The sequence below is a fragment of the Bradyrhizobium sp. CB82 genome (assembly GCF_029714405.1).
In the GTDB taxonomy this organism is placed as follows: domain Bacteria; phylum Pseudomonadota; class Alphaproteobacteria; order Rhizobiales; family Xanthobacteraceae; genus Bradyrhizobium.
The window spans coordinates 7631035-8553780 of the sequence record NZ_CP121650.1 but is presented as its reverse complement, the minus strand read 5'-3'; the positions used below and the strand labels follow the sequence as shown (position 1 = coordinate 8553780).

616 protein-coding genes, 141 pseudogenes, 4 riboswitches and 1 other annotated feature (1 of these 762 only partly in view) are annotated in these 922746 nt (G+C 59.0%); of the genes and pseudogenes, 445 read left to right on the top strand and 312 right to left on the bottom strand.

All coding sequences use genetic code 11. The features are described from left to right. From QA640_RS40590 to QA640_RS40565, 6 genes are all read left to right on the top strand, one after another. A protein-coding gene (locus QA640_RS40590; RefSeq protein ID WP_283038204.1) for an extracellular solute-binding protein crosses the window boundary here: on the top strand, positions 1-1283 show its 3' portion. 613 nt of this gene lie to the left of the window's left edge; only the last 1283 of its 1896 coding nucleotides appear in the window; its start codon lies beyond the left edge, outside the window; the stop codon is at positions 1281-1283. A 14-nt stretch (positions 1284-1297) separates the two neighbouring features. Then, positions 1298-3193, top strand: coding sequence for an extracellular solute-binding protein (locus QA640_RS40585; RefSeq protein WP_283038203.1), 1896 nt, complete (start codon positions 1298-1300; stop codon positions 3191-3193). A 3-nt stretch (positions 3194-3196) separates the two neighbouring features. Then, positions 3197-4306 (top strand): microcin C ABC transporter permease YejB, encoded by a 1110-nt coding sequence (locus QA640_RS40580; RefSeq protein WP_283038202.1) that lies wholly within the window; start codon positions 3197-3199, stop codon positions 4304-4306. Continuing rightward, complete coding sequence (locus QA640_RS40575; protein WP_283038201.1) at positions 4306-5484, top strand: ABC transporter permease; 1179 nt, start codon at positions 4306-4308, stop codon at positions 5482-5484. Before QA640_RS40580 ends, QA640_RS40575 begins: the two co-directional genes overlap by 1 nt. Before the next feature lie 3 nt (positions 5485-5487). Continuing rightward, on the top strand, positions 5488-7125 hold the full coding sequence (locus QA640_RS40570) for an ABC transporter ATP-binding protein (protein ID WP_283038200.1): 1638 nt from the start codon (positions 5488-5490) through the stop codon (positions 7123-7125). Positions 7126-7376: 251 nt separating this feature from the next. After that, positions 7377-8186 (top strand): hypothetical protein, encoded by an 810-nt coding sequence (locus tag QA640_RS40565; protein WP_283038199.1) that lies wholly within the window; start codon positions 7377-7379, stop codon positions 8184-8186. Positions 8187-8287: 101 nt separating this feature from the next. On the opposite strand, the gene QA640_RS40560 is transcribed toward QA640_RS40565, so the two are convergent. Continuing rightward, entirely contained in the window at positions 8288-9130 is an 843-nt protein-coding gene (locus QA640_RS40560; RefSeq protein WP_283038198.1) for a C40 family peptidase, read from the bottom strand. Beyond that, positions 9123-10499, bottom strand: coding sequence for a leucyl aminopeptidase family protein (locus QA640_RS40555; protein ID WP_283038197.1), 1377 nt, complete (start codon positions 10497-10499; stop codon positions 9123-9125). Before QA640_RS40555 ends, QA640_RS40560 begins: the two co-directional genes overlap by 8 nt. A gap of 200 nt (positions 10500-10699) precedes the next feature. Here QA640_RS40555 and QA640_RS40550 point away from each other — a divergent pair, with 200 nt between their 5' ends. Together QA640_RS40550 and QA640_RS40545 are read left to right on the top strand one after the other, a co-directional pair. Continuing rightward, positions 10700-10903: a hypothetical protein gene (locus QA640_RS40550; RefSeq protein ID WP_283038196.1), complete on the top strand. Its 204-nt coding sequence runs from the start codon at positions 10700-10702 to the stop codon at positions 10901-10903. 195 nt (positions 10904-11098) lie between these two features. After that, positions 11099-11917 (top strand): tetratricopeptide repeat protein, encoded by an 819-nt coding sequence (locus tag QA640_RS40545; RefSeq protein ID WP_283038195.1) that lies wholly within the window; start codon positions 11099-11101, stop codon positions 11915-11917. Positions 11918-12286: 369 nt separating this feature from the next. On the opposite strand, the gene QA640_RS40540 is transcribed toward QA640_RS40545, so the two are convergent. From QA640_RS40540 to QA640_RS40495, 10 genes are all read right to left on the bottom strand, one after another. Next, complete coding sequence (locus QA640_RS40540) at positions 12287-13261, bottom strand: type II secretion system F family protein (protein WP_283038194.1); 975 nt, start codon at positions 13259-13261, stop codon at positions 12287-12289. A gap of 10 nt (positions 13262-13271) precedes the next feature. Further along, entirely contained in the window at positions 13272-14249 is a 978-nt protein-coding gene (locus QA640_RS40535; protein WP_283038193.1) for a type II secretion system F family protein, read from the bottom strand. Positions 14250-14262: 13 nt separating this feature from the next. Then, positions 14263-15732: a CpaF family protein gene (locus tag QA640_RS40530; RefSeq protein WP_283038192.1), complete on the bottom strand. Its 1470-nt coding sequence runs from the start codon at positions 15730-15732 to the stop codon at positions 14263-14265. A 20-nt stretch (positions 15733-15752) separates the two neighbouring features. Further along, on the bottom strand, positions 15753-17021 hold the full coding sequence (locus tag QA640_RS40525) for an AAA family ATPase (RefSeq protein WP_283038191.1): 1269 nt from the start codon (positions 17019-17021) through the stop codon (positions 15753-15755). Then, on the bottom strand, positions 17018-17755 hold the full coding sequence (locus QA640_RS40520; RefSeq protein ID WP_283038190.1) for a CpaD family pilus assembly protein: 738 nt from the start codon (positions 17753-17755) through the stop codon (positions 17018-17020). The genes QA640_RS40525 and QA640_RS40520 overlap by 4 nt, the downstream gene beginning before the upstream one ends. 22 nt (positions 17756-17777) lie before the next feature. Next, positions 17778-19226, bottom strand: a complete 1449-nt coding sequence (locus QA640_RS40515; protein ID WP_283038189.1) for a type II and III secretion system protein family protein — start codon at positions 19224-19226, stop codon at positions 17778-17780. Between the two features lie 44 nt (positions 19227-19270). After that, positions 19271-20071 carry a Flp pilus assembly protein CpaB gene (gene cpaB, locus QA640_RS40510; protein ID WP_283038188.1) on the bottom strand — a complete coding sequence of 267 codons (801 nt, stop codon included), beginning with the start codon at positions 20069-20071 and terminating at the stop codon, positions 19271-19273. 127 nt (positions 20072-20198) lie between these two features. Continuing rightward, positions 20199-20723, bottom strand: coding sequence for a prepilin peptidase (locus QA640_RS40505; RefSeq protein WP_283038187.1), 525 nt, complete (start codon positions 20721-20723; stop codon positions 20199-20201). 111 nt (positions 20724-20834) lie between these two features. Then, entirely contained in the window at positions 20835-20969 is a 135-nt protein-coding gene (locus QA640_RS40500) for a hypothetical protein (RefSeq protein ID WP_283043139.1), read from the bottom strand. A gap of 78 nt (positions 20970-21047) precedes the next feature. Beyond that, positions 21048-21212, bottom strand: a complete 165-nt coding sequence (locus tag QA640_RS40495; RefSeq protein ID WP_283038186.1) for a Flp family type IVb pilin — start codon at positions 21210-21212, stop codon at positions 21048-21050. A gap of 288 nt (positions 21213-21500) precedes the next feature. On the opposite strand from QA640_RS40495, the gene QA640_RS40490 reads away from it, so the two are divergent. The 3 genes and pseudogenes from QA640_RS40490 to QA640_RS40480 all read left to right on the top strand — a co-directional run. Beyond that, on the top strand, positions 21501-22328 hold the full coding sequence (locus QA640_RS40490; protein ID WP_283038185.1) for a sterol desaturase family protein: 828 nt from the start codon (positions 21501-21503) through the stop codon (positions 22326-22328). Positions 22329-22583: 255 nt separating this feature from the next. After that, entirely contained in the window at positions 22584-23081 is a 498-nt protein-coding gene (locus QA640_RS40485) for a pilus assembly protein N-terminal domain-containing protein (RefSeq protein WP_283038184.1), read from the top strand. A 46-nt stretch (positions 23082-23127) separates the two neighbouring features. Then, positions 23128-23247 (top strand): annotated as a pseudogene (locus QA640_RS40480) (pilus assembly protein); the annotation flags it as partial. 88 nt (positions 23248-23335) lie between these two features. Here QA640_RS40480 and QA640_RS40475 read toward each other — a convergent pair. The 3 genes from QA640_RS40475 to QA640_RS40465 form a co-directional block, all read right to left on the bottom strand. After that, positions 23336-23548 carry a cold-shock protein gene (locus QA640_RS40475; RefSeq protein WP_283038183.1) on the bottom strand — a complete coding sequence of 71 codons (213 nt, stop codon included), beginning with the start codon at positions 23546-23548 and terminating at the stop codon, positions 23336-23338. A gap of 272 nt (positions 23549-23820) precedes the next feature. Next, positions 23821-24111: a translation initiation factor IF-1 gene (gene infA / locus QA640_RS40470; RefSeq protein WP_283038182.1), complete on the bottom strand. Its 291-nt coding sequence runs from the start codon at positions 24109-24111 to the stop codon at positions 23821-23823. Between the two features lie 24 nt (positions 24112-24135). Next, on the bottom strand, positions 24136-25614 hold the full coding sequence (locus QA640_RS40465) for a DEAD/DEAH box helicase (protein ID WP_283038181.1): 1479 nt from the start codon (positions 25612-25614) through the stop codon (positions 24136-24138). Positions 25615-26124: 510 nt separating this feature from the next. Here QA640_RS40465 and urtA point away from each other — a divergent pair. From urtA to QA640_RS40385, 16 genes and pseudogenes are all read left to right on the top strand, one after another. Then, positions 26125-27447: an urea ABC transporter substrate-binding protein gene (gene urtA, locus QA640_RS40460; RefSeq protein ID WP_283038180.1), complete on the top strand. Its 1323-nt coding sequence runs from the start codon at positions 26125-26127 to the stop codon at positions 27445-27447. An 82-nt stretch (positions 27448-27529) separates the two neighbouring features. Next, positions 27530-29137 carry an urea ABC transporter permease subunit UrtB gene (gene urtB / locus QA640_RS40455; RefSeq protein WP_283038179.1) on the top strand — a complete coding sequence of 536 codons (1608 nt, stop codon included), beginning with the start codon at positions 27530-27532 and terminating at the stop codon, positions 29135-29137. Further along, the gene (urtC, locus tag QA640_RS40450) at positions 29134-30303 is read left to right on the top strand and encodes an urea ABC transporter permease subunit UrtC (protein ID WP_283038178.1); all 1170 of its coding nucleotides are present in this window, start codon (positions 29134-29136) and stop codon (positions 30301-30303) included. Before urtB ends, urtC begins: the two co-directional genes overlap by 4 nt. Before the next feature lie 6 nt (positions 30304-30309). Next, positions 30310-31071: an urea ABC transporter ATP-binding protein UrtD gene (urtD, locus tag QA640_RS40445; protein WP_283038177.1), complete on the top strand. Its 762-nt coding sequence runs from the start codon at positions 30310-30312 to the stop codon at positions 31069-31071. Between the two features lie 160 nt (positions 31072-31231). Beyond that, entirely contained in the window at positions 31232-31927 is a 696-nt protein-coding gene (urtE, locus tag QA640_RS40440) for an urea ABC transporter ATP-binding subunit UrtE (RefSeq protein WP_283038176.1), read from the top strand. Positions 31928-31965: 38 nt separating this feature from the next. Continuing rightward, positions 31966-32796: an urease accessory protein UreD gene (locus tag QA640_RS40435; RefSeq protein WP_283038175.1), complete on the top strand. Its 831-nt coding sequence runs from the start codon at positions 31966-31968 to the stop codon at positions 32794-32796. Between the two features lie 22 nt (positions 32797-32818). Next, positions 32819-33121, top strand: coding sequence for an urease subunit gamma (locus QA640_RS40430; protein ID WP_283038174.1), 303 nt, complete (start codon positions 32819-32821; stop codon positions 33119-33121). A 9-nt stretch (positions 33122-33130) separates the two neighbouring features. Further along, positions 33131-33436, top strand: a complete 306-nt coding sequence (locus QA640_RS40425; protein ID WP_283038173.1) for an urease subunit beta — start codon at positions 33131-33133, stop codon at positions 33434-33436. 98 nt (positions 33437-33534) lie between these two features. Beyond that, positions 33535-33822: pseudogene (locus QA640_RS40420) on the top strand (endonuclease domain-containing protein); the annotation flags it as partial. A 180-nt stretch (positions 33823-34002) separates the two neighbouring features. Continuing rightward, positions 34003-34542: an HD domain-containing protein gene (locus QA640_RS40415; RefSeq protein WP_283043040.1), complete on the top strand. Its 540-nt coding sequence runs from the start codon at positions 34003-34005 to the stop codon at positions 34540-34542. A gap of 34 nt (positions 34543-34576) precedes the next feature. Further along, positions 34577-36292 (top strand): urease subunit alpha, encoded by a 1716-nt coding sequence (gene ureC, locus QA640_RS40410; RefSeq protein ID WP_283038172.1) that lies wholly within the window; start codon positions 34577-34579, stop codon positions 36290-36292. A gap of 129 nt (positions 36293-36421) precedes the next feature. Continuing rightward, on the top strand, positions 36422-36721 hold the full coding sequence (locus tag QA640_RS40405) for a putative quinol monooxygenase (protein WP_283038171.1): 300 nt from the start codon (positions 36422-36424) through the stop codon (positions 36719-36721). A gap of 13 nt (positions 36722-36734) precedes the next feature. Further along, positions 36735-37361 (top strand): urease accessory protein UreE, encoded by a 627-nt coding sequence (locus QA640_RS40400; protein ID WP_283038170.1) that lies wholly within the window; start codon positions 36735-36737, stop codon positions 37359-37361. Then, positions 37342-38070, top strand: a complete 729-nt coding sequence (locus tag QA640_RS40395) for an urease accessory protein UreF (protein WP_283043039.1) — start codon at positions 37342-37344, stop codon at positions 38068-38070. Before QA640_RS40400 ends, QA640_RS40395 begins: the two co-directional genes overlap by 20 nt. Positions 38071-38102: 32 nt before the next feature. Continuing rightward, positions 38103-38726 carry an urease accessory protein UreG gene (gene ureG, locus QA640_RS40390; RefSeq protein WP_283038169.1) on the top strand — a complete coding sequence of 208 codons (624 nt, stop codon included), beginning with the start codon at positions 38103-38105 and terminating at the stop codon, positions 38724-38726. Positions 38727-39029: 303 nt separating this feature from the next. Continuing rightward, positions 39030-40688, top strand: a complete 1659-nt coding sequence (locus tag QA640_RS40385; RefSeq protein ID WP_283038168.1) for an HWE histidine kinase domain-containing protein — start codon at positions 39030-39032, stop codon at positions 40686-40688. A gap of 155 nt (positions 40689-40843) precedes the next feature. Here QA640_RS40385 and QA640_RS40380 read toward each other — a convergent pair whose 3' ends face one another. Together QA640_RS40380 and QA640_RS40375 are read right to left on the bottom strand one after the other, a co-directional pair. Beyond that, entirely contained in the window at positions 40844-41392 is a 549-nt protein-coding gene (locus tag QA640_RS40380; RefSeq protein WP_283038167.1) for a sigma-70 family RNA polymerase sigma factor, read from the bottom strand. Beyond that, complete coding sequence (locus QA640_RS40375; protein ID WP_254102994.1) at positions 41392-41622, bottom strand: NepR family anti-sigma factor; 231 nt, start codon at positions 41620-41622, stop codon at positions 41392-41394. Before QA640_RS40375 ends, QA640_RS40380 begins: the two co-directional genes overlap by 1 nt. Before the next feature lie 209 nt (positions 41623-41831). Here QA640_RS40375 and QA640_RS40370 point away from each other — a divergent pair, with 209 nt between their 5' ends. Then, positions 41832-42638 (top strand): response regulator, encoded by an 807-nt coding sequence (locus QA640_RS40370; RefSeq protein ID WP_283038166.1) that lies wholly within the window; start codon positions 41832-41834, stop codon positions 42636-42638. A gap of 420 nt (positions 42639-43058) precedes the next feature. Next, positions 43059-43670: a nuclear transport factor 2 family protein gene (locus tag QA640_RS40365; protein WP_283043038.1), complete on the top strand. Its 612-nt coding sequence runs from the start codon at positions 43059-43061 to the stop codon at positions 43668-43670. Between the two features lie 369 nt (positions 43671-44039). Here the strand turns inward: QA640_RS40365 and QA640_RS40360 are convergent, their stop codons facing one another. Next, a complete protein-coding gene (locus QA640_RS40360; protein WP_283038165.1) occupies positions 44040-44201 on the bottom strand; it encodes a hypothetical protein in 162 nt (53 codons plus the stop codon). A gap of 537 nt (positions 44202-44738) precedes the next feature. On the opposite strand from QA640_RS40360, the gene QA640_RS40355 reads away from it, so the two are divergent. Both QA640_RS40355 and QA640_RS40350 read left to right on the top strand, forming a co-directional pair. Further along, positions 44739-45989, top strand: coding sequence for a site-specific integrase (locus tag QA640_RS40355; protein WP_283038164.1), 1251 nt, complete (start codon positions 44739-44741; stop codon positions 45987-45989). Positions 45990-46773: 784 nt separating this feature from the next. Beyond that, positions 46774-47436 (top strand): hypothetical protein, encoded by a 663-nt coding sequence (locus tag QA640_RS40350; RefSeq protein WP_283038163.1) that lies wholly within the window; start codon positions 46774-46776, stop codon positions 47434-47436. Here QA640_RS40350 and QA640_RS40345 read toward each other — a convergent pair. Further along, on the bottom strand, positions 47334-47978 hold the full coding sequence (locus tag QA640_RS40345) for an ImmA/IrrE family metallo-endopeptidase (protein ID WP_283038162.1): 645 nt from the start codon (positions 47976-47978) through the stop codon (positions 47334-47336). The genes QA640_RS40350 and QA640_RS40345 overlap by 103 nt on opposite strands. A gap of 555 nt (positions 47979-48533) precedes the next feature. Here QA640_RS40345 and QA640_RS40340 point away from each other — a divergent pair. Next, positions 48534-48668: a hypothetical protein gene (locus QA640_RS40340; protein ID WP_283038161.1), complete on the top strand. Its 135-nt coding sequence runs from the start codon at positions 48534-48536 to the stop codon at positions 48666-48668. Between the two features lie 141 nt (positions 48669-48809). Here the strand turns inward: QA640_RS40340 and QA640_RS40335 are convergent, their stop codons facing one another. Then, the gene (locus tag QA640_RS40335) at positions 48810-48974 is read right to left on the bottom strand and encodes a hypothetical protein (protein ID WP_283038160.1); all 165 of its coding nucleotides are present in this window, start codon (positions 48972-48974) and stop codon (positions 48810-48812) included. Between the two features lie 64 nt (positions 48975-49038). Between QA640_RS40335 and QA640_RS40330 the strand changes: the two genes are divergently transcribed. From QA640_RS40330 to QA640_RS40315, 4 genes are all read left to right on the top strand, one after another. Next, positions 49039-49329 (top strand): hypothetical protein, encoded by a 291-nt coding sequence (locus QA640_RS40330; RefSeq protein WP_283038159.1) that lies wholly within the window; start codon positions 49039-49041, stop codon positions 49327-49329. A 635-nt stretch (positions 49330-49964) separates the two neighbouring features. Next, positions 49965-50429 carry an Abi family protein gene (locus QA640_RS40325; RefSeq protein WP_283038158.1) on the top strand — a complete coding sequence of 155 codons (465 nt, stop codon included), beginning with the start codon at positions 49965-49967 and terminating at the stop codon, positions 50427-50429. Positions 50430-50659: 230 nt separating this feature from the next. Further along, positions 50660-52258 carry an adenylosuccinate synthetase gene (locus QA640_RS40320; RefSeq protein ID WP_283038157.1) on the top strand — a complete coding sequence of 533 codons (1599 nt, stop codon included), beginning with the start codon at positions 50660-50662 and terminating at the stop codon, positions 52256-52258. Further along, positions 52255-52950 (top strand): hypothetical protein, encoded by a 696-nt coding sequence (locus QA640_RS40315; RefSeq protein ID WP_283038156.1) that lies wholly within the window; start codon positions 52255-52257, stop codon positions 52948-52950. Before QA640_RS40320 ends, QA640_RS40315 begins: the two co-directional genes overlap by 4 nt. An 8-nt stretch (positions 52951-52958) precedes the next feature. Here the strand turns inward: QA640_RS40315 and QA640_RS40310 are convergent, their stop codons facing one another. From QA640_RS40310 to QA640_RS40295, 4 genes are all read right to left on the bottom strand, one after another. Further along, complete coding sequence (locus tag QA640_RS40310) at positions 52959-54302, bottom strand: hypothetical protein (protein ID WP_283038155.1); 1344 nt, start codon at positions 54300-54302, stop codon at positions 52959-52961. 37 nt (positions 54303-54339) lie between these two features. Then, positions 54340-55008: a hypothetical protein gene (locus tag QA640_RS40305; RefSeq protein WP_283038154.1), complete on the bottom strand. Its 669-nt coding sequence runs from the start codon at positions 55006-55008 to the stop codon at positions 54340-54342. Positions 55009-55515: 507 nt separating this feature from the next. After that, positions 55516-55842, bottom strand: a complete 327-nt coding sequence (locus QA640_RS40300) for a hypothetical protein (RefSeq protein ID WP_283043037.1) — start codon at positions 55840-55842, stop codon at positions 55516-55518. Position 55843: 1 nt separating this feature from the next. After that, positions 55844-56164 carry a lyase family protein gene (locus tag QA640_RS40295; protein WP_283038153.1) on the bottom strand — a complete coding sequence of 107 codons (321 nt, stop codon included), beginning with the start codon at positions 56162-56164 and terminating at the stop codon, positions 55844-55846. Positions 56165-56192: 28 nt separating this feature from the next. Here QA640_RS40295 and QA640_RS40290 point away from each other — a divergent pair. Further along, a pseudogene (locus QA640_RS40290) lies at positions 56193-56382 on the top strand (DNA-directed RNA polymerase subunit alpha C-terminal domain-containing protein); the annotation flags it as partial. Between the two features lie 45 nt (positions 56383-56427). Here the strand turns inward: QA640_RS40290 and QA640_RS40285 are convergent. From QA640_RS40285 to QA640_RS40270, 4 genes are all read right to left on the bottom strand, one after another. Next, positions 56428-56655, bottom strand: coding sequence for a hypothetical protein (locus QA640_RS40285; RefSeq protein WP_283043138.1), 228 nt, complete (start codon positions 56653-56655; stop codon positions 56428-56430). 292 nt (positions 56656-56947) lie between these two features. Next, positions 56948-58105: a hypothetical protein gene (locus QA640_RS40280; protein WP_283038152.1), complete on the bottom strand. Its 1158-nt coding sequence runs from the start codon at positions 58103-58105 to the stop codon at positions 56948-56950. Beyond that, positions 58102-58323 carry a hypothetical protein gene (locus QA640_RS40275; RefSeq protein WP_283038151.1) on the bottom strand — a complete coding sequence of 74 codons (222 nt, stop codon included), beginning with the start codon at positions 58321-58323 and terminating at the stop codon, positions 58102-58104. Before QA640_RS40275 ends, QA640_RS40280 begins: the two co-directional genes overlap by 4 nt. Beyond that, on the bottom strand, positions 58320-59102 hold the full coding sequence (locus QA640_RS40270; protein WP_283038150.1) for an SAM-dependent methyltransferase: 783 nt from the start codon (positions 59100-59102) through the stop codon (positions 58320-58322). Before QA640_RS40270 ends, QA640_RS40275 begins: the two co-directional genes overlap by 4 nt. Before the next feature lie 100 nt (positions 59103-59202). On the opposite strand from QA640_RS40270, the pseudogene QA640_RS40265 reads away from it, so the two are divergent. Together QA640_RS40265 and QA640_RS40260 are read left to right on the top strand one after the other, a co-directional pair. After that, positions 59203-60020 (top strand): annotated as a pseudogene (locus QA640_RS40265) (IS256 family transposase); the annotation flags it as partial. Positions 60021-60211: 191 nt separating this feature from the next. Next, a pseudogene (locus QA640_RS40260) lies at positions 60212-60367 on the top strand (transposase); the annotation flags it as partial. 1170 nt (positions 60368-61537) lie between these two features. On the opposite strand, the gene QA640_RS40255 reads toward QA640_RS40260, so the two are convergent. Further along, positions 61538-62224, bottom strand: a complete 687-nt coding sequence (locus QA640_RS40255) for a hypothetical protein (protein ID WP_283038149.1) — start codon at positions 62222-62224, stop codon at positions 61538-61540. 607 nt (positions 62225-62831) lie between these two features. Here QA640_RS40255 and QA640_RS40250 point away from each other — a divergent pair. Next, positions 62832-63065: pseudogene (locus QA640_RS40250) on the top strand (transposase); the annotation flags it as partial. Between the two features lie 791 nt (positions 63066-63856). Next, on the top strand, positions 63857-64114 hold the full coding sequence (locus QA640_RS40245; RefSeq protein WP_283038148.1) for a hypothetical protein: 258 nt from the start codon (positions 63857-63859) through the stop codon (positions 64112-64114). 421 nt (positions 64115-64535) lie between these two features. Here QA640_RS40245 and QA640_RS40240 read toward each other — a convergent pair whose 3' ends face one another. Next, positions 64536-64856, bottom strand: a complete 321-nt coding sequence (locus QA640_RS40240; RefSeq protein WP_283038147.1) for a hypothetical protein — start codon at positions 64854-64856, stop codon at positions 64536-64538. 444 nt (positions 64857-65300) lie between these two features. Between QA640_RS40240 and QA640_RS40235 the strand changes: the two genes are divergently transcribed. From QA640_RS40235 to QA640_RS40220, 3 genes are all read left to right on the top strand, one after another. After that, positions 65301-65594, top strand: coding sequence for a hypothetical protein (locus tag QA640_RS40235; RefSeq protein WP_283038146.1), 294 nt, complete (start codon positions 65301-65303; stop codon positions 65592-65594). A gap of 4 nt (positions 65595-65598) precedes the next feature. After that, complete coding sequence (locus QA640_RS40230; protein WP_283038145.1) at positions 65599-66141, top strand: tyrosine-type recombinase/integrase; 543 nt, start codon at positions 65599-65601, stop codon at positions 66139-66141. Positions 66142-66298: 157 nt separating this feature from the next. Further along, positions 66299-66568 (top strand): hypothetical protein, encoded by a 270-nt coding sequence (locus QA640_RS40220; RefSeq protein WP_283043137.1) that lies wholly within the window; start codon positions 66299-66301, stop codon positions 66566-66568. Positions 66569-66624: 56 nt separating this feature from the next. Here QA640_RS40220 and QA640_RS40215 read toward each other — a convergent pair whose 3' ends face one another. The 3 genes from QA640_RS40215 to QA640_RS40205 form a co-directional block, all read right to left on the bottom strand. Then, the gene (locus QA640_RS40215; RefSeq protein WP_283038144.1) at positions 66625-66939 is read right to left on the bottom strand and encodes a hypothetical protein; all 315 of its coding nucleotides are present in this window, start codon (positions 66937-66939) and stop codon (positions 66625-66627) included. 178 nt (positions 66940-67117) lie between these two features. After that, positions 67118-67945: a metallophosphoesterase gene (locus tag QA640_RS40210; protein ID WP_283038143.1), complete on the bottom strand. Its 828-nt coding sequence runs from the start codon at positions 67943-67945 to the stop codon at positions 67118-67120. A gap of 4 nt (positions 67946-67949) precedes the next feature. Continuing rightward, on the bottom strand, positions 67950-68492 hold the full coding sequence (locus QA640_RS40205; protein ID WP_283038142.1) for a hypothetical protein: 543 nt from the start codon (positions 68490-68492) through the stop codon (positions 67950-67952). A gap of 183 nt (positions 68493-68675) precedes the next feature. On the opposite strand from QA640_RS40205, the gene QA640_RS40200 reads away from it, so the two are divergent. The 5 genes from QA640_RS40200 to QA640_RS40180 all read left to right on the top strand — a co-directional run bounded on the left by QA640_RS40200 (position 68676) and on the right by QA640_RS40180 (position 75696). Beyond that, complete coding sequence (locus QA640_RS40200; protein ID WP_283038141.1) at positions 68676-68876, top strand: hypothetical protein; 201 nt, start codon at positions 68676-68678, stop codon at positions 68874-68876. A gap of 68 nt (positions 68877-68944) precedes the next feature. After that, positions 68945-70360, top strand: a complete 1416-nt coding sequence (locus QA640_RS40195) for a Wadjet anti-phage system protein JetA family protein (protein ID WP_283038140.1) — start codon at positions 68945-68947, stop codon at positions 70358-70360. Continuing rightward, positions 70350-70991: a DUF4194 domain-containing protein gene (locus tag QA640_RS40190; RefSeq protein ID WP_283038139.1), complete on the top strand. Its 642-nt coding sequence runs from the start codon at positions 70350-70352 to the stop codon at positions 70989-70991. The genes QA640_RS40195 and QA640_RS40190 overlap by 11 nt, the downstream gene beginning before the upstream one ends. Further along, a complete protein-coding gene (locus tag QA640_RS40185; RefSeq protein WP_283038138.1) occupies positions 70988-74488 on the top strand; it encodes an SbcC/MukB-like Walker B domain-containing protein in 3501 nt (1166 codons plus the stop codon). The genes QA640_RS40190 and QA640_RS40185 overlap by 4 nt, the downstream gene beginning before the upstream one ends. Then, positions 74485-75696, top strand: a complete 1212-nt coding sequence (locus QA640_RS40180; protein WP_283038137.1) for a Wadjet anti-phage system protein JetD domain-containing protein — start codon at positions 74485-74487, stop codon at positions 75694-75696. The genes QA640_RS40185 and QA640_RS40180 overlap by 4 nt, the downstream gene beginning before the upstream one ends. Positions 75697-75947: 251 nt before the next feature. Here QA640_RS40180 and QA640_RS40175 read toward each other — a convergent pair whose 3' ends face one another. Beyond that, entirely contained in the window at positions 75948-77114 is a 1167-nt protein-coding gene (locus QA640_RS40175) for an acyl-CoA dehydrogenase family protein (RefSeq protein ID WP_283043036.1), read from the bottom strand. A gap of 869 nt (positions 77115-77983) precedes the next feature. On the opposite strand from QA640_RS40175, the gene sfnG reads away from it, so the two are divergent. The 7 genes from sfnG to QA640_RS40140 all read left to right on the top strand — a co-directional run bounded on the left by sfnG (position 77984) and on the right by QA640_RS40140 (position 85429). Continuing rightward, complete coding sequence (sfnG, locus tag QA640_RS40170; RefSeq protein WP_283038136.1) at positions 77984-79090, top strand: dimethylsulfone monooxygenase SfnG; 1107 nt, start codon at positions 77984-77986, stop codon at positions 79088-79090. Positions 79091-79098: 8 nt separating this feature from the next. Continuing rightward, positions 79099-80016 carry an ABC transporter ATP-binding protein gene (locus tag QA640_RS40165; RefSeq protein WP_283038135.1) on the top strand — a complete coding sequence of 306 codons (918 nt, stop codon included), beginning with the start codon at positions 79099-79101 and terminating at the stop codon, positions 80014-80016. After that, entirely contained in the window at positions 80016-80906 is an 891-nt protein-coding gene (locus tag QA640_RS40160; protein ID WP_283038134.1) for a branched-chain amino acid ABC transporter permease, read from the top strand. Before QA640_RS40165 ends, QA640_RS40160 begins: the two co-directional genes overlap by 1 nt. 3 nt (positions 80907-80909) lie before the next feature. Then, the gene (locus QA640_RS40155) at positions 80910-81971 is read left to right on the top strand and encodes a branched-chain amino acid ABC transporter permease (protein WP_283038133.1); all 1062 of its coding nucleotides are present in this window, start codon (positions 80910-80912) and stop codon (positions 81969-81971) included. A gap of 27 nt (positions 81972-81998) precedes the next feature. Next, the gene (locus QA640_RS40150) at positions 81999-83327 is read left to right on the top strand and encodes an ABC transporter substrate-binding protein (protein ID WP_283038132.1); all 1329 of its coding nucleotides are present in this window, start codon (positions 81999-82001) and stop codon (positions 83325-83327) included. Positions 83328-83392: 65 nt separating this feature from the next. Further along, positions 83393-84199, top strand: a complete 807-nt coding sequence (locus QA640_RS40145) for an ABC transporter ATP-binding protein (RefSeq protein ID WP_283038131.1) — start codon at positions 83393-83395, stop codon at positions 84197-84199. Between the two features lie 33 nt (positions 84200-84232). Next, on the top strand, positions 84233-85429 hold the full coding sequence (locus tag QA640_RS40140) for an acyl-CoA dehydrogenase family protein (RefSeq protein WP_283038130.1): 1197 nt from the start codon (positions 84233-84235) through the stop codon (positions 85427-85429). Positions 85430-85950: 521 nt separating this feature from the next. Here the strand turns inward: QA640_RS40140 and QA640_RS40135 are convergent. Then, positions 85951-86853 (bottom strand): LysR substrate-binding domain-containing protein, encoded by a 903-nt coding sequence (locus tag QA640_RS40135; protein WP_283038129.1) that lies wholly within the window; start codon positions 86851-86853, stop codon positions 85951-85953. Between the two features lie 138 nt (positions 86854-86991). Here QA640_RS40135 and QA640_RS40130 point away from each other — a divergent pair, with 138 nt between their 5' ends. The 5 genes and pseudogenes from QA640_RS40130 to QA640_RS40110 all read left to right on the top strand — a co-directional run bounded on the left by QA640_RS40130 (position 86992) and on the right by QA640_RS40110 (position 94382). Next, positions 86992-87960 carry a hydroxymethylglutaryl-CoA lyase gene (locus QA640_RS40130; RefSeq protein WP_283038128.1) on the top strand — a complete coding sequence of 323 codons (969 nt, stop codon included), beginning with the start codon at positions 86992-86994 and terminating at the stop codon, positions 87958-87960. Then, positions 87950-89152, top strand: a complete 1203-nt coding sequence (locus QA640_RS40125) for a CaiB/BaiF CoA-transferase family protein (RefSeq protein ID WP_283038127.1) — start codon at positions 87950-87952, stop codon at positions 89150-89152. Before QA640_RS40130 ends, QA640_RS40125 begins: the two co-directional genes overlap by 11 nt. A 144-nt stretch (positions 89153-89296) precedes the next feature. After that, a pseudogene (locus QA640_RS40120) lies at positions 89297-90661 on the top strand (MFS transporter). A 368-nt stretch (positions 90662-91029) separates the two neighbouring features. Further along, complete coding sequence (locus tag QA640_RS40115) at positions 91030-92850, top strand: NEL-type E3 ubiquitin ligase domain-containing protein (RefSeq protein ID WP_283038126.1); 1821 nt, start codon at positions 91030-91032, stop codon at positions 92848-92850. 737 nt (positions 92851-93587) lie between these two features. Then, on the top strand, positions 93588-94382 hold the full coding sequence (locus tag QA640_RS40110; protein WP_283038125.1) for a YopT-type cysteine protease domain-containing protein: 795 nt from the start codon (positions 93588-93590) through the stop codon (positions 94380-94382). An 895-nt stretch (positions 94383-95277) separates the two neighbouring features. On the opposite strand, the gene QA640_RS40105 is transcribed toward QA640_RS40110, so the two are convergent. Both QA640_RS40105 and QA640_RS40100 read right to left on the bottom strand, forming a co-directional pair. Then, positions 95278-96510: an MFS transporter gene (locus QA640_RS40105; protein ID WP_283038124.1), complete on the bottom strand. Its 1233-nt coding sequence runs from the start codon at positions 96508-96510 to the stop codon at positions 95278-95280. A 2008-nt stretch (positions 96511-98518) separates the two neighbouring features. Beyond that, on the bottom strand, positions 98519-99793 hold the full coding sequence (locus tag QA640_RS40100; protein ID WP_283037679.1) for an IS256 family transposase: 1275 nt from the start codon (positions 99791-99793) through the stop codon (positions 98519-98521). 517 nt (positions 99794-100310) lie between these two features. On the opposite strand from QA640_RS40100, the gene QA640_RS40095 reads away from it, so the two are divergent. Both QA640_RS40095 and QA640_RS40090 read left to right on the top strand, forming a co-directional pair. Further along, complete coding sequence (locus tag QA640_RS40095; RefSeq protein WP_283038123.1) at positions 100311-104126, top strand: family 16 glycosylhydrolase; 3816 nt, start codon at positions 100311-100313, stop codon at positions 104124-104126. A gap of 585 nt (positions 104127-104711) precedes the next feature. Further along, positions 104712-105651: pseudogene (locus QA640_RS40090) on the top strand (class I SAM-dependent methyltransferase). Between the two features lie 176 nt (positions 105652-105827). Here QA640_RS40090 and QA640_RS40085 read toward each other — a convergent pair. Further along, entirely contained in the window at positions 105828-107936 is a 2109-nt protein-coding gene (locus QA640_RS40085) for an AAA family ATPase (RefSeq protein WP_283038122.1), read from the bottom strand. Positions 107937-108821: 885 nt separating this feature from the next. On the opposite strand from QA640_RS40085, the gene QA640_RS40080 reads away from it, so the two are divergent. Beyond that, positions 108822-109034, top strand: a complete 213-nt coding sequence (locus QA640_RS40080) for a hypothetical protein (protein ID WP_283038121.1) — start codon at positions 108822-108824, stop codon at positions 109032-109034. A gap of 2713 nt (positions 109035-111747) precedes the next feature. Here QA640_RS40080 and QA640_RS40075 read toward each other — a convergent pair. After that, the gene (locus tag QA640_RS40075) at positions 111748-112173 is read right to left on the bottom strand and encodes a hypothetical protein (RefSeq protein WP_283038120.1); all 426 of its coding nucleotides are present in this window, start codon (positions 112171-112173) and stop codon (positions 111748-111750) included. Positions 112174-112766: 593 nt separating this feature from the next. On the opposite strand from QA640_RS40075, the gene QA640_RS40070 reads away from it, so the two are divergent. Then, positions 112767-113558, top strand: coding sequence for a hypothetical protein (locus tag QA640_RS40070; RefSeq protein WP_283038119.1), 792 nt, complete (start codon positions 112767-112769; stop codon positions 113556-113558). 1936 nt (positions 113559-115494) lie between these two features. Here QA640_RS40070 and QA640_RS40065 read toward each other — a convergent pair. Both QA640_RS40065 and QA640_RS40060 read right to left on the bottom strand, forming a co-directional pair. Further along, complete coding sequence (locus QA640_RS40065) at positions 115495-115881, bottom strand: response regulator (RefSeq protein ID WP_283038118.1); 387 nt, start codon at positions 115879-115881, stop codon at positions 115495-115497. 66 nt (positions 115882-115947) lie between these two features. Further along, positions 115948-116619 (bottom strand): response regulator transcription factor, encoded by a 672-nt coding sequence (locus tag QA640_RS40060; RefSeq protein WP_283038117.1) that lies wholly within the window; start codon positions 116617-116619, stop codon positions 115948-115950. Between the two features lie 2119 nt (positions 116620-118738). Here QA640_RS40060 and QA640_RS40055 point away from each other — a divergent pair. From QA640_RS40055 to QA640_RS40045, 3 genes are all read left to right on the top strand, one after another. Then, a complete protein-coding gene (locus tag QA640_RS40055) occupies positions 118739-120151 on the top strand; it encodes an MATE family efflux transporter (protein ID WP_283038116.1) in 1413 nt (470 codons plus the stop codon). A gap of 635 nt (positions 120152-120786) precedes the next feature. Then, entirely contained in the window at positions 120787-121743 is a 957-nt protein-coding gene (locus QA640_RS40050) for a zincin-like metallopeptidase domain-containing protein (protein ID WP_283038115.1), read from the top strand. A gap of 296 nt (positions 121744-122039) precedes the next feature. After that, positions 122040-122312 (top strand): hypothetical protein, encoded by a 273-nt coding sequence (locus QA640_RS40045; RefSeq protein ID WP_283038114.1) that lies wholly within the window; start codon positions 122040-122042, stop codon positions 122310-122312. Here the strand turns inward: QA640_RS40045 and QA640_RS40040 are convergent. Next, positions 122309-123676, bottom strand: coding sequence for a hypothetical protein (locus tag QA640_RS40040; RefSeq protein ID WP_283038113.1), 1368 nt, complete (start codon positions 123674-123676; stop codon positions 122309-122311). The two genes, QA640_RS40045 and QA640_RS40040, sit on opposite strands and share 4 nt — an antisense overlap. A gap of 403 nt (positions 123677-124079) precedes the next feature. Between QA640_RS40040 and QA640_RS40035 the strand changes: the two genes are divergently transcribed. Then, positions 124080-124502 carry a hypothetical protein gene (locus tag QA640_RS40035; protein WP_283038112.1) on the top strand — a complete coding sequence of 141 codons (423 nt, stop codon included), beginning with the start codon at positions 124080-124082 and terminating at the stop codon, positions 124500-124502. A 19-nt stretch (positions 124503-124521) separates the two neighbouring features. Continuing rightward, complete coding sequence (locus QA640_RS40030; protein ID WP_283038111.1) at positions 124522-126384, top strand: NEL-type E3 ubiquitin ligase domain-containing protein; 1863 nt, start codon at positions 124522-124524, stop codon at positions 126382-126384. A 646-nt stretch (positions 126385-127030) separates the two neighbouring features. Here the strand turns inward: QA640_RS40030 and QA640_RS40025 are convergent. Both QA640_RS40025 and QA640_RS40020 read right to left on the bottom strand, forming a co-directional pair. Further along, entirely contained in the window at positions 127031-128419 is a 1389-nt protein-coding gene (locus tag QA640_RS40025; RefSeq protein ID WP_283038110.1) for a methyl-accepting chemotaxis protein, read from the bottom strand. A 1186-nt stretch (positions 128420-129605) separates the two neighbouring features. Continuing rightward, positions 129606-130109 (bottom strand): annotated as a pseudogene (locus QA640_RS40020) (ATP-binding protein); the annotation flags it as partial. Positions 130110-130415: 306 nt separating this feature from the next. Here QA640_RS40020 and QA640_RS40015 point away from each other — a divergent pair. Together QA640_RS40015 and QA640_RS40010 are read left to right on the top strand one after the other, a co-directional pair. Then, a complete protein-coding gene (locus QA640_RS40015) occupies positions 130416-130604 on the top strand; it encodes a hypothetical protein (protein WP_057740873.1) in 189 nt (62 codons plus the stop codon). Next, positions 130585-132654: a recombinase family protein gene (locus tag QA640_RS40010; RefSeq protein ID WP_283038109.1), complete on the top strand. Its 2070-nt coding sequence runs from the start codon at positions 130585-130587 to the stop codon at positions 132652-132654. Before QA640_RS40015 ends, QA640_RS40010 begins: the two co-directional genes overlap by 20 nt. Before the next feature lie 34 nt (positions 132655-132688). Here QA640_RS40010 and QA640_RS40005 read toward each other — a convergent pair. Further along, positions 132689-133036 (bottom strand): annotated as a pseudogene (locus QA640_RS40005) (ATP-binding protein); the annotation flags it as partial. Further along, positions 133033-134535: an IS21 family transposase gene (gene istA / locus QA640_RS40000; RefSeq protein ID WP_283043035.1), complete on the bottom strand. Its 1503-nt coding sequence runs from the start codon at positions 134533-134535 to the stop codon at positions 133033-133035. The pseudogene QA640_RS40005 and the gene istA (QA640_RS40000), both read right to left, overlap by 4 nt. Before the next feature lie 1125 nt (positions 134536-135660). On the opposite strand from istA (QA640_RS40000), the gene QA640_RS39995 reads away from it, so the two are divergent. Together QA640_RS39995 and QA640_RS39990 are read left to right on the top strand one after the other, a co-directional pair. Further along, on the top strand, positions 135661-140985 hold the full coding sequence (locus QA640_RS39995; protein WP_283038108.1) for a hypothetical protein: 5325 nt from the start codon (positions 135661-135663) through the stop codon (positions 140983-140985). A 921-nt stretch (positions 140986-141906) separates the two neighbouring features. After that, on the top strand, positions 141907-142209 hold the full coding sequence (locus tag QA640_RS39990; protein WP_283038107.1) for an HU family DNA-binding protein: 303 nt from the start codon (positions 141907-141909) through the stop codon (positions 142207-142209). Positions 142210-142909: 700 nt separating this feature from the next. Here QA640_RS39990 and QA640_RS39985 read toward each other — a convergent pair. The 3 genes and pseudogenes from QA640_RS39985 to QA640_RS39975 all read right to left on the bottom strand — a co-directional run bounded on the left by QA640_RS39985 (position 142910) and on the right by QA640_RS39975 (position 145823). Next, positions 142910-143176: a hypothetical protein gene (locus tag QA640_RS39985; RefSeq protein ID WP_283038106.1), complete on the bottom strand. Its 267-nt coding sequence runs from the start codon at positions 143174-143176 to the stop codon at positions 142910-142912. A 1111-nt stretch (positions 143177-144287) separates the two neighbouring features. Further along, a complete protein-coding gene (locus QA640_RS39980; RefSeq protein ID WP_283043034.1) occupies positions 144288-144677 on the bottom strand; it encodes a response regulator in 390 nt (129 codons plus the stop codon). A 389-nt stretch (positions 144678-145066) separates the two neighbouring features. After that, positions 145067-145823: pseudogene (locus tag QA640_RS39975) on the bottom strand (helix-turn-helix domain-containing protein). Between the two features lie 606 nt (positions 145824-146429). Between QA640_RS39975 and folE the strand changes: the two are divergent. From folE to QA640_RS39950, 5 genes are all read left to right on the top strand, one after another. Next, a complete protein-coding gene (gene folE, locus QA640_RS39970; RefSeq protein WP_283038105.1) occupies positions 146430-147146 on the top strand; it encodes a GTP cyclohydrolase I in 717 nt (238 codons plus the stop codon). Next, positions 147143-147619, top strand: coding sequence for a 6-carboxytetrahydropterin synthase (locus tag QA640_RS39965; protein ID WP_128932238.1), 477 nt, complete (start codon positions 147143-147145; stop codon positions 147617-147619). Before folE ends, QA640_RS39965 begins: the two co-directional genes overlap by 4 nt. Further along, on the top strand, positions 147594-148250 hold the full coding sequence (gene queE / locus QA640_RS39960) for a 7-carboxy-7-deazaguanine synthase QueE (RefSeq protein ID WP_283038104.1): 657 nt from the start codon (positions 147594-147596) through the stop codon (positions 148248-148250). The genes QA640_RS39965 and queE overlap by 26 nt, the downstream gene beginning before the upstream one ends. 176 nt (positions 148251-148426) lie before the next feature. Further along, complete coding sequence (queC, locus tag QA640_RS39955; RefSeq protein ID WP_283043033.1) at positions 148427-149131, top strand: 7-cyano-7-deazaguanine synthase QueC; 705 nt, start codon at positions 148427-148429, stop codon at positions 149129-149131. 708 nt (positions 149132-149839) lie between these two features. Then, positions 149840-150652: a ferredoxin--NADP reductase gene (locus QA640_RS39950; RefSeq protein WP_283038103.1), complete on the top strand. Its 813-nt coding sequence runs from the start codon at positions 149840-149842 to the stop codon at positions 150650-150652. A gap of 411 nt (positions 150653-151063) precedes the next feature. On the opposite strand, the gene QA640_RS39945 is transcribed toward QA640_RS39950, so the two are convergent. From QA640_RS39945 to QA640_RS39920, 6 genes are all read right to left on the bottom strand, one after another. After that, entirely contained in the window at positions 151064-151270 is a 207-nt protein-coding gene (locus QA640_RS39945; RefSeq protein WP_283043032.1) for a cold-shock protein, read from the bottom strand. Positions 151271-151828: 558 nt separating this feature from the next. Beyond that, complete coding sequence (locus QA640_RS39940) at positions 151829-152392, bottom strand: 4'-phosphopantetheinyl transferase superfamily protein (protein WP_283043031.1); 564 nt, start codon at positions 152390-152392, stop codon at positions 151829-151831. Positions 152393-152626: 234 nt separating this feature from the next. After that, on the bottom strand, positions 152627-153982 hold the full coding sequence (locus tag QA640_RS39935) for an MATE family efflux transporter (RefSeq protein WP_283038102.1): 1356 nt from the start codon (positions 153980-153982) through the stop codon (positions 152627-152629). A gap of 51 nt (positions 153983-154033) precedes the next feature. Then, positions 154034-160489: a non-ribosomal peptide synthetase gene (locus QA640_RS39930; protein ID WP_283038101.1), complete on the bottom strand. Its 6456-nt coding sequence runs from the start codon at positions 160487-160489 to the stop codon at positions 154034-154036. Positions 160490-161484: 995 nt separating this feature from the next. Continuing rightward, the gene (locus QA640_RS39925) at positions 161485-162072 is read right to left on the bottom strand and encodes a GNAT family N-acetyltransferase (RefSeq protein WP_283038100.1); all 588 of its coding nucleotides are present in this window, start codon (positions 162070-162072) and stop codon (positions 161485-161487) included. Positions 162073-163000: 928 nt separating this feature from the next. Further along, complete coding sequence (locus QA640_RS39920; protein WP_349253681.1) at positions 163001-163330, bottom strand: hypothetical protein; 330 nt, start codon at positions 163328-163330, stop codon at positions 163001-163003. 1214 nt (positions 163331-164544) lie between these two features. Here QA640_RS39920 and QA640_RS39915 point away from each other — a divergent pair. Continuing rightward, positions 164545-164964, top strand: coding sequence for a hypothetical protein (locus QA640_RS39915; RefSeq protein WP_283038098.1), 420 nt, complete (start codon positions 164545-164547; stop codon positions 164962-164964). A 129-nt stretch (positions 164965-165093) separates the two neighbouring features. Here QA640_RS39915 and QA640_RS39910 read toward each other — a convergent pair whose 3' ends face one another. Then, positions 165094-167754 carry a PAS domain S-box protein gene (locus QA640_RS39910; RefSeq protein ID WP_283038097.1) on the bottom strand — a complete coding sequence of 887 codons (2661 nt, stop codon included), beginning with the start codon at positions 167752-167754 and terminating at the stop codon, positions 165094-165096. A 363-nt stretch (positions 167755-168117) separates the two neighbouring features. On the opposite strand from QA640_RS39910, the gene QA640_RS39905 reads away from it, so the two are divergent. After that, a complete protein-coding gene (locus QA640_RS39905) occupies positions 168118-168360 on the top strand; it encodes a hypothetical protein (protein ID WP_283038096.1) in 243 nt (80 codons plus the stop codon). 59 nt (positions 168361-168419) lie between these two features. On the opposite strand, the pseudogene QA640_RS39900 reads toward QA640_RS39905, so the two are convergent. After that, positions 168420-168518, bottom strand: a pseudogene (locus tag QA640_RS39900) (XRE family transcriptional regulator); the annotation flags it as partial. An 885-nt stretch (positions 168519-169403) separates the two neighbouring features. Here QA640_RS39900 and QA640_RS39895 point away from each other — a divergent pair. The 6 genes and pseudogenes from QA640_RS39895 to QA640_RS39870 all read left to right on the top strand — a co-directional run. Then, a pseudogene (locus QA640_RS39895) lies at positions 169404-169733 on the top strand (strawberry notch-like NTP hydrolase domain-containing protein); the annotation flags it as partial. A gap of 203 nt (positions 169734-169936) precedes the next feature. Continuing rightward, a complete protein-coding gene (locus tag QA640_RS39890; protein WP_283038095.1) occupies positions 169937-170959 on the top strand; it encodes a toprim domain-containing protein in 1023 nt (340 codons plus the stop codon). 298 nt (positions 170960-171257) lie between these two features. Then, positions 171258-172766 carry a PLP-dependent aminotransferase family protein gene (locus QA640_RS39885; protein ID WP_349253680.1) on the top strand — a complete coding sequence of 503 codons (1509 nt, stop codon included), beginning with the start codon at positions 171258-171260 and terminating at the stop codon, positions 172764-172766. A gap of 43 nt (positions 172767-172809) precedes the next feature. After that, entirely contained in the window at positions 172810-173436 is a 627-nt protein-coding gene (locus tag QA640_RS39880) for an FMN-binding negative transcriptional regulator (protein ID WP_283038094.1), read from the top strand. Between the two features lie 47 nt (positions 173437-173483). Then, positions 173484-174109, top strand: a pseudogene (locus QA640_RS39875) (LysE family translocator). 371 nt (positions 174110-174480) lie between these two features. After that, positions 174481-175419: a DUF2493 domain-containing protein gene (locus QA640_RS39870; protein ID WP_283038093.1), complete on the top strand. Its 939-nt coding sequence runs from the start codon at positions 174481-174483 to the stop codon at positions 175417-175419. Positions 175420-177754: 2335 nt separating this feature from the next. On the opposite strand, the gene QA640_RS39865 is transcribed toward QA640_RS39870, so the two are convergent. After that, positions 177755-178192, bottom strand: a complete 438-nt coding sequence (locus QA640_RS39865; RefSeq protein WP_283038092.1) for a VirK family protein — start codon at positions 178190-178192, stop codon at positions 177755-177757. 1168 nt (positions 178193-179360) lie between these two features. Between QA640_RS39865 and QA640_RS39860 the strand changes: the two are divergent. Both QA640_RS39860 and QA640_RS39855 read left to right on the top strand, forming a co-directional pair. Beyond that, positions 179361-179924: pseudogene (locus QA640_RS39860) on the top strand (IS630 family transposase); the annotation flags it as partial. A 472-nt stretch (positions 179925-180396) separates the two neighbouring features. Further along, entirely contained in the window at positions 180397-182589 is a 2193-nt protein-coding gene (locus QA640_RS39855; protein WP_283038091.1) for a hypothetical protein, read from the top strand. Between the two features lie 49 nt (positions 182590-182638). On the opposite strand, the gene QA640_RS39850 is transcribed toward QA640_RS39855, so the two are convergent. After that, positions 182639-183199: a hypothetical protein gene (locus QA640_RS39850; RefSeq protein WP_283043136.1), complete on the bottom strand. Its 561-nt coding sequence runs from the start codon at positions 183197-183199 to the stop codon at positions 182639-182641. Between QA640_RS39850 and QA640_RS39845 the strand changes: the two genes are divergently transcribed. The 4 genes from QA640_RS39845 (at position 183180) to QA640_RS39830 (ending at position 187017) form a co-directional block, all read left to right on the top strand. Continuing rightward, positions 183180-183746, top strand: coding sequence for a hypothetical protein (locus QA640_RS39845; protein WP_283038090.1), 567 nt, complete (start codon positions 183180-183182; stop codon positions 183744-183746). The two genes, QA640_RS39850 and QA640_RS39845, sit on opposite strands and share 20 nt — an antisense overlap. A gap of 804 nt (positions 183747-184550) precedes the next feature. Beyond that, positions 184551-185702 carry an IS110 family transposase gene (locus tag QA640_RS39840; RefSeq protein WP_283038089.1) on the top strand — a complete coding sequence of 384 codons (1152 nt, stop codon included), beginning with the start codon at positions 184551-184553 and terminating at the stop codon, positions 185700-185702. A 551-nt stretch (positions 185703-186253) separates the two neighbouring features. Then, on the top strand, positions 186254-186553 hold the full coding sequence (locus QA640_RS39835) for a DUF736 domain-containing protein (RefSeq protein ID WP_283038088.1): 300 nt from the start codon (positions 186254-186256) through the stop codon (positions 186551-186553). A gap of 143 nt (positions 186554-186696) precedes the next feature. After that, positions 186697-187017 (top strand): DUF736 domain-containing protein, encoded by a 321-nt coding sequence (locus tag QA640_RS39830; protein ID WP_283038087.1) that lies wholly within the window; start codon positions 186697-186699, stop codon positions 187015-187017. Between the two features lie 161 nt (positions 187018-187178). On the opposite strand, the gene QA640_RS39825 is transcribed toward QA640_RS39830, so the two are convergent. After that, positions 187179-188144: a LysR family transcriptional regulator gene (locus QA640_RS39825; protein ID WP_283038086.1), complete on the bottom strand. Its 966-nt coding sequence runs from the start codon at positions 188142-188144 to the stop codon at positions 187179-187181. Between the two features lie 170 nt (positions 188145-188314). Here QA640_RS39825 and QA640_RS39820 point away from each other — a divergent pair, with 170 nt between their 5' ends. The 4 genes from QA640_RS39820 (at position 188315) to QA640_RS48485 (ending at position 191422) form a co-directional block, all read left to right on the top strand. After that, complete coding sequence (locus QA640_RS39820) at positions 188315-189388, top strand: aromatic ring-hydroxylating dioxygenase subunit alpha (RefSeq protein WP_283038085.1); 1074 nt, start codon at positions 188315-188317, stop codon at positions 189386-189388. Positions 189389-189398: 10 nt separating this feature from the next. Continuing rightward, entirely contained in the window at positions 189399-190400 is a 1002-nt protein-coding gene (locus tag QA640_RS39815; protein WP_283038084.1) for a PDR/VanB family oxidoreductase, read from the top strand. Positions 190401-190850: 450 nt separating this feature from the next. Then, positions 190851-190985 (top strand): hypothetical protein, encoded by a 135-nt coding sequence (locus QA640_RS48490; RefSeq protein WP_349253679.1) that lies wholly within the window; start codon positions 190851-190853, stop codon positions 190983-190985. A gap of 194 nt (positions 190986-191179) precedes the next feature. Then, positions 191180-191422, top strand: coding sequence for a Fic family protein (locus QA640_RS48485; RefSeq protein WP_349253678.1), 243 nt, complete (start codon positions 191180-191182; stop codon positions 191420-191422). Positions 191423-191462: 40 nt separating this feature from the next. Here the strand turns inward: QA640_RS48485 and QA640_RS39805 are convergent, their stop codons facing one another. Beyond that, positions 191463-191744 (bottom strand): helix-turn-helix domain-containing protein, encoded by a 282-nt coding sequence (locus QA640_RS39805; protein WP_283038083.1) that lies wholly within the window; start codon positions 191742-191744, stop codon positions 191463-191465. 38 nt (positions 191745-191782) lie between these two features. Between QA640_RS39805 and QA640_RS39800 the strand changes: the two genes are divergently transcribed. Further along, positions 191783-192913 (top strand): IS630 family transposase, encoded by a 1131-nt coding sequence (locus QA640_RS39800; protein ID WP_283038082.1) that lies wholly within the window; start codon positions 191783-191785, stop codon positions 192911-192913. Between the two features lie 773 nt (positions 192914-193686). Continuing rightward, entirely contained in the window at positions 193687-194007 is a 321-nt protein-coding gene (locus QA640_RS39795; protein WP_283038081.1) for a DUF736 domain-containing protein, read from the top strand. 359 nt (positions 194008-194366) lie between these two features. Here QA640_RS39795 and QA640_RS39790 read toward each other — a convergent pair whose 3' ends face one another. From QA640_RS39790 to QA640_RS39780, 3 genes are all read right to left on the bottom strand, one after another. Next, positions 194367-194489 carry a twin-arginine translocation signal domain-containing protein gene (locus QA640_RS39790; RefSeq protein ID WP_283038080.1) on the bottom strand — a complete coding sequence of 41 codons (123 nt, stop codon included), beginning with the start codon at positions 194487-194489 and terminating at the stop codon, positions 194367-194369. A gap of 49 nt (positions 194490-194538) precedes the next feature. Further along, a complete protein-coding gene (locus QA640_RS39785; RefSeq protein ID WP_283038079.1) occupies positions 194539-195639 on the bottom strand; it encodes an NAD(P)-dependent alcohol dehydrogenase in 1101 nt (366 codons plus the stop codon). 81 nt (positions 195640-195720) lie between these two features. Beyond that, positions 195721-197196, bottom strand: a complete 1476-nt coding sequence (locus tag QA640_RS39780) for a benzaldehyde dehydrogenase (protein WP_283038078.1) — start codon at positions 197194-197196, stop codon at positions 195721-195723. 415 nt (positions 197197-197611) lie between these two features. Here QA640_RS39780 and QA640_RS39775 point away from each other — a divergent pair, with 415 nt between their 5' ends. Then, positions 197612-199384, top strand: coding sequence for a sigma-54-dependent Fis family transcriptional regulator (locus QA640_RS39775; protein ID WP_283038077.1), 1773 nt, complete (start codon positions 197612-197614; stop codon positions 199382-199384). 55 nt (positions 199385-199439) lie between these two features. Here the strand turns inward: QA640_RS39775 and QA640_RS39770 are convergent. Continuing rightward, a pseudogene (locus tag QA640_RS39770) lies at positions 199440-199684 on the bottom strand (TrbI/VirB10 family protein); the annotation flags it as partial. A 76-nt stretch (positions 199685-199760) separates the two neighbouring features. Continuing rightward, positions 199761-200042 carry a helix-turn-helix transcriptional regulator gene (locus QA640_RS39765; RefSeq protein ID WP_283038076.1) on the bottom strand — a complete coding sequence of 94 codons (282 nt, stop codon included), beginning with the start codon at positions 200040-200042 and terminating at the stop codon, positions 199761-199763. Positions 200043-200145: 103 nt separating this feature from the next. Between QA640_RS39765 and QA640_RS39760 the strand changes: the two genes are divergently transcribed. From QA640_RS39760 to QA640_RS39750, 3 genes are all read left to right on the top strand, one after another. Then, complete coding sequence (locus tag QA640_RS39760) at positions 200146-200424, top strand: DUF2285 domain-containing protein (protein WP_283038075.1); 279 nt, start codon at positions 200146-200148, stop codon at positions 200422-200424. Between the two features lie 218 nt (positions 200425-200642). After that, on the top strand, positions 200643-200774 hold the full coding sequence (locus QA640_RS39755) for a DUF6499 domain-containing protein (protein ID WP_283043029.1): 132 nt from the start codon (positions 200643-200645) through the stop codon (positions 200772-200774). Positions 200775-200823: 49 nt separating this feature from the next. Next, complete coding sequence (locus QA640_RS39750; RefSeq protein WP_283038074.1) at positions 200824-201342, top strand: DUF2285 domain-containing protein; 519 nt, start codon at positions 200824-200826, stop codon at positions 201340-201342. 513 nt (positions 201343-201855) lie between these two features. Here the strand turns inward: QA640_RS39750 and QA640_RS39745 are convergent. Continuing rightward, complete coding sequence (locus QA640_RS39745; protein ID WP_283038073.1) at positions 201856-203046, bottom strand: sulfotransferase; 1191 nt, start codon at positions 203044-203046, stop codon at positions 201856-201858. A gap of 1222 nt (positions 203047-204268) precedes the next feature. Between QA640_RS39745 and QA640_RS39740 the strand changes: the two genes are divergently transcribed. Together QA640_RS39740 and QA640_RS39735 are read left to right on the top strand one after the other, a co-directional pair. Next, entirely contained in the window at positions 204269-204547 is a 279-nt protein-coding gene (locus QA640_RS39740; protein ID WP_283038072.1) for a helix-turn-helix domain-containing protein, read from the top strand. A gap of 3 nt (positions 204548-204550) precedes the next feature. Then, a complete protein-coding gene (locus QA640_RS39735) occupies positions 204551-205453 on the top strand; it encodes a replication initiator protein A (protein ID WP_283038071.1) in 903 nt (300 codons plus the stop codon). A gap of 263 nt (positions 205454-205716) precedes the next feature. On the opposite strand, the gene QA640_RS39730 is transcribed toward QA640_RS39735, so the two are convergent. Continuing rightward, entirely contained in the window at positions 205717-206034 is a 318-nt protein-coding gene (locus QA640_RS39730; protein ID WP_283038070.1) for a hypothetical protein, read from the bottom strand. Beyond that, positions 205995-206297, bottom strand: a complete 303-nt coding sequence (locus QA640_RS39725; RefSeq protein ID WP_283038069.1) for a TnsA endonuclease N-terminal domain-containing protein — start codon at positions 206295-206297, stop codon at positions 205995-205997. The genes QA640_RS39730 and QA640_RS39725 overlap by 40 nt, the downstream gene beginning before the upstream one ends. 290 nt (positions 206298-206587) lie before the next feature. Between QA640_RS39725 and QA640_RS39720 the strand changes: the two genes are divergently transcribed. The 8 genes and pseudogenes from QA640_RS39720 to QA640_RS39685 all read left to right on the top strand — a co-directional run bounded on the left by QA640_RS39720 (position 206588) and on the right by QA640_RS39685 (position 223649). Further along, positions 206588-207052, top strand: coding sequence for a DUF2840 domain-containing protein (locus tag QA640_RS39720; RefSeq protein ID WP_283038068.1), 465 nt, complete (start codon positions 206588-206590; stop codon positions 207050-207052). Further along, on the top strand, positions 207052-207558 hold the full coding sequence (locus QA640_RS39715; protein WP_283038067.1) for a S26 family signal peptidase: 507 nt from the start codon (positions 207052-207054) through the stop codon (positions 207556-207558). The genes QA640_RS39720 and QA640_RS39715 overlap by 1 nt, the downstream gene beginning before the upstream one ends. A gap of 188 nt (positions 207559-207746) precedes the next feature. Continuing rightward, positions 207747-208469, top strand: coding sequence for a lytic transglycosylase domain-containing protein (locus QA640_RS39710; protein ID WP_283038066.1), 723 nt, complete (start codon positions 207747-207749; stop codon positions 208467-208469). Positions 208470-208703: 234 nt separating this feature from the next. After that, positions 208704-210455 (top strand): DUF3363 domain-containing protein, encoded by a 1752-nt coding sequence (locus tag QA640_RS39705; RefSeq protein ID WP_283038065.1) that lies wholly within the window; start codon positions 208704-208706, stop codon positions 210453-210455. 255 nt (positions 210456-210710) lie between these two features. Next, positions 210711-212712: pseudogene (locus QA640_RS39700) on the top strand (conjugal transfer protein TraG). Positions 212713-212721: 9 nt separating this feature from the next. Continuing rightward, complete coding sequence (locus QA640_RS39695) at positions 212722-213159, top strand: CopG family transcriptional regulator (RefSeq protein WP_283038064.1); 438 nt, start codon at positions 212722-212724, stop codon at positions 213157-213159. A gap of 235 nt (positions 213160-213394) precedes the next feature. After that, complete coding sequence (locus QA640_RS39690) at positions 213395-213907, top strand: hypothetical protein (RefSeq protein ID WP_283038063.1); 513 nt, start codon at positions 213395-213397, stop codon at positions 213905-213907. Positions 213908-215531: 1624 nt separating this feature from the next. After that, the gene (locus QA640_RS39685; protein WP_283038062.1) at positions 215532-223649 is read left to right on the top strand and encodes a shikimate kinase; all 8118 of its coding nucleotides are present in this window, start codon (positions 215532-215534) and stop codon (positions 223647-223649) included. Between the two features lie 164 nt (positions 223650-223813). On the opposite strand, the gene QA640_RS39680 is transcribed toward QA640_RS39685, so the two are convergent. After that, on the bottom strand, positions 223814-225316 hold the full coding sequence (locus QA640_RS39680; protein WP_283038061.1) for a condensation domain-containing protein: 1503 nt from the start codon (positions 225314-225316) through the stop codon (positions 223814-223816). 988 nt (positions 225317-226304) lie between these two features. On the opposite strand from QA640_RS39680, the gene QA640_RS39675 reads away from it, so the two are divergent. Continuing rightward, complete coding sequence (locus tag QA640_RS39675) at positions 226305-228032, top strand: trehalose-6-phosphate synthase (protein WP_283038060.1); 1728 nt, start codon at positions 226305-226307, stop codon at positions 228030-228032. Between the two features lie 422 nt (positions 228033-228454). Here QA640_RS39675 and QA640_RS39670 read toward each other — a convergent pair whose 3' ends face one another. Both QA640_RS39670 and QA640_RS39665 read right to left on the bottom strand, forming a co-directional pair. Then, on the bottom strand, positions 228455-229201 hold the full coding sequence (locus QA640_RS39670) for a carbonic anhydrase family protein (RefSeq protein ID WP_283038059.1): 747 nt from the start codon (positions 229199-229201) through the stop codon (positions 228455-228457). 157 nt (positions 229202-229358) lie between these two features. Then, positions 229359-230225, bottom strand: a complete 867-nt coding sequence (locus QA640_RS39665; RefSeq protein ID WP_283038058.1) for a radical SAM/SPASM domain-containing protein — start codon at positions 230223-230225, stop codon at positions 229359-229361. A 1406-nt stretch (positions 230226-231631) separates the two neighbouring features. On the opposite strand from QA640_RS39665, the gene QA640_RS39660 reads away from it, so the two are divergent. Next, positions 231632-232171 (top strand): YopT-type cysteine protease domain-containing protein, encoded by a 540-nt coding sequence (locus tag QA640_RS39660; protein WP_283038057.1) that lies wholly within the window; start codon positions 231632-231634, stop codon positions 232169-232171. Between the two features lie 1496 nt (positions 232172-233667). Here the strand turns inward: QA640_RS39660 and xopAD (QA640_RS39655) are convergent. Next, entirely contained in the window at positions 233668-239388 is a 5721-nt protein-coding gene (xopAD, locus tag QA640_RS39655; protein ID WP_283038056.1) for a XopAD/skwp family type III secretion system effector, read from the bottom strand. 1831 nt (positions 239389-241219) lie between these two features. Beyond that, positions 241220-243091: an HrpF/NolX family T3SS translocon protein gene (locus QA640_RS39650; RefSeq protein WP_283038055.1), complete on the bottom strand. Its 1872-nt coding sequence runs from the start codon at positions 243089-243091 to the stop codon at positions 241220-241222. Positions 243092-243726: 635 nt separating this feature from the next. Here QA640_RS39650 and QA640_RS39645 point away from each other — a divergent pair. From QA640_RS39645 to QA640_RS48480, 10 genes are all read left to right on the top strand, one after another. Continuing rightward, positions 243727-243912, top strand: a complete 186-nt coding sequence (locus QA640_RS39645; RefSeq protein ID WP_283038054.1) for a hypothetical protein — start codon at positions 243727-243729, stop codon at positions 243910-243912. 70 nt (positions 243913-243982) lie between these two features. After that, positions 243983-244297 (top strand): hypothetical protein, encoded by a 315-nt coding sequence (locus QA640_RS39640; RefSeq protein WP_283038053.1) that lies wholly within the window; start codon positions 243983-243985, stop codon positions 244295-244297. A gap of 122 nt (positions 244298-244419) precedes the next feature. Then, positions 244420-245310: a hypothetical protein gene (locus tag QA640_RS39635; protein WP_283038052.1), complete on the top strand. Its 891-nt coding sequence runs from the start codon at positions 244420-244422 to the stop codon at positions 245308-245310. Positions 245311-245347: 37 nt separating this feature from the next. Then, complete coding sequence (locus QA640_RS39630; RefSeq protein ID WP_283038051.1) at positions 245348-245881, top strand: hypothetical protein; 534 nt, start codon at positions 245348-245350, stop codon at positions 245879-245881. A gap of 2 nt (positions 245882-245883) precedes the next feature. Further along, positions 245884-246327 (top strand): hypothetical protein, encoded by a 444-nt coding sequence (locus QA640_RS39625; protein ID WP_057743429.1) that lies wholly within the window; start codon positions 245884-245886, stop codon positions 246325-246327. Beyond that, the gene (gene sctV, locus QA640_RS39620) at positions 246308-248416 is read left to right on the top strand and encodes a type III secretion system export apparatus subunit SctV (RefSeq protein WP_283038050.1); all 2109 of its coding nucleotides are present in this window, start codon (positions 246308-246310) and stop codon (positions 248414-248416) included. The genes QA640_RS39625 and sctV overlap by 20 nt, the downstream gene beginning before the upstream one ends. Positions 248417-250774: 2358 nt before the next feature. Next, positions 250775-251230 (top strand): hypothetical protein, encoded by a 456-nt coding sequence (locus tag QA640_RS39615; RefSeq protein WP_283038049.1) that lies wholly within the window; start codon positions 250775-250777, stop codon positions 251228-251230. 603 nt (positions 251231-251833) lie between these two features. Then, positions 251834-252565 carry an amidase gene (locus QA640_RS39610; protein WP_283038048.1) on the top strand — a complete coding sequence of 244 codons (732 nt, stop codon included), beginning with the start codon at positions 251834-251836 and terminating at the stop codon, positions 252563-252565. 8 nt (positions 252566-252573) lie between these two features. Further along, entirely contained in the window at positions 252574-253029 is a 456-nt protein-coding gene (locus QA640_RS39605; protein WP_283038047.1) for an amidase family protein, read from the top strand. Beyond that, entirely contained in the window at positions 253019-253609 is a 591-nt protein-coding gene (locus QA640_RS48480; protein ID WP_349253677.1) for an alkaline phosphatase family protein, read from the top strand. The genes QA640_RS39605 and QA640_RS48480 overlap by 11 nt, the downstream gene beginning before the upstream one ends. A 49-nt stretch (positions 253610-253658) precedes the next feature. Here the strand turns inward: QA640_RS48480 and QA640_RS48475 are convergent, their stop codons facing one another. Next, entirely contained in the window at positions 253659-254195 is a 537-nt protein-coding gene (locus tag QA640_RS48475) for a hypothetical protein (protein ID WP_349253676.1), read from the bottom strand. A 103-nt stretch (positions 254196-254298) separates the two neighbouring features. Between QA640_RS48475 and QA640_RS48470 the strand changes: the two are divergent. Together QA640_RS48470 and QA640_RS48465 are read left to right on the top strand one after the other, a co-directional pair. Next, positions 254299-254769 (top strand): annotated as a pseudogene (locus QA640_RS48470) (alkaline phosphatase family protein); the annotation flags it as partial. Positions 254770-254848: 79 nt separating this feature from the next. After that, positions 254849-255589, top strand: a complete 741-nt coding sequence (locus QA640_RS48465) for an alkaline phosphatase family protein (RefSeq protein ID WP_349253675.1) — start codon at positions 254849-254851, stop codon at positions 255587-255589. 324 nt (positions 255590-255913) lie between these two features. Here QA640_RS48465 and QA640_RS39590 read toward each other — a convergent pair whose 3' ends face one another. Further along, positions 255914-256780 (bottom strand): phosphonopyruvate hydrolase, encoded by an 867-nt coding sequence (locus QA640_RS39590; protein ID WP_283038046.1) that lies wholly within the window; start codon positions 256778-256780, stop codon positions 255914-255916. A 26-nt stretch (positions 256781-256806) separates the two neighbouring features. Next, positions 256807-257976: a PLP-dependent aminotransferase family protein gene (locus QA640_RS39585; protein WP_283038045.1), complete on the bottom strand. Its 1170-nt coding sequence runs from the start codon at positions 257974-257976 to the stop codon at positions 256807-256809. A 159-nt stretch (positions 257977-258135) separates the two neighbouring features. Between QA640_RS39585 and phnF the strand changes: the two genes are divergently transcribed. From phnF to QA640_RS39560, 5 genes are all read left to right on the top strand, one after another. Then, complete coding sequence (gene phnF / locus QA640_RS39580; RefSeq protein WP_283038044.1) at positions 258136-258894, top strand: phosphonate metabolism transcriptional regulator PhnF; 759 nt, start codon at positions 258136-258138, stop codon at positions 258892-258894. 363 nt (positions 258895-259257) lie between these two features. Further along, a complete protein-coding gene (locus tag QA640_RS39575) occupies positions 259258-260424 on the top strand; it encodes an ABC transporter ATP-binding protein (protein ID WP_283038043.1) in 1167 nt (388 codons plus the stop codon). Next, complete coding sequence (locus tag QA640_RS39570; RefSeq protein ID WP_283038042.1) at positions 260421-261344, top strand: sugar ABC transporter permease; 924 nt, start codon at positions 260421-260423, stop codon at positions 261342-261344. Before QA640_RS39575 ends, QA640_RS39570 begins: the two co-directional genes overlap by 4 nt. Further along, positions 261341-262174 (top strand): carbohydrate ABC transporter permease, encoded by an 834-nt coding sequence (locus QA640_RS39565; RefSeq protein WP_283038041.1) that lies wholly within the window; start codon positions 261341-261343, stop codon positions 262172-262174. Before QA640_RS39570 ends, QA640_RS39565 begins: the two co-directional genes overlap by 4 nt. 5 nt (positions 262175-262179) lie before the next feature. Next, a complete protein-coding gene (locus QA640_RS39560) occupies positions 262180-263445 on the top strand; it encodes an extracellular solute-binding protein (protein WP_283038040.1) in 1266 nt (421 codons plus the stop codon). Positions 263446-263613: 168 nt separating this feature from the next. On the opposite strand, the gene QA640_RS39555 is transcribed toward QA640_RS39560, so the two are convergent. The 3 genes from QA640_RS39555 to QA640_RS39545 form a co-directional block, all read right to left on the bottom strand. Next, positions 263614-264798, bottom strand: a complete 1185-nt coding sequence (locus tag QA640_RS39555) for an SGNH/GDSL hydrolase family protein (protein ID WP_283038039.1) — start codon at positions 264796-264798, stop codon at positions 263614-263616. Positions 264799-265096: 298 nt separating this feature from the next. Then, positions 265097-266932, bottom strand: coding sequence for a carbamoyltransferase (locus QA640_RS39550; RefSeq protein ID WP_283038038.1), 1836 nt, complete (start codon positions 266930-266932; stop codon positions 265097-265099). A gap of 3 nt (positions 266933-266935) precedes the next feature. Further along, positions 266936-267088, bottom strand: a complete 153-nt coding sequence (locus tag QA640_RS39545) for a DUF5989 family protein (protein ID WP_283038037.1) — start codon at positions 267086-267088, stop codon at positions 266936-266938. Between the two features lie 920 nt (positions 267089-268008). Between QA640_RS39545 and QA640_RS39540 the strand changes: the two genes are divergently transcribed. From QA640_RS39540 to QA640_RS39525, 4 genes are all read left to right on the top strand, one after another. Then, positions 268009-268287, top strand: coding sequence for a hypothetical protein (locus QA640_RS39540; RefSeq protein WP_283038036.1), 279 nt, complete (start codon positions 268009-268011; stop codon positions 268285-268287). 837 nt (positions 268288-269124) lie between these two features. Further along, a complete protein-coding gene (locus QA640_RS39535) occupies positions 269125-269235 on the top strand; it encodes an ATP-binding cassette domain-containing protein (protein WP_283038035.1) in 111 nt (36 codons plus the stop codon). A 250-nt stretch (positions 269236-269485) separates the two neighbouring features. Further along, on the top strand, positions 269486-270895 hold the full coding sequence (locus tag QA640_RS39530; protein WP_283038034.1) for a hypothetical protein: 1410 nt from the start codon (positions 269486-269488) through the stop codon (positions 270893-270895). A 642-nt stretch (positions 270896-271537) separates the two neighbouring features. Then, positions 271538-272164, top strand: coding sequence for a polysaccharide deacetylase family protein (locus QA640_RS39525; protein WP_283038033.1), 627 nt, complete (start codon positions 271538-271540; stop codon positions 272162-272164). A 154-nt stretch (positions 272165-272318) separates the two neighbouring features. On the opposite strand, the gene QA640_RS39520 is transcribed toward QA640_RS39525, so the two are convergent. The 4 genes from QA640_RS39520 to QA640_RS39505 form a co-directional block, all read right to left on the bottom strand. Continuing rightward, a complete protein-coding gene (locus QA640_RS39520) occupies positions 272319-273716 on the bottom strand; it encodes an MBOAT family O-acyltransferase (protein ID WP_283038032.1) in 1398 nt (465 codons plus the stop codon). Between the two features lie 18 nt (positions 273717-273734). Continuing rightward, on the bottom strand, positions 273735-274694 hold the full coding sequence (locus QA640_RS39515; protein WP_283038031.1) for a GDSL-type esterase/lipase family protein: 960 nt from the start codon (positions 274692-274694) through the stop codon (positions 273735-273737). Between the two features lie 1773 nt (positions 274695-276467). Further along, positions 276468-276791, bottom strand: a complete 324-nt coding sequence (locus tag QA640_RS39510) for a transposase family protein (protein WP_283038030.1) — start codon at positions 276789-276791, stop codon at positions 276468-276470. Between the two features lie 55 nt (positions 276792-276846). Continuing rightward, positions 276847-277011: a hypothetical protein gene (locus QA640_RS39505; RefSeq protein WP_283038029.1), complete on the bottom strand. Its 165-nt coding sequence runs from the start codon at positions 277009-277011 to the stop codon at positions 276847-276849. Between the two features lie 539 nt (positions 277012-277550). Here QA640_RS39505 and QA640_RS39500 point away from each other — a divergent pair. From QA640_RS39500 to QA640_RS39410, 19 genes are all read left to right on the top strand, one after another. Next, positions 277551-277850, top strand: a complete 300-nt coding sequence (locus QA640_RS39500; protein ID WP_283038028.1) for a hypothetical protein — start codon at positions 277551-277553, stop codon at positions 277848-277850. A 1227-nt stretch (positions 277851-279077) separates the two neighbouring features. Further along, on the top strand, positions 279078-281216 hold the full coding sequence (locus tag QA640_RS39495) for a TonB-dependent receptor (RefSeq protein WP_283038027.1): 2139 nt from the start codon (positions 279078-279080) through the stop codon (positions 281214-281216). A gap of 605 nt (positions 281217-281821) precedes the next feature. After that, positions 281822-282505 (top strand): MotA/TolQ/ExbB proton channel family protein, encoded by a 684-nt coding sequence (locus QA640_RS39490; protein WP_283038026.1) that lies wholly within the window; start codon positions 281822-281824, stop codon positions 282503-282505. A 3-nt stretch (positions 282506-282508) separates the two neighbouring features. Then, entirely contained in the window at positions 282509-282904 is a 396-nt protein-coding gene (locus QA640_RS39485) for a biopolymer transporter ExbD (protein WP_283038025.1), read from the top strand. Between the two features lie 514 nt (positions 282905-283418). Beyond that, positions 283419-283679 (top strand): energy transducer TonB, encoded by a 261-nt coding sequence (locus tag QA640_RS39480; protein ID WP_283038024.1) that lies wholly within the window; start codon positions 283419-283421, stop codon positions 283677-283679. 32 nt (positions 283680-283711) lie between these two features. Next, positions 283712-284716 (top strand): succinylglutamate desuccinylase/aspartoacylase family protein, encoded by a 1005-nt coding sequence (locus QA640_RS39475; protein WP_283038023.1) that lies wholly within the window; start codon positions 283712-283714, stop codon positions 284714-284716. Between the two features lie 57 nt (positions 284717-284773). Beyond that, entirely contained in the window at positions 284774-285853 is a 1080-nt protein-coding gene (locus QA640_RS39470; protein WP_283038022.1) for a hypothetical protein, read from the top strand. 777 nt (positions 285854-286630) lie between these two features. Beyond that, on the top strand, positions 286631-288154 hold the full coding sequence (locus QA640_RS39465) for a DUF1592 domain-containing protein (RefSeq protein ID WP_283038021.1): 1524 nt from the start codon (positions 286631-286633) through the stop codon (positions 288152-288154). Positions 288155-288167: 13 nt separating this feature from the next. Beyond that, positions 288168-289502 (top strand): DUF1552 domain-containing protein, encoded by a 1335-nt coding sequence (locus tag QA640_RS39460; RefSeq protein WP_283038020.1) that lies wholly within the window; start codon positions 288168-288170, stop codon positions 289500-289502. A 58-nt stretch (positions 289503-289560) separates the two neighbouring features. Then, positions 289561-290067: a cytochrome c gene (locus QA640_RS39455; protein ID WP_283038019.1), complete on the top strand. Its 507-nt coding sequence runs from the start codon at positions 289561-289563 to the stop codon at positions 290065-290067. 20 nt (positions 290068-290087) lie between these two features. Further along, the gene (locus QA640_RS39450; RefSeq protein WP_283038018.1) at positions 290088-290786 is read left to right on the top strand and encodes a cytochrome b/b6 domain-containing protein; all 699 of its coding nucleotides are present in this window, start codon (positions 290088-290090) and stop codon (positions 290784-290786) included. 19 nt (positions 290787-290805) lie between these two features. Beyond that, positions 290806-291429, top strand: coding sequence for a hypothetical protein (locus QA640_RS39445; RefSeq protein WP_283038017.1), 624 nt, complete (start codon positions 290806-290808; stop codon positions 291427-291429). Between the two features lie 16 nt (positions 291430-291445). Beyond that, a complete protein-coding gene (locus QA640_RS39440; RefSeq protein ID WP_283038016.1) occupies positions 291446-291835 on the top strand; it encodes a plastocyanin/azurin family copper-binding protein in 390 nt (129 codons plus the stop codon). Between the two features lie 24 nt (positions 291836-291859). Next, positions 291860-293323: a hypothetical protein gene (locus QA640_RS39435; RefSeq protein ID WP_283038015.1), complete on the top strand. Its 1464-nt coding sequence runs from the start codon at positions 291860-291862 to the stop codon at positions 293321-293323. A 53-nt stretch (positions 293324-293376) separates the two neighbouring features. Next, on the top strand, positions 293377-294645 hold the full coding sequence (locus QA640_RS39430) for an alpha/beta fold hydrolase (protein ID WP_283038014.1): 1269 nt from the start codon (positions 293377-293379) through the stop codon (positions 294643-294645). Between the two features lie 54 nt (positions 294646-294699). Beyond that, a complete protein-coding gene (locus QA640_RS39425; RefSeq protein WP_283038013.1) occupies positions 294700-295623 on the top strand; it encodes a hypothetical protein in 924 nt (307 codons plus the stop codon). A gap of 10 nt (positions 295624-295633) precedes the next feature. Next, the gene (locus QA640_RS39420; protein ID WP_283038012.1) at positions 295634-296032 is read left to right on the top strand and encodes a hypothetical protein; all 399 of its coding nucleotides are present in this window, start codon (positions 295634-295636) and stop codon (positions 296030-296032) included. Positions 296033-296166: 134 nt separating this feature from the next. Beyond that, complete coding sequence (locus QA640_RS39415) at positions 296167-296319, top strand: plastocyanin/azurin family copper-binding protein (protein WP_283038011.1); 153 nt, start codon at positions 296167-296169, stop codon at positions 296317-296319. A 23-nt stretch (positions 296320-296342) separates the two neighbouring features. Further along, positions 296343-297836, top strand: a complete 1494-nt coding sequence (locus QA640_RS39410) for a hypothetical protein (protein ID WP_283038010.1) — start codon at positions 296343-296345, stop codon at positions 297834-297836. Between the two features lie 418 nt (positions 297837-298254). Here QA640_RS39410 and QA640_RS39405 read toward each other — a convergent pair. After that, positions 298255-298461, bottom strand: a pseudogene (locus tag QA640_RS39405) (ATP-binding protein); the annotation flags it as partial. A 16-nt stretch (positions 298462-298477) separates the two neighbouring features. Between QA640_RS39405 and QA640_RS39400 the strand changes: the two are divergent. After that, positions 298478-298837, top strand: coding sequence for a recombinase family protein (locus tag QA640_RS39400; RefSeq protein WP_349253764.1), 360 nt, complete (start codon positions 298478-298480; stop codon positions 298835-298837). Positions 298838-298844: 7 nt separating this feature from the next. Continuing rightward, entirely contained in the window at positions 298845-299021 is a 177-nt protein-coding gene (locus QA640_RS39395) for a hypothetical protein (RefSeq protein ID WP_283038009.1), read from the top strand. Positions 299022-299029: 8 nt separating this feature from the next. On the opposite strand, the gene QA640_RS39390 is transcribed toward QA640_RS39395, so the two are convergent. The 3 genes and pseudogenes from QA640_RS39390 to QA640_RS39380 form a co-directional block, all read right to left on the bottom strand. Further along, the gene (locus QA640_RS39390; RefSeq protein WP_283043027.1) at positions 299030-299263 is read right to left on the bottom strand and encodes a helix-turn-helix domain-containing protein; all 234 of its coding nucleotides are present in this window, start codon (positions 299261-299263) and stop codon (positions 299030-299032) included. 173 nt (positions 299264-299436) lie between these two features. Then, positions 299437-301305: a hypothetical protein gene (locus tag QA640_RS39385; protein ID WP_283038008.1), complete on the bottom strand. Its 1869-nt coding sequence runs from the start codon at positions 301303-301305 to the stop codon at positions 299437-299439. 390 nt (positions 301306-301695) lie between these two features. Next, a pseudogene (locus QA640_RS39380) lies at positions 301696-301854 on the bottom strand (IS701 family transposase); the annotation flags it as partial. A gap of 284 nt (positions 301855-302138) precedes the next feature. Between QA640_RS39380 and QA640_RS39375 the strand changes: the two are divergent. The 3 genes and pseudogenes from QA640_RS39375 to QA640_RS39365 form a co-directional block, all read left to right on the top strand. Further along, positions 302139-302598, top strand: a pseudogene (locus tag QA640_RS39375) (ATP phosphoribosyltransferase); the annotation flags it as partial. Positions 302599-302640: 42 nt separating this feature from the next. Then, positions 302641-303697, top strand: a pseudogene (locus QA640_RS39370) (glycosyltransferase family 2 protein). Further along, positions 303684-304631 carry a class I SAM-dependent methyltransferase gene (locus tag QA640_RS39365; protein ID WP_283038007.1) on the top strand — a complete coding sequence of 316 codons (948 nt, stop codon included), beginning with the start codon at positions 303684-303686 and terminating at the stop codon, positions 304629-304631. Before QA640_RS39370 ends, QA640_RS39365 begins: the two are co-directional and overlap by 14 nt. Here the strand turns inward: QA640_RS39365 and QA640_RS39360 are convergent. Continuing rightward, on the bottom strand, positions 304512-305702 hold the full coding sequence (locus QA640_RS39360; protein ID WP_283038006.1) for a glycosyltransferase family 2 protein: 1191 nt from the start codon (positions 305700-305702) through the stop codon (positions 304512-304514). The two genes, QA640_RS39365 and QA640_RS39360, sit on opposite strands and share 120 nt — an antisense overlap. Positions 305703-306894: 1192 nt before the next feature. On the opposite strand from QA640_RS39360, the gene QA640_RS39355 reads away from it, so the two are divergent. Continuing rightward, positions 306895-307839, top strand: a complete 945-nt coding sequence (locus QA640_RS39355) for a GDP-mannose 4,6-dehydratase (protein ID WP_283038005.1) — start codon at positions 306895-306897, stop codon at positions 307837-307839. A gap of 30 nt (positions 307840-307869) precedes the next feature. Then, the gene (locus QA640_RS39350; protein ID WP_283038004.1) at positions 307870-309024 is read left to right on the top strand and encodes a DegT/DnrJ/EryC1/StrS family aminotransferase; all 1155 of its coding nucleotides are present in this window, start codon (positions 307870-307872) and stop codon (positions 309022-309024) included. A gap of 471 nt (positions 309025-309495) precedes the next feature. Here QA640_RS39350 and QA640_RS39345 read toward each other — a convergent pair whose 3' ends face one another. Next, positions 309496-310263: a class I SAM-dependent methyltransferase gene (locus QA640_RS39345; protein WP_283038003.1), complete on the bottom strand. Its 768-nt coding sequence runs from the start codon at positions 310261-310263 to the stop codon at positions 309496-309498. A gap of 109 nt (positions 310264-310372) precedes the next feature. Here QA640_RS39345 and QA640_RS39340 point away from each other — a divergent pair, with 109 nt between their 5' ends. Next, positions 310373-310597 carry a hypothetical protein gene (locus QA640_RS39340; protein WP_283038002.1) on the top strand — a complete coding sequence of 75 codons (225 nt, stop codon included), beginning with the start codon at positions 310373-310375 and terminating at the stop codon, positions 310595-310597. 1329 nt (positions 310598-311926) lie between these two features. On the opposite strand, the gene QA640_RS39335 is transcribed toward QA640_RS39340, so the two are convergent. From QA640_RS39335 to QA640_RS39300, 8 genes are all read right to left on the bottom strand, one after another. Beyond that, positions 311927-313297, bottom strand: a complete 1371-nt coding sequence (locus QA640_RS39335; RefSeq protein WP_283038001.1) for an LLM class flavin-dependent oxidoreductase — start codon at positions 313295-313297, stop codon at positions 311927-311929. Between the two features lie 64 nt (positions 313298-313361). Next, positions 313362-314132, bottom strand: a complete 771-nt coding sequence (locus QA640_RS39330) for a class I SAM-dependent methyltransferase (RefSeq protein WP_283038000.1) — start codon at positions 314130-314132, stop codon at positions 313362-313364. Between the two features lie 518 nt (positions 314133-314650). Then, positions 314651-315787 (bottom strand): PLP-dependent aminotransferase family protein, encoded by a 1137-nt coding sequence (locus QA640_RS39325; RefSeq protein ID WP_283037999.1) that lies wholly within the window; start codon positions 315785-315787, stop codon positions 314651-314653. Positions 315788-315822: 35 nt separating this feature from the next. After that, on the bottom strand, positions 315823-316422 hold the full coding sequence (locus QA640_RS39320) for a CDP-alcohol phosphatidyltransferase family protein (protein WP_283037998.1): 600 nt from the start codon (positions 316420-316422) through the stop codon (positions 315823-315825). Between the two features lie 12 nt (positions 316423-316434). After that, on the bottom strand, positions 316435-317259 hold the full coding sequence (locus QA640_RS39315; protein ID WP_283037997.1) for a phosphocholine cytidylyltransferase family protein: 825 nt from the start codon (positions 317257-317259) through the stop codon (positions 316435-316437). Positions 317260-317596: 337 nt separating this feature from the next. Next, positions 317597-318787: an aminotransferase class I/II-fold pyridoxal phosphate-dependent enzyme gene (locus tag QA640_RS39310; protein WP_283037996.1), complete on the bottom strand. Its 1191-nt coding sequence runs from the start codon at positions 318785-318787 to the stop codon at positions 317597-317599. A gap of 1329 nt (positions 318788-320116) precedes the next feature. Continuing rightward, entirely contained in the window at positions 320117-320299 is a 183-nt protein-coding gene (locus QA640_RS39305; RefSeq protein WP_283037995.1) for a hypothetical protein, read from the bottom strand. Between the two features lie 17 nt (positions 320300-320316). Next, the gene (locus QA640_RS39300) at positions 320317-320622 is read right to left on the bottom strand and encodes a glycerophosphodiester phosphodiesterase family protein (RefSeq protein WP_283037994.1); all 306 of its coding nucleotides are present in this window, start codon (positions 320620-320622) and stop codon (positions 320317-320319) included. A gap of 936 nt (positions 320623-321558) precedes the next feature. On the opposite strand from QA640_RS39300, the gene QA640_RS39295 reads away from it, so the two are divergent. Then, positions 321559-321834, top strand: coding sequence for a hypothetical protein (locus QA640_RS39295; protein WP_283037993.1), 276 nt, complete (start codon positions 321559-321561; stop codon positions 321832-321834). 83 nt (positions 321835-321917) lie between these two features. On the opposite strand, the gene aepX is transcribed toward QA640_RS39295, so the two are convergent. From aepX to QA640_RS39270, 5 genes are all read right to left on the bottom strand, one after another. After that, positions 321918-322775 (bottom strand): phosphoenolpyruvate mutase, encoded by an 858-nt coding sequence (gene aepX, locus QA640_RS39290; RefSeq protein WP_283043026.1) that lies wholly within the window; start codon positions 322773-322775, stop codon positions 321918-321920. 729 nt (positions 322776-323504) lie between these two features. Beyond that, a complete protein-coding gene (locus QA640_RS39285) occupies positions 323505-323696 on the bottom strand; it encodes a hypothetical protein (RefSeq protein ID WP_057743441.1) in 192 nt (63 codons plus the stop codon). 434 nt (positions 323697-324130) lie between these two features. Continuing rightward, on the bottom strand, positions 324131-325780 hold the full coding sequence (gene groL / locus QA640_RS39280) for a chaperonin GroEL (protein WP_283037992.1): 1650 nt from the start codon (positions 325778-325780) through the stop codon (positions 324131-324133). Between the two features lie 90 nt (positions 325781-325870). Further along, positions 325871-326185 carry a co-chaperone GroES gene (gene groES, locus QA640_RS39275; protein WP_283037991.1) on the bottom strand — a complete coding sequence of 105 codons (315 nt, stop codon included), beginning with the start codon at positions 326183-326185 and terminating at the stop codon, positions 325871-325873. A gap of 1882 nt (positions 326186-328067) precedes the next feature. Further along, positions 328068-328316 carry a hypothetical protein gene (locus QA640_RS39270; protein ID WP_283037990.1) on the bottom strand — a complete coding sequence of 83 codons (249 nt, stop codon included), beginning with the start codon at positions 328314-328316 and terminating at the stop codon, positions 328068-328070. A gap of 1226 nt (positions 328317-329542) precedes the next feature. On the opposite strand from QA640_RS39270, the gene xopAD (QA640_RS39265) reads away from it, so the two are divergent. Next, a complete protein-coding gene (xopAD, locus tag QA640_RS39265) occupies positions 329543-335806 on the top strand; it encodes a XopAD/skwp family type III secretion system effector (protein ID WP_283037989.1) in 6264 nt (2087 codons plus the stop codon). A gap of 475 nt (positions 335807-336281) precedes the next feature. Here the strand turns inward: xopAD (QA640_RS39265) and QA640_RS39260 are convergent, their stop codons facing one another. From QA640_RS39260 to QA640_RS39245, 4 genes and pseudogenes are all read right to left on the bottom strand, one after another. Further along, positions 336282-336704 carry an omptin family outer membrane protease gene (locus QA640_RS39260; protein WP_283037988.1) on the bottom strand — a complete coding sequence of 141 codons (423 nt, stop codon included), beginning with the start codon at positions 336702-336704 and terminating at the stop codon, positions 336282-336284. Next, positions 336691-336927 (bottom strand): hypothetical protein, encoded by a 237-nt coding sequence (locus QA640_RS39255; protein WP_283037987.1) that lies wholly within the window; start codon positions 336925-336927, stop codon positions 336691-336693. The genes QA640_RS39260 and QA640_RS39255 overlap by 14 nt, the downstream gene beginning before the upstream one ends. Before the next feature lie 37 nt (positions 336928-336964). Next, positions 336965-337555, bottom strand: coding sequence for a hypothetical protein (locus tag QA640_RS39250; protein WP_283043025.1), 591 nt, complete (start codon positions 337553-337555; stop codon positions 336965-336967). A 1299-nt stretch (positions 337556-338854) separates the two neighbouring features. After that, positions 338855-339370 (bottom strand): annotated as a pseudogene (locus QA640_RS39245) (TlpA disulfide reductase family protein); the annotation flags it as partial. Positions 339371-340089: 719 nt separating this feature from the next. Here QA640_RS39245 and QA640_RS39240 point away from each other — a divergent pair. From QA640_RS39240 to QA640_RS39195, 10 genes and pseudogenes are all read left to right on the top strand, one after another. After that, on the top strand, positions 340090-340335 hold the full coding sequence (locus tag QA640_RS39240; protein ID WP_283037986.1) for a hypothetical protein: 246 nt from the start codon (positions 340090-340092) through the stop codon (positions 340333-340335). A gap of 289 nt (positions 340336-340624) precedes the next feature. Beyond that, positions 340625-340882, top strand: a complete 258-nt coding sequence (locus QA640_RS39235; protein WP_283037985.1) for a hypothetical protein — start codon at positions 340625-340627, stop codon at positions 340880-340882. 674 nt (positions 340883-341556) lie between these two features. After that, positions 341557-341871 carry a co-chaperone GroES gene (locus tag QA640_RS39230; RefSeq protein WP_283037984.1) on the top strand — a complete coding sequence of 105 codons (315 nt, stop codon included), beginning with the start codon at positions 341557-341559 and terminating at the stop codon, positions 341869-341871. An 83-nt stretch (positions 341872-341954) separates the two neighbouring features. Beyond that, positions 341955-343595, top strand: coding sequence for a chaperonin GroEL (gene groL / locus QA640_RS39225; RefSeq protein WP_283037983.1), 1641 nt, complete (start codon positions 341955-341957; stop codon positions 343593-343595). Positions 343596-344325: 730 nt separating this feature from the next. Then, entirely contained in the window at positions 344326-344604 is a 279-nt protein-coding gene (locus QA640_RS39220) for a hypothetical protein (RefSeq protein ID WP_283043135.1), read from the top strand. A gap of 1008 nt (positions 344605-345612) precedes the next feature. Then, positions 345613-346248 carry a DnaJ domain-containing protein gene (locus tag QA640_RS39215; protein WP_283037982.1) on the top strand — a complete coding sequence of 212 codons (636 nt, stop codon included), beginning with the start codon at positions 345613-345615 and terminating at the stop codon, positions 346246-346248. Positions 346249-346862: 614 nt separating this feature from the next. Beyond that, positions 346863-347363, top strand: a pseudogene (locus tag QA640_RS39210) (autoinducer binding domain-containing protein); the annotation flags it as partial. A gap of 217 nt (positions 347364-347580) precedes the next feature. Beyond that, on the top strand, positions 347581-347661 hold the full coding sequence (locus QA640_RS39205; protein WP_283043024.1) for a hypothetical protein: 81 nt from the start codon (positions 347581-347583) through the stop codon (positions 347659-347661). A gap of 1114 nt (positions 347662-348775) precedes the next feature. Then, positions 348776-350251, top strand: a complete 1476-nt coding sequence (gene rpoN, locus QA640_RS39200; protein WP_283037981.1) for an RNA polymerase factor sigma-54 — start codon at positions 348776-348778, stop codon at positions 350249-350251. Between the two features lie 2313 nt (positions 350252-352564). Beyond that, entirely contained in the window at positions 352565-353116 is a 552-nt protein-coding gene (locus QA640_RS39195) for a TlpA disulfide reductase family protein (RefSeq protein WP_349253674.1), read from the top strand. 271 nt (positions 353117-353387) lie between these two features. Here QA640_RS39195 and QA640_RS39190 read toward each other — a convergent pair whose 3' ends face one another. The 3 genes from QA640_RS39190 to QA640_RS39180 all read right to left on the bottom strand — a co-directional run bounded on the left by QA640_RS39190 (position 353388) and on the right by QA640_RS39180 (position 360449). Further along, a complete protein-coding gene (locus QA640_RS39190) occupies positions 353388-354794 on the bottom strand; it encodes an NEL-type E3 ubiquitin ligase domain-containing protein (RefSeq protein ID WP_349253673.1) in 1407 nt (468 codons plus the stop codon). Positions 354795-356177: 1383 nt separating this feature from the next. Then, positions 356178-358208: a hypothetical protein gene (locus QA640_RS39185; RefSeq protein ID WP_283037979.1), complete on the bottom strand. Its 2031-nt coding sequence runs from the start codon at positions 358206-358208 to the stop codon at positions 356178-356180. A gap of 1623 nt (positions 358209-359831) precedes the next feature. Then, positions 359832-360449 (bottom strand): DnaJ domain-containing protein, encoded by a 618-nt coding sequence (locus QA640_RS39180; protein WP_283037978.1) that lies wholly within the window; start codon positions 360447-360449, stop codon positions 359832-359834. 1593 nt (positions 360450-362042) lie between these two features. Here QA640_RS39180 and QA640_RS39175 point away from each other — a divergent pair. Both QA640_RS39175 and QA640_RS39170 read left to right on the top strand, forming a co-directional pair. Next, positions 362043-362348 (top strand): hypothetical protein, encoded by a 306-nt coding sequence (locus tag QA640_RS39175; protein WP_283037977.1) that lies wholly within the window; start codon positions 362043-362045, stop codon positions 362346-362348. Between the two features lie 1353 nt (positions 362349-363701). Further along, positions 363702-370616, top strand: coding sequence for a shikimate kinase (locus QA640_RS39170; protein ID WP_283037976.1), 6915 nt, complete (start codon positions 363702-363704; stop codon positions 370614-370616). Between the two features lie 1450 nt (positions 370617-372066). On the opposite strand, the gene QA640_RS39165 is transcribed toward QA640_RS39170, so the two are convergent. Then, the gene (locus QA640_RS39165; protein WP_283037975.1) at positions 372067-373860 is read right to left on the bottom strand and encodes an NEL-type E3 ubiquitin ligase domain-containing protein; all 1794 of its coding nucleotides are present in this window, start codon (positions 373858-373860) and stop codon (positions 372067-372069) included. 1568 nt (positions 373861-375428) lie between these two features. Here QA640_RS39165 and QA640_RS39160 point away from each other — a divergent pair. From QA640_RS39160 to QA640_RS39150, 3 genes are all read left to right on the top strand, one after another. After that, positions 375429-376238: an Effector protein NopP gene (locus QA640_RS39160; RefSeq protein WP_283037974.1), complete on the top strand. Its 810-nt coding sequence runs from the start codon at positions 375429-375431 to the stop codon at positions 376236-376238. 627 nt (positions 376239-376865) lie between these two features. Beyond that, positions 376866-377246 (top strand): hypothetical protein, encoded by a 381-nt coding sequence (locus QA640_RS39155; protein WP_283037973.1) that lies wholly within the window; start codon positions 376866-376868, stop codon positions 377244-377246. 33 nt (positions 377247-377279) lie between these two features. Beyond that, positions 377280-377486, top strand: a complete 207-nt coding sequence (locus tag QA640_RS39150) for a cold shock domain-containing protein (protein WP_283037972.1) — start codon at positions 377280-377282, stop codon at positions 377484-377486. Positions 377487-377825: 339 nt separating this feature from the next. On the opposite strand, the gene QA640_RS39145 is transcribed toward QA640_RS39150, so the two are convergent. Together QA640_RS39145 and QA640_RS39140 are read right to left on the bottom strand one after the other, a co-directional pair. Continuing rightward, positions 377826-378059 carry a hypothetical protein gene (locus tag QA640_RS39145; RefSeq protein WP_283037971.1) on the bottom strand — a complete coding sequence of 78 codons (234 nt, stop codon included), beginning with the start codon at positions 378057-378059 and terminating at the stop codon, positions 377826-377828. Between the two features lie 851 nt (positions 378060-378910). Further along, positions 378911-379153: a TenA/THI-4 family protein gene (locus tag QA640_RS39140; RefSeq protein ID WP_283037970.1), complete on the bottom strand. Its 243-nt coding sequence runs from the start codon at positions 379151-379153 to the stop codon at positions 378911-378913. Between the two features lie 522 nt (positions 379154-379675). Here QA640_RS39140 and QA640_RS39135 point away from each other — a divergent pair. Further along, a complete protein-coding gene (locus QA640_RS39135; protein WP_283037969.1) occupies positions 379676-381058 on the top strand; it encodes an IS110 family transposase in 1383 nt (460 codons plus the stop codon). Between the two features lie 261 nt (positions 381059-381319). Then, positions 381320-381568, top strand: a pseudogene (locus QA640_RS39130) (ATP-binding protein); the annotation flags it as partial. A gap of 229 nt (positions 381569-381797) precedes the next feature. Here QA640_RS39130 and QA640_RS39125 read toward each other — a convergent pair. After that, positions 381798-382052, bottom strand: coding sequence for a hypothetical protein (locus QA640_RS39125; protein WP_283037968.1), 255 nt, complete (start codon positions 382050-382052; stop codon positions 381798-381800). A gap of 124 nt (positions 382053-382176) precedes the next feature. On the opposite strand from QA640_RS39125, the pseudogene QA640_RS39120 reads away from it, so the two are divergent. Then, a pseudogene (locus QA640_RS39120) lies at positions 382177-382377 on the top strand (helix-turn-helix domain-containing protein); the annotation flags it as partial. Here QA640_RS39120 and QA640_RS39115 read toward each other — a convergent pair. Both QA640_RS39115 and hemN read right to left on the bottom strand, forming a co-directional pair. Then, complete coding sequence (locus QA640_RS39115) at positions 382378-382575, bottom strand: DUF1858 domain-containing protein (protein ID WP_283037967.1); 198 nt, start codon at positions 382573-382575, stop codon at positions 382378-382380. It abuts the pseudogene before it with no gap. Positions 382576-382793: 218 nt separating this feature from the next. After that, positions 382794-384146, bottom strand: coding sequence for an oxygen-independent coproporphyrinogen III oxidase (gene hemN, locus QA640_RS39110; protein ID WP_283037966.1), 1353 nt, complete (start codon positions 384144-384146; stop codon positions 382794-382796). Positions 384147-384396: 250 nt separating this feature from the next. On the opposite strand from hemN, the pseudogene QA640_RS39105 reads away from it, so the two are divergent. The 4 genes and pseudogenes from QA640_RS39105 to QA640_RS39085 all read left to right on the top strand — a co-directional run. Then, positions 384397-384543, top strand: a pseudogene (locus tag QA640_RS39105) (nitrite reductase, copper-containing); the annotation flags it as partial. A gap of 673 nt (positions 384544-385216) precedes the next feature. Beyond that, positions 385217-386976, top strand: a pseudogene (locus QA640_RS39095) (oleate hydratase). A 223-nt stretch (positions 386977-387199) separates the two neighbouring features. Beyond that, positions 387200-387457, top strand: coding sequence for a hypothetical protein (locus QA640_RS39090; RefSeq protein WP_283037963.1), 258 nt, complete (start codon positions 387200-387202; stop codon positions 387455-387457). Positions 387458-387536: 79 nt separating this feature from the next. After that, on the top strand, positions 387537-388994 hold the full coding sequence (locus QA640_RS39085) for an IS4 family transposase (RefSeq protein WP_283037962.1): 1458 nt from the start codon (positions 387537-387539) through the stop codon (positions 388992-388994). 16 nt (positions 388995-389010) lie between these two features. Here QA640_RS39085 and QA640_RS39080 read toward each other — a convergent pair whose 3' ends face one another. The 6 genes and pseudogenes from QA640_RS39080 to QA640_RS39055 form a co-directional block, all read right to left on the bottom strand. Next, positions 389011-390573 (bottom strand): peptidase S10, encoded by a 1563-nt coding sequence (locus QA640_RS39080; RefSeq protein WP_283037961.1) that lies wholly within the window; start codon positions 390571-390573, stop codon positions 389011-389013. A 103-nt stretch (positions 390574-390676) separates the two neighbouring features. Next, positions 390677-390823, bottom strand: a complete 147-nt coding sequence (locus QA640_RS39075; RefSeq protein WP_283037960.1) for a hypothetical protein — start codon at positions 390821-390823, stop codon at positions 390677-390679. Between the two features lie 1010 nt (positions 390824-391833). After that, the gene (locus tag QA640_RS39070) at positions 391834-392331 is read right to left on the bottom strand and encodes a hypothetical protein (protein WP_283037959.1); all 498 of its coding nucleotides are present in this window, start codon (positions 392329-392331) and stop codon (positions 391834-391836) included. A gap of 492 nt (positions 392332-392823) precedes the next feature. Next, positions 392824-393339: a hypothetical protein gene (locus tag QA640_RS39065; RefSeq protein WP_283037958.1), complete on the bottom strand. Its 516-nt coding sequence runs from the start codon at positions 393337-393339 to the stop codon at positions 392824-392826. Positions 393340-393955: 616 nt separating this feature from the next. Further along, positions 393956-394222, bottom strand: a pseudogene (locus QA640_RS39060) (integrase core domain-containing protein); the annotation flags it as partial. Positions 394223-394441: 219 nt separating this feature from the next. Next, the gene (locus QA640_RS39055) at positions 394442-396028 is read right to left on the bottom strand and encodes an asparagine synthase-related protein (protein WP_283037957.1); all 1587 of its coding nucleotides are present in this window, start codon (positions 396026-396028) and stop codon (positions 394442-394444) included. Between the two features lie 1373 nt (positions 396029-397401). Between QA640_RS39055 and QA640_RS39050 the strand changes: the two genes are divergently transcribed. The 4 genes and pseudogenes from QA640_RS39050 to QA640_RS39035 all read left to right on the top strand — a co-directional run bounded on the left by QA640_RS39050 (position 397402) and on the right by QA640_RS39035 (position 404048). Further along, complete coding sequence (locus tag QA640_RS39050; protein ID WP_283037956.1) at positions 397402-399492, top strand: prolyl oligopeptidase family serine peptidase; 2091 nt, start codon at positions 397402-397404, stop codon at positions 399490-399492. Between the two features lie 558 nt (positions 399493-400050). Continuing rightward, positions 400051-402780 carry a DUF5695 domain-containing protein gene (locus QA640_RS39045; RefSeq protein WP_283037955.1) on the top strand — a complete coding sequence of 910 codons (2730 nt, stop codon included), beginning with the start codon at positions 400051-400053 and terminating at the stop codon, positions 402778-402780. Positions 402781-402789: 9 nt separating this feature from the next. Continuing rightward, positions 402790-402906: pseudogene (locus QA640_RS39040) on the top strand (transposase); the annotation flags it as partial. 641 nt (positions 402907-403547) lie between these two features. Then, positions 403548-404048: a hypothetical protein gene (locus QA640_RS39035; RefSeq protein WP_283037954.1), complete on the top strand. Its 501-nt coding sequence runs from the start codon at positions 403548-403550 to the stop codon at positions 404046-404048. A gap of 275 nt (positions 404049-404323) precedes the next feature. On the opposite strand, the gene QA640_RS39030 is transcribed toward QA640_RS39035, so the two are convergent. The 3 genes from QA640_RS39030 to QA640_RS39020 form a co-directional block, all read right to left on the bottom strand. Next, positions 404324-404611 carry a hypothetical protein gene (locus QA640_RS39030; RefSeq protein ID WP_283037953.1) on the bottom strand — a complete coding sequence of 96 codons (288 nt, stop codon included), beginning with the start codon at positions 404609-404611 and terminating at the stop codon, positions 404324-404326. 208 nt (positions 404612-404819) lie between these two features. Beyond that, complete coding sequence (locus QA640_RS39025; RefSeq protein WP_283037952.1) at positions 404820-405005, bottom strand: hypothetical protein; 186 nt, start codon at positions 405003-405005, stop codon at positions 404820-404822. A 1199-nt stretch (positions 405006-406204) separates the two neighbouring features. Then, on the bottom strand, positions 406205-408646 hold the full coding sequence (locus QA640_RS39020; RefSeq protein ID WP_283037951.1) for a S9 family peptidase: 2442 nt from the start codon (positions 408644-408646) through the stop codon (positions 406205-406207). 650 nt (positions 408647-409296) lie between these two features. Between QA640_RS39020 and QA640_RS39015 the strand changes: the two genes are divergently transcribed. Together QA640_RS39015 and QA640_RS39010 are read left to right on the top strand one after the other, a co-directional pair. Continuing rightward, on the top strand, positions 409297-411201 hold the full coding sequence (locus tag QA640_RS39015) for a glycoside hydrolase family 127 protein (protein ID WP_283037950.1): 1905 nt from the start codon (positions 409297-409299) through the stop codon (positions 411199-411201). A gap of 390 nt (positions 411202-411591) precedes the next feature. Further along, a complete protein-coding gene (locus tag QA640_RS39010; RefSeq protein WP_283037949.1) occupies positions 411592-412098 on the top strand; it encodes a GNAT family N-acetyltransferase in 507 nt (168 codons plus the stop codon). A 1424-nt stretch (positions 412099-413522) separates the two neighbouring features. Here the strand turns inward: QA640_RS39010 and QA640_RS39005 are convergent. Continuing rightward, a complete protein-coding gene (locus tag QA640_RS39005; RefSeq protein WP_283037948.1) occupies positions 413523-413711 on the bottom strand; it encodes a hypothetical protein in 189 nt (62 codons plus the stop codon). A gap of 738 nt (positions 413712-414449) precedes the next feature. Here QA640_RS39005 and QA640_RS39000 point away from each other — a divergent pair. After that, a complete protein-coding gene (locus QA640_RS39000; RefSeq protein WP_283037947.1) occupies positions 414450-414728 on the top strand; it encodes a hypothetical protein in 279 nt (92 codons plus the stop codon). 199 nt (positions 414729-414927) lie between these two features. Here the strand turns inward: QA640_RS39000 and QA640_RS38995 are convergent, their stop codons facing one another. Both QA640_RS38995 and QA640_RS38990 read right to left on the bottom strand, forming a co-directional pair. Beyond that, on the bottom strand, positions 414928-415218 hold the full coding sequence (locus tag QA640_RS38995) for a hypothetical protein (protein WP_283037946.1): 291 nt from the start codon (positions 415216-415218) through the stop codon (positions 414928-414930). 308 nt (positions 415219-415526) lie between these two features. Continuing rightward, the gene (locus tag QA640_RS38990) at positions 415527-416114 is read right to left on the bottom strand and encodes a hypothetical protein (protein ID WP_283037945.1); all 588 of its coding nucleotides are present in this window, start codon (positions 416112-416114) and stop codon (positions 415527-415529) included. 674 nt (positions 416115-416788) lie between these two features. On the opposite strand from QA640_RS38990, the gene QA640_RS38985 reads away from it, so the two are divergent. Both QA640_RS38985 and QA640_RS38980 read left to right on the top strand, forming a co-directional pair. Continuing rightward, positions 416789-417556, top strand: a complete 768-nt coding sequence (locus QA640_RS38985; protein WP_283037944.1) for an outer membrane beta-barrel protein — start codon at positions 416789-416791, stop codon at positions 417554-417556. Positions 417557-417890: 334 nt separating this feature from the next. Next, a pseudogene (locus QA640_RS38980) lies at positions 417891-418132 on the top strand (IS630 family transposase); the annotation flags it as partial. Positions 418133-418505: 373 nt separating this feature from the next. On the opposite strand, the gene QA640_RS38975 reads toward QA640_RS38980, so the two are convergent. The 5 genes and pseudogenes from QA640_RS38975 to QA640_RS38955 form a co-directional block, all read right to left on the bottom strand. Then, complete coding sequence (locus QA640_RS38975) at positions 418506-418709, bottom strand: hypothetical protein (RefSeq protein WP_283037943.1); 204 nt, start codon at positions 418707-418709, stop codon at positions 418506-418508. Positions 418710-419052: 343 nt separating this feature from the next. Further along, positions 419053-419661: pseudogene (locus QA640_RS38970) on the bottom strand (DUF262 domain-containing protein); the annotation flags it as partial. A 353-nt stretch (positions 419662-420014) separates the two neighbouring features. After that, positions 420015-420539: a hypothetical protein gene (locus tag QA640_RS38965; protein WP_283037942.1), complete on the bottom strand. Its 525-nt coding sequence runs from the start codon at positions 420537-420539 to the stop codon at positions 420015-420017. Positions 420540-420565: 26 nt separating this feature from the next. Beyond that, the gene (locus QA640_RS38960; protein ID WP_283037941.1) at positions 420566-421483 is read right to left on the bottom strand and encodes a caspase family protein; all 918 of its coding nucleotides are present in this window, start codon (positions 421481-421483) and stop codon (positions 420566-420568) included. After that, on the bottom strand, positions 421480-422094 hold the full coding sequence (locus QA640_RS38955) for a DUF1353 domain-containing protein (protein WP_283037940.1): 615 nt from the start codon (positions 422092-422094) through the stop codon (positions 421480-421482). Before QA640_RS38955 ends, QA640_RS38960 begins: the two co-directional genes overlap by 4 nt. Between QA640_RS38955 and QA640_RS38950 the strand changes: the two genes are divergently transcribed. Continuing rightward, positions 422093-422395, top strand: coding sequence for a hypothetical protein (locus QA640_RS38950; RefSeq protein ID WP_283037939.1), 303 nt, complete (start codon positions 422093-422095; stop codon positions 422393-422395). The genes QA640_RS38955 and QA640_RS38950 overlap by 2 nt on opposite strands. A gap of 510 nt (positions 422396-422905) precedes the next feature. Then, on the top strand, positions 422906-424936 hold the full coding sequence (locus QA640_RS38945; protein WP_283037938.1) for an AAA family ATPase: 2031 nt from the start codon (positions 422906-422908) through the stop codon (positions 424934-424936). A 613-nt stretch (positions 424937-425549) separates the two neighbouring features. Here the strand turns inward: QA640_RS38945 and QA640_RS38940 are convergent. Next, positions 425550-426244 (bottom strand): annotated as a pseudogene (locus QA640_RS38940) (nodulation protein NolW). Between the two features lie 189 nt (positions 426245-426433). Here QA640_RS38940 and QA640_RS38935 point away from each other — a divergent pair. The 11 genes from QA640_RS38935 to QA640_RS38885 all read left to right on the top strand — a co-directional run bounded on the left by QA640_RS38935 (position 426434) and on the right by QA640_RS38885 (position 434849). Further along, positions 426434-426949, top strand: a complete 516-nt coding sequence (locus QA640_RS38935; RefSeq protein ID WP_283037937.1) for a nodulation protein NolB — start codon at positions 426434-426436, stop codon at positions 426947-426949. A 9-nt stretch (positions 426950-426958) separates the two neighbouring features. Next, positions 426959-427819: a type III secretion inner membrane ring lipoprotein SctJ gene (sctJ, locus tag QA640_RS38930; RefSeq protein ID WP_283037936.1), complete on the top strand. Its 861-nt coding sequence runs from the start codon at positions 426959-426961 to the stop codon at positions 427817-427819. Positions 427820-427991: 172 nt separating this feature from the next. After that, a complete protein-coding gene (locus QA640_RS38925; RefSeq protein WP_283037935.1) occupies positions 427992-428441 on the top strand; it encodes a nodulation protein NolU in 450 nt (149 codons plus the stop codon). Between the two features lie 5 nt (positions 428442-428446). Then, the gene (gene sctL, locus QA640_RS38920; protein ID WP_283037934.1) at positions 428447-429070 is read left to right on the top strand and encodes a type III secretion system stator protein SctL; all 624 of its coding nucleotides are present in this window, start codon (positions 428447-428449) and stop codon (positions 429068-429070) included. Further along, the gene (gene sctN / locus QA640_RS38915) at positions 429067-430425 is read left to right on the top strand and encodes a type III secretion system ATPase SctN (protein ID WP_283037933.1); all 1359 of its coding nucleotides are present in this window, start codon (positions 429067-429069) and stop codon (positions 430423-430425) included. The genes sctL and sctN overlap by 4 nt, the downstream gene beginning before the upstream one ends. 65 nt (positions 430426-430490) lie before the next feature. Then, the gene (locus QA640_RS38910; RefSeq protein ID WP_349253672.1) at positions 430491-430934 is read left to right on the top strand and encodes a hypothetical protein; all 444 of its coding nucleotides are present in this window, start codon (positions 430491-430493) and stop codon (positions 430932-430934) included. Next, positions 430934-432046 (top strand): type III secretion system cytoplasmic ring protein SctQ, encoded by a 1113-nt coding sequence (sctQ, locus tag QA640_RS38905; RefSeq protein ID WP_283037931.1) that lies wholly within the window; start codon positions 430934-430936, stop codon positions 432044-432046. The genes QA640_RS38910 and sctQ overlap by 1 nt, the downstream gene beginning before the upstream one ends. Then, positions 432039-432704, top strand: a complete 666-nt coding sequence (gene sctR / locus QA640_RS38900; protein WP_057741033.1) for a type III secretion system export apparatus subunit SctR — start codon at positions 432039-432041, stop codon at positions 432702-432704. The genes sctQ and sctR overlap by 8 nt, the downstream gene beginning before the upstream one ends. A 2-nt stretch (positions 432705-432706) precedes the next feature. Next, positions 432707-432982 carry an EscS/YscS/HrcS family type III secretion system export apparatus protein gene (locus QA640_RS38895; RefSeq protein WP_057741036.1) on the top strand — a complete coding sequence of 92 codons (276 nt, stop codon included), beginning with the start codon at positions 432707-432709 and terminating at the stop codon, positions 432980-432982. A gap of 11 nt (positions 432983-432993) precedes the next feature. Further along, complete coding sequence (sctT, locus tag QA640_RS38890; protein ID WP_283037930.1) at positions 432994-433815, top strand: type III secretion system export apparatus subunit SctT; 822 nt, start codon at positions 432994-432996, stop codon at positions 433813-433815. Beyond that, entirely contained in the window at positions 433812-434849 is a 1038-nt protein-coding gene (locus QA640_RS38885; RefSeq protein ID WP_283037929.1) for an EscU/YscU/HrcU family type III secretion system export apparatus switch protein, read from the top strand. The genes sctT and QA640_RS38885 overlap by 4 nt, the downstream gene beginning before the upstream one ends. Positions 434850-434891: 42 nt before the next feature. Here the strand turns inward: QA640_RS38885 and QA640_RS38880 are convergent, their stop codons facing one another. The 3 genes from QA640_RS38880 to QA640_RS38870 form a co-directional block, all read right to left on the bottom strand. After that, complete coding sequence (locus tag QA640_RS38880; protein ID WP_283037928.1) at positions 434892-435557, bottom strand: CpaD family pilus assembly lipoprotein; 666 nt, start codon at positions 435555-435557, stop codon at positions 434892-434894. A 10-nt stretch (positions 435558-435567) separates the two neighbouring features. After that, positions 435568-436989 carry a type II and III secretion system protein family protein gene (locus QA640_RS38875; protein WP_283043023.1) on the bottom strand — a complete coding sequence of 474 codons (1422 nt, stop codon included), beginning with the start codon at positions 436987-436989 and terminating at the stop codon, positions 435568-435570. A gap of 73 nt (positions 436990-437062) precedes the next feature. Next, positions 437063-437752, bottom strand: coding sequence for a response regulator transcription factor (locus QA640_RS38870; RefSeq protein WP_283037927.1), 690 nt, complete (start codon positions 437750-437752; stop codon positions 437063-437065). Between the two features lie 267 nt (positions 437753-438019). Here QA640_RS38870 and QA640_RS38865 point away from each other — a divergent pair, with 267 nt between their 5' ends. Then, positions 438020-438253 (top strand): hypothetical protein, encoded by a 234-nt coding sequence (locus tag QA640_RS38865; RefSeq protein ID WP_283037926.1) that lies wholly within the window; start codon positions 438020-438022, stop codon positions 438251-438253. A 1452-nt stretch (positions 438254-439705) separates the two neighbouring features. On the opposite strand, the gene QA640_RS38860 is transcribed toward QA640_RS38865, so the two are convergent. The 3 genes from QA640_RS38860 to QA640_RS38850 all read right to left on the bottom strand — a co-directional run bounded on the left by QA640_RS38860 (position 439706) and on the right by QA640_RS38850 (position 441287). Next, positions 439706-440128: a hypothetical protein gene (locus QA640_RS38860; RefSeq protein ID WP_283037925.1), complete on the bottom strand. Its 423-nt coding sequence runs from the start codon at positions 440126-440128 to the stop codon at positions 439706-439708. 15 nt (positions 440129-440143) lie between these two features. Next, a complete protein-coding gene (locus QA640_RS38855) occupies positions 440144-440365 on the bottom strand; it encodes a hypothetical protein (RefSeq protein WP_283037924.1) in 222 nt (73 codons plus the stop codon). Positions 440366-440732: 367 nt separating this feature from the next. Then, a complete protein-coding gene (locus tag QA640_RS38850; protein ID WP_283037923.1) occupies positions 440733-441287 on the bottom strand; it encodes a peroxiredoxin in 555 nt (184 codons plus the stop codon). A 1028-nt stretch (positions 441288-442315) separates the two neighbouring features. On the opposite strand from QA640_RS38850, the gene QA640_RS38845 reads away from it, so the two are divergent. Genes QA640_RS38845 through QA640_RS38835 form a run of 3 tightly spaced genes read left to right on the top strand, consistent with a single transcriptional unit; the run spans position 442316 to position 445583 of the window. Beyond that, positions 442316-443797: a coproporphyrinogen-III oxidase family protein gene (locus QA640_RS38845; RefSeq protein WP_283037922.1), complete on the top strand. Its 1482-nt coding sequence runs from the start codon at positions 442316-442318 to the stop codon at positions 443795-443797. A gap of 9 nt (positions 443798-443806) precedes the next feature. Then, on the top strand, positions 443807-444997 hold the full coding sequence (locus tag QA640_RS38840; RefSeq protein ID WP_283037921.1) for a hypothetical protein: 1191 nt from the start codon (positions 443807-443809) through the stop codon (positions 444995-444997). Between the two features lie 31 nt (positions 444998-445028). Beyond that, positions 445029-445583, top strand: coding sequence for a GNAT family N-acetyltransferase (locus QA640_RS38835; RefSeq protein WP_283037920.1), 555 nt, complete (start codon positions 445029-445031; stop codon positions 445581-445583). A gap of 680 nt (positions 445584-446263) precedes the next feature. On the opposite strand, the gene QA640_RS38830 is transcribed toward QA640_RS38835, so the two are convergent. From QA640_RS38830 to cysD, 3 genes are all read right to left on the bottom strand, one after another. Beyond that, positions 446264-448429 carry an anthranilate synthase component I gene (locus tag QA640_RS38830; protein ID WP_283037919.1) on the bottom strand — a complete coding sequence of 722 codons (2166 nt, stop codon included), beginning with the start codon at positions 448427-448429 and terminating at the stop codon, positions 446264-446266. Positions 448430-450561: 2132 nt separating this feature from the next. Further along, a complete protein-coding gene (gene cysN / locus QA640_RS38825) occupies positions 450562-452445 on the bottom strand; it encodes a sulfate adenylyltransferase subunit CysN (protein WP_283043022.1) in 1884 nt (627 codons plus the stop codon). 5 nt (positions 452446-452450) lie between these two features. Continuing rightward, positions 452451-453371, bottom strand: a complete 921-nt coding sequence (cysD, locus tag QA640_RS38820) for a sulfate adenylyltransferase subunit CysD (RefSeq protein ID WP_283037918.1) — start codon at positions 453369-453371, stop codon at positions 452451-452453. Between the two features lie 1241 nt (positions 453372-454612). Here cysD and QA640_RS38815 point away from each other — a divergent pair. The 4 genes from QA640_RS38815 (at position 454613) to proC (ending at position 461358) form a co-directional block, all read left to right on the top strand. Beyond that, positions 454613-456415: an ABC transporter ATP-binding protein gene (locus tag QA640_RS38815; RefSeq protein WP_283037917.1), complete on the top strand. Its 1803-nt coding sequence runs from the start codon at positions 454613-454615 to the stop codon at positions 456413-456415. A 1695-nt stretch (positions 456416-458110) separates the two neighbouring features. Beyond that, a complete protein-coding gene (locus tag QA640_RS38810; protein WP_283037916.1) occupies positions 458111-458881 on the top strand; it encodes an enoyl-CoA hydratase/isomerase family protein in 771 nt (256 codons plus the stop codon). A gap of 6 nt (positions 458882-458887) precedes the next feature. Further along, entirely contained in the window at positions 458888-460435 is a 1548-nt protein-coding gene (locus QA640_RS38805) for an AMP-binding protein (RefSeq protein ID WP_283037915.1), read from the top strand. A gap of 89 nt (positions 460436-460524) precedes the next feature. Next, positions 460525-461358, top strand: a complete 834-nt coding sequence (gene proC, locus QA640_RS38800) for a pyrroline-5-carboxylate reductase (RefSeq protein ID WP_283037914.1) — start codon at positions 460525-460527, stop codon at positions 461356-461358. A gap of 569 nt (positions 461359-461927) precedes the next feature. On the opposite strand, the pseudogene QA640_RS38795 reads toward proC, so the two are convergent. Next, a pseudogene (locus QA640_RS38795) lies at positions 461928-462508 on the bottom strand (recombinase family protein). 340 nt (positions 462509-462848) lie between these two features. Here QA640_RS38795 and QA640_RS38790 point away from each other — a divergent pair. Genes QA640_RS38790 through QA640_RS38775 form a run of 4 tightly spaced genes read left to right on the top strand, consistent with a single transcriptional unit; the run spans position 462849 to position 469399 of the window. Beyond that, a complete protein-coding gene (locus QA640_RS38790; RefSeq protein WP_283037913.1) occupies positions 462849-465260 on the top strand; it encodes a DEAD/DEAH box helicase family protein in 2412 nt (803 codons plus the stop codon). Beyond that, positions 465257-466489, top strand: a complete 1233-nt coding sequence (locus tag QA640_RS38785; RefSeq protein WP_283037912.1) for a restriction endonuclease subunit S — start codon at positions 465257-465259, stop codon at positions 466487-466489. Before QA640_RS38790 ends, QA640_RS38785 begins: the two co-directional genes overlap by 4 nt. A 52-nt stretch (positions 466490-466541) precedes the next feature. Then, positions 466542-468455 carry an N-6 DNA methylase gene (locus QA640_RS38780; RefSeq protein WP_283037911.1) on the top strand — a complete coding sequence of 638 codons (1914 nt, stop codon included), beginning with the start codon at positions 466542-466544 and terminating at the stop codon, positions 468453-468455. Between the two features lie 56 nt (positions 468456-468511). Then, positions 468512-469399, top strand: coding sequence for a hypothetical protein (locus QA640_RS38775; RefSeq protein WP_283037910.1), 888 nt, complete (start codon positions 468512-468514; stop codon positions 469397-469399). A gap of 92 nt (positions 469400-469491) precedes the next feature. Here QA640_RS38775 and QA640_RS38770 read toward each other — a convergent pair whose 3' ends face one another. Continuing rightward, positions 469492-469857, bottom strand: coding sequence for a hypothetical protein (locus QA640_RS38770; protein ID WP_283037909.1), 366 nt, complete (start codon positions 469855-469857; stop codon positions 469492-469494). A gap of 102 nt (positions 469858-469959) precedes the next feature. On the opposite strand from QA640_RS38770, the pseudogene QA640_RS38765 reads away from it, so the two are divergent. Next, positions 469960-470455: pseudogene (locus QA640_RS38765) on the top strand (IS5/IS1182 family transposase); the annotation flags it as partial. 41 nt (positions 470456-470496) lie between these two features. Here the strand turns inward: QA640_RS38765 and QA640_RS38760 are convergent. Then, the gene (locus QA640_RS38760; protein WP_283037908.1) at positions 470497-471411 is read right to left on the bottom strand and encodes an IclR family transcriptional regulator C-terminal domain-containing protein; all 915 of its coding nucleotides are present in this window, start codon (positions 471409-471411) and stop codon (positions 470497-470499) included. A 507-nt stretch (positions 471412-471918) separates the two neighbouring features. On the opposite strand from QA640_RS38760, the gene QA640_RS38755 reads away from it, so the two are divergent. The 9 genes from QA640_RS38755 (at position 471919) to QA640_RS38715 (ending at position 481682) form a co-directional block, all read left to right on the top strand. Further along, a complete protein-coding gene (locus tag QA640_RS38755; RefSeq protein WP_283037907.1) occupies positions 471919-472860 on the top strand; it encodes an ABC transporter permease in 942 nt (313 codons plus the stop codon). 9 nt (positions 472861-472869) lie between these two features. Continuing rightward, complete coding sequence (locus tag QA640_RS38750; protein WP_283037906.1) at positions 472870-473685, top strand: ABC transporter permease; 816 nt, start codon at positions 472870-472872, stop codon at positions 473683-473685. An 87-nt stretch (positions 473686-473772) separates the two neighbouring features. Beyond that, positions 473773-474864: an ABC transporter ATP-binding protein gene (locus QA640_RS38745; RefSeq protein WP_283037905.1), complete on the top strand. Its 1092-nt coding sequence runs from the start codon at positions 473773-473775 to the stop codon at positions 474862-474864. Positions 474865-474944: 80 nt separating this feature from the next. Then, positions 474945-475997 (top strand): ABC transporter substrate-binding protein, encoded by a 1053-nt coding sequence (locus QA640_RS38740; RefSeq protein WP_283037904.1) that lies wholly within the window; start codon positions 474945-474947, stop codon positions 475995-475997. A gap of 107 nt (positions 475998-476104) precedes the next feature. Next, entirely contained in the window at positions 476105-477445 is a 1341-nt protein-coding gene (locus QA640_RS38735) for an MmgE/PrpD family protein (RefSeq protein ID WP_283037903.1), read from the top strand. Between the two features lie 25 nt (positions 477446-477470). Then, positions 477471-478292, top strand: coding sequence for a glucose 1-dehydrogenase (locus QA640_RS38730; protein ID WP_283037902.1), 822 nt, complete (start codon positions 477471-477473; stop codon positions 478290-478292). A 62-nt stretch (positions 478293-478354) separates the two neighbouring features. Beyond that, on the top strand, positions 478355-479152 hold the full coding sequence (locus QA640_RS38725; protein ID WP_283037901.1) for an SDR family oxidoreductase: 798 nt from the start codon (positions 478355-478357) through the stop codon (positions 479150-479152). A 93-nt stretch (positions 479153-479245) separates the two neighbouring features. Continuing rightward, a complete protein-coding gene (locus tag QA640_RS38720) occupies positions 479246-480676 on the top strand; it encodes an amidase (protein WP_283037900.1) in 1431 nt (476 codons plus the stop codon). Between the two features lie 514 nt (positions 480677-481190). Continuing rightward, positions 481191-481682, top strand: a complete 492-nt coding sequence (locus QA640_RS38715; protein WP_283043021.1) for an Lrp/AsnC family transcriptional regulator — start codon at positions 481191-481193, stop codon at positions 481680-481682. Between the two features lie 255 nt (positions 481683-481937). On the opposite strand, the gene asnB (QA640_RS38710) is transcribed toward QA640_RS38715, so the two are convergent. The 4 genes from asnB (QA640_RS38710) to QA640_RS38695 form a co-directional block, all read right to left on the bottom strand. After that, positions 481938-483779: an asparagine synthase (glutamine-hydrolyzing) gene (gene asnB / locus QA640_RS38710; protein ID WP_283037899.1), complete on the bottom strand. Its 1842-nt coding sequence runs from the start codon at positions 483777-483779 to the stop codon at positions 481938-481940. Between the two features lie 282 nt (positions 483780-484061). Beyond that, positions 484062-484532 (bottom strand): hypothetical protein, encoded by a 471-nt coding sequence (locus QA640_RS38705; RefSeq protein WP_283037898.1) that lies wholly within the window; start codon positions 484530-484532, stop codon positions 484062-484064. A 1606-nt stretch (positions 484533-486138) separates the two neighbouring features. Beyond that, a complete protein-coding gene (locus QA640_RS38700) occupies positions 486139-486972 on the bottom strand; it encodes a transketolase (RefSeq protein WP_283037897.1) in 834 nt (277 codons plus the stop codon). Between the two features lie 581 nt (positions 486973-487553). Further along, on the bottom strand, positions 487554-488360 hold the full coding sequence (locus QA640_RS38695) for an aldo/keto reductase (protein ID WP_283037896.1): 807 nt from the start codon (positions 488358-488360) through the stop codon (positions 487554-487556). A gap of 571 nt (positions 488361-488931) precedes the next feature. Here QA640_RS38695 and QA640_RS38690 point away from each other — a divergent pair. Further along, complete coding sequence (locus QA640_RS38690; RefSeq protein WP_283037895.1) at positions 488932-489768, top strand: IclR family transcriptional regulator; 837 nt, start codon at positions 488932-488934, stop codon at positions 489766-489768. A gap of 351 nt (positions 489769-490119) precedes the next feature. Here QA640_RS38690 and QA640_RS38685 read toward each other — a convergent pair whose 3' ends face one another. Then, entirely contained in the window at positions 490120-490452 is a 333-nt protein-coding gene (locus tag QA640_RS38685; RefSeq protein ID WP_283037894.1) for a hypothetical protein, read from the bottom strand. Between the two features lie 559 nt (positions 490453-491011). Between QA640_RS38685 and QA640_RS38680 the strand changes: the two genes are divergently transcribed. Further along, a complete protein-coding gene (locus QA640_RS38680) occupies positions 491012-491992 on the top strand; it encodes a reverse transcriptase/maturase family protein (protein WP_283037893.1) in 981 nt (326 codons plus the stop codon). A gap of 532 nt (positions 491993-492524) precedes the next feature. On the opposite strand, the gene QA640_RS38675 is transcribed toward QA640_RS38680, so the two are convergent. The 3 genes from QA640_RS38675 to QA640_RS38665 all read right to left on the bottom strand — a co-directional run bounded on the left by QA640_RS38675 (position 492525) and on the right by QA640_RS38665 (position 496048). Next, positions 492525-493751 (bottom strand): D-amino acid dehydrogenase, encoded by a 1227-nt coding sequence (locus tag QA640_RS38675; protein WP_283037892.1) that lies wholly within the window; start codon positions 493749-493751, stop codon positions 492525-492527. Between the two features lie 670 nt (positions 493752-494421). Next, complete coding sequence (locus QA640_RS38670) at positions 494422-494823, bottom strand: hypothetical protein (RefSeq protein ID WP_283037891.1); 402 nt, start codon at positions 494821-494823, stop codon at positions 494422-494424. A 103-nt stretch (positions 494824-494926) separates the two neighbouring features. Next, positions 494927-496048: a KamA family radical SAM protein gene (locus QA640_RS38665; protein ID WP_283037890.1), complete on the bottom strand. Its 1122-nt coding sequence runs from the start codon at positions 496046-496048 to the stop codon at positions 494927-494929. Positions 496049-496706: 658 nt separating this feature from the next. Between QA640_RS38665 and QA640_RS38660 the strand changes: the two genes are divergently transcribed. Beyond that, the gene (locus QA640_RS38660; protein ID WP_283037889.1) at positions 496707-497027 is read left to right on the top strand and encodes a hypothetical protein; all 321 of its coding nucleotides are present in this window, start codon (positions 496707-496709) and stop codon (positions 497025-497027) included. Between the two features lie 131 nt (positions 497028-497158). Here the strand turns inward: QA640_RS38660 and QA640_RS38655 are convergent, their stop codons facing one another. The 3 genes from QA640_RS38655 to QA640_RS38645 all read right to left on the bottom strand — a co-directional run bounded on the left by QA640_RS38655 (position 497159) and on the right by QA640_RS38645 (position 501954). Continuing rightward, entirely contained in the window at positions 497159-498592 is a 1434-nt protein-coding gene (locus QA640_RS38655; protein ID WP_283037888.1) for a hypothetical protein, read from the bottom strand. A gap of 442 nt (positions 498593-499034) precedes the next feature. Next, positions 499035-499742 (bottom strand): hypothetical protein, encoded by a 708-nt coding sequence (locus tag QA640_RS38650; RefSeq protein ID WP_283037887.1) that lies wholly within the window; start codon positions 499740-499742, stop codon positions 499035-499037. 43 nt (positions 499743-499785) lie between these two features. Next, complete coding sequence (locus QA640_RS38645) at positions 499786-501954, bottom strand: 2OG-Fe(II) oxygenase (RefSeq protein ID WP_283037886.1); 2169 nt, start codon at positions 501952-501954, stop codon at positions 499786-499788. Positions 501955-502416: 462 nt separating this feature from the next. Between QA640_RS38645 and QA640_RS48460 the strand changes: the two genes are divergently transcribed. After that, complete coding sequence (locus QA640_RS48460; protein WP_349253671.1) at positions 502417-502572, top strand: type II toxin-antitoxin system RelE/ParE family toxin; 156 nt, start codon at positions 502417-502419, stop codon at positions 502570-502572. A gap of 46 nt (positions 502573-502618) precedes the next feature. Then, the gene (locus QA640_RS48455) at positions 502619-503020 is read left to right on the top strand and encodes a HigA family addiction module antitoxin (RefSeq protein ID WP_349253763.1); all 402 of its coding nucleotides are present in this window, start codon (positions 502619-502621) and stop codon (positions 503018-503020) included. A 203-nt stretch (positions 503021-503223) separates the two neighbouring features. Here QA640_RS48455 and QA640_RS38630 read toward each other — a convergent pair whose 3' ends face one another. Then, positions 503224-503472, bottom strand: a complete 249-nt coding sequence (locus QA640_RS38630) for a type II toxin-antitoxin system Phd/YefM family antitoxin (RefSeq protein WP_283037885.1) — start codon at positions 503470-503472, stop codon at positions 503224-503226. 1097 nt (positions 503473-504569) lie between these two features. On the opposite strand from QA640_RS38630, the gene QA640_RS38625 reads away from it, so the two are divergent. The 3 genes from QA640_RS38625 (at position 504570) to QA640_RS38615 (ending at position 511580) form a co-directional block, all read left to right on the top strand. Next, positions 504570-507770: a hypothetical protein gene (locus QA640_RS38625; RefSeq protein WP_283037884.1), complete on the top strand. Its 3201-nt coding sequence runs from the start codon at positions 504570-504572 to the stop codon at positions 507768-507770. Between the two features lie 110 nt (positions 507771-507880). Then, positions 507881-509251: a hypothetical protein gene (locus QA640_RS38620; protein ID WP_283037883.1), complete on the top strand. Its 1371-nt coding sequence runs from the start codon at positions 507881-507883 to the stop codon at positions 509249-509251. A 73-nt stretch (positions 509252-509324) separates the two neighbouring features. After that, positions 509325-511580, top strand: a complete 2256-nt coding sequence (locus tag QA640_RS38615) for a di-heme-cytochrome C peroxidase (RefSeq protein ID WP_283037882.1) — start codon at positions 509325-509327, stop codon at positions 511578-511580. 718 nt (positions 511581-512298) lie between these two features. Here QA640_RS38615 and QA640_RS38610 read toward each other — a convergent pair. Beyond that, positions 512299-512691: pseudogene (locus tag QA640_RS38610) on the bottom strand (type II toxin-antitoxin system HicB family antitoxin). A gap of 46 nt (positions 512692-512737) precedes the next feature. Beyond that, positions 512738-512920: pseudogene (locus tag QA640_RS38605) on the bottom strand (type II toxin-antitoxin system HicA family toxin). 443 nt (positions 512921-513363) lie between these two features. Here QA640_RS38605 and QA640_RS38600 point away from each other — a divergent pair. From QA640_RS38600 to QA640_RS38570, 7 genes are all read left to right on the top strand, one after another. Further along, positions 513364-513531, top strand: coding sequence for a hypothetical protein (locus QA640_RS38600; RefSeq protein WP_283037881.1), 168 nt, complete (start codon positions 513364-513366; stop codon positions 513529-513531). 419 nt (positions 513532-513950) lie between these two features. Further along, positions 513951-516335 (top strand): TerB N-terminal domain-containing protein, encoded by a 2385-nt coding sequence (locus QA640_RS38595; RefSeq protein ID WP_283043020.1) that lies wholly within the window; start codon positions 513951-513953, stop codon positions 516333-516335. Then, on the top strand, positions 516332-517645 hold the full coding sequence (locus QA640_RS38590; protein WP_283037880.1) for an ATP-binding protein: 1314 nt from the start codon (positions 516332-516334) through the stop codon (positions 517643-517645). Before QA640_RS38595 ends, QA640_RS38590 begins: the two co-directional genes overlap by 4 nt. Further along, the gene (locus tag QA640_RS38585; protein WP_349253670.1) at positions 517608-519848 is read left to right on the top strand and encodes a DEAD/DEAH box helicase; all 2241 of its coding nucleotides are present in this window, start codon (positions 517608-517610) and stop codon (positions 519846-519848) included. Before QA640_RS38590 ends, QA640_RS38585 begins: the two co-directional genes overlap by 38 nt. Before the next feature lie 29 nt (positions 519849-519877). Continuing rightward, the gene (locus QA640_RS38580) at positions 519878-523273 is read left to right on the top strand and encodes a TM0106 family RecB-like putative nuclease (RefSeq protein WP_283037879.1); all 3396 of its coding nucleotides are present in this window, start codon (positions 519878-519880) and stop codon (positions 523271-523273) included. A gap of 431 nt (positions 523274-523704) precedes the next feature. Beyond that, positions 523705-523890: a hypothetical protein gene (locus tag QA640_RS38575; protein ID WP_283037878.1), complete on the top strand. Its 186-nt coding sequence runs from the start codon at positions 523705-523707 to the stop codon at positions 523888-523890. Positions 523891-524101: 211 nt separating this feature from the next. Further along, on the top strand, positions 524102-524233 hold the full coding sequence (locus QA640_RS38570) for a hypothetical protein (RefSeq protein WP_283037877.1): 132 nt from the start codon (positions 524102-524104) through the stop codon (positions 524231-524233). A gap of 472 nt (positions 524234-524705) precedes the next feature. Here QA640_RS38570 and istB (QA640_RS38565) read toward each other — a convergent pair whose 3' ends face one another. From istB (QA640_RS38565) to QA640_RS38545, 5 genes are all read right to left on the bottom strand, one after another. Continuing rightward, positions 524706-525515, bottom strand: coding sequence for an IS21-like element helper ATPase IstB (gene istB, locus QA640_RS38565; protein WP_283037758.1), 810 nt, complete (start codon positions 525513-525515; stop codon positions 524706-524708). 14 nt (positions 525516-525529) lie between these two features. Continuing rightward, positions 525530-527044, bottom strand: coding sequence for an IS21 family transposase (gene istA / locus QA640_RS38560; RefSeq protein ID WP_283037759.1), 1515 nt, complete (start codon positions 527042-527044; stop codon positions 525530-525532). A 70-nt stretch (positions 527045-527114) separates the two neighbouring features. Further along, complete coding sequence (locus QA640_RS38555) at positions 527115-527510, bottom strand: hypothetical protein (protein WP_283037876.1); 396 nt, start codon at positions 527508-527510, stop codon at positions 527115-527117. 1437 nt (positions 527511-528947) lie between these two features. Next, on the bottom strand, positions 528948-529694 hold the full coding sequence (locus QA640_RS38550; protein WP_283037875.1) for a DUF4145 domain-containing protein: 747 nt from the start codon (positions 529692-529694) through the stop codon (positions 528948-528950). Between the two features lie 6 nt (positions 529695-529700). Then, a complete protein-coding gene (locus QA640_RS38545) occupies positions 529701-530342 on the bottom strand; it encodes a hypothetical protein (RefSeq protein WP_283037874.1) in 642 nt (213 codons plus the stop codon). Positions 530343-531318: 976 nt separating this feature from the next. Between QA640_RS38545 and QA640_RS38540 the strand changes: the two genes are divergently transcribed. The 13 genes from QA640_RS38540 to QA640_RS38480 all read left to right on the top strand — a co-directional run bounded on the left by QA640_RS38540 (position 531319) and on the right by QA640_RS38480 (position 543118). After that, a complete protein-coding gene (locus QA640_RS38540) occupies positions 531319-531972 on the top strand; it encodes a hypothetical protein (protein ID WP_283037873.1) in 654 nt (217 codons plus the stop codon). A gap of 106 nt (positions 531973-532078) precedes the next feature. Further along, positions 532079-533380 (top strand): MFS transporter, encoded by a 1302-nt coding sequence (locus QA640_RS38535; protein WP_283043018.1) that lies wholly within the window; start codon positions 532079-532081, stop codon positions 533378-533380. A gap of 201 nt (positions 533381-533581) precedes the next feature. Then, positions 533582-534550: a P-type conjugative transfer ATPase TrbB gene (trbB, locus tag QA640_RS38530; RefSeq protein WP_283037872.1), complete on the top strand. Its 969-nt coding sequence runs from the start codon at positions 533582-533584 to the stop codon at positions 534548-534550. Beyond that, positions 534547-534873: a TrbC/VirB2 family protein gene (locus QA640_RS38525; RefSeq protein WP_283037871.1), complete on the top strand. Its 327-nt coding sequence runs from the start codon at positions 534547-534549 to the stop codon at positions 534871-534873. The genes trbB and QA640_RS38525 overlap by 4 nt, the downstream gene beginning before the upstream one ends. Next, positions 534873-535133 (top strand): VirB3 family type IV secretion system protein, encoded by a 261-nt coding sequence (locus tag QA640_RS38520; RefSeq protein ID WP_283037870.1) that lies wholly within the window; start codon positions 534873-534875, stop codon positions 535131-535133. The genes QA640_RS38525 and QA640_RS38520 overlap by 1 nt, the downstream gene beginning before the upstream one ends. Before the next feature lie 8 nt (positions 535134-535141). Then, on the top strand, positions 535142-537580 hold the full coding sequence (gene trbE, locus QA640_RS38515) for a conjugal transfer protein TrbE (RefSeq protein WP_283037869.1): 2439 nt from the start codon (positions 535142-535144) through the stop codon (positions 537578-537580). Beyond that, positions 537580-538314, top strand: a complete 735-nt coding sequence (gene trbJ / locus QA640_RS38510) for a P-type conjugative transfer protein TrbJ (RefSeq protein WP_283037868.1) — start codon at positions 537580-537582, stop codon at positions 538312-538314. The genes trbE and trbJ overlap by 1 nt, the downstream gene beginning before the upstream one ends. A gap of 41 nt (positions 538315-538355) precedes the next feature. Then, positions 538356-538691 carry a putative entry exclusion protein TrbK-alt gene (gene trbK-alt / locus QA640_RS38505; protein WP_283037867.1) on the top strand — a complete coding sequence of 112 codons (336 nt, stop codon included), beginning with the start codon at positions 538356-538358 and terminating at the stop codon, positions 538689-538691. Between the two features lie 3 nt (positions 538692-538694). Beyond that, positions 538695-539933: a P-type conjugative transfer protein TrbL gene (trbL, locus tag QA640_RS38500; protein WP_283037866.1), complete on the top strand. Its 1239-nt coding sequence runs from the start codon at positions 538695-538697 to the stop codon at positions 539931-539933. Between the two features lie 81 nt (positions 539934-540014). Further along, positions 540015-540698, top strand: coding sequence for a conjugal transfer protein TrbF (gene trbF / locus QA640_RS38495; RefSeq protein ID WP_283037865.1), 684 nt, complete (start codon positions 540015-540017; stop codon positions 540696-540698). Continuing rightward, the gene (gene trbG, locus QA640_RS38490) at positions 540698-541678 is read left to right on the top strand and encodes a P-type conjugative transfer protein TrbG (protein ID WP_283037864.1); all 981 of its coding nucleotides are present in this window, start codon (positions 540698-540700) and stop codon (positions 541676-541678) included. The genes trbF and trbG overlap by 1 nt, the downstream gene beginning before the upstream one ends. Next, positions 541675-542877 carry a TrbI/VirB10 family protein gene (locus tag QA640_RS38485; protein ID WP_283037863.1) on the top strand — a complete coding sequence of 401 codons (1203 nt, stop codon included), beginning with the start codon at positions 541675-541677 and terminating at the stop codon, positions 542875-542877. Before trbG ends, QA640_RS38485 begins: the two co-directional genes overlap by 4 nt. Before the next feature lies 1 nt (position 542878). Beyond that, on the top strand, positions 542879-543118 hold the full coding sequence (locus QA640_RS38480) for a DUF2274 domain-containing protein (RefSeq protein ID WP_283037862.1): 240 nt from the start codon (positions 542879-542881) through the stop codon (positions 543116-543118). Here the strand turns inward: QA640_RS38480 and QA640_RS38475 are convergent. The 5 genes and pseudogenes from QA640_RS38475 to tnpB (QA640_RS38455) form a co-directional block, all read right to left on the bottom strand. After that, positions 543094-543996, bottom strand: coding sequence for a LysR family transcriptional regulator (locus tag QA640_RS38475; protein WP_283037861.1), 903 nt, complete (start codon positions 543994-543996; stop codon positions 543094-543096). The two genes, QA640_RS38480 and QA640_RS38475, sit on opposite strands and share 25 nt — an antisense overlap. Before the next feature lie 416 nt (positions 543997-544412). Continuing rightward, positions 544413-545045, bottom strand: a complete 633-nt coding sequence (locus QA640_RS38470; protein ID WP_283037860.1) for an acyl-homoserine-lactone synthase — start codon at positions 545043-545045, stop codon at positions 544413-544415. 78 nt (positions 545046-545123) lie between these two features. Further along, entirely contained in the window at positions 545124-545852 is a 729-nt protein-coding gene (locus QA640_RS38465; RefSeq protein WP_283037859.1) for a LuxR family transcriptional regulator, read from the bottom strand. Positions 545853-547119: 1267 nt separating this feature from the next. After that, positions 547120-548472: pseudogene (locus QA640_RS38460) on the bottom strand (IS66 family transposase); the annotation flags it as partial. Beyond that, entirely contained in the window at positions 548421-548810 is a 390-nt protein-coding gene (gene tnpB, locus QA640_RS38455) for an IS66 family insertion sequence element accessory protein TnpB (protein WP_349253669.1), read from the bottom strand. The pseudogene QA640_RS38460 and the gene tnpB (QA640_RS38455), both read right to left, overlap by 52 nt. 579 nt (positions 548811-549389) lie before the next feature. On the opposite strand from tnpB (QA640_RS38455), the pseudogene QA640_RS38450 reads away from it, so the two are divergent. Together QA640_RS38450 and QA640_RS38445 are read left to right on the top strand one after the other, a co-directional pair. Beyond that, positions 549390-549523, top strand: a pseudogene (locus tag QA640_RS38450) (IS5/IS1182 family transposase); the annotation flags it as partial. A 258-nt stretch (positions 549524-549781) separates the two neighbouring features. Further along, positions 549782-550870 carry a saccharopine dehydrogenase family protein gene (locus QA640_RS38445; RefSeq protein WP_283043017.1) on the top strand — a complete coding sequence of 363 codons (1089 nt, stop codon included), beginning with the start codon at positions 549782-549784 and terminating at the stop codon, positions 550868-550870. A gap of 288 nt (positions 550871-551158) precedes the next feature. On the opposite strand, the gene QA640_RS38440 is transcribed toward QA640_RS38445, so the two are convergent. Both QA640_RS38440 and QA640_RS38435 read right to left on the bottom strand, forming a co-directional pair. Continuing rightward, a complete protein-coding gene (locus QA640_RS38440; RefSeq protein ID WP_283037858.1) occupies positions 551159-551809 on the bottom strand; it encodes an IS110 family transposase in 651 nt (216 codons plus the stop codon). Between the two features lie 434 nt (positions 551810-552243). Next, positions 552244-552747: a hypothetical protein gene (locus QA640_RS38435; RefSeq protein ID WP_283037857.1), complete on the bottom strand. Its 504-nt coding sequence runs from the start codon at positions 552745-552747 to the stop codon at positions 552244-552246. 16 nt (positions 552748-552763) lie between these two features. Here QA640_RS38435 and QA640_RS38430 point away from each other — a divergent pair, with 16 nt between their 5' ends. Next, entirely contained in the window at positions 552764-552928 is a 165-nt protein-coding gene (locus QA640_RS38430; protein WP_283037856.1) for a hypothetical protein, read from the top strand. A 234-nt stretch (positions 552929-553162) separates the two neighbouring features. Then, a pseudogene (locus QA640_RS38425) lies at positions 553163-553429 on the top strand (IS21 family transposase); the annotation flags it as partial. A 257-nt stretch (positions 553430-553686) separates the two neighbouring features. Here QA640_RS38425 and QA640_RS38420 read toward each other — a convergent pair. Then, on the bottom strand, positions 553687-554502 hold the full coding sequence (locus tag QA640_RS38420) for an enoyl-CoA hydratase/isomerase family protein (RefSeq protein ID WP_283037855.1): 816 nt from the start codon (positions 554500-554502) through the stop codon (positions 553687-553689). Between the two features lie 359 nt (positions 554503-554861). Then, a pseudogene (locus QA640_RS38415) lies at positions 554862-556181 on the bottom strand (IS701 family transposase). 468 nt (positions 556182-556649) lie between these two features. Between QA640_RS38415 and QA640_RS38410 the strand changes: the two are divergent. Then, positions 556650-557615 (top strand): annotated as a pseudogene (locus tag QA640_RS38410) (transposase); the annotation flags it as partial. 458 nt (positions 557616-558073) lie between these two features. Here QA640_RS38410 and QA640_RS38405 read toward each other — a convergent pair. Both QA640_RS38405 and QA640_RS38400 read right to left on the bottom strand, forming a co-directional pair. After that, positions 558074-558808 (bottom strand): hypothetical protein, encoded by a 735-nt coding sequence (locus QA640_RS38405; protein ID WP_283037854.1) that lies wholly within the window; start codon positions 558806-558808, stop codon positions 558074-558076. A gap of 161 nt (positions 558809-558969) precedes the next feature. Further along, the gene (locus QA640_RS38400; RefSeq protein WP_283037853.1) at positions 558970-560043 is read right to left on the bottom strand and encodes an IS630 family transposase; all 1074 of its coding nucleotides are present in this window, start codon (positions 560041-560043) and stop codon (positions 558970-558972) included. Between the two features lie 38 nt (positions 560044-560081). Between QA640_RS38400 and QA640_RS38395 the strand changes: the two genes are divergently transcribed. Further along, a complete protein-coding gene (locus QA640_RS38395; protein ID WP_283037727.1) occupies positions 560082-560363 on the top strand; it encodes a helix-turn-helix domain-containing protein in 282 nt (93 codons plus the stop codon). A gap of 118 nt (positions 560364-560481) precedes the next feature. Beyond that, positions 560482-560841, top strand: a complete 360-nt coding sequence (locus QA640_RS38390) for a DUF6788 family protein (protein ID WP_283043134.1) — start codon at positions 560482-560484, stop codon at positions 560839-560841. Here QA640_RS38390 and QA640_RS38385 read toward each other — a convergent pair. Then, positions 560775-561161: a transposase gene (locus QA640_RS38385; protein WP_283037852.1), complete on the bottom strand. Its 387-nt coding sequence runs from the start codon at positions 561159-561161 to the stop codon at positions 560775-560777. The two genes, QA640_RS38390 and QA640_RS38385, sit on opposite strands and share 67 nt — an antisense overlap. 83 nt (positions 561162-561244) lie before the next feature. Here QA640_RS38385 and QA640_RS38380 point away from each other — a divergent pair, with 83 nt between their 5' ends. The 3 genes and pseudogenes from QA640_RS38380 to QA640_RS38370 form a co-directional block, all read left to right on the top strand. Beyond that, the gene (locus QA640_RS38380; RefSeq protein ID WP_283037851.1) at positions 561245-562111 is read left to right on the top strand and encodes a hypothetical protein; all 867 of its coding nucleotides are present in this window, start codon (positions 561245-561247) and stop codon (positions 562109-562111) included. A gap of 9 nt (positions 562112-562120) precedes the next feature. Further along, entirely contained in the window at positions 562121-562252 is a 132-nt protein-coding gene (locus tag QA640_RS38375) for a hypothetical protein (RefSeq protein ID WP_283037850.1), read from the top strand. A gap of 308 nt (positions 562253-562560) precedes the next feature. Then, positions 562561-562974, top strand: a pseudogene (locus QA640_RS38370) (transposase); the annotation flags it as partial. 3 nt (positions 562975-562977) lie between these two features. Here QA640_RS38370 and QA640_RS38365 read toward each other — a convergent pair. Together QA640_RS38365 and tnpB (QA640_RS38360) are read right to left on the bottom strand one after the other, a co-directional pair. Next, positions 562978-564558: pseudogene (locus QA640_RS38365) on the bottom strand (IS66 family transposase). A 68-nt stretch (positions 564559-564626) separates the two neighbouring features. Then, positions 564627-564980, bottom strand: a complete 354-nt coding sequence (gene tnpB / locus QA640_RS38360; protein WP_283037775.1) for an IS66 family insertion sequence element accessory protein TnpB — start codon at positions 564978-564980, stop codon at positions 564627-564629. A gap of 504 nt (positions 564981-565484) precedes the next feature. Between tnpB (QA640_RS38360) and QA640_RS38355 the strand changes: the two genes are divergently transcribed. From QA640_RS38355 to QA640_RS38340, 4 genes are all read left to right on the top strand, one after another. After that, positions 565485-565679: a hypothetical protein gene (locus tag QA640_RS38355; RefSeq protein WP_283037849.1), complete on the top strand. Its 195-nt coding sequence runs from the start codon at positions 565485-565487 to the stop codon at positions 565677-565679. 726 nt (positions 565680-566405) lie between these two features. Next, entirely contained in the window at positions 566406-567518 is a 1113-nt protein-coding gene (gene ald, locus QA640_RS38350; protein WP_283037848.1) for an alanine dehydrogenase, read from the top strand. A gap of 114 nt (positions 567519-567632) precedes the next feature. Next, positions 567633-568826 carry an acyl-CoA dehydrogenase gene (locus QA640_RS38345; RefSeq protein WP_283037847.1) on the top strand — a complete coding sequence of 398 codons (1194 nt, stop codon included), beginning with the start codon at positions 567633-567635 and terminating at the stop codon, positions 568824-568826. Positions 568827-569942: 1116 nt separating this feature from the next. Beyond that, positions 569943-571226, top strand: coding sequence for an aminotransferase class III-fold pyridoxal phosphate-dependent enzyme (locus QA640_RS38340; protein WP_283037846.1), 1284 nt, complete (start codon positions 569943-569945; stop codon positions 571224-571226). A gap of 1434 nt (positions 571227-572660) precedes the next feature. Here QA640_RS38340 and QA640_RS38335 read toward each other — a convergent pair. Beyond that, positions 572661-573140, bottom strand: a pseudogene (locus tag QA640_RS38335) (IS5/IS1182 family transposase); the annotation flags it as partial. A 141-nt stretch (positions 573141-573281) separates the two neighbouring features. Here QA640_RS38335 and QA640_RS38330 point away from each other — a divergent pair. Further along, positions 573282-574318 (top strand): annotated as a pseudogene (locus QA640_RS38330) (IS481 family transposase). A gap of 363 nt (positions 574319-574681) precedes the next feature. On the opposite strand, the gene QA640_RS38325 reads toward QA640_RS38330, so the two are convergent. The 3 genes and pseudogenes from QA640_RS38325 to QA640_RS38315 all read right to left on the bottom strand — a co-directional run. Continuing rightward, entirely contained in the window at positions 574682-575725 is a 1044-nt protein-coding gene (locus tag QA640_RS38325; RefSeq protein ID WP_283037845.1) for an IS110 family transposase, read from the bottom strand. Between the two features lie 68 nt (positions 575726-575793). Further along, positions 575794-576240, bottom strand: a pseudogene (locus QA640_RS38320) (IS5/IS1182 family transposase); the annotation flags it as partial. 66 nt (positions 576241-576306) lie between these two features. Further along, a pseudogene (locus tag QA640_RS38315) lies at positions 576307-576531 on the bottom strand (ATP-binding protein); the annotation flags it as partial. Positions 576532-577042: 511 nt separating this feature from the next. Between QA640_RS38315 and QA640_RS38310 the strand changes: the two are divergent. Beyond that, on the top strand, positions 577043-579514 hold the full coding sequence (locus QA640_RS38310) for a recombinase family protein (protein ID WP_283037844.1): 2472 nt from the start codon (positions 577043-577045) through the stop codon (positions 579512-579514). 202 nt (positions 579515-579716) lie between these two features. Here the strand turns inward: QA640_RS38310 and istB (QA640_RS38305) are convergent. The 8 genes and pseudogenes from istB (QA640_RS38305) to QA640_RS38270 all read right to left on the bottom strand — a co-directional run. Continuing rightward, positions 579717-580383, bottom strand: a pseudogene (gene istB, locus QA640_RS38305) (IS21-like element helper ATPase IstB); the annotation flags it as partial. After that, positions 580383-581642: an IS21 family transposase gene (istA, locus tag QA640_RS38300; protein ID WP_283037842.1), complete on the bottom strand. Its 1260-nt coding sequence runs from the start codon at positions 581640-581642 to the stop codon at positions 580383-580385. The pseudogene istB (QA640_RS38305) and the gene istA (QA640_RS38300), both read right to left, overlap by 1 nt. 145 nt (positions 581643-581787) lie before the next feature. Next, positions 581788-582185, bottom strand: a pseudogene (locus QA640_RS38295) (transposase); the annotation flags it as partial. Positions 582186-582835: 650 nt separating this feature from the next. Beyond that, on the bottom strand, positions 582836-584071 hold the full coding sequence (locus QA640_RS38290) for a D-amino acid dehydrogenase (protein WP_283043016.1): 1236 nt from the start codon (positions 584069-584071) through the stop codon (positions 582836-582838). 57 nt (positions 584072-584128) lie between these two features. Next, a riboswitch (glycine riboswitch) is annotated at positions 584129-584218 on the bottom strand. 2 nt (positions 584219-584220) lie between these two features. Continuing rightward, a riboswitch (glycine riboswitch) is annotated at positions 584221-584319 on the bottom strand. A 2045-nt stretch (positions 584320-586364) separates the two neighbouring features. After that, positions 586365-586859: pseudogene (locus QA640_RS38285) on the bottom strand (DDE-type integrase/transposase/recombinase); the annotation flags it as partial. A gap of 55 nt (positions 586860-586914) precedes the next feature. Further along, a pseudogene (ltrA, locus tag QA640_RS38280) lies at positions 586915-588430 on the bottom strand (group II intron reverse transcriptase/maturase). Between the two features lie 650 nt (positions 588431-589080). Next, positions 589081-589803 (bottom strand): annotated as a pseudogene (locus QA640_RS38275) (IS3 family transposase); the annotation flags it as partial. Then, positions 589424-589540 (bottom strand) — a sequence feature (AL1L pseudoknot). It overlaps the preceding pseudogene by 117 nt. 438 nt (positions 589804-590241) lie before the next feature. Continuing rightward, a complete protein-coding gene (locus QA640_RS38270; protein ID WP_283037841.1) occupies positions 590242-590367 on the bottom strand; it encodes a hypothetical protein in 126 nt (41 codons plus the stop codon). 529 nt (positions 590368-590896) lie between these two features. Here QA640_RS38270 and QA640_RS38265 point away from each other — a divergent pair. The 3 genes and pseudogenes from QA640_RS38265 to QA640_RS38255 form a co-directional block, all read left to right on the top strand. Continuing rightward, positions 590897-592066 carry a M20 aminoacylase family protein gene (locus QA640_RS38265; protein WP_283037840.1) on the top strand — a complete coding sequence of 390 codons (1170 nt, stop codon included), beginning with the start codon at positions 590897-590899 and terminating at the stop codon, positions 592064-592066. Between the two features lie 1168 nt (positions 592067-593234). Continuing rightward, positions 593235-593902 (top strand): annotated as a pseudogene (locus QA640_RS38260) (amino acid ABC transporter permease); the annotation flags it as partial. Positions 593903-593991: 89 nt separating this feature from the next. Further along, positions 593992-594207 (top strand): annotated as a pseudogene (locus QA640_RS38255) (ATP-binding cassette domain-containing protein); the annotation flags it as partial. Positions 594208-595411: 1204 nt separating this feature from the next. Here the strand turns inward: QA640_RS38255 and QA640_RS38250 are convergent. Continuing rightward, positions 595412-595651, bottom strand: coding sequence for a helix-turn-helix domain-containing protein (locus QA640_RS38250; RefSeq protein ID WP_349253668.1), 240 nt, complete (start codon positions 595649-595651; stop codon positions 595412-595414). Between QA640_RS38250 and QA640_RS38245 the strand changes: the two are divergent. After that, positions 595604-596404: pseudogene (locus QA640_RS38245) on the top strand (IS630 family transposase); the annotation flags it as partial. The gene QA640_RS38250 and the pseudogene QA640_RS38245 sit on opposite strands and share 48 nt — an antisense overlap. A 176-nt stretch (positions 596405-596580) precedes the next feature. Here QA640_RS38245 and QA640_RS38240 read toward each other — a convergent pair. Then, positions 596581-597978 (bottom strand): IS1380 family transposase, encoded by a 1398-nt coding sequence (locus tag QA640_RS38240; protein ID WP_283037839.1) that lies wholly within the window; start codon positions 597976-597978, stop codon positions 596581-596583. Positions 597979-598065: 87 nt separating this feature from the next. Between QA640_RS38240 and QA640_RS38235 the strand changes: the two are divergent. Further along, a pseudogene (locus QA640_RS38235) lies at positions 598066-598364 on the top strand (hypothetical protein). A gap of 299 nt (positions 598365-598663) precedes the next feature. On the opposite strand, the gene QA640_RS38230 reads toward QA640_RS38235, so the two are convergent. Then, the gene (locus tag QA640_RS38230) at positions 598664-599776 is read right to left on the bottom strand and encodes an IS110 family transposase (protein WP_283037838.1); all 1113 of its coding nucleotides are present in this window, start codon (positions 599774-599776) and stop codon (positions 598664-598666) included. 217 nt (positions 599777-599993) lie between these two features. Here QA640_RS38230 and QA640_RS38225 point away from each other — a divergent pair. Continuing rightward, positions 599994-601087, top strand: a pseudogene (locus QA640_RS38225) (IS3 family transposase); the annotation flags it as partial. 220 nt (positions 601088-601307) lie between these two features. Here QA640_RS38225 and QA640_RS38220 read toward each other — a convergent pair. Next, positions 601308-601888, bottom strand: a pseudogene (locus tag QA640_RS38220) (FAD-dependent oxidoreductase); the annotation flags it as partial. A gap of 45 nt (positions 601889-601933) precedes the next feature. Beyond that, positions 601934-602024, bottom strand: a riboswitch (glycine riboswitch). A gap of 2 nt (positions 602025-602026) precedes the next feature. Next, positions 602027-602127, bottom strand: a riboswitch (glycine riboswitch). A gap of 594 nt (positions 602128-602721) precedes the next feature. On the opposite strand from QA640_RS38220, the gene QA640_RS38215 reads away from it, so the two are divergent. From QA640_RS38215 to QA640_RS48450, 3 genes are all read left to right on the top strand, one after another. Further along, positions 602722-603942, top strand: coding sequence for a Xaa-Pro peptidase family protein (locus QA640_RS38215; protein ID WP_283037837.1), 1221 nt, complete (start codon positions 602722-602724; stop codon positions 603940-603942). Between the two features lie 304 nt (positions 603943-604246). Beyond that, positions 604247-604807: an amidohydrolase gene (locus tag QA640_RS38210; protein WP_283037836.1), complete on the top strand. Its 561-nt coding sequence runs from the start codon at positions 604247-604249 to the stop codon at positions 604805-604807. A gap of 249 nt (positions 604808-605056) precedes the next feature. Continuing rightward, positions 605057-605233: a hypothetical protein gene (locus tag QA640_RS48450; protein ID WP_349253667.1), complete on the top strand. Its 177-nt coding sequence runs from the start codon at positions 605057-605059 to the stop codon at positions 605231-605233. Positions 605234-606224: 991 nt separating this feature from the next. On the opposite strand, the pseudogene QA640_RS38205 reads toward QA640_RS48450, so the two are convergent. Further along, positions 606225-607489: pseudogene (locus tag QA640_RS38205) on the bottom strand (IS256 family transposase). Between the two features lie 249 nt (positions 607490-607738). On the opposite strand from QA640_RS38205, the pseudogene QA640_RS38200 reads away from it, so the two are divergent. Further along, a pseudogene (locus QA640_RS38200) lies at positions 607739-608599 on the top strand (FAD-dependent oxidoreductase). 91 nt (positions 608600-608690) lie between these two features. Here the strand turns inward: QA640_RS38200 and QA640_RS38195 are convergent. Next, a complete protein-coding gene (locus QA640_RS38195) occupies positions 608691-608849 on the bottom strand; it encodes a DUF465 domain-containing protein (RefSeq protein ID WP_283043015.1) in 159 nt (52 codons plus the stop codon). A 406-nt stretch (positions 608850-609255) separates the two neighbouring features. Here QA640_RS38195 and QA640_RS38190 point away from each other — a divergent pair, with 406 nt between their 5' ends. From QA640_RS38190 to QA640_RS38165, 6 genes and pseudogenes are all read left to right on the top strand, one after another. Further along, positions 609256-610455: an IS256 family transposase gene (locus tag QA640_RS38190; protein ID WP_283037835.1), complete on the top strand. Its 1200-nt coding sequence runs from the start codon at positions 609256-609258 to the stop codon at positions 610453-610455. A 232-nt stretch (positions 610456-610687) separates the two neighbouring features. Next, positions 610688-610819, top strand: a pseudogene (locus tag QA640_RS38185) (P-type conjugative transfer protein TrbL); the annotation flags it as partial. Between the two features lie 182 nt (positions 610820-611001). Next, positions 611002-611153: pseudogene (locus QA640_RS38180) on the top strand (transposase); the annotation flags it as partial. Positions 611154-611856: 703 nt separating this feature from the next. After that, entirely contained in the window at positions 611857-612780 is a 924-nt protein-coding gene (locus QA640_RS38175; RefSeq protein WP_283037834.1) for an FAD-dependent oxidoreductase, read from the top strand. Positions 612781-613300: 520 nt separating this feature from the next. Further along, positions 613301-614212: an ABC transporter substrate-binding protein gene (locus tag QA640_RS38170; protein ID WP_283037833.1), complete on the top strand. Its 912-nt coding sequence runs from the start codon at positions 613301-613303 to the stop codon at positions 614210-614212. 114 nt (positions 614213-614326) lie between these two features. Next, positions 614327-614782, top strand: coding sequence for a hypothetical protein (locus tag QA640_RS38165; RefSeq protein WP_283037832.1), 456 nt, complete (start codon positions 614327-614329; stop codon positions 614780-614782). A 228-nt stretch (positions 614783-615010) separates the two neighbouring features. Here QA640_RS38165 and QA640_RS38160 read toward each other — a convergent pair. Further along, positions 615011-616094: pseudogene (locus QA640_RS38160) on the bottom strand (IS3 family transposase); the annotation flags it as partial. Positions 616095-616180: 86 nt separating this feature from the next. Here QA640_RS38160 and QA640_RS38155 point away from each other — a divergent pair. The 3 genes from QA640_RS38155 (at position 616181) to QA640_RS38145 (ending at position 618367) form a co-directional block, all read left to right on the top strand. Beyond that, positions 616181-616552 carry an ABC transporter permease subunit gene (locus QA640_RS38155; protein ID WP_283037831.1) on the top strand — a complete coding sequence of 124 codons (372 nt, stop codon included), beginning with the start codon at positions 616181-616183 and terminating at the stop codon, positions 616550-616552. Between the two features lie 8 nt (positions 616553-616560). After that, positions 616561-617376 carry an ABC transporter permease gene (locus QA640_RS38150; RefSeq protein ID WP_283037830.1) on the top strand — a complete coding sequence of 272 codons (816 nt, stop codon included), beginning with the start codon at positions 616561-616563 and terminating at the stop codon, positions 617374-617376. A 151-nt stretch (positions 617377-617527) separates the two neighbouring features. After that, positions 617528-618367: an ABC transporter ATP-binding protein gene (locus QA640_RS38145; protein WP_283037829.1), complete on the top strand. Its 840-nt coding sequence runs from the start codon at positions 617528-617530 to the stop codon at positions 618365-618367. 25 nt (positions 618368-618392) lie between these two features. Here the strand turns inward: QA640_RS38145 and QA640_RS38140 are convergent, their stop codons facing one another. Beyond that, a complete protein-coding gene (locus QA640_RS38140) occupies positions 618393-619940 on the bottom strand; it encodes an IS1182 family transposase (RefSeq protein ID WP_283037828.1) in 1548 nt (515 codons plus the stop codon). A gap of 103 nt (positions 619941-620043) precedes the next feature. Between QA640_RS38140 and QA640_RS38135 the strand changes: the two genes are divergently transcribed. Both QA640_RS38135 and QA640_RS38130 read left to right on the top strand, forming a co-directional pair. Further along, positions 620044-620292, top strand: coding sequence for a TOBE domain-containing protein (locus QA640_RS38135; RefSeq protein ID WP_283037827.1), 249 nt, complete (start codon positions 620044-620046; stop codon positions 620290-620292). 402 nt (positions 620293-620694) lie between these two features. After that, entirely contained in the window at positions 620695-622368 is a 1674-nt protein-coding gene (locus QA640_RS38130) for a thiamine pyrophosphate-binding protein (protein ID WP_283037826.1), read from the top strand. A gap of 284 nt (positions 622369-622652) precedes the next feature. Here QA640_RS38130 and QA640_RS38125 read toward each other — a convergent pair. Beyond that, positions 622653-623886, bottom strand: a pseudogene (locus QA640_RS38125) (IS5 family transposase); the annotation flags it as partial. An 11-nt stretch (positions 623887-623897) separates the two neighbouring features. Between QA640_RS38125 and QA640_RS38120 the strand changes: the two are divergent. Continuing rightward, complete coding sequence (locus tag QA640_RS38120) at positions 623898-624152, top strand: hypothetical protein (RefSeq protein ID WP_283037825.1); 255 nt, start codon at positions 623898-623900, stop codon at positions 624150-624152. 107 nt (positions 624153-624259) lie between these two features. On the opposite strand, the gene QA640_RS38115 is transcribed toward QA640_RS38120, so the two are convergent. Beyond that, on the bottom strand, positions 624260-625513 hold the full coding sequence (locus QA640_RS38115) for an IS701 family transposase (RefSeq protein WP_283037824.1): 1254 nt from the start codon (positions 625511-625513) through the stop codon (positions 624260-624262). A gap of 637 nt (positions 625514-626150) precedes the next feature. Between QA640_RS38115 and QA640_RS38110 the strand changes: the two genes are divergently transcribed. Together QA640_RS38110 and QA640_RS38105 are read left to right on the top strand one after the other, a co-directional pair. Beyond that, positions 626151-627491, top strand: a complete 1341-nt coding sequence (locus tag QA640_RS38110; RefSeq protein ID WP_283037823.1) for an NtaA/DmoA family FMN-dependent monooxygenase — start codon at positions 626151-626153, stop codon at positions 627489-627491. Positions 627492-627677: 186 nt separating this feature from the next. Next, positions 627678-628676 (top strand): flavin reductase, encoded by a 999-nt coding sequence (locus QA640_RS38105; protein ID WP_283037822.1) that lies wholly within the window; start codon positions 627678-627680, stop codon positions 628674-628676. A gap of 271 nt (positions 628677-628947) precedes the next feature. On the opposite strand, the pseudogene QA640_RS38100 reads toward QA640_RS38105, so the two are convergent. Further along, positions 628948-629162, bottom strand: a pseudogene (locus tag QA640_RS38100) (transposase); the annotation flags it as partial. Positions 629163-629424: 262 nt separating this feature from the next. Here QA640_RS38100 and QA640_RS38095 point away from each other — a divergent pair. Beyond that, positions 629425-630606: pseudogene (locus QA640_RS38095) on the top strand (IS110 family transposase); the annotation flags it as partial. A 352-nt stretch (positions 630607-630958) separates the two neighbouring features. Here QA640_RS38095 and QA640_RS38090 read toward each other — a convergent pair. Then, positions 630959-631942 (bottom strand): annotated as a pseudogene (locus QA640_RS38090) (IS256 family transposase); the annotation flags it as partial. Between the two features lie 425 nt (positions 631943-632367). On the opposite strand from QA640_RS38090, the gene QA640_RS38085 reads away from it, so the two are divergent. Then, positions 632368-633216, top strand: a complete 849-nt coding sequence (locus tag QA640_RS38085; RefSeq protein ID WP_283037821.1) for a CmcJ/NvfI family oxidoreductase — start codon at positions 632368-632370, stop codon at positions 633214-633216. A gap of 310 nt (positions 633217-633526) precedes the next feature. Here QA640_RS38085 and QA640_RS38080 read toward each other — a convergent pair whose 3' ends face one another. After that, the gene (locus tag QA640_RS38080) at positions 633527-634831 is read right to left on the bottom strand and encodes an IS701 family transposase (RefSeq protein ID WP_283037820.1); all 1305 of its coding nucleotides are present in this window, start codon (positions 634829-634831) and stop codon (positions 633527-633529) included. Between the two features lie 464 nt (positions 634832-635295). On the opposite strand from QA640_RS38080, the gene ltrA (QA640_RS38075) reads away from it, so the two are divergent. Beyond that, on the top strand, positions 635296-636771 hold the full coding sequence (ltrA, locus tag QA640_RS38075; RefSeq protein ID WP_283037819.1) for a group II intron reverse transcriptase/maturase: 1476 nt from the start codon (positions 635296-635298) through the stop codon (positions 636769-636771). Between the two features lie 214 nt (positions 636772-636985). Here the strand turns inward: ltrA (QA640_RS38075) and QA640_RS38070 are convergent. Next, positions 636986-638209, bottom strand: a pseudogene (locus QA640_RS38070) (IS701 family transposase). A gap of 135 nt (positions 638210-638344) precedes the next feature. Between QA640_RS38070 and QA640_RS38065 the strand changes: the two are divergent. The 14 genes and pseudogenes from QA640_RS38065 (at position 638345) to QA640_RS38000 (ending at position 655765) form a co-directional block, all read left to right on the top strand. After that, positions 638345-639091, top strand: a pseudogene (locus QA640_RS38065) (IS5 family transposase). A 118-nt stretch (positions 639092-639209) separates the two neighbouring features. After that, entirely contained in the window at positions 639210-640322 is a 1113-nt protein-coding gene (locus QA640_RS38060; protein WP_283037818.1) for an IS110 family transposase, read from the top strand. A gap of 357 nt (positions 640323-640679) precedes the next feature. Continuing rightward, positions 640680-641012 (top strand): annotated as a pseudogene (locus QA640_RS38055) (transposase); the annotation flags it as partial. 76 nt (positions 641013-641088) lie between these two features. Then, positions 641089-642182: pseudogene (locus tag QA640_RS38050) on the top strand (IS3 family transposase); the annotation flags it as partial. 382 nt (positions 642183-642564) lie between these two features. Continuing rightward, a pseudogene (locus QA640_RS38045) lies at positions 642565-643431 on the top strand (IS5 family transposase); the annotation flags it as partial. A gap of 68 nt (positions 643432-643499) precedes the next feature. Continuing rightward, the gene (locus tag QA640_RS38040) at positions 643500-644543 is read left to right on the top strand and encodes an IS110 family transposase (RefSeq protein ID WP_283037817.1); all 1044 of its coding nucleotides are present in this window, start codon (positions 643500-643502) and stop codon (positions 644541-644543) included. Positions 644544-644831: 288 nt separating this feature from the next. Continuing rightward, a pseudogene (locus tag QA640_RS38035) lies at positions 644832-645309 on the top strand (IS5/IS1182 family transposase); the annotation flags it as partial. Positions 645310-646260: 951 nt separating this feature from the next. Next, positions 646261-647490: a CaiB/BaiF CoA-transferase family protein gene (locus QA640_RS38030; protein WP_283037816.1), complete on the top strand. Its 1230-nt coding sequence runs from the start codon at positions 646261-646263 to the stop codon at positions 647488-647490. Positions 647491-649046: 1556 nt separating this feature from the next. Then, the gene (locus tag QA640_RS38025; protein WP_283037815.1) at positions 649047-650111 is read left to right on the top strand and encodes an ABC transporter substrate-binding protein; all 1065 of its coding nucleotides are present in this window, start codon (positions 649047-649049) and stop codon (positions 650109-650111) included. Between the two features lie 119 nt (positions 650112-650230). Further along, positions 650231-651013 (top strand): ABC transporter permease, encoded by a 783-nt coding sequence (locus QA640_RS38020; RefSeq protein ID WP_283037814.1) that lies wholly within the window; start codon positions 650231-650233, stop codon positions 651011-651013. 8 nt (positions 651014-651021) lie between these two features. Continuing rightward, positions 651022-651858: an ABC transporter permease gene (locus tag QA640_RS38015; RefSeq protein WP_283037813.1), complete on the top strand. Its 837-nt coding sequence runs from the start codon at positions 651022-651024 to the stop codon at positions 651856-651858. A gap of 19 nt (positions 651859-651877) precedes the next feature. After that, positions 651878-653050 carry an ABC transporter ATP-binding protein gene (locus QA640_RS38010; RefSeq protein ID WP_283037812.1) on the top strand — a complete coding sequence of 391 codons (1173 nt, stop codon included), beginning with the start codon at positions 651878-651880 and terminating at the stop codon, positions 653048-653050. A gap of 128 nt (positions 653051-653178) precedes the next feature. Then, a complete protein-coding gene (locus QA640_RS38005; RefSeq protein WP_283037811.1) occupies positions 653179-654111 on the top strand; it encodes a D-aminoacyl-tRNA deacylase in 933 nt (310 codons plus the stop codon). A gap of 610 nt (positions 654112-654721) precedes the next feature. Then, entirely contained in the window at positions 654722-655765 is a 1044-nt protein-coding gene (locus tag QA640_RS38000; protein WP_283037810.1) for a GntG family PLP-dependent aldolase, read from the top strand. A gap of 91 nt (positions 655766-655856) precedes the next feature. Here QA640_RS38000 and QA640_RS37995 read toward each other — a convergent pair. The 5 genes and pseudogenes from QA640_RS37995 to QA640_RS37975 all read right to left on the bottom strand — a co-directional run. Continuing rightward, positions 655857-656371, bottom strand: a pseudogene (locus tag QA640_RS37995) (transposase); the annotation flags it as partial. Positions 656372-656592: 221 nt separating this feature from the next. Beyond that, positions 656593-657195, bottom strand: a complete 603-nt coding sequence (locus QA640_RS37990; protein WP_283037809.1) for a plasmid pRiA4b ORF-3 family protein — start codon at positions 657193-657195, stop codon at positions 656593-656595. Next, positions 657192-658757: an IS66 family transposase gene (locus QA640_RS37985; RefSeq protein WP_283037808.1), complete on the bottom strand. Its 1566-nt coding sequence runs from the start codon at positions 658755-658757 to the stop codon at positions 657192-657194. Before QA640_RS37985 ends, QA640_RS37990 begins: the two co-directional genes overlap by 4 nt. A 51-nt stretch (positions 658758-658808) precedes the next feature. After that, complete coding sequence (gene tnpB, locus QA640_RS37980) at positions 658809-659162, bottom strand: IS66 family insertion sequence element accessory protein TnpB (protein WP_283037807.1); 354 nt, start codon at positions 659160-659162, stop codon at positions 658809-658811. Continuing rightward, positions 659156-659569, bottom strand: coding sequence for a transposase (locus QA640_RS37975; protein WP_283037806.1), 414 nt, complete (start codon positions 659567-659569; stop codon positions 659156-659158). Before QA640_RS37975 ends, tnpB (QA640_RS37980) begins: the two co-directional genes overlap by 7 nt. Positions 659570-659669: 100 nt before the next feature. On the opposite strand from QA640_RS37975, the gene QA640_RS37970 reads away from it, so the two are divergent. Continuing rightward, on the top strand, positions 659670-660071 hold the full coding sequence (locus tag QA640_RS37970) for a transposase (RefSeq protein WP_349253666.1): 402 nt from the start codon (positions 659670-659672) through the stop codon (positions 660069-660071). Positions 660072-660142: 71 nt separating this feature from the next. After that, a complete protein-coding gene (locus QA640_RS37965) occupies positions 660143-660298 on the top strand; it encodes a hypothetical protein (protein ID WP_283037805.1) in 156 nt (51 codons plus the stop codon). 18 nt (positions 660299-660316) lie between these two features. Here the strand turns inward: QA640_RS37965 and QA640_RS37960 are convergent, their stop codons facing one another. Further along, positions 660317-660466: a hypothetical protein gene (locus QA640_RS37960; protein WP_283037804.1), complete on the bottom strand. Its 150-nt coding sequence runs from the start codon at positions 660464-660466 to the stop codon at positions 660317-660319. 53 nt (positions 660467-660519) lie between these two features. Here QA640_RS37960 and QA640_RS37955 point away from each other — a divergent pair, with 53 nt between their 5' ends. Then, on the top strand, positions 660520-661167 hold the full coding sequence (locus QA640_RS37955; protein WP_283037803.1) for a hypothetical protein: 648 nt from the start codon (positions 660520-660522) through the stop codon (positions 661165-661167). A gap of 45 nt (positions 661168-661212) precedes the next feature. Here the strand turns inward: QA640_RS37955 and QA640_RS37950 are convergent, their stop codons facing one another. Beyond that, positions 661213-661347, bottom strand: a complete 135-nt coding sequence (locus tag QA640_RS37950) for a hypothetical protein (protein ID WP_283037802.1) — start codon at positions 661345-661347, stop codon at positions 661213-661215. 389 nt (positions 661348-661736) lie between these two features. On the opposite strand from QA640_RS37950, the pseudogene QA640_RS37945 reads away from it, so the two are divergent. The 5 genes and pseudogenes from QA640_RS37945 to QA640_RS37925 form a co-directional block, all read left to right on the top strand. Continuing rightward, positions 661737-663163: pseudogene (locus QA640_RS37945) on the top strand (IS66 family transposase); the annotation flags it as partial. Positions 663164-663273: 110 nt separating this feature from the next. Next, positions 663274-664152 (top strand): annotated as a pseudogene (locus QA640_RS37940) (IS3 family transposase); the annotation flags it as partial. A 444-nt stretch (positions 664153-664596) separates the two neighbouring features. Then, the gene (locus tag QA640_RS37935) at positions 664597-665073 is read left to right on the top strand and encodes an Lrp/AsnC family transcriptional regulator (RefSeq protein ID WP_283037801.1); all 477 of its coding nucleotides are present in this window, start codon (positions 664597-664599) and stop codon (positions 665071-665073) included. 625 nt (positions 665074-665698) lie between these two features. After that, the gene (locus QA640_RS37930) at positions 665699-667396 is read left to right on the top strand and encodes an MFS transporter (protein WP_283037800.1); all 1698 of its coding nucleotides are present in this window, start codon (positions 665699-665701) and stop codon (positions 667394-667396) included. Between the two features lie 455 nt (positions 667397-667851). Beyond that, a pseudogene (locus QA640_RS37925) lies at positions 667852-668096 on the top strand (IS630 family transposase); the annotation flags it as partial. A 157-nt stretch (positions 668097-668253) separates the two neighbouring features. On the opposite strand, the pseudogene QA640_RS37920 reads toward QA640_RS37925, so the two are convergent. Next, positions 668254-669518: pseudogene (locus QA640_RS37920) on the bottom strand (IS256 family transposase). 718 nt (positions 669519-670236) lie between these two features. Between QA640_RS37920 and QA640_RS37915 the strand changes: the two are divergent. The 5 genes and pseudogenes from QA640_RS37915 to QA640_RS48440 all read left to right on the top strand — a co-directional run bounded on the left by QA640_RS37915 (position 670237) and on the right by QA640_RS48440 (position 675153). Next, positions 670237-671187, top strand: a complete 951-nt coding sequence (locus QA640_RS37915; protein ID WP_283037799.1) for an aminotransferase class IV — start codon at positions 670237-670239, stop codon at positions 671185-671187. 8 nt (positions 671188-671195) lie between these two features. Continuing rightward, positions 671196-672407, top strand: coding sequence for a glycine C-acetyltransferase (locus QA640_RS37910; protein WP_283037798.1), 1212 nt, complete (start codon positions 671196-671198; stop codon positions 672405-672407). Positions 672408-672655: 248 nt separating this feature from the next. Further along, a pseudogene (locus QA640_RS37905) lies at positions 672656-674028 on the top strand (transposase). A gap of 98 nt (positions 674029-674126) precedes the next feature. After that, on the top strand, positions 674127-674549 hold the full coding sequence (locus QA640_RS48445) for a transposase (RefSeq protein WP_349253665.1): 423 nt from the start codon (positions 674127-674129) through the stop codon (positions 674547-674549). After that, positions 674503-675153, top strand: coding sequence for an IS110 family transposase (locus tag QA640_RS48440; protein WP_283037858.1), 651 nt, complete (start codon positions 674503-674505; stop codon positions 675151-675153). The genes QA640_RS48445 and QA640_RS48440 overlap by 47 nt, the downstream gene beginning before the upstream one ends. Positions 675154-675295: 142 nt before the next feature. On the opposite strand, the gene QA640_RS37895 is transcribed toward QA640_RS48440, so the two are convergent. The 3 genes from QA640_RS37895 to QA640_RS37885 all read right to left on the bottom strand — a co-directional run bounded on the left by QA640_RS37895 (position 675296) and on the right by QA640_RS37885 (position 679538). Further along, on the bottom strand, positions 675296-676864 hold the full coding sequence (locus QA640_RS37895; RefSeq protein ID WP_283037797.1) for an L-serine ammonia-lyase: 1569 nt from the start codon (positions 676862-676864) through the stop codon (positions 675296-675298). Between the two features lie 566 nt (positions 676865-677430). After that, positions 677431-677907 (bottom strand): Lrp/AsnC family transcriptional regulator, encoded by a 477-nt coding sequence (locus QA640_RS37890; RefSeq protein WP_283037796.1) that lies wholly within the window; start codon positions 677905-677907, stop codon positions 677431-677433. Positions 677908-679139: 1232 nt separating this feature from the next. Continuing rightward, complete coding sequence (locus QA640_RS37885; protein ID WP_283037795.1) at positions 679140-679538, bottom strand: LysR substrate-binding domain-containing protein; 399 nt, start codon at positions 679536-679538, stop codon at positions 679140-679142. 277 nt (positions 679539-679815) lie between these two features. Between QA640_RS37885 and QA640_RS37880 the strand changes: the two genes are divergently transcribed. From QA640_RS37880 to QA640_RS37860, 5 genes are all read left to right on the top strand, one after another. After that, positions 679816-680913, top strand: coding sequence for an ABC transporter substrate-binding protein (locus QA640_RS37880; protein WP_283037794.1), 1098 nt, complete (start codon positions 679816-679818; stop codon positions 680911-680913). Positions 680914-681155: 242 nt separating this feature from the next. After that, positions 681156-681962, top strand: coding sequence for an ABC transporter permease (locus QA640_RS37875; RefSeq protein WP_283043013.1), 807 nt, complete (start codon positions 681156-681158; stop codon positions 681960-681962). Between the two features lie 20 nt (positions 681963-681982). After that, on the top strand, positions 681983-682795 hold the full coding sequence (locus tag QA640_RS37870) for an ABC transporter permease (protein WP_283037793.1): 813 nt from the start codon (positions 681983-681985) through the stop codon (positions 682793-682795). A 29-nt stretch (positions 682796-682824) separates the two neighbouring features. Continuing rightward, positions 682825-683916: an ABC transporter ATP-binding protein gene (locus tag QA640_RS37865; RefSeq protein WP_283037792.1), complete on the top strand. Its 1092-nt coding sequence runs from the start codon at positions 682825-682827 to the stop codon at positions 683914-683916. Between the two features lie 642 nt (positions 683917-684558). Beyond that, positions 684559-684795, top strand: a complete 237-nt coding sequence (locus tag QA640_RS37860; protein WP_283037791.1) for a serine hydrolase — start codon at positions 684559-684561, stop codon at positions 684793-684795. 15 nt (positions 684796-684810) lie between these two features. On the opposite strand, the pseudogene QA640_RS37855 reads toward QA640_RS37860, so the two are convergent. Next, positions 684811-685310: pseudogene (locus QA640_RS37855) on the bottom strand (recombinase family protein); the annotation flags it as partial. 530 nt (positions 685311-685840) lie between these two features. On the opposite strand from QA640_RS37855, the gene QA640_RS37850 reads away from it, so the two are divergent. Both QA640_RS37850 and QA640_RS37845 read left to right on the top strand, forming a co-directional pair. Beyond that, complete coding sequence (locus tag QA640_RS37850) at positions 685841-686134, top strand: hypothetical protein (protein WP_283037790.1); 294 nt, start codon at positions 685841-685843, stop codon at positions 686132-686134. Positions 686135-686165: 31 nt separating this feature from the next. Beyond that, positions 686166-686580: pseudogene (locus QA640_RS37845) on the top strand (transposase); the annotation flags it as partial. Positions 686581-686899: 319 nt separating this feature from the next. Here the strand turns inward: QA640_RS37845 and QA640_RS37840 are convergent. The 5 genes from QA640_RS37840 to QA640_RS37820 form a co-directional block, all read right to left on the bottom strand. After that, the gene (locus QA640_RS37840) at positions 686900-687103 is read right to left on the bottom strand and encodes a hypothetical protein (RefSeq protein ID WP_283037789.1); all 204 of its coding nucleotides are present in this window, start codon (positions 687101-687103) and stop codon (positions 686900-686902) included. Between the two features lie 366 nt (positions 687104-687469). Next, a complete protein-coding gene (gene istB / locus QA640_RS37835; protein WP_283037788.1) occupies positions 687470-688201 on the bottom strand; it encodes an IS21-like element helper ATPase IstB in 732 nt (243 codons plus the stop codon). An 18-nt stretch (positions 688202-688219) separates the two neighbouring features. Then, on the bottom strand, positions 688220-689761 hold the full coding sequence (gene istA / locus QA640_RS37830; RefSeq protein WP_283037787.1) for an IS21 family transposase: 1542 nt from the start codon (positions 689759-689761) through the stop codon (positions 688220-688222). 82 nt (positions 689762-689843) lie between these two features. Continuing rightward, complete coding sequence (locus QA640_RS37825) at positions 689844-689996, bottom strand: transposase (RefSeq protein WP_283037786.1); 153 nt, start codon at positions 689994-689996, stop codon at positions 689844-689846. Beyond that, positions 689996-690628 (bottom strand): transposase, encoded by a 633-nt coding sequence (locus QA640_RS37820; protein WP_283037785.1) that lies wholly within the window; start codon positions 690626-690628, stop codon positions 689996-689998. Before QA640_RS37820 ends, QA640_RS37825 begins: the two co-directional genes overlap by 1 nt. Before the next feature lie 241 nt (positions 690629-690869). Between QA640_RS37820 and QA640_RS37815 the strand changes: the two are divergent. The 3 genes and pseudogenes from QA640_RS37815 to QA640_RS37805 form a co-directional block, all read left to right on the top strand. Continuing rightward, positions 690870-691112, top strand: a pseudogene (locus tag QA640_RS37815) (IS256 family transposase); the annotation flags it as partial. A gap of 607 nt (positions 691113-691719) precedes the next feature. Then, positions 691720-692574, top strand: coding sequence for a transposase DNA-binding-containing protein (locus QA640_RS37810; protein WP_283037784.1), 855 nt, complete (start codon positions 691720-691722; stop codon positions 692572-692574). After that, positions 692495-693085, top strand: coding sequence for a hypothetical protein (locus tag QA640_RS37805; protein ID WP_283037783.1), 591 nt, complete (start codon positions 692495-692497; stop codon positions 693083-693085). Before QA640_RS37810 ends, QA640_RS37805 begins: the two co-directional genes overlap by 80 nt. Positions 693086-693512: 427 nt before the next feature. Here the strand turns inward: QA640_RS37805 and QA640_RS37800 are convergent, their stop codons facing one another. The 7 genes and pseudogenes from QA640_RS37800 to QA640_RS48435 form a co-directional block, all read right to left on the bottom strand. After that, positions 693513-693746 (bottom strand): DUF2130 domain-containing protein, encoded by a 234-nt coding sequence (locus QA640_RS37800; protein WP_283043012.1) that lies wholly within the window; start codon positions 693744-693746, stop codon positions 693513-693515. Positions 693747-693782: 36 nt separating this feature from the next. Next, a pseudogene (locus QA640_RS37795) lies at positions 693783-694125 on the bottom strand (transposase); the annotation flags it as partial. A 192-nt stretch (positions 694126-694317) separates the two neighbouring features. After that, complete coding sequence (locus tag QA640_RS37790) at positions 694318-695730, bottom strand: amidase (protein WP_283037782.1); 1413 nt, start codon at positions 695728-695730, stop codon at positions 694318-694320. After that, entirely contained in the window at positions 695727-695930 is a 204-nt protein-coding gene (locus tag QA640_RS37785; protein WP_283037781.1) for a hypothetical protein, read from the bottom strand. Before QA640_RS37785 ends, QA640_RS37790 begins: the two co-directional genes overlap by 4 nt. A 1441-nt stretch (positions 695931-697371) precedes the next feature. Continuing rightward, positions 697372-698541, bottom strand: a complete 1170-nt coding sequence (locus QA640_RS37780; protein ID WP_283037780.1) for an IS110 family transposase — start codon at positions 698539-698541, stop codon at positions 697372-697374. Positions 698542-698746: 205 nt separating this feature from the next. Beyond that, positions 698747-700151 (bottom strand): annotated as a pseudogene (locus QA640_RS37775) (ISNCY family transposase). A gap of 1 nt (position 700152) precedes the next feature. Continuing rightward, positions 700153-700500 carry a DUF6788 family protein gene (locus QA640_RS48435; protein ID WP_349253664.1) on the bottom strand — a complete coding sequence of 116 codons (348 nt, stop codon included), beginning with the start codon at positions 700498-700500 and terminating at the stop codon, positions 700153-700155. Positions 700501-700904: 404 nt separating this feature from the next. Between QA640_RS48435 and QA640_RS37765 the strand changes: the two genes are divergently transcribed. The 3 genes and pseudogenes from QA640_RS37765 (at position 700905) to QA640_RS37755 (ending at position 702769) form a co-directional block, all read left to right on the top strand. Next, positions 700905-701426 carry a hypothetical protein gene (locus tag QA640_RS37765; protein ID WP_283043011.1) on the top strand — a complete coding sequence of 174 codons (522 nt, stop codon included), beginning with the start codon at positions 700905-700907 and terminating at the stop codon, positions 701424-701426. Further along, positions 701390-701667 (top strand): annotated as a pseudogene (locus QA640_RS37760) (ATP-binding protein); the annotation flags it as partial. The gene QA640_RS37765 and the pseudogene QA640_RS37760, both read left to right, overlap by 37 nt. 81 nt (positions 701668-701748) lie before the next feature. Further along, positions 701749-702769: pseudogene (locus tag QA640_RS37755) on the top strand (IS110 family transposase). A gap of 332 nt (positions 702770-703101) precedes the next feature. Here the strand turns inward: QA640_RS37755 and QA640_RS37750 are convergent. The 4 genes and pseudogenes from QA640_RS37750 to QA640_RS37735 all read right to left on the bottom strand — a co-directional run bounded on the left by QA640_RS37750 (position 703102) and on the right by QA640_RS37735 (position 707305). Next, positions 703102-703377, bottom strand: coding sequence for a hypothetical protein (locus tag QA640_RS37750; RefSeq protein WP_283037779.1), 276 nt, complete (start codon positions 703375-703377; stop codon positions 703102-703104). Positions 703378-703506: 129 nt separating this feature from the next. Further along, on the bottom strand, positions 703507-703848 hold the full coding sequence (gene tnpB, locus QA640_RS37745; RefSeq protein ID WP_283037778.1) for an IS66 family insertion sequence element accessory protein TnpB: 342 nt from the start codon (positions 703846-703848) through the stop codon (positions 703507-703509). Positions 703849-704682: 834 nt separating this feature from the next. After that, positions 704683-706113 (bottom strand): annotated as a pseudogene (locus QA640_RS37740) (IS701 family transposase). Positions 706114-707128: 1015 nt separating this feature from the next. Continuing rightward, a complete protein-coding gene (locus QA640_RS37735; protein WP_283037777.1) occupies positions 707129-707305 on the bottom strand; it encodes a hypothetical protein in 177 nt (58 codons plus the stop codon). Positions 707306-707450: 145 nt separating this feature from the next. Here QA640_RS37735 and QA640_RS37730 point away from each other — a divergent pair, with 145 nt between their 5' ends. From QA640_RS37730 to QA640_RS37630, 20 genes and pseudogenes are all read left to right on the top strand, one after another. Further along, positions 707451-707951: a hypothetical protein gene (locus QA640_RS37730; protein ID WP_283037776.1), complete on the top strand. Its 501-nt coding sequence runs from the start codon at positions 707451-707453 to the stop codon at positions 707949-707951. Continuing rightward, the gene (gene tnpB / locus QA640_RS37725; protein WP_283037775.1) at positions 707948-708301 is read left to right on the top strand and encodes an IS66 family insertion sequence element accessory protein TnpB; all 354 of its coding nucleotides are present in this window, start codon (positions 707948-707950) and stop codon (positions 708299-708301) included. Before QA640_RS37730 ends, tnpB (QA640_RS37725) begins: the two co-directional genes overlap by 4 nt. Before the next feature lie 68 nt (positions 708302-708369). Then, positions 708370-709950 (top strand): annotated as a pseudogene (locus QA640_RS37720) (IS66 family transposase). Between the two features lie 251 nt (positions 709951-710201). Further along, the gene (locus tag QA640_RS37715; protein WP_283037774.1) at positions 710202-711701 is read left to right on the top strand and encodes a porin; all 1500 of its coding nucleotides are present in this window, start codon (positions 710202-710204) and stop codon (positions 711699-711701) included. 793 nt (positions 711702-712494) lie between these two features. Beyond that, positions 712495-712932, top strand: a pseudogene (locus QA640_RS37710) (transposase); the annotation flags it as partial. A 528-nt stretch (positions 712933-713460) separates the two neighbouring features. Continuing rightward, a pseudogene (locus tag QA640_RS37705) lies at positions 713461-714063 on the top strand (reverse transcriptase domain-containing protein); the annotation flags it as partial. A 190-nt stretch (positions 714064-714253) separates the two neighbouring features. After that, on the top strand, positions 714254-714493 hold the full coding sequence (locus QA640_RS37700) for a ribbon-helix-helix protein, CopG family (RefSeq protein ID WP_283037773.1): 240 nt from the start codon (positions 714254-714256) through the stop codon (positions 714491-714493). Positions 714494-714633: 140 nt separating this feature from the next. Next, positions 714634-715386: a recombinase family protein gene (locus QA640_RS37695; RefSeq protein WP_283037772.1), complete on the top strand. Its 753-nt coding sequence runs from the start codon at positions 714634-714636 to the stop codon at positions 715384-715386. Next, the gene (locus QA640_RS37690) at positions 715314-716333 is read left to right on the top strand and encodes a recombinase zinc beta ribbon domain-containing protein (protein WP_283037771.1); all 1020 of its coding nucleotides are present in this window, start codon (positions 715314-715316) and stop codon (positions 716331-716333) included. The genes QA640_RS37695 and QA640_RS37690 overlap by 73 nt, the downstream gene beginning before the upstream one ends. A 609-nt stretch (positions 716334-716942) precedes the next feature. Further along, positions 716943-718193 (top strand): group II intron reverse transcriptase/maturase, encoded by a 1251-nt coding sequence (gene ltrA / locus QA640_RS37685; protein ID WP_283037770.1) that lies wholly within the window; start codon positions 716943-716945, stop codon positions 718191-718193. 82 nt (positions 718194-718275) lie between these two features. Next, positions 718276-718809 carry a group II intron maturase-specific domain-containing protein gene (locus QA640_RS37680; RefSeq protein ID WP_283037769.1) on the top strand — a complete coding sequence of 178 codons (534 nt, stop codon included), beginning with the start codon at positions 718276-718278 and terminating at the stop codon, positions 718807-718809. Positions 718810-720952: 2143 nt separating this feature from the next. After that, positions 720953-721801: a reverse transcriptase domain-containing protein gene (locus QA640_RS37670; protein ID WP_283037768.1), complete on the top strand. Its 849-nt coding sequence runs from the start codon at positions 720953-720955 to the stop codon at positions 721799-721801. Positions 721802-722056: 255 nt separating this feature from the next. After that, positions 722057-723286 (top strand): annotated as a pseudogene (locus tag QA640_RS37665) (reverse transcriptase domain-containing protein); the annotation flags it as partial. A 297-nt stretch (positions 723287-723583) separates the two neighbouring features. Next, a pseudogene (locus QA640_RS37660) lies at positions 723584-723952 on the top strand (IS630 family transposase); the annotation flags it as partial. A 299-nt stretch (positions 723953-724251) separates the two neighbouring features. Then, positions 724252-724437: a hypothetical protein gene (locus tag QA640_RS37655; protein WP_349253762.1), complete on the top strand. Its 186-nt coding sequence runs from the start codon at positions 724252-724254 to the stop codon at positions 724435-724437. 1 nt (position 724438) lies between these two features. Further along, positions 724439-725507 (top strand): annotated as a pseudogene (locus QA640_RS37650) (transposase); the annotation flags it as partial. Between the two features lie 378 nt (positions 725508-725885). Beyond that, positions 725886-726329 carry an ATP-binding cassette domain-containing protein gene (locus tag QA640_RS37645; RefSeq protein ID WP_283037766.1) on the top strand — a complete coding sequence of 148 codons (444 nt, stop codon included), beginning with the start codon at positions 725886-725888 and terminating at the stop codon, positions 726327-726329. Further along, positions 726326-727780 (top strand): amidase, encoded by a 1455-nt coding sequence (locus tag QA640_RS37640; protein ID WP_283037765.1) that lies wholly within the window; start codon positions 726326-726328, stop codon positions 727778-727780. Before QA640_RS37645 ends, QA640_RS37640 begins: the two co-directional genes overlap by 4 nt. A gap of 775 nt (positions 727781-728555) precedes the next feature. Further along, complete coding sequence (locus QA640_RS37635) at positions 728556-728813, top strand: hypothetical protein (protein WP_283037764.1); 258 nt, start codon at positions 728556-728558, stop codon at positions 728811-728813. A 1071-nt stretch (positions 728814-729884) separates the two neighbouring features. Further along, positions 729885-730168: pseudogene (locus QA640_RS37630) on the top strand (HU family DNA-binding protein); the annotation flags it as partial. 228 nt (positions 730169-730396) lie between these two features. Here the strand turns inward: QA640_RS37630 and QA640_RS37625 are convergent. After that, a pseudogene (locus tag QA640_RS37625) lies at positions 730397-731095 on the bottom strand (NtaA/DmoA family FMN-dependent monooxygenase); the annotation flags it as partial. Between the two features lie 73 nt (positions 731096-731168). Further along, positions 731169-731480, bottom strand: a pseudogene (locus QA640_RS37620) (sigma-54-dependent Fis family transcriptional regulator); the annotation flags it as partial. 1644 nt (positions 731481-733124) lie between these two features. Between QA640_RS37620 and QA640_RS37615 the strand changes: the two are divergent. The 5 genes and pseudogenes from QA640_RS37615 to QA640_RS37595 form a co-directional block, all read left to right on the top strand. Then, positions 733125-733956 (top strand): annotated as a pseudogene (locus QA640_RS37615) (IS5 family transposase); the annotation flags it as partial. Positions 733957-734030: 74 nt separating this feature from the next. After that, positions 734031-735074, top strand: a complete 1044-nt coding sequence (locus tag QA640_RS37610) for an IS110 family transposase (protein ID WP_283037763.1) — start codon at positions 734031-734033, stop codon at positions 735072-735074. A gap of 288 nt (positions 735075-735362) precedes the next feature. Continuing rightward, positions 735363-735631, top strand: a pseudogene (locus QA640_RS37605) (IS5/IS1182 family transposase); the annotation flags it as partial. 498 nt (positions 735632-736129) lie between these two features. Continuing rightward, entirely contained in the window at positions 736130-737482 is a 1353-nt protein-coding gene (locus QA640_RS37600) for an LLM class flavin-dependent oxidoreductase (RefSeq protein ID WP_283037762.1), read from the top strand. 301 nt (positions 737483-737783) lie between these two features. Next, positions 737784-738644: a MaoC/PaaZ C-terminal domain-containing protein gene (locus QA640_RS37595; protein ID WP_283037761.1), complete on the top strand. Its 861-nt coding sequence runs from the start codon at positions 737784-737786 to the stop codon at positions 738642-738644. A gap of 809 nt (positions 738645-739453) precedes the next feature. Here QA640_RS37595 and QA640_RS37590 read toward each other — a convergent pair. Further along, complete coding sequence (locus QA640_RS37590; RefSeq protein WP_283037760.1) at positions 739454-739666, bottom strand: hypothetical protein; 213 nt, start codon at positions 739664-739666, stop codon at positions 739454-739456. 471 nt (positions 739667-740137) lie between these two features. Here QA640_RS37590 and istA (QA640_RS37585) point away from each other — a divergent pair, with 471 nt between their 5' ends. Both istA (QA640_RS37585) and istB (QA640_RS37580) read left to right on the top strand, forming a co-directional pair. Next, the gene (gene istA, locus QA640_RS37585; RefSeq protein WP_283037759.1) at positions 740138-741652 is read left to right on the top strand and encodes an IS21 family transposase; all 1515 of its coding nucleotides are present in this window, start codon (positions 740138-740140) and stop codon (positions 741650-741652) included. Positions 741653-741666: 14 nt separating this feature from the next. Continuing rightward, entirely contained in the window at positions 741667-742476 is an 810-nt protein-coding gene (istB, locus tag QA640_RS37580) for an IS21-like element helper ATPase IstB (protein ID WP_283037758.1), read from the top strand. Between the two features lie 273 nt (positions 742477-742749). Here the strand turns inward: istB (QA640_RS37580) and QA640_RS37575 are convergent, their stop codons facing one another. The 4 genes from QA640_RS37575 to QA640_RS37560 all read right to left on the bottom strand — a co-directional run bounded on the left by QA640_RS37575 (position 742750) and on the right by QA640_RS37560 (position 745612). Next, positions 742750-743823 (bottom strand): aminotransferase class I/II-fold pyridoxal phosphate-dependent enzyme, encoded by a 1074-nt coding sequence (locus QA640_RS37575; RefSeq protein ID WP_349253663.1) that lies wholly within the window; start codon positions 743821-743823, stop codon positions 742750-742752. 904 nt (positions 743824-744727) lie between these two features. Next, positions 744728-745021: a group II intron maturase-specific domain-containing protein gene (locus QA640_RS37570; protein WP_283043009.1), complete on the bottom strand. Its 294-nt coding sequence runs from the start codon at positions 745019-745021 to the stop codon at positions 744728-744730. A gap of 109 nt (positions 745022-745130) precedes the next feature. Further along, positions 745131-745271, bottom strand: coding sequence for a hypothetical protein (locus tag QA640_RS37565; protein WP_283037756.1), 141 nt, complete (start codon positions 745269-745271; stop codon positions 745131-745133). Positions 745272-745330: 59 nt separating this feature from the next. Then, a complete protein-coding gene (locus QA640_RS37560) occupies positions 745331-745612 on the bottom strand; it encodes a helix-turn-helix domain-containing protein (RefSeq protein WP_283037727.1) in 282 nt (93 codons plus the stop codon). 38 nt (positions 745613-745650) lie between these two features. On the opposite strand from QA640_RS37560, the gene QA640_RS37555 reads away from it, so the two are divergent. The 3 genes and pseudogenes from QA640_RS37555 (at position 745651) to QA640_RS37545 (ending at position 750976) form a co-directional block, all read left to right on the top strand. After that, on the top strand, positions 745651-746781 hold the full coding sequence (locus QA640_RS37555) for an IS630 family transposase (RefSeq protein WP_283037726.1): 1131 nt from the start codon (positions 745651-745653) through the stop codon (positions 746779-746781). Positions 746782-747687: 906 nt separating this feature from the next. Beyond that, positions 747688-747798, top strand: a pseudogene (locus QA640_RS37550) (IS5/IS1182 family transposase); the annotation flags it as partial. Positions 747799-748534: 736 nt separating this feature from the next. Beyond that, complete coding sequence (locus QA640_RS37545; RefSeq protein ID WP_283037755.1) at positions 748535-750976, top strand: CoA transferase; 2442 nt, start codon at positions 748535-748537, stop codon at positions 750974-750976. Between the two features lie 157 nt (positions 750977-751133). Here the strand turns inward: QA640_RS37545 and QA640_RS37540 are convergent. Continuing rightward, positions 751134-752350 (bottom strand): annotated as a pseudogene (locus QA640_RS37540) (IS3 family transposase). Positions 752351-752462: 112 nt separating this feature from the next. Between QA640_RS37540 and QA640_RS37535 the strand changes: the two are divergent. Beyond that, positions 752463-752850, top strand: a pseudogene (locus QA640_RS37535) (IS630 family transposase); the annotation flags it as partial. 78 nt (positions 752851-752928) lie between these two features. Continuing rightward, positions 752929-753312: pseudogene (locus QA640_RS37530) on the top strand (transposase); the annotation flags it as partial. On the opposite strand, the gene QA640_RS37525 reads toward QA640_RS37530, so the two are convergent. Next, complete coding sequence (locus QA640_RS37525) at positions 753242-753634, bottom strand: transposase (protein ID WP_283043008.1); 393 nt, start codon at positions 753632-753634, stop codon at positions 753242-753244. The pseudogene QA640_RS37530 and the gene QA640_RS37525 overlap by 71 nt on opposite strands. Positions 753635-754510: 876 nt before the next feature. Here QA640_RS37525 and QA640_RS37520 point away from each other — a divergent pair. From QA640_RS37520 to QA640_RS37500, 5 genes and pseudogenes are all read left to right on the top strand, one after another. Next, positions 754511-755401 (top strand): 3-keto-5-aminohexanoate cleavage protein, encoded by an 891-nt coding sequence (locus tag QA640_RS37520; protein WP_283037754.1) that lies wholly within the window; start codon positions 754511-754513, stop codon positions 755399-755401. Positions 755402-755414: 13 nt separating this feature from the next. After that, the gene (locus QA640_RS37515) at positions 755415-756383 is read left to right on the top strand and encodes a hypothetical protein (RefSeq protein WP_283037753.1); all 969 of its coding nucleotides are present in this window, start codon (positions 755415-755417) and stop codon (positions 756381-756383) included. Positions 756384-756474: 91 nt separating this feature from the next. Then, positions 756475-757260, top strand: coding sequence for an SDR family oxidoreductase (locus QA640_RS37510; protein ID WP_283043007.1), 786 nt, complete (start codon positions 756475-756477; stop codon positions 757258-757260). Positions 757261-757603: 343 nt separating this feature from the next. Continuing rightward, entirely contained in the window at positions 757604-758671 is a 1068-nt protein-coding gene (locus QA640_RS37505) for a GntG family PLP-dependent aldolase (RefSeq protein WP_283037752.1), read from the top strand. 396 nt (positions 758672-759067) lie between these two features. Further along, positions 759068-759537: pseudogene (locus tag QA640_RS37500) on the top strand (adenosylhomocysteinase); the annotation flags it as partial. 311 nt (positions 759538-759848) lie between these two features. Here the strand turns inward: QA640_RS37500 and QA640_RS37495 are convergent. Further along, positions 759849-759992, bottom strand: a pseudogene (locus tag QA640_RS37495) (IS1380 family transposase); the annotation flags it as partial. Positions 759993-760881: 889 nt separating this feature from the next. Between QA640_RS37495 and QA640_RS37490 the strand changes: the two are divergent. Then, a complete protein-coding gene (locus QA640_RS37490; protein WP_283037751.1) occupies positions 760882-761976 on the top strand; it encodes a lysine 2,3-aminomutase in 1095 nt (364 codons plus the stop codon). Positions 761977-762213: 237 nt separating this feature from the next. On the opposite strand, the pseudogene QA640_RS37485 reads toward QA640_RS37490, so the two are convergent. Beyond that, a pseudogene (locus QA640_RS37485) lies at positions 762214-762353 on the bottom strand (transposase); the annotation flags it as partial. A gap of 51 nt (positions 762354-762404) precedes the next feature. Here QA640_RS37485 and QA640_RS37480 point away from each other — a divergent pair. Continuing rightward, positions 762405-763319 (top strand): annotated as a pseudogene (locus tag QA640_RS37480) (IS3 family transposase); the annotation flags it as partial. A 240-nt stretch (positions 763320-763559) separates the two neighbouring features. Here QA640_RS37480 and QA640_RS37475 read toward each other — a convergent pair. After that, positions 763560-764582 carry an IS110 family transposase gene (locus QA640_RS37475; protein WP_283037750.1) on the bottom strand — a complete coding sequence of 341 codons (1023 nt, stop codon included), beginning with the start codon at positions 764580-764582 and terminating at the stop codon, positions 763560-763562. Positions 764583-764660: 78 nt separating this feature from the next. On the opposite strand from QA640_RS37475, the pseudogene QA640_RS37470 reads away from it, so the two are divergent. Continuing rightward, positions 764661-764978, top strand: a pseudogene (locus tag QA640_RS37470) (integrase core domain-containing protein); the annotation flags it as partial. Positions 764979-766126: 1148 nt separating this feature from the next. Here QA640_RS37470 and QA640_RS37465 read toward each other — a convergent pair. The 3 genes from QA640_RS37465 to QA640_RS37455 all read right to left on the bottom strand — a co-directional run bounded on the left by QA640_RS37465 (position 766127) and on the right by QA640_RS37455 (position 768645). Further along, the gene (locus tag QA640_RS37465) at positions 766127-767014 is read right to left on the bottom strand and encodes a MurR/RpiR family transcriptional regulator (protein ID WP_283037749.1); all 888 of its coding nucleotides are present in this window, start codon (positions 767012-767014) and stop codon (positions 766127-766129) included. Next, complete coding sequence (locus QA640_RS37460; RefSeq protein ID WP_283037748.1) at positions 766986-767381, bottom strand: hypothetical protein; 396 nt, start codon at positions 767379-767381, stop codon at positions 766986-766988. Before QA640_RS37460 ends, QA640_RS37465 begins: the two co-directional genes overlap by 29 nt. Positions 767382-767637: 256 nt before the next feature. Then, positions 767638-768645 (bottom strand): ATP-grasp domain-containing protein, encoded by a 1008-nt coding sequence (locus QA640_RS37455; protein ID WP_283037747.1) that lies wholly within the window; start codon positions 768643-768645, stop codon positions 767638-767640. A gap of 929 nt (positions 768646-769574) precedes the next feature. On the opposite strand from QA640_RS37455, the pseudogene QA640_RS37450 reads away from it, so the two are divergent. Both QA640_RS37450 and QA640_RS37445 read left to right on the top strand, forming a co-directional pair. After that, positions 769575-771007, top strand: a pseudogene (locus QA640_RS37450) (ISNCY family transposase); the annotation flags it as partial. A gap of 766 nt (positions 771008-771773) precedes the next feature. Continuing rightward, positions 771774-772853 (top strand): annotated as a pseudogene (locus QA640_RS37445) (IS110 family transposase); the annotation flags it as partial. Between the two features lie 340 nt (positions 772854-773193). Here the strand turns inward: QA640_RS37445 and QA640_RS48430 are convergent. The 3 genes and pseudogenes from QA640_RS48430 to QA640_RS37435 form a co-directional block, all read right to left on the bottom strand. After that, complete coding sequence (locus QA640_RS48430) at positions 773194-773844, bottom strand: IS110 family transposase (protein WP_349253662.1); 651 nt, start codon at positions 773842-773844, stop codon at positions 773194-773196. After that, positions 773798-774220, bottom strand: a complete 423-nt coding sequence (locus QA640_RS48425; protein WP_349253661.1) for a transposase — start codon at positions 774218-774220, stop codon at positions 773798-773800. The genes QA640_RS48430 and QA640_RS48425 overlap by 47 nt, the downstream gene beginning before the upstream one ends. A gap of 98 nt (positions 774221-774318) precedes the next feature. Next, positions 774319-775065, bottom strand: a pseudogene (locus tag QA640_RS37435) (transposase). A gap of 197 nt (positions 775066-775262) precedes the next feature. Here QA640_RS37435 and QA640_RS37430 point away from each other — a divergent pair. The 7 genes and pseudogenes from QA640_RS37430 to QA640_RS37400 all read left to right on the top strand — a co-directional run. Then, positions 775263-775610: pseudogene (locus QA640_RS37430) on the top strand (transposase); the annotation flags it as partial. Between the two features lie 215 nt (positions 775611-775825). Next, the gene (locus QA640_RS37425) at positions 775826-776212 is read left to right on the top strand and encodes a hypothetical protein (RefSeq protein WP_283037746.1); all 387 of its coding nucleotides are present in this window, start codon (positions 775826-775828) and stop codon (positions 776210-776212) included. Positions 776213-776523: 311 nt separating this feature from the next. After that, a pseudogene (locus tag QA640_RS37420) lies at positions 776524-777144 on the top strand (reverse transcriptase domain-containing protein); the annotation flags it as partial. A gap of 704 nt (positions 777145-777848) precedes the next feature. Continuing rightward, the gene (locus QA640_RS37415; RefSeq protein ID WP_283043006.1) at positions 777849-778805 is read left to right on the top strand and encodes a reverse transcriptase domain-containing protein; all 957 of its coding nucleotides are present in this window, start codon (positions 777849-777851) and stop codon (positions 778803-778805) included. A 1247-nt stretch (positions 778806-780052) separates the two neighbouring features. Continuing rightward, positions 780053-781225: a group II intron reverse transcriptase/maturase gene (gene ltrA, locus QA640_RS37410; protein WP_283037745.1), complete on the top strand. Its 1173-nt coding sequence runs from the start codon at positions 780053-780055 to the stop codon at positions 781223-781225. Between the two features lie 688 nt (positions 781226-781913). After that, positions 781914-782453: pseudogene (locus tag QA640_RS37405) on the top strand (reverse transcriptase domain-containing protein); the annotation flags it as partial. A 552-nt stretch (positions 782454-783005) separates the two neighbouring features. Next, positions 783006-783464, top strand: a pseudogene (locus QA640_RS37400) (IS630 family transposase); the annotation flags it as partial. 605 nt (positions 783465-784069) lie between these two features. On the opposite strand, the gene asnB (QA640_RS37395) reads toward QA640_RS37400, so the two are convergent. From asnB (QA640_RS37395) to QA640_RS37380, 4 genes and pseudogenes are all read right to left on the bottom strand, one after another. Beyond that, positions 784070-785896, bottom strand: a complete 1827-nt coding sequence (asnB, locus tag QA640_RS37395) for an asparagine synthase (glutamine-hydrolyzing) (protein WP_283037744.1) — start codon at positions 785894-785896, stop codon at positions 784070-784072. A gap of 859 nt (positions 785897-786755) precedes the next feature. Then, positions 786756-787223, bottom strand: a pseudogene (locus QA640_RS37390) (DDE-type integrase/transposase/recombinase); the annotation flags it as partial. A gap of 64 nt (positions 787224-787287) precedes the next feature. Continuing rightward, a complete protein-coding gene (gene ltrA / locus QA640_RS37385; RefSeq protein ID WP_283037743.1) occupies positions 787288-788817 on the bottom strand; it encodes a group II intron reverse transcriptase/maturase in 1530 nt (509 codons plus the stop codon). A 660-nt stretch (positions 788818-789477) separates the two neighbouring features. Continuing rightward, positions 789478-789894 (bottom strand): annotated as a pseudogene (locus QA640_RS37380) (IS3 family transposase); the annotation flags it as partial. A 230-nt stretch (positions 789895-790124) separates the two neighbouring features. Between QA640_RS37380 and QA640_RS37375 the strand changes: the two are divergent. Then, positions 790125-791510 (top strand): IS110 family transposase, encoded by a 1386-nt coding sequence (locus QA640_RS37375; RefSeq protein ID WP_283037742.1) that lies wholly within the window; start codon positions 790125-790127, stop codon positions 791508-791510. Positions 791511-791512: 2 nt separating this feature from the next. On the opposite strand, the pseudogene QA640_RS37370 reads toward QA640_RS37375, so the two are convergent. Further along, positions 791513-791773: pseudogene (locus tag QA640_RS37370) on the bottom strand (transposase); the annotation flags it as partial. Positions 791774-791857: 84 nt separating this feature from the next. Continuing rightward, a pseudogene (locus QA640_RS37365) lies at positions 791858-792216 on the bottom strand (IS5/IS1182 family transposase); the annotation flags it as partial. A gap of 479 nt (positions 792217-792695) precedes the next feature. On the opposite strand from QA640_RS37365, the pseudogene QA640_RS37360 reads away from it, so the two are divergent. After that, positions 792696-792956: pseudogene (locus QA640_RS37360) on the top strand (helix-turn-helix domain-containing protein); the annotation flags it as partial. Positions 792957-792959: 3 nt separating this feature from the next. On the opposite strand, the gene QA640_RS37355 reads toward QA640_RS37360, so the two are convergent. Both QA640_RS37355 and QA640_RS37350 read right to left on the bottom strand, forming a co-directional pair. Continuing rightward, on the bottom strand, positions 792960-793331 hold the full coding sequence (locus QA640_RS37355; protein ID WP_283043005.1) for a hypothetical protein: 372 nt from the start codon (positions 793329-793331) through the stop codon (positions 792960-792962). A gap of 70 nt (positions 793332-793401) precedes the next feature. Then, entirely contained in the window at positions 793402-794298 is an 897-nt protein-coding gene (locus tag QA640_RS37350) for an IS110 family transposase (protein ID WP_283037741.1), read from the bottom strand. A 257-nt stretch (positions 794299-794555) separates the two neighbouring features. Here QA640_RS37350 and QA640_RS37345 point away from each other — a divergent pair. The 4 genes and pseudogenes from QA640_RS37345 to QA640_RS37320 form a co-directional block, all read left to right on the top strand. Then, positions 794556-794950: pseudogene (locus tag QA640_RS37345) on the top strand (IS3 family transposase); the annotation flags it as partial. Between the two features lie 660 nt (positions 794951-795610). Further along, a pseudogene (locus QA640_RS48420) lies at positions 795611-796710 on the top strand (reverse transcriptase domain-containing protein); the annotation flags it as partial. A 977-nt stretch (positions 796711-797687) separates the two neighbouring features. Continuing rightward, positions 797688-798836 carry a group II intron reverse transcriptase/maturase gene (gene ltrA, locus QA640_RS37325; RefSeq protein WP_283037737.1) on the top strand — a complete coding sequence of 383 codons (1149 nt, stop codon included), beginning with the start codon at positions 797688-797690 and terminating at the stop codon, positions 798834-798836. Positions 798837-799277: 441 nt separating this feature from the next. After that, the gene (locus tag QA640_RS37320) at positions 799278-800351 is read left to right on the top strand and encodes an IS630 family transposase (protein WP_283043004.1); all 1074 of its coding nucleotides are present in this window, start codon (positions 799278-799280) and stop codon (positions 800349-800351) included. A 133-nt stretch (positions 800352-800484) separates the two neighbouring features. Here the strand turns inward: QA640_RS37320 and QA640_RS37315 are convergent, their stop codons facing one another. From QA640_RS37315 to QA640_RS37300, 4 genes are all read right to left on the bottom strand, one after another. Then, positions 800485-802041 (bottom strand): lyase family protein, encoded by a 1557-nt coding sequence (locus QA640_RS37315; protein ID WP_283037736.1) that lies wholly within the window; start codon positions 802039-802041, stop codon positions 800485-800487. A gap of 93 nt (positions 802042-802134) precedes the next feature. Beyond that, the gene (locus tag QA640_RS37310; RefSeq protein WP_283037735.1) at positions 802135-803193 is read right to left on the bottom strand and encodes an ATP-grasp domain-containing protein; all 1059 of its coding nucleotides are present in this window, start codon (positions 803191-803193) and stop codon (positions 802135-802137) included. An 11-nt stretch (positions 803194-803204) separates the two neighbouring features. After that, complete coding sequence (locus QA640_RS37305) at positions 803205-804242, bottom strand: pyridoxal-phosphate dependent enzyme (RefSeq protein ID WP_283037734.1); 1038 nt, start codon at positions 804240-804242, stop codon at positions 803205-803207. An 11-nt stretch (positions 804243-804253) separates the two neighbouring features. Continuing rightward, the gene (locus tag QA640_RS37300; RefSeq protein ID WP_283037733.1) at positions 804254-805285 is read right to left on the bottom strand and encodes a hypothetical protein; all 1032 of its coding nucleotides are present in this window, start codon (positions 805283-805285) and stop codon (positions 804254-804256) included. 983 nt (positions 805286-806268) lie between these two features. Between QA640_RS37300 and QA640_RS37295 the strand changes: the two genes are divergently transcribed. From QA640_RS37295 to QA640_RS37285, 3 genes and pseudogenes are all read left to right on the top strand, one after another. Beyond that, positions 806269-807492, top strand: coding sequence for a Xaa-Pro peptidase family protein (locus QA640_RS37295; protein ID WP_283037732.1), 1224 nt, complete (start codon positions 806269-806271; stop codon positions 807490-807492). Between the two features lie 134 nt (positions 807493-807626). Then, positions 807627-808880, top strand: coding sequence for an IS701 family transposase (locus tag QA640_RS37290; protein WP_283037731.1), 1254 nt, complete (start codon positions 807627-807629; stop codon positions 808878-808880). Positions 808881-809050: 170 nt separating this feature from the next. Beyond that, positions 809051-809461, top strand: a pseudogene (locus QA640_RS37285) (transposase); the annotation flags it as partial. 346 nt (positions 809462-809807) lie between these two features. Here QA640_RS37285 and QA640_RS37280 read toward each other — a convergent pair. The 5 genes and pseudogenes from QA640_RS37280 to QA640_RS37260 form a co-directional block, all read right to left on the bottom strand. Then, a pseudogene (locus tag QA640_RS37280) lies at positions 809808-810353 on the bottom strand (DDE-type integrase/transposase/recombinase); the annotation flags it as partial. A 58-nt stretch (positions 810354-810411) separates the two neighbouring features. Then, positions 810412-811941 (bottom strand): group II intron reverse transcriptase/maturase, encoded by a 1530-nt coding sequence (gene ltrA / locus QA640_RS37275; protein WP_283037730.1) that lies wholly within the window; start codon positions 811939-811941, stop codon positions 810412-810414. A gap of 565 nt (positions 811942-812506) precedes the next feature. Then, the gene (locus QA640_RS37270; RefSeq protein ID WP_283037729.1) at positions 812507-812998 is read right to left on the bottom strand and encodes an IS3 family transposase; all 492 of its coding nucleotides are present in this window, start codon (positions 812996-812998) and stop codon (positions 812507-812509) included. Beyond that, positions 812995-813285 carry a transposase gene (locus tag QA640_RS37265; RefSeq protein ID WP_165421601.1) on the bottom strand — a complete coding sequence of 97 codons (291 nt, stop codon included), beginning with the start codon at positions 813283-813285 and terminating at the stop codon, positions 812995-812997. The genes QA640_RS37270 and QA640_RS37265 overlap by 4 nt, the downstream gene beginning before the upstream one ends. A 134-nt stretch (positions 813286-813419) precedes the next feature. Beyond that, positions 813420-814534, bottom strand: a pseudogene (locus tag QA640_RS37260) (IS110 family transposase). Between the two features lie 92 nt (positions 814535-814626). Here QA640_RS37260 and QA640_RS37255 point away from each other — a divergent pair. Further along, a pseudogene (locus QA640_RS37255) lies at positions 814627-815445 on the top strand (IS701 family transposase); the annotation flags it as partial. 262 nt (positions 815446-815707) lie between these two features. Here QA640_RS37255 and ltrA (QA640_RS37250) read toward each other — a convergent pair. The 3 genes and pseudogenes from ltrA (QA640_RS37250) to QA640_RS37240 all read right to left on the bottom strand — a co-directional run bounded on the left by ltrA (QA640_RS37250) (position 815708) and on the right by QA640_RS37240 (position 819728). Continuing rightward, entirely contained in the window at positions 815708-817018 is a 1311-nt protein-coding gene (gene ltrA / locus QA640_RS37250) for a group II intron reverse transcriptase/maturase (RefSeq protein WP_283037728.1), read from the bottom strand. Between the two features lie 654 nt (positions 817019-817672). Next, positions 817673-818809: pseudogene (gene ltrA, locus QA640_RS37245) on the bottom strand (group II intron reverse transcriptase/maturase). 637 nt (positions 818810-819446) lie between these two features. Beyond that, positions 819447-819728: a helix-turn-helix domain-containing protein gene (locus QA640_RS37240; RefSeq protein ID WP_283037727.1), complete on the bottom strand. Its 282-nt coding sequence runs from the start codon at positions 819726-819728 to the stop codon at positions 819447-819449. A gap of 38 nt (positions 819729-819766) precedes the next feature. Here QA640_RS37240 and QA640_RS37235 point away from each other — a divergent pair, with 38 nt between their 5' ends. From QA640_RS37235 to QA640_RS48415, 3 genes and pseudogenes are all read left to right on the top strand, one after another. Continuing rightward, positions 819767-820897, top strand: a complete 1131-nt coding sequence (locus QA640_RS37235; RefSeq protein ID WP_283037726.1) for an IS630 family transposase — start codon at positions 819767-819769, stop codon at positions 820895-820897. Between the two features lie 36 nt (positions 820898-820933). After that, positions 820934-821417, top strand: a pseudogene (locus QA640_RS37230) (transposase); the annotation flags it as partial. Next, positions 821406-821885 (top strand): transposase, encoded by a 480-nt coding sequence (locus QA640_RS48415; protein ID WP_349253761.1) that lies wholly within the window; start codon positions 821406-821408, stop codon positions 821883-821885. The pseudogene QA640_RS37230 and the gene QA640_RS48415, both read left to right, overlap by 12 nt. 526 nt (positions 821886-822411) lie before the next feature. Here QA640_RS48415 and QA640_RS37225 read toward each other — a convergent pair. From QA640_RS37225 to QA640_RS37205, 5 genes and pseudogenes are all read right to left on the bottom strand, one after another. Further along, positions 822412-823758: an IS5 family transposase gene (locus tag QA640_RS37225; RefSeq protein WP_283037725.1), complete on the bottom strand. Its 1347-nt coding sequence runs from the start codon at positions 823756-823758 to the stop codon at positions 822412-822414. 672 nt (positions 823759-824430) lie between these two features. Beyond that, positions 824431-825780, bottom strand: a complete 1350-nt coding sequence (locus tag QA640_RS37220) for an aminotransferase class III-fold pyridoxal phosphate-dependent enzyme (RefSeq protein WP_283037724.1) — start codon at positions 825778-825780, stop codon at positions 824431-824433. Positions 825781-826096: 316 nt separating this feature from the next. Beyond that, positions 826097-826571, bottom strand: a pseudogene (locus QA640_RS37215) (DDE-type integrase/transposase/recombinase); the annotation flags it as partial. A gap of 55 nt (positions 826572-826626) precedes the next feature. After that, the gene (locus QA640_RS37210; protein WP_283043003.1) at positions 826627-827289 is read right to left on the bottom strand and encodes a group II intron maturase-specific domain-containing protein; all 663 of its coding nucleotides are present in this window, start codon (positions 827287-827289) and stop codon (positions 826627-826629) included. A gap of 10 nt (positions 827290-827299) precedes the next feature. Continuing rightward, complete coding sequence (locus QA640_RS37205; protein ID WP_283037723.1) at positions 827300-827737, bottom strand: reverse transcriptase/maturase family protein; 438 nt, start codon at positions 827735-827737, stop codon at positions 827300-827302. Between the two features lie 220 nt (positions 827738-827957). Here QA640_RS37205 and QA640_RS37200 point away from each other — a divergent pair, with 220 nt between their 5' ends. Next, positions 827958-828179, top strand: coding sequence for a hypothetical protein (locus QA640_RS37200; RefSeq protein WP_283037722.1), 222 nt, complete (start codon positions 827958-827960; stop codon positions 828177-828179). Positions 828180-829041: 862 nt separating this feature from the next. On the opposite strand, the gene QA640_RS37195 is transcribed toward QA640_RS37200, so the two are convergent. From QA640_RS37195 to QA640_RS37175, 5 genes are all read right to left on the bottom strand, one after another. Beyond that, positions 829042-829887, bottom strand: coding sequence for a class II aldolase/adducin family protein (locus QA640_RS37195; RefSeq protein ID WP_283037721.1), 846 nt, complete (start codon positions 829885-829887; stop codon positions 829042-829044). A gap of 241 nt (positions 829888-830128) precedes the next feature. Then, positions 830129-830251 (bottom strand): hypothetical protein, encoded by a 123-nt coding sequence (locus QA640_RS37190; RefSeq protein ID WP_283037720.1) that lies wholly within the window; start codon positions 830249-830251, stop codon positions 830129-830131. Between the two features lie 110 nt (positions 830252-830361). Beyond that, a complete protein-coding gene (locus QA640_RS37185; RefSeq protein WP_283037719.1) occupies positions 830362-831765 on the bottom strand; it encodes an LLM class flavin-dependent oxidoreductase in 1404 nt (467 codons plus the stop codon). Positions 831766-832621: 856 nt separating this feature from the next. Next, positions 832622-832861: a hypothetical protein gene (locus QA640_RS37180; protein WP_283037718.1), complete on the bottom strand. Its 240-nt coding sequence runs from the start codon at positions 832859-832861 to the stop codon at positions 832622-832624. Between the two features lie 442 nt (positions 832862-833303). Continuing rightward, a complete protein-coding gene (locus QA640_RS37175; RefSeq protein WP_283037717.1) occupies positions 833304-834029 on the bottom strand; it encodes a hypothetical protein in 726 nt (241 codons plus the stop codon). Positions 834030-834414: 385 nt separating this feature from the next. Between QA640_RS37175 and QA640_RS37170 the strand changes: the two are divergent. The 4 genes and pseudogenes from QA640_RS37170 to QA640_RS37155 form a co-directional block, all read left to right on the top strand. Then, positions 834415-834688, top strand: a pseudogene (locus tag QA640_RS37170) (IS110 family transposase); the annotation flags it as partial. A 937-nt stretch (positions 834689-835625) separates the two neighbouring features. Then, positions 835626-835814: a hypothetical protein gene (locus tag QA640_RS37165; protein WP_283043133.1), complete on the top strand. Its 189-nt coding sequence runs from the start codon at positions 835626-835628 to the stop codon at positions 835812-835814. Next, entirely contained in the window at positions 835804-837543 is a 1740-nt protein-coding gene (locus QA640_RS37160) for a recombinase family protein (protein WP_283037716.1), read from the top strand. Before QA640_RS37165 ends, QA640_RS37160 begins: the two co-directional genes overlap by 11 nt. Next, a complete protein-coding gene (locus QA640_RS37155; protein WP_283037715.1) occupies positions 837479-837874 on the top strand; it encodes a hypothetical protein in 396 nt (131 codons plus the stop codon). Before QA640_RS37160 ends, QA640_RS37155 begins: the two co-directional genes overlap by 65 nt. Here QA640_RS37155 and QA640_RS48410 read toward each other — a convergent pair. Beyond that, a pseudogene (locus QA640_RS48410) lies at positions 837844-837993 on the bottom strand (integrase core domain-containing protein); the annotation flags it as partial. The gene QA640_RS37155 and the pseudogene QA640_RS48410 overlap by 31 nt on opposite strands. A gap of 78 nt (positions 837994-838071) precedes the next feature. Here QA640_RS48410 and QA640_RS37145 point away from each other — a divergent pair. Next, positions 838072-839092, top strand: a pseudogene (locus QA640_RS37145) (IS110 family transposase). Between the two features lie 240 nt (positions 839093-839332). Here QA640_RS37145 and QA640_RS37140 read toward each other — a convergent pair. From QA640_RS37140 to QA640_RS37125, 4 genes and pseudogenes are all read right to left on the bottom strand, one after another. Further along, positions 839333-839865 (bottom strand): annotated as a pseudogene (locus QA640_RS37140) (DDE-type integrase/transposase/recombinase); the annotation flags it as partial. A 4-nt stretch (positions 839866-839869) separates the two neighbouring features. After that, a pseudogene (locus QA640_RS37135) lies at positions 839870-840196 on the bottom strand (transposase); the annotation flags it as partial. 82 nt (positions 840197-840278) lie between these two features. Beyond that, positions 840279-840653: pseudogene (locus QA640_RS37130) on the bottom strand (transposase); the annotation flags it as partial. Between the two features lie 687 nt (positions 840654-841340). After that, on the bottom strand, positions 841341-841526 hold the full coding sequence (locus tag QA640_RS37125; protein WP_283037714.1) for a phage integrase N-terminal SAM-like domain-containing protein: 186 nt from the start codon (positions 841524-841526) through the stop codon (positions 841341-841343). A 551-nt stretch (positions 841527-842077) separates the two neighbouring features. Between QA640_RS37125 and QA640_RS37120 the strand changes: the two are divergent. From QA640_RS37120 to QA640_RS37105, 4 genes and pseudogenes are all read left to right on the top strand, one after another. Further along, positions 842078-842489 (top strand): annotated as a pseudogene (locus QA640_RS37120) (tyrosine-type recombinase/integrase); the annotation flags it as partial. Positions 842490-842500: 11 nt separating this feature from the next. Continuing rightward, positions 842501-842981: pseudogene (locus tag QA640_RS37115) on the top strand (transposase zinc-binding domain-containing protein); the annotation flags it as partial. 1110 nt (positions 842982-844091) lie between these two features. Further along, positions 844092-845350: pseudogene (gene ltrA, locus QA640_RS37110) on the top strand (group II intron reverse transcriptase/maturase). A gap of 605 nt (positions 845351-845955) precedes the next feature. Further along, positions 845956-847008, top strand: coding sequence for a reverse transcriptase domain-containing protein (locus QA640_RS37105; protein WP_283037713.1), 1053 nt, complete (start codon positions 845956-845958; stop codon positions 847006-847008). 605 nt (positions 847009-847613) lie between these two features. Here the strand turns inward: QA640_RS37105 and QA640_RS37100 are convergent. After that, complete coding sequence (locus tag QA640_RS37100) at positions 847614-848435, bottom strand: isocitrate lyase/phosphoenolpyruvate mutase family protein (RefSeq protein ID WP_283043002.1); 822 nt, start codon at positions 848433-848435, stop codon at positions 847614-847616. A 716-nt stretch (positions 848436-849151) separates the two neighbouring features. Here QA640_RS37100 and QA640_RS37095 point away from each other — a divergent pair. Both QA640_RS37095 and QA640_RS37090 read left to right on the top strand, forming a co-directional pair. Beyond that, a complete protein-coding gene (locus tag QA640_RS37095; protein ID WP_283037712.1) occupies positions 849152-849481 on the top strand; it encodes a hypothetical protein in 330 nt (109 codons plus the stop codon). Between the two features lie 406 nt (positions 849482-849887). Continuing rightward, positions 849888-850652 carry a LuxR family transcriptional regulator gene (locus QA640_RS37090; protein ID WP_283037711.1) on the top strand — a complete coding sequence of 255 codons (765 nt, stop codon included), beginning with the start codon at positions 849888-849890 and terminating at the stop codon, positions 850650-850652. Between the two features lie 1127 nt (positions 850653-851779). On the opposite strand, the gene QA640_RS37085 is transcribed toward QA640_RS37090, so the two are convergent. Beyond that, on the bottom strand, positions 851780-852520 hold the full coding sequence (locus QA640_RS37085) for an outer membrane beta-barrel protein (protein WP_283037710.1): 741 nt from the start codon (positions 852518-852520) through the stop codon (positions 851780-851782). A gap of 655 nt (positions 852521-853175) precedes the next feature. Beyond that, positions 853176-853952, bottom strand: a complete 777-nt coding sequence (mddA, locus tag QA640_RS37080; protein WP_283037709.1) for a methanethiol S-methyltransferase — start codon at positions 853950-853952, stop codon at positions 853176-853178. A 1329-nt stretch (positions 853953-855281) separates the two neighbouring features. On the opposite strand from mddA, the pseudogene QA640_RS37075 reads away from it, so the two are divergent. Next, positions 855282-857348, top strand: a pseudogene (locus QA640_RS37075) (prolyl oligopeptidase family serine peptidase). Positions 857349-858897: 1549 nt separating this feature from the next. On the opposite strand, the gene QA640_RS37070 reads toward QA640_RS37075, so the two are convergent. From QA640_RS37070 to QA640_RS37010, 13 genes are all read right to left on the bottom strand, one after another. Then, positions 858898-859197, bottom strand: a complete 300-nt coding sequence (locus QA640_RS37070) for a hypothetical protein (RefSeq protein WP_283037708.1) — start codon at positions 859195-859197, stop codon at positions 858898-858900. A 316-nt stretch (positions 859198-859513) separates the two neighbouring features. Further along, on the bottom strand, positions 859514-860917 hold the full coding sequence (locus tag QA640_RS37065) for a pitrilysin family protein (protein ID WP_283037707.1): 1404 nt from the start codon (positions 860915-860917) through the stop codon (positions 859514-859516). After that, positions 860914-862230, bottom strand: a complete 1317-nt coding sequence (locus QA640_RS37060; RefSeq protein WP_283037706.1) for a pitrilysin family protein — start codon at positions 862228-862230, stop codon at positions 860914-860916. The genes QA640_RS37065 and QA640_RS37060 overlap by 4 nt, the downstream gene beginning before the upstream one ends. Positions 862231-863296: 1066 nt before the next feature. Continuing rightward, a complete protein-coding gene (locus QA640_RS37055) occupies positions 863297-864478 on the bottom strand; it encodes a PLP-dependent aminotransferase family protein (protein ID WP_283037705.1) in 1182 nt (393 codons plus the stop codon). 10 nt (positions 864479-864488) lie between these two features. Beyond that, a complete protein-coding gene (locus QA640_RS37050; RefSeq protein ID WP_283037704.1) occupies positions 864489-866072 on the bottom strand; it encodes a class I tRNA ligase family protein in 1584 nt (527 codons plus the stop codon). Position 866073: 1 nt separating this feature from the next. After that, positions 866074-866403 (bottom strand): cupin domain-containing protein, encoded by a 330-nt coding sequence (locus QA640_RS37045; protein WP_283037703.1) that lies wholly within the window; start codon positions 866401-866403, stop codon positions 866074-866076. 8 nt (positions 866404-866411) lie between these two features. Next, positions 866412-867203, bottom strand: a complete 792-nt coding sequence (locus QA640_RS37040; protein ID WP_283037702.1) for a phytanoyl-CoA dioxygenase family protein — start codon at positions 867201-867203, stop codon at positions 866412-866414. Positions 867204-867224: 21 nt separating this feature from the next. Then, positions 867225-868472, bottom strand: coding sequence for an MFS transporter (locus QA640_RS37035; protein WP_283037701.1), 1248 nt, complete (start codon positions 868470-868472; stop codon positions 867225-867227). Continuing rightward, positions 868469-869791: a SidA/IucD/PvdA family monooxygenase gene (locus tag QA640_RS37030; RefSeq protein ID WP_283037700.1), complete on the bottom strand. Its 1323-nt coding sequence runs from the start codon at positions 869789-869791 to the stop codon at positions 868469-868471. Before QA640_RS37030 ends, QA640_RS37035 begins: the two co-directional genes overlap by 4 nt. Positions 869792-870166: 375 nt before the next feature. After that, positions 870167-870751 (bottom strand): aminodeoxychorismate/anthranilate synthase component II, encoded by a 585-nt coding sequence (locus tag QA640_RS37025; RefSeq protein WP_283037699.1) that lies wholly within the window; start codon positions 870749-870751, stop codon positions 870167-870169. Beyond that, positions 870748-872157 carry an aminodeoxychorismate synthase component I gene (gene pabB, locus QA640_RS37020; protein ID WP_283037698.1) on the bottom strand — a complete coding sequence of 470 codons (1410 nt, stop codon included), beginning with the start codon at positions 872155-872157 and terminating at the stop codon, positions 870748-870750. Before pabB ends, QA640_RS37025 begins: the two co-directional genes overlap by 4 nt. An 87-nt stretch (positions 872158-872244) precedes the next feature. Then, entirely contained in the window at positions 872245-872580 is a 336-nt protein-coding gene (locus tag QA640_RS37015) for a Dabb family protein (RefSeq protein WP_283037697.1), read from the bottom strand. Between the two features lie 157 nt (positions 872581-872737). Then, complete coding sequence (locus QA640_RS37010; RefSeq protein ID WP_283037696.1) at positions 872738-873367, bottom strand: GntR family transcriptional regulator; 630 nt, start codon at positions 873365-873367, stop codon at positions 872738-872740. Between the two features lie 83 nt (positions 873368-873450). Between QA640_RS37010 and bioB the strand changes: the two genes are divergently transcribed. The 9 genes from bioB to QA640_RS36965 all read left to right on the top strand — a co-directional run bounded on the left by bioB (position 873451) and on the right by QA640_RS36965 (position 880707). Beyond that, on the top strand, positions 873451-874548 hold the full coding sequence (bioB, locus tag QA640_RS37005) for a biotin synthase BioB (RefSeq protein WP_283037695.1): 1098 nt from the start codon (positions 873451-873453) through the stop codon (positions 874546-874548). Then, a complete protein-coding gene (gene panD, locus QA640_RS37000; RefSeq protein ID WP_283037694.1) occupies positions 874530-874883 on the top strand; it encodes an aspartate 1-decarboxylase in 354 nt (117 codons plus the stop codon). The genes bioB and panD overlap by 19 nt, the downstream gene beginning before the upstream one ends. 81 nt (positions 874884-874964) lie before the next feature. Next, entirely contained in the window at positions 874965-876119 is a 1155-nt protein-coding gene (locus tag QA640_RS36995) for an 8-amino-7-oxononanoate synthase (protein ID WP_283037693.1), read from the top strand. Next, positions 876116-876760, top strand: coding sequence for a dethiobiotin synthase (bioD, locus tag QA640_RS36990; RefSeq protein WP_283037692.1), 645 nt, complete (start codon positions 876116-876118; stop codon positions 876758-876760). Before QA640_RS36995 ends, bioD begins: the two co-directional genes overlap by 4 nt. Continuing rightward, a complete protein-coding gene (locus QA640_RS36985; RefSeq protein ID WP_283037691.1) occupies positions 876747-878054 on the top strand; it encodes an adenosylmethionine--8-amino-7-oxononanoate transaminase in 1308 nt (435 codons plus the stop codon). Before bioD ends, QA640_RS36985 begins: the two co-directional genes overlap by 14 nt. A 319-nt stretch (positions 878055-878373) precedes the next feature. Beyond that, the gene (locus QA640_RS36980; protein ID WP_283037690.1) at positions 878374-878607 is read left to right on the top strand and encodes a hypothetical protein; all 234 of its coding nucleotides are present in this window, start codon (positions 878374-878376) and stop codon (positions 878605-878607) included. 34 nt (positions 878608-878641) lie between these two features. Then, positions 878642-878863, top strand: a complete 222-nt coding sequence (locus tag QA640_RS36975) for a hypothetical protein (RefSeq protein ID WP_283037689.1) — start codon at positions 878642-878644, stop codon at positions 878861-878863. 56 nt (positions 878864-878919) lie between these two features. Continuing rightward, complete coding sequence (locus QA640_RS36970) at positions 878920-879795, top strand: nucleotide-binding protein (RefSeq protein ID WP_283037688.1); 876 nt, start codon at positions 878920-878922, stop codon at positions 879793-879795. A gap of 546 nt (positions 879796-880341) precedes the next feature. Beyond that, positions 880342-880707, top strand: coding sequence for a TIGR02391 family protein (locus tag QA640_RS36965; RefSeq protein WP_283037687.1), 366 nt, complete (start codon positions 880342-880344; stop codon positions 880705-880707). A gap of 298 nt (positions 880708-881005) precedes the next feature. Here QA640_RS36965 and QA640_RS36960 read toward each other — a convergent pair whose 3' ends face one another. The 4 genes from QA640_RS36960 to QA640_RS36945 form a co-directional block, all read right to left on the bottom strand. After that, entirely contained in the window at positions 881006-881506 is a 501-nt protein-coding gene (locus tag QA640_RS36960) for a hypothetical protein (protein ID WP_283037686.1), read from the bottom strand. 259 nt (positions 881507-881765) lie between these two features. Next, entirely contained in the window at positions 881766-882437 is a 672-nt protein-coding gene (locus QA640_RS36955; protein ID WP_283037685.1) for a hypothetical protein, read from the bottom strand. Beyond that, on the bottom strand, positions 882434-882958 hold the full coding sequence (locus tag QA640_RS36950; RefSeq protein WP_283037684.1) for a DUF3990 domain-containing protein: 525 nt from the start codon (positions 882956-882958) through the stop codon (positions 882434-882436). Before QA640_RS36950 ends, QA640_RS36955 begins: the two co-directional genes overlap by 4 nt. An 80-nt stretch (positions 882959-883038) precedes the next feature. Then, entirely contained in the window at positions 883039-883293 is a 255-nt protein-coding gene (locus QA640_RS36945; RefSeq protein WP_283037683.1) for a hypothetical protein, read from the bottom strand. Between the two features lie 727 nt (positions 883294-884020). On the opposite strand from QA640_RS36945, the gene QA640_RS36940 reads away from it, so the two are divergent. The 4 genes from QA640_RS36940 to QA640_RS36925 all read left to right on the top strand — a co-directional run bounded on the left by QA640_RS36940 (position 884021) and on the right by QA640_RS36925 (position 891260). Beyond that, positions 884021-886090 carry a methyl-accepting chemotaxis protein gene (locus QA640_RS36940; RefSeq protein WP_283037682.1) on the top strand — a complete coding sequence of 690 codons (2070 nt, stop codon included), beginning with the start codon at positions 884021-884023 and terminating at the stop codon, positions 886088-886090. Between the two features lie 66 nt (positions 886091-886156). Beyond that, positions 886157-886462: a hypothetical protein gene (locus QA640_RS36935; protein ID WP_283037681.1), complete on the top strand. Its 306-nt coding sequence runs from the start codon at positions 886157-886159 to the stop codon at positions 886460-886462. A 590-nt stretch (positions 886463-887052) separates the two neighbouring features. Beyond that, positions 887053-888738 carry a hypothetical protein gene (locus QA640_RS36930; protein ID WP_283037680.1) on the top strand — a complete coding sequence of 562 codons (1686 nt, stop codon included), beginning with the start codon at positions 887053-887055 and terminating at the stop codon, positions 888736-888738. A 1247-nt stretch (positions 888739-889985) separates the two neighbouring features. Then, entirely contained in the window at positions 889986-891260 is a 1275-nt protein-coding gene (locus tag QA640_RS36925) for an IS256 family transposase (RefSeq protein ID WP_283037679.1), read from the top strand. 203 nt (positions 891261-891463) lie between these two features. Here the strand turns inward: QA640_RS36925 and QA640_RS36920 are convergent, their stop codons facing one another. Further along, positions 891464-892114 (bottom strand): GNAT family N-acetyltransferase, encoded by a 651-nt coding sequence (locus QA640_RS36920; RefSeq protein WP_283037678.1) that lies wholly within the window; start codon positions 892112-892114, stop codon positions 891464-891466. Positions 892115-893469: 1355 nt separating this feature from the next. Between QA640_RS36920 and panB the strand changes: the two genes are divergently transcribed. The 4 genes from panB to QA640_RS36900 all read left to right on the top strand — a co-directional run bounded on the left by panB (position 893470) and on the right by QA640_RS36900 (position 898554). Further along, a complete protein-coding gene (gene panB, locus QA640_RS36915; RefSeq protein WP_283037677.1) occupies positions 893470-894342 on the top strand; it encodes a 3-methyl-2-oxobutanoate hydroxymethyltransferase in 873 nt (290 codons plus the stop codon). Between the two features lie 14 nt (positions 894343-894356). Beyond that, on the top strand, positions 894357-895223 hold the full coding sequence (gene panC, locus QA640_RS36910) for a pantoate--beta-alanine ligase (protein ID WP_283037676.1): 867 nt from the start codon (positions 894357-894359) through the stop codon (positions 895221-895223). A 1729-nt stretch (positions 895224-896952) separates the two neighbouring features. Continuing rightward, positions 896953-897888 (top strand): S1/P1 nuclease, encoded by a 936-nt coding sequence (locus QA640_RS36905; protein WP_283037675.1) that lies wholly within the window; start codon positions 896953-896955, stop codon positions 897886-897888. A 462-nt stretch (positions 897889-898350) separates the two neighbouring features. After that, on the top strand, positions 898351-898554 hold the full coding sequence (locus QA640_RS36900) for a hypothetical protein (protein WP_283037674.1): 204 nt from the start codon (positions 898351-898353) through the stop codon (positions 898552-898554). Between the two features lie 467 nt (positions 898555-899021). Here the strand turns inward: QA640_RS36900 and QA640_RS36895 are convergent, their stop codons facing one another. Both QA640_RS36895 and QA640_RS36890 read right to left on the bottom strand, forming a co-directional pair. Continuing rightward, positions 899022-899183, bottom strand: a complete 162-nt coding sequence (locus QA640_RS36895) for a hypothetical protein (RefSeq protein WP_283037673.1) — start codon at positions 899181-899183, stop codon at positions 899022-899024. A 170-nt stretch (positions 899184-899353) separates the two neighbouring features. Beyond that, entirely contained in the window at positions 899354-900391 is a 1038-nt protein-coding gene (locus QA640_RS36890) for a cytochrome-c peroxidase (RefSeq protein WP_283037672.1), read from the bottom strand. Between the two features lie 926 nt (positions 900392-901317). Between QA640_RS36890 and QA640_RS36885 the strand changes: the two genes are divergently transcribed. Continuing rightward, entirely contained in the window at positions 901318-901986 is a 669-nt protein-coding gene (locus QA640_RS36885) for a lytic polysaccharide monooxygenase (RefSeq protein ID WP_283037671.1), read from the top strand. A gap of 365 nt (positions 901987-902351) precedes the next feature. Here the strand turns inward: QA640_RS36885 and QA640_RS36880 are convergent. Then, positions 902352-903261: pseudogene (locus QA640_RS36880) on the bottom strand (LysR family transcriptional regulator). A 1346-nt stretch (positions 903262-904607) separates the two neighbouring features. After that, positions 904608-905851, bottom strand: a pseudogene (locus QA640_RS36875) (cytochrome P450). Positions 905852-906298: 447 nt separating this feature from the next. Here QA640_RS36875 and QA640_RS36870 point away from each other — a divergent pair. From QA640_RS36870 to QA640_RS36860, 3 genes are all read left to right on the top strand, one after another. Beyond that, complete coding sequence (locus QA640_RS36870) at positions 906299-907489, top strand: acyl-CoA dehydrogenase family protein (protein WP_349253760.1); 1191 nt, start codon at positions 906299-906301, stop codon at positions 907487-907489. A gap of 1856 nt (positions 907490-909345) precedes the next feature. Next, positions 909346-909681, top strand: coding sequence for a helix-turn-helix transcriptional regulator (locus QA640_RS36865; RefSeq protein WP_283037669.1), 336 nt, complete (start codon positions 909346-909348; stop codon positions 909679-909681). Positions 909682-909687: 6 nt separating this feature from the next. Next, on the top strand, positions 909688-911049 hold the full coding sequence (locus QA640_RS36860) for a type II toxin-antitoxin system HipA family toxin (protein WP_283037668.1): 1362 nt from the start codon (positions 909688-909690) through the stop codon (positions 911047-911049). A gap of 1396 nt (positions 911050-912445) precedes the next feature. Here QA640_RS36860 and QA640_RS36855 read toward each other — a convergent pair. Further along, complete coding sequence (locus QA640_RS36855) at positions 912446-912877, bottom strand: hypothetical protein (RefSeq protein WP_349253660.1); 432 nt, start codon at positions 912875-912877, stop codon at positions 912446-912448. A gap of 426 nt (positions 912878-913303) precedes the next feature. Between QA640_RS36855 and QA640_RS36850 the strand changes: the two genes are divergently transcribed. The 7 genes from QA640_RS36850 (at position 913304) to QA640_RS36820 (ending at position 922622) form a co-directional block, all read left to right on the top strand. Then, positions 913304-915724: a DEAD/DEAH box helicase gene (locus QA640_RS36850; protein WP_283037667.1), complete on the top strand. Its 2421-nt coding sequence runs from the start codon at positions 913304-913306 to the stop codon at positions 915722-915724. Next, complete coding sequence (locus tag QA640_RS36845) at positions 915721-916632, top strand: SWIM zinc finger family protein (protein ID WP_283037666.1); 912 nt, start codon at positions 915721-915723, stop codon at positions 916630-916632. Before QA640_RS36850 ends, QA640_RS36845 begins: the two co-directional genes overlap by 4 nt. Before the next feature lie 766 nt (positions 916633-917398). Then, positions 917399-917602: a cold-shock protein gene (locus tag QA640_RS36840; protein WP_283037665.1), complete on the top strand. Its 204-nt coding sequence runs from the start codon at positions 917399-917401 to the stop codon at positions 917600-917602. Positions 917603-918263: 661 nt separating this feature from the next. Continuing rightward, on the top strand, positions 918264-919316 hold the full coding sequence (locus tag QA640_RS36835; protein ID WP_283037664.1) for a hypothetical protein: 1053 nt from the start codon (positions 918264-918266) through the stop codon (positions 919314-919316). Positions 919317-919546: 230 nt separating this feature from the next. Continuing rightward, positions 919547-920134 carry a hypothetical protein gene (locus tag QA640_RS36830; protein WP_283037663.1) on the top strand — a complete coding sequence of 196 codons (588 nt, stop codon included), beginning with the start codon at positions 919547-919549 and terminating at the stop codon, positions 920132-920134. Between the two features lie 158 nt (positions 920135-920292). Beyond that, complete coding sequence (locus QA640_RS36825) at positions 920293-921249, top strand: hypothetical protein (protein WP_283037662.1); 957 nt, start codon at positions 920293-920295, stop codon at positions 921247-921249. 521 nt (positions 921250-921770) lie between these two features. Beyond that, positions 921771-922622: a YopJ family acetyltransferase gene (locus QA640_RS36820; RefSeq protein ID WP_283037661.1), complete on the top strand. Its 852-nt coding sequence runs from the start codon at positions 921771-921773 to the stop codon at positions 922620-922622. The last annotated feature ends 124 nt before the right edge of the window (positions 922623-922746 follow it).

Sequence of the window (922746 nt, the reverse complement as noted above, 5' to 3'; positions counted from 1 at the left end):
TCGGCGAGCTGACGGTGCTGCCGAAACATTGGTGGGAAGGCACCGACGCGCAGGGGCGCAAGCGCGACGTCAGCACCACCACGCTGGAGATTCCGCTGGGGTCCGGACCGTACCGGATCAAGGAATTCGTGGCGGGACGCTCAGTCAAGCTCGAGCGGGTGAAGGACCATTGGGGCGCCAATGTCCCGAGCCAGGTCGGCCAGAACAATTTCGACGAGCTGCGTTTCGAGTTTTTCCGCGACAACCTCGTTGCGCTCGAAGCGTTCAAGGCCGACCAGGCCGACTGGATCGCAGAAAACTCCGCCAAGCAATGGGCGACGGCTTACGACTTCCCGGCGGTCGCGGACAAACGGGTGATCAAGGAAGAATTTCCGATCAACGATTCCGGTCGCATGCAGGCGTTCGTGGTCAACAACAGGCGCGACCAGTTCAGGGACCCGCGGGTGAGGCGGGCCTTCAACTACGCCTTCGACTTCGAGGAGATGAACAAGCAGCTCTTCTTCGGCCAGTACAAACGGATCAACAGCTACTTCGAGGGCACGGAGCTCGCCGCAACCGGCCTGCCACAGGGCGAGGAATTGCAGATCCTCGAGACGATGAAGGACAAGGTGCCCCCGGAAGTCTTCACCACGCCCTACCAGAATCCTGTCGGCGGCAATCCGGAGGCGGTGCGCGCCAACTTGCGCGAAGCGGCAAAGCTCCTGAAAGAGGCGGGCTTCGAGGTGCGCGACCACAAGTTGGTCGACGCCGCAGGTAAGGTTCTGACGGTCGAGATCCTGGTGCAGGATCCCTCATCGGAGCGCATCGCGCTGTTCTACAAGCCCTCGCTGGAGCGGATCGGTGTCAATGCATCCGTCCGCACCGTCGACGATGCACAATACCAGAACCGGCTGCGCAGCTTCGATTTCGACATGATCATCGATCAGTGGGGGGAGTCGCTCTCGCCGGGCAACGAGCAGCGTGAGTTTTGGGGCTCGCAGACGGCCGACATACCAGGGGCGCGCAACACGATCGGCATCAAGAATCCGGCCGTGGATGCATTGATCGAGAAAGTGATCTTCGCCAAGGACCGCGCCGGTCTCGTCGCCGCGACGCGCGCGCTCGATCGCGTCCTGCTGTGGAATTTCTACGTCGTGCCCCAGTTTACCTATCCATTCTCGCGCTACGCAAGGTGGGACCGCTTCAGCCATGCCGAGCCGCTGCCGAAATACGGCAGGTCGGGCCTGCCGACGCTTTGGTGGTATGACGCCGAGAAGGCCGCCCGAATCGGAAAACGCTCTTGAGGAAGCTTTCGCGCATGGCGCAGCTTTCACGCCGGCACGTACTGGCCATAGGCGCTGGCGGCGCCCTCAGCGCATCGCTGAGCCCGTCTCTGAGGTTATCTTGGCTGCGCGGCGCTGAGGCATCGGAAATGCCGACCGAGATGCACGGCATCTCGGCGTTCGGCGATCTCAAATATCCTGCCGACTTCCACAATTTCGACTACGTCAATGCCGATGCGCCGAAGGGCGGGACGTTCTCGCTGATCCCGTCGGTCCGCGCCTACAACCAGTCCTATTTCACGTTCAGCTCGCTCAACGCTTACGTCCTCAAGGGCGAAGGCGCGCAAGGCATGGACATGACCTTCGCGCCGTTGATGGCGCGGGCCAACGACGAGCCCGACGCAATGTACGGGCTTGCGGCCAAGTCGGTGCGGATATCTCCGGACAAGCTGATTTACACCTTTGCGATGCGGCCGGAGGCTCGTTTTCACGACGGCTCCAGGCTTACCGCGCATGATGTCGCCTTCTCGCTCAACACTCTGAAAGAGAAGGGGCATCCTCTGATCGTGGTGCAGCTGCGCGATTTTGTGAAGGCCGAGGCACTGGACGATGCGACCGTGGTCGTCACTTTCGCACCGGGACGGGCACGCGACGTGCCGCTCTATGTCGCAAGCCTCCCGATCTTCTCGAAGACCTATTACGCAACGCGCCCGTTCGACGAATCGACGCTCGAGGCGCCCTTGGGTTCGGGCCCGTACAAGGTCGGAAGGTTCGAGGTCAACCGCTACATCGAATATGAGCGCGTCAAGGATTGGTGGGGCGCCGATCTGCCGGTCTGCCGGGGCAGCTACAATTTCGACACCGTACGCTACGAATACTATCGCGACCGCGACGTCGCCTTCGAAGGCTTCACCGGCAAGACTTATCTGTTTCGCGAGGAGCTCACGGCGCGCATCTGGGCGACCCGTTATGACTTCCCCGCGATCAAGGACGGCCGTGTCAAGCGCGAACAATTGCCCGACGAAACGCCCTCGGGCGCGCAGGGCTGGTTCATCAATCTGCGTCGCGACAAGTTCCGGGATTCCCGCGTGCGGGAAGCCCTGATCTACGCCTTCGACTTCGAATGGACCAACAAGACCATCATGTACGGCGCCTATGCGCGCACCCAATCGCCATTCCAGAATTCGGACATGATGGTTTCCGGCCCGCCGTCGCCCGAGGAGCTCGCCCTACTCGAGCCGTTCCGTGGCCAGGTGCCCGACGAGGTGTTTGGCCAGCCCTTCGTTCCGCCGGTATCAGACGGATCGGGGCAGGACCGTACCCTGCTGCGAAAAGCGGCCGAACTGCTCAATGAGGCCGGGTATGTCATCAAGGACCGCAAGCGTGTGCTGCCCAATGGCGAACCGTTCACGATCGAATTCCTGAACGACGAGCAGTCGATCCAGCCGCACCACGGCCCCTACCTCAAGAATCTTGCAACGCTCGGTATCGACGCCACATTCCGTCTGGTCGATGCCGTCCAGTACCGCGCGCGTGTTGAAGATTTCGACTTCGACATGACCATCGAACGCTTCTCGATGTCGGCGACCCCTGGCGATGCCATGCGGCCGTTCTTCTCCTCGCAGGCAGCCAAGACCAAGGGTTCATACAATCTCGCGGGCATCTCCAATCCGGTCATCGACGCGCTCATCGAGAAGATCATCGCAGCCCAGACCAGGGCGGAACTGACCATCGCTTGCCGGGCGTTCGATCGCGTCTTTCGCGCCGGGCGCTACTGGGTGCCGCAATGGTACGCCAACTTCCATCGCGTGGCCTATTGGGATCAGTACAGCCACCCCGACAAGCCACCGAAATATGCGCAAGGCGTCGGCGCGCCTGAAAACTGGTGGTTCGACGCCGCCAAGGCCGCCAAGCTGGATCAGGCGAAGTAGATCATGAGCGCCTATATCGCACGCCGCATTCTGCTGATGATCCCGACGCTGCTCGGGATCCTGTTCATTTCCTTCGTCGTGGTGCAATTCGCGCCGGGCGGCCCGGTCGAGCGCGTGATCGCGCAGCTCTCCGGCGCCGACACCGGCGGCACCTCGCGCATCTCGGGTGGCGGCGACTTTGCGCAGCGTGCGCCGGGACAGGTTGGCGCCGGCGCCGACGCCGTCAACTCGAAATACCGCGGCGCGCAGGGCCTCGATCCCGAGTTCATCAAGAAGCTGGAGCAGCAGTTCGGCTTCGACAAGCCGGCGCCCGAGCGCTTCCTGATGATGGTCTGGAATTTCGCGCGGTTCGATTTCGGCACCAGCTATTTCCGCACCGTCAGCGTCATCCAGCTCATCAAGGAGAAGCTGCCGGTCTCGATCTCGCTCGGCATCTGGCTGACGCTGATGACGTACCTGATCTCGATTCCGCTGGGCATTCGCAAGGCGGTCAAGGACGGCGCGCGGTTCGACACCTGGACGTCGGCGGTCATCGTGCTCGGCTATGCAATTCCCGGCTTCCTGTTCGCGATCCTGCTGATCATCCTGTTCGCCGGCGGCTCGTTCTTCAACTGGTTTCCGCTGCGCGGGCTGACGTCGGACGGCTGGTCGCAATTCCCCTGGTACTGGAAGATCCTCGACTATTTCTGGCACCTGACCTTGCCGTTGATCTCGATGGCGCTCGGCGCCTTTGCCACCATGACGTTTCTGACCAAGAACTCGTTCCTGGACGAGATCCGCAAGCAATACGTCATGACCGCGCGCGCCAAGGGCTGTAGCGAGCGTCAGGTGCTCTACGGCCACATCTTCCGCAACGCCATGCTGATCGTGATCGCGGGTTTCCCCGGCGCTTTCATCAGCGCCTTCTTCTCAGGCTCGCTGCTCATCGAGACCATTTTTTCGCTCGACGGCCTCGGGCTGCTTGGTTTCGAGAGCGTGCTCAATCGGGATTATCCCGTCGTGTTCGGCACGCTCTACATCTTTTCGTTGATGGGTCTCGTGGTCAATCTGATCTCCGATCTGACCTATATGTGGATCGATCCCCGGATCGATTTCGAGGCGCGGGAGGTCTGATGACGGTCACCGCACCCACCCCGATCGAGACCACGACCAGATCGCCGCTCGGCGAGGTCGTGCCGATCACGCGCAAGGGCTTCGAACCTTCGCCGCTCAATCGCCGACGCTGGCAGAACTTCAAGGCCAACAGGCGCGGCTACTGGTCGTTCTGGATTTTTATGGTCCTGTTCGTGGTCTCGCTGTTCGCGGAACTGATCGCCAACGACCGGCCGTTCATGATCAAGTTCGACGGTCGTCTCTACTGGCCCGCCTTCGTCACCTATTCGGAGACCACCTTTGGCGGCGATTTCGAGACTGCCGCCGACTATCGCGATCCCTATTTGCAGAAGCTGATTAAGGACAAGGGCGGCTTCATCGTCTGGCCGCTCATCCGCTACTCCTACGACACCCACAATCTCGACCTGCCGACACCCGCGCCGTCGCCGCCGACCTGGATGCTGACGGAGGCGCAATGCAAGCCGGTGGTGGAGAGGAAGGGCCTGAAAAGCTGTCGTGATCTCGAATACAATTGGCTCGGCACCGACGACCAGGGCCGCGACGTGGTCGCGCGGCTGATCTATGGCTTCCGCATCTCGGTGCTGTTCGGCCTGACGCTGACCATCGTCTCGTCCGTCATCGGCATCATCGCCGGCGGCGTGCAGGGCTATTTCGGCGGCTGGATCGATCTGTTGTTCCAGCGCTTCATCGAAATCTGGAACGCCATACCCTATCTCTATCTGCTGCTCATCATATCGGCGGTGCTTCCTCCGGGCTTCTTCATTCTGCTCGGCATCATGGTGCTGTTTCACTGGGTGGCGCTGGTCGGTCTCGTGCGCGCGGAATTCTTGCGCGGGCGCAATTTCGAATACATCCAGGCTGCGCGGGCGCTCGGGGTCTCCAATGCCGTGATCATGTTCCGCCACCTGTTGCCGAACGCCATGGTAGCGACGATGACGTTCCTGCCGTTCATCGTCTCATCGTCGGTGATGACGCTGACGGCCCTCGACTTCCTGGGCTTCGGCCTGCCCCCTGGCTCGCCCTCGCTCGGCGAGATGTTGGCGCAGGCCAAGGCCAACGTGCAGGCGCCGTGGCTCGGCTTCTCCGGCTTCTTCGCCGTCGCGATCATGCTGTCGCTCTTGATCTTCACTGGCGAAGCGGTGCGTGACGCCTTCGATCCGCGCAAGACGTTCAGGTAAGCGATGGACGCGATCAACCAGCCTCTGCTCAGCGTGCGCGAGCTTTCGGTAGCCTTCCACCAGGGCGTCGGCACGACGCTCGCCGTCGACAAGGTCTCGTTCCAGATCAAGCGCGGCGAATGCGTGGCGCTGGTCGGCGAATCCGGCTCCGGCAAATCGGTCAGCGCGCTCTCGGTCATGAAGCTCCTGCCTTATCCGAACGCTTCGCATCCCTCGGGAAGCATCCGCTTCAAGGGGCGTGAGATCCTGAACCTCTCGGAACAGGAGATGCGCGGGATTCGCGGCAGCGACATCTCCATCATCTTCCAGGAGCCGATGACCTCGCTCAATCCGCTGCACACGATCGAGGCGCAGATCGGTGAGATCATCCAGCTTCACAATCCGACCAGCAATACGCTCGCGCGCAAGCGGACGCTGGAGCTGCTCGCCCAGGTCGGCATCCCCGATCCCGAGACGCGGCTCGCGAGCTATCCGCATCAACTCTCCGGCGGCCAGCGCCAGCGCGTGATGATCGCGATGGCGCTCGCCAACGAGCCCGACCTGTTGATTGCGGACGAGCCGACCACGGCGCTCGACGTCACGGTGCAGGCCCAGATCCTGGCGCTGCTTGCCGAGATTCGCTCCCGCCTCGGCATGAGCCTGCTGTTCATCACCCATGACCTCGGCATCGTGCGCCGCATCGCCGACACCGTCTGCGTGATGAACGGCGGCAAGATCGTCGAGCAGGGGCCGGTCGAGCAGGTCTTCAACAGCCCCAAGCACCCCTATACGCGCGACTTGCTTGCGGCCGAGCCGAAGCCGGATCCGGCGCCGCCGCAGCCGAATGCGCCGGTCGTGATGTCGGCGGATGCGCTCAAAGTCTGGTTTCCGATCAAGCGCGGCTTCCTGCGCAAGACCGTCGGCCACATCAAGGCGGTCGACGGCGTCAGCGTCGCCGTGCGCAAGGGCGAGACGCTCGGCGTCGTCGGCGAGTCCGGCTCCGGCAAGACGACGCTCGGGCTCGCGCTGTTGCGACTGATCTCGTCGAACGGCCGCATCGTCTTCCTGGGAAAAGACATCCAGGGCCTGCGCTTCAAGGAGATGCGCCCGTTCCGGCGCGACATGCAGATCGTGTTCCAGGATCCGTTCGGCTCGCTCAGCCCGCGCATGTCGGTCGCCGACATCGTCGGCGAGGGCCTCTCGGTGCATCAGCCCAACCTGTCGCGCGAGGACCGCGAGGCGCGCGTCACGAAGGCACTCGAGGATGTCGGCCTCAATCCGGAGACGCGCTTCCGCTATCCGCACGAATTTTCCGGCGGCCAACGCCAGCGCATCAGCATTGCGCGTGCGATCGTGCTTGAGCCGGATTTTGTCGTGCTGGACGAGCCGACCAGCGCGCTCGACATGCTGTTCCAGGCGCAGATGGTCGATCTCCTGCGCGAATTGCAGCGCAAGCGCGATCTCACCTACATGTTCATCTCGCATGATTTGCGCGTGGTCGCCTCGCTCGCGAGCCACCTCATCGTGATGCGCGGCGGCAAGGTCGTCGAGGAGGGACAGGCGGCGGAGCTCTTCAAGAACCCCAAGACGGATTATACGCGGGCGCTGTTCGCGGCTGCATTCCGGCTGGAGATGGCGGGGAATGGCTCGGTGGCGACTTAGCCCCGTCCCGTGCGTCCGATGGGACAGGGTTCCTTCCGTAGTTCTCCGGCCATGAACATAGTTCCGCCTTCTCGGCTGCGTTAAAAACGCTACTGAGCTGGGTGGAAAAGACGGTTGACGTGCAGCTGCATGCTCATTCCTGAGAAGCGTCGCAGGCTCAAGAGCCATCTTCGTTCCGGCGAAGCTCGTCGTAACGGGGATGCGTGGATCGCTCTCAGGCGGATGCCAATGCATTTGATACGGGGCACCAAATGAATTCCACAATCGACGACAACCTCGCGGAAGGACAGATCGCGAGCCTTGAGGAGCAGCTTTCGAACTTGGCGCACGAAGTGGGAGTCAGTCCTTCGGCCCCACCGATCAGCATCCAGTCGACCATCATGAAGATGTCTCGGGTCCCCCTGGCAGAGATTCATCGTTTGGCAGATTGGCGCTACGTGGCTTTGGTCGGTTCTCTCTTGGCGGCATCCATTGGGGTCGTGGGCTCGTGGTGGTCATCCTCCGTTGATACCGCGACAACGGTTCCCCCCGACACGGCACCACTGACACATGCCGCGCCGGACGTCGCCGCGCCGACTGTGGTGGCCCTGCATTCCGAGTTGGCGCAGCAGCTCGAACCGATCGTGCGCGACATCGCTGCCTTGAGCCGAACGGTCGAACGGCTCAAGGCGGAGCAAGAAAAACTGGCCAGCGACAATGAAAATCTCGCCAGTCAGCTCAAGGCGAGCCGGGATGAAACCGCACGCAATAACGGTATCATCGACCAGGTCAAGGCGGACCAGATCGCGATGGCGCACGAAAGCCAGATGCTTACCGAGCGGCTCAACGCGAGCCAGGACCAACTCGCCCAGGTCGTCGCCAACGCTTCAGAGCCAAAGGCGATGCCCGAAGCGCCACCAAAGGTAAGTCCCGAAGAACCAAAGGTGATGCCCGGAATACCACTACCGCGTCCCCGGCAGCCGGCCCATGTCGCCCAGACGCAAAAGCCGCTGCCAACCGCCGAGCGGTCGCAAGCCAGGAAACCGCAACCCCTATTGGCATGGCCATGGTCGGTGCACTAGTCCCAGCACCCGGTCGGCCTCGGCTGTTACACTGTCGCCAGAGCTGTTGCAGTCGTTGGTCGGCGGAGCGCCAGTACCTTGAGAATTCGTGAGTAGACGCCCTACAGCCGCTTGATCGCAGCGACCTCGCTACCGGCCTGCCTGATGCGCGCGATCGCCGGCTCGATCGCCTCGATCACCGTCGCCATGTGATGCGCATTGGCATGGACCATGGTGCTGCCATCGCGCACGATCGCGACATGGCCCTTCCAGAAGATCAGATCGCCGCGCTGTAACGTCTTGAGCTCCTGTGCTTCGAGCGCTCGCCCAAGCCCCGCCAGTTGCATGTCGCTGTCGCGCGGGCAACCGATGCCAGCGACGGTCAACGAGACCTGCACGAGACCCGAGCAATCGATGCCAAGGCTGCTCTTGCCGCCCCAGAGATAAGGCGTGCCGACGAAGCGCTCCGCGACCCCTACGAAATCCGGCTCGCGATGATCGAGAGCGACGAGATGGGTCTTCGGCAGATAGTGTCCCTCGCGGGTGACCGCGAAAGGCCCGTCGTCGCGCGTCACGGCAACCTTGGATCCCATGACGAGCGCGTCGCATGGCGGCAGCTTGATCGACGGGCCCGGAAAGGCAAGGGTCCGGACCGCGCCGACCTTGTGCGTCGGCGCCGCAACGGGCCTGGCGAGCGCCGCATCAGGCAGCCAGCCGACATAGCCGTCGCTTACGAGCTGGCCCCAGGCCCAGCCTTCGCCGTTGCGATCGTAGATCGTAACACGTTCGCCGCGCAGCGCCTCGGTCATCAGCGTTGCGTTCGGCGACGGCTGTTCACGCAACGGCGCGAGCGCCTCGATCACCTCGAACTCCTCGCCGGTGACGAAGCGGTCGGCCTGCACCTTGCCTTCGAGGTATTTCGCGGCGATATCGCCCCGCGCCGGTGTCAGCCGCTCGTCATGCATAGCGTTCGCTCAGGAGTGTGTAGAGTGCGCGTGCGGCCTGGCATTCGCCACCCTCCGGTCGCGCGGGTTTTGCCGATGGGGTCCAGGCGTAGATATCGACATGCAGCCAGCTCTTCGCCTGCTCGACGAAACGCTGCAGGAACAGCGCGCAGGTGATCGAGCCGGCAAAGGTGCCTGATGGCGCGTTGGTGATATTGGCCGTCTTGGAGTCCAGCCAGGAATCATAAGCCGGCCACAGCGGCATGCGCCACAATGGATCGTTCTCCTTCACCGCGCAGCGCGCGACGTCGGCGGCAAGCGTCTCATCATTGGTGTAAAAAGGCGGTAAATCCGGCCCCAGCGCGACGCGCGCCGCGCCGGTCAGCGTGCCCAGATCAATCAAGAGATCGGGCCTCTCCTCGTCCGCCAGCGCCAGCGCGTCGGCCAGCACCAGCCGGCCCTCGGCATCGGTGTTGCCGATCTCGACCGTGATCCCCTTGCGCGAGGGGAAGATGTCGAGCGGACGGAAGGCATTGCCGGCGACCGCATTCTCGACGGCGGGGACCAGCACGCGCAGACGCACCTTGAGCTTGGCGCCCATCACCATGCGCGCGAGCGCCAGCACGTTGGCCGCACCGCCCATGTCCTTCTTCATGATCAGCATGCCGCTCGACGGCTTCAGGTCGAGCCCGCCGGTGTCGAAGCAGACACCCTTGCCGACCAGCGTGACCTTGGGATGCGCAGGGTTGCCCCAGGTGATGTCGATCAGCCGCGGCGCGCGGGCCGAAGCCATGCCGACGGCATGGATCAGCGGAAAGTTCTGCGCCTTCAATTCGTCGCCGACGATACAGACGAAGCTCGCGCCGAACTCGGCGGCGAGCGCCTGCGCGGTCGCAGCGAGCTCCTCCGGCCCCATGTCGTTGGCAGGCGTGTTGACGAGATCGCGCGCCAGACACGCGGCATCCGCGATCCGCGTAACCTCAGCAACGTCGACCCCGTCGGGCGGCACCAGCCTGACCTCGGGCGCGTCCGCCTTGCGGTAACGGGCAAAGCGATAACTGCCGAGCGCGAAGGCGAGGGCGGCGAGGCGCGCATCATGCGGTGCATTGGCGAAGCGATAGGTGCCCGGCGGCAGCAGCCCGGGCAGGCTGCCCGCCCGGAACAGGTCGCGTGATCGTGCGGCCTCGTCCTCGAGGCCGAACAGCACCCCTGCGACCGCGCCGTCCGGTGCCGGCAAGGCAAGATATGCGCCCGCCTTTCCGGCAAAGCCGTTGGCAGTTGCGAACTGGCGTTGCGGCGGCGACAGCGTCTCGGCGACCTGGTCCCAGCTCGATTTGGTCACGAATGTGATGGGAATGGCGGCAGACGACGTCTCGAATACGGAGGGCATTGGCGGGTCCGGCCCCAAGATGGTTCAGATGATGGCAAGAGACTTCGCAGAGTTTCGCCGCACCTGCAATCGGCTTCGCCGCCGACCGGCGCGCTCGCGAGCCGCTACTCGCCTCAGCCTCACCATGCTAGGTTCCGGCCAAACCCGTCCGCGGCATCAGTGCCGCGGGTCCAAGACAAGCCGTGCCGGGAGGGAATGCAATGGAATCTCTGTGGAGCGTGGTCGCGTTTTTCGGCCAGGCCATCGAGGCGGTCTTCGCCTATGTCGAGCATCATCACTGGATCTTTGCATTCCTCGCCGGCGGCTACGTTTTCTATCTCCACGATCGCGCGGTCCACGCGCGCTTCGACGCGCTCGACAAACGCATCGACGAGGTCCGGAAGCGGCTCGCCATGGAATATTGAGCCGCGCCTCGCCGACACAATCGGCGATCTGATCGCGCGGTTCGCGCGGAGAATTGGCACGAAAGGCTTGGGCTGACTTCGACCGGGCGCGGACGGCTCCGCCGTTGAGGGCGGCCCCCGTTAACCTGGCATTAGGGTTAACAGTCTATTGCTGGCGCGTTCGGCTCGATCAATCGGCTCGAGAGTCAAAGCGTCATGCGTCAGCAGTCTTGTGTTGCCCGGGTTCTTGCATCCAGCTCGCTGCTCGCGGTACTGGCGGCCGGCCTTGGCGGCTGCACGGCCATGTCGAAGCTCTCCGATGTCACCGGCTCGATCGGACCCCGGTCAGAAGCCGCGCCCGCGGATCCTGCCCGCGCCGCCGAGGTCTATGGCGAGCGATACCGCGCCAATCCCAAGGATCCCGACGCCGCGCTCGCCTATGGCCAGGCGCTGCGCGCCAACGGCCAGCGGGCGCAGGCCGCCGCCGTGCTGGAGCAGGCGACCATCGCCCATCCCGGCAACAAGCCGCTTCTGGCGCTCTATGGCCGCGCGCTCGCCGACAATGGCAATTTCCAGCAGGCCTTCGATGTGCTGTCGAAGGCGCACTCGCCCGATAATCCGGATTGGCGGCTGCTCTCCGTGCAGGGCACCTGCCTCGACCAGATGGGCCGGCACGAGGAGGCGCGCCGCTACTATGTCAGCGCGCTGAGGATCGCGCCCGGCGATCCCGGCGTCCTGTCGAATCTCGGCCTCTCCTACATGCTCACCAAGGAGCTGCCGCGGGCCGAAGAGACGCTCCGGCAGGCCTATGCCTCGCCACGCGCCAGCGCGCGGGTGCGGCAGAATCTTGCGCTGGTGATCGGCTTGCAGGGGCGCTTCGCGGAGGCCGAGACCATCGTCAAGGCTGACCTGCCGCCGGACGAAGCCGCGGCCAACGTCGCCTACCTGAAGGAAATGCTGAACCGCAACGACGCGCCGCGCAGCCCGGCCAAGCGCATGCCGGTGCCGGTCGCTTCCCTCAGCCAATCCGAATAGGGCTAAAGCAGGACGAGTTTTTGTTGGATCGGTGCGAGCCGAGCCGCGGTTCTCCCCAGAGCATGATCCGGAAAAGTGCGAAGCGGTTTTCCCTCGCGCAAACACGGAACGCGTTTGCGCGGAGATTGTGCGCAAACAACAACCCAAAGCGCGATGACGATTCATCTTTAGTCTTACTGTGTCATAAGGAGCTTGCGAAGCAAGCGTCTCGAAGGATGTGGGCCACAGGCGGGGCCTCATGGTTCGAGACGCGCTTCGCGCTCCTCACCATGAGGGTTAGTGACACAGTAAGGTTAGGGAGAGATGAACCTTGGCAACCGTTCGCGCTTGATCTCATCGCGCTCAAAGCGTGTTCGGCGGTGCGAGCCGTCAGTGCAGCTCGGAGACCTTGATGCCGGTCGGTCCGAGAATGACGACGAACAGCACCGGCAGGAAGAACAGGATCATCGGCACCGTCAGCTTCGGCGGCAGCGCGGCGGCCTTCTTTTCGGCCTCGTTCATGCGCATGTCGCGGTTTTCCTGCGCCATCACGCGCAAGGAATGTCCGAGCGGGGTGCCGTAGCGCTCCGCCTGCTGGAGTGCGAGACAGACCGATTTGACGCCTTCGAGGCCGGTACGGCGCGAGAGGTTCTCATAGGCCACCTTGCGGTCCTGCAAATAGGACAGCTCGGCCGTAGTCAGCGTGAATTCCTCCGACAGCGCGATCGACTGGCCGACGATCTCGGTCGCGACCTTCCGAAATGCCATCTCGACCGACATGCCGGACTCGATGCAGATCAGCAGCAGGTCGAGCGCGTCGGGGAAGGCGCGCTTGATCGAGAGCTGGCGCTTGGAGATTGCGTTCTTCAGGAACAGCATCGGCGCCTGGAGGCCGAGATATGCGGCGCCGACGCAAATGCCGATCTTGATCGGCAGCGATTGCTCCATATGCGCGACCACGAACACGTAGAGCATGGCGCCGACGAACAGCACCAGCGGCGTCACCATGCGGGCGAACAGGAAGGTGACGTAGGGTGCCTGGCCGCGATAGCCTGCCATCACGAGCTTCTCGCGCGCAGCTTCCTGTGCCAGCCATTTGGTGAGGTTGAAGTCCTCGACCACCTTGGAGACGAGCTGCTTCGGCGTCTGGCGCAGCGAGACCTTCTCGGTCTTGGTGAGCCGGTCTCGTTCGCGCTGCCGGATGCGCTCGCGCTCGCTTGCCACCGCCTTCATGCGCTTGGCAAGGCCCTCGCCGGCGAACAGCGGCATCACCAGCGTGTAGACGGTGGCGCTGGCGGCTATGGCCGCCAGCAACATAGTCATGAAGTGAACGTCGTGCAGTTTCGTGACGAGGAGATCGACCATACGCGCACCGTCAGAAGTCGAAGTTGATCATTTTCTTCATCACCAGGATGCCCATCGACATCCAGACGACGCAGCCGACCAGCATGAGCTGACCGGTCGGGTGGGTCCACAGCAGCGAGATGTATTGCGGGGTCGTGAGATAGACCAGGAACATCACGATCGGCGGCAGCGAGCCGATGATGCCGGCCGAGGCCTTGGCCTCCATCGACATCGCCTGGATCTTTTCCTTCATCTTCTTGCGGTCGCGCAGCACCTTGGAGAGGTTACCGAGTGCCTCGGAGAGGTTGCCGCCGGACTTCTGCTGGATCGACACGACGATGCCGAAGAAATTCGCCTCCGGCAGCGGCATGCGCTCATAGAGACGCGAGCAGGCCTCACCCAGCGGCATGCCGATCGCCTGGGTCTCGATGATCGCCAGGAATTCGCTGCGCAGCGGCTCCGGCGAATCGGCGGCGACGACCTTGATCGATTCGAACAGCGGCAGGCCGGCCTTGATGCCGCGGACGATGACGTCGACCGCGTCCGGGAGGGCTGCCAGGAACTTGTTCTCGCGGCGCTTCTTCAGGAAGCTCAGCATCCAGCGCGGCAGGCCGAAGCCGCCGGCGAAGGCGAGGCCCGCGGCCCCCAGCAGTCCGCCGCCGGCGAACATGGCGAGGAAGAAGAACGTGCCGCCGAGCGCGGCGGAAATGATCCAGAATTTCTGCGGCGTCCAGTCGAGTCCGGCCTGCGACAGCCGCATATGGAGCGGAACGCTCTTTTCCTTGAGACGACGCTGCTCGAGATCCTTGAGCGTGCTCTCGACCTGCTCGCGGCGCGAGCGCTGGTTTTTCTCGGCCTGTCGTGTCGCGGCCGGCTCGGCGCGCGCGACGGAGGCGCGGCGGCTCTCCGCTTTTCGCTCGCCGGACAACACCGGATAGAGGAAGACCCAGGCGACGCCGCCGACGGCGGCGGTGGCGAGAAAGGCGAGGGCGAGGACCTGCATCTTCATGGTGCGTTACCGCTCACGTCTTTGCCGCCACTTCCGCCGCATCGAGTGCAGCGGCAAGGCGCTTCTCCTCGCCGTAGTAGCGGGCGCGCTCCCAGAAGCGGGGGCGGCCGATGCCGGTCGAACGATGCCGTCCGATGATCTTGCCGTTGGCGTCCTCACCCACGAGGTCATAGAGGAAGATGTCCTGGGTGATGATGGTGTCGCCTTCCATGCCCATCACCTCGGTGATGTGGGTGATGCGGCGCGAACCGTCGCGCAGGCGGGCGGCCTGGATGATGACGTCGATGGAGGCGCAGATCATTTCGCGGATGGTCCGCGAGGGCAGGGAGAAGCCGCCCATCGTGATCATGGATTCGCAGCGCGACAGCGCCTCGCGCGGATTGTTGGCGTGCAGCGTGCCCATCGAGCCGTCATGGCCGGTGTTCATGGCCTGCAACAGGTCGAAGGCTTCGGGTCCGCGGACCTCGCCGACGATGATGCGTTCGGGGCGCATACGCAGGCAGTTGCGCACCAATTCGCGCATCGTGACCTGGCCTTCACCCTCGATGTTGGGCGGGCGGGTTTCCAGCCGCACCACGTGAGGCTGCTGCAGCTGCAATTCCGCCGCATCCTCGCAGGTGATGACGCGCTCGTCGTGCTCGATGTAGTTGGTCATGCAGTTGAGCAGCGTCGTCTTGCCCGAACCGGTGCCGCCTGAGATCAGCACGTTGCAGCGGCAGCGGCCGATGATCTGCAGGATCTCTGCGCCTTCAGGGGTGATCGCGCCGAACTTGACGAGCTGATCCAGCGTCAGCTTGTCCTTCTTGAACTTGCGGATGGTGAGCGCGGGGCCGTCGATCGACAGCGGCGGCACGATGGCGTTGACGCGGGAGCCGTCGGCAAGACGGGCGTCGCAGATCGGCGAGGATTCGTCGACGCGCCGGCCGACCTGGCTGACGATGCGCTGGCAGATGTTGAGCAGCTGCTGGTTGTCGCGGAAGCGGATGCCGGTACGCTGGATTTTGCCGCCGACTTCGATGAATACGGTGTTGGCACCGTTGACCATGATGTCGGCGATGTCATCGCGCGACAGCAGCGGCTCGAGCGGGCCATAACCGAGCACGTCGTTGCAGATGTCGTCGAGCAGTTCCTCCTGCTCGGCGATCGACATCACGATGTTCTTGATCGCGATGATCTCGTTGACGATATCGCGGATCTCCTCGCGCGCGGACTCCGAATCGAGCTTGGCGAGCTGGGCGAGGTCGATCGCCTCGATCAGGGCGCCGAAGATCGTCGCCTTGACCTCGTAGTAATTGTCCGAGCGACGGCTCTCCATCGGTGGCGGCGGCGGGGCCTTGATCGGTGCCAGCGGGGGCGAGGTGACGGCCGGGGGCGGCGGGGCGCGCGAAACACCCGGCGCCGAGGCCTGGGCAGGCTCTGGCGACACGGCGCCGGGCTTGAGGGCCCGAAGGTCGGTGTCTGTTCCGCTACGCTTACCGAACACTTAACAACTCCATGCGGCGGCTATTTTCCGCGCAACTTCTCAATCAGGGGTGAAAGGAACGATGACTTTTGCTTCTTGGTCTCGCTGCGGCCGGTCAGGCGCTGGGCGATCTGGAGGAACATGTCGATCGTCTTATGGTTGGCCGAGATTTCCGCGATCATCTGGCCGTTATTGGCTGCGGAGCCGAAAGTCTGGGGCTCGAACGGGATCGAGGCGATCGGCTGGCTCTCGATCGCCTTGGCGAACTCGGTGGCGGCGATTTCGGGCCGTTTGGGGACGCCGACCTGGTTCAGGCAGTACAGCGGCGGCCGGTCGTTCGGCCGGGCCGCTTTCAAGAGGTCGAACAGGTTCTTGGTGTTGCGCAGGTTCGCAAGGTCGGGTGCGGCCACGATCAGGATGTCGTCCGCCCCGATCAGGGCGCGCTTGGTCCAACCCGTCCACTGGTGCGGGACGTCGAGCACGATGCAGGGCATGGTCGAGCGCAGCGTGTCGAACACGGCGTCAAATGCGTCGGTGCCAAAATCATAGACCCGGTCGAGCGTGGCGGGCGCGGCCAACAGGCTCAGATGGTCGGTGCACTTGGACAGCAGACGGTCGACGAAGGCGGTATCGACACGGTCCGGCGAGAACACCGCGTCGGCGATGCCCTGCGGCGGATCCTGATTGTAGTCGAGCCCGGCGGTGCCGAAGGCGAGGTCGAGATCGGCGACCACCGCGTCCATCGCGAGGTCGCGCGCGATCGCCCAGGCGACGTTGTGGCTGATGGTGGAAGCACCGACGCCGCCCTTGGCGCCGACGATTGCGATGATGCGGCCGACCGCCTTGGCTTCCGGCGCAGAGAACAGATTGCAGATAGATCGCACGACGTCGATCGGGCCAACCGGTGCCAGCACGTAGTCGCTGACGCCGCGGCGTACGAGCTCGCGATAAAGCATGACATCGTTGATGCGGCCGATCACGACGACGCGAGTGCCCGCATCGCAGACGGTCGCGAGCTGGTCGAGCCCGCCGAGCAGGTCGGTCCGCCCGTCGCTCTCCAGGACGATCACGTTTGGCGTGGGTGCTGAGCGATAGGCTTCGGCCGCGGCCGCGATGCCGCCCATCTGGATCTTCAGATGGGCTTTGCCGAGGCGGCGGTCCTCGCCGGCCGACTGCACGGCGGCAGCGGTCTCCACAGTCTCGCAGAACGCCTGGACCGAGACGCGCGGGGCAGGTGCAATATGCTCCTCTGCCGACGGTGGCGCGCCCTGCGACTGCTCTTCTTGAGTCTGGCGAGCGTAGCTGATCATTTGCCGGTGTCGCTGAGTTTGGCCTTGTCGGCCTCGGAATAGGTGGTCGCCGTCGTCTGGCCCTTGCGATATTTCTCGAAGGCGGCGTTACGGCGCATCGTGTAGGCCGGCGTTTCAGGCCGCGGCTGCTCAAGATCCGACGGATTGTCGATCATTGCAGCCATATTCCGCTGATAGCTGCAGCCGAAATTGTAGTAGGATCTGTTCTCGAACCATCGCGGGTTCTTGTAGGAGGGACCGAGATCTTCCGGCCACAGCCCGCAGGGGCCCGCGACCGCGCCGATCCTGGAATAAGTCAGCCGGATCGGCGGCAGGAAGCGCTGATCTTCGGGGTGGTAGCGCCGCACGATGACGCCGCGCGGCGGCAGGCCGGCCGCAGCCAGCAGCGCCTGGATTTCCCGCAGCGATTCTGCGGCCGGGCGTGCATTGGGCGTGTCGGTCGGTACGTCGATATGGATCGCGCCGGTGCCCTCATGCATCCAGGACGACGCCAGACCCATGACATCGGCGCGCTGGGCTGCGGTCAGTCCGCCGCGCGCGTGACCGACGAAGACGACGATGGATCGGTTCTGCTCCTCGATCGCGATCGGGTGGCGCTGCTTGTAATCCTCGGGAATGGAGGCGGTGACGGCCTCATCGGTATGAGTGCAGGCGCCGAGCGCGATCGCAATGCCGACGAGCGCGCCGCTGACGCGAAGGGCGCTATTGCGATTCTGGGGTGATCTGGTGGTCATTCTCAAAGTCCCCCGTTCGGCCTCAGTCCGTGATGAAGCCGTAGGTGCCACGGTAATTCCGCGCGGGATCGACCCGGCCCGGCACGCCATAGATGCGGTTGATGTTGCCGAGCAGCTCGGCCTGCGGATCGGAAGGCGCGGCAAAGCCGTCATCCGGACGTGACAGGTCCTTTTGCGCGACGGCGCGCACGATATAAGGCGTCACCAGAACCATCAGCTCGGTCTGGTTATTGACGTAGTCGCGGCTGCGGAACAGCGTGCCGAGCACCGGAAGCTGCATGAGTCCGGGCAAGCCGCTGATCGCCTGCTTGGTCTGCTCCTGGATCAGGCCCGCCATCGCCATCGCGCCGCCGGAGGGAATTTCCAGCGTGGTCTCCGCCCGACGGGTCTTGATCGAGGGCACCGTCAGCGAGTTCACCGTGGTCGAGGTGACCGCCTGCGACAGGGTAATCGAATTGTCGTTGGACAGCTCCGAGACTTCGGTCATGACGCGCAGGCTGATCTTGCCCTCGGTCAGCACCACTGGGGTGAAGTTGAGCGAGATGCCGAACTTCTTGAAGCTGATCTGGGTGGTACAGACGTGCGTAGTCGGATCGCAGGCATAACCCGCTGGCACCGGGAATTCGCCGCCGGCGATGAAGGTCGCCGACTCGCCCGAGATCGCGGTCAGGTTCGGCTCGGCGAGCGTGCGGATCACGCCCGCGGTTTCCATCGCGCGCAGCGTCGCCTGCACGGAGGGGGTCGAGCCGAACTGCGTGTTCAGGCTGTTGCCGGACACCAGATTGCGGCCCAAGGCCGTGAACGGGTTGGAGTTGGTGAAGTTCACCACGGCGGTGCCGTAAGCGAGATTGGCGGAGAGGTCGATGCCGAGCTGCTTGATGATATTGCGCGCGACTTCGGCAACCGTCACCTTCAGCATGACCTGGTCGCGGCCGCGGACCACGACGGAGTTCACCACCTTGTCGGCCCCGCCGGCAAGGCGGACGGCGAGGTCGTTGGCCTGCTGCGCCTCGATGGGGTTTGCCGCCGTGCCGGTCAGGATGACGCCGTCGCCGAGGCCGTCGATCTGGATGTCGGAGTTGGGCGAGACCTGCTTCAGCGCGGCGCGGATGCCGTTGAGGTCGCGCTTGACCGCGATGTCATAGGCCGCGATCTGCTGGCCGGCGGAATCGAAGAACACGATGTTGGTCTGGCCGACGGCGGCGCCGATGATATAGGCGCGCTGCGCCGAGCGGACCACCGCGTTGGCGATCTTGGGATCGGCGACCAGCACGTCCTTGATGTCGCGCGGCAGATCGATCACGATCGACTTGCCGACGCCGAGCGACAGGAAGCGCGCGCTCATCTGGCCGTCGGCCGCGATCGGCGCCGCGTTGCGATAGTCGGCGGCGATGACCGGGGTGAGCGCCGGATTGAGCGTCAGTGCGAGCGCGGCTGAAAACGACAGAGCGCGGACCATGCTGGTCCGCATCGCCGCCCCTTTGCCCCTGCAATTCATATCGAAAGCCCCCATCGTCACTTCTGTGCGGTCATCTGGCTCGGAATGCCGAAGCGAATGACCGAGACGCTCTCGCCGCGCCTGCGCGCCGGCTCGTCCTCGTTCTCGTTCTTGGCGTTGACGTCCGCGATGCTGCGCAGCGCCAGCGACAGCGTGCCGGTCTGGCGCGCACGTGCCAGCGTTTCGGTCTGCTCCGGCTTCAATTCAAGCGTCACGGTCTTGCCGACGACGCTGTTCTGGCCGTCCTTCTCCTTCGGCGCCTGGTCGATCGCCAGCACGCGGATATTGGACAGGAGGATTTCGGAATTGACGATGTCGCCGCCCGTGGCGCTCGCGCTCGCAGTCTTGTCGCGCCGGGTGAGCAGCACGTCGACGCGGTCGTTAGGCAGGATGAAGCCGCCGGCGCCGGTCTCCGGCGAGATTTCGGTGGAGACGGCACGCATGCCGCTCGGCAGGATTGCGGCCATGAAGCCGGACCCTTCGGCCTTCACCAGCTTCTGCTCGCGGATCGGCTCGCCCTGGATGAAGGGCGCGCGGGCGATCGAACCCACGATCTGGGTGGTAGCGTCGGGACGTTCGTTGCGGCGGATGAAAACGGCGCTGGCGGTCGCGGCCGGCCAGGTCTGCCATTGCATGTCTTCGGGCTTGACGACCTGACCGAGGCCGATGTCGGACTTGGCGACCAGGACGTCGACGGTCGGAAGCTGTGCGACCGGCGCCGGGGCCGGCGCCGGGCTGTCGGACCCGCTCGCCAGGTACGCGGCGACGCCGCCGGCACCGATAGCGACCGTCAGGACGACAATGCGTGCGGTGTTCATTACGCTTCACTTTCCACAAGACGCCGCGACGCTGCCGCCGCCGTGATGGCAGTTGACCAGCTAAACGTCAAAGCATGGTTAATGAGGCGTATCTAAATCGCCTTAACGCCGGGTTTATCGGGTGAGTTCAGCGCAGCGCGAGGTGAGCGAGATCGATCGCTTTCACCCATTCCGTCTCCGGATAGACCATCAGCGCGCCGATCGCGAGCGCGATGCCGTAGGGGATGTCGCCCTCCTTGGCGTGCAGCCGCGCGAGCCAGGCCTGTGCGGCAAGTCCGTAAGGCAACGGCCATTGCCGGAATTGGAGTAGCAGCAAGGTCAGCGCGCCGCCGAACAGCGAGGCGTAGAGCAGGAAGTTCATCAGGTGGGTAAAGCCGAACCAAAGCGCGACGGAGGCTGCGACTTTCGCGTCGCCGCCGCCGATCCAGCCCATGGCAAAGCAGGCGAATGCGACGACGAGCATCAGGGCGCCGGCGCCGACATGGGTCAGCATGTCGTAAGGCGCCATGCCGGCCACGAAGGCAAGAACGAAGAAGCCGGCGACCAGCGCCAGCGACACCCGGTTCGAGATGGTCATCGTGAGCAGATCGCTCGCGGCGGCGAAGGCCATCAGGGCCGGGAAGAGCAGAAGGCGCGCGAGGTCGAGGATCATGATCTGCTTCTTAAGGGAGCGCTGGCCGGCGCGGATCGGAGCTCGCGAGATTTTAGCCGCCAGTGTTAAACAAACCTGAAACGGGATGCGGCACAGCGCTTGCGGCGGAGATCACAAGATGCTGGCGATCCGGGCCGCGAGCGCGACCAGTGCGAGCAACAGCGCAAGGCAGACCCAATAGGTCGGCGCCTCGCTGTGCGCGGAAGCTGCCGTCTCGAACACGGCATCGGTTCTGCTCTTACGCAACGCCACTGGAACTCGAGGTTTTCCGGAAAGACAAAGCCCCGGACCTATCCGGGGCTTCTGCTGCAACTGGTCGGACGCTCACTTCAGCGAGCTGCTGATCGAGCCGAACTTGGAATTCAGGGAGGTGCCGAGGTTGTTGACGACGGTGATGATCGCGAGCGCGATGCCGGCGGCGATCAGGCCATACTCGATGGCGGTGGCGCCGGATTCATCATTCACGAAACGCACAATCAGGTTCTTCATGAGCAAGAACTCCATGTAGGTGTGGGGTGGCCTCGTTCGGCGCAATTCTCAAGCATTGTGAGGATGAGAGCCCAGCCATTGCGGTACGGTTAATCTGATCACGGAAACTCGATCGTGGCGTGATGCTTTTCAGCAGAGTCAATTTCCTCTTAAGGCGCGCGCTCAAAATTCGACGCATCCGCGGCTGCCCGCGGGAACAGAGATCGTCAATGTGCAGGCGCGGCTTCACGCTCCCTTAAATTTCGAAGCGTAGGCATAAAGCCGATACAGATGAGAAGTGAGACGCTGATGTCGAGCCTGCCCGTGGACGTCGCCTTGATGCTCGGCGAGACCATCGCAAAGGTCGTTCCCGTTACCGCGGCGCTCGCAGTGGTCTTCACCGTGCTCGAGCATTTCTGGGCCTGCAACCCCGGCGTGCCGTGGTGGCGCAAGCGCGAGATCGTCACCGACATCTGCTACTGGTTCTTCGTGCCGGTGTTCGCCCGCACGATGCGAATCGGGCTCTTGATCGTCGCTGCCGGTGTCGTCTTCAACATCCACGATCCCGACGAGCTGATCGCCTTCTACGACAACGGTCACGGTCCGCTGTCAGAGCTGCCGCTATGGGCGCAGGCGGCGCTGTTCCTCATCCTGTCGGATTTCATGCTGTACTGGCTGCACCGGCTGTTTCACGGCGGCGGCTTCTGGAAGTACCACGCGATCCACCATTCCTCGGAAGAGCTGGGCTGGATCTCGGCGGCACGCTTCCATCCGGTAAATCTGGTGCTCGGCACGATCGGCGTCGACGTCGTGCTGCTCACCATCGGCATCTCGCCGAACGTGATGATCTGGCTCGGACCGTTCACCACCTTCCATTCGGCCTTCGTGCACGCCAATCTCAACTGGACGCTCGGACCGTTCAAATATGTGCTGGCGACCCCGGTGTTTCACCGCTGGCACCACACTTCGCTCGAGCAGGGCGGCAACACCAATTTTGCCGGCACCTTCCCGCTCTGGGACATCCTGTTCGGGACCTTCCGGATGCCGGCGAACGAGCTGCCGCAGGACTATGGCAAGGACGAAGCGGAGATGCCGAGCGAGATCGGCGGTCAGCTCGCCTATCCGTTCCGCCACTAAAGGCACGATCCGGACCCGAAGCGCCGCGCTAGCGCAAAATGTGCAGCCGGTTTTCCCTCGCGACAAGCGCTGAGTGTTTGCGCAGGGATCGTGCGCCGGCAAAAGCGTGCCATCACGACGGTTTTTGCCCGATCGCATCAGGCTTTAACCCTCGCGTTTGCGGAACGTTCATGAATTGAGGTCAGTTTAGCCGGGTCGGGCGCCGGCTCCGCCTTGTATCGCCTTAGTCGGCCAGGTTACGTCCCGGGGTAGAGTATGCGTAAAGAGTTGCTGCGCCGTCACGCGCGTGTTTGTGTCCTGGTTGCGGCCGCCGTCCTGGCATTGCCGGCAGCCGGTCTTGCCGAGCCGACCAGCGACGCCATCGCCGTCAATGTCGACCAGGCCAAGCTCGTGAAGCTGCCTGGAAAGGTCGCGACCATCGTGGTCGGCAATCCCCTGATCGCAGACGTCACGCTCCAGCCGGGCGGCATGATCGTGGTGACCGGCAAGGGCTACGGTGCTACCAACTTCATCGCGCTGGACCGCGGCGGGGAGATCCTCGTCGACCGGCAGATCCAGGTCGAAGGACCGAGCGACCGGCTCGTCACCGTCTATCGCGGGATCGAGCGCGAGTCCTACAGCTGCATGCCGATCTGCCAGCGCCGCGTGACGCTCGGCGACAGTGACACCTATTTCAACAACACGATCGGCCAGGCCGGTACGCTGAGCAATTCGGCGAGCGGCAACGCCAGCTCGGCGGCCAAGACGAACTAAGACGGCCGGCCTCTCCACCGGCGGCCGTTATCTCCCGTTGCGTCTGCAGCGTTTGGTCATCATGAGGGCGCGCACGCTGTCCGATCTCACCTCGCAATCGACGTCGATCGGCGATGCCGACATGACCAACTTCTTCGCTGCGTCTTACGGCATTTTGCCGCCATACCCCATCTGATTTTTGGACATGAAAAAAGGCCGTGCGGAACGCGCGGCCTTTCATTTGCTCAGTTCGTTTGGAGCGCGCCGGCTTTAGTTTAGCCGGCGGAGCGGAGGTTGTCGGCAGCCGACTTGCCGGACCGACGATCGGCCACGATCTCGTAGGAGATCTTCTGGCCTTCGCGCAGCGTGCCAAGGCCGGCACGTTCCACGGCGCTGATGTGCACGAACACGTCCTTGCCGCCGTCGTCGGGCTGAATGAAGCCATAGCCCTTGGTCGCGTTAAACCACTTCACGGTTCCCATGCTCACGTGGGTCGTCCCTTCTCAGATAACACAATGTCAAAGCCCACTCTCTCGCGGGCTGGTTCGATCGAATTTTTGGAAGGGTCGTCAGCGTGTCTGAACCGGCTGTACCGGTGGATGCTAATGTCGTCCGGCCGAAAATCGATTAATTCATTTTATTGGAAAGGGGGTCTCAAAACAATCCTGACGTGCACGATTTTTTGATCGGCCGCCCGGGAGGGCGGCAGATCGCATCAGGCCAGAACTTTATTTCCGTACCGCGGCGCGGCCGCGGGGCCTTAACGACGGCGGAACTGTCCGCCGCGCTGAGCCGCGCCCCGCGGCGGGCCGCCGGCCGGACCAGGACGTTCGTCCTTGTGGCGGAAAATCAGCCGTCCTTTTTCCAGGTCGTAGGGCGACATCTCCACCGTCACGCGGTCTCCCGCCAGCGTCTTGATGCGGTTCTTCTTCATCTTGCCGGCGGTGTAGGCGACGATCTCGTGCCCGGCGTCGAGCTGCACGCGGTAGCGCGCGTCGGGGAGGATTTCAGTGACCAGTCCTTCGAACTGGATCAGCTCTTCCTTAGCCATGAATTTCTCCAGGTCGTGGGACGGCTAGTGCGAATAGGGTTTGTGGTTGGGCCGACCATTCGGACGACTCTCGCGGCGTAAAAACGCAACGCCTTGTATCCCATCAGACTGGCCGGCGCCATGCGCGGGACGCTGTTCCGGTCGATCGTTTGGTGACGAATTCATCTTACCACCGGAACGGCGGCGGCGAGACCCCTTTGAGGCCTTATGGCCGTCGCCGGGCCTGCCATCCAGATGCCGCCCGTCGCCATGCCGGCCATCGCCATGCCGCGCGCCCTGCGGGCGTGGACCCGGGCGGCCCGGACGATGCTGCTTTGCAGGAGCGGACGGCGCATGCGCTGCCTCGCGGCCGGCGTCGGTACGGTGATCCTCGCGCGGGAGCGCGACGCGGATCAGGCGCTCGATGTCGCGGAGATAGCTGAGCTCCTCGCCACCTGCGACCAGCGAGATCGCGGTGCCATCGGCGCCGGCCCGCGCGGTGCGGCCGATGCGGTGGACATAAGTCTCCGGTACGTTCGGCAGGTCGAAATTGATGACGTGGCTGATGCCGTCGACATCGATGCCGCGGGCGGCGATGTCGGTCGCCACCAGCGTGCGGATCTCGCCCGAGCGGAACTGGGCCAGCGTCCGCTCGCGATGGTTCTGCGACTTGTTGCCGTGAATGGCGTTGGAGGCGATGCCGGCCTTGGCCAGCGTCTTCACCACCTTGTCGGCCCCGTGCTTGGTGCGGGTGAAAACCAGCGCGCGGTCGATCGGCTCGTCCTTCAGGAGCTTGGTCAGGAACGCGGGCTTGGCGGAAAAATCCACCTGGATGATGCGCTGGCGGATGCGCTCCGCCGTCGAGGACACCGGTGTGACGGCGACGCGGGCCGGGTCGCGCAGCATCGAGTCGGCTAGCTCGGCGATGTCCTTCGGCATGGTGGCTGAAAAGAACAGCGTCTGACGCTTGATCGGCAGCTTGGCGACGATTTTGCGGATGTCGTTGATGAAGCCCATGTCGAGCATGCGGTCGGCCTCATCCAGCACGAGGAACTCGACGCTGGAGAGCTTCAGCCCGTTGCTCTGCACGAGGTCGAGCAGGCGGCCGGGGGTGGCCACCAGCACTTCGACACCCTGCATCAGCGCGCGGACCTGGCGGCCCATCGGCACACCGCCGATGGCGAGCGCCGAGGACAGGCGGATGTGGCGGCCATAGGCGTTGAAACTGTCGAGGATCTGGCCGGACAGCTCGCGGGTGGGCGACAGCACGAGCACGCGGCAGGTCTTGGGCTGCGGCTTGATGCGGTTGTCCAGCAGGCGATGCAGGATCGGCAGCGCGAAGGACGCGGTCTTGCCGGTGCCGGTTTGGGCGATGCCGACGACGTCGCGTCCGGTCAATGCCAGGGGGATGGTCTGCGCCTGAATAGGGGTTGGCGTGACGTAGTTTTCGTCTTTGAGGGCACGCGAAATGGGATCGGCCAGGCCGAAGTCCTGAAAGGAAGTCAAAAGAGGGGTTCTTTCCATGTCAAAAGCGGGCGCCCACGCTGTTTCCGCATGGCGCGCGCAAGGGGCGTCGAGAAGACACCTGCGTGTTTGGGGTGTCGGATTGCTTGATGAGAGGGGCAAGCCAGAGGCCCAAACGGGCTTAAGAACACGCGGCTCGCTACGACCCGTTGATCATTCGGATGATTCGCAGGGGTCTCGGAACGTCATATGGAACATCCCGGAGGCGCTTTCAAGGCGGCGCGGCCGCAGCCTGGCGTTGCGGTGTGCGAATAGTTCTGCCGGAAATTTAGACAATGCCCGATTTTTGATCAGAAAATGGGCTGTATGCCGCATAAGCATACATTTTTTCTGCTCAAGATTTGGGCGGGTCAAGTGTGGCAAATTCTTGGTTCCGCAAAAATTCTCACGATAGATCATCGGCTTAGTCGGCGCCAGGCCCATGGCATGGTTCTTGCGATTCCGTTAACCGCTGGCGGCCGTGGGGCCGTTCGCAGCGTTTTCACGTCTGCGTCAGGGAGATGATATCTCATGCTTACTAAATCCACTCACGATATAGCGGCGTCATTTAGCCGCCGCGGCCTGCTCGCCGCGACCGCCGGACTGATGCTGGGGCTGGCTTCCTTTACCGGCGCAAAGGCCGCAGACGACACCATCAAGGTCGGTGTGCTGCATTCTCTCTCAGGCACCATGGCCATCAGCGAGACTACGCTGAAAGACACCATCCTCTTCCTGATCGACGAGCAGAACAAGAAGGGCGGCGTGCTCGGCAAGAAGCTCGAGGCCGTCGTCGTCGATCCCGCTTCGAACTGGCCGCTGTTCGCCGAGAAGGCGCGCGAGCTGATCACCAAGGACAAGGTCGCCGTCGTGTTCGGCTGCTGGACCTCCGTGTCGCGCAAGTCGGTGCTCCCGGTCTTCAAGGAGCTGAACAACATCCTGTTCTACCCCGTGCAGTACGAGGGTGAGGAGAGCGAGCGCAATGTGTTCTACACGGGTGCTGCGCCGAACCAGCAGGCGATCCCCGCCGTCGACTACCTGATGAAGGAAGAGAAGGTGAAGCGCTGGGTGCTCGCGGGCACCGACTACGTCTATCCGCGCACCACCAACAAGATCCTGGAAGCCTACCTGAAGTCGAAGGGTGTCGCCCAGGAAGACATCATGATCAACTACACGCCGTTTGGTCACTCCGACTGGCAGACGATCGTCGCCGATATCAAGAAGTTCGGCTCGGCCGGCAAGAAAACCGCGGTGGTCTCGACCATCAACGGCGACGCCAACGTTCCCTTCTACAAGGAACTCGGCAACCAGGGCATCAAGGCCAAGGATATCCCGGTGGTCGCCTTCTCGGTGGGTGAGGAAGAGCTCGCCGGCATCGACACCAAGCCGCTGGTCGGTCATCTTGCCGCCTGGAATTACTTCGAGTCGATCAAGACTCCGGCGAACGAGAAGTTCATCAAGGAGTGGCAGGCCTACACCAAGAACCCGAAGCGCACCACCAACGACCCGATGGAAGCGCACGTGATCGGCTTCAACATGTGGGTGAAGGCGGTCGAGAAGGTGAAGTCGACCGATCCGGACAAGGTGATCGATGCGCTTCCCGGCATCGAGGCGCCGAACCTGACCGGTGGCACCTCCAAGATGCTGCCGAACCACCACATCACCAAGCCGGTGTTCATCGGCGAGATCAAGGGCAACGGACAGTTCGACGTGGTCTGGAAGACGCCGAGCCTCGTTCCGGGCGACGCCTGGTCGAAGGAACTCGACGGCTCCAAGGACCTGATCGGCGACTGGGTCGTGAAGAAGTGCGGCAATTACAACGTCAAGACCAACAAGTGCCTCGGTTCGGGCTCCTGATCCCGGTCTGAGTGATAAGACGACACGGAGAGGGCAGCGCTCCCGCCGCCCTCTCCACCCATTTCTGCCGGGGTAATTCACAGTGCTCGCAAAATTGCCAGCCCGTCTCTGCACGCTTGCGCTTTCGTTATTCCTGATCGCGTTCGCGCTGCCGGCCTTGGCCGGCCCGTTCGAGGATGCGGTCGCCAAATTCGCCAACGACGATTTTTCCGACACCGAAGAAGCGATCGGCGTTGTTGCGAGCAGCGGCAATCCGCTCGCTTTTCCGATCATCAGCGCCTTGCAGGACGACCGTCTGATGGCCGATCCGGACAGCAAGAAAGTCTACATCACCGGCACCGACGGCAAGTCGATCGATGCCACAACCGGCCAGCCGGTCGCGAGCGTTCCGGACAGCGCCAGCGCGGTCCGCCTCAACAACCGCCTGCGTCGCAGCGTCGATGCAGCGCTCGGCAGCCTGACTCTGATGTCGCCGGATCTCGCAACGCGCATGCAGGCTGCGCAATCCGTCTTCAAGTCGCATGAGGAAAGCGCCCTCGACGCCGTCGACAACGCGCTCGCCAAGGAGACCAGCAAGTCGGTCAGGACGGCGCTCAGTGAAGCCCGGGCGGCGATCCTGCTGTTCAAATCCGACGCCACGGAGGTCGAGAAACTTGAAGCCGTCGCCACCATCAAGGCTAGAGGTGACCAGGAAGCGCTGGCGCTGCTGACCGGCATGGGCGACCAGCCGGCTTCGGTGACCAAGGCCGCGGCAAGCGCGATCGGCTCGATCCAGAGCTCACTCGCGGTCTGGTCCAGCGTGCAGAACGCCTGGTACGGCCTGTCGCTCGGTTCGGTGCTGCTGCTCGCCGCGATCGGCCTCGCCATCACCTTCGGCGTGATGGGCGTCATCAACATGGCCCATGGCGAGATGGTGATGCTGGGCGCCTACACCACCTTCGTGGTGCAGGAGGTGATCCGCACCCGCTATCCCGCTTTGTTCGACTATTCGCTGTTGATCGCCGTGCCGCTCGCCTTCCTGGTGTCAGGCGCGATCGGCGTCTTGATCGAGCGCAGCATCATCCGCTTCCTCTACGGCCGTCCGCTGGAGACACTGCTCGCGACCTGGGGCCTGTCCTTGGTGCTCCAGCAGGCGGTGCGCACCGCATTCGGTCCCACCAACCGCGAGGTCGGCAACCCCTCCTGGATGAGCGGCGCCTTCGAACTCGGCCAGATCACCATCACCTATAACCGGCTCTGGATCCTCTGCTTCACGCTCGCGGTGTTTGCGATCCTGCTCGCGATGCTGCGCTACACCGCGCTCGGTCTCGAGATGCGCGCGGTGACGCAGAACCGCCGCATGGCGGCCTCGATGGGCATCGCCACCTCGCGCGTCGACGCGCTGACCTTCGGCCTCGGCTCCGGCATCGCCGGCATTGCCGGCGTCGCGCTGTCGCAGATCGACAACGTCAGCCCCAATCTCGGCCAGAGCTACATCATCGACAGCTTCATGGTCGTGGTATTCGGCGGGGTCGGCAATCTCTGGGGCACGCTGGTCGGCGCCTTCACGCTCGGCATCGCCAACAAGTTCCTGGAGCCGGTCGCCGGCGCCGTGCTCGGCAAGATCGCGATCCTGGTCCTGATCATCCTTTTCATTCAAAAGCGCCCGCGCGGCCTGTTCGCGCTCAAGGGCCGTGCGGTGGAAGCATGACCCCTCACATGCTCACGCGATCGCTGGACCGCGGCGCGACGATGTTTCTTGCCATCGTCGCCGCCTGCGGCATCCTGATTCCGCTCTCCAACCTGCTGTTGCCGGCCGGCTCGTTCTTCCAGGTGCCGACCTATCTGGTCGCGCTCTGGGGCAAGTATGTCTGCTACGCCATCCTGGCGCTGTCGATCGACCTGATCTGGGGCTATTGCGGCATCCTCTCGCTCGGCCACGGCGCGTTCTTCGCGCTCGGCGGCTACGCCATGGGCATGTACCTGATGCGGCAGATCGGCACCCGCGGCGTCTACGGCAATCCGATCCTGCCCGACTTCATGGTGTTCCTGAACTGGCAGAAGCTACCCTGGTACTGGTACGGCTTCGATATGTTCTGGTTCGCAGCGCTGATGGTGCTGTTCGTTCCCGGCCTGCTCGCCTTCTGCTTCGGCTGGCTGGCCTTCCGCTCGCGCGTCACCGGCGTGTACCTGTCGATCATCACACAGGCGATGACTTATGCGCTCCTGCTCGGCTTCTTCCGCAACGATTTCGGTTTCGGCGGCAACAACGGCCTGACCGACTTCAAGGATATCCTCGGCTTCAACGTGCAGGCGGAGGGCACGCGCGCCACGCTGTTCGCGCTGAGCTGCCTGGCGCTGATCGTCGGTTTCCTGATCTGCCGGGCCATCGTCACCTCAAAGCTCGGCAAGGTGCTGATCGCGATCCGTGACGCGGAATCCCGCACGCGCTTTCTCGGCTACCGCGTCGAGTTCTACAAGCTGTTCGTGTTCACGGTGTCGGCCTGCATGGCCGGTGTCGCCGGCGCTCTCTACGTGCCGCAGGTCGGCATCATCAACCCATCCGAATTCGCGCCGGGCAACTCGATCGAGGCGGTAATCTGGGTCGCGGTCGGCGGCCGCGGCACCCTTGTCGGCGCGGCGCTCGGCGCCGTCGTCGTCAACTATGCCAAGACGTTCTTCACCTCCGGCGTGCTCGCGCCGTACTGGCTGTTCATGCTGGGTGCGTTGTTCATCCTCGTGACGCTGCTGTTGCCGAAGGGCATCGTCGGCACATTCAACTCCTGGTGGGAGCCCTGGAAGGCGAGGAACGGCGGGGCAAACGCGGCAAGCGCCGCGGCTGAAGATGGCGTCAGCGAACCTGACATGGCGGAGTAGGCGGAAATGAACGTCATGGATACCCGCGCGACTTCTGCGATGCTCTATCTCGACGGCGTGCACGTTTCGTTCGACGGCTTCCACGCCATCAATAACCTGTCGCTGACGCTTGAGCCCGGCGAAATGCGCGCCATCATCGGCCCGAACGGCGCCGGCAAGACCACGATGATGGACATCATCACCGGCAAGACCAAGCCGGATGAAGGCTCCGTGCTGTTCGACGGCGTCACCGATCTGACGCGTCTCGACGAGACCCGTATCGCCGAGCTCGGCATCGGCCGCAAATTCCAGAAGCCGACCGTGTTCGAGAGCCAGACGGTCGAGGACAATCTTCTGCTCGCGCTCAATGTCGATCACTCGGTTCGTGGCACGTTGTTCTGGCGCGGCAGCAAGGCCGAATCCGAGCGAATCGACAAGGTGCTGGAGACCATCCGCCTCACCGATGCGCGGGGGCGCCTCGCCGGCAGCCTAAGCCATGGCCAGAAGCAGTGGCTCGAGATCGGCATGCTGCTCGCGCAGGACCCAAAACTCCTGCTGGTCGATGAGCCCGTTGCGGGCATGACCGACGTCGAGACGCACCTGACCGCGGAACTGCTCAAGGAGATCAACAAGAACCACACCGTGATGGTGGTCGAGCACGACATGACCTTCGTCCGCGAATTGGGCGTGAAGGTCACCTGCCTGCACGAGGGCTCGGTGCTTGCCGAAGGCACCATCGACCAGGTCTCGTCCAACGAGCGGGTCATCGAAGTGTATCTCGGAAGATAGGTGTGAAGGCGAACAGTCAGTTTCGTGTCCCGGGCACAGCGCAGCATGAGCGCAGCGAAATGATGCGCTGTAGAACCGGGACCCATAGTGGGTCCCGCATCTGCGGTGCACCACTTCGTGCTGCACCGCGCGCGGGACACGAGAGGCGGAGTCCGAAGACATGCTGAAGGTCGACAACATCAACCTGTTCTACGGCGCAGCCCAGGCGTTGCGCGGCGTCTCCATCTCGGCCGCGCCTGGCAAGGTCACATGCGTGCTCGGGCGCAACGGCGTCGGCAAGACCTCGCTGCTCCGCGCCATGGTCGGGCAATATCCGATCTCCTCCGGCGCGATCGTGTTCGATGGTAGCGACATCACCATGCTGAAGCCCTACGAGCGGGCGCGCAAGGGCATCGGCTTCGTGCCGCAGGGCCGCGAGATATTTCCGCTGCTGACGGTCGAGGAAAACCTCAAGACCGGTTTCGGGCCGCTCAAGCGTGATGATCGCCACATCCCCGACGACGTGTTCTCGTTGTTTCCCGTGCTGCAATCCATGCTCGGCCGGCGCGGCGGCGACCTCTCCGGCGGCCAACAGCAGCAGCTCGCGATCGGCCGCGCGCTGGTGATGCGGCCGAAATTGCTGTTGCTCGACGAGCCGACCGAGGGCATCCAGCCCTCGATCATCAAGGACATCGGCCGCGCGATCTCTTATTTGCGCAACCTCGGCAACATCGCCATCGTGCTGGTCGAACAATATCTCGACTTTGCCTGCGAACTCGGCGACAGTTTTGCCGTGATGGACCGCGGCGCGGTGAAATACACCTGCGACCGCTCGAACCTCGACGCGAGCGAAATCAGCCGCCAGATGGCGCTGTAGGCTTTTCGTTCTGCAGCGGCTGGCGGCTGGGGAGGCGGATGCGCAGCGAACTATCGACCACGTCCAGTGTTTTCGAGGCCAACCGCGCCCGCGGTGCGGTGCGCTTCGACGTCCATGCGCGCGAGGGCGTTACGCGGCGCGGAGCGTTGCATGAGTCCGGCTCCTTGCGCGTGCGCTTTCCCTCGCCGGAAGGCGAGGGCCTCTCGGGCGTGTTCGTCAACACGGCCGGCGGGATTGCCGGCGGAGACCGCTTTGATATCGATATTTCGGCGGGCCAAGGCTCGCGCCTGACGCTGACCACGGCGGCGGCCGAAAAGGTCTATCGTGCGCCCGGCGCGGCGGCAGAGCTCAATATTGCCCTGAAGGTCGCCGCAGGCGCGCATCTCGGCTGGCTGCCGCAGGAGACGATCCTGTTCGATCGCGCGCGCGTCCATCGCCGCTTCGATATCGCGCTCGATGAAGCGGCATCGCTCCTGCTCTGCGAGATCGTGGTGTTCGGCCGCACAGCGATGGGCGAACGGATGGAGCAGGGCGAGTTCGTCGACCGCTGGCGGCTCTCCCGTGGCGGCCGGCTGGTGTTCGCCGAGACGGTGAGGCTCGACGGCGATATCGGCGCCAAGCTGGCGCGCCCCGCCGTCACCAAGGACGGCGCCGCGATCGGTACCGCGTTGATCGTTCCGGGCGATGAGGCCCTGGTCGAGCGTATCCGGGAAGCTTCGGAATCTTTCGCCGGCGAGGTCGGGATATCCGCCTGGAATGGCTTTGCAATGGCGCGGTTCTGTGCCCAAGATGCGGCGCGCCTGCGCGCCGACATGATGGCGGTGCTGGCGCGCACGGGTGCCGCGCTGCCGCGGCTGTGGCTGAATTGATGAACTCACGACGAGATTTCGCATGAACCTGTCTCCCCGCGAAAAGGACAAGCTTCTGATTTCGATGGCGGCCATCGTGGCACGGCGCAGGCTCGATCGCGGCGTCAAGCTGAACCATCCGGAGGCCGTTGCGATCATCTCCGATTTCATTCTGGAAGGCGCGCGTGACGGCCGCACCGTCGCCGAACTGATGCAGGCCGGCGCGCAAGTATTGACCCGCGATCAGGTGATGCCGGGCATCTCCGAGATGATTCACGATATCCAGGTCGAGGCGACGTTCCCGGACGGCACCAAGCTCGTCACCGTCCACGAGCCGATCAGGTAGGAGCAGAGCATGATTCCCGGTGAACTCTTCATCCAGGACGGCGAAATCGAGCTCAATGCCGGCCGCAAGACGGTGACGCTGACCGTCGCCAACACCGGCGACCGTCCGATCCAGGTCGGCTCGCACTATCATTTCTTCGAAACCAACCCGGCCCTGGAATTCGATCGCAAGAAGGCCCGCGGCATGCGCCTCGACATCGCCGCCGGCACCGCCGTCCGCTTCGAGCCCGGCCAGACCCGCGACGTCCAGCTCGTCGCCCTCGCCGGCAAGAAGACCATCTACGGCTTCCGCGGCGATGTGATGGGGAAGCTGTGAGCTTGAGCTAACGCGAGACGCGAACCGTGATCCACAGTGAGGTGAGCACGATTGTCTCGCTCCCTCCCCCCTTGCGGGGGAGGGCAGGGGAGGGGGGTATGCCACACGACGAGGTCTCTCCGTCTCAAAGAAGTCGCGCCAGGCAGTTGCGGCGCTCGATGACTCGCGCCGAGACATTGCTCTGGCGTCACCTCAAAGCCCATCGCCTTGCCCGTCTGGGCTTCCGCCGCCAAGCGCCCATGGGCGACCACATCGCGGATTTCGTTACGCATTCATGCAAGCTCGTCGTCGAGGTCGATGGCGAAAGCCATGATTTCGAAGAACGTCTCCGGAACGACGAGCAGCGGGACCACTGGTTCATGTCCCGCGGCTATCGTGTGCTTCGGTTCACCAATGACGACGTGATGAAGAACTTGGAGGGCGTGGCTCTGAGCATCCTTCAGGCAGCGGAGCCCGTGGCACCCCCCTCCCTGACCGTCCCCCGCAAGGGGGGAGGGAACGGAGAGAGCGTGGCGAGGAACGAAGCCGATGTCGGCACGGTTGAGACAAAAGCAGAGCCACTTGCCATGCTCCCACCTGTCCGCCTCATCTCTGAAGCTGCCGACCTGGCCGCGCGCCGGCATTGCGGGATGGCGCGCAAGGGGCGGGGGAATGAGCCTTACATCAATCATCTCGCCGAGGTCGCGAACCTGCTGGCGACAGCGACTGATGGCGCGGATGCCGAGCTGGTCGCCGCCGGCTGGTTGCACGACACCATCGAAGACACCGGCACCACGCGCGAGGAGCTGGCGGAGAAATTTTCCGACCGCGTTGCCTTGCTTGTCGTCGAATGCACAGACGATATGAGCCTGCCGAAGGCAGAGCGGCGGCGCCGTCAGGTGATCGAGGCGCCGAAGAAATCCGCGGGCGTAAAACTGATCAAGATCGCCGACAAGATCAGCAATATCGGCGCTCGCATTCATGCCGACCCGTCCGCCGAGGAGCGCGCCGACCTGATCGAATACACCGATTGGGCCGAGCAGGTGGTCGCTGGCTGCCGCGGCGGCAATCCCTACCTCGATGCGAAGTTCGACGACGCGGTGCAACGAGCGAGGGCCTCGCTGTGACCGGCCAAACATTCAAACGCAAACGGGGCTTGTGATGTCCATCAAGATGAAGCGTTCCGTCTATGCCGACATGTTCGGCCCGACCACCGGCGACAAGTTGCGGCTGGCCGATACCGATCTCATCATCGAGGTGGAGAAGGATTTCACCACCTATGGCGAGGAGGTGAAGTTCGGCGGCGGCAAGGTGATCCGCGACGGCATGGGGCAGTCGCAGGTCACCAACAAGCAGGGCGCGGCCGACACGGTCATCACCAACGCCCTGATCGTCGACCACTGGGGCATCGTCAAGGCCGACGTCGCGATCAAGGACGGCATGATCGCGGGCATCGGCAAGGCCGGCAATCCCGACATCCAGCCTGGCGTCACCATCGTCATCGGCCCCGGCACCGACGTGATCGCTGGCGAAGGCAAGGTCCTCACCGCCGGCGGCTTCGACAGCCACATCCATTTCATCTGCCCGCAGCAGATCGAGCACGCGCTGATGTCCGGCGTCACCTCGATGCTGGGCGGCGGCACCGGCCCGTCGCACGGCACTTTTGCGACCACTTGTACGCCGGGCCCCTGGCACATCGCTCGGATGATCCAGTCATTCGATGCCTTCCCGGTCAATCTCGGCATTTCCGGCAAGGGCAACGTCTCGCGGCCCGCCGCGCTGGTTGAGATGATCAAGGCCGGCGCCTGTGCGCTGAAGCTGCATGAGGATTGGGGCACGACGCCGGCAGCGATCGACAACTGCCTGTCGGTAGCCGACGCTCATGACATCCAGGTGATGATCCACACCGATACGCTGAACGAATCCGGCTTCGTCGAGGAGACCATCAAGGCTTTCAAGGGCCGCACCATCCACGCCTTCCACACCGAAGGCGCCGGCGGCGGTCACGCGCCCGACATCATCAAGGTCGCGGGCCTGAAGAACGTGCTGCCGTCCTCGACCAACCCGACGCGCCCCTTCACGCGCAACACCATCGACGAGCATCTGGACATGCTGATGGTGTGTCATCATCTCGATCCCTCGATCGCGGAAGATCTCGCGTTCGCCGAGAGCCGCATCCGCAAGGAAACCATCGCGGCCGAAGACATCCTGCACGATCTCGGCGCGCTCTCGATGATGTCCTCGGACTCGCAGGCCATGGGCCGGCTCGGCGAGGTCATCATCCGCACCTGGCAGACCGCCGACAAGATGAAGAAGCAGCGCGGGTCCCTGCCGCAGGACAAGGGCAAGGACAACGACAACTTTCGCGTCAAGCGCTACATCGCGAAATACACGATCAATCCCGCTATCGCGCATGGCGTGTCAAAGCTGATCGGCTCGGTCGAGAAAGGCAAGCTCGCCGATCTCGTACTGTGGTCGCCGGCGTTCTTCGGCGTCAAGCCGGACTGCATCGTCAAGGGCGGCACCATCGTCGCCGCCCCCATGGGCGATCCCAACGCCTCGATCCCGACGCCGCAGCCCGTGCACTATCAGCCGATGTTCGGCGCTTTCGGCAAGGCGCGCACGGCGTCATCCGTCGTCTTCACCTCGAAGGCCGCGGTCACCGGCGGCCTCGCGCGAAAGCTCGGCATCGACAAGAAGCTCTATGCCGTTCAGAACACCCGCGGCAGGATCTCCAAGAAGAGCATGATCCACAACGACGCCACGCCCGATATCGAGGTCGATCCGGAGACCTATGAGGTGCGCGCCGACGGCGAGCTTCTGACCTGCGCGCCGGCCGAGGTGCTGCCGATGGCACAGCGGTATTTCATGTACTGAAATTAGCGGCGAACGCCCGCCCTCGGAGCCTATCGCGAGGGCGGATTTTCCGGTTTTGCGTCTTGTCGCGCTTGGTCTAATGTCGCGCCCGGTATCTTGAAGCCAGAAGAAAAGCCGGGAGGATTTTTCGTGATCTACGTCGTTGCCACCTTGACCATCAAGCCCGAAACGCGCGCCGAATTCATCGCAGCCGCCACCGCCTGCATCAAGGAGACGCGGAAGGAGCCCGGTAATATCGCCTATGATCTGCACGAGAGCGTCACCGATCACACCAAGATGGTGTTCGTCGAGCAGTGGGAGAACATGGAGGCGCTGGGACCACACCGTGCCACCGAGCACGTGAAGACGTTTGGCCGCGTCGCGGTGAAGTGCTTCACGGCGCCGCCGAAGATCGAGTTCATCACGCCCGCGAAGGTCGAGACGCGGTAACGGGGAAAATCGCATGATCCGGGCGACACAGGTCAGAGGACAGCACCGCTTCACGGAAGCGCCGGCGGATACGGTGGTGCTCGATTTCGACGACCGGCATCGCCGCCGCATGGCGATGACCGGCACACGCGGCCTTCAATTCCTGCTCGACCTGGAAAGCGCCGTCGCGCTGCGCGGTGGCGATGCGCTGCTGCTGGAGGATGGCCGGCTCGTCGAAGTGGTCGCGGCTCCCGAGCCGCTGCTCGAGATCCGCGGCCGCGATCCGCTCCATCTCGTTCGCGTTGCCTGGCATCTCGGCAACCGACACCTGCCGACGCAGATCATGGCCAAGGGCCTGCGTATCCGCCGGGATCACGTCATCGAAGCGATGGTAAAGGGACTCGGTGCGCGGGTGATCGAGATCGAGGCTCCCTTCGATCCCGAAGGCGGCGCCTATGCCGATGCCGGCCACGCGCATGCTGATGACCATGGGCATGATGACCAGGCGCATGACCATGTGCATCACGAGCATGGGGACCATGACCACCACCATGATGATGCCGCGCATGAGCATGGACACGATCACCATCACCACCACGACGAGCATTGCGACCATCCCGACCATCACCGCGGCCACGGCCATGTTCATGACCACAAATGAGCCGACTGGCGCCGGCCGCCTGACTGAACGCGAGGCCGCGGCGCTTTACCGGCTGATGACGTGGTTGTCACCGGCGTTTCCCGTCGGCGGCTTCTCCTACTCCAGCGGCATTGAGTGGGCGGTGGAGGCGGGCGACATCACCGACACGGCGACGCTTGCGAACTGGCTCGACGCGATGCTCGGCGATGGCGCCGGCTTCTGCGATGCCGCCTTCTTGGTGCAGGCGTTTCGCGCGGCGGAGGCGGGCGATGAAGCCCACCTGCGCGACACCGCGGAGCTTGCGGCCGCCTTCGTGCCCTCGCGCGAGCGGCAGCTCGAGACCACGGCGCAGGGCCGCGCCTTCATCGACATCGCACGCGCGGCCTGGAATGCGGATGGGCTGGACGCGATGGTCACGGCCTGCGCGGGGCCGCTGGTCTATCCCGTCGCGGTAGGCGTGGTCGCTAGCGCCCACGGCGTCCGGCTCGAGCCGACCCTGCATGCCTTTTTGCACGCGCTGGTCTCGAACTGGATTTCGGCGGCGAGCCGGCTGATTCCGCTCGGCCAGACCGACAGCCAGCGCGTGCTCGCTTCGCTGGAGCCCGTTGTGGCCGCGACCGCCGCACGCGCATTGGATGTGACGCTGGACGGTCTCGGCAGCGCCACGTTTCGCGCCGATCTCGCGAGCCTACGGCACGAGACACAATATACGCGGCTGTTCAGGTCGTGATGGCCAGGTTGGATTAGGAAAGAGCGAACTCTATGTCGAAGTCTCATGGCCCCCTGCGAGTCGGTGTCGGCGGTCCCGTCGGGTCGGGCAAGACCGCGTTGATGGATTTGCTCTGCAAGTCCATGCGCGAGCGCTATGACATCGCGGCGATCACCAACGACATCTACACCAAGTGGGATGCAGAATACCTCGTGCGCTCGGGCTCGCTGACGCCGGACCGTATCGCCGGCGTCGAGACCGGCGGCTGCCCGCATACCGCGATCCGCGAGGATGCCTCGATGAACCTGGCGGCGGTTGCGGATATGCGCGCAAAATTTCCCGGTCTCGATCTGGTGCTGATCGAGTCCGGCGGCGATAACCTCGCCGCCACTTTTTCCCCGGAGCTTGCCGACATCACCATCTATGTCATCGACGTGGCCGCGGGCGATAAGATACCGTCCAAGGGCGGCCCGGGCATCACGCGCTCGGACCTCCTGGTCATCAACAAGATCGACCTCGCGCCGCATGTCGGCGCCTCGCTGGAGAAGATGCAGACCGACGCCAAGCGGATGCGCGGCGAGCGGCCCTTCGTCATGACCAACCTGAAGAAGAGCGAGGGGCTCGACCGTATCATCGGCTTCATCGAGGCCAAAGGCGGGTTGAAAGGGGCGGGTTGAAAAGCAGGCTGAAGGGAGCCTTGCCCGCGGCGACAGGAAACGGCCTGACACGACCCGTTAATATCTGCGGCAAAATGCGTCTCCGCGGAACCAATGTTCGCCACGGTGATTAACCAACTTCGGTGCCGGAGCGCTGACGCCTGGCTGGCGCATTAAGCTTTCCGGTCAACCCAAGTTGCGTCCCGATGGCTCCTCCTTCATTATCGCCTTCCTGGGGTCTCACTCTCTTTCGGCAATTGGCCGTTCGAGCGGCGTTCAGATGCTCCGTGTTATTCGCCAGCCTCTCACCTTCTGAGTAAACGAGTGGTTCGGCTCGGATTCATCATCGGTTTTATCGCGCTGCTCGGGATACTGCTCTCCGGGCTCGCGGCCTATCGCGTCCACGATCAGGAGCTGACGATCGATCGTATCGCGCTGGCCCGCGCGATCGACGTTCATGCAAGCCTGGTGCAGGACCGCCTGACCGAGCGCGAGCTTCTGGCGCGCGTCGCCTCCGGCCTATTCCGCACGCCTGCCGTGATCAAGCCGAACATGCTGGAGCCGCTTCGCTCGGCCATTTATGCCTTCAAGACCGACTTCGTGGTCGCCTCCTGGATCGCCCGGCTCAAACCGGCGGAGCTGAGCGCGGCGCAGGCGGCGCTCAGCTCCGCCGGCTTCCCCAATTCGAGCATCCGCGACTATGACGACACGCCGCTCGACACCACGAAGATCACCCAGCCGATCAACGTGCTGATGGATCTCGAGCCGCGCAGCGAGGAGACCAAGGCGCTGCCCGGCCGCAGCTTCGATCAGGACACCGTGCGCGGCGCGATGCTGGCGCGCGCCATGGCCGAAAAGAAGTCGGTCGCCTCGGACCCGGTGCCGCTACTCCGTCCGAACGGACCCATCGGTATCATCGTGGCCGCGCCCGTCATCCCCGAAGGCGCGGCGGAGCCTGCCGGGTTCATCACGTTTTCCTACGAGCTCGCCTCGCTGATGTTGACCAACGACGACATGTCGCTGTTCTCGGTGGCATTGCGCGACCCGCGCGCGACCGGCAGCGAGCTGATCGCCAACGATCAGGGCGTCGTCAGCGCACGGACTGTCTCGCAGGATGGTCCGCAGCCGTCCTCGACGCGCACGGTCGGCTTCGGCGGCCGCGACTGGCAGCTCAGCTACTTCGCCAAGACCAACTCGGCGCGGCGCGCCGAGCAGACCGCCGTCATCGTCGCGGCGATTGGCTTTGCGATCACGGCGATGGTGTGCGGTCTGTTCGGCTATGTCGCCTACAACAATTTGAGGCTCAGCCGCGAAATCCAGGTGCGGATCGGTTTCGAGCGCCGGTTGACGGCCGTCATCGACGAGCTGAATCATCGCGTGAAGAACATTCTGGCGGTCATCCAGTCGATCGTGACGCGCACGCTACGCCACGGCTCCGACATCGACGTTGCGCGTGAACTGCTGATCGGGCGCATCCATGCGATGTCCAACGTGGTTTCGCTGCTCAGCGAAAGCCAGTGGCAGGGCGTGAAGCTGAAGGGCCTGTTCGAGGCGCGCGCCATTCCGCATGCTGATCGCATCGCCATCAGCGGGCCCGACATCGCGGTCAGCGCGCGCGCCGCGCAGAGCCTGTCGCTGCTGTTCTTCGAACTCGCCTCGCATTCCGACGAGGGCCTGTCGCTGGTCGGCAAGCATCCGCACATCACCGCGAACTGGACGGTGACGGGCGAGGAGCCCGATACGGTCTTCCATTTCCGCTGGGAGGAGTTCAACACCAGCGAGGCGACGCGTCGCGCCGATTCCGATTTCGGCCTGATCCTGCTCGACCGTGTCGCGCCCGAAGCGCTCGGCGGCGCCGCCAAGCGCTACTTCACTGACGTCTCCTACGTCTACGAGCTGACCGCTCCGATGGAGACCGTCGTCGACATGACCGAGCGCGACCGCACGGAAAAATTCTCGGCGCCGGTCAGGCCCGTGCGCTGAAGCTGCCTCGCACTCCTCTTCCTCCTCCCGCGACGGACGAGGTGCTAACTGCAAATGCCGGTCACGGGCGCGCAGAGAGACCCCTCACCCACGCCCGCTTCGCAAGATACCCTCTCCCACAAGGGGAGAGGGCAAATTCGCGTGCGCTGAATCGGTCAGCCGCCGCTGCCGCCGATCACGGCGCGCACGGTCTCGTCGGGGCCGAAATCTTCGGCGCCCTCGACATACAGCAGGGCTGCGAGCTTCGAGCGCGCGCGGTTGACGCGGCTCTTGATCGTGCCGACCGCGCAGCCGCAGATCGAGGCCGCGTCCTCATAGGAGAAGCCGGACGCACCGACGAGGATCAGCGCCTCGCGCTGGTCCTGCGGCAGCTTGTCGAGGGCTGCACGAAACTCCTCGAACTCGAGATGCGCATTCTGCGACGGCTGCGTCTTCAGCGTCTTGGCATAGTTGCCTTCAGCATCCTCCACTTCCCGCCGCCGCTTGCGATAGTCGGAGCGGAACAGGTTGCGCAGGATGGTGAACAGCCAGGCCGGCAGATTCGAGCCGGGCTGGAACGAGTCGATGTTGGCGAGTGCGCGCAACAACGTCTCCTGGACCAGATCGTCGGCTCTGTCGGCATTGCCGCTGAGTGAGATGGCGAACGCGCGCAGGCTCGGGACTGCCGCCAGGATATCGTCGCGCAGGGATTCCGTGAGAGGCATTAGTCCCTCCCATTGTTGTCGTTGGATCCCCCATTGGTTTGATCTTGGGGTGTCCCTCCCGGCGCATCAAGCTTCTTGATCAGCTCGGCGAACCGCTCGGGAACCCCCTGCCGCACGACGTCGTCGTACATGGCACGCAATTGATGGCCGATCCGGGATTGGATTTCCGGTGTCAGCCCTCCCTTGCCGGGGGTCGTGTTTCTGCTGGCTTGAGATTTGAGATCTTTCATGACCTGTTCCACGTTTCCCCGAGTTAAGTCACTGTCAAATCGAGAAATTTTCTCAACCGGGAGCTGTTCCCTGGGAATGGGCTAATGCGAACTTGGGCGAAAAGTTCCAGAGTGTACGGAACTTTTCTTTTGCTTGGGCGTAATCTCGTTCTGCAGGGGAACCCGGGCCGCCCCTGGCGATGACTGGCCCGAAGACGAATGGAGTGGGGATGTCCCGTTCACAACTTGTTGCTGAACACTTGCCGTTGTTGCGCCGGTACGCCCGTGCCTTGACCGGCAGCCAGCCGTCCGGCGACGCCTATGTCGCAGCCATGTTGGAAGCCATGCTCGGGGATCCGTCGGTGCTCGACGAGAGCCATGGACCGCGCGCCGGCCTGTTTCGGCTGTTCACCCAAATCTGGAATTCGGTCTCGCTCAACGACGATTCCGAGGTGACGACGCTGCCGATGCCGCCCGAGCGACGGCTGTCCAACATCACCCCGCTGCCGCGTCAGGCCTTCCTGCTGCTCTCGCTCGAGGGATTTTCGGAGGAGGAAGTCGCCTTCATCCTCGGGACCGATGTCAGCGAGACGCGCCGGCTTGCGGACGCCGCAGGCCGCGAGATGGCGGCTGAGATCGCAACCGATGTGCTCATCATCGAGGACGAGACCTTCATCGCCATGGACCTCGAGAGCCTCGTGAAGAATCTCGGGCACAACGTGGTCGGCGTCGCCCGCACCCACGCCGATGCGGTGGCGCTCGCCAAGAACAAGCGGCCCGGCCTGATCCTCGCCGATATCCAGCTTGCCGACGGCTCCTCGGGCCTCGATGCGGTCAACGAGCTCCTGCGCAGCTTCGAGGTGCCGGTGGTGTTCATCACCGCTTACCCCGAGCGCTTCCTCACCGGCGAGCGGCCGGAGCCTGCGTTCCTGATCTCGAAGCCGTTCCAGCCCGCGATGGTCTCGGCGGTGGCGAGCCAGGCGCTGTTCTTCCAGCGCAACTCGCGCAACCGCGCACCGAGAGCGCCGGCGGCGTAACGAGGGCGCTTGAGCGAGTCGCTACATGCATCGCTTGAATGAAGAGGCGGCGCGCTGAAGGGCGCGTCGTTTCTCTTTGCGACCTTGCGACTCAGCAGCCGCGGCAAATGCCTTGAATCTTCGAATTCACTTTGGACTGTTCCTGCACCCACTCAGCCGGCCATTCTCCGCCAGCCCAAGGCAGCATCGGTCTCTTCATGAACGTAATGGGGACTGCGAATCGGGGAAGGTCGCCTTCACCTCCGGAGGCGGCACCGGCGGTCCGGTTGATTGCAAGGATTGTTGCACGTATCGCGCTTGCCGCCTGTGGGCAATTCGAAAGGCTGCGAAGCATCGTGCGCTTGACGACAACCACATTGCCCCGTTGATACGTCGGGCCGATACCCATCGCAGCCTCAAACCGCCGGGAGATCTCGCATGTTGGACCCGCAATTCCTTGATCGTCTCGCCATCCGCGATCTCGTCGAGAATTGGGTGGTCTGGCGCGATGCCGGGGACTGGGAGCGTTTTGCCACTGTCTGGCACGCGGAGGGCTGGATGTCGGCGACCTGGTTTCAGGGGCCGGCTGCGGACTTCATCCGGGTGAGCCGCGATGGCTTTGCCAAGGGCGTGCGTATCCTGCACTTCCTCGGCGGCACCAGCATCGATCTCGAAGGCAACCGCGCCATCGCGCAGACCAAGATGACGATCTCGCAGCGGGCGCCGGTCCATGATGTCGTCTGCGACGTCGTCTGCACCGGGCGCTTCTACGACTTCCTGGAGAAGCGGCAGGGCCAATGGGGCATCGTCCGCCGCCAGCCGATCTATGAGAAGGACCGCCTCGATCCGGTCGATCCCGCCGCGGTCCTCGCGCTCGATGCGGAGCGATTGGCGGCGCTTCCCGAAGGCTACCGCCACCTCGGCTACATGCAGGAGTTGATCGGCTACAAGGTCAAGCGCGACATGCCCGGCCTGACCGGCGCCGAGGTCGAGAAGCTTTATACGGAAGGGCGGGAGTGGTTGGCAGGTGTCGCGCGGCCCGGGGCAACTTGACCGGCGATTGGCGTGCTTCGCGTGTGTGGCAACTTGCCGCGCATCATTGGTTGTGTCTGCCTCGATTTGAATGATTTGCTTTAAACAGTCTTAACGTTTCGGCGTGTATTCAGGCAGCTACGCAACTACAGGAGGTGCGTGGCAAAGGTTTTGGCGGATAGGCACCCCGATGGCCGGCGTTTCCACCGGCGTCAACCCGAAGACACCTTGAGAGCCGACCCCTCCTTAGAGCCTTATAACCTTGGCAAGAACAGCAGGGCGGCCTTTTTTGGCTTCCCAGCGCTAGCCGGATGATCGCACAGGTGCGAAGTCGGGCTCGGCCGCCCTGCTCCACGGCCACCTCGTTCGGAAAACGACCACCAATGAGCGTCAGCTGCACTGGCTGATCGTCATTCTGGTGGAGAACGCCATCGGCGCGATGCGCAACACGGAGTTGCCGCAGCTCGTCGTTTCGGCCGCGCGCAAGGGCGCAGGATCCTGCACGAGGTGTTCGATAGCGGCCTCGGCATCGACAAGGATCACGTCAGCCACATCTCCCCGCAGTCTTCGCCACCGAGCCAGCTACGGCAGGCCACGCATATTGTGCGTGCGCGCAGTTGACGACGAGAGCGAGTTACGTTGCGATTCATCTCAGCCCTGATCCTTTTGATCGCTTTGTGTGCATCGGCTGGCGCCGCTGCGATCTCTCCTCGCACCGCCAACATGCCGTTTTTCGCGCCAAGCAAAGCGTGGTCGTAGATACCGTTCCGGGATTTGCTTGACGCGACGCCCGGGCGGCCGAACCCGGCACCACTCGATCGCCTGCCCGGTCCGTACGACAATCGCTATCCGAGCTGGGGGAATGTAACCCGATTGGAAAAGGGGGCCCGCAGACAAAAAGTAAGGCGCGACTGGCATCACCCCGTCCGTGGTGAAATTCCATGCTCGTCCTCAACCGTTCGCTGCAGGCTTCTAACCCATTGTAAGCTCTGCTATAATGGCCTCACTTGAAATTCGCCGCCGTTCACGGACGTTCGCCGCCATCCGCTGCAATCCGTGTTCAATGGTGGGGCGGTTGGTGGGGCGGTTATGGCAAAAAGACAGTTGCACAAGCTGTCCGCTCGGGAAGCTGAGACTATCGTTGAGCCCGGTCGCCACAGCGACGGGGGCGGGCTTTACCTCGCGATTGAGGCTGGAGCACATGCGCGGCGCCAATGGACTTTCCTGTACCGCGTGCGCGGCACGGGCAAGCGCCGCGAGATCGGGCTAGGTGCCGCTAAGGGCAAAGGCAGGGACGGCATCTCGCTGGCGGATGCCCGCCTCAAGGCCGCAGACGCACGCAAGAAACTGGCCGAAGGCAAGGACCCAGTGGCGCAGCGGCGCGCCGAGTCAATTGCGACTATCAGGTTCGGAGAATTCGCGGATGCCTTCCTCGTATCGATCAAGGCGGGCTTCAAAGGCAAAAACACGCTGGCCGACTGGGAACGGGACCTGAAGGTCCGGTGCAAGCCAATCCGGGATATCGAACTCGCCAATATCACGGTGAACGAGGTGTTGCGGATCTTGTCGCCCATATGGATTACGATCAACCGCACGGCGCGCGAAACGCGAAGCCGGATTGAGCGCGTGCTTGACGCTGCGGAGGCCAAAGGTCTTCGGTCGGGTAAGAACCCCGCCATGTGGAAGACTCTGAAGCCGCTCTTACCGAAGTCGAAGCGCTCGAAGCGCCATCACAAGGCCGCGCCCTACAAGGACGTCCCCGGCATTGTTCAGGCCCTGCAGGCCAACCACGAAGCGGCGGACACCGCTGTCAATCTTGCGGCTGAATACATCATCTTGACGGCGGTCCGGACCGGAGAAGCCCGCCTGATGCGCGTGTGCGAGGTGGACTTCGCAGAGAGGCTTTGGACCATCCCTGCGGAACGGTTGAAAACCGAAGACCATCCAGAAGGCAAAAATTTCCAAGTGCCGCTCTGCGACCGCGCGGTTGCGATTTTAAAGGCGGTCATCCCGAAGGAGGCTGTGCGCGAGGCCTATGTATTCGCCGGGCATTGGTCAAAAGACCATGCGAAGCCGCTCGGTATGAATGCCGTGCTCCATGCCCTCAAAGGCGTCTATCCGGCGATGACAACGCACGGGTGCCGGTCCAGCTTTCGCGATTGGGCAGGTGACGAGACCCGCTTTGAGCGTGAAATTGCGGAGATGGCATTAGCCCACAAGGTGGGAGATGAAACGGAGCAAGCTTATCGGCGGGGCAATGCGTTGAAGAAGCGACGGCAGCTGATGGACGCTTGGGGCCGATACGTTGCGGGCCGACTTCCTCGTCGGGAGTCGGCATAGCTCGCCGACATGGATTTCCTCCTTGGATCAAACGTCTTCTCTCCGGCCGCTGGGACCGATACCGCCCAGACGGCTTCTCCATGGGCACCCACCTCTTGAATTGCTAGAAGTGTTCTGCGAATGCACATCACGATCAAATTTCACCACGAGCGAAGGTCGCTCCGAGAATTCGTTTGTCTGGAATCGCCACCGGATCGCGACCGCACCGATGTGCCTATCATCGGTGCGAATCCCACTCTCCCCGCCAGTGCCCCTGAAGTCCTGTAAACCCTTATAAAACAAGGACTTCGTGATGAGCTACTAACCACACGCGCAGCGCGCAACAGCTTGCGGACCTCGACACGCTGCTCGGCCTGATGCAGGCGGCCTCCAAGCTGAGCCAAGACCTCGATACGCTCGCCAACCAAGTTGGTGGTTCGCTGGAGACGATTGCGGAGCGGTTTGTAGTGCCGTTCTTCGAGGTCCAAGAGAGGCGGCTTCCAGCAACAGCTGGCCTTCACCCACCAAGCCGATCTCGCCGGTTCGCAATCGCAGCCTCCGCACCCGCATTTTCTTGAATGCTCATGCTCTCGACAATCGCAGCGATCGATGAGCGTTCAGCGGCAACGAATATTTCCATTGTAGACCGTCCAACCATCGAGGTATTTGCATGACTACCGACCCGACTTCGCTCGAGCATGAACTTGCGATCTTCCGTACGGAGGAGGAAGCAGCGCAGCAGTTCTTCTTTGGCTATCTCTCGCTGCAATTCGTCCCGGGTAAGAACCCCGACGTCCTAGCGAGGATGAACGAGACCGCTACGTTCTGGATCACTACGCGCTACGCGCTGCTGATGTCGGCATTCGTCGTGCTAGGCCGCATCTTCGACCAGGACCCGAAGTCCCTGCACAACATCGACAAGCTGCTCGGCGTGGTGACGCAGGACATCGCCTCATTGAGTGCAGCAGCCCTGGAGCAACGCAGGATCGCTCAAGGCATGACGCCGAAGGACGCAGCCGCATACGCCTGTGGCAAGTACGATCTGACGATGGATGATGTGCGCGGCATGCGAAAGGCCGTAGGCCAGTGGCGCAAAGTATATGAAGCGCGGTATCGCGAGATCCGGCACAAGATCTTCGCGCATAAGAGCATCGATCGGGCGGGCGCCGATGCTCTGATGGTGAATACTCGCGTCGACGAGGTGAGGGAATTGCTCGGTTTTCTCGACGCGCTCTATCAGTCGCTATCTCAGTTGCATATGAACGGCATCAAACCCAACGTCACTCCCGTCAAATTCGAGTTGCCGCCGACACCTGGCAGCGGAAAACCAGGTGAGCGGATCTTCCGCGAGAGCGGCGATGTCCTCTACGGAATGATTGATCCGAGGCTAAGGTCGATTTCCGATCCACAGCTTAGCGCCGAACAAGCTTTCCCTCCGCGGTCGAGCAATTTAAGTCCTACGGACTGATTGACCACGCGATACCCGGAGACCGAACGAAAGACGATCTGACGTCCAATTGTGCTGCGCCGAAAACAACGAGCGCGGCAATCCCTAGGCGGATTTGAGAATGCGCCTCGGCCGATCAACTTCGAAAACCGGCGATAGTCCGAATGCTCGAACCGCCAGCGGCCCGCGGCAATGGCTGGATGAACTCCGGCTTTCTCGGCCGCATCGATGATCTCCTCCGTGCTGCTGTCCTCAACGATTTGCTTCCAAATAGTGGGAGGGATAAGGGCATTGCGCGCGAACGCGTCCGCCTCGGCTTCGATGGTTTCGGAGCTGGCCACGTCGAGATCGTCGAGTTTCAGCTGCCGATCAGGGCTCAGGTGACGAACGACGTGTGCGAATTCGTGGAATAACGTGAACCAGAAATTGTCCAACCGGTCGTGCCGCAAGATCAGAGCAATCACCGGAATGCCGTCGCTGCGGCACATCGCGGCGCCGTCGAGAATCGCGGCGAGAAGTCGATCGTTCTCGATCTCGTCTTCAAGACCATGGGACCCGATCACAACGCTCTCATGCGCGATCTCGCATCGCCGACCTTCAAGGTCGGCGCGCGCCGGGGTCGCTGGGCCTGCTCGGCACTCATGCGCGGCAACGGCCATATCGGCTACGACGACGCGCGGCGAAGGCTCGATCAGGCCGCGCTTGTTCTGACCGCCGATGCCGTGACTGGCGTGCCGTGGATCCAGGCGGCTGCTTACCGCGGCGGAATGCGGTGTGCGAATGTTCACCGGCGGCGTCTATCTCGGCTCCGACACGACCGTGGTCGGGCAATTCGGCAGATGGCCCGTCCGTTGGCATCTCGAATTCGCGGGGTGCCTTTCTACCGCTGCGCCCGCGCAGGCCATCGCCTTACACGTCGGTACCGAGCGCCGGCGCTTGCAGGGCGGGGCGCTATGCAGGGCCGATGGCTGGGCAGGCCTCGTCGGCATCGAGGCGTTGGCCGATCCGCCTCGGGGCGGCAACGAAATTGGCGGCGTGATGGCGGCCGCCATGGCATCGGCGAGGTCTTCCGCAGTGTCGTGCTCGGCGACAAGCTCGCCTGTCGCAGGACTTCGAGATTGTCGGCGTTGTCGCCGGGCTGCGAAGACGCTGCCGGCATCGATCTCGCCTACTTGCCCGCGGCGTACTGGATTTTGGGGCTCGGCAATTTCGGTCAGGCCGCGGTGTGGACGATTGGACTTCTCCGGGCATGATCTCCCTGTTTCTTCAGGACGCGGACAAGTCCGAGGTCGGCAATCTCGCCATCCAGTTGTTGACCGGGCCAGACTGGATCGGCCGTAAGAAGGCCCGCAACGCGGCGACGTGGGCGGAGGCGAGTGGCTTCGGCACCACGGTCATCGAAAGCAGGTTCGTCGATGGCACCAAGCTCTCGGCGGACGAGCCCCGGGCTGGCGCTCGTCGGCATCGACGATCTCGCGGCTCGGCGCGCCGCGGCTGGTTCGAACTTCGATCTCGTCGTCGATGCCGGCCTCGGTGCCGCCCTCGGAGATCTTCGACATTCGGCTCCACGGCTTCCCCGGAGGGCGCTTGCCCGAGCAGGCGTGGCCCCAGCAAGATGGTCACTTGGAAGTTCCGCTGGTCCCGGCGCTCCGAGAGCTCGTCGACGCCGGTCGCATCGATCGCTGCGGGGCGTTGATGATCGCCGGCCGCAGTCTCGGCGTGCCGTCGACGGCTGTCGTCGCGGCGGCGATCCAGGCGGCACAAGCCGGCCGGTCCGTCAGCGACGACACCTTCGTCGATCTCGCCGCCATGGCGTTGAGGAGCTGTCGGCGCGCTGCCGGCCGCCGGCATATGCTGGCCAGACCCGGGATCCTTCCGTTCGTACAGTCTAGACCGGAAGCGGCCATCCGTTGAAGCGCGAGGTAGTCTGGCACCGCAGCGAAGCCGCGGAAAATCCAAGTGGATTGAGGGGTTTAGGCGGGTTGCAGCGTGTCGCCACAATATGTTAACCTCGAGTTGTGGGACGGCTTGACTACATTCGATGGAATCAGTAAGTAAAACGCATCAACACCCCCCACGCCTCTCAACGATGCGCACCAGGGGGGTTTTCTTTTGTCCAGACAGTCGCGAACGTTTACGAAGCCGGCGCTGTCGGTGCCCGACCAATTGGCCCTATTGGAAGGCCGTGGTCTGACGATTCCGGACCGAGCAGCGGCCCAGATGTCGCTCAGACATATAGGCTATTACCGACTGTCCGCGTATATGCGGCCGTTCCAATCGACGGACGGAACACACAGGTTCGACGCTGGAACCACGTTCGATCAGATCGCGACTCTCTACTCCTTTGACCGCAAGCTTCGCGTTATCTTCCTCGACGCAATCGATCGCATCGAGGTCGCGATCCGCTCGGCCCTCACCGAGTCCCTTGGGATCAAGCATGACTCTCACTGGTTTCTGGATCCGAAGCATTTTGCTGCTTCGACGAACCATGCAGAGCTTCTGCAGAAGCTGAAGGACGAGATCGGACATTCCGATCCCGGAAGAGGGCCGTGCACATCGCTCACTACTATGAGAGCTACGACGTGCCCGACATGCCGCCGTCGTGGATGATCGTCGAAGCGATATCTTTCGGTAGCCTCGCGAACTTGGTCAGAAACCTCAACTTGGCGAATTCGAAGTCGGTCGCGTGGCTGATCGGACTTCAAGAGCCTGCACTGAAGTCATGGTGCCTTTCGCTCTCCTACTTGCGAAACCTCTGCGCGCATCACAGCCGCATCTGGAATCGCGTGTACACGCTGAAGCCCACGACGATCAGGCAGTACGATGACGACTTGAATCCGAACGACCGGACGTACGCCCAGGCAGTAAGCCTCAAGATCATGCTCAACAAATGCTCGGGACCATCGAACTGGGCTCAGAGGTTGAAGGACCTGATCGACGAGTTTCCCGACACTCCCATCGATAAGATGGGGTTTCCTCGAGATTGGAAGACGCGCGCGATCTGGAAAAGCTGATCTGATCGGGCGCGCATGGGGCCGAGGGCGGCGAAGTCCGTTTGGCCGTCCAAATCGGTTCTGCATGCTGCGGTCCACCAGCTCGGGGGTACCGCGGCGCACCGCTGCCGCGGGCGGCTTCGGCCGCGAGGATCCCTTGATACTTCGTCGGAAAGATCGGTTCGGTGTAGACAAGGGCAGCACGCAACACTTACCTTGCGCGAGGAGGCATTTCAATCAGAGGTTTATGCGTGCGTTACATTATTGCGATTTCGGGACCGGTTGCGGTCGGAAAGTCGGCCTTGGCCGACGAGCTGCTTCGTAGATTCAGTTCCCACCGGATTTCCACGCGAACGTTGTTGTTGGACGAGGGGTGTCCGAACGAACGCGATGCGCTGCTCGAGGCAAGCAAGCGGTTGGACGTGGACACCGACGGAAGATGGGTCCGCGACGGCATCGCTCGATATGTCGCCGAGCACGAAGGGAAGGACGTGATCCTGATTGATGCGGTCAGGACCGCCCCGCAGGTCGCGCACCTCCGCGAGACATACGGCGATCGGCTCGTCCACGTGCATGTCAGGGCACCGTTCGAGGTGGTCAAGAAGCGCTACGAAGACCGCGGTTCTGTCGCCGACACCGGCATGACGTACGACCAGGTCAGAGCTGATCCGACCGAAGCCGGCGTTTGGTCGCTGGATGCCACGGCCGACAGGGTGGTCGAAAATCGCGACCGCGAGCCTGCATCTCTGCTTGCTCTGGCCGTGGCGGGACTCGCGCTCTTCCCGGGTGCCGCCGTTCCGCTCGTCGACGCGATCGTGAGCGGCCAGTACGGTAGCGAAGGCAAGGGGCACATCTGCGCTCATATCGCTATGGAATACGGCATCCTGGTGCGGGTCGGCGGCCCCAATGCCGGCCACCAGGTCGCGGATCCCAGGTACAACTACAGACAGTTGCCGTCCGGCACCCGGTCCAATCCGGATGCGAAGATACTGATCGCGGCCGGTTCGACGATTTCGCCCACGCGCATTCTCCGCGAGATCGCCGAATGCGACGCGGCGCGTCGCATCGTCATCGACGAGCAGGCCATGGTGATAGAGGAGGCCGACGTCGCGTTCGAAAGCCGCGAGGGTGGTCTGGGAACGATCGGATCAACGAAACAGGGCGCCGGATCTGCGTTGGCGCGTAAGATATTGAATCGAAGTAAGGAGCCGATGTTGGGCGGCCCGGTTCGGTTGGCGAAACATCATCCCGACCTGTTGCCGTTCGTCGGCTCGGTCGGCCGGGAACTCGAGAAGGCGTATTCCTCGGGAACGCGCGTGATGCTCGAAGGCACCCAAGGCACCGGGCTCAGCATCCATCACGGACACTATCCGCACGTCACAGCGCGCGAGACCACTACGGCCGGCTGTCTGGCGGACGCCGGCATAGCTCCGTCGCGCGTGCGTCGCGTCGTCATGGTCATGAGACGATATCCGATCCGGGTCGGCGGCGAGTCGGGTCCGATGGGAATCGAGATCGATTTCGAAACCGTTTCCAGGCGGTCCGGCGTGCCTTTGGACGATATCCTGAAAACCGAAGTCGGATCCGTCTCGGGAAATCAGCGACGGATCGCCGAGTTCGACTGGGAGCAGCTTCGTCGTTCGTCGGTCCTCAACGGAGCGACCGACGTTGCATTGTCGTTCTCGGACTACATCAGCGTCGACAACCGCAAGGCCCAGTCCTTCGATCAGCTCACGGCCGAAACACACCGATTCATCGCTTCCGTCGAGGCGGTTGCGAACGCACCCGTGTCGCTGATATCGACGCGGTTCGCCAAGTTTGGCGTCATCGATCGAAGGGATTGGCGGTGACGGAAGAAGATCTGCTGAAGAACTATCCGCGTCTCTACCACATGGCGGAAGACGCCAGTTGGAAGTCGGTCGCCCGCCACGGTCTGTTGTCGACGACAGCGCTGCTCGACCTCTATGAACTCCAGGGCGAGGAACGGCGTAAGCTGGAATCCGAACGCCGACCGGAATCGGTCAAGATATCGCGGGACGGGTTGCCGGCGGCCGTGGTCCGCGACCAGAAGCCGATGACCCGCTCCGCGCTGGAGAAGTGCCTGACGGACGGCACGACGCCCGAAGAGTGGTTCGAAACGTTGAACGCGCGGGTGTTCTTCTGGCTCTCCAAGGATCGCCTTCAAGGGCTCCTCGGTGCACGGGCCTATCGCGACAAACCGCAGACCGTCATCACGCTGGATACGGAGAGCCTGGTCGCCGCGCATCGCGACGTCATCACGCTCAGTCCTATCAACAGCGGCGCCACGATCTACAATCCGGTCCCGAGGGGCCGCAGCACGTTCATGCCCATCGCCGACTTTCCCTTCGATGAGCGCCGCAAGAAGTTGAAGAAGCCGATCAAGGACGCGGTAGTCGAGTTGACCGTGATGGGCGGCGTGCCTGACATCGAAGCTCACGCTCTGGCGGCGCATCGCGTCTTCAAAGGCGAGAAGAAAGCGCTGTGGCGGCGCAAAGGCAGCGATCCGGCCGAGGGACCGTAGACGGCGACCTACGCCGCCGAGCTCTCGGTCAGACGAGCAGGGCGCCGATGCTTGCGCAGCAGATCGGCCACATGTGACGTCAAGCCGACCTCGCCGCAGATGCGGACGCCGACACCCGACGGCAGGCGATGCAGCAGACTGCGCAGTTCTTCCAGTCCGTTCGACACGTCGAACGTCTCCCAGCGGTCGGCTTCGCCCGGAACGAGCGTAGACGCTGCGCTGTCCGTGGCGCCCTTGTGAAGTTGGACGATCCAGACGCGCTTGCCGTCGTGGACCCACTCGAACCGCACCGGCCCGAGCCGCTCCTTCGTCCGGCGATAAATCGCCTCGACATCGCCCACGATGTTTCGGGGCAGGCGTTCCGGCACCTTCTGGCCGAGCATGAAGCGATCGCCTTCCCCCGCGGCACCTTCGACCACGACCTCACCACGCGCATCCGTGATGGCCGCGCCGGCGAAGGAAGCAGGAACTGCGGCCTGAGAGAGAATCGCCGAGATGGCTTCGCCGCTCGGGTCTTCCGCGTTGAGCAGGCGGAACGGATCGAGCCAGCCCTTGACGGTGGTGAATCTGCCGGGCTCCTGTTCGCGCGGGCATGTGCGCGTCCACACTTCCTTCGACGAGGTCGCTTCGCCGAACGTGAACGGCGCGATGCGCCGCGAAATGCAGGTCGTGCGGGGGGCAGGCAGGCCCATGACGTGGGCGATCAACAGACCGAATGTCTTGTCGCCGATCAATCGGCTGAAGCGGTTCGGCCATCTGACGGCCGCCATGGCGGGCGCGCTGTCCGATCCTTCGTATTCCCACATTAAGGTGTGCGTTCGCCGCCAGCCACGTGGCTTGGGATGAATGCTGAACTCGAGCCGCCCGCGACCGGCGTCGACCGTTTCCACCGGGATGCCGTACACCGTCTCGATCAGGGCGAGAGCCCAGTCCAGCGGGAGGGACGCCGTGCCGCCCTTTTCGACGCAGCGCGGCGTGTCGTCCGGGGCGAACTCGGCCACGCCGCCCTGGATTACGCCGGACACGCCGCCATCGGAGACGTCGACCGTCTCGTTCGCGATGACGAACAGACCCTCGGCCGACATGCGTCGGACCAGCGCCTCGACCTGCGTGAGATCGGAGAGCCCGTAATGGAAGTCGCGGCTTCTCGGACTGTCCGGCGTGAAGCTGCGAAGATTTATCGTCCCTTCGGGACTTTGCGCGATCAGGCTGCGGAGCGCGTCCGCCAACGTCGGGAACTTGTGGTTCGCGTCGAACCCGGCGACGCGGCAGAATTCCTGACGCGGTCGGTTCGCATCGGGGGAGAAGCTCACGAATTGCGCGACATTCCCGACCCGGGCGAGCTCGTCCAACGAAACGTCCTTACGCAATGACATCGACCCGGCCCTGTTACGCATCCTGCTTCGGCATAAAGGCGCAAACGGCCGCGCGCTCCAGCCGTTCCGAAGAAATATCACCGCCTTTCACCGGTACCTGGGATTGTCCCTTGACAATCCTCTCTCGCCGCAGGGTCTCGAACCGATCGAGCCACATCCGCTTCGCGGTTTCCGGTTGAAGGTGCCGGACCAAGATCGGGGCCGGCTGTATGGTCAACCCGGCGAGCCAGCCGTCCGTCCCCGGCGGCATAATCTGCCTTTGCTCGGCCGCGAGCACCCGCAGGTCGGCTTCCTTGATCTGAGGAGGAAGAGGGGGCGCGATGCCGAACCGCTTCAGGACGGCATCCTGGACCGCGGCTTCGATCCGCTTGAAGTCGGGAAGCATCTGCTTGAGCGGGCGCGTGATGTCGCCGATAAAGGCCTCGGCCGCATCGTGCAGGAGCGCTTCGAATTCGAATCCTTCGGCGACGTCGCTCACCAGCAGGCTGTGTTCGGCCACCGAGTAGAACCGGCTGCATTGGCCGGAATACCGGCAGATGTGCGCGAGTCCGTGGGCGATGTCTTCGGCCGTGAAGCCGCTGGTGTGCGGCGAGGCGAAATCGAACCATGCACCGCTATGGAGCATGATCGACGGTCCCACTTCGACCTTGACTGCGACCATCGCGCTTTTCTTCCAGGACATCGGACCCTATCAATATAATTCGGCGCGCAACGCAGCGCCATCGTCCGCAGCCTACAGCAATGCTTGTTGCATATAAAACAAAAATGTCGCAAATGGAGACGTTCTCCCCTCCTCTCGAAATGCGGTCTATGCCCCGAGGAAAGGTCGATCACTCCGCCGTCGAGCGGCTCCAGGAGTTTGCCGGCGAGCATCCTCAATGGAGCAGGAGGGAAGTCGCGCGCCGGCTGGACCTAAACCACTCGTTGGTCACCAGGGCTTTGGCCGGACACCCCGTGACTGATGCGAGCGCGAAGCTGATCGGGCAGGGTTTGGATCGTCTGGGGAGCGGCGACAGGCCGCCGATCGACGTTGCATTTGCAACAGAATTGTTGCATTTGCTTCAGCAGGCGCTGTCCTCCCTAGATCGTTCGCGGAAGACGAAAGGCCGAGGCCGCAGATCCTGAGGCTACGAAGCCGTGGAAGGCGATCGGTAAGCCGGGGCTCGATCGGGCTGCGCGAGGGCCCGGGCTAGGTCCGTCCGAGTTCGTCGACGCTGGCGGACGCCAATCCGGTGTAGGTCGCGGGCGTGAGGGCCAGGAGGCGAGCTTTCGCGTCGTCCCCGATGTCGAGACCGCGTACGAACTCCGCCAACTCGGCCGTGCCTACGCGACGACCGCGGGTCAGGTTCCTCAGCAGGGCGTATGGGTCGGCGATGCGCGAGCGACCGGCGACGATCTCGGCGCGGACGACCGTCTGAATCGCCTCCGCGAGCACCTCCCAATTCGCCTCGAGGTCGGCAGCGAGCACGTCCTCCGCGACGAAGATCTCGCCGAGCCCGCGCTGCAGGTTGTACAGGTCAAGCAGCGAGTGTCCGAACGTGACGCCGATATTGCGCTGCGTCGAGGAGTCGGAGGCGCGAGGTGACCAGCGTCTGCGCGAGCGTGCCGAACAGCGCGCCCGAAATCTCGAAGTTCGCCTCTGCGTTCTCGAAGCGGATGGGGTTGATCTTGTGCGGCATCGTCGACGATCCTGTCGCGCCGACGACGGCAATGAAGTAGCCCACGGAGATGTAGGTCCATACGTCGGTAGCGAGGTTGTGCAGGACGCCGCAGTAGATCCTGGCCCAGGTCGGGCTGCATCTCGGCTTGGCCGTCCCGGACTGGCCGTCACCAGACATCGCGGCTTTGTCGAAGCAAGCCGTCAAGCTGCTGGAGGGCGTGGACGAACTTGAATTGTCCGTGCGGTCGGCGAACTGCCTGACAAATGACGGGATCAACTACGTCGGAGAACTGGTGCAGAAGTCGGAAGCCGAGATGCTGCGCACGCCCAAATTTCTGGCGGAAGTCGCTGAACGAGATCAAGGAGCTTCTCGCAGCATTCGGCCTACATCTCGGCAGGACTTGGACCGCAGGCCCAGAGTGCTCGCGGCCCCATCGTCTCCTACGGAGCATACCGAAGAATCGCAGTAAACAGCGCGACCAGCGGACCTACGACTGCAACGAACAGACGAAACCCCGACTCAAGCAACGAGTCGAGCGTGGATTGCTTCTGTTCGTAACTCTTGGTCAGCTGAGCGATCGGAAATGCGCTTTGGTAGGCATCGTTGAATCGTCCATAGATCACTTCACCGGCAACCCACACGGTGCCGAAGCGGCTGATCAAGTTCATGAACCTTCGCTTCTGTAGCAAATTCTGCCGCACCGGTTCCGCGAACCTGTAAGCGACCACCGAGATTGACAGCCAGAAGAAGATAGAAGCGCACTCCTCCAAAAGCTTCCCCGCCCAAAATATAAGTGTTCGCGGCCAAGGTATCGGGGCAGGCGCGGAACCCGGGGTGAGCGCAGAACTCGGTGCGGCAATGGAAATTACGACCGTTGCAACGAGGAGAGCCGCCAACGCAATCGCGGCAACCGCAAGCGGAGTACGCCAATTCCCCGGGCGAAGCTCCGTCCGAACGTTCTCAAGATCGTTTCCGAGTGTCAGATTCACGTGCTGCAGAGAAAACAAGCTGCATGACTGGGACTTCAGCCAAAAGCATCAGCTGGAAGAGGTCGCCGAGGATCGACGATTTTACCGTCTTTCCGGGCTCGGGCTTCGAGAACGGCATCTCCGCGTGGATTTCAACCGTGCTCGCACGCGAGACCAGGATCACTCCATAGTCGTATTGCAGCAGGTTGGCCTCGAATGCCCGTTCGACCTCAAAATCGGCAACGGTCTGATCGAAAAGCCAGTACCGGTTGTTGATCGACACGATCTCCCGCCCTCTTTTGCCCTCTCGGAGGTCGCTTGCATTGTTCGTGTTCGCTACGGAAGAAACGTACAGGAAAGGGTAGGAGAAAGACGGGTCTTGTCTATCGGTTTTTCGAGCTGGTCCCCTGAGGTCGAGGACGAGGTCTGGATATGCTGTTTCAAATTTGGCCCAAAATGCGGCCGCTCGATTCGAGACTTGCCTATAGGTCTGATTCCATCGTCGCACATAGCGATTGGCGGCGAGGGGCTCGGGCGGGTCAGTGAATAGGCCCGGATATACTTCCTTGAACTTGTCCCGGTAAAATCGCGCAAGTTCCGAGACCTGCTCAAAGGGCTCCGACTCGTCGGCCACCTTCAGACAGCCGTAACCCGCCGCGGGGTCGGTCAGCTTGAAGAGGTCTACCGCTTGCAGCGCGTCGTGGGCCTGAACGGACCCAATTTTCAGCCAGAAGGCGATCGTGCCAACACCCGTCCCTGGGAAGAGCGAAAAGATTGCCTGGAAGCGGAGATTCCGAATCGTGAATTGCGGATACTTTTCAGGGTTTTTATAGAGATCGAATTTTTCGATCGTCACCTCGATGCTAAACTGAGCAACCTTGCGCCAGGCTGGCTGAGCCTTGTAGATGTTGTCTCTCGCAGCGACGAAATCCCCGACCCAGTCGGGCATTTCTGCTTCGGCGGTCTCTGCCCCGGCCTTCTCTCGTTCGGCCGTCTCTTTTTTCGGCTTTACGCGCTTGAAGGGCGGCTTACTCTCATAGCCCTCGAACTCATGAATGTTGGGGTCGTAGAAGAACGGCAGAAGCGCCGCCGCGAAGACCTCGCGGTACGGCAACGGTGAGTCCTGTTCGGGCTCACCCGTCTGCGTCAAGCCTGTGCTGCCTTCCGTGACGCCATACGCCTGGTGTCAGCGGTCGCCAGGAAGCCGGCGATCTCGCGCACAGGCAACTGCACGACAGCCGACTGCTCGGCTGATGACAGCTGCGTGAATTCCGGCATTGACCTGATTTCACTGGCGCAATCGTCGGGCGCCGTCAGCAGCAATTCTTTCGCTCTGGCGAGCACGCGCTCAAGTGGGCCGGTGGTCATGGTAAACGTTCCGTTTCAAAAGCCGTGTCGCGGCCGCTATTGGCGGGATCGATCGGCGGAATGTACATTGTTGTCGCGTAATTTACCCCATCCGCCGCCAGGCTCCAAGCACAAAGCGGAACGGTCAGGAATAGCGGCTCCGCGCCGCTCTCATCGAGGTCGCAAAAGGTGATGCGATGGTCAGCGGGATACTGTCCCAGCAGCCGGTCCATCAGCGGCGCCAACAGTGCAGGCGCCAACGCTCGCTCGCCGTTCGCGGTGGGCATTCGAAAGCTGCCAATTTGCGCGACGAGGGTCGGCCGCGACGGATCGATTGAGGCCGTTCCTTCGACCAACGGGTCCGCCGAGATGACTTGGAATCCGGCCGGCCCGACCACAAGTGGCAATCGCGCGATGACGGAATCGACGAAGGAAACACCGGGTACGACGCGCGTGCGCAGGCCGCTTGCCGCTGCGCCGGCCAACATCAAACGAACGGGCTCGTCGAGATACATCGGATGCCCGTAGGTCAAATACGCGATCGGCCGCTCCCTGGCCGCCTTTTCCAAAACATGGGCAGCGACATCGGCGTAGATCTTCGATCGCTCTTTCCCTGTTTCGTAGAGATGCTCGATGTTGACAAAGTCCAACCGGTTGCTTTCAAGAAACGACCGGAGATTAGGGCTTGGCAGCGTTGTGTATGAAACCACCTGACTCAAGATCGAGAGCGCTTCTATCGTGACGTCTCGCGCCGGCAAGATGCCGCATCCGATGAGGTAAAGATCGGCGGCTTCGATCAACGGATGGCCAGGCGGAGGTGGACAGCTTTGTATCACAGGCCCATTTTATCCCAGTTCCTTCACCATCCGCTACTCCCGCCCGGGAAAATTGGGAAGCGGGGAGCGTCTGGCCCAGCGCAACGGCTACCGCGACCGGGTCTGGGAGACCCGCGCCGGCACCGTCGAACTGCGCATTCCCAAGCTGCGCAAGGGCTCCTACTTCCCGGGCTTTCTGGAGCCGCGCCGCATGGCCGAGAAGGCGCTCACCGCCGTGGTCCAGGAGGCCTATGTGCAAGGCGTCTCGACCCGTTCGGTGGACGATCTGGTGCAGGCGATGGGGATGAGCGGCATCTCCAAGAGCCAGGTGAGCCGGCTGTGCGGCGAGATCGACGACAAAGTGAAGGCGTTCCTCGGCCGCCCGATCGAGGGCGACTGGCCGCATCTGTGGATCGACGCCACTTACGTAAAGGTGCGCCAGAATGGCCGCATCGTCTCGAGGTTGCGGTGATTGTCGCGGTCGGCGTCAACAGTGACGGCCGGCGCGAAGTTCTCGGCACGGATATTGGTCCCTCCGAAGCCGAGACGTTCTGGACGGCATTCCTGCGCAAGCTCGCCCGCCGCGGCCTGCGTGGCGTCAAGCTGGTCGTCTCCGACGCCCACGAGGGCATCAAGGCCGCCGTTAGCAAGGTGCTCAACGCCACCTGGCAGCGCTGCCGCGTCCACTTCATGCGCAACGCGCTGACGCATGCTGGCAAGAGCGGGCGGCGCGTCGTCTCCGCCTTCATCGCCACCGCCTTCGCCCAGGACGATGCCGAGGCAGCAAAGGCCCAGTGGCGCCGTGTTGCAGATCAGCTTCGTCCCAAGCTGCCCAAGTTCGCAGCCTTTCTGGACGAAGCCGAGACTGATGTGCTCGCCTACATGACGTTCCCGGCTCAGCACTACGGATTCGCTCGCGGCGCAACCGGGCGAGTCGCAGAGGCGGCCAGCTACTAACTCGAGCTCTCGGCTCATCGTGTGCATCGGCCTGCCCGCACTTCGTGCTCCCGGTGCCTCTGTCCCGATGGTCGTACCATACGCCACGAGGTAGAACACCGCGGCGGAACATTGGCACCGAGCATCTCATACCGGTTACCAACCCGATCGAGCGTCTCAATGGCGAGATCAAGCGGCGAACGGAGGTGGTCGGCATCTTCCCCAATGAGGACGCCATCGTGCGCCTGATCGGCGCGATCTTGCTCGAACAGAACGATGAATGGGCCGTCCAGCGTGCCCGCTACATGACTCTGCGACAGCCCGAGGCGATCCAGAGCGTTCCTGAATTGAGTTGCGGTCATCGGACCTCGGTCGTGGCCAAAGTGTACTTTTCAATACTGGCCAGCAGAATCTTAGTGCTGGCCTGCGTGGCGGCCAGCGATGCTGAGGGACGGTATTCGACTATGCGAAGGACTTGCGGCGCATCTTCCGTAACTGTCGCGCGGACATCAGCAGGAAGAGACGAGAGCACTCTTCGGCCTGATCTACTAGGTCGGCCGCCTCGATCTCGATAATCGGGTTGCCATCTTTCCCGATGGTGGTGTAGATCTGGCGGAGATTCTGGAAACCATCGCGCCGTTGAGCGATGATCCCACCGTCAGCCTTCCGGCTATCGCCAGCTGACCAGCCCGGCTCTCGCCGGCGAACGCGGTGCCCCACCGCCAGTTACACCATGCTCTGGGACACGATCCAGGGCCGGCGAGCCCGACGGCCGCAAATAGCGGGGCTGGACTGCAAAGCAACCGCTTCGCAGGCCCCCCGGCCGCATCTTGCGAATGTTGGTCTCCTGCCCTATTTAGCGGGCCGGCTCTGGTATCAACCAGCGTCAGGAGAAAGGAGGTGCAGCATGTGGCTTCTGATTAAGAAGTTCATAGACTCCTCCCGAAAAAGCCTGTTTACCGTTCTGGTCGGCAGAGAGAACCGTATCGCATAAGCAACCCGTGTGAGACAGGCTGCCTCCCCGCAGGAGTGAGCGTGCAGACGCAGGGGATAAAGGCGCGATAGAAAGTCCTGATCTGCATAAGGGCAAAGAAAAACCCCGGCACTCGTGTCGGGGTTTTTCATTTGCGGCCTTACGAAAGCGTGGTGCCAGTACTCGGCCATTCGCCGGGCATCTGAGCACGAGATACCGCGACACTCAAGCGGCCTCACGGTTATTGTATATGTGCCTCCTCAACGACGGCGAGCAAAGCAAAAGTGCTGTCGAGGACGGCACTGCGTCCGCGTTGCGGCAGCCCTCGTGCATCTCGGCACACGACCCTGCGAATGTCGACGGCGCCATACCGGGTTGTGAACGGTGCAATAGCGGCGTCGCGATCGGCGATATCCGCGACGCGCATCGGGAGTACGTGGCTTTTCCATATTTTGACCTCCGTTTAGAACCGGCCAGAGCAGCGACCGGCGTTATCGGGGTCATAGACGGTCTATCGGTCGGTCTGCCCCGCTCGGCGACCATTTTTTTGCGCGCGTCTAATTGCGTCGGAGATGGCCGTCCGTCCTAGTCGGTATTTCCTGCCGATCTTGCGCTTTAGAGCCGTATCACTGAGTTTCCCGCCCCTCTCGGCTTCAAACTGGCGGGCGATTTTCAAATCGCGGTCGCGCGTGCTTTGAGCTTTCTTGAGGCCTCCGCGCCTGGCGCCTTCGACAGATTGATTGCGAGCAACGATGGATGGTTCGTTATCGACCACCGTCCAGGCGTGATAGTTCGCCGCAAGCGCGGTGAGTTCGTACATCGCTTCATAGGCTAGAAGCTTCACACGCTCGCAATCGATTTCGCCAACCAGCCTTTCTAGGGCTCGTTTCGCACTGAGTGTATTGTCCAGCATCTCCGATGCGAGCAAGACGCGATCGAGTTGGTCCGAATTCCTCATCGTGGGGTTCTGTCGCCAGTTTTCCTCGGCCCCTTCTGCACGTGCGATCTCTTCAAAAGTGGCGAGATTTCTGCGGCACAATTCGAGCCAGTTCGGGCCGAATGTGATGACCTGCTCACCCTGGCTTCCGGCGGTCGTAATGAACGACATAAGCGGGTTTTGTGCAGCATCTTGGAAACCCTTCCACCCTTCCCCGGTCAGGAGGTTGAAGGTCGGACCTTGCTCTGTTCGGCTTGTCATCAGGCCCCTCGGGCTCGACCGCGTCTTAGACATTATGCTGCCTCCTCATCAGCTCGGCGTCATCAGAGCGTGAATTCAGCTTCCAGACGTTGGAGGACGAGTATAGTGGCGCCGCTCGCAAAAATCGAATCTTCCTTGGCCTCTATGGTTTTGGTCGTCGCAAGAGAGGGATCGAGTGGAACGTCGCGCCACTCACGTCAGCAATGGCGAGAACGCTGTTTTTGTTTATCTTCCTCAGCGCCCCAACCTCGCGGACTAATTGAGGGTGCTCTGGTCCCTCGCCAGAACAGCGCATAGACCAGACGACCGGGGCGTCGCTTCGCTCTGTTGCTGCACTGAGCGGATATCACAGTTGTAGCCCGGCTCATGATATATGCGCGGCGTGATGACTATGCCTGTGATCTCGACAATCCCCCCCGATGTCATCGCTCGACCAATCGCCTAGGTGGCTTTCGGCGATTAGGCGACCTGCACGGCCCCCACGGCGGTAAGTGTAAAGATCAGCGGGAGCGGACGTCTCATTGATTCGGACCTGTTGTCGCTTAAACTCTGCGGGCTTGCAGCCATATTCCTCGTGCGGGCGCATTTGCAGCTCAGATATTCCGACGTGCACTTCTCGCGGCCCGGCAAGCCGACCGACAACGCGTTCATTGAGGCCTTCAACGGCCGCTTCCGGGCCGAATGCCTCAACGCCCACTGGTTCCTGTCCCTTGCGGACGCCCAGCAAAAAGTGGAGACTTGGCGCAGATACTACAATGAAGAATAACTCCATGGGTCGATCGGCAATCGACCGCCGATTTTGCTGCACACCCACGTCGGCGCAACCAGCCCGCCAACGTGACAGAGGCGCAAAACTCTAGGTCTGAGTGGTCCAAACTTCGGTCTCGCCGCAGGCCAATTAGGCTACAGACGAGCTGCTCTCGCGCATGGCTCAATAGTCAAACGATAGACGACAAGAGCTCCGTCCCCGTTGAAAGTCTCCAAAACTTCTTCGCCGGCCGGACAGAGATATTCGCCTTTGGTGCTAGGCAGGGAGTCAAGTTCGAGCCGCTGAAAGCCAGCACCACAGTCACTGCATGTTACGGCGCTGTTCTTCATGCAATGCTCCCAGAAGTTCGAGCTCTAATATATTGCATAATTGAAACCGTTGAGATCTTTGAGTGTGTTTTGGTGCCTTCATCACGTAGTGGCGGTCGCGGTGCGTCGAAACAATGCGCTTTGTTACGAAAAAAGATGAAAAGCTGCGTGCTGACCTAGCTAGTTAGTGTGCAGGGCGAGGGTTGAAGTTCGTTCACGAGCCTTCGCAATGTTGCCTCTTCCCGAACGCTGCTGCACTCCAGCGAGCGCATTACGCGCAAGGAGTGGGGAAGGAGCCGGCCTTGCGAATACTCCGACGGATTAGATGAAGTCGCTGGCTCGCGAGAAGATATTCTGGCTCCCGTCACTTCGACCAGAATCCGCTTCGCTTGATCGACCATACGAAGTTGTCGCTGAGAATGTAGGCAAAGAGCAGCGCCGAAGCGCGCTGCGCTTCTAGCGATCATCCGATCAAAAGTTGGCGTCCCGCTAACATTGGTAACCCAGTTTAGTGCCGCGTTGTGGTATCCGGCGGTGCATTAGAGAGAGGAACCGATGGTTGGGAACGATATCCGCTTCAGCGCCGGCGCTCTTGTCATTTCCGGGGGGCTGTTCGCGATCTACCGGGCCCTTCGCCCGTTCTCCGACGAGAGGTCATTGCTGGGGGGCGCGGCGTTCGGATCAGCGGCATGGTTGGCTTCGCACATGCTTGCCATTGCTGCGTTTAGCTTGTTGCCGCTGGGTTTGCTCGGGCTGCAACGCTCTCTTCGCGGCACTTCGGCTGAACGCCTGCTCTTGTCGCCATCGTCCTGAGCCTGATCGGCGCGGGGTTTACGCTGCCGTTCTATGGCGGCGAAACCTATGGTCTTCACGCGCTGGGCCAGGAAGCGCGGCGGCTACACAATGACGCTCTGCTGGGCCTAGTAGAGGTCATCCGCTCCGGCCCCGGTCTTGTCATGTTTCTTGCCGGTTTGCTGCTCCTCGCCGCCTCTGCTATTGCGACTGGAACGGCGCTTTGGCGCTCCTGTCGCTACCCGAAGCCGTGCGGCATTCCCTTCGCCGTCGGAATGTCCTTGGTACATTCCGCAATTTTTCGGCTCGCAGCACCTCCGCGTTGCACATGGACTGCTGGTCGCAGTCGGCTGCGTATGGATGACCGCCTGTCTTTTGCGGCGAGGGAAGGTGGACCAAGATCAGGAATCTGTCGGAAGTGGCGCGGCAATGATCTGACCGTCTACAGGGAGGAAAACGATACGCCTTCGCCGGAGCTGAGCGTCTTCCCATTGATGCCCATTGATACCTTGCGCGAAAGAGCACAGGCACAAACTGAATTCACATCGATGATGATTTTCGCGAAGCTAACAATCTCCTCATCACATTCATGAAGTCCTATATTAGAACAAGCATCGTTCGGTTGACGTTTTTCCGATCGCTCGGTCGATTGTCGACTGCTGAGCCTTTGCGTGGGGCCAAGAATGACACTATTCGAGACGGTGAGCCCCTCGAAAAACGGGGCGCTTTCGCGAACATCGCTGCTCGTCGCTGTTTGTCTCATTTGATCCCGCCATCCGATTTGTTGGCATCTTGTATATCTTCGTACCGGAAGAACAAACGTTCGTGGCGACTTATCGGAATAAGAAGGTAATATTACGCGGATGGCACGCAAACTCTGGCGGATGGCTTATCGCTTTCACCGCAGGCGCAAGTCGGACTCAGTTGGGCCTTACGGCGACGACCGCGCCATCTCGCTCGCTAGGGGGCGCTCACAGCGGGACGGCGCAAAGGCTTTACTAGCACAAGAATCGCGGGCCGTTCTCTCGATCGATAAGCAATTCGCACGGCATCGTTATGCGGCGGAACGTCCCTTCGGAATGGCTTACTGAGAAGAGGACCGAGAAGATCAAGCGCGGCAGAGTTGTCGCCATGCGCAGTCCCCAAACCATTGCAGGGCCGGTTATCTTAAGAGTCATTTCGGCAAGCTCTACCGGCAGGATATCACGTGCTCGCCTTTTTTCGGACGATGCAGAGTGAAGGCAGGTTAGAAACACGTGACCGAGTCCACAGTATCGGTGAACAAGTCTGCGACTACGCCGACCTCGACGGCGATGGCTACAATCCGTTCCGTGCCTGCAAGAAGCAACTCGCTCCCAACGTCTCGACACCACGGCCCGGCGTCACTGACCCGCAGGATGTGGTTCGTCTTTTCAGGCTAATCATGCCGCCAGATTTGGCGACGTGGTCGGTGATGCCCTTCGGTTCGATGCATTTACTATTCCTCGCCCGGCATGATTAACGAGATGGAATGGACCGAAATCGATTGGGATGCCAACCGCTGGACCATCCGGGCGGCGAAGATGAAAGCCGGATGGGACCATGTGATCCCGCTGTGGCGCCAAGCTCTCGCAATCCTGCGGCGCGTGCAACAGATCAATGGTCATCGGCGCTACGTGTTCGCTTGCGCCAAAGACGCGCCGTCGTCTAACGCGACCCTCTGTCATCGGTTGCGCGCTCTCGGCATCGACACTAAGACCGAACATTGCGCCCATGGCTTCCGCACGACGTTCTCAACCCTTTGCCATCATGAGGAATTCAACGAAGCGAAGGCATGGGACAGTGATGTCATCGAATTACAGCTGGCGCATCTCGATAGTTGCTCGGTAAGGGCGATTTACAGGCGGCACGGGCCGCTGGCATTGATCGGCTCGCGCGCCAGGCTGATGCAGCATTGGGCTGACCGGGTCGATGGCTTTGCAGATCCAAAAAAGATCGAGTCGTTCGCACAACCCGACGGTACAGGAGGCGCGGTTCGCGGGCGGTGGCTTGTTCGTCTAACGGTATGAATCCTCGGGCAGGCACTCCGGAGGGGTGTCGCCGGATCTAGGACATCACGACTTTCTCTGATGGCATCATCCGGAGAGAGGCCCGGCGGCGGATAAGGCGGGAAATGGCGAGGGCACGCTCGCGGGCAAGGGGGGCGCCGCGATCCCGCATCCAGCCATGTTCGTCGCATTGGCGGATGGCTTCGGCTTTCTGCAGGACCGCAGCATCCAGCCGGTCCGTGAAATCCGGATGCAGTTCGTTCATCCTGCGCTTGTAGGGCAGGAGCTGATCATCGGGTTTCCAGCGGTCGTCGAAGTAGTGTCATGCAAGAATGTGGACAACGTCGCGTTGCAAGGCACCGAGAGCAAGCTGGTCATCGATGCGGACGCCCTGATACTGGGTGCGATCGATCAAATCCGAATGTCGTACCGGAAAAGCGCTTTTTGAACGCCGCTTCAAGTCCGGCAGCCCCGCGCGCCCCGGCGCGAGTTCGATTGTGACGATCAGCGCGATCGCGTCTTCCGCGGGCGGCGACTCGGCCGGCGGGCGTCGAAAATCGCCAGGATCGCATCGCCGGTCACCTGGACCACCGTGCCGCCCGGCTGATCGGGGAGCGTCGGCTGACTCGCTTTCTCCGACAAGATGGCGTCGAGCGCGGCTTGGACGGCGGTCGCGACCAACTGCCGCTGCGCTTCCGGCAGCTGCCGGACGTTTTCGGCCTCCGGATCATCCAGGTAGCAGTTGCCCTCGATCTTGTCTGTTGTTCGGGCATCCCTGAATGGGCCGAGCTCTCTATCGCAGACGTGGTTGATCAGCACGGTGCTAGGCGGCAGACAGTGGTGGTCGAGGAGTCGCTTCGGTTCCACTCGGGAGGCGATAGGCGGATTGGATCGACGCTTGGATTTCTTCATGTAGGGGACCTCAATAGTCACGGGCCTGGCCGCGGCTGGCCTCGATGTGTTTCTGGTTGTCCGTATCGTCCATGGCCGCCTCTCTTTAGATTTCGATGACGAGGTTCTGGTTGAAGTTCTCGTTGTCCCAGGTGCGCGGCTGGCCAGGCCACGGGCCGTAGCCCTTCGCGTTCGAGACCACCCGCGTCTCCCCGACCAATAAGTCGAGGGATTCGTGGGTGTGGCCGTAGATCCAGAGGTTCGGCGGTCGCAGCGCGCCCCGTCCGTCGTCGGGTGCCAGCGACATCAGCGCGGTGAGGTCGGAGCGGTACGCCGCGCTCAGGATCTCGTCCGAGGTCAGCGGGTCTGACGGGGCCAGATCGCCCGGATGCGGCGCGTGATGCGTCACCACCACCAGCTTCTCGTCGCTGCCGCGCGGCTTGCGGAGCTCGGTTTCCAGGAACGCGCGCGAATGCTGATGCTTGGCGAGGGCGTGGATCGGCCGGAAGCGCTCGACATACCGGGAGGTCCGGATCTTCCGAAAGTCGTTCATCTTGCGGGCGGCGACGGCCATCGCGCGCCGCGGATCGCCGAGCAAGGCGAAATCGGTCCACAGCGTGCAGCACACGAAGGTCACGCCGTCGATCCGGACAGCCTCGTTCTCTAGCGCGTGCACATTGGTTCCGGCGGCCGCGGCCTTGGCCTTCTCGTGCGTGCGATCGACGTCGCCCCCGTAGGCTTCATGGTTGCCCATGACGTAGATGACGGGCCGGTCTGGCACGCGCTCCAACAACCACCGAACGCCGCGTTCGGCCCTCGTGACCAGGTCGCCTGCTACGACAAAGACGTCGAAATGTGGACGCGCCTCTCCGGACGGCAGGTCCCATCCGTGCGTCAGTTCGACGTGTACGTCGGACATGGTCCAAATGCGCACGGCGCTACTCCTCGATCCCGACGGAGGCAGGGTCGACCGACAGGAAGAAGTCAGTCTCCCGGTCGTACCGGCGGCAGGTGACGTGGCTCTTGCCGTCTACGAAGTGCCGTACGATGTGCATATTGTCGAAGCCGACGCGGGGCCCGACCGCCGGGCGTCCCTCCGCCTGCGCCGCGCAGCGGGCCGTCAGCCAGGCGCCGCCGTGGAGGCGGCCTTCATCGCCGCAGATCTTGCGGTCACGGCGCTGCGCATCTCGGCCAGCACGATGGCTTCCTTGATCTGAACATCTGTCGCCGGCGAAAACCTCGCCGGTCCAGTAGAGCTGAAGTCTCCCGTACTTTTCCTTGATCTGGCTGAACTTGAAAGGGCCGCCGTCGGCCTGGACCGCGATCCGGATCCGAACGAACAGCCTGTCGAGCACGGCGTGCCAGCCCGCGTCGCATTCGACGAAGCCCTGGGCCGCCCCTAGGTAGTCGGCCGGTTGCTGGAAGAGGGCGGGGTAGGTCTCGATCAGCTCGACCCTAAAGCTCCGAACCGCGCTCGACATACCAACCTCAACCGAACAAAACGAGAACATTCAGATCAGGAAGCCAAGCTGAAGTCAAGCGCTTTAGCCTCGCCTTCTTATATAAAAAGGTGTGGCTTCTTATATAAGAAGGCGTCCCCGAAGGTTTGGTGAGTGGCCGGTGGCGCTTATGGTTCGGAGCGCACCTCGCGCAACGGATGTTGGATGGTCGGCAAAAAGAAGGCGCCGAAACGAGGCAAAAGGACCCCGATTGGGCATCGGGTTACGTTCATCGCGATGATGGACAAGGACGTCATCGCGGACATCAAGCAAGTCGCCATCGACGAACATCGGGCTGCCTGGGACGTGATGGAGCAGGCGGCCCGAGAGTTCCTGAAGCGGAAGAAATCAAGGAGAACACCCTGAAACTCCTCCGTTTATTCTTGCGGTTGCGCGTCCATAACGGTTCAATCGGCCGGCTGAAGGACCGATAGATGAAGCTGTTTGGCTATCTTCCGGAGACCCTTTTCAGGCCCTTATCGGGGCCGAAGAAGCACGTCTATGCCCGGCTTCTAATGCGCCTCTACGAGAGAATCTACTCCGCTCGCATCCTTGAGACGCCGCTCAGGGAAGAGGTCGTGAAGCAGATCGAGATCGGGCTCTCCGAGTTCGGGATCGGATCGATGCGCGATCTTTCCGAAGGCGATCCCGAGGAGGACCAGACCACAAGCCAGGCCCACTACCTCGCCTACTACCGATTGCGTGATACCGGCTGGCTCACGGAAGAGACCGAGAAATGGCGCACCTACGTCGACATGAACCCGGACGCGTTCATGGTCCTAGGTGCGATCACGGACTTCGGCAACAGCCGTGTGCGTGTCGCCGGCGCGGTTGTCGACGTCAAAAATAACCTGGAGGCCGCGTACCGGGAGCCGGAAACGATGGCCCAGGGACTCGCCAACGCGCACGACACTGCTTTGCGGTTCGCCCGCAGCATGCGCCGCATCCTCGCCGGCATGCATGAGATTGAGGACGGCATTCTGGGCAATCCGAACGCGGCGGCCATCCTTCGCACGTTCTTCCAGGACTTCGTCGACGGGTTGCTGATCGCCGACTACAAGCAGCTCAAGACGTCCAACAATCCGTACCGTCATCGCCGCACGATCGCTTCTTTGGCGGGCGACATGCTCGCGGACGCCGAGTGCCTCGGCAAGATCGCACGCGCCTACATCGAGCAGGCTGTCATGGCCGCGGGCGCCACGATTGCCACGGCCGAGGAACGCGTCATCGCGGAGCTCGAGAAGATCAAGAGCGTGTTCGAGGACGTCGGACCGTTCATGGACAAGATCGAGGACTTTCGGGATCGGCTCGAACGCCGCATCCGAACCACCGTGCACTATATGGACGTCATGGGAGAGGGCTCAGCCGAGCGGATCGTCCGGTTGATCGAGCAGCTCTCGAAGATCGGCGGCGACCAGGTCGAGATCCGTCTGAGATCGCCGGATGTCGGTCTGCCAGTCACATCGCTTGCGCTGTACACGCCGGCGCCGCCGAAGGCGCCGCCCGAGCGGACGCGCTTCAAAGTGCCGAAGCAGGATCCCTATCTGCGCGCCTACGTCCAGGCCACGACCGAGTTCGATCGGATGGTGCGCGTGTCCGATCAGAAGCTGCTCGAGTTCGCTCGCAGGCAGATGCAAGGCCGCGATGCCGTGTCATCCGCAGAGATCGAGATCGAGAGCATTCCAGATCTCTTCGCGTACCGCGCCTTGCCAAACCTGGCTGCGGTCGGTCGCTCCGTGCGGTTGGGCGAATTCACGATCAAGCTCGAGGAGGGGCGCACAGCCAACGACTGGATTGACGTGACCGCCTTCCGAATCGAGAGAGTGAGGACCTCGGCCGATGCTGCGTGATCTTTCCAAACTGATCGACGACGAGGACTCCGAGGGCGGCGACGGCGACCGGCTGCAGAAGGAGCTGCGCCAGGCCGCGCAGTCGCTCTGGCGCACCCAGTTCATCTACGAAAACGACTGGGGCATGAAGACGTCGTACGAGCTACTCCGTCGCTACATGAGCTACTTCGAGAACCTGTTCGATGCGCTCGGTTACCGCGTCGTGGGCAGGCCAAACGACGGCTATGTCGGCCTGGTGGCGAACGAGCTACCTCCCCGTCAGAGCATGAAGCTCGATGAGAGCCTGCTCCTGCTGGTGTTGCGGCTCCACTACGAGGAGGCGTTCACGCGGTTCGAGGCCAAGGAATTTGGTGAGGTGGAGGTCGAGAGCGAGCAGATCCTGCAGATCTACGAGGACCGGACCCATCGCGAACGGCCCAACTTCGGGCGGGTCAAGGAAATCCTGGCGGGCTTTAAGCAGCGTGGACTCGTGAGGATCGAGGATCGAGACGACAGGAACTTCACCCTGTTCCTACGTCCCGCTTTGCCGATCGTCGTCTCCAAGGACACGCTCGGCTCGCTCGAAGAGTTCGTCTCGCGCTCGACCGCGGCGACGGCAAGGACCGAAGCCGCGAGCGAGGTGCAGGCGTGATCGAACTGCGTCGCATCATCCTCGTCGACTGGTACCTGTTCCGGGCGCAGCAGGTCGATATGCGCGGCATGACCGCGATCATAGGCCCGAACGGGGCGGGAAAATCGGCGATCATCGACGCTGTACAGACCGTGCTCTCCGGCGCAAGCATGGCCAGCATCCGCTTCAATCCGAGCGCCCAGAGCAACGTTAGGAGCAAGCGGACGCTGCGCGACTACTGCCTCGGCGTGGTCTCGCTCGACGAGAAAGGCGAGCGGTCCGAGCCGACGCGGCAGCATTCCTACACCTACATCATCCTGGTCTTCGAGAATCTGGAAGACGGCGCGGAGGTAAGCCTGGGCGTGGCTTTTTCGGCATCGGCATCGAGAAGCGACGAGTCCTGCGAGGCACGCTTCATCGCCAAGGGAGCGCTGACCAAAGACGACATCCTCGCTGTCGTCGGCGACGACGAGGTCGAAACGTTGCAGTGGCATGCCGTGCGCAACGCTCTGCGCGCTCGCAAAATCGAAGTGGACGACGCGTTCTCGAGCGCAACCGACTTCGTGGCTGAATCGCTCAGGGCCTTGTCGCCGGCGGGGTTTCCGCTCGATCCCAGGCGCTTCCAAAAGGCTTTCCGGAATGCCCTGCTGCTGAAGCCGGTCGACAATCCTACGGAATTCGTCCGGAACTACGTTCTGGACGTTCAGCCCATCCAGGTCGATAGGCTTCGGCGTGGTATCGAGCATTGGCGTTCTCTGACGCGCCGCATTGAGGAATTGAAGGCCCAAAGCGCGAGCCTTGCCGGGATCTTGCGGATTGTCGGCCGTGCAGTCGAAAACGAGCGGGTTATCGCAATCACTAGCTGGCAGATCGCCCGTCTGGAATGGGAGAAGTTTCGGCGGGAGACCAGACGGCAGGAAGAGGCTCTCGCGAAGCTCCGGAGCACGGCAGGTAAGGCCGAAGTCGAGGCGACCGCGGCCGCGGCTAGGCACGCCAGGCTCGACGCCGAGCACAAGACTATCGAGCTATCGATCAGGACCAGCGACGCCGAGCAGCTTGCCCAGATGTACGAGTCGGACAAGACCGCAACTCTGAGCCAGCGTGCCAACGCCATGGTGCCGATCAAGGACATCGATGGTCTCGTCGCGTCGATTAAGAAGGCCGTCGAACTCAATCTGCTGGTCCGTCGCGACGACCTGCTGCACGCGCTGCTGAGCGCGGTCGTCGTCGCGCGGGGCAGGGCGCCGCTTTCCGAGTGGGACAAGACGCTTCCGGAGGGATGGAGGGACAGCGCCTCTCATCTCGACGCCGCTCTTGTCGCCGTCGACCAGGAGCGACTTTCTGCGGTCCGCAAGGCGTTCTCGGATGTCCATTTCAATGCCCGCGTCGCGACCAAGGATCTCCAGGATCGTATCGATCAGATCGACAGCAATCTCAGGCGAATGGAGCAGGGGCTGAGCCCCATCGAGCGTGGGACCCGGGATTTGATCGATCAGCTTCGTTCGCATGGCATCGAAGCCGAACCCTTGTGCGACTTGGTGGAAATCCGCGACGATAGGTGGCGGATGGCGGCCGAAGCCGTCCTGGGTCGCTCCCGTGAGGCGCTGATCGTCGAGCCCGGTCGTGCCGTCCGCGCCCTGGAGATCTACCGGGAGGGCGGGGAATATTCATTCCAACGCGCCGAGGTCATCAACACGACCAAGACCGACAGCACGCGAGCGGCCGAAAAGGGTTCGCTGGCGCTGATCATCAGCACGGAAAACCGGCATGTGCGCGCCTTCCTGAACTATCGGCTCGGCCGGCTGATGATGGTGGAGACCATGGACAGGATGGTCGCCGCCGAGAACGCCATCACGCCCGACCGCATGATGCAGGGCGGTCGGACGGTCCGGCGGCTTCCTAAGCCGGAGTACCTAAAGCTCGGACGCGCCACGCAGACCCAGATGCGTCAGCAACTTCAGGCCGAGCGGCAAGAGCTCACGCTGCAGCTCGCCGAACGGGCTCGCGAAGTTGGACGGCTGGAAGAAGAGGCGCGGCTGTTCGAGGACATGTTCGCCCGCTTCCAGAAGTTGATCGAAGCTGGTCTGACCTGCGTCGGCAGCGGCGAGGTCCTTTCTGCTTTCGATCGCAAGCTCGCCGAGATCGGAAAGAACATCGAGGACGCCAAGCGGAACCGCGATCCCAAGCTCGTCGCCGATCTGGAGCGCCTCGCCGGCGAAGTCGAGACGGCCGGCCGTAGGAAGTCGGAGACGCAGAAGGCCTTTGATAATGCGAAAAGCGCTCGAGACAAGGCCGACGGAGCGCACGAGGACTACCTGAAAAACAACCGCGAAGCCTTGTCGGCGGCGCGGCGCGACCGCGCGCGCCAGATGCGGGATACCTTTCCACAATCACCGGCCATGCGTGAGTACCAGGGGCAGGTCCCGGCGATCGCCACCGAATCCATACAGAATCTCATCGCCGGCTTTGTCGCGGATCGGGATCGCCGCTCGACGGATCGCCGCTCGAGTCTCATGCGCGAAATGACTGGTGCGATGAACAAGCACGGTCAGGAATTCCATGTTGTGCCGCCCTTCACCGCGGAAGAAGCGACGCCGTCGGCCGTCGAGCAGTGGGCCGCGGCGGAAAAGGAGCGCCTCGACGCGCACGAACTGGTCCAGTATGAGGAGCAGTGCCGGAACGCCGCGACCGAGATGACCTCGGCATTCCGGGATGATCTCCTCCATCGCCTCGACGACGCCTTCACCGGCATCAAGGCCACCCTGAAAGAGCTCAACCGCCACTTGGAGGATCGTCAGTTCCACGGTCGGGACTACTACTCATTCAAGGCGCTGGAAGCCCCGACCCATGTCGACATGATCGAGCTCGTCGAGGAGTCCCGCAAGCTGGAATTCAATCTGCCGCTTTTCGAAGATCGCAGCGAGGACGCCAATTCGCCCATGATGCGGGCCGTGCGCCAGATCGAGGAGATCCTGGCGAATCCCGAGGCTCGGACCGAGGAAATCGAGGATCCGCGCAAGTATTTCAACTTCGAACTCTACATCCAGGATGCCGAAGGCAAAATCCGATCGTCGCTGACGAGCCGCGCGGGCACGGGATCCGGTGGTGAAGGCCAGTTGCCGTTCTACATCGCCATTGGTGCCTCGTTGGCCGCCACGTACCAGAACCGGCGCACCGGCGAGAGCGGACTGTCACTTGCCATCTTCGACGAGGCCTTCAACCGCCTGGATACCAAGGCCATCGGCCAGTGTTCGGAATTCATGCGTGATCTCGGCCTCCAGGTCATGCTGGCTACCCCCGACGAAAAGCGCCATGTGTTCATGGAAGTGGTCGACACTGTCGTGAACGTGAACAGGCTGGGCAACCAGGTGATGATCGACACCGAATTCCTGACGGAGAAGGCCCGCGACGCCATCGTTGCCATCGATCCATACCGCAAGGGCTTCGACGTGTTCAAATCCGAGCTGATCGCTGCCGAGAAGGCTGAAGCTGTCCCGCGGGACCAGGCTGCGGAATGAGCGACGTTCGTACGACGGATCCGGGCGTCGAATTCCTCGAGCGGCTGCTGGAGCGGAGCGAGCGCAACCCTGATCGCTCACGACCGGCAACCGCAGCCCCGGAGTACGACAGGCTCTCGACCGCGCAGCTGGTGAGCCGTTTTCACGATCTGATGGCCGCAGCGGAGAGGTTCGGCGCCGTTGAGGTGCAGCGGGGCAAGAGGGAGCGGGGCCACCTGATCGAGCGGGTCCGCGTTCGCGATCCTGAGCTGCTCGCCAGGCATCTCGGACGTCCGACTGCGCCGGCGACCGCTCAACGCGTCAGACAGGACTTGCTTCCGGTCGCAGCGGCCGGAGAACCGTGGGTCGTAACCCTATTGGACGAGATGACCGCTAAGTGGTCTCGCGGCGAGACCGCCTATCGCCTAACAGCCGCTCAGGCCGATGCCGCCACGGAGTTCTTCACGCTGCTAGCGTCCATCTCGCGAGAGGAGGCTCGCGGACTGGACGCGCGCACCTTCTCTCTCAAGGCAACGGACGATACGAAGACCTTCGATCGCCACGCATCGAGGCTTGCCGCCGTCATCGCCGTTCGGATCGGCCAGCCTGGCGCGGCGGCCGACGTGGTCTGGACGCACATCGGGCTGGAGCGTTTCAGTCATCCTGTTCATATGAGGGGGCCTATTGCCGTGGAGGGGGGGATCGGTCGTCTGATCGATGGCCGTGCCAAGCCGTTCGCCTCAGTCCATCCGGAGATGCTCTCGCAGCTGTCGATTTTGGAGCGGCCGACCGCCATCCTGACAATCGAGAACTACGCGAGCTTCAATCGGCAGGTTCGCGAGATCGAGGACGGCAGCCTGGTCGTGTACACCGGCGGCTTCCCGACGGCGGGGGTCATCGAGCTTCTAGCTAAGGTTCTGAGGCTCCTGCCGGCCGAGCTGCCGTTCCTTCACTGGGGTGATGTGGACGCCGGCGGCCTGCGGATCTTCAGGAATCTTGAGCAAAATCTGCCCCGCGGGCCTCGTCCTCACTTGATGACCAGGGAGCTGGCCGAGCGAGCGGGCCAGCCGGCAGATGCGGATCCGAGTCTCGTCTCGATCGCAAAATCCGACAGTGCAATCCGTGAGCTTGCGGAGTGGTTGGCGTTCGGATCTGACGTGCGTCACCTGGAGCAGGAGGCGCTGGAGCCGGCGCCGCCCTCAATTAACTGGCTTTCACCATCGTGGTGATCCATCGTCATCCGTGCCCGTTCGCCCAGTCCAGGGCCATATCACACGCTAAACCGGCCGCGGTAGCAGCTCGCGAAACCGGAAAAGGAATGAAGTAGGAATCGCCGCAGGCGAAGTTAGCGCTTGTGGCTCCAAGTTCGCCTTGAAGTCGGTAGAGCAAATTCCGTTCAAGTTGAACGGTGTGCTGCGGCAAGGAAGTCGTTGGCGCTTTCGTTTGCCGTGAATGCTCGGCAGTCGGCGATCGCTTCTTGTTAAGAATAGAATCCCGGAACCGGGTAGCGGCCGGTCAGGATGAAGCAGCCCAGATCTTTCAGCTTGTAGTCAACCGGATCGTGTAACGAATGGGTTCGCAGATTGCGCCAATAGCGGTCAAAGCCATGGCGCGCGTGGGTAGCTCGCGCGCCTGTAACGTCGAACAGTCGTGTTGCGATATCGAGCCCCGCCTTCATCGCGGCAACTTTAAAGGTGGCGATTGCCACCGCCGCCTCTCCTCTACCTTCGGCGGCAAGTTTGTCGCCCTCATCCCAGGCAGCCTGCAACTGCGAAAGTGCACGCTCTGAGAGGGCCTCGGCGCCGGCAAGCGCGACATGAAACTCGCCATAGTGTTGTTGAATATAAGCATCTTCCAACGCTGTCTCGACACCCGATCCCGGCCAGGGCCGCGAATGCTCTCGCGTGAAAGTAATCGCCTGCTCAAGCGCTCCCTGCGCAATGCCCAGATAGATCATGCCCAGCACGGTCTGGGCGAGGCAGGCGCGGAGCGACGCACGTGTACCGAAGGGACCAGGCGGCCCAAGCACTTCGTGCTGCGCCACTGCAACACGCTCAAAGGTCACGGTGCCGCTGTCGGTCTGACGCTGGCCCATATTGTTCCAGTCGTCCAGTACAGTGATGCCTTCACGCACCGTTGGCAAGGCAGCGATGTGGAATCCGCCTCGGGCATCTTGTGTTGAAACCAGCAGGCGATCCGAGTCTCGAGCGCCCGAACAAAAGCTCTTAATGCCGTTGAGGCAGAATCCTGCACCGTCTGCCGTGAGGTGTGTACGCGGGTCCCGTGGATTGAGCGCGTTGCCCCAAAACCAGCCTTGTTCGACCGTGCCACGCAGCAGCGACGCCTGCTGTTCACGACTAGCATAGAGCAGGATCGAGCCGATTTGGAGATGTTGGAAGGCGAAGAGATGGGCGAGCGAGGGATCGACCTGCGCCAACTCCCGCACCGCGCCGAAGATATCGATCCAGGATGCGCCGATACCGCCATACTCACAAGGCACGGACAACAGAAGCAGGCCGGAGCGGCGCAGAAGATCGCGCTCCGCCTTGGCTGTACCTCCGCTGCGGTCGCGAGCGATCGCAGTTTCCGCCAACTGACCACGCACGTTCGACAGAACTGAGCGCCACCCAGCCCCACGAGATTTCACGCTCAAGATTTTTTCCACGGAAGATCTACCCCTACGCACAACGCGTCATGATGCAGTCCACAGTGACCCGTTGCGGCCGCCTGAGGCAGCAACACAAAGAGCAACTCGGCCACGCGAGGCCGTGTTTCGAGAACGCTGTGTTAGACCGAAAGCACCAAGGCGTCGATACCCAACCCTTCCTTCATCTGCTTGTTGGTGAAAGCGCAGATTAATTGCAATGTGCGATCAGCAAGTGATGCTTAATCGAGCTGCTCGCGCATCGGCTTTCTTTCACGATGCCACGCAGCCTGTGCTCGGTGACATGAATTGATGTGATGCAAGACGAGTTACGCTGTTCATGTTCTGCGCAGCGATGGATCGAGAGAATATCTTTGCCAGAGCCGGACGCAGCAAAGGGCTTCATCAGGGCGGTCAATGAAGTCGTTGTCAGCGGCGACAAGCGAGCTGTCCCTCACGAGATCTGCATCGTGCAGTAACAAACGATCCGTTTGCCGCAAATCTAAGGAAGCGATTTTTACGAGTGCGACGAAAAAGAGTTGATCTTAGACTCGTGCGCTCGTTGTTTATCTGAGACTATTGATTGTCGATCAATGGTGCTCGAGAGGGGGAGCTCGATGATTTGCAATGATCTCGTCGATGACGCCGCAGGCTCCGATACATTTGGAGCCGTGTGTCGCATGGCGCGTGCGCCGATCTGTTGACGATGTCAATCTCGTATCGACTTAAACAGCACCGCAGCTCGCCAAGACGCCTCCAAATCATAGGCTAGTTCCGAAATAGGCGTGCGATCGCGTATCGAGCGACGTGAATGCGGTGTGCTGCCTGATTTCGTCCACATCGTCGCAACCCAATTCACGAGAGGTGACCGTATGACCACGAACAGCGATCCGATCAAATTTGCTTACTGGGTCCCCAATGTATCCGGCGGGCTTGTTATTTCTTCTATCGAGCAGCGCACCAGTTGGGATATCGATTACAATCGGAAGCTTGCCCAGATCGCAGAGAAGGCCGGCTTCGACTACGCCTTGAGCCAGATCCGCTTCACTGCGGGCTACGGTGCCGACAAGCAGCACGAATCTGTCAGCTTCTCGCATGCACTTCTTGCTGCGACCGAGAAACTCAACGTCATCGCCGCGATCCTTCCCGGGCCGTGGAATCCAGCGCTGGCCGCGAAGCAGATCGCAACGATCAGCCAGCTGACCAACGCCCGCGTTGCGGTCAATATCGTCTCGGGCTGGTTCCGCGGTGAATTCCAAGCCATTGGCGAGCCGTGGCTCGATCATGACGAGCGCTATCGCCGCTCCGAAGAGTTCATCAATGCACTGCGTGGGATTTGGAGCCAGGAGAGCTACACGCTAGGTGGTGATTTTTACCGGTTCCGTGATTATTCGCTCAAGCCGAAGCCGCTCGATCCTCTGCCGGAGATTTTCCAGGGCGGCTCCTCGCGCGCGGCTCGCGACATGGCGGCGCGGGTGTCAGATTGGTACTTCACGAATGGCAACACGCCGGGCGGGCTGAAGGCGCAGGTCGACGACATCAGGACCAAGGAAAAGGCTTTTGGCAAGAGCTGGCGAACCAAGATCGGCATCAACGCATTCGGCATCGTCAGGCAGACCGAAAAGGAAGCCAAGGATGTCCTCCAGGAGATCCTCGACAAGGCAATCCCGGAAGCGGTGGGCGGCTTCCATCACGAGGTCCAGAATGCCGGAAATGCCAGCCCCGAGCGCGAGGGCAATTGGGCCAAATCCACCTTCCAGGATCTGGTTCAATACAACGACGGTTTCCGCTCGAACCTGATCGGGACGCCGCGGCAGGTCGCCGAGCGCATCATCGAGCTCAAGCGGGCCGGTGCCGACCTCATCCTGCTCGGCTTTCTGCACTTCCAGGAAGAAGTCGAATATTTCGGCGAGCACGTGATCCCACTGGTTCGCGAACTCGAGGCCCAGAACGCGCCACACGTTCAGGCGGCGGAGTAGGGCGACGTATGAGCCTCATTGCGACAGCGCCCGGTAACTCCCTGATCGTGGCGCGTGCGCGCGAGCGCACCACCGGGCACTCGAATGTAGCGGGGGGAACGCCTCGTGCCGCGGGCGCTGCGCGCGTCGATGCTGGTGCGCCGGTATTGACGCTGCAGGGTATCTCGCTCAGTTTTGGCGGCGTGACTGCGCTTGACGGCATCGATCTTGCCGTTGCGAACGGCGAGATCCGGGCCATCATTGGTCCGAACGGGGCCGGGAAGAGCTCGCTGCTCAATGTGGTGAGTGGGCTCTACCGTCCTGATCGGGGCGTGGTGCAGCTCGGCAGCGAACGGTTCAGGCATGTGCCGACCGCGCGGCTCGCCGCGGTCGGCGTAGCGCGCACATTTCAGAACCTTGCGCTGTTCAAGGGCCTGTCGGTGCTCGATAACGTCATGATGGGCCTCGTGCACTGCCGACGGGCCGGCTTCGTGCGGCAGATCCTGTCGACGCCGCAGGCACATCACGAGGAAGCCAAGGCTCGCGCCGCCGCCGAGGAAGCGATTACGTTTCTTCACCTCGACGCGGTCAAACATCAGCTCGCAGGCGGGCTCCCTTATGGAATCCTGAAGCGGGTGGAGCTCGCACGAGCGCTGGTCGCCCGCCCGCAGCTGTTGCTGCTGGACGAGCCGCTCGCCGGCGTGACTCTCGGAGAGAAACGGGATTTGGCAGCACACGTCCGCAATGCGCGCGACGCATATGGCACCACTATTGTGCTGATCGAGCACGACATCGGCGTCGTCATGGGTCTCTCCGATCGAATCGCGGTTCTCGATTACGGCCGCAAGATCGCCGACGGCTCGCCGGATGAGGTGCGGTCCGACCAGGCAGTGATCGACGCTTATCTCGGTGTAGCTCATGAGGGCGAGACGGAGCTCGTGATCTGATGTTCGACTATCAGTTCTTCATTGAGGTCCTCGTCGGCGGGCTGTTATCCGGCGTCATGTACTCGCTGGTCGCGATTGGCTTCGTGCTGATCTACAAGACGTCCGGCGTCTTGAACTTCGCCCAGGGAGCGATGCTGCTGTTCGCGGCTCTCACCTTCGTGAGCCTGGTCGAGCGCGGCGTGCCGTTCTGGCTCGGCGCGGGGGTCACGCTCGTGATCATGGTGGCTCTCGGCGTGGCCGTCGAGCGCGTCGTGCTGCGGCCGCTGGTCAATCAGTCGCCGATGACGCTGTTCATGGCGACGCTGGGCCTCTCTTATGTCATCGAGGGCGCCGCGCAGCTGTTGTGGGGCACCCAGGTCCACGGTCTCGATCTCGGCATCAAAGATATCCCGTTCGAGGTGGGCGGCGTCCTGATCAGCCAGTTCGACCTGTTCGCTGCGGCGATTGCCGGGACGCTGGTCACCGCCTTTGCGGTGTTCTTTCGCTACACGCGAACCGGGCTGGCGTTCCGCGCGGTCGCCGATGATCAGTTCGCCGCACTAGCGGTGGGGTTGCGGCTGTCCCGCGTCTGGGCGGCGGTGTGGACCGCAGCGGGGATCGTCGCACTGGTCGCTGGTCTATTGTGGGGCGCGCGTCTCGGTGTGCAGTTTTCGCTTTCGCTCGTCGTGCTCAAGGCGCTGCCCGTGCTGGTGCTCGGTGGCTTCGATTCGGTGGCGGGCGCCATCGTCGGGGGCCTCCTGATCGGCGCCATCGAGAAGCTGGCCGAGGTCTATGTCGGCCCGCTGCTTGGCGGCGGCATCGAGGCGTGGGCCGCCTATGTGGTGGCGCTCGCTTTCCTGCTGTTGCGTCCGTCAGGGCTGTTTGGACAGAAGCTGGTGGAAAGGGTCTGACCGATGACCACGCCCATTCGTTCCGCTGCTGTGCGCTGGTTCACGCCGAATCGCTTCGGCCTCGCGGTCTTGCTGATCACCGCCTACGCCGTCATTCCGTTCGCGGGCTCCGACTACCTGTTAGATGCGGTGCTGACGCCGTTTCTCGGGCTCTCGCTCGCGGCTCTGGGCCTCAACTTGCTCACCGGCTATGCGGGGCAGGTCTCGCTCGGGTCGGCCGCGTATCTCGCGGTGGGCGCTTATGCCGCCTATAATTTCAATCTGAGGCTGCATGGCCTGCCATTTCTCGCCAGTCTCGGGGCCGCAGGGCTTGTCGCTGCTGCGGTGGGGATCGTATTCGGTCTCCCAAGCTTGCGACTGCGCGGCTTCTACCTGGCGGTGTCGACGTTGGCCGCGCAGTTCTTTGTGCAGTGGGCGCTCACCAAGTTCGGCTGGTTCTCGAACAATAATCCATCCGGTGTGATCGACGCGCCGCCGCTGGCGGTAGCCGGCCTGAGCTTCTCCGGCGCAGTCGGGCGCTACGTCTTCTCGCTGACCGTCGTCGTTGTTGCGACGCTGCTCGCGACCCGGCTGCTGCGCTCGCAAGTCGGGCGGAATTTCATTGCTCTACGCGACCACGAGATCGCGGCCAAGATGATTGGCGTACCGCTGCTGCGCACCAAGCTACTCGCCTTCGGGGTTTCGTCGTTCCTGATCGGCGTCGCCGGGGTGCTATGGGCCTTTGCCTATTTGCGCACCGTGGAGCCCGCCGGCTTCAATCTGGATCGCTCGTTCCAGATCCTCTTCATCATCATAATCGGCGGCCTGGCCTCGATCCGCGGCGCGTTTCTCGGCGCGGGGTTCATCGTCGTATTCCCGCTGCTGCTCTCGCGGTTTGGCGCCGCACTGCTCGGCAATGTCTTCGATTCCGGCGTGCTGGAGATGAGCCAGCGCATCGTCATCGGCGCATTGATCATCGGCCTACTGATCGCCGAGCCGCGCGGCCTGATCGCGCTGGTCGATCGTGTAGCGGACAAGATCTGGCGCCGACTTTTCCCTCCGCAGCCCGATCCCATCCATTCTTGAATTGTCCCCTGAATGAAAGGAAAAGTTATGCTTCTGTCCAAATCTCTCCGTACTGCTGCGCTTGCCGCGGCGCTCGCCATCGGCGCTGCGCTGCCGGTCTACGCCGATGAGCAGTTTTTTCCGCTGCAGAGCTACCGGGTCGGCCCCTACGCGGCCGGCGGCACCGGCTTTTTCGGCGGCTTCATTGACTATCTTAATCTGGTCAATATCCGCGATGGCGGCGTCAACGGCGTCAAGCTGACCTGGGAGGAGGGCGAGACGCAGTATGAGGTCGAGCGCGGCGTTGAGGTCTATGAGCGGCTGAAGAACCATCCGGGTGTTGCGGCCTGGAATCCGCTTTCGGTCGGGATCGCCTATGCGATGATCGATCGGATCACCAAGGACAAGGTGCCCTTGATCACCATCAACCACGGTCGTACCGATTCCACCGACGGTCGCGTGTTCCCTTATGTGTTTCCGCTTCTGCTCAATCCCTACAGCGAAACGTCGGGTATCGTGAACTACATCGCCACGCGCGAGGGCGGCACCGATAAGCTCAAAGGCAAGAAGATCGTCGTGCTCTATCACGGCTCGCCCTATGGCAAGGAGACTATCCCGATCTATCAGCTTCTCGCCGACAAATACGGCTTCTCCCTGGAGCAGATCGAAGTGCCGCATCCCGGCAACGAGCAGCAGTCACAGTGGCTATCGATCCGTCGCGCCAAAGCCGACTACGTGGTCTTGCGCGGCTGGGGCGTGATGAACCCGGTGGCATTGAAGACAGCGCAGAAAGTCGGCTTCCCGGTCGATCACATCATCGGCAATGTCTGGTCGAATTCGGAGGAGGATGTCATTCCCGCGGGCGATGCTGCCAAGGGCTATGTCGCAATCACGACGCAGGCCTCGGGCGCCGAATATCCAGTGCTGCAGGAGATCATCAAGACCGTCTACGGCGCCGGCAAGGGCAATCTCGACGACAAGAAGCGGATCGGCAGCGTCTATCACAACCTCGGTATCGTCAACGGCATCCTCAATGTCGAGGCGATCCGGATCGCCCAGCAGAAATTCGGCAAGCGCACGCTGACCGGTGATGAGGTGCGGTGGGGCTTCGAGCATCTGCAGCTCGATCCGGCGCGAGTCGAGGCGCTGGGCGCCAAAGGGTTATTCCATTCCATCAACGTGACCTGGGACAATCACGAAGGCGATGGCCGCGTGACCTTCCAGCAGTGGGATGGCGCGAAATGGAAGGTGGTGTCGGATTGGATCGCGCCCGACTGGACTTCACTGCGGCCGATCATCGAGAAGTCCGCGGGGGCTTACGCGGCTGAACACAACATCAAGATCCGTACCTCTGACGACACGGCAGTCAGCGAGTAAAAGGGACCCGAGACGACCAGGAGCCGGTGCGCCGGTTCCTGGTCCAGAAAATCTGGATCACCACCATGAGCGATCATCTTCTCATTCTCGAAGGCTTGGCCGCGACCTACAACCATGCCATTCGCGCGCTGTCCGATATCTCGCTCACGGTGCGCCGCGGCGAGATCGTGGCCCTGCTCGGTGCCAACGGTGCGGGCAAGTCGACCACGCTCAAGGCGATTTCCAATCTGCTGCATGCCGAGCGCGGCCAGCTCATGCACGGGCGCGTCGTGTTCGACGGGCGCGATACGGCCGCGCTCACGTCGGCCGATCTGGTGCGCCTCGGCCTCGTCCCGGTGCTGGAGGGCCGCCACTGCTTTCGTGCGCTCAACGTCGAGGAAAACCTGGTGGCCGGCGGCATTGGAGGGGGCTTGTCGCGTGGCGAGATCGCCGCAGGACTTGAACGCATCTACACATTATTTCCGCGCCTGAAGGAGCGCCGGCGTTCTACCTCGGGCCTCACCTCGGGCGGCGAACAGCAGATGACGGTGATCGGCCGCGCCTTGATGTCGCGCCCACGGCTCCTGGTGCTGGACGAACCGTCGATGGGCCTTGCGCCGCTTGTGGTCGAGACGATCTTCAGCACCCTGAAGCGGCTCAACCGCGAAGAAGGATTGTCGATCCTGATCGCCGAGCAGAACTCGACAGTGGCGCTGCGTTACGCCGACCGGGCTGCCGTGCTCGAAGGCGGTTCGACAGCGTTGTCGGGCGATGCTGCTGATCTGCGGGGGCGCGCCGAGATCAAGGCGCTCTATCTCGGGAGTCCTGAGGAGAGCGCGGCACATCTTGCCGCGTTGCACGGCCCGTCACCGGTCGATCACGCGGCCGCTTGAACAGTTGCACTGGAAGACACTGAGGAGATTATCATGAGCAAGAACAGCCTCGCGCGCGCCGCAGAGGGCGACATCTATTCGCGGCTCGACGAAGCGATAGAGACGACGGTCAAGCTCCATGCCGAGCGCAATGACCTCGAAGGCCGGTTTCCGAGAGAAAATCTTCAGGCGCTGGCGGCGGCCGGATGGACAGGAGTCCTCAACGAACTCCGTTTCGGCGGGCTCGGATTGAGCCATGGCGACTTCGCGGAGGCTGCCTACCGGATCGGTCTGCATGATGCGTCGACAGGCCTCATTTACGTCATGCATGTCGGCGCAGCGCAGACCATCAACCTGTTTGGCAATGATGACCAGAAGGAGCGTTGGCTCAAGGCGAAAGGCGGCACTTTGCTCGGCACCTATTCGACTAGCGAGCGGGCATCGGGCGGACATTGGTGGTACAACTTCTCCGAAGCTTCGCGTGACGGCGAAAACTATATCGTCAACGCAGAGAAATCCTTCACGACGAGCTCGGGTCAGGCCGACTTTTACGTGATGCAGACGCGCTCTCCGGGCGCCAAGGATCAGACCGACATCTCTTTCTTCATCGTCGACGGCAAGGCGCCAGGAATCGAAGCCGGCCCCTGGGAGGCGCTCGGCGTACGGGCAAATCACTCTGGACCGATCCGCTATAGGGACGTCAAGGTTCCAAGCCGCGACCGGCTCGGCGCTGAGGGGCAGGGCAAGGAGATTATCTATGACGGTGTCTCTCCGGTTTATCTGATCGGTCTCGGGGCTGTGTGGGAGGGGGTCGCACGTGGCGCTCTCAATGCGGCGGTCGCCCATACCTCGAGCTTCGTTCACAAGGACAAGAACAAGAACTTGTCGGACTATCAGGCGATCCGTCAGGAGCTCGGCGCAGCGAAGGTGCTGGTCGAAACCTTGCGCCCATGGCGCAACGAGCTCGCCGCCAAGCTGGATGAGCTGTGGTACGCTGGAAAGCCGCAGAGCGAGATCCTGATTCCATTGACGGAGTTCAAGGTCCACGCCGCCGAGGTAGCCAACAAGGTGGCGGCCGCGGCGTTGACCGTAACTGGTGGTTACGGTTATCGGCGTGGGCCGATCGAACGGTCGTTTCGCGATGCCCGAGCCGGTATCGCCATGGGGCCCTCCAACGTGATCGCGCGGGACTGGATCGGCAAGTCCCTGGTCGGCCTGCCACTCGAGCTATTCTATGAGGGAGGCGAATAGTGCAAGTCGTGCTCGAGGTGTCATCTTCTGCCTTTCGGGTCAGATAGACTTTGACCACGACGATGTCAGCGAGCCCCGCAGTTTCTGGTCGCCAGCATCCGGCCGATCTTGTCGAGGGTTAGTCGCTCTGCTTGGCGAAGTCGCCCCGAAAGCGGACTTGGGGCGCATATTGCGCGGTGCTATCCTCGTCTTCAGCGCCGACACCCCGCACAGAAATTGTCCGGTTTCGTCCCGCGATCGTGACAATGTCGTTAAAGTGCCCCTGATGCGAGGCGACCAGGTTGAAGGCGAGCTTGGAGAATTGAAGGTCATCAGCCCGCAAGTGCTGATGACAACAAGAGCAAAGAGCCAAGTGTCGCAAGAACAAGGGGCTGGATGCCTGTCTCAACTGCCGCTTCCGTTGCCTGTTGTGATCACGCGGGCTCAAACTACGTCGCGTCCCGGGCTTGTGTGCCAGCAAAACGCCAAGCCTTCAGTCGAGCAAGCCTAACCTCCAGATATGGTCTATCTGATAGATGGGGTCAGTCCGCTGTGACCGTACTGGACCCGAGCGTCACAAATCGCATCAGGTGATCGGACGCGCGGTCCTGATTGTAGGCGAGGTAGAGATCGCTCTTGGCTTCAGCCGAGGTCAGCGGCCGCCGCACGACATCGTTCACGACGATCTTGCCGTAGCATTTCGGCAGCACGGCAACCCCCAAGCCCGCGGCCACGAGGCCCAGAATGGCACCGCCGTCCTCGGCTTCCTGAACCACCTTGGGCGTGAATCCCGCGCTTCCGCAGAGATGCACAACGTGGCCATTCAATCCGCGTCGGCTGGGATTTGCGAAGAAGATGAACGGCAACGGCTTAAGCGCCTGCACAGCGATGGCGCCGCGCTCGCGCAGTAGCGGATGCCCCTTCGGTGCAAACAACTCCAGCGGATCGGACCAGAGCCGACGAATGGTTACGTTCTTGGGGAGCGGATATGTCGGGGAGGGTCGGAGGAATCCCAGATCCAGCCGGCGGCCGGTCAGCATCTCGGCCTGTTCACTGGTGGAAGCATGAAGCAGCTCGAGGTGTATCTCCGGATAGGTTTGCGAAAAGCGTCGCAGGATCTTCGAGAACGACGCGTGGATCGGAGCTGACCCTGTATAGCCGATGCGAAGCAGGCCCACTTCTCCGCGCGCAGCCCGCTGCGCCGTGCCCATCGCTTGATCGAGCTTCGCAAGCGCCTCGCGCGCCTGTTCAAGCAGGATCTGTCCGGCCTGGCTCAACTCGACGCCGCGGCGTTGACGCAGAAAGAGCGGCGCGCCCACCTCATGCTCAAGGGCCTTGATCTGGAGGCTGAGCGGAGGCTGGCTGAGGTTGAGACGGCGTGCAGCTCTGCTGAAATTCAGCTCCTCGGCGACTGCGATGAAATAGCGAAGCTGTCGGATGTCCATCCTGGTATTTAAGAATCATATGGGTAACGCCGTCAAATCAGTATTGGACGAAATGGGAACACCGCGGCAATCCTGTGCTCAGCGCAGAAATCGAGACGCAGTCGCGGCCGCGGTCGAGACTGCGCCGAGCGAGGATAGATGGCAGACCTGCCAAACGAAGTGGAGATCCAGGAGGAGGGCCCGCGCGAAGGCTTTCAGATCGAACCGGGACCGATTGCCTCCGCGAACAAGATTCGCCTCATCGAGGCTTTGGCGCAAACCGGACTTCGCCACATCCAGGTTTGCTCCTTCGTCAATCCTCGCCTCGTGCCCGGATGGGCTGATGCCGATGACGTTGCCGCGGGCTTTCGGCCGGCGCCCGGTGTTCACTATGTCGGGCTCTGGTTCAACGACAAGGGACTCGACCGGGCCCTCGCACATTCGGACAAGCTGACGCTTTCCGGCTCGATTGCGCTGTCCGCGTCCGATGCGTTCACCCGCAAGAACCTGCATCGCAGCCACGCGGAAAACCTGGAAGCGATGCGCAAGCAGACCCTCCGTCATCTGTCGAAAAACGTTCCGGTTCGGCGGATCGGAGTTATGGCGGCGTTCGGCTGCAATTTCCAGGGCGATATCACATCGGCCCAGGTCATCTCTGCCCTTCGCGACGGCTTTCGCATTGCAGATGAATGCGGTGTCGCGATCGGCGACATTTCCCTGTCGGACACGATGGGCTGGGCGACGCCGCTACGCGTCGAAAAGCTGCTCGGGGAGGTGCGAAGCAGGTGGCCGCATCAGCAGATCACGCTGCATCTGCACGATACCCGCGGGTTAGCGATCGCCAACGCGATGGCGGGCCTGCGCATGGGAGTGACGAAATTCGACTCGACTGTCGGTGGATTGGGCGGTTGTCCCTTCGCCGCGCACAAGGGCGCGGCCGGCAACATCTGCACCGAAGAGCTCGTGCTGCTTTGCGAGGAGATGGGGATCAGTACGGGCGTCGACCTCGATCTGCTGATTGAAGTCGGACGGATGGCGGAAGAGATCGTCGGCCACCAGCTGCCGAGCGAGCTCCTCCACGCCGGAAGCCTCAATTTATTTCGGAGGAAGGCGCCAGGTGTCCACTAAACCGCTTATGGGACTGAAGGTCCTCGAGTTCAGCCACACGATCATGGGGCCGTGCGCCGGCTTGATACTGGCCGATCTCGGAGCCGATGTGGTTAAGGTCGAGCCCGCGCCCGACGGCGACCACACGCGCCGTTTGCCTGGATTTGGCGCAGGTTTCTTTGCCGGCTTCAACCGCAACAAGCGCAGTATCGCGATCAACCTGAAGCATCCCGAGGGACGCGTGGCGGTCCATCGGCTGGTAAAGGACGCCGATATCGTCATCGAGAACTACGCGCCCGGCACGATGGAGCGGCTGGGATGCGGCTATGCTGACCTGGAAGCGATCAATCCACGTCTGATCTATCTGGCGCTCAAAGGTTTCCTCGCGGGTCCCTACGAGCACCGGCCGGCTCTCGATGAGGTCGTGCAGTTTCAGGCGGGGCTCGCCTATATGACCGGCCCTGCGGGGCGGCCGTTACGCGCGGGGGCTTCCGTCAACGATATTGCAGGGGCAATCTTCGGCGTCACGGCCGCACTCGCAGCGCTTCGCGAGCGCGACGCGACCGGTCGAGGCCAGCGGATCAGCAGCGCATTGTTCGAGAGCGCGGCGTTCTTCATGGTCACACACATGGCGGGCGCGGTCGCGAGTGGACACCCGCCAAAACCCATGCCGGAGCGCCGACATGCCTGGGCGATCTACGACGTCTTCAACACGATCGACGATCAGATTTTCATCGGCGTCACCAGCGACAAGCAATGGAACCGGTTCACCGAGGAATTCGGACTCACCGCCCTCGGCGATAATCCGGATCTCGCCACCAATGTCATGCGGGCGAGCCATCGCAGCTGGCTCATACCCGCCGTGCAGGAAGCCCTTGCCCCATTTTCGAAGGCGGTGATTGCCGAACGTTGCGAACGCGCGTCCGTCTCATGGGCGCCAGTCGGCAAGCCGACGGACCTGTTCAACGATCCGCATCTGGCCAGTCATGGCGGGCTGATAGATGTTGCGATCCCCACCATCGAAGGCACAACACAGATAACGCGGCTTCCCGCCATGCCCATCGAATTCGGCGCGGAACGCGAGCGACCAGGACTGGCCCGCCAGCCGCCAAGTCTAGGGGAGCATACAAACGAAATTTTGACCGATGCCGGCTTCGACCGGCGCGAGATCGAGAGGCTAGCACGAGAACAGGTCATTGCCCTGACGCCGTAGGTCGTGCGTGCTGAACAAGAAAAACCAAATCGAGGCAAAGGCCAGGATCAACGCGTGCATAGGCCGGCGACACGAACGACCGTAGCACCCGCGGATGGCAGCGGAGTGAGGGCGCTGGACACCGATAACCCATCGGCTGCGGCCATGATCAATGCGCGCCTTGACCGTCTTCCGATGAGCCGGCCAATCTGGAAGCTCGTCTTGATGGTCGCCCTCGGCGCCTGGTTCGAGATCTACGATGTCTTCTTCACTGCCTACATCGGACCAGGGCTCGTCAGAAGCGGTATTTTCACGACCTCGACTGCGAATTTCTTCGACTTCGCCGGACTGGGAGCTTTCGTGGCCGCCATGTTTGCCGGCCTGTTCGTCGGAACGCTCCTGTTTGGCCAATTGGCCGATCGCTTCGGGCGCCGGGTCGTCTTCACGGGCGCGCTGCTCTGGTATACGGCAGCCGCCGCCTTGCTGGCCTGTCAACACAGCGCAGAGTGGATCATCATCTTTCGATTTCTCACGGGAATCGGCGCCGGTGCCGAGATCGTGACGATCGACTCCTACACGACCGAGCTCGTGCCGGCGAATTCGCGCGGAAGATCGTTTGCCTTCCTACAGGCGATACAATTCTCCGCCGTTCCGATCCTCGCGCTGGTTGCTTGGTGGTTCGTGCCGACGGCTCCCGCTGGCTTTGACGGATGGCGCTGGGTCATCTGGATCGGATGTCTGGGCGCGGTGGCCGTCTGGTTCATCCGCCTCGGCTTGCCGGAAAGTCCGCGCTGGCTGGCGCAGAGAGGCCGTGTTGCCGAGGCGGACGCAATCGTTTCCCGGCTTGAACACGAGATCGTAGCGCGCACCGGTATGTCTTTGCCCGAACCGGAGCCTCATCCTCCCGTGGCCTAGGAGCAGAAAGTGAGCTTTGCTGAGCTGTGGCAATCCCGATATCGAGGCCGTACCATCATGATGATGGTGTTCAACTTTTTTCAGTCGATTGGATACTACGGCTTTGCCAGTTGGATTCCGACCCTCCTGATCGCCAAGGGCATCAACGTCACGCACAGTCTGCTCTATTCCTTCGTGATCGCGATCGCGAATCCTATTGGACCGCTGCTCTCGATGTCATTCGCCGAGCGAATCGAGCGCAAGTGGATCGTGGTGGGATCCGCCTCATCGATGGCGGTCATTGGAATAATATTCTCCAAGCAAGAAGACACAGCTCTCATCGTCACCCTGGGCGTTGCCATGGCCTTGGCAAGCAATTGTCTCACATTCTCCTATCGCGCCTATCAGGCAGAACTGTTCCCCACGCGCATGCGCAGCCGCGCGATTGGTGTGGTCTATTCGATCAGCCGCATCAGCGCGATGTTTTCGGGTTTCCTGATCGCGTTTTGCCTCCGCGATTACGGTGTGACCGGTGTGTTCGCCCTGATCGCGGGGGCCATGACGATCGTCGTTGTGACGATCGGTGTGTTCGGCCCGCGCACCAACGGACTAAAACTCGAGGCAGTTTCAGGGTAGCTGACGCACAGTGACAAGACGTCGAGAACGAAGCCATTGTGGTCGACGTCGGAAGGGAGAACACAAAGATGTTCTCCCAAGAAATAACCGTCAGCTTACCGACAGCTAAGCTCCTTAGCGTCAGAATGTGCCTATCGAGACTGACCGGCCCCGCTTGATCTCTCCGCGATCTGGCAGCGGAGAATGGGATGGTCCCTGTGACAATATCAGGCGATTCGGCGGCCCAGATTCCCTACGGACGTGCAAAGTCAGGCTGCAACTGCCCGGCGGGTGAATTGGCGGCGTGTTCGGCGGACGGTCGCCGTCCGCGACGGCAGCTGTCGGATGCGAAAAGCAAATTCCCTTTGGCAACCTAAGAGGCGGCATTAATGGACACAGGGCGGGCCCAGCGGGGCACTGGCATTACTCCCGAAGCTTCCGAGCGAGCCCATCGCCAAGGTTGCCTATGCGGTCTCGCCCGCGCCACAACGGAGTGGGTCGGGGCCTTGACCAGAGCGCGGGCCTCCAGCCCTGCCGGCAATCCAACCGACCCTCAGGCCCCCGCCACCAGAGAGATGTCACTGGACGGGCTCTTGGAAGGCTGGGCTGCCGAAGAGGGGCAGGGCGAACACGAGGACCGGCAAGAAGCGGTAAGACGAACGAAAGCTTTGTGCGAGGAGATGCTCAATGTCAATCTGCCGCCGTCGCTGGATCTTACATCGCTGTCCCTGACCACCCTGTCTGCCGCGCTCCCGGCCGGACTTCGACGCCTGACCATCTATAACAACCAGCTGACCAGCCTACCCGATACCCTTCCGGCAACACTTCAGAGTCTCGACGTCAGTGGCAACCAGCTGAGCGCCCTGCCTGACCTCCCGGCCGGACTGCGGCACCTGAACGTCGACGACAATCAGCTGGACAGTCTGCCCGATATACTTCCGGCGACGCTTCAGCAGCTCAACGCCTGCGGCAACCGGCTGACCAGTTTGCCCGAGACCCTCCCGGCTGGAATCCGGCAGCTCGACGCCGGCCGCAACCGGTTGACGACGCTGCCCGAAGCCCTCCCAAGCGAGCTCAATTGGCTCAACATCAGCGGTAACGAGCTGACCAGTTTGCCTAACACACTCCCGGCTGGACTCGTGACGCTCTACGCCGATCACAACGAGCTGACCAGCCTGCCTGAGACCCTGCTAACGCAGCTGGGCTCAGAGTGCACCATTGATCTGGATGAGAACCCGCTGCCCGAGCGGGTGCGGACCAACCTTGCGGCAGCCATGAATGTCGAGGGCTATGCCGGCCCGCAGGTCTTCTTTTCGATGGGCGGCGGTGCGGCGGAAAGTCAGACGCGGCCCCTCGCCGAGGCAGTCGCGGCCTGGCTCAAGGACGAGCCGGCGGTGGTGATCGCATGGCAGGGCTTCGCCGATGAACCGGGTGCCCAGGAATATTCACGCTTTCTCGACAGGTTGCGGCTGCCGGACACCGTGAACCATGGTGATGCCGCGTTCCGGCAGGCGGTGGCAGACGGTCTACGGCATGCAACGACGAAGCCGCGATTGCGCGAGCAATACTTTCAGCTGGCCATCGGAGCGAACGAGACTTGCGAAGATCGCATCATTTTGACCTGGAACAGCATGCAGACCGCACGTCTGAACGCTGATGTCGAGGACGGGGCCTATGACGAGCGGCTCGACGAGCTCCTCCAACAGGGCCGCGTCATGTTCCGCTTGGACGCGTTGGAGGGGATTGCGCGCGAGAAGGTCCGTTCGCTCCGCTTCGTCGATGAGATTGAGGTTTATCTCGCCTATCAGGTCAAGCTGCGCGAGCCGCTGCAACTGCGGCACATCGCCCCCAACATGCGCTTTTACGCCGTCGCCCACGTCACGGAGCACGACATTGCCGCGGCCGAGATATTGGTGCGAAACCAAGAAGCGACGGGGTTCACTGACTATCTGGCAACCCGCTGGCAGCCCTGGGAGACGGTGGTGAATCGCATCGCACCCGAAGCCCATGCAGCGACGCAGAGGCGGCTCGCCGATGCGATGGACGGTGAGTTTCAAGGCCGCTTGGCGCAACGGCTCGCCGAACATCAACTGACCGGCGACGCCGATGCCGAGCGGGAAATCGGAGCCCAGATCCTCAAAGAAATCACTCGCGAGATCAAGGGCACGCTAACGCACCAGGTGCTCGCAGACCGGGGCCTCGTCCTGTGAAGCCCGCCCTTCATTTACAGAGGCGGCTCTCAATCCCAGTTGCACTGGCACAGTCATGACGTCGGATCGGCCATTCGCGCGCATGTAGCGTTGATCTGCCAAATGTCCGGATCTTCGCGCCTCGCCGAGCCGCGCTAGTAGGGCCAGCCGTTGTGCCAGCAAGGCTTACAGGCTATCGCGGCGGCCGAAGAAGATGTCTCCGCGGAATTGGATTGGTCTGAATTTGATGAGGCTGACGAAATCCTCCGGAAAACGGATGGCTCTCGATCGGCATACGCTGATCTGTTCAAAGCCACTCACGAGGGCGGGCACCCTCGCTCCAACCTGTTACGTCGCGAACCTGAAGGCATGACGGCTGTCTGAGGATCATGAGTGGCATCACGTAAACCTAGCGGCGCATCGAAATATTGAGTGAGGCGCAAACGGCCGGTGGGCTCGCCCGAACGATGTCCAGTCCTTGTCGTGCGATCAAGTTCGACCACTACACAGATCACCGTTTGTGACGCAGTAGCACTACCTGCGGCGCCATAGAATGCTCCATTGCCGTTTCTGGGAAAGAAACGGTGCAGTGATACAGCTGTGACGCAAATCCAATGATGCGGTTGCCAGTCAGGTCGCCTAGGCTCCCCTATAGCTCCAAGCTCGTAAGAGCTACCGCCGTCAGCTCGCCGTCAGCCTTGCTGCCTATCATTCGCTGTGATGGGACGGTGCAACCTTCATGCGAGGCGAGAATCGAGATGCACAATCGAATCGGCCAATCATCAACTCTTCCGCGCCAAAATGACGAATTGAACAATTCGCTCAACAGCGACGGCTTCGATAAACAACTTACCGATCTTGCACGGTACAGGAATCTACCGCCTGGGGATCTGCCCGAAGGAATGGGGTGCTGCGCCAGTAATCTTGCCAACAGTACATCGTCCCCTGCAAGGATGAGCACCTCTGTGTTTCAATACAGGACTGCTGAATTGCGCGATGCGAATGTCCAAAACATTTGCGTTGGGCTCGTGGCTGGATGGCTTCCCAATCTCGCGCAAAGCCCAAGATCACGAATGACTGCGCTGTCACGCGGATCGAACGGGCACCGCTCAGCGGCCAGCTCTCAACAACGGTATGAAGATAACTTTGGATCGTTGCGAGAGGACGGCGTAGAAGGCGCTGAAGCCAATTTTAGCGCACGGGCAACCTTGCTGAGGCAAGCGGGCTTTTTTCCAGCCAACGACGGTATTACGTACGCGTTCGGCGATACCGAGCAATTCTTGGAATTGAAGGACAAGATCGTGTCCGATGGGAGGACGTATTTGCTCAGCTTGGCTTTCGAGCGCGATGGGCGACAGGAACATCACTTAGTTGCGACGTCAGCATCGGATGAGATAGTGACGCTCTTCGACCCAAACTACGGAGAATTTACCATTGAACCGGCGGATGTGGGTGAGTTCTTCAGAAGCCTCGCAAATCGGTACAGAAGTCCCCCCAACAGAATGGAATTGCTCAGTATCACCACACAAAGGGTACGGCTGACTAGGGACTAGCCGATGTGAAATGCACTTCGATCCGCAAGGCAGGCTTCCTGACATTCGGCAAGAGTTGATGCCCCGGCGTCTGAGATAGCCGGGGCTATTTTGCGGGTTGCGGTCCGAGATGTGGTGCGTATCCGGAACAACGCAATCGACGACATTGTGAAGCCGGCTGGTTACGTCGTCAGGCTAATTGGCTGAGCGATTGACTTTGTGGCGTTCAGGATAGTCCGCTTTGGTGCGAGAAGCTGATTTTTTACGACGAACGAAGCGACGGAAAAAATTACAAAGTGGGCGATCGGCCTCCGCCACTGCGGGATGTGTCGGCGCCCATTCTGGCTGCGCCGGAACGGTGATCGCAGCCAGGGGCACCCACGCTCGTTCGAGCGTCACTGGATCGCGCGGCTGGGCGACTGTCTCGGTGCGAATGTCCAGCCACTCGAACGAGCGACTGTGGACGGCGACAAGCTGAGCGGGCCTGAGCGCAGCGAAATCATCTCGATGGAAAATCCTTATCACTCGACGGACTCGACTTGGATGTTGTCGAAGGGGTTCAAGATCATGTTGCCGACTTCATCAATTACAGGGAGTAGGGGGTTGACGGTCGCAAAGCCGGCGATTCAAAGGTCCGCCCCACAGAAACGCTGAAGGACGGGAACTTCTGCCGAGCTATGTGAGAGTGCTTTTTTTGGTCCACAAGGTTTAGTGCTGCGCGCCTGCGTCACCCAGCGGAACGAACCTCGGCGTGGTCCGCGCCAAAGTGCGTCGCAGCTCGCAGCAAGACATGCTGCCGTCAACGGCGGCGACCATCCGCTATCGCGAAGATGGCGTTGCCATGCCTGCCGGCCTCCCTCGCCAGCTGGAAGTTTGCAGCCGGCCCGATTTGGGAATTCCAAATGCTTCCGGTTGGCTAGTGCGTGCGCCCGATCACCAGTTCCTCCTCAGGCGCTACGGTGGCAGATTGGCGGAGCAATGCTGCAGCGAGCAAGGCTGAAAGAGCATAGCCGAGCCCCGGCACTATCAGCGTGACCCCATAGCCCAATCTCGCGGCTATAAACCCACTCGGCGCGAAGCCCGCCAGTGCGAAAGCCGACATTACCGAAGTCAGGAACGTGACATCGGTCCCCGCTTTGCCTGGCCGGGCGAGTCCGAGAAACCAATTCGTGAATGTGACATGCTGGACTGCGAGTGCCGCGAATACGAATCCAACACTTCCTACAGCGCTCACGCGAACGTCGACATAGCGATCGATAATCGAAAGCGCTCCAAATCCGATGGCCAGGACTGCGCAGCCCCAGATCAAACCTCGCTGCGGCGCCATTCGGGCCAGGATCGCGCTGGTCAGCGGTGCGACGATAGTATACGTCACTACGTTCGAGAGCGCTCCGATCCATCCGATATCTGCCGCGGCAAAGCCGAGATCAACGAGCCGCAGCTGCACCGTTGCGAACGCCACAGCGACCCCGATAACGCCGGGCGCGATCAATGCGGCCGTCGTCCACAGGCCGCTGTTACGTAAGATCGCGAAGATAGATAGGCGCTGCGGCGAACGCCATCGGTCTTTGCAAAGGAGCGGTTCAGGAATCGCAAACACCCATCCAGCGAAAACGGCTAACAGCACTGCTAAACTCAGCAAAGCCGGGCGCCAACCGACAATCTCGATCAATTGGAGGCAAACCGCGCCACCGATCACGTGGCCGATGACCCTGCCCCAGCCCAGCAGCGCAGCGCCGAGCGGACGTTCGCCGGAATCGAGGGCTTCCGCTATGTAGCCCAACGTTGCGATCCGCTGTGTGGCTGCGACAGTCGCAAGCGCCAGAGAAACTAGAAAGATCGCCACAAAATCGGTTCTCGGATTCAAAAATGCCATCGCTGCAAGCACGGTGGTCGTGGCGACTTGGGTCAACAGGATCCATGAACGCCTCAGTCCGAGACGATTGAGGCTCCATCGATCCACGACCGGGGCCCAAAGAAAGTTAACGGTGAAGGCAAAGAATACCGTGCTGTACAAGCCGACCGATTCGAGGCTGGCGCCGTTGCCTCGAAGGATCACGGGAATGGCCGAATAGATGAACGCGATCGCCAGATACTGCTGACTCGCCAATGCAACCATGCCGATATGTGGCATGTAACGATTTCCCATGAGCCTTTTCCTTCGAAACAGCAGTTTGGCGTGTGCTCCCAAGAGCACGGTTTGAACAGGCAGCGGATCGTTCCAGCGCAGGCAGCGCCTCGCACTGCCGGGTGTGCAACTCTCAAGAGGGTCAAGAAAGCGCTGAGGCCAGCGGCAGCTCGCTCGTTTCATCGTTCGTTCGAAGTCGCCGCCTTGAAAGTTGCAAAGTCTTCCGTTGGCGGCCGATTTGCCTCGTGCCTTAAAGGATTCGCGCCCGTTCCCGAGTTTCTCGCGCGATATCATTGCAGAGCACTCAGATTGAGGAGAGGGCAAGCGTTGTCCCCTCAGCTGCGTTCAGGCCTGAGCTTTGGAGCTTGCGGAACTAGCTTTTCGTGCAGTCGTAACGGGCCGCAACATCGTTGTTCGTCGCCGGCGCCGCGTCGGGCTGGATCGGATTCCGGTGTTGCTGCGTTCGCATCAGGCCGTGCTCAACGACGACGAACACCTGCGGTTGACCCCATCTTGTCGACCAAAATTACTTGCTACGAAGACGCGGTGGTCGACGTCGTTGCCACGTCGGCAAATACGTCCCGTAGTAATCATCGCCGACCTACGCGGCCCCTATATCTTCCGATCAGCTCCACAGAGGTGGCGGCAACTTCAATGCTGGCCCAAAGCCCACCGAATTGGCTGCGCAGCTTGCGAAGGGCGCAATCATTGCGGCTCCGCAAGAACGAACTCCAGATCTCATTATACACTCCGCTGCGTTTTCCCGTTTTTCAGCCAGCGCCGTGAAGTGGCGTCGGGCGACGGCGGTGCGGATGAAGCAAGCGGCGTGCCGCTTGAAAATTGGCTTCTTCAAGTGCTCCGTATCGGGTGAGCGCCTCGAATGGAGAAATTTGTCTCAAACCCAACAATCGCGTGGTTCGCGTTCGACGATACGGACTGCGTCGAACCACACGCAATTCGGTGTCATCACCGAAGTACAGCGGGAGGGGACCAGGGACAGCAGGTCCACTCCTTACACATCACCGCAGATGCCAGAGGTACAGAAGCAAACGACGGGCCGAACGCAGAAGATTTGCGTCTGCGCGCACCATGCGTCGCATTGTCGACATTTGGTTCGGCGCGGATAGTCGGGAGGAAAGAGTCGATTGCCGCCACGGACGAATATGCCAATGGCATCACCGCAATCCGCAGCAATATAGCTTTCTGGTGTCGAACACAAAACGGGTCGAGTTAGCCACGCCGCTTGATCATGTTATCTATGCAAAATCCCGCATAGCTCATCGCCATTGCCGAACTGAAACCCCTTTGTCGTCGTGTGAAGTTGCCAGAACGGACTCTAGTTTCCCCTTCCAAGAGTAAAAAAGTTTCTCTGCCTAAGCGCAAACATGGAATCTCCACATCATGGCCGCCGTCGGCTCTCGATGGACAGGGTTCCGGCTAACGAAACTACTTGCGTGTGCAGTGCGGTCGCGTATTATTGCAGTGCGGTAGCGCCTTGCTATCGTGCCCTCCTTGGGCGTTTCCTCCCTAGACTTGGGCCGCTTGTGAATCAAGCGGCCCCTTTTTCTTGCTCATTAATCCTAGGACTTGGCTCGCATAGGCTAGCATTAGATTTGCGTTTGATGCGGAACGACATAGATCGCGACCAAGGACTTGAACGCCAGGCTGCGTAAGCTTGGCATCTTCGGCTAGCACCTCGTGTGCCCTGTGCTGGGGTGCATTACGTGTTTGGGCATGCAGCTACCAAGTCCCGTAAGCGTTCATTCTGGTTCTGATTCATGGGCTCAGCGGCAAGCCTTTTTTGATTTGGACGGCAAGTTCCTCGGCTATCGCGGCGTCAGCACGGACGTGACCGCAACGATCCGCGCAGATCAGTCGGAGCAAGAGCTGCGGAAGGCTCAGACCGAGCTCGCGCATGTCAGGCGTGTGACAATGCCGATGGTTGACGACCTCTATCGCCCGCGAGATTAACCAGGGGATGTCCCGATCGCTGTTGAACTACGTCGGGCCGACGTTGCCGGAATGAATGTTACGCGGCCCTCGTGACGTGGGCAACGGGGTTGATCGTCATGCGATTGTGGCGAGCTTGAAGGGCCGCACGCAAAACCGACAATTGCTTATGCGCCTTCAATCGTCGGAAGCCCTTGTTGGCCTCGATCATGCCGGCCGCGACCCATCGCAAGGCCATGCCGGCATCCCGCCAGCGTTTGACGTTGCGCGTGACGCGGCGAATGGTGCCCATCATGTTCTCGGCGATGTTGGTACAAGCGAGCGATCGACGAAGCTCCTTCGGCAGCTTCAACCGGACGACAGTCAGGATTTCGTCGAGGCCTTCGAGGATGCTGGCCGCTACGCCGGGCCATTGCTGGTCGAGTCGACGCGCGAGATTGCGGATCAATTTTTCAGCCTTGTCGGCGTCATCGAGCTCCCAGGCCTGGCGCAGCACCCGACGGGTGGCCGCATGATGCTCTTTCGGCAGGCGTTCCATGATGTTGCGCGCCTTGTGGATCTGGCAGCGCTGGATCGCAGCGGCCGAACCGAAGGTGCGGCGGATCGCCTTCGACAACGCCTTCGCGCCGTCGGCGATGAACAGTCTTGGCACCGTCGGGTCGAGCCCGCGCGAGACCAGGTTGTCCAGCAGGGCCTGAACCGTTGCGGCGTTCTCGGTCGCCCCTTCCACCAGCGCCAGCGGATGCTTGTTGCCTTCGCCGTCAACCCCGATCGCGGCCACCAGCACGAGATCGTCGCCGAGATGCAGCCCGTCGATTTGGACCACCAGAAGGTCGAGCGCGGACAGATCGGCAGCCATGAAGTCGGCCAGCCGCGCCGCCGACAGCGCTACGAACCTCCGCGAGGCCGCCGACTTCGAAACCCCCGATCCGGGCGGTGCCGGCACGTCACCCTCGGGCAGCCGGACAGCGCGGCCGAACCGGCGCGTCGACACATTGATCAGCATCAGGTTCATCGCCCAGCGACCGAGCCAGTCCTCCTCCGCCGCCGTTTCCCAGCTCGGGATCGTGACCTCGCGGCCGTCCACGCCCCGGACCCGCGGGCGCTCGACCTCGATCTTGCCGCCGTGGAAGCCGATCCGTCCCCGCGTTCGGCCCCAACGGTGCGCCCGCCGCGCCGCGTCGCGACCGTGGCGCGGCCCGCAGGCCGCCGTGACATCCGCCTCCATCATCGTGCCGAGCGCCTCGATCCCTGCCGCAAGGCAGAACCGATCGAAGCTCGCCCGCACTTCTGCAAACGCTTCGTCCACAGCCCCGGTCGCCGGCCAACCAGCCGGTGTGATATCTCTCGTCATGGCGTTGCTCTCCTTTGTGGAATCAGCACCCCGAGCCTACCGGCTCAAGGTGGGCAACGCCGACCTCTTCAGAAATTCAACAGAACCCGGGACATCCCGGATTAACCAACCACTCGCCGCGATTGTTAGCAACGCGGACGCATGCCTTGGTTAAGTGACCTGAGCAACTCTTGACTGGATATGATGCAATCCAGGCAAGCGAAATAATCCGCCGCTTTGTCTACCTGCGAAGAAAGGTAATATCGAGATGGAGCCTCTCGATATCAACGATGTCGATGGCAGTCAGCTTGTCGTCAGCTGGCCCGCCTAATCTCCCAGCGCCAGAAGGGACGGTTGCCCATCACTACGACTCGGGCCGGGAACGCAATAGCGCCGATGCAACAGACTCGCAGTAAGGCTGGGCGTCCGCCTGCAGCGAGCCCGGATGGCCCAGCAGCATGATGGGCTCTGCCTAACTTTCCCGCCGACACCGATTCGCTACACACGCGCACGCTGATCACCGCGGATGTGACAGTTTATGCCGGTTACACTAGAGCACGCGATCATCATGACCTATACGTTAACAATCAACGGCACTTCGGGCGCCGATATCCTGTTTGGCGGCACCGGCAACGATCTCCTAACCGGCGGCGCTGGCAGCGACCTCTTCGTTGTTTCGAAGAGGTATGGCTCCGACACCATCAGCGACTTTCAGGGCAGCACCGGCGGCGACGTGCTGCGCGTGCAGAACTACGGTTTTGCAACGTTTGCAACTTTCATGTCCGCCGCGAAGCAGACGGGCGCGGATGTAGTCGTCACGCTCTCGTCGAGCGAGACGCTCACTTTGCAGAACGTTGCGCTGTCGTCTCTCACGGCGGCAAACGTCGTCGTCGATAATCCGCTTCCTGTCAGCGCATCGCCGAACACGGCGTGGACCACGATCGGAGCCGGGGGGACGCTCACCGGTGGCGCGACCAACGACTCGCTGCAGGCGATGGGCGACGGCGTTACGCTGATCGGCGGCGCGGGCGACGATTCGTACTTCATGTACAATCACGAAACGAAGGTGGTCGAACTCGCCGGTCAGGGCATCGATACCATCTACGATGGCATGATCGACGGCTACAGTCTCGTCAATGCGCAGAATGTCGAGAATCTGACGCTGGGGGGAAACTACAACGCGCCTGCGACCGGCAACGATCTTGACAACATCATCGTCGGCAACGCCGGCAACAACATGATCGACGGCGGCAAGGGCAATGACGTCCTCACCGGCGGAGCCGGCAGTGACACATTTGTCATCCGGACCGGAAATGGCAACGACATCATCACCGATTTTCAAACCGGCGCTGGCGGAGACATTCTCCAGATCAATGGAACGACCTTCAAGACGCTCGCAGACGTCACGGCCGCCATGCAGCAGGTTGGCACGGATGTCGTTCTGTCGCTCGGCAACGGCGAGAAAATAACGCTCGAAAATACCCAGGTTCAGAATTTCACGACCGCCAACATCAATATCGTCACAGCACCAACGGGACTGATTCAGACCTTTGGCGGCGATTTCAATTCGCTGTCCGCCGGCCAGGACCCGCATCTGACCTGGAAAACAAACTACGCCTGGAGCGGAACAGCAAGTTATACGCTTTCCGGTGAGCAGGAGGTCTACGTCGACCCGAGCTTCACTGGCCTGCCTGGTAGCCAGGCGTCGAGCCCGCTGGGCCTCAATCCGTTCTTCATACAGAACGGCCATCTCGTTATCACGGCAGCACCCATTCCATCGACCTATGCTGCCTATGTCGGTAATCATCAGTTCTCATCGGGCGTGATCACGACCGAGAACAGCTTCGTTCAGACCTACGGCTACTTCGAGATGAAGGCCAGCTTGCCCGACACCAAGGGCGCCTGGCCAGCCTTCTGGATGTTACCGATCAATACGCACGGTCAGGCGACGGAACTTGACGCGCTGGAAGCGCTGGGTCGGGATCCTGACCAGGCCCATTGGGGCTTTGTTTCATCGAGCACACCAAATCAGGGCTATTGGGCGAATACCGCCAACCTCACCGCCGGCGATCACACCTTTGGCGTGGAGTGGACGCCTTACACGTTGACCTATTTTGTCGATGGCGTGGAGGTCGGACAAGTTGCAACCCCATCTGACATGAACACCGCGATGTACATGATCGCCAATCTGGCGATGGGCGGAAGCTGGGCCGGCAATGCGGATCCCAGCGCAACGGCGCAGATGAGCATCGACTACATCAAGGCCTATCAGTTGCCGGAGTATACGCTCGCGAACTACACGCTTCTGACCAGCGGAGCTCCGACAACGACCATCGCGGGCACCGCGAATGCGGATACTTTGACCGGAACGTCGGGCAACGACCTGCTCGGTGGCGCAGGCGGTGCCGATACCATGACCGGCGGTCTTGGCGACGATACCTATATTGTCACAGACTCGAATGCCAAGGTCATCGAAGGCTACGGCGGCGGCGTCGATACGGTCTTGTCCTCCGTCTCGTACACGCTCTCTGACTATATCGAGAACCTGACGCTGACCGGGTCAGCCGCGATCAACGGCACCGGCAATTCCGAGGCCAATATCATCATCGGCAACGCTGCGGCCAACATCATCACCGGCGGACTTGGCAATGACATCCTGACCGGCGGCGGAGGCGCCGACACCTTCGTTATCAACTCGGGCGACGGCTCGGACATCATCACCGGCTTCGCGCCGGGCTCAGCCGCGGGACATGATATCGTTCAACTGAACGGCTTTGCGTTCACGTCCTATAGCGACATCAAGGCAGCGATGACACAGGTCGGAAGCGACGTGTATCTCGCGCTGACGAGCCAGGACACGCTGGTTTTTCGCAACACGACAATTTCGGCCTTTGCCAGCGACGACTTCCAGCTGCCGTCGACATTGCCGGTGGGCGGCGCCATTACCTCCTGGATCAGCGGCTCGACGAGCAGCCATATCGTCTACGGCACTGCCGCGAACGACCAGATCACAGCGGTGAACGCCGATGACACGCTGATGGGGTGGACGGGTGACGATACTTACGTCATCGGCAATCCAAACCAGAAGATCATCGAAAATCCCGGCGGCGGCATCGACAGTGTTCAAGCCTGGTCATCCTACACGCTGTCAGCCAATGTCGAAAACATGACCCTGATGAAGGGAGGACTGACTGGCGTCGGCAACGAACTGGCCAACCGGATGGTTGGCTCCAGCGGGGATGACATCCTCAACGGTGCTGGTGGCGACGATTGGCTGTCCGGCGGTGCCGGCAACGACACGTTCATCCATGGCCTCGGAAGCGGCCACGACACGATCGCCGATTTCCACGTGCTCACGAGTGCTGCCGCAGAGCACGACAAGCTGGTGCTGAAGGGCTACGACGCCAGCGCTTATCTGACAAATGTCGGGGACGAGTGGACCGTTCACTATGCAGGCGGAACCGACAGTTTCCGTATAGCCGGGGTGACACAGCTGTCATCGTCCGACTGCGCGTTCGTCTCCGCCACCGGCGCATCCATGACCATGGTCGGCCTGCCAGCACCGTCAATTTCCCTTAGCGGTTCGACCTCGCCGGCCGCCGCCGGACTTACGAACGCAAACCAGCTGACCCTGACCGGAACGGCCCAGGCGGGAGTGACGATCAAGGTTTTCGATCAGACAACGCAGATCGGGGTAGCGACGGCCGATGGTAACGGCGTCTGGAGCTTTTCGACCTCGGTCCTTGCCGACGGAAGCCACTCGTTGATAGCGATTGCGGCAGACGGCGCCGGCGATGTCAGTGGCGTTTCAACTTCCGCTGCGATCACCATCGACGCAACTGCACCTAACGCGCCCGACGGTGATCCGTCCGGTTCGGACATCCTCGATCTCAAGGACATCTCGTTCGGATCACGCACGAAGGTCGCCTATTCTGGCGGCACTTCGGGTAAGCTGCCTACCGTCTCGGACGCGCAGAACCCCACCTCGCAGACTAAGCCGGTTGAAGACTACACCCATTCGACGTTCAATCTGTCGAGCAACGGAAGCGAAAGGACTCTGGTCATCGACCCGCCGGTCGACCAGTTCAATTTTTCGCCTGCGAAGGCCTCACCGCCGACTCCAACGCCAATCCACGCTGCAGTCGCTGGTGATGCCTTCATCTTCGCCGGGACTGCCACTGCTGGCTCGGCTCACCCCCTGATCTCGTCCGATCACGCACAGGACAAGGTCTTATGGACCGAAAATCATATCGGAGGGACCCTCGATCACGCCCTTGCGCATGGGATGTCTTATATCGAGGTTACATCTCATATCGACCCCACAGATTTTCATGGTTACCTCCTGCATGCTTAGAGCGCCCCTCGCAGCTCTCGCCTTGGAGCGGCGAGCAGCGTCGACAGCTGTCCCTTTTAATTTCGTGCCCCGCGGGAAACATGTTGGTGTGCTTTTGGAGTTGGTGAGCGTCATTTCGAACGAGGAAGAGTTGTTTGCGACAAGTTTATCTCGTCCTCCGTTAAGAGTCAGGAACAGCGGTGGTCGCGCAGATAAGCAAGAGCCGTTCGAGGAAAAAGTCTGAGGCTCTTAAAGCAGCGCGTGGAGACCACCATTTGGCCACCGCCGGGCCGAACTTGTAGTTGGACCGTACGGTTACAAGATTCGAAACTTGCGTTCGTTTGATGAAAAGACAGGCGTTGCCGATGGCTTCTCGACGAAGCGCGCTCTCGCATATCTCGGCAAGATCGCGCGGCTCGGAGGATACTAGGTCAGAGCCAACTATCCGGCTCCAGGAAATACCGCGATCTGGCGCAGACTGTCGCGGCTGACCGACATCGAACTTGAGCTGGGGTTTATACGTCGGCCAGTCTCTGCGATAAGGCGTCGAGTAACCGAAGGCGACAACCTTCGCGTGGTTTGCAGGACGAAATAGGAGACATTGGGTTGCGAACAGATTTTTCGCGCATCAATCAATTTAAAGCTGTCTTCGATGACATCTATGCTTTGGATGATCCGAGGGCATACTTCTCTGTCCTGGGAGACTTGGACTATATGATCCCGGACGTGGCGGAGCCAGTTGTGCGCCAAATTCTGGCCGCGAAAGCTTCGGCAACTGGAATTAAGCCGGTCGTGCTTGACGTCGGCTGTTCATACGGCATCAACGCAGCGGTGCATCGGTTTCCGCTGACCTTCGGGGGCTTGCGTCATCGCTACGCCCGGCGCGAGATGAGGGCGATTAGTTCTGAGACACTAATGCGTCTCGATCGCAATTTTTATGCAGCCTGGCCTGATGTCGGTTTGGCGCGATTTATCGGCCTTGATGTATCGGCGCCGGCGATCAGCTATGCAACAAGAGTTGGCCTCCTTGAGCAGGGCATTGTCGCTGATCTTGAAACGGAGGCGCTATCGACGGACAGCGCGCGTACTATTCGCTCCGCTGATGTTATCATGTCGACGGGGTGCATCGGCTATGTGACCGAGAAGACGTTCACCAAAATTCTCGATGCGACAGAGACGCGTCCTTGGATCATCTCCTTCGTGTTACGAATGTTCCCATTTGATTCTTTGGCCGCGAGATTTGCGGAAAAAGGGCTTGTGACAGAACGTCTTACCGGCGCGACGTTTATCCAGCGTCGCTTTCGCGATGCTGACGAGTTCGAAAGTTGTTTGGCCAGGCTTGGCAGCTCTTCGCGTCGATCCTACCGGTCTTGAAACCGAAGGACTGTTTCACGCCGATCTGATCTTGTCCCGCCCTGAGGCGGATGCGCGCGCCGCGCCTCTGGAAGACATTGTCACCGTAGCTAGCGGCAGAGGGCGGCCGATCGGGCCGCGTTATGTTCATATTGACGCCAACGAAGGTTTGCAGATCGCGCTGGAGCCTTGATAGGTTCTTTTTACCGATCCTTCAATGTTCTCAAGGGCCGTTCGGACAAATTGCTTGCAATCGCCGCACTGAACACAAACGGCTATTCGGGCCTGTCCGAGCGGCAGAAGGTGCATTGCTACGAGTGCCGAAGGGGACTTCGATAATCTGGCGACGGGCCGGTGGAGCGGCTCCGGCTAAGACGGCCTTACAAGAGGTTGGGGCGCGAGAACTTGATCCAAAATCTTTTTCATCCCGGGCGGCTGGTACCCCTTATCCCTCATGCGAGCGATGATCACGTTCCGAAACGCCTCGTATTTTACGCCTCCACCGTGGCGTCCAACGAAGAGTTTTAGGATGTCACGCCCCCTGAAGGATTTCCTCCACTCCCCATTTTGCAGATCGGCTTGGAAACGCTGCTGATGGGTCTGCGTCATTCGTTCGAGAGCAACAGGCGAGAGACTGTTTTGGATCAACTCGTCGATCCTACTTCTTGAGCCCTGAACTGCGTTTGACAGAGCTTGCCCAGGATTTGCTGATCTAGGATCAATCCTAGTGCTTATCGCCGCGATGATCTCACGGTTAGCGGCATCGCAAGCGTCATGCACCACCAAGGACACCAGTGTTTCCCGTGCGCAGTTGACGAGTTCGTCCTCGATTGCCTTCTCGGAGGGGATGTCCTTTCCACCTAAAATATCATTCAGAGCACTCTTGATGAATTCTGGAACGAGCAAATAATTTTCAATGTGATACACGTCCCAAGCGAACCGGGTGGTACCAGCAACATTTCCCTTTTCGGAGTCCTTATCTGTAATTGAATAGACACGCATAGGCGGAAGTCGATCCGCTTGCACCAGCGTTTCTAATAGGGAGTGAAGTCCTCTCACTCGTGTTTTGTTGGTTCCCGAAACAGCATTCACTTTCGCAAGCAAGTCAGGGAACAACTCTGAAGTCATCCTCACATCAAAATCCGAGTCCTCGCCTTCGAATATCATTACCTTCGCCCCCGGATTATAGGCAGCCAAATCTCCCACCATGTCGATGACCGCGCGCTCAAGATCCTGATCGGCTTCGATGCGATGTGCCTGATCTTGTCCAACCGGTGTATGAGCACTGAGGGTCATGTGAAATACGGACACGCCCAGCCGCCCAACACTTTCCCTTAAAATCGCATCCGAATGCGTGATCAGCCAAACCTGATTTCCCAACTCCTTAGCCAAGTGCCTATGATAAAAGTCCGGAAGATTTCGTGTCAGCCTCGGATTCAGATGCAGTTCAGGCTCATCGAGCAGGACCACCGAACGTTTAGGCGCGGAACTCCGCAGGCGCAGATAGCCGTACAAGATTTCTTTTTCGCCAGAACTTAATTCATCGAGATCATGTGTCTCTCGGCCGCCAACTTTAACAGGGAAATATAAGCTACCGTCCGGACGTGGTTGCGGCCCAAGAAATTCCTTTTCAGGAAAGAACGTTGCAAAAAGCTCTTTGAGAGTATCAGTGAGCGAACTTTGTCCATCCAGTTTAGTTCCAGCCTTTTCAGCCAAAGCCTCACGCACGTAAAGGGCGGCCATCTCACTTTTTACGTTGGAGTACTTTGCGTTATAATTATAGAGGACACTTTGCTTTCTCTGCTCCTCCACGGCGTTTAGGTTGACATTGATCTGGTTGATTTGCTCCCGATTGAACATGCGGTGAGCGCCATGATAATCAATCACGCCAACGTGTTCCGGATCGAAGTTGGTGAACATCAGTTCCAGGGTTTTCGATGGAGCAAATTCGGGAGGCTGCCCGGGCTCAATGGTGAGAAGTGCTGATATGGTCGGCTGATCGATTTCAGCATTGAACAGATCCTGATCGCGCTTGGCCGCTTCTTCCACCTCCGAATGGCGGCTCCTGAACTGGGCTGTAAACGGCGCTGCGTCCAGACTGCGCCAACCCTGAAGCTCTGGCATAAGCGTTTTCCAGACCTGCATCGTGATCAGGTCTTTCGCTTGTTCCTTCAGATGACGGCGTTCCTCTTCGTGAAGCTCTACTTCGATCTGTAGAAATAGGCGCTTTGTGGAGTCATTGAAGATTGAGGCAAACGCTCGTGGGTCGTTAAAATTGATCTGGAACTCGCCGAACCATTGGTGAAATTCATTCGGCTGGTAACCGCCATAAACAGACTTGAGGAGACGAATCGCATCCAATATGCACGATTTGCCCGACCCATTCTGCCCGGCTAATACAACCATCTCTCCCAGATCGCTCATAACAGCCGAGCGCACACCACGAAAGTTTTCGACCCGAACGCTTTTGAGCTTCACCTCGATCTTCCCCCGCTTGAAGTGAGAGCGCACGGCCCCACCGATGGGGACCCTGCATACATCCGTTCGAATATTCAAAGAAGCCGCTGATCTCCCTCTAAGGCTGTAAGAATACTCGTTGTCCACCAGAAACATACTTGCATCGGTCTGCGCCGGGTGACAGCAGCAAGCGCTCGGCCACGCCCGCCCCTTCGTCTTTCTACCGGCCCGAGGGCGTCGCAATGGCCTCCACAGGTAGATCAGCGGAAGGCCGCCATGCATTCGGAATTTTAACCAACCCCCCTCGAAAATTTCTGAGCCTAGTCCACCCAGGGCACTCGGGGGCAACCGCATTGTCTCCTAGGCGCGGGACCCGCCGCCCAAATGACGGTGTTATTGTAGCCCCTTGCCGACAGGCATTCAGCGCGCCTATTGCGTCGGAAGGAAGAACTCAAATTGATCATCAAAAATGCGCGCTCGTCACGGTTCGCTCATGGCTTCTAGCCCCGGCTTCGCAAGCGGCTACGCCTGGTCTTCGCCCTTCGGGCAACGATCCCCTACTAAGCCGTGCTGTTGCTGACATGAGGGAATCCTTCAAAAAAAATGCTCAGACGCGCTTTTGGAGCGCCGCGAGCGAAGCCATCGCAGTAATCGATACCAGATATAGCCTATGTATGGACCAAGGCGCGCGAACGGGATCAGGTACGCCGTTCTCTTGACGAAAAGCGACTTGGACTAAGAAGGTCAATTCAAAAGCTGGGCGAACTCTATTCGGTTTTTGGCGGCAAACTCCACCACAACAATCAGCTAATGCGGTGTGCACTCTAACGGCGCCAGAGTAATGCGCTGCGAAATCTCTGCTGCTGCTCGAAATGAAGAGGACATGGCTCTTCAGGAGTTACGACGATGCTCGATGAAGACTTGGCTCAAATTCGCGCTCACCGCAACAACATGCATCGGTGTCGACGGCTGCTAGGGACAAGATTGTCCGACGCAGAACGCCAGCTCATCGAAAGACGCCTTGCAGAGGAGCGGGCCGCGCTCAACACTCTTTTTGCCAAGACCTTCCCGCTCACATTTACACTTCCGAAAGAGCCGGCCGACTGCCGCAAAGCATAAGATGGCCAAGGTTGGTATCGCGCGCAGATTCTGAACAAACTTTGGAACGGGCTTTCGAGCAAAGTCAGACCGATTTGGTCAATCGCAATTGGTCAAGAAGACAGAGCGGGTCGGTAGGCATTTGGAGCGGCCGGACCCGTTCGCCCCATGCTGCTTGCTTCCAATCCACCGTGAAATTGGTGATAAGCGACGGAGCGATATTGCCTTGAATGGCGTCGGACTCACGCCGCTAAATGCTTGCCGCATCAGTAGTCCGGTACTTAAAAGGGATGAAGCGTCACCCAACGGCGTTCCTCGCGATAAGCATTCGTTCGAGTCATGAAATCGCGAATTGCAGGATATCTGGCTGTCAGCTGACTTGGCGAGGGTACGAGAGTCTCGGTCCCGTAATCAAGTTGCATTAGTTCGAGATAAAGCTGCCGATAGCGCTCAATCGTTATTGCCGTGCGGTTGGGATTGAAGAAGCTTGCCGGCTCTGGTCCGATGGGCACAAAACCCAAGAGAAGGGATGTTCTCACCTTCTGCGCGTCGTCTGAAGCAGGCCTCGTATATGCGGCGGCCGGGTCCGGATCACAGACAAAACTTGTGCCTAAGACGCGTTGGAGTAGAGATATTCTCATTGCTGAACGTTGCATGCGCTCTTTTCGAAAAGAACCATCAACTAGCATACAACGCGGATTTTCTGCCTCGCTCAGAATTCTGCGGGCGCCCATCTTCCGCGTGAATTCGGCGAATAGTTGCTTCATCCTCCGGATAGACAATCTTCCTCGGTCGGTTGCGCGGATAGCAATGTATGGAACGTATATCGATTGTGGCATCATCGGGTTTAGTCGAATCAGACCAGCCCCCATTGGACGTTGCCCGCGAAGGAGCAGGAAATACCGCGCTATTCGAGGTCTATGAAACAGCTCGTCCAGTTTGTCGTCATCCTCTAAGTCCGCCCGGTCAGTGAATGCCTCTTTGAGAATCGATCTTGCACAGCGATACTGAGCTGCTGCCTCGACTACCATTAGGATGTCAGATCCTCCGCCGTAGCCGTCGGCTGACGTATTTCGTCTGTCGCACGTGTGATTTGTAGATCCTGCTCGGGCTTCTTCAGTACACATGGTAGTCCCACTGAAAATCAAAATCGCGCAAGAATGCGCTCCTCGGTCGTCCTCCTCTCGCGCATTGAAACACTTGCTCCGTTGTAGCCCCTTCCGTTGTCTCCACGAGACTCGAGGTTTGCTTGGGACTTCACGGCGGCAACCATGAACATGACATTGGAGGCGCGACCTATTGCTCATGATTGAGCGCGCAACCCCTCCGCGATGAACCCAAAAGCCTGGATCCGCCCTACATCACCGGGGGTAGGAAGGGGGCGGTGATGCTGTCTATGACAAAGCAAGCATTGTGCCGAACCGAGATCGCCACGACTATATGCGACGGCTAGATATATGTTCGAGACGCCGGACCTTGCGTTGTGCCAGTTTGCCCCGACTTGTCTTCAAAATGACATACGAGGTGAACCAATGTGGGCTTCAGCCAAATAATTGGATGAGCTGGCCGCGCTTGGCGTGTGTTGCCATAGCGCCTCGGAAGTTCGCGAGAGACGTTTATCATTGATGCAAGATTAACGAGGATGTTCAGCAAGTTTGTGGTCGTAATAGTCGAACCGATGCAGCTGTTTGCCGCCCGTGCGTCAAAAGCCGGAATACAGCGCAACTGAGTTTTGTAGCGCCTGCTCTGGGCGAAATCCAAATCTTCCGGACCTCCATCTGCACATTCTCGTGAGCTTTGCTGGTCGTGAACGACACATATCAAACGGCGGTGCCGACGTAGAATATTTCTAATCCAATGAGCGTAGTGGCGTGGACACATTGATCGCTTCTGCCCTCGCCGTACCGCAACAAGCCATTATTCCACTAGCGCGCTCAGCTCGTCTTGTTTGTTCTGCGGTATTACGCCTAGCTGGTCTGCGTAAAGCGCGTGCCCTCACGGATCGTCGAACAGGTGGGTAAGATCGCAGGTAATCTTTCACCAGGAAGTGGGCTGTGGCGTCGTGGAGTATGCCCCAGCGTGGTTCGGTGTTAGCTGAAAGCGGGGTCCATCGATGCAAATGCTCGGCAGCAAACCGCTAAACTACAAGTGCCGTAATCGTATCCATTCGCGCTGTTTCCGCGCACCTAAACACTTGCTTTCCTGCAACGGAGGTTTCATGCGTTGTAGACGCTCAGCACGTCATGGCGGAAGCCATGCGCAAATGCGACGGCGACCGCATAAGCCCGCGCATGGAGTTTCATTGTGTGACACACCAGCATAGATCGTGAGCGGGCGGACCCGGCGCGATTAGCGCCATTGCCACCTCGGGTCCGCCCGACATCACCGCGAGAGGAGCGGTGATGTGGCCAGCACCAAGCAAGCAGCGTGCCGATGGAAATACGCGCTTCCTAGATGCCACGGTCATCGATGTGTCAGAAGCCGAACTTAGTATCGGTGCCCGTTTGTCGCATTGTGTTAAAGCAAACAAACAAAGCGGCGCGGCGATTGTGACCGCTCCGAGCGCTCTCCAGTGTTAAGAGGAAGACAAATCACACGGTAGAACGGTCAGGCGGGCAGCTTGGGCCTCTACGCTGTCTCAACGAGATCGCTTCCGATCCTCATAGGTTTAGATCATCGACGCTCTTGCGCAGGCAATTCGCGCTTCCTTGCCTTGCAACAAGTTTTAGTGACTTCACGATGTGTCAGATAGCGTTGTGATCAACAGCCGGCCCTGAGCGAACAGCGCCAAAACCTGTCCGTCGTTCCAAGCAAATAAGTGAAACTTGATATCACCGACAATCTCACGTGACGCGAGAGTGCCAGCGCAGCCGAATATCGAAACAACATCTGCGTAGCGTGAGCCAAACCGTACGGCGCCGAGCTCAAGGTCCGTCACGTGACAATGTCCGGCCGGGAATGACCGAGCGTTAACTGACTTGTAATTCCTATCCAGATCGTCAGGCGCGGCCGGATCGGCGAGAATCCCACTGGACGGAGCGCTGGCATGTGCTGGTCGCGGCTCCATCGAGATTGGACTCGCCTGCATGCACAGCCATCCCCATGCCATCATCGTTGTGATCCGCAGGATCATCTGCCGGTTGATGGAACAGCCGCTCATTGCAGACGCTTGAGATAGCTTCATCGAATACTACTTAGTTGTAGGCCGCGTCAGAGGCGCCAGCCATTCCTGACGAACCAAGTGATAACAACGTACTTTCATCTTGCGTCATTTTGACCAAGACGCAGAACGTGCGATCCTAGCGCGGCTGCGGCCCGCCAGGCGTCGGTTCAATCAGGCCAGTCCGGCCGACTGAAAAAATGGGGCGGACTCCATGCCGCTTAAACGGACGCTGGGCCCGCCGCTACATCACGGCGACGGCTTCGTGATGGTATTCTGTTGAAGCAAGCGTTATGCCAAACGAAAAAATGGACGGCCTTACATGATGCCGCAAGGCTTCGTCAAAGCTGTCCGTATCGAGCCGGCGAAATTGTAATCTACACCGCAGAAGCAGCTGTCACGCGAGCTGCGCACTCCGTCAAACCAAAAAAGGCCTTCGCGCGCGGAACCTAAAGCACGGAGCTGTTTATTCGTGGCTGCCGATCGAGTGATCTCTGTCATCATCATGTAATGCACTTATTCGAAAGAGGTTGAATCGATCGTGGCGTCAGGTTGTAAGCAACATGCGAGAACGCTGGCCATGAGACCTCTGAATGACAAATCCGTTTCTTGCGCCTGCGGAATCCATTGCAGGCAACATTGTAGAATTCGCGTTAGGAGTTGACGGAGCCAAGTCGGCGCTCTGGGCTGCCGCGTTCGTTTTTGCGTCTATATTGGCCGCGATGCCGTCCGCCGCGCAAGCTGGGTCCGCTGACAACAGTCTGAATTGGTCGTCCAGCACGAAATCAAACGGCGCCTCCGAAGTCGCCGTCAAAAAGTCGATCTCTCCGTTCTGGGACACTCGGATCGGAGCCGACATGACTGTTGCGCGGGAGCCCACCACAACATGGGATTTGCTGGCTGAGAAGGCTGCTAATGGCGGCAACGCGCCGCAATCCTCCGGCATCGCCTGGGCTGCAGCCACTGCTCCCGGCGCAGGCTCCGTCTGGGATAAAACCGTAGTGAACGCGCGCTTTGATACTGGGGAGCAAAGTAGCAAGATCGGTACCTCACTCATCAAGTCGGTGCCCCTGCGGAGCCAAGATTCGCTGGCATTGCAGATCGATTGCGATGTGGTTCAGAAGGGGCAGGTGCCGCTCGTAGGGCTGTTCGGGCAGGTGACGCGCAACTACGAGACCCATAACTCGGCCAAAGTCACAATCACCGGGATCGGCACGAGCTTTGTCGTTAGCCAGACTATGTCGACTACCGACGACAAATGGCTGCGAAGCTTTGGCGCCGAGCAAACGCTGTCCAACGGTATCACCCTCTCCAGCGCCGTCGGGGAGACCGCACAAGGCAGCACCAACTTGAGCGTGACAGCCGGATTTAAGAAAAGCTGGTGAATGCCGATCAGCAGCCGCTCAGAAAGCGCGACATCTTCATGTTGATACGTTGATACCCTCGAGAAGGACGCTTTCTTCAGATCGTACGCAGAACGTTCAGCAGGAGACGGACGCCTCCGCAGCATTTGCCGGTTAGTTGGCCAAGCCAAGGCATCAGGGGTTGTGTCGAGAACCGAAGCGAGATTGCGGGTTTGGCCACAACCATGCTGTTCCAATTCGGACGAAGCGCCCTAAAACAGAGGGGCACTTGTCCGGCTCGAGCCTTTCTAAACGAAGGGACGATCAAATGGATCGCGAGCAAGTCCTGTTCATCGGAATGGCTATTATGGTCGGCTCATCCATGTGCGCAGCGCTCGCGCTGTGGCTTCTCGGCTGGTGAAACAGCAACGCCGCCCGCTTGAGGTTCGCTGTCGCTGGTGGCCTTGCCCCGGATTCGGAAGGAGTGCAAGATCACGATAATGAGCGGGTCAGCGCGTCCCGTGCCACGGTAGGCCTCGGAGCAGAGACACCCGCGCGGCGAATTGACGCAAAACAAAGCCAGTACATAGTGCACAACTCGACGGCGCTTTCATCCCCTTTCTTTCCCGGAGATGCTGACCATCATATACGCATAAGCTTCGCGTCGTGCGCTACCAACCGGATCCGCCTCCGGGACGCAGCCCCAGTTTCACGCCACTCCTGACGACAGGTCGCGAAGAGTAGAGTGGGGCGGCACCGACGACAGGATCGGAGAAAACGCCGATTCCGCCCCCCACATCACCTGGGAGCATTGGTGATGCGACTTTGAAGGTAGCAAATAATCCGACGCTGCATCTACTGCAACTATCTCAGACCAGGATGCTCGCGAATGTGGGTTGAACCTCACGCAGCGTCAGATTGTACGCTGTGAGCCCTTGTGTTCTGCTCGGTGTAAAGAGAAAGAAAGGGCCGCGGCAGCGTCATGGTAACGAGCGTAAGTGACGGAGAACGTGATGGCAGACCAGGCGAAGGATGCGGTCCGGAGCTTAACATCGATGAGCGTCAATCTGAGTTCGATTGCTGACCTGGTCAACTTGATCAACTCATGGTTCTCACAAATTCGGTGGTGTGTCAGCTGCTGACCTCCTTCTGCGCTCCTGGCGTTCTCTTTAGATAGAATTTGTCCAGTTGGTCGATCAAAACGACTGCGCCGGATCGGTCCGTCGATCGGAAGACCGTCTCTTGCAAAAGGCGGTTGCGTTTCATACCAGCATCCTCGTTTTCAGCCAGAGTTCTTGAACCCGTACTCTTGGACCCCTGCTCTTGGGTCGGGGCAAATTTCACGCCGAAGGGAATTCGGTATTGATCTTTGTCTGTAGGGAAGGGGCCCGGCTGCGTCAGTCCCTCGATCTTTATTCGAGCTGAGAGCGGCGCACGGTATGAGAGTCAAAGCACGCCTGCCATTGCACCTTCCCGAACTCTTGCGAAGCGCGATCAGTGCTTAGAGCTCGCGATTGGCGCTGGCATAGCCCTTGCCCCGTCTCACAGTAGGCCAATCGAGCCAGGTTGAAGGAGCTAACATGAGCAGCACGACGAGATCTCGGGCCGACGGAGAGAATGCGCCGATGCCAAGCCAAATTCGTGACTCTTCGAAGCGCGGCGGTTCTGGGTCCATGCCGCAAGACACGAAAGCGGTGGCCGAAACAGCGAAGGTCTCTGGCAAATCGGGCGCACTACTGCCGGCAAGCAGGGCGGAAAGCTCAGTACCGCTGACCTCGCCTAGCCCCCTGACGGCAGGGCGAGGAAGGCGCCTCTGCGCTGGATGTATGGTTTGAGTGGGAATTGACCGTCTTTGCGCGGAGCAGGAGCAATGAGCGAGGCCGATCAGATGTTGGACAGATCGTTTTCTTGGCTTGCGTTCAAAGGATTGGCGGGAAACTCGCAACATCCCTTGTTTGGGAAGGAACGCCTAAGATCTTCACGCGCTAGTTCCACCTGACCCAGATAGCGCAATCGTCAAACACTTGATCAACGCGGCCGTGGCAAAAGGTTTGGCAAGAAAGCAAATTCCTCCAGCCTTGATCGCTCGCGAGCGCACGGCATCATCTGGAAAGGCCGTGATGAAGATGAAAGGCATACGATGACCGAGGCTGCGCATATGCGTGAGCAGGTCAATTCCGCTCATGGCCGACATTTGGACGTCAGTAATCACGCAGGATGTTTCACCCAATTGGGGCGCGCGGAGGAACTCCTCGGCGGAGGCAAAAGTATGGACCAAGTATCCATACGCTGCCAGAAGGTTGTTCGTTGCGGTACGAACGGATGGATCATCGTCGATGAGGGAAATGACAGAGGGCATTGACAAACTGCTCGCCGCGGTTGCGGCCGTACGTTGGAAAGTGGAGGCGGGATGCAGGATTGGAAAGTATACTTAGGTTTGTAAGTTCCCTTTTGGGCGGGAAATTCCGAGAGCTTCACTCATTCTAATGAGATCGGCCAGCGACTTCGCGCCCATTTTGCGCATGACCTGCCCGCGGTAGATTTTGACGGTAATTTCTGCCAGTCCAAGCTCGCCCGCCACCTGCTTGTTCAGCAGCCCGGAAGTGACCAGGGCGAGAACATCGCGCTCGCGTGGGGTCAGATTTTCGAACCGGGATCGCAGGTCAACGACTGTTTTGTCGAGGTCGCGCCGCTTGCGGTCTCGTTCGATCGCGGCCCGGACCGCGTCGAGGAGGTCCTGCTCGCGTACCGGCTTGGTCAGGAAGTCGACCGCACCGCTCTTCATGGCCTGGACGGTCATGGGAATATCGCCATGACCTGTGATAAAGATAATAGGCGTGTCGATCTTGGCCTCGGCGAGATCGGACTGCAGATCGAGGCCGCTCGATCCTGGTAGGCGGATGTCGAGCACGAGGCAGCTCGGCACCTCGGGCGGCTTCGCCTGCAAAATCTCCGCCGCTGAGCCAAAAGCCTTGACCTTGAGCCCCACCGATTCAAACAGATTTGTGAGAGCCTTGCGCATCGAAGCGTCGTCGTCGACGATCAAGACGATCGGCTCATCGGCATCTGTGCGCGGCTGCGACGCTTGCGACAGCTCGCTCATGATGCATCCTCCTGTTGCACGCGCAGGTTCATGTGAAATGTCACGCCGCATCCCCTTTTAAATGCGAAAACACTGAAAGGCCGCCAAGAGGGCTTGTGCGGCCGAATCCTACAATTTCCCTTATCTGGGTCAGTATTGATCGCAAAACTGCCCATTTTGCGAATATATGGGCGATTCGTTCGCAGCAAAAGGACTAGGGACCCCGGCCCGGGCCCGTATTGTGGGCGATCGAAGGCCTGACTGCCTCTGCCGTAAGCGTGCCGAAGCCCTCGTTGCGTCGGCGGTTTGGAGGGGCGCGCCAATTCCGTTCCCCGGGTGGAACCCTAAGGTTCCCGGTGGCGCCTACACACGGATTTTTGCAGGAAATGCCGGTTGCTGATGCAACTGCTAGCCCGGTCCAAGCGACTCAGGTTAAGCAACCGTCGTCGATGAGACCAACATGCTAAAGGAATGAAATGGTTGCTCCAAAACTTCCCGCTTCCGGTTATGCTCTCGAAGTAGATGGCCGATTCAAAGCCGAATTTGCGACCAAAGACGGGGCTTTGGCAGGAGCGCGGGAGCTGAAGCAGCGTTTTCCAATGCTTCAGGTCAGAATTTATGATGCTCGGACAATGGCCAGAGAGGAAGTCCACCTTTCGGGCGCTTAACGTCTTCGCGTTTTCCTGCGCGCGCGACTCGCGCCGCACCGCCCTCGAACCGAGCCGCGTTAGCGCCTCTGCCATCCGGCTTCAACAACCCACGCGCCAAGATGTGCTCCTCGCCGAAGGGGTTCTGATCCAGAGCCCCATTGCGTTCCGCGAACCGGGTTCGGACATTCCCTTCCAGGGGCATCTTTGCGCTTTAAGGATTGCCGTCGACGCGGGGGCATGCAATGCGGTGCTACTTTGTGAGCTGCCGCGCGTCTTCTCGGGCCGCACTATACATTCTCCCGGCTGCGTGGCAGCGCCACGCGTCAAGCCAGGCCAGTAACGTCGCAGATCAAATTCTCCGCTTTTTGCTGGGTGCCCGCACCGAGCCGCGGAAGGGTATGCACCCGCGATCTTACGTGAAGTCTCCTTCGTGGCTTCAAGAGCACAATGAGACCGGTGGTGGGATTTTCGGCGAAGGGGAGAAAGGTGGGCGTAAGTTAAGGCTCCAGCTGGTCAGCGCCGAGAACCGAACGACATAGTTGTCGATCTCCTATTCTCAGTCGGCGATATTGTCTTGGCAGCGCGCGAAATAGAACATGGACCGGACCATGTGGGGTCGCGTGAGCGCAGGGTGTGATGCGGGTTTCCCTCTGGAAAAACGCGGCGTTTTGCAGCGGAGATCAACTCGAGCATGACTTAAAGGGCGACGATGATCCATCCCAATCTTATCACGCTTGAGTACTGAGCCAGTCCAAGATCCACGCATGAGGACTAACGCATCAACCATCGAGCATCGTGCAGCGCCCTTTGAAGACCTAAGAATCTGAGCGATCGATCCCGAAGGGAAGCAAGCGTTCGCGGTCACGCATGAACGTTTTGCCCCAACCACTTTCGAGATCGAGACAAGCGTCGCTGATGCTGTTGTCAGATTTGCGACCTGCTGTCATGGCCACGACACGACAAATCCGGCAGATCGGCTTCTAATTCAAGGCGCTCGCATTGGCATGAGCTTTGAATAGCTTGACCTATTCAGAACAGCCGCTCGAGGATCACGTTGTGTGATACCAGCTACCAGTATGCGTGGGTCGCAACTTTGGGATCCTCAAGGTCACGCAGCCCGGCTGTGGGTCCGTGTGCGATTTTGACAATGCGATGGAAAACGCCGCAATCCAGTTCGCACCATGCGGCACCAATGATCGGCGATCGCTGCGTAATGACCAGCAACTGCATCTTCTTTCAACAGAGATGGAGCGCTAGTAGAGGTGGCTGAGCTGCTCTCGTCACAGCGAGAGCAGCGGATAGAAACCAAGCTTGCAAATCCATCGCGCTGATGCGGGTCGTCTCGAACTGACCTGAGCAAGATCTGACGTGGCATCGTTTCGCTAGGTCCGAGGCCGAGACAAGCGGATATTCTTCTTCACAAAGCAGCGATGATGGGCCCGAGGAAACAAACCGGACAGCGGTGTCGTATGAACCAACGAGCGGAAAAAATGGTCCTGGCCATCCAGTTCAAACGGACGACACCTAGCGCTTATCTTCAGGTCGCCATCGAGCTTGCCGAACTTGCGAAGCTCGCATGGCCGATGGTGCTGACGCAGCTTGGGCAAGTCGTAATGATGGCCACCGATCTTGCCTTGATCGGGCGCATCGGCCCGGAGGCGCTTGCTGCGGCGGCGTTAGCCATCACGATCTACCTCATAGGGTTCACCCTCGGCATTGGTTTGCTGACCCCGATCGCGCCGCTGGCAGCGCAGGCGCTTGGGGCGAAAAACCGTGCCGCTGTGCGACGTACGCTGCGCATGGGACTCTGGGCGGCATTGCTGCTATCGATCCCCATCATGGCCTTCGGGCTACACGGAGAGCAAATACTGCTTGCTTTGGGCCAAGCGCCCGAGATGGCGCGCCTCGCGCAGCAATACCTGTTCGGACTAGTTTGGGGCGCGGTGCCGGCACTGTGGTTTCACGGTTTTCGCAACTTCATGGCTGCGGTCCACCGGCCGCAGCCAGTCTTGTGGATTGCGATTGGGGCCATCCCTCTCAACGCGCTCGTGGCTTATGTGCTGATCTATGGGAAGCTGGGTCTGCCGTCGCTTGGGCTTTTCGGAGCCGGCCTTGCGAGCAGCTTCGTGAACTTGACGATGTTCTTGGCCGTATTGTGGTTCGCTACAATGCGCCTCCCCTTCCGTGACTATCACGTGCTCGCGCGTCTGTGGCAATTCGATTGGCCGTTCATGCGGCGATTGATTGCGATGGGGATTCCGATCTCACTCATTGTTTTGCTGGAATACGGACTTTTTTCGGCCGCGGGGCTGCTCGCGGGCCTGGTCAGCATCAGAGCGCTTACTGCCCATCAGATCGCCCTTCAGGTCGACTTGGTCCTATTCGTGGTTCCACTAGGCATCAGCACGGCGGCGGCCGTGCGCGTCGGTCACGCCGTCGGTCGCAGCGACGGTCCAGGCGTCAAAAGAGCAGGGCTGATTGCTATACTCCTTGGCACTATCGCTGCTGCGATACTGACTATCGCGGTTGTCGTCGTGCGTTTTGAAATTGCCCGCCTGTTTCTGGACGGGACGACTGATGGTGTCGGCGCGACGACAGATTTGGCCGCAAACCTCCTTTTAATCGGCGCGAGCTTCTTTATCACTGATGCCGCGCAGCACATTGCGGCCGGCGGTTTGCGTGGACTTAAGGACACCCGCGTCCCGCTTCTGTTCGCCTGCATAGCTAATTGGCCGATCGGTTTCACCCTTAGCTACGTGCTTGGCTTGAAGATCGGGCTTGGTGCAATTGGTATCTGGATCGGCTTGTCAATTGGCACGGGCATCTACGCGGGTCTTCTCGTCGTGCGTTTCCTGCTGCTCGCGAGCAAGTTTGCTCCCCAGAGGTGTCCCGCAAGCTCTTAAGTCAAACTTATTGGTCTACCGGAACTCCACCAACCCGTTTTGGCTGATGCCTTTGGGCGAGCCCTCCAGTCAAAAGATGATTTTGCTGTCGGACAATCTTGTCCATTTGGGCTGGCGTCGTTCACACGGAATAGTCGTTATTTGAGCTGAGATCGACATACCGCAGTGGCACATCGAGACACCAAACCCTTCCCTCCGCCGAGATCAGTTTGCGCAGTCGGGCATCAGGTTCTCCAACCGAGAGTTGTCGCCTGGCGGCTCGCGGGGCTTTGATCCCTGGCGATCAATACTTGCCCGAATTGCTTTGTTCCGGATCTAGTCACTCCAGCGGGTGCCCTGTTAGTCCGTTTTGGACCGAAGCAGATCCGGCGTCGCCGAAGGCGAGGCGCTATGTTGACTCCTGCCGCGACCTTCTTTGGTACGCCCGCCGCGAACTCCAGCGCCATCGTTTGCAGGATGCCGAAATTATTCTCGAGCTGGCTTGTCAGCTTCGCTCTGTGGGGCTGCCGTCGCAGCCCGACCATATCTGCGTTTTGCTCGGCAGAGCTTCCTAGAGCGAGAGGGGGGATCCCTTTGCCGTGACGGGTTTATAGCCGCGAGAGAGTCTCGCCGGCGCCCGTTCTCGGAGAGACGCGATGTGTAAACGACATCCTCGCAACGCGCCGGGCCAGAACCGGGCAGGCCTTTATGCCGAAATTACCGATAACATCATTGCCGAGCTCGAAGCCGGCCGTGTGCCATGGGTGCAGCCGTGGGGGACGGCGGCGGCAGAGGCGCCGCTCGCGATGCCAAACAACGCCGCGACCAAACGGCGTTACAGCGGCATCAACATCCTGATACTTTGGGGCGCGGTCATCGAGCGCGGCTTCGCCGGTCAGAGCTGGCTCACCTTCCGCCAGGCGCTATCGCTCGGCGGCCATGTGCGCAAGGGCGAGCGTGGTACGACAGTGGTCTATGCTGACCGCTTCGTGCCAAATGATGAAAAGCAGCGCGCTACAGAGACTGGCGAGGAAGCACTGGCGATTCCGTTCCTGAAGCGCTTTACAGTGTTCAATGCCGATCAGTGCGATGGCTTGCCTGCGGAAATCGCGACCACTGCGCCTCCTCCGCCGCAAGGACTGATCGAGCCAGCTGTCGAAGCCTTGATCAAGGCGACCGGCATTGACTTCCGCATTAGCGGTGATCGCGCTTTCTATGCACCGGCAGAAGACTATGTGCAGGTACCGCCGCCGCAAGCCTACTTCGAGCCGATCAATTGGCATCGCACCGCCCTCCACGAGCTTGGCCACGCAAGCGGTCATTCTTCACGGCTCAACCGCGATCTTAGCGGCTCTTTTGGCACCAAGAAGTACGCCTTTGAGGAATTGATAGCGGAGCTGTCAGCCGCATTCTCCTGTGCCTCGCTTGGCATCGTTCCGACAGTGCGGCACGCCGATTACATTGCCTCGTGGTTAGAGGTTCTGCGAGAGGACAATCGGGCGATTGTCCGCGCTGCAAGCCAGGCCAGTAAGGCAGCGGACTACATCCTGGGCTTTTTGCCTGGTGCGGTTGTCGGCGCGACAGCGGAGAACGTGGAAAGTGAGGCCGCGTGAATAATCGTTTCAGGCTTCTCAAGGAGTTTAAGAAGAGCTGGGCGGATTATCTGCGACGGCTGGCAGCCGAGAAAGAGGTTCTCGGCCGGCAGTTGTGAAATCAAATATTTGCAATATGACCCTGTCACCCTCGTGTGAAAGGCCCTTCAGGCTGGTGTGTTGAGCCGGCCAAAGGCCGCCTGCCAAGGCGGCTGCGTTCGAGCAACTCGAAGAGGGCATTGCCCAACGTGCCCTGCTTCGTTGCCGTTTGAGCCGCTTCTGGCCAAGGAAGCTCGCTTCTATGGCGATCAATCAGGATGAGAGCGGCGCGTCAATCAAGCAAGATGAGACGAGGCGGTCTCGCGGGCGCCGGCATCACCGCGTCGATGAGCCGCAAGGCCGTTTGCTACGACAAGGCCTCGATGGAGAGCCTCTTCCGTACACTGACCGAGCTCGTTCGTCGTCGCAACCATAAGACCCGCGCCGATGCCCAGCGCATTAACTTTCATCGAGGGCTTCTACAACCCGAACCCGGCTCCATTGCGCAAGCGATATATCGCCCGATCGAGATGGAGCTAAAAGCCGCTTAAACCCCTCCACTTTTTCGGGGAAGATCAGACGGCCCTAGATCTAGAGCCGAGTCCCCTGGATCGACGGAGACTGGCGAAGGTATGGATTGATCATCAAGCAATCGCCAAAGCTCCCCTGGAGAAAATTGCTCTAGATCGAAATTAAACTCGTCTGGATCGGCGGAGAGCGACGGGCCAGGGTGTCCGTGCAGCTCGTCATGCAAGTCCTTTTCCAGTCGCTGAAGCTCCCCTGAGGCGACGGAGACTGGCGACGGTATGGATTGATCATCAAGCAATCGCCGAAGCTCCTCTGGAGAGAATTGCTCTCGATCGAAACTAAACCCTTCTGGACCGGCGGAGAACGACGGGGCAGGGGGTTGGTGCAAATCGTCCTGCAAGTCCTTTTCTAGTCGCTCAAGCTCCTCTGAGGGGACGGAGACTGGCGACGGTATGGATTGATCATCAAGCAATCGCCGGAGCTCCCCTGGAGAGAATTGCTCTAGATCGAAACTAAACTCTTCTGGATCGGCGGAGAACGACAGGGCAGGGTGTCGGTGCAACTCGTCCTGCAAGTCCTTTTCCAGTCGCTGAAGCTCCTCTGAAGGGACGGAGACTGGCGATGGGATGGGTTGATGATCCAGATGATCCAGCACTTCCCGAAGCTCCCACTGATGAAACTGCTCTTGATTGATCGCGACGTGCCCTTGGACGAAAGCCGACGGGGCGGCTTGATCCTCATGCCTGTCCCGAAGCTCCTCTGGCCGGCTGCTAGCTTCGTGCGACGCCCTGTGCTGTGCAGCGGCGTCGCCGATGAGCATCGGTTCCATCACTGCCGCGCTTTCGGGATGGTTGGGAGCCACGTTCGGGGGGCGGACGCGACCGCTCCGTTGGCGTACGATGACTTCGCCCGTCGACCGAAAGGTGCGGAGATGGTCTAATGCTACAAGGAGATTTCGGGAATTCCCCTTTCCGACGAACTCGTATACGTCATCGCTATTGCTCAGCGACTTACTGTCCAGCCGAGCAACAATGCTCGGTCTGCGTTTTGCGAAGAGCCAACGGCTAAAGCTAAGAAGAGCGCCTGCATTTTGCTTCGCCCCACCAGCGACCATACCGCCCTTGATGAGAGCCTCCTCAAGCCTCAAGATTTCGGAAGCATCCTCGGAATAAACCGGCCGCTTGTCCAACTGATGCCCCCGCACCACAATCCCAGCCGGCTGCACCGCGGGGGCTGCTAGCATTGCTCCACCACCACCTGAATTGGCGATCTCGCTCAGCTGCTGCTCAATGGCAACGCCTTGCGGATTGTTTAGGACCCTCGGCCTCTTCGCTGCTCTCAACTCAGCTGTGTTATGCCCATCGTTGATGAGGACCTCGCTTGGCAAGAGGTTGCTCCTGGCAAGTGCACTCATCGGCTCGGCCGTAGACACATTGGTAGAGGGGCTACCGCGTGGCCCACCGTCAGGTATCGCGTTATCGGCTTCGCGCACCTGGTTTAATTGCTGCTCGAAGTGCTCTTGCCCGGACCGGTCGGGTTGATGCTCTTGCGAGACCTGTACCCGGGGCCCAGCAGTTACATTGAATGCGTCAAAATTGTGCGGGTCCACATTAGCCTCAGTCATGAAATCAATTGAACTAGTCCTACTATGAACAATCTTTCGAGAAGCTGACGAGGCCGTCGCCCGCGGCTCTCAATCGTCGCGCGGCTTCTCGTGTTCAGGACCCGTCTTCGGCGCGGCTGCACCACCCGCACCCTGCCGCCAGACGGGTCCGAAAAGCGCGACGCCGATGGGGACGGTCCTCCGGTCGGCCTACGCCATCCCTTCGGTCCGTCCCCATCGGCGCAGTCTCATCCTGATTGTCGGTCTCACTTTGATCGCCGCCGCCCAGCTCGGCGTTGCGGCCGCCGCCTGGCGCCTGCGGCTCGTCAGATCGGCCTTCGGCCTGACGCTCTCTTTGTGGCTGGAGCGCCCGTACCCCAACAGGGTTATGCAGACCCGGCTGTTCGACAATGAACAAGGCTCGTCAGCTTGTCGACAGGTATGCCTTTTAGGAGGAGAACATATCGAACTGAGGTCCGGCTTGGTCGGCTCGGATCAATCAACCCATTCGAAAGCCCGGATTTGTGTGGACCTGCTTGCGTCCTGCTGCAAGTGCTCGGCCGGTGAAGGGGCTTCAAGATTCACCGCTCCGGCGTATTCCCTGATTTAGCTATCGAAGAATGGAATCGATGAATGCAGAGCGGGCCCAGCTTGGCGCTGGCACTTCTTCCGAAACTTCCGATTCTGAAAATTACGAACCAGGGTCCCCGGCTGCGGCGCAGTGGGGTGAAGCCTTGACGGATGCGCGGGCGGGCGCGACGAATCCGGCCTCATCGCAGGATCAGGTCCTGGCGAGCTGGGCTGCCGAAGAGGGGCGGCACGCGGATGAGGATCGGCAACAGGCGGTCAGTCGGACGATGGCTTGGCAGCAGGAAGGTGATCTCAACGAGACGCTGGATCTGTCGTCCCTGTCCCTGACCGCATTGCCCGCTTCCCTGCCGGCCGGGCTGCGTCGCCTGAACGTAGACGATAATCAGCTGACGAGCGTGACCCATAACCTTCCGGCCGGTCTCCAGCGGCTCTACGCTAGCAACAATCGGCTGACCAGTCTGCCCGAGCTTCCAGCCGCGCTACGGCGGCTCTACGCGATCAGCAACGGACTGACCAGCATGCCTGCAAATTTACCACGTGGGCTCCGGCGCTTGAATGTCACCAACAACCAGCTGACGAGTCTGCCAGTCCTTCCGGCAAACCTTCGAGAGCTGGACGCCAGCGGCAATCGGCTAACCAGCCTGCCCGACCTTCCAGCCGAGCTCGAGCGTCTGAACGTCGACTACAATCAACTGGCCAATCTGCCCGAGCTCCCGGCCGGGCTCGAATGGCTCAGTGCCAACAACAACCAGCTGAGCAGTCTGCCCGCGTCGGTGCCGCCAGACCTCCTATGGCTCGGCGCCAGCAATAACCAGATTACCAGCGTGCCCGCGACCTTGATGACTCAGCTAGGCCGCGACTCCAGCGTTGATCTCGAGAATAATCCGCTGCCCGGGGTGGTGCAGACCAACCTGGCGACAGCCATGCATTCGGGGGACTATGCTGGCCCGCAGATCTTTTTCTCGATGGCCGAAGGAGTGCTGGAGGTTGAGCCGCGGCCCCTACATGAGGTCGTCGCGGATTGGCTTGAGGGGCAGCCGGACGCGGTGGTTGCCTGGCAGGGCTTCGCCCAAGAGCCGGGTGCCCAGGATTATGCTCGTTTTCTCGACAGGCTACGGGGCACTGTGAACTCTAGAAACGACGCCTTCCGACAAGCAGTGGTCGACGATCTGCAGCGAGTGGCGGTCAGGCCGCAATTGCGCGAGCAGTTTTTCCAGCTGGCTTTTGCAGCGAGCGAGAGTTGCGAGGACCGCATTACTTTGACCTGGAACGGCATGCGGACTGCGCGCCTGAACGCTGACGTTCAGGACGGCGCCTACGACGGACGCCTTGACGAACTGCTCCAACACGGCCGTGTCATGTTCCGCTTGGAGGCGCTGAACGAGATCGCGCGCGAGACGGTCAATTCGCTCCGCCGCGCCGACCCGGAGGCCGACATCGACGAGATAGAAGTCTATCTTGCATACCAGACCCAGCTGCGAGAGCCGCTGGAACTGCGGCACATCGCTCCGGATATGCGCTTCTTGAACGTCTCCCACGTCACCGAGGACGACGTTGCCAGGGCCGAGATGTCGGTCCGCAGGCAGGAGGCGACGGGCTTCGCGGACTATCTGGCTACGCGCTGGCAACCTTGGGAGAGCGCGGTGAGGCGCATCGCACCCCAAGAGGAAGCAGCGATGCAGGAGCGGCTCGTCGATGCGATGGACGATGAGTTTCGAACTCGCTTGCAGCAACGGCTCGCCGACTATCAGCTGAGCGGCGACAACCCAGCATCCTCATCCACGCCCTGGCTGCACGATGCCGAGCGGCAGCTCGGAGCCGAGATCCGCAATGAGATTGCCCGCGAGATCAAAACCGAGGTAATGCACCGGGTGCTCAGGGATCGCGGCCTTAGTTTATAAAGCCCCGATTGCAAGGTCGCAATTTTTGCCTTTCCCTCAAACTCTCACGATTCGATCCGCCCTTAAACGTGAGATGCGCCTTCTTCGAGAAGATCGAGGAAGTCGCTTTCATTGCGACGATGTGCGAAGGGGCGGAAAAAGCCGCGGCAGAGGCGGGCACCCTTGCCGCCAGCGGCAGCGCCTCGGTATCACTCGGGCGGCGGCCAGACGTACACGCGGCAGCGAAGGTAGAGACCCATCTGACGCCATCACGATCACGAACTTGGTCTTGTGTTGTCAGACGCCGGCGGACAGCCCATCAGCCGTTGTGCGTTGGTGACCCGGTCGGCTTCCCCGCTTACGAATATCGACCTTCGAATACGCACCTGATATCTTTGACGATGAATGGGCTGGAGCATCGGCTTTATCCACTCTCCAAAATTTCGTTAGCCCGTCGCGCTGCGGATGATCTTGTCGGCATTGACAACGAGCGAAATCTTCTCAGCCCATTGCCAATGGACGCCGATTTTCTTCGCCGGCCTGAAAGCTAACCAGATGCGCGCGCCACAACCCTTTTGGATTGCGGCCGATTCGCGGGATCAGAACATTGCCGCCTAACAGCAAACTGCTTTCCGATCGTGGCGGCGTCATGCGTCCCGCCACGGCACTACGCCCGTATTTTGATCAAGAAGTCGTTGACCTGTCCCTCCAACGAACCAAGATTCGTGCTCAGCTCTTGGACGTTATCAACGACCTGGCCCGCCGATGAGCCAGAGGCGCGCGATGCATCATTCAGTCGGTCAATATCTCGGGATGCCTCGCCCATATCCGAACTAATGAGTGTGATGCTCTTCGAGATGTCATTTGTGACAATTGATTGCGCTTCTATCGCAGCCGATATGCTGCTCGATATTTCGCGCATCTTGTCTATGATCCCAGCGATGTCAGCCATCGCCGCAGTCGTCAATCCCGTCCTTTCCCGAATTGCAAGAATCTGAGCATCAACCTCGCTCGTCGCCTTTGCGGCCTGGGCCGCAAGATTCTTTACTTCGCTTGCCACCACTGCAAAACCTCTGCCCGCTTCCCCAGCTCGCGCGGCCTCAATCGTCGCGTTGAGCGCCAGCAAATTGGTCTGTGATGCTATTCCCTCGATGAGTTGGACGACGCTGCTGATCTTCGTAACCGACGCAACGAGCTCGTTGAGTGTTGCTTCAGCGTGCGCCGTCTTATCCCGTGCAGATTGCGAAATGTTCGCCGCTGTCGAGACCTGCCTCCTGATCTCAGAGATTGAAGCGGAGAATTCTTGGGCAGCTGAGGCAACGGCGCTCGAGTTTTCCTCCGTCTTTTTCACGATCCCGGTCATGCCCTCAGTGCGAAGGCAAACATCGTCTGTGGATGACCTAATTGTCAACGAGACTGTTTGCATGTTCCTTATGGAGCTCGCCACAACATCGACAACCCGCGACACATCGTTTTCGAAATTGTTCGCAAGGCACAACCGCTCCTCGCGCATCCGGACCAGATCAGTTATGTCCTGCCAACCACTCACGACTATCGGGCGGCCTTCGAAGTTCGAAACGACAAGACTTGTTCTGACCGGAATGGAAGTCTGATCTTTGCGGCGAAGCCACCACTCGATTGCGACATGGCCTGCTTCCATTACCGCTTTATTGGTCTCTTCGAACATCTGCGCAACGCTCTTGCCGTTCGGCTGCGGATCAAGCGAAAGCGAGGCAAGTGCCAGCCCTCTCATTTCATGTCTGTTAGCAAAGCCAAGTATGTAAGCTGCTGCATCGTTGCTCAGGACGCAGCTGTCGGCGTCGAAAACCACGATACCGTCTTTAAGCGACTCAAACGCATTGACGGCCATCCGGTCGTCCAGAGTTGCTTCTGCAGCCTTCGTTCGCGTCGATGTCGCGAACGAAAGAACCAGCATCAATCCACCAACGAGCAGCCCGCTCCAGAAGTGAATTGACAACACGTCTGTATTGGCAGCCACGGTTGCAGCCGGAACAGACAACACCAGCGCGAGATTAGATATTCGATTGTGCCACATCGGCGCCCCAACTGCGAATGACCCTAATGCAAGTGGCTATATCGATTCTCGATTAAAACTCTCTTTCAGAGAGAAACCGGCCTGTCGGGGCGGCATGCTGACAAAGTCGAGGACACGAAAACGCTTGGAATGCGATCAAATCGACGTTCAGCCAAGAATAAGTACTTCGTTTTCCGCAGTCTGCGCGTCGATACAAGACCTATCTGTTGCTCGGGCGGCTCGACAAGCGGACATCAATGATACCCAGGAATCATCGTTCGAACCGCGCGCACATACGAGAGTATGCTGACCTATACGTAGGTATGGTCGGAGCTAAGCGATTCATACATTCCCTGAAAAGCGTCGAACCGTGACACAAAACGGAGTGCGGCTGTCCGACCCAGCGTGTCCGCCCCCACAAAGTTTCTTTATGTCGACGGCGGCGCACAACTAGCCCGTTCGCAGAATTGAGTGCATTGGGCACTGCGTGCCGTTCTCCTCGCTTTCTTTTGGGGCGACGCAAAATCAGTCCGCACCCGATCGTCGGCTTGCCGGAGCTCGCAAGAATGAGTTCAAGCGTAATGCGCGGTATGTGCCACAAGCAAATGCGGCCGACTTACGTATGCCCGAAAGAAAGGCCGCCAAATGGCGGCCCAAGAAAGTCAGACTTCGCGCTAGGTCAAACGATCACGTCCAAAAAACAGCCCCGGGTAAAACAGATAACGATGCAAACCAGATGTCCGGTGCGGAAAAGCTAGGACATTTCGACGACGGACAGCAATATCATTTGTTCTGTTCCTACCGAGAATGGCGGGGGCTGCGGCCTCGGCCCGGCTGTGTCGAGCAGCTTCATGTGGAGCTGTAGGGCAAAAGGCCGCGTGGCATTGGCTTGATGGAAGCTTGGCGAATGCGCCGCTCGCTGCGCGAGCTCGTCCGCGATATCGGCAGTGGCAATCGTACAACCAGCCCAGGCCGGCTTGTACGGCCGAGGTCAGTGTACCGCCGTTGCTGCCGTAGCGCTTTCGAATCGCGATAATGTCAGAGCGAGTGCTTGTGAACCCGATTGCGAGGAGATCGTTAGGAGCGGTATAGCGCGACAATCAGGATGAGAGCGGCGCGTCAATCAAGATGAGACGAGGCGGCCGAGTCAGGAGATAATTGACGCTGGCTGTCGGCTTGGCAAGCGTTGATTGACGCTGCGCAACGATCAAGCGGCGCTGCCAGCGTCAATCACAGCCTTGTCGAGCTCGTTGGGGGTGGTGTGAACGGGCGGCCGGCCTGGGCCGCGCTTGCGATCGAGGGCAACTTTTCGGCGGTAGCTCTCGACGTTCATCTCGAGGATCGTGGCGTGGTGGACCAAACGATCGATGGCTGCCAGCGTCATTGCCTGATCCGGGAAGATACGTCCCCATTCGCCAAATGGCTGATTGGCGGTGATCAGCAGTGAGCGTCGTTCGTAACGGGCCGCGATCAGCTCGAACAGCACACTGGTCTCTGCCTGATCCTTGCTCACATATGTGATGTCGTCGAGGATCAGGAGGTCATAGCGATCGAGTTTGGCGATCGCGGACTCCAGCGCCAACTCGCGCCGCGCGACCTGCAGCCGTTGCACCAGATCAGTGGTGCGCGCGAAGAGAACGCGCCAACCGTTCTCGACGAGAGCCAGGCCGATCGCTGCGCCGAGATGGGTCTTGCCGCCGCCCGGCGGACCAGCGTCATAATGCCGGGTGTCTGGGATCTGAGGTGGAGATCCTTTACCCGTTCCATCCGCAATGCGGAGCGTCAGTCGTCGTTGTCGCCTGCAAGCGGCTTGGTGGTGAGACGCATTTTGTTATCAGACAACCTGACGCCACGCTAACGCTGCTGCCGGCATGGATGGCGGCTCCCGCCGCCGCTTCCTTCCATCTCAAAGCTGATCCGCGGCTTCCGGTGGATCGTCTACTGGAGGCGCGTCTTCTTGTTGACGCGCTCTTAGCCTCCTCTTCCAGGGAATCGTCCCATTCGCGAGGAGGCGGTCATGGCGGACGCATCACGTCGTCAGGGGGATCTGTTCGAGAGCCCTCCGACATACAGCAGCATTCCAATCGAAGCCCATCAGCAAATGCTGGAGCTCTTAAAGGAGCTTCTGACCGAAGCGCTCACCGACAGCGCAGTCGAGGCACACGACGTGAACCGGGAGGACAGCGGTGAGCAAGATCACGCCTGAGCACCTTGCTCGCCAGGCCGTCGTCTACATTCGTCAGTCGACGGCCGACCAGGTTATCAACAACCGCGAGAGCCAGCGCCGCCAGTACGGCTTGGCCGACCGTGCGCGGCAGCTGGGCTGGAGCGAGGTGGTCGTAATCGACGACGATCTCGGTCGCTCTGGTGGCGGCACCGCGCGTCCCGGGTTCGAGAAGCTGCTCGCCGCCATTTGCGAAGGGCGAGTTGGCGCTGTGGTCTCGATTGAGGCCTCTCGGCTGGCCCGCAACGGCAGGGATTGGCATACGCTCCTGGAGTTCTGCGGGCTCGTTGGAACACTGATCGTCGATGAGGATGGCGTCTACGATCCGCGCCACCCCAACGACCGCCTTCTGCTCGGCATGAAGGGCACGATGAGCGAGATGGAGCTGTCTATCTTTCGGCAACGCTCGCTTGAAGCCTTGAAGCAGAAGGCACGCAGGGGTGAGCTCTTCCTCAACGTCGCTATCGGCTATCTCAAGGTTTCCCACGATCGGATCGAGAAGGACCCTGATCGGCGCATTCAGGAGGCGCTCGCACTCGTGTTCACTAAGTTTGCCGAGATGCAGACACTGCGCCAGGTCCACCTCTGGTTACGGCAGGAGCGAATCACTTTGCCCGCGGTCGGCCGTGGCCCCGAGGGCCGCCACGTCGAATGGAAGTTACCAGTGTACAATACGATCTACCACATCCTGACCAACCCCGCCTATGCTGGCGCCTATGCCTTCGGGCGCTCGGGCAGTCGGGTGACGATCGAGGCCGGCCGCAAGAGGATCGTGCGGGGCTTCCGGCGCGAGCGCAACGACTGGGAGGTTTTGATCAAGGACCACCATGAGGGCTACATTACGTGGGCGGAGTTCGAGAGGAATCAGCGCCTGATCACCGACAACGCCAACGGAAAAAGCTTCATGAGTCGTGGCTCGGTCCGCCGCGGCGAAGGCCTTCTCGCGGGGCTTCTTCGTTGCGGCCACTGCGGCCGCAAACTTCACGTTGCCTACAGCGGCACGCACAGTACTGTCGGGCGCTATCATTGCCGCGGTAGCCAGATCAACCATGGTGGAGATCCGTGCATCTCATTCGGCGGTCTGCGCGCGGATCGCGCGATCAGCGCGGAGGTCATCGCGCGGCTGCAGCCGCTGGGTGTACAGGCGGCGCTGGCGGCCATGGAAGCGCGCGGGCGCGAACACGCCGACAAGCTGCGTCAGCTCGAGTTGACTCTGGAGCAGGCACGCTACGAGGCAACTCGCGCTCGTCGGCGATACGAGGCTGTCGATCCGGACAATCGCCTTGTTGCCGGCGAGCTGGAGCGGCGCTGGAACGAACGCCTGGTCGCTGTCCGCGAGCTTGAGGGCGAGCGCGAGACGTTGTTGGCTACGCCGGAGATGACGTTGAGCGACATCGATCGCGATCGGTTACTTGCGCTTGGTGCCGATCTCGAGAGAGCTTGGGAAAGTCCGGGTGCAACAGCTGCGACGCGCAAGAGGATCATCCGATGCTTGATCCATGAGATCGTTGTGCGCATCCGCGACGAGGTGCTGGACTTGATTGTCCACTGGCATGGCGGCGATCACACGGCATTGCAGGTGAGGAAGAACCGCACCGGCGAGCACCGCTGGAGCACCGCGGCAGATGTGGTCGATCTCGTTCGTGTCCTCGCGCGTCAGATGCCCGACAGCACCATCGCCGCGGTTCTCAACCGCGCCAGTAAGTCGACGGGGCGGGGCAACAGTTGGACCCGTGTCCGCGTTCGCAGCCTGCGCAACCAACACGCCATCGCGGCCTACCGAGAGGGCGAGCGCGCCGAGCGTGGAGAGGTCACTTTGGACGAAGCTGCAACTGCGTTGAAAGTCAGTCCTTCGACGGTTCGCCGTCTGATCGAAGAACAGAGCTTGCCTGCGCAGCAGCTATGCAAAGGCGCACCGTGGATGATCAAAGCGGTTGATCTGGAACATCCCAATGTCAAGCGCGCCGCGCATGCGCGGCGGTTCCGGCGGCCATCGTCTGGCGATCCGGGTCAAAAAGAACTTCAACTCTAAGGGGGTAGCGAGATGGGCAGTATGAATCTGACTCGGGCGGGCCGAACAAGAGCAGATTGGCACCGGCCTTCAACCAGGCGTCGCCGGCGGCGAGCGCCATCGCCTGTGCCTTCGACAGCATCGGCACGCTCTCGAAGTCGAACGTGGCGAGCGTCTTGCCGGCAGGCAAACGCGCTTCCACCATGTGTCGTTCGATCCGACGGCGCGTGCGGTCCGCGGCCTCGTGCTCGGCAAGGGCTGCGAGGAAGCGGGCGGCCGGCCATCCTTCCTTGTCCGACTGTGCGGCGAGCTTCGGCCAGATCGCCTTGACGCCGGGCAGGCGCAGCTCATTGAGCAGCAGCTCGACGCGGGCGGCATCGATGGAGGTAGCGATGCTGGTCATGCTGCTTCTCCCAGGTTCGAGCGGCCCGACACGATGCCGACGGAGGCCAGCTCATCGTAGACATCGAGCGACGCCAGCTTGACGGCGACACTCGGGATCGAGGCCGCCTCGGGTCGGAAGCGGTCGCGCAGCGCGGCAAGATCGGGTAATCGTCCGGCCTCCAGATCCATCGCGATCGCCTCGGCGAGTTCTGCTTCGCAAGCTCGCTCGTGGGCCAGCGCCAGAAGTTCGACCGTTACCTTGCAGGCGCGCCGGTCATCACCATGCTCCCGCAAGGTCTCGAACAGGCGCCTATAGGCCGTGCGCGGGAAGAGCTGGTCGCGATAAACGAGATTGAGGAGCGCCATCGGCTTGCGCCGCAGGGCATGGATGACGTGCCGGTAATCCACGACATGACCGCCCTGGCTCTCCGACACGGGTCGCCCCCGCCGCAGCGTCACGACCGGCGTGACGCCAAGGAAGCATTCGAGCCGGTCGTCGAAGATGCGTACACGCAGGCGATGGCCGATCAATCTTGAAGGCACGGTGTAGAACACCCGCCGCAGGATGAAGCCGCCTGACGACGTCACCGGGATCACCTTCTCCTCGAAGTCGGTCGTGCGGCCTTTTGGCAGCGGCGCCAATGCCTCCTTCTCGAGCGCGATCGGCTTGGCGAGGTTGGCGTTGCGCCGGCCGACAATCTCGTCGACAAACGCCCGGTACGCATCGAGACTGGCGAAGTCGCGCGTCCCCCGCAGCAACAGCGCATCTTCCAGTGCCCGCTTGAGATGGCCATGCGCGCTCTCGATCGAGCCGTTCTCATGTGCGATGCCCGCATTGTTGCGCGTTGGCGCCATACCATAGTGGCCCATCAGCCCGGCGTAGCGCTGCGTCAGATCCTCCCGTGCGTCGGCGGCCAGATTGCGGAATGCTGCCGACAGGCTGTCGCTGCGATGCTCCCGCGGCACGCCGCCAAGCGCCCACAGCGCGTTTTGCAAGCCCTCCGCCAGGGCGACGAAGCTTTCGCCGCCGAGCACGACATGGGCATGCTCGAAGCCGGAGAACGCCAGCCGGAAGTGATAAAGCCGGTGATCGAGCGCTTCATCTGCGATGGTAATGCCGAGCGCGCTTGTGTCGGTAAAATCCGACAGACCCAGACGGCCGGGCTCGTGCTCCTGGCGGAAGATCACGTCCTGTTCGGGACCGTTGAGCGCTCGCCAGGCATTGATGCGCCGCTCCAGCGTGCGACGAATGTTCGCCTTGAGGTCGGGATGCCGTCGGCGCAGCTCGTCCAGCACGCCGATCACGCGGATGCCGGGCGCAGCCTTCAAGATCGGAACGATCTCGGCGTCCCAATAGGACGCAAGTGGATCGGACCGGCGCCGGCCCCTCGGCGCCTTCTTCTGCGATGGCGGACGACAATCGCCCTCAATTCGATACGCGCTTGCCTTCGAGAATCCCGCCTTGGCCGCGGCGGTCTCGGGGGACAGTGTCTGTCGGTAGGTCATGTACAGCCTCATCTGGTGGTCGGTGATGTGCAGGCCAGGCAAGGCATCGATTCCCTCTTGTCGAGACGAATCAATAGCTTGCACTAGCCCCGCCCAGCCGCCAGACGGGTCCAAAAAACGCGCGACGCCGATGGGGACGGTCCTCCGGTCGGGCTACGCCCTCCCTTCGGTCCGTCCCCATCGGCGCAGTCTCATCCTGATTGTCGCTGGAGTCTCACCCTGATCGCCGCCGCGCAGAGCGGTGTCGTGTGGCTCTCCACTCGGGCCGATCCGCGTCCAGAATTGCGTGCTATCCGCCAGGACCATCTGACCCCGACCCTGCCCGTCTGTAAGCCTGAAGCAACTGCTCGATCGGGGCTCGGTCGGCGGATCAGGACCGTCTCGTCATGCTCGCTCTGTGAGGGGACTGCGCCGCAAGCGAGCCGAGTACGAAGGTATCGGTGGGACCGGACCACGGGGACCAAGCGTCAGAGTTCGGCTTTTCGTGCTCGCGCGTTGCGCTTCAGACAAGGTGTCGGGAATTGAACCAGACGAGATCATCGTTGGCAAACCAAACGGCTAGAGATTTCCACATGCCGTCGCTCTTCGCGTCCCAATTCGTCTAAGGACCGGAACGGCGCTTGCTTAACGACAGGGGGAGCCACGTCTTCAAGTGCCGGCGGTCAAATATATTCGCCTGTAATGGGTCCGGGACATCGGTTCTTCAACAAGAGGGGCTGATAACATGTCCGGTGCTGCCGCTGCGTTTCTGTGCTCTTCAAGCAATTCACGAGCGACGGTCTATGATCGGCTCAAGCAAATGGTTCCGAAGCTCGGCGACCGCACCTACGGCACAGGCCGGGCGCGACCTGACCGCTCGCCACCCATGTCCGGCGCACGCACGTTATCCTGCGCAGAACTCGGAGGAGCGTCGTCGTCAGGTTCTCGACAGCTATCGATCATAGCAGTCTCCAGGACGAAATCATTGCTGCGATCGCAATGCAAGAACGCTGGAGCTCGTGGTCGGGATACTAGGACGCGGCATGTTGGGGTGTTCACGCTAATTTTTGCTCGGCTCCGATGCAGTCGGCTCATTCCGTGGCAAATCACAACCGACCCCAGGCTTCAAATTGGCCTATAATCCGAAAGTGAGAACGAGTGGAGTTCCCATCAACCAACTGGGTGCGCCAACAATCGGGCAGTGCGGACCCGCAAGAGAACTCCCCGGCTCCGTCCGCAGATGCGGCGGCCTTTGAGCAGCAGCTGAGCGAGATCGGCAATTCAGGCAGCCGGGTGATGATGCCGTCGCCCATTCATCAACTGGGCGCATCGCCATCGGAGGCTCAGCCCATCATGCAAGGGAGCGGGCCAGAAGACGCGCCAGCATCGCAGAGTGGTGGCGGTGGAGCGATGGAGGCCGCCTCGGCGCTGCAGCGGACTCAGTCAACTGGGGTTTTGGCGGGTGGTAGCAAGCGCCCTGTTTATCCCCAGGATGCCTTTATTATTTTGAGACTTGAGCCAGCTCTCATAAAAGGGGGGGCTGCGAAACGCACCGCAGGGAACAATGTAAGTAACCTTCTTACTTTGGACCGTTGGCTCTTTGAAAATAAGAAGGAGGCTATTGCTTCCCGGCTTGATGATGAGTCACTGGCTGCTGATGTCGCCGAGTTCATAGGAAAGGGTGGTACCAAAAAGGTTCGCAAGGCGCTAGACCATCTCCGCACCGCCGAGTTATCGGGCGGAATCGTGCCGATCACTGGCCTTGCCGAGTTGACTCCTTATCCCGAGGACGCGGCTCTCATCAAGGAGTACAAAAACGAAGAACGGACATCTACCGCCCGGAACTATTCAACTGCTCTTAGCGGGTTCAGTGACTACCTGCGTGAAAAGAAAAAACGCGGCATTACGGGTCGGCTTTCCGATAAATCGCTGGACGAAGATATCCGCGCCTACAAGAAAGGGCCCGTTCGTGACCCGCAGATCGGGTCCGCACTGGCGCGTCTCCGAAAGTCTCGAGCGGGCGCCCAAGCGATAGAACTCGAGCGTCAGGTGCTCCCAGCTCCTTTGAAAGACGCGATCCTGATGGAGTCGCCATGCGTTCGGGACGCCGCTGCGCAGCACAGCGCATCGGAGCTCGCCATCCAGTGGCCAGAGGTGCTTCGTGCGGAAGGGCATGATGGGGATCTGGCTTCGGGCACGATGGACGAAGCCAGCCCCTCGTCGTCTCCCGAGAGAACCGCGCAGGACGGAGCATCGCCAGAGCAGACGCCGCTCATCATACAAGGGAGTGCGCCAGAAGACATGCCAGCGTCTCATCGTGGAGACGGTGGAGCGATGTTGGGCGCCTCGGTGCTGCAGCCGCGCGAGTCAACTGGGGTTTACGTCGATGGCAGCATGCGCCCTCTTTATTCCGATGACGCATCCCTTATCGTAGGGCTTGAGGAAACCATCGTTGGGTCCAATGGAGAGCATCTTCTCAACTTGGCTCGTTGGCTCTTTGCAAACAGCAGGCCCGGCATTGCTGCTCGGTTGCACGACGATTCACTTAGCCAGGATGTCGAAGAGTTCGAAAGGAGCTATGGTTCATCGTCCGTCGTTACGGCCTTAGCTCTTCTTAGGGCTCCTCGGTCGACGGAAGTAGTGTCGCCGCGCGTGAAACGCGCTGTTCTGAATCCTTATCCCGATGATGCAGCGCTCATCAACCAATACAAAGCAGCGCCCGCGCAAGGGATCACTCAAGATACCGCCAAGAGCTACGCAACTCTTCTTGCCGACTTGAGTAACTATCTGCGGAATAAAATCAAGGCGGGCATTGCTGCTCGGCTTGCCAACCGGTCGCTGCATGAACTAGATAAGGATGTCGAGGCCTATAAGGACTCCGGTGGTAAACGGAAGATCCGTACCGCACTCTCTCATTTCCTAAAATCGCCGGCGGTCGCCCGAGCGATGGGGCTTGAGCGCCAGCTTCCCTCCCGACCTGAACGTGCGGTCGTGACGGAGCCGAGATTCGTTGGAGATGATGCTACGCAGCATAGCGCATCGCTGGGAGCTGTCAGCGGCGCGGAGGTCCTCCCTACGGAGGGGCACGATGGGAATTTGACTTGGGAGATGATGGACGAAGCGTCGTCGACGCTTGAGCCAACCGCGCGGCCCACTGCGTCACCACCGGCGACCCAGCCCATCATGCAGGCGAGCGCGCATGAATACACCCGCGCGTCGCAGGAACGCCGTGGGACGATGCCTGGGGCTTCCGCGCCGCAGCCGGGCCAGTCGCCTTGGGCTTTTGCAGGTCTGATCGGAGATCCTCTTTATTCCCGGGACGCGTCCCTTATCGAAGAACTAAGACCAGCGCTCATCAAACGCGGCTTCAAACCCCGCAGCATCAGGGACAATGTCAATGCTCTTCTCAGATTGGGGCGTTGGCTCCTTAAAAACAACAAGCCGGAAATTGCTGCTCGGCTTGACCACGAGTCGCTGGATGAAGATACCAGGGCATTCGACAAGACTCGGAACCGGTCCATCCTTACGGCATTAGGTCATCTCCGGGCATCCAAGTTGGAAAGCGGAAGCAAGCCGATCGCAAGCCGCGCTGACTGGAATCCCTATGATGATGATGCGGCCCTCATTAAAGAATACAAAGCAACCGTCACCACGAACCGCAAAACTGCGAACAAATACGCAACTGCTCTTAGCAGCTTCAGTGAGTACCTTCGCAAGGGCAACAAACCGGGATTTGCTGCTCGGCTTTTCAATAAGTCGTTGGATGAAGATGTCACGAGCTATAGGAACGAGCCCGGCAGTAATCGGAAGATCCGTGCTGCACTGTCTCACTTACGAGAATCGGCGGCAGGCGCCCGAGGAATCGAACTCGAGGAGCCGGCTGATCAACCTGGCGACGCGGCTGACGATGACGAGTCCTTGGGTCCTTTCAATGGGCCCCGCGACCACAATCACTTTCTGGACGAGCTGATGGGTTGGAGCGATCTCTCTCCAAGCGAGGAAGTCCTCATCAACAATGAGCAAGACACCCCGGAGGTGAGACCAGCGGAGAGACTGGGTGCTTTGAAGAATTCGCAAGGCCTTCCCAGTGAGCACCAGCTCAGCGAGAGCGACAACTTAGACGGTCGTGTGCCGCAGGCCTCCGCACACGACGTGGATGCAGCATTGCCTGAGGTGCGACCCACGATGCATGCAAGCGCGCACGAATACTCCACCCCGTCGCATGCTGCAGGCGAGCGGATCAAATTCCCCACCGGGTCGAAGGGACGTTCTCGTCGCGGATCCCTTGCTGGCTTGGGGCCTAGCACGCGCCCCATTCATCCTGAGGATGCGTCTTTCATCTCAGGGCTTAAGGAAGCAATGGTTCTGGCAAATTACCGGGAGACTACCGCAGATGCCAATGTACGTGCTCTTCGCAGGCTGAGCCATTGGCTCTTGCTCAGCGAGAAGCCGGCCATCAACGTTCGGCTTGAGGACAAATCGCTGGATCAGGATGCCGAAAAGTCCGGTGATCGCTTCATCGGTATAGCACTAGCTCATCTTCGGGAGTTCAAGTCGCCCCGCGGAATTGCTCCAATCGCACGGCGAGTTAAGGGGGCGGGGGAGTCCGCAGCGCAGCCCATCGCCTCGCAGGGGCCTTTCAGTTGGCCCGAGGAGCTCCCCCCGGGGGAGGATGATCAGGATGTTCCCGAGGGAGCCTTAAGCTGGCCAGAGGAGCTCGCTTGGGAGAGTAATCATCAGATGTCTCTCGAGCCATCGGCGCACGAGCGTCGCGCGCCCGATCCCAGCGGGGCTTTTCACGCCTTGAACTGGGACCGTGAGCACCAGCAGGCGTCAGATGAGCTGCTGCATGGACTTGAGATCAACAATCTCCCACCAGGTGAGGAGGTGCTCATCAATTATGAGCAGAGAACGGTAGAGTTCACAGCAGCGAAGAGGCAGAGGACATTAAGTCCGCAACGTCTCGACACGATCTGGCAGTCGGCCGGGGCAGTTATGCCCAACGCAGGAGCGGTTGACGATTCTCTCTATCCCGGCGACGCGGATCTCATCAAGAAGTACAAAATGAAAGCTGCGACTGAGGGTACTTCAGGTACGGCTAACATCTATGCGTCCATGCTCAGCGAGTTCAGTCGCTACCTTCGCCGAAACAACAAGCACGGCATTGATGCCCAACTTAACGACCCGTCGCTCAATGAACTGGATCAAGATGCCACGCTATATAAAGGGGCCGGAGGTTACAGAGCTATCAGCGCAGCGCTGGCTCATCTCCGGAACGGAGCGAGCAAACGCATTCCCGCTCCTTTTTACGTTGCGGACGCGTCTCTTATTGCAGGACTCGAGCCCGTGCTCATCGACGCGGGGTATGAGGCGAACACGGCCAAGACCCAATATGTTCGTCCTCTTCGCAGATTCAGCCAGTGGCTATTTGCAAACAACAAGTCGGGACTCGCTGCTCGGCTCAACGAAGAGTCGATAGACAACGATGCAGCGGAATTCGAAAAAGGTCGGAAGAAGCGGGTCCTTCCTGCCGCTCTAGATCGTCTCCGGAACTCCCAGTCCGAGGGCGGAATAGCATGGATCACAGTCCGCTCGAGAGACGTTGAGAGCGTCGCTCCGGAGCACAATTGGCCAGAGGAGCTTCCCCCGGAAGGTGACGATCAGGATCTGCTTGGGGAGATAGAGGAAGAAAGCCGGCCGTACGAGAGGACCACCTTTGAGCAGACACAGGAGGTAGAACAAGTTCGACGGTCGGTATCCAGGTCCAGCTCAACCTGGTCGCCACAGATGCCGTTTGACCTTGATTGGAGTCTTTGGCCGGCTTGGGAAACCACGCCATCATTGCCTATCGCGGCTCAATCGCTGTCCATACCGCACGAGCTGCGTGACGATGCTCACTATGCGTTTCCGCGCACGCCGCCCTCCGGTGCTCCGGCCGGAACTTGGGATCCGACAGCCTCGATTCCCGGCTCCAGCGGGCGGGTGCTCGAGGACTTGGAATGGTTGGGCGATGAGCATATCGGGGCGGATTACGCACTCCTGTTGCAGGAGTTGCAGAGGGACAATCCAGATCTGGCGGCCCGGACTCGATTAGTGGAGCCCGCGACAGCCCATCTGCTGCGAAGGACCCCGAACGAGGACGTCGTCCTGGAAAACCTGCAGGGGATCGTCAACGACCAGGATGGCAACGATACCGCCCGCTTCTTGTTTATGCCAGTAAATGACGATGAGGAGAATGGCGGCCGCCATTGGTCCTTGCTGCTCCTTGATCGCGGCGCGCCGGAAGGGCCGGTTGCCTATCACTACGACTCCGCCGGAGGACGCAATCACACCTATGCAGCAAAGCTCGCAGAAGTCATGCTCGCCTGGAGCAATCCCGAATGGCTCAGCAGCAGAACAGTTGCGATTGCGGCGTCTACGTGGTGGATGGCACGCGAGAGCTGGTTAGCCAATTGTCGCAAGGGCAACGGCCAGAGCTGCTAAACCTCGACAATCTCGTCGCGGATCGGCGGGCACTCCAATACCGTCTCAGAGCTGACCGCGGCACGGCCAATGGGTGCTCCCAATTCGCAATGTAAGGACGAAAACTTGGACCCTTTCACCCCGCGATGAGGAAGTTACAAGAACGCGGCGAGACCATGTTGCATGGTTTAGGAGTTGGCCTTGACAGCAACTCTCTCCTCGGTGCCGGCGACACACCGCCAGGTGTTTCGGAGGCACTGCTTTGCAGACAGAAGGCTGGCTAGTGTGAGCGTGCGGGTCACTTGATCACTGTAGCGGCCGAAGCTGCTCGAGCCCATATGACCTGCTACTGAGCTTTCATCAGCGGCAGTTAGAGTCTCGGGGTTCGTGCAGCGAGACCGAAGTTTGGACCACCCAGATCTAGAGTTTTGCGCCTCTATCACGTTGTCGAGCTGGCTGCGCCGACGTGGTTGCGCGGCAAAATCGGCGGTCGACGATCATTCCCTGTCGTGGGACCTGGCTCCGTTCGTTATGGCGGTGTAGGGCTTGCTTGAGCCGCCGCCAAGCCGGCGAGCGCAACCGCCAACGATAAGACCTATCGGGTCGCCGTATGCGCGCCGATGACTCAATGGTCACGCGGTGCACGAACTGTCGACCGCCAGATTGATGCGGCTCGCAAGGCCGCTCGCCCCAGTGTCGATCAGTTGACGCAGAAAAAGCTGCCGGTGGAATCCGCCCTGATGTTAAGAAGCGATCACGATGGCGGAAACTCACTCGAACTCATCCTTGTGTTTTGCCTTCCGATAGGTTTTAAGCCTGTAAGTTCATTGAACTCGACGTCAACGGAAACCGATCTTTGCGGGTTTGCCCTGCTCAAACAAAGGTAACCGAGTCGGCATAGCTCACCATTTGAAGCTTCTGCGCCTCTCAAAGGAATGCATCATGGCTAAGATGACCAAGAATCAGCTTATTTACGCGATTGCTGAAGGAGCGAACATTTCCAAGGCTGACGTAAAGGCCGTCATCGAGCAGATGGCGGCTGTAGGCTATAATGAGCTGAATAAGTCAGGTGAGTTCGTCATTCCGGGGTTCGTCAAAATGTCGGTCGTGAACAAGCCCGCTACTGAAGCCCGCACCGGAATTAATCCCTTTACGAAGGAGCCGATGGAATTCGCGGCGAAGCCGGCCAGCAAATCAGTTAGGGCATCACCTCTCAAGGCTGCCAAAGACGCAGTAGCGGTATGACCAGGCCGGCGGTCTCTGGATTGTTGCAATTGGTGCATGGCCAACATGCCTGGTGCGATCGTAGCAAATCGTAGCCCACGCGCTTCAGGTCTCTCACGCTCCTGATCCGGTGCTTCCGAAGTATCTACGGGGAAGGCAACGCATTGTTCGCGCGGGTGGAAGAACCTGAGGCAATGCAGCGCACTGCCTCCGCTTGCAAAGAGGCCTTCGAACAGGTTAACCACGGGTCCTTTCGCGCTTTGCGATTATGGAAAACTGTCTCATTAAAAAGGTACCCAGAAGTCAACGGGCGATCGCCTCGGCATCGTGTCAAGAACGAGGGGAAATCCAACCGGATGTAACTTTGGTATGACTGCGATTGTGTCGGACGCACGTCTTGATGTGTGCCCGTCAGTCGTGGAATACCGCTCACGCCTTACCACGACTGTGCGGCGACGGAAGCGGAATAGGTCGCGCTATGGTGCTTGAAGGGCGTGATGGGTTACCTGCCCAAACTTCATACTGATCGGCAAGCTTCAAGAGACGTTGCTTCGTAAACGGATCAGCTCGCTCAGCAATCTCGCGGACTAGGGACGCTCGCGCCCGATAGAAATCCTCGTTCATAAGACACCAAGAGCATGTGGCCCCCTCTGCAGTCTACGCGTAGGTAGGGGCGCGCCTTTTTGCCTCCTCGCGAATTGCTCCGCATATCGAGCAAGCATTATTGCAGCGTACGCGGGGCAGCCTCCATCGTTCTTGCCAGCAGCCGGTCTTCAAGCTGCCGGATTTTGTCCAACAGCTCATGGGCCTCGACGGCATCGCGGGCGTGATGATTGATGACGCCGCCCGTGAGAAACGCAATGGCCAATGTTGCGTCTGAAACATCCTCGTCGATAAGCGTGGTTGCCAGCTTCTCAGCCAGCAGCTTTGCGCGGGCCAGCGGATCGCCTATGACCTGTGGCGGCACGGGCCGTACCGGTTCTGCCATTCGGAGCTATCCTTGCGTCAGCTTAACTTGTAGCATCTACATTCCCGAGCATTCAATCTTTCGAAATCACAAATACCGAGGCTGAATGCAATTTATCCCAACGTTAGCGTTATCAAATGGGGATCATTCCTCCACCTGCGAAGTCAGCTTTCGGGTGGCGAGCAGGAGTCAGCGGATGGTCAGAGCCGACGGCCGATTGAACATCACGTAGCGGAATCTGCTTTCCCCGTTAAGGTGGGTTATGAGCAAGAGCACCGTCGATATTGTCCCTGACATTCCCGAACGATTCTGGCAGTGCACTATGACACCGCCCACGATCCGAATTCGCCGACTCTACAGGGCATCGAGAGCGGGGCAAACTGCCAGAACTTCGCCTACGAACTGCTGCGGCACTTCGGGCGACACGTTCCCAACCTGCGATCAAGCAATCTTTGGGAGGATACGCTAGATACGGTTCCTGTTGTCGATTATCAGCCGCTAGACCTCCTGCTATTTAACAGGACTAGCGTCGGGGGTGCCCATGTCGCCGTCTGCGTTGGCAATGATCGGGCGATCCATCTATGCAGCAGTGTTGGCGTAGCCGCCGTATGGCCCCTTGTGCAGTTTGCTCAACGTCCAGAGTACCGGGTTCTCGTTGCAAAGCGTGCGATACACCCCACGTCCGATCGCTAAACTTGCGTAGAGCTGACGAGTCTCACTACCTGCACGCCGCAACGGTCAACGCCGAATGGAAGTGTTCGAAAGCCAGCCTGCGCGGCTGCATAGGGACGAAAGAAAGTCGAGGCCCCGCTTGGTTTCCAACTGAGACTTGTAGCGCGAAGGTTGAACCGGCAAAGCCAGAAGCGCAAGCTCAACCGCTATCTCAACTGCGTATTTGGACAAGACGCTGGCCTCAGCCGCATCTACGGTTGAGGCCAGATAGCTATCTTTTCGCGATGATCGAGAGCATACACCGGGGACGAGTTCTTCTATTCCGTCCTCTTGACGATCTTATCATTGCGCACTGCCTTACCCATTTCAGGTGAGCTTCGTCGGTCCGCAATGCGAAACCCGCATGACGTGGCATCGGGCGATCAGCGTAGAGTTAAAGTTGAGCGGATGGCTCGTTGTCTCAGGCATCGGCGTCGTCGCGGTGTTGCTCCAGTGCGGCATCGAGGTGCTTGAACAACGTATGGCCGGCGAAGGGTTTTGGCAGGAACCCAACTGCTCCCCGATTCAGCGCAGAGGCGCGAATGCGGTCACTACCGAAGGCAGTCATGAAAATGAATGGTGCGTCGTATCGCTGGGCCCGCATCTCTCTCAGTAAGTCCAAGCCGCTCATCACCGCCATCTGCACATCCGTAATCACACAGGATGTTTCGCTCAACTGGGGCGAGCGCAGGAACTTTTCAGCCGACGCAAATGTATGGACGATGTAGTCGCGCGATTTTAAAAGGTTCTCTATCGCAAAACGGACCGACGTGTCGTCATCGACGACGGAAATCATAGGCGTAGACAATATGCGCCCTCCTGACGCTGAAAAGAGCTTGCCGAAGCATTAGCATCCTGGACGACAAGTAGGCTGGATGACGAATTTCTAAAATCATACTTAGGTTTGCCGCAGCGATTAGTATGACTTTTCATTTGCTCAGTCATCTGATCAGGTCGGCCGACGAGCATGCGCGCGAAGTGTTTGGCTCCCGCGCGTATTATGCGAAGGCCGAAAATCGCCTCGCCGCGGCTTGCCGATAGCTATCTGAGCGCTACAGACGAACCGAGCAGCTTGGGAGCCGCCCACCTCGGGGCGTGCGAGAACATTGCCCGCTCTCTGAGCAGAGTGAGCTTTTGCGCCGATCGCATCTGGTACCTGCGTGATCTGCTCTCGCCAAAATCGGTTCTGCCCCCGCATGCCTATTCATTGATCGTGGCTAATTTTGCAGGTCGAGAAAGCGCAAGGGATTGTCGATCCAGGATCACGATCTCGCGTTGAGAATTGCCCATGAAATCAAGGATGCCCGCCTTGTGCAGTTGCGACACCGCACGCGATACAGTCTCGAGCGTCAGGCCAAGGTAATCGGCGATATCGCGGCGGGACATCGGTAGCGAAATTACGCCGGCGGCGGATAGCCGCCCATCCATCTCAAGCAAGATCGCGGCAACCCTCTCAAGTGAGGTTTTGCGTCCCAGCAACAGCATATTGTTTTTGGCGTGCTGCAGGTTGTCGGTTGTCAGACCGAGCAGGTTACGCCAGACAACGACATCACTGTCGGCAGCCACTTCAAGGCTTGCCCGTCTCCATCACGCGAACAGTGGTTTTGACCACCGCTTCTGCGGTAAATCGATGTGTCTCACCGTTCTCGAGCCCAAAGATGTCGACGTCCAAATGAAATGCGCCGATCTGGCGGCGACCGTCAGAGAGCAATTTATAGCTCCGCACCGCTCCGCGTTTGACCTGATAGATATACTCGGCGGCTTCCTTCTCGCCGTAGATTTCCCATCCCTTTCTGTAAGTGAATTCACCTAGGCCGATCATTGGGGTGGAATCGCTCGACAGGCCAAAATCTCTGAGCGAATCTGAGCGAGGCGTCTGGTTCACCGGAGCCCGAACCCGGGAGACCACGTCGCTTGGCCTGTCAGGCGATGAGCGCGTTGCTTGCCGCGGCTTCATGCTGCCATGAGTTTCGCGAGCCACGTCAACGCTTCGCGTTCCTTGGTGGCGATCCACGTGCGCAATTTGACCTCGTCAAAATGTCCAAGCCTTGAATAGCTTTCCCTGGCCAGGAATTTCGCCCCGAGCTGCCGCTGCCTGTATAGTTCTCTTGTTCTCGCCTGTTATTCGGGCGACATCTTCTACCTTGATGGCATTTGGGCGTCCCGTTCATCGGTTCTTCGCGCCAATCACGGGGTCGATTAACTGTCTGATGGCTTCGGGGCGGGTAAGATTTTGCTGTTTTTGCTGGCGCTTCAATCGTGTCCGCTTGTCGGCGTGTATGTCTGAATCCCGACACGAAGGCGTAAATGATCGGCAGGCGCGGCACAGTGCATTGATTTTCTCTTCCTCAAGCAAGTCTCGCACAGATACTTTTGCGGCATGCTGATTGCAGGGAGACTATAAAGGACCGTTTCGGCAATCGTGGTCTCTCGGTCAACGACGCAGGAAAGATGAAAGTTCTCGATCCTATGCAAATTGATACCAAACACTGCCCCGGTAAGGCACTTCCCCTGCTTTGTCCATCGCGGGTCCCTCCATCGTTCTTCACGACGATCGCAGACCATGTCGTTCACGCAAACTAAAAGCGAAGCTCCCGGCACAGGAATTCTGATGAGCTCAACGCAAGCAATTCGTGAACGCCTGCGCGACGCGGGCGCGTCGTTTGCGGCAAACGACAATATCGCAGAATACCTGCTGCCTGGTGATATTGAGGTGATCCAAGCCGAGGTCGAGCAGCACGTGCAGGCTGTGCTTGAAGCCCTGGTTATCGACACCAGCCGCGACCACAACACCAAAGCGACCGCGAAGCGCATTGCCAGGATGTACGTGCGCGAGGTTTTTGCCGGGCGCTTTGAGCCCGCGCCAGAGATTACGGACTTCCCGAACGCGAGCGGCCTGAACGAACTCTACACGTTGGGTCCCATTGCCGTGCGCTCGACGTGCTCGCATCACCTCGTACCCATGATTGGCCGCATGTGGGTCGGCGTGGTGCCCGGCGAAAAAGTGATCGGTATCAGCAAATTTGTGCGCCTTGCCAACTGGATCATGTCGCGCCCGCACATCCAGGAGGAGGCCGCTGTTATGCTGGCGGACGAACTGGAACGCCGTATCCTGCCGAAGGGATTGGCCGTCATCGTTAGGGCGCAGCACCAATGCATGATCTGGCGTGGTGTTCGCGAGGCTGACACCATCATGATAACCAGCATCATGCGCGGTGCTTTCCGCGACGACAGGACATTGCGCAGCGAATTTATGGCACTGATCAAGGATCAACCGTGACGTACCTATCGACGAAGACATACGGTCATGAAATCGGACTATCCGCTACGTTTCGCCAGTGGCGCGCGCTGTCACACTGTCGTCTGCTGCACGGTTACTCGTTATCATTTCGCTTCGAGTTCGAGGCCGACACCCTAGACGACAAGAATTGGGTCGTCGATTTTGGCGGCCTCAAAGAGCTGAAAGCGATCCTCGAAGACACGTTTGACCATAAGACCGTCGTAGCTGCGGACGATCCGGAGCTTGAATGGTTCCACGAAGCGGCGCGACGCGGCGTGGCGGATATCGTTGTGCTACCTGCTGTCGGCTGCGAAAAGTTTGCCGAGCACGTCTACGGCATCGCGAGCAAGTGGCTGCTGACGGAGCGACTTGCTCCGCGTTGCCGGCTTGCATCTGTCGAAGTCAAAGAGCACGGTGCGAACAGCGCGATCTATCGGGGAACGAGCCGTGCTGCCGGTCAACGAGATCTTTGAAACTATTCAAGGCGAAGCCTGCAAGAGCGGCACGCCGACCGTGTTCCTGCGGCTACAGGCCTGCCCAGTTGGTTGCCCTTGGTGCGACAGCAAGCATACATGGGTCGCAGATCCAGCACACCAAGTATCGATAGCCGAGATCACGGCCAAGGTCGAGGACGCCAACACCTGGGCTATGATGTCGCCGGAGGAAATGCTGCTCGCCGTAGAGGGGTTTCGGGCTCGGCATGTCGTGATCACGGGTGGCGAGCCCGCAGCGTACGACCTTCAGCCATTGACGACGCTACTTATCAAGTCTGGCTACTCGGTGCAGGTGGAGACATCGGGCACCCATGCCATTCAGGTGCACCCCTGCACGTGGGTAACCATCAGCCCGAAAATTGGCATGCCCGGCGGGCTTGTTGTTTTGGATGAAGCGCTGCGGCGTGGCAACGAGATCAAACATTGCGTGGGCAAGCCTGCTGATATCGAGAAGCTCCTGGCCCTCAACATCCCGCGCGAGTTCATGCCGATGATATGGCTGCAGCCCTTGAGCCAAAGCCGGAAGGCGACGAAGCTTTGCATTCAGGAGGCGACCGCGCGCGACTGGCGTGTCAGCATTCAGACACATAAGTTTCTCGGCGTGCGGTAAGAACCCGTGCGCGTTCAAGCGTTCTGCGGCTTCACCTTTGAGACGATCATGAATCGCGTCCTCTAAGTCTGAATTCAATGAAGGGAAAGCGGCATTCATCGCAGGCTTCTTGCCGTTGTTCGCCATTGCCAAGCGCGCCTGATCTGAACTCTTCACATTCTAAGCGAATCCTCCCAATGACCGATTTCACATCCGGAGCCGCGCTGGTTTTGTTTTCTGGCGGACAGGATTCCGCTACCTGCCTCGCTTGGGCGCTGTCGCGCTTTGCCCGGGTTGAGACCGTCGGCTTTGCCTATGGCCAACGCCATGCGATCGAGCTGACCTGCTGCGATCAGTTGCTGAACGGACTGAAGAAGCTGCGCGTAGACTGGGCGAGCAAGCTCGGCGACAAGCATACGCTTGAGATCCCCACACTGGCTGCGATATCAAAGACCGCACTGACCCGCGAGATGGCGATCGAGATAGGCGCGGACGGGATGCCCAACACGTTCGTGCCAGGCCGCAATCTGATCTTTTTGACCTTTGCCGCGGCGCTCGCCTACCCGCGCCGGATTTCTCATATCGTTGGCGGCATGTGCGAGAAAGATCATTCCTGCGCCCCCGATTGCCGGGACGTGACCATCCGCGCGCTGAACAGTGCGCTCAACCATGGCATGTTGAGGGACTTTCATCTACACACGCCGCTGATGTGGCTGGACAAGGCGGCGATTTGGCGGCTTGCCTCCGAGCTCGGCGGAGCGGAACTGGTCGACCTGATCCGCGAGCACTCACACACCTGTTATCTCGGCGAACGCGGTGCCCGGCACGACTGGGGGTTTGGCTGCGGTGAATGTCCCGCCTGTGCGGTGCGTGCAAAGGGCTGGCGGGAGTTTTCCTGTTAGACCTGGTCCAGGCGGTCTATTGACATAGTCGGAACGGCATCTCCCGCAGCACAATGGTGGACCGCGCAAAAACCCTGTTCCAGCACTTCGTGATTTGTCAGGGACTGCTGTCGGATGCCATGGCCGTTATCTGGAAAGAGAGAAGTTGGCGCGCGTCATGCCATGAGGAAACCTGGCTGGTATTCGTTTCCTTGGCTCGCTGAAGGATGATGCGGTCTGGCCGGACCGAGTATGCCGCGTCGTGACAACGCTCGCCGGCCATCGCTAGTCGGGACCGGTCAGGAGTAGGTCAATCCGCTCTGGCGCTGAAATTCGTCGAAAAACGCAGCTAAACACAGAATTTAAGCGAGAACACCCTGCTCATTGCACCAATCACATTGGATCATAGCGCATAATCAGCGTCTGTTTTCACGCCGGGGCCTTCCGACAGCCAGATCCTCGTTGAGTGCGCGTACCAACAGCATTGCAACGGAGCCGCAAGTTCAAATTGAGATTGCAGGTTGTTTGTACGAAGCGCACCAATCTGAGGCCGAGAAAGCCCATTCAGGTGAGAAACGATAAATTGTTCGTTCACTATGGGCTGCATTTGCGCCATTGGCTCTCACATCCAGTTCTTCCTTCAGGACCACTTAATCGCCCCAGAGTGAGCCGGCAAACTGCGCAAGCGCCGGTACGCGTCAATGCTCTAATCTTCGCCGGAGCAGTGAGATGAGCACTTTTAACCGGGAGAGCGTGCTGAGCGTTCATCACTGGACCGACAATCTCTTTAGCTTCACCACTACGCGGGATCCGTCGTTTCGCTTCCGTAGCGGCGAATTCACCGAGATCGGACTCAAGGTTGATGAGAAGCCGCTGCTACGTGCCTGCAGCCTGGCCAGCGGCCAGTACGAGGACCGGCTGGAATTCTTCGCGGTCAAGGTGCCGGACGGTCCCTTAACCTCGCGTCTGCAGCATCTGAAGGCGGGGGACGAGATCCTCGTCAGCTGCGAGACAACCGGAACATTGGTCATCGACAATCTCGAGCACGGGCGCAACCTCTATCTGATCGGCACAGGCACAGGACTTGCGCCGTTCCTGAGCGTGATTAAGGACCCTGAGACCTATTTGCGGTTCGAGAATGTCGTGCTGCTGCATGGCTGCCGATGCGTCGCCGAGTTCGCCTATGGCGAGATGATCACCGACAAACTGCCGAGCGACGAATTGCTCGGCGACTTCGTGCGCTACCAGCTGATCTATTACCCAACCGTGACGCGCGATCCCTTCCACAACCGTGGCCGGATCACCGATCTGATTGCGTCAGGCAAGCTGTGTACAGAGATCGAGCTGCCGGAGCTCGATCCGCAGCATGACCGTGTCATGATTTGCGGCAGCCCTGCGCTGGTGCGCGATGCCCGCGAACTGCTGATCGCGAAGGGCTTTGTTGAAGGCAATGACGGTGAGCCCGCGCAATTCGTGGTCGAAAAGGCGTTTGCCGAACGCAAATGGTCTGAGCCTCGGAGAAGGGTTCTGCATGAATCATGACAGCAAGTAGTGCCATGAACCATCGGAAATGACGCTCGTACAGCGCAACCTGGAGCGCTGCAGGCAAGAATCACCGAGACGAAGAGAAATTATCATGAACTGCCGAGGGTGATAATCGAGGTGCTTGTTTCGATGCTTGCCCGCTTGCAGGGTCCAAGAAGACCAGCTGGCTGCGCCGCTTTCTGAATTCGCCTTGGGCAATGTCCGCAACAACGTAAGAGCACCAAAGGTCGAAAATCAGAGCACCCCGATGTCACAGCGAGAATTGTGACCCGGCGAAAAACAAGCGTTGCGCGTTGCACGAGAAGTGCGGTGTTTCTCGGCAGCGTGGCTCCCTGTCTGCACAGGGGAGCAGCCCCGCCCCTTTTCTCCCGGGGCGGGGCTCTTCATTTCTAGTCGTTACCGACGAGCCTATCCAACTCGGAGATTTTCGGCGGAGGGTTTCCCGGAGCGGCCGGTCTTGGGCTCATAGCTAATTCGGGCGCCCTCCGCGAGGGCATTGTAACCGGCTTTCTCGACGGCACTAATGTGCACGAAGATGTCCGGGCCTCCATCGTCTGGTTTGATAAAGCCGTATCCTTTGGTCGGGTTAAACCACTTCACAGTACCTATTGCCAATGCAGTATCTCCGAATTGCAGCCAGTTCATCTAGCCGATGGGGGAGGCAGACATCAAGTCAGGACTGCGAAAGGCGCCTCTCATCCAGATTGTTCTCGACGCGGAGTCGAGCAGTTAGGCCGTGCTCCTATATGATGTTGGCTTCGCTTACAAAGTGACCGAGACCATGCGGCGGCGCTATATTTCGCGAAGGACTACGAGCGGACCTTCGCGGTTCATGAGCGACGGCCGCAGCGGTTGTCAAGAAACTAGAAGATCGGCAAGTAGACGACTTTGGCTTACCCTGGGCGTTATGGAGCGAACAATTGCTGCTCGGACTTGCGTCACCGCCCCCACTCGCACGCATCCAGCGTTGCACCTCGCGGGTGAGACGATCCAACAAGTCTCGTTCTTTCGCTCTCTCCAATTATTGTCAAGTCGCATATTCATCGCCATGAGTGCGAGTCCACCCAAAAGCCGATCATCAAGGACCGGCCGCGCTCCCGCCCCCAACGGCTCTCTTCAGAGCCAATATGAGGTGTTGTTCGCCGCGCCAGGTTCCAGAACCATTGTCACGTTTCAGGGCGTTGTCTTATCCTCGACTTGAACCAAGACGGCAGTGAAAATCAGCCCGTCCGCGAACATAAAGCGACCGCGAAGCTCACGCGTACCGCCGCAAGTATGTGGTAGGGGACGAGAAAGGCGAGCCCGGAATGCATGATCATTTGCACTAAAGGTCACCATAGCGTCCTGGAACCCCAGCCACGCCCCGGTGAGCGGAAACCACGCCTTGAAGATGCTCTCCTTGGCGCTGAAGAGCAGCCGATCCCAATGGATGTCCCCGGGGGCGCCGGTGAGCCACGATTGCTCTTCGTCGACTGCGATGTATGCCAACAGACCCGGTGGCAGCGCCTCGTCGATCTCTGCGTCAATTCCAATTGAATGATAGCTCGCGCGGAAGGCGACAGCTGCTGCGCAGAATCCCGGACAATGCGTTATGCTCCCAACCACAGCTGGCGGCCAAAGGGGTTCACGATGTGGGCCGCTGGGGATCGGGCAAGGAGGAACGCCTAACTCGGACAACGCTGCTCTTGCACAGGCACGTCCGACCGCAAACTCATGCCTTCTTCTGTCGACGGCCATGGCCACGGCTGCTTCCTCCGAGGGCAGGAGTTCAGCTCCGCCGCTCCAAGTACCGGCACAGGTTCGCAAAACAACGTTCGACGGCAGCAGCTGACGGCTCGATCGCAAGCACAGCCGCTCAAGACCGCTATAGCTCCATGACTCTTGCACGTTACGCTCTTCACTTTCTTGGATCGCAACACCTGCCGACCATGTGGGCTCAATGCTCTGGCCGCGATGATGTCCGTTGTCAGGTCAACTCGTCATCGCTCTTGAAGTCGGGTGCCGTCGTAGCTCGGCGAACTGGTTGAACATGACAAACAGCGCGATCATTCCGGCGCCCAGCTCAGCGAATGCTTGACTGGCCAACAGCCCGTTGAAACCCCAGATGACCGGGAATAACAGTACGGCCGGTATGAAGAGATAGCTCTGCCTCGCCAAGGACACAACCGCGCTGAGGCGTGCCCTCCCGAACGACTGAAGCATGGTCGTCACGAAGCTCTGAATACCAAAAAGCCAAAAAAAGAGATGAAAGACGATGCAGCTTGAGACGGCGATTTCCGTGACCTTCTCACTATCGCTGAACAACCTGACCAAAGGTCGGGCCAAAATCACAACGGCCGCAGAATATGCAACGGAAAGAGCAAAAGCCACGGAGAGCATGAACTTCGCAGCCTTCAATACCCGAGCAAAGTCGCGTGCGCCCCAACCGAACCCCAGGACAGCTTGAGAACCTATGCAGAAGCCGGTGATAGGCAGTGCGCCGATCACCAGCAATCGCACAGCTATTCCCACTGCCGCGATGGAATCGTCGCCGAACGGGGCAGCAGCTCCGTACAAGAGCATAGAGGCAATGGCGGATAAAATACTGGTCATGGTCGCTGGCGCTCCTATGAGCGCGAGCTGTCTGATGCGAGCCGCTCGCAACGAGATGTGAGAGATCCTGACGAGGACCATCCCGCGGAGCTTTGTAAAATACGCGATATAGAGGCTAATAGCAGCGATCTGAGATACCAGCGTTGCCAAAGCTGCGCCTCGCACGCCGAGGTCCAGCAGGAATATGAGGACAGGATCAAGCGCGGCGTTCAGTATGAAGGCGGTCATCATCGTCCACATGCTGAATCGTGTGTTGCCTTCGGCTCGGACGATGAAGCCGTTGACGATGTTCAGAAGCATCAGGGTATACCCGAACAAAATCGTCGCCGCATAGTCGAGCGCCAGGGGCATGATGGTTGGCGTGGCTCCCAGCGTTACGAAGATCCCTCGCAGATTTAAAAGCAGAGCGGCGGTAAACATGATGCCGATCGGAGCGGTGAACGCCAGTGCAGTACTGGCGCCACGACTCGCCTCAAGGTACTCACCAGCGCCAAGATGACGAGATATGAACGAGGCTGTTCCAACGCCAATCCCTTGTCCGACTGCCGTGAGCAGGACCACGATCGGAAAGGTCATGCTGACGGCTGCGATCGCCTGCGTGCCAAGTGCGCCAACAAAGATCGCGTTGACGACCTGGTGTAACGCGTTGATCGATAAGCCAACAATAGATGGAATGGCGAGCCGCAGGATAAGGCTCGAGAGATTGGGGTCCGATAGATCGATGTTCTTTGGCATCGCGATCGCCCTCAACGGCAACTTCCGTTTGCGGCTCATTCATGGATGATTTTAGAATTCGCTGATCGTCTGTAACAGCTCCTGTCGCAACACCGTGCAAAGATTGCGGGTCGCCTCATAACCCACTTGGGTTGGATTATATCTCGTTTCGATCTGTAGCTGGCCGGCTTCATAGCCGACACTGAACCAGAAGAGGTAGTTCACGCCTGCTTCATCCATGTCTTTGCCGATCCAGAGTGGAGAAGGGTCCTTGGCTAGGAAGTGCCGTGGAAAATGGCGCTGCAAACCCACTCGATAATTCAATCCAATTCGGGGTAAGGGCAGGCGATCGATCCGGCTCCGCACGGCAGGATCTCGGTTCAGGAATTTCATGGCGCGAAAGCCTATTGCGCTGCGCGGCAGGGCACTGCGCTGGCGGTAAATTGAACGAGCACGATCGGGCCGGGGCTCCGTGCCCGTGAGAACCAAGGGAAGCGGAACGATCTCGCTGATAACGCCGATAATCTGAGATGGATCGAGATCATCAAACAGCCGACCTCGGGTGGAGGTGAGGCTATCAATCCAGAGCGAATAGCTGCCGAAAACGCGTCCAATGGCGCCAGATAGGGCGGCAAGGAACACATCAAAGTCCTGACACTGCGCCGATCTGGCCGCAATATTGAGGAGACGCGCTGTCGCTTCCTTGTCAATCTCCAGATAGTACTTGGCCTGATCTTCCCAAAGGGACCGGCAAGCTGCTTCATTCAAGCGACCCTCAAGGCCCGCATAGTGAAGCTCTCTTGCGGTCACTTCCGAAAAGCTCGCAGCCCCCGATGAAGTATCGCTGATATGTAAATCGAACTGATGGTAGTCAATCCCCTCCCAGTATGAGAGTTCAGCTGGCGCTTCGCTGTTCGCGTAGTGCTCAAGGCGCTTCAACCATGGGAAGAGCATTTGTATGTTCTCGGGACCAGTCACGGCGTGGCCCGAGGCAAGGGCGCTATACGCCGCATCCATTGCTTCCAGGAACAGTCGATAGCCTATCCCGTCCGCTACAAAATGATGCAAAAGGAAGAGCAGATGGTAATCGCCGCTTTCCGAGGTGCGGAACGCCGTGACGTTAACAAGAGGCGTCTGGCCGTCAAACCGAAACATATGTTGACGCCTGGCTGAGATGCTCTCGATTGCCTTACGCTGCTCTAGACCGGTCATTCCGACAAGATCGATCTGCTCCACGAGGCGCTCAGCCACGGAAGGTCCAATTGTCAGCCGTAGACCATCGTCGGTTCGGGCAATGCGGAGTCTGAGGCCTTCGTGCCTATCCATGACATGGGCAAGGGCACGCTCGAGAATTTGAATATTCAGTAGTCCCCGGGGCAAGAAGAAGAGATCGCCGATGTTGAAATGCTCACCGAAGCCGGCGAGACGGTTCCAAGACGAGATGGCAGGGGTGACTGGCAATGAGCTGCCCCCCGTAGGGAAGGTATCGGGTGTAACCGCCGCGCCGTTTGCCGCTAATTCCCTGATGGTCGGTGTTCGATAAAGTTGGTCGACAGTGAGGGCCAGCCCGGCTTTGCGCGCCAGCGTGACGCAGCGCACGCTCAGAAGAGAGTTTCCGCCGATATCAAAGAAGTTTTGATCGATTCCGACCCGCTTGGCGCCCAATAGATCCTGCCAGATCGCAGCAAGAATATGCTCCTCCCTCGTGCGGGGCTCAGCAGATGGGCCGGGCCCGACCTCGCGGTAAGGAACGGACGACAGGCGAGCACGATCTATCTTTCCGTTCGCTGTAACGGGGATACTGTCAACCAAACGGAAGGCGGCGGGAATCATATAGGAGGGCAATGTTTGGCGCAGGTAGGTAACAATATCTCCAGAGCTCAGACTGTCGCGAGCCGGAACCACGCTAGCGGTCAAGCGACGATGATCCTCCATGCCGTCCGCGACGACCGCGGCCTTCGCGATTGCCGGATGAGACTCAAGGGCCGCTTCGACCTCCTCTAGCTCGATGCGAAAGCCCCGCACCTTGACCTGGTTGTCCGATCGGCCGCAAATCTCGAGAAGGCCGCCAGTTGAGATGCGTGCGATATCGCCACTTCGATAAAGAATGCTGTATTGTCCGTCATCATACGGATTGGGCACAAAACAGCGGCAGGTCCGATCTTGATCCCGCCAGTACCCAGCACTCACGCAGCGCCCCGCGATGCAGAGTTCGCCGGCGGCTCCAACAGGGACTCTCTTCAACTGGGCATCGAGCACGTAGAGTTTGACGTTATCGATTGCGCGCCCCACGGGGACGAGCGACGAGCCGTTGTCGGCATCCGATGTTTCGTAGATTGCGGCATTCGACGCACATTCTGTAGCACCATAGAAGTTCCACAACGGCACGTCCGGGAAATGCGTACGCCAGCGAACGGGGAGCGAGGCAGGCATCGGTTCGGCGCTGCTTGTGACCAACCGCAAGGCAGTCGGTCGCGGGTGTCGTTCCTGGGAAGCAATGAGGCCGGAAAGGAGTGGGGGCGAGGCAAATAAGTGTGTCACGCGATGTCTTACCAACATGCACAATAATAGATCTGGATCCAGCAACTGCTCTTGGGTCAGGATCAGCGCGGGCACACCTCTTAGAAGCCCCCCAAAGTACTCCCAAGCGGACGCAACAAGTGATGCGGACTTCTGGATAACCATCACGTCGGTACTGTTGAAGCGAAAGCTTCGCCACATCCAGTTCAGTCGATTGAGAATTGCCGATTCCGGTATCAGAACCCCCTTGGCGTTCCCGGTCGAGGACGACGTGTATATAAGGCTCGCAATTCCCTGATCGGATGATTTGTCGCTGCGCTCAAAATCGTACGCGGGCGCGTCGCACTCTTCTAGGTTCAATAGACAAATCGACGGCATGTCAAAACCAAGGTCAGCGGCATTTGCGTGGACCAACAGCTTTGCCTGAGTATCTCGCAGGATATGTTCGATCCGATGACGCGGATAATCCGGCGATATTGGGACAACAATGGACTGCAAGGCTCGCGCCGCAAGAAAAGCAGCGGCCACGTCAGGCGACCGATCAACCAGGATAGCGACCATATCGCCAGCCCCGACGTCGGAAGCCTGCAGCAACGACCTGATAGCTGTTACGCGCTGGCGCAAATGGCCGAATGTGATCTCTCCGAAATCACCAAAATATGCCACCCGGCTGCAACTAGAGACGCTGATCTGATCGAACGCTTCGACAAGCGGACATTCAACCTCATATGGCTGCGCCGAGCCTTCCAGCGAGTCCAGCATAGTGACGTCTGACGCGCTAAGGCAGCTCAGGTCTTTAATGGGCGCAAGCGGCTTCTCCACGCAGGCTGCAATCAGACAGCGCAGATTGTCGACCATCCGGACAATCAGATCGCTGGAAAACATGTCCTCGGCATACGCCAACTGGAGGGCAATTTCGTCGTTCTGATCTTGCGCGTACAATGTCAGATCGAATTTTACATAGCCGGTGTCAAATTCGCGGAATGTCAGATCCAACTCATGTTGGCCAAGTGGCTCCGCGGCCTCGGAATACATGTTGAACATGACCTGGAAGATCGGTGAGCGTCCGGCCTCGCGATGTAGCCGGATATCCCTTACCATCCAGCCGAATGGATATGCTGAATTTGCGATGGCATCGCTGACCAAGTCCTGGATGCGTAAGGCATGAACCGCAAACGACTGGTCGACATCGATCGCGGTGCGGATTGGCAGCATATTGAGGAAGAAGCCAACAATTTCAGTGCTGCCAGGTTGATCTCGTACGACGTGCGGTGTGCCAACGATAATGTCGTTCTGACCGCTATACATCTTCAGTAGCAGCTTGAAGCATGCGAGGAGTGTTGTCGACGTGGTGCACCTATGTCGGCGCGCAAATTCCCGTACCTGATTGGAGAGGTCGCTGCCAAGCAGTACCGCATGCGAGGCGCCGCGGTAGGAATTTGTCTGCGGCCGAGCTTTGCCCGTTCCAAGCGAAAGCACTGGCGGATAATCACCAATCTGGCGACGCCAATAGCTACGTTGGTTGGACAGCGTCTCCGGCGTAACGTGTTGCTTCTCCCAGAGAGCGTAGGTCGAGAGTGATGCGCGGTTCTCTGGCAAAAACGCAGCCGCATCTACGTACCGTTGTCGAAGGTCCCTGATGAGAACAGAGATCGACCAGGCGTCGATGATAATTTCGTGAGCGGTGATCAGTATGAGATGGTTGTCAGAGCCAAAACGGATCATGCGCGCGCGAAACAGACGGCCTTGGCTGAGATCAAAGTTTCCGTTCAGCTCTGTGCGCCGCAACTCTGCGATCAGCTCCTCACCTTGCTGCGCCGTGAGATGAGACGCGTCAATCAATTCAAGACGTGCGCATTGCGGAGCATCAAAAAGCTGAACCGGACCGTCCTCGTCGACAAAGCGGGCCGAAAGTGCCTGATGGGAATGAACGACATCGGTCCAGGCGCGATTGAACGCGGCCAGATCGATGGTTCCCCTTATTCGCAGGCCGCCTTGAATGACGTAGTTCCTGGCAGACGGATCGAGCTGCGAGAGAAACCATAGGTGCTCCTGAACTCGCGTCAGAGGCGAGCGCGTAAGCTTTCCGTAGGTCGGGGCTGTGCACGGTTTGGAGTCGATTCGGCCCGAGATCGAAGCCGCGAGAGATCGGATCGTTCCATTCAGCACCATCCTGAAATCCGTTCTCACTCCGAGTTGGGTCTGTAACTGGCCCAATATGAGCATTGCCCGGAGCGAATCTCCGCCGAGGCTTATGAATTGATCGTTCACGCCAATGTTCTCAATACGCAGAACGGCGGACCAAATTCGACGCAGCTGGGCTTCGAGTCCTGTTTGCGGTTCCTCGAATGGCGTCGGCAATGGAGGGCGAACACTGGTCGGGTCCGGCAATGCTCCAAAATCGACCTTTCCGTTTTTGGTCAGCGGAATACGGTCGACGTGGATGATCCTCTCTGGCAGCATGTAGGTGGGAAGCGCTTCGGCAAGAAAGTTCCGAAGCTCGCCTTCCGCCAGTTCAGCGGGAGCTGATACATACGCGATGAGTCGTCTCGATCCGGTGTCCCCCGCGACCCCGGTTATGTCCCTCGCCATTAGCTTTACGCCTGCGCAGGCGGAGGCGACCGCGACGGCGCCACGTACCGAATGATGAGCGGAGAGACGGGCCTCGATTTCTCCGAGCTCAATTCTGTGCCCGCGGATTTTGACCTGACGGTCCCTTCGACCGAGACATTCCAAAAGGCCATCGGAACGAATGCGCCCGAGATCACCTGTCCTGTATAGACGCCGGAATGACGGGTCGTTTGAGAACAGATTTGGCACAAAGGCTTCATTGGTGCGGACATCGTCATTGACGTAACCAGCAGCGACGCCAACACCGCTAACACAGATTTCGCCGACCTCTCCCGTGTTGCACAGCCGCGATCCGTCGACGACATAAACCTCAAGGTTAGAAATCGGCTTGCCGATCGGCACATAAAGGTCAGCCGGCGCAGGCGGCACCGAAACCAGATGATGTGTAACGCCGTCCGCGCACTCGGTCGGTCCGTAGTGGTTGAGAATGGGAACCCGGGGATACAAGGCAAGCCACGCGCGCGCCAGTCCGGGTGTTAGAGGCTCTCCGACCGTAGAGATAATCCGCAAACCGTCCAGAGCTCGCTCAGGCGCCGCAAGCGACTGCAGATATTCAATAAATATTGCAAGCATCGACGGAACGAATTGAACAACCGTCACGCCGTACCCTTGAATTGCTTTGAGAAGGGATGCTGGCGATTTCAATGTCGCATCATCAAGGATCGCGATGCAGCCTCCGACGCAAAGCCCTGCCAGAAGCTGCCACAACGAGATGTCAAAACAATGCGATGCCGTCTGCGCGATGCAATCCGTCCGAGTGAGGGCTAGGGCATTAGTTTTCTCCGCCAGATGATTGTTTAGGGCTGCGCGCTCGATCATTGCGCCCTTAGGCTGGCCCGTCGAACCAGACGTAAACAGAATGTAGGCGAGTCCATCCTCGTTCGATGACGGCACGACAGACGAAATCTGGCCATGTCGTAACGCGGCCTCTATGGATATGAATTGCGCGGCGACTTTGCTATTCGCCTGTAACAGGTTGAGCGAATCCAGCTGGTGTGGGCCAATAATCAAAGCGCAGCGGCTCTGCTCGATCATGAATGATGTACGCGAAGCCGGTAACGATGGATCGAGCGGCAGGTACGTTGATGCCGCCTTCAAAATTGCGACGACCGCCGTCGCCCAGTCGAGGTCTCGCTCACCCAAATAGCCGACGACCGCGCCCTGAGCGCCATGCTCTTGTAACGTCCTTGCGAGGGCATCCGATCTTGATCGCAGCTCCTTGTAGGTGAGTTCGCCCGCGCCGACCCTCAGCGCAACCCTCTCTGGATCCGATCCTGCAATGCGGTCGATCGCCATGATCGCGTCGATCGGCAGACATTCCACAAACTGATTCTTGCTGGATCGATCGTCGGTAGCCGTACGTGTCACGCCATCCATCGCTTTGTGCGGCCCTTAAATCAGAAAATTGTTGGGAGCCCATCGATGCAACGGCCCGCCGGCAGTGATCGACGCTCGGTGAACTGAACCCTACCAGCTCTCAGCATCAGACGTGCCAACTGTGCCAAAGGACGGATGCGTATGCTTTGCGTCGACCGGGGCAGGGCCTCGTGTGTTCATTGTCTGGCCCCGAACAAAACCGTCTTCCATCGAACGCGGTCATGTTAGGTCATTGCCAATCATTCTTGACTGGATAGGGCGACGGTATGAACACCTCGTCGTTTGCGCCCAAAAGCGAATATGGCCGAGCCAGATGGTGCCAGCCACCCTCCGCGCTATGACCACTCGACCATACCGCTTCGATCTCGTCTCTTGAAAAATATATCCTCGACGCTAACGCGCTGTGTTCACACCGATAAAGTTGTCGCTCACCTTCGCCGCCATTTTGAGCTGTCACTGGTTCCACGCTCCCTTCGAGCTCAAAAACGGCTGACCCCCAACCGATCGGACGTGCCGATCTGCCCGGAGGCGATGCGCGCTGGTGGCATCTGGATGGAGGCCACGTTCACTTATGCCGATCTCGCCGAGCGCTGACATCAGCAGCTTGCGAACGGCCCCGCCTCGACCTTGTCCTTGCAATCGCGCCACCGCAGCCGGACGAACGTGCGGTTTCATAGCGCTCCCTCCCGATTGCGCGCGGCGAGTAGGACGGTCCGGACCGGACGCCATGAGCCAATAAAGCCGAATCCTTCCAGTTCGCCGGACGGGACGTGGTGATAATGATTTGAATAGAGCAAGCAGCGTGCTGATTGAGGACTGCAGCCACTCGCGCTGTAGCGCCTTAGAGGCCGCAACCGCACGGAACGTCACGTCGTTGGGGGAGTTGCCTCAAAGCTGGCATCGACCTTTATTGCTGGCGCAACTCTGGCTAGACCGGCCGTGTCCGCAGGGAAGCTTCGGCATCTGGAGCATGCGAAGGGTCTTCCGAATTTCGCTCAATAAGCCGTTCGCAACATCGGCGTGAGTGGTGGCGAAGAACCGTGCTGTATCTCTCCAATAACCTTGAAGCCGTGACGTTGGTAGAAGGGAATGTTGTCCGGATTCGAACTTTCGAGGTAGGCAGCGATGCCCTGCTCATCACATCGTTGAAGAGCGTATTTCATCAGCAATGTGCCAAGCCCTTGTCCGACCCAGTTTGGATCAACGGCAATGAGCGGCAGATACCAATGTGGCTCGGGGGGGTGATGTTCGGCCATTCCCTGCCGTAGGTGTGCCATATCTTCGGTGATCTCCGGGCGCAGGGACAGCGCCATGATTGCGTCCAGCGCATCCTCATCTTGCTGCACGTCGGGAGGCAGCCACAGGGCCGCGGCGCGACTCTCGCCCGTGACGTACGCGGTGCCATGCTCGAATGCTCCTCCGCCACAGGCGTTGATGAATTGAGGCATGCTCCTAAGATATTGCCCTGGGTCAGGCCAACTCCAACGCATCAACGGATCGGCGGCAAAGCCGAGCACAATTGTCCAGACGGTGCTCGCCCGAATGCTTGCGTTCGCAGAGGTGACGTCCGACTCCACTGTCATGATGTCGTTTTCGGGGAGTTGCAAGGGTAGAGCACAGTACCGATACCTCTGAACGAGAGCAGACTGGATGCACCACGGAGGTTTTTTCGGACGCTTTTGGTTCGCGTTCCGGGCTTGCCTCCTGCCTCAGAAGGCCGCCTTCGACGGCCGCTTCGGACGAAGGCTCCGCGGTGGTCATCTGGATCCTGCCCTTCCTAAAGGAAGCGTCGACTTTCTTGGCGTCGACAACGTTCGGCAGCCCGCTCGAAAGAAACGACAAGAATGCTTTGAGATTGCAAGTGCGAAGAAGTCACGGCACGCGATCGATGCGAACATCGTGCGATGGCGGCGCTTGAACCGGGCTCCCGGCACAGCCGAGCACGTTAGCAAGCGTCGCGCGTCGAAGTCGAGATTAGGCAACATCGTTTATGAGGTATCACCTCGTCTCCCATTGAGCTATTCTGAGTAAGGCTTCTTATTCAAAACACGTGCCAACTGCGAAACCGCTTAGACTATTGCCCTCAGTCTCTTCGCCGTCAGCGCCCTTGAGAGAAATTGAGAGACTTTTTCGAAGGGATGATTTCCAGTTCATCGTAGCCATAAGGGGCGAAGCTGAAGCCGCGGGTTGTCCCGATCAGTGTTGAACGAAGCAGGTTTCATCATATTAGCCAACGGATGCCGGGCGTGATTCCGTCTTCACGCTGACTCGCGGAGGTAGGGCATGTCAGGTAAATCACCAGTCGTGGCGAGTGAACAGCAGCTGGCGGCACTGCGGACCTTGCAGCCTCGCACGGTCACGGGGAGGCCGATTGCGCGAGAGCCGTATTGCTGACGTTGTCGGGTTGACCAGCACGCATTGCGCAAACCGCTTCGGTGTGAGCGCGCGAACGACGGCTCACCATTCAACTGTGGCCGAAAGAGAGCACTGCTTCCGGACAGGCAGTTTTCATCACTCTGGCGGCTGCGGATTGTTGACGGGATTGGTGTCGTACTTGATTATCCGCGCAATCAGTCCGCAGCTGACCAGCGGCTGCAGGGCTCTCTCCAATGCATCGGCAGTTGCCTTGGCATAGACTTCGCGGTCGTCCACGTAGACTGCGAAGTTCTTCAAGTACTTCTCTCGCTTCGCCGGATTCTCGATCGTCGCCTTTGTCCATTCGTAGAGCGGATACCGCTCGACGCCGTATTTTTCGCCGGCGGCCACATACTCGGCAAAGGCATCGAACAGACATTTTGGCGCGGCACGATGGGATACGAGGATATCGAACAATGGCCCCAACTTCGGCTCTTGGCGTCTTAGTCGTATCGCTTCCGCCGCAGCCGAATCGCTTACATCAAATCTAAGCTGGTATTCCCAGTGAGGCGTCACGGCTTTCCTCTCGCACCCGAGTGTCCTCTCTAGCTACTCCAGGCTCTTCCGAAGCAGGTCGTTCGGCAAGTTTAGGGTGTCAACTAGCATCGCCCCGGAGCAGGCCGGGATTTCACAACAACGAACAAATTCTGCTCTGCAAGTATTCGGCTGTGGACCAGTTCCGCCTCCGGTGGGGTGTGCGTCGGCGAAGACGACGGCAATCTCAGCGACGTTTCCCGCCCCGACCGTAAGCTTGAGCTTGCCACGCGCATATGAGGGAACTGCAATCGGACAAGGCGTCTCAAACGTAACGGCATACAATGCGGTCAATCGAATCCCTAAAGCGGATCGTTGCATCAACGTTTAAGCTCCCGTAGAGCGGACCTCGATAGGCCTGCTTCCGCCTCGATTCGGCAACTCCCCAGAACGTCCCGCATTGCTGGCCCGCTACAGGCTGGCCTACCGCTGCATAGTTCGTGAGAACTCATCTCCCTTGGCGATCACAATCAACCCTTCCACATTTCACTCTCGAAGGTCGTGCTGCCGACCAACAAAACGCAGGCGTATGTGAAGACATCGCACTCAGCGATCTTAAGTCCATGGCCGCTTATGGCCAGCCATGTCCTCTTCGCCAGTCGGTCAGCGATGCAAGCTGCGATTAGGCGAGGCCGTGTCACTAAATATACTAGTGAAAGCAACCTTGCGCTCCTCCGGGAAATGGTAGGGAGCGTGCGCTCTACTTTCGGATATCTTCCGCTGCCTACACTCAGGAGCAAGAGCGGGGGCGAACCAAGAGTCGGGCGACCAGCGCCGGGAGAAACTCATAGATACGTTACAAGCAGATCACGGACGCGATGATCCGTGGAACATCCAGCTGAGTGGTTTGGACATAAGCGAGTCTAAACGCTTTCAAGACGATAGCATATGGCCTTACTTCGAGCGGCTGCGAAGGGAAGATCACGTGCACTACTGTCAAGACAGTCCGTACGGCCCATATTGGTCGATAACCAAATACCGCGACATCATAGCGGTCGATACAAATCATAAAGTGTTCTCGTCAGAGCAAGGCGTCACCACTGTCGATGTGCCAGCGGAACATCTTCCTCCGGGCCTTAAGTCGCGGTAGAGCGATTTTTCACGGCTTGCCGTGCAATGAGACCTTCAACTGGGTTGACGACGCAGATGCCGAGCCTCGGCTCGACTTGATTTCGATGATGGCGCATTCACCCGCGACCCGAAATATGGACTCACGAGAGTTCCTTGGCAATCTTATCCTCCTGATTGTGGGCGGAAACGACACCAAGCGCAATTCGATTAGCGGTGGCCTCTTGTTCACGAACCAGAACCCGTCCGAGCTACGAAAGCTACGAGACAATCCTATGCTGCTGTCGAGCGCTGTGTCCGAGATTATGCGTTGGCAGACGTCCATCGCACGCAGGCGCGGCGACGCCTCGCAGGTGATCTTCCCGGGTTTAATCGGCGGCGCGCTGACACGCATTTCTATCGACGCACGCACGTTTCGCCTGCGACGATTTGCGGACACGAGGCGCATGCCGACGTGAACGCAGCCCGCAACATTCTCACGGCCGGAATGCGGCCCGCGGTGGATGTCCCCGTTCGCCGCAAATCTCGTAGAGCCGCTCAAATTAAGGCTCCTCGGAAAATCCCCTCCGTTCAGGGAGGGGAAGACGTTAAGAGACGACTGGCAGCACAAATTGAAAGGTCGCGCCCGGCTCTTGCTTGCGGACGATGGACAGGCGCCCTCCGTGAGCTTGCACGATCGAACGACAGATCGATAGACCCATTCCAAGGCCGCTCGATTTGGTAGTAAAAAACGGGTCTAAGATGCGATCAATGTCTTCGTCAGCGATTCCGGCGCCGCAATCGGTCACGGAGAGCTGCACACGCCCCTTATCGTCCATGGATGACTGGATCGTCAATTCGCGCTTCCGGTCGCCAATCGTATGCATGGCCTCGATGCCGTTCATCACCAGATTGATGATCACCTGTTGCAGCTGAACCCTGTCACCGAGGACGGTGGGAAGCGTTGGCGCAAACTTAGTTCGCAAGGTCACTTGGTGATTAACCAGCTCACGTGTCACCAGCCCGATGACCTCCTTAGCGACGTCATTGATATCGAGCGGTACCATCTCGATCTCACCTTTCTTCGCAAGTGCGCGGACCCTGCGGACCACCTCGCTTGCCCGGATCGCGTCTTCGATGATCCAGTCCACCGATCTGCGCGCAGCGGGAAGGTCGGGAGTTTCGCGACCCATCCAGCCGAGGCATGCGTCGGCGTTGCTGATGATGGCGGCGAGCGGCTGGTTTACTTCGTGGGCGATGGAGGCCGTTAGTTCCCCCAGCGTCGTCACGCGTGTCACGTGCGCAAGGTCCGCCTGTGCCTTCCGCAGCTCTTGTTCGGCCTGATCTGCGCGAATTCTCGCGGTGATGTCAGTGCTGACGCCACGGTAGCCGAGAAAGTTGCCGGCTAGATCAAAAAAGGGTTTACCGCTGGTCCGGACGTAGAACGCAGACCCGGTCTTGTTGACGGCGCGATAGATCAGATCGCGAAATGGTAGATGTGCCTCTAGCGTCGCCCGATGCTGCCGCCACTTCTCGGGTTCTTCATCAACATCGCACGCAATTTCCCAGCGAGGCAGGCCGATGACCCCTGAGGCCAAGATGCCTACTGCGCTGGCGTGCTCCGATAAGTGGGTGACCAAGTGGTCTGGTCCGGTCTCCCAGAGCCAGTCGGAAGCGGTTTCGGCGTAGTCCCGAAAGCGCTGCTCGCTCTCGCGCAGCGCAGCAAGGGTGTTTTCCAGACGTTCCCTGGCCGCGTGTTGCTCGGTGACGTCCATATGCGTTCCGATGAGTTCGACGGTGACGCCATCGCTTCCCAACACAGCGTGCGCAACTGAGTGTATGTGCCTTATCGCGCCATCGGGAAGACGGATTCGGAAATCATATTCGAAGTTGCCTGCCTTCTGTTCAATAGCCTGACGTTGCACTTCCTGCGTCAGCGCTAAGTCATCTGGATGGATACGCGACCTGATGGTCTCAAGCGATACAGGCTCGTCTGGATCCAAGCCAAACAGTCGATTCACTTCGGCAGAGCGATACGCAAAACAACGACGGTGGCAATCCCAGGACCAAGTGCCCATGTGACTGAGCTGCTGCGCGTCGGCCAGATAGGCTTCACTACGGCGCAGCTGCTGTTCCGTTTGCTTTGCTGCCGTGATGTCCGTCGCCGCCCCGACAAACTCGATGTCGCCAGACGCGGTTCTCGTGGCCCGTGCCAGCGCGTGAATGTGCTTTACCGACCCGTCGGGCATCAGCAGTCGGTATTCATGATCGAAATCCTGGCCTTGAGACGCTCGATCCAGAATCGCTTGGACGGAAGCCCTATCTTCTGGGTGGGTGCGGTCAAGGACGTGTTGCGGTGTCGGTATCGTCTTCTCGGGATCGTAATCGAAAATCCGAAAGTTCTCCTTGGACCAAAAGACCTCGCCCGTGGCGGTGTTCCAGCCAAAACTGCCAGTATGGCTCAATTCCTGCGCCTGCTCCAAATGCGCTTCGCTCCGTTGCAGGGCAAATTCCGTCCGCTTTCGCTCAGTAATATCTTCGCAGGCAATGAGGACGATGGGCTTGTCGTCGGCCCAGAGCATTGCTTTGGCGTTTTCGCGCACCCACAGCACCGAGCCGTCCTTCCTGACCTTCTGGATGTCCCAGGTGTGCGACTGACCGATGTTTGTGAGACACTCCTCGATGCATTTGCGAACGACTTCACGATCTTCTTCCTGAAAGACCTTCAGCACGGATAGGCCGACCAGTTCCGCAGGCGCGTAGCCGAGTTGAGAGGCGCCGAAAGTATTGACGTTGAGGACCGTTCCGGCTTCATCGACCATGAAGTACATGACCGGATTATGCTCAAAGATCGCGCGCCACCGTTTTTCGCGGTCATGCAGTTCGGCCGTGCTGTGCCGTAGCTTGGCTGCGACCTCACGCGCAGCGTCCCTTTCGTGGCGGGCCTTTCCGATCAGGTGCGTTCCGATAATTGAAGCGGTTAGGAAGGCGACAACCACCAAAAGGTTCTTTGGGTCATCGATCCGGAGACTGAACGTGGACGGTATAAACAGGTAGACTGACGCAGCGACGGAGACAATGGAAAGCACCGACGTTGCGATGAAGCTGCCCATCAGCGAAAACAGCATTATCACCACCAGATAGGCGAACGCCGTCGCTGCGAAAGGGCTATGAATATACAAGGATATTAGCGTCACCGCCGCTAGCGCAATGCTACCAAAAACGAGCTGCGTCGCTGAACGTCCCAAAATGGTGAGCTGGTTAAACATGCTTATAGCAGTCCGGCCCTTCTGGCGGAGAGGTTAAATACTTCAATTTAATTCGGCGCCGACAGGCGCCCCGAGTGATTTTGAGATCGCTACTGATCAGACAGCCGAAGAAGGCGCACTACAAACCTTCGTATAGTTACAAACCTTCGTATAGTTCTAACTATATTAAATCGAACGGTCACGTAGGGCAATTATGCCTTGGTGTCACGCGGCGATGATAAAGGGCCCGTGCCGTCGCCGGATTCCCTCTGAGCCCAGCAGGAGGGTCGAATCCAATCGCGGTTGATCCGTCGGATAGAGCTTGGGCGATGCCAGTTGCACCCATAACGAGAAAGTCCGCTGTGTCGCACGCTGGATACGAGAATGGAGTCGGTGGGGCTTTCTTATCTTCAACGCGACGTAGCGGCCCGGCACGAACTTGCCCGGCCGTGCGGTCAATCGCAACCTTCCCGCGGTCGCTCCGCCCCGCGGATGGTGCTCGCGCTTGACGCTGAGAAGGAGGAGCTGCGCGTGCAGATGCATGCGTTCAAGGACTTGGACTTGGAGAAGCGCTGGGAGCGGCTTGTGGTGCTCGTCGTCAAGAAGCTGGCGCTGCTTTTCCACTGAAACCAGCTTGAAGTGTCCCGAAGCACCTTGGACAGGTCAGGCTGCTTCAAGTTGACAAGCTTGGCGCCTTCCGTCTGGGTGATCTCCCGCTCCGCCCTCAACCGTCTTAGCTGAACAACTACAGCAGCCTTGAGTTGGTGCTCCTCGGCGTTCGGCAGGCCGAGATCGGCGAATATGTTGCCTAGCCCCAGCTATGGGCGGGCAGCTTTTTCTTACTCTTCGACAGTCTCCCTTTGTCGTCCCGTGGATAGCCTCGGCGTGCCGTAGGCGCTGCCGAATCAAGTCAATGTGTCGTTGCGGCGTGGTAATGCCGCTGGTGGATATTTCTTCTGGAACGAGGCCGAGTTGCAGGCGCTCGAGCTGCGCAGGGACCCGATCCTTTCAACTTGAAGGAGGCGACAAATCGGCGGTCGAAACGTTGGATGAAGAACAGCGGCGAAGGCGACTTTGCCGGAAGTCGTAGTCCACCGCATGAAGCGACGGCGAGGGACGGGTTCTCCCGTCCCTCGCACTTCTTCTTGGCTTTTGCCGATTCGGCTCCACGCCTGTGGTCCAGGCGAGGGCGTTTGTGCGGCTCCCTGTGATGAAGAGGAAGAGGGGCGACGGGCAGGTTTGAGCCCGTCGGATCACGAGAGAGCGCCGGCGGCTCGATGCGCAACCGCTCTCCTCAGGTTTTCCATATGTTCAAGCCATCAGATACTACTGCCGCGGCTGCCGCAACGTTCTCGCCAGCGGCAACATCTTTTCTTCGTGTCACGCGCCGTCTACTCCCAAGCCGTGAGCGCCGCCTGTGCATCGAAGTGATCTTGGGTCGCGCCATGGAAGTTGGGTTTGATCTCATCGACGCGACCGGCTCCTGGGATTGGAACAACGCCTGTGACGCCTGCGAGGCGGCAACCGTCCTGTCCGTTCGCTCGGTTATCCGTGCCAAGCCAGGATCGCCCATTTCCATGCTGCCGATGCTTTCGAAAATCACGGGGTTTCTCACGGCCCGAGCACGGCGCCGGGAAGATAGTGGGGCCCTTGAGCCGTTGTTGATGCAGCGCCAGATCGGCGGCATCTTGATCCACGATTGGACGATGAGACGGCTGCGCGGCGTCTGGATTAACAAGTCGGACAAATTGACGGAGGATGCACGGCCTGAGTGGTCCGTGCTCGATGTGGAGCGGCTGCTTATCACGCGTCTCCGACGGTTTTGCCCGAGCTCGCCGATCCGGATCCGGCTTGCTTATGGCGTCCTTTTTACGACCTACGCCACGCTACGCGCCGATCGACGAGGCAAGAAGCTGTCGCGCGTCAGGCTCATTATGGAATGGTCAGGCTCTGACTTCGACGGAGTGATTGCTTTCGACGGCTACGCAATACGGAATGCCTCTGCCAATGTGCCGGCAATGACAGCTGACGCCCGTAACACACCAGGGCGCTCGATGTTCGTGCGACTGATAGCCTCGCCCAAGGGGCCAGCCGGCAAACGGGTTGCGCCGCGAGTTATGTCGCGCATCTGGGCTTGGGTGCTGTCTCACGGACGCTTGGCAGCTTCTACGCAACACAATGTCAGCGCTCGGGAGGTCAGGTGATGCCCCGTGGCGCTTCCGAACTGGCGCGCCGTCTCGCCCGTGATGCCGAGGCGGTCTGCCGCCATTACCTGTCCAACGGGCGGCGCCAGGGGCGCTACTGGATGGTGGGCGACGTTCGCAATACGCCTGGCCGGTCGATGTACGTCCGGCTCAGCGGACCAGACTCCGGTCCCGGCGCCGCCGGACATTGGACCGATGCTGCCTCGGCCGAACATGGCGATCTCCTCGATGTGATCCGCGAGAGCTGCGGTTTCACAGATTTTCGCGATGTCGCCGAGGAGGCACGACGCTTTCTGAGGCTGCCGCGCACCGAACCGCGCCGCAGCCCAAAGACCATCATTCGCACACCCGTCCCCGCCGGATCGCCGGAAGCAGCGCAGCGGCTCTTCGCCGTGTCGCAGCCGATCCGCAGGACGCTCGTCGAGACCTACCTGTGCAATCGCGGCATCAAAGCTGTTCACGATGTGGGCGCGCTGCGGTTTCATCCGCGCTGCCACTATCGCCCGGACGACAGTTCGCCGACTGAGACCTGGCCGGCGATGATCGCGGCCGTCACCGATCTTGCCGATCGCGTTACCGGCGCGCATCGCACCTGGCTTGCGCCGGACGGCTTCGGCAAGGCACCGGTCGACACGCCGCGACGGGCCATGGGCGGTCTCCGCGGCCACGCCGTCCGCTTTGGCGCGGCCGACGACGTCCTCGCTGCCGGCGAAGGCATCGAGACGATGCTGTCGCTGCGCTATGCGCTGCCTGCCATGCCGATGGTCGCTGCGCTCTCGGCCAACCACCTTGCTGCCCTTCTGCTCCCGCCGACGCTACGCCGGCTCTACATCGCCCGCGACAACGATGCGGCCGGCGACGCGGCTGCGATGACTCTGACCGAGCGCGCCCACGCGGACGGTATCGAGGCGATCATCTGGTCACCAAGGCGTGGCGATTTCAACGAGGATCTACGCGCCCTCGGCCTCGATTCACTTCGGGCAGCCTTGCGGGGCCAGCTCGCACCCCAGGATGTCGCGTGATTAATGCTTCGCTGAGGCCGGGGCGGTTTGACGATCGGCCTGCGGCGGCAGATTACGTCGTGTTGTCCGTTATGTGCGGACTGCAGTCGATATTGGACGCTGGAGCGGATAGGCGGCCTTGTCCGCCTCTGTCCGACTTGCGGTGCAGTAAGCCGGCAGCTATCTGAGATACAGCCACCGTGGCGCTAGCGCATTTCGGAAGGTAGCTTTTGACCCTGAGTAGAACTCGTTGAATTGAAGAGTGCTCGCCAACTTCAAAGTTTGGCGGTTGGGAGAACAAAATATAGAGGCTGAAGAATTGGCTTCAGAGCGCCATGGGCGGATCGGTTCACGCCAGATCTACGAAACACTTCGAGATCAGATTCTCGAAAGCGTCTACAGCACCGACGGCCTTTTGCCCTCGTCCCGCGCACTTGCCGACGAGCTGGGCGTCTCGCGCTCCACCGTGACGGTCGCTTATGAACAACTCGCCGCGGAGGGCTTCATCGAGATACGCCATGGCGCCCGGCCGCGTGTCGCCCCCGCCATCGTCGATCGGGGACGTGAGCGAGTCTCGTCCCGGGCAGCGACGCGCAATGCTCGGCTGTCGAAGTTCGGCGAGCGGTTGCGACAGGACCTCCCTCGTTGGATCGAACCGCCGCGCGACCTCGTCGCGAATTTCCGGTATGGCGATCTTTCGCCGTCGGACTTCCCGGTGCTCGCATGGAAAAAAGCCATGGTCGCGGTAATGACCCGCAAGCCGGACCGCCTGGCCTACGACGATCCCTGCGGCGCGCTGCGGCTCCGAACGGCGCTCCAGGGATATCTTTGGCGGTCGCGAAGCGTGCGATGCGACGTCGATCAGATTGTCGTCGTGAACGGATCTCAGCAGGGGCTCGACATCTGCGCGCGGCTCCTGCTCGACGCCGCCGACTGCTTTATCATGGAGGATCCCGGCTACCTGATGGCACGGCACACCTTCGCGGCAACGGGCGCCACCGTGGCCCCGATCCCGGTCGATCGAGATGGCCTGGAGACGGAGCGGCTCGATACGGTTAAGGCAAGGCTCGCGTACGTCACGCCCTCGCATCAATATCCGCTGGGCGGCGTCCTGCCGATCGGGCGCCGGCACCAGCTGCTCGCCTGGGCCAGAAAGTGCGACGCCTACGTGATCGATGACGACTACGACGGTGAATACCGGTACGATACAAAACCGGTCCCTCCGCTTCACGCCCTCGAAGGCAGCGATAATGTCGTCTATCTCGGGACCGTATCCAAGACGCTCTCGCCGACGTTGAGAATCGGCTACCTCGTCGTTCCTCCGGGCTTGCGATTCATGTTCCGGGCAGCAAAACAGATCATGGACAGGCACACACCGTTGGCCGGACAGGGTGCCCTCGCTTCAATGCTTGAGAGCGGCGCCTATGACAGCCACGTCAAGCGTGTCCGCCGACGCAACGCTGAGCGCCAGCGGGCCCTACTCGACGCCTTGCGCCACAGGTTTGCAGACCGCATCCGGATCGACGGCGCCGACGCCGGTCTTCACGTCGTGGTGTGGTTCGACGATCTGCCGCAGGAAGCCGAAGAGGCACTGATCCGATCGGCGCGGTCGAAGGGCGTGGGCGTCTATCCCGTCTCTGTCCTCTACGATCACCGCCGGGCAGGCCGCCGACCGCGGCCGGAAACCGTTGGTCTAGTTATGGGTTTTTCGGCTTTGGAGACGAAGCAGATCGAACGCGGCTGCAAGCTCCTGGCCCAAGCCATCGACGAAATCAGTGGTCGGCGAACTGGACTGGCAAAAAATGAGAAAACTGGCAGTTCAACGTGAGCCAGATTCGCCTTATCTCCGGACGCAAGAACGGAGAGACGGTATGTACATTCCCCCAGCCTTCAAGGACGACAACATCGACAGCATCCGCGCGACCATCCGGGGTGCCCGGTTGGCGAACCTGGTGACGGCCACTGCCGAAGGTCCTGTGGCGACGCCCCTGCCGCTCTTTCTCGACGAAAGCGAGGGCGAGCTTGGTGTGCTGTACGGACACCTGGCGAAGGCCAACCCGCAGTGGCGCGTGCCTCGCGTCGGCGACGCGCTAGTGATCTTCATGGGTCCCGAGGCCTACGTGACGCCGTCCTGGTATGCGACCAAGCAGGAGACCGGAAAAGTCGTGCCGACCTGGAACTACGTCGCTGTGCATGCCTACGGTCCAGTCGAGTTTTTCCAGGAACCCGAGCGCCTGCTCGACATAGTGACGCGGCTGACGAACAAGCACGAAGGGTCGCGCGCCAAACCGTGGGCCGTCTCCGATGCCCCCGCCGACTTCATTACCGCCCAGTTACGCGGAATCATCGGCGTGCGCATCCCGGTCTCGCGGTTCGAGGGCAAGCGCAAACTGAGTCAGAACCGTCCGGAGGCCGACCGCGTGGGCGTAGCAGCCGGCCTATTGGCGAGCGAGAACCAGGATCGGGAAGTGGCCCCCTTGATACCCGTTCCGGCTTAAGCGAGACGGAGGGAGCGCCGGATGCGGCCGGAAAAGCGGGAAATCGGATGTTCGATCTGCAAACCCTCCTACTGTTCCTCGCGGCTGCCATGATCGTGGCGATCACGCCCGGGCCGGGCATCTTCTACATCGTTGCCCGAACGCTCGTTGGCGGGAGAACCGAAGGGCTGGCGTCAAGCGTCGGTTTAGGTCTCGGTGGCCTTGTGCACGTTCTCGCCGGGCGATCGGCATTTCCGCCCTGATCATGGCGAGTGCCGAAGCCTTCGCTTTGCTGAAAATCGTGGGTGCCTTCTATCTCATCTGGCTCGGTCTCAAGATGTGGCGCCAGGCGCGCATCGCCGAGCCTGCGGAGATTCGCACCACCGGAGCACGCCGCGCACTGCGAGAGGGTATCGTCGTGGAGGCGCTCAACCCTAAGACGGCCGCCTTCTTTCTCGCCTTCATTCCCCAGTTTGTCGACACGACCGGAAGCGTGGCCGTCCAGTTCGTTGGACTCGGGACGATCTCTGTCGCTCTCAATACCAGCATCGATCTCATCGTGACCCATTGGGCGTCCAAGGCGAGAGCCGGTCTCGCCGAACGGCCGGCATTCATCGCGAAAACGCGAAAGGCATCCGGCGCCGTCATGTGCGGATTGGGAGCTGCACTGCTCGCCGCGCGTCGGCCGATCTGACCGTCTCAATTCGCTGCTTAGCCTTTTCCTGCGCTCAATGCTGCCCGGTCGCGATCGAGGCCGGTTGAACACAGCCGGCAGCTTAATGACCGGCCCTGTGAGGTCGACCCTTGCGGATAGAGCCGCCCCTTGGCCTTCTAGAGGCGATCGGACGGCAGGCGGCACGGCCCTGCAATGGCAAAGGTCACGGCTATTTTCCGCCGGCGCGTTCCGCGCCTTTGCATCGCGAAACAAAATAGCCGCACCTCTGCCATCCTCCGCTTCGCTTCGGCCCTGCGCTTCGCTTTGGGTTCTGGTCCGTGCCGCTCGCCGTCGGATGATCGCCACGAAGGCCGCGGTGGGCGCGGCCGATCCGAAAAAGGACCTCACCCATGGCGACCGAAAACGACGATCCGCAATTCGAACCGCACCACGCTTCATCCCCGACCGATCACACTCTTGCCGAACTTCAATTGTTTGGCTTTCGTCCTTTGCAAGATGAACCCGATCCTCGGCCCCTTCCCGAAACCAATGCAATCACCGGCGCCATCGCCGACATCTTCGATGCGCTAGTCTCGACCCTGAACGATACGTGCCTGGAGCCTGACCTTGAGGACTTGCTCTGGTCTGCCGTCAATCTCTTCCATCGCGCTGCCGAACGCATCGAACGAGAACTTGACACCAATGAGCAAGCGCAGCAGAGGAGCCAACGCGAGCAGAACGGATCGGAAGTGGCATCCGTCGAGCTCGAACGGCTTACCGCCGAAGGCATTACGCTGATCGAACGTCGCAACGCCATGGAGTTCTTTCGCGACCAGGCTGCCGAAAGTTTCGAAGTTCACACTGGCTCGCCGTGGCGGGCGCGCTCTGGTTCAGTCGTCAATCATCGCACTCTCACCGCCGCGATGATCGACAGCCGAGACTTTCTCGCTGCCAGGCGCAGGGCCGAAACCGAAGTGATGCTCCCTCGTGGGCCCAAGATCGCGCTCACCGGAGGGCTGGATTTCAACAACGTCAAGCTCATCTGGGATCGGCTCGACAAGGTCCACGCAAAACACCCTGAGATGGTTCTGTTGCACGGCGGCTCGCCGAAAGGGGCCGAGTTGATCGGTTCAAAATGGGCCAGCAATCGCAATGTTCCGCAGATCGCCTTCAAGCCGGACTGGACGAAACATGCAAAGGCCGCACCATTCAAGCGCAACGATGCGATGCTGGAGGTCATGCCGATCGGAGTCATGCACTTCCCGGGCACAGGCATCCAGGACAACCTCGTCGATAAGGCCAAGAAGCTCGGCATCCCGGTCTGGAAGTTTAGCGAAGACGGCGCGTGAGCGCCGTCTTAATTGACGCTGAAATCGACGTCTCAGCACCATAAAGAAGATAGATGTCCAAGCATTTTCATTGCTGCATCCGGGTGCTGAGCGGTCCGGGCCCGCTGCATCCCGCATTCGCTGACGCGCTTGTGTCAAATTTGAATGTCCGCCTCGACTAAACTATTGGGGTCTAGTGAACGTTTCTCTGGCGTTTGTTCTTGCGGACGGCGCAAATCGTGCGGCGTCTGATCTAGCGGTCAATGATCCGCCGAGCTCATGCTGAAACGCGTAGTTTCTACGGCTCCGAATGGGGAACGGATAACAACATCGGCGCCGGTAGATTGAAGACCGATTTTCCCGCGTAACCGAATCAATTCCCAAAAGTGTATCTGCCGTTTTATTGGCCGACCGCTTTATCGGCCGCCGTGAACGCGAAGAGGTGCGGCTGTCTTAGCGAGCCAACTAAACGAAGCCTTAGCGCCCTCAGATGGAGCTCTCACGCCTCCGAGTCACAAGGCCACGCGCTCCGACGGTGATCGACAACCGAGATTGAGTCTTACGGAATGGTGCGTCGAGCACCTGCTCGATCGACGTGATTGAACAAGCTTGGAGTTGAATGGGCTCTTGGAAACTCGCTCTTGTCCCTCCAAGTCGTTCGATCAAAGGATTCTCTTAAGTGGTGAGCTGGCTGATGCGTCGGCGAGCGGGGTAGGCTCAGCTTATATAGCCTGCTGCGCCCGCCGCGCTTCTCGGAGCCGAATGCGTTCTTTCGGAAGAAACATGACCTTGGAATGCGATTGCTTCCGGCCGGCCTGTTCCAATCCTTCTCCTTCTTTATTAGGTTTTGCCCTGCAATCAGATTGTTCTTGCGAACGCGCTGCCTCGCTCGCCCAAATGTCGGCCCCCACAAGAAGGCGCTGCACACGCGCGCGGCGCCAAGGCGATGGAGACTGCCGTGCGCTTTACCTGCATTCGTGCAGTCAGTGCTGTTGCGATCAAACCAGCCGAGAACGTACTGGCTGGCCCTGACCACTCAATTCTTTTCGCCACTTGGAGCGGGTGAGGGAGGGCTTCGGCAAGCCGTGCTCGCAGAGGGACTTCCCTCACCCATATCGTGCGCCCGGCTAGAACTTCTTGGTCGATATCGTCGTCCTAGAGAACACCTAAGATGACGCCCTTGCGTGATCAGGCATTAGGACCCTCTTGCGAAAACGGGGCACTGCAACCGCTATTTTCGCGAGCAATCTGTAAACTAGGTCCTTAGCGTCGGCACGCCTCCGGGTAACGTGAGCAGATACCAGCGGGATCCGGGCTGGGATCTACACACTCCGGGTCACCGGTGCAGAGAACGGGTGGTTCGGCTGCGAATGTATTGATGTCGAAATATTGTGCAGCGTGCCTAGCGACGTAGACGACACTGGACACCGCCGCAGCGAACGCGAGCGCGCCCGCCGATATGAGCAATAATTTTTTCATTCCGAACGTCACTTCCTTAGGTTGACCTCAGCCCCTTTCAACCTAACAGTGTCAACGTGAAATGCAAATCTAACACAACGTAAGGTTTAGAAATTTACAGTACCGCGAACGATGGCGGCTAATCGCGTAGCCCGATTTCGCCGAGTAGCGGCAGGTGACTGCCGACGCGGCAAGTTGAATTGCGCGACACCATCATTTGCAATGGCCATTTCCTCTGATGTCGCACTGATGAGGAACATAGATCACTCTTCATGTCTTCCGGCGATATCGATCTGTCACGGCTGAGCTGACAGAGGCTGTCGGCATGCGTTGGTGTCTGTCAGGAACAGCAGGGATAACGATTGTCATCTGCCCGATGTTAAGTCTGCCCCAGCTCAGAACAAGGCGAGATCGTTGGCTCACCCACTTGCGGCGCGCCCCCGGTGCAAACTGTTCGATCAACCCGCCTCTTCGTGCCGCGATCTATGGGCCTATAAGCAGGTTTTTGGCCTTGCCAACAATGTAAGACACTCCAACTGGGCGGCGCCTCGTTCACCCAGCCTCAAATGCGCCTGTCGCGCTGGCGAAGACGGTGCAAGCGCGACCAGGCTGGCGAATCGAAAAGCCGTGGTTGGGTGCCATTAGCCCTGGCCCGAAAGCGGTGGTCTGATGCCCGCTCTCGAGGGCCACGCAATTGGCGTTTGACGCTCGAGACTTGTAGCTGGCAAAAAAAGCGCTTTTCCATCAAACATGAAGTAGCAGCCGAGCGCCAATTGGTCTTACTCAAGATCCGTGCGGGGCCGTCAACAATGAGGTCCCAACCGCGATCTTTTCGGGCAGTCGTTTGCTCCCTGAACCCGGCGGCCGGGAGCTCGGCCACTCGCGGTGCTACTTCCAATTACCAGACGAACTTCGCTCCGTCCGGCAGCTCGCACACGAATTCACCTTGATTCACGACTTCCGCCGATCCAGCGGCCAGCTTGGAGGCCCTCACCGTGAGCTTGCCTTCACGACTGAGGCTGTGGCGGATGTATTCCGTAACCGGGTGTCCTGAGCTGTCCAAGGTTTGATGCGCATTGGCGAAGCTGATGCCGTTCTGGGCGCTCACCCTGAAGGCGTTGATAGTCAGTCCGCCCTGCACGGCTGGCCCGGTCTTGTTCCCATCGGCGCTGGCACAGCGATTGAGATCTAGTATGACCTTCACATCCTTGCCGGCCTGCAGGGCATTGAGCACCTCCGTATATTTCGGCGAGGTCTCATCGGCCCTGACGGTCGTGCTCACGCCTGCAGCCAAAAGCAAGGATAAGATCGACAGGCGTCTGCCACTGAACTGCATATGCTCTTCTCCACCAAAAGATTCGCAGACGAAACAGCAATCTGCCAGATGTCGTATTCGGAACACCTTGGCGGATTTCAGACGTCAGACGAAGGTCGCATTCGCGACAACAACATGTGTTGCAACAGCATGCAAGTTCCAGCGAGGGCAAAGCTAACCTCACAACCTCGTACGTCAGCTTTGCAAAGTGAGATGTCGATTTGTGATATTTCCTGCACTGTTTATTCCGCCAGGAAATCTTGCGACGAGGCGCGCGGGGGCCTCACGAGCGGATTGGTTGCTGTCGCTCACTGTCTATGCCGCGCAATCTAAATCGAGGCTCATGCCCGTCCTGCATTAAAGAAGCGGCCCCTGCATCTGCGCTGGTCTTCGCTGTGGGGAGCTTGTTGATGAGTAGCTACGTAATGATACGGAGGTCGGCCGTCGCACTATCTTGATCTTCGAATTGCATCCTCTCCACATGACGCCATACAGACCAATCTATGATCCACAGTTCTGGCGAGATCGAGCGAAAGCAACGCGGACCAAGGCGGATGCGCTCGTACCCGGCAGACCCAGAGACAGGCTCCTGAAAGTGGCCGAGGAATACGAGAAGTTAGCCCGACATGCAGAAGAGTGCCGAGCGCTCAGAAACGATGAAGATTAAGCTTTGTGTCACGATTTCTGATCGTTCTTCGCCTTCCCGATTGAACTCTCGAGCGTTCCCAATCCATTGGGATGTCGGCGCCTTTTCGGCTCGCGGACGCCGGAACACATTGTAATCCGCCGATCTGCGCACTCCAATTCCGCAACGTACGTGTCCACCCGCGGAGTGCACACACTTTCGTCGATAATTGATTTCAGAGTTGGGCCCACGATCAGGAGAGGCAATCAAATTTGATTCCGATCGAAGAAACTGTCGTCGACAATATGCTCGCATCATTGACAATCAGCGCGCTGCAGAATCGGGCCGCTCCCAGCCACGAACAGGTGATGCATCACTTGGACATTGCGTGCGAGAGAGCGGGTCTCATCCGGACGCATGCATCTACGATCCGGATATTGGAGCGTATCTCACGTGAGATCAGTCGGGCGGAGTCGGTGTTGGACTTCATCGGCCGAGGTGAGGTGCAACCACACTGAGTTGGCGAATGAGGTTCCTCATACTTTTGTGACGCAAGGAAGCGGGACCGATCCTGACTTCGTCGCCAAGATTCGCGATGTCGTCGGCCTCTACGTGGCCCCGCCCGAGCGAGCCATCGTGCTGTGTGTCGACGAAAAGCCGCAGATCCAGGCGCTGGATCGGAGCCAACCCTCGTTCCCATGCGGCCTGGTCAGGTGGAACGCCGCAGGCACGACTACAAGCGCCATGGCACGACATTGCTATTTGCCGCTCTTGACATCGCAACCGGCCGGGTCATCGGCAAGTGTTACGGGCACCATCGCGCCACAGAATTCCGCAAGTTTCTTGATGAGATCGAAGTCGCCGTGCCGGACGATCTGGACGTTCATCTCGTCATGGACAATTACACAACCCATAAGACGCCGCTGATCCGTGCTGGCCAAGAGACCGCGCTGGCACGTCCATCTGACGCCAACCAGCTCATCCTGGCTCAATCAGGTCGAACGTTTCGTTGCCGTCATCACCGAGCGCAAAATCAGGCGCGGCATCTACCGCAGCGTGGCGGAGCTATGTACTGAGATCACGTCCTTCATCGAACAGCACAACGCCGACCCCAGCCCATTCCGATAGACCAAATCAGCCGACGACATTCTCAGCTCCATCGAACGCTTCTGCGCACAATGTGTCAGCCAAGGCCCAAAACGCCATGAACTTCTGGTGTAGGACACTAGATTATGCGCGATGCCCCGGATGCGGATTTTCGCCCGAAACGTCCGCGCGCCCATTGATGCGCCGATCGCGGGCAATTTACGGAGGAAAATGAACCCCCAATGCAAGGCGATCGAGTGGCGGGGTGCTGCCCCCAGCGCGCTCGCGAAAATTTCGCGCTTCAGACTGCGGTCATGTACTGCAGGTGATGATCCCGCAGCTGAGGCGGTCATCCCGGCATCGCTGTCTTCCCAGTACAGCAGCTGCGATGAAAGTGGACCCCAGGCAACATGGGCTTGTGCATCGGGAAAAACGCTCTTGGTCAGCTACTCGTCAGCGAAGCGGTCTAGCCAGGAAGGCTGCGCATTCTCGACTCTTCTATCGGAGATAAAATATGACGGGCATCGGCCGACCTGGCAAATCGCACGTTGGAGCTGCAGGAGCCGACAGCACTGGCGTATCGAGCAGTTCGAGCCTGGAGTTCGGCCTCGTCCCTGGGGAACGCAGTCAATCTTTCGACGCCGTCGTGGAGCGGATGCGCTCCGGGCCTCAAGATAGAACCGCGCCGCTCGTGAACCGGCAACCAACTTCGGATGTGGCGGCGCCAACACAAGATGAGATTAAGGCAGCCAAGCGAACGTTGGGCAGTCTGCTTGAGGACCTTAATACTTGCCGTAGGGCAGCCACGCGCGGCCGGACCTTGTCCGAGAGGCAAGAGCTGATCGATCAAGTCGTCAAGGCGGGCTCAGCAGTTCTAGACTACTACGCTGCTCTGCGCCGAGGTTTGGCTCGGCGCATTCTGCCCGACGATCGGGCTCGCCAGCTCCGCGATGAGACGCTGGCCGCGGCCGACGAATGTAACGCCGTGGCCGGTACTATTTTTGAAGGCCTGGACAAGAGCAGACAGAAAGCAGCAGACCTGGTCGGCAGGATCATGCGCACCGCTTCGCCTGACCAGCGGAACCGCGCGATTTCAGGCCTTGAGCCCTACTATGTGCAGTGCATGGAGTGGTGGGGAAAAAGAGCATTGCGCTCGGAACGGATGCAGTCTGTCTGCGCGGCTACTGCCGACCTACCAAGCTGCACGCCCGAGATGCGGAAGTCGGAAGAGGCCGCGCTCCGACTGCATACCGGCTATGCACTCAATATGAAGTACAAGTATTTGGAGTCGCAGATAACTCTCGCCCAGCTCTCGCTAGCGAGCAGGTTGGGACCAGCTGTGCGGGACGCCCTTATCGATGGAAACGGGCGCGTGCGTCTGCTCAGGACCTTCATGGAGGATGTTGTTCCGGCGTTCGACTCGACGGCCGACGCTGTAATGATGGGCAAGGGAGCGGCGCTTGACGCTGAGCACCGCGACGTTCTCGAAGGTGTCATGGAGCGGCTTTCGGAATTTGCGTCAGGAGTGAGCGGCATGATCTCCAGCCTGACTGACGCCGGAGCGACAGCCGATCTTCCCTTAAAATTGCTGGACCAGATCGTGGAAGGCGCTTGGCTTACAGCGGACGAAGTCACGCGGCTGCTGGCAGTTCAGCCAAAGACACCAGCCACGATTGAACCGCCGTCTTGGGCTGCGCTGCCGGAACATACTGCCGGGGTGGGCGAAGGCACTGCAGCGCGCAGGAAGGGCAAAGGCAGGCGCGCAACGGCCGCAGGCGAGGGGAGTTCGACAGCTGGGAGCGCTGAGCCGCAACTCGCCGGCTCCGACGCTGGCACGGGCCCAACACGCAAGGTTATCGTCCTCTCGGATCTGGGTACAAAGAAACTCACGAGCGCGGAGGAGGCGCGCGCGAGGGCGTCATCGTCGGCGAGCGGAAACCTGACGATGTGGCAGGCTCCGCCCTCCAGAGAAGCGCTGACGGGGCTGTTCAAGCGATTGGACGAACTTTTGCAGTTCGATCTGCCCGCTCAGCAAAGCGCCGTCTCGCAAGCGCGTCAGATGAAACCCGAGGACGCCGACCACGTCCTAAATATCGTCGTCGAGCGCCTCCAAAGACAGGCCGCCGAGATCGAGGCCTGTGTAGCCGCGCTGGAGGAGCCTCGTCGAAGTGGCTTGCTCACGCCCGCGCAAGTACCCGAAGTGCACGACAAGATAGTCCGGCTCAAGGCGATGTATTCCGAGGTGCAGGGACAGGCCAACTCATTGAAGAGGCAAAGAGCCGCGATCATGATCGATTGCATGAAGAGTTACGGCTTTCCCTCGCAGAAATACCTTGAACGGTTGCGGGCGGCCGGGGAGTTGGAGCCTCCGGATCCACCGCGCGCGTTGAGCGGCGATCCGGGGACGCTGTTCGAGACTAAGCTGCGGCCCAAGGCTCTGCGCAACGGTGCGGCGGCAAATCCGATGTGGGTGCACATCCATACCAAGCGGCCGGTACATGGGTGGCAGTTGGCGACGGCGGCTGACGCCGACTTTGCCGCTTGCCATGTGAAATCCAATGAACAGCGCGGCTACAATCGGCACTGGCAGAGCGCGCGAGCCGCGATGGGGCACGAAAACGTCGTGATCCACCGCGGCAAGCTCACGCCTGCATTCTGTAGGTCCTTGTTGAACGACGCAGTTGGCGGCCTGTCCGACGTCGGATAATTTGAGACTGATTAGGCTTTTCGCGAAGAGAGGCTCTGGCTCATCTAAGTTAGAGTTTAAGCAGCCTGCAGTTGATGCTGCAAGCGGCGTTTTGCGATGGTGCCGCGCTTGATGCGTTTTCGTTTCGCGAGGATCGCCTCAGCCCTGCCGAAGTACCGATGATGCAGGTGGCCAAGCAGCCAGCGCTCGACCATGAGGACGGCCTGCTCGACCTTGGCCTTGCGCGGCCGCGCCGGCAGATGGCGGTGCCGTAATGCGCCGCCATCTCCGCATAGGTATGATTGATCTGCGGGTCGTAGAGGCTCGCCTTGATGACCGCGACCTTGGTGTTGTCGGGCACCAGCAGCGCTGGCACGCCGTCGATCGCCGCGAAGGCGCCAACATGGGCGCTGATCCAGTCGGCGAGCCTCTGCGTCCACGTTGCCCGCGCGTAGGTGAAGCTCGATGCGCCGAGCACGGCGACGAAGATCTGCGCCGTTCTGCGCTCACCGGTGAGGCGGTCGACCACCACCGGCGCGCCATCGCCGGCATAGTCGACGAACAGCCTTTCGCCGGCTGGCAGGGAATCGGATTTCCCATTTAAGGCAGAGTTGCGTCTCGATTTCATCATTTTTTGGTTCTATACACCAAAGTGTGCCGTGGTGGTGGTGGAAGGCGCAGTCGCAACGCTTTTAAGCGGGACCACCACCGTGCTTGCCCTTGGACTTGCCCTTAATCTCGTTGGGCTCGGTCTGCTGTTCTGGCTGACCGTTACTCTGGCAGTATACGCCCTCCCGTTTTTTGTTGCCGTCAGCGCCGCTGCAATGGCATTGGATCACGGCAGCGGGATCATTGCTGCGCTCACCGTCGCCATCGTCAGTGCTGCGTTGACGCTTGCCGTTGCTCAATTCGCCCATTCCATGACACGGCTGATCACTGTGCGCGGCGTGATTGGGGCGGTTTTTGCTTTTCCGGCAGGAATTGCTGGTTTCCATTTGATGCTCGCGTTATCGCGGATCAGCGTGTCGTCGCCGTTCTGGTGCGAGGCCTTCGCGTATGTCGGCGCGACAATCATCGCGGGGAAGGCTTGGATGCAGGTCACTTTCGTTATCGGGCCAGGTGGAGAGCCAGCCATGACAAATTCTGCCTCAACCGGCTCTGACCGACGCAGCGCTTGAGGAATAGCCTCTGGCGATTGCTTTCCTTCGGCGTGGTCACCGGCCTTAGATTGGGCTGAGCAATTCGTGGAAGTTCTCCGCGCAAAGCACGTCCGTGACGGCTGGAGAGTGGGTGAGCGCGGAGCGGCGTGGTTCCTGGACGTCTTCCGACGAAACGTCCGCAGACCCGCATTCGTGGGGATGATTCGCGGCGAGCTCGTCACTCGGAGTGCGCAGATGCGTTGGCGGAGCTGGCGCGAGTTGTCGAACCCGATCCCATATTCGCCGCTCTCGCGGAGTACGAGAAGGTCGACGAAGCCTTGGCAGGCACAGCCGATGCGCTGAGACGGCCGAACGGCAATTGGACCAAGCAGGCGATCTTGATCCGCGCCTGCTCAGCGTCGGCAATCCTCATTATGACAAGGAGGGGCCGCCTTCGATCTTACATTGGGAGATCGACGAGTACACTCCGGTCGCCTTTTTGCGTTGCAAGTCGAGCTCTGCCACGTCTTCCGCTTAAGTCTGCGTTCAGCGCTCGGACGCACCTCGCCTCGTTGGCTTGATCTGGCCGAAGACCGGCTGCGCCTCGATCGTCTGTGCCGCAACGCCGCCGGTTGAGACTTTCTTCCCCTGGGCTAACGCCCATTCCTCGCGAGACAAGAAAGTCTCCCCGTCGGCGTCCTCCGCTTAACGCTCCGGCCCGCGAGAAAAAGCGGGTGCGTCGCCGATCGTCTTCGGCCCTCAGATCGCCATCGAGATCCTATGATCAATGGCGGCGACGTGTTTTGATGTGGATGTTGTGGCCGTCGAACAAGGAAGAGCAACATGACTCACAATGAACATCCGAGCCAGGCAACGCACAAAGAGATCAACGCGATCTTTGTTTCAGTGGAGTTGAGTCGGAAAACTTGGCTGATCACGTCTTTGTCACCAGGAGCTGGCGAGAAACTGTCCCGCCACACGGTCACGGGCGGTGACGTTGCCGGACTCCTCGAGCGACTCGTCGGCCTGAGACAGAAGGCTCTTAGACGTACGGGCCGGTCTTACCCGGTCATTGTCATTCAGGAAGCAGGGCTAGACGGCTTCTGGATGCACCGTGTTCTAGAGACGGAAGGCTACGAAAGCCATGTCGTTGATGCGGCCTCGATCGCCACGTCGCGGCGTATGCGCCGCGTGAAGACCGATCGGTTGGATGGAGAGACCCTCATCCGATCCTTGCTGGCTTTCAAGCGCGGCGAACCTCGCGTCTGCTCCATGCTACGGGTACCGTCACCAGTTGAGGAAGATCGCCGCCGCATCGTGCGGGAGCGCAAGGTGCTGATGGAGGAGCGCATCCGGCACAGCAACCGGATCAAGGGACTTCTCTTTTCGCAAGGGATCATTGGCTACGATCCACTGCGGCGCGATCGCCGAGAGCTGCTCGAGAAATTGCAGACGGGTGATGGACACACGCTTCCTGATCACATGAAGCGCCAGATACTGCGTGAACTCGATCGGCTGGAAGTGCTGCTGGACCAACTCAAGGCCGTCGAAGCCGAACGGAACGCCTTGCTTGAGGAAGAACGGCAATCAGCCCGCGAGGTTGGTTTGCTATCAAAGGTCGTCGGCGTCGGACCTGAGTTTGCCGCAGTGCTCTGGGGCGAAGGACTGTTCCGGCACTTCGACAATCGAAGACAGGTGGCGGCCTATGCCGGCCTCGCGCCGACGCCCTGGCAAAGCGGATCGATCGACCGAGAACAGGGGATCGGAAAATCCGGAAATCGACGTTTGCGCTCAACACTGTTGGAAATGGCCTGGCTCTGGCTACGCCATCAGCCGGGTTCGACGCTCAGTCGCTGGTTCAACCGGCGTGTCGCCCAAAATGGTGGCCGCTTCAAGAAGGTGATGATCACGGCGCTGGCGCGCAAGCTGATCGTAGCTCTGTGGAAATACGTCAGCGCGGGCGTTGTGATAGAGGGAGCGGTCGTCCGTCCATGACGACATCACCAGATCGCAATTCGGCCAGGGCCTAATCAGCCTGCCGGAACCAGGTGGACGACCGCACCGCGGCTTGGCTGAAGCGCCGTCATCGAGAATGGTCTCGTCCTCCTGAACCCTTGCCGCCGAAGGCGGGATTATGGTGCGGCCGCACGTGCGGCGACCGGATGTGAGGTTGATACGTGCATAAGCGCGGATCAGGAAATGGGTTCAGACCTTGGTTCAAGAGCGGAAACAGCCAGTACGGGTAGCGAAGAACGCGCTGAAGAGGCGCCGATCGCGAGCGTCGTTCTCTGCTGATGATGCCGGCGAAGCCCCGATACGGCCTCTCATTTCGGCGGGTCTAGCGTCGGCCCGGTCTTGGCCTGCAACGGCTTCGCCGACCTTCTTCCCCTGCGGCTGTGCCGCATTCCTCGCGCAGCAAGAAGCTCGGCTACCGCCGTCCTCCGCTGACGCTGCGGTCCTTCGGATGCAGACGTCCGGTCCGTCGCTTCTTGCCCGCCATCGAGGCCGCATCGGGCGGCTTCGGACAACTCTCAGGAGATACGACCATGGCTCAGATCGGCACCTTCACCCGCAGCGAAGACGGCTCCTTCGTCGGCACGATCCGCACTCTCAACATCAACATCAAGGCGACCATTAAGCCCGCCGCTAAGGAGAACGAACGCGCTCCCGACTTCCGCGTCACCGCCAATGGCGTCGAACTCGGCGCCGCCTGGAGCAAGGCGGCGAAGGACTCGGGTGCCGAGTACCTCTCGCTCAAACTCGACGATCCGTCCTTCACCGCGCCGGTCTACGCCTCCCTCGTCCAGGGCGACAACGGCGAGCACAAGCTCATCTGGTCGCGATGACCGACCAAGGGCGCTCCGCTTCCCGGCGGGGCGCCCAGATTTCTTCCTCGCCACTTCGCAGCGTGCATAGCGCCTTGACGAGTGGCTCCTCATGTGAGGCCGCGGTGGTCGCGGGGCTCGAAACAACCTCAAGGAGAAGTGACATGGCTAGCATCGGTTCTTTCAAAAAGGTCGGAAACGATTTCCAGGGTGAGATCGTCACGCTGAGTCTGCAGGCCAGGGGCGTGCGCATCGTCCCCGAGGCCAACCGCTCAAACGAGAACGCTCCCAGCCACCGCGTCTATGTGGGCCGGGCGGAAATCGGGGCAGCCTGGTCCAAGCGGTCCGAGGAAGGTCGCGACTACCTCTCGCTCAAGCTCGATGACCCTTCGTTCAACGCGCCCATCTACGCCAACCTGTTCGACGATGAAGCCGGCGAAGGCTACACCCTCCTCTGGTCACGGCCGCGCAAGTCCGGCGAGTAACCCTCGCTCCGCCAGCGCCCCGCCCGATCTCATCGGGCGGGACGCTTTTTCTGAGCCGACAGGCGAAAAGTGGAACGAGGAGACTTGTGCTGCAGTAAAAGTGAGGAAATCGGTACGAATCCGGGAGAAGGAGACAGTCGCATGCCGATAGGCCCGGAGAGTCAAACTCCGGCATTGATGCTGCCGCGACTGCGCCCGGCGGCCGCTGCGAGAGCCGCCTTGTAGGGCAAAGTGCCGGCAATTCGGGCCATGAGTTGCCTCAGCCACCGGTGGGCGGCGGAATGATGCGTCCGGGACGTCCAGGTCATGCCGACTTGAAACGGTTCGGGGAACGGACACGACGTTGCTACGACGGATTTGGCGATGTTCGAGGCGATGCGGCTTGGCACCGTCGAGACCAGATCCGTGCCGGGAAGAATGTGGGCGAGATCAGAGATGCTCGGTACCGTGACCACTTGGTTGAGCGACAGGCCGCGTTCATCGAGCCCTCTAAGATAGCCTGAGCGCCAGGTACCTCCATAGCTGACGACGGCGTGGTTCGCCTTGATATAGTCGTCGACGCGCAACTTCCTGCTCGCCAGCAGATGATTGCGGTGCATAACGCACACATAGTGGTCATCCAGCAGATGGCGATGATAGAAGCTGTCCTCCTGCACCTCGTAGGGGCCAATGAGAAGATCGGCTTCGCCGCGTTTGAGAAACGTAATGCCTTTGGCGCGCGCTGTCTTGACCTCCAGCAGCAGGCGCGGCGCTTGGCGCCTGATCTCGGCGATGGTGCGCGGCAGAATGATCGAGCGTTCGTAATAATTGCAGGCGATCGTGACCCGCCCTGACGCGCTTGCGGGATTGAAATCCGCTGGCTGCATCAGCCCCTCGAAGCCCTCAAGCAGGCGGCTTGCACACTCAACAATCTCGATGCAGCGAGGCGTTGGCGCGATGCCGCCGTGCTGGCGCACGAACAGCTTGTCGTGGAACGCTGCGCGCAGACGGTCCATGGTATAGCTGATTGTCGATTGGTTCGTACCGAGTGCTTCGGCGGCCTTCGAAAACGAGCCGAGTTCCGACACCAGCCGCAAGGTACGGATCGCGGCAAGATCAATCGCGAGCGGATCCCGATCCTTTGCCATCTTCTTACGATCCTCCGTGCGGAAACCAAACCACCATATCGAAAGAGTAGATAAGGGATATCAACTCTGTCCGATTGTCTCATAACCATTGCCAACGCAATCTGCTCGAAAATGGGAGTTAAGACGGCAAGCCCGCGACCATCGACCAAAACATGGAGATAGCTGCGCCCATGAACGCACCCAAACCCTTTCCGCTCAATGCCTGGTATGCGACGGCCTGGTCCCACGAGATCGCCCGCGAGCTATCCGCCCGCACCATTTGCGGCAAGAACGTCGTGCTCTACCGCCGTCTTGATGGCGCCGTCGCGGCGCTTGAGGATGCCTGTTGGCACCGACTGCTGCCCTTATCGCTCGGGCACCTTAAGGGCGACGACGTCAGGTGTGGCTATCACGGGCTGGTCTTCAATTCGGCCGGCCGCTGCTCTTACATGCCCGCGCAGAAAACGATCAATCCGTCTGCCTGCGTGCGCGCCTATCCGGTGGCGGAGCGGCATCGTCTGGTCTGGCTATGGCCCGGCGATCCGGCGCTGGCCGACCCTGCCAAAATTCCGGATTTTCACTGGAACGACGGTAAGCAATGGGTCGGCGAGGGCGGCACCTTCTATCAGCTTAAATGCGACTATCGCCTGGTGATCGATAACCTGATGGACCTTACGCACGAGACCTATGTGCACGCCGGCAGCATTGGCGACGAGGCGATCACGGCTGCGCCCTTCGAGGTGACCCACACGGGCAATACGGCGACGATGACGCGTTGGATGATCGATATCGAGCCACCCCCGTTCTGGGGCCGCCAGCTCGCACGGCCTGGCCGGGTCGATCGCTGGCAGATCGTGACGTTCCAGGCGCCATCGGTGGTCGTCGGTGACGTAGGCGTGGCATTGACACATACAGGCGCGCCGCAAGGCGACCGCTCGCAAGGCGTCAGCGGCGCATTCTTGGCAGCGATCTCCCCGGAAACTGAGACGACCTGCCACTATTTCTGGAATTTTGTCCGAAATTATCGGAAGGAAGACGCACAGCTGACGAGCGAACTCCAGCGCGCCCATGTCAATGGTGGGGCAGGCGTCTACGATCAGGATCACCGAGTGTTGGAGGCGCAGCAGGCCGCCATCGCCAACAACCCGCGTTCGCCTTTTTACGATCTCAACATCGACGCGGGCGCGCTCTGGGCACGGCGGTTGATCGACCGAATGCTGGCCGATGAGCAGGCCCCCGTAAGCGCGAACGTTGCGGCCGAGTGAGTGAAAAGTCATGGCCAAGCCGATGGAGCGGATTAGCGCACGCCTTCGCGCCACTCGCGATCTCACTCCTGACGTCCGTCTCTTCGAGATCGAGCCGGACCGTCCATTGGTTAACGTAACGCCTGGCAGTCACATCGACGTTCTTGTGCCGACTGATGGGCGGCCGCAGCTTCGCAGCTATTCATTGCTGGGACCTTGTACCGACGGACTGTATCGCATCGCCGTCAAGCGGCTCGCATCGAGCCGGGGCGGATCTGCGGGCATGTGGCGCCTCAAGGTGGGCGAACGACTCATGATTTTCGAGCCGAGAAACAGTTTCGAACTAAGCTACGGTCGGCCCGACTACCTGCTGCTGGCCGGCGGCATCGGCATCACGCCGATCTACACGATGGCGCTGGCACTGAATCAAGCTAACGCGAATTTTCGCTTGCTCTATGCCGCACGTAGCCGTCGCGACCTCGCGCTTGCCGACGAGCTGACCACTTACGTCGGCGAGCGGCTTCAGCTTTTCGTCGGGGAGGAGGGACAGCGGATCGACATCGGCAGCGAGATCGCCCAACTTGACACGCGTGGTGAGCTCTACGTGTGTGGCCCGTTCGGCATGTTGGAGACGGCCAAACAGCTTTGGAGCCAGGCGGGCAGGCCCACGGCGCACCTCCGCTACGAGACGTTTGGCAATACCGGTGGCTTCGCAGACGCCCCATTCAAGATCAGGATTCCCCGATTAAGCCTGGAAATCGACGTCCCTGCTCATCGCTCCATGCTGGAGGCGCTTGAAGATGCCGGTGTCGACATGATCTTCGGCTGTCGACGCGGAGAATGCGGTCTTTGCGTGCTGCCGATCCTGGAGGCGTCGGCTGAGGTCGATCATCGTGATGTGTTCTTCAGCGGTGAAGAGCGAGCGATGAACAGCAAAGTCTGCACCTGCGTGTCGCGCGCGGCGAGCGGTTGTGTAACGATTGATACCCCTGATCGAACGCCAGACCAGCGTCATTCCTCCAAGGTCTCGTAGGCCGGGTTCGGGGCCACACGGGCGAGTAAGCCTCGCTCGCCAGCGCCCCGCCCGATCTACTCGGACGGGACGCACCCTTGGGAGTCAACAACAAGGCACACGCGACGGCGGTCTGCCTCATTCCAATCGGCGCCCGGCCAGACGACCAAATACTTACGCACTCGTTGAAACGCGCTATTCTAGCAAGGCCATCGACGGCAGATTTTGCACCCTCAACGGTCGCAGAGTGCAAAATACCTCTGTTCGTGGTAGGATGTGCTCATACGTCCGCTGCCAATAAGCTGCCAACCCGGTCATCTGCCGGGAGCGTTTCGCGAAGATCAGCGCCGTGGGAGGCATCAAGCCTTGCGCCATGACGAAGCGGGTTGCCTAGTTTGACCGCGATGGGCTGTCGGTAGCTGAGCGGCGCCGGCAAATCATCAAGGCCTACAAGAAGAGCTCGCCCCTTCGATGTACGACGCCGTTGAAGTCCCGTACTGCTATCCGGGCACGACGGTCCTCAAGAACAAACTGAACCTCAGGAAGCAAACCGAGCTGGACGCCTTCGAGGCCGAAATCACGACTCAGCGGGTCAAGGAGCCGTAGCCTTCCGGCAGGTTAGGCTACGCGCACTGCAAGCCCATCGACAAGCACCTCTTCCAAGATGTCCTTGTCTGAGCGGGAATAATCCGCAAAGTCCGGATATCGAAGGGAGGCAGCATGTTCTGCCGTTTGGAGAGCATCGACCGCGAGCTGTCGAAGCTGTTCGGCTCCCTGGCCACGCAAAAGCATAAGGCACCATGGCCAAAGACTTTGCGGCAAAGGCCGCACACTTCCTGGCTGAGCTGAATGCGATCCATCCCTTTCGCGAGGGGAACGGTCGCACAAAGCTCACCTTCCTGACGCTGCTCGCCGATACTACCGGTCACCCTCTCGACATCGAGCGTCTTGATCCGGAAGCGGTGATGGGCGCCATGATCGAAAGCTTCGGTAGCGATGAAAAGCCGCTTGCCGAGCTTATCTTCGGGCTCGTCAGTAAGTAGTGCCCCCAGCGCCTATGCCGAGACTGCGGCTAGTAGTTCATCACAGTGATTTTGACGTTTTGATGCCGAGCCATTCGAGGATGGGCAAGTTTTCGGGTGGCAAAAGAATCTCGATGCTCCGGGGAACACCGGGCTGACGGCGAATGAAGCCGTTTCGTTCGAGGGTGACGATCATCTGGTGGACCGACGGCGGGCTGACGCGGAAATGGCGCTGCATGTCGGTTTCGGCGGGTGGGCGTCCGAACATGTGCGCGTAGGTGTAGATAAAGGCCAGGTAGTGCCCCTGCTTCTCCGTGAAGCGCGTGCCTGATTTTTGACTCATCGCTGGATTCGTCCCGGCCTCCGACAAGGAGGCGAAGCATGAATGTACGTTATCGGGTCGAATTGAGCCAAATCGAGCGGGACGAACTGACGGCGATGCTCGGCGGCGGCAAGCATGCCGCCCGCAAGCTCAAGCGGGCGCAGATTTTGCTGGCGGCCGATGCCGGTAGTTGCGACGCGGAGATTGTCCGAACCGTCCGGGTCAGCCTGTCCAGCGTCGGCCGGACCAAGCGCCGCTTCGTGGAAGGCAATCTGGAGCGGGCCTTGAGCGAGGAGCCGCGTCCGGGCGCAGAGCGCAAGCTGACCGGCAAGGAGGAGGCCCTGCTGGTGGCGACGGCATGCGCCAAGCCGCCCGCCGGCCGCAAACGTTGGACGCTGACGCTGCTGGCCGACACGATCGTCAAGCTCACCGATCATGACAGCCTGTCGGGCGAGACCGTGCGTCGCCGGCTGGCCGAGAACGACCTCAAGCCATGGCGCAGGGACATGTGGTGCATCCCCCATGTCGATGGCGAATACGTCGCCCGCATGGAGGACGTGCTCGACCTCTACGCCGAGGCGCCGGATCCCGTCCGGCCGCTCGTCTGCTTCGACGAGACCCCCGTCCAGCTCATCGGCGAGGTCCGTCAGCCGATTCCAGCCGAGCCGGGACAGCGCGAGCGCTACGATTACGAGTACCGCCGCAACGGCACCGTCAATCTCTTCGTTACCTTCGACCCGCATCGTGGCTGGCGCAACGTCAAGGTTACAGACCGCCGCGCCGCCGTAGACTACGCGCACTGCATGCGTGAACTCGTCGACATCCATTATCCCGACGCCGCCTGCATCCGTGTCGTTCAGGACAATCTGTCGATTCATACCGCCGGCGCGCTGTATCAAGCATTTGCGCCTGCCGAGGCCCGTCGCATCCTGCGCCGCCTCGAATTCCACTACAGCCCGAAACACGCAAGTTGGCTCAACATGGTCGAGTGCGAGATCAGCGTGCTGCAGCGTCAATGTCTCGGCCGTCGCATCGACGACCCCAAAAGGCTCCGAAACGAGATCGCCGCATGGCAACGGCCGCGAAATAAAACCCGACAACGCATCAAGTGGATGTTCACAACCGACAAAGCCCGCGCCAAACTCCGCCGCGCCTATCCAACGACCTCCAAAGAGTCAAAACCACTGTGATAAACCACTAGGCGATGCCCAGCCACTGCACGCTCAAGGGCGGCCTGCCGCTCGTCTTGGCCCTTGATGCATGCCGGACACGATGCGAGTGGCCCGTGGAGGAGCTCATTCGGATAACGGATAAGTACCAGCCCGATTACATTGAGCGGACACTCGGCTCGCCGCAATCGCCAAATGCGCAGTGGCGAGCAAAGTCCGCCTTAACCGGTCCGCATGGAGTGAAGGAATAGTGCTTGGCCGCTATGTCTGGGATTGCTTTCTTTTCGGGCGGCCCCGATCATTGAAAAGCTTCTGAACAGGGCGGCGGTCTTCGTTCCGCTAGACCACGGCTGGGCCGGCCTTATTCGGCGCTATCAGGGGTCAAAGGGGAGACGGTCGGGGTTTTTTCTCAGCGACAATGTCGCCGTTTCCCGCACCCTCTTTCTTTCTCTACCTCGAAACCGGTCGCCTTCTTGTATTGCAAGTCGAGCTCTGCCAGGTCTTTCGCTTAAGTCTGTGTTCAGCGCTCGGACGCACCTCGCCTCGTTGGCTTGATCTGGCCGAAGACCGGCTGCGCCTCGATCGTCTGAGCCGCAACGCCGCCGGTTGAGACTTTCTTCCCCTGGGCTAACGCCCATTCCTCGCGAGACAAGAAAGTCTCCCCGTCGGCGTCCTCCGCTTAACGCTCCGGCCCGCGAGAAAAAGCGGGTGCGTCGCCGATCGTCTTCGGCCCTCAGATCGCCATCGAGGCCGCGGTGGTCGCGGGGCTCGAAACAACCTCAAGGAGAAGTGACATGGCTAGCATCGGTACGTTCAAAAAGGTCGGAAACGATTTCCAGGGTGAGATCGTCACGCTGAGTCTGCAGGCCAGGGGCGTCCGCATCGTCCCCGAGGCCAACCGCTCAAACGAGAACGCTCCCAGCCACCGCGTCTATGTGGGCCGGGCGGAAATCGGGGCAGCCTGGTCCAAGCGGTCCGAGGAAGGTCGCGACTACCTCTCGCTCAAGCTCGATGACCCTTCGTTCAACGCGCCCATCTACGCGAACCTGTTCGACGATGAAGCCGGCGAAGGCTATACGCTCCTCTGGTCACGGCCGCGCAAGACCGGCGAGTAACCCTCGCTCCGCCAGCGCCCCGCCCGATCTCATCGGGCGGGGCGTTCTTTCGCGCCGGCAGAAAGGCGTCGTCAAGACGGACGGATCAATCACAATGGACTGGATCCTCTTAATTTCGCTTTGCTGTTTTGGGAGACGCTTTGCAAGATTCCTTTCGGGTGTCCTTGCGACCTCGAACAGGGTGACCACAGTGTGAATTGCTGATCGAAAAATGACCCCCATCGGCGTCTTCGGGACCCCATCAAGTCATTAATTGCACTGAATCTGATTAGTCGGCCCCCACGCAGATTACGGTCGAGACCCCACGCCGAAACACGCGATCCGGCTGCGGCGATGGCCGATCCGACCGTACGGCGCGCCTATCTCGGCGTGATCCGAATGACATCGTCAGCGGCTGCGAATGCACTCCGGTTGAGGCCGCTGAGGCTCAGGCCCACTGCACCGGCGGCCGTGCTCTTCAGGAATTGACGTCGTGTGGTCATGGTTTCCTCCTCATATTGTTTGCTTTATTGATGTTCGTTCGCATCTGTCTCAGGTCATTCGCACGATCGGTTTGATGACCTCGCCGGTTTCCGAGGCGTGGATGGCCTTGTTGATCTCGTCGAGCGAGTAGAACTTCACGAGCTTATCGAAGGGGAAGCGCCCCTGCCGGTAGAGATCGATCAGCATCGGAATGAAAATGTCCGGATTGGACTCGCCTTCGACGATGCCGATCAGGCGACGGCCGCCGCTCATGAAGTGGGTTTCGTTCAGGACGATTTCGGCATCGGGTCCCGAAGCCCCCAGGATGCCGCAGGCGCCGCGCGGGCCGAGGCTTTCCACCGCGCTGCGGATTACGGCGGGAAGGCCGGTCGTGTCGAGCACGAAATTCAGCCCGCTGCCGGTGATCCGCATGATTTCTTCGACCGGATTGACCTTGGTCGGATCGATCGTGTGCGTCGCGCCAAGCGCGTTGGCGACGCTCAGCCGCGAAGGCTTGGTGTCGACCGCGATGATCGTGGTCGCGCCGATGACGACCGCGGCCATCAGGGCCGACAGGCCGACCGAGCCCGCGCCGAACACGGCAAAGGATTTTGCGGGCAAAACGCGCAAGGCGTTCAGGACCGCGCCGGCGCCCGTCTGCACGCCGCAGGCCAGCGGTCCCAACAGCTCGAGCGGCGCATCGCTCGGCACCTTCACGACATTGGCTTCATGGCAGAGCGCGTGGGTTGCGAAGGAGGACTGGCCGAAGAAGTTGCCGTTGATGCGCTCACCGTCCTTGGAAAGGCCGCTGCTGCCGTCGACGCGCGTCGCGAAGAAATTGCGCGGGAAGAATTCGTGGCAATAGGTGGTTGCGTGATCGCGGCAGCTCGGACAGGCGCCGCAGGAATTGAACGTCATCACCACGTGATCGCCCGGCTTCACCTTGGTGATGGCCGCGCCGACAGCTTCCACGAGGCCAGCGCCTTCATGGCCGAGCACGACGGGCAGCGGCGTCGGCAGCATGCCGTCGCGCACGACGAGATCGGTATGGCAGACGCCGGTCGCGGCCACCTTGACCAGGATTTCGTTAGCGCGTGGATTTTCAAGGTCGACGCTTTCGAGGCTGAGCGGCGCGCCCCTTTCGCGGGCGATGGCGGCACGGATTTTCATTTGTGGGATCTCCGGACAGGGAATGAGGGGATTGGGAGCGTGGGCATCCGGCGCAGTGCGCGCCGGACGCCATGCGGAAGATCAGAACGGGTAGGGCGTTGCCTGCGGCTTCTCGGAGGTCCAGACCCACTGTGTAAACTCCTCCCAGATGGCGGGGCCGCTGACGCGGCTGCCATTGCCGGAGCGGCCGCGGCCGCCGAAGGGCGCGAACGGACCGCCGTTCACCGTCTGGTCGTTGATGTGGAGCTGGCCCACGTTCAAGCGCTCGCCGACCGCACGGGCCCGCGCGATCGAGCCAGAGATGACGCCGGCGGCAAGCCCGTAGTCGGAGCGATTGGCGAGCGCGACCGCTTCATCGTCGGTCTCGAAGCTGACGAGGCAGGCGACCGGGCCGAAGATCTCCTCCTCGAAGGCAAGCATTCCGGGCTTCACGTCGGCCAGCACCGTCGCCTGATAATAGCGGCCGTCATGCACGCCGCCGGCGAGCAGCCGCGCGCCCTTGGCCACCGCATCGTCGACAATGGACTGGATCTTCGCGACCTGTGCGTCGCTGATGATCGGTCCGAGCGCAACACGCTCGGACGAGGGATCGCCGGCCGGCAGATGCCGCGCCTTCTCTGCGATGCGACTTGCCAGCCCTTCGGCGATGTTCTTCTGCACCAGCACGAGACCGGTCGACATGCAGATCTGCCCCTGGTGTAGGAATGCCCCCCAGGCAGCGTTGGACGCCGCGATATCGAGATCGGAATCGTTGAGCACAATCAACGAATTCTTGCCGCCGAGCTCGAGCTGAACTTTTTTCAGGTTGCGGCCGGCGACCTCGCCGACCTTGCTGCCTCCTGCGGCCGAGCCGGTGAACGAGATCATCGCGATGTTGGGATCGGCGCACATGGCTTCGCCCGCGTCCGCGCCGCCGGGCACGACCTGCAGCACGCCGCGCGGCAGGCCGGCTTCCTCGAAGATGCGCGCGATGATGATGCCGCCGGACACAGCCGTGCGCGGATCGGGCTTGTGGACGACCGCATTGCCGACCGCGAGCGCAGCCGCGATGGCTCGGATCGAGAGCACCAGCGGGAAATTGAATGGCGAGATCACACCGACGACACCGTGCGGTACGCGTTTGGCTGTGTTCGAGCGGCCTGGCTCCATCGACGGCAGCAGGATTCCGTTCGGCTCGAGCGCAACGGCGGCGGCATGACGCACGAAGCCGGCTCCGTGCTCGATCTCGATTGCCGCCTTCGGCCGGATCGACCCGCTCTCGCGTATGATCCAGCCGATCAGCTCCTCGGCATTGCGCTCGAGGAGGTCGGCCGCCTTGTTGAGGATTGCAGCGCGCTCTTGAGGCAGCCTGGCTGCCCAGGCCGGCTGTGCGAGCCGCGCCTCTGATGCGGCCTTCGCGACGTCAGAGGCATTGCCGATGCCGACCGAGCCGAGCACAGCGCGTGTCGCGGGATCGCTGACATCGGCCACGCCGCCGCCGGTCGCCGACCATTCGCCAAGAAATGCCTTGCCCTGCCATCGCTCGATGGCGATGAAATTGTGAGCCTGCGTGTTCATCAAAGATCCTCCAGTGTCCCCCGCCAGCGCGGGCTGTTGTTGCAGATCCGCACGGCGCGATGCCTGCGGCATGGGGGAGGGAAACAGTCGCAAGAGCGCACGCCGGCGATGTGTAAGATCGTCGTGACCCGGACGCAGATGAGCTCCATCCGTCGTGCTCGGGACTGCGGGCCAGCCCTCTTGTTTTCGTTTTCCTCCCTTAATCCGGGGGAATAGCAAGGCCGGTGCCACGCGGGTTCTGATCACCGGCAAAGGCTCTGGATGTGATAAATTATCAAATCATTTCAAATAGATGAGGTTGCTGCCGAACCGGCGAGGGCGCATGGGGGCCCGCGCCCTCGCTCAAATCTCTCTTTATGAAATCGTGAAATCCCTCTAAGCTTGATTTCATGATTTAGTGAAATCGAAGGCCGGCATGCCCGACAAGGAGTCCCTGATTTCGCTCGCCGAGGCGTCGCGCCGTTCGGCGCAAATCCTCAGTCGCGGCGCGAGCAGCGAGCTTCATACCGGCGCTCCGCCGACCTTCGACGACCTCGCGGAGTCCCTGCATTTCGCGCTCGGCGATGGTCGCATCTGGCTCAACGACCAGCGCATGGTGTTAATGCAATCGCAGGTGCTGGGACGTCTGCGCGCCGAGATCATCGACGCCTTCGGCATGGAGACTGCCAAGGCGATCTTCATGCGCGTCGGCTACATGCAGGGCGCCCGCGACGCCGCGCTGATCCAGAAGCGCTTTCCGCATGAAGACCTGACGCACGCGCTGGCCGCCGGACCGCGGGTGCACACGCTGGAAGGCTTCGTCAAGGTCACGACGCGGCACTTCGAGTTCGACCGCGACAAGGGCACCTATTTCGGCGAGTTCTACTGGGACGATTCATCGGAAGCTGCCGAGCATGTTGCGAGCTACGGGCTTGCCACCGAGCCGGTGTGCTGGCTCCAAGTCGGTTATCCCTCCGGTTACACCACAAAGCTGTTCGGCAGGCCCGTTATCTTTCGCGAGGTCGAATGCGCCGGCATGGGCGCGCCGCGCTGCGTGATCATCGGTCAGCACGCCGACGCCTGGAGCGACGCGCCGGAGCGGCAATATTTTGGTCTGGAGTGGAAGAGTCGCCCGCTTCACTCCGCGACGAAGGTCCCCCTTGCCGAACAAGCGGCGCTTGCGGAAGTCGATGCCAAGAGCGATGTCGCTGTTGGCGTGTCCGCGGCCTTCGTTCGCACGCGGCGCCAGCTCGAGCGGGTCGCCGCCACCGATGCGACCGTGCTATTCGTCGGCGAGTCCGGCGTTGGCAAGGAGCTGTTCTCCAGTCAGTTGCACGCAATGAGCCGGCGCAGTGCCGGTCCCTTCGTCGCCATCAACTGCGCCGCGATCCCCGAGCAGCTCGTCGAATCCGAATTGTTCGGCGTCGAGAAAGGAGCGTTCACCGGCGCCATCGCTTCACGCGCGGGCTATTTCGAGCGTGCCTCGGGCGGCACGCTGTTCCTGGACGAGATCGCTTCGCTGACTTATTCGGCGCAGGGCAAAGTGTTGCGCGCGCTGCAGGAACGCAAGATCGAGCGCGTCGGCGGCATCAAGACCATCTCTCTCGATGTGCGAGTGGTCGCGGCGTCCAATGTCGATCTCAGGGCAGAAGTCGCGGCCGGCCGCTTCCGGCAGGATCTCTATTTCCGCCTCTGCGTGTTTCCGATCGCAATCCCGCCGCTGCGCGACCGGCGCGACGACATTCCGCTCCTGATGGCGCATTTCCTCAGCGTCTACTGCGCGCGGCATAGCCGGCGTCTCAACGGCTTCAGCCGGCGCGCAACCGATGCGCTGCTCAAGTACAATTATCCCGGCAACATCCGCGAATTGCAGAACCTGATCGAGCGCGGCGTGGTCTATGCCGACGATCGGGGTGTGATCGACCTCGGCCATCTCTTCAGCGGCTCCGAGCTGCTGCCACCGTTCTCGATCAAGCTCACGAGCGAGGGACGGCTCGGACGGATGCCGCTCCACGCAGACGGCGCCCAGCCTGAGGCGCCTGCTGCGCCATCAGCCGATCCTGGCGCGTCCTTTGCGGATGTTGAACGTGCCACCTATGAGGCGGCTCTGGCGCGGGCCGGCGGCAACGTCTCGGCTGCCGCACGCGCGCTCAGGATTAGCCGAGCGCAACTCGACTATCGGCTTCGGCGGCTCGGTCTGAACCGATAGGTTCGCGGCGAGGGAAGTAATCTGGAAGAACGCCGGCTTGATGAGCGACATTGGTCGTCTGTTCGGCGACGCGGCCGAACGACTCACCAAAACTGTTGCGCGCGGCATTCGTCGGCGTTTGCTGATACCCGTAAGGTGAACTTGCGGGCATCGATATATTGATGCCAGCGTCGATCGCGGCAATCAGGATCGCCGAGCCAACACCTGGACACAATGATTGTCGACTTCATCATGAAAGCCGCCATAGCCTTCGGCATCGGTGCCGGCAATGCCTCCGATCTGCAAGGTCGAGCCATTCGGGATGCGACACTCCCGCAGCCATTCAAAGTTTCGGCCAAATTGCTATGTTTTCCGCGCGAATTTATGCGAGCAGTGCCTACTTCTTTTTGTGACGTGAACGTGTCGGCTTGCGGCCTTTGCGCAATGTCTTTTGAGATGTCGCTCCTTTGGGTGGTTGAACAAAGAACTCAGATAAATGAACACCTAACGTTTGAGCGATCCGATCGAGAAGATCAATTGTGGGGTTCTCCTTTTGCCGCTCAACGCCGCTCATGTATGAGCGGTCAATCCCCGAATCGTAAGCCAATTGCTCCTGCGGAATACCGAGACCCACACGGATCCTTCGCACATTCCAGGCTACAAGCGCACGAGCTTTCATGCGCTGAAGCAGCCATTTGGTGGACCATCAAACCACTGGCTATAGCCAACCTATTGCAGTAAGTTCGTCAGATAAAGTCAACGCACTCGCCGTATGAGCTCACATGAAAAAATTGGCGTTAGATCCAGAGATCGCAGACGTCGTGCCGAATGAGTCGGTGCTGACGACCTACGACGAGCAGCATCTGGTGACGTATTGGCGTCTCCTCGATGCTGAGACGGATGGCGCCGACTGGAAAGAAGTCGTGCGGGTCGTGTTGCATCTTGATCCTGAATGCGAGCCCGTACGCGCTCGCAATGCATACGACAGCCATTTGGCTCGCGCAAAATGGATGGCTGTCCACGGCTACGGCCACTTGCTTCGCATTGGCGATCCCAAATAGTAAAAATCTATCGCCGGGGTTGCGCCGGAGAGAATAATTTCTCTCGTTGATGGCGTGATCGATTACGTGCATCACGTGTGATGCACAATTCGGGGCTTCCGCAGCAACCCAGGGCTTTATAGACACTGCGCCGCAATTTTGCTTTGGCGGGAGATCACACAGTGTCTAAATTCGATTGGCGCTCACCTCAGTCGTATCAGAGCGTCACCGCCGGCGAGATGTCGGATTTCGCTTGGGAAAGCCTCCGTCGCAATCCTGAATATCAAGCTGACTACCGAGACACGCTCTCGAAACACGGGCAAGTGACTCCTGAGTTTCGGAGGAGATGGGGCCTCTGCTTTCGCCCATGATCCGCACAGGTCTTTTCAGGAGCAGACCGTCTTCTGGGCGCCGGAGGCTATGCCTTCAGTGCTACCGATCGTTGAAAGCGCGTCCGGTTCGGACGGCTTTGCCGCTGAGCTTGAGCTTGCCGATCTTGCATCGGACAGCATCAGACAGGCAGATGATGGTTGGCATGCTGTATTGCGCATTGACGGAACCCAGCATCACCTGTGGCTGAAGCAGGCGCCGCGGTTCGGTGCCGCTTATGCCATCGAACTGCCCTTGGAGGACGCGGACTTCGAGATTCGCGCGCACGCCTCATGTCGATTGTGGCGTGCAATCAAGGGGCGTCCGCCAGGACCTCCGCTTCGCCAAATATCGGCACAACAGCGTGAGCGATTGGCCTTGAGCCTGCGCGCCCTTGATGGGCACATGGACGGCGCCTCCTATCGTGCCATCGCCGAGGTACTGTTTGGCCAACGACGCAACTCTGAGCGAGCCTGGAAAACCCACGAGCTACGAAGCCGAATTATCCGCCTGGTTCAGGCCGGTTTGGCACTGATGCGCGACGGCTACCGCGCATTGCTCCGTCCTTGATCTCGCAAGGAACAGAAAAGGGTGTTGAAGATCGCTCGCCCGCCTTTGAAAGTAATCCATCGCGCCGTCGCGACCGGACTATGACATAAGTCTTGGGGGAGCCCTGCAGAGACGTCGACTGCCTATCGCCACACCGGGTTCCTCTAGCTCGAGCATGCGAACGTCTACTCTGACGCCGGTGGCCAGTTTGGCGTTGTGTAAGGCAGCCAAGGCCAAGACTTCCGATGCTCGATGGCGCTGCCGCCTTTCCCCGACTTTCGCGAGTTCAAGTATGGAAGGACGGCTTGTGCATGGCGCGGGCGCCCGGAGAACACCAAATTTCGACGAGAGCAAGTTAGCAATTGTTCTAATCTTTGCTGGATATCTCGGCCATTTATGCGTCAAATGCCGCAATTTGTCGTTCTCCGCTTTCATGTTGTTTGCGCGTGAGGGCTGAAGCAGCGCCTCGAGTTGCTTCTGACATCAAAAGGTCTCCCCAAACGCGCTAACTTGCCTCTCGACTGCATCACGCCGTCACGGATGGCCTCCTGGCAGAGCGGCCCTCGAAGCGGTGAGCGCTTCAGTCAACTCCGCGGCAATTGAATTTGCGACCCGCAAATTCTCCTCCCTCTTGGATTCGGCCAGACGTTGCGCTTGCAGAAGTATCGAGGGGCCGAAAGCCAAAGGGAAGTTCTCTCCAGCTTGCCCGCCAATACTGTTTAGCTCGGCGCCGCTAGCTGCAGTGTCAAATAATCCTCTCTTGCTCTTGAGGAAATCCCAGCAGCTTCGAAACAACTGGCGATAGCTTTCGGTGACTTCCCGGCCCTTATTTACAACGCCAGCTTGTTCTGCGAACCGAAGATCCTGCTCATAGCCGAGCTCGATCAAAAGCTGGACACCAACCAGATCCGTCACCACCTGCATCTCCTCGATGCTCAATTCGGTTTGCCAAGCCTGGACTGAGCGATCGTCGATGGCTTTTTTCTCTAGAATCTTTCGATCTCCGAAAGTGCTGGACCTGAGATAGTCCGTTTGCTCCAACGGTGCCGATGACATCTCGGCCGGAGCGTAACCAAGGCCGGCCAGCACGCGCCGGAGTTCCTCGCTAGGATGCGCCACAAGAACTTCATAGTGCACCACTTGCGTCCGAGACCGACTGCCGTACGCCGCGAGCGCAGGCAGACCCAGGACGAGGTCGGCAAGAGAAGACGCGATCGCGGGCGTAGGCCGATCCAGCACGATATCGGCGAGACAGGCTGCGACCGCGGACGGGGAACTTGCCGACAGAAGCGGGACGCCCCACGTCGATTTCAGTGAGGCGGCAATGGCATAGGGATTGCGCATCAGAACAATTCGCGGCGCCTCCGGATAGAGGGAATCCAAAAAATCGAGCACCATCCAATAGCGCGGAGTCTTGTCTATCAGCGTGCGTTTGCCGGCGGCTGCCAAATACTGACCATAAGCTGCATCGGAAAAAGCACGAGTGACGCTCGTTCGATCTATTCGCTCTAAGAATTGCGAGGTTGCGGCCTGAACTAGCGACGCCCCGGCCGGATGACAGTGGTCGACCCGACCAAACGCCTCAAGTGCCAACATCAGCCAGGGCTCAGGCGGAGCCGCAATTGCCGGGTGCCGCTGAAGCAAATGCGCCAGCAGTGTCGTCCCCGAGCGGGGAAGACCCAGAAGGAAGCATACTGCAGGCGAATGGTTTATGTCCTGGCTCATTATTCCACATTTCTATCTTGGACAGACAAGCGGCCGTTCTGAACCCTTCATCCGATCGAACGACGCAGCACCAGCAATGCACTCGAGATGCGTTTCAACTGTGTCCATCTATCCAGGAGGGTGAGTTTCATCCGGCGACAAAGTCAGAATGAAATAGATGGGATCAAGCTTTGATTCTTCTGCTCCGTGAGCCCTGAATTCGGTGCAGCCCAAGGGCGCACGCCCCATAAGGCGATACGTGAGATCGTTCAGTGTTGCAAAGGGCAGATTTGCATGGCGTGTGGCATCCGTTTGTGCCCCGTTGTGAAGATAGCCTGTGCATGTTCCGAAACTCAGCTGCCACGAACTCCATCCATTTGCCAGGACCGCACTACTGGAGCGGCAATCGGCAGCGATCACGTCCTCGCGGAGCCCAAGCAGCCAACCGGTCGCCAAGCTGCAAGCAGCTGAGCATTATCGAGACGGAGAGGTGAGGCAAACCTATACTTGTGTTTATTGGAAATAGCCGCGACCAAGAGGAATGAGCCGGATGGCACGATCAGGGGCACGTTGTCCTGCGAAGAAGGCAATTACAATGGGCTTGCGCCTCGGCTGACCCTCGCTGAAGATCAAAGATGACAGCCCGTCCCGATAAACCTTAAGTACTCCAAGCCGAGATTGTTTATCCCTCATTCCTAGAATCAGGGAAAATCAATAGTTTTGATGTGCCCGCATTCATCGAGTGGATAGATGTCAACTCGGCTCGACGTCGTCTGTCTCTGAACCAGCACGGCAATTCCGTGCCACTATTTGGTCAAACTGCCGCTCGTTGCAGATTTCGAGATCGGCGCAGGCGCCTCTTACCGTCTGTGGCGCGCATTCATGGCCGTCGACCAAAAGCTATCTTTCATTTCCCTACGTCGCGAAGGATTGACGTTGGTGGCGCGCCTTCGATGGTCAGATCGACGAGTTGCGCGTCACTCCAACTGTGAATCGGGCCGGGAAAATTGCAGCGCCCTCGAAACCCACGAAAGGCGTAGGACTATCGCTTTGCGCTATCTTTCCGGCTGATGTGTGGGGCCGACCAATGGTGCTCTGCTGTCATATCGGAAGGAATCGAGCAGGGGTGCCGAAAAAGACACCTGTAACTTCGGCATCCCCCTAAGTGCTTCTACTCCGCCATGATGCTCGTCGGCGCGCAATCAAACTCGCTCGCCCTCCAGACGAGCACGGAGCTTCTCGAATGTCCGATCCCACCGCCGGCCTGCCACCGCGATATTTGCGTACCCCCGAAGCGGCGCGATTTCTCGGCCTGTCCGGCCGAACTCTGGAAAAGCATCGCACCTATGGCACGGGGCCGATCTATCGCAAGCTCGGCGGTCGCGTTGTTTATGCGGTCGAAGACCTAAAAGCGTGGGTCGATCGCGGGGCCAAGAAATCGACCAGCGATCCAGGCATAGGTACGGTACTGCCCGCAAAGCGCCAAACACCAATTCCGTATGCGGGCAAGGAGCGGCGCTGACCCATGTCGGACAGCAAATCCTCCGCCCATGGGCGACGTCATTCGGAGCGCGGTCAACTCGATCTGTTTCGCTCATTGCGTCGCGATCTGGCCCCGCGCGACGCGCAAGACTTGATGGCCTATCCGTTCTTCTCGCTGGCAAAATCGAAACGCGTTGTGCCGATCGACTTCCGCGCTGGGACAATCACGATTCGTGTGGAAGCTGTGCCGGAACATGGAATGGCGACGATTTGGGATGCGGACGTCTTGATCTGGGCCGCTTCACAGATCGTTGAGGCTCGCGATGCCGGCCTGAAAACGTCCAGGTTGATGGCGGCCACCCCCTACGAGATCCTGACCTTTGCGGGCCGCGGCACCAGCGTGCGCGATTATGAGCGCCTCAAGGCTGCACTCGACCGCTTACAATCAACAACGGTCCTGACCTCGATTCGCCAGCCGCCCGAGCGCCGGCGGCATCGCTTCTCCTGGATTAATGAATGGCGCGAGACGGCCGACTTGCACGGCCGCGCCTGCGGAATCGAGCTGATCTTGCCGGATTGGTTCTACACGGCAGTTCTGGATGAAGCGTTGGTGTTGACGATCGACCGCGCGTATTTCGATCTGACGGGCGGATTTGAGCGCTGGCTCTATCGCCTCGTGCGCAAACATGGCGGCCGTCAAGCGGGCGGTTGGAGCTTTGATTTCGTCCACCTTCATGCCAAGTCGGGCAGCCTATCCCCGCTCAAACACTTTGCCTACGACCTGCGCCAGATCGTCCATCGTCAGACTCTGCCCGGATATCGGCTTGTCATCACGCGTGACAATGACGGTGTGGAGCGATTGAGCTTCGCGCCACTTCAGGCCCGTCCCAATGCTGAACGGCTGCAAAGGCGCGGGCGCATCTCTCAGTCGGGGGAAAACCTGTGAATTGCATCGTGCTATCAGGGACCAGAACTTTCGTGCCATCGGGGACCGGACCTTCGTGCTATTGGGGACGGAAATTACAGCTAACCTTCTGCTGTGCAGTCGCTTTTTGCGCCCGTAACTCTGCTAACCAGGAATCCTTCGGATTCTTGCTAACAATTCAGAGCTATGTGCCTGCAACTAGCGAAATTGTCGGTCTTCCGCAAACCGAAGACTGGGGGCAGTAGATGAATAATCTGCCTCTTAAAGCGGAGACACGTTTCCCCTTAATCGTAGACCGGCACAACGGCGAGTCTCCGTTTGGGCTTCGGCCGACTGCGTGGCCAGGGGCCGTACTGGCGCAGCAGCCGATCGGCGATGTGGGTCGTGATTTCGATGCAGAAGCGTCGAGCAGCTTCGTTGACGACGCGGTACGCCCGCCATCGCGGGCCATCGCGCGGCGCGGCCGCGATACAATTGATCAGCTCCTTCGTCTGAAGTTCTGTCAGATATTCCAATCGCGGGCGCTCGAGCGCCGCGTCGAGTTCGGCTTCCGCGCCGCGCCTCAGCTTGCTGCCTCGAAGGCGGGTCGCAACCGTGACCACTGCGCACGCAGGTCGGCGCGGTACTTGATCTCGACGAGCTCGCTTCCGGGGCTGCTCACCACACGAAAGTCCGGCGTGTACCGGCGTGACCGTCCCTCGCTCTCGAACTCGATGGGCTGCGAAGTGATCGCGGCGCTCGGATCGAGGAAGCGCGTCAGCAACACAAAGTCCCGCTCGAGCGCGCTCTCGTGCTCGACCGTCTCTCCGTCGAGAGGCCGAAAGCGGGTCACGTGCGACCGGCGACTGAGTCGGATGCGTCGCAACCGACACTCCGATTCACTTTGCAACCTGAGTTTACACCCGCGGCTGCCAGGCAGTCGAAGAATTAAGGCAACAGTAGATGCTTAAAGGGAAATCTATCGATGCACAAGAGCCCGAAACGACTCGGCTGCTCCGCTCGCCGAGACTCCACTTTGCGGCAAAACGACACAAGGCTTTCCGAGCGGCGCCTTACGTGGCGTTTCGCCGCTGCCATCCTCGTTGTCGGCCTATTCCGAAGGATAACCGCAGCTACGCGCGGCCTAAAGACGCCTCCAAACAAGGGAGCCGTCGGATGAGCGATCTCACCACAGTTGAACTCTTGTGGCTTAAAGGGCGGATCGAGAATCGCATTCGCTTCGGTCGGCCCGTATCGGAGAAGATCATTGACCGACACCGGCGCGTCCTTTCATTTGCGACCGGAAGCATTTTCGCTTTCGTGCGGTGGACATCCAATGATTTTGGAACCGTTCTGTCCCGCATCGACATTTTACGCGCCGCCTCGTCACGGCAGCGGTACTCAACTATCCCCTGGGTCATTCCCGGCGGAGAGAGCCTGCTGCGATTGTCAGGATGGGCAAAAGTCGAGCGCGCGCTGCAATTGATTGATGCTGTGGAGGCACTTGGGATCAATCCCGCCGATGCTGCGCCGGATTACTGGCATCATGTTCATAACCGTCTTTCTGTCAGCGAAACCCCGCGAACCTACACTCAGGCGCGCCATCAGGCCTGGCTGCGCCGTCGAAAGCGAGAGCTCTGATGAGACAGCTGACAATTGTTTTAGCAATCTGCGGATCGGCAGCTCTCGTGATCTGGTCTGGCGAAGAGGTGACGCCGTCGTACATCTGGAACGCGTCAGAGAGCGTTCCGATCGGTCTTTATCGTCTACAGCCAGCCGGGCGATTGGCTCTCACTGAGCTTGTGGCAGTTCGGCCGCCCGAGCCGCTTGCCAGCTTCCTGGACTTGAATGGATATCTGCCAACTGGTGTGCCCATGCTCAAGCGCGTCCTGGCGTTGCCGGGACAAACCGTTTGCAGAAATGGCCTCACCATCTCCGTCGATAGCATCCCAATGGGACAGGCGCGGGAGCGCGATGCACGTGGCCGGCCGCTGCCGTCATGGCTCGGATGCCGCCTCCTAGCGTCAGATGAAGTCTTTCTCATGAACTGGCAGTCGGCCGATTCGTTCGATGGGCGTTACTTCGGGCCAATTCCAGTATCCGCGGTCATCGGACAAGCCCTGCCGGTGTGGACAGAGGGAGACTGATCTTGCTCCGCCCCCTCCATGGATATGTAGTTTCGCTGGTCGATCGATCACAACGGTCCTGCTCCGTTCCGGCCAGATCTCTGAAAACAATCGTGCGCCGTGCCTGTCGCCGATGGCTTCGCGCTCAGCGGTCGGACCTGCTACCCACAGTGTGCTCGAGCGCAAGCACCGGCGCGTTTATTCATGCAATGGCGATCTGGCTGGCGGCAACTGTGCTGGTTCTTCAATTGCCGTCGAACGCTTTGGCGGAGACGGAAATAGCCGCGTCCGGTGTGCACTCGCTGAGCTCTCCGCAGACCGATTTATACACTGCCTTCTTGACTGAAGCTTCCAGACGTTTTGCGCTCCCGGAGCACTGGATTCGGGCCGTGCTGCAAGTCGAGAGCAGCGGCAATGTGTGCGCCGTTTCCCCCCGGGGGGCGTTGGGCCTCATGCAGATCATGCCACAGACCTGGCTCGAGTTAAGTGCACGCTACGATCTCGGTGCCAATCCCTTTGACCCCCGCGACAACATTCTCGCAGGCACGGCCTACCTACGCGAGATGCTCGAGCGGTTTGGACCTGGTGGATTTCTCGCAGCGTACAACGTTGGTCCAAAGCGCTACGAGGAATATCTCGCATCGGGGCGACCGCTCCCTCAGGAAACAAAAACTTACGTTGCCAGGCTCGTACGCTTGATCGGCATCAAACAGCACGAGCAGGCTACTTTGGCTATCCGACAAACCGTTCGGTGGCGGCAGGCAGCATTATTCTTCGACCGCTCCGACGGCTCGTGGGTTAATGCAAGATCGACATCCGCTCTGGATTTCATGAATAGCCCAAAAGGCTTTCCAAATATGGACGGGCTCGCGCTCGTACGTGGCGTGAGCCAGCTGTTTGTGCAGCGATCAACCGAAGCGGAACTCCGATGATCACAATCGCATTTCGTCGCGCGTTATCGCGAGTTGGAGAGTGCTGGGGAAGGTGCAGGGACTAACCGACCGCGGATGGCAAGGGAAAAGGCCGGCCGTCGGTCCGGCCGTTGTGGTTGGTTGGATTGGACAATTTAGCAGTTGCGCAACTGCTCCTGCCAGCCGTTCTAGAAATTACTCCAACGAAATCAACCGTCACTGCGCCATCTCAACGATACGGAGTCTTTTTGCGCCATGACAATGCGCGACGATGACCTGCGCGTCCGGCCCGGGCGCATTGACCACGGCAACCGCGGTGCGAGGCGGCCGCAAACCTTCGTCGGACAGGTCATGCGTGCCGCTAAGAGGGCCGGACACGTTGGCAACAACTTTCAATCGGGCTCGGACCGCGGCCGCTCGAATTTTGGCCGCGGCCGGCGTGCGGCAATCTCGATCCGCTTGCGCTCGAACGCCCGGCGCGTGGTCACGAAAGCGCGCGTCGTTCGCCATCGGGGAACGCGATTCCGCTCGGCGCCACTGGCCAAGCATGTCGCCTATCTTAAGCGCGAGGGCGTTACACGGGATGGCCGGGATGCCTCGATGTTTGACGCGAGCTCTGATGCAGCCGATGAGCGGGGCTTCGCCGAGCGCTGTGAGGGCGACCGTCACCATTTCCGGTTCATTATCTCGCCTGAGGATGGCGCGGCGCTAGGTGATCTAAAGGCTTTTACGCGCGAGCTTCTGCGCGATGTCGAAAAAGATCTCGCGACCAAGCTCGATTGGATCGCGGTCGATCACTGGAATACGGACAACCCGCATGTCCATCTCCTGATACGTGGCCGTGCCGATGACGGACAAGACCTCGTGATCAGCCGCGAGTACATCAGCCGCGGCTTTCGCGATCGCGCCGCCGACCGCGTTACCCTTGAGCTTGGGCCCCGCAGCGAACAGGAGGTTCGCACCGGCCTTGAACGGGAGGTCGAGGCTGAGCGCTGGACCAGCCTTGACCGAGCGCTGCGCGACATCTGCGATGACTGCGCCGGCGTGGCGGACCTCAGGCCCGGTCGCCAGGGTGAAGATCCAGAGCTACGCCGGCTGCTGCTCGGCAGGGCTGCCAAGCTCGAACGCCTCGGCCTCGCCGAACCTACAGGGTCCGCCTGCTGGAATTTGAAACCAGGGCTCGAGCAGACCCTTCGCCAGCTCGGCACGCGCGGCGACATCATCAAAACCATGCATCGGGCGATGAGTGCCGAGGGCCGGGAGGCGGACATCGCCACTTTCGCCCTGCACGCAGCCGAACCCACAGATCCGGTCCTTGGCCGTCTGGTCCAACGTGGTCTGGACGATGAGTTGAAGGGTACCGCTTATGCGATCGTCGCAGGCGTCGATGGCCGAGCCCATCATCTACGGTTCGACGATCTTGAATTGACCGGCGATGCGCCAGCCGGCGCTATCGTCGAGCTGCGCGGCTACACCGATGGAAACGGACAACGTCGCATATCGCTCGCCGTTCGCTCGGACCTGTCTATTGAGGAGCAGGTGACCGCGAAGGGCGCTACCTGGCTCGACCGCCAACTCCTCGCCAAAAATGCGCCGCTCAGCGGTGGCGGGTTCGGCGCCGAGGTCCGGTCCGCAATGGATGCGCGCCTTGACCACCTCGTTGGCCAAGGCCTTGTTCACCGCAACGGACAGCGCATCGTGTTTGCACGCGACTTGCTCGCGACTTTGCAGCAGCGCGAGCTGCACGCAGCGTCCGCCAAGCTTTCTGCCGTCACAGGACTTGCCTATCGGCCCTCAACTGAGGGCGATAATGTGACCGGAATCTACCGTCAGCGCGTGACGCTTGCCTCGGGGCGTTTCGCCATGATCGACGATGGATTCGGCTTTGAGTTGGTGCCTTGGCGGCCAGCTTTGGAACAGCATCTCGGAAAGGAGCTATCCGGCGTTATGACACGTGGCGGCAGAGTCGAATGGAAGCTCGGCCGCAAGCAAGAGTTGGGGCTATAGGGTGACGTGGCGTGCCCCATCGGATCAACCGGCAAGTATTGCTCGGGCACAGCTTGGAGAAACAGCAGCCGAGGCCGGCTGCCATCTCCGGCAGTTCTGCCCACAATAGCGAGGAGAAAGTGCATCGAAGAGGTCGGCAGATCGCCGCCGAGCTCCGGGTCCAAGATCATTCTGCTCCGCAAACGCCGCCATTTCTACGCTCGCGCAAATCTAACGTTGTGGATCAAGGCTGGCAGGGTTTGATGAACGCTTATCATGTCTACGACGAAGGTCCTTTGGGGCCAAATCATTCTTGTCCTTGCCATCGTGCTCATGACGACCTGGGCGGCGACCCAGTGGGTCGCTTGGAAACTAGGATTCCAGCCGCAACTCGGGCCGCCTTGGTTTGAGCTCGGATATGGCAAGCCCGTGTACCTGCCGCCCGCGTTTTTCTGGTGGTGGTATGCCTACGACGCCTACGCCCCAATGATATTCATTGAGGGGGCTTGCATCGCAGCGTCGGGTGGCTTCATTTCGATCATAGTTGCATTTGCCATGTCGATCTGGAGAGCCCAGGAGGCGAAGACGGCCGCAACCTACGGCTCTGCGCGTTGGGCGCTTCCTTTCGAACTTCGATCAGCGCAGCTTACCGGACCGGATGGCGTCATCCTCGGGCGGTTTGACCGCAACTATCTTCGACACAACGGGCCCGAGCACGTACTCTGCTTTGCGCCGACGCGATCAGGCAAGGGCGTCGGCCTTGTCGTTCCTACCCTTCTGACCTGGGCGGGTAGCTGCATCGTCCACGACATCAAGGGCGAGAACTGGACTTTGACGTCTGGCTTTCGTTCTTCGCATGGAAGGGTGCTGCTATTCGATCCGACCAACCGAAACTCGGCGGCTTACAATCCATTGCTCGAGGTCCGTCGGGGAGAAATGGGAGGTCCGGGATGTCCAGAACATCGCGGATGTCCTGGTGGACCCCGAAGGAGCACTAGAACGACGCAGTCACTGGGAAAAGACAAGCCACTCGCTTCTGGTCGGCGGCATCCTGCATGTGCTTTACGCCGAGCCGGACAAGACATTGGCGGGCGTCGCCAACTTCCTTTCCGATCCCAAGCGGCCCATCGAGGCGACGCTGCGCGCGATGATGACGACGCCGCACCTCGGCGATTTCGGTCCGCATCCCGTCATCGCGTCCGCAGCGCGCGAGCTCCTGAATAAGAGCGAAAACGAGCGCTCCGGAGTACTGTCGATCGCGATGTCCTTCCTCGGGCTGTACCGCGATCCGGTGGTGGCGCGGGTCACGCGGTGCAGCGATTGGCGTATTCGCGACCTCGTGGAGGCGAGGCGACCGACGACGCTCTATCTCGTAGTGCCGCCCTCAGATATCAGCCGAACCAAGCCGCTGGTGCGGTTGATCCTCAACCAGATCGGACGCCGCCTCACAGAAGATCTCCACGCCGAGGCACGCCGGCATCGCGTTCTGTTGATGCTCGACGAGTTCCCCGCTTTGGGCCGGCTCGACTTTTTCGAATCGGCGCTGGCGTTCATGGCGGGTTATGGCCTCAAAAGCTTCTTGATCGCCCAATCCCTAAACCAGGTCGAAAAGGCCTACGGCCCGAACAATTCCATTCTCGATAACTGTCATGTCCGCGTCGCGTTTGCGACGAATGACGAGCGAACTGCAAGACGGGTCTCGGAAGCTCTCGGAATGGCGACCGAACTGCGCGCGATGAAAAATTATGCTGGGCACAGGTTGAGCCCCTGGCTGGGGCACCTGATGGTGTCCAGACAGGAAACGGCACGGCCCCTGCTGACACCCGGTGAGGTCATGCAGTTGCCATCGGACGATGAATTAATATTGGTCTCGGGCTGCCCGCCGATCCGAGCCAAGAAGGCACGCTACTACGAAGATCAACGACTGCGTGAACGAGTACTCCCTCCAGCTCGGCCCGGTGAAGATGCCATCCAATCGTCGCCCGACGACTGGAGCAGGCTGCCTTTGCCTAGTGCCTTAGGAACCAAACAGGAGCGGTCTACAGAGAAGCAGCACAGTACTTCTAGTAGCGATCCGGCCAATGGTGGCATTCGGCGTGAACCCGAGCTCGGCGAGCATGAGGAGGTGGAGTTCGACCGCAGCCCGGAAAGGGCAGAGTTCGAGTTTGCCGATGAGGAAGCTGACGATGGGGTTCAGCGCGCCGGCGTTCTTCGCAAACAGGCGTCAAGTCTTGCGCGTCAGGCTGCAATGGATCCGGCCGACGGTCTAGATCTCTGAGCTGAGGACATGCGGACCAAGCATACCTTTCGCCTGCCGCCGGATCTCGCGATTCAGCTCGCCGACTATGCCAGCCGCAAGCGGGTGGCTCAGGCGCTGATTGTGGAGACGGCGCTATCCACGTTCTTGTCGCCCGATAGTTCGGAGCGAATGGAGGCGGCGCTCAGCCGGCGATTGGACCGGCTGACCCGCCAGCTCGAGCGGCTTGAACGCCACGTCACAATTTCGAACGAAGCGTTAGCCCTGTTCGTCCGGTTTTGGCTGACAGCGACTCCGCCTTTACCAGACACGGCGCAACCAGCAGCCCAGGCGAAAGGACGCGAGCGCTATGATTCATTTGTCGAAGCATTGGGCCGACGCCTGGCAAAGGGACAAAGCCTGGCGAAGGAAGTTAGCTCGGATGTAGAGCCACGTCGTGAAGGGCCGGAGAAGTCCGATCCCGTGTAAGCTTGCGGGCCTTTTTCTAGTCGCCATAAGAATTGTGTAGGAGGATTGAAGGCGCTCGCCCGAGCACCATCAATCCTTCGTTTCAACTCAAACCTCGCGCGCGTCTATCGGTCGTTCTGCGCCGACAACCGTGGTCAGCATGAGACCGCACAACAACAGATCGAAGGAGCTTGAATCGGACCTTGCGTCAAGTTGTAGATTTCTTGTGAAGACATATCCGCGAAAGCATCGGCAAATGAAGCAACCGTTTCTCATTATTGTCCTGTGTTCTGCTTTCGGGTTGCTCGGGCCGACTGGGGGGACGCTCGCGGACTCAATCCGACGCTACGACTGCACCATAGACGGAACCGATCGAGAGCCGGTAGGTGATCGAAACGGGCACATCATTATCAGCCTTCAATATACCTGCCGCATTGCGGATGGGCTGCTGAAGGACGCAGGAATCACATCGATATCGGTCAGCGAATGGGACAGTGAGAAAGGGACGTACCTGGCTTCTCTCGACGTTCACCGCGCGCTCGAAGGATATGCGGTCGGTCAGCTCTTGGAGGGGGACGGCTCCTTGGTCATGGAGGACAACAGGGCCGCCGGTATCGCAGCTACCGGTAAGACGGTGTTCAAATTCGCATCCGGCTCGTTGGCGGCTCTCTCCGGAAAAACCCTCAAATTCACGACCAAACCCGCCGTCGGCTCTCGTCGATTCGAGATGGAGTTCTCAGATTGGCCTGAAGCTGCTCAACCAAAGTGACTGGGGCCGCGGCTCCCGTCACCTCATTTGCGTGGCCGGTTGACTCGGTCAAGCCGCATAGTCAATCTGAAATCGTGGCTCGAACATCTGTATTTGTTGCTGTAGTCGGCTGCGGGAATCTGGGCAAGTTTTGATGACCCCGCGAAAGGGCTGTCGCATCCTAGAAAAAGACCGAAGACGTCAAACTGGACGGCATCGCCAAGCGCCGCTTCTTGGGATTCTTGAGTGTGTTTCTCGAAAGCGCTTTTGGCTCAGTGACTGATGCGCTCTATCGATCTGTCGTTCGTAAGGGCATGCAATTGAAGACTCTGCGTGCTCGCCAGTTGCGGATCCGACGATCCATTCAATCAGCTCTGCCATATAAGACGAGGACAAGCGGCCGATCCGGCGCGTGCTATCGCGTTCGTGAGGGCAGCCTGCACAGTTTCCGCTACATTGGAGATGGATTATGAGGCCCATTGACGAGCGCGGCAAATCGCCCATTTCAGAATTTGGTGCCAACGAAGGTCGAGGCGCTGAGGGGTCTAGCACTGGGCGGGCTTCTGGTCCGGGTGAAGAGGGCCGATCGTTCAATTCTGTTGTGGAGCGGATGCGTTCTGAGCCTCAGGATTCCGATGCTGCATATTCTCGCGTCCCGCCGCGCGCCAGTGCAGGCCGGTTTGCCGGTCCCGCCGGCCCACATCGACTCCTCGGGGCTGCGCTGCAAGGCGCAATCGGGGGAAACCGTCGTCGTTTGCGCTCCTTGCCGGAATCCGGCGTGTCGCGATCTGAGGTGGAAGCGCGGCGCGACGATCCAGAGGCTGAAAGCTCACGAGGACGCTCGCTCCTGTCGCACCCAGCGAGCGGACCAGAAGGGGGGCACGTCCATGATGTGACCACCCAGACGGTCCAAGGCCGAGGCCCGCAGCGATCTTATAGACCTGACAGTGGGGGAACAAGTCGAGACGCAGGCCCCTTGCGTGGCGAGGAGTTCTGGCGTGCCGATCGAGAGGCTGGAAGCTCGCACGCGGGCAGACGCCCGGCGGATACGCAATCCGTGTCCGAGGGCAGCGGCAGACCAGGACGGTCGCGCATCGCCAATGCGCCGACTCATCCAATCCAGCGTGAAGGTTCCGAGCGATACGATCGTACTAATGATGGCGCAGCAAATCGGGAGGCACGCCTGTTGCGTTCTGATGGCGGTCGCTGGCGTGCCTCCCGAAATGCTGAGAGCTCGCAAAGAGGCGAGCTCTCGCCGAATACGCCATCCGTGTCCGAGCGGGGTGACAGGCCAGGAAGCTGGCGCAGCGGCGGTATTCCTGCGCAGCCAACCCAGGCTGAGGGCTCGGAGCGAGTCCATCGAACTCATGGTGGCGCGCCAAGGCTCGGAGTTGACCCCTCGCGTTCAGATTGCGGGCGGCGGCGCGCCGATCGAGCGGCCGAACGCTCGCAAACAGAGCTGGCCTCGTATAGCCAATCCGTCTCTGGCTTGAGTGGCGGACCTGGAAGGGCGAACATCGACCATGCAACCATGCAGAACGTCCAAGGTGCAATACCGGGAAGGCATTCGAGACGATCGGATGAACTTAACGCTGCGCTAAGAGAAATCGCTAGCGCTCGCGACATCGGGATATTCTCACGTGCAGTGGTGCGTTACAGCAATCAGCTGCGGAGGCAGGATCTTTCAGAGTTTCTGCAAAACGCGGCTGACCGTTTCGACGCTCGATTTGTTGCGCAGTTGGAAGAAAATATCCGCTCGTCGTGGGGGTACGCCACCACATGCAACGCGGTGAGCCGGGAAGCCGGAGGTGAGGCCGGCATACAAGCTAGCCGCGCCTTAGCGGTTCGCGTGTCGCGTCTTGACAAGACGCTTATGAAGCAAATGAATCCCAGCGCCCTTTCTCTCTTCGCATCATCGTTCGGTCGGCATCCCTCGGCGGCGGAATGCCACGCAGCAATCGTCACCATCGCCGAATTTTGTTGCGATGAAAGTTTTGCGTTTCAGGAACTGCAAAACCAAAGCCTGGCATTGTTGGTCAACGGCTTCAGTAAATGGCCAGCCGAGGAGAGCTGTGGCCGAGCCACAGAAGCGATCGCCCGAGAGGTTTGTGACTCCCGCTTGTCTGAATACATTCCGCAGAACCTGGCGAATCTGGTGAACGGCTTTAGCAAGTGGCCTGAACAGGCACACTGCTCCCAAGCCGCGGGCTTGCTTGCTGGCGAAATCCTCCGCCGCGCCGCTCGCAGGGATGGGCTATTCGATTTTAATCAGCAGGGACTAGCCAACCTGGTGAACGGGTTCGGCAAGTGGCCGGAAGACCGCTGCGGCGAGGCTATTGGTGCGATCGCCAAGGAGATCGTCGCACGCCCCGACCAACTTCCTGATTTCACTTCACAGGGACTGGCCAATTTAGTGAATGGTTTCAGCAAGTGGCCGGAACGGGAGGACGCCCGCCGAGCCACAGCCGCGATCGGCGAGGAGGTATTCCGCCGCGCCCAAAACAACGAGCTTCGAGGTTTTGTCCCGCAGGACCTGGCGAACCTGGTGAACGGCTTCAGCAAGTGGTCAAACGAGGCGGGCTGCCGCAAGGGTACTGTCGAAATTGCAGTCCAAATCTGCCGCCGCGCCGCGCGCGACGCTGGGCTCTCTGATTTTATTCCGCAGCACTTGGCGAACCTGGTGAACGGCTTCAGCAAGTGGCCGGAAGAGGCAAATTCTGGTCGGGCCGCAGGCTTCATCGGCGCCGTACTCTGTCGCCGCGCCGCCCGCGCCGACGGGCTGTCTGATTTTACTCCGCAGCACTTGGCGAACCTGGTGAACGGGTTCACCAAATGGCCGGACGACACTGGTTGCAACGAAGCTACCCTAGCAATTGCCGACGAGGTTGTTCACGCCGAGGCAAGCCGGCTCTCGAGTCTTACTCCACAGCTCCTTGCCAACCTGGTAAGCGGTTTCAGTAGCAGGCCCGCGGAAATCAGTCGCCGAGCCACCGTCAAAATGGCGGATGCGATCCTGTCCCGCGCGGACCGTGACGGCCAGTTTCCTGCCTTTGGTCCGCTAGGCATGGCAAGCCTGGTGAATGGCTTCAGCAAATGGCCGGAACAATGTCGCGACGTTACAGTCGCGATCGCCAACGAGATCCTCGCGCGCAAAGAAGATCTTTCTGCTTTTGATCCGCAGGGACTTTCGAATCTGGTGAGCGGTTTCAGCAAGTGGCCGAAAGAGACGATTTGTCACGAGATCACCGTCGCGATCGCCAACGAGATCGCCGCACGCAACGAAGGGCTCTCTGATTTTGATTCGCAGGGACTGGCGAGCCTGGCCGACGGGTTCATCAAGTGGCCGGACGAGAGTGAGTCTGGTTCGGCAAGAATTGCGATCGCCAAGGAGGTCATTGCACGCGCCGACCTACTCCCTGATTTTGCTCCGTCGGAAGTGGCGAACCTGTTCCATGCGTTCAGCAGCTGGCATGAGATGGAGGACTGCTTCAAAGCAGCAGGCTTGATCGCGACCGAATTCTGCCGCCGCGCCGCCCGCGATGACAAACTGCCTGGTTTTCCTCCACAGCACTTGGCACTCCTGGCTAATGCTTTCGGCAAGTGGCCAAAGGGAGAGCTGAACTCCCGCCAAGCCGCAGTCGCAATCGCCGATGCCGTCCTTGGCCGTGCGGACGAACTTTCGGTGTTTACTCAACGGGACCTGGCGGCGGCGGTGAACGGTTTCAGCAAATGGCCGGAAGAGGATGCCTGTCTGCAAGCTGCAGATTTGATCGCTGCTGACCTGCGCCGCCGCGCCAACAGCGATGGTGGGCTTCCTGACTTTACTCCGCAGCAATTAACGAGCCTGGTAAACGGCTTCAGCAAGTGGCCGGAAGAGGAGGACGCAGGCCAAGCTATAGTTGCCGCCGTAAGTGAACTCGTCCGCCGCGGCGCCGAAGGGCTCTTCCATTTCAATGACCAGCAGTTGGCAATCCTGATGAATGGCTTGAGCAAATGGCCAACAGCAGAAGCCTGTCTGCAAGCTGCAGGCTTGATCGCCACCGAACTCTGCAGCCGGGCCACGCGACTGCCGGATTTTACCGAGCAGGGTCTGGCGGTCCTGGTGAACGGATTCAGCAAGTGGCCGGAAGAAGAGCCCTCTCGCCTGGGCACAATCGCGATCGCGCGTGAGATCCATCGTCGGGCTGACGGCCTGTCTGTTTTCTCCAGCCAGGGATTGGCAAACCTGGTCAACGGTTTTAGCAAGTGGCCGGGGGAGGGCGACACGCAACAGGCTGCCCTCGCGATCGCCGGTGAGGTCTATCGCCGCACCGACCAACTCTCCGTTTTTACGGGACAAGAGCTGGCGAACCTGGTGAGCGGTTTCAGCAAGTGGCCGCAAGAGGATTTCGCTCTGCAGGGCACGATCGCGATCGCCAGCGAAGTCCTTCGGCGCACACCGTCTGAATTTACTCAACAGGAGCTGGCTAATCTGGTGAACGGCTTCAGCAAGTGGCCGGAAGAGGAGACGACTCTCCAGGGCACAATTGCGATCGCCAGTGAAGTTCTTTGGCGCCAACCGTCTGGTTTTACTCAGCAGGAACTGGTCAACCTGGTGAATGGCTTCAGCAAGTGGCCGCAAGAGGAGTCCTCTCGCCAGGGCACAATCGCTATCGCCGGCGAGGTCCATCGCCGCGCTGATAGTCTCTCTGCTTTGACTAGCCAGGGACTGGCAAACCTGACGAACGGCTTCGCCAAGTGGCGGGACGAGAACACCCGCCGGGCCACAGTCGCGATTGCCGGTGAGGTCTGCCGCCGCAGCGACCAACTCTCAGCTTTTGCTCGGCAGGAGCTGGCAAATCTAGTGAACGGTTTCAGCAAGTGGACGGAAGATGCGAACACGGGCCAAGCCACAGTCGCGATCGCCCGCGAGGTCCGTCGCGGTAACGATCAACTCTCTCGGTTTACTGAGCAGCAGCTGGCGAATCTGGCGAACGGCTTCAGCAAGTGGCCGGAAGAGGAGGACGCACACCAGGCCACGGTGGCGATTGCAAGTGAGTTTCTTGACGGCGACCGGCTCTCTCGGGCGGATAATCAAGCTCTATCGACGCTGGTGAACGGCTTTAGCAAGTGGTCGGAAGATACGGACATTTGCCAAACCGCAGCCGTGATTGCGCGTGAGGTCTGCCGCCGCCCGCTCCCCGATCTCACGCCGCTGCAATTGGCATACCTGGTGAATGGCTTCAGCAAGTGGCCAGAAGAAGCGGCGTGCCGCCGGGCGGTAGTGGACATTGCGCGTGGACTGGGCCGCGGAGGCCAACGATTCGGTGCCTTCACGACGCCTCAGTTCAGCATGATCGCCAATGCCCTCGGGCGAAGTATCACGAAAGGGGATGATGCAGGGGAGATCATTGAGACCGCTCTGCTGAAGGATCGCTTACATCAGCTGGCCCATCACCTGCACTATGACATTGATCGGATGGCGCACAGCGATGTGCCGGCCATTGCCAGCATTTTCAAGGCCCTGGCGAAGGCCCGGCTGATCGAGGATCTTGGTTTACTCGCACCGACCGGGTTAGATCGGCTCAACCAATTGCTTCGTGCCCCTGAATTTGCCGCTGAGAATAACCTCGAAACCATGGGCAATCTTTGTGCCGCTCTGGTGCCGCTAGCGCGCAGCCCGCACCTGCGCTGGCACCGGAGACAGGCTCTCTACTTGCTGAACGACCTCCAACCGGTTGTGGAGCAAAAGATCAAGGCACATTTCAACGCAAGTAAGGCCGAGCAAATCCGTGGGCCGCTGGCCAGTCGCGGTCCCGCCCTCTCGATCTATCAGGTGCTCAAATCTCGCGCGGTCTTGGCGAACATGTTCAAGCGCCCGGACGTCGAGGGCAAGAAGTCCGATTTGCGGACGAGGCAGCACGAGCTGAAGGACGAGACCAAAAAGATCCTCGAGAGGACGCGCGACCTCATCCAAGGCGATCTTTCCAATATGAGCTGGAACCTGATCGCGCAGATCGAGGCGGATAGTCCGGTCGATGCGCTGGACACATTCGTCGAGCAGAATGCGGCAACGATCCAGGCCAAATATCAGGCGGCCGTATTTGATGTCCACGAGGTCTTGCGAGCCATGGACCACGAGCCAAGGCCCCCACAGGGCGAAGCGGGTCTGATGCGGTTGCCAGTGGTGGACATGCAAGGGCGGCTACTGCCCACGGAGCCCGAGACACGATATTCGATTTTTCACAGGCTGACCTCGGGAGCGATAGAGGTGGTGGCGGTGCAGCTGCCAGCAAAGCCGAGCGCGTTCATGCTGGCGCGTACGTTCACGTATAAGGGTGTGCCATATCGCATGGACCTGTTCGGCGGCAGCAAGTTGAAGGCGCCAAAACGGACCGTGTTGGAAATCGCGACCCATGCTCCAGGCGCACCGGCCGCAGCGTCTTCGGGGGGAAAGCTGCTCGCCATTCCCTATGCTGAAACCGCTCCGGGCACGTCGTTCGAGAAGCTGTTGCGCGCCTGGGCGCCGTTCAAAGAGGCCTATTGGTATACTCAGCGCAGGGGGTTTGCGGCGCCACCCGCCCTGAAGGATCTAGGCCCTCATGACTACGCGCTGGAGGGCGCCTTCCGGCTATTGCTGGCGCCGGACCGCCCGACCCACGAGGCTCACCCCTTCAAACTGACTGGACCGGAAGGCCCGATTGCTTTGCGACCGCACGACGGCTGTGGCTTCATCAAGGCCTCGCTCGCCGAGCTTATGCCAGCTATTCGTCGGGCTGGCCCCAAGGAAGGCCCCGATCGGATGCCGGCCTTTGGTGAGGCAAGGAGATCGTCCGTGCCTGCCTCGGCGCTGCAACATTATCCGCGCAACGAGCGGGTGGCGGACGAGGCCCGCGAGAAGACCAAGACTTGGCTTGAGAGCAGAGGAGAGGGAGGCCTGATAGGCGAGCAGCTGTTTCGCATGGTGACGGCAGGCCACATCGATGGTCCCGGTGCGGTTGCCGTTCCGTCCAGTGATAATGACCTCCATGTGCCGAAGCGCAAGAGCGAGACGTTGACGGAAACGGGAGGCGTGCTGATCGGGCGATCTCCATATGACAAGCCCAACATGCGCCCGCTCGCCGCCGAACGGGTCAAGTCGGCAGCTGATGGGGATCCGACTGCGGCATTCCTCGATCGATGCGTGGCCATGCAATACAGTTTCAGTGTCGCCCAGAAATCGGGGGAAGAGCTGGCGGCCGACGATCCCAGTTTCTTTGCCAAAGGCATCTTGATCGTGGTGCCGGATGAGATGTGGCCGGCCGATTACGCCGACCGTGGGCTCGTGATGTCGGCCGAGGACGTCAAGTGCCATTCGAGCTGGACCGAGCGCAAGGACCGCGCCAGGGTAGACACGCCGGTCGACTGCGTCGGCATCCTGCAGGCGACTGAGGTGTTTGCTCCGGGGTCGTTGGTTGCCGTCCCGACTGACGAGCAGAAAAATCTCGACGGCGACTTCGACGGGGATACCGTCGTTATCATCGGCGACCGGCCGCAGCTTTATGAGCATGTTCGCCAGTTCGACGAAAAGGAGCAAGCTCGCGGAGTTCGTTCGCTCAAGCCGCCAAAATCGTATACCCCGGCGATCGAGGGCAACAATTACCAATTCGGTCGTGCCAAGCAGATCCTCGCGGCGACGCGGGATGCTTTGGAAATTTACAGCGGCCTGCAGCGCAGCTTTCTGGCGCAGTCCCATCAAGCACGACGCTGGTTTGCCGAGCGTGCCGTGTTTGGAACTTACGAGGGCGTTCACCACGAGCTACGGCGCGACATCCGTCAGCTACTGAACCAGGAACAGGTGAGTGGTCAGGATATAGAGGACAAGCTCGACCGAGCGAGGCGCGAGATCAAGGTCGCAGACCATCCTGTGGCCCACGAGTTTGCCGAGTTGCTCGTCACCGACCTCCAAGCGTGGGCAGAAAGCGCGGATGAGCAGGTGCTGCCCGAAACAGCCGAAAGCGTGAGCGACACCAAACTGACGGTAAGCCTAGCGCTGACGGAGCTTTTCCCAAACCTAGCGGAGGCTTATCCGGCAGCCATTCACCCACGCGACCGCATCCAGGCGCTGCTCGACCACTATCCTGCGCGCATCGATCCGCGTCCGGATGGGTACATTGCGGATGACCTCGTGCAAAGCGCAAGCAACCTCCTGAGCCTCGGTATCAAGGTTGGAACGGACGCCTTTAAATCCGACACGAGCGTTGAGCTTTTTATGAAGAAAAGCCAAGGACTCCAGCGGTTGCTGCAACAGACGCCGGGCGTGAAGCCTGTGCCCTATGTCAAGAGCATGGCCGCAACCCTCAACCACGGCAGGTTCAACGTCGACACGACCTTGGAGGATCTGAAGGACAATCCCACATTGGCGGCTTCAATCATGGAAGCCTCGATTAAGCTTGCTGCGGAGAAAGGGATTCTACCCGGCCCCTTTGGCCAACAGCCAGCCGAGGAATCTGCCGTCACTTCAACGCTGACCCGCGAGCAGGCTTCAGAGCGCGCCCAAATTGAGGCTGCTCGCGCCGCGGCCGAAGAGAAGGAGATCACTGCAGCGGCGCTGCAGGTTGCCGAAAACCTCCGGCAAAGAGACATCGATGTGAAAATGCCCCATCTCGAGAATCGGTTGAGATCGGAGAACTCGCTCAGAGACCAACTCATGGAGATGAATGATGCTTCCGAAGGCGACTCACAGCTAATCAGCAATGCCGTTCGCCATGTCTTCGAAGTGCCGGATAAAAACTTTGCGCGTGCCTTCCGACAAGCCATACTGGCGTTTGAGGAGCAAGGCTACGCCGAAATCAGCACAACCAACTGGTTCAGGATGAGCGCTCCGACGTTTGTCGGCATGAAGACCGTGCTCGCCACGCCGGATGGCTACCGCTTCGAAACGGAATTCCATACGCCGGGCAGCTACCAGGCCAAAATTGCCAATCACGACACGTATAAGGAACTGCAGCGACGGCGCAGAAGCGATGCACCGGATCCCAGCAAAATGGAGCAGCTCGCGCAGCGTGCTCGAGAGGTCTGCAAAGAAGTTGCGATACCCGAAGGTGTCGGAAACATTTCACACTGGTCAATCGAAGGGATGCGCGCCGGTGGCGTCGGCGCGGCCTTCGGCTTACGATCTGCCGAACAGTCAAGGACGCTCAAACCTAATGCAAAGGAGGTTGTCGTGGCTCTTGACGGGCGGCCGATCGTGCTCGTCGGCATGCCCGGTTCCGGAAAATCCACCATTGGCCCCTATCTTGCGAGACGACTGGGCCTGCCCTTCATCGATTCCGACAAAAAAATCGAGGCGGCGGCTCGCATGTCGATAACGGACCTTTTTGAGACCAAAGGAGAGCAGCATTTCAGGGACCTCGAGGCGAGGTCGATCGCGCGGTTTCTCGAGAGGGGGCCGGTGGTGCTGGCAACCGGTGGCGGCGCGTTCATGCGTGAGGAGACGCGGCGCCACGTCGCTGAGAAGGCGGTCTCGATCTGGCTCAATACCGACATAGGCGAGATCAGGAAACGCCTTAGTCGTGACACCACCCGGCCGCTGTTACAGACCGCGAACCGGGAGGACAAGATCGCGCAGCTGGTCCGCGAGCGCGCGCCATTCTATCAGCTTGCCGATCTCACGATTGTCCCCGGCCAAAAACGTGACAACAAGAACGCGGATCAATGTGTGGCCGCATTGCATGCCCACCTTTGCGACGGAGGGGAAAACGCGGACCGGCCACCGGCCACTGTCATGGGAGCTGCACCGTGACACTCGCCGCTCACAACGCCTTCATGACTCGAGCCGAGCAATCGGGCTGGACGGTCCCTTCGCCTCGAGCGCGCACACCGCTCGATTCTCCACGATGCAGCTACGGTTGGGTTCGCTACAACACGCGTTTCGATCGGCAAAACGCGAGCACGCCGCTAGCGATATCAGTCGTCCACCATGACTGGCCGCGGCAATGCGCCGCTGATCCCGTTGGCCAGCGTGGCGACTTCGGCGAAATAGCGGTCCACCGCGCTGCGGGCGCTCGCCGTGCCGGGGTGACGGAAATTCAGGTAGATTCCCTCGTGCGATCGGCTGACCCACAAATATACCTCCTGCGGGTCGCTGCAGCGGCTTATCAGAAATCTCGTTCGCCAGCGCGCCCAGCAATCCGACCCGGGCACCACCCGATCGTCCATATAGGAGACCACAAAGCGATCGCGCAGTGTGCTGCCTAGCACTTCCATTGCTTTGGAAAATGGCACCTGCGCGGTTCTTCTGGCCCGCTTCAGTTCGAGCCTGACGGAGCGTAGCAGATCTGGGAACGCGTCGGTCACTTTGAAGCTGACCGGGCTCATCCCGACATACCAGCCAACCGAGTGCTTCCACTGCGACGCATTTCGCGTGTGAAAGGGAACGACGGAGTAAAATTTCTTTTGGTTGCCCAACGCTCTCCCTGCCAGAGCCAAGCATGCAAATATGCCTGCCGCTGTGTGTCCGCCCTGGACGCGGCACGCCCGATCGAACCTCAGCGCGCTGTCCGCGTCAAAGAGCCAGATCCGTCTGGTTTGCTGCACGGCGTCGCCCAGTGCACCTAGTGGCACCGGAAAACCCGGCAGTTGACCGCCAGTGGCCGCAATCAGCTCGCGCCAGTGTTCGATTGCCGAATGCCGGTCGGTCAGATCGCTCACACGGGCGCGCTCGGAGGCAGCATAATCCAGATAGCTGTGTGCCGGCGCCACTCGGGGGGCCACTCCTCGAATCGCTGCGCAGTAGAGTTCCCAGATCTCGTAGGGTACCGAGGCCATTGAGTACGCGTCCGTGACTGAGTGGTCGGAGGCGACGATGAGAGTGGTGCATCCGGGCCGGCTGATTGTGACGAAGACATACGGCGGCCAGTTCAGCGGCTTTGTGTTGGCGTCGAACACTTCTTCTAGCATCCAGGCTAGTTCGCCTGGATCGGCGTAGTCACCGAGTTCGACTAGGTCGAGTGTTTCCGCGCCCGGGCCAACCGTCGCGAGATGGATTACCGAGCCATCCTTGGCGAAGCGGCAGCGTAGTGCCTCGTGCCGGTCGACCCAGCCAAGGATCGCCTTGCTCAGAGCGGTCGTATTGACCTCGCCCGACCATTCAATCGCGACGCCCAGCCAAGCGGGCTGGCTATTGTCGAAACGGCAAAGGTGATCCTCCTGAACATGGGACGGCCGACGCGGATCAGGGCGCCAGCTGTCAATGCCGGGCACGCTGATGCGCCACAAGGTCAGCCGGCCCGGCCACAGCTCGAGGTCCCCGAGCACATTGATCTCCATACGCGCGACCTGCCAGCCAGTCCGTGGTCTCAGAGATGCAAGCTGTGGGTGCGGCGCAGAGGCGATCGCGAATTCGCAGCACGGAGGTCGCGCCCACTGCGCTGCTGGCCAGTCGCGCAGGCCGCAGGCCAGGTCCAGCATCGAGCACATCGCCAAGCAGCGCGCCTAGTGGCGCACGCCCCCACGCCAAGAGTCGGATGCTCGCATTGACGCGGCCCAGCACCCGTGGCGGCCCAGCGGCCGGCCAACTGCGGAAGCGGACCGAGTTGATTGCCAGCGAGGCAGGGAACGGCAGCCGGCCCAGGCATCCGCACGCATCGGCGGTCAATCGGCCCTGCAGGCGGCAAAATCACTTGGCGGCTCGAGTGAATCTGCGCCGGCGAGCCGCGCCACCCCATCCGACGTTGGAACTCCTCGTAGTAGGGGCGTAGGCCCGCGTAATCGATGGGCCAGGCCGGGTCGATGGGGTCAGGGGCTACATGCGCTCGCGCGTTGAAGTCAACGGTGCGATATCGGAAGGCGATCCCAACGTACAATGTCATTCCACCGCTGAGCGCCGACACAGTCTACGGCCGTCCGAATGGCGTGAATTTGCCGAGCGATCCCGTGGGCAACGATCGTGACACTGGCACCGCTCCCGACCACATACGTCAACGGCGTCGGACGTCATTGTCCCACCTGTGGCAAGGAACGTCGGCCATGCCCCATGGCGACGCGCTCTAAAACGGCCAGGTCAAGACGGCTAATGAGAACTGTCAGTGCCAGTGTTGAACGTACGCCCAGCGAGACCGTCGGGAGCTACTTTGAAATTCGTACATTATGACGCACCGTAAGATTCAAGTCCTCTAAGCGGGCTGTCGCATGAATACGTTACAAGATCCACTGAAGCAGCGAGACATGAAGGATAAGACCGGTATCCTCAAAGCATCTGGCGATATGTGTGGTGGTGCAGTAGCCCAGCGTGCGACTTGTCGAGGAGTAGGGCGGTTCTCCTCCCGAAAGCTCAGGCTACCACTTTAGAGAGGCCGACTCTGGTTTTTTCGTCAGCTTTTCGAAAGGTCGAGCGTCTAACTTGAAAAGCAAGGAAGTCCCGAACTCGTCGCTCTGATTGCTCAATCGGAGGTGTAGAATGGATCCGTTTAATGTCGTGAAGGCTGTCTGTACAAGTTCTCGTGGCACATCGCGCGCAAGGCCGGAGCAGCTGAAGATGAGCCAAGTCGCTTTTGAGCATCACCTGAGCCAAGCAGCACAGGAGCGGTCAAGTAAAGCCGATGCAGAACTTTTCCGTCATGCTGCCTTTGCTCAGCACGAGGCGGGTATCGGCATGGTGTCTCATCAGCCAGATGAGAAACTTGTTTTCGTTTCGAACCGTGTTTCAACCATCGATCCCAACAAACCCAAAACGGGTGGTCTTGCCGCGGTCCTTGAGCCCGTCGTTGAACGCTCTGGCGCCGTTTGGATGGGGTCCTCGGGGACGCTAAGCGAGGGCCGTGAGCAGCTAAATGTTCCTGAGCCGCACGGCCGGGGTGAAGTTGTAAAGGTAGATCTACCGGCCGCTCACTATGATAACTTCTATTATGGATTTGCAAATTCCACTCTGTGGCCGGCATTTCACTCGTTGACCGAGCGGATGTCTCCAGCTTCGGAGGAGCATTACAAAAGCTATTGCGAGATCAACCGCGCCATGGCGCGCGCGCTGTCACGGCTTAAGAACCGAGGCGCGATTTGGGTGCATGATTATCATTTTCTTCCTCTCGGCAATGAGCTGCGCGAGCGCTCGATTCAGCAACCGATCGGCTTTTTCCTGCATACGCCATGGCCGAAGCCTGATGTTATGGAGCAGGTACCTCATCATCGCGAACTAATGGAGGCGATGTTGGCGTACGATCTAGTCGGCTTTCAGACCCGTTGGGATCTGGATAATTTCCTCTCCTGCCTGCGAACGCATCTAGGGCTGGAGAGCAAGAGCGATTTTGTGATCTCGGATCGCGGCCTTACGCGGTGCCAAACCTTTCCGATCGGTATCGATCCCAAGCAGTTCGAAGAATATGCCGTGGAATCGCTCGCGACGCATCGAAATGAGATCTCGTCGATGCAGAACAAACTCGATGGCACGAAGCTAGCCATCGGTGTGGATCGCCTCGACTATACCAAGGGTATCGACAATCGGATCAAAGCTCTCGATCAGGTTTTGGCAGACAAGCCGCACAGCACCTCGCTGTTGCAGATTGGGACGTCTTCGCGCGCCGACATTCCAGCATACGGTGAATATCAGCGCGATATCGACAGCCTTGTCAGCGACGTCAATCGTAGGCATAGAACGGACGACGGATGGAAGCCAATTCTTTATGAGAAGGGACACTTCCCGCAGATGGAACTCGCCGGCCTCTACCGCACTGCGGATGTTGGTCTGGTGACGCCGTTGCGTGACGGCATGAACCTGGTGGCGAAAGAATATGTTGCTGCGCAAGATTCGAACGACCCAGGCGTGCTGGTTTTATCGAAGTTCGCGGGGGCGGCAGAAGAACTCAACGAAAATGAGGCGCTGCACGTGGATCCGGCCTCGCCTCGTGACATCGCGACCGCGATTTCAACTGCAACAGACATGCCGCAAGAGGAGCGCATCGAACGCTGGCGAGCGATGATGAACAAACTTGAGGCGTATACGATCCACGACTGGTCGAAGGACTTCCTTCGCGAGCTCGGCCACAGTCGGGTGGCCATGCCGGCGGATCAGTTCCGATATCTCGGTTTCGGTTGGATCAACGAGGCGCAAATGCCCACCTATGCGACCCAGGAGGAGTTGAACGTCGCGGTCAAGCAGGTACAGGATCCGCGCTGGATCTTCCCTTCGTAGTGCGTGCAGACCAGACGGGAGGCGGCCCCGGATGATCAACGAGGGGCCCTTTCAGTAAGCCGTGTACCCGTAAACCCGGCGGTGCGATGCGACTAACGCCTCCGCTTTACCCTATAGCGACCAAGTCCGTGCGGCAGCAAGCCTGTCGATCGGCCGGAGTAGGTGGTCGGCGGGGATGTGCCTAACGGGCGAGAATTCATAGAACAACGCAGCCTGTTCGACTTGCCGATGCCCCATCATGACCTTCAGCCCTGCTAATTAGACCGCGGCGTCGCAACCGCCGTCCTTTTTCAACAGAATAGGCCAAATAGCCGAAGTCAGCCTCCATTCCTTGTCACGTCAAACATGCCGTGATCTCGGAGCGAGCATTGCGCGCGACATAGGCCAGCGCAAGCGCAGGTCTCTCTGAAGAGCCAAATCCTTCAACCTGACCCGGAACTTAAAATGAAGCGCCGGTCCCGCTTCTGGACGGGACGGGCATTCATGGGGAAGAGCTTGCCGAAGCCGGCGATATCGGTCTCATCCACCTCAATTGGATTGGCCAGGACGATCCAATCGACTGTCTCACTACACGGCGGCGTCGTCAGTGATCCGGCATAGTGGTAATATGCTCGTTGCGTCGGCAACAGTTGGCTGGGGTCGATTGCCGGATCAGCTGGAACGGCTCGTCCCTTGTCTGACGGCATAGCCGCGACAATGCTTTTGAAGACTGCGTTCGGCTTTCCAGCGACCATAAGCACGCCAACGACGGCCAGCCCGTCGGCATCGGCGTGAACGAAATGCGCTTCCATGGCGAAACGCTTACCCTCGACAAGGTGCTCGCTCGGATGATGGAAGTGGAGCTGCTTCAGCGCATAGGGGCGGTCGCCCAAGTGGAGCGTGTCGCCTTCGGCAAGATCAAGCTGAATGGTATGGCCATTGTTGACGATCTTATCCGGCCGCCTGGCCCAACTCATCCTAAGCGGCGGCTGCGGGGCAGTAATGGTGCCGGTTATATCGATGGGTGACTGCTGGCCGCCGATCGCGCACGCGGCGTCAGCGGCATCCAGACCGCCCCATTTGTCTGGCCCGGTCTCTCCCTCGTAACTCCAACGATGCTCCGCCGCGGACGCGCACAGGGGACATAGCGCGAAACCAGCGAAAAACCCTAGAGCTTGCCGACGATCCATGACTGTCTCCCTGTGGTGCGGCCACGGTTCGATGTTTCGATTATGAACAAAGGACTCACGCGTCGCCGGAGCCTTGATCGATCGTGAGCTCAGGAACGGTCATCCCGAGTTCGCAGGATTCGTGCTGATGAGGAGGAGGGCGTCAACATCTCAAAAATCAGCGTGCCGACGCTACTGGTTGGGCGAATTCACAGGTCCGGCAAAGCAGATAGCCGTCCCTTCCATTCATTCGATCGACAATTTCGCAAAACGTCGGTCCTTTGAAGAGATCTTGATATTCATCGCGAAGAAGATTGCCCAAGATGTGACGTCGCTCAAAATCCATGCAGCACAGCGTGACGTCACCGTTTGGGAGAAGAACATTACGATGTTCTCGTTCGTCAGGACACGTTAATACTCCGACGATCGGCTGTCGTGCCTGAACGGTCTTTGGATCGACGCTTCCACCCCTGCTGCTCAGCGGACGTGAGCGAACCAGCGCTTCCTCGGGGATTATCTCGACAAGCTCGGGATGGACTTCACCCATGACGACGAATAGCATTGATGAAATGCCTGCGTCGACCAATTGACGTAGCAAATCGACATAGTTGCGCCTGACTAGGCGACTGTTCATGTAAGTGCCGTCATCAAAAACGTGCACCAGGAAAAGCCGGAATTTCAGCGCTTGCAAGCGTCGTAGATTCCGCTCTTTCATTCCTACGAGTGTCGTGGAAATCCGAATGCTATGGCCGGCTTCGTAAGCATGCTCAACCATTTCGGTGCAGGCCGGATTGAGCCAGGCCTCTGAGTACCCGGAAAAGCTGATATCGACAGCCTTTGGTACGCGCGCCAAACATTTCTTGAAATCTTCGAGACGAAGATGCTTTGCATGAGACACGACCCTTTGCCTCTCGGCAAATTTGTCCTGCGGACAATAAGAACATCCGACGACGCAGCCCGTTGTCGTAGTTATCTCCAAAACCCGTTCGCCGGGAGGGACCGCGCCGCCCAAGTCCTGTAAATTCGTCGAGTGTGAATCAACCATTTGCAGGGTTCTCCCGAATGTCCAGCACAAAGAGCGTCCCCACGCAGCCGACTGGCGGCCTTCATGAGGGCTTGCTCAGCATGAGCTCGGATGACTGGGCGATAAAGATGACATAGCTAGGGCTGAAAGGCATTTGGATCGAGGTTATCCCGCGTTGTAGGGCTTCTCCCGTTGCAACGAGCTGAATTCCCGGCAGGAGTGCGATGCCGAAGTAAGTGCGCCGACCCCGGAGGCAAACTCATTGTCGGGTATAGGCGAGTTCGGTAACCGCGGCGCAAGTCCGATCGCCAGGGCATTGGTCATTGTTCTCTCGCCTCTTGCAATAGACATTGGCCATTCATTGGCGGCGGTGCATCGATGGGGTCAATCAGGTTCCGAGGACCCAACCGGCGTCGGGCCGTTTGATGCGACCAAGACAGTACAATATGACGCTACGTACGATTCAAGCCCTCTCGAAAACGAGCGGAACGGAAAAAGCGCGTTGTCAACTCACGCGAACTGCTTCGCCGCCAAGTGGCGCTCTACCGATCAAGGCGTGCGCCTGATCACATGTTCTGGACTGACTCAAGCCCCGGTGCAGAACGAGACGATCCCTAGCGTATGAAGAGTTCATGCAAAGGCTTTATCAGCCTGTCTGAATTGCGCAGCTCGCTCGCGTCACTGGGCGCTTCGTCCTATCTTTCAGCTCCCACCAACTTCCTCGCTGAGGAAACGGCGAATATCCAAATCGGCACGACACACGCGCTTTCTTTTTTCTTTCGTTTTTCCTTTTATCGATGATCCATCGCAAACCTGTTTTGCGGAGCCCGCATCGCCTGTCCTTGCAAGCACCTATTGAGGGACGCCTGCACGCGCGGCCATCACCGCGGTCGTGCTCACGGCCGGAAAAGTTACCGTTCCCATCTTCGTCCCTAAGCTCGGCAACGCTTGCCCGTCAGCTTCTCATCAGCTTGTCCCAATATCATTCACAGCAGGGCCCAGGCAGGCCGAACGCACTGCGAAGAGACACCCGTTGAAGAGAAGCGAGAATCGCCGTGTATAATCGAATTGAATCCACACGTCCTAACCAAGCTCACGAGCCGAGCCAGTCGGTGGACAGCGACAGCTTTCGGCAAATACTTGCAGGCATGTCGTCCCGATCGGTGCCAGATCACCATGCGAGTTCGCCTTCGGCGCTAACAGGGGCGAACTCGCTCGTTTCCCAGCCTCCTAGCATTGAATTTGAAAGGCTTTCACTTGGCAGAAATAGGCAAAATCTGACGTCGCGAAGGAGACTGCCACCTGGGGAGTTGCCCGACAAAATGGGGTGCTGCGTCAGCACGCCACAGACCACCGATCCTCACATTCCCAGTACATCCTCTCCGGCGAGGTGGAGCACCTCCCTGTTCGATTACAGGACAGCCGAATTGAATGACGCAAATGTAGACGGCATCTGCGTCGGGTTGACGGCGGAGTGGTTCTGCATTCTGAGCAGCAGCCCGTCGGAGCGAATGAGTGCGCTAACACCCGGATCACAAAGGCACGCCTCAGCGGCTATGCGGCAGGAGCAGTATCAGGATCACAAGGATTACTTGCGAAGGGGGGGAACAGGAGCTTCTCAGGCAGACCTTGAGGCACAAAACAGGGTGTTGCGGGAAGCAAACCTGGCGCCATCCGGAAAAGAGAAGGTATACGAATTCGGCGACTCTTCGAGCCTCTCGCGCATGGTGGGGAAAATCACCGATGACGGATCGAAATATTTGCTCAGCTTGTATTTCGCCGAAGGTGGCTCACACGTAGTTGCAACATCGGCGTTGAATGGAAGAACTACACTTTTCGATCCTAACTATGGAGAACTCACTGCTCATCCAGGGGAGATGGAAGGATTGTTGCAAAGCCTCGCCAATCGTTACAGGAACCCCAACGGGCAGACTTTGACGACAATCACCACACAAAAAATATACTGAGCCGGGCCTGCACTCGGCGGACGACTGGCCTTCTATGAAGGTCATCCATCCCCCGCGTGCAGCACAGAGCGCGAGGTCAGCTAAATCGATTGAGAAAATAGAGGTTAGGCCACCTCCGTGATGAGCTCGGAGGTGGCCTGTTGGCCGCAAAGGGTGGTCAAGCTAGAAAAGCTGATCGTCCAGTTCCAAAACAATGGGCCCGTCGAAGTCTGGCACATAGCCCTTGTAATTTGCATTGTGGCCGAGCCGACAGCCGCTTCGAAGGCCTAGCGCTATTCGATTGTCCAGAGATCTCATACTAGGGCGCTAGATCTTAAGAAGCTGACGACCCCAGCCAGATAGTTGGCTCGGCATTGATGACGGCATCGCGTCCTAACCGCAAGGAATGCTAACGCCGACAACCGGGCGGTGATGTCCTGTGCGTCTACCGAGTTGCGATGCTCGGAGCCATCTAGCTTCATGGTGCGAGCTGTGCGGAGTGCGGACGAGCCGCCACCAGCCGAATGACCGAGGTTACCACAACTGCCGTCCCGCGGGACTTCGTCGGCCGGTTGAGCACCGGGCCAGAAAATCGGCAAAGATCAGGCCTCGTTCGGCTGCCCTCAATCGAACGGTGTACCTTGGACCCAGATGCACTAAAAGAACTCTGGCGAACTTACGCGCAATAGCCACCTTTGCCTTCCCCGCCAATCCGCTTGGGAAGCTTCATTCCCCAGGCCTTAAGAGAAGAGTTTCTTTGTTCGATAGCCAGCCGTTGGCTCGAACAGGTACGTTCGGAAGCCTATTGCCCTAGCAATACCCTGGCATTGATGTCGGTTTCGCCGGATGGGTGCACCAGATATTAAGATCAAGATAGGCGACCTACAGTCGATGCCGATCGGAAGCGGGACGAGTGATCGATCGTATGGCGGAAAGTCAACACCGTCACCACGTCGATGCCATGATGGTCACAAGGCGACGTGTTCTCTCATTTGACCACGCTTCTGGCAGCCCCTAGCGCCGAATAACGTCCAAGCGCGTCGTTTGGCAGATGCCGCGTCGTTAGTCGTGCAATTTTCTCATTAATACTCCCTTCAATTAAGGCACCTTGATATGCCGGCAAGCGGCATCGAAAGCGTGGCGCGTGCGATGTTCGATCCTTTTAAAAAAGAAGCCTGCGGCGCCCGGGCCGTCAAGCCCATGCCCCCATGGCGCCGCCTCTGATACCCGCTTCGGTTCCCCAATGGTGGATGTTTTGCACGCCATCGGGGATTGCGACCTCTTTGCAAACCTCACGCAGGCGCTGCAGGTTTTCATCTAGTGCATTGATCCTGCCAAGCCGCAGCATGCTCTTGTAGGTGTCGTGATTGGCAAGCTCGGCCTTGTAGCTGTCCGGAGTATGGAATTCGAGCTCGAAGCGGTAGTCGCGTTGAGTGGTGAGCACAGTCTTGATGCCGACAAAGGTCGGATTGCGCATCCTGAACCAGTTGGTTGTGCTGACCTCGGCGTAACCTTGCTCATAGAAAGCCAGAATGGCCTTCTTGAAGGCGCGCGCAAAATCCTGGTCGGGGACTTCGAAGACGTGACGAACGGCATTGTTGATCAGCTGCGAGTTGCCACCTGCGGTCATCCCGGTGAGCTGGTCTGTCATCGATTCTTGCGATCTCAAGCGGCGATCGAAATGGGGCATTCTGGATATTCGCTTGCTTGAGAGCTTCGGCAACGCACAGTGTCGTTGTGGTGATTTCCTGCTCTTCGGCTTTAGCGCGAGACTTTTCGATCTTGGCGCGCTCCGCAGCGTCCTCACGGGTTAGCAGGACCCTCATGAGGGAATCCCCAGCTGTAGGCTGCCGCCGATGAGGTTCGGGCAGAATACGGTTCTCCACGGCAAGCTTGATCGAGGTCTCCATGATTGAAGCCGCCAGCGTCGGATTGTCTTTCAAGTCCTCCAGGGTCGCATCGACATCGAGCCTCCCTTGATTGAGCGGCGCGGCGATACTCTTGAGGTAGGGGACGGACGAAAGGCCCGGCACCCGTTGCAGGAGGCGCTGAAGCTCACCGCTTTTCTTCATAAAGAGGCGAGCACCGGTGTCGGACTTATAGGCATCGGTTCCAACCTTGACGCCAAGGCTCAGGAGGTTATTCGCGCTCTGGATCAAATCGTCCGGATTGTATCCATCTGGTCGGGGATCGATGCGCGCAGGATAATGGTCGAGCAAGGCCTCGACGCGGTCGCGTGGTTGGGGAGAGGCCGAATAGTGTTGAGCCAGATCCGGGAAAAACTCCCACAGCTGCCCGCTCAAGAGCGGATTTACATCGCTCCCGCTTTCGAGTGTTTCGGGCAGAACCTGCGCATCCGCCATCGCTGCCCAGGCCTCAAGGTCAGCAACGAGCAATTCGGCAACTTCACGGGCGAGCGGATGGTCCGCGGCCTTTATATCACCGCTCGCCCTCTCGAGCAGGCCTTGAATATCCTGACCGCTCACCTGTTCCTGGTTCAATAGGTCACGGATATCTCGTCTGAGCTCATGGTGAACGCCCTCGTAGATGCCAAAGATAGCCCGCTCCGCAAACCAGCGCCGCGCTGGCTCGGATTGCGCCAGAAAGTCTCGCTGCAGGGAGCCATAAGTTCCCAGGACACCTAACGTGGCAGCGAGGATCTGGCGGGCACGACTGAATTGGTAACGCTCCTCCTCGATCGCCGGGGTATGCGACTTTGGCGGTTTGAGTGAGCGAAGTCCGAGAGCTTGCTCCTTTTGATCAAACTGGCGTACATGCTGATAAAGCTGCGGCCGGTCGCCGACAATAACGACGGTATCTCCATCGAAATCGCCGTCGAGCTTTTTTTGTTCGGTAGGCGGGACGGCGACCAACGACCCTGGAGCGAAAACCTCGGTTGCCTGCAGAATGCCGACGCAGTCGACCGGCGTGTCCACCTTTACGCGGTCCTTGCCGTTGGTCCAGCTCGAATGGCACTTGACGTCCTCGGCAGACAGCACCAGTCCACGGTCGGCGTAGTTGGCCGGCCACATCTCATCCGGCACCACAATCAGAATACCTTTGGCAAAGAGGCTATGATCCTTGGCCGCCAGTTTCTCTCCCGACTTTTGTGCGACATTAAAGCTATATTGGATGGCCACGCACTTATCGAGAAACATAGCGGTCGGATCGCCATCGCGTGCTGATTTGACTTGCTCGGGGGCAAACGGGCGCAGGTTCGGCTTATCATAGGGGGCTCGTCCGACCAGCACGCCACCAGACAACATGTCGCTCTTGAGCGTCGGCACGTGGAGGGATCCATCACCGGACGGGACGGCGACGGCGCCGGGACCGTCAATGTGTCCGGCCGTCACGGTGCGAAACAACTCTTCGGACGTCAGCTTTTTCTCTTGCCTGCTCTCAAGCCAGGCCTTGGCCTTCTCTCGCGCCTCTTTCGCCACCTGCTCGCTGCGCGGATAGTGTTGCAACGCCGTGGCCGGCAGGGACGATCTCCTTCCCTCAGCGAAGGCGAGCACCCGATCTGGACCCCCTTGGTGGCCAGCCCGGAGAACAGCTGGCATATGCTTGGCCAACGAGGCCTTGATGAAGCCGCAGCCATCATGCGGTCGCAAGGCAATCTGGCCTTCCGGCGCCGTCAGTTTGAAGGGATGCTCGTCGTCGCCAGACCGGTCCGGCGCGAGCAACAATCTGAAGGCGCCCTCCAGGGCATAGTCGTGAGGACCCAGACCTTTGATCGACGGAGGCGCCGCAAAGCCCCTGCGCTGGGTGTAGTAGTAGGCTTCTTTGAAGGGGGCCCAGGCCCGCGAGAGCTGCTCGAAGGGCGTACCCGGCGCAGTATCGGCATACGGAATGGCCAATAGCTTGCCCCCGGAAGTCGTTGGCTGGTCGCCGGGACCACGGGCGGCGATCTCCGCAACCGTCGGTCTCGGCGCTTTTAACTTGCTTCCGCCGAACAGATCCATGCGGTATGGCACACCATCGAAGGTGAGCGTACGCGCCAACATGAAGGCGCTCGGTTTTCCCGGCAGCTGCACCGCGATCACTGGCACAGCTCCCGAGGTCAGGCGATGAAAAATCGAATATCGCGTCTCGGGCTCCGTGGCCACTCGCCGCCCCTGCATGTCCACGACAGGCAACTGCATCAATCCCGCTTCACCCTGCGGTGGTCTGGGCTCGTGATCCATGGATTGCAACACCTGATGGACGTCGAAGACGGAGGCAGGACGTTGAGACCGGATCGTCGCCTCATCCTGCGCCATGAACGCGTCCAGCGCATCAACCGGACTGTCCGCCTCGATCTGCGCGATCAGATTCCAGCTCATATTGGAAAGGTCGTTTGTGATGAGGGTGCGCGTCTTGGCCAGAATCTCCTTGGTCCCGCGCTGCAGCTCTTGCTGCCTCGCCTCCAAATCGCGCTTCTTGCCCTCGACATATGGTCGCCGGTAAAAGTTCTCCAGGATCCCACGCGCCTTGAGTACTTGATAGACTGACAAGGCTGGGCAGCGGCTCGCGAATGGTCCGCGAGCCCGCCCAACGTTGCTTGCTATGAGATGTGCCTCGATCTTGTGCTCGATAACTGGTTGGACGACGTTCAGAAAGTTCAGGGCTTGCCTGCGGTGCCGGCGCAGCTGGTTTCTTGGGCTGCGCGCAAGAGGCAGCAGAGCGGCGCAGAGATTGCCCATGGTTTCGAGATTGTTCTCGGGCGCAAAACCAGGGAGGCGTTGCAACTCGGTGAGCCGATTTAGCCCTGACGGTGCAAGCAAACCGAGGTCATCGAACAGCTCGGCCTTGGTCAGCACCTTCAAAATCGTGGTGATGTTCAGAACGTTCGTCTCCTCCAGCCGTTCATTAGCATAGTGAAGGTAACGGGCGAGCTGATGCAGCCGATCCTGCAGCAGAGCAGCTTTGGCAATCTCCCCGCTGTCTTCTGCCTTCATGATACCCCGCCCCAGAGCATTGGCGATCATGCTGAGTTCAGGCATCGAGAACCCGCCAAATTGTCGATTTCCCCGACCAAGACCGCGCGCGATGTACACCAGGGCCTCGGAGCTCGGCTCATCCGGCCACTTGCTGAAGCCGTTCAGCAGGTTCGCCAGTTCCTGGCCATCAAAGCTTGAGAGCCGGTCGGCCCGGTGAGCGGGGCCAAGGATCGAAGTGGCTATCGCGACCGTAACTTCCCCGCAGTCCACTTCTTTGGGCCACTTGCTGAAACCGTTCACCAGGTTCGCCAATTCCTGGTTATTAAAGCTTGAGAGCCGGTCGGAGGCGAGAACCTCTTTGGCTATTGCTACCGTGGCTTGGCCACAGGTCGTCTCTTCCGGCCACTTGCTGAAAGCGTTCACCAGGTTCGCCAAGTCCTGCTCATTAAAGCTGGAGAGCTGGTCGTTGTCGCAAACCTTATCGGCGATCGAGACTGTGGCTTGGCCACACGTCGGATCGTCCGGCCACTTGCTGAAGGCGATCACTAGTCGTGCCAAGTCCTGGTTTTCGAAGTTCGAGAGTCGGTCGGCACGTCGATCGGGGCCAAGGATCTCATTGGCGATCGCAACCGTGGCTTGACCACAGGTCGGATCATCCGACCACTTGCTGAAGCCGTTCGCAAGATTCGACAGGTGCTGCGGAGCAAACTCAGAGAGCCTACCATTCCCGCAGACTTCACCGGCGATCGCGACTATGGCCTGGCCGCAGGCCGAATTGTCCGGCCACTTGCTAAAGCCGTTCACTAGGCTCGCCAGCTCCTGCGGCTCAAAATTCGACAATCGGTCGTTGGGATCGACGCGGCGGCGATGGATTTCATTGGCAATGGCGGCGGTGGCTTGGCCACAAGTCGCGCCCGGCCATTTGCTGAAAGCGTTGACCAGGTTCGCCAACTGCTGCGGAGTAAACTGAGAAAGCCGACCGCTCCGGTCGACTTCATCGGCGATCGCGACTGTGGCTTGGCCACAAGTCGGATCGTCCGGCCACTTACTGAGGCCGTTCGCCAGGTTCGCCAACTCCTGCGGCGTAAAACCATAGACTCGGCCATTGGAATTGGCGCGGCGGCGAAGGATCTCACCGGCAATGGCGGCGGTGGCTTGGCCACAGTCTGTCGTGCCCGGCCACTTGCTAAACCCGTTCACTAGGTTCGCCAGCTCCTGGTTATTAAAGATTGAGAGCCGTTCGACGCGTCGATCGCGGTCAAGGATTTCATTGGCCAGCGCGACTGTGGCTCGGCTACAGGTCGGATTGTCCGGCCACTTGCTGAAACCGTTTACTAGGTTTGCCATCCCTTGCGGATTGAAAGCAGAGAGCCGTTCGTTATCGCAGACCTGACGGGCGATTGCGGCTGTGGCTTGGCTACAGGCTTCCTCCTCCGGCCACTTGCTGAAAGCGTTCACGAGGTTTGCCAATCCCTGGTTCATAAAACCTGGGAGGCGGTCGGCACGGTGAGCTGGCTTCAGGATCTCATTGGCTATCGCAACTGTGGCTTGGCCACAACTCGTCTCTCCGGGCCACTTGCTGAAAGCGTTCGCCAGATTCGCCAATCCCTGGTTATTAAAATCCGAGAGGCGATCGGCACGGTGGGCGGGGCCGAGGATCTCATCGGCTATCGCAACCGTGGCTTGGCCACAGCTCGTCTCTCCCGGCCACTTGCTGAAGCCGTTCACCAGGTTCGCAAGACTCTGCGCATTAAAGTCAGAGAGCCGGTCGCGACCGCCGACTTCCTTTGCAGCCGCGATGATGCCGTTGCAACAGTCCACCTCTTTCGGCCACTTGCTGAACCCGTTTACCATCAATGACAGATTTTGACTGTTCAGCTCCTGAAGTATCCAGCTTTCGTCGTGGGAAAATCTCGCGATTCTCTTCGTTGCATCGCGGCAGTTCGTCGAATCCGGGTGACGACTGAAGGACAATGCCAAGAGCGAAAGCGCTTTCGGCTCGACTTTCTTGATGAGCCGATTATCAAGCCGCGACACCTGTTCTGCCACGGCCTCGCAGGCTTGCAGACCTGCTTGACCTCCAACCGGCTGGCTCAAGGCGTTGCATGTCGTCGCATACCCCCATGACTTCCCGCGGCGGACATCCTCCTCCCAGCGTGGCACGAACTCGTCCTTGAAATGGGTCGCAGCCTTTTGCAGGAAGGTTGCCAGTTCCGGCATCTTCAGCTGCTTGTGATGCCCCTGTTTTGTATGCTCCACAACAGCGGTTGAGAATTTAGAGATGTCATGGGCCCGACAGGCGCGGTCAATCGTTTCCATCGCCTTACGAAATCTTGGCTCGTCAAGCCGTGCGCGCTGATGTCGTTCAGAGTTTACACCATGCGCGCTAAAGCCGGCCGCCTCGTCGAGGCGCCCCTGCGCGCCGCCCAGGACAGATCTTGGCTGGTTACCTCGCAAGAACGCGCCCGCGTGTGAGGTCCCAGCCGCTCGATCGCCCCGCCAACGCTCGCCGCCAGAGCGCACCGAGGTCGTTCCCGGATTTGCCTCTTCATGATCCGATCTATAAGACTGCTCCTCGACGCTTACCGACGCGACTTCGCCGCTACGCGGCCTTCGTGGTCGAACGGGCACGGACGGAGTATGTCGTGGGGCTGCGTCCAGTTGCGCGCGCCCTTGTGCTTGATCCGTACGCAAGGCGTTACCAGGGAAACGCGAGGAGCTTGCGCCTCGATTTATTGCGTCACGGTAAGATCTATAAGACCGCTCATCAAAGCTATCACCGATCGGGTGCTTGCCTGGTTCAGGCAGCAGGGATGCGCCGCCGGGACGGGGCGCACCTGTTTGCGAGCTTCCGGATGCTCGATCGCCCCGCCAACAATCATCGCCGGAACGCGAGGAGCTTGCTTCCCGATGTGGTGCGCCGGACTCTTGAGGATCAAAGCGGACCCGCTGCACGATAGAGCTAAACGATTGGCCTCCTTCTCCCGGGGCACCAGCTGGTCCAGCGCCAACTCCTTCGGTGCCGTCGCTACCATCAGTTCCCGATCCAGAAGCCTCCGACCGCCCACGTCCGCTAACGTTCATAAAAGTCCATCTCCGATGCAGGCAACAATGTGATCGCTATGGTGGCTGAATCCCTGACCTGCTTTTTCAGAACGCATGAGCGTCTATGCAGCGCTTGGACAGATCATCACGGGCGGACAAATTTGGTCTCGGATCAGGACCTCGCTCGGCCACGAAGCTTCTCATCTAGCGTCAGTGAACCATTTGGAGGTGCTGGCAGGTTGCATCAGTCATGACGAGGGCGGCCGCGATGTCGAGAAAGCAGGGCCTCGCGCAAATCGCGAACGAGCCGCTCGCGTCTGCCTTCTGGAAGGGCGCTGAACCCGTCGCGGCCGAAACGGTTCGGAGCGAATAGGGGCGGCGTTCGGATAAAGGTTGAGCAGACGGGGGACGCTGAAAGCACAAGCGTAATGTCTGTCCAAGCACCAACTGGCGCTGGCCAGGGCGGGCGCAGAGTGTGGTAAGCGTTGTCTGTCTGGAAAGATTATGCAAGTCCCAGCCTATTCCTGCAATCTTGCTGTTATTCTCGGTCGTCACAGACGCCGCTTCCGCGCACCTCGAACCGCAGCCCGTCCCGGCCTTTGCGTGGTCCCACTTTCGGTGGCACAATTGCTGCCATCTGCAACTGAGCTCGCATCGCGCGCTCAATCTATCTTCGTCCATAGGCTGCATCAGGGATCTAGCCTGCACCGATCTTTTCACGCATGCGATTTTGCTATCGCCTAACGCAATTTAGCCGACCCATGCGCTCGATCGCGCAAGCGGCGTCATGCAACGATCCGCAGCCAACCTGCAACGGCCTAGCACCACAACGCCTGCTCGCAGTCTCGGCTAGCGCAAAGGCAAAGCGATCGGAAGCTGCATGCAGATTGCGTCAGCGTCAGGAATTCACTCGCTTGGCTTAAGAGTGCGCGGTTACGGCGCGCACTCTTCTACGTCGCTTATTAAGGGACGGCTTCGCGGTGGAGAGGCGGCGCCTAATCCGCGAGGTCCTCGCCGTTGCGCGCCTGAATGTGGCAGCAAAGTTTGCGCGACGGCGTCATTTCAAGAACAGACTCCAAGTCGGAGACGGCCCGCACAACTCGCCTCATGCCACATTCTGAGATGACTCCGTGGTGGCGTCCTTGCTCGGAACATCTGCATCTCGCGTGGGCTCGGTCTCAAGCTTTTCCTTGAGGTCGTTCAAATAGTTGTCCGCATAGGATTGCGCCTCCGAGATCGTCATATCGATCCCCCTCGCCGCAGCCTCTTCCAGCACCGTCTTTGCGAGACCCTCGCGTATCGCCAATTTGACCTCGGGCCCAGAGATACAACCAAGGGCCTGCGCCGCGAGATTGATGCCGGCTTCTGCCAGCGCCTTCTTCATATTGCCTCCGGTAATGGCCGTGTGCAGAATGTTCGCTGCTTGCGACTCGAGCTCAAGCCCCATCGATATGGCATCGGCCACTTCGCCCAGGACCGGAATGAAGCCGAGTAAGCCGACTGCCGTGGCCGCCACGTCAAGCACCTTAGTGCCTACCTTGAGCACGTCATCGACCACATGCATGAGGGCTCCGCCATTCTTCTTCGCAGACTTGATATCGGGTTGGTCGGCAACCCCGGTCATCATGTCCGCGACAGCGTCCTGGTCGGCGGCGGTCGTGGGGGCGTGGGTCTTTACCTGCTGAACGGTGCGATTCGCACCTGACATGTTGCTGTAGAAGTGCGTGAAGTCGTCGTTGCTGATATTACCGGAATCGACCGTATGCCCGCCGCCGAAGTCGAAGAACTTATGATGGGTCTTATAGCCCGTAATCGAATTGTTCAGCAAACCAAACAACAGCGGGTCCGAGAGCAGCTGTGACGCTGCTTGGCGTACGCTTGGATCGAGACTCTTGTCGTCGGCCATGCGCGCCAGCTTGTCTCGTGTCAGGTCACCGTCCCCGAAAAACGCGGACTGATTCTTGTTGATCGTTCCGAGCGTGTCGAGCTCGCTCTGCGTGAGATTCATGGATGATGAAGCGACTTGCAGAAAGTCCTCTTTGTGGACTTTATCGATCGCGCCGCCGTACAACCCCTTCCAGGCGTCCGCGTGGTCGAGGAAGTATTGTGCCGCCGCGATCACCTGGGGGGGACACTTGCCCGTCTTGGCCGTGCCGTCGACGATCTGCTTGAAATCGTCCAGACTCAGAGACTTGGGCAGGTAGTCGGAATACCGGTAAAGCTCGCGCAATGCATCATTCAAGGCCATGACCGACGGTTGACCATCTCCGGTACCATCGGATGGAATGTAGTTCTGCTCGTAGCTGTGCGCCTGCTGCTCCTGGAAATTAGCCACCTGTGAGTGACTGGCGGAGAACTCGGTTAGATCCTTCTCCTTGATCTTGCCCCCGCAGCGGCCGTCGCCTTGAGAGCCGATCGCATAGAAGAGCTCCGGGTCCTGTCGCAATTTGTTGATCGCCTCCTTCAGATCCGGTGGCGTCGAAGGATCGTTGGCCTTATCGGCCAGCGAATCCCAACTGAGCGGGCATTGATCCTTGTGCCGATTCAGCACGGCCACGATCTGCAGCTCCTCATCGGTAAGCGTGCCGCCGTTCCACGTGATCCTCGAGCTTGCCACCGGCTCGGCCGCAGGTGGCGGAGGAGGCGGCGCTGTTTCCTCGACGGGCGAGTTGGAGGACTCGTCCTGCGCGGATGCCTTTTCCTCATCGGATGCCTTTTCCTGCTCAAACGCCTTGTCCAATGCCTTAATTGTCGCCTTCAGATGCTCCGGCAGTTCGTCCGTCGAGTCCTGCGCCATCTGCAATTTTGACTGCCGCTGATCCGCTGACGTGGAGGGATCTTCGGATTTGTCTTGCGGCGAATAAAGGGACACTGCTGCCTCGAAGAGCGAAGCATCGCTTTGCCGCGACGAAGCTCCCGGAACAAGAAACTGAGTGTGATTCGAACTGGCGGGTTGCGAGAAGTTGTTGAGTTGCATGGAGTTCATTCCCAGGGCGATAGAGACGGCATCGGCGTCTTGAGATCAACGTTCTCATAGAGCAGCGAGCTTTCGAGAAGCTGACGAGTTTCAGAAGGTTCACGTTGAGCCAGCGGCGCCCTCCTTGATTTCCCCGGAGAGGGACTGCATGGTCCTCAATCATCTCTGGCCGAGCGCAAGCGCGGACATGACGCTATCCCGGCGCGGTCTGTCGGAAGTATAGGAGCCTTCCGGTCATCCATCGCGAATACTGTTGTCGAGGAGTCGCGGAACAATAGCCTCTACCGATTCCCTCGGCGGCATCTCCGACAGTTCGTGGCGGGTCTGCGCCCTACACCATCGAGCGTCTGATCACGAGTGCGATGACGTATGGTGGATCAGGTGCCAGGACTATCTGGAGGGTGCGGGAGATGTTGCAGAGCTTAGGTCGCGCGGCCATTGAAACTCGCGCGGTGACAGATACGCCATGGGGCGGCGGAGCCGGACTCTCATCTCAGTGCCGATTTTCACTGAAGTTGTCGCTGGATTCGTTCTTGGAGTCGTCAGCTTCTCGACAGCTACCCCCACTAGCATGAGCACTGTGGATCGCTAGTCGGCGATGCCACCTTTTTCGGAACTGAAGTGAGAAGCACCAGATGTCCGGCGCAATCGAAGGCGTGGTTCACACCAATTTGGAGAGTGATAGTTCGCAATCTGCAGCTCAGCGCCAAGAATTAGAATCAGCTTTTGGTTCGGTTCTTGGATCGGTCGCGCTGCAGATGATGGACCGAAACATGGCGAATCTTCACGAAGCCGTGGCTGAAACAGAAGAGGACACCTGACGCCGAATAGTTCGATGTCAGGGGAGTGTCGCCATAGTTGGCGGCAGATACAAACGGAAGGTGAAACGATATGGTCAACAAAGTTGGTTCTGGCTCTCATGGTGGTGATCATGAGCTCGATCAAAGCAAGGTTGAGAATAAGTCGGCGGGCGACAAGTCAAAGGACGCGGCCGATAAGTCGAATAATGCTAGCAAAGGGTCTACGGCAGCTTCGGGCACTGGAGCTGTAATTGATAAGGTTGGCGGCGCCGCCACTTTCGAGGCGCTCATCGCGGAATTGAAGGCGGTTAACCAGGAGGCCATGGTTCAGGACATACGGTTGCGCTCATTGTCTACTGAGCTCTCGAGCGAGAGGAAGGCGGCCAGCGAGCGTGTCAACGGGTAATGCTGGAAAGCGGGGCACTCCTTGCTCCGCTTTTTCCGTGGCGGCGATGTGACTAGTGCGGCTGAGAGTGAGCCGTGCGGCAATCGCCTGCCCCTGCTCCTTTTGGTTCATGGGGATTGTCCGTGAATGAGGCTGCCTCCCTCCATTTCGAGGTACTATCGGGACTTTATGTCGGGCTAACCGGAAAAGCGTCTGTCGGAACGAGTCTTATCGGTAGTGGTTTCGACGCAGATATGATCTTCGTCGAGCAAGAGCTTGAGCCGCATCACCTTTGTGTCACCCTCGTTGGCAACTCGATCGAGATAGAGGCCCTTGCAGCCATAAGCACTGCTGCGGGCGAGGGGGAGATTGCCGCAGGCGAACGCGTTGTTCATTCCCTTCCCGTCGTCGTTCACGCGGGCGCGATGTCTATTCGCTGGTCGTTGCCGAATGCGGTCGTAAACAGTTCGATCGTCCCATCGCGCGCTTCGATCCCGGCGCTGGCCGTCGTGTTGCTCGCCGTTATCGCGATCGGCGCTTTTTCGACCGTTTTCTTCAAGGTCAACGCAGGTGCCCCGAGCGCCAATGCGCCGTCTGCCGCCGAGCTCGCACCCAAGCCGCGGATGAATCGGCCTAACGATCGGCATGCCCAAGACGCAGCCGAGCTGTTGAAACAGGAAGTTGTTAAGGCGGGCCTGCTCGATATCAAGGTCGGTTCTGGGCCCGGCTTTGTCAGTGCTGAGGGAACCGTCACACCTGCAACTCTTGCGAAGTGGCAGGAGCTCCAACAACGGTTCGATGGCCAGACAAATGGCGCGCTAACATTAGTAAACGGCGTGCTGGTCAAGGAGGATAAGCAGCCATCCGCAATCGCTCTCGAGGCTGTTTGGCGTGGAGAGCAGCCCTATTTGCTTATCGGTGGACAGAAATATTTCGTCGGTGCTCTGTTGGCTGACGGATGGTTGGTTGATCGAATTGAGGAGGGGCGCGTGCTGCTAAGTCGGAATGGCCGCTTTGCTGCCCTCGCCTACTAGACGTTCGAAAGCTTCGGAAGGAAACTAGGAGAGCGTCATGTCAAAGCTGTCGCGCCACGATGTCAGGCCTGGCACCGCCTCGCAGAGATTCGACGAGCACCATCATGCACCAGGCATCGAGCCAACCATTCGCCAACTTAACAAGGCTGAGATCGACGGTCCTCCTGCAAACGGCGAGAAGGATCACGCGTCGGCTCGGCGGGAACCGAACGCGTCATATTTGCCGCTGGATACGGCGATCGAAGCCGTATTGGAGGCCAAAGACATTGATGCAGTCGGGCGCGTCGGTCTCAACCGCACCCGCATTAATGAGGTCGACTCACGCGCAGGTCTGTCGTCGCTTCATGGGCGCGATATTGCGTATGATCTCTTCGCCTTCGTCACGCCACGGCTGCGCAATCCGGACATGCTGCGGGCAGAGCCGTACGGTATTCTCCTGGAACGTCTCGCCTCTAAGCTCTTGGCCGCGCCTGCGGATACGATGGCCCGCGACGGTCTCGTCGTCCTGCAGCAGACACTGCAGTGGCTAATCCTGCTCCGGCAGAATAGGAACAGCTTGATCGAAGCCTAAGCATGGTCATCTCCGATGGAGCGCATCCGACAACAGAGGTTTCGAAATCCGGTAACGTCTCGCTGAGCTCCGGGCAGGCGCGCGATTTGCTCTGCGCCCTTTCCTATCTTCATCTTGCATGCGGGCAGGGCGCACAATGCGTAGCTCTGTTGCGGCTCATCGTCGGCAACGACTCTCAAGACGTCGATTTGCTACGGATTCTCGCCTACGCTCTCATCTCGGAGGGTCTCGGCGACGAAGCGCTGCCGATCTTGGATAGACTTGACACACTCGATGACGATCCGTCCTCGCGCATCCCGTTGATGCTTTTACGTAGCCATGCCTTGCGGCGGGCCGGCCGCATGGACGAGGCGCGCGCGGCTTTCCAAAACTATGTTTCGCTGCGTGCCGGCACGGTTCTTAACGACCAACGATCAGAAGGGCTCCATGACCAACGTCCTGCGTGACATCATTGTGCGCGCGTCGGCCAACTCCGATTTGATGGTCGCGTTGATGCTGCTTCTAACGATCAGCATGATGATCATGCCGATCCCGATAGTAGCGATCGATACGCTCATTGGCTTCAATCTGGGCTTCGCCATACTGCTGTTGATGGTTGCGCTCTATATCAGCACGCCGCTTGAGTTCTCGTCCTTGCCGAGCGTCATTCTGATCTCGACAGTATTCCGTCTGGCGCTCACCATCTCGACGACGCGACTAATCTTGGCCGAGGGGGATGCTGGCAGCATCATTCACACGTTCGGTGACTTCGTCATATCGGGAAATATCGTCGTCGGCATCGTCATATTCTTGGTCGTGACCATGGTGCAATTCATCGTCGTCGCCAAGGGCGCTGAACGGGTGGCGGAGGTGGCGGCGCGCTTCACGCTCGACGCTCTGCCCGGCAAGCAAATGGGAATCGATGCGGAGCTGCGCAATGGCCATATCGATCAGGACGAGGCCCGCAGCCGGCGCGCGACATTGGAGAAAGAAAGCCAGCTTTATGGGGCCATGGACGGCGCCATGAAATTCGTGAAGGGCGATGCCATCGCAGGGTTGGTGGTTATCTGCATCAATATGCTGGGTGGGGTCACCATTGGCCTGCTCTCCAAGGGCATGACTTTCGCCGAGGCGCTCCAACAGTATACCCTGCTGACGATAGGTGATGCGCTCATTTCGCAGATTCCCTCGCTCCTGCTCTCGATTACAGCCGGAACAATCATCACTCGCGTCAATGGGGTTGCCAAGCTCAATCTTGGAACCGATATCGTCAACCAGCTCACGGCCAATCCTCACGCATTGCGACTGGCTGCCTGCGTCCTGGTTGTAATGGGGGCGATTCCGGGTTTCCCGCTCCCCGTCTTCTTCGTTTTAGCCGCGGTTTTTGTGGCAGCGAGCTTTGCCGACGGTGTGATCCACAGCGCTAAGAAGAGCGCGGATGTCTCCAGCCAGGCCACCGCTCAGCCTCCCAAGCAAACCGTGCCTGCGGAGGCACTTCCAATCGCGTTGTACCTCGCACCAAGTCTGATACAGGCGATCGACAAAGACGAATTGCAACAGCACATTGCGCGCGTTTCGGGATTAGTCTCAGCTGATCTGGGCATCACTATACCGCGCATCCCCGTCGAGGTCGACGAGCGCTTGCCAGCGTCACAGTTCAGGGTGGATGTCGAGGGCGTGCCGGTCGATCAGGATCTAATTGATCCAACGCAGCTCGCGCTCAACGATGATGTGGCCAACATTGAACTCAGCGGCATCCCGTTCCGGCATGACCCGGAGACGGACAAAATCTGGATCGAACAAAGCAATGCACCGGCGCTCAAGGCGGCCGGTATCGGGCACCGCCGTCCTGTTGAAATTCTGGCCTTGCGCGTCCATTCGGCGTTGACCCGCTATGCACAGTGCTTGGTGGGTATCCAGGAGACGCGCCAATTGCTGGCCCGAATGGAAGCGGAGTATTCCGATCTGGTGAAGGAAGTCTTGCGTACGACCCAGATTCCTAAGGTCGCCGATGTCCTGCGGCGCCTTTTGGACGAGGGAATTCCGATCCGAAATACCCGGCTGGTTTTGGAAGCATTGGCCGAATGGAGTGGACGAGAACAAAACACCGTCTTGCTCACGGAATATGTTCGCTCCGGTTTGAAGCGGCAGATCTGCCACCGCTATGCCAACGCGCACCGTGTCGTGCCCGTCTTTATCATCGAGCGTCAAACTGAGGAGATCGTGCGCAGCGCGGTGCGCGATACCGCCAAAGGACCCTACCTGGTCTTGACGGAGGGGCAAAGCGAAGCGCTGCTGTCAAAGATGCGTCAGATCAATTCGAACAGAGTTCCAGGTCAGACCCAACCAGTTATCCTTGCTTCGATGGACGTACGACGCTTTGTCCGCGGTTTCCTCACCCGCAATGGGATCGATCTTGCTGTTCTATCCTATCAGGACCTTGCCCCGGACTTCACAATCCAGCCAGTTGGATCGATCACATTGACAGCTGCGAAGGACAAGGCTCCCTCGGAGCAACTTCGCAACATGCTTGCGACAGCCGACTCACCGGCTTAGCACTCGATTAGAGAAGGGTCGTATGAATTCACGTCGGAAAAACGCTCCAACGCGCCTGCGTTTATTTTGTCCGCTCTCGTGCTCGGCTCTCCTCGCCATTCTGGGGCTCGGAGGTTGCGCTAGCTGGGATAGACCTGCTCTTCAAGTGCAGGAGACGCCGTCGCCACAATTGCTTGGCGCCAAAGATATCGATCCCGCCATGCGTGAACGCATCGATCGCGCGATCGGCCGGAATTCTAACTAGAGGCTTTGCGCGACACGCTGAGGCAGAAAACCTCGGAATGTCGATCGCTTTGGACCGTCTCGCCGCAAAGCGCCCGCATTAGCGGCCTGAGATACTCGTCAACCTTTTGCCGGTGTGTCGAGGCAACCCGCAGGCGCCGATGAAAAATCCTTATCCCCGACAACGGGGCAGGCATGGCGAGGCACAAGCACAGTATCGACAAGCAACCGCGGCAGCACAAGTGAACCCGATGTTGCGTGGCAAATTGACATGTCGGTGACGCTCGATGCGAACGCGATAGGCCATCATGCAATGGATGAGCAGCCGTTAGCCACGCCAGTATCTGAACTTCACGCTCCCGACCTATCTTCTGAGTCTGAGACGTTTTGGCTTCTCGAAGGCCAGCCGCCGGGCACAGAAATCTCGGTGTCTACACGACAATGCCACGCCGGTTTCGTCAGCTCGTGGTCAGCTCGGCGCGTTAACTAAAACGTCCGGCTACTTAGCTTCGTCGCAATCCAATGGAGTCAGCGAGGAGCATGTATTCTCGTTGCACTTGCGGCTCTTATTTTGCAGCGATGGGCCGAGAGGCATGGCTCATGCTGCCTAAAGTGCCGTCATCTCGCGAGGCGCGTGCCTCGGCACACAACAACGCCCCGCGCCTGAATTTTCCGATCTCACGAGCACTCAAGCACCCGTCGGCTGGTCACAGTCACGGCGGCGCATTGGCCGCGCGCAAGTGTGGCGTCCGATTTGTCGGTCTGAGCGTGAGCGAGCAAATCGAGTGCGCCCCTGTGAAGTTCGTAGCAGGGCACTGGTGGCGCGCATTGGAGGTTTAGCGTGAGAGATATCAGCAGTCGTGGAAGGCCGCGGGGGACTAGAGCTGACAATCGCGGAGAGGTCGGCGATCCTCACGCTGAAGGAGGTGTTGGTCCTGAAGAAGGCGGACAGTCGTTCGGCTCTGTGCTTGCGCGGGTGCACTCTGAGCCGCACGATTTTAATACCCCCTCTATTCCCATCCGTGCCGATGACCGGAGCGCCCAAAGGATCCACGGTACGAGCTCCGAAGTCTCGTACAGATCTCATAGTGACACGCAACATCGGGAAGAAACATCGTCAGGTTTTGGAGGTTCGCGCAGCGATCGAGCATTCAGAGGATCGCGAACTCACGCGCTCCCCCCACATGGGCGATTCGTGTCAGGCCGGGAAACTGGATCAGAAAGGCAGCGTCTAGACGAGTTCGCGGCGCAGGCGGGCTATCGTGTAACTTCCGAACGGCCTTATAGATCTTATCGTGACGCCCTAGGTCGGGACGAAAGCTCATCGCGTTCTGGGTTGCCCCGCGAGCTTGCACGGGGAAGCGTGCAACCAGACGCCTTGCCGCGGACATCGGCAATCCGCGCCCGACTTTGCATCTAGGCCAGGATGGCAGCGCATCCGCGGGGTCGAGGCGCAAAGCAGCCATCGTGCAGGCTTTGAACGCCCCTATGGACGAGATCGTGACGTACGGGACCAAGGCGGCGGTGCGTTGCGTTCTCATAGTGAATCCTGCCGCTACGGTCCAGCGCAAATAGATCCGCTCCCGCCGCACAGGCAATCCGCGCCCGACGTTGGTCAAAGACCAGGAAAGCGTCGCTTCGACGATGTCGCCGCGCAGAGCAACCATGGTGCGATATCGGAGCGACCCGAGCGTGCCTCAAATGCACTTAATGCAGCGCTAAGAGACATCGATTGCGCCCGCGACATCCGTGAATTCTCAGGTCCCGTGGTCAAGCATGCCAGGCAACTACGGATGCCGGCCCAGGCGATATTCTTGCAAAAGGCGGCTGCTGATTTCCAAGACAGATTTGTTGCACGCTTGGAGAAAAATATCCGCTCGGGGAAATCCTGGAACTACGCGACAATATGTAACGAGGTGACCCGGGAGGCTGGCGGTCGGGAAAGGTGTGGAACCTTGCAAGGCCTTGGCGGCTCGGGTGTCGCAGCTCGATAACCCCCTCATGAGGGAAGCCGAAGGCCGAGCTCTTTCGCTCCTTACACCTTCCTTCGCACGGCACCCACTGGCAGCGGAATGACGCCATGGAGCAATCAGGATTGCCGAATTTTACTGTGATGAAAGGAGGCTACTTCAGGAGATGATCGGTCAAAGTCTATCCTTGCTCGTGAATAGCTTCAGCAAATGGCCGGAAGAGCTGGCATGCCGCCAAGCCACGCTCAGCGTCGCTGATGAGGTCGTCAGGCGTCCCGACCAGCTTTCTTATAGCCCGCAGGGACTGGCGAACCTCGTAAACGGTTTCAACAAATGGCCGGACCAGGCGGCCACCCGCCGAGCCACGGTTACGATCGCCGGTGAAGTCTGTCGCCGCGCTCCCCGGCTATCTGATTGTACATCGCGGGAACTTGCGAACCTGGACGGTTTCAGCAAATACCCGTGGATGCGCGGCAAACCACAGCTGCGATTGCTCGTGAGATCCTTGGCCGCGCCGATCGTCTTTTTCAGTTCACTCACCAGCATTTGGCAAACCTTGCGAACGGCTTCAGTAGGTGCCCAGAAGATCGGGCGGCGAAGCTATCATCGTGCTAGCGCGTGAGGTCGTTAGCCGTGCCGACCAGCTCTTTCGCTTTACTTACCAAGACCTGTCGAACCTGGTGAACGGGTTCAGCAAATGGCCGGAGGCTGCACCGACGCGCCAAGCCAAAGTTGGTATCGCTGCCGATTTCCCTGGGATTATTACGAGCGGATTGCCACCATTCCAGCGGCAGAAGCATTCCGCAGTACGGCAGCATCCGGATGCAGCGCAGATCAAAACGAAGCGAAAGGGCGGTGAGAACTATGCACTACCCGCGCATGTCGCGGCGGAAGCAACAAGAGGCGTCGGATAAAGTCGATCTCGGCTCGGGCTGCATCAATAGCGACTGCGCAATCAGGCGGGTGCCCCGGCCCTGCAACAATAAAGTGATCGGAGAGAAGTTGGACGAGTCCATGGATTAATGGTCGCGGCCGTCCTTCTGCCAGATCATGATCGCGGCGCCATACGAAACAACACCACAATGCAGCCAATCGCGTTCGCACCGTCCGCCGATCCAGCGCGCCTCTCCGCACAAGAGGCGCTCGCGCCATTCGCGAGGGACGACTCGCTGTTCTTTCGTTCGTGAAGGCCTGTCTTGACCGCATCGCGGCGCGCGAGCCGGAGATGAGAGCGTGGAGTTATCTCGATCGCGATCTGGGATGTGAACAGGCAAGGCGCGCAGATGCGCGGCAAGCCGTTGGCGAGCCGCTCGGTCCCCTGCACGGGCTCCCCGTCGGGGTGCGAGACGTCTTCGATACTGCCGATATGCCGTCGGAATACGGTAGTGCGCTTTATCGCGCGAGGGTACCGGAAGCCGACGCCGCTGCGGTGAGCAAGCTGCACGAGGCCGGGGCAATCATCCTCGGAAAGACTGCGACCTCCGAATTTGGCATGTACCATCCACCGCCCACGCGGAATCCGCATGACCTCTTGCGCTCGCCAGGAGTTTCCTCCTCCGGCTCGGCCGCGGCCGTCGTGGACTATAGGACGCCGCTTGCCCTCGGGACGCAGCATACTGCCTCGACCACGTTGCCCGCGTCCTTCTGCGGCGCCTTCGCTTTCAAGCCGTCGCTCGGTTTCACGAAAATGACGGGCTCGAACATTCTGGTGCCAGCGCACCTGGGTCTTTTGGCGCGCTCGGTCGATGATCTCGCGCTCTTCGCCGGCGCATTCAACCCGGCGCTTGCGGAACTCGATCCGGTCGAAAGATTTCCATCCCCCCGCATCGCCTTTGTGCGCGGACCCGGTTGGACCAATGTGACCTTCGACGCGGCAACAGCACTTAAAACCTTGCTGTCGCGGATCCGTGTGCCGACCCCGAACCGGTCCTGCCACCCGAATTCGATCGGACCGTAGAGGTGACGATGGGTCTGCTCGATGCCCATCTTGCCTTCCGATTTGGTGGGCTGCCGGCGGAAGATTTCGCGCAGCTATGCTCGTCCCTACAGGCCGGAGTGCAGAACGGCAAGAGCATGAGCACGCCGCGCTATCTCGAGCTCGATGCTCTCGCCGATCGTCTGACGGCGCTCGCAGATCGTCTCTTCGCGGAGCACGACCTGCTTATCACTCTCTCGACGCTCGGCGAAGCGACGCGGCTCGAAGACGGGCCTGGTTCGGGCGTGATGTCGATGCCCTGGAGCCTCTGCGGCTTACCAACGCTTTCCCTGCCGCTGCTGCTAGGCAAGCACGGTCTACCGATCGGGCTTCAACTCATCGGCCCAAAGGGCGGGATCGCTCTCACTTGCAGGTCGCCGCCTGGGTCGTCGCCGAAACCAGCCCAATCATCTTACACCAAGCCTGGGAATTCCAATGTCGCCTGAATTGTCGTGGTCGCATTCTGATCCCGCCCGCCCGCCGATCGAAGTCAACGGCCGTCTCTATCGCTGGCCAAAGCGACCGACTGTGGTGGTTTGCTTTGACGGCTGCGATCCGTCCTATCTGCAGGCCGCAAGTGCGGCGGGGGTTATCCCGACTTGTGATCGCCTGCGGCGTACCGGCTATTGGGGGACGGCGCTTGCCGCAATGCCTACCTTCACGAATCCCAACAACGTATCCATCGTCTGTGGTGTGTCGCCTGTCGTGCATGGCGTCTCGGGCAATTTCTACATCGACCGCGAGACAGGCCGAGAGATCATGATGGTCGACGCCACGCCGATGCGCGCGCCGACCGTTCTTGCTGCCTTCTCGCAAGCTGGCGCTTCCGTCGCAGCCGTGACCGCGAAAGACAAATTGCGCAAGGCACTCGGGCGCGATCTCAAAGGCATCGCCTTATCAGCCGAGGGGCGGATTGTGCGACAGAGTCCGAGAACGACATCGCCGACGTGCATGCACTGGTCGGCCGCACCGAGCCGGATCAATATTCGGCTGATCTCTCGCTCTTCGTGCTCGACGCGGGCGTGAGACTGCTCCAAACCCGGCGGCCGGAGCTAATGTATCTTTCGCTCTCCGACTATGTGCGGCACAAGCACGCACCGGAAGAGGTCGAGGCTGTCGATTTCATGGCCGAGGTCGACAGGCGCATCGGCGAGTTCATTGAGCGCGAGCGGTGGTCGGTATCGTCGCCGATCACGGCATGTCTGACATGGCGACGGCGGATGGTACACCGAACGTGCTCTATCTCGGCGATGCAATCGATGAAGCGTTCGGTGCCAATGCTGCCCGCGTGGTCTGCCCGATCACCGACCCCTTCGTCCGACATCATGGCGCGCTCGGCGGCTTCGTGCGCGTCCACCTGCTGCGACGGGACGTGGAGATCGCCACGATCGCGGCATTCATTCGGAGGTTGCCCGGAATTGCTCTCGCCCTGCCTCGCGACGAGGCCTGCGCCCGCTTTCTGTTGCCCGAGGACCGGGAAGGCGATCTTGCCGTCATCGCTCAGAAGGGTGTGGCTCTTGGCGCGCGCCGCGCGGAGCACGATCTCGCCCAGCTCGCCGGCCAGCGCCTTGCGCTCGCATGGCGGCCTTTCCGAGCAGACCGTCCCGTTCATCCTCTCGCATCCGCTGCGGGCGGATGCGGCTGCAGCCGGCTCTGGTCCCCTGCGAAACTACGACGTCTTCTCGCTGGCGCTGAATGCGGTAGAGGTCTGAACCATGCGCCGCGTCGTCATCGTTACGCTCGACGGCCTGCGAGGGGATATGATCTCAGAGCAGACAACGCCGAACCTAGTCAGCTTCGCCCGTCAGGCCGAGCGTTTCGCCGATTACCGGACGGTCTTTCCGTCATGCACCCGTGTCGTCTCGGCGAGCCTCGCCACCGGCTGTTACCCCGCCCGCCATGGCCTCCAGGGCAACTCCGTCGCACTGTTGGAGGACGGCAAACTTGCGCTGCGCGACGCCGGCGATCCCGAATTCCTGCGGCACAAACGGCGCGTAACGGGCACCTCGCTTGCTATGCCGACACTGGCCCAGCGGGTGAAGGCAGTCGGCGGCGCCATCGTCTTCAGCAACGTCTCGCCCGGCGCTGCCTATGCTCACGATCCCGATGGGCATGGCCATGTCTACCATCGTGCCGGCTCCTTCGAGTTCGGCCGCGTGCCGGTCGCAGCCGACGATCATCTTAACGTGTCGCTCGACGTCGAGGGCGACAGGCGCATGACCAAGCGCTTTATCGACAAGGCTGCTGCGCCGGCCACCCCTGGCTGTGCTCTGGCTCGGCGAGCCGGACCATATCCAGCACGAAGCACCGCTCGGCTCGCCCGAGCACCTCGCCGTGCTTGCGGCGGCGGATGCTCATGCCGGCCTGGTCACGTCCGCGGTACAGCAACTGCGCGCTGCTGGCGACGACATCCTGCTTCTGATTGGCTCCGATCACGGCCATCAGACCGTTACCGGCGTCGTTGACATCGACGCCGAATTCGTGATGGCGGGTCTGAAGGAGAGCGATAGCTCCAACGATGTGATGGCCGTCTCGAACGGCACTTCGGCATTGATCTATGTGGATCCCGATCGCGCCCACGCGTTGCCGGCTCTCCGCAGCTTTCTCGCATCCCGCGACTGGGTCGGTGCGCTGTTCGGTCCCGACGAACTCGCACAGATCGGCCAGAAACCGGAGGGCGGCCTCGCCTTCGGCGTCTCGATGGCGGCGAGCGAGGCGGCCAACGATTTCGGCGTCCCGGGCGCGAGCCTCGTTGCCAAGCCCGCCATGGGCAAGCCGGACCGCCTCGGCTGCGGCCAGCATGGCGGGCTGGCGCGCTATGAGCAGACACCGTTTCTGATGGTGTCTGGTCCCGGCTTCCAGCCGGGTGCCGTCTGGCGGGACGTCGCCCGCATCGTTGATATCGCGCCGACTGCGCTCGCTCATCTCGGCCTTGATGCGACTGGCATGGACGGCGCGCCACTGCAACGCCCGGTGGCTAGTACCCAGACGGAGGAGACGCGATAGGCGCCCCATCGTTGAGAGCAGCCTCGTCAAGACGCACGGGTCGACCGCCGTGCGCGCGGCGTGTCGCTCGACATCCGCGACGGCGAGTTCCTGACGCTGGTCGGCCCGTCCGGCTGCGGGAAACCGACCCCCTAACGCAATTGCTCGCCGCCGGCGATGCCACGCGCGAGTTGGAAGCCCGCTCCTTCGGCGAGGACAGCAAATAGGCGCGCAGCCGCCGCCGAGCGAGCGTGACCCCGATCAATTTGTATTCTTACCGAACGGTCCGCGGCGGCTACTCGCTGGTCGAGTCCGGCCGGAACGAGGTGAAGCCGAGCGAAAAGCTCAGCGTAGGAACTGCTTCTCGACTATTTTCACCCGGTCCATTCCCTGCAGGCGAAAGATTTCTTCTACGGAAACGATATTTTCGTTCACCGTGTGAATGCCGCCATCGCGCCGAATGCGCGCAAATATATCCTTCATTGCCGTCACAGACGCACGGATTGCGTGGTTGCCGTAGATCACCATCCTTATTTTGCGCAAGGCGGATATCCGGCTCTCGTTCATCTCCGGATAGGCGGTGGGCACAATGACTATCGGAACATCGCCGCTCCAGGCGCGCACAAAGCTCTCCACCTCATCCGGCGTCTTCTGCTTGGAGTGGATGAGAAGCATGTCGGCGCCAGCCGCTTCATAAGCTGCCGCGCGCCTGAGTGCCTCCGCCTCCCCTAGACCCGCAATCAACGCCTCTGTGCGAGCGATGACTACAAAGTTGGGGTCTCGCCGCGAGGCAAGAGCCGCAGCGATCTTGCCCTGGAATTCCTCGATCCGGACCAGCTCCTGCCGGCCCGTAGACGCAAGGCTGGAGACCTTGGGAAACGTCTTGTCCTCGATCACGACGGCCGCGGCGCCGGCACGCTCATATTCGGCAATCGCGTGCGTGACGTTGATCGCATTGCCATAGCCAGTATCAATGTCAGCAACAATAGGCAAATGCGCAGAGCCGGACATTGCACGCACCATGTCGAGGTGCTGTGTCATGCTGACAAAGGACAGATCGGGCATGCCGTAAAGAGCCGACAGCTCAAAGCCGGAAGCCCAGATTCCATCGAACCCCGCCTCCTCAGCGAGCTTTGCGGACAAGGGGCTGTGAGCCGCCATGACATGCAACAGCCGACGCTCGGCTAATTTTTCTCGCAATTTTGAGGCCATAGTGACTCCGTTCCCATAGCATCTCTTCAGCCGCATTGAGCAGCGATCGTCTTTGATACATTACCCGCGGGTCCGCGATCGAGGAGAGCTGCTATCCGGGTGATACCGACCGTAGCAGCTCTCCGGCTCGACGGAGTTGAAAGCGACAATCGCACCGCGTTCGGCACGGGCTGATTGTCAACAGCGAAGAGCTTGGCACTCCTGATTAATACCCCAGCAGCCACCGCCGATCGCGCAAAGCCGTCAGACGTCCACGGTGCCGGCAACGGCAACCAGACGTGCATCGAACCCGGTTTTGAGACAAGGCCGAAGCGGCCTAGGGCACAACGTGCCATGGCCTCTCGCGCTGTGTTCTCCTCTCGGATCGCCGCGGAAATCAAATCCGCCGCGCCCGAAAGCGTCCAGTTTGCAATGGCAGCGGTCAATAGGGGAGCCGCAGTCCAGAACGAGAGCCGCTCGACGGGCGCCAACGCGGAATCGCAGTGAGCTCGCGAAGGCCCGACCACGTATGCCAAGCGCAATCCGTGCGCGAGTCCCTTGGTCGCGCTCATGATGTACCACACGACATCAGGCGCGATCTTGGCAATCGGTGGGGCGGCATCAGGATGCAAGCGTCCAAGGGCTTCATCCTCGATGATCGGCACGCCGTAACGGCGGGAAATATCTGCAAGAGCGAGCCGACGGGACAAAGGCATTATTGCTGTTGTCGGATTCTGCACAGTGGGATTACAGTAAAGGGCGCGGACGCCACCCTTCCGGCAGGCTTTTTCGAAGGCATCAGGCAGAATGCCGTCCTCGTCGACATCAAGTCCCACCAACTCCACCCCGGCGATACCGGCAAGCTCACGCAAAGCCCCGTAGGACAAGCGCTCGGCCAACAAGCGGCCGCCCTTGCCAACGAGGTGATAAAACAGGAGAAGGAGTGCGCTCTGCGTCCCGTTGGTCGTGATCATACATTCGATATCGATCGCATCGCCAAGGCGTGGCGACAGATAGCGCGCCCCACCTAGTCGCCCGCTCGACGACCCGCGCGCGATATCGCCATGAATCAATCTGTTCAGACTACGGTCAGAACGAAGCCGCTCAATCGCGCCAGCAAGCTTGGCATCAAGCATAGGCACCTCAGGCGGCAACGAACGCGTGAAATCAATAAACTGATCGACGGCTTGGCAAATTTGGGGCTCTTGGATTTCCATAGAAGCTGGGTCGTATCCGAAAAGGAATCACTCGCAGCCGTGTCTGGGCCGCCACATTTTGAGTCTATAACCATAGACCGTTGTGGAGTCAAAGGTTCTATGCAGCTATTCCCAAAACAGTCTACAAGTACGTTGCGGACACACTTAGGGAATGTCACAGTGGTGAAGGAAAACTCAAACCGGATTGAGCGAGCGGGTATCACTATATGGCGTCAAGTCAGTGACGCGCTCGCCGAGGATATTGCAAGTGGGACCTTTGCGGCGGGCGAGCGCCTACCTTCGAGCGAATCGCTAGCGGCTCGTTTCGACGTCAACCGACACACGGTGCTGAAGGCCATCGCGCAATTGGAAGCGGAGGGCTATCTAAGGATCGAGCGCGCGCGGGGCGCTTACGCCGTCGTAAACCCCATTGAATTGCGACTCGGTGCTAGAAGTTGGTTCGAGCAGAATCTCCGCGACGGTAATCGGACGCCTGCGCGCACGGTGATCGGGATGGAAAGAGTTCGCGCCACGCTGGAGATCGCGACAGCACTCCAAATTAAGCCCGGCAGCCCGGTTTTCTTTGTGACCCTGTTGGGCGAAGCCGATGGATTCCCGGTCAACTACAACTACAACTATTTTCCAGTGCAGCGCATGCCAGGCGTCGAGGAAGCTTTCCAGGCCGTCGGTAAGGGGCCAACGGAGGACTTTTCTTTCGGCAAGATCTTTAAATCTATTGGCGTGAAGGATTTTCGGCGCAAAACCATTCGAATTCGTGCGCGACCTCCGAGCCGCGAAGAGGCAACGAATCTGAAAATGCCGGTGAGCGCTTACGTTCTAGTAACAGAAGTTGTTCAGGTCGACAGCAAAGAGACTCCGGTCGTATACGCTGAAAGCTGCTACAGCGCCGGCCGCGTGAGCTTACTCGTGGACATCTGACGCCTCGCAATTGACAGGCTCGTGTCCGCTCGGCCGAACCCTGGCTGGCCCAGCCTGGGCGGCGCGTGCCTCAAGCTCTCGCCGAGGTTGGCTTCAGTCGCGGTTTCTCCTTTTCTGCCGGAGCTTCCAGTATCATCAGCGAGCTAGGCCAGATTGAAGGCTCCGGCCGGCCTTGGCTCTTGGGCATTTGCTCAACAGACCTCTCCTGCCAATCCTGATCACTCTGCGTAGCACCCAAAGATCCGATCTATACGTTTTAGAACATTCGGTCTTTTGAGCAGGACAAGTTTCGTCATCAAACAGTCATGTGGCAATGGTTCTATAACTAATAGCATAGCGAAGACCAAATGATGAGGGGATCCTTTGGCAGGCGTATCCGTTCGCGGAATTTCTAAATCATTCGGCTCCGCTCTCATCCTCGATGGGATCTCGCTCGACGTCCGCGACGGAGAGTTCTTGACTCTTCTCGGCCCGTCGGGCTGCGGTAAATCCACTCTTCTAAGGATCATCGCCGGACTTGAGCGGCAGGATTGCGGGACTATTGAGGTCGCCGGCGTCAAGGTCGATCACCTTCGTCCCAAACGGCGCGATGTCGCCATGGTGTTTCAGTCATACGCCCTCTACCCGCATTTGACAGTCTCGGAAAATATGGCGCTGCCTCTGAGGATGCGCCGACTTTCGGCCTGGCAGCGGCTTCCTGTCATAGGCGCTCTGCTCCCAAGGGCCCGCTCGGTGAGCGCCGAGATCAAGACCGAAGTGGCGCGCACCGCGAAGGCGCTCGGAATCGACCATCTCCTCGCGCGCAAGCCCGGCCAACTTTCCGGCGGTCAGCGCCAACGCGTGGCCGTCGGGCGCGCCATGGTTCGTCATCCCGCAGTCTTTCTGATGGACGAGCCGCTCTCCAATCTTGACGCAAAGTTGCGCGTCCAGATGCGTGGTGAAATCAAGGAGCTGCATCGTCGTCTGGGCGTAACCTTCGTCTATGTGACCCACGATCAGACGGAAGCCATGACCCTGTCCGATCGCATCGCGGTCATGCTAGACGGTCAACTGGCGCAAGTGGCGTCGCCAGAGCAGATCTACGCCTGTCCCGCCGATCGGCGCGTGGCCGAATTGATCGGCGCGCCCAAGATCAACCTGCTCGAGGCCACACCGAGAGGTGAGGGGCTTTTGGCCGTTGCGGGGTCTACTCTTGCGCTTGACAGCAAGCTGGACGGCGGAAACTGTGTCACGCTCGGTATTCGTCCGGAGTCGCTGCAGTTTGCCGAGCGGGCTGGCCTGAACACATTGACGGGAAGGCTGTGCTATGTCGAGCATGTTGGCGCCGATCTGTTTGCTCACGTGGACATCCCGGGCTCGAGCGAGCCTTTTGTTGCGCGCCTTCCGGTCGAACTCGCATCAAGCCTTCAATCCGACCAAGCCGTGCATCTCCGGGTTCGGCGTGAGCAGGCGTTGCTGTTTTCCGCTGATGGGCGCCGGCTTTCCGAGGGCGATGGTCAGTTTACGCAGCTTCGGAGCTGCGCGGGGTGACGTCGGAACAGCCAGCCATTGTCGACCGGCAGTTGCGGGTCGAAACGGGATCTACGGAGAGGCTTGCCGGCTATGTCCTGGTCGGGCCGGCTTTGGTCTTCATTCTTCTGCTCTTCATCCTGCCGGCGGGCGCCGTGCTCGCGATCGCTGCGACCGACTGGCATCTTGGGGCAAAGACGCTGTCGTTCATTGGCGCAGCGAATTTCACCAGTCTGCTCGCCGATCCAGCGTTCCGTGCGGCACTCTTCAATACGGCCGCTTACGTCCTTATGGTTGTGCCAAGCACGCTGGTTCTCGGGCTGTCCCTGGCGCTCCTGATCGAGAGCGGTAAGACCCTGCGCGCCTTCTATCGCGCGATCCACTTCTTGCCGTTTATGACCTCGCTTGCCGCCATGGCAATCGTGTGGGAGGCGCTGCTGCATCCGACCATCGGTTTAGTCAACCAGCTATTTGCGGCTGTTGGTTTGCCGACTGCCAACTGGTTGCGAAGCGAGTCGACCGTTTTGCCCATCCTGGCCGTCATTGGCACTTGGCAAAGCCTTGGCTTGGCGCTGGTGCTGTTCCTCGCGGGCCTTAAAAACATTCCGCAGGATCTCTATGATGCCGCCGATATCGACGGCGCCGATGGGGTGCTGGATCGCTTGCGGGTCGTGACACTTCCGTCGCTAGCTCCGGTCTCCCTCTTCGTGCTCATCGTCGTGACACTGCGCGCTTTCGCGACCTTCGACACCGTCCAGATTCTGACGCGGGGAGGGCCTGACAACGCATCCGTCATGCTGTTGTACGCGCTGTACCGGGAGAGTTTCGAGTATTTCAGGACCGGCTACGGAGCCGCTATCGCCGTCATCTTTCTGTTGATTGTTATCGCGCTTGCAATGCTTCAGACGCGTGTCGTGAACACCCGGGCGCCCCACCAATGACCTCACATGTGAAAATTCTGGCTGGCGCGCTTCGCCACGCCATACTGCTCACGACTGGCTCGCTCGTCCTTGCACCCTTTGTCTGGATGGTGAGTTTGTCGTTGAAGCCGCCGGCCGAACTCTTCTCGTCGAGCTTCACATTGCTGCCGGAGCATTGGTTCGCGGTGGAGAATTACACCAAGGCGCTCACCGCGGCGCCTTTGCCAAGATTCATGCTGAACGGAGTGATCGTATGCGCGGCGATCCTTCTGCTGCAAATCATCATTTGCGCGCCAGCGGCCTATGCGCTTGCGAAAATTCGTTTCGCCGGTCGCCAAGCCTTCTTCGGGCTTGTGCTGATTGGTCTGCTTATCCCGCATCAGGTGTTGGCATTGCCGCTGTTCATTCTCTGCTACTGGCTTGGAATTCTGAACACTTATGCCGCGTTGATCTTCCCGTTTGTCGTCTCACCCTTCGGCATCTTCCTGTTCCGCCAGTTCTTTATGTCCATCCCTGACGACATCATCCATGCCGCGCGCCTGGATGGCCTTTCGGAGCTAAGCATCGTGTGGCGGATCATGCTGCCCATGTCGCTTCCTGCAGTCATCGCCTTTTCGATTGTCTCGGTCGTCAGCCACTGGAACGATCTCTTCTGGCCACTCCTCGTAGTGCACTCTCAAGAGTTCATGCCTCCGTCACTCGGCATCGTCACCTTCGCCAATGCGGAAACCGGCAATGATTACGGACCCTTGATGGCAGGGGCTAGTCTGGTTGTCGCACCGCTGGTCATTTGCTTTTTTGCCGCGCAGCGTTGGTTTATCGACGGACTCACGGCCGGAAGCGTCAAATGAGAGCTATGAAGATCATGAATCTGCGTTGCTCGCTTGCTGCGGTAGTCCTTGTTGCCGTTTTGATCGGAAACGCTGCATATGCCAATTCCAACGTCTTGCGCGTTTCCGCGGTGCCTTCGACATTTTCAAAAGCCTTTCGCGCCCTGGCATCAGCGTTCGAGAGAGAGAACCCCGACGTTCGCATCGGACTTGACGTCTCACAGATCGACCAGCCCGCGATCATGCGGCAGACTCTGCGAATGGCAATCTTCGGCGACTTGCCCGACGTCTCTTTTCAGGGGTCCAACTATCTCCGCCTACTTGCCGACCGCAATGTGCTGATACCGCTGGACCGTTTTATGAATGCCGATCCTGCGTGGAATCCACAACTCTACTCCCCTTCGGTAGCATCCGTCGGCCGCATCGGCAACACGACTTACGGTCTGGGCGTCGGGATGTCCTTTCCTATTGTCTTTTACAACAAAGCTCTCGTCTCGAAGGTTCAGGAGGGGGCTGGTTCTCTCCCTGCCAATTGGGATGGCGTCCTGGATGTTGCAGCACGTATCCAGTCAGAAAATAGCCAGGTCCTCGGAATCTTCTCCGAATACAACTCATTCATGTTCCAAGGGATGGTGGGCTGCTTCGGCGGATTCATGATGAATTCCGACGACTCTCGGGTCACGTTCACGGAGGGTGCCGGCCAAAAGGCGATGGAGTTGCTACGTCGCATCGGTCTCGCCGGACAAGCGAAGGTCGACATGACCAAATCGCAATCGCGGCAAGCGTTTACAGGAGGCCGGATCGCGATCCTGCTAGATTCGAGCAGCAGCCTCGCATCATTTGAAAACGAAGTGGCCGGGCGGTTCGAAATCGGAACGGCCCCGCTGCCAGTGATTGAAAGCGATGCGTCGCTTCCTACGGCCGGCATAACGGCCGTCATGCATACGACCGACCCGGCCCGCCAAGCCCTTGCATGGCGCTTCATGAAATTTGTAACCGGCGTAGAGGGACAAACTGTGGTCGCAACGGCGACCGGCTATGTTCCCGCCAACGAAGCTGCGATCGCGCAACCGGGGTCCCTCGCGGACTACTATGCGGCGCACCCAACTATGCAGGCGGCGCTGCGTTCCATCCCGCGTAGTCGAGGCTGGTATGCCTTCCCCGGAGAGAACGCTGGCCAGATTGATATGATGATTGAGGATCGTGTGGGCGAGGTCATGAGACTTCGTCAACTTCCAGTTCCGGCGCTCGATCGCCTTGCCAAAGATATCAGCGCTCTGCTCCCAAAATGATGCGAGCACGCCCAGCAACGTACTCCGGCGCTCGGCAAAACTCTAAAGACAGGCCTATTCGAGTCGCGATAGGGACGCTCGTTTCCCGGCGCCAACCCGGTCGCGGGAGGCGGTCGCTCCGCCTCCCGCGACCGGGGAAGCCAGTGTCCCTACAGCGACCAGTGTCGTTCACTTCGCGGAGGAATATAGTGCCAATATGTCGGCTGAAATTTTCCGAGATATCCGGTCATTTCCGTCCTCGCCATAATGCCCGCTGTCCATGTAGACCGGGCTGGCAACATCGGAAAAGATATTACGCAAATCATGAATCACGTTTTTCCCCAAACTCTCAAACTCTCTCTTGACCAAATTGCTTCTCATCAGAGAGTGAAGATCGTTGTATCCTGGAAACCGTTTCTCTGATTTTAAAAGCTGATCCTCTTCATATTTTGTCCTGTGTGTTTTATCGGACAACTGGGGCTCAAGGTAGAATAATGTTTTATAGGATAAGCTCCGTGAAATCGCCTCTATAAGCCGAACATTCCCTAAATAGACATCTAGCGCTCCATCCGACAGCACGTCTAAGTTTTTCAAGCACCCTACGAATTGCTTTTTGCCAGCGAGCAGTCTTATCAGCGCCCAGTTTTCTAGCTTTATACTTATGCGCGCTTTTGCCTCTTTCTCAGAAGAGATTCTTTCGAGGTTTGAGCTGCCAAGTGGAACACCCGGTTTTCCTTCATAACATGCGGAGACAGCGTCAACCAACCCGCCGTAAAACACGACCAAATCGGGAATATTCTGCCTTCTCAACTCGAGAACGAAGCGAATCAAACTTTGAGTAGTTACATCCCCCCTTACTGCATAATTTGTGACGTTAGCGCTGATTCCATCTTCAGCTAACTTTTTCGCGACAAGAGAGGGAATGGTGAAGTCGTCGCTAGATCCACCCCCCCACAAAGTAGACCCGCCAAAAAAGAATATTTTCAGCTTGGTACTCTTATCATTGTTGATTGCCTCGGAATTCCACGTGCTTCTGATACCGTCATTTACATTGACAAATTTGCCCGTGTAGTCTGCTTGCCGTGATTGCGTATATGCAGCCCACGGCTTATGCACGGCATCGACGAGTTCTTTCAAATACCCCTCCGCTAAGTCGGCATTTGCATATGCGCCAGAATTGGCTGCAGCCTTAAGGGCACTTTGAATTTCTTTTTTGTCAACTCTCTCGTAGTAGGAGGTCAGCGACACTTCCAGAGTCGTCATTAAAAGAAGAGCAACGCCAAGGATTACCCATATTCCGTTCAATAGGGCGGCTAAGCGAACAACCCTCTTCTTTGCTGCGGATGTTCTCAGTAGCGCATCATTTGCTTCCATAGGTATTTTCCGCGGGAGGAAACTTGTTCAGCTTACAGACACTCGAATGTCTTCGGGATTACTGAGTCACGCCGGGTGTGTCACTAACCCTTTTCAGGTTTTGGGCGTAACGCCACATTTCTGTCTCCATCAACGCGCGTCGAGTTTTAGCAGGCCGGCAGCCACGCTAACGGCTGTTGACGGTATTCCGAAGATTGCGGTTTTGGTTTTTACATCCATGTGAATGGCTTCCTCGGAATGCGCTTCCTGTGACGAGAAAGATAGAAGTAACGGTGCCCGCGAGGCAGCTTGAACGCCTCTAATCGAGTTCATAGCAACTACGATAGTCCTTCATTAACGCCCTGCTCTGGTCTTCTTTACGCAAGAGCGAATTGCCGACGACAAGCAGTTCAATTTCCGTTCCCATGAAACAGCGGAACGCATCCTCTGGAGTGCAAACGATCGGTTCTCCTCGCACGTTGAACGAAGTATTCACAAGAACGGGGCACCCGGTTAGCTCCTTGAACTTCGATATCAATGTATGAAATCGCGGATTGGTCGTGCGATGCACAGTCTGCACGCGCGCGGAGTAGTCAACGTGTGTGACGGCTGGAATTTCCGAACGCGCGACGTTCAATTTATCGATGCCGAAGAGCTGCTTTTGCTTTTCTGATATCGGCAACTGCTTCGTGCTCATCACGTCGGCCACAAGGAGCATATATGGGCTGTCGGAATCCAGCTGAAACCATTGCGACACGTCCTCTCGCAGAACACTCGGAGCAAATGGGCGGAAGGACTCTCGAAACTTCACCTTGAGATTTAGCTGCTTCTGAACAGTCGGTGAGCGAGGGTCAGCAATGATGGAGCGGCTGCCGAGCGCTCGCGGACCGAACTCCATCCGACCCTGCATCCACCCAACCGCCTTACCGTCGACGAGAGCATATGCGACATTGTTAATCAGTGCTTCGTCTGATTGGGTCGTGAATACGGCGCCGGCCTTTCTCAGACTCTCCTCGATTTCGCACTGGCTGAACTCTGGTCCGAGATACGCGCCGTGCATGCCATCGCCCGGACGGATGCTCCTGGGCTTTTCAAGCATGAGATGGTAGGCGGCGAGTGCGGCCCCCACTGCGCCACCGGCGTCGCCGGCAGCCGGCTGAATCCAGATGTTATCGAAGAGCTCTTCACGCAGGAGCGTTCCGTTTGCAACACAATTAAGCGCTACTCCTCCTGCGAGGCAGAGTTGTCTCTGACCGGTTGTGGCCCGGATTTCTCTTGCAAGCTTTAGGACGACCTCCTCAGTAACGGCCTGAATGGAGGCGGCTAGATCCATCTCCCTCTGCGTCAACCGACTTTCCGGGCGTCGGGCCGGACCACCAAATAGCGTGTCGAACCGATTATTGGTCATCGTTAGTCCGGTACAGTAATCAAAGAAGCTCATGTCCAGGTGGAATGACCCATCCTCCTTGATGTTGATCAAATGCTCCTTTATCAGATGCACATACTTAGGCTCGCCGTAGGGCGCCAGTCCCATTACCTTGTACTCACCGGAGTTCACCTTGAAGCCGGTGTAGTAGGTGAACGCTGAGTACAGCAGACCAAGTGAATGTGGAAAGTGGATCTCCCTGTAGACCGATAGTGCCTTTCCCTTACCGATCGCAAGAGAGGTTGTCGTCCACTCTCCGACGCCATCCATCGTTAACACTGCGGCTTCGTGAAATGGCGATGGGAAGAAAGCTGATGCGGCGTGGCTGAGATGGTGCTCTGAAAAGCGGAGTCGACTCGACCAATCAATGTCACTCCCAAGCTGTTCATTCAGGGCGTCTGTAATCAGCGTTCTTTGAAACAGCTTGTCCTTTAGCCAAACCGGCATTGACATCGCGAAGCTCTTAAATCCCTTTGGCGCAAAAGCTAGATAGGTTTCAAATATCCGCTCGAACTTGCTAAAGGGTTTGTCGTAGAAAACTACATAGTCGATGTCGGCCGGACATAGCTCTCCGGCGCGGAGACAGTAACGAGCCGCATAGGCTGGAAAGCCCGGATCGTGTTTTTTCCGCGTAAAGCGCTCTTCTTGCGCGGCAGCCACTAGCTCGCCGTCTGAGACGAGACAGGCGGCAGCGTCATGGTAGTAAGCTGAGATGCCCAAGATATTCATCTGTCAAAACAGCGCGTAAACGAACGGCGAAATGACGGAACCTTGCGCCAGAACGAGCAGAGCAGCTATGATAACCATGAGAACAATTAGGGGGGCGAGCCACAGTTTTTTGCGAACTCGCATGAAAGCCCAGAGTTCCGCGATGAAGAGATACATATGCGCCTCAAAATTGGCGTGTGAAGGAGTGACCTGTCGGACCTGGCGGGTTACGACTGATCCAGTAGCTCGCGACCGGTCGTCGCTTCAAATGAAGCTCATCGCGCCCCCGCAAGCGAGCGACGAGGGCGATCGGCACTAGAAGCCCGAAATAAATGATGCCCAGAACGAGCGGGCTGACTACCCGCCCTAGCAGCTCGCCGAAGTAGAACCAGAGTAGGTTGAGGGGCGCGAGAATTCGTGGAACGGCCAATGCTGTGCCGGCGAATGCGACGCTGATCGCAAAGAGCGACACGTAAGCGACGGGGACGTGTCTCTTGACGGCCGCATATGCGCCCAACGCAAGGAATACGGCGCAGAATGTGAGGCCGAAGCGTCGGTTGGACGGCAGCTTGGCCCGGACTCTCATGATACGCCCCCGCTATGTCGTGGCTCAAAAGAATGGGCAGCGCGGCAGCCCCTGATTTCCGCCACATTGTGAGGGTGGCGAAACTCTTGCTTCCCCAGAGCCCCCTGTTGCCGTTGACTGCTCCCGGCCAAGGGCCAGCAATGTTTGTGCCAATACTGCGTTAGAGGACGAATCGGTGCATCTGAAAGCAGATCGCGTGCGCGCACTGCCCATCTGAACGTTGTTATACCTCCGCCATGGCCGCAGATCGCTGTTGCAAACCCGACAACAACAGCAGGACGCAGCGTGTCGCTCATCAGTTTGGAGAAGATGAAAAAGGGACGGCGACCTGCGTTGCAGCAGCACCACGGGCACCCTCAGAATAAATGACGGCACGATCGCGCGCGATCACTTCGATGCCTAGGCCTTATGTTTGCCCCCTGAGGTGACGGGTGGCCCGCCCCGCGGCAAGCTCCTATCGAGGGTTGCCGGATGGTCCGGCGCCGAGTCTCAAGCATGGGGAGCGGGCCTGATGAACGATAGCATTTTCGCGGGGCTGGATGTGCACGAGGCGACGATTTCGGTTGCAGTGGCCGAAGCGATGCGCGGCGGGGAAGTTCGTAACTTGCGGATCATCCCTAATTGCGCCGATCAAATCGCCAAGCTGGCGAAGAAGCTTGGCAAGGGTGACCGGCAGGTAAGTCTTTGTTACGAAGCCGGACCCCGCCGATATGACTTGCATCGACAACTGACGGGACAGTCGCGACCCTCGCCGCGATGCTCGAACGCGTCCAGGCTGTGCTCGGGCTAACGCCCGCGCCGACTCCCCAGGGTGCACGCGATCTCAATCCTTTCTGACCTCAGCGTTCCTCGACGTGATCTGACCTCAAATTGGGGCCCGATGTCGCTATCCTCTCTTTCGGCGAGACGTATCCTCCCACTATTCCGGAATTGGCGCACCAGAGACGCTGAGGCGATTGGCTTTGTCGACAGCCAATTCGGCCGTTTGCTCATTGGTGGGAGGCCGAGGACATTTCTTAGGGCGTGCATCTGATCGCTGCGATCATGGCCACGTCATTGCGCATGCGCCGGCAGATCTCGTCGACACGCTCGAGGCGGTCGGGCTGCGCTGCGCCCCTGCGCCAGGGATCGACGCCATCGATCATCATACCATGGAAGGTCGGCGCGATCTATCATCTGATGAGGCCCAACGTTGTACTGAAGCGGATTAACGACGGCGTAAGAACCTTGGCCGCGTTCGATCCGCACCCTGCCTTCCGTTTGAAGATGTCCGATCATCGTGAGCATGGTGCGTCGACTGACGCCAAAGCGTGTCGCCAGCGCTTCACTCGACGGCAATCGCTGATCGGCTATAGTAAATTTTCGCGCTCGGGGCCGGCGTCTCACCGATCTGGCGCCACAGCGCCATTCCCGAGCTCGCCATCCAAGTCTCCTTCTCTGCCAAAGCGGCTGACTGTCACATCACATTCATGGTCATCTGGTAGCACCGCTTCAAAGACGGCATTGTGTATAGCATTCTAGAACGAATGGCGAGCTGCTTTCATGGGCAAGGTCAAATTCTCGCACCTTTCCAAGACCTTTGGCTTGACCTGCGTGCTTGAAGACGTGTCGCTGAGCATTGCGGAGGGTGAGTTCGTTATGCCGCTTGGGCCCGACCGGATGCGGCAAATCCACTCTGCTGAGGATTCTCGCCGGCCTCGAGGCGGCCGATGACGGAAGTCTGCTTATCGATGGCTAACAGGCGGACTGCATGCGGCCGGAGGCGAGCGATGTTGCCATGGTCTTCCAATCCTATGCGCCATCATCCATGCGGCTCGCTTGGATGGATTGTCAGATCGGGATCGTATGGCGGATCATGGTACCGATAGAACTGCCTGCCATCTTGGCCTTGTCTATATTCTCTGTCTTTGGCCACCGGAACGACTCTTTTGGCCATTGATCGCCGTCACCGGTTAAATGGTCCATCTTAAGGTAGGAGGAAGGGTTCGATGTCTACCCGCAGTGAATTTCTAATGCAAACCGACGCAGCCAGTGCTGCGGCGGCCGCATCGGGAGAACTCGTTAAAGCTGGGGAAGAGGTGGCGAATTCCAAGTCCACTGCGGACTCTGGAGAAAAAGGCGTCCAGACCATAGAGGACTTTCTGGAGAAAAGCGTTGTTCCGCGCGATGTAATCGAGCGATTTATCCGCGGACCGGAATCAAATCAATTCGCTCGATTCGATCCGGAGGTGGGATACCTTCCGAGTAATAGCCTGATGCCGGATGGCATCGACGGTAGCTCGACAGTTTCGACCTTTCAGTCCAATGGCGCTCGCGCCGCCTTTAACTACGCCGACAGAAAGCCGCGCATCAACACCTACGGCGACAGCTATACACAGTGCCATGGAGTAAGCGATGGTGAAACGTGGCAGGAATATCTAGCGGCGCACCTGGGTGAACCCATCGGCAACTTTGGGGTAGGTGGGTTTGGGGTCTATCAGGCTTATCGCAGAATGATTCGTGAAGAGAGAACGGATCATGGCGCGCAATATTTGATTTTCCATATTTACGGAGACGACTCGATACGAAGTTTGTATCGGTCGCGCTGGGTACAGACTCGGGAGTGGTTTTCGGCCAGTAAATACGAGGGGAGCATGTTTCACGGCAACTGTTGGTCCAACGTTGAAATCGACATGGCCACGGGACAGCTGGTGGAGAGGGAGCAGCTTCTGCCGACCAAAGAATCATTGTACCGCATGACAGAAGCGAAATGGCTAGTTGAACACCTCAAGGATGATCTAGCTCTTCAGCTCGCGCTGTATTGCGATGGTCGTATCCGCGAATTGAATCGCGCTCAGATAACAAAACTCGCTGCTCTACTTGACGTCCCTTTCGACTGGGACCTGGATTCGAAGGCAGCGGAAGTTCTTCCAAACCTGTATCGTAGTACAAAAGAAAAGGGTTCGGCGATGACACGCATGCAAGCCCAGGCAACGAAGTTGCTCGATCGGTACTCCCTGCGTGCCACGCGCTTCATCCTGGACAAGGCTCGGGCATTTGCCAACCAAAACGGCAAGCAGCTCCTAGTTGTGTTAATTGACCCGTACCGCGCCATGAATGAGCTGCGGCAGCACGGTACGCGGTACGACCAGGAAATAGTCGATTACTTGGTAAGGGAAAAGGTGAACTATATTGATATGAACGAAGTGCACCTGGGAGATTTTAAGAGGTATAATTTGAGTTGGGATGATTACATCAATCAATACTTCCTCGGCCATTACAGCCCGAACGGAAATCATTTCTTCGCTCATTCGATAAAAGACAAGGTCGTGCAATGGCTCGACCCCAAGCCCCTTACGTATCAGCCACTTGATCAAAAGCACATCAGTTTCAAAGGCTATATAAAGGGGTATGAGTAACCTGGAGTCCGTTGGCTGCAGGTGCGGTGCTCCCCGACCTTGGCCAGCGGGAGTTGGAATTTCTGGGGTTGCTAGCAGCCCCGTACGTGCGGAACTACCGCATGCGGCTGCTACCTCGGGTTATGGCGTAAAACGATGGTTGGGATAGGGATGCAGTGGAGCGGACTTTAAGGATTTAGAGCGGTGATCTCCTGGAATCGCTCCCAAGTCATGCGAGAGCGCTGGCTGCATCGCCTTATACCGCGCAACCAAGCTACCAACATCTCCGTCAGCGGTTTTTCTCGCCATCGCCATGGGCGCGTTAATTTTGCGACATTGTGAGGCGGTAATATGACCGTGAACCGACGGTGCTTTCTACGGACTACAATCGCTGGTGCGCTAACGACTTGTGGTTTTCTTGCGTCCGGTGTTTTTGAATCTCCCCTCTCCGCAGAGGGCGCCAATTCCCTAAGAATTCCAATTCTTATGAGCCACGGTATCGATAGGGTGCCGAGGTCAAGAGCAAATGGATTTCGATCACTTTCCGCGCTCGAGTTCGACGCGCTCTACAGCATTGCACGAGAGCTCGACTGTGAGACGATAGGCTACGATGAGCTCGAAAAGTGGCTCGAGGGAACAGGCAGCTTGCCTCGGCGACCATTGATGATCGACTTTGACCATCCGACGATCACGATGCGATATGAGGTCAACGACATCATGCAACGATATGGATTTCGGCCAACGTTGTTTATCAATACAGCCGGAATTGAGGTACAGGCTAGGGGGCCCGTCCCGAAGATTGAGGAACGGCAATTCATGACCTGGGACGAAGTTGGCGATCTGCTCAAGGCAGGGTGGCGTATCGGGGCTCATACCGTGAATCATCCAAACCTGTCGGATTTGAGTGTACAAGATCCGACCGGAGCCAAGATTGTCGAGGAGCTGGACCAAAATAACGAAACCATCGAAAGGAGACTGGGGTTGAAGCCGCGGGACTTCGCGTACACGGGGACAAGCTTCAGTACCCAAGCGGAACGGGAGGTCAAAAAACGTTATCGCTTTGGTCGGCTGTGGATAATCAACAGCCAATACAATATGGATGGCAAACCAGCACGCATGGCCGAGGTGATGGGCATGGCGGGTGCTGATGAAGCTGACGGTGGTCCTCCAAAGGCGAGCCGATATATCACGCGCAACTCTAATCCTTACCGTCTACCCTCAATGGACACCAACTATCTTATTCATGATCAGGGTCCATTTCGCCGCTATCTCGGGGAAGCAAACGCATAAAGACTGCAAGAAAGTTTTTGTCTTCTTCCTGAGCTATTCGGTCGAAGTCGCTAGCAAAGTCCTAGTCACGGTAGGCTTTGTCTGTCCTTGGAATAATGAAACAGGCAATATAGGAGTTTGGCGCCGGCAGCAGACCGAAATCCGGTTCTCGAGCTCAGAAGTCAAAATAGATAAATTTGGCTGAACTGCCTTGGCTCACCGCAATCGCGAGGGCCGATGCCGTCAACAAGATTGCCCAGATGACAGGTTTTTGGGCTCGTCTGACAGCCAGCCGAACTCTTGCGTGGTCATCAAATCGGTGTGCAGCAAGAAATGCCAGGAGAAGTACGAGTGGGTAAGCGTGCTCTAAAAGAAACGCCCAGAAGCCCGTCGATGAACTGGTGAACGGTCCAGCGAGGACTTCATGTGCCGACGTGAGACTCGGAGCCCGAAAATAGATCCAGGCAATCGTGACAAAGTGAAAGGTGATGATGATTCCCAGCCAGGCGGGTAACCTGGTCTTCGGCCAGGCGCGATTGAACAAATGATTGATACTGATGCCGATGCCGTGCAGGCCGCCCCAGATAACGAACGTCCAGTTGGCGCCGTGCCAAAGTCCGCCGATGAGCATGGTGATCATCAGATTGGCGATTTGATGGGCAAAGCCCTGTCGGTTGCCCCCGAGAGCTATGTAAAGATAATCGCGCAGCCAGTGCGACAATGTGATGTGCCATCGGCGCCAGAACTCGATGATCGAGTTTGACGTATAGGGAGATCGGAAGTTGCGGGGTAGGCGAATGCGCAAGAGATACGCCAGACCGACAGCCATATCGGTATATCCGCTGAAATCACAATAAATCTGCATCGAGAAACCATATATCGCGAGCAGATAATCATACGCGCTGTGAGCGCCGGGCGCATAAGCGAGATCGACATATGGGGCAATCGCATCCGCAAAGATAAGTTTCTTCGCAAACCCAAGGACGAACAGAGAAGCGCCAAGAGTAAAGCGGGCATCGAGCGCTCTTCTGGCTCTCGTCAGTTGAGGAAGAAGTTCGTGAGGTCGAAGGATAGGGCCGGCGATCAGGTGGGGGAAAAACAACACGTAGCCGAGAATTGCAGTGAGCCGCCTCTCGATCGGAAATAGTCCGCGATACACGTTGACCGCATAGGCCGTGAGCGTGAACGTGACAAAGGAGATGCCAAGTGGAAGCGCGAAGCGAAGTTCGTCATCGAAACGGCGTGGTCGTGCCGCCCTGAGTGCCCCGGCGACGTCGTAAATCAGGAAGTGAGTGTATTTGAAGACTATAAGCGGCGTGAACAGGACGGCCAGGACCATGATGAGCCGCCACTTTCGAACGTCCGGAGCCTTGGCTTGCTCGATCCAAAGCATACCGCCCCACGCAATGATACTTAATAGATAAGGAAGCCATGCGTACTCGGGTTTCCACCAAGCGTAGAATCCAGTGCTTCCAAAAATCAAAAGATAAAGTTGATACTGCGGCGGCGTCAGGAGATGAGCGCTGAAATAGAGAGCGAAGAAGACGAAAAAGACCGGATCAGAAAAAAGCATTGCGTTCGCGGTTCCCGGCTATTGATCGAGAACGGGAAGAATGCCTTCCGCCATTAACTTATGTCCTAACGGGTTGGGATGCGGGTCTCCCGGCATAGCCCAGATTTGTTCTGGAGAAAGCTTTCCAAGCACGGGCAACAAATCGACGAATGTATATCCATCCGCTTGCGCAATTGAACGCATCTTGTCGTGAATAAATCCAAATGGATAATCCTTTAGGTTGTGAACATCCGGCGTCATGGCCAGGTACAGGCGAATATTCTTCTTGTCGGCGTATTCGGCCAGTCGACGAAGTTGCCGTTGCATTTCGATGAAGCCCGGCTGATCATCGCGGTAGACATCTTGATAGTGTTCAACGAGTGAGCGCTCTCCAGACTTGTTGAGAAGTCTGTTGATGGCGATCCAAATTGTTACTGCAAGCTCGCTATGCCTCAGGAACCAATTGCCCGCAGTCGGGTCGAGCTTCTCAGCATCGCGAAGGAAGTACTGCACGACGATATCGGTCGGCTCCAACCCCTTAAGCTCGTAGAAAAAGCGCTGTACGTATCGTTCAGCGTTGTAGTTGCCGACACCGCCGTTCAGCACGTCGACACTTTCGCCCTTCTCACGCAGCGCGGCCTCGACGCGGGACGTAATGGTTTTACCTTCGGGCACCCCCCAGCCAAGCGTTATGGAGCCGCCCAGAAACAAGATGCGACGGGCGACCTGATTGCGGGGCAAAACTGGGCCCCCGCGCAACTTCCATTCGTTTGTTCGGATCTCAACGGACTGGAGAATCGCAGAGGCATTCTTGATGTGATCGTGACCAAGCTCCGGTCGCGGGCTTGGAGCCTTTAGCTCCCGCGCATATCGCCACATCTCGATATCGTAGTTCTGCATTGAGCTGTTCTTGAGCCGCAAAATCCCTTCGGCCGCGAGCACCGATGCTGCCAACGAAGACACAAACAGGAGTACCGAGAGCAGAACTTGTTTACGCATTCAGTCGGGACCGTTTAAGGAGTAGCAGCCCTCCGGAGGCAGGAGATCGGTGGCGACCTCCTGGGCCTGTCCAGCGTTGCGAGCAGGGAAGCCCGCCACTCACGCCCCGGGAACACTCAGATGAGTCCTGCCCATGGTCACCGCTCCTTTTCCGGGAATTTCAGGCCATGAGTATTCTATTGGCGCGTGAACGGCGGCGTTGAGAGTATCCGCGAGAGGCTATGGGAATCGTGACTCATCGGTGAATACAGAATGTCGGGAGAGACTCGGCACGAGGTCACCTTTCGTCAGCGCACGAGTGCGGCCACAGCAGACAGAAATGGTCGCGATGATAAAGCCCAGCTCCTCTTCGGGTCCGGACTCTAATTAGGCGAATCTTGACAGCATCCATTCGGCGGAGGCCGGAGATGCAGTGCGTTGTTGGCTATCGCCGCTCAAGAGGTGGAGTTAAGGATTGCTCGATAACTTGTTGGGTAATTGTGGTGGCTGACCGCATCCGCTCAGCAAACCGCCGCTCTCCCTCGCCCAATACGTCAGCATAGATACTGGTCGTGCCCAGTGAGGCGTGGCCGAGCCAACGCTGCAGAAGATGCGGAGGAGCGGCGACCTAGAACGCACCTACTCTGAAGGTGTGCCGCAGTCCCCTCGGTGACGCGGCCGGCGTTGCAATTGACGCTCGCCGCACCACCTACCGAAACGGTTGCGACGCAACCATCGATCGAAGCCGTTTGCGATAGCTGATTGAGGTTGATTTTGCATGCCGAATTCCTTTGACCTATGACCCACCAGACGGAGATGATCCAATCATTGACATGCTTTTGTGTTTTTGATCAATCACGAGTGTTGGTAGTTGACCGCAGCGCAAGTATTTGCGTGCTGATATCGAAGTGAAGCACCAGCCTGTCGCGCGCCATGCAAAACTGCCCCTTCATATTGCCTCAGATAAGAATGTTACCGAAGCGCATCCCCGTTTCTTCTGGAAGCCGCTTGCCGCGGGTCCGAGCAAGCCACTCGCGAAGCGCGCCCTCCATAGCGCCGTAGCGAGCGAGCGGCTTGCGGTGATTAGGCGAAGGCATCTGTCGGGATTAGAACCTCAGACAAGGAGCGTGGGGCGATGCTTAATGTGATCTCTTCGCTGCTGATGAACTATCGAGCTATCTTTGATCGCCAATTCTTCACCAGTCGTTGCACCGTACGCAGGTGACGGCCGCCGAGCCGACCGGGCGCGTGCCCTTCCAGCCGGGAGAGAATACCGACCGGACAAGAGCGGTGTCGCGGCGAGCCATTCCTCGATGATGGGAATGTAGGGCTCGAGCATCGATGGCCGACGTGGCACAGGCTTGCGCCGAACATAGCGGCGCCGATGAATGACTCGCCGCTCGCCCTGTTTCCAGCCGTCGCCCAGTTCTCGGGCAAAAGCCACCAACTCGCTCCGCACCGGCGCGATAGTCGCTCCTGGCTTTCCAGCCCGCTGATCAACGCGCGTGCCCAGTTCATTTTGAGCGTCCCGCATCTGTGCATCTGTGCCTCTGTGCCAGCGATGGCAGCGGGTCAAGCGTGCGGTAGATATCTCGCAGCTTTCGTTTGGATGCCTCATCGAGGCTCGGATGGACCAACGCTCGTTCGTATGGCGTTGCGGGAGGAAGATAGCGCTTGATCACCCTGGCGCCTTCGCGGTGCTTCTCCTTTAGCTTAGACGAAGGCTGAAAGGAGTTGATGTGCAGTCGTGCCGCGGCAAACAGGCGAGCTAGTGAGCGAGCGGCATCGATGCCTTCAAACCGCCCGTAGCCCACCAGGCGGCGAACGATAGCTCCGTTTTTTTTGCTCGACGAACGCCTGATCGTTCTTCTTGTACGCTCTGAAACGAGTTACTTCGACATTGTGAGAGCGGCACCACGATACGACCGTGTCGTTCATGAAAGCGGTGTCGTTGTCAAAATCTAGCCCACGAACAGGCCAAGGAAGTAGGTTCTGCGCGCGGTCGAGAGGCTCGACCACAAGAGCTGCCTCACGCACGATGAGCGGAAAGCATTCGGTCCACCCCGTTGCGACATCCACCATTGTTAGCGTCTGAATAAATGCGCCGGATACGGACATGCCGCCATGTGCAACCAGATCCGCCTCGCAGTAACCCGGCGGAGGTGATCCCCAGTCATTTGAACGTGCGCACCGGGACCTGCCGCCGTACGGCACTGGAAAAGCCCGCCCGTCGTCGGCGGCCTCCGGCTGCTGCGATCTTTACGTCGCTCAGCAGGCAATCGATCGGCGCCGCGCTCACCTTCAAAACCAGCCGCCGCTCATCGGCCGAGAGCTTCAATGCGTATTCCAGGGATGGTGATCAGGTGTTCCAGACGATGTTGATCGCGGATTCCCATGATCGTGATCACTGGAGACGAACACGACTGACGATTTTAAAGTGTGCTGGAAATGGTCTCTCTTCGTCAAGGCTGGTGGGCTGGCTTGGAGATCGTCCCGGCGGTCCATCGGAGGGCCCCGTGCGCGGCGCGCAGTGCCCCACGAGCGACGCAGCGACGCGCGCGGGAGGGACCTGTGGGCCGGCGGGACGATCGCGCGGGAGGTGATCACGCGCTTTTCCTTTCGCCGGCCTGCCGGCGCAGGCTGTCGCCTTTGAGCTCGAGGCGGTGCGCATCGATGCGATCCAATATCGCGTCACCGAGAGTAGGATCAGCGCCCATCACGCCTTGGCGACCCTCAATAAGATACGCGGGCATACGCGGCAGAAACCGCCCGGAAACAATCTACTTTCTGGGTCTAACGCTCTATTGCACGCGAAACCAAAGAGGCAACTTCAAGGTTGGGATTTGTACCGAGAAATCTCGGCTAAAGCGCAGCCTTATGTCTCTGCAGGAGCTGATGCGGCGAATACGGCATTACAAGATCAGTGACCAGGCCGATGAAATCAACGTCGTCCTGCGCGGCCACTATGGCTATTACGGCGTCGCCGGAAATCTCCGGAGCCTCGTAAAAGTTTATCGGGCAGTGGAGCTTTACTGGCGCGGAATGCTGCGCAGCCGCAGCTGGGCAGGCCGACGCCTCACTTGGGACGCCTTCAACCAAATCAAAGAACGGACACCGTTGCTGAAGCCCAAGCTGCGCCTCCCTTATCGGGAGCTGCAGGCGCTTGCAGTGCTGTGAACCAACCGTCGAAGAGCGTCGGTGCGGGAAATCCGCACGCCACGTTCTGTGGGAACGTGCAGCGAAGCTAGCTGCCATTGCAGCGGGTGGAAGTCCCGCCGACATAGGAGTCCAATCGATGTCGTAGTTATATCCAGCGACGGTAAGGGTGACCGCTCCGTCGAAAGCCTGGACGTAAAAGCCTCCTGTGGCTGGAAGCGTGTTCCGGTCAGATCCGTCCGGGGAGGCGAGCAACCTGTCAGGCTGTAGCAGTTGTGAACCCGTGCAGCCCCGAAATGAACGCCCACGTGAAACGGATTGTGGAGATATCGGGAGTGTCGAGCCAGTGTTCCCATGGCGAAGACCATGTCGGCATCGTGAATTTGGACGATACGATGTTCGAACTCCCCGGGGTCGGAGAGGGCGGCATGACAGGAAGCAATGTGCAGCGAAAGCTCGGAACCACTCGTGGGTCGCCTCGGCGCTCCCGCACAGCGAAGACATCGCGTATAAGCCGCCGTGCGGTGAAATCGCGATGTGCCCACAAGTGGGGCGGATGGGGTCGATTAAGTGATGACGGCTCGAGACAACATAACTCGAGCAAGAGCGAGGACCCCTGGGGTAAGTGGTAATCCCACTTCATGGCGGTGCACGATCGAGTCAACGACCCGACACTGTGCGGGATAACTGTTGGACCACGACGTGTACGAAGGGTGGATGCAAACTGGCCAACGCGCCGCGGATGTCGGGAGCAGACTTAAGCTCGCGTGGAAGCCGGGAAGGCCCCACCTGAAAGCCAGCCTTCCAGCCGTATCGGGGTAAACCCGCCGTACGGAATGATAGGGGGGATCGAGGAAACGTCGGCATCATTCGAAGCCCGCTACGCGCCTCGATCCTACCCGACCGGGGGCGGGCGACCGCCTCCGGTGACCCGGTCGGGAGGCGGCCGACCGCCCCCCGCGACCCGGTGGGCGCTGGGAAACCAGCGTCCCTACCGCGACTTCGCGGTTTTTGCGCGCCCTGATTTGCTAGATTCCCCATTGCCTTGGCACGCGCGCCTCGCTCAGCGATTACCAGTCCATCCTCAGCGGTAATGAGCAAGGCCGGCAAGCAGCACAAAAAGCATGCGCAATATTTTGATTGTCACAAAACCTTCTAGTCGCACCTATAATTATAGAACTATTGGGGCCAAACGCGCAGACGATGAGCAGGTGATGTCTGCTCAAATCTGCAATAGGAGAGGTATAGATGCGACGAGTTTCGGGTACCGCAGACCGGCGGGGGATCAGGCGCCAGTACGCTGCGCTTTGGCTGGCTGCAAGTGTTCCGCCGGTGATTGGGGCGACAGGTGCTCACGCCCAGCAGACGACGGACCTCGGGACTGTCGAAACCTCGGATACTGCGGGCGATGTGAATTCGGCTGTCTATCAGGCGCCGACCACAACTCCCCTGACTGTGACCCAGCCGACCTCGGTCATCAACAGGCACTACATCGAGAACAATATTCCGGCGACCAGCAACTTCGATAAGGTCATCAGCGTCGCGCCAAGTGTAATGGTTTCGCCCAGCGGAAGCGGTGGAGATGACGCGAACATCTCGATCCGTGGCTTTCAAAATGGCCAGTTCAACACCACCCTCGACGGAATCCCGCTTCGGCTCTTCAATGGGAGCCAGCGCAGTGGAACCTTCATCATGACGAACGACCTGGGGCAGGTTACGATTGACCGCGGCCCGGGTACGGCGTCGACCGTGGGTGATGCGACGTTCGGCGGCACGGTCGGGTTGCAAACCAAGTCTCCAATGTCGACGATGGCTACAACGGCGACGACGGGCTACGGCAGCTTCAATACCCAGCTCTACGGTCTGCAATTTGATTCCGGTCAGATCAAAGGAACAAACGGCGCGTCGCTGTTCCTCGACACTCAATTCACAAAGAGCGACGGCTATTACACGAACACTGCCAAGGAGCGAGAAAACGCGGCGCTGAAAATTCAGCAGCCGCTCAGTGACAATACGATGCTCACCTTCGTATCAATCTACAACGATGAAACGCGAAATTATTTTCAGGGTGCCTCGCTCGCCCAGATCGCCAAATACGGCCCGAACTACGGGCTGTCCTCCGACCCAAACCAACAGAATTATGCGGGCTACAACCGCTGGAGGCTCCAGACCGACTTCGAATACCTCGGCCTAAAGTCCGACTATGGTGAGGGCTGGCATCTTGAGAACAAGCTCTACACCTACGGTTATTACACCGCAGCGCTGATTCAGGGAAAGGATGTCAGTGACAATTCCCGCCTCGGTACGATCTTCGGCGCCAGCGACGTACCGGGCATCCGCGGTCCTGTAAACTCCCGCTCCTATGGCGATGTGGTCGCGCTGACCAAGGACACGTTTTTTGGCGACGTGAAGGTCGGGGCATGGGCCGAGCACCAGCCGAGCTATCGGGGTAACTTCAACGTCGATATGACGTTGGCGCAGAAATACATCTCCACCAACTACGACCAGCACCTCGGGCTGGATACTTTTCAACCCTATGTCGAGGCAGACTGGAAAGCGCTGCCCGACCTGACGATTACGACCGGCGCGAAATATGCCTATTCCGCGCGTAGCCAATCATCGCTCGTCGATTTTTACACGAAAAAACCACTCGACTACGCTCAGAGTTGGGCAAAGGTCCTTCCCTCGCTTGCCGCGAATTACAGGCTGTCGGCCAACTGGTCAGTCTACGCGCAGGCCGCGGAAGGTTTTTTGATCCCACCCGTTGTGAGCTCCGGATCCAATGTTCAGCCTCAAACGACTTGGAATTATCAGGTCGGCACATCCTACCAAAGCAAGGCCTTCACGCTAGCCGGCGACGTCTACTACATCGACTTCGACAATATGATCGCATCGCAGACGATCGGCGGTATCACCAACTACTTCAACGCCGGCGGCGTGATTTACCAAGGCGTGGAAGCCGAAGGAACAGTTCACGTCGGCAACGGCTTCAGCCTGTTTGCCAACGGCAGCCTCAACAGCGCGAGGAACAAGCAGACCGGGCAATGGATCGCCAAAGCGCCGAACGCAACGGCTGCGGCCGGCCTGATCTACGAAGAGGGAAATTGGCATGCTTCGCTGACGGACAAATGGGTCGGCCAGCGCTTCGGTGATATCGGAGAAAAGCAGCCGCTGTCACCATTCAATCAGCTTGACATGGCGATCACCTACAAGGTCAAGAATCCGCTACCCAATTTGGCCGCAGTGACGGCAAAATTCGGGATCGACAACATCCTCGACAGTCATGCGATCGTAGACTTTGGTGGCTATTCCGGCGGGTCAGTGACGCCGCTGTTCTACGCGCAGATTGGCCGGAACATCTATACCAGCCTGACTGTGCAGTTCTGACAGCAGATCATCAGAAGGAATGAACATGACCCTGGATCGTCTCACCGACCTTGCGGCCCCTTCCGACGGCATTCTCCATGTTATGGCCGTCCTGCTGCTAATCGCGCTCACCGTGATTATCAATCGCTTCTGGTTTCTCGGTCGGACCATCCGCCGTGGAAAACGCGTCACCAGTACGGTCGCGCAATTCGCGCACCTCGACCGGAAGACGCTAGCAGACCTCGTCGAGAAATCGCCGCGACTGCCACATCCCGCTTTGCTGGATGTGCCGCTGCACCAGTCCGAGCTGAAGGATGTGCATCGACCGACAAATAGGTCGGCCAGCGTTTCGGCGATGTCGGGGAAAGGCAGTCGCTATCACCATTCAATCAGTTCGATATGCCCATGGCCATCACCTAGAAGGTCAAGACCCCCATGCCTAATTTGGCCGCAGTGACCGCAAAGTTTTACGTCGACAACTTCCTTGATAGTCATTCGATCATAGAACTTTGGTGGCTATTCCGGCACGACGTCGACGACGCTGTTCGATACGCAGATCGGCCGCAATATCTATACCAGTCTGAACTGTGCAGTTCAGACAGACGATCAACACAGAAGGAATAAACATGACCCTGGACCATCTCACTGAGCTCGCGGCGCAATCAGACGGCATTCTCTATGTTATGGCCGTCCTGCTGTTAATTGCGTTGACTGTAATTATCGATCGCTTCTGGTTCCTTGGTCGGACCATCCGTCGTGGAAAGCGCGTCACAGCTACTGTCGCGCAATTCGCGCACCTGGACAGGAAGACGCTTGCAGACCTCGTCGAGAATTCGCCGCGGCTGCCACACCGCGCCTTGCTGGAAGTGCCACTGCAGCATTCCGATCTGAAAGATGCGCATCGGATGTCCGAGTTGCTGGAGGAGGCAATCCTATGGCAAGTCCCCAAGCTGGACAGCCGGCTGTGGCTGCTCGATACTATCGTGACGCTGGCGCCGTTGCTCGGCCTTCTCGGCACCATCGCCGGCATGGTCAAGGCGTTCGCGGTCCTTGGTGATGTTGGCAACGCGCCGACCCAGATCACTGGCGGCGTCGGCCAGGCTCTGATCGCCACCGCATGCGGTCTACTCATCGCCATCGTCGGTCTCGTTTGCTTCAACAGCCTCAACAACTGGACGCGGCTCATCGTCCATCAGCTTGAAACGTTGAAGATCTCCATGGTCAACCGTCTCGATGCTCCTCGTATGGCTTCAGCGGAAAAGCGTCCGCATGGGCCCGCCATCCACCCGCTCGCGAATACGGGAACCTAACCAATGCGTTATCTTGAGGTGCGGAAGGGCCGCATCGAAATCATCCCGATGATCGACATCATGCTATTCTTGCTGGTGTTCTTCATCATGATCACTTTACGGATGATCCCGGCGACGGGAATCGCGTCGCAACTTCCGCAAAGCAGCACCACGCAGGATCTGCCCCACCCGAAGATCGTCGTCACGTTGTTTGCCGACGGCAGTATCGAGACGGATGGTCAAAAGCTAACCATTGACGATTTGACGGCTAAATTGGCGGGGGAGCCGGACCGCGAGCATGCTGCTGTTACCATTGCCGGAGCAGGCACCACCACGCTGCAGAATCTGCTGGCTGTGATGGATGCATGTCGCAAGGCTGGCATCGTCCAAGTGGGGCTGGCCGCGAAGGACGCCAAGTAGGAGTGCAATCGTTGTGACCATCGCGACAGCCGATCATTTCTGCCCACGGCAGGGGCGCTCCGCACTGCCCGCTTCGTTTGCCGCTGCGCTATTGCTGGAGGGCCTCTGTTTTCTCGCCGTCGTGGGCTGGCTCACACAACACCCGCGCACAAACGTCTCGTCGGCGCCGACGATGCAGATCTCGCTGGTCGTTGCTCCACCTGCGCCGGCCGAAGCTCCGGCGGATCCGCCTCCTATGGTCACGGAAACTCCGCCGGTGCCCGAAGAAACGCCTCCGGTACCTGAAGAGCCTCAGGTTACTCCAGCGCCCCCGGAGGTTCCTCCACCGCCGACTGAGGTTGCTCCACCGGAGCCTGCTCCGCCACCTCCGAAGGCGGAGGCACCGGTCGTTCGTCCGAAGCCGGCAAAACCACCGCAGCAGGTCCACAGCAAGCCGTCCCCGCGCGCCGCGCAGCAACAAGCGGCAGCCAGCACAGCACCAAGCGCTAGCGCGATGTCGAGCTTTCAAGGCCAAATGCGGCGAGCTGTCGAAAGTGCGCTGGTCTATCCGGCATCGGCGCGTGCCTCAGGCCAGCATGGTCGCGCGCGCGTGACGTTCGACTTTCTCGATGGACGCGTGTCGGCAGTCAGCTTGGCGCAATCGAGCGGGTCTTCGCTTCTCGATCAGGCGGCACTCGCCACCGTCAGGAGCGCAAATTATCCGGCCCCGCCTCCCGAACTGAGCCATAAAACGCTTCATCTCAGCGTCTACGTTGAATTCAAGGCCGGGCAGTGATTGCCGCACGCGATGTTTAAGTGAGGGACGCAATGAGATTGAACATAGACCTCGATCGGGAGGGCAGGCAGACAGGAAGCATCAACCTTGCTTCGTCGACTAACGATTCTGCCTACCAGCAGATTCAAATACCCATCGTCGCGTTCCGTAATGGAGACGGGCCACGTATCCTGCTCATGGCGGGCAACCATGGCGATGAATTCGAAGGCCAGATCATATTGACAAGGTTGGCGCGGCAACTCGACCTGCATCACATACGCGGACGTCTACTGCTTCTTCCCGCCATCAATCTGCCGGCCGCATTGGCGGGCACGAGAACGTCGCCGCTCGACAACGGCAATTTGAATCGCAGTTTTCCCGGCAATCCCCGCGGCACGCCGACCGAGCGTATCGCAGACTTTATCGAGAAGACGCTAATCCCTGATTCGGATTTTCTCATCGACCTTCATTCTGGCGGAAATTCGCTCAATTATTTGCCCGCTCCCAGTGTGACCGACACCGAAGACGAAACCGTCCGTGCGAGACTGCTCGGTATACTCCGCGCATTTGGATCGCCTCTTGGCTACGTATTCTCTGAGCCGCCAACTAGGGATGTGGGAACAATCGGATCCTGCCGCCGCGCAGGAATCGAGCGCCTTGGCACGGAGCTTGGCGGCGGGGGCGGGGTATCGCCGGAAGCGGTCGCGCTCGGAGAAGCTGGTGTGCTTCGCGTGCTCACTCATCTCGGAGCACTCGATCCCGCTGCCATTGCAAATTTGCCTATACCAAGTCCGATGAAGATTCTCAGGCGACCTGCACCTCACACAGGTTACTATATTTACGCTGGGAGCACAGGCGTCTTCGAGCCCTTCATCGATCTTGGCGAGCGAGTTTCGCCGGGCCAGCGGGTGGGGCAGATTCTTACGCCGGAAATTCCGTGGCAGGATCCAGTCACGATTCACTCCAACGTTTCGGGCACGCTCATCTGTCGGCGTGCGTTGGGTCTTGCTCGCAGGGGCGACGGACTGATGGTCTTTGCTGACGACCTCGCTGGCTGAACCGATGACAGATCGCACATAACGCGCCCGCCACGCTCGGTACACGGAAGTAGCGCAATGAGCACAGGTCCAACGCAGGACGGTCTGCTGCCGTCGGAGTTTCTGGTAGAAGCCTCCGGCGTTCCGGCCATCGCATATGTCCGCGCGGGCTTGCCAGGTGCCCCTACCATCGTTGGACTTCCTGGCGGTGGTCATTTGGCGAGAGTATTCTACGGTCACCCCGGCAGCCGGGCAGAGGATTTTCTTGACTGTTGGCTCGAGAAGCGCGGCATTGGCCTCATCGCTCTTTCGTATCCATCCGATTATCGTGCCTTTCGCCGTCGTCTGCCGGACCTGACCGTGACGGATTGGGGAAACGCCGCCGCGCAGATGACAGCCGAACTTATAAGAGCGCGAAGTTTGCACGGTCCGATCGTGCCGGTCGGATGGAGCATGGCCGGCCGAGCGAGTCGAGCGTTCAATGTCGCCGCGTGTTGCTTGGGTCTCAAGATGCCGGGCTTCATCGCACTCGCGGCGACCCCGCCATTGCCCGGCATGGTTCGCGTGCAACCGGAAGGAGAGGCGTTTACAGCGGAAGGCTTCTGGAGAACCGGAAGTAATGATGCAGACACTCTTTCCGCCCGCAACGAAGCCTCTCTCCGAGACATCAATTGGAGAGGAGCAGAGATCATCGACGCTGCCGCATACGCGGCGCACTACATTGTGAACACTCCGATCCGGTTACGAGGTGAGCCCAACCAACGAACCGGCCTTGAACGCAATTCGCTGCTCGACACAATCGCCGACCTCGGAACTTTTGCCTATCCGGCATATCCGTTCACGGGCGTGATCGCGCCCACGCGCGCAAGCGACGCGCGGCACGCTCTTACGGATCAGGCAACGTGGGGTTTCCTCAACAGTCAGAAGCTGTTCTGCGAGTATACTGCCGCGAACTCGATGTCCACGCTCGGTCTGGCCTGGAACGAGTTGAGAGAGTTAGCCTTGCAGCTCCCGACACGACTCTGTCGGTATGTGGAGGGCGGTCATTGCTTCTTTCTTGGACGCGACGGCGCCGCGCAAACCGCATCGCATATTCAGGACTTGTGCGAGCAGCTCGAGGAATTGCGGGCGACCATGGGGCGGCTCTTGGCACTATGAATAAAGCCAGAATGGGCTGTAGGGAGGGACACTAGAATTCTTGGTCGTGGCCGCTCGAGAGAGGGGCCTCAACATCAAAACAAGTAGAGCGAGCGCTTCGAGCATTGCGCGTTGGATGAAAACCAGCAAGAGGCTGCGAGCAAGAAGAGAGCTGGGCGCAACTGGAGGAAAAGTGACGACGATCCTGCCTGCTGTCGTCGCGCCTGCTGCTACGGCAGACAGGCCGCTCTCGGCTGCGCTTGCTGCAACAGTGGACTTAGCGACGAACCCGAGGGCGCGGAGCCGGAGAAAGCGATAAGGGGCAGTGGGCCACTCAGTCGATGCGAAGGCCGACTAAACAGGGGGGTAATTGCATCACGTAGTCGTCACGAAATTGTCGTTCAAGTCACCTATATGCTTCTATAAGTCTAGAAGCTATGACTGCTGTAACCAAGACGCGCGTGGGCGTGGCAATCGATGAATATCGTCCAGGATCCGGCCGCGCCGGTAATGAATTGGTCGCGGCTGCGTGCGAGGAAACCTGTCAAAGATTCAAATGGACCTGCCAACAGTAAAGGTCATTGCAATACCTAGTGTCAGAAGAGCTGCCCTCTGGCTGTTGGTACCGTGCAGTTGAAGATAAAGAGCAAGTAGGTGATGTCTCGGAGGTCAAACGGCAAAGACGCGCAGCGCGCGGCATGGGACGCATGCGTGGTGTCCTTTCTATCACTGAGCTTGTTGGCGGCTGTTACCGCCATCACCTCCGCCCACGCGGCTACCAGCTCCCAAGTGGTGAGCATGAGGCGCCTGACCCAGCAGGAATATCGCAACTCCATTGCCGACATTTTCGGCAAGGAGATCGAAGTGCGCGGCTCCTTTGAACCCATGATTCGGGTTGGTGGTCTGCAAGCGGCCAGCACATCGGTGCTGTCGGTGACGCCCTTCGGCTTCGAGTCTTTCACCAACATGGCGGACAGCATTGCCATCCAAGTAACGGGGGAAAAATACCGCGCCAAGCTTCCTTGTGTGCCCAAGGCAACCAAAGAGCCCGATGATGCCTGCACCGCCCAGATACTCAGCCAATATGGGCGGATGCTCTATCGTCGGCCCTTGACCTCGGACGAGATTCAGTCCGCCGTCAATCTAAGCCATGGCTTGGCCGAGTCCCAGAGCGATTTTTATGCGGGCCTGCGCTACGGTCTGGGCAGCCTGCTCCAGGCGCCGGACTTCGTATTCCGCATGGAAACCGCGGTGCCCGCCGGCGGCATGCAATGGGCTCTGGACCCTTACAGCCGGGCGACGCGCCTCAGCTATCTGATGTGGGACTCCACGCCGGACGAGGAATTGATTCAGGCGGCCGAGAAGGGTGAGCTGAATACAGCAGCGGGACTTGAGAAGCAGGTCGACCGCCTGATGACCTCGCCACGGCTCGACATCGGAATGCGGACTTTCTTCAACGACATGTTGGAGCTCGACACTTTTGATACGGTGTCCAAAGACAGCATCCTTTACCCCAAATGGAGTTCAGGCATCGCGGCTTCGGCGAAGGAGGAGACGCTGCGCACCGCCATCGATCTCGCGCTGCATGAGAACGGCGACATGCGCGACCTGATGACCACGCGCAAGACCTTCCTTAATCGCAGCCTGGCGGCCGACTACCAGCTTCCGTTCCCCTTCAAGGGCGAATGGATGCCCTATGAATTCCCTGCCGATTCCGGCCGCAGCGGCATTCTTACCCAAGCCAGCATGCTGGCCATGTTCTCCCATCCCGGCCGCAGCTCGCCCACAAAGCGCGGTGTAGCGGTGATGGACATCTTCCTTTGTGAGCCGACGCCCCCGCCGCCGGCCAATGTGGATTTCTCGGTGGTCAATAACACCAGCGGTCCATTGAAGACGGTGCGTGAGCGCCTGATGGCCCACGCCACCAACGGCAGCTGTGCCTCCTGTCACAACCACAGCGATCCGATCGGCCTGTCGCTGGAGGGCTTTGACACCATCGGTCAGCGGCGCATTATGGAAAATGGCATCCCGATCGATGTTTCCGCCACGATAAAGGGCAAGCATTTTGTTGGTGCAGAGGGCCTTGGCCAGTTCCTGCACGACGATCCCAAATACCCAGCCTGTCTCGCGCGCAAGGTGTACTCCTATTCCCGCGGCGAGAATAGCGAGGAAGTTTCGGCTTCCGCGTTCAAGGCCGCCTACAAGTCCTTCGCGGATTCCGGTTTTCGAATGCGCTCACTGCTGAAGGCCATGGTCGAGGACAAGGACTATTTCAGCGCGCCTGCACCCATTCCCGAAACCATCAGTCCCTCGGCACAGTAGAAAGAAGCCACTCATGAGGATCGATCGCAGATTTCTGCTCCGCGGCACATTCCAGGGTGCCTTGGCCGTCATGGGCCTGCCGTTTCTCGACTGCTTTCTGGACAGCAAAGGCGAGGTGCTGGGCGCGACCGGGCGGCCGCTTCCTACGCGCTTTAACACCTTCTTCTACGGCTTGGGCCTGACCAACCAGTTGTGGATTCCGAAGACGGGCGGCAAGGACTATGAGATTACCACCCAGCTGAAGCCGCTGGAGCCGTATCGCGCCAAGATGAACGTGTTCAGCGGGCTGCGCGTCCCGCTCGACGACAATCCCAATTACCAGCACTGGTCCGGCGCGGCCGCCGCCGTCACCGGCATTTCGCCCACCAAGACTCAGGAATTCAATTCCAAGACCATCGACCAGCAGATCGCCGACGTCATTTCGCGCGGCGCCCGCTTCAAGTCGATTTCCGCCGCCGCTGCCGGCGATCCGAAGCAAAGCTATTCCAGTCTTGGCGGCCCAAATGCTATTCCGGCAGAGGCTTCGCCGCTTTCGCTGTATACCCGCTTGTTCGGGCCCGGCTTTCAGGACCCGACCAAGGGTGATTGGAAACCCGATCCGCAGGTTATGATCCAGCAAAGCGTATTGTCGGCGGTGGCTGACAACCGCAGGCGGGTGATGCAGAATCTCGGTGCCGCCGACCGCACTCGCATGGATCAGTACTTCACCTCGGTGCGCGAGGCCGAATTGCAGATGGCGGCGCAACTGCAACGCCCGGAAATCCAGGCCAAGGTGACCATTCCCGCCGCCCCCCCCGACATGGTGTGCAACAGCTCCTTGCTGAACCTGCGCAAGAGCACGCCTTTGATGGCGCGGCTGGGCGCGCTGGCGCTCGCCACCGATCAAACCCGGGTGTTCAATCTTAGCGTCTCCGAACCGACATCTGCGATTTTCATGCCCGGCGACCCCTTGGGCTATCACAACACCACCCATGAAGAGCCCATCGATCCGGCTCTCGGTTATCAGCCGCGAGTGGCGCAGTACAATGTCGACGTCATGGAACTGTTCGCCCTGCTTCTGAAGGAGCTGGACGGAATCCCCGAAGGCGACGGTACGGTTCTCGACCACAGCTTGGTGTTCGCCTTTACCGACCAGAGCTATGCCAGAATCCATGCGGTGGACGGTCTTCCAATTTTTGTGGCCGGCGGCGCCAGCGGCCGAATGAAGACAGGCTATCACGTCGCGGGCGACTCTAGTCCGGTGTCGCGCGTCGGCCTGACCATCCAGAGGGCCATGGGTGTACCGGCTGAGGTCTGGGGCAAGGGCTCCATGGAAGTCAGGCAGCCTTACACCGACCTGCTGACATAGTCGTATCCGTTCATCCATCACGAGTGTGACCGTCGCATTGGTTGGGGGTGTTGTTCGTATGTCTTTGTTGAGTTTTCGTTGTCTCGCCGCAGCAGCGAGCGTGGGGCTTGGTGTTGCTGTGTTGAAGGCCACCGCCGGCCCGGCAGAAGTCGCTCAGATCAAGCCGCGCCAGGATAAGTTGCGCGACATGGGCGGCGCCTTGAAGGCGATCAATGATGAGCTCAAGAAGGGACGAATAGATTGGGACAATACGGTCATTCCCAATGCGCAAACCATCAAGGACCGCAGCGCTTACTTGCTGAATTGGTTCCCTAGGGGCAGCGGTCCTGAGTCTGGGAAAAAAACTTATGCCTTGCCGACGATCTGGCAGAAAAATGACGAGTTCATGAGGCTCGGCAAGGCGGCTGAGGCCGAAGCCGCCAAGTTGAATCAAGTGGCGCTCAGCAAGGATGGCAATGCGCTGAAGGCGGAGGCGCGAGCGATGGGCAAAGCCTGCAAGGCCTGCCATGATAGCTATCGTTCGGCCGATTATGAAAACGCAGATGAAGACCAGGACATTCCATGACTTCGTCTGAGGCCGGCGGCATGGAAGCGGCTCTCGCCGATACAACGAATCTCAGAGTCTGGGATCTGCCGGTGCGCGCCATGCACTGGCTGCTGGTGATCGGGATCGGCGTATGCTGGTGGACTGGCATCAACAATGAACTCGAATATCACCTGTGGAGCGGCTACGCGGTCCTTTGGATCGTGCTGATGCGCCTCTATTGGGGTCTAGTCGGCTCGCCGACCGCCCGCTTCGTCAATTTCGTGCGGGGGCCTAAAGCGATCCTCGACTATGTCAGCACGCTGCACCGGCGCGACACGCCCCACAGCCATGGCCACAATGCGCTGGGAGCGATTAGTATTGTTGTGATGCTGGGCCTCGTCCTGGCGGTGGTAATCCTTGGCCTGTTTGCGGTCGATGTGGACGGGCTCTATTCGGGACCCCTATCGAGCTACGTCACCTTCAAGCGGGGCCGCCATCTCGCGCATCTCCATTACCATTGGTTCAATATCCTCCTATGGGTGATCGCGCTGCATCTGGCGGCGGTGATCTTCTACTTTATCTACAAGCGCCGGAATCTCATTGGCCCCATGATCCACGGCAGGCGCCCACTTGATGCAGGCAATGTTGGCGACGCTGCCGAAACGGAAATGGAGGACGCGTCCCTTTGGCGATTTGTAATCGGCGCTGTCGTCGCTACCGCCATCGTGTACGCGGTGTCGATCGCCTTTTATTTCTAGCAATCCAGGGGAAAGAAGAATGAAACGCAGTATTGCTACCGGGTTGGCCCTTGGCGCGCTGTGCGCCGCGGCCGGAATCAGTTTGGCCGCCGATCCGTCGGTCACCGCTTCGACGCCGGCGCCAGCCAAGCCCGCCCAGGCTTCCTCCGACAATCTCCCCATGGTGCCGCTCGCCAAGCCGGGTATTTTCACGGCGACGAAAAAGGGCGCCCACCGGTTTCAGCTGGTGGTCGCCGGCCACAAGTGCACGACCAAAAGTGATATCGAGAAATACCTCGCCTATCGCGCCGCGGAACTGACAATGGAGCAGAAGGCGAACTGGTTCACATTTGTTGAATCCCGCTCCAAAGGTGACACGGCGTCCGTACCCGGCCGCGATCCCGGCGGCCTACGTTACAGTTTCCGCATGGAGTATTTCCGTCCGGTCTGGCGCTTTAAGACCAGCGGCTCCCCGAGCTGGAAAAACTGGAGTCCTTTCGCAGGTTCAGCCTTCATCACGGATGATCCAAAAACCATTACGGATTTCGAGGCCAGCGCCGACATCGTGCTCCATGAAGGCCAGATGGATGACGCTAATCCCCTGGCTTTTGAGGCCCGAGCGGTTTCCGACCTCCTGATCAACCAGGTCTCTCCGCCGGAATAATCGCAAGGAACGTCTAATGAGGATTCATCGTCGTGCTTTTACTCAATTGCTCGCCAGTCTTGGGGTTGTTGTGACTGCTCCTGCATTCGCCGAGGGCAAGACCGTCGAAGTTTCCATGAAGAACAGTCCCAAGGGCATGTTCGTCCCGGCAGCCGTGAATATCAGCGTGGGCGACACGGTGAAGTGGACCAATCCTGGCGTCATCACCCACTCGGTCACCTTCGATCCCGCGCAGGCATCCACGGCTTCTGACGTCGCGCTGCCGGCGGGCGTAGCGCCGTTTGATTCCGGCAACATGGAGGAAGACGGCACCTTCACCCATACCTTCACAGTGAAGGGCACCTACAAATATGTCTGCAAGTTTCACGAAGCGATGGGAATGGTTGGAACTGTTGTCGTTTCCTGAATCCTGCCGTTTGGCGAGAACGTCATGAAAATGAGTAGAGCGCTATTGGCTTTTGTGGCTGCTACAGGCTTGACCCGCAGCATCACGGTGCCCGCCAATGCGGCTCCCTGGACCCGCGGCTTTGTGGTGAGCGAACTCGGATATGCCTTTCGTTACGGAGGGCGAACCGATTTTAAACGTGGTGCGGAGGTTGAACCGGGCGTCGACTGCCCTCATGGGAGCTCAACCCACTTTGCCACTCCCGACAAGATCAGGACTGCGCTGGCGCGCCAGGCCTGGCGTTCGCAGCAGGAGATCGATCGGATCATCGCGCCCCCGGAGCTGGACCAGGCTGGAAACCCGGGAGGAGCGCGTCACCAAATCTGTGAACGCGCTATCGCCTATCGGGGATATAATCGCGGCATCGAGACTTACGTCAATCCCTGGGCTGCGGAAGATACTGGGCAGCCGGAAGTCACGAGCCGCATTGGGGATGGTTTCGATCTGGACGGCAAGATCGGGCCCCATGACTTTGTCGGCGCCGACGGCGAGAAGGGCATCGACAACGCTCTTTATCGCGCCTGGGGATGTGATGCGCCCTGGCGCGGTGATGGCAATAGCGTGTTCAACCTTCGAATCAACGAGGCTTTGCGGAGCGGTCTTTATACGATTGTCATCCGCATTTCCGGCAACCAGGATCCGGTGAATGACAGTGATGCTACAGTTGAGATCGGCTATTCTCCCGACAAGATCGTGAAAGACGCTCGCAACAGCATCGCGGCGGACTATTCCTACCGCATTTTGAAATCAACCCAGTATACGAAGTTAAAAGCCACGGTCAAAAATGGCGTAGTGCAAACCGAACAGGTCGAGCATCTGCACATGCCGCGGATCGCCTGGTTCGACCGGCAAAAGGGCGATGCAGATTTCATCAATGGCAGGATGCGTCTGAACATCGATCCCGATGATTTAGGCACCCGCGGCATGATCGGCGGCTATCGCAGTTGGCGTGATATTTACGCGGAGAATAGCTTCAAGGCTTATGGCGGCAGAGCGGATACGACGTGGCATGAAGACCATGTGGCGCTTTATTACGCCCTTCGCCGCAATGCCGACGGCATTTATAACGAAAAGACCGGTCAGTATGACGGCATCTCGACAGTTTACCGTCCCAGGATGTCGCCAGTCTTCGTAGTTGATCCAGACATATCAATCGATCTCCCGATGTCGGCAGATGAACAGCGACGAGTGAACGCTTTCGAGGCCGTTAGAACAAACTTCATCAAGAGCGTCGAAGCCCGTACGCCCCAGGATGTGCCACCCGGTAACGGAGAAGCTCAATATCCCCTTTTCGAAAGAGCGACCAAGGATCTTCCCAGCCGGGACTATTTTCTCAAGACGCTGGATCGGCCTCACTATCCGTATGGCGTGGGCACCGACGAATTCAACAACCCGATTGATGACGAGGGTAATTGTATCGACAGGACGGTGGCATGTGCGAGCCGATAGCAAAGGGTGCGAGACCATCATCGGTTCACCCCGTTGTTAGACAGGAACTCATGATGCGTAAGAGTCTGTACCCGACAAAGATCGCACTCCGGGATTTGCTCCTCCGACCGGCTTCTTCCCGCTTTCGCACGCGTACCGAAGGTAAATCTACCGAAAGGAGGACGTTTTTCCGGTCGCTCGCTCTCGCGACAGGAGCGCTCGCCTCCCTATTTGTGGGAAGCTTGGCGCGGGCTTCCAGCGATCGCGCCGCGGAGCCGCCTCTTCTTCTGGAACGAGAGGGATATTTCTACGTAGGCGGCCATGAGGTCACGCTTCATGCAGGCACACTCGTTGCTGACGCGATGTTTGTGCAGTACCAAGTTCCGGGAAAATTGAAGCATCGCTTTCCGCTTGTTTTTATAGGAGGGGGATGTGCTTCAGGATCTCTCTCATGGCTTGGAACGCCGGGTGACAGGGAAGGCTGGGCCGAATACTTCGTTCGCCGCGGCTATTCGACCTATATCATAGACAGGCCTGCTTGCGGTCGATCTGCTTACTATCCCGAAGTGGATGGGCCGATCGGTGTCGGGTCGGTCGAGCGGCTGGAAAAGTTCGTCTATAACCCTGATCGCTACCGTTTGTGGCCACAAGCAAGACTCTTCACCCAGGGCCCCGGCAATGGAAAAGAGGCGAGCGACGCAGTCTTCCGGCAATATCTGTCTCAGCCGATGGCGGGTACTGCAAATGGGCGCCAAGCGGATGAAACAACGCAATCTGCGCTCGCAGCATTGTTGGATAAAGTGGGGCCGGCAGTCCTGGTCGCCGTCTCCCACGGTGGGCAGTTCGCGTGGCTGACTGCAGATGCTCGGCCTCGCTTGGTTATGGCCATTGTCGCGCTCGAGCCCGCCGGTCCTCCGTTCAGAGATGATCCGCTGGTTGCAACGAGCAAGCCGTCGAATGATGCGAGCAGCCGCGCCTGGGGGCTAGCGGACGCCCCCCTCACCTACGATCCACCCGTGATCACTCCTTCGGAGCTACGGTTCGTTGACGAGCCTGCCGCAGCCCCGGATCTCGTTCCGTGTCGATATATTGATGGACCTCCGAGGACGTTGCCGAATCTGGCTGGAAAGCCGATTTTAATTCTGACAACCGAGGCCAGTCATCACGCTCGATACGATTATTGCACGTCACGATTCCTATCCAAGATGGGCGTTGCCAACGATCATCTCCGGTTGGAAGACATCGGAATCCACGGCAACACACATGGCATGTTGTGGGAGAAGAACAGTCTGCAGATCGCTGCCGTAGTCGACGCCTGGCTCAAGAAACATGTAGCGAAGTAAGAGGGGCGCATAGAGATGATGTCCGACAGACGCTTTGCCAGGATATTAGGGCTGATGATCGCGGCGTTCGCGAGCGGATTCGGGCAGGTCGCTCATGCTGCTTCACAAGATGAGCTTCAGTCGTGGATCACCAAGAACGCCGTCGCAATTCGGTTGATCGACCCCGCGAACGAGAATTTCGAAGACTTGAAATTCTTCGACGTGATCGGCGATGCGCAGGTGGTGCAACTGGGCGAAGCAAGCCACATGAGTGGCAGCGCGCTTTCGGCGAATGCGCGGCTCGTGAAATTCCTGCGTGATCCGATGGGATTTGACGTCCTCTTATGGGGCGAAGGGATTTACGACATGCGATTGGTGCAGGCGGCCTTCAGCGGACCCGATGATGCCGTAGCCGCGGCGCAACGCGGCATACGCCCAGGCCAGTCGAAGAGCGCGGAGCTTAAGCCCCTGTTGGACTATGCCAAGGCCAGTCTGATAGGCACTCATCCATTGGAAATGGCGGGTTATGATGCCAGGCTCTCCTCGCAATCCTTCGAGCACTTCGCCTCCGACCTGCGCTCGTTCGTGGGCGCGGTAAGCGACATCGGTGTGCGCCGGCACGCGCAAGATCTCGCTGAAAGGGCTCTAGCGGCCTATGACCGCATCTGTCGCGCCACAGACGCGCACCGGGGAGCACAGGAGGATTTGGACACCCTGCACCACACCGCAGACGATCTCCTCGAAGAAATAGGGAAGAACCGTCGACTGTTCGAGCAGGTCCATGGAGCCAGGGAGACCTCGTTCATGGAGCGAGCTGTCGAGAGCATGCGGAGTGACGGGACCGGAAAATTCTATCTGGCACAAGCGACCCCGGACAAGTCGAATGAGACTCCGCAGCTTGCTAAGTTTTCCCATCAGCGCGAAGAGAAGAGCGCAAAAAACCTACGCTGGCTTGCTGGAACGAGATATCGTGGCGAAAAGGTCATTATCTGCCCATAACGCTCACCTCATGAACGCTTATTATTCGCCCTCTTTTAAAGAGGTTCATCTTGATCCCCAACCCGGCGATCTAAAGCCCGTCGGCGTTTACATGGCAGGCTGGTTGGGTCGAAAGATGTATACGATCGGGCTTGCCAGCTATGAAGCCCATCAAGGAATGTTCGGGAAGCAGACTACGGTGGCCCCATCGGTCCCGTTGGGGAATCTCGAGGCGCGTTTGCACAGCATCGAACAGCCGTATCTATTCTTGAACCTTCGTGCCGCGGATGCGGATCCAGGCCATCCTTTGCATAAGCCGCAATCGATCCGCATCATGATCCCGGACAATCATAATGTTTCCGACGTGACCCGGATATTCGACGGAATCCTTTATATCGATCGCCTCACGCCGATAACTATCGCCCCATGACCGGAAAGTTGGCTCGAGATCATCACCCTTGAGGCCGGCGGAGGGCGCAAGAGCGTGGCAATAATCATCGCCTTAGTAGTCTCAACAAGAGGATAGCAGCGTCTACCCCCCACACCGGCCTCGGAGCAAGGACAATGACGGTCCGGGCGATCAGGAGCCGGGTTACGGCAGGCGTGGCGCCATTCAATTCCGGCAGCATGGAAGAGGACACGGAGAGGGGCACCTACAAATATGTCTGCAAGTTTCACGAAGCGATGGGAATGGTTGGAACAGTCGTCGTTTCCTAAATTCTGCCGTTGGGGAGAACGTCATGAAAATGAGTAGAGCGCTATTGGCTTTTGCGGCTGCTACAGCCCTGACCTGCAGCGCCACGGTGCCCGCCAAAGCGAACCCTTGGACGCGCGGCTTTGTCGTGAGCAGCTATGGATATGCGTTCCGCTACGGCGGCCGTCCCGGGTTCACGCGCGGCACGGAGATCGAGCCGGGCGTAGACTGCCCGCACGGAAGCACCAATTTCTTCACTGATCCCGAGCAGCGCAAGATCACTCTAGCTCGCCAGAACTGGTATTCACAGCAGGATATCGACTTGATCGTTGAGCCCCCGGGGCTGGATCAGCTTCGGAACCCTGGCTATGTGCGCGGAAAAATCTTTTCCCGCGCCATTTCTTACCGCGGCTACAAGCGAGGGATCGAAACTTACATCAATCCCTGGGCGGCGGAGGATCCGGGCCAACCGGAGGTGACCAGCCGCATTGCTGATGGATTCAATCTGGACGGCAAGATCGGACCCAACGACTTTGTCAGTCCGGATGGCGAGAGAGGCATCGACAATGCGTTGTACCGCGCTTGGGGATGCGTTGCGCCCTGGCGCGGCAATGGCAATGCCACCATGGCCCTGCGCTACGATACTGCAATGCACGACGGCCTCCACACCATGGTGATCCGGATCTCTGGCAACGTGGATCCGATGAACGACAGGGATGCGACGGTCGAGATCGGCTATTCGCCCGACAAAATCGTCAGGGATAGCCATGGCGGAGTCGGGGTCGACTATTCGTACCGCATTCTGACTTTGGCACAATATACCAAGCTGAAGGCGACCATCAAAAACGGGGTGGTGGAGACCGAGCAGGTCGAGCATCTGCACACGCCGCGTATGGCCTATTATTATGACCAGACCGGCGACACGCACTTCACCAAGGGCAAGATTCGTCTGAACATGGCTCCTGACGGTTTGAGCGCCACCGGCCTGATCGGCGGCTACCGCAATTGGGGCGATGTTTATGCCGACGACGCCTTTGGCGGGAGTAGCAACTCTGGGGCCGGCGCCCTGGACGAACTATTGCATGAGGATCATGTTGCGCTTTACTACGCGCTCCGCCGCAATGCTGATGGCATGTACAACGAAAAGACCCGCCAGTATGACGGTATCTCGACTGCCTACCGTATAAAGATGTCCTCAGCTTTTGTGGTGGAGCCCGACATGCCTATGAATATCCCGATACTGGCAGGTGAGGAATGGCGAAGGACCGTCTTTGAAGCTTGCAAGACCAGCGTCGTCGAGGGCACCGAAATCCACATTCCTCAGGATGTCCCGCCTGGCTGTCGAGAAGCCGCCTATCCCTACCTTGAAGGACTGATCAAAGATCTTCCCAGCAGGGACTTTATTCTCAAGACGCTGGATCGGCCGCACTATCCGGACGGGGTCGGCTTAGACCTGTGCGGGATCCCGATTGACGACCAGGGTAACCGTAAGCGCGGCAACAACTTTGAAGAGCGACTGGAGCACTGTCAGTATCAGTAGCACATCACGTGATCAGCAAGCGCGGGAATAAACTTGATGAGTAGGGTGACCCAACTAAGGACGCAAAAGCCACAAGCGTCGGCAATAATTTTACGCCGGGGCCGAGGGCAAGACCGTCGAAGTTTCCATGAAGAACAGCCACAAGGGCATGTTCGTCCCGGCAGTCGTGAATATTAGCGTGGGCGACACCGTGAAGTGGACCAATCCGGGCGTCATCACCCGCTTGGTCACCTTCGATCCCGGAAGGCATCCACGGATTCTGCGGTCGCGCTGCCGGCGGGCGTAGCGCCGTTCGATTCCGGCAACATGGAGGAACGGCAGGATTCAGGAAACGACAACAGTTCCAACCAGTCAGCTTGGCAATCGGGTACGACGCACCAAGCGTTCGAAGAAAAAGGCATCATGAAGTCATCGACCCGCCAATCACGTCGTGCCATTGCTCCACGGGGAGTTGGCTGGTGACGATGGTTGAGCGGCGGCCGTATCGATCTTCGAAGATTTCCAGGAGGTCGTGACGGGCGCCCGCGTCAAGCGGCTCGAGACCCCAGTCGTCGAGGACCAGGACCTCGACGCCCAACAGGCGTTGATGGCGACCATCGCCGCGCGCCAAGGCGAGCTCAGCGAACGCCGCGGCACGCGTCATCGATGAAGACCTGGGGCGCTCGGGAGGTGGCACCGCGCGCCCCGGCTGTGAGCGTCTGTTAGCCGCAATCTGCACCGGCGCAGCCGGTGCCGTGCTGGCCATCGGGGCTTCACGGCTAGCGCGCAACGGATGCGATTGGCACACGCTCTTGGAGTTCTGCACGTTGGTGAACAGCGTGATTATCGACGAAGACGGCGTGTACGATTCAAAGCTTATCAACGATCGTCTGCTGCTGGGGATGAAGGGGACATTCAGCGAGCTCGAGCTTTCGCTCTTGCGCCAGCGCTCGCAAGAGGCCTTACGCCGCGCGCGGCGGCCTCCACACGAGCGTTGCGGTCGGATATGTGCGCAGCGCTGATGACCGATTGGAGATCGACCCCGATAAACGTGTACGCGAAGTTCTTCATCTGGCATTCCTCAAGTTCGCCGAATTCGGCAGCGTCCGCCAGGTCGCCATTTGGCTTCACAACGAGGGTTTGAAAATGCCGATTATCGTGTATGGGCCGCGCGGCCGGATGGTGGAATGGCAGCTGCCGCGTTAACGGACCAGTCAGGCTCGGGCACCTTGCGGCGGCCCCGCTTCACGCCCGGCACCCCGTGCAACCGTTGCTGCAGCTCGGCGTCGCCTATCGCTTCCGGCGACGGGCCACGCCAGACCCGCGCGCGCAAACTGCTTCAGCGTGTCACGTACCGTCGTCGGTCCGACGCCCACACGCTCGCCAACTACGCGCGTCGAGAGCCCAGCCTCAAGGCTCAATCTCACAATCTCGCGCACCTGGCGCATGATAACCCTCTTCGTCGGCATCCAATTCTCCAAGCTGGTTCCAGCCGGAGAAATGGCCAACGATCAGGCCTGACACCATCCGAAACTGCGCCCGATCATTTCGGAATGCTGCGCGCCATCAACTCGATAGGTGCGCGCGATGACCTCGGATTCGGCATCCCTAGCGATTCAGCCTAGCCATGAATTGCTCTAGCTTCACGGCAGGATTGCTCCGCCAGTGTGGCGGGGCGTACGGGCCTCAGCAAAAACTGCCTGTAAGCCTCCGGATCATCCCCATCATTGATGGGGGCTTCGAACGAAGCGGCGACGACGTAATCCGTCTGGCGGGCTCCAAAGGAGGCCATAACACCGGATTGGTCAAGATGATGCGTTCCCTCCGGCTCGATCAGTACCCACGCCTTGGCCAGATCGGCGCAGTTCTCAAGTCCGAGTGCTTCCGCCGCGGCTACGTTACTGCCGGCGTATGGCACGAGCGGCCTTGGTTGGCCAAAGTGTGCTTCGATAGGGTCCCATGGCCCGATCAGCCATGGTAGGCCGAGCGCGCGCGTTTCGAGCACAAACAGGAGGCCCGGCGAGCGGCCAGAGAGATCGACCATAGGGGTACCGACTTCAAGGCCGGCCGCACGAGCCTGGGCTCTGGCCGTGGCCAGATAATCGCTGAGTGATTGCGGGAGTACCAATGTTCCACCGCGCGGCAGGGGGGTAACTGCGGCATAAGCGCGCAGATCGTTTTCCTGCCCCCGCGGCCTGAGGATGGCATCATTGATCACTGATGCAGTGAACAACTGTGCCAACGCTGTTAGGGGCAGCAGGGTGGCGACGACGCAGCGTCCCTTTTGCGCAAGAGGGCTCAGGAAGGCAACGACCGCGAGCATCCAGAATAAAGCGGCCTTCGAACCGCCCCACCAGTAGTTGACGTTGGAGCCCAGCGCGGACACGTGCGGGAGGACCAAAAAGGTTAGCGCTAGAGCGACACTGGTTGGCGTTTGGGTGCGCAGCACCAATCCCTCTCTATAGATCATCGTGCCAATGCACGTGAAGGCCGGCAGAAGGAACAAGGTTGAGAGCTTGATGCTGATCAGATCGGCCCCCAGCAGCGCAATCGCAATTGTTACGATCGACACCGCAGCGAGAGCCAGTGATGGGAGAAACGTGTGCCTAGACCCCACGAGAATGGTGAGCAGAAGGGCTATCGCCGTTAAGATAGCGAAAGCGAGTTGCGTGCGACTGGTCTCGAGCCAGTCGATCCGAAATATGAAAGACACACCGTGCCGGGCACCCAGCAGGATTTCCAAATCAGCGCTGTTGAGCATACGGGTCACCAGCCCGATGATGCCGCCGTCGATCAAGTAGGCGGTAACGATCAGCAGAGCGAGAGCGACCAGCGCTGCGCCAAGCATGGGCAGCAGCGACTTTCGGCGCAAAGCGACGACATACAGCATAACGACCAAGGCGATGGCCGCGGCGGCGGTCAGCTTGGCCATGAAGCAGGACCAGCCGCCAACGCCGACCAGGATCCACCCCGAGACCTGTCGGATGCGCCCTGGCCGATCGGCCAGCAGCAAGCCGATCATCACCATCAAGAGCGAGTGAAAGGTCAGTGTGTTGTAGTTGGGGGTGCGCGACAGCGTGCTGTGAAAGTTGACTAATGCCAGACTGGCGATCCCTGCCGATAGCACCGCTGCATGCGGCCACTCCACAGTCCAGAAGCGCCGGATCACGAGGAAGCTGAGAATCCAGCCCAGCACCATCGTGAGCGTGACGTTCGCCACGCGAAGCACCGAGATGTCGCCACCCGCCCACTGATATGGCCAATGATAAACGAAGCTAAAAAGGGAAGGCGGGATATGGATTGCGTAGGCGAATGGGTTCGCAATGGAGTTGAGGTAGAGACCTTCACTGCCGAGATTGAAACCGAAACTGCTGTAGTATAGCAGCCAGGCGAAAAGGGTCCCTGTGGTTGCGGCAGACAGAGGCAACATAGTCCAATCGAGCAAAGCCGACAACGTCTTTCCGTTTGCAAAGAATTTATCTCTTGGCATAGGCCCCCTTCCTGCCAGCCTCGTAGACGAGGCCCATTCCAGTGGATATCCGCCTCAACGAGCCCTATAAACTAACCTGAGCCACGCGTTCTCCTCCAAGAATTGGTAGTGTCCATCCCAGTCTTGTAGCGAGACCGGACTTTGGATCACCCAAACCTAGTCTTACTACGTCACGAATTTTGATAGCTACTCTTTGACTTGAGACTGCCCAACAAGGGCATCGAGGTAGTGTGGACGCGAGAGCGACGCTCAATCCTCGCCGAACGGTCGCATCCCATCAGCAGCCATTCCTCCGGCCGGCTTTCGGCGAGCCAGTAATCTCGAATGGCCGGAGGGCGAAGAAGCACCCACCAAATATTGGTTCTCGACGCTTCCGGCGAACACCATTGGCAGACCAATCGCAAGCTTCTTAACTGAGATCGGTTGATACTTGCCATCACGTCGCAGCAACTTCGGAGGTCGTCCGCTTCCCGACCACTTCTTCGGCGCCCGCGGCCCAGTGCCAGGGCGCCATACGGTCGTTTGCGGCTGGATGCCGGCCACATAGGATGCTTGGCGCAAGATCACGTGGCGTGAGGGGACGGCAGAACGCTTATCCTCGCGCTTTGCCCGTGTGCGCATCCGTGCGGCACATCGGAGTTTTGCGCTTCTGTCACGTTGGCGGGCTGGTTGCGCCGACGTGGGTTTGCAGCAAAATCGGCGGTAAGGTGATGGACACTACCAATTCTTGGAGGAGATCGCGTGGCTCATGTCGGTTAGAGGTCGTCGAGACTGATATCCGTTGAAATGGATACGAGGCGGGCAGGAAGGCGCCTATGCCACGAGATGATGCGGTCGCGACCAAGTATATCTGCCTCACCCGCAACTATTTCGCGAGCCGCGGCTTCGTCGAATACCGCAACGCGGAAAAGCGCCGGTGCAACAAGACGCGCTCGCCTGCGGCACTGCCGAGCTGATGGTCGACATCACCAAGACCCAAGCGACCTTGGCCGCCAACGGGCTGAAGGTGCTTGACGATGGCGCAATCCTGCGCAGCCACGCCAATCTCGTAACCTCGCGCGAAGCCGACTCGTCGGGCGATACACTGAAGGCTGCGCGTCATCCTCGATCAGACCTATGCCCGAGCGCGGGCCAGCAAACTACCGCAAGACCTGCACCTGTTTCAAAGGATGCGATGCAGCAATGCTCGCGGAGCAATGGCGCGACACGGTGTCGGTGGCTTCGCTGGATTATCTATTCGACCGGAGGGAAAAGCGCGCATTCGCTCGGCTTGAAGCGATCCTGCGGACTTGACCATTGGGCCGAACCGCCACTGAATTGAAAATCTAATTGATGATGCCGAGTCGCGACGTCTCAAGCCTGTCCACGACCGCGGCGATTGCCGCGGCGAAGGGATTGTCGATTGTCGTGCCCGCGTATAACGAGGCGGCCGGCCTTGCTGCACTCCATCAGCGGATTTGCAATCTGGCCAAGGTGCTGCGGCAGCGCTACGGACTCGATTGCGAGGTTGCCTATGTCGACGACGGCTCTAGCGATACAACGCTTTCGATCGCCCGCACGCTGCCCGCCTCTTCGCTCGACGTTCAGGTCGTTTTGCTGTCACGCAATTTCGGCAAGGAGGCCGCGCTAATGGCCGGACTCGATCATGCCGGCGCTGTGCTGTTTATGGATGGCGACGGCCAGCATCCACCGGCGCTGATCGCACAGCTCGCGCGCCACTGGATCGATGGCAGTTAATGACGTGATCTATACGGCCAAAGCCCATCGTAACAATGAACCCCTGCTGCGGCGCCTTTCGGTGCGCGGCTTCTACGCCCTGATCAACTGGGGCGCGCGGCGGAAGATCTCGGAAGATGCCGGCGACTTCCGCCTGCTCTCGCCGCGCGCAGTCGCAGCGCTGCGGCAGCTTCCCGAGCACAACCGCTTCTTCAAAGGGTTAGCGAGCTGGATCGGCTTCCGCCCGATCCGGGTCGACTACGAGCCGGCGCCCCGCGCGCATGGTGTCACCGCCTTCAGCTTCATGCAGCTGCTTGGGCTGTCTATCGAGTACCTGACGTCATCCTCGGTGACACCCTTGCGCTTTGCGAGCCTGCTCGGCGTGCCTTTGGCATTGGCCGCCCTCTTGTTCGGGCTCTCGATGATCTGGGAAGTGTGGACCACCGGAAAGCAGGTGCCCTGCTATCCGTCGTTGGTCATCAGCCCCATGACGATAGGAGGCATGCAGTTCATCATGATCGGCATCGTCGGCGAATATATCGGCAAGATCCTGTCCGAATTGAAAGCGCGGCCGATCTACTTCGTCGCCGAGCACAGCGAGTTCGATGCTGAGGGGCGCGGAAGCACGAGCAAAAGACCACCGCAGAAATTGGGAGCTGCCAATGCACAAAAGTGAGGTTGGACGGCGGATCCATCTGACCACCGGCGTGGTTTCGGGCCGCCGCTGCCTGGCCTGTGGTGCGATCGAACCAGTGGCCGGCGATGAACCGATTTGGCCGCCCGCCTGGCGCTGCCCTCGATGTGCGCACGTCGTTCCACAAGCGGAGGGGATCCCGATGTTCGCCCCCGAGCTTGCAAATACCGCCAGTGGATTTGATCCCGATGCGTTCGACGTGCTTGCCCAATTCGAGGCCGGGCATTTCTGGTTTGTCGCCCGCAACAGCTTGATCGTCGGTCTGGTGGATCGATTCTTTCCACGAGCGCGCTCGTTCATGGAAATAGGCTGTGGGACTGGCTTCGTGCTGCGGGCAATTGCAGGATCCCGGGAGTGGGATCGTCTGGTCGGATCCGAATTACATCCTGCAGGACTTGTATATGCGAGGAAACATCTGCCGTCGAAGGTAGAATTTGTTCAAATGGACGCTCGTGACCTTCCAGCGGAGAGTATCTTCGACCTCACGGGTGCATTCGACGTGGTGGAGCACATTGCGGACGATGAGGCGGTTCTGAGAGGACTGCGAGCTGCCACGAAAAGTGGAGGCGGAACGATCATCACGGTGCCGCAGCATCCGTGGCTATGGAGCCGCGCGGACGAGATCGTTCGCCATCAGCGCCGTTATCGCCGAGGCGAGCTGGAAGCGAAGCTGCGTAGCAATGGCTTTGAAGTTCGGTTTTCATCGTCTTTCACTTCATTGCTCTTGCCGCTGATGATGGCCAGCCGCTTGATGCCCGGAAAGCCGAGCGTGATTGAAGACATTTACGAGTTCAAGCTAAATCCCGCCACCAACGGGCTGTTTCGCGGTATACTCGAAGCTGAGGTTCGCATGACGCTCGCGGGCGTTCGCTGGCCCGTAGGAGGCAGTCGGGTTGTGGTTGGACGTGCAGTCTAAATTGTCGCTTCGAATCCCATGCTTGCGAGCCAGGTCAGCCGTCTTCGCCCCAGCCTCACCGCGATCATCTGCGCTTCCGTGAACCGAGCCGCTGCGTTTGATCTGATCAACGATAAACAGCGGTCTGTTCTTGGTGCTGAGATATATGCGACCAATGTATTCGCTGATAATACTCAGCGAGGCAAATTGGAAGAACGACACGATCAAAAGCGAAATCATCAAGCTGGTCCACCCGGGAACCACTTCAAAGTAGAGCCAAGAGTACAGTGAGTAGACGGAAGCCGCGACGATCGCTACGACCAGCAGGGCCGCGCTCGCCGATGATAGGCGCAACAAGACCGGCGAATAGCTGAGGAATGCATCGATCGCAAGACGAACCAGTTTTGATAATGGATACTTCGTTTCACCAGAAAATCTCCGATCCCTATCATACAAGAACGGTACCTGCTTGAAGCCAACGGAGGCCACTAATCCTGGTATGAACCTGTCCCGCTCAGGCATCTGCGCTATAAGTTTAGCGACCCGGCTCGTCATTAACCTGAAGTTACCGGCGTCGACGGGAATCGAAAGGCTGCTCGCTTGTTTGAGCAGGCAATGGAAGATGCTTGCTGACTTCGTCTTAAACCAGCTTTCGCCAGCACGTGTCTTCCTCTGGCCATATACGACGTCCGCGCCTTCGCGCTTCATGACCTCCACCATGGGTGAAAGCAATTCTGGAGGGTCTTGCAGATCCGCGTCGATAACGAGAACCAACTCGCCACTTGCCGCTAACAGGCCTGCCGTTAGCGCTACTTCTTGCCCGAAGTTCCGTGACAGCCTGATGCCGACAATATGCCGGCCACGCTCAGTCTCCGCTGAGATTTCCTGCCACGTTCCATCGGCAGAACCGTCATCCACAAGCACAAGTTCATAGTCATCGCCGACCACTTCAGAAGCGCTCTGCTGACATCTTCCAATGAGTTCAGCGATACCATTCTCTTCATTGTAGCAGGGTACCACAATGGATAGGGACTTCGGCCGGCTTTGCCCTGACCGGCTATCGGCCGATTTATCGATGACATTTCTACCCATAGTTATCCCCTTCCGATGGGCTGCCTAGGGCAGGAAAGCGAGCGTGATCCGCGGCGCTATCCACGCTTCGAAAGCCGAGTCTCGCCTTCTATCGGTCATTCGTAATCCATTGATGCAGTGTTTCTTATGCTTGCGGCCAATATTGTTCGGTGGGCAAAACCAGGGAGCCGTGCGCTGCCGTCCGCGCGGCGAAGCGCTTCACCAGCGGTTGCGACAGTGGATTGCCTCTTTAGGCGAACTCGCTGAACCCGCCCACCAGGTTCGCCAGATCCTGCTGAATAAGATAACAGACCGGCTGGTTGCGGCTCGAGAAAGCCCGGTGGCGACAGGAGAATGCGTTCGCGATGAATTTGAGGTAGGAACATTCGTTGCTGAGATCGATCCGCTAACTGCTGTAGTATAACAGCCAGCCGAAAAGAATTGATGTGGTTTTGGCGAGCGGAGCCACCGATCCAGCAAGACGGACGACGTCTTTCCGTTGGCAAAGTGGTTAGCTCTTGGCATAGGCCCCTTCCTGCCCGCCTCGTAGAAACGGCTTCTAATGGATATCAGCCTTAAGGAGTTTCTAACTGATCTGAGCCCTGCTATCTCCTCCGAGAATTGGTAGAGCCACCGCCTCGGTGCAGCGAGACCAAGGTTTGGACCAACCTAGAACTAGAGTTTTGCGCTCCTGGGCTGGTTCTTGTTGGGCCAGAGCCTTCAGCCTGGATTAAGCCCGGGGGCAACGTTCGGACGCACGGTGCCCTCGACTTTAGTCCGGATTCTGACAGCGGCACTCAGACTTGTGAGATTCAAAACATCGTTCGTCAGTTAGCATTGGGGAAGCTTTCTCAAAGTGCAATCAAGCGCCTATTGCGCGCGAGGAGCACTGGCACGGCCCTTGCCCTTTGTCCGTAGGCCAAGTTGAAGGAGCTGAAGATGCGCGACACGACAGGATCTTGGACCTGCGGAGAAACAGCGCCCGATGCCAAGGGGAGAGACCGAAGCCAAAGAAATTCGCGAGTCTTCGAGCCACGTCGGTGTTGGGAGCGCCGCCACATGCGACAGTTGCGGCTAGAACGGCCGAGAGCCTTTGAAGAATAGCACGGCAATATCGGCGACTAAGTAGGACCGAAAGTTCGGCGCTTACCTCCCAGTTCTACTCAGCGTCCTTCTTTAACATGTGTAATCGGCAGAAAGCGCTAACGGTTCCATGAGCAGAGCGGAAATCGTTGTCGTAACGGGTGGACTTGGCTTTATTGGCAAGCATTTTGTGCGCCAATGCCTGGATAAGGGGCATTTCGTCAAGAATATCGATCGGATCAGCTATGCGGCGGATCGTTTGGTGAACGCTGAATTTTCCCAGAGCAGCAATTATCGATTCCACGAGGCGAATATCTGTACGCTAGATTTTCTCCCGGAATGCGACATCTTTGTAAATTTTGCTGCTGAAAGTCACGTCGATAACGCAATTACGAATGCGCGAAAGTTTTGCGAAACGAATTTCCTCGGTGTCCAAAATTGCCTCGAGCTGATCCGTCGCAAGCACGAGCACGAACGGCCGAGATTCATTCAAATCAGCACTGACGAGGTATATGGGGACATTAGAGACGGTTCCCATGCGGAAGCAGATCCACTTGTGCCATCCAATCCGTATGCTGCGACAAAGGCGGCTGCGGATATGCTGGTAAAGAGCTGGGGGCGCACTTTCGGCGTAAGTTGGAACATTGTACGCCCGACCAATAATTATGGAACACATCAATATCCGGAGAAACTGATCCCAAAGAGTGCTTGGCGCATGAAGCGCGGTTTGCCTGCTATCATGCATGGTGACGGAAGCTACATTCGCTCTTGGTTGCACGCGGATGACACCGTTCGCGGCATTTCGACGGTGATCGAAAAAGGCAGAAGAAATCAGATATACAATATCGGCAGCACGGAAGAGCGGAGCAACATTCAGGTTCTTCGTCGAATTGCTCAGATTCTCAGTATAGAGGAGCGCGCCGCCTTTGTCGCAGCTTCTGATCGATCGGGGCAGGATATCAGGTATAGTCTTGATGACTCGAAGCTGCGCGCGCTTGGTTGGTCGCAAATGAAGAAATTCGACGAGGAGATTATCGAGATTGTCGAGAAGCTGGACACCTCGAGATTTGTTTGAGCGTCCCGTCCCGTTAGGATCACGTAAGGTATGAACGCCGAGTTTTATCGCCATCCTTTGAGCAAAGCTGATGCTGCCGCGGTGGCGGCGGTGCTTGACACGCCCTTTCTCACCACAGGTAAAGTCTGCGCGTCTGTCGAGCGGCAAATCGAATCGTATTTTGGAGTGCCCCACGCGGTTCTAATGAACAGCTGGACCAACGGCGCGTTCGCTGTGCTGCTTGCGATGGAGCTTCAGCCTAGCGATGAAGTCATCATACCGGCCATGACTTTCATCGCCACTGCCAACGTCATAGTGTTAGCCGGCGGCACGCCAGTGTTTGTGGATGTTGATCCCCGTACACTGCTGATGACGCCAGAGTCTGTGGAGAAGGCCGTTACGGCGCGAACGCGCGCAGTTATGCCTGTCCATCTATACGGTCAGATGTGTGACATGCGCGGTATTCGTCATGCCGTGAGTCGCGCCCGCTCGGTCGGGTCCGAGCCAATCATCATCGAAGATTGCGCACATTGTTTTGAAGGTGCTCGGGACGGATATAAACCAGGACGCTATTCCGACGCCGCGATCTTTTCCTTCTACGCCACCAAGAACATAACTTGCGGAGAAGGTGGAGCGGCGATTTTTAACTCTGAGAAACTCTATCAACGTACACTAGAAACGCGGTCGCACGGAATGTCGGCGACTGCGATCGATCGTTTTAGAGAAGGGCGGTACAATCATTGGGATATGAACCGGCTTGGCACCAAGGCCAACCTGCCGGATCTGCTCGCTGCGTTATTACCCAAGCAGATCGCCGCGATTGATCAGCGCCTTATTGAACGAAAGCGCTTGGCTGAGCGCTACCGCTCTGCTTTCGAAGCTGGACCTCTGCGCCTGGTAGAACAGATCGGCACAGGCGTTAGTGCTGAACATCTGTTTGTCGTTGGCGTGGGGAACGGCGCACGGGATGTTGCCATCGCTCGATTGAATGAGGCCCGTGTCGGTGTGACGGTAAACTACCGCAGTGTGCCTGAGACGAGCTTTTACCGGCGCCGCCTGGGCGGCCTAGTAAACGAATGGCCGGTCGCAAAGAAATGGGGCGATGAAACCTTGAGCTTACCGCTTTTTCCCAACCTATCCCAAGCCGAGCAGGACTACGTCATCGCAACTGTCAGGCGGGTAGTCTATCCGCTTGTCGACGCTTAAGAGGTCGGCTTGTGGCTGGGCTTGACTGTGCGCTTAAATCTGGCGCCGCGACGGGGCTGTTGGAGTGATCACAAAATGGGACGAAGTCGTTGGGACTTGCTACACTGATCCCCGAGCACATGAAGGCTGATCCATTCTCGGGCGCATCTATGTTTCGCGCCAAGCTTGCGGACCGGACCAAGCTGAGCTTTTTCAGATGGAGGGCCTACACGGCATCGTTCGACAAAAACGAGTTTCGCTCCACCACCTCCCAAAGTTCTGCCTACGTCGTCGGTCAAGAGATGTATCGGAGCGGCCCTGAGAATCTGTGAATATGCGAGACGACGCGCAAGCCGAACGCAGGGTGTGCAGAAGCGATGTCCTCGAGGACGTGTTTGTCAGCGAGCATCACAGTTAACGGCGGCTGGACGCTGACGTCGGGCGCGGGATAAGGCTTGAAATTCGATTGAACCTGCTGGAGCAACCCTTCTGTCAGGGTATTTCCTTTGTCCGCTGCCATTCCGCGAGAAACATGGCGTAGGCGGAGCGCCCTGGAAGAAGATTGTACAATTCTTCGAAGGGAAACAAAAGGGGAGCAAGATATGGCTTTGCTCGCAACCGCACGCGCGTGATCAGGCTATTGAAAATAAGGTAGAAAGCGGGCCCTCCCGCATAGATAACGCGTTTCGTTACGAAATAGGGCGCCGCCAAGCTGGCGATCTCGTCGTGCTTTAATGCCGCTTCGGAGTCCCCTTCAAACCAGCGGTCTTTTCGGTACCAGAGGCGACGAATAGAGCTGAGGAGGAACTCGTCGTTCGGCTCCATCATGAACAACCGTCCACCGGGACGTAGCATGCGCGCGACGTTGCGCATCGTCGTCTCAAGATCGACAATGCAGTATTGAAGACCTCCGATGACAACCGCGGCGTCATGCGTTTCAACCGCATTCAGCGGGCGTGTTAAATCGACCTGATGTGCGGCGCTGCCCACGCTGGTCTGATAGTCGCGACAGGCCCTTTCTGATATGTCATAGCCGGTTGTTCTTACCGATGGAAAGTACCGACGAAGTGCGAGAGAGTTGTGACCGCTGCCGCAGGCCAGATCGGCGACTGACGCTCGATTTAGTTGAACGTTAGCAAACAGCGGCGCGTAGATAAACTGATGCCGGTAGGCCATCGAAGTCTTGTCGTAGTAATGAGCCTCGTAGGCGTCATGAATAGATTCGAAGTGAGCCTTTTGGTTGTTTGTGTGTTCTGTCATCTTAGCGATCCAACTCACTCTGTACCTTTAGCTAGCACGGCGGTCCAACGATGACAGTGGCGCTGACGCAGCTTCGACCGGTGTTTCGTCCTTTATGGTGCAGTAGCCTGTGGATAGTCCGAACGGCGATCCCGCCGCCGGGACTGAAAAATTTGACGATCTCCACTACCGCGAACTGGTCTCCATCAACGTGTTCGATGATGTCGGTGGCAACTCGACTGAGCCGCTCGGCGAGCCTCGTGATTTGACCTTGCCGAGGCGCACATCCTTAAGGCCCTTTCCGCACATCAGCGCGCGTCGTCTGGACTGTGGTCAATTCCGGTTACGTACTTGAAGCCCCCTTGCCGCGGTAGCCGCAAATTAGCACCTGGTGCCTGCATCCACGATTGGCGCCTCGCCAAGCAGTAAACAAGCGGCACTGTTCGACCAACCACCGGTGGGGTGCCTCCATCTTCGCCTCTGCAGCAGATGCCGACTGATCCAAAGCTGAGAACTCCGTTTAAAAAGGAGGGCGCAGGCGTTCTACAAGCGCACGCTCGTCCACAACGATACTCGATGATCCTCACCGTTCGACGCGGAAAGGAAAGTCAACGCAGTCAGCAGAAGGCGCGGCGTTTGATCATTGACATGCCCTCATAGAACTTGAGCCATATCAACAGGCCAGCCAATAAGGAAAGCAGCAACAATACTAGTTCGAAGCGACCGCAAGCAGTGTGCATGGCCAGTCCGACGTTCATCAACCAAGGTGACATACTTCTGTTGTCTAGATCAATTACGAGCGTTGATGGTTGACGGGAGCGAAAGCTTATGCATCCGGCTATGGGATGGCGCGGGGTCGCGGCTACCCGCGTAGGCGAAACGTCGGTGAACAGGCGCTCAGTAACGCAAAGATACCCAAAAAGAGGTCAAGTATGTTGGGCGAATAGCGGTCGGCGAGCGGATTTCCACTACCTCATCCCTGTAACGGCAGGCAGGATATCGGGGATCGAGCGATCCTGGGCCAGTCGCCGTGGCCAGCGCCAGGGCATGGCCCACATGGCTGCCGGGCAGAAAAAGAGTCACGGAAAGCCGAGGACACAAGTTCGGCACAGCCCTTGCTGCTGCTATAGGGCAGAACGTCGCGCCAAAACACGTTAAGGCCGGCACCAGGAACAGAGTCGAGTACTTGATGCTGATCAGATCGGTTCCCAGCGCACGAGATCGTCTGGCGTGCGCCAGATAGTGCCCGCGTCCTTAGTATCTTTCAAAATCCAGCCTATGCTGGAGCGTATGTTTATAGTCGCCGGCAAAAAGATCCGAGCCGATGCCGGCCGGGATCGCTGACGGGAACGGGCGTCCGGATGCCGCTAAGCGGCGTCGTGGGAACCAGTTATGAGGAATAAGCCAAATTTGATGTGGCGCGTTTGCTTGGCAATTTATAGTTTCCTCATGCTCGCCAACGCAGTCGCTTGCTGACGGAGCACGCCGCGCGGCACCATTCATCGCCCGGATCATATCAAGGTGTAGAAGTGTAGATCGCTATTGAAGTATGCAATCCTTCACGCTTCCTAGGCACACCGTCCAAGCGCGCCAGCGGCGGCCGTCCGGGCGCGCCGGCCCAACATGTTCCGGAAAAATTATGCGGCAATATCTGTTCGATTGTAAAGAACGCAGTGATGTCCGATTAGGTAGCGGTACCTTGATCAGCCCGATCACTTGTATAAATGTGCGACAGATCGGGAGGATGTCGCAGACCTAGTCTCTCCCGCAGCGTGCCCGCGCGGATGGCAGAAGAAAGTAGGCCGCGACGTTGCAATTCCGGGATGACCAAGTCCTTAAAGTCGTTCAACGAACCCGGCAGCAGAGGCGGCATGACATTGAACCCATCCGCAGCGCGGGAACTGACCCAGCCTTCGATGCAATCGGCAATTGTTGCAGGTGTACCCAAGACCTGCAGATGACCTCGAGCGCCTGCGAAGCGCATGAACATCTGCCGAATCGTCAGAGAGTCGCGCTTCGCGGTCGCGACGAACAATTTTTGCCTGCTCTTGCTTGAGTTCGTCGCGTCAATAACTGACGGAAGCATGTCGTCGAGAGTAAGTCCTGACAGGTCCAGACCACCGAGACGGCTAATGAAAGGAATGGCAACGTCCGGATGCAAGAAAGACTGCAGGCTTTCAAAGCGATCCTCGGCTTCGCTCTGGCTTCGCCCTACCACTGGAAATATGCCTGGCATGATAATGAGATCGTCTTCGCTGCGATCATAGCGCTGGAGGCGGGCCTTCAACTTCGCATAAAATTCTCTCGCATCTTCGATATTTTCTTGCGCAGTGAACACGACGTCGGCGGTCGCCGCAGCAAGATCCTGACCATCTTCCGACGATCCGGCTTGAACGATGACCGGATGGCCTTGTGGTGATCTGGGAATGTTCAATGGGCCGCGCACCGAGAAGAACTCTCCACGATGGTCGAGCAAGTGCATTTTAGTCGGCTCGAAATACATTCCCGACGCCTTGTCGCGCACAAATGCATCGTCATCCCAGCTATCCCATAGGCCCTTGACAACAGAGACGAACTCCCGGGCACGACGATATCTCGCCTCGTGGGGCGGAAGATCGTCATCAGATAAATTCAGCGCCTCGAACCTGTTCGCGGAGGTAACGACATTCCAACCCGCCCGACCATCGCTCAGATGATCGAGCGAAGCGAATCTGCGTGCGACCTGATAGGGATCATTATAGGACGTGGAGGCAGTCGCCACCAAACCGACTGCCTGCGTGAATGGCGCTAAAGCCGACAGAAGGACGATAGGATCGTAACACTCCGTGCGCGCGTTGCGGCTGATCATTGGGAGGTTGTCCGAAGTGATACCAAGGGTGTCGGCAAGAAAGACAAAGTCGAAGAAGTTGCGATCCGCAGTGGTTACGACGTCGACGTATCGCTTAAAGGTCATCCCCTGACCGGAGGTCGCGTCCGGATGCCGCCAGGCCGCCTCGTGGGAGCCGTCGATTATGAGGAATAAGCCTAATTTGATGTGGCGTGTTCGCTTGGCCATTTATAGTTCTCCTCATGCTCGCCAACGAAGAATGCTAGTGCCCCAGCACCGTCGCACCCGCTCCTCAGTTCTTGGTGACTTTGTAAGTCCAAGCTCTTGTCCGCCACGCTGTCCTCAACGATCGGACGCTGCCGACCCGTGCGCGAATTTCCTCAAGCAGAGCGAGCCATGCCGTTCGCCCAATTTGACTCGGAACATAATGGGCCGATCGCCACGTCGCCATGAAGGTCTCCGGCGACATCTCGTGCCAGTCAACGCGATCGCAATAAATGAACGGTACAAAGTATGGGGAGGCAACGATAGGCTCGATAGCCTTCTCGGCGTTCGTAAATGTCTGAGAGATGGCCGTGGAAGATGCCCGGACGAGCTCGTCAATTGAACGCTGAAAGGCATCGACCAGCAAGTCTCTTGGATTCCAGAGCACTGTGAGGAAGCCGCCTGGCCTGAGGATACGATTACATTCCTTGAGCGTTCGCTGCGCGTCGAGGAACTGAAATGCGTTTCCGATTACGATCCAATTCGCGCTCTTGTCGTTCAACCCGCTTTCTTCGGCCGTACCCCAGCACCATTCGAACAAATCGCCTCCGCGATGAAGACGCCGAGCCTCGTCGCGCATCACCGCCTCTGGCTCAACCGCCCATCCTTTAAGGTTGAGCGCGGCCAGCGTCGCTGTCAAATTCCCAGTCCCTGCGCACAAATCAACCACATGTCGTCGCTTTTGATCGATGCGAAGACCTGCAGCGAGCGTTCTCAGCAATGCTGGAGAATGCGGCGGGCGTTGGCTGTAGTCATGAGCGCTCGTCGTGAAATCACCCCATTGGATCGCAGTATCCATCGTCACGCCCTCCTGCTGCGGAGCTGTCTTGAGCTGGCTTCCTCCCGATTGCCAAGCTTCAGCTCATATAGTCCGACAAGGCCGGAGATGTGATGCGGCACGCCGGTAAGAACCATTGCAAACCCCAGCTTAACGTAGAAGCCGCCGACGCGTTCTTGTGCATAAAGCCAGACTGAGACTTCTCTATCGGTTATCAGATTGCATGCGGTTTCAACCAGTTGGCGTCCAAGTCCAGTTCTACGCAAACGGCTGATAACTGCGACGCCGCGAATGCGCCAAGCGGCGGCGCTGTTCAATGGAGGCGGCGCTGGCTCTCTAACGGCCGATGCAACTCCGACGACTTGATCTTGCGATGTCGCGGCGACGTGAATGCTATCCGCCTGAACATCGCCAGACGTAATGGTGTCCTTGGGGTGTCTTTCGGGGCGGAGTTCTGATGCTCGCAACGGAACAACGACCGAAAGAGGAACGCGTGCTATCGATATTTTATGCATATCATCTTGCCTAGCCATTTGCCGTCAGGGGCCCGCGTCCGCGATCTCTTGAACATTTCGTCCTAGGATCTTGTCCAGGATTGAAAGCCCAACCACAAGGTCATTGGTGGTCGGCGGTGCGGTTAGCGATACCCGGACCGCGTTTGGTATTCGGAAGTCGCTGACAGCGAACACCTCTGCAGGACGTATGAGAATGCCGCAGGTCTTTGCGGCGTTCACAAGCTTATGCTGCTCGATACGGTCCGGCAACGGCACCCAAATGTGGAGGGATCCAGGCTTCGTCACGTACTCAGCGGCCGTCAAGATCTTGGATGCGACCTCATGGCGTTCGCGAATATCCGCCCGTACGGCATCGATAATGTGCTGCGCAAGGCCAGTGCTGATCCAATGATTTATGGTGAGAGAGGATAGAGCGTTCGGAAACCACGAGGACAATCTCTGCACCGGTGCCACCAGCTCCCGTGCGCGGTCAGCGGTCGGCGCAATTAGGTAAGCAACGCGCAAACCCATCGCGAAGCACTTCGAGACGCTCATGCAATACCACGTAATGTCCGGCGCAAAAGCGGCTATGGGCGGCGGCGCATCGGGATGCAGAAAGCCTAGTACATCGTCCTCAATAATCGTAATCCCATGTCGCCTACATGTCTCCGCGAGGTGGATCCTGCGTGCGTCCCCCATCACTGCTGTCGTTGGATTATGGACCGTAGGATTACAAAACAACACTCGTTGGCCCGATCTTTCGAGACAGCCCTCCTCAAGAGCTTCGGGAATGATACCCTCTTGATCAACCGGTAGACCGACGGGCTTCAACCCAGCGCGCGTGGCAAGCTGTCTCAACACGGCATAGGTGACCGATTCCGTGAACAAGGTCGCTCCGGGCTCGATTGCTCCGAATAGTAAGTTCAACGCGCTCTGTGTCCCATTTGTTACAACAATCCGTTCAGGATCGAGCTCTTGTCCAAAACGGCCACGAAGCCAGAGCGCCCCGCATTCAACATCTTCCCTTGCTCCGCCCGGGCGGTTCCGACGGATATCCATCGCGGTCGTATCCGAGGCACAAATTTGCCGAAACGCATCTTCAAGCGCTTCGTGGATAGCGTGCGGTGCAGGCGGCAGGGCCGTGGTCAGATCGATCGACGACTTCAGGCCGAAATCAGGCATCAGCTCCTCCGCGTAATCAATTCGCCGTTGCTCGTTTATGTTCTCGTTGCTAATACGATAGATGCCCCAACACAGAACGCGGTGACGACGAGATACATGACGCCAGCCGTCTTCGGCACTCGCAGGGGTGCAATGTGGAGGACAGCAATTGCGACGAGGACGAACGCGAACAGGTTCGGGAAGGTCGCCGCGGGAATAACCGGCCGGAACAAAAATATGATTGCCGTTACCGGTACCGCATAGGTGGTCGGCACGCCAATGAACCGGCCACCCGGAGACCCGAATACGTTGAAGTAGCTTAGTCGCAGGGCACTAGCCACAACGAGAATAGTTCCTGCGGCAACGGAGATCGTTGAACCATGGCCAACGATTATCGACGTTACTGCCGGAAAGATACCGGCACTCACCAGATCTGCAAGCGAATCCAGATTTTTCCCAACCTGTCCTGTCTCCGCAGCGCGGCCTTGCGTTCGCTGGGCGACAACCCCGTCGAGGTGATCGGCGAGCAACGCCCAGAGCACGATCGCTACTCCACCCTCCGGAAGGCCGGCGATAGCACAGTTGATACCGATGACCGACAGCACCAGACCTGCTGCAGTTACGGCATTGGCCGGATCGATAAGCTGGCGGAGCATTGGAGCTTCCCCTCAACTTCCAGTCTGATGCTCAAACGACCCGGCTGACGAGCGGGGCGATGCTGTTGCGAAGATGCTTTCAGCGATACGCAAGTCGTCCGTGCTGTCGATCTCATACCAACGAAGATCGTCGCAGCGCGCTGCCGCAAGCTGCAGCCCGCTGCTTTCGACGAGATGGGCCAGCAACTCCTCGGTATACGTCTGCGTAGCACCTGAACCGATTAAGTCGTTCAGGGCAGGCACAATCGTGTTTCTCAGCGTAACGGAATTAAACCTCAGTATATTCATGGTCTTGAAAAGTACCGGGCCATTCCCGTCAAGATTTGCTGCGGTCTGCTTCAGACGGAACGCAGAAATGAGCCCATTCTCTGAGAGCGTTACGGCGGACCCTTGCATGCTCGGCTCGAATGGTGCAACCGCAGCAACGTCGAGCGCATCTACAAGGTTGAGATAGCGGAGCGTATCCTCCTCAAAGAAAACATCACCTTCCAACAGGTAGCAGTCTTCGGAAAGAAGTGCATCACGCGCCAGCCATAGGGAATAGGCGCTGCCGGTGTGGTCGAAAACGGTTGACTCGATGTAGTTGATCTTAAGTCTACCGAAGCAGCTGCCGCAGGCATACTGAATAGCGTCTTTGCGATAGCCGACGACCAGCGTCGCCTCTTCGACGCCGACCGCTTCCAGGTTACGCAGGGCGTTGTAGAGGATCGGCGTGCCGTTGACCTCGACGAGGGGCTTCGGGCGCAAATCTGTCAGCGGTCGCAGGCGAGAGCCGAAACCGGCGGCGAGAATGACAGCTTTCTTCGGCGTATCGGCGCTCATTTCAATCACCTTCATTGTTGCGCGATATCGCGTCGTCATTCCCAGGAGCAGAGACTCTCCACAAGTCTGTTAAGGCTGGTCCCGTACTTTTCAGTTGAATGTGTCGGCGCAGGCTGCAAACGTATGGCCCGTTCAATAGCCAACTACGATGGTTCTTTCGGCATCGCAAAGGGCGGCGAGGTTGCCGGGTGTGGTGTGGAAGATCGGCGTGCCATGCAGTTCGCTTAGAGGCTTTCGCCGCGTCTCTGCCATGGTCGCGCAGGCGCGAGCCGAGCCCCGCTGCACGGACGACGACGTGGCTTGGCTTGTCAGGCATGAGGTTAACCTCCAGGCATCTTGCGGGGCCGAGAATTCAGTTCCAAGTGTTTAGAGTTGTGGTCAGGCGTCGCAAGCCTTTGTCGAGTAGGTCTCGATCGATGCCGTAGGACAGTCGTAGCCCGATGGGGTCGCCAAAGGCTGTGCCTGACACTGTTGCGACACCGGCATCCGTCAGCAGCGCGCTAGCGACATCATCGGCACTCAGTTCGCGGCCATTGGCCTTGGCGGATCGCTGCAGGTCGCCGAGGTCAAGATAGAAGTAGAATCCGCCTTGGGCGATCGGCTGAGGGACCGATCTCAGCTCTGAAAGGACCGACAGCCCAAGCGCCCGGCCGTCGGCAACCTGACGCTGCAGTTGCATTTGGAAGGCTGTATCGCCAGATTTCAGATGATGAAGCAGCGCATGTTGCGCAATGACATTGGGACTGGAAGTTGTATGGCTTTGGAGCGCCTTAACTGCGCCGATGACCGTCTTGGGGGCAGCGAGATAGCCAATTCGCCAGCCGGTTAGAGCCAACGTTTTGGAAAACGAATTAACAATCAAAGTGCGATCCCGGGCCCGGGGCGCCACCGTGACGATCGGATGATGGACATGTGGGGAGTGGGCGAAAGTCCCGTAGCATTCATCGAAGATGATCCAGAGCTCACGATCGACGGCAAGTTGAGCCATCCCAGCAAGAGTGTCGCGGTCGTAGACAGCGCCAGTCGGATTGTTCGGCGTGTTGATTACGATCGCCTTCGTCTTTCGTGTAACTGCCGCCGTGATGTCAGCAAGCCTCGGCACAAACTTGCTGTGTCTGGTCTCGATAAAGACTGGCGTGCCGCCAGCAATTATGATCTGAGCTGGAAAAGTGGTCCAGTAGGGAGCGGGGATCAGGACTTCGTCCCCGGGATCCACAAGGGCCATCGCTGCATTGAAGAGCGCCTGTTTGGCGCCGGTCGTCACCGCGATTTCATCTGCCGACCAGGGTTGAGCGGTTTCTGTGGAAGTCTTGCGGGCAAGTGCATGGCGTAACTCCAGCAGACCGAGCGTGTCGGTGTAGCGGTTAACGTTGCCGGTAATGGCGGCGATCGCGCCCTCCTGCACTAATGGCGCCGTGTGGCTCCAGATCTCTCCGGCGGTCAGATCGATGATTTCCCTACCGGACGCAGCGGCTGCTTTGGCGGCAGTCCTTGCCGCAGCGGTACCAGAAGATTTGAACAAGGCTGTCCGTTGCGCCAACATGCGCGCTCTCCGTCGATCCAAAGTGTCCCTTGTGGTGGCCGCTGCGTTGTGAGGTCTACAAGCTTCCAGAAAGACGGCGCTCACATTCTAAGACAGATCGTCGGTCGCGTTGGCGGAGCTCTAGGAGCGAAATGAGCCCGCAGCTCCTCGTCGGCGACTGGTGGTTCATTGAAATGAGCTGGGAGATCGGGCTGAGCGACTGCCGCAATGTACAGATCGGCTGCGTAAGAGCTGTCGCGCCATTCGATATGCAAGGGTCCAGGATGGAGACGTGTGCTTCCCCGAAAATTGCGGTTGGGCGTGATGGCAAGGCTGCCGATTGCATGACTCTGGTCCTTCGAGAATAAGTATGTTGCAGTGTGAACGAGAAGCCATTGCAGTCGGTCAGCATATGGCGCGCTTCCGCACGGGTAAGTTCGTCGTACCTCTACAGTTCGAAAGACGTTGAGCGGGCTTGGAGGGGACAAATTGTGATTGGTCTTGCCTGCCAATTCCTTGTTCGTTTGAGCGGCCGACGTTCATCAGCGATAGGTGACATGCTTCCGTCATCTAGCTCAATTGCCAGCGTTGGTAGTTGACCGGAGCACAAGAGTTGGCGGCCCACGATATTTGGCAGCCCACCGTAGAAGTGAGGACGAACGTCTCGGCTGCGTCCTAATAGTCAGCAGACCTTCAGCGAACTGATTGCCGCCTTAAGAATGGTACTGCTCGGTTCTCATGAGAAGGCCGGACAGACGGAGGCGTAACCGCCCAAGTGAGCTGCAGCCATTACGGCTCACCACAAGGCCTTCGCCGCCCGCGGCTGACCTCGTGACCTTCATCTCGGGGCGCGCGTACGACGCTGCCCAGAAAGGCCGGTGTATCGTGGAAGACGGCAGGCCGTGGTGCGCCGTGAGGCCTTAAGCGCTGCCGATTACGGGCGTCGCGGCCGTTTCTTCGGACTACCCGGGTGTCGGCTCTCCCAGGATTGTTTAGCCGTCGAGGTGCTGGCGGCTGTGTCCTCCTCACCCGCCCAATAGCCTTTCATGGCGTCCGGGTATTGAAAGGAAAGCGTATGGCGTCAAGTCTGATGGCGGCCTGGTATCTCGGCATGCTAAAAGCGAGGCGTAAAGTCGTTTCCCCGCGTTAGCGGTGCTCCATAATCCTTCTTCATGGCAGAGATGAGCTGTGTCACCTGCCGGATTTTTTGTCAGAAAGCAGCCAGGAGCCGGTGGCATCTACCGTGTCGCTTGCAAACAAAGCCTCGAGCGTCTTCTTCGGTGACACAGTTTCGGCTATTGCCCGGGAAACAAGGAGAGCGTGGATTGTCGCCGCGAGCGCGGTGCGTCCTCACCCCGTCTCCACCGTGGCCTCCGCAGGCAGCGGCATTGGCACTGTCGCAAACGTCCACGCCGAACGGGCGGTGTCGACATCCCGAATTTCCAGAAACAGGATGATGGAGATCTTGTTGTCGTTGGTATACTCCAAGATGTCGCCCAAGCTTGGCAGGTTTTCTTTGGAGACCGAATTCACGTTGGCGCTAGCTGTCCCTATTTCAACTGCTCCGGCGGATGATAGTAATGCGACAGCGGCGGATTGTAGCCCGTGTCACTGTATGGGTCATAGTTTTGCATGCCGTTGACTGCGCCGACGTTCGTGGTGCGGCCCAGCTTGGTGTCGTGGAGCACGATTACGTCGCCCCAATTGGTCGAGCGCAGATCAATTTCAACGCATTCGATGTTCTTGTCTGCCGCGGCCTTGATCGCGCCACGAGAGTTTTCGGAAATATCCCGGATCTCGGGAATGTGGATGTTGGTACCAACCAGCGTGCCATGCAGGCCTCGATGGGCGCACACGAGCGCTGCGCGAGTGGAGCAGAACTTCGCCGAACTTGTCCGTGTTGTATTGGCCTGCGAGCGCCGTGCCTGTCATTAAAATCAGCGCTAGGGCGGCCGTGCCCAGCGCCTTAGTCGTGATAGAAGTGCATTTCTTCATGGCAGGTGCCTTTCGTCGCATAAAAACGGCGTTTGTCTGGAGCAAACGCTACAGACACGGCAGGGAATTCTCCGGTTCGGCAAGGAGGGAAGCAAGCAATGGGCCAATCGCCTGAAACTTGCGTGCGCGGATACCGCCTAACAGCTCGTCAGAACGAGCGTGCAGCGCGCGCTTGCTATCCGAAAGAAACTCGCTCCTGTTAGATGTTCGCAATGTCGCACGCGACACCGCACACGAAGTTGCAACGAGGTGCTGCATCGCAAAGAGCGATATCCTACACGTCTGATGTCCACGTGAAGAGTGGTCTGCGATGCGAGATCTGAAAGCTGAAAGGGAACGGGGTGTCAACCGTGAACGAATTCGCCGACGCTAAGGATATTTCAGCTGCGTTGGATGCAGTCTCAGGATTGCCCTCGAGTCGGCCCGCTAAAATCTGCAACAAATCACTGCATTGAGAGCCCGGCAAAGAATAGGCGTTCATTGCCCAGTGCGGATGGTTGACGGACGAGCAGTGGAAGCGCATCCGCAAACACTTTCGGGAAGAGGAGGTTGCCGACCGCCGGCCAGGGCGGAAGCCGATAGCGACGCGGCGAGCTCTGGAAGCCGCGCTTTTGATTTTGAACAGGGCGCACGCTGGGCTTGCTGTCGCAGTGTCATCCGAACTTCCAGGCCGTGCATCGTCGCTTTCTGAGCGGCGGCTGGCGGTGCTTCTACCGGCGATCGGGCTACTCCTGAACCGTTGATCCAGCGTCGTCATAAATATGTAATCTTGGACGTTGGAGGCGTAACTCGAGGCGATGCGCGACGATCGTCCGCTTATTTTCGGTGCGGCGGAGCCTACGGACTTCTTGAAACACGGACCCTACATCTTAGGATACACCGACATCGTCCGCGTTGGCGTTTTTCAAGAGAGGAATGAGCCTGAAGGCCTCGTGGGTCACGGGATGGTCGTCGAGATGGGAAGATCGGATCTAGATATTGCGCCAATCAAAATCGGTCGGGTAAGAGCTGTCGAGGTAATCGTTCGCAAACGCGATGGAGTGAAAACCCGTTTCGACGGCAAGTTCAGTTGAGTGTGTTGAAAGGCAGCCAGTTGCATGGCGATGATCCTCCGAGAATGAGTGGGCACAGGGTGAATGAGACATGCTGTCCTCAGTCAGGAGAGGCGAAGATAGCGCGCTTCGGCACGGGCGAGTTCGTCGTACCTCAAGAGTTCGAAGACCTCGTCGAGAGACGCAATACTCGGCTCAATGCTGGCAGTGTTCTCCTCAGTGAAGATGCGGTGGCAGACCCGCCGCATTGCCGCAATTGCAGCTCGCATGGCATGGTTGGCCCAGATCACCGTAGAGACGTGGGCCTTTCGGTACGCCGAGGCCGGCGTTTGATAGTATTTCGTTGGAACGATCACAACTGGCAACCTGTTCTGCCATGCGTTCGCGAACGAAAAGATCTCGTCCGCGGTGCTCTTTCGTGAGTGAATGAGGATCGCATCGGCACCGGCATCCGCGTAAGAATGAGCGCGCGAAATTGCGTCGTCCATTCCATGGCCGGCGATCAACGACTCGATCCGGGCCACGAGGACCAGATCTTGCCCGACTGTATCCTTCACTGCACGCAGACGGCCAGAGAATTCGGCGATATCGACGAGGGGATGCCGCTCGCCAATAAGAGAGTTCGTTTTTGGAAAATAGCTATCTTCCAGGGCAATCCCAGCAGCGCCGCGTTGACGGAGTTTACGTGCCAGAAGACGAGCGTTGTTGAAATTGCCGAAGCCGCCATCGCCGTCAACCAGAACAGGCAGCGTGGTGGAGTCCACGATCCGCTCAACGACGTCAACGAGTTGGCTCCATGACGCCTCGTTGGCATCGCGGTAGCCGAGAGAGCTGGCAATCGACAGCCCTGACGCCCAGAGACCTTTGAAACCTACGCTCTCGGCGATCGCGGCGGAGAGTCCGTCATGCGACTCCATGAGGAAGGAGAGTTTGCTGCTGGCGCAAATTTCAGCGCGCAGCATTTCAGTTCGTGAGGAATCAGCGCGCGGATCAAAGGCACTGACGGGAACAGATTGCTGTGATTGGTTTTGCATACCGATGCCTTGCCGGCTGCGGTTGGTCGGCCGACGCTCATCAGTGGAAGGTGACATGTTTCTGTTATCGACATCAATTGCGATAGTTGGTAGTTGACCTTGCCGAAGTTGTTGCGCAGAAATTGATCCGGCGCTCCAACGCCGACTGTCGAACTTGATTGCCTGGAGACAAGCCGCCTTCAGATCAAGAAATCGCGGGGATGGAGTTTGGGAGGGCGCAGCAAATGTCGCTATCGCAGTCTGCGAGCGCCGAGCCATCCTTGGCCTCGGGCCATCTTGAGCGACCGAAGCCTGGCCGGTCCAGCGCGGCTTCGAGCCGTTTGGACCTGCCGGCGCATCCAGGGGTCAACGTGGCGGCGGAGGACTTCCCACATGCGGACTTCACACATATCGTGGAATTGGGATGGAAGCGTGGCCGCCAGCCGGCCTCCGATGCCCTGAGCAGCGCCCTGAATAGAAAGGGCTTGCTGCCGACGACATCGATCCAGCGGGCAAGGACAGCGGCTTGATGAACGAGCGGCCCATTAAGAGCTCCATGACAATGAGCTGCTTTGCAATAGTGAGGTTAGATCCTCCGTAGGAATCTGGTCGTTCCTACACCACCGAACTGGGCAAGGAACAAGAGACCCGACCCCGAACATCCGGCGCCGGGAAAATCTATTCGCGCGCAGCGAGTTCAACGATCACGGCCGTGTCGAGGACCTTGCCGGCAAGGTCCTTGATCAAGACCTCGTTCCCAGATTCGGCGAGCTCATTGGCCTTGGCGAGAGCTTGCTTTGCGGAGGAGGCGACAACCACGATGGCACCGTTGCCATTTTTCGAATACACCTGATATCCTACGTCGCTCATCGCCCCTCGCTCACGATGATCTCTAGCGGCCTTCCAGATCGGCGCCTAGTGCAAACGAGACACAGCTTGCACGTCCGGAATATATCGGGGGTCACGCGCTTGCCTGCAAAGGATCTCCTGGCCGGCCGTCGTGCGATAGAGTAGGGGAGTAGAAAAATGCAGCAGGCCCTCCAGAGGATGCCTCCTCAGTAACGGCTTCACGCTTAAACTTTCATTTTGATCGGATCGTTGTTCGCCGGCCTCTTGGATTTGCAGTGAACGGTGCCGTAGCTGGGCGGAACCGAAGGTCACTGTTCTTGCAGCCCGCGAGGTGCAGGAATAATCTTAGTTAGAACAGCTCAAACGATAGAAGCGACGCCGGAAAGGAAGGAGGCGAGCAAAAAAAACCCCGGCATTGCTGCCGGGGTTTCGCATTTCGTTGGGAGCGTCGGGCTTTAGAAGTCCATGCCACCCATACCACCCATGCCGCCGCCAGGAGGCATGGCGGGGCCGGCAGCTGCCTTCTTCGGCAGCTCGGCGACCATGGCCTCGGTGGTGATCAGCAGCGCCGCCACGGAGGAGGCGTTCTGGACCGCGGTGCGCACGACCTTGGTCGGGTCGATGATGCCCTTGGAGACAAGGTTGCTGTACTCGCCAGTCTGCGCATCGAAACCGTAGGAGTACTGGTGATTCTCTAGCACTTTGCCGACCACTACCGAGCCGTCTTCACCGGCGTTGATGGCGATCTGGCGAGCCGGCCAGGACAGCGCCTTGCGCACAATCTCGACACCGGTCTTCTGGTCGTCGTTCTTGGTGCGCAGGCCCTTGAGCGCTTCGGTGGCGCGGAGCAGGGCAACGCCGCCGCCCGGCAGAATGCCTTCCTCGACGGCTGCGCGGGTCGCATGCATCGCGTCATCCACGCGATCCTTGCGCTCCTTCACCTCGACCTCGGTTGCGCCGCCGACGCGGATCACCGCGACGCCGCCTGCGAGCTTGGCGAGACGCTCCTGGAGCTTCTCACGGTCGTAGTCCGAGGTGGTCTCCTCGATCTGCGTCTTGATCTGGGCCACGCGCGCCTCGATGTCGGCCTTCTTGCCGGCGCCGTTGACGATCGTGGTGTTCTCCTTGTCGATCATCACCTTCTTGGCGCGGCCGAGCATCGAGAGGTTGACGTTCTCGAGCTTGATGCCGAGATCTTCTGAGATGGCCTGGCCGCCGGTCAGGATCGCGATGTCCTGCAGCATCGCCTTGCGACGATCGCCGAAGCCCGGAGCCTTGACGGCCGCGACCTTCAGGCCGCCGCGGAGGCGGTTCACGACGAGGGTCGCGAGCGCTTCGCCTTCGACGTCTTCAGCGACGATGACCAGCGGCTTGCCGGACTGCACCACGGCCTCGAGCAGCGGCAGCAATTCGTTCAGCGAGGAGAGCTTCTTCTCGTTGATGAGGATGTAGGCGTCGTCCATCTCAACGCGCATCTTGTCGGCGTTGGTGACGAAGTAGGGCGAGATGTAGCCGCGGTCGAACTGCATGCCCTCGACGACGTCGAGCTCGGTCTCGAGTGACTTGGCTTCCTCGACGGTGATGACCCCCTCGTTGCCGACCTTCTTCATGGCGTCCGCCAGGAACTTGCCGATCTCGGCGTCGCCATTGGCCGAGATGGTGCCGACCTGGGCGATCTCCTCGTTCGAGGTGACCTTCTTCGAGTTCTTCTCGAGGTCCGCAACGACGGCCGCGACCGCGAGGTCGATGCCGCGCTTTAAATCCATCGGGTTCATACCAGCGGCAACCGACTTGGCTCCCTCGCGCACAATTGCGGCTGCAAGCACAGTCGCCGTTGTGGTACCGTCGCCGGCGGCGTCCGCCGCCTTGGCCGCGACCTCGCGCACCATCTGGGCGCCCATGTTCTCGAACTTGTCCTCGAGTTCGATCTCCTTGGCGACGGCAACGCCGTCCTTGGTGATGCGGGGAGCGCCGAACGACTTGTCGAGGACGACGTTACGGCCCTTCGGTCCGAGTGTGACCTTCACGGCACTGGCGAGGATCTCGACGCCGCGCAGCATGCGGTCGCGGGCATCGACGCCTAATTTGACTTCTTTGGCTGACATATTGGTTTCCCTGAGTTGTCTTGGTCTCATCTCACCCTTGGCGGGGCGCCCGCAGGCGCTCCTCAGGGATGAGCGGTGCGAGCAGTGGAATTAGGCGGCCTTCTTGCTCGAAGACAGGTCGGTGAGAACGCCCATGATGTCGCTCTCCTTCATGATCAACAGCTCCTGGCCGTCGACCTTGACCTCGGTGCCCGACCATTTGCCGAACAGCACGCGGTCGCCGACCTTCACGTCGATCGGGATCAACTTGCCAGCCTCGTCACGGCCGCCGGGGCCAACGGCGATGACTTCACCCTGCGAGGGCTTTTCCTTGGCTGTGTCTGGAATGATAATGCCGCCAGCGGTCTTCTCTTCGGCGTCGACGCGCTTGACAACGACGCGGTCGTGAAGTGGACGGAAATTCATGCAGTCCTCCTAAGTATTTGCACGAGTGGACGGTCCTGAATTGCTAGCAATCGAGGCCCGCGAGTGCCAGCGCAGCTTGAAATAGGACAGTGGTTTTACGGGAGCAAGGGTTGGTAGCAAAAAAAATTGGCGCCAGCCCCCGCACAGTGGATGCCGCTGAACGCCGCGCTCATGACGTTGGTGGCAAATTGTGAGACAGCCCACGTGTGGGCGGAGAATGCGCCCGGAAAGTGGGGCTCCCGTCAAAGAGCTGTTCGAAGATAGCCGTATTAGAAAGCCGTTCTCTGGACGGAAGGAAATCACCTCGATGGTCGATTTTCGGGTCCCTCATCCCCTGGTGGACAATGCCGGGGACATTTCGCTGGAGCATCAGCTTCGGATGGATGGCGACACCCGCCGCTGCTATCCCATCCGATAAACGAGGCGGCAAGAGACCGGGCCGCGACGCTCGGTATTGTTGAGGTAAGCAACTGCCTGATGGTGCTTGGCCCTACACGGTCCGACAAGTGGACGAACAATAGCGCGGGTGAATGGCAGCGAGCAGACAAGCCTGCGCTTTATCTTGCGAAGGCTGAGGAGAGCGATCGCAGGTATGCCGAAAGCTCGGCACGTGTAGCAAATAGGACGCCCGATTGGGAGGACGACTACGACTTCATGCAGGCCAGGCAAATCCGGCAGCGAGAGAGGGGCGTTGAGGCTGCTCTCTCCCGCAGACTTGCGACAAATTGTTCGTAAGACCGTATGGTGCGCCCCGATAGGGCCTATTACCAGTGGAGGAAGGATCCGCCCAGAGAGTTGTCGATTGATCTGGTAGCTAACGAGCGGCAATCGGACGATCGAAGCCTCGTGACAAAGATCGCTTTTGGCGGCCGAGCAATCCGGCGGGCCGTAACGTGAGTGAGGCCTGAGCACGCCTCGAAAGTCACAAAGTGAAGCCGTTCAGATCAAATTTTGACCTCTACCACGAGCTTCCCAATCCTCGATCCGAGCTTACACAGGACATCGTTTGGACCAAAGGCGCGCAGGTAACCGCAAAATTCCGTATTTCATGGGGGCGATCCTCGCCGGCGGATGGAGGCCTAGTGATGACTCGACGAGCGAAATGAAAATCGGGATCGGACTGCAACTATGCGCGGGCGAAATCGATCAGCGTGTCTTTGCCCGCACAGCTGGGGCCAACAACGAGAACCAGGTGGCCGCGCGCAGAGGTCATCGGCTCATGCCGCGTTTTTGAGGACGGGGCAGCTCCCCAAGGTAAACTGGGACCGCACGACAAAATCCGCGCTAGAATGTTCCTGAACAAAGAGGGAAAGAGCATCGATGGTGCAGTCTTCGCGGCAACGGGCCGAAGACCGCATCCAACTCTCTCTGCACGTCGGGCCAGCTTTCGGCGGAAACGCGATCGGTCAGGGTCATGTCCAAGCTGAAGCGATCGAAGACGCAAGGATAGCCCCATCACACGAGATGAGTCGTCTCAGTCTCGTCGAGTGGCTGCGCAAATGCCGCTGAAACTCGCCCTGGCTCAGGGGCCCGGAAACGCTCGAACTACTCGATGATGTGCGAGGCAAATCCGAGCAAAGTAGGAATCGGATTTGTGGGAGCCAGTGCGAAGAAGCCGCCCAGCAGGTCCACATGGATCTGGGTCCTCGAGGTAGATCTGTGAGAGGGATCGTCGCATTCTCTCAGCTAGATCTGAGCCAACCGACCCGGACCTGCCAGTCGGGATAGAGACGTTCGCAAGCTACGGGGGTTAGCTGTCGATAGGCTGACGAGTTTCATACAAAGGGCGCACCGCTTGCCAACAGCCGCGGCTTGGAGGATCGGCCGCAATCGGGACAAAACCTCGCCAAGCGCAAGCTTCGGCACGGGCTATGCTGGTCTATCAGGATGTTCCTGATCTCGGCGCACACGACTGCTCGTCCTTCATTGATCCAGCCTGAAACGAGCCGTCGTCCGCGATATGCTCCTTTAACGTGACGGCTAGCTTAATGCACTCTGCACGCACGAGTGAAATAGCTTCTATCGTGTTTAGCGCGACCTTCTCATTGCGTACTCCGCAAATCCCGGAGATCGTTTCCGCGAGGCGCTTGAGATCGTCCGACCCGAGGAAATCAAGCTGCAGGAATTTCACTGCAGCAACCACCTGATCACCAAGCGCGAGACGATCCCCGCGTCCTCGACCGGTACACACAAGCGCACCCGGCCTCGCCATGACCGCCGCAAGAAAGAACTTGATGTCTACGTAGCGTCAGATTGTACGGTCTGAAGCATACAGCCAGCCACTCACTCAGAGGCTTCATGATCGCGAGCAAAGGTTTCAATGTCTCGAGTTCTATGGTGCGCGAGAATCTGTTGCTGCGGAGTCCTGACTCGAAGCCCCTCGCAGCGAATGTGGGGCGGTGGAATGAAGAATTGAAGCCGGACCAGGATGTGCAGTTCAAGATTAAATCCGGGCGTCCCGCTAGGCAATGGGACGAGCCAAACGTTGTTGCCTTCCGACGGGGCAAATTTCTGTCTTTCCCTGTCTTCGGAATTATTTTGAGTCCAAGGTTGCTAAGCGACTCCAAGCCTCCTTAATGAACGGCTCGGATGAACGAACGGATTGTCGCATGATTGCGCTTTTGGCGCGCGCGTGGCCACCTGTTGGCTAGGTGTGAGTAATGCGCGAACTCGGAGTGGCGCGCGCCGAACGTGTTCTTATTCCGGTTGGCCATCTTGGCAATCGGCTTTCTGAAGCTAGAATCTTTGTGGTCAGTGCACCGGAGTCTAGCTCTGAGGCAGCTATGAAGATTCATCTCATCTAGGGAGCGTAGTGTGGAGACCAGCCATAACGATCCGAACTATTGGATGCGGTGGTACGCTGAGCAGCAAGAGCTGCAGCGTGCGCGGCAAGAGCAGGACAACGAGCCTGCGGGTCAAATCGGCTTTGAGCAGCAGTTGGACAGGCTGCAACTCGGCTCCCGGGAGGAGATATCCGCTGACCCTAGTTCGCCCGACACTCGGGCCGCAGAGGCGCATGGAAGTATCCGGCGTACTGACGTTGGTGGTTCGATGCGGATGCCGCGCCGATCCAACCTGCAGGACAATTCGTTCAGTAGCACGCGGTTCAGTGTCGATATTCCGCGCGCTCCCCTTGGCTCGGCTGCAAAGGATTCACAGTCTAACTTGCGGGACAGACCATTCAGTAGCATGCGCTACACAGTGCCATCGGAAGCGCAACCTGCGACGCGGACCAAGGACAACAAGCCCCGTGGACTGTTCTCTCGGGTCAAATCAGGGCTCGGCAAAGCTTTCAGGAAGAGTCGTCGCGAAAAGTTGTCCGACGGTTCGGCGCCGGATATGTATCCAGAGCTTCGCATGGATTTCGTCAAGCGCGACCGTGCCAAGGCGGGCGTCGGCCTTGAGGATTTCAGGGAAACTGCGCGCCGCACGTCCTCGGCGGTGCCGGAGGAAGCCACGCCTGAGCCCGTCCGTCACGGCAGCACCGCCTCCCGCATGTTGCCGGTTACGCAAGGCGCCCGGGCAGACGCCGCGCCAACCACGGAACAGCTTACGGAGTGCGAGCGAGGTCTGCGCCATGATGAGATCGAGCAACTCCGTCAGCTGCGTCGGTATCAGCGCGAGCAACTGCGCCTTGCTGTGCAACCCGACCTTCCACGGGAACATCACGTGCGGCATCCTCGAGCGTGCATAGAATTGGCCCGCGACAACGTGTTGGCAGACCGCAATGGGTACGGCTGGGCGCTGCCATTTCTCGACGGCGGTGCGACGCCAGAGAAGAACGCAGGATGGCTTAACAGGTACTTCCAGATGTTGGCGCGCTCCGCCACTTCTGCACAAAGCGATCAGTATCGACCGGATCTGGAACGCTGCACGGACTTGGCCGCGCACTACTTGGTCAAGACCGACTGGTTCGTAGACGCCCCGCTGCAGCAACTCGTGCATCTGGGTAGCCAGCTTGGCAAGCACCCGGGCAGAGCCACGTGCATGCAGGCCGTAGCTTGGCTCGCCGGTGAGGTGCTGGAACACGACAGCCTGCCGGAGCTGAGTGGCAAGAACCTGGCATTGCTTGCGAACGCTCTGTCGAAGAACACCCGCAGCTATCGCTGCGAACAAGCCGTAGCTCGGCTAGGACGCGTGCTGCTGCGTGAGCGGCTGGACCGGGACCTAACGGCTCAAGGGGCCAGCCTAGTGCTCAACGCAATGAGCAAGTGGTCTGGCAATCCAGACTGCCAGAGCGCTGGCGAACGTCTCGCCGGGCGAATCGCGCACGATGCCGCCTTGATCTGGGAGATGGTGGCTCAAGCGGTCGCCATCTCGCTCAACGCAGTGAGCAAGTGGCCCGACAGTCCTGCCTGTCAGAACGCCAGCGAACGTCTGGCTGAACGAATCGCAAACGATGCAGGCTTGGTGCGGGACATGGACGCACAAAATGTTGCTAACTCGCTCAACGCGCTGAGCAAGTGGCCCGGCAGCCCCGCTTGCCGAAGTGCCGGCGAGTACTTAGGCGAACGGGTCGCGAGCGACGAGGCGTTGCTGCAGGAGATGAACGCCGAAGCGGTTGCCAGCGCGTTCAACGCCGTGAGCAAATGGCTGGATAGCCCCGTCTTCCAGATGACTGTCAGACGCATGGCCGAGCGAATCGCCAATGACGCGCTCCTGGTCGAGGACATGGATGAACGACATCTCGCCAACTTGCTCAACGCACTGAGCAAGTCGCCCGAGAATCGTTCGTGCAGGAAGGCGGGCAGGCGCTTAGCCGAACGGATCACGCGCGACGACACGTTGACGCACGAGATGAACGCGCGAAGTGTCGCCCACTCACTCAACGCGCTGAGCAAGTGGTCCGACAGCCGGATCTGCCGGGACGCGGCCCAGTGCCTCGCCAAGCGAATCGCAGTCGATGCGACCTTGGTCGACGATATGGACGCACAAAATGTCGCCAACACGCTCAACGCGCTGAGCAAGTGGCCCGACAACGAAGTGTGCCGGGACGCAACTGAACGTCTGGCCGAACGGGTCGTGAGCGAGGACACGTTGCTGCAGGAAATGAAGGCGCAAGAAGTCGCCATGTCGCTCAACGCCCTGTGCGGGTCGCCCCATGCGCCCGACTGGCGCTGGGCATCGATCGCGCTGGCTGATCGGGCGGGTGGGCCCGACCTTCCCTGGCGCGATTTCGACATGGCCACGCTTGCGCGGGTCGGCAACGCCTTGTCGCACCTTTCCCACTCAGCAGTGGATACGGAGGACGAGGCGGAGGTTCAAGCGCTCGCGCGCGCGAAGCTTCAGGGGCTGGCCGCGCACCTTGACCTGCATCGGGATCACTTCGGGACGGCGCAAGCCCAGGACATCGCCATGATCTTCAAGGCGATGGTCATTGAACAACTGCAACGCGACATGCGGCCGCTGGCCAGGCCGGCCTTGAACAGGGTGGCAATCCTGTGCCGCGAAACGAACTTGCGCGAGACGGACCTTGAATCGGTGGGCAACCTATGCCTGGGCTTGCTGCCCTTGGCCCGCAGCCAGGAACTCTCTCGCCATCACGGCCAGGCACTGTCCGTCTTCGATGAGATGCAGCCGATCGTCGCGCGCAAGATCGATCGCTTTCTGCAGGGACGGCAAGCCGATGGCGCAGCCACTGTTGCGAGCGCTGCGTCCGCCGACGAGCAGTACACCACGCGCTGCCCGGCACTGACGTTCTATCAGGTGCTCAAGGCGTACGCAGTGGTGAGCAGGCAGTGGAAGCCGCGTAATGTCGAGGGGCAGCGCTCGGCCGTGCGAGCTCGCCGCGAGCAACTGGCCAATTGGGTCACGGAGACGCTCCGGCGCACACGCGAGGTGATCGAGTCAGACCTCGGGCAGACGAGCTGGAACCTCATCGCGCAGATCGAAGCCGGCGATGAAGTGTTGGACGCGCTGGACTTGCACATGCTCGCGCACTTCGAGCAGCTCACGCAAAGCCATGCGCCCTCCGAGTTCAGCGTGCAGGACGTGCATCAAGGCATGCAAACGCGGCCCGGCCGACCCCAACCGCTGGCCCCTGGCACAGGCGACACTAGGCACGTCGTGGTGGACATGCTGGGAAAGATGCTCAAGAGCAACGTGGACGACGAGAGCAAGCCGTACTCTCTGTTTGCGCGCCTGACCGGTCTGCCCCTGGTGGAGGTGCAACTGCCTGGTTCGCTGTCCGCCTTCATGCTGGCGCGCACCTTCAATTTCCTGGGCGAGCCGTGGCGCTTCGATCTGTTCGGCGGCAGTCGCTTGAGCCGAGCGGGCCATCAACGGGCGTCCGGCATCCTGTCCGGCAGCACGGCGGCGGCGTCGCTGCTGCCGGCGGTTCGCTATGCCGACACGGCCCCCGGCAGCGCTCTGATGCAGCTGGCCGCAAAGCTCGCGCCGCAGCGCGAGGACTGGTCGCGCATGCAACGCGCGCTGCTGGAGATGGTGCCGGTCGACCACGTGGTCGAGGGCACGCTGCGCATGGGCTTCATCGACGACGTGCCAGGGCCGCAGCACCCGTTCAAGCTGGCCGGACCAGGCGGCCAGTACATCGCCCTGTGCCCCAATGACGGCTGCGGCTTCCTCAAGTTCGAGGTGGCCATGCGCATTCCCGCCGTCCGCAAGCACTACGAGGCATGGGTGGCAGTGCGCCGAGGTCATGCCAGCGACGAGCAAAGCAAGCTCATAGTCGAAGAGAGCGAGCTCAAGAGGCTGGCACCTCAGGCGCTACAGCACTTCCCATACGACGTGGAAGCTATCGCGGAAGCGCATGAAGCAATGCAACTCCGCCTGCACAACCTGGCCCGGCAGCAAGCAACTTCTGCTGCCGGACAGCCGCGCCTCGGCATCGATGCAACGATGCTCTATGACCTGACCGTCAGCGGCGGCTATGCGGGGCAGAAGATACGTGCCGTGCCGTCCGCTGACAACAAGGTGCATCTGCCGCACCAGCGCAGCGACGCCTTCGACCGTGCAGGCGGCGCGCTGCTGCTCGGCAAGCCGCCGTACGACAAGGAAAACCTGCTGCCGGTGCACGAGGACCGAGTCGCCACCACAGCCCAGGGGGATGCAACAGCTGAATTCCTGTCGAGGTGCTTTGCCATCCAGTACAGCTACACGGGCTTCAACGACGACTCGGGCGAGGATGCCGAGATGCTGCACAGCAAGGGCATGCTCATCATCCCACCCAAGGGGTGCTGGTCGCCAACGCACGAGAACATGGACCTGGTGTGCTCGAAGGAGGACCTGAAGACCTTGTCGCGCTGGATCGCCGGGCGAGACCGCGCCGCCGCCCCGAGCAACATGGTGAGTACCGGCAGCCTGCGCGTCAAGGAGATCGTGCAGCCCGGTCGGCTGGGAGCGTTGCCGATCAATGAACTGCGCAAGCGCAACATGGATTGCGACGGCGATGATGCCTTCATGTATGCCGGTTACCCGAAGCTGGCGACGCTGATCGCGCGCGTGATGGACGAGCGCGCCGCGCGGCGCGGCCAGCCCCGTTCCTTCAAGCCGCCGAAGACGGCCACGCCGGCATTCGACGCTGACAGCGGGCACTATCGGCCGGGGCGTGCGCCCGAGATCCTGGCCGAGCAGCGCGGACGCAGGCTCATGGGCACGGCCAGCACCCTGGCAACGCGCTTCCTCTCGCAGCCCGACGACCTGCGCGAGGCGATGGCGCGCGCCATGATGTTCGGCACGTATGACGGCGTCGAACGGTCGCTGCGAAACGGCCTGAGCGCTGTTCTCGAGAGCACACAGCCCGACCCGCAGGCCCTGCATTCATTGGCGATGCAGGCGTACCAGGCGATCGGCCGCGCGCACATGCCCGATGCGCGAGAGGCGGCCATGCTGCTGTATGGGGAGGTCTTGCGGCATCACCAGGCCTCGGGGCAGCCCACGGCATCGGGGCCTGCCGAGCTTTCCGAAGCGTTGGCGCAACGATTCCCGGACTTGGCCCGGGCCTACGTCCAGGCCGTCGACGTCCCGGCACGCATCCACGCCATCCTGGACAACTACCCGGTCTGCCGGCTGTCGCATGAGCGGTTCCCCGATGGGCAGCCCGGGCTGGTCCCCGGTGAGCCGGAGCTGACGATGCGCAACCTGTTCACCATCGCGATCAAGGTCGGCACCGACGCGCTGAAGTCCGATACCGGCACCGCGCTATTCTCCAAGGTGATCGAGGCATGCGAACGCCAGGAAACCAGGTTCCCTGATCGTGTACGCAACGTGCCTCATGGCAAGGAGACGGCCCGCGCGATGCGCCACAACCGCTTCGATCCCGACCAGGCCAAGGCGGTGTTGCAGCGCATGCCAACCATGGCTGCAGGCGTCATGCATAACGCCGTGCAGTCGCTGCAGCAGGCAGGCATGCTGGCCCCGCCGCCAGCACCGGCTGCAGCACGGCTTGACAAAACGCCTCGAGCGCAAGTCGCCCAAGCCGCAGGTGCGCTGTTCGAACGCGCTCAGCAGATGGATCGCGAGATCACGCCGATGCTGCAGCAGATCGTGTCCACCTTCGGGGCTGATCTCGCCGGCCTGGAACACCGGCAAAAATCCAAGCGCTCGCTGCGCACAAAACTCGATTCGCTGATGGCAGCAAAGAACAAGACGCTCGAAGAGGCCGTTGCCGCTGTCAACGATGCCCTGCGCTACAGCGTGGTGCTTCCGCCGCAGAACTTCACCGAGGGCTGCCGCCGTATCCTCGCGACGCTGGACCAGCAGGGGCATGCCAGGACGGCGCTGACCAACCACTTCACCAAGAGGAACGAAGCGTTCAGCGCGGTGAGCGTCACCCTGCGCAGCCCGGCCGGGACGCCTTGGGAGATCCAATTTCACACGGCCGAAACCTTCGAGCTGAAGGAGCGCTATCACGATGTTTACAAGCGCGCTCAAGACATGCATCTGCACGGGGCATCCCTCGAGCAACGACGCGAGGTCACGCGCGAGGCTTGGCTGGCCTTTCGCGACATCTCGATACCGCCTGGATGTGACGAGATCGACGATTGGCAGGAGCACAGCTACGCACACGGCGCTGAATCATGGAACGCGCCGAGTTACCAAGCCAGCGCCACGCGACCGACTGGCGCGCAGGACTGGGGTGGCGCAAGCCGGCACAGCGCCGCCGCCGCATTTGACGTGCCGTCCGCAGCACATCACCAGGCGCCGGCATTCGCGGGCGCATCGCTGCCTGACTTGCCTGTCGGCCCGTCGAGGTACACGCTCCAAACATTTTTGGGACGATTCAACGCCGACGTGGGACAAGCCAGTGGCCAAGGACTGAATTGCCTTTTGGACACGGTTCTTCAATTTGCCCACAACACGATGCGCCTGGACCACGAAACGCCGCAGACTCGGCAAATTGAACAAGAGGTTCGGTCGTTGCGAAACGCCCTGGTTCAAATGGGCGTAGTCGATCCGCATGGCGAGATCGACCTTTACGGCGCTGAGGGCGTCGGGGTCTTGCTGGCGAACCATCTTGGCGTGCGCATTCAAGCCATCGAGGCAGATGCGGCAGATGTGAATGCCAGGCTGACCGTGCATCCAGTCCTGGGTGAACAAGGTCGACTGGTGCATATTCTACATACGCCGGGGCATTTCCAGCCGCTGTGGCCTCGGCACTAAAAAATGAAAGGCCCAAGCGCCGGCGCCGCTTCCTCGTAGCAAAGCGCCAGCGACTGGGTGATCTTGGTCTACGTGATGGGGCGGCAGCATCATAGGAGTCGCATCGGCGTGCTGCCTGAGAATCGCAGAGAAGAATCCTAACCAAGGCCGCGCACACGTTGATCGTCGCATGCCGGGTGCCGCAGCCTCAGCGGCACGCTCCTGCTCGACCTCGTCAATGTAAACCTGCACCTGGTCGGTACAGGATCTCGCGAAGCCGCGCGCGCTCCTCATTCGAGAGCAAGTCGAACGCATTTGTGGCCTGGATGATGTCAATGGCTGTCCGGACCTGGATGTCTCGGCTCATGCAAGCCTGTCCAAGAACATAATCCCCATGAGTGTCGCGTGTCGTGACAGTGAACTGGAGCGACCCCCTGCAGGGAATGCAGCATCTCGTCCCTAATTGGCGGATAGCTTGGCGGGAGGTGTGATCTTTTCAATCGAACCTATAGGAGGCCTGAAAGAACGTGCCCCACCGCTCCATGCTGAACGTTGCAAACGCAGGTGGCGCTTCGGTGCACTCGCTGTCGCTGCCTTTGCAGATCACCTCGCCACGCTTCTTAGTCCACATTGCCCAATAGCGCCCGCCGACGCCGACGCTAAAGTTTTTGGTGATGAAGTAGGACAACACTCCTTCAATTTGGACCCCGCCGCCACCATTGCCGCGCTGTTCAGCGAAAGTGGTCTGGTTGCGCAAGAGATGATTGTCACGCCCCTTGAAATCGGTCCAGGGCAGGTAGGCGATATCGGTGTTTAAGCGCCAGCGCTCGGTCAACATGGTTTCGGCGCTTAGGCCGATCCGAGGCGCATTCCACTGAGTATTCTGGCTGCCAATGATAGTGTCGTCACGGCGCGACAAGCATCTCGTCTTCGGGTTGGCGATCTCTACACATCCCCTCGAGTCGGAGCTCTGTTTCGTAGTAGGTCCAGCCGATAAATCCTCCAATCTTGTAGTTGGCGGCGCGCAGGAGATCGTAACCCGCATCGGCCGTATAATACGTGAACCTCCCGTTGGCCTGGCCTGATATCGTGTTCATATACGAGAGGGGGTATTTGAGTTGGCCCCAATCTTCATCGTTCATGTGTCCATTGTCGAAGCGCCCAAGGCCAATGTTGCTCTTACACTCCCCAGGGGCTATCAACACGGCCAAATAGCTCTCCGGAAAGTCCGTCAAGGCCGTGATAAGTGAGCCTCGATAAAACGATGCTGGGGTCTAGAGGCCAGCCATAGGGCATTGCGCTGTTATCCCATTGAAATCGTCCGCGGCTGAGCCACAGCCGCGATCCGCCTTCGAACGACCAACCGGCCGCGTAAGCAATCGGCGGCGCACCGGCGGGTTCTTTCGCGTACAGTGGCGCATTGGACCATTGCGCCGTCCACGGGTCGGCGCCAAAATGGTAGTTCAACCCGATCTTTCCGATGTGATAGTCACTGGATAGGCTCGTTGTGTTCGCCGGAAGAATCGCAGGCGGCGGATCCTGCACCGTCGGAGGGGTTGCGACACTCGGCCCGCCGAAATGCAGATAGTCATACTCAGCTTTGACCGACCATGCAGGTGTAAGCGCTTGCTCGACCCCCAGCCCGATGATGCCACCGAGGCGGCCATAACCGAAATGGGTTTTGTCCTGTGGCAACCGGCCCCCCTCGTTGTTATTGACGACGTCGCCCTGATTGTTTTGCCAAGCCACACCTCCCTTGAGGTAGGCCAGCGTATGGCCCAGCGCGCCAAACGCGTAACCGACGCGGCCAGTCGCGGTGGCGAAGGCGTTGGGACCTGCCTTTTGCGCTTACGACAAAGCCGTAGGCGGCGAGGCAGGTATTTGTGCCGTTGGAGGCAGCGCCGCTAGCATAAAGCTCGACGCCAAAGACCCAGCCGTTCTTCTGCCAATTGTAGCCGATCTGGCCACCTGCGAGGAATACTGGAGTATCGACGACATCGCCATAAATCGACGGACCGTAGGGATTGCTGAAGGAGGTTCGGCCGTAGCCGCCGCCGACGTACCAATATAGCCTCCGGACCAGTTCCACACCGCCGCGGGCAGTTTCACTTCCGGCTCAAGGTCTGCCGCATTTGCTGCACCGGTTGCGACGAGCGCAATTGTCGTGGCTCCCAAAAGACGAACTCCAGATCGCATTCAACACTTCCCTGCATTTTCTCGGTCCACAACCGAGCGCCCATAATGTCGCGCAGCAAACCCTCCGAGCGGATCAGACGCTAACAGCGACGCGCGCCGAGCCCGTCCCGAAGACCATCGCACTGCGATCGGTGATGATGCCGCAAAGAGAGCAAGTCGCGTGCCGAAGTGAATTCGCAGGCTATGCAGCGCTTCGTCGCGACGTGTGGCGTCAAGTCGCTGATATTGTCCCAATACGGACATTCATGCAGCCACCGTCCGACAATACGTGCAGTGTCAGGCCGATTACCACAACCAAGCGCTCAAGCTCGAACTGGTTGAATTAGACGAGCTCGCGCCAGGCAAAGGCACGGTTGATGATCGTCATCGATGCGGCCCGGGAGCGTTGCAAGGTGAGCTCTGACGAGGCGTACAAGGTGGCAGCATGCTCATGCTGCATGGAATTGGAGTGGCCATGTCGGATGTGTCGAGCCGACCTCATCGATACCGTCGAGGACAGGATCCTCGCCGAGCCATCAACAAGCAGTGGGAGGATGGGTCCAACCACTTCCGCCTCATCTTAGCCGATCCGGAACGCGCCTTCCGCTCCGCAAATTTTGATGCCAAGGATCGGATGTGAGGCGTGACGCAATCGTGACCTTGCCCGCCTCGTCGACCAAGCCATGGTTACCGAGCCGTTCGCGCCGCGCAAGCCGCCGTATTTGGCGGGTAAGGCTGCGGATATGGACAGGTCTGCCGCCGTTAGCCCGAGAAAACCTGTTGAGCACAAACGTGGCGCGGACGGACTACTGCGCTTAGTGGCGGGTCCGACTGGGACCATGATGCAAATCGTGATATCAGTCAGCGCTTCTGGCGCGCCATTTCGTCCATTATGCGCTTGTCTTGGGCGATCCGCTCTGTTTCGGCGGCTTTAGCTTCATCGCTGGTGCGCCAGCTGCCAGTCAGAACTTTGGGTAGAACGTCATCGAGTTGCATCGCCAAACCGACAAAGGCGATGCGGCCGTCACGGTCGACGACGAAGGTGGTGGGAATTCCGACAGAACGGCTGGGACGCAACCAAAGCTTTTCCATTTTGCGTGTGTAGTCGAACCCAATCCGGTAGTTGAGATTCGGCAACTTTTTGGTCAACCATGCGTCCAACTTGTTTTGAGCCTTGTCCGCTGTTTGAGCGCGTTCAAGGGCTGCGAGTCCGAGCACCTCAACTCCGCTGTCTTTATATTTCTCTTGCAACTGCACCAGATGGGACAGGGCCGCCTCACACGGTTTGCACCAAGTTGCCCAGAATTCGACGATGTATACTCTTCCGGGCTGGAAGCTCGCAAGGGACTGGCCACGCAGCCAGTTTTCGACCTTGATCGGAGGAGCTGGGGATTCTAAGCCCAGCACCATATCACTCTGCAAAACCATTGCCCGACCTTGCGCCACTTTTTGTGCTAGCTGATCTCTTAGGGTGGCAGAAAGCGGCTTGGTGTATACGGACTGCGCAGCGATATCAGGGGTGAATATCGGTGCCGCCGCAGTAAGCGCGGCGACGCTCCAAGTCACAAGCGGGGAGTTTTTCATCTCAGGCGTGAGCCACATGAGTTGAAGGAAAGCATCGGTCGTCTGTGCAGTCAGCACTCGTTCGCTAGTGCTGCACCTACTAGCAACGTCTGTGCCATGTCGTCTGCGTGCAGCACCGCTGGCATCGAGTTCGGCGCCAAACACCCAGCCGTTCCTCTGCGAATAGCCGATCTGGGCGCCTGCGAGGGGCGGCATAATCTCGATGGGTGTCGCGTGTCGTGACAGTGAACTGGACGAACGACTCGTTACTGCAGGGAATGCAGCAGCGCTTCCCTAATTGGCTGACGTCGCGGCCCACACGGCTTTACGGTACGTATATGTGCTAGAACAATCGTCAAGCTGAAGCATGGATAACTTCCACATTGAAGGTCAGGGCTGGTCAGGTGTTCGCTGCACTGGGCCGGCCCGCCACCACTCGGTGGCGCGCGAATGATTGTCCGCGCACTCGGCCTTATCAACCCACAAGAGTAAACATCATAATTACACCATTCTGATGCAATCATGCTTGCGCGCGCAAGAGCGGCGTAGTCAGAAGGAGTTCGCGAATGAATGACGACGTCGAGCGTGAGATCGCGAAGCATCTAGAATGCGTCCACGACCTTTCGATCAAGATAGTCGACAGTTCTGACACGGGTCAGAAGGCGGTCATGAGGGCTGCTGGGGTGCTCGCTGCCGTGATTCACGTCGTCGGTGACAAGCGCGAGGAGGTCATCAGCGCAGCGACGGACACGATACGCAAACACCTGAGACTGCTCGATGAGCTGGCCGACATCGGTGCGCCAATGAATTGAGGCTGTTGGGCCCCGATTGTGAGATATTCGACCGAAATAGTCTTGTGCTTTCCCTTGGTCGCCGCCATTTTTGCGGTAGGCGTCCTGTCTTCTTCGGGAAACTATCCGATCAACCGCAGCAACTCGTAGAACAGAGGAAGCTAGGGACAGATCTCATAGTTTGATCAAGCTGCAAGAACAGTCGAGCCACATCTCTTACAAGAGGGATTATTTATGGGCAAATGAGATCGAACGACTGCACGAGGAGTCAAGCTGCGGATCAAGACGCAGACCGTGCGGAAGGGGCCTGTTGTCGCCGACCACCGCCAAGCAGATGGGGTTCAAGCTGGTGATTGCCGCTCAAAGACCTGGTGGCGGCTCAAGGTCAAAAATCGCAGGTGCCAGATTCAACGACGGCATCGAGGCCGCCCAGACAGTGCACCCTAAAGGACCGGAGCAAACAGCAGCGGTCCAGATGGTTAAACAATTTGAGCGTCCGCTGGTGTCGCTCATCCAGGCATCGGACGCGGCCGGGCCCCTCAAGTCGCAGACCCTCCCGGGGCGCTAAGGCTTGTCAGCAGCTCATCAGGACCCGAGGCATCCCACGCAATGCGCGGTCCGCGGCAGTTGCAGCCAAAAACGCGAAAGGAAAGTCGCGACCACGCCAGGCTAGCTAGCGGCATTCGCTCACCTGGTCGCATCCCATATAGAACGGCGCGCTGCATCGACCTCGTGTATCAAATTTCGCACCGACGTTGGCGTCCGACAGATAGCAGCCGCTAGAAGCGCGACAATATTCCAGGAAGCCGACGAAATGGGGAAAGCAGCGCGCCGGCTCGGCATACAGGCCGTCTCAATAGCGGGCAAGTTGTGACGACTGTTCGTTGAACGGCAAAGACGACACTTCGGACTGTCCTCGAAGCCGACAATCCTGATGAAGCCGGCGCTCTTCTCCCCGGTTTTATCGTCAGCCTTGCTGAGCTCGGGCGTGTACGATTTGATCAATGCGCATGGCCATCAACCGCGCTGCTTCGACGGGACGCAATGTCAGTTTTACGACAACTTGGCGGGCCGTGTTGCATGGGGACGTTTGCTTCCGAACGAGTAGACCCTGAGGCTAAGCGCCGATTCAGCAGCACTGCAGGCATGCATCGCTCCGCTCATCCTTGGCCTGGCTTTTGCTATGCGGGTGCTGTTCACAAGTGACTATCGTCAACTCGTCCAGATGCTCAGGAGGCCTGCATGAAATTCCGTCCGCTTCACGACCGCGTCGTGGTCAAGCGTATCGACGCTGAAGAGAAGACAGCTGGCGGCATTATCATTCCCGATACAGCCAGGGAAAAGCCCTCCCAGGGCGAAGTCATCGCAATTGGCCCGGGCGGCCGAGACGAGACCGGTAAGCTGATTGCGATCGATGTCAAGGTCGGCGAGCGCGTGCTGTTCGGCAAGTGGTCCGGCACAGAAGTGAAGATCAATGGCCGGGAGCTGTTGATCATGAAAGAAAGCGGCATCATGGGAGTCCTCACCGACCTGTTGTCGACGGAGATAGCCGCCTGATCCAGCGCTCCCCACCGCTCACTCCTGTCGAGCGCCCTTCGGACGCGCCGAAGGATGAAAAATAGACACTGAGGAAAATCATTATGTCAGCCAAAGAAGTCAAATTCGGCGTAGACGCGCGCGATCGTATGCTGCGCGGTGTCGACATCCTTGCCAATGCCGTGCAGGTCACCTTGGGTCCGAAGGGCCGCAACGTGGTGCTCGACAAGTCGTTCGGCGCGCCCCGCATCACCAAGGACGGCGTTGCCGTGGCCAAGGAGATCGAGCTGGAGGAGAAGTTCGAGAATATGGGTGCCCAGATGGTGCGCGAGGTCGCGGCCAAGGCGGCGGACGCCGCCGGCGACGGTACCACAACGGCGACTGTGCTTGCAGCCGCAATTGTGCGCGAGGGAGCCAAGTCGGTTGCCGCTGGTATGAACCCGATGGATTTAAAGCGCGGCATCGACCTCGCGGTCGCGGCCGTCGTTGCGGACCTCGAGAAGAACTCGAAGAAGGTCACCTCGAACGAGGAGATCGCCCAGGTCGGCACCATCTCGGCCAATGGCGACGCCGAGATCGGCAAGTTCCTGGCGGACGCCATGAAGAAGGTCGGCAACGAGGGGGTCATCACCGTCGAGGAAGCCAAGTCACTCGAGACCGAGCTCGACGTCGTCGAGGGCATGCAGTTCGACCGCGGCTACATCTCGCCCTACTTCGTCACCAACGCCGACAAGATGCGCGTTGAGATGGACGACGCCTACATCCTCATCAACGAGAAGAAGCTCTCCTCGCTGAACGAATTGCTGCCGCTGCTCGAGGCCGTGGTGCAGTCCGGCAAGCCGCTGGTCATCGTCGCTGAAGACGTCGAAGGCGAAGCGCTCGCGACCCTCGTCGTGAACCGCCTCCGCGGCGGCCTGAAGGTCGCGGCCGTCAAGGCTCCGGGCTTCGGCGATCGTCGCAAGGCGATGCTGCAGGACATCGCGATCCTGACCGGCGGCCAGGCCATCTCAGAAGATCTCGGCATCAAGCTCGAGAACGTCAACCTCTCGATGCTCGGCCGCGCCAAGAAGGTGATGATCGACAAGGAGAACACCACGATCGTCAACGGCGCCGGCAAGAAGGCCGACATCGAGGCGCGCGTGGCCCAGATCAAGACGCAGATCGAGGAGACCACCTCGGACTACGACCGTGAGAAGCTCCAGGAGCGTCTCGCCAAGCTCGCAGGCGGCGTCGCGGTGATCCGCGTCGGCGGCGCAACCGAGGTCGAGGTGAAGGAGCGCAAGGATCGCGTGGATGACGCGATGCATGCGACCCGCGCAGCCGTCGAGGAAGGCATTCTGCCGGGCGGCGGCGTTGCCCTGCTCCGCGCCACCGAAGCGCTCAAGGGCCTGCGCACCAAGAACGACGACCAGAAGACCGGTGTCGAGATTGTGCGCAAGGCGCTGTCCTGGCCGGCTCGCCAGATCGCCATCAACGCCGGTGAAGACGGCTCGGTAGTGGTCGGCAAAGTGCTAGAGAATCACCAGTACTCCTACGGTTTCGATGCGCAGACTGGCGAGTACAGCAACCTTGTCTCCAAGGGCATCATCGACCCGACCAAGGTCGTGCGCACCGCGGTCCAGAATGCCTCCTCGGTGGCAGCGCTGCTGATCACCACGGAAGCGATGGTTGCCGAGCTGCCGAAGAAGAACGCCGGCGGCCCCGCGATGCCTCCTGGCGCGGGCATGGGCGGCATGGACTTCTGACCCGGCTCTCATTCCATTGACGACAATGCAGAACCCTGGCAGCAGTGCCACGGGTCTGCGAATTCGGTCCGACCTACAACGATGGCAGCTCTTGCTAGCTTGGAGCTGTGTCGCGGGTTGCGCCGGCGAACTGAAAGGCCAATCCTGCTGAGCTGCACGCCGTCCTCGACATGGTTATTCGGCTCGCCCTCTACTCCGTGCTTCTGGCAAGCGGCGGTAGCTAAGAGACGGCCCGCCAGCGACACCGAACTCACCCTCGTTCCTACGGAGAAGACGCCGCCGGCTTATGAGTCCCACTACCTAATGTTGTGCCAGGAGCCAGCGGAGGAGGCCGCGATCCGAAGCCCCGGCCATCTCCGCACCCGGCCTCCTCCTCAATCCAAGCCGGGAGCAAAATAAATGAGGCATCTCATCGCGATCGGGGCATCCATATGTGCGGCAATATGGGGGCAGTTTTCCAAAGCGCGCGACAGTGTTTGTAGATCAAGGTGTTCCAAATGGCCTATGCGCCAAGAACCGGCGGCCCCCAAGAGGTCAAGTACGCGGGACCACGAAATCTATCTGCGGGAACAGAAGGGGCTCAGTGAGGCCACCATCTTTTGCTGTTGGCGTTGGGCTAATCGATTTCTCGAATGTTGTTTTGGCGATGAACCAGGCGCCCCCTCAGCAGGCTTACTCCACACGACATCGTCAGTCAATTCTGCGCAAAAGGCGAGGCAGCCACAACCGAGTGGTCGACAATTCGATTGTGCCTTTCATATTTCCGGCGGTCGAACGCAAGAAGATCACAGCTGCTTTCGATGGCGGGCGGCTGACCTCTAAGCTATGCCTGAATCTTGGTGACGGAGCCGATCAGGCGGCATTGCGTGGTCGGGACGATCTCGATGGTCGGGAATCTGACACCGGCGACGATCTTCTTGGGGGCTCTTCAGTCGACCCAAAGTTTCGACGCCACCTCGATCAGCCTGCACTATCAATCTTACGGTTTGTGGCGACAACGATTTCTTGACTCGCGCGCTCCTGTGCCGCACCGCGTCCGATAGTCTCGATCGGATTCCTCAGCTGCCTCTGGTGCTCGGCAGGAAAGCGGTAGAAGGCCACTAGACTCTAGATTGGCGCGGTCCGGCAATCAACGGCACGCGCATATTTGGTGGTGTAATTCTCGGCGAAGGTATCGAGTGCATGGTCCGCGACAGCCTGGCTCTGCGCCTCTGAGATCCTGCATGGCCTTCTTCATGCCGCTTCGAACCGAGCTCGGGATCTTGTTGAGCACGCTGACGGTCTTGTCTTGCCAGCAGCGCTGGTGCGTCTGCCAGCGCTCGTATTCGACCTGGTATTGGTCGTTCAGGCCCGAAATCACCCAAGGCGAAAGGTTCGGCACATCCTTTCCAAGCGGCGCCGAGAGCGCCTCGTGGAATCGCCGGTCGACATACCGCGCAGGTAAGGGACGGGCAGCAGGTGATCGAGGCTCCTGGTCCGCCGCGCCCGTACCGGCAAGATCACGGAGCTGAAGCTGCCGGATGGTCGCGCCCGGGCCGTGCGGCACGGCCATGGCCCAGCGCGCAAGCGAACAGATCACGCCGCTCTGTTGCGGAGAATTCGTACCAGTGCATGGTCACTGCAGACGGCGGACCGAACGGCAGGATGTTGATCGTCTCCTTCGGGGCGTATCGCTCTCCTTGGAGAAGTTTTCGCAGGTTGGTCACTCGCCCGGATAGGCCGCTTCTCTGAGCTCGTCATCACCGAGATTCCTGCATAGCTCCCGCTTTCTTCGTATTCAGCCAGTCCCGTTCAAGACCTCTATGTGCAGAACCCGACAGCAAATCGCAAGGCCGATCTGAGATCGCAAAGAGATGATTGTCTCAACCAAGCTCGCGTCTCGTGGCATGTCGATTGCTGGGACGTGCCTGTTACAGCATGCCACTGTATCAGACGCAAAGCCCGAGTCAGTCCAACTTGCCTTCTCTAGCATAAAAGCGGCTCTGTTAACTGCCGCTCCGCCAACCGGAGCCCGGCCATGCCGATCGACACATCCAAATTCTTCGACTCCATTCGGATCAACAAGCGGACTGCGAAGCAGGAAACGCAGGTGCGCCAAACCGCGGCACCGTGCCAATGGCCTGGTTGCAAGGGCAAGGGTACCCATCGCGCGCCCAAGGGCCGCGACAATGCGCGCGACTATTGGCACTTCTGCCTCGACCATGTTCGCGAATACAATCAGTCCTACAATTTCTTCTCCGGGATGGACGCGGAAGCGGTCGCGCGCTACCAGAAGGACGCGCTGACCGGCCATCGTCCGACCTGGAAGATGGGCGAGAACATCGGCGCCCGCAAAATGACCGCCGGCGCCGCCGATTTGGAGGACGCCTCGCATCCCTTCAGCATGCTCGTCGGGCCGAACGGACGCGCCGGTGCCCCCCCCCGCGCGGAAGCCAAGCCCGAGGCGCGCAAGAGCTTCAATGCCGAGCGGAAAGCGTTGCAGGTGATGGGCCTCGATGCCGATGCGACGCTCGGCGACATCAAGGCGAGGTACAAGGCGCTCGTCAAGCAGCACCATCCCGATGCCAATAGGGGCGACCGCTCCACGGAGGACCGCCTGGTCGAGATCATTAAGGCTTACCATTACTTGAAGACCGTGGTGCGCGAGAGCTAGCCCGGACATCTCGATGTCGCAGCCTGCGACGTTGTCGCATGTTCGACGTATGTCACATCCCGTCACACACCTCACACGAGACCGTCTTCGCCGACGTTCTGACGTGCCTCTCTTAACGCGCCGTTTCGCGGCTCGGAAAGTGGCGCGAGAATTGCTGTGCCCATCGCGGTGGTTCTTGGAACCTGCGGAGGATCGCATGCACGCTGTCGTCCTCATCAAGCAGCTATTTGTCAATGTCGGCGCGAGGCGGGCGAACATGCTCAAGCGCTTGAGGGGGCCTGCACCGGTCCGTGCCCTGAGGGTGTGCCGAGCTGCGCGAAGAATTCGGTGCCGAGCTCACTTCCTTACGTCTGCCCTGGAGATGCTGGTATGTTCCTACGAAAAGTGCCGAGCTTGTCCGCCGCAACGCTCTCGTCATTCACCAACCACTCTTTCGAGAGTCTGGATACACTCGCGACGATTTGGCGCCTCGGATAGCAACCCGACCGGTCAGCATCGAACATAATCAGCTCCTATCTTCTGGGTGCGTGCTGGGGTCAAACATTTCGGGCCGGCGCTTTCCCTCGCGCGCGAGTGTTCAGTTGCAACAAGCGGAGCCAACATCTGGGTGAGCAATGGAAGTACAAATGGATGATCAATCGCACGGCGAAATGCCAATCTCTTCAAGCGGACGGGAGAGCCGCGGTCCCGACCTATTCAGCTTCGTCGAATGCGCTACGCAGACGAAATCAATCAAGGCGCTGTTCGATCTTCTTGTGAGCTACGCGAACGAGGAGGGCTTTAGTAAAGTCGCCTACGGAGCACTCACCTGTCCGAATGAGCGTCGTCTGCCGGAGTATCTGCCGCCCCTGCCAACTATAAACTTCCCGTTAGATTGGTGCCAACGCTATGCTGAGCAAGAGTACCGAGCGATCGACCCGGTGGTCCGGTGGACAGCAATGCTGCCAACGCCCTTTCTGTGAGATGAACTAACCCGTCGATATCAACTACAGCCCCGTGAGCTGCGTGTTTTACGTGAGGCCAGAGAAGCAGGTCTCAAGCATGGCATGAGCGTACCATTGTTTGGATTGCGAGGTCGATTGGCTTTCGTATCGTTTGCATCTGCGTTCGATGATGCCGATCCACAGCATCGCATGGCTCGTCTCGACACATTGGCCTCGGCGTTTCACAACGCAGTTGCGGAGATTACACCGCCAACTGACGAAGGTTGCGAGACAGATGCTCCGCTAACAGAGCGAGAAACAGAGTGCCTACACTGGGTCGCAGAGGGAAAGTCAGCCTGGGTCGTCGGGCGTACTTGTTGGGGTCAGCGAGAATACCGTCAATTTTCACATGAAGAACGTGATCCGAAAGCTAGGGGCGGCGAACCGAACAAATGCTGTAGCCAAAGCAACGCGACGCGGCCTCATTTAACTTCGTTCGCGTTTAAACGACGGATCGAAGGTCCCGCCCTTGGGCGGGCTCTTCTGTTACCAATTCATCTGCTGCGCTGGCGCGGCGAGCGCGTCAGGCGCTCGCACGGGTGGCCCTCAGCAGCCCGGTGTCGTATGCGGCCCAAGGTCCGGGACTTGAGTCTTCGTCGTCGCATGCAGGTCTCGTTGGCCCACACCGCCGACGAGCTCAATCGACCCCTCAGAGGTTGAATTCCTACTACGGACAATACACGCCTTCGGCGCTGGATCGCATGCTCTTATGCGTTTCTCTCTTGCTCGGAGCAGGCTCATTACGGCATCTAGTCGAAAACCAGGGCGCGGCGCGTTCGCATTTATCCTGGGCATCCTTAAAGGACGGCGATGGGCTGCGAGGAGGGCGAGTAGGGCAGCCAAGGCATGCTCTATGGCCGAGCCCTTGGCGTGGATTGCGAACGTTATTTCACTTTGACTTAGCTGTACCGATAAGCCGAAGAGCAGGCATAATTATCCGGTCTTCGATCTTGCGCCGATTGCGACAGCAACCGACTCGTTTTCGACGCACATCGGGATAGACGCTGAGGTCTCACAAGCGGCCGGCCTCCGGCAGCCGAACGCGGCGATAGCCCTCGCAATCACGTTCGGCGCAGTTCTGATTTTGCGCTAAGTCCAGCCCTGCACCTCAACTATTTTTGACTGCCAGCCTTAGTGCCAATTCGTTTGGGCAACATCCTTCCAAGATTGGGCTTCAAAGCCCGCCTATCGCGAGCGGTCCTGCTGCGTGGTGTGAGATCGCGACTACTTGCACAAGTCGCGGAAACTGCCGCGCACTGCTTTTCAGCGAAATCCTTCATAAGAGTCTCGCCATTAAAGCAGGCCTGGTTAGTTCATGCCCACGGGTCACCGTGCCACATCCTGATTTTTAGTTCTCCAGTCCCGCACGCAATGAACTCTTGACGAGGGAGCCCCGATAAGATCGTCGCCGTCCAGTTGTTCGCCGCCTTAACTTTCGTCAGAACTCCCGCCTCGATCTGCTTTTGCGCGACATCAAAGCGTGTAAATCAGCTCCTGGCTAGATGAGCAAAACGCGGGCCAACTTCGGTAACGGTTCTTGCTTCATGGCGCTCACGCAGAGATTAGAGTTCCGGCATTCGCAGTCGTTGGTCATGTCGCCGCAGCTGATGCAGGCGATCAAGCTGCTGCAGCTGTCCAATCTCGATCTTACGAGGTTCGTGGAGGAGGAGCTCGAGTGCAATCCGCTGCTCGAGCGCGCCAGTGACGATCCAGCTGGCGCCGACGCCTCGACTGAGGTCGGCCAGTTCAGCGCCGAAGAGCTGGCCGAGGTCCCAGCGCGCGATGCCCCCGATGCCGCCCTGACCACCTACACCGAATGGGGGGGCGGCGCCTCCGGTGACGAAGACTACAATTTGGAAGCATTTGTCGCGGCCGAGACAACATTGTCGGACCACCTCGCCGAGCAGCTGTTGGTCGCGTTCACCGCGCCGGCGCAGCGCATGATCGGGCAATATCTCGTCGACCTCGTCGATGAGGCCGGTTATCTGTCGCCGGATCTCGGCCAGGCCGCCGAACGGCTCGGTGCATCGCAGCAGGATGTCGCTGACGTTCTTGCGGTGCTGCAAAAATTCGATCCGCCTGGCGTCTGCGCACGCTCCTTGAGTGAATGCCTGGCCATTCAGCTTCGTGAGCTCGATCGCTACGATCCGGCGATGCAGGCGCTGGTCGAGAATCTCGATCTCCTGGCCAAGCGCGACATCGGGGCCTTACGTAAGCTCTGCGGCGTCGACGACGAGGATATCGCCGACATGATCGGCGAGATCCGCCGCCTCGATCCCAAGCCCGGCATGAAGTTCGGCTCGGCGCGCCTCCAGACCGTGGTGCCGGACGTCTATGTCCGTCCGGGTCCCGACGGCGGCTGGCATGTCGAACTCAACAGCGACACCTTGCCGCGCGTGCTGGTCAACCGTACCTACTATTCCGAGCTGGCGAAGAATGTCGGCAAGGGCGCCGACAGGTCCTATTTCACCGACGCGTTGCAGAAAGCGAGTTGGCTGGTGCACGCGCTCGATCAGCGCGCCCGCACCATCCTGAAAGTCGCAACCGAGATCGTGCGCCAGCAGTACGGCTTCTTCATCCATGGCGTGGCTCATCTTCGCCCGCTGAATCTGAAGGCCATAGCCGACGCCATCCAGATGCACGAATCAACTGTGTCGCGTGTCACCGCCAACAAATACTTGGCAACAAATCGCGGCACGTTCGAGCTGAGATATTTCTTCACCGCCTCGATCGCCTCGGCCGACGGCGGCGAACCGCATTCGGCCGAGGCCGTGCGTCACCGAATCAGGCAGCTGATCGATTCGGAAGAGCCGTCCGCGATCCTGTCGGATGATGCCATCGTGGAACGGTTGCGCGGGTCGGGAATTGATATTGCCCGCCGCACGGTCGCGAAGTACCGCGAAGCTATGCGCATTCCCTCCTCAGTGCAACGCCGTCGCGACAATGAGTGGCGTGGGCAACGATTAAGTGTCGAGCATCGGGCGGAGCTCGCCGTCCGTGAAGAACTCCCAAGCCGGTGATTTGGAATCCATAAGCGACGTTTTGCCATAACTGGACTTACAGGAAAGGGGGCCTTTAGAGCGAGATTTGGTGTTAGGTGATTCACTCGCCTCGAACTGCGTTGGCGAAGGACGAGATGCGACCACGCGAATGGAGCGAGACGGGAGAACAGGACCTTTCCGGGCTCGGCTCGATCAAATCATCGACATGAAGCGTCCGTGGTGGCGCTGGGGCGGACGTGGATTGCGGGTTCCTGGAAGAGCGGTTCGGCCAGGTTTGCACCGATGATCCCGGCCGGTCGCCGCTGCCGACGCGCTTAATGGTGGGACTGGTCATTTAAGCACACCTACGACCTCTCTGAGGACGTGCTGCGAGCGGTGGCTCGAGAACTCCCACTATCAGTTCTTCTGCGGCGCGGAGTTCGTCCCAGCACCGGCCGGTGTTCAATCGCTCATAGCTGAGTGCTCGCGACGGAGTAGACTTGCGGATACCCCTCGACAAACCAAAAGGCAGGGTGACCGACGGTTGGCTCACCGAACGCTTTTGCGAACCAGATGTGCTACTCATGCGAACGCGGCTGATCCTCTGAAGAAGATCACCTTCCATTTCAGTAATGCGGCCTTGAGTTGTTCGAGAACGATGGGGTGCAGCGGCCCTTTGAGGTTAACCCCTTTGATCGCCGCGCCGATGGGGCCAGTGAGTGGGTGAACGACAATGCTTCGCGGCGCCGCTTCTGGAGTATCCGAGGTACGGTAGGTGGGCGTTGGAGAGTTGCTGACGATACCATAGTAGCTCCTTTACGAATGGTCGTTCGATAGCTTTGGAAGGCGAGTCAGAGATGGGCGGACTGCGATGACCGGCGAAGCTCATGTTGGGGCGCGGCGCGGATCACTGAGTGGCCCTCCCGGTCCCGATCTTTGGCTGCTCAAAAGGGCGGCGTGTCACGCCGTCGGCGTTGTTCTGCCAGGCGATGATAGTGTTGAAGCGGCTCGTCGACATATGGCGCCATGTCCTGTGCGAGTGCGCCGCTGGCAAACATGCCATCCGAGATCTGGGAGAAGACCTGGATTGACTTTGGGAGCGCCGTGCCCGGCAGCATTTTCCAGCCATTTGCCTCGCTCGAAGGTCGGGCTTTCCTGCTTAGCGTAGCTGGCGCGAAGGCACGCATCAGGATTTTGCGCCCTGCCGCGAACGCAACAAGCCGGCCATCTCAACACGGATCACAGCTTGCAGTTCACCGGCCCGGCCTCCAACGGCGCGCTCGCCAGAAACGACATCTCCATCGGCATGGACGGCAGGGGCGCCTGCGGAACAACGTTTTGTCGAGCGGTTCTTGGCGCAGCCTCAAATACGAGGAGGTTGACGTGCGGGACAAGGTGGCAGCTCGATCGGCCATGTCTCGTGTTCTATACAGCAGTCGCGGCGATGGAGACCTTGTCATGATCGCCCTTCGAAGTGATCAAGTCCAAGCTCCTCTTTCAGCTGCTGATGTGTGTTTGAACGAGCGAGCGCGCGTAGTCCCGATCGTTTCCGTGCGACAACTCCACAATACGCAAAAGACCCAGGAGCGAAAGGTGTACAGTGAGCCTGGCAAGAAGTTGAGCTGTCGTCCTATCGCAACTTAAATCTAGGCTTGCCAGTAAGCTGCCGTTCCGCCAGTTGCGCCAGTCTTGTGCCTTCCTGCGCAATGTCGTGTTCACAACCTGGCGGCGGTCGACCTTTGGCCAGAACATACGCGCCGTACGGGCGTGCGCGTGCAATGGCACGGCCTTTGATCCATTGCTTGTCAGACGGTGTGTGGCTGACCGGTCTGTCGGTCTGCTCCGCCACAAGGTGCATATCTATGGAATGTAAGGCGCTGCTATGAGGAACTGGAGTTCGGTCACCCCCAACATGGAAGGGACTGCCGCTGGTACCTTCGATTCGATGACGCGCACCGCGCCGCCGGTCGAAGACAGAACGAATGATAGCATTAATCGTAACCTCAGGTTCAAATTGCCCGCGGAGTACCGTCGAGCTTTGCGTGTTGTAATCAGGCATGCACGCAGGTGACGTGGCACAGACGTTGCTATTAGAGTGCAGCAATAGCGAACGAGTGCTGAGTGCACACAGATGCGAGACCACCGATGCTCTCCTTGCTTGACCCGATGTATCCCCCTCAAGAGACCTTCCTGCTTGTGACTTTGAGCGTCGTCGCGCTTAGCGCGGCGGCACCGACATTCGCCGCGGATCTCGCTGGTGAACCCCATGCGGCAAGCCGGTCGCGCCCGCGATCAGAGATCAGCTATCACAAAAGGTCGCCCAAGGTCGGGCACTAAGCTTTGGAGAGTAACATGGTGCTCGGATTAGAATCCCCAGCTCCTCCGATCAAAGTGGAGAACTGGCTGCGTGGCCAGCCCCTCTCGAGCTTCCAGCCTGGAATCGTTTACATCGTCGAATTCTGGGCAACTTGGTGCCCACCGTGTGTCGCGGCGGTCCCCGGACTGGTGCAGTTGCAAGAGAAATACAAAAAAAGCGCAGTTGAGGTCCTCGGACTCGCAGCTCATGAACACGCTGAAACAGCGGACGAGGCCCGAGAAAAGTTGGACGCCTGGTTGACCGAAAACGTACCGAATCTCAATTACCGCATCGGGCTCGACTACACACGTGAAATGGGAAAGCTCTGGCTAGATCCCAGCTCTTCTGTCGGGATTCCTACCTCTTTCGTGGTCGACCGTGACGGCCGCATCGCCTTTGTCGGTTTGCCGACACAACTCGATGACGTTTTGCCGAAAATTCTGACCGGCAGCTGGCGGTCCAGCGATGAAGCTAGAGCCGCCGAAACAGAGCGGATTGCCCAAAACGAGCGTATAATGCGCGAAATGGAGGCAAGAAGCGCTGACTGAGCCGCTTTTCGCCAAACCTACGCTAGCGACGGAGACGGGAGATTGGGCGAACCCGCTTTCGGCCCTCGAAGAGGCGTCGCTCTAACTAATGCTGGATAAGCTTAGCTTCCGCGTGCTCCATACGGATCTGTTGCTTCGAAAAGAAGCGCGTCTTGCAGACCGGCCTGCGGTTAAAAAGCAGGTTATCGCTAGCGCTCGATGCGAGCGCTGAAAAGGCGAACGCCATCGCGCTAGGACCGTTGCAGTATCCCCTCGCAATTGGCTGGCCGCTTCATAGCTCAAGCCCGCGGTCCGCAAGTACCTGGCGCGTCAGAGCGCCTTTGATTTCGCGGGCGATCTCTTCGCGGATCTGGGCTCCGAACTGCACCTCGGCCTCGCTATCGCCGGTTAGGTGATGGTCGGCGAGCCGTTGCTGAAGGCGGCCCGGAAACTCATCGACCATCGCCTCGACGAGCCGGTCCTGCGTCTGTGCATGCGCTTCGGGAGCGACCCGGCTCACCACCATCTCCCAGGGTTGCCAGCGAGTTGCCAGATAGTCGGCGAACTCTGCCGTCTCCTCATTGCGCACCTGGATCTCGGCCGCGTTGAGGTCGTCGTCAGTGACGTGGGCGACATCAAAGAACCGCATGTCCGGAGCGATGAGCTTTAGGTCCAGCCGCTCACGTAGCTTGACCTGATAGGCGAGATAGACCTCGATCTCATCGACGAAGCGGAGCGAGTTGACCTTTTGACGGGCGATCGGCTCGAGCGCGTTGAGGCGAAACAGGACCCGCGCCTGCTGGATGAGTTCGCCGAGCCGATCGTCATAGACCTCGTCCTCGACGTCAGCGTTCAGACGTGCGGTCTGCATGCCGTTCCAGGTCAGCGTGATGCGATCCTGGCAGGTCTCGCTCGCCCCGAAAGCCAACTGAAAAAACTGCTGGCGCAATTGCGGCCTGATCGCTGCCTGCCGCAGATCCTCGGCCACCGCCTGTCGGAACTCAGGATTATCATAATTCACGGTCTTCTGCAGCTTGTCGAGGAAGAGCGCGTATTCCGCCGCACCCTCCTCGTCGGCGAAGGTCTGCCAGACGGCGATCGTCTCCGGCTCGCCCTTCAACCAGTCCGCTACCGCCTCGGCCAGGGGTCGCGCAGAGCCGCTCGCCGTTCCTCCATCCATTGAAAAGAAAACTTGCGGGCCGGAATAGCCCGGCGCATTCAGGGCTGCCGCCAAATTCGTCCGCACCCGCTCGGGCAGCCGGTTACCCGCCAGTTCAATCCTGCACCCAGAACCTAGCTGGGATAGCAGGGTCTCCGGCAGGCTGGTTAGCCGGTTGTCGCGTGCTTCGAGCTGCCGGAGTCCCGCCGGAAGTGTATCCGGCAGACTGGTCATCCCGTTGCTGTTGGCGTAGAGCCGCAGGAGCCCAGGCGGGAGGGTATCGGGCAGACTGGTCAGCCGATTGCGGCTGGCGTAGAGCCGCAGGAGCCTAGGCGGGAGTCTATCGGGCAGACCGGTCAGCCGGTTGCTACTGACGTTGAGCTGCCGGAGCCCCGCCGGAAGGGCCTCCGGAAGGCTCCTTAGCCAGTTCTCGTTGGCGTTGAGATCCCATAGCCCAGCCGGAAGCGTCTCGGGAAAGCTGGTCAGCCGATTGCGGCTGACGTCGAGCTGCTGAAGGTCCGCCGGAAGGACGGGGGGCAAGGTTGTCAGGGACAGCGATGACAGATTCAGCGGCAGTGGCGCAGAGTCGTAGGCGTTCTCTCGCCAAGCTCTGATTCGCCTGACCGCCTCGTGCCGGTCCTCGTCCGGCCTGCGACCAAATTCGTCAACCCAAGCCTCCAGGATCTGATCCTGCGACTCCTGCGGAGGAGCGGACGGGCGCGTTCCAGTCAAGGCTTCGACCCACTGCGCTGCGGCCCGGGTGAGACCGCATAGGCAACCCTGCCGGTGGCTTTGTTCGGAAGAAATGCCAGCGCCCGACTCAGCACGCCCTGTGTTCATCAATGCTCATTCTCCTGTCGCCATCTAGGGAAATGCGCTGGAAGGAGCGCTCTAAAGGTGGGTAGTTGTCACCGCGGATTAACAAACCGGACCTGGCGGTCTCGGTAGACACTTTCTCCTGCTATGAGGTGTTTAGCTGTCGACGAGCTGACGAATTTGCAACGATGCGGCGATGGAAACACATTGGTCCTTCTCGGGAGCTGCGCCGTCAGCGCTCCGCCCAGCAAAGTTCGCGACCGTCAGAACTTATCGGGCTCCGGCTGCGGCGAAGTAGGTCCGCGGCAGGGACCGTGAGACTGTGAAAAGGTCCACCGGAAAAATATGGCGCAACGGTCAGGAGGCAGGATCGGCAAGACCAGGTCATGGATATGCGCCTCGAGCACACGAAGTTGAATTTAGGACCCGTTCCGCGAATTCCATATGGGGTCAGCAGCATGTGACAGTCGCAGCAAGAGGCCGGACACATGTCAGCCTCCGACCACGCCTTCCGTGCCTTCGAAGGATTCTTCTTGCACCGGCGTGGCGAAGGCGGTTGTGGTGATCGCACCGATGCAGCGAATGGACACAAGGATGCGGGCAAGCCCAACTCTGGCGCGCGTCGCGGACCAACTGGCGTCCGAGTTTGGATGCGGAATGCCACGCTAGGCTTCGGACATCGGCAAGCGTAATAGCTGCGAGTCCGCCCTGATCGGCAAGAACGCTTCGGACGTCGCTGTCGAACACGAAGATTCTGCCGAGCGCAGTCGGGGGCGCGCTTCGATCCTTCCAGACAACGGCACGCTTTTCATCGCCCTCGACCAGGAGGGGCAGGGTAGATATGTCAGTTCTTCGACGGCAACAAAAGCGCGGATCGCCGTCGATCATGCGCTGCCGAAGAGGGCTCATCGCATCTGGACCTCCTGACTTGAGAGGGAAATGCGAAGACCAATAACCTTTCGGACCGGACACCTCAGTTCAACAGGCCTCTCCTGCGTTGCGGCTTCGTCAATTCCGGATGGCATCATCTCTGCACAACTGGGCGAGGTCGCCGGACCGCGAGCGCACCATGCGCATTATTTCGCACATTGCGGTCGGAGCGCGTTGTCAGCCACGTTGAGGATAGAGACGAACCCGTGCGCCCCGGTTCGTTTCCAGCAACTCGGCCCTGTAGGGCACGGTGCGGATATAGAAGCTTGTCGGCCGTCCCGCGCTTGGCATCAGGCGCTCGCCCTCCAGGTCAGGGACGAGATAGTCTGGAAGCCAGCGTTCGCGGTGCTGCCATGGCCCGCGGATGAGAGGCCCGATGTCCGCTTGCGGCCGATAGGATGGCCCGGCTTCATTCGTTGGCCTAGCGCGAGGATGATGGATGAGGCGAACGTCCCGGCGTCCTCCTGATCCCAACGTGGCCGAGTAGAGCTCACCGTTGATCAAGAATTGGCTGGGGCCGTACTGGTTCGGCAGCAGATTGATATTCTCCAGTACGTCGATCAGAACCGGGGAGGCCGGCTGGGAGCGGTGCTCCCACCCCTCGCCGACAATATGTCCGATTTCCTGTAGCTCCTGAGGGTGTCTCGATGGCCCGGCGAACGACGGCGGTCTGGCGAAAGCGGGTGCCGGCGCCGAGTGCGCATCGTCGCGCAATTCATAGGGTGTGGGCGGATCTAGATTAACCAGCGGATCAAGGCCGCCATAGATGTCTGACGACGGACGCCTCCCAGATGATGATGCTGCTGGTCCTTGGATCGGCTCCCTAAACAAATCCCAAGCTCCCGCGCTCGGGGCGGCTGGCGTTGCCGGAAGCTCCAAAGACCAGTTGGGCTGCGGTGTGGACGACGATGGAGTGGGCTCTCGCATCGCTTCCCTGAACACACCCCAAGCTCCCGAGCTTGGGGTGGCTGGCGTTGCGGGAAGCTCCTGCGGGGGCCCGGGCTGCTGACCGCCTTCGCCGAAGAGTGGAGGGGCATCCACAGGAGGGTGCAACCCCAGCGCTCTGTTCGCATCGAGGACCTGCTGGTATCGCCGAAGCCTTAGCAAATCAGCGTTGATTTTGGAGTCCTTGGTTTCTTGTCGGTAGGCCTCAACATCTTGGGTCAACCCAGCGGTAAAGAGCCGGCCAGCCATGGCTCCTCTCTCGCGCGTTTGCAGCCAATCGCTCAGCCTGTAAAGGCGACGAGCTTGTCTATCTACGCTCTCCCGCTCGATCCGCTGGGTCGCCTTTTCCGCCGTGGCCCACATGTCGATGAGGGTTGCGTCTGCGGAATAGGGATTTAAGCGGCGGATATCGGCTGACAGTGCCTTTCCGGCGCCGACATCGCGGAGCTTTTTCAACGCCGCTTTGATTCGCCTGCTGCGATCCTTCGCATACCTCTCAGCATCCTGATCCAATTCATCGGCCAACGCCGGATTGCCAATTCGATCCGCGATTGACGGCCTCCCATTCTCGCTCAGGCGGCCGCTCAAATGGCGCAGATCGGCTATTGCATTTCTTATGGTACCTTCGGTCAACGCCCCCGTGGCTCTGCTTTTGAATTCCTCAAGTAGCGCCTCGTCGTCATCAGGGACCCCGCGTGTTCGGCCGGGCTGTTTGGCATGATCAGCGCGAAACGTCGTTGAAACGAACTCTTGCCGCGCTGCGGAGCCGGACGACCCTCCGCTGCTGGTTCCCCCGAGTGCCTTCGTAACGCCGGACTTGATGCGCGACCACAGTCCGCGGCTCTTGCTGCTCTTCTCAATCGCGGGCTGCGCCATTGGCAAGCCGTAGCGCGCGCTACTGAACAGATCATCCCGCAAATTGGATTGCGGCAGGACTTCGGTCGAATCTCCAAGGTGCGTGCGGGGGATGTCTACGCTGTGCCTCGTTCTTCTGAACGAATTGCCTCCCAGTCGGGACTGTGACGGCATGCGCATCGAACCGCCAATATCAGCGCGCCGGATCTCTTTATCGTCCTCTGCGGGACTCTGATGAGGTGAACTAGATTCTGTGGAGCTCGCATCAGGCGAATTGAGTTGCAACCGCTCAATCTGCCGCTCAAAGCTGCCCTGCTCGCTCGCATTGTCCGATTGTCGCCCCGCCCGCAGGGCGGAGTATTGCTGCATCCAAGCTCCCGTATTATTGAATGGGTCGATTGGATCCATCGAGCTCTCCTTGACTTTCGCGTCTTACGCAACTCTGCGAATCTAAGGCTCCGGTCTACAGTGCGCAGGCGGACAGAGATTTAAGCGAGAGCCGAGTTGATTCTACGGGGGTAAGCTTTCGAAAAGCTGACAAGCGCAATGGCCGAGCTCACGTATCGATCTTGCTGCTGTGAAAGCCGATCCATCAGGGGCGCACAAAGTTGCGAAGGCCGAAACGGTTTATCGGCGGCGGCGAAGCAGTTCGAACGCCGCCCTGCACAACGCGTGCTGCCTATCCTGGAGACCGGCACGTCGGCGAGATGGTCGCTGTCCAGATCCCCGTAGCTTTGATCGCTCCAGACAATAAAATCGTCCGGATCGCTCGTCGCGCTCGGGGCCGCAACCCGTTGACCTCGATGAGGGTCTGACGGTATCATTAAATTTCTCGACAACAGCTTCTACCCTCTGGCGAAACTTCGGACGGTCAGCGCATCTCAGCAGCATCCGGCAAAGATGATTGCAACCCCGGCGATTTGAGCTTCGCGTTTCGCCCAGCATCGCCGAACAGTTTGCCGAAAGGTTTGCGGCGTCGGTGAGGAATTGATCCAATGCCCAAGGTTGCCTTGCGGCTCCTCGACGATTGCAGCCATCACTTTGGCGGTCTTGGCATCAAGCGGCGCGTCTTCGCCATCCGTCGGAAGTCCGGGTCGATCGCTCGGCACGCTTACTACAGCATAGCGTTGGCGCCAAACAGACGGGAAGTTTATAGTTGGCAGGGGCGGTAGATCCTCCGGCAGACGACGTTCATTCGGACAGGTGAGTGCTTCGTACGCGACTATACTAAAGCCTTCCTCGCTCGGCGTAGCTCACAAGAAGAACGAACAGCGCTTTGATTGATTTTGTCTGCGTAGCGCATTTGGCGAAGCTGAATAGGTCGGGACCGCGGCTCTCCCGTCCGCTTGAAGAGATTGGTATTTCGCCGTGCGATTGATCATCCATTACTTGCATTTTGCTCACCCAAATGTTAGCGCCGCTTGTTGCAGCTGAACACTCGCGGCCATGGAAAGCGCCTGGCCCGAAATGTTTGACCCCAGCACGCACCCAGAAGATAGGTGGAGCGAACAGACGTGAGCCCCCAGGTTGAGCCGAGGCGGAGCTGACTATGTTCGTTGCTGACTGGTCGGGTTGCTATCCGAGGTGCCAAATCGCCGCGCGTGTATCCAGACTCTCGAAAGAATGCTTAGTGAATGACGAGAGTGTTGCGGCGGATAAGGTCGGCACTTTTCGTAAGAACATACCGCCATCTCGAGGGCCGACATAGTGAGCTCGGCACACCTCAGGCACAGACCGGTGCAGGCCCCCTCAGGCGCTTGAACATGTTGACCCGCCTCGCGCCGACATTGACAAATAGCTGCTTGATGAGGATGACAGCGTGCATGCGATCCTCCGCAGGTTCCAAGAACCCCCGCGATGGGCACAACAATTCTCGCGCCGCTTTCGATCTGCGAAATGCCGCGTTAAGAGAGGCACGTCAGAACGTCGGTCGGCAAAGACGGTCTCGTGTGAGGTATTTGACGGGATGTGACATACGTCGAACATGCGACAACGTCGCAGGCTGGCGACATCGAGATGTCCGGGCTAGCTCTAGCGCACCACGGTCTTCAGGTAATGGTAAGCCTTGATGATCTCGACTAGGCGGTCCTCCGTGGAGCGGTCGCCCCTATTGGCATCGGGATGGTGCTGCTTGACGAGCGCCTTGTACTTCGCCTTGATGTCGCCGAGCGTCGCATCGGCATCGAGACCCATCACCTGCAACGCTTTCCGCGCGGCATTGAAACTCTTGCGCGCCTCGGGCTTGGCCTCCGCGCGGAGGCGGGCACCGGCGCGTCCGTTCAGCTCGGTTAGCATGCTGAAGTGATCCAAATCGGCCGCGCTGCCGGTCATTTCGCAGGCGCTGGTGCTCTCGCCCATCTTCCAGGTCGGACGATGGCCGGTCAGCGCGTCCTTCAGGTGGCGCGCGACCGCTTCCGCGTCCATCCCGGAGAAGAAATTGTAGGACTTATTGTATTCGCGAACATGATCGAGGCAGAAGTGCCAATAGTCGCGCGCATTGTCGCGGCTCTTGGGCGCGCGATGGGTACCCTTACCCTTGCAACCAGGCCATTGGCACGGTGCCGCGGTCTGGCGCACCTGCGTTTTCCGCTTCGCAGTCCGCTTATTGATCCGAATGGAGTCGAAGAATTTGGATGTGTCGATCGGCATTGCCGGGCTCCGGGCGTCTGGTACATGTAACAGGCGCGTCTCAGCAATCGACATGCCAGGAGCCGCGAGCTTGGTTGAGACAATCATCTCTTTGCGATCTCAGATCGGCCTAATTGCGATTTGCTGTCGGGTTCTGCACATAGAGGTCTTGAACGTGACCGGCTGAATACGAACAAAGCGGGAGCTATGCAGGAATTTGCGTGATGACGAGCTCCGAGGCGGCGTATCCAGGCGGGTGACGAACCTGCGAGAACTTCTCCAAGGAGAGCGATAGGCTCTGAAGGAGATGATCAACATCCTGCCCTTCGGCCGTCTGCGGGGACCATGCACTGGTACAAATTCTCCGCAACAGAACGGCGTGATCTGTTCGCCCGGGCCGTCGACCCAGATGCAGTGCAGGATTACGGCGATCTTCCGGGCAATGGCTAGCTTTGCCTTCCTCATGCCAATCCGTTTTGCGAGCTTAGGTGCTTCAGATCGTCGAAGAAACGCAGCTAGGACAACAAGGACGAGGCCTTTGATCTGCTGCGGATGGCGCTCACCTTGCCGCGCTTCGAAGTGACTGTGTACATCCAGGCCAACGTATCGCTTCATCATAGCTGTCCGAATCGTTTGATTGAGAGAACTTGATCGAGAGTGCCATCCTGCCAAGCGTCGACCGCAATACGTCATCGTGTTCAAATTTGACTCCCGCATTGCTTCAGGAAGGAATTTTACCCGGGATGAAGGTCGGTCGGGCTGGCTTCAGGCCTCTCAGACGTCAGCCGCCGGCCATCGAAAGCAGCTGTGATCTTCTTCGACCGCCGATGAAAGGCACAATCGAACTGGCGCTCACATCGCACGGTTGAGCAATATTACTGCGCCTTACTCGCGCAGCGTTTCTTGCGCTCTGAGGTGTGACCGGGTGCTACCGATCGGTAATCGGGCGCGAGATCGCTGGACCGCGAACCTTGCATTTCTGGTGCGCGCTCTTTTAGCCTTTGATTGCGCTACCTCGGCACCCAACCATCCAACAGCGCACCGTCCCAAGCGATAACGCGTTCATCGTGCTTGGCGGAATACTCCCTGTAGTGCGCGGCTGCAGGCGACAGGGCTCATCGGGATTAAACGTTTCCATCGGGTTCATGTGGCCCATAGGTCGCTTTCGTTCCAAGCAAAAGGGCCCCAGGCGGTGGAATGGACGATATCGCACGGCATCAAACGTGTGGCCGATCGGGCGGTTACGGCGGTGTGAGCGGAATTCGCGGCGCCCATTCGCTCGAGCAAATTGAGCAGATCGCGGCGTCTATCCGCCAGTGGGGATGGACGATGCCGATCCTTGCGGCGGACGGCGGCGTGTTCTGGCAGGTCACGGGCGCCTCGCGGCGGGCAAACTGCTCGCCATCGCCGAGGTGCCGTCATTGGCAGGCGGTTGGAGCGATCAGTAGAAGCGCGCCTATGTCATCGCGGATAATCGGATGGCCCATGCGTCCGAGTGGGATGACGAGATGCTCCGGCTCGAATTGAACGACCTTCTCGAATGCGGCTCTGAGCTATCGCTGACCGGCATCACCGACAGCGAGTTGTCCCGTCACTCCGGGCGAGCTGGAAGGGATGCCGGAATTGCCCGATGGCGACCGGTCTCCGTACCGCGACATGACGTTCATTCTGTACGGCGAGCAGTGGGACATCGTCGAGCGTGCGATAACCACGGCGACCAAACCACGTGAGCCGAACAATCCGAATGGATCGCCGCAATGGAATGCGCTCGCCGCGATCTGCGCCGAATATCTAGGCATGTCTTGTAGATCGGGTTTGATGGTTCGGCTCAAAAACTCGCTCTGGCGCGATGCTGTCCAACATTGCTATTCGTCCGCGCTCATGATCGCTTTCAAATTTGAACGTGAACGTTACCAGTAGGACGGGGCCGACATCGTCCCTGACTTCGACTGCCATCTCTTGCCGAGCTTTGCCACTGTATGTGGGGGGCATCTCGCACCGTGTCGGCCAACGAGCAAGCGGCTTCTTCCTGTGCGCGCTGGACCGCAAGTAATATTTCGCTGACGCGTCGACCCCGACGGACGGAGGCTGCCAAAACGCTCTTGCCGTCCGCACACGGTCGAGTTCGCTTATGGGTTCTCACTTATGAAGATCAATCCATTGAGGAATGCGCGTTCTCGGCAGTTGCTGAGCCGTTGCTCCCAGTCTGTCAGCTTTCTGACAGATAGAGCCGATAAAGGTTGCATCGTCGGCACTTGGCTATCGAATTCGTGATGGCTGGCAACGCTGTCCTCTATGTAGGAGACGATTGTGAGGGGCATCGACGGGCGCGGGAAGCCGCCCATTTTTGAATTTGGCGCCAACGAGGATCGGCGTGCTGATGGTTCCCGTGCTGGATCGACCCCTGCCATTCCTGCCACTGAAGACCAATCATTTAGTGCCGTCGTGAAGCGGATGCGCACTGAGTCTCAGAATTCTAGCGCGCCCTCTTCTAGCGTAACGCGGCGCAGCGGCGGGGGCCTGCCTGACCAACCTACCGGGCCTCCTATCGGTGCACATCAAGTCCCGACACATGTACTGCCTCGCGCGTCGAAAAGGCGGCGCGACCCCTCGTTGCCGGAAGCGAGCTGGTCGCATCCTGATACGCAACTTTGCCGTGACGATTCAGGGCCCGAAAGCTCACACACCGGCACGCTGCTGTCGGATATGCAATCCCTGGCCGACCGGGGCGGCAGACCGCGAGGGCCGCGCGTCGGCGATGGGCCCCCGCAGCCAGAGCAGCTCGCAAGCTCGGAACGGCCGGATAGACCTTACAATGATCGCGCAGCAAATCGGGACCCAGGATCTCAGCGTTCGGCTGATGCGCCCCGGCGCGCTAATCGAATAGTGGCGAGATCGCAAAGAAGCGCGCTCCCCTCGAATGCGCAACCGAATTTTGATCGGGGAGCCCGAGCGGGAGGGCTGCACGTCGACGGCAAGGCTCTGCAGACCAGCCATGGGTCAGGTTTCGGGCGACCATATGTGCCTCCTCGTGCAGGCTCCTTGCGTCCGGGCGAGTCGTGGCGTGCCGATCGAGCGACCGAAGGCTCGCAGAGACGAGCGTTCCTACCGGATACGCATGCCGGGAGAGGCGGACCAGGAAGTCTGCGTATCGACAATGCACCTGCACAAGGCTCCATCTTGCGAAGAGATTTTGCCCTTTCAGGTGAACTTACTGCGGCGCTAGCAGAACTCTCTCTCGCTCACGACATTCGCGACTTTTCGACTGCAGTCGTGCGTCATGCCAAGCGGCTGCGGATGCCGCACATTGCGACTTTTCTCGAGCGCGTTTCCGCCGATTTCAGTTCTAAATTCGTCCCGCGCCTGAAAGAAAAGATCCGCTGGTCGTGGGGGTACGCCACAACATGCAACGCGATCAGTCAGGAAGCCGGAGGCGAGGCCGGTCAACAAGCGTGCAGAGGCCTCGCGGCTCGGATATCGCGGCTTGACAGGAGGTTGATGAAGGAAATCGAGCCCAGGGCTATTTCGCTGTTGGTACTGTCGTTCGGCCGGCACGCGTCGTCGCCGGAATGCCGCGATGGAACCACCCGCATCGCCCACTTTTGTTGCGATGAAGCCCAAGTCATTCAGAGAATGGACGGTCAAAGCCTGGCATTGCTGGTGAACGGCTTTAGCAAGTGGCCGGAAGAGAACGCCTGTCGACGAGCCATGGTCGCAATAGCAGGTAACGTTGACGCTGGCCGGCTTTCCGATTTTGATCCACAGAACCTAGCCAACTTGGTGAACGGTTTCAGCAAGCGGCCCCGAGAGCGAGCCTGCCGCCGAGCCACGGTCGCGATTGCGCGCGAGCTTATCCGTCGTCCTGCTGACCAGCTCGCTCGTTTCGACAAGCAGCAACTGGCTAACCTGGTGAACGGTTTCAGCAAGTGGGCGCTAGAGCAGGACTGTGGTATGGCTACAGTCGCAATTGCCAAGGAGATCGCGGCCCGCGCCAAACGCGACAACTGGCTCCAGGGTCTTGATCCGCAGCATCTAGCGAACCTGGTGAATGGCTTCGGCAAGTGGCCGCAAGAGCAGGCCTGTAGCAGAGCTACAGTCCAAATCGCTACCGAAGTCTCTCGCCGTGCCAGCCGCGCCGACGAACTCTCTCGCCGGGCCACCCGCGCCGACGGACTCTCTCGCTTTACTTCGCAGCACCTAGCGAACCTAGTGAACGGTTTCAAGAAGTGGCCGGAACGGGCGCGCTGTGGCGACGCCACAGCCGCTGTAGCCCGAGAGGTTCTTGGCCGGGCCGAGCAACTCCGCTTTTTTACCCCGCAGGAGCTGGCGAACCTGGTGAACGGTTGCAGCAAGTGGCCTCAAGATGAGGACTGTAGGAGAGCGACAGTCGCAATTGCAGAGAAGATCGTCGCCCGCGCCAACAGCGACGGCACGTTCTCGGGCTTTGCTGCGCAGGAGCTGTCGAACCTCGTGAACGGATTCAGCAAGTGGCCCCAAGATGAGGATTGTGGCAAAGCGATCGTCGAAATCGCCAAGGAGATCGCCGCCCGTTCCAAACGTAAAGGCAGGTTCTCAGACTTTGCTGCGCAGACGCTGTCGAACCTGGTGAACGGATTCAGTAAGTGGCCCCAAGATGAGAATTGTAGCGAAGCGATCGTCGCAATCGCCAAGGAGATCGTCGTCCGCGCCAATGGCGACGGTGGGTTCTCGGACTTTGCTGCGCAGACGCTGTCGAATCTGGCGAACGGTTTCAGCAAGTGGCCGGAACAGGCGCTCTGTGGCGACGCCATAGCCGCCCTAGCCCGGGAGGTTCTTGGCCGGGCCGAGCAACTCCCTCGTTTTACCTGCCAGGAGCTGGCGAACCTGGCGAACGGTTTCAGCAAGTACCAGGACGACGAGACGTGTCGGCAGGCCGTGTTGGAGATCGCGCGCCGCCTTGGTGCGGGCGCTCACCGGTTCAGTGCTTTCACCACGTCTGAGCTTAGCATGCTCGCCAACGCGCTGGCCCGAAGCAGCACGGACAGGGAGCAGAGTGGCCAGATGGCCGGGAGCGCCCTGCTGAAGGACCGGTTGCACAAGCTCGCCCACTATCTGCACTATGCCAATGATCGCCTGGCGCAGGCCGACGTTCTGGGTATCGCCAACCTTTTCAAGGCGCTGGGCAACGCGCGGCTGGTTGACGATCTCGCTCTGCTTGCACCGGCGGGGTTGGATCGGTTGGAGGTGCTGTGTCAGCGGCGCGATTTTGCCGACGACAACAGTTTGGAAGCCATGGGGAATCTCTGCGTCGCCGTGCTGCCGCTGGCACGCAGCTCGCAGAAGCAGCTGCGCTGGCGCCGCAGGCAGGCGCTCAACCTGCTAAACGACATCCAAGGGGTCATAGAAGACAAGATCGCGTCGCATCTTGGCGCGAGCGAGGCGGGGCGGATCCATGGTCCACACGCAAGCCGCTGCCCGGCCTTATCGATCTACCAGGTGCTCAAGGCCCGTGCGGTCCTGGAGAGATTGTACAGGCGACCGTATGTCGAGGGCAACAGGTTCGATCTGACGCGAAGGCAGCAGGACCTGCAGCGCGGGACGCGGGAGATCCTGCACCGCACGCGCAACCTCATCCAACGTGACCTGTCCAACATGAGCTGGAATCTGATCGCGCAGATCGAGGCCGACGGGCCGCTCGAGGCGCTGGATTCGTTCCTAGCGCAGAATGCGACCACGGTCGAGGCCCACCGAGCTGCTGCCCGGTTCAACATGCATCAGGTGTTGCGCGACATGGACCACGCGCCGAGGCCACCGCACGGCAACGCGGGACTGATGCAGTTGCCGGTCGTGGACCTGCAGGGGCGCCGAATAGCCACGGAGCCGGAAATCCGATATTCGGCTTTTCATCGCCTGACAGAGGGGCAGGTGCCGGTGGTCGCGGTGCAACTGCCCGCACCGCCGAGTGCCTTCATGCTGGCGCGGACGCTTACCGTCGCGGGCGTGCCCTACCGCATGGACCTGTTCGGCGGCAGCAAATTGAAACCCCCGAGGTTGACGCTGGCGCAGATCGCCGCGCGGGCACCCGGCGCACCGCGCGCCGCGCCGCCCGGGGGCAAGCTCCTGGCCATTCCGTATGCCGACACCGCCGCGGGCACCGACTTTGAGCGGCTCTCGCGCGCCTGGGCGCCGTTCAAGGAGGCCTACTTTTATACGCAGCGTCGAGGGTTTGCGGCGCCACCGGCGATCAAAGGTCTCGGACCCCACGACTCTGCGCTCGAAGGCGCCTTCAGATTGTCGCTGCTGCCGGATCGTCCTGCCGGCGAGGCACACCCCTTCAGGCTCACCGGTCCGTACGGCGACATTGCGTTGCAACCGCATGACGGCTGCGGCTTCATCAAGGCCTCGCTCGCCGAGCGCATGCCTGCCGTCCAGCGTGCCGGCCGTGCGGATGGTCCTGAGCGAGTGCCGGCCTATGGTGAGGGCCGCAGAGCATCCTTGCCTGCCTCCGCGCTGCAACACTACCCCCGCAGCGAAGCTGTCGCCGATGAGGCGCGCGAGAAGGCCATGAGCTGGCTTGCGAGCCGAGACGGGCATGAGCTGACCTCCGAAGAACTGTACCGAACCGTGACCGGTGGCCACATCGATGGTCCCGGTGCCGTGGCCGTGCCGTCCAGCGATGGCCGCCTTCATGTGCCGACGCTCAAGAGCGAGACCTTGACAGGCGAGGGGGGTGTGCTGATCGGCCGATCGCCCTACGACAAGCCCAACCTGCGGCCGTTCGCAACCGCGCAGGTTAGGTCGACAATTGATGGAGACCCGACCGCCTCGTTCCTCGATCGGTGCGTCGCTATCCAGTACAGCTTCAATGTCGCCCAGAAATCGAGCGGCGAACTGGCCGCCGACGATCCGACCTTCTTTGCCAAGGGCATTCTGATCGTGGTGCCCGACGCGATGTGGCCGGCCGCGTTCGCCGACCGTGGGCTGGTGCTGTCGGCCGAAGACGTCAAGTGCCATTCGCACTGGACCAGGGCCAAGGACCGCGCCAAGGAGGACACGTTGCTCGAGGGCGTCGGCATCCTGCAGGCAACCGAGGTGTTCGCGCCGGGCTCGTTGGTTGCCGTCCCGCCGGGTGAGCAGAAAAAGCTCGATGGCGACTTCGACGGAGACGCCGTCATCATCGTCGGCGACCGGCCACAGCTTTATCAGCACGTCCTGCAGTTCGATCAGGAGGAGCAGGCACGCGGCGTGCACTCCCTCAAGCCGCCCAAGTCGCACACCGCGGCGATGGAGGGCAAGCGCTACCAGTTCAGCCGCGCAAGTCAGATCCTAGCGGCCACGCAAAACGTTCTGGAGATCTATACCGGGTTGCAGCGAGACTTCCTGGCGCAATCCCATGAGGCACGGCGCTGGTTTGCCGAGCGCGCCGTGTTCGGGATCTACGAGGGCATCCACCACGAGCTCAGGGGCGAGCTGCACAAGCTGATGACCCAAGACGAGGTAAGCCGACAGGAGATCGAAGACAAACTCGCAAAGGCGAGGCAGGAGATCGAGGTCGCAGACCATCCGGTCGCCCGGGAGCTGGCCGAGCTGCTCATGGCCGACCTCGAAGCATGGTCGGAAGAACACATCTCGCCTGGACCTGCCGACAGCGTCAGCGACGCCAGGCGGACGGTGAGCGAAGAGCTCTGCGAACTATTCCCCGGCCTGGCGGAGACCTATCCTGCCACGGCTCAAGCACGAGAGCGCATCCAGCTGATCGTCGACCACTACCCGGCGCGCATCCATCCGCGGCCGGATGGTTACGTCGCCGATGAGCTCGTGCAAGCCACGAACAATCTCCTAAGCCTCGGCATCAAGGTCGGAACCGACGCCTACAAATCCGACACCGGCGCCCGTCTGTTTGCGGCCAAGAGCCGTCGGCTTCTGCACCTGCTACAGCAGACGCCGGGGCTGAACGCGGTGCCCTATAACAAGGGCTTGGCGGCATCTCTCCAACAGGGCTGGCTGGATATCGATGCGACCCTGGCGGATCTGAAGGACAATCCGACGCTGACGGCGTCGATCATGGAAGCCTCCATCAGGCTCGCTGCGGAACGAGGCATTCTGCCGAAACCATCCGATCGGCGGCTTGCCAGCACGGATTCCGCCATGACGATCACGCTGAGCCGCGAGGAGGCCGCCGGGCGCGCCAAAATCGAGGCCGACCGCGCCAGGATCGAAGAGGAGGCAATCACGACGATCGTGGGCGAGGTCGTCGATAGCCTGCGGCAACACAAGTTAATGGTGAACCTGCCGCATCACGATCGTCGCCTGAGATCGGAAGCCTCGATGCGGGACCAGCTCATCGGCGTGAGCCTTCCCTCCGGGGACGCTGCACAACTGATCAACAACGCCGTGCGCCATGTCTTCGAAATCCCTGACAGCGAGTTTACAGCGGCCTTCAGGAAGGCCGTGCTGGCGTTCGAGGAGCATGGCTACACCGAGGTCAGCACGACCAACTGCTTCAGGGTGCTCAATCCTACTTTTGTCGGCATCAAAACCGTCTTCGCCACGCCGCAAGGCTACCGCTTCGAGGTGGAGTTCCATACGCCCGGCAGCTACAAGGCCAAGATTGTCAATCACGATACCTACAAGATGCTGCAGCGGGAGGAGCTGCGAGGAAGCGAAGAGACGCTCGATCCATCGCGGGCCGAGCAACTCTTGCAGCGCGCCCGCGCGATCTGCAAGGATGTTGCAATTCCCGATCAGGCCACAGACATCCCCAACTGGAACACTGAGGCAGGGAGCACGGCTGGCAGAGCGGCCTTTGCGGTGCGAGCTGCCCGGCCCAAGAGGTCGCCAATGGCCGGACAAGTTGTTGCCGCCCTGGGCGAAAAGTCGGTCGTGCTCGTCGGCATGATGGGCGCCGGAAAATCCGACATCGGCAAGAAGCTCTCAAAGCTGCTGGGGCTCACGTTCGTTGACTCCGACAAGGTGATCGAGAAGAAGGTCGGCATGAAGATCAGCAAGATCTTCAAAGATCATGACGAGCAATATTTCAGGGACCTCGAGGAGAAGGAGATCCCGCAATTGCTCGAGCAAGGGCCCGTCGTGCTCGCAACCGGTGGCGGCTCCTTCATCAATGAGAAGATCCGCAACTGCATCGGCGAGAAGGGAATCTCGATTTGGATCAATGCCGATCCGAACATGATCATGAGGCACGTGGCGAAAAACGCCAACACCCGCCCGCTGCTACAAACTGCAAGCCCACAAGAGACAATCAAAGAGTTGATGCACCAGCGCGAGCACATCTATGCAAAGGCCGATCTCAGAATCGATCCTACCAAGCGGGAAGTCAGCAAGAATGCGGATGCGTGCCTGAACAAGCTCCACGAGAAGCTTTGCAATCGCGTTTCTGTCGAACCAGGCGTACCCGCGTGCGAGGAGTTGCGTGATGATGCTCCGAGCGGCGGCGCATTGGGCAAGCAGCCCGCACCGGGCGCATCGAGCACTAGGGAGGTGCAGCAATCTTGGCCAGCACCGAGAGCGTTCGCGCAGCCCCGCTCCTTAAAGCCGGTTGGCCCGTCGTCGGCCGCACTGTCCGCTAACGAATCGTCTCGCGAACTGCCGCGCTCCGTAAACGGCCGCAGCGGCCTGGTGCTCGGCGCCAGGGAATGGCTGGGCAGCGAGCACATCGCGGCAGATTACGCGCTCCTTGAGCAGGAGTTGCAGAGAAACGATCCGGATCTGGCGGCACGGACGCGGTTCGTGCGCCCGGCGGTGGCCGCACTGCTGCGCTTGACCGAGAACCGGGATGATCAGCTCGAAACCTTCCTGGGGATCGTCAATGACCAGGATGGTAACGATACGGCCGACTTCCTGTTCCTGCCAGTGAACGATGGCGATGGTCAGTTCGGCGGCTCTCATTGGTCGCTACTGCTCGTTGATCGGCACACGCCGGGCGGGGCCGTTGCCCATCACTACGACTCCTCCGCTGGGGCACACAATCACAGCGTTGCAACTGAGCTCGCAGCAAGGCTGGGCGCCCGCCTGGAGTCAGCCGGCATGGCCGAGCAGCAAAACGGTTATGACTGTGGCGTGTTCGTGCTGGACGGCACGCGTGCGCTGGTTAGAGGATTGGCGCAGAGCCCACCGGCCATGCTGCACCTCGACAACATCGTGGCCGATCGCCAGGCTCTCCAATACCGACTCCGGGCTCATCCTGGGTAGACCCCATCAGCGTTAAGGTAGTTGGAACATGGTTTAATAGCGGCGGTTTTTCCTGGACGGCTCGTGGAGGTGTCGGCGGAGAGCGGAGAAAGCGGCGAAGCCAAGCGATAGTAGGCTGGGGAATGGGAACGAGGCGATGAGCAGTCGCCGAGCGCCAGAGTGGGTCAGGCGACGTTCGCCCAGCGGGGAGAGGAGCCACACCCGCGACACGCCATGGCTGAGCATATCCTAGAACGATCGTTCCGACATCCACGGCCCGATGCGCGCTCTCCGAATTGACGTCAACGGCATGCGCTGCTTCATTCACGCCGCGGAGAATTCAGAAACTTTTGCGTGCTGACCGACGCGAGGCCACGGCGCTGCAGGTCTTGCAACATGATGCCAATTCCGGGCTAACTGCCGTGGTGGCGACCGCGGAAACTGACCTAACGAGGGCCGGAAATCTGACGTCACGCTTCGCTCGTGCTCGGCGCCCCGCGTGAGCGTGGCATTGGTCGGCCGATCGACTTTTTCTCCATGCGCCATGACCGATCTTTGGTGCGATGCAGGATCTGCCGCATCATCGCGTAGGGATCCAATCAAAGCAGGCCTACGACCTGACAGCCTCGAGACTGAACCAGACCGGTTGAATTTCTAGCCTCTTTCAAATCCGATCTCGAGACTGGTCACAGCGGACCTTGTGGTCCCGTGGCCTGACGCGATGCCGCCTGGTTTCAGATCGACATCGATGCGAACAAATTCGGAAGAATAGGCTGAGGTCGATCTCGCAGACCCCTTGTCGCTTCGCTGCCGCACGGTCTCAGCTGCGAGAAGCTTGCGGTCGGAATCGATCAGCTCGACTGTCCTCGCGGAATTCCAGGTAAGGGCCAGCCAGCTGGACTTTTTCCCGTCGAACATCGGCCCGCTGCAGTTTAATGCACTTGGTCTTCAAAGCGACGCTTCGCCTGACTTCCCATCCCGGAAAACTCCGCCTCGCTATGGCGTTTATCGGCTTCCAAATCGACACCCCGATGGAGTTCGCCAGGATGCACAGGCAAATTCCCTAAAGCATGATACGGAAAGGTGTGAAGCGGCTTTCCTCTCGACCAACGCGGAACGCGTTTGCACGGAGATCATGTGCACACAATAATTTAATGCGCAGCATCGCGCTTTGGGCGATGCCTGTCAGTCGGTCCAGCGTCTCACGACGGCTGGATATCCGGATTGCCAAGCAGCAGTTGTGCAACAACCGTGTCGGCCGCTTGCGAAGCTAATGAATTGCATCTGAGCCGCTGCCGCGCGCGCGCCCCGCGGTAATCGTTCGAAGCCATCAGCTCCGCGCTGCGCGTGGAACTGCCGGCTGAGCATTTTCAACGAACGGCTCATTCGGCGCGCCGGCATCCGAAAACAACGTGACGTGGCGAGGGCGGGTGAAAACAAAATTAATGCCCCTCGCAATTGGAAGACCGCTTCACAGCTCAATCGCATGGTTCTCAAGCACCTGGCGCATCAGAGCGCCCTTGATCTCGCGGGCGATCTCTTCGCGGATCTGGGCTCCGAACTGCACCTCGGCCTCGCTGTCTCCGGTTAGGTGATGGTCGGCGAGCCGTTGCTGAAGGCGGCCCGGAAACTCCTCGTTTATCGCCTCGGCGAGCCGGTTCTCCATCTGTGCATGAGCTTCGGGAGCGATCCGGCTCACCACCATCTCCCAGGGTTGCCAGCGAGTTGCCAGATAGTCGGCGAACCCCGCCGCCTCCTCATTGCGCACCTGCGTCTCGGCTGCGTTGAGGTCGTCGTCAGTGACGTAAGCGACATCAAAGAACCGCATGTCCGGAGCGATGAGCTGCAGTTCCAGCCGCTCACGTAGCTTGACCTGATAGGCGAGATAGACCTCGATCTCGTCGACGAAGCGGAGCGAGTTGACCTTCTGACGAGCGATCGGCTCGAGCGCGTTGAGGCGAAACAGGACTCGCGCCTGCTGGATGAGTTCGCCGAGCCGATCGTCATAGACCTCGTCCTCGACGTCAGCGATCAGACGTGCAGTCTGCATACCGTTCCAGGTCAGCGTGATGCGATCCTGACAGGTCTCGCTCGCCCCGAAGGCCAGCTGAAAAAACTGCTGGCGCAATTGCGGCCTGATCGCTGCCTGCCGCAGATCCTCGGCCACCGCCTGTCGGAACTCGGGATTGTCATAATTCACGGTCTTCTGCAGCTTGTCGAGGAAGAGCGCATATTCCGCCGCACCCTCCTCGCTAGCGAAGTTCTGCCAGGCGGCGATCGTCTCCGGCTCGCCCTTCAACCAGTCCGCTACCGCCTCGGCCAGGGGTCGCGCAGAGCCGCTCGCCGTTCCTCCATCCATTGAAAAGAAAACTTGCGGGCCGGCATAGCCCAGCGCATTCAGGGCTCCCGCCAAATTCGCCCGCACCTGCTCGGGCAGCGGATTATCATCTACATAAACCATGCACCAAGAACCTAGCTCGGTTAGCAGGGTCTCCGGCAGGCTGGTCAGCCGATTGTTGCGTGCTTCGAGCACCCGGAGCTCGACCGGGAGATTCTCGGGCAAGCTCGTCAGCCGGTTGCCACTAACGTGGAGTCTCTGGAGTTCAGACGGGAGGGTCTCGGGCAGGCTATTCAGGCGGTTATCGCGGGCGAAGAGCAACTGGAGCTCGTCGGGGAGAGTGTCGGGCAGGCTGGTCAGCCGGTTGCCGTCGGCTTCGAGCTCTTGGAGGTCGGGCGGGAGCGTGTCGGGTAGGCTTGTTAGCCGGTTGCCGCCGACGGCAAGCAATTGAAGTCCGCTCGGGAGGTTGTCGGGCAGGCTGGTCAGCAGGTTGCCGCGGACATCGAGGTCCTGGAGCCCGGCCGGCAAGGTGTCTGGCAGGCTCGTCAGCCGGTTGCTGCCGACGGCGAGTGTCGAAAGGCCCTCGGGAAGAGAGTCGGGCAGCCCGGTCAGCTGGTTGCTGCCGATGACGAGTGACTGAAGTCTTGTCGGAAGGTTGTCGGGCAGGCCGGTCAATTGGTTGTTGCTGGCGCCGAGCGTCCGCAGTCCGGACGGGAGAGTGTCAGGAAGGTGCACCAGCTCGTTGTCGCTCACATTGAGCGACTGGAGCCCGGGCGGAAGGGCGGCGGGCAATGTCGTCAGGCCTAGGTATTGCAGCTCCAGCCCTGCATAGACATCGCTGGCCTCTGCCCAAGCTCTTATTCGTCTTACCGCCTCTTGCCGGTCCTCGCCTTCCGTCTGCCACTCCTCGCCGGCCCAGGTGTCCAAGATCTGGTCAAGCCGCGATTGGCTGAGGGCTTGGTCTTCGAGGTCCGTCGCACCGCTTGAAGAGCCTGAGGCCCACGTGCCGTGCAAGGCTTCGGTCCACGGCGCCGCGGCCGAGCTGAGCCGGCGGCCTCCTCTTGAAGTATTGCCATCGCCCGGCCGGGGTTGTCGGCTGAGGTTTGCTGCCCCGAGATTTTGCTGCCAAGGAATTGCGGGGGGCGTTGACCAATCCGGCGCCACATCATCGGCCTCCGCCCACCAATGCTCCTCCTGACCGACACTATGCGTCGGCCAATCGGCAGCCGCATCCATGCCGTGCCAAGAATCCGTCAGACTGAAACTGCCGGCTGGCAACTGGCCACCTCGATCCGCGGCCGCAAAAAGCACATGTCGATTGACCTGCGGATCCGATGGCAACCGCGAGGTGCCTTGTCCGACGCGACCCTCATGCAGCATTCTCAAATGATCCGCATCGCTGTTCGACACTACGTCCGCGTCGCCGAGTCTATTTGAACTGGGGGGCGGGCGCTCGTGCGGATGCAACTCGTTCAGCTGCTGCAAAAACCCCGATTGGTCCGCCTGCTGCTCTTCCAGCCCGTCGTAGTACTCCCGATCGACATCTGGGGCCTCGAATAGGTTGAGGTTGTTGAACGGATCCATCCCATCTCCTTTGTCAGATCTGAGCAGCTAACGCCGAAGCTGGATAAACACGTTCTCGCTACGAGGCTTAGCTTTCGAGAAGCTGACGGGGAATCAGAATGATCGTAACTATCCAGTTAGATCTCTGCGGGACGCTTAGTGCTTGATTGCCCGCGCTGCAGTTCGACATGCCGAGGCGGGATGATGTCGGCAGTTCGAGAAGCCGTTTTCTGAGCCTCTCACGAACGTCCGCGCTTGTGCGCGCCGGTAATGCGGAAAGACAATTGGTGGCGATCTCATGGTCACTTTCCGTCCAAGCTGAAGCTCACGCGCCGCGATCATGACGCCCGCCAGTTGACGTCAAAAGGTCTGCCAGACTTGTGAGGAGAATGATCACAGTCTTCGCTGGGCGGATTACGCGCGGTGCTGCGTGAGGCAGGCAGGATCGCGTCTGCACCAGAACCGCTAATGGCCGGGGTCATCAAATGCTCGACAATGATCCGCGACAGGGACGCGGGCTGAGGCCGAGGGGTTATCGTCTCACCTCGACGAATCGCGAGATGTGTTCTCGCCGGCGAAAGCGGTCTCTGTCACCCGTTAGATCGGGCGACACGCCCGCCAGGGTGATAACGAGGCTCAAGGTGCCATATCGGTTAGCTCTCGCGACAGTGCGGGCGGTCAGAGACTGGGCAAAAGTTGCAATTTGTCACGCGCGTTCGAGCCAAGGTTGCGAACGCTGTCCTGCAAGCAACGTCACGCGAGCCTGCGTGTGCGCTGTCGTGATCGCAGCTAGCACGCCGGCCGCGTGGAAGCCGTCTGCATATTCTGACCTGTACGTCAGCTTGGCGTCAGCTGGGACAAATATGAAGGCGCGCTCGCTTGCGCAGCCTGAACTCGCTGCCAAGCAACTTCACTGATAGGAGAAAAACTACATGTATAGCCGAATCAATGGCTCATCCGGCCAATTCAGCAACGCCAGCCAGGCCGACGAGCCCAGATATTCGGCGGACAGCGACAGCTTCGCGGACGCGCTCGCAAACATGCACTTGGGTTCGTCTTCGTCAGGAACACGGTCGTACTCGCTGGTTGACAGGCCTCCTGTCGTGGAGATCTCAAGGCGCCAATTCGCTGACAAAGCGAGGGAGTATCATGGCGATGAGATCAGGCAAATTGGCGCGAACCCACAAGAGTATTCGTCTCACATATCCTCAAAGGCCAAGCGCACAAAAAAGATCGCTAAGAAATACGGCACGACGCAATACGATACGGATAGCGCGCGCTATTTCAGCTATCAGCTCGGCAACACCAGTGTCGGGCTTTTAAGAACAGAAGGCGGATTTGAGATGGGCGACGTGTTCCAAGGAGAACAGTGGCAGGAACAGTTTCCCGGGCGAACTGAAGTCACGTCCACCGTCGATCTTCGGGTGGTCCATCCGCTCGTCGAGAACGCCGGCGATATCTTGCTGGAGCATCAGCTTCGGCTAGACGGCGATGGGGCGCTGCTCCATTCCCGTCCTGGTAATCAAGAGGCCAGGGCCCGCTCGCGGCAGTTTGGCTTTGTCGATGTGGATGCCGATAACATGGTGCTTGATCCCACTCAATATCCCGATAGGTGGACGAAGAACAGTAACGGTCAATGGCAGCGGGCCGACAAACCCGCACTATATCTATCCAAAGAGGCCAGCGATACCGAAACAGGGCACGTTTCGGATCGGTCCGACGATGGCTACGACTTTATGTAGGATCGCTTAGGATCTCTGGCAGACGAGGCACGATGGACAAGACTGAACCCAGAACATGTCGGTTTGTCGCTGAACGCGGCTCGCTAAGCAGTCGTTCGGCGACGTCGGCTCCATCATCGGCGCTCGGATGCTATCGCCCGGTTTCGGCCTCCATGGTAAGGAAACTGAGACTGTCTGTTGGGTGGCCTTTCTGTCGGTCGATGAGATCTGATAGCGCTGCCGCTTGAGCAGAACGTGCAGGCGCCGATCGACGGACCGATGCCTGCACGATCGTCCTTATGCATTCGCGCGGACCCAATATTATCCGCTTGTTTCGTGCCGCATCTGTCGGTGCGCGTCAATCGGCAGCAAGGTGAGCGGGATTCGCGTACCGCCACGCGGGCGGGGTGACGTTAGCGAGCACCACCCTGAGATCGAGGTTGTCGTATCCTTTTTGGGTGAAGCGGTCAGACCACTACGCGCGCGCCGCAGGATTTACCATGGTAGCGGCTGCGTTGGCTTCCATCACGCTTGCATCCAACGCGAACCCTTCGCCTTTGACGAGGCCCGCTGCCATTCACGTTGCAACCACGCGCTCGAAGATATGCCGCAGGATCTCGCTCTCACGGAAGCGGCCAAACCGGTTATTTGCAGACGCTGTTACGACGCTACGATCTTCTGCGAGGCATCGACCCGAAGCGGTTTACCGCCAAGGGCGAAGAGCAAGTCACGCTGCTATTGCGCACTGTCTTTGAAAGCAGCAATGGTGCGGCGGCGCTGACCGTGCCGATCCTCCGAGCGGTGAGTGGGTGCATGCATAAGACTTGGGTCGAGAAGGGTCTCGCGTTCATCGAGGCTTATGACCGTATCCATCTCGTTGGGCTTCATGGGATGTTGACCGATCTCGGCCTAGAAGATCAGCTTGAGCGCGTCTTGCGCCACAAACTGAAGGAAATTCTCGGATCTCCGTTAGCACCGGCGGCCCCAAAGAAGACCCCGCGACCGAATGTGGCACGGATGGCGGCTTAGAACTCGAACGGCAGCAAAAAGGAAAGCAGACGGATGGCGTCGGGAGTTATCAAAAAGTGGATCGCCGATCGAGGCTTCGGCTTCATCAGGCCTGACGACGGCGGCTCAGATGTATTCGTGCATGCCACGTCGTTCCCGCGCGGCGTTGAGCACCACGTGGGCGCGCGCGTGAGCTATGACATCGTCAACGATGAGCGAAGCGGCCGGCCGAAAGCCGTCAACGTACGACTCAGCGGCTAGGACGCTAGATGCGGCTGGGGCGTCGCGTGGAGCGGCCTTTCTGGCGTCCGCTACCTCACAGATCCCAAGCAAAATACCGCATCAGCGCGGCCCCGGCGCGGCGGCCTGAGGCCTTCTGAAGCCAAATACTAGCGCGCCCCCCACATTCTTCTCAATTCCGCTGCCGCAAAATCCTCTCGCTCCCTCATAAAGCGTTCCTGGTGCGCTCTGAAGCTTGCGACACGCTGGAGGATTTCTTCGCGCTGGTTCGGGTCGGCAACAATCTGACGCCGTGAGGCTTTGGTCGGCTCCTCGCCGTGCGCAAGTTGTTCGTCGAGCACGCGGCGAACGATGCCTGGATCATTTACTCCCGTCTCGTATTAGGCGCGCTTCGTGCAATTCGTTTGGCGGCACTAACTCGGTGCCGCTCACCATTTCCGGGCTGGAAAAGCTGCGCTCGCCATTGCTGCGAAGTTCGCCACGATCCTGCGCCGCATCGTATTCGTCGCCGAGGCGGCGCTTGGCACCAGCTTTTTCAACGAACGCCTTCGTTTCCGCGATGAGCGCATCGAGATCAGATTGCCAATTGGTCATTGGGATGTCCCCCATCACGGGAACGACTCTACCACCCCCTGGCTATTGGAAGCCTGTGGAGAGACGGTGCACAACTCGCACTTTTGGGCGCCCCAGATAGGCTGTGGATGCGTCCGGCCCCGGCCGGCACTTCCGCCAGCCCCGAAATAATGAACCGGGCGCGGCTACGCGCGGCGCAAAATGTTCCGTTTTTTTAAAGTATATTTGATGCGCGATTGAAACGCGCGCTGCCGCTCGTTGGTTGGAGGGTAATCGAAACTGCTCTCGGAGATCCCCATGACCAACGAAGATATGCTGGTCCTGGCCGGATTGGCCGGCTTCGCCTGGTGGACATACATCTATTTGCCTCTGGTCTATTTCCATGTCTGAGGATGGGTTGTTTGGTGGATGTCGTCAGCCCACTGCAGGCGGTCAAGGTTTCTTGGCAGCCGGGATTCCATCTGCCACATAGGTTCCAACCCAGACCCGCTACTGCGTATCTTTGATCAATCTTCGCGGCGCGCCGAAGGGGACCCTCAAAGACCTTGGCGTCGACAAGGAACGCGCCTCGCGCGCCAAACTGAGGTAAAATGCCTCTCTTTGTGGGGCTCGCAAGTATGCGCGCTCTCGGTATCTCGCTGATCGTCGCTGGTCTCGCCCTTGTTTGCGGCGCACTCATCTCGTGGCCTCGGGGATCGCAGACAAAAAGGAAATCGCGGAAAGAGGAAGAAAAGACGTAGGCAGAGGGGCTAGCAGACTTGGTGCGACGCATTGACGAGATTGACGATGATTCCTTTAATGTCTCGTGAGTCGCTATCTGCGCCACACTAACCTCGGCTTGAATCCCCGCGGCACTCGCGGCGGCAATCACCTTATTTCAGTCGCGCGGCCGCTTTCCCAGCCTCAGTTACCTCGTACACGACATCACTGATGTTGACGGAGACTTCGGTCAGCCAGCCTAATGCCACGAGGCGTTGATATTTTCCGCGGTCAATGTTTCCGGCGGTGTATTTCCTGCCGCCCGCAGCAGCGATTTTGCGGATCAACTCAAGGTCGGTCGGTTCTGCCAGTGGAGTCACGATTTCTTCGCCTTTAGCGCGGCTTCCAGCAACCACCGGATCGCCTCGGGGCGGCCGGGTAATCAGGCTGCTTGCGGCGCCAACCGTCTAATTCTTTTGCCAATTCGGGCTGAAGTCGAACCGTGACTGGGTGTCCCGTCGCTGGAGCCCGCTTTTTGATGACGTCATGGTGTCACGAATTGCTTTTGCCATGAATTCATGGTGCCACGAAAAGCAAGCCGAGGGGAAGCGCGACCTTCCGCCCCGGCTCTAACCCCAAACCACACGGAGGCCCTCCTATGGCCAAGGTTAAAAAGCGTTTAGCACGCAACGACGAACTGCTTCCAAAAAACTGAGCGGGGCGCTGCGCGCCCCCTGTGGGATAGAAACGGGTAACCGCTAGACTGCGGCCGGAAGGGAGCGGCCGATACGATTTTGGTGGCACGTGACCCCGTCAAAAAACCTGGTCCATGGGCTGTTGCGCACTTGAGAGTGGTGACGCCATCTCGGCGATCCCGTTTAGGAATTTGAATGAATTGCGCAGCCCAGCCCTTCCGCCGGAGTCAGGAGGAGCTACAGATGAATCCCAAAAGATCGAAGTCGAAGGACGGCGGTAAGATGCCGATGGTGCACCCGAACGCGGCTGCCATCGACGTTGGCGCCACCATGCATATGGCGGCCGTTAGGGCAGATCGCGCACCGGAGCCAGTCCACAGTTTCGGTACCTTCACGGCCGATCTGCATCGGCTGGTCGACTGGTTTACGGAATGCGGCGTCGAGACCGTCGTCATGGAATCGACCAGCGTCTACTGGATTCCGATTTTCGAGCTTCTCGATGCCCGGGGATTTACCGTGTTTCTTGTCAACGCGCGCGATGCCAAGCACGTGCCGGGGCGTAAGACCGATGTCAGCGATGCGCAATGGCTGCAGCGGCTCCATTCATTCGGGTTGCTGCGGGCCAGCTTTCAGCCCAAAGGGCAGATTGCCGAACTGCGAGCCTACGTGCGTCAGCGCGAGCGTCTGCTGGAGTACGCGGCCTCACACATCCAGCATATGCAGAAGGCCTTGACGGAGATGAATCTTCAGCTCCACCACGTCGTCGCCGACATCACCGGCGCGACCGGCCTGCGTATCATACGCGCGATCCTTGCCGGCGAGCGCGATCCCGAGGCGCTGGCGTGCTTGCGCCACTACAGTTGCCACGCCAGTGCCGAGACGATTGCGAAGGCGCTCACCGGGAGCTACCGAGCCGAGCATCTGTTTGCGCTCGAGCAGGCACTTGCGCTTTACGACACCTACCACGAGAAGGCATCTGCCTGCGACGCCCGGATCGAAGCCGTGTTGAAGGAACTGAGCAACCATCGCGGACGTGGCCATGGACCAGCACCGCCGGCCTCGCTGCGTCGGAATCGAACCGATCAGGCGAACGCTCTAGCTTTCGACGTCCGCGAGGCGCTGTTCGCGTTGCTGGGAAAAGACATCACCACGATCGACGGCCTCGGTTCTTACCTCTCGCTGAAGCTGATCGCTGAATGCGGTGACGACCTCTCCTCGTGGCCAAGTGCAAAGCATTTTACCTCCTGGCTAGGACTGGCGCCGAGCAACAAGGTCTCCGGCGGCAAAAGGCTCTCGTCCCGAACGCGCCGATCCGGCGGCCGGGCGGCGGCGCTTCTGCGCCTTGCTGCCGTCACCGTCGGACGCACCGATACTGCGCTCGGCGCCTTTTACAGGAGACTTTCATCGCGCATCGGTAAGGCCAAGGCAGTGACCGCCACGGCCCGCAAGATCGCAGTTCTGTTCTACAATGCTGTGCGATACGGAATGGACTATGTCGATCCCGGGGCCTCGTCCTACGAGACGCGCTACCGGACGCGAGTGGTCAACAATTTGCATCGGCGTGCCAAGGCATTCGGCTTCGTTCTCCAGCCCTTGGAGCCGAACGTCGGCGATGCCGTTTCTTAGGAATCGTCGGAGGCGGCACCACGCACACGCTCGGAAATCATCGCGGAATGCGTGCGGTACATGCAGGCCACAGGGGGCTACGCCGCAGGTCACGAAGCCGACCCAGCGACGGCGAAATTGCGGGCGGGCCGTCGGGGAGAGAACTGCTCGAGCGCTCCGAGACCGCGCTGAGCTGCCTGATCGACATCGGTCGAGGGAAGACAAGCTACCGTTGAGCGCCTACGAGCTGCGACGATTCGCGCGCTGGATGCGAGCGTGAGCTTCAAGTCAGTTCACGCCAGCCGCGGTAAAGTGGTGCGCGCCGAACCGATCGCCGCTCTCTATGAGCAACGCAAGGTGCACCACGTCGGCAATTTCTCCACGTTGGAGAATCAGATGTGCGCTTTCACGAGCGATTTCGATCGGGGGCGCCTTGGCTATTCCCCCGATCGTGTTGACGCACTGGTGTGGGCGCTAACCGAACTGAGCGGACCGCAGCATTGGGTTATTCGGACCGAACTGCGGATTTAAAAATCGCTGTGGTGCGAACGATATGACTCCCTCCGGACCCGCGCACCAAAATGCTGAGGATCCTTGCATCGCGGACAGGTGTACCAATCCTGTCCCTCGGACTGGTGAGAGAATTGCAGTATACTGATGCGCTCGTCCTGAAAGCAGGTGGCGCAAGCTCGATGGATTGGCTCACCATTTGCTTCAGATGCCTTTAGCTCATAAGCGAAAGAGTTAATGCCGTAGTCCTTCAATTGTAGCGATCAAACTTGCGCTGCTGCGCTTTTAGCTTTTCGATCTGTTCTTCTAGGTCGGCGATCTGCCAGTCAGCTCGTTCATCGTGAGCCGCGAAAACACTTGCGTTTGCCTCTATAAGCTTTGATTGGAAATCTAGTAGCTTCGACTGAAATGCTGTCGCGTCACGCAAATTGATCATCGCGTGTCCAATGTCACTAGCCCCTTTAAATGCCGAGATAGCAGCCGCAATTGCAGAAACGTCGGCCATTCTTAAAGCCTCCATATGCATCAATAATCAACAGATCAGCGCAGCTGCGACCGTGCGTTTGCTACCAAACAGTTCATCAACGCTATAGCGACTTCAGCGCAGCGACGGCAGGGCCGGCAATGGAGGCATCGAGATCGATTTTCCGATCAGCCGCCAGGACATCGCGCAGATGACCGGCACCACACCGCACACCGTAAGCCGCATCCTGAGCGGCTGGGAGAGCCAGGGCCTCGTCGAAAGCGGCCGCCGGCGCATCATCCTGCGCGAACCGCACCGGATCTTTGTCCTGGCCGAGCAGAGCACGGACGGCGGCTCGGCGCGTTGATCACGCCGGAACGCTCTCGCACAGTGCGGCGATGAATTTTTCGCGATCGATCGCGTGCTCGCGGCAGGCATCGTCGACAGTGTGGAAGCAGGCAATCGGACAGCCGACGCACGCCATCCGGAACTTCAGGAACACGCGGATCGTATGCGGCGCCGTGCGCATGATGTCGTCGACGAGATCGTCAGATCGGAAGGGCATGGGCTACTCCGTTCCGGTGAGACGATAGCGGCGTTGGCGAGACGCTCTTTGTTGGAGAGCAAGCTGGGGCCGGTTCCGCTGGCCTCGTCATTCCGGGGCGCGCGCAAGCGCGAGCTATGATGCGCAATTGCGCATCTGAGAATCCATCGTGCCACGACCTAAGTGGAGAAATGGATTGCGGGCTCGCGCCAAGTGGCGCGCCCCGGAATGACGGTGGTTCACACCGCCCGGCTGTGCAGCTGCCTGGCGACGTCCAGATGCGCGTCGAAGGCGGCGGCGACGCTGCGAACGAGGAAACGGGAATCCTTGGCGACAGCGAGCTGGTCGCCCTCGAGCCTGACTACGCCATCGGAAATCAGCGTCTTCAGCCGCGGCGCGGATTGCAGCACTGCATCGGCTCGCGCGCCGTGCCGGGCGCAGATCGCGCCGAGATCGGCGCCGTAGTCGCACATGATTCGCTCGATGATGTCGGCGCGCAGCCGGTCGTCGCCGGTCAGCGCGTAGCCCTTGACGGTTGCGAGGAGGCCGGCCTCGATGGCCTTCGCATAGGCGACGATCGATACCTCGTTCTGGACGTAGCCCTGCGGCAGATGACCGATGGCGCCGGCGCCGAAGCCGAGCAGAACGTCGCTCACATCGGTCGTATAGCCCTGGAAATTGCGACGCAGCGTCTTGCTCTCGAAGGCAAGCGCCATGGCGTCGTCGGGACGTGCGAAATGGTCGAGCCCGATCTGCACATAGCCGGCATCCTTCAGCGCGTTGGCGATCGCGCAGGCCTGATCGTGACGCGCGAGGCCGTCGGGCAGGACCGCCTCGTCGATCTTGCGCTGGTGCTTCTTGAAGGCCGGCACATGGGCATAGCCGAACACCGAGAAGCGGTCGGGCTCGAGCTCAAGGCTGCGCCGCACCGTGTCGAGACAGGAGGCGATGGTCTGGTGCGGCAGTCCGTAGATCAGGTCGAAATTGACGCCCTTGATGCCGGCGCGCCGCAGATTCCGGGTGACGGCAGCGGTCTGTTCGAAGCTCTGCACGCGGTTGATCGCGAGCTGCACGCGCGGATCGAAACTCTGCACGCCGAGGCTCGCGCGGTTGACGCCGGCAAGCGCCAGCGCGTCGGTCATCTCGGCCGTCAGCGTCCGCGGATCGATCTCGATCGCGATCTCGGCCGACGGCAGCACGAAGTACGCCTGCCGGATCGAAGCCATCAATTCCGTGAAGGCTTCGGGCGCCATGATCGTCGGCGTGCCGCCGCCAAAATGGATGTGCGCGACCTTGATGCGGCGGCCGATGGTGCCGGCCACCAGTTCGACCTCGCGGCGCAGCGTCTGCTGATAGGCCGCGATCACATCGTCGCGGCGGGCGATCTGGGTATGGCAGCCGCAGTACCAGCACATCTTCCGGCAGAACGGCACGTGCAGATAGAGCGAGGCGCTGACGCTGGCGGGAAGCTCGGCGAGCCATTGGGCGTGAGCCTCGGCGCCGACCGCGGGCGAGAAATGCGGGGCGGTCGGGTAGCTCGTATAGCGCGGCAGACGTTCGTCGCCATAGCTCGCCGCCAGATCCGCTCTCATGTCTTGATCCATCCTGATGTCGAGATTTTTTGCGGAACGCCTGCCCGCAGGTCCCTTGGCTATCCCGGACTCGGCCGGTCCACCTTGCGCTCGCTCAAAGTGCAGCGGGAAGATCCTGCTCCGGTAACCAACCTAAGTACTGCTCCGGAGGCAAATCAGGCGAAAGGTTGTTGCCGCGCAAACTCTCTTGCAACAGGAAGCGCAGAGTGGGTCCCGTCATCAAAATCTATTCAGATGAAGGATGCTTCCAATGTTAACCCGCAGAGCCGCATTGATCAGCGCCGCCGCGACCGCCCTCATGCTGGCGACACCCGCTTTCGCAGCCAATGATCTCAAGCTGCCGCGGCAGAAGGTCGAGCTGGTCGCACCGCCCTTCGTGCATGCGCACGAGCAGGCCAGAGGGAAGGCCCCTTAGAGGAGGTAAAGACGGCAGCGATGAGAAGGAAGTGACCGCATTGGGGGTAACGGGGCCGCCAGAAACATTTTGCGAGAATGCTAGACCGTGTCCGTTGTGATCTCGAATCCATCCTGACGATATCCGGCCGACATGGCGACCAGATATTGCATAGAGTTCTTCTCCCTGCACGAAGCCGATGGGTTGGCCGCTCCAGATATAGAATGTTCCGTTGTTATCGACGTAGTGCGTCGCACGTCCGTTGCGATCGTAGAAATCCTGAGCCATTGTCAGCGTCCTTAATGATCTTCACTCGCAGCGAGTACGAGGTCCGATAGTTTGAGATTTGACCTGGCTTCCCCGGCCGGTCTCTGCGAATCAACGACCGATGGTGGCATGCAGATGGTGCACGCGCCGAGATGTTCGTTCTCAATCCGCGCTATTCACAAGCTTGTCGCGCCCCGTGTCGCGCCGAGCCGCCACGAGTGGACTTGAGTGCTTGAAATCTCACATGATTTTGGTGCGACAGGCGCAATAAAAAAATCGATTTACCGGGTCCGAAATCGTCGTCGATGGCGGTCTGACGATCGGCGTCCCGCAGAAGTGTCAGGCGATCGAAAACATCTTCTGACCATCAGCGGACGGATTGTCAGATCAAAAGAGATGGAATGTCGCGATGTATTACAGCAGTGGAAACTACGAAGCTTTTGCTCGGCCCCGCAAACCCGCTGGCGTGGATAGCAAGACGGCTTGGTTCGTTGGTTCGGGGTTGGCTGCGCTCTCAGGCGCGGCCTTCTTGATCCGCGACGGGCAAATGCGTGGCGACCGTATCACCATCCTCGAACGACAGAAGGTTCCGGGGGGCGCGTTGGACGGCAGTCAGGATCCAGAAAGGGATTCGTGATTCGAGGTGGCAGAGAGATGAAGGATCATTTCGAGTGCCTCTGGGATCTGTTTCGTTCGATCCCATCGCTCGAACTTGAAGGCGCCAGCGTGCTCGACGAGTTTTATTGGCTGAACGAGGATGATCCGAACTACACACTACAGCGGGCGACGGTGAACCAAGGGCAGGACGCCCATACCGATGGCCTCTTCACTCTGAGTGAAGAGGCCCAGAAAGAGCTGATTGCCCTTTTTCTTGCCACTCGTAAGCAGATGGAGACCAAGCGCATCGACGAAGTGTTCGGGAGGGAATTCATCAACAGCAATTTCTGGCTCTATTGGCGGACCATGTTCGCCTTTGAAGAATGGCATTCGGCCCTCGAGATGAAACTTTATCTGCATCGATTCATCCACCACATCGGCGGCTTGCCGGATTTCAGCACGCTGAAGTTCACCAAGTACAATCAATATGAATCGCTTGTTCTCCCATTATACAAATGGCTGTTGGAGCAAGGAGTCAACTTTCGCTACGGCGTCGAAGTCACCGATATCGATTTCGACATAACATGCGGACGCAAGCAAGCCACAGCCATCCGCTGGCTTGAGAATGGCAATGCGGGCAGTCTCATTATTGGCGCCGACGATCTTGTTTTCGTGACGATCGGGTCGCTGACTGAAAATTCGGACATGGGGGACCATCACACGGCCGCCAGGCTCAACGAAGGACCGGCGCCCGCCTGGGATCTGTGGCGGCGTATTGCGACGAAGGATGCCGCCTTCGGCCGTCCAAATGTCTTTTGCGGCGATATCTCTGCAAGCAAATGGGAATCGGCGACGATCACGACCCTGGACGAACGCATTCCGCCATACATCCGCAAGATCGCTAAACGCGATCCGTTCAGCGGCAAGGTCGTCACAGGAGGCATCGTTACCGTGAAAGATTCGAGCTGGTTGCTCAGTTGGACCACAAACCGCCAGCCGCATTTTAAGCACCAGCCCAGCGATCAACTCGTCGTCTGGGTCTATTCACTATTCGTCGATAAAGCCGGCGACTACGTGAGGAAGCCGATGCAAGATTGTACGGGCGAGGAGATCACGCAAGAATGGCTTTATCACCTCGGTGTGCCGGTCGCGACCATACCGGAACTTGCCGCAGGGGCCGCCAAGACGGTACCGGTGATGATGCCCTACGTCACTTCCTTCTTCATGCCTCGGCAGGCGGGTGACCGGCCAGATGTCGTGCCGAAAGAGGCGATCAATTTCGCCTTCATTGGCCAGTTCGCGGAGTCCGGTGAGCGGGATTGTATCTTCACGACGGAATACTCCGTTCGGACGGCGATGGAAGCGGTTTATATCCTCCTCAAGATTGAACGTGGCGTGCCCGAGGTATTCAACTCGACCTATGATATTCGCAAGTTGCTTGCAGCAATGGGTAGACTGCGTGACGGCAATGAAATTGAGATCCCGGGACCTGCGTTCCTGCGCAAACTTATTCTGAAAAAGATCAAGGCTACTAAGCTTGGCGAACTCTTCAATAAATATTACCTGAGCTGACTGAGGCGGAACGCTGCGGGCGACCGTTCGCTCGGATAGAGAGGCGTTGTCCTGCGCCGTGGCGATACGGACTTGCCAAGCAGATCAAACGTCTGCGCCGATCTCTCGAGGCAACTTTCAGACGTCCTCGGCTTGGTGTTATCCTCGCCACAAGCATCCGATTAACCTCTGGCCGTAAGGTGAGAGCGAAACTAGCGAGCTGGTCTGCAGCGGGTATTTTGACATGCGAGCCGCGCAGAACGATGTCGAAGCAACGTGGCGCAAGGTCGGCGAACTCCTCGATGTCTTCTCCAAAGAGGAATGCGCCAACCATCTGAAGAATTCAGGCTATGTTTCCTACAACAACATCACGCGCCTAGGATTTCATCTGCATTTCGCTGAAAAATTATACTATGCGAGTGCGAACGCGAAACCCGCTTGTGACCTGTTCGCCGTTGTTCGCCGTCTTTCAATTACCCATAACTTTGACCACTCGGGCTGATCCGCTGATCGGCGAAATCTTGAATCGAAAGAATCACTTGTGATTCCTTTCTGAGCACCTGATTCGCGAGGGGTGCTCTATGGGGCTGACATTAAGGGATCGATCGGCAAAAGGCTGTTTGCGGTCCTTGGAAGGTGAATGTTGGATTGATCGAGAGAGTAGTGGATGCGAGTTTAGGGACGCGCGGCTCGGCGACAGATTCCGCAAACTGCTCACGCAGATTGGAAGCGCCATGGGACAAAGCATTCCGCTCGTCTGCCAGGATTGGGCGAATACCAAGGCAGCCTACCGCTTCTTCTCTAACGACCGGGTCAGCGAAGTGGACATTCTGGCCGGCCATTTTCAATCAACACGCGATCGTGCCGCCGCCACTGAAGGTCTCGTTCTTGTGCTGCACGATACAACCGAGTTCAGCTATCAACGCGAGAAGTCAGAAGCGATCGGCATCACCAAGAGCATAAACAGTGGACGGGATAAGGCAGGTCGCCTCAGATCGCACACGGTTTGCGGCATCCTGATGCATTCCAGCCTCGCGGTTACAATCGAGGGGGTGCCGCTGGGGTTGGCGGCCGTTAAGTTCTGGACCCGGAAGAAATTCAAGGGGACGGCAGCGCTTAAAAAGAAGATCAATCCGACCCGGATTCCCATCGAGAAAAAGGAAAGCGTCCGGTGGTTGGAGAATCTCAAGCAGTCTACGCAACTCTTGGATCATCCGGGACGATGCATCCATATTGGTGATCGCGAGAGTGACATCTACGAGCTCTTCTGCACAGCACAGGAGGTCGGAACTCATTTCCTGATCAGGACCTGCGTCGACCGCTTGGCTGGAGACGGGGATCACACGATCGCCGACGAAATGGACGAGGTCGCCGTCAAAGGGCTCCATCGCATCGAAGTCAGAGACAGCAACGGCGATCCCGACCAGGCCATTCTTGAGATCAGGTATCGCAAGATTCGCGTCCTGCCGCCGATCGGAAAGCAGAAGCGCTATCCCGCTCTGACCCTGACGGTGATCCATGCCGAAGAGCGCGGGACGCCGAAAAACAGAAAGAAGATCGATTGGAAGCTGATCACCGACCTGCCTGTTGGTTCCCGCACCGACGCCATTGAGAAGCTGGAATGGTATGGTTTGAGATGGAAGATCGAGGTGTTCCACAAGATCCTCAAATCGGGCTGCAAAGCTGAGGAGTCGAAGCTCAGGACCGCCCAGCGTCTGACCAACCTGATCTCGCTCTTTTGCATCCTGAGTTGGCGGGTCTTCTGGATGACGATGCTCAACCGTTCCGCCCCAGACGCGCCACCAACCCTCGCGTTGACTGCGACTGCAATCGGCGTGCTCGATCGCCTCGTCAACGACAAACCAAAAGCAAGACGGAAAACGCTCTCGCACTATCTGATCAAGATTGCCCGGCTCGGCGGTTATCTCGCCCGCGCCAGCGATCCGCCGCCCGGCAATACGGTCATGTGGCGCGGGCTGTCACGCCTCGCCGACATCGCGCTGGGCGCCATGGTCGGAGGAGAATTTGTGGGTAATTGAAAGGTTCGCCGTCCGGTTACTTCATCATCGCTTCGACCTCTGCACGAAACGCTTGGCGCGAGGCGTCTCGTGAATAGAACATGTGGCCGCCCGGAAAGACTACAAGTTTGACGCGCGGTGCCGAGGCAAATGGTGGCAATTGGTCGAGCACCATCTGTGATCCGAAATAGGGCGTGACGAGGTCAAAGAGGCCGTGCCCGACCAGCAATTTCATCTTTGGGTCCGTTGCAAGGATGTGGCGTAGCTCAGATAGCGATTCTGGAGGACTACGGCCGAAATCCCAAGCCTGCCCGATTGTGCGGTTGAGGAGCTCATAGGAGCCGTCCGGCCGCCAGTTTAGCTTGCGCGTAAGGAGATCGACAGTGGCGCTGGTTAGAGGCGCAAACAGCGTATCGCTCGAGGGATCGCCAGAAGGTGGGAAATCGGAGTCCGGATAGGGATCAATGCCACGCACCGAGGCGTCATAGTTTCCGATTAGCCTGCCATTCTTACGATCAAATTCACGGCGAAACACGGCGAGGTCGAATCTGCCCGCGAGCCTGCGACTCACCGCCTGGTCGATGCCGGTCAGCGCCGCGGTCTTATCGGCCAGACGCGTGGTCGCTTCCTTGTCCGTTTGGCCTTTGATGAGATCGGCCAGAAACTCGCCGCGTGCATAAGCTTCCACGTCAGTGAGATCGGATCGCTTTACCGAACCCTTGACCGAACTCTTGGCTTCACGCTGCGTCGCGACATAGCTTGGCAGCCTTGCAACGTGTTGCAGAAGGCTCGTGCGAGCGTACTGGCTGTAGTCGAACAACGGCGAGACCATGATTAGGCCCTTGACGCCTATGCCCTGTCGAATCTGCAACTCGTGGACAAGCTTTGGCCCACGAATGCCGCCATAGCTTTCACCAGCGATATATTTCGGCGACAACAGCCGGTCATGTTTTTCAAGCCAGCGGCGGACTACCAGCCCGAGCGCGTTGACGTCGCCGTCAACGGAATAGAGCCGCTTGCGCGCATCATCGTTGGTCGCAACGAAACGGCTATAGCCGGTGCCTACGGGGTCGATAAATACAAGATCCGTGAAATCGAGCCAAGTCTCTGCGTTTGGCGTCGCCTCCGGAAAAGTAGATGGCGTCACCTCGTCAGCATTGATCGGCAGCCGCCAGGGTCCAGCATTGCCAAGCTGTAACCAGGCCGATGATGAGCCAGGTCCGCCGTTGAAAAAGAATGTTACCGGGCGCGTGCTGCGATTGGTGCCGTCAAGCTGATACGAGGTATAGACGATGTCGGCCTGCGGCTCGCCCTTGTCGTCAAACAGGCGGATGGAGCCGGCGGTCGCGACGAAAGAGAGCGTCCGTCCAGGGAGCTCAAGCTTTTGCCCAGTGCTAGAGTCCGGCGGCAGGCGATGCTGTTCGGCCGCCGACGGCGTACTCTGCGCTTGACCGGCGCGTTCGCCGGAGCCGCCCTTCTGGCCGGCCGGCGTCGTGGCCTCGGCACGCGCCGGCGGATCGTCGGCCTGCGCGCTCCCCATCACCCCGCAGGCAAAAAGGATCAGCGCTAAAGAGGTGGGGCGCAGCGCGGTCAACCGCATCGAGATTCTCCTATCCGAGCACGCACCTTTCGGTGCGCGAGGCGTGTCTGTCAAAAAGGCTCTACTCACTAGCTCATGCCGATGACCAACAGACCTACTAGAGTCAGTAGTCCTCACCGTTGCCGCCATCCCGACTATCGCCGATATGCGGCATTGCAGTGCGTCCACCACGTCTTCCAAGCTGGAGCAGCTTCATCAACAGCATCGCAGAGTCGAACACCAGCGGCGCAGCCGAAACCTTGATGCTCACTGCGTGTAGCAGGGACAGCAGCCGTGCCGGGTGCTCTCTGGGCGCATCTAGGCGTGCAGCTAGCATCGCATCGATAGCGTTTGTTCCCATGTAGGCTGGGCTGCGACCCGATGAAGCCACGTTTTAAGTGCAACGGTTGCGAAGAATGCCTCCGCGACCGTCGCGAAGTCAGGACACTTGCGTGGGGTGTGTCGAGGCGTTGATCTTCCGCCTGAAGGTTGGCTGGTGTAATCGCCGGAAACGTCCTAAAGCGCAGGAGCACTGCCCACTTCCAGTTCGCCGGCGCCTGGCAGCGCTATCCGCGCAACAGGAGCGCAGCGACTTTTCGTGCCGCCCTACAGCATCAGGTCTTCGTCATGCTCAAACACCTAATGCGAGCCGCCGAGACACGCGGGATTGAATCAACGTAGCGCAAGGTCGGCGAACTCCTCGATATCTTCTCCAAAGAGGGATGCGCCAACTATCTCAAAAATTCAGGCTATGTTTCCGTATAAAACATCACCGTAGAGCACACTTTTATCCCAGCTAATTTGGCAGCTGTCCAAATTCTGAAGCCGAGCGGATCATTGGGATCCATGTAGCCTTTAGATGCTTGTCTGGAAATCTTCGCTGCTGGTTGCCAAAGGAAATCCGAAGGCAGTCGGCCCAGGAGGCGGTGATTAGCCGCCAGCGAACGTCGCAAGAAACGTCAATGCCTATCTCTCAAGCTGACGCGGAGAGGTGATCTCAGCTACAAATCGCGGAAGCCCCGACTAACCCACCGCCAGCCGAGGAGAACGGCGAGCAGAAGGACCGAGGCAATTCCCAGAGCCACTAATTCCAAAGTGCTTATGGAGCCAATGTCCATGGTGTTGTTCCCGACGCTTCTCACAAGCCCCACCCGAGCGTGTATGTTAAGCGCTCCGAAAGACAACGTACATGCGGCGGCACACCGCTGAGGGAGCTCGGATCGCATCCCGTTACTCTAGGCCCAGAAGCGGAATCGCGAATCCTGCCGAATCCACCGTCGTTCATATACGCAGAGAACGTCGCGGCCACTCGCGGGATGCGACCCGCGCGCAACCACAGGAGCGACGGTACTTGAAACGACCTTCAGGACTACGCTTCTCGGCGGCGGTCCAGCTTGTAAGAGCCTCGTGGGTTAGGTAAGTCGCAGCCAAATCGTTCCAGGATTTCAAGACATGGTTCCAGCTCTCCTTTCGAGCTGGCAGAAGATCTAACATCCTTTGCGCTTTGCGTGCTGCCGCGAACTTCCGGTCGCGCTTGGCGTCGTTCAAAATTTTACGGATCAGGACTTCGGTTCGCTTCCATCCGTCGTCCGACATTCTATCCTCAACAAACCACTCGAAGTACCTTTGGAAGGTCAAAGCACGCCCTCCGGGTGATGCCAAGCCCGGTTCGTTCAACCATCGATGAAGGAATTCGAGCCGGCCCGATTCGCCAAGTGAGAGAACGTCATCATCGCCGAACATCAAGAAGGTCGCGAAGCCCGCGATCTCGAGCTGCATGTCCAGATCCTGTGACTCCAACCAACGGGTGATTGCTGCTAGTGGACACAAAGCTTTAGCTCTCCTTCCGTGCAGTCGTGATTGCGCGCGAGTGGTGCAGGACGGCTTGAAAGCGATTCGGCCCACGAAACACCGCGCTCGTAACCACCAGAATTGCAAGTGACGGAAAGAATCTGATCCGGTGATTCGTCCTACGAGACGGGCGTGGGGCACCCAACATATCCTCATTCATCCGGCGGACGCAAAATGCGCAGCTATTCCATTTCAGAACTATGGCTAACACTGCTCAGCTCATTCGGCACGTGCCGCTGAATCGCTGCCGAACCCTTGTGAGGCAAATCACAAGAGCGCGGCGCACCCTTCTCCACATAGCTATGCTTTTTGTCTGAAGAATGAACGGTTAGCAAATGTTTCAACAAGAACGTGGCTGAACGGCTAGCGGCGCGGTAGCTTTTCCGTTCATGTCCGGTGCCAAGTCGCTCAACAAGTCCGCTACCCCGTTCCGTCATTGCCGGCGCCGCGCATTTGCGAGGTGATCCATTTCCTGAGAGCGCTAGGTGTTAGGCTTCCGTCGGCGAGTTCTCTCCAAGACTGCCTGCCTTCAATCCACCTGCTTTTTCGAGCGGGCATATCGTCAAGGAGCCTCTGCGCAGTTGGCGAAAAACGCGCAACATCAGAATGAGGGTTGTCTGTAGTCTCTTCGAGAGCTTCACGAAATAGTTTTTCGGATTGCTTCCACCAAAGCTCCGTAAACCTGCACTCCGCGAAAAACTCAAAACAAGCTCGGAACGTCAGAGCACGACCAACGATCGCATGGGTAGGCAATTCAACCTCGCTCAGCCACTGCTGGAGAAACTCACCTTGCTGTTCGTTGTCGAGTGCGAGAAAGTCCGTATCGTTGAAGTTCAAAAGCAAGGCCATGCCGGCAGAGATTTCGCCTTGTATTTCTGCGTGCTGCTTTTCGAACCAGTCGCTGATTGTCTGCAGCGGCGTCATCGGTTCAGTCACATCAACCTCTGTGCCAAATAGGGATCCGTCCGGGCGAAATAGCCTTGCCCGGGGGTATGGGCGTGCCCATCATAGCTCGTCGGCGAATGGTGTTTCGCCAATCGGAGGCAGCGCGGACGTGACTCGGCCCACGCCCGGTGAGTGAAGCGAAGGCTGTCCCTACCACGCCCGCGCTGCCGGTGAAGTTAGTAGCGACGTGACTCGGCGCTTGTTGCGTACGACAAGCGCTGTCCCTACCACGCGCCGCTAACTTGAGCGGCCAGCCTTACCGCCTGAGCCAGTAAAGCTGACTAGTGCACCCTGATGTCGGCCCTGGGGTGCCGACAAGTTGTACCCCTAGAGAGACCTGCAGGCACCCACCAGGACTGGTTGGCGATCGGACGCTCGAGAGCCCGATCTGGCGTAAAGTTAATTGCTTCGGTGACGTGCCGCTGCGTTTTTTCCTCCGGAAGGAGCTAGAGTCCGCCCCGAAGTGCAGCGAGACCGAAGTTTGGACCAGCCATAACTGAGGTTTGCGCTTCCGTCAGGTTGGCGGGCTTGTTGCAGCGAACCTGGGTGTGCAGCAAAATCGGCGCCGATTGCCGATCGCCCCGGGGGCCCGTTCTTCGTTATACTATTTGCGCCAAGTCTCCACTTTTTCCTGGCCTCCGCAAAGGACAGGACCAGTGGACGTTGAGGCGTTCGGCCCGGAAGCGGCCGAAGGCCTCAATGAACGCGTTGTCGGTCGGCTTGCCGGGCCGCGAGAAGTCGACCTTGACGCCGCGCTGGTAGGCCCACACGCAACTCGCTGCCTTGATCGAGGCCGGATCGTGCTAGAAATCCCATTTCCTTGCGGGGCCCTTTCCAGCATTTCCACGACGTCGGTGCCGCGGAAGGTAAACCGTTGCGCCAGCGCTGCCCTGCTTCAGGATGAACGCATTCTGGCGCGTCCGAAAATATTGAGGCCTTCACGGTCCGTCGGCTCCTCCCCAGCCGAAGCGATTCGACCAAGCCGCTGGCTGAAAATGGTCGAGTTTACCGGTCTCAGACCAGGATCGTAATGAGCCAAGCATCATCAACTTTCAGCCTCTGCTTTCAACATCGTCGCGTCTGGCGGACAAGCTCAACCAAGTTGCCGGGCAAAACGCTCCGCCCATATAAAGCGAGCCAAGGCACTCGTCGCAACAAATGTGCCCTTCGTTACCACTTCATTCAGAAGCGTCATGACCGATTCCCGCGAAACCAACCCCAAATCCGCTAATGCACAAGTATTTAGCTGGAATGCAAGTGTGTCCGCCCGCGCGGCAATCGCCCTCGGCAATACGAGCTCGAAGCTCTCCTTAGTATAGTCTCGCGGAAACACCTCTGCGTCGGTACGGTTACGTAAGTAAAGACGAAGCATGTGCTTGTCTGCTCGAAATTCGAGTGGAAGGGTCGCTGAAAAGTTGATCAATCGCGGATCACCCAGCGGAGTAATGGGCCACAGTCCTCGCTTTGCGAGAGGACGAGCATGACAAAGCTTACCCAGAAGAGTCGTTGCTGCCGTCACGCCAAGCGGCGCGCTAAATAGGAAAGTCGAACGAGCAGCATCAAGGCCGCGTCTCGTTAGCAGGCCTTCCGCAAGTCCAACCGCAACTTCGAAGCAACGTGACGACGGGGAATCTGCTTCATCTTCCTCGCCCGAGTAGCGGAAGAAAAGCTCATCTCCTCCTATACCGGACCAAATTATCTTGCAGCCCTCATTGCGAAATCTGCCCCAAAGCGCCTCGAACGCCTCGAGATAATATTCCGAAACAAGTGGCAAATGGTGTTTTGAGTCGAGATTCAGATCAATCGCGGGCATGTGGTCGTTCATTTCGATTGCGTGATCTCGGCAGTTCAGTGCGGCCAAAATACTGTTGCGTCTATCAGATTGCTTGGGACTACTCTCCGCATCGAGTAGAATTCCCCCACACGTTAACGATCCGGCGCCCTCGCGGACAGCCATCGCGACGGAAGCAGAGTCCATTCCTCCACTCAATTCCGCGGCACTTTCACCAAGTTTGATTGGCCGCGAAACAACAACCTCGCTGAGTAATTGATTAAACTGACGAAGCGCTTCGATTGTCGTCAATCCAGCGCATGCATAAGATGGTGACGGTCTCGAGCCGTACTCAAACAGTGTGTCCGACGTATCAACGTATAGGCTCGCGCCCGCTGTTAGGAGGTTAACGCCGAGGCAGGCTTGTCTTGCAGAGTAGTACGTTTTCATCGTCAGATGATGCGCGATCAGTTCTGCGTCAATTGCACGCGACTCACGCATTAGATCAACAGAATCCCAGGAGAGCGCAACCGAGCGAGTGCGCTCCTCAACGCAGAAGTAGATCGGCAGGCTGCCCAACAGGCCAGCTCTTACACGCAGTCGGCCGCCGCTGCGCGCCGCCTCAATTATAATAAAGTCGAGAGGCCAGTTCAGATTCTCCTGATAGCACCGACGAAAGTAATCGTCAGACACGTTGGTTGCGACAGCAAATGTGACGCCCAAATGGTCTTCCGATCGCAGGCGCTCCCGGATGACGAAGAACCATTGTTCAGACGTCTTGATGAGGGAGCTTTCAAGACTCTGATGATTAAAGGGGCGGATATAGCTGTCGCCAATTGATACTGAAGAGCCATTAGCCACGGGATTGAACAGTGCGAGATCGCGTATCCTCAGGTAGGCCTTGAGCATTGCCTTTTAATTTGCCCGCTCCTTGTCTGAGGTCTGGCTCAAACAACGTAGGCCGGCCGGCCCAGCCAGCCAGCCGCAAAAAGCGCTGTCGTTCGGGAAAGGAGCTTTCGGCCACTTGATGGTCGGAGGTGCCACTGCCGGAAGTGGAGCGCCTGTTGGATTGGGCCCGGATCCCTCCTGAAGGTGCGCTTGCGCGTTAGTCATGCGATGGTCCTTTTACTTGGGGTGCGAGGGCTGCAGCGCGCATATCGTCTGGCACGTAGTTGGTAAGCCATAGCTCAGGTTTGTAGCCTCGACGGCGACAGCTCTCTCATGTGAAGCTCCGGGAGACAACCTATCAAAACCAGCAGGTCGCATACACGGGGCGGGCGGCGATAACTTGCAAGGTCGGGTTGCGAGAACATGTAGAAGTGTAGACTTGATCTTGCAGCGTGGTTGATCTCGGTACTGAGCTGCAGGCGAGCAAGATCGCTCACCCGAATGCTCGCAACTCTGCACAGAACACGTTACGATGACGCAAGATCAAAAAAGTCGTTTGCCACGCGACGATGCGCTCAGCGCCTAGTTCCTTGAGACCGCTCGCCAGGTGCTATGGGATCAAGCGAAGACCGAGCGCAAGTCGGCTGCCGATCTCCCATCAAATGTACTTTTACGTCGAGGAGGGGGAATATTGAGACGTAAGTATGCGCCGAAAGGAGACTCATTCGAGAGGGCCGCGCGAAATGATCGCAGGAGCGAGCCGCCTACCGTCCACGTCGCGGATCGAGACGCACAAACAACGCGCTGTGGTGCTGATCGAGGGACTGGCCTTGCGTCGCAATGGTCCCTGCATCCAAACACGTTCTGAATGAAGCGCTCGGCCTAGACGTTAGTTAACTGCGTGTAAGGTTCGATGCCGAAGTCCGGACAAGCATCCCCTGCCTGCTCCCTCGCTGTGCGCGCGAGACTTCCTCTACTTCTGCGGCGCCATGCCGCGCGGGCGGACCCCTCCAAAGGTAATGCGGCCCGGCAGATCAGTTGTGCGCGCTGCAGATCCATTCAGGTGCGCGAGAGTAGAGCGGGAGTTGCGAAATCGTCGTCATTCGGCCTCGGCTCTGTGGGACTCAAGCAGTGTAATTGTCAGCTTTGAAACCATCGTCCACAACTTGACGCCGGCATGCGATGCCAAGCGGCGGGAGAACGTCCAGTTTGAAGCGGCACGCGGCTTGCACCGTTGAGGTACCGGCAGACGATTCCCGTATGTCCGCTCTTTGAAGTCGAATGCACATCTCCCGTCTGCGTCCGCCCAACTCCCAACACGCGCAATGCCCGGCTGGGCCATGTTCAGGACAAGTCCCATGAGAAATTCACTCCTCCTCGCAGGGTGGCTATCTATGACCTGTTTGTTCTCCGCGGCACTGCCCCACACGGTGGCGGCTGCTACGGAAGCGGACGATCCTTTCCTTTGGCTAGAGGAGATCGAAGGGCCGGGCGCATTGGCTTGGGCTCGCGCCGAGAACGACAAGACACTTGGTGCGCTTCAATCGGATCCCCGCTATCAGCGCTTCTACGAGGAGGCGCTCAACATCCTTCAGGCCAATGACCGGATTCCGTACGTTTCATTGGGCCGGGGCGGTCTCAACAATTTCTGGCAAGACGAGAAACAGGTGCGCGGAGTTTGGCGGCGTACCACGCTTGAAAGCTATCGCACCCAGAGCCCGCAATGGGAGACCGTGCTCGACATTGATGCTCTGGCGGACGCGGAGAAGAAAAATTGGGTCTTTCGAGGCGGAAGCTGCCTACCGCCCGAAGAGCGTCTGTGTCTAGTCGAACTTTCCGAGGGCGGCAAAGATGCCGTATTCGTGCGCGAATTCGACCGCGACGCCAAGGCCTTCGTCACGAATGGCTTCGATCTTCCGGAGGGAAAGCAGGACGTCAGCTGGGTAGATGTCGAGACGATCCTGATTGCACGAGATTGGGGCGAAGGGACCATGTCGCCCTCCGGTTACCCTTTCGTCGTGAAGGAGCTCAAGCGCGGTCAGTCACTCGGTGAAGCGCGCGAGGGTTTTCGCGGCGAGCCGACCGATGTTCAAGCCGCACCATTCGTGCTGCGCGACAGTGAAGGAACAATCCACGCGACCGGCGCCGTGCGCAGCATCAGCGCGTTCGAGCATGAGTATGTGCTCTTTGGGCCCAGGCTGCCGATTAAGCTCAATCTGCCGAAAAAGGCGAGCATCGGCGGCATTGTCAGTGGCCGCCTGCTCGTGATGCTAAAAGAAGACTGGACGCCGCCTTACGGCGACACCGGCTTCGCGGCTGGCTCGTTCATCTCGTACGACTTGGCCGAATGGAAGCGGGATCCGCTGCGTGCCAGCCCCACGCTCGTCTTCAAACCCGGGCCTCGGCAGGCGCTCAGCGGATTCGGCGTTACCAGGAACTTATTGATCCTGACGATCCTCGACGATGTTCAGAGCAAGGCATTCGTCTACAAGTATGATCAGGACACCTGGCGAGCCACTCCGGTCCCGCTCCCGGAGAACGCGAGTGTCGGTCTGACTGCCGCATCGAATGAATCGGATGAGATGATGTTCAGCGTTTCCAGCTTTCTGATGCCGACGTCGCTCTGGTACTTCGACGCCGCGACCGAACGTCTCGAGACACTGAAGGCGACACCTCCGAGGTTTAACGCATCGAAACATGTCGTGGAGCAGTTCGAGGCAACTTCGCGCGACGGCACCCGCATTCCTTACTTTCTGATACGGCCCAAGAGCGCCAAGTTTGACGGATCTACCCCAACCCTTCTCTATGGCTATGGCGGATTTCAGGTTCCGCTTTTGCCTTCTTATGCGAGCCTTATGGGACGACTCTGGCTCGAGCAGGGCAATGCATATGTCGTCGCGAACCTGCGCGGCGGTGGCGAGTTCGGTCCGCAATGGCACCAGACCGCCCAAGGGGCAACGAAGCAGCGCACATGGGATGATTTTATCGCCGTCGCAGAGGACCTGATCCGGAGGAAGATCACTTCTCCCCGCCGGTTGGGCGTATCTGGCGGCAGCCAAGGAGGCCTGCTGGTGGGGACCGCAATCACCCAACGACCCGACCTCTTCAATGCCGCCGTAGTGGAGGTGCCGCTGTTCGACATGCTTCGGTTCACCAAACTGGGCGCGGGGGCCTCCTGGATCGGTGAGTATGGCGACCCCGCCATCCCTGAACAGCGCGAGTGGCTCGAGGCCTACTCGCCTTATCATAAGTTGGTGTCGGGCAAGACCTATCCCGCGCCCTTCATTCTCACCTCCACCAAGGACGACCGTGTGCATCCAGCGCATGGCCGTAAGGCAGCCGCGAGGCTCGCCGAGCTAGGTCAGCCCTATTTTTACTATGAGAATATTGACGGGGGACATGGCGCCGCCGCCAATCTCATCGAACATGCACGAAAGGCGGCCCTGGAATATACCTATGCATCCCGGCGACTTGTCGATGAGTAATGTCGAGAGAGCAGAATGTCGCCTCACATGATCGACCTTCGCAGCGATGTCATCGGCAGCATCATCAGCAAAGCGTCGACGATGGATACTCGATTGTCAATCGGCACTGGAATGGGACCCCCATCGGCGTCCAAAAGGCTCCCTTTGATCTGCGTGCTCTGCTGGTAGCGCTCGCGTCGTCGGAGCTGGGCGGGGTTGCGGAGACGGCGCGAGCGCGGATGGCAAGGCAATCGCCTAGGGGGATTGGATAATCGACGTCGTTGGCGGCTTCAGCGTGATTGGGTTGAAGCTGGGGTCATGGTCGTTATATGGATGCCTCAGGCGCGCCGTGGCTTTGTCGTCGACCGGGTCTTTGCCACTGACAACCAGGCCGACAAGCCGCTTGGCCTCCTTGCGTGCAAGGTCCGGTGTCCAAGGGCACCGTGAGGACCGATGGTGACGAAGCGCTGCCGACCGAACACTCGGTACTTGAGAACGTATGTCGCTTTGTCGCGTTGACGTTTACGGCGAGAAACGGCGCGCCTTGATCATCCGTATGGGGCAATACCGGATACGATAATGACGAAGACCAAAGGCATGTCTAAAGTCTGGACGTATACGCGTCGTACGATGCTGTTGGGCAGTAGCTTCCTGGGTAGCGCATTGTTCGGGGGCGTTACGGTGCCTACACCCAATCGGCCGCAACGCAAGGTTGCCATGGTGTTGAAGGCGGCCGACGCTCCCTTCGTCGTTGGGTGCACACAAGACGGCATTACCTCGTTGCGTTATCGTAACGATACGTATGACACGGATTATATCCTGCCTGGAGCCGTGCTGGGGACGGCTCACGCTAGAGTTCGGCGTGCCGGATCCGAGTGGCATACGCTTCGAACCGGCGTTGATGCAACGAAGCCGATGCATAGCGCGGCCCTTGAACTAGCAGCCCGCGATGCCGGCGTACTTCTCACGACCCGCCTCGCAGTCGAGGAGGCTGGATTGACGTGGGAGATCATGCTGCGGAACGACGGCATGGCGAGCGTGGAGGTTGGCGACCTCTATTTGCCCATGCCGATGAACACCGAATTTCCGGCAGGGCAACCGGTGTCGATGGCTGTTTTAAAGCACAGCTTCGTCTCGGGGCATGGATCGCACATCTTCTGGATTCGCGGCAACAGCACCGGTCCCTTCCTCATGCTCTTACCGGAAGCGGACACGTCACTGGAATATTGGGATGTCCACAAGGATTCGGCCGAAGCCAGTGGGACGTGGTGCGCCTACATCTTGGGTGGGGCGGCGGCGGGCGAGGCAGTGGCGGGCGGGGCTCGCTGGCGACAGCCGACCCATTCCCTGTCCCTGTCGCCGGCCGAGGAACGGCGTTACCGTCTTCGCTTCCAGTGGGTTGCCGATTATGAGGCGGCGCGCAGGGCTATCGCGGACGCGGGTCTGGTGGACGTGGAAGTAATTCCGGGCATGACGGTTCCCAACGACCTGCATGTCGACATCGCGCTCGCGTCCTCCATTCCGGTGGAGCGAATCGAAGCGGAATTTACCGGCGACACGGTGGTGCAACGGTTGCCGGATCGGGCTGGCAGGCGACTGTGGCGGGTCCGGTTTTCGCGATTGGGCGAGAACCGGCTGACCCTGCACCAGGCGGGTGCGCGCCAGACCTTTCTTGAATTCTTCGCTACCGAGCCCGTCGAGACGATGATGAAGAAGCGCGCAACCTTCATCTTGAAGCGGCAGCATCGTGACCCGTCCAAATGGTACGACGGTTTGTTTGGCGAGTGGAACATGGAGACGCAGGTCCTGCTTGGCCCGGACAATTACGACCGGATCAAGGGCTGGCGCATCTACGAGGTGACGTGCGACGATCCCGGGCTGAGCAAGCCCGCTTACCTCGCGACCAAGAATGCCGAGCATCCTGATGCGGCGGAAGTGGCGGCGCTGGACCGGTATATCGATAGGTTCGTCTGGGGCGGGCTGCAACGTACCACACAGGAGGCATACGCCTACGGCCTCTACGGCATACCCGATTGGAAGCAGAACCGGGAAAGCAGCGATCCCGGCCCAAAGGGCCGCCTGCATATCTGGCGGCCTTATGACTATCCGCATATCTTCGCGATGTATTTGGCCATGCACCGCATCGCGCGTGACCATCCCGCGATACCCACCCGCCAGAGCGCACGAGATTATTTGGTCCGCGCCTACGGTACGGCGCTGGCCATGTTCACGCTGCCGATGCGCGTGGTGAATTGGTCCGCCTACCGCACCGGCTTCTACAACGAATGTGTGATCCCCGAACTGGTTTCGGCGCTCAAGACGGCGGGCTTGATGCGCGAGGCGGCGACGTTGGAGGCGCACTGGGCGCGTAAGGTGCGCGCCTTCGTCGATCCGAAGGCGGACCTGTTCGGGTCGGAATATCCGTTCGATTCCACAGGCTTCGAATCAACGCAGGCACTGGCGCGCTCGGCCCTTGACGACCCTGTCGCCATGGGGGTTTCGAAGGCCGCAGCCCGTGCCTTCGCGGAGCGTCAGATCGCTGCAAACCTGTTCTGCCGTGGCTGGCTGGAACCTGCTTATTACTACTTGGGCAGCGATTATCGCGGGACTGCGGGCGACGCCTATACGCTGACCTACATGGCGCAGATGGGCGGCTGGGCGCTGCTTGATCATGCCCTGAACGATGCAGACGACCCGCATCCACTCCTTCGTCTCGGCTATGCGTCACAACTCAGCGCGTGGGCTTTGCTGAACAGCGGCCCTGCGTCGGCCGGTCATGGCTATTGGTATCCGGGCGAGGAGAATGACGGCGCGGCCGGTGGCGGCTTCGAGCCGGCGCCGAGCGGGACCACATGGCTCGGTCAGCCGCATCACCGCGGGACGTGGTATTACTCGTGCGAAATCGACCTGGGATTTTGTGGGGCGGTCCGCGCTGCTGCGACGATCGTTGCCGACGATCCCATCTTTGGGCGGGTTTGTCACGGTGGCATCATGGAGACGTTCGCTCACACCCTGCGTATCTGGCCACGTGATGGCGTGCGGCGACGGCTCCACGTGCGGCTACAGTCTCTCCGATTGGACTTGATGCTGCTTGACGCCCGATTCCGGGCGGATGGACCGATCATTCTGAATTTGGGGGAGGGGTGGATCAGCCTTACGCCTGAGCCCTTTGCCCCATCTGCATCGGAAGTGACGTTCGAATTGCGGTACGATGACGGCAAGAAGCGCAAAGAAGTCGTCGACATCACGGACAGCCAGATCGTCGTCCGCTTGCCTGCGGCGCGCTTACCGCCTGTTCAGGTTCGCTAATGGATGACAATCATCGCCGCAAATCCCAAGCATCTCGGCGCAGGTATCCGCATCACTGCGGTGCTGCATACGTCGGGTTCGGCGATGACCCACCATCCGCACATCCACATGATCGTGCCGGGTGGCATCGGCGTCAAATTCAATAATCGTGGAAATATGGAAAAAGTGAATGCCGTGGCCGCCCTCTCTCGGGAGAATCGCCTCTAGACTCAAGGCGCGCAAAGTGCGCGCCTCATTTCATGAGGTCGTGGCCGATATCGACGACGGACCTCGATCGTCCATCGGGAGGTGGCGCCTACAGCGAGTTGCGCTTGCCGAGACGCCGGCGCGGGCAGCGCGACAGCGCTCCGCCGACGTCATTCAGGCGGCGCGCCAAATAGAGACGGCGAGTCGGAGTTTAGATCTGACTTGGAGAATGACAGCGAAAACTGGCGTCGCGGTGCAGAGTGCTTGAGACTAGGGCGCGAATGTGCGATGGCCTAGGCGACAATCACACGATGGCGACCTTCGAAGGGTTCATTGCGAAGTTGTTTTGCCGACTTTTAAGCCGTTCACACTTCAAGCAAAGGCAGAAAATACCGCCGCGAGATATGCGGATGGTACGCGGTCCCGCGCAGGCTCGTCTGGGCGCGCCGTGATGCCGATAGGTCGGAACAGCGGAAAGCGACACCATTAGCCTAATCGACTCTTCCATGAATGCAAACTTGGCGAGCAACCAGGGATGATGTCGAGAAGGAACCTCGCGAAGAACGGTACTGTAGGCGTTCTTGAGCCTTGTTGTACCGAACAAGGCTCATTCCGCCCTGGGATATATCGCCGCAATCGACATGAAGCTAAAGGCCACCCAAATCCGTCCTCCACTTTCTCTGGGAAAGATCAGCCGTTCTGCGCGGACCAGTGCGGCACTCGCGAGTCCAGCCGAGTGCGGCGTGACGCCGCAATTCGATTTCAGCATCGGCATGGCCGGCCGACGAGACGGCGAGGAGAGACCGGCAGATCAGTTTTGGTTGAGGTTAGGCCCGCTCCGAGTCCGCTTGGTTTTCAAGCGCAGTTACGGTATGACTCAAATTATGAACAAGTCAAGCAAAAGAGTCATACCTAAAAAACGCGGACGGCCGGCGACGGGCAACGACCCGGTGCGCTCGTTACGCATGCCCGATGAACTTATGGACCGCATAGACACCTGGTCGGCCAATCAGGAAGACCGGCCCAGTCGCGCCGAAAGCATACGCCGCCTGGTCGAGCTCGGGCTGAGGGCGAAAAAATAATGCCCGCCCGCGCTAGCCATCTACCGACCAGCTCTGAGCGAGATGCGTTGCAGAAGCTGCGGTCCGGCCGCGAGCTCACGCTGAGAGCTCTTGAGCCGACTGGCCCCCGCACCATCCTAAACATGGTGGCCAAGGGCTGGATTGAACGTGGAAGCCGATCCGGGAGCTACCGCATTACCCCTAGGGGCGACGCTGCCTTGCGCCTCAAGATACCCTAGCCCGTGGGCCGGCCCTCAAGCCGTTTCGTACACGGCGTTATCCGACCGCTGTTGCGCTCACTTGCTCAGCAGCCGCTTCATCTCGAAGTCCAGCTTTCCTTCTACAGTCTCGATCGCTCCGGAAAGAATTTTCGAGGCGGCCTCAAGCAAACTTTGAAGATCGGCCCGAGTAGTGTTCGGTCTGTACACCCCGTTGAACTTGTCACCAAACTGATCCCACCTCGTGGTCAGAATCTCCTGCCAGTCTTGAGCGGCGCTGGTCGCCGCAACGCTGTTATACTCTGAGCCAATGCCCAGCCGGACGTGCCGCGCACGATCTCGGATGTTGAGGATCGGGTCTGACACTTTCCCTGCTCCGATTCGCTATCGGCAACGTCGCTGCGCGCCGACGTCCAACCGCAAGGCCTCGATCTGTTCAGCCCGACGCTGTGCGGTTCGCTCCTCGATCTGCTCGAGCAAACGGATGTTGTGCAAATCGTTTCGGAATATGTGCGCCCACGAATCGAGATCGATCAGAAAATGCCGTCCCCGCTGCGCGGTCACATCTCGAGGCTCAGCCCATACTGAAATCTGATTTGCGAGTGCTTGCATTGCGGCGGCGATTTGTGCCTCGCGAGTATGAGCGCGACAGATGCTGGATGGCCGCGAATTGAGCGCGCACCACTGCGAGCAGCAGATCCTCGCGCTGCGATTCCGAGATCCGTGGAGATGCCCGATAGCGGTTGGCGACAACTTCCATGGCCAGCGCCCAAGCTGTGTAATCCCCTCGTGCGGCATCTCTAACAGATGCTTTGCGCTGGCAGCTTTTTCGGTTGCGACTTCAGGCATAGAACTCACGTCATTCTGTTCCCGGTTGGGGTTTGCGCGGCGAAGAGTAGACAAACGAAAGCAGCGCAAAAAGGCCCTCAATAGGGCGAGGTTTGCGCGCACACGACGCGCCCATTTATCCGGCCGCACTGGAGGAGGAGAGTGTGGATGACTCGACAAGCTTCACTCATCGTCCGGAACTTCCCTTTCAGGTAAGCATTCACAAATACGCTCATAGGTTGAATGTTGGAATGCGCCGCCTGTTAATCAAAGTTCTCGAAAAGATCGCACTCGCTCTAGGAACGTTTGCTCTTCGCTTGACCTACGGCTCACCCCGTAAGTCATCGAAAAGATGGCGACGAAAGCAACCCCGGCAAAGATGTTCGTCTCACCGGAGGCCAATCGAGCAGAAAGACGGCAGATGACAGCCCCTCTACGCCGATTATCTTCGGGGCCGCAATGCTAGTATCCGATTGATCAGTGCCCTGACATGGTCAATTCACGAAATACGCGACGCGAGTGAAGCATGCCAAGGAATTGTTCTAGGCCGTGGAGCAAAGAAGACGAGAAGCGCCTTCTCGAACTCGCTTCAAAAAACGAAACCCCAAGGCGGATTTCTATCCTGCTCGAAAGAAGCGAAGTCGCTATCGCTAGTCGGCTCCGGAAATTGCGATCCAAGCCCACAATACGCCGGCATTCCCCCTGAGGGAGCGGACAGCCACTCGGCCGCTCTTTTTTAAGGCATTCAATGAGTACTGGCTGGGGAATTTTGTACTGGTGCTTTGCGGCAGACTGGCTGCGGCATGTTTGAGCCCGATGTCGTGAACCGCGCAGAAACAGAAAGATGCTGTTACTGCTGTTTATGTAATACGGGTGGAGATAGGCAAAGCCTGTGCTGACAACCGAGGACGTGATCCGGCTGCGGGGTCGTCAATGAGTTGTTCCGAACCGTGGGCGTTGAGGCATAGACCATGCCCGCCGTGTCGTTGTGGACGCCCCAAAGGCATGCACAAAACCGCTGCCGTCCATCCAAGCTGCGGGACAGCCGTGGCTGTCGTTGACCAGCGCGCTCTGGAACGCGTTCGCTGACGCTCCAATGGTTTTTGTGGCGTGATCGAAAGCTTGGCAGCGTCACGACGGCCCTTCCGAAGGGCTGTCAAGTCGCTCTGGGCCAGCTACTTGACAACAGATTCTATTTCCCATTGGAAGTCGTCGCCTACATTCGATGCTGATGGCGTAGAAGCCTCTTCTCGACTCAGTTTTGCAGGTCTCAGCAGCCTCGCGTGGTGGCTCTTCGCACGATGATCGAGCCTCTTGGCCCTTTAGGACGTCAATGGATGGGTCATTCCAATCAGGCGGTGTCTGTCTGAGGATATTCCGAACAAAGAAGTCCAGGACCTTGAGAACTTTGTAAGTCCCGGGCGTTCCGTGATCCGCGCCTGGGACCACAAGCATGTCGAAGTATTTTCCTGCCCGGATAAGTCGGTCGGCCAGTTGGAATGTAGAGGACGGATCGACGTTGCGGTCCAATTCGCCCACGATGAGCAGCAACTTACCTTGCAATCTGTGAGCGTTGTCGACGGAGGAAGAATGCGAATATTCAATGCCGACCGGCCACCCCATCCACTGTTCGCTCCACCAGATGTGGTACATACGATTATCGTAGCAGCCGCTGTCGGCGACGGCCACCTTATAAAAATCGGAATGAAAGAGCAGTGCGTTCACCGCGCTTTGACCGCCCGCCGAGCCACCAAAAATGCCGACGTTCGAGATATCGTACCACGAAAACGTCGCGGTCGCCGCCTTGTGCCACAAGATCCGGTCGGGAAAGCCGGCATCCTTCAGGTTTTTCCAGGCAATGTCGTGGAACGCACGCGACCGGTTGTTCGTGCCCATTCCATCAATTTGAACGACGACAAATCCAAGCTGTGTGAGCGGCTCCACAAGGGTCGAGAAAGACTTTGGAACGAAAGAACCGGTCGGGCCGGCGTAAATGTGTTCAATGACCGGATATCGGCGGCTTCGGTCGAAGTTGATCGGAAGATGAATAATCCCCCATATTTCGGTCTCGCCGTCTCGCCCCTTCGTATGGAACGTCAGTGGCGGCTGCCAGCCAGCAGCTACGAGCGCGGAAATATCGGCGCTCTCGACCTTCACGACCGCCGAGTTGTCAATGGTTCGGTACAAGATTAGGCGCGGCGGGATATCGCTCCGTGAGTAGAAGTCTAGATAGTAGCGACCGTCTGGCGATAACGCGATGTGATGATTAGCCGCTTCCGGCGTGAGCGACGTTAGTCCCGTGCCATCGAAGTTGATGCGGTAGGCGTGGACGAAATAGGGATCTTCTCCTTTATTCATCCCGCTTGCACTGAACCAAATCTGGCGCTTGATAGGATCTACGTAATGGACGGAACGGACTACCCAAGCTCCACGCGTGATCTGGTTTTTAAGCTCGCCAGTACGTCCATCGAATAGGTACAGATGCTCGTATCCGTCGCGTTCGGAGGCCCAGATGATCTCCCGCCCGTCCTCAACGTCGTAGCGGAAGGTCTTGCCTGTCTTCAACGGGTCCATTTTTAGGGGCTGGTAATCAATGAATGTATTGCTGCGCTCATCGATGAGAGTTCGCACGGTGCCTGTAGCCGCTTCGACCTCGACGAGACGATAAAGCTGATGGCCCCGTTGATTGTACTCGAAGGTGAATCCGCGGCTGTCCTTCCACCACTGGATGGGAGACAGGCCATAGGGATTTGGGAACAACGCATTGTCGATTGCTATCGCGCGATGATCACCGACGTCGAAAAGCACCGGCTGTGGCAATGCCAGAGCATCGCCGGGCTTCGGGTATGTCATCGTCCCGTGCTTCGGTTGGCGCTGGTCGCTTGGGGATGATTGGATGTAATGAATCTCCCGATTTTGGCCCGGGCGGATGCGGTAAGCTGCGAGGCGACGCGAGTCTGGGGACCAACTCAACGTCGAAAAAGCATAATAGTTGCTTTCAGATCCGTCCCAAGTCAAAGGGATGTCCTTCGAGCCCTCCTTGCTGCGCAAGAATAGATTGAAATCGTTGACATAGGCGAGCCATTTCCCGTCGTGCGACACGCTTGTCCTGTTAGGATCATTTTCAGAAGATGGCGTATCATCGTACGGGCTCTGCTGGTCGATTCCGGAAAGCTTTGTCTCGCTTGAGCAAGCGTAGTTTACAAGCTCGCAGCTCCAAGTGGTGTCTTCAATCTGAAAAGTTATTCTGCCACCATCGTCAGCGAGCTCAAAATGGTCGAATGGCAGATCATCGGCATTACAGTCTTTTTGGCCTACGCGGTTCAGCGCAGCAGCTAGCTTCTTATGATCGAAAGCTGGCTGTTTTCTGCCGTCGGCAACATTCACGAGTATGAATTGGCGCTTGCCGTTACTCGCCAATCGATACGCGAACTGCGCACCATCTGCGAGCCAGAACGCGACCTCCGGAGTATCGATCATCAGTCTGGCGTACTGATCGTTTATCGTGAGCGCTCGATTGTAATCAGAACGACGCAGAACCTCGTCTTCCGTGTTGCCTTTCGAACCGTTCACGGCAGCCGCCTCCTGCTAAGCTAAGAGCGCAATCATCAAAGCGCCCACCTTATACATGACGCCGAGCTTATGCATGATGGTCAGCTGTCCTCTTGTGCCGGATACCGCGGGCATGTCGAACGTAACAGACGTTGCGTCAGCGCTTGGCTTCTTGGGCTGACGCATCTGCTTCTGGAGCACAGAAAGCCTTGATCGTCCCCGGGTACCTGCAGAAATTATGCCAACGAGGCGCAATGCACATCGGCTTTGGCTTGAGATGTGGATGTCGTCTAGATGACGTTAGAGTGAATGCCGATGACCCCGCGCGTCTGAACTCGGACACAGTGAACCAGCGAGACGTCACTGCCGGCATACGCTCGATCACGGGCGGCCAGTTGATCGCTATGACCGACGCATCTAGTTTGATTGAAAGCAATGAGGAAAATGAGCTTATCGAGCGCGCACTTGCATCAACAGCCAGCCGAGAAACGGTCTACGTAAAAAAGCGGCACGCTGTTTGCTCATCCACGGTGTCGTCTCGGATGAGCCTGGCAAAAAGGCAACCCTGGGAAAACGCACATCGGAGCGTTTGATGCGATCTCAAAGTTTTTTTTGGAATAGCGCCCAATATGGTCGCAAACGCAGTTCAGCTGGTAACGAGATTCGCCGCAATGACAAACAATCGACGTGAATGGATGATGGGCGTGGCGACGACGGCATTTTGCGGTGCGGTCCGGACGGGCGCCGCGACGGCCGCGTTCAAATTTCCACTGCAGGCCAATCCACTGCCGCTGACCGATGTGCGCCTTCGCCCTTCACACTATGCGACCGCAGTCGAAAGCAACATCAACTTCCTACTCTCGCTTAGCCCGGATCGTCTACTGCACAATTACCGCAAATACGCGCGTCTCAAGCCGAAGGCGCCGATCTATGGTGGGTGGGAGTCAGACACGATAGCCGGACACACCCTCGGCCACTATATGAGCGCTCTCGTGCTCGCCTGGCAGCAGACCGGTAACGGCGAGTGTCGCCGTCGGGCCGATTACATCGTCGACGAGATCGCGCTCTGCCAATCGAAGCGTAAGGACGGCTATGTCGGTGCACTCGGCCGAAGGACAAAGAACGGCCGGATTGTGGATGGTCAAGAGGTATTTGAACAGATCGGGCGCGGCGAAATCGAACCGCAACCGTTCAATGTCAACGGTTCGTGGGTCCCGCTCTACACCGTCCATAAGACACTAGCGGGGCTTTTGGACGTCCATGCGGCCTGGGGTAATGCGACAGCGCTTGAGGTCGCCATTATGCTTGGCGGCTACGTCGCGCAAGTCTTCGATGCGCTGACCGACGAGCAAATGCAGAAGTTGCTTTCGTGCGAGTTTGGCGGCCTGAACGAGAGCTACGCCGAGCTATATGCGCGCACGAGCGATCAGCGCTGGCTCACGATCGCCGAACGCATCTGTGACCGCAAGCTTTTCGATCCTTTAGTCGCGCGCAAGGACCGCCTTGCCTACATGCACGCCAACACACAGATCGCCAAGGTGGTCGGTTTCGCGCGCATCCATGAGCTTTCCGGCAAAAATACGCCAGGCAATGCGGCTCGCTTCTTCTGGGAGCGCGTAACGCGGCACCACAGCTATGTTATAGGGGGGAACGCCGAACGGGAGTATTTCTTCGAGCCCGATACGACCGCGCGACACCTCATGGACTCCACGTGCGAGCATTGCAACACCTACAACATGCTCAAGCTCACACGACACCTCTATTCCTGGGCGCCGAATGGCGCGCTATTCGATTATTACGAGCGCGCGCATCTCAATCACGTCATGGCGGCCCATAACCCAGAGACGGACGGTTTTGCCTATTATATGCCGATGAGGACTGGTGTGGCGCGCAGATATTCAGGTCCGAATGAGGAAGTGTTCTGGTGCTGCGTTGGCACTGGAATGGAAAGCCACGCGAAGCACGGCGATTCTATCTTCTGGGAAGGGGAGGACACGCTGTTCGTGAATTTGTACATCCCTTCCGCTGCACAATGGCAAACCAAAGGCGTCGCACTTACTCTTGAAACCGAGTATCCCTTTAAATCTGAGATCAAGCTCACACTCGCTGCAGTGGAGCTCGACAAATTCGCGGTGGCACTACGCATTCCTGGCTGGGCGAATGGGCGCGCTGATATCAGAGTAAACGGTGAGGCCGTACCTTCTAAGCCCGTAAATGGCTATGCCGTGATTACCCGGAGGTGGAAAAAGGGCGACGTGGTCTGCCTCAATCTGCCACTGGAACTGCGCTTCGAGACGGCTGGAGGTTCTCAGGATGTGGTCGCCGCCATGTACGGCCCCCTCGTATTGGCCGCGGATCTCGGCTCTACGGATACGGAATGGAGCGGAGTCGAGCCTGTGTTTGTGGGCAAAGAGGAATCGAGGGCCTTTGAGCCGGTGGTTTCGGATCGCCTTCTCTTCCGAGCGCAACGCGGCACTCGCCCCGCTGACCTCACCTTCGTGCCCTTTTTCAGCCAGTACGAGCGGCGTAGCGCGGTCTACTTCAAGTGTTGCGACGAAGCTGACTGGAAGCCGTAGGAGCCTCAATAGTTGGGAATTGGCTACACCGCGCGTCTGGTCGCGTTTATGCAATTCGACCAAGTTGGACAGAACGCGGCTCCCTGTCCCAGTTGACTTGGCCCGCTAGTCGCTTGATCGAATGGACTGCTAGTAAGGTCAAAGGCGACAACGATTGCTGGCTTTGATCAAGCGCTTTTATGCCTGCATGATCGGACAAAAAGCATTTTGGGTAGGGGGCGTCGCGACCGCTCCGACTACCCTAAGTTTCCGCCGGCTGCGGCACTTAAGCTAAATCACGATGCGCTGTCGAGTGCGGGGTATTTCTGAGACAGCGGCAGAGATAGTTTTCGCTGCGTGCATCGTCGCGACGGAATAAACTGGAAGCATGAGACAGAACAACGGACCGATATGAGCAAGCCAAATTGGCGTCCCGCCCGCGCTTCGGATCTTGCTGCGATCAGCGCGATCGCGGCGCGCATTCATCCTGATCTGTTCGAGCGCCCCGAGGTGTTCGCGGAAAAGATCCGGCTTTGTTCCGATGGCTGCCGCGTGCTCGCCGCGGACGAAGCGATCGTCGGCTACGGGCTCGCTCATCCCTGGAAGAAACATTGGATCCCGCCGCTCGACGCCTTGCTCGAGCGATTGCCCAACGATGCGGACTGCCTTTACGTGCACGACATCGCGGTGTTGCCCCATGCACGCGGTGGTGTGGCTCGCGACTATGTCGCGACAATCGAGAAACTCGCGCGCGCGTCAGACGTTTCGGCTCTCGCGCTCGTCTCGATCTACGCCACGCGGCCGCTATGGGAACGTTTCGGTTTTGGGCCCGTCACGGCGAACGCTGAAATGAGCGCAAAGCTCGCATCCTACGGCAAAGGCGCGACCTACATGCTCAGCGAGCTTATCGCGGCGTAATATCCCTCCCGCGGGGACTCACGGAGCGCTCCTGATCACCGCCTTTCTCCATGGCACTGATTGGGTGTCTCGCGGCCCGCTCCCTGAGCCGAAGGTCGACCCGGTTACGACCGCAAACCGCTAGCTCGAAGGGAGCGTCGGGCTCGATCCTATGGTGTTGTTATAATCCCGTCAGCATCATCAGAAATGCGGGCTAACAGACATAGCATCTGCCATCAACATCACCATCGGCAAGTTTAGCTGGCGCTGACCTGCCGCTGTTTATTTCCTCCGGAAGAAGTTAGAGTCCGTCCGAAGTTGCAGCGAGACCGAAGTTTGGACCGCCCGGAACTAGAGTTTTGCGCCTCTTGAACGCAAGCAGAGCTTTTCGCTGGGCTAAGCTAACAATGGGTTTTGAAAATATTTCGTAAGCCTGCTTGAGCGAGAGTCCTGATTCAGGAAGGTCGTTGCGTGCCTAACGTCAGACGATCAGGTGAAGTTAGCGGCGACGTGACTCGGCGCTCCGGGGGCCCACACACGATGGGGAGCGCTGTCCCTACCACGCGCCGCTAGCTTCAAACTGAATTGTACGCAGGCTAGCTGTCGAAAAGCTGACGAGCCTCACCCCGGGCCTAACCCGAAAAGTGGCCCGTGAGGGCGCCTACGATCAGATATCGCGGGAATAAGCCCCTCGAAACCGCCGACACGTATTGTTCCCTCGAAACCAAGGCCGATTCCTCTTGCTCTTCCTGAGCAACAAATTCGTATCACGCCGGATCTGGGAGAAGGGTAGGCGCGAGGCATCATCGATCGCGACATGGACGAACTCGTGCCGCCGCGGCTTTCGCCTTTCTGGTGATCCCGGGTGATGCGGTGGCCGGGCCTCACGACCTGCCGAGCTTCTTAACTCGATATGGATGAGCTCGCTGGAATGCTCGCGCTCGTAGCGGCGCACCGGGGCGGCGTTCCAGTGGCTTGAGCTTGTTGAGGCCGAGGCGTTGCAGCACCCGGCTCACCGTCGCCGCCGACCCGACCTCCTTCAATCTGCTTGCCTGGCATGGGCTAACGGCACGGAGCCTCGATTCGGTCGATCACGGCCTGGAGCGTCGAGCTGCGCAGACGATGCGGACACGATGAGCGATCTCTCAGTCCCCTTAGGCTGTCGCGGCAATACCGATCAATCCACTTCCGAACGGTCCGCGGGCAGACGCCTGCGGCTCGTGCGGCGGCCTCCGGCGTCTCCCCGCAGCCGAACAATGCGCTCTCGACCTCCGGCGTAAGCCGAGCATTCTCATTGACGGTCGATTTCTCTTGTGGATTGCTAAAGCTTCGACACCTTCAGCTTCCCCGATCGGAACCGAATGGATGAAACATTGATGTCGACAAGCGCCGCACACTGGCTAGCGGTCAATCAACCTCGGACGAATACCTTCGAACCACCAATTTCATTCGGTCGCGCTTGCTCCCGCGCGGTCGATGACCCAGGCCACCATGTGGCCCTTGGCCCGCTCGGCCTGCACGTGCCGGAGGGCCTCAGAGTAGGTCAGTAAGGGCTCCTGCGCCGGATAGACAACGCGGTCGGTCGGCGTGACGAAGTGGTGGCAACACACGCGGTAGTCTTTAGCGTCGAACATCGAAATCCTCCTCTCGCCTCTGATTGCGCTGCCATACGCTCACGCTTTCAAATCCTGCTTATCACAGAGAATGCGGCCTCTTAGAGGCCGCGCGGTTCGTTCAAGCGCGCTCCAATGGCGATTTAGGCGCCATGCGTCAAGATTGTTCGACCTACCATTTGCCGTAGCTGAGGAAACAGTCCTTCGTGTGCATGATGATGCCGCCAGGTCGAAGGAAAGTGCTGCCAATGCCGAACCACAATTTGAAGCAGATGGCCCTGCGTCCCTCAGGACAATACCGACGCCATGATTACGGTCGATAATGACGAGCTGAGGGGCGGATACCTCAAGGGCGGCTGCGAAGGGCGGAAGGACTCCGAGGCTGAGATCCCAGCGGGCTGAACCGATCAGGACTTGGCCAAAATCATCTCGCTTCCGATTGCGCCGCGAGCAACCCCCATTTGGCTCGCGTACCAATTCCGGCGCGAGACTTCGGATCGTTTTTGGAGGGGCGAGAAACCGGGCGAAATGCAAAACGAAAGCGCGGGACCCCGCGCTCGATACTGCTTGCTAAGCGGAGATGATCCCGGTTGCATGATGATGCGATGCGCTGGGGTTATCACGGTTTGGTTTCCATGCTGGCTGACGGGTTTCCCGGCGCCAATCCCGCTACGAGGAACTCCGCGGCAAGCACCTCAAGTTAAAACTTGGAGCGGTGGAGGGGGAATGACCGCCCGATCGTCCGGCGAACGGACCCTGATGAGCCTGCAATTCCATCGTGCCGACGAAGACATGGAGATATGGAGCGCAAACGGCGACGGTTATTCGTTCGTGATCAGTTTTGAAACTCCCACCGGTGCCGGCTTTCGCGGAAGGCTCGGCTACGTCGCGTCATGGCGCCCGTTTGACCAGCGCCTTTGCGCGATCAGAGTTATCGGCTCGCCGTTCCAAAGTCTCGCCGAAGCCGAGCACGCGTGCAATATCATGCTGAAATATCTCAACGATCAAACGGCTTGCGGCCGCTCCCGGAAAACTTGAAGCACGCACTAAAATGCAGCAGTCGTTCGCGCCCCGACCGGTCTATTTGCGGCGACCGACTAAACCAGGCTTCGGTCAATGTGCGATTCTAGAGCGTCAATGCCAACCAAGATTTGATCCGGACCCTATTATTCCGCGTGATCAATCCTTGTAACCCGATGACGTGGTTTGTTGGTACCACCAGTATCATTCTCCGATCTCAAGTCACCGCGCGCGCCGTTTCAAACGCTCCGAGGAGACCGGCCAGCACGATCACCGCGACAAGACCCAGAAGCTCGGTGACGACGCCCGCCAGGACGAGATCCAGATAGCTCTGCTGGGCCATCCCACAGGTTGAAAGCAGACTTACCACCGTTTGTGCGCAGAACGTCGAGGTGCCCGAGCCGATCACCGCGACGCGATGCATGAGAGCAGGATCGATGTCTATGCGCGACACGACGACGGCACAGATCTGGCTGGGCAGGTCGAGCGCGATCGTCTCTCTGCGCATGCGATGGCACGTATCAGCCTGTCGCGGGTCTATTCGTCTTCGCTATCCATGATCGGGCCCCGCACCGCGAGTTTGTTTTCTGCGTTCATCCTGCCAACGCTTTCCGGTCCGCCTCGAACGCTACCTGATCTTTGGTCTGCAAGATCAAGCCAGGAGGCTGGGGCATAGGTCCCGATATGCTTTGTCAATAACAATTGCGGCTCTCAATCTCGCCCTTCGCAGTTCTTGAAGATGATGACGTTGCGTGTGTAATAACCATGAAACAAGCTCCACGCAGCCGCAGGCTGCCCTTGGCGGCCGTTGATTGTCTACCTTCGGCAAGTAGTGCCGTCCAACAGGAGATAGTGCCCTCCAACAGTATCGCCGATCCTGCAAGTACCACGCCTCGGATGATCGCCCAGCTTACTTTGCGCTGTCGTCACGAAATTGACATTCGTAGAATCATGTAAACGGCGGCGGTTCACGCCCCTTTCGTTGTTTGCTATTTCGTCGGCGATAAGCGAGTGTGCGAACGACCGCCAGCCTGGTTCAATCGGTTTTGCATACGGCGTCACAAACCTCACTGTGCCATCCGGTGCCCCCTCCAAGGCGACCGTATAATCTTTCTCTATTTTATCACTTCGTTTGGCCCACGAAACCGCAACCGGCTCACCTGTGTCGGTCTTTCTGTCGAGCTCCAATTCCCTGGGAACGAAGTGTGCTGCCGTCGAGACCTTGGCGAAGATTTGCTCGGCTGTATCAGCATGCGCACGCCAAGTTGCCTTAACTTTGTCGATAGTGGCGCTGTCGGCGACACGAACGCCATCGTTGCCGGCCAGTCTACCCGCCAAAGCGAGCCATAGACCAAAGCAGAGAACGAGACCGACACCGAACCAAAGCATGCGCCTTTCAGTCATTTCTCTTACCCCACGCAGTTGGGTCCTTAATATCGACGGATCGTATCCTCGAAAGTCCCGCGGGGTACCTACCAGGAAGAGGCACCTATCAGACTTGGCTAGCCGGAAGAGTGCGCAACCGTGACTCGGCGTGTGTGTAACGTGTGAAGACGATGCTGTTCCTGCCGATGCCCAATTGCCCGCCAGTACAGCGAAATCTGAGCGACATGATTTGGCTCGGGCGATACTTGGCGCTATTACCCGCTCTGGAGGCTTGAATGAGCAACTCCGCCTCAATAACGAAGCGTCCGGTCTCTCGCTAAGCTGCTAGGGGCGATAAACACGATCGGTATGCGCACGAGTGCCGGGTGGCCCTTTTTCAGCGCGCCGCTTCCAATAATAGATATCAGGCGGTCACAGAGAGAGCTTCGAAGCCTTGAAGCGTGCATTTTCCCCTGCAAGGGAGCTTCGCCTTCGCGAGAAGTGCATTGCACACGGCAATGGTATCCAACCGGCCTTTTGGGCCACTTAATCGGCAGGCGGCATGCAGCATCGCAACCGACGCGGCATGACTCTTCTTCACAAGCCTAAGGGAGGGCCCAGTCAACTACCAACGTTTGCACTTGATGGAGATGATGGACGCATGCCACTCGTGCGCGACAAAGCCGTTAGGGAATCAAAACTGGGCAAGAAGAATGAGAAGAGTCCTGCTGAGCACGGTCGTCATTGCTTTGGTCGCTCCTGCCGCTGCCGCTGATTTGGCCCCACGGCCCTACACCAAAACATCCCCTGCGGTCATTCCGATCTACGATTGGACTGGTTTCTACGTCGGCCTCAATGGTGGTGGCGGCTCGGCCCATCAGTGCTGGGATGTGGTCAATGCCGGCGGTCTCGTCATAGCTCCGCCCCTTGCAATGGGATGTCAGAATGCAACCGGAGGCACCGTCGGCGGTCAGATCGGCTACCGCTGGCAGATAGCGAACTCGGTGTTCGGCCTGGAGGCCCAGGGCAACTGGGCCAATTTCAAGGGCTCCAACGCGAATCTCGCTTTCGCAGGCGTCCAGGATGAAGCCAAGCTCGATGCATTCGGTCTGATGACGGGCCAAATCGGTTACGCCTGGAATAATGTCCTGGTCTATGTAAAAGGCGGCGCTGCGGTTGTCCGGGACAAATACCGTGTCTACGATTTTGGGACCGGGCTCACCCTCAACAACGGTAGCGAAACCCGCTGGGGCGGAGCGGTTGGTGCGGGCCTTGAATTTGACTTCGCTCCGAATTGGTCCGTCGGCGTTGAGTACGATCACTTGTTCCTGAGCCATCGGGACGTGGACTTCTTTTCAACCGGGATAGTGGGTGTTCCGGTGGGGGCTTTTGCAGGAACGGCCCGTATTGGTCAGGACGTCGACATCGGTATGGTCCGCGTGAACTATCGCTGGGGTGCTCCCGTTACCGCGACATATTGATTTGCAAGAACGCATGCTCGAGCTTCGCGTATCGCTCTCCATCTTGTTTGACCTGGAGAATGGCGGGAAGATTGCTAATGGCGCGCGCTAGGTGCGGTCGCCTCTCGAAAGTAACCTCGAGCTCGTCGCCGCTGCAGTTGCAATTGCCTCGATCTGATGGGCTGCTTGGCGCGTTGGCGATACACGAGAGCCCTTCCGACGTGATGTCCCAGGGCGGCAGCCATTCCTGACGCTGGTTGAACTCGACTTCGAAAGCTGGGAGGAACCGAGCAGCTTTACGGTACGCACTCGGGTGGGTATCGACGGTCCAACGCATTTGGCGGGCCTTCGTCCCCGGCCGCACCGGACGGAGACGTTCAAGCTTTCTTGATCGAACTTCGACCAAAAGTGCGCGATGTCGTGGGCCTCTACTTTTCACCGTCGGAGAATGCCATCGCTCTCGGTGTGGATGAGAAGTCGCAAATCCAGGAGCTGGACCGCAGCCAGCCGATGCGTCCCGACCAAGCAGCTCGAAGGAGCCATGACTACAAAAGGCATGGCACCACATCGCTGCTCGCCGCCCTCGAGATTGCGACATGACGGGTCATAGGCAAGTGCTACGGCCGCCAGGCACCGCCAAGTTCCGCAAGTTCATGGGGGAGCACGTGTTCGACGGTGACGACCGGCTGATTATAGACGGCGCTACCGCCAGATAGCAGCTCGTCAATCTGAAGAAGAAGCGGCAATCGAACGCGTGACCGTATTGATATCGCCCTGCAGGGTTTCTCGGACGAATCCTTTCTCGCCATTCATGAACGGGCTCTCGCGGCCTGAAGCGAAGGGATCAGTGAGACCAGCCCTACCAGCTCGCACATGGCTTCGAGTTCCTGGGATTTAAAATCCAGCGGGGGAAAGCTCGATACAAGCTGACCCGCGACCGGATCAAATCCAAACTGAACCGGCAGAATCTCTAACGGATGATCGGGTTGATCGTCTCGATCAATTCGCCCAGACGCAGAGGCATCCGCCTCATGGTCAAGGCCCTGATCTGATCCTTGAATCGGTCCAGGCTTAACTGGAGAGACGACTCGGCCGCGAACAGGTCGTCACCGGCCATAATGGCACCGAGAAGCTTTCCATAACGCCGGATGCGCTCGGACGGATCGCTCCTCATGAGGAAAAGTCCGTAGGCGAGCCGCTCCAGGTCCGACAAGAAGCGAAGAATGAAATTCGGGGTTCCCCCTCCTTCGAGCAATGACTTCGATCGCCGCAGGTTGCCAGTCGAAGTTATCCAGGCGGGAAAGGTGGGTTAACTCGCGGTTGATTTCGTCGGCGTGCTTAAAACTTGTTGATGAAGCTTGCAGGGTTCTTACGGGTCGGCACGAACTCACGGAACTCGGCGATCAGAGTGCCTTGCATCTTCTGCTTCCGATGGATCATCCGGATATGGCCGAAAAGCTCAGCAAATCGCGACCTCCCGAGTTCGTCCTCAATGCCTTCCCAAATGCTGTTGTAAATCATCTTGCTTGTCGCCCGGGAGCGCCGATGATTTCCGCCTTGAGAATGTCCGCCGGAGACAAGTCCAGGCCGCGGGAATTGAGGACCGAGAATATCCGGAAGGCAGATTCCTGATCGGACGCCGCCACTATGACCAGATAGCACCGCTGCGCGATGTACATGGTAAGCCGTCGCCGCAGGTCGTCGGGCACGTCCTTTAGTTTTTCCCAGAAGAACGCGGCGTTTTCGATCATGCGGGCGCGGGAGTCAGAATATTGCCGGGGGTCGGGTAGGCTCGCCGTCTGCGACATTGTATGGATCATTGACCGGAAGAACTCGGCATCGCGCTCCCTGGGCGTTAGCCGGAAGACATCCTCCGTCTTCCTGATAGGGTCGCCCGTTTGGCAGACGTAGCCATGGATCGCCTGGCCGATTTTCGCATCCGCCAGGTCCCGGAGGACACAAAGGAGAATGGTTATAGTCGTTAGGCGCTGCTGGCCGTCGACAACATCGGCTTCCGGCGCCTGCGGGTTCTTGATGCTGCCAAGGAAGTACGGGCTCGCGTTGGCGACGTCTGTCGTCTCGCCGCAGGCGGTTGTTATGTCATCAAGCAGGTCACTCGCCTGCTCGGTCGTCCAGGCTTACGGCCGCTGGTAGGATGGGATGCGGAAAAGATATTTGTCGCAAAGGATATCAAGTATCGGCTTCTCGTTTGCTTCAATCGTATGCCGGGTCATCCGTCCTCCCCGAAAATGTTCTTCGCCGGGCTTCTCTGGTTTGACGCAATCAACGATCGACACTCAAGCCAGTCCCGCAGAGGTTGTTAGTCTGCTGCGAGAATCTGGTCGAGTCAACGTGCAGTGGGACGCGCGTGTGGGCAGACATTGATCAATGCCTGGTACCGATATCCCGGATCACGCCGACCAAACGCGGACCGGCAGTCAGCACGATTCCCATATGCGATTGAGCGACGAGATGTAGCCTATTGGCGCGGACAGTCTTGGCGGGCGACGCATTTCACGCACTGGACCGCCCACTGCTTTATCTGCTCGGTCGAAGCAACGCGAACGATCGTCCCTCTCACGACAACTTCCTGCCATGCACGGCCCTGACCAATCCCCTTCCCTGAGCATGCGATGGGGACGATGACCGTACTTCCGTCAGGTGAAATCGTTGGACTGCCGTAGCTGCCGTTGCTCTGGCTCACGTTTTCTACCTGTATAGAGGTGATGGCTTGATTTCGGATGATGAATCCTGGAGGTGCCTTGTAGGACACCGCACTGCTCGCGTCGTGAGTGCGAACGCGCGGCGGTAAGCCCACGACGTCCGCAGCCCCACAGGTAATTTCTCCCCGCTGTTCAAACGTCTGCGGATTCTCATAGGCCTTTTGCTCTCGCGCCAAGCATTCGTCGACCTCGTCGCTGCGCGAAATCGTTGGACTGAGCACAATCGCGACGACCAAACCAGCGGCGAATAACGCATTCGGGAAGGTGCGAAGGAGGAGCATTACATCGTCCGTGCTTGCGCCAAGTTCTAGGAGGGGTTTAGACAACTCTTGTAAAGGGCGACAGAATCAGTGGCCGACATGCCTGTTGTGCTAAGCGCGGCGAGACACTGATCGACATCGGCCGGCGTCCGTTGGGGCACAGTGACGCGCGTCGGAGAGCCCGTGCCGGAGAAATAGACTCTCTGAAGGAGGCTGCCGACCTCTATGGGTCTTTGTGGGGTGTTGCTCAGTCGGGTTGCCTCATAGACCGTCTCCCGCACATTCTGGAAGACCGCGAGATGATCCTGGCCCTTCTTCGTCAATTGGGACGCGAGCGCTATCGCATAAGGGCCGCCATTCTCTCCTTTGTCGGAAGCGGTTTGATTGGGGCTGGTCGAGAAGGCGATGAATTGGCCGTTCCTACCGGCCATCGGCGCAAACGACTTTGACGGCGCGCCCTTCGCGTCGGACGGCACATGCAACTCGTTTCTGCAAGCGTCGAAGACAACGAAATGCGACGCATCAGGGGCCTTTTGGGTGAGGGTGTCTAAAATGTAATCGAGAGAAACAGTCCTGTACCAAACGCTGTCGTCCGACATGTCCTTGACGTCTATCGGTATGAGATAATTGACATGGTCGGAGGGGCGAGCAACGCCGTGCCCGGAATAGTAGAAGAAACTCGTCGCTTCCGGGCCCGCGTCGCCGATGAGCTTGGCATACCGGTCGACCGCCTTGAGGAGCGCGATACGGTCGGCGTCTCGTACGATCGTGACCTGGAAACCGGCGGCCTGCAGGGCGCTTGAGACTCGCGTGACGTCGTTGATCGGGTTCTTCAGTGGACCGACCGACGGGGCGTATCCTTGATTGCCAACAACGAGCGCGAGGCGCTTTTCCGCAAATGCCGGCCCCGCGCCAACAAGGCCAGCTAAAACTATGAACAATCTCAAAAATTGAATTGTCTTCATTTTGCGTCGGAGGAGCATCCATCGAAAACGCCGGGGGTCTTCTTCCATTCGTCCCAGGTCGTCGTTGGATTATCGGGATATCGGCAAAGTACTCGTTTCTCGCCAGCGGCCTTCAGGCGCGCATCCTCGTCCCAAGCGGTCTTTCCGAAAAGACGAACGGCGTTATAAATCGCCGAGATGGTCGGTGCAGCGACGCTGAAGTCTTCCATTCCGAACTGAAATATGCTGTCGGCGTCTTCTTTTGAGCCGGCTTGAGACCAGTACAGATAGTCATGGACAATTGCCGGGTAAGTGTACTCCCCGTCAGGCGGGAGTAGCGACCAGAAAACCTGAGGAATGCTGGCGAAGTCGGTAGTGAAGCCTGCCGGTACGGTCACCGCCTTGTAGCCTGACTGGTTTGGATTGGGCTCCCATCGTATCGGTCGAAGGAGAAAGTACATCCGGTCTCTAAACCTGCCCACATGGAGCGGGCCGACCGGCTTTCGATCCAAACGGATCCATTCGTCCATCCACTTCCTGATGACATTCGGGTCTGCAGCGTACTGCATCTCAGCAAGTGCATGCCGCTGCAACGAGGTGAGCCCGAGACATAAAGAGGACAACTGCAGCATGGCGGTTCGTCGCGTCGGCGTGACCATCAACCCCGGCTCCTCCGAAAAAATAGGATCGAACTCTCTAGCGCGGATTGTCATGCGGATTGTGAAAAGCGATAAGGGAACGCATTTCAAACGAGAGCTGCGCGCATCATTCTACGAGAGTTTGGGGATAATCTGCAACCCTGTGATGACGCAGAAACAGGCGCATGAAAATGTCGATGAGGATCTCCAACTTCGACGCCGGGTGAGCTTCGTCGAAATTCTGCGCGAAACCGGTGAGAGACGCCGAAGTTCTGCGCCGGTTGCGAACAAATAATGTCGCCAGCTAGCAAGCTTATGTTGTTTCAGTGGGGGCTGTGTCGTCGGGCTGGTTGTGGTTGGCGTGGCGACGCTCGGCTTCTTCGGAGCAAACCATAAGTTCAGGGCGGCAGTTGGCGACGCGATCGCTCCCATGAAAGTGCCCGAAACGGCGGAGGCCCGGATATGGTGCCCAGGATCTGGCGGACTTCAGGACCATTGCGTCCAGTCGGCACACAGCGTTCGGCAAGTCTGCCCTTGAAATCTATCGCGAGCGCCTATTGAAGATCGACATCGGCTTCGCGGTCGCACTTGGCGTGTTCGGGCTGCTCGGGTCGTTTGTGGTTGCTCAGCAAGTTAGGCAGGCCTCATGATCCCGGCTTCAAGCCGCGCGTTTCGCTTCGGTCATGAATTGCTCTTCCAGATGATCGAATGCGCTATGCAGCCCGCCCCAAGGCTGCAGCCGCCATTTCTACTTTGACGAGTTTTAGCCGCGGGTTATATATTACATACAAATTTCGGGGAAACGATGCAACTTACTTCATTTCGTGTATTCAATTTCAGGTCCATTCAGGACAGCGGAGACATCAAGCTCGCACGGATCACGTCGATTCTTGGTCGAAACGAGAGCGGAAAGTCTAATTTACTTCTGGCGCTTCGCAGCTTGAACCCTGTCGAAGGCTTTACGGCGCTCAATCCCATTAAAGACTTTCCGCGGCATCGGCGGTTGGAAGAGTGCACGGATCATACCATTGTCGTTTCTACGAAATGGAAACTGACGACTGATGAAAAATCCGAACTCTTGGCCATACTCCCACGGGCCAAGGATATCGCTGAGATCGAGATCGGCCGTCGGTATTCAAAGCAGCGTTTCGTCAGTTTTCCTGGTTTGCCGGCAATTCCGTTCGATGAAGCGGACATCAAATCGAAGATCAAAAAGATAACTGCCGCTGCTAAGGCCGCGGCAGAAGAACTGTGCGAGCCAAAGAAGGGGGAGCTCAGTAAGGCCGCTGACAATTTCGAAACGGGCTGCGCCTCAATTGCAGATAAAGAGAAGTGGGCTGTTGCGGCTATCGGCAGCCTTAAGACGCTGCGCACGGAACTCGCGAAGGCTGACGTGGAGCTAACCGATAAGCAGGAACAGTTGCTCGTCGAACTGGAGGATACCACTTCCCTGTTGGCGGGCGACAAGGAAGCCCAGCAGAAAGCGCGGGACTGGGCTCTAAGGCAGCTCCCTCACTTTATCTACCTTGATGAGTATCCCGATCTGAATGGTCACCAGGACATTGCGGCGTACCTCCAGCGCAAAGCCAACAATCAGGCAACTGATGCTGATGGCTATTTCGAGAAGATGTGCAAGGTGGCAGGGCTCGACCCGACAAAGTTACAAGAGCTTCTGCAGAAGAACGAGCACGAGACGCGCAACCAACTGACCAATCGAGCAAGCGCAGTGGTAACGGGCGAGATTCGTCGCCTGTGGAAGGATCGGCCTCTGAAGGTGCGTTTCAACGTGGACGCTCAGCATCTCGATACGTTTATCTCGGATCCCAACGCGACCTTTGATGTCGAAGTGAATCTGGACGAGCGCAGCCGTGGATTTAAGTGGTTTTTCTCATTCTACATTACGTTCTCGGCTGACACTGATGGCGGCAAGGCCGAAGACGCCGTTCTGCTGCTGGATGAGCCGGGCCTATACCTTCACGCGAAATCTCAATCCGACCTGCTCAACCACTTCGAAAAGGATTTCTCGAACCAGATTCTATACACGACGCACTCGCCTTTCATGGTGCCAACCCATCAAGTTGATAGCATTCGCACGGCAAGCATTTCTGAACAAAAGGGCACGACCGTTACCAACGACCCCAGCGGTGATGCTCGAACGCTGTTCCCGCTTCAGGCGGCGCTCGGTTACGATTTGGCCCAGAGCCTCTTCGTTGGTCCCAACAACCTGGTTGTCGAGGGAGTAACGGACTTCTGGCTGCTATCGACCATCTCCGCCTATTTGGCCGACGCCGGCAAAAAGGCGCTGCGCAGCGATCTGGCCATCACGCCTGCCGGTGGCGCTCAGAAGATTTCATACATGGTGGCGTTGCTAACGTCGGAACAGTTGAACGTCTTAGCGCTTCTCGACGATGAAAAGGCCGCTCGTACGACCAAGGATGACCTCGTGCGTGCTCGGCTTATCAAGGAGCAAAATGTCGTCTTTGTCTCCGAGTCGATCGGGGCAGGAGCGGCAACGGACTGCGACATCGAGGATTTGCTCGACCCGGCCATGTATGAGGCCCTCGTTCGTGAAAGCTATGCTAAAGAATTAAAGGGTAAGATCCTGATTCTGAATCCGAAAATTCCTCGGGTTGCGAAACGTTTGGAGAGTGCGTTGGCGGATTTGGGAATTGAATTTCATAAGACGCGGCCCACGCGTCTTTTCCTCACGAAGATGGCAGCAGACCCGAAGACTGTGATGACGCCCAATAGCGTCGGACAGTTCGAGAAACTGTTTGAGCTCGTGAATGAACGCCTGCAGACGCATCTGGACCGTCAAGGGAAAAGCTTTCAATAGAAGGCCTGGAAGGTGGAAAACGAATTCCTACATGTTGCGAACAGTCTCGGACCGAGCCGTTTTATGGAGTAACGTATAGCCGGGCTGCACGACGAGCCGCGCACGATTGACGATGCCCGCATCGAAGCCGTGATCGTGAGGACGTTGGAGAGTTGCCCTGAGAAGGCCACTCATCGGAGCTCCCTCAACGTGGCGAAGACCAGGGGCGCTATCGGTGTCGACGATCCAACGCATCCGGCGGAGCTTGGGGCTCCAGCCGCACCGGATAGAAACGTTCAAGCTCTCGACTGATCCCGAACTTCGTGGCCAAAGTACGCGTGTCGTGGGCCTCTACGCCTCACCTCCGGAACATGCCATCGTTCTGTCTTTAATCCAGGCGTTGGACCGCAGCCAGCCGATGCTGCCGATGCGTGCCGTGCCGCGCGGCCCGAAGGAGCCATCACATCACGGCTCGCCGCTCTCGACATTGCGAGCGGAGGGTCATTGGCAAGCGCTGCGGGCGCGCCCCCGCACCGCCGAGTTCCGCAAGTTGCCGGAGGAGATCGAGGCTGCTGTACCGCGCGAGCTCGATCGTTTATCTCGTCATGGAACGCGCTGCAGGACTAGGTCTTAATCATCTCTGGCCTAGCGCATGCGCGGGCATGACGCCGTCCTGGCGCGGGGTGTCGAAAGAATAGGGCCTTCCGGTCGTCCGTCTCGAATTATCATCGTCGAGGAACCGCGAAATAACATCAGCACAGGTTCCCGCGGGGGCGTTTCGATAGCGCGTGGTCGCGCTTGCGCCTGAGCCACCAGCCCATTGAGCGTCTCATCCACAAGCGCAATGAAGCGTGGTGGACCGGACACCAACACCAGGCCATCTCCGGGCGCCGGTCTCATGATATAACGCTCGTCGGAGATATTAAGCGCATCGAGGGCCGCCGTGAGCGCCTCGAAGCTGATCGGGCCCAGTAGAAGCAGACGAGTTTGTGCTTCCTTTGCGGCAGACACGTAAAGCACGAGCCCATCGTAGTACCACTGAAGATTGTAGAGGTTCGTCAGACGGTCGAGGAATTCGCGCGGTGCCAGATCCGGCATGCGCCCGCGAATCCGTCCCTTCACCTCGCCGCTGATGCTGACTCTGATATTGAGGTTGTTGCCGAATTCCTGCAGCGCGGCTGGGAGCTCCTGATCCAAAACCGAATAGCGATAGGGCGTCGATGGCAGCGACAGGGGAGCACCGAGCGCCTTCTGTGTTCCGGTCGAAATGAAAACCCCGACACACAGAACTGCGTTCAAAACGCAAAGGATTATGGATCGGATGAGCATTCTCGCTTTCTTTGACTTAGCCAACGGGAGTGAAGTCACGCGAACTTGGAGACCAAACGTGATCTTTAGATGACGCTGGACGGGGCGAACTCGTCAGCTTGTCGTCAGCTCGCCTCTCTAGGACATTGGGCTGTAAATGGGTCTTGAACGGCCGGTCTCATCACGTCTCGAAGAGAGCAAGGTCCCTCCATGATGATATTAGGCGCTGCGCCGATTTCACCCAACCTGACCGAGAGTTTGTCCAAGACCTGCACGCCAACAGCGGTCAGCGAGCACGTCCAGTTCCAACAGAGCCTTTTGCAGGTGTCTGCGTCTCAGGACGTTACGCCTCCAGTGACAGAAGTAGCGCCTGTTCCCCCGGCATCCGAAGTTTGGCGAACAACAACGCAGGCTAGTCCGCTGGGCGAGCGCATCCTCCAGAATCTTTCCTCGCTGTATCGGGTCAATGCAGTTCCACACGTCGCGGCGGGCGGTGGGGCCGCTCTTCCGAAGGCTGTAGAGCCTGGGCCGGCGTCGCAGCCCCTTTTGCGGCAACCGGGCGCGGCGGAAACACATCTGTCGAGCGCCCCTCACAGCGTAGATAACTTCGAGGCGATGATGACGAACCTGAAGGATGTCTCCGACAGCGTCATCCAGGTTACGCTCATTTCGAATGGCATTGGCAGCATCAGTTCATCACTGAACAAGCTGATATCGGCGGGCTGAGTGGGGCGAATGATTGGTTCAATCTGTCGCGAAAGCGGCCGCCCAACCCACAAGCGGCTTCGCGCCCTAGCTTTACTGCCACTCCTTCTTCCTCTTATTGGGTGCAAAGCCGATCTCTACACCAAAATTCAGGAGCGTGAGGCGAATGAGATGCTTGCGGTCCTCCTTAAGAACGGGGTCGATTCGGTCCGCATTGCGGCCAAGGACGGCACGAGCACGATCCAGGTCGAACAGAACCAGATTGCCCTTTCGATCGACCTGCTGAATGCCGAAGGCCTGCCGCACCACTCTTTCAAGAGTCTCGGCGAAGTGTTCAACGCTGCGGGCCTGATTGCTTCGCCGACCGAGGAGCGCGCTCGTTACGTTTATGCCCTGAGCGAGGAATTGTCGCGCACCATCAGCGATATCGATGGTGTCCTGTCAGCGCGCGTCCATGTTGTTCTGCCGAAGAACGACCTGTTGCGACGGGACGCCACGCCATCTTCGGCGTCGGTTTTCATCCGGCATGACTCCAAGGCCGATCTCTCAATCCTGCTGCCGCAGATTAAGATGCTCGTCGCCAACAGCATCGAGGGCCTATCCTACGACAAGGTGGCTGTGGTGTTTGTGTCGGTCGAGCGGCCTGCACTCGAACAGCGGCCTGGGCCGGCGGCTGCAATCGCCCAAGCGCCTGGATTGACTTCATCGCCATTGTTTGCGGTCGGAACGGGTCTCGGTGGCGCGGTATTCGGTGTGCTGTCCTACGTCTTGCTGAGCGCTCGTGTACGGCAGCGCAGGCAATCATCTCCCAAGGTAGCCGCGGTTGGCGGACGTTCGGCGGCGTCCGCTATCGAGGTCGTTCGCAAGGCGATTAACCCTAATGCCGCCTAGAGTAGCGTTCGACATGGAGCCATCGAAGGCGTCCGCCGAGCGGCGTCGTCCATCGCCATCGTGCGAGCTCGCTGCCTCGGTTCATCCGACCCGCCTTGCCGCACGACTTGATGCGAACCTATCGGCTGCGACGTTGGTCCAGCTTCAGAAGAGCCCCAGGCTGCAGATAAGGATGGCGCGGTTGCTGCTTGACAACGAAATGGACTTGAACGGACCTGTATCAGGTCCGGATCTTCTGCTCGGACATGATCCGAAGCGGGCCGCTCTGCTCGCCGGCAGCATTTGGCATGCCCGTTCGCTGATAAGGCTGATCTCTAAGCAGGATGTCGCCGTTCTGATCGGGCGTGTCGGTGCGGAAGTGCAGGCTTTCGGCATCCGACACGCATTGCACGCGGTTTCAACCAGAGTCATTGCCGATCCACAACAACTCGGGCAAGAGATTGATGACGATGGGCATGCCTGTCTCGGCGCCTGGCTCGACGAAGTGTCAGCGCCTGACCGCAGCCGCGTGCTTCTACGCTTAGCAGTCGGAACTGCCGCCGATCATCCAGCAAACGAACATCGCGAAGCCGCAGGCCGATTGTTTTCCTTGGTTTTGGCCCATTTGGCGACGGAAGGCTAGGTGCTATGACAGCCGACGATTCCGCGCCGCCATTAGCTCCGCTTATGCGCCCGCTTGGCCCGCTCATAGAAGCGAGGGATCTCGAAATCTGGCAGGAGGCCGTTGCGGCGCGAGCCGCGGCAGAGCGGCATCTGCAGCGTGTTCGTGGCTGGGCGCGCAGAGCTTATCAGCTGGAGCGAGCGCGCGGCCGCGCCGAGGGGGTGACGGCCGGCGCCGAGGAAATGTCGCAGCTTGTCGCGCAGGCGACCTCGGAAGTGGCGCGGAAAAACACCGCTCTAGAGGAGGAGTTGCCACAGCTCGTGATGGAGATTGTAACTGATCTGCTGGGCGCCTTCGATCCCGGCGAGATGTTGGTGAGAACGGTTCGTCACGCGATCCTGCGAAAATATGGCGGAGCGGAACTTTCTCTTCATGTGTCGCCCATGAATGCCGAATCGCTCGCACGCGAATTTGCCGCGTGCGACGGACGGGAGGGCCGGCCCACTGTCCGAATTGTTCCGGATCCGGCGCTCTCCCAGCACGAATGCGTGCTGCGGAGCGAGTTCGGCAATGTCGATCTCGGACTTGCCGCACAGCTCCGCACGCTGCGTCTTGGGCTTGGGCTACCTCCTCAGGCAGGCGAACTGTGACAACGCGGGCGGCAAACCATGGTAATCGCGATAGCGAGGGGAGTGCGCAAGCGGCGCTATCGCGTCTGCGATCGACAGTAAGACATGTCGACACGCGTCCCGTACGCGGACGGATCACGCGCGCGATCGGCACGCTCCTCCATGCAGTCTTGCCGGACGCTCGGATTGGAGAGCTCTGTGTCGTGCAGGATCCACGCGCCGGATTCTCGCTTGAGGCCGAGGTGATCGGGCTATTGCCGGATGGCGTGTTGCTGACGCCGATTGGTGACTTGCTGGGCGTGTCCGGCCGCGCAGAAGTCGTCGCTACCGGACGAATGCATGAAGTGCCCGTCGGGCCCGATCTGCTTGGCCGGGTGATCGACAGCTTCGGTCGTCCTCTCGATGGCAAGGGCGCAGTCAAGGCCACAGAAACTCGTCCGCTGCGCGGCCAAGCTCCAAACCCAATGAGGAGGCGCATCATCGAGCGACCATTGCCACTCGGCGTCCGTGTCTTGGACGGTCTTCTGACATGCGGCGAGGGCCAGCGCATCGGCATATATGGGGAGCCTGGTTGCGGCAAGTCGACCTTATTGGCACAGATCGTAAAGGGCGCGATTGCCGACGTGACCGTAGTTGCCCTGATCGGCGAGCGTGGGCGCGAGGTGCGTGAATTCATCGAGCGGCATCTAGGGGAGGCAGCCCTTCGCCGCACGGTCCTCGTCGTTGAGACCTCCGATCGCTCGGCGATGGAGCGGGCGCAATGTGCCTATACTGCAACCGCGCTCGCCGAATATTTTCGCGAGCAAGGCCTGCGCGTCATTCTGATGATGGATTCATTGACGCGTTTTAGCCGCGCGATGCGCGAAATCGGGCTTGCTGCGGGTGAGCCACCAACCCGGCGGGGCTTTCCTCCGTCTGTCTTTGCCATGCTGCCGGGCTTGCTGGAGCGCGCGGGCATGGATGAACGCGGCTCAATTACAGCCTTCTATACCGTGCTTGTAGAAGGTGAGGGTACGGGCGATCCAATCGCCGAGGAAACGCGCGGCATTCTCGATGGTCATATCGTTCTCTCACGCTCTATCGCGGCGCGCGCGCAATTCCCCGCTATCGATGTGCTGTCGAGCCGCAGCCGCGTCATGGATGCCGTCGTATCTGCGCCGCATCGCAATGCGGCGTCTTTCTTCCGCGATCTGCTCTCACGCCACGCAGAGGCCGAATTTTTGGTCAAGGTCGGCGAATACAAGCAAGGCAGCGATCCGCTGACGGACCGGGCTATCGCCTCTATCGATGACCTGCGCAAGTTCTTGCGTCAGGGCGAAAACGATGCCTCCAGTTTTGAAGAGACCGTCAAATGGATGTGCCGTCTGACCGCATGAGTTCCATTCACGCTTCGAGATTGCGACACGTAAAGGAAATACGTGAGCGCGGTGCTCGGGCTGAGTTGTCCAAGTTGGAGGCTAAATGCCGCATCGAGGCCTTAGCTGCAGAGCGCGCAGGGCGAGAACTTGCAATTGCAGAAGAACGTCGCGCACAGGCGGAAGTGGAGGTTTACGAGCAGCTGACATCGCTCGGCACCGTATCCGTCGTTGAACTCGATCGTCGCGAGCTCATCTTTGAGAGGCTCGCAACTGAGGTCACGGCGAAACGCCAGACGCTTGAGGACGCCCGTAGCGCTCACAAGCAGGCCGAGACAGTAGCATCCGAAGGGCGGGCGCACTGGGCCAAATGTTCGGCGGCAACTGACAAGTGGCGACAAATCGAAGCCGACGTCCGGCGGGCGGTCGACGCCCATGCGGAGGTTACAGCTGAGATAGAGGCCGATGATGAGGTCTCGCTTCGCTACGGGCGGGCTTTGCCCCACAAGGTGGCAGATGGTTCAATCTGATGAGCGCTAGTTCTCTTGCATCGCAAACGTGCCGTCTTGCAGATCCGCCGCCTGCAGATCCTGCAGACGAATACACGACCTACGAGCCGTCACTCATTCTGACCCATACGTTCGTCGCGTGGCTCAATAGCATCGCCGGACCCCGCACGCCTTTGCAGACGAGCCTTGGCGGTAAGCCGCTATCGGTGCGATTGGAACGACCTGTCTGGCAGATGGAACCTTCTGCTATATCGATGCTCGACTGCGTTTGGAGCGTCGGAGATGAAACGATCGTTTTGTCGATATCCCATGCACTTGCCGAGGCGTTAATCTCGGCAGTACAGAGCGGCCTAGCGTTGCCTTCCGAGCCAAGTCGTTCGCTCGTTCTCGAACTTGCACTCGAACCGTTGCTGGCACCTCTGGAGAATCAGATTCAGCAGCGGCTGCAACTGCTCCGTGTTGGAAAGGCCGAGACGATGGGGCCTTATATCGAATTCGGCGTCATCTACGGTCCGGTCAGGAGCAAAGGTCGCCTATTTCTCTTCTCGCCTCTTGATAAACCGATACCGCCGGCGTTCCAGGCCTTAGGCGAACTCTTCGGTCAATTGCCGCGCGAAACGCGCAAGCTTTCCAAAGAGCTCCCCATCGTCGTCGCAGGAGAAATGGGCGCGCTCCGCATTACTGCCTCGCTTCTTCGCAAAACAAGTCCAGGCGACGCCTTGTTGCCAGACCTCATGCCATTCGCCCGCGGTGAGATCATTCTCACTGCAGGCCGGTTATGGACCGTGGCAGAAGTCACCGGCAACCGCCTGATCCTGCGGGGACCATTTCGGTCGGTCCCGCGACCACTGGAGTACGCGCACATGACAACACCGCCCGAACCGCAGCATCCGCCCTCGGAAGCCGATCTCGACGACATCGAGGTCACGCTCGTCTTCGAATGCGGCCGCTGGCCGATCACGTTGGGAGCATTGAAGGGTATCGGCGAAGGACATGTGTTCGAACTCGGCCGGCCGGTCGACGGCCCGGTCGATATCCTTGCAAACGGCCGACGGATCGGCAGTGGCGATATCGTACGTATTGGGGACGAGCTCGGCATCAGGCTCCGTAGCGGGTTAGGCGGCCATGACTGACGTTCAACCAGCAATCCTGGCCCTTCTTGCGGTCACGGCCGGGCTCGGCTTGTTGCTCTTCGCGGTCGTCACGACCACGGCGTTCATAAAGGTATCTGTCGTTCTCTTCCTGGTTCGCAATGCTCTTGGGACCCAGTCGATACCGCCGAACATCGTTTTATACGGTGCGGCATTGATCCTCACCGCCTTCACCAGCGCCCCCGTCTTTGAGCAGAGCTACAATCGAATCGCCGATCTGCAGCTCCGCTATCAGACGCTCGAGGATTGGGTAAGTGCTGCGAAAGAGGGGCAGGAGCCGCTGCGAGGCTATCTCAAGAAGTTCACCAATGAAGATCAGCGAGGATTCTTCCTATCCTCGACCGAACGTGTCTGGCCAGAGGAGATGCGCGGCAAAGCCACAGCTGATGATTTTGTCATTCTCGTCCCGTCTTTTCTCATCTCAGAACTCAAGCGCGCCTTCGAAATTGGCTTTTTGCTCTATCTGCCTTTTATCACGATCGATCTGATCGTAACGACAATCCTGATGGCCATGGGCATGTCAATGGTATCTCCGACAGTGATATCTGTCCCTTTCAAGCTCTTTCTATTCGTGGCGATCGATGGCTGGTCGCGCCTCATGCACGGGCTGGTGCTCAGCTACACAACACCGGGAGGTTGAGCATGGACGACACAACTATTCTCGCTCACATGAGCCGATCGCTCGTGCTTTTCATGATCTGGGTTCTGCCTCCACTTATTGCAGCGGCGGTTGCCGAAACCATCATCGGTATCCTCCAGGCGGCAACGCAGCTCCAGGACCAAACCTTGCCTCTGACCGTGAAGCTTCTCGTCGTCGTTGCGGTTATCGCTCTGTTTTCTCCGGTGCTGAGCGCCCCGCTCATCGAACAAGCCAAGCAGATCTTCACCGATTTTCCCGGACTCACGGCGAGTTACTAGCAGTCGTCGCGATGTCTGACTTGTCAAGCGCCGAGACGCAAGGCCTGATCCAGGCGGCGATCGAACTCATCGTTGCTGCCGGCCTTGGTGCGGCCCGTCCCGCGGGCATCATGCTGGTCCTTCCTGTATTTACGCGTTCGCAGATTGGCAGCCTGATCCGCGGCTACCTGGCCGTTGCGATCGAATTACCCTACTTGGCGCAAATCGGCGATGGCTTGAAAGCGCTAGATCCGGACACACGTCTGATCAAGATCACGCTACTGGGTTTGAAGGAGGCGTGTGTTGGCCTCGTGATCGGTGCCCTGCTCAGCATCCCGCTGTGGAGCCTCCAGGCTGTCGGGGAAATCATCGACACCCAACGAGGCATCACCAGCGTGGTCGCGCCCGCAGATCCCGCGACACGCAGTCAGGCTTCGGCGACAGGACTGTTTCTCGGTATCACGGCGATCACTATCTTCGTCGTATCGGGAGGCCTGCAGACTATGATCAGCGTGCTTTATGGCAGCTATCTGATCTTGCCAGTGTATCAGTTCCGGCCCACGGTGAGCGTGCAAGGAGCCATTGAATTGTTCGGCGTGATCGACGGCATCATACGTACCACAATTGTGGTCTCTGGGCCTGTGGTGACTTTCCTGTTGCTTGTCGATATATCAGCGATGTTACTCCAACGCTTTGCGCCGCAATTCAACCCGAAGGACCTGTCTTTGACGATCAAGAATATCGGCTTTGCGATCGTCATGGTCACCTACACCGTCTTTCTCATCGAATACATGCAATCGGAGATCAGCCAGTCGAACCGCGAGTTGGAGAGGATCGAAAGGCGACTTAAATGAGCGATACGAGCGAAGAGAAAACGCTCCCCCCCTCTGACAAGAAGCTAAACGATGCGCGCAAGAGAGGACAGGTTGCGCACAGTACCGACTTAGTGAGAGCCGTCAGCGTCTGCGCAGGTCTCGGCTATCTCTGGTTGGAAGCCAGTTCTATCCAGGAAAGGTGCCATCAAGCGCTCATGCTAACTGACAAACTGCTAGATAAGCCGTTCGATGTTGCGGTCCAGCTGGCGCTGGGCGTCTTGCCCGAACTCGCTCTGGGAATTGTCGGCCCGTTCCTCGCCACTATTGTCGTCGGGGCAATTCTGACGACAGTCCTGGCCAATGGTGGAATGATCTTCTCCTTCGAGCCGGTAAAGCTGAAATTCGAGAACGTTGATCCCATACAGGGATTGAAGCGCATCGCGTCCATGCGTTCCCTCGTCGAGCTCGGGAAGACCCTGCTCAAAGCCATCGGCCTCGGTGCGATCTTCTTCTTTGTCGTTGTCGGCGCGTGGAAGACACTGGTCTATCTGCCGGCTTGCGGCATGGGCTGCTTCGGCTTCGTCTTCATGGAAGTCAAACTGTTGATCGGCATTGCTTGCGGTGCCTTTCTCATCGGCGGATTGATCGATCTACTCATCCAGCGCTGGTTGTTTTTGCGCAGCATGCGCATGACCGAGAGCGAGGCAAAGCGGGAGTCCAAGGAGCAGCAAGGTAACCCGGAGGTGAAACGGGAACACCGTCGTCTCCGTCGAGAGCAGGCGCGCGAGGCTCCGCTCGGCGTGAATCGCGCAACATTGATCTTGACCGGGCAGGAGATGCTGGTCGGGGTACGCTACGTTCGTGGCGAAACCGGCGTGCCTGTCGTGGTTTGCCGCGGCGAGGGCGAAGCCGCTTCACGGCTCTTTGATGAGGCGCGGGCCCTTCATCTCACTATTGTCCATGACCATGCCGTGGTCCGTGAGCTGATCCGCACCGCCAAGCTTGGTAACCCCATTCCAACCCAGTATTTTGAGTCTGTCGCAAGAGCTCTCCTTGCCGCCGGTCAAGTCTAGATCATATTGTAAATGAGATCGCATTGCAGAAGGACGTCGTCGCTATTGAGAAGGCTGTCCGGCCGTAGTACCGGCTGACGTAAGATCTGATGACGACTTGTTGTTAGCTGCCTGTCCCAAGTTGCTGTTATTGCCCGTCGCGAAGCTTTTGTACGTGGCAACTGGGATAGCCGCACGATTGCCGTCGCTCGGCATGACGGCTGGATTGCCAATCAAGTCACGGGGATCGTTGACCATGATAGCAAGGTTGTTGCGGATCGAGCAGCCAAGTGTCGGGTCGAAAGAATTATCGTTCACGGACGGACCGACGATCGACATCGACGGACAGTCGGGAGGGTGCGCCTCATACGTAATCGCCTCGATTCGCGCGGCAAAGCGATCGCGCCGGGTAATGAGTGGGCCGTACAGGCGGATATTGTGAGGGTCAACCCCCATTGCGCGGGCCTCACGGGCTATCTGCACTCCGAGCTGAGGTGGGCCGGCAATATTGAGATGGAGCGCGTCACGCCGACCGCGACTGGTACTCGCTATGAACTCCCGCAGACGCTGCCGTTCGGCCCCTCGAAGGCTCTGCAACAGTAAAACGTTCTTCTCCTCTTGAACCAGGGTTGCTTGCGCAGCCGGATCGACAGAGGTCGATGCAGTGCTTGTGCAGCCGGCTAGACCCGCCGCGAGAGCGATCAGGGGACATACGATGCGAAAGGTCATTGGCTGATCCTCATTCGGTATTGTCGCCGGCGCCCCTAGTCGCGCTCGGTACGCTGGTGGCGGGAGCACCGCGCCCCGGTGGCCGAGTCGCCAAATGGTTCGTCAGAGTACGCGCGAGATCTGAGGGCGGTGCGACGCGGTCAGTGGGGGCACTCATCGGCCGCGTGTTCGATCTTGGCCGCACGACGTAAGGCGTCACGATAATCACGAGTTCCGTTTCCTCCCGTTGAAACTGGGACGAGCGAAACAGCGCACCAAGAATCGGTATGTCGCCGAGCCAAGGGAAAGTCGTGATATCAGTGTTGAAGTTGCGCCGGATTAGCCCACCGATTGCAAAGCTTTGGCCGCTTGCGAGCTCGACAACCGTATTGGCACGTCGGGTGGAGAGAGCCGGCACGGAGATGCCGTTGACGGTGACAGCGCCTTGTGACGATAGTTCACTGACTTCAGGCTTCACGCGGATATTGATCTGATTATTGCTAAGAACGGTCGGCACGAACTCGAGGCTAACGCCGAAGTGGCGGAACTCGACGGAGACCTGACGATTGTCCTGCAACACCGGGATAGGAAATTCGCCGCCGGCCAAAAAGCTTGCCGATTCACCGGACATTGCGGTTAGGCTTGGTTCAGCAAGGACGGAAGCAAGGTGTTCGCTGGCCAGTGCATCGAGTACAGCGCTGACGTTGACACCGCCAGCGTTAAATCCGATCCTTGCCGTACCGCCGCCCTGCGTCGCGCCGCCACCTCCACCACTGCCACTGACCAAGCCGAGGGTGAAAGGACCAGCTTGACCGAACGCGGAGAGGTTGACTCCGAGCTCCTTCATGGCGCTCCGGGAGACCTCGGCCACGCGCACGCTCAAATTGACCTGCAAGGATCCAGCCACCTGGATCTTATTCAGGACGAGTGCACCCGAACCGAGAAACTGCTCAGTGACTTTCACCGCGCTGTCGACAATCTCAGCATTGGGTGCCGTACCGCTAAGGATGGCGCCGCGCGGGGTATAGCTGACTTGGATCGGATAGTCGCCGACCTGGGCTTTCAGCGTTGCACGCAGATCCTCGATCGGCTGCGAGACGACAACGCGTAGCTCAGCGAGAGCCTCCCCATTCTCGTTCAGTGCGAACAAGCTGGTTCGTCCCGATTTCTTGCCAAAAACGAAGACGGTCTTGTTCGACGGCGCCTGATAATCCGCGATCGCAGGATCGGCGACAAAGATGCTCGCGGCTGGCGCGGGCAGATGAATTGTCTTACCAAGCGAAGGGGAAAGGTTCAGCGTCCCGGTTATGGCATCAGGGACCGGACGCGGCGTTCCTCCTCCATTATCGCCCTTAATCTGCGCCACGGCAGTAAGTGGGGATAGCAGAACGACCGCGCACAAAAGTCGCGACAGATAAGGCAGAAAGCTCGACGAGAAGGCGTTGGCAACGATCGATCCACCATTGGCGCCAGCATGCTTGTCAAGAATGACGTTCAAGATGGTCTTTTCTTTCAAGTTCAATTGATTACGCGGCCGAGGCCGCGGATTTCAATTCAAGGACGTAGCCGATCCCGCGCGCGGTCTTGATCCGTAACGTTGCACCGGACTGGCTCAAATGACCACGTAAGCGATAGATGCCGACCTCAAGCGCGTTTGTTGAGACTTCGTTGTCAAATGCATAGAGGCCATCCTCCAATGCCGCGCGCGCCACGGTGCGCCCTGCGCGGCTGAGCAAATGTTCAAGAATGCACACTTCGCGGCGCGCAATCTTCAGCGGTCGGCCATTGACGGATGCTTGCCGACCGACCGGATCGAATCTTAAGTTTCCAAAGGTAACGACGGGCGACGTCATTTGCGTGGCTCGGCGCAGAGCGGCGCGCATCCGGGCGATGAGTTCATCAGGAGACACGGGTTTGGGCAGGAAGTCGTCCGCACCGCCATTGAAAATCGCGATCCGCCTACCGAGCTCGTTGAGGCTGCTCATCATCACCGCCGGCATCGAATACCCGTCGCGCCTCAACTGCTTCAGCCACTCCAAGCCGTCTCCATCCGGTAGAATCAACTCAAGGAGAAGGATGTCGTAGCGGGCACAACCAAAGGCTGCGGACGCCTCATCGAGCGTACACGCTAGATCAACGGCAAAACCACAATCCGAGAGCGCTTGGTGTACAACACGCGCTGGGTCCGTCTCATGATCAACCAGTAGCGTTCGCATTTCATCCCCTCTTCTCAAGTCATGCCAAAACCACTGAGCACGTCATGTCGAACGTGGCCGAGCGAAATTGAAAAGTCCGGCTTGCCCGTAAACCTTGGCAGCCGGAATAGACGAAGAAGAGCAGTGCCAGCCAATCGAACACTTGATCCGATCCATTGTCAGTTCGATTCGCAATTTCGATCTCCCGGTGTGGCTCGCATGCATCTTGGTGACGTCCAATCTGGTCTTGCCACAGGGGCATAGGCGGCAATCAATCAAATGCATCGAGTGGCAGCACCCTCGCTTTTCGCTGCGACAATTTGGGAAGTCGTCACCGACATCATGAGGTATGATTGCGAGAACACGATTGGTGAAATCGATTTTTTGGATGAAATGCATTTACATCGCGGATCGGTGACAATACGTTTCCGAAAGCTTGATCTAAATCTCCCCATAGCGGTTGATGCCCTGATGACCGAGCGCAGCTTTACTGCGGCAGTTTTGATGGCAGACGAACGATGATGTAGGTGATGTGCATCGCCGCCCGCCCAACTTGCCAGCCTCACGCGGGTGATAGACGTTTCGTACTGAACCAGCAGACTCACCCATTTGGCCTTGAGCCGAGACGGCGAGCGGCTAGATCCTGCCAAAAGTCTCGATCGCCGTGTAGACGATCTGTCGTCACAGCTGAAGGCCGCAAAGTTGCTCAGTCCTTATCACGCTGCTACCCAATGACTCTGGCTGCGAAGCACAGGCCCCTCGATAGGTGCCGAACGCCGGCAGGCCCGACCTTCAGTCACGTCCGATTGGATGGCGGCGGTGCAGCCGCCGGGCGCGCCGAACGACTTGCGGGCACATCCCGCATCGGCGTTGTGAAGCATGCGCCTTAGGCGGTTCAGTCGCCTGAATTGCGCCGATTCTGACGAGCGGCCGCGAAACGATTGGATATCGAGCGTTGATTGTGCTGCTTGCCGATCTGGGAGCGGGGAAGCGAAGAGAACGGGCCCTGGCGTCGAACCACTATGCCTGCTCCAGCCGTAAGTGGGCCGGAGCTGACAAACCGTCACGGGTGCATAGACCACACTAGCAACGGGGGGTGGAGCGGAGTTGTTGAGGAGCGTGACGGGATGAAGCGAGGCGAGCTTGGGGTTTTGAGACATTCTGTCTGGCTTGAAGTTTTGGGGCGACCTGAGAGGGTCGCGACCTTTTCTTTCGGAAAACGTGCGACACTTGTTCGGAATCCTACAATCTGACGCAATGTACGATTCAAGTCCCTTTGAGCGTTCATAGTTAGAATAGATCAAACTAGCTGGTCTTGGAGCGGCGGTGCAGGAACCGGCAAGAAGGTTGCGAACCAGAGGAGTCTTCTCCGCGCCGCTAAGCATCACAGATCCCTCTCGCCTCAGTGGAAGAACGGGCCGTGAGAAGTGAAATCGTCCAAGGCTGGCGCTAAGGCAGTCAGCGTTCGTCAGATAGACCCCCTAGTTAGCGGAGACAACTTACATGGTGGGAACAGCTCTCATCGAGCCACGGACATGATCGGCGGCAATCTGGCGAACGAACTACTCGCAGATGGTTAGACGGTTTATGGCCTTTCGCGCGACCCGAAGGACGCTGCCAATGGTATGAAGCCCGCGCAGCTGATCTTCTCAATGCCGACAGCGGTCTTCCGCCCGGCCGATTGGCGTCCGACCCCGCGCCGTTTCACATTAGCGGTCGAGCGTCGGCGGCGCGCAAAGTGCCGCAAGGGGGAGTTGGCGGCCAAGCGCTTTCGAGCCCACTGTGATCACGCCAATGCCGCAAGACCGTCACAATGCTGCACACGATCAGGTGATGATTGCGATCCGGTCGGATCGTTGGGCGATCGCTGATATACCTGATCCCAAAGATCTCGGAAGAATCCCGGCAGGCTACCGCTCGCGAGGGCTTCCTTGCCTGTTTGGAGCTGGCGTTCTTTCGAGATGTCGCCCGCGGTCAGCAGAGAGGTCGGATTGGCCTGAAATGGAAACCGCTCGGAGTGAACCGCCTTACCACGGCACGCACGTCACGTTCGCCTGTTTCGAGCGCGATCTTCTGGGCGAGCATGACGTCTCCGATCGGCAGAGCGCCGGCCGGCGAGAAACATAACCCCGCCCCCAGGCGGCCTCTTTCGTCGATCTCGCACACGTTCACTGCGGCCCCCGCGTGGATCCTGTAGCGCTGTCCGGTGTCACTTCCGACGACCTCGAAGTAGCCCTTTTGGACGAACTGCTCCCGCTGCGCCGGCGACAGCCATTGCTGCAAGAGGCGCAGCGATCGGCCCTCCGGCGTCCGCTCGGCGCCGTGCCAGATGATAAGGGCCCGCATCGCGCGCATCCGGGAACGGCCGCCCGGCGGCATCAGTCGGAAGCCGAACATGGCAGGAACGCCGACTTAGCCGCCGACCAGCCTGGGGAAGAAAACGGTTTCTTCCGCGTTTGGGTCGAACGATCCGATCTGCGAGACCTGACCTGGACCGGTCCGGACCGCTGCGGTGAAACCGATATTCGTCAGCTCGTAGAACCGCTGCATCGCCTTCGCCAGTTCTTGTGCGTCGTCGACGTTGAAAGGATGACGGCTGTCGCCGGTGTGGTCCATCACGATCTGGATTGCCATAATCGCCTCCTCGGATTTCTGATAGCCATAGGACCTCGATTCAGTATCCGGCCAAAGTAGTGAATTTTCAAGGGAGGAGCATTCCATCGCAGTTGCCGATGGTCTGCTGATCGCAGCGGCCAAGGACGCGCTGAAGCCGTCTTTCCTAACGAGCGCTTCCGACATTGGGGGCTTGAGGTTCGCAAAGAGCATCTTCATTCTGGCTGCGCTTTTTCGAGCCGTCAATTTTCGAGCCGATGCCATTCGAATGGTGCGAGCCTATTCTGCAAGCGGACTGAAATGTTGGCCGAAACATAGGCCCATCGACACGTGGGCGGCTGATGCGAAGCACCCGCTGGACATTCACCTCCTCAGTTCACGATATGACTTAGCCGGCCTTCAGCGTTTCCCCGCCAATCTCGCGATTGCACGGACAGAGCTCGTCGGTCTGCAGCGCATCCAACACACGGAGGGTGTCCTTTGGGCTGCGGCCAACATTCGGAGTGGTAGCATAGACATGCTGTATGCTGTTGTCGGGGGCGACGATGAAAGTATAGCGGTTGGCGACCCCCTCGGGCGCCCGAACGCCAAGTCCATCAACCAGCTCGCCCTTGGTGTCCGCGAACTGCCATATGGGTAGATGATGCAGGTCCTTGTGCTCGCGCCGCCAGGCTAGCTTGCAGAACTCGTTGTCGGTCGAGCCGCCGAGCACGACCGCATCACGCTCGGTGAAATCCCTGGACAAGCGGCCAAACTCGGCGATTTCTGTCGGACAGACGAAGGTGAAATCCTTAGGGTAAAAGAAGATGATCTTCCATTGCCCGGGGAAGCTCTTTTCAGTCAGCGTCTCAAACGCGCTCTGACCGTTCTCTTCCTGCGCGTGAAAGCCGGGTTTCACGCCGGTAATCTCGAACGACGGTAACCTACTTCCAATTCCAAGCATTCTGTTCTCACGTACTTTACTCGGGTGAAGGGGACAATTCGGACATCAGCGAAGCAAGCTATGTGCCATTCGTTCTCAAGACTGCTGAGTCTGTACCCAGGACCGCGGCTGGGTGATTCTGCCCGCCCTTTCATTAGCTTGCCGAGGCGAGGGGAGGGAGACTGACAAGACGTGCAAGAAATGAGTTACGTTCATCAAGCGCAGCTATTCTACCAAGTTTCCTGCAAATCGTCCTTTGTCGACGCCGCATTCGGCGAGCGTGATCGCGGTGTGGCGGCACGAGGTGATCTTGCACAGCGCACGCACAGCGAAAGACAAGCGTCAACGGACGGCGGTGGCGGTTCTCCATTTGCCAACGCCGGATGAAACGTAACTTCAGCTTCTTGCCATGGAGCGGAGCGGAGAAAATCGCCTACAAAAGGAGAGTGCTCAGGGTCGTAAGCTCGGCTGTTGTAGATTCATTCTCGAGCAGGCGCCCGAGCCCGGGTTGGAAGAGACCATCATCGGTCAAAACCTTTAGTGCCGTCGTGTTCAGCCATGTCCGGTTTTGGACGCTTGTGTCCAGAACCGAACGCTTACACGCTAAGTTGGTCGCGCTGCAGAGCCTAGGCAGATGGTATTTGCTCATCTTCTAGCAAGACACGCGGGCTGTCTTTGATGGCACGCCAATTGCTGGACACGAATAGGAAGTTTCGCAACACGTGGTGGTCTCGGTGTCCAGGTTTTGAAATGCGTGTGCTCGATTAGTCGCAAATCAATGCGATGGATGCTGCCCCGTGAGCGTGATCGGTCTGGGAGGCGCTGCGCCATGCGGGTGCTGCTGTCGTTATCCCTGCTTAACTACGACCGTCACCTAGGTGCCCGCGAAGAAGATGGCAACGCAGGATGTGATCAGCGTGGAGCGGGGCCGAGAATCCCCGCTACTCGAATTGCGCGGCTCATCATCGACCCAAAACAGAAAGTCACCCCTCTGACACTTATGTGTCGTCGCGCTCTGCCGTCACACGGAAGCAAAAGGAGTCCAAAGAATGCTCGCGCCTAGCTACTCCGAGGCCCTGGAGTTCGCGATCGACCGTTCGTACGACATTAACCTCGACATGCTGAGGTCGCGAAAACTGCACCTTGACACCTACAACGATTATCTTGTCGGCACATATCCGCCTCTCAAAGCAATGGGCGAGCTCAATGCTGAAAAATTGTTAGGTGAGATTACGTCGTCGATTGACCTCTACTTTCACATCCCCTTCTGCAATCAGTATTGCACATTTTGTCACTTCGCCAAGGAAATCAATCCGCGTTCCGGACGTGTGGAGCGTTACCTGGCGGCTCTCGACAAGGAAATGAGGTGGTCGGACGCGGCGCTCGCCGGCAGGTCTATTGAGACAGCTTTCTTTGGAGGTGGCACCCCCTCTATCTTGACCAATCCGCAACTCAAAGCGCTATTTGACATGATCAATCAGCGCTTTGATCTATCGAAGTCCGAAGTGAGTTTCGAATTACATCCCACTCTTGGAAAGCAGGTGGACGCAGTAGATCGCATATCCACCCTACTCAAAAACGGCGTAAACCGCTTCGTCCTGGGGGTTCAAAGTCTTGATCAGAATATTTTGCGAATATTGAACCGCGGGCACGGTGTGGACGAGGTGAGACAACTGGTTGAATTGCTGAATAAGCTGGGTGTTCAGAATCTGTCGCTAGACCTTATCTATGGGTTGCCGCAGCAAACGCTGCGAAGTTGGTATGACTCGCTCATCGGTCTTTTGGATATGGGAGTGGAGAAGTTCAATATCTTCCCATTGTTGTTCAAATCCACGGACCCCGTAGCTCGCCATTTGAGCAAAGGACGTTACCAATTCGCTGGGGCGAAGGAGCGCATCATCATGCATTTCATGGCTGAGCACATCCTCACGAGACTTGGCTATCGCCATGGCCCGATCTTCTATTGGACAAAGAAGTCGCAGCCGCACTCTGTTCAGCAGCGTCGCAAATACGATTCTTGGAACGACAATAATCTAATCCCGTTTGGGGTCGGCGGGTTTGGCTACATGAGTCAGTGCCAATTCTACAACGAGGCAGATTTGGATCGCTACTTAGACAGGGTTGAGTCTGGCGGGAAGCCAGTGTGGAAGGGTGTCGTCCTGACGCAAGACGATCTGATGCGCAGAACGGTGATGCTCGCGTTGCGAAGTAGTGGAGTGCCGCTCTCCCGCTTCGAGAGGGAATTTGGAGTGTCCATGGAACAATACTTTCGTCGCGAGATCAAAAAACTAACTGAGGCGGGACTCATCAGTATTTCTGAAGGCGTGCTGACGTTAACCACCGCTGGCATTATCAATTCGGGAGCGGTATCGCTGCAATTTTTCTCCAACGAGGTACTTGAGCGCGTCGCGCGGACCGATAGCAGGATCTTAGATAAACGAACTGATCTTATCGAGAAGCACGACTACTCACCGGCCGCCCGATACGGGGCGACTGCGGAAATGCAAGCTATTTTCGGCCAGGGGCGGTGAGTGCTCGCTATGATCGCCAGTATCTCCCCTCCTGCCCAAAGATCGCCGCACAACTGCGCGCAAGACATGTTTGCTCATTTGACCGATCGCATTGATCGTCGACAACGAAAACGACCGCTTGGGCGATTGAGCGACTTTGTCGTCGATGAACTGCCACACGATATAGCGCAGATCAGAAGCAGTGAGCGGCCGGATGAAACGGTTAGGGCGCTCGGTCGCAGTATTAGCGCGATTGTAGCGGACACGGACTATGATGCGCTGTTGCGGGGGCTGCCGCACGCCGATTTCGAGGTTGCCAAGACAGACATCCAATATCTCACCAATTGTGCTTATCACATGTCGGCGTTTGCCGGCCTCCATCCCGGGGATGCCGAATTGACGGTGGGGGAGGGCTTAAGTCGTCTTGCCCGCTTATCCCGCCAGCGGCAGCCTGGCATTGAGGTCCTTTCCTATGAGGATATGATACTTACGAATCCGGTGCAGACCGATCCGCGTGTCTACTGCCTTGGAGCGGCTGGGGTGGAGGAACGAGATTTTTGCTTGGGCCACCAACTCATCGAAAGCGAATTGCAGTTAGCAATCGACGCTCTACTCGAGTTGCGAGATGTGGCTGACGCTGACGCCCATCAATGTCTTGCGCTGTGCATGAAGCACCTTGAGACAGCGAATCATGTCCTGACCCGCTTTCACGAACATATGTCGCCGGATCTATTTGGCCAGTTCCGCGTGTTTTACGCAAAGAACCCTTACAAGGATAGGCTTGGCCCGAGCGGCAGATTCTCTGGCCGTATTGTGGCTGCCTCAGTGCTGCTGATCGGCGAAGAGCTTTTCCTCCAGAAACCGCAATTTTTTTCGGATGTATATCGGTTGTCCGAATACTACCCGCAAGCGTACATCCATGAGGTATTCCGCTGGTTGTCGCCGAACAAAGAAGACGCGTGGCACAAGCCGGATTGGCTGGAAGGAAAAGCGGACTTCCCTCGATCTGCGACCATTTCGCCCGTCATAGAACACGGTAATAGTGAAATCCGGATGCTGCGGGCCTCCTGTGTTCGTGCGCTGGATCGGTTTACCCTGATGCACCATAGTACGGCGTTGAAGTATACGGTTGAGCCCGGTCGACCGCTTGTCGGAGTTGAGGCATCGGAAAGTATCGACGCTGTCCTTTTGCAGAGACTGTTGCCGACGGCGCGTCAGTAAGCATGAGGGTCCCATTTGCGTAGGAGAAAAGATGATGACGGGAGAGGCGGAGGCCCCCTGGGCCAGTCGGCAGCCGATATCGATGCCTCAAGGCGAGCTGATCTTTCGTCGGTTCGAGCTAGGTGATGCCAATGATGTATGGCGTCTGCATAGAGCCGCATCGGTGGATGGTGGCGTGCGCGGCCCGGAAGGGACGTGGGAAGATGACTTGCGCAACATCTGCGAAACATACATTAAGCCGGGCGGTGACTTCTTACTTGCCCATATTGGTTCTCAACTCGTCGCAATGGGAGGATTGAAGCCTGTCGATGCTGATGTCGCACAGCTAAAGCGCATGCGCGTCGATCCGGCCTTTCGAAGACGAGGGTTTGGAAGGAGACTTCTTCGTGAACTCGAATCGAGGGCCGTTGCTGCGGGGTTCAAGCGGATCATGCTGGACACGACAAAGATCCAACTAGGTGCTCAAAGGCTTTATGAGACTGCGGACTATGTTCGCCGCAGGGAAGGGACACTGCACGGATATGCAGTGATCTTCTACGAGAAGCGGCTGGCAGACGAGGCTGGAGCTCTCCACTTGGCCAAGTGAGCTCGTGCGCATGGGGCAGCTTCATGGCAGGCTAAAACGACGTGAGGTGCTCCTTTTGTCGCGCGTGTCCCCCCTAGAGAGAGAAAGCCGCGCACCGGTTTGATAAAACAACGAGACGGTCACCTGGAAGATCGTCCCTTATTGGCGCGATCAAGCTTGTGACGCCCACACGCCCGATGGAACTAGGCTGGCACTTGCTTATTGCTGACGAGGTAACAAACAACGAAAGCGCCCAGAACGTTTATATGATCCCGTTTCCACTTCGTGGCGACACCGCGAACCAAGCCGGGCAATCTTCTGCGGCGTGAGTGTTGCAAGATCGGCGATCCTGTTGGTGCGCTCTTTGTAGGAGGTCGACGAGCAGAAAACCGGGAAAGGACCTATGGCGCGTTCAGCTTTCGGGCCCGCGGCTGCGATGTTGGGCACGCGGCCACGAGAAGCCCGAAGGCCACGATTGGGAGCCGCAGTCGTTAGCCAGCTATGCCACGGGCCTTGGTTTGATTTGGCCGACGCGAAAGATCAAGAAGGATTCGAGTGGCACAACGACATAGCTTCGCGCGATCAACAAGGTTGGGCACGACGATGATTCACCGTAAAATCGCAGTAAGCGCCGATGAGAATTAGGATTTCTAGATTACGGGGAAGCGTACGGAATGCGAACCGGTGGTAGGCACTCATGCTCAATAGACCGCCTCACTCAGCCGAAACGCATTTTCGACCATCCGCTGGCCCACCTCGTCGCCCAGCGACATCAAAGATTCCGGGTGGAACTGGACTCCGCCGACCGGCAAACTCTTGTGCTCGACTGCCATGGGCATGCCATCTTCTGTGCTGGCCGTGACCGTAAGTGCCTCGGGCATGCTATCGCCTTCGAGGTAAAGAGAATGATAGCGGCCAATTACGATCTCGCTCGGCATGCTTTGCATCAACCGGCCGCCCCGCACCTGAATACGGGAGGGCCGGCCATGTGCGGGCTGTGGAAGTTGGCGGAGCCGGCCGCCGAAGTACTCGCCGATCGCCTGCACGCCGAGGCAGACGCCAAACACCGGCAGCTTCTTCGCAAGCGCCGCGTCGATGGTCTTTTTGATCCCGAAGTCTTCGGGACGGCCCGGTCCGGGCGACAGCACCAGCAAATCCCACGTCCTCTGCTTGAGCATGTCAAGCGCATGCACATAGCGGACCACGGTGACGCTGGCGCCGACCTGGCGGAAGTAGTCGGCGAGCATGTGCACGAAACTGTCGTCGTGGTCGATCAGCAGCACGTGCTTGCCCGAGCCGGTCGCATCGGGCGCGAAGGTCGACAGCGGCTTCGGCGGATCGCCGCGCAGCGCCTGGAACAGCGCCGCCGCCTTCACCTGGCACTCGCGGTCTTCCGCGGCCGGATCGGAGTCGAACAGGCAGGTCGCGCCGACGCGAACCTCGGCGAGCCCGTCCTTCATGCGGATGGTGCGGATGGTCAGGCCAGTGTTGATGCTGCCGTCGAAATTCACCGCCCCGATCGCGCCCGCATACCAGCGGCGCGGCGAGCGCTCGTGATCCTCGACGAACTGCATCGCCCAGAGCTTTGGCGCGCCGGTGACGGTGACGGCCCAGGCATGGGTGAGGAACGCGTCGAGCGCGTCGAAGCCGGGACGCAACATGCCTTCGACGTGGTCCACGGTATGGAAGAGTTTTGAATAGGTCTCGATCTGCCGCCGCGCCAGCACCTTGATGGTGCCGGGAACGCAGACGCGCGCCTTGTCGTTGCGGTCGACGTCGGTGCACATGTTGAGCTCGAACTCGTCCTTCTCCGAGTTCAGGAGCTGGCGGATCTGCTCGGCATCGCCGATCGCATCCGTGCCGCGTGCGATCGTGCCCGAGATCGGGCAGGTCTCGACGCGCCTGCCGTCGGAACGCACGAACATCTCGGGCGAGGCCGACACCAGGAATTCGCCGTCGCCAAGATTCATCAGCGCGCCGTAGGGCGACGGGTTGATGACGCAAAGACGCTGGAACACTTCCGCCGGCGAACGCTCGCAGGGCTCGGCAAACAGCTGCCCCGGCACGGCTTCGAAGAGATCGCCGCAGGCAAAGGCGGCGCGCGCGGTCTCCACCGTCGCCTGATATTCGCCTGGCGCGTGATCGGCAAAGCCCTGCCGCGGCGTCTTGAGGTACGGGCTGTCCGCGGTCTCGCGCGGCAGGCCCTCGGTCGACAGGCCCTTCCAGGTGAAGTCGTAGCTCAGCACCACGCCGCGGCCGGTGGCGCGGTCGTAGGCGAGCAGGCGATCGGGCACATAGAGCACGATGTCGCGCTGGTCCTTTTCGCGCGGGCGCTTCTGGACGAGATCCTCGATCTGGAAGACGAGGTCATAGGCGAAGGCCCCGAACAGGCCGAGCAGGCCGTCGTCATTGGCGGAAAAGGCGGCGACGAGATCGCGCACCAGCGACATCACGCTGGCACGCCGGGTGCGCTGATCTTCCTCGACCGGCGCATCGCCGCGGATGATGTGGCCGGCAAGGTACGAGGCCGTCTTCTCGGAGATCACCACGCAGGGCTCGCGCAGGACGTCGGCGAGGAAGGCGATCAGCACCTGCCCGCGCTGGTTCAGCGCTTCGAGCTTGAAATTGACGCCGACGGTTTCCAGCTTGAGCGGCGGGTCGGAGAAGCCGAGGTCGAAACTCTCGTAGCGGCCGGGCACGGTGGTGCCCGACGACAGCACCACGCCGCGGCGGCGGTCTAAGAGCTCCGTCAGTTCATCCAGCCGGTCCGCCGGGCCGCAGTAATGCTGTGCGTTGCGTGTAATGAACAACCCGCGATGGGTGGTAAATTCACTGCGCTCCGGCACGGAGAAGACTGTTCTGTTCATGAGATCCTCGACCAAAAATTGTTCAGGAAACGCCGCACGAGAAGCGAATGGGCCGCCGCACCTGGTACGCGCCTCTCTCTGTGATGCGGCCGCCTCGTAGCGTGCATCTGGACTCGTTTTCGGTTGTGCACCCCACGCGATGCGCCATCCAAGTTCCGATCGAGCGTCGCAATCTGCCGGGTCGCCCTGGCCGCAAGGTTATCGATTGGGAGGAGAAAGCTAAATGCTGTGAACAACGCGAGTAACTGTTAACGCAGATCTGGATGCTGATGATCCTACAAACTGACGTCGCGTCACCTTCAAGCTATTAATCAGTCGTAATGATATTCCACAAACGGAGGGGTCCCGATGCCAAGGTTGTGGAGGGGCTCTTCGAGCTCGACTTAGTTCTCCATCACGCCGTCGTACGTCTCCTCAACCGCAATCAGTTCGGTAATGGCCGCACGGCCGGCCTGACCGCTCGTGTTCTTGGTGATCTCAACGGCAGGCGTGGGGCGCAAGATCCATTTTTCATATAACATAGCGCATCGGCGAAGACTCACTGCGGGCCGGCTCGAAGGGCGACCCGCCGCCAAAGGAAAGTTTCTGGCCTCATCCAGCCCGACCGAGTCCCTTTCTGTAAACACCCTGCCACAGTCTTCAAATCTCGGGCTTAAAGCGAGCAACCGCTGCCAGACCTACGACCGCAGTGTCTTTGTTCGGACTTGGTTGTGTGCAACGGATAGGTCCGCACGCGGCGGTGGTCGCGGTCATTGCAGGGGGCTGATGTTCTCGTGTCGGGTCGTCCAATGTCCGGCCAAAGTGGGCGGCGCGACGCAGTATTGCGCTTTTGAACGCACTTTCCGCCCTTCAGGCGCCGCGGATGGCTGCAATCAGGCTCGGTTTGCCGACGATGTTCATCACCCGCGTCATAATCAGGCAGGTAGGCGAGATCCTGCTTGCCGAACACCGGCCCTCCGCCTTGGCCGCTCGACGTTATGGGCTTGAGCAAGGTGACTGCAACGCCAGCCTCTTCGCAGGCTAATATCTCCCCTCCGTCGAGGTAGCCACCGGGCGACCGCCTCGAGTTTGTCCACTTCGAGCACTTCTTTGGCTTGCTTCGAGGTCAGAGCAAGCTGCCCACGGTCGTTGCCGACGTTTATGACCTCTTGCGTAACAATCGGATGGTGTTCGGTGTCGGCCGCGGCCTGGACATTGTAGCCGAGGATACCCGATCCGCGTCCGCTGGTGGCCACCCAACGGGCGTCCGGATCGGTGAGGGATATCTGTTGATCGGGCGTGTTGGCATCTGCGCATCAAGCACTTCCAGGCGGCTCATCTCCTGCTTCAGCCGAGCACTCTTTTCCTTGATCCTCGTCCTGATGCTGATCGCTTCTGATGGCTCCTGCTGATCGGCGCTATCGAGTTGATATCGACCGACGCTTTCCTCGACCTGCGCCATCCGCCCCTCGCCATCTTGGCTTGCATGAAATTACGGTCGCGGTTGTTCACCGCCTTGAACTTGCTGACGTCAATCGAGAGTTGGAGTCTGCAATAGGCCCATTTCCTGGCATAGTGCAACGAACTTCGCACAAACATTCCGGATCGCCGCACCTTTCCGGAAATCGGCGATCGTCCTATGACCGGGAGCCTGGCCGCCGATCAGCCACATTACTGCAGCTTTGCAAGGCTCTGAGCGGAATTGCCTTTCCTCGTCCACTTGGCGTCACTTCTTCGGGCCTAGCTTCAGTTCTCAATGCAATCCCTTGGGACCTGCTTGAGGTGTGCCGGCGGCTTGTGAAGCGAAAGAAGCTGTGGAAGAACTAAGTGTTCGGAGGCATTTTCGGCTGAATGGCTCGCAAAACCGCTAGATAGATGGGCCTAGAGTAATCTTGCAACCGACATCACCCCAGATACCCCGTGCCAAGCGCGATGTTGAAACATGTCAGCACGGGCGCTTTCCTTCCAAGTGCCGAAGTAAGGCAACAACCATCTTGAGATCCTACATTGCGCGGATCGGATACTTGCGGTTGAGCATATGACCAAGCTCTGAGACCTGGCGGTAGTCATCTTTAATATAAATGACCAAGGCCTCGGGTGATTATCATCAGGACGGCTCGTCTGGCAGGTTCGAACCAACTCGGCTAATTCCTCTATGTCATGGAAATAATCCCTTGTGTGGCAAGCGCATCGAGAACCCGATTGGCCAACTGCTCCGGTGGCTCATCAAATGTCTTCAAATGCACCTCCGGTGTGTTCGGCGCTTCGTACGGCGCATCGACACCAGTGAAGTTCTTGATCTCGCCTGACTTTACCCTGGAATAAAGGCCTTTCGGATCGCGTCGGACGCATTCGTCTATTGGCGTATCTACGAAGACCTCTACGAATTCACGGTTCCCGACGAGCTTGCGCACCATGTCGCGGTCGGTCTTGTAGGGCGAAACGAACGAGCAGATGACAATCAAGCCGGCTTCCAGCATCAGTTTCGCCACTTCACTTGCACGCCGGATGTTCTCCACCCGGTCTGCTTTAGTGAAGAGGAGATCACGGTTGAGACCGTGACCTAGGTTGTCACCGTCCAGCAGCATCGTGTGATAAGACCTCGCGAACAGCTTCTGGTCGACGATATTGGCGATCGTTGACTTGCCGGCACCGGAAAATCCGGTGAACCATATGATACACGGCTTCTGATGCTTGAGCGTCGAACGCTGCTCCTTGTCAATCGTCAACGGTTGCCAGGCGGTGCTAGTCGATCGCCGGAGCGGGAATTCGATCATTCCCGCGCCGACCGTCCGGTTGGTATAGCGGTCGATCATGATGAAGGATCCCGTGCGCCGGTTGACACGGTACGGATCGAAGCTCGCAGGCAGAACAGTGGCCACTTCGCAAAAGCCGATCTCATTGAAATTCAACGTGGCCGCCGCCACGGGCTCGCACGTGTCGACGTCGATCTTGTATTTGAAGCGGTTAATGCTGCCGGAGGCGATCGATTGCGTGCCAATCCGGAATGCATAGGAGCGGCCCGGCACCATTGGTTCCTCGTCCATCCAGATCAGATGAGCAGCAAACCGATCGGCGATTTCAGGCGGCTGCGTGGGGCTTGCCAACATATCACCGCGGCTGACATCGATCTCATCTTCGAGGGTAATCGTCACCGCATCGCCTGCTTCGGCAGCTGCAAGGTCACCATCATAGGTCACGATCCGCTTCACACGCGAGCTGCGAGCCGAATGTGCCACGACGATTTTATCGCCAACCGCGACTCTTCCGGAAGCGATAGTGCCAGCATACCCGCGGAAATCAAGATTGGGACGGTTCACCCACTGTACCGGAAAGCGGAAGGGCAGGCCGGCCGTCTCAGATTCTACCTCGACACTCTCGAGGTAATCCAGGAGCGGCGGGCCGTCATACCAATCGGTATTGCCGGATCGCTTGACGATGTTGTCGCCGTATCTGGCGGAGATTGGAACCGGGATGATCGAGGTGAAGCCGAGCTCCGAAGCAAAAGCAAGATAGTCGTGTACGATGCCGTCGAAGACATCCTTTCGATAGTCGACAAGGTCGATCTTGTTTACGGCGAGGAGGACGTGCCGGATACCCAAGAGCGAGCAGATGAAGGAGTGGCGTCTGGTCTGCACCAGAACCCCTTTGCGCGCATCGATCAGGATGATGGCGAGCTGCGCGTTGGAGGCGCCGGTCGCCATATTGCGGGTGTATTGTTCGTGGCCTGGTGTATCGGCGACCATGAACGATCTGCGCGGCGTCGTGAAAAATCGATAAGCGACGTCAATGGTAATGCCTTGTTCGCGCTCAGCCTCAAGGCCGTCGACCAATAAGGCGAAGTCGATGTCACCGCCGGTTGTGCCTTGCTTGGCGCTATCACGCGTGAGCGCCTGCAGCTGGTCCTCATAGATCATCTTGCTGTCGTGTAGGAGCCGGCCGATCAGCGTCGATTTTCCGTCGTCGACCGAGCCACACGTGATGAAGCGCAATTGATCCTTGCTGTCGGCCTCGGCGACGAAAGGCGCGGCTTCCATATCCATCAAAAGTATCCTTCCCGCTTCTTCCTCTCCATTGAAGCCGCCTCATCCGTGTCGATGAGGCGCCCCTGCCGCTCCGAAATTCTCGCAATCCGCATTTCGGCGACAATGTCCTCGATCGTCGTGGCGTCCGACTCGATGGCGCCGCTCAGGGGATAGCACCCGAGCGTACGAAAGCGGATTCTCCGCATCTTAGGGGTCTCGTTGGGCAAGAGCGGGAGCCGCTCGTCGTCCATCATGATCAGGGTGCCGTTGCGATGCACCACCGGCCGGTGCTTCGCAAGGTAGAGAGGGACGACAGGAATTCTTTCGAGCATGATGTATTCCCAAATGTCGAGCTCCGTCCAATTCGACATCGCGAACACCCTCATCTTTTCTCCCTGTCGGATCCGGGTGTTGAAAAGCTTCCAAAGTTCAGGCCGCTGGTTGCGCGGATCCCAGACATGTCCTGCCGAGCGGCACGAAAATATGCGCTCCTTGGCGCGGCTTTTTTCCTCGTCGCGCCGCGCGCCGCCGAATGCCGCATCGAATCCATACAGATCGAGCGCCTGCTTGAGGGCGTCGGTCTTCATAATCTGGGTATGTAGCGTGGAACCTGAGTGGGTTGGATTGATACCTTTCGCAAGACCGTCCTTGTTGATGTGAACGATCAGATCGGCTCCGACGCGTCTTGCCGTCTCGTCGCGAAAAGTAATCATCTCCCGGAATTTCCAGGTCGTATCGATATGCATCAACGGGAAAGGCAGCTTCGCCGGGTAAAATGCCTTCAGCGCAAGGTGCAGCATGACGCTGGAATCCTTGCCGATTGAATAGAGCATCACCGGCTTTTTGAACTCGGCTACTACTTCCCGCATAATTTCGATCGACTCGGCCTCGAGCCGACGCAAATGCCCGGGCAACCTATGCGTTTCGAACCTGATCATGACCCTCGCGTTCATATTGAACATCCTCGAGATCTACAGCAACGACGTCCGTTGCCGTGCCGGCATTCACGTCATATTTCAGAGCTTGCCTAGTAAATCAGTGATCATTTAGCCTTGATGCGAGCAGGATCGCGTGCTCCGCTGGTATTCACTCCATGATCGACCAAAGCAGATAGAGTCGGCGTCACCATCGCCAACGGCACAGAATTGCGGGACCAGCCCGCGGGGGTACATCAGAGACTGACCGACGATTGTTCGATTTCTTGGTTGCTGCCTCAACATCACGCTGGCTCACCATAGAGCCGCGCATACAGGTGGAGGCCGGGTAACCCGATCGATCCATCTTGCTGAAAGGGGAGGGCATGATCATCTACATGCTTTTCGAGCTTGCAGGCGTCGTTTCCACCAATCAACAATAGCTGGCGCGGAGCCGGCAAAAAACCCGCCTACAACTGCATTGCGGGCGTCCATAATGACGTACTCCTCGTAGTGTCCCCGACAGGAAACCTACCATGTCGCTCAATTGCAGGCATTTTTCCTACCGGCAGCGCCTCAATTGGGGAAATCGATTTTGTGGATGGGATGCATTGACATCGCCGATAGTGACGATGCGCTCCTGAGATCTGGTCTCGATTCGTGGTCGAACTCGATGCTCTGATGAGCGAACGCAGCCCACGACGGCAGCTCTGGTGGCTTGCACGCCATGATTTAGGTGATTTGCATCGCGCCGGCACTTTTTTGCGCGCCTCACGTGAGCGGCAGATGTCTTCTGCTGCGCCAGCAAACCCATCAGATGGCCGCTCGGCCGGTACCGGGAGCGTGGTCCTGGAAACTTAAAGGCTCAGCGCTCTGTGGGCGATCTGTTGTTAGATCTGCTATCCCCTAAGTTGCTCGACCCTTACTTGATGGCACCCATATCTCTCGCCGCGAAGCAATTTCTGGTACGCGGCCAATTTTAATGTTTATCCACTCCGCCCTCGGGCTACCGGCATCCGCGCGTGGCTGGCTGCGGCCCAGTCAACTACCAGCCTTGGCAATTGTTGAGATGACCGTCACATGTCATTTCATGCGCACCCTGCGTGTCTTCGGGATCCAACATAAATCTGACGCCCCCAACCTGACGGGTATGCCGTCTTCTCGCCTGTCATGAAATGCAATCCTTTCATCTCGATCACGCTTTTGCGACGCTGGTTCAAATCAGATGGAGCCGTCTCGCGCGCTGGGCATGACCGGATTTCGAAATGACTGCTATGGATGACAAACGTCCGATCGCGATCCGGGCGGTGTTGCAGTTCGCTTTCCGCCACTGGCTGCGCCAACCCTACCGTGCCGCCGCTGTACTGGTCGGCTTCCTCGGGTCAACGGTGGCCGACCTGTTCATGCCGGTCTACTCTGGCCACCTTGTCGACGCGTTGACGGCAGGCCCCTACAACCAGGCAGCGCGACACGCTGCGTTGGTCGCCTTCGGCGGTATCGTCGCGCTCGGACTAATTTCGATGATCCTGCGCTTCATAGGTCTGCGGGCAATCATTCCGTTCACGCTTCAGACGATGTCGGATGTGACGCGCGAGGCGTTCATGCGCATCCAACGGTTCTCAACCGATTGGCACGCCAACTCTTTCGCCGGTTCGAGCGTGCGAAAGATCACGCGCGGAATGGGGGCGATCGACTTGCTCAACAATACCATTTTGGTGTGCCTATTGCCGTCTTTGACGATACTGATCGGCTCGATGATCCTGCTCGGGCTGCATTGGCCTGCGCTTGGCGGCGTGATCGCGATTGGTACGGCATTTTATGCCGCGATTACGCTGATATTCGCGATCCGCTATATCGCGCCTGCCGCACGGGTCTCCAACGCCTGCGACACAAAGGTTGGCGGCACGCTGGCCGATGCGATTACTTGCAATGCGGTGGTAAAATCCTTCGGCGCTGAAGCGCGTGAGGAAGCTCGGCTCGCCCGCACCATCAACCGCTGGCGAATGCGGTCGCTGCGAACCTGGTTGCGCTACAACTATGCCGCGATGTCTCAGATCTCGCTGCTCTTGTGCCTGCGAGCCTCGGTGATCGGCGGCTCGGTGCTGCTGTGGATGGCTGGGCTCGCCTCACCAGGCGATGTCACTTATGTGCTGACCAGCTACTACGTTATCCACGCATATCTGCGTGAGGTTGGCATATACATCAACAACCTCCAGCGTTCGGTCAACGATATGGAGGAGCTCGTCGCGATCCACGACGAGCCGATCGGGGTCCTGGACGCGCCGGATGCAAGTCCTATCGCCATTGAGGACGGTGAGATCGTATTCGACGACGTCACCTTCCAGTATGGCGGCGGCGAAGCACCGCTCTATGACAGGCTATCGGTTGACATAAAGGCCGGCGAGAGGGTTGGTCTGGTCGGCCGCTCCGGATCCGGTAAGACGACCTTCGTTAAGCTGGTGCAGCGGCTCTATGATATTTCGGGCGGGCGCATTCTGATCGACGGCCAGGACATCGCTCTGGCCACGCAGCAATCGCTCCGCAGCCAGATGGCTGTTGTGCAGCAGGAACCGATCCTGTTCCACCGTTCGCTCGCCGAGAACATCGCATATGGCCGGCCGGGAGCCAGTATGGCGGCGATCGAGCGTGCGGCGCGGCTTGCCAATGCGCACGAGTTCATCCTGCGCCTGCGCAGGGGCTACGGCACGCTGGTTGGTGAGCGTGGCGTCAAGCTCTCAGGTGGCGAGCGGCAGCGCATCGCGCTGGCGCGCGCCTTTCTCGCCGATGCGCCGGTTCTGATCCTGGACGAAGCAACCTCAAGCCTCGACTCGGAATCGGAAGCCCTCATCCAAGAAGCAATGGAACGGCTGATGAAGGGCCGTACCTCGATTGTGATCGCACATCGGCTATCGACGGTGCGCAGCCTCGACCGCATTCTGGTGTTTGATGGCGGCGTTATCGCCGAGCAGGGCACGCATGCTGCTCTGACGAGGCGGCCCGGCGGGATCTATCGGCGGCTGCTGGAGCGCCAGGCCACGGAGTTCGGCCGGATCTCTGCAGCAGGCTAGTGAATAGGGACGGCGCTGTGACGTCTATTGTTGAGCTGGGACGCGAATTGAGGGGGGCAGCCAAAGGTAGAGGCACAGCCAGAAGAGGCTCAACATGGCTGAAGCTCAAATAGAATTCGGTGGCGTTGGAAGGATACAGATAGCAGGCTGGCGAACAGCAGCTCGCAACCTCAGCGATCCATCGCCAAAACTCGAGAAGCGTGCCGAATCGTCCTTATTTATGCAGGGATCGACGCCTTGGTCTTAGGAGAGCGGTATGGCAACAAAATCCCACTTCATCAGATGATTTCACGTGTGAGCCAATGACCGTTGGCGACAAGGCAGTAGCCGAACATTGGAGGAGATGGCAACATGCTGGCAGTGTTGGCTGTAAGTGAGTGGTTTAGGCGACTGTCGTCATACGCGCGCCGCCCGTCCGGCGCTTCGGCGAGTTGCCGCTTGCGTCGCTAAAATCCGATCGAGGTAGCCTGCCCGGCACCGGGTGGAAATCCTTCAAAATACGCATTTTGAGCCGAATTTCAGCGTTAATGTACGAACCATTGCACCAAACAACATCGACAAGTGGCTATTGTGCAGCGGCAAGGGGCACGGGTTGATTTCGAGGTGCGCACGTCTGGGCAACAGAAGACGATGAGCCGCTCTGCGTTTTGGATCCCAGAATGCCGCAGCTGCAATCGGCCTGGGTCAGTTGGGTAAGACGCTGGCGCGTTTGTGTTGAACTCGTTCGTCGTATTCTTCCTCCCGCGACGAACACACACTGGCCGCCCCGTTTGGGGCGGCCGTTTTTTGTGCCAGGCATGACACGGAGCGCCGTGACTGGCGCGAGTTTCCAGCAGTGGTCTCCAGTGGAGATGTAAAGTCCCTCTACGGGGCCTCGGCGATAGAAACCGTCAGCCGAACAGCAACGGTCGTCGCGAGACGGTATCTGAAGGAGGCCGTAAGCAAAGCGCCGGTTCGGCGAACAGCCAGTGCATATGAGGCTTCCGCATCTCGGCAAGGCTGCCACAAATCGCGAAGCACGATATTGCCCCGAAGGTGCGGCCCTATGGCGGGCGATCATGATGGGCGCCACTTGGCCAGTGCAGAGAGCTCTGGCGCATCGGCACATCGTTTCGCCTGGCAAGCCCGACCAACTTGGTGATTGCTCGATGCATCAGCCCGCGCGGCGGCGCGGAAAGCGCAATCGTCTTTTGCGTTCGAAGAGTGGGCTGCACAATGTGTGTTCGAGATTTCGCAGGCAGCGACCAAAGTGTCCGACGCTTGAATCTGAGTGCCTCGGATGCTTGGCGGAGCCTTCAGTGCGGGGGCGCTGGGATCCAACGGAGATCGCGAAATTCCATGAGCGCGAAAGAAACTCTATGGCGGGTTGCGATGATAGGGATGAATCTCCTGTTCAAAGACACCCCCTCGTCTGCAGGCTCGCAACCGAGCTGCTCCGATGAGATCTTATCTCGAATCCTTTCGCGGGCCCGCGTGGCGGCTTTGGTAGCTAAGTAGCTTCCGACTAGTCGTCTCCACGCCCATGGGTTCGTGTAGCGGCGAATTCTTCGCGGCAAAACAGGGGCAAGCGTTAGCGGTTCTCCCTGGATAGATTAGCTTTTCAAATGCAGCCAGGAAAAGGCGCTTGACTTGCCCGCGCGATCCATCCACTATCCGATATAGAATATTGCATTCCAATAAAAAGGGTTTGGGGCCGTGAAACGGTATATTCTCGTCGACAGGCAAGATGGGGTTGCTGTCATCACGCTGAACAGGCCGGAAATCCTCAATGCCTGGCATGCTCCAATGCGGTGCGAGCTCGTTGATGCCCTCCTGGATCTTCAGGGCGACAATACAGTCCGTGCGATTATTCTGACCGGCGCGGGAGATCGGGCATTCTGCGCAGGTCAGGATTTCAACGAGGCGAAGACGTTCGACGGCGACAGCGGTTCCAAATGGATCGCAGAGTGGGAACGCCTGTACGATGTCATTCGGTCGCTTCCTAAGCCACTGATCGCGGCCTTGAATGGCGTTGCCGCTGGTTCGGCTTTCCAAGTTGCGCTGCTCTGCGATTTCCGCATTGGCCACGCTGGAGTGCGGATGGGTCAGCCCGAAATCAATTCAGGCATTGCGAGTGTCACTGGGCCGTGGATCATGCGGGAAATCCTAGGGCTCGCTCGCACCACAGATTTGACCCTCACCGGCCGATTGATGGATGCAACCGAATGTCATTCGATCGGAATCATCAACAAGATTGTTCCAGCGGAAAGCGTCCTTGATGCTTCTCTCTCGCTAGCGCGCGAGCTGGCGGAGAAACCTCCTCTCGCCATGCGCCTAGACAAACAATGGCTTCGCGAGATGACCGAGGTCCGTTTCCGCGAGTGTCTCGATGCCGCGGTGCGGATCCATCGTGAGGCTTACGCGTCAGGCGAGACAGCTCGGATGATGGAAAAGTTTCTGGCCGACCGTGCAGCCAGGAAGGCCTGACATTTCATGGTCGAGTCCCTTAAAGGCTTTATTGCTGACTTCAACGAGAAAGCTGAGCAAAATCCGGATCGAATCTTTGCCAAATTCAACGGTGAGGCGATCACTTTCGCTGCGTTGAAAAAACACTCCGCGACATTTGCGGCAGACTTGCGTTTTAGAGGCCTGCAGCCGGGTGACCGTGTTGCTGTCATGATGCGGAATTCGCGGCTGTCGCTAGCTGTACTTTTCGGAATTGCCCGCGCAGGCGCCGTCTGGGTCCCAGTGAATGCTCAACAGAAAGGTGAGGGGCTCCGCTACATTCTCGACCACAGCAAGCCGAGCCTGGTGGTCTGCGATCGGGAGTTTCTTTCCACTATTGTGGATTGCCGCGCCAAGATTTCATCTAATGCGGTGATCACGATCGGTGAGCCGCATGATGAGCGCTCACTCGAGAGGGTTCTGCAGAAAGAACTAGCTTTCGCCGACGCTCCACTCGAAGCCGAAGATCTATTCGCAATAATGTATACGTCCGGCACCACCGGAAGACCGAAGGGTGTTCTCGTCACGCACGGCATGTTGCGGCTTGCTGGTGAGGCTGCTCGCATCCTGACGGCGATGAAGCCTGGAGATATATTCTTCGTTTGGGAGCCGCTCTTCCACATCGGCGGTGCGCAATTAATCATTCTGCCGATAATCGAAGATGTCACCTTAGCCATGATCGATCGTTTCAGCGCGAGCTCTTTCTGGAGCCATGTACGAAGCGCTGGCGCGACGCACATTCACTATTTGGGCGGCATTTTGCAGATTCTGCTAAAGCAGCCAGCAAGCGATCTCGACCTGCAACATTCTGTGCGGATCGCTTGGGGTGGCGGTTGCCCCAAGGACGTTTGGCCAAAGTTCAGGGACCGCTTCGGCGTCGAGATACGGGAATGCTACGGCATGACAGAAGCCTCGAGCATTACCACCTGCAATATCGAGGGCGTGGTCGGGTCGGTTGGCAAGCCGATGCCTTGGTACACCATTGACATTATAGATCAGAGTGGCAATCCCGCGGTTCCTGGCAGCAGAGGAGAGATTGCTATTCGATCCTCATTGGATGGAGCGCTTTTCAAAGGGTACCTCGACAATCAAGATGCGACCGACAAAGCCCTTGTATGCGGAGCTCTGCGAACCGGCGACTCGGGCACCTTGGATACTGAAGGAAATCTCTGGTTCCACGGGCGCATCACTGACAGCGTCAGATGCAAGGGCGAGAACGTGTCGGCTTGGGAGGTTGAGCACGTAGCGGCCAATCATCCCGCTGTCGAAGATTGCGCAATGATCGGTGTTACCGCGGACGTCGGCGAACAGGACATCAAGCTGTTCGTGAAAGCCAAGAAGGGCAAGTCAATCGAACCGGAACGTCTATCTGACTGGCTCTCCGACCGTCTCGCGTCCTATCAGAACCCGCGCTACATCGAAATCGTCAGTGAGTTCGAGCGCACGCCAAGTCAAAGGATCATGAAGCATCTGCTTCCGAAAGACTTGGACAATTGTTGGGATCGGGTGGCGACGCAACAATCAGCTCGGCTTTAGGCTTGCTCGGCGGCCCCCGCGAGGTCTGAAAAATGGCGCCACGACCTCATGTTTCGAAATGAAGGCGGCGACTGCGAAGGGAAGGCTAAATGGTTGCCAAGTCACTATCGACAGTGGCCGATCGTTTGATACTCGTCGGCTGCGGCAATATGGGTTATGCGCTTTTGAGCGGCTGGCTAGGCTCAAAAGCACGCGATCCGAAGAAAGTGCACGTCGTTGAGCCGGTTGTCGGCCTTCGCGAGCGAGCGGCACGATTGGGAACCAACGTACATGAGACGCCGGAGAGCCTACCCGACCAAGCCGATCTTATTGTCTTCGCTTTAAAACCTCACGCAATAAGAGCAGAAGCCCCGGCCTATCGTCGTTTTTCCGAACAAGCCGTTTTCGTTAGTATTGCTGCGGGTATGACCATCGGGGAGTTGGGGGCACTCCTTGGAAAAGCGCGTTTGATACGGGCGATGCCCAATACGCCTACTGCAATCGGGAAGGGGTCGACGATTGTCTTCCCAGGCAACAGCATTCAGGAGCTAGAGCTAAACACGGTCACGTCCCTGTTTGCTGTCGGCGGCCCTGTACACAAGGTGGATAGCGAGGTTTTGTTGGACGCTGCCACAGCTATCAGCGGTTCCGGGCCAGCCTATATCTTCTACTTGATGGAGTGCCTTACGACAGCCGCTTGCGAACTTGGCCTTCCAAGAGAGCTCGCCATGAAGCTCGTTAAGGAAACTGTTTACGGCGCTGGCGCTCTAGCCTTGCACACCGAAGACGAGCCGGCCCAACTCCGGCGACAAGTGACAAGCCCCAAAGGGACGACAGAAGCGGCGCTCTCGCTGTTAACGGCCCGGGACGAGTTCTTGTCTCTCATTCGCCGCGCGACGAAAGCGGCTTTCGATAGATCAAAATGCCTTTCGGTGAATGCGTAAATAGCCGCGCAATAAGTCCTCCCCGGTGACTTGGCTGTCGTCGTGAATAGTCCGGCGACAGCCACTTTCTTTTCGAGCAGCAGATTTGACTGAAAAGGCGTCTGGGAGTGCGCGAGAAGGGGGAAGGAGAGAGCAATGAAAACCGCCCTAAGAGTTCAATCGCAAGCGACAGGTCATCCTTAGTTCTCGAAGCATACATGGATCGTGCCCTCTCGGCGCTCCCACCGCCGGCCTGAAACGCAGTGTCTACCGCCGCTTGCCAAGCTGGCGAAGTCCGCGGCCGAGACGCTTCGCATTACTACCAAGAAGGTGAGCGGCGCGCCTGGGGCCTCGACCCTGCCGCCGTCGACAAGCCGTCCGTGGTGGTGATTGAGAGGTCCTGATCGGCCGGACGCTACGATTTCCGCCGTGCAGACCAACATATTTCACCTGAGGTAGCTTTCCCATCCCGCATTGAATGTCAGGTCAGCAGTACCTGCGCCGGAGGGATGGGCGGTGGCTGCTTCGGCGCGGGTTGTGTTGATGCGAAGGGAGGCCGCCCAGCCCTGGCCGGCCCCCCTGGTGCAGCCTCAAGCCGGCTGTGAATCCCTCACGCGCATGACCGTGGCTCGCGATGTCTTCAGTGCCCGCGCCACCGCAGCCACGGCCTCGCCGCTGGCAAGCCGTTGCAGTGCCTCCGCCTCCTGAGCGTCCGTCAGCGCGCGCGGTCGGCCCAGCACCTTTCCGTCGCTCTTGGCACGCGCTAGGCCGGCCTGGTGCGTTCGATCAGCAGGTCACGCTCGAACTCGGCCACTGCGCTGATTACGGCCATCGTCATCTTGCCGGCGGGGCTGGTGAGATCGACGTCACCCAGCGCCAAGCAATGCACCTTCACGCCAAGCTCGGCGAGGGCCTCCACCGTCTGGCGCACGTCCATGGCGTTGCGGCCGAGACGGTCGAGCTTGGTGACGACCAGCACATCGCCGGCCTCGAGCTTGTCCATCAGCTTCCTGAAGCTGGGCCGCTCGTTGGCGGCGATGCTGCCGGAAATGGGCTCGGTGATCGCGCGGGTAGGCAGCACCTTGAAGCCGGCGGCGGCGATCTCCTGGATCTGGTTGTCGGTGGTCTGGCCGGCGGTCGAAACGCGGCAGTAGGCCAAAACTCTGGTCATCATTGGCCTATGTTGGAAAAGGTTGTTCAAAACATACGCGTGCTCAAAAGTTCTGTCCACTATTTTTTAAACATACCCAACGCTGGTGACGTCAATCGGTCGTTTTCCGACAGCCGAAAAGATGCTTATCTGGTTTGATCTATTTTGATCCGGCTTAAACCATTTTGACCGTGCCCGCTGAACTTGCCAATGCCATGACCGCTGAACCGCGGGTTTCCGTCGAGCAGGTGGCCGAGCATCTGGGCGTAGTTGGGCGTCTCTGGAAGTTCAAGCTATCTGAGGTGGACGAATGGGTGCGCGCCGGCGGCGCAGATGAGGGCCACGAGCCTGGGGGCGCTACGTGAGCCTGAACGAGGCGGACACCCGCTACCACCTGATCGATCCGGTTTTGCGCGACAAGGGCTACGTCAGCCGCGACCGCATCACGCTTGAAACAGTGCTCACCCCGCCACCTGTGGAGCCCACAGGCATCAAGGGCCGCCGCCGAAGGGGTCCGGGCCGCACGGACTATCTCTTGTGCGTCCAGGTGGGTGACATGCCTAAGGCAATGCCAGTCGCTGTGCTGGAAGCGAAGAAGGAAGCCGATGACCCGCTCAGGGGCATGCAGCAGGCACGGGGCTACGCCAACACCTTGCGCTTCGAAGTCAAGTACGTTTTTTCCACCAATGGTCACAAATACGGCGAGTACGACCGCTTTACCGAATTGATCGAGGGACCGTTCTCATTCAAGGATTTCCCGTCGCACGCGGACCTCACCGCCCGCTACGGCGCGGCGAGTGGCATTGACCTGACACGGCCTATAGCGACGATTCTCTTCCAGGCAGACAGCCCAGCCTGGTCGCAAAGCCGTTACTACCAGGATGCTGCCATCCGCGCCGCGTTCGAAAAGATCATCCTTGATCGCCAAGCTGGCACGCCACCACGTGTGCTGCTCACGCTCGCCACTGGCGCCGGCAAAACCATCATCGCCACCAACTTGCTATGGCGCCTCGCACAGGCCGGCCACTTGCCCAAACAGGCGCTGTTCCTCTGTGACCGCGACGAACTGCGCGAGCAAGCCTACACGAAGCTCAAGGCGGCGTTCGGTGACAACGCGCGCATCGTCAAGACCGAACGTGGTGGCAATGCTGCCGCCAATGCGCGCATCCACATTGCCACCTACCAGACGCTGGGTATCGACGATGCGGGCGATGCCAGCTTCCTCACCGAGCACTACAGCGAAGATGCGTTTTCCGTCATCGTTATCGACGAGTGCCACCGATCCGCCTGGGGCAAATGGGCTGAGGTGCTGCGTCGCAATCCCAACGCCATCCACATCGGCCTCACCGCCACGCCGCGCAAGCTTCAGGAGTCTGAAAAGGCGACAGCCGAGGACAAGGAAATCACTGCCAATAACCTCGAGTATTTTGGTGAGCCGGTTTACGAATACACTCTGATCCAGGCGCAGGAAGACGGCTATTTGGCCGCCTGCGAGATCGTCAAGCGCAAGGCCAGCATCGACGACGCCGTCTTCACTAAGGAAGAACTGCTCAAGGCAGGCGTGCGCGACCTCAAGACCGACCGGTTGCTTACGGCCGAGGACCTCACCAAGGATCAGTACACTGGCAAAGACTTCGATGACGAAATCTTCATCGAGTTGCGGACGCCTAAAATGTGCGAAGACCTGTTCAAGCTGCTGTGCGAGAACGGCGGCCCGGAGCAGAAGTTGATCATCTTCTGTAATCGCGAGATTCATGCTGACCGCGTGGCCCAGCAGATGAACAACCTGTATGTGCGCTGGTGCAGGGAGCAGCGGCGCACGCCGAAGGACCTCTACGCCTTCAAGTGCATGGGCGGGGTAAACAACGGTGCTGACCTCATCGAACCAATGCGCGGCTCCGGCGAGCGCGCCTTCATTGCCTGCACAGTGGATTTGCTTGAGGCCGGCGTAGACATCGAGCGACTCAACGCCGTGGTGTTCTTCCGCTACCTGCAATCGCCCATCAAGTTCTACCAGATGGTCGGGCGCGGCACTCGCATCCACGAGGAATCAGGTAAGTACAAGTTCTGGCTTTACGACTACACCGACGTCACCAGCCTCTTCGGTACCGAATTCATTACCAAGCCGCCGCGCTCGGGAGGAGGTGGACGCAAAGACGATGAAGGCGACGAGGGACGCGGTGGCGGCGAGGGGGGCGATGGCCCAGCCGTAGGCGAGGTCGGCGGCAAGGCCGTCGTCATCACGGCGCAAGGCCGTTTCATCGTCGTCAGCCGCGACGGCAGGGATACGCCTGTGCCAGTGGAAGAGTACCGCCGCGAGGTGGTCAGCCGCGTGCTGAGCGAGGCACACACGCTAGAGGAGTTCCGCGCGCTGTGGATCGAGCCGCATAAGCGCCGCCAGTTCATCGAGCACTTGCTCGGAGAGCGCCTTGACCCCGACCTGATTCGCGATGAAGACCGGATGAACGACTTCGATCTCTACGACTACTTCAGCCACCACGGGTACCACGCCCGCGCCTTACGGCGACCTGAGCGCGGCGATGTCTTCATCACCCACAACCAGCCGTGGTTCGCCGCCATGCCGGAAAACGCCGCCATCGTGCTCAAGGGCTTGGGCCATCAGTTCGCCCAAGGAGGCACCGACGCGCTAGAAACCCCGGTGCTGTGGGAGGTGCCGGCCATCAGAGTCGCCGGCGGTCTGGATGCTCTCCGTCCTTTGGGTGCACCCGTGCAAGTCATGCGCGAGGCCAAGGGGAGGTTGTTTGGGGTATGACGGGCCAAAGCACCCTCGGCGAAATCCTCTTAGACATCCAAGCTGGCAAGAGCTTTCAGACCGCCGAAAGCCCCGCGCGGCCTGATGAGTTGGGTGTGCTCAAGGTCAGTGCCGTGACTTGGGCGGAGTTCCGCCACGATGAGGCCAAGGCACTTAGGGGGGCTTACCAGCCCGATGATAGCCATAGGGTCCGAGCAGGTGACCTGCTGATCTCCCGTGCCAACACAAAGGAATTCGTTGGTGCCGTAGTGTTGGTAGAGCGGGACTACCCGCTCCGTCTTTTGTCCGACAAGACCTTGCGTCTGGTAATCAACGAGAACGTTGCCAACAAGGAATACCTGCTGTTCGCCCTGCGCGCGCCGAAGGCGCGCAAGCATATCGAGCACTTCGCGACGGGAACCAGTGACTCTATGCGAAACATCTCGCAAGGGGTCATCAAGTCGATCCCAATTGATCTCCCGCCGCTTGACGAGCAATGCCGCATTGCCACCCGCCTAAAAATCCAACTGGAGCAGGTGGGAACGGCGTGGAAAGCGGCTAAGGAGCAAAATCAGGAGGCTGAGGCGCTGCGCGCGTCTATCTACCGCGAAGCCTTCCGCAAGGCCGTGCCGGTCGCAGTGCCGCCAGATCTCGGCGAGTCGCCCTCCCAATGGCACTGGCACAAGCTCTCTGATGTCGCTCGGCTAGAAAGCGGTCATACGCCAAGCCGCTTGCGGCCCGACTGGTGGGGTGGCGACGTCTCGTGGATATCGCTAACCGAGATCCGCGCTCTCGACGGGCAATGGGTCGAGGGTACGCAACTGCGCACCAACGAGGCAGGCATCGCCAATTCGGCGGCGCGCGTCTTGCCGCGAGGCACTGTGTGCTACTCGCGCACAGCCTCGGTGGGTTTCGTCGCCATTATGGGCCGCCCTATGGCCACGAGTCAGGATTTCGCAAACTGGGTATGCGGCGATGCCCTGGACCCGGAGTTTCTGATGCATGCACTGATCCGTTCGCGCGCTGAGTTGCGCGAACTAGCGACCGGCGCCACGCATAAAACGATCTACATGCCTACGCTTGAGAGCTTCCATGTGTGCGCGCCGGAGCCGAATGAACAACGGCTCATCGTGAAGGCGCTGAAGAAACAACTCGTTGAAGCGGACACGATCCGTTCCACGCTAATCCAGCAAGAGGCCACGGTTTCAGCTTTACCGCAGCGCATCCTCGCCCAAGCTTTCGAGATCTGAAAATATGGCCCGACCTGAGACAACCAACAAAGCACCCAAGGCTATCGCCTCCATGCAGTCGCTTTCAGCTTTCGTCAAAAGCATTTGCGACATCATGCGGCGCTCAAACTGCGCTAGCGCCCTGCAGTACGTGCCGGAGCTGACGTGGATTCTGTTCCTGCGCATCCTCGACGCGCAGGAGACGCGAGATCAGGAGAAGGCGGAGGTGGTGGGCGCGAGCTTCACACCCGCCTTGCGCGCGCCCTATCGCTGGCAGGACTGGGCGGCGCCCTGGTCTGACAAGACCGAGCACCCCAAGACGCCAGAAGGCAAGGCATTCGGTTGGAAGCGGCAGGAGTTGTTCGCAGCGGGCGACGGCAAGCTGTTCGAGTTCATCCACAAGGAGTTGCTTCCGCATCTGCACAGCTTGGATATCGACATGCGTACCGGGCTGCCCAACCCGGCGGCGGCGCCGAAGCAGCGTGTGATCGGTCGCATCATGACGGCTGTAGAGAAGGTTCGGGTAGATTCCGAAACGAACCTCCGCGACATCTTAGACCGGGTCCACGAGATCAGCATCGATCATATCGATGACACCCATTTCTTTACGCTGTCTCAGGTCTACGAGGACCTACTGCTCAAGATGGGCGAGAAGAACTCCGACGGGGGCCAGTTCTTCACGCCACGCGAAGTGATCCGGGCGATGGTGCACACGGTGGCCCCCAAACTCGGCCAGAGCGTTTACGACCCCTGCTGCGGTACGGGCGGCTTCCTGGCTGTGGCCTACGAGCACATCGCGTGCAAGCTGGGCGAGAGCGCCACCAGCACCGATTTGGATACCCTCAAACACGAAACCTTCTTCGGCCGCGAGAAGGAGAACCTGGTGTTTCCGATCGCGCTGGCCAACCTGGTGCTGCACGGCATCGACCAACCCAACCTGTGGCACGGCAACTCGCTGACGCGCCGCGCCACCTATGGCGCGCTGTTTGAACAGGCGCCCAAGCAGTTCGACGTGATCCTGGCCAACCCACCCTTCGGCGGGAAGGAGGGCAAGGACGCGCAGAAGAACTTCGCCTTCGAAACCAGCGCCACCCAGGTGCTGTTCTTGCAGGACATCCTGGCCGAGCTGGCGCCCGGCGGCACCTGCGCCGTCGTGCTGGACGAGGGACTGCTGTTCCGCACCAACGAGAGCGCCTTCGTCGAAACGAAACGCAAGCTGCTGGACGAATGCGATCTGTGGGCCATCGTCAGCCTGCCGGGTGGCGTGTTTTCCACTGCCGGTGCTGGCGTCAAGACCAACCTGCTGTTCTTCACCAAGAGCAAGAAGACAGAACGCATCTGGTACTACGACCTGTCACACGTGAAGGTGGGCAAGAAGACCCCGCTCACAATCGCGCATTTCGGTTTCGGCAAGACTGGCAACGTGCTGCCGGATGTGCAACTACCCGCCACGCTTTCAGCGGAGTGGTCAGCCGATGAGACCAACGCCGGTAAGGCCTTCCCTAGCTACGCGACACTGCTGCCACATCATGGCACCCCGCAGGGCGACAGCCGCTATTCTTGGACAGTGGACTTCGCCGCTCGCCGTGCCGAGGCGCGGGCGAAGATGCAGCCGTTGTTGGAGCAGTCCGCCGCGATCCGCGCCAAGGTGGTGGACCTGAAAGAAAAGCTTAAACGGCTGAAAAAAGATGGATCGCCGGCGTCCGAGATTGCCGCTGTCGAGGCGCGCATCCGTGAACAGGACAAGGCTGCGCGCGACTTGGACGCGGAAGCCGGCGGCATCGACGCGCAGGTATTCGATCTGAAAGCGGTCAACCCGAACGCGGTCGCCAGGGTGGATGACCGCACGCCGGTGCAGATCATCCAGAACATTGAGGCCCAGGGTCGCATCGTGGCGCAGGCACTGACGCGCCTTAGCGCATTACTGATCGCCGACGAACTGGTCGAAGAGCCGCCGACAACGATGCGCGTGGTCGGTGCAGCCTGAGCCGGTCGCCGCCTGACCGTTGTGGACGCATCTTATCACTCACGTAGGGGGCAAGGATGAGCGAAAGCGGCCAGACAGAAGACGAAAACACCAGCGCTCAACCATCGATCCCGGCGAGCTTGGTTCTGAGTAGCGAATACCGTGAGAGGCTGCAAAAAATACAGTCGGAATGGGTTAGGGTGATTAAACAGTTTAGCGAAGGCTACAAGGCTTTTGCTGAGGCGCTGATGCCTATGGCGTCCGAACTGCGGGAGCAGACCAACGCCTTCGCTCGCCACATCGCGCCGTTTTTCGCACAGTTGAAGGAGGTGGCGGAAAAGGCTCCGCCCGCTTACAGGCAGGCGCTTTTGCTCCTCGGAGAGAGCGGTTGGTACATGGACTTGGGGATGCGTCTTGACGCCCCCTTGGGTCTCGGCAGGTCGCTAAAGGAAGGAGAGATTGAGCATGCAGAGAATGCGCTTGCAAAGTACTTCGATGCTCGGGTGGATCAGATCGAGCGATTCTTGGTAGAAGCGCATCCGAGGCGTGCAAAGGTGCTTTCCTCTGCATTCGCGGCACACAGGGCGGGTCAGTTCGACCTCTCGATTCCGGTGCTGCTTGCCCAGACTGATGGAATTTGCAGGGATGAAGCAGGGCAATATCTATTCATGGGGCCAAGGGGCAGGGAGTACAAGCGGTACAAAGGCAAGCCTAGTATAGCGGTCTTTGTCGATGAAGTAACCAGCGATGCATTCCTGAGTGCGGTGTTGAGCCCACTCGGTGAGAAGCTTCCCATCAATGCCTCCGAGTCAGAACGTGTAGAGGGTTGGACCGCACTAAACAGACACATGGTTTTGCACGGCGAATCAGTCGACTACGGCACGAAAATCAACAGCCTGAAAGCGATTTCACTTATCAATTACGTGGCTTCTACCCTGAAACTCATCAAGCGCGATGCGTCTTGAGTTTCGGTATGCCGGCCTCAGCGCCGTTGCTGCCCGCCTCCCTGGCCAGCGTCTTCCGTGCCCGGCGCAACTTAGCTAGGCGGCGGCTCCATTCACGAATTCGGGGCGCCGTGCAGGCTGACGAGATTCCACCGCGAGTAGTCGACGGCGTAGTCGTGGAACGCCACTGGAATCCAGCACTGGCCGAGGGCACTCACGTCCCCCGCGCACATCGCCTTCAAGTCATTGGGATCGCTGCGCATGATGGCCTGCGCCAGGCCCTTCTGGCTGATGCTCCGGCGCACCCTTCCGCCGTGGTGGTCTAGCAAGATCTGCCGGCTGATCCGCTCGAGTAGCGGTTGAAGCGCTCCTATCGGGTGGAATTCGCACCCCCAGTAGCAGCCGGAAGGTGCTTCGTACGGCAGCACGGCCATATTCCCGTAGCCGTTCCGGATCAGCCAGATCCCAGCGCGCAACACCTTTTGCAATCCCGGAATTGCAGGTCTTCGGGGCTCGGCTCCAGCCCGTCGGCGTTGACCAGTTCGTGGTTTTCGCTCACAGCACCTCCATTCGTTCGCGCTGCCCATGATGCCGCTGTCCAGATGATCGACGCCTCCCATCAGCATGGATCCTGCATCACACGGAACCAGCGCCAATCGATGGGAAGGTCCCGCGGCGGCTTGACAAAGAAATCCTTGCGGTGGTCGATAGCAATGGTCTGCCGGCATAGCTGGCGCTGAGCTCGGTGAGGCTTTGAGTTCGACTTGCCGGTGCTGTCCCCTGAAATCCGGGTCAATGCTGCTTGCCGACCGATGACGCGGACCGGCTGAGGGAGCTTGTTATGAAGAAGGGTGCTTGGGCTGCCAACATCCCGCCGAAAAGCAACCGTAGCGATCCGATCTGATTCAGCCCCTATCTCTACCGCGCTCGCAACCCGGTCGAGCGGTTCTTCAACAGGATCAAATAATGTCGTCCAGTGGCGACGCGCTATGACAGGCCTTGCTGCCAACTACCTTGCCTTTCGTTCAACTCGCGTCAATCAGGCTATGGCTGCGCCTTAATAAGTCCGTATCCTAGCTGACATCGTATGTCGAAGTTGGGTTAAAGGGTAATGCAGCTTATGCTCGCCTGTATTGGGAAACAACTTTGGACATTTGCCGAGCGATCTCGACCGTGATCGGGCTAAGTTCTGCTTCCACTCTCTCGGGAGTCCAATTGGCCGTCGAAGCTGCGATGTTAACCGCAGCCACAACCTTGTTGTCGTAGCCAAACACCGGCGCAGCCGTCGAAATGTCCCCAAGCATCGCCTCTTGATTGGCGATGGCAAAGCCTTCTTGGCGTACCTTTTCCAATTCCTTGAGAAGCTTTTGCCGACTGGTCATGGTGTGCGGGGTAATCGCGGCAAGGCTCGAGCCTTTTAAAATGGCGTTGGTGGAGTCGGCATCGAGGTTCGCCAAGATCGCTCGCCCTGGCGCCGTCGCGAAAGCGGGAAGGCGCGCCCCAACCGTCACGTATGAGCTCATCACGTTCCTGCTGGGGACACGAGAGATAAATATGATATCGGCTCCGTCGAGCTCGGTCAGGTTGACGGTTTCCTGCGATCGTTTGTTGGCTTCGAGCAAGTACGGAAAAGTCGCTTCGACTATCGGATTGCTCCGCAAATATGCGTTTCCGATGTCCATAGCCCGCGCCGAAAGCGAATACTCCCGGGTTGTCTCACTGTGGGTTAGGTATCTCAGCGCCCGCAGTGTGTAGAGCACCCGTTGGGTGGCGCTTTTATTTAACCCGGATGCCTCCGAGACTTCCGCAAGAGTCATCGGTCGTGGATTCGCACAAAAGGTGTCAAGGATAAGCAGCCCCTTCTCGATCGTCCCGAGATAGAGCCGTTCGTCAATGTCTGCCTTAGCAAACGGAGCAGGCGAATTGAGTCCTGTCCGGCTCTTGCTCCTCTTCTCGAGCATCGTCTTTGTCCTTCTCGCAATGCGGTTCTGCATATTGCTATTCAATGCGCGTGTAAAGACCGGCGCCGACACCGCCAATCCTTTGCCAAGAACCAGCCGTGGACAGCGGCTTAGGTAAATTTCTACTTGACGGGACAAAAATCAATACGTAATATTGGATAACAATACGGAAGGAATCTTCACCATTCAGGAGGAGTTCTAAGAGAGCGCGCTTCATTGAATGAGAGATATCTCGCTCATGAAAACCGAAGGCGCCTGGGCGGATATTCGCTCAGCTCATAACAACATCTCATTCAAGTGCGCAGTACGGGGGGCTGCCGGCATCTGTTAGTTCATCAACGCACGCGAAGGCGTGAGTGATGTCAATCTGCATAGCTGTTTCGATCGGAAGCGCTGCCGAAATCCAAAGCTCAAGAACATGAAAACGCCGGTTCGTCCAATGAGTCGTTCAGTAATTGCGCGTCCCTTGGCTGCGCTCGTGAACAAGGTGCGGGAGGCGATGCCCCGCGCGACATGTTCGCAGCTACTGGACTTTAGCCGAGACTGCTTCCTGACCATTCGCGATACCGACACCCGAAAGTGGACGACACCATTGGCTCGTCCGAGTCGAAGGCGAGACATCCGGAATATCATTCGCGCAATCCGCAAGCCAATAGCTCGAAACTGCGTCCCTCACGAACTTCTGCTCGCGCTCAAATGAATCGCTCGATCGATCTCAAGGTGCAATCACTGTTCATGTCGCCGGCGGCGTTGGTTGCGGCCGGCATAATACTGCCACCGCTTTGCTACGTCCTCATCACAAGTTTCCAGGGCGATGCCGGCCCACTCTCTGCGTACAAAGTCATTGTCGAAAGCAGCTTGTTTAGGCAAACACTAGCCACGACCCTTGTCGTTGCGTCAATTTCATCCGTTCTCAGCCTGATACTAGGATACATCGTCGCCCTTCACTTGGCGAGGCAGCATCCGAATCGACGGACCATGCTGATGGTCCTCATTCTCCTGCCTTTCTGGACGAGCATTCTGGTCAAGTGCTTCGCTTTCACCATCATCCTGGGTCGACACGGCATCATAAACAATCTCCTGAGCTGGGCCTCAGGGTTCGACGTCCAGCTGCCGCTTGTTCTCAATCGCGTCGGTTTATTCGTCGGGATGACAAATTTTCTCGTTCCGCTCGTCGTCCTCCCCGTGCTCGCAAGTCTACTCGCGATCGACAGTGCTCTATACAGAGCTGCATCCGTGATGGGCGCCAAACCAGCGAGGATGTTTTGGACTGTTACCGTTCCTCTCAGCGTCCCGGGAGCCGTTGCGGGTTTGCTGAGCGTTTTTGTGATGTCTTTGGGTGCGTTTGTCATTCCCGCGCTCCTCGGCGGTCCCAAAGATCAAATGCTCTCTAACTTAGTCGATTTTTACAATCGTCAGGTTCTCGACTGGCCGAAAGCGTCGGCAATAAGCCTGATCTTGCTCGCACTAGCTTCAATCTTCATCGTTCCGATGACGCTCTGGCGTCGGCGTAAGATCTAAGAGCTTGTTATGGTGACCTCAGTGCATGATCCCTTGTCGCAGCGGTACCGCTTCGTTGGCTCCAGCCTCGCAACGGCCGTCTACATTTTTCTGCTCGCGCCAGTTGTTGTTACAATTCCCATGGCATTTGGACCAACGAACGCGCTGGAATTTCCTCCCTCGACATACTCGCTTGATTTGTTCAGAATTTTCTTCACCTCTGATAGTTGGCTATTGCCGCTATATACGAGCCTGAAGGTCGCGATTTTCTCGACATTTGCGGCTCTTTTTGCTGGCGTGCCGTCGGCATATTGGATCGCGCGCTACGAGTTTTTGGGCAAACTCTTGATTTCTGGAGTGTTGTTTAGCCCATTGGTCATTCCCACGATCGTCTCGGGGTTGGGTATTTACCTGTACTTCGCCTATATCCGCATTGGCGGGACCACACTGTCCCTGGTTCTGGGCCATGTGATGGTGACACTACCGTATGTCATCGTCATGATTACTGCGGGTGTACAGAAGCTCGACCGAAACTTGGAGTTTGGCGCTGAGCTGATGGGTGCAAGTCCCATTCGCATGTTTTTTACAGTCGTAATCCCTCAGCTCGTTCCATCCCTGATAAGCGCCGCGTTCTTTGCGTTTCTGCTTTCGTTTGACGAGGTGATCATCTCTTGGTTCCTCGCAGGCAGCGATACCGTGACGTTGCCGGTTAAGATGTATAGCGCTCTTGAATGGGAGGTCTCTCCGGTCATCGCGGCCGTGTCGGCCTTGCTCACAGCGTTGTCCCTACTTGGATGCATCGTGACTATTAGCCTGAGGAAATCTTCGGGCGAGGAAGTCTCTTGAGCAAAGAATACAAAATCGTAGCTCGCTCTGCGGTGGACCTGAGCTCAGACCAATCACCTGGGCAGCATGGATTCTGGGAGTAGAAGAATGCACGGCCGCAATGCCTCCAATGTTGAGGCCATAGCTTTGAGAGGGATCTCCAAGGCCTTCGGTTCGGTTATGGTACTTAAGGCCACCGAATTGGCTGTTCATAAATCTGAGTTTCTTACTCTACTCGGGCCCTCCGGCTCCGGAAAGACGACCCTTCTGAATCTGATCTCGGGGGCGATCGCGCCTAGTTCCGGTGAAATCCTCCTCGCCGGCAGGGATATCACGCATATGCCGCCGCGCGACCGAGGCATCGGCATGGTGTTTCAAAACTATGCGCTTATGCCTCATATGACGGTCTTCGAAAACGTTGCATATCCGCTTCGTGCAAGGCGCGAATCCTCCGAAGCTATTCGCAGAAAAGTCTTGGATGCGTTGGACCGAGTTGGTCTTAAGGGGCTTGATGATCGAAAGCCTCGCCAACTTTCAGGGGGTCAACAGCAGCGCGTCGGTATCGCTCGCTGTATCGTGTACTCCCCGGCCATCATCATGATGGACGAGCCGCTCGGAGCGCTCGACAAGAATCTTCGAGAGCAGATGCAGACTGAAATCAAGCGCCTGCACCATGAGTTGGGCACGACGATCATTTACGTAACGCATGACCAGGAAGAGGCGCTCAATATGTCTGACCGCATCTGCCTCATGAAGACTGGTGAGATTGCTCAGTTAGGCACTCCAGATGAGTTGTACTTCAGGCCTAACAGCCGCTTCGTGGCAGAGTTCATCGGAGAATCGAATTTGCTCCGCGGCAAGAGCATTGCTGCAAACAGCGTGGCGATCGACGAGGCCGGAGCGGTGCTCGTGCCAAGCTCAGAGCGGGGCCTCGGCTCCGACGTTCTGGTCATGGTTCGACCGGAGAAAATGCACATCTTCGCCGCTGACGCCGACACTCCTGCTGGTCACAACGTTCTGCGCGGAGTGGTCGAGGCGATCTCCTTCATCGGCGGCATGACCCGGATTGCGGTGAAAACAGCGCATGGTGCTTCCGTTACGGCGAAGATCATCTCCGGTCCCGCTTGCACTCGCCCCGAGCTTGGATCTGCAGCCAAGCTTTCCTGGTCACCTACTGAATCTGTCGTGTTGAACGGTTAGGCGTCCAGTTCTGACTTGGAGTTTGGGCCGTCCCTAGCGCGGCACCGTCATCATCAACGTGAAAGTAAAGGGAGTGGACTATGGCGATTTCGAAGAAGTTATCCCGGCGTACGTTTCTTGCGGCGTCCTCGGCCGCCGTGCTGGCGCCGGCAGTGATCACCCGAGCCCAAGCGCAGGCCAAGTCGATTACGATCACCAGTTACGGCGGCACGTTTCAGGAGATGCTGGTCAAAACCGTCGTCACACCTTTTACCGAGGAGACAGGTATCAAAGTCAACATTGTCCCGCGTCCGGATATTGCAAAACTGAAAGCCCAAGCCCTCACTGGACGAGCGGATATCGACGTTCTCATGACCGTCGACGAAGATGCGGCGCTCGGATCCAAGCTCGGACTTTGGGATAAGGTCGACTTGGGGATGTTGAACGTAGCCGATATGGCCCTGCCTCCTCAGAAGGAGTATGTGACGTCAAGTTCCTTCGTGGGGGGCATCGCATGGGACCCTGAAAAGTATGGGTCAACGGCGCATCCCAAGAACTTCGCAGAATACTTTGACGTGGGAAAATTCCCCGGTCGTCGGACCCTCCCCAATCGACCAAATGAAACCCTTGAAGCCGCTCTCCTTGCTGATGGGGTGTTGCCCAAAGACATCTACCCGCTGGATTTGGATCGCGCGTTCAAAGTCCTGGATCGTGTGAAGTCCAGCATCGCAGCTTGGGTGACTGCGACTCCCCAGACGATCTCTCTCTTGCAAACCCAAGAGGTCGATTTCAGCTACAGCTATGCCAATCGAGTCAAGGCCACAAACGCGCCAGGCGGCGGCAAACCACTTGCGTTCTCGTTCGAGCAGAACCTGCTGGGCACCGAAAAGCTGATTATACCGAAGGGAGCGCCGAACAAAGAAGGCGGAATGAAGTACATCGAGTACTTCTTACGGCCTGACGTCGTGGCACGCTTATGCAACGCGGCCTTCATCGCACCGAACTCGAAGAAAGCAATTGCGCTCCTCGATCCCGAGCTCCGCAAGTGGACGCCGGATATCACCAACCCCAAGAGCATGTTCGTTGACGGGGCTTATTGGACCGACAACCTCGAGCCGGTGTCGCGGCGGTTTAAGGAATGGGTCATCTCCTGATCTGGATGCAAAGCTTGGGCGTCGTAATGGACGCCCAAGCTCACGAGGGTTGGTTGTGACGTTGATGCCTAAGACAGACGCAGGTTAATTCTATCGGGGGAGTCACCATGGGTACGACGGCCGACATTGCGCAGTTTGTTCAACAGACCAGCTTTGATGAGTTTGATGCGAAGCTCGTTCAGCACGTGAAGAACGTACTCCTTAGCGGCGTGGGGATGACTCTAGCTGGCGTCAACAGCGAAACAAGTAAGGCCGTTCTGAGCTATGTCAGGGAATGCGGAGCTCAACAGGAAGTTGGTGTGATTGGCGCAAACTTCCGCACCTCTGTGGAATACGCGGCGCTGGCGAACGGGACGACCTCCCATACGACTGAGCTGGAAGACGACACTCGGGCTGAGAACATGTACAGCGTTGGTGTCTTCCCCGCGATGCTAGCGCTGGGTGAAAAGCTCCGAATCTCAGGTAAAGAGCTGATCGAAGCTTTTGTTATAGCTTGGGACGTTGCCTCGAAGCTGGCTATGGCGTCTCAAGATATGATGGGCAGGGGCCTTGCACCTTGGTCAGCAGGCGCCACTATCGGTGTCGCTGCGGGCGCCGCGAAGTTGCTCAAACTCAATGATCACCAGATCGCTATGGCGGTTAGCATAGCCACGTCCCATGCCGCGGGCCTTTTCAAACAGGTTGGATCGGGCGCACACCTTTATGAGTCGGGCATGGCGGGGCGGAATGGCTTGGCGTCTGCTATTCTAGCGAAACACGGATTAACCGGGCAACCCACCGTCTTGGAGTGTCCGATGGGATACCTTCAGGCGGTCTCGGGGATCACAGATCCTGTTTTAAAGCTTGGAGCGCCTTTCCGGGCACAAGCTATCGAAATCAAAAAATATCCGTGCTGCCTGTCCCAAATGCACCCCATTGATGCTTTTGTAAAGCTGATCGATGAACAGCAGATTTCCGCGCATGAAGTGACGGCTGTTCGGCTCGAAGCGCCGCCTTCATTCAAGCTAGCTGCAGCGCTTTATCATCACCCCAAGAACGCTGACCAGGCGAAGTTCAGCTTAGCTCACAGCATCGCATGTAGCTTCTTGGACAAGAAGCCATGGCTGAACAGGTATACGACCGAAGGCGCTAACGGTCTGGATGTCGCAAGCTTTCGAGAGAAGATTGAGATTGTTTATCGATCGGATCTTGCTGGCGCGGAATTGCCGATCACTGTCACGTTGGCCGATGGTTCGCAGCTTCACGCGTGGACGCGCAAAATTACGGAGCATATCGACGTTAGCGATGAGGAAATCCGCGACAAGTACCGCAGATGCGTAGCAGGATTGTTCGCGCGAGGCCGCGAAGAGCAAATCGAAGATAGTCTTCTGTCTTTAGAGCGCCTGCCTGACATATCCAAGTTAATGGCCGAGCTTACCTACATCGACGAGCTTACCTACGTCGATTGAGCGAATACCGAGACGGGATTGAGATATGGGACGTCTAGACGGGAAAGTCGCTGTGATCACGGGTGGCAGCCAAGGCATTGGGCGCGCGACTGTTGAACTATTCATTGCAGAAGGCGCAAAAGTGGTCGTCGCGGATCTTCTCGCCTCGGAAGGGGAAGCTTTATGTGACCGCCTCGGACCCGATTGCGTGTTTTGCAAGACGGATGTGACGGTTGAGGATCAGGTCCGGAATTTGATTGAATTTGCCGTAAAGCGGTTTGGCCGTATCGATTGCCTTTTCAATAATGCTGGAATGCTCGGCCAAACCGGCGGCATTGTATCGATGGAAGTGGACCGGTTTGATCGCGTGATGGCCTCGCACGCTCGCGGCGTCATGCTTGGAATGAAGCACGTCGCCCCGCAGATGAAAAAGCTGGGGTTTGGCAGCATTATCAATACCGGTAGTGTTTCAGGTATCCAGGCCGTCTCGGCGTACATGGATTACAGCGCAGCGAAAGCAGCTATCATTCACCTGACCAAGTGCGTTGCCATGGAGCTTGGCGAATTCGGCATCCGTGTCAATTCGCTCTCTCCTGGCCAGATCGCGACCGGCATGGGAAAGACGGGTCCGGACGCTCTTGAGAAAGCCGCTGTCCTTCGTGAATTAAACAAGACCCGCCAGCCGATTCCACGCTCCGGCATGCCGGAAGATATCGCTTTCGCAGCGTTGTATCTTGCAAGCGATGAATCCAGCTTCGTGAATGGCCACGACCTTGTTGTGGATGGCGGATTGATCGGTGGATCAAGTTGGACTGAACGTCTGCGGATGAGCGCCAGCGTTCAAGGTGCACTCCAATGTCAAGCTTAAGGTCGTTGGCCCCCGTACCGAAGGTTTCCGATCAACATCAAGTTGCAATGCAGGGGTGAAGTATGCAGAAACGTCTAAAGGGCAAGGTCGCGATCGTCGCCGGAGCCGGATCAACCGGCGTCGACGGTCTCGGGAATGGAAAGGCGTCTGCGGTTGTTTATGCCCGCGAGGGCGCCTCTGTGATGCTTGTTGACCTTAATCCGGAGGCTGCAGGGCAGACCCGCCAGATGATCGAGCAGGAAGGCGGCACCTGCTTTGCGTTTCAGGCCAATGTCAGCCAGCGATCGGATTGTGAGGCCATGGTCCGAAAGTGTCTGCAGCAATATGGGAAGATAGACATTCTTCACAACAACGTTGGCGTCGAGCCTAAAACATTCGGCGGTGTGCTCAACACTGACGATGATGAATGGGATCGCGTCATCAACGTCAACCTCAAGAGCATGTTCATTACGTCTAGCGCTGTCCTACCATCAATGTTGGAGTGTGGCAGTGGCGCGATTCTGAATATCTCGTCAGTGTCGGCGGAGAGGCTCTCGCCAGGATTGTTCCTATACTGCGTTTCCAAGGCCGGAGTGAATACGCTTACCAAAGCGATGGCACTCGATTACGCGGATAAAGGCATTCGCGTTAATGCAATCATGCCGGGGCTCATGGATACGCCCATGGTCGAGAGGCACAAAGAGTTTTATGGCGGCGATCGCGAAGAAATGCGCCAGCTTCGAAATGAACGCGCCCCGATGAAGCGTATGGGAGAAGCTTGGGATGTCGCAAATGCTGCTCTGTTCTTGGTTTCGGACGAAGCGAAGTATATCACCGGTCAGGTCCTTGCCGTTGATGGCGGATATCTGTGCAAACCCTAACTTGGCTTCCGCCGGGGGAAGGCTTCACCCGACTATAGGTAAGGCCAAGAAAGCTTCAGAGCCGTTCTTGGTAGCCGATATGTGGAGGGTCTCGTGATCATCGAAGAGTACTCGAACTACGACGGCCTGGGTCTGGCAGATCTCGTTCGCCGGAAGGACGTGACACCAGAAGAATTGCTTGATGAGGCGATAAGCAGAACTGAGAAAGTTGATCCGGAAATCAATGCCGTAGTTATCAAGCACTATGACTTTGCCAAGAGGCAGATCTCAGGCGGACTACCAGAAGGTCCCTTTACTGGCGCTCCTTTTTTGCTTAAGGACATCACGACGCTGGCGGGAACGCGAACCACATATGGATCGAGCGCCTATAGGGACTACGTCGCGGACCATAACAGCACAATCGTCGAACGCCTGCTGAAGACTGGCGTCACAATCTTTGGAAAGACGGCGGTTCCAGAATTCGGCGCACTGGGCACCACCGAGTCCCGTTTGCACGGCCCAACGCGCAATCCATGGAATCTAGCGTATTCCGCCGGCGGCTCCTCGGGTGGGGCTGCTGCGGCAGTCGCTGCGCGCATCGTGCCCGTGGCGCACGCGAGTGACAGCGGCGGGTCTACGCGAATACCGGCCTCTGTGTGCGGGCTATTCGGGCTTAAACCTACCAGAGCACGCACGCCGATCGGTCCGAATAAGGGACTAGGGTGGACCAGCCTAGTTGATTGTCCACACGTCATCAGTGTGAGTGTGCGCGACAGCGCTGCCATGCTTGACGCATTGTCTGGGCCGGAGCTTACGAGCCCCTATTACGCGCCTCCTGCGGAAGGAGCGTTTTTGAATGAAGTAGGTAGAAATCCCGGCCGCTTGCGCATCGCCTTTTCAAGCAAATCCCCTTATGGAGACGACCTCGACCCCGAGATTACGAATGCAGTTCGAGAGGTGGCCTCGCTGTTGGAGCGGCTCGGTCATGATGTTGAGGAACGAGCGCCTACTCTAACTTTCGATCCGATCGAAGTGGGAGAAGTCATAAACGGAGCAAACTTGGTGGCCTCCGCGGTGCGCGCGGCCGAGGGGCGACTTGGTCGCCCGATGACCGAAAGCGACTTGGAGGTTCTAACGCTCCTACGCGCGCACAATGCCCAGACAGGAACCGCGATCGATTACGTCACCGCTGAGCAGTCCGTTTTTGAAATTTGCCGGTGCCTTATCGAGTTCTTTACGACGTGTGAAGTGTTCTTGTGTCCCACGCTTTGTGATTCACCGATCCGCATTGGAGAGCTTGATTCAATGAGCGCTGATCTCTCACATATCCAGGCAGCACGTCGGCGCGTATGGCCAATGCCGCTCGTATTCAATATGTCCGGCCAGCCATCTATGTCTATGCCGCTCGCTTGGCACAAGTCAGGGCTACCAATGGGGATGATGTTCTCGGGCCGTTTTGGCGACGAGGCTACTCTGCTGCGGCTTGCTGGGCAGCTCGAGCAAGCGCGCCCCTGGAAGTCCAAGATGCCGCCGCACCATGCGTAGCCTGTCTCGCTGCTATTCGCTGTGCTCCACCGGATTAGGAGGCCGCGCGGAATTGGGGCGACCGCCCACTACATCGAGTAGGTTACCTGATGGTGGCTGCCGCTTTCCATTGCTGTGGTTCAAGCTGTCTGGGTCGGACGACGGTCGATTGCCAGCCTACGAAAATTGGTCGGCATTCGGCTTCAGGGGTTCATTGTCGAAATCGGGAGAGCTAGATCAACATGCTCCAGTTCGACCAGTTCGTTGAAGGGCTGCGCTGCCGGGCTGCAGTCCCCACGTGCGTACCTGCGGATTTATGCTTTCAGTGGGCGTCGAATTGTAAGCGCGTCTGTCTCCCTCAAGCCGCGTCCGACTATCGAGACAACGCGGACGATGATTTGTCACCTCTACCGTCACGGCCAGGTTTCGCGCCGGGCAGAGTGAGGGCGCTGGACTTATCTGCTACCCGTGACCGACCGCCGCCGTGCAAGCCGATGCAGTGGCGGTGAAGTTCACCTCAAGGCTGGAGCCGACTATGCGATACGATCGGGTAGACGCGCGAATCCTCGAGATCGTGCAAAAGAACAACCGGCTAACTTCCGATGTGATGAGTGAACTGGCGGGGCTTTCTGCCACAGCATGCCAGCGGCGACTCAAGAGGCTCCGTTCGGACGGCTTCATCGAAGCCGATGTCTCGATCGTTTCGCCGAGGGCTGTTGGAAGACCAATCCAAATGCTTGTGTTGGTGACAATGGAGCGGGAGCGCTCGGATATCATTGACCGGTTCAAGAAGGACATCAAATCTTCGGCTGAAGTCGTCAACGGATTCTACGTCACTGGCGATGCTGACTTTATCTTGTACGTTACCGCACGTACCATGGAGGATTATGAGCAGTTTACTAGACGCTTCTTCTATAAGAATCCGGACATCAAATGCTTTAAGACGATGGTCGTATTGGATCGGGTCAAAGCCGGCTTTGCTGTTCCAGTTGAGACTCCTGCCTGCGATAGCCTAAGTAATCTTTGATGGGGGTCATTGTGCATCACTGCGCGTGCGCAAACAACCGATTAGCAACGGCCGATGTTGCAAGTCCCGCTTGACGATCCTCGTCACCCGCGATCATTCCGTCTCCGCAATCCGATCAGCTCTGACGGAGATTGCTACCGTGCCACACCGGAGACGAGAAACAGTGCTTGACGATACTTCGCAATTAACAGAAATGCGGAGACTTGCGATCTGGAGAATTTACGTCATCGCGTCTTTGTAAAGGCGCGCGTTCCCTCAGATCCTAAGGCTCACATTGTAGTTGGTCAGGAAATCCTGGAGGGCCAGGATACGCTCCACCCCCCTGACGTTCTTGCTAGCGTTGAGTAGCGCGCGGGAGCTTTCGACCGACAGCAGCGGTGTCACTGCCGCATTGCGGTCGTTCAGCAGCGTAGCGAACCGGGTGGATAATTTTCGGTCGTAGGTCGGATCCTGGATGGTCGGATACGCGCTTTTGACTCGCTGCACCACCGACTCCGGCAACAGGTCTGCGGTGGCGGCCCGCAGCAGACTCTTTTCGCGCCCATCGAAAGTCTTGTGAGCCCATGGGGTGCCGAACACGTATTCAACCACGCGGTGGTCGCAGTATGGGACCCGAACCTCGAGACCCGACGCCATGCTCATCCGGTCCTTGCGGTCGAGCAGCCATGGCAGGTGGCGCGTGAGATAAAGGTAGCAGACCTCGCGCATGCGGCGTTCGTGCGGATCGGCCGAGGCCGGTCCGGTCAAGCGGGGGACTTCCGCAAGTGCCATGCGGTATTGCCCGTCGAGGTACCCGGGGAGGTCGAGCTTCTTGAGGAGACCGGGGTCTAGGTACTGCCGGCTAGTATTGTTGACGTACGCCCTGCTGCCGTACCAAGGAAACGTGTCGGCCTGAACGTGTGCGGGATCGTGGAACTCCGGGTAACCGCCGAAAATCTCGTCGGCCGACTCCCCGGACAGGGCAACCGTCGAGTGTTGCCGGATTGCACGAAACAGCAGATATTGCGAGCTATCGATGTCGCCGCTGGTCAACGGCAGGTCGCGGGCTCGGAGGGTGGCGGCCCGCACGCTCTGGTCCATGAGTTCGTCCACAGACAGAGTGATGTCCGTGTGGTCTGTACCGACAAACTTCGCGACCTCCTGTACATACGGCCCGTCGGGTGTGCCGCACATCGGGCCCGGGATGAAATTGTTGGTATAGTCGACGAAGTCGAGGGCGAAGGACCGGACTCGTTTGTCGCTGAAACGCGCGGCCAGTGCCGTTAGTGCGGAAGAGTCAAGCCCTCCCGACAACAGCGTGCACAGCGGCACATCGGCGATGAGCTGCCGCTGGATCGTGTCCTCGAGCAGCTCGCGGACGCGACGAACGGTAGTAGGCACGTCGTCAGTGTGCCCGCTGTCGGTGAGCTGCCAATAGGCTATCTGCTGGATGCCGTCGCGGGTCACTCGGGCGATGTGGCCGGGCCGTACCTCACGCATGCCGCAGAATACGGTGTTGCCGGGATCAGCAAGCGAGCATAGCGTGCGACGAAGCCCGTCGGCATCCATGGCCCGTTCCGCAAGACCATTGGCGAGAATCGCCTTCGGCTCGGAGCCGAACAACACTCCGTGCTTAGTGGGATAGTAGTAAAGCGGCTTGACGCCGAGCCGGTCTCGCACGAGAAGCAGTTCGCGGTTGGCGGTGTCCCAAAGTGCGTAGGCGAACATTCCGTTGAGTTCGTTCACGGCGGCGCGGGGGTCGCGGCGACCCCATTCGCGGTGGGCGTGCAGCACCACTTCGGTGTCACTGCTCGTGTCAAATCGATGGCCCACGGCGGCGAGCCGTTGGCGCAGCTCGCGGTAATTGTAAGTCTCCCCAGTATAAACCAGAACCAACGCTGTTCGGCCGTCCTCCTGGAGCGTTATCGGCTGGCCACCGCCATCGACGTCGATGATTGCCAGGCGCCTGTGTCCGAGCGCTACGATGCCGTCTATCCACGTGCCCTCGTCGTCGGGACCACGGCGAGCCATCGAGGCCGTCATGTCGGCAAGCTCCCGTCGCGCGTCGGGAGCTCCTAGGTCACGATCGAAATTAACCCATCCACAGATGCCGCACATATCCCGCTTTGCCTATGTAACTATGCGCAACTTGGGCTCGACGGAAGATTGCCCCGCGCGAATGGGTGAGACCTCATGCCGCCTCTTCGGTTCAACTCGAGTAATTTCGATGAATCGTGACGGCTTGTTCCTACATGCTGTGGCCTAGCGCGACACTACGCCATTCGCACCAACCTATTTTGGTAGTCGCGCCAATCGTGCCGTTCGAATGCTAGCGCGCGATGCCGCACTTGGTTGGCGATCCAACCGGTGTCAAATAGGAGTACCAACTCCAACGGATCGTCATGCCGCGTTCATGGCGCTATCGTTGAAGCAGCGAAGGCGTTTTGCTTCGTTCATTTTGCGAACTACAAATAAAATCCTGAGCGACTCGACCACGCGCGCAAGTCCAATGGCCGATGTACCGCCGGGTGCAAGGGGCATTATTTCCGCGCGCTGTCCGGTAAGTCTGGCGGTGATTGTCGCGCCGACTTGCTTTGATTCGGCAAAGCTCGGAGCGTTCTGGACTGGAAAGAGCGCGATCAACTGGAGCCATTCATCATCGGTTCGTTGCGACCGCTCGCTCCAAACGACCAAGTCCCCTTGACGTTGATTGCATTTTAATCGAGACGAACTGACCTCTGCTGCAGGGATAGAGGGGCGCACCCATCGACGAGGGAAGTAGCAGTCGCGGTTTATGCGTGCCGTGCCCGGCTTTCCAATCGACGTTAAAAAATTGACCTCGATTTTGAGGCTTCTGCTTTCGCCGCTCAAGGCTTCGCGCGCAGGCGGCGTATCCGTCGCTAACCAAACCTGCTGAGCCCTTCTATGGCGGGGCGAGAACAGCAAGTTCTCTAACTTTGGATTTTACCCGATAAGGGATGAGCATCTCGGTCAAGCCTGAAATCTCCTGGGACAGTGCGTCCCGACGCATCGGTATCGGCGACGCGTCGGTCGGCGCTAGTCACGAGAATCTTATAGAATGAAGGGCAAATCGACGGGGACCGGGAACGGCGTCCGGCGCCACACAAGGAATCCGAAAAATCTTATGAGCGAGGGTTTCTTGAAGCCTTCGGGACCAGGATGCTGCACCGATTAGTGGACAGATAGAGGGAACCGATTGCAACGAATATTATGTCGCCGAGCAACCTCGACAACACTAGCCGTAGGCGCCAGATCTCCACGATCCGAAGCTTCTCGGAAGCGTTTTACCTGACCGGACAGAGCCGTAGCCGTCTTTTACGTTTGGTCATTTGCCTGCACCGCGGCGGCTTACAATGTAACGTGTCATAGCGCGCAATCAACGTAGTTCACATGTGGACGCCGAACCAATTAACTTTGCTAGAACTCCTATTGCTGCGCAGCGGGAGTGTGACGGTTACTCATCAATAGGACGCGATCAGCATACCATGAATCTTAGCGCGCGGCGGCGACCTAACTGCAAGCGGCCAAGATTGCGTCAGCTAGAGCCGGCCCACGAAGGCCAAAGTTGGCGGTGGCCTCATGATAAGTGCCGTAGTTCAACTTCGGGTCAATCCTGGTACCGATCCTGGTCGTGAACCGTAAGATCCTCGCATCGGCCAGAGTCTCGAGAACTATACTCCCTAGTCCGCCGTCCCGATTATGCTCCTCGACAACGACGACACAGGCGGCCCGTCTGGCGGCCTCGCAAAGAGCCTCGGAATCAAATGGACTGAGCGTCGGAAAGTGAAGCACCTCTGGATCAAGTCCACCTTCAGTCAACATTTCCTCGATGTCGAATATGGTCGAACTCGCAATTCCGGTCGATGCAATCAAAGCTCCTTTGCCATCTCGCAGCCGACATGCACGCCCTAACTCTCCCAATGGGCCTCGGTCACTATCAGCCGTGTCGCCACCTAGACGAATATATAGTGGCCCATCCCACTCGATCGTGGATGATAGCAGATGCCGTAACTCGCGATTGGATCGTGGTGCGAGTATTGCCATATTCGGAACTTGGCGTAAGAGAGCGATATCATCAAGGGCCGTGTGGGTCGGACCAAACTCAGTACAGCTTAAGCCCCCTCCAGTTCCGATGATTCGCACCGGAAGTCGCTGCAGACCGATGTCGACGAAGAGCTGCTCGAACGCTCTTCTCGTACCGAACGCCGCAACAAGCTCGACGTAGGGAATCAAGCCGCCTCCTGCAAGTCCAGCCGCCATACCAACCACATATTGCTCTGCGATACCCTCCATGAAAGAACGATTCGGAAAAGCGGCCCTGAATTCGCTCATGCTATTGTAGGTTAGATCGCACCCAACCGCCACAATCCGCATATCGCTTGTCGCCAATTGCTGGAGCGTTTTGCGGTATGTCCCACGCATGATCTACCTCTCAAGTCGACCAGAAAAACGGCATTCACAATAGAGACGGGACTGCGCTGATCGACGGTACTCGTCTATAATGCCATTCGCCACTTCCTTCGAACTCTCCCAGTCCTTTTCCTTTTACCGTCTCACAGATGACTACTCTTGGACCCTGAGCAGACAATGGAAACCGCAGTGCCTCCCGAATAGCGCGACGGTCGTGCCCCGGGACATGACGAACGTCAAAACCAATTTCACGCCACAGTGCCGGCATGAATGGCATGGGCAGGACGTTCTCTGCTGGCCCATTGCACTGTTGGCCGTTTCGATCAACCAATACGGTAAGGTTGGACAGTCGGTGCTTCACGGCATGGAACGCCGCCTCCCAGTTTGCACCCTCATTTAGCTCTCCATCGCCGACCAGAACATAGACGTGAAAGGGTCTCTCGGTTATTCGCGCCGCTAGCGCCATACCGACGGCTATCGGCAGCCCATGACCCAGCGCCCCTGTGGTGGCCTCGATGCCGTACGGGACATTTTTCTCCGGAAGAAGGCCAAGTTCGCAGCCAACCGAACAAAACTGATTGAGTTTCTGCGGTGATATTAGACCCTTGTCCTCAAGCACGGCGTAGAGTGCGAGGCAGCCGTGCCCTTTGCTAAGAATGAAGCGGTCGCGGTCATCCATTTCCGCCGGATCTTGTGGAAGTCGGACAAATTCGTCGTACAGCACAAGAAGAATCTCAACTATCGAGAATGACGGACCGACATGCCCGGCAACTTGTCTCGCGGCGAGCACCTCCAGTATTCTCCGACGTATCGCCTTCGATCGGTTATCAAGGTCGGCTGCTCTCGCTGATTGCTGATCGACAGTTGCGCCTTGGTTCATGTCGGCTCCTCTTCAGTCGGCTATCGTTGCGATCTTTGGTTTGCCGTCGCACCTACGCTATTTGACATGCTAATGCTCGCAATCGACGTTCGCGTTAGATGGCTTTCCTCGTTTTCAGAGCGCTGGCCGTCAAGCAACGTTGGATGTTTCTTCGTAGCTGCATGAGGGGATCGAATGCGTAGTGCAGGAATAGGTCGCCCGGAGAGGGGGCTGATAGCCCTCCTTGTGGCATGCCCCCTTTCCACTGCCCGAGAACGCCGTCGTGCCGCATCGCCAGCGCCTTCAACCAGCGCCCAATATGGTGCAACACCTAGGATCAGTATGTTTACGACAGCTTGAGCAACGGTCCCGGTCGATGCTGTCGAAGGAAGCGGCCACATACTGCCTAACGCCATAATATTTTCGGTTTCGGTGGTGATCACGCACAAGCGTCGCGCATTCGAAGGTCGTGTGTTGGGAGTGATCGGGCACCATCAAGCGTCGCACCAACCACTAGCTCTACATCGTTCTGCCGGATAGCAGTCCGTCGTTGATTCCGCATCGGACCGATTGGAAGCTGGCTAATCGCGATGAATTCAGTTTCAGACGAACGACCCCCGGTGGATGCGACCCTCAGGGCTACCCAGTTGATAGATCCGGTCCATTTCGGCGTCGGTGAGCTGGAAATCCAAAATATTGATGTTCTCCGACAGCCGTTCGGAACGGGAGGTCCGCGGGATCACAACGGCGCCCTGTTGCACTAACCAGCGCAGGGCGATCTGAGCGGGAGTCTTGCGATACAAGCGCCCGATCTGCAGTAACGTTTCGTCACTATTGATCTTGCCCATGGCAATTGGGCTGTAGGCCACGACCGCGAGGCCTGCTCGGTTGCAGGCAGCCTTCAACTTCGGCTGATCGAGATAAGGGTGATATTCCACCTGATTGCAGACTAGCGGCTCGGGACAAATTTTGACCGCCTCTTCGACCAAGCCGACATTAAAATTGGATATCCCGATATGCCGGGTCAGTCCGCGCCGCTTGGCATGGGCGAGCGCACCAAGCGTCTCCGCGAGCGGGATGGAAGGGTTGGGGCGATGCAATAGCAACAGATCCACGTAGGGTTGCCGCAGTCGCACTAAGCTCTCTTCGGCCGAGCGTTCCAAATCGCCCGGTGCGAAATAGATGCTGTTGACCTTGGTAGTCAGGAACACCTCTTCGCGCTTTACGCCGGAAGCATGCAGGGCTTCGCCGACTTCGGACTCGTTCTCATAGGACTGGGCGGTGTCGATATGGCGATACCCGATTTCGAGTGCTTGCTCGACAATGCGCGCGCAGCTGCGCCCCTGCAGCTTCCAAGTGCCAATCCCGATGCCGGGAATACAAGCGCCGTTCGCATTGACAACATACATCGTCGCTCTCTCGATTGGATATTTGAGCGTCGCATCAACGCGAACGTGGCCGCCTGTGATTGGCAGCTGCGCATCGCGCTCGATTGTTCATGTCCGAAACAGGGACAGCTAACTTACTTCTCTATTAACCGGAACTCATTGGCATACGTCCGCCATCCGAGCCACCTACTAGTTTCGGTAGTTGACGGGCGTCAGTAATCGGGTTGTCCTTCCTAGACGATGCCAGCAATCATCGATGCCGCGTGGGCGGAAGGGGGCTCGATAATGGAGCGATGGGCGTCGTCAAGCATCGGCGCGTCAGACGTGCGTATTCGCAGCCCAACGGCCGACCAATCGCTTCTCCTGTCAACATCGTAGGAGACAAGCTGTAGACCGTCATATCCTCGATCGTGCGCTGGCATGGAGGGCTTATCTAGGAGCAAGTCCGTTCAATCCCAAATCCTTTCAACCTCTCTCGAGCCAGTCGGAGGATGGGACCCCTGGCGCAGAATCTGCTTGTATCGGGGTATTGGACTTTACATTCGCATTGAAAGCAATGTGCAGGATCGCAATCCTGTAAGGTTTGATAGTGATGATGCTCAACGTGAAGAACAAGAGCAGGACTGGGCTCAACCCGCCTGGTTCATTCGCGAAGGCCGACATTGACGAACGGCTTTATCTCGGAACCCTCGAGAAGGGGCTACTGATCCTCGCTACCTTCTGTGCCAATCCTCGGCCGATGACACTCGCGGAAGTCTCGGAAGCATCTGGGTTGAACAAGAGTGCAACCCAGAGGGTTCTCTACACGTTGCGGGCGCTCAGATACCTAATCCAGAGCGAAACGACGCGGCAATATTGGCTGTCAGCGAGGGCTTTGGATATTGGAAATGCCTACGTACGCAGCAATCCTATAGTCGAAGCAACTTTCCCGTACCTGCTCGAGGCCAACAGACGATCGCAGGAGACGGTCAATCTGACAGAGCTCGATGGTTCCGACATTATATTTATCTCTCGTGTTCCCGGCAGAAGCGTGATGAGCTCCTACGTACCGATCGGAACGCGCCTTCCTGCGTTCGCCACGGCCCCAGGGCGCGCGATCCTGGCGAACCTTGAGCCCGCCTCAACCAACAAAATTCTGCGCGCGATCCCCGCCAATCGGCAAAAAATTCTCAAGCAATTGGAGATAGTGCGCCAAAAGGGCTTCGCGATAACCGATCAGGAGGCGATGCCTGGCGACATCTCGACGGCCGCGCCGGTGTTTGGCTACGACAACGAAGTTGTAGCTGCCGTTAACATCGCAGCTTCGACTGCCAATTGGACGCGTAAGAGAGTGGAAGCTAAACTCAGCCCGATCACAATTGAGATCGCACGTCAGATGTCCAAGGTCGTTTCCCAGCATAGGCTGCATTCGACGTATCAGTCTTTGTAATCCAACGTCAACTCGGTAGGACTGGTTACGGGCAGGTCAAGTCATCCAGCTATCTATAGCTGCGTGGCGATAGTCGCCGAATTCCGGCCGTCGCCAAAGTTGCCTTGAACGCCGCATTTGGGTGTCCAAGAGCAAAGCTCTACCATTTTGACCGAGAACAAGGCTGGATAGCCGAGTCGTCCATCCTGTCACGGTTGATACCACGATGTAACCAAAGGCTACCGTCCTTCCGACGGATGCCGAGCTCTTGCATGCGACAAAAGGACTCAACCTCTCGCAAGACGGCACGGCGTCAGGCTGCGGCAGCCGATCTCGCGTGGGCCACCTCTGCGCCGACGATGGCTTAGCGTCCTAACGCTTTTGGATCGAAGCCGTCCAGACGGTCCGAAGGTCCTGAAGACCCTTGCCGATCTCCTTAAACCATTCCTCCTGCCGCTTCATCAGCGGTTCTCCGACGGCGCGTTCAAGAGCTTCTTGAAGGACGTCGCCAACGAAAGGCACTGCGGCTAGGTTGACCTTGGCAACTGAGTAGCCGAACCTGCCGAGACCCTCCTCGGGGAAGTCAGGTCGCCGCTTGAGTGTTTCGGCGCGGCTAGCGTTACGAGGCCGAGTTGTGGTGGAGACGAAGGCCGAAAAGCTCACTGTGAAATGAAGGCACGACGTGACTGAGACGGTGAGGGCCAAGGCGAAGGCCTTCCAGACATGGGTGGGGCATGCCAACAATCACGCCAAGACCTATGGTGGCAAGCCATGGCGCTATTCTGGCCACGAAGTTCGGCCAAACGGCGATCATCGAAGAGCCCGAGCCGGCGTAGGACCAACTCATCACGAATCAATCGACTCGATTCGCGCAGACACGCGACGAGACATAAGTCAATTAGGGAAAAGATTTCAAGCACCCTTGCGGACAAACATTGGTGCTCCCATGTCCTAAGCCGCCTCTGGAATTGGCCAGTTGGCACGGTCGTTTGGAATGTCAACTGCTAGCATGACTGCCGCGCAGGCCGCGACGATTGAAATCGTCGGTCCAGCGAAGTCGCGCCACGAGACTGTGAACATGGTTCGCACCTTGACGATTAGACTATACTGCATCGCGTTTTTGAAACCCGCGTTGGGGGAAAGGCCGTTTTAGACAACGGGAAAGAAGCCGACGGATGGATGCGTGCGATTGGGAGGCGTTCGGCGCAAGCCGAGGTTCAGGGTTCGAGCCAGCCTCCCAATCACTGCGAGATTGGGGGAATGCTTGGGGCACGAATGGTTCAAGAGGCGGGGTTATCGCCACTTTGACGCGCCAGTTGGTCTTTCTTTTGTGTCTTCAGCGTGCAGTCCCGCGTTCGTCGCTAAGCATTCCTGGCTTCCACTGATCCACTACGTCAAGCGCGTCAAACGTTACAGGCCGAAGGATGGGAAGACGGTCTTCAAGGAGCGTGACATTATGTTCGCGTCGCACCGCGACGCCTGCATCCTTACCAAATACGCCTATGAAGCCGGCGAGCTGCTTGATCGGCACTACGAGCAAACGAAACTAGACGACCACGTTATCGCCTATCGCAAGCTTGGGCAGGCCAACTACGATTTTTCGGCGAAGGCTTACCGTTTTGTCCAAGATCGTCGGCCTTGTGTCGTGCTGTGCTTTGACATTACCCGATTCTTTGACAATCTTGACCATGGCATCCTGAAAGATCGGCTAAAGCGTCTGCTAAGCGTCAAGGAACTTTCGGCTGATTGGTACGCTGTTTTTCGGCACGTCACGAAGTTCAGCAAAGTTGAGCGGAAGGCGCTGGAAGCGCACCCGGTATTCTCCGCGAGGATAAAGGCAGGCGGTCGCAAGCCGATTACGACAATCGCGGAGCTTCGCAAAGCGGGCGTCGCGATCCTCACCAATCCGGACAGGTTTGGTATTCCGCAAGGAACGCCAATCAGTAGCGCTTTTTCGAATCTCTACATGATGGATGTGGATGCCGCGATGGCAAGTGCCTGCGCCAAGATCGGTGGCCTGTATCAGCGGTACTCGGACGACATTCTCGTGATTTGTCCGGTCCATGAGGAAGCGGAGATTACGAAAGCGCTGAAAGCGGTCATTGCTGACCACAAGCTTGAGATCAAGGACGAGAAGACCGAACGGGCCGAGTTTGGGGCCGGGAGCGACAAGAGCTTTCAGTATCTAGGATTCAACATGTCGAAGGATGGGGCTTCGATCCGGCCTTCGTCAATGGCACGGTAGTGGCGCAAAGCCAAACGCGCCATCGCAACAACGACGAGGATTGGCGAACGGGCGATCGCGGAAGGTCGCGCGAACAAGATTTTCACCAAGAGGCTGCGCAAGCGCTTTACTCCGGTCGGAGCCCGCAACTTCTCCAAGTATGCGCGGCGCGCGGCCGATGCTTTTGGCTCCAAGCAAATTGTTCGACAGGCCATGAAATTTGAACGGATGGCAGACCAGGCCATTCGTGAGATCGAATAGATCACTAACTTACCGAACGGAAGTTAAGGGCGCGAACTGCGCCGTCGCTCCACCATCGAGCGCATCATCGGACAACTCAAACGCCGAAAGTCACCGCGGCCGTTGTTATCTCAAGGACCGCGCGGGCGGCAACGGCAACTGCTTCCTAGTCCGCCCGTCGGCCAGAATTTAACGCCCCATCCTTGCCTAACTCCTGAGATTTTTGGTCTCGTATCCTGACCGCACTCATTGCAGTCATCAGCGTCCCGTCAGCCTACAGATCAGTTCCTAGCGGACGAGATTGGATCGCTACTCAAACTTTTCCTTGCGTAATCAGGTCGGAAATCAGCTTTGCAGACCCGCATGCCATCGTCCATCCAAGTGGACCGTGGCCGGTGTTCAGCAAAAGGTTTGCATAGGACGTTGGTCCGATCAGAGGGGGCCCACCAGGCGTCATCGCGCGCAAGCCAGACCAATTTAGCACAGCATTTGAGTCGATGTGAGACATCAGGGACGGTAGGATCTTCATAATGTCGTCCAGAACGCGCCGTCCTTCCTTTTCGTCAAGACGTGTGTCGTATCCAGCGAATTCGGCTCGACCGCCCATGCGCAGTCGATCGCCCATGGGCACCATCATCGCATGGTATCCATCATCCATAACGGGGCGTGTTGGCCCTCCCTTCCACCCGTTTAGGGCCACAGTGACGGAATACCCTTTAACGGGAATGATCGGCAACGAGATGCCCAATGGGCGAGCCAATATTGGGCTATAACTGCCGAGCGAAAGAACGTACACATCTGCAGATACATCGCCTCGTGATGTCGACAGATGCGAGATTCGCCAAGAAGATCCCTTGACTATCTCCAAAATATTGGTGTTCAGCTGGAACTGAACGCCTAGTTCAGTTGCCAGTTTCGCGATCTCATTTGTGAACTTGTGGGCGTCGCCACTTTCATCATCCGGAAAGAATACCGCGCCGACGTAGCGGTCAATAACAGCACCGAGGCAGGGCTCCTTCTCAAGAATCTGGTTCTGATCGAGCACCTCAAACTGGACCCCCCATTCCTGCATCTCGCGGCACATTTGTACGAACTCAGGCATCCGCCCGCCATGAGGAAAGACCCGCATTGTGCCACGCGTCGTTTGATCGTAGTTGAGATGCGCGGTTTGGCGGATACTGCGCAAGGCCTCCAAGCTCAATCTCGCGATCCTGATGTTGGAAATCATGTTCGCCTTGTGCCGCTCGTAAGTCGAGTTCGCCAGGAACCTGAGGCCCCAACTAACCATTGACGGTATGGCGCTTGGGTTAATCTTTAAAGTCGGATTGTGGTCGAAGAGCATCTTGCCGAGCTGCCTTACCGTTCCTGGCGAATTCCACGGGCTAGCGTCGCTCGGCGTCATCAATCCTCCATTTGCGAAACTTGTTTCCATTCCTGGCCTGTCGCGACGATCAACGACCGTGACCTCGTGTCCCTTCGTCGCAAGCATGTAGGCCGTTGCGCAACCCACGACTCCGGCGCCTAGAACAGCAACTTTCATCTCGCCATGACCCTCGTCTCGTTCTGATATAAGATTGTCGGCTGCGATGCGGCTTGTCACACGCGCAACCATTTCGTCGTGCTGTATGTAAGCGGAGGATCTGGCCAGAGCCCGAAATGTTTCAGGTCGATCTGGCACTTGAGATCCTAGCGCTGGCAGCAGATGACACGCGGCCGGGGCAGAAGATCTCACATTGCAAATCCGACATCCGCGTCAGCTCGACGATCGTCGGTAGAATGAAAGTGGCTTAGCGGACGAAACTCCTTGCTGGCTAATCACGCCGGCGTCGGAGAACCGACAACGAGTGACGTGATGCCGAAACCGCGCTGCAGCTCTTCTGTTAGTCGTGACACCACTGTTCGTCGCAGTAGCCCGCGAGTGTTGGTGGGCACAATCTCTATGCGGCTTCCAAGAAGGGGAAGCGACATTTCCAGGCATGCATCCGGCGCCCCTTCCAAAAACTAGTTGCGCTTCAACGCACTATGAGAGCCATGGAGTCGCGCGCGGCCATTCCTTCTCCGGGTAAGGCGACCGCCCCCGTCGGCTCCGCAGGCCTGTCGTAGAGGGCCGCTGCAAGTTGCGCTCGGCCTATCGGAGGCCTGTGGACACGCCAGAACGTTAAGAACGCGACCGGACTTCGTCGGCAATAACATCTCGCTCCAGTGGCCCTTCAGCCGGTACGGATCGCAAGTTCGGGCTTCACTACCTGAAGCCGAATGGTCGCGCCGCTGTGCCGTGCAATTCCGCTGAGGCTCGTGTCGACAATATCGATCAAGTCCTCAAGCACCGCGCTTGGTGTCCCATTCTTCCTGCTTCGTCCAAATTCTCCAAGCAGCAACAAAGCACAATTCTTGTCGGGTCTAGCGCAGAAAAGCAAAGTAGTGCTATCCTCATCCCAAATAAGGAATGCATCGTCCGACACCATGCCGTGATGCCGCTTGTACACTTGAAGCAGCCTCGATCGAATCACCAGATAGTCCTCAGAAGTCTCGATCACTCCACCGAGCGATAGATACGGCAGGCTTGGCGAGCTCTGCAGCCAAACCTCAGTGCCGTCCGCTTTAAGAAACATTCCGCCCTCCTGGAGTTTGCGCGGCTTTCGACCGCCGTAACGACAAGTCCTGACTGGGATTGCGATGAGCATAGGTTTGCGCAGCACACTTAGGACGCGGCTCTCAAGCGTCAGGATCCTTCCAAGTCCTCCACTCATAGTTGCGTAAGACGATGTGCCCCGGTCCCGAGCCAATCAGGTAATTCGGATTGAGCGGCGTCTTACCAAGCGGCGTGCAGATCACATATTGTGGCACCGCAAATCCAGAGGTATGTCCGCGGAGATTCTCGATGATATGAATCCCCTCGGCTATTGATGTTCTAAAGTGCTCAGCTCCTCGCACTAAGTCAGCATGATACAGGTAGTACGGTCGCACGCGCGCCATAACGAGTGCGTGGACCAGCCGTTTCATAACGTCGACCGAGTCGTTGATTCCTTTCAACAGCACGGATTGATTTCCCACCGGAACCCCTGCTTCGAGAAGCCGCTCGATTGCGAGTTTGGCCTCTGATGTCACCTCGTTGGGGTGATTGAATTGAGTGTTTATCCAAATCGGATGATATTTCTTTATCATCTGACAGAATTCGGGCGTAATGCGCTGCGGAAGTGTCACAGGAGCCCGAGTGCCGATACGAATAATCTGTACATGTGGAAGCTGCCTGAGGCGCGACACGACATACTCGATCTTGTTGTCGCCGATGGTAAGAGGATCACCTCCGCTCAACAAGACGTCCCGAATTTCCGGCCGCGCTTCGATGTATGAAATTCCTTTGTCAATCAAAGATCGATCACTGACGATTGAGTCGTGACTCGCGTGGACCTTTCGCGAGCAGTGTCTGCAATACGTCGGACACAGGTTGGTCAGATGAAAAAGCACGCGATCAGGGTACCGGTGCACGATGCAGTTCACATCGGTCTTCCCCTCCTTCCAAAGAGGATTCTCGGACTCCACGCCTGATCGGTGGAATGACGGGAGTTGGTCTATATGATAGATGTCAGTAAGCTCCTTGACGTTTGGAAGAGCCTGGAGGCGAACCGGATCGTTTGGATCGTTCCGATCCATCAGCGATAAGTAATATGGAGTTACTTGAAACACATATCGCTTACCTACTTTGTGAAATACATTTTCCTCTTCCGGCGCTAGATTTAGGTGATCTCTTAGGGCCTCAAGCGTGGTGATGCTATTATCAAGTTGCCAACGCCAATCGTCCCAGGAGTCATTTTTCAACTCCTTAGTAGATGGCATACGAAGTCTCCGACTCGAGTGGCGTGGTCTTAGTGGACTGATGGGCAAGATGGTACAAGGACTAGCTAATTCTTCCCGCGATTGATGTGCCGGCACTCCGCTCTCGTCGCGCACGATCCCTCAGACTCAAACTTTGTGCCAATTAGCGGATCGACGAAAACAAGCGATTTCGTCGGAATACGCTCGCTAGTCGCGACGCAAAGACGGAGGCGTGAATTGGCAACAGTGGTCAGGAAGCCGACACATCCGACAGAACTTGTCGGAATTCTAGCATAGGGCTTAGTTCAACGTTCCGCGCTCAGCCGGGCGCCGCAGTTCGCGACGGCTTCCACAAATCGGTGTTTTTGAAGCAGTTGGTACACCCCTCCATGAAGAGATCGCGGAGTTCGCCGACCCACGTCACGAGGCTCTGCAGCTAGCATGAAGTGTTTGAGTTTGGCGAAGATCTGCTCGATCGGATTGAGGTCAGCGGCGGCAGGAAGTTGCGGTGGGCGCGGGCGGGTTGGCGAGTCGCTTTGCCCTCGTGGCTCATCGTCCCCTTGCCTGTCGCTAAGGAGCCCATCTCAGTCGAGGAAGTGCGAGACGCGCCGCTAGGCGGGCTTCTGAAGGGTAGAGTGCTGGTTGTCTTTAAAGCGGACGCGGGTCGAGAGCCAGAGAGATGAAGAAGCACACCGTGATTCTGCCGGTAGTTGCCGTCCATCGTTGGCATGCTGTGCGCCGTGGCTGGGCTACTCTGGATGGCGGATGTTTGGCCCCCCAAAGCTTTCAAATTAGCGCCACCACCGAGGGCGAAGCAGACAAAGACGTATATCTCCCGAAGCTTTTCCATATCGCCGTCGATCACCTTCCAGTCTCGCCAAATAAAAAAGCCGAGTCTCAGTCCCGGCTAATCGGGAGCATCTCAATTTTTGGTTTGGAATTAGGAATCGAGGATCCGAGACGGTGGACGATTGACGGCAACTGGCGCACCACGGCCTGAAGATGGGAATCTATTGCTTCGCCGCGACGCTATGATGAAGCGGCCAGCCACACGCTGCACCCGACTAACTAATCTGCGAAGGCCTGCGAATTCCCCGCTCCGCTCCGATTGGAGCAATACACGTGTCTAACTCACATTCGCCCGGCGCTTCTGAGAACCGCGATCGTCCGCAGTGCGATATTGCGCATCAATCCGATCTCAGCCATGTCCCGACCGTCGGCGAGCGCTTTCGCAACGAGCGCGAGCTCACGCCAGCACAGATCGGCCTCCGGAGGCGCCTCGTGCATCCATAGGGCCGTGCGCAGAACAGTCTCGGCCCATCTGTCGCGATGCCGCGGAAGGGCGCTCTGCAAGAGATAACTGGCAAGCTTGGCGTGATCGCGACCGCGCGCAGCTTCCACCGCTTGTGCGACCTGTGGATCGTCCTCGAACCAAGACAGGGCAACGGCATCGAGGTCGGCCAAATCGTCGCTCTTGCGTAACACCGAAGCGAGCGCCGCGGCCTCGCACATCGTCTTCGGAATGTCGGCGATCAACCCGGTAAGCGCTTCACTGAAAGCTATCCGCGCGGGTTGCCAGTCGGCGCCGCCGATCGTCTCGGCAACGTGAAGTAAACCCAACGGCGCGGCTTCCCGCTTCTCTGTGCTGAGCGCCAAATGATGCGCCACTGCGCGGTCGAGATATGATCGGGACACCGCAAGCATAGGGGAATTCCTCCCCGCGCCGGCCAAGGTCGCCTCGATCCGGCGAACCGATTCCGGCTCGCCGCTCCAGGCATCGGCAATCCCGCCTTTGGTCAGAACCGACGATATCCGCTTCTTCCGTCCGGCCGGCGAAACCAGCAGGAAACCTTGTGTTGTGGACCCGTCAATGGCTGAGGCGACAACTGCTTCGATGCTACCCGCCTGCCACTGCGCACAATCGATCCCAGCCGTGCGCGACTTGCGGATGACGGCGTCGACTTGGGCTCGCTCGTCTTCAGGCCGCCAATTGCGCATCGCAATCAGCCGCCGAATATCCGTCTGCGTCAGCGAGGCGGCGACCTGATCAAGCGCTACGGCGACCGCGCGGCGAACGGCAGTATCCGGATCGAGCAGGAACAGAACTGCAGCGGCGCGGGCTTCCGGTATCCCCGCGAGCGCCATGGCTCCTGCCAAAGAGCTTCGGGTTTCCACCGGCATGGCGTGGCTGCTCTCGATCAGCGAGCCGACAACCATGAACGGATCGCCGCCGCAGGCTTCGAGGATACCGCCGAGTGCCGCGCGGACGTCGGTCGGAAGCGGCCCGCCCTCGTCCTCATTGTTGGAATGCCTGGCCGATGCGGCCGCAAGCTCCGGCGATGCCGGGATCTTCGATTGGTGCAGCGCTGCTCCGACGAAGGAGAGCATGCGCGCATCGACCTGTCCCGCCTCAACCCGTGTGACGACGTCGGCCTGAAAATCCGCGATGAACTTGGCCGCATCCGCATAGCCGCGATCGGTGCGATAGCGCAGGTGCTCGAGCAGCCGCTGCAACAGAAACAGATAACCGATGCCGAGCGCCTCATCCTTGCCGGCCGGAGGCATGTGCCGGGCTGCGCCCGCGAAAGCCGTGAAAATTTCGCGTGGGGAGCTTTCGCAGTACCGATCGAGGTCGGCACTGAACGGGGGGGGCCGGCCCTTGGCTACGGCGCGCGCAATCAGTCTCGCATAGTCGTCCGTCAACGAAGACTTTGGCTGGACTCGAGCCATCGACATTACCTCCACGAATCATACGAGGTTAGCCGCCAGGCGCGTCTCGGCTCCTTGAAAGTCATTGAAATCCACAGCTAATGTGCCCTTGTCGGGGCAGAGCAAACGCGGGCGAACTCCTGGCATAGCCTCGCGCACGTGGGCGCGATTACGCGCACCTTCCGGAAAGAATGGCGCAGAAAATCGCGAATTGGCGCGCCACTCAAAACAAAACTGCGAACTCATATGTAATTGAAATTGCGTTATGATTGGGCGGAGCCGGAAATCGAGACAGCGTCTATCGGACGAGATCGCGTTGCACATCTGCCAATGCCTGCGGCTCGACCAGCAGACCCTGTCGTTCGTAACGGCCGCGGGTCCTGCTGAAGCGCACGACGACAGCGTATCTCGTGCTTCTCGCCTTCACGCGCCGCGTGAGCAAGGCATCGCCTGCCGGCAGAAATTCGAGATCATCGAGGCCAATGCAGCGCAAGCACGCCGGGCTGCGATTCTCCATCATCAACAGATCGTCGGTGCCGCCACACCGATGGCATCTCCACGCGTCGTTCAATGGCTGGATGACCACCAGTTCTGGAGCATGGCTTGCTTTCTCCATCAGACGCGCGCGCTTCCTCTCGGAGAGCTCCGGCGAGACCCAATGAGTCCGATACGACGCGTCGATTGCAGGATTTCCGCTTCGGCTGAAACGGAGTGTCTGCCGTCGCGGCGTACGCGCGACATACACCGTCTGGCTTGCGTTCGGTCCTCTGGCGGTCGCCCATGACCGGAAAAGCTTCATGGCTTCCGAGATGCGCGGCAGGTTGGTCCGGATGACCCTCTCGAGGTAATCGACCTGCCCGCGGCGCCAGCGCTCCACCGCTTCAGGATCAAGCCAGCCGATCCCGACGAGAACGTCGATGGCGCTCACAAAACTCCGGGCGGCAAGCGCCGCTTCCGCTGCCCTGGCGACGCGATCAGCGAGTGGAACCCGATTCGCCCGGCTCATTCCGTGCTCGAACTTGCTGTTCCCTACGGGGCCAGAACAATGTTCATCCGCCCAGCGCCGAAACATTCTCCAGGTCCTGCAGGCGCTGCTTTGCGCGCCGTTCGTAGCTGGCCTGGTTCTTGGTGGCGACGAGCGTGTGGGGGCTACCGCGCCTTTCGGTCGTGAGGTCAAGGTCGCACGCCGCGCGCCGAACGCTTTGCTCGACATGGGTCCTCCGATCCTGGATCGCCTTCAGGCGCCATTGCTGTTGATCCGGCGCAACCAGGAAAGCGCCCAGTCCGCGACAGTCGCCGCACGTGCATCTAAGTGGGTTGGTCCTTGCCCAGTCCCGTGGCGCCTCCAGCGGCAGTGCGATCCGCCTGCGTAGATGGTCGAGAGACGTCTCTCGGAGCCGCGCCACCGCCGGCCACGCAGTGCTTTCCGCCAGTTTAGCAAACGTGCGAGCGGCGGGGACTAATACCTCGTCCGGCTTGTATGTCTTCGACCGGGCCAGCAGGTGCTCGATCGCACGCGCCGCGAGACCTGCATCGATCCGGCTCGTCGCGGTCAGAAGATCGACAACGAAGCCGGGCGACATGGGTGTTGGCCGGGTCCAGGTGCCGACCTCCTCCCTCGTCGGGGCACCCGGCAGGGCGTCGATCAGGGCTGCGCCGATCCGCACCAGGTCGCCCGTCGTACCCATCTTCGCCGCAACGCAGCGCCGCAGCAGATCGCCGCAGGCGCCGAGATGGGCCGGAGCGTTACGGCTGAAAATCCGGACCAGCAGCTCCGTTGCACGCGAGGCCGGAAGGAGGGCGGCCGCGCGCACGATCGCCTCGTTGTCGGGCGCGCCATAAATGCCTTCGGCGGACAGGCCGGCGAGGAATGCGTCAATGCGCGCCACATTGCCGAGCCGGACCAGCAGATTGAGCATCCGGCTCGCGTCAATATTGCCTTCGTCGCGCCACACATGACGAGGCCAGGAGCGCAGCATATGCTCGGAAAGCTCGTCGGCCTCACGCCACAACGGCGACTGGATCTCTGCCTTGCTTGTCTCCCAGCGCGCTGTTAGACCTTCGAGATACGGCTGCGTCGTGCGGAGGCCAGCCTGATTCAGCACCGCGAGCCTCCGCGCACTTGGCCACAACACGAAGCCAGCGCGGCGATAGGTACGCTCGAAGGATGCGCCCTCGTTGCCCGTCGCCTCCTGAAAAACCTGCTCGTCTGGGGCCAGGTCCTCGAAAGCATCAGGCGGGCATAACTCGTCCTCGGCGAACGGAAACTCGTCGAACTCGGCCTCGCCGCCATCCGGACGCCGCCACTCGGTCAGGATCAGCACCCGGTCGATGACCTCGGCAACCTCGAATTCTTCGTCCTCCTCCTCGTCGCTACTCCAGCGGCCCCGGCCGTAATAGCCGGTATGTTCGGCGCTGCCGCTCTCCTCGATCGAGACGAGAGCGAGGTGGAGATCGCAGTCCGCCTCCGCGGCTGCCTTGACCAAGACTGACGCCACGCCGGCGTCAGCCCCCTTGAGGGCACTGAACGACAGCTCCGCCGGCGTATAGGCGTGCTCCAAGGGCAGGATCAGCTTGTCAGGCTCGTCCTCTAGGCTCGCCCAACGCCGCAACAATTTCACGATCCGCCCGTGCTCTGTGCGATAATCGGGCGCTTTCAGCGAGCGTCTCGTGCCGGCGAACCGCAAGTTGAAAATGAGGCTGACGCGAAATCCCGCCTTGACCGGACGCACTTCGTGCACGCAGTCGGCATAGAAAGCCGCAAAGCCGACCTCGGACGGCTCCTCCGGACGCAGGTCGAGCGTCACTTCGCGGCCGAGATGCTTTATGACCAATTCGCCACCGCCATGCGTCGAGGGCAGCACGAGCACCAACGTCGCGAACATGCCGGGGACCTTCTCGGTATCGCGGTGGTCGACGAAGAAGCTGCCGGTATCGTAGACTAGAAGCTTGTAGAAATCGGGCGCCACCGGCTCACTCACACCGAGCCCGAGGGCTACGTCGGCGACGAGCCCGGCCAGGGTTTTGTCCCAGTTACGCCCTCCGATCCGAACTTTGGCGGAATCGACCTGCCAGGTTCTCCGGACTTCGCGATCGACCACCGTCTCCTCGCCCCGCCCATAGGGTGCTGCCTCGGCGATTGCGACAAGCCGCTCGGCTTGGACGGGCAGGATAGGAAAAGCGATCCTGCCCAAGCCGTCGACATCGATCGTCGGCATGGAGATCTCCCGAATTCCGCCGACGCAAAAGTTGCTCGGACGCTTAACGGAACGCAGGCTGTCGAGCAACGCGGTACCGATCGATGACATGGAAACTCCCGGCAAGCTGGTCAGCGTTTCGTCGACGATCGAAAAGTCGGCGTGCTGGGCCGTCAAGAAAAGACACGCAGCGAACGCAGGCATGGCAAATCGCGATCATATGTCACTGAGGCCGCCGCTTTTCAATGTCGAGAATCTGCGCCCTCGGCGGGCCTCCCGCAGTTCGCCTGCACTTATCTGGAAATGCTGCGTATCGCCACCGGTATCTCTCATCCGGATACAAAGGTTTTGCCACACGTATCTCAATGGGATGCGTATCGCCCGTGATCAGAAGCTTCAAGGGGAAATTTGCCGAGCCGATCCTTCAGGATTCCGAAGGGTTTCCTGGCAAATCTTGCCAAGGTAGCTCGCCGAAAGCTGATCATGGTGGAGTCCGCCGACCTTCTTGAGGTCCTGAACTCGCCTCCCGGCAACCGCCTTGAAGCCCTTAAAGGCGCTTTGGCGGTTAAGCACTCGATCCGCATCAATGATCAATGGCGGGTCGTGTCCCCGATGCGGGTCCAGAAGACGTGGAGATAATCGACTATCACTAGCTCAGACCGGCCGAATGCGGGCCACATAGGAGATCGTAAGTGGCAAAACTTCCGCCGGTTCATACCTGCGGGAGGAATTTCTCGTTCCGCTCAAGCTGACCACTTACGCGGTCGCGGCCGCGCTGAACGTGCCGCGCGCCCGGATCGAACGCATCGCGCGCGAAGAAAAGCCCGTTACCGCCGACACCGCGCTACGGCTCGGCAAGTTTTTCAAGACCGGCGCGGCGTTCTGGATGAACATGCAAGCACGCTTCGATCTCGAAACGGCCAAAGACGTGCTGGTGCCGCAGATCAAGAAGATTACGTCTTATGAGGGCGGTGTGAGAGCAAATCGCGCGCGCCCGCTATCTTGCAACCCCAGGCTTGACCCCCGCCGCAACATTCAAAGCGTGGTCCGGGCGGCCAGATATCCTTCTCGCCACGAATCGCTGTGACCTTTGCCGTACCAGGCCCAACCACGAACGGCATCCGCTCATTGTTCGCAGTTTTATCCTGAATGGTGGCGAACTGGCGCGCCATGGCCGATGAAGATGGGCCTATTGCTCGCCGTGGCGCTATGATGCCGTGCGCAAGTCCACGCTGTCCTATCCGACAATTGCTCGTCCCCGCGCGCACCCCGACGGGAGCGCACGTGCCGCTATTCGCATTCGGTGTCTTCGAGCCGGGTCCCACGTCCCGCGCGTAGGCTGTTTCGCGCTTGTTCGATACGGCGCAGAAAGCGCGGGTCATGTTCGACGCGGTACTCGAACCAGTCCTCTTCCGACCCGAAGCCGATCAATACGCCTGCGGGCTTGCCATGGCGTGTGATAACGATCTCCTGCGCCTCGGCTTCTCGAAGAAAGCGAGACAGATCATCCTCGATCTCGGACAAAGGAACTTCCTTCACTCCAGATCTCCGAATTGTGCGAGCCATAACTCGGCCTCCGATTTGGGCCCTATTGCCAGAACCTCGACGGTCGCGCCGGACACACCGTAGAAGACCCGGACCTCGTCTACCCGCAGCCGATACTGCGGAGGCAGCAATCCTCGCAATCGCTTGATGAGACTGCAGCTCGTTTTCTTGGGCTCGTGCCTTAGATGCTTTTCGAGCGCAGCCCGAACTGTCGCCCGAACATTTGCCGTCAGTCTCTTGAGGTCTTCAACAGCTTCGGGGGCAAGGATGGCCTCGAAAGGCATTCTGGCCAGATTATAGCCAAATTTGCCTAGGCGTCGAACAGGCAAATGGCCGTGACGCCGAACGAACGCTGGCGCGGCCGCGGTTAGGCTGCTCTCGTCACTTAGGTATCGAGTGGCCATCAACACGTTCTCAAAGACATTGACGAAGTAAAACGGAGGCGCAGACAAGGTTTGAGGTGCTTCCCGGGGAATAGATCGGCAAATGGTAATCGGCCTAGCTCAGAGCGAATCGCTCATAGGAATTTGTGGCGACTCAGTTGAATCATCTCATGCCAGAACATGGTTAAGCATGCTTTCCATCTCAGTTCACCTCTCTCGCATTGCTCGCGTAGAGCAAGGATCAGGCTTGAGCGCGCGAAAAAGCTGCGCAGTGTGCCAACTAAGCGCATAAATTCAAACTCTAGTCGAGTTAAGTCGAGAAACTTTGACTTCAAAGTACGGTACGTTGAGCGCGCCTGGTCCTGTTCGACGGCGAGTTGGATGAAGACATCGAGTGGAGACCGATAAATCTCTACGCAACGTACAAGGGCGTGTCTTTGCCGTGTGGACCGGCAACTCGCTATTGCAGCCAACGAGTTCGTCACCGTCTTAATTATCCGCATCGAAAACGACCAAGAACTTATCGACAAAGGCGGATTACTACTGTAGGTTAAGTGCTCAATTTTCAACGCTCTACTCGCGAGCTTGCCCATAATTATTTTGTTGCAGGTCGCCTGTATATCCGCAGGCTCGATTCTGTTCGGTACAAGCTGGCATGAATGTTTCGTGTCGTGACTATCTCTGCCGACGTATGAGGGAAATGACGCGATGACTGTGCGCGAGCAGCTCTTTACACTGTTGCGCAACCTTCGGTGGATTATTGTTCTGTCGATAGTCTTATCGATATTGCTATACCTCCCTGATCAGATTCAAGAGCTCTACCGGATAGCCGCCGATGACATTGGTTGGGTGACCGTCAGGGAGTTTGTCGCCCTGGGCGTGATTGCGACAACGGTTTGGGCGGCTGCTTTTCAGCTTACCACTGCGTCCCTACCGAAAATCCCTCACGCTACGGGGCGCTTGGCTTTCTATATAAGAGTTGCTCCCGTTGTGCTCGGAGCGCTGCCGATAATCGCCGCGACAGCAGGTCAATTCGCCTCGCGTCCGGCGCAAAAGGTCGGTGAGGTCGAGGAAGTCGGAAGCATTTTCCGCATTCAGGACCAGGCGCTCGCATTCGAGCGGAACATGCTGCTCATCCTCGCATGCGCCATGCTGATCATGCTCGTCTGCTTCGTGATATTTGCCTGGCGGATGGGATCAAGAGATCGCTCCATTGATCTCGCGAGCAGGGCCAATAACGCGTATTTCATCCGGTACAGATTTCTCGCGCTTACGATCGGAGGCATCGCCCTATTGACAGCGGGATTCATTCTGTTCCCGGATAGGCTTGCACAATCTGTCGGATCGTTCGGCGTGATCGCTCTCTTTGCGGTTTGCGTCGTAGGTCTCACCGTCCACTTTGCCCTGATGACGATCGAGTTTACGTTTCCATTTATACCGGTTGTCTTTGGCGGCTTGTTTGTGCTTGCCTCCTTGTTGGGAAGTGACGATCACGAGCTGCGCGCTGTCGCCGAGGCAAAAAGCCTGCCGGAAGATACGCGCATGTCTGCAGTCGCGGCATTCCGTGAGTGGCTTTTACAGAAGCCGCGGGTGGACGAAGCCAAGCGGCTTGGCGAATATCCCGTCTTCATCGTCGCGGCTCAAGGGGGAGGTATCTACGCCGCCAATAATGCGGCGCGGTTTCTGGCCAGGATGCAGGATCTCTGTCCGGCATTTCGGCAACATCTGTTTGCAATAAGCGCTGTCTCCGGGGGCAGCGTCGGGTCGGCAATCTTCGCCGCTGCGCTCCACGCCGACAGTGCGTCCCTTGATTCGAATGCTGCAGACGGAAAGACATGCCCGAAAATCGCGGATTTTCTGGCCGGTGTCGGACGAATCGAAGATATTGATGCTCCTGGGCCGGTAGAACAGCGCGTTGCAAGCGTCTTGGCGACCGATTTCCTCTCGCCTTTGGTTGCCGGTTTTCTGTTTACAGATTTCACTCAAATGTTTTCTCCGGTCGCGATCCCCGCCTTCGATCGCGCGCGCTTTCTGGAATACACTTTGGAGAATGCTGGTGACAGAATGCTTGAGAACAACAATGGCGCCGGCAATCAATCTAATCTGCTAAGGGCCAACTTTCAGTCCCATTGGGCAGCTGGCAACAACATGCCGGCGCTATTGTTCAACACGACAGATGCCGGCAGCGGCAAACGGGCGGTCATCTCTCCCTTCGATATCGATCCGTTACACCCGAAAGACAAGGACCTGTGTATCCTAGCGGCGCTTGATCGTGCTGGAACTGGGGTTGACCAAACTGTCAAGAGCCACTCACTTCGCATTCCGCTTAGTACAGCCGCTTTCACGAGCGCGCGATTTCCGTGGGTGACGCCGGCGGCGACCATCTCATTGAGAAATGACTGCTTAACCGCCAATCCGCAGGCGCGCCTTGTGGATGGTGGATATGTCGAGAATTCAGGCATCGAGACCGCGCTCGATTTGATTGAGAAACTTAATAGTATCAAGAGCACATCCGACGCGCCAAAATTCCGGATTTACCTGCTGTCCCTGGTGAGCGGCCAATTCGGAGATCACGGTTCATTCATGTTCGGTGAGCTCATGGAGCCGGTACGCGCGCTTTTGAGCACGCGAACCTCCCGAACCTATGTCGCGCTCAATCATGCAACCAGCGTCGATCATCGGCCCGATACCGAAGTGACCCCCAGCGTTCAGCGCTTTCCAACGTTCGGCCGCACGGACATAACGGGCTTGTTTTATAGTCTTCCGCTCGGCTGGACGTTGTCCCAGAAGACCGAGGACATCATCTCACTGAGCAGTGGCCGCTTTTGGGATTGTGTGCCGAAGGACGACTTCGATCAGTCCCGCGAAAGGCAGAGCAACGCCGATTGTCTGCAAGTGAAGTTGTTTCATCTGCTGAACGGATCAGTTGCATCCGCATTTGAAACGCTCAAAGACGCCAAACTCGCACGGGCTGCCTACGCGGATGAGCTAGACAAGGAATATCGACCAACTCCAAAGATCAAGCCGCAGCCATTGCTTGCCTGTTACGAGAGCAAGTGGTTGCAAGAGCGCGGTTATCAGAAATACCAGGACAAAATTGCTGCTTACGAGCACCAGCTGATGGAATCGAGCAGGGACCATTCGCCGGCTCCTCCACCCGTGCCGCCATATCGCAAGAGCTACATGGCGTATTTTCAGGCCGAGCAGGTCAAAGCCTTGTTGCAGGAGTGGGATCGCGTCGAAGAAACGGATCCTCGTATCCTGGCCTACATTCTGGGATCGGTCTCCTACGACAGTGCCGATTTTACACGCAGCAGTGAAAACTTCTCCTACAGCGCGGCTTCTCAGCTCCCGAGCAAATGGCACGATCGCATCGACAAAAACAACGCAAAGCTTGCGGCCGCAAACAAGCCGACCGTCGATGTGAACTCATTGCTCAACCATCCCAAGGAATTGGCCAACTTCGTTCTGGGCTACGATGGCAACTCGTTCGGAAACCAACCCGGCACAGACGACGGTTGGCTGTTTCGTCCGCGAGGAATGTATCAATTGGTCGGGCGTGAACAATATCTGGAAGCGCAGGCTCAAACGCGGCAGCTTGGCGAACTGAAAGGACTTGATCTGCTAGCGCTTCCCGACGCGCTGCGAGATGCGAAGATTGCCGCCAAGGCCACTTTTGCTCACTTTCGGCTCCATCCTTACGAAAACAATCGGACACTGTTCGAATTGCTGAAAGACCCTGCGAAGGACTGGACAGCGGTGCGCGCATTGCAGACGGATATGGATCATGCCCCGGCTGACGGCGAGCGCGTTAAGGCAAGGAGCGAGATGTTCCTCGGCTGTATAGAGGACGCGTTGCATCCGACGAAACTCAAGTCCTTGCAAAGCCAGTTCTACGGTGAGGAATGAGAAAGGGTGCTCCGCCAGTTTGCTTTGCCGCGGAGAGAAGTTGCGCCGAAGTCTCGGCTTTCTACAGCCGATGTTTGAACTCTTAAGTTTCGCAGGGGGGATTGCCAAGGATGGCAAGCGATGAAATGTACGGATCGAAGTGTCGCCATAGGTTTGCAAGACTGTCCGTGGCGGCGTTGATATTCGCGACCGCTTTGGGCGTGGCAACGGCCCCGGCGCAAACTGCTTCAAAGCCACTTTCTGCCAACGATGTGTCCACCCTCTTTCCTCCACCGAAATCGGCGGGTGACCTGTCTAATCTGATAGCGGTATCCGATCTCGCCGGCCCCACAGGATCTCCGCAGCGACTTTTTTCCGACGCAGACTTCGCACGCTTTATCGCCAACGCCGAAAATCCCGAGCGTCCCGGAGTGCCGGACTCGGGTGTACGCCACATCCAGCTGCCCGATGCCGTGAAAAAGATCGACGCCTGGTTTGTTGCCGGCATTAGGATCGATCCGGGCGCGCCGGGATTGTCGCCGGACGTCATCGCCCAGTTTGGCCGGCAACCGCAAATCCGTCTCATCATTCAGCCGGTGACCAATGGACCGGACGGATTCAAGGTTCATGACACGGCCGGCCACCTTATCTTTAGCTTTAACCTCGACCCGGATCCGCCTCTCGACGGCTGTGCGCCGTTCCCGCGATTTAAACCCGACGACGAAGCTTTCAAGGCGATCGTTCGTGACATCGCCGCCTTGCGCGATCAGCTTGCAGCCGGACATTTTGGCAATGTCAAAGTCTCCACTGCCGGTGATCTGAATGTGCATCCGGGCCTCGTGGGGGCATCGGCAAAGGCGTTTCGTGATGCACTCAAGGCCTTACTTGAGAAGCATCTCTCTGCCCAGCGCCTCAACACCATGGCCGTCATGGGCATTTCGCCGCCAGAACCTTGGATTTTTGTATCGATGCTAAGGGTCCCGCAGGCTGGCTTGATACCCGTGCCTGGCCCGACGCTTGACGGCTTCCACGCAGCGCAGATGTTCAGCATCATCGGCGGCAAACATGTTGTCCCGCAGCCGGTTACCAACAATCAGAATCCGATCAGCTGTCGTCACGCGGCTTTGCAAAATCCTCCTTTAGCAGCCGCCGATCGCAAGGGTGTTTCGACCTCCGAGTTCATTGACGGCAACTCGCCCAACAGTCGCATACTCGAAATCGTCAATATCATTGCCGATCCGAAGAAAAGCCACTTCTTCAACACGGACTGCGTCAGTTGTCACACCGAGACGGCACAGCCGATCGCCAGGAAAATTCCAAACTTCGCTGTGCCGGGCGTAAACCGAGCGGTGTTGCCAAAGGAAAACTGGAATGTTCGCAATTTCGGTTGGTTCCCATCGTTCTTTAACGGCGGCCCGGCGGCGGCAACGATAACGCGGCGCGCGGCAGCCGAGACAGCCGACGTGGTCACCTTCATCAATAGCCAATTGCTGAACAAATAGCAGACGCCGTCGCCGGTTCCGGCTGCCGGCCGGCCCGGCTGAACGCACGAAAGAGATGGATGGAGTGGTTGCTATGGGAGGACGTTCTTTCGGCTCTCGGCTTTATTCCTGGATGAGACGCTGGCCTCATGTCGCCAGTCTGGTGTTCGCAATCGTCGTCGTCGCGATCGTGTCGGCCGGCTTGGTGTATTTCGCGCCAGAGAAGATTCGCGATGCAGCTCTTAAAATAAAAAACGACGCAAATCTGGTCGCTCAATTACTGCCAGCGACTCTGCCGGAGCCATCGAAAATCGAAAACGCGTATTGGCTGCCGCAGAACTGGACCTCGCGCCAGCGTTACTGGTTTCACCACACATCGCAGGGGACTGCGACCATTCCCGTCCCCTATCAGTGGTTTTTGGCTCTGGAACGACCCGAGCTGTCCATCTCGTACACGAGCTTGACGGACGAAGGCTACCTGCGTCGCCTTGGCTTCATCCCGAGTCCCAGCTCAAAGGACTTCGACGGTAACGCGCCCTCATACGGTTATCACGAAGATGCGTCGAATGGGGGCGCTGCGAGCTCCAGTTGGACTCCAAACGTGCCCGACAATTCAAATGGCCTGCCTGTCGGCTTTGCCATTCTTAAGGGCGGTGCTGATCCGACGACGGGAGCCTCGTATGAAGATCAGATCGGATTAACCTGCGCCGCCTGTCATACCGGGCATCTGGAGTACAAAAATGTCAGCCTTCGGTTCGATGGCGGGCCGGCAATGGTCAATCTCGGCGAGGTTGAACGAGTCATCGGGCTGTCTATCGGCTACACGCTGATCTTGCCGTGGCGATTCGAGCGTTTCGCCAGCAGGCTGGAGCAGATCAAGGGGCAAAGCGTCGATCGAAAGCAGCTTCGAAGTGATCTGGAGCTTGCACTTCAAAAGATCAAGAAACAGAAGGCGCAGGGCGATAGCCTTTTGATGGGACAGGGAGTTGCAGATCTCGATGAAGGCTTCGGTCGACTTGACGCGCTGAACCGGATCGGGAACCAGGTTTTCTATAGCAACCTGCTCAATCCTGTGACCGGCGAACTCCCGGATCCACTCCTCAGGGGTAACTTCGCGCGCCACGATGCGCCCGTAAGTTTTCCGCCCATCTGGGATACGCCGTATTTCCTTTGGGCGCAGTATGACGCCTCTGTTCTCAACGAACTTGTTCGCAATTCAGGCGAGGCGCTCGGTGTCAGCGCGAAAGTCAATATGACAGCGGCCGCACCCGGACGGCCACTTTTTGCCTCATCGGTACATCTATCCGATATCGCGCAGTTCGAAGAGCTTCTGCGTGGCGCCGATCCCTTTGCGGCGGCCGACGCAAGCGGGAGAAAATTTACCGGGCTCGTCGCGCCCAGATGGAACGACGCGCAGGAAAAATTTAAGGGCGACCCTGCATGGGCCGTTGACGAAAAGCTCGTTGAAAAAGGCCGCGACCTCTATCGCGCGCATTGCTTTGAATGCCACCGAGGCCCGGTCAACGATCCTGCCTTCGACAAAAGATGGCCGGAGGATTCGTTCTGGAAGCCGGAGAACCCCGACCGCTCCGCCAAGAACGAGAAGAATTGGGTAGAAATCGGCGGTCGGCACTATTTCAATGTGGTCCAGATGCCGGTCACGACGATCGGCACCGATCGTCAACGATCCGATGTGCTCACGACGCGCCGCGTTCACTTGCCCGAGTCGCTTGGATTGAACCCCTTCGATGACCTCAACAAAGCCTGGGGCTGCGGCCTTCCAGCGGACAAAGGGGGAGATCCCCTCTTCGTACTCGCGCTCATGGACGTGGTGGGCAAGACAATCGACCAATGGATCATTGCGAACGGCACTCCCGAAGAAGTCAAGCAGCAGATGTGGGGACCCAGGAAGAACTGTCAAAACCAACGAGTCTACGTTGGGGCTCGGGCGAACCGTAACGGAAAGGACGAAGATGTTCTTGCCCTTGAACCTCAATATCGGGCGCGCCCGTTGGATGGTGTTTGGGCGACAGCTCCGTATCTGCACAACGGGTCCGTGCCGACACTGAGAGACATGTTGTTGCCGCAGAACTTGAGGCCGACTTCTTTCTGCGTTGGTAGCCGTGAATTCGATCCAATCAATGTGGGGCTTGTTACGAAAACACAAGCGAGCGACGCCTGTGCGGCTGGCCTGACGAATTTCAACGTGTCGCTGCTTGGGAACAGCAATCGGGGACATTCGTTTGAGGGCAAAGAAGCCGACTTAACGAAGTTGCCGCCAGGCGTCATCGGACCAGAATTGACCGATGCCGAGCGGCGAGCGCTTGTCGAGTATCTTAAGACGCTGTGAGAGGTCTGGAGCCTGTGGAAAGTCGAAGCTTGACGCTCAAAGTCGCGATTCTTTGCGCTGGCTGGGCGAAGTGCTAGGGCTGCCGCAATCCAGTTATCTCCCGGGGGACGCACGAGAATGCGAAGAAATCGTTGTTAGGTCGGTCCGGACCGGATGCTCTTTCGACCAATAGCCGCTCTTGCAACCGGCGGCTTGCAAAATTTCGCGAATCTCGCAACCGCAGTCGGCGCGCTCGGCGGCGCGGCCATGGGATTGGTCGACACGACCAAACTATTCGGCGGAAATCCTTTTCGATCGGTGGCAAGGGAACGTTGACGGCTGGTGACGGTTGTAGGGCGACGGACCTGGGCACAGCCTTGGCAGTAGCTGTCTTACGCTTAGACGTTTGGTTGTCCGGCTGGCTATCGCCGGTGCGTTCATTCGGAGGCGTCTTGCGTGAGCTGGCGACCTTCCCGGACTCTGAAGAAGGATGCCGTTCTCACCCGGCCGGAGGCGGTTCGACGGCTTGTTTGGATTGCGGGGTTGGCAAGAAGTGACTGCGCAAGATGTTTGCGTTGAGCTGGCACTTCGCTGCTTGGTGGTTGGACCGCGCCAGTTGGTAGAACTGCGATTGGCCCGAAAAGGGGCGTCCGACTAGAAGGTGTTCCGCTGGAACGAACGGCGCATATGTGCGGCGGTCGGAGACGGGGGCAGCTTCAAGTGATAGGATTTAGCTTGGTCAGGCCGCGATCGCTTCTTCGCGGCTTGCGCCAAGAAAACCGGATCGAGTAAACCCGTGCTGTTCGGCATAGTGGTCGATCTCACTCAAAACGTCGGCGGGAAGAGTGACATTGACACGCACAGTCTTCACCGTTTCCGCAGGCGCTGGAATCAGCACGGCAACGCCATCTCTGTTCTGGGCGTTCGCCATGCCCTCCTCGACAGAGGAGGGTTCAGGTACGGCTTCGCCGTCTCCGCCAGTCCCTGCAGATGAAGGGCCAGGGCTTCGGCGGCCATAGCGCGCGCATCGTCCAGATCCGTACCAGCGGTGATCACGCCGGGAAGACCGGGAAAACGAGACGCCGTAATCGCTGTCAGCGTCCTTTTGGATCAGGGCATTGTAGTGTCGCATGAAAGCTGCCCTCCTTGGGTGGGGGATGGCCCCTCTCTATGCGCTGTCATTTCAACTTCAAATCGGCTTGCTTCTCGATGCTCTTGAGCTTTCCGATCGAACGTCACTCTTGGGGTGCGGGACCGTGACGCGGCCGTTCTTAGTTGGGTGCTTGAACTGAATGTGGCCGCCTTTCTGGGCGAGCTGATCCCAACCAAAGGCCTCAAGAGCGCTTGTCTGCCGATTTCATGTGCGTATTTGCACGCACATGCGCAATTAACACGAAAATACGCAGTAACCCCTCACGTTCCGTTCCGCGACGTGAGCCGACGGAAAGCGTCAGTTGAAGCTTCTGCCCTGCCTGGGGTGTTCCTGCGAATTCCGCAACCGGCTTAGGTTGCGGCGCCGATCGGACCTGGTTCTGCGTCAACGACCGGCAGTACGGCCGGGCGATTCGCGTATATCGAATAGCTAAGCTTTGAAGAGGCGGTAACTCAAGTTCTGATCGTCACATAACCATTTGATTTATGTAATGAATTGGAGCCGCAATATCAAACTTGCGTCCTCGCAGTTTTGATGCATGGGGCCGCAGGTCCAAATTTTATGCGCCCAAATTCTGCGATAGATCGAAGAAGTCAGCGAAATCCTGCGCGACAAATGCTGGCCTCGTCGGTGCTAACGATGGAGGCTCCAATGGTGCTTGGGCAGCTCCGATTTGAATCGATTGATCCGACGTGGGAGGCCACAAGGCCGATTGAAGTGTGGGCTGATTCTTATGAGGTGCAGGTTCTCCACCGGCGCAGCGCCAGCCTGCTGTGCGTCGTCGTCCATTATCTGTTGCGCGCCTCCGGCACCGAGTGACATAGTGCCGTCTACCGTCTGTTGGCAGGAGGCAGGCGATTCTCGGCCTCCTTGCAGAGGGCCACGATGACGAGGCGCGCAGCACGCTCAAGGAAATTGCGCAGGCCAGGGAAAGTTTACTTGGGGATCCAGCTGCTGAACTTGGATGGAGCGCGTCTTCGCGACGAGGATCCGGTGCTGGCCTCCGCGATGGTAAGGCAACGCCGTGAACTTATCGCCGGCCAAGTCGCACGAGCTGCACGGCGCGACCCCTGGCTGGGTGGTTTCATATTGGATGCTGATAGAACGTGGTCTGGCGCGGAGGGCGCCGGCCATCGATTGTGGTATTATATTGTGGTAGTCGTAAGACTGTTTGCCCCTGTTTGCAGGTCATGCGAAGGTCAATCCGGGAGCTGAACGGGCGTTGAAACGCCTGGTTGATGGTTGGCATGGGGCGGCGGCGGGGAAAATCTACACAAGGCGGCGAAGCCCTGATGCTTGTTCTGGGGGTGATGATCGCTGCTGTGGTCGCCATCTACCATTTCGTCGTTGAGAACGCGCTGGTCCTCGGAACGATCGCAATCGTCTGCGGCGGCATCTATCTTATTATTCGCGCGATCTTCAGGGTGGGACCACGGACAGGGCCAGCCGAGGTGCCCGCACGCGGGCCTGAATTCGAGATCAATATTCCTCCATTGCCGGCCAAAACAAATCCTTCTCGCCAGAACAGCACATTGGCCCGATGGGTCCGCGCAGACGAACGGGTGAAGCTCGGAAACATCGAGATTGCGGGAGGCCTCTTTTACCTCGGAGACGGCGTCGCTGTGCCCGGTGGCGTGACCGCGCAATACGCGATCAATCCCAATTTATCTGCTCAAGCTCAACATGCGGATGTCGACGGGAGCTCGATGCCATATTGGCCTTCCTATGCGGATATGTCTCCCGCGGCCCGTCGGGCGTTCCTCGATTGGATGCTTGGAGGCAGGTGCGACCCGGCTTATGGAATTGGTCTCGTTTTCATCTTTTTCTATGGCCTCGAGCATCGCATGTTCGTTGAACACGGTGATGACGCTGCATCGTTGGTCGACGAGGTAAAAAGGCTATTGGCAATCTACGGCGCGAATGGGTCGTTCCACCACTACGCCAATAATTTCCTCGATCTTGCCAATGCTCAACTTTCGGCCCGTATTGATCTGCCGCCTCTTTCGCCAGAGCGCGTCGCTGGCTCCGAAATGGATCTTCCAACGCGACTCTATCTAGGCGCTAAACTGGCTCGTTCGCCGATATTGTCGTCGGCAGACGATGCTCTGCGCTGGGTCTTGGCCATGCCGGATACTCATCTGAGAACACCGGCCGTGCGCTGCTTCGACGAATTCGCTGCGCTGTGGACCAAGCGCTTCGCTGAGCGATATCCGAACGGCGTCCCTGTAAAGACGCACCAAAGGATGTCCCTCCAATATCGCGCTGCGAGCGGTGCATTCAACGTTGCAATTCACGGCCGGCACGAACAATATCCTGATGTATTAGGTCTGACCAAACAGCTCGATACCTTGCGAAAGCTTGTTGAGGAGTGCACGAGCGAACTGGATCCCTTCAGCCGCTTCGTAGGGCGTAAGCCAAATCTGCGCAACTCCATCGTGGCAAGGGGACTATTGCCCGCCGATATCTGGCAGCAATCCGGTTCGCAGGCGATCGCGGACTTCCGCAGACAGGTTGAGACCGTATTGGGAACCCAGGGTCGTGGGAGCGCCACAGCTCAGCACATTTTCGAAATGGCAGGCTTTGAGGTTCAGGCCAATGGAAAGATCCCCGCCACTTCTGCCGAAGAACTGGGACGTGCGCTCGATGCGATCGATGTGGCTATCGAGCCGGACCCGAGATATGGCAGCAGCCTTCCTCGTGCTGACGAACAGGTATTTGTTTTCAGGGCTGCGAATGGTGGACCCGTCGATCCTACTCGGGCTACGTTTCGAGCCGCCAGAACCCAGGTCGAAGTGGCGGTTCTCGCAGCTGGCTCCGATGGAGACGCCTGCTATGAAGAGCTCCAGCGGACCATCAACAGAATCCGTGCCACGCCTGACCTGTCCGGTGTCGAGCAAGCTCGCCTGATTGCCTTCGCCGTCACAACCTTTAACAGTCCACCCAAACAGGCTCGCGTATTCCGTAAGCTCGCGGAAGTCGGGGAGCCTGAACGGCAGGCCATCGCGGACGCAGCTGTTGCCGTGGTCGGGGGCGACGGGAGTATCGACGTCGGCGAGGTTAAATTTTTGGAACGGTTGCACAGAACTCTCGGTCTTCCACGGGAGGCTGTCTATCAGAACCTTCATCAGGCAACGGCAGAACGGACAGATGAGCCAGTATCTATCAGCGAGGAAGCGCGGGGTGCAGGAATCCGCATCCCGAAGGAGCCGGCCAGCTCGCCGCCGCTTGAGCTTGCATCTGGCGAGGGCTTCAGTATTGACACCGCCAAGCTTGCTCGGACACGCCGGGAGACCGAGGCTGTAGCTGCACTGTTGTCAGATATTTTCAGCGAAGAAACGGAGCAGCCGCCGACGTCCGGGCGCGATGACAAGATCGCGCTGCAGGGGTTGGACGGACCGCACAGTGAGCTTGTACAACTGCTCGAACAACGTGGGTCAATGACCCGATCTGAGTTCGACCGCCACGCAAGGGACATGCGATTGCTCCCTGACGGAGCTATCGAGCGTATCAACGATTGGTCCTTTGAGTGTTTTGATGACGCATTGATTGAAGACGGCGACGAGGTGGCGCTAGCCCCCCATCTGCGCGGGCGCATCTCGGAAATGAAAGATAAGGCTGCATGACCAAGAAGTCGATTAAGCCCAGAGAACGGGACACGATAATTCAGGCTCTCTCCGCAGGCGTCGTCCCTCGCCTAGGCTTGCCACATATCCAGGTCGGTCGCGCAGGAGAAATCGGTGCGCTGGTGCGCGATATCGACAGGATCGCAGATGGCGGGGCCGCCGTCAGATTCGTAATCGGTGACTATGGTGCCGGAAAGACGTTCTTCGCGGGGGTTGTGCGTCTCATAGCCCTTGAGAAGCGTTGCGTGACAATGCATGCCGATCTGTCTCCCAACCGGCGTATTCATGCCAGTAGTGGTCAGTCACGCGCGCTCTATGCGGAGGCCGTCAACAACATGGCGACCCGCAACAAGCCGGAAGGAGGTGCGCTCCAAAGCATTACCGAACGTCTCGTCATGGATGCGGTGAAGGAGGCTGAGGAAAAGGGGGCGGCCGTCGAAAATGTCATCGATCGGAAGTTCGAGGCCGTCACTCAATTCGCGGGAGGTTACGACTTCGCCACAGTGTTGAAAGCCTATTGGCGCGGAAGCGAGCAGTCCAATGATGCTCTGAAGGAAGCTGCCATCCGTTGGCTCCGCGCCGAGTATTCGACCAAGACAGATGCAAGACGGGACCTTGGCGTCAGAAGCATCATCGACGACGAGAACGTCTATGAATCTCTCAAGTGTCTAGGCTGCCTCGTGCGACTTGCAGGCTATGCTGGCTTGTTGGTCATGTTTGATGAAATGGCCCATATCTACAAGCTCCAGAACGCTCAATCCCGAAAGCAGAACTATGAGCAGCTTCTTGACATCGTGAACGATTCACTTCAGGGCACGACTTCAGGAATTGGTTTCGTCATGTGCGGTACGCCGGACTTCCTGCTTGACACGCGCCGAGGCATGTTCAGCTACGAGGCGTTGCAATCCAGGCTAGCAGAAAATAGTTTTGCCAGTGGCGGACTTGTTGATTTCTCGGGGCCGGTAATCCGTCTGCAAAGGCTGACTCCGGAAGACCTCCTCATCTTGCTCAGCAACATCCGGATGGTCTTCGCAAGTGGAGATCCCTCGAAGTTCTTGGTGCCCGACGAGGCGTTGACCGCGTTCATGGAGTATTGCAACCGAAAGATCGGAGAGTCGTACTTCCGAACGCCGCGCTCGACAGTGAAAGCATTCGTGCAAATGCTCGCCGTCCTCGAACAGAACCCTGGTGCCAGGTGGCAGGAGCTTCTCGATCTCATCCCAATTGCTCCGGACGCCCCGGACGATGTGGAAGCAGCCGAAGAGAGTGGAGATGGCGATGAACTCACCAGCCTCCGACTCAACCCTTGAAGGTGCTTACCACCGAGTCCACCCGACAATCCGTCGATGGATCCACGATCAGGGATGGGATGAGCTTCGCGAAATCCAGGCGCGCACGATTCTCGCTGTTCTGGATAGCGATCGCGATGTTCTGATTGCCGCCGCGACCGCCGCCGGAAAAACGGAGGCTGCATTTCTACCAATCCTAACCCAGGTCGCTGATAGAAGAGCGCTGGGATTTTCTGTCCTGTATATTAGTCCGTTGAAGGCCTTGATCAACGATCAGTTCAAGCGTCTCGACGAACTCTGCGCGAGTATGGAGATCCCTGTCCTTAAGTGGCACGGTGACGCTCCGCAAGGAGACAAGAAGAGGGCACTATCTAAGCCACAGGGAGTTGCGCTCATCACTCCGGAATCGATCGAGGCGATGCTCACCAGGCGGCCGGGTGATGCAAAACGTCTGCTCTCGTCGGCTGATTTCATCGTCATCGATGAGGTTCACTCGTTTCTTCAGGGGCCCAGAGGGCTTCATCTAGCAAGCCTGCTGCGGCGTATCGATGCGATGTCAACCCAGCCCGCGCGACGTGTCGGGCTGTCCGCGACCATTGGTGATCTTTTCCAGGCGGCGACATGGCTCCGTCCGGCTGCGCCGGAAACAGTCCAGATATTGGAAGCAAAGACCGATTCTCCGGAACTCAAGCTTCAAATACGTGGCTATGTGGAGCCGCCAGAGCTTGATGATCCCGATCATGCAGAGGGTGGGGCCGACGCCGAGCAGGTGTCATCCAGGATTGCGCTGGACGACATCGCTGACCATCTGTTCAAGACTCTGCGCGGTGCCAACAACCTCGTTTTCGGTGGCTCACGTCGCACAGTCGAGTCGGCCGCTGACCGGCTCAGGCGGCGGTCTGACAAGGCAGATGTGCCAAACGAGTTCTTCCCGCATCACGGCAGCCTTTCCAAGACGCTGCGGGAAGAGCTGGAGGACCGCCTCAAGGATGGAAAGCTGCCGACGACAGCGATTTGTACCTCAACTCTGGAGCTGGGCGTTGACATCGGTTCAGTGAAGTCCGTAGCCCAGATCGGTGCTCCTCGCTCGTTGTCTTCTCTAAAGCAGCGGCTCGGCAGAACCGGACGAAGGAGGGGTGTGCCATCCGTTCTTCGTATCTACGTGCGCGAGCCGAACATCGACCGAAAATCCGGTCTGATCGACCGGTTAAGACCGAACACGATCCGATCGGTGGCGGTCATCCAGTTGCTGTTGGACAAGTTTGTCGAGCCGGCCGGCCAGATTCCAGAGGTGGCCTCGACCCTGATTCACCAGATCCTGTCTGTGATAGCCGAACGGGGCGGGATAAGAGCACGGCCCTTGTATGACTTGCTGTGCGGCCCTGGCCCTTTCGCCTCGATATCCGTGAGCGAATTCGCTGACCTCCTTCGCCATCTGGCGTCGGACGCGATCCGCTTTATCGAGCAGTCGAATGATGGGCTCATCATGCTTGCCGAGAAGGGAGAGCACACGGTTCAATCGCGAAGCTTCTTCGCCGTCTTCGAGTCCGCGGAAGAGTGGCGGTTGACAATCGAGGGCAAGACGCTCGGGACTTTGCCGATATCGTTCCCGGTCCATAAGGATGGCCTCGTCGTATTTGCAGGCCGCAGGTGGATTGTTAACGACATAGACGAAAGGACGAATACGCTCTTCGTGGCCCCCCACCCGGGTGGGGTCGTGCCCCGATTCGAACGCGCCGACGGCGAGCGTCTGCATGACCGTCTGGCCGCCGAAATGCGGAACGTCTATCTGTCCAACGATGAGCCGCCGTATCTTGACGACAAGGCGAAAGAGCTTTTGGCCGAAGGGCGGGAAACGTTCCGCGAGTTCGAACTCGACAAGCGAAGGGTTATCGAAGAGGAGCGGGATCTACATCTTTTTCTCTGGCGCGGTTCGCAGGCGACGGCGGTGTTTGGGGCTGCCGCAGCCACGGCTGGGCTTCCAGCTCAAGTCCATGACCTTGGGCTGACTCTTGCCAAGACGACGGAGGCCGAGGCCTTGCCGAAATTGAGGGAGCTCAGCTCGGTTGGTCGCTCCAGGCCGATCCAGGTTTGCGACTTCGTTGAAAACATCGCAGCCGGCAAATTTCGGGAGCAGGTGCCGCTTGCCTTGGCTCGAACCCTATGGACTAGACAAAACGCTGCGGAACTGAGCATAATATCGGAGATTGCAAGAGAGCTCTGATGCAGCTTTCAAGATGGTCATGAGGGACAATGCGGAAGATTGGAGCCAAGCTCAGCCTTAGTGCGGGTGATCTCGTCGGCCACTTGAACTGTCGCTACCTGACAAACCTCGATCTTAAAGTCGCTAACGGCGAATTGGCCAAGCCGAAAATCTGGGATCCTGTCCTTGAGACACTAGCCGCGCGGGGATCTGAGCATGAGCAGGGCTTTATAGACCATCTGAAATCGGGCGGTTTGCCAGTCACCTTGATCGACGGAATCGGCGTCGACAATGCGGCGCTGACGTCCACGCTTCAGGCCATGAAGCGAGGTGATGCTGTCATCGCTCAGGGCGCTCTCCAAGTTGGCAACTGGAGCGGCCGGGCCGACATCTTGCGTCGCGTGGACAGGCCAAGCCAATTCGGTGCGTGGTCCTACGAAGTTACGGATACGAAGCTCGCCAGGGAAACCAAAGGCAATACAATCCTTCAGATCTGCCTTTATTCCGATCTGCTAGCGAACATGCAGGGAGCAGCTGTCGTTTCCGCTTGTGTCGTGACGCCGGGAACAAATTTTGAGCCGGAAGTATATCGAGTGGCCGACTACGCTGCCTATTATCGACACGTTAAGGGTAGTTTGGAGCGTGCCGTGGCTACGCCGGCAGCCACAAGCGCTTATCCTGAACCGATCGAGCACTGCGACGTCTGCAGATGGCGCCAGCACTGTGACGAAAAGAGGCGCGCGGACGATCATATGTCGCTCGTCGCCGGCATCAGCAAGTCTCAGATTGGAGAATTTGAGAAGCACGGCGTTGATACCATGGCTGCGCTAGCCGCCTTGCCAATGCCTCTGCCGTGGAGGCCAGATCGCGGTGCCGCTCGTAGTTATGAGAAGGTCCGTGAACAGGCGCGAATCCAGGTCGAGGGGCGGATCGCAAATGCAACGTTGCACGAGGTCTTGCCGCTTGAGCCGAACTTTGGGCTCTATCGTCTGCCGGAGCCGTCAGCAGGCGACATCTTTTTCGACTTCGAGGGCGATCCGTTTGTCGGTGATGGTGGGCTCGAGTTCCTGTTTGGATATCTCTATGCAGATGAGAGCGGGAGCTGGCAGTATACCAGTGATTGGGTGTCCACTCGCCACGAGGAGAGGATAGCTTTCGAGCGTTTCATCGATTTTGTTACCGAGCGGCAGAAGATCCACCCCAATCTTCATGTTTATCATTTCGCGCCGTACGAGCCGGCTGCGCTCAAGCGGCTCATGGGGCGATATGCGACGCGCGAGAATGAGGTGGACAACCTTCTGCGCGGGGAAGTGTTCGTTGATCTCTATTCGGTCGTACGCCACGCAATTCGCGCCAGCGTCGAAAGCTATTCCATCAAGAAGCTCGAACCACTTTACGGATTCAGTCGATGCGTCCCTCTGGAGCTGGTTGGGGCTGTCCTAGCCAGAACCCAGGCGCGGCTGGAGATGGCCGATCCGGAAGGGGTTCCAGAAGAAGATAAGGTCGCTGTCAAAGGCTATAATCGTGACGACTGCGCGTCCACGGAAGCGTTGCGACGCTGGCTTGAGGCGCTTCGGGCCGACCAAATCGCAAAGGGGGCGACAATCGATCGTCCGGGCGCGGTGACGGTTGAAGTCAGTCCCGAGCTGGACGCATGGCAACAGAAAGTGACTGCACTCGCAGCTCAGCTCCTCGAAGGCGTGCCGGATGACGCAAACGAGCGCACGGAGGAGCAGAAGGCGCGATGGTTGCTCGCGTCCATGCTGGATTGGCATGGTCGCGAGAAGAAAGCCGTGTGGTGGGAGTATTTCAGGCTGAGGGATCTTTCTGCGGAGGATCTCCTGCACGAGCGCAGCGGCCTTGCCGACATGGCATTCGTTGAGCAGGCAGGCGGAACGGCCAAGGCACCCATCCATCGTTACCGGTTTGCCCCGCAAGATACCGACATCCGGCCGGGTGACGATCTACGCAGCCTTGGAGGCGACAAGTTCGGAAGTGTCACGGCGGTATCGCTCGAAGAGCGAACGATTGATATCAAGAAGCGTAGGGATACCGCGGACCTCCATCCTCCGGCAATCTTCGCCCACAACTTTGTCGACACTCAAGTGCTTGCCGAGGCCGTCGTGCGGCTCGGCGAATATGTGGCAAGTCACGGCATCGAGGGGAACGGCGACTACCGTGCAGGCCGAGATCTGATCCAGGCTATGGCGCCACGCCTCCGGGGGCTGCCGTTGCAACAAGACGGTGAATCCACGCTCGCCACCGCAATACGGGCGGGGCTTACTCTCGATCAGAGCATTTTTCCGCTGCAAGGGCCTCCAGGAGCAGGAAAAACCTTTACGGGCGCCCGTATGATCTGCGCCCTGGCAAAGGAGGGAAAGCGGATTGGTATCACGGCAAACAGCCACAAGGTCATCCGCAACCTGCTTGATGAGGTGATCAAGGCGGCCGGGGCAGAGAAACAGGTCATACAGTGCGCGCAAAAGGTATCCGACGATGAGGATGACTTACGCAGCCTAACTTTCCTCAAGGACAATGACGAATTCCTCGATGCGCTCAGCGGCGCCGGCCGAGTCGGCGGCGCGACGGCCTGGTTCTGGGCAAGGCCAGACGCTTCGCAGTGCGTTGACGTCCTCTTCATCGATGAAGCCGCCCAAATGTCTCTGGCAAACGTCCTTGCAGTATCTCAATCAGCGAAGAGCATCGTGCTGCTCGGTGATCCGCGGCAGCTTGAGCAACCAATTCAAGGAAGCCATCCGGACGGGGCTGAGGCGTCAGCGCTGGATCACATCCTTGGCTCGCATGCCACTATTCCAGCCGATCGGGGTTTGTTCCTGCCGGAGACTTGGCGGCTACATCCGGAAATCTGCGCGTTCAATTCAGAGCTCTTTTACGAGGGCAGGTTGTTCTCTCGACCGGGTCTTGAGAGGCAACAGATCAGGTCACCAGGGCGCCTGGCAGGGGCGGGGCTTCGCTATCTTCCGATCGAGCACTCCGGCAACCAGAACTCGTCGCGAGAAGAAGCCGACGCTGTGCGTGAACTCCTGACCAATATACTGGATAGTGGCACGACTTGGGTCGATCGAGACGGCGTCGAAGCCCCCATCAAGCTGGACGATATCCTGATCATCGCGCCTTACAATGCCCAGGTATTTGAGCTGCAGGAGCGAATACCCGGTGGGCGTGTTGGCACGGTCGACAAGTTTCAAGGGCAGGAGGCTCCGATCGTCATCTATTCCGTGACCACATCGAGCCACCTCGATGCTCCGCGCGGTATGGAGTTCCTTTACAGTGCCAATCGCCTGAACGTCGCTGTCTCACGGGCGAAGTGCATTTGCGTCGTTATTGCTTCGCCGCGCGTCTTTGAAGCTGAGTGCCGAAGGCCAAGGCAAATGCAGCTTGCCAATGCTTTCTGCAGATATCTTGAGATGGCAACCTCGTTATGATGTGACTTTCATTCCAGCAGGACACACACGAAATCGCCGGCAAGTCTTGAGGTACCGAAGCAACTGTGGTCCAGCACCCGTGAGGTCCAATGGGGACGTATGGATATCGTGATTGTGCACCCCTCATGGATTGGTAAGAAAGCGCGCCGGAAACCGAAGTTCAATGTCCGGACTACGTTCAATCAAGCTCGTGCGGCGACGCGTGACTGTCAGCGTGCGCGTTCCAGCCGATCGTCAGCAACCTTCATCATCGTGCAGTCCCGCGCACACGGCATCAGGTGCGGCATGTGGAGGCCGCCATCAAAATGCTCGACCCATCTACAAACCTAGCTGGCGCATCACCGGGAAGCGCTGGAAGCCAAATCGCTGGTTCAAGCGAGGCTCCTCTTTATAGGAGGGCCCTGGACGTGCTCAGGACGGCCACGCAGCCAATGACGGCTTCCGAGATAGGGGCAGCTATTCTTAAGGCTCATGGGGTGGAAGAAGTCACCCCGGACGAAGGCGCGAGCCGTCTCGCTAAGTATCCAGCACAGCTTGCCAACCCTCACGGTAAAGGCGTGGAGCGGGTTGGCGAGAAGGCCATACCGCTGGAAACTGGTCAATCAACCTCTAAATGAGCCCACATTTGGCCGCTGACAAGTTATCTGATGGGCGCTTTTCCGATGGTTAATTCTTGGTTACATCGTTGAAAATCAGCCAGTTTACCCCACTTTAGAATGAACCCAGTAGCTCCACACGGAACAAACTGATTGCCTTCGCTGTTCAGTTGAGCGAGGATGTCGCTATTGCAACTTCCAGTGCGGCTAAATTTCAGGTCGGAGACCGCCAATGACCGCATGGCTGTATGAACGAACCCATTGGATTGTCGATAAGGATCACCCGTCTAAGACGGTGGCGCGTATCGCGGCTATTGTGTTGTCGTTGCTGCCGTTGGTGATGGCCTTTGTGATCTTGAAGTAGAGCGCTTTTCACAAAGAATAGCCGTCCCCAGTCCAACTGAAATCCCAAAGAACGCATACCCAAGCAGCGCCTGAATTGCGGCAATCAACCGCAATTCAGGTGGTGGTGTGAAGTCGCCATATCCCAGTGTCGTCCAAGTAATGATCGAGAAATAAAGCGCGCTCTGCCAGTCATCGACGAGAGGCGTGGGACTGCCTCCATAAAGCAATCCGAACCCTCGGTGCGCATTACGACGATCGCGACCACCCGCTACGACGCATCGCGACCACCCGCTACCCAGTATGAAGGCGCCGTTGGGCAACACTTGGTGATTCTCAGTATTCTCGCGTGGCGTCAAGCGGGGTGGAGGCCGTCCCCGTAGTCAACAGGAGGGACCCGCGCGCGCTGCGGAGTGCCCCCACGGCTGACGCAGCGGCGCGCGCGGGAGGTCCCTGTTGACCCACGGGGGCGGCCGGGATGACGGATCTGCGTGTCATTTCTTGGCTCCCCTCGACGGTATGCCATCCGCTGCGGTTGGTGTCGCGGGCTGCGCCAGCGGCTCGATTGCTTCGGCGACTTTGATCTTGCGCATCGACGGGCCGTCGAGTTCGAGCCGGTAGGCATTGTGGACAATGCGATCCAATATCGCATCGCCAAGAGTGGGCTCGCCAATAACCTCATGCCAAGTTGCCACGGGGAGTTGGCTGGTGATGAGGATGGAGCCGCGGCCATGACGGTCCTCGACGATCTCCATGAGATCGCGCCGCTGGCTGGCTGAGAGGCGGTCGGGTCCCCAATCGTCAAGGACGAGCAAATCGACCTTGACCAGCATCCGGAATAGCCGCGCGAAGCGGCCGTCACCGTGGGCGAGATCGAGATCGGCGAACAGCCGTGGCACGCGGGCGTAGTGGACTGTGTAGCCATCGCGGCAGGCCTTCTGCGCGAGCGCGCAGGATAGCCACGACTTGCCCACGCCGCACGGGCCGCTGATCAGCAATCCGCGGTGCTCGGCGATCCAGCGGCACGTTGCCAATTGCTGGAACAGCGCTTTGTCGAGCCGGCGCGGCGTCCGGTAATCGACGTCCTCGATTGCGGCTTGGCTGTGACGCAGCCGAGCGGCACGCAGTCGGGTCTGGAAGCGGCGGGTGTTGCGATTGGCGGCCTCGCGGTCGAGCAGCAGCGCCAACCATTCGGCGTGCGCGAGATCGCGGGTCTCCTCTTGCGCTTCGAGCTCGACGAAAGCCTGCGCCATGCCGTCGAGCTTGAGCGCTCTGAGCTGGTCGAGGGTGGGGTGTGTGAGCATCAGTCGTCATCTCCTCAATGGAAGTAGGTTGGGCCGCGGATATTGTCGTGCGCTATCGCCGGCCCGTCCGCGGACGTTGCAGGCCGCTGGCGATCGAGGTTGTTCTTCAGGATCGAGTTGACTGAGCTATAGGAGCGCGCACCGATCTCGAGCGCACGACTGCAGGCGGCTTCGAGCCGTTCGCGGCCATAGCTTTTGGCGAGCCGCAGGATGCCGACGCAGGCGCGGAAGCCTTGCTCGGGATGCGTGCGCTCCTGCAGGATGATCTCGACGAGCGCCGAGGTGTGGCGCCCGATCTCTTCGGCCTGCCGCCGCAGTCGCTCCGGCGTCCAGTCGGCATAGCGTCGATGGCTCGATGGCATGTGCTCGCGCACCGTCGTGTGCTTGCGATTCGAGGATGAGCGCACATGGGCGGCGACGCGTTGGCCGCGGTGGAAGACTTCGATCGTGCGTGCGGTGATACGCGCCCAAATCGTCTCGCGCAGCAACTGGTGCGGCACCGAGTAGTAGTGCTTCTCGATCTCGACGTGGTAGTCGAGCCCGACCCTGCATTCCTTCCATTCGGCAAAAACATAGAGCTCGGCCGGCAACGGCTTGAGGGCTGGGCGCTCCAGCTCCTCGAAGAGCGCGCGGCGGCTCGCACCGAGGTGCCGCGACATGCGGTCATTGATCTGCGTGACCAGCTCGGCAATGGCCGCGTTCAATGCCGTGAGCGAGAAGAATTGCCGGTTGCGTAGCTTGGCGATGATGAAGCGGGTCGCGACTTGGACTCCAACTTCGGCCTTAGCTTTATCCCGAGGCCGATACGGCCGCGCCGGCAGAATTGTGGTGCTGTAGTGAGCCGCCATCTCGGCGTAGCTGCGATTGACCGCCGGTTCATAGAAGCACGCTTTGGTGATGCCCGATCGCAGATTGTCGCACACCACCGTCGCCGGAACCCCGCCCATGAATGCAAAAGTGCGCGTGTGCGAACCGATCCAGTCGGACAGCCCCTGCGTCCAGCTGGCCTCGGCGTATGTGAGGCTCGATGCACCGAGCACGGCGACGAACAGCTGCGCCGTCATCGCTTCGCCGGTCGATGCGTCGATCACCGCAAGCGTCGTGCCGGCGTAATCGACAAACATGCGCTCGCCAGCGACGTGGCTCTGCCGCATGGTCGGCGACAGCCGCGCCTCCCAGGCGCGATAGAGTTCACAGTAGCGGCTGATGCCGTAACCATCGGGGTGGACGGCGCGATGCTCCTCCCATAACAGCTGCAGCGTCACCCCCGGCCGGCGCAGTTCGCGGTGAATAGCCGCCCAGTCCGGCTGCGGCCGCCGATCCTTGGCCACGACCGCAGGCGGCGGGAAGAGCTGGCGCTCCAGAGCTTCGTCACTCAGGCCGTCCGGCAGCGGCCAGGCGAGGCCGGCACGCCGCGCCCGCCGGATGCACTCCCCGGCGGCCGTCGCGCTCACCCCGAGGCTGGCGGCGATCTTGCGTTTGGACATACCGGCTGCGGACAGCCGCAGCACGTCACGGATCTTGCGCATGGGTAATCTCGGTCTAGGCATTGCCCCCCGCTCCTTGTGGAAAAGGAGCGAAGCCATGCCGATTCGCGGATTACCCAACGGCCTCCATCACACCCGTCCACAGGCTGGTCGCGATCGCCCGGAATGGGTGGTCGCGATCAATCGTAGCGGCTGGTCGCGATCCATCGTAGCGGGTGGTCGCAATCAATCGTAGCGCGCACCCTCGGTAGATTCCGGCAAAAACAAAGATCAGGGTACCGCTCTGGATGAGTAGGGCAAGCACTGTTCGCTTGGGGCCGAGATCGTGAACCCTGAAGCCAATAAATGACACCACTGTTGCCATCAGCACGGCAGCAATCGTCAGATAGCAGGTCTCTAGGTGATCGCGAAAGTCAGCAGGATTGAACACAAAGGCTGCGACTGCGAGAACGATGTTGCCAATCAAAGGAAAGATCACAAAAATAAGGGTGCTTTGGAACCGGCGCATAACAATATACTAACTACCTGAAATTGTGCAGTCATATTGCCAGTCCGCCCGATCCTTGAAAAGGGGATTCTACGATATCGCTGCCAGTGGCCGGTGAAGTCCACGGACTTACCGCGCTTCAAGGCCGGCCTAGCAATCCGCTTCACCTGATCGCCATTCGAGACGGGCGATTGTCCTCGCGCCATGAGCCTTCCTGAGCGTAACGGAGCAGCTACGCGCCAGCGATTATAGTGGTGGATGATTTCAGCGCGGCGAGGGTGGGAGAAGTATTCTTCGGCGTGATTGGTGCAGGCGCCATCGAAGCTGTAGGCCAGTTGATGCGCTTCACCTCGAAACGCTCACGGAGTTGGTCCCAAGCAGAAGCTTCATTGGCATGAACCTTCGTACCCTCAGCGATGCGGCCGTGGATGAATGAGGCGTTGGCTTTCCGAGTTGAAGATGGCCGGAACGGAATTGCCGCCGCGCTCGCGGACCATTTTGAGCGAAACGGCGGTCCTTGCGGTAGTCCTTCATTTCGGCGGGCTTCACCACGCGGCCCTTCATTTCCTCAGCCATGGCTTCACGGAGCTTGTGCAGGAGGGACGAAGGCGCAATTGTAGGACAGTCTGTCCAAAGCCCAAAGATTTCGACGTCGGCTTTAGCTTTCCTGTTCGCCTGCGACAGCCGTGCCCACTCACCTACACCTCTAACGACTCCGTCGGCAATCGATTTGTGCACCAGAGATTCCAAAAATGATCCTTGATTTGCACGAGCGCGGGCGCTGCATTTTCGTTTCTTTGGTCGTCTGACACAGCAGGCTCCCTGCAGAGAAAGGCCTGTGCAAGTTTTCAGCTACCGCAAGATTAAGAGGTTGTTTTGCTCCCTATCCACTTGTGAGCCGCTCTGAAGTCCTCGATAACGCCTAATGATCGCAAGCCGGCACGGCAGGCACGCGCAATGTTTCCGTCCATTTTTAGGAGGGAGGCTGGCGCCTTGGGGGCTTTGGTCGCAATTTCCTGACCCGTTGAGCGACAGCGCGTTCGCTTCTCTCGAGCAGTATAGAAATTCGCCTCGGTATTTCGTTCTTTGAAACGAATTCGAGAAGGCGTTGGTCGTCTTCTTTGGTCCATCGTCGAGACCAATTCCTGAGCATGCGTCACTCGCCGGGTCATCCATCTCGGGTAGCTTAAGCCGATCCTGCCCAACTAGTTCCATTCGAGCTCCGCGCGCCGCCCTTTACGTTGCGAATCGCGACACGACTTAGATGGCGCCACATTCTCCTCGGTGATGATTTCCTGCACGAGCTGGTGGCGAAGCTTGGGAAATACGCACATCGCCGCCATCGACGGTGCGATACTGATAAAAAGGGTGACGCCGCTGGCGCTCGCGTATGGCTCTTTTGCGCACGTGCGCTCGCGTGGGTGCTCGGAGGTGCGCCGCCTGCGATATCACGTGTGGTTAGGTCTTCTTCGCCAGATTAGCAATTTGAACCAACTCCTGTACGAGGAGCCTCATTCCAGTCTGAAGCTTTGTTAGATCGCCGGCATAAGCAAGAAAACGGCGAGCATGAGCGGACCAGTTGCCGAGGCTTCGAGCTTCTTTCAGAGCTTTCTTTGAATCGCGCCCGAGATTGATGCCGTTATGCCCATTCTCGCCACATACCCGCTCGGCAAGTTCACTTAGCATTAAGTAATTGCCAGCGCCGTCCTTGATCTCTATCCCCCGGTCGAGATGCTCGTAGGCTTCGATTATAAGCGTTTCAAGGAGTCGACGTAGCATCACAGCGGCGGCGTTGTAGTAGCCGTGATGGAAGGAGCCGTTCAATTCGCGGCATACAGCTTCGATGTAACCCCGTGTACTTTTCCAAATCGGCTCCGGCAAATAGCTGAAAGCGTGATTAATCACTGGCTGTACGCCGTCTAAGTCTGGCAGCCAGTCGCGAATGAGCTTTCGTGAGCCAGGCTTTAGTGAGAAGCCACTCTTCCACTCACTAGCAAGCTTTGACCTCCTAAGTGCCTCGGCAAGCGCCGTCTGGTTCGGCGTTCCGATATGGTGGTCGTCAAGTATTTTCGCCAGCTGCCCAGCTGTTTTGGTGACGCCCGGTTGCTCGTGATCAAAGTACCAAAGAACTGCAAGCGCACTTTCGGCGTTCGTCTTGTTCGCATTCTTAACGATCTCGCAAAAACTATCAAAAGAAAGATGCATTGGCGACTATTCGGTCTTGCCCATCTCGTGCTCGATGAAATTGTCACCCTGGGTCGTTGTCCGGATATCCTCGATGTCAGTAAAGTTCAGCCACATCTTTGACTTCTTCACATTCCGGACAGTCTGTTTGAGGTCCACTGGAATGGATATTCCAGCCTCTTTTAATGCGGTCATCACATGAGCTGGACCGATCTTGGTCAACGACATGACCCGCTGCATATAATAGACGGCCGCCAATACGTGTTCGAGATCGTTCTTTGAATTCTTCTGGTCCATAAATTCCTTGAGAGATTGCGCTCCGCTTGGCCTGAAGTTCAGATCAGGTACCAAATTCAGCCCGGCGTTGCGATCGACCTTCTTTCCGGTACCGCGAGGCCTCCTGGAGTTGGCAGGCTCCTCGTCGAGAGCGTCAGCTTCCTCCATCTCGATCGGCTCCTCGACTTCTTCAACATTTGCTTGCTGCAGAAGCGCGGGATGCCTCCCGTTAGCACCTTGATCTGAGAGCACGCGGACAGGACGGTTCATTGCCGAAACCATGGTCTTCAGCGCTTCCTGCACGCTCTCGTTATTACCTTCGACCTCGGCGAAGAAGACGCGCACCTTAGCTTTGTCTACCCCCGATGCATCCCCATTATTACGCCTCGCCATGCGGCACCTTCCTCAATATTTGTTAAGAATTACCTGTGATCTATCAGATGAATGAAAGCATGAGGCTGCACACGCATACGGGTCCGGAGAACGCTACTCAGTTTCTCCACATAGGCCACGACTTCTTCAATGCTCCCGGACTGGGTGATCGGATATCTTGCCCGACAAAACTGCGCAAGACTCGCGCCTCATGCGTATTCAAGACTCGGGTCCTCATGAGATTCAGAAACTCGCTCAACTCGCGAACAGACTGAAGAGATATCTTAATCCATAGTCCCCAAACTCACCTTGGCTCAGCCAACCCTGTAAGTCGCAACGGATCCAAGCCTCTGGGTTTTGCGCCACAGAATCATGCAGCGCTGAACCTACATTCTGGTGAAAGAAGAAAGCCTGCCAAAACTGCCGTATGTTCGCATATATTTCGCGTGTTTCTGCTTGTTAGCGCTCAATTTCGTCGTGAAGGTCGCCATCTATGCGCCTTGTTGTCTGACCTTGCTTATCGGAGACGATCCCGCCACGAAATTTGAACTTGGCCCGGCCTGTCGAGGTGCAAGCCAAACGGCTGCGAGTTTCCGAAGCTTTTCGCGGTGGGCGCTGTCTACGTGCTTGTCGCCATACCGTTTGGAACGAATAGAGGCAGGGGTATCTCTGCGCGCAGTCGGCTGAATAGCACGTCACGATTTCCAACTGCTGAATCTGCTCGACCGGTCTGGCTCCTGGCGATGCCGCCTTGGCCGGAATTTGTACGCAGCCGGTAGCTGGCCCGACAACCGTTGTCGGCCCAGTCAACCTCGCCGTTCCTTCCTTTCACTACGCCAGACTACGCTGTCGATTTTCCCGCGATTGAAAGCAGCAGTGGTCCTGCCCTTTGTATCGTCCCATCGTCGGTGGGGCAATCACTGTCATTTCTAACCGATTTCACGCGCGCTCAGTCATGGGTGCGATGGACCTTTTCTGTATCCGGGGAGAGCCGAGCATGGCCTTCGACACAGCGTTTGACCAGGCGAACGGGCCAAAGTTGGAAAAAGCCGATGCAACCGAGCGAACAGGGCAGCCAAATACTGCAGCAACGAGAAAGATCACTGTCCAGCTTTCCGAAAAGATTGTCCGCCGTCTCGACGTTGCAACTGACCGTCCCGGCCTCGGCAAGAGCATGGTCGTGGAGGCCGCTCTTGAACGCTTCCTAGACCCAGCGCCGCCGATCGAAGGTCTCATTCATGAGGCGCTCGATCGGATAAGCAGGCAACTTGAAGGTCTTGACAGCGACGTCCGCACGATCGCCGAGACGGTTGCGCTGCACGCCCGCTATCATCTCACCGTCACACCTCAGATGCCGCAATCACAGCAGCCTGAAGCGTGTGCGCTCGGACAAGAGCGATTCAAGGCCTTGGCCGAACAGGTTGTCCGGCGCGTGCGCTCGAACCGACCCTTGCTGAGGGAGACGATCGACCAAATAAATGCCTCGCGGGGTTCTGGTCATGCGGTCGACGATGATTCGCAAGTTTCAGCGGAATCTGCCCAGGAAGGTCCTGCGGCCATCATTCTAGACGCAACTGCCGACATGAGCGCTGCCGCCGAGGAGGGCGGCAGCAACCGCAACTTTCAAATTCTACCAAACGCGTTCTACTAAACCGGCTGTTGACGGCCGGATCCGCACGCAAGAAGTAAAAAGACGCCCATCCAATCTCAATCCTTGCGCATCCTCGGAGGGGCGCGGGCTTCCGACTTGGCGCTTGATCGGCTGTGTTTTCCTCCCTTTCGTCGCCGGTTACTACCTTTCCTATCTATTCCGGACCATCAACACGCTGATCTCGGGACAGCTCTCAGCTGATCTAGGTCTCGATGCTGCCAATCTTGGCCTGTTGACGTCGGTTTATTTTCTGGTGTTCGCCGGCGCCCAGATTCCGATCGGGACGCTGCTGGATCGATTTGGCCCGCGTCGGGTCCAAAGCGCGCTCCTGCTCATTGCGGGCGGTGGGGCGGCTCTATTTGGAGCGGCTAGCGACTTCAAGGCGCTTCTGGTCGCACGCGCGATGATCGGCATCGGTGTCTCGGCTGCAGCAATGGCAGGGCTGAAGGCCATTGTCACCTGGTTCCCGAGGGAACGCGTCGCCTTGGCAAACGGCTACATGATCATGCTCGGTGCACTAGGTGCGGTGACCGCAACAACGCCAAGTCAGTGGCTGTTGGCATACACAGGGTGGCGTGGGCTATTTGAACTCTTGGCCCTTGCAACTTTCGCTGCGGCCCTCCTGATCTTCTGGGCGGTTCCCGAGGCCGCGCGACCACAGGCGACGCAGCCTGCCGGCGTAAAACTGAGTGCGATCTACAAAGATCGGGGCTTCTGGCGGATAGCACCGCTGTCGGCAAGCTGTATTGGCTCAGCCTGGTCATTGCAGGCCTTGTGGGCAGCATCTTGGCTGACGAACGTCGAAGGACTCGATCGCGAATCCTCGATCACACAGCTCTTCATCATGGCACTTGGAATTAGCGCCGGGGCGTTGCTACTTGGCGCGTTGGCTGATCGGCTACGTCGACGCGGGATAGGGTCAGAAGTTCTGTTTGCGGCGGTGACGGTGTTGTTTGTCATGGCTGAGCTTGCATTGATCCTGCGCCTTCCGTTGCCATCGCTATTGCCATGGCTCGTCATCTCGATTGTCGGTGCAGCGACGGTCCTCAGCTATGCGATCTTAGCGGAATATTTCCCAAGAGAGCTCACCGGCAGAGCAAATGCGGGCTTGAACGTTCTTCACTTCGGCTGGTGTTTCATCGTCCAATACGGGACTGGACTCATCCTTGACCAATGGTCCGCTCAGGACGGCCACTATCCGATTATTGCCTATCAGGTTGCGTTCGCATCCGCTGTTGGTGTGCAAATTCTGGCGCTAGGCTGGTTTGTGATCCCGTGGCTTGGCCTTTTGAGCAGGCGAGTTGCCAAGTTCTTCCTCCGCGATCACGCGACAAATACAGATCCGGCTGAGGTATCCGTGACGTCAGCAGAAGCTGGCGTACTCGAGCCTGAAGACGAGGAATGGTAATGCGAGCGTATCGGCTAACTCCACTTCGGCGCCTAATCCGTGAGAGCATCAACAACTGCGCGCGCGCCTTTCTGGTTCGATCTTTCTTTTCCTACGCCAACCTACGATCGCCGCACGCCACGCGTTGCGCCAACGAAGGACCTGCTTTTCTAATCATACCCATCTGAGGCCGCTTGGGGTGCCTCAGCTCTTGGGACCTCAATGACAATCCAACGCTTTCAGCCGGAGGTGATCTCGCGCGGAGCACGCATGCTGCGCACTGCGCTTGGCCCCGCCATTACGTGCTTTCTGGAAGATCCCGAGATTGTCGAGGTAATGCTCAACCCGGACGGTCGGCTATGGATCGATCGGTTGTCGCGTGGCCTGACCGAGACTGGCAAAAGCCTGTCCGCTCCCGACGGAGAACGGATCATTCGGCTGGTCGCTCACCACGTCGGCGCCGAGGTCCATGCGGGTGCGCCGCGTGTCTCGGCCGAGCTACCGGAGACCGGGGAGCGATTTGAAGGTCTTTTGCCCCCCGTCGTTGCCGCCCCGGCATTCGCGATACGCAAGCCAGCCGTGGCAGTATTCTCTCTCGAGGATTATGTCGCGGCCGGGACCATGACCATGGAGCAAGCCGGCGCTCTTCGAACAGCTGTCGCTGCTCGCCATAACATCCTGGTCGCGGGCGGTACCTCCACCGGCAAAACCACCCTGACAAATGCGCTTCTTGCGGAGGTCGCCAAGACGGCAGACCGCGTCGTCCTCATCGAAGATACAAGAGAGCTTCAATGCAAAGCGCCGAATCTCGTTGCGCTGCGCACCCGGGACGGCGTGATCTCGCTATCAGAACTTGTTCGCGCCTCGCTGCGCCTTCGGCCCGATCGTATTCCGATTGGTGAGGTACGCGGAGCCGAAGCTCTCGAGCTTCTCAAGGCCTGGGGGACAGGCCATCCCGGCGGAATCGGAACCATACATGCCGGGACTGCGCTCGGGGCATTGCGCCGGCTCGAGCAGCTCATCCAGGAGGCTGTGGTCACCGTCCCGCGCGCGCTTATTGCCGAAACGATCAACGTGATTGCCGTTCTTGTTGGCCGCGGCGCCGATCGGCGGCTCGCCGAGCTTGCTCGCGTATCAGCGCTCGGACCGTCCGGTGACTACAGCCTTCTACCAATGGGAGATCAACCATGAGCTTGAGATCGCTTCGCAACAAGGCTCTCATCGCGATCGCGGCACTGGCCCTCCCGTTCACAGGCGCGGTTCCCGCATGGGCCGCTGGCTCGAACATGCCATGGGAGCAGCCGCTCAACCAGATCCTGCAATCGGTTGAGGGGCCCGTCGCCAAAATCCTTGCGGTCATCATCATCATCGTGACCGGGCTGTCGCTGGCATTTGGAGATACCTCGGGCGGATTTCGCCGCCTGGTGCAGATCGTATTCGGCCTGTCAATCGCTTTTGCCGCCTCGAGCTTCTTTCTCTCGTTCTTCTCCTTTGGCGGCGGAGTGGTGATCTGATGGATGAGGTCCCCGGTTTTGTGGCACCGGTCCATCGCGCCTTGACGGAGCCGATCCTCATGGGCGGTGCGCCGCGTTCAGTTGCGATCCTCAACGGCACTTTGGCGGCAGCACTTGGATTGGGTTTGCGGCTGTGGATCGCAGGCCTCCTGCTCTGGTTCATCGGCCATATGGCCGCCGTCTGGGCCGCCAAGCGCGATCCGGATTTCGTCGAAGTCGTGCGCCGCCACGTCCGCATTCCCGGTCACCTCAACACGTGAATTGTCCCATGATGAATCTCGCTGAATACCAGCGCTCAAACACGCGTCTTGCCGACTTTTTGCCCTGGGCGGCGCTCGTCGATGAGGGGGTGGTCCTCAATAAGGACGGCTCGTTTCAGCGGACGGCCAGGTTTCGGGGACCAGATCTCGAAAGTGCCGTGCCGGCCGAACTTGTCGCGGTTGCCGGCAGGTTGAACAACGCGCTGCGCCGTCTCGGATCCGGCTGGGCGGTGTTTGTGGAGGCGCAGCGCCATGCGGCAGGCGCCTATCCTGCGAACATTTTTCCTGACGTGGCATCCGCCTTGGTCGACGCCGAGCGAAAGGCCCAATTCGAAGAGGAGGACGCTCATTACGAGTCGAGCTACTATCTGACTTTCCTCTATCTGCCGCCAGCTGAGAGCGCCGCGTTCGCAGAACGGCTGCTCTATGAGGGCGGCCAGCGGACGGTTGGCGAAGATTCGCGGGAAATACTGAGTGGATTTCTCGATCGCACCAATCGCGTTCTCCAGCTCATGGAAGGGTTCATGCCGGAATGCGGCTGGCTCAATGACGAGGCCACTCTAACTTACCTGCATTCCACCATCTCGACGAAACGGCATCGGGTCCGAGTGCCCGAGATTCCCATGTATCTCGACGCCTTGCTCGCCGATCAGCCGCTCACCGGCGGGCTCGGGCCGATGCTGGGTCAAGCCCATATCCGCGTTCTGACGGTGGTCGGATTTCCAAGCGCTACGACGCCTGGGATTCTGGACGATCTGAACCGTTTGGCATTTCCATATCGCTGGTCGACCCGGGCCATCATGCTCGACAAGGGCGACGCGACAAGGCTCCTCACAAAAATCCGCCGTCAATGGTTTGCCAAGCGCAAGTCGATCGCGGCGATCCTGAAAGAGGTGATGACTAACGAGGCATCAGCTCTTCTTGATACTGATGCGAACAATAAGGCCATCGATGCTGATGCGGCCCTGCAGGAACTAGGCTCCGATCAGATCGGCGAGGCCTTTGTCACCGCGATCGTCGCCATCTGGGATACCAATCCGCGTGTCGCCGACGAAAAGCTGCGTCTGGTCGAAAAGGTGATCCAGGGCCGCGATTTCACCTGCATGATCGAAACCGTCAATGCAGTCGAGGCTTGGCTTGGCAGCCTGCCCGGACACGTCTACGCCAATGTCCGCCAGCCGCCGATTTCGACCCTTAATCTGGCTCATATGATCCCGCTATCGGCCGTATGGGCAGGGGAGGTGAGGGACCATCACTTCAAGGCGCCGCCTCTGTTCTTTGGCAAGACCGAGGGATCGACGCCGTTTCGCTTTTCCCTGCATGTCGGTGACGTCGGGCACACTCTTATTATAGGGCCAACCGGCGCCGGCAAGTCCGTCCTCCTAGCGATGATGGCCTTGCAGTTCCGCCGCTACCCGGAGGCACAGATCTTTGCCTTCGACTTTGGCGCCTCGATCCGGGCCGCGGCCATCGCAATGGGCGGCGATTGGCATGACCTTGGTGGTGCGGTCGCCGGAGAATCGACGGAATTTGTTGCACTGCAACCGCTCGCAAAGATCGACGAAACCTCCGAACGCGGTTGGGCAGCCGACTGGATCGCCTCGATTTTGTCCCGCGAGCGGGTCGAGGTCACGCCTGAGGTCAGAGAGCACATTTGGTCTGCGCTCACGTCCCTGGCTTCGGCGCCTGCCCTTGAGCGCACCCTCACGGGGTTCTCGGTGCTGCTTCAGTCCAATATGGTGAAGCGGGCGCTGCAGCCCTATTGTCTGGGCGGTCCATATGATCGCTTGCTCGATGCGGAAAGCGAGCACCTCGGCGGCTCCTCCGTCCAGGTGTTCGAGACTGATGCGCTGATCGGGACCGCGGTCGCTCCCGCCGTCCTTTCCTATCTGTTTCATCGGATCGAGGACCGTTTTGACGGCCGTCCGACGCTCCTCATCATCGATGAGGGTTGGCTGGCCCTCGATGACGCCCACTTTGCCGGACAACTGCGCGAATGGCTGAAGACGCTTCGCAAAAAGAACGCCTCGGTTGTCTTTGCGACCCAGTCGCTTGCGGACATTGACGGCTCGCCCATTGCGCCAGCGATCATCGAAAGCTGTCCAACCCGAATCCTGCTGCCAAACGACCGCGCCATCGAGCCGCAGATCACGGCGATTTATCGACGCTTTGGGCTCAACGACCGGCAGATCGAGATTCTGGCACGTGCAACACCGAAACGCGACTACTACTGCCAGTCCCGCCGCGGCAATCGTCTGTTCGAGCTAGGCCTTGGCGAGGTTGCGCTCGCTTTCACAGCCAGCTCCTCGAAGGCCGACCAGGCTCTGATCGACCGCGTCCTAGCCGAGCACGGCCGCGAAAATTTCGTGACGGGCTGGCTCAAGGCGCGCGAGCTCGCCTGGGCCTGCGACCTTATTCCGCAACTTGCAAAGGCAGGGAACCTCTGATGAGACGTCTAACTCAACTCGTAGCGGCAGGCCTGATTGCTGCTGCCATTCTCCAGGTGCCCCGAGAGGCCAGGGCCCAGTGGATCGTGTTCGATCCCAACAACTACGCGCAAAATGTGCTGACTGCTGCCCGCGAATTGCAGCAGATCAATAACCAGATCACATCGCTGCAAAACCAGGCGCTGATGCTGGTCAACCAGGCCAAAAATCTGGCGAGCCTGCCGTATTCTTCGCTGCAGCAGCTTGAGCAGTCGATCCAGCGTACCCAGCAGTTGCTCAGTCAGGCGCAACGCATCGCCTATGATGTCCAACAGATCGATCGCGCGTTCTCATCGACCTACGCACCGGCCTCTTCGAGCCAGCCCGCCCAGGCGCTGATCGCGAATGCGCAAACACGCTGGCAGAACGCTGTTGCCGGCTTGCAGGACGCCATGCGCGTGCAGGCGACCGTGGTCGGCAATCTCGACACCAACCGCACCCAGATGTCGGCCCTCGTCAGTAGCAGCCAGGGCGCCAGTGGTGCGCTACAGGCGAGCCAAGCCGGCAATCAGCTGCTTGCCCTTCAAAGCCAGCAACTCGTCGATCTCACTGCGGCGATTGCCGCGCAGGGGCGTGCTCAGGCTCTGGAGCAGGCGGAGCGAGCGGCCGCCCAGGATCAGGGCAGGGAGCAGCTCAGGCGTTTCCTCAACCCGGGGCAAGGCTACCAATCCACAACAGTGCAGATGTTCCACTAATGTCGACAAACAGATTTGAACGAATTCCGATGCTATTGGCGGTGGCGCTTGCCATCCTGGTTGTTGTCGCTTGCGCGATCCGGCTGAGCGGCGGTCAAGATCAGGCCCTGCCCGAAGCGTCGATCGCGCAAGGGTCCTCTGAGGCGACCGCCACAAAGCTCGAGCAATGCCGCACGGTCGAATACGAGGAGACAGATGCTCTGCTCGCGTGCCGAAAGCTCTGGGCCGAGAAGCGTCGCGAGTTCTTTGGCAATGGCCGCGGATCCTCACGGGCTCCTATTAGCGAAACTAATCCAGACGCATCATCGCCTGTGCGGGGCAAGGATGAGAGCCGTCTGCCGTCCGGCTACCCCTCCCTTCCCGACAATGACGAGTGAACGATGGGCGGTACTGGCGTGATCGACCAATTCCTGGAGACCTTTACCCGTTATATCGACTCCGGCTTCGGCCTGGTTGGAGGCGAAGTCGGATATGTCGCGACCACGTTAGCGGCGATCGACATCACGCTCGCCGGCCTGTTCTGGTCCTGGGGCGCCGACGAGGAGATCATCGCCCGACTTGTCAAGAAAACGATGTTCGTCGGTGTCTTTGCGTACCTCATCGGCAATTGGAATAGCTTGGCTCGGATCGTGTTCGAGAGCTTCGCTAGCCTTGGACTGAAAGCGTCCGGCACCGGCCTTTCCTCAGTGGACTTTTTCAGGCCAGGAAAGATCGCTCAGGTTGGTCTCGATGCTGGTCGGCCAATCCTTGAATCGATCTCGGGCCTGATGGGCTATGTCAGCTTCTTCGAAAACTTCGTTCAGATTACGGTCCTGCTGTTCGCCTGGATCGTAGTGCTGCTCGCCTTCTTCATCCTGGCAATCCAGCTGTTTGTCACCTTGATCGAGTTCAAGCTGACGACGCTTGCTGGCTTTGTCCTGATCCCATTTGGCCTATTTGGAAAAACGGCCTTTGCGGCCGAGCGCGTGCTCGGCAACGTCATCTCGTCCGGAGTCAAGGTCCTGGTGCTCGCGGTCATCGTCGGCATCGGATCGACCCTGTTTGCACAGTTCACCGCCGGTTTCGGAGGTAACCAGCCGACGGTGGAGGACGCGATGGCCCTGGTCCTTGGCGCATTGTCGCTGCTAGGCCTCGGGATTTTCGGACCCGGCATTGCGAACGGCATTGTTTCCGGCGGACCGCAGCTTGGTGCTGGCGCTGCGGCAGGCACAAGCCTTGCCGCAGGAGGAATAGTTGCAGCTAGCGCCGGTCTTGCTGCAGGCGGAGTTGGACTTGCCAGCGGCGCAATGAGCACTGCGGCAAGAGCTAGCTCGGCGATCGCGAGCGGAACCTCCAACGCATTCCGGGCAGGCGGCCTCTCCGGGGTCGCTGATGCGGGCGCCTCTGCCGCGGCAAGTCCTTTGCGCATCCTCGCTGCTCGGCTCGGCGGGAGCGCGGCGGCTCGTGATGCGAGTACGTCAGATGCATCAGCCGCGACATCTCAGGAGATGCCTAGCTGGGCGCGCCGTGCAAAGCGCGCGCAAGCGATCCATCAGGGCGCGACAGCCGCGACAAATGCGGTTCGTGCCGGCGATCACGCAAGCGGTGGCGCATCGGTCGATCTCAAGGAGCAAGAATAACGATGTCACTGGAGGCGTCTTCATCCTTTTCAGGCCGGCGGCACTCAAGGCGGCACGTGTAGTTTCAAGGAGTTCACTTTCATGTTCAAACGATCGGCTGTCCACTATGGCCGCACGCCCGAACCGGTCACGCCTTACCAGAGGGCCGCTCAGGTGTGGGACGACCGGATCGGCTCGGCGCGCGTGCAGGCCAAAAACTGGCGCTTGATGGCGTTTGGCTGTCTGTTCTTGTGCGCGGGATTTGCGGGTGCCCTCGTTTGGCAGTCGGCGCAGGGAACGGTGACGCCCTGGGTCGTCGAAGTTGATCATCTCGGTGAGGCAAAAACCATTGCTCCGGCAAATGCCGCCTACGAGGCGAGCGATCCGCAGATCGCCTTCCATCTTGCGCGCTTTATCGAGCATGTGCGTGGCCTTCCCTTGGACGCCATCGTGCTTCGTCAGGATTGGCTGCGTGCGTATGACTTCACCACCGACCGTGGCGCTGGCGCGCTGAATGACTATGCCCGCAACAACGATCCCTTCGCCAAGGTCGGGCAAACCCAAGTCGCCGTCGAGGTCTCGAGCGTCATTCGGGCCTCCATGGACAGCTTCCGCCTAACCTGGACCGAGCGGCATTACGAGAACGGGCAGTTAGCTGCCACCGAGCGGTGGAGCGCGATCCTCACCATCGTCGTTGAACCGCCCCGCGATATCGAGCGGCTGCGTAAGAACCCGCTCGGCATTTACGTCAACGCGATCAACTGGTCGAAGGAGTTCGGATCGTAATGGCTCAAATTCTCGTGGCGAACCTCCGGAGATTCCGACAGAGCGGCGTGTCCGCATTCTTGGTCAGTCTATGCATCCTTGGTGGCTGCACCACATTCAAGCCGCCGCAGATCAGCTATGATGAGGAGATCCCGCTCTCTCCCGATTTGCCGGCATCGGCGGATGACCGTCCAAAACCGCTTCACGTGCCGCCTGCCTGGACGCCGGGGCGCGGTGGCAAGAAGCTTGAGGCCAAGGAGCCCATCGAGCGGATCGAGAACGCCAATGACGCTGCGCGCGTTGAGCCTCGTAAGGCGGGGTATTTCAATGCGGTGCAGGTGTTTCCCTACAGCCCCGGCGCGCTTTACCAGATCTACGCCGCCCCGGGGCAGATCACCGATATCGCCCTCGAGCCGGGGGAGCAGCTGATCGGCTCAGGACCCGTCGCCGCCGGCGACACCGTGCGCTGGGTGGTGGGCGATACCGAGAGCGGCAGCGGCAGCAGTGATGCGCGCCGCGTCCACATCATGGTCAAGCCAACGCGCCCTGCGATTACGACCAATCTCGTCGTCAATACCGACCGCCGGACCTATCTGATTGAACTCCGGTCCCGAGAAAAGCCCTACATGCCTTCGGTTGCCTGGTTTTATCCCCAACCTCGAACCGCTGCTGGTCAAACGGTGCCGCCGGCGCCGTACATTCCGGATCCAGCCGAGCGCCGCTATCGTTATTCGATTGGGGGAGACAGCCCGCCCTGGCGACCCGTTGGTGCCTATGACGACGGGCGCAAGGTCTACATCGAATTCTCGGCAGGGATCACGCAGGGCGAAATGCCGCCGTTGTTTGTCATTGGACCGGACGGCAAGACCGAGATCGTCAACTACCGCGTCTACGGCAATGTCCTCATCGTCGATCGGCTGTTTGCAGCCGCCGAACTCCGGCTCGGCGGTGAAGGCCAGCAGAAAGTGCGTATCGCAAGGACCGACGGGAGGTCGCTGTGAGCAATACCAGCGGAGATCCCGCGGGTCGTGAGGCGGCCCGAGCAGATGCACCCGCGGACGTGGCCCAGTCCTTGCGGCTGCGCCCCGAACGGCCGCGCGTAATGCGCCTCTCCCGGAAGGCGCTACTTGCTGGCACCGGTCTAGCTCTGGCCGTTGTCTCCGTCGCAGTCTTGTGGGCGCTGCAAAGACCTGAAAAGCATACCCCCACGTCTGAGGAGCTCTATTCGACTGACCACCACACAGTTTCCGATCAACTTTCGACGCTCCCTAAGGATTATGCCGGAATACCCCATGATGTGCCACGGCTCGGACCGCCCTTGCCCGGCGATCTGGGGCGACCGATCCTTGCAGCCCAAGCTCAAACGCAATCCGGTTCGCTCGCAGCCGACGCTGAACAGCAGCGCGTCAATCAGGAAACTGAAGCGGCGCGGACCAGCAAAGTGTTCGCCACGATCAACATCCGCCCATTGGCGGCAACAACACCGTCCAGCGAGACGCCGGCGAACCCGACGACGTCTTCCGATGAAGCATTTGCGCAAAACGGGCAGGATCGCAAGCTTGCGTTCGTGAACGCGGCCGTAGATCGGCGTACCACAAGCCCCGATCGTCTGGTCAAGCCAGCATCGCCCTTCGTGGTCCAGGCAGGAACGGTCATTCCGGCCGCTCTCATCACCGGAATCCGCTCTGATCTGCCCGGCCAGATCACGGCGCAAGTGACCGAAAACGTCTTTGACACTCCGACCGGCCGGGCCAGGCTGATCCCACAAGGCGCGCGACTGATCGGGATCTACGATAGCCAGGTCGCGTTCGGCCAGTCGCGCGTGCTCCTCGTCTGGACGCGTCTGATCATGCCCAATGGACGTTCCATCGTGCTCGAACGCCAGCCTGGCGCGGATGTAGCTGGTTACGCCGGCCTTGAGGATGAGGTCGACAACCATTGGAAGGAGCTATTGGGAGCCGCAGCGCTATCGACTTTGCTCGCCGTTGGGACCGAGGTTAACTCCGGGGCAGACGCCAATAGCTCCAACAGTGACATCATTGCCGCGCTGCGACGCGGAGCCGGAGATTCCCTTAATCAGGCCGGACAACAGGTGGTTCGGCGCAACCTCAACATTCAGCCGACATTGACCATCCGGCCGGGATTTCCAGTGCGGGTCATTGTCAACCGCGATCTCGTGCTCGAACCGTATAGAGGATGACATGACCAAACTGAAGATTGGAACGATTGCAGATGACAAGCCTGTTCGGATCGCCATCGACTTGCCTGCTTCTGTGCATCGCGATCTGATTTCGTACGCGGAAATCCTCTCCCGTGAAACCGGCCAGAAGATCAGCGACCCCAATAAACTGATAGGCCCGATGGTAGCGCGCTTCATGGCGACGGACCGAGCTTTTGCCAGAGCGCGAAAGCGGCTTCATTCCAAAGATGACGAAGGGTAGCGTTCAGCCAGCAATTTGAGGAAATTGGCCAGAGCTGGATTTTCGTTGTCATCGCGCCACACCGCGGAAAAGCCGATGCGGCTTGGTCCTACGCCGTCGCGCAATTCCCGATAGGCCAAGCCAGAAGAATTGGCGTCCACGTCGGATTCCAGCACGAGGGCGATGCCGAGGCCCATACTAACGAGGTTCTGGATTTCTGCGCGGCTGACATCGCGGTGCTCGATCCGCGGGCAGTCCGTCGAGATGATGAGTTTTGCATTTAGCAACGCTTCGAGGTCGCGTCCGGAGTCGTATTGGCTCATCAAGACGATTTGGTTACGCAAATCGGTCCATGAGATACCATCCTGCAGAGCGAGAGGATGATCGTGAGGAAGAGCAGCAAAGACCCGCTCGCTCCAGAGGGGAGCACTTCTGCTCCTGATTTCGAATGAATCACCTGCTGCAACATAGAGGTCAACCATGCCATTGCGGAGCGCGGTTGCTAATCGGGGCCGAGATCGTTCGACGATTCCAAGCTCAACTTGCGGAAATCGCGCACTGTATTCGAGCAGCGTCGCACGGAGATGACCGGTGGTAAGCGACGTGGAGAATCCGATGACAAAGCGGCCGCACTCCCTACGGTCGGCAGGCTTCGTCCTATCGACGAGCGTATCCATCTGTTGAAGGATTGAGCGCGCGATTCGAAGAAAATCAAGTCCAGCGGGTGTGGCTATAACCCCGGCATGGGATCGCTCAAAGATGATTATTCCGATTGAATGTTCCAGGAGCTGAATAGAGCGACTGAGTGTCGATTGCGTTATGGAAAGATATTCGGCAGCTCGGCGAAAGCTCCCATATTCCGCTGCGGCAAGTGCCAGCTGAAGCTGACCGAGGTCCAAATTGAGGCGCCGAATTCCGGCCCTTAGATCGGCGAAGCTTGTGTGTCGCACCATTGCAGCACCGTGGAAATCAGAAGTCAAACAACTGGAGTTGCTCGGAAAATGAAAACGTCGCCGGCCGGTTAGTCGTGGCCAGGAGGATGAATGGCGTTCCTTGCGCGTTCGTTTAATGGTATTTCTTGGTGCGCGTGGGCGGCAGGTTGGGTAAACATCATTGTGTTTCTGCTTGCGATTGTGGCTTGCTGCCGATCATGTCGACCCGTGCTTCTCCGTCTTCCCCGGATGCACTGCATGGTTTACGATTTCTGGGAACGCAAATCGGACGCGCGCGTGAGCCGCGATGAATCCGCTCTCGTTCAAGTTGGGCGTGGGAGATACGACTCGGCGAGTTCAGTCGGGCGGCGGAAGTGGGGTACTTAGGCAGCCTCCAACAAGACTGGTGTCCAGAGAACCAGCCCGTCGAGACCGCCAGCTGCACGTACCCTTTGAAGAGCTCCCGCCGAAATCTCCAGGTGTCCTGCCACAGCGAGCGTGTTTCCGATATTGCAGGGAGCGGCGATACGGCAGAGCGGCCAGCCTGCGCGTTTCAGGATTCTCTCCATCCGGACGTCGGTGACCGTGACGATGCTCTTGAGGCGTCTCGACAGTCCGAATTCGACCATCCCTGCGAAAAGCTCGTAAGTCGACTTGGCCAGCCCGTGTTCGCCCTTCGGAGCATGGGGAGAAGCATCAACTGCGAACCGGCTACTCTCCCAGACCAACGGGTCCGCCGGAGCAGGAAGCCCCCCAAGAACCATTGGAAACGTATCGCGCACCATTGTCGGTCCCATGGTCGGCAAAAGACGAACCGAACCTTCCACATGACCCTCAAGAGAGGATTGGATGAGATAGGCCGGATGCAGCGCATCGAAATCGTCCATTTCCATGTCGCCGCAGGTCTGAACGCTCCACTCCAATCGTTGCTTAAAAACGCGGTAGCGTAACTTATACATGGATGCTAACGTGCAGGAAAACGCGCTGTACGATGACTCCGTAATAAGCTGAATCATGGTCCCCTCCCAAGGAGACGAGATTCTGGAGGAGCTGCGCGTCAACATCATCCCCTATTACTATGCGGGTTCAGAGTCTCAATCTTGCCCATCTCGTTTGGCAGCGGCCAATCGGGCGACGGCCTGAACGACTTTACGAACTCCCAGCTTGTCTCTCGCACTCCTTAAGTAATGAGCCACGGTGTTGTGGGATATGCCGAGGATCCGTCCAATTTCCCAAAAGCTTTTGCCCTTTGCGGCCCATTCCAAACATTCGACTTCGCGAGGAGACAGACGGATTCCGTCGATCGTCAGTTCATGCAAGAGCTTGCGGCGCACTTGCCAGTGGAAGCATCTCGCTATCAGCTGAAGAGCAGAGGCATTCAGATCGATGCACCTTTCGAATTGTGGACGCCTTTGGTCAGTTGCAAAGGTCAGAGCAGCAACCGAGCCGTCTTCATCATGAATTGGGAGGGTAAAACCTAGCCGAATTCCAAATTCGCTAGCTTCCTCGAGAAATCGCCTTTGCGCCGGAGAGATTGGTCTCGAAGGTGCGTCTAAACCCCATTGAAACGGGTCAGTGGTCTCTAACGAACGTTTGATAATGGGATCCAGGCGTTCGTAGTGGCTGCGCACATAATGCGCGACCCAGTTGTTCGGATACGTGGATATGACCAATGCCTTTTTGCCGGGCCGCCTTGGCACCGCAAGATATGCAAAACAAGATAGATCAAGCTCGCTCGCGGTGATCGCCATTGCCTCTGCAAAGGCATCCGCATATTCGGCGCTCGAGAGAAGATCAATGTATCTTTGAAAGATGCGATGCATGATCATGCGCAACGATAACGATTTTGTGGGACCAAAAGAATGCGGAACGTTCCTGACCAGATGCGTCGAAGGACCCGGAGGCTCATTCGTATGAAGGTCAAACGGGCTGGGTCAACTATCGCTCTATACTCGCTTCGGATGCTTCGCATTCCAGCGTAATTGCGAATGTACAGTGCCCGGAATAAACAGGCAATCGTGGTTCGATCACTCAGAGCATGCCGGCCAGTTGATCATAAAAGAGCGGGCGTTCGGAACAAAACTCCCCGCGTGATATAGCTCGAGCCTGCAATCAACTGTGAGAAAGCCGCAATTTCCACTTCAAAAAAAGCCCATCTGCAAACACTTCTCTAACTGCCTGTCGAAGTGACCGATTGCTCGGCGAAATGTGAATCGAATCCGCTACAAAGATAGGACGCTAAAGGTGCTGCGCCTATCACCAGCAAGACCATCGGAGAGCTTATAAAACAACGGCCAGCGATGCCGTCGCCGAAATTGAGGCGGCGCACAGAGCCTTTCCTGGAGCCACGTGCCTGGACCAGAGCGTGACGAGCTTGTGCAGCTGTTTCCGCGATGAGTTGGGAGCGAGCAAGCACGTCTTAATCCGCCTAGCTTCAATCGAGGTCGGCCAAATTGTCTCGGAGGGCCGGCGAGGTTTAGGAGTTGATAAATATCTGCGATTTCGCAGTAGACTTTCCCGACGGCCTATGGCCTCACTGTCTACCCACACCGCCGTCAGCTCGCCGGTCCGGTGCAGCTTGGCCAGCATCGCCGCGTAGCGTCGGTCGGTTTCAACCCGATTCCCGTCCTTCATCGGGATCAGCGAGAGGGCCACAACGATGCAGTTGTGCCCCAGCCCCTTCTGTTGCTGATGCAGGTCATATCCGCAGGGACCCGGCTTTGTAGCAAAAACTTACCTGCCGATCTGCTTGCCAAGCTTCTTCGCCAGCTTGGCGATCTGATCGGCGCGATTGGGATGATCCCATGTTCGCCCTCTGAGGTGACGGTTGCGCCGGATGGTCCGGCGCCGAGCCTCAAGAATGGGAAGGGGCCTGATGAACGATAGCATTTTCGTGGGGTCTGGATGCGCACAAGGCCACGATTTCGGTTGCGGTGGCCGAAGGGATGCGCGGGGGGCAAGTTCGTACCTTGGGAGGTATCCAGGCTAAACTAGGCCGCGGACAAGGGCTCACCGATTCCGCCGCTTGAGGAGTTCGGGGTTTTCCTTGTGCATCCTGATGAGCTCCGTCCGTCGTGGGACAAGGCGAGGAAAGCCCTCCCAACGGTTGAGCAGAAAGTTGGTCGGCTTAATCACGTCGGACGAACGTGAGAGCTGGGCAGATTCCGCCCGGAGCCAAGCCTCAAGATTCGGTCAGCAGTGGCGCGCTTCTCTCCCGGCGGATCTGCAGCCGCTCCTCAGGGCTCACCCATAGATGTCGCCCTCGATCTCGAACGATTGGTCAATCGGACGAACCGCTTCCAGCGCAACGGGCGAGATCGCCGTCGCCGATCTTCCGCGGCGAGCATTCTGGGCGATGTCGGCAAGTTCGAAGAACGCCCTCCGGCCATGTGCCCAACAGAAGGCGGGCGTGGCCGGCAACGCCTTGCGTCCGGGATCGAAGAGAGCGTTGAACCCGCTATAGGCATCGGCGTGCAGGATGCCGGCGAAGTTCTGAAGATGCCGCGCGGGATGCTCGCCGCGCCGATCACGTGAGGCGTAGAACAGCGCCGCCGGTGGATCTCGCCCGCCGAATAGCCGATCATCGCGAACATAGGTCCAAATCCGGCCGGTATCCGCTTTACCTTTCGCCAGGATCGGTATCTTGGTGTCGTCACCGTGGAGCCTGTCGGCGGAGAGCACATAGGCTTCGATCAGTTCAAAGATCGGCCTGACCGCAAAGGCTCCGGCGCCCACCTGGTCCGCCAGCGTCGAGACCGAGAGGGTGATCCCCTCACATTTGAAGCGCTGGCTCTGTCGATTTAGCGGCTGATGCTGGCCAAATTTGTCGAACAGGATCGTCGCCACAAGCTGGGGTCCGATATAGCCCCGGCGTGTGGCATGGAACGGCGCTGGCGGCTGCGTGATCGCCTCGCAATCCCGACAACTGAACTTCTCCCGGACCCTGTCGATCACCTAGAACCGGCGTGGGATCTTCTCCAGCGTCGAGGTCACGCTTTCGCCGAGCTTCGACAGCCGGGCCGATCCGCAGCAGGGACACTGCGTCGGGGACGGCAGCACCACGCGCTCCCGCTCGATATCATCGGGAAAGGGCTGGCGCACCGGTCGCCTGCGCTCAAACGAACGCACTGTCTGCGTTTTCCCGGCCGCCCCCTCGGCAGCGAGCTCATCCTCGGTCGCGCCCGCCTCGAGTTCCTCAAGCTCAAGCTCCAGCTGATCGAGCAGCCGCGCCGACCGCTCGGAGCGCGCGCCATATATCGTGCGTCGTAGCTTCTCGATCTCGAGCTTGAGATGGGCAATCAGCGCTTCGGTGCTCGATTGCTTCGCCTGGGCATTGGCCGCTTCAGCAAGCCTGCCTTCCGCCGCAAGCCTGGCCGTGCGCTCGGCCAGGATCATTGTATGCGCGGCGGCAAGATCAGGCCGCAGGTCGGCGCTGGAGTCCATAGCCAAATGGAATCACATTCGCGGCCCAACTCAAATAACAAAGTCTCAGCCCACTGGTCGGACGCCAGGACTCTTGGGGATTGCGCCAGTCGATGCCGGACAACAGATAGCTCATCTGCGCCTGCGAGATCGACGCCACGCCGTCCGCCAGCGACGGCCAGACAAAGACGACCTCTCTCGAGTTTCTTCGCAAACAGGCATGCTCCCTGGCCGTCATGCCAGATCACTTTCAATAGATCGCCTCTGCGTTCGCGGAAGCAGAACAAATGACCACTCAGCGGATCGCGGCGCAGCACCTCTTGCACCTGCAGTGACAATGAGGCGAAGCCTTTACGCATGTCAGTGTGGCCCGTCGCCAGCCACACCCGAACTCCCGTAGGAACCGGAATCATCGCCGATCCATAACCTCGATGATCCGGCGAAGCACCTCAACGTCGACGCCCGCATCAACAATGACCCGCCGCCTGCCGGTTAGCTCGATCTCGATCCGACGCTCCGTCGAATGGGCAGTCGCGCTCTCCGATGACGCCGCCACTGACGCGCGGGCACCCCCTCGGCCACAACCGGACCAAGCCAGCATCGGATTTGGTTCGCGTCCCCGCGAAGGCTTTTCGGCCAAGTCACCAATAGAGAACGCGACAAGCCGTATCGCGGGGCTGTCGCCGCGCGCGGCTCGGATAGGCTCTCCAAAACAATCCGCGCTTTCTCTCCCTCAGACCAACGCCGCCGCCGGCCTGTATCAACCACTTCCAGTCGATTCAACGCACTGATCGTATGGCTGTCCATACGTACAGTTCTCAACCATCAGGCCAGCCCACCGCAAGGCGTCTCCCCTCGGAGGCTTACCTTGGGAGGGTCTGGCAGGTTGTTTAAAAAGGCGCTCGCCGGCGACCGCCGACCGTGATTCAATGGCTCGGACTGAGAACCGCGACCGTCTGCCGGAAGGCGAGATCGCGCCCAAGTTCCTGGGGCGGTGCTGGCGCAGCCCAGGGTGAAGAAGCTGCTGTCGAGCGCTCACTTCTCGGTCGATGGCAGGCTGATCGAGGCCTGGTGCCTCAAGCCGACGTTGCAGGGCACTATCCCACAAGGACATGGTTTTGGCGAGTATCCCGGCGAGCGGGATGTTTCGTTCATGAGCGCTAATAGTCCTCTGTCTTTCGTCAGTCAGCGATGTGAGCACTCAGTCCAACCGTCGATATCATTGGTCAAACCCCAAAAGAGGTGGGCCGAACTGCGCCTTTTGTGGCTATGAATCGTCAAATCGTGATCTAAACTCATGGATATTCAAGGTCAGAAAAAGCGGGAAAACATGAAAGAAGTCCTGGTTCTCGGAGCAGGAAAGATCGGTGTCGCGATTGCAACGATGCTGGCCGATACTGGCGATTACAAGGTGACGATCGTCGACTGCAGTGGCGAGCATCTCGCCTCGATCGACTGCCATCCGGCGATTTCCTCTGTGATGTTTGATGTTACCAATCAGGCAACTCTGGTGGCCGCGCTCAATGGTAAGTTTGCAGTGCTTTCGGCCGCCCCCTTCCACCTGACCACACAGGTCGCCGAGGCCGCACTTGAGGCAGATGCGCACTATCTCGATTTAACCGAGGACGTCGCCGCCACAAATAAAGTCGCGGCTCTGGCTCGAAATGCCAATCGCGCATTCATTCCCCAATGCGGTTTGGCGCCAGGCTTTATTTCGATCGTAGCCAATGATCTGGCATCCCGCTTCGATAGTCTCGACAGTGTGCGCATGCGGGTCGGTGCGCTGCCGCAATATCCGTCGAATGCATTGAACTATAACCTGACCTGGAGCACCGAGGGGCTGATCAACGAATATATCGAGCCGTGCGAAGCCATCGTGGAAGGCAAACTCGTGAACGTGCCAGCCATGGAGGAGCGCGAGGAACTTTCGCTCGACGGTGTCACCTATGAAGCCTTCAACACTTCAGGCGGCCTTGGAACATTGGCAAGGACGCTGGAAGGCAAGGTGCGCACTATGAACTACCGCACGATTCGATATCCTGGGCACCAGGCGATCATCAAGGCGCTACTAAACGATCTGAATTTGAAGAACCGTCGCGATATGCTGAAGGATGTGTTCGAAAACGCGCTACCCGCAACCATGCAGGATGTGGTCGTCATCTTTGTTACAGTCTGCGGCTGGCGAGATGCGCGTTATGTGCAGGAAACATATGCGAACAAGGTTTATCCCGGAGTTGTTGCGGGACGAAAACTGAGTGCCATTCAGAGCACGACCGCGGCGGGCATTTCAACCATCTTAGACCTTTTGGCGCAGGAAAGGCTGGCGGCAAAGGGCTTTGTCCGACAGGAGGAGATCGCATTGTCGGAATTCCTCAGCAATCGGTTTGGTCAGGTTTACAATCCGGACGGGGGCCGATGAGGCTAGGCGGATGAGCTTCGTGGTAAGACTAATTAGTCGTCCGTTCTTTAATCGCGGGCACGATGTCAACCCCGATAGACAAAAATGATCCGCTGCCGGGTTCATGGTTCTTTCCGCGGTCGTCTCTATGCCGGAGCGCCGCATGATGGCGTTCAAGAGGTGTGGCATCCCGATGTTAAGAGCGCGGTGCGTAAAGCCCGCAGGGACGACTTCGAGATTGCCCACACCATCGTCCCGGCAGGGACGCTTGTTCCGCCGAAGGCGGATCCGGGTTGGTTTAAGACTGGTTCATGCGGTGCGCATCTCTGCCTGGAATTCGGTGCCATCAGTCCAGATGGCATGGAGGATGACAGCCATTTTGCGAGCGACGGCAACCTTGGCCTTCTTGGTGCCGATGCGTTTGGCCAGTTTGCTGCCCCGGCGCTTGAGCGCAGAACCTCGCCTGACAACGGTCAGCAGGACGTTCGCGGCCTCGAACAAATAAGTTCGCATCTGGCGGTTGCCGCGCTTGGAGATGCGGCCAGTGCGATCCATCTCACCGGATTGATAACGTCTTGGTGTCAGGCCTAGATAGGCGCCCACGTCGGCGGAATGTCTGAAGCGATTGGGGTCGTCGATGGTAACGACGAAGGACAGGGCAGTCAGGGGACCGACACCGGGAACGGTCATCATTCGCCGAACAATTTGGTCGCCTTTTGCCACTGCCATGAGTTGTCGATCGAACTTCTCGATTTGTTCAGTCAAACAGGACTGGGCAAGCGGCAGCGGTGCGAAAATATCTTGCAAATCCGGCGCTTCAGCAAGCACGGCGTCCACTTTACGAGCCAGGTTGGTCGAGCCGGCCTTGCCGAGTACTATTCCTAACCCCTTGCACAGACCGCACATTTGGTTGTCAATATCTCGCCGTAGATTCACCAGCTTGGTTCGTGCCGCCAGCATCGAACGAGTTTTCCAGCTCTCCGCCCCCTTTCACGGCAGCTTCCCGGTACCATCCCATGCGGGCCATTTCAGCCAATCCCTTGGCATCGTTCTGATCCGACTTGTTGATGCACATCGATAACGCCGCGTTGGCGTGACGCGCATCAAGGCAAATCACCGGAAAGCCCAGTGCCCTGAGTTGATGCCAAAACCAATTGGATAGCGAGCCCGTTTCAAAAACGATTCGCTCAGCATTGCCTGCGTGACGCCGCAGGAGCTTAGCGATCGCCTCCGGATTGGTCGGCGCACAACCTTCGAATGTCAGTCTCCCTCCGGTGAGGCTTTCAATTACCCATAACTTTGACCACTCGGGCTGATCCGCTGATCGGCGAAATCTTGAGTCGAAAGAATCACTTGTGATTCCTTGCTGAGCACCTGATTCGCGAGGGGGTGCTCTATGGGGCTGACATTAGGGGATCGATCGGCAAAAGGCTGTTTGCGGTCCTTGGAAGGTGAATGCGAATCTTGCGATACCTGATCTTAAGAATGGCCTGGTCGGGATCGCCGTTGCTGTCTCTGACTTCGATGCGATGGAGCCCTTTGACGGCGACCTCGTCCATTTCGTCGGCGATCGTGTGATCCCCGTCTCCAGCCAAGCGGTCGACGCAGGTCCTGATCAGGAAATGAGTTCCGATCTCCTGTGCTGCGCAGAAAAGCTCGTAGATGTCACTCTCGCGATCACCAATATGGATGCACCGTCCCGGATGATCCAAGAGTTGCGTAGACTGCTTGAGATTTTCCAACCACCGGACGCTTTCCTTTTTCTCGATGGGAATCCGGGTCGGATTGATCTTCTTTTTAAGCGCTGCCGTCCCCTTGAATTTCTTCCGGGTCCAGAACTTAACGGCCGCCAACCCCAGCGGCACGCCCTCGAGTGTAACCGCGAGGCTCGAATGCATCAGGATGCCGCAAACCGTGTGCGATCTGAGGCGACCCGCCTTATCCAAGATCGCCCGGCTCGGCGGTTATCTCGCCCGCGCCAGCGATCCGCCGCCCGGCAATACCGTCATGTGGCGCGGGCTGTCACGCCTCACCGACATCGCGCTGGGCGCCATGGTCGGAGGAGAATTTTGTGGGTAATTGAAAGCCTCACCGGATGCTTACGAATGTCACGCCGCCGGCCTGATCCAAAACGCAAATGCTGGTTTCTTCCATAGAGATGTCCAGACCAACGTACTGCTTCATAGCGCGGCTTCTTTTCGATTTGCTGACGCCGATCGTACCGATCCTCGTGTTCTCAAGAAGATGTCAGCCGCGATTACGCCATGTGAAGAACCTCCCAAGCCATTGAGCGGGAGTCGATTTTTGGAGCGGCGGTTGGCTTATTGCGGGTTTGAGCACGCCATGTCGTGCTGGGAGGCGACAGCTTCGTCGCATTGGCCGAAGGGCCGCAGAATGCCCGTGGTCGCTCTGTGCGGCACCGCGGGAGCATCGGACCGACGGCCTGTCGGCCGCCTTCAGCAATCTCGACCGCAATGCACGGGATGATCTGACCCCGCGGTGGACCTCTGCGCCCATTACAGCATGCGGCCTTCCCGTAACAATCACGGCATCGCCCACGAGAACGGAGCGATTGAGAGCTGGGGATCGGCCCAACTTATCGAGCCCAATCTTGGATAATGCTCCGGGAAAATGCATGCGCCCGGCCTAACGTGTTCAAGTTTGGCGCCGACGAGGCGATCGAACGCAAATTCGAGTCGAACGTCGCGCTTTTTTCGCCGCTCAGCCATCTTCGCGGACAGACGCGAGATAAGCGGCCACCGCTCGGCGCATCCGATTGCCGAAAGCCTGGAAGCCGCCGCATGGCTAACGCTCTCACCTATCATTGTTGCCACGAGTTATTCGTACTTTTTGAATTGGGAGTCTCTCCAGTTCACAGCCTCTTTCACGCCTTTTTCGCGGCGTAGCAGGTTGAATTCCTTGTATTCTGGGGGATCCATGGCTGTAAGCAGCAAGCAGGCCTCCATCCCGTAAGTGGTCGCTGCGCGGAAACCCATGATGTCGTAGGTTTGATTGATCGCTCTTTTGTTCCACTGAAGGCACGCCATGGCGACGAGCGATATGCGCTTAGCTGCCTTCATGGTCTCGACTCGAAGCTGATCCTTGGGAAATACCCGGTTCACGAGGCCCATCTCCTTCGCCTCGTTGGCGCCGATTGTGTCGCCGGTATAGATTAGTTCCCGACAGCGCGCGCCAATGATCCAGGGCATAGCGAGCGTCGTCACGCCGCCCGCGAATCTGCTCTCGACTGCGCCGAACTTGGAGTCCTCCGAACAGTACCGGATATCGCACATTTGAGCGAACTCGAACGCCCCGGCGAGACAATAACCCTCGATTTGCGCGATTACAGGCTTGGAGCAGACCCAGACCGTGTGTGCGAAATCGAAATGGTCGGCGATCCGCTTGCGCCAATCCATTATTGACAGATCGTCGATATCAACGGCTTCATTAAGGTCGTAGCCGCTGGAGAATGCCTTTCCGCCAGCACCGGCTACGATAATGACTCGGATGTCCTCGTCGTCTATCGCCTTGGCGATCGCGGTCCTGAATTCCTTTCGCATTATCGAACTGAACGCGTTGCAGCGGGCCGGATTGTTGAAGATGATCGTTGCGATGCGCTCATCGGTCTCGTACTTCAGAAACTGATAGTCCATGATGGATCGCTCCTTCGCATGATTGAAACTCAAAAGTTATCGTCGCCGACCGGCTCAACGAACTCGCGGCAATTCCGTGAAGTCGAACTTTACTTCTGCCCTACAGCGCTCTCGTCGGCTTCGACCATGAATCTGGGCTGCTTGTCGGCTACGGGCTCTTCACCGCTCGTATGAGGATTGATCGTGGTTGGCGTTCCCTACCTGGGTCCGTCAGGAGCAGTCTAGCAAGTCGCATGCCAGCCAGCACGCGGCTGAAAACGCCGCGCTTTGCGGAGATTTCGTTTGCTGTACGACGAATGTCGGATTTCTGACATGGGCACTAGCACTACTTTGGCAGAAATGGTTTGTGCTGCAGTTTTTCATGGATTCGTCTTCTGCAGTATGCGCATCGCTGCAATGGCGGCCGAAGGATGAGATCGACGATGGCGTGGCGCACGGCGGGCATGGTTGGTTGAGGCGGAGGCCCGTTGATTCTTTTTTTTCCGTCCCGCGTGTGCGAGGCGACGGTGTTGCAAGAAGGCGTAGGCAATCATAGTCATCAAGGCGTGACGATGAAGACCTTGCCAGGACCGCCCCTCGAAGTGATCAAGCCCAAGCTCCTCCTTCAGTTGCTGATGCGCCTGTTCACAAATCCATCGTGCCTTGATGGTGGCCGCCAGTGTGCGCAGATCTGTCGCGGCGGGCAGATTGGCTAGATAGTACTTATTCTCCCCGGAGGCGCGTTGCTGGCCGATGAGCCAGGCTTCGTCACCTGGGAGATGCTGCTGACCTTTATCCCATATTCGTTGAGGAGGTCCGTCAGCGGTACGCACACGGACAGCAACAAATCGGGCTTTCAGTCGACTTTTCGTCCCGCCGCGCCAACTCACGGTTTTCCACTTGGCGCTGGCCAGCATGTGTTCTGCCGAGATCGATAAAATATTCGGCACGTGGTGCTTTCGTGGGTCGACCTCGAACTTTAATGACCGGCCAAATGAGCTGCACATCAACCGGATACACCTTGAGGTGACGAGGGATGCCGACGGCCCAGGCCAACCCACGTTCCGTTAGCCCTTGTCGAAACGGTACGCTGAGCCCGTATCCCGCATCCGCCAGCACACACCCAAAGCGCACCTTGGCTGCCATCGCGCGGTCAATCTCGGCCAAAGCAATTTCTGGCTTGGATCGTGGCGTGCGGTGTTCGACTGGTACGCGGGCGCGCTTCAAACGAGGCACGTTGCTTGTCCAATCACCGGCACTTCGCCGCGCGCAAGTGTCAGCGACACCAGCGTTTGGCAATTTGCCGTTTTGCCAAGAGTGGACGCATATTGAGCCGCGACACCAACCGAGCGTTCACCCTTCTTCGGCATTGCCGTGTCGTCAATAACCAGCACCGCGTCCTTGCCGCCGACAAGCCGGTCGGCCTGATTGAGCAATTCCGATTCCAGCGGTGCCGCGTCCCAGACACCATCGGCGATGAAATGGTGCAGCTGATCATAGTTGCCCGTTGCCAGGCGTATCGCCATCGGCTGAACGCTTTTGCGGTCGCCAGGACCGATCAATCCCGCAACGTATAGGGGGCAGATCCGCTGCCGGGTCTTATGACCCAACCGATCCAAGAATGGCTTCAGCCAGCGTTCGAGTTCGTCTTCCCAATCCGCCATGGTCAGCCCTCCAAGAGCCGACCACCCATGAATCATTGAAAAATCGATTCGGGAGTCCCAATAAATCAGCGGAATCTAATAATCTGCCAAAGTAGTGTTAGGCTAGAGGCGCTGCAATAATAGCACACGGCGCCCCCGCAGCCTCTGAGTTTCGACGCTGCATGAAGACGGATGTTAAACATATGCGAGAATCATCCAAACAGCTCATGACACAGAAAAATGCGATCATCTTGAGAAGTCGATTGGGTGGCGCCAGAACGATGTATCAATAGCGCAAACCGTCTGCGATTTGATTGCGGGCAGCACATCAGATCGCACACTTCACGCCGAGCGACTTGTCTGGCCGCAACCGCTTAGGCCACGTTCTCTACGCCACTGGTCAAAAACAACGCCGTCTACATCGCGATCGTCTACAGATGTCGAGAAGGAGTTGCACGGGTGGAATCGAGCAGACCGAGGGCGCCAAGTTATCCATGAGCTACTGCGGCGCTATTCCGGGCTCGGTTGGACCAGATCATCAACATGAAGCACGAGCTGGTTCTGCTCGCCGCCAACATCGACTGGGACTAGATCGAGGGCGAGAATGCCACGCTCTACAACGAGAACAGCACGGCCGGGTATGGAGAGCCGCTTCATGATCGAATTGTTGTTGCTCAAGCACATTTACTGGCTGTCCGATAAGGGACTGTGCGAGTGCTTGGTCAACGACCCATATTTCCAGTTCTTCACAGGCGAAGAGTTCTTCCATCACGTCTTGCCGCATGAGCGTTCAGACCTGAGCCATTGGCGCAAGAGGCTCGGCGACAAGCTGGAGGGTTGTTGGCCGAGCCTGCGGGTGGCGCATGAGGCCGGCGATTTGTGCAGCCGGGTCCTCAAGCGCGTTACGGCCGGCTCCACGCTGCAACCGAAGGCCGTCAGTTTCCCGACCGACGCAACACTGCTGCATTCCGCGATCCGGGGGCTGAACCGCCTGGCCAGGAAGCACAGGTCAGACTGCGGCAATCCTATTCTCTCGTCGGCAAAGGCGCGGCGATGATGGAAGGTGGCTACGCTCATGCCAAATAGTTCAGGCGGCATCAGCGGCAGTTGCGCATCCTGCGCAGCCGGCTGGGCCGGATATATCCGCCGCAAGATTGAGGGCCAGCAAGCACTGCAGGAGACCTTCGCCCTTCCGCTTGGCCGCGCCAGCCAGATCCGCTCGCAACAGCAGCGCCAGTGCGCTGGAAACTTTATTCCTTCCATGCCCCGGAGGTGGAGTGCATCGGCAAGTCACCGCAAATCGCCGGGGCTTCCGGTGGCCTGTTCGTGCTGCACGCGAGCGCGTTGCCCGGCAACCCATGCAACGGTCCCACTCTGCGGGACGTGATTGACCGCACCGAGACAGTTGACCGGCTGTCCGATCGAGCGCGCCTATGTTCGACAAGGGATACCGCGGCCACGACGTGGCGGCGTGACATTCGAAGGGGCTTTACGCACCGCGCTCTTAACATCGGGATGCCACACCTCTTGAACGCCATCATGCGGCGCTCCTGCATAGAGACGACCGCGGAAAGAACCATGAACCCGGCAGCGGATCATTTTTGTCTATCGGGGTTGACATCGTGCCCAAGATTAAAGAACGGACGACTGGACTCAATCAGTCATCACAGTGAAGATTCCAATCCATTCAGAAAGACAAAGTCGCCGACGACATCCTCGCTTCCCTTGAACGCTTCCATCGAACGCCCGATACGATATCAAGATGACCACGCCAGATGGCCAGGCGTTCATGGAAGCTTGGGCCTTCTGGAACCAGAGGCATTCACTACGGATCGGCCACATGATCTCGGTGGCCAGACTTCTTCGCGGCTCGCTGTTGTAGCGCAGCGTTGCGACATATCGCGAAAGTTAAGATCCCTTCCGGTCGTGCCAGCAAAGACGATCGGAACTTAAAACAGATCTTTTGTACGCTGACGCTCAATCTCGCTCCTCAACTCCTTCCCATTCACCCAAATAAGCCAGTCGTCGTCCACAATGTTGTACTCTACCAGCCGTAATTTCGACCCGCCCGGCTCTTGATGGGCATACCCATTTTGCGCAACAACGCCCTTGTCCACTCGCCAGCGCGCTACAAGGGCACATACGAAGTCAGGAGTCCACATGGCATAGGACACGCCGCGAGCAATTCCCGACACGATCTTTGGTATGCCTTGCCCTCTAAAGTCGGGGCGTACCCAAAGATCCCCGTGGTAGGCGATTTTCCCGGCCAGCTGCTTCGCGCTGGGTGCTGTGCAAATACAACTATCCTCAGGGTGTGCGTGTATGGCCGGGTTCGAGTAAAAGGCCTTCAACGATTGCAGGTGTTCTGCAAGGCTGCTGTGCGACAGGTTGTATAATCGAGCAGCCTCCAAAAGTGCAATCTCGTTATTCCTGTCGACGCCAATGATCCAATATCCCTCGCCTGATTTAATTTGCGAACGATCTGGCCGGAAGTTCGGATATGTAGGCCCCTTTGTTGGAATGGCCCGCGTAATCGAGAGATACTTTTGAAAATCGAATCCGATTGAAAGCCTAATGCCTTTTTGGGCGGCCGCTTCGTCAAAACACTGAAGAAACCGTGACAAGTGCAGCGGATTTACTTTCTTTTCCATCGGTGCAATTTGTGGCAACGGGGTAACTTTCATCATAACCTATCCCGCGAGTTACTAACGGATTCCTCGTACACCATTAACAATGGTTGAGACACTACCTACTCTGGTGAGGAGTGTTTCGTCTCATATTCAGGACTGGTATCAGCGCGTATCAACATGCCACGGCAGCGGAATTGTTGAGCGCTAGTGGTTTATCACAGTGGTTTTGACTCTTTGGAGGTCGTTGGATAGGCGCGGCGGAGTTTGGCGCGGGCTTTGTCGGTTGTGAACATCCACTTGATGCGTTGTCGGGTTTTATTTCGCGGCCGTTGCCATGCAGCGATCTCGTTTCGGAGCCTTTTGGGGTCGTCGATGCGACGGCCGAGACATTGACGCTGCAGCACGCTGATCTCGCACTCGACCATGTTGAGCCAACTTGCGTGTTTCGGGGTGTAGTGGAATTCGAGGCGGCGCAGGATGCGACGGGCCTCGGCAGGCGCAAATGCTTGATACAGCGCGCCGGCGGTATGAATCGACAGATTGTCCTGAACGACACGGATGCAGGCGGCGTCGGGATAATGGATGTCGACGAGTTCACGCATGCAGTGCGCGTAGTCCACGTCGGCGCGGCGGTCTGTAACCTTGACGTTGCGCCAGCCACGATGCGGGTCGAAGGTAACGAAGAGATTGACGGTGCCGTTGCGGCGGTACTCGTAATCGTAGCGCTCGCGCTGTCCCGGCTCGGCTGGAATCGGCTGACGGACCTCGCCGATGAGCTGGACGGGGGTCTCGTCGAAGCAGACCAGCGGCCGGACGGGATCCGGCGCCTCGGCGTAGAGGTCGAGCACGTCCTCCATGCGGGCGACGTATTCGCCATCGACATGACGCACGGTCTCGCCCGACAGGCTGTCATGATCGGTGAGCTTGACGATCGTGTCGGCCAGCAGCGTCAGCGTCCAACGTTTGCGGTCGGCGGGCGGCTTGGCGCATGCCGTCGCCACCAGCAGGGCCTCCTCCTTGCCGGTCAGCTTGCGCTCTGCGCCCGGACGCGGCTCCTCGCTCAAGGCCCGCTCCAGATTGCCTTCCACGAAGCGGCGCTTGGTCCGGCCGACGCTGGACAGGCTGACCCGGACGGTTCGGACAATCTCCGCGTCGCAACTACCGGCATCGGCCGCCAGCAAAATCTGCGCCCGCTTGAGCTTGCGGGCGGCATGCTTGCCGCCGCCGAGCATCGCCGTCAGTTCGTCCCGCTCGGCTTGGCTCAATTCGACCCGATAACGTACATTCATGCTTCGCCTCCTTGTCGGAGGCCCGGACGAATCCAGCGATGAGTCAAAAATCAGGCACGCGCTTCACGGAGAAGCAGGGGCACTACCTGGCCTTTATCTACACCTACGCGCACATGTTCGGACGCCCACCCGCCGAAACCGACATGCAGCGCCATTTCCGCGTCAGCCCGCCGTCGGTCCACCAGATGATCGTCACCCTCGAACGAAACGGCTTCATTCGCCGTCAGCCCGGTGTTCCCCGGAGCATCGAGATTCTTTTGCCACCCGAAAACTTGCTCATCCTCGAATGGCTCGGCATCAAAACGTCAAAATCACTGTGATGAACTACTAGCTAGTTTCTGTCGCGAAAGACATTTCGCCCTTAAAAATAAGGGTATTTCGCGATTTTCGAGCACGGTTTTTCTTGCGACGTACATGTGCATGGTATCACATGCTTCTATGAAGCATGTTGATTCGGAATCGCCTTCTGATGTCGCGCGCTGGCTGCAAAGCGAAACGACGAATCTTTGGCCTGCGCTTCTGGGTTCGCTGAGCCTGCGCCGGAGTCGATGCATCCGCAAGAATTGCCCGGCGTGCCAGTCTGGCGAACAGCATCAAAGTTATGTGCTGTACGGTCGGGCGGGCGGGCGTCGTGTTGCCGTTTATGTGCCGGAAGAGCTTATGCCGGAGGTTCAGCGCAGTCTGGACAACGGACGCGCCCTGCAGGAGCTGCTGCAGCAGACTGCGCCGCGCTACGTGAAGGCCTTGAAGCGAGAACGGACCGAAGCAGCCAAACGCAAGAAGAGCCGAGCGGTGTGAGAGCGACGTCGGATGAAGCCACGCTGGAAGGCGTCGTGCTTCGGCACCGGCGCGCAGTAGAAGTCGGTGAACTGACGAAGCGTCAATCCATCTGCGATGCGTTCACGCAACTCGCGATAGTCCCAGTTCTTGAGCCGCATCAGAACCAGCGAGCGCAGAACCTGTGTCGCCGTCAATCCGTGACGACCGCTATCGGGTTGCTTCAGGCCACGCACCAGATCCCGCCGGACGCGCTCGATGACGTCCCGCTGGTCGTCGAGAAAGCCGGATATCGCCTCCAGCAACGGCTCCAGGCGAATGCCCTGATCACGTTGCCGCATCAGCAATCGGCAAAGCACGTCTGACCCCGCAAACGCTGAGAGCGGTCAACGATTTGGTGGTTCGGGCAGCGGTCGAGCTCGGATTGGAGGACGGCGCGAAGCTGCGGGTCGACAGTACGGTGGTGCAGACCGACATTCATCATCCGACCGATAACACCTTGTTGTGGGATGTGGTCCGCGTCGTCACACGCTTGGTCCGCCGTCTGGCCAGAGCGCTGGAATTGCGAAGAATCGAGGGCTTTTGCGACCGCACGCGCGCGGCGCGGCGCCGGATGTACGAGATCCAGCGCATGACGACGAGGCAGCGTCACGAGCAGCAGACCCGCACATACCGGGTGCTCATCGACATCGCCGAGGAGGTCGTAGGAAACGCACGCGCGGGGCTCGAGAGGACCCGCACGATGCGCGGCAAGGACATGTTCGCCGACGTGGCCATCGAGGAACTGCGCAGGCAGATCGAGCACTTCTGCGGGCTGGGAGATCGCGTCATCGATCAGGCACGTCGTCGTGTGCTCTTCGGTGAGCAGGTGGCTACCGACGAGAAGATTTATTCCATCTTCGAGCCCCATACCGACCTGATCAAGCGCGGCAAGGTGCGCACGCCGGTCGAGTTCGGCCATAAAGTCTTCCTCGCCGAAAGCGCGGAGGGCCTGATCACGCAATACGATGTGCTGAAAGGCAATCCGCCCGACGAGGTTCACGTGGCATCTTCCCTCCAGCGCCACAGGCAAGCCTTTGGCCGTGCCCCGCAGCTGTACGGCTCGGATCGTGGCTTCTTCAGCGAGCAGAACCTTGCCTCGTGCAAGCACGCCGGTGTCAAGGTGGTGTGCATTCCGCAGCGTGGCGGCAAGAGGACGGGACGGCGTGAGGCGTACGAGAAGAGCGCGGTCTTCAAGAATGGTCAGCGCTTTCGCGCCGGCATCGAGGGACGCATCTCGGTGCTGTTCTGAGGCCGCGGCATGAAGCGCTGTCTCGCCGAAGGACGCGACCGCTTCGAACTGTGGGTCGGCGCCGCCGTGCTCGCCAACAATCTCATGAGGATCGCGGCAATGCTGATGGCGCGATCGCCGCGCAGGCAAAAAGCGGCTTGAACCTCATAGCCCCTTCTCCGAAGCCGCAGGCACCCCCACGGCTCAACATATCTTGAGCTGACACTTCGTTGCCCAACACCGAAACCAAGCCCAAAAATCGGCCCTCCGGAGCTTGCCGATCCCCGCAGCTACTGGCATTTTGTGCCCAATCCATCGGCATAACTTAGATTGCGCCACTCAACCCGGACGTTTCGCGACAGAAACTAGCTAGCCCTATGTTCGCTCTCTGAGGTGACGGGCGGCCCGCCACACGACAAGGTCGCGCCGGATGGTCCGGCGCCGAGCCTCAAGCATGGGGAGCGGGCCTGATGAACGATAGCATTTTCGTGGGGTTGGATGTGCACAAGGCGACGATTTCGGTTGCAGTGGCCGAAGGGATGCGCGGAGGGGAAGTTCGTAACTTGGGGATCATCCCCAATCGCGCCGATCAGATCGACAAGCTGGAGAAGAAGGTTGGCAAGGGCGACCGGCAGATAAGTTTTTGCTATGAGGCCGGACCCTGCGGATATGGCCTGCATCGACAAGTGACGGGACTGGGGCACAACTGCATCGTGGTGGCCCCCTCGCTGATCCCGATGAAGGCTGGGGATCGGGTCAAGACGGACCGGCGCGACGCGGCGATGCTTGCCAAGCTGCACCGGAGCGGCGAGCTGACAGCCGTGTGGGTTCCGGATGCGGCGCACGAGGCCATGCGCGAGTTGGTGAGTAAGCGCTTAGCAGCAACCCTATTGATGCTGGCTTGACCTTTTGCGGAACCGCCATGGCATGAGGTCGTCGATTTCGCTTTGGGGATGGCCGGCAATGATCGCCGTGAGCGTTTCGGCGATGTAGGCGACCGGGTTGACGTCGTTGAGCTTACAATCGCCACGGTGGATGCGAGCAAGGCCCAGTTTTCGGCTCCGACCTCATGACCGGCGAAGAGCGCGTTTTTTCTGGTCAAGCAGATTGGCCGGATCGCGTTCTCAACCGGGTTGGTGTCGAGCTCGAGACGCCCGTCATCGAGGAAGCGCGTCAGCCCCTGCCAATGATTGAGCGCGTAGCGGATGTCATCAGCGAGCGTCGAGCCGCTGGAGATCATCGATAGCTGTTTCGCGAACCACGGCTTCAACGCCTCGACGAGCGGCAGCGAGTGTTCCTTGCGCGCGGCCAGCCTGATATCCGGCTACGATGAACCGCGTACCATGGCTTCGATGGCGTAGAGCTGTGCGATCTGCCGGACGGCAGCCCCGGCGATCGGCGATTTACTGTTGCGGGCCAATTTGACGAAGCGCCTGCGCAAATGGCTCCAGCAATGTACGAGCGTCCACGGCCCTTGCGGTCGGGCGACTTCGATCAGCCGATCATAACGGTCATAGGCATCGCATTGCAGGAAGCGTCCGTTGAAGCCGTCCAGGAACTGCTCAGCGAAGGCGCCGCTGCGACCGGGGGCATATCGGAACAGCACGATGGGCGGACTTGGGCCGCTATGGCCGCGGTCGTCGGAGACGATCGCCCAGAAGTAAGCCCTTCTTCGTTTGACCACGCCCGGGATCGAGCACCGGCGCCGTGGTTTCATCCATGAACAGGCGATCCGCCGCTGCCAGATGGCGGCGCATGTGGTCGGCAACGGGCTGCAGATGGAAGCAGGCGCGGCCTGACCAATTGCCCAGTGTCGCCCGATCAAGCCGGATCCCCTGGCGCGCATAGATCTCGGCCTGACGGTAAAACGGCGTATGGTCGCCAAACTTGGAGACGATCACCTACGCAATCGCGGCTTTCGGTCGGTAGTCCGCCAGGCACGACATGCTCCAGTGCGTGCGCCTGCACGACAGGGCCCGAGCAGCGGCGGCAGATGTATTTCGGGCGGCGTGTGACCAGCACGCGCCATTGCGCCGGGATCACGTCGAGCCGTTTGCTGACGTCCTCGCCGATCTTCGTCATCGCCCCGCAACCGCACGGACAAAGCGTGCTCGCAGGCTCGATGATCCGCTCCACCCGCGGCAAATGCAGCCCCGATTGCGACGGGCTTGATCCGATCCGCCGCGCGATCGGCCCTGGATGATCACGGCCGCCTTCTCCTGTGCCGCGTCCAGGACGCCTTGCGCGATCTCCACGTCTTCGAGCGGCAAATGATATTGATCTGGCCGCAGCTTCTCGGACTTCGCTCCGAACTTCTCTCGGCGTAGTTCCCCGAGAATAATCTCCACCCGGCACCGCGCTTCTTCCGACGTTGCCAGCGCCGCTTGATGTTCGCTCAATGCTGCCTGCGTTTGCGCTAAAAGCGCCTTCAGGCGTTCATTCTCGTCGCGAAGCGTCGCGGTGCTCATGCGCCATGTCGAGCACATCTGCGCCGCCGGCGCCATGGCCAACTCGGTACAGAGTCATTCTGCCGCACTTATGCAGCGACCTGTGGACGCCGCGCTTCCTCCGGGCGGACCAACCGCCAATCCAGGCCCTCGAACAGCGCGGCCAACATCGCCGGCGATATCCGCATCACGCCGTTCGCAATCTTTGGCGACACGGACTTGCAACCCTCGAGGCGTTTGTGCACCAGCACCAGGCCCGTTCGATCCCACACCAAAATCTTGATCCGGTCCGCCCGTTTCGACCGGAACACAAAGGCTGCACCGCTGAACGGATCGAGACCAAGCGTCTCCTGCACCTTTGCAGCAAGCCCATCGTGCCCACAGCGGAAGTCGACGGGCCGCGTCGCGATGTAAATCTTCAGCTCGGCGCCGGGGACAATCATCGTGACGCCCGCACCGCACGGATCACTCGAGATAGCTGCTCCCCATCTATCGCCGCGTCCGTCCGCACGACGACGTCGCCAATCGCAATCTCGAGCTTGACTGCAAGAACGTGACGCTCCTCTAACGGCCCCTCCACGACCAGCGGCGCGAACGGCGGCTGCGGAGCCTCGCACGACGGCAATTCGCCGCGCTGTCGGAAGCGTCGTCGCCAATCGTAAATTTGCAAGCGCGTCGCCCCGTGCTTGCCCGCCACCTCCGCCACCTGCGCCGAGCAGCAGACTTTCGGCGACGATCCGAGCCCGTTCGGCCTCTGAACGCACGCGACGCCCGGACGGTCACTCAAGCACCTCAAGCCGGCTGACTGCTCCAGACCCAACTGATGAGCTGTCCAAATGGGCGTCTTTTTTTGCCGTCCAATCCCATCCCAAACCTCCGTTCAAGCCGGAGGCTTCTTCGCACATCTAATCCAACCCCGAAGCCAGGATATTGGCTGAGCGCTTACCTTGGTGAGAGCCCGCGCCACGGCGATGCGTGTGCTCGGCAAGGCGCGGCAACATCTCCAACGCTTCCTGCTGCGACATGGGCGTATCTATGCCGGCAAGAAGGGCTGGACCCTGGCTTATCGTCGCTGGCTCACCACGGTGTGCTTCGATCACCGGCGAGCCAAATCGTTCTGCAGGACTACATTCATGCCGTGACCGACGTTGAGGCCCGTGTGGATTGCTTGACCAAGCAGATCGAGGAGCTGGCGCCACAACCGCTATCGCCGCTTGTCGGCGGCCGGCAAACCCAAGGTGATCGTCACCACCGCCATTGCACGCGAGATGGTCGGCTTCCTGTGGGCGATCACGCGTCAAGTACAATTCGGGCCGGCCGCCTGAAGAGCGCTGCTCGACCATATCGGTGCCCAGGGCAGGAGGCAGGGCGCGGTGGGGAATCCTCGTGGCAGCCGGCATCGCCGACGCTCGCCCACTAGACCGAGGCAGCCCCAAGACGAAACCACGGTCATGCGGTACCCAACCCGCGCATGAGAGCTTGATCAACCGTCGTCTTGGCCCTGCCGCCTACCGTGGGCACCTTCGAAATCCAGCGTCCGGGCGCTCAGCCGGAAGCGGCTCCCCCTGATCGACTCCCTTGACAGCAAACATGAGAGCAGGCCGTTGAAGAAGTGAGCCGCGTTGCCGAATTCGGTACGTTCTCAACGCCCCGCTGTTGGAAGCTTCGCCGTGAATGCGGCAAGAGCAGGAAAAAGAGCATCGTTCTCTTACTTACCCCCCCCGATGCCCGATCGCGTAGGCCGGCTGCTTGAAATCCTGCGTTAGAGCGTCGAAAATAGCTGAATTACTGCGCAGTTTGCCGGCGAAAATTTGAGGTTCGCCGCGCGTTTTCGATTAGAGAATGATCTCAAGGTGAGGAGATTACAAATGAAGGTCGGTCTTCCCAAGGAGATCAAGGCGCACGAATACCGCGTGGGACTGACTCCTGGCGCTGTCCGCGAATATGTGGCGGCTGGCCACAGTGTCCTGGTCGAGACTAATGCTGGTGCCGGTATTGGTACTACCGACGACAATTATCGCAAAGCCGGCGCAACGATTGTGGGCTCCGCTCGCGAAGTGTTCGCCTCGAGCGAGATGATCGTAAAGGTTAAGGAACCCCAGCCGTCCGAATGGACGCAGCTGCGCGAGAGCCAGATCCTTTTCACTTATCTCCATCTGGCAGCCGATCCCGAGCAGGCTGAGGGTCTCCTAAAATCGGGCTGCGCCGCAATAGCATACGAAACGGTGACTGACGCCCACGGTGGGCTTCCGCTGCTTGCGCCGATGAGCGAGGTTGCGGGCAGGCTTGCAATCGAGGCAGCAGGTGCAGCTTTGAAGCGGCATGCGGGCGGACGAGGGATTTTAATCGGGGGCGTGCCGGGCGTCCAGCCGGCTCGTATCGTGGTGATCGGAGGCGGTGTTGTTGGTACGCATGCGGCGAGGATGGCGGCCGGCCTGGGCGCTGAGGTCACAATTCTTGATCGTTCGATATCCCGTCTTCGCGAATTGGACGAGCTGTTCGAAGGACGGGTTCGCACAAAGTTTTCAACTATAGAAGCTGTTCAGGAGGAGGTGCTTGCTGCAGATGTTGTTATTGGTGCGGTGCTCGTCCCCGGCGCAAGTGCACCGAAGCTTGTCGGCCGCGGCATGTTACGCTCGATGCGCAAGGGGTCGGTAATCGTTGACGTCGCCATCGATCAAGGTGGCTGCTTTGAGACATCGCGTCCGACGACTCACGCTGACCCAACCTACGAGATAGACGGCGTCATCCACTACTGCGTCGCCAATATGCCCGGATCTGTTCCACTTACCTCAAGTCAGGCGCTGAATAACGCCACGTTGCCGTTTGGTTTGGCTCTCGCCAACGGGGGACTCGCGGCCGTGCTTGAAAATACGCATCTGCGCGCGGGCCTGAATGTCTATCGTGGCCGGCTAACTTATAAGGCTGTCGCCGAGAGTCTCGGGTTGCCATTCTCACCGATCGACCAGGCTGCTGCCTGATGCTAGGGGGCCCTCTCTTCCTGCCTGGCTCTTGGGCCGCTCCTCTGGAGTGGGCCCCTTTTTTCCGCAACTTGCTAGAGAAAGCGGAAGCCCCATTGTTTCGAGGGACACGCTATGGCTGAGCCAATCAGAAAAGTGTTCAATTGGGAAGATCCATTCCTTCTCGAAGAACAATTAGACGAGGACGAGCACCTCGTTGTGGCAACTGCGCGTGCCTACGCGCAAGACAAGCTCGCGCCTCGTGTTGTCGACGCATATTTCGCGGAAAAAGCGGACCGAGCAATATTTGAAGAAATGGGTTCGCTAGGTCTTCTTGGCATTACGGTCGCGGAAGAGTACGGCGGAACGGGTTCGAGCTATGTCTCATATGGGCTCGTCGCACGTGAAATCGAGCGGGTCGATTCTGGTTATCGGTCGATGATGAGTGTCCAATCATCGCTAGTCATGTACCCGATTGAGGCCTACGGTTCCGAGGTACAGAAGCGGAAGTTTCTACCTAGGCTAGCCACAGGTGAATGGATCGGCTGCTTCGGCCTGACTGAGCCCGATGCAGGCTCGGACCCTGGCTCGATGAAGACCCGCGCCGACAGGATAGCCGACGGATATCGGCTGACCGGCACGAAGATGTGGATATCCAACGCTCCCATTGCCGATATCTTCGTTATCTGGGCCAAATCTTCAGCTCATGATGGGGAGATCCGCGGGTTCGTGCTGGAGAAGGGTACTAAGGGGCTTTCGGCTCCGAAGATCGACGGCAAGCTCAGCCTTCGCGCCTCGATTACCGGTGAGGTGGTGCTGGATGGAGTGGTCGTCCCTGAGGACGCGCTGCTACCAGGTGTCTCTGGGCTGAAGGGGCCGTTCGGCTGTCTAAATCGCGCGCGCTATGGAATCGCCTGGGGCGTCATGGGAGCGGCGGAAGACTGCTGGATCCGAGCGCGGCGGTACGGGCTCGATCGCAAACAGTTCGGCAGACCGCTTGCCGCAACCCAGCTCTTTCAAAAGAAGCTCGCCGATATGCAAACAGAGATTGCGCTCGGCCTCCAGGCCGCGCTCCGAGTCGGACGGCTCTTGGACGAGGGGAGGATCGCACCAGAGATGATCTCTCTCATCAAGCGCAATAATTGTGGGAAGTCATTGGACATCGCAAGAATGGCGCGCGACATGCACGGTGGCAACGGTATATCCGTCCAATTCCAAGTCATGCGCCACGCTGCCAACCTTGAAACCGTGAACACGTACGAGGGCACTCATGACGTGCATGCCCTTATTCTCGGCCGTGCGCAGACCGGCATTCAGGCCTTCTTCTAAGAGGTCATTTAGTTCACGAAGCCTTCACTCGCGGTCGCCAATCGGGATTTCCCGCCCGGTCGGGCGGTAATGGGAGAAATACTGCCATCGACGGCTGTAGAGATTTATTACGCAGCGTGCCTTAGTCCAGCGCTCGGCCCGGCCAATGCAAAAAGACTGACAGGGCTGCGACACCATCGGATCGTCGGGCCACGAGGGAATGGCGGCGTTAGCGATGGCTCAGCGTCCGATAGACATGGCTTTCCTTCACTAACAGCCGCCGCGTTCCAGATCGCCCACTCTCGGCAGGTGCCAGGCCAATCGATTGCTTGGAATATGCTGCTCACCTTCGCCGCCTCATCGGTAGGATCCCACGGGCGGGCGGCACAAGGTTCTCGGTTCGCGCGATCTCTTTATACCACCCCAAACGTCTACAATCGCTTCTCATCTGCCGAAGGCAGTTGGCGCGGCTTATTCGATTGGCGCCGCGTGGCGCCATGGTCATCCCGCCCGAGGATTCCCTGATCGTCTGCACCTTTTGGGATCTTAACGACGAGGTTAGTGGATCTGGGCTCATCGCACGAAACCTTCGCGCAGTCCCGATTACGCGCGGAATTCTCGCCATACGATCGCGTAAATCAGGGAAGTTCAGCTTTAACACCGGGCTATGTTCGATAGCACCGTAGATCTGACGTATTAGGAGGTTGAACGTATCGCAGACCCGTGAACGCGTATTTGCCCGGCACAACTCGGCGATGGCGCTCAACATGGCGCTGCCGAACGATCTCTTCAGGCGCTGGCCGTCGGTGAATGGGCAGTTCCAGCGCGTGAGCATGCCAAAGCAGCCTCCCTGACGTTAAAATGATTCTTATGTCTGAGGCGACGATCAACGTCGCGCAAACCGCGACCGAGTCTTTGGTTCATCGTTCGGCGAACGTAATCGCTTCGCAGGAAGCTCTCTCTCTCTACACGAAATGACCTAGATTTGGCTGCCGGAGATGGCGAGCCAAAATACCAAATTGGAGATCTCAATTCCTCATGAAGTTTGCAGCACAACCTGGAGCATTCCAGGACTCGTTTTTTAGCCGAGATGGCTCTGAGCCTGTTCCACTCATAGTGAGGGCGAAGGACATCTGGATGTTCGATGAGCGTGGCAAGGCCTACATCGACGGGTCGTCTGGTCCTATCGCTAGTAATATCGGACATGGCAACGAGCGGGTTGCGCATGCGATGTATCAGCAGGCAATAACGCTTGATTATGTTTATCCGCGCGTTGGGCGCCACACTGCGAATGCCGCGCTGACAGAGCGGCTTTGTCGCCTGGCGGGAGAGCCATTTGAACGGGTGGGTCTCGCCTCAGGCGGAAGCGAGGCAATGGACTTTGCACTGAAGTTCCTGCGGCAATATGCGATTGCAAAAGGCCTGTCGAGTAAGCGCATTTTGATCTCCAACATGCCTTCGTATCATGGCGCAACCATCGGCACGCTCGCGATTTCTGGCGATGAAGCGTTTGCGTCCTTCCTGGCTGGCTTCGCAGTAACTGGCGCGAAAGTGCCGGCTCCAATGACCTATCGAGGTCAACCGGGGCTGTCCCCTGAAGAAATCGCTGAGCGAAGCGTGGCGGCCCTTGAGGATACCATCCTCCGCCTAGGCGCAGAAAACGTCCTCGCATACGTAGTTGAACCAGTGGGCGGCGTGGCAACAGGATGCCTTTTTCCGCCAATTGCGTATTTTCAACGTATCCGCGAGTTGTGTAACCGATACGGCGTGTTTCTCGTATTTGATGAAATCCTATGCGGCGCCGGTCGAACTGGTAAGTTTCTCGCCGCACATCATTTGAGCAGCTGCACGCCAGATGTCATTGTCCTGGCAAAGGGAATTGCGGCAGGTTACAGTCCCTTGGGCGCGGTGCTTCTCCCAGCCGAGCCCGTGGAAGAAGTAGCAAAGCTTACCGGCTTTAACTTCTCACACACCTATGGCGCAAACCCAATCTCGTGTGCTGCCGCGCTTGCGGTCTTGGACGAATATGAGAATTGCGATCTAATCGCTAATGCCGCACAAACTGGCCAGCATCTTGGACAGACATTACGGCAGCTCATGAACACGTCGCCCATCGTAGGCGACGTACGCGGGATTGGGCTGCTATACGCGGTTGAATTGGTATCAGACAAAAAATCAAAAACCCAGTTCCCGTACGATTTCAACGTCACCGAAGTCGCTCGGACGGAGGCGCTGAAAGAAGGCCTGATCGTCTACTCGAGGCGTACGTCCGGAGGAAAGTATGGAGATTGGTTCATTGTGGCACCACCATTGATTGTTACTGCGGCTGATTGTGATGAAATTGGGCGGCGATTGGAGCGTACGCTGGTGGGTGTCCGAAATAGATTCGAAGCTAGGGGCGGCGCAATCGGCGCTCCCTGAGAAATTGTCTGCTTGAGGCCCTGGAGAAGCGTCAATAGCGAAAACGTGCCGGCTGCCATAAGGTTGGGCAAACCATCGGAGCGGCACCGGCACTTGACTCACGCGATTACGAGAGTCTCCTAGCGTCGCCACGCTTCGCACTGCACCAGCTGTTAGCGTTGCGTGTGCCGGGCTAAGCGGACGCACCTAGCTTGTGGCGCTGGCGCATTCCTTGATCGCCAACGTCTCGGCCGTGCCGCAGGAGCTGACGCTGGCCGTGATCACGCATGCGATAGGGGCAGCGCCTGCGTACCTGTGCGAACGTGAACGAGGAGCTTGTGCGATTCCGTCATACGCTACGGCTCAGGACAGCCTGCTCGGTCGATGGGAGCGTGATCCATCGGAAGAGACGCAACATTGTCGCGCTGGACTGGCCGCCAAGCTCACGCGCGTCGTTGGGCACCGGTCCATGGGATTGGTCTTCAGTGGGGGACAGCGGCAAGGCACTGCCAGAGCCGCGGTCTGAGCTGAGGTCAGGAGTCGGACTGGTCCATAGTGTGGGCAGCGCATGAGTCAGGAGGGTTCAAGTCCCTCTGGCGCTCGAATGAGGAGCGCCGTATCCAAAGGTGGGGGTAATGCCTCGCCGGCCAACGGTGGAAGCCGCTGGAGGACAGGGTGTCCGGAGCGCTCCGGAATCCGAGGGGTTTGAGGAGAAGTATCAGGCTGCAATCAACGGGGGCTACCCCGACGATGAACAGGTCGGCCAAAGATGGGGCAAGGTCCAGCCCGCACTATGGGGCGAAGGCGTTACTCATTCACCCATCGAACCAATGTGTTTGCTGACGGCACGATACGGAAGATTCATGCGTGACCCCCAGGAGACCTGCATAGCCATTAAGCCGGGGAAGCAACCCTATAAGCGAAAGCGAAGCTCATGCGGGAGTCGGAGAACGGAGTAGTACCTGAAGCGCGAGACGAACAACTCGCGTGACCGGAAACGGCGAACCGAGAGTAGTTTGGGGAAGGACGTTCGTGAACGGATCGAGCGAGGATGCATCGAGATGGATGAGAAAGGAGCGTGAAGATGGAAAGTTCCCTTTGTGAAAAACCCGAACGTCACGCTTCCAGGAGGCCGTATCATCTGGTGCTCGAACGTCAGAAGCAGAAGGTCCACTGGTGGACAAAGTCTGCTCACGCTAGAACTTGAAGCTTGCGTAGGAGCGCGTTCGCGCCGATCAGGGTGCAGGCGGCACAGATGGGGTGGCGATCGGAGAATTTTAGGCCGAGCTGGATGCGAATCTGGAGCGGCTCCATCGCGAGCTCCGACAGAGGACCTATCGGCCGCAAGTGAAGATGCCGGCCGGTCTCGCCCAAAAACTCCAGGCATGCGGCGGCTTCCAAGCTTTCGGCAAGCGAGGTGATGCGCCGAGCGGCGGCCGCTTATCTCGTCGTCCGTTAACAAGCGGGGTTGAGGGCGATTGGGTTTGCGAAGGCGCGCCAAAGGACGATCAGGATAAAGCGCAAGAGATTCCTGAGCCAGGCGGATGCGGCGGAAGTTGTGGCCGACGGCGGAGAGGATGACGTTGGCCGCATCGCCGGCGCGGCCTTTGAGGTAACAGCGGCCAAGGTGACCATCGGCCTTCAGGTGTCCGATGACGGGTTCGATGCGGAGCGGCGCCGCAGCTCGCGTTTGATGACACCGAAGACGCCGCGCTTCTGGCCAGAGATGAAGATTCGGCGGGGATTTTGTGCGTCGTGGCCGCGGTATCCTTTGTCGACATAGGCCCGCTCGATCGCGCAGCCGGTGAGTGTCGTGTGGTCGATGACGTCCCGCAAGGTGTGACCGTCGTACGGGTTATCGGGTAGCGCCCTGGCGTGCAGCACGAACAGGCCACCGGGAGCCCGGCGGTTGTTGGTGACGATGGAGGCTTTGACCCCGATCTATTGTAGAAGTTTCGACTTAATCTTACAGCATGGGTTTGATCTGGCGGGGAATGGAGCTGCGGGCGAGCAGGAGCGCTCACCCGAACGGGCGCTCCCGCGCAGCCCGCAGCGTCGTGCACAGGAGACGCTACCATGACGCAAGAACAGAAAGTCATTCGCGCCAAGATCGGAATGCTGGAACTGGCCAAGCAGCTCGGCAATGTCAGTCAGGCCTGCCGGATGATGGGCTATAGCCGCGACAGCTTCTACCGATTCAAGGAGCTGTACGACAAAGGCGGCGAGCTGGCGCTGATCGAGATCAGCCGCAAGAAACCGATCCTGAAGAACCGTGTCGCGCCCGAGATCGAGTCCGCGGTCGTCGACCTGGCGATCGCGCAGCCGGCCTGGGGCCAGGTGCGGGTCAGCAATGAACTCAGGAGCCGGGGCCTGTCGATCTCACCGTTCGGCGTGCGGGCGGTGTGGCTGCGTCACGACCTCGCCAACGTCAAGAAACGGCTGAAGGCGCTGGAGGCCAGGATGGCCCAAGACGGTCTGGTGCTGACTGAGGCCCAGCTCGTCGCGTTGGAAAAGGCCAAGTCCGAGAAGGAGGCGCATGGCGAGTTCGAGAGCGAGTGCCCCGGCTACTGTGGCGCGCAGGACAATTCTATGTCGGCAATATGAAGGGGGTCGGGCGCATCTATCAGCAGACCTTCATCGACACTTACAGCAAGGTGGCGTTCGCCAAGCTGTATGACCGCAAGACGCCGATCACGGCGGCCGAGCTGCTGAACGACCGCGTCGTGCCGTTCTTCGACGGGCAGGACATTCCGCTGAGCCGGATCCTGACCGACCGCGGCACCGAGTATTGTGGCAACCCGGAGCATCACGAGTATGAGCTGTATCTTGCTGTCGAGGACATCGATCACACCCGCACAAAAACCAAGAGCCCGCAGACCAACGGGATTTGCGAGCGCTTTCATCGCACCGTGCTCGACGAGTTCTACCGTGTGGCGTTCCGCAAGAAGGTCTATCTGAGCATCGTCGCGCTGCAGGGTGATCTCGATGAATGGGTCACCGCCTATAATGAAACGCGCCCGCATCAGGGCCGCTGGTGCTACGGCAAGACGCCGATGCAGACGTGGCTTGACGCGCGCCCCTTGGCGAAGGAGAAATTGCTGCCGGCCGCGTGACGCCGGAGGTGAGATCTTTGTCGGACACCTGCCGCGACAAAGCACCGGCTGTCAGGTCAAGTCTCTACTTTTACAGATCTATGGACCACGCCCGCGTTGCAAGAGGAATCGACAAAGGGATGTAGCGGTCTGCGCCAATCTATCCGGCTTCGATTTGAGGCTCTCGCCTCGAGCCATTATGGATATCCGCCCACTTCTGTCCTCAATAACTCGCCGGCCTCAAGAAGGGCCATGGCGTCGAACCAGGCTTCAGAAGTGTCGGTGCAACCGTTGCTCCATTCGTCCTTTCCGTCTCGCAAACCTCGGCGGGATATTGTGCCTTTCCGGTTGGACCGTGGGATCTTCTTCCTTCCCGGCCGTGTCTTACGCGGCGTGGCCCACGAAGTTGGCGTCGTAATCACGGCCCTTTGCGAGGATACTCCAGGCTAGGCGCCCGAGTTTTGCGGCCAGGGCGACAACCAGTACATTCGAGTGGAGCCGCTTGGATGCTGCTTCCAACCAGGCTCCGAAGCCATGCCTGGGCCAACTCTGACGCCTTAGAAGTACGGCTCTGGCCCCTTGAATGAACAGCGTTCGCAGGTACCGGTTGCCACGCCTCGATATGCGGCCGAGAATGGTTCGATCGCCGGTCGAGATTTGTTTCGCTACGAGGCCAAGACATGCTGCAAAGTCGCGGCCCTTATGGAAGGCATCACCAGTTCCGATCGCGGCGATCATCGCACTTGAGATAATTGGTCCGACACCCGGCGCACTCATCAGGCGGCGACAGTGTGCGTCTTGATCAGCGAGTTCGTCGATTTCCTTCGTGATCGATGCGACCCGCCGCTCGAGAAAGCACCAGTCTTCGGCCAGGTCCTGAATGAGCCGAACCACTCGAGGCGACAGGTTATCCGAGAGCATCGAGAGAATCTGTGGAAGTGCCAATCGGAGTGCTGCCGCTCCCTGCCGAACTGGCAGCCCTCGCTCAAGCAAAAAACCTCGGATTTGATTGATGACCGCGGTTCTCTGTGTCACCAATCGACTGCGAACTCTGTGCAGCGCTTGCAAGTCAAGTTGCTCGGCCGATTTCAACGGGACGAAACGCATGGTCGGGCGCTGCGCCGCCTCTGCGATGGCTTCGGCATCACGGAAGTCATTTTTGTGGCCCTTGAGGTATGGCTTCACATACTGTGCCGGCAAGAGCCGTACTTGATGGCCTAATTTCTCGAGCTTGCGACCGAGGTGGTGTACTCCTGCACAGGCCTCCATTCCGATCAGGCAGGGCGGAACATTAGCCAGCGACTGCTCAAGCTGATTTCTCGATCGCTTCTTGCGTAGGATGATTGCACCCGTGGCATCGAACCCCACCACATGGAATGTGTTCTTGCCTAGATCGATGCCGATCGTGACAATGTTCGTATGGGACATGGTACGCGCTCCTTCTCTTGCCGGGGCTCTATGTTGCCGCTGAGAGCGGGCGTGGTCCATGCCATTAACTCGTAAGGCGCGGCTGCTTTACCCTTGCCGATGCACTCCACCTCCGGGGCGTGAAAGGAATAGAGCTTCCAGCCGCGCTGGCGCTGCTGCTGCGAGCGGATCTGCGAGGCCCGGCTGAGCGGGAGGGCGAAGGCGTTCTCGAGCACGGCCTGACCTTCGATCGGATATCGCGGATGATCCTGCCCAGCCGGCTGCGCAGGATGCGCAACTGCCGCTGATGCCGCTTGAATTGCTTGGCATGGGCGTAGCGCCCCGCCATCATCGCCGCGGTCTTGGTAATGCGAAGATAGGACTGCCGCAACTTGACCCGATGCTTCCTCGCCAGGCGACTGAGCCCCTTTGATCCGCGTGCAGCAGCTTGGCATCCGCGGGAAGGTGATGGCCTTCGGCTGCACGGTGGTATCGACCCTGACCCGCTTGAGGTTCTGGCTGCGTAACGCGCCGGCTGTCAACGGCGCGCGGAATCTCCTCAGAAGTGGCGCCGCAAATTTCCACAGTTGGCGGGATGGCGATCAGCCGTCGACGTGATCAGCACCTCCGTCTTTTGGTGGCCGGCCCCGGCGTTTCAGGGTCGGCGGAATGGGATTCGCGGTTGCGTGCGTCTTGTGGCGGATTGTCTCGGGGACGAGGTCGGCATGTTCGCGTAGGCGATAGCTCGAGCCCTCGATTTGGATGACGACGGCGTGGTGAAGGAGACGATCGAGCAGCGCGGTAGCGACGACTGGATCGCCGAACACGACAGAGTACCTCTATTTTGGAACGGGTCGTGTCTCACGTCACGATCACCGACCCGCATCATTTTCTGTTCGGGCTCCGGCTTGAGGTGCTGAAGGAGCGGTCGGGACGCGGTCCCGCCTACGTCGTTGTCGCGCTGCCGGACGGACGGCGGCGGGCGGTTAGGATTGCGTCGACGGACCTTGCCGAGACGTCGATCGCTTCCCGCCCGAACGCGGCCGATCTGCCGCGCATCAGTGTACGTACGCTGATCCCATTGATGCAACATTTGAGCGCGAGTCTGAGCCTTCTCGACGAGAAGGTGATTCGCGATGACCCACCGACCGCTCCCAGGTCGCGTTGCGTATCGACCCCTGCCAACGTTGGCAAATCCACCCGGCCGTCCGACGGCCGACATTCCGCGCCTCTGGCCGAATCTGTCGACCGCGACGCAAACCCAGATTGCTCAAACGATCGCCGCGCTGATGCGGCGAATGCGAGCGATCCCCGGCACGCCCGGAAGGGGACTGGGTCGTGCTGATCAGCTCGACCGTCGCTGACGAGCGGCTCACGACCGCACACCGAGCCAAGTTGGCCTATGTCTACGTGCGGCAGTCATCCGTGAACCAGGTGCGCCAGCATCAGGAGAGCACCGAGCTGCAGTACCGCCTTGTCGATCGCGCCATCGGTCTGGGCTGGCCGCCGGAGCGCGTCCAGGTGATTGACGAGGATCTGGGCAAATCCGGTGCTGGCGGCGTGGACCGTCATGGTTTCCAGAAGCTCATTGCCGAGATCGGCCTTGGCAACGCCGGTCTGGTGGTGAGCCTCGACGCTTCTCGCCTGGCCCGCAATAACCGGGACTGGCATCAGCTTCTCGAACTGTGTTCGGTGTTCGGCGTGCTCATTGCGGATGGCGAGCGGCTTTACGATCCGCGCGCCTACCACGACCGCCTGCTGTTGGGCTTGTCCGGCATCATGAGCGAGGCGGAGTTGCATCAGCTTCGGATGCGCCTGCACCAAGGCGAACGCCAGAAGGCGGCGCGGGGCGAACTGCGGCTGCCGCTGCCAGCCGGGCTCGTCTACGATCGAGCAGGCACAATTGTTCTCAATCCGGACGAGGAGGTGCAGGCCCGTCTTCATCTCGTATTTGCCAAATTCCGGGAACTGCAAAGCGCGCGTCGTGTGATGCGTTACCTGGACAGGAACGGATTGTCCTTGCCGGTTCGGCCGCTGCTTGGACCATCTCCACACGAGATCGTCTGGCGTGCGCCAGATAGTGCACGCGTCCTTAATATCCTTCAGAATCCGGCCTATGCTGGGGCGTATGTTTATGGCCGCCGGCAAAAGGATCCGAGCCGATGCCGGCCGGGATCGCTGACGGGAACGGTCAAGGTAGCGATCGCGGATTGGGCGGTTTGCCTCCACGCCGCTCACCCAGGCTATATCAGCTGGGAGGAGTTCATGGCCAACCAGGGGCGACTGGCAAATAACGTCTGCTGCTATGAGGCGGGACACTCTGGCGTACCGCGCAAGGGGGCAGCCCTGTTACAAGGAATTGCGGTCTGTGGTCGTTGTGGACGGCGCATGAGCATGCGCTACACGGGCCCGAACGCCGACTACCCGGTCTATTGCTGCCGCTCGGATCGGGACCAGCAAGGCAGTGCAATGTGCCAGGAAGTCCGGGCCTTGGCGGTTGACGCGCTGGTTGAGCGGATGGTCCTCGATGCCTTGGTGCCGGATCAGATTGAGATCGCACTCGCGGCGGCGGGCCAACTGGAGCAGGAGAGCCGTCAGCTCGAGCGCCAGTGGGCGCTTCGCGTGGAGCGCGCCCGCTACGAGGCCGAGCGCGCTCGGCGCCAGTATGACGCCGTAGAGCCCGAGAACCGTCTTGTGGCGCGCTCACTTGAGCGGGCTTGGGAAGAGAGGCTGCGTGTCGTCGAGGCGGTCGAGCAGGAGCATGCGCGTTGGCGCGCGCAAGAGCCGCTTCTGATTGGCCCGGCGGAACGCGCGGGGCTACAAGCGCTCGGCGAGAACCTGCCGCGGATCTGGAACGCGGCCACTACGTCGGCAGCCGATCGCAAGCGCATTCTGCGATTTGTGATCCGCGAAGTCGTTCTAGATCAGAAGCGGACCCGAGGTCAGGTGTGGCTCAAGATCGTCTGGCAGACCGGTGCAACCAGCGCGCATCACGTGCAACGGCGCGTTCAGACCTACCGCGATTACATCGACATTGATCGATTGCGGCAACGGATCGTCGAGTTGAACGCTAAACACAAAATGGATGGCGAGATCGCGGCAATACTCAATCAGGAAGGCTTCGTCGCGGCCCGAGGCTGCGCCTTCAAAGGCGAGAATGTCTGGCTGTTGCGGACCCGCTGGGGCATTCCTACCGTCAAAATCAACGGCGTGGACAAGAATCCGATGCGCTGGCCCGATGGGAGCTTCTCAATTCAGGGTGCGGCGGCTCAGCTCGGCGTAACCCCGCAGACGGTGTTCGACTATCTCGCGCGGGGATTGCTGGAAGGTCGTCAGTTAGCCAAAGGCCAGCCATGGCAGATCGAGCTCTCAGACGACCAAATCCGTCAGCTTCGCAATCGGGTACGACGCACCAAGCGTTCGAGGAAGGAGGCTGCCAACGTTGGCAAATCCACCCGGCCGTCCGACGGCCGACATTCCGCGCCTCTGGCCGAATCTGTCGACCGCGACGCAAACCCAGATTGCAGATCCGCGGCAGGTTCTCGCCGAGCGCTTGTAGCCCCGCGCGTTCCGCCGGGCCAATCAGAAGCGGCTCTTGCGCGCGCCAACGCGCATGCTCCTGCTCGACCGCCTCGACGACACGCAGCCTCTCTTCCCAAGCCCGCTCAAGTGAGCGCGCCACAAGACGGTTCTCGGGCTCTACGGCGTCATACTGGCGCGTGTTCGGCGTGCTCATTGCGGATGGCGAGCGGCTTTACGATCCGCGCGCCTACCACGACCGCCTGCTGTTGGGCTTGTCCGGCATCATGAGCGAGGCGGAGTTGCATCAGCTTCGGATGCGCCTGCACCAAGGCGAACGCCAGAAGGCGGCGCGGGGCGAACTGCGGCTGCCGCTGCCAGCCGGGCTCGTCTACGATCGAGCAGGCACAATTGTTCTCAATCCGGACGAGGAGGTGCAGGCCCGTCTTCATCTCGTATTTGACGCACCAAGCGTTCGAGGAAGGAGGCATCATGAAGTCATCGGCTCGCCGAACACGACAGAGTACTCCCCACTCGGCGAAGCCGCGGTTCGAGGTTAGGATCATAGCGCCTTTTTCATATCGGGCGTTGACGAGCTGGAAGAACAAGTTGCCGCCGCCCGGGGTGACCGGGAGGTAGCCGATTTCATCGACGATGAGCAGCGCGAAGCGGCAGTGATAGCGGATCCGCTCGCGCAGAGCGCCATCGCGTTCGGCCTTGGCGAGCGAGGCGACGATATCGGCGAGGGAGCTGAAGTAGACGCTGCGCCCTGCTTTGACGGCCTCGACACCAAGAGCGAGGCTCAAATGGGTCTTGCCCGTTCCTGGTGGCCCGATGAGGTGGACGGCCTCGGCGCGATTGATGAACTGCAATCCGGCGAGCGCCAGGACGCGGTTTTTGTCCAGCGACGGCTGGAAGGCGAAGTCGAAGCCGGCGAGCGTCTTGATCGCCGACAACTTGGCCATCTGAACCGCCATTTTGATGCGACGGTTCTCGCGCATCGTGAGCTCTTCGGTGAGCAAGGCGTCGATGGCTTCGACGGCGCTAATTTCGCCGCGTTCGAGGCCGCGCAGGGTGACGTCGAGGATTTCCAAGGCGCGCGGCATCTTCAGGCTGACCAGGTTGGTCTTGACGCGCTCGATGACGGAGGAAGCACTCATCACACGACCTCCTGGGCTGCCAGGCGGCGGCCGACGGCCGCGTAGAAGTCCAGCGAACGACGCGCGGCGTGGTCTCCGGCGCGCGTGAGGGTGACGGGTTCTGTGTTGCCTGGACGGCGTCGGCCGAAGCTGGCGAGCTTGCGGTGTGCCGGATCGAGCCGCTTCTGGCCCCGACCTTCGAGCGGAGCATGACTTGCCACCAGCACGCTGCCCTCGAAGATGCGGATTTCGTCGGCGAGGACATGGACATCGAAGACCCGCCGCCGCGTGGTATCAGGCACGCTGTAGAGATTGCCGCCGACGCTCACCATGCCTTCGTGCGAGGCCCGTCGCTCCAGATGCAACACTGCTCGATAGGGCGCGCCCGGCAAGGCTTGCAGTGCCGCCTTTTCCTCGGCGAAGGCCTCGTTGACGACCCGACGGGTCGTGGCGTGCACCCGCGGATTGGCGACCGTATCCAGCCAATGGCGGAGCTGGCCGTTGAGATCGTCGAGATTGCGGAAGATACCGCCGAGGAAGAAGTCCTCGCGGATGTATCGGAACGGCCGCTCGACCTTGCCCTTTGTCTTGGCCCGATAAGGCCGGCAGGCGCGCGGCTGGAAGCCATAATGGCGAGCGAGATCGATCAGCGCGCGGTTATAGACCACGAGCCCCTCGGCATCCTCGCCGAGGACAGCGGTTTTCATCCGGTCGTAGAGGATCTCGCGCGGAACGCCGCCGATTGTCTCTAAGGCGGCGATATGGCAGCGAAGCACTGTTTGGAGGTCCTGGTGGACAACGAACCGCGCCCAGATCAGGCGTGAGTAGCCGAGCACCATGGAGAACAGCCAGACGATGCGCTTGATCCCTGGCTCATCGACGAACTCGACCTCGAACCTGGCGAAGTCGACCTGCGCCTGCTCACCCGCTGGCGTTTCAAAACGCACTTCGAAGCCCGCCGGCTGGGAAGGCCGCAGCTCGCGCACGCGATCGCGCACGATGCTGTAGCCACCGGCGAAGCCGCGTTCCGTGAGCTCACGCCACAGCCGCACGGCCGTGAGCGCAGGATAGGCGGCCAGCCGCTCGCGCAAATAAGCCTCGAAGTGATCGACAATTCCAGGCCTCGCCACTCGCTTTTTGTAGACCGGCGGCTCCAATCCTTTGGCGATGTAGGCCCTGACCGTCTTTCGGTCGACACCAAGCTGCCGGGCGATCGCGCTGAACGACAGACCTTGGCGATGCAAATCCAGAATCATGACAAGTTCCCCAAGTTTGAGCACCGCGCCCTCCCTCCCGCCTGCAGGGGGAACGTCGGCGATTCGATGCGATGGCCGACCGTCCAGGGCATGCCCTGGACGGTCGGCCATCGCGAAAACTGGGAAATTTTCAAATGCCATAAGTGGGGAGAATTACTCCGCCACTCACACCGGCCTCGTGCGCCACCCGCAAGCTCTCGGCCAGCAACAGCTCCAGCTTGTCGCCGAGCCGCTTGCGGCTCAGGTCCGAGCGCTCGTGCGGGAACGCGTGCTGAAAGAACTCTTCGCCGGTGAAGTACTGGAAATACGGGTCGTGCACCCAGCGCTCGCACACCCCCTCATCGGACAGGCCGTAAATGTGCTTGAGCAGCAGCAGCCGATCATGAAGCGGGTCGCGATGCCCGGCCGACCATTCTCGCTATAGAGCGACGCGATCTCGCCGTCGATCCAGTCCCAATCGACCTTGCCGGCGAGTTGAACCAGCTCATGCTTCATATTGAAGATCTGGTCCAGCCTGGCCCGGAACAGATCGCCCGATCCCGTCGTCCTGTGCTTCTTCGATCGCATCGCCACCTCCGATGCGACGACGGAATCATGATTGGCGATTCGACGGAATCTTGAAAAGGAAACTGCAAGGTTCCGACGACCGAAGCATCAAAACCCTGCAATCGCAACAGTCCACCAACGACAAATGCGATTCCAACTCAATCGCTTAGCCGCTCTGAGCGGCGAAAAAAGCGCGACGTTCGACTCGAATTTGCGTTCGATCGCCTCCTCGCGGTCAAACTTGAACCAGGTTTACGTAATTCTCGTTCCAGATCAGGTGCGCTTCGCGCGCGCCGGCGCCGATGTGACGGGAGGCGAAGATGCAAGGCGCCATTGTTTGAGCGCCGCCTCGCGATCCGCTTCAAGCCGTTCCGCGGCGGTGGGGGCGAATTCTGACCGCATCACCAAGGGCCAAATCAAACGGATAGACGGATCTCATGCTCTTGACTTCCTCGTCGGAAGTGATGGGTTGACCTGCTCCGATCGTCTGCAGCCAATCCTCACCCTGGAGCCCGGTCGACGTGCTGCGCGGCGGCTCCGAGCACCGTGTTTCCACCCCGTGGATCCATCGCAGACCTGCCCTGGAGGCGTTGACTCACATTTACATATGAGGGCGGTGGAGAATAGGACGTGCTCAGAGCTTTGGCGCGGATTGGGTATGCAGTTACAGGTCAACCACTCGGCGTGCCGCCGTCCTCCGTCATGATGGCGTCGGCGACCATCTCAGCTGTCGCAGCCGATAGTGTCCAGCCCAGATGACCATGGCCAGTGTTGTAGAAGATGTTCGGCCTCTTACCCCTGCCAACCCTCGGCATCATGCTGGGTGTCATGGGACGCAAGCCGGCCCAAGGCACCACCTGCGCCGTGCAAACACCGGGAAAAAATCGTTCCACCCACTGCACCAGAGGCCTAATTCGACTGGCGCTGATGTCGCGGTTCTCGCCGTTGAATTCAGCGGTTCCGGCGACACGGAAGCGATCTTCTCCCAACCGGCTAGTGACGATCTTGCTCGCCTCGTCGAGGATGCTGACACGCGGCGCTGCTGTCTGGCTCACCGTGTCCGGCAAGTTCACCGTGATGGAATATCCCTTGACGGGATAGATGTTAACGCGATCTCCGAGTATTGAAGCAATACGGCGGCTGCCAATACCAGCACAGATTACTGCCCTTTGAGCCCTGTGTTCGTTCCTAAGAGGACCTTCTTGCCAATGTACAAGCACACCTTGTGCATCCGAGCGCATCTGGAAGATCTGTGCTCCGAAGACAAAGCGCACACCCTTTCGCTCGCAGGCCGCAGCAAGACCGCGCGTGAACTTGTGAATGTCGCCAGTTGAGTCAGACGGGGTGAAGAAACCGCCATAATATTGGTTCCGCAGCGCAGGTTCGATCGCACGCATTTCAGAGGGGGTTACGGGGCACCGGTCCAGTCCTCCCTCCAGCAGCAGCTTATTCACGCAAGAAGCTGCATCGAATTCGGCTTTACTGGAATAGACGTGCAAAATGCCTCGTCGTTCGAGATCAAAATTGATGCCCTCACGATCGGCAATGTCAAACAGATGCTGCCGCGCGTCGATTGCGAGTCTAGTCGTCTCGATTGTGTTACGACGATAGTGACGGATCTGGCCGACGAACTCTGCCAACCAAGTATATTTATGATAACTTGGACTCGGGTTCAGCAGCAAGGGGGCGTCCTTGCGCAGCATCCATTTGAGACCTTTAACGATCGTGCTTGGGCTGTTCCAGACCTCCGCATTGCTTGCCGACAATTGTCCCCCATTGGCAAACGAGGTCTCCATCGCGGCATAACGATGTCGATCGAATACTGTAACAGAGTAGCCGCGCACAGCCAGCGCGTAAGCGGTTGTAACTCCGGTAATGCCGGATCCGATAATAGCGATCGTTGTCATCATGTGCTCCAAGACAGGGGTGAACGTCGCAATGGTATTCGCCATAGCTCCGCCCCAAATCTGTCCGTGCACCTGAGAGCTTGCTCCGCTGGCCCAATGGGTAGCGGTCCCCTTCGGTGGGCGCCAACTGGCGCCTCTCTCCAGATTGTCCTGGGCGTGCGGTCCTGGGCCTGAGAGTTTCCTTGGGGAGTTGCTCCGTCGGCGGCAATGGCCATTGGCGGCTCACCGCGCTCTCCCGCACGCTGTCGTCAGACATCCCAATATTTTCAGGCATGTGATGGCATGTCAAGATCGAGGTATCATCAAGGTCAATAACAGCACAGAAGGGATCACTTGATGATCGTCTGGCGCAGTTCGACTGGCCCCGAAACGACACGATTCCGACAGCGGCGCAGAAAGCGCCTTTTCCTCAACATACCGCCCCCTCGACATATTCGTCGCTTTCCCGCGCAGAAGTGAACAAATTGCAGTAATGCTGCGGGATCGGCTGAAAAGTGTGCGACACGAGCACTCAGGCAGGTCTAACCTGATCGACAATATTGGGGTGATCTATGGCTGAACGAAGCGGTTCGTGCGTCTGAAGTAATTGTGTGTGTCGGGAGCGATAATCTCGCGACTGCGGTTCAGTTGTTTTGCGCGACAGATCGTTCGTAAGCACTATGAAGTCGCCAGCGCTCCTTGCGGTCCGCGATGGAAACAATTTGCGATTTAGGCACAATGAACCTGATCGCTCTGTCATTGTTTCGATTGGCTGCCGCAGTCGGTCATCAGCACATTTTTTGCCCGCCGCTCCGTCACAGACGCTGCTCGATCATGAAGCTCAAGTCGTGCCCGGTGCGATTGCAGGCGGGGCTCGGGCCGTACTGCGGCTCTGGGCGTCGACACGCGGCGAATTCAGGCGCAAGCCTTGAATAGGCCGCCTTTCTTCTTTGACACTTTGAAGCGGCTAGAGCCGGGCTTAGCGCGACTGCGCGAGGGTTTCCCGAGAGCAAGCCATGTGCTTGCAAATCAGTGGCTGGTATCGGACACCTATGATCCCGAGAGCCGCTTGGGCGATCTAAACGCTTGCGCGCTCGATCCTCAACGGGGTGAGGCCACGCGATGAGCATGTGGCGGCAGATACCTCGCGCAATCAGCGATGTTTGATTCGATTACGTGAAAGACGAACGAGAGTGCTCTCAAACACGTTTGAGGGTTATCAATCTCATGCAAAAGTTGCGCGCGCCCAGAAGTTAATGGCCAGAGATCCGTTATCTGCCACCGTCCTGGTGCCAGGACCGCGATCCGCTGCTTGACTTTGTAATGGTGCTGTACCTAGACCGTGGACTTGAATACCAGGCCGGCAAAAACCGTACTTCAGAGGAGATTCCGGATAGGTCAAGCCTCTTGACAACGCATCCATCAGATCAGGCTCTCCAAGTTCCTGATCGCACTTCTGTACCCTTTGCCGCCCGAGTAGGGCATCTGTCGGAGAAAGACTCTTGACCTTCCTTCAATCAAAACGATTCCGTACGTTCCTTTTGCACAGATCGAGTACGAAAACCGGGTCGAACAAGCGCGGCGGTTGATGAAAAGTACGGTTTCGACGCACTTCTCGTGACGTCCGAGCACAACTGGCGCTATTTGTTGACGATATTAGCGCGACGCCAAATTCGACTACCAGACCCCGTTTTCTTCTTATCCCTTTGTCTGGTGAAGCGATCGGGATCGTTCCAGGCTCATACGACGATTTTCATAGTCAAACTACCTGGGTGAAAAACTACCGGACTTGGCCCGGCCCCAATCCGAAAGATGAGGGTGTTTCCGCGCTCGTTAAGTTATTGAGTGATCTACTGCCAGACAATGCCAAGATAGGGACCGAACTCGGCGCAGAGAGCAGGCTTGAATGCCTGTTGGCGACTTTTTGCGTGTCGTTGATGCAATCGGACCTCGGACGTTTGCCGATGCGTCGGATCCGATCTTCACTCCATTGCGCATAATCAAGTCGCCTTCGGAGATTGATCGAATGCGTACGGTAAATGGAGTTACTTCGGAGGTGTTTGATAATCTGGCGCCAAAGTTGCGTCACGGCATGACTGAGCGAGAGGTTTGCCGTCTGTATGAACTCGAAATGTTTTACTCGCGGTATCGATAAAACTCTCAAGATCAATTGCGCTTCTGGGCGTGGAGGCTATACACGCTGCTTTGGTGTTCCCTCAGATAAGGTTCTCTCCAATAAGGATCTCCTGTTTATTGATAAAGGCTTTTTATTCAACTGACCGCCCCGGGTTTGCCGGAGGCCATTTGGTTTAAGTTATGCCGCCATTGCTGGTTGTTCCAGCATGGCATAGTAGCGTTGTTCGGCTTCGGCCGGCGGGATGTTGCCGATGGGCTCCAGGAGCCTTCGGTTGTTGAACCAGTCCACCCATTCCAGGGTCGCGAACTCGACGGCCTCGAAACTTCGCCATGGTCCACGCCGATGGATCACTTCGGCCTTGTAGAGGCCGTTGATGGTTTCGGCATTGTCATAGGAATCTCCGAGACTGCCAACGGATGGCTCCACGCCTGCTTCAGCCAGGCGCTCGGTGTATTTGATCGAGACATATTGGCCCCTGTCGCTGTGGTGAACAAGCCCGCCGCGATGGACGGACCGTCGATCATGTAGTGCCTGCTCCAGCGCATCGAACACGAAGCCCGCATGCGCCGTGCGCGAGGCCTGCCAGCCCACGATCCTTCGAGCATAGGCGTCGATGACGAAGGTGACGTAGACGAAGCCTGTCCAGGTCGCGAGTGGAGTAAGAAGCGCGAGCGCGCTTCTCCTCCCCGAACCGTACGTGCACCTTTCAGCGCATACGGCTCTCTGTTCAAGCTTGGCCCATGGCCATAGCAACATCATGATAGTGCGAGGTGACAGTGCTGCGGGTTTCTTTTCGGAAGATGTAGGGATTTTCCTCCGGATTGCGCCACCGGAACTGCGCCTTCGGGCTTGAAACAAGCCGGTAAAGTGCTTTTCCGTGCGGCGCGCCGCGTTCATTCCGACCAAACACGAGCCAGGTTTTCGCCTTGCCCAGTTCCGGGGTTCGGTACCATTTCCGCATCAAAGGTTTGATGCGAGATCGGTATTTGTGCCCCAGCCAATGCGCCATTTTCCAGAATACGACATGGTCGATGCGCCGGAATACGTACGCGGTGAAGTCGGTGAACTTGTAGAACGCTGCCCATCCCGCCAGTTGACGGTTCAGGCCAGCGATCATGTCGACCGTGCTGACACTATGATTGCCGGAAAGGGCTTCAGTGAGCCTGCGAACAAACCCCTTCGCCTTTTCCTTGGGTATCGTTGTGACGACGGACATGCGCCCGTGCGACCCTCGCTTGCGAATGATCCTATGCCCCAGAAAGACGAAGCTGTCATTGACGTCGGTGATATGGGTTTTCTCCATATTCAGCGTCAATTTCAGCTTGCCTTCCAGAAAGGCGCGGCATTCTTCGCGGATTTCCTCTGCTTGAGCTTTGGTCCCTTTTACGATGACGACAAAGTCGTCAGCATATCGGCAATAAGCAACCGCCGGCTTCCATTGCCGGTTCTCTCGAACCGTAATAGGGCGGCCCAGTTTGATGCCGAAGTTCCACGCCCAGCGGTCCTTGCGAGCCTTGTCGCTCAGGTATTTCGCCTCCAGCCACGCATCAAACTCATGGAGCATGATGTTGGACAAGAGCGGTGACAGCACGCCACCTTGCGGAACACCCTCGCTGGAGGCTGTAAACAGGTCACGGTCAATGTGGCCTGCCTTCAGGAACCGCCAGAGAAGATCAACAAACCGCCCATCCTGCACTCGTCGCCGCACACATTTGATAAGCAGCCGGTGATGGACCGTGTCGAAGTAGCTTGCCAGATCACCTTCGATGATCCAGCGGCCCCTCGTCATTTCGGCTCCATCCTGGAGCTGTATCTTCACGGTGCGGACGGCATGGTGCACGCTCCGTTCAGGCCGGAAGCCATAGGATAGGCGATGGAAGTCGCTTTCCCAGATTGGCTCCATGGCCATGAGCATGGCTCGTTGGACGATGCGATCCGTCAGAGTCGGAATACCCAGTGGGCGTAGCTTGCCATTGGTTTTCGGGATATAGATTCGCTTCACCGGCTGGGGGCGATAACTCTCGTCCAGCAGGCTTTTCCGCAGTTCATCCAGATGCTGATCCATCTGACCTGCAATCGTTGCTTATCTATTCCGTCGATGCCCGGTGTTCGTGCGCCACTTGACGCCAGAACAATCCGAGCGGCCTCGGCAAGCCATTCCCGATAAGGAGGCGATCGAACCTTCGGTTCGGATCGCTCTCGGCCCATGTCGCAATCTTGTGCTGCATTTCACTGATTATCAAAGGTCTTCACCTCATACGGTCGGGTAGTTTGCACTCCAAGCAGTTCGAACTGTTCCCCTTCGCCATGTGGCAGGCTTTCCCTGCCGCGGACTACTACGGAAACTCCGCCAGCATGGTGGACATCAGGGTCAACTCCCTTGCGACGCAAAGCATCCTGGGCATTCCATCATGCCCTCCCTCGTTCATATGCTGGACGTCATCGTATTGGTGAGGCTGCCGGTCGCAGACTTTTCCCTTGCTTTCCGCAAGTCGATGCCGATGCCATGCTCTGGCTGCGTTCTCCCCATGACCCCTCGCGAGCGTCCTTACATCTGGGCCCGCGTTCGGATGCCGGCCGTCCTATCTGTCCGGGAGCATCATCAGCATTCCACCTGTTAAGTCGTGTAGACGGAGGCGACATTTCAGCCCTCAGATGCGGGTGAACCGGTTCGTGTTCCTCAACCTTCCAATACTTCAGCCGCGGGGACCATCTCGGCTTAACGGCTTCGCCTCAATCCCCTTTACCTGCGGGCTACGTCACCCTGCCAGTTGACGACAGGTCACCGCCGCTTGGGCTCATGTCCCCGCACAGCAGAGGAAAAGTCATTGTTTTCTCCTTTCTCTTTTGCATTCCAGTCATACGCTTCCCCAACTGTGGGGCGAGGCGCACCATAGGTGAAGTCGGAGAGCCAAAGGGCATTCGGTCGTGGTGCCTTGAAGTGGCGGTCGACGTGATCCTGCGGGCATGGCGCAGCCTTGTCGCTGATCGTGGTCTTAACGGATTTGCCGCGGATCACCCCTTGCAAACCCATGTCGCATCAGTCGCGACACTGTGCAACGGGCAACGTCGAAGCCTTCGCGTTTGAGCTGTCGCCAGACCTTGCGCACGCCGTAGACGCGGAAGTTCTGATCGAAGACGCGTCGGAGTTCGATCTTCAGGGCGGCATCTTGCCTGGCGCGCGCCGACAGCTTGGCCGGATCGCGCCGCTTGTCCACATGGGCGTGGTAGGTCAAGGGGGCGATCGGCAAGACCTTGCAAATCGGCTCGACCCCATGCGCCCCACGATGATCATCGATGAAGGCGATCATCGCTTGGACCGGCGGTCGAGCTCCGCCATCGCAAAATAGGCGCTTGCCTTGCGCAGGATCTCATTGGCCTGCCGCAGCTCGCGGTTCTCCCGTTCCAGGGCCTTCAGCTTCTCGGCCATGTCGGTCGGAACGCCGGCACGCTGCCCACTGTCGATCTCGGCCTTCTTGACTGTGCAGCCGATCTTGGCCGCAATCGAGGTCACCGCCGCCCAGCGCGACGGGTGCTCGCTCGCGTGATCCAGAACCATCCGAACCGCACGGGCCCGAACCTCAGGTGAAAACTTGTTCGTCGTCTTGCTTGTCATGGCTCCATCCTCTCAGGAGTTGGAGCCTCCGGCAAACCCGGGGCGGTTCAGAGTCGATGCGTACCGCCCCCATTGTTCTCGTGCAGAACAAAAGCCGTCATCACAGAGGTGACGGCCGTCATGTTCGCGCCGTCACGTGCTGACAGGTTCTGTGGTATTCGCGCCATCAGCAGCAGATGCATAGATCATGTTCTCGGCCTTGGCCGTCCACATTTGGTCGGCAGAATTAGCTGTAATTCCCTTTCGGTATGATTACGTAGCTTGTGGCGATCGTTGCCCTCGACATTTTGCTACTTTCGCGCGCGATCGTCTGCCGGAGCGCAGCAATGCTGCGTCTTTATCCAAAAAAAACACGACACCAACGCGAGGGCAGGTCTAACGTGGCATATGGCCAGGACATATCCAGCGATTCCTCAAACGAGTATCCCATTCCTGAGATCAGGGTACGAGAGCCCGCACGAAATGGTGCTTGCGGCGGTGCTGCGTGCCGGCCTTGACGCACTTCTGGTCACTGCACTTAATCATCTCAGGTATCTCGCCGGAGATGATGGGGGTGGGGCGCATTTTGCCTCGTTCCCGCTGATCCTCCTGCCAGGGCGACCGCGGACCTATGTTGTGCGAGAGCGTGAAGTGTCGACCGTTCGCGCGATAGCTGCATCGACGAGATCGTCTCCTATACCCAGAAAGATGACCTTGCCGAAGTGTGTGCCGATGTCCTTCAGCGCTATGGGCTTGTATGATGATGGAAATCGTGGGCTCGAAACTTGGGTATGACAGCAGGGCTGGTCCAGCGCGTCGTCACTGGTCCGTGTCGTGAGGCCGAATCTCCGCATGCTTTGTGGGTAGAGGTCCTCGACACTTGCCGTGGTCAAACCTGGTGCGACACCAGTTGCTATCAACTGGATGGAACGCGGTAACCTGAGATGGGAGGCAGCTGCGACCAGGCATGCTCGAGACCGGAATCGCACATGCGGATCATTTATTAGCCGAAAGCGGTGGGCCACGACATCCTAGTGACGGAGCACGGTGCGCAAATACTCGGTCGTACACTGGAAACACTTTATTGTACTTGATTCGTAAGCTGGAGTCTTACATGTACAGCGTCGAAAACTTCCGGGATCTGCAGCGTGAGGCGACCGCTTGGCGCCGCTATCTCCATGAAAATCCAGAGCTCGACTATCAGCTACATAACACTGCGAAGTTCGTAGCCGAAAAGCTCGCGTCATTCGGTATCAACCATATCGAAACGGGGATAGCTGAAACCGGCATAGTGGCATTGATACAGGGCGAAGGGGGAGAAGGACCGACGATCGGATTGAGAGCGGATATGGACGCTTTACCGATCCTTGAAGCGTCAAAAAAACCTTGGTCGTCGAAGATTGCCGACAAAATGCACGCATGCGGGCATGACGGTCATACGGCCATGTTGCTGGCCGCGGCGAAATACCTTGCGTCTACGCGCAACTTCAGGGGCTCCGTTGCCTTGATCTTTCAGCCGGCGGAAGAAGTAGTGGCGCCATCTGGCGGTCAACGGATGGTTCAGGAGGGGATCATGGACCGTTTCGGCATCTCACAGGTTTTTGGAATGCACAACAGGCCGGGCATAGAGATTGGTAAGTTCGGTATTTGCGATGGCCCGATCATGGCCTCGCAAGACGACTTCGACATTGTCGTGAAGGGGAAGGGGGGGCACGCGGCCAAGCCGCATGAGACACTCGATCCAGTAGTCATTGCGGCGCAAATCATTGTCGGTCTTCAAACTGTGGTCTCGCGCAACACAAATCCAATAGACTCCCTCGTAATTTCCGTCACAAAGCTGAACGCAGCTCAAGCTTACAACATCATTCCGGATGATGTTGAAATGTCCGGCACCGTAAGGACTCTCTCACCCTGCCTGCGTGACTTCGCCGAACGACAGATCCTGGCATGCGCCCAAGGTATTGCGCGCGGATTTGGCGCGGACGTCGAGTTCAGGTACTATCGATCCGCCCCGGTCACCTTTAACCATACGGAGCAGACCGATCTGGCGATCAGGGCGGCTCGTAATCTCGTGGGAGCCGCCTCCGTCGACGACAAGATGAGAGTGACCATGGGGGCGGAGGATTTCGCCTATATGCTTGAGGCGCGTCCCGGTTCTTTCATTTTCCTCGGTAATGGACCGACCGCAGGTCTGCACCACCCAGCCTATGATTTCAATGACGAAGCTCTCCCCTACGGTATCGGCTATTGGGTGAACCTGGTCCAGACAGTGCTGGCTAAATAAAGTTCTTCGCTGCTCGGAGCTCGTGAGGTTCTCTCGTGTCCGAACGTTTGAATGTAGCGCGCAGGTTGCCGACTGACTAAGGCGGCCGTTCCTGTGGTACGGAACGGCCCTTGCCCGGCCGAGACGATCTCGGCGCGATCTCGCCTTGCAAGCAAAAATGTGCGTTGAGACTTGTCCGCGAGCTTGTTGGTATATTCGGACGAAAGTTGCTCGCAGCCGATTTCCAAAGGGCGCTTGCGTGTCGGCAAGCTCAGCATCCACTATCCACTGCTGCATGCGGCTCATGGTCTAGCCGTGGGCGTGTTGAAACTGGTGCGCAAGGGGGCGCTGTCATGCGTCGCTTTGGGCAAGACGCTCGAGCAGTAAGACGTGACGCATGAGCACATCACTGGCGCGCTGCAAGCGCGCCCGTTCACGCTAAAGGCGGTGAGGATGATGGAATTGGTGGACAACGAGGCGGCAAAGTAAATTCCTCATGCCACAATGGAGCTTCAAGTGATCAAGTGATCAAGTGATCAAGTTGGCTCTGCCGGCTCGGTCTCAATGGGACGTCGGATCACTCGAGTTTCCAAGAACAGGCATCGCAGTCCGGAAGAGCAATCTCTTCCATCGCATGCTCGAGAGTGTCTTGCGCTGCTGCATCGATGAACGGCTGCTCGGTGGTGAAGGAGTCTCGGTCAATGCGAGCTTGATTGGGGCCGACGCCATTGAGGCGACAAGAGACTTCCAACCGCAGGTTGCGGGTCGAGCGATCAAAGAGTATCTGACTTCTGCGATGGTGCCAACTTTGGCGGCGACTGAGGTCATTCGAAGTTCGTGTATGAGAAACAAAGTGTCCAGGAAACTGAAGGCGCTCCAATTTGCGGACGCTTGACTGATGCCTCAGACAGAGAAAGCGTCGTGCCCGCCTAATTCATCGCAGGATTCGGGCCGCAGATTGAGCGAATTTGAAGTAGTTCAGCCTGAGGGCAATATAAACTCACCAACCCGTGATCCGGTCGGTCAGCGCGCTACGTGAGTGCGTGAGCGGCGAGGCGAACCTGCTTGACATTGACCGAATGATAGATCAGGCGGCTAACTAGGGACGTAGTATGTTGCTCGAAGTAAGTGGCCGGTTAGTGAAAACGATCAGGGCGGTCACACAGAAGAATTGTCCCAATTCGAGCATGTGCGTCGGAGGCATGTGGGCAGATATTTGGCGCTGCGGTAGCTTTGTGGATCATTCTGGTGTTCGCTCATGGGCAGATCGAGTGGTCTGTTACGGGGCAATACCTCACGGCGAGGACCATCCTGATCGGACTCGGCAACACGGTCTTGCCGGCAGTGCTGGCAATGTCGCTGATATTGCAATAGGCGTGGCCGTTGCGATCATGTAGTCTTCGGCCAGTCTGATAATCAATTGGGCGGCGCTTGCCTATGTGTGGTTCTTTCGCGGCATCCTTCATTGCTGCAGCTGCTGTTGTGGTTCAATCTTGCGCTGGTGTTTCCAACCATCGGGATTCCAGGATTGTTCGAGTGGCGCACGGTGGATGTGATGACGCCATTTTTTGCGGCATTGCTTGGACTGGGGATCAACCAGGGGGCATATACATCGGAAGTGGTGCGCGCCGGACTGCTATCTGTCAATGATGGGCAATATGAAGCCGCCAGCGCGATCGGAATGCATCGTCTTCAAGCATTGCGCCGAATAATCCTGCCTCAAGCGATGCGCGTTATCCTGCCGCCGATCGGCAATGAATTTATCGGCATGGTGAAGTGGACGTCGCTGGCTAGCGTGATCCAATTTTCGAGATTATGTATGCGGCAGAGAGTATTTACTACGTGAACAATAGGGTCACGTCGCAAGTCGCTGTCGTGCGACCTCGCGCTCCGGGAGCCGACACGAGGATACCCGATCAACAAGCCGCAACAAAGAGCAGTTCAATGGCATGGTATTTCAGCGGTTCAACCTGTTTCCGCACAAGACGGCTCTGGAAAACGTTATCGAGGCTCCGACCCAAGTACTCAAGGTGGACCGGATGCAAGCCGAAGCGGCCGGTCGTGAACTGCTCGACCGTGTCGGCCTTGCGCACAAATGTGACGCATACCCTGTCGAGCTCTCTGGTGGCCAACAACAGCGTGTGGCGATCGCGCGGGCGCTCGCGAGAGCGGGATCTCCTTCTTGCCGCTGGCCTTGCGACGCGCATTCTCCTCGATATCGGCCATGGCGAAGAATGGGCGCCGCGCATGGACCCAACACGCCGCTTCCCGGATCGGTCCGGGCTGGCGCCCGGCCAGATAGAGCTGCTTGTACCCGTCACTATGTTGAGCAACATATAGTAGCGGCCTCAATGCTATTCTTTGATACGGGGCGCCAGCCCTCCGCGAACAGCGCTTATGCTTTCTTTTCCAATTGGGGATCGCCGCTTTGAAGATCCTATGATTGCGAGCCAGGTCGCCGTCTTCATCGCCTCTCCAGCCAACCTCGTTCGTTGGGCCGCGATCTAACTCCAGTGGAGCAAGCGTGTAGGAACAGGTCAGGTCTGACTGAATTCGGAAGAATAGCTTGAGCAACTTTCCACAGCTCGTTTCATTGTACGTCCCTTAGTCAGATTCCGGGCAGACGGATCATCCTATCGTATTGGCAATCAACGTAGTTTTTCGGCCGACGTTCGATCACGCGCTGCAGCGCTATGCGTACTGCTTCCGAACTCAGCGCTTCGACAGGAACCAACCATTGCGAGCCCTTGATTGCTTGCGTTGCGGACGCCCTTCAGAACGAGGTTCTTTGCTGATCGGACGCAAATTCCAAAGTGTGCCGCAGCCTTCGCAAGGCTCATCATTTTGCCGTCGGATGATGCGGGATCGTCGGCAAGCCCAAGCGTTCGCGCATTTCCCGCACGCGAACAGGTCTCGCCGTCGCCAGTCTTGCAGGGCATCCGATTGAGCGACACGCGAGCTCTCGATCAGGCCAATGACCAGCGCGTTTGCGAAGTGCGTCAACGGCAGTGGTTGCCATATCGCCGGGATATCGGCACGTCTCAACGCGAGCAACACGAACTTCCGTTTGCCGGCCGCCGGTCCAGTGGATGAGCAGAACCGCCTCATTGGTGTTTTCATCGAGATTGCAAACGATCTTTCGGACCACGATGTGAGCCAGCCGCCGCTTGGTGCGTGTCCCTGGACGGTGCATTCCAAACCCGCGGTTGCAAAAGCAAGGCGCGGTCGATCTTGGGACTTTCCGCCGATGCGGCGCGCAGCTCCTTGATCCGCCCCTCAAGCTCGGCAACCCGCTCCAATGCGCTATTCCAGCGCGCCTCGAGTTCACGGGCAACGTGACGCTTCGCCGGAACCACTAGTAGTTCATCACAGTGATTTCGACGTTTTGATGCCGAGCCATTCGAGGATGGGCAAGTTTTCGGGTGGCAAAAGAATCTCGATGCTCCGGGGAACACCGGGCTGACGGCGAATGAAGCCGTTTCGTTCGAGGGTGACGATCATCTGGTGGACTGAGGGCGGGCTGACGCGGAAATGGCGCTGCATGTCGGTTTCGGCGGGTGGACGCTGACGCTGCTGGCCGACACGATCGTCAAGCTCACCGATCATGACAGCCTGTCGGGCGAGACCGTGCGTCGCCGGCTGGCCGAGAACGACCTCAAGCCATGGCGCAGGGACATGTGGTGCATCCCCCATGTCGATGGCGAATACGTCGCCCGCATGGAGGACGTGCTCGACCTCTACGCCGAGGCGCCGGATCCCGTCCGGCCGCTGGTCTGCTTCGACGAGACCCCCGTCCAGCTCATCGGCGAGGTCCGTCAGCCGATTCCAGCCGAGCCGGGACAGCGCGAGCGCTACGATTACGAGTACCGCCGCAACGGCACCGTCAATCTCTTCGTTACCTTCGACCCGCATCGTGGCTGGCGCAACGTCAAGGTTACAGACCGCCGCGCCGACGTGGACTACGCGCACTGCATGCGTGAACTCGTCGACATCCATTATCCCGACGCCGCCTGCATCCGTGTCGTTCAGGACAATCTGTCGATTCATACCGCCGGCGCGCTGTATCAAGCATTTGCGCCTGCCGAGGCCCGTCGCATCCTGCGCCGCCTCGAATTCCACTACACCCCGAAACACGCAAGTTGGCTCAACATGGTCGAGTGCGAGATCAGCGTGCTGCAGCGTCAATGTCTCGGCCGTCGCATCGACGACCCCAAAAGGCTCCGAAACGAGATCGCTGCATGGCAACGGCCGCGAAATAAAACCCGACAACGCATCAAGTGGATGTTCACAACCGACAAAGCCCGCGCCAAACTCCGCCGCGCCTATCCAACGACCTCCAAAGAGTCAAAACCACTGTGATAAACCACTGGCCCGCATTTCTCACATGGCCAATTGCTCTTTGACGAAGGAGAGGTGGATCGGCGGAAGACGATAAGGACCATGGCGCCGAAGGCGCTGATAGCGATTTGGTTTTGAGTGTCTCCGTTGGGCCTTGGTGACGATGCCGCCGATTGAGCGCGTCGCAGCTTCGCGTGTCAGGCCGGCGAGGCGCGGGCTCGGGCGGCTTCAGCCAGGCGGCGCGCGGCGATGCTCCACTGTTGGGCGGCTGGGCAGGCCGAGGCCATGGCAATCTTGATGCGGCGGACGCTGATGCGCACCAGGGCCCCGATCTTGAGGAGCTTGAGGCGGATGGTGCCGCAGGTGGCATCCGCAAAGGTGGTTTCAGCCAGGCCGATGCGCCGCAGGGCACAGATCAGCACATAGGCCATCGAGGCGAACCACAGCCTGAGCTGATTGGCGCGCATGGTCGCTGCGGAAGTGCGGTCGGCGTAAAGGTCGAGCTGACACTCCTTGATGCGGTTCTCCATCTCGCCGCGGGCGCAGTAGATGTCCTCATAGAGCTGTCGCGCGCCCGCCTCGCTGCGCTTGAGCGAGGTGACGACGAAGCGCGGATTGGCCTCGCCCTGCGTCCACTCCGCCTTGGCGACGACGCGGCGCCTTCGGCTCCAGGTGTCGAGCGTGCTCCACTGGAAGTCCTTGAAGCGGCGCGCCGGGCGGCCGGTCTTCTCGGCCGCAGCTTGAGCCGTTGCCAGTTCGTCTGCGATCGTGGCGACCAGGCGCGTGTTGCGGGCGAGCCCGAACAGATAGTCCACGCGGTTGTGCTCGCACCACGCCATCAGCGCCTCGCGCGCAAAGCCCGAGTCCGCCCGCAGCACGATGCGCACGAACGGCCAGCGGGCGCGGATCTGCCGGACAAGCCGCTCGACCTCCGCGATGCTGCCCGCGCTCGCGTCGATGTCGGAGGGGCGCAGCTTGGCCGCCAACAGATGCCGGCCGCAGAACACGTACAGCGGCAGATAGCAGTAGCAGTCGTAATAGCCGTGGAAGAAGCGCCCCTCCTGATGCCCGTGCAGCGGGTCGTCGGTGGCATCGAGATCGAGGATGATCTGCGCCGGCGGTCGCGTGTGCGCCTCCAGGAACAGCGTCACCGGAAGTGCCTCGATCGCCGCCGTGTCATGGGCGATCTTGTGATAGCGTGAAGGTTCGCTTTGGCTCAGCTCCAGCCGGTTCAGCGTCGACTTGCCGGCCACCGGTGCGCAGTCCCCGCGCCGGGCCGCAAGCTTGCCCGAAAGCACCGCCATCAGCGGATCGTGCCGCAATTCGTCATGATCGTTGAGATCTTCATAGCCGAGCGCGATGCCGAAGACCCGCTGCCCGATCAACGTGCCGACCGCATGCTCGATCAGGTCCTGACGACGATGATCGCGAAAGCAATCCGCAAAGCGACCCACCAGATCGATCGCCCGATCCGTCGCGCCCAGCAGCAGCGCTCCGGCATCCGACGTCACCAGGCCAGCATCAAAGGCCGCTTCCACAGCCCGACCTTCAACCCTTCCAAAATCAAACTGCTCTGCGCTACACTCTGTTGGCATCGGGGCATTCCTTGAATCATCGCAAAGTCCTTCTCGCAAAAGAACTTTCGCTGATTCGCGCCCCGATGCGCCTCAACGCTGTGAAAAATGCGGGCTAAGGCCTTTGTCGGCCGCTGGCGCATCGTCGAGATGGACGTCTGGGACAGCGACTTCCTCGATCTTGTCGAAGAGGCGCGTCTCACCTTCCAGCGCAAGTCCGATGGCGAAATCGCCTTTGGGGCTCTCAAGGGCTTCCTGGACATGCGCTACGGCACCCGCGACGGATCGACCTGCGCCTAGTTCTCATGGGAAGGACACGACGAGATTGATCCGTCCTGCGGTCGCGCGTCGGCCACTTCTGCATCCACAATGGCGACGATTCAGCATTCGTGTGCGAACGCGGCTGAGTTCTTCAACAGCCTGCTCTCTCATGTTTGCTGTCAAGGGACTCGATCAAGCGGAGCTGCTTCCGGCTGAGCGCCCGGACGCTGGACTTCGAAGGTGCCCACGGTAGGAGGCAGGGCCAAAGACGACGGTTGATCAAGCTCTCATGCGCGGGTTGGCTACCGCATGACCGTGGTTTCGTCTTGGGGCTGCCTCGGTCTAGAGGGCGAGCGTCGGCAATGCCGGCTCATAGCAGGCCACGAGGATTCCCCACCGCGCCCTGACTCCTGCCCTGGGCACCGATATGGTCGAGCAGCGCTCTTCAGGCGGCCGGCCCGAGTTGTACTTGACGAGTGATCGCCCACAGGAAGCCGACCATCTCACGTGCAATGGCGGTGGTGACGATCACCTTGGGTTTGCCGGCCGCCGACAAGCGGCGATAGCGAGCGCATAGCCTGACCTGGGCCTTCCAGGCGATATCGCGGATAACTTCAGGCAGGCGCTCGTTACGGTCATGGAGCTTGCGACTGACGCGGGCCTGCATGCGATAGGTCCATGCCCCCTCAATCAGAGCCCGCCTGGCCAGAGCATTGCCAGCCTTGGTGATGTTGCCGCGTCGGATGGTTGCGCCGCTCGAATACTCCGACGGCACGAGGCCGAGAAAGGCCATCAACTGGCGAGGATTGTCAAAGCGAGAGAAGTCGCCAACCTCGGCAACCACGGTTACAGCAACGATGAAGGCGATGCCGCGCATGGCCTGCACGGCCTCTACGATTGGCGTCATCGACCATTGTGGCGCCAGCTCCTCGATCCGCTTGGTCAAGCAGTCCACGCGGGCCTCAGCGTCGGTTACGGCATGAATGTAGTCCTGCAGAACGATTTGGCTCGCCGGGTGATCGAAGCGCACCGTGGTGAGCCAGCGACGATAAGCCAGAGTCCACCCCCTCTTCCCGGCATAGATGCGCCCATGTCGCAGCAGGAAGCCTTGGAGATGCTGCCGCGCCTTGCCGAGCACACGCATCGCCGTGGCGCGGGCTCTCACCAAGTCGCGCATGGCCTCATGCGCTGCATCCGGAACCCACACGGCTGTCAGTTGGTCGCTCCGGTGCAGCTTGGCCAGCATCGCCGCATCGCGCCGGTCGGTTTTTACCCGATCGCCGGCTTTCATCGGGATCAGCGAGGGAGCCACCACGATGCAGTTGTGTCCCGGTCCCGTCAGTTGTCTATGCAGGCCATATCCGCAGGGTCCGGCTTCGTAACAAAAACTTACCTGCCGGTCACGCTTGCCAAGCTTCTTCGCCAGCTTGGCGATTTGATCGGCGCGATTAGGGATGATCCCCAAGTTACGAACTTCCCCGCCGCGCATCGCTTCGGCCACTGCAACCGAAATCGTCGCCTTGTGCACATCCAGCCCCACGAAAATGCTATCGTTCATCAGGCCCGCTCCCCATGCTTGAGGCTCGGCGCCGGACCATCCGGCGCAACCCTCGATAGGAGCTTGCCGCGGGGCGGGCCGCCCGTCACCTCAGAAGGCAAACATAGGGTCTAGGCTAGAGGCGAGGCAAAAGAAACGTACTGAAGTGGATCCCGGATTTTGGACCGGCGGCTTAGGTGGTGCGGATGCCGTTCCGTTTTGATAAACGGAGCGGATCATGAAGAAGACAAGACGGAAAATCGATGCGGCGCTGAAGGCAAGGATTGCCTTGGAGGCGTTGCGGGAACAATCAACGGTGACGGATCTGGCGCAGCGCTACCAGGTTCATGTGAACCAGATTTATGCGTGGAAGAAGCAGCTTCAGGATCAAGCGGTTCGGGCGTTCGACGCGGGCGCTGGTCGGGATGGCGAGGCGGCCCACGAACTGGAGGTCGAGAAGCTCCACGCCAAGATCGGACAATTGACGGTCGAACGAGATTTCTTAGCCAGGAGGTCCGGAAGATGAGCGCGCCGGATCGCCGAGGATTGCTTCAGCGCGATCATGAGAGTCTATCGATCCGCCGGCAATGCCAACTGCTGAGCGTTGCGCGATCGAGCGTCTATCGGCCGCCGCGGCCGGCCAATGACAACGAGCTTGAGCTGATGCGGCGGATCGACCAACTGTTCACGGCCTGGCCGTTCCTGGGCTCGCGGCGGATGGCGGCGATGCTCAATGGCGAAGGCTGTCGCATCAATCGCAAGCGCGTGCAGCGGTTGTTGCGCAAGATGGGCATCGCGGCGCTGGGACCAAAGCCCAGAACCACCAAGCCGGCGCGGGGACACAAGATCTTCCCGTATCTCCTGCGCCAGATGGTGATCGACCGGCCGAATCAAGTGTGGGCGGCCGATATCACCTATGTGCCGATCGGCCAGGGCTTTCTGTATCTGGTGGCGATCATCGATTGGGCGAGCCGTGCGGTGCTGGCCTGGCGCCTGTCGAACACGATGGACACATCGTTCTGCGTGTCTGCGCTCGAAGAGGCCTTGGCGCGCTTCGGCCGGCCCGAGATCTTCAATACCGACCGGGGCAGCCAGTTCACCAGCGCCGCCTTCACCGGCACGCTGGCCGACACTGGCGTCCGGATCTCGATGGACGGTCGCGGGCGCTGGATGGACAACGTGTTCATCGAGCGGCTATGGCGCTCGCTCAAATACGAGGACATCTATCTCAAGGGTTATTCGGATGGCCACGAGGCCAAAGCCGGAATCGCCCGATGGATCGAGTTTTACAATTTCCAGCGCCCTCATCAGGCGCTGGAAAACCGCGCGCCGATGGCGGTCTGGCGGGCCGGTGTCACCGGCGCATTCGGCGAAGAGGCTGTGGATATGACGCTTCTCGCAAGCGAGAAGCTTGGACAACGCTGGGCGTTGCCCACATCCCCACAGCCACAACAGCAGCAAGCAAGAGTAGCGTAAAGTTATTGGGAAGAACGAACGGCAGAAGCTCCACTTAGGAAACCGGACCCAGTGGTCCTCAGCATAGGGTCCACTTCATATCTCCGGTCGAATCTGACGGCGTGAAGAATCCAGCATAATATTTATTCTGCAAAGTTGGCTCTATCACGCGCATTTCGGACAGAGTTACAGGACAGCGGTCCAACCCTCCCTCCACCAAGAAGCTGGTTCACACGAGCAGCCGTGTCAAACTCGGGCTTGCTTGAAGAGACATGTAGAATACCCCGCTGCTCCAAATCAAAAGCTATGCTCTCGCGATGGGCAATGTCAAAAAGATGCTGCCGCGCAGCGATAGCCAATCTGGTCGTTTCGATCGTGTTGCGACGGTGGTGACGGGTTTGAGCGACAAACTCAGCCAACCAAGTACAAGCTTGGACTCGGGTTCAGAAACAGTGGTGCATCCTTTCGCATCATCCACTTCAAACCCTTCAGGATGGTGCCTAGGCTATTCCAAACCTCAGCGTTACTTGCCGACAATTGTCCCCCATTCGCAAACGAGGTCTCCATTGCGAGATAACGATGGCGGTCAAATACTGTAACTGTGTAATCGCGAGCAGCGAGCGCGTAAGTAGTGGTAGCTCCGGTAATTCCGGATCCAATAACGACGATCGGTTTCATTAGGTGCTCCAAGGCAAGCGTGAACGGCGCGATAGCTCCGCCCCAAATCTGTCCTGCACCTGAGAGCTTACTCCGCTAACCTTTGGTGATTACGGTCCCCTTCGGTGGGCGCCACACTGGCGCCTCTATCCAGATTGTCCTAGGCGTGCGGTCCTGGGCCTGAGAGTTTCCTTGGGGAGTTGCCGCCTTCGGCGGAGATCGCCATTTGCTGGCTGATCTCTCTCTCCCACGCGCCATCGTCAGACCGGTCGATCCTTTCAGGCATATTTCGGCATGCAATACCGCTATACTTCAGAGTCGTCGTTCGCCGAGGGATGGCACGGTTAAGGCGAAAATGTCTTCGCCGGTTTTCAGCGTCGTTACCCAAGAAGTCGCAGAAATACTGCGGAATCTGCCGAAAACCGCGTAAGACAAGCGCTTACCTCGGTTTACTCTATCTACTGTATGGTGAGGATTATGGCTGGGACCCAGCGGTGACCTGTCATGTGGTTTGACCGGTCGACTGCATCTGAGCAGAGACTTCATCGCTAGTGATAACTGCGTAAGCGCAACGAAGAAACGACAACGCAGTTTGCCTGGGCGGAGTAAGATGCATTACGATCAACGGACGATGAAGCTGCTCGACGATCAACGGACGATGAAGCTGCTCGCTCTGTCGTCGTTATAATCGACTGTGGCTGCGGCTTGTCGGCACAGCTTATCCGTGGCTCCACATGAAGTGTGCGGGCCGCCCAGAGAAGAATCCTGATGGCCCGCCAGTAAGCGTTCGTCAGAAGATGTCGATTGAAGTTTTGTACCGTTGCTGCCCAGTATACCGCCCATTGGAGAGAATGATGACCATTCTAGATCACGCCGCGATTACCACGATCCCCTATGTACCCTTTGACAGAACAGAATATGAAAACCGAGTTGAGCACGCGCGACGGTTGATGAAAAGGTATGGCTTCGACGCGTTGCTTGTGACGTCCGAACATAACTGGCGTTATTTTGTTGATGATATCAGCACCACACCAAGTTCGACCACCAGGCCGCGGTTCCTTCTCATCCCCTTGTCTGGTGAAGCCGTAGGGATCGTTCCAGGCTCATTTGACGAATTTTACGGTCAAACCACCTGGGTAAAGAATTATCGTACTTGGGCCGGTCCTAACCCGAAGGATGAGGGCGTTTCCACGCTTGCTAAAGCGTTGAACGATCTGCCAACCACCGCAAAGATAGGGACGGAACTCGGAGCCGAGAGCAGGCTCGGTATGCCTGTTGGCGATTTTCTGCGCGTCGTTGATGCCATCCAGCCTCGCACATTCGTTGATGCCTCGGATCCAATCTTCACCCCATTGCGTATGATCAAGTCGCCCGCTGAAATTGAACGAATGCGCACGGTGAACGGGATTGCATCGGTAGTGTTTGACAAGCTGGCGCCAAAATTGCGCCAAGGTATGACTGAGCGAGAGGTTTGTCGCCTTTATGAGCTCGAATGCTTTCTCCTTGGCGTAGACAAAACGCTCAAGATCAATTGTAATTCAGGACGTGGGGGCTATACTCGCTGCTTTGGAGTTCCGACAGATAAGATTCTCTCGCGTGACGATCTGCTGTTCATAGATCAAGGGTTTTTGTTCAACTTCTATTTCAGTGATTTTAACAGGCACTTCGCTTTTGGAGTGCCCGATCAGAACACGGTGGATGCCTATAAGCTCGTTTGGGAGGCGACGGAGGTTGGTGTAGGCGCCGTGAGGCCTGGGATACCGATTAGCGATATCTATGCGGCGATGTCCGGCGTACTGAATAGCAAAGAGAGTCAACGCAAAGTCACCAGCATCGGGCGCATGGGACACTCGATGGGTTTGTGGATGCCAGAGCTGCCTTCGGTTCATCCAGAGGACAAGACACTTCTCAAGCCAGGGATGATCATTAATATCGAGCCAAGCACGAACTATCCGTCCTATTTTGACGGCACTCCAAAATTGATGATTCACGAGGAGGTTGTTGTCGTTACTGAAAATGGATCAGAGCTGCTCACGTCTCGTACCCCTCGAACTATACCAGTGGTCTCTCAATGAAGAAGTGGCGCGGAAGCAGTCGGCCCTAAACTTAAGCGACTTCCTTGTTTCGTAAGCGAGAGCCCAGATGTTCAAAGTCGAAAGATTTCCCGAGAATTGCAGTGCGAGGCAACCGCATGGCGCCGGTATCTTCATGAAAATCCGGAGCTCGGCTATCAAGTGCACAATACCGCGAGTTTCGTAGCAGAGAAGCTCGGCGTCATTCGGCATCCACCATATCGAAACCGGGATAGCTGAAAGTGGTATTGAGGCATTGATCCAGGGGAAAGGAGGAGATGGGCCGACCATTGGATGACGAGCAGATATGGACGCGTTGCCGATCTTGGAAGCCTCAAACAGACCGTGGTCGTCCAAGATACTTGGCAAAATGCACGCATGTGGGCATGACGGTCACACGGCCATGCTACTGGCCGCAGCGAAATACCTCGCCGCCACGCGCAATTTCAGGGGCGCCGTCGCATTGATCTTTCAGCCGGCGCAAGAAGTGGAGGCGCCATCTGGCGGTAAACGGATGGTCCAAGAGGGGATCATCGCTTCGGCATCTCACAAGTGTTCGGCATGCACAATCGACCTGGGCTGGACGTCGGCAAGTTCGGCATTTGCCGATGGTCCAATAATGGCATCCCAAGACGACTTCGACATTGTCGTGAAGGGTAGGGGTGGCCACGCGGCCAAGCCACATGAGATCGTGGATCCAGTAGTGATCGCGGCTCAGATTATTCTCGGGCTTCAAACGTTGGTATCGCGCCACACAAGTCCGATTGATTCGCTTGTAATCTCCGTTACAAAGTTGAATGCAGCTCAAGCTTACAACGTTATTCCAGATAACATTGAAATGTCCGGCACCGTAAGGACGGCACCGTAAGGACGGCACCGTAAGGACTCTGACACCTGACCTGGGCGACTTCGCGGAGCGGCAGATTTCGGCATGTGCGCAAAGTATTGCGCGCGGATTTGGCGCGGACGTTGAGTTCAGGTAATGCCGATCTGTCCCAGTCACCTTTAACCATACAGAGCAGACCAATCTGGCGATCGCGGTGGCGGGAAATCTCGTGGGAGCCAAATCCGTTGACGACAAGTTGAGATTAACTATGGGGGCCAGGATTTCGCTTATATGCTTGAGGCGCGTCCCGGCTCCTTTATTTTTCTCGGTAATGGGCCATCGGCTGGCGTGCACAACCCGGCTTATGATTTCAACGACGAAGCTCTTCCTTATGGCATCGGCTGCTGGGTGAACCTAGTAGAAGCAGTGCTGCCACCTGAGAGTAGAGCCGCGAGCATATGTGGATGAGTCGACAAGGCTCGCGGGTACGAAACGGCCTGACACTGAAGTGGGGTCTTTGCAAAATGTCTATGGAGCCGAAGACCTTTTTAGAGCTTCTGTGACCCCGAGACCTTTTCGCGGGTTTTAGGCGTAGCCTCTGAAATATATTTGGAGAGCTTGTCGTGCCTGCCTTGAGTGCGCGTCGCGTCGGTTGTCGCAGCTAACGAAGGCTTGAGAAATGTTCTGATTCCAGGAGGGGGTGGCAAGCGTTCCTGTTCGCAAATTACCTCGCGTGAGCTGCGGACTCTATGGGCATTGAAGGAGATTCTGATGAGACAGTGTTTGTTTTCTGTATCAACCCTAAAAAAGACCCCCGTGGCCGCTCATGTGCTAAACGCGCTCAAGGCTGAGTATAAGAGATCGAGAGGGATCCGGGTCTGAAAGTCCCCGGTTTGCGCGGCGCGACAATTTCGATTGTGACGACTGATGATGTGGTGACTAACGATTATGCGCGGTATGCGCCAATTCTAAATCAGTGTTTCGGTGATGCCAACTTGATCGGTATCGTGAATGGGCACGAAGGACCAATGCGCCAGACGCAATCTTCACCGTGCAGACGATTAGTGAGTTGGCGACTGGCACGTTTAGCATTGCTCCTCGGATCATGCGGGGACTTCTTCTATCCATCGAAAGTGAGCGCCTCGCCTGCGCTCTTGACAGCACTGCGGCCACGATTGCCCTCTCGCATAGAGCTCGGCGATATGCGTGAGCGCCTCGCCTGCAATGGCCGCGGGCTTAGGCGGCGAGTTCGTAGAACGTACGCTGCATGTGTGACCAGCAGTTGCAAGCTGACCGTCGCAACGCTCAGCCACCATAGCCGGTATAGTCGTCGACCTGCAGGATTCCAGAGCGAGTGTCTGGCTCCGGTGGTGTGGATCGAGTAAACGCGCTCCAACGCAACCTGAAACTGTGACTTAACTGACGGCGAGCTATGCCTAAATCTGGGTGACGGAGCCGATCAGGCGGCGTGGCTGTGCTGGGTCGGAATGACCTCGATGCCGTCGGCGAATCTGACACCGGCGATGAGCTTCGGCAACTGATTTGTGCCCTTCAATCGACGCCAGGTTTTCGAGGCTGCATCGATCAGCTTGAACACCATCAGCCTGGCCGTCTGTGGCGACAACGATCCCTTGGTCCGAACTGTCCTGTGTCGCACCGTGGCGAACACGCCCTCGATCGGATTCGTGGTTCGCAAGTGGACCCAGTGCTCGGCAGGAAAGTCATAGAATGCCAGCAGATCCTCGCGATCCTTGACCAGGCAGTCAACGGCGCGCGCGTATTTGGCACCGTATTTCTCGGCGAAGGTTTCGAGTGCAAGCTCCGCGGTGGCCCGGCACGGCGCCATCGAGATATCCTGCAGGGCTCTCTTCATGCCACTCTGCACGGAGCTCGGAACCTTGTTGAGCACGCTGACGGTCTTGTGCTGCCAGCAGCGCTGCCGCCGGGTGCCGGGAAAGACTTCGTCTATCGCCTTCCAGAAGCCGAGTGCGCCATCGCCGACCGCCAGTTCAGGCGCGACCTGCAGTCCGCGCCGGCGGATGTCGATTAGAAGCTCGCGCCAGCTCTGGGCGCTCTCGCGCACGCCGACCTGGAAGCCGACCAGCTCCTTCTTGCCTCGGGCGTCGCGCCGATCAAAACCAGCATACATTCGCTGTGGTCCTCCATCCGGGCCTGCAGGAAGACGCCGTCGGCCCAGACGTAGACATAGCGCCGCGCCGACAGATCGCGCTTCTGCCAGCGCTCGTACTCGCCCTGCCATTGCGCCTTCAGGCCTGAGATCACCGATGGCGACAGATTCGGCGCATCCTTGCCGAGCAGCGCCGAGAGCGCTTCCTGGAGATCGCCGGTCGAGATGCCGCGCAGATAGAGGATCGGCAGCAGGGCATCCAGGCTCTTTGTCCGCCGCGCCCACAGCGGCAGGATCGCCGAGGTGAAGCGGATCCGATCAGCTCCGGTCGCACCACGGTCTCTGACCTTGGGCCGGGCGATCTCGATCGCGCCGATCCCCGTGGCAATCTTACGCGCAGGGCCAAAGCCGTGCCGCACCACCCTGGCACGGCCGTCCGGCAGCTTCAGCTCCGCCGTCGTCGCCAGAAATGCCTGCAGCTCGATCTCGACGGCCCGGGCGAGCAGCTCACGGGCTCCGTTCCGCAGAATTTCTGTCAGTGGATCGTCAACCGCAGACGGCTGACGGAAGGGCAGGATGTTGATAGTCTCGTTCATGGCGTATCGCTCTCCTTGAGAGGTTCTGGCAGGCTCGACACCCGCCTCGATACGCCGCCTACCTCAACCCGTCATCACCCACTTTCCTGCATAGCTCACTGACGGCAAATTGATGCTTCAAGTAGCATGGTATGGCTCCCCAACTATTTGAGATGGCCCAGCACTGCCAAAGCGAGCGGATCGGCAGAACGATGTTGGCGGCGACGGCGATCCCGTGGCAGCGCGGAAATTTCGGGACCTGAAGGCGAGATGGACAGGGTTGATTGTGTGATCGTCGGTGCGGGGTGATCAGCCTGGCCGTGGCGCGGCGGCTGGCACGGGCCGGCCGCGAAGTGATTGTGATCGAGGAGGCCGAAGGGATCAGCACGGTAACCTCGTCGCGAAACAGCGAGGTGATCCATGCTGGCATGTACTAGCTGGAGCCGGCGCTGAGCTGCGACCGGCGCTGCTGTCGCCCTCCACCGGGATCATCGACAGCCATGCCTACATGCTCACGCTGCACTGCGACGCTGAGGAGGCCGGAGCGGCATTCGCTTTCCATGCGCCGCTGCTCCACGCGGCCACGGTGAACGGGTTCGAGATCGAGCCCGGCGGCGCGGCGCCCATGACGCTCGCCTGCGATCTGCTGGTCAATCCCGCCGGCCTCGGCGTAACGGCGGTCGCGCGTTGACGGCGTGCCGATCGAATTGATTCCAACTGCCTATTTGGCCAAGGACAACTACTTCAGCTGCAGCGCCAGGGTGCCGTTCTCGCGGCTGATCTATCCGGTGCCGGCGCCGGCGGGCTCGGCGTGCACCTGACGCTCGACATGGCCGGACAGCCGCGGCTCGGCCCCGACGTCGAATGGATCGATCAAATCGATTATGCTGTCGACCCGGCGGGCCGAGCTGTTCTATGCGGCGATCCGGAAATACTGGCCGAACCCTGCCGGATGGCGCGCTGATGCCGACCTATTCGGGAATCCCAAGATCGTGCCAGCGGCGGTGGCGATCCAGGATTTCCTGATCCAGGCGCCGGCCGATCACGGCGTCGCGGCTTGATCAACCTGCTTGCATCGAGTCGCCGGGATTGACGTCGTCGCTCGCGATCGGCGAGGTGCCGGAGCTTTGAGCAAATGCTGCATAGCGTCCCGGAGGATGCGCGCTTCGGCATTCATCCCTCGGTGAAAAGCAAGGTTATTTGCTAATTTGCGGGGACTGACTTAGTGGACCGTGTCGTCGGCGGAAAGTCTCAACCGCTCGATCTCGTCCTTGACCATCAACTTGTGAGGCTTCAACTCGACGATATGCAGGTCGTCTACGGAGGGGTGTACGAGTGCTTCGTGCACTTCGTTCTCGGGTATTCTGTGCTTGCGTTCCAGTTCGACGAGATGACTTGAAGTGCCATTACGTACTCTCCTCGGTGCGTTAAACCTCGGGTTCGATCCGGATCGCTGAGCGTGCACAAGTGGGCGGCGCTGTCGATGGGGAGCCGCCGCGAGCCTTTTGAGGTTGACGGCTGCCGCGGTTAGATAGGCTTGCGCCTGGCAGCGCGCGACAGTCCGTGCCAGGACTTGGCTTCGCCGTGGAAGCCTTCCGAGCGCCAGCGGTGGCGCTACAGAACCGCCGGTCCGGTCGTGTCCCAGCTGGTGGTGTAGCTGGAGCGAAGCCGCTCGCGACGCGCGCCCCCCAATAGCGCCGTAGCGAGCGAGCGGCTTTGCGGGTGGTCATCGATGATTCGTCGGTAAGGTTCGGGTTGCGACACCAACCTGATTCGAGGAACCACCGATGACCGACGACATGATGAACCTGCGCGCGCTCGTGGAGAAGACCCCTGACGCCGATCTTTTGCGCGAGATGATCGGCTTTGCCGCCCACCGGCTGATGGAGCTGGAGGTCGAGGGACTGACGGGAGCGGCTTACGGCGAGAAGAGCCAGGAGCGCCTGGCTCAGCGCAACGGCTATCGCGATCGGAGCTGGGAGACCCGCGCCGGCACCGTCGAGCTGCGCATTCCCAAGCTGCGCAAAGGCACCTACTTCCCCGGCTTCCTGGAGCCGCGGCGGATGGCCGAGAAGGCGCTCACGGCGGTGGTGCAGGAGGCCTACGTGCAGGGCGTGTCCACCCGCTCGGTCGACGACCTGGTGCAGGCCATGGGCATGAGCGGCATCTCCAAGAGCCAGGTGTCGCGGTTGTGCGGTGAGATCGACGACAAGGTGAAGGCCTTCCTCAATCGTCCGATCGAGGGCGACTGGCCCTATCTGTGGATCGACGCCACCTATGTGAAGGTTCGCCAGAACGGGCGCATCGTCTCGGTCGCGGTGATCATCGCGGTCGGCGTCAACAGCGACGGTCGGCGCGAGATTCTCGGCATGGACATCGGCCCGTCCGAGGCCGAGACGTTCTGGACCGCGTTCCTGCGCAAGCTCGCGCGGCGCGGTCTGCGCGGCGTCAAGCTGGTGGTCTCCGACGCGCATGAGGGGATCAAGGCCACGGTTGGCAAAGTCCTGAACGCCACGTGGCAGCGCTGCCGCGTGCACTTCATGCGCAACGCCCTGGCGCACGCCGGCAAGAGCGGCCGGCGCGTCGTCTCCGCCTTCATCGCCACCGCGTTTGCCCAGGACGACGCCGAGGCCGCGCGTGCCCAATGGCGAAGGGTCGCCGACCAACTGCGGCCCAAATTGCCCAAGCTCGCCAGCTTCCTGGATGAGGCCGAGACCGACGTGCTCGCCTACATGAGCTTCCCGGCCACACACCGGGTCAAGCTGCACTCGACCAACCCGCTCGAACGCGTCAACGGCGAGATCAAGCGGCGGACCGAAGTGGTCGGCATCTTTCCCAATGAGGACGCCATCACCCGTCTGGTCGGCGCCATCCTGCTCGAGCAGAATGACGAGTGGGCCGTCCAGCGTGGACGCTACATGACACTGGAAACCATCGCCCCGTTGGGCGATGATCCCGCCGTCAGCCTTCCGGCTATCGCCAGCTGACCGATCCGGCCCATGCCGGCGAACGTGGTGACCCGCACTCAGCTACACCACGCCACGGGGCACGATCGCCGGTCCTCCGCACTCCAGCGCTCGCGGCGGCGGCGGGCACGAAGCAGAGCCGGGTAGTCGACTCCGACAACGACGGCCTTGTTGGCGCGATACCCACTGCGATGATCACCGCGACCGAGACGATACGCCCGTTGCCTCCATTCCGAGCAAAAGCGAGTGAGCCATGGGAGGTGCCGGCGTCATCGACCAGTTCCTGCAAGCCTTCACCTGCTACATCGATTCCGGATTCGGCCTCGTAGAGGTCGGCTATATCGCCACGACGTTCGCTGCAATCGACCTCACGCTTTCGGGCCTGAGCCCCGATGAGGACCTTCGCGGCAACGTAGCCCATAGCCCGGCTTCCGGCGGATTGCGGCTACCGGATCTGATGTCGGAGTTTAGAGTAGGCCGGCTCTGCCGCGGAGGCAGCCATTTCAGGCAGTCGTCCATCGACGAAACTCGTGAGCCACGACGCGCACGAGAGGGAGTTTCGCGAATGGAGAGACGAAGCGCAACTTCGTAGGGCAGCACTTCTGGGCCCCGGGATACTTCGTCTCGACCGCCGGTCGAGACGAAGCGGGATCAGAGAATACATCCGCAAGCGGGAGACCAAGAACACCCGGCTCGACCAAATGAACATGTGGCGCTAAGGCCGCCTTTAGGCGGCCAGCAAAATCCGCGACGCGTTAGTGTCCCCATGGCCGCTTTGAGCGGCCCAATTCCTAAAGCCGCCAGCTTTGTCGGGGATCCTTACTCTAGCTTGGTGCCAGGAAACAGCGGGCGCGCGGGTGCCCGGCTTGGCCGCTGGAATCGGCTAGGAACGCGAGTGACTCGCTGGATTTCTGCAGCGTTTTGCGAATTTTTGCCGACATTAGGCGCCGGTTCTCGTCTTATGATTATCAAGAGGTCTCGCGATCTTTCGCGACGTCACCTCGCTCCACTCCATGTGCTTTTCTAGGACTCTTCAAGAAATGAAAGTGCTGGTTTACGATCAGAACGGCGAATTGATTGAATTGAATGCCACATCCGCTCAAACGCTTGTGCTTGCTATCCGAGACGCTCGCTTGAATCTGACGGGGCAATGCGGGGGCTGCATGGCTTGCGGCACTTGTCACGTGCGCGAAGCTTAAGCCGGTCAGCGAAACCGAGCATGCGATGTTGAATGTAGTCGAAGATCGACGCACAACTCTCGACTCTCTTGCAGATTGAATTGACGGGAGGTTTGAACGGTCTAACCATGACAATCGCGCCAAACGCCGGATTTGTATAGACTTCGACAGGCGTCTCTAGCGGGAGTTCTGGGAAAACAAATGCGCTGTTGTATCCGTTGGTGCCTTTTGGGTCTGTGAGCCAATGCGCAGAAAATTGCTGATTGTTGGAAGATCCTATGGCGCGTGTGAAGTTGCCTCGCATGACGGCGAGAATGGGTACGGCGAAGACATAATCATTGTTAGCGAAGAGCCGGAGCTGCCCTATCATCGCCCGCCACTTTCAAAGGGGTGCCTCAAAGATCCGTCGGACCAGCGAAGGCCTCTTAAGGCTGCTGCCTTCTATTCGGACAATGACATTGGGCTGGAGCTGGGTAGCAGGGTCATTGACCTCGATCCTGGAGCCCGAATGGCTTTGTTGTCGAACGGGACGTATATCGCTTTCGATACCCTCGCTCTCACGGTTGGCACGAGCGCACGAAAGCTGTCATGCCCGGGCGCGGTGATTGGAAATGTGTACTGCCTGCGCTCCATTGCGGATGCGCGCCTGCTCTGCGCGGCGACGCGGGATGCCCAGAAAATTTTCGTGGTTGGCACGGGATTTATCGGTCTTGAAGTCGAGTCAACGCTCATACGGCTGCAAAAGCAAGTCACGGCCTTAGATGCAAAAGATCGAGTGCTTCACTGGGTTGTACCGCTGGAAACTTCTGAGTATCTGGCATCGGTACACGTCAGTCACGGCGTCAAACTGTTGACCTCACGCGCGGTGCAATCTTTAGTTGATGAAAGCCGAATCGTCGAGAAGGTCGTGCTGCAGGATGGTACGTCCGCTGTCATCGTGGGGATCCGCTCAGTTCCCAATTTGGAATTGGCCCGGCTGCTCGCTCTACAAAGCGCGGACGGCATTGTTGTTGATTCCCGATCGCGCACCAGCCAAGCGTACGTATTTGCGGCGGGCGACCGCACGCTGTTTGGCGGTCCATTCAATACAGGTGGAATTCGACTGGAGTCTGTGCAGAACGTCGCGTGTAGCGCGGGCTGTGATTGCCGGCAAAGACAAGGATTATGACAATGTACCTTAGTTTTGGACGGATCAATATGACTTGGAACTCCAAATTGCTGGCTTTGCAGCTGGCCCCACAGAGCGTGTTCTGCGATCGGGTGCCAGTACCGGCATGTCTGTATTTCATTTCCGCAGTTTGCATCTGCGTGGAGAGTATAAGCCGACCGAGAGAACACTTCTCGGCTCGGCGCCTCTTGGTCCAGGAGGGAAGAATAACGAAGCGACAGTATTCGATGAGAAAGAGATGCATCGTCGAGGTTGATGCCCGATTCTCCAAGTCAAACACAAGTTCGCTTCAGCGGCGCAACATACTCGTCGGGCATCAGAAACTCGGGCGCAAGCCGAACACGTGTCTTCAACGAACCGCATATGTAATGTCACCAGATGAAATCAACCAACGAAAGGGGACTCTCATGCGTAAACATATTTCCTCACCCGCACGCCGCTCCTTTCTTATCGGTACGGCCGGAATAATTGCGGGTTTGTACTCAGGTCCTCACGCGCTGCGCACAAGTCCAGCTCGGTTATGATATCTACTTATGGAGGATCCTATCAAGAGTCCCAAATTAAAGCCGTACTGGATCCTTTCACCAATGAGACGGGGATTAAGGTCCAATTTATTCCTTACCCCGGATTCGACAAACTCAAGGCCATGCAGCTGACGGGTAATGTTGAGCTAGACGTTTATCTCTGCTCCGGTGCCGAAGCCGCTGCCGGGACTAAGCAAGGGTTTTGGGAGAAACTCGATCCTTCCCGTTTCGATCTCGAAGATCTCAAAATCCAACCCGCAGACGACTATGCCGCATTTGACATCTGGAGCCGGGGCGTATCGTGGAACCCGAAGAAATTCGGTGCCAAAGCGCATCCGGCGACCTTTACTGACTTCTTCGACCTGCAGAAGTTTCCAGGACGACGAGTTGTGCGCGTGGACGCTCAACTGACGTTGGAAGCCGCGTTGCTCGGTGACGGCGTGGCGCCGAAGGACATCTATCCGTTGAATCTGGATTGCGCATTCAAGGCGCTCGATCGCATCAAGTCACAGATTGTATGGGCAGCTACCGCTCCGCAAGACACCTCCTTGTTGCAGGTCGGCGAGGCTGATTTTGGCCTCGCCAATTGTGTTCGGGTTGAAGCGACGACCCAGCCGGGTGGTGGGGTGCCGTTGGCATATTCGTTCGAACAAAACATCTTTGGCGGCCTATGCCTCGCTGTTCTCAAGGGCGCGGCAAACAAAGGAAATGCGATGGAGCTGATCGCCTACCATCTTCGTCCAGAGGTGCAGGCTAGATTGTTTGATCTGCTAGTAGGCGATGCTCCGGTATCTAAAAAAGCTTCATCCATGTTGTCGCCCGAGGCGCTCAAATGGCAGCCAAATCTGGACAACGCCAAAGCGTCCTACTCGACAATGCATATTGGGCGGAGAATTATGAGAAGGTAAACCATCGTTTCCAGGAGTGGAGAATCGGTGGCTAATTGCTCTCCGTTGGCGCGCAGCTCCGGGGCTTGTCGCGCATCTATGCCTATTCTTGATCTCAAACGGGAGCCGTCCAAATTGTCTGCCATCTCCACGAATAATCTGCGCGCGCAAGTCATCTTTATGTCGCCGGCCACTCTGATTGGGGGCGCTATCGTGTTGCCGCCGCTTTCATACGTTCTCTTCACCAGTTTCCGCGGACCAGAGTTTTCGCTGGCCGCATTTGATGCGGTTTTAACTAGTGCTTTATTCAGGCGGACGTTGCTAACGACGCTCTATGTTGCTGCCATCTCGTCAGTGGTGAGCTTGATACTGGGTTTCGTGATCGCGCTGCATCTTGCTCGTCAGCCGGCGAGGCGCAGGAAGTTTTTGATGGTGCTTGTGTTGCTGCCGTTCTGGACTAGTGTGCTGGTCAAATGCTTCGCATTTACAGTTATATTAGGACGTGATGGAATCATCAATTCGTTCCTGAGTTGGATCTCCGCCACTAATGTTCAACTGCCGCTTTTATTCAACGTGGTGGGCCTGCTGTGAAGTGGACCCTATGCTGAGGACCACTGGGTCCGGTTTCCTAAGTGGAGCTTCCGCCGTTCGTTCTTCCCAATAACTTTACGCTACTCTTGCTTGCTGCTGTTGTGGCTGTGGGGATGTGGGCAACGCCCAGCGTTGTCCAAGCTTCTCGCTTGCGAGAAGCGTCATATCCACAGCCTCTTCGCCGAATGCGCCGGTGACACCGGCCCGCCAGACCGCCATCGGCGCGCGGTTTTCCAGCGCCTGATGAGGGCGCTGGAAATTGTAAAACTCGATCCATCGGGCGATTCCGGCTTTGGCCTCGTGGCCATCCGAATAACCCTTGAGATAGATGTCCTCGTATTTGAGCGAGCGCCATAGCCGCTCGATGAACACGTTGTCCATCCAGCGCCCGCGACCGTCCATCGAGATCCGGACGCCAGTGTCGGCCAGCGTGCCGGTGAAGGCGGCGCTGGTGAACTGGCTGCCCCGGTCGGTATTGAAGATCTCGGGCCGGCCGAAGCGCGCCAAGGCCTCTTCGAGCGCAGACACGCAGAACGATGTGTCCATCGTGTTCGACAGGCGCCAGGCCAGCACCGCACGGCTCGCCCAATCGATGATCGCCACCAGATACAGAAAGCCCTGGCCGATCGGCACATAGGTGATATCGGCCGCCCACACTTGATTCGGCCGGTCGATCACCATCTGGCGCAGGAGATACGGGAAGATCTTGTGTCCCCGCGCCGGCTTGGTGGTTCTGGGCTTTGGTCCCAGCGCCGCGATGCCCATCTTGCGCAACAACCGCTGCACGCGCTTGCGATTGATGCGACAGCCTTCGCCATTGAGCATCGCCGCCATCCGCCGCGAGCCCAGGAACGGCCAGGCCGTGAACAGTTGGTCGATCCGCCGCATCAGCTCAAGCTCGTTGTCATTGGCCGGCCGCGGCGGCCGATAGACGCTCGATCGCGCAACGCTCAGCAGTTGGCATTGCCGGCGGATCGATAGACTCTCATGATCGCGCTGAAGCAATCCTCGGCGATCCGGCGCGCTCATCTTCCGGACCTCCTGGCTAAGAAATCTCGTTCGACCGTCAATTGTCCGATCTTGGCGTGGAGCTTCTCGACCTCCAGTTCGTGGGCCGCCTCGCCATCCCGACCAGCGCCCGCGTCGAACGCCCGAACCGCTTGAGATCCTGAAGCTGCTTCCACGCATAAATCTGGTTCACATGAACCTGGTAGCGCTGCGCCAGATCCGTCACCGTTGATTGTTCCCGCAACGCCTCCAAGGCAATCCTTGCCTTCAGCGCCGCATCGATTTTCCGTCTTGTCTTCTTCATGATCCGCTCCGTTTATCAAAACGGAACGGCATCCGCACCACCTAAGCCGCCGGTCCAAAATCCGGGGGCCACTTCAGCTGGTCGGCATGACCAACTATCTCGTTCCCCTTGTTGTCTTGCCTGTTCTCGCCAGCCTGCTCGCGATTGATCGCTCTATCTATGGCGCGGCCTGCATTATGGGTGCTAAGCCAGCTCGCATGTTCTGGACGATTACTGTTCCCATGAGCCTACCGGGCGTTTTCGCCGGCCTGTTGAGCATTTTCGTGATGTCTTTAGGAGCCTTCATTGTTCCGGCGCTGCTCGGTGGCCCTAACGATCTGATGCTCTCGAACCTGATCGATTTTTATAACCGGCAAGTATTGGATTGGTCCAAAGCCTCAGCCATCAGCGTTGTTCTCTTCGGTATGGCTATCGTCTTAGCTGCGCCGCTTGCTCTTGTGCGCCGGCGGAAGCTCTAGGGCGGCTCGTGGCTGTCATCATTGACGATCCACTTTCGCGGCGTTACCGGAGGATGGGGACCGGCCTGGCCGTGTTGATCTACTTTTATCTCCTCACCCCGATCCTCGTGACGATCCCCACGGCGTTCGGTCCAACAAATGCTCTGACTTTCCCGCCGGGAAACTACTCTTTGGAACTATTCAAGTTGTTCTTTGCTTCTCCCGGTTGGCTAAATCCACTTTTCGAAAGCTTTAAGGTCGCGGTGGCGGCCACAGCGGTGGCGATGCTTGTCGGCGTGCCTGCTGGTTACTGGACCGCGCGCCACGAGTTCGCCGGCAAAGGACTCATCACCAGCGTGATCATGAGTCCGCTGATAATTCCAACTATTGTGTCGGGTCTCGGCCGTTTTCTATACTTCTCCTACATTCACCTAAGCGGAACGATGCTTTCCATTGTGCTCGGCCATGTCATGGTCACATTGCCCTATGTTGTTGTGATGATCGTGGCCGGTGTGAACAAGCTGGACCGCAATCTCGAATTTGGAGCCGAACTGATGGGGGCCGGACCTATTCGGATGTTCGTGACCGTAGTCATCCCACAGCTCATTCCCTCGCTCGTCAGCGCGGCTTTCTTCGCATTTTTGCTGTCATTCGATGAAGTGATCATTTCTTGGTTTCTGGCCGGTCCTAACACGGTCACCCTGCCCGTGAAAATGTATAGTGCCCTGCAATGGGAGCTGTCGCCGGGGATCGCCGCCGCATCCACCTTCCTAACTGTTATCTCTCTGGTCGTCAGTATCGTTGCGATCGCATTGAGGAAAGGAACGTCGGTTGATGATGTCTGACAGGTATAGCGTGACAACCGAAGCAGACAGTGAAGGAGTACGATCAAATATGCTTCCTCCAACGGCGAAAGTGGAAACGGTTGAACACATTCAGCGATATGGGCGGACGCGCGCGGGCCGCCCTGAATTTTCCGGTGAGGGAGTAACTCGGATGCATAATACCACCCTCGTTGGCGACCCGGTCCCCCACGCGATCGCGCTGAACGGCATATCGAAGAGGTATGGCCCGGTGACGGCGCTGCATCCGACCGATTTGAGTGTAGAGAGGGGCGAATTCTTGACGCTGCTTGGTCCATCGGGCTCCGGCAAGACGACATTGCTCAACCTGATCGCAGGCGCGACCGGTCCGACGACGGGCACAATACTGTTTGACGCGTCCGACATTACCCGCATGCCTCCGCGGGAGAGGGGGATCGGAATGGTTTTCCAAAACTACGCGTTGATGCCGCACATGAGCGTGTTCGACAATGTGGCTTATCCGCTACGTGTGCGCCACCAGCCCGCGAAGGCAATCCGCGCTAAGGTGACCGAGGCGCTTGAGCGCGTTGGCCTGCGCGGCTTCGAAAACCGCAAGCCACGCCAGCTCTCGGGCGGTCAGCAGCAACGCGTCGGTATTGCGCGTTGCATTGTCTATTCGCCGGCCATCATAATGATGGATGAGCCGCTCGGGGCACTGGACAAGAACCTGCGCGAACAGATGCAAGGGGAGATTAAGCGTCTCCACAAGGATTTAGGCACGACCCTGATCTATGTCACCCACGATCAGGAAGAGGCGCTCAACATGTCTGACCGCATCTGCCTGATGAACATGGGCCAGGTTGCTCAGCTTGGGACGCCGGACGAACTGTATTTCCAGCCGCGCAGCCGTTTCGTGGCCGAGTTCATTGGCGAGTCGAACCTGATCGCTGGACGAGTTATTAGCGGCAGTCGAATGGGAATCTCAGAAGGCATTTCCATTGAGGCTGGGCAAGTATCGCAAGTTCGCGATTAGACGGCGAGTGCGGGCTGCGAGGCGGTCAGTTGGGTTGAGGGCGGGCCGTCGTGGCGAGCAGGAGCGCCTGAAGCAGCCAATTCGCGATCTGGAGATGATTCTTGGCGAGGCAGGCCAGGAACTGGTCGAAGCCGAGGATGCAGAGCAGCCGGCTAAAGTTGTAGCATAGCGCCATCAGGCTCCATTCGCCGCGCACCTTGTCGAACCCACGCAGCAGGAAGTGCCGGTATCCGGCCCGGCATTTGAGAGTGCCGAACGGATGCTCGGCAAGCGCGGCCCGACGTCGCATCATGGTGTCAGCTTCCGGCTGCGCCATTCGCGCCCGATGCCGATCGATCACATCCTGATGCTCCCAGCGATAAATCTCCCGCCGCCGAGCCTTGTCGGTCAGGCAACGTGGGCGCAATGGACAAACACCGCAGTCCGACTGCAGGGCGGCATAGCGAACATGCCATTTGCCGCCGACGTCCTGCTTGCGGCTTTCCATCGGCCGGAGCTCGGTTGCCGCCGGACAGCGGTAGACGTTTTGCTCCGCGTCGTAGATGAAGTCTTTCAGGGTAAAGCGTCCCTGCTTCGCCAGTCGATTGTTCTTGTCGGCTTCCGGCACGTAGGCAACGATGCCGTCGGCTTCGCACGACCGCAGTGTCTCGCCATTGTAATAGCCGACATCGGCCGTCGCCTGCAGCGTCTCGACGCCGAGGTTCTCTTTCGCCGCGACCGCCATCGCGTGGAGCTGGCCGGTGTCGTTGCCGTCGTTGACCACCTCGCTCGCAACGATCAGCTTGTGCTTGTCGTCGACCGCGATTTGCACGTTGTAGCCGGCAACGACCTGCCCATTCTTCGATAGCAGTCGAGCGTCGCGATCGGTGCGGGACAACTGCGTTTCGCCGCTCTCCTCAAGCTTGGCCAGATCGGCCGCAATCCGCGTCCGCTTCTCCACCAGCGCGGCCATCTTCGCGGCAATATCCTCGCCGGTGGGCTCCCCAGGCCTCGCTGACGTTGCCTCCGTCGCATCGTTGGCATCCAGCGCCGCGCCATAGGCCTCGATGTCGCGCTCCACAGCGGCCAGCCGCTCCGCCAGCCGCTTGCTAGTGATGATGCTTCCCTTGCTCGCATCGCCATGGAAGAAGGCGCCATCGATCGCCACCAGTTCCCCGGCCAGCAGATTGAGTTCACGCGCCAGCAACACGAACTCGCGATTGGCTGCCTTGAGCGCGGCTCGGTTGTCCTTGCGGAAGTCTCCGATCGTGCGATAGCCCGGCGCCAGCCCGCGCAGCAGCCACATCACTTCGACATTGCGACGCGCCTCGCGCTCAAGCCGGCGCGATGACCGCACCTGATTGAGATAACCGTAGAGGTACAGCTTCAAGAGATCCGCCGGAGCGTATGCCGGCTGTCCCGCCCCGCCGCCGCCCTTGGCATATTTGAAGCCCAGCCCGGCCAAGTCGAGCGAACCCACATAGGCATCGATCGCTCGAACCGGATTGTCCGGCTCCACATAATCATCCATCCGCGGCGGAAGCAGACTTGCTTGCTCGCGGGATATCCCGCTCTTGAATGTCCGATTCGTCATGCCCAGAATCGTACACTGCAAGCCCCGCCAGCCTAGGGAATTCTTGCCCAGCCTCATTGCTATTCCCGCACACACATGGGCTGAGGGTGCGGATCTCTTGGTGATGATCCGACCCGAGAGAATACGGATCGCGAACGCCCAGGAGAATGTCGGGGAGAGCGACAACATCCTGAGCGGCGAAGTCATAAGCATCTCGTTCGTCGGTGGCATGACCCGCGTGGCGGTCCGGACTGAAAACGGTCTGGCCGTTACGGCCAAGATGATGTCGGAACGCGCCGAATCGAGGCTCGATCTTGGAGTGCGCGTGCGGCTCTGTTGGGCGACGTCTGATATGGTCGTTTTAGACCAATGAGCTCCCCTGAATTGCCGAGGTGGGAGAAAATCAGAGCGCGTTAAGCTATAATTCGCGGCGTTGAAGCCATACTGGCACGTTTATCTGCCGGTTTCGGGCTACGGGATGAGGATCATGATTTGCCTGCCTACAGTTTTCTGGCGGGAAGAGAGCGGAAAGCGATGAAAATGTCCGGGGCGGCGTGAAATCTTGCGGACGCACAGGATTCCGGCCGTCTTGGAGCTTCTTTTAGGGAAAATCGGCTTTGGTCTATTCTATACACAGCGAGGCAACGATCGGTTTCTAAAAATCGAAGCCGGGATCGAGAATGATAGCTGCGGCAGCGATCCGATAGGCGCACCACTCGATAACTGTCCGTAATGCACTGGCCGCTAATCGCTCCCCTCCCTGCAAGGAACACTTATGGATCAATCAATCGATGCCAAAGTCAGTCTGCGGACCGGCGGCCAAATTCTGGTCGACCAGCTAGTCGCGCAGGGGGTCGAACGTGTGACTTGTGTTCCCGGTGAGAGTTATCTTGCGGCGCTTGATGCGCTACATGATGCGAACATCGACGTTATGACCTGCCGCGCCGAAGGCGGTGCCGCAATGATGGCGGAGGCTTACGGCAAGCTCACGGGGCGGCCCGGTATCTGCTTTGTCACTCGAGGTCCCGGGGCAACCAACGCAAGCCATGGCGTGCATATTGCAATGCAAGATTCTACCCCGATGATTCTTTTTATCGGGCAAGTCGATAGCACCATGCTCGAGCGCGAGGCCTTCCAGGAGGTCGACTATAAAGCTGTGTTCGGCAGCCTGGCAAAATGGGTGGTTGAGATCGATCATCCTGGCCGGATTCCAGAGCTGGTGGCCCGTGCATTTCGCATAGCAATGCAAGGACGCCGCGGTCCCGTTGTCGTGGCGTTGCCTGAAAATATGCTGACCGAAGCGGCTAGCGTTAACGACGCTCCGCGCGTCGAGCCGGCACGAAGTTGGCCTGCGCCGTCGGACATCCAGCAGCTTGGCGTGCTACTCGCGAAGGCTAGGGCACCGTTGGTCATTCTCGGCGGCTCGGGTTGGGACGAGGTAGCAAGTAAACGCATCCTTGGCTTCGTGGAACGCTTCGATTTGCCGGTCGTAACTTCATTTCGTCGTGCGTCGCTGTTCGACGCCGATCATCCGAACTATGCTGGCGATCTCGGCATCGGAGCTGATCCGCGCCTGAAGGCGCGTGTCACCGGCGCCGACCTCATCCTCTTGATCGGCGGCCGATTGTCGGAAATTGCGTCATCGTCATATACATTGCTCGATATTCCCTCGCCGGCGCAGCCGCTCGTTCATGTGCATCCCGGTGCGGAAGAGCTGGGTCGTGTATATCAGCCGACACTCGCGATCCAAGCGACCCCCATCGCCTTTGCTCAAGCCGTCGAGACACTCAAGCCGGCCATTGCCCCCGCTTGGACTGGCGAAGCGGCGAAAGCGCATGCCGATTATCTAAAGTGGAGCGAGATGCCGCGCGAACTGCCGGGCTCCTTCCAATATGGCCACGTGCTTGCATGGTTGCGCGATCGCCTACCTACCAACGCGATCGTTTGTAATGGCGCGGGCAACTATGCGGGCTGGCTACATCGGCACCACCGCTTCCACGTTTTCGCAACCCAGCTTGCGCCAACGTCGGGCTCCATGGGCTACGGCGTGCCGGCCGCGGTTATGGCAAAACGGCAACATCCCGATCGTGTTGTCGTCGCCTTCGCAGGCGACGGTTGTTTTCTAATGAATGGGCAGGAGTTCGCGACAGCCGTGCAATATGGCGCCCCGATCATCGTGATCCTTGTCGATAACAGCCAATATGGCACTATTCGCATGCATCAAGAGCGCGAATATCCGGGCCGCGTCATCGGTACACAGCTGCGAAATCCCGATTTTGCTATGTATGCTAAAGCGTTTGGTGGTCATGGCGAACGGATAGAGCAGACCCAGGAGTTCAGGCCTGCTTTCGAACGTGCGCTTGCTTCGGGTAAACCGGCTATCCTGCATTGCCTGCTCGATCCGCGCGCGATCTCGGTCGGAATAGATTTTGCGCCTACCAGGGCTTGATCCGTGCCTGAGAGTGGAGCTCGTGACTGGATCGGACCGAGCCAAACGCTGCGATGGCGTCTTTAGGTTTTTCACGCCGACAGTTTACTTGCACCGCAATTGCTGGCCATCTGGGTTCCACTATTCCGCAGAGTTCGTTCCGGACAGTCAGTACAGTGTCGAACAAACGGTGCTTAAGGCGTCGTCCGTGAAGAACCAGCGCGACGCCCGGCTCAAGCGATGTTTTCGGCCGGGAGGGTATCGAGGAACGCGCGGATAGTGACGCGCAAGAACTCTGCCAGTCATCGCAGGAGCAGGCCGAAGTTGTAGCGGGCAGCGGCGAGGACAGCGTTGATGCGGTCGCCGATGCGCCCCTTGAGATAATTGCGGTCCATGCGATCCTCGGCCTTGATATGGCCGATGACGGGCTCGACAGCCGCGCGACGCTTCATCTCGCGGCGGATGGAAGCCGTGACGCGGCGGACCTGACCCGAGATCCAGACCCTGAACCGATGCGGGTGGTTGTGGCCGCGATACCCTTTGTCGACGTGGATGCGGCGAGTCGGCGAGTCTCCACGCCGGTGAGCTTCTCCATGTCGGCGATCACAGGGTCGAGCGTGTGCCCGTCGAAGGGATTGCCATGCAGTGCCTTGGCGTGGAGCACGAACTGTCCGCCCTTCGGAGACGTCACGGGGTGGCAATACTGACCTTGCAGCCGAACTCGTAAGGCGCGCGGGCTTTCCCCTTGCTGATGCACTCGACCTCAGGGGCATGTAACGCATAGACCTTCGGGCGCTACACCGAGCAGCGGGCCAAAGCGAGCTTCCAGCACCGCATCGCCATCGATCTTGCGGCGGATGTCGCGGATGATCCGGCCAAGCCGTTTCCGCAGGAACTTGAGCTGGCGCCGGGCGCGTTTGAACTGGTGGGCGTGGGTATAGCGGCCGACCATGATGGCGGCGCGTTTGGCCAGGCGCAGATAGCTCTGGCGCAGCGGCACACGATTGCGCTTGGCGAGGCCGACGAGCTTGATGATGGCCCGATGCATCAGCCGCGCATCGGTCGGATGTGCAACTCCCTTGGGCTGCACTGTGGTATCAACGACCACCCGCTCCAGGTCCTTGGGGCCGATCGCGCCAGTCTTGTGCGCCACCGACAGACTTTCCTGGATCAGCGCGACGAGCTGTTCCTCGCCGAGCCGCTGGCGCCAGCGTGTCATCGACGATCGATCGAACGGCAGACGGTGGCAGAAGTTCATTTCGCCGCAGAAGTATTGGTAATAGGGGTTCTCGATGCAGCGGGCGCACAGCACCTCATCTGACAGGTTGTGCATGTGCTTCAAAATGAACAGGCCAGCGACAAGCCGCGTCGGCAGGCCAGGCTGCCCCGACCCTGCTTGCACACCGAACTAAAGCGGTCATCCAGGATGTTCCAGTCGATCAACATCGCCAACCGCACCAGCGGGTGACCCATGTCGATGATTTGATCGAGGGCCAGAAGCAGCAGGTCTTTCTGGCGATCATCCCGCGGTTTGCTCATCGCCTTCCCCAATGCCGGTGACCCGCGGTCAGGGAATCACGAATCGCTCAAAAGCAAAATCCCAAAACGCAGGAAAGCGTGGTCCAACACACCGCTTTCCTGCAAAATCCAACACTGTATCAACACCGCTTCTGGTTATTTCTCAGGCCATTCCGCATTCATCACGAACGACTAAGGCGGCGATGAAGCGGTTCATGCTTGTCGAAGTCGAAATCGATCCGGGCGACGTGATGATCTTCGATGGAAATCTAGCATTACAGTCGTAATTTTTGTTTGATGTGGGCTTTTTGAGCAATCGCTTGGTGAGCGCGTCGCCACAGCGACCATGCGATGACATAGCCAGGTCGAATTCGTTTTCGCGCGAGCCGCTGCGCTACTCTGCGGATTTCCTGGACCGACCAACGGATGAGGTGTTGCGTGTTGGGAGAGCGCGCGATGTGTTTTTTTGGGGCGGCGCGTTAGCTTTTCGGCGAATGGCGGCCATCATGGCGAAGGTCAACATGACAAGCGACACATGACGATGCCAACCATGCCAGGATCGCGTTTCATTGTGATCAAGGCCCAACTCGTTCTTGTCGGTCTCAAAGCTATCTTCAATCGCCCAGCGATGTCCCTCTACAGCGACCAACTTCTTGATGGAAGTTCCGGCTGGAAACCAGGTGGTGAAGTAAGCGAGGTCGCCATCAACGATATGGCGTCGGATCAGCAGGCCGCGCGTCCACAGGCCGCTGCGCTCCTCGTTGAACTCGCCGGCCTCGAGATCGGCGAGTTCAAGGTAGGCCCAATCATGCAGGCGCGGCCCCTTGGTTCCGTCGCCAGCCGACAGGCGTTGCCAGTCGGCCGGCTTTAGCGTTCTGGCGATCTCTTCCGCCGAGCCGCTGATCAACCGCTTCTGGCTCCAGGATCCGAACCAGTGATTGGCGGCGACGCCGAGCACGTAGCCTTTGCCGGCCTGGCGCAAATCTCGCTCGATGTCGCCGACGCCGTAGACGCTGTCGCCCGCAACCCAGGCGAATGGGACGCGCGCCGCAATGGCGCGCGCGATCATCTTCGCGGCAAGTTGCGGTTTCGTCGCAAAGCCGACATCGCCTGGCACATGAGCGGCTTTCAGGCGACGCGGATCCTCCGTCCAGCTTTTCGGCAGATAGAGCGCGCGGTCCATGAAGGCATGGCCGTGACGCGACACATAGGTCGCGAACACGCCGATCTGACAATTCGTAATCTTCCCGGCCGAACCGGTGTATTGTCGCGCCACTCCGCAGGAGGCCTTGCCCTGCTTGAGAAAGCCAGTCTCGTCGATAACCAGCACCGCGCCTTCATCACCGAGATGCTCGACCACGTAATCGCGCACCAGATCTCGCAGCTCGTCTGCGTCCCATCGGTCTCGGCCCAAAAGCTCCTGCTGGCGCCATGGGCCAGGATCGCCCGCTGCCTCCGCTCGCATCCAACCTGTCTTACGCCGCTCTTCGCTCAGCAATCCATCAATGAACGTGCCCGCGCTCGCCGCCGTACGCTCCTGCGCAAACAATGGACGTATCCGTCGCTTCACGTCCCGAAGCGACGACGCCCACAACTCCAGCACCGTTTCGATCGGCGCGCCCGTCGTCCATGATTGAGATCGAATCATGGTGATGCATCGAGTCAGAACTCGCGAAAGCGCGCAACAAAAATTACGACTGTAATGCTAATACACCACTCCGGTCCAAATCGCTCGAATACAGGCCTGTGGTCATATCTCTCCTACTATAACGCATCAAGAATGGGAATTATAAGGAATCGCATGAATATGGGCACTACGAGCCGCTGAAGAAGATCTCAGCCGCCAGCATCCTGATGTCGTCCAATCGCGTTGTGTGAGGCCGTTCGTGGTCCACAGCCGACAGACAGAGGCGATGACTAAGGCCCTTGTTGGACACCGAAGTCCGTTCAGCCTTCCTGATCAGAGACTGCGGTCATCCCTTCAGCTGCTACAAGACGCCTGCGAACGCGATGCAGCAGCATTCAGATGTTCAGCGGGACCCACGATCCTGCGTAAAGTCGCCGAATTATGCCGCTAAAACAACGGATACGCAGTCTTTCTGCGATTTTGCGCCCCTATTTGCAGCGAAAATGGTCTGGGTCTGGATAAGGTTCGGCTGGTATCACTAGGCTGATGATTGCGCCGCACCCAGCGCGCAAGTGTGATTGCGCGGGTCGATTGAGTGCCAGATGCCAGTATGATGCGCATCCGCTGACTGCGCTTGAACTGAGAGGGAAACATTGCAATGAAACAAATTCATCTTGGCTACGCTCTGTTCAATTACGGAACGCACCCTGCGGGATGGACATCCCACACCAAGGATATCGCGACAAACATAGAACATTTCAAACGCTGCGCCAGGATTGCCGAAGAAGCTAAATTTGACATGCTGTTCAGGGCTGACGCGCTTTTTTGTCACACGAAGAATATCGAGGCGTGGAGTCGAAACCCGTACCACATGAATTCGATCGAGCCTCTGACGCTACTCGCTGCGTTGTCTCAGGTAACGTCAAAGATTGGATTGGCTGGAACCGTCAGCACCTCATATTCGGAGCCATACAACATCGCTCGTCAACTCGCATCGCTGGACCATGTGAGTCACGGGCGCGCCGCCTGGAACGTCGTAACTTCGGCGAGTACTCAGGCGGCTAAGAATTTTGGCGAATCCAAGATACCATCGCACGAGGAGAGATATGGTCGTGCCAAAGAGTACGTTGAGGCGGTCCAGGCGTTGTGGGACACTTACGAGGATGATGCCTTTGTGCTTGATCCGTCGACGGGCTATCACTTCGACCCGAAAAAATTCCATCCCGTTTCCTATAGCGGAAAGTACATCCGCGTTGAGGGCGCGCTAAATGTTGCCCGCCCGCCGCAGGGGTATCCCGTCCTAGTGCAAGCCGGATCTTCCGGGCCCGGCAAACAATTTGCCGCGGAAACAGCTGAGGTCGTATTCTCGCTAAGTCGTGACAAGCGCGCGGCCCAAGCGTTTTATAAGGACATGCAGGATCGAGTCTCGTCCGCTGGTCGCGACCGTAGCAGCTTCAAAGTCCTTCCGGCGCTAGTGGTCGTCGTAGGGGAGACAAAGGCGGAAGCCGAAGCGTACTATGCTAGCCTTGAGGCGCGAGTGCCCAACATCGTCAAGCTTGAGGAGCTGTCACTTGATCTCGGAGTCGACATAACGAAGTTGCCCCTGGACCGTCCGGTTCCGCTCGAAATGCTGCCTACGGATACGAACTATATCGCGGGTATATTTCAGGCGGCGGCCGAACTCGTGCGTACAGGCAAGCCTCTTGGCGAAATCTTGCCGTTCTATCGTCAGCCTTCGGCGGGTACTCCGCTTTGCGGGTCTGCGGCCGAAATTAGCGATTTTATCGAAGAGTGGGTTGCTGACGGAGCTTGCGACGGTTTTAATATCATTTCTCCGTCAGAGCCCCGCGGGCTCGAAACCTTGGCTGCAAACGTGATCCCAGAGTTGCAAAGACGCGGCTCATTCCGTCGCGAATACGAAGGGAACACGTTGAGAGACCATTTTGGATTGCCCCGCCCGAAGAGCCGGCACTCCAAGAGCGGTGACACTAGAGGTTAGTTTGACAGTGTATCTACTAAACGCCGGCCTTTGCATCTACGCGGGGAGTGGCGCCGCGCGATATCAGAGGCCATCGGGTGCCCCCGCCAGCGCTGGCTTCATCGTTGTCCTCGCCGATGAGTTCAATAGTCGCGGAAAGCCTCTTGTTGAAACGCGCAGTAGGGCTCCTGTGGAGTGTTAATTGAAATGACCGACGAAATTACACCGGCAATTTTGGAACCATCTATTCTAAGCGAGGGAAGAGCAGATTCAGATTCGCGATCTTTCCGAACTTGCTTAGGCCAGTTTGGTACTGGAGTCACCGTGATGACTTCGGAACTCAACGGCCGTCTTGCCGCTGTAACCGCAGGCTCGTTTTCATCATTGTCGCTCGATCCGCCACTGGTTCTCTGGTCAATCGGCCGCTCATCCCGCAGTGCGACTATCTTTGAACGAGCAACGAGATTCAACGTGAATGTCCTTGCCGAGGATCAAATCAGTGTTTCTCAGCACTTTGCGAGCTCTGCGGTTGACAAGTTCCATAATGTGCAATGGTTCAATGGTCATAATCAGTGTCCTGTGTTGCCAGGGATTGTCGCTTTGTTTGAATGCGACAAAGAAATTGTATATGAGGGCGGGGACCATCTGATCATAATCGGCAGGGTACATCGATTTGTAAGATATTCCGGAAAACCGCTCCTCTTTGTTCAGACACGATATGCAATCCCGCAAGTGCATCCGGAATTGCAGTCTCCGCCTACTTCTCTCACGGCAGCGCCCAAGGAGCTCAAGGAGATGGAGAAGTTATCCGAGTTGCTCCTCGAAGCAGCGCGACTTCGCGTTGGTCGCTTCGAAAAACACAGGCGGGCGGAAGGTGTCAATTATCTGCAGAGCCGAGCCCTGTTTGCGCTGTATGCGCGCTCAAATCAGGCCATCCCAGATCTTGCGCAAGAAATTCTTGCGGCGCCCGGCGACTGTACGGACACTGTCGCGGAGCTAATAGAACGGAAGCTGTTGACCAAGGATGATAGTGGGAAAGTGTCGCTGACAGACGCTGGGCGTGAAAAACGAAATGCAATCCTGAGGAGGTCGGACGTATACGAGGCAGAATGCTTGTCAGGATTTGAGAAAGAGCAAATTGGCGTAGTCCGCGGGTTCCTTGAAGAATTTATTCAGAGATTCACGGTTGCGGATTCCACGTTATAGAGCTTTGATTCTGTAATCCCGTATCATCTATGGATGTGATCGTCGCGGCTTGCCTCAGTCGCAAAATGACTGCGCTGGCTATTCAGCGGAAGACAGCAGAACATTGGCCGATGACTTGATCGCCTGGCGCTACGTTGTTGCGCCGAGCGGATTGTCTCGACGCCGTCTCTACGGAAGCAGAGCGACCAGAAGCTTTTCAGCTCGGATCGTGTCCCCGGGCGTGGTGTAGCTGGCAGTGGGTCACCGCGTTCGCCGGCATGGGCCGGATCGGTCAGGTGGCGATTGCCGGGAAACTGACGGCGGGATCATCGCCCAACGGGGCGATCGCTTCCAGTGTCATGTAGCGGCCGCGTGGACCGCCCACTCGTCGTTCTGTTCGAGCAGGATGACGCCGATCAGACGGGTCCTGGCGTCCTCATTGCGGAAGATGCCGACCACTTCGGTCCGCCGCTTGATCTCGCCGTTGACCCGTTCGAGCGGATTGGTAACCGGTATGAGATGTCTCGGTGCCAACGTTCCCGCTGCGGTGTTCTACATCGTGGCGTATGGTGCGACCATCGGGACAGAGGCACCGGGAGCACGAAGTGCGGGCAGGCCGATGTTATTCGATGAGCCGAGAGCTCGAGTTAGTAGCTGGCCGCCTCTGCGACTTCGCCCGGTTGCGCCGAGAGCGCGAATCCGTAGTTGTCGTGTCGCCCGCAGCTCCATGTGTCCGGCAGAGGAGGTGCGAATGCGACGGGTAATTGGCATTGATGTCCACCGAACCTTCGGGGAGGTGGTATTTTGGGAGAATGGCAGGCTTCGACATGCAGGCCGCATTGATATGACGCGGACTGCGCTGGAGGGATTTGGCAAGACCTTGCTGGCCAGTGATGAGGTTGTGCTCGAAGCGACCGGCAACAGCATGGCGGTCTCGCGAGTGCTCGCGCCATTCGTGGCGCGGGTGATTATCGCTAATCCGTTGCAGGTGAAGGCGATCGCCCAGGCTCACGTCAAGACCGACAAGATCGATGCCGGCACGCTCGCCAGTCTGCAGGCGGCGGGCTACCTGCCGCAGATCTGGACGCCTGACGCGGAGACCGAGCGCAAGCGCAGACTGGTGGCGCGGCGCTACCAGGTCGTGCGGCATCGCACGCGGCTCAAGAACGAGGTGCATTCGATCCTGCATGCACACCTGATCCCGAAGTGCCCACATGCCGATCTCTTCAACGCCCGCGGCCGGGCCTGGTTGGCCGCTCACCAGTTGCCGGACGATGAGCGCGCGGCCATCGATCGGCACGTCCGTGAGCTGGACCGGCTGGCGGACGACCTGGCTCTGCTCGATCGCGAGATCGCGCAGGACGCCATCGAGGATCTCGCGGTCAACAGATTGATGACGATCACCGGCGTCAATCTGGCGGTTGCCGCCGGCATAGTGGCGGCGATCGGCGACATCAGCCGGTTCGACAGCCCGCAGAAGCTAGTGAGCTATTTCGGGCTGAACCCGCGAGTGCGGCAGTCGGGACTGGGAGCCGCCCATCACGGTCGCATCAGCAAGATCGGCCGCAGTCACGCGCGCGCCATGCTGGTCGAGGCGGCCTGGGCCGCGGCCAAGGCGCCCGGTCCACTGCATGCTTTTTTCGTGCGGATCCGCGCCCGGCGTGGCCATCAGGTCGCCGCGGTGGCCGTGGCTCGCAAGCTCACGGTGCTCTGCTGGCATTTGCTGACGAAGGGCGAGGATTACCTGTGGGCGCGCCCGGCGCTGGTCGCCAACAAGACCCGCGCGATGCAACTTCAAGCTGGACATCCGCAACAGAAGGGCAGCCGGCGTGGACCAGCCTATGCCTACAACATCAAGGCGCTGCGCGACCGTGAGATGCTGATTGCCGCCCAGGCGGAGCGAAGCTACGAACGATTGGTGTCGCAATGGAAACCGCGGCGGCCAAAACCCGGCGCGCGGGCGCCTCAGCTCGGCAGGACAAAAAATAGGCAGTCCGGTGACGCTTGCAGCCGACGCGTCACGCTTCGCCACGAGGTCGCCCGCGCCCGACAACCATAACCGCCGCTGACGGCAAGTGCCAGCCAGGAATGCAGTCCCGTTCCACGCCAGCATGCCGCCGTGCTCGGGCCGGTCAAGGCCAAGCCGTGCGGTGGCCGCAAACGCGGCCAGCCTTGACCGACCCTGCGCGCGGCGGCTGCGAGATCGGTGGCCGGGACGGAAGAATGGCCCGCGGCGCGGCCGAACAAAAGAATGGACGCGATTTCCGCAATCGTCATCGCGGCGCGGTCATAAAAAATCGCTTGTCCATCTCATCCGTCGAGTGCAGCTTGGCGCGGTGCGCGGCCGGGAAGCTCATATAGGCCAGCACGTCGGTCTCGGCCTCATCGAGGAACGCCGCGAGCTTCGGCAGTTTGGGGCGTAGCTGATCGGCGATGCGCCTCCATTGCGCCCGCGCCGCCTCCGCATCATCCTGGGCAAAGGCGGTGGCGATGAAGGCGGAGACAACGCGCCGTCCGCTCTTGCCGGCATGCGCCAGCGCGTTGCGCATGAAGTGGACGCGGCAGCGTTGCCAAGTGACGTTGAGAACCTTTCCGACCGTGGCCTTGATCCCCTCATGGGCGTCGGAGACGACGAGCTTGACGCCGCGCAGGCCCCGCCGCGCCAGCTTGCGCAGGAACGCGGTCCAGAACGTCTCGGCCTCGGAGGGGCCGATGTCCATTCCGAGCACCTCGCGCCGACCATCGCTGTTGACGCCGACCGCGATGATCACCGCGACCGAGACGATCCGCCCGTTCTGGCGCACCTTCGCATAGGTGGCGTCGATCCACAGATAGGGCCAGTCGCCCTCGATCGGGCGATTGAGGAAGGCCTTCACCTTGTCGTCGATCTCGCCGCACAACCGCGACACCTGGCTCTTGTCATGCCCATCGCCTGCACCAGATCGTCGACCGACCGGGTGGAGACGCCCTGGACGTAGGCCTCCTGCACCACCGCGGTGAGCGCCTTCTCGGCCATCCGCCGCGGTTCGAGGAAGCCCGGGAAGTAGGAGCCCTTGCGCAGTTTGGGGATGCGCAGCTCGACGGTGCCGGCACGGGTCTCCCACCTCCGATCGCGGTAGCCGTTGCGCTGGACCTGGCGCTCCTGGCTCTTCTCGCCGTAACCGGCCCCGGTCAGCCCCTCGACCTCCAGCTCCATCAGCCGGTGGGCGGCAAAGCCGATCATCTCGCGCAACAGATCGGCATCTGGGTCTTCTCTACGAGCGCAGGTTCATCATGTCGTCGATCATCGGTGGTTCCTCGAATCAGGTTGGTGTCGCAATCCAAACCTTACCGACGAATCATCGGTGACCACCCGCAAAGCCGCTCGCTCGCTACGGCGCTATGTGGAGCGCGCGTCGCGAGCGGCTTTGCTAATCAGCTACACCACTCCTTGGGACACGACCCATAAGGCCAATCGGTGTGCGGCCTCCCAACTTGTTCGCTGCAAGTCTACGGGCGGGGTGTCTTGCTACGAGGTGTTCGCCACGTCAGCTTCGCCGTCGCGCGCGCTCAGCGGACACCATTGCGCACTACTGTTGCACTTAAGTCTGTCAAGGCATACGACATTGCAGTATTTCTGCATAGATGAGCATTTTTTCGCTGTCTTTAGGTTGGGCGCTCGCCTTAGGCTTCTATTGAGCAAAACTTCTTCATCTAGGGAGAAATAAGCAAGATGGAAAATACGAAACGAGTCTCATCGATTGCGCAAATAAACCGGGACGATCTTGAGTCCGTTCAGGGTGAGATTGCCTTCGGCCGACGCTCATGCGAGGAAAAAGCTCCTGAAGTCGTTTATCCGAGATACGAAAACATCCCAATGGTGAGTTATGACGTCACTGTCCGCAACGCGCGGCCGATCGTAGACGAGCTCTCGCTTGACCGGGAGGGCTTTACTCTTATTCAGCACAAGATCTCCTGTGCAAGCGAGCGCGATCCCGAGATCATGTGCAGCAAGTATCTGGAAGAAATGGTCCCGTTTATCAAGGACTATTTCAAAGCATCGTGGGTTGTTCCTAGGCGAGACGGCGTCATTGTTCGTCGTGCAGGCGGGGGAGGGCTTCCTGGAGTGAAGGGAGCTGCTGGAATGGCCCACATTGACTACGCGTCGATTGCCGCTCCTATGGTTGCCGCTCGCGAGAATCAACAACAGGGGATTACGATTCGACCCTATTCTCGGTTGATGATCATTCAAGCTTGGCGTGTGTTGTCGCCGCCCCCGCAGGACAACTCTTTAGCGGTCTGCGATTACTCCTCTGTCGTCGATCCAGATCTTCTTGTGCATGACTATACCTCGGATGTTGGGGTTCCTTGGAAGAGTGTACTTCTTCGGTATAGTCCACTTCACCGTTGGTACTACTTCCCGGAGCTGAAGCCGGACGAGCTCATTCTGTTCAAAGGCTATGACTCCGAAGAGAGTTGCAACGCGCCGACGCCTCACACAGGCTTTGACAATCGTCGCGCATATCCGAACGCCAAGCCCCGTGAGAGTATCGAAGCCCGCTTCTACGTGTACTACGCCTGAGTAGCTCGTCTTGCTTCCGCGGATTGTGGCGGCTGTGCAGTTCACAGTAATCCTGCGATTGCCTAGCGCGGTCCAGAAGAAGCGTGGAGCAGGACGTGCTATTTTTGCGCGGCCAATGGGGCGTGGGCCTTTGGCTCGCGCTTTGACCATTGCGAGGCTGGCGCTCGGCCTAGTTTTACTGCGTCACAAATTTCGATAGCTACTTTGACTTGAGACTGCCCTGATGCAACAAGGGCATCGAGATAGTGTGGACGCGAGAGCGACGCTCAATCCTCGCCGAACGGTCGCGATCGAATTTGGAACGTGCCGTTCAGGCCGCAATGGCGGACCCCCTCGGGCGATAAGTTTCGGGAATTGTAATTTCTTTGAAAAGCCCGGCGGAACCTGTTGCTGAGGGGGGAAGCGTCTCCCGCTCGGAGACCAGGAATCCGTAGGCCGCGATGCACAGCGTTGCGTGATGGTGGAAGCCGCGCCAGCCTCGCCCCTCGAAGTGGCCAAGGCCGATCTTCTGTTTGAGTTCGTGGTAGTCGCGCTCAATGCGCCAGCGCAGCTTGGCGGTGCCGACCAGCTGACGGAATCCAATGTTCGCCGGAAGCGTCGAGAACCAATATTTGGTGGGTGCTTCCTCGCCCCCCGGCCATTCGATCAGCAGCCATTCCTCCGGCCGGCTTTCGGCGAGCCAGTAATCTCGATGTGCCGCACGGATGCGCACACGGGCAAAGCGCGAGGATAAGCGTTCTGCCGTCCCCTCACGCCACGTGATCTTGCGCCAAGCATCCATTGGCAGACCAATCGCAAGCTTCTTAACTGAGATCGGTTGATACTTGCCATCACGTCGCAGCAACTTCGGAGGTCGTCCGCTCCCCGACCACTTCTTCGGCACCCGCGGCCCAGTGCCAGGGCGCCATACGGATGTTTGTGGCTGGATGCCGGCCACATAGTTCAAGCCGAGATCTGTGATGCTCGTATGCAGATCGGTATCAGCACCATAGCCGGCGTCCATCAGCACTACGCCACGCGGCAAGCCCCCTGCACAGGCCCAGCGCAATTGCTCAAGTGCGATGGCCGGCTTGGTTTTGAAGGTGATCTCCTTGGGCCCACCGGCTTTGCGCCGACGCGGACGGTCGGTCGCCCACTCCTTTGGTAGATAAAGGCGATACGCCACCAGCAGGCTCGCGTGATGGTTGGCAATCGAAAGGGTCACGGCGACCTGACAATTGTCTTGCTTGCCCAGTTGGCCGCAATATTGCCGTGCAACCCCGACCGAATGCCGCCCCTTCTTAGGAAAGCCCGTATCATCGATGATCCAAGCTTCGATCTCTCCGTGGCGTTCGATGCTCGGCAGCACTGACTCACGGACCTTGGCCAACACTTGCTGGTCCGACCAGTCGCCTTGACCGACAAAATGCAACAACGACTGGTGTTGCGCTGCTGTCCGCTCAGGAGCCGTGATGGCCGCCATCGGCTCGACACTCTTGCGATCGCAAGGCATCATCAGACCGGTGCAGTAATCGCGAAGCGGTTTGGCTCGGTCTGCGTGCCCGATCACGCTCGTAAGACCCTCAACATACGCCGAAAACCGCGACGCGACGTCCCCCGATTTTGCCAGACCCATCTCAGCCTCTCCGCATGCTGAAAAGATGAGTCTTCTCAAATATATGATTCTTCTCGGTAAAAGCCGCGACACTCTGACTCAGTCAGACTAGCATTACAGTTGGTGCGCCGGGAGACCGGCAAGGAGTAGGTGGTGGAAGTCCACTACGATGAAGGAATAGCGATCCACATCGGCCCCGAGCCGTGCGCGGGCATCCGCGAGGATGTCGGCGAAGCGTCGGCAGGGGAGCGCATAGGCCAGCCATTGAGCCGCGAAAGAATGTTTTTCCGAGAGCCGACGCTGTCAACTGAGCGGAAGGCAACACGAAGGGGTGCGATATCGCGAGCGCCCAGTCGTTTCGGCGTGGTCGCAGACCCTGGCATGTGCGGAAGCTTCTTGTACGGGAACCGGGAGATCTCTTGGTTGGCCAGATGCTCGCTGAGCAGCCTGGCCCGCGGTGGGAAGGCGAGGAGCCGTAGCCGCCGATGAACGATCAGGAGAAGTCTGACTCGGCCGTAGTAGCTACGAAGTCGCCGAATAAAGCCGGAGCTCCGGTGGCAGAGGCGATGGAGCCAAGGGCTAGGACCAAGGGGAACGCGGGACAGCAAAGCACGCACCGGACGCAGACCCGGGCTCGCGTGACCCAGGCGCTGGACCGCGTACGGCAAGCTGCAAAGCTTGGGAAGAAAGAGCGGTTCACTGCGCTTCTCCACCAGATCAACACTGACACGCTCCGGTTGGCGTTCTACGCGCTCAAGCGCAAAGCAGCCCCCGGCGTGGACGGTGTGACATGGCAGGACTTCGAGACAGACCTGGAGCCTCGGCTTGAGGATCTGCATCGTCGGGTCCATCGAGGAGCGTATCGGCCCCAACCGTCACGCCGGACGTATATCCCGAAGGCGGACGGCCGGGAGAGACCGTTGGCGATCGCGGCTCTGGAAGACAAAATCGTTCAGGGCGCAACCGTCATGGTGCTCAACGCCATCTACGAAGGCGACTTCGTCGGCTTCTCCTACGGGTTTCGACCCGGCCGGGGGCCACATGACGCGTTGGATGCCTTGGCGGTAGCGATCACCTCCCGGAAGGTGAACTGGATACTTGACGCCGACGTGCAAAACTTCTTCGGAAGTGTGAGCCAAGACTGGTTGGTCCGGTTTTTGGAGCACCGCATCGGCGACAAGCGCATCATCCGCCTAATCCGTAAATGGCTGAAGGCGGGCATCCTCGAAGACGGGGTCGTAACCGTGGATGACAGGGGCACGGGGCAAGGATCGGTGATTTCGCCGCTGCTCGCCAACGTTTACCTGCACTACACATTCGATCTTTGGGCCGAACGCTGGCGACGGCATGAGGCTCACGGCGATATGATTATCGCGCGCTATGCCGATGATCTGGTGGCCGGCTTCGAGCATGAGGACGACGCTCGCCGTTTCCTTGATGCGATGCGTGAACGGTTTGAGGCATTCGCGCTGTCGCTCCACCCGGACAAGACCCGCCTGATTGAGTTCGGTCGCCATGCGGCGGTCGCTCGCAAGAAACGCGGGCTCGGCAAACCGGAGACCTTCATGTTTCTGGGCTTCACCCACATCTGCGGCAGGTCACGCCGGGGGAACTTCCTGCTCGAAAGGAAGACCCGTCGCGATCGTCTGCGGACGAAGCTTCAGGATATCAAGGCAGAGCTGCGGTATCGAATGCACCAACCGATCCCCGTCCAGGGTAAATGGCTGAGACAGGTCATCACCGGCCACTTCGCCTACTATGCGGTTCCTGCAAACGGACGGGCGCTTTCAGCCTTCCGCTATTATGTGACCGACCTCTGGCGACGAACGCTTCGGCGGCGTAGCCAACGAGACGGCTTCACTTGGGATCGTATGACGAAGTTGGCAGATGACTGGTTTCCTCAACCCCGTATCCTGCATCCCTGGCCGCAACAGCGCTTCGCCGTCACACACCCAAGGTAGGAGCCGGATGCCTTAATTGGGCCCGTCCGGATCTGTGCGGGGGGGCGCTCAGCAATGAGCGTCCCTACCGCGAACAGTTTTTTGAGATGAGCTTTGCGCGCGTTGGCCTGATGAGCCCTGCGCCAGGATGACCATGCGAGGATGTAGGCGTGCGGGATGCGCCGCTGGGTTAGCTTCACGGCGATGCGCCGGATTTCCTGGAGCGACCAGCGGATCAAGAACGATGCTTCGGTCGAGGCCGCGGTCGCGTTTTTTTGGGCGATGGCCCTGTGTTGGCCCGCTGACGGATGACGGCCATCATAGCAAAGGCAAGCATGACGAGTGAGACATGGCGATGCCAGCCGTGCCAGGAGCGGGTTTCGTTGTGATCAAGGCCGAGCTCGTTCTTGGCGGTTTCGAAGCTGTCCTCGATGGCCCAGCGATGGCCTTCCACCGACACCAGCTTCTGCATGGACGTGCCCTTGGGGCACCATGTGGAGAAGAAGGCCAAGCTGCCGTCGCCAATGTTGCGGCGGATCAAAAGACCCCGCGTCCATTCCCCGGCAAGGTCATCATTGTATTCACCGGCGTCGAGATCGGCCAACTCAAGATAGGCCCAGTCGTGTCAGCGCGGACCTTTGGTCCCTTCGCCGGACGACAGGCGGTGCCAGGCCTTCTTGGGAAGGCTCTGCGCGATCGCGGAGGCGGTGCCGGCGACAGGCTGCGGCTTACCCCAAGAACGGAACACATGATTGGACGCAACCCCCAGAACATAGCCCTTGCCCGCCTTGCGCAGCAAGGTTTCGATCTCTCCCGTGCCATACACGCTGTCGGCCGCCACGAACGAGAACGGCACCTTTGCGGCGATCGCACGAGCGATCATGTGACGCGCGATCTTGGGCTTCGTCGCAAAGCCCACATCGCTCGGGACATGCGCTGCCGTCAGGCGAGCGGGTTCGTCCGTCCATTCCTTTGGCAAGTAGAGTGCCCGATCGATGAAGGCATGGCCATGCCGCGACACGTAGGCGGCGAACACCCCGATCTGGCAATTGGTGATCTTGCCCGCCGAGCCAGTATACTGGCGCGCGACCCCGCACGAGGCCTTGCCCTGTTTTAAAAACCCGGTCTCATCGATGACCAGAACCGCGTCCTCGTCGGACAGCGTTTCCAGCGCGTACTCACGGACAATGTCGCGCAGCGCGTCGGCGTCCCACTGCCCCCGGCCCAGGATCGCTTGCTGGCGCCACGGGCCTGGATCGCCGGCCGCTTCCGCCCGCATCCAACCCGTCTTGCGCGGCTCGTTGCCCAACAGTCCGTCGAGAAACTGCCCCGCCGCGGCCGCGACCCGCTCCTGCGTAAACAGCCGACGGATGCGTTGCTTGACATCTCGCAACGACGAAGCCCACAGCGTCAGCGTATCTTCAACCGACGCACCACCAATCATCAGATCCCGAATCATGGTCACCCATGGATTCAGAACATTCAATCAAATGCAACTGTAATGCTAGGACCAATCCACATTCAGGATTCCCATAGCTGAAAGATGCTGAATCAATGCGTTCCGAACTTCTTGATTCGGAGCGGGCTGATGAGTGTGAAGCGCTATGAGCTGAGCGACGCGCAATGGGCTCGGATTGCGCCTATGCTGCCAGGCAAGGTGGGTGATCCCGGCCGGTGTCGACAACCGCCTGTTCGTGAACGGGGTTTTGTGGGTTTTGCGGTCCGGTGCCTACTGGCAGCACCTGCCGGAGCGCTATGGCAAGTGGAAGAGCGTACACGCGCGGTTCACCCGTTGGGCCAAGGCCGGCGTGTGGGAGAAGGTGTTTGCCGAACTGATCAAGGATCGCGACAACAAATACCTGATGCTCGACACCACTATGGTTCGTGTCCACCAGCAGGCCGCGAGCGGAAAAGGGGGGCCAAAACTCAGGAATTGGGGCGTTCCCGAGGTGGATTGACGACCAAGATCCACATGCTCTGCGACAGCCTCGGTCGGCCGCTGCGCTTCATGCTCACCGCCGGCCAACGACACGACAACCTCACTGCAAAAGCCCTGCTCGAGGGCTTCACCGCCGAGGCCGTGCTGGCCGACAAGGCCTACGACAACAACGATCTCCGCACGACCATCGCAGACATGAACGCCGAAGTGGTAATCCCCTCAACCCGTTCTCGTAAGGTCCCCATCCCGCACGACGAGACGATCTACAAGCTACGTAATCGCATCGAGCGCTGCTTCAACAAGCTCAAACACTTCCGCCGTTTCGCCACGCGATACGACCGACGGGCAGACTACTTCCTCGCCTTCGTCCACCTCGCCGCAATCTGCATCTGGCTCCGCTGAATGTGGATTCGTCCTAGACCCTATGTTTGCCTTCTGAGGTGACGGGCGGCCCGCCCCGCGGCAAGCTCCTATCGAGGGATGGTCCGGCGCCGAGCCTCAAGCATGGGGAGCGGGCCTGATGAACGATAGCATTTTCGTGGGGCTGGATGTGCACAAGGCGACGATTTCGGTTGCAGTGGCCGAAGCGATGCGCGGCGGGGAAGTTCGTAACTTGGGGATCATCCCTAATCGCGCCGATCAAATCGCCAAGCTGGCGAAGAAGCTTGGCGAGGGTGACCGGCAGGTAAGTTTTTGTTACGAAGCCGGACCCTGCGGATATGGCCTGCATAGACAACTGATGGGACTGGGACACAACTGCATCGTGGTGGCTCCCTCGCTGATCCCGATGAAGGCCGGCGATCGGGTAAAAACCGACCGGCGCGATGCGGCGATGCTGGCCAAGCTGCACCGGAGCGACGAACTGACAGCCGTGTGGGTTCCGGATGCAGCGCATGAGGCCATGCGCGACTTGGTGAGAGCCCGCGCCACGGCGATGCGTGTGCTCGGCAAGGCGCGGCAACATCTCCAAGGCTTCCTGCTGCGACATGGGCGCATCTATGCCGGGAAGAGGGGGTGGACTCTGGCTTATCGTCGCTGGCTCACCACGGTGCGCTTCGATCACCCGGCGAGCCAAATCGTTCTGCAGGACTACATTCATGCCGTAACCGACGCTGAGGCCCGCGTGGACTGCTTGACCAAGCGGATCGAGGAGCTGGCGCCACAATGGTCGATGACGCCAATCGTAGAGGCCGTGCAGGCCATGCGCGGCATCGCCTTCATCGTTGCTGTAACCGTGGTTGCCGAGGTTGGCGACTTCTCTCGCTTTGACAATCCTCGCCAGTTGATGGCCTTTCTCGGCCTCGTGCCGTCGGAGTATTCGAGCGGCGCAACCATCCGACGCGGCAACATCACCAAGGCTGGCAATGCTCTGGCCAGGCGGGCTCTGATTGAGGGGGCATGGACCTATCGCATGCAGGCCCGCGTCAGTCGCAAGCTCCATGACCGTAACGAGCGCCTGCCTGAAGTTATCCGCGATATCGCCTGGAAGGCCCAGGTCAGGCTATGCGCTCGCTATCGCCGCTTGTCGGCGGCCGGCAAACCCAAGGTGATCGTCACCACCGCCATTGCACGTGAGATGGTCGGCTTCCTGTGGGCGATCACTCGTCAAGTACAACTCGGGCCGGCCGCCTGAAGAGCGCTGCTCGACCATATCGGTGCCCAGGGCAGGAGTCAGGGCGCGGTGGGGAATCCTCGTGGCCTGCTATGAGCCGGCATTGCCGACGCTCGCCCTCTAGACCGAGGCAGCCCCAAGACGAAACCACGGTCATGCGGTAGCCAACCCGCGCATGAGAGCTTGATCAACCGTCGTCTTTGGCCCTGCCTCCTACCGTGGGCACCTTCGAAGTCCAGCGTCCGGGCGCTCAGCCGGAAGCAGCTCCGCTTGATCGAGTCCCTTGACAGCAAACATGAGAGCAGGCCGTTGAAAAAGGCGCTCGCCGCCAACCGTCGACCGTGATTCATCGGCTCGGACGGGATTCGGAGATGGTGCGTGCGCGGCGGCGACAATCGAACGGGCGAGCTTTTTAGCTACGTTGACCTGGAGGCGCGGGTGCGGGCTGATCATCTGCTGCGAGCGATCCGGATGATTGTGAACGAGGCGCTATCGGCACTGGAGCGCGAGTTTGCTGCGCTCTATTCGCCGCCCACCCGCCGGAGAAGCTGCTGCGGGCGATGCTGTTGCAGGCGTTTTATTCGATCCGCTCCGAGCGGCTTCTGATGGAGCGGTTGGAATTTCCGCTGGTTCGTCGGAATCTGCGTCGACAACACGGCCTGGGACCATTCGGTGTTCTCGAAGAACCGCGACCGGCTGCTGGAAGGCGACTGAAGTGGATCCCGGATTTTGGACCGGCGGCTTAGGTGGTGCGGATGCCGTTCCGTTTTGATAAACGGAGCGGATCATGAAGAAGACAAGACGGAAAATCGATGCGGCGCTGAAGGCAAGGATTGCCTTGGAGGCGTTGCGGGAACAATCAACGGTGACGGATCTGGCGCAGCGCTACCAGGTTCATGTGAACCAGATTTATGCGTGGAAGAAGCAGCTTCAGGATCAAGCGGTTCGGGCGTTCGACGCGGGCGCTGGTCGGGATGGCGAGGCGGCCCACGAACTGGAGGTCGAGAAGCTCCACGCCAAGATCGGACAATTGACGGTCGAACGAGATTTCTTAGCCAGGAGGTCCGGAAGATGAGCGCGCCGGATCGCCGAGGATTGCTTCAGCGCGATCATGAGAGTCTATCGATCCGCCGGCAATGCCAACTGCTGAGCGTTGCGCGATCGAGCGTCTATCGGCCGCCGCGGCCGGCCAATGACAACGAGCTTGAGCTGATGCGGCGGATCGACCAACTGTTCACGGCCTGGCCGTTCCTGGGCTCGCGGCGGATGGCGGCGATGCTCAATGGCGAAGGCTGTCGCATCAATCGCAAGCGCGTGCAGCGGTTGTTGCGCAAGATGGGCATCGCGGCGCTGGGACCAAAGCCCAGAACCACCAAGCCGGCGCGGGGACACAAGATCTTCCCGTATCTCCTGCGCCAGATGGTGATCGACCGGCCGAATCAAGTGTGGGCGGCCGATATCACCTATGTGCCGATCGGCCAGGGCTTTCTGTATCTGGTGGCGATCATCGATTGGGCGAGCCGTGCGGTGCTGGCCTGGCGCCTGTCGAACACGATGGACACATCGTTCTGCGTGTCTGCGCTCGAAGAGGCCTTGGCGCGCTTCGGCCGGCCCGAGATCTTCAATACCGACCGGGGCAGCCAGTTCACCAGCGCCGCCTTCACCGGCACGCTGGCCGACACTGGCGTCCGGATCTCGATGGACGGTCGCGGGCGCTGGATGGACAACGTGTTCATCGAGCGGCTATGGCGCTCGCTCAAATACGAGGACATCTATCTCAAGGGTTATTCGGATGGCCACGAGGCCAAAGCCGGAATCGCCCGATGGATCGAGTTTTACAATTTCCAGCGCCCTCATCAGGCGCTGGAAAACCGCGCGCCGATGGCGGTCTGGCGGGCCGGTGTCACCGGCGCATTCGGCGAAGAGGCTGTGGATATGACGCTTCTCGCAAGCGAGAAGCTTGGACAACGCTGGGCGTTGCCCACATCCCCACAGCCACAACAGCAGCAAGCAAGAGTAGCGTAAAGTTATTGGGAAGAACGAACGGCAGAAGCTCCACTTAGGAAACCGGACCCAGTGGTCCTCAGCATAGGGTCCACTTCAGAAGATCCTCCCAAACCATTGAGCGGGAGTCGATTTTTGGAGCGGAGCGAGGTTTGAGATTGCAAGCTTTTTGGGGTTGAAGGCGCGAAAGCTTGCAATTTCATTTTTGCGATTCCCTCGAATCGCGGGCCGTGATTCCGTGGTCGCATCGGAGGGGACGATGCGACCCAAGGAACGACGGGACAGCGGACAGGCCGATCTTCTGCGCTCGCGGCTGGACGCGATCATCGACATGGACCATGCCCTGGTGAAGCTTTCGCGGACGATCGACTGGTCGTTCCTCGAGAAGCGGTTCGGCGTGGTCTACGAGGACAAGCCGGGCCGGCCGCCGCTGCCGACGCGGCTGATGGCAGGACTTGCCATCCTCAAGCACACCTACGACCTCTCCGACGAGGTGCTGTGCGAGCGCTGGGTGGAGAACCCCTATTACCAGTTCTTCTGCGGCGAGGAGTTCTTCCAGCACCGCCTGGTGCTCGATCGCTCCTCGCTGACGCGCTGGCGCCAGCGCATGGGCGAGGAGAAGCTGCAAGCGCTGCTGCAGGAGAGCCTCTCGGTCGCCACCAAGACCGAGGCGATCAAGCCGTCCGACCTCAATCGCGTTATCGTCGACCCCACGGTGCAGCCCAAGAACGTGATGTTCCCGACCGATGCGCGGCTTCTGAACCGGGCGCGCGAGATCCTGGTCCGGCTGGCAAAGCGGCAGGGCCTTGCGTTACGGCAATCCTATGCGCGGGTAGGCAAGTTCGCCCTGATCAAGCATCAGCGCTATGCCCACGCCAAGCAGTTCAAGCGCGCCAACCGAGCCTTGAGGAGGCTTCGAACCTATCTCGGCCGCGTCATCCGCGACATCACCCGCAAGATCGAAGACCGCACCGACTTGCTCGGTGAGATTGTCCTTGGCCGCATGGTGGCGCTGGCGCGACGGGTGCTTGACCAGAAGCAGCACCAGCGTGGACCGAAGGTCTACTCGCTGCACGCGCCGGAGGTGGAGTGCATCGGCAAGGGTAAAGCAGCCGCGCCTTACGAGTTAATGGCATGGACCACGCCCGCTCTCAGCGGCAACATAGAGCCCCGGCAAGAGAAGGAGCGCGTACCATGTCCCATACGAACATTGTCACGATCGGCATCGATCTAGGCAAGAACACATTCCATGTGGTGGGGTTCGATGCCACGGGTGCAATCATCCTACGCAAGAAGCGATCGAGAAATCAGCTTGAGCAGTCGCTGGCTAATGTTCCGCCCTGCCTGACCGGAATGGAGGCCTGTGCAGGAGTACACCACCTCGGTCGCAAGCTCGAGAAATTAGGCCATCAAGTACGGCTCTTGCCGGCACAGTATGTGAAGCCATACCTCAAGGGCCACAAAAATGACTTCCGTGATGCCGAAGCCATCGCAGAGGCGGCGCAGCGCCCGACCATGCGTTTCGTCCCGTTGAAATCGGCCGAGCAACTTGACTTGCAAGCGCTGCACAGAGTTCGCAGTCGATTGGTGACACAGAGAACCGCGGTCATCAATCAAATCCGAGGTTTTTTGCTTGAGCGAGGGCTGCCAGTTCGGCAGGGAGCGGCAGCACTCCGATTGGCACTTCCACAGATTCTCTCGATGCTCTCGGATAACCTGTCGCCTCGAGTGGTTCGGCTCATTCAGGACCTGGCCGAAGACTGGTGCTTTCTCGAGCGGCGGGTCGCATCGATCACGAAGGAAATCGACGAACTCGCTGATCAAGACGCACACTGTCGCCGCCTGATGAGTGCGCCGGGTGTCGGACCAATTATCTCAAGTGCGATGATCGCCGCGATCGGAACTGGTGATGCCTTCCATAAGGGCCGCGACTTTGCAGCATGTCTTGGCCTCGTAGCGAAACAAATCTCGACCGGCGATCGAACCATTCTCGGCCGCATATCGAGGCGTGGCAACCGGTACCTGCGAACGCTGTTCATTCAAGGGGCCAGAGCCGTACTTCTAAGGCGTCAGAGTTGGCCCAGGCATGGCTTCGGAGCCTGGTTGGAAGCAGCATCCAAGCGGCTCCACTCGAATGTACTGGTTGTCGCCCTGGCCGCAAAACTCGGGCGCCTAGCCTGGAGTATCCTCGCAAAGGGCCGTGATTACGACGCCAACTTCGTGGGCCACGCCGCGTAAGACACGGCCGGGAAGGAAGAAGATCCCACGGTCCAACCGGAAAGGCACAATATCCCGCCGAGGTTTGCGAGACGGAAAGGACGAATGGAGCAACGGTTGCACCGACACTTCTGAAGCCTGGTTCGACGCCATGGCCCTTCTTGAGGCCGGCGAGTTATTGAGGACAGAAGTGGGCGGATATCCATAATGGCTCGAGGCGAGAGCCTCAAATCGAAGCCGGATAGATTGGCGCAGACCGCTACTTCCCTTTGTCGATTCCTCTTGCAACGCGGGCGTGGTCCATAGATCGGGGTCAAGGTCTCCGTCGCCACGACGCTATCGCACGCCAAGGGCGGCCAGTTCGTCACCCATGTGAGGCGCTGCCCGGCAACCCCTATGACGGCCATACACTCGAGACCGTGATCCCGGAGATGGAGGCGCTGATCGGCAACATTATCGAGCGCCTCGTTCTCGACAAAGGCTATCGCGGCCACAATGCGCCACCCGACTACAAGTTTAGGGTGTTCATCTCAGGTCAGAAGCGGCGGGTGACGCCCAAGATCAAACGCGAGATGCGCCGCCGCTCGGCTATCGAGCCGGTCATCGGCCACTCAAATCCGAACATCGGATGGGCCGGAACTATCTCTGGCACCGCCAGGGCGATGCCACCAATGCTGTTCTCGCCGCCGCCGGCTACAACTTCCGCCGCCTCATCCGCTGGCTGGAGCTCTTGTTGCACCAAATCCTCGTCCAGCTCATCCTCCGACTTCGCCTCGCCCCGAGCTGAAATGCGGGTTCTTCACGAATGACGAATTATAAGGAGCTGCCTTCTCATCCAATCGCTCAAGCATCACGTCAGATACAGAGTCTTAAAGACCGAGGCTCATCCAGTCGCACAGATCAGGCGCGCCGCTCAATAGCTGTTCTATGCTCTGCGCATAATGCGCAAAGGCCTGCTTGAGAGCGACAGCTGTTGGATGCGAGTTTGCATCGCCCGCAGCAAACCAGCGGTAGCAGAACGCTCCAAGAACTCGCCGATCGCTCGGAAGCACTGCTTTTTTGTGCCAATCTCGGTGAGGCGGCTGTCCATTTGATCGTAACTGCATAATTGACTTTCTTCAGATCAATTTCACCGCAAAATGCATATTGATGCAGGGAATCCTCTGACGAGCGGCGGTAATGAGACGAAAACTTCGACGAAAGATCGATATTCAATGGCAACTTCAAAAGGCTAGTACGTTCAGGAAGCGAGTGCGTAGGGCTCTCAAATGGCTTTCCAAACTATTCAGCGCAAAAGTCTAGCTTTCATTAGCCCTACCGCACGGCACTTGGAAAGCCGCACGTTCGGGGATCTCGGTGTGAGGACCACCGTTATTGAGGTTGCTGGATTACAGAATGTGCAAACACAGTCGCGGTGAAACCGGCCACGAGCCAGAAGATCGCGAATTTTGCGCGTTCCGGCGCAGTAGATGTGAATCTACCAATCTCGATGGGTTCACGATCCTTTTGTATCTCGAGAATTCTTGCCAGCGCGATGCGAGGCGTCCTTTGTCTTCAGCATCGTGCATGCTCGAGCGTTGTCCCAGCGAGGCCAATGCAGTGACATAGCGGTTAATCAACCTCCTCAAGTGGGCATTGGCGGCAAGCGGGCGGTTCACGTGCCTGAAGCAATGTTCGCCACGGAAAACTCTCGCACATACAGGGCGCGACGCACCCTTCAACCTCAGAGGATATCTTCATGTCGATCCTGCCGCTATCTGGTATTAAGATTCTCGATCTCACGCGCGTGCTCGCTGGGCCTTTATCCGCGCAGATGCTGGGCGATCTTGGCGCCGACGTAATCAAGATCGAGCGCCCAGGCACGGGCGATGACGCCCGCGCTTTCGGTCCGCCTTATTTGAAAGATCCGGAAGGCGGAGATAACAATAACAACTCCTTCTATCTCTGCGCCAACCGCAACAAGCGTTCGGTGACAGTGAACATCGCTAAGCCAGAGGGGCAGGAGATCATCCGCGCGCTCGCCGGGGACTGCGACGTCTTCATGGAGAACTACAAGGTTGGCGATCTCAAGCGCTATGGCCTCGATTACGAAGCAATCCGCAAGGTCAATCGGGGCATCATCTATTGCTCGGTCACTGGCTTTGGCCAGACCGGGCCCTATGCGCCACGCGCGGGCTATGACGCGATCTTCCAGGCCATGGGCGGCTTGATGAGTGTCACTGGCCACATGGACGGCGAGCCCGGTGCGGGACCAATGAAGGTCGGCCCCTCCATCATCGACTACATGACCGGCATGAACACCTCGATCGGCATTCTGGCCGCGCTCTATCACCGGAAGGTTAATGGCGGGCAGGGGCAGCACATAGATGTCTGCCTGCTCGACACCGTGATCGCTTCACTGTCGCACTATGCGCAGATTTTTCTCGTCAGCGGCAAGACGCCGCCACGGCGCGGCACCTGGGGCAACGGTGGCATGCCCGCGGGCGTGTTCCGTTGCGCGGATGGCGATTTGATGCTGGTCGTCGGCAACGACGCGCAGTTCTCCCGCACCTGCGCCGTGCTGGGCGAGCCGGAGCTCGCGCAAGATCCAAAATTCATTAGGAACAATGACCGCGTCGTGCACGGCAAGGAAATCATGGCGATCTTTGCGGGCTTGTTCTGGAAGAACAAGGTCGCCTATTGGCTTGAAGAGCTCGAGAAGGCCGGGGTGCCTTCCGGCCCGGTCAACGATTTCGCCGAAGTCTTCGCCGACTCCCACGTCCGCAAGCGCGGCATGGAAGTGAAAGTCGACCATCCCTTGCAGCATTCTCTCTCTTTGATCCGCAACGCGCTGACGTTCTCAGAGACGCCGGTAAGGGACTATCGCTACCCGCCGCGGCTGGGGGAGCACACGCAGGAGATTTTGGCGAGCAAGTTAGGTTATGATGATGGGAAGATTGCACGGCTTAAGCAGGCCGGGGTGATTTAGCGCGCCGTCGTCCACTCACCTTGTTCGCGCGTTCAGCCCAGCCTTGCCCAATACGCTCGCTTGCGCCGATGGTCTCACCATCGCGCATGCCGTCGAGTCGGCGCTCGAAGGCATGATGGCCTTTGTCGATCGTTTCGTTCTCGTTGGGACGAATTTCTCTTGGCAATGGACTTTCTCGCCGTCGCTGGCTGGCCATATTCTTGGGGAACCCGCCGGTGTCTCGACTCTCGCCGCGGCCTGGAAAAACCGGAACCATTGGCAGGGACGAAAGATTGCTCTCGTCGTAAGCGGCGGCCAATGTCGGATCGGAGATCCGAGTCGGGCCATGCAAACGGCCCCGTTGTGGCCATTACCGCGATCGGCCTCCGCAAGAGCTCCGTGAACGCGCCTTGCGGAAGGGGTGCTGTCGCTGTCCTAATGGCGGTTGGACCGGCGCTGTTGTTATGCTCAGCATGGCTGCAGATTTCGTGCCTGTATCGAGCGCCTTTGATCCGGCTCTTCTTCCTGCGTTGCATTCTGCGCAAGCCGGGGTGATCCTCGCCCAGGTGCTGGTCGCGGTTCTTAGGCTCGCCTCGGCGCCTAAATTTAGTGCAGCTTCGCGCTCTAGCTGGACCCTGACCAAGAGCTCGAGGGTACCACGTCCTCAAGCTAGCGCCGCGATACTAGGTAAAGGGGTCCTGCAAGATCGTCCCCCGCCTCTGGTTTCGGGCGGGGACGAAAATCCATGAAAATGCTAATGATCGTGTAGAATTTGTGCACCAACAGGTGCTTTTTTGGCGGATATAGGGCGTCGTCTTGTCTAAGCTAAATCCTGGCTCTTGACAGGCTACGGCGTCTGCAAGGTGATTGAATCCGAGGAGGACACATATCGGATCACGTTGAAGAGCTGTCGCGATTGTAATTCGAGACCAGGGGCGGCGAGGCGGCTCCTTCAGCTCACGTCGGGTGAAACCCTGCGGGTACATCCACGCTACCTAAACCTCCTCTGTCGTGCCGCGGTACCGTGAAGAGTGTGTGTCATAAACAGTGCTATGCTAGGAGACGCTGAACTTGTTGCGCAATTTCCCGAAGCGAAGGTGCGGATTATGGCGTCACCTTTCGGGTCTCCTTTGGATGGATGAAGTCCTGATCGCTGATCGTGCTTGGCGGCTGGGAGACATGGTTGCGTGGATAGAATAGTCCAGCGAGGAGTTGATCCGGAAGGCAACGCATGCGCGCGATGTGCTTAACAGCCTTTTCCTGCTCTTCTCTTTGTCCTCGAACGAAGGACGAGGCGAAAAAAACGATGTAATCAGCCAGATCTCGCATCCCTGGCGACGGGACGAAGTCGATGTAGGCGGGATGAGGGGGCATTGAGGGCAGCGCACGGAAGTCAATAACAGTGCTATCGCCGATGCTATTTAGCTTTCCCGTCTACCATTGCGTGGTGAGGCGGAGACAAAGGGGCAGCTCTGACCGCACAGTGCAGGCGACGTGCGGTGTGCGCTGGTTCATTGTTATAGTTGGGCGGAGGTGCAGGATCTGCAAAAAGTACCTTATCATTGAGGAGGAAAGCCATGTCATTTAACGAAAAACCAGATCTTCTGCGGCGCAGACTAGTTCGTGGTGCCGGTGCGACTTTCTTGTCCGGCGTGATCGCTGCGCCGATGATTGCCCGCAAGGCTTTCGCCTCGGGCAATCTGGTTGTGGTCTCGTGGGGCGGAGCGTATCGCCGCAGTGTTGAGGAAGCATGGGTCAAACCCTTCGAGAAGGAGTACGGGATATCCGTAACCTTGGTCGATACGCCGGATCTCGCAAAAGTGAAGGCGCAGGTGATGACCAATCAGGTGCAGTGGGATGTGTTCGACGCACCTGGCGCGATCACGTTCGGCGGATCGAAAAACGGGTACTGGGAACTGCTGGATCCCACGCTCGTCAAGCGCGACGACCTGATTACGCCGATGACCAAGGACGCTGTGCCATCTATGGGTTTCGCCGGTGGCATTGGCTGGGACAAAAACAAGTTCCCAGATGGCAAGCATCCAGAGACTTTCACCGATTACTTCGACTTCGAAAAGTTTCCGGGACCGCGCACCCTGCGCAACCGCCCGAGCGAAACGCTCGAGGTCGCGCTGCTCGCCGACGGGGTGGCGCCGGAGAAGCTCTATCCACTCGACGTGGACCGTGCATTCCGTTCGTTGGACCGTATCAAGCCATATATTTTGAACTGGGTCGAACAGACGCCGCAAACGGTGACTCTGCTAAAGACCGGTGAAGTCAATTTTAGCTTTACGTATCCCTCTCAAGTGATTCCGCAGAACGCGAGCGGCTCACTGGGGTTCTCGTTTAAGCAGAATCTCTTTGGCTTTGAGTATCTGGCGGTGCTGAAGAACGCGCCGAATAGGGACAATGCGATGAAGTACTTGCAATTTGTGCTGCGACCGGACCGACAGGCTGCAATTGCAAACACCTACCTCGGCATCATGCCAACAAGCCGGGCCGCGGTCCCGTTGCTCACCTCGGAAGCGCGGAAATGGCAGCCCTTTTTAGAAAACAAGCTCAACGTGAGTCTAAACGATATGTGGTGGTCCGATCAATATGAGGAGGTGACGCGGCGATTTAAGGAATGGCAGCTGAGCTAGCGAAGAGCAGGATTGCGTATGAACCGGAGGCCGCAGTTGCTGAAGGAGGAGCGATGAGGTGTCGTAACGAGGGACTACTGTACGTCGGGCCCGCGACCATACTCTTGAGTTTCGTACTGTTGGTCCCGCTCACCTACGTTGTCTATACCAGTATTTGGACGGCTAATGGGCCGTCTCTTTCAGCGTATCAGCGGCTATTGGGGAGTTCGTTATTTCTGCGAACGTTGTGGAACACGTTTGAGATCAGCATCAGCGCGGCTGCAGCAAGCCTGCTACTGGGGTACCCGATCGCGATGCATCTGGCGCGCCAGACGTCGCGCGCGCGCGCGGTTTGCAGCGTGCTGGTCCTGGTGCCGTTTTGGACAAGCATCCTCGTCAAGAGCTATGCGTTCACTGTTCTTTTCGGCCGCGAAGGTCTCATCAACCAGTTGCTCTCAGTCATGTTCTTTCAGCGGATCGAATTGCCGCTGCTCTTCAACCGCTTCGGGGTGATCGTTGGCATGACAAATTACCTAATCCCATTCATCGTGTTTCCAGTGCTGGCGAGCTTGCTTGCGATTGATCGTTCACTCTATCTCGCCGCGGAAATCGCGGGCGCGAAGCCGCCGCGGATCTTTTTCCAGATCACGCTGCCTCTCAGCGCGCCCGGAGTGATCGCCGCGGCCTTCAGCACCACCGTGATGTCTCTGGGCTTCTTCGTTATTCCGGCGCTGCTTGGCGGCCGCAAGGATGCGATGATGTCGAACCTCGTGGACTTCTATACGCGTGAGACCTTGGACTGGAACATGGCATCGGCAATCGGGGTCATCTTGCTTGGAATTGTCACACTCTGCGCCTTGGGTGCGGACTTGTTCCAGAAGCGGGATACGAAGGCTGGAACTCCAGCGTCGGCCGTTTCATGATTCTCTCGATGCGCATGCCCACCCCAGCCAACCGGAATGAAGTCGTCATCGATAGGCTTTCGCTCAGATACGCTCGGCTGCGCGGCGCGATCGCATTGGTGATCTATGCTTTCATTCTTACACCGACGTTGATAGTCATCCCAATTTCATTCGGCGGTAGTGGTGAGCTTACGTTCCCGCCGCGAGTGTGGACGATCGAGCTGTACCAGCAGCTCTTTTCATCGCAGAGCTGGGTTGAGGCAATCCTGCAAAGCGCCAAGGTCGCTGGCATGGCCACTCTCGGTGCCACGCTCATCGGCGTGCCAGCAGGTTATGGTGTCGTACGGTTCGCCTTCCCCGGCAAGCGTCTGGTGTTGCTTCTGCTGATGAGCCCGATGGTGGTGCCCATCATCGTCATCGCGCTCGGCCTCTACATTTACTTCTCGCGCTTGCACATCGTGGGCAGTACTGCTGGGCTGGTCGTCAGCCACATTGCTTACGTGACACCCTTCGTTATGGTCACAATCATGGCTGGCGTGAAGAAGCTGGACCCAGCACTTGAGTTCGCGGCCAGCATCATGGGGAGCAAACCTTTGGCAGTATTCTCGAAGGTCGTGTTGCCACAGCTGCGCCCGTCGATCACAGCGAGCGCCCTCTTCGCGTTCATCCTCTCATTCGACGAGGTAGTGATTGCCTGGTTCCTGACCGGTCCGAGTACGACCACGCTGCCAGTAAAAATGTACAGCAGCATCGCATGGGAAATCTCGCCGGTGATAGCCGCTGTTTCAGCGCTTCTCACCGTCCTATCCATCGTCCTGTGTTGCGTATCAGTCATGCTCCAACGGTCGGAACGCAGCTCCCATTGAGGTTAAGCAAATTATGCTCATGAAAGCGCCTCTCAGAGTGATGAACATGGAAGTTCGACATCCAGCGGGATCACAATCGCGAGGCAGTGAGGCGCAGGCAGTTGCTGATGCGCATCGCGACATGATCGTGCTTGAGAACGTTAGCAAGTTGTACGGACAAGCTGTCGCGCTTCACGAGACAGACCTTGTGGTTCGCGAGGGAGAATTTTTGAGTCTGCTCGGGCCTAGCGGCTCTGGCAAGAGCACCATTCTCAACATCATCGCAGGCGCCGTAGCGCCAACGAACGGGCGAATTCTTCTGAACGGTCAAGATGTCTCGATGGTGCCTCCGCGCGAACGTGGCCTCGGGATGGTGTTCCAGAACTATGCACTTCTGCCGCATCTGAATGTCTTCGACAACGTCGCTTTTGCGCTGCGCATCCGGCGGATCGGAAAAGAGGAAATCGGGAAACGCGTGCGTAACGCTCTCGAGCGCGTTGGCCTGGTCGGTTACGAAGAACGCAAGCCGAGAGAGTTGTCAGGCGGGCAGCAGCAGCGGGTGGGAATTGCGCGGTGCATTGTGTATTCGCCCTCGGTCATTCTGATGGATGAGCCGCTGGGTGCGTTGGACAAGAAGCTGCGCGAACAACTGCAGGCCGAGATCAAGAGGCTTCACAAGGATCTTGGCACGACACTTGTGTACGTCACTCACGACCAGGAAGAAGCGCTGGACCTGTCTGATCGCGTGTGCCTGATGAATGGCGGTCACATCGCGCAAGTCGGCACGCCCCAAGAGTTGTACTTTGAGCCCGTCAACGCGTTCGTTGCGGATTTTGTGGGCGAATCAAATCTGATCGAGGGTAGACTGACAGCTAGGGATACCTTGACGACGACGGATGGCCTCACGCTTGCCGTGCGCAGTACGGAAGGACATGCCACCGGGGCACCAGTCAAGGTGCTAGTGCGCCCCGAAAAGATTCGCGTGATTGAGGGCGCCGAGCAACAGGTTGTGCCGTCTCAACACAACTTCTGCACGGGCGTAATTGCACAGACGTCGTTCGTCGGAAGCATGACGCGCATCGCGGTTCGCTGTCAGGGAGGCTTGCTACTGCGTATCAAGATCGCCTCCTCGCGGGTCTCCGATTGTCTGACCGCCGGCACTCCGGTCTCGGTCGGTTGGGCCGCGAGCGATAGCATCGTACTCAAGAACTAGCGCAGCCAGCGCAGTACGGTCAACCTTCTTCTCGAAGCAAAATACCTCAGCCGAAGCGCCAACCAATTTTGTTGCCCATCAAACTTTTAGAAACCTACGAAATCACTTGGCAGAGTGAGGAGTTTGCGATGAGACATGCAGTCTTTGTCTTCTGTACAGATCGCGAAAAAGATCCCGTGGCCGGTCATGTTCTAAATGCCCTCAAGACCGAGTACACCCTTGTTCCAGCGGGAGGAGAGATTGACGAGCATCCGGTGCTTCAGATCCCTGGGTTGCGTGACACGACAATCTCGATTGTGACGACCGACGAGGTCGTGACTAACGATTATGCGCGCTACGCGCCAATCATAAATGACCGATTCGGTGATGCAAACGTGATCGGTATCGTCAATTGGCATGAGGGGGCCAGTGCACCAGACGCAATCTTCACAGTGCAGACGACCGGTGATCTAACGACTGGCACGTTTAGCCCAATTGACCCCCGGATCACCCGCGGACTCCTTCTTGCTATCGAAAGCGAGCGCGTCGCCTCTGGTCTTGATAGATTTCAAACTTACTTGGAGGCGACGCATTGGTCAGGCGTGAAGCTTGGCGAGCCTGGTACTCGTTTGGCGGACTTGAAGCCTTCTGCAATCGATATTGAAATCGGGAGCTCGCCGGCGGACTGGACGAATCCGCTTGCCACTCGAGTGCTGGCGAGAGCTCTATTGCACACGTTCGATCGTTTCGAAGAGCCCGTGCTTTCCGTCCTCTGCATGGGCGGCGTTCACTTCGAGCCAAGCTTTACGAGGGCGACGTTGCAGTCTCGAGAAGGACTCCCAATAGCGGCAAGCCATGTTCTGCCAAACCATTGGTTAGTAGCAGACGGTTATGATCGCGAGAGCCGCTTGGTCGATCTGAGGAGTTGCGTGCATTCAATTGTCGGAGGGGTTCAGGGGATCGTATATCACGATAAACTTAAGGCTCCCTACAAGAGAGTTGCCCGGTTGCTTGCGGAAGAGCTCTGCGTACCATTGCTGTCGCACAAGAAACTTCGCGTCGCTGCCGCGCTCAGTCGCTGATATTTCCATTGTAGGGGACCCGCAAGCAGATGCGGGTTAGCTGTTGTGTTTGGTAGGAGATCTTACCTGAAGAGTCTGGCCCAACGAACACGCGTTCTCACCGTCCGGTTCTGGCGTCGGCCGGCTAATCCTTTTCCTTGGCCGCGCCAAATACTTCAGGAAGATAGCTGCATGCTGATCGACAGAGGCGTAGCACGTAGACATCTCTAAAGTGCCGTCGGATACAACGGTGCGCTGCAGCTAACTATCAAGGCGCGGGCTGAAGGTTAGTTGCATGGAACCGGTACTGAAGATAACTCTCCGATCCTGTTTCCCTCCAGGCACACTGTGGCCGCGACGTCTCCTGCGGCCCATCAGTCCAACCGGAAGCAAACTTGTTGAAGCCAATGTGACCTTCTGGGCTCGACTCCGCCGGAAAATGCCTGCATGGCGCCGGAATGCATCTTTCTTTGCCAATATATGTCGAAAGAAAGTTTGAGAGCCAGCTATTGTGCGCCGCCTAACTTTTCCTACCATAGGGTTCCTGCGCGGCACGCTCAACATCAGGTGTCAACGCCTAGGATGTGCAGTAATAAATGGTGACCGCCAGCGCGGCGTCTCGGAGAAGAGAATGATTGACCTGCTTAGCGATACCGTTACTCGTCCGACTCCGGAAATGCGACGCGCGATGTTCGACGCGGAGGTTGGCGACTGTGGTTACGGTGAAGATCCGACTGTAAATCGGCTCGAATCATTGGCAGCGCAGATGTTTAGCAAGGAGGATGCAGCCTTTGTCTCGAGCGGATGCCAGGGAAATCTCACCGCGTTGCTCGCGCATTGTCCTCGCGGCTATGAGGTGATTGTCGGCGATCGTTCCGATCTCTACGATTTTGAAGCTGGTAGCGTTTCGGTAGTAGGCGGACTCGTGCTGCACCCAGTTGCAACCGAAACTGACGGGCGCATATCGCTGGATAACCTGCATTCCGCGATCCGCGACAAGAATGATTACCAATGCGCCCCACCTGGTGCTATCGTGTTGGAAAATCCGCATTGTCAACTCGGCGGCCGCGTGCTGCCTGGGTCTTATATTAAGCAAGTGCGCGCGTTTGCTGACGAGCACAAACTAGCCCTTCATCTTGATGGCGCGCGCATTTTCAACGCGGCCATTGCGTCCGGGAGAACTCCGGCGGAAATAGCAGAGGATGTCGATTCGATTGTATTCAGTCTATCCAAAGGGCTCGCAGCTCCCTTTGGCTCCGTGGTGTGCGGAACGCGGCCCTTCATCGACCGACTAAGGCGCTATCGAAAGCTCGTGGGCGGCGGCTTACGGCAAGCGGGAATCATGGCTAGTGCGGGTATCGTGGCGCTTCAAACCATGGTGGAGCGGCTAGCTGAAGACCATCGGCGCGCACAACTACTGGCGCAAAAGATTGGCGCCATTCCTGGCATCTGCCTCGAGTCATCAATCGTCGAGACGAACATGGTGTTCTTCCGAGTAGAAGACGCCGGTCTGACGACTGCGGATTTTCTGTCTGCGTTGTCTCGACGAGGTGTGCGAATGGGCACGCTTCGCGAAGGGGTCGTTCGGGCCGTCGTCCACTATCACATCACCGATGACGACGTCGATGCGATAGCGAGGGCCATTCAATCGGTCCTGCAAGCCCGATCGCAATGACTACGCTCGAGACAGGCTCAAGCCTAACACGGCTGAGTCCGCATCTGCTTGGCCTGAGTGAAGAAGGTTGATTGTAGGAACCTAGAGCGTTTCACATTTTGACGGAAGCATATCTGGCGTTGGGGAAGTAGTTGCTGCATTCGCGAGGCTGGATGGTCGTGACGAGGTACCGAGGTATCGCCAAGTGTCTTGGAGGGTGCGTTTCTGCGCGATGCGCACCCAGTGCTTGATTTGGCGAGGCCTGTTCGATCGGATTGAGGTTGCGCGTGTAAGGCGGCAGGTACCAGAGCCTTGCGCCGGCACCGCGGCTGAGGCGGTACAAATGACTTGTCGCTGCCGAGATTGTCCATGATGACGATATCGCCGGGCTTGACAACTGGAACGAGCTGCTGTTCGAGGCGCGGAAGCAGTTACCATTGATCGGCCCGTCGAAGATGCAAGGGGCGATGAGGCTGTCGCAGCGCAGAGCGCTGAGGAAGGTCAGCGTTCGTCAGTAGCCGTACGGGGCAAAGCCACGCACCCGCTCACCCTTCGGTCCCCCACCCGCACCGCGGGGCCATGCTGCATGATCCAGGTCTCATCGATCAAGACCAGGCGCTTTGGATTCCAAAGCCGGTAATGGGCGGGCGCGACGTATTCTTGTGGAGGCGGCCTGGAGCTATCGATATCCGCCGCGCGTGAGCCGAGACAAGCAGCCAAAGGTGCGTAAGCCCCCGATGGGGACCGCCTTCCCGGATCGTGCTCGATAGTGACATGATTTGCTCATTAACTTGCAAGCAAATGAGCGTAAGCGTAGCTCTGAGGCCCATTTGATTGGCGCTTGACGTCTATTTTGAGCGCGTGGAGCGCCGGCGCGGCTTCCATATTTCCGACAATGCGTTGACGGCGGCTTCGAGCGCCCTCCGGTCGACGACGTTGGGATCGAACTGCTCCGGACCCCAGAGGCGCATTTGTTCGTGCTCCGGATGGGTGGGGTCGCTGATGGCGTCGAGGTATTCGGCATAGCCTGACGCACCGCCGACATCTTCCGGAGGACAACGGCCGGTGGCCTCGAGCAAGAGGGGAAGTCCCTCCGTTGTCGTGTTGTCGAACCACTTTTCGAGCTTGATCACGTGATCCCAGCTGTCGCCAAAGTCGTAGAGATAATGGATCGTCTTCGCGCCGGTCTCCTGAACGATATTGGAGAGCCGCGTCTTGCGGGCATCGATGGGCTGAGGGTCAAAATCTCCATCGGGATCAGGGATACCCCAACGTCCTTCGCCAGCTAGGAACTCGAAGAGATGGCTATTCGTCCAGCCAAACGCCGCCTGAAGCGTCAGATGCAGCCGATCAAGGCGCAGCGTGAGCGGCACGACAAGGCATCGCATCACCTCCGGTTTCACGTCCTTGAGGGTCACCTTGATCCGGACCGCGGTCGTGTTGAGGCTCATGCCGCCAGCCTCGGATCGTGTGCATGCATCGTGTAGATCGACGCCCAAGGGAGCAGTTCGTCCAGTCGCGCCGCAGGCCAGCCATTGACGAGCTTCGCAAGAACATCAGCGAGCCAGTGCTCCGCACTGACGCTATTGAGCTTACAAGTTTCGATTAACGAAGCTAGGACTGCCCAACTCTCGGCGCCCTCGTCGCAACCGGCAAAAAGGGAGTTCTTGGCGTTGAGCTTGATCGGCCGCATCGCACGCTCCACCGCATTCGTGTCCATCTCGATGCGCCCGTCATCAAGGTAGAGCGTCAGGCCGTCCCAATGACGCAGCGCATAACGCAAAGCCTTCGCCGTGTTGCTCTTCTGCGCAAGGTGATCAAGCTTTGCCTCAAACCATTGCTTCAAGGCTGCAACCAGAGGCCGGGCATGCGCTTGTCGACCCGCGCGGCGCTCGGCATCCGATCGGCCGCGGAGTGTTTTCTCGACCGCGTAAAGCTGGGCGATGCGCTCGAGAGCCTCGCGGGCAACCGGAGCTGGCGCCGGAGCAGCCTCGCGCTCGATCTTCACAAACTGGCGCCGCAGATGCGACCAGCAGAAGGCGAGCGTCCAGGACAGGGCGTCCGTACGCGTCTCTCGGGTCATGGTCTTGTAAGCCTGATAGCCGTCGCAGTGGATGATGCCGCGATAGCCCTCGAGCAACCGCAAACCATGAACGGCCCCACGGCCCGGTGCATAGGCGTACACCACTCCAGGTGGGTCAGGTCCGGCCCAGGGCCGGTCATCCCGCGACAGCGCCCAGAAGTAGCCGGTTTTCGTCCTGCCGCGCCCCGGATCCAGCACCGGTGCCGGGGTCTCATCGACACAGAGCTTCGAGGAGGCCAGCAGAAGCTGCCGCAGGCGATGCCACAAAGGCTTCAATTCCTGGGCAGCATAGCCGACCCAGAAGGCGAGCGTGGAACGGTCCAGCGCTATTCCGTACGTCGCCAACATCTGCGCCTGGCGGTAAAGCGGCAAATGCCAATGATACTTGGCGTCGATCACATGCGCGACCAGTCGCTCGGTGGGCAATCCTCCCCTGATCAATCGCTCGGGAGCGGCATGCTGGAGGACGACGCCGTGACAGGCACGGCAGGCCAGCTTGGGGCGACGGGTGACGATGACGCGATACTGCGCCGGTACGACGTCCAGCCTCTGGCTCTCATCGCTCCCAATTTCAAAAAGGACGCCTTCGCAGCACGGGCAGCAGGTTTCAGCGGGCATCAGGGTTTCGACGACGCGTGGCAAATGCTCCGGCAACTTGCCACGATTGGCCCTGCGCTCGGCAGTTCTCTTCTCACGTGTTTTGGGACTGGCGCGCTCCTCGGCTGCTTCGAGAGCCGCGACCGCCTGATCTATATCCTCCAGAACAAGCTGTAGCTGATCAGCGTCAAGCTTTTCCGACGATCGACCGAACTGCGCATCCTTCGCAAGCTTGAGCAACCGCTCGAGCCTGGCGCAGCGATCCAGCAGAGCCGTGGCAAACGCACGCAGCTCGGCTGGATCGCTCGGCAGCTCATCGGGCAAATCACTCATTGACCCGAGTCTGCCATGCTTCGCGCCTCGATGCAGCGAAGATTTTATTTTCTACGCAAGTGCTTTCGGCCGCGGGATTCGAGGCGCGTGCATGCGTGTCCAATCCATGCCGGCTAAAAGCGCGGACAGCTGCGCAGCATTCATCCGCATCACGCCGGCCACGATGGGAGGCCATTTGAAGCCGCTGCCATCGAGCCGCTTCCAATACATCACAAGGCCGCTGCCATCCCACACGATAATCTTCACCCGATCGGCGCGCTTCGCACGGAACACCACCGCCACGCCTTTCATCGGGTCATGGCCCAGCGTCTCCTTCGCCAACAGCGCCAAGCCCTCCGCACCTTTTCTGAAGTCCACGGGTTGCGTCGCCACGTAAATCATGAGGCTCGCGGGCGGCGTCAGCATGAACGTGTCCGTCGAAGCGCCAAGAACACATCAGCAAGGCCAGGCGTCCCCCGTACCTCCACTCGTGCCCCCTGGAGCTCAACCGTCACAACGGCTGCTTCCGGCGACCGGGTGGGCTCTGCGGCCGCCGGTAGCGCCGATTCCGACACCACCGGCACGAACGACAGCGTGTCCGCCGAAGCCGGCAGCACCAACTGGCCCAAACGCGTCCGGCGCCGCCAGTCGTGCACCTGCTGGGGCCGGCAGCCATGGCGACGAGCGACATCTGTGACAATCGCCCCCGGCTCGAGGCTCTCCGCGGCAATCTGTGCCTTCAAATTGTCTGGCCAGCGCTTTCGACCTGCGCCTGCGTACACCTCGATACGTGGTGACAACGGTCGTCTTATGTCGTCCGAATGGTCGTCCATTGTGAGCACCCTTGCAGAAGATGACTCTTCTAGCGGTGCTCTCACGACTGCGTACGCGAATTCTCAAGGGCCTCAACGCCACGCTTACAAATGAGCAAACGTGACGACGGTTACGGTTCTATCCGGTCCAGAGCGGCGACGGCGGTGGACCACTGCCGAGAAGCTTCGGATCGTGGAGGAGAGTTTGGCGCCTGGAGCCAGTGTTGTCGAGGTTGCTCGACGACATGACGTTCACCGCAATCTGGTCACGGCCTGGCGGCGGCAGGCGCGCACAGGCGTCCTCGCTTGCGGGCCTGAGCCGATACAGTGGCAGGATGACGAGGTCCATTTTGCGGCAGTCTCCATTGCGCCGGATCGGCAACCATCGACGGCGCCTTCTGGGACCTGCGGCGCGATCAAGATTGAGTTCGCGGCCGGGACTCGGATGCGGATCACGGGCGCGGTTGACGCGGCGACGCTGACCGCAGTGGTGGCGGCGCTGACGGATGGACGGCCACGATGATGCCGCGAGCGTCAACAGCGGCCGGGACAAGGACGGCCGTTGGCGCCATCACACGGTCTGCGGAATGCTCGATGCATTCCAGTCTCGCCGTGACTGTCGAGGGCCTGCCGCTGGGATTGGCGGCGGTGAAGTTCTGGACACGGAAAAAGTTCAAAGGCACGGCGCAGCTCAAGAAGAAGATTAAGCCGACCCGCGTTCCGATTGAGAAGAAGGAAAGCGTTCGCTAGCTCGACAATCTCAGGCAATCAATCGAGCGGCTCGGACAGCCGGAGCGTTGCATTCATATTGGTGACCGCGAAAGCGACATCTACGAATTGTATTGCCTGACGCAGGAGCTTGGCGCTCACTTCCTTGTCCGCGCCTGCGTCGATCGGCTGGCAGGCGATGGCGGTCATACGATTGCAACCGAGATGGAAGAGACCAGCGTCAAAGGCTTGCATTACATCGAGTGCGCAACGACAAGGATGAGACGACGAAGGTCGCGCTGGAAATCAAGTTCAAGCGGATCGCGGTCTTGCCTCCCATCGGCAAGCAGAAACGTTATCCAGCCCTCGACCTGCCGATAATCCATGCGACCGAGCGCGGTACGCCCAAGGGCCGTAAACCGATTGAGTGGAAACTCATCACAGACCTAGTCGTCCGCAGTCGCTCCGAAGCAATCGAGAAGATTAACTGGTACGCCATGCGGTGGAAAATCGAGTTGTTCCACAAGATCCTGAAATCGGGCTGCAAGGCGGAAGATTCAAAACTCCGGACCGTGGAGCGACTTGCCCAATCTAATGGCGGTCTTCTGCATTCTCAGTTTGCGCGTCCTCTGGCTCACCATGCGCAATCGCATCGCCTCAGACGCGTCACCGAAGCTCGCATTGACGTACACCAAGATCGCATTGCTCGATCGACTCATCAGCGGCGCGAGCCATCGACGATGTCGCCCTGGAACCCTTGCGTTCTATCTTACCAAAGTTTCACGATTGGGTGGCTACCTGGCCAGGGCGGGCGATCCGCCGCCTGGAAATGTTGTCATCTGGCGCGGCCTCTCGAGACTCACAGATATCGAACTCGGCGCCGAAATCGCAACTGCTGGAAATGTGAGTAATTGAAAGCTACGCCGAATGGATACTGATGCTCGGGTCGAGCGGCATTATTGCTCGCGACATTCGAGTTCCGAGGGTATGGTGGCGTCTGTGGCAGGTCCAGTGATCGTGCCATTGGCGAGGTCGTCGTGCGCGCCGGCGTGGATGTTGACGAGGCGCACTTGCAGCGGTCCGTTCGGCATGATCCCCTCTGGTGTGAAGGTCTTCCTCGCCAGCCATCCAGTCGACTTCCGCTATCGAGGGTCTTGTTGCGGTTGTGCGCGATGGCGGCTCAGATCCGTTCGATGGTGCGCTTTATGTCTTCCGGACCAAAAGAGCCGTATGGTGGGCTCCGGCAGGCCTCTATTTAAAACGTCTTGAAAAGGCGAAGTTCTGCTGGCCGCGGATCGGGCATCATCGGGTGCAGATGAATCCGCGCAGTTGATGGCACTGGTGCACGGGATGGATTGGAAGCGGGGCCGGACCGTGGCGGTCAAGCCGCCGGAGAATGTTGGGTAAAAGCACTGCGGCGAAGTAAATCAGCGAGCTGAAAGGGCAAGAGAACCGGGGCGAAATGTGCTCGGTCGGGCCAATGACGCCGCCCGACCTCACCCTCCCGAATGACGTAGAGATGTTAAAAGCCATGGTGCTTGCCATGGCCGAGAAGGCGGCCCGCGCCGATGCTCTGGAGAGCGAAGTCGCCGATCTCAGGGCCCGCAACGCGATGCCGATGCGCGCATCGAGCGGCTGACGCAGATCCTGAAGGTCTTCGACCGCGCCCGGTTCGGCCGACGATCGGAAAAGCTCGGCTCTGCGAACGGCGACGATGAACAGCAGACCTTTGTCTTCGAGGAGATCGAGACCGGGCATGCTGCTCAAGGCCCAGGTCGGCAAGGGCCTTGAGCAAGCGGATGGCAAGCGTGCACCGCGTCGGCGCAAGGGCTTTGCGCCCCATCATCGAAACCGTCATTGAGCCGGAAGAGAACATGCCGGCAAGCAGAAGGTGCTGATCGGCGAGGACGTGTCGGAGCGTCTGGACGTGGTGCCGGCCAAGTTCGGAGTGATCGTCACGCGCCGTCCCAAGTATGCCGAACGCGGATGGCGTAATCCAGGCGACGGCTCCGGCCCATATCATTGAAGGAGGCATTCCGACGGAAGTGCTTTTGGCCCAGATCGCCGTCTCCAAATATGCCAATGGACAACCGCTCTACCGAGGCCATCTACGCCCGCACAAGGTCGAACTCGATCGCGAGCTGATGGCGCAATGGATGGGCAAGCTCGGCTTCGAGCAGGCGTGGCCGACTACATCTTCAGCGAGGTCAGGAAGGCCGAACGGGTCTTTGCCGACGAAACCACCTTGCCGACGCTCGCTCTGGGCTCCGGATCGACGAAGACGGCCTGTTGATGGGCCTATGCCAGAGATGACCGAACCTTTGGCCGCAGGTCCCCCCATGGTGGCTTATCGCTTCGAAGACAGCCGCTCCGGCGAATGTGCGGTCCGGCATCTCAATGGTTATCGCGGCATTCTGCAAGTGGGTGGCTATGCCGCCTATAACAAGTGGCGCGACCCGATCGCGGCAATGATGGCATCACATAGACTGGCTGCTGGTCACACAGCAGGCGTAAGTTCTACGAGCTGCATGTTGCAGGGAGCTTGAGAGTGGCAACGACGACGGTCGAGCGGATGGCAAAGCTCTGGCAGGTCGAGAAGGCTGTGCGTCGCTCAAAGCCCCGATGCACGCCCTGCCGCGCCAGCAAGCCTCCGCTGCGGTCGTCGCAGATCTCTTCGATCTCTGGCGGCGGATCTCCGGTAGATCGAAACTGGTCGAGGCGACCCGCTATGCCGTCTCGCGCCGTGCCATCTTCGAACGCTTCCTGACCGATGGTCGCATCGAGCTCGACTCCAACATCGTCGAACGCGCCATCAGGCCACAAACAATTACGAGAAAGAATAGCCTCTTCGCTGGCAGCGACGGCGGCGGACGAACCTGGGCGACCATCGCAATGCTGCTGCAGACGGTGTGACCTGCCACTGAGTATTTCCTCCAGAAGGAGTTAGAGTCCGACCCGAAGAAGGACGGACATGAAACGAGCAAGGTTCACGGGAGAGCAGATTATCGCGATATTGAAGGAGCATGAGGCCGGTGGGCGCGGATCGGAAGATGATCAGTTATCGCTCCAGCCGCCCTGCGGACGCGGCTCTGCGCGGCTGGTTGCGCGATCTCGCCAACGAGCGGCGGCGTTTCGGCTACCGCAGACTGTTCGTCCTGCTGCGGCGGGAGGGCGAGCCGTCAGGGATCAACCGGATCTACCGGCTTTAGCGCGAGGAAGGGCTCACCGTCCGCAAGCGGCGGGCTCGCCGCAAAGCTGTGGGGACCCGTGCCCCGAACCTGATCGAGGCGAGGCCCAACGCGTCGTTGGACTTCGTCCATGACCAGTTCGCCAAGGGCCGGCGCTTCCGGATCCACAACATCGTCGACGACGTCACCAAGGAATGCCTGGGCGCCATTCCGGAGACGTCGATCTCGGGACGGCGCGTGGCCCGCGAACTGACGGCAATCGTCGAGCGACGCGGCAAGCCAGGAATGATCGTGTCCGGCCATGGCACCGAGTTCACCTGCAACGCCATGCTCGCCTGGAGCCAGGACACAGTCATCGAGTGGCACTTTATCGCGCCGGGAAAGCCGATGCAGAACGGGTTCATCGAGAGTTTCAACGGCGGGATGCGCGATGAACTGCTCAACGAGATCCTGTTCTTCGATCTGGATGATGCCCGCACCAAGATCGCGGCTTGGGTCGCCGACTACAACAATATCCGGCGGCCTCACTCGTTGCTGAAATACCTGACCCCTGCGGCCTATGCCGCCCACCTCACCGCTACGGACGATCGGCTGCGCAACCCCGACCAGCTCCGCCGATCGTCCGTTGGTCCACCCGTGCCGGTTTGGCGTACAAACCCAGAGACTCTAACCGCTGCTGATGAAGGCTCAGTGGCAGGCCAGGTGTAGCGCAGATGCTGGGTCAGCGCGAAGTTGCCCACCGTAGCATAGGATAGCGAAAGCTTAAGCCACGTCGCTTCGCCAGTTGCACCGAGATGTTTGGGGCCTAGTTCAGCAGCCATGCATCGGTCGGTAACATCGCGTTCTTGGCCTGCACTCCCGCCTCTGCGATGAAACGTTTCCGGGTCGAACGCTCTGATTGCCTCGGTCCTGCTCGGGACTGAGAGGTCTCACTCCAGCAAAGCCCTTGCCCATGCATTAGCGCTAGCTGGGTCGGTTAGCTTCGAAAGGCAATTTTAGAGTCCCGCGCGCTTACTCATTGAAATTGCCAGCATATTCAGGATACTGGGCCCTTGTAGGGAGGATTTTCGGTGCATCTTGCCTTTTTTGCGAATGACTTCTGCAGAGAAGAGGCATTTTTCGAAGAAGATCACCTCAAATCTGGAGCCAATTATGCGATATGATCGTATCGATGCCCACATTCTCGAGATCGTGCAAAAGAATAACCGCCTGACTTCCGAGGCGATCGGCGAAAGGGCCGGGCTTTCTGCTACCGCGTGTCAACGGCGCCTGAAGAGGCTCCGATCGGAAGGCATCATAGAGGCCGATATCTCCATCATCTCGGCAAAGGCGGTAGGGAGACCCATTCAAATGCTCGTGCTAGTGACCATGGAGCGCGAGCGTTCAGACCTAGTCGATCGGTTCAAGAAGGCTATCAAATCATCAGTTGAAGTCGCCAACGCGTTTTACGTCACAGGCGACGCTGATTTTGTCTTATACATTACCGCGCGTACAATGGACGACTATGAAGAGTTCGCCCGGCGATTTTTTCGCGAGAACCCGGACATCAAGGGCTTCAAGACGATGGTCGTGATGGACCGGGTAAAAGCTGGTTTCAGCATTCCAATTGAAATCCCGTCGGAAGATTAATTGGGCTCTCTTATCTCGTGCATCTATGCGCTTACGCGCTTTTTCATCGCCAATTCGCAACGAACGGAGAAAACCACATTGGCGTTCATCTAGACTACGTTGCTGCGACATTTGAGTCGAGAAAATCCCACTCGGAGACTAAGATAAAAAACATTGCACTCAATGGGCTGTGAAACCCAATCATTTTGGCGAGACCGTGGAAGGCACCCGCTTAGAGCGTCACCAAGGGCTCATCTGATATAGTACCGTTGCCTCAGGCGATCTCAATGCCATCTTCATCCGCTAGAGCGGCAGCAATTTCGAAATCGAGACGCGCTTCACCAAACTCTGGAGACCCCTGCCGATGCGGGGACGTCATCGCAACCTGCTCGAACGATCGTGCTAGTAGGTCGCGAGGCGGCGAGAAGCGGGCTTGACGCTTACTTTCGGAGAACGAGTAACCGATTCTCCCGAGTTAGTTAGCAAACACCAATTGGAAAGAACGTTTCAGGAGGTCAAGCACGTCATGAGGCTTTCGAATGCAAAGTGCGCGAAGTACGTGGTTCCCCACTTGCTGGTCGCCAACTTTCCCTAACCACCGCTGATCTGGTCCAGAATGAAGGCATCACGGTAAGGACTAGCTGAGATGACCGATCCGCCAAAGCCCCACGCGTTCAGCGTCGAGGGCATCACCGCTCCGCTGCGCTATCCCACCTTCCGGCGCGTCTGGCTAGCGAGCCTGTTGTCTAATCTCGGCATTCTAATCCAGGGCGTTGGTGCGGCCTGGGCCATGACGGAGATGACGTCATCGGCCGACAAGGTCGCGCTGGTCCAGACGGCCTTGATGCTGCCGGTGATGCTGATCTCGATGCCGGCTGGCGCGATTGCCGACATGTACGACCGCCGCATCGTGGCTCTCATTGCGCTCTCGATCGCGTTTTGCGGAGCGACCGCGATGACTGCATTTGATTGGTTGGCTCTCACCACGCCGAATCTGTTGCTGATGCTTTGCTTCGCCATAGGCGGCGGCATGGCGTTGATGGGCCCAGCTTGGCAATCCTCTGTAAACGAGCAGGTTCCGACGGAGACGCTGCCGGCGGCGGTTGCACTCAACGGCATCAGCTACAACATTGCGCGCAGCTTCGGGCCTGCGGTCGGCGGCATTGTGGTTGCGACGGTGGGAACAGTCGCAGCCTTTGCGCTCAACGCGCTGCTCTATCTCCCGCTGATGCTAGCGCTATTCCTCTGGAAACGCGTGGCCGAGCCGTCGCGGCTGCCGCGTGAACAGCTGAGCCGCGCCATCGTCTCTGGCGTGCGCTACATCATCAATTCCCCGTCGATCAAAATCGTACTGGCACGCACCCTGGCAACGGGCGTCATCGCCGGCTCAATTTGGGCACTAATGCCGCTGGTCGCCCGAGACTTGTTGCACGGCGGCGCTCAAATCTACGGAATCATGTTAGGCGCGTTTGGCTTGGGCGCCGTGATCGGGGCGCTCAATATCAGCGCGGTACGTAGACGTATGAGTGGCGAGGCCGCTGTGCGCGCCTGCACCCTCTCGCTGGGAGGTGCGATCGCGGCCGTCGCCTTAAGCCACAAGCCTTTCTTGACAGCCGCCGCGTTGGTCCTGGCGGGCGGCGTGTGGACAATAGCATGGACGCTGTTTAACATCGGCATACAGCTCTCGACGCCCCGCTGGGTTGCGGGCCGGTCGCTTGCGGCCTATCAGGCTGCGTTGTCCGGTGGGATAGCTATCGGCAGTTGGGGCTGGGGTCACCTCACCGATGCCGTGGGCGTCGAGATCGCGCTTCTCGTCTCTGCCGCGCTGATGCTGCTCTCTCCGCTGCTTGGGCTCTGGTTACGGATGCCGCATATCAGTGTGCCCGGCCAGGACCCCGCGGCGCTGGCCGATCCCGAGGTGCGGCTCCCGCTCACCCATCGCAGCGGCCCACTGGTGGTCGAGGTGGAATATCGTGTCGCACCGGAGAATGCGCGCAGCTTCCACAATTTAATGCAGGACGTGCAGCTTTACCGTCAGCGCAACGGTGCCTATGGCTGGTCAATTGCCCGCGACATTGCCGATCCAGAACTATGGACCGAGCGTTATCACTGCCCAACCTGGCTCGATTACCTACGCCAACGCAACCGCTCGACGCAATCGGAACGTGCGCTAGATCGGCAAGCCGTCGCTTTCCACACCGGCCCTGAGCCCGTGCGCGTCCGAAGGATGCTCGAGCGTCCGTTGGGATCGGTGCACCGGAAGGAAGACGTCCCCGACTGCGCCGCGAACGAAATGCTGCCCGTTGACTATAAGCGCGACGGATACACTAACAATCGCCAGTGACGAGTAAGCAATATAACGTCAGATTGAAGTAGACCTCGTGCATGCAAATTTGTCGGTACAAAAGCCAGTGCACCGGCAGCATGAACCTGCAGCAGTTAATCCCATTTTGCTGTCAGCATGGCACACGCCTATGCGTGTTTTACAACAGGCTAGAATTCGTCGCGAACCAACCGAGGCGAGAGCGTTAAGCTGTCGTAGAGAAGGTATGATTACCAACTTGATCTCCGCGTGAGATCGTCTTGAGCGGATCGATGGAAGGTGGCGCCCACCAGATCAGCAGGAAAAGCTCTTTTCGGGGGAACTCTAGCACCGGTGAATAAAGTGGACTGCAGCACTTCTGCAGACGACAGTGCGGTAGTCTGGTTGTCTGGATCTAGAGCAATTCACGTCTGGGCTGAATCGAAAGGGATTCGGCTGGTGATTCAAGATGCTGGCCGGGATGCGGCTAGTATATGATGAGCCGACCTCTTTCCAATGATCTGCGTGAGCGTGTGGTTGCGGCCGTGATTGGTGGCGAGAGCTGCGGGGCGGGGCGGCGCGGTTTGGCGTTGCAGTGTCCTCGGTGGTGAAGGGGTCGCACCGTTATCGGGCGACCGGCTCAGTGGCACCCGGCAAGATGGGCGGGCATCGCAAGCCCGTGCTCGAAGCACATCGGATCAGCCAGACGCCGCATCTGACGCTGCACAGGCTGGAGGACGAACGGCTATAGCGCGACAATCGTAAGAGGCAACTCATGCCGTCAGGCGGCGTGGTTCCATGAAAGCGTTAGGATAGCCAGGCGAACGAATCGACGTTGTTCATCTTCGCTTGAGCCAAGCAGTCAAGGAGCTATGCCTAAATCTGGGTGACGGAGCCGATCAGGCGGCGTGGCTGTGCTGGGTCGGAATGACCTCGATGCCGTCGGCGAATCTGACACCGGCGATGAGCTTCGGCAACTGATTTGTGCCCTTCAATCGACGCCAGGTTTTCGAGGCTGCATCGATCAGCTTGAACACCATCAGCCTGGCCGTCTGTGGCGACAACGATCCCTTGGTCCGAACTGTCCTGTGTCGCACCGTGGCGAACACGCCCTCGATCGGATTCGTGGTTCGCAAGTGGACCCAGTGCTCGGCAGGAAAGTCATAGAATGCCAGCAGATCCTCGCGATCCTTGACCAGGCAGTCAACGGCGCGCGCGTATTTGGCACCGTATTTCTCGGCGAAGGTTTCGAGTGCAAGCTCCGCGGTGGCCCGGCACGGCGCCATCGAGATATCCTGCAGGGCTCTCTTCATGCCACTCTGCACGGAGCTCGGAACCTTGTTGAGCACGCTGACGGTCTTGTGCTGCCAGCAGCGCTGCCGCCGGGTGCCGGGAAAGACTTCGTCTATCGCCTTCCAGAAGCCGAGTGCGCCATCGCCGACCGCCAGTTCAGGCGCGACCTGCAGTCCGCGCCGGCGGATGTCGATTAGAAGCTCGCGCCAGCTCTGGGCGCTCTCGCGCACGCCGACCTGGAAGCCGACCAGCTCCTTCTTGCCTCGGGCGTCGCGCCGATCAAAACCAGCATACATTCGCTGTGGTCCTCCATCCGGGCCTGCAGGAAGACGCCGTCGGCCCAGACGTAGACATAGCGCCGCGCCGACAGATCGCGCTTCTGCCAGCGCTCGTACTCGCCCTGCCATTGCGCCTTCAGGCCTGAGATCACCGATGGCGACAGATTCGGCGCATCCTTGCCGAGCAGCGCCGAGAGCGCTTCCTGGAGATCGCCGGTCGAGATGCCGCGCAGATAGAGGATCGGCAGCAGGGCATCCAGGCTCTTTGTCCGCCGCGCCCACAGCGGCAGGATCGCCGAGGTGAAGCGGATCCGATCAGCTCCGGTCGCACCACGGTCTCTGACCTTGGGCCGGGCGATCTCGATCGCGCCGATCCCCGTGGCAATCTTACGCGCAGGGCCAAAGCCGTGCCGCACCACCCTGGCACGGCCGTCCGGCAGCTTCAGCTCCGCCGTCGTCGCCAGAAATGCCTGCAGCTCGATCTCGACGGCCCGGGCGAGCAGCTCACGGGCTCCGTTCCGCAGAATTTCTGTCAGTGGATCGTCAACCGCAGACGGCTGACGGAAGGGCAGGATGTTGATAGTCTCGTTCATGGCGTATCGCTCTCCTTGAGAGGTTCTGGCAGGCTCGACACCCGCCTCGATACGCCGCCTACCTCAACCCGTCATCACCCACTTTCCTGCATAGCTCGCAGTCAAGCACGCCGATCGAGCGCTAAACAAGACGATTCTGAAGCGCGTCACCCCGGCCCGAAAGTGTATTCGCGGCGCGCGCTGATTCGTTGCGAGGCGGCATCAACGAAGCGAAAGCCGCTGAGACATCCAACGGAACTCGAAAAGGTCGGCGCAACTTTCAAGTTTTTGGCATTGCAGCGCAGATCACCATCGGCCTGCAAATCTCAATGGCACGCATACCTACGATGTTTGGACGAGCGGGACGGTCAGGGTCCCCGCTAGCTTAGCTAGTTCCGAGGACGGATATGCGAATGCTGACCGGATCACGCTGGAAGTTAACCCCCGACGGTGATTCTCGGCCTTGTTAGCCATGTCGCCGACTGTTCGAAGCTCAGATCGACGACGACGCGTTGCGTATCGGATGAAAGCCTCGCCTATTCCTTTCAGATGCAGAATTTCGGCCTTGCGAGCCTTAGATCGGGGTAATGCGGCTCTTTGGGCTGTTAACATTTCGATGCAATCGGCCGCCGTGCCGTCCTCGATGTCTTAATGGAGTGACCATGTCCGGAATCCTTGTCTCCCAGAAGCAAGAATTCGTTGCTCATCCCAAGCCATCCTGCTGCCATTGACTGCGCCGATGACACAACGTCTGCCTGCATTTCCAACCATCGATGAGCGCCACCTTGATCGACGGCTCTATCCCCACGGGGTTGCTTTCGTGGATGGGCAATACCTGCCGATGTCCGAGGCCAAGATTTCCGTACTTGATTGGGGTTTCCTACACTCCGATGCGACCTACGACACGGTGCACGTATGGAATGGTAGGTTCTTCCGGCTAGACTCGCATCTGGATCGTTTTTTGACAGGTGTCGAACGTCTTCGAATGAAGCTGCCTTATGGTCGCGACAAGATATCGTCGATTCTTAAGGATTGCGTCGCGCTATCCGGTCATAGATCGGCGTACGTGGAGATGATCTGCACACGCGGGTCATCGCCGACGTTCAGTCGTGATCCTCGCCAAGCGGAGAACCGCTTTCTAGCGTTTGCCGTCCCTTTTGGGTCTGTTGCCAACAAAGAGCAACTAGAGCGAGGCTTGCATATCGCAATCAGCGAGACCGTCCGCATCCCGCCAAAATCGGTTGATCCCGCGATCAAAAATTACCATTGGCTGGATCTCGTGAGCGGCCTTTTCGATGCCTACGATATGGGAGCGGAAACAGCCCTCATACTAAATACAAACGGGCACATTGCCGAAGGGCCCGGCTTCAACGTATTCCTTGTTAAGGACGGATGTTTAAGGACCCCTGCTTTCGGCGTCTTGTCTGGTATCACACGCCGGACCGTCTTCGATCTTTGCGCCGAGCTTGGACTCTCGGCCACCGCTGCCGACATTACTCGTACGGAACTTAAGGAGGCTGACGAGGTGTTCATTACGTCGACTGCCGGCGGCATTATGCCTGTGACCCGTATCGACCATACCGCGATCGCTCAAGGGCGGGTCGGGGCCATAACCCGCCGACTCATGGAACTGTACTGGCAAAAGCACGAGGATCCAGTGTGGTCAACGGCTGTTCTTTATCCGTCTTGAGACCACCCATGCAACAGCAATTTGACCAGCGGCTTCGCGACAATCTCGATGAGCTGTCGTCACGCAAACTCCTGAAAATTGAACAGGAGATCGTCTCGCCCCAGTCAGCACAAATCAACCTGCGCGCAATGGGCGAGCGCGAGGTCTTGAATATGTGTGCCAACAATTATCTCGGCTTGGCCAATCACCAAGCCCTGGTGCGAGCCGCGCATGCAGGACTTGAACGGCATGGGTTTGGAATGTCGTCGGTTCGCTTCATTTGTGGGACGCACTCCGTTCATCGGGCGCTTGAAAGGAGACTTTCCGAATATCTTCGGAGGGAAGACACGATCCTATTTGGGTCGTGCTTCGATGCAAACACCGGTCTCTTTGAGGCTTTGTTGGATGAACACGATGCGGTGATCAGCGATAGTTTGAATCATGCGAGCATCATAGACGGCGTTCGGCTCTGCAAAGCAAAACGACTCCGCTACGCTAATAATGACATGGGAGAGCTTGAGAGCGCTCTACGCGAGGCGCGTCATTGTCGAACCGTGCTTGTTGTCACCGATGGAGTGTTTTCGATGGATGGCATCGGCGCGAATCTGCCTGGAATTTGCGATCTTGCGAAGCGTTACGGCGCCCTGGTCATGGTTGATGACTCTCACGCGGTGGGCTTTATTGGTCCAGGCGGGCGTGGAACGCCAGCCCGGCATGGGCTGGAAGATCGAGTGGATATTCTTACAGGCACACTCGGTAAGGCGCTTGGCGGCGCATCGGGCGGCTACGTTTCGGGGCGAGCTGAGATCATTGCATGGTTGCGACAGCGCGCTCGACCATACCTCTTTTCGAATTCGCTGATGCCGGCGCTCTGCGAGGCGTCGTTGGCTGCCATCGACTTGGCGGAAGATGCCGAGGACCTTAGAGAAAAACTCACTGCTCGAACCTTTCAGCTGCGCCGAGGGCTGAGCAATCTGGGATTTCAAGTTTCGGGCAGCGATCACCCCATTGTGCCCTTGATTACAGGTGACGCGGCAATCGCCGTCCAGATTTCTGATTACTTTTTGGCACTTGGCATTCTAGTCGTTCCCTTCTCGTACCCTGTGGTGCCACAGGGTGCGGCGCGCATTCGGATGCAAGTAAGTGCGGCTCATAGTGCGGAAGAAATAGAAAGGGTGATCTTTGCATTTCGGTCGGCTCGGACGCATCTTGGCGCGGGGAGCCCGCGATCCGGGAGCTAGTCCTCCTATGTTCCAGGCCCATCCGCGTGTTGTGCAAATTCAAGCGGAGCGCCGGGCCGGGAGAGGCCTTCGCTAAACAGTCGTCCGTGAAGAGCGGCTAAGCGATTGAGTTGGAATGGCATTTGTCGTTGGTGGACTGTTTTGCGATTGCAGGGTTTTGATGCTTCAGTCGTCGGAACCTTGCAGTTTCCTTTTCAAGATTCCGTCGAATCGCCAATCATGATTCCGTCGTCGCATCGGAGGTGGCGATGCGACCGAAGAAGCACAGGATGACGGGATCGGGCGATCTGTTCCGGGCCAGGCTGGACCAGATCTTCAATATGAAGCATGAGCTGGTTCAACTCGCCGGCAAGGTCGATTGGGACTGGATCGACGGCGAGATCGCGTCGCTCTATAGCGAGAATGGTCGGCCGGGCATCGCGACCCGCTTCATGATCGGCTGCTGCTGCTCAAGCACATTTACGGCCTGTCCGATGAGGGGGTGTGCGAGCGCTGGGTGCACGACCCGTATTTCCAGTACTTCACCGGCGAAGAGTTCTTTCAGCACGCGCTCCCGCACGAGCGCTCGGACCTGAGCCGCAAGCGGCTCGGCGACAAGCTGGAGCTGTTGCTGGCCGAGAGCTTGCGGGTGGCGCACGAGGCCGGCGCGTTACGCAGCCAGAACCTCAAGCGGGTCAGGGTCGATACCACCGTGCAGCCGAAGGCCATCACCTTCCCGCGGATGCCAAGCTGCTGCACGCGGATCAAGGGGCTCAGTCGCCTGGCGAGGAAGCATCGGGTCAAGTTGCGGCAGTCCTATCTTCGCATTACCAAGGCCGCGGCGATGATGGCGGGGCGCTACGCCCATGCCAAGCAATTCAAGCGGCATCAGGGGCAGTTGCGCATCCTGCGCAGCCGGCTGGGCAGGATCATCCGCGATATCCGATCGAAGGTCAGGCCGTGCTCGAGAACGCCTTCGCCCTCCCGCTCAGCCGGGCCTCGCAGATCCGCTCGCAGCAGCAGCGCCAGCGCGGCTGGAAGCTGAGGACAGAAGTGGGCGGATATCCATAATGGCTCGAGGCGAGAGCCTCAAATCGAAGCCGGATAGATTGGCGCAGACCGCTACTTCCCTTTGTCGATCCCTCTTGCAACGCGGGCGTGGTCCATAGATCGGTGTCAAAGCCTCCATCGTCACCAACAACCGCCGTGCTCCCGGTGACCTGTTCGTGCTGCACGCCAGGGCGCTACCCGATAACCCGTACGACGGTCACACCTTGCGGGACGTCATCGACCACACGACACTCACCGGCTGCGCGATCGAGCGGGCCTATGTCGACAAAGGATACCGCGGCCACGACGCACAAAATCCCCGCCGAATCTTCATCTCTGGCCAGAAGCGGCGCGTGACCCCAGGATCAAACGCGAGCTACGCCGCCGCTCGGCCGTCGATCCGGTCATCGGCCATCTCAAATCCGAACACCGGATGGGCCGCAACTACCTGTGGCACCGCCAGGGCGATGCCATCAATGCCGTCCTCGCCGCCGCCGGCTACAACTTCCGCCGCATCATCCGGTGGCTGGCGCTCTTGTTGCGCCAACTCCTCGTCCAACTCACCGCTCGAATTCAGTTCATTCCAGCCTGAAATCCCCGTTCTTCACATGGTGTAATCGCGGCTGACGTCTTCTTGAGAACACGAGGATCGGTACGATCGGCGTCAGCAAATCGAAAAGGAGCCGCGCTATGAAGAAGTACGTTGGTCTGGACATCTCTATGGAAGAAACCAACATTTGCGTTTTGGATCAGGCCGGCGGCGTGACATTCGAAGGTTGTGCGCCGACCAATCCGGAGGCGATCGCTAAGCTCCTGCGGCGTCACGCAGGCAATGCTGAGCGAATCGTTTTTGAAACGGGCTCGCTATCCAATTGGTTTTGGCATCAACTCAGGGCACTGGGCTTTCCGGTGATTTGCCTTGATGCGCGTCACGCCAACGCGGCGTTATCGATGTGCATCAACAAGTCGGATCAGAACGATGCCAAGGGATTGGCTGAAATGGCCCGCATGGGATGGTACCGGGAAGCTGCCGTGAAAGGGGGCGGAGAGCTGGAAAACTCGTTCGATGCTGGCGGCACGAACCAAGCTGGTGAATCTACGGCGAGATATTGACAACCAAATGTGCGGTCTGTGCAAGGGGTTAGGAATAGTACTCGGCAAGGCCGGCTCGACCAACCTGGCTCGCAAAGTGGACGCCGTGCTTGCTGAAGCGCCGGATTTGCAAGATATTTTCGCACCGCTGCCGCTTGCCCAGTCCTGTTTGACTGAACAAATCGAGAAGTTCGATCGACAACTCATGGCAGTGGCAAAAGGCGACCAAATTGTTCGGCGAATGATGACCGTTCCCGGTGTCGGTCCCCTGACTGCCCTGTCCTTCGTCGTTACCATCGACGACCCCAATCGCTTCAGACATTCCGCCGACGTGGGCGCCTATCTAGGCCTGACACCAAGACGTTATCAATCCGGTGAGATGGATCGCACTGGCCGCATCTCCAAGCGCGGCAACCGCCAGATGCGAACTTATTTGTTCGAGGCCGCGAACGTCCTGCTGACCGTTGTCAGGCGAGGTTCTGCGCTCAAGCGCCGGGGCAGCAAACTGGCCAAACGCATCGGCACCAAGAAGGCCAAGGTTGCCGTCGCTCGCAAAATGGCTGTCATCCTCCATGCCATCTGGACTGATGGCACCGAATTCCAGGCAGAGATGCGCACCGCATGAACCAGTCTTAAACCAACCCGGATCCGCCTTCGGCGGAACAAGCGTCCCTGCCGGGACGATGGTGTGGGCAATCTCGAAGTCGTCCCTGCGGGCTTTACGCACCGCGCTCTTAACATCGGGATGCCACACCTCTTGAACGCCATCATGCGGCGCTCCGGCATAGAGACGACCGCGGAAAGAACCATGAACCCGGCAGCGGATCATTTTTGTCTATCGGGGTTGACATCGTGCCCAAGATTAAAGAACGGACGACTAAACAGACTGCTTTGAATGGTGGCGAAACTATTATCGCACTTCTTGCTGCACGTTCCACCATAGCCGCTGGAAGATCCGATCGGCACAAGGTCACGTTAGCGGCGAGTCCCCCGAGCGATGTTTCCTTGTTTTTAGTCTGCATGTCGGCACCCGCCTGCCGCATAGTTTCGATGACTTTGTCCAGGCTGATGTGATGGCGGCCATCACCGGACAAGGCAAGCTGCGCTGCGGTGATCGCGTTTGTGGCGCCGATAGCGTTGCGCTCAATGCAGGGAATCTGCACCAATCCGCCGACCGGATCGCAGGTGAGGCCGAGATTGTGCTCCATTCCGATTTCGGCTGCGTTCTCGATCTCCTCGTTGCTGGCTCCGAGCACCGCGGCCAAGCCGGCGGCAGCCATTGAGCAGGCGACGCCGACTTCGCCCTGACAGCCCACTTCGGCCCCTGAGATCGAAGCGTTCTTCTTGTATAGCGAGCCGACGGCCGCCGCCGTTAGCAAGAAGCGGTGGATCTCGGTCCGATCAGCGATGGGATAGAAGCCGTTGTAATAGCCAAGCACAGCGGGAATGATACCCGCGGCTCCATTTGTCGGCGCAGTCACGACGCGGCCACCCGCCGCATTTTCCTCGTTTACAGCGATGGCAAAAGCTGCGACCCAATCCAGTTCGTGCAGCGGACGCGAAGAATCGTTGCGTCCGCGACCCTCATTTAGCCGTCGATAAAGTCCTGGTGCGCGGCGCCGGACGCGGAAAGCTCCGGGCAATTCGCCCTCGTAATGCAAGCCACGATCGATTGAGGCGCGCATCGCACTCCAAACCCGGTCCAATCCTGCTCGTACCTCGTAAACCGAGCGCCGAACCGTTTCATTAGCAAGGGCGGTCTCATCAATTCGCAATCCGCTCGATGCTGCCATCGCCAGTAGCTCCTGAGCGGATCGATAGGGGTAGGGCAAATTCGTGGCTCTGCTCGCCGGATTGCTTACCTCGTTTTCGGCGACCACAAAACCGCCGCCGACTGAATAGTAATCGCGCCGGTAGACGATGTTGCCGGTTGAGTCACGGGCAGAAAAGCGCAGCCCGTTTGGGTGATACGGCAGTTTCTCTCTCTGATGAAACAGCAGGTGCGTGCGCTCATCGAACTCTATGGGGCGCCGCCCGAGCAAGGGCAGGCGGCCATTGCGTCGTATCTCTTCAACTTGCGCGATAGTCCTATCTACTTGGATCGTGTCTGGCTGTTCCCCTAGAAGTCCAAAGAAGATCGCGCGATCCGTAGCATGCCCACGGCCGGTGAGCGCCAGCGACCCAAACAACTCCACCGTAACCTCAGCGATTCCGTCGAATACGCCGCCAATCTCTGCCTCGTGCAGAAATCTCCGCGCAGCGATCATTGGACCAACGGTGTGCGAGCTCGACGGTCCGATGCCGATCTTGAAAAGCTCAAAGGCGCTGACGGGCATATCTCCTCCAACAGGTGGGCAAAGGAACACAGATCAAGCGCCGCGCCAGTGTAGGCCATCCAAGCCCAAGGTTCTCGAGATCGCTAGTTCCAATGAGCTGATCGACCAAGCACTGGAAGCTGTGTCGGTACAGGCTTGGATATGCGACTTCATTTCAGTCGGAAGGTGCAATCGGTTGGTACTCGACAACCATTGTCCCTGTCGGCTGTACAATCACAGGGCGGAGTTCGTTCGCGGCGTAGATAGGGCCTTCCAGCACACCAATCCGAACGAGCGCTCCAAGCTTTGGTGAATGCGTACCAGTTCGCGCCGATGTGGAGGGCCGACGCTTCCCGAGCTAGCGCACGCCTCAACTACTTCGAACGGCTGCGCTTGTGCAAACCCACGCCGGCAGCAACTATAGTCGATTGAGTGCTTTCGAGCCGCCGAACTCCTCAGCCAAAGTGTTTGCGAAACATAGAATAGAGGAGCGACAGTGCAGTTTATTTGCGTTCTAGGGGAGTGAGCGACGAAAAGGAGCGCAGATATATGCAGACGTGGGATCAGACATCGGCATCGGGTCGGCGCTAATCCTTGCATGGGATCTCCACTGGAATGGCGAGGCCCGCCTTTACGCGGTCCATCACAACCATTGTCTTGAACCCCTTGATGTCCTGATTTTCATGGAAGAATCGCCTGGTGAACTGCTCATAATCGTCCATGTTACGAGCGGTAATGTATAAGACAAAGTCAGCATCGCCAGTGACATAGAACCCGTTTACCACTTCAACGGACGACTTGATGGCCTTCTTAAACCTATCGATTATATCCGAGCGCTCCCGCTCCAGAGTTACAAGAACAAGCATTTGAATAGGCCTTCCGACGGCTTTCGCCGAGACGATTGAGACATCGGCCTCAATGATGCCTTCTGAGCGCAGCCGCTTCAGTCGTCGCTGGCACGCGGTAGCAGAGAGCCCTGTCAGTTCACCGATGACCTCAGAAGTGAGACGATTGTTCTTTTGCACAACCTCAAGGATGCGGGCGTCTAGTCGGTCGTAGTCCATTTTCGGCTCCAGCTCGAGAAGATTTTCGTCGCGAAATACCTGTATGACGCAGGAATTCACTTCAGCGACGGATAAATGCGACGCGAAGAAATTGCCTTAGCAGTATGCTGAGTGTGCTGGGTATTTCAACAAGAGCATGTGAGATTTTCGACGTAGCAAACTATTCGGCGCAAAGTCCTTATCGATTCCACGATCCTGATCCTCGATGGGGCGAAGTTGTCTGATGGTGACCAATGGGCGCGCAGCATGACGTCACCACGAGAGAGCTGAACACCGGCTTCACAAGCGCCGGGATGACCGTAGTCGTTCTCTCCCGGTCGAAGGCGTAGACCGGTTGTTCGGTTCTGATGAGCTGCAGGAGCTGCTGCCGCTCTGCGATTTCGTCGTTGGCCGTGCCGGCGACGCCAGAGACCATAGGTCTCATCGGCGCAGCCGAGATCGCGCGCATACGGCGCGAGGCCGTCTGATAAATATCGCCCGGGACAATGTCGTCGTTGAGACTGACCGATCAAGGCTCTCCGCGCCGGTGCCAGCGCCAGCGCTGGTGCGATGCTAGATGTGTTCGAGCGAGAACCGCTGCCGGAAGCCGGTCCGCTCTGCGACATGGCAAACGTGATTGCTTCGGGCTTTCCGACGAAACCCACCGCTTCAGGAGCGCCTCTGAACTACGCTCCACGCGCCGCCGCTCATTTCAAACGCGCGTCTTCAGAGGCACATCATCTCACGTCGCGCAAAACGGCCTTCGATGAGATGTCCTGACAAAGAGTAAAGCCAAACAGACGCCGCAGCATTGCGGGTTAGGATGAAAACTTGTCAGCCAGGTTTGAACGAACCTTAATTCGATCGTTTCGGAACCATGGAATCTCTCACCGATCCGCGGTTTCGGCGACCAACCAATCCCGAAATGCAACAAGGGGAGGGGGCTCGATCGCTCAGGCGGTCATACCAAGTAGTATCGCTCGGCACTGTCCATAATTAGGCTGAGGGCACGAATGAGTTCTCCGCTGGTAAACTCGTCTTCGACGAGGAAGGTCTGCAGCAGCGACCACGCCGAGACCGACCATCGCAATCTGGGCAACGGTAGCGAACTGATCGAAATACATCATCCGTCCGGATCGACCCGCGATTTTTTTGGGGCCGAAAACCATTGGTCCCAGCATTGGGGCGCGTGGAAATGCCGAGCAGTGGTGCCTTCCTGAGATCACCTGCGGCGCGACACCCGCACTGCGTTTTCAGCTCCGGGCTGCAGGCGGGACGACCGCTTCGGAGAGCAAAAGGACCATCTCAACGCCGAGCCGGTCCCGCGGCCCGAAATGGATTGCGGCATCCAGTGCTTCGGTTCGGAAATCAAAGTAGGATAGGCGCGTTGCAAGATTGATCGCAACGCCCGGTTTCTGCGAGAGAAACCTCGGGAGCCGCGGCGCCAACCAGCGAGTGCCGAAGATCGGCAATATCGCGAGATCGAGGGGTCTTCTCTGGCTCGAAGGTTGAAAGAGGCTGTGCTGATTTTGCGCGGGGCGATTGCCCTGGCTGTCTCCTCTCCTCTCACGGCCAACACCCTGGAGGCTGCCATCAAAGGCTCCTTCGTTGGTGATGATTTCAAGCCGTGATGCCGAACGCGAGATCGCCAATCTGGCTCCGTTAGCGTAGCCCCCACTTCGGGACCCGATGACGAAGGTTAGGCGTGCTGGTGGTGCCCTATCATAGATGCAATCTTACTCTGGTGAGGCCTGACTCACGGTCGACGCGATTCATATTGCCGCGCTCTCCGGGGGCTCCAACCACGGCCGCTTGCGAATTGACCCTCATTTTTGCCGGATTTCTGCAAGCCTGCGAGTTTTTCGCCGGCTTTAGGCGCTGAAGCTTCGCCATAACGGCATGCGCCAGACGGCCAGGAGGAAACAAGCAATGGATTCAGAGGCACCGAAAACAGCTACCCAATTTTCAGCGCGTTTCACCCGGCGGCGAACGCTTGCCGTTGGCGGCGGCGTGGCACTGGGCGCGGTCCTCGGACCGGTGGCGATGCTTGATCGCGCGAGGGCGGCGAGTAAAACGCTGACGGTCGAAATTGCGTCGGGTACGGTCGGGAGCTGTTATCGTGAGGCGTATCTTCAGCCATTCGAAAGAGAGACAGGGATTGAGGTTCTCACTGTCCCCGAAAACTACAACGACTCAAAATTCAAGCTCGCAGCTAACAGCCACAACTACATTGCTGACGTAATGTATGTCGAGACCTTCCTTCCCTATTCGCCGGACGCCGCAAAATATCTTGAGCCCATTGACTATTCGGTCATCAACAGGGAGGAGTTGATCCCGGAATTGGCTCAGACCTATACGGTTGCAGACGGGACTTACGCAACGACGCTCGGATATAATACTGAGAAAACAGGAGGAAGGATTCCGATTGGGTGGGTGGACTTTTTTGACGTACAGAAGTTTCCAGGCAAGCGCGGGGTTAACAATGATGCGCTACAAATGCCCATTGTGGCTTTGCTTGCCGACGGTGTAGATCCCAAAGATCTCGTCCCGCTCGACTTCGACCGCGCGTTTAAGAAGCTCGACACCATCAGAAAGGAAATGGTCTTTTTTTCTGGAGGGGCCCAGGCTCAAGACCTGCTCTCGTCGGGAGAAACGCCGCTGAGCGTGAGCTATGCCAGCCGCGTTGTAGCGGCGCGTGCCGACGGCAAGCCCGTGGCGCAGGTATGGAATGGTTTCCTTGTAGTCGGAAATACGTGGGCCATACCCAAGGGTAATCCGAATAAGGAAACGGCGATGAAGTATCTAGCTTTCGTCCTGAGCAGAAAGATCAATGCTCGGATAAGCAGCTGCAGCGTGACCAGCCCCTCGAACAAATATTCAAAGATCGAGTCTAAATGGGAGGACGATCTTCCCTTCAGGCATTTGGACAAACCCCACATACTCCTCAACAGCCCACAGATCGCGTCTTGGATAGGTAGTCATCAAGCTGAGATTAACGAGCGATATCAACATTGGAAGGCCGGATAAAACAAAGCAATTCGGATCAAATCCTATAACTCGTACGAAACTCGAACCAAAAAACGAGAGGCTTCGCGTCGGCTGTGGTTTTACAAGCGCTACATTCGCGGTTTGGCTGGATCCATGATCTAGCGACGGCGTCTCGACATTTGGTCCGAAGACGGTTTTTGGTCGGTGGCGGAATGCCGTGGAATTGGATCTCCAGACGGGCGGGGGCGCAAGCGGCGCCCGCCAACCGATGGGGTTGGTTGGTGTTGCCGGCCTTGATATTTCTTGTGGCCTTCTTCTTCTGGCCGTTGGCATTTGTCATCACCCAAAGCTTTGTTGACCCCCATCATGGCTTCGAGAACTACGCTCGCCTTTTCTCTTCCCCGGTCATGGCCGCGTCCTTTCTCGCGACCGTCAAGACGGCCGCCGTAGCTACAATCGGGTCCTTGCTCATAGGCTATCCTTACTCCTATCTCATGTATATCTCGTCACCTAGGCTTGCCGCTGCACTGCAGCTGGCTGTCCTCATCCCATCGTGGGTCAGCTTCATTGTTCGGACATATGCACTGACGGTGCTCCTTCGTGACACGGGAGTTGCAAACAACACCCTGATCAAACTAGGTCTTATCAGCGAGCCAATGCCATTGATCCGCAACGATTTCGCGGTGATGTTTGGCATGCTGGTGGTGCTGCTGCCCTTCATGACCTTTCCAATCTATGCGGTAATGCGCCGAATCGATCGCGACTATTCGCGCGCTGCCGCGATACTTGGCGCGGGTCCTGCTCGCGCATTTGTTCGCGTAATCCTGCCGCTCAGCATGCCTGGCGTTCTTGCGGGATGCGTACTCGTGTTTGTCATCGCGCTAGGGTTTTATATCACGCCTGCGCTACTGGGAAGCGGCCTATATCTGTCTGTCGCCGAGCAAGTCGTAGTGAATGTTCAGAACGTGGAATGGGGTTACGCCAGCGCCATCAGCGTAACGTTGCTCGCTGTGGTGCTCGTCGTGCTCATCGTCGCCAGCGCCGCTGTACCGCTCCGTGGCGTCCTCGGCGGGCAGGTGACCGAATGACCCCAAGAAGCTTCCCTCGGATGCTGCTCGGCGCCTTCGGCATCGTTGTTTGCATTTTCTTGATAGCACCGATGCTGATTATGGTGCCCTTGAGCTTCACGCAGGGCAATCAAATGATATGGCCGCCCGTTGGATTCAGCACCCAATGGTACGAGGCCGTGCTGACGAGTTCCGCGTGGCGGGGGCGCCTTATGAATTCGCTCGAGATCGGCATTGGTTCGGCGGCACTCGCGACTATCCTCGGTCTACTGGCTGCGCTGGCGCTCGTGCGGGGCAGATTTCCCGGGAAACGGGTGATCTCAGCCCTACTTATGGCGCCGCTGATCGTTCCCACCGTCGTGATCGCAATAGGCATGTTCTTTGTGTGGACCTTCGGGTGGCAGATCGGGCCGGTCACGCTCGGCGGCGATCTCGTCGGGAGCGTGCTCGGGCTGATCCTGGCGCACGCCGTACTGAACCTGCCGTATTCAGTTATCATGATAACATCTGCCCTAGTCACAGTGGACCGCAATCTCGAGCGGGCGGCCGCGATCATGGGCGCCGCCCCGATGGCGGTTTTCTGGCGCGTGACTCTTCCGCAGATTCATGTGGGGATTCTATTTGGGTTTGTCTTTGCGTTTCTGGGATCCTGGGACGAGTACATCATCTCATCTTTCCTGGTGAGCGCGAAAGTCACTACCGTTCCCGTTTACCTCTTCGCTGAGGTGAAGTACTCGGTCCAACCTACATCGGCTGCAGTCTCTACGATTCTCCTAGCAATCACTTCGATTATCCTCGGCTTGATGCTTGTCCGAGGGAGGCGACAACTTCTTGGCGAAGGCACGCAGCGATGAACATTCTTATCCCACCGAGGAGCGAGGTGATGGCGGAGCAGCAGCAGCCGGCTTTGCTGATGCAAGGCGTTACCAAGACTTTTACAACTCTTGTCGCTGTTAATGCGCTGGACCTAGAGTTGCAAAGGGGGGAGTTTATGACGCTACTCGGCTCCTCCGGCTCCGGCAAAACGACCACGCTCAATATGGTAGCAGGATTCATTCAGCCGACGGCGGGGCGGGTCCTGATCGATGGACGCGACGCGACCCGCATTCCACCCCACAAACGCGGCATCGGCATGGTATTTCAAAACTACGCCCTATTCCCACATCTTACCGTAGCGCAGAACATTGCCTTCCCCTTAGTCCGCACCCCGAAGGCCGAGCGGGCAGGATTGATCCGTGAGGCGCTGCGCCGCGTGGGACTAGAGGGCCTGGAGGAACGCTTCCCACGGCAGCTGTCAGGTGGCCAACAGCAACGCGTGGCCTTCGCGCGCGCGATCGTTTACCGGCCGCGTCTCTTGCTTATGGATGAGCCGTTCGGCGCGCTGGACAAAAAACTTCGCGAGTCGCTGCAACTGGAAATCCGGCGGCTGCATCAGGAACTCGGTATCACCATATTGCACGTGACCCACGATCAAGAGGAGGCCCTCGTACTGTCTGACAGAATTGCGATATTTAATCGCGGGTGTATTGAACAGCTGGATAGTCCGAAAGGCATCTACGACAAACCCAAGACGGTGTTTGTGGCGGACTTCATCGGCGATGCGAACATCTTTCGCGGGGTATTAAGTCGTGACGAAGAAATTATGGCGGTCAAAGGCGACGGTTGGCAGCTATGTGGTCTAGTTCAGTCGAACGAGGCCCTTGCGCTTGGATCCCGGGGCGCATTGGTGATCCGGCCCGATAGAATCAGCTTGGTTTCTGTAAACTCGCCGACGGCTCCTGCGAGTCAGCGGATTATCGGCCGTGTACGGCAGGTGGTGTACCTCGGCGGTACGCTCAAGTACGAATTAGAATCTCTCAATCAAATCGTTTATGTGCGCCCGAAGGCGGATGTTTCAGCCTTCACACCGAGTCCGGGCGAAGAGGTAGGGGTGGAGTGGCGGACGGAGTACGGGGTCATCGTCGCGGATACTTGACCGATTGGAATGAACGGCAATGGCGGGACAAAGGAAGATGATGCATCGACCACTGCTGCATAGCCCGCGTTCTCCCCATACAATAGCTCATTGGCATCGGCGCCCCCTGTCGTCGAGCGCGGGTTTGCGACGTGCAATAAAGGCTGAGAGGAGAAACGGATGAAAACGATGAACACGAGTTCTGCAGGGCCTCTGGCGCCGATAGGGTCGCCCTCGCGGTGGACTCCCGCTCAGCACATCATTGGCTACCGCTCAATGGAAAAAATCCATCCGATCCGTTGGTGGGCCGCGGAACGCATGTGAATCTCCGGCCCATAGCTGTCCATCATATCTCGCCCCACTGGACCTGGAGGGCCAGGCCATGGACGTGGACCGCTACATGGAAGCGGCGCGCGTGTCGGGCGTCATCGTGCTCAAGTACGGCCAGGTGCTTCTCGAGTGTTACAGCCTCGGTCGTACGGAAGAAGACGGCTAGAAATCCCAATCCGTCACCAAGTCGGTCACCGCGATCCTGGTCGGCGCGGCGATTCAGGATGCCAGCATCAAAAGCATGGATGCGCCGGTCACCGACTACATCACCAAGCTCGAGGACGGCGCCTATGAGGGCGTGACCATCGCCAACTTATTACCATGACCTCGGGCGTGAAGTTCAACGAAGATTACGTTGATCCCAACGGGGATGGCTCCAAGTTGTGGTCGGCGCTGTTCGTTGGCGTCAATCCCACCGTCGCCTACGTGTGCCGCCAGCCCAGGGTCGATCAGCCGGGCACGAAGTTCGTGTATAAGACCGGCGATACCTGCCTGGCCGCGATCTTGCTCTCCAATACGGTCGGTAAGTCGATGTCAGAGTACCTCTCAGAAAAGCTTTGGCAGCCCTAAGATAGAAAAAATTGCCAACTCGCCACGCCGGGCCTTGTTGAGCTGACCACCACGCATGCGCGCTTTGAGGATGTGCAACCCGGCCTCGCTCATGGTGCCTTTGAGACCGAGCAACAGACGATCGTTGAAGCCGGGCGGATCATAGATGCCATTCTCGTCGAGAATGAACGTCGCGAACAATCCGACAGTTCGATGAGGCGATTCCAGTTCGCGGAGTTGCGCGCGAGTCGCGAGACCTCCAGACCAATGACAATGCCGGCCTTGCCGAGCGCCACCTCGCCGACGAGCTGTTCGAAGCCGTCGCGCGCGGCCGAGCTGGCTCCAGACTTGCCCAGATCACGATCGATCACGTGAATGCGCTCGATCGTCCAGCCCGCCGCGATCGTGCGGTCGCCCAGCGCGAATTGGCGTTGCGTACTCTCGCCATGTTCGGCGACCTGCCGCAATGTGGATTGGAGAACATAGAGGTACGCATCACGCTTGAGGTGGTCGGAGGTGACCTTGAGCTCTGGCATGCATGGGCTCCATTGCGAGTGAGATCATGGTGCCCGCGATGAGGCGGGTGACGTCGCTCGCCCACGATGACAGATCTGGCTTCGCGGAGCGGGGAGCGGGTCGCGGCAAGCGACCTCGACATGAGGTTCCTGCCCCTGAGTCCGCATCCAAGCCGCCGAACCTTGGCGGCGACGTATTCCGAGGCCGGGACTCGCGGCAGCCTCGCCTGTCAGCACCGCGGCCCGCAGGTTCTCGTAGATTGTCGTTGCGTCCGCCGGCGCGACAATCAGGCTCGCTTGATTCTTTTTTTGCGCACCAATGCCCGCTCCGCGCCTGTGCACCTCGACGCCGAACCGCGACTTGATGGCGTCGAGACACTGCGGGGTCGTTATCTCTGGCTTTGCGGCATTGAGTTCGATCGCGAAGGCAACGACCTCGGCAGAGACCTTGTGACCATCCTTAGGGCCACGTCTGCTCCGTAGCAGACCGGCGAGCCCTGCCGTCTTCAGGGCGCTCTGAGCTTTGTAGAAGTTCGGTCGGGTAACGCCGAATGCTGTGGCAGCTTCGCTGGTGGCCAGACGTCCATCTGATGGCGGCGCACCATCTCATAGCGCACCTGCTCAAGTTCTTGACATCGAAAAACGGATTGCTGGTGAACAGAACGTCGCGAACCACCGCGGGATTGGCATTGAGGACACCGTCTCGCGCCAGCGTCATTCTTTATGTAAAGGACGCAATTAACTTTACGCACGTGAGGCTCGCAACCGCCGCGCAAGCCGTTCCAGCCGCTATCAAACTTCCTAAAATAATTGAAACGGCGCTATCCATCATCATTCTAGCCTAGGCTATGGCTTCGACATGCTTAGCCTTGCGTCGATGGTGCCCGCGAGAGCGCGGGACTGGCGCGATCTGCTGCTTGATCTGAAGCGGTGCGGGCTCCGATGTGCCTCCTCGGCTCGTCATCGCCGATGGCGCACTCGGCTTCAGAAAGCCGCCGGCGAGGTGTGGCCGAAAACGCGCGAGCAGCGCTGCTGGGTGCACAAGACTGCAAACGTGCTCGCCGAGCTGCCGAAGAGCTAGCAGCCGAAAGCCAAGCGCGCGTTGCAGGAGATTTGGATGGCTGAAACGAAGGGCGCCGCCGAGCTGGCGTTCGACGCCTTCATCGAAATCTACGCGCTGAAATACCAGAAGGCGGCCGACTGCCTGAGCAAGGATCGAGACACGCTGCTCGCATTCTACGACTTCCCGGCCGAGCACTGGAAACACTTGCGGACGACGGATGAGATGGAAAAGCGATTTCTTCATGATCAAGACGATTGCGGAAATCGCTACAAGTCCATTCTTTTGTTCGGCTGCGCGCCGCGGGCCATTCTTCCGTCCCGGCCACCGATCTCGCAGCCGCCGCGCGCAGGGGCGGTCAAGGCTGGCCGCGTTTGCGGCCACCGCGAGGCTCGGCCTTGACCGGCCCGAGCACGGTGGCACGTTGCGCTGGAACGGGCGGGCATTCCCGGCATGCTGGAATTTGCCCGTCAGTCGAGCCTATGATTGTCAAGCGCTGGCGACCTGGTGGCGAAGCGTGACGCGTCGGCTGCAAGCGTCACCGGATTGCCTATTTTGTCTTGCCGAGCTGAGGCGCCCGCGCGCCGGTCTTTTGGGGCCGCCGCGGTTTCCACTGTGACACGAATCGTTCGTAGCTGTGCTCCGCCCGGGCGGCGATCAACATCTCGTGGTCGCGCAGCGCCTTGATGTTGTAGGCATAGGCTGGTCCACGCCGGCTGCCTTTCTGTTGCGGTTGCCCGGCTTGAAGCTGCATCGCGCGGGTCTTGTTGGCGACCAGCGCCGGGCGCCCACAGGTAATCCTCGCCCTTTGTCAACAAATGCCAGCAGAGCACAGTGAGCTTGCGAGCCACGGCCACCGTAGCGATCTGATGGCCACGCCGGGCGCGGATGCGCACGAAAAAAAGCATGCAGTGGACCGGGCGCCTTGGCCGCGGCCCAGGCCGCCTCGACCAGCATGGCGCGCGCGTGACTGCGGCCGAACTTGCTGATATGGCCGTGATGGGCCGCTCCCAGTCCTGACTTGCGGATTTCACGGATCGTGAGCATCGATTTCGCGCGATCGTGAGCACTGAATTCAGACGATCGTGAGCAGCCCGCTCCGGCCGATGGGGAGATAGAGTCAGTGTTCTGGTTGGCCGTCAAGGGCGATGGTTTTGGCGCTGCGTTTTCGCATGCTTTCTCCGGTGAGCTGGAGGCGGTGGGCGTTGTGGACGAGGCGATCGAGAATGGCGTCGTCGACCGTGGGGTCCCCAATGGCTCCATGCCAGGTGTCCACGGGGAGCTGACTTGTGACGATGGTGGATGCGCGGCCATGGCGGTCCTCGACGGTGAGCACCGATAGTCCCCAATCATCCAAAATCAGAAGCTGAGCGCGGCCGAGGCTTTTGAGGAGCCGGGCGTAACGTCCGTCTCCGCGCGCGAGCGCGAGCGCCTCGAACAGCCTTGGAACGCGATGATAGAGGACTGATCGGTTGTCGCGGCAGGCCTTGTGGCCGAGCGCGCAGGCTAACCAACTTTTGCCCAGGCCGGTTGCCCCGGTGACGAGCAAGTTCTCGTGGCGATCGATCCAGTCGCCGGCGACGAGTTTGACGAAAACGGCGCGGTCGATGCCCCGCGGGGTGCGCAGATCGACGTCTTCGACGCAAGCGGTCTGGCGCAGTGCGGCGATCTTGAGCCGGGTGGTGAGCCGCCTGGTGTCGCGTTCGGCGACTTCGCGGTCGACCAACAGGCCGATGCGATCTTCGAACGGCAGGGCTTCGAGATCGGGCGATCGGCGCTGCTCCTCGAAGGCCTTGGCCATTCCGGTCAGGCCAAGCTCGATCAGCCGCTCGTGGGTTGGGTGGTTAAGCATGCGGGGTCTCTCCTTGCTTCAGTGGAAATAGTCGCGTCCGCGGATGTTGCCGTGGCGCAGGGGCTGGTGTTCGAAAGATTCGTCGAAGAACGTGCGATCGAGGCCGTTCTGGAGGATCGATCGGATGGAGGCGACGGAGCGCGCCTTGATGAGGATGCCCCGCCGGCAGGCTGCGTCGACGCGTTCGGCGCCGTAGCTTTTGACGAGCGCCAAAATGCCGAGGCAGGTTCGAAAGCCTTGTTCTGGATGGGGCCGGGCGTCGATCACGGCCTGGAAAAACGCTGCTGTCGAAGGGCCGATCCGCTCGCCGGCGGCGATCACCGCGGCGGGGGTCCATTTGCCGTAGCGGCGATGGGCGCTGGGCATGTGGTCGGCGATGGTGGTGTGTCCGCGTCGGTTCGGGGCGCGGGCATGGCTGGCGATCCGCTTGCCCTTGTGGAAGATCTCGACCGTCCGATCGTCGATACGGGCATCGACCAGCTCGCCGATCAGACGATACGGCGCGGAGTACCAATGGCCGTCGACCTCGACATGATAATCGGGAGCGACGCGGCAGCGCTTCCAGCGTGCGAAGGCATAGGGCTGATCTGGCAGCGGGGTGAGCTTGGGTTTGTCGAGTTCGGCAAACAGTTCGGCGCGGCTTGAGCCAAAGCCACGCATCTGACGAGCATTGAGTTCGTCGACGAGTGTCTTGATGGCGGCGTTGAGCTCGGCCCGGGAAAAGAAGCGCTGATTGCGCAGCCGGGCCAGAATCCAACGCTGGGCGATTTGCACCGCGACCTCGACCTTCGCCTTGTCCTTTGGGCGCCGCGGCCGTGCGGCGAGAATGGCCGTGCCGTAGTGGCTCGCCATCTCGGCATAGGTGCGGTTGAGGCCGGGATCGAAGCGGTCGGGGTTGCTGTCGGCGGCTTTGAGGTTGTCGCAGACCACGAACGTCGGCGTCCCGCTCAAAAACGTGAACAAGTTGACGTGGGCTCGGATCCAGTCGGCCAAGCTCTCGCTGGGGCAGGCCTCGGCGTAGGTGTAGTTCGAAGCGCCCATCGCCGCGACGAACAGCTTCATCGGCTGCACTTCCCCGGTCAGGGGATCGACGATGTCGATGGTGTCGCCGGCAAAATCCACGAACACCTTCTCGCCACCAAGATGGATCTGCCGCATCGAAGGTCGGGCCCGCCCCTTCCAGGCCTCGTAGGTGGTGCAGAACCAGGTGTACCCGAAACCGTCGGGATTGACGGCGCGATACTCCTCCCAGAGCAGGCGACGGGTTACGTTGCGTCGGCGGAGCTCCTTATCGATGTAGCTCCAGTCGGGCACCGGCCGCTGCGGGCTCTGAGACGCTGGTCGTGGGGCCGGGAAAAGCAAAAGCTCCAGGTCTTCATCCGTCATTCCCTCCGGAAGCGGCCAGCTCAACCTAGCAGAGCGGACGCGGCTCAGGTAGCTGTGCACAACGCCGTTGCTGACGCCCACGCTGCGCGCAATGGCCCGCTCTGGCAGGCCTTGAAAATGTTTTAACCGAAGGACTTCCTTGATCCGGCGCATCGACAATCTCTGGGTAGGCATTGGGCTTCCTCGTTAACCACGAGGTCATCCCTAAGCCGGTTGAGTTGTCGGCCGAAGCGCTGCAAGGCTCCGAAAACCTTGCTCACGATCCCGCGAAACGCGCACCTGACTGCCGCACCCGCGGGTTCAGCCCAAAATAGCTCACCAGCTTCTGCGGGCCGTTGAACCGGCTGATGTCGCCGATCGCCGCCACGATGCCGGCGGCGACCGCCAGGTTCACGCCGGTGATGGTCATCAATCTGTTGGCCGCGGGATCATCGATTGCGACCTGTGCGATCTCGCGATCGAGCAGGGCCAGATCTTCTGCCAGCCGATTAAGCTCGCGGACGTGCCGATCGATGGCCGCTCCGCATCGTCCGGCAACTGTTGAGCGGCCAACCATGCCCGGCCGCGGGCGTTGAAAAGATCCGCATGTGGGCACTTCGGGACCAAGTGTGCGTGCAGGATCGAATGCACCTCGTGCTTGAGCCGCGTGCGATGCCGCACGATTTGGTAGCGCCGCGCTACCAGTCTGCGCTTGCGTTCGGTCTCCGCGTCAGGTGTCCAGATCTGCGGGAGGTATCCCGTCGCCTGCAGACTGGCGAGCGTGCCGGCATCGATCTTGTCTGTCTTGACGTGAGCCTGGGCGATTGCCTTCACCAGCAACGGATTGGCGATAATCACTCGCGCCACGAATGGCGCCAGCACTCGTGACACTGCCATGCTGTTGCCGGTCGGTTCGAGCACAACCTCATCGCTGGCCAGCAGGGTCTTGCCAAATCCCTCCAGCGCAGTCCGCGTCATATCAATGCGGCCCGCATGTCGGAGCCTGCCGCTCTCCCAAACTACCAAGGTTCGGTGGACGTCAATGCCAATCACCCGTCGCATTCGCGCCTCCTGTGATACATGACGGAAGCTGCGGGCAACACGACAACTACGGATTCGCGCTCACGGCGCAACCGGGCGAGTCGCAGAGGCGGCCAGCTACTAACTCGAGCTCTCGGCTCATCGAATGCATCGGCCTGCCCGCACTTCGTGCTCCCGGTGCCTCTGTCCCGATGCTCGCACCATACGCCACGATGTCAGAATGTCGCAGCGGAACGTCGGCACCGAGCATCTCATACCAGTTACCAACCCCATCGAAAGCACCTTCGCCATCGTGCGCCACCGCACCATCTGATCGAAGGGTTCTCTGTCGAACGGGACCGCGATCGCCATGGTCTTCAAATTGGTCGAGGGCGCACAGAAAAGCTGGCGCCGTCTCGATGGCCGCAACCAGTTGCCAAAAATCGTTCTTGGTGTGACATTCAACGACGGGTTCGAGGTCATCGCCAAGCCGACCGACCGTCAGCCCATAATCGCCGCCGTCTGACCGGCCCCGCCGTTTGATAATGTTATCTTTGGACACGGCATATCGCTCCTTCGGTGGAGAAGTGGAGGCGTCAAGCACCCCCACGATATGCCGCCTTTCCGATTCCCTCCGTCACCAACTTTCGGGGATAGCTCTGCAATCTGCGTTGTTCGGCAATGATTCCCGCTGTACGCTTCTCGCGCAAGTCATGAAAGTTCGAGGCATTTAGAGTTTCCATTGGACTTAGATACGAGAAATAAAAGCTTCAATTTCTCTAGTGAGTTCTCCACTGGCTGCATTGTCAGCGCATAATCTCTCAATAAATTTCTGAGAGAGATACCGAACCTCGTTCTTATCGGATGCCGGGCCTTTTGCCGAGACATTGATCGTTGCCTCGCGCCCATCTCCCCACATGAGCCCGATTGACAACCTCTGACGAAGTTGTCAGCGAGGATACTCCCTGGAGTATGAATGTGAGGGGCCCATCTTCTCCATATCGTAAGCATTCGGGAGCTTTCAATTACCCATAACTTTGACCACTCGGGCTGATCCGCTGATCGGCGAAATCTTGAATCGAAAGAATCACTTGTGATTCCTTTCTGAGCACCTGATTCGCAAGGGGTGCTCTATGGGGCTGACATTAACGGATCGATCGGCAAAAGGCTGTTTGCGGTCCTTGGAAGGTGAATGTTGGATTGATCGAGAGAGTAGTGGATGCAAGTTTAGGGACGCGCGGCTCGGCGACAGATTCCGCAAACTGCTCACGCAGATTGGAAGCGCCAGGGGACAAAGCATTCCGCTCGTCTGCCAGGATTGGGCGAATACCAAGGCAGCCTACCGCTTCTTCTCTAATGACCGGGTCAACGAAGCGGACATTCTGGCCGGCCATTTCCAATCGACACGTGATCGTGCCGCCGCCACTGAAGGTCTCGTTCTTGTGCTGCATGATACAACCGAGTTCAGCTATCAACGCGGGAAGTCAGAAGCGATCGGCATCACCAAGAGCATAAACAGTGGACGGGACAAGGCGGGTCGCCTCAGATCGCACACGGTTTGCGGCATCCTGATGCATTCGAGCCTCGCGGTTACAATCGAGGGCGTGCCGCTGGGGTTGGCGGCCGTTAAGTTCTGGACCCGGAAGAAATTCAAGGGGACGGCGGCGCTTAAAAAGAAGATCAATCCGACCCGGATTCCCATCGAGAAAAAGGAAAGCGTCCGGTGGTTGGAAAATCTCAAGCAGTCTACGCAACTCTTGGATCATCCGGGACGATGCATCCATATTGGTGATCGCGAGAGTGACATCTACGAGCTCTTCTGCAGCACAGGAGATCGGAACCCATTTCCTGATCAGGACCTGCGTCGACCGCTTGGCTGGAGACGGGGATCACACGATCGCCGACGAAATGGACGAGGTCGCCGTCAAAGGGCTCCATCGCATCGAAGTCAGAGACAGCAACGGCGATCCCGACCAGGCCGTTCTTGAGATCAGGTATCGCAAGATTCGCGTCCTGCCGCCGATCGGAAAGCAGAAGCGCTATCCCGCTCTGACCCTGACGGTGATCCATGCCGAAGAGCGCGGGACGCCGAAAAACAGAAAGAAGATCGATTGGAGGCTGATCACCGACCTGCCTGTTGGTTCCCGCACGTCGAAGCTCAGGACCGCCCAGCGTCTGACCAATCTGATCTCGCTCTTTTGCATCCTGAGTTGGCGGGTCTTCCGGATGACGATGCTCAACCGTTCCGCCCCAGACGCGCCACCAACCCTCGCGTTGACTGCGACTGAACTCGGCGTGCTCGATCGCCTCGTCAACGACAAATCAAAAGCAAGACAGAAAACGCTTTCGCACTATCTGATCAAGATCGCCCGGCTCGGCGGTTATCTCGCCCGCGCCAGCGATCCGCCGCCCGGCAATACCGTCATGTGGCGCGGGCGGTCACGCCTCACCGACATCGCGCTGGGCGCCATGGTCGGAGGAGAATTTGTGGGTAATTGAAAGCCTCACCGGAGGGTTACTCCAGATCGAGCCGATTTCGAAAATCAAATTGTGCTTCAATGTCGCGGGGCACCAACTTCAGACGCCGCATTGGATGTCATCTTGCTTAAGTGCCCAAAATAAGTTGGCAAGCGAAGTTACAGCTGCAAATAGAAGTAATTCGTTACAAGAGTGCGAAAGATGGCTGCGCGTCTGGCGGCCTCGACATGCTTCTAAGCGCTGACTTCAGCTGGCCGACCGATCCGCCTCGCTCGAATCTTCTAGCGAGGGAAAATCGAGACTTGAAATCTCGGGCATTGCTTACCAGCGATTGCCTGTAGTCTCCCACCATACCAACTGTAGAGTCGACGACTGCGACGATTTGAGCTTCGCCTTTGCCCGTTGCCGATTTATGAATTTTCGCACTTTGTCGAGGTCCTCGCGCATATCATTGAATTTCTCGACAACAGCTTCCACCCTCCCGAAACTTCATGCCGGTTAGATATTGGTAGATCTGGTCCATCTTGGTTTGTTGTCCCTGCTGCGCCAGGCGAGATCCACTGGCCTCGATGAGGGTCTGACGGAGCGCCACAGCAACAGTGAGAGCATAGCGCGGGTGGCCAACCAATACGCCGTCGAGAAGATCGAAATGCTTGAGGTGCTTCGGTAGGGTCTGCGAGATGATAAGGACAATATCGGCCCCACAACGCCGCCGATCATCGCGCAGCTTTCGCTTCTGCGGGAGGCGCATCCAGTGCTTGATCTTGGCGAAGGCCTGCTCGATGGGGGTTGAGGTCGGGTGAGTAGGGCGGCGGGAACCAAAGCCTGGCTCCGGCCGCGCGGATCATCTGCGCGATAGCGGCTCCGAGATTGTCCATGACGACGATGTCACGGGCACGAGGACGGGGACGAGTTGCTGCTCGACGTAAGCCCGGAAGCATTGGCCGTTGATCCGAAAACGCAAGGCGCCGTGAGCTGGTTGCAGCGCAAGGCACCGAGAAGGTCAGCGTGCGCCAGCGGCCATGCGGAGCAAAGCGGCGTGGGTGTTGGCCGCATGGTCCCAGCTGCGGCGCGATCTTGATCTTGATGGATGGAGCCCGCAAGACCAATTACCGGCATCGTCCGGCAGCAGTGAAGTCGCTGTTAACCGAAGCCTCCGCTCGGCCTCGGCGAGTTCTGCTTTTGCTTCGACGGTCCCCGCATAGTCACGCGCCGCTTCTTCCCGACATGTGACCAAGATCCCTCTTCATAACCTAAGCCAGCAATGGCGGGCGACACTTATGCCAGTCGGTTTCCTGTTGATAGGCGTCAGCTAACTTGAGAATGTCTACCTCTGCGAATGGGCGGCCGGTAAAGGAGAGGCCGATCGGCAGCCCGTTTGGATCGAAGCCGCAATTCACGCTAATTGTCGGAAGGCCTAAGTAATTGAAGACGATGGTGTTGGCCGAAAGCGCCCTCGATTTGGCTTCGGCGTCGACTGCCTGCCCCTCCACGTCAGTCTCCGCCAAAGTCGGGACGCAGGAAGGGATGGTAGGCGTCGCAAGCATGTCGACGCGGCCGAACACCTCTTTTGCAAACTCCTTCAGGAGCGGTCCGCGCCGGGACAAGGCCTCCAAATAGTAGGTTGCAGGAATAGCATAGCCCCCATAAAGCCATGAGACATCCTGAGTGTAATCCTGCGGGCGCTTGCGCATCCATTCGGCATGGCTGGTGGCCGATTCGACTCGGCACAGGATCAAGGCATAGGCCAATATGTCGTCGATCAAGGGCACTGGGATGCGCTCGACCTTGACGCCAAGCTTGGCCAGCATCCGGACTGCCTCGTCAAATGCGAGGCCCACCGGCTGATCCGCGTCGTCCAGGAAATACGTCGTCGGGACACCGATCTTGAGGCCGTCGAGCTTGCCGTTAAGTGCCTCCTCATAGTGGGGCACATCCTCAGTCGCGCTGGTTGGGTCCAATGGATCATGCCCTGCGATCACCGACAGAATGCGAGCGCAATCTCGGGCGGTGCGCGCAAGGGGCCCCACATTATCGAGCGAGAAGGAGAGCGGCATCACGCCGGCGCGGCTGACCCGCGTCTGGGTCGGCTTGATGCCCGTGATGCCGCAGGCGGCGGCCGGAAGCCGGATTGAACCACCGGTGTCGGATCCAAGAGCCGCATAAGTCATGCACGCAGCCACCGCCGCACCTGAGCCCGAGGAAGAACCGCCTGCGACATAGGGCAGATTCCAAGGGTTGTGACAGTTCCCGAATTCCTTATTGTGTCCGGTTCCATTCCAAGCGAATTCAGCCATGTTGAGCCCACCGAAGCTGTAGGCACCCGCCGCATCCATACGGGCAAGCACAGTCGCCGTCACCTCGGGCACAAAGTTTTTACGGATGCGCGAGCCGCAGGTGCAAGGCTTACCCTTTCGATAAAACATGTCTTTGTGCGCCATAGGGATCCCATGCAGGAGGCCGAGCTTGCCACCTTTCTTTGTTGCCTGGTCGGCCCTGAGCGCAGACTGGCGAGCATCTTCGTAGTCAAGCCAGATAACGGCATTGAGTTCTTTCCGCGCGCGGATGTGAGCGAAGCAAGCGTCAAGGAGTTCGAGCGAAGAGACATTGCCCGCACGGATGGCGTCTGCGGCCTCGGTCAAGGTAAGTTCGGCCAGGTTGCTCATTGCGCCTTCCCTTTCGCCTCGATGAGCGCTGCGTTGAAGCTTGCTGGCTCGTCCTCGAAACGAAGAGTCCCACGCATGCTCTCGACCTTGCGGATCGTCTCAGCCAGCGGGGCGACCCCACGCCTTGCATGTGCGTTCGGCGCTGAGATGGCGTGCCAGGTAGCGATCCACCATTCGACGCAATCAGGAAACTCGTTCATCCCTTCCCTCCTAACATGGCTTAGATCGCCTTGCTTGCCCGATTCGTCCTGCTCGGTTCTGTACCCATGACCGGCCATTCTTTTGCCTGCGAATTCGTAAAGATCCGCGAGTGTGGCTTAGGAGGGTCGCGTCAGAAAGCTGGTAATCCTCCCTGTTAAAGCTTTGTGCGCATCAGGGCGGGTCTGCTTTTCCCGATGCGATCGAGCCTCGAGCGAGCTAGGGCTTCGCAGGTCAATTGCCCTATCCGGCGTATAGTGTCCAGCGTCTTAAAATCCTTCAAGCTATCCTCGCTCGACGCCGATGCATACTAAGAGCAGCGATACGCGGGATAGCTGCAAATGTCAGCCCGAAAGCGTGGAAATGCTGCAGGGACTCTGGGACCGTATTCTATTGCTGACGGCGCGGGATTACGGAGGCCCGTTCGGGGTCCGCAGCGAGACCGCACCGAGCTGGGTTCGGAGCGGCGGCTGCCGGCTGAGCTGCAAAACGCTGAAAATGGATCTTCGCAGTTGGTGCCTATTTCATACTCTGCACTGATGGCGACCGGCAGCATCCGCAGGGAGAGAAAGCCTACAGAAGATCGCGAGAAGCGCGGCATGTTCCATGCCCTCAAGCTCGGGCCTGGCCCCACGTGGGTGACGGCGTGCGAGCTCAGCCACTCCTGAAGTTCGATCAAGGCCCCTGTCGTCGTGGCAAAGCTGCGCGTTTCATCCACCGCCGGCTCGCTCACGCAACGCACACGCGCCATCACCATGTCTTTGTGCACATCCAACCCTGCACAGCGCGGATACAGTATTTCCATGAATCTCCCTCCATAACCGTCTGGCGGCGGGAGAGACCCCTGTCGTCGAAATCTATTAACCGTGCTCCGGGGCCTTGGCCCATGGCAACAATTCGCGGTGCTCGCAGGGCCTCGGAGGCCTTGCCGTGTCAAGAAGTTTTTTTCGCGATCAACATTTTCTTCTCTTCTTACGTTTCAAGAGCGGGCTCGTGCGAGCGCGGTTCTGCATTGATGGGCACGGCAGGCCCCTTTGCTTGGCCGCGCTGAGCGGTCAACCCTCGGAGCCCGGAGGGTCGCGCCGGAAGGCGCGAGGGGTTGACGGCGAAAGCGCGCGCCGAGCTACGATTGGCGTCCCCGGCCATTACGCTGCAAACGTAGCTGCGTTTCTGTTGATCCTTTCCTCCGTTTTGACGTTCCGATGACGTTTGTTCAATTGACCCAAGGCGGAGCCCTTTCGCTATGCGGCGCTCACCGCATCAACTTATATCCGGTCGGGACGAACCCGTACCAAGGTCCCTCATGCAACAGTGCGAGGGCACAGGGCTCCAAGGAGGATGGGACCATTCTACTTTGCGGCGTATTGCAGCCAGGCTAGGCAACCGGTCACACACCGCCTTGGAATCGGTAATGTTCCTTTCGTCCTCTTTCAGCTCATCTAGTCACACCTTCAGAGCGGCGCCTTCAGGCACCAGACCTGTCTCGAGATAGCGCCAGAGCGCAATCAGCAGCTTGCGTGCGACGGCGACAATCGTAATCCGCCGGATGCGGCCCTTGAGTTTGCCAACACGATCGCGGAACCAGATACTCAAGGGGCTGTCAGGCTGATGCCGCAACCACAGCCAGGCGAGCTCAATCATGACCGTGCGAGCCTTGGCGTTGCCAGCCTTGCTGATCCCCTGATCACGGCACGTCGCACCGCTCTGGAAATGCGCTGGCGTCAGACCGACATAGCTCGCCAATTGTTTGCGATTGTCAAATGAGCGGTAGAACACTTCGCCGACAAGTGTGTTCGCAAATTCGGGGCCGATGCACTTAATTATGGCCAGATCCTGGATCTTCTTTGCGCTCGTATGCTCCGCCTCAGTCTTGGCCGATGCAATGGCATCGCGCTCCGCCTCGATCGTTTTGATCATTCCGATGACAAGCTCCAACCGCTGCAGTTCGCGCTGGATTTCCGCCATGAGCCGCGGCGGCAACGATCGACCATCAGCGGTGCGCAACCTTTCCAGCTGCTGCATCCGATCGCGGCGCAGCGGTTGGTACTCATAGGTGCCATGGATCGCGAGCAGTCCCTTGATCCGGTTGACATGTTGGATACGTTCGTTAATCAACCGACCACGCTCACGATGGAGCCGACGGTCGTCCTCTTCGGCGACACTTGGCACGCGCACAACGCTCCAAACCTTCGGCTCACCCCGCAGATACGCCATCAGTGATCGGAGCAATCGCTCGACATCGACGTGGTCAGTCTTCGCGCGACGCGCTCGACGATCAACCTGCAGACTTGCCGGATCGATGACGTGGTTGCGGATGTCATGTGCTTGGAGCAGACGGTGGAGCCAGAAGCCGTCGTAGCCAGCTTCGTAGCAAGAAACGATTTCCACGCGCTGCTTTGTTTCTCTGGCAACTCGCGTCCGGATTCGCTCACACAGATCCAACAGCTCCTTCCCATCGCAGGGCTTCAACGTGTGGCGACTGACCTTGTCCGACAAGGGCGTGTTGACGGCAACAATCCAACTTTTCTTGCTTAATTCGATTGCAAGAAGACAGCGTACGGCGTCATCATGGGTTGCGGCGGGCGGCAGGTTGTTCACTGTCCGGGCTTCCATCAGCGTCTCTCCTATGCACACCTGGTGGGAAGGTAGAAACCGAAGCGGTAACACAACCCTCCTGTCCGTCGCGCCTGCATAGGATCTACTTTCCGGCGCAAAATTAGCGATTTCGGGATTGTGGCCGATGAGGTGCGCAAAGCAAGACCCGCCGGGACTGCCGGCAGGGGATATTTGAGAGCCTGATTGGTTGAGGAGCCGGCGCTTAGGACGCTGCCCGCTTTTCCATGGCACGGCCGACGTTGATGATGTTGTCGGCGATCACGCCGAGCCCGACCCAACGCTTCATTCCGGCGTCGCCCTTGTATCGGCAGCGGTTGAGACCGTGCCGCCGCTTGGAGACGCTGATGCGTCCCTCGCAGCCGGTCCGCCACTTCTGGCCATTGCGGAACCAGGGTTTCCTTTGCTCACGCTTGCGCTCGGGACTCTTGGTCGAGCGGTTGGGAATGCAGACGCGTTTTACGCCCTGGGCCTTCGCTGCTGCCTCGTTCTTGGCGGAGTAGAATGCGGCATCCGCTGCCACCATGTGCGGCGGACGCCCCAGCATTGCTCGATGCGTCTCGATGGCGGCAATCAGCAGGTCCGAATCGTTCGGACGCCGATCATAGACCTCGTAATCAATCACGATCTGGTCCTCGGCCTCCTGCAACTTCACCATCTTGCCGAACTCGTTCGGCTTGCCGGCCTTGCCCTTGCGAATGATCTCCGTCGATGGCTCGAACACGCTGAGGAGCTTGCCTTCGGCGTGTGTGTCGCCACGGAAGATACGCGCTCTCGTCTGCTTCATCACTTGCTTGACCAGCGGCACCATCGCGTCGAGCTCTTGGCGCAGGCCTTCGAGCACCAATTGCTGCGGAACGCCCCTCGCGCGCTTCGTTCCTCCAACAATTTCTTTGGAGAACCGCTTCGCCTGTCCAACCACTCGACTTGTCGCATTGAGTAGCTGGCCATAGGCTCGATTGAGCCTTTCTCGGCTCTGCTTGGCTCTGGAACGCGCCGCCCGGGCGATGTCCAGGACCCGCAGCTTCACGCTGCGTCCGCGGTCGCACAGCTTGGCGCCAGTCTCTCCGGCGACCTTGCCGATCCTTTTCATGGTGCGGATCAGAACCCGCACGCCGTCGCCCAACAAGCTGGAATCCGTCGGATAGTGCACGTTGGTCTCCACCACGGTGGTGTCCACGCGCATTCTGCGCCCCGCCGCCAACCCGTTGGCCTGAGCCAGCTTCACAAGCCTTTGGTGAATCTGCTTGACCACTTCGGGCCCCACCGCCACCCCCCAACGTCCCATCTTCTTTGCATCAGGTGTCTTGCCGGCGCCGACGCGCGTGAAGTCGCGGTACACAATTGGCGCACACTTCGCGCTCGAGCACTTGGTAGCTCCAGTTGCGGATGTGCTTGAGGATCAGTAGCCGCAACACCACCTCGGCTGAGGCACCGCGCCGGCCGCGGCTGCGGCTCTTGGCATGTCGTCTGGCCAGAGCCTCATACATGGCTGCGACGATGTCCTCATCCGCGAGCAGCGCGTCGGCATGTTTCATCCAGTCTTCGCGAAGATCGCTCACTTCCTCGGCGATCAGCCCGTCGCCGAAGCTGAGCTGCGCCCGCCGCATCTCAATCATGCCGCTTCCTCCGCCTCTTCGATGCGGCCTGGTCCGGACGCAGCAGATCATGATTGAGCTCGCAAACGGTCTCGATCGCCTCCTTCAGGTCCTGATAATTGCTCAGCCAGCGGCGCACCTCGGCAACCCGCTCGCGCCGCACGCTGAACTGGCGCGTACGTCCTCCCGGGTAGGTCACCGTCAAGACAAACACCTGATGCCCTTCGCCACGCGCGCATTTCGGGCATCCTTTGGGCGGATGGTGCGTTCCAGCAGCGAGCCGCGCAGCAACTCGCCGGTGATTGGCAACTTGCCGACCAGCTTCTGGCGCGCTCGGAGGGTCCGCTCTCGAATCATTCATAAGAATGAATCAATGGGTCAACCCAAATCCGTCCGATCTTGCAGTTTTCCGCAAACCAGCCGATTCTATCCAAATGCCAACGCCGTCGAATTTTGCGCCGGAAAGTAGCTAGTGTCGCGAGTCACAAGTTCGCAATCATAGATTCGCAATAGATTCGCGTCGCTGTGCCAAGGATGGAGGCAAACAGCGACGGAGTCTCCAATGGCTATCCAGCAACTTGCTTCCCTGATACTGAGCGATGATGAGCGTGCCGAACTGACGTCGCCGATGCGGCGGAAGACAGCGCAGGCGCTGGCTCTGAGAGCCCGGATTGTGCTGACCTGTGCGAAGGTGGCCAGAACACGGAAGTGCCGGCCAGGCTGGGGCTAGACCGGCAGACGATAGGCAAGTGGCGGCGGCGTTTTATGGAGCAGCGCATAGCCGGGCTGCACGACGAGCCGCGCTCCGGCGGGCGCACGATTGACGATGCCCGCATCGAAGCCGTGATCGTGAGGACGTTGGAGAGTTGCCCTGAGAACGCCACTCATTGGAGCTCCCGCGCCATGGCGAAGACCAGCGGCCTATCGGTATCGACGGTACAACGCATCTGGTGGGCTTTCGGGCTCCGGCCGCACCGGATGGAGACGTTCAAGCTCTCGACCGATCCGAACTTCGGGGCCAAAGTGTGCGATGTCGTGGGCCTCTATGTCTCACCGCCGGAGCACGCCATCGTTTTGTGTGTGGATGAGAAGTCCCAAATCCAGCGTTGGACCGCAGCCAGCCGATGCTGCCGATGCGTCCCGGCCAGGCGGCCCGAAGGAGCCATGACTACAAAAGGCATGGCACCACATCGCTGTTCGCCGCCCTCGATATTGCGACCGGGCGGGTCATCAGCAAGTGCTACGGGCGCCACCGCACCCCGCGTGGCCCCGACCGCAGCCTGCTGACGATGCTGGTCGAATGCCAATGGATCGACGACCACGCCAACCTTTTGATCTGCGAGCCGTCCGGCGTCGGCAAGAGCTGGCTCGCCTCGGCGCTCGGCAACAAGGCCTGCCACGACAATCGTTCCGTGCTCTATCAGTGCGTCCCGCGGCTGTTCACCGATCTCGCTCTGGCGCGCGGCGACGGCCGCCACCCCCCCCTCGGCTGCGTGCGCTCGGCCGCGTCGATCTTCTCATTCTTGATGGTGTGGACGGCCTCACCTCAACGGCATCATAGTGCCAAGCGTGGCCGCCAGGGCGCCACAAAGAAGGGAAACCGTCCGCGATGAAGTTTGTCAGAATAGGCGTTGATCTCGCCAAGAACTATTTTCAGGTTCACGCGCTATCTAGCGAGAATGCACCAGCCGTAAAGCGCAAGCTGACGCGCCGGACAATGCGCGAGTTTTTCTCGAAGATCGAGCCGTGCCGCGTTGGCATGGAAGCTTGCGGCTCAGCGCGCTACTGGGCGCGCGAATTGAAGGCCATGGGGCATGATGTGTCACTGATGCCGCCGGCCTGCACAAAGCCCTATGTCAAGCGGGGTAAGAACGATGCCGTCGATGCGGAGGCCATCTGTGAAGCGTCTCGCGCATCCCATGCGTTTTGTGCCGATCAAGAGCGCTGATCAGCAAGCGACCCTGATGCTGCACAAGACGCGCGAGCTGCTCGTCAAACAGCGAACGATGAGCGTGAACGCTCTACGCGGCCAACTAGCCGAATTCGGTCTTGTCGTCGCCAAGGGCACCGGCCGCGTCAACGAGCTTTTAGGCCACGCAGAAGGCGACACGACTCTTCGGGGCGCCGCTGTCATGGCTGCAAGGGTTCTCGGTCAGCAAATTGATGCGCTCGGAAGCGCGCTCGATGATTTAGAGAAGGAGATCGCCAAGGCCCACGCGCGAAGCGAGACGAGCCGTTCGCTCGGAGAAATTCCCGGCATTGGCAAGCTTGTTGCCTCGGTAATTGCAGCCAGTGTACCGGACCCAAGCGTATTCAATTCGGGGCGGAAATTTGCTGCCTGGCTCGGGCTGACGCCCAGGAAAAGTTCGAGTGGGGGTAAACCGACTCTCGGAAGCATCACCAAGGCGGATAATCGATATATAAGGAAGCTACTGGTTCTCGGAGCAACATCGCTTCTAAACGTTGTGGAAAAACGCCGCGGCGGTTTGCGCGACTGAATTGTCGGGCTCTTGGCGAAAAAGCCGGCGCGGCTTGTGACCGTCGCTCTTGCCAACAAGTTGGTTCGGATCATCTGGGCAATGATGAGAACCGGAGAATGCTTCCGCACCGAGATGTTCGCCAAACCCTGAGCGTCAGTTTCGGCCAGCCGCATCCAAATCAAAGAGTTCTAAGCTTGGAGGCATGATGAAGACAACGGTCGCCACCGAAAACCAGGAAAACCCGACCAGTCGCGTGAGCTCTAAAGCTCGCATCCTTGATGTGACCCCTTGGTTGTCGGACTTCATCAGGGCCAGCGGAGATATGATCCGCGCTAAAGGCCGGATTATACGATCGCAGCCGTCCAAGTCGTTCGAAGTGCCAAATTGTGCTTGCCATCAGAGGCCGTCCGTCACGACCTCCTGGAGATCCTCGAGGACCGCTGCCGTTGATCAATGGCACGCGCTAATCGGCGCCGATGACTTCATGATGCCTCCTTCTTCGAACGCTTGGTGCGTCGTACATGGTTGCGAAGCTGAGTAATCTGTTTGTCTGAGAGCTCGATCTGCCATGGCTGGCCCTTGGCCAACTGATGACCCGTCAGCAATCCGCGCGCGAGATAATCGAAGATTGTTTGCGGGGTTGCTCCAACCTCAGCCGCTGCCCCCTGAATCGAGAAGCTCCCGTCGGGCCAGCGCATCGGTTTCTTCTCCATGCCGTTGATTTTGACGGTGAAAATGCCCCAGCGGGTGCGTAACACCCAGACGTTTTCGCCTTTGAAGACGCAGCCTCGGGCCGCGACGAAGCCTTCTTGAACCCATCCAGATCCAGCAGAGCCGCGGCAAAGGCACGCAGCTCGGCTGGATCGCTCGGCAGCTCATCAGGCAAATCACTCATTGGCCCGATTCTGCCATGCTTCGCGCCCCGATGCAGCGAAGATTTTATTTCCTAAGCAAGTGCTTTCGGCTGCGGGATTCGAGGCGCGTGCATGCGTGTCCAATCCATGCCGGCCAGAACCGCGGACAACTGCGCGGTGTTCATCCGCATGATACCCGCCACAAAGGGAGGCCATTTGAAAGCCGCTGCCATCGAACCGCTTCCAATACATCACAAGGCCGCTGCCATCCCAGACGACAATCTTCACCCGGTCGGCGCGCTTTGCACGGAAGACTACCGTCACGTCCTTCATCGGGTCGTGGCCTAGTGTCTCCTTCGCCAAGCGCCAAGCCATCCGCGCACTTCCTGAAGCCCACAGGCTGCTTCGCAATGTAAATCGTGAGGCAAGCGGGTGGCGTCAGCATGAATGTGACCGTCGGAGTGCCATGAACACATCATTTAGCACCGCAAGGCCAGGCGTCCCGCGTATCTCTACCCGTGCACCCAGGAGCTCCGTGATAGCGGATTCCGGCGATCCGGAGGGCTCCTCGGCCGCCGGTACCGACGATTCCGACACCACCGATAGTGTATCCGCCGAAGCTGGCGGCACCAATTGACCTAAACGCGCCCGGCGCCGCCAGTCGTGCACCTGCTGTGGCCGGCAGCCGTGGTGGCGTGCGATATCTGTTACAACCGCACCCGACCGAAGGCTTTCCGCAACAATCTGCGCCTTCAAATCATCCCGCCAGTCCTTTCGACCTACGCGCATACACTTCGATACGCGGCGACAACGGTCGTCTTGTGTCGTCGGAATGGTCGTCCATTATGAGCACCCTTGCTGAAGATGACTCTTCTAACGATGCTCCCAAGACTGCGCACAAATAATCTGAACGGCCTCGGCGCTGCGCTTACGATCAGGTTCTCCATGGCGTGCGATGATCGGCATCGGTGTCTCAGCTGCAGCAATGGCTGGGCTGAAGGCCATTGTCACCTCGTTTCCAAGGGACCGCGTCGCCCTGGTTGGGCTACATGATGATAGTCGGTGCCACTATATTCAGTGACTGCAACAACGCCAACCCAGTGGCTGTTAGAATATACGGCGTGGGCTGTCTGAACTATTACCTCTTGCGACCTCCGCTTCGGCCTTCGTAGCGGTTCCTGAGGCCGGGCGACCACAGGCGACCTAGTCTTACTGCGTCACAAAAGAAGACGCTGTTTGATCGGGCGAATGCAACAGGGACAGCGTGAGAGGTTGCGGACGATGGCAACGAGCAGTCTTCGCCGCATCGTCGCAATCGAGTTCGGGATGTGACGTTCGGGTCGCAGCAGCGGAGCCTCTGGGTCGGTAACCGTTGGAAACCGCAAGTCTCTTGAACGGCCTGGTGGAACGAGATCCCGAGGGGGGAATCGTCTCCCTCTCGGAGACCGGGAATCCGTAGGCTGCGATGCACAGCGTAGCGTGGTGGTGGAAGCCACGCCAACCTCGCCCTTCGAAATGCCCGAGCCCGACCTCTTGTTTGAGATCCTGATAATCGCGCTCGATGCGCCAGCGCAGCTTGGTTAGATCGACTAGCCTTCCAAAAGTGATCGTTTCCGGCAACGTTGAAAGCCAGTATTTGGTCGGCTCGTCCTCACCTTCTGGCCATTCGATCAAAAGCCATTCTTCCGGTCGGCTTTCGGTGAGTTGGTAATCTCGATGCGCGACGCAAACGCGCGCGCGAGCGAAACGCGACGATAGCCGCTCGGCCGCGCCCTCTCGCCACTTGATCGTGCGCCAGACCCGCTTAGGAAGGCAAAGAGCAAGCTCCTTGACCGAAATCGGTTGATGCTTGTGGTCGCGGCGCAGCAGCTTTGGTGGTCCGCCCTTTGCCCGACCATTTTTTCGGCGGTAGCGGCGCCGTGTCGGATGTCCACACCGTGGTGTTTGGCAAGATACCAGCCACATAGGTCAACGCCAACGCGCTGATGCTGGTCCGCAGGTCCGTGTTGCAGCCATATCCGGCATCCATCAGCGCCACGCCGAGAGGAAGCCCGGCTCTGCAGGCTGCTTCGATCTGTTCAAGCGCGATCTCTGGCTTGGTCTTAAAGCTGATCTCCTTGGGCACGCCCGCTTTGCGCCGACGTTTCTTATCTGCCGCCCATTCCTGCGGCAGATAGAGACGATACATCGCCGGCAGACTGGCGTGGTGATTGGCAAGCGACAGGGATACCGCGACTTGGCAGTTATCCTGCTTGCCGAGCTGCCCGCAATATTGACGCGCCATACCGACCGAGTGCGCTCCCTTTTTGGGAAAACCGGTGTCATCGATGATCCACGCTTCGATCGGTCCATGGCGCTCTATCGCCGGCAGTACCATCTCACCCACTTTGGCCAAAACACCCTCGTCAGACCAAGGCGATTGGCCGACGAAGTGCAGCAGCGACTGATGCTGCGCCGCCGTCCGATCAGGTGCCGTTACCGCTGCCACAGGCTCAACGCTTTTACGCCCCCCGGTATGATTAAGCCGATGCAATAATCAAACAACGGCTGGGCCCGGTCCGCATGTCCGATCACACTCACAAGTTTCTCGACAAAAGCCGAAAATCGCGATTCACTGCCGCCTGATGTCCGGAGATCCATATCAGCCCCCGTTGCCGATGCCTGAATCTCAACCGGTAACTGATTCTCACAGGATCTCGCCCGCGATCTTTTGAATCAGACACTTTTCTGACTCAGTAGTACTAGCAAGCTGCCTTAAAACTAAGTGCGATCTACACAGATCGGCGCTTCTGGCAGACAGCACGCTTTCAGCAAGCCGCATTGGGTCGGCTTGGTCATTGCAAGCCTTGAGGGCAGCACCTTGGCTGACGAATGTCGAAGGGCTCACTCCTCGATCACGCAGCTATCATCGTGGCATTAGGAAGCAGCGCCGGGGTGTTGCTACTCGGTACGTTGGCTGATCGTCTACGCAGACGTGGGATAGGGTCGGAAATTCTGCTCGCGACAGTGACAGTGTTGTTTGTAGGGCTGAACTTGCATTGATCCTGCGCCTGACGTTGCCATCGCGATTGCCGTGGCTCGTCATCTCGATTGTCGTCGCAGCGACAGTCCTCAGTTGTGCAATCCTTGCGGAATATTTCCCAAGCGAGCTCACCGGCAGCAAATGCCGGCTTGTACGTTCTTCACTTCGGCTGGTGTTTCATCGTCCAATCCGGGGCCGGACTCATCTTGACCAATGGTCCGTTCAGGATGGTCAGGACCACTGTCTACCAGCTTGCGTTCGCATCCGCCAGTTGGGCTACAGATTCTGGCGCTCGGCCGGTTTATAATCCCATAGCTTGAACTTTTGGGCAGTTCTTCCTCCGCGATCCCGAAACTAAATAGAGACCCGCTTGAGGTATCCGCGATGTCAGCAGAAGCTGGTGTACTCGAGCCTTAACACGAGAAATGGTAGCGCGAGCCGTATCGGCTAATTCCACTCCCTCGCCTACGCCAACCTACGATCGCCGCGCGTTGCAGGGGGTTGGCGCGCCACAAGCGTTCGACGGGCATTCCCTCTGCCGTGGTCCCGCCTCCGCCACTGCATGATGATAAGAAGGGCATCATCAGGCTATCTGCAACTTGCCTGGCGATCGCCCACATTAACCCGAAGAGTTCACGTGCGATCGCAGTGCAGACCACCGTCGAAATGCACACGGTCAAACTGGTCGGCGATCCGCAGTATGACGCGGGGCATGCCGGTTGCCGTAGCATCGAGCTCACCGAACAAGTGAACATCTCCCCGGGCCGCTTCCGGAATCGCGACGGCGTCTCTCAGCTTGGTAACATCCATTCCGACAGATGCTTACCTATTATCTGCCAAGGCTCGTCCTCCGATAAGGAATAGTTCGGATCGCCCGAGCACCTCTGGACGCGCAGTGTAGGACGAGCACCTCACTGGCAGCGGCGGAGATAAATCTTGCGCTGGAGCAGCTAATATGGGCACTTCCTACAAGACGCAATTGCGTCCGGCCCTGAATCGGATCGATACCTATGTGGTCCCGTGGTTGCGTCGCAAGTTCAAGCGACTGGGTCACCTGACCAAAGGCGCAAAAGATTGGTGTGACCGGCAATGCCATGCCAACACACGCTCTTTACGCTATGCCATGGCAACGGCCGAGCATCGGGAGCCGTGTGCCTCGTCGTCGCCGAAAGTCTGCTGCTCGGCGCAGGTGGCGGAGGTGGCGGGCAAGCACGGGGCGACGCGCTTGCAAATTTACGATTGGCGACGACGCTTCCGACAGCGCGGCGAATTGCCGTCGTGCGAGGCTCCGCAGCCGCCGTTCGCGCCGCTGGTCGTGGAGGGGCCGTTAGAGGAGCGTCACGTTCTTGCAGTCAAGCTCGAGATTGCGATTGGCGACGTCGTCGTGCGGACGGACGCGGCGATAGATGGGGAGCAGCTATCTCGAGTGATCCGTGCGGTGCGGGCGTCACGATGATTGTCCCCGGCGCCGAGCTGAAGATTTACATCGCGACGCGGCCCGTCGACTTCCGCTGTGGGCACGATGGGCTTGCTGCAAAGGTGCAGGAGACGCTTGGTCTCGATCCGTTCAGCGGTGCAGCCTTTGTGTTCCGGTCGAAACGGGCGGACCGGATCAAGATTTTGGTGTGGGATCGAACGGGCCTGGTGCTGGTGCACAAACGCCTCGAGGGTTGCAAGTCCGTGTCGCCAAAGATTGCGAACGGCGTGATGCGGATATCGCCGGCGATGTTGGCCGCGCTGTTCGAGGGCCTGGATTGGCGGTTGGTCCGCCCGGAGGAAGCGCGGCGTCCACAGGTCGCTGCATAAGTGCGGCAGAATGACTCTGTACCGAGTTGGCCATGGCGCCGGCGGCGCAGATGTGCTCGACATGGCGCATGAGCACCGCGACGCTTCGCGACGAGAATGAACGCCTGAAGGCGCTTTTAGCGCAAACGCAGGCAGCATTGAGCGAACATCAAGCGGCGCTGGCAACGTCGGAAGAAGCGCGGTGCCGGGTGGAGATTATTCTCGGGGAACTACGCCGAGAGAAGTTCGGAGCGAAGTCCGAGAAGCTGCGGCCAGATCAATATCATTTGCCGCTCGAAGACGTGGAGATCGCGCAAGGCGTCCTGGACGCGGCACAGGAGAAGGCGGCCGTGATCATCCAGGGCCGATCGCGCGGCGGATCGGATCAAGCCCGTCGCAATCGGGGCTGCATTTGCCGCGGGTGGAGCGGATCATCGAGCCTGCGAGCACGCTTTGTCCGTGCGGTTGCGGGGCGATGACGAAGATCGGCGAGGACGTCAGCAAACGGCTCGACGTGATCCCGGCGCAATGGCGCGTGCTGGTCACACGCCGCCCGAAATACATCTGCCGCCGCTGCTCGGGCCCTGTCGTGCAGGCGCACGCACTGGAGCATGTCGTGCCTGGCGGACTACCGACCGAAAGCCGCGATTGCGCAGGTGATCGTCTCCAAGTTTGGCGACCATACGCCGTTTTACCGTCAGGCCGAGATCTATGCGCGCCAGGGGATCCGGCTTGATCGGGCGACACTGGGCAATTGGTCAGGCCGCGCCTGCTTCCATCTGCAGCCCGTTGCCGACCACATGCGCCGCCATCTGGCAGCGGCGGATCGCCTGTTCATGGATGAAACCACGGCGCCGGTGCTCGATCCCGGGCGTGGTCAAACGAAGAAGGGCTTACTTCTGGGCGATCGTCTCCGACGACCGCGGCCATAGCGGCCCAAGTCCGCCCATCGTGCTGTTCCGATATGCCCCCGGTCGCAGCGGCGCCTTCGCTGAGCAGTTCCTGGACGGCTTCAACGGACGCTTCCTGCAATGCGATGCCTATGACCGTTATGATCGGCTGATCGAAGTCGCCCGACCGCAAGGGCCGTGGACGCTCGTACATTGCTGGAGCCATTTGCGCAGGCGCTTCGTCAAATTGGCCCGCAACAGTAAATCGCCGATCGCCGGGGCTGCCGTCCGGCAGATCGCACAGCTCTACGCCATCGAAGCCATGGTACGCGGTTCATCGTAGCCGGATATCAGGCTGGCCGCGCGCAAGGAACACTCGCTGCCGCTCGTCGAGGCGTTGAAGCCGTGGTTCGCGAAACAGCTATCGATGATCTCCAGCGGCTCGACGCTCGCTGATGACATCCGCTACGCGCTCAATCATTGGCAGGGGCTGACGCGCTTCCTCGATGACGGGCGTCTCGAGCTCGACACCAACCCGGTTGAGAACGCGATCCGGCCAATCTGCTTGACCAGAAAAAACGCGCTCTTCGCCGGTCATGAGGTCGGAGCCGAAAACTGGGCCTTGCTCGCATCCACCGTGGCGATTGTAAGCTCAACGACGTCAACCCGGTCGCCTACATCGCCGAAACGCTCACGGCGATCATTGCCGGCCATCCCCAAAGCGAAATCGACGACCTCATGCCATGGCGGTTCCGCAAAAGGTCAAGCCAGCATCAATAGGGTTGCTGCTAAGCGCTTACGATCGATACGGAAGACCCACTGCATGAAGACGTTATCAATGGCTTCGATGCATTATGCCGGCAGCGATCGAAGGCTACCTATCGCGCAAGTTGGAATTAGTCGTGAATCCTCGGAATTCTGAAGGCTGGTGCAGAATTTCGGCGATGCAAGCCCTACATCAGGGAAAATCGGCATTGGAGATTCTTAATACTTATTGAGCGGCTAGGAGATCCGCTCAAAGGGGGACATCCATGAAACTTACGAAGAGTATTATACTTGGCTCTGCAGCAATCTTTGCGAGTGCCGGGGCGCAGGCGGCCGATCTTCCAGTGAAAGCGAAGCCGGTCGAGTATGTAAAGGTCTGTTCGCTGTATGGTGCTGGATTCTACTACGTCCCGGGGACCGACACCTGCATCAGGCTGGGTGGTTATCTGCGCGCCCATGCCAACCTTAACACAAACGTTGATTCTAACCCTAACGACAGCGGTGTGGGTGCCGCACGGAATCGTCTCAGCAACTACTATACGTCGCGTGTTCGCGCAGACCTGCAGATCGACACACGTACCGCAACCGAATATGGGTTGCTCCGTACGTACGCCGAAATGTGGTTCACTTTGACGACGCCCGGTGTTGCGGGTGCCGGTACCACTGCCACGAATGGTTCGACAGTTTCGCCCGCACCCGCCACTGCATTGAACATTACCTACGGCTTTATCCAGTTCGCTGGTTTCACGTTCGGCAAGGCCGCCTCGCAATTCTCCACGCCTTGGGGCGAATATCCGGGGAATTTCGCCGAATTGCCGGGCAGTAGTGGTTGGGACCCCGTTAGCCAGGTCAGCTACACCGCTGACTTCGGTCAAGGCATTACAGCTTCATTCTCCGCTCAGGATCCCGTTCAACATGATATGGCCAACATTTGGAACGTGAGCGGTGCTACGGCTGCAGGTCTCGCCACCGGCACGTACGGCGCCAATGACTTTGGCGGTACGCGAGCTCCAGATCTCATCGCGGCAGTTCGTGTTGACCAGGCTTGGGGCCTTTTCCAGGCGTCGGTCGCGGCCCACGACAATCATGCTGCCTACTACGGTGCCACAGAGCTCACCGGCTTTCCGAGCGATAAGTGGGGCTGGGCAGGTCAGCTCGCATTGTCGATCAATAATCTCCCGACCGGGCCGGGTGACTCGATCAACTTGACAGGCGTATATGCGAACGGTGCAAGTCGTTACGTCTTCAACGATTATATGTCGACCAACTGGGCTAGGTATGGCGGTACGAACTTGGCTGGTGCTTACCAGAGCGTCGGAATTGCTGGTCTTTCTGATTCTGTGTTCGTTACAGGCGCTGGCCAAGAATTGACCACGACATACGGCTTCAACGGCGCGTTCAACCACAATTGGAATGAGTACTGGCATACCAGCATCTACGGTGGTTGGGGCGCTATGCGCTATAACGGTACGGCCAAAGGCTACATCTGCGGCGCCGTCGTCACAGGCCTCGCCTTGTCGAGCGGTCTTGCAGGCTGTAACCCTGACTTCAACTTTGCGGTCATCGGTACATACATCACTTGGACCCCGGTCAAAAAACTGACCTTCGGGGCCGACATCGCTTACAATATCGTGGACCAGAAATACGCGGGCGGAAGTACCGTGACGTTGCCGGTGCAGGCGGGCATTGCAAAGCCGGGTGCTGTGTATGAGCTGAAGGACCAGGGCGCCCTCTCGCTGCTGCTCCGTGCTCAGCGCAACTTTTGAGACTGATCAAGCTAGGAAACTAGAAAGGAAAACGGCTCTGTACTAAGTTTGATCTCCAAGAAGGCCTCCGGGATGTCCCCCCGGAGGCTCTTTTGCGTTCCGGAATGAGTTTTGACCATGAAACTGGGTGGCGTCATACGATGGCGCCGCCGGGAGATGCTATCCATATCGAAACTGAAAACCAGGCAGGCAGTCCTAGTCCTGCTAAATAGCCTGAGCCGTGGCAGAGGCCGCGAGCACCGAGCGAAAATCTCTTCCCGAAAGATATTCATGCTCAGTCGAAAAGCGTCGGTCTGCCCGCATTGTGGCGGCACCATGCGGCGCGTCGATGTCGTCCCGCGAGCCTACCACGACCATCCGTTTCGTTGTGATACGTCATGACCAACGCCGGCACTATCCACCCCTTCCGTGATCACCTTCGCGGTGGCAACGTCCGAAGTCGCCGTGGCCGCGCTCGTCACCGAACACCCGGCCGATCGTTCGACCACGCATCCCAGCGCAGCAAATCGCTCGCTGGATTGCGCCCTCGGCCCGATCAATCGGGCCCCTCACATCAGCTGAATGTCTCGCCGACGCGCGGCGACCACAGGCGCGCCTTCTCTGCACCTGCGCCGGCTGCACTATCGCCATAGCGCCCACAACTCCGCGGCTTCGTTCAATCCGGCTTCTATGAGGTCGCACGCTACGACAGAGCGCGCGGCTGGCCTTTGCCCGCGACCTCATAGAACCCTCAAGATTTCCCAAATCATCCTGTTTCTGATTCACCATGCTGGCTGGACGGAGGCCAGCATGGATGGGCAAGCCTTACTCTCTGGATCTTCGCAAACGCGTGGTGGCGGTGATTGAGGGCGGGATGTCCCGCAATCAGGCAGCCAAGCAGTTTGGGGTTGCGATCAGCACCGCAATTGGTTGGATGAAGCGGGTCGATGAGACCGGCAGCGTTATTCCGGGCCAGATGGGCGGTCACAAGCCGAAGGCGGTTTCGGGAGATCACGCGATCTGGCTGTCGCAGCGGATCAAGGACGGCGATTTCACCATACGCGGTCTCGTTGCCGAGCTTGCCGGTCGCGGCCTGAAGGTCGACTACCAGTCGGTGTGCAGCTTCAAAAAAAGCGTGGTGGCCGGCGAACGCGATCGTCCCGAAGTGGCGCGACGGCGAGCCCAGTGGGAGTATCAAGGTCGCGTTGAAGCTGAGCGGCTAGTCTTCATCGACGAGAGTGTGCTGCAGACAGCGGAAGGAGTTCAACATGAACTAGGACCGATGGTGAAGCTGCGGGAAAGATGGGGGCCGGCCCCCCGAGATCGGCTTTCAGGAGCGGGTCTCAAACCAATCCGAGCCGCTGCGGTAAAGAGCCGTGGTGGTGAGCGTCGGATCAGAAGTCCGGAATAAACCGAGCAGGTGAGTGCCCGAAAGACGAACGAAAGTGAACCCTCCGAAGACACGTCGTTATGAATCCAAGTGTCGTCAAAACCAGGACCGTCTCGTCATCCTGGGACAAGTCCGCCAGATGCCTGACGACTGGGCGGGCGGCGACCGGCGTAGAGGGGGCGTGAGTCGGACACAGGCTTTCGCGTGGAACTGCAGGAACCAGGCTCTTGATGCCAAGGGAGAAGCGCAAGCGGCGCCAGCCGTGAGGCGAGAGTACCGATGCAAGAGACTGGGGCGGACCGATCCGTAGGAGCGTCGAGGGCCCTGTAATGGGGTCGGAGCAAAGGGATCGGGTCAGGTAGTCGTACTCTTGAACCAACTGGAAACAGGATGACTTCGAACGGTGCGACAAACAAGTCGTTCTCGATTGAGAAGCGGCGAGTGTACGAAGCCTACAAGGCGGTCAAATCCAATCGCGGTGCGGCCGGAGTGGACGGACAGACCTTCGAGATGTTCGAGACAGATCTGGCAGGGAATCTCTACAAGATCTGGAATCGGATGTCGTCAGGGACCTACTTTCCACCTCCGGTGCGCGCCGTCTCCATTCCAAAGAAGACGGGCGGCGAAAGGATTTTAGGTGTGCCCACTATCAGCGATCGGATCGCGCAGATGGTGGTTAAACAGATGATTGAGCCGGAACTGGAATCCATCTTCCTGCCGGACTCTTACGGCTACAGACCGGGAAAATCCGCTCTGGACGCCGTGGGCGTCACGCGTCAGCGGTGCTGGAAATATGATTGGGTTCTAGAGTTCGACATCAAAGGACTGTTTGACAATCTTCCGCATGATCTTCTGCTGAAGGCGGTCCGGAGACACGTGCAATGCAAATGGGCGCTGCTCTACATCGAAAGGTGGCTGACGGCGCCAATTGAAAAGGACGGGAAGCTTGTTGAGCGGACTCGCGGAACCCCGCAAGGGGGCGTGAGGGCTCCCTGAACGCAAAAGATAACTTCCGCTTTGAACGCGTCATCACCGGCTGGCGCGATGGAGCCGTTGTTGATTTGAGACGCAAAAGATAATACCATTATGTCATATGATTCGATCGACGCAAGCGCAGAAAGCCGAGCGGCTGAGGGCGGCGCGACGCTTGCTCGCGAAGAAGATCGGCATGGCGGAGGCGGCCTTGGCGCTGTCGCGCGAAAGCGGCTTGTCGCTGCGGCAAGCCTATCGCTATCTCGAAGTGGCCAAAAGGAAGGAGCCGCTCCTTTCCGCGCCGCAGCCGTCTGTGACGCTCTCCCTGAAGATGCCGGCCGATCTCGCCCAAAAACTCCAGGCGCATGCGGCGGCTTCCAGGCTTTCGGCAAGCGAGGTGATGCGCCGAGCGGTGGCCGCTTATCTCGCGTCTGTCCGCGAAGATGGCTGAGCGGCGAAAAAAGCGCGACGTTCGACTCGAATTTGCGTTCGATCGCCTCGTCGCCGTCAAACTTGAACAGGTTTACGAAATTCTCGTTCCAGATCAGGTGCGCTTCGCGCGCGCCGGCGCCGATGTGACGGGAGGCGAAGATGAAAACCGCCGCGATTTACGCCAGAGTGTCGTCGGACAAACAGAAGGAGGAGAACACGATCGCCAGTCAGACGAGCGCGCTGATCGCTTTCGCGCGCGAGCAGGATTGCGACGTGCCGGCGGAATGGGTGATCGAAGACGACGGCTATAGCGGCGCGAGCTTGTTGCGCCCTGGGCTTGAACGACTGCGCGATCTCGCCGCAGAAGGACGGATCCAAGCCGTGCTCGTCTATGCTCCCGATCGGCTGAGCCGGCGCTATGCGCATCAAATCCTTCTTATCGAAGAGTTCGCGCGCGCCGGCGTCGAGGTCTTGTTCATTCGCTCGAGACGGGCGGCGACGCCGGAAGACGAGCTCCTGCTGCAGTTTCAGGGCATGATCGCCGAGTATGAACGCGCCCAAATCCTGGAGCGGTCGCGGCGAGGGAAGCGCCATCGCGCCCTTCAAGGCCAAGTGAGCGTGCTTTCTGGCGCTCCGTTTGGCTATCGCTACAAGCGCAAGACCGATCACTCTGCCGCCTATTATGAGATCGACGAGCGACAGGCCGGTGTCGTGCGCTGGGTCTACGAGCCTTACACCGCAAAAAACCACAGCATCGGCGCCATCACGCGCCTGCTCAATGAGCGCCAGATTCCGACAGCCAAAGAAACAGGCCGCTGGAGCGCTCGACGGTCTGGGCGATGCTGCGCAATCCCGCGTATAAAGGAACGGCCTGCTTTGGCAAGACGCGGATCGCGCCGCGCATGCGTGTGACGCGGCCGTTGCGATTGCGCGGCGGCGTCGCGCCTCGCAACAGCGCCAATCATGAACTTCCTCGCACAGAGTGGATCGAAATCCCTGTGCCGACCATCATCAGCGAAGAGACCTTCGCATTGGCGAACGAGCTTTTGGAAGCCAACAAGAAGCATGCCCCGCGACGCACGATCACGCCGAGCGCCCTGCAAGGATTGTTGAGCTGCGCCAAATGCGGCTATGGGCTCTATCGCACCTCCACCAGGTCGAGCGCTCGAACCATCCATTACTACCGCTGCTTGGGCTCGGATGGCTGGCGCCGGCTCGGCGGGCCGGTCTGCGACAGTCGCCCGATGCGCCAGGATTTGCTGGACGAGGTGGTATGGAAAGAGATCGCGCGTTTACTTGAAGACCGACACCTCATCGAAGACGAACTTGAGCGCCGGCTCAAGGCGGCGCGCAACGCCGATCCCACGCAGCGCCGGGAGGAAACGCTTCGCCGCGATCTTGCGCGCTCCCGGAAAAGCATCGAGCGTCTCCTCACGGCCTATCAGGAGAGCCTCCTCTCACTTGAAGAGCTGCGCAGTCGCATGCCCGATTTGCGCAGCCGCGAACAGGCTTGCCTGTTGGAGCTGCAAGCGATCGAAGACCAATCGAAGGAGCAGGAAGTTTGTCTGCGTCTCGCCGAATCCGTGACGAGCTTCCTCGACCGCCTGCGTTGGTCCGTCGACGCGCTCGATATAATCGAACGCCGACGCGTGCTGCGCCTTCTCGTGAAGGAAGTCCTCGTCGGCGACGACAAGATCATCATCCGCCACTCCATCCCCCTCCCACCCACCCCTCCGGGTGGAAAGGCGCCTGGCGCCACCGATAGTTCCGTGACCGCTCCTCCACCGCAAAGTTATCTTTTGCGTTCAGGGAGCCATCAGCCCAATACTGGCCAATCTGTTCCTGCATTATACGTTTGATTTATGGATGGCGCGGACACATCCCGACCTCCCTTGGTGTCGGTATGCCGACGACGGTGCGCCACGACGGCGCGAAGGAGGTGTGATGTAGAGCACCTTTGAGCAGCCTTGCTGCACAGAAGATGGGGGTTGGCCCCTCGAACTCGGGTTGCAGGATCAGGGTTCAAACCACCGGCTGCTGCTTCGGCCCAATGGTCGAGGTGGTGAGCGAGACCGGAAAAGGCAGAGCAAGACTCTGTCAGGTAAGGATCGAGGAGACGAGCGCAAGCGAACCACCGAAGAACTGTCGAAAGCGTAGGGAAGACGTCAAAACCAAGGGGTAGTCGTTATCTTGGGATCAGTCTGAGCGATACCTGTTTACGGCTCAGGCGGCGTCCGGCAGGCGAGGTGGCGTGACCTCGGTTCAGGCTTCTGTGCGGAACGTGGGAACCTGTATCGCGATGCCAAGGGAATGGTTCAAGTGGAAGCCCCACAAGAGTCTGAGTACCAATGCGCGATGCAGGGACGGAGCCGTGTGTAGTAGTGACGAAGACACTGTAATGGTGGCGGAGCGAAGGCACGGCACTGTCCCGCTTGATTGGAAGAACAACCGGAAACGGGAGGACTCTTTTGAGCCAAGCAAAGCCGTATGACATCCCCAAGCGCTGGGTTTGGGAGGCGTACAAACGGGTTAAAGCAAATCGGGGCGCAGCCGGTGTGGACGAGCAGTCGATCGAGGTGTTCGAGGCAGACTTGCAGAGCAATCTGTACAAGCTCTGGAATCGAATGTCTTCGGGCAGCTACTTTCCACCGCCGGTCAAGCGTGTGCAGATCGACAAGCGCGACGGCGGGAAGAGGCCGCTAGGAATTCCTACGGTGTCGGATCGCGTTGCTCAGGCGGTCGTCAAAGGATATCTGGAGCCGGATTTGGAGAAACACTTTCATCCAGACTCGTTCGGATATCGACCCGGAAAATCGGCGCTCGATGCCGTTGGGGTTGCTCGCCAGCGATGCTGGCGGCATCCCTTCGTGCTCGATCTCGACATTCGGGCTTACTTTGACTCGATATCGCATGAGCTTTTGCTCAAGGCGATTCGAAAGCACACGGACTGCGCTTGGGCGTTGTTGTACATTGAACGGTGGCTTAAAGCTCCCGTTCAACTGGAAGACGGCACCCCTGAACCCCGAGAGAAGGGCACGCCGCAGGGCTCGGTGGTATCACCGCTGATGGCGAATCTCTTTCTCCACTATGCGTTCGACATGTGGATGCGAAGAAATCATCCGAGCATCCCGTTCGAGCGTTATGCCGATGATATTCTCTGCCATTGCGACAGTGAGCGGCAGGCACAAGAACTGAAGGAGGCGCTTGCGAAGCGCTTTGCCGAATGCGGACTGGAGCTTCATCCGGACAAGACGAAGATCGTCTATTGTAAGGATGACGACCGGCGAGGTGATTATCCTGAACAGAAATTCGACTTTTTGGGCTACACGTTCCGCGCCCGTCGGTCGAAGAACCGTTGGGGGAAGCACTTCGTCAACTTCAGCCCCGGTGTCAGCAATGCCGCGACGAAGGCAATCCGACAGGAAATCCGTGCCTGGCAACTACGCTGCCGGGTGGATAAGAGGATCGACGACCTGGCGAGGATGTTCAACCCGATCATTCGAGGTTGGATGAACTACTATGGTCGGTACTACAAGTCGGCGCTTTACCCGACACTACGCCATCTCGACCGATGTCTCGCGCGATGGGCGATGTCGAAATACAAACGTCTGCGGCGACATCGAAGACGGGCAGAGCACTGGGTACGGGACATTGCTTGCCGCACCCCCACGCTGTTGGCCCATTGGCCGATGCTGCACAAGACGGCGGCTGGACGGTAAGAGCCGGATGAGCGGAGACGTTCACGTCCGGATCTGTGAGCGCCTGGGGGTGAAACTCCCCCGGGCGACTCGACTGGTGGTCTTGATCGACGCCTACAAACGTCATGACTGGCTGATTGGAGCCGTGACCAAACGACTCCGGGAGGAGTTCGCCAAGCTGCAGGTGGAAATCAATGATGAAAAGAGCCGAACCGTGAACCTGGAACGAGGCGAGAGCTTCAGCTTCCTGGGGTTCGACTTCCGCTACCTCCGCAGTCTGCGCGGAGCGATGCGGCCGCATTACACGCCCAAGCTCAAAAAGCGGACGGCCCTTTTGCGGGAGCTCAAAGAGGTGTTTCGCCGATACCGGTCGCAACCGATTGACAGGGCAATAAGCCTGATCAATCCGATGCTCAGGGGGTGGGTGAACTACTTCGCGGTTGGACACTCCAGTGAGTGCTTCAGCTACATCAAAGATTGGGTGGAGAAGAAGGTCAGGCGCCAACTGGCGCAGGCTCGGAAACGAAAGGGCTTCTGCTGGAAGCGGTGGAATAGATCGTGGCTGTACGACACTCTCAGGCTGTTCAACGGCTATCGAGTGCGACGCGATGGACCGAAAGCTGCTCCGGCCGGATAGGTCCCATAAGCCTTGGAGTGAAGCAAATGGGAGCGCGCAGTGCGGGAAATCCGCACGCTGCGTGCGACGTGGCGGGGACTGGAAACGTGGCACGGTCGAGAGGCCTGTCGGCGCGCCAGTCCTCGACCCTACCTGTGAGCGCCTGGGGGTGAAACTCCCCCGGGCGACTCGACGACTGGTGCACTGCCGGACGGAGCGAGAAGCAGAAGCCATTAAGGCGAAGCTTCAAGCGAGGCTGGAGGTGTGCGGACTTCAGATGCACCCGACAAAGACGCAGATCGTCTATTGCAAGGACAACAGGCGTCGGCAAACGTATCCGAAGGTCAAGTTTGACTTTCTCGGATATCAGTTCAGGCCGCGGCAGGTGGCAACGCACAGCGGAAGGAATTCTTCTGTGGATACACCCCGGCGGTCAGTCCGACAGCCTTGAAGGCCATGCGAGCAACGATCCGAAGCTTGCACATTCCCCGGCAAACGCCGGCGACGCTGGCTGAAATCGCCCAACAGATCAATCCGCTCCTCCGGGGTGGATAGGTTATTATGGCCGGTTCAGTCGCTCGGCGCTGTTCTCTCTGGTCGATTACGTCAACCAGAAGCTGAAGGCGTGGATCATGCGAAAGTACAAGCGCTTTCGGCTCCACAAAACCGGTGCTTCGCTGTTCTTGCGAAGGCTGGCTCGGACTAATGCGGAGCTGTTCGTACACTGGCAGTTGTTCTGGGCGGAACGACGACGTTCACCTGATGGGAGCGGTGTGAATCGAGAGGTTCACGCACCGTTCTGCTTGGGTTGCGCCTTGCAAGCGCGTTGAAGTCTGCCGTCTGCGATGACGGCCGCGGCAAAGCCTAGCGAGCAGCCGCGAACCGAGTCTTGCGTGGCGTCCGGTAACGGCCGCTACGAAGCGTAGACAGGGAGATTGCAGGCCGGAATCAAGTGAACGGGAAGATAGCCCCGAAATCGAACGTGATCGGAGTAGCCGACCCTGTCTCTCAAAGGGGAAGGCGGAATCGCAACCCGCGTCATCGCGAGCGGGGCTGAGGTGCTCCCGGGGTTCGTACCGCCAGCATGCAACCAAAGGAAGCAACGTGAACAAGGGAGATCCATCCGGTTCAAGCGCAAACTTGTAGGACCTGCCAAGCCGATGAGGTGAGAAGGGTCTGATGACCGGGTGGAAGTCAGACTGACTGATAGTGTGCGCTGGGCAGCGCATGAATCATTGGGGTTGAAGTCCCCTCGGCGCTCGGATGAGGGGCGCTGTATCCAAAAGCGGGGGTAATGCCTCGCTGGCCGGGAGAGCAAGAGGGTATGGAGAAGTCTAAACGGGCACGCAGGCGAAAGCCGGAAACAGCCAAGACGGACCTGGAGCCAGTTGCTCGGCGTATCCCGGAGGACAGGGTGTCCGGAGCGATCCGGAATCCGAAGGGTTTGAGGAGAAGTATCGGGCTGTAATCAATGGGGGCCACCCCGACGATGAACAGGTCGGCCAAAGATGGGGCAAGGTCGAGTCCGCACTATTGGGACGAAGGCACTACTCATTCACCCATCGCACCAAGGTGTTTGCTGGCGGCACGATACGGAAGATTCATGTGTGACCCCAGGAGACCTGCATCAGTCCCGGCCCAAATCCGGGTAAACGACCCTATAAGCGCAAACGAAGTGGGAAGTGATGCTGAGGCAGGAGTCGGAGAACGTAACGGTACCTGAAGCGCGAAACGAATAACTCGCGTGACCGGAAACGGCGGATCGAGAGTGGTCCGGGGAAGGACGTTCGTGAATGGATCGAGCAAGGATCAATTGAGGCTGATGAGAAAGGAGCGTGCAGATGGAAAGTTCCCTTTGTGAAAAACCCGAACGACACGCTTCCAGGAGACTGTCCGATTATCTGACGCTCGAAGGTCAGAAGCAGAAGGTCCACTCTCTGGTGGACAAGGTTTACGCACGCAAGAACTTGCACCTTGCGTGGGAGCGCGTTCGCGCCAATCGAGGGGCAAGCGGAACCGATAGGATCACGATCGAAGAATTCGAGGCCAATCTGGAAGCAAATCTAGAACGGCTGCATCGAGAGCTCCGCGACGACACCTATCAGCCGCTGCCTGTGCGACGGTTGGAGATCCCGAAAAGAGGAGCCCCGGCAAGACCAGACCTTTGGGCATACCCTCGATCTATGATCGAGTGTGCCAACAGGCACTGGCCAATCGCTTAGAGCCGATCTTTGAGAAGGTCTTTGATCCCAGCAGTTTTGGGTATCGGAAGGGTCGAAAGACAGCCGATGCGCTGACCAAGATCTGGCGCGAAATACAGGCTGGAAACGAGTGGATCGTAGATGCGGATCTGAAAGATTATTTCGGGTCTGTCGATCACGACAAACTCCTGACTCTGGTTGGAAAGCAGATCGCCGACAGCAGAGTGCTGAAGCTAATTCAGCAAACTCTCAAGGCAGGCTACGAAGACAAGGGCCGGAGGTTTGAAACGCCACAGGGAACCCCGCAAGGGGGTGTCGTTTCGCCGATGCTGAGCAACATCCTGCTGACTCCCTTCGATAAGGAGATGAGGCGACATGGATACCAGCTCACGCGATGGGCGGACGACTGGGTTGTGACCTGTCGGACTCGAGCTGAGGCGCAAAACGTCTTGGCCCGAGCAGAAAAGATTCTCGAAGAGCTCGGTGTGACGCTCAACCGGGAGAAGACCCGGATTGTGCACATTGCGCAAGGCTTCGAGTTTCTCGGATTCAAAATCCAACGTGGGAAAGGACAGTTTAAACTGGCCCACGACCGGATCAAATCCAAACTGAACCGGCAGAATCTCTATGCCATTCCCACACAGAAGTCGGTGGACCGATTCAAGGATCAGATCAGGGCCTTGACCAAGAGGCGTATACCTCTGCGTCTGGGCGAATTGATCAATGCGATCAACCGATCATCCGAGGATGGGGACACTACTACTGTCGCTCCCGGGTCAGGACACGCTTCCACCAGCTGGACGGGTGGATAGTCCGCCGGCTGTGGTCGCACCGCGCCAAGCGGTGGCGGAACGCAGGCTGGAAGAAATATCCCACCCAACGGCTGCGTGCGGAGTTCAAGCTAGTTGGCCTTGTCTCACTGATCCCTTCACTTCAGATCACGAAAGCCCATTCATGAAAGCGGCTTGCGGGAAAACTGCACGAGCCGTTTGAGCGGCGGGCGGAGGCAAGCCCTTCAATGGGCGCCTCCCCCGACCCGACACTCGGAGGTCGGGAGAGCCGACTACATGGGGAAGCGGTCAGCGGTAGTTGAATTGTTCTTGGGCGACATGGGCTCCATTCAACGGGAGTCACGGCCTTCTATTCTAAGAGAAGATCAGCTGACCATGGAAACGAAACTTGAACAAATAGCAGTGAAAGCTCGGCGCGAGCCAAATCTTTGCTTCACCTCGTTGGCCCATCACATCACGCGCGATCGAGTGCAAAAGAATCTATTACAGATTCCGAAGCGCTCCGCCGCCGGGGTGGACGGACAGACGGTGGAGGCGGCGAGGGAGAGCTTCGACGGATGGATCGAGCCGATGCTCCAATCCATCCACCGACAGGGATATCGGGCGCCGAACATTCGGCGTGTCTATATCCCCAAGCCCGGTAAGACGGAGAAGCGCCCCCTCGGGGTTCCAACTGTCGCCGACCGGGCGCTCCAGCGCAGCACGGCTGCGGTGTTGTCCGCCATCTACGAGCAGGACTTCTTGCCCTGCTCGTTCGGCGGCAGGCCGAAGCTCAGCGCCCATCACGCCTTGGCGACCCTCAATGAGGTCATCGCCGGCGGCATGATCAGCTGGGTGTTGGAGGCGGATTTGAAGAACTTCTTCGGGAGTCTCGATCATGATTGGGTCCTCCGGTTTGTCGAACCGCGCCTGATCAGCTTGATCCGGCGCTGGTTGAAAGCGGGTGTCTTGGAAGACGGAGCGGTGCATCCGAGCGAACAAGGAACGCCACAAGGCGGATCGATCAGTGTGCTTTTGAGCAACCTCTACCTTCATTACGTTCTCGACCTCTGGTTCGAACGCGTGGTGAAGGGCCGGTTGCGGGGCGAAGCCCGACTGGTGCGCTATATCGACGACTTTGTGATCTGCTTCCAATATCGATCGGACGCCATCCGCGTACAGGAGGCCTTGCGTCTTCGGTTGGGGAAGTTCGGCCTCACTCTAGAGCCGACCAAGACCAAGTTGGTCGAGTTTGGTCGGTTCGCGCAAAGACACGCGGGCAAACGCGGCAGAAACCGCCCGGAAACAATCTACTTTCTGGGTCTAACGCTCTATTGCACGCGAAACCAACGAGGCAACTTCAAGGTTGGGATGCGTACCGAGAAATCTCGGCTAAAGCGCAGCCTTATGTCTCTGCAGGAGCTGATGCGGCGAATACGGCATTACAAGATCAGTGACCAGGCCGATGAAATCAACGTCGTCCTGCGCGGCCACTATGGCTATTACGGTGTCGCCGGAAATCTCCGGAGCCTCGTAAAAGTCTATCGGGTCGTCGAGCGTTACTGGCGCAAGATGTTGTGCAGCCGCAGCTGGGCGGGTCGTCGCCTCACTTGGGACGCCTTCCACCAAATCAAAGAACGGACACCGGTGCTGAAGCCTAAGCTGCGCTTATCGGGAGCTGCAGGCGCTTGCAGTGCTGTGAACCAACTGTCGAAGAGCGTCGGTGCGGGAAATCCGCACGCCACGTTCTGTGGGAACCGGGGGCGGGCGACCGCCTCCGGTGACCCGGTGCCGGGGGTGAAAATCCTCCGGCCTACTCACCCCTGGACCAGGCCCGACATGGCTCCCTTGCGGGGATGGGCACCGCGCGCGCGCAGCCTCCCTGCCAAGGTGCCCCACGGGCGCTGGAAGACCATGACCTTCCTGGCAGCCCTGCGCCATGACCGGATCGATGCGCCATGGTTCATCGAGGGGCCGATCGACGGCGTGAGCTTTCGGACCTATGTCGAGAAGGTTCTTCTGCCGACCCTTCGTCCCGGCGACATCGTGGTCATGGACAATCTCGGCAGCCACAAAAGCAAGCTCGTGCGCCAGCTCATTCGTTCCGCCGGCGCCAAACTCTTCTTCCTGCCAAAATACTCGCCCGACCTGAACCCGATCGAACAGATCTTTGCCAAGCTCAAGCACCTGCTCGGCAGTGGCCCGGATCGTCGCTGCCTTAGCTACTTTCCGGCGCAAAATTCGACGGCGTTGGCATTTGGATAGAATCGGCTGGTTTGCGGAAAACTGCAAGATCGGACGGATTTGGGTTGACCCATTGATTCATTCTTATGAATGATTCGAGAGCGGACCCTCCGAGCGCGCCAGAAGCTGGTCGGCAAGTTGCCAATCACCGGCGAGTTGCTGCGCGGCTCGCTGCTGGAACGCACCATCCGCCCAAAGGATGCCCGAAATGCGCGCGTGGCGAAGGGCATCAGGTGTTTGTCTTGACGGTGACCTACCCGGGAGGACGTACGCGCCAGTTCAGCGTGCGGCGCGAGCGGGTTGCCGAGGTGCGCCGCTGGCTGAGCAATTATCAGGACCTGAAGGAGGCGATCGAGACCGTTTGCGAGCTCAATCATGATCTGCTGCGTCCGGACCAGGCCGCATCGAAGAGGCGGAGGAAGCGGCATGATTGAGATGCGGCGGGCGCAGCTCAGCTTCGGCGACGGGCTGATCGCCGAGGAAGTGAGCGATCTTCGCGAAGACTGGATGAAACATGCCGACGCGCTGCTCGCGGATGAGGACATCGTCGCAGCCATGTATGAGGCTCTGGCCAGACGACATGCCAAGAGCCGCAGCCGCGGCCGGCGCGGTGCCTCAGCCGAGGTGGTGTTGCGGCTACTGATCCTCAAGCACATCCGCAACTGGAGCTACCAAGTGCTCGAGCGCGAAGTGCGCGCCAATTGTGTACCGCGACTTCACGCGCGTCGGCGCCGGCAAGACACCTGATGCAAAGAAGATGGGACGTTGGGGGGTGGCGGTGGGGCCCGAAGTGGTCAAGCAGATTCACCAAAGGCTTGTGAAGCTGGCTCAGGCCAACGGGTTGGCGGCGGGGCGCAGAATGCGCGTGGACACCACCGTGGTGGAGACCAACGTGCACTATCCGACGGATTCCAGCTTGTTGGGCGACGGCGTGCGGGTTCTGATCCGCACCATGAAAAGGATCGGCAAGGTCGCCGGAGAGACTGGCGCCAAGCTGTGCGACCGCGGACGCAGCGTGAAGCTGCGGGTCCTGGACATCGCCCGGGCGGCGCGTTCCAGAGCCAAGCAGAGCCGAGAAAGGCTCAATCGAGCCTATGGCCAGCTACTCAATGCGACAAGTCGAGTGGTTGGACAGGCGAAGCGGTTCTCCAAAGAAATTGTTGGAGGAACGAAGCGCGCGAGGGGCGTTCCGCAGCAATTGGTGCTCGAAGGCCTGCGCCAAGAGCTCGACGCGATGGTGCCGCTGGTCAAGCAAGTGATGAAGCAGACGAGAGCGCGTATCTTCCGTGGCGACACACACGCCGAAGGCAAGCTCCTCAGCGTGTTCGAGCCATCGACGGAGATCATTCGCAAGGGCAAGGCCGGCAAGCCGAACGAGTTCGGCAAGATGGTGAAGTTGCAGGAGGCCGAGAATCAGGCTCTCAAATATCCCCTGCCGGCAGTCCCGGCGGGTCTTGCTTTGCGCACCTCATCGGCCACAATCCCGAAATCGCTAATTTTGCGCCGGAAAGTAGCTAGCTCGCGTCAACCGGACTTTGGACGCCTATTCACCTGAAATCATCGCATCGACCCGGTCGAACGCAGAATTCCGGCGAAATATTGCTTGGTTTAGAAAGATTCGACCTCAAGCATCGGATACTTCTCGAAAGAGAAGCTTCCGGTGAGCTGAATGACGAAAGCGGGATAATTAGGGAAGGAAAACAATGCGATTGGTGAACTCCGAGTGTGCGCGCCGCTACTTTGTGTGCGTGCAGCATCCGGTCTTGGGTGTCAAGCCGAGACTTCGTGTGCGCTTTTGGAGTGCGGGGCGGCTCGCGGCTCGGCGCTTGAACATTGAGAACGAAGCGAGCGTCCCGTGCCTTGCCGGTTCGTAGGTGCGGTCATGACGGTGGCGGTCGAAGATCGTGGGGCAGGCGGGATTGACCGTCCGACCAGTGAAGCTCGGCCAACCGAGAGGCTCGCAATCGGGACCAGCGGGCGCTCCGCGGGGGGGCGTAAAACCGACGACCGTAATGAGAATGTCCCGGCGGTCCGCCTTGACCGGATCACGCATCGTTTCGGCGGCTTTACCGCGCTCGACGATGTCTCGCTCGAGGTTCGGCGAGGCGAGTTCGTAACACTGGGGCAGAGTTGGTCGGGGAAGTCGACTTTGCTGCGCAGCATCGCCGGGCTGACGACTGCCAGTGAAGGTGACTTCCGATCGAGGAACCAGCCCGCCCGACCCTGCTTCTTCTGCCCGCATCACCATTCCATCCATGAGGCCTATAGGTGGCAGTTCGACATCGCGACCTGCAATTTGATGAAAGTCTGTGAGCCTGATCAATGACAAATGTATCGGAAGACATCCAAACTCTGTATCGAAAGAGCGACGCGCTCGCTCTTTCGGCTCTCGTCAGGGACAAGGAAGTAACGGCGTCAGAGCTCATGGAGTGCGCGATAGCCGCAACTGAAAAGCTCAACCCTGCGCTCAATGCGGTGGTCAATACCAACTATGCCGATGCTCGCGGTCGTGCAGCACAGTGCGACTCCACGGGACTATTTGCCGGTGTGCCATTTCTCGCGAAAGATCTGGGTACTCGGGTGACCGGTCTGCGGACCACCAACGGTTCGCGTTTTTTTCAGCGTCACGCGCAGCCGGCGACCGAGGACAATGAAGTCATCCGACGGCTGCGCAAATCGGGGATGATTCCGTTTGGAAACACGAATGTGCCGGAATACGGCGAGTCGGGGACAACCGAACCCAAGCTGTATGGTCCTGCACGGAATCCGTGGAATCCTGCCTATTCGCCAGGCGGTTCAAGCGGCGGTGCGGCTTCCGCCGTCGCAGCCAGGATCGTGCCGATCGCAGGTGCGAGCGATGGCGGAGGTTCCACGCGTCAACCCGCCAGTTGGTGCGGGCTTGTCGGACTCATGCCTTCTCGCGGACGCGTCCCCACATATCCGGGGGTGGACCTGTGGTACGGCGGTTCGGCTTTGTGTGTATCGCGAACTGTTCGCGATACGGCCGCCTATCTAGACGCGGTGAGCGGTCCCTGCGCAGGCGATTCATACATACCGCCGCGGAGCGCCGAGTCTTTTCTGCAGTTGTCGTCGCAGGAACCGAAGCGCTTGCGCATTGGATTCTCGACCTCTCTCCCATTTGGAAACAAGCTCGACAGTGAGAATGCCACAACCTTGGCGGATACGGCTCGCCTGCTTGAGGGCATGGGCCATAATCTCGAACCCTACGATCTCGCATTTGACATCGAAACGTGCTGGCGAGCGCGAGCCCGCATGAGAAGGGTAATGGCAGCCTTCGGAGTTCAGGCGGCCGAGAAGACGCTCGGCGCAACTCTGACCCACGACGATATCGAACCCTTCACAAGAGCCTATATCGAAGAAGGTAAAGCCATCGACGCGGTTACACACGCGAAGGACATCGAAATCGTGCGGTATGCCGGTCGTGACATCGCCGCCGAGCTCGTACCATTCGATGCGTTTTTGTGTCCGGTCTTTGCAGGTCGCACCTACCGCATAGGCGAATGGGATACGATGTACGATACGGCTCCTGATCCGGCAAAGATTTCAACTCACGCGTATCTTTTCCCCTTCAACGTAAGCGGGTTGCCGGCCATTTCGTTGCCTTTGCATGAGTCGCACGACTGCCTTCCCATGGGCGTGCAACTGGTGGCGCGATACGGTGACGAGGCCACGCTGCTCCAGATCGCGAATGCGCTCGAACGACACGTGCGCTGGGACAAGCGACAGCCGTCAATCATCGATTGCTTAGCGCGCTAACCCATTCGCCCTTTTGAGAGAACAGCCTGGCGATCGGCCCTTGTTTTGGTGCGGGACGAACATGCCGATATCGATGAACTGAAGCGTGCAGTGAGGGCGGGATGTCGGAGTGAATGCGTCAAACCGCAACATTCCGGCAAGCCTCTGCTTCATTCGGCTCTGCGCATCACGTCCAATTTTGCCGCTGCTTGCACATTCCCCCGGCGATTGGCGTGGATTGATGCGGGTGAATTTGCACGAGACCGAAGACATTCTTGGCTAACTCGAGTTGCACTCGATCGGTATCTCGGCCGGATGCACATACCGGCTCACGGTGGCGGCCGATGTAGAGATTTTGGCTCCATCTCGCGAACGAGACGCTGAGAAACGCCGCTAATTTAGTGAAATTATAGCGAATCTCACAGTTTTTCGGCGCAAAAAAGGTCTTACAGATTTGTTATCGCCGCTTGCTGCGCGGGCGGCTCCTCACGGTAGAGAGGCTCCAAGATGCCTCCGCCGTCCCAACCCAACCTGGAATCTGAGATGATAATATTTGCAGCCCGGCAGGTTGACCAAATTCGCCACGGGCACATGCATCAGTCGTCGCCGTAAGCCGCGACTTGGTACCTCAGTAGGTCAATCAACCTGCTTCGCAGATACTCGGCAGTTTGCCTATGCGAAATAATCCATTCGATCTCGATGAAGGTGCGATGACCAAACACAAAGCTAGAAGCCGTTCACCCGGTCAACTATGATATCCACTGGAATCCAGTGCGCATCATCCAGGGCTTCGGCCGTGGTGAACTACTGGCCAGACATTACCCTGGATGAGTACATCGAGCTAAAGGAGCGGGTCGAGAACCGCATGGTCATCGCCGATGTCAGCGCGACCGGCGACGATAATGTCCTGACCGCCAAGAACAGCGACATTGCCTACCGCAAGGAGCAACTGAAGCGGCTTCAGGAACAAGTCGTCGAACTGGAGGACGTCAACACTGGCATCTCAATCACCGATCTCGGGCTCAATGACTTCCGGATGGACCTGCTCAACTAGGTCAAGGAACATGGCGAGTTGAATAATTTGCCGAATGGGCTCCACGCAGTCGTGCCTGCTCAGCTCGAGCTGGGTCTCCACCCCGGCGTGATTTTCGCGCTCAAGAAATGCTAGCCGCATTGTTGCGGATCACGAACTCCTTGGTCTCTCAAGCGCATCAGGCAGTAATTTATATCTCAATCAGCCATTGAAGCATCGTATTCCAACAGAAGCTGAACGGACGCTCGTTTCAGCGCTCCTCTCTCGACATCGGGAGGCTGTTCGGAGGCCGATCTTGAAAAAGCACTGGAAGTGTCTCCGGCATTTGCCGCAACCTTTGGAAGGGGTATGCGCCAATAACCCGTTGGCCTGTTTCTCGATAAAGTTGCGAATGGTGAAAATCGAATCTTTACAGGCGGCAAAAGCGCCATTGACCTGATTGGAATTCGAGATGACCAGCTTGCACTGGTCGAACTGAAGAAAGACGGGAATCGCAAGGTCGGAGCACTATCGGAATTGTTTTTTTATTCCTGTTTGATGCGCGACGCTCTGCTGAACAATTTTAAATTCGAGGATCGGTCGCCGAGGCAAAACTGCTCGATAAGTACGGAGGACATCAGGAGGTGTTCGAAAAGTCTGGCGGTCCTTCTGGCGCCAGCGATGCATCCTCTGATTAACGCAAAAATCATTTCAGAGCTGAACTCAGCGCTCGCGCATCATTGGCCAAGCTTCCCTGTGAAGTTTAAGGCGGTTCATCTTCGAGGTGTGCCAAAATCTATAACTGAGGATTTCGTGTTCAACTGACGGTGCCCCGCGGGTGTTTCCGCGATGACTACTTGAGTTCGGCTCCCGTGCTCGTCGAATTTCGCGGACTGCGACATTGCGGGAGCGGGAAGAGTGCGTACTATGCCATTCGCAGCGGTCGGTGATTGAGGATCACTGGCTGGTTGCGAAACAACTGCATAGCCATAACTGATAATCATGACCAATGATTTCCAGAGTGGCCACGCTGGAGGAGCCCGTGATGCTCGTTAAACGGATGGCGAGCTACGAGTTTGCTGATGCGGTCTGCTCCTCTCAAAGTAAATTTACATGGCCAAGATGACCAAGAAGCAGCTCATTGACGCGATTGCTGAAGGAAGACAGATTTCCAAGGCTGACGTAAAGGCCGTCATCGAGCAGCTGACGACTGTAGGCTACAAGGAGTTGAACCAGTCAGGTGAGTTCGTCATTCCCGGCTTCGTCAAAATGTCGGTCGTGAACAAACCCGCTACCGAAGCCCGTAGCGGAGTTAATCCCTTCACGAAGGAGCCGATGGAATTCGCGGCCAAGCCGGCCAGCAAATCGTCAAGGCGTCACCGCTTAAGGTTGCTAAGAGGCGGGCGCGGTTTGACGAAATTGTCGCTCTCTGTGGATTAATTGCAACCGGGTTAGACGGCGTGGGTCGTTGGCACACGGAGCCGAGGCAATGCTCAAGAGAGCCAAACGGGTTGTACGACCAAAAAGGCCAGCGAAGTCCGACAGGCCGCTATCGAAAGACGGTCGCAACTTCAAGGTCTGTCACATCCCGCGAGATGCCGGCGAGGTAAGGGAGTCCGGCGATTGGTATCGACCAGGTGACGCGGAAAGGGGCCATCGAGATCGAAGCCGGTGAGATTGAGCCCGATCATCTGCCGGAGCTGGGGCAGCGAAAATTCCGGCTGGATCAGCGCGTTGAATTCTTCCTGCAGCCGGTCAGCCTCGACCTGCGTGCTGGCGATGAAGGTAGAGATGCCGGGCACGATCTTGATCTGACCGGGACTGCGATCGAACGCGCGCGCCTGATGCTTCATGTCGGCATAGTACTCGTGCGCACTCGCCAATGTCTGGTGCGCGGTGAAGATGGCTTTCGCAAAGCGCGCCGCAAAAGTCCGTCCGTCCTCGGATGAGCCGACCTGGACGTAGATCGCCCGGCGGCGACCGCAAGACATTGAGTGGACCGCGCACGCGGAAATGCTCGCCGATGTGGCCTATCGCGTGGATCTTGCTGGTGTCGGCGAAAATGCCGGAGACGGGATCGTTGACCAGCGCGTCGTCTTCCCAACTGTGCCACAGCTTGGTGATGACATCGAGACATTCCCGCGCCCGCTCGTAGCCTTCGTGATGTGGGGATGCTCGGGCAGCCCAAAATTCTGCGCGACGTGCGGCAAGGCCGTCGTCACGATGTTCCACCCCGCACGCCCGCCGCTGATGTGATCGAGCGAGGCGAACAGCCGCGCAAGATTGTAGGGTTCGGTGTAGGTCGTTGTCGCCGTCGCGATCATGCGATGGAAGGCACCGGTGACGACATGAGTGTGCAGACAGTTGCGGATATTTCAGCCCGGCAACCGTTACGAAAATTACTGCGATCAGCTCCAGTTCTGGCGCGAGATATTCCTTGGCGCCGGCATGGATCGCGGCGGCCGCGGCGCGGGCGTCGTTGGTGATGCCGCAGGATCGGCACGTGAGTGTGCTCGGCCTCGAGCCGCATTACGAGGTCGCGGATGTCGAGCCCGACATGGACCAAGAGCAGGTCGGCGCCCTTGCCGCCGCGCAATACTCACATCGCCAGTTCATGATCCTCGGTCTGGGCGACGCGCCATGGTAGATGGCGATCTTGATAGCCGTCGCGTGCTGGCCCTTCAAGGTGCCAACAATGAGAAGCCGCATGCTATTATCTTATACGTCTGTTCGCGTTGTCCACGAGGCGAGTCTATGAAATGTCACAATAGCTTTGCATCGTCATGCTGACGCCGAGCTTGTCTTGGCGCGGAGGAGACGAATGACCGTCAGCAAACGAGCTGCGGCAGCTGATCGAGAAGCACAACAGCGCGTCGAGCCCGTTTGAAGACTCCGTCCTTATCACCGGTCAGTTAGAAGAGGCGCGGTACATGTTGGACCTGGAGGCCAAGAAGTTTCCGGACGAGTAGGTCGACGCCTTCGAATTGTAGCGAGCGCTTCGCGCTAGCCTCGAGGATAGTGCCCACGGCGGACGGAGACATGACCCGGACCGTCGTCTTCGTCTTTGGCTGGAGGTGCTGGAATACACTGGATAAGCCGGAAAAATGCAGGATTTTGGCGCGAACGTGGGTCTTGTTGCATTAATCGATCAAACAAAACGCTCCACATGTGAAGCCGAGACGATACAGTCAGGTAAGAAAGGAGATTGCTCGTTCGTACAGTGTTGGTCGGAGCAAAGGCGTCCAAAGCGCTGGCAAAGTCAGTGTGCCGCCCTAGCCCGAACAGGGGACAACGCGGATGTGAGATATAATGTTCGAACGCGATGGTGACTTGATCGCTCAACTTCTGCTTTACGCAATCCTGTTGCTTATTCTCGCGTCTCTGATGATTGCTGCATGGCAGACCGCAGGATGACCGAAACCGATCGCCGGATGACTAGAACCGATCGCTGCGAGTTGCTGGGGGGTGATCGAGCGCGATCGTGGCAGGGAATTTGGGTTCGGGCGGCAACACTCTCTGCTGCGTAACAATCGGTCCGTGCCCCGTAGATGCAATTTCAGGTTCGGGCCCGAATGTCAGCCCCGAACAAGGTCGCGCTCTTCATCGACGGCGCCCATCTCCATGCAACCGCGAACCAGAGCTGTGAAAGCTGGCATGGCCCCATGCGTGCGGCCTTCTAACTGTCCAGGCAGCCTCGTTCACAGACTTTACAAACTTGCATTTTAGAGGGGTCCAAGGGCACAGCCCCAGCCGGGGATTAACCCAGGCTCAACGAACTGTGACGGGTATTGGTGCCGGCCGGCTACGCGTTGCAACTAGAAATGCAGATGGGAGCGGCGGATGCGAAGTCATCCGGTACCCTTTCGAAGAAAGGTGGATTCGCGCAATTATGGCGCAGGGCAGGAGGGAGCTTTCGATCAAAGTCGGGTTGATGATCAATGTGTGTGTCATTATCGCTTGGGAGCCGGCCTACGCGGCGCGTAGAACACCAGTTTTGCGCAAACGCCGCAGGCAAACAGTGCCCACGCGAGGTGGGCAAGGTGCCACACGGCGGTCGCGATTCGATCGGGGCGCACCCGCGCCCAGATCTGGGCCGCGTGTCTTGGTGGATGATGGTCGCTTGACTCCCTGCACGAGCCTCGAAATGCCCACGAATTATCAACGTTCGCGGAGGGAGGCTAGATCAGTCGTCCGTTAAGAGCGGCTAAGCGATTGAGTTGGAATCGCATTTGTCGTTGGTGGACTGTTGCGATTGCAGGGTTTTGATGCTTCGGTCGTCGGAACCTTGCAGTTTCCTTTTCAAGATTCCGTCGAATCGCCAATCATGATTCCATCGTCGCATCGGAGGTGGCGATGCGATCGAAGAAGCACAGGACGACGGGATCGGGCGATCTGTTCCGGGCCAGGCTGGACCAGATCTTCAATATGAAGCATGAGCTGGTTCAACTCGCCGGCAAGGTCGATTGGGACTGGATCGACGGCGAGATCGCGTCGCTCTATAGCGAGAATGGTCGGCCGGGCATCGCGACCCGCTTCATGATCGGCTGCTGCTGCTCAAGCACATTTACGGCCTGTCCGATGAGGGGGTGTGCGAGCGCTGGGTGCACGACCCGTATTTCCAGTACTTCACCGGCGAAGAGTTCTTTCAGCACGCGTTCCCGCACGAGCGCTCGGACCTAAGCCGCAAGCGGCTCGGCGACAAGCTGGAGCTGTTGCTGGCCGAGAGCTTGCGGGTGGCGCACGAGGCCGGCGCGTTACGCAGCCAGAACCTCAAGCGGGTCAGGGTCGATACCACCGTGCAGCCGAAGGCCATCACCTTCCCGCGGATGCCAAGCTGCTGCACGCGGATCAAGGGGCTCAGTCGCCTGGCGAGGAAGCATCGGGTCAAGTTGCGGCAGTCCTATCTTCGCATTACCAAGACCGCGGCGATGATGGCGGGGCGCTACGCCCATGCCAAGCAATTCAAGCGGCATCAGCGGCAGTTGCGCATCCTGCGCAGCCGGCTGGGCAGGATCATCCGCGATATCCGATCGAAGGTCAGGCCGTGCTCGAGAACGCCTTCGCCCTCCCGCTCAGCCGGGCCTCGCAGATCCGCTCGCAGCAGCAGCGCCAGCGCGGCTGGAAGCTCTATTCCTTTCACGCCCCGGAGGTGGAGTGCATCGGCAAGGGTAAAGCAGCCGCGCCTTGCGAGTTAATGGCATGGACCACGCCCGCTCTCAGCGGCAACATAGAGCCCCGGCAAGAGAAGGAGCGCGTACCATGTCCCATACGAACATTGTCACGATCGGCATCGATCTAGGCAAGAACACATTCCATGTGGTGGGGTTCGATGCCACGGGTGCAATCATCCTACGCAAGAAGCGATCGAGAAATCAGCTTGAGCAGTCGCTGGCTAATGTTCCGCCCTGCCTGATCGGAATGGAGGCCTGTGCAGGAGCACACCACCTCGGTCGCAAGCTCGAGAAATTAGGCCATCAAGTACGGCTCTTGCCGGCACAGTATGTGAAGCCATACCTCAAGGGCCACAAAAATGACTTCCGTGATGCCGAAGCCATCGCAGAGGCGGCGCAGCGCCCGACCATGCGTTTCGTCCCGTTGAAATCGGCCGAGCAACTTGACTTGCAAGCGCTGCACAGAGTTCGCAGTCGATTGGTGACAGAGAGAACCGCGGTCATCAATCAAATCCGAGGTTTTTTGCTTGAGCGAGGGCTGCCAGTTCGGCAGGGAGCGGCAGCACTCCGATTGGCACTTCCACAGATTCTCTCGATGCTCTCGGATAACCTGTCGCCTCGAGTGGTTCGGCTCATTCAGGACCTGGCCGAAGACTGGTGCTTTCTCGAGCGGCGGGTCGCATCGATCACGAAGGAAATCGACGAACTCGCTGATCAAGACGCACACTGTCGCCGCCTGATGAGTGCGCCGGGTGTCGGACCAATTATCTCAAGTGCGATGATCGCCGCGATCGGAACTGGTGATGCCTTCCATAAGGGCCGCGACTTTGCAGCATGTCTTGGCCTCGTAGCGAAACAAATCTCGACCGGCGATCGAACCATTCTCGGCCGCATATCGAGGCGTGGCAACCGGTACCTGCGAACGCTGTTCATTCAAGGGGCCAGAGCCGTACTTCTAAGGCGTCAGAGTTGGCCCAGGCATGGCTTCGGAGCCTGGTTGGAAGCAGCATCCAAGCGGCTCCACTCGAATGTACTGGTTGTCGCCCTGGCCGCAAAACTCGCGCGCCTAGCCTGGAGTATCCTCGCAAAGGGCCGTGATTACGACGCCAACTTCGTGGGCCACGCCGCGTAAGACACGGCCGGGAAGGAAGAAGATCCCACGGTCCAACCGGAAAGGCACAATATCCCGCCGAGGTTTGCGAGACGGAAAGGACGAATGGAGCAACGGTTGCACCGACACTTCTGAAGCCTGGTTCGACGCCATGGCCCTTCTTGAGGCCGGCGAGTTATTGAGGACAGAAGTGGGCGGATATCCATAATGGCTCGAGGCGAGAGCCTCAAATCGAAGCCGGATAGATTGGCGCAGACCGCTACATCCCTTTGTCGATTCCTCTTGCAACGCGGGCGTGGTCCATAGATCGGCGTCAAAGCCTCCATCGTCACCAACAACCGCCGTGCTCCCGGTGACCTGTTCGTGCTGCGCGCCAGGGCGCTACCCGATAACCCGTACGACGGTCACACCTTGCGGGACGTCATCGACCACACGACACTCACCGGCTGCGCGATCGAGCGGGCCTATGTCGACAAAGGATACCGCGGCCACGACGCACAAAATCCCCGCCGAATCTTCATCTCTGGCCAGAAGCGCGGCGTCTTCGGTGCCATCAAAGCGAGCTGCGGCGCCGCTCCCCCGGATGGGCTCAATCGTCCGCCGAATTGCTCGTCAAGAACGGATACTGGCGGCGAAATAGGACGTCCAACCGCAGCTCAGCGTTCGGACCGTTCGCTTAGCAGACTTTGGTTTTGAAGGTAAGTACTGACGGCCGCTTACGGTCACTACTAATTCTAGTAATTGCCCTAGACAACGAAAGCATTCCATCTATCGCTCGATAAAGGACGGCCGGTCAGACGCGACTAATACAAGGACTTCGGCATACAACATCAACCACATTCTGTCCTCGCTAAGACCCAGATCGCTGCCCTGGCTCGTAAGGTAAAAATCAGGCGAGCTCAGGTCGGAGATGGCATCCGTTTCAGCTCCTTGGAATCTGCAGCTGCTGTCGGAAAGCACACTTCGAGATCTGAATTGGCGGCGAAAAGTTGAGCGTTGAAGCATGTAGGGCCAATAAACGCGACCCACCAGTTGAATACCGTCGCGAGAATAGTCCAATTCAAGGAAGGTACGATATGCGGCGTAACGATGAAATGAAGCTCGGACTGTTGCTCGCTCAGGCGGGAGCTCACGAAGGTGCATGGCGCGCTCCCGGCGTGCCTGCAAACGGCGGAGTCGATATCGACCATTATGCTCATCTGACAGCACTCGCTGAGGGTGCGGCATTTCATTTCGTATTTCTTGCCGATAGCCCATGCATATCAGAGAGAGACTACCTACAGATAGCTCGCGTAGGTCGAAACGATGGGTTCGAGCCGATTACGCTTTTGTCGGCGCTTTCATCGAAAACACAGAACATCGGCCTCGTGGGGACGGCGACAACCACGTACCACCAGCCATATCATCTTGCACGCATGTTCGCATCACTCGACCACCTGTCGAGAGGACGTGCGGCCTGGAATATTGTTATCTCGGAAGTGAAGTTCGAAGCCCCCAATTTTGGCGATGACGAGCTAGCAGATCATGACGCGCGCTTTGCTCGAGCGAGAGAATTTGTAGAAGTCGTGCAGGGGCTTTGGGACTCGTGGGAAGACGACGCTTTCATTCGCGACAAACAAAGTGGTATTTTCGCTGACCCCACGAAGCTGCATTTGCTTGATCACCGTGGGAACCATTTCTCGGTCAGAGGCCCGCTGAACATCGCGCGGCCGCCTCAAGGGTATCCCGTGTTGGTTCAGGCTGGCGCATCGGATGACGGAATGCAGTTCGGTGCAGAAGTCGGCGAGGTCGTGTTCACCGCCGCGCCTTTTTTAGAGAACGCAAAAAGATATTACGCAACTCTCAAGGAGAAGGCCCGCGGACTGGGGCGGGAGGACGATCAGGTGATCGTCATGCCGGGCATTGTCCCAATTGTCGGGCGGACTAAGCAAGAAGCGTCTGAGAAGCTTCAAAGATTACAATCGGACACGCACATCGACGTGGAGATTGGATTGGCCGAGCATTTGCTGGGGTTTGACGTACGTTTAATGGACCTCGATTCGTTGGTCCCGGAGACTTTACCGCAGACGAATTTCATCCAGAGTACTCAGAAGCTGATCCTTGACTTGGCCGTACGCGAGAGATTCACCTGGAGACAACTGTTCCGTTGGGTATCGGACAGCAAAGGCCAGCTCATGGTCGTTGGAACGCCAGACGAAATCGCTAACGTCATGGTGGATGGATTTGATCAACGTGCCGCTGATGGATTCAATGTGATGCCGGCGGCCGTTCCCGGCGGACTCAAAGATTTTGTTGATCTTGTCATTCCCGAATTGCGACGACGAGGCAAATTCAGGTCCAGATATGCCGGACAAACACTAAGAGAGAATCTCTGTCTCAAGCGACCACTCAATCGGTTCGAGCTGGCAGGCGTAAGTACTCGTCGGTGAACGTGCGCAGAGGATCACGGCCGTAGGCTTTGACGCTGCAAGCATTGCCGGATTGGATAATCGAAATTAAAAACTTTGGAGGCCGGAGGTCGGCAGCGGAGCTGTCTGCTGGCAGCGCGACACGCCCAACCCCATGACATCCGAGGTCTGTTCTCGCGCGCGACGTCGGACATGTATCGAGCCCCGGGTTCCGCAACACGGGAGGCTCATGAAGCTCGTTGATGGCGTAACCAGCATGAGCGCGCGAACTCAGCTCCTGCTACCCTGCCTGACGCCAGGGACAGCAATAAGGAAAGAGCACATGCCAATTGACTATCCCGCGGTACTCCATCTCAAAACCCAAGCCGCTAACTATTCGTGGACCGATCGTGAGGTGATGCTTTATGCGCTTGGCATCGGCATGGGTTCAGATCCCCTAAACGAAAGGGAGCTGCAGTTTGTCAACGAGGTATATGCAACGCCCAAGGCGCTGAAGGTGGTTCCGACATTCGCCTCGGTCTGCGTTTGGGGGGCTCGACCCGGAGTCATCGACCTGAACCGCGTCATGGCGGTTGATGGCGAACGGGATATCATATTTCACAAGACGATACCTGTAGCTGCCAGCGTTACGGCGGATGCGTGCGTACGCGGCGTGTACGACAAGGGCAAGGCGAAAGGCGCCATCATTCAGGACGAAGTCGTCGTCCGAGATTGCGATGGCGATAAGATTGTTACTATACTCTCTTCGACCTTCGCCAGGGGCGACGGTGGTTTTGGCGGACCATCAGAGGGAATGCCCGAGCCGCACCAGGTACCCTGTCGAGCGCCGGACAGATCCATCGATGTACGGATCCGGCACGACCTAGCGCTGCTCTATCGTTTGTCGGGTGATCGAAATCCCTTGCATAGCGATCCGGAATTCGCGCGTCTGGCCGGTTTTCCCAATCCCGTTCTCCATGGGATGTGCACGTATGGACTGACCTGCAGGGCCGTACTGCAGACGTATGCGGACTACGATCCCTCAGCCTTCCATCGTCATCGTGTCCGCTTTACTGCCCCAGTGTTCCCGGGCGAGATCATTACGGTTAATCTGTGGAAGGATGGCAATTCGGTTTCGTTCGAAGCTTATGTTCGAGAGCGTCAAGTTACAATCGCCAGGCATGGGCAGACGCTGCTGAACTGAGCCTTTCCGAACGCGCTTCGGAAAAAAGAGTGCACCTCGCAGCGTTTCTGGGCGTCCCACAAGGCTGAGGAACCACTGGGTGTTCAGCCGCGGAAGGTGAACCGTGGCTGCAGCGCCGGCGAGAAGCAGGAAAAGATATCGACAATCGTGAGCTCGCGGAGGTTGTCCCGTCCTGATAGTGAATAAAATCATCGCCCAGGTCTCGTTCGACCGTGTTGCAGGCCTGCGATGATCCTGCAATTTGGTCTTGACCCGACGCTTCGGCGATTTGTTGCGTAATTGCAGGCCCAATTCGCGCTAGATGCGGCGTGTCCTGTTCTTGACATGGCCCCAACCCTCATTGCGAAGCCGGACGTGAACACGACGATAGCCGCAGCCGACGCGGACATAGCAGACCTCCTTGATCCGTTGCAGCCGAGCCGGAGCGACGCGACTTGCAGTAGGAGATCGATCTTCGCGCAGGCCCGGCGGATCGACACCTCTCGTTCACTGCAAACCTCGTCGAGGCGTGCGCTTCCCGCCAGGCTTCTAACTTTCGGCGGATCACTGCAGAATCCCTTTGTCGAGCGACAAACCGGGCACCAACTTCTTCAACTTCGCGTTCTCGTTCTCGAGATTCTTCAGCCGTCGTATCTCGGTCGGTAGAAGCCCGTCATACTTCCGCGGTTCTGGTCCATCCGAGCACCGCACCTTTCTCGCCGTCAGTCGACTGGAGCGGCACTCCCATTGTGTATGTAGCACGATGGCTACGTAGACCGTGCCACCGATGCGCCGGAAGTCGGCAAACGTGGCGGTCCCGATCGGATTTTCTAGTCACCAAACTCCTCGCAGCGCACACCGGGAAAGCGGCAATCATCCATTGCGCAGAAGAACTGGAGCGCGCCGGACTGCGGCTCCCCTGTTTTTCGAATGCGACGTGAGCCGCCCAGATTCTCTCCTGTTAAAAAAATCATTACTAATCCGACTGCCTTGCTCGCCTTTGAAAAAGTGCTGCGCGTCGCCATCGGCGTTTCGCTTGCCATGCTTTACGCGCTGGATCAGCCCATCCTATCCCCCTGTCATGCCGACGATTTGGGGAGAAACGAGTTCAGATCAGCCGCGTCCGATTGGCATTGATGAGCGGAGCGTCACTGCGGTCCAACATCTCGGAACGGTACGTGCAGGCGGCTCACTACAAGCAGGTCGTAGTGTTCAGCATGTGCATAGCACGTCGTTATTGACATGGCACGAAACTACTTATCTTCTGTCGGTCTGGCCGCAGCTTCATGGTGGAATTGATGAGTCTGGAGCTAGCTGCGCGCTACGATTGATTGCGACCACCCGCTACGATGGATCGCGACCAGCCGCTACGATTGATCGCGACCACCCATTCCGGGCGATCGCGACCAGCCTGTGGACGGGTGTGATGGAGGCCGTTGGGTAATCCGCGAATCGGCATGGCTTCGCTCCTTTTCCACAAGGAGCGGGGGGCAATGCCTAGACCGAGATTACCCATGCGCAAGATCCGTGACGTGCTGCGGCTGTCCGCAGCCGGTATGTCCAAACGCAAGATCGCCGCCAGCCTCGGGGTGAGCGCGACGGCCGCCGGGGAGTGCATCCGGCGGGCGCGGCGTGCCGGCCTCGCCTGGCCGCTGCCGGACGGCCTGAGTGACGAAGCTCTGGAGCGCCAGCTCTTCCCGCCGCCTGCGGTCGTGGCCAAGGATCGGCGGCCGCAGCCGGACTGGGCGGCTATTCACCGCGAACTGCGCCGGCCGGGGGTGACGCTGCAGCTGTTATGGGAGGAGCATCGCGCCGTCCACCCCGATGGTTACGGCATCAGCCGCTACTGTGAACTCTATCGCGCCTGGGAGGCGCGGCTGTCGCCGACCATGCGGCAGAGCCACGTCGCTGGCGAGCGCATGTTTGTCGATTACGCCGGCACGACGCTTGCGGTGATCGACGCATCGACCGGCGAAGCGATGACGGCGCAGCTGTTCGTCGCCGTGCTCGGTGCATCGAGCCTCACATACGCCGAGGCCAGCTGGACGCAGGGGCTGTCCGACTGGATCGGTTCGCACACGCGCACTTTTGCATTCATGGGCGGGGTTCCGGCGACGGTGGTGTGCGACAATCTGCGATCGGGCATCACCAAAGCGTGCTTCTATGAACCGGCGGTCAATCGCAGCTACGCCGAGATGGCGGCTCACTACAGCACCACAATTCTGCCGGCGCGGCCGTATCGGCCTCGGGATAAAGCTAAGGCCGAAGTTGGAGTCCAAGTCGCGACCCGCTTCATCATCGCCAAGCTACGCAACCGGCAATTCTTCTCGCTCACGGCATTGAACGCGGCCATTGCCGAGCTGGTCACGCAGATCAATGACCGCATGTCGCGGCACCTCGGTGCGAGCCGCCGCGCGCTCTTCGAGGAGCTGGAGCGCCCAGCCCTCAAGCCGTTGCCGGCCGAGCTCTATGTTTTTGCCGAATGGAAGGAATGCAGGGTCGGGCTCGACTACCACGTCGAGATCGAGAAGCACTACTACTCGGTGCCGCACCAGTTGCTGCGCGAGACGATTTGGGCGCGTATCACCGCACGCACGATCGAAGTCTTCCACCGCGGCCAACGCGTCGCCGCCCATGTGCGCTCATCCTCGAATCGCAAGCACACGACGGTGCGCGAGCACATGCCATCGAGCCATCGACGCTATGCCGACTGGACGCCGGAGCGACTGCGGCGGCAGGCCGAAGAGATCGGGCGCCACACCTCGGCGCTCGTCGAGATCATCCTGCAGGAGCGCACGCATCCCGAGCAAGGCTTCCGCGCCTGCGTCGGCATCCTGCGGCTCGCCAAAAGCTATGGCCGCGAACGGCTCGAAGCCGCCTGCAGTCGTGCGCTCGAGATCGGTGCGCGCTCCTATAGCTCAGTCAACTCGATCCTGAAGAACAACCTCGATCGCCAGCGGCCTGCAACGTCCGCGGACGGGCCGGCGATAGCGCACGACAATATCCGCGGCCCAACCTACTTCCATTGAGGAGATGACGACTGATGCTCACACACCCCACCCTCGACCAGCTCAGAGCGCTCAAGCTCGACGGCATGGCGCAGGCTTTCGTCGAGCTCGAAGCGCAAGAGGAGACCCGCGATCTCGCGCACGCCGAATGGTTGGCGCTGCTGCTCGACCGCGAGGCCGCCAATCGCAACACCCGCCGCTTCCAGACCCGACTGCGTGCCGCTCGGCTGCGTCACAGCCAAGCCGCAATCGAGGACGTCGATTACCGGACGCCGCGCCGGCTCGACAAAGCGCTGTTCCAGCAATTGGCAACGTGCCGCTGGATCGCCGAGCACCGCGGATTGCTGATCAGCGGCCCGTGCGGCGTGGGCAAGTCGTGGCTATCCTGCGCGCTCGCGCAGAAGGCCTGCCGCGATGGCTACACAGTCCACTACGCCCGCGTGCCACGGCTGTTCGCCGATCTCGATCTCGCCCACGGTGACGGCCGCTTCGCGCGGCTATTCCGGATGCTGGTCAAGGTCGATTTGCTCGTCCTTGACGATTGGGGACCCGACCGCCTCTCAGCCAGCCAGCGGCGCGATCTCATGGAGATCGTCGAGGACCGTCATGGCCGCGGCTCCATCCTCATCACCAGCCAACTCCCCGTGGCAACTTGGCATGAGGTTATTGGCGAGCCCACTCTTGGCGATGCGATATTGGATCGCATTGTCCACAATGCCTACCGGCTCGAACTCGACGGCCCGTCGATGCGCAAGATCAAAGTCGCCGAAGCAATCGAGCCGCTGGCGCAGCCCGCGACACCAACCGCAGCGGATGGCATACCGTCGAGGGGAGCCAAGAAATGACACGCAGATCCGTCATCCCGGCCGCCCCCGTGGGTCAACAGGGACCTCCCGCGCGCGCCGCTGCGTCAGCCGTGGGGGCACTCCGCAGCGCGCGCGGGTCCCTCCTGTTGACTACGGGGACCGCCTCCACCCCGCTTGACGCCACGCGAGAATACTGAGAATCACCAAGTGTTGCCCAACGGCGCCTTCATACTGGGTAGCGGGTGGTCGCGATGCGTCGTAGCGGGTGGTCGCGATCGTCGTAATGCGCAGCTAGCAGTTCTCCCGGAAGAATCACCTGAGAGGGTACGGCTTTCCCGTGCTTTCGGCTACTTTTTGCAAGATCGCGTCGCACAGTCGCTCTATGTCGCGAACCTCATGCTCCGCTGTAATGCACAACCAAAGTCCCGCCTTTCCATGCCTGACACTTGGGATGGTATGGAAGCCGCAGTCGAGAAGCCCTCTAGCGATTGCAATCGCATTGGCCTCCGATCCGACAGTGATGTTTCTGATCGGAAGTGCATTGCCCTGCTCGGCGGTCGCAATGCGACGGTCGAAGACGTGGATCCGTTGCGCCAACCGCCGCTGCCGCCGGCCGAGTTCTGCCGAGCGGTGAATTTTACACGACCCAAGCGCCGCACCAACTGCAGCAAGATTTGGCGCCTCAGAAAATGCATACGGAATGGAATATCGTCGAAACAGCGCCTCGTGATCCGCCACTCCAAGCATCAATACGCCGCCCGATGCGCCGAATCCCTTGGCGAGAGAGGCTGCTATAATCGTTCGGCCACCGAGCACTTCAGGAAACTGAGAGCGAGCAAATCCTTCGCCTTTGCGTCCGAAGATCGATATACCGTGAGCATCGTCAATATAGAGAAAGAGACCATACCGTTCCTGGAGCTGACGCAGTTCCTTCATCGGTGAATAGCCTCCCATGGAGTAAACACCATCGCACACATAGGCCACCACGGGATTTTCGCGGCACAAGCGTTCAAGAGCGTCTAGGTCGTTGTGCAAGATCGCTTTCACCCGGGTTTCATCAGTCGCCAACGGCTTGTGATAGGCAAGCGAGATGCGTGCAGATCGATCGAACACGATGAGCGGCCTCCTGCCGCCCGTCAATTGACCCGAAGCAAGGATGGGCATCGCCCCCAGATTGGCGAGCATGCCACTGGAAAAAGCGAGCACACGGGCGCGAAAAATCTCAGAGAGGCCTTCTTCAAGCTCTCCCAGAAGATCGAAATTGAGTCGCGTCCGGGCGCTGGGCCAATGCAATGACCGATGCGACTCGATCGCCTCGATTGCTCCGGCGACGATCATCGGATGATTGTCGAGGCCAAGGTAAGAGCATCGCGCAAAATCAATCACACGCGGACAGCCGTCAAGTAGACCGTTGCCCCAGGCAACAGCGCATCCGGTCGCAGAGCGTCCATGGGCGGCCATGAGACTAGCGATCGGGACTGTATCGAAATATGGCCTGCTCTCGCTGATCGCGTGGGCAGTGTTCCGAAACAGTCCACTTGGGCGACCGCCTTCGGTGGGAGCGATCGGCTGTTGCATTTCATTCTTCATTGTTAATGTGTTCCGACCGCTCAGCTGCGCCCGCTCGCCGTCAGGCTTAGCGGCTGGACTGCAGGTCTCTGTACAAATCTTATGGGCAGCTCGTTCGGCCCTTGGTTCCAACGAACTAAATCACCAGGCTGCCTCGCTTGGGTAGCTACCAAATCAAGCAGGGCGAAGTCGCGTGGCCACTTATCGCAACCATAGCACCGTCGAGCGATCGCGAAGGATTGTTTGGTATGCGGCTTGGCGCCTTTTCTCGGCAGCAGCATCGTGGATGCGATCCGGATCGTAAGGAGTACGAATTTCACTTTCAAAGGAGTGCAGCCGGCGCGTCATCGCCTTTCTGACGGGCTGTGATGACGAAGCGGACGAGAGATCCCAGAGCTGGTCCCGGTTGTCTGAACTTAGTTTCCGCGTCGATAGGTGGAGCCTGTGCCGGGGTTAGGCGGCCATGCGGAGTGGCAGCGAGGTGAACTAGGCTTGATCCGGCGTGCTGCCGTCAAGACTCGAATGGGGACGCCTGCTGTTATAGAAGTGTCAATGGAGTAAGAAGCGCATAAGCGCTTCTCCTCCCCGAACCGTACGGGCACCTTTCAGCGCATACGGCTCTCCGTTCAGGTCTGGCCCATAGCCATTGCGACATCCTGATATCGCGAGGTAATGGTCTTCCTGGGCTCCTCCCTGAAGATGTAGGGATTTGCTTCCGGATTCACCATCGGAACTGCCCCTTTGGAATGGAAACCAATCGGTGCAATGCTTTCCCGACACGATGGCCTCGTTCCCTGACCCCGTGGACAAACCAGGTCTTGGCCTGCCCAGCGACTGGTGCTCGATACCAGCTCCGCATCAATGGTTTGATGCGGCTCCGACACTTTCTCGCCAGCCAGTGCGCCATTTTCCAGAACACGACATGATCGACGTGCCGGAACGTGGTTGCAGTGAAGTCCGTGTACTTGTAGAAGGCCGCCCGGCCCCGCAGTTGGCGGTTCAGGCGGTCCACCATATCGACCTTGGCAAGATCATGGTCACCATCGAAGCGCAAGCTGCGAGAGATCTACTGCACGCTTGATCCGGTAGTATTGCTGGCAAGCATGCGCGAGGCACAAAACGAACTAGGGAACCGCCTCGATGAGCGGGCTGGAATGCCAGGGATAACGGCCGCACCACGGCAGATTGATTTGGTAGCCTTTGCCCGAGAGCTTGGCGAGGGCGAGCAGCGCAGTAGCGAGCAGCGGCTTGCGGTGATTGGGCAAGGACACTTGTCGCGATTGGAATCCAGGACACGGAGCGTGCGTCGGCACCTAGTAGTTCATCACAGTGATTTTGACGTTTTGATGCCGAGCCATTCGAGGATGAGCAAGTTTTCGGGTGGCAAAAGAATCTCGATGCTCCGGGGAACACCGGGCTGACGGCGAATGAAGCCGTTTCGTTCGAGGGTGACGATCATCTGGTGGACCGACGGCGGGCTGACGCGGAAATGGCGCTGCATGTCGGTTTCGGCGGGTGGGCGTCCGAACATGTGCGCGTAGGTGTAGATAAAGGCCAGGTAGTGCCCCTGCTTCTCCGTGAAGCGCGTGCCTGATTTTTGACTCATCGCTGGATTCGTCCGGGCCTCCGACAAGGAGGCGAAGCATGAATGTACGTTATCGGGTCGAATTGAGCCAAATCGAGCGGGACGAACTGACGGCGATGCGCGGCGGCGGCAAGCATGCCGCCCGCAAGCTCAAGCGGGCGCAGATTTTGCTGGCGGCCGATGCCGGTAGTTGCGACGCGGAGATTGTCCGAACCGTCCGGGTCAGCCTGTCCAGCGTCGGCCGGACCAAGCGCCGCTTCGTGGAAGGCAATCTGGAGCGGGCCTTGAGCGAGGAGCCGCGTCCGGGCGCAGAGCGCAAGCTGACCGGCAGGGAGGAGGCCCTGCTGGTGGCGACGGCATGCGCCAAGCCGCCCGCCGACCGCAAACGTTGGACGCTGACGCTGCTGGCCGACACGATCGTCAAGCTCACCGATCATGACAGCCTGTCGGGCGAGACCGTGCGTCGCCGGCTGGCCGAGAACGACCTCAAGCCATGGCGCAGGGACATGTGGTGCATCCCCCATGTCGATGGCGAATACGTCGCCCGCATGGAGGACGTGCTCGACCTCTACGCCGAGGCGCCGGATCCCGTCCGGCCGCTGGTCTGCTTCGACGAGACCCCCGTCCAGCTCATCGGCGAGGTCCGTCAGCCGATTCCAGCCGAGCCGGGACAGCGCGAGCGCTACGATTACGAGTACCGCCGCAACGGCACCGTCAATCTCTTCGTTACCTTCGACCCGCATCGTGGCTGGCGCAACGTCAAGGTTACAGACCGCCGCGCCGACGTGGACTACGCGCACTGCATGCGTGAACTCGTCGACATCCATTATCCCGACGCCGCCTGCATCCGTGTCGTTCAGGACAATCTGTCGATTCATACCGCCGGCGCGCTGTATCAAGCATTTGCGCCTGCCGAGGCCCGTCGCATCCTGCGCCGCCTCGAATTCCACTACACCCCGAAACACGCAAGTTGGCTCAACATGGTCGAGTGCGAGATCAGCGTGCTGCAGCGTCAATGTCTCGGCCGTCGCATCGACGACCCCAAAAGGCTCCGAAACGAGATCGCTGCATGGCAACGGCCGCGAAATAAAACCCGACAACGCATCAAGTGGATGTTCACAACCGACAAAGCCCGCGCCAAACTCCGCCGCGCCTATCCAACGACCTCCAAAGAGTCAAAACCACTGTGATAAACCACTAGTGTGAGCTCCGCGCTGCTAATCAGCTGTCGAGCGGCGTTCGATTGCCAGTTCTTCAGGCGACATAGAAAATTGCCACCCATATTGCCTCAGGTGAGAATGGAGGGCGCGCGTGTCGCGAGCGGCTTGCTCCTACTCGCGGCCACGATCCGCGTCATTCATCGGCACCGTATGTAAGGCGTAAGCCTGTCCACATCGGCCATCGATGCTCGACCCCTACGTTCTTATGATCCAAGAATGGCTCGCCCCGGTTCCGCACTATCCGCGGTCGACATCCTCTCCCGGCTCGAAACGCACGCATCCGGCCGGATCGCACGCCGACAGCTGCGCACCGGTTGGTAGACGCCTTTTGCAATCTGATGTCATCTGGTCATCCTTTGCGTAGTGACAGGTACACGCCTTATTGAATTTGATCGCGGACCCAGGGGCGATAATGCCGGCCGAGATGATTCGCGCGACGAAGGTTGTGCCCTTCCAATGACCGTGCATCGCAAGCCTCTTCTCCGTGTGCGCCTCAATGCAACTGGACCGCCGATCTCCACGAAGGGCTTCTCGATGCGCGTCGCCCCCGCTAGCGTTCGCGCGTCCGCAGCCGGCTTACACTCGCCGCCCGCACCCCATACAGTTCGTCCGCCTCTCGGTGTGCTGCGCCCGCCAAAACCGCGGTCAGAACCCGAACGCGTCCAGCGAAAAGAGCCTTCGACATCCCTGCCGGCCTCCGCCCCTGCAGGCGCATCGAATCAACTCGGCGCGAGGGAATCAGAGTTCGCTAATTAGGTACAGACCCTAATCTAATCTAAGTGAATCGAAAGGGATACCATAATCGGGCGGGCAGTCGCGCCAGCGTGCGCCGCACTGAAGCATGTGAATGATACCGCTGATGATCGGGGGACTTCGATGCGCAAAGGACTGTTCTGGCTCAACGACAAGCAGTGGGCTCAGATTGAGCCACATCTGCCGACGAACCAGACCGGCCCGGCGCGCGATGACGATCGACGCATCATTACTTCTCGATGCGCCACCGTCCGCGCCCGGCTTGCGAGAAGGACCCCTCTAGATCGGTTGCGCCGCCGAGACGTGGTGATCATCGTACGAAGGGCATCGGCCTGTCATCGTGCGGGCGGACCTTCTCTGCGCACAACTGTAGGTCGACGATCGCGTGATCGTTACCGATTACAAGCCGGCCTCACCCACACCGCACGCCGATCGAGAGACCGAGGCGAACTGACTCGGCCATCGCTCAATGCCGCAGTTGAATGCCAATACCGTCCAATAGTCTTTCTCAGCTCTCAACTATACTAAATCTCCTCACCAGAGTAGGTAGTGCCTCGATCACTTGCTAATGGCGTAGGATCGGCTGACGATCTGAGCGATGATGCGGCTCAGCCGGTACAATGAGCAATAACGTGGAGAAATCGTTGCACGTCTCACGATGCGGGCTTTCGTTCTTTCTTCAGGCGCGGCATGGCCCAATTCGGAGGCCAGAGGCTGGAGCATTAGCTACCGCCTGGTTGCCGGCGCCGACGGAGGGCGTTGCAGCAACAAAGTTGCAGAGCGTGCGCCGACGGCACCTCCATATCTTGTCGCATCTACAGGTCGGCGAGTTCGCCCAGAAGACAGCGTTGGAAAAGACTCTGCGTTCGGTTCTGGCGCCTCCAGCTTATGGCCGATTGCAAGCAGGCAGTGTGCCGTGCCCCGCATCGCGCAATAGACCATAATTCAGACTATCAAAATGGAGGCCTTGATGGGAGTGTTGTCGCATCTGCGGGTGGTCGAAATCGGTAGCTCGGCATCAACCAGTTATTGTGCGCGACTGTTCGCAGATTTTGGTGCCGATGTTCTGAAGATCGAGCCGCCAAAAGGGGATCCACTTAGAAGAAGCCTGCCACTCACGCCGAGCGCGCAGAGCGCCTGGTTCGCTTTTCTGAACTTCAACAAGTCAAGCATCGTAATCGATCCCATCGCACGACAGGCAAGCAGACGACTGACAGCGTTAATCGAGGACTGTGACATTCTGATCGATGGTCGCGACGTCGATCCCGCAGACTGCCCGTTCATTGATTTGGCCGCGATCCGGCAGCTCCGTCCTGGGTTGATTTGCCTTCAAGGGAGCTGGTTCGGCCCGAAGGGGCCCTATTCTGGATTTGCCGCAACGGATTCAACCGTTCGCGCGCTTGCCGGCCTTATCAGCTTGGTTGGCCCCGTCGAGGGCCCGCCGATGCACGCACCGGATTTCCAAACGGGCATCCTTGCCGGCCTGTGGGGATTCATTGCCGCGGCTTCCTCGGTGGTTGCGCAGGCGCAAGGCGGAGGGGGACGGTCGTGGTCGCTCAGTATTTTCGAATCCAGCCTTTCTCTCAGTGAGTATCTCATGTCAGAGGCGTTTGCGCACGGTGACGTGATGCGTCGGATCGGCATTAACCGTTTTTGGCCAGGCTCTCCGGTTGGCATTTACGAAACCAGAAAGGGTTGGCTCGGCGTTACGGTGGCAACACCGGCACAATGGCGGGCATTCTGTGACATGCTCGGCCTATCGGAATTGCGTGATCAGTCCGCTTTGGTCCTCGGCGAAGATCGTCTGAAAAACCTGGAACAGATTGAACAAGCGTTTACGCCGAGGTTGAAGTCGCGGACTGCCCAGGAATGGTTCGCAGATGGGCGAAAACGAAGGATACCGATCGTGCCAGTCCCGGAAATATCCGATTTGCTCCAGGACATGGAGAAGAAAGTGCGAGGGGCGATTGTGCCTGTCTGGCTTGGCGAAGAGGAGGGCTTAGCGGTCGGTTCGGCGCAACGGTTGACATTGACGCCGCCGCGTCGGGGCGGAAAGGTTCCCGCCCTCGGCGAGCGGCAGAGCGCGCAGAATATGCCAAGAGATCTGGCCGGCACTGGGTTGCCATCACCCAGCCGTATCGACACGACCCGGCCGCCATTGCAGGGAATTCGGGTCATCGACTTCTCGATGGGTTGGGCAGGTCCGTTGTGTACGCGCACGCTGGCTGATCTCGGAGCGGACGTCATCAAGGTTGAGGCTATCCAATATCCAGACTGGTGGCGCGGCGTTGATCGAGGGCGGGCCTATATCGATGCGCAGATGTACGAAAAGCTAGTGCGGTTCTGTACTATGAACCGCAACAAGCGCGGAATCACGCTCGACCTCACGCGGCAGCAGGGCCTTGCTCTCGCCAAACGGCTTGTGGCGAGAGCTGATATTGTCGTCGACAATTATTCGGTCGATGTGCTTCCGAAGTTCGGACTTGGTTATGACGTACTAAAAACGCTTAACCCGCGGCTAGTCATGATGTCAATGTCAGCGTTTGGCGCAAATAGCGTCAATCGCGATTGCCGGGCCTACGGCTCGACTCTCGAGCAGGGTTCAGGATTACCAAGCGTGATCGGAAATGCCGACGGCCCACCAGTGATGAGCCACATTGCGTTTGGGGATGCCGTCGGTGGGTTAAACGGCTGCGCTGCAGTTCTGGTCGCCCTGATCCACGCCCGCAACACAGGGCAGGGACAGTTCATCGATCTTGCCCAGATCGAATGCATGATGCCATTTGCGGCGCCGTGGATCACCGCTCATTCACTCGACAGCACGTCGCTGAGAAGGCTTGGCAATCGGCATCCGCAATTCGTGCCGCATGGCTGCTTCCGATGCGCCGGTGAAGACAATTGGATCATGGTAGCCGCGACGAACGAAAACATGTGGCACAGGCTTGCCCACGTAATTGGCCGCCCTGACTGGGCCGCGGACCCGTCGCTCAAATCCGAGGAAATTCGTCGGAGCATCGAAGATGTTCTCGAGAGAGGCATTGAAGCATGGACACTCACTCGGGACGCCGATCTGGCCATGTATGAGTTACAAGCCGCAGGCGTTGCCGCCGGCGTAGCCCGTCTGCCAATTGATCTGCTCGAGGATCGACATCTCCAGTCGCGTGCGTTTCTGCAGGAAGTCGAACGCGCTTTCATAGGCCGGCATCCGCAGCTATCATTGCCGATTCGCGAAGGTTCTGAGCCCTATCCTATCCGCGCTGCAGCGCCGACGTTGGGACAGCACAACATAGAGGTTTTATCGGGACTTCTTGGCTTGTCTGACGCAGCGATGGCGCAATTAGCGAGGGAGGGAATCATCGGTACAAATGTACTTCCCGAAGGAAGCTCGCAACAACAAAGAAGGCCTGCTTAGACTGACGAGCAAAGCTGCGCCGTAAAATATAGGGGGTTCTCTATTAAGTCCAAAAGTCAGTCTATCGAGCTGATGTTAAAACACTTAAAAGCGTCAAATCTGCCCCCTTTGTTTAGCGGCGACACCAGCAAGGCTCCGACACCTGGAGTTGACCCCGTTAGACCGGACACTCGGCTGGTTTGAGTGATGCAATGTACTCCCGCGGCGAGCGGTAGCCCAGCCGGGAATGCGGGTGTTCTGAGTTGTAATCCTCCATCCAGTGGTCGATCCGCAGCAGCGCGGTGCGCGCATCGGGGATCGGGTTGACACGAACATGGTCGCGCTTGAAGGTCTTCACGAACGCCTCGACCATGCCGTTGCTCTCGCGGCTTTCGACCGGCGTGAAGCAAGGTTCGAGGTTCAGGGCCGCGGCGATCTCAAGGGTGCGATAGGCAGCGAAGATGGAGCCATTGTCGCTCAGCCATTGCACCTTGCGTGGAGCGCGCATGTCGCCGAACCGCTGCTCGACACAGTGGACCATCATGTTCCGGATCATCTCGCCGGAGATCCCGGCCGTTGTGGCCACCCAGCTGATGACCTCGCGGTCATGGCTGTCCAGGGCAAAGGCAACCCGCACGATTTCGCCATTCCAGCAGGTGAACTCCAGCGCGTCCGAACACCAACGCTCGTTGGAATGGCTCGTCATGATCGTTCCATCATGGGCCCGCGGGATGCGGCGCCCTGAGCCAGCAACAAGCCGCCCTTCTTCATCAGCCGGTAGACGCGCTTGGCGTTGACGGGATCGTGGCCGGCGGGTCGCCGCGCGCGCTTGAGGAGCGCGGCGATCCGCCGGTATCCATAGCTCGGCCGGGCGTCCACCAGGCGCCGGATATCAGACGTGAGCTCCACATCCCCGGCGCGGATCTGGGGACCGCGCTTCGGACGCTTGCCGTCAACTCGCTCAACCAGGTTGGAGCGGGCCACCCCGAGGGTCTCTGCGATCCGCTTCACGGGGTATCCTCCGGCGCTTGCGATCGCGACAGCAAGGTCGGTTTTTTTACCCGCGCAAGGTCAAGAGCCTCCTTGAGGATCTCGACCTCCAGGGTCTTGCGGCCGAGCATGCGTTCGAGGTCCCGAACCCGTTCCTCCAGCCGCCGGACCTCCGATGCGGCGACCACATCCTCATCCGCCCGCACTGCTTCCTTGCCCCCTTCGCTCATCAGCCGCCTCCATCGGAAGACCAGGCTCGGGGAGAGCCCATGGACGGGCAACATAGCTGATCGACATGCCCGGTTGCAGCGTCTCGTTAACGACCAGGAGCTTCTGCTCCGTCGTAAACCGTCGCCGGCGGGCAACGCCGGTGATGACTTCCACCTTTGAAAACGTCTCGGACATAGGCGTATGCCTAGGACTAGGCCTAGCTCCTCCGCCTAACGCCGGTGTCCGGTCAAAACAGGGAGCAGTTCACACCTCATCAGATGGGTCGTAGAGCACCCGCTATTCGTTCAAGCGGCGCGATATGCTTTGCCTATCCTCACCGAACCGAGCTCTTGTCCTCAGCATCGATGAGAAAAGTAGGATTCAGGCGCTCGATCGCGAGCGGCCGGTCTTGCCATGACGCCCGGCGGGCCGGAGCGCCGTACGTACAGCGATGTGCGGCATGGTACGACCTCGCTCTTTGCCGCGCTCGATGTCGCCTCGGGCTCGTTATCGGCAAATGCTTCAAGCGCCCCCAAGGCAATCGAGTTCTTGAAGTGTTTAGAAGAGATTGATGCGCACGTTCAAGGGCTCGATCTCCATATCATCGTAACTACGTCATTCCCCAGATTAAACGTGGCTCGCTCGCCGGTCCATATCATGTCCACTTTACGCAGACTTCCGCGTCATGGATGGATCACGGCTCTTAGGCTAGCACTACTTTGGCAGATTATTAGATTCCGCTGATTTATTGGGATTCTCGAATCGATTTTTCAATGATTCATGGGTGGTCGGCTCTTGGAGGGCTGACCATGGCGGATTGGGAAGACGAACTCGAACGCTGGCTGAAGCCATTCTTGGATCGGTTGGGTCATAAGTCCCGGCAGCGGATGTGCCCCCTATACGTTGCGGGATTGATCGGTCCTGGCGACCGCAAAAGCGTTCAGCCGATGGCGATACGCCTGGCAACGGGCAACTATGATCAGCTGCACCATTTCATCGCCGATGGTGTCTGGGACGCGGCACCGCTGGAATCGGAATTGCTCAATCAGGCCGACCGGCTTGTCGGCGGCAAGGACGCGGTGCTGGTTATTGACGACACGGCGATGCCGAAGAAGGGTGAACGCTCGGTTGGTGTCGCGGCTCAATATGCGTCCACTCAACGGCGATGGCGACGACCATGGGCCGACGCCGTTCAAGCAGGGCTTCGATCCAACCGCTTCCAACCCGGGAGCGTGCCTTTGGGTACCGAACGACGTTGCGGGCTCCGATGACAAGCAAGTGCCTGAGATAGGAATCGCCCTGTTTGGTTATGCGGCCGAGCCGGTCCTTCCCGTCGGTGGAATTCTGCTTAGGCGTCAGGCCCAGCCCAGCGGCGAACTCTCGCCCGGAGCCGAACATGGTCGCGTCGGGCGCGGTTGCGGCGAGAGCCGCGGCGGTTATGGGACCGATGCCGGTAATCAAGGACAGCAACTTCGCCATCGGATTTACTCGCTGGATCTGAGCCAGCTCGCGCTCGATGGCCTCGACGTGCCGGTCCAATTCCTTCAGTTGGATCACAAGAACGGCTAGTGCGATGCGGGCATGGGCCGGTAGCGTCAGCCCCTCGTCATCCAACAAGTCCACCAGACCATCCACCCGTTGCCGGCCTTGTCCGACAATGATTCCGAACTCAGCAAAGCGAGCCCGAATGGCGGCCGAGCTCAGGATTGGAGACTTGAGGGCAAGATCAAACGTTCGAAGATTCATAGACAGCGGTTCCTCCATGCTCGCCGGGCTCCGGCCCCGGCGAGCAGTTTGAAGCACTCACAGACCTTGATTGGGAATTCCCAACTATTCAGTCAGATGGGCTAAGGCTCTACGCGCTCTTGCGGTGCGGCGCCTCAACTGCTTAATCCGCCTCGCGACCGCATTTTGATGAGAAGCGCGCCACTTAAAAAAGAACACAGCTTGAGCCGCTGCATCAACGCACCACCAGCCAGAATGTCATGATGCCGAGGGGCATCATCATCAAGCAGCGTTCAAGCGCGGATAGGGCGATCCGATAGCGTGCACTCCGTGTTCGGTTTACTACGGCAAGGACGGAACTCCGACAGCCCGCAGCGTCATTCCAAGAGCGGGCTGTTAGTTGCACGTCTCCTGAGGCAGCTCCGCATAGGATTCCCCGAGTGGCACGCGGATTGCTGGAATTAAGGCCTGCCTGGCCAAGGTGTTCGCCACGGGCCTTTGGTCAGGAGTTCCGATGAGACGTGGTCGACTGATCCTGGCCAATGCGCTGACGCTCCAAAATCGACATCATGACATGAACCCGTCTGGTTGGCTTCGGACAGGTCAAGCTTTCAGCGAAAGGAGAAGTGGATGATTTCCGAAGTGTTTATCACGTGTGCCCTTACGGGCGGTGGAAATAGACCGAAATATACGAATGTGCCAGTAACCCCGGAGCAGATCGCCGACTCAGCGATCGAGGCGGCGCGGGCAGGGGCGGCGGTGCTGCACATCCACGTGCGTGATCCTGAGACGGGGCGGGGTTCGCGGGATCCGGCGCTCTATCGGGAAGTGGTGCAGCGCATTCGGAAGTCGGATGTGAATCCGGTAATCAACCTGACCACGGGAATGGGCTGCGCTCTAGTACTGGGCGGGGCGGAATCTCCACTGCCGCTGGCGGCGGGGACGGACATGGCGGGCGTGCTTGAGCGGCTGCTGCATGTCGAAGAGCTGCGCCCCGAAATCTGCACGTTAGATTGCGGGACCTTGAACTATGGCAGCAGCAGCGAGTTGATCTCGGTCAACACGCCCGCGACGGTGCGCGCGATGGCAGCACGCCTGCAAGAGCTCGGTGTGCATCCCGAGCTCGAGGTGTTCGATACCGGTGATCTCGTGATGGTGCACGATTTGATCAGGGAGGGGTTGATCGAGGATCCGCCATTGATCCAGCTGTGCATGGGGATTCCCTATGGCGCGCCCGCCGATCCGACCACGCTGATGGCGCTAGTGCACCGTCTCCCGCCCTCCGCCATCTACTCGGCCTTTTCGATTGGACGAATGCAGCTCCCGTATGCGGCATTGGCACCATTGCTTGGCGCAAACGTGCGGGTGGGGTTGGAGGACAACCTGTACCTCTGCCGCGGGCGACTGGCGAGTAACTCCGAGCTCGTGCAGCGGGCAATAGAAATTCTCGACCGGATTGAGGTGCGGGTTATGAGCGCGGATGAGGTCCGCGAGAAGCTCGCTCTCAAAGTTCATTCCTAAGAGATCAAAGTTCATGCCTAAGAGTTCCTTCCTGTTGCTGCAAGGGGAAATGCAAGACCACGAGCGGCCGCTCGTTCCGCACCCGTTCAAGCCGGTGTATCTGCTGCCGCTGGTTAAACTGTGCGCCAGAGAGCGCGCCGCGCCCGAGATGCTGACCAGGGGGGATCCTCGCGCGATGCGCAAAGACGTGGAGGTGTTCATCGCAAACCGACTGCCGCAGTCGATGTTGCGCAACGCGTTGTGGTTGGCGCACGACGATCTGGACGCGGTGCAGGAGATACATGGCACGGTCCGATGTTCCTTCGGGCTGGGCCGGGCGCTCATTAGTCCCTTGCGTATCGGCAGCAACGGGACGGCCATCCACCAGTTCATCGAGAAATGGGAACCCCAGCTGAAGTGCTCATGGTCGACGCTCACCGACCGGCCCGAACTCACCGATGCCGTTCTGGACAAACTTGCCGAGCAGTCAGGCGTTCGAGCCGAGAACCTGTCTTCCCTAAGCTCGAACAGAAGCGCCACGATTGCTTGCTGGCCGTGCTGCGGGGCCTCCACTCACAGACATACGGCACGGGCCAGACGCTCGGTGCGCGGCCGCTTTCCGCAGCTCCCTAATAGCCCCGGCTCGCTGTGGATGCCAACGCGACTGATACCGTCTGACGGGATCGACTACAACGGCGGCCTGACTGAGGGCTGCTGTCTCCGGCTCTGCGGCATTGCCACCGACACTCTGCTCCTTGCATCGGCGTCGACCGCGAGTACCGCTCAAATTTCGGCACTTACCACGCGGTCGAAACGCAGCTTTTCCTTCCGCGGGAATTGTGCGCCGGCGACCGCATCCAGGTACTCACGCAGGTCCGCGAACGACAAGCGCCGTCAGCTCTTCCACCTGCTCACGCGAGCGGGTGACGAAGGGCCTGCGGCCCCCGGGCGAGGAGATGCTGGTCAACATCAACGCCGGCAGCGGACCGTGTATATGCTATGAAATGGAGATTTTGTGAGCCTGCGCGCGTTCTGCCGCGCGATATGGCGTGCCATCGATAACATGCGGCTTGAATATTCAAGAAGAGGGAATGATGTCGAAGGATGGATTGTGCGCGATCGTGACTGGTTCGGCGTCGGGGCTTGGAGCGGCAACCGCGGGCCTCTGGGCCAAAGGCGGGGCGCGCATCGTAGTAAACTATTCGAACAGCCGGAAGGCAGCGGAGGCCACAGCCGAAGCCTGCCGCAAGTCGGGCGCTCCCGAGGTCGTGGTGGTGCAGGGCGACGTCTCGAGCGATGAGGATTGTAGGAAGATCGTCGCGGCTGCCGAGCCCTGGGGGCGGCTCGATGTGCTTGTTAACAATGCTGGGATCACAAAACATGTCCCGCATCAGGATCTTGGCGGCCTCTCGGCGGAGGATTTTCAGCGCATCTATGCCGTCAATACGATCGGGCCATACCAGATGATCCGTGCGGCGCGATCGCTGCTTGAGGCCGGCGCCAGAGTGACCGGACGGCCGGCCGCGGTAGTAAACGTCTCCTCCGTGGCAGCCATCAGCGGTGGCAGCTCATCGGTCGCGTACTCGGCGAGCAAGGGCGCGCTGAATGCCATGACGCTGCCGCTGGCGCGGGCGCTGGCGCCCTCCATTCGCGTCAACACGGTTTGTCCCGACTATATCGATACCCCCTGGTTCACTAAGGGCCGTGGCGAGGCAGGTGCCCGGCAGGTCCGCGATGCAGTGCTGGCGCGTGTGCCGCTTAAGGTTGTCTCGACCGCTGAGGACATAGCACAGCTCGTCTGCTTTCTCGCCAGCCCGGCATCGAGCAACATGACCGGCGAATGCGTGCGCATTGATTGCGGCATGCATCTCATCTTGTGACCACGCGAGGCTCTCCCTTTGTCATGCAATTGGTGTCCTGACAGAAATCCGCGAGATTACGATGCCTGGCGAACTGGCCTTTCAAATCGTTGACACGCAGTCCCGATTGGGTTGGTTCCCGTACCAGACATTTGCAAAGTCTGCGTCGTGACCCATTTATGGACGCGATAGATTGCGGATGAGTAAAGAAATATTGCCATTGGTCAGCGATGACGATGAGATAGCAGATTTTGCTTGCTGCACTGGTCACTACATTTGTCGCGTGCCTTCTGCTGGATCGAGGCCGAACGCGCCGAAGGTCTGTCTCAAACATTGATCGCCAAACGCCAAATGTGGAGAGAAGATGATCGATCTGCTTAGCGATACTGTAACGGTCCCCACCCAGGAGATGCGGCACGCCATGTTCAAAGCGGAGGTGGGCGACTCCGGTTACGGGGAAGACCCGACGGTAAACCGCCTGGAATCATTGGCGGCGGACATGCTCGGTAAGGAAGATGCAGCTTTCGTGTCGAGCGGATGCCAGGGAAACCTTACCGCGTTGCTGGCGCATTGTCACCGTGGCCAAGAAGTGATCGTCGGCGATCGTTCCGATCTATACGATTTCGAAGCCGGTAGCGTTTCGGTTGTGGGCGGCCTCGTTCTGCACCCGGTTGCGACAGAATTTGACGGGCGGCTATCGTTGGATGAGCTGCGCGCGGCGATCCGCGACAATAGCGATTACCAGTGCGCGCCGCCGGGCGTCATCGTGCTGGAAAATCCCCAATGTCAACGCGGCGGGCGGATTCTGCCTGCGTCTTATATCAAGGAGGTGCGCGCGCTTGCTGACGAGCATGATTTGCCGCTCCATCTTGATGGCGCCCGCATCTTCAACGCGGCGATTGCCTCGAAGAGGATGCCAGCGGAAATGGCGGAGGACGTCGACTCCATCATGTTCAGCCTATCGAAAGGACTCGCCGCGCCATTCGGCTCCATGGTGTGCGGAACGCGACCCTTCATGGAGCGAGTGAGGCGCTATCGGAAGCTCCTGGGAGGCGGCCTTCGCCAAGCCGGCATCATGGCCAGCGCAGGTGTCGTGGCGCTTCAAACTATGGTGGACCGGCTGATCGAAGACCATCGGCGTGCGCAGCTGCTGGCAGAGAGGATTAGCGCCATTCCCGGCATCTGCCTCGACCCTCCGGTCATCGAGACGAACATGGTGTTCTTTCGGCTTGAGCGGGACGACCTATCGACCCGAGAATTCTTGTCTGCGCTGTTGCAGAGCGGCGTGCGGATGGGCTCGCTCCGCCAAGGGATCATTCGAGCTGTCCTCCACTATCTTATTAGCGATGACGACGTCGATGAGGCCGCAAACGCTATCCGATCGGTCCTGCAGGCGGCAAACCATGATGATCTGGTACAAGAACTTCATTGAAGCCTGCGAAGCGCCCAGGGGTCCAAGCAGGGTTGTCGCTGCTTTCCGAAGAGCGGCGCTCGCTAATGACTGAGCCGTACAAGACACGCTCTCTATCGGGCTTGATTCGTAAGCGGGGGGCCTTACATGCATAGCGTTGAAGCTTTCCAAGATCTGCGACGCGAGGCAGTGGCGTGCGTCGCTATGTCCACGAAAATCGCGAGCACGACTATTGCGGTCACGCGTGTTGGGGCTTCGAGGCACGACTTTGGCGTGACACAGGGGAGCCTCGCCGGATTTGCCGTACTGATGCGGCGTAATGCGCTGTGTGCGCTCTACGAGAGCACGGGCAATCTCGGATGTGTGCAGCGCCGCATTCTACGATAGGAACAGAAACTAACAGGCTTCACAAAGTAAATCGTCAAGGACATTTCGCTCGCCGAGGCCGAAATGCTCGGCCTGGTGGCAATCCGAGAGTTTGGTCCGAAGCAGCCGCTCAAGGGCGCGCATATCGCCGCTCTGCACATGCCAATTCAGATCGCGGTTCGATACCCTGGTTGAGCTCGGCGCAGACATCGGCTGGATCTCCTGTAAGTCTATTCGACGGAGGACCGTGCCGCTGCCGCGATCGCCGTGCGCGCATTCCGGTGGTCGCCGCGAAGGGCGAGGCGCTCACCGAGAACTACCCAGGACTACTCCGATAAGCTGTTCGACTGGAATAACGGCGGCGGCCCGAACATGATATTCGACGACGGCGGCGACCCCGAGGAATGCCGGCGTGCGCGCCGAAAACAGCGATATCGCGTTCCTCCAACCCGGCAGAAGAGGAGATTTTCTACGCGCCGATCAAGCGCCTCTTGAAGCAGAAGCTGAAGGGCTGGTTCGCCGAGTTCTTTCCCGATCCGACGGATCATCCCCCTTGGTGCCCAGCCGTCCGCGCTCAGCACGAAACCATTCCGAAACGTCCTGGCTACACTCCATCTACATTCCTTGAAGCATTGCGGAACTAGCTGGACAACGGCTTTCCTAAATTCAAAGTTTCGTGCGCTTATGGGTGAGATGAGTACACGCGTGAAGAGTTGCACATTTGCGTCCCATGTAGAGTCGGCAGATTGTAACACGGTTTCTTTGCAATTTGGGGCGCATGTGGGGAACGCGTTTGACGCGATCGAGATGACGAGCGGCGCTCTGTGCACTTGTCGTGTACGATGAGCGCGACCCAATAGGCGGCGGTGTGGGGGACCAGACGGGCCAAGCTGGCAAATGTCCAGCGGCAGCTGGAGTCGATTTGGCACTTGTACAGGTTGATCAAGTTTTCGGCCTGACCGCCTGCGCAATAGATCCGTTGAGCCAGGCCAGCGCAGGCCCCCGCCGCGGTGCGCGGCGCTATTGTAATCATCACAATCCCGTCATTTGCGGTGATCGCCTCTCTTGACATCGCCGAGGTGTTTCTGAGAATCGATCCGCGATGCCGACGCGAGGGGCGGACTCGCTGCAAAGCCTTTTGATTAGAGCGAGCGTCTCTGTCACTGATGCCGTGCGGAGCATTACGCCGCCTGCGCGGACCGAAAGACAGGCTGGTGCCGCTTCCTTTGATGTCTCGGTTGGCCTGACAATTGCGGCGGCTGTCTACGCAGCCCTGATCGTCGTGCGTCTTCAGCTACTGTGAGCAGGCTAGGCTCGTCAGAGCTGATATTTGAGCAGGTATACGTACAATGTTGTACAAAAGTCTCGGTTCGAGCCCTTGAGACGCTGCGTGCCGCCAATTCGCGTTCTCAGCGGGGCGATGCTCCGAGATGGTTGCATGATATAGATAACTTCAGCTGTCGCGGGCTTCGCGGCAGAGCTTCGGTATTGATCTCCGCTCGCTCACAGCGCGTGGTACACCCCGCAGAATCGCGCATGCATGATGGCGCACATCGACGCCACATGTTCGCGTCGAAGAGCATTTGATCTTTATCGTCTCGAGCGAAATCATGGGCGACAGCGTGTGGTGAACTCGTCGAACTGGACCGACGACATCATCTGGCCCAAGCTGCGCCGACCGGCTCCACTACCGCCCGGGAGCGCTCTGCCGCCCTATTGTATTTGCTACGCGCCAATATTCCTGGAATACCGGGGGCCAATATTCCTCGCCAGAGTAGGTAGGTTTCCATCCATTGTTGATGCTGTAACATCAGTGAGTAAATCGCCGTACCAATGCAGCTCGTCCGCTATAACAAGGAGCAGCAATGACAAGCACAGTTAATCCGCTGCATTCTACAGAACAATTCATGAAGTTCATCGAAGGGACGTTCGTGGTTACCAATGATGAACTGAAAGTCAACAACATCACGCGGCATCATGTCACAAGAGCTTACCACGAACAGATTACCACCGGCAGTTACTACGACCAGCTTAAACGCATTGTGGAGCCATCAGTCGAGGAGTTTGAGAGTCCCGGCAGTCTGGATACGAGCGGCGAGTACGACAACACGGTCATGCCCGGACTCCAGCACAAATACGCTCAGACCGCGTTGTTGCTGGTGACGGATCGTTGCGCTTCATATTGCCGTTATTGCTTTCGCAAACGTATCGTAGGCAAGGACTCCGATGAAGCTGCACCCGATTTTGCTCAGGTTGCGCGATATATCGGCGGCCATATCGAGATTACGAACGTGCTGCTATCAGGAGGTGACCCTTTCGTGCTCAGCACCATTAAGCTCAATAGAATTCTTGATTATCTGCTGCCGATCCGACATTTAGAATCAATTCGATTCGGCACAAAAATGATCGCCTTTGCCCCAAACCGGTTTGAGGATTCCGCTCTACCGGCTTTGTTCCAACGAATCCATGAGGCAGGTAAGACTGCAGTAATCGTCACACATTTCGATCACGTTGGTGAGATTTCGATCGATGCCGAGCGCAAAGTGCGCTCTTTACGTGCACAGGGCGTCCAATTCCTCAACCAGTCCGTGCTTCTCGCGAAAGTCAACGATGATCCCGAGATCCTGGCGGCGACCTTTGCCAAATGTCACCAAATTGGAGTGCGCCCTTACTATCTTTTTCAGGCGAGGCCGGTGAAGGGCGCATCGCACTTTCAGGTTTCACTCCGCCGCGGACTGGAGATTACCCGCGGAATCAATCAACGTCTCAGTGGAATCCAAAAAACATTCAAATACATTATGTCTCATTACACAGGGAAGATCGAGATCCTCGATCTTGGGGACGATGACCGCGTGTATATGCGATATCACCAAAACAAAGCTCTCGGAAAGGTCGGAAAGATCTTCTCCCGCCCGCACGTGGAGGCTGCCTGCTGGTTGGACGATTTGCCCGAAGGATGAGATCTAAGGGCACGCAATGCTGATTACCGACTCAGAGCGCGTGAACTACGAAAGCCCCGCCGCCTCATTGGCACCACCAAGGGGGCGGTGGCGGCCATTCCGGCTCGACACCGCAGTCCTCGGTGGATGGCGCCGCCGTTCCTCCGGGTGTGGGAGCCTGCCGAACTAAGATTGTCGCGGCACACTCCGCACTCGAGACCGATCTGTTGCTCGACCGCGGTGATCTTTGCCCGCCGCGCGCAGGCCGCGCCGGGCAAGCTTCCGAAAGAATCCGGACCAGAACGTCTCGGACTCGGACGTGGCAGTGTCCATGCCGAGAATCGACAGCGATGACCGTTAACTCCCACCGCGATCGAGACAACGCGGCTGACCTTGCCGCAGGGGCATAACCCAGTTTGAAGTTCGTTCTGGCCCACAAGGACCAGAGGATGGAGCGCAGCCGCTTTTCGGATGAGGAGATCATCGGGATTTTGAAGGAGCATGAGGCCGGCGTGTCGGTCGCCGATCTGTGCCGCAAGCAGGGCGTCAGCGACGCCCAGCATTTACAAGTGGAAGGCGAAGTTCGGTGGGATCGAGGTGTCGGAGGCGAAGCGGCTGAAGACGCTGGAGGACGAGAACACGCGGCTGAAACGGCTGCTGGCCGACGCCATGCTGGACAACGCCGCCTTGAAGGACCTTTTGGGAAAGAAATGGTGACGCCCGCAGCCAAGCGGAAAGCTGTCGCGCATCTCCGAGGCGCCTTCAGGATGAGCGAACGGCGGGCGTGTAAAGCCATCGGCTGCTGCTGCATGTCCATGAGGTGCCAGACAACCCCAGGCGGACGAACCCGGCCTTCGCCAGCGCATGAGGGCGATCGCCCAGGAGCGCCGTCGCTTCGGCTATCGGCCCTCCACGTTCTGCTCAAGCGGGAAGGCTATCTGATCAACCACAAGAAGCTGTTCCGGCTCTAGCGGGAAGAGAGGCTTGCGGTGCGCCGCCGCGGCGGCCGCAAGCGGGCGATCGGGACCCGGGCGCCAATGACGGTGGCGATGGCGCCGAACGACCGCTGATCGCTTGACTTCGTATCGGATCAGCTCACCGATGGCCGCCGCTTCCGTATCGTCACCGTGGTCGATAATTGCACCCGCGAGTGCCTGGCGCTGGTAGCCGACACCTCGCTCTCCGGCACCCGCGTGGCGCGGGAGCTGGACCGGCTGGTGATGGAACACGGCAGGCCGAAGATGGTAGTCAGCGACAACGGCAGCGAGTTCACCAGCAACGCCATCCTGACACGGGCCGGTCAGAGCCGTGTCGCATGGCGTTACATCGTGCCGGGCAAGCCCATCCAGAATGCCTTCATCGAGGGGTGCAAGAGGTTTTTACAGCATTCTGGATATCGGTCGGGTGCGTTCATGTATACGGCCTGTCATTGCGACCGATAGCATGGCCGCTGGCCCTGATGGAGATCGCGGATCGAGGCCTCATCAACGGGTCGCGCTTGTTGCGCTTAAAGCTCTTCGGGCTTTCTCGATCCCCAGCTCCGCCGGTTTCCATCACGCTGTCATCTGCCCTCACACCTTAAGGTGGCCAGAATTCGCGGCAGCTCAGGCCGCGAGCTTAGGCCGATAGAATTCACCGGTCGTCATCATTGCCCAGATGATCCGAGCCAATTTGTTGGCGACAGCGATAGCAACGATCATGGGCCGACGCCGTTCAAGCAGAGCTTCGATTGAGCCACCTCCAACCCGGGACCGGGCCTTTGGATACCGAACGACGTTGCGTGCTCCGATGACAAGCAAGTGCCTGAGATAGGAATCGCCCTGTTTCGTTATCCGGCCGAGCCGGTCCTTCCCGCCGGTGGAATTCTGTTTGGGCTTCAGGCCAAGCCAGGCCGCGAACTCTCGCCCGGAGCGGAATATGGTCGGGTTCGGCACGGTCGCGGCGAGAGCCGTGGCCGTTATGGGGCCGATGCCGGGAATAGAGGAAAGTAACTTCGCCATCGGATTTGCACTATGGATCTGAGCCAGCTCTCGCTCGATGGCTTCGACCTGCCGGTCCAACTCTTTCAGTTGGTTCACAAGAGCAGCCAGTGCCATACGGGCAGTGGTAGGTAGCGCCAGCTTCTCGTCATCCAACAAGTCCACTAGACCATCCACCCTTTGACGGCCCTGTCCTACAGTGATTCCGAACTCAGCAAAGTGAGCTCGAATAGCGCAAGCCGTCATGGTTCTTTGGCGGACCAGCAGGCCTCTCGCACGATGAAGCATCAAGAAACCCTGGTTCTCGACGCTCTCGATGGGAACAAACCTCATGTTGGGGCGGGTAACTGCTTCGCAGATTGCGGCCGCATCAGCGGCGTCGTTCTTTGCTCCTCGCCGCACATAGGGCTTCACATATGCTGGCGGTATCAATCTCACGTCATGCCCAAACCGCTGAATCTCGCGTGCCCAATAATGGGCGGTGGCGCAAGCCTCTATCCCAACCAGGCAGGGCGACAGCGAGGAGAAGAAGCAGACTATCTCGCCGCGCCGGAGGCGTTGGCGATCGGTCACCTGCCCTTGGGCATCAACTGCATGAACGTGAAATACGTGCTTCGAAATATCCAACCCAATTGCCGCGATTTCCATGATGATTTGCTCCTGTTAGCGCTACGGATATCGCCAGCATAGCGCCGGCGCCGAGGGAGCGGGGCCGTCTTCCCCATCAACGGCCGGCTGCGGGATGAATTGTTGAACGAGACGCTGTTCAGGTCGCTGGCCCAGGCCCGCGTCACGCTCGGATGCTGGCGGGCCGATTACAACGATGCACGACCACTCGCGGCTCGGATGGAAAACGCCGTTGAGTTCGCCTTCACATGCCATCCGCGCCGGGATCTGGCGCTGCGCTATGCCGAGGGCTCCGCGCCAGCTCCCGTCGCTACTACCGCCGAATCGGGCAAATCCAACAGCCGGGGGCGAACCCAGGACTGGATAAAACTTGGGGGCAAGGTCACGGCCATTCTGCGTCTGCGCACCTTCACTTAGCGAACCACAAAATGCGGGCCGTTTGCACGAGACGAAATTGTGGACCATTCGGAACTAGAGTGTTTCGCCTCTGATCACGTTGGCGGCCTCGTTGCGCCAAACGTGAATTTGCAGCAAACCCGGCGGGCGATTGCCAATCGCCCCCTCTGGCCGTTCGTCGTTGTGGTATTTGCGCCAAGTCTCCGCTTTTTCTGGACGTCAGCAAGGACACAGGAACTAATGAGTGTGGAGGCATTCGCCCGAAAGCGTCCGTAAGGCTTCAATGAACGCGTTGCCGGGCCGAGAGAAGTCCGGCGCGGCGCCGCGTTGATACGTCAAGATCGCGCGGCAGGAACTCGCTGCTCGGATCGAGCTTGTGACCGGTCGCCCCGGTCGTCGTTCCCTGATCGTGGACGAAGTCCATTGCCCACGTCTCGTTCTATCGCGCGCCAGGTTGTGGTCGTCATACAGCTTCGCCTTGACCCGGCGCGCCGGCGATTTGTTGCGCAATGCAGACCGAATTCGCGATAGTCCTGACGTGGTGTCTTGTTCTGGCCGTGCCGGCATTCCCTCGCGCGCAGAAGAACGTGCCCGAGGGTGAGAGAGGTGCCCCGTCCGGTAGTCCATTGAACCCAAACAGTCGCCTGGGCCGCAAAGTGCGAGGCTCGATTAGGCAAAGAAGGCTTGCCATGGATATCATCGAAATTGGTATCAATCTGGAGGTTGCGGTTCATGGTTCATCCCAGCGGACGAGGCGTTTGTGGTGGATTACGCACCGGTGCGGTGGGGCGAGAATTGCGCAGTTCCACCGCGCCGCGAGTCTGCCAATCGGGTCACGGGAGCCAATGAGCCGTGGGCGCTCTTCTCGCCGTAGGTCGCACAGGTCAGTCCAGCGAGTTCCAGCCCACCGGCGACGTGCTGCAAAGCTAATCATCTTGCGCAGCACGTCGGCGTCTGGTGGCGTTCTCCACGAGAGCACGGAGGTTCACCGTCTCGTGCTACGTGGCGTCTCGAACCAGTTTGGTGACAGCCAGTCATCCGACCCTACTAGCGAGTTGCCGGTCACCATCGCAAAGACCGCCCGCCACGGCGCGAGGACGCGAACAGCCAAGCCTTGAGATGTGCCATCCTCGCAGCAAAATGAGAGCCAGCGGCTCCGTCCCTGTCGATCACAGCTCGCGCCTGTGCGACTTCTGCAGGACATGATTATCGAATGCTACGAGATGTGCTTCGTTGGCAGCCAACGCTTCAAGCGCGCGACTCCCGCGCTTGGCCGCGATGAGTTCCACGAGACACTCGGCCGCAGCGAACGAGGGGGTCATGGTATCGAAAAATGAAGGCGTTTCGGTCCGAACGCGAATCAGGACTGCAGCAAGCTGGCAGATCGGAGAAAGTTCACTATCCGTCAACGCGACCAGTTTTGCACCGCGTGAAACCGCGAACTCGGCAGCACGAACTGTATAGCGCGTGTACGGGCTAACTGTAACCGCCAGTAAAACCTCTCTTGGACCGACAGACCGGAGCGCATCATTGGGCGTTCCGCCCACTCCCTCGATCAGTACCGTGGGCAAGCCGAGCATTGAGCCGACATAATGTACCAGATAAGCTGCGGGAAAGCTTGAGCGGAGGCCGAGACAAAAAATGTTTCGCGCCTCTACCATAACATCGGCGGCTGCTGCCAGCGCCGCAATCGTGGATGGATTGGCGAGGTCGCTCAAATGGCCATTCAAGGCATCGATCGTATCACCAATGAGGGCGGCATCGCCCTCGGCCTCGCATCGTGCCAGCAGCTCCTCTACACGCCCAGCGAAGCTTTCTGGCCGTTCTCTAATGGTGTCTGCGAATTTCTCCTTCAACCTATCAAAACCATCGAAGCCGAGTCGCTGTGCAAGACGTGTGAACGTCGCGGGAGATACGCCGGCTCGGCGCGCCTGCTCCCTCATGGACAGCAACGCGACCTCCGTCGGATGATCGAGCAGCCAACGTGCGACGACCTTCATCTGCCCTGGCATCAGCTGATAGTTGTCCTTAATGACGCCTGTGACGGGCGATTTCATTGCGATACACCTTGCGCGATGGAGCCGAGAAGCGCCCAAAATGCGCATCTTCGCTTGAACTCACAATGAAGATAGGATCGATGATATATTTTGCCGCTTCTCGAAGTTGCGTGCTCTCGAATGGTCTTCTCACCGAAATTCGCTTGGAAATCTTGAAGATTCTCGGCATCTCTCGACGGAAGCTCAATTGAAGAGCCAAGTTGTGCCACGTGTCCTTGCCGACGACATCCCCGCGCTGCGACGGACCACGATGCCGGTCGCTTCGTTCATCTTGAGAGGGATTTTGAGCGAGATCACGGATGCGGATAGGCGCGCTCGGGGTGACACGATCAAGCAAATGTGTGATGCCGTTGGAGGTGACGACCACCTGCGCCGAGAATAGCTCCGCAGTGGACCTCAATTCCGGCCTCGCTGGGGCGCGCGATGTGAGTGGCTGCAAGAATTTAGACAACTAGGAATCCAAGAATTTAGACAACTAGGAATCATCGACCCAGTCTGCGAGACTGGCTCTATCAAAGCCTTGGCGATCGTCGGCGCATCACCACTTCGCCGCCATCGGAGAATCCCCGGGGGCGGCAGAGTGACGGCCCACCGGCCGCCTACGGCCGAACACCGGTCGCGCTTCAGCGCGCGTTCTGCCTTGAGATGCCGATTCCGAAATACCGCGTGTGGGCGAGATCTAGGATGTGATTGACCAAGGTTGAGAAGCTGTATCCGCCGGTCGTCGCAGCCCGGACGTAAGAGTGCTTATCATAGAGTGACGGGCTGAAATTGATCTCGAGGACAAAAGGCTGGCCGGAGCGGTCGATCCGGAGGTCAACACGGGCGAAGTCCCGGCCAAGGCAGGCGCGGAAGGTCGCAACCGAAATATCCCGGAGCATCGTCGCAAGCCCACTCCCGATTCGCGCTGGGCAAATCTTCTGTGGTCCCGCGACCGCCATATAATGCTTGTCTTCCGAGGTGATAAGACGAGTCTCGCGGTTGCCGAAGTCGTGCTCCACCGGAGGCAACACTTCGAGCTCTTCGTTTCCCAGCAGGCAGATGCTGATTTCCCGCCCCTCGATGTATTCTTCCACAAGTGCATCCTGCGCATATTGCGTGACGATGGTTTCTACGGCTTGGCTCAGACCGCTAGGCTCATTTATGAGTTGTAATCCAAAGCTGTTGAACCCGTGACGTGGCTTCACTATCAGCGGGAATCGCAGGTCACCGGTGCTTTCGGTGCCGCAACGCATCACCCGAAAGTTCGGCGTCGGCACGCCGTCATCGCGGATGAGCTTCTTGGTGATGACCTTGTCGAGCTCCAGCGCAGCCCCGAGCGGACTCCGTCCGGTGTACGGAATGCCGGCCATCTCAAGAAGGGTCGGAACCTGGCTGCAACGCCACTCGCCCTTACTTCCGTATGCCATATTGAAGACCATTCCGGAGGGGCGGGCTTGCGGATCGGGTGGCATGAATCGCTCGAGTGTAGCGAGCATTCCTTTATCGCCCCCGCACAGCAGCGTCTCGTGGCCACTCTCTTGTAGAGCGGCCACTACGCTTTTAACCGCCGCGCGGTGATCTTCCAGAGTAGGCCGACCGGGTAGATTGATCTCGATCGGCTCCTCGTTCCACACGACTGCTACCCGCATGAGGTACTCCCTGGATGTTTGCCCATTGTTAACTTCATTCGCTCGGATCTGGGGAGCAGCTCGACTGGATTCTGCGCGCCCGCCGATCGGGGCGGCCAGCTTGCGAGTGGATTTGCTCCCTCGAAGATGCGAAAATCAAAACACTTATTGATCAGTAGGATTAGCCGGCAGCATCTAATGGCACGCGACCAACACCGTCCAGCGCGAGTACACCACTGCCGTGTCCAGTTTAAGCACCATCTGGATGTGACCAGCCTCGCAGCCTGCCTCCAGACGCGACTAGGAACCAAAGCCGCTGCATTGACTTCGATCGTGCGAGCAAGGCTCATATGACCCCCTCGGCCGAAGGCCGTGAGAAGACTACGGTCGCAAGATTCTTTCCGGGTATCAAGCAATCGGCGTGCCAACAGAGGAGGTGCGAGCGAGACGGAAAAAACGATGTGTTTCGCGCCGGCACGGCGGAATACCTGCGCCCTCAACAGTCGGGTTCCGAACATAGACGTCTTAAACACGACAGGCTGAACACAGAACGTCGCACTACGACAGCAGGTCGACGAACTCCCATCTCGGTAAGGATGCGAGTCCCGTCGATGATCTTCGTGACCTCCGAGGCCGCGGGAGCGCGCCTGCAGCTTCAGCGTCTATGACATTAATCTGGATCATTCGAGCATGCTCATGCGAACACCCAGTCCGGAGACTGGGTGACCGCCAAATATGAACATTTGCTCGACTGTGATATTGCCTATGGCGATTTGTCACTATCGATGCGTTCGGCAACGGAGGATCAATAGCCGGTGAGCGATTTTCGGGATAGAATAGCGCGACAACCTGGGTGGGAAGCCGCATTGCGTCGCCCGAAATGTTCCTGAATGCTGAGTTGTTGCCTCACGTAAATTGCTGCCCAATCGCAAGGGAGCGCAGGGGCAACGATGAGGCGATTGAGCATGGCGACGCGCAAGGAACTGAGGTCTGCTTTGGCGCCGCGCTACAGGACATCGAGCCGCGTCGATAAGGGGCATATTCTCGACGAGTTCGTCGCGATTACGGGCCTACATCGGAAGCATGCGATGCGGTTGCTGCGCTGCGATCCAGGCGAGCAGACAGCGGGCCGCCGTAATCGTCGGCGGATTTACCAAGACGCCGAGAGAATGCGCTGATACTGCTTTGGGGGGCCGCAGACCGGGTGTGCGGCAAGCGTCTAGGTCCTGCTGCCGATCTTGATTGAGTCGATGGAGCGGCACGGCCATATCGACCTGACGCCAGAGGTTCGGGCCACACTATCGTCGATGAGTGCGGCGACGATCGACCGGGCGCTTCGAAGTATCGTGAGCAAAGCGGCCGGCTGCGCCGTCGCTCTGTAGCAAGTGCTCTGCGACGCAGCATCCCTGTTCGTACTTCAGCGGATTGGGGAGATCCTGCGCCCGATTTCGTCGAGGCCGATCTTGTCGCTCACAGCGGTCCTTCGGCGCGGGGTAGCTTCGTCCAGACGCTCGTTCTCACGGACATCGCGATCGGCTGGACCGAATGCGCGCCACTTCTGGTGCGCGAACAGAGGTTGTTGAGCACGGTTCTGGCCGAGCTTCGTAAACAGCTACCGTTTGCGCTCCTGGGTCTGGACACCGCCAACGACTCTGTGTTCATGAATGAGACCAAGAATATTGCGAACAGGCTGACATCGTCTTCACGCGCTGTCGCCCCTATCGCAAGAACGATCAGGCCTTTGTCGAGCAGAAGAACGGCGCGGCGGTCCGCCGAATGGTCGGCTACCCTCGATTCGAGGGGCTCGAAGCGGCTGCTTTGCTGGCGCAGCTTTATCATTCGGCCCGCTTGTTCGTGAACTTTTTCCAGCCATTGTTCAAATTAATACGAAATGAGCGCGACGGAGCGCGTGTCCACAAAACGTATAGCGTCCCCGCGACCCCACATCAGCGGCTGGTTGCCGAAGCAAGAACACCTGATGCCGTCCGCGCCCGCGTCAATGAAATTTATGCCCGATGGATCCGGTCGCCTTACTGCGCGATATCGGAGCCGTGCAGGAGAAGTTGGCCAGTCTCACCGACGCCGCCCCAGCAAGCCATCCAACTGCGGCGCCACCGATCGAACAGTGTTTGTCGAGCTTGCGAATCGCGTGGAAAGAAGGAGCGGTCCGCCCGACCGACAGGCCAATTGCGAAGCCGAAGCGTGAGCGACGACGCCCTGATCCGCTCGTCAAGGCTACGCGACAGCTGCGCGAATGGTTCGAGGCCGAGCCGTGGCGAACCGGCAGCGAACTCCTCTGCAAGCTTCAGGCAGAATGCCCTGGGTCTACCCGAGCAAAGTACTCCGAAGTCTTCAACGTCGTCTCAAATCGTGGCGCAGCGAGCACTGTTGTTTATCTCCCGGGAAAACGCAGCACAAACCGACGTGATCGAATCATCACCGGTCTGTTGGCTTTGCAAGCGCTCGGTCGAGGACCGAGCGCGACATCGGCGCGCTCGAAATGCCCACCAGTTGCGCGACCGTCTTCGCTCCCTGGCTGGGGAGCAAAATAGATGAGGCAACAATAGGTCGATCGGGAACATCGCTACATGCGGCAATACGCGATTCCATCCTGATTGCCGCGCGGCAGCGTAGGATCGAAAGGTACTGGCGTTAGCCAAGCACGCCGCCGCCATATCGAGCTTGCTGGTCGCATCTACATGATCTTCGAACTTACAAAAAGATTGCCGTCCATAGGATCTCGACTAGGTCGCCTTCGAGTGTAGGCCAGCGTTTGCGAGAACGAGATAGTCAGTACAACCTATGGTGCGCCTAGAAATCGCGTAGCTAAACCACAAGGATTTCCCACAGATGAGAGTTGGATTCGGTTTTGGCTAGACGCAATAACCTTTTCTAGCTAGTTCCCCATCCCGCTGCGTGCGACCGCGAGACCAGAAGCGGGTTGGATTTTTTTCGTCCGCTGCGGCATATGCTGGTGCTGGCGGGAACGAGGTCGGCCGTTGCTTGGTGCTATGAGCCCGTTAGCTAGTTGGACCCGAGGCCCTGCGAGCACCGCGAATTGTTGCCATGGGCCAAGGCCCCGGAGCACGGTTAATAGATTTCGACGACAGGGGTCTCTCCCGCCGCCAGACGGTTATGGAGGGAGATTCATGGAAATACTGTATCCGCGCTGTGCAGGGTTGGATGTGCACAAAGACATGGTGATGGCGCGTGTGCGTTGCGTGAGCGAGCCGGCGGTGGATGAAACGCGCAGCTTTGCCACGACGACAGGGGCCTTGATCGAACTTCAGGAGTGGCTGAGCTCGCACGCCGTCACCCACGTGGCGATGGAGGCGACGGGGGTGTACTGGAAGCCCGTGTGGCATTTGCTGGAGGAGCATTTCGAACTGGTGCTGGCCAATGCGCAGCACATCAAGAACGTACCGGGGCGCAAGACCGATGTGAATGATGCGGCCTGGATTGCGGACTTGTTGGCCCATGGGCTGATCAGCGCGAGCTTCGTGCCGCCCAAGCCGATCCAGGAATTGAGGGACCTGACACGGACCCGCAAGCAACTGGTGCGCGAGGTCTCGCAACACTCCTTGCGCAACCAGAAGACGCTGGAGGATGCCAACATCAAGCTTGGGAGCGTGCTCTCGGATGTCCTGGGGCACAGCGGCCGAGCGATCCTCAACGCCCTGATTGCAGGGGAAACCGACCCCGAGCGCCTGGCCGATCTGGCACGAGGGAACGCGCGCAAGAAACGCGCCGAGCTTATCCAAGCCCTGCACGGCCGCATCAGCGCGCCTCACCGACGCTTGCTCAGGCTGCACTTGCGGCTCATCGACTCGCTCCAACAAGCTCTCGCGACGGTGGATGCCGACGTGGGAAAAACCTTGGCGCCGATCGAGGAGTGCGCCCGCCTGCTCACGACGATGCCGGGGGTGAGTGAGCTCACCGCGCACGTCTTGGTGGCGGAGATCGGCGTCGACATGGCGCGCTTTCCCACTGCCGGGCACTTGCTGTCCTGGGCGACAATGTGCCCCAGAAATGACGAGAGCGCCGGTAAACGGCGCTCGACTCGCACCCGCAAAGGGACACCGTGGCTCAAAACCGCCCTAGTCACAGCCGCCTGGGCCGCGGTCCGCGTCAAGGGTAGCTACCTGCAGGCCCAGTTCCTCCGCCTCAAAGCTCGCCGCGGCGCCAAAAAAGCCATTCTCGCGGTCGGCGCCTCAATGCTCAATGCCGCTTGATACATGCTCAAGGATCGGGTCGAATACAAAGATCTAGCTAATTTCTTGTTGCGTATTCCATACGCGTGATCCTCGTGCCAGGGAGCGCGAGTTCGAAATGGCTCGGGCACGATGTCAACCCCGATAGACAAAAATGATCCGCTGCCGGGTTCATGGTTCTTTCCGCGGTCGTCTCTATGCCGGAGCGCCGCATGATGGCGTTCAAGAGGTGCGGCATCCCGATGTTAAGAGCGCGGTGCGTAAAGCCCGCAGGGACGACTTCGAGATTGCCCACACCATCGTCCCGGCAGGGACGCTTGTTCCGCCGAAGGCGGATCCGGGTTGGTTTAAGACTGGTTCATGCGGTGCGCATCTCTGCCTGGAATTCGGTGCCATCAGTCCAGATGGCATGGAGGATGACAGCCATTTTGCGAGCGACGGCAACCTTGGCCTTCTTGGTGCCGATGCGTTTGGCCAGTTTGCTGCCCCAGCGCTTGAGCGCAGAACCTCGCCTGACAACGGTCAGCAGGACGTTCGCGGCCTCGAACAAATAAGTTCGCATCTGGCGGTTGCCGCGCTTGGAGATGCGGCCAGTGCGATCCATCTCACCGGATTGATAACGTCTTGGTGTCAGGCCTAGATAGGCGCCCACGTCGGCGGAATGTCTGAAGCGATTGGGGTCGTCGATGGTAACGACGAAGGACAGGGCAGTCAGGGGACCGACACCGGGAACGGTCATCATTCGCCGAACAATTTGGTCGCCTTTTGCCACTGCCATGAGTTGTCGATCGAACTTCTCGATTTGTTCAGTCAAACAGGACTGGGCAAGCGGCAGCGGTGCGAAAATATCTTGCAAATCCGGCGCTTCAGCAAGCACGGCGTCCACTTTACGAGCCAGGTTGGTCGAGCCGGCCTTGCCGAGTACTATTCCTAACCCCTTGCACAGACCGCACATTTGGTTGTCAATATCTCGCCGTAGATTCACCAGCTTGGTTCGTGCCGCCAGCATCGAACGAGTTTTCCAGCTCTCCGCCCCCTTTCACGGCAGCTTCCCGGTACCATCCCATGCGGGCCATTTCAGCCAACCCCTTGGCATCGTTCTGATCCGACTTGTTGATGCACATCGATAACGCCGCGTTGGCGTGACGCGCATCAAGGCAAATCACCGGAAAGCCCAGTGCCCTGAGTTGATGCCAAAACCAATTGGATAGCGAGCCCGTTTCAAAAACGATTCGCTCAGCATTGCCTGCGTGACGCCGCAGGAGCTTAGCGATCGCCTCCGGATTGGTCGGCGCACAACCTTCGAATGTCACGCCGCCGGCCTGATCCAAAACGCAAATGCTGGTTTCTTCCATAGAGATGTCCAGACCAACGTACTGCTTCATAGCGCGGCTCCTTTTCGATTTGCTGACGCCGATCGTACCGATCCTCGTGTTCTCAAGAAGACGTCAGCCGCGATTACACCATGTGAAGAACGTGGATTTCAGGCTGGAATGAACTGAATTCGAGCGGTGAGTTGGACGAGGAGTTGGCGCAACAAGAGCGCCAGCCACCGGATGATGCGGCGGAAGTTGTAGCCGGCGGCGGCGAGGATGGCATTGATGGCATCGCCCTGGCGGTGCCACAGGTAGTTGCGGCCCATCCGGTGTTCGGATTTGAGATGGCCGATGACCGGATCGACGGCAGCCCTGCGGCGCAGTTCGCGTTTGATCGGGGGCGTCATTCCTCGCTTCTGGCCGAAAATGAAAACCCTGAACGTCACGTTCTTGGGCTGGACCGTGGTGTCGACGATGACCCGCGACAGTTCGGAGGGCTTGATCGCCTTGGTCTTGGTAGCAACCGACAGGCTCTCCTGGATCAGCGCGGCCAGCCGCTTCTCGCCGTGCGGTTGCGCCAACGCGTCAGCGACGAGCGATCGAACACCAACCGATGCTGGAAGAACTCCTCGCCACAGAAGTATTGGTAATAGGGGTTCTCGACCCAGCGCTCGCACAACATCTCGTCGGACACGTCGTAGGTGTGCTTGAGGATGGCCGGACCCGCCATCAAGCGCGCCGCCAGCGGCGGGCGACGGGGATCATCCGTGTAAACCTCGCCGAACCGCTTCTCCGGGAAGCTCCAATCCACCGTGCGTCCCAGCGCCACCAGCGGATGCTTCATGTCAATGATCTGATCGAGCCGCGACCGAAAAAGATTCTGCTCGACTGTCGCTCCGCTCCCGTGGCCGCATCGACCCTCTCGCCAAAGCTGTCAAAGGCGAGTGAATCACAAATCAAGTTTGCAAGGGAAATCTTGAGGGTTCTATGAGGTCGCGGGCAAAGGCCAGCCGCGCGCTCTGTCGTAGCGTGCGACCTCATAGAACCCTCAAGATTTCCCAAATCATCATGTTTCTGATTCACCATGCTGGCTGGACGGAGGCCAGCATGGATGGGCAAGCCTTACTCTCTGGATCTTCGCAAACGCGTGGTGGCGGCGATTGAGGGCGGGATGTCCCGCAATCAGGCAGCCAAGCAGTTTGGGGTTGCGATCAGCACCGCAATTGGTTGGATCAAGCGGGTCGATGAGACCGGCAGCGTTATTCCGGGCCAGATGGGCGGTCACAAGCCGAAGGCGGTTTCGGGAGATCACGCGATCTGGCTGTCGCAGCGGATCAAGGACGGCGATTTCACCATACGCGGTCTCGTTGCCGAGCTTGCCGGTCGCGGCCTGAAGGTCGACTACCAGTCGGTGTGGGACTTCGTGCATGCCGAGAAGCTCAGCTTCAAAAAGACCATCTCGCATAGCGTCCGCCTGTGGGCGTAGGAACGGCTGAGGTCTATTCTCGTGGCGGAAGGGAGGGGCCGGCGGCTTTTTGGTGGCAGGTTACCCCGCAAAAAACATGGTCCATGGGTTGTTGCGCGCGTAAGAGTGGTGACGCCATCAGGCGATCCCGTTTAGGAAATTGATCATCAGCACAGCCCAGCCCTTCCGTTCTCACGGGAGGATTGGCAATGCGTCGGAATAAATCGAAGAACCAGGGTCGCGGCACGATGTCGGTGGTGCATCCAAATGCGGCCGCGATCGACGTCGGGGCCACGATGCACATGGCCGCCGTGAATGCAGATCGCACACCTGAGCCGGTACGCAGCTTCGGTACCTTCACAACTGATCTGTATCGGCTGATTGACTGGTTTGTAGAGTGCGGCCCTTGCTGCACAGAAGATGGGGGTGGGCCCCTCGAACTCGGGTTGCAGGATCAGGGTTCAAATCACCGGCTGCTGCTTCGGCCCAATGGTCGAGGTGGTGAGCGAGACCGGAAAAGGCAGAGCAAGACTCTGTCAGGTAAGGATCGAGGAGACGAGCGCAAGCGAACCACCGAAGAACTGTCGAAAGCGTAGGGAAGACGTCAAAACCAAGGGGTAGTCGTTATCTTGGGATCAGTCTGAGCGATACCTGTTTACGGCTCAGGCGGCGTCCGGCAGGCGAGGTGGCGTGACCTCGGTTCAGGCTTCTGTGCGGAACGTGGGAACCTGTATCGCGATGCCAAGGGAATGGTTCAAGTGGAAGCCCCACAAGAGTCTGAGTACCAATGCACGATGCAGGGACGGAGCCGTGTGTAGTAGTGACGAAGACACTGTAATGGTGGCGGAGCGAAGGCACGGCACTGTCCCGCTTGATTGGAAGAACAACCGGAAACGGGAGGACTCTTTTGGGTCAAGCAAAGCCGTATGACATCCCCAAGCGCTGGGTTTGGGAGGCGTACAAACGGGTTAAAGCAAATCGGGGCGCAGCCGGTGTGGACGAGCAATCGATCGAGGTGTTCGAGGCAGACTTGCAGAGCAATCTGTACAAGCTCTGGAATCGAATGCCTTCGGGCAGCTACTTTCCACCGCCGGTCAAGCGTGTGCAGATCGACAAGCGCGACGGCGGGAAGAGGCCGCTAGGAATTCCTACGGTGTCGGATCGCGTTGCTCAGGCGGTCGTCAAAGGATATCTGGAGCCGGATTTGGAGAAACACTTTCATCCAGACTCGTTCGGATATCGACCCGGAAAATCGGCGCTCGATGCCGTTGGGGTTGCTCGCCAGCGATGCTGGCGGCATCCCTTCGTGCTCGATCTCGACATTCGGGCATATTTTGACTCGATATCGCATGAGCTTTTGCTCAAGGCGATTCGGAAGCACACGGACTGCGCTTGGGCGTTGTTGTACATTGAACGGTGGCTTAAAGCTCCCGTTCAACTGGAAGACGGCACCCCTGAACCCCGAGAGAAGGGCACGCCGCAGGGCTCGGTGGTATCACCGCTGATGGCGAATCTCTTTCTCCACTATGGTGCGTCAGGCCAAGCCTGATGCTTCCAGCGGGTGAAATTCCCGCCCCGCCAAGGGGAAGAGCCGCCCCACCGGGAATCGAGCCTTGGGCTTATGGAGGTAACGACATGAGCTAAGGTAGGCAGAGCGACGCGCGGGCCGTAATGCAAGTGAAGCGGGTCAGCCTCATAAAGATAGGAATCCGCAGGCCGACAGAGTCGTAGTGGCTGGAAGGCAAAAGTAGGTCACCGTCAAAGGCGAGGTGGCTGGAGACTGCGGCGGGGTCAGAGCGCACGGCACGTTCGGAGAAGGAAGTATCAAGGAACCTGAGATATCCACTGTGGTCTCGGTGCGCAGCGGAAGCACGCCGAGTATGCCGGACGATATGGATCATTACTGAGAAAGGCAGACGCTGCAGTGGAAGTCGGATTCGCTGGTAGTACTCGGAGCGCGGGAAAGCCGCGTACAGGCGGAAGCGGCGAAGCAGATGAAGACTGACCGCAGGGAAACATTACCCGCACGCACAGAGGCAGGATTCTGATGTCAACGAAACTGGGTCAGATAGCGAAGAAAGCCAAACTGGACCGAGAGGTGCGTTTCACCTCGTTGGCCCACTTGCTGATACCGGCGTTCCTCAAGGAAACTTGGCGAATGATGAACCGGGACGCAGCTAGTGGCGTCGACGGGCAAAGCACCAAACAGTTTGCGAGAAGCGGGTCGAGGAGATCTGTGCACAGCTCAAAGAAGGCACGTACCGCGCGCCGCCGGTTCGGCGGGTCGAGATACCCAAAGGGCCGGGCAAAGTCGGAACGCGACCATTGGGGATTCCCACTGTCGCTGACCGGCTGCTGCAGCGGGCGGTCGCGCGCATTCTCGAGTCTGTGTTCGAAGCCGATTTCCTCGATTGCAGTTACGGCTTTCGACCAGGGCGAAATCCTCATCATGCCTTGCAGGCTCTGCGCCGGCATATCGTGACAAAGAAGGTTAGCCATGTGTTCGAGGCCGATATCCGCAGCTACTTCACCCGCATTGATCATCAGTGGCTACGCCGGATGGTGGCTCACCGGATTGCCGACCCGATCATCCTTCAGCTGATATCAAAATGGCTGAAGGCCGGGGCACTGCAAGACGGGATCTTCCTTCCAGCCAGGGAAGGGACTCCGCAAGGGGGCCCGATATCGCCTGTGCTCAGTAATCTGTACTTGCACTTTACGCTCGATCTTTGGTTTGCGAAGAAGTTCAAACCACCGTGTCGAGGCGAGGCATATCTGGTGCGTTTTGCCGATGACTTCGTGGGGTGCTTCCAGTTCCAGGACGATGCGCAGAACTTCCAGCGCCAGTTGGAGGAGCGGTTCGCGCAGTTCAATCTGGAGCTGGCCGAGGACAAGACTCGGCTGCTACTCTTTGGACGCTTTGCTGCCACCATGCGGGGCAAGCACGGACAGAGGCCGGAGACATTTGAATTTCTTGGCTTCAAGCATGTCTGTGGGGTGGACCGGAGCGGGCGGTTCGCCCTGATCCGTATCCCCAGCACCAAGAGCTGCAGAAAGTTCCTCGCTCGTACCCGCGAGTGGCTGCTCGAGCATCGGCACTGGAAGAGACGCGAACAGCAACAACACCTAACGGTGATGCTGCGAGGCTTCTACCATATTTCGCTCTGCACCACTGCGACCGTAGGCTGAGCTGGATCCGCATTGAAACCCAGCGACAGTGGAAGCAAGCCCTACAACGCCGCGGCCAACGCCGCCGGCTGAGTTGGGCACAATTGGGCGACCGCCCGTGGTTCGAGCTTCCGTTCGCTCGAAACTTGCATCCGACGGTGTGATGAGGCGCTCTTCGCGAATGATCATCTGGGGAGCCCGGTGCGGGAAATCTGCACGCCGGGTTCTGCTTGGGTTGCGCCTTGCAAGCGCGTTGAAGTCTGCCGTCTGCGATGACGGCCGCGGCAAAGCCTAGCGAGCAGCCGCGAACCGAGTCTTGCGTGGCGTCCGGTAACGGCCGCTACGAAGCGTAGACAGGGAGGTTGCAGGCCGGAATCAAGTGAACGGGAAGATAGCCCCGAAATCGAACGTGATCGGAGTAGCCGACCCTGTCTCTCAAAGGGGAAGGCGGAATCGCAACCCGCGTCATCGCGAGCGGGGCTGAGGTGCTCCCGGGGTTCGTACCGCCAGCATGCAACCAAAGGAAGCAACGTGAACAAGGGAGATCCATCCGGTTCAAGCGCAAACTTGTAGGACCTGCCAAGCCGATGAGGTGAGAAGGGTCTGATGACCGGGTGGAAGTCAGACTGACTGATAGTGTGCGCTGGGCAGCGCATGAATCATTGGGGTTGAAGTCCCCTCGGCGCTCGGATGAGGGGCGCTGTATCCAAAAGCGGGGGTAATGCCTCGCTGGCCGGGAGAGCAAGAGGGTATGGAGAAGTCTAAACGGGCACGCAGGCGAAAGCCGGAAACAGCCAAGACGGACCTGGAGCCAGTTGCTCGGCGTATCCCGGAGGACAGGGTGTCCGGAGCGATCCGGAATCCGAAGGGTTTGAGGAGAAGTATCGGGCTGTAATCAATGGGGGCCACCCCGACGATGAACAGGTCGGCCAAAGATGGGGCAAGGTCGAGTCCGCACTATTGGGACGAAGGCACTACTCATTCACCCATCGCACCAAGGTGTTTGCTGGCGGCACGATACGGAAGATTCATGTGTGACCCCAGGAGACCTGCATCAGTCCCGGCCCAAATCCGGGTAAACGACCCTATAAGCGCAAACGAAGTGGGAAGTGATGCTGAGGCAGGAGTCGGAGAACGTAACGGTACCTGAAGCGCGAAACGAATAACTCGCGTGACCGGAAACGGCGGATCGAGAGTGGTCCGGGGAAGGACGTTCGTGAATGGATCGAGCAAGGATCAATTGAGGCTGATGAGAAAGGAGCGTGCAGATGGAAAGTTCCCTTTGTGAAAAACCCGAACGACACGCTTCCAGGAGACTGTCCGATTATCTGACGCTCGAAGGTCAGAAGCAGAAGGTCCACTCTCTGGTGGACAAGGTTTACGCACGCAAGAACTTGCACCTTGCGTGGGAGCGCGTTCGCGCCAATCGAGGGGCAAGCGGAACCGATAGGATCACGATCGAAGAATTCGAGGCCAATCTGGAAGCAAATCTAGAACGGCTGCATCGAGAGCTCCGCGACGACACCTATCAGCCGCTGCCTGTGCGACGGTTGGAGATCCCGAAAAGAGGAGCCCCCGGCAAGACCAGACCTTTGGGCATACCCTCGATCTATGATCGAGTGTGCCAACAGGCACTGGCCAATCGCTTAGAGCCGATCTTTGAGAAGGTCTTTGATCCCAGCAGTTTTGGGTATCGGAAGGGTCGAAAGACAGCCGATGCGCTGACCAAGATCTGGCGCGAAATACAGGCTGGAAACGAGTGGATCGTAGATGCGGATCTGAAAGATTATTTCGGGTCTGTCGATCACGACAAACTCCTGACTCTGGTTGGAAAGCAGATCGCCGACAGCAGAGTGCTGAAGCTAATTCAGCAAACTCTCAAGGCAGGCTACGAAGACAAGGGCCGGAGGTTTGAAACGCCACAGGGAACCCCGCAAGGGGGTGTCGTTTCGCCGATGCTGAGCAACATCCTGCTGACTCCCTTCGATAAGGAGATGAGGCGACATGGATACCAGCTCACGCGATGGGCGGACGACTGGGTTGTGACCTGTCGGACTCGAGCTGAGGCGCAAAACGTCTTGGCCCGAGCAGAAAAGATTCTCGAAGAGCTCGGTGTGACGCTCAACCGGGAGAAGACCCGGATTGTGCACATTGCGCAAGGCTTCGAGTTTCTCGGATTCAAAATCCAACGTGGGAAAGGACAGTTTAAACTGGCCCACGACCGGATCAAATCCAAACTGAACCGGCAGAATCTCTATGCCATTCCCACACAGAAGTCGGTGGACCGATTCAAGGATCAGATCAGGGCCTTGACCAAGAGGCGTATACCTCTGCGTCTGGGCGAATTGATCAATGCGATCAACCGATCATCCGAGGATGGGGACACTACTACTGTCGCTCCCGGGTCAGGACACGCTTCCACCAGCTGGACGGGTGGATAGTCCGCCGGCTGTGGTCGCACCGCGCCAAGCGGTGGCGGAACGCAGGCTGGAAGAAATATCCCACCCAACGGCTGCGTGCGGAGTTCAAGCTAGTTGGCCTTGTCTCACTGATCCCTTCACTTCAGATCACGAAAGCCCATTCATGAAAGCGGCTTGCGGGAAAACTGCACGAGCCGTTTGAGCGGCGGGCGGAGGCAAGCCCTTCAATGGGCGCCTCCCCCGACCCGACACTCGGAGGTCGGGAGAGCCGACTACATGGGGAAGCGGTCAGCGGTAGTTGAATTGTTCTTGGGCGACATGGGCTCCATTCAACGGGAGTCACGGCCTTCTATTCTAAGAGAAGATCAGCTGACCATGGAAACGAAACTTGAACAAATAGCAGTGAAAGCTCGGCGCGAGCCAAATCTTTGCTTCACCTCGTTGGCCCATCACATCACGCGCGATCGAGTGCAAAAGAATCTATTACAGATTCCGAAGCGCTCCGCCGCCGGGGTGGACGGACAGACGGTGGAGGCGGCGAGGAGAGCTTCGACGGATGGATCGAGCCGATGCTCCAATCCATCCACCGACAGGGATATCGGGCGCCGAACATTCGGCGTGTCTATATCCCCAAGCCCGGTAAGACGGAGAAGCGCCCCTCGGGGTTCCAACTGTCGCCGACCGGGCGCTCCAGCGCAGCACGGCTGCGGTGTTGTCCGCCATCTACGAGCAGGACTTCTTGCCCTGCTCGTTCGGCGGCAGGCCGAAGCTCAGCGCCCATCACGCCTTGGCGACCCTCAATGAGGTCATCGCCGGCGGCATGATCAGCTGGGTGTTGGAGGCGGATTTGAAGAACTTCTTCGGGAGTCTCGATCATGATTGGGTCCTCCGGTTTGTCGAACCGCGCCTGATCAGCTTGATCCGGCGCTGGTTGAAAGCGGGTGTCTTGGAAGACGGAGCGGTGCATCCGAGCGAACAAGGAACGCCACAAGGCGGATCGATCAGTGTGCTTTTGAGCAACCTCTACCTTCATTACGTTCTCGACCTCTGGTTCGAACGCGTGGTGAAGGGCCGGTTGCGGGGCGAAGCCCGACTGGTGCGCTATATCGACGACTTTGTGATCTGCTTCCAATATCGATCGGACGCCATCCGCGTACAGGAGGCCTTGCGTCTTCGGTTGGGGAAGTTCGGCCTCACTCTAGAGCCGACCAAGACCAAGTTGGTCGAGTTTGGTCGGTTCGCGCAAAGACACGCGGGCAAACGCGGCAGAAACCGCCCGGAAACAATCTACTTTCTGGGTCTAACGCTCTATTGCACGCGAAACCAACGAGGCAACTTCAAGGTTGGGATGCGTACCGAGAAATCTCGGCTAAAGCGCAGCCTTATGTCTCTGCAGGAGCTGATGCGGCGAATACGGCATTACAAGATCAGTGACCAGGCCGATGAAATCAACGTCGTCCTGCGCGGCCACTATGGCTATTACGGTGTCGCCGGAAATCTCCGGAGCCTCGTAAAAGTCTATCGGGTCGTCGAGCGTTACTGGCGCAAGATGTTGTGCAGCCGCAGCTGGGCGGGTCGTCGCCTCACTTGGGACGCCTTCCACCAAATCAAAGAACGGACACCGGTGCTGAAGCCTAAGCTGCGCTTATCGGGAGCTGCAGGCGCTTGCAGTGCTGTGAACCAACTGTCGAAGAGCGTCGGTGCGGGAAATCCGCACGCCACGTTCTGTGGGAACCGGGGGCGGGCGACCGCCTCCGGTGACCCGGTGCCGGGGGTGAAAATCCTCCGGCCTACTCACCCCTGGACCAGGCCCGACATGGCTCCCTTGCGGGGATGGGCACCGCGCGCGCGCAGCCTCCCTGCCAAGGTGCCCCACGGGCGCTGGAAGACCATGACCTTCCTGGCAGCCCTGCGCCATGACCGGATCGATGCGCCATGGTTCATCGAGGGGCCGATCGACGGCGTGAGCTTTCGGACCTATGTCGAGAAGGTTCTTCTGCCGACCCTTCGTCCCGGCGACATCGTGGTCATGGACAATCTCGGCAGCCACAAAAGCAAGCTCGTGCGCCAGCTCATTCGTTCCGCCGGCGCCAAACTCTTCTTCCTGCCAAAATACTCGCCCGACCTGAACCCGATCGAACAGATCTTTGCCAAGCTCAAGCACCTGCTCCGCAAAGCTGCCGCGCGAACCGTCGATGCGGTTTGCGCCGCAATCGGCCAGGCACTTGATACCTTCACCCCAGACGAATGCGCCAACTATCTCAAAAAATTCAGGCTATCGAACCTAATGCCATCAAGCTTTAGACTGCGCTCAGCAAGAAAGCGGCGCTTCTGCCAAAGTTTGGCTGTTGCGATGTGGGCGTCGCGATGCATGGGAACCGGCAGAGCAAAGACGGCGCTGCGGTCCGCTTCGACCATCAAAACGCGCGCCGACTCGACTTGAGTTCTCATTCCACACTTGCGTAGCCAAGAACTGGATTGTTGCTCTCGCGCGGCTCGACTTCATCGGCCACAACGAGGTGATCCATTTTTGCTTTCCAGCCGGCCAACGCCCGCTATGAACGCAGCGCTATGGCTAGCGGACATCGGATTTGCCGAGTAGGCTGAGGAATTCGGCGATGCCGCGGTCACAACCGCTGCCACCACGCCAAATCGAAGGCTCTATGGCTTCGCCAGGGCAGAGCACGGATACTCAAAGCTATTGCCGCGCCAATCTCAGCACAAGCGCCGCGGGACGGCCAACCCAAAAATGGGAAACAAGATCATCTCACGCGCTGATGCGCCGAAACCCGCCTGGTGAAGTATACCTCGTCATATCTGAAGAAATTCGTAGCGGCATTCACAGCTTATGTGTGTTCCGCCGTCTCAAACCCTAAGGCTCACGTTGTAATCGGTCAGGAAATCCTGAAGGGCCAGGATACGCTCCACCTGCCAGATGTTTGCGTCGAGCAACGCACGGGAGCCGTCGACGGACAGCAGTGGTGCTACCGCCGCAGTGCGATCATTTAGCAGCGCGGTGAACCGTCTGCGCAGCATTGTGGCGTAGATCGGATCCTGAATAGCCGGATACCCGCTCTTGACCCGCTGCACCACCGACCGCGGCAGCAGATTCGCGGTGGCGGCCCGCAGGAGGCTCTTCTCGCGCCCGTCGAAAGTCTTTTGGGCCCACGGGATAGTAAACACGTACTCGACAAGGCGGTGGTCGCAGTAGGGGACCCGCACCTCGAGACCCGAAGCCATACTTAGCCGGTCCTTGCGGTCGAGCAGCATCGGAAGGAAGCGTGTGAGAGCGAGGTAGCAGACCTCGCGCATGCGACGCTCATGCGGATCGGTAGAGGCCGGCCCGGTCAGGGCGGGTACTTCTGCGAGTGCCTTGCGGTACTGCTCGTCGAGATAGCGTGGGAGGTCGAGGTTCTCGACGAGGTCCGGGTCCAGATATTGGTCAGTGTCATACCACGTGCCGCCGGACCATGGAAATTTGTCCGCCTGAACGAACGCGGGATCGTGAAACCAGCAGTAACCGCCGAAAAGCTCGTCGGCCGACTCCCCGGACAGAGCCACCGTCGCATGTTGCCGGATTGCCTTAAACAGGAGATAAAGAGAGCTGTCGATGTCGCCCATGGTGAACGGCAAGTCGCGGGCATGGAGGGTGGCGGCTCGCACATTCGCGTCCATGAGTTCGTCCGCGGACAACGTAATGTCCGTGTGGTCCGTACCAACGAACTTCGAGACCTCCTGCACGTACGGCCCATCGGGTGTGGCGCACATCGGGCCGGGGATAAAGTTGTCGGTGTAGCCGACGAAGTCGAGGGCGAATGACCGGATCCGCTCGTCGCTGAAGCGCGCGGCCAGTGCGGTCATGGCCGAGGAGTCAAGCCCGCCCGACAAGAGCGTGCACAGCGGTACGTCCGCGATGAGCTGCCGTTGGATCGTGTCGTCGAGCAGCTCGCGGACGCGCCGAACGGTGGTAGGCAAGTCATCGGTGTGCCCGCTGTCGCTGAGCTGCCAGTAGGCCATCTGCTGGATGCCATCGCGGCTCACGCGGACGATATGGCCGGGCTGTACCTCATGCATGCCCCGGAAAACGGCGTTGTGCGGGTCTGCGAAGGAGCATAGGGCGCGACGAAGCCCGTCTGCGTCCATGATTCGTTCCGCAAGACCATTGGCGAGGATTGCCTTTGGCTCGGAGCCGAACAATACTCCATGCTGTGTAGGGTAATAGTAAAGCGGCTTGATGCCGAGCCGGTCGCGTATGAGAAGCAGTTCGCGTTTGGCGGTATCCCAAATTGCGTAGGCGAACATCCCATTTAGTTCATTCACGGCGCCGCGCGGATCTCGGTGGCCCCACTCGCTGTGGGCGTGCAGAACCACCTCGGTGTCACTGCTCGTGTCGAATCGATGACCTAAGCCGGCGAGCCGTTGACGCAGCTCGCTGTAGTTATACGTCTCGCCTGTATAGACGAGTACCAACATGGGTCTGCCGTCCTCCTGGAGCGTCATTGGCTGGCTACCGCCCTCGATGTCGATGATTGCTAGGCGGCGGTGTCCCAGCGCCGCAGGTCCGTCGATCCAAGTCCCCTCGTCGTCCGGGCCGCGATAAGCCATGGTGGCAGTCATGTTAGCAAGCTCGCGTCGCGCCTCGGGACCTCCCAGGTCACGATCGAAGTCAATCCATCCACAGATGCCACACATAGTTTGGCTCCTTATAACGCAACTTCGAGTTCCGGGGCACTTCGCGAACACGTGATAATGCGTTATGCCGCCTCATCGGCTTAAATAGGGATGAATCGTTAAAGCTCATTGCCACATGTTGGCCTGCTAGCACGACACCACGCAACGAGCACCGACCTGTTCTGGTGGTCGTGTCAATCGTTGTGAAGTTCCATTTCAAAGAGATAATATCGCGCGATGTCTAACTTTTGTGCTGGCGACTCGATCTCTGGCAAACAGGGGCACAGCACCAACCTGTAGCCAGCATCGTTTAAGGGGCGTCACGCTGACGATCTCATTGTGGAAGCAAGCGAAGGCATTTTGGTTTCTCAAGCAATAGGTGAATTGCAAATAGGTCCTGAGCGTGTCTCGCGACCACGCGACCGAGCCCAATGGTCGACGCACCGCGCGGCGCAATGAGGCACTGCTTCTGTATGGAGGGCACCAACTCGATCGGTGACCATGCACGCATTTCTAGGCGCCTTGTCATTTTACCAGTGCCTCGCTCTCAGGGTTCTGAAATGAGGTCCTGACGGACCGCAGGTTTGATGGATAGTTCATGCGTGAGTCCGAGCTTACATCAGACCGGAAACGGTTTCTGCGGAGATGCTGTTAGGTGCCACAAGTGCACTGCGTCAGAGCGTCCGTGTGATGTATCGAAACTAAAAAGTCGTCCGTGAAGAACCCGCACTTCAGCTCGGGGCGAGGTGAAGTCGGAGCATGAGCAGGACGAGGATTTGGTGCAACAAGAGCTCCAGCCAGCGGATGAGGCCACGGAAGTGAGCTGGCCCCGGTTGTCTGAACAGCAATTCCGCGTCGATAAGTGGAGCTTCTGCCAGAGTTAGGCTGCCGCGCGGAACGGCAGCGGGCTGAAGTAAGCTTGATCCGGGGTGCCGCCGTCAAGGCTCGAGTGGGGACGCCGGCCATTGTAAAAGGCGAGGTATCGGCCGATCGAGGCGCGGGCGTCGGACACGGTGTCGTAGGCGCGCAGATAGACCTCTTCGTATTTGACGCTGCGCCACAGCCGCTCGACGAACACGTTGTCGCGCCAGGCGCCTCGGCCGTCCATGCTGATGGCGATGCCATGACTGGCGAGCACGCCGGTGAACGCGGCGCCCGTGAACTGCGAGCCCTGGTCGGTGTTGAAGATGTCCGGCTTGCCGTGGCGAGCGAGAGCGTCCTCCAGCGTCTCGACGCAGAATGCGGCTTCCATCGTGATCGAGACGCGCCACGACAGCACCCGGCGGCTGAACCAGTCGAGCACCACCGCGAGATAGACGAAGCCGCGCGCCATCGGGAGTGGAGTAAGAAGCGCGAGCGCGCTTCTCCTCCCCGAACCGTACGTGCACCTTTCAGCGCATACGGCTCTCTGTTCAAGCTTGGCCCATGGCCATAGCAACATCATGATAGTGCGAGGTGACAGTGCTGCGGGCTTCCTTTCGGAGGATGTATGGATTTTCCTCCGGATTGCGCCACCGGAACTGCGCCTTCGGGCTTGAGACAAGCCGGTAAAGTGCTTTTCCGTTGGTCCCGCCGCGTTCATTCCGACCAAACACGAGCCAGGTTTTCGCCTTGCCCGGTTCCGGGGTTCGGTACCATTTCCGCATCAAAGGTTTGATGCGAGATCGGTATTTGTGCCCCAGCCAATGTGCCATTTTCCAGAATACGACATGGTCGATGTGCCGGAATACGTACGCGGTGAAGTCGGTGAACTTGTAGAACGCTGCCCATCCCGCCAGTTGGCGGTTCAGGCCTGCGATCATGTCGACCGTGCTGACACTATGATTGCCGGAAAGGGTTTCAGTGAGCCTGCGAACAAACCCCTTCGCCTTTTCCTTGGGTATCGTTGTGACAACGGACATGCGTCCGTGCGACCCTCGCTTGCGAATGATCCTGTGCCCCAGAAAGACGAAGCCGTCATTGACGTGGGTGATATGGGTTTTCTCCATATTCAGCATCAATTTCAGCTTGCCTTCCAGAAAGGCGCGGCATTCCTCGCGGATTTCCTCTGCTTGAGCTTTGGTCCCTTTTACGATCACGACAAAGTCGTCAGCGTATCGGCAATAAGCAACCGCCGGCTTCCATTGCCGGTTCTCTCGAACCGTAATAGGGCGGCCCAGCTTGATGCCAAAGTTCCATGCCCAGCGGTCCTTGCGGGCCTTGTCGCTCAGGTATTTCGCCTCCAGCCACGCATCGAACTCATGGAGCATGATGTTGGACAAGAGCGGTGACAGCACGCCACCTTGCGGAACACCCTCGCTGGAGGCTGTAAACAGGTCACGGTCAATGTGACCTGCCTTCAGGAACCGCCAGAGAAGATCAACAAACCGCCCATCCTGCACTCGTCGCCGCACGCATCTGATAAGCAGCCGGTGATGGACCGTGTCGAAGTAGCTTGCCAGATCACCTTCGATGATCCAACGGCCCCTCGTCGTGTCGGCTCCATCCTGAAGCTGTATCTTCACGGTGCGGACGGCATGGTGCACGCTCCGTTCAGGCCGGAAGCCATAGGATAGGCGATGGAAGTCGCTTTCCCAGAGTGGCTCTATGGCCATGAGCATGGCTCGTTGGACGATGCGATCCGTCAGAGTCGGAATACCCAGTGGGCGTAGCTTGCCGTTGGTTTTCGGGATATAGATCCGCTTCACCGGCTGGGGGCGATAACTCTCGTCCAGCAGGCTTTTCCGCAGGTCATCCAGATGCTGATCCAATCTGACCTGCAGTCGTTGCTTATCTATTCCGTCGATGCCCGATGTTCGTGCGCCACTTGACGCCAGAACAATCCGAGCGGCCTCGGCAAGCCATTCCCGGTTGGCAATCAGCCGAAGGAGGCGATCGAACCTTCGGTTCGGATCGCTCTCGGCCCATGTCGCGAGCTTGTGCTGCATTTCACTGATTATCAAAGGTCTTCACCTCATTCGGTCAGGTAGTTTGCACTCCAAGCAGTTTGAACTGTTCCCCTTCGCCATGTGGCAGGTTTTCCCTGCCGCGGACTACTACGAGAACTCCGCCAGCATGATGGACATCAGGGTCAACTCCCTTGCGACGCAAAGCATCGTGGGCATTCCATCATGCCTTCCCTCGTTCATATGCTGGACGTCATCGTATTGGTGAGGCTGCCGGTCGCAGTCTTTTCCCTTGCTTTCCGCAAGTCGATGCCGATGCCATGGTCTGGCTGCGTTCTCCCCATGACCCCTCGCGAGCGTCTTACATCTGGGCTCGCGTTCGGATGCACGCCGTCATAACTGTCCGGCGACATCATCAGCATTCCACCTGTTAAGCCGTGTAGACGGAGGCGACATTTCAGCCCTTAGATGCGGGTAAACCGGTTCGTGTTCCTCAACCTTCCAATACTTCAGCCTCGGGGACCATCTCGGCTTAACGGCTTCGCCTCAATCCCCTTTACCTGCGGGCTACGTCACCCTGCCAGTTGACGACAGGTCACCGCCGCTTGGGCTCATGTCCCCTCACAGCAGGGAACAAGTCATATTTTTTTTTCTCAGTCCTCCTTTCTCTTTTGCATTCCAGTCATACGCTTCCCCAACTGTGGGGCGAGGCGCACTGTAGGTGATGTCCATCGCCCAGACCTGGTTTGGGCGTGTGATCTCCATGCCGCGCAGCAGATACGGATGGATCTTGTGCCCGGGTTCGGGCTTGGTGGTGCGCGGCCGGCGGTAGAGCGCCTCTATCCCCATCCGCCGCATCAGCGTTTTGACATGCCGGCGGCCGATCTTGCACCCCTCGGCAGCCAGCAGGTCTCGCAACATTCGCGAACCGGCGAAAGGAAACTCCAGGTGCAGCCGGTCGAGCCGTCGCATGATCGCGAGGTCGGCGGGCGACACCGGACGTGGTAGATAATAGACACTGCCACGGCTGATCTTCAAAACTTCCGCCTGTTTCGTGATCGGCAGGTCGTGCTCACGGTCGATCATCGCTTTGCGCTCAGCAGGCCGGCTTTGCTGAGCGCGCCTTCTAAAAAACTAGTCACGGCGCCGCGCGCCCCGTGTAGGGGTAGAAACGGGTTGACGCTAGACTGCGCCCGGAAGGGAGCGGCCGTTATGATTTTGGAGGCAATTGCACCCCGTTAAAAAACCTGGTCCATGGGCTGTTGCGAACTTGACAGTGGTGACGCCGTCTCGGCGATCCCGTTTAGGAATCTGAATAATTTGCGCAGCTCAGCCCTTCCGCTATGTCAGCAGGAGGATCGGAGATGAACTACAAAAGATCGAAGTCCAGGGCGGACCGTACGATGCCCACCGTGCACCCGAACGCGGCTGCCATCGACGTTGGCGCAACCATGCATATGGCAGCCGTAGGGGCAGATGCCGCACCTGAGCCAGAACGCAGCTTTGGCACCTTCACGGTCGATCTCCATCGGCTGGTAGACTGGTTTACGGAATGCGGCGTCGAGACGGTCGTCATGGAATCGACCAGCGTCTACTGGATTCCGATTTTCGAACTTCTCGATGCCCGCGGGTTTACGGTATTCCTTGTCAACGCGCGCGATGCCAAGCACGTGCCCGGGCGCAAGACCGATGTCAGCGATGTGCAGTGGCTGCAGCGGCTCCATTCGTTTGGGTTGCTGCGGGCCAGCTTTCGGCCCAAAGGGCAGATTGCCGAGCTGCGAGCCTACGTGCGTCAACGCGAGCGCCTGCTGGAGCACGCTGCCTCACACATCCAGCACATGCAGAAGGCACTGACCGAGATGAATCTTCAACTCCACCACGTCGTCGCCGACATCACCGGCGCGACCGGCCTGCGCATCATACGCGCGATCCTTGCTGGCGAGCGCGACCCCGAGGCGCTGGCGGGCTTACGCCATTACAGTTGCCGCTCCAGTGCCGAGACGATCGCGAAGGCCCTCACCGGGAACTATCGCACCGAGCATCTGTTTGCACTCGAGCAAGCACTCGCCCTTTACGACGCTTACCACGAGAAGACATCTGCCTGCGACGAACGGATCGAAGCCGTGTTGAAGGAACTGAGCATCCATCGCGGGCGTGGTCATGGGACAGTTCCGTCGGCCTCGCGGCGTCAGAACAGAACCGATCAGGCGAACGCTCTGGCTTTTGACGTCCGCGCGGCGCTGTTCGCGCTGCTCGGAAGGGACATCACTACGATCGACGGCCTCGGTCCTTACGTCTCGCTGAAGCTGATCGCTGAATGCGGCGATGACCTCACCTCATGGCCAAGTGAAAAACATTTTACCTCCTGGCTGGGGTTGGCTCCGAGCAATAAGGTCTCCGGCGGGAAATTACTCTCGTCACGAACGCGCCGATCCGGCGGTCGAGCCGCGGCTCTTCTGCGCCTCGCTGCCGTCACCGTCGGACGCACCGATACGGCGCTCGGCGCCTTTTACAGGCGACTCTCGTCCCGCGTCGGGAAAGCTAAGGCAGTGACCGCTACAGCGCGCAAGATCGCTGTGCTGTTCTACAACGCTGTTCGGCACGGAACGGAGTATGTCGATCCGGGAGCCTCATCCTATGAGACACGCTACCGCACGCGGGTCGTCAACAATCTGCATCGGCGTGCCAAGGCATTCGGGTTTGTTCTCCAGCCCTTGGAGCCCGAAGCTGGCGCTGCTGCCGTTTCTTAGGAATCGTTCTCCAGCGTCAGCTCCCCGATCTTGGCGTGCAGCGTTTTCACGTCCACCGCGGGCTCGCTCGTTCTGTTGCCACCGCCAGGACCAAATACCTCGGCCGCCGCTTCCTGAAGCTGGGACTTCCACTGCGTGATCTGGTTCGGGTGCACGTCGAAATGCTCAGCCAGCTGGGCCAGCGTCATCTCGCCCTTGATCGCCGCTAACGCCACCTTGGCCTTGAATGCCGGTGCGTGCTGCCGGCGGGCTCGTCTGCTCATCGTCTCTCCTGATTCGCGGGACAATCTTGCCCGCCGTCAGGCAGAAACTCCACTTATCGCCCTGTCCAGATTTCCGGAGCCAGCTCTGAAGTTGTAGCCGGCGGCGGCGAGAACAGCATCGCCCTGGCGGTGCCAGAGATAGTTCCGGCTCATCCGATGTTCGGATTTGAGATGGCCGATGACCGGCTCGATGCCGGGCGACGGCGCATCTCGCGCTTGATCTTGGGCGTCACTCGCCGCTTCTGCCCTGAGATGAACACCGTGAACTTATACTCGGGCGGGTCATTGTGACCGCGGTAGCCTTTGTCGAGCAACATGCGTTCGATGATGTTGCCGATCGGCGCCTCCATCTCCGGGATCACAGTCTCGAGTGTATGGCCATCATAGGGGTTGGCAGGCAGCGCCTTCACATGGGTGACGAACGGGCGGCCTTTGGCATGCATGCTGTCAACGGAGCGAACTTTCCGTGAGAATGGGCTTTCAAATTTCCCTATGTGACGGCGACTATGGTTCGGGGATCAGCCGCGTATCGGGATCGGGAGGTAGGCAATCTCGTCGAAGACAAGGAGGGAGGGAGGGCGAGGAACCGCAGGTCTCGCGCTTCGATACCGGCTGTTCTCGCTGGAAGCGGCGTGACTCGCGATCTTTAAGTCGACCGATAACTGACTGCAGCGGCGTACATAGACTGCTTCAGTAACTCGCTCGACCCGTGTTTGCTGCAAAGATGCGAACAAAGCTGGAAGCAAAGCACTCGTTGATCTGAATGAATTGGAAGATAATGAGATGGTGAGCTGAATAGCGACAATCCTTTCGTAAGGTTGCAAAAGCCGAGGTCAGAGCTGGCTCCGGAATTCTAGACAGGGCGATAAGTGGAGTTTCTGCCTGACGGCGGGCAAGATTGTCCCGCGAATCAGGAGAGACGATGAGCAGACGAACCCGTCGGCACCACGCACTGGCATTCAAGGCGAAGGTGGCGTTAGCCGCGATCAAGGATGAGATGACGCTGGCCCAGCTGGCTGAGCATTTCGACGTGCACCGGAACCAGATCACGCAGTGGAAGTCACAGCTTCAGGAAGCGGCGGCCGAGTTATTTGGTCCTGACGGTGGCAACAGAACGAGCGAGCCCGCGGTGGACGTAAAAATGCTGCATGCCAAGATCGGCGAGCTGACGCCGGAGAACAATTCCTTAAGAAACGGCTGCGCTGGCTGTCGGCTCCATGGGCTTGAGAACAAAGCCGAACACCTTGGCGCGTCGATGCAGATTATCAATCACCTGCGTGCGATAGCGGGTCTCATAGAACGATGCGCCGGGATCGACGTACTCCATTCCGTGACGCACAGCGTTATAGAACAGCACGGCAATCTTGCGCGCTGTGGCGGTCACCGCCTTGGCCTTGCCGATGCGTGCGGAGAGCCGCCGGTAGAACGCGCCCAGTGCGGTGTCGGTCCGTCCAACAGTTACGGCGGCTAGGCGCAGGAGCGCTGCGGCCCGGCTCCCGAAACGGCGTGTTCGTGACGAGAGCACCTTCCTGCCGGAGATCTTATTGCTCGGCGCCAAGCCTAGCCGTGAGGTGAAGTGTTTTGCACTTGCCCACGCGGAGAGGTCCTCCCCACATCAGCGATCAGCTTCAGCGAGAGATAGGGGCCGAGGCCGTCGATCTGGGTGATGTCCTTTCCGAGCAACGTGAAGAGTGCCGCGCGGACATCGAAGGCCAGTCCGTTCGCTTGATCGGATCTCGCCCGGCTTGGGGCAGCAACGAATCCCATCTGCGACCGCGACAGATGCTGAGCTCCTTCAATACGGTTTCGATCCGGGCGTCGCAGGCAGACACCTTCTCGCGGTAAGCGTCGTAGAGGGCGAGTGCCTGCTCCAGCGCAAACAGGTGCTCGGAGCGGTAGCTGCCGGTGAGCGCCTTCTCGATCGTCTCAGCACTGGCGTGGCATCGGTAATCGCGCAAGTGCGCCAGCGCTTTGGGGGCATGCTCGCCGGCGAGGATCGCGCGGATGATCCGCAGACCAGTCGCCCCGGTGATGTCGGCAACGACGTGGTGGAGCTGAAGATTCGTCTCCGTCAGCGCCTTTTGCATATGCTGGATATGTGAAGCCGCATACTCTAGCGGACGCTCGCGCTCACGTACGTACGCTCGCAGCTCGGCGATCTGGCCTTTGGGCCGAAAGCTGGCACGAAGCAGACCGTAGGAATGAAGCCGCTGTAGCCACTGTGCATCTCTGACGTCGGTCTTGCGTCCGGGCACGTGTTTGGCATCGCGCGCATTGACGAGGAACACGGCAAAGCCACGGGCGTCGAGGATTTCGAAAATTGAAATCCAGTAGACGCTGGTCGATTCCATAACGACCGTCTCGACGCTGCATTCCCTGAACCAATTCACCAGGCGATGTAGATCGGTCGTGAAGGTTCCTAAGCTGCGCACGGGCTCAAGCGTGCGATCTGCCCTTACGGCAGCCATGTGCATGGTCGCCCCAACGTCGATGGCCGCCGCGTTCGGATGGATCATCGGCATCATGCGGTCGATCTTGGGTTTCGATCTTTTCCGGTTCATCTCCAATCCTCCTGCTGACGACAGCGGAAGGGCTGGGCTGCGCTATTGCTCAGATTCCTAAACCGGATCGCCGGATGGCGTCACCACTCTCAAGTGCGCAACAACCCATGGACCATGTTTTTTAACGGGGTGACATGCCACCAAAATCATAACGGCCGCTCCCTTCCGCCCGCAGTCTAGCAGCCACCCCTTTCTATCCCACAGGGGGTGCGCAGTGCCGAGACTAGTTTTGTAGAAGGAGCGCTCAGCAAGGCCGGCCTGCTGAGCGCAAAGCGATGATCGACCGTGAGCACGACCTGCCGAAACAGGCGGAAGTTTTGAAGATCAGCCGTGGCGGTGTCTATTATCGACCACGCCCGGTGTCGCCCGCAGACCTCGCGATCATGCGACGGCTCGACCGGCTGCATCTGGAGTTTCCTTTCGCCGGTTCGCGAATGTTGCGAGGCCTGTTGGTTGCTGAGGGATGCAAGATCGGCCGCCGGCATGTTAGAACGCTGATGCGGCGGATGGGCATAAAGGCGCTCTACCGCCGGCCGCGTACCACCAAGCCAGAGCCTGGACACAAGATCTATCCGTATCTGCTGCGCGGGATCGAGATCACACGCCCGACCAGGTCTAGGCGATTGACATCACCTACAGTGCGCACCACATTTGGGAAGCGCGTATGACTGGAATGCAAAAGAGAAAGGAGAAAACAATGACTTTTCCTCTGCTGTGCGGGGACATGAGCCCAAGCGGCGGTGACCTGTCGTCAACTGGCAGGGTGACGTAGCCCGCAGGTAAAGGGGATTGAGGCGAAGCCGTTAAGCCGAGATGGTCCCCGCGGCTGAAGTATTGGAAGGTTGAGGAACACGAACCGGTTCACCCGCATCTGAGGGCTGAAATGTCGCCTCCGTCTACACGACTTAACAGCTGGAATGCTGATGATGTTCCCGGACAGATAGGACGGCCGGCATCCGAACGCGGGCCCAGATGTAAGGACGCTCGCGAGGGGTCATGGGGAGAACGCAGCCAGAGCATGGGATCGGCATCGACTTGCGGAAAGCAAGGGAAAAGTCTGCGACCGGCAGCCTCACCAATACGATGACGTCCAGCATATGAACGAGGGAGGGCATGATGAAATGCCCAGGATGCTTTGCGTCGCAAGGGAGTTGACCCTGATGTCCACCATGCTGGCGGAGTTTCCGTAGTAGTCCGCCCGTAGTAGTCCGCGGCAGGGAAAGCGAAGGGGAACAGTTCAAACTGCTTGGACTGCAAACTACCTGACCGAATGAGGTGGCTTGCCGAGGCCGTTCGGATTGTTCTGGCGTCGAGTGGCGCACGAACACCGGGCATCGACGGAATAGATAAGCAACGACTGCAGGTCAGATTGGATCAGCATCTGGATGACCCGCGGAAAATCCTGCTGGACGAGAGTTATCGCCCCGAAAACCAACGGCAAGCTACGCCCACTGGGTATTCCGACTCTGACGGATCGCATCGTCCAACGAGCCATGCTCATGGCCATGGAGCCAATCTGGGAAAGCGACTTCCATCGCCTATCCTATGGCTTCCGGCCTGAACGAAGCGTGCACCATGCCGTCCGCACCCTGAAGATACAGCTCCAGGATGGAGCCGACATGACGAGGGGCCGCTGGATCATCGAAGGTGATCTGGCAAGCTACTTCGACACGGTCCATCACCGGCTACTTATCAGATGTGTGCGGCGACGAGTGCAGGATGGGCGGTTTGTTGATCTTCGCTGGCGGTTCCTGAAGGCAGGTCACATCGACCGTGACCTGTTTACAGCCTCCAGCGAGGGTGTTCCGCAAGGTGGCGTGCTGCACCGCTCTTGTCCAACATCATGCTCGATGAGTTCGATGCGTGGCTGGAGGCGAAATACCTGAGCGACAAGGCCCGCAAGGACCGCTGGGCATGGAACTTCGGCATCAAGCTGGGCCGAGGAATGCCGCGCCTTTCTGGAAGGCAACCTTAAATTGATGCTGAATATGGAGAAAACCCATATCACCGACGTCAATGACGGCTTCGTCTTTCTGGGGCACAGGATCATTCGCAAGCGAGGGTCGCACGGGCGCATGTCCGTCGTCACAACGATACCCAAGGAAAAGGCGAAGGGGTTTGTTCGCAGGCTCACTGAAACCGTTTCCGGCAATCAGGACGGTCGACATGATCGCCGGCCTGAACCGTCAACTGGCGGGATGGGCAGCGCTCTACAAGTTCACCGCCTTCACCGCGCACATGTTCCGGCGCATCGACATCGTATTCTGGAAAATGGCGCATTGGCTGGGGCACAAATACCGATCTCGCATCAAACCTTTGATGCGGAAATGGTACCGACCCCCGGAGCCGGGCAAGGCGAAAACCTGGCTCGTGTTTCGAGCAGTTCCGCGGCGCGATCTACCTCGTCACCTCCGGCGGCGGCGCCACCTCGATCGAAACGGCGCGGCGCTTTAGGTCGAAGAGCGCTGCGAAGTTGCGCTTGCCTGCGCGGTATCGCCGACATCGTCGCTGCGGCGCTCGGGCGTGACGATGCGGGAGGGCGTGTTCACTCGTTGCCCCGCCGGTACTTGTTCGGCAGCAATTCGCCGATCGTCACCACCTCCGGCTCGCGGCCATTCTGCGGCGTTTGGTCGAAATGAACGCGGTGGGCCACACGGAAAAGCACTTTACCGGCGTGTCTCAAGTTCGAAAGCGCAGTTCCGATGGCGCAATCCGGAGGAAAATCCCGACATCTTCCGAAAAGAAGCCCCCAGCACTGTCACCTCGCACTACCATGATGTTGCTATGGCCATGGGCCAAGCTTGAACAGAGAGCCGTATGCGCTGAAAGGTGCGCGTCCGGTTGTGTGTCCAGCGAAGGCTGGCATGTTCAGCAGGAGACAAACCTGCCGGGGTAGAAGTCAGAGCCCCGTAGTTTGGATAGCAGAAGTGATGGAAACTGAAACTCTGAAGCCTATCGACAAAGTCTCCCCAGGGGAGGCTACGAGTCATCGGGCCGTAATAAAAGTGAACGCGTTGTGGCCTCGAAAGTGAGTATCCCCGGGGGCCGAGCCTTCAACCGGAGGGCGAGGGCAGCATGAGCAACTGAACACTGACCGATACGGATGTTCACCTCGGCGGGGTGGAAGCGACAGCACGGTGACAAGGACATGCTGAGCAACTGGAGAAGCCCTCCTCGTCCCGACGCGAAATCGTCGGAGCAAGGTAGGCCGTATAACCGGCGAAACCGGGAAGTCGGCCGAAGACGAGAGGGTGGCGGCCGGGTCCGGAGTAGCAATGAAGCGGAGTAATATCCGTGGAGCCAAGGAACCCTGCCATTTGCAATGTCTCCAACATAGGGAAGGCAAGGACGAGATGACAAAGGCGTCCATTGATTTGCAGGACCTGAGGCGGAGAATATACGTCAAGGCAAAGGCTGAACTGTCCTGGCGGTTCTGGGGACTATACGTCCACGTCTGCAAGATGGAGACCCTGCGCGCTGCGTATGAGATGGCCAAAGAGAACGATGGAGCACCGGGAATAGACGGCGTCACCTTCGAGGCCATTGAGACGCAAGGCGTGGAAGCTCTGCTTGAGCAGTTACGGGACGAACTGATCGGGCGCACCTACCAGCCACTTCCCGCGCGGAGGCAGGAGATACCGAAGGACGGGGGCAAAGTCCGTGTCCTCTCGATTCCGGCGATCCGCGACAGAGTGGTGCAAGGGGCGCTCAAGCTCATCCTCGAGCCTGTGTTCGAGGCTGACTTTCAACCGGGGTCGTATGGATATCGGCCCAAACGGACAGCACATGGCGCCATCAAGCGTGTGGCTGAAGCGATAGTCCAACGGAAGACGCGGATTCTCGACATTGACCTGCGGGCCTACTTTGACCATGTCCGGCATGACCGGCTGTTGGAGAAAGTGGCGCGGCGGGTTGATGACGCGCATATACTGCATCTCCTAAAGATGATGCTGAAAGCCTCAGGCAAGAAGGGCGTTCCGCAGGGCGGTGTGATCTCGCCTTTACTCAGTAATCTCTACCTCAATGAGGTGGACAGGATGCTGGAGCGAGCGCGGGAAGTCACCCGCAACGGCAAGTACACCTACGTCGAATACGCGCGATTCGCTGACGACCTGGTGGTCTTGATCGACGCCTACAAGCGTCATGACTGGCTGATTGGAGCCGTGACCAAACGACTCCGGGAGGAGTTCGCCAAGCTGCAGGTGGAAATCAATGATGAAAAGAGCCGCACAGTGGACCTTGAGCGCGGTGAGTGCTTTGGGTTCCTGGGCTTTGAGTTCCGCTACTTCCGCGGACTAAGCGGAGCGATGCGGCCGCATTACACGCCCAAGCTAGCTCAAAAGCGGACGGCACTGGTGCGGGCGCTCAAAGAGGTGTTCCGCCGACACCGGTCGCAACCGGTTGAACGAGTGATAAACTTGATCAATCCGATGCTCCGGGGGTGGGTGAACTACTTCGCGGTGGGGCATTCCAGCGAGTGCTTCAGCTTCATCAAAGACTGAGTGGAGAAGAAGGTCAGGCGCCATCTGGCGCATGCTCAGAAACGAAAGGGCTTCGGCTGGGAACGATGGAATAGGCGGTGGCTGTACGACACTCTCGGGCTGTTCAACGCCTACAGAGTGCGACGCGACGGGCCGAAAGTCGCCCCAGCAGGATAGGTCCCATAAGCGTTGGTGTGAAGCAAATGGGAGCGCGCAGTGCGGGAAATCCGCATGCTGCGTGCGACGTGGAGGGGACTGGAAACGTGGCGCGGTCGAGAGGCCTGTCGGCGCGCCAGTCTTCGACCCTACCGACGAGCGGGATGTGGAAACGGAGCCAAGGGTGAACCACTAAGGCACCGCCAGACGAAAGAGGCGGCAAACAGATATGTTCAGCCTACCGCCACCGCGCCACATCTCGACTCTACCGAATTGAGCCAAATCGAGCGGGACGAACTGACGGCGATGCGCGGCGGCGGCAAGCATGCCGCCCGCAAGCTCAAGCGGGCGCAGATTCTGCTGGCGGCCGATGCCGGTAGTTGCGACGCGGAGATTGTCCGAACCGTCCGGGTCAGCCTGTCCAGCGTCGGCCGGACCAAGCGCCGCTTCGTGGAAGGCAATCTGGAGCGGGCCTTGAGCGAGGAGCCGCGTCCGGGCGCAGAGCGCAAGCTGACCGGCAGGGAGGAGGCCCTGCTGGTGGCGACGGCATGCGCCAAGCCGCCCGCCGACCGCAAACGTTGGACGCTGACGCTGCTGGCCGACACGATCGTCAAGCTCACCGATCATGACAGCCTGTCGGGCGAGACCGTGCGTCGCCGGCTGGCCGAGAACGACCTCAAGCCATGGCGCAGGGACATGTGGTGCATCCCCCATGTCGATGGCGAATACGTCGCCCGCATGGAGGACGTGCTCGACCTCTACGCCGAGGCGCCGGATCCCGTCCGGCCGCTGGTCTGCTTCGACGAGACCCCCGTCCAGCTCATCGGCGAGGTCCGTCAGCCGATTCCAGCCGAGCCGGGACAGCGCGAGCGCTACGATTACGAGTACCGCCGCAACGGCACCGTCAATCTCTTCGTTACCTTCGACCCGCATCGTGGCTGGCGCAACGTCAAGGTTACAGACCGCCGCGCCGCCGTAGACTACGCGCACTGCATGCGTGAACTCGTCGACGTCCATTATCCCGACGCCGCCTGCATCCGTGTCGTTCAGGACAATCTGTCGATTCATACCGCCGGCGCGCTGTATCAAGCATTTGCGCCTGCCGAGGCCCGTCGCATCCTGCGCCGCCTCGAATTCCACTACACCCCGAAACACGCAAGTTGGCTCAATATGGTCGAGTGCGAGATCAGCGTGCTGCAGCGTCAATGTCTCGGCCGTCGCATCGACGACCCCAAAAGGCTCCGAAACGAGATCGCTGCATGGCAACGGCCGCGAAATAAAACCCGACAACGCATCAAGTGGATGTTCACGACCGACAAAGCCCGCGCCAAACTCCGCCGCGCCTATCCAACGACCTCCAAAGAGTCAAAACCACTGTGATAAACCACTAGGTAGTCCCTGAAGCCCGTCACGCCGGGGATCATGCGCTGACCCTCAAGATGCGCTCGACCGGGCGCTCCGTCTCGAGGCGTTGCTCCATCTTCGCAGCGAGGCAAAAGACAATACGCGCGTTTCACTGCTGAGCTCTTTCGCCCTCGTCGATCGGTTGAGGTTCTGGCCTGTCGAGACTCGCGATCGCAGAACGGAGTTCTTCTTGAGCGCGGCGCCAACCAGCCCCCATATCGCGCAAAAGCGTAGCCGATCGATTGGTATGCATTTCGAGCTCGTCGAGGGCTGCGGCAACCGCTTCCGGAGCGGACCCTCCCCCTGCTCGAGCCGTTCTCGCAATGACGTCTGGCGCCAGCGCGGCCTCGACGCTATCGAGTAGTCGGCCGCTCTGCATGATGCTCAAGAGGCTTGGTGCACCACATTCGACAGCGATAGTCACGAGCTGCCCGACTTCATGATGAGCGGAGCGAAAATCGAGGCCACAGCCGACGGCGAGCCGCGTCGCCGTTTCCATGGCGTTCACGAACGACCTATCGAACATCGACGAAGCATCTTCAGCGACGGTCAGGCCAGAAAAACACAATCGGATGAGGCGCACCGACCCAATGGAATTGGCGATACCGGACCAGATATGGCGAGTAGCTTCCGTTCCGACGGCCACACAGTTAGTGAACGGCGTGCTATGCATGCCCGTGACTGCGGCGACAAAACAGCCAACCAACGCGCCTGCCTTTCCCTGGACATGCTCGAGGAGGAAAGGATTTCGTTTGTGGGGCATCGCCGAGCTAGAGCCAACCAGTTCGTCCGGAAGATTAGCTAACCCTGCTTCGCCCACCCAGAGCAGCAACGTCTCGGCGATGCGACTTAAATTCGATCCAAGAATTGCCGAATTGGCCAGCAGGCGAAGGATCAGATCGCGAGATGCCACGCTGTCGATGGAGTTGACCGGCGGAGTCGCGAAGCCGAGTAGCCTTGCCGTCAAGTCGGGTAGGATCGGCAAAGTCGAGCCACCCCCAACGCCAGCACCGAGACAGGAACGGTTGAGGAGCGGATGCACGGCCAGAAGCGCATCCAAATCGCGCGCTAACGCGCCACCGAACGCCGCAAGATGGTGCGCGAAGGTGGATGGTAAGGCAGGGTGACGGTGCGTGTGCAGCGGGAAGACCGTGTTAAGGTGAGTGCGAGCCAGTCTGCATAGCACGCGCAGAAGTTCGAGGAGTTCGCCGGCCAATTCTTGATACGGCTCTCTGAGCTTGAGCTTCACGAGAGTCGCGTTGATATCATTGCGGCTCCGGCCAAGATGTAAATTACTGGCTTCCTTGCCGATCACTGACCGCAGATGGTCCTCATAAGCGAGATAGGAGCCGCGAGGTGCAGGCGAAAGAGCGAGGCTGTGGAACTCCTCAGCCTGCAATCTATCGAGCTCGACGAGCACTTTCTTGGCGAGACGGCGGTCGATCAGCCCCACTCGCTCAAGCATAATGGCCTGGGCTCGATCGATTTCGGCGTAGAAGGGTAGCTCGTCACTCACTGCTCGCCGAAGATCGGCGTCAAAAACGACGGAGCTCGCTTCTGGATGGAGCGTGGATTTGATGCGGCCTGTCTTGTGCAAAGTTATCTCCTGATCCCTGTCGGATGAAAGCAACCGCAGCTTCGGCACGCGAGGCAGCAGCCGCCGCATCGTCGTCAACCGCGATGACGTGACCGATTCGGTCGCGGAAATCGTTCGATCGCCTAAACTCCGTCGGCAGCGTGCGATATAGCGCGAACTCCGTTAGTCCGAAGCGGTCGACAAGGCGCTCGCGGGACTGAGGGAGGTCGAAAAAGCCTTCGCGCTCCGGCAGGATGAATCGGATCGAACCGTGCGCGCCTGCGCCCGGAGTCGTGGGGGCACCCCCAGTAGGCTGCATAGGAATGCGAGGACCAGATCGAAGCCAGTCGCGTGACGGAAAAGGGTGGGGATCGAGCCGCCGGCGAGGCGTGGATTAACTTCGATAATCGTGATGCTGCCCTGGTGTACCCGGAGTTCTACATGAGCTGGTCCCCGCGCATGACGCAGGACCGCTATGGCGCGAAGGGCTTCACATACGATTTGCGCTCGCAATTGAGGCGACATCATTGCCGGCGCATCGTGCCCGATCTCGACGAAATGCGGTAGATTTCCGAGATGTTTGCGCGTCACGCCGATGACCCGACTGTCGAGAATCTCGACGGAAAACTCGTCGCCCGCAATATACGACATGATAAGGGCGCCGGATTGGATAGGGCGGCCGCGCACGTCCGTCGTGGTTCCGAGCAGGTTGCGCAAAGCCTGGATCGCGTCGGTCTCAGTTTCCACCAGGGTGACACCGACGCTACCGGTACCGCTGATCGGCTTTACGACTGCAGGTAAGCCGATCCGTGTAATGGCGTTGCGGATATCACAGTCCGCACCCACGACGGCGCTATAGGGGACCCCGACGCCCCCCTCACGCAGGGCGGCAGCCTGGCGAGCCTTGTCCCTACAGAGTGCGATGGCATCGGGATCCGGGCCGATGAGCCCGAGCCGCCTTGCTTGCAGCGCGGCCGCGTGAAGATAGAGATCGCTCGAGGTGGTTAGCAGCTCAATCGGCATGACCGCGGCGACATCATCGACGACGGCGGAAATAGCGACGTCTGAGGACGTATCGCATATGCGTAGGTCGAGTTCCGGACTGCCGTGCAGAAAGCTATACCGCTCAGGCGAGGCGGTGACAAAGACTGTAACGAGCCCCAGTTCTTGGGCGCGCAGAATGAAGTCGGCACCCGAGCCGGAGGTATTGGACTCGATGAAAATCGCGGCGGAGATCGCCATTGCAGTAGCCTTCACTTTGCGGAACGCGAAGCCTCCATCACGCCGGCTAGCGAGCGGCGGTTCCAATCGAAACGACACCAGCCGCGCTTGGCGCAAAGGGGATGATTGACGAGAATAGGCTCGATCGCGGCAAGCTCGGTCCGATAGTTGTGCTCGCCCAGCCACACTGGATCATAGACGTTGTGCTCGTAACGAATGCTGTCATCCGGGAACACGGCGAGCACCTTGCTTTGGGGAAAACGCTCCGCGTACCACTTGGCGACCATGTAGGCTGCCCCGCTCGTGGGCCCGCGCTTTAGCGAAGTTTCGCGATGAAGTCGATGCGCAGCTTGGTATGCTTCGTTGGCGCCGAGCCAATGGATTTCATCGAATGCCTCGTGAAACAAATTGCCAGGGAGAATGCTATTGCCGAGACCGCGGAGATCGCGGCGCCCAGCGGGTTGGCCAAACAATACGCTACCAAAAGTGTCGATGCCGACGAGTTTCATCTCGGGAAAAAATGCGCGGCAGTAGTGGGCAAGACCGCAGGATGAACCGCCCGAGCCCACGGTTGCGACGATCATGTCGATCTTGCCGAATTGCCTGATCGCTTCCTCAGCTGGACGTGCATAGGAAAGGCGATTGCCGAGGTTGTCGTACTGCCGTGACCAGGTGGCGCCAGTGTGGTCCATGAAATCAAGCAGCGCTCGTTTCCGGATCAGTTGGACGTTCGCTTCGGATGCCGCGGCCTCGACGAGATGCACTTCGGCTCCCAACTCCTCCATCGTGCGTTTGAGTGGCGGCTCGATGGCGCGATCACCAAAGATATGCAATTTGAGCCCGAAGTGCATGCAAACGATGGCAAGACCGAGGGCCATGGTTCCGCTCGATGTTTCGACGACCGTCGTGTTAGGCCTGATGTCGCCGTTGCGAACACCTGTTTCGATAATGTTAAACGCCGGAAAAACTTTCATCATCCTGAAGTCGATGGCCGCCAAGTTTTTAGGCCGCAATGAGACGATTTTGAGGGGCGCATGAGCGCCGATGATGTCGGAGAGCGTGTCCGGCATCGAATGCATCCTCAATACGGGGTCGAGAACGTACGAAGGCGATCGAAGCCGAGGCGGGTGATCGCGGTGCTGGCCTCACCCACTCGGGTGCGAAGGTCTGGCTGAGCCGGGTCGAAGATCAGGCCTGCGACAGTACCGCTATGGGCGACGATGATACCTGCCGAGCCGGTGCATTCCTTGATACGGATGAGTTCGCTAAACTTCGGCTTCTTGAGTGCATTCTGCATGGCGGTCTCGCTCGTCATCGCGGAAAAGGTCGCAACCCGACCGGCGAGCGCAACGCTCTGCTCAGCAATTGCCCGCTCCAGGACCGCTATCGAGCACCCGAACGCGGCTATCTGGTCGCGCGAGTAGCGCGCTCGCGGTAATCGGTCGGTGTCGATACGGCCGTCGGCCGAGTTGGTGTCAAACCCGAGAACATGCATTTGCGGAAGAGGACCGTTGAACGTCCGGACAATCTTGCCCATGCGTTGGGCGAACAAGATGGTAGTGCCTGTGCAGTCGAACATAAGCGAGTCGCATGCATGCTCGACCGCCACAGCAAGCTTCGCTTGCAGATGAGGCGCCAGAATGATGGGCACCCCCCGATGGGCACTGACAGCGTTGGCGACTGCGCGGATGGAGGCTACCACGCCCGTCGTAGAAGAGCCCATTCCGACGCCTAAAGGGATGACCGTGGTCACTTCGAGGCTAGCAGCCATGCTCCTCAACCCGAACGCATCGAGGGCAAGCCGAGCCGCGATCTCACATTTGCGGAAATGAGGCGGTCTCACGCGGATTCCCGTGTGGCCGGCCTTGAGCAGAAACTTCCCCCTGCGACTTGGTTCCAAGGTTATGCGGGCGACCGATCCATCGGCATGCGGCATGTGAACTGAGACCAGCGCACGTATAGTCCGGCGGCGCCCTTCTTCCACGACGTCGAAGGCACCCTGCAGCAGTTCGCCGAAATGCGGATGGCAGGTCGCTACGCCGGATGTATTCACCTGCCGGCGCTGAAAGGCGGGTGGACCGTAGGCCGGAAGTTCCAGTTTGCTCTCGATCATGTCGCTCGCCTGCCGTAATGGCGCAGCCAAGCCGCAGTTGACTTGATTCGCAAGCAGCATCGAAGCCGATGAAAGTAACCGTCCGTATTAGGGGATGCTATCCAATACCGAACGACCACATCGTCATCGGCTAGCGTCCTCAGAGATTCCAACTTGATCTGCATCAGGAGCGAGGTCCGTTCAATGTGTGCGCAGAAGCGGTCCGGCGTAATCCGCTCCGCGGCTGAAAGTCCGGCGAAATTGTTTGCAGGACCTTAGCTAGGCGCAGATTTGCACGCACCTACCCGGATTGGGAGTGTGCTTAATCAGCTGAGTCGCTGGTTCCGAGCAGCAATCCAGTCATGTGCTGCGCCGGCACAACAGCGTCCACCACCGTTCGCGCAAATGGGCAGCCACTTTGGGATAACGGCTGAAGTCCGAACGGCGATCTATCAGATGCTAAGCCTGTCGCGCACAAGCGCGCCAGCTGCAAAGCTCAGCAGTCGAGGGGGCTTAAAAGCATCTATACGACCGCAAGTTCAACGCTCTCAATAAAGCCTTACGTTTCATAAGAGACTTACCCTTCAACTTGCCGAGGAGCTCTGCGTCCACTACTTTCGCAAAACAAAAAGTACATCTCTGTCGAATAAGAAGGTCGCTGTATAAGCATACGGCGGCAGAGGCGGGCGCGCAAACCGAGACGGGACCCGAGCCGGGCAATGACAATGCTCAGGGGCGCGGCAACGGACGGGGCGCAAGGAATAGTCGGGGAAGTGAGGCCGTTCACTGTCAACTACCGATCCTGTGTGGTTGAGCACGCGTGGTGAACCGGGAATGGTTTCGTGCATTTGTACGTGGACTGCGGGGAAGCCAAGAGAAAGACTAATAGGAACGCTTCAGACGGATGCCCGCTGACAAAGCGTTCACGAAGTCGTCCGCCTCAAGCTCTTGAATGCATCTTCGTGATCTGCCGCCCCGATTTCAGCTCTTGTTGGAGAAGAACTATGACGGCACTTGACTGCGCTTCTATCACAACGATCCCTTGCGCTCCATTCTCCCAAATGGAATACGAAAACCGTGTCGAGCAAGCGAGGCGTTTAATGAAACGATACGCTTTCGACGCACTTCTCGTGACATCAGAACATAACTTGCGCTATTTTGTTGGTGAAATCGGCCCGACGCCGCATCAGACCACCCGGCCGCGCTTTCTTCTCATCCCTTCATCTGATGAAGCCGTCGCGATCCTACCATCGGGACTCGATGAGTTTTATGGTGAGACTACCTGGTTAAAAAATTATCGAACTTGGTCAGGTCCGAATCCAAAAGATGAGGGTGTTTCCACGCTTGCGAAAACATTGCGCGAGCAATTGCCAGACCATGCGAATGTCGGGACAGAGCTTGGCGCGGAAAGCAGGCTTGGCTTCCCAGTAGGAGACTTTCTGCGTGTTGTGGATGCGATCAAACCTCGGACATTTGCCGATGCGTCGGACACGATATTTACTCCCTTGAGAATGATCAAGTCACCTGCGGAGATTGACCGAATTCGTACTGTGTGCGGGATTGTCTCAGAAGCATTTATTAATTTGCCAGAAAAGCTGCGTTGCGGCATGACGGAACGAGAGGCGTGCCGCCTCTTTGAGCTCGAATGCTTTATTCGTGGAGTGGATAAAACTACGAGGATTAACAGTGCTTCTGGGCGAGGAGGTTGCACGCGCCCCTACGGCGTTCCAACTGACAAGCCTCTATCCGATGGGGACCTCCTGTTTATCGACGCCGGCTGCTTGTTCGACTTTTATTGGAGTGACTTCAATCGAAACTTTGTGTTCGGCGCGCCTGATCCGCATACCGAAGGTGCCTATCAACTCGTTTGGGATGCGACTGAGGCAGGAATCGCCGCAGTTAAACCTGGTATTCCGATCTGCGATATTTGGAGCGCAATGTCAAATGTACTAAATAGGGGAAAGAATCGAGGTAACCCTACAAGCATCGGGCGAATGGGGCACTCAATGGGTTTGTGGATGCCTGAGTTACCTTCTGTTCAGCCTGATGATAAGACGATACTAAAGCCCGGTATGATTATCAACGTCGAGCCAAGTACGAATTATCCTTCGCATTTCGATGGCTCGCCGAAGTTGATGCTTCACGAAGAGGTTGTTGTCGTCACGGAACTCGGAGCCCAACTGCTTACGTCTCGTGCTTCTCGAACGATACCGGTTGTTGCGACATGAAACGAGGGCAATAGCTGCCTGACACGGGGAAATGACTGCGCGTTGGTGAGCTTCAGCCCGTGATTATTCCCTACTAGCATTACAGTCGTAATTTTTGTTGCGCGCTTTCGCGAGTTCTGACTCGATGCATCACCATGATTCGATCTCAATCATGGACGACGGGCGCGCCGATCGAAACGGTGCTGGAGTTGTGGGCGTCGTCGCTTCGGGACGTGAAGCGACGGATACGTCCATTGTTTGCGCAGGAGCGTACGGCGGCGAGCGCGGGCACGTTCATTGATGGATTGCTGAGCGAAGAGCGGCGTAAGACAGGTTGGATGCGAGCGGAGGCAGCGGGCGATCCTGGCCCATGGCGCCAGCAGGAGCTTTTGGGCCGAGACCGATGGGACGCAGACGAGCTGCGAGATCTGGTGCGCGATTACGTGGTCGAGCATCTCGGTGATGAAGGCGCGGTGCTGGTTATCGACGAGACTGGCTTTCTCAAGCAGGGCAAGGCCTCCTGCGGAGTGGCGCGACAATACGCCGGTTCGGCCGGGAAGATTACGAATTGTCAGATCGGCGTGTTCGCGACCTATGTGTCGCGTCACGGCCATGCCTTCATGGACCGCGCGCTCTATCTGCCGAAAAGCTGGACGGAGGATCCGCGTCGCCTGAAAGCCGCTCATGTGCCAGGCGATGTCGGCTTTGCGACGAAACCGCAACTTGCCGCGAAGATGATCGCGCGCGCCATTGCGGCGCGCGTCCCATTCGCCTGGGTTGCGGGCGACAGCGTCTACGGCGTCGGCGACATCGAGCGAGATTTGCGCCAGGCCGGCAAAGGCTACGTGCTCGGCGTCGCCGCCAATCACTGGTTCGGATCCTGGAGCCAGAAGCGGTTGATCAGCGGCTCGGCGGAAGAGATCGCCAGAACGCTAAAGCCGGCCGACTGGCAACGCCTGTCGGCTGGCGACGGAACCAAGGGGCCGCGCCTGCATGATTGGGCCTACCTTGAACTCGCCGATCTCGAGGCCGGCGAGTTCAACGAGGAGCGCAGCGGCCTGTGGACGCGCGGCCTGCTGATCCGACGCCATATCGTTGATGGCGACCTCGCTTACTTCACCACCTGGTGTCCAGCCGGAACTTCCATCAAGAAGTTGGTCGCTGTAGAGGGACATCGCTGGGCGATTGAAGATAGCTTTGAGACCGCCAAGAACGAGTTGGGCCTTGATCACAATGAAACGCGATCCTGGCATGGTTGGCATCGTCATGTGTCGCTTGTCATGTTGACCTTCGCCATGATGGCCGCCATTCGCCGAAAAGCTAACGCGCCGCCCCAAAAAAACACATCGCGCGCTCTCCCAACACGCAACACCTCATCCGTTGGTCGGTCCAGGAAATCCGCAGAGTAGCGCAGCGGCTCGCGCGAAAACGAATTCGACCTGGCTATGTCATCGCATGGTCGCTGTGGCGACGCGCTCACCAAGCGATTGCTCAAAAAGCCCACATCAAACAAAAATTACGACTGTAATGCTAGCACTACAGTTGCTATTTTTGGATAGTTCTGAATCCATGGGCGACCATGATTCGGGATCTGATGATTGGTGGCGCGTCGGTTGAAGATACGCTGACGCTGTGGGCTTCGTCGTTGCGAGAGGCCAAGCAACGCATCCGTCCGCTGTTTACGCAGGAGCGGGTCGCGGCCGCGGCGGGACAGTTTCTCGACGGACTATTGGGCAACGAGCCGCGCAAGACGGGTTGGATGCGGGCGGAAGGGGCCGGCGATCCAGGCCCGTGGCGCCAGCAAGCGATCCTGGGTCGAGGGCAGTGGGACGCCGATGCGCCGCGCGATATTGTCCGTGAATACGCGCTGCAAACGCTCGGCGATGAGGACGCGGTTCTGGTCATCGATGAGACCGGCTTTTTGAAACAGGGCAAGGCCTCATGCGGCGTCGCGCGCCAGTACACTGGCTCGGCGGGTAAGGTCACCAATTCTGATGTTCGTTGTCCAGGGTTATCGGCATGAGAGTGCGATCTCCGTTTGTGCCGGAGTTGCCAATGGATGATTGTTACGCAGCGCAGGAGGCAGAGCCGCTGAGACGACGGTTTGCAGACTCTGATACGCGGGTCGGATACCGCATTTCCGTTTGTTCGTCCGGGGCTGCCTCGATCTGCCAGCGGGCATCGACAATGTCGGCCACACAATTGGTGCGAGAGTTCCCCAACCGGGGCTCTGCCCCCAGCGATGCGCAACAATGATGTCGTGAAATGGACCCGCGGAGCGGGACCGCTTGAACCGGTTTGTTAGTTGGAAACTGACCGCTCCTGATCCCTTTCTATCACGCTGCCAGAGACTCTGTCTGCTGCAGTTGCTGTGGGCATGTGGTCAACGCGTCAGCGTTGTCCACCATGTCCACAGCCTTCGCGGCCTGCATCCGTTCTCGCCAGACCGCCATCGGCGTGCGATAGCCGTGCGCCTGATGAAGGCGGCGATCGTTGTAGAAGGCGATCCAGCTCGCGATCCCTGCCTTGGCCTCGCGGCCGTCGGCATAGCCCTTGAGATAGATATCCTCATGCTTGAGCGACCGCCACAGCCGCTCGATGAAGACGTTGTCCATCCAACGACCGCGGCCATCCATGGAGATCTTGATCTTTGCGCCCGCCAACGCGCCGGTGAAGGCCGCACTGGTGAACTGGCTGCCCTGGTCGGTGTTGAAAATCTCCGGCGTGCCGTACTTCGCCAGCGCCTCGTCCAGAGCCGCCACGCAGAACGAGACGTCCATCGTGTTCGACAACCGCCACGCCAGAACCGCACGGCTCGCCCAGTCGATGATGGCGACGAGATAAAGAAAGCCGCGGCCGATGGGCAGTGGAGTAAGAAGCGCGAGCGCGCTTCTCCTCCCCGAACCGTACGTGCACCTTTCAGCGCATACGGCTCTCTGTTCAAGCTTGGCCCATGGCCATAGCAACATCATGATAGTGCGAGGTGACAGTGCTGCGGGCTTCCTTTCGGAGGATGTATGGATTTTCCTCCGGATTGCGCCACCGGAACTGCGCCTTCGGGCTTGAGACAAGCCGGTAAAGTGCTTTTCCGTCGGTCCCGCCGCGTTCATTCCGACCAAACACGAGCCAGGTTTTCGCCTTGCCCGGTTCCGGGGTTCGGTACCATTTCCGCATCAAAGGTTTGATGCGAGATCGGTATTTGTGCCCCAGCCAATGCGCCATTTTCCAGAACACGACATGGTCGATGCGCCGGAATACGTACGCGGTGAAGTCGGTGAACTTGTAGAACGCTGCCCATCCCGCCAGTTGGCGGTTCAGGCCGGCGATCATGTCGACCGTGCTGACACTATGATTGCCGGAGAGGGTTTCAGTGAGCCTGCGAACAAACCCCTTCGCCTTTTCCTTGGGTATCGTTGTGACGACGGACATGCGCCCGTGCGACCCTCGTTTGCGAATGATCCTGTGCCCCAGAAAGACGAAGCCGTCATTGACGTGGGTGATATGGGTTTTCTCCATATTCAGCATCAATTTCAGCTTGCCTTCCAGAAAGGCGCGGCATTCCTCGCGGATTTCCTCTGCTTGAGCTTTGGTCCCTTTTACGATCACGACAAAGTCGTCAGCGTATCGGCAGTAAGCAACCGCCGGCTTCCATTGCCGGTTCTCTCGAACCGTAATAGGGCGGCCCAGCTTGATGCCGAAGTTCCATGCCCAGCGGTCCTTGCGGGCCTTGTCGCTCAGGTATTTCGCCTCCAGCCACGCATCGAACTCATGGAGCATGATGTTGGACAAGAGCGGTGACAGCACGCCACCTTGCGGAACACCCTCGCTGGAGGCTTTAAACAGGTCACGGTCAATGTGACCTGCCTTCAGGAACCGCCAGAGAAGATCAACAAATCGCCCATCCTGCACTCGTCGCCGCACACATCTGATAAGCAGCCGGTGATGGACCGTGTCGAAGTAGCTTGCCAGATCACCTTCGATGATCCAGCGGCCCCTCGTCGTATCGGCTCCATCCTGAAGCTGTATCTTCACGGTGCGGACGGCATGGTGCACGCTCCGTTCAGGCCGGAAGCCATAGGATAGGCGATGGAAGTCGCTTTCCCAGATTGGCTCCATGGCCATGAGCATGGCTCGTTGGACGATGCGATCCGTCAGAGTCGGAATACCCAGTGGGCGTAGCTTGCCGTTGGTTTTCGGGATATAGATTCGCTTCACCGGCTGGGGGCGATAACTCTCGTCCAGCAGGCTTTTCCGCAGGTCATCCAGATGCTGATCCAGTCTGACCTGCAGTCGTTGCTTATCTATTCCGTCGATGCCCGGTGTTCGTGCGCCACTTGACGCCAGAACAATCCGAGCGGCCTCGGCAAGCCATTCCCGGTTGGCAATCAGCCGAAGGAGGCGATCGAACCTTCGGTTCGGGTCGCTCTCGGCCCATGTCGCGAGCTTGTGCTGCATTTCACTGATTATCAAAGGTCTTCACCTCGTTCGGTCAGATAGTTTGCAATCCAAGCAGTTTGAACTGCTCCCCTTCGCCATGTGGCAGGCTTTCCCTGCCGCGGACTACTACGGGAACTCCGCCAGCATGGTGGACATCAGGGTCAACTCCCTTGCGACGCAAAGCATCGTTGGCATTCCATCATGCCTTCCCTCGTTCATATACTGGACGTCATCGTATTGGTGAGGCTGCCGGTCGCAGTCTTTTCCCTTGCTTTCCGCAAGTCGATGCCGATGCCATGGTCTGGCTGCGTTCTCCCCATGACTACTCGCGAGCGTCCTTACATCTGGGCTCGCGTTCGGATGCCGGCCGTCATATCTGTCCGGCGACATCATCAGCATTCCACCTGTTAAGCCGTGTAGACGGAGGCGACATTTCAGCCCTTAGATGCGGGTAAACCGGTTCGTGTTCCTCAACCTTCCAATACTTCAGCCTCGGGGACCATCTCGGCTTAACGGCTTCGCCTCAATCCCCTTTACCTGCGGGCTACGTCACCCTGCCAGTTGACGACAGGTCACCGCCGCTTGGGCTCATGTCCCCTCACAGCAGGGGACAAGTCATTTTGTTTTCTCCCAATCCTCCTTTCTCTTTTGCATTCCAGTCATACGCTACCCCAACTGTGGGGCGAGGCGCACGATACGTGATGTCGGCCGCCCATACCTGGTTTGGCCGGTCGATCGTCATGTTGCGCAACAGGTAGGGATAGATCTTGCGGCCCGGCGCCGGCCTCGTCGTGTTCGGCCTTGGTCCCAGCGCCGCGATGCCCATCTTGCGCATCAACCGCTGCACGCGCTTGCGATTTACGGGAAGCCCCTCAGCCTTCAGCATCGCGGTCATTCGCCGCGAGCCCAGGAACGGCCAGGCGGTGAACAACTCGTCGAGGCGCCGCATCAGGGCAAGGTCGTTGTCGTTGGCTGGCCGTGGCGGCCGGTATACCCCAGAGCGCGCGATGCCAAGCAACATGCATTGCCGGCGGATCGACAGCGCCATGTCGGCGCGATCGAGCATTCCTCGACGGTCCGGCGTGCTCATCTTCCGGACCTCCGCGCTAAAAAATCGCGCTCGACTGTCAGTTGTCCAATCTTGGCGTGCAGCTTCTCGATCTCGCGTTCGCGAGCGTCCTCGCTCTCCCGCCCGACACCCGCGTCAAAGGCCCGGGCCGCCTGGTCCAGCAGTTGCTTCTTCCAGGCATAGATCTGGTTCGGGTGAACCTCATAGCGCTGGGCCAGATCGGCCACCGTCGCCTGCTCCCGCACGGCTTCCAGAGCGATCTTTGCCTTCAGTGCCGCGTCGATCTTGCGTCTCGTCTTCGTCGTCATCATGCGCTCCGTCTATCAAACGGAGCAGCCCCTTCCAACTAAGCACGTGGTCCCAAAATCGGGGTCCATTTCAGTCGCTCCTGAGAGTCCTCCTGTGTGAGGTGGAATGAAGTGTTGGCTAATTCGGCAAGCGATCAGGTTGCGCTGTGCGGCTCCACCTCTCGGCCGATAGCCCAGAGGAAGGCGGCCATTTCCCGGGCGATGGCCACGGTGACGACTGCCTGGCGTTTGCCACCTGCCATCAGCTTGCGATAGCGAGCGCAGAGTCTGACTTGGGCTTTCCAGGCAATGGCGCACACCTCTTGCGTTAGGCCGGCCTGCCGCTCCTGCAGCAGGCGGCTCATCCGGGCGGGAAAACGGTAAGTCCAGGCGCCCTCAATGAGCACGCGGCGCGCCCGGCCATTACCAGCTTTGGTGATGCCGCCGCGCCGGATGCGTTCCCCCGTGGAGTTTTCGCAGGGCACCAGGCCGAGATACGCCATCAGTTGGCGCGGGCTGTCGAAGCGGCGCACGTCGCCGATTTCGGTGACGAAGGTGACCGCGGTCAGGAAGGCGACGCCGCGTAGCGCCTGGTAGGCTGCGATCACTGGAGCCATGGACCAAGAGCTCACCGCCTCGGCAACTTGTTCGTCCAGACGCTTGAGCCGGTTCTCGGCGGCCTCGATCGCTTGGCGATACTCGGCCAGCACGAGATACTGCGCCGGATGCTCGAAACGTTGCTCGCACAGCCATCGTGTATGCGCCTTGGTCCACGCTTGACGGCCGGTGAAGACCCGGCCGTGACGCAGCAGGAAGGACTGCAAGTGCTGACGGGCCCGCCGCAGATCTTCGCGGCTTCCCGGGCACGTACCAGTTCTCGCACCGCCTCGTGCTCCGGATCCGGTACCCAGACCGCGGTCAGCTCTCCCGCACGATGCAGCTTGGCCAGGGTCAGCGCATCACGGCGGTTGGTCTTGACCCGTTCTCCAGGCCGCTTTGGGATCAGTGATGGTGCAACCACGATGCAGTCGTGGCCAAGCCGTGTGATCTGACGATGGAGACCGTAGCCGGTCGGGCCGGCTTCGTAGCAAAAGGCGAGGTCCCGGTGCCTTTTGGCGAGCTTCGTAACCAGTCGCTCCACCGCATCAGGCGCGCTATCGATCTCACCGATGAAGCGCACGTCGCCATCGCGCCCCGCCTCGGCCACGGCTACCGAGATCTTCAGCTTCGACGTATCCAGTCCCACGTAGATTTTGCTATCCTGCCGCACGGCTCGTCCTCCTATGCGAGAGGCTCGGTGCCGGCCCACCCGGCGCAACCCTCGCTCATCGCATACTGCGGACGAGCCACCTCTCGGACAACGAACATACGGTCTGCCAGATCGGAGTGTTCGCCGCCTACGTGTCGCGGCATGGCCATGCCTTCATCGACCGGGCACTCTACCTGCCAAAGGACTGGACGGACGACCCCGCTCGCCTGAAGGCCGCGCATGTCCCGAGCGATGCGGGCTTTGCGACGAAGCCCAAGATCGCGCGTCACATGATCGCTCGCGCGATCGCCGCACAGGTGCCGTTCTCGTTCGTGGCGGCGGACAGCGTGTATAGTACGGGCGAGATCGAAACCCAGCTGCGCAAGGCGGGCAAGGGCTATGTTCTGGGGGTTGCTTCCAATCATGTGTTACGGTCCTGGGGCAAGCCGCAGCCTGTCGCTGGCACCGCCGCCACGATCGCGCAAAACCTTCCCAAGAAGGCCTGGCGCCGCCTGTCGTCCGGCGGAGGGACCAAAGGTCCGCGCTGGCACGACTGGGCCTACGTCGAATTGGCCGACCTTGACGGCAGTGAATACGATGATGGCCTCGCCAGGGAATGGACGCGAGGTCTTCTGGTCCGACGCAACATTGCTGACGGCAGCTTGGCGTTTTATTCCACGTGGTGCCCCAAGGGCACGTCCATCCAAAAGCTGGTGTCAGTAGAAGGCCATCGGTGGGCCGTCGAGGACAGCTTCGAAACGACCAAGAACGAGCTCGGTCTTGATCACAACGAAACCCGCTCCTGGCATGGCTGGCATCGCCATGTCTCACTCGTCATGCTGGCCTTCGCCATCATGGCCGTCATCCGTTCTCGGGCCAACACCGCGCCCAAAAAAACGCGATCGCGGCCTCGACTGAAGCATCGTTCTTGATCCGCTGGTCGATCCAGGAAATCAGGCGCATCGCAATAAAGCTTGCCCAGCGACGCATCTCGCACGCTCACTTACTCGCTTGGTCGTCCTGGCGCAGGGCTCATCAAGCCAACGCGCGCAGGGCCCATCTCAAGAAAAAATTGTTCGCGGTAGGGACGCTCATTGCTGAGCGCCCACCGGGTCGCGGGAGGCGGTCGCCCGCCTCCCGCTCCCACAGAACGTAGCGTGCGGATTTACCGCACTACGCTCTTCGGCAGTTGGTTCACAGCACTGCTAGTGCCTGTAGCCTCCCGTATGGGAGGCGCAGTTTTGGTTTCAGCAACGGTGTCCACTCTTTGATTTGGTGGAAGGCGTCCCAAGTGAGGCGACGACCCGCCCAGCTGCGGCTGCACAACATCTTGCGCCAGTAACGCTCGACGACCCGATAGACTTTTACGAGGCTCCGGAGATTTCCGGCGACACCGTAATAGCCATAGTGGCCGCGCAGGACGACGTTGATTTCATCGGCCTGGTCACTGATCTTGTAATGCCGTATTCGCCGCATCAGCTCCTGCAGAGACATAAGGCTGCGCTTTAGCCGAGATTTCTCGGTACGCATCCCAACCTTGAAGTTGCCTCGTTGGTTTCGCGTGCAATAGAGCGTTAGACCCAGAAAGTAGATTGTTTCCGGGCGGTTTCTGCCGCGTTTGCCCGCGTGTCTTTGCGCGAACCGACCAAACTCGACCAACTTGGTCTTGGTCGGCTCTAGAGTGAGGCCGAACTTCCCCAACCGAAGACGCAAGGCCTCCTGTACGCGGATGGCGTCCGATCGATATTGGAAGCAGATCACAAAGTCGTCGATATAGCGCACCAGTCGGGCTTCGCCCCGCAACCGGCCCTTCACCACGCGTTCGAACCAGAGGTCGAGAACGTAATGAAGGTAGAGGTTGCTCAAAAGCACACTGATCGATCCGCCTTGTGGCGTTCCTTGTTCGCTCGGATGCACCGCTCCGTCTTCCAAGACACCCGCTTTCAACCAGCGCCGGATCAAGCTGATCAGGCGCGGTTCGACAAACCGGAGGACCCAATCATGATCGAGACTCCCGAAGAAGTTCTTCAAATCCGCCTCCAACACCCAGCTGATCATGCCGCCGGCGATGACCTCATTGAGGGTCGCCAAGGCGTGATGGGCGCTGAGCTTCGGCCTGCCGCCGAACGAGCAGGGCAAGAAGTCCTGCTCGTAGATGGCGGACAACACCGCAGCCGTGCTGCGCTGGAGCGCCCGGTCGGCGACAGTTGGAACCCCGAGGGGGCGCTTCTCCGTCTTACCGGGCTTGGGGATATAGACACGCCGAATGTTCGGCGCCCGATATCCCTGTCGGTGGATGGATTGGAGCATCGGCTCGATCCATCCGTCGAAGCTCTCCCTCGCCGCCTCCACCGTCTGTCCGTCCACCCCGGCGGCGGAGCGCTTCGGAATCTGTAATAGATTCTTTTGCACTCGATCGCGCGTGATGTGATGGGCCAACGAGGTGAAGCGAAGATTTGGCTCGCGCCGAGCTTTCACTGCTATTTGTTCAAGTTTCGTTTCCATGGTCAGCTGATCTTCTCTTAGAATAGAAGGCCGTGACTCCCGTTGAATGGAGCCCATGTCGCCCAAGAACAATTCAACTACCGCTGACCGCTTCCCCATGTGGCCGGTTCTCCCGTCCTCGGAGTACTATCAGTCAGTATGACTTCCACCCGGTCATCAGACCGTTCTCACCTCTTCGGCTTGGCAGGTCCTACAAGCGTGCGCTTGAACCGGATGGATCTCCCTTGTTCACGCTGCTTCCTTTGGTTGCATGCTGGCAGTACGAACCCCGGGAGCACCTCAGACTGCTCGCGTTGACGCGGCCTTTGGTTCTGCCTTCCCCTTTACGGGATAGGGTCAGCTACTCCGATCACGATCGATTTCGGGGCTATTTTCCCGTTCACTTCATTCCGGCCTACGACCTCCCTGTCTACGCTTCGCAGCGGCCGTTACCGGACGCCACGCAAGACTCGGTTCGCGGCTGCTCGCTAAGCTTTGCCGCGGCCGTCATCGCAGACGGCAGACTTCAACGCGCTTGCAAGGCGCAACCCGCGCGGATCCGGACGAGCCCAATTAAGGCATCCGGCTCTTACCTTGGGTATGTGACCACGAAGCGCTGCTGTGGCCAGGGATGGAGGATGCGGGATTGTGGGAGCCATTCGTCCGCCAACCTCGTCATACGGTCCCACGTGAAGCCGCCTCGTTGACTTCGCCGCCGAAGCGTTCGACGCCAAAGATCGACCACACAGTAGCGGAACGCTGAGAGCGCCCGCCCATTTGTAGGAACCCATAGTATGCGAAGTGGCCGGTGACGACCTGTCTCAGCCATGCACCCTGGGCACGGATCGGTCGGTGCATCCGTCGTCGCGGCTCTTCCTTGATGTCCTGAAGCTTCCTCCGCAGACGGTCGCGACGGGTCTTCCTTTCGAGCAGGAAGTTCCCCCGGCGTGACTTACCGCAGATGTGGGTGAAGCCCAGAAACATGAAGGTCTCCGGTTTGCCAAGGCCGCGCCCTTTGCGTTTGGCCGCCGCTCGGCGGCCGAACTCAATCAGGCGGGTCTTGTCTGGATGGAGCGTCAACGCGAATGCTTCAAACCGTTCACCCATCGCATCAAGGAAACGGCGAGCGTCGTCCTCATGCTCGAAGCCAACCACGAGATCATCGGCATAGCGCACGATAATCATGTCGCCGTGGGCCTCTTGCCGTCGTCAGCGTTTGGCCCAGAGACCAAACGTGTAGTGCAGGTAAGCATTGGCGAGCAGCGGCGAAATCACCGATCCCTGCCCCGTGCCCCTGTCGTCCACAGTTACGACCCCGTCTTCGAGAATGCCCGCCTTCAGCCATTTACGGATCAGGCGGATGATGCGCTTGTCGCCGATGCGGTGTTCCAGAAACTGGACCAGCCAGTCTTGGTTCACACTTCCGAAAAAGTTTTGCACGTCGGCGTCAAGTATCCAGTTCACCTTCCGCGTGGTGATCGCTACCGCCAGGGCGTCCAACCCATCATGTGGGCCTCTACCGGGTCGAAACCCGTATGAGAAGCCGACGAAGTCGCCTTCGTAGATGGCGTTGAGCACCATGACGGTCGCGCCCTGGACGATTTTGTCCTCCAAGGCAGCGATCGCCAACGCTCTTTCCCGGCCGTCAGTCTTCGGGATGTACGTCCGACGTGACGGCTGGGGACGGTACGCTCCTCCGTGGACCCGCCGCTGCAGATCCGCAAGCCGAGGCTCCAGATCTGTCTCGAAGTCCTGCCATGTCACACCATCCACGCCGGGGGCTGCTTTGCGCTTGAGCGCATAGAAAGCCATACGGAGCGTGTCTGTGTTGATATGGTGGAGAAGCGCGGTGAACCGCTCCTTCTTCCTCTGCCTTGCGGCTTGCCGTACGCGATCAAGCTCCTGGATCACACGATCCCGGCCCTGTGTCCGGAGTGTGCTTTGCTGTCTCGCGTTTCCCTTGGTCCCCGCCCCTCGCTCCATCGCCTCCGCCACCGTACCTCCGGCATTGTTCGGCGACTTCATAGCTACTATGGCGGAGTCAGACTTCTCCTGATCGTTCATCGGCGGCTACAGCTCCTCGCCTTCCCGCCGCGGACCAGGCTGCTTCCATGAGCATCTGGCCGACCAAGAGAGCTCCCGGTTCCCGTACAAGAAGCTTCTGCACATGGCAGGGTCTGCGACCACGCCGAGACGACCGGGCGCTCGCGATATCGCGCCCCTTCGTGTTGCCTTCCGCTCAGTTGATAGCGTCGGCTCTCGGGAAAACATTCTTTCGCGGCTCGATGGCTGGCCTATGCGCTCCCCTGCCGACGCTTCGCCGACATCCTCGCGGACGCCTGCGCACGGCTCGGGGCCGATGTGGATCGCTACTTCTTCATCGCAGTGGACTTCCACCGCTTACTCCTTGCCGGTCTCCCGGCGCACCAACTGTAATGCTAGTAGTTCATCACAGTGATTTTGACGTTTTGATGCCGAGCCATTCGAGGATGAGCAAGTTTTCGGGTGGCAAAAGAATCTCGATGCTCCGGGGAACACCGGGCTGACGGCGAATGAAGCCGTTTCGTTCGAGGGTGACGATCATCTGGTGGACCGACGGCGGGCTGACGCGGAAATGGCGCTGCATGTCGGTTTCGGCGGGTGGGCGTCCGAACATGTGCGCGTAGGTGTAGATAAAGGCCAGGTAGTGCCCCTGCTTCTCCGTGAAGCGCGTGCCTGATTTTTGACTCATCGCTGGATTCGTCCGGGCCTCCGACAAGGAGGCGAAGCATGAATGTACGTTATCGGGTCGAATTGAGCCAAATCGAGCGGGACGAACTGACGGCGATGCGCGGCGGCGGCAAGCATGCCGCCCGCAAGCTCAAGCGGGCGCAGATTCTGCTGGCGGCCGATGCCGGTAGTTGCGACGCGGAGATTGTCCGAACCGTCCGGGTCAGCCTGTCCAGCGTCGGCCGGACCAAGCGCCGCTTCGTGGAAGGCAATCTGGAGCGGGCCTTGAGCGAGGAGCCGCGTCCGGGCGCAGAGCGCAAGCTGACCGGCAGGGAGGAGGCCCTGCTGGTGGCGACGGCATGCGCCAAGCCGCCCGCCGACCGCAAACGTTGGACGCTGACGCTGCTGGCCGACACGATCGTCAAGCTCACCGATCATGACAGCCTGTCGGGCGAGACCGTGCGTCGCCGGCTGGCCGAGAACGACCTCAAGCCATGGCGCAGGGACATGTGGTGCATCCCCCATGTCGATGGCGAATACGTCGCCCGCATGGAGGACGTGCTCGACCTCTACGCCGAGGCGCCGGATCCCGTCCGGCCGCTGGTCTGCTTCGACGAGACCCCCGTCCAGCTCATCGGCGAGGTCCGTCAGCCGATTCCAGCCGAGCCGGGACAGCGCGAGCGCTACGATTACGAGTACCGCCGCAACGGCACCGTCAATCTCTTCGTTACCTTCGACCCGCATCGTGGCTGGCGCAACGTCAAGGTTACAGACCGCCGCGCCGACGTGGACTACGCGCACTGCATGCGTGAACTCGTCGACATCCATTATCCCGACGCCGCCTGCATCCGTGTCGTTCAGGACAATCTGTCGATTCATACCGCCGGCGCGCTGTATCAAGCATTTGCGCCTGCCGAGGCCCGTCGCATCCTGCGCCGCCTCGAATTCCACTACACCCCGAAACACGCAAGTTGGCTCAACATGGTCGAGTGCGAGATCAGCGTGCTGCAGCGTCAATGTCTCGGCCGTCGCATCGACGACCCCAAAAGGCTCCGAAACGAGATCGCTGCATGGCAACGGCCGCGAAATAAAACCCGACAACGCATCAAGTGGATGTTCACAACCGACAAAGCCCGCGCCAAACTCCGCCGCGCCTATCCAACGACCTCCAAAGAGTCAAAACCACTGTGATAAACCACCTCGCCGGCGATCGCCGACCGTGATCCAATGGCTCGGACTGAGATTCGGGGATGGTGCGCGCGGGGCGGCGGCAATCGAACGGCCGAGTTGTTCAGCTACGTTGACGTGGAGGCGTGGGTGCGACGTGATCATCCGCTGCGGGCGATCCGGACGATGGTGAACGAGGCGCTGGCAGTGCTGGAGCGCGAGTTTGCCGCGCTCTATTCGCCGATTGGGCGGCCGTCGATCCCGCTAGCGAGCTGCTGCGGGCGATGCTGTTGCAGGCGTTTTATTCGATCCGCTCCGAGCGGCTTCTGATGGAGCGTTTGGAATATGATCTGCTGTTTCGCTGGTTCGTCGGAATCGGCGTTGACGACGCAGTCTGGGACCATTCGGTGTTCTCGAAGAACCCGCGACCGTCTGAAGGCGAGATCGCGGCGCCAAGTTCCTGGCGGCCGTGCTGGCGCAGCCCAGGGTGAAGAAGCTGCTGTCGAGCGATCACTTCTCGGTCGATGGAAGGCTGATCGAGAGCGCCCTTCCTACCGAATCGTGTATCGCTCAGATCGCGGTAGTCAAATATGCGGACTGGCTGCCCCTGCACCGGCGGCAAGCGATCTGCACGCGCGACGGCGTCGATCTCGAACGCAGGTGCCGCCATGGATGCCAAGGCCGCGTGCGAATTGCAGCCAATGGCCGACTATGTGCTGGAGAAGATCAAGGGCCGACGAGACGACGCTGCCTCGGGATGTGGCGAGACGCAGAAGACCTGGCTGTGGGCCCAGGCGCGGGGCGATCGGCCTTTGGCGGCAGCGGCCCGCCGATGGTGGCCTATCGCTTCGAGGACCGCCGCGTCGGCGAATGGGTCGAGCGCCGCGGCTTGCGGCATCCTGCAAGTCGAGGCTATGCCGCCTACAATCGGCTCGCGAGGTCGCCCCGCCAAATATGCGGCTTAACGCTTGTAGCCTGCTTTGCCCACGTCAGGCTGCAGACCGCGAAATGAATGACGTCGATCTGCACGCCTCGCCACAAACTCTAGAGCGGATTGCACAGGGTGGTCGATCTCGCAGATGAATGCTATCATGAGCTCATGACCTGGAGCTCAAAATGAACGGCCTCAGCTTGGCGCTTACCTATAACGACCTCTGCATTACTTCAGCAAACTCGATCACGGGGCCGGCAGCCATTGCTCGGGCTCCCATCGCTCGCTTGCCCAATAGCGCAGCGTGGCGAGCAACGTTGTCGAAAAGAGCGGCCATCTCTTGGTTGGCTCGCGTATCGTCTCAGGCTGCCTGATTTTTTCTTGTGCTCCTTCCGGCGGATACGAAGGAAAACGGAGACTCACCCATGAGATGATGGCGTGAGCTACTGCACCATCGCGCCTGTCTAGGAAGCAATATCCAAGCCAAGTGACGTGCATCAATATCCTATTGCTGTGGTGTTATGGAGTACAGCGAGAGATCCAGGTTGGGCAAGATCTGTTGCAGTAACGGGCCCGTGCGTCCGCCACTTAGTAGACTCGTCGTCCGTTAAGAAGCGCATTTGAGCGCGGCCTGGGCGGCAAGCAGCCGCATCAAGGCGTTCAGGATTAGGCACAGCAGAAGCCTCAGCCAAGCCAGGACGAGGCGGAGATTATGGCCAACGGCGGTTAGGACGACGTTGGCGGCATCGCCGCTGCGGCCTTTGAGGTAGCAGCGGCCGAGATGCCCGTCGGTCTTCAGGTGACCGATCACGGGCTCAATGGCTGAGCGACGCCTGAGCTCGCGTTTGATGACACCGAAGACGCCACGCTTCTGACCGGAGATGAAGACGCGGCGCGGGTTTTCCGTGTTGTGGCCGCGATAGCCCTTGTCGACATACGCGCGCTCGATCGCACAGCCGGTGAGCGTCTCGGTGGCGTCGATGACCTCGCCGAGGGTGTGGCCGTCATACGGATTGCCCGGCAGCGCCTTGGCATGCAGCACGAACTGGCCGCCCGGGGGCCGACCATTGGTGGTGACGATGGAGGCCTTGACGCCGAACTCATAGGGCGCTGCGGCCTTGCCTTTGCCGATGCACTCGACCTCAGGCGCATGGAAAGAATAGAGCTTGTATCCGCGCTGGCGCTGCTCCTGGGAGCGGATCTGCGCGGCGCGCGAAAGCGGCAGCTCGAAGACGGCCTCGAGCTCTGGCTGGCCCACGATCTTGCGGCGGATGTCGCGAATGAGGCGGCCGAGCCGCGTTCGCAGCAGGCGCAATTGCCCTCGGTGGCGCTTGAACTGTTTGGCGTGGGCGTAGCGCCCGGCCATCATTGCCGCCCGCTTGGCGATCCGCAGATAGGACTGCCGCAGCCGCACGCAGTGCTTGCGGGCCAGCCGATTGAGCCCCTTGATCGCCGCATGGACCAGCTTGGCATCAGTCGGGAAGGTGATGGCCTTGGGCTGAACGGTGGTGTCGACCGTCACCCGTTTGAGATCGCGCGTCCGCACCGCACCGGTCTCGTGCGCCACCCTCAAGCTCTCGGCCAGCAAGAGTTCCAGCTTGTCGCCAAGCCGCTTGCGCCAATGGCTCAGATCGGAGCGCTCGTGCGGGAACTCGTGCTGGAAAAACTCGAAGCCGGTGAAGTGCTGGAAATACGGGTCATAGATCCAGCGCTCGCAGACGTCCTCGTCGGACAAGCCGTAGATGTATTTGAGTAGCAAGAGCCCGATGACGAAGCGGCTCTCGATCCCCGGCCGACCCTTGTCGCTGTAAAGTGGCGCGATCTCGCGATCGATCCACTCCCAGTCGATCTTGCCGCCGAGCTGCACCAGTTCGTGCTTCAAGTTGATGATCTGATCCAGCCTGGCGCGGAACAGATCGCCTTCCCCCGTCGTCTCCGGCTTCTTCGGTCGCATCGCTCCCCTCCGCTGCGACCACGGAATCACGACTGCTGATTCGAGGGAATCTTGAAGATGAATTTGCAAGCTTTCGAGGCCTCAGCTCCCGAAAGCTTGCGATCTCAAAACCGCCGCTGCGTCAAAAACCGAATCTCGCTCAACAGCTTGGACTCTCTTCACGGACGACTAGACTCTTTGGACATGTTTTGAGCGTACTTACGACAAGAGCCGAGATCCCACTTACGTCTATTGTGGTGCCAAATAGGAGATATTACTCGGTCCAAATAGTCGAAATTGAGCTTGGCTAAGCGCACGAACGGCCTTCGAGCGCATCGGCAGGTCGCCGACGCTGGCATGTGTCGCCGTAACGCAATAAGTCGGTACCATGCACGAGCGGGCTATCAGCCTAAGCGTAGATTCCTTTGTCAGCATCCCCGTTCCGGAAGCGTCATGATCGGATCGTCCGGCATGCGCTCCCAGCGGATAAGGTTAGTTCAGGAATTTACCTGGAACAGCAGTATGCAACTACAACTTTCATCTCGGACAGTTTGTCGGGACCAAGAGCAGCCACCTGAGAAATGCGAGTTAGATCCTCCAGTCGATAATTCTTGAAACGCGAGTTCGCTCGTCCGCCCGCAGGTTCGTGGGCTCCAACGTACGAGGAGATTGGCCGGACAAAGTCAGTGGCGCCTACTTGTTCTCAGTTTCGAGAAGATCGTTTGCCGCGGCCACAAGCGATGCTGTGGCCTCCTGCACTTCGCGCTCGGAAATCGTCAAAGGCAATAGTAGCATCGCATGATCGCCTGCTTCACTTCCAGCGCTACCACTACTGGCGTAGATGACCAACCCGCGTTTGAGCGCTGCTCGCTGAAATCGATCACTGTAGCGACCGGTCGAAAGGGCCGGCGGATTCTTGAATGCGGAGGTGTTGATGTCGAAACCAACCATCAATCCCATGCCGCGGACTCTGCGGATCAGTTCGCTCGGCAGCTCCTTGCGGAGCGAAGCTCGCAGTACTTCCCCCATGCGCGTCGCGTTTGCAGCGACGCTCCCATCCGCCAATCGATCCAACACTGCCAATCCCACAGCCGCGCCCGCCGGACTGCAAGCAAATGTCTGACCGTTCTGAAAATACTTGTCGCGCGCCAGCGGCCCCTCAACCACCCGCTGATTCACTAGAAGAGCCGACAGGGGGTAAAAACCAGCGCTGATAGCCTTTCCGCAGATAACGATGTCAGGTTCGACGCTCCAATGCATGCTCGCAAACGGACGTCCGGTACGGTCGAAACAAGTCATAACTTCATCCGCAATGAGCAGTACATCATAGTGGCGGCAGATTTCCCAAACCCGCGGCAGATATCGCGGGTCTGGCGGCGCGGCACTCAGCGCGGCACCGACGATCGGCTCGACGATCACCGCTGCGACATTCTCCGGGCCTTCCTCAAGGATCGCATCCTCGATCGATTGCGCACATTGTAGCGCGCAAGTCTGCGCCTGAAGTCCGAACTCGCACGCGACACAATGCGCGTGCGAAGCCTTGGCGCACGGCGCAAGCACGCCCTCATAAGGCTTCCGGCGCGCGACGAACCCTCCCGCGCCGAGCCCAGCGATCGTATTTCCATGATAGGAGGCATTGCGTCCCAGGATCTTGCGTCGTTGCGGCCGCTTGGCGGCGAAATGATGTTGAAGCGCCAATTTGAGCGACGCCTCGACTGCGTCGGAACCGCTGCTGAAAGTGATTGCCCGCGACATGCTCGGCGGACCGAAATCGAGCAGTTGGCGAGCGTAACGCTCGACGATTTCGGAGCTGAAATGCCGTGAAGGGAAAAGCGTCAACTTGCGGCTCTGGTCGTGAAGCGCGTCGATGATCATCTCGTCGCCATGACCGAAGACGAGAGATCCCGATCCACAGGACGCATCAAGATAGCGCGTCCCATCGGCGTCCACGAGATAAGGACCCTCGCCGCCCACTATTCTCACGCCAAGTTCACCCGGCGTCGAATAGGCGGTTCGTGAAGGGAGAACACGGATCTCTGCCAAGCACCCTCCATCGCCACTTGAATTTGATGGCCCAAATTTGCACTCAGGTAGAACCTTATAAGAGAAGTGCTGTCCACGGTAGATGGGGGCCGCCAGTAATCGACCAGCACTCGACAATTTTTCTTGATATCCTGCGTTCCTTCTTGCCTAACTAGGGTCTGTTTGGATTCATCGGGAGTTTATCACGGCTGCAGCGAGATGGATCATTGCGGCGAAGCTCTGGTCGGTTTTGTCAGCGCGTAGCGCGATGCGTTTTGAGGTGGTCTCGGTTGTCTGAACAGCAATTCCGCGTCGATAAGTGGAGCTTCTGCCAGAGTTAGGCTGCCGCGCGGAACGGCAGCGCGTTGAAGTAAGGTTGATCCGGGGTGCCGCGGTCAAGGCTCGAGTGGGGACCGGCCATTGTAAAAGTCAAGGTATCGGCCGATCGAGGCGCCGCCGTCGGACACGGTGTCGTAGGCGCGCAGAGAGACCTCCTTATATTTGACACTGCGCCAAGCCGCTCGACGAACACGTTGTCGCGTCAAGCGCCCCGGCGGTCCATGCTGATGGTGATGCCATGACTGGCGAGCACGCTGGTGAACGCGACGCCCGTGAACTGCGAGCCTTGGTCGGTGTTGAAGATTTCCGGCTTGCCGTGGCAGGCGAGAGCGTCCTCCAGCGTCTCGACGCAGAATGCGGCTTCCATCGTGATCGGAACGCGCCACGACAGCACCCGCGCGGCTGAACCAGTCAAGCACCACGGCGAGATAGACGAAGCCGCGCGCCATCGGGAATGGAGTAAGAAGCGCATAAGCGCTTCTCCTCCCCGAACCGTACGGGCACCTTTCAGCGCATACGGCTCTCCGCTCAGGTCTGGCCCATGGCCATTGCGACATCCTGATATCGCGAGGTAATGGTCTTCCTGGGCTCCTCCCTGAAGATGTAGGGATTTGCTTCCGGATTTCTCCATCGGAACTGCCCCTTTGGGATGGAAACCAATCGGTGCAATGCTTTCCCGACACGATGGCCTCGTTCACTGACCCCGTGGGCAAACCAGGTCTTGGCCTGCCCAGCGACTGGTGCTCGATACCAGCTCCGCATCAATGGTTTGATGCGGCTCCGACACTTTCTCGCCAGCCAGTGCGCCATTTTCCAGAACACGACGTGATCGACGTGCCGGAACGTGGTCGCAGTGAAGTCCGTGTACTTGTAGAAGGCCGCCCAACCCCGCAGTTGGCGGTTCAGGCGGTCCACCATATCGACCTTGGCAAGATGATGGTCACCAGAGAGGACCTTCGACAGTCTGTGCACGAATGCCTTGGCCTTCTCTTTGGGTACGGTCGTAACGACCGCCATCCGCCCCCTTGATCCCCGCTTACGAATGATCCGATGCCCCAGAAAGACGAAGCCGTCATTGACGTGAGTGATATGGGTTTTGTCCATATTCAACGTCAACTTCAGCTTACCTTCCAGAAAGGCCCGGCACTCCTCGCGGACGGCCTCGGCATGGGCCTTCGTCCCTTTGACGATGACGACGAAGTCATCGGCATAGCGACAATAGGCTACGGCAGGTTTCCACTCGCGGTTCTCTCGAACCGTGATCGGACGACCCTGTTGGATGCCGAAGTTCCACGCCCAACGATCCTTCCTCGCTTTTTTTCAGGTATTTCGCCTCCAGCCAGCAATCAAACTCATGGAGCATGATGTGGGATAGGAGCGGCGACAGAACACCGCCTTGCGGAACGCCTTCACTTGCTGCGAAGAATAAGCCACGGTCAACGTGACCGGCTTTGAGGATTCGCCAGAGCAGATCAATGAATCGCAGGTCCCTGATGCGACGACGCACGCATTTCAGGAGCAGCCGATGATGGACAGTGTCGAAGTAGCTCGCCAGATCACCTTCGATGATCCAGCGGCCCTTCGATTCAGCGCCATCCTGCAACCATCCTGCAACTGCATCCTCACGGTGCGAACGCATGATGAATACTGCGTTCGAGACGGATGCCGTAGGAACCAGAGTGGAAGTCGCTCTCCCAGATCGGCTCCATGGCCATCAGCATCGCCCGCTGGACAATACGGTCCAGCCAGGATCGGTATACCCAGTGGTCTCAGCTTGCCGTTGGCCTTCGGGAGTGGATTCGCTTGACCGGTGTTGGACGGTAAGTGCCGTCCAACAGGGCCACGCGCAGCCGATCCAGATGACGCTCAAGAACGGCAGCAAGTCGTCGCTTGTCCATTCCTTCAAGACCCGGTGTATTGGTGCCTTTCGACGCCAGGACGATTCGGGCCGCCTCAGCAAGCCAATTCCTGTCGGTGATGAGCCGGAGCAATCGATCAAACCGGCGGGTCTGATCGACCGCGGCCCACGTCGCGAGCTTGTGCTGCATTTCACTGATTATCAAAGGTCTTCACCTCATTAGGTCAGATCACGTGCACTCCAAGCAACTCAAACTGCTCCCTTCGCCATGTGACCGGCTTTCCCGGCCTCGGACTACTACCAGCGCATCAGTGAGGTTGCCGGTCGCAGTCTTTTCCCTTGCTTGCTGCAAGTCGATGCCGTTGCCTCAGGTTTGGCTGCGTTCTCCCCTCGGCCCACGCAAGACGCCTTACATCTACGCTCGCATTCGGGTGTCTCCGGCTACATATCCTTCACCATTCAGCATTCCGCCTGTTATACCGTGTAGGCGGAGGGGACATTTCAGCCCACAGACGCGGATGAACCGGTTCGTATTCCTCAACCTTCCGATGATACTCAGCCTCGGGAACCATCTCGGCGTAACGGTTTGCCTCAGTCGCGTTTACCTGCGGGCTACGTCACCCTGCCAGTTGACAGCAGGTCACCGCCGCTTGGGCTCATGCTTCCCCACAGCAGGAAGCAGGCTCGTCAAATTCCTCCTTTCTCAATGCATTCCAAACATATGCCTCCTCAATTTCTGGGAGCGAGGCGCATTGTAGGTGATGTCCATCGCCCAGACCTGGGCGTGTGATCTCGAAGCCGCGCAGCAGATACGGCTAGATCTTGTGTCCAGGCTCGGGCTTGGTGGTACGTGGCCGGCTGGCAAACAGATCCGATCGAGCGCCAGCTCGACGCTACGAGATCAAGTGCCTGCCGCTTGTAGTCGTCCGTAACGACCGACGTTGAGGTCCTTCCATCCGACAGCTCCTGGCTCTTCGAGCCTACTACAGGTGTCCATCAATTCGGAGGAGGTTCAGGGCGCACCTAAGCAGGAACTCTTGCCCCTTGGCTCGGCCGTGTACTTTAGCCGGATTCTTGGCGGACCATCAGGTCGCGTAGTCCGGGCTGATGCGATCGAGGCGGCGTTTGAGCGCCGCCCAGGGGCGCGGACTCTGATTGAGGCGATTGTGCTTGGACTGCGCGGCCGTGTGCGCGACAACGTCGTCGGACGGTAGAGTGATCTTTTGCCCGCCTTGCGTAGCTGCGATCTGGATGCGGCAGGAGTGCTCCAGGTGATACATGTTCAGGAATGCTTCGGAGACGGTGCGTCCGACCGTGAGCAAGCCGTGGTGCTTCAGGATCATGAGGTCCCTGTCGCCGAGATCACGTACCAGGCGTTCGCGCTCGCCGAGATCGAACGCTACGCCTTCATACTCATGATAAGCAATGCCGCCGTAGAATGCCATCGACTTTTGGTTCAAGGGCAGGAGCCCCTGGTCCTGCGCGGCCACCGCCATGCCAGCCAGAGTATGCGTGTGGATGACGCACTGGGCGTCGTCCCGATTCATATAGATGGCGGAATGGATCTTAAAGCCAGCGCTGTTTATCTTAGACTCATCTTCATCCTCGATGGCATGCCGCTCGGGATCGACGACGACGAGGCTCGAGGCCGTGATTTCATCGAACATCATGCCATAGGGATTAAGGAGGAATCGAGGTCCGCCAGGCAGGCGCGCCGATAGATGAGCGTAGATGAGGTGGTCCATGCCAAAATGGGCGATCAACCGGTAGCCTGCAGCCAGATCACAGCGGATGTCCCATTCCCGGGAGCCCTTGTTACCCATATCTCTTTCCTCCTCAAACATTTCGCGCAAAGCGTCGATCTCGGGTCGCCCGGCAACCGAAAACGCGCACCGGCGTTCTTCATCTGCAATGCCGAGCGATGCTGCCATCTCTCTCTTTCTCTATGGGATTCGGTCCGTAGTCTCGCTTGAGGTCGAGTACGTTCGGTCCCTTCTTCAGAGGAATGTCTAGTCGACCGCGCGAACCCACAAGCTATGAATGCTGGTAGGCCCGTTTCCAAGGCACCTAACTCCGACGGAAGCTTCGGCCGGGATCATACGTGCGGGGTCGGCACAGCCGTGCCGACCTCGCGCAATTCCTCCTCTCGGCCGCATTCTTTCAAATAGCAGCTCAAGCCACGGGATCGTCGAAGGTGCGCGCCTGACGCGCGGCGCCAAGAAACGCCACCTGGCCAGCAGCGAAAGGAATTTGCACGTGTTGCAGAAAACGGCGGAGAGGACTCACTTCGTCCATCGTAAAAGTCCTTGTTAAGGGTTTCTGTTTTAAGAACCTTCATTCGTCTCAAACAGGAGGCGGGTGTTACCTCCTCCCCTCGAATGCAGTGCCAGGGTCTTTCTTCCATCTCAGCCGTACGCCGTGTCGAAAGCCGACGCCTGCTCAACGGCATCGGGATCTTTTTTCATTACACCTGCCTGCGCGAACCGATTCGGTGGCCGCTTGAGACCAAGGTTCTCTCTTAGTGTATGTCCGGAATAGCCGGATCTGAATTTGCCTCGTCGACGCAATTCGGGAACGACGAGATCAACAAAGTCCTTGAATCCGCCGGGAAGGGTCGCCGGGATGACGTTGAAACCGTCAGCGGCACCTTGATCAAATGTTTCCACCATAGTGTTAGCGATTTCGTCCGGCGTTCCAACAACCATGAGATGGCCTTTGGTGTCCGATATAAAGCGGATCAGTTGTTTCCACGTGAACTTCTGGCGTGCCGCCACGTCGAGGTACAGTTTTTGACGGCTCTGTATGAAATTCGTCTGCGGTAAAGTCTCGGGCACCAATGAGTCGAGGTTCAATGAACGCAGCTCGGCGACAGACCCCAGCCCACGACTGGCCATTCCGATTTGCACGTCGATGTGCTCATAAGAATGTAACCTTTCGAGCTTCTCAGAGGCTTCTTGCTTGGTCCTCCCAACGATCGGGATAAAACCCGGCATGACTAGCACCTGATCGTCTTCCCGCCCGAGTGCGCGCGCTTTCTCTTTGAGAGCCGCGTAATATTTTTGGCCATATTCCAAGTAAGGTGCAGCGGTGAACACGACCTCGCCGAATTCTGCAGCGAACTCTATTCCCGTATCGGATGCGCCAGCTTGAACCAATACGGGATACCCTTGCAGCGGCCTTGCGACGTTCAGGGGACCTCTGACTGATAAGTAGTCCCCTTGATGGTTAAGCAAATGCAGTTTCGTGATGTCAGCGAAAATACCAGTTCGTTTGTCGCGAATGAAGGCGTCGTCTTCCCATGAGTCCCAAAGACCCTTGACGACTTCGACGAATTCTCTCGCTCGAGCATAGCGCACGCGATGATCTGGAAGTTCTTTTTCGCCGAAATTTGCGGCTTCGCGCTTAAACCCGGACGTGACGATGTTCCAGCCGGCACGCCCCCGCGATAGGTGGTCAAGCGACGCGAACATGCGTGCAAGATTATAAGGCTGATTGTACGTCGTCGTCGCCGTCCCAACAAGACCGATTTCCTGTGTTCTCGATGAAAGCGCCGACAAGAGCGTGATTGGCTCGAACCCATCGTTTCGGCTTGAACGAGCTATGTGAGCATCGTCCAATTCGGATACGCTTGCGGTATCGGCAAGAAATACCAGGTGAAATGCCGCCGCCTCCGCAAGGGCTGCCAAATTAGCATAATGGCCGATATCAACTCCGCAATTAGCCGGCGCGCTCGGATCGCGCCATGCGCCTTCATGATATCCCGCATCCCAGAGGAAGAGTCCGAGCTTCATTTCATCATTGCGCTGCATGCCGTATCTCCTTTGACTTTGACTATCATCGCATCGCATTCAGCTGGCGGGTCGAGGTCATTGTCGTTGCGGAAGAGCGCGCTCCAGGAGATGCGCATCGTCGGAATTTCCAAAGCCGCTAATCAGCCGACCCCCGCTCGTCGATCGCGCCCAAGACCCCTCATTTGTGCGCGTTGCGCAGAGCATTTTCTGCTGGCGAGGAGCTAACGCATATCGGGGCTTGGGGCGAGCTGATTGTCCATGATGTTGCATGCCAAACTGCTTTCAGATGTTCGACCGACCCGTCGCTCAGCGAGCCATATGTAGACATGCTTCTGCTATCTAGATCAAACACCAGCATTGGTAGTTGACCGATACGAAAATCGTTACACCCCGCAACAACTGCCGACATATCGAACTTCACTTCTCGTGTCGAGCATCACACGTACTCATGCCGCACGGCAATTGAGCGTCAGTTGACGCAGGGCGCGCCGGAACTGGCGCGGGCGCTTTCACAGCGCACGCTGCCCTCGCCAGGCTCCGGACTCATTGATCCAGCAAGTCAGCGCGGCTGCCAAGAGGGTGGCGGATAGGAAGTTGTCGGCTCGCTTGTCATAAATCCTTGAGGCGGCAGAACATGCGCTCAATAAGGTTACGGCCTTTATCGGCTTTAGCGTCGTATGTGTGAGGGTGTTTGGGCGTTCGTCAAGAAGGCGATTGGAACTCCTTATCCTCGGTCAGCGCGTGGAATTTGGTGGTGCGCCCGCGAGTGATTGCGCTATGCGGGCGACCGCGTACCGGTGATCGTCGACCGTCTCACCGGGAAGCGGCGAATGGCACAGATCTTCGTCGCAGTCCGCGGCGCCTCGAATTTCACCTATGCGCAGGCGACCTGGACCCAGGGGCTCGCCGATTGGATCAGCGGCCACGTCGGTACCTTCGAGGCGATCGGCAGCGTGCCGGCACTATTGGACCGGACAACACCAAGGTCGCCGTCATCAAGGCGTGCTTCTACGATCCGAAAATCAACCGCAGCTACGCCGAGATGGCGGCACATTACGGCACGGCGATCCTGCCAGCGCGGCCACGCCGCCCGCGCGACAGGGGTCAGACTCATAGTGCACCTCGTCAGTTGCGTGAGGATGAAGTTGCAGGATCGACCTGGTAATCACGCTTGTGGGAACTTCGACGGCAGGTCCTCTGGCGGAATCTCATAGAGGAAGTCGCCACGATCGGAGACCGGATGTGCGCGCAGTAGGCAACGTCGGCGCCACATGTGGAAGCAGGACTTCCGGTACGTGGCGGCGGAAGACGTGTACATTTGTCCTGCCGGACAAGAGCTGACCTACTTCTTTACGACCGCGGACAAAGGTTTGGTGTTACGTCGCTACCGGACCGACGCCTGTCAGAGTTGCGCTATCAGGCTCACCTCTTGGGCCTTGCAATGATAGGAGAGCTGCAATGGAGCGCTATGTCGGACTTGACGTTTCTTTGAAGCTAACAGCGATCTGCAACGGTCGAGACCACAACATTGTAGGGAGCCGCGACGTCCTGCGAAGTCAGCAGTCCCTGCGCGAGCAGGCGTGTCTGCCGATCGATGAGTTGGTAGCTATGGCGAAGCCGCCCGATCCCCACAGCTGTCCATGGCGTGCTCGCGACGGTCCGCACGCCTCGTTGAGCAGATCCGCGATTTCTTTGTCCGTATAAGTATCGATGACGTGGTCGATCTCTTCGATCACGGCGGCATCTGTTGTGCGCAACTCGACACACGAGTTCGGCAGCGGCAGATCCAACGAGCGCGTCGCGACGCCGACGAAGCGGATATCCACATGGAGCGTATCGCCCTTGCTGAGCGTCACGTCCTCGATCAGCAGGCGCAGCATGCGCTTCTTGTCTTTCATCTGCGAGCGCGGATTGCGCCAGAGGCGGCGGAAGTCGGTGGCGAGGGTCATTAGCCCGGTACGCTCGGCATCGGTCACGACGCTAACATCGGCAGCCGAGGCTTTGTTGTATGCTTCCCGGAACGCACGGAGCTTCGTATTCCAGTCGGCTTCCAGGGCGTCGGCGACCAGACGGTTGTCGGGATCGACTTTGAGAAAGCGAGGTTGCGCGAGTTCTGCGTCAAACTTCGCTCGTTCCACGTGCTGACGGCGCAACCGATCTTGTTCCTCCTGACGGCTGGCGAGCTCCTGCTGGACGCTGAGAGCGACTTCGACCACCAGTGGAGTCATCGCCTCGATCAGGATATCGCCGATCGCAGCATCGAGTGCGCCGCCATGCACCATCTGACACAGACCTATCTCGCCTCGGAACATCGGGCGCCGGCCACACCAATAGGTCCGCACTTGCTGGTTGCGGTCAATGTGATAACCACCGACATGCGCTCGCCGCAGCTCCCGCAGATCACAAGACGGCCGTCCTCTCGCGCGCCGGGCCTTGATGCCGCTCGGTGCTCCATGCCGGCGCATTACCCTTCACACGGTGCGGGTTCGATCGGTACTCCTCCGAGCTGATATAGATGGGGTAACGGGCCGGCCGCCGGCTCGCTACGGCGCAATTTGGAAGCGCGCTCGCGAGCGGCCTGTTGGTTGAAAGGCGCTCGTCCCTCAAACTCATGGTGTCAAAAACGGAGTCGGGCAAGCCCGCTCCAAGCATCATCGAGGGACGACCATGTACCACTATGCAGGAAGCGACGTGTCTTTGGAATTGCTCGAGCGTTGTCTTGTCGGTGGGACGGGCAAGATTTTGCGCGAGGCGAAGGTTGCGAGCGAGCCGGAGTGCCCAGCTGCTGCGGTTGGGCTGGTTCCGGCCGGTGCACTGCAAGTCGATCGCAGCGCAAGAGACCCGCGCCATTCTGACCGCGCGCAAACTGATGCAATCCAAACTACGCGACAACGAGAACTGCTTGCGCGGTGTGCTCCGCGGCTTTGGTCTGAAGGTCGGCGACGGCACGATCGCGCAGTGCATACTGGCGCTGCGTACTCTCGGTGTTCTCGAAGACCTGTCGCAGGGTCGACTGTCGCACATACAGGAATGCCATGCGCGAGAGATGTGTGGTCGTGATCTTTTGGCCTCACTATTCATTGGCTGATCGATATCCCTCCTTCGGTATGGGGCGTTCGACACAATGCGTCGAGAGAACCAGACTGGCCAGAAGCGCAGTCAGATCGCGGTGCCGCACGCTGCTGAGCCACTCCGGCGCAGACCCGTACGCACAGGAGGTCCGGCCGCCGGCACCTCCGCGGCGTGTGCGGTGCGCAGTATGCCTGACGCACGGATAACGCCCTCCAGTGCCTTTGAGCCACCCGGCATCCCTTCGCGAAGCAGCAAGGCGAGACTCACGTCGCGGGGCTGACCTGCGGCGCTCGCCCCGCCGAGATTGGCTCCCGCGCCGATGAACTGAGCAGCTCGTAATTTGCTACGTACTGCGCGGCATCAACTGCAGCCGCTTCGGCGATCGTGAGCGTTTTTTCCTGCCGTTTCAGATAGGGCAGCAGACGTCGCAGGATGCTGCGTGGGTGGCATGAATGCCGCACGTTGGGCCAAGAGCTCGGCCAACTCTGCACCGCTTGGCATGCGTTCGGCCTCGCGTGCAAGGGCCTCCTCGGTAAGCTTGTGCGGGCGCTTCGGCCCGCGTTTCCGTGGTAACAGGCCCGGCAGACCTTCTCGATTGAACAGCTCCCAGGTCACCATGTGGAATTGGCGGCTGTCAAAAAAAACGGAACCGGCACCGATATCGACCCTCAACTCCACATCACTGTGCGCTCCACTTAAATCGAGGATCAGGAGATCGAACCGATCGGATAGAGTTCGCGGCGAGCCACCTGGAGCTTCTGCACGAGATCGGTGGTCCGGCGAACAGGACCCGCCATCCGTTCTCGATGAGAACCGGGCATATCGCAGCCACCAAGTGGCTCTTGCTGCCGCCGGGCGGCATCGGCGCGCCCGCATGGCTGGATCTGCCAGCAGAAGCGCGGGCAGCGCTCACGAGCCTGATGACGCAGTTGATCCTCGACCATGCTGCGATGACGGTGACGCCGCCCGCGAAGGAGGTCGATCATGATCTCTGACAAGGTCAGGCCTCATCATCTGGAGCGCAAGGCGATTCTTTACGTGCGTCAATCTTCGGCCTATCAGGTGTTGCACAATCGCGAGAGCAGCGCGCTGCAATACGCCATGCGAGACCGGCTGACGGCACTCGGGTGGTCAGAGATTGAAGTGATCGATGATGATCTCGGTCGTTCAGCCGCCGGCGGCATACAACGCGCCGGATTCGAGCGAATGGTGGCGGAGGTTTGCCTCGGCAAGGTTGGTGCGGTTTGCGCCCGCGAGGTCTCGCGCTTCGCCCGCAACAGCCGGGATTGGCAGCAACTCATCGAGATGTGCCGCGTGGTCGATACCGTTCTGGTCGATCAAGAGACCATCTATGCGCCAAGGCACGGCAACGACCGGCTGCTGCTCGGGCTCAAGGGCAGCCTCAACGAGTACGAGCTGGATCTGTTGCGCCAGCGCTCGCTCTCGGCCCGCTACGAGAAGGCGCGCCGGGGCGAGTTGGTTGTGACAGCGCCCGTCGGCTTCGTGAAGGCCGGCGACCGTTATGAGAAAGACCCGGATCGGCGTGTCCAGGAAGCGATCAAGCTGGTGTTCGACAAGGTCGAGGAACTGGGCAGCGCGCGACAGGCGCTCTGCTGGCTCCACGAGTACAATCTCGATCTGCCGGTGAAGCAGACCAACGGCGACACGGCCTGGCGGCGACCAAACTACTCTGCCATCCACCGGATCATTGAGAACCCGGTCTACGGCGGCGCCTATGCCTATGGTAAGACAGCTGTGGCGGCGGGATACAGCACCGCGGGCGTGAGCGTGAAGATCCGCCGCAAGGCGCGGAGCGAATGGCTGACGCTGAAGCCCAATACCCACGACGGGTATGTGAGCTGGGACAAGTTCGAGGCGATTCGCACCATGGTCAGCAGCAATGTTCCCAACAGTCGGCATCACGGCGCGCCCAAGCATGGTGACGCGTTGCTGGCCGGTCTGATCCGCTGCAAGCGCTGCGGTCGCAAGCTCACACTCCGGTACTCCGGCATGAAAAACCATATCCCGCGCTACAGCTGCAACCGTGCCTGGATGGACAATGGCGGGGCCCACTGTATCGCCTTCGGCGGACTGCGCGTCGATGACGCCATCGAGGAAGTACTACTTGGAGTCGTCGGTCCGGGCGCTGTCGCCGCCGCAACCGCTGCCGCCAAAGGAGCCAGGGAACGGCGCGATCGGGTACGCGATGCTCTCAGTCGCGACCTCGAAGCGGCGCGCTATGCCGCCGACAGGGTTTCCGGCAATACGATGCCGCTGATCCCGCAAACCGGCTGGTGGCCAGTGAGCTGGAAGCCCGCTGGAACAGGGCGCTCGCTCACGCGGCAGAGGTTGAGGCCAAGATTGCCATGCACGATGCTACGACGCCCGCACCCCTTGCTGATCCAGTCTCGCTCGGCGTTCTGGCCTCAAACCTCAAAACGGTCTGGGATGCGCCGACGACGGATGCTCGCCTCAAGAAGCGCATTGTGCGCACCCTCATCCATGAGGTCGTGGCCGATATCGACGACGCGGCCTCGGAGATCGTTCTCATCGTCCATTGGGTGGGGGGCGCCCACAGCGAGTTGCGCTTGCCGAAGCGCCGGCGCGGACAGCGCAACAGCACCTCTGCCGATATCGTCCAGGCCGCGCGCGTCAACTGGTGCTGATCGCCATCGACGATCTGATTGCCGGCCTCCTCAATCGCAACGGCCTCAAGACCGGTAACGGCAATCGCTGGACCCGCGAGCGCGTCACATCAATGCGCTCGAACTACGACATCCCGGTGTTCAAGCCCGCCGAGGACGGGATCGAGCCATGGCTCAATCTTGGCAAGGCCGCAAAGCTCCTGAAGATCGCACCCAAGACGCTCCGGCTGGCCGCTGAAGCCGGCGAGATCGAATCCATCCATCCTCTGCCGGATGGTCCTTGGATCTTCGCCCGCACCTGGCTGATAACAACTGCTGCTCAATCTATCGCCGAACGAGCGCGACAGAACCCAAAATACCCCACGGGATCGCATCCCGCTCAACAAAATCTCTTCTCTTCAATTACATAGCCAGATGGGTGTTCTGATGCGCAGTTGTAATCGGCCCGCCAGCATCCGAGCGTGACGCGGGCCTGGGCCAGCGACCTGAACAGCGTCTCGTTCAACAATTCATCCCGCAGCCGGCCGTTGATGGGGAAGACGGCCCCGCTCCCTCGGCGCCGGCGCTATGCTGGCGATATCCGTAGCGCTAACAGGAGCAAATCATCATGGAAATCGCGGCAATTGGGTTGGATATTTCGAAGCACGTATTTCACGTTCATGCAGTTGATGCCCAAGGGCAGGTGACCGATCGCCAACGCCTCCGGCGCGGCGAGATAGTCTGCTTCTTCTCCTCGCTGTCGCCCTGCCTGGTTGGGATAGAGGCTTGCGCCACCGCCCATTATTGGGCACGCGAGATTCAGCGGTTTGGGCATGACGTGAGATTGATACCGCCAGCATATGTGAAGCCCTATGTGCGGCGAGGAGCAAAGAACGACGCCGCTGATGCGGCCGCAATCTGCGAAGCAGTTACCCGCCCCAACATGAGGTTTGTTCCCATCGAGAGCGTCGAGAACCAGGGTTTCTTGATGCTTCATCGTGCGAGAGGCCTGCTGGTCCGCCAAAGAACCATGACGGCTTGCGCTATTCGAGCTCACTTTGCTGAGTTCGGAATCACTGTAGGACAGGGCCGTCAAAGGGTGGATGGTCTAGTGGACTTGTTGGATGACGAGAAGCTGGCGCTACCTACCACTGCCCGTATGGCACTGGCTGCTCTTGTGAACCAACTGAAAGAGTTGGACCGGCAGGTCGAAGCCATCGAGCGAGCTGGCTCAGATCCATAGTGCAAATCCGATGGCGAAGTTACTTTCCTCTATTCCCGGCATCGGCCCCATAACGGCCACGGCTCTCGCCGCGACCGTGCCGAACCCGACCATATTCCGCTCCGGGCGAGAGTTCGCGGCCTGGCTTGGCCTGAAGCCCAAACAGAATTCCACCGGCGGGAAGGACCGGCTCGGCCGGATAACGAAACAGGGCGATTCCTATCTCAGGCACTTGCTTGTCATCGGAGCACGCAACGTCGTTCGGTATCCAAAGGCCCGGTCCCGGGTTGGAGGTGGCTCAATCGAAGCTCTGCTTGAACGGCGTCGGCCCATGATCGTTGCTATCGCTGTCGCCAACAAATTGGCTCGGATCATCTGGGCAATGATGACGACCGGTGAATTCTATCGGCCTAAGCTCGCGGCCTGAGCTGCCGCGAATTCTGGCCACCTTAAGGTGTGAGGGCAGATGACAGCGTGATGGAAACCGGCGGAGCTGGGGATCGAGAAAGCCCGAAGAGCTTTAAGCGCAACAAGCGCGACCCGTTGATGAGGCCTCGATCCGCGATCTCCATCAGGGCCAGCGGCCATGCTATCGGTCGCAATGACAGGCCGTATACATGAACGCACCCGACCGATATCCAGAATGCTGTAAAAACCTCTTGCACCCCTCGATGAAGGCATTCTGGATGGGCTTGCCCGGCACGATGTAACGCCATGCGACACGGCTCTGACCGGCCCGTGTCAGGATGGCGTTGCTGGTGAACTCGCTGCCGTTGTCGCTGACTACCATCTTCGGCCTGCCGTGTTCCATCACCAGCCGGTCCAGCTCCCGCGCCACGCGGGTGCCGGAGAGCGAGGTGTCGGCTACCAGCGCCAGGCACTCGCGGGTGCAATTATCGACCACGGTGACGATACGGAAGCGGCGGCCATCGGTGAGCTGATCCGATACGAAGTCAAGCGATCAGCGGTCGTTCGGCGCCATCGCCACCGTCATTGGCGCCCGGGTCCCGATCGCCCGCTTGCGGCCGCCGCGGCGGCGCACCGCAAGCCTCTCTTCCCGCTAGAGCCGGAACAGCTTCTTGTGGTTGATCAGATAGCCTTCCCGCTTGAGCAGAACGTGGAGGGCCGATAGCCGAAGCGACGGCGCTCCTGGGCGATCGCCCTCATGCGCTGGCGAAGGCCGGCATCGTCCGGCCGGGTCGTCCGGGCGCTGCACGGCTTCGGCAATCGCTTCGGCATCATTGAAGTCGTTCTTCTGTCCCTTGCTATAGGGGCGGACATATTTGGCTGGCATCAACCTGGCATCGTGACCAAGCGAGGTGAGTTTGCGGCTCAGGTGACGGGCGCCGACGCAGGCTTCCATGCCGACCAGGCAAGGCGGTATATTGGCGAGCCGCGCTTCCACTTGGCCACGCGACCACTTTTGCCGCAGCACGATGGCGCCGCGCGCATCGTGGCCCACGACGTGGAACGAGTTCTTGCCGATATCGATGCCGATCACGGCGATCGCGGTATTGGCTGTCTGAGACATGGCGTGCTCCTTGTCTTTGACGCCCCTTCCCAGCTTCGCTTGCTAGCGGGGCAGGAGCACGGCCAGACCATCCCATTATGTAATATCTCATGGTCATGCGGCAGCAGCCGATGGCTTTACACGCCCGCCGTTTCGCTCATCCCGAATGCTTCCCGCAGATGTACGACAGCTCTCCGCTTTGCCGCGGGCGTCACCATTTCTTTCCCAACAGATCCTTCAGCGCCGCATTGTCCAGCATGGCGTCTGCAAGCAGCCGCTTCAGCCGCGTGTTCTCGTCCTCCAGCGTCTTCAGCCGCTTGGCCTCCGAGACCTCCATCCCGCCGAACTTGGCCTTCCATTTGTAAATGCTGGCGTCGCTGACGCCGTGCTTGCGGCACAAATCGGCGACCGAAACGCCGGCCTCATCCTCCTTTAAAATCCCGATGATCTGCTCTTCCGAAAAGCGGCTGCGCTTCATGCTCTGGTCCTTGTCTTGGGCCAGAACGAACTTCAACCTGGATTAAGCCTGAGGGGCAAGGTCAGTAATCACCCGTTTGAGCGTGGGCTGACTCGATTGCCCATTCTCATGGGCCATACCGCGATTATTGCGGGAAGATCGCATGCTGTAATAGGCGGAGAGCCCTCATATCGCCGAGCCGGATCCGCGTTGCGGTCGAGATTGCGTGTTTCGGCAATTTCCGGATAACGATTTCGGTAATTCGCGGACATTTGTGGGGGTTGGTTTTCGGGAGCGCCGCTGAGGCAACGTTTCCTCTCAAGCTGAGTTTGAGAGGGGCAATGGCGAGACGGAAGCAAGCGAAACGAACAGGACCTGCGATCGATCCTGAGGCTGACATACGAGCAAGGCCTGTCGGTGCGGGCGATCTCGGAACGGCTGCAGATCAGTTGCCACCTACCTGCTGCGGGCGCGTGAAGCGGGCTTAAGCTGGCCATTACCGCCGATTTACGAGAGCGAGGCGGCAGCTGGAGTGAGCCAAGGATTGCCTTGGTCGACGCGAACAACCATCCGGACGCTATCGATCGCCGCGGCCCTCAGGCGGACGGCTTCCGAAATCCGTAAGCCGGCCGCGTAACAGGGTGGTCAGGATCACCCGATCCTTGCGGCAGTCCGCGCAGTTCAGGAAATGCACAACTTCTTCACGGCTCAAGACGATGGTTGCTTTTGTGGCTTCTGGAGAAGCGGGATGTCTTCTGCAAAGGTCCACTCTTTCTTGAGCGTAACTGTGTAAAGGAAGCGAAGCGCCGCGATAGCCGTATGTATCAAGTTGGGGGCCAGCTTCTTCTCGTTCGTGTGGCAGAGTTTATAGGTCCGAATGTGCTCTGGGGTCAAAGCATCCGGCGACGTCCGGAACTACCGTGCGAACATGCTGTCGGCGAAGCTATCGAGGCCTCCAAAGCTGAAAAGTGGAGCAACGGATAGGCAGAGTCGGAAAAGGTGGCTGAGCAACCTTTACCTCCATCATGTGCTCGACCTCTGGTTCGAACGCGTCGTGAAGGGCCGGTTGCGGGGCGAAGCCCGGCTGGATGACTTTGTGATCTGCTTCCAACATCGATCGGCCGCCATTCGTGTTCAGGACGCTTTACGCCTTCGGTTGGGAAAGTTCGGCCTCATTCCTGAGCCGACCAAGACCAAATTGGTCGAGTTTGGGCGGTTCGCGCAGCGACACGCGAGTAAACGCCAGGAAACCATCTACTTCCTGGGACTGACGCTGTATTGCACGCGAAAAAGGCAACTTCAAGGTTGGGTGCGCACCGAGAAATCTCGGCCGCGGCGCAGCCTTTTGTCACTGCGGAGCTCTACGGCGAATACGACTTCATACGATCAGTGACCAGGTCGGCGAAATCAGCGCCTTCCTACGCGGCCATTTTGCCTATTACGGTGTCGCCGAGAAAGGCCGCAAAGATCGATACGCGATGCTCTCGCCGATGCTGCTGGAGAGCCTACGTAGCTACTGGAGAGCCGTTCGCCCTAAAGATTGGCTGTTTCCAGGCATTCATGACAATCGGCGGATCATGGACGACGCCGTAGAAGCGGCCTGCCAGAAAGCACATTGTTTGTCTGGTTTCTCTAAACTCCCCCGCATTCGCTTCGGCACGCATTCGCCGTTCATCTCCTCGAATCCGGAACTGATCTGCGGACCATTCAACTCCTGCTCGGCCACCGCAGCCTCGCGACCACCGCCAGGTACTTGCGCATCGCGACCAGCAAGGTCTGCGCGACGTCCAGCCCTCTGGACCTGTTGCCGTATCCTGTCCCGCTGAGCCACTGCCGGCACCGCCAAAACGCTTCTGATTTTCAGACCGATGGCCCGCTCGGGGCCGGAAGTGGCGGATATATTCCGCCGCTACGGCGCAGCCTATCGTGAGACCCATGACGCCTCGCTTTGCAGTGCACAGCGTCGTGTCATGAGCGCGATCGAACTGTGTCGAACTGCGGCACTTGGTGGTCACGTCGAGCGCTGCGACCGCTGTGACCATGAGCGGATTTGCTACGACACCTGCGTGATCGCCACTACCCCATATGCCAGTCGTTGGCTCGAGCCCAGTGGCTGGAAGACCGTCGATCCGAGCTTCTCGAGGCCCAGTATTTTCACGTGGTCTTCACCGTACCGCAGCCCATCGCCGCCATCACCCTGCAAAACAAGGAGACCGTTTACAACATTCTGTTCCGGTCCATCGCCGAGAAGCTGCGCACCATTGCGGCGACCCCAAGCATCTGGGCGCACAAATCGGATTCTTCGCCGTGCTCCACACTTGGGGCCAGACTCTTTCTCAGAACCCTCACTCATGATACCAGGCATTATCATCTCCCTTGATTTCAGTGAACAAGGCAAGCTGGTCCTCCGCGCACCCCCCTGCAGAATTAGCTTGCCAGTGCGGTGGAGGCGCTCAATGTTGCTGCGAATGGCTTCGGCATCCAAATCACTGCGGCGAAATTCCCAGGTGCACGAGGAGTTACTTGTTCGCGCTTCAACAGGCCGGCTTCCATCATCCTTTGGATCGTGTGGTGACTGACGCCGCATATTCGCGCAGCTTCGCTCAGACTCACGCTCTGCGGATTAGGCAGAGCTCGTTGTTGACCGGCAATGGAATGGTTGCGCCGGGCTGTCGCCACACGAGTCTGATTTCACCGCCTCCCTTTGCCCGTGGAGTAGCCGCATCGCAACTACACCGCTGTGCGGTTGCGCCGGTGGTTGCGCTCCAAGCACAAGGTCAGGCGACGCAAGGGCGGGACTTATCCACTCTCGCACCTCTACGGGCACTTTGGGCTCGTACGCCTAACCGCGCTGGGCCGCTACGTGCCGTGGGTGAAGGCGTGAAGTCTTGTCCGAGAGCCGGATGCGGGGTGTGCTGCAGATGCACACGGAAGGGGGTTTGCAATGAACAACTGACCGTGGGGATAAGCTGCGCGAAAGATGAGGGCGGGCCCCTCGGGATCGGCTTTCAGGAGCAGGTCCCAAACCAGTCCAAGCTGCTACGTTCAAAAAGCGTGGTGGTGAGCGTTGGATCAAAAGTCCGAATAAAATTCGGGCAGGTGAGCATTCGAAAGACGAGCGGAAGCAAACCCTCGGTGACGCGTCGAAAGGCTTTAGACACTGCCAAAACCAGAGGCGCTTGCATCCTCTGGGACAAATCTGTCGGTTACCTGAGTACTGGGCAGATGGCAGTCGGCGTATAGGGGGCGTGAAGCGGATGCAGGCTTTTGCGTGGAACTGCAGGAACCAATCCCTGGATGCCAAGGGAGAAGCTGAAGCGGCTAAAACTGCGAGGCGAGAGTACCGAAGCCAGGGCTTGGGGCGGACCGACCCGTACGAGCGGTGAAGGCCCTGTAATCGGGCCGGAGCAAAGGGGTCGGGTCAGGACAAATCGTATTGACGTACCAACTGGAAACAGGATGACGACGACGATCACGACAAACAAGCCATTTCATATCGATAAGAAACGTGTGTACGAGGCTTACAAAGCGGTCAAATCCAATGCGGGTTCGGCCGGTGTGGATGGACAGACGATCGAGCAATTCGACTCCGACTTGCAGAACAATCTCTACAAGCTTTGGAATCGCATGAGCTCGGGAAGCTACTTTCCACCACCGGTGCGTGCCGTCTCCATTCCCAAGAAGGCTGGAGGCCAGCGGATTTTAGGTGTGCCAACCGTAGCGGATCGAGTGGCCCAGATGGTTGTCAAACAACTCATTGAGCCGGATTTGGACCCAATCTTTTTGGCAGACTCCTATGGCTATCGGCCGAGAAAATCGGCACTCGATGCTATCGGCGTCACGCGCAAGCGGTGCTGGAAATACGATTGGGTTCTCGAGTTCGACATCAAAGGTCTGTTCGACAACATCGACCACGAACTTTTGCTACGGGCTGTCCGGAAGCACGTAACGTGCAAGTGGGCGCTGCTCTACATCGAACGATGGCTGACGGCACCTATGGACAAGGACGGAATAATCATCGAGCGAACCCGCGGCACCCTCAGGGTGGCGTGATCAGCCCGATTTTATCCAACCTTTTCTTGCACTACACTTTCGACCTCTGGATGGGACGGGCGCACCCTGACCTCCCATGGTGTAGGTATGCAGACGATGATCTAGTGCACTGCCGGAGCGAGCAAGAAGCGGAAGCTGTAAAGGCCGAGCTACAAACTCGCTTGGTAGAATGCGGACTTGAGATGCACCCCACCAAAACCAGGATTGTCTACTGCAAGGACAGCCGGCGGAAGGGGAGCTATTCGAACGTCAAGTTTGACTTTCTTGGCTACTGCTTCCGGCCCCGACGGGCAAAGAACTCGCAAGACGCCTCGGTGTTCTGCAGTTTTCTGCCTGGGGTCAGCGCTTCGGCGCTGAAGTCCATGCGGGCGGCAATCCGGGATTTGAACCTCCGAAGACGGACCCATGTGTCAATGGCTGACATCGCTCGGCAGCTTAATCCACTCCTGCGGGGATGGATTGAGTATTACGGTCGATTCACGCAGGCGGCTCTGGGGCCAATCCTTCGATACGTCAATCAGACAATCGAGGCTTGGATGATGCGGAAGTTCAAACGCTTTATGGGTCGCAAGGCAAAGGCCGGCCGCGTTCTCGAACGATTATCTCGAGAACGACCCTGGTTGTTCGCACACTGGAAGATCGGCATACGCGGCTCGTTCGCCTGATGGGAGCCCAGTGAGGCGAGAGTCTCACGCTGAAATCTATGAGAGGCCGGCGGTGAGATTCCGCTGGCCTACTCGCCAGATCTGCCTGTCCGGTTGTGTGTCCAGCGAAGGCTGGCATGTTCAGCAGGAGACAAACCTGCCGGGGTAGAAGTCAGAGCCCCGTAGTTTGGATAGCAGAGGTGATGGAAACTGAAACTCTGAAGCCTATCGACAAAGTCTCCCCAGGGGAGGCTACGAGTCATCGGGCCGTAATAAAAGTGAACGCGTTGTGGCCTCGAAAGTGAGTATCCCCGGGGGCCGAGCCTTCAACCGGAGGGCGAAGGCAGCATGAGCAACTGAAGACTGACCGATACGGATGTTCACCTCGGCGGGGTGGAAGCGACAGCACGGTGACAAGGACATGCTGAGCAACTGGAGAAGCCCTCCTCGTCCCGACGCGAAATCGTCGGAGCAAGGTAGGCCGTATAACCGGCGAAACCGGGAAGTCGGCCGAAGACGAGAGGGTGGCGGCCGGGTCCGGAGTAGCAATGAAGCGGAGTAATATCCGTGGAGCCAAGGAACCCTGCCATTTGCAATGTCTCCAACATAGGGAAGGCAAGGACGAGATGACAAAGGCGTCCATTGATTTGCAGGACCTGAGGCGGAGAATATACGTCAAGGCAAAGGCTGAACTGTCCTGGCGGTTCTGGGGACTATACGTCCACGTCTGCAAGATGGAGACCCTGCGCGCTGCGTATGAGATGGCCAAAGAGAACGATGGAGCACCGGGAATAGACGGCGTCACCTTCGAGGCCATTGAGACGCAAGGCGTGGAAGCTCTGCTTGAGCAGTTACGGGACGAACTGATCGGGCGCACCTACCAGCCACTTCCCGCGCGGAGGCAGGAGATACCGAAGGACGGGGGCAAAGTCCGTGTCCTCTCGATTCCGGCGATCCGCGACAGAGTGGTGCAAGGGGCGCTCAAGCTCATCCTCGAGCCTGTGTTCGAGGCTGACTTTCAACCGGGGTCGTATGGATATCGGCCCAAACGGACAGCACATGGCGCCATCAAGCGTGTGGCTGAAGCGATAGTCCAACGGAAGACGCGGATTCTCGACATTGACCTGCGGGCCTACTTTGACCATGTCCGGCATGACCGGCTGTTGGAGAAAGTGGCGCGGCGGGTTGATGACGCGCATATACTGCATCTCCTAAAGATGATGCTGAAAGCCTCAGGCAAGAAGGGCGTTCCGCAGGGCGGTGTGATCTCGCCTTTACTCAGTAATCTCTACCTCAATGAGGTGGACAGGATGCTGGAGCGAGCGCGGGAAGTCACCCGCAACGGCAAGTACACCTACGTCGAATACGCGCGATTCGCTGACGACCTGGTGGTCTTGATCGACGCCTACAAGCGTCATGACTGGCTGATTGGAGCCGTGACCAAACGACTCCGGGAGGAGTTCGCCAAGCTGCAGGTGGAAATCAATGATGAAAAGAGCCGCACAGTGGACCTTGAGCGCGGTGAGTGCTTTGGGTTCCTGGGCTTTGAGTTCCGCTACTTCCGCGGACTAAGCGGAGCGATGCGGCCGCATTACACGCCCAAGCTAGCTCAAAAAGCGGACGGCACTGGTGCGGGCGCTCAAAGAGGTGTTCCGCCGACACCGGTCGCAACCGGTTGAACGAGTGATAAACTTGATCAATCCGATGCTCCGGGGGTGGGTGAACTACTTCGCGGTGGGGCATTCCAGCGAGTGCTTCAGCTTCATCAAAGACTGAGTGGAGAAGAAGGTCAGGCGCCATCTGGCGCATGCTCAGAAACGAAAGGGCTTCGGCTGGGAACGATGGAATAGGCGGTGGCTGTACGACACTCTCGGGCTGTTCAACGCCTACAGAGTGCGACGCGACGGGCCGAAAGTCGCCCCAGCAGGATAGGTCCCATAAGCGTTGGTGTGAAGCAAATGGGAGCGCGCAGTGCGGGAAATCCGCATGCTGCGTGCGACGTGGAGGGGACTGGAAACGTGGCGCGGTCGAGAGGCCTGTCGGCGCGCCAGTCTTCGACCCTACCGGGGAGGAGGTGGGGGCTTGTCTAGCCGTGCAAGTGAAGAGATGAAGGCGCGTGAGCCAATCGCGGAACAACGGCCGTCTGTTGTTCAATGATAAACTCCACGGCGACAAACAGGTGCTGGGTAAGAGATTTCACTGGCGAGCAACGATGGAAAGAGCAGTGCGAGTGCATGGCCTCACTCCGTCGAAATGCATGAATCTTGTGGCGGATGGGGATCTGCTATTTTGGGTCATCGGTCCGAAGATATCGCGCTTCGGCACGGACGAGTTCGTCGTACCCCAACAGTTCGAAGACCTCGTCGAGCGTCGCAATATGCGGCTCAATACTCGCAATGCCCTCTCTAGCCATGATGCGAGCGCAGACCCTGCGCATGGCTACTATTGCAGCTCGCATGGAGTGATTGGCCCAGATCACCGTGGAGATGCGCGCGTCGCGATAAGCAGAGACGGGCGTTCGATAGAACTTTGTCGGGATAATCACGATGGGCAGTCGGTTCTGCCAAGCACTTGCAAATTCAAGGATCTCGTCCGCGGTGCTCTTTCGCGAGTGAATGAGAATCGCGTCGGCTCCCGCATCGGCGTAAGCATGAGCGCGCGAAACCGCTTCGTCCATTGGACGACCGGCAATCAGCGCTTCGATACGCGCCACGAGAACCAAGTTTTGCCCAACTGTATCCCTGATTGCCCGCAGACGGCCCGAGAACTCATCGATGTCGGCTATGGCATGCCGCTCACCAACGAATGAGTTCATTTTAGGAAAACGGCTGTCCTGCAGCGCGACGCCCGCGGCCCCACGTTGCCGGAGTTTGCGTGCGAGAAGACGTGCATTGTTAAAATTTCCGAAACCGCTATCGCCATCAACGAGCACCGGCAGCTCGGTCGAGTCCACGATGCGTTCGACCACGTCGACGAGTTGGCTCCATGATGCCTCATTGGCATCGCGGTAGCCGAGGGAGGAGGCAATTGATAGGCCCGAAGCCCACAGACCTTTGAAACCCGCGCGTTGGGCGATTGCTCCCGAAAGCCCATCATGCGCTTCCATGAGAAAGGAGAGGTCGTCGTTGAAGCAAATCTGAGGTCGAAGTCTATCGGCGGGCAGCGTTTTCACGCTTCGATCGGGCAGCCCGTTTCCGCGAACAGATTTGTGTTGCATGCCGAATTTCCTGAGGCGCGAGCTGCGTGCCTTGATCAAGCACTGATTGGCACGTCTCTGTCGGCTCGATCAATTGCAAACGTTAGTAGTTGACTGGCGCGCAAAACTGCGGATGTAGGCAAGCCTGGGGCATAGAATTTTAGGTTTCGTGCTAATCGGTGCCAATCGTATTGCGAGATCCTAACTGGGCCGGAAATGCATTCATCGTCCGGCGCAAATCGGTAAAATATTCGGCCGCTCGCGTGCGTGTAGCCGTGTTTGCGCGTTCAGCTTTTCGTGCGAGCATGAAATCTTATGCCGTCCCATAATCACGAGATTCCTTGATCTACGTCGAGTGCGTCGCGGCTAGTACAAGCAGCCCTGTCGTAAATCCGACGTATGTCGCAGTGCTTCAATTCGGTTAAGACCCGTCAATCTCTTCCAAGTGCTTGTCTTGACGACTGAGTTTCCCACGGGCGCGACTGGTACGACACTTGCTGTGCTCATTTCGTCCCTTGCAAACTTCTCGGAGAAGCGGATGCTCAGTGTCTTCTACATCAATCGGGCTCCGGGGCTTGCCCGTACCGGCGCGCGGCTTCTCGCCAATGTCATTGGGCGCCAGGGCGGTGATCAGTATCAACCGGGTCGATCGGTTCGCGCCGAAGGGAACGATGTGCCTGGGCGAAGAGCTCGACGGCAACCACAGCGTTCTTACAATTGGCACAGCAAACGGGCCCTATTCCTTACCGAAAGTCGGATCGGCGATCGCCATGTATTTCAAAGGTCGGGTCTTCGCCGAGTTCGGCTCGCTGCCGGTTATGCATCCGTTGGCAGTCGTAATACGCGACGATCAATTGGCGATCGAGTCGGGACGAACTCATATTCGCTACCAAGCGTATCGATACCAAACAGCTGGAGCCCGGCACCATCGGGCCGATCTGCGCAGTGCGGCTTAATTGCCTGCCCAAGGCCAGAATTTGGGATCTCTGCCTACGCCCGATCGGAGAATTGGCTGGCGCGCGTTTGGCGTAGCGAAGAGACCGACAACGCTATTCAGCCTAGCGCAAAGTATCGGCGCGGGCGTCTCCCGCGCGATCCCCCATCATTTGAGCGCGCGCCGAAGCAATTTGGACACTGCCATGCAAATCGGCGAAAACACGCCGTCGGTCCGACTTTGTCCATATGGGCAAGGAGTGTACGTCGCCCCCTCGCTGACAGCCCTTTTCGCCCCGTAGCTATCGCCCCACTAGCGCGACTGCGTTGCGAGCTGGAGCATGTCAGAAATTCAGCGAATCTCCGCCTGAAACCGACTCAATCGAACGGCGCACAACGGCCCTTCGGCTCGATCACGTGAGGCGCCTTATGAATCTCTTTAGCTTCGTCGAATGCGCGAATCAAACGCAATCTCTCAAAGCGCTGTTTGATTTACTTGTGAGCTGTGCGAGCGAAGAGGGGTTCACTGAGGTCGCTTACGGAGCACTTACCTTCGCGGAGCCGCTTCGTCTACCGGGGTGTCCACCGCCTCTGGTAGCTATAAAGGTTCCGCCTGACTGGTGCCAGCGCTATTTGGAACGCAAGTACTACATTGTCGATCCGGTCGTCCGGCGGACACCGATGTTTGCGGGGCCATATCTATGGGACGAGCTCGCAAAAGAACATCAACTGCAGGCATGTGAACAGCGTGTGCTACAGGAGGCCAGAGAAGCAGGTCTGAAGCACGGTGTCAGCGTGCCATTGTTTGGGCCATCAGGGCGAATATCTGTGATATCATTCGCATCCCGTTGTGATGATGCCGATCCTCAGAGGAATGTGAAGCATCTCAACGCGCTGGCTTGGCACTTCCATATTGCGTTTGCGGAGATCGCAAGGCCGTCGGATAGGGTCTCGAACAGAAAAGTGAGCCTATCCGAGCGCGAAAAGGATTGTCTGCGATGGGTCGCGGAGGGCAAATCGTCCTGGGAAATCGGAAAGATACTGAACGTCAGCGAGAATACGGTGAATTTCCATGTGAAGAACGCAATACGAAAGCTGGGTTCGTCGAACCGAACTCAAGGTCTTGTAAAGGCGATCCGTCTTGGGCTCATTGAATTTGCGGAGCCTGCGTTGGTAACGCCGATGGTGGCCTAACTGGTGTCGCCTCCGCTTCGCAAGGATGCGGCCACAAACGTCCCAAGCTCTGCGGAAGAAGCGAGCCGGGCGCCCGTGTGACCTCAAAAGCCTGTGCTGGTTGGCATTGAGTCCTCGACGGCTAAATCCTTGTGACATCGACGATTTGATACTGCTACTCAATAGGTCGTCGTCAGCTGACCAGAGGTCGCGTAAGCTGACCAGCTATGCTCGTGTCGCTAGACACCTACGCTGGATGGCACTTAGTCAAAGATATGCTTTGGACGGCCTTTTCCTTAGCGTTTCGCGCACAGGATCAACAGCGACGTGATTGTCATACAGATTGTTAGGTTATTCCAGGCTTGCGGGAGAGCCGTCTTCTGCAAAGGCAGAAGCTTTAAAAAAAGCGGTATACTTTGCCGTCGGTGCTACCGAACTAGGCGTCAGCATGTCTCAGTACGTAGAGGTAGTGAGTAAGCTTCGGCCAACGCGAATTGATGCAAGTCGTCGTGCACAAACAGCAATGTCTGCCGATGCACGTTAACCGTCGTCGTCAGGTATAAAAATGCGTGTGGGCGAGATGGGACTTCGCGAGGCTGCGCTGGTCGCTAATGACGTATAGTCATGCCCGCGAGCTCGGCCTCTCGCGGCAATCAGCGTCGCTAACGTGCTCCTCACATCAATCGGGGGCGAGCGGATAATCCAGATCTCACACATCCCACTTTGCTGTCGCCTTGGAGAGGTGGTGCAGTCTTACCTCGCAGGCCTGATGGAAACGCCGTCTGCTGTGTTCAATGACTGTCGAAAGCCAAAGCATCGGGATTAATGCTATCAAGGTAGCAAAAGGCCGTACGTCTTGGGTGAGAGTTGCTTTAAGGACGCCGGATTAACGAAGCCGAGGCTCTTGCACAGTCCGTCAGTGACACACTCGAGTGTTGTTGTGCGGCGGTTTACACTACGCCGTGCACACTCGGTGCGCCTCAGCACATCCGACAGGCCGACGTATCCCTGAAGTTTCAGAACCGACACAAGGACGATAGAGCGGGCATTTTTCGGTAAATAGAGGCACCGAAGTCATCTTGCGCTATCAAAAGAGCCCCGGCCGCCACAGGACCGGAGCTCTCGATCGCCATTTAGAGAGGAGATCGTTATTTGAGAACTACGGGCCAGCCAAACTTGTAGTTAACTCGCGCGGTGAGGAGATCGAAATCCTGGCGGATGCGATCATTCCCAAGCGAGCCACCACCGGCGGCGGTGAAGTTCACGTCGCTGGTCGGCATGAACACATGATCATACTCTAGGCCAGCTGACCAGTTGGGCGTGAAGTTGACCTCGAGCCCGGCACCAACGACGCCGCCCCAGCGTGTCGTGTCCGCGCTCCCAAGCTGCGTGCCTGAAGCAACAGAGTTGACCTGATAGTTGCTGCTCACGACTGCAGTGCCTCCCTTGGCGTAAAGCAGTACGTTGCTGATGGCATACCCGATCTGGCCAGTGATCAAGCCGAACGATTCGATCTTTGTTTGGTTCCTGTTGGCCGGAAAAGCAGTGCTGACATTGGAGCCGTCGAAATCGGCCCAGTTGCCCTGGCCTTCGACGCCAAGCACGGTCTGGCCGAGCTGCCAGCGATAGCCGATCTGCCCGCCGACCGTGCCGCCGCTTGCGTCGTGGGAGCCCTCAGGGGTCGTGCCTGCAAAATCCCAGGAGTTATGGCTCGAGCCCCAACCGCCGTTGATGCCAGCATAGAAGCCGCTCCAGTCGTAGAGCGCGACCGCGACCGGCGGCGGTGGCGCCTTGGTGTAGACGGGTTGTGCAGCGAGATCCGCGGCGAATGCAGGCGCCACAGCCGTGAGTGCGACGATGCTCGCAGTCATAAGCAACAAGTTCTTCATTTCGAGCTTCATTTCCTTTAGTGGCCCCAGCCTCGCGCGTCATAACAGCGCCAACGCGAATTGCTGTAACTGCAGCGCAACATTTGCTCTCAAAGATTCGGCTTGATTCTGACGCTGCGTAAGGTTGTACGCTTAAACGGCGCTACATCGAACGCATCGAGCTGTATCCGATGCATGCTGCAATTCCGACAATGGCGGAGGTGGCGCCGTGCGTCGAAACGCCTTGATGAAGGATAATCGCCAACATGCTTCCGCCGATCGGACCGACTGGAGCGTGGCACGAGTGCATTTTGACGCACAGCGACACCAAATGTGCCTTCCCGAAAGTTATCGTATCCATCAGCAGGGATAAGCGGCGAAGGATGCCGCGCTGAATGGTCATCGATCCATGGAGAGTCGCGCGCTATTTCCTCACGGGTTCGAGGGCACCGAGACGGGCGCGGGCTGAGACAATTCGCTACGCTGAGCCGGACTCGCTCGGCGATACTTTGCTGCATGCGTAGCACCGAATGTCAGGGTGCCTAAGGAGCGCTCCGTCTTCGATTGCTTCAAGCATAAGGGCGCCTGAGGTGGATCGTGGGCCGGTCTTCTAGGTTGACTGTGAGCCTGCGATGCACCTTTTCGTGGTGAGTTCTAATTCTCCATCTGATCCCTGTCAGCCCAGTTTGCGCCACGGGATAAGCATCCAGGCTTGTCTTTTGTATTCGCGGTACTGCTCCCCGAACAGCCGGAGAAGATCCCGCTCTTCGAAGAAGATTCCGACAAAGATGTAGATGGTTGTCACGGCCGCAAACAGTAAATGCCCGATTGTCATGACCGGCGCGGCCCAGAACGCGATGATGAAGCCGAGATAGATCGGATGTCGCACAAACTTGTAGTACAGCGGCGTTTTGAACTGCGGCGCAGGTATGCCGCGCCCCCTGAGATTGGCGGTGACGTGACGCAGTCCGAACAATTCGAAATGATCGATAAGGAACGTGCTGGCGAACACCGTCGCCCAGCCGATGAATGATAGCGTCGCGATCATGACGAATATGTCGGGATCCTCGACCCGCCAAACAACTGTCGGAAGCGGCCTCCACTGCCAGAATAGAAACATGAGGCACAGGCTCGCCATGAGCACGTAAGTACTTCGTTCAATGCAATTCGGCACATATCGCGTCCACCAGTTCTTGAACCCCTTGCGCGCCATACCAGAGTGCTGGATAGCAAACAGAGCCATCAACAAGGTGTTTATGGAAAACGCATCGATGGCCGACGCCTCAGGCCCCGTGTCAATCGTCTTCGGCACACCTAAGCCGCTTACGAAGCCAATAGCGTAGACAATCGTGAAGAGAAATATCCCGTAAGCCACCAAACCGTAGAGGAAAGCGATCAATCGTAACGATCGTATCCGGGACGATGCTCGTCTTATGGAGTTTACCTTAAGCATGGAACGACTCTGTTTTGGGGCAACGGCTCGCTCAAGGCCGTGGGTGCTGAGGAGTCAGGACAATCATCCAATCAAAGCCTTATGATCCTGCACACGTGCTGAAGGTGCAGCCCATATGCAGCGCAGCGCCGACCAAATGCTCGATGATCATCGTCACCAGCAAAGAGCCGCCGACCGTGTGCCCCGCCGCTGAGTGATGCGGATTAGGGAAGGCCTGGGCGGATTAGCCTCAGAGCGGTATGACAACGAACAGGTCTCATCGTGAACACCTGGCGCATTTCGCTGCCGGCAACATTGGTTGCGAAGCTCCCGTCCTCATCCTTGCAAACTGCATGCCGATCGCGGAATTGGAGGTACATCTTGCATGACCGGAGAACATCCAAACGGCGGGCAGCCCAACGGGAGCAATGCTGAGGCTCTTGGGAATTCTGACATCGGCGTAATCACCGGTCGGCTGGCATGACGAACGCCCATGTGATGCAAGGCACTCCTCGCGCCGCTTGCGCGGATCTAGACGATGTTGTGTCTTGCGACTTGATGCCGCAATTCTCGGATGCCCATTGAGAGCCGGACGCCTGGGTCGCTCGGACTAGGTATGTCCGGGCACCGAGCACCTCGAAAGGTGACGCCGTTAACGCGTCCAGCCGCAGGGGCAAACAGCCAGCTTTTCGTTTCGCTGATCGCGGTCGACTACGCCCCGCGGCATGGCGCTGCGGTGCGCCCCTGTCGAGCATTGGGAGCGGATCCATGGTTGCTGCCGCGATCTTTCCGCTTTCGGGAACGGAAGTCTGCTGATTCCAAAAGAAGTCACCGTCAACCGGATCCCGATCATATGTTGAGGTCCCGGCGTAACGGAATGACTGAGGCACGGCAGCTGCTTGATCAGCTCGACAAGACCGAGACCCGTACGCCGCGATCGTACACGCCAAGGGCCGCAATGCGTCTCGAGCTGGCTCGCGGCACTCCGGCTGCGGCAATTGCGGGTCTCATAGCCGCCGGACCAGCGGCTGATCGTCGCATTCGAGCGCAAGGGGTGCAAAGCCTGCCGCGCCTCCTTGGGGCATGCCCGCAAGTCATCCGTTTACATGAAGCGGCGGTCTGAACAGCGATTATAGGCTGCAATCCTCTCCTGCTGCGCGGAAGTCCAGCTCATCAGGCCGTGCAAAGCCCTGTGTCACCGGCGATTGCAGCCTGTTTGTTCGAAACAATGAACTTGAAGTGACTAGCGCGTCAGGTTGTAGGCTGGAGACCATATGTTGCTGGCTTATTGAAAGCGCAGCGTCGCTAATACGGGAGGGAATTGTGGCTGCAGCAAGCTCGTCGACAGAAGTGGGCGGTGAAAAGCCAACGCTCTCCGCCCCTGATGATGATCCATATCTCTGGTTGGAAGAGATAGAGGGGCCGCAGGCGATCGACTTTGTCGAGCAGCAGAATGGCAAGACTCTGCAGGTGTTCGGCGGAGCGACATTCACCAGGGATCGCGACGAGTTGGCGTCGATATACGACCGGGCGGACAATATACCCTACGTAAGCCGGCACGACGACCATCTCTACAATCTTTGGAAAGATGCCGACAATCCGCGGGGCCTCTGGCGTCGGACGACTTCAGAAGAATTTCGAAAGTCGATGCCGTCATGGGAGGTTTTACTTAATGTGGATCGGCTCGCGGCCGCGCAAGGCGAGGACTGGCTTGTAAGCTGGACCGCCATGCTGCCTGGTAGGCCGCAAGTGATTCTCGCTCTGTCACGGGGCGGCAGCGACGCCGTGACGCTGCGCGAGTTCGACCTGACGACGAAGAATTTTGTGCCTGATGGTTTTGCGCTTGGGGAGGCGAAGAGTAGTGCCGCTTGGGTCGATCAGGACACACTACTGTTGTCCAGCGCCTACGGCGAGGGCATGTCGACATTGTCGGGCTATGACAGGACCGTGCGATTGTGGCGCCGCGGTGAAACAATCGAACGAGCAGCCGTGGTGTTTGAGACGACCACCGATCGCATTGGTGTCGGCTGCAGGATCGATCGAACCGGCCAAGAGAGACGCGTCTGGTTCACCGATCAGCTGAATTTCTTCAACTCCCTTACATGGTTTGGAACCGAGAAAGGAGCGCTCATCAAGCTCGACCTTCCTACCGATATCTCGCTAGAGGCGCATCAGGATTGGTTGGCCGTGAAGCTCCGCTCGGCTGCGACAATTGCCGGAGTAATCTACCCGACAGATACCCTGATCGGCATATCGTTGGCCGCCTTTCTCGCTGGGAAGCGCAATTTCGCGGTGCTTTTTTTGGCAAACCCGCGGCGAGCACTGTAGGGGTTCTTCTGGTCGGGCAGTAAGCTGTCCTCTCCGTCCTAGACGAGCTGCGGCCGGTCTTTGAGAGTTGGACGCCGTCCACTACGACTTGGAACCGCGAGCAGCTGAGCATGCTTCCCGATATGGGCCTCGTTGATGTCTGGCCGCTTGATCGCGATCCATCCGAGAGCAACGACGATCTTCTTGCGAAGATCGAGGATCCGCTCACGCCCCCGTTACTGATGCTCTTGGAGCAAGGAGTGGCAAGTCCAGCTGTGCTGAAGGAGGCGCCAAAGGCCTTTAGCATCGATGGTCTGGTGGTGTCACCCAGCACGAGGCGATCTCGGTCGACGGCGAGCGCATCCCCTATGTGCAGACCGGGCCGAAGCGTGAGACCGGCGAGGCGCCGGTCCATATGAGCGGCTATGGCGGGTTCGGCATCTCAGTGAAGCCGTACTACAATTCCGCGCTCGGCAAGCTGTGGCTCGAGCTGGGGGCACCACGGTGCAGGCGCATTTGCGCGGCGGCGGCGAGTTCGGCACGCGATGGCATGATGCCGGGCGGCTTGCCCGCAAGCGGCTGTCGCATGATGATTTCGCGGCGGTCGCCGCCGATCTCGTGCGCCGCGGCGTCACGCAGGCCAAGCGCATCGCGGCGCAGGGAGGATCGAACGGCGGCATCCTCATCACCAACATGCTGACGCGGTACCCCGAGCGGTTCGGCGCGCTGTTCTGCACAATCCCGCTGATCGACATGCGCCGCTACACAAAGCTGCTCGCGGGCGCGAGCTGGATCGCGGAATATGGCGACCCTGACAAACCCGAGGACTGGGAGTGGCTGAAGACCTATTCGGCCTATCATGCCGCAAAGCCCGGCCAACCCTATCCGCCGATCCTGATCGCCACCACGCGGCGCGACGATCGCGTCCATCCGGGACACGCGCGCAAGATGGCGGCGAAACTCCAGGCGATGGGCTACGAGGCCTGGTTCTACGAGCCGGCCGCTGGCGGTCACGGCTATGGCCGGGACAACAAGGAGCGGGCCGGCTTTCAGGTGCTGGGCTTCCAATTCCTGAAAAGCAAGATTGGCTGGCTTGACGAAATGGTCTGAGCGAGCTTCGCCCGTACTCGCAAACACCAGCCTGGAAATGCTGACCGGATGTTTAGCGATCTGACCTGCGAGAGATCGGAATAGGCCATACGCAACGTCATTACTTTCAAACTTGGGCTGCGTTCGTACAGGATCAGTCTATAACGTGCAGATTCCTGCTTATCACTGACATATTCGCGCGGGCCAAGCCGCGAGATTGGCTTCTAAGTTTAGCCGTGAGCCGTCCTTCAGCTTGGGCGGAAGGGGTATCCGATGGGTTCAGAGGCCTTGCGTATGCAACCCACGCATGCTTGGCAGCTCCACTTCGGCCCTGCTAGATGTGTGCACAGAATCCTAACGGAGTTGTTATGCCCAAGACGCTGAACAAGAAGATTGTACGTCGCGAGTACACTAAGACAGACGTAAAAGAACTGCGCGCACATTCGAGGGCGAAGACACCCGTTTCGAAAATCGCAAAGCTTACAAAGCGAACAACCGGATCGCTGCGTCAGAAGGCGCGAAAATTGGGCATCCCGCTCGGACACCGACGATAGTCAGGGCGCCGCGCGGTAGAAGCACCGCGCGGAAGCACCGGAGATCAAGTACATTGGCGAGAGGGAGCTCGGTTCCATCTGAGTTTGGTGTCATGCACTCACCGCGTGATCGACCGGCTGTGCGCCGAGACCACCTTGTGCGGAACGCGAGGTGCGCCGGGCAACCGTATGGCAACACGTTCGGCGACATGAAAAGCCGCCGGGATACACTGGCCACATGATCGAGCGCGCATGTGTCACTTGGAAGCTACTTTATGGGACCTGCGCCGTGTCTTGATTTTAAGGCCGTATGTCCGCCTCTTCCGGTGAGGTGGCTCGCGCCTACACTGCGCGTCCGAGGGTTACTCAGGCGTACTGAGCTCCGATACTCATCAGAGGAGGACGAACCGTGGCAGATTATAGGGAAGCCTTTGTCCGAATCGGCTCGCGCAGCTGAGAAACGGCATCGTGATCGCGGAAAGGGACCAGAACGGGAGATTCGCTTCTTCGGTGAGGTCGACGCTTCGGAGACTGGCATGCGCCAGGTCGTAACGGATCGCGAGCCAGTTTGATGGTGTGCATCTCTGTTACGAGGCCGTTCCCACTATGAATCTTATCGCCTGATCCGGTCGCTCGGCCATGGCCTCACCGCTACAATTGGCATCGTCCTCATGGAGCCTCGGCTCAACAGCCGATCAGCGGGCTCGGACTGACCGGGAACAATTTCTTGAGGCGCTACACTAGTTAATTTCAAATACTGGTTGCAGTCAGTCCGGCGGTCGCCTTCGAAGAAGGCGGAGCGTGGCGATGCGAAGTTCGGAGCAACACTCCAAAACTTCCACAAAGAACGCTTGCAGCGTAATGAGGGCACATGTGCGGCCGCAAAACCTAGCACAAAGCGAGCTTGAAACTCTCCGCTCTGGAATAAGGCGGTTCGGGACGGCCGTAAGTCTGCGGGAGCTTATCGATGACCGAAACGACGGAAAGTTTCCGACCACAGGTTTGTCCTTGAGCACCTATTGCTTAAAACGACATAATTAAGAGGGCTCGTTCAACGAGCTCTTTTCGCATTTGGTGATCGGCCTGATCCGGCGCAGCACCGAATTGGCATATTCCTCGCGCTCGCGCATGAAGCGCTCTTGATAGGCCTTGAATCCCTCGACCCGCTTCCTGATCTGATCGCGTTCGCTGTCACCATAGTCGGGCACGCTGCGGCCATCCTGTCGACGACTTTTTTCGTTTGAGGCCGGGGCCTTGTCGATCTCCACCTTCAGCGATCCGGCGAACGCCATCGCTTCAGCGACAAGCGCATCGAGCTCGCTTTTCCAATCACGCATTGACGCTCTCCCGAGCAGTACGTCTATTTAGACCAGCCAGTCATCACAAGCTAGGCCGCGACGTGGCGGAGACGCTGGTCGCAACATAGGAACGCCACCCCTCGTCCGCTTCCTTGAAGGAGCGACCGGCAACATTGCCGGCCGCCCTTGGGTTCAAAATACTCATTGTGAAATAATGCAGTCCAGCCCCGTGCCAGAGATCTTCTAGAGCCAAAACGCATCGTCTCCTAGTTTTGCCGTTCGGGACGCTTAACGTGCCCGATTCGGTTTGCGCTGGACCGCGAAGCGCCACATTAAACATACGCCAGGATTCGATTTATGGAACCCTGCCGGCAATAAGGCACTTCAGTTCGACTTCGGCGTGGGTTGCTGCGGCGGGCTGTGCGGCGGCCCACGGCGTCCGACCGACGATCACGGTCAGGAGGCCCTGACCCCACAGCCGCTTCGCCGCCTGCCTGGCGTCGTCCAGCGTCACGGCATCGACGATGGCGTTGCGCTTCTCGATATAGTCGATCGGCAGCTTGTCCTGCTGATACTGCAGAAGCGTCTGGGCGAGCTTGGAGGAGGTGTCGAGCGCGAGCATCTGCGAGCCCTTGAGGTACGATTTGGCCTCGTCGAGCTCCTTCTGCGTCGGTCCCTCCTCGGCGATGCGGCGCACCTCCCTCTCGATGGCGTCAATGGTATCGCCGGCACGGTCGGCGCGCGTGCCGGTGTTGCCGATGAAGACGGCCGAGTGCTCCATCCACAACAGCGATTCACCCACCGAATAGGCAAGCCCGCGCTTCTCGCGCACCTCGCGAAAAAGCCGGGAGGACAATCCGTTGCCGCCCAAGATGTGGTTGACGACGCAGGCGGCCATGAAGTTCGGATCGCTGCGCTTCACGCCGGGGCCGCCGAAGGTGATCGCGGTCTGCGGCACGTCGAGCGACACGAAGGCGCGCTGCGGCGGCGCGGTTGCCTCGATGTCGGAAACCGCCGTGAGGTTCGCTTTGGCCGGCAGGCCGCCGAACGTCTTGTCGAGCAGCGTGCCGAGGGTTGCCGGGTCGACGTCGCCGACGACCGCGACCTTCAGCGTGTCTCTGGCGAGGATGCGGCCAACATAATCCTTCATGTCGGCGACCGTGATCGTCGGCACGCTTTCCAGCGTCCCGTTGGTCTGCCGCCCGTAGGGATGATCGCCGAAGGCGACCTCGAGGAACTTGCGTCTGGCGAGCGCGGTCGGATTGGTGGTGTCGCGGCGCAGCCCCGAGATGACCTGGGAACGGATGCGCTCGACGTCGGCGGTGTCGAAATGCGGCAAGGTCAGCGCCATCCGCAACAGGTCGAACGCCTCGTCCTTGTTGTCGCGGAGCATGCGCAGGCTGCCGCGGAAGGTGTCGCGGGTCGCGCTGAAGGAGAGCTTGATGGCGCGGCGGTCCAGGCGCTCGTGGAAGGACTTGGAATCGAGATCGCCGGAGCCTTCGCCGAGGAGGTCGCCGACGAGGTTGGCGACGCCCGGCTTGTCCTTGGGGTCCTGTGCCGCGCCGCCGGCAAAGGAATACTCCATCGCGATCAACGGCACGGTCGCATCCTGCACGAACCAGGCTTCGATACCGCCGGGCGAGGTCAGATGCTGGATCTTGGCCGCGGCCTGCGACGGCGAGATGGACGCCAAGGAGAGCGTCACCGAGGTGACGACGGAGAGCGCGATGCCGCGCACGCGGGGGAAGGGATAGGTCACGAACGCTTCTCCTCGCGCTTGGTGGTGGTGTCCTTGATCAGGTAGCCGGTGACCGAGCGCTTTTTATCGAGCCATTTTTGCGCGGCGGCGCGCACCTGTTCGGCGGTGACGGCGCGGATGCGATCGGGCCGCCTGCGGATGTCCTCGACGGACTGGCCCGTCGTCAACGCGCCGCCATACCAGTACGCCAGCAACTCCTGATCGTCCCGAGCATAGATCTCTCCCGCAATGAGCTGGGTCTTGACCCGCTCGAGATCCTCAGGCCGGATCGGGTTCCGCACGATGTCGGCGATCACGTCGTCGATTACCTGCTCGACCTCTGCGAAGTTGACGCCCTGCTTGGGCGAGGCCGAGATCGAGAACTGGCTCGGGTCGAGCGAGATGCTCGAATAGCTGGCGCTGGCCGAGACCGCGAGCGGCTTGTCGGCGACGAGCGCGCGATAGAGATAGGAGTTGCTGCCGCTGCCCATCAGTTGCGCGAGCACGTCGAGCGCGGCGCTCTCGCCGGCAGCCGCTGTGGTCGCCGACGGCACGAGGTAGTACCGGCGTACGCCGGGCTGCTCGACGCGCGGATCGGACAGCGTGACGGTGCGCGGAGCGGCGGGCTCCGGCTCCTGCGGGCGGATGCGTCGCGCGGGGATCACCGGCTGTGCCGGGATCGGGCCGAAATTGCGCTCGACCAGCGGGCGCACGTCGGCGGCCTCGACGTCGCCGGCGATCACCAGGATCGCGTTGTTCGGCGCATAGAAGCGGCGGTAGAACGCCAGCGCATCCTCGCGATTGAGCTTCTCGATTTCCTGGTGCCAGCCGATCACCGGCCGGCCATAGGGATGGTTGAGATAGAGCGCGGCCATGACCTGCTCGTTCAGCCGCGCCTCGGGACTGTTGGCAACGCGCATGTTGTACTCCTCGAGCACGACGTCGCGCTCGGGCAGCACGTTCTCGTCCTTGAGCACGAGGCCGGTCATGCGGTCGGCCTCGAACTCCATCATGGTCGGCAGCTGCTCGCGCGGCACGCGCTGATAGTAGTTGGTGTAGTCGACCGAGGTGGAGGCGTTCTCGTTGCCGCCGACGCGCAGCACGGTCTGGGAGAATTCGCCGACCGGATGTTTCTCCGTGCCCTTGAACATCAAATGCTCGAGGAAGTGGGCGAGCCCCGATTTGCCGGGCGTTTCGTCGGCCGAGCCGACCTTGTACCAGATCATCTCCGTGACCACGGGCGTGCGATGATCGGGGATCACCACGACCTGGAGGCCGTTACCGAGCGTGAAGCTGCTGGGTGGTGCGGAGCTCGCAGGAGTCTCGGCTGACATGGCATCTGTCAAGGAGACCGAGCTCAAGACCAGCGCTAGAAGGCAAATAACCGGTCGTGATGACCGGCGCCTTGACCGCACTCGAGGCAGAATTTGCAGAACGAAAGCAGGTGGCCGGTGGGACGCGGCATTGTTCTCGACCCGGTGCGTCAGCCGCTGCATTGGGATGACTTTTTGCAAGGTCCAGTGCAGCTGGTTACGGACGAGGGATGAGATCATGATCGAATTCATCTATCTGCTGCTCCATGACTTGCATAATCGATGGACAGATCGGCTTGCTCGAGGGGTATTATCGTGGTCCGCCGGGTTCGCCGGCTAACCCAAAGCATTGGTCGTGCCAAAGAAGAAACTCTTTGAATTACAACGTGGTCGCCCAAAAACGCCTGTTCGCATATTCACACGTAGTCGTACATCGGACACGCTGGGCGCTCTTTGCGACAGGTGTGGCTATCGATGCAGTATCGAGAGGCCTCCTTCTGCGGAGCGGGGTTGCACCCGCGCAGCGACCTACGGCAGCGTCATGATAAACATTCTGCTGTCGATACGCCCAGCCGGGCCTTGCGCGATCGGCTGGCGGCCGTTGTCATCACTGGCGGCGAAGTGGAGGCCAGGATTGCTACGGTCGCCTCGTCAAATTTCATGCAAATCCGGCGAACGCTTGCGCCTGATTTGGCAGAAGCGCTGTGACTTTGGCGCGATCAAACGCGAGCTCAGGCGCCATTCGTGAATCAAGCCCGTGGAAGGTGGTGAAAGCCGACCGTTATTTCGGCCGCTGATCGCGACGAGGCCGACCCGGGCAATGGATACTAGCCGCGCGCGGCCAAAGTCCCAGCTTAGTCTTCGCCTAACTGGAGCTGCTGTTGCAGCTTAGTTTGGATTTTTCGTTCGGCTGGTCGCGCCCCAACGGCGCTCATAAGGGAAAACTATCGTTACCAGACGTTGCAAGCCATCCCTTCCCTTAGGGAAACATTTTAGACCCCATGACACGCATATTGATGAATGCCACTTCTCAGACTCGCCGACGTATTAAGCCGGAGTACAACTGCTAGCTGGACACTCAGATATGTCACAGTTCCAATCGACCGTTTTCGGCGAGCGTTCGTATCGATCTCACATGCAGCTTTGCCTGCAGCTTATCCAATCTCGCTAGTCCCTCCTCGATGACGTTCGTCGGGAGGTAGCTAAAGCACAAGCGTACATGGTGGCCACTTCGTGGGCCATAATGACGGCCGTGCACAAGGTGCACGTCATGTTCACAGCGCGCAGCCTCAATGAAAGTCTCAGCCTCAATTCCGCCGGCAAGCCGTACCCAAAACGAGAAACCACCGCTTGGAAGGAGATATTCTGGCGCGCAAAACCGGCTACGCTGCAGTAGCGTGTGGAAGCTGTCCCGCTTGGCACGATAATGCCGGCGTAATCGCACAATGTGCGTATCAAGTGCGTCCGACTGCAGCAACGACAAGACGATATTGCTGACTATAGGGCTGACACCGCCGTCGCATTTGAGGCGCGCCAGGCTGTTGATGACATCTGAATCCGCGAGCACCCAGCCCACTCGCAATCCGGGTCCCGCGATCTTGGAGATGCTGTGGACATTTATGACGTTGCCACCCGGCGGCAGCCAATCAGCTGGACCGTCATACGGCAGCTCCGAATAGACGAGATCCTGCACCAACGCCACACCATGCCGGGCTAGCATCCCGGCAACGCGCGCCATATGGGCGCGCGATATTTGGCGCCCGGTCGGATTATGAAATGCTGGCGCCGTGTAGAAAAGTTTCACGCGGGGCTCGCGGCGCAAGGTCGTTTCAAGCGCGCTCAGATCGACGCCATCGGCATTCATCCCAAGCTGGAGGATGGTCGCTCCCGTGATCGAAAAGATGCGCAGTGCACCCAAGTAGGACGGGTCCTCAGTCAGAACGATATCGCCTGGGTCGAGCAAGACGTCGCCGATCAATTGCAGAGCTTGTGAAGCACCAGCTGTAAGAATAACCTCCTCATGCTGCACATTATAGCGTTGTGCGAGACGTGTCCGGAGCTTGGGCAAACCCACCGCGTCGGTATACTGAAGCAGATCGGCCGTGGCGACGCCGGTATTTTGGCTTAATGCGTCCGGCCAGGCCAGCTCTGAGAACATCGCCGGATCGGGAAGCCCATAGGCAAAATTGATGCCCTGCTTCGCACTCGAGTAGCTGAACGGTGCAAACCCCTGAGCGAGAGAGCTGCGCGTGGAGACAGTCGAGTTCATGGCTTCTCGTTCATCTCCCGCTATTTTGCTTGGCTTGGCGTTTGCGAAAACGCTCGTTGTACGCTGCGATAAAATGTGCAGGTACCGCGGCGTTGATGCCTGGGAAGTCTATCTTCGGGGGCAGGGTAGCTTTCGCTGCCAACTTGAAGGACGGCTGCCAGGCTGCACCGAAGAAATGTCGCCCATATCGCATCGCTAGTTCGGGTACCACAGGATACAGCAGGCTCAGGAATAGCGAGATCTCCATGGCGTTCCACATGCCGCTGTTGTCACGCGCAAAATTGGCTGCCTCGAAGTACCTATCGACAAAATCAAGCGCGTCCCAGAAACGGAGTTCCTCGATTGCATCCGCGTAACGCTGAGCCAGGATGCGCAGACGAGACCGCAGACGTCTGCTGTCCAATGTGCGTGCGTTGCCTGCATATTGGCGCAATGCATCTTCAAAGACCCGAAGGTGTGATGCCGCCGCGACCAGCCCGTCAACATCGAATTCGTTTTCGTCTCTGCCGAATGGCCGTGCGATTCGAGCGAGCGCGTAACGAATGACGTTGGGATCCACGTCGCGCGCAACCTCGTCGGCCCAAAGCGCATGGTCGCGACCGGTTGAAAACTTTTCACCTTCGAGCTTGTAGAAATCCTGGACCGAGTGATTTGTGGGAATTGGATAGCCGCGCGCGAGCAGGACGCCGGCCACACCTATCGTGTAGTAGAAGCGGTTGTCCTGGCCCATGAAGAACACAAGCCTGGTGCGAGGGTCGTGCATGGTTGATCTTGCATCCCGAAAGTCGTTGGCGCATTGCTCCCGAATTCCGGTGTCAAAGCACCACAAGCCTTCGAACCATGTGAGCAGGGTTTGGCCGAACAAAGCTTCAGGCTCAAGTAGCTCCACACCATGACTGAACTGGCGCGACATCGGCAAACCATGCTTATCACTTGCCAGCCAAGCCCGCGCCTGGTCTCGTATCGACTCAGGCCAGGCGCTTTGTCCAATAGCTGTGTCCAGCGCCTGGGTGAGGCGCGGCGTATCGAGCACGGCTTGCTCAATGGACCTTAGCCCAAGCTTGTGGCCGCACGTGGCGTGCCGGGCATTGCGCAATGTGTCATGCCGAATTGCCAGGCCACAGGTCTCACACAAATTACTGTCGGTAGCCGAGTTGCATGCCGGACAATTTCCAGTGGCAAGCGAATCCGCGACAAATTCTTCGCAATGCTCGCAATAGAGTTGGACACCATTTCGGACCTTGACATAACCGGCCTCCTGCAGCTCGCGGAAAATCGAAAGAGCGTTCTCCTTGTGTATCTCGCTGGACGTGCGAACGAAGACATCGGGCGTGATCTGCAGCGCACGCAGGCCCTGCAGGATCTCGTCAATGTGCTTTTGTGCGACCTCGCTAACGCTCTGCCCGAGCTTTCGCGCCTTGACGAGCGTATACGTGCCGTGCTCATCCGCGCCGGTGATATAGTGCGCGCGATGGCCGGCCATACGCTGAAAGCGTACGAAGATGTCGGCGAGCAAGTATACGCCGCCGACGTGACCGAGGTGCAATTTGCCGTTAGGGCAGGGGGGAGCTGGACATACGAAATAGGTACGCACGTCAATCCCACCAGATAGACAGGAACTTGAGGGGGCGCTGCTGGCTAAGATTGCGGATCGCGTGCATCTGATGTGGTGGCATGTAGAATAAAGTCACGTCTTTCACCGAGCGGGTCTGCCCGCCAGCTTCGAATTCTCCTTCACCAGAGATCAGCACCCACAATTCGTGCTCATGGTGTGCGTGCAGATCGACCGCGCCTCCAGGTATGACCTCAACGACCGAGGCACCGAACTCGGGGCTGAGATCATCCGGCAAATGCTCCAGCAAGCGACAAACCAGCGCGCCGTATTCGGTTCGCATCAGAGAGCGATCGATCTGCTTTGTGTACACGTCTTTCCTCAGGAGTTGCGGTCATCACGATAAAAGATGCCGTTAGGCTTCTTCAGATCTTCAAGGTCAGATACCTTGCCCTCAGGCGGGTTATAGGCACGTTTCATCCGGTTGTACTCGGCACGATCAGGGCCGCCGGTAGATGCCCGCTGAAACACCAAATAAATCACGCGGCGAGAGCGATCGCTCTTGTTCGGTAGTGAGTAGTGGGGCGCGTAGTCGTCGAAAATAAAGACGTCGCCCGCCTTCCACGGTGTCGGTTCCCATTCAAAGCTCTCGGCCACGTCCGGGTTGATGACGCCGCCGGCATCCATGGGAAAGACCCCCTCCTTATGCCGCCCCGGACTGAAAAATAGACCTCCGTTGTCGGGAGCCGCATCGTCGATTGCAATGGCTGCTATGGCATGCACCATTCGCTCCGGCAGCTTGTGCGGGATATGATAAATGTCCTGATGTGGGCGGTATCCGCCGCTATCGGGGTATTTGAAGATCAGCAGCTCCTTGAGCATCCGCGTGTCTTCATCGAGTAGCGTCTCGATCGCGGTGCGAATGCGACCGTCGTCCAGCAGCGTCTGGCGTAGAGCATCATGGTAGTCCAGGAAGTTTTCGACCTTTGAGATAATCTTACGATCATCGGTGGTCTTCTCGAACCACTTCATCCATTTGTCGGTGCTTACGTCCCAGCGCGCGACCTCCTCCACGAAATCAGAGATCCTGTTACGCGTAGGCGTATCAAAGAAGCCTTCAAGCCGAAGATATCCATCTTGATGCCATTTCGCCTTTTGTGCGTCGGTCAGCATTTTGCGAACTCCTTTCTCATGTTACAGAGAGCCAATTCTTGCCTTTGGGCGGAGTGCGGTTGCCAATACTCCGTTAAGTACGGTCGCACCCAATAGCGTGAGCAACATCGCATTGATGCCGAATTCTCTGATTATCTGCCCTCCAAGCACCGGAAAGGCGAACGATCCGATAAAATAGGCTAAGGTGAAGATCTGTGAGGCAACTGGTACGGAGAGGAGATGCTCGCCGGCGAGATTGACGGCTATTCCGTTGAGTGTGGAATAGCTGAGCCCGTAGCCTGTGGCGAAGATTGCGGCGGCCAGAATATAGAGCAGTTCGTTGCCAGGATTGACCATGAACAAAGCCAATGAGGCACCGGTCGCGATAATGAGCGTGAGCGCAAGCTGCTGTACGGGCACTCGATCCAGCATATGAGCGACCGAGAAGCGGAGCGCCACGCTGGTCACGGTGAATACCAGGAAGAAGAGGTCGGGATTGAGGTGACGTGATACCGCATAGGCGCTCTGATACGTCGAGAGCCCTGAGAAAACGCAGGCCGCAACCGCGATCATCAGGATCGGCGCGGCCGTCGCGTGTCGTAGCAGGGCGATCGTCTTGGCCAAGGTGACCTCGATGTGAGGCATGGGCACAGATGGGATCCTCAACATGGCGTGCCGTGCTACGCCTATGCAGATGGCCGCGATGACGCAGGCGATTGCGAACAATGCGTACGTGATCGCCATTGAGCCCGTGTATTCCGTTAGAAAGTGGCCGAGCGGAGCCGCTAGGCCAAGCCCGGCCATTTGTGCGCCAGACAAGATCGTCAGATGTTGGATACGGGCCGTGGGGCGTAGATGGCGGATGATCTGCAGCGGCGACAGGATGAACAACACGGACCATCCCACACCGACGAGCATGCCGCCTGCATAGGCTAGTCGCGCATCTAACACTGCGGCGGCAAAGGCTGCCATCGCCAGCGCCATCACGACCGAGGCGGCAACCATCGTCGGCATGATACCAACACGCTGAGCCAGGCGACCAGCCAGGCAGCAACACACGATCGTCGCAACCATGCCACTGGAGATAATGAAGCCCGCGACCTCGCGCTCCAACCCAAGAATTTCCATATATTCCGGCAAGATGAAGCTCGAGCCATAGGCTGCAGCGATGATACTCGATGCCAGCAAAAATGGCCCGGAGGCGCGGTAGGGCAATCTGCAAGCGAGGCGGTCCGCAGCTCCAGGCGGCACATCGACAATACGCAAGATAGAAGACCGTGCCGCGCTCATGTGATCGCGCTCATGTGTTCCGCCGATGTCGTTGCCTCCGATACAGCGTCCAGCTCTGCAGGGTCCGGACTCTCATATCCGTCGAGCGAGTGCTCAGATCGATCCAGATAGAACGGCTGTCCGAGGAGGCTGTTGATAATGAGGCTGTTGCGGTACGCCACCAGCGACAGGTTTACACTCTGTAACCCGTGCTGCAGGCGGCTTTGATTCTGCAAATAGACCGGTCCTGGCATTTTCTGGGTGAAGCTGACGGCGTAGTCCGCCCCCAGCACGGGCAGGTTATTCTCCATGTGCGCGCTGCCGAGGAGCGATCGTAGAAACAGGGGGGTGCGCGGCTGAAAGCCCGTGGCGAGCACGATGCGATCAACGACGATGCGGCGATGCTGCTGCCTGGTGAGACCGTTCAGTTCTACTTGCCAGCGCTTGTTGAGGTGCCTGATGTGCTTCAGGGTGACGTTGCAGAGCAAATGGAAGCTCTCAGATGGCGCGCCTTCCACGTCTCGTTCATACAACATGTCGTAGAGGCGATTGCATAGTTCGGCAGAAATGCCATCGCTCGTCAGCTTTTCACGCGCGATGATAGCTCGGCGGCGCGCAAGCGGCAGGGCGTGAAAGCGCCGGCTATAACCGGGTATATAGGCCTCGTTGACGAAACTGGTGTCGTCCATTGCGAAAAGGTTTGAGCGCGCCGTGATCCAGGTAATCCGAGTGGTATCGGGGCGATTGAGCATGTGCTCGACAATCTCCGCGCCGCTCTGACCACCTCCCACCACGAGCACATGCTCGTCGCTCCGAGGCGAACCCCGGTCTAGATAGTCAGCCGCATGGTAGACCGTGTCGCAAATGAGGGGCTTGGCGCACCGGGGGATCTTTGGCTCGACACCCACTGCAATCACCACGGCGCGCGCCAGATATGTGGTTGTGCCCGTACTGACGCGATAGGCGTCCCTGAAGGCGGCCACATCCAAAACTTCTTCGTGGAAGCGGAGCGTGCCGAGTTGTCGTGCGACCCACCGGTAATAGTCGGTGAACTCCCGCCGCGAGGTCGACGCGTTGCGTTTGTTGACGAAATTGTAGAGCCGCCCGTTTACTGCGAGGTAATTCAGGAATGAATAGGGACTGGTGGGGTCAACCAAAGTCACGCAATCCTTGAATGGCGATACTTGTAACCGGCTGTTGGGCAACGCCAATCCCGGATGCCAGCAAAATGCGCCGCGCTTCTCCAGGAACAATGCGCGCAGAGGTGTCGGTTCAATCAGCGCCGCCAGGCTGAGATTGAACGGTCCGATCCCGACGCCAATGACATCCAGCGTATCCACGAAGCCTTCTCTTGCACTTGCGTAAGGTCGTCCCCGCTTGAAGAGGGCGGCCGGTTGCTGCACATGGAAACCTACAATCTGACACTACGTGAGATACAAGCCGTTTTATCGCCGCACTTAAGAGGATGTTTTGAGTAAGGTTGCATCTCCTCGCTGACCGCAAAGGTGCTGGAGCCCGTCTTAAGGACAGCGAAAAGATGGGCGGATGGGCGTAAATCGCGCGGTTGTGGGTTATGTGGAGACTGGACGTGCCCTGAGCGACGTAAGCTCCCCTCGCCTAAGATGAAAGCGCGCTCGATGGGCTGCCGACGGAAAACCGTGTGCGACGACTTGAAGCGTCGGGAATGCCGCTGTTGATGGTGGAGGCGTACGTATTCATGCTCGAAAGTTCTCTGCCAATCGCAAAAAGTTTTTTAGCAGAGCGTCTCCTTGTGGGGTCAGTATCGATTCGGGATGGAACTGCACCCCGAAGGTCGGTTGATCGCGGTGCGCAAGAGCCATGATCTCGCCCTCGTCCGAACGCGCGGTAACCATAAGCGGCGACGCATTTGATGGATCGAGCTCAACGACAAGGGAATGGTAGCGCCCCACACAAAGAGGAGAAGGGAGTCCTTCAAATAGCCCTCTGCCCTCATGCCCGACATGTGAGGACCGACCGTGCATGGGACGACGTGCACGTGCCACCCTTCCACCGAAAACACTCCCGATGCACTGGTGCCCGAGGCAGATGCCTAAAATCGGGACACGACCTGAAAGCTCGCGAACAATCGAGGTAGATGTTCCCGCTTCTGTCGGGGAGCAGGGACCTGGGGAGATCACCAGGGCGCGCGGCTTGAGACGGACGATATCGCTGGTGCTGATCACATCGTTCCGGACCACTTCCGTTGCTTCACCAAGCCGGCGGAAATATCGGGCAATGTTGAAGACGAAGGAGTCGTAGTTGTCGATGACGACAATCAAGGGGCACCGGACGAATTGGCGGCAAACGCATCAAACATTCGCTGTGCTTTGGCGAGTGTCTCATCGTATTCGGCCGCTGGATCCGACATCGCCGTTATCCCGCCACCTGCGTGAAACACAGCCAAGCCGTCGTCGATCGTAACAGTTCGAATCGCAATATTCGTATCCATGTGGCCGCTAAAGGCGATGAAGCCGATCGCTCCGCAATACACCTCTCGCGTTACTCGCTCGATCTCCGTAATAATTTCCATCGCTCTCACCTTCGGCGCCCCGGTAATGGAGCCGCCTGGAAAACAGGCTTGAAGAAGTGCGATGGCGTCATGGCTCTTTTCTAGATCGCCCGTAACAACTGATACGAGGTGGTGCACAGAAGCGTAGGATTCGAGATTGCACAGCGCAGGAACATCAACTGAATCTGGGGTGCATACACGTGACAGATCACTCCGCAGGAGGTCGACGATCATGATGTTCTCGGCGCGATCTTTGTCGGATGTGACCAGGAGTTGAGCCTGGCGCTGATCTTCCATGGGCTCAGTGGAGCGCACGCCCGTGCCTTTGATGGGGCGTGTTTCGACGACTCGTCCGTCGAGCTTCAGGAAGCGCTCCGGCGAGCTTGATGCAATTGTGAGATTGCCATGACGCAGCAGCGCTGCGAACGGTGCGGGGTTCAATGACCGCAGTTGGCAGTAGAAGGCGACCGGATCAAATGAGGTCGGTAGCCGGGCGCTGAAACGCTGCGCAATATTGACTTGAAAGACGTCTCCAGCCAGAATCAGGTCGATCACGCGCCGTACCGCCGCAATGTAGCCCGCGCGGCTAAAGTTAGAGTGCCATGGTCCGACCGTGCCGCAGGCGTCATTCCTCGCCAAGTTTGGGGTGGCAAGGAGAGCTGCAAACTCATTGGCCCGACCGCGGGCACGCACGGCTCGGCGCGCGGGATCCTGCTCCGGCCAGCCTGTCGAAACGATACAGCATCTGTTCTCGCGGTGATCGTAGCTGACGACTACGTCATAGAAATGCAGGGTTGCTTGAGGTAAGCGGTGTCCGGAGGCTGCCGGCACCGGCAATCGCTCCAATGTCCTGTTCAGATCGTACCCAAAGACCCCGGCTGCTCCGCCCTGAAATGGCGGCAGACCAGGGCGGTGCTCTTGCGGATACCTAGCAAGCAGCGTGCGAAGGGCTCCCCATGGGTCATCGCCAAGTTTTTGTCCGTTCCAACTCGCCCGTCCATCCTCGACCATATAAGTGCCGAAGGGGTCACAGGCGAGATATGAGTAACGCCCCAGCGGCTCCTGGCTTGCTGCGCTATCAAGGAACGTAAGATGAGCTCGATCGGCGAGGCGCCGCATTGCCACGACAGGAGTCGTCCATGGCAGTTCGCGGATGTGGATCGGGCAATCAGTCATCAGGGAATAGCGTCCGCATGCTGGCGAGGATAGCCCGCCAAGAGATCGAGGATAGGAGCCTGTAGGCTCGAGGAACTGAGGCTCAGTTTAGCCCCCGCCCTTGGATACGGCGCGATGAGTGAGGAACCGCACATCCGTCGATACATCGTAGTCTGCTGCGAACCGTAGCTCCCGGAGCGGACGTACCCGCCTGATCGATTCCTGGTACAGCTCATGCGCCTTGTAAGCTGCCAGTTTCGCCTCGCTCTCGAACTCGCCATAGACAATGACGTCGATGTCGTTGCCGAGCTGGTCGCTCTTGCGGTTGCGAGCAACCTCCAGCCGGCTTGCATGCGGGATGGTCGTCAGAACCGATAGGCCTTCGATGATCCGGTCGATATGCGCCTCATCCTTGGCAGTGAACAAAACAATATGACGGATCATGGATCACTCTAGGCGTGCTATGAGAGATGGCGCGCCTAACTAGCTTGGGATCGCGGCTTCCGCAACACAACTCTGCTGCATCGCTGGTTGATGATCGATAATTCGCGCTGTTGTGCCCACCAACTTTGCAACTCAGCTCGGGAGTGGCGCTTCTTAATCAGGAGGTCTGAAGGGCCAGGCGCTCGATGGTTTGAATGTGACGCGCGAGCAGGTTACAGGCTTGGTCAAGGTTGCGGCTTCGTAGGGCCTGCAAAATCAGACGGTGATCTTGGTTGGACCGTGGGCGCCAGCCGGCCGTTCGCGCCATCGCGAAGACCAGCCGAGAATTGGCAAGCTGAAGCTCATCGAGGCTTGCAAGCAGGCGCGGCATCGCACAGGGCGCAACCAGGGCGTAGTGAAAGGCCCGATTGGCCATCTCAAAATCCTCAATCGTCTGGGCATTGTCTCCTTCAATCAGGGCAAGTTCAATGCGTGCCATGTGGACCGATGAGAGTTTTGGAGCTGCATTGCGCAGCGCGACCACCTCTAGCGCAGCACGCATCTCGGCGATCTCCTTCACCGAATTCGCATCGAGCGGAGCAACCCGCACGCCTCGTCGAGGTGCACTCACGACGAGATGTTGAGCCTCCAGTTGTCGAAAAGCCTCGCGCACCGGAACGTGACTTGAGTTGAATTCTCGCGCGACATGATCCTGGCGCAGCGGGGAGTCTGGCTGCAGTGCGCCGTTGATAATGCGCTCGCCAATCGACTCGGCAATGCGTCCAGCAGTCGTCCTGTTCTCGATCATAGATTATCTATCGGAAAAATGGGTGCGCCCCGATATCGCATCGATTAGCATCGATGCAATGTCGCTGACGATAGATAATTTGCGTGATTATCTATGATTATGGATTCGAGCTCATGGACCCTTGTGATGGAGTTGACCGGAACGGAAGCTGCAAGCTCGCGCAAGCCGGCGGGACATGGGAACGTGCCGCGGCCGAAGCGCTCTATGATCTGCCCTTCGCCGAGCTGATGTTTCGAGCGCAAAGTGTTCACCGCGACAACTTCGATCCAAACCACGTCGAAACAGCTAGCCTGCTCAGCGTCAAGACGGGGGGCTGCCCGGAAGACTGCGGCTACTGCGCGCAGAGCGCGCACTACCAGACAGGGGTTAAAGCGACCCGCCTGATGGATTGCAGCGACGTCGTCACTGCCGCGCAGCGCGCCAAGGAGGCAGGCGCGACCCGCTTCTGCATGGCTGCAGCTTGGCGAAGCCCAAAGGACCGCGATCTCGATCGGGTCTGCGAGATGGTTAGCGCCGTCAAAGATCTTGGCATGGAAACCTGCGTCACGCTCGGCATGCTGACGCCGAAACAGGCGGCGCGGCTTTCCGTGGCGGGGCTCGACTTCTACAATCACAACGTGGACACCTCGCCTGAGTTTTACGGCAACATCATTACCACCCGCTCGCTGCAGGACCGAATTGACACGCTTGAGCACGTGCGCGAGGCGGGCATCAAGGTCTGCTGCGGCGGCATTATCGGCATGGGGGAGGGGGTTCAAGATCGACTCGACATGCTCGTCCTGCTCGCCAATCTCCCAAAGCCTCCCGAAAGTGTGCCGATCAATCTTTGGAACGAGGTCAAGGGGGTTCCTGTCGTTAATACCGCGCAGGCTCCCGATCCGATCGCGTTGGTGCGTCTGGTCGCAACCGCCCGGATCATGATGCCCAGAAGCGTGATTCGGTTGTCAGCCGGACGGCGTGACATTACTGACGAATTGCACGCGCTGTGCTTTCTGGCCGGAGCGAATTCAATTTTCATCGGGGACGTGCTGCTCACGACAAAAAATCCGACAGCCGACCGCGACGCCAGATTGCTAACCAAGCTCGGCATCACGTCTGCCCTTGCTAGCCAAAAAGAGGCAGCAAGCGAAGGGCGTGCAGACCTCCAAGATACGGTTGAGAAATGCAGATTACCTTGTTGAAAGGCAAAATCCACTGCGCATCGGTGACCGAAGCCGATCTGCACTATGAAGGCTCAATCTCAATTGATCGTGCGCTATTGGACGCGGCGGGATTCCTGGTCAACGAACGGGTCGAAATTCACAACGTCGAAACCGGCGCCCAGTTCGCCACCTATGTCACTGAGGCGCCGCGCGGCTCGGGGACTATCAACTTGAACGGTGCGGCTGCGCGACTAGCGCTACCCGGAGACAAAATTAGCATCCTTTCATACGCCTTACTTGCTGAGGCGGAAGCCAAGACATTCAGACCACGTGTTGTGCGGGTCGATCGAGAAAATCGAATATTGCCGGTTTGATCGCGATAGCTGCCAACCGAAGCCGCTTTTCTGCGCGACCGCCCAGAATTTTGCACAATTTCAATGCCCTCAGGTGCCACAATGAATCCAGTCCACGCGGGAAAAGCTGCCCCATATGCCTCGGCGTTGAATGTCCTGAAAGAGGACCACCGGTTGCGCAGTCTCAATCCGCGTGCGGGGATCGATTTCACGTCGAACGACTATCTGGCGCTCGCGAGCGCGCCGCGCATGAAGAAGGCTATCTTGGCCGCGATCGAGGCCGGCACACCGATCGGGGCCGGCGGGTCGCGGCTCCTGCGCGGCAATTGCGAGGAGCACGAACGTCTGGAAGCTGAAGCTGCCCGGTTCTTTGGTGCCGAGACAGCGCTCTTTTTTGGCAGCGGTTATGTCGCAAATTTTGCGGTCCTGACGACGGTGCCGCAGAAGGGCGATCTGCTCGTTCTCGATTCTCTGGTGCACGCGAGCATCCATGAAGGCGCGCGAGCCGGCCGCGCTGACTTTCGGATGAGCGCACATAACGACCCAGAGGCGGTTGCAAGCACGATTCGTGACTGGCGGACAAAGGGCGGAGTTGGGCGTGTCTGGATCGTGACCGAAAGCCTTTATAGCATGGACGGCGATTTTGCACCGCTCAACGAACTGGTTGCGCTCGCCGACCGGCATGATGCGTTCCTGATGGTGGATGAAGCTCATGCCACAGGCGTTTACGGTGAAAATGGACGGGGGCTCACCGCACCTTATGAGGGGCGAGAAAATCTGCTGGTCGTTCACACCTGCGGCAAGGCGCTGGGCGCTGCGGGTGCGCTCGTCACTGCGTCCGGCGTCCTGCGAGACTTTATGGTCAATCGGTGTCGCCCCTTTATCTTCGCCACCGCCCCCTCGCCGTTGATCGCCGTTGCCGTGCGAGAAGCGATGCTGATCCTGCAGCAAGAACCCGAACGTCAGCAGCGTCTCATCGAGCTGGTCGCGTTCACGCATCGACAGCTGAAGAACCTCGGTTGGAAAAGTTTCTCGAACTCGCAGATCATACCCTACATCGTAGGCGACAACGCGCGTGCGATGCGGCTCGCTTCTGCGCTGCAGGCGCGCGGCTTCGACATCCGCGGAATCCGCCCTCCAACCGTGCCGGCGGGCACGGCCCGTTTGCGAATCTCGCTGACACTTAACGTCGTGGAAGCTGACGTGCGTGCAATGCTCGATGCCCTCGTCGAGGAGACGGAAGGTATACTTCGATGAGTCGAAGGATCGTGGTAACGGGCACGGATACCGGAATCGGAAAGACCGTGTTTTCGTCGGGGCTCGCGAACCTCCTCGGCGCAAAGTATTGGAAGCCCATTCAGGCCGGCCTCGATGGAGAGACCGATACCGAGACCGTCGCGCGGCTGGGCCGCCTCTCAGCCGACCGAATCTTGCAAGAGCGCTACCGTCTTCGAGCGCCCGCCTCGCCCCATTATGCCGCAGAGCTTGACGGAGTTCGCCTCGAGGCAGATTCGCTCGATTTGCCGGATACTGGGGGACGGCCATTGGTTATAGAGGGCGCGGGCGGGCTGATGGTGCCGCTGAGCGGCGACACACTTTACATCGATGTGTTCGAGCGGTGGCGGCTTCCAGTCGTGCTTTGCGCGAGCACAAAGCTTGGCACCATCAATCACTCGCTGCTGTCGATAGAGGCTCTCCGAAAGCGTGATATCCCCATTCTCGGGATTGCCTTCATTGGCGAAAGAAATGCCGAGACTCAGACCGTCATCCGAGAAATGGGGCGGGTGCGTTGGCTGGGACGATTGCCATGGCTCTCTGACCTCACCGCGGACACGCTGCAAGCAGCGTTCAAAGCCTCATTCCGTGCAGATAGTTTCAAGTTGTATGCCAAAGAATAAGTCTCCGATCTGGCATCCGTTCACGCAACACGCTCTTCAAGACGAGATGACGCGGGTTGTTCGGGGCGATGGCGCCTATCTCCACACCGCGGATGGTCGCCGTATCATCGATGCAATCTCATCTTGGTGGGTGGTGACGCATGGTCACTGCCATCCCCATATCGTGCGCGCGATTCAGGAACAGGCAGGTAAGCTCAATCAGATCATCTTTGCCGGGCATACCCACGATCCTGCGGAGGAAGTTGCCGCGCAGCTCCTAAAATTCGCGCCCCCGGGGCTCAAGCATGTCTTCTTCTCCGACAGCGGCTCGGCAAGCGTCGAAGTCGCGTTAAAAATGGCGCTCGGCTATTGGCATAATATAGGCGAGCAGCGAATACGCATTGTTGTGATGCAACATTCCTATCACGGCGACACGATAGGCGGGATGTCGGTGGGTGCGCGCGGCGTCTTCAACGAGGCGTACGGACCCCTACTGTTCGACGTCACCTCAGTCCCGTTTCCCGCAACAGGTCGTGAGCAGGACACGCTGGACGCCCTAGAGTTGGCATGTCGAAACGAAATTCCAGCGGCCTTCATTGCGGAGCCTCTGATATTAGGGGCAGGCGGAATGCTGATGTACCCAGCCTGGGTGCTTAAGGAAATGAAGCGGATCTGCGAGGCTTCTAGCGTCCTGTTCATTGCCGATGAGGTCATGACCGGCTGGGGTCGGACGGGCACAGTGTTCGCGTGCGAGCAGGCCAACATCACACCAGATATCGTCTGCTATTCCAAGGGCATTACGGGAGGAGCTCTTCCCCTCGCCGTAACACTCTGTCGGGCGGATATTTTCGATGCCCACTATTCGAAAGATCGGACGCGCACATTCTTTCATTCGAGCTCATATACTGCAAATCCCGTGGCCTGCGCCGCCGCAAGAGCCAATCTGGAGCTCTGGCAAGATCCCAATACTCGCCAACACGTGGCGGCGATCGCCGTGATGCAAGAACAGGCGATTGAGCCATTCCGGGCCGATGCACGCTTCGGAAACGTTCGTCGAACCGGCACGATTACAGCGCTCGATCTGAAGACGAGCGATTGCGGCTATCTGGCGGACATAGGTCCGAAGCTCCAGGCCTTCTTTAACAATCGAAATCTGCTGCTTCGGCCGCTCGGCAATACGATCTACGTGATGCCACCGTACTGCGCAACAGCGGCAGACCTTGATGAAATCTATGCTGGCATCTGGGATGCAGCCAATGCGCTGGCTGGAAAGGACACTCTGCGGGCTGAGAAGCTGGGAGTGAGCGTTTGTTAACTTTCTCGGTGGTGTTGCGATGATCGCGATTCCCCGAACCCTAACCGGGGAGACTGGGGTCGGTTCAAATCCTCTCCCTCGGACCAAATTCAGAAGATAAATCAGTGCATTAAATTGCGTTCCTTTCGAGGCCCGTTTTGTTGTCGTCGCCGTGTAAGCACGGTGTCAGCACCGGAAGATTTTTGGACGACCGACGCTCTGCCCACCGTGTTCAACTCCCGTGCGAATCCCTCCTGGAGTTTGACGTGGAAAACGGCAACGGGAGCATGCACGGCCGATGTGGCGCGTGTACTGTCGACCCGCACAACCGGGGCAACTCATGACGCGCACACGGGTCACAGAAGACCTGTTTAGGGTTGAGGAAAACGAGGTCATCCACGCGCCGACCAACGCCCGCTGGACGGCGTACCCCGGCCGGCCGGTGCCGGCCAACTATTCTGCCGGCATGTTGGGAAGCGTCCTTCCGAACGGCGACGAGTACTGGCGCGAAGACGTCGAGCCGATCGCCCTGAAGTTTCTCGCCGAGCGGCCCATGGCATCAGAACAACCATGATCCAGCTATCCGCTGAACGCCTAAAGGGGACAGAATGAACCGGCTACAGAAATTCGTCGAACGAGGCGCCTTCGGGGAGGGGCCCGGCCGCGCCGCGTACGTGCTTGATCCGGCGAAGCTCCCCGAGCCGAGCAGCGGCTTCGAGTGGCACATCGTGGGCGACTTCCTGCCCGGGGATGCAATCCTCACGGACCCCAAGCTGAAGCAAGTCTTCGAGGCCGCGCTGAAGCGCGGCTGCGCAGTGGTCGCACGATGAAGTCTGACCGCTTTCCCCATGAAACATCCCGCCCTTTCTGTTGAACCCTCGCCGCTATGACCCGCAAGTCTCCATCCGCTCCACTGCCCACGCCTAAGATAGTTCAACAGCTGCGCCAGGGAATTGACAGAATTCAGCGGCGCATTTCCGAACTTGAAACGTTCCAACCCGAAAGCGTCAAAGAGCGATGGGCTCCGGAAACGAAAGCCCTCGAGGCGGCGATCGCAGACACGATCGATGCTGTTTTTGGACACAATTCATCACGCGGGCGTCGCTTCAGCGCCGCGGCCAATCTCGATCGTGGCGCCCTTATCTTGGGCGGCGGGTCCGATCCGCTTTACAAAATTCACCAATGGTTGACCGAGGGGAAAGCAGACGCGCTCGCGCTACTCCGGGAGGCCGTTCGCTCGCTCGAAGAAGATTTGGTGGAGATCGAGGAAGAAGCGGTTACGCCGCCTCAGCCACGACAAAACGCGGCGATCTCAAACGACGAGATTTTTATCGTTCATGGACGAGACACACCAGCCAAGCACGAAGTTGAACTCCTCATCGAGCGCGCTGGTCTAAAGCCGATTGTCTTGCACCGACAGCCTAACGAAGGCCGCACGATAATCGAAAAGTTCGAAGCGCATGGCGGCGCTGCGGGTTTCGCGGTGGTGGTTTTGACGCCGGACGACGTCGGCGGCCTCGACCCCGATAACCTTCGGCCGCGCGCGCGACAGAACGTAATCGGGGAATTGTTTTGGTTCGCGGGGCGTCTGGGCCGCAAGCGCGTCTGCGCCCTCAAAAAGGGAGATATCGAGATGCCCTCAGATTTCGCTGGTATTGGCTACACGGACATGGACGATCGCGGCGCTTGGAAGGCTGAGCTGCTTCGTGAGCTGCAAACTGCGGGCTACTCAAATCTCGATTGGGGGAAGGCTCTCGCCTAACCAGCTGGCGCCACGTCGCCGCGGCTAGCGTGATCGGGCTGGGTTTGGACGATCCTTCACAAGTAGCCGTCGGTGGACAATAAAGGATACCGAGAGGGTCAGTAGATGGCATACACAGCGACCGTCATCCCTATTATGATTGCCTCGCCTGGCGATGTTCTAAACGAACGCACGAGGTCCTGTTGGCGCTCGATCCGGATGAACTAGGACTTCGCATTCTTCAAGTGCTCCGCAGCATGCCGTCTCACCAACGGCAGATTGAGCTAGGCCTTCACAAACACTGTAATTGGCCATCCCCGAACGCCCAACACCGGACCCTATCCGCCCTTCCGCCGGGCAGAGATAAAGGAAGCCATTCGAGAGGCATGGGCGTGGTTGGAAGGGCAAGGACTGCTTCTTCCTGACCCTGCTTACGTCGATCGAACGGCGGGGCCGCGGGTGCTTACTCGGCGCCGCTCAACTCGCCGAAGAAGCAGACCCACGCCGCGCGCTGAGCGCGCAGCGCCTTCCGAAGGATTTACTGCATCCAAAAATCCGCGAAGACGTTTGATTCTTTATCATCGCGGCAAGTACGACACTGCGGTTTTCGAAGCTATGAAGGCCGTCGAAGTCAGCGTCAGGAATGCTGCAAGCTTGAGCGACAAAGACATCGGCGTCTGGCTCATGCGCAAGGCCTTTGATCCTGAGAATGGTCCACTCACAGACAAAGCAACCGAGAAAGCGGAGCGCGAGGCACGTTCTAGCCTCTTCGCCGGCGCGATAGGGTCCTACAAAAACCCTCACTCGCATCGAAATGTTGCGCTCGACGATCCGGATGAAGCCGCGGAAATTATCCTGGTAGCCAACCATCTGCTGAGGATCGTCGATGCCCGCTCTGAAACTATCGCATTGACCACGCGACTTGATGTCTAGCCATATTTTCGGTGTGTTGAAAACGGCGGAAAGCCCGGAAAGTAAAGGTATTTTCGACCTGCGCTGGATGAGCGGAAAGTCCGTCGGAAACGCGCCGGGGCCCGATAGGCCCTAGTTTCACAGTCGGCGCTGGCGTGGCTTGGCCGGTGCCCTGCCGCCGGGCGTTGTAGGCCTTCGTACGGCCTTCCGCTAGCGCCCGACGATTGCCGCGTATCCCCGTCGTGCCGTAGTGACGCTGGCGCGCAGCGGTTGATTGACTTGATGCAGCGCTGTGTGTCGGCAAGCCAAAACTGTAGCTTCATCGTTTCCACGGGTCGTTGCCGATCTTACCAGCAGCAAAGTCATCGAGCGTCTTCCGGATCGCATCTGCCGACTTCTGCATCTCCTCTGGTGAGCGCTCGACGAGCCGCGGCTTGGGCGGTCCATCCACCGCACTATCGTTCAAGAACGTTTTATACTTGTTGAGCGTTGCGACCATCTCAGCTCGCAACACACGACGGCTCTTGGCTCTCGGCTCGCGATCCGTCCAATCTTTTTTTCCATTTTCCTCCTCTTTGATCGCAGACATCAGCTCGCGACCATAGTGCAGACCTTCTACCTTTGCACCCAGCAGCTCAATGCTTTCGCCTGCGCTCAAGAGCGCAATCGCATGATCCAGGGCTGCCATCACCATGGCGCGTGTCTCACTCCACTTGCCCTCCTGCTGTGCACGCACTAGCTCGGTGGTGCTCAAGAAATTCAACCGGCCACCAAAGTCCAACTCACCCCAAAAGTGTTGCCACTCCTCCGGCTCCATCATACTCACTCCTCACTATCGGTTCCCGCTTCTGGCAAAGCGGGGACATCGATCTCGCGTCGAAGAAATCATTTACGATGACCTTATGCAAGGTAGCGAGGTCCGCGTAGCCCTTCAAGTTCACTTTGATACCCGGCCCCCGGGCCGGGGCTCGTGCGGGGGCGACCGCGCGACCTCGACCGTTGAGGATATTTGCCATCGCGCATTTCGCGTTTAATTTTATGCGAGCCAGCACAAAACGGAGCGCGGGAGGCCGCAAACCTTATCGACGCGGCGTAAGCGTTCGCAGCAAACGCGCCTTAATTTTCTCAATGCGAGTAATGATGCTGCTGTCTGGCTTCCGTCGCCGCGCGAACTCTTGTAATCCTTTTAGCACATTCAAAATTCGGTCGAGCCCGTAGACCTCTTCTCGGTCTCCGGTCAACCCGGGAAGTGTCTCCATATACAGCCGTTTAGGTAGCGGCCGCTTCCAAGCCTTCCTCTCAAGCAGAAAAAACGCAACACCGCCGCCAATGGTGAGCCGATGATAGCCGAGTTCTCCCAAGAACTTGTTCAGCGTGATCACGGTGACCATAGGGGCGTCCTCGTCGCGGCGTGCGGAAGAGAGAATATCTCCGGGTTCCGCGACTTTGGTGGCGCGAGTTTCTGGGACGAGCCTTCTAGCGTCGGCCAATGAAGAAATCACGTCATCGTACAAAGCAATACGATCAGCTGTCAGGGATTTTCCCGTCAGCGTGGCCGCGACGTCGAGCGGGTCATCGTGAAGCGCGAGCGCGCGCTGCAACGGCGGAGCCTCTATCAAACCGCGCCGGTAGCGGTCCGCAATGCGAGGATCGGCGTCGAAAACGCGCCGCAGGGTAATTTGTAGAACCGGCCAATAGCGCGCTTCAAAAGCTGCGAGCTCTTCTGCCCGATTTGGATCGAGTGACGTCATTGTGACACGTCAAAAGTTGGATTGCCGACCTCAAGAACTTTTACCCCTGAAATCGCATCTGTGCCATCGGCCGTGTGAAACGATACTTGATCGGCTTGACCTATGACTAAGGTCTGCCTCGCTACCGTTACGGGACCTGCCACTACGTCGTAAGGGCCACTGCGATATGCAAGGTGGGCATGCGGGTCCCCGCCGTCGCGACAGTATGCAACGAAGGAGTAGAAGTTATCGCGGTCGCTTGGAAAAATAAGCGATTGAAGATTTGCGAAGCGGTTTCGCGCAAGGCGCATAGTCAAGACTACAGCCTTCGCGCCGGGATGCCGCCCGCGCGTTTTGAAAACGCGGAGGTTGGCCCAATTCTTGGCCTGATGAAGCCAAGTAGTCGTATAGAAACCCGGCCCGAAGTCGGGCCGCAATGCTCCCGCAGCGTGCGAAATGTTGTGCGGTCCACCATCGACAACAATTCCCTGCTGATTGATCGGAAAAAGCGATTGGTCACTGCAGCCATGGTACAGCACCATGTCGTCATTTATCCACCCCAAGCCCCACCCCCAAAGTCTGCCGGGGACATCCTAGAATTGCGGAATAAGGCTGTGCAAGCTCACGGTCTACTCCGCTGTCGGATCGCCCACAGCCGGTAGGCTTCGTCCTCGTAGGGGGCGGCGGCTGTCGGCGGCGGTACCAGCTTTGGGCTCTCCGTGCGGAAGTGGAGACCGCGCCCCAGCTTCTTTCCGACGAGGGTGTGCTGATCATTGGCCCAGTCCGGGATCGTCGGCATGAAGCCTTCGAGCGACGACCGCAGGCCGATGGCGGCGGCGAAGTGACAGCCCGCGCGGGACTTCGGTGAACGGCACATCGTACGGACACACGCCGGATAGACAAGTCGCCCCTTAACCGTCTCGTTCAGGTACCATGGAAGCAGCCTGTCGAGAGCTGACAGCAGCGCCGAAGGTTTGAAGAGCTTCCCTATAGCCTCTTTGACAGAAAGACGGACCCACCTTCTTTGATCGCCCCCATCGAAGCATCGAAGTTGCCCCGGTCATGCTGCGCTGAACGCCGATTGCGACGGGGCTTTCCTAAAGACGCAAGGCAGCCGAGTTCTTGCCGAGCGCGCCGGTATGCCGCGCTCCAGTGTCATCCCGTTAAATCCATCATGTTGATGCAAAATGTTTCGCCGGACTCAAGCGCGGCATTAAGCAGGGCCTCAGCGACGCCGCCGGCCAGCTGCTGGCTAACAGGCAAAGGTTGAGATCAAAAAAGGCGCCGGAAAAAACGAAGCGTGCCCGCCGCGATGAGTGTTACCGATCTCGGCGACATGAATCCTGCGCAATAGCGCCTAATATCGCGTAATTTAGGCGCTGGCTGCCGCCTGCACCGCGAGTCTGCAGCGCGAGGGCATGATATGCCGATGTCGTAACCAGTCTTTCGGCGGTCGATGATCGGCGAGTAAGCCGGTCGGCCGCGCAAAGCAAGCCGAAGGACAAAGAACGCAAAAGAACCGCCTGCCCGCGCTTACCACGGCATACCCATCGAGCCCGGTCTCTCCGTCAATCTCGTGCAACAACCCAAATTAGAGGCTGCGAATGGTCAGCATCTCGCCGAGCCATCGTTTCGAGCGTGCTGGTCAGAAACGGCGAAATGATGATGGATTGATTGGCAATCTGATGCTCGCTTCAATCATTGCGCTACGGCTCATATTACCAATTCTTCGGCCTCGACCAAGCCTGCGAACCAAGATTGCCATGCTTGGAATAGGGGGCGTGCTCGTCACAGGGACGACTTGCATCCTAGGGCTCAATTATGTTGCTCAGGTTCAGCGGGAGGCAGACCAGAGCATTCACCTTCGTGCTCACTTGGCGGCGATTTCAGAAGCGTTTCTTGAGTCGCAGCAGCTTGCACTGGAGTTTTTGCGCAGCCACGATGAAGCATTGATCGCGCGCCATGCAGACGGCATCAGGAAGGAGCTGGCCAGCCTCGATCAGATCGAGGAGTATGTTGCCTCCTTGCCGGAGGGCGATCCTCTGAAAGACGTGTCTTTCCTGCGTGCCGGAATCGGCCTTTATGCAACACGTTTCAACAACATCGCTTCAGCGCAGCGCGTGCTCGGGTTCACTGAGAATGATGGCCTCCAGAGCAAGCTGCGCAATGCCGTGCATGAAGCTGAATCCTCCCTTTCGCAGATCAATCAGCCGCAGCTAACTGTGTTGATGCTGATGATGCGACGGCACGAAAAGGATTTCATGCTGCGGCGTGAGGAGAAGTACGGGGATGAGCTGGACAAGCGCGTCGCCGAGTTCGAGACCGCCCTTGCTGCTTTGGAGTTGGCGCCAGCCGCCAAGTCGGAACTGAAGAAGCTTATCGAGTCCTACCGGTCGAGCTTCGTGGCGTTCCTGGTTGCGCAACAAGCATTGGACGAGCAGGTTGATGATCTCGGACAGATCTACGGCCGAAATCGTCCTCTGCTGTTGAAAGCGATCGCGGCAGCTGATGCCAGCGCTGCCGCTGCGGAAGAGCGTGCTTCGCGGATCCGCCAGATGCTGGGCTGGGGAATTGGGTTTGCCACGCTCGTCATCGGTTTCGTTGCCATCGTTGTTGGGCAGACAATGGCCCGGCTGATCACACGCATGACCAAAGCGATGCGCCAACTGGCGGCCGGCCAGTTTGAGGTGACTCTACCCGGACTTGGCCGTTCGGACGAGATCGGTGAAATGGCGCGGGCCATGGAATCGTTCAAGCTTAAATTGAGTGAGAAGGCGCAGGCCGAGTTTGCAGCGAATCTGGAACAGGACCGCTTGGCGGGGATGCGACGGAAGGCGGAGCTTGAGAAGCTTGCCAGGACATTTGAAGATGCGGTAAGCGGCGTCCTCGACACGCTCTCATCCGCTTCGACCGAGCTGGAGGCTTCCGCGCGCAGCCTGGCGGATACGGCACACGATACACAGGAAGTCTCTGACAAGGTAGCTTTAGCCTCGGAGGAAACCTCAGGCGGTGTTCGGGTTGTCGCTGCACGTACCGCCGAGTTGATGGCGTCTGCTATGGAAGTTGGACGCCAGGTCGAGCAATCTGCAGAAATCGCGAGGGGAGCGGTGCGTCAAGCCGAAGAAACCGACCGAAGGATAAAGCACCTATCCGCCGCGGCGCTAAAGGTTGGTGGCGTGGTTGAGTTGATCGCCGCAATTGCCAGGCAAACAAACCTTTTGGCTCTTAACGCAACGATCGAGGCTGCGCGTGCGGGCAAGGCCGGCAGCGGCTTTGCCGTTGTGGCGCACGAGGTAAAGTCGCTGGCAAGGCAGACTACCAAGGCGACCTCGGACATTGCAGGACAAATCGCAGATATCCAGGCGGCCACTGAGGAGTCGGTTACTGCGATGGCAGAGATCGGCAGCAACATCGGCAGGATCTCGCAAATCGCCTCCACGATTGCTGCTGCCATCGAAGAGCAGGGTACAGCAACTCGGCACATTGCGCAGAATATTCAACATGCGGCAGAAATGTCGACGCAGGTCGCCACTAACATCCGGCAGGTTGCAGGGAGCGCCTCGAGCACAGGGGCATCATCCTCGCAGGTACTGACATCTGCGAATGCGCTAGCCCAAAGCAGCCACCGTCTCAAACTGGAGGTCGATGGCTTTCTCGCCGGGGTCAGGTCGTGACCATCTGAAATTCCTACAGAATTAGATTATGTGGTGTGATTATTTGCTCTCACTGGGGGTCTCATAATGCCTGCCTATCTTGCATCGTATGATTTGAAGGAGACCAAGCCTGATCCGCACCCGACCTTTTTGAAGCAAGCAGCGGCGCAGGGCTGGAAACTGTGGATCCTTGGCTCAAACAACGTTCGGTATCGGCTTCCAAACACAACGCTGATCGGCACATTTGACAATTTGGCCGTTGCCGAAGCCAGGCTCGAAGCAGCCCGCTTGGCAACAGAGAACGAAATGGGCGGCAACGTCACGACGAGCAAGTGGATCGTTGCGGAATACGGACCCGCTCGGTTCCATGCTGACGAACGGCAAAGCGCGTAAGACCGTCGGAGGGTGCATCCAATCCTTGCTCTTTGCTTCGTCGGCCTGGAGCCTGCGTCAGGGTCGGGACGCGGGAACGTCGGTACGCGGGGGATCAAGCGAGTTCGCTAACCACCTGCGGCGATGACGGCGCGGCGAAGGCAGCATAGGGAAGCGGCCGAATTCGGCATGCCCTGGATGCACCTTTCCGGCTTGAGGACAAAGCATATTATCTCCTCTTTAGTCTGTCGCGAAGCGTTCGGTGCGTGTCAAAATGTTCTTTGCGCACCTCGTCTCCCCTTTATGTGTGGCCCGGCGTCCGTGCCGGCGAGCGTAGAGACGGGCGCCGCACCCGCTAGGTTCGCGCCAGCGCGCGAGGGCTTGCGCCTTCCGGCGGACGGAAATCCGCGTCAGATCAGCCGATTGCATGGCCAGCGGATGTCGAGGAGAGATCAAGGCACACAAGAGCAGAAAGAAGGACTGATTTGAGAATAGGCATCCGTCCGTCGGCCATTCCTGTCCCGCGCTCGGGGTCTATTTCGGTCAGCTTCTCGAAAGCTAGCCCTGGTAGTTGTGATCCTTTGCGACGACCTTGTGAAGGTAAGGCTGGCGTGGACGCAAACAACGTTGATCCATTCGATGTGTCAGGCCGGCCGGAGGCTTATCACTTGTTGCAGCAAGAGCAAGCGCGACAGGCCGGGCAAGATGACTTTGAGCAGCGCTTGGCCGAGGCGCGCCAGGCTCATGCCGCTCCGGCCGCGGGCGCAACTCCAGAACCCCGCTATCCTCATCTAACTGAAAAAGACCGAACCCTCATCGACGCGGCAGCCGAGCATTTTGCGAGGAATTTACAATCAAACACGGTCGGCACTTATACTTGGGCTCTTCGCGTATTGGGAAATCATCTTGGGTCTCGAAACCAGACGATTGACGCGCTGGATCACGAATCGTTGGTCTGGCACGCTAATGCGTTCTTTCCGGCTGATGGATCCATGGTTACCGCATTGAATGCGCTTCGTAAGTACCGCGAGCCCAGGGCTTCAGATGGCTGTCGACGTTATATTCCTTCTGTAGAGGATGCGAGCCTGATCGAGGGAGCCATCCGCGCAGCTGCTGCACGTCGAAGATGGACACCTATTACCGCCGAGAACAATGAGAAGCTTCTTCGCAGATTGGCGAAAAGTCTCGAGTCGCGGGGGCGAGCAATTGCTGCGTGCGATCACGATTCGCTGGTCGCTTACGTTAAGGAATACTTCGGGGATGACGTGAAAATGCCCTCCGTGTTGGAGGTGCTTCGCGAGTACCGTGAGCCGGATATTTTAGCTGCTCGTGTCCCTCGTCGGGAGGATGAATATATTCCATCGAGGGAGGACAAGAATCTCATCGATACTGCGATTCTTGCCAGCGGGCGACCCGAGCATACCGTCAAACACTATACCGACAAACTTTACAGGTTTGCTGGAGTGCTCAAAGATGAGGGCCAAGGAATTGCTAAGTTAGATCACGAGTCTCTGATCAGGCGTGCGAAACGCCTATACTCAAAAAACAAGAATCTAATCACCGGGTTGAACATCATCCGCGATTACCGCAACGCGCAAGGCTCCGCCGTGGACAGCTATCAACACGCGGAGGCTCTGACCGTGCAGTCACCGGTGCCAAGTGTCAACTCAGAGGAGCTTCTGCGACGGCTGGATGATCAACCCATCCCCTCGCGGTCGATTTGCCTTTCTGCGGAGCTTCGGACTACCTCGGATCAAACTGGCCTGCTGCCAGCCGAAAATTTGGACACCGCAGAGCTTTTGGAGATTCTTGCTTCACCCACGCATTCGCCGGCGGACAGCGTTAATCAGCCAAGCCCAGCGTTACCCTTGCCAGTTCAGGCTGTCTCTCCCGAGGAGATTTGGCGGACAGCGGATAAAGCTAATCAGCTACCAACTGAAAGTTTAGACACAGCGGAACTCTTGGAGATATTGGCTTCACCCACCCATTCGCCGGCGGACAGTGTTAATCAACCGAATCCTTCTCCGCTGTGGGACAACGGGGCATCGACCTCCGATCCGGCATATCTCCCGGTTCACGCGCCGCTTGCGGTGCCGAATCTAAATTTGTACCTTCCCCAGGGCTGGCAGCATGGCGACCAGTGGGCGACGGAGGACTTCATTCACGGGATGCGCTTGCATAACGTGCTGCCGAGCGTGGCTGAGCCGCAGACAAATCTCACCATTCAAGGCGTGAACTACACGGCCTCTATCGGGAGTCCAGGCCGAGAGCGTGCGATTTTCCTCCGCCGAAACTGAATAGGGCACAGCCATCGTTGACGTTCATGCTACCGTTTCCATGGCTCGTATCGATAAAGAGCACTCCAATTCCGCAGCCGCGAATGGTTACAGCTGCGTAGGTGTCGCGATCGTAACAGTTCAGCTGGTACTCTCTATCTCGCCTTGATCAGCGCCAATAATCCCGATTACTGCCGGACAGGACTTTCGCGGTGAACCCCTGCCAGGCTCAAGGTCATTGATGTCGAGCTTGACCTCATTACGGCTGCTTTTCCACAACATGTCTCTTGAGCTCTTCATTGGTCATATTCACCACGAAAAATTCGTGCCTTCGCCCGTCATCGCTCCCTTTTCGCCTCCTTCTCTTTCCTTCTCATTCATCAAACCTCATGGCTCTCCTCCGCGTGTACGGCTACGGCAGATTCGTCGGAGTTTGAAGATGCTGTAGTCTCAACTCTCTGATTTGGTGGGCTAACAGTCACATCCATCTCGCACTCCGCGAATAGGTTTCGCACATCTCATACCGGCGACATGACTTCGCGGCGACGTGAGCGGCATTTGTGATGGGGACAATGCGTATGGCTGTGCATGGGCGCAGAATGCGAGATGCGAAAGTGTTTCGGCGGCTGGAGCAGAGTTACTTGCTACAGGCTGAGCACTCGACAGGAGAGCTCGAACGAGACAGCTTACTCAATCTCGCGCGAAGTTTCGGATATGCGGCCGAGCAAATCGAGAGACGCGCACTGGTTAGCAAGGCATTGGTGTTCTGCGCTCTTGCCGCGATCGTACTATTTGCAGTCTTCTGTATTCCTTAGTTGCGCCGCCGCTGCCGTGCCGAAGGCGCCCTCTTGCAGGCGCCAGGTGGGGCGCTCCTTAGTGGTGAGGACGGAACGCTTTTGCGCAACTTACCGGGCTTTGCTTTGACGCGATTGTGGTCGCGGCTGCGAAGCCTATAGCGGCGGGCAAAAAGGGCGCGCAGATAGGTTCCTGTGTCGACGGATGTGTTCTGCGGCACACCAGGCGCGGCATATCTTCTGGCAAGCTCGGTAATTTCCGGCTCTTGTGGATGCGGCCCGAGCCGGAGTGCATCAACGTAGTCCGGATCATGGAGGGTTCTCAGGACTGACACCAACTTGTCTGGGACGTTTTCAGTGGGCGATAAACTGGACGGGGATGTCCCGGGTTCTGTTGAATTTCTGAAGAGGTCGGCGTTGCCCACCTTGAGCCGGTAGGCTCGGGGTGCTGATTCCACAAAGGAGAGCAACGCCATGACGAGAGATATCACACCGGCTGGTTGGCCGGCGACCGGGGCTGTGGACGAAGCGTTTGCAGAAGTGCGGGCGAGCTTCGATCGGTTCTGCCTTGCGGCAGGGATCGAGGCGCTCGGCACGATGATGGAGGCGGATGTCACGGCGGCCTGCGGGCCGCGCCACGGTCGCGACGCGGCGCGGCGGGCGCACCGTTGGGGCCGAACGCGGGGACGGATCGGCTTCCACGGCGGCAAGATCGAGGTCGAGCGCCCGCGGGTCCGGGGCGTGGACGGCCGCGAGGTCACGATCCCGAGCTGGGAAACGGCGGCGGAGGAGGACTGGCTCGGTCGCTGGGCGATGAACCTGATGCTGATCAATGTGTCGACGCGCCGGTTCGGCCGCGCTGTCCGGCTGCCCGAGGGTGACGTGCCGGCACCGCCCGGATCGGGGGTTTCGAAGTCGGCGGCCTCGCGGAGGTTCGTAGCGCTGTCGGCGGCGCGGCTGGCCGACTTCATGGCTGCCGATCTGTCCGCGCTCGACCTTCTGGTGGTCCAAATCGACGGGCTGCATCTCGGCGACGATCTCGTGCTGGTGGCCGCGATCGGGGTTGACGGCGAAGGCAACAAGCATCCGCTGGCGCTGGTGGAAGGGGCGACCGAGAACGCCGCAACGGTTCAGGCCCTGCTGGACAACCTGGTCTCGCGCGGGCTCGACCCGACGGTGCCAAGACTGTTCATCGCCGACGGCGCGAAGGCGTTGTCGAAGGCGATCCGCCGCACCTTCGGTTCGGCCGCTGCGATCCAGCGCTGCCAGATCCACAAGGCGCGCAACATCATGGAACGCCTGCCGAAAGAGCATCATGCGGCCACCCGTCGGGTGCTGCGCCAGGCCTGGGAGCTCGATGACGCCGACAAGGCTGAAAAATTGATCCGCAATCTCGCGCGTCGACTCGACCAGCAATGGCCCGGCGTAGCGGCCAGCATCCTCGAAGGCCTCGACGAAATCCTGACTGTCGTCCGGTTGAAGCTGCCGAAGGAGCTTCGTCGATCGCTCGCTTGTACCAACATCGCCGAGAACATGATGGGCACCATTCGCCGCGTCACGCGCAACGTCAAACGCTGGCGGGATGCCGGCATGGCCTTGCGATGGGTCGCGGCCGGCATGATCGAGGCCAACAAGGGCTTCCGACGATTGAAGGCGCATAAGCAATTGTCGGTTTTGCGTGCGGCCCTTCAAGCTCGCCACAATCGCATGACGATCAACCCCGTTGCCCACGTCACGAGGGCCGCGTAACATTCATTCCGGCAACGTCGGCCCGACGTAGTTCAACAGCGATCGGGACATCCCCAACTGGACACCGGCGCGCTCTCCAATCCGGTCCGGATCTCATTGAGCCTATCCTCCACCTCCCTTGATGGCTTAATCGTTCCGGCCGCATTAGCGTATAAGGGCCCCAGGGCTGGTTGAGGCCGGTGTCATGTGTACGGTTAGCCAGGTCACGGAAGCCTCCTTCGTCGCCGCTCTCCAGCCGATGTGAAGCCCATGCTTTCATAGAATGCGACCAGCCTCTCAGCGCCGGGACGGTCGGCCAAGGGAAGAGACACCTCGATCATGGGCCAGCCCCGCGCCCGCGCCTCGCGGTTCACCGCAGCGAGAAGCCGTCTCCCATTTTGAGCCGAGCGATAGCGCGAATCGACCCAGAGCTCCTGCAGGATGCCATAGTGGCCTGACGCCCTTACCGCGGTGACCTGCGAGACGACCGCAATGCCGATCACTTCGGCGGCCAGCACATCCTCCATGATCAGGGCGAAGCCAAGCCGTGAATCCGTCGCGATTTGCCCAGCGACGCTGACCGCTGCTTGCGGATCGAATTGCGGCCCCGGTCCTCCGAGCTCCGTGAGAAGCGTATCGACACATTGTGCGATCGTGTTCCGGTCCTGGAGTGTCGCCAAGCGGAGACGATGTGCCGGATCGGGTACCGCCTCCTCGGCAACATCGTCATCCGTTCCATGGATCTCGACGCTATGATCCGGGTTGCCGGTGATACCCTCGACGATCGCACGGATCGGCTGGCCTGCCTTGAGGAGAATCTCTTCAAGGCAACGGATGCCCCATGAAAATGGGCGATGGATTGATGTCCTAAACACACGCCCAAGACCGGAACGGTGCTCCCGGCCAAAACATCCATCGTCGAGCCGACAAACTTGAGGGCTTCCTGGGCCGGGCGAGAGAATGATCCGGTCATGAGCTATCTTACGAATTTCGCTCCGTGGCACTGTGTTACACAAGACAATGGCTTCCCTACCGTTCCACTCTCCGACCATCTGGGCAATGTTGAATGTAAGGGAGTCGAAAGTTGTCGATCAGGATCATCGATCTCTCAAAGCCTCTCTCGTTTGCTGCCATCTTCATTGCCTGCTACGGGCTAATCCCATCCAAAGGAGGACTCAGCTGCGCTGAGGCAGCGGAATGACCGAGCGTTGCTGTAGCTGCCATGCTTCTCTGGGATCTTCCACCGGTCGAGAAGGCGCGAGCTCTTACTCCGCGGGATCGAGCCTGAGGTTTCTGCCGCTGGCACGTCAGCGCATCAAGTCCGCTTTCCGAGAGCGGACCTTGGTTGCTGCGAGATTCTTTGCACATAGGCTGGGTCAGCCCAACATTCGTGAACCGATTGTCCCCCTATGTTTCATCGCGATCAATCATTAGCGTTGGTAGTTGACGGGGGCGCAAAGTTACCGGCCTAAGATTCCGCCGTGTTGAACAGGCGGCCATTAGCACCCTCGTCGTGAAGGCGAAGTACAATCTCATTCGGCAGGAATGTCGGTGGAGAGTTCTCCTCGATCGTCCCCTTCGCGCACGGCCTCGACGATATCCGCACCTGCACCGATCCCGGAAGATTTCCCACAGGGTACCCGGCACTCATGACACGGGCCATCGACGCAGCATGAAGAAGATAATGTGCGGACTGGCTCTGGGGCCGACATTACGCGGAGCACAGGATCGCAAAGAAAATGCGCTCTTGATGATCCCGTAATCGCGGTTGGGTGGGCGCCTCAAGCAGGCGAGTGCTGGGGGCTTTCGCCAGCGGGCACCGCCGCGCTGGGTTGGGTGCGTTCGGCAGGCTTGGTTTGCTCTGCTTTCGGCAATCGTTTGATCTTGATTGCCGGCGCTCTCAGCTGGCTTTTGATGTGCGAGGCAGGAGCCCGATACCCCGGGATCGACGGTCACCGCGTTGCCGGGACCTTCCCGGTAATGGCAGGATGAGAACGGTCGTCCAGCCGGCAGACCGGCGCGCGCCTGCCGCGCAATTGGTCCGTATGTCGCTGACGACCTGGTAGGTCTTGTTCGATGATTGCGCGATCATTGGATGTTTCTGTGCGCCGGCCGCTAACTTTAGAGAGGCTGCGTTCTTTTTCCTCTTCGCCCTTGACAAATTTCTCTCGCATTCCCTAGGAAGCGGCGACTCTAGGTTATGTGGGTCAGTCGACAAATCGGACTTTAGATGAGCCATATTTCGGACGCGCCTGTCGAGCGCGTTACCATTCCAATGCTGCAGCGGTGGAAGGGGGAGGGGCGGCGTGTCGTAATGACCACCGCTTACGATGCGGTGACGGCACGCATCGCCGACCCCGTCGTCGACATCATCCTTGTCGGCGATAGCGTTGGCAATGTCTGCCTCGGATTCGATAATACGTTGCCCGTCAGCATGGCGATGATGAACCATCACCTCGAAGCCGTGGCGCGCACAAAGCCTCGTGCCTTGTTTGTAGCCGACATGCCCTTTCTAAGCTTCCATCTCAGCCCCGAGGAGACGATCCGCAACGCGGGAGGCTTCCTGCAGCGAGGGGCCGACGCCGTGAAGCTCGAGGGTGGGGCCAAGCGCGCTGAAATCGTACGTGCCTTGGTCGATTGTGAGATTCCCGTGATGGGCCATCTCGGTCTGACGCCGCAGAGCGTCAATGTTATGGGTGGATTCAAGGTGCAGGGCCGCAACGCCGACAATGCCTTGCGCCTGCTCGACGACGCCCACTGTCTGCAGGAGGCCGGATGCTTCGCTCTCGTCCTGGAGGGTATCCCGGCCGAGCTCGCCGCCCGAGCGACCAAGTCACTGACAATACCGACGATGGGAATCGGAGCGGGCCCCAGCTGTTCCGGCCAGGTGCTTGTATTCCACGATGTGCTTGGCTTAACTGAAAGTCATCGGCCAAAATTCGTTCGCACCTATGTCGAGGGTTTTCCGCTATTGCAGGAGGCGCTGTCACGCTGGGCCGCAGATGTCCGGAACGGAGCATTCCCGACGCCACAAGAATCCTATCGACTTCCCGAAGGGTTGAGCGATGCGATCGCAAACTGGGCGCCTTCCAATCCAACCTGATGTAAAGCTTAAACATGCAAACAATTACGACGGTATCTGAACTTCGTAGCACTCTTGCAAAAGCTCGTGACAAACGTGTCGGCTTCGTACCGACAATGGGCTACCTGCACGACGGCCACATGGCGTTGATCGAGGCGAGTCGTGCGCGATGCGACCTCACGGTCGTAAGTATCTTCGTCAACCCCACTCAGTTCGGGCCAAACGACGACCTCAGCACTTATCCGCGCGACTTTTTACGCGATGAAAAGCTGTGTCGCGAGGCCGGTGTCGCGATCGTCTTCGCTCCAGATGCGCGCGAGGTCTATCCGGCTCAGTTTGAGACCTTTGTCGAACCCGGCGAACTCGCAAAATCATTGTGCGGGGCGTTCAGGCCCGGACACTTTCGCGGTGTCGCAACCGTCGTCTGCAAGCTGTTCAACATGGTGCAGCCGGATATCGCATTCTTCGGACAGAAGGATTTCCAGCAATGTGCCGTTGTGCGTCGGATGGCAGTTGATCTCAATCTCCCGATCGAGATCGTCACCGTGCCAACCGTTCGGGAGCCGGACAGGCTTGCCATGAGCAGCCGTAATCGATACCTCAGTAAAGAAGAGCGCCAGCGAGCTCTTGCGATCAGTCGCGGTCTATTCGCTGCGGAGGCCGAATTTCGTGCAGGCGAGCGCCAATGCGAGAAGCTTATCGCAATCGCTAGGCGGCATTTGGATGAAGTCGACCGGCTGCAGTACATCGAGATTGTCGATGCCGACACGCTTGAGCCGGCCTTGAGTCCCTTGCGTCATCCTGCAGCCCTGTGTGCTGCGGCCTACGTCGGCTCGACGCGGCTGATCGATAACCTAATTCTTAGGCCGGAAGTGAGCACGGAATACGCGATCAAGCTCTAGCGACTACATCGAGCGCGGCGACGCTGCGTCGTAAAAAGGCATGACCCGCTAGGCGCGGCGCTTACTGCTGAGCACGACCGCGACGTCACAAGCGCATAGAGAAACAACGGCCGATTGAGCGACCGCCATCCTGCCTCTGCCCGGTTCGACCGGCCTCGTCGTGTGGTGGTTGTGCGTTGCCGGCCGCCCGCGCAACCCACCTTTTCTGAGGGGTGCGAAATCGAAACGCAGACACTAAAATATCATGCGACATGCCGTCCGCCTTCTTAAGATAACGCAGCACGTCAGCTCGCAATCAGAAAGGTCACACCTCAGCTGCCCGCAGTGGCCATGCTGATCGAACAGGTCGAGACGGGAACGGCTTGCCCTTTGGCAGTGCGAATCGGTGATAACGGTCCGGCAGCGCTGCCAAATGCGCGTCATCGGATCAATCCAGTTAGAATTCGTCAGAAATTGGCGGCAGAGCGCAGGATTTAGGCTTCAGATGGCTTTTGATTGCACTAATCAAGATTGAACTACGCTTATTGTGAGCAGCCTTGGCGAAGCCCTCCAATGGAGCGTTGCTTCGTCAAATCGGTGCACATCAAGTGATTTGCGCGGTGTCTGAACAAGCCGGACGGCTGGGCGCCGGCCGAAGTCGCATGCGCGCGCAGTGCTGCGCCGAGGGAAAAGCCAGGTAACGCCAACAGGAGGCGAGAATGCGAAACAGCTTCCATAATTCGGAGCATGGTTCAGCGAAGTGCTGTGCGATCTGTGGTGGAAGGTTTGGTCTGATCCGCTACTACTACTGGCGAACGGCTCTTTGTTCCAAGAAATGCATCGACCGTTTCAAGGCACGGCGGGAGGCCGATCAAAAATGGCTTCGCTGGTTGCGAGCCGCCTAATACCGCCGGATATCACACAGATCTTGAAGAGGATTGCATTGCATTCTTCATTTTGGATGCCTCTCGAGTGACCAACCCGGCCATAGTCAGTTGTGACTGCGAGTCCAGAAATATTCGTCGCATTCGGCCCGGCGCTTTCGCATGTGATCTGCGGTCGCCCGAGATTGGTGCCCTTTCGAAACTCGAATCGCAGGCAAACCTTCAGGCCGGACGGAGCACCTAACGGGCCTATGCTATGAAATTCATCCTGGTGAATCACCGGACGCCGCACGGCGAGCGAACCTGCACGACTTGTTCTCGGCGGTTAGGTCCTGGCTACCTGCGAGATGTAGTAACGCGGAGAGAATATTGCGGCTACGATTGTTACCGATGCTGTCAATTAGCCAACGTCGCCTTCCTTTACCGCAACCCGCGCGCCTTCCTTGGGCGCGATACGCAAGATCTCGTTCCTGTTGGGCTCGCAGCCTTGCTGACTGCCACGTCATGCTGGCTTCAGGTTGGGGTCGCCACAATGTCGTGGATCAACAGGGCGGCGCATTCCGGCGAGCCCTCTAGGTCTGAAAGACCTCCGTCGGCTTAAGCTCTTAAGGTTTCGTTCAGGCCGCGCGTCACCGCGGTGGTGAGTGCTGATTGAAGTTGGGAGCTTGCAGCATGGTGGACGGCGACCGGGCGGCAGTTAAGGCAAGACCTCGCCGGCAATACGATCCCCGCTTGATTTGAGCTCGCTTTGCGGTCTGCGTGGCAAGCGCGAGACTTCCTTCTTTTTGAAGACATAAATAACGTGTATTAATCCGTGTTCGCAACGTAAGCTAGTTCTTTCCATTCTTTATCAGTGGGGATTTTCCATGAAAACACGCTTCTGGATCGCGCTGGGCTGTGCAGTGCTCTTTGCGGCGCCCGCCAAGGCCTGGAATAATTTCGGACATATGGAGGCAGCTGCGCTGGCCTGGAATCAGCTGACGCCCGCCGCCAAGCAGGAAGCCACGCGCCTTTTAAAGCTCAATCCTCAATACGATGGCTGGATCCAGGGCGTGCCGGCGAGCCAGCGCGACCAAGTCGCCTTCGTCAAGGCAGCGACGTGGCCGGACCAGATCAAATCGCTCAGCGACTATCACAACGATGGTGACAGAAACGGCGATGTCGCGCCGCAGACACCCGAAGCGTCGCAGAATATCGGCTATGCCGATCACTTCCGCCACAAGTACTGGCACTTCATTGACGAACCGTTCTCGACAGATGGTACCGCATTGCAGCAGCCGCAATCGCCCAACGCGCAGACTCAAGTCGCTGTCTTTAAGAAGACGCTTGCGGACAAGACGGTATCGGACGACGTACGCTCATACGATCTTTCCTGGCTGCTGCATCTCGTAGGTGACCTGCACCAACCCCTGCACGCGACCTCCCGCTTCACGCACGCCGAGCAGGATGGCGACGCTGGCGGGAACGACGTGAAAATCAGCTGCACCAAATGTGGAAGCGCCAGGGAGCTCCACGCCTTCTGGGATGGGTTGTTAGGACCGACCAGCGCACCACCACAGGATGCCATCGACGCCGCGGCGGATCTTCGTGCGGCCGATGCCGGATCGACGGACGAGAACGACTGGATTCGGGAGAGTTTCGAGATCGCCAAGACGTCAGTGTACGCGCCGCCGATCCGCGGCGGCGACGGCCCCTACAAGCTCACGCAGGCTTACCAATCGAGGGCCCACAGGATCGCCAACCAGCGGATTGCGCTCGCCGGCGCCAGGATTGCGGCGATCCTGAACGATGCGTTCAAATGAGCATCTCCCTTGGGCCCCATCATAGATTGTTGTATGCGGTGGTCCGACATGAACATTGCTAAATGCTATTCGTGTTCACGGCAGGTTGCCTGATAATTTTGAGTAGGAACAAGCATGCAAGGACGGATCATTTTTCCATTGAGGCGTGTGCCAGCGTCTTCGGAACGAAGGCCGCCAATGATACAGTGACGGGTTTCCTGCCATTTGGCGGCCGCGCTGGCAATGGTCGCTCGCGTTGGGCGGGGCCGTCGCTTCTAGGCGGCGGCCCCTTGCCGCGAAGGCCCCGTTACGCGAAACATCGGCACCTTCGCGACCGTTACCAGAATGGGCGCGGTAAGTGCATGGCGACAAGGAGCTTTGCTTGTTAGTCTTACCAATCAAGTTTTTCGCCGCGCGATGCTCCGCGCGCTGTCCTGATCTGCTAGATTGAATCTTTTGGAGCCTTGTTTGTTTGGGTGATAGATGTCGCATTCGGTTGAGTTGATCGTCAACGGCTATGTCAGGCTGAACGATCGTGCCGCGCTGGAGAAGCTTCTTGCGCATCGGCGGGAGCTGCTGAAGCAACTAACGAGCGTCACCGGCATCGATCCAAGTCGAGCCGTCGCGCAAGTAAGCCAGGAAATCGCAATCATCGAAGATGGACTTGCGACGATCGCGCCAGAGTGAGGAAGGCGGACCGCTCAGTGGGAGCCGAGCAACTCGGATGCTGCCGTCGTCGGTCCAGGGCCTTCACGCCCAAGCGGGATAACTCACGGACGATTAGCGCGAGCAAAGTGATCCATAGACAGGCGAAAAAAACGCCGGAAAGCAGGCTACGTGCACGGGAACGCTTTTGGACCAAAGGAAGCGCCGCGCCGAATATATTGGCGCGACAGCTTCGCCTTGGGTGGATCCGGACGGGGCAATGTCCGGTCCGCCGAGCCTAGACACCGCGCAGCGCCACCGCAATCAAGCCCTTGTATTAAGCTTGATGTCGCCGCTGCGGGTTTAATTCTGGAACCGCCAGTTTGCGTCAACATTGGCCGAAGTTTCAGCGAGGGCGCGACGTTGAGGCTCGGCAACAGCACCCAGAGCGGGTCGTTGCTGGACCAGAAGCTCTACATCAGATTGTGCTGGGCCTTGGTCTTGCGTTCTCACTTGCGCGTCTGCTTAGGTCGATCAAGAAGGTCAAGCGCAGTGTTTACCTGCTCAAGCTGACGCTCGATCTTGTTGCGCTGCTCAAAGTCTTGGGTAGAACCAAGTTGCTCAATAAGCTTCTGCTTTCGGGCGAGCAGATTTTGAATGACTGTCGTCATCTGACCTCCGTTACCGCTCTCAGGTCGAAAGCGGGATGCTTGGAGATCACTTCGATGTGCCTGAATGCGGTCGAACTCGCGGCCGTTGCAGAACGCAGCAGTCGCGCCGCAGGTAAACTGTAGACAAGATCGACCCGACGCATAGCGATCCCATTGGTAGAAGAAAGACACTATCTGCCTAAAGAGGGTGCCGGCGTCTCCTTTGTGCGCGTGGGCAGTATCGGATATTCGATCTTGGGGAGGCGCCCGCTCAGTGAATTCAGAAACGCGACAATATCGGTGTTCTCCTTCTCGCTGAGCTTGGCGCCGAGCTGAACTTCGCTCATGATTCCCACGGCTTCCTTGAGAGTCCAAACCTGACCCGAATGGAAGTAGGGAGCCCGCAAGGCAACATTGCGCAAGGGGGCGACGCGGAATACGTATTGGTCGCTGGGGGCCGTAGTGACCGCGAACCGTCCCTTGTCGGCCGCAGGAAGCAATTTGGCATCAGGCTTTTTGATGACACCAAACGGGAAAAAATCCTGTCCCCCAATATTGATTCCGCTATGGCAGGAGGCGCATCCTTTGTTCATGAACAGCCGCAATCCCGCCTTTTGCTGATCGTTCAGAGCGTTGGCATCGCCATTCAGGTACTGGTCGAAGGGAGCCGCCGGCGTCGTGAGAGTCGCTTCAAAGGCCTCGAGCGCCTTCGCGAAATTGTCGAAGGTGACCGGCGGTGTATCACGCGGGAACGCCTGCTTGAACTTGCCGACATATTCCTCCATCGAATTCAACGTGCTCGTCACGTGATCCGGGGTCGCATTCATTTCGGCGCTCGCCTGAACGGGTCCCTTGGCCTGTGCCTTGAGATCCGGCGCGCGTCCGTCCCAGAATTGCGCGACATTGAACACCGCATTGTAGACGGTTGGCGCCCGACGCGGCCCCTTTTGCCAGCCGTGACCAACGGACGTGGGACCGGCGTCGACGCCGCCGGTGCCGAGATTATGACACGTATTGCAGCTAATGATCCCGCTCGCCGAGAGCCGAGGGTCAAAAAACAGCATCTTGCCGAGCTCGGCTTTCTCGGTCGTGACAGGATTGTCTTTCACCGCGGGGATAGCAGATGGGATCGGTTTGAAAAGTCGTTTGGCTGCCATCATCAAATCGTCGTTCGCGATCGCATGGGATGAGACGAGCACGAGAGCGGTAGCAATGGATACCTTGCGCATCACGTGAGACTTCCGGTTCTTTCGACGCCGCTAACGAACGACTTTTTCTTCAGAGCGGCACTCACTACCTGATACCTGCAACCATGCAGAAACTGAGCCAACTCTCGCGCTGTCAGTTTTCCAGCTCGATGTTGGCTTCGCGACACGTTGGCGATAGCCCGACACAAGGACGGCGGTGTCGCACGAAGCATCTCGTTTTACCGCTCTTCGAGAAGGAAGAACCGTCTCTCTAGCGGCACGTCAATTGCAGGACACCGCGACATCGCGGGCACCTGTCCCGCGAGGTCAGATGAGGGTTGCGCAATTGGATCCAAATCAATGCCACAGACGCTATGAAATGGATCCCGAAGCCTGAAGCTGTGCAGATCCGTCGTGCTGCCAAGCCGCGCTCCCAATCGCTTCGGACTCTGTCGCGTCTGGAAGCCAGGGGCTTTGCTTGTCACGTCGAGATGAGGCGTCGTGGAGCTCGATGATGGCTTCGCTGCGCTCGAATAAACTTAGTCAACTGACGGCCCGGATGGATTGGTGGCGCGCGTCATGAGCTTCCTGCACCACGACATCTTAGGTGACTTGCTACATCCCATGGCACGCCTTGCCGGCAAGCAGAAAGCGTAACGGGGTGCCAAGGAGAGCGGATGAAAAGGTTTCTCATGTCTAAAGCGAAGCTACCTGAAATAATCAACCCGCCACCGCCTTACAGCTCAGTTGGCCTGCATACGCGCCGTCATTGGAATAGCCTTGCGCATTGGAGAGAGCGAGGTGTAAGCGAGCGCTGCCTGGCAGCGGGCTGTTCAGTGGTCACCTACGGGACCGGGCTGCCTGATGGCGGTCACCTGGTTCGGTCTCACGACCCTTCTCCGATCGACAATCCGACAATTGCGAGGAGAACTATGAGGCATCTATTTCGACCCTGGTGCTTTGCGCTCTTGGGCGGCACGGCGTCGCTGTTCGTCGTTGCGAGCGCGTTCGCGCAAGGTCGCCTCACCGAGCCAGCCTCACGCGTCGTGTTGTGTGCCGAACACAGGAATAAGGATTGTCCAATTGATTTGCAAAGGGCAAGCTCGATGGAGAGCGGTAAGTTCTTCCCGGCTATCAAGGGAGGTCTGTTAGACTCGACCGCGCCGACCGATGTGCAGAACGCGGCGCCACCAGAGGACGGCCACATCGCCGGCAGCAGCGTACGCGGTGATGTGCCCTTGCTCAATGAGCAGACGCCGACGCGCTGGGAGAAGATTGTGCTGCACCCCGGCGCGAAGCAGAAGTTCAAGTGGGAATCCGGGGCGGTTCACCTGACGAGGCGTTGGAACTACTTCATCACACGGACGGGCTGGAATCCGTCCTCGCCGCTCACGCGCGCGCAGTTCGAAGTGAAGCCATTCTGCACGGTTCAGAATCCCGGCCAGCCCTTTTGGGATCCGAATGCCAACCTTATTCCCCAGGAGCCCAGCGAGCACATCTGCGACCTTCCAAAGCGCACGGGCTATCACATTATTTTGGCGGTGTGGGAAGTCGCCAGTAGCCCAATGGCGTTCTACCAGATCGTCGATGCGACGTTCGAGGAACGCAAGTCGTCGAGCGCCAATGGCTCCGATTGAGGAGGCGGAGTGTTGCCGCGGGCACATGGCCGACCTGGCGCTGACCCACCACAAACGGGCGGCGTCGACTTCAGGTCACTTCCGGTGGGTGATGAAGGTCAGGTGTCGTGCGCCTCAGTTCAAACTCAAGCTTCTTCTTGCGTTGGAAGAATAGAATCAGGCGGCGGAAATTTGGATTGAGGGCCTTTATGGGTCTTTTTCACATGACCCGATGAGAGCTCTGATTTCGGCCTTAAGCCGATTGCGAAAGCTTGATGTGCTAGATAAAGTCGATCGTAGGAGACTGACATTTTTCAGATAACGTCGGACAGTTTGGCTAGGATTGGGGGCGAAACGCTTAGGTATGCATGCGACGGCTTGTGCTCTCACGCCATGCGGGACGCCTCCTGTAGCATGATTTCCCGCATCCAGACGCTGGCCTGATCATTGTTGTGAAGAGCGGGCCATTGCACAGCCTCCGTAAAGGCCCGTAGCGGCAGTGGAAGATCAACGATCCGCAGCCGCATCGTCGTTGCGAAAAGCCGAGCCAGCCGTGAATGCATGGTCGCGATCCTTTTCAGTGCCCGCTAGCAGCGGTGGGATCATGCTGAAGCTCGGCACCGTCACCTCGATACGCCGTTTGTGGCCATGCTCGAGCAGGAGCCATGCCTCGATCGAAGGCTTGCCAGTTCGCCCGAACTGCGCCGCAACGTGCCCCATCGACATGTACCGTTCGAAAGTGAGCTTGCGTGAAAGGTGCTTGTTCGTGGGACAGCCAACGCATACCAGCGTCTCATCAAACAGCTTTGCCTTGGGGTGCGCGTTTGACATGTACATTTCCGGAAAGATCAGAAAATCCACCTCGCCGCGCCGTAGCGGTTCGTCCGGTTGGTCGTCAAACGGAACCAGTTCGAACGTGATGCCGGGGGCCTCGCGCGCGACACGCGCAATCACGGTCCGGAAGAACACCAACGCCATGAAGTCAGACAGAACGACCCGGAAGCGGCGATCCGATTTGGCCGGGTCGAACGTGTCATCGGCGGCAATCGAGAGCTGGATGTGGAGCAGTGCTTTGCGGGCCGGTCCGGCCGGCGCCTCGGCAAGTGGCGTCGGAACGAGTTCGCGCCCACGCATCGTGAAGAGATAGTCGTGGAAATAGGCTCGCAATCTTCCGACCGCCGCGCTCATCGCCGGTTGGCTCAAACGGATACTGCGCGCCGCCGCAGTTAGGCTGCGCTTGGTCATCAGCGCGTCGAGCGCGACGAGCAGGTTCAAGTCGAGACCTTTGAAGCGCATAATGGAGCATCCACGTCATCAATATGGTTCATAAAAACAATAAATTGTACCAATGCCTCCCAGTACCACAAGCTGCAAAAAATCCGGAAGGACATTCATGGCTCAGACAGACATCGATGGGCCATCATCGGCTACGGGCCGACGGGCCTGACGGTGGCCTCGCTCTTGCGGCAACTCGGCCTCCACGTCCGGGCCGTCGAGCGATGGCCGTCCTCTTTATGGTCTTCCGCGGCTGCCCACATCGACGGAGAGACCGCAAGGCTGCTCAGCTTCGCATGCGACATCGAGGAGGCGCTGCGCGATTCCTAGCCGAGTCAGTCCTACATTTTCTACAATGCATCCCAGCCTGGCGATGCAATTTCGGCGCATATTTCGGTTCGTCAGCCCGATACTGCGGCCGACCAAAGAACACACGGTTTATTCGCTGCGGGATAGCTTCAATGATCGGCTAATTGCGGCTGAAGCACCCGATAGTCTCATCGAGAGACTCATAGGCCACAAGACGAGCAAGCCGAATATGGCAAAGGCGTTTGGCTCGAATTGAGCTGAGTATCCTCAGCGGATCGCTTTCAAAGGCTCGGCTGCGCTGTAGGCAGTCAGCCGGCGGGAGCGCGCCTCGGGGTCTGTTCCTTGAGTTCCTGAAGCTCTGTCTCAAAAATAGGCGCGGCGCCAGCGTGCGTTCTATGCGCTCGATCATCGAAAGCCGCGATGTGCTGTCCCTGGGCATAAGCCCGAGTTTAGAAGAGGGCTACGGTCGAAATCCTTGTAAACGGAAGCGTAGCTCATTGGCAAAGTTTCCCAACTTACACCGATCTCAAAAAGAAAAGGTTCCGTGGTTGATAGAGACGCTTCACGTTCATGTAGCATTTTGCCGATGTCGTTCGGGTGATGTGACGAAGGAGATTCAATGCTGGACTTCCCAGCCAGAACGCTTCGAACTCCATCGCTCCAACAAATGCCGGGACCAAACACCAGAGGAACGGCGGACAGGGTTGCTGGCGGCGTCACGGCTTGGCGCGCTGATCATGGGCGCTGTCTGTCACCGGCTTGGCTGCCGACTGGAATATTGCGCCAAATGCTCTTTGAGGAAGTTTCGCGAAGTTGCAGAAGTATTCTCGATAGCAGGTCGGCCACAACGTAGGCCGACATATCGGTCGTCATTGCGTCGTCTCAACAATCAGTGCTGGGCACCACCGTTCATCGCTGCTCGCAGATCACTTCAATGCCTGTCAGTTGGCTGCCCGGTTCCCCAGATGCATTCATTCCTCCACGCCGATCAACCGCTTTCGGCACTGTACCCCAACGAGAGCCGTCAAAGAGGGGACCGAACCGTGCGGCATCACAGCCTAGGCTTTAATCTGAACAGGGAGAGCGGAATAACCGTGCACGAAGTTTGACGCAATTCGCTCGGGTTCGCCGACAACCCTGATCTCCAGCCGCGCATTCAAGATTTCCTCCCAGAGAATTTTCAACTGCAACATCGCAAGATGTCGCCCAACGCATCGATGGATACCATATCCGAAGGAGAGATGTTGCCGAACGTTCTTGCGGTCGATGACGAAGCTGTCGGCGTTCTCGATGACCTCTTCGTCGCGGTTACCAGAGATATACCACATGACGACCTTGTCACCCTTCCTGATGTGTTTCCCACCCACGACGATATCGGCCGCGGCGTTGCGCCGCATATGTGCGATCGGCGTCTGATACCGAATAATCTCCGACACCGCGCTCGACACCAGCTTGGGCTTATCGCGTAATTTTCGCAGCTCGGAGGGGTGCTGGTTCATGAACAGGAGACCCCCGGTAATCGAATTGCGCGTGGTATCATTCCCGCCCACGATCAGTAGAATCAGATTCCCGAGAAACTCGCTCGGCTCCATGTGTCGAGTTGCAGGTGAGTGTGCCATCATAGAGATCAGGTCCAGGCGGGCGTCGGCATTCACGCGCTCGTTCCAAAGCCGCGTGAAATAATCCAAGCACTCGGACAAGATCGTGCTGCGCTTGTCCCAGCTGTCGATCGCATGACCTACTTTCGGAACAGCAACAGCTACGTCCGACCAATAGGTTAGGAGCCGGCGATCCTCAAATGGAAAGTCGAACAACGTTGCGAGCATCTGCGTCGTCAACTCAATGGAGACCATATCCACCCAATTGAAGGTATCATTCAGCGGCAAGCCGTCCAGAATCGTTCTAACCCGAGAGCGGATCAAGCCTTCGAGCTTCGTCAGATTTTCCGGCGCGACTATCGGGTGCTTACAGTAGCGCGCTGCTCGCCATGTTTGGGAGGCCCCATCTTGATGAAACTTTGAGTCCAGTGCTTATCCGGCACATCGACAATTGTGACGCCTCGCTCTGACGAAAATGTCGCATGATTTGCATCTATCGCGACGATATCTCGGTATTTCGTTATGGACCAATATGGACCATAAGGGCTGTCTTGGCAGTAGTGAACGGGATCTTCCATTCGCAATCGCTCGAAGCAGCTCCATATGCTGTCATCCTGAAAGCGCTTGGCTTCGCTCACATCCAGATTGCTCAGCGGCATATGACACGCATTATCGCCTCTATAGCCTGCCAATCGCGTTTTCATGATCCTCTCCGCAGAATTTTCTCTCTCGAAAGCTTGCGGATCTACAGGTCGCGATTCATGGTTCGAACTGCCGCAGCCTTTTGATGCGAGCGGGTCGTCGCCAGAACAGAGTATCCCACAGTGAAGACAGTCTCTCCCTACTATGTCCGGCAGTAAGGACCGCATTGACTTTCTAAATCGATCGGCTGAGCGTTCAAGCAGCTCAGCAAAATGCGGGGCCTCTCAATCCTGGTAGCTGAACAGAATCCGAAGGTCGCGGTACGATTTTCGGCCCATGCAGTCGTCCTCTCGAACGGCCATAGCGTCCTGTCCGGTGCACCAGCGCACTTGCTTAACCGCGACGACATCAAGGCGCTTTACCTTGGCGGCTCACCGCAAACGGACTTCAGAGAGGAAAATGCTGACGCACGCCGCTGTTTGAATTCGTCGGCAAAGGATCAACTGACCATGGTTACAGCCGGGCTGGCACACAACTTCGAGCTCTATTCTCGGCTGGATGCTGCCATCGATGCGACCGTAAGGCGCAACGCCGACCGCAATGATCTCGAAAGCCGCTTTCCGAAAGAAAATTTGAAGGCGTTGGCGGACGTGGGCTGGACCGGCGTCTTGAGCGAAACCCGCTTCGGCGGTCTTGGCCTCGGTCATGTCGATTTCGCCGAAGCTGCTTATCGAATTGGTCAGATCGATGCATCGACCGGCCTTGTCTACGTTATGCACGTCGGTGCGGCTCAGACCATCAACCTGTATGGCAACGATGACCAGAAGGAGCGATGGCTCAAGGCGAAGAACGGCACCCTTCTTGGCACATATTCGACCAGCGAACGCGCGACCGGTGGACACTGGTGGTACAATCTGTCCGAAGCGTCACGCGACGGCGACGACTATCTGATTGATGCCAAAAAATCATTCACAACGAGCTCCGGTCAGGCCGATTTCTATGTGGTCCAGACACGCACGCCCGGCGCCAAGGACCAGGCCGACATTGTTTTCTTCATTGTGCACGGAAAGTCTCCCGGGATCGAATCGAAGCCTTGGAACGCCCTCGGCGTGCGCGCCAATCACTCAGGACCCATCCGCTACAACAACGTGCGGGTACCGCGGCGGGACCGGCTCGGCGCAGAAGGGCAAGGAAAGGAAATCATCTACAACGGTGTCTCGCCCGTCAATCTGATCGGGCTCGGCGCCGTCTGGGAAGGTTTGGCCCGTGGCGCGCTCAATGCCGCTGTCAAGCACACTGAAAGTTTCGTGCATAAGGATCGGAACAAGAGACTTGCAGATTATCAGGTGATCCGGCAAGAGCTCGGCGCGGCCAAGGTGCTCGTCGAGTCGGTGCGCCCGTGGCGGCTCGAATTGGCAACGAGGTTGGACGAACTCTGGCGCGCCGGCAAGCCGCAAAGCGAAATCCTGATCCCGCTAACCGAGTTTAAGGTGCATGCCGCCGAGGTCGCGAACGAGGTTGCAGGCGCTGCACTAACAGTGACCGGAGGTTACGGCTATCGCCGAGGGCCGATCGAACGTTTCTTCCGCGATGCGCGCGCGGCCAGTGCAATGGGCCCATCGAACATTATCGCTCGGGACTGGATCGGAAAATCTTTGGTCGGACTACCGCTTGAGCTCTTCTACGAAGGGGGAGAATAGGTCGAGTGCCCGGTTTCGAAACGCGTCCATGCCGCGGGAGATAAGGCTGATCAGATTCAAGGTGGCGAACGGCACGTCAGGGCGGCCAGCCCGGATCGCTATCCTTCGGATTTGCCTCGAGAACGAGAGCGCGCCAAGCTCGCGCGCCGCGCCGGCGCGGCGGGGAGGGCAGCGGTCCCGGTAGGGTTCTCTGCCACGAGCTCGAGCCATTCCGTGACGAAACGCTTCGCGGCCAGATTGCCCTAATGCGCTCGCCTGATGAGAAGATCGGGCTATCGGGTAACAGCTATGGCGGGCTCCTCGCGGCGTTAACCGCCATTCGCGACAGCAGTGTTCACGCCTGCTGTATCAATGGGGCGCCACCGCGCACGGAGGCGCCGCCGTTCCGCACGGCGCAAGAGCAGCTCGCGGCGATGTTCGGCTACCACGATCCGGATTTGCTGACTGAGGCGCGTTTCCGCGCTTGTCTTCGACGGCCGCCGCGTCCCTATCGCCTGCCCGACACTGGTGCTGGAGGGCGGCGCCGATGCCCTGGTCAAGTCTGGATCTCAATGTGCGTTTCTCGAAGGCAACACCGACCCGCGATCGCGCCTCAAGTCCTGGCCTGACGGCGAGCACACGATCTACAACGATGGGGACGAGCGATACACGCTGGTAGCGGACTGATTCAGCGCGGTGCTCACAACGTAGAGGCAGCTGGATCGGGATGCGCGTCGGGCCGAACCAGTTCACGGTCTGGACGGCTTGAACGAGGATGCTCGCTTACGCTTGTACGTGGTAGCCGACACGGGCCTACTGCCTTAAAGGTCGTGAACTTGCAGGAAGACGTTATCGTTCTGGAGGGCCAATACCTCACGTGAAGATCCTATCAGAAGGACGCCGCCTCAAGACAGCTGTCTCGCAGCGAGAGAGACCGCTGGTTAGCGCCGCGTTCGCCGCCATGAAAAAGCGGCCGCAGGTTGTCCCGCGTTATCGTGACAAGTCTTCCAACCTTTCCGCGGCGTTGAATAAGTATCGTCTGGAGAATGGACTGCGGCCGACCAAAGAACACGCGGCTTATTCGCTGCGGGATAGCTTCAAGGATCGGCTAATTGCGGATGAAGCGCCCGATAGTCTCATCGAGAGTCTCATGGGCGAAGGCGAGCCAATGCTGGACCTCCCAGCGCGTAAGCTTGAGAGGAACGGCGGACAGAGTTGCTGGCGGGTCACGGGGCGCGCTGATTATGGGCGCTGCCTGTCACCGGCTATGGTGCCGACTGGAATATTCAGCTAACTGTTCCTTGAGCACGTTTCGCGAAGTTGCAGAGTCATCTTCGACAGTAGGTCGGCCACATCGTAGGCTGATATATCGCTCATCATTGTCGTCTTCTTATTAATGAGAGGATCAATCAGTGCTGAGCACCACCGTTCATCGCTGCTCACAGGTCACTTCAACGCCGGTCCGACGGCCGCCCGGTTCCCGAGATCCATTCATTCCTTCACGTCGATCAACCGTTTTCGGTACTGTGCAGCAGAGCCGTCAAAGAGGTGTCGCAACCGTGCTGCTGGGCGACTCTCACGATCAATGCTGATGGTCGCTTGTCCGCTCATGTCTGCTCTCCTCGCTCTATAGACAACGAAGGGGTGAATAGCGAAACGAGGGAACCAGGTGGCCGAGGGACTGCCATTCGCGAACCGACATGTGCAGGTCATTGGCGTTCCTTTTGGAAGCCGGCTGGGGTCGAAGGTTTCAGGGGGTCCGAATTACCTTATACGTAGAATTCACGCGATTTTTATCTTATAAATGAATCAGCTTGACGGCGCTTACATTATCCTATACATGAATATGTCGTGGAACTTACCTTAAAAGATAAGCGATGGAACAGCGGGAAACCCGAGAGCGCTTAGGGGCGCAACTGACAGCCGCCCGTCGGAGCAAGGGGTGGACCCTGGCCGATCTGGGGCACCGGACCGCAAATGCGCCCAGCCGTCTGAGCAGCATCGAACATGGTAAGATCAATGCCACCGTCGACGCATTGGCCCAAGCGGGCGAAGCGGCTGGCCTGACGTTGACCTTTGTCCCTGCCGAAAGGTTGGAGGAAGTGATGTCCCTGATTGAACAGCCTCCAACCGAAACCGCCTATCCAGTGCCGGTTCGTAGCCTTCACGATGAGGTTTTCATCCCCGACCCCCCCGAGGATGAGGAGTCGTGAGTACGCATGGCGGTTCTTAATCGTCCCGGCATCCTCGGCATCTTTCTACGCCCCTCCGCGGACCGTGAGGTCCGCGTAGGAACGCTGGTGCGGGACGCGCCTGGCGTAATAACGTTTGAGGTCGACGATTCATATTTGAGACTTGGTCGAGAACGTCCGATTGTTAGTTTGGCATGGCATGGCGCCACCGAGCAGGAAACGCTGGCGCGACTTCGGAATAGAGGAGACAAGATCTCGCACGGGCGGATCTTGCCTCCGTACTTTGACAATCTGCTCCCGGAAGGAGCGCTTCTCGAACTCGTCGAGCGTGAATTCGGAACCGGCTCCTTTGACCACTACGATGTCTTGGCAAGGTTGGGTGGCGACCTTCCCGGCGCAATAGTCGCACGTCGAGAGGCTGGCGAGCCCCCACCAAAGCGACTGTCGGATGAGGCGGTGGAAGCGGCGGTAACCGGCAAGCCAATCAGCTTTTCGTTAGCCGGCGTGCAGCTCAAGTTCTCAATGCACGGCGACACTCACCGGCTCACCGCACCGGGCGCGGACGAGAGCGGTGATGTGATTGTAAAACTGCCGAGCAATAAGTTTCCCGGTCTTGTCGAAAACGAATACACCTCTTTGCAACTTGCTCGCTTTGCTGGTGTGAACGTTTCCGATGCTCGCCTCGTCGACATGAAAACGATTCAAGGTGTTCCGGAGAAATTTCGCGAACTCGGCGAGTACGCACTTTCTGTAAGCCGCTTTGACCGAGCCGCCGGCAATGTTCGCATCCATACCGAGGATTTCGCTCAAATCGCCGGAGCCATCGCGGACGACAAATACTTCAGGTGGAACCAAGAGACCGTTCTGCGCTCGATAAAGCGCTTTTCTAACGATCCGATCGGCGACATGTTGGAAGGGTTGAGGCGGCTTGTTGTCGACGTCATGTTAGGCAATAACGATGGACATCTGAAAAACTGGTCGTTCATTTACCCCGATGGACGCCATGCGCGACTAACGCCAGCCTATGATATCGTCTCAACCCTGACTTACCTCCACGATACCATGGCACTTAGGTTCAATGGCACCAAAGACCCGAAAATCGTGGACACTGCGCGCCTCCGCCGCATCGCTCCCTTCATCGAGGTGGACCTAAGGGTGTTGGAGCGTGAAATGCGGCAGACCGCAACACGCGCTCTAGATACCTGGCCAAAAGAATTGAAGGGTCTGCCTGCGTCGGATACCATGAAAGATGCAATCCTGTCCCGGTTCGGTTCGCTGGCACTCGTGCATGAGGTTAGGCCATCGATGGTGCGCGGCCACGACGCGAGCACAGCGCCTGCGGAAAAATCCAGCACCGCAAAGGTCGGCGAAACGGATTTGCCGGAATAGCAAGCTCTCAGGTGCCAATGCGGTCGATCCACTTGCGGAGCAAGGGCACCGGGAAACCTTCTCCATAGCCTTCGGCCACCGTCTTCTTTTCGTGTCCAAGCAGCGCCACCGATAGTCTTGCGGGCAGCTAGCGGCCCGCAGGCGATCCTGAGCTCGGCGTCGTAGAGAATGGACGACTTTGTCGGGATCATCGATGCCGCAATTGTCCAGAAACCGGTTTAGTCTTTGCCGATGCTGCCGGGATGCTGTCGGAGAAGAGAGGGCTGTTTATTCGCTTCGGAAGATAAGGAATCAGCAGTTTAGGGAAGGGGACCCACCTCTTGGAGGTCAACGACTTCTTTCCGACGGTAGTGACCTACAACCTCGTTCTTCGGACTCGTCGATCTCAAACGCCCCTGACAAGCGCACGATGCCAGAGCCAGGAACACGACCTGATCGGCTTCATCCAGGCGGCAAGCCCCGCGCCGCAAAGCTTCATGCCAGCTTCCGTGAGAGGAAGCCGTGTATCCGTCATCTGTGGCGAGCGGGCCTGTGTCATGTGAAGCATATGGACGATGTTGTGGATATCCGCGTAACGGACTTCGCAGAGGCCGTCACGGAGGCTTCCGCGCATCACCATCCCGCAAAGGACCTGCTTCGTCAGGTTAAAGACCGGTGCACCACTCATCCCAGTGATAGTCTCGTACTCTGTTTGGCCGTACCTAGCGCTTGCTCGGCGCAAGATCGGGTCGTTGGTCGCGCCTCTATCCCGCAAGGGCAATAGACAAAGGGCAAAAGTGCCGCCGGGGAGTAGTAGCGATTTCTCCTTTGATATCCCAATTGCGAATAAGTCGTGTTCTGCCTCACTACGTCCGACTGTTTTCTCTTCGATTGGATATTCGGTGCCTCCGAAAAAGTCAGGCGGCAAGTCATCAGCGAACTCTATGACGCATAAGTCACCTAAGTCTGAGCCCACCGCAGCGCCTCCCAAGTTGGTGGCTAGACCCAGGTTCTGTAGTCTGGCCGAGGTACTGCCGGGTGTCAGTTCCGTCCGCGCACTGACGTGGAGCATGTTGGGATCGAAGTCGCCGATGACATGCTTACACGTCACGCCGTGGGGACGCCCCCGATACTTCACAATGAACAGAGTTCCGCCGTGAGTCGCGTGGGGATACTCCGAGTGGTCGGTTTGAAAGAAAACCGCTCGCACTGAACTGGCTAGATGATGTCTTTGTAGTCGTTCCCAGTCCCAATTCATGCGAAGGCCACCTTAGGACTCCAGCGTAGGAGAAATACGATGATGCCTTGTAAGGTGGTAGCATTCGGTGGTAGGAAACGCCACGCCAGTGAAGTATATTTGCTCTGGTTTGTCAGTGCCTTCCCGAGTTAGCTTCCGGCTCCCTAGGGAGCGCCAAGATCAGCCGACTATTTCGATCGAATGCAGCGCGCACCAGTCGCGCAACGCCTGCTCCGTGGCTTTCGCTTCGAAGGCGTGCCAGTGATCAATGGCGCCTCGTCTGGCGAGCAGGGCCTTGAATTTCGGGTAGGCTCCCCGCCTGTCGGAGAAATAGCAGACGTCGTCGAAATTGTCCGGCAGGAACTCGCGAGCAAAATCCAGCACCAGCGGCTTGCCCAGCCGGAGTTCGCCCTTGTCCGGGAGCGCGACATATTTCTCCTCGTCGTCGATGTCGTCCGGCAGTTCGTCGTTCACCTCTGCACCGTCCGGAAAATCGGTTTGATAGTAGATTTTTCCCGTCCGCTTGCAGACGAAGGCGAGAAATTCTCCCATGTTGCCGCCGGTGTTGGCGAACTCGAAGGCCTCGACAATGTCTTTGATACTTATTGGCACGGCTTTCGGCTGCAGCTTGGTTGGGTGTGATACGGGCCCAGATCCTGGATATGATCCGTGATCCCAATCAGCCCCGTCAACAGGTAGAACGCGCTTCCATCCAATACGAATCGTAAGAATGCTCCGATCATGATGCTGGCGCCCGTTCTCACCCCGCGTGGTTTGTTGATTCTCAGGGAGACTGAGGCCGCGCCTGGGCTGGAGTCGGAAGAGCATCCTCGGCTGGCAGAAGCCTTCCTGAGAGGGCCCGGACATGGGCTGTTGCGCCTGGGCGCCGATGAGGTCGAAACGAGTCTACCTCCGGTGTTGTCGTATTGGCGAGAGTTCGGAGCTCGCTACGTAACCGCACTATGCGCCGTTCCCGGTATCGGAGATCGGTCCACCAAGCCGCCAGTTGCGGTTCCGGCGGATGGCGAACTGGACTACATGGCGGCGGCCGTTCCGCCCATGATCGGCGGCGAATACCTGACGACGGATGTCTTGGCCGATCTTTGGCGAGACATGGATGCAGCGTTCGATGCCGAACTGGCTGGCGCCGGGCTCTCCGTGCAGGAGTTCCTGAAGGGCCGACATCCTGCCTGGAACCTGATCGGCCGCGTCCATTTCAATCTTGCCGAGAACAGGAAGGACGAAGTTGCCCCGTTCGCGTTCCTGGCAACCTACACGACACGGCTTTCGGCCGAAGCCAAGGCCCAGCACGTGCCTCTCGGCAAGGCTTTGCAGGAATATGCCGGTGCAAGAAATCGCGAGCGCTTGTTGTCGCTATTGCTGCCCATCCAGCGCGCTGCCGAGCATTGCGCCTGGCTGAAGGTTATGGTCGACGCGGGCGAGATCTTTCATCCGCTGCGCTGGAGCCCGCAGCAGGCCCTGCAATTCCTGAAAGACGTGCCCACGCTCGAAAGTGCCGGGGTCGCGCTGCGAATGCCGGCGAGTTGGCGTCTGAACCGCCCCGCGCGTGCGCAAGTCAAGGCGACGATCGGGGGACGAGCGCCATCTCAGATGGGGATGGATGCGTTGCTCGACTTCCGGATGGAGGTGACGCTCGAGGGTGAAAAGCTTTCGGCTGCCGAAATCAAGCGGCTGCTTGCGCAGTCCGACGGGCTGGTCTTGGTACGCGGCAAATGGGTCGAGGTTGACCATGAGCGTCTGCGCCGGACTTTCGATGAATTCGAAGCGGCCGAACGGCGTGCCGCCAGCGACGGCCTGTCGTTCGGCGAGGCGATGCGCATGCTGGCCGGCGCCAACATCGCCGAGAAGGATTCCGGTGGACAAGCGGATATCGACTGGAGCCAGACCGTGGCGGGGCCCTGGCTGGCGGAGACATTGGCAGTCTTACGCCGCCCCGATGGGCTTGCTGGGATCGATCCAGGTAAATCACTTCACGGTTCATTGCGGTCGTATCAGCTGGCGGGCGTGCAATGGCTCTACTTGCTCACTCAGCTCAGGCTTGGCGCCTGCCTTGCTGACGACATGGGTCTCGGCAAGACCATCCAGGTCCTATCGCTTCTGCTCGTGCTGAAGAGTGAGACCAAAGACAGGCGACGGCCATGTCTTCTGGTGGCTCCGGCTTCGCTGCTCGCCAATTGGGTCTCGGAAATTGCCCGATTTGCACCGGACCTCAAGGCGCGCGTGGCCCACCCATCGGCTGCACCGGCCGAGCAGTTGAGCGCGAACGGCACGGGCAATCCAGATGCAGACATGCTGGCTGACACAGACCTGGTGATCACCAGCTACGGGTTTCTGGCGCGCTCGCCTTGGCTGACGACCACGCCGTGGCGATTGGTCGTGCTTGACGAGGCGCAGGCTATCAAGAATCCATCCGCCAAGCAGACCAAGATGGTCAAGCAGCTCCAGGCCGACGCGCGCATTGCGCTGACCGGCACACCTATCGAAAATCACCTCGGCGACCTCTGGTCGATCTTCGACTTCATCAATCCCGGACTGTTGGGATCGTCGAAGCAGTTTTCGTCCTTTGTCAAAGGCCTTGCCGATCGGCCGCATAACCCCTACGGACCGCTCCGCGAATTGGTGCGACCCTATATCCTGCGACGCCTGAAAACCGACAAGAGCGTCATTGCCGATTTGCCCGACAAGACCGAGGTGAATGCCTTCTGCTCCCTGAGCCGCAAGCAGGCGGCCCTCTACCAGCAAGCGGCGGAAGAGCTGGCGCGGCAGCTTGAGGACGTCGACGGGATGCAGCGAAAAGGCCTGGTGCTCGCGTTTCTGATGCGGCTGAAACAGATCTGCAACCATCCGTCGCAATGGCTCGGCGATGGCGGATGGACTGAGCGGGACAGCGGCAAATTCGAGCGGCTGCGTGACATCGCGGAGGTAGCGGCCGCCCGGCAGGAGAAAGCGTTGATCTTCACCCAGTTCAAGGAGACGACAGCTCCACTGGCGGCGTTCCTGGGCTCCGTGTTCGGGCAGGCCGGTCTCGTCCTGCATGGCGAAACCGAGGTCAAGAAGCGCAAGGAGCTTGTGCGCCAGTTCCAGGACGATGAAAATGTCCCGTTCTTCGTGCTCTCTCTCAAGGCGGGTGGCGCAGGGCTCAATCTCACTGCCGCCTCTCATGTCGTTCATTTCGACAGGTGGTGGAACCCGGCCGTCGAAAATCAGGCGACGGACAGAGCTTTTCGAATCGGGCAGACCAAGAATGTCCTTGTGCATAAATTCATTTGCCGGGGCACCGTGGAGGACAAGATCGATAATTTGATCGAATCGAAGAAGCAGCTTGCCGGGGATTTGCTCGGCTCCGCATCCGATGTGGTGTTGACCGAGTTGAAGGATGAGGAGCTGCTGAAACTCGTGGCCCTCGATCTGAACGCAGCGACAAGGGAACGCGGATGAGCGATTTTGATTGGCCCCCTTACGTGCCGGTGGCCGAAAGGCGTCGTTTGGCAGAACGCGAGCTGGCCAAGCTTCGGAAACGAGGGCAATCGATTGCTCCCGTGACAATCGAGGGCCGCACGATTGCAAAGACCTTCTGGGGCAAGTCGTGGTGCGTCAACCTCGAACGCTATAGCGACTATGCGAGCCGGGTGCCGCGTGGCCGAACCTATGTCCGCAACGGTTCCGTTCTCGACCTGACGATTGCAAGGGGGGAGGTCGCGGCGATGGTTGCGGGCTCTTCGTTGTACCGAATCAAGATCACCATTGCGCCGGTCAAGGCAGCGTGTTGGAAGGCCATCTGCTGGGACTGCGCCGGCGCGATCGACTCCCTGGTTGAATTGCTGCAAGGCCGTCTGGCCAAGGGGATCATGGACCGGGTCTGCCGCGAGGGCGACGGCTTATTTCCATCGCCCGAAGAGATCAAGCTGTCCTGTAGCTGTCCGGACGGGGCAGACATGTGCAAGCACGTTGCGGCGGCTCTCTATGGCGTTGGCGCCAGACTCGACGAAAAGCCCGAACTTCTTTTCGTTCTGCGTGGCGTGGATGAGAATGAGCTACTCGCCGGTGCCGGACATGACCTCGTGCGAACCAAAGCAGTGCCCGGCACCGCCAAGCTGCTCGGTGACAGCGATGTCGCGGCGCTGTTCGGGCTGGAGATGGCCGAATCCGCGGCCTTCGATGCCTACGCTTCCCCCGCGCCAAAGCGGCACCGGGGATCGGGGACATCAAGAGGGAACACGGCGACTGTCGCGACAAGCGCATCGGTGACGAAGAAAAGTAAACCATTTCCGGCGGTTCGGAAAAAGTTCAAGCGCAAGACAACATCTGCCAGCACCGCGAAGGGAGGCACACGACGCGGATCTTAGCATTCGGCTCAACGTGCGCCTGCCAGCCGGCGGCACCGAGGTGCGCCTGCATGTTCTGTCGAATATCGTCTCTGTTGCCGCTCTCGCATCATGGGCCAATTGATTGATGTGGTGAGCCGCCGACCCGGAGATCGCGATTGTCAACCTTCACGACCAGCCAAATATAGTGAACTTTATGGTCGCCGCGATATTCGCGCTTCTCGACCGCCGAGGACGGGAGGTGGACGTAATCCGACACGAAAATCGTAAGGTGCTCTTCCGCCCGGAAGCGGCTGCGACCGCTCGCTTTGACCTCCGTCCTCGTGGCATGAGTTGTTTCGTGTGCTTCACCCGAAAGGAGACCCGCTTGGCAGTATCTTCGGCTGCCCACGGATCATGGCCCACGACGGCAACGTTCGAGAGAATTTCTTGCCGATATGTCACCCGTTACGGCGGAATATTACGCGAGTGCGTTCGCGGGATCGTCGTGATGTTGTAATACAAGCAAGCGATTTCGATCGTTTCCGTTTGCAGAAAGACCGGTTGCTCCCCGTTGATGTGAAAATGGCGTAGATGTCGGCGCCGAGCTCGCTCTCCGAGATCAAAACCGTTCCCGTAAGACTCTTCCACGCCGTGCAGCGGCTTCCCCCTCTCCATCTTCGACATGCAACACCTTCCGGCTGCCTTCGTCCTCGCCCAGCAACACGCATCTGGTACATTGCGGCGGTCTTGATGCTCAGCAGGAACTCTGGCTATATCCCGCGCGTTCAATCTGGAGTTACTTTTGGTGGCAATAGGTATAGTGAAATGGTTCAGTCCGACTAAGGGCTACGGCTTCATCAAGCCAGATGATGGCGGCCCCGATGTCTTCGTGCACATCCGCGCCGTAGAAAAGGCCGGCTATGAGTTGGCAGAGGGCGCGAAGATCAGCTACGAGACAAGGGTCGGAGCTTCTGGCAAAATTTCTGCCGAAAATCTTCGACTTGGATAAGCTCGCTCGCGCATACATAAAGGCAGTCCTACCATTCGTCATTCTGGCTCCGCCCCCCGGCTTGTCCGCGAGGCGTAGGTACGGCCTCAGCATATCCCCCCGGAGCCGCTGAGGCCGTTTCCTTGTCTGACGCTGTGAGTAGGCGTGCTTCGCAATAGGAGGCAAATTGTGTGAGTGCTTCAAGACGATTACGTTATGCTTTTGGCTCGAATGTCAGTCCTCAGCCCTCCAAAGGCAGCCTGGTCCTTAACTCTCCAACGCATCGTCGGAATGATTTTCACAGCGTCATTCGTTTTTCTAATTCGAGCATTAGGTCCAGTTCATCGTGGCGTTCGCGCGCCAGTGACGCCAAGTTTTCAAGGGCATCATTCGCGTTTGCAGCTCCTGGCGAAAGCAGTCTAATTTAGGCCACTCTTCCAAGGCGTGCGAGCTGTTCTCTCGAACCTACTGAGTTTTGACTCGTCTCGTGCAGCGGAGGGCTGACGCTTAATCCGACGAAAAACTGCGCACGCGCGCGACCAAAGCAGAATTTCGGCGACACATGGCGCAATACCGGCAAGTTTTCTCCTGCGTTGCCAGGTACAATCTGCGACACGTGGAGCTAAGCTGGCATTCGCAGAACCGGCTATCCATTGAGATCCGCACTAAGGGGCGAAATGGGATGGACGGCGCTGCGTGGCCTCAGGTGAGGGGCGATCTTTTATCCACACGGTGGGGCGCCGCGGCGTTCCTCAACAATCTCGAAACTGCCTGCACAACCATAAGCCGAACTGAATGGGTCATAAGATGGCTAAACATCGGAGACGCCCACTGCGTTCTTGGTGATACCAATATAGAGAAAGGATACTTTGATGAGGTGGCAGAAGATTGGCTATGCGCGCTAACCGCCTTTGAAGTTGCCAGGCGACTAGCTTGTGAAGACGCTTCGAAAATTGAAAGCGTTTCAGCCAAGATCAACACCGTCATTCAAAAACTCGGAAAGCTGGGACCGAAGGTCGAGCGAGTACAAATCAAGTGCTGCGATCAATTTGAGATTTCAGCTCACTACTTGCCTGCTCGCGATCGCAGTTCAGCCGCCCCAGCAATTATTTGCATCAGCACGGAAGGGGAAACAGCAACGACACTGCTCGGAAGGCTCTTGCCTGTCGTGATGCATAGAGGCATGTCCATCCTTGTAGTCGCTCATGACGACCTCTCAGATACCGGACGCAGCCTATCGGACATGTTCTTGTCTTGCTGTGTGGACTACTTGTCAACCCGGTCTGACGTTGATGCGGCTCGTATTGGCGTATACGGAGATGGGCTGTCCGCTGCCCTGGCAACCGACCTTGCCGCATTTGACAGTCGTGTGGCCGCAGCGGTGTGTGACGGCGGTCTTTGGAATTGGGCTCGAACGCTGGCGTCTGTCGACTGGCTCACCGGAACCGCCGACGTGCAGGACGAGCGAGTGATTTCAGCCCGCCGCTTGCGATTGCTCCGGCAACTAAGATGCCCAGTTCTCGTGGTGGCTGGTGGGCGAGGCATCATCAGTGCAGCGGAAGCGATGAAACTACTAGGTGATGGCGCCGCTGCACCTATTGATCTACAGTTGGCGATACCGAGAATGCTGACGATTGACGGGGAAGAGTTCGAAAATTTTGTGACTGCCGACGACCGCATCTTCGGGTGGCTTGAGCATAAACTTGTGCGGAATACGCTCTCTAACCAGTGTTGAGTCGCATAGCAGCGGAAGCCTTTGTGATCCGGGCTGCTGTATGGCGATCAAGCCATAGGCGATGCCCTTATGTATCGCTCCGGCGTAGTTTCAATTACAGACATCCTCGAGCAGGCTTGCTCCCAATCTGAATCAGGCGTTGTTCTGTCCGTGACGCCGAATCAATGCGGCGTCATGTGAATGTTGGATCGGAGCTCGGCCCCGTCGGCTGGCAACATGCCGAGTCGGGGGTGGCGAGTCTTCAGGCTAAACGTAACGTCCTTCAACGGCGGATGCTGGAGCAGCTTTCCGGCGCCCCGAGTAAGCCGGTTCCGGCAACCTGCGGCGGATCGGGCTGCGACGAAGACGGCTTTATAGATTTTTCGACAATCCGCGCGTTACCGAACAGCGTGATGGCGGGATATTTCGCTGCGATTGCAGCGCGTTTCCAAGGAAGGCCTGTTCTGATCCTGCAGGACACGACCGAGTTCTCGCCCGGCAAGATCGGCTCCACAAAAACCATCACCGCTGGGCGTTACAAAGCCGGACAAACCAGCAGCCGCACCTTATGCAGTGTGTTGATGCATTCGAGTCTGGTCGTCACCACCAGTGGGACACCGCTCGGTCTGTCGGCCGTAAAGTTCTGGACCCGCAGCAAGTTCAAAGGAACGGCCGCGCTGGCGGCTCGTGAAGCAAACGCGCGTGCCGATCGAGATCCTACGCCCAATCCGGCGTCAACGTGCGCTCCACCGCCGCCGTCGGTTCCTGCGCCGCGCGCAAGAGCCGGCATAATCGAGATCGGGCTTGGCGGCTGTCGTACTCGCCTGACAGCGACGTAGACAAGGCCGGTGCCGACGCCAGCTGAAAAGCAGGCGTTGAGCTAGTCCATGCGGGGTGCCGAGAAGGACACCTCTACGCCTTCCAAACCGCAGGGTTCGTCAGCTTCTCGAAAGCTGGTCTCCCTATTAGAACAAGACGACCCAAGGTGGGAGACAGAATGAATAACGACTCATGGAGCCCGGCTGACTTGGCCCGACAGCTACCGGTCGACATGAGCGCGCAAACCAGCCCCCTAGCATGCCCGTTGCCTAATCAAGCGAACTTTGACCAGCAGCTAAGTGAGTTGCGGTCAGCCCATCATCCAGATTCGGCAAACCTCGAGTGGGAATCTCCTACGAATGTGACAAATAGCAATGCGCCACCACGCACTATCCCGCAGAGCGAACGATGTACCGCGGCAGTATTTGTCAGGGGACGCGCCGAACTTGCCGCATCGCTGGTCGGAGCGAGCGTTGAGGCGCTCAGCAACGAGATCGGGCTCGCTGAGCGACGAACAGCACAGTGGCCAACAACGGCTGAGTCTTCCGCCGGCAGCGTCGATGGCAGAGATATTCTAAATGATGTCTTGGCGTCGTCATATTCGCAGCTGCACCGCTTTCAGAACAAGAGTAGCCACTGCAAGCCGCGTATAGACGACGATGTGGCGGCAATGGAGCATGTACGTTCCATGGCGGATTTACGTTGTCACACTAGAGCGCATGTTGCTAAGGCGTTCTGCGACGACGACATCGACGAAATCGATATGGCACGCATGGCTGCAATGCACGCCTACGGTTATGCCAAATTGTCTTCTTTCGTGTCGTTGGCCCAGGACCCCTTACAACTGCTCGTTTCGGATGGCGATGCTCGTGCGAAGGCAATCGCACAGAAAGCTAAGGAGTTGCACACCTACACGGTACCGAAGGTTGCCGTTTGGCCAACCAGTCGAATCGACGGCGTTCTGGCGCGCGGAAGCGATCCCGAAGATTCGAAATTGCGGGAGTGGGTGAATGGAATACCGACAAAAGAGACGGAGGTCTTGTTTCTCGGCGGCAATCTGGAAGATTATCGGACGGGAAGCCAACCGAATCCCTACAGGATCTATCGCCCCGGCACCAATCAAGAGGCTCAATGATCGCCGGTATCTCTGCTGTCGGGAGTGCGCTTCTGCGCTGTTAGGGGCGGGTCAATGACCGGATGCTTCTTGCTTGTCAACGCTAGTGCGGTTTGCCCAGCCTTGACTTCGCTTGCCGAGACTATCGGGCTACGCGGCCCATTGGTTCCCCTCGTGATTCGTTGCGCAGATCGCTAAAAACCGCGCTCGATGCGGCATCACGACTTCAGTCCCTGGTCGGATGATTGATCCTTTTGGTAGGAGTATAGATTATGGGCTGCTGCATTTCACGACCGAGCGTACGGCACGAAACCCCTCGGGATGACGGACACGCCCTGGAGGCCGAGTTTGCCACTCAGCTAGATTCGGTGCGATCGAGTCCGCCTCGATCCAGTATTGAATCACAGCACGCGCCCGGATCATCTCGCGAGGCCGGTGGCGCAGCCGCTTCGCATCGTATTCCAGCCCGCGTTGACGAGAAGCTTCAGTTACTTGGGCAAACACTTGAGCGTGCCAACCAGGCGGGAATTTCGTCCGGTCTCATGGAATATGGTCAGCAGGTGGCCCGCTATATGTCTGCCGACAGACAGCCCGACCAGGAATTGTTGTCCCTTGATATCGCCAATCTTCATCGCCTGGCGGAGGGCTATAACAGGCGCTACCCGAAACTCAATCTTAAGTATATGGACTCGCCCGCCAAGTTACTTAACGCGTTGGCGGACCGGTCGTCGGACAGTTCTTGGCGTGCTGTCGTGCGGTTGGCGGACGGCGAGATGCACCACTTTGCTGCTGATGTGCGAACCCGCGCCGGAGCACCGCCGACGGTTATCGTGATGGAGCCGGCCGACCTCTACACCTTCCTGACCCCATACTCCGGATTGCGAAGGCAAGCGCTACAGCAGCTGGGGACAGAGCCGAAATGGGCCTTTATTGGAGTTGGTGCGCAAAAATCTTCCGCCGATTGCGTGATATTCGACATGCAGTTTGCGCTAGCAGCACACCAAGAGTCGTCCACCTTCGATGGCTGGCATAGCAATCTTCATCGGCAGGGAACGATTGCCGATGAGGGGGACGATTCCAACAACTACATTCCCTCACCCGACGCCATGCTGGAATTTGCCGACATAAGTCTGTTTCATGGGGAAATGTTTCTTCCAGCGTTGTTCTATAAGCACTCTCACTCGAAAGGAGTAATCGAGGAAGTCGCAATGTACCAAGCTGGTATTCAAGACGAAGATGTAAGCAACAGCAGACGCGATCCCAAAACGGAGTCGTTGGCCGAACGGCTCGAAGCCTTTGCTGTCCAGCGAGGCCCCCTTAAATATAGCGCCTCTATCGAGGCTTCGAGAGCAACCAAGATCCGCACGACTTTGGACAGGATGTTATCTGACTAATAGGATCTTTCGTGCTAAGGCACGCACGGATTTAGCCTTATCGGCTTTCGATGACTGCATCACTGCGGCCTTTGAAAGCTTCACGTCATCCTCTACGACCTCAACAGCCACAAGAAAACGAACA

Excerpts from the sequence above, each read along its gene's own strand:
- QA640_RS40585 (WP_283038203.1), top strand. The coding sequence starts at position 1,298 with ATGGCGCAGCTTTCACGCCGGCACGTACTGGCCATAGGCGCTGGCGGC.
- QA640_RS40580 (WP_283038202.1), top strand. The coding sequence starts at position 3,197 with ATGAGCGCCTATATCGCACGCCGCATTCTGCTGATGATCCCGACGCTG.
- QA640_RS40575 (WP_283038201.1), top strand. The coding sequence starts at position 4,306 with ATGACGGTCACCGCACCCACCCCGATCGAGACCACGACCAGATCGCCG.
- QA640_RS40570 (WP_283038200.1), top strand. The coding sequence starts at position 5,488 with ATGGACGCGATCAACCAGCCTCTGCTCAGCGTGCGCGAGCTTTCGGTA.
- QA640_RS40565 (WP_283038199.1), top strand. The coding sequence starts at position 7,377 with ATGAATTCCACAATCGACGACAACCTCGCGGAAGGACAGATCGCGAGC.
- QA640_RS40560 (WP_283038198.1), bottom strand. The coding sequence starts at position 9,130 with ATGCATGACGAGCGGCTGACACCGGCGCGGGGCGATATCGCCGCGAAA.
- QA640_RS40555 (WP_283038197.1), bottom strand. The coding sequence starts at position 10,499 with ATGCCCTCCGTATTCGAGACGTCGTCTGCCGCCATTCCCATCACATTC.
- QA640_RS40550 (WP_283038196.1), top strand. The coding sequence starts at position 10,700 with ATGGAATCTCTGTGGAGCGTGGTCGCGTTTTTCGGCCAGGCCATCGAG.
- QA640_RS40545 (WP_283038195.1), top strand. The coding sequence starts at position 11,099 with ATGCGTCAGCAGTCTTGTGTTGCCCGGGTTCTTGCATCCAGCTCGCTG.
- QA640_RS40540 (WP_283038194.1), bottom strand. The coding sequence starts at position 13,261 with ATGGTCGATCTCCTCGTCACGAAACTGCACGACGTTCACTTCATGACT.
- QA640_RS40535 (WP_283038193.1), bottom strand. The coding sequence starts at position 14,249 with ATGAAGATGCAGGTCCTCGCCCTCGCCTTTCTCGCCACCGCCGCCGTC.
- QA640_RS40525 (WP_283038191.1), bottom strand. The coding sequence starts at position 17,021 with ATGATCAGCTACGCTCGCCAGACTCAAGAAGAGCAGTCGCAGGGCGCG.
- QA640_RS40520 (WP_283038190.1), bottom strand. The coding sequence starts at position 17,755 with ATGACCACCAGATCACCCCAGAATCGCAATAGCGCCCTTCGCGTCAGC.
- QA640_RS40515 (WP_283038189.1), bottom strand. The coding sequence starts at position 19,226 with ATGCGGACCAGCATGGTCCGCGCTCTGTCGTTTTCAGCCGCGCTCGCA.
- cpaB (WP_283038188.1), bottom strand. The coding sequence starts at position 20,071 with ATGAACACCGCACGCATTGTCGTCCTGACGGTCGCTATCGGTGCCGGC.
- QA640_RS40505 (WP_283038187.1), bottom strand. The coding sequence starts at position 20,723 with ATGATCCTCGACCTCGCGCGCCTTCTGCTCTTCCCGGCCCTGATGGCC.
- QA640_RS40495 (WP_283038186.1), bottom strand. The coding sequence starts at position 21,212 with ATGAAGAACCTGATTGTGCGTTTCGTGAATGATGAATCCGGCGCCACC.
- QA640_RS40490 (WP_283038185.1), top strand. The coding sequence starts at position 21,501 with ATGTCGAGCCTGCCCGTGGACGTCGCCTTGATGCTCGGCGAGACCATC.
- QA640_RS40485 (WP_283038184.1), top strand. The coding sequence starts at position 22,584 with ATGCGTAAAGAGTTGCTGCGCCGTCACGCGCGTGTTTGTGTCCTGGTT.
- infA (WP_283038182.1), bottom strand. The coding sequence starts at position 24,111 with ATGGCTAAGGAAGAGCTGATCCAGTTCGAAGGACTGGTCACTGAAATC.
- QA640_RS40465 (WP_283038181.1), bottom strand. The coding sequence starts at position 25,614 with ATGGAAAGAACCCCTCTTTTGACTTCCTTTCAGGACTTCGGCCTGGCC.
- urtA (WP_283038180.1), top strand. The coding sequence starts at position 26,125 with ATGCTTACTAAATCCACTCACGATATAGCGGCGTCATTTAGCCGCCGC.
- urtC (WP_283038178.1), top strand. The coding sequence starts at position 29,134 with ATGACCCCTCACATGCTCACGCGATCGCTGGACCGCGGCGCGACGATG.
- urtD (WP_283038177.1), top strand. The coding sequence starts at position 30,310 with ATGAACGTCATGGATACCCGCGCGACTTCTGCGATGCTCTATCTCGAC.
- urtE (WP_283038176.1), top strand. The coding sequence starts at position 31,232 with ATGCTGAAGGTCGACAACATCAACCTGTTCTACGGCGCAGCCCAGGCG.
- QA640_RS40435 (WP_283038175.1), top strand. The coding sequence starts at position 31,966 with ATGCGCAGCGAACTATCGACCACGTCCAGTGTTTTCGAGGCCAACCGC.
- QA640_RS40430 (WP_283038174.1), top strand. The coding sequence starts at position 32,819 with ATGAACCTGTCTCCCCGCGAAAAGGACAAGCTTCTGATTTCGATGGCG.
- QA640_RS40425 (WP_283038173.1), top strand. The coding sequence starts at position 33,131 with ATGATTCCCGGTGAACTCTTCATCCAGGACGGCGAAATCGAGCTCAAT.
- QA640_RS40415 (WP_283043040.1), top strand. The coding sequence starts at position 34,003 with ATGCTCCCACCTGTCCGCCTCATCTCTGAAGCTGCCGACCTGGCCGCG.
- ureC (WP_283038172.1), top strand. The coding sequence starts at position 34,577 with ATGTCCATCAAGATGAAGCGTTCCGTCTATGCCGACATGTTCGGCCCG.
- QA640_RS40400 (WP_283038170.1), top strand. The coding sequence starts at position 36,735 with ATGATCCGGGCGACACAGGTCAGAGGACAGCACCGCTTCACGGAAGCG.
- QA640_RS40395 (WP_283043039.1), top strand. The coding sequence starts at position 37,342 with ATGTTCATGACCACAAATGAGCCGACTGGCGCCGGCCGCCTGACTGAA.
- ureG (WP_283038169.1), top strand. The coding sequence starts at position 38,103 with ATGTCGAAGTCTCATGGCCCCCTGCGAGTCGGTGTCGGCGGTCCCGTC.
- QA640_RS40380 (WP_283038167.1), bottom strand. The coding sequence starts at position 41,392 with ATGCCTCTCACGGAATCCCTGCGCGACGATATCCTGGCGGCAGTCCCG.
- QA640_RS40375 (WP_254102994.1), bottom strand. The coding sequence starts at position 41,622 with ATGAAAGATCTCAAATCTCAAGCCAGCAGAAACACGACCCCCGGCAAG.
- QA640_RS40370 (WP_283038166.1), top strand. The coding sequence starts at position 41,832 with ATGTCCCGTTCACAACTTGTTGCTGAACACTTGCCGTTGTTGCGCCGG.
- QA640_RS40355 (WP_283038164.1), top strand. The coding sequence starts at position 44,739 with ATGGCAAAAAGACAGTTGCACAAGCTGTCCGCTCGGGAAGCTGAGACT.
- QA640_RS40350 (WP_283038163.1), top strand. The coding sequence starts at position 46,774 with ATGAACGAGACCGCTACGTTCTGGATCACTACGCGCTACGCGCTGCTG.
- QA640_RS40335 (WP_283038160.1), bottom strand. The coding sequence starts at position 48,974 with ATGTCGAAGATCTCCGAGGGCGGCACCGAGGCCGGCATCGACGACGAG.
- QA640_RS40305 (WP_283038154.1), bottom strand. The coding sequence starts at position 55,008 with ATGTCCTGGAAGAAAAGCGCGATGGTCGCAGTCAAGGTCGAAGTGGGA.
- QA640_RS40295 (WP_283038153.1), bottom strand. The coding sequence starts at position 56,164 with ATGTCTGGTGACGGCCAGTCCGGGACGGCCAAGCCGAGATGCAGCCCG.
- QA640_RS40285 (WP_283043138.1), bottom strand. The coding sequence starts at position 56,655 with ATGAACTTGATCAGCCGCTTCGGCACCGTGTGGGTTGCCGGTGAAGTG.
- QA640_RS40275 (WP_283038151.1), bottom strand. The coding sequence starts at position 58,323 with ATGACCACCGGCCCACTTGAGCGCGTGCTCGCCAGAGCGAAAGAATTG.
- QA640_RS40255 (WP_283038149.1), bottom strand. The coding sequence starts at position 62,224 with ATGACAAGCCGAACAGAGCAAGGTCCGACCTTCAACCTCCTGACCGGG.
- QA640_RS40245 (WP_283038148.1), top strand. The coding sequence starts at position 63,857 with ATGGTTGGGAACGATATCCGCTTCAGCGCCGGCGCTCTTGTCATTTCC.
- QA640_RS40240 (WP_283038147.1), bottom strand. The coding sequence starts at position 64,856 with ATGAGACAAACAGCGACGAGCAGCGATGTTCGCGAAAGCGCCCCGTTT.
- QA640_RS40230 (WP_283038145.1), top strand. The coding sequence starts at position 65,599 with ATGGAATGGACCGAAATCGATTGGGATGCCAACCGCTGGACCATCCGG.
- QA640_RS40220 (WP_283043137.1), top strand. The coding sequence starts at position 66,299 with ATGTTCGTCGCATTGGCGGATGGCTTCGGCTTTCTGCAGGACCGCAGC.
- QA640_RS40205 (WP_283038142.1), bottom strand. The coding sequence starts at position 68,492 with ATGTCGAGCGCGGTTCGGAGCTTTAGGGTCGAGCTGATCGAGACCTAC.
- QA640_RS40200 (WP_283038141.1), top strand. The coding sequence starts at position 68,676 with ATGGTCGGCAAAAAGAAGGCGCCGAAACGAGGCAAAAGGACCCCGATT.
- QA640_RS40195 (WP_283038140.1), top strand. The coding sequence starts at position 68,945 with ATGAAGCTGTTTGGCTATCTTCCGGAGACCCTTTTCAGGCCCTTATCG.
- QA640_RS40190 (WP_283038139.1), top strand. The coding sequence starts at position 70,350 with ATGCTGCGTGATCTTTCCAAACTGATCGACGACGAGGACTCCGAGGGC.
- QA640_RS40180 (WP_283038137.1), top strand. The coding sequence starts at position 74,485 with ATGAGCGACGTTCGTACGACGGATCCGGGCGTCGAATTCCTCGAGCGG.
- sfnG (WP_283038136.1), top strand. The coding sequence starts at position 77,984 with ATGACCACGAACAGCGATCCGATCAAATTTGCTTACTGGGTCCCCAAT.
- QA640_RS40165 (WP_283038135.1), top strand. The coding sequence starts at position 79,099 with ATGAGCCTCATTGCGACAGCGCCCGGTAACTCCCTGATCGTGGCGCGT.
- QA640_RS40160 (WP_283038134.1), top strand. The coding sequence starts at position 80,016 with ATGTTCGACTATCAGTTCTTCATTGAGGTCCTCGTCGGCGGGCTGTTA.
- QA640_RS40155 (WP_283038133.1), top strand. The coding sequence starts at position 80,910 with ATGACCACGCCCATTCGTTCCGCTGCTGTGCGCTGGTTCACGCCGAAT.
- QA640_RS40150 (WP_283038132.1), top strand. The coding sequence starts at position 81,999 with ATGCTTCTGTCCAAATCTCTCCGTACTGCTGCGCTTGCCGCGGCGCTC.
- QA640_RS40145 (WP_283038131.1), top strand. The coding sequence starts at position 83,393 with ATGAGCGATCATCTTCTCATTCTCGAAGGCTTGGCCGCGACCTACAAC.
- QA640_RS40140 (WP_283038130.1), top strand. The coding sequence starts at position 84,233 with ATGAGCAAGAACAGCCTCGCGCGCGCCGCAGAGGGCGACATCTATTCG.
- QA640_RS40135 (WP_283038129.1), bottom strand. The coding sequence starts at position 86,853 with ATGGACATCCGACAGCTTCGCTATTTCATCGCAGTCGCCGAGGAGCTG.
- QA640_RS40130 (WP_283038128.1), top strand. The coding sequence starts at position 86,992 with ATGGCAGACCTGCCAAACGAAGTGGAGATCCAGGAGGAGGGCCCGCGC.
- QA640_RS40115 (WP_283038126.1), top strand. The coding sequence starts at position 91,030 with ATGGACACAGGGCGGGCCCAGCGGGGCACTGGCATTACTCCCGAAGCT.
- QA640_RS40110 (WP_283038125.1), top strand. The coding sequence starts at position 93,588 with ATGCACAATCGAATCGGCCAATCATCAACTCTTCCGCGCCAAAATGAC.
- QA640_RS40105 (WP_283038124.1), bottom strand. The coding sequence starts at position 96,510 with ATGGGAAATCGTTACATGCCACATATCGGCATGGTTGCATTGGCGAGT.
- QA640_RS40100 (WP_283037679.1), bottom strand. The coding sequence starts at position 99,793 with ATGACGAGAGATATCACACCGGCTGGTTGGCCGGCGACCGGGGCTGTG.
- QA640_RS40095 (WP_283038123.1), top strand. The coding sequence starts at position 100,311 with ATGCCGGTTACACTAGAGCACGCGATCATCATGACCTATACGTTAACA.
- QA640_RS40080 (WP_283038121.1), top strand. The coding sequence starts at position 108,822 with ATGCTCGATGAAGACTTGGCTCAAATTCGCGCTCACCGCAACAACATG.
- QA640_RS40075 (WP_283038120.1), bottom strand. The coding sequence starts at position 112,173 with ATGAGCGGCTGTTCCATCAACCGGCAGATGATCCTGCGGATCACAACG.
- QA640_RS40070 (WP_283038119.1), top strand. The coding sequence starts at position 112,767 with ATGACAAATCCGTTTCTTGCGCCTGCGGAATCCATTGCAGGCAACATT.
- QA640_RS40060 (WP_283038117.1), bottom strand. The coding sequence starts at position 116,619 with ATGAGCGAGCTGTCGCAAGCGTCGCAGCCGCGCACAGATGCCGATGAG.
- QA640_RS40055 (WP_283038116.1), top strand. The coding sequence starts at position 118,739 with ATGGTCCTGGCCATCCAGTTCAAACGGACGACACCTAGCGCTTATCTT.
- QA640_RS40050 (WP_283038115.1), top strand. The coding sequence starts at position 120,787 with ATGTGTAAACGACATCCTCGCAACGCGCCGGGCCAGAACCGGGCAGGC.
- QA640_RS40045 (WP_283038114.1), top strand. The coding sequence starts at position 122,040 with ATGAGAGCGGCGCGTCAATCAAGCAAGATGAGACGAGGCGGTCTCGCG.
- QA640_RS40035 (WP_283038112.1), top strand. The coding sequence starts at position 124,080 with ATGGGGACGGTCCTCCGGTCGGCCTACGCCATCCCTTCGGTCCGTCCC.
- QA640_RS40030 (WP_283038111.1), top strand. The coding sequence starts at position 124,522 with ATGAATGCAGAGCGGGCCCAGCTTGGCGCTGGCACTTCTTCCGAAACT.
- QA640_RS40025 (WP_283038110.1), bottom strand. The coding sequence starts at position 128,419 with ATGTGGCACAATCGAATATCTAATCTCGCGCTGGTGTTGTCTGTTCCG.
- QA640_RS40015 (WP_057740873.1), top strand. The coding sequence starts at position 130,416 with ATGGCGGACGCATCACGTCGTCAGGGGGATCTGTTCGAGAGCCCTCCG.
- istA (WP_283043035.1), bottom strand. The coding sequence starts at position 134,535 with ATGAGGCTGTACATGACCTACCGACAGACACTGTCCCCCGAGACCGCC.
- QA640_RS39990 (WP_283038107.1), top strand. The coding sequence starts at position 141,907 with ATGGCTAAGATGACCAAGAATCAGCTTATTTACGCGATTGCTGAAGGA.
- QA640_RS39985 (WP_283038106.1), bottom strand. The coding sequence starts at position 143,176 with ATGGCAGAACCGGTACGGCCCGTGCCGCCACAGGTCATAGGCGATCCG.
- folE (WP_283038105.1), top strand. The coding sequence starts at position 146,430 with ATGTCGTTCACGCAAACTAAAAGCGAAGCTCCCGGCACAGGAATTCTG.
- queC (WP_283043033.1), top strand. The coding sequence starts at position 148,427 with ATGACCGATTTCACATCCGGAGCCGCGCTGGTTTTGTTTTCTGGCGGA.
- QA640_RS39950 (WP_283038103.1), top strand. The coding sequence starts at position 149,840 with ATGAGCACTTTTAACCGGGAGAGCGTGCTGAGCGTTCATCACTGGACC.
- QA640_RS39940 (WP_283043031.1), bottom strand. The coding sequence starts at position 152,392 with ATGGCCGTCGACAGAAGAAGGCATGAGTTTGCGGTCGGACGTGCCTGT.
- QA640_RS39935 (WP_283038102.1), bottom strand. The coding sequence starts at position 153,982 with ATGCCAAAGAACATCGATCTATCGGACCCCAATCTCTCGAGCCTTATC.
- QA640_RS39930 (WP_283038101.1), bottom strand. The coding sequence starts at position 160,489 with ATGGATGGCGTGACACGTACGGCTACCGACGATCGATCCAGCAAGAAT.
- QA640_RS39925 (WP_283038100.1), bottom strand. The coding sequence starts at position 162,072 with ATGACAGTGGAGTCGGACGTCACCTCTGCGAACGCAAGCATTCGGGCG.
- QA640_RS39910 (WP_283038097.1), bottom strand. The coding sequence starts at position 167,754 with ATGTTTAACCAGCTCACCATTTTGGGACGTTCAGCGACGCAGCTCGTT.
- QA640_RS39905 (WP_283038096.1), top strand. The coding sequence starts at position 168,118 with ATGGAGTCGGTGGGGCTTTCTTATCTTCAACGCGACGTAGCGGCCCGG.
- QA640_RS39890 (WP_283038095.1), top strand. The coding sequence starts at position 169,937 with ATGCCCCGTGGCGCTTCCGAACTGGCGCGCCGTCTCGCCCGTGATGCC.
- QA640_RS39880 (WP_283038094.1), top strand. The coding sequence starts at position 172,810 with ATGTACATTCCCCCAGCCTTCAAGGACGACAACATCGACAGCATCCGC.
- QA640_RS39870 (WP_283038093.1), top strand. The coding sequence starts at position 174,481 with ATGGCGACCGAAAACGACGATCCGCAATTCGAACCGCACCACGCTTCA.
- QA640_RS39865 (WP_283038092.1), bottom strand. The coding sequence starts at position 178,192 with ATGCAGTTCAGTGGCAGACGCCTGTCGATCTTATCCTTGCTTTTGGCT.
- QA640_RS39855 (WP_283038091.1), top strand. The coding sequence starts at position 180,397 with ATGACGGGCATCGGCCGACCTGGCAAATCGCACGTTGGAGCTGCAGGA.
- QA640_RS39850 (WP_283043136.1), bottom strand. The coding sequence starts at position 183,199 with ATGATGAAATCGAGACGCAACTCTGCCTTAAATGGGAAATCCGATTCC.
- QA640_RS39840 (WP_283038089.1), top strand. The coding sequence starts at position 184,551 with ATGACTCACAATGAACATCCGAGCCAGGCAACGCACAAAGAGATCAAC.
- QA640_RS39835 (WP_283038088.1), top strand. The coding sequence starts at position 186,254 with ATGGCTCAGATCGGCACCTTCACCCGCAGCGAAGACGGCTCCTTCGTC.
- QA640_RS39830 (WP_283038087.1), top strand. The coding sequence starts at position 186,697 with ATGGCTAGCATCGGTTCTTTCAAAAAGGTCGGAAACGATTTCCAGGGT.
- QA640_RS39825 (WP_283038086.1), bottom strand. The coding sequence starts at position 188,144 with ATGGCAAAGGATCGGGATCCGCTCGCGATTGATCTTGCCGCGATCCGT.
- QA640_RS39820 (WP_283038085.1), top strand. The coding sequence starts at position 188,315 with ATGAACGCACCCAAACCCTTTCCGCTCAATGCCTGGTATGCGACGGCC.
- QA640_RS39815 (WP_283038084.1), top strand. The coding sequence starts at position 189,399 with ATGGCCAAGCCGATGGAGCGGATTAGCGCACGCCTTCGCGCCACTCGC.
- QA640_RS48490 (WP_349253679.1), top strand. The coding sequence starts at position 190,851 with ATGTACGACGCCGTTGAAGTCCCGTACTGCTATCCGGGCACGACGGTC.
- QA640_RS48485 (WP_349253678.1), top strand. The coding sequence starts at position 191,180 with ATGGCCAAAGACTTTGCGGCAAAGGCCGCACACTTCCTGGCTGAGCTG.
- QA640_RS39805 (WP_283038083.1), bottom strand. The coding sequence starts at position 191,744 with ATGAGTCAAAAATCAGGCACGCGCTTCACGGAGAAGCAGGGGCACTAC.
- QA640_RS39800 (WP_283038082.1), top strand. The coding sequence starts at position 191,783 with ATGAATGTACGTTATCGGGTCGAATTGAGCCAAATCGAGCGGGACGAA.
- QA640_RS39795 (WP_283038081.1), top strand. The coding sequence starts at position 193,687 with ATGGCTAGCATCGGTACGTTCAAAAAGGTCGGAAACGATTTCCAGGGT.
- QA640_RS39790 (WP_283038080.1), bottom strand. The coding sequence starts at position 194,489 with ATGACCACACGACGTCAATTCCTGAAGAGCACGGCCGCCGGTGCAGTG.
- QA640_RS39785 (WP_283038079.1), bottom strand. The coding sequence starts at position 195,639 with ATGAAAATCCGTGCCGCCATCGCCCGCGAAAGGGGCGCGCCGCTCAGC.
- QA640_RS39780 (WP_283038078.1), bottom strand. The coding sequence starts at position 197,196 with ATGAACACGCAGGCTCACAATTTCATCGCCATCGAGCGATGGCAGGGC.
- QA640_RS39775 (WP_283038077.1), top strand. The coding sequence starts at position 197,612 with ATGCCCGACAAGGAGTCCCTGATTTCGCTCGCCGAGGCGTCGCGCCGT.
- QA640_RS39765 (WP_283038076.1), bottom strand. The coding sequence starts at position 200,042 with ATGAAAGCTCGTGCGCTTGTAGCCTGGAATGTGCGAAGGATCCGTGTG.
- QA640_RS39760 (WP_283038075.1), top strand. The coding sequence starts at position 200,146 with ATGAAAAAATTGGCGTTAGATCCAGAGATCGCAGACGTCGTGCCGAAT.
- QA640_RS39755 (WP_283043029.1), top strand. The coding sequence starts at position 200,643 with ATGTCGGATTTCGCTTGGGAAAGCCTCCGTCGCAATCCTGAATATCAA.
- QA640_RS39750 (WP_283038074.1), top strand. The coding sequence starts at position 200,824 with ATGCCTTCAGTGCTACCGATCGTTGAAAGCGCGTCCGGTTCGGACGGC.
- QA640_RS39745 (WP_283038073.1), bottom strand. The coding sequence starts at position 203,046 with ATGAGCCAGGACATAAACCATTCGCCTGCAGTATGCTTCCTTCTGGGT.
- QA640_RS39740 (WP_283038072.1), top strand. The coding sequence starts at position 204,269 with ATGTCCGATCCCACCGCCGGCCTGCCACCGCGATATTTGCGTACCCCC.
- QA640_RS39735 (WP_283038071.1), top strand. The coding sequence starts at position 204,551 with ATGTCGGACAGCAAATCCTCCGCCCATGGGCGACGTCATTCGGAGCGC.
- QA640_RS39720 (WP_283038068.1), top strand. The coding sequence starts at position 206,588 with ATGAGCGATCTCACCACAGTTGAACTCTTGTGGCTTAAAGGGCGGATC.
- QA640_RS39715 (WP_283038067.1), top strand. The coding sequence starts at position 207,052 with ATGAGACAGCTGACAATTGTTTTAGCAATCTGCGGATCGGCAGCTCTC.
- QA640_RS39710 (WP_283038066.1), top strand. The coding sequence starts at position 207,747 with ATGGCGATCTGGCTGGCGGCAACTGTGCTGGTTCTTCAATTGCCGTCG.
- QA640_RS39705 (WP_283038065.1), top strand. The coding sequence starts at position 208,704 with ATGACAATGCGCGACGATGACCTGCGCGTCCGGCCCGGGCGCATTGAC.
- QA640_RS39695 (WP_283038064.1), top strand. The coding sequence starts at position 212,722 with ATGCGGACCAAGCATACCTTTCGCCTGCCGCCGGATCTCGCGATTCAG.
- QA640_RS39690 (WP_283038063.1), top strand. The coding sequence starts at position 213,395 with ATGAAGCAACCGTTTCTCATTATTGTCCTGTGTTCTGCTTTCGGGTTG.
- QA640_RS39680 (WP_283038061.1), bottom strand. The coding sequence starts at position 225,316 with ATGCTGGACCTGGCCTGCGGCCTGCGCGACTGGCCAGCAGCGCAGTGG.
- QA640_RS39675 (WP_283038060.1), top strand. The coding sequence starts at position 226,305 with ATGGATCCGTTTAATGTCGTGAAGGCTGTCTGTACAAGTTCTCGTGGC.
- QA640_RS39670 (WP_283038059.1), bottom strand. The coding sequence starts at position 229,201 with ATGGATCGTCGGCAAGCTCTAGGGTTTTTCGCTGGTTTCGCGCTATGT.
- QA640_RS39665 (WP_283038058.1), bottom strand. The coding sequence starts at position 230,225 with ATGGTTGATTCACACTCGACGAATTTACAGGACTTGGGCGGCGCGGTC.
- xopAD (WP_283038056.1), bottom strand. The coding sequence starts at position 239,388 with ATGGAAACGATTGACCGCGCCTGTCGGGCCCATGACATCTCTAAATTC.
- QA640_RS39650 (WP_283038055.1), bottom strand. The coding sequence starts at position 243,091 with ATGCAACTCAACAACTTCTCGCAACCCGCCAGTTCGAATCACACTCAG.
- QA640_RS39645 (WP_283038054.1), top strand. The coding sequence starts at position 243,727 with ATGTCCGGCGCAATCGAAGGCGTGGTTCACACCAATTTGGAGAGTGAT.
- QA640_RS39640 (WP_283038053.1), top strand. The coding sequence starts at position 243,983 with ATGGTCAACAAAGTTGGTTCTGGCTCTCATGGTGGTGATCATGAGCTC.
- QA640_RS39630 (WP_283038051.1), top strand. The coding sequence starts at position 245,348 with ATGTCAAAGCTGTCGCGCCACGATGTCAGGCCTGGCACCGCCTCGCAG.
- QA640_RS39625 (WP_057743429.1), top strand. The coding sequence starts at position 245,884 with ATGGTCATCTCCGATGGAGCGCATCCGACAACAGAGGTTTCGAAATCC.
- sctV (WP_283038050.1), top strand. The coding sequence starts at position 246,308 with ATGACCAACGTCCTGCGTGACATCATTGTGCGCGCGTCGGCCAACTCC.
- QA640_RS39615 (WP_283038049.1), top strand. The coding sequence starts at position 250,775 with ATGATCGGTCAAAGTCTATCCTTGCTCGTGAATAGCTTCAGCAAATGG.
- QA640_RS39610 (WP_283038048.1), top strand. The coding sequence starts at position 251,834 with ATGAGAGCGTGGAGTTATCTCGATCGCGATCTGGGATGTGAACAGGCA.
- QA640_RS39605 (WP_283038047.1), top strand. The coding sequence starts at position 252,574 with ATGGGTCTGCTCGATGCCCATCTTGCCTTCCGATTTGGTGGGCTGCCG.
- QA640_RS48480 (WP_349253677.1), top strand. The coding sequence starts at position 253,019 with ATGTCGCCTGAATTGTCGTGGTCGCATTCTGATCCCGCCCGCCCGCCG.
- QA640_RS48475 (WP_349253676.1), bottom strand. The coding sequence starts at position 254,195 with ATGAACGGGACGGTCTGCTCGGAAAGGCCGCCATGCGAGCGCAAGGCG.
- QA640_RS39590 (WP_283038046.1), bottom strand. The coding sequence starts at position 256,780 with ATGGCCTCAAAATTGCGAGAAAAATTAGCCGAGCGTCGGCTGTTGCAT.
- QA640_RS39585 (WP_283038045.1), bottom strand. The coding sequence starts at position 257,976 with ATGGAAATCCAAGAGCCCCAAATTTGCCAAGCCGTCGATCAGTTTATT.
- QA640_RS39565 (WP_283038041.1), top strand. The coding sequence starts at position 261,341 with ATGACCTCACATGTGAAAATTCTGGCTGGCGCGCTTCGCCACGCCATA.
- QA640_RS39560 (WP_283038040.1), top strand. The coding sequence starts at position 262,180 with ATGAAGATCATGAATCTGCGTTGCTCGCTTGCTGCGGTAGTCCTTGTT.
- QA640_RS39555 (WP_283038039.1), bottom strand. The coding sequence starts at position 264,798 with ATGGAAGCAAATGATGCGCTACTGAGAACATCCGCAGCAAAGAAGAGG.
- QA640_RS39550 (WP_283038038.1), bottom strand. The coding sequence starts at position 266,932 with ATGAATATCTTGGGCATCTCAGCTTACTACCATGACGCTGCCGCCTGT.
- QA640_RS39545 (WP_283038037.1), bottom strand. The coding sequence starts at position 267,088 with ATGTATCTCTTCATCGCGGAACTCTGGGCTTTCATGCGAGTTCGCAAA.
- QA640_RS39540 (WP_283038036.1), top strand. The coding sequence starts at position 268,009 with ATGAACGATAGCATTTTCGCGGGGCTGGATGTGCACGAGGCGACGATT.
- QA640_RS39530 (WP_283038034.1), top strand. The coding sequence starts at position 269,486 with ATGTCTACCCGCAGTGAATTTCTAATGCAAACCGACGCAGCCAGTGCT.
- QA640_RS39525 (WP_283038033.1), top strand. The coding sequence starts at position 271,538 with ATGATCGACTTTGACCATCCGACGATCACGATGCGATATGAGGTCAAC.
- QA640_RS39520 (WP_283038032.1), bottom strand. The coding sequence starts at position 273,716 with ATGCTTTTTTCTGATCCGGTCTTTTTCGTCTTCTTCGCTCTCTATTTC.
- QA640_RS39515 (WP_283038031.1), bottom strand. The coding sequence starts at position 274,694 with ATGCGTAAACAAGTTCTGCTCTCGGTACTCCTGTTTGTGTCTTCGTTG.
- QA640_RS39510 (WP_283038030.1), bottom strand. The coding sequence starts at position 276,791 with ATGTCCGTATCCGGCGCATTTATTCAGACGCTAACAATGGTGGATGTC.
- QA640_RS39500 (WP_283038028.1), top strand. The coding sequence starts at position 277,551 with ATGTCTCTGCAGGAGCTGATGCGGCGAATACGGCATTACAAGATCAGT.
- QA640_RS39495 (WP_283038027.1), top strand. The coding sequence starts at position 279,078 with ATGCGACGAGTTTCGGGTACCGCAGACCGGCGGGGGATCAGGCGCCAG.
- QA640_RS39490 (WP_283038026.1), top strand. The coding sequence starts at position 281,822 with ATGACCCTGGACCATCTCACTGAGCTCGCGGCGCAATCAGACGGCATT.
- QA640_RS39485 (WP_283038025.1), top strand. The coding sequence starts at position 282,509 with ATGCGTTATCTTGAGGTGCGGAAGGGCCGCATCGAAATCATCCCGATG.
- QA640_RS39480 (WP_283038024.1), top strand. The coding sequence starts at position 283,419 with ATGCGGCGAGCTGTCGAAAGTGCGCTGGTCTATCCGGCATCGGCGCGT.
- QA640_RS39475 (WP_283038023.1), top strand. The coding sequence starts at position 283,712 with ATGAGATTGAACATAGACCTCGATCGGGAGGGCAGGCAGACAGGAAGC.
- QA640_RS39470 (WP_283038022.1), top strand. The coding sequence starts at position 284,774 with ATGAGCACAGGTCCAACGCAGGACGGTCTGCTGCCGTCGGAGTTTCTG.
- QA640_RS39465 (WP_283038021.1), top strand. The coding sequence starts at position 286,631 with ATGAGGCGCCTGACCCAGCAGGAATATCGCAACTCCATTGCCGACATT.
- QA640_RS39460 (WP_283038020.1), top strand. The coding sequence starts at position 288,168 with ATGAGGATCGATCGCAGATTTCTGCTCCGCGGCACATTCCAGGGTGCC.
- QA640_RS39455 (WP_283038019.1), top strand. The coding sequence starts at position 289,561 with ATGTCTTTGTTGAGTTTTCGTTGTCTCGCCGCAGCAGCGAGCGTGGGG.
- QA640_RS39450 (WP_283038018.1), top strand. The coding sequence starts at position 290,088 with ATGGAAGCGGCTCTCGCCGATACAACGAATCTCAGAGTCTGGGATCTG.
- QA640_RS39445 (WP_283038017.1), top strand. The coding sequence starts at position 290,806 with ATGAAACGCAGTATTGCTACCGGGTTGGCCCTTGGCGCGCTGTGCGCC.
- QA640_RS39440 (WP_283038016.1), top strand. The coding sequence starts at position 291,446 with ATGAGGATTCATCGTCGTGCTTTTACTCAATTGCTCGCCAGTCTTGGG.
- QA640_RS39435 (WP_283038015.1), top strand. The coding sequence starts at position 291,860 with ATGAAAATGAGTAGAGCGCTATTGGCTTTTGTGGCTGCTACAGGCTTG.
- QA640_RS39430 (WP_283038014.1), top strand. The coding sequence starts at position 293,377 with ATGCGTAAGAGTCTGTACCCGACAAAGATCGCACTCCGGGATTTGCTC.
- QA640_RS39425 (WP_283038013.1), top strand. The coding sequence starts at position 294,700 with ATGATCGCGGCGTTCGCGAGCGGATTCGGGCAGGTCGCTCATGCTGCT.
- QA640_RS39420 (WP_283038012.1), top strand. The coding sequence starts at position 295,634 with ATGAACGCTTATTATTCGCCCTCTTTTAAAGAGGTTCATCTTGATCCC.
- QA640_RS39415 (WP_283038011.1), top strand. The coding sequence starts at position 296,167 with ATGACGGTCCGGGCGATCAGGAGCCGGGTTACGGCAGGCGTGGCGCCA.
- QA640_RS39410 (WP_283038010.1), top strand. The coding sequence starts at position 296,343 with ATGAAAATGAGTAGAGCGCTATTGGCTTTTGCGGCTGCTACAGCCCTG.
- QA640_RS39390 (WP_283043027.1), bottom strand. The coding sequence starts at position 299,263 with ATGCGCCAGGTGCGCGAGATTGTGAGATTGAGCCTTGAGGCTGGGCTC.
- QA640_RS39385 (WP_283038008.1), bottom strand. The coding sequence starts at position 301,305 with ATGCCAAGAGATAAATTCTTTGCAAACGGAAAGACGTTGTCGGCTTTG.
- QA640_RS39365 (WP_283038007.1), top strand. The coding sequence starts at position 303,684 with ATGCACAAAAGTGAGGTTGGACGGCGGATCCATCTGACCACCGGCGTG.
- QA640_RS39360 (WP_283038006.1), bottom strand. The coding sequence starts at position 305,702 with ATGGGTAGAAATGTCATCGATAAATCGGCCGATAGCCGGTCAGGGCAA.
- QA640_RS39355 (WP_283038005.1), top strand. The coding sequence starts at position 306,895 with ATGAGCAGAGCGGAAATCGTTGTCGTAACGGGTGGACTTGGCTTTATT.
- QA640_RS39350 (WP_283038004.1), top strand. The coding sequence starts at position 307,870 with ATGAACGCCGAGTTTTATCGCCATCCTTTGAGCAAAGCTGATGCTGCC.
- QA640_RS39345 (WP_283038003.1), bottom strand. The coding sequence starts at position 310,263 with ATGACAGAACACACAAACAACCAAAAGGCTCACTTCGAATCTATTCAT.
- QA640_RS39335 (WP_283038001.1), bottom strand. The coding sequence starts at position 313,297 with ATGGCCAAGCGAACACGCCACATCAAATTAGGCTTATTCCTCATAATC.
- QA640_RS39330 (WP_283038000.1), bottom strand. The coding sequence starts at position 314,132 with ATGGATACTGCGATCCAATGGGGTGATTTCACGACGAGCGCTCATGAC.
- QA640_RS39325 (WP_283037999.1), bottom strand. The coding sequence starts at position 315,787 with ATGCCTGATTTCGGCCTGAAGTCGTCGATCGATCTGACCACGGCCCTG.
- QA640_RS39320 (WP_283037998.1), bottom strand. The coding sequence starts at position 316,422 with ATGCTCCGCCAGCTTATCGATCCGGCCAATGCCGTAACTGCAGCAGGT.
- QA640_RS39315 (WP_283037997.1), bottom strand. The coding sequence starts at position 317,259 with ATGAAGGTGATTGAAATGAGCGCCGATACGCCGAAGAAAGCTGTCATT.
- QA640_RS39310 (WP_283037996.1), bottom strand. The coding sequence starts at position 318,787 with ATGTTGGCGCAACGGACAGCCTTGTTCAAATCTTCTGGTACCGCTGCG.
- QA640_RS39295 (WP_283037993.1), top strand. The coding sequence starts at position 321,559 with ATGCGCGACGATCGTCCGCTTATTTTCGGTGCGGCGGAGCCTACGGAC.
- aepX (WP_283043026.1), bottom strand. The coding sequence starts at position 322,775 with ATGCTGCGCGCTGAAATTTGCGCCAGCAGCAAACTCTCCTTCCTCATG.
- QA640_RS39285 (WP_057743441.1), bottom strand. The coding sequence starts at position 323,696 with ATGAGCGACGTAGGATATCAGGTGTATTCGAAAAATGGCAACGGTGCC.
- groL (WP_283037992.1), bottom strand. The coding sequence starts at position 325,780 with ATGTCAGCCAAAGAAGTCAAATTAGGCGTCGATGCCCGCGACCGCATG.
- groES (WP_283037991.1), bottom strand. The coding sequence starts at position 326,185 with ATGAATTTCCGTCCACTTCACGACCGCGTCGTTGTCAAGCGCGTCGAC.
- xopAD (WP_283037989.1), top strand. The coding sequence starts at position 329,543 with ATGGATTTCGTCAAGCGCGACCGTGCCAAGGCGGGCGTCGGCCTTGAG.
- QA640_RS39255 (WP_283037987.1), bottom strand. The coding sequence starts at position 336,927 with ATGAACGATGAAGATTGGGGCCAACTCAAATACCCCCTCTCGTATATG.
- QA640_RS39240 (WP_283037986.1), top strand. The coding sequence starts at position 340,090 with ATGAATGACGACGTCGAGCGTGAGATCGCGAAGCATCTAGAATGCGTC.
- QA640_RS39230 (WP_283037984.1), top strand. The coding sequence starts at position 341,557 with ATGAAATTCCGTCCGCTTCACGACCGCGTCGTGGTCAAGCGTATCGAC.
- groL (WP_283037983.1), top strand. The coding sequence starts at position 341,955 with ATGTCAGCCAAAGAAGTCAAATTCGGCGTAGACGCGCGCGATCGTATG.
- QA640_RS39215 (WP_283037982.1), top strand. The coding sequence starts at position 345,613 with ATGCCGATCGACACATCCAAATTCTTCGACTCCATTCGGATCAACAAG.
- QA640_RS39205 (WP_283043024.1), top strand. The coding sequence starts at position 347,581 with ATGAAGAACGTGATCCGAAAGCTAGGGGCGGCGAACCGAACAAATGCT.
- rpoN (WP_283037981.1), top strand. The coding sequence starts at position 348,776 with ATGGCGCTCACGCAGAGATTAGAGTTCCGGCATTCGCAGTCGTTGGTC.
- QA640_RS39195 (WP_349253674.1), top strand. The coding sequence starts at position 352,565 with ATGGTGCTCGGATTAGAATCCCCAGCTCCTCCGATCAAAGTGGAGAAC.
- QA640_RS39185 (WP_283037979.1), bottom strand. The coding sequence starts at position 358,208 with ATGGATCCAATCGACCCATTCAATAATACGGGAGCTTGGATGCAGCAA.
- QA640_RS39180 (WP_283037978.1), bottom strand. The coding sequence starts at position 360,449 with ATGCCGATCGACACATCCAAATTCTTCGACTCCATTCGGATCAATAAG.
- QA640_RS39175 (WP_283037977.1), top strand. The coding sequence starts at position 362,043 with ATGCCGGAATTGCCCGATGGCGACCGGTCTCCGTACCGCGACATGACG.
- QA640_RS39160 (WP_283037974.1), top strand. The coding sequence starts at position 375,429 with ATGTATAGCCGAATCAATGGCTCATCCGGCCAATTCAGCAACGCCAGC.
- QA640_RS39150 (WP_283037972.1), top strand. The coding sequence starts at position 377,280 with ATGGCGTCGGGAGTTATCAAAAAGTGGATCGCCGATCGAGGCTTCGGC.
- QA640_RS39145 (WP_283037971.1), bottom strand. The coding sequence starts at position 378,059 with ATGACCAATTGGCAATCTGATCTCGATGCGCTCATCGCGGAAACGAAG.
- QA640_RS39135 (WP_283037969.1), top strand. The coding sequence starts at position 379,676 with ATGAATCCCAAAAGATCGAAGTCGAAGGACGGCGGTAAGATGCCGATG.
- QA640_RS39125 (WP_283037968.1), bottom strand. The coding sequence starts at position 382,052 with ATGGCCGACGTTTCTGCAATTGCGGCTGCTATCTCGGCATTTAAAGGG.
- QA640_RS39115 (WP_283037967.1), bottom strand. The coding sequence starts at position 382,575 with ATGCCCTTCCGATCTGACGATCTCGTCGACGACATCATGCGCACGGCG.
- hemN (WP_283037966.1), bottom strand. The coding sequence starts at position 384,146 with ATGAGAGCGGATCTGGCGGCGAGCTATGGCGACGAACGTCTGCCGCGC.
- QA640_RS39090 (WP_283037963.1), top strand. The coding sequence starts at position 387,200 with ATGCGAGCCGCGCAGAACGATGTCGAAGCAACGTGGCGCAAGGTCGGC.
- QA640_RS39085 (WP_283037962.1), top strand. The coding sequence starts at position 387,537 with ATGGGGCTGACATTAAGGGATCGATCGGCAAAAGGCTGTTTGCGGTCC.
- QA640_RS39080 (WP_283037961.1), bottom strand. The coding sequence starts at position 390,573 with ATGCGGTTGACCGCGCTGCGCCCCACCTCTTTAGCGCTGATCCTTTTT.
- QA640_RS39070 (WP_283037959.1), bottom strand. The coding sequence starts at position 392,331 with ATGCAGCTCGAGATCGCGGGCTTCGCGACCTTCTTGATGTTCGGCGAT.
- QA640_RS39055 (WP_283037957.1), bottom strand. The coding sequence starts at position 396,028 with ATGCTCAAGGCCTACCTGAGGATACGCGATCTCGCACTGTTCAATCCC.
- QA640_RS39050 (WP_283037956.1), top strand. The coding sequence starts at position 397,402 with ATGACCTGTTTGTTCTCCGCGGCACTGCCCCACACGGTGGCGGCTGCT.
- QA640_RS39045 (WP_283037955.1), top strand. The coding sequence starts at position 400,051 with ATGACGAAGACCAAAGGCATGTCTAAAGTCTGGACGTATACGCGTCGT.
- QA640_RS39025 (WP_283037952.1), bottom strand. The coding sequence starts at position 405,005 with ATGGAAGTTGTCGCCAACCGCTATCGGGCATCTCCACGGATCTCGGAA.
- QA640_RS39015 (WP_283037950.1), top strand. The coding sequence starts at position 409,297 with ATGACAAACAATCGACGTGAATGGATGATGGGCGTGGCGACGACGGCA.
- QA640_RS39010 (WP_283037949.1), top strand. The coding sequence starts at position 411,592 with ATGAGCAAGCCAAATTGGCGTCCCGCCCGCGCTTCGGATCTTGCTGCG.
- QA640_RS39005 (WP_283037948.1), bottom strand. The coding sequence starts at position 413,711 with ATGTTCGACGCTAAAGACTACCGCGTGTGTTGCCACCACTTCGTCACG.
- QA640_RS39000 (WP_283037947.1), top strand. The coding sequence starts at position 414,450 with ATGAGCCTGCAATTCCATCGTGCCGACGAAGACATGGAGATATGGAGC.
- QA640_RS38995 (WP_283037946.1), bottom strand. The coding sequence starts at position 415,218 with ATGCGCAGAGAGACGATCGCGCTCGACCTGCCCAGCCAGATCTGTGCC.
- QA640_RS38990 (WP_283037945.1), bottom strand. The coding sequence starts at position 416,114 with ATGACTGAAAGGCGCATGCTTTGGTTCGGTGTCGGTCTCGTTCTCTGC.
- QA640_RS38985 (WP_283037944.1), top strand. The coding sequence starts at position 416,789 with ATGAGAAGAGTCCTGCTGAGCACGGTCGTCATTGCTTTGGTCGCTCCT.
- QA640_RS38975 (WP_283037943.1), bottom strand. The coding sequence starts at position 418,709 with ATGAGGAGCGATCCGTCCGAGCGCATCCGGCGTTATGGAAAGCTTCTC.
- QA640_RS38965 (WP_283037942.1), bottom strand. The coding sequence starts at position 420,539 with ATGCTCCTCCTTCGCACCTTCCCGAATGCGTTATTCGCCGCTGGTTTG.
- QA640_RS38960 (WP_283037941.1), bottom strand. The coding sequence starts at position 421,483 with ATGAAGACAATTCAATTTTTGAGATTGTTCATAGTTTTAGCTGGCCTT.
- QA640_RS38950 (WP_283037939.1), top strand. The coding sequence starts at position 422,093 with ATGGCGGTTCGTCGCGTCGGCGTGACCATCAACCCCGGCTCCTCCGAA.
- QA640_RS38955 (WP_283037940.1), bottom strand. The coding sequence starts at position 422,094 with ATGCTGCAGTTGTCCTCTTTATGTCTCGGGCTCACCTCGTTGCAGCGG.
- QA640_RS38945 (WP_283037938.1), top strand. The coding sequence starts at position 422,906 with ATGCAACTTACTTCATTTCGTGTATTCAATTTCAGGTCCATTCAGGAC.
- QA640_RS38935 (WP_283037937.1), top strand. The coding sequence starts at position 426,434 with ATGATGATATTAGGCGCTGCGCCGATTTCACCCAACCTGACCGAGAGT.
- sctJ (WP_283037936.1), top strand. The coding sequence starts at position 426,959 with ATGATTGGTTCAATCTGTCGCGAAAGCGGCCGCCCAACCCACAAGCGG.
- QA640_RS38925 (WP_283037935.1), top strand. The coding sequence starts at position 427,992 with ATGGCGCGGTTGCTGCTTGACAACGAAATGGACTTGAACGGACCTGTA.
- sctL (WP_283037934.1), top strand. The coding sequence starts at position 428,447 with ATGACAGCCGACGATTCCGCGCCGCCATTAGCTCCGCTTATGCGCCCG.
- sctQ (WP_283037931.1), top strand. The coding sequence starts at position 430,934 with ATGAGCGCTAGTTCTCTTGCATCGCAAACGTGCCGTCTTGCAGATCCG.
- sctR (WP_057741033.1), top strand. The coding sequence starts at position 432,039 with ATGACTGACGTTCAACCAGCAATCCTGGCCCTTCTTGCGGTCACGGCC.
- QA640_RS38895 (WP_057741036.1), top strand. The coding sequence starts at position 432,707 with ATGGACGACACAACTATTCTCGCTCACATGAGCCGATCGCTCGTGCTT.
- sctT (WP_283037930.1), top strand. The coding sequence starts at position 432,994 with ATGTCTGACTTGTCAAGCGCCGAGACGCAAGGCCTGATCCAGGCGGCG.
- QA640_RS38885 (WP_283037929.1), top strand. The coding sequence starts at position 433,812 with ATGAGCGATACGAGCGAAGAGAAAACGCTCCCCCCCTCTGACAAGAAG.
- QA640_RS38880 (WP_283037928.1), bottom strand. The coding sequence starts at position 435,557 with ATGACCTTTCGCATCGTATGTCCCCTGATCGCTCTCGCGGCGGGTCTA.
- QA640_RS38870 (WP_283037927.1), bottom strand. The coding sequence starts at position 437,752 with ATGCGAACGCTACTGGTTGATCATGAGACGGACCCAGCGCGTGTTGTA.
- QA640_RS38860 (WP_283037925.1), bottom strand. The coding sequence starts at position 440,128 with ATGTTCGGCTTCCGACTGATGCCGCCGGGCGGCCGTTCCCGGATGCGC.
- QA640_RS38855 (WP_283037924.1), bottom strand. The coding sequence starts at position 440,365 with ATGGCAATCCAGATCGTGATGGACCACACCGGCGACAGCCGTCATCCT.
- QA640_RS38850 (WP_283037923.1), bottom strand. The coding sequence starts at position 441,287 with ATGCTTGGAATTGGAAGTAGGTTACCGTCGTTCGAGATTACCGGCGTG.
- QA640_RS38845 (WP_283037922.1), top strand. The coding sequence starts at position 442,316 with ATGCTCGCGCCTAGCTACTCCGAGGCCCTGGAGTTCGCGATCGACCGT.
- QA640_RS38840 (WP_283037921.1), top strand. The coding sequence starts at position 443,807 with ATGATCGCCAGTATCTCCCCTCCTGCCCAAAGATCGCCGCACAACTGC.
- QA640_RS38835 (WP_283037920.1), top strand. The coding sequence starts at position 445,029 with ATGATGACGGGAGAGGCGGAGGCCCCCTGGGCCAGTCGGCAGCCGATA.
- QA640_RS38830 (WP_283037919.1), bottom strand. The coding sequence starts at position 448,429 with ATGAACAGAACAGTCTTCTCCGTGCCGGAGCGCAGTGAATTTACCACC.
- cysN (WP_283043022.1), bottom strand. The coding sequence starts at position 452,445 with ATGGAAGCCGCGCCTTTCGTCGCCGAGGCCGACAGCAAGGATCAATTG.
- cysD (WP_283037918.1), bottom strand. The coding sequence starts at position 453,371 with ATGATCAGGTTCGAAACGCATAGGTTGCCCGGGCATTTGCGTCGGCTC.
- QA640_RS38815 (WP_283037917.1), top strand. The coding sequence starts at position 454,613 with ATGACTGCTATGGATGACAAACGTCCGATCGCGATCCGGGCGGTGTTG.
- QA640_RS38805 (WP_283037915.1), top strand. The coding sequence starts at position 458,888 with ATGGTCGAGTCCCTTAAAGGCTTTATTGCTGACTTCAACGAGAAAGCT.
- proC (WP_283037914.1), top strand. The coding sequence starts at position 460,525 with ATGGTTGCCAAGTCACTATCGACAGTGGCCGATCGTTTGATACTCGTC.
- QA640_RS38785 (WP_283037912.1), top strand. The coding sequence starts at position 465,257 with ATGACGGGCCAAAGCACCCTCGGCGAAATCCTCTTAGACATCCAAGCT.
- QA640_RS38780 (WP_283037911.1), top strand. The coding sequence starts at position 466,542 with ATGCAGTCGCTTTCAGCTTTCGTCAAAAGCATTTGCGACATCATGCGG.
- QA640_RS38775 (WP_283037910.1), top strand. The coding sequence starts at position 468,512 with ATGAGCGAAAGCGGCCAGACAGAAGACGAAAACACCAGCGCTCAACCA.
- QA640_RS38750 (WP_283037906.1), top strand. The coding sequence starts at position 472,870 with ATGGTGACCTCAGTGCATGATCCCTTGTCGCAGCGGTACCGCTTCGTT.
- QA640_RS38745 (WP_283037905.1), top strand. The coding sequence starts at position 473,773 with ATGCACGGCCGCAATGCCTCCAATGTTGAGGCCATAGCTTTGAGAGGG.
- QA640_RS38740 (WP_283037904.1), top strand. The coding sequence starts at position 474,945 with ATGGCGATTTCGAAGAAGTTATCCCGGCGTACGTTTCTTGCGGCGTCC.
- QA640_RS38735 (WP_283037903.1), top strand. The coding sequence starts at position 476,105 with ATGGGTACGACGGCCGACATTGCGCAGTTTGTTCAACAGACCAGCTTT.
- QA640_RS38730 (WP_283037902.1), top strand. The coding sequence starts at position 477,471 with ATGGGACGTCTAGACGGGAAAGTCGCTGTGATCACGGGTGGCAGCCAA.
- QA640_RS38725 (WP_283037901.1), top strand. The coding sequence starts at position 478,355 with ATGCAGAAACGTCTAAAGGGCAAGGTCGCGATCGTCGCCGGAGCCGGA.
- QA640_RS38715 (WP_283043021.1), top strand. The coding sequence starts at position 481,191 with ATGCGATACGATCGGGTAGACGCGCGAATCCTCGAGATCGTGCAAAAG.
- asnB (WP_283037899.1), bottom strand. The coding sequence starts at position 483,779 with ATGTGCGGCATCTGTGGATGGGTTAATTTCGATCGTGACCTAGGAGCT.
- QA640_RS38700 (WP_283037897.1), bottom strand. The coding sequence starts at position 486,972 with ATGAACCAAGGCGCAACTGTCGATCAGCAATCAGCGAGAGCAGCCGAC.
- QA640_RS38695 (WP_283037896.1), bottom strand. The coding sequence starts at position 488,360 with ATGTATGTTGTCAATGCGAACGGCGCTTGTATTCCCGGCATCGGGATT.
- QA640_RS38690 (WP_283037895.1), top strand. The coding sequence starts at position 488,932 with ATGATGCTCAACGTGAAGAACAAGAGCAGGACTGGGCTCAACCCGCCT.
- QA640_RS38675 (WP_283037892.1), bottom strand. The coding sequence starts at position 493,751 with ATGAAAGTTGCTGTTCTAGGCGCCGGAGTCGTGGGTTGCGCAACGGCC.
- QA640_RS38670 (WP_283037891.1), bottom strand. The coding sequence starts at position 494,823 with ATGTTTCTTAAAGCGGACGGCACTGAGGTTTGGCTGCAGAGCTCGCCA.
- QA640_RS38665 (WP_283037890.1), bottom strand. The coding sequence starts at position 496,048 with ATGCCATCTACTAAGGAGTTGAAAAATGACTCCTGGGACGATTGGCGT.
- QA640_RS38660 (WP_283037889.1), top strand. The coding sequence starts at position 496,707 with ATGAAGAAGCACACCGTGATTCTGCCGGTAGTTGCCGTCCATCGTTGG.
- QA640_RS38655 (WP_283037888.1), bottom strand. The coding sequence starts at position 498,592 with ATGCCTCCGGCCGGCAAGGATGAGGCGCTCGGCATCGGTTATCTGTTT.
- QA640_RS38650 (WP_283037887.1), bottom strand. The coding sequence starts at position 499,742 with ATGAGCCGGGCGAATCGGGTTCCACTCGCTGATCGCGTCGCCAGGGCA.
- QA640_RS38645 (WP_283037886.1), bottom strand. The coding sequence starts at position 501,954 with ATGCCGACGATCGATGTCGACGGCTTGGGCAGGATCGCTTTTCCTATC.
- QA640_RS48460 (WP_349253671.1), top strand. The coding sequence starts at position 502,417 with ATGGTGGAGTCCGCCGACCTTCTTGAGGTCCTGAACTCGCCTCCCGGC.
- QA640_RS38625 (WP_283037884.1), top strand. The coding sequence starts at position 504,570 with ATGACTGTGCGCGAGCAGCTCTTTACACTGTTGCGCAACCTTCGGTGG.
- QA640_RS38620 (WP_283037883.1), top strand. The coding sequence starts at position 507,881 with ATGGCAAGCGATGAAATGTACGGATCGAAGTGTCGCCATAGGTTTGCA.
- QA640_RS38615 (WP_283037882.1), top strand. The coding sequence starts at position 509,325 with ATGGGAGGACGTTCTTTCGGCTCTCGGCTTTATTCCTGGATGAGACGC.
- QA640_RS38600 (WP_283037881.1), top strand. The coding sequence starts at position 513,364 with ATGGTGCTTGGGCAGCTCCGATTTGAATCGATTGATCCGACGTGGGAG.
- QA640_RS38595 (WP_283043020.1), top strand. The coding sequence starts at position 513,951 with ATGGTTGGCATGGGGCGGCGGCGGGGAAAATCTACACAAGGCGGCGAA.
- QA640_RS38590 (WP_283037880.1), top strand. The coding sequence starts at position 516,332 with ATGACCAAGAAGTCGATTAAGCCCAGAGAACGGGACACGATAATTCAG.
- QA640_RS38585 (WP_349253670.1), top strand. The coding sequence starts at position 517,608 with ATGGCGATGAACTCACCAGCCTCCGACTCAACCCTTGAAGGTGCTTAC.
- QA640_RS38580 (WP_283037879.1), top strand. The coding sequence starts at position 519,878 with ATGCGGAAGATTGGAGCCAAGCTCAGCCTTAGTGCGGGTGATCTCGTC.
- QA640_RS38575 (WP_283037878.1), top strand. The coding sequence starts at position 523,705 with ATGACGGCTTCCGAGATAGGGGCAGCTATTCTTAAGGCTCATGGGGTG.
- QA640_RS38570 (WP_283037877.1), top strand. The coding sequence starts at position 524,102 with ATGACCGCATGGCTGTATGAACGAACCCATTGGATTGTCGATAAGGAT.
- istB (WP_283037758.1), bottom strand. The coding sequence starts at position 525,515 with ATGCTCACACACCCCACCCTCGACCAGCTCAGAGCGCTCAAGCTCGAC.
- istA (WP_283037759.1), bottom strand. The coding sequence starts at position 527,044 with ATGCGCAAGATCCGTGACGTGCTGCGGCTGTCCGCAGCCGGTATGTCC.
- QA640_RS38555 (WP_283037876.1), bottom strand. The coding sequence starts at position 527,510 with ATGCGCCGGTTCCAAAGCACCCTTATTTTTGTGATCTTTCCTTTGATT.
- QA640_RS38550 (WP_283037875.1), bottom strand. The coding sequence starts at position 529,694 with ATGCATCTTTCTTTTGATAGTTTTTGCGAGATCGTTAAGAATGCGAAC.
- QA640_RS38545 (WP_283037874.1), bottom strand. The coding sequence starts at position 530,342 with ATGGCGAGGCGTAATAATGGGGATGCATCGGGGGTAGACAAAGCTAAG.
- QA640_RS38540 (WP_283037873.1), top strand. The coding sequence starts at position 531,319 with ATGGCCTTCGACACAGCGTTTGACCAGGCGAACGGGCCAAAGTTGGAA.
- trbB (WP_283037872.1), top strand. The coding sequence starts at position 533,582 with ATGACAATCCAACGCTTTCAGCCGGAGGTGATCTCGCGCGGAGCACGC.
- QA640_RS38525 (WP_283037871.1), top strand. The coding sequence starts at position 534,547 with ATGAGCTTGAGATCGCTTCGCAACAAGGCTCTCATCGCGATCGCGGCA.
- QA640_RS38520 (WP_283037870.1), top strand. The coding sequence starts at position 534,873 with ATGGATGAGGTCCCCGGTTTTGTGGCACCGGTCCATCGCGCCTTGACG.
- trbE (WP_283037869.1), top strand. The coding sequence starts at position 535,142 with ATGATGAATCTCGCTGAATACCAGCGCTCAAACACGCGTCTTGCCGAC.
- trbJ (WP_283037868.1), top strand. The coding sequence starts at position 537,580 with ATGAGACGTCTAACTCAACTCGTAGCGGCAGGCCTGATTGCTGCTGCC.
- trbL (WP_283037866.1), top strand. The coding sequence starts at position 538,695 with ATGGGCGGTACTGGCGTGATCGACCAATTCCTGGAGACCTTTACCCGT.
- trbF (WP_283037865.1), top strand. The coding sequence starts at position 540,015 with ATGTTCAAACGATCGGCTGTCCACTATGGCCGCACGCCCGAACCGGTC.
- trbG (WP_283037864.1), top strand. The coding sequence starts at position 540,698 with ATGGCTCAAATTCTCGTGGCGAACCTCCGGAGATTCCGACAGAGCGGC.
- QA640_RS38480 (WP_283037862.1), top strand. The coding sequence starts at position 542,879 with ATGACCAAACTGAAGATTGGAACGATTGCAGATGACAAGCCTGTTCGG.
- QA640_RS38470 (WP_283037860.1), bottom strand. The coding sequence starts at position 545,045 with ATGATTCAGCTTATTACGGAGTCATCGTACAGCGCGTTTTCCTGCACG.
- QA640_RS38465 (WP_283037859.1), bottom strand. The coding sequence starts at position 545,852 with ATGCATCGCATCTTTCAAAGATACATTGATCTTCTCTCGAGCGCCGAA.
- tnpB (WP_349253669.1), bottom strand. The coding sequence starts at position 548,810 with ATGCGTAAAGGCTTCGCCTCATTGTCACTGCAGGTGCAAGAGGTGCTG.
- QA640_RS38445 (WP_283043017.1), top strand. The coding sequence starts at position 549,782 with ATGAAAGAAGTCCTGGTTCTCGGAGCAGGAAAGATCGGTGTCGCGATT.
- QA640_RS38440 (WP_283037858.1), bottom strand. The coding sequence starts at position 551,809 with ATGCTGGCGGCACGAACCAAGCTGGTGAATCTACGGCGAGATATTGAC.
- QA640_RS38435 (WP_283037857.1), bottom strand. The coding sequence starts at position 552,747 with ATGCATTCGAGCCTCGCGGTTACACTCGAGGGCGTGCCGCTGGGGTTG.
- QA640_RS38420 (WP_283037855.1), bottom strand. The coding sequence starts at position 554,502 with ATGGACTATCAGTTTCTGAAGTACGAGACCGATGAGCGCATCGCAACG.
- QA640_RS38405 (WP_283037854.1), bottom strand. The coding sequence starts at position 558,808 with ATGAAAGTTACCCCGTTGCCACAAATTGCACCGATGGAAAAGAAAGTA.
- QA640_RS38400 (WP_283037853.1), bottom strand. The coding sequence starts at position 560,043 with ATGAATGTACGTTATCGGGTCGAATTGAGCCAAGCCGAGCGGGACGAA.
- QA640_RS38395 (WP_283037727.1), top strand. The coding sequence starts at position 560,082 with ATGAGTCAAAAATCAGGCACGCGCTTCACGGAGAAGCAGGGGCACTAC.
- QA640_RS38390 (WP_283043134.1), top strand. The coding sequence starts at position 560,482 with ATGAAGCATGTTGATTCGGAATCGCCTTCTGATGTCGCGCGCTGGCTG.
- QA640_RS38385 (WP_283037852.1), bottom strand. The coding sequence starts at position 561,161 with ATGCGGCAACGTGATCAGGGCATTCGCCTGGAGCCGTTGCTGGAGGCG.
- QA640_RS38375 (WP_283037850.1), top strand. The coding sequence starts at position 562,121 with ATGAAGCGCTGTCTCGCCGAAGGACGCGACCGCTTCGAACTGTGGGTC.
- tnpB (WP_283037775.1), bottom strand. The coding sequence starts at position 564,980 with ATGATTGTCCCCGGCGCCGAGCTGAAGATTTACATCGCGACGCGGCCC.
- ald (WP_283037848.1), top strand. The coding sequence starts at position 566,406 with ATGAAGGTCGGTCTTCCCAAGGAGATCAAGGCGCACGAATACCGCGTG.
- QA640_RS38345 (WP_283037847.1), top strand. The coding sequence starts at position 567,633 with ATGGCTGAGCCAATCAGAAAAGTGTTCAATTGGGAAGATCCATTCCTT.
- QA640_RS38340 (WP_283037846.1), top strand. The coding sequence starts at position 569,943 with ATGTTCGATGAGCGTGGCAAGGCCTACATCGACGGGTCGTCTGGTCCT.
- QA640_RS38325 (WP_283037845.1), bottom strand. The coding sequence starts at position 575,725 with ATGTCCCATACGAACATTGTCACGATCGGCATCGATCTAGGCAAGAAC.
- QA640_RS38290 (WP_283043016.1), bottom strand. The coding sequence starts at position 584,071 with ATGACAACGATCGCTATTATCGGATCCGGCATTACCGGAGTTACAACC.
- QA640_RS38270 (WP_283037841.1), bottom strand. The coding sequence starts at position 590,367 with ATGCGCCCCACCCCCATCATCTCCGGCGAGATACCTGAGATGATTAAG.
- QA640_RS38265 (WP_283037840.1), top strand. The coding sequence starts at position 590,897 with ATGTACAGCGTCGAAAACTTCCGGGATCTGCAGCGTGAGGCGACCGCT.
- QA640_RS38250 (WP_349253668.1), bottom strand. The coding sequence starts at position 595,651 with ATGATCGGTGAGCTTGACGATCGTGTCGGCCAGCAGCGTCAGCGTCCA.
- QA640_RS38240 (WP_283037839.1), bottom strand. The coding sequence starts at position 597,978 with ATGCCAACAGAGTGTAGCGCAGAGCAGTTTGATTTTGGAAGGGTTGAA.
- QA640_RS38230 (WP_283037838.1), bottom strand. The coding sequence starts at position 599,776 with ATGAACGATAGCATTTTCGTGGGGCTGGATGTGCACAAGGCGACGATT.
- QA640_RS38215 (WP_283037837.1), top strand. The coding sequence starts at position 602,722 with ATGACCATTCTAGATCACGCCGCGATTACCACGATCCCCTATGTACCC.
- QA640_RS38210 (WP_283037836.1), top strand. The coding sequence starts at position 604,247 with ATGGACGCGTTGCCGATCTTGGAAGCCTCAAACAGACCGTGGTCGTCC.
- QA640_RS48450 (WP_349253667.1), top strand. The coding sequence starts at position 605,057 with ATGCTTGAGGCGCGTCCCGGCTCCTTTATTTTTCTCGGTAATGGGCCA.
- QA640_RS38190 (WP_283037835.1), top strand. The coding sequence starts at position 609,256 with ATGACCGACGACATGATGAACCTGCGCGCGCTCGTGGAGAAGACCCCT.
- QA640_RS38175 (WP_283037834.1), top strand. The coding sequence starts at position 611,857 with ATGCGCAGAAAATTGCTGATTGTTGGAAGATCCTATGGCGCGTGTGAA.
- QA640_RS38170 (WP_283037833.1), top strand. The coding sequence starts at position 613,301 with ATGATATCTACTTATGGAGGATCCTATCAAGAGTCCCAAATTAAAGCC.
- QA640_RS38155 (WP_283037831.1), top strand. The coding sequence starts at position 616,181 with ATGACCAACTATCTCGTTCCCCTTGTTGTCTTGCCTGTTCTCGCCAGC.
- QA640_RS38145 (WP_283037829.1), top strand. The coding sequence starts at position 617,528 with ATGCATAATACCACCCTCGTTGGCGACCCGGTCCCCCACGCGATCGCG.
- QA640_RS38140 (WP_283037828.1), bottom strand. The coding sequence starts at position 619,940 with ATGACGAATCGGACATTCAAGAGCGGGATATCCCGCGAGCAAGCAAGT.
- QA640_RS38135 (WP_283037827.1), top strand. The coding sequence starts at position 620,044 with ATGATCCGACCCGAGAGAATACGGATCGCGAACGCCCAGGAGAATGTC.
- QA640_RS38130 (WP_283037826.1), top strand. The coding sequence starts at position 620,695 with ATGGATCAATCAATCGATGCCAAAGTCAGTCTGCGGACCGGCGGCCAA.
- QA640_RS38120 (WP_283037825.1), top strand. The coding sequence starts at position 623,898 with ATGCCGGTGACCCGCGGTCAGGGAATCACGAATCGCTCAAAAGCAAAA.
- QA640_RS38115 (WP_283037824.1), bottom strand. The coding sequence starts at position 625,513 with ATGATTCGATCTCAATCATGGACGACGGGCGCGCCGATCGAAACGGTG.
- QA640_RS38110 (WP_283037823.1), top strand. The coding sequence starts at position 626,151 with ATGAAACAAATTCATCTTGGCTACGCTCTGTTCAATTACGGAACGCAC.
- QA640_RS38105 (WP_283037822.1), top strand. The coding sequence starts at position 627,678 with ATGACCGACGAAATTACACCGGCAATTTTGGAACCATCTATTCTAAGC.
- QA640_RS38085 (WP_283037821.1), top strand. The coding sequence starts at position 632,368 with ATGGAAAATACGAAACGAGTCTCATCGATTGCGCAAATAAACCGGGAC.
- QA640_RS38080 (WP_283037820.1), bottom strand. The coding sequence starts at position 634,831 with ATGGGTCTGGCAAAATCGGGGGACGTCGCGTCGCGGTTTTCGGCGTAT.
- ltrA (WP_283037819.1), top strand. The coding sequence starts at position 635,296 with ATGAACGATCAGGAGAAGTCTGACTCGGCCGTAGTAGCTACGAAGTCG.
- QA640_RS38060 (WP_283037818.1), top strand. The coding sequence starts at position 639,210 with ATGAACGATAGCATTTTCGTGGGGCTGGATGTGCACAAGGCGACGATT.
- QA640_RS38040 (WP_283037817.1), top strand. The coding sequence starts at position 643,500 with ATGTCCCATACGAACATTGTCACGATCGGCATCGATCTAGGCAAGAAC.
- QA640_RS38030 (WP_283037816.1), top strand. The coding sequence starts at position 646,261 with ATGTCGATCCTGCCGCTATCTGGTATTAAGATTCTCGATCTCACGCGC.
- QA640_RS38025 (WP_283037815.1), top strand. The coding sequence starts at position 649,047 with ATGTCATTTAACGAAAAACCAGATCTTCTGCGGCGCAGACTAGTTCGT.
- QA640_RS38015 (WP_283037813.1), top strand. The coding sequence starts at position 651,022 with ATGCGCATGCCCACCCCAGCCAACCGGAATGAAGTCGTCATCGATAGG.
- QA640_RS38010 (WP_283037812.1), top strand. The coding sequence starts at position 651,878 with ATGAAAGCGCCTCTCAGAGTGATGAACATGGAAGTTCGACATCCAGCG.
- QA640_RS38005 (WP_283037811.1), top strand. The coding sequence starts at position 653,179 with ATGAGACATGCAGTCTTTGTCTTCTGTACAGATCGCGAAAAAGATCCC.
- QA640_RS38000 (WP_283037810.1), top strand. The coding sequence starts at position 654,722 with ATGATTGACCTGCTTAGCGATACCGTTACTCGTCCGACTCCGGAAATG.
- QA640_RS37990 (WP_283037809.1), bottom strand. The coding sequence starts at position 657,195 with ATGAGCCTCAACACGACCGCGGTCCGGATCAAGGTGACCCTCAAGGAC.
- QA640_RS37985 (WP_283037808.1), bottom strand. The coding sequence starts at position 658,757 with ATGAGTGATTTGCCCGATGAGCTGCCGAGCGATCCAGCCGAGCTGCGT.
- tnpB (WP_283037807.1), bottom strand. The coding sequence starts at position 659,162 with ATGCTGACGCCGCCCGCGAGCCTCATGATTTACGTGGCGACGCAACCC.
- QA640_RS37975 (WP_283037806.1), bottom strand. The coding sequence starts at position 659,569 with ATGGACGACCATTCGGACGACATAAGACGACCGTTGTCACCACGTATC.
- QA640_RS37965 (WP_283037805.1), top strand. The coding sequence starts at position 660,143 with ATGCATTCCAGTCTCGCCGTGACTGTCGAGGGCCTGCCGCTGGGATTG.
- QA640_RS37960 (WP_283037804.1), bottom strand. The coding sequence starts at position 660,466 with ATGACCGCCATCGCCTGCCAGCCGATCGACGCAGGCGCGGACAAGGAA.
- QA640_RS37950 (WP_283037802.1), bottom strand. The coding sequence starts at position 661,347 with ATGCCGAACGGACCGCTGCAAGTGCGCCTCGTCAACATCCACGCCGGC.
- QA640_RS37935 (WP_283037801.1), top strand. The coding sequence starts at position 664,597 with ATGCGATATGATCGTATCGATGCCCACATTCTCGAGATCGTGCAAAAG.
- QA640_RS37930 (WP_283037800.1), top strand. The coding sequence starts at position 665,699 with ATGACCGATCCGCCAAAGCCCCACGCGTTCAGCGTCGAGGGCATCACC.
- QA640_RS37915 (WP_283037799.1), top strand. The coding sequence starts at position 670,237 with ATGACACAACGTCTGCCTGCATTTCCAACCATCGATGAGCGCCACCTT.
- QA640_RS37910 (WP_283037798.1), top strand. The coding sequence starts at position 671,196 with ATGCAACAGCAATTTGACCAGCGGCTTCGCGACAATCTCGATGAGCTG.
- QA640_RS48445 (WP_349253665.1), top strand. The coding sequence starts at position 674,127 with ATGAAGAAGTACGTTGGTCTGGACATCTCTATGGAAGAAACCAACATT.
- QA640_RS48440 (WP_283037858.1), top strand. The coding sequence starts at position 674,503 with ATGCTGGCGGCACGAACCAAGCTGGTGAATCTACGGCGAGATATTGAC.
- QA640_RS37895 (WP_283037797.1), bottom strand. The coding sequence starts at position 676,864 with ATGCCCGTCAGCGCCTTTGAGCTTTTCAAGATCGGCATCGGACCGTCG.
- QA640_RS37890 (WP_283037796.1), bottom strand. The coding sequence starts at position 677,907 with ATGGACTACGACCGACTAGACGCCCGCATCCTTGAGGTTGTGCAAAAG.
- QA640_RS37880 (WP_283037794.1), top strand. The coding sequence starts at position 679,816 with ATGGATTCAGAGGCACCGAAAACAGCTACCCAATTTTCAGCGCGTTTC.
- QA640_RS37870 (WP_283037793.1), top strand. The coding sequence starts at position 681,983 with ATGCTGCTCGGCGCCTTCGGCATCGTTGTTTGCATTTTCTTGATAGCA.
- QA640_RS37865 (WP_283037792.1), top strand. The coding sequence starts at position 682,825 with ATGGCGGAGCAGCAGCAGCCGGCTTTGCTGATGCAAGGCGTTACCAAG.
- QA640_RS37850 (WP_283037790.1), top strand. The coding sequence starts at position 685,841 with ATGCTGTGGCAGCTTCGCTGGTGGCCAGACGTCCATCTGATGGCGGCG.
- QA640_RS37840 (WP_283037789.1), bottom strand. The coding sequence starts at position 687,103 with ATGCAGCTTCAAGCCGGGCAACCGCAACAGAAAGGCAGCCGGCGTGGA.
- istB (WP_283037788.1), bottom strand. The coding sequence starts at position 688,201 with ATGCTTAACCACCCAACCCACGAGCGGCTGATCGAGCTTGGCCTGACC.
- istA (WP_283037787.1), bottom strand. The coding sequence starts at position 689,761 with ATGCCTACCCAGAGATTGTCGATGCGCCGGATCAAGGAAGTCCTTCGG.
- QA640_RS37825 (WP_283037786.1), bottom strand. The coding sequence starts at position 689,996 with ATGACCATCACCGGCGTGAACCTGGCGGTCGCCGCCGGCATCGTGGCG.
- QA640_RS37820 (WP_283037785.1), bottom strand. The coding sequence starts at position 690,628 with ATGCGACGGGTGATTGGCATTGACGTCCACCGAACCTTGGTAGTTTGG.
- QA640_RS37810 (WP_283037784.1), top strand. The coding sequence starts at position 691,720 with ATGGGGCTGACATTAACGGATCGATCGGCAAAAGGCTGTTTGCGGTCC.
- QA640_RS37805 (WP_283037783.1), top strand. The coding sequence starts at position 692,495 with ATGGACGAGGTCGCCGTCAAAGGGCTCCATCGCATCGAAGTCAGAGAC.
- QA640_RS37790 (WP_283037782.1), bottom strand. The coding sequence starts at position 695,730 with ATGAGCAACCTGGCCGAACTTACCTTGACCGAGGCCGCAGACGCCATC.
- QA640_RS37785 (WP_283037781.1), bottom strand. The coding sequence starts at position 695,930 with ATGAACGAGTTTCCTGATTGCGTCGAATGGTGGATCGCTACCTGGCAC.
- QA640_RS37780 (WP_283037780.1), bottom strand. The coding sequence starts at position 698,541 with ATGGAAGCCCGGACAGTGAACAACCTGCCGCCCGCCGCAACCCATGAT.
- QA640_RS48435 (WP_349253664.1), bottom strand. The coding sequence starts at position 700,500 with ATGAATGATTCGAGAGCGGACCCTCCGAGCGCGCCAGAAGCTGGTCGG.
- QA640_RS37765 (WP_283043011.1), top strand. The coding sequence starts at position 700,905 with ATGGAGCAGCGCATAGCCGGGCTGCACGACGAGCCGCGCTCCGGCGGG.
- tnpB (WP_283037778.1), bottom strand. The coding sequence starts at position 703,848 with ATGGCTTGGCGCTTGGCGAAGGAGACACTAGGCCACGACCCGATGAAG.
- QA640_RS37735 (WP_283037777.1), bottom strand. The coding sequence starts at position 707,305 with ATGGATGTTACCAAGCTGAGAGACGCCGTCGCGATTCCGGAAGCGGCC.
- QA640_RS37730 (WP_283037776.1), top strand. The coding sequence starts at position 707,451 with ATGGGCACTTCCTACAAGACGCAATTGCGTCCGGCCCTGAATCGGATC.
- tnpB (WP_283037775.1), top strand. The coding sequence starts at position 707,948 with ATGATTGTCCCCGGCGCCGAGCTGAAGATTTACATCGCGACGCGGCCC.
- QA640_RS37715 (WP_283037774.1), top strand. The coding sequence starts at position 710,202 with ATGAAACTTACGAAGAGTATTATACTTGGCTCTGCAGCAATCTTTGCG.
- QA640_RS37695 (WP_283037772.1), top strand. The coding sequence starts at position 714,634 with ATGAAAACCGCCGCGATTTACGCCAGAGTGTCGTCGGACAAACAGAAG.
- QA640_RS37690 (WP_283037771.1), top strand. The coding sequence starts at position 715,314 with ATGCTGCGCAATCCCGCGTATAAAGGAACGGCCTGCTTTGGCAAGACG.
- QA640_RS37645 (WP_283037766.1), top strand. The coding sequence starts at position 725,886 with ATGACGGTGGCGGTCGAAGATCGTGGGGCAGGCGGGATTGACCGTCCG.
- QA640_RS37640 (WP_283037765.1), top strand. The coding sequence starts at position 726,326 with ATGACAAATGTATCGGAAGACATCCAAACTCTGTATCGAAAGAGCGAC.
- QA640_RS37610 (WP_283037763.1), top strand. The coding sequence starts at position 734,031 with ATGTCCCATACGAACATTGTCACGATCGGCATCGATCTAGGCAAGAAC.
- QA640_RS37600 (WP_283037762.1), top strand. The coding sequence starts at position 736,130 with ATGCGGCGTAACGATGAAATGAAGCTCGGACTGTTGCTCGCTCAGGCG.
- QA640_RS37595 (WP_283037761.1), top strand. The coding sequence starts at position 737,784 with ATGCCAATTGACTATCCCGCGGTACTCCATCTCAAAACCCAAGCCGCT.
- QA640_RS37590 (WP_283037760.1), bottom strand. The coding sequence starts at position 739,666 with ATGGCAAGCGAAACGCCGATGGCGACGCGCAGCACTTTTTCAAAGGCG.
- istA (WP_283037759.1), top strand. The coding sequence starts at position 740,138 with ATGCGCAAGATCCGTGACGTGCTGCGGCTGTCCGCAGCCGGTATGTCC.
- istB (WP_283037758.1), top strand. The coding sequence starts at position 741,667 with ATGCTCACACACCCCACCCTCGACCAGCTCAGAGCGCTCAAGCTCGAC.
- QA640_RS37570 (WP_283043009.1), bottom strand. The coding sequence starts at position 745,021 with ATGGTGGACCGCCTGAACCGCCAACTGCGGGGCCGGGCGGCCTTCTAC.
- QA640_RS37560 (WP_283037727.1), bottom strand. The coding sequence starts at position 745,612 with ATGAGTCAAAAATCAGGCACGCGCTTCACGGAGAAGCAGGGGCACTAC.
- QA640_RS37555 (WP_283037726.1), top strand. The coding sequence starts at position 745,651 with ATGAATGTACGTTATCGGGTCGAATTGAGCCAAATCGAGCGGGACGAA.
- QA640_RS37545 (WP_283037755.1), top strand. The coding sequence starts at position 748,535 with ATGGGAGTGTTGTCGCATCTGCGGGTGGTCGAAATCGGTAGCTCGGCA.
- QA640_RS37525 (WP_283043008.1), bottom strand. The coding sequence starts at position 753,634 with ATGGCGAAGTTGCTGTCCTTGATTACCGGCATCGGTCCCATAACCGCC.
- QA640_RS37520 (WP_283037754.1), top strand. The coding sequence starts at position 754,511 with ATGATTTCCGAAGTGTTTATCACGTGTGCCCTTACGGGCGGTGGAAAT.
- QA640_RS37515 (WP_283037753.1), top strand. The coding sequence starts at position 755,415 with ATGCCTAAGAGTTCCTTCCTGTTGCTGCAAGGGGAAATGCAAGACCAC.
- QA640_RS37510 (WP_283043007.1), top strand. The coding sequence starts at position 756,475 with ATGTCGAAGGATGGATTGTGCGCGATCGTGACTGGTTCGGCGTCGGGG.
- QA640_RS37505 (WP_283037752.1), top strand. The coding sequence starts at position 757,604 with ATGATCGATCTGCTTAGCGATACTGTAACGGTCCCCACCCAGGAGATG.
- QA640_RS37490 (WP_283037751.1), top strand. The coding sequence starts at position 760,882 with ATGACAAGCACAGTTAATCCGCTGCATTCTACAGAACAATTCATGAAG.
- QA640_RS37475 (WP_283037750.1), bottom strand. The coding sequence starts at position 764,582 with ATGGAAATCGCGGCAATTGGGTTGGATATTTCGAAGCACGTATTTCAC.
- QA640_RS37465 (WP_283037749.1), bottom strand. The coding sequence starts at position 767,014 with ATGAAATCGCCCGTCACAGGCGTCATTAAGGACAACTATCAGCTGATG.
- QA640_RS37455 (WP_283037747.1), bottom strand. The coding sequence starts at position 768,645 with ATGCGGGTAGCAGTCGTGTGGAACGAGGAGCCGATCGAGATCAATCTA.
- QA640_RS48430 (WP_349253662.1), bottom strand. The coding sequence starts at position 773,844 with ATGCTGGCGGCACGAACCAAGCTGGTGAATCTACGGCGAGATATTGAC.
- QA640_RS48425 (WP_349253661.1), bottom strand. The coding sequence starts at position 774,220 with ATGAAGCAGTACGTTGGTCTGGACATCTCTATGGAAGAAACCAGCATT.
- QA640_RS37425 (WP_283037746.1), top strand. The coding sequence starts at position 775,826 with ATGCGTCGGAATAAATCGAAGAACCAGGGTCGCGGCACGATGTCGGTG.
- ltrA (WP_283037745.1), top strand. The coding sequence starts at position 780,053 with ATGGAAAGTTCCCTTTGTGAAAAACCCGAACGACACGCTTCCAGGAGA.
- asnB (WP_283037744.1), bottom strand. The coding sequence starts at position 785,896 with ATGTGTGGCATCTGTGGATGGATTGACTTCGATCGTGACCTGGGAGGT.
- QA640_RS37375 (WP_283037742.1), top strand. The coding sequence starts at position 790,125 with ATGAACTACAAAAGATCGAAGTCCAGGGCGGACCGTACGATGCCCACC.
- QA640_RS37350 (WP_283037741.1), bottom strand. The coding sequence starts at position 794,298 with ATGATGCCGATGATCCATCCGAACGCGGCGGCCATCGACGTTGGGGCG.
- ltrA (WP_283037737.1), top strand. The coding sequence starts at position 797,688 with ATGACAAAGGCGTCCATTGATTTGCAGGACCTGAGGCGGAGAATATAC.
- QA640_RS37320 (WP_283043004.1), top strand. The coding sequence starts at position 799,278 with ATGCGCGGCGGCGGCAAGCATGCCGCCCGCAAGCTCAAGCGGGCGCAG.
- QA640_RS37315 (WP_283037736.1), bottom strand. The coding sequence starts at position 802,041 with ATGCGGCGGCTGCTGCCTCGCGTGCCGAAGCTGCGGTTGCTTTCATCC.
- QA640_RS37310 (WP_283037735.1), bottom strand. The coding sequence starts at position 803,193 with ATGGCGATCTCCGCCGCGATTTTCATCGAGTCCAATACCTCCGGCTCG.
- QA640_RS37305 (WP_283037734.1), bottom strand. The coding sequence starts at position 804,242 with ATGCCGGACACGCTCTCCGACATCATCGGCGCTCATGCGCCCCTCAAA.
- QA640_RS37300 (WP_283037733.1), bottom strand. The coding sequence starts at position 805,285 with ATGATCGAGAGCAAACTGGAACTTCCGGCCTACGGTCCACCCGCCTTT.
- QA640_RS37295 (WP_283037732.1), top strand. The coding sequence starts at position 806,269 with ATGACGGCACTTGACTGCGCTTCTATCACAACGATCCCTTGCGCTCCA.
- QA640_RS37290 (WP_283037731.1), top strand. The coding sequence starts at position 807,627 with ATGATTCGATCTCAATCATGGACGACGGGCGCGCCGATCGAAACGGTG.
- QA640_RS37270 (WP_283037729.1), bottom strand. The coding sequence starts at position 812,998 with ATGAGCACGCCGGACCGTCGAGGAATGCTCGATCGCGCCGACATGGCG.
- QA640_RS37265 (WP_165421601.1), bottom strand. The coding sequence starts at position 813,285 with ATGACGACGAAGACGAGACGCAAGATCGACGCGGCACTGAAGGCAAAG.
- ltrA (WP_283037728.1), bottom strand. The coding sequence starts at position 817,018 with ATGGAAACGAAACTTGAACAAATAGCAGTGAAAGCTCGGCGCGAGCCA.
- QA640_RS37240 (WP_283037727.1), bottom strand. The coding sequence starts at position 819,728 with ATGAGTCAAAAATCAGGCACGCGCTTCACGGAGAAGCAGGGGCACTAC.
- QA640_RS37235 (WP_283037726.1), top strand. The coding sequence starts at position 819,767 with ATGAATGTACGTTATCGGGTCGAATTGAGCCAAATCGAGCGGGACGAA.
- QA640_RS37225 (WP_283037725.1), bottom strand. The coding sequence starts at position 823,758 with ATGCGACCGAAGAAGCCGGAGACGACGGGGGAAGGCGATCTGTTCCGC.
- QA640_RS37205 (WP_283037723.1), bottom strand. The coding sequence starts at position 827,737 with ATGCGTTCGCACCGTGAGGATGCAGTTGCAGGATGGTTGCAGGATGGC.
- QA640_RS37200 (WP_283037722.1), top strand. The coding sequence starts at position 827,958 with ATGACGCTCAAGAACGGCAGCAAGTCGTCGCTTGTCCATTCCTTCAAG.
- QA640_RS37195 (WP_283037721.1), bottom strand. The coding sequence starts at position 829,887 with ATGGCAGCATCGCTCGGCATTGCAGATGAAGAACGCCGGTGCGCGTTT.
- QA640_RS37190 (WP_283037720.1), bottom strand. The coding sequence starts at position 830,251 with ATGGACGAAGTGAGTCCTCTCCGCCGTTTTCTGCAACACGTGCAAATT.
- QA640_RS37185 (WP_283037719.1), bottom strand. The coding sequence starts at position 831,765 with ATGCAGCGCAATGATGAAATGAAGCTCGGACTCTTCCTCTGGGATGCG.
- QA640_RS37180 (WP_283037718.1), bottom strand. The coding sequence starts at position 832,861 with ATGAGTCTGACCCCTGTCGCGCGGGCGGCGTGGCCGCGCTGGCAGGAT.
- QA640_RS37175 (WP_283037717.1), bottom strand. The coding sequence starts at position 834,029 with ATGGTGCATGGCGGCGCACTCGATGCTGCGATCGGCGATATCCTGATC.
- QA640_RS37165 (WP_283043133.1), top strand. The coding sequence starts at position 835,626 with ATGAGAACCGGGCATATCGCAGCCACCAAGTGGCTCTTGCTGCCGCCG.
- QA640_RS37160 (WP_283037716.1), top strand. The coding sequence starts at position 835,804 with ATGATCTCTGACAAGGTCAGGCCTCATCATCTGGAGCGCAAGGCGATT.
- QA640_RS37105 (WP_283037713.1), top strand. The coding sequence starts at position 845,956 with ATGACAAAGGCGTCCATTGATTTGCAGGACCTGAGGCGGAGAATATAC.
- QA640_RS37100 (WP_283043002.1), bottom strand. The coding sequence starts at position 848,435 with ATGGAAGCGCATGATGGGCTTTCGGGAGCAATCGCCCAACGCGCGGGT.
- QA640_RS37090 (WP_283037711.1), top strand. The coding sequence starts at position 849,888 with ATGAATCTCTTTAGCTTCGTCGAATGCGCGAATCAAACGCAATCTCTC.
- QA640_RS37085 (WP_283037710.1), bottom strand. The coding sequence starts at position 852,520 with ATGAAGAACTTGTTGCTTATGACTGCGAGCATCGTCGCACTCACGGCT.
- mddA (WP_283037709.1), bottom strand. The coding sequence starts at position 853,952 with ATGCTTAAGGTAAACTCCATAAGACGAGCATCGTCCCGGATACGATCG.
- QA640_RS37070 (WP_283037708.1), bottom strand. The coding sequence starts at position 859,197 with ATGCGTGATTGGAAAAGCGAGCTCGATGCGCTTGTCGCTGAAGCGATG.
- QA640_RS37060 (WP_283037706.1), bottom strand. The coding sequence starts at position 862,230 with ATGTCAGCCGAGACTCCTGCGAGCTCCGCACCACCCAGCAGCTTCACG.
- QA640_RS37055 (WP_283037705.1), bottom strand. The coding sequence starts at position 864,478 with ATGAACTCGACTGTCTCCACGCGCAGCTCTCTCGCTCAGGGGTTTGCA.
- QA640_RS37040 (WP_283037702.1), bottom strand. The coding sequence starts at position 867,203 with ATGCTGACCGACGCACAAAAGGCGAAATGGCATCAAGATGGATATCTT.
- QA640_RS37035 (WP_283037701.1), bottom strand. The coding sequence starts at position 868,472 with ATGAGCGCGGCACGGTCTTCTATCTTGCGTATTGTCGATGTGCCGCCT.
- pabB (WP_283037698.1), bottom strand. The coding sequence starts at position 872,157 with ATGACTGATTGCCCGATCCACATCCGCGAACTGCCATGGACGACTCCT.
- QA640_RS37015 (WP_283037697.1), bottom strand. The coding sequence starts at position 872,580 with ATGATCCGTCATATTGTTTTGTTCACTGCCAAGGATGAGGCGCATATC.
- QA640_RS37010 (WP_283037696.1), bottom strand. The coding sequence starts at position 873,367 with ATGATCGAGAACAGGACGACTGCTGGACGCATTGCCGAGTCGATTGGC.
- panD (WP_283037694.1), top strand. The coding sequence starts at position 874,530 with ATGCAGATTACCTTGTTGAAAGGCAAAATCCACTGCGCATCGGTGACC.
- QA640_RS36995 (WP_283037693.1), top strand. The coding sequence starts at position 874,965 with ATGAATCCAGTCCACGCGGGAAAAGCTGCCCCATATGCCTCGGCGTTG.
- bioD (WP_283037692.1), top strand. The coding sequence starts at position 876,116 with ATGAGTCGAAGGATCGTGGTAACGGGCACGGATACCGGAATCGGAAAG.
- QA640_RS36985 (WP_283037691.1), top strand. The coding sequence starts at position 876,747 with ATGCCAAAGAATAAGTCTCCGATCTGGCATCCGTTCACGCAACACGCT.
- QA640_RS36980 (WP_283037690.1), top strand. The coding sequence starts at position 878,374 with ATGACGCGCACACGGGTCACAGAAGACCTGTTTAGGGTTGAGGAAAAC.
- QA640_RS36975 (WP_283037689.1), top strand. The coding sequence starts at position 878,642 with ATGAACCGGCTACAGAAATTCGTCGAACGAGGCGCCTTCGGGGAGGGG.
- QA640_RS36970 (WP_283037688.1), top strand. The coding sequence starts at position 878,920 with ATGACCCGCAAGTCTCCATCCGCTCCACTGCCCACGCCTAAGATAGTT.
- QA640_RS36960 (WP_283037686.1), bottom strand. The coding sequence starts at position 881,506 with ATGATGGAGCCGGAGGAGTGGCAACACTTTTGGGGTGAGTTGGACTTT.
- QA640_RS36955 (WP_283037685.1), bottom strand. The coding sequence starts at position 882,437 with ATGACGTCACTCGATCCAAATCGGGCAGAAGAGCTCGCAGCTTTTGAA.
- QA640_RS36950 (WP_283037684.1), bottom strand. The coding sequence starts at position 882,958 with ATGGTGCTGTACCATGGCTGCAGTGACCAATCGCTTTTTCCGATCAAT.
- QA640_RS36945 (WP_283037683.1), bottom strand. The coding sequence starts at position 883,293 with ATGTGCCGTTCACCGAAGTCCCGCGCGGGCTGTCACTTCGCCGCCGCC.
- QA640_RS36940 (WP_283037682.1), top strand. The coding sequence starts at position 884,021 with ATGGTCAGCATCTCGCCGAGCCATCGTTTCGAGCGTGCTGGTCAGAAA.
- QA640_RS36935 (WP_283037681.1), top strand. The coding sequence starts at position 886,157 with ATGCCTGCCTATCTTGCATCGTATGATTTGAAGGAGACCAAGCCTGAT.
- QA640_RS36925 (WP_283037679.1), top strand. The coding sequence starts at position 889,986 with ATGACGAGAGATATCACACCGGCTGGTTGGCCGGCGACCGGGGCTGTG.
- panB (WP_283037677.1), top strand. The coding sequence starts at position 893,470 with ATGAGCCATATTTCGGACGCGCCTGTCGAGCGCGTTACCATTCCAATG.
- panC (WP_283037676.1), top strand. The coding sequence starts at position 894,357 with ATGCAAACAATTACGACGGTATCTGAACTTCGTAGCACTCTTGCAAAA.
- QA640_RS36905 (WP_283037675.1), top strand. The coding sequence starts at position 896,953 with ATGAAAACACGCTTCTGGATCGCGCTGGGCTGTGCAGTGCTCTTTGCG.
- QA640_RS36900 (WP_283037674.1), top strand. The coding sequence starts at position 898,351 with ATGTCGCATTCGGTTGAGTTGATCGTCAACGGCTATGTCAGGCTGAAC.
- QA640_RS36895 (WP_283037673.1), bottom strand. The coding sequence starts at position 899,183 with ATGACGACAGTCATTCAAAATCTGCTCGCCCGAAAGCAGAAGCTTATT.
- QA640_RS36890 (WP_283037672.1), bottom strand. The coding sequence starts at position 900,391 with ATGCGCAAGGTATCCATTGCTACCGCTCTCGTGCTCGTCTCATCCCAT.
- QA640_RS36870 (WP_349253760.1), top strand. The coding sequence starts at position 906,299 with ATGGTTACAGCCGGGCTGGCACACAACTTCGAGCTCTATTCTCGGCTG.
- QA640_RS36865 (WP_283037669.1), top strand. The coding sequence starts at position 909,346 with ATGGAACAGCGGGAAACCCGAGAGCGCTTAGGGGCGCAACTGACAGCC.
- QA640_RS36860 (WP_283037668.1), top strand. The coding sequence starts at position 909,688 with ATGGCGGTTCTTAATCGTCCCGGCATCCTCGGCATCTTTCTACGCCCC.
- QA640_RS36850 (WP_283037667.1), top strand. The coding sequence starts at position 913,304 with ATGGCGGCGGCCGTTCCGCCCATGATCGGCGGCGAATACCTGACGACG.
- QA640_RS36845 (WP_283037666.1), top strand. The coding sequence starts at position 915,721 with ATGAGCGATTTTGATTGGCCCCCTTACGTGCCGGTGGCCGAAAGGCGT.
- QA640_RS36835 (WP_283037664.1), top strand. The coding sequence starts at position 918,264 with ATGGACGGCGCTGCGTGGCCTCAGGTGAGGGGCGATCTTTTATCCACA.
- QA640_RS36825 (WP_283037662.1), top strand. The coding sequence starts at position 920,293 with ATGAATAACGACTCATGGAGCCCGGCTGACTTGGCCCGACAGCTACCG.
- QA640_RS36820 (WP_283037661.1), top strand. The coding sequence starts at position 921,771 with ATGGAATATGGTCAGCAGGTGGCCCGCTATATGTCTGCCGACAGACAG.